This is a genomic window from Lactobacillus johnsonii, assembly GCF_014058685.1.
Taxonomy (GTDB): domain Bacteria; phylum Bacillota; class Bacilli; order Lactobacillales; family Lactobacillaceae; genus Lactobacillus.
On the sequence record NZ_CP059055.1, the window covers coordinates 749,729 to 1,672,474 of the forward strand.

Annotated in this window: 842 protein-coding genes, 56 tRNA genes, 9 rRNA genes, 2 other RNA genes, 16 pseudogenes, 4 riboswitches and 4 other annotated features (2 of these 933 only partly in view); of the genes and pseudogenes, 314 read left to right on the forward strand and 611 right to left on the reverse strand. The window is 34.4% G+C overall.

The features are described from left to right. The 4 genes in view from pknB to H0I41_RS03535 are tightly spaced (at most 8 nt apart) and all read left to right on the forward strand, a layout consistent with a single transcriptional unit that may run on beyond the window. Positions 1–1,864: the 3' portion of a Stk1 family PASTA domain-containing Ser/Thr kinase gene (gene pknB, locus H0I41_RS03520; protein ID WP_135014142.1), read on the forward strand. It extends 125 nt beyond the left edge of the window; only the last 1,864 of its 1,989 coding nucleotides appear in the window; its start codon lies beyond the left edge, outside the window; the stop codon is at positions 1,862–1,864. Then, positions 1,864–2,757, forward strand: a complete 894-nt coding sequence (gene rsgA, locus H0I41_RS03525; RefSeq protein WP_094497815.1) for a ribosome small subunit-dependent GTPase A — start codon at positions 1,864–1,866, stop codon at positions 2,755–2,757. Before pknB ends, rsgA begins: the two co-directional genes overlap by 1 nt. Positions 2,758–2,765: 8 nt before the next feature. After that, positions 2,766–3,416, forward strand: a complete 651-nt coding sequence (gene rpe, locus H0I41_RS03530; RefSeq protein ID WP_094497814.1) for a ribulose-phosphate 3-epimerase — start codon at positions 2,766–2,768, stop codon at positions 3,414–3,416. Continuing rightward, positions 3,413–4,081, forward strand: coding sequence for a thiamine diphosphokinase (locus H0I41_RS03535; RefSeq protein WP_004897080.1), 669 nt, complete (start codon positions 3,413–3,415; stop codon positions 4,079–4,081). The genes rpe and H0I41_RS03535 overlap by 4 nt, the downstream gene beginning before the upstream one ends. A gap of 47 nt (positions 4,082–4,128) precedes the next feature. Here the strand turns inward: H0I41_RS03535 and rpmB are convergent, their stop codons facing one another. Continuing rightward, the gene (rpmB, locus tag H0I41_RS03540; protein WP_004895337.1) at positions 4,129–4,314 is read right to left on the reverse strand and encodes a 50S ribosomal protein L28; all 186 of its coding nucleotides are present in this window, start codon (positions 4,312–4,314) and stop codon (positions 4,129–4,131) included. A gap of 170 nt (positions 4,315–4,484) precedes the next feature. Here rpmB and H0I41_RS03545 point away from each other — a divergent pair, with 170 nt between their 5' ends. The 21 genes from H0I41_RS03545 to rplS all read left to right on the forward strand — a co-directional run bounded on the left by H0I41_RS03545 (position 4,485) and on the right by rplS (position 29,060). Further along, entirely contained in the window at positions 4,485–4,847 is a 363-nt protein-coding gene (locus H0I41_RS03545; protein ID WP_003647521.1) for an Asp23/Gls24 family envelope stress response protein, read from the forward strand. A gap of 21 nt (positions 4,848–4,868) precedes the next feature. Continuing rightward, entirely contained in the window at positions 4,869–6,533 is a 1,665-nt protein-coding gene (locus H0I41_RS03550; RefSeq protein WP_135014143.1) for a DAK2 domain-containing protein, read from the forward strand. A gap of 3 nt (positions 6,534–6,536) precedes the next feature. Then, positions 6,537–8,576, forward strand: a complete 2,040-nt coding sequence (gene recG, locus H0I41_RS03555) for an ATP-dependent DNA helicase RecG (RefSeq protein ID WP_086875036.1) — start codon at positions 6,537–6,539, stop codon at positions 8,574–8,576. 17 nt (positions 8,577–8,593) lie between these two features. Continuing rightward, positions 8,594–9,595, forward strand: coding sequence for a phosphate acyltransferase PlsX (plsX, locus tag H0I41_RS03560; RefSeq protein WP_135014144.1), 1,002 nt, complete (start codon positions 8,594–8,596; stop codon positions 9,593–9,595). A gap of 55 nt (positions 9,596–9,650) precedes the next feature. Further along, a complete protein-coding gene (gene acpP / locus H0I41_RS03565; RefSeq protein ID WP_004895326.1) occupies positions 9,651–9,893 on the forward strand; it encodes an acyl carrier protein in 243 nt (80 codons plus the stop codon). Positions 9,894–10,050: 157 nt separating this feature from the next. Beyond that, positions 10,051–11,061 carry an ABC transporter ATP-binding protein gene (locus tag H0I41_RS03570; protein WP_023599461.1) on the forward strand — a complete coding sequence of 337 codons (1,011 nt, stop codon included), beginning with the start codon at positions 10,051–10,053 and terminating at the stop codon, positions 11,059–11,061. A 6-nt stretch (positions 11,062–11,067) separates the two neighbouring features. After that, the gene (locus tag H0I41_RS03575; protein WP_011162256.1) at positions 11,068–12,036 is read left to right on the forward strand and encodes an ABC transporter ATP-binding protein; all 969 of its coding nucleotides are present in this window, start codon (positions 11,068–11,070) and stop codon (positions 12,034–12,036) included. A gap of 2 nt (positions 12,037–12,038) precedes the next feature. Beyond that, positions 12,039–13,001, forward strand: a complete 963-nt coding sequence (opp4B, locus tag H0I41_RS03580; RefSeq protein ID WP_086875035.1) for an oligopeptide ABC transporter permease — start codon at positions 12,039–12,041, stop codon at positions 12,999–13,001. Between the two features lie 16 nt (positions 13,002–13,017). Continuing rightward, positions 13,018–13,932, forward strand: a complete 915-nt coding sequence (locus H0I41_RS03585; RefSeq protein ID WP_061400415.1) for an ABC transporter permease — start codon at positions 13,018–13,020, stop codon at positions 13,930–13,932. A 292-nt stretch (positions 13,933–14,224) separates the two neighbouring features. Beyond that, entirely contained in the window at positions 14,225–15,979 is a 1,755-nt protein-coding gene (locus tag H0I41_RS03590; RefSeq protein ID WP_135014145.1) for an oligopeptide ABC transporter substrate-binding protein, read from the forward strand. Between the two features lie 128 nt (positions 15,980–16,107). After that, positions 16,108–17,868 (forward strand): oligopeptide ABC transporter substrate-binding protein, encoded by a 1,761-nt coding sequence (locus tag H0I41_RS03595; RefSeq protein WP_135014146.1) that lies wholly within the window; start codon positions 16,108–16,110, stop codon positions 17,866–17,868. Positions 17,869–17,975: 107 nt separating this feature from the next. Continuing rightward, positions 17,976–18,656 carry a ribonuclease III gene (gene rnc, locus H0I41_RS03600; protein WP_135014147.1) on the forward strand — a complete coding sequence of 227 codons (681 nt, stop codon included), beginning with the start codon at positions 17,976–17,978 and terminating at the stop codon, positions 18,654–18,656. 14 nt (positions 18,657–18,670) lie between these two features. Then, the gene (gene smc, locus H0I41_RS03605; protein ID WP_182094589.1) at positions 18,671–22,231 is read left to right on the forward strand and encodes a chromosome segregation protein SMC; all 3,561 of its coding nucleotides are present in this window, start codon (positions 18,671–18,673) and stop codon (positions 22,229–22,231) included. 2 nt (positions 22,232–22,233) lie between these two features. Then, positions 22,234–23,553, forward strand: a complete 1,320-nt coding sequence (gene ftsY, locus H0I41_RS03610; protein ID WP_135014149.1) for a signal recognition particle-docking protein FtsY — start codon at positions 22,234–22,236, stop codon at positions 23,551–23,553. A gap of 39 nt (positions 23,554–23,592) precedes the next feature. Further along, positions 23,593–25,017, forward strand: coding sequence for a C69 family dipeptidase (locus H0I41_RS03615; RefSeq protein WP_011162250.1), 1,425 nt, complete (start codon positions 23,593–23,595; stop codon positions 25,015–25,017). A gap of 144 nt (positions 25,018–25,161) precedes the next feature. Beyond that, positions 25,162–25,503: a YlxM family DNA-binding protein gene (gene ylxM / locus H0I41_RS03620; RefSeq protein ID WP_004895302.1), complete on the forward strand. Its 342-nt coding sequence runs from the start codon at positions 25,162–25,164 to the stop codon at positions 25,501–25,503. Between the two features lies 1 nt (position 25,504). Continuing rightward, positions 25,505–26,935, forward strand: a complete 1,431-nt coding sequence (gene ffh / locus H0I41_RS03625) for a signal recognition particle protein (protein ID WP_011162249.1) — start codon at positions 25,505–25,507, stop codon at positions 26,933–26,935. An 86-nt stretch (positions 26,936–27,021) separates the two neighbouring features. Continuing rightward, entirely contained in the window at positions 27,022–27,294 is a 273-nt protein-coding gene (gene rpsP, locus H0I41_RS03630; RefSeq protein WP_003647505.1) for a 30S ribosomal protein S16, read from the forward strand. Between the two features lie 68 nt (positions 27,295–27,362). Further along, complete coding sequence (gene rimM, locus H0I41_RS03635; RefSeq protein WP_135014150.1) at positions 27,363–27,884, forward strand: ribosome maturation factor RimM; 522 nt, start codon at positions 27,363–27,365, stop codon at positions 27,882–27,884. Beyond that, on the forward strand, positions 27,874–28,596 hold the full coding sequence (gene trmD, locus H0I41_RS03640) for a tRNA (guanosine(37)-N1)-methyltransferase TrmD (protein WP_135014151.1): 723 nt from the start codon (positions 27,874–27,876) through the stop codon (positions 28,594–28,596). Before rimM ends, trmD begins: the two co-directional genes overlap by 11 nt. Positions 28,597–28,709: 113 nt before the next feature. Continuing rightward, positions 28,710–29,060, forward strand: a complete 351-nt coding sequence (gene rplS, locus H0I41_RS03645) for a 50S ribosomal protein L19 (RefSeq protein ID WP_003647502.1) — start codon at positions 28,710–28,712, stop codon at positions 29,058–29,060. A 94-nt stretch (positions 29,061–29,154) separates the two neighbouring features. Here the strand turns inward: rplS and lepB (H0I41_RS03650) are convergent, their stop codons facing one another. Beyond that, a complete protein-coding gene (lepB, locus tag H0I41_RS03650) occupies positions 29,155–29,796 on the reverse strand; it encodes a signal peptidase I (protein WP_011162248.1) in 642 nt (213 codons plus the stop codon). A gap of 195 nt (positions 29,797–29,991) precedes the next feature. Between lepB (H0I41_RS03650) and H0I41_RS03655 the strand changes: the two genes are divergently transcribed. Together H0I41_RS03655 and H0I41_RS03660 are read left to right on the forward strand one after the other, a co-directional pair. After that, positions 29,992–30,411: a bis(5'-nucleosyl)-tetraphosphatase gene (locus tag H0I41_RS03655; protein WP_011162247.1), complete on the forward strand. Its 420-nt coding sequence runs from the start codon at positions 29,992–29,994 to the stop codon at positions 30,409–30,411. Beyond that, positions 30,395–31,033 carry a uracil-DNA glycosylase gene (locus H0I41_RS03660; RefSeq protein WP_011162246.1) on the forward strand — a complete coding sequence of 213 codons (639 nt, stop codon included), beginning with the start codon at positions 30,395–30,397 and terminating at the stop codon, positions 31,031–31,033. The genes H0I41_RS03655 and H0I41_RS03660 overlap by 17 nt, the downstream gene beginning before the upstream one ends. 36 nt (positions 31,034–31,069) lie before the next feature. Here the strand turns inward: H0I41_RS03660 and lexA are convergent, their stop codons facing one another. After that, entirely contained in the window at positions 31,070–31,693 is a 624-nt protein-coding gene (gene lexA / locus H0I41_RS03665; protein WP_011162245.1) for a transcriptional repressor LexA, read from the reverse strand. 137 nt (positions 31,694–31,830) lie between these two features. Here lexA and H0I41_RS03670 point away from each other — a divergent pair, with 137 nt between their 5' ends. The 4 genes from H0I41_RS03670 (at position 31,831) to H0I41_RS03685 (ending at position 35,999) form a co-directional block, all read left to right on the forward strand. Beyond that, positions 31,831–32,079, forward strand: a complete 249-nt coding sequence (locus tag H0I41_RS03670; protein WP_053107176.1) for a DUF896 domain-containing protein — start codon at positions 31,831–31,833, stop codon at positions 32,077–32,079. A gap of 72 nt (positions 32,080–32,151) precedes the next feature. Further along, positions 32,152–32,373 (forward strand): YneF family protein, encoded by a 222-nt coding sequence (locus H0I41_RS03675; RefSeq protein WP_003649044.1) that lies wholly within the window; start codon positions 32,152–32,154, stop codon positions 32,371–32,373. A gap of 76 nt (positions 32,374–32,449) precedes the next feature. Further along, positions 32,450–34,216: an ABC transporter ATP-binding protein gene (locus H0I41_RS03680; protein ID WP_094497068.1), complete on the forward strand. Its 1,767-nt coding sequence runs from the start codon at positions 32,450–32,452 to the stop codon at positions 34,214–34,216. Beyond that, positions 34,206–35,999: an ABC transporter ATP-binding protein gene (locus H0I41_RS03685; RefSeq protein WP_135014152.1), complete on the forward strand. Its 1,794-nt coding sequence runs from the start codon at positions 34,206–34,208 to the stop codon at positions 35,997–35,999. Before H0I41_RS03680 ends, H0I41_RS03685 begins: the two co-directional genes overlap by 11 nt. 43 nt (positions 36,000–36,042) lie before the next feature. Here the strand turns inward: H0I41_RS03685 and H0I41_RS03690 are convergent, their stop codons facing one another. Continuing rightward, positions 36,043–37,224: an SAM-dependent methyltransferase gene (locus tag H0I41_RS03690; protein WP_004897118.1), complete on the reverse strand. Its 1,182-nt coding sequence runs from the start codon at positions 37,222–37,224 to the stop codon at positions 36,043–36,045. Between the two features lie 67 nt (positions 37,225–37,291). Beyond that, entirely contained in the window at positions 37,292–37,906 is a 615-nt protein-coding gene (locus tag H0I41_RS03695; protein ID WP_004897119.1) for a lysophospholipid acyltransferase family protein, read from the reverse strand. Positions 37,907–37,974: 68 nt separating this feature from the next. On the opposite strand from H0I41_RS03695, the gene H0I41_RS03700 reads away from it, so the two are divergent. The 29 genes from H0I41_RS03700 to yjeM all read left to right on the forward strand — a co-directional run bounded on the left by H0I41_RS03700 (position 37,975) and on the right by yjeM (position 73,427). Continuing rightward, positions 37,975–38,997 (forward strand): GIY-YIG nuclease family protein, encoded by a 1,023-nt coding sequence (locus H0I41_RS03700; protein ID WP_004897120.1) that lies wholly within the window; start codon positions 37,975–37,977, stop codon positions 38,995–38,997. Between the two features lie 153 nt (positions 38,998–39,150). Beyond that, on the forward strand, positions 39,151–39,936 hold the full coding sequence (rpsB, locus tag H0I41_RS03705; RefSeq protein ID WP_004895270.1) for a 30S ribosomal protein S2: 786 nt from the start codon (positions 39,151–39,153) through the stop codon (positions 39,934–39,936). A 37-nt stretch (positions 39,937–39,973) separates the two neighbouring features. Then, positions 39,974–40,999 carry a translation elongation factor Ts gene (tsf, locus tag H0I41_RS03710; protein ID WP_004897121.1) on the forward strand — a complete coding sequence of 342 codons (1,026 nt, stop codon included), beginning with the start codon at positions 39,974–39,976 and terminating at the stop codon, positions 40,997–40,999. Between the two features lie 108 nt (positions 41,000–41,107). Next, positions 41,108–41,833, forward strand: coding sequence for a UMP kinase (gene pyrH / locus H0I41_RS03715; RefSeq protein ID WP_004895268.1), 726 nt, complete (start codon positions 41,108–41,110; stop codon positions 41,831–41,833). Next, positions 41,833–42,390: a ribosome recycling factor gene (gene frr / locus H0I41_RS03720; protein WP_004895267.1), complete on the forward strand. Its 558-nt coding sequence runs from the start codon at positions 41,833–41,835 to the stop codon at positions 42,388–42,390. Before pyrH ends, frr begins: the two co-directional genes overlap by 1 nt. 18 nt (positions 42,391–42,408) lie before the next feature. Beyond that, the gene (gene uppS, locus H0I41_RS03725) at positions 42,409–43,128 is read left to right on the forward strand and encodes an undecaprenyl pyrophosphate synthase (RefSeq protein WP_135014153.1); all 720 of its coding nucleotides are present in this window, start codon (positions 42,409–42,411) and stop codon (positions 43,126–43,128) included. A 26-nt stretch (positions 43,129–43,154) separates the two neighbouring features. Continuing rightward, complete coding sequence (locus tag H0I41_RS03730) at positions 43,155–43,946, forward strand: phosphatidate cytidylyltransferase (protein ID WP_004897124.1); 792 nt, start codon at positions 43,155–43,157, stop codon at positions 43,944–43,946. Between the two features lie 12 nt (positions 43,947–43,958). Next, entirely contained in the window at positions 43,959–45,215 is a 1,257-nt protein-coding gene (rseP, locus tag H0I41_RS03735) for an RIP metalloprotease RseP (RefSeq protein WP_135014154.1), read from the forward strand. Between the two features lie 16 nt (positions 45,216–45,231). Next, entirely contained in the window at positions 45,232–46,929 is a 1,698-nt protein-coding gene (locus H0I41_RS03740; protein ID WP_053107170.1) for a proline--tRNA ligase, read from the forward strand. A 5-nt stretch (positions 46,930–46,934) separates the two neighbouring features. Next, entirely contained in the window at positions 46,935–51,233 is a 4,299-nt protein-coding gene (locus H0I41_RS03745; protein WP_135014155.1) for a PolC-type DNA polymerase III, read from the forward strand. Positions 51,234–51,340: 107 nt separating this feature from the next. Continuing rightward, entirely contained in the window at positions 51,341–51,817 is a 477-nt protein-coding gene (rimP, locus tag H0I41_RS03750) for a ribosome maturation factor RimP (protein ID WP_004897128.1), read from the forward strand. A gap of 19 nt (positions 51,818–51,836) precedes the next feature. Next, positions 51,837–53,057 carry a transcription termination factor NusA gene (gene nusA / locus H0I41_RS03755; RefSeq protein ID WP_011162237.1) on the forward strand — a complete coding sequence of 407 codons (1,221 nt, stop codon included), beginning with the start codon at positions 51,837–51,839 and terminating at the stop codon, positions 53,055–53,057. Between the two features lie 10 nt (positions 53,058–53,067). Then, the gene (rnpM, locus tag H0I41_RS03760) at positions 53,068–53,364 is read left to right on the forward strand and encodes an RNase P modulator RnpM (protein WP_003649028.1); all 297 of its coding nucleotides are present in this window, start codon (positions 53,068–53,070) and stop codon (positions 53,362–53,364) included. 2 nt (positions 53,365–53,366) lie between these two features. Next, complete coding sequence (locus H0I41_RS03765; protein ID WP_004897130.1) at positions 53,367–53,678, forward strand: L7Ae/L30e/S12e/Gadd45 family ribosomal protein; 312 nt, start codon at positions 53,367–53,369, stop codon at positions 53,676–53,678. A gap of 4 nt (positions 53,679–53,682) precedes the next feature. Further along, positions 53,683–56,325, forward strand: coding sequence for a translation initiation factor IF-2 (infB, locus tag H0I41_RS03770; protein WP_004897131.1), 2,643 nt, complete (start codon positions 53,683–53,685; stop codon positions 56,323–56,325). Between the two features lie 30 nt (positions 56,326–56,355). After that, a complete protein-coding gene (locus H0I41_RS03775) occupies positions 56,356–56,727 on the forward strand; it encodes a ribosome-binding factor A (RefSeq protein WP_004895256.1) in 372 nt (123 codons plus the stop codon). 45 nt (positions 56,728–56,772) lie between these two features. After that, positions 56,773–57,666: a tRNA pseudouridine(55) synthase TruB gene (gene truB, locus H0I41_RS03780; RefSeq protein WP_011162236.1), complete on the forward strand. Its 894-nt coding sequence runs from the start codon at positions 56,773–56,775 to the stop codon at positions 57,664–57,666. Between the two features lie 12 nt (positions 57,667–57,678). Further along, complete coding sequence (ribF, locus tag H0I41_RS03785) at positions 57,679–58,617, forward strand: riboflavin biosynthesis protein RibF (RefSeq protein ID WP_011162235.1); 939 nt, start codon at positions 57,679–57,681, stop codon at positions 58,615–58,617. Positions 58,618–58,875: 258 nt separating this feature from the next. Then, positions 58,876–60,384 (forward strand): ribosomal protection-like ABC-F family protein, encoded by a 1,509-nt coding sequence (gene abc-f, locus H0I41_RS03790; protein WP_135014156.1) that lies wholly within the window; start codon positions 58,876–58,878, stop codon positions 60,382–60,384. A 15-nt stretch (positions 60,385–60,399) separates the two neighbouring features. Beyond that, positions 60,400–61,026, forward strand: coding sequence for a GyrI-like domain-containing protein (locus tag H0I41_RS03795; protein WP_135014157.1), 627 nt, complete (start codon positions 60,400–60,402; stop codon positions 61,024–61,026). A 141-nt stretch (positions 61,027–61,167) separates the two neighbouring features. After that, complete coding sequence (hrcA, locus tag H0I41_RS03800; protein ID WP_011162232.1) at positions 61,168–62,226, forward strand: heat-inducible transcriptional repressor HrcA; 1,059 nt, start codon at positions 61,168–61,170, stop codon at positions 62,224–62,226. 11 nt (positions 62,227–62,237) lie between these two features. Next, positions 62,238–62,816: a nucleotide exchange factor GrpE gene (gene grpE, locus H0I41_RS03805; RefSeq protein ID WP_135014158.1), complete on the forward strand. Its 579-nt coding sequence runs from the start codon at positions 62,238–62,240 to the stop codon at positions 62,814–62,816. 17 nt (positions 62,817–62,833) lie between these two features. Continuing rightward, on the forward strand, positions 62,834–64,708 hold the full coding sequence (gene dnaK / locus H0I41_RS03810; RefSeq protein ID WP_135014159.1) for a molecular chaperone DnaK: 1,875 nt from the start codon (positions 62,834–62,836) through the stop codon (positions 64,706–64,708). A 79-nt stretch (positions 64,709–64,787) separates the two neighbouring features. Then, positions 64,788–65,954, forward strand: coding sequence for a molecular chaperone DnaJ (gene dnaJ, locus H0I41_RS03815; RefSeq protein ID WP_011162230.1), 1,167 nt, complete (start codon positions 64,788–64,790; stop codon positions 65,952–65,954). A gap of 143 nt (positions 65,955–66,097) precedes the next feature. Next, positions 66,098–67,936 carry a translation elongation factor 4 gene (lepA, locus tag H0I41_RS03820; RefSeq protein WP_135014160.1) on the forward strand — a complete coding sequence of 613 codons (1,839 nt, stop codon included), beginning with the start codon at positions 66,098–66,100 and terminating at the stop codon, positions 67,934–67,936. A 137-nt stretch (positions 67,937–68,073) separates the two neighbouring features. After that, complete coding sequence (locus H0I41_RS03825) at positions 68,074–68,763, forward strand: class A sortase (protein WP_086875010.1); 690 nt, start codon at positions 68,074–68,076, stop codon at positions 68,761–68,763. Positions 68,764–68,861: 98 nt separating this feature from the next. Further along, complete coding sequence (recJ, locus tag H0I41_RS03830; protein ID WP_135014161.1) at positions 68,862–71,132, forward strand: single-stranded-DNA-specific exonuclease RecJ; 2,271 nt, start codon at positions 68,862–68,864, stop codon at positions 71,130–71,132. A 134-nt stretch (positions 71,133–71,266) separates the two neighbouring features. After that, positions 71,267–71,794: an adenine phosphoribosyltransferase gene (locus tag H0I41_RS03835; protein WP_004897152.1), complete on the forward strand. Its 528-nt coding sequence runs from the start codon at positions 71,267–71,269 to the stop codon at positions 71,792–71,794. A 124-nt stretch (positions 71,795–71,918) separates the two neighbouring features. Continuing rightward, positions 71,919–73,427 carry a glutamate/gamma-aminobutyrate family transporter YjeM gene (gene yjeM / locus H0I41_RS03840; RefSeq protein ID WP_135014162.1) on the forward strand — a complete coding sequence of 503 codons (1,509 nt, stop codon included), beginning with the start codon at positions 71,919–71,921 and terminating at the stop codon, positions 73,425–73,427. A 48-nt stretch (positions 73,428–73,475) separates the two neighbouring features. On the opposite strand, the gene cls is transcribed toward yjeM, so the two are convergent. After that, the gene (cls, locus tag H0I41_RS03845) at positions 73,476–74,963 is read right to left on the reverse strand and encodes a cardiolipin synthase (protein ID WP_004897154.1); all 1,488 of its coding nucleotides are present in this window, start codon (positions 74,961–74,963) and stop codon (positions 73,476–73,478) included. A 135-nt stretch (positions 74,964–75,098) separates the two neighbouring features. Between cls and H0I41_RS03850 the strand changes: the two genes are divergently transcribed. The 3 genes from H0I41_RS03850 (at position 75,099) to H0I41_RS03860 (ending at position 78,096) form a co-directional block, all read left to right on the forward strand. Beyond that, entirely contained in the window at positions 75,099–76,055 is a 957-nt protein-coding gene (locus tag H0I41_RS03850; protein ID WP_135014163.1) for a thymidylate synthase, read from the forward strand. 17 nt (positions 76,056–76,072) lie between these two features. After that, positions 76,073–76,576, forward strand: coding sequence for a dihydrofolate reductase (locus H0I41_RS03855; protein WP_135014164.1), 504 nt, complete (start codon positions 76,073–76,075; stop codon positions 76,574–76,576). Between the two features lie 176 nt (positions 76,577–76,752). Then, complete coding sequence (locus tag H0I41_RS03860; RefSeq protein ID WP_135014165.1) at positions 76,753–78,096, forward strand: SLC45 family MFS transporter; 1,344 nt, start codon at positions 76,753–76,755, stop codon at positions 78,094–78,096. A 73-nt stretch (positions 78,097–78,169) separates the two neighbouring features. Here the strand turns inward: H0I41_RS03860 and H0I41_RS03865 are convergent, their stop codons facing one another. After that, on the reverse strand, positions 78,170–80,437 hold the full coding sequence (locus H0I41_RS03865) for an HAD-IC family P-type ATPase (protein WP_135014166.1): 2,268 nt from the start codon (positions 80,435–80,437) through the stop codon (positions 78,170–78,172). Positions 80,438–80,560: 123 nt separating this feature from the next. Here H0I41_RS03865 and H0I41_RS03870 point away from each other — a divergent pair, with 123 nt between their 5' ends. The 7 genes from H0I41_RS03870 (at position 80,561) to bsh (H0I41_RS03900) (ending at position 87,175) form a co-directional block, all read left to right on the forward strand. Next, positions 80,561–81,409, forward strand: a complete 849-nt coding sequence (locus H0I41_RS03870) for a LysR family transcriptional regulator (RefSeq protein ID WP_135014167.1) — start codon at positions 80,561–80,563, stop codon at positions 81,407–81,409. A 281-nt stretch (positions 81,410–81,690) separates the two neighbouring features. Continuing rightward, positions 81,691–81,778 (forward strand) — tRNA-Ser (locus H0I41_RS03875). 187 nt (positions 81,779–81,965) lie between these two features. Then, on the forward strand, positions 81,966–82,550 hold the full coding sequence (locus H0I41_RS03880) for a phosphatase PAP2 family protein (protein ID WP_011162174.1): 585 nt from the start codon (positions 81,966–81,968) through the stop codon (positions 82,548–82,550). A gap of 177 nt (positions 82,551–82,727) precedes the next feature. Next, entirely contained in the window at positions 82,728–84,014 is a 1,287-nt protein-coding gene (gene eno, locus H0I41_RS03885) for a phosphopyruvate hydratase (RefSeq protein ID WP_004897160.1), read from the forward strand. A 113-nt stretch (positions 84,015–84,127) separates the two neighbouring features. Continuing rightward, positions 84,128–84,409, forward strand: coding sequence for a membrane protein (locus H0I41_RS03890; RefSeq protein WP_011162173.1), 282 nt, complete (start codon positions 84,128–84,130; stop codon positions 84,407–84,409). A 67-nt stretch (positions 84,410–84,476) separates the two neighbouring features. After that, positions 84,477–86,099, forward strand: coding sequence for an ABC-F family ATP-binding cassette domain-containing protein (locus H0I41_RS03895; protein WP_135014567.1), 1,623 nt, complete (start codon positions 84,477–84,479; stop codon positions 86,097–86,099). Between the two features lie 95 nt (positions 86,100–86,194). Further along, complete coding sequence (gene bsh / locus H0I41_RS03900; protein WP_135014566.1) at positions 86,195–87,175, forward strand: choloylglycine hydrolase; 981 nt, start codon at positions 86,195–86,197, stop codon at positions 87,173–87,175. A gap of 49 nt (positions 87,176–87,224) precedes the next feature. On the opposite strand, the gene H0I41_RS03905 is transcribed toward bsh (H0I41_RS03900), so the two are convergent. The 3 genes from H0I41_RS03905 to H0I41_RS03915 all read right to left on the reverse strand — a co-directional run bounded on the left by H0I41_RS03905 (position 87,225) and on the right by H0I41_RS03915 (position 89,398). Further along, positions 87,225–87,542 carry a helix-turn-helix domain-containing protein gene (locus H0I41_RS03905; protein ID WP_004897163.1) on the reverse strand — a complete coding sequence of 106 codons (318 nt, stop codon included), beginning with the start codon at positions 87,540–87,542 and terminating at the stop codon, positions 87,225–87,227. A 300-nt stretch (positions 87,543–87,842) separates the two neighbouring features. Continuing rightward, the gene (locus tag H0I41_RS03910) at positions 87,843–88,694 is read right to left on the reverse strand and encodes a DNA/RNA non-specific endonuclease (RefSeq protein WP_135014564.1); all 852 of its coding nucleotides are present in this window, start codon (positions 88,692–88,694) and stop codon (positions 87,843–87,845) included. Then, on the reverse strand, positions 88,694–89,398 hold the full coding sequence (locus H0I41_RS03915; protein WP_135014563.1) for a sunset domain-containing protein: 705 nt from the start codon (positions 89,396–89,398) through the stop codon (positions 88,694–88,696). Before H0I41_RS03915 ends, H0I41_RS03910 begins: the two co-directional genes overlap by 1 nt. Before the next feature lie 416 nt (positions 89,399–89,814). Between H0I41_RS03915 and H0I41_RS03920 the strand changes: the two genes are divergently transcribed. From H0I41_RS03920 to H0I41_RS03965, 10 genes are all read left to right on the forward strand, one after another. Next, complete coding sequence (locus tag H0I41_RS03920) at positions 89,815–90,669, forward strand: MetQ/NlpA family ABC transporter substrate-binding protein (RefSeq protein WP_182094591.1); 855 nt, start codon at positions 89,815–89,817, stop codon at positions 90,667–90,669. Between the two features lie 16 nt (positions 90,670–90,685). Then, on the forward strand, positions 90,686–91,735 hold the full coding sequence (locus H0I41_RS03925; RefSeq protein ID WP_135014561.1) for a methionine ABC transporter ATP-binding protein: 1,050 nt from the start codon (positions 90,686–90,688) through the stop codon (positions 91,733–91,735). After that, a complete protein-coding gene (locus tag H0I41_RS03930; protein WP_011162164.1) occupies positions 91,728–92,429 on the forward strand; it encodes a methionine ABC transporter permease in 702 nt (233 codons plus the stop codon). Before H0I41_RS03925 ends, H0I41_RS03930 begins: the two co-directional genes overlap by 8 nt. A gap of 137 nt (positions 92,430–92,566) precedes the next feature. Beyond that, a complete protein-coding gene (locus H0I41_RS03935; protein ID WP_135014560.1) occupies positions 92,567–93,973 on the forward strand; it encodes a class II fumarate hydratase in 1,407 nt (468 codons plus the stop codon). 14 nt (positions 93,974–93,987) lie between these two features. Then, a complete protein-coding gene (locus tag H0I41_RS03940; RefSeq protein WP_011162162.1) occupies positions 93,988–95,361 on the forward strand; it encodes a flavocytochrome c in 1,374 nt (457 codons plus the stop codon). Between the two features lie 79 nt (positions 95,362–95,440). Further along, the gene (locus tag H0I41_RS03945) at positions 95,441–96,367 is read left to right on the forward strand and encodes an L-lactate dehydrogenase (protein WP_011162161.1); all 927 of its coding nucleotides are present in this window, start codon (positions 95,441–95,443) and stop codon (positions 96,365–96,367) included. Between the two features lie 108 nt (positions 96,368–96,475). Further along, entirely contained in the window at positions 96,476–97,858 is a 1,383-nt protein-coding gene (locus tag H0I41_RS03950; RefSeq protein ID WP_011162160.1) for a threonine/serine exporter family protein, read from the forward strand. A 90-nt stretch (positions 97,859–97,948) separates the two neighbouring features. Then, on the forward strand, positions 97,949–98,974 hold the full coding sequence (locus H0I41_RS03955) for an asparaginase (RefSeq protein ID WP_135014559.1): 1,026 nt from the start codon (positions 97,949–97,951) through the stop codon (positions 98,972–98,974). Positions 98,975–98,991: 17 nt separating this feature from the next. Beyond that, a complete protein-coding gene (locus H0I41_RS03960; RefSeq protein ID WP_135014558.1) occupies positions 98,992–101,421 on the forward strand; it encodes a cation-translocating P-type ATPase in 2,430 nt (809 codons plus the stop codon). 79 nt (positions 101,422–101,500) lie between these two features. Beyond that, positions 101,501–103,192, forward strand: coding sequence for a glycosyltransferase family protein (locus tag H0I41_RS03965; protein WP_086874950.1), 1,692 nt, complete (start codon positions 101,501–101,503; stop codon positions 103,190–103,192). 64 nt (positions 103,193–103,256) lie between these two features. Here H0I41_RS03965 and ybaK read toward each other — a convergent pair whose 3' ends face one another. Continuing rightward, positions 103,257–103,760, reverse strand: coding sequence for a Cys-tRNA(Pro) deacylase (ybaK, locus tag H0I41_RS03970; RefSeq protein WP_004897177.1), 504 nt, complete (start codon positions 103,758–103,760; stop codon positions 103,257–103,259). 61 nt (positions 103,761–103,821) lie between these two features. Here ybaK and prmA point away from each other — a divergent pair, with 61 nt between their 5' ends. From prmA to aspS, 6 genes are all read left to right on the forward strand, one after another. Beyond that, entirely contained in the window at positions 103,822–104,769 is a 948-nt protein-coding gene (gene prmA, locus H0I41_RS03975) for a 50S ribosomal protein L11 methyltransferase (protein WP_135014557.1), read from the forward strand. A gap of 32 nt (positions 104,770–104,801) precedes the next feature. Next, the gene (locus tag H0I41_RS03980) at positions 104,802–105,182 is read left to right on the forward strand and encodes a hypothetical protein (protein ID WP_004897179.1); all 381 of its coding nucleotides are present in this window, start codon (positions 104,802–104,804) and stop codon (positions 105,180–105,182) included. Between the two features lie 17 nt (positions 105,183–105,199). Continuing rightward, positions 105,200–107,449, forward strand: a complete 2,250-nt coding sequence (locus H0I41_RS03985) for a RelA/SpoT family protein (RefSeq protein WP_011162153.1) — start codon at positions 105,200–105,202, stop codon at positions 107,447–107,449. Then, positions 107,449–107,886: a D-aminoacyl-tRNA deacylase gene (gene dtd / locus H0I41_RS03990; protein WP_086874948.1), complete on the forward strand. Its 438-nt coding sequence runs from the start codon at positions 107,449–107,451 to the stop codon at positions 107,884–107,886. The genes H0I41_RS03985 and dtd overlap by 1 nt, the downstream gene beginning before the upstream one ends. A gap of 282 nt (positions 107,887–108,168) precedes the next feature. Next, positions 108,169–109,455 (forward strand): histidine--tRNA ligase, encoded by a 1,287-nt coding sequence (gene hisS / locus H0I41_RS03995; RefSeq protein WP_004897182.1) that lies wholly within the window; start codon positions 108,169–108,171, stop codon positions 109,453–109,455. A 1-nt stretch (position 109,456) separates the two neighbouring features. Continuing rightward, on the forward strand, positions 109,457–111,310 hold the full coding sequence (aspS, locus tag H0I41_RS04000; protein ID WP_162222184.1) for an aspartate--tRNA ligase: 1,854 nt from the start codon (positions 109,457–109,459) through the stop codon (positions 111,308–111,310). A 75-nt stretch (positions 111,311–111,385) separates the two neighbouring features. Here aspS and H0I41_RS04005 read toward each other — a convergent pair whose 3' ends face one another. Continuing rightward, positions 111,386–112,570, reverse strand: coding sequence for an aminotransferase class I/II-fold pyridoxal phosphate-dependent enzyme (locus H0I41_RS04005; protein ID WP_011162150.1), 1,185 nt, complete (start codon positions 112,568–112,570; stop codon positions 111,386–111,388). Between the two features lie 104 nt (positions 112,571–112,674). On the opposite strand from H0I41_RS04005, the gene msrB reads away from it, so the two are divergent. From msrB to H0I41_RS04045, 8 genes are all read left to right on the forward strand, one after another. Then, positions 112,675–113,103 carry a peptide-methionine (R)-S-oxide reductase MsrB gene (gene msrB, locus H0I41_RS04010; protein ID WP_135014556.1) on the forward strand — a complete coding sequence of 143 codons (429 nt, stop codon included), beginning with the start codon at positions 112,675–112,677 and terminating at the stop codon, positions 113,101–113,103. A gap of 4 nt (positions 113,104–113,107) precedes the next feature. Beyond that, positions 113,108–113,869, forward strand: coding sequence for an SGNH/GDSL hydrolase family protein (locus H0I41_RS04015; protein WP_135014555.1), 762 nt, complete (start codon positions 113,108–113,110; stop codon positions 113,867–113,869). A 322-nt stretch (positions 113,870–114,191) separates the two neighbouring features. After that, positions 114,192–114,392 (forward strand): hypothetical protein, encoded by a 201-nt coding sequence (locus H0I41_RS04020; protein ID WP_135014554.1) that lies wholly within the window; start codon positions 114,192–114,194, stop codon positions 114,390–114,392. Between the two features lie 251 nt (positions 114,393–114,643). Beyond that, the gene (gene msrA / locus H0I41_RS04025) at positions 114,644–115,201 is read left to right on the forward strand and encodes a peptide-methionine (S)-S-oxide reductase MsrA (protein WP_135014553.1); all 558 of its coding nucleotides are present in this window, start codon (positions 114,644–114,646) and stop codon (positions 115,199–115,201) included. 65 nt (positions 115,202–115,266) lie between these two features. Continuing rightward, a complete protein-coding gene (locus tag H0I41_RS04030; RefSeq protein WP_011162146.1) occupies positions 115,267–116,145 on the forward strand; it encodes a YitT family protein in 879 nt (292 codons plus the stop codon). 88 nt (positions 116,146–116,233) lie between these two features. Next, on the forward strand, positions 116,234–116,896 hold the full coding sequence (locus H0I41_RS04035) for a serine dehydratase beta chain (RefSeq protein ID WP_135014552.1): 663 nt from the start codon (positions 116,234–116,236) through the stop codon (positions 116,894–116,896). Positions 116,897–116,908: 12 nt separating this feature from the next. Beyond that, positions 116,909–117,790, forward strand: coding sequence for an L-serine ammonia-lyase, iron-sulfur-dependent, subunit alpha (gene sdaAA, locus H0I41_RS04040; RefSeq protein WP_135014551.1), 882 nt, complete (start codon positions 116,909–116,911; stop codon positions 117,788–117,790). 1 nt (position 117,791) lies between these two features. Continuing rightward, the gene (locus H0I41_RS04045; protein WP_053107677.1) at positions 117,792–118,112 is read left to right on the forward strand and encodes a metal-sulfur cluster assembly factor; all 321 of its coding nucleotides are present in this window, start codon (positions 117,792–117,794) and stop codon (positions 118,110–118,112) included. A gap of 67 nt (positions 118,113–118,179) precedes the next feature. Here H0I41_RS04045 and H0I41_RS04050 read toward each other — a convergent pair whose 3' ends face one another. After that, complete coding sequence (locus H0I41_RS04050) at positions 118,180–119,022, reverse strand: pyruvate, water dikinase regulatory protein (RefSeq protein ID WP_011162143.1); 843 nt, start codon at positions 119,020–119,022, stop codon at positions 118,180–118,182. Between the two features lie 150 nt (positions 119,023–119,172). Between H0I41_RS04050 and rpsU the strand changes: the two genes are divergently transcribed. From rpsU to H0I41_RS04130, 16 genes are all read left to right on the forward strand, one after another. Further along, positions 119,173–119,349, forward strand: a complete 177-nt coding sequence (gene rpsU / locus H0I41_RS04055; protein WP_003647180.1) for a 30S ribosomal protein S21 — start codon at positions 119,173–119,175, stop codon at positions 119,347–119,349. Positions 119,350–119,455: 106 nt separating this feature from the next. Further along, a complete protein-coding gene (locus H0I41_RS04060; protein ID WP_004895110.1) occupies positions 119,456–119,899 on the forward strand; it encodes a GatB/YqeY domain-containing protein in 444 nt (147 codons plus the stop codon). Positions 119,900–119,977: 78 nt separating this feature from the next. Then, a complete protein-coding gene (locus H0I41_RS04065) occupies positions 119,978–120,886 on the forward strand; it encodes a PhoH family protein (protein ID WP_044496752.1) in 909 nt (302 codons plus the stop codon). 3 nt (positions 120,887–120,889) lie between these two features. Beyond that, positions 120,890–121,417: an rRNA maturation RNase YbeY gene (ybeY, locus tag H0I41_RS04070; RefSeq protein WP_135014550.1), complete on the forward strand. Its 528-nt coding sequence runs from the start codon at positions 120,890–120,892 to the stop codon at positions 121,415–121,417. A 24-nt stretch (positions 121,418–121,441) separates the two neighbouring features. Beyond that, positions 121,442–122,353 (forward strand): GTPase Era, encoded by a 912-nt coding sequence (era, locus tag H0I41_RS04075; protein WP_135014549.1) that lies wholly within the window; start codon positions 121,442–121,444, stop codon positions 122,351–122,353. Continuing rightward, positions 122,354–123,106 (forward strand): DNA repair protein RecO, encoded by a 753-nt coding sequence (recO, locus tag H0I41_RS04080; RefSeq protein WP_135014548.1) that lies wholly within the window; start codon positions 122,354–122,356, stop codon positions 123,104–123,106. Between the two features lie 294 nt (positions 123,107–123,400). After that, positions 123,401–124,318: a glycine--tRNA ligase subunit alpha gene (gene glyQ / locus H0I41_RS04085; protein ID WP_004895097.1), complete on the forward strand. Its 918-nt coding sequence runs from the start codon at positions 123,401–123,403 to the stop codon at positions 124,316–124,318. After that, on the forward strand, positions 124,311–126,383 hold the full coding sequence (glyS, locus tag H0I41_RS04090) for a glycine--tRNA ligase subunit beta (protein ID WP_004897198.1): 2,073 nt from the start codon (positions 124,311–124,313) through the stop codon (positions 126,381–126,383). Before glyQ ends, glyS begins: the two co-directional genes overlap by 8 nt. 23 nt (positions 126,384–126,406) lie before the next feature. Further along, on the forward strand, positions 126,407–128,218 hold the full coding sequence (gene dnaG, locus H0I41_RS04095; protein WP_011162138.1) for a DNA primase: 1,812 nt from the start codon (positions 126,407–126,409) through the stop codon (positions 128,216–128,218). Between the two features lie 15 nt (positions 128,219–128,233). Then, complete coding sequence (gene rpoD / locus H0I41_RS04100; RefSeq protein ID WP_004897200.1) at positions 128,234–129,352, forward strand: RNA polymerase sigma factor RpoD; 1,119 nt, start codon at positions 128,234–128,236, stop codon at positions 129,350–129,352. 135 nt (positions 129,353–129,487) lie between these two features. Continuing rightward, the gene (locus H0I41_RS04105; protein WP_182094593.1) at positions 129,488–129,646 is read left to right on the forward strand and encodes a hypothetical protein; all 159 of its coding nucleotides are present in this window, start codon (positions 129,488–129,490) and stop codon (positions 129,644–129,646) included. A gap of 62 nt (positions 129,647–129,708) precedes the next feature. Next, positions 129,709–130,596 (forward strand): hypothetical protein, encoded by an 888-nt coding sequence (locus H0I41_RS04110; RefSeq protein ID WP_135014547.1) that lies wholly within the window; start codon positions 129,709–129,711, stop codon positions 130,594–130,596. A gap of 12 nt (positions 130,597–130,608) precedes the next feature. Then, entirely contained in the window at positions 130,609–131,121 is a 513-nt protein-coding gene (locus H0I41_RS04115) for a hypothetical protein (RefSeq protein ID WP_011162136.1), read from the forward strand. 18 nt (positions 131,122–131,139) lie between these two features. After that, the gene (locus tag H0I41_RS04120) at positions 131,140–131,745 is read left to right on the forward strand and encodes a hypothetical protein (RefSeq protein WP_011162135.1); all 606 of its coding nucleotides are present in this window, start codon (positions 131,140–131,142) and stop codon (positions 131,743–131,745) included. 80 nt (positions 131,746–131,825) lie between these two features. After that, on the forward strand, positions 131,826–133,286 hold the full coding sequence (locus H0I41_RS04125; RefSeq protein WP_135014546.1) for a hypothetical protein: 1,461 nt from the start codon (positions 131,826–131,828) through the stop codon (positions 133,284–133,286). Between the two features lie 108 nt (positions 133,287–133,394). Beyond that, positions 133,395–134,252, forward strand: a complete 858-nt coding sequence (locus H0I41_RS04130; RefSeq protein ID WP_182094595.1) for a DNA/RNA non-specific endonuclease — start codon at positions 133,395–133,397, stop codon at positions 134,250–134,252. Positions 134,253–134,371: 119 nt separating this feature from the next. Here the strand turns inward: H0I41_RS04130 and H0I41_RS04135 are convergent. Further along, a protein-coding gene (locus tag H0I41_RS04135) for an IS3-like element IS1223 family transposase (RefSeq protein WP_135014791.1) occupies positions 134,372–135,774 on the reverse strand; the annotation gives its coding sequence in 2 pieces (ribosomal slippage) (positions 134,372–135,300 and positions 135,300–135,774; 1,404 coding nt in all). 189 nt (positions 135,775–135,963) lie between these two features. On the opposite strand from H0I41_RS04135, the gene H0I41_RS04140 reads away from it, so the two are divergent. From H0I41_RS04140 to H0I41_RS04190, 11 genes are all read left to right on the forward strand, one after another. Further along, positions 135,964–136,623 carry an amino acid ABC transporter permease gene (locus H0I41_RS04140; RefSeq protein WP_011162132.1) on the forward strand — a complete coding sequence of 220 codons (660 nt, stop codon included), beginning with the start codon at positions 135,964–135,966 and terminating at the stop codon, positions 136,621–136,623. Next, on the forward strand, positions 136,604–137,281 hold the full coding sequence (locus tag H0I41_RS04145; RefSeq protein ID WP_004897208.1) for an amino acid ABC transporter permease: 678 nt from the start codon (positions 136,604–136,606) through the stop codon (positions 137,279–137,281). Before H0I41_RS04140 ends, H0I41_RS04145 begins: the two co-directional genes overlap by 20 nt. A gap of 3 nt (positions 137,282–137,284) precedes the next feature. Continuing rightward, a complete protein-coding gene (locus H0I41_RS04150) occupies positions 137,285–138,025 on the forward strand; it encodes an amino acid ABC transporter ATP-binding protein (protein ID WP_135014662.1) in 741 nt (246 codons plus the stop codon). Between the two features lie 11 nt (positions 138,026–138,036). Continuing rightward, positions 138,037–138,891, forward strand: a complete 855-nt coding sequence (locus H0I41_RS04155) for a transporter substrate-binding domain-containing protein (RefSeq protein ID WP_053107660.1) — start codon at positions 138,037–138,039, stop codon at positions 138,889–138,891. A gap of 91 nt (positions 138,892–138,982) precedes the next feature. Continuing rightward, a complete protein-coding gene (locus tag H0I41_RS04160) occupies positions 138,983–139,696 on the forward strand; it encodes a tRNA (adenine(22)-N(1))-methyltransferase (protein WP_011162130.1) in 714 nt (237 codons plus the stop codon). Then, positions 139,693–140,490, forward strand: a complete 798-nt coding sequence (locus tag H0I41_RS04165; protein ID WP_135014664.1) for a Nif3-like dinuclear metal center hexameric protein — start codon at positions 139,693–139,695, stop codon at positions 140,488–140,490. The genes H0I41_RS04160 and H0I41_RS04165 overlap by 4 nt, the downstream gene beginning before the upstream one ends. 11 nt (positions 140,491–140,501) lie before the next feature. Continuing rightward, positions 140,502–141,749 (forward strand): peptidase T, encoded by a 1,248-nt coding sequence (gene pepT / locus H0I41_RS04170; RefSeq protein ID WP_135014666.1) that lies wholly within the window; start codon positions 140,502–140,504, stop codon positions 141,747–141,749. 310 nt (positions 141,750–142,059) lie between these two features. Beyond that, positions 142,060–142,428 (forward strand): GntR family transcriptional regulator, encoded by a 369-nt coding sequence (locus H0I41_RS04175; protein ID WP_011162127.1) that lies wholly within the window; start codon positions 142,060–142,062, stop codon positions 142,426–142,428. A 1-nt stretch (position 142,429) separates the two neighbouring features. Beyond that, complete coding sequence (locus tag H0I41_RS04180) at positions 142,430–143,137, forward strand: ATP-binding cassette domain-containing protein (protein ID WP_004897214.1); 708 nt, start codon at positions 142,430–142,432, stop codon at positions 143,135–143,137. Between the two features lie 2 nt (positions 143,138–143,139). After that, complete coding sequence (locus tag H0I41_RS04185; RefSeq protein WP_011162126.1) at positions 143,140–143,955, forward strand: hypothetical protein; 816 nt, start codon at positions 143,140–143,142, stop codon at positions 143,953–143,955. 6 nt (positions 143,956–143,961) lie between these two features. Beyond that, positions 143,962–144,798 (forward strand): hypothetical protein, encoded by an 837-nt coding sequence (locus H0I41_RS04190; RefSeq protein WP_011162125.1) that lies wholly within the window; start codon positions 143,962–143,964, stop codon positions 144,796–144,798. Between the two features lie 54 nt (positions 144,799–144,852). Here the strand turns inward: H0I41_RS04190 and H0I41_RS04195 are convergent. Continuing rightward, positions 144,853–145,137: pseudogene (locus H0I41_RS04195) on the reverse strand (transposase); the annotation flags it as partial. A gap of 223 nt (positions 145,138–145,360) precedes the next feature. Here H0I41_RS04195 and H0I41_RS04200 point away from each other — a divergent pair. From H0I41_RS04200 to H0I41_RS09465, 6 genes are all read left to right on the forward strand, one after another. Further along, complete coding sequence (locus H0I41_RS04200; protein ID WP_086874933.1) at positions 145,361–146,176, forward strand: helix-turn-helix domain-containing protein; 816 nt, start codon at positions 145,361–145,363, stop codon at positions 146,174–146,176. A 190-nt stretch (positions 146,177–146,366) separates the two neighbouring features. Beyond that, positions 146,367–146,507 carry a hypothetical protein gene (locus H0I41_RS04205; RefSeq protein WP_162222182.1) on the forward strand — a complete coding sequence of 47 codons (141 nt, stop codon included), beginning with the start codon at positions 146,367–146,369 and terminating at the stop codon, positions 146,505–146,507. Positions 146,508–146,544: 37 nt separating this feature from the next. Continuing rightward, entirely contained in the window at positions 146,545–148,164 is a 1,620-nt protein-coding gene (locus H0I41_RS04210; RefSeq protein ID WP_135014668.1) for an ATP-binding cassette domain-containing protein, read from the forward strand. Next, on the forward strand, positions 148,142–148,513 hold the full coding sequence (locus tag H0I41_RS04215; RefSeq protein ID WP_011162121.1) for a hypothetical protein: 372 nt from the start codon (positions 148,142–148,144) through the stop codon (positions 148,511–148,513). Before H0I41_RS04210 ends, H0I41_RS04215 begins: the two co-directional genes overlap by 23 nt. Continuing rightward, positions 148,483–148,854, forward strand: coding sequence for a hypothetical protein (locus tag H0I41_RS04220; protein WP_011162120.1), 372 nt, complete (start codon positions 148,483–148,485; stop codon positions 148,852–148,854). The genes H0I41_RS04215 and H0I41_RS04220 overlap by 31 nt, the downstream gene beginning before the upstream one ends. A 177-nt stretch (positions 148,855–149,031) precedes the next feature. Beyond that, complete coding sequence (locus H0I41_RS09465; protein ID WP_044496706.1) at positions 149,032–149,313, forward strand: Rossmann-fold NAD(P)-binding domain-containing protein; 282 nt, start codon at positions 149,032–149,034, stop codon at positions 149,311–149,313. Between the two features lie 492 nt (positions 149,314–149,805). Here the strand turns inward: H0I41_RS09465 and H0I41_RS04230 are convergent, their stop codons facing one another. Together H0I41_RS04230 and lepB (H0I41_RS04235) are read right to left on the reverse strand one after the other, a co-directional pair. Next, positions 149,806–149,991, reverse strand: coding sequence for an LBP_cg2779 family protein (locus H0I41_RS04230; RefSeq protein ID WP_004895065.1), 186 nt, complete (start codon positions 149,989–149,991; stop codon positions 149,806–149,808). Between the two features lie 27 nt (positions 149,992–150,018). Further along, a complete protein-coding gene (gene lepB, locus H0I41_RS04235) occupies positions 150,019–150,588 on the reverse strand; it encodes a signal peptidase I (protein WP_011162117.1) in 570 nt (189 codons plus the stop codon). A gap of 89 nt (positions 150,589–150,677) precedes the next feature. On the opposite strand from lepB (H0I41_RS04235), the gene H0I41_RS04240 reads away from it, so the two are divergent. From H0I41_RS04240 to H0I41_RS04250, 3 genes are read left to right on the forward strand one after another with little or no spacing between them, the layout of a single operon-like run. Next, positions 150,678–151,406: an SAM-dependent methyltransferase gene (locus H0I41_RS04240; protein ID WP_135014672.1), complete on the forward strand. Its 729-nt coding sequence runs from the start codon at positions 150,678–150,680 to the stop codon at positions 151,404–151,406. Then, on the forward strand, positions 151,406–152,383 hold the full coding sequence (locus H0I41_RS04245) for a hypothetical protein (protein ID WP_135014674.1): 978 nt from the start codon (positions 151,406–151,408) through the stop codon (positions 152,381–152,383). Before H0I41_RS04240 ends, H0I41_RS04245 begins: the two co-directional genes overlap by 1 nt. Next, positions 152,383–153,774: an RsmB/NOP family class I SAM-dependent RNA methyltransferase gene (locus H0I41_RS04250; RefSeq protein WP_135014676.1), complete on the forward strand. Its 1,392-nt coding sequence runs from the start codon at positions 152,383–152,385 to the stop codon at positions 153,772–153,774. The genes H0I41_RS04245 and H0I41_RS04250 overlap by 1 nt, the downstream gene beginning before the upstream one ends. A gap of 29 nt (positions 153,775–153,803) precedes the next feature. On the opposite strand, the gene H0I41_RS04255 is transcribed toward H0I41_RS04250, so the two are convergent. Beyond that, a complete protein-coding gene (locus H0I41_RS04255; RefSeq protein ID WP_053107653.1) occupies positions 153,804–154,130 on the reverse strand; it encodes a heavy metal-binding domain-containing protein in 327 nt (108 codons plus the stop codon). A gap of 127 nt (positions 154,131–154,257) precedes the next feature. Between H0I41_RS04255 and H0I41_RS04260 the strand changes: the two genes are divergently transcribed. After that, positions 154,258–155,298, forward strand: a complete 1,041-nt coding sequence (locus H0I41_RS04260; RefSeq protein WP_011162113.1) for a YdcF family protein — start codon at positions 154,258–154,260, stop codon at positions 155,296–155,298. Further along, entirely contained in the window at positions 155,295–156,107 is an 813-nt protein-coding gene (locus H0I41_RS04265) for a Cof-type HAD-IIB family hydrolase (protein WP_135014678.1), read from the forward strand. The genes H0I41_RS04260 and H0I41_RS04265 overlap by 4 nt, the downstream gene beginning before the upstream one ends. A gap of 49 nt (positions 156,108–156,156) precedes the next feature. On the opposite strand, the gene H0I41_RS04270 is transcribed toward H0I41_RS04265, so the two are convergent. From H0I41_RS04270 to pyrF, 3 genes are all read right to left on the reverse strand, one after another. Further along, positions 156,157–157,752, reverse strand: a complete 1,596-nt coding sequence (locus H0I41_RS04270) for an Mbeg1-like protein (protein WP_135014680.1) — start codon at positions 157,750–157,752, stop codon at positions 156,157–156,159. A gap of 296 nt (positions 157,753–158,048) precedes the next feature. Next, the gene (gene pyrE / locus H0I41_RS04275) at positions 158,049–158,687 is read right to left on the reverse strand and encodes an orotate phosphoribosyltransferase (protein WP_011162110.1); all 639 of its coding nucleotides are present in this window, start codon (positions 158,685–158,687) and stop codon (positions 158,049–158,051) included. A gap of 1 nt (position 158,688) precedes the next feature. Then, the gene (pyrF, locus tag H0I41_RS04280) at positions 158,689–159,396 is read right to left on the reverse strand and encodes an orotidine-5'-phosphate decarboxylase (protein ID WP_011162109.1); all 708 of its coding nucleotides are present in this window, start codon (positions 159,394–159,396) and stop codon (positions 158,689–158,691) included. Positions 159,397–159,645: 249 nt separating this feature from the next. On the opposite strand from pyrF, the gene H0I41_RS04285 reads away from it, so the two are divergent. The 7 genes from H0I41_RS04285 (at position 159,646) to pyrR (H0I41_RS04315) (ending at position 168,494) form a co-directional block, all read left to right on the forward strand. Beyond that, positions 159,646–160,569 (forward strand): dihydroorotate dehydrogenase, encoded by a 924-nt coding sequence (locus H0I41_RS04285; RefSeq protein ID WP_135014682.1) that lies wholly within the window; start codon positions 159,646–159,648, stop codon positions 160,567–160,569. Between the two features lie 166 nt (positions 160,570–160,735). Next, positions 160,736–161,278 (forward strand): bifunctional pyr operon transcriptional regulator/uracil phosphoribosyltransferase PyrR, encoded by a 543-nt coding sequence (gene pyrR / locus H0I41_RS04290; protein ID WP_044496705.1) that lies wholly within the window; start codon positions 160,736–160,738, stop codon positions 161,276–161,278. A 147-nt stretch (positions 161,279–161,425) separates the two neighbouring features. Further along, entirely contained in the window at positions 161,426–162,382 is a 957-nt protein-coding gene (locus H0I41_RS04295; protein WP_011162106.1) for an aspartate carbamoyltransferase catalytic subunit, read from the forward strand. Beyond that, entirely contained in the window at positions 162,382–163,659 is a 1,278-nt protein-coding gene (locus tag H0I41_RS04300; RefSeq protein ID WP_011162105.1) for a dihydroorotase, read from the forward strand. The genes H0I41_RS04295 and H0I41_RS04300 overlap by 1 nt, the downstream gene beginning before the upstream one ends. Beyond that, a complete protein-coding gene (locus H0I41_RS04305; RefSeq protein ID WP_135014684.1) occupies positions 163,656–164,744 on the forward strand; it encodes a carbamoyl phosphate synthase small subunit in 1,089 nt (362 codons plus the stop codon). Before H0I41_RS04300 ends, H0I41_RS04305 begins: the two co-directional genes overlap by 4 nt. Beyond that, the gene (gene carB / locus H0I41_RS04310; RefSeq protein WP_135014686.1) at positions 164,737–167,925 is read left to right on the forward strand and encodes a carbamoyl-phosphate synthase large subunit; all 3,189 of its coding nucleotides are present in this window, start codon (positions 164,737–164,739) and stop codon (positions 167,923–167,925) included. The genes H0I41_RS04305 and carB (H0I41_RS04310) overlap by 8 nt, the downstream gene beginning before the upstream one ends. Positions 167,926–167,957: 32 nt before the next feature. Next, positions 167,958–168,494 (forward strand): bifunctional pyr operon transcriptional regulator/uracil phosphoribosyltransferase PyrR, encoded by a 537-nt coding sequence (pyrR, locus tag H0I41_RS04315; RefSeq protein ID WP_014567427.1) that lies wholly within the window; start codon positions 167,958–167,960, stop codon positions 168,492–168,494. A gap of 51 nt (positions 168,495–168,545) precedes the next feature. On the opposite strand, the gene H0I41_RS04320 is transcribed toward pyrR (H0I41_RS04315), so the two are convergent. The 3 genes from H0I41_RS04320 to H0I41_RS04330 form a co-directional block, all read right to left on the reverse strand. Beyond that, on the reverse strand, positions 168,546–169,094 hold the full coding sequence (locus tag H0I41_RS04320) for a cysteine hydrolase family protein (protein ID WP_135014688.1): 549 nt from the start codon (positions 169,092–169,094) through the stop codon (positions 168,546–168,548). A 22-nt stretch (positions 169,095–169,116) separates the two neighbouring features. Beyond that, positions 169,117–171,855 carry a phosphoenolpyruvate carboxylase gene (ppc, locus tag H0I41_RS04325; RefSeq protein WP_182094597.1) on the reverse strand — a complete coding sequence of 913 codons (2,739 nt, stop codon included), beginning with the start codon at positions 171,853–171,855 and terminating at the stop codon, positions 169,117–169,119. 67 nt (positions 171,856–171,922) lie between these two features. Continuing rightward, entirely contained in the window at positions 171,923–173,047 is a 1,125-nt protein-coding gene (locus H0I41_RS04330) for a glycosyltransferase (protein ID WP_011162099.1), read from the reverse strand. A 54-nt stretch (positions 173,048–173,101) separates the two neighbouring features. On the opposite strand from H0I41_RS04330, the gene H0I41_RS04335 reads away from it, so the two are divergent. Next, positions 173,102–173,629: a DNA alkylation repair protein gene (locus H0I41_RS04335; protein WP_135014691.1), complete on the forward strand. Its 528-nt coding sequence runs from the start codon at positions 173,102–173,104 to the stop codon at positions 173,627–173,629. Positions 173,630–173,639: 10 nt separating this feature from the next. Here H0I41_RS04335 and H0I41_RS04340 read toward each other — a convergent pair whose 3' ends face one another. After that, positions 173,640–174,689, reverse strand: coding sequence for an IS30-like element ISLjo1 family transposase (locus H0I41_RS04340; RefSeq protein ID WP_011161461.1), 1,050 nt, complete (start codon positions 174,687–174,689; stop codon positions 173,640–173,642). Between the two features lie 106 nt (positions 174,690–174,795). Between H0I41_RS04340 and H0I41_RS04345 the strand changes: the two are divergent. Both H0I41_RS04345 and H0I41_RS04350 read left to right on the forward strand, forming a co-directional pair. Continuing rightward, a pseudogene (locus tag H0I41_RS04345) lies at positions 174,796–174,978 on the forward strand (DNA alkylation repair protein); the annotation flags it as partial. 214 nt (positions 174,979–175,192) lie between these two features. Beyond that, positions 175,193–177,136, forward strand: coding sequence for a M13 family metallopeptidase (locus tag H0I41_RS04350; RefSeq protein WP_011162097.1), 1,944 nt, complete (start codon positions 175,193–175,195; stop codon positions 177,134–177,136). Positions 177,137–177,187: 51 nt separating this feature from the next. Here H0I41_RS04350 and H0I41_RS04355 read toward each other — a convergent pair whose 3' ends face one another. The 3 genes from H0I41_RS04355 to H0I41_RS04365 are packed head-to-tail and all read right to left on the reverse strand — an operon-like array spanning position 177,188 to position 180,417. Continuing rightward, positions 177,188–178,639 carry an FGGY-family carbohydrate kinase gene (locus H0I41_RS04355; RefSeq protein ID WP_135014220.1) on the reverse strand — a complete coding sequence of 484 codons (1,452 nt, stop codon included), beginning with the start codon at positions 178,637–178,639 and terminating at the stop codon, positions 177,188–177,190. A 10-nt stretch (positions 178,640–178,649) separates the two neighbouring features. After that, positions 178,650–179,591 carry a transketolase family protein gene (locus H0I41_RS04360; RefSeq protein WP_011162095.1) on the reverse strand — a complete coding sequence of 314 codons (942 nt, stop codon included), beginning with the start codon at positions 179,589–179,591 and terminating at the stop codon, positions 178,650–178,652. After that, positions 179,584–180,417, reverse strand: a complete 834-nt coding sequence (locus tag H0I41_RS04365) for a transketolase (RefSeq protein WP_135014221.1) — start codon at positions 180,415–180,417, stop codon at positions 179,584–179,586. The genes H0I41_RS04360 and H0I41_RS04365 overlap by 8 nt, the downstream gene beginning before the upstream one ends. 133 nt (positions 180,418–180,550) lie before the next feature. Here H0I41_RS04365 and H0I41_RS04370 point away from each other — a divergent pair, with 133 nt between their 5' ends. The 5 genes from H0I41_RS04370 (at position 180,551) to H0I41_RS04390 (ending at position 187,663) form a co-directional block, all read left to right on the forward strand. Further along, positions 180,551–181,570, forward strand: coding sequence for a LacI family DNA-binding transcriptional regulator (locus tag H0I41_RS04370; RefSeq protein WP_135014222.1), 1,020 nt, complete (start codon positions 180,551–180,553; stop codon positions 181,568–181,570). A gap of 100 nt (positions 181,571–181,670) precedes the next feature. After that, the gene (locus H0I41_RS04375) at positions 181,671–183,131 is read left to right on the forward strand and encodes an L-fucose/L-arabinose isomerase family protein (protein WP_011162092.1); all 1,461 of its coding nucleotides are present in this window, start codon (positions 181,671–181,673) and stop codon (positions 183,129–183,131) included. A 28-nt stretch (positions 183,132–183,159) separates the two neighbouring features. Further along, on the forward strand, positions 183,160–184,458 hold the full coding sequence (locus H0I41_RS04380; protein ID WP_011162091.1) for a glycoside hydrolase family 140 protein: 1,299 nt from the start codon (positions 183,160–183,162) through the stop codon (positions 184,456–184,458). Between the two features lie 164 nt (positions 184,459–184,622). Continuing rightward, entirely contained in the window at positions 184,623–185,465 is an 843-nt protein-coding gene (locus H0I41_RS04385; RefSeq protein ID WP_011162090.1) for a PRD domain-containing protein, read from the forward strand. Between the two features lie 5 nt (positions 185,466–185,470). Continuing rightward, complete coding sequence (locus H0I41_RS04390) at positions 185,471–187,663, forward strand: beta-glucoside-specific PTS transporter subunit IIABC (RefSeq protein ID WP_135014223.1); 2,193 nt, start codon at positions 185,471–185,473, stop codon at positions 187,661–187,663. 61 nt (positions 187,664–187,724) lie between these two features. Here the strand turns inward: H0I41_RS04390 and H0I41_RS04395 are convergent, their stop codons facing one another. After that, complete coding sequence (locus tag H0I41_RS04395) at positions 187,725–188,681, reverse strand: LacI family DNA-binding transcriptional regulator (protein WP_011162088.1); 957 nt, start codon at positions 188,679–188,681, stop codon at positions 187,725–187,727. Between the two features lie 168 nt (positions 188,682–188,849). On the opposite strand from H0I41_RS04395, the gene H0I41_RS04400 reads away from it, so the two are divergent. The 5 genes from H0I41_RS04400 to H0I41_RS04420 all read left to right on the forward strand — a co-directional run bounded on the left by H0I41_RS04400 (position 188,850) and on the right by H0I41_RS04420 (position 194,089). Continuing rightward, positions 188,850–190,076, forward strand: coding sequence for an MFS transporter (locus tag H0I41_RS04400; RefSeq protein ID WP_135014224.1), 1,227 nt, complete (start codon positions 188,850–188,852; stop codon positions 190,074–190,076). Between the two features lie 14 nt (positions 190,077–190,090). Next, positions 190,091–191,623 carry a DUF5060 domain-containing protein gene (locus H0I41_RS04405; RefSeq protein ID WP_011162085.1) on the forward strand — a complete coding sequence of 511 codons (1,533 nt, stop codon included), beginning with the start codon at positions 190,091–190,093 and terminating at the stop codon, positions 191,621–191,623. Positions 191,624–191,734: 111 nt separating this feature from the next. Beyond that, positions 191,735–192,379, forward strand: a complete 645-nt coding sequence (locus H0I41_RS04410) for a nitroreductase family protein (protein WP_011162084.1) — start codon at positions 191,735–191,737, stop codon at positions 192,377–192,379. Positions 192,380–192,471: 92 nt separating this feature from the next. Then, complete coding sequence (locus H0I41_RS04415) at positions 192,472–193,623, forward strand: oxidoreductase (protein ID WP_135014226.1); 1,152 nt, start codon at positions 192,472–192,474, stop codon at positions 193,621–193,623. 73 nt (positions 193,624–193,696) lie between these two features. Further along, positions 193,697–194,089: a nuclear transport factor 2 family protein gene (locus H0I41_RS04420; protein ID WP_011162081.1), complete on the forward strand. Its 393-nt coding sequence runs from the start codon at positions 193,697–193,699 to the stop codon at positions 194,087–194,089. Between the two features lie 153 nt (positions 194,090–194,242). Here H0I41_RS04420 and H0I41_RS04425 read toward each other — a convergent pair whose 3' ends face one another. Then, positions 194,243–194,740 (reverse strand): RpiB/LacA/LacB family sugar-phosphate isomerase, encoded by a 498-nt coding sequence (locus H0I41_RS04425; protein WP_011162080.1) that lies wholly within the window; start codon positions 194,738–194,740, stop codon positions 194,243–194,245. Between the two features lie 103 nt (positions 194,741–194,843). On the opposite strand from H0I41_RS04425, the gene H0I41_RS04430 reads away from it, so the two are divergent. Both H0I41_RS04430 and H0I41_RS04435 read left to right on the forward strand, forming a co-directional pair. Then, a complete protein-coding gene (locus H0I41_RS04430; RefSeq protein ID WP_011162079.1) occupies positions 194,844–195,974 on the forward strand; it encodes a glycerate kinase family protein in 1,131 nt (376 codons plus the stop codon). A 62-nt stretch (positions 195,975–196,036) separates the two neighbouring features. Then, positions 196,037–196,171 (forward strand): annotated as a pseudogene (locus H0I41_RS04435) (type II toxin-antitoxin system prevent-host-death family antitoxin); the annotation flags it as partial. A gap of 64 nt (positions 196,172–196,235) precedes the next feature. On the opposite strand, the pseudogene H0I41_RS04440 reads toward H0I41_RS04435, so the two are convergent. Then, positions 196,236–197,104, reverse strand: a pseudogene (locus H0I41_RS04440) (SPFH domain-containing protein). 303 nt (positions 197,105–197,407) lie between these two features. On the opposite strand from H0I41_RS04440, the gene H0I41_RS04445 reads away from it, so the two are divergent. The 3 genes from H0I41_RS04445 to eno (H0I41_RS04455) all read left to right on the forward strand — a co-directional run bounded on the left by H0I41_RS04445 (position 197,408) and on the right by eno (H0I41_RS04455) (position 202,074). Next, complete coding sequence (locus tag H0I41_RS04445; protein WP_135014227.1) at positions 197,408–198,997, forward strand: ATP-binding cassette domain-containing protein; 1,590 nt, start codon at positions 197,408–197,410, stop codon at positions 198,995–198,997. A gap of 2 nt (positions 198,998–198,999) precedes the next feature. Further along, a complete protein-coding gene (locus H0I41_RS04450) occupies positions 199,000–200,583 on the forward strand; it encodes an ATP-binding cassette domain-containing protein (RefSeq protein WP_135014228.1) in 1,584 nt (527 codons plus the stop codon). Positions 200,584–200,649: 66 nt separating this feature from the next. Beyond that, a riboswitch (Fluoride riboswitch) is annotated at positions 200,650–200,712 on the forward strand. 75 nt (positions 200,713–200,787) lie between these two features. Beyond that, on the forward strand, positions 200,788–202,074 hold the full coding sequence (gene eno / locus H0I41_RS04455) for a phosphopyruvate hydratase (RefSeq protein WP_135014229.1): 1,287 nt from the start codon (positions 200,788–200,790) through the stop codon (positions 202,072–202,074). Between the two features lie 89 nt (positions 202,075–202,163). On the opposite strand, the gene H0I41_RS04460 is transcribed toward eno (H0I41_RS04455), so the two are convergent. Further along, complete coding sequence (locus tag H0I41_RS04460; protein ID WP_011162074.1) at positions 202,164–203,345, reverse strand: MFS transporter; 1,182 nt, start codon at positions 203,343–203,345, stop codon at positions 202,164–202,166. Positions 203,346–203,523: 178 nt separating this feature from the next. On the opposite strand from H0I41_RS04460, the gene H0I41_RS04465 reads away from it, so the two are divergent. Then, positions 203,524–204,006 carry a nitroreductase family protein gene (locus tag H0I41_RS04465; protein WP_011162073.1) on the forward strand — a complete coding sequence of 161 codons (483 nt, stop codon included), beginning with the start codon at positions 203,524–203,526 and terminating at the stop codon, positions 204,004–204,006. A gap of 64 nt (positions 204,007–204,070) precedes the next feature. Here the strand turns inward: H0I41_RS04465 and H0I41_RS04470 are convergent. Continuing rightward, positions 204,071–205,648, reverse strand: a pseudogene (locus tag H0I41_RS04470) (ATP-binding cassette domain-containing protein). 173 nt (positions 205,649–205,821) lie between these two features. On the opposite strand from H0I41_RS04470, the gene H0I41_RS04475 reads away from it, so the two are divergent. After that, entirely contained in the window at positions 205,822–206,157 is a 336-nt protein-coding gene (locus tag H0I41_RS04475; RefSeq protein ID WP_135014230.1) for a hypothetical protein, read from the forward strand. A gap of 184 nt (positions 206,158–206,341) precedes the next feature. Here H0I41_RS04475 and H0I41_RS04480 read toward each other — a convergent pair whose 3' ends face one another. Both H0I41_RS04480 and H0I41_RS04485 read right to left on the reverse strand, forming a co-directional pair. Continuing rightward, positions 206,342–206,575, reverse strand: coding sequence for a type II toxin-antitoxin system RelB/DinJ family antitoxin (locus tag H0I41_RS04480; RefSeq protein ID WP_228099716.1), 234 nt, complete (start codon positions 206,573–206,575; stop codon positions 206,342–206,344). 121 nt (positions 206,576–206,696) lie between these two features. Next, a complete protein-coding gene (locus tag H0I41_RS04485; RefSeq protein ID WP_135014231.1) occupies positions 206,697–207,158 on the reverse strand; it encodes a hypothetical protein in 462 nt (153 codons plus the stop codon). 95 nt (positions 207,159–207,253) lie between these two features. On the opposite strand from H0I41_RS04485, the gene H0I41_RS04490 reads away from it, so the two are divergent. The 20 genes from H0I41_RS04490 to H0I41_RS04580 all read left to right on the forward strand — a co-directional run bounded on the left by H0I41_RS04490 (position 207,254) and on the right by H0I41_RS04580 (position 220,960). Beyond that, positions 207,254–207,706, forward strand: coding sequence for a GNAT family N-acetyltransferase (locus H0I41_RS04490; protein ID WP_162222175.1), 453 nt, complete (start codon positions 207,254–207,256; stop codon positions 207,704–207,706). A gap of 20 nt (positions 207,707–207,726) precedes the next feature. Beyond that, entirely contained in the window at positions 207,727–208,188 is a 462-nt protein-coding gene (locus H0I41_RS04495; RefSeq protein ID WP_135014232.1) for an HIT family protein, read from the forward strand. Between the two features lie 15 nt (positions 208,189–208,203). After that, complete coding sequence (locus tag H0I41_RS04500; RefSeq protein ID WP_095183143.1) at positions 208,204–208,500, forward strand: MazG-like family protein; 297 nt, start codon at positions 208,204–208,206, stop codon at positions 208,498–208,500. Positions 208,501–208,503: 3 nt separating this feature from the next. Next, a complete protein-coding gene (locus tag H0I41_RS04505; RefSeq protein WP_087713021.1) occupies positions 208,504–208,866 on the forward strand; it encodes a DUF6176 family protein in 363 nt (120 codons plus the stop codon). After that, positions 208,863–209,654 carry a tyrosine-protein phosphatase gene (locus H0I41_RS04510; protein WP_087713020.1) on the forward strand — a complete coding sequence of 264 codons (792 nt, stop codon included), beginning with the start codon at positions 208,863–208,865 and terminating at the stop codon, positions 209,652–209,654. The genes H0I41_RS04505 and H0I41_RS04510 overlap by 4 nt, the downstream gene beginning before the upstream one ends. Before the next feature lie 101 nt (positions 209,655–209,755). Next, complete coding sequence (locus H0I41_RS04515) at positions 209,756–210,049, forward strand: hypothetical protein (RefSeq protein WP_087713019.1); 294 nt, start codon at positions 209,756–209,758, stop codon at positions 210,047–210,049. A gap of 139 nt (positions 210,050–210,188) precedes the next feature. Beyond that, the gene (locus tag H0I41_RS04520) at positions 210,189–212,396 is read left to right on the forward strand and encodes a phospholipase D family protein (protein ID WP_135014233.1); all 2,208 of its coding nucleotides are present in this window, start codon (positions 210,189–210,191) and stop codon (positions 212,394–212,396) included. A gap of 51 nt (positions 212,397–212,447) precedes the next feature. Further along, positions 212,448–213,194, forward strand: a complete 747-nt coding sequence (locus H0I41_RS04525) for an alpha/beta hydrolase family protein (protein ID WP_135014234.1) — start codon at positions 212,448–212,450, stop codon at positions 213,192–213,194. A gap of 148 nt (positions 213,195–213,342) precedes the next feature. After that, a complete protein-coding gene (locus H0I41_RS04530) occupies positions 213,343–213,864 on the forward strand; it encodes a GNAT family N-acetyltransferase (RefSeq protein ID WP_011162056.1) in 522 nt (173 codons plus the stop codon). Between the two features lie 17 nt (positions 213,865–213,881). Next, a complete protein-coding gene (locus H0I41_RS04535) occupies positions 213,882–214,379 on the forward strand; it encodes a GNAT family N-acetyltransferase (RefSeq protein WP_011162055.1) in 498 nt (165 codons plus the stop codon). Then, entirely contained in the window at positions 214,369–214,983 is a 615-nt protein-coding gene (locus tag H0I41_RS04540; protein WP_011162054.1) for an NUDIX hydrolase N-terminal domain-containing protein, read from the forward strand. The genes H0I41_RS04535 and H0I41_RS04540 overlap by 11 nt, the downstream gene beginning before the upstream one ends. A 14-nt stretch (positions 214,984–214,997) precedes the next feature. Next, entirely contained in the window at positions 214,998–215,771 is a 774-nt protein-coding gene (locus tag H0I41_RS04545) for an alpha/beta fold hydrolase (protein WP_135014235.1), read from the forward strand. A gap of 28 nt (positions 215,772–215,799) precedes the next feature. Beyond that, positions 215,800–216,465: an MFS transporter gene (locus H0I41_RS09385; protein WP_044496704.1), complete on the forward strand. Its 666-nt coding sequence runs from the start codon at positions 215,800–215,802 to the stop codon at positions 216,463–216,465. Positions 216,466–216,674: 209 nt separating this feature from the next. After that, positions 216,675–216,977 carry a hypothetical protein gene (locus tag H0I41_RS09390; protein WP_228099717.1) on the forward strand — a complete coding sequence of 101 codons (303 nt, stop codon included), beginning with the start codon at positions 216,675–216,677 and terminating at the stop codon, positions 216,975–216,977. A gap of 36 nt (positions 216,978–217,013) precedes the next feature. Then, positions 217,014–217,517, forward strand: coding sequence for a kinase (locus H0I41_RS04555; RefSeq protein ID WP_180320534.1), 504 nt, complete (start codon positions 217,014–217,016; stop codon positions 217,515–217,517). Continuing rightward, positions 217,501–218,322, forward strand: a complete 822-nt coding sequence (locus H0I41_RS04560) for a phosphotransferase (RefSeq protein WP_011162049.1) — start codon at positions 217,501–217,503, stop codon at positions 218,320–218,322. Before H0I41_RS04555 ends, H0I41_RS04560 begins: the two co-directional genes overlap by 17 nt. Then, positions 218,323–218,787, forward strand: coding sequence for an NUDIX hydrolase (locus H0I41_RS04565; protein ID WP_182094599.1), 465 nt, complete (start codon positions 218,323–218,325; stop codon positions 218,785–218,787). A 156-nt stretch (positions 218,788–218,943) separates the two neighbouring features. After that, positions 218,944–219,723: a nucleoside phosphorylase gene (locus tag H0I41_RS04570; RefSeq protein ID WP_135014236.1), complete on the forward strand. Its 780-nt coding sequence runs from the start codon at positions 218,944–218,946 to the stop codon at positions 219,721–219,723. Between the two features lie 12 nt (positions 219,724–219,735). Beyond that, complete coding sequence (locus H0I41_RS04575; protein WP_011162046.1) at positions 219,736–220,518, forward strand: nucleoside phosphorylase; 783 nt, start codon at positions 219,736–219,738, stop codon at positions 220,516–220,518. Beyond that, positions 220,511–220,960 (forward strand): ASCH domain-containing protein, encoded by a 450-nt coding sequence (locus H0I41_RS04580; RefSeq protein WP_011162045.1) that lies wholly within the window; start codon positions 220,511–220,513, stop codon positions 220,958–220,960. The genes H0I41_RS04575 and H0I41_RS04580 overlap by 8 nt, the downstream gene beginning before the upstream one ends. Positions 220,961–221,100: 140 nt before the next feature. Here H0I41_RS04580 and H0I41_RS04585 read toward each other — a convergent pair whose 3' ends face one another. Continuing rightward, the gene (locus H0I41_RS04585) at positions 221,101–221,952 is read right to left on the reverse strand and encodes a bifunctional methylenetetrahydrofolate dehydrogenase/methenyltetrahydrofolate cyclohydrolase (protein ID WP_011162044.1); all 852 of its coding nucleotides are present in this window, start codon (positions 221,950–221,952) and stop codon (positions 221,101–221,103) included. A gap of 611 nt (positions 221,953–222,563) precedes the next feature. Here H0I41_RS04585 and rbsD point away from each other — a divergent pair. Both rbsD and rbsU read left to right on the forward strand, forming a co-directional pair. Then, the gene (gene rbsD / locus H0I41_RS04590; protein ID WP_011162043.1) at positions 222,564–222,959 is read left to right on the forward strand and encodes a D-ribose pyranase; all 396 of its coding nucleotides are present in this window, start codon (positions 222,564–222,566) and stop codon (positions 222,957–222,959) included. A 75-nt stretch (positions 222,960–223,034) separates the two neighbouring features. Next, positions 223,035–223,925: a ribose/proton symporter RbsU gene (gene rbsU, locus H0I41_RS04595; RefSeq protein WP_011162042.1), complete on the forward strand. Its 891-nt coding sequence runs from the start codon at positions 223,035–223,037 to the stop codon at positions 223,923–223,925. Between the two features lie 69 nt (positions 223,926–223,994). Here rbsU and H0I41_RS04600 read toward each other — a convergent pair whose 3' ends face one another. Continuing rightward, complete coding sequence (locus tag H0I41_RS04600; RefSeq protein WP_011162041.1) at positions 223,995–224,801, reverse strand: AAC(3) family N-acetyltransferase; 807 nt, start codon at positions 224,799–224,801, stop codon at positions 223,995–223,997. Between the two features lie 127 nt (positions 224,802–224,928). Next, complete coding sequence (locus tag H0I41_RS04605) at positions 224,929–226,143, reverse strand: MFS transporter (protein ID WP_135014239.1); 1,215 nt, start codon at positions 226,141–226,143, stop codon at positions 224,929–224,931. A 349-nt stretch (positions 226,144–226,492) separates the two neighbouring features. Between H0I41_RS04605 and H0I41_RS04610 the strand changes: the two genes are divergently transcribed. Together H0I41_RS04610 and H0I41_RS04615 are read left to right on the forward strand one after the other, a co-directional pair. Continuing rightward, positions 226,493–228,073, forward strand: coding sequence for an ATP-binding cassette domain-containing protein (locus tag H0I41_RS04610; RefSeq protein ID WP_135014240.1), 1,581 nt, complete (start codon positions 226,493–226,495; stop codon positions 228,071–228,073). Continuing rightward, positions 228,073–229,656, forward strand: coding sequence for an ATP-binding cassette domain-containing protein (locus H0I41_RS04615; protein WP_135014241.1), 1,584 nt, complete (start codon positions 228,073–228,075; stop codon positions 229,654–229,656). Before H0I41_RS04610 ends, H0I41_RS04615 begins: the two co-directional genes overlap by 1 nt. A 193-nt stretch (positions 229,657–229,849) precedes the next feature. Here the strand turns inward: H0I41_RS04615 and fni are convergent, their stop codons facing one another. The 4 genes from fni to mvk are packed head-to-tail and all read right to left on the reverse strand — an operon-like array spanning position 229,850 to position 233,877. Continuing rightward, positions 229,850–230,875 carry a type 2 isopentenyl-diphosphate Delta-isomerase gene (gene fni / locus H0I41_RS04620; protein WP_135014242.1) on the reverse strand — a complete coding sequence of 342 codons (1,026 nt, stop codon included), beginning with the start codon at positions 230,873–230,875 and terminating at the stop codon, positions 229,850–229,852. Positions 230,876–230,886: 11 nt separating this feature from the next. Next, complete coding sequence (locus tag H0I41_RS04625) at positions 230,887–231,960, reverse strand: phosphomevalonate kinase (protein ID WP_011162036.1); 1,074 nt, start codon at positions 231,958–231,960, stop codon at positions 230,887–230,889. A 34-nt stretch (positions 231,961–231,994) separates the two neighbouring features. Beyond that, positions 231,995–232,960, reverse strand: coding sequence for a diphosphomevalonate decarboxylase (gene mvaD, locus H0I41_RS04630; protein ID WP_011162035.1), 966 nt, complete (start codon positions 232,958–232,960; stop codon positions 231,995–231,997). Then, a complete protein-coding gene (gene mvk / locus H0I41_RS04635; RefSeq protein WP_011162034.1) occupies positions 232,960–233,877 on the reverse strand; it encodes a mevalonate kinase in 918 nt (305 codons plus the stop codon). The genes mvaD and mvk overlap by 1 nt, the downstream gene beginning before the upstream one ends. A gap of 86 nt (positions 233,878–233,963) precedes the next feature. Here mvk and H0I41_RS04640 point away from each other — a divergent pair, with 86 nt between their 5' ends. From H0I41_RS04640 to nth, 7 genes are all read left to right on the forward strand, one after another. Beyond that, positions 233,964–237,440, forward strand: coding sequence for a PD-(D/E)XK nuclease family protein (locus tag H0I41_RS04640; protein ID WP_135014243.1), 3,477 nt, complete (start codon positions 233,964–233,966; stop codon positions 237,438–237,440). Beyond that, on the forward strand, positions 237,441–241,055 hold the full coding sequence (gene addA, locus H0I41_RS04645; protein ID WP_182094485.1) for a helicase-exonuclease AddAB subunit AddA: 3,615 nt from the start codon (positions 237,441–237,443) through the stop codon (positions 241,053–241,055). A 24-nt stretch (positions 241,056–241,079) separates the two neighbouring features. After that, positions 241,080–243,896 (forward strand): helicase C-terminal domain-containing protein, encoded by a 2,817-nt coding sequence (locus H0I41_RS04650; RefSeq protein WP_011162031.1) that lies wholly within the window; start codon positions 241,080–241,082, stop codon positions 243,894–243,896. After that, the gene (locus H0I41_RS04655) at positions 243,889–244,383 is read left to right on the forward strand and encodes a hypothetical protein (RefSeq protein ID WP_004897298.1); all 495 of its coding nucleotides are present in this window, start codon (positions 243,889–243,891) and stop codon (positions 244,381–244,383) included. The genes H0I41_RS04650 and H0I41_RS04655 overlap by 8 nt, the downstream gene beginning before the upstream one ends. A 68-nt stretch (positions 244,384–244,451) precedes the next feature. Beyond that, positions 244,452–245,750, forward strand: a complete 1,299-nt coding sequence (gene asnS, locus H0I41_RS04660) for an asparagine--tRNA ligase (RefSeq protein WP_004897299.1) — start codon at positions 244,452–244,454, stop codon at positions 245,748–245,750. A 71-nt stretch (positions 245,751–245,821) separates the two neighbouring features. Next, complete coding sequence (locus H0I41_RS04665; RefSeq protein ID WP_011162030.1) at positions 245,822–246,466, forward strand: DnaD domain protein; 645 nt, start codon at positions 245,822–245,824, stop codon at positions 246,464–246,466. A gap of 9 nt (positions 246,467–246,475) precedes the next feature. Next, a complete protein-coding gene (nth, locus tag H0I41_RS04670) occupies positions 246,476–247,105 on the forward strand; it encodes an endonuclease III (protein WP_011162029.1) in 630 nt (209 codons plus the stop codon). Positions 247,106–247,176: 71 nt separating this feature from the next. Here nth and H0I41_RS04675 read toward each other — a convergent pair whose 3' ends face one another. Both H0I41_RS04675 and recU read right to left on the reverse strand, forming a co-directional pair. Continuing rightward, complete coding sequence (locus tag H0I41_RS04675; RefSeq protein ID WP_011162028.1) at positions 247,177–249,564, reverse strand: PBP1A family penicillin-binding protein; 2,388 nt, start codon at positions 249,562–249,564, stop codon at positions 247,177–247,179. Between the two features lie 10 nt (positions 249,565–249,574). Next, entirely contained in the window at positions 249,575–250,186 is a 612-nt protein-coding gene (recU, locus tag H0I41_RS04680) for a Holliday junction resolvase RecU (RefSeq protein WP_004894883.1), read from the reverse strand. 67 nt (positions 250,187–250,253) lie between these two features. Between recU and H0I41_RS04685 the strand changes: the two genes are divergently transcribed. The 5 genes from H0I41_RS04685 (at position 250,254) to H0I41_RS04705 (ending at position 254,288) form a co-directional block, all read left to right on the forward strand. Further along, the gene (locus tag H0I41_RS04685; protein ID WP_135014245.1) at positions 250,254–250,817 is read left to right on the forward strand and encodes an SLOG family protein; all 564 of its coding nucleotides are present in this window, start codon (positions 250,254–250,256) and stop codon (positions 250,815–250,817) included. A gap of 205 nt (positions 250,818–251,022) precedes the next feature. Beyond that, positions 251,023–251,460 carry a DivIVA domain-containing protein gene (locus tag H0I41_RS04690; RefSeq protein ID WP_004897310.1) on the forward strand — a complete coding sequence of 146 codons (438 nt, stop codon included), beginning with the start codon at positions 251,023–251,025 and terminating at the stop codon, positions 251,458–251,460. A gap of 24 nt (positions 251,461–251,484) precedes the next feature. Continuing rightward, an RNA gene (gene rnpB, locus H0I41_RS04695) (RNase P RNA component class B) lies at positions 251,485–251,851 on the forward strand. Positions 251,852–251,925: 74 nt separating this feature from the next. After that, the gene (locus H0I41_RS04700; RefSeq protein WP_135014247.1) at positions 251,926–253,050 is read left to right on the forward strand and encodes a THUMP domain-containing class I SAM-dependent RNA methyltransferase; all 1,125 of its coding nucleotides are present in this window, start codon (positions 251,926–251,928) and stop codon (positions 253,048–253,050) included. 5 nt (positions 253,051–253,055) lie between these two features. Continuing rightward, complete coding sequence (locus H0I41_RS04705) at positions 253,056–254,288, forward strand: metallophosphoesterase (protein ID WP_011162024.1); 1,233 nt, start codon at positions 253,056–253,058, stop codon at positions 254,286–254,288. A 48-nt stretch (positions 254,289–254,336) separates the two neighbouring features. Here the strand turns inward: H0I41_RS04705 and H0I41_RS04710 are convergent, their stop codons facing one another. Both H0I41_RS04710 and H0I41_RS04715 read right to left on the reverse strand, forming a co-directional pair. Then, on the reverse strand, positions 254,337–255,464 hold the full coding sequence (locus H0I41_RS04710; protein WP_011162023.1) for an acyltransferase family protein: 1,128 nt from the start codon (positions 255,462–255,464) through the stop codon (positions 254,337–254,339). A gap of 86 nt (positions 255,465–255,550) precedes the next feature. Then, entirely contained in the window at positions 255,551–256,474 is a 924-nt protein-coding gene (locus H0I41_RS04715; RefSeq protein ID WP_011162022.1) for a DegV family protein, read from the reverse strand. Between the two features lie 132 nt (positions 256,475–256,606). On the opposite strand from H0I41_RS04715, the gene H0I41_RS04720 reads away from it, so the two are divergent. Genes H0I41_RS04720 through carB (H0I41_RS04745) form a run of 6 tightly spaced genes read left to right on the forward strand, consistent with a single transcriptional unit; the run spans position 256,607 to position 264,247 of the window. Beyond that, the gene (locus H0I41_RS04720; protein ID WP_011162021.1) at positions 256,607–256,951 is read left to right on the forward strand and encodes a hypothetical protein; all 345 of its coding nucleotides are present in this window, start codon (positions 256,607–256,609) and stop codon (positions 256,949–256,951) included. Beyond that, a complete protein-coding gene (locus H0I41_RS04725) occupies positions 256,948–258,627 on the forward strand; it encodes a formate--tetrahydrofolate ligase (protein ID WP_180320533.1) in 1,680 nt (559 codons plus the stop codon). Before H0I41_RS04720 ends, H0I41_RS04725 begins: the two co-directional genes overlap by 4 nt. After that, a complete protein-coding gene (gene lspA / locus H0I41_RS04730) occupies positions 258,627–259,091 on the forward strand; it encodes a signal peptidase II (protein WP_011162019.1) in 465 nt (154 codons plus the stop codon). The genes H0I41_RS04725 and lspA overlap by 1 nt, the downstream gene beginning before the upstream one ends. A 14-nt stretch (positions 259,092–259,105) precedes the next feature. Beyond that, complete coding sequence (locus tag H0I41_RS04735) at positions 259,106–260,020, forward strand: RluA family pseudouridine synthase (protein WP_135014249.1); 915 nt, start codon at positions 259,106–259,108, stop codon at positions 260,018–260,020. Between the two features lie 3 nt (positions 260,021–260,023). Next, a complete protein-coding gene (locus tag H0I41_RS04740; protein WP_135014250.1) occupies positions 260,024–261,079 on the forward strand; it encodes a carbamoyl phosphate synthase small subunit in 1,056 nt (351 codons plus the stop codon). A 3-nt stretch (positions 261,080–261,082) separates the two neighbouring features. Then, positions 261,083–264,247, forward strand: a complete 3,165-nt coding sequence (gene carB, locus H0I41_RS04745; protein WP_135014251.1) for a carbamoyl-phosphate synthase large subunit — start codon at positions 261,083–261,085, stop codon at positions 264,245–264,247. Positions 264,248–264,319: 72 nt separating this feature from the next. Here the strand turns inward: carB (H0I41_RS04745) and H0I41_RS04750 are convergent, their stop codons facing one another. Further along, positions 264,320–266,011: an Rqc2 family fibronectin-binding protein gene (locus tag H0I41_RS04750; protein WP_011162016.1), complete on the reverse strand. Its 1,692-nt coding sequence runs from the start codon at positions 266,009–266,011 to the stop codon at positions 264,320–264,322. A 187-nt stretch (positions 266,012–266,198) separates the two neighbouring features. Here H0I41_RS04750 and H0I41_RS04755 point away from each other — a divergent pair, with 187 nt between their 5' ends. The 3 genes from H0I41_RS04755 (at position 266,199) to H0I41_RS04765 (ending at position 268,809) form a co-directional block, all read left to right on the forward strand. After that, positions 266,199–266,609, forward strand: coding sequence for a MarR family winged helix-turn-helix transcriptional regulator (locus H0I41_RS04755; protein ID WP_004894850.1), 411 nt, complete (start codon positions 266,199–266,201; stop codon positions 266,607–266,609). 115 nt (positions 266,610–266,724) lie between these two features. Then, positions 266,725–267,612, forward strand: a complete 888-nt coding sequence (locus H0I41_RS04760; RefSeq protein ID WP_011162014.1) for a DegV family protein — start codon at positions 266,725–266,727, stop codon at positions 267,610–267,612. 84 nt (positions 267,613–267,696) lie between these two features. Continuing rightward, positions 267,697–268,809 (forward strand): hypothetical protein, encoded by a 1,113-nt coding sequence (locus H0I41_RS04765; RefSeq protein WP_135014252.1) that lies wholly within the window; start codon positions 267,697–267,699, stop codon positions 268,807–268,809. A gap of 56 nt (positions 268,810–268,865) precedes the next feature. Here H0I41_RS04765 and H0I41_RS04770 read toward each other — a convergent pair whose 3' ends face one another. The 9 genes from H0I41_RS04770 to parE form a co-directional block, all read right to left on the reverse strand. Beyond that, complete coding sequence (locus H0I41_RS04770; protein WP_011162012.1) at positions 268,866–269,747, reverse strand: LysR family transcriptional regulator; 882 nt, start codon at positions 269,745–269,747, stop codon at positions 268,866–268,868. 70 nt (positions 269,748–269,817) lie between these two features. Beyond that, positions 269,818–270,888, reverse strand: a complete 1,071-nt coding sequence (xerS, locus tag H0I41_RS04775; RefSeq protein ID WP_011162011.1) for a tyrosine recombinase XerS — start codon at positions 270,886–270,888, stop codon at positions 269,818–269,820. Positions 270,889–272,206: 1,318 nt separating this feature from the next. Then, positions 272,207–272,902 (reverse strand): YoaK family protein, encoded by a 696-nt coding sequence (locus H0I41_RS04780; RefSeq protein ID WP_135014253.1) that lies wholly within the window; start codon positions 272,900–272,902, stop codon positions 272,207–272,209. Between the two features lie 66 nt (positions 272,903–272,968). Continuing rightward, the gene (locus tag H0I41_RS04785; protein ID WP_004894833.1) at positions 272,969–273,556 is read right to left on the reverse strand and encodes a peptidylprolyl isomerase; all 588 of its coding nucleotides are present in this window, start codon (positions 273,554–273,556) and stop codon (positions 272,969–272,971) included. Positions 273,557–273,617: 61 nt separating this feature from the next. Beyond that, entirely contained in the window at positions 273,618–275,414 is a 1,797-nt protein-coding gene (recQ, locus tag H0I41_RS04790) for a DNA helicase RecQ (RefSeq protein ID WP_182094487.1), read from the reverse strand. A gap of 70 nt (positions 275,415–275,484) precedes the next feature. Next, positions 275,485–276,420: a manganese-dependent inorganic pyrophosphatase gene (locus tag H0I41_RS04795; protein WP_004894829.1), complete on the reverse strand. Its 936-nt coding sequence runs from the start codon at positions 276,418–276,420 to the stop codon at positions 275,485–275,487. Between the two features lie 118 nt (positions 276,421–276,538). Beyond that, on the reverse strand, positions 276,539–277,492 hold the full coding sequence (locus H0I41_RS04800; protein WP_135014254.1) for a LysR family transcriptional regulator: 954 nt from the start codon (positions 277,490–277,492) through the stop codon (positions 276,539–276,541). A 242-nt stretch (positions 277,493–277,734) separates the two neighbouring features. Continuing rightward, the gene (parC, locus tag H0I41_RS04805) at positions 277,735–280,215 is read right to left on the reverse strand and encodes a DNA topoisomerase IV subunit A (protein WP_135014255.1); all 2,481 of its coding nucleotides are present in this window, start codon (positions 280,213–280,215) and stop codon (positions 277,735–277,737) included. A gap of 16 nt (positions 280,216–280,231) precedes the next feature. Then, entirely contained in the window at positions 280,232–282,190 is a 1,959-nt protein-coding gene (gene parE, locus H0I41_RS04810) for a DNA topoisomerase IV subunit B (protein WP_004897336.1), read from the reverse strand. Positions 282,191–282,289: 99 nt separating this feature from the next. On the opposite strand from parE, the gene plsY reads away from it, so the two are divergent. Continuing rightward, positions 282,290–282,946 (forward strand): glycerol-3-phosphate 1-O-acyltransferase PlsY, encoded by a 657-nt coding sequence (gene plsY, locus H0I41_RS04815; RefSeq protein WP_011162006.1) that lies wholly within the window; start codon positions 282,290–282,292, stop codon positions 282,944–282,946. A 103-nt stretch (positions 282,947–283,049) separates the two neighbouring features. On the opposite strand, the gene H0I41_RS04820 is transcribed toward plsY, so the two are convergent. The 6 genes from H0I41_RS04820 to H0I41_RS04845 form a co-directional block, all read right to left on the reverse strand. Next, the gene (locus H0I41_RS04820; RefSeq protein WP_086874884.1) at positions 283,050–283,664 is read right to left on the reverse strand and encodes a sugar O-acetyltransferase; all 615 of its coding nucleotides are present in this window, start codon (positions 283,662–283,664) and stop codon (positions 283,050–283,052) included. 135 nt (positions 283,665–283,799) lie between these two features. Next, positions 283,800–284,675, reverse strand: coding sequence for an aldo/keto reductase (locus H0I41_RS04825; RefSeq protein ID WP_086874883.1), 876 nt, complete (start codon positions 284,673–284,675; stop codon positions 283,800–283,802). A gap of 79 nt (positions 284,676–284,754) precedes the next feature. Next, on the reverse strand, positions 284,755–285,471 hold the full coding sequence (locus H0I41_RS04830; RefSeq protein ID WP_086874882.1) for a Bax inhibitor-1/YccA family protein: 717 nt from the start codon (positions 285,469–285,471) through the stop codon (positions 284,755–284,757). Positions 285,472–285,601: 130 nt separating this feature from the next. After that, entirely contained in the window at positions 285,602–285,832 is a 231-nt protein-coding gene (locus tag H0I41_RS04835; protein WP_014567488.1) for a hypothetical protein, read from the reverse strand. A gap of 17 nt (positions 285,833–285,849) precedes the next feature. Beyond that, on the reverse strand, positions 285,850–286,761 hold the full coding sequence (locus H0I41_RS04840) for an amidohydrolase family protein (RefSeq protein WP_135014256.1): 912 nt from the start codon (positions 286,759–286,761) through the stop codon (positions 285,850–285,852). 54 nt (positions 286,762–286,815) lie between these two features. Beyond that, positions 286,816–288,078 (reverse strand): replication-associated recombination protein A, encoded by a 1,263-nt coding sequence (locus H0I41_RS04845; RefSeq protein ID WP_162222171.1) that lies wholly within the window; start codon positions 288,076–288,078, stop codon positions 286,816–286,818. Between the two features lie 115 nt (positions 288,079–288,193). On the opposite strand from H0I41_RS04845, the gene H0I41_RS04850 reads away from it, so the two are divergent. Continuing rightward, positions 288,194–288,457 carry a transcriptional regulator gene (locus H0I41_RS04850; protein ID WP_086874879.1) on the forward strand — a complete coding sequence of 88 codons (264 nt, stop codon included), beginning with the start codon at positions 288,194–288,196 and terminating at the stop codon, positions 288,455–288,457. Positions 288,458–288,545: 88 nt separating this feature from the next. On the opposite strand, the gene H0I41_RS04855 is transcribed toward H0I41_RS04850, so the two are convergent. The 5 genes from H0I41_RS04855 to H0I41_RS04875 all read right to left on the reverse strand — a co-directional run bounded on the left by H0I41_RS04855 (position 288,546) and on the right by H0I41_RS04875 (position 295,442). Further along, a complete protein-coding gene (locus H0I41_RS04855; RefSeq protein WP_135014258.1) occupies positions 288,546–289,367 on the reverse strand; it encodes an aldo/keto reductase in 822 nt (273 codons plus the stop codon). A 123-nt stretch (positions 289,368–289,490) separates the two neighbouring features. Continuing rightward, positions 289,491–291,242 (reverse strand): ABC transporter ATP-binding protein, encoded by a 1,752-nt coding sequence (locus H0I41_RS04860; RefSeq protein WP_135014259.1) that lies wholly within the window; start codon positions 291,240–291,242, stop codon positions 289,491–289,493. 84 nt (positions 291,243–291,326) lie between these two features. Continuing rightward, positions 291,327–291,764: a MarR family winged helix-turn-helix transcriptional regulator gene (locus H0I41_RS04865; protein ID WP_094497281.1), complete on the reverse strand. Its 438-nt coding sequence runs from the start codon at positions 291,762–291,764 to the stop codon at positions 291,327–291,329. Positions 291,765–291,895: 131 nt separating this feature from the next. Beyond that, positions 291,896–294,574, reverse strand: coding sequence for a magnesium-translocating P-type ATPase (gene mgtA / locus H0I41_RS04870; RefSeq protein ID WP_135014260.1), 2,679 nt, complete (start codon positions 294,572–294,574; stop codon positions 291,896–291,898). 76 nt (positions 294,575–294,650) lie between these two features. Continuing rightward, positions 294,651–294,818: riboswitch (M-box (ykoK) riboswitch) on the reverse strand. Between the two features lie 210 nt (positions 294,819–295,028). Beyond that, entirely contained in the window at positions 295,029–295,442 is a 414-nt protein-coding gene (locus H0I41_RS04875; RefSeq protein WP_135014261.1) for a cupin domain-containing protein, read from the reverse strand. A 196-nt stretch (positions 295,443–295,638) separates the two neighbouring features. Here H0I41_RS04875 and tpx point away from each other — a divergent pair, with 196 nt between their 5' ends. Together tpx and H0I41_RS04885 are read left to right on the forward strand one after the other, a co-directional pair. Further along, positions 295,639–296,133, forward strand: coding sequence for a thiol peroxidase (gene tpx / locus H0I41_RS04880; RefSeq protein ID WP_135014262.1), 495 nt, complete (start codon positions 295,639–295,641; stop codon positions 296,131–296,133). A gap of 132 nt (positions 296,134–296,265) precedes the next feature. Further along, on the forward strand, positions 296,266–296,598 hold the full coding sequence (locus H0I41_RS04885) for a putative quinol monooxygenase (RefSeq protein WP_135014263.1): 333 nt from the start codon (positions 296,266–296,268) through the stop codon (positions 296,596–296,598). A 66-nt stretch (positions 296,599–296,664) separates the two neighbouring features. On the opposite strand, the gene H0I41_RS04890 is transcribed toward H0I41_RS04885, so the two are convergent. Next, positions 296,665–297,117, reverse strand: coding sequence for a hypothetical protein (locus H0I41_RS04890; RefSeq protein WP_135014264.1), 453 nt, complete (start codon positions 297,115–297,117; stop codon positions 296,665–296,667). Positions 297,118–297,455: 338 nt separating this feature from the next. Here H0I41_RS04890 and H0I41_RS04895 point away from each other — a divergent pair, with 338 nt between their 5' ends. Further along, positions 297,456–298,505 carry an IS30-like element ISLjo1 family transposase gene (locus H0I41_RS04895; RefSeq protein WP_011161461.1) on the forward strand — a complete coding sequence of 350 codons (1,050 nt, stop codon included), beginning with the start codon at positions 297,456–297,458 and terminating at the stop codon, positions 298,503–298,505. 18 nt (positions 298,506–298,523) lie between these two features. Here H0I41_RS04895 and H0I41_RS04900 read toward each other — a convergent pair whose 3' ends face one another. Next, entirely contained in the window at positions 298,524–301,052 is a 2,529-nt protein-coding gene (locus tag H0I41_RS04900) for an excinuclease ABC subunit UvrA (RefSeq protein WP_135014467.1), read from the reverse strand. Between the two features lie 231 nt (positions 301,053–301,283). Between H0I41_RS04900 and H0I41_RS04905 the strand changes: the two genes are divergently transcribed. The 3 genes from H0I41_RS04905 (at position 301,284) to H0I41_RS04910 (ending at position 303,773) form a co-directional block, all read left to right on the forward strand. Then, positions 301,284–302,045, forward strand: a complete 762-nt coding sequence (locus H0I41_RS04905) for an ATP-binding protein (RefSeq protein WP_228099747.1) — start codon at positions 301,284–301,286, stop codon at positions 302,043–302,045. A gap of 88 nt (positions 302,046–302,133) precedes the next feature. Further along, positions 302,134–302,367, forward strand: a complete 234-nt coding sequence (locus tag H0I41_RS09395) for a hypothetical protein (RefSeq protein WP_228099748.1) — start codon at positions 302,134–302,136, stop codon at positions 302,365–302,367. Positions 302,368–302,693: 326 nt separating this feature from the next. Further along, positions 302,694–303,773 carry an ATP-binding protein gene (locus tag H0I41_RS04910; protein ID WP_135014468.1) on the forward strand — a complete coding sequence of 360 codons (1,080 nt, stop codon included), beginning with the start codon at positions 302,694–302,696 and terminating at the stop codon, positions 303,771–303,773. Positions 303,774–303,941: 168 nt separating this feature from the next. Here H0I41_RS04910 and bsh (H0I41_RS04915) read toward each other — a convergent pair whose 3' ends face one another. After that, positions 303,942–304,919 carry a choloylglycine hydrolase gene (bsh, locus tag H0I41_RS04915; protein WP_004897359.1) on the reverse strand — a complete coding sequence of 326 codons (978 nt, stop codon included), beginning with the start codon at positions 304,917–304,919 and terminating at the stop codon, positions 303,942–303,944. Between the two features lie 275 nt (positions 304,920–305,194). Between bsh (H0I41_RS04915) and H0I41_RS04920 the strand changes: the two genes are divergently transcribed. After that, positions 305,195–305,434, forward strand: a complete 240-nt coding sequence (locus H0I41_RS04920) for a hypothetical protein (protein ID WP_086874873.1) — start codon at positions 305,195–305,197, stop codon at positions 305,432–305,434. A 114-nt stretch (positions 305,435–305,548) separates the two neighbouring features. Next, positions 305,549–305,683: pseudogene (locus H0I41_RS04925) on the forward strand (matrixin family metalloprotease); the annotation flags it as partial. A 133-nt stretch (positions 305,684–305,816) separates the two neighbouring features. On the opposite strand, the gene H0I41_RS04930 reads toward H0I41_RS04925, so the two are convergent. The 18 genes and pseudogenes from H0I41_RS04930 to H0I41_RS09470 form a co-directional block, all read right to left on the reverse strand. After that, positions 305,817–306,557 (reverse strand): class I SAM-dependent DNA methyltransferase, encoded by a 741-nt coding sequence (locus H0I41_RS04930; protein ID WP_011161984.1) that lies wholly within the window; start codon positions 306,555–306,557, stop codon positions 305,817–305,819. Between the two features lie 81 nt (positions 306,558–306,638). After that, on the reverse strand, positions 306,639–308,138 hold the full coding sequence (locus tag H0I41_RS04935; RefSeq protein ID WP_004897362.1) for an Nramp family divalent metal transporter: 1,500 nt from the start codon (positions 308,136–308,138) through the stop codon (positions 306,639–306,641). 8 nt (positions 308,139–308,146) lie between these two features. Then, a complete protein-coding gene (locus tag H0I41_RS04940; protein WP_004897363.1) occupies positions 308,147–308,470 on the reverse strand; it encodes a metal-sulfur cluster assembly factor in 324 nt (107 codons plus the stop codon). After that, positions 308,470–309,873, reverse strand: a complete 1,404-nt coding sequence (sufB, locus tag H0I41_RS04945; protein ID WP_182094489.1) for a Fe-S cluster assembly protein SufB — start codon at positions 309,871–309,873, stop codon at positions 308,470–308,472. Before sufB ends, H0I41_RS04940 begins: the two co-directional genes overlap by 1 nt. Next, positions 309,866–310,324, reverse strand: a complete 459-nt coding sequence (gene sufU, locus H0I41_RS04950) for a Fe-S cluster assembly sulfur transfer protein SufU (RefSeq protein ID WP_034525085.1) — start codon at positions 310,322–310,324, stop codon at positions 309,866–309,868. The genes sufB and sufU overlap by 8 nt, the downstream gene beginning before the upstream one ends. Then, the gene (locus H0I41_RS04955) at positions 310,311–311,549 is read right to left on the reverse strand and encodes an aminotransferase class V-fold PLP-dependent enzyme (protein ID WP_135014469.1); all 1,239 of its coding nucleotides are present in this window, start codon (positions 311,547–311,549) and stop codon (positions 310,311–310,313) included. The genes sufU and H0I41_RS04955 overlap by 14 nt, the downstream gene beginning before the upstream one ends. After that, positions 311,530–312,735, reverse strand: coding sequence for a Fe-S cluster assembly protein SufD (gene sufD / locus H0I41_RS04960; RefSeq protein ID WP_011161978.1), 1,206 nt, complete (start codon positions 312,733–312,735; stop codon positions 311,530–311,532). The genes H0I41_RS04955 and sufD overlap by 20 nt, the downstream gene beginning before the upstream one ends. An 8-nt stretch (positions 312,736–312,743) precedes the next feature. Then, complete coding sequence (sufC, locus tag H0I41_RS04965) at positions 312,744–313,538, reverse strand: Fe-S cluster assembly ATPase SufC (RefSeq protein ID WP_011161977.1); 795 nt, start codon at positions 313,536–313,538, stop codon at positions 312,744–312,746. A gap of 200 nt (positions 313,539–313,738) precedes the next feature. Further along, on the reverse strand, positions 313,739–315,115 hold the full coding sequence (brnQ, locus tag H0I41_RS04970) for a branched-chain amino acid transport system II carrier protein (RefSeq protein ID WP_135014489.1): 1,377 nt from the start codon (positions 315,113–315,115) through the stop codon (positions 313,739–313,741). A gap of 67 nt (positions 315,116–315,182) precedes the next feature. Beyond that, positions 315,183–315,428, reverse strand: a binding site (T-box leader). Between the two features lie 91 nt (positions 315,429–315,519). Then, positions 315,520–316,266 carry a DUF4097 family beta strand repeat-containing protein gene (locus tag H0I41_RS04975; RefSeq protein WP_135014470.1) on the reverse strand — a complete coding sequence of 249 codons (747 nt, stop codon included), beginning with the start codon at positions 316,264–316,266 and terminating at the stop codon, positions 315,520–315,522. 161 nt (positions 316,267–316,427) lie between these two features. Continuing rightward, positions 316,428–317,473: pseudogene (locus H0I41_RS04980) on the reverse strand (zinc-binding dehydrogenase). Between the two features lie 151 nt (positions 317,474–317,624). Then, positions 317,625–318,272, reverse strand: a complete 648-nt coding sequence (locus tag H0I41_RS04985; RefSeq protein WP_086874859.1) for a PepSY domain-containing protein — start codon at positions 318,270–318,272, stop codon at positions 317,625–317,627. A gap of 130 nt (positions 318,273–318,402) precedes the next feature. Next, positions 318,403–319,755, reverse strand: a complete 1,353-nt coding sequence (locus H0I41_RS04990; protein WP_135014471.1) for a sensor histidine kinase — start codon at positions 319,753–319,755, stop codon at positions 318,403–318,405. Next, complete coding sequence (locus H0I41_RS04995) at positions 319,748–320,443, reverse strand: response regulator transcription factor (RefSeq protein ID WP_011161971.1); 696 nt, start codon at positions 320,441–320,443, stop codon at positions 319,748–319,750. The genes H0I41_RS04990 and H0I41_RS04995 overlap by 8 nt, the downstream gene beginning before the upstream one ends. A 138-nt stretch (positions 320,444–320,581) precedes the next feature. Next, positions 320,582–321,205 carry an NUDIX hydrolase N-terminal domain-containing protein gene (locus tag H0I41_RS05000; RefSeq protein ID WP_004897386.1) on the reverse strand — a complete coding sequence of 208 codons (624 nt, stop codon included), beginning with the start codon at positions 321,203–321,205 and terminating at the stop codon, positions 320,582–320,584. Positions 321,206–321,227: 22 nt separating this feature from the next. Next, the gene (locus tag H0I41_RS05005; protein ID WP_135014472.1) at positions 321,228–321,827 is read right to left on the reverse strand and encodes an HAD family hydrolase; all 600 of its coding nucleotides are present in this window, start codon (positions 321,825–321,827) and stop codon (positions 321,228–321,230) included. A 254-nt stretch (positions 321,828–322,081) separates the two neighbouring features. After that, positions 322,082–322,465 carry an aldo/keto reductase gene (locus H0I41_RS05010; RefSeq protein ID WP_373867551.1) on the reverse strand — a complete coding sequence of 128 codons (384 nt, stop codon included), beginning with the start codon at positions 322,463–322,465 and terminating at the stop codon, positions 322,082–322,084. Between the two features lie 8 nt (positions 322,466–322,473). After that, positions 322,474–322,635, reverse strand: a complete 162-nt coding sequence (locus H0I41_RS09470) for a hypothetical protein (RefSeq protein WP_372447385.1) — start codon at positions 322,633–322,635, stop codon at positions 322,474–322,476. A gap of 173 nt (positions 322,636–322,808) precedes the next feature. Here H0I41_RS09470 and H0I41_RS05015 point away from each other — a divergent pair, with 173 nt between their 5' ends. Next, complete coding sequence (locus H0I41_RS05015) at positions 322,809–323,492, forward strand: TMEM175 family protein (protein ID WP_086874856.1); 684 nt, start codon at positions 322,809–322,811, stop codon at positions 323,490–323,492. Between the two features lie 108 nt (positions 323,493–323,600). On the opposite strand, the gene H0I41_RS05020 is transcribed toward H0I41_RS05015, so the two are convergent. Continuing rightward, positions 323,601–336,554 carry a DUF1542 domain-containing protein gene (locus tag H0I41_RS05020; RefSeq protein ID WP_182094491.1) on the reverse strand — a complete coding sequence of 4,318 codons (12,954 nt, stop codon included), beginning with the start codon at positions 336,552–336,554 and terminating at the stop codon, positions 323,601–323,603. A 476-nt stretch (positions 336,555–337,030) separates the two neighbouring features. On the opposite strand from H0I41_RS05020, the gene H0I41_RS05025 reads away from it, so the two are divergent. Both H0I41_RS05025 and H0I41_RS05030 read left to right on the forward strand, forming a co-directional pair. Then, complete coding sequence (locus H0I41_RS05025; protein WP_135014474.1) at positions 337,031–337,465, forward strand: LytTR family DNA-binding domain-containing protein; 435 nt, start codon at positions 337,031–337,033, stop codon at positions 337,463–337,465. A gap of 1 nt (position 337,466) precedes the next feature. Next, the gene (locus tag H0I41_RS05030; RefSeq protein ID WP_086874853.1) at positions 337,467–337,880 is read left to right on the forward strand and encodes a DUF3021 domain-containing protein; all 414 of its coding nucleotides are present in this window, start codon (positions 337,467–337,469) and stop codon (positions 337,878–337,880) included. Positions 337,881–337,925: 45 nt separating this feature from the next. On the opposite strand, the gene budA is transcribed toward H0I41_RS05030, so the two are convergent. Together budA and alsS are read right to left on the reverse strand one after the other, a co-directional pair. Further along, positions 337,926–338,642 (reverse strand): acetolactate decarboxylase, encoded by a 717-nt coding sequence (gene budA / locus H0I41_RS05035; protein WP_135014475.1) that lies wholly within the window; start codon positions 338,640–338,642, stop codon positions 337,926–337,928. Positions 338,643–338,659: 17 nt separating this feature from the next. Then, complete coding sequence (gene alsS, locus H0I41_RS05040) at positions 338,660–340,339, reverse strand: acetolactate synthase AlsS (RefSeq protein WP_011161963.1); 1,680 nt, start codon at positions 340,337–340,339, stop codon at positions 338,660–338,662. Between the two features lie 188 nt (positions 340,340–340,527). Between alsS and H0I41_RS05045 the strand changes: the two genes are divergently transcribed. After that, positions 340,528–340,986 carry a hypothetical protein gene (locus tag H0I41_RS05045; protein WP_011161962.1) on the forward strand — a complete coding sequence of 153 codons (459 nt, stop codon included), beginning with the start codon at positions 340,528–340,530 and terminating at the stop codon, positions 340,984–340,986. Positions 340,987–341,066: 80 nt separating this feature from the next. On the opposite strand, the gene abc-f (H0I41_RS05050) is transcribed toward H0I41_RS05045, so the two are convergent. The 17 genes from abc-f (H0I41_RS05050) to H0I41_RS05130 all read right to left on the reverse strand — a co-directional run bounded on the left by abc-f (H0I41_RS05050) (position 341,067) and on the right by H0I41_RS05130 (position 359,027). Next, complete coding sequence (abc-f, locus tag H0I41_RS05050) at positions 341,067–342,572, reverse strand: ribosomal protection-like ABC-F family protein (protein WP_135014476.1); 1,506 nt, start codon at positions 342,570–342,572, stop codon at positions 341,067–341,069. Between the two features lie 753 nt (positions 342,573–343,325). Continuing rightward, the gene (locus H0I41_RS05055; RefSeq protein ID WP_053107389.1) at positions 343,326–344,357 is read right to left on the reverse strand and encodes a YeiH family protein; all 1,032 of its coding nucleotides are present in this window, start codon (positions 344,355–344,357) and stop codon (positions 343,326–343,328) included. Positions 344,358–344,552: 195 nt separating this feature from the next. Beyond that, positions 344,553–345,014, reverse strand: a complete 462-nt coding sequence (locus tag H0I41_RS05060; RefSeq protein ID WP_135014477.1) for a hypothetical protein — start codon at positions 345,012–345,014, stop codon at positions 344,553–344,555. Positions 345,015–345,280: 266 nt separating this feature from the next. Further along, positions 345,281–345,844: a metal-dependent hydrolase gene (locus H0I41_RS05065; protein ID WP_011161954.1), complete on the reverse strand. Its 564-nt coding sequence runs from the start codon at positions 345,842–345,844 to the stop codon at positions 345,281–345,283. A 151-nt stretch (positions 345,845–345,995) separates the two neighbouring features. Next, positions 345,996–346,598, reverse strand: coding sequence for a LysR substrate-binding domain-containing protein (locus tag H0I41_RS05070; RefSeq protein WP_127795791.1), 603 nt, complete (start codon positions 346,596–346,598; stop codon positions 345,996–345,998). Between the two features lie 60 nt (positions 346,599–346,658). After that, complete coding sequence (locus H0I41_RS05075) at positions 346,659–347,546, reverse strand: aldose 1-epimerase family protein (protein ID WP_127795574.1); 888 nt, start codon at positions 347,544–347,546, stop codon at positions 346,659–346,661. A 27-nt stretch (positions 347,547–347,573) separates the two neighbouring features. Further along, positions 347,574–348,968 (reverse strand): ATP-dependent protease ATPase subunit HslU, encoded by a 1,395-nt coding sequence (gene hslU / locus H0I41_RS05080; protein WP_014567527.1) that lies wholly within the window; start codon positions 348,966–348,968, stop codon positions 347,574–347,576. Positions 348,969–348,978: 10 nt separating this feature from the next. Continuing rightward, the gene (gene hslV / locus H0I41_RS05085; RefSeq protein WP_004894572.1) at positions 348,979–349,503 is read right to left on the reverse strand and encodes an ATP-dependent protease subunit HslV; all 525 of its coding nucleotides are present in this window, start codon (positions 349,501–349,503) and stop codon (positions 348,979–348,981) included. Between the two features lie 4 nt (positions 349,504–349,507). Then, entirely contained in the window at positions 349,508–350,431 is a 924-nt protein-coding gene (gene xerC / locus H0I41_RS05090) for a tyrosine recombinase XerC (protein WP_135014478.1), read from the reverse strand. A 2-nt stretch (positions 350,432–350,433) separates the two neighbouring features. Further along, positions 350,434–351,750: a methylenetetrahydrofolate--tRNA-(uracil(54)-C(5))-methyltransferase (FADH(2)-oxidizing) TrmFO gene (gene trmFO / locus H0I41_RS05095; RefSeq protein WP_135014479.1), complete on the reverse strand. Its 1,317-nt coding sequence runs from the start codon at positions 351,748–351,750 to the stop codon at positions 350,434–350,436. A 97-nt stretch (positions 351,751–351,847) separates the two neighbouring features. After that, on the reverse strand, positions 351,848–353,929 hold the full coding sequence (topA, locus tag H0I41_RS05100; RefSeq protein WP_127835816.1) for a type I DNA topoisomerase: 2,082 nt from the start codon (positions 353,927–353,929) through the stop codon (positions 351,848–351,850). A 65-nt stretch (positions 353,930–353,994) separates the two neighbouring features. Continuing rightward, entirely contained in the window at positions 353,995–354,840 is an 846-nt protein-coding gene (gene dprA / locus H0I41_RS05105; RefSeq protein ID WP_135014480.1) for a DNA-processing protein DprA, read from the reverse strand. A 52-nt stretch (positions 354,841–354,892) separates the two neighbouring features. Next, the gene (rnhB, locus tag H0I41_RS05110) at positions 354,893–355,645 is read right to left on the reverse strand and encodes a ribonuclease HII (protein ID WP_135014481.1); all 753 of its coding nucleotides are present in this window, start codon (positions 355,643–355,645) and stop codon (positions 354,893–354,895) included. After that, positions 355,642–356,481 carry a ribosome biogenesis GTPase YlqF gene (gene ylqF / locus H0I41_RS05115; RefSeq protein WP_004894556.1) on the reverse strand — a complete coding sequence of 280 codons (840 nt, stop codon included), beginning with the start codon at positions 356,479–356,481 and terminating at the stop codon, positions 355,642–355,644. The genes rnhB and ylqF overlap by 4 nt, the downstream gene beginning before the upstream one ends. A gap of 2 nt (positions 356,482–356,483) precedes the next feature. Beyond that, on the reverse strand, positions 356,484–357,935 hold the full coding sequence (locus H0I41_RS05120) for a S41 family peptidase (protein ID WP_135014482.1): 1,452 nt from the start codon (positions 357,933–357,935) through the stop codon (positions 356,484–356,486). 7 nt (positions 357,936–357,942) lie between these two features. Further along, positions 357,943–358,170 (reverse strand): YozE family protein, encoded by a 228-nt coding sequence (locus H0I41_RS05125; RefSeq protein WP_004894551.1) that lies wholly within the window; start codon positions 358,168–358,170, stop codon positions 357,943–357,945. Beyond that, the gene (locus H0I41_RS05130; protein ID WP_135014483.1) at positions 358,170–359,027 is read right to left on the reverse strand and encodes a DegV family protein; all 858 of its coding nucleotides are present in this window, start codon (positions 359,025–359,027) and stop codon (positions 358,170–358,172) included. Before H0I41_RS05130 ends, H0I41_RS05125 begins: the two co-directional genes overlap by 1 nt. 144 nt (positions 359,028–359,171) lie before the next feature. Here H0I41_RS05130 and trhA point away from each other — a divergent pair, with 144 nt between their 5' ends. Then, positions 359,172–359,837 (forward strand): PAQR family membrane homeostasis protein TrhA, encoded by a 666-nt coding sequence (gene trhA, locus H0I41_RS05135; protein ID WP_011161942.1) that lies wholly within the window; start codon positions 359,172–359,174, stop codon positions 359,835–359,837. Positions 359,838–359,884: 47 nt separating this feature from the next. Here the strand turns inward: trhA and H0I41_RS05140 are convergent, their stop codons facing one another. After that, positions 359,885–361,081, reverse strand: a complete 1,197-nt coding sequence (locus H0I41_RS05140; RefSeq protein WP_135014484.1) for a CCA tRNA nucleotidyltransferase — start codon at positions 361,079–361,081, stop codon at positions 359,885–359,887. A gap of 56 nt (positions 361,082–361,137) precedes the next feature. Between H0I41_RS05140 and H0I41_RS05145 the strand changes: the two genes are divergently transcribed. Together H0I41_RS05145 and H0I41_RS05150 are read left to right on the forward strand one after the other, a co-directional pair. Next, a complete protein-coding gene (locus H0I41_RS05145) occupies positions 361,138–362,025 on the forward strand; it encodes a YitT family protein (RefSeq protein ID WP_182094493.1) in 888 nt (295 codons plus the stop codon). A gap of 206 nt (positions 362,026–362,231) precedes the next feature. Then, positions 362,232–363,149 (forward strand): prenyltransferase, encoded by a 918-nt coding sequence (locus H0I41_RS05150; protein WP_135014485.1) that lies wholly within the window; start codon positions 362,232–362,234, stop codon positions 363,147–363,149. A gap of 145 nt (positions 363,150–363,294) precedes the next feature. Here H0I41_RS05150 and H0I41_RS05155 read toward each other — a convergent pair whose 3' ends face one another. Together H0I41_RS05155 and H0I41_RS05160 are read right to left on the reverse strand one after the other, a co-directional pair. Further along, on the reverse strand, positions 363,295–364,236 hold the full coding sequence (locus H0I41_RS05155) for a restriction endonuclease (RefSeq protein ID WP_135014486.1): 942 nt from the start codon (positions 364,234–364,236) through the stop codon (positions 363,295–363,297). Between the two features lie 38 nt (positions 364,237–364,274). Further along, a complete protein-coding gene (locus H0I41_RS05160; RefSeq protein WP_161978222.1) occupies positions 364,275–365,192 on the reverse strand; it encodes a restriction endonuclease in 918 nt (305 codons plus the stop codon). Positions 365,193–365,255: 63 nt separating this feature from the next. On the opposite strand from H0I41_RS05160, the gene H0I41_RS05165 reads away from it, so the two are divergent. After that, on the forward strand, positions 365,256–366,383 hold the full coding sequence (locus H0I41_RS05165; RefSeq protein WP_135014488.1) for a restriction endonuclease subunit S: 1,128 nt from the start codon (positions 365,256–365,258) through the stop codon (positions 366,381–366,383). A gap of 65 nt (positions 366,384–366,448) precedes the next feature. On the opposite strand, the gene H0I41_RS09475 is transcribed toward H0I41_RS05165, so the two are convergent. The 21 genes from H0I41_RS09475 to H0I41_RS05270 all read right to left on the reverse strand — a co-directional run bounded on the left by H0I41_RS09475 (position 366,449) and on the right by H0I41_RS05270 (position 391,029). Continuing rightward, complete coding sequence (locus H0I41_RS09475) at positions 366,449–366,646, reverse strand: restriction endonuclease subunit S (protein ID WP_167739990.1); 198 nt, start codon at positions 366,644–366,646, stop codon at positions 366,449–366,451. A gap of 70 nt (positions 366,647–366,716) precedes the next feature. Then, positions 366,717–367,766 carry an IS30-like element ISLjo1 family transposase gene (locus tag H0I41_RS05175; protein WP_011161461.1) on the reverse strand — a complete coding sequence of 350 codons (1,050 nt, stop codon included), beginning with the start codon at positions 367,764–367,766 and terminating at the stop codon, positions 366,717–366,719. Between the two features lie 100 nt (positions 367,767–367,866). Continuing rightward, positions 367,867–368,871: a restriction endonuclease subunit S gene (locus tag H0I41_RS09400; protein WP_238461386.1), complete on the reverse strand. Its 1,005-nt coding sequence runs from the start codon at positions 368,869–368,871 to the stop codon at positions 367,867–367,869. Next, positions 368,864–370,507, reverse strand: a complete 1,644-nt coding sequence (locus H0I41_RS05185; protein WP_135014695.1) for a type I restriction-modification system subunit M — start codon at positions 370,505–370,507, stop codon at positions 368,864–368,866. Before H0I41_RS05185 ends, H0I41_RS09400 begins: the two co-directional genes overlap by 8 nt. Before the next feature lie 13 nt (positions 370,508–370,520). Further along, positions 370,521–373,619, reverse strand: coding sequence for a type I restriction endonuclease subunit R (locus H0I41_RS05190; protein ID WP_135014697.1), 3,099 nt, complete (start codon positions 373,617–373,619; stop codon positions 370,521–370,523). 159 nt (positions 373,620–373,778) lie between these two features. Next, on the reverse strand, positions 373,779–375,038 hold the full coding sequence (locus H0I41_RS05195; RefSeq protein WP_135014699.1) for a tetratricopeptide repeat protein: 1,260 nt from the start codon (positions 375,036–375,038) through the stop codon (positions 373,779–373,781). A 99-nt stretch (positions 375,039–375,137) separates the two neighbouring features. Continuing rightward, positions 375,138–375,413: an HU family DNA-binding protein gene (locus H0I41_RS05200; protein WP_004894504.1), complete on the reverse strand. Its 276-nt coding sequence runs from the start codon at positions 375,411–375,413 to the stop codon at positions 375,138–375,140. A 164-nt stretch (positions 375,414–375,577) separates the two neighbouring features. Continuing rightward, positions 375,578–376,885: a ribosome biogenesis GTPase Der gene (gene der / locus H0I41_RS05205; RefSeq protein WP_135014701.1), complete on the reverse strand. Its 1,308-nt coding sequence runs from the start codon at positions 376,883–376,885 to the stop codon at positions 375,578–375,580. 74 nt (positions 376,886–376,959) lie between these two features. Further along, a complete protein-coding gene (gene rpsA, locus H0I41_RS05210; RefSeq protein WP_011161934.1) occupies positions 376,960–378,162 on the reverse strand; it encodes a 30S ribosomal protein S1 in 1,203 nt (400 codons plus the stop codon). A 62-nt stretch (positions 378,163–378,224) separates the two neighbouring features. Then, positions 378,225–378,890, reverse strand: a complete 666-nt coding sequence (gene cmk, locus H0I41_RS05215; protein WP_012846264.1) for a (d)CMP kinase — start codon at positions 378,888–378,890, stop codon at positions 378,225–378,227. A gap of 107 nt (positions 378,891–378,997) precedes the next feature. Further along, on the reverse strand, positions 378,998–379,591 hold the full coding sequence (locus tag H0I41_RS05220) for an ECF transporter S component (RefSeq protein ID WP_061399949.1): 594 nt from the start codon (positions 379,589–379,591) through the stop codon (positions 378,998–379,000). 82 nt (positions 379,592–379,673) lie between these two features. Then, positions 379,674–379,785, reverse strand: a riboswitch (FMN riboswitch). Between the two features lie 70 nt (positions 379,786–379,855). Next, positions 379,856–380,623 (reverse strand): LysM peptidoglycan-binding domain-containing protein, encoded by a 768-nt coding sequence (locus H0I41_RS05225; protein ID WP_135014703.1) that lies wholly within the window; start codon positions 380,621–380,623, stop codon positions 379,856–379,858. 61 nt (positions 380,624–380,684) lie between these two features. Beyond that, positions 380,685–381,404 carry a pseudouridine synthase gene (locus H0I41_RS05230; protein ID WP_135014705.1) on the reverse strand — a complete coding sequence of 240 codons (720 nt, stop codon included), beginning with the start codon at positions 381,402–381,404 and terminating at the stop codon, positions 380,685–380,687. A gap of 1 nt (position 381,405) precedes the next feature. Continuing rightward, positions 381,406–381,996, reverse strand: coding sequence for an SMC-Scp complex subunit ScpB (scpB, locus tag H0I41_RS05235; RefSeq protein WP_135014707.1), 591 nt, complete (start codon positions 381,994–381,996; stop codon positions 381,406–381,408). After that, the gene (locus H0I41_RS05240; RefSeq protein WP_004897445.1) at positions 381,986–382,729 is read right to left on the reverse strand and encodes a segregation and condensation protein A; all 744 of its coding nucleotides are present in this window, start codon (positions 382,727–382,729) and stop codon (positions 381,986–381,988) included. The genes scpB and H0I41_RS05240 overlap by 11 nt, the downstream gene beginning before the upstream one ends. Beyond that, positions 382,722–383,084 carry a hypothetical protein gene (locus H0I41_RS05245; protein WP_004897447.1) on the reverse strand — a complete coding sequence of 121 codons (363 nt, stop codon included), beginning with the start codon at positions 383,082–383,084 and terminating at the stop codon, positions 382,722–382,724. Before H0I41_RS05245 ends, H0I41_RS05240 begins: the two co-directional genes overlap by 8 nt. Positions 383,085–383,089: 5 nt before the next feature. After that, positions 383,090–383,980 (reverse strand): site-specific tyrosine recombinase XerD, encoded by an 891-nt coding sequence (xerD, locus tag H0I41_RS05250; RefSeq protein ID WP_167739993.1) that lies wholly within the window; start codon positions 383,978–383,980, stop codon positions 383,090–383,092. Further along, a complete protein-coding gene (locus H0I41_RS05255) occupies positions 383,970–384,863 on the reverse strand; it encodes a CvfB family protein (protein ID WP_004897451.1) in 894 nt (297 codons plus the stop codon). Before H0I41_RS05255 ends, xerD begins: the two co-directional genes overlap by 11 nt. A 112-nt stretch (positions 384,864–384,975) precedes the next feature. Continuing rightward, the gene (gene pyk, locus H0I41_RS05260) at positions 384,976–386,745 is read right to left on the reverse strand and encodes a pyruvate kinase (RefSeq protein ID WP_004897452.1); all 1,770 of its coding nucleotides are present in this window, start codon (positions 386,743–386,745) and stop codon (positions 384,976–384,978) included. Between the two features lie 34 nt (positions 386,746–386,779). Beyond that, complete coding sequence (gene pfkA / locus H0I41_RS05265; protein WP_004897453.1) at positions 386,780–387,739, reverse strand: 6-phosphofructokinase; 960 nt, start codon at positions 387,737–387,739, stop codon at positions 386,780–386,782. A 173-nt stretch (positions 387,740–387,912) separates the two neighbouring features. Then, positions 387,913–391,029: a DNA polymerase III subunit alpha gene (locus H0I41_RS05270; RefSeq protein ID WP_135014711.1), complete on the reverse strand. Its 3,117-nt coding sequence runs from the start codon at positions 391,027–391,029 to the stop codon at positions 387,913–387,915. Positions 391,030–391,131: 102 nt separating this feature from the next. Here H0I41_RS05270 and H0I41_RS05275 point away from each other — a divergent pair, with 102 nt between their 5' ends. Continuing rightward, positions 391,132–391,332, forward strand: a complete 201-nt coding sequence (locus H0I41_RS05275) for a YjzD family protein (protein WP_004897457.1) — start codon at positions 391,132–391,134, stop codon at positions 391,330–391,332. Between the two features lie 57 nt (positions 391,333–391,389). On the opposite strand, the gene H0I41_RS05280 is transcribed toward H0I41_RS05275, so the two are convergent. From H0I41_RS05280 to uvrC, 8 genes are all read right to left on the reverse strand, one after another. Beyond that, positions 391,390–392,955, reverse strand: a complete 1,566-nt coding sequence (locus tag H0I41_RS05280; RefSeq protein WP_135014713.1) for a bifunctional metallophosphatase/5'-nucleotidase — start codon at positions 392,953–392,955, stop codon at positions 391,390–391,392. A gap of 59 nt (positions 392,956–393,014) precedes the next feature. Next, a complete protein-coding gene (rpmF, locus tag H0I41_RS05285; RefSeq protein ID WP_004894461.1) occupies positions 393,015–393,206 on the reverse strand; it encodes a 50S ribosomal protein L32 in 192 nt (63 codons plus the stop codon). A 116-nt stretch (positions 393,207–393,322) separates the two neighbouring features. Continuing rightward, complete coding sequence (locus H0I41_RS05290) at positions 393,323–393,649, reverse strand: lipopolysaccharide assembly protein LapA domain-containing protein (RefSeq protein WP_004897460.1); 327 nt, start codon at positions 393,647–393,649, stop codon at positions 393,323–393,325. A gap of 9 nt (positions 393,650–393,658) precedes the next feature. Beyond that, positions 393,659–394,453, reverse strand: a complete 795-nt coding sequence (locus H0I41_RS05295; RefSeq protein ID WP_162222163.1) for an SDR family NAD(P)-dependent oxidoreductase — start codon at positions 394,451–394,453, stop codon at positions 393,659–393,661. 4 nt (positions 394,454–394,457) lie between these two features. Then, a complete protein-coding gene (gene rnz, locus H0I41_RS05300; protein WP_004897463.1) occupies positions 394,458–395,387 on the reverse strand; it encodes a ribonuclease Z in 930 nt (309 codons plus the stop codon). A gap of 13 nt (positions 395,388–395,400) precedes the next feature. Beyond that, the gene (locus H0I41_RS05305; RefSeq protein ID WP_135014717.1) at positions 395,401–397,326 is read right to left on the reverse strand and encodes an acyltransferase family protein; all 1,926 of its coding nucleotides are present in this window, start codon (positions 397,324–397,326) and stop codon (positions 395,401–395,403) included. A 29-nt stretch (positions 397,327–397,355) separates the two neighbouring features. Then, complete coding sequence (gene obgE, locus H0I41_RS05310) at positions 397,356–398,642, reverse strand: GTPase ObgE (protein ID WP_004894451.1); 1,287 nt, start codon at positions 398,640–398,642, stop codon at positions 397,356–397,358. A gap of 107 nt (positions 398,643–398,749) precedes the next feature. Further along, the gene (uvrC, locus tag H0I41_RS05315; RefSeq protein ID WP_135014718.1) at positions 398,750–400,552 is read right to left on the reverse strand and encodes an excinuclease ABC subunit UvrC; all 1,803 of its coding nucleotides are present in this window, start codon (positions 400,550–400,552) and stop codon (positions 398,750–398,752) included. Positions 400,553–400,693: 141 nt separating this feature from the next. Between uvrC and H0I41_RS05320 the strand changes: the two genes are divergently transcribed. The 3 genes from H0I41_RS05320 (at position 400,694) to H0I41_RS05330 (ending at position 403,144) form a co-directional block, all read left to right on the forward strand. Then, entirely contained in the window at positions 400,694–401,620 is a 927-nt protein-coding gene (locus H0I41_RS05320) for a nucleoside hydrolase (RefSeq protein ID WP_135014721.1), read from the forward strand. Between the two features lie 8 nt (positions 401,621–401,628). Next, entirely contained in the window at positions 401,629–402,240 is a 612-nt protein-coding gene (locus tag H0I41_RS05325) for a DedA family protein (protein ID WP_011161919.1), read from the forward strand. A 106-nt stretch (positions 402,241–402,346) separates the two neighbouring features. Continuing rightward, positions 402,347–403,144 carry a site-specific integrase gene (locus H0I41_RS05330; RefSeq protein WP_135014723.1) on the forward strand — a complete coding sequence of 266 codons (798 nt, stop codon included), beginning with the start codon at positions 402,347–402,349 and terminating at the stop codon, positions 403,142–403,144. Positions 403,145–403,172: 28 nt separating this feature from the next. Here H0I41_RS05330 and H0I41_RS05335 read toward each other — a convergent pair whose 3' ends face one another. Further along, positions 403,173–403,814 (reverse strand): SDR family oxidoreductase, encoded by a 642-nt coding sequence (locus H0I41_RS05335; protein ID WP_011161917.1) that lies wholly within the window; start codon positions 403,812–403,814, stop codon positions 403,173–403,175. A gap of 267 nt (positions 403,815–404,081) precedes the next feature. Here H0I41_RS05335 and H0I41_RS05340 point away from each other — a divergent pair, with 267 nt between their 5' ends. From H0I41_RS05340 to H0I41_RS09405, 3 genes are all read left to right on the forward strand, one after another. Continuing rightward, on the forward strand, positions 404,082–405,434 hold the full coding sequence (locus H0I41_RS05340; RefSeq protein ID WP_011161916.1) for an APC family permease: 1,353 nt from the start codon (positions 404,082–404,084) through the stop codon (positions 405,432–405,434). A 70-nt stretch (positions 405,435–405,504) separates the two neighbouring features. Next, positions 405,505–406,907 (forward strand): IS3-like element IS1223 family transposase gene (locus H0I41_RS05345; RefSeq protein ID WP_117285382.1). Its coding sequence is split into 2 segments (ribosomal slippage): positions 405,505–405,979 and positions 405,979–406,907, totalling 1,404 coding nucleotides; the frame shifts between segments, so codons are not numbered across the junction. A 119-nt stretch (positions 406,908–407,026) separates the two neighbouring features. Next, positions 407,027–407,155 (forward strand): SPJ_0845 family protein, encoded by a 129-nt coding sequence (locus H0I41_RS09405; protein ID WP_259345876.1) that lies wholly within the window; start codon positions 407,027–407,029, stop codon positions 407,153–407,155. Between the two features lie 46 nt (positions 407,156–407,201). Here the strand turns inward: H0I41_RS09405 and H0I41_RS05350 are convergent, their stop codons facing one another. The 3 genes from H0I41_RS05350 to H0I41_RS05360 form a co-directional block, all read right to left on the reverse strand. After that, positions 407,202–408,053 (reverse strand): Rib/alpha-like domain-containing protein, encoded by an 852-nt coding sequence (locus H0I41_RS05350; RefSeq protein ID WP_011161915.1) that lies wholly within the window; start codon positions 408,051–408,053, stop codon positions 407,202–407,204. A gap of 222 nt (positions 408,054–408,275) precedes the next feature. Continuing rightward, positions 408,276–408,656, reverse strand: coding sequence for a DUF1828 domain-containing protein (locus H0I41_RS05355; protein ID WP_011161914.1), 381 nt, complete (start codon positions 408,654–408,656; stop codon positions 408,276–408,278). A gap of 88 nt (positions 408,657–408,744) precedes the next feature. Next, a complete protein-coding gene (locus H0I41_RS05360) occupies positions 408,745–409,146 on the reverse strand; it encodes a hypothetical protein (protein ID WP_011161913.1) in 402 nt (133 codons plus the stop codon). A 204-nt stretch (positions 409,147–409,350) separates the two neighbouring features. Between H0I41_RS05360 and H0I41_RS05365 the strand changes: the two genes are divergently transcribed. Beyond that, positions 409,351–410,010: a hypothetical protein gene (locus tag H0I41_RS05365; protein ID WP_135014765.1), complete on the forward strand. Its 660-nt coding sequence runs from the start codon at positions 409,351–409,353 to the stop codon at positions 410,008–410,010. Positions 410,011–410,038: 28 nt separating this feature from the next. Here H0I41_RS05365 and H0I41_RS05370 read toward each other — a convergent pair whose 3' ends face one another. Beyond that, complete coding sequence (locus H0I41_RS05370; protein ID WP_011161911.1) at positions 410,039–410,479, reverse strand: 8-oxo-dGTP diphosphatase; 441 nt, start codon at positions 410,477–410,479, stop codon at positions 410,039–410,041. Positions 410,480–410,630: 151 nt separating this feature from the next. Here H0I41_RS05370 and H0I41_RS05375 point away from each other — a divergent pair, with 151 nt between their 5' ends. Then, the gene (locus H0I41_RS05375; RefSeq protein ID WP_011161910.1) at positions 410,631–411,476 is read left to right on the forward strand and encodes a hypothetical protein; all 846 of its coding nucleotides are present in this window, start codon (positions 410,631–410,633) and stop codon (positions 411,474–411,476) included. A 65-nt stretch (positions 411,477–411,541) separates the two neighbouring features. On the opposite strand, the gene H0I41_RS05380 is transcribed toward H0I41_RS05375, so the two are convergent. Together H0I41_RS05380 and H0I41_RS05385 are read right to left on the reverse strand one after the other, a co-directional pair. Then, on the reverse strand, positions 411,542–412,264 hold the full coding sequence (locus H0I41_RS05380; RefSeq protein ID WP_135014767.1) for a hypothetical protein: 723 nt from the start codon (positions 412,262–412,264) through the stop codon (positions 411,542–411,544). 707 nt (positions 412,265–412,971) lie between these two features. Next, positions 412,972–413,879: pseudogene (locus H0I41_RS05385) on the reverse strand (M48 family metallopeptidase). Between the two features lie 251 nt (positions 413,880–414,130). On the opposite strand from H0I41_RS05385, the gene H0I41_RS05390 reads away from it, so the two are divergent. Next, a complete protein-coding gene (locus H0I41_RS05390) occupies positions 414,131–415,408 on the forward strand; it encodes an AAA family ATPase (RefSeq protein WP_135014769.1) in 1,278 nt (425 codons plus the stop codon). Positions 415,409–415,661: 253 nt separating this feature from the next. After that, positions 415,662–416,864, forward strand: a complete 1,203-nt coding sequence (locus H0I41_RS05395) for a hypothetical protein (RefSeq protein ID WP_228099772.1) — start codon at positions 415,662–415,664, stop codon at positions 416,862–416,864. A 94-nt stretch (positions 416,865–416,958) separates the two neighbouring features. On the opposite strand, the gene H0I41_RS05400 is transcribed toward H0I41_RS05395, so the two are convergent. From H0I41_RS05400 to tnpB, 20 genes are all read right to left on the reverse strand, one after another. Beyond that, positions 416,959–418,361, reverse strand: a protein-coding gene (locus tag H0I41_RS05400) for an IS3-like element IS1223 family transposase (RefSeq protein WP_117285382.1) whose coding sequence is annotated in 2 segments (ribosomal slippage) — positions 416,959–417,887 and positions 417,887–418,361 — 1,404 coding nt in all. Because the reading frame shifts where the segments join, the coding sequence is not laid out codon by codon here. A gap of 435 nt (positions 418,362–418,796) precedes the next feature. After that, positions 418,797–420,200: a BglG family transcription antiterminator gene (locus H0I41_RS05405; protein WP_182094495.1), complete on the reverse strand. Its 1,404-nt coding sequence runs from the start codon at positions 420,198–420,200 to the stop codon at positions 418,797–418,799. 144 nt (positions 420,201–420,344) lie between these two features. Further along, complete coding sequence (locus H0I41_RS09480; RefSeq protein WP_135014763.1) at positions 420,345–420,659, reverse strand: HTH domain-containing protein; 315 nt, start codon at positions 420,657–420,659, stop codon at positions 420,345–420,347. Positions 420,660–420,716: 57 nt separating this feature from the next. Further along, positions 420,717–422,186: a glycoside hydrolase family 1 protein gene (locus tag H0I41_RS05415; RefSeq protein WP_228099768.1), complete on the reverse strand. Its 1,470-nt coding sequence runs from the start codon at positions 422,184–422,186 to the stop codon at positions 420,717–420,719. Further along, on the reverse strand, positions 422,186–422,527 hold the full coding sequence (locus tag H0I41_RS05420; RefSeq protein ID WP_135014758.1) for a PTS lactose/cellobiose transporter subunit IIA: 342 nt from the start codon (positions 422,525–422,527) through the stop codon (positions 422,186–422,188). Before H0I41_RS05420 ends, H0I41_RS05415 begins: the two co-directional genes overlap by 1 nt. 22 nt (positions 422,528–422,549) lie before the next feature. Further along, entirely contained in the window at positions 422,550–423,779 is a 1,230-nt protein-coding gene (locus H0I41_RS05425; RefSeq protein ID WP_135014756.1) for a PTS sugar transporter subunit IIC, read from the reverse strand. A gap of 29 nt (positions 423,780–423,808) precedes the next feature. After that, on the reverse strand, positions 423,809–424,117 hold the full coding sequence (locus tag H0I41_RS05430) for a PTS sugar transporter subunit IIB (RefSeq protein WP_095183254.1): 309 nt from the start codon (positions 424,115–424,117) through the stop codon (positions 423,809–423,811). A 241-nt stretch (positions 424,118–424,358) separates the two neighbouring features. Next, positions 424,359–425,267, reverse strand: a complete 909-nt coding sequence (locus H0I41_RS05435; protein ID WP_135014754.1) for a sunset domain-containing protein — start codon at positions 425,265–425,267, stop codon at positions 424,359–424,361. Between the two features lie 278 nt (positions 425,268–425,545). Further along, positions 425,546–426,151 (reverse strand): hypothetical protein, encoded by a 606-nt coding sequence (locus H0I41_RS05440; RefSeq protein WP_135014752.1) that lies wholly within the window; start codon positions 426,149–426,151, stop codon positions 425,546–425,548. A gap of 66 nt (positions 426,152–426,217) precedes the next feature. Further along, positions 426,218–427,429 (reverse strand): hypothetical protein, encoded by a 1,212-nt coding sequence (locus H0I41_RS05445; RefSeq protein WP_135014750.1) that lies wholly within the window; start codon positions 427,427–427,429, stop codon positions 426,218–426,220. Positions 427,430–427,639: 210 nt separating this feature from the next. Beyond that, positions 427,640–428,965, reverse strand: a complete 1,326-nt coding sequence (locus tag H0I41_RS05450) for a HEPN domain-containing protein (RefSeq protein WP_162222161.1) — start codon at positions 428,963–428,965, stop codon at positions 427,640–427,642. A gap of 225 nt (positions 428,966–429,190) precedes the next feature. Next, complete coding sequence (rfbD, locus tag H0I41_RS05455) at positions 429,191–430,177, reverse strand: dTDP-4-dehydrorhamnose reductase (protein ID WP_135014746.1); 987 nt, start codon at positions 430,175–430,177, stop codon at positions 429,191–429,193. Between the two features lie 16 nt (positions 430,178–430,193). Further along, positions 430,194–430,802, reverse strand: coding sequence for a dTDP-4-dehydrorhamnose 3,5-epimerase (gene rfbC, locus H0I41_RS05460; RefSeq protein WP_004897504.1), 609 nt, complete (start codon positions 430,800–430,802; stop codon positions 430,194–430,196). 29 nt (positions 430,803–430,831) lie between these two features. After that, positions 430,832–431,716 (reverse strand): glucose-1-phosphate thymidylyltransferase RfbA, encoded by an 885-nt coding sequence (rfbA, locus tag H0I41_RS05465; protein WP_086874822.1) that lies wholly within the window; start codon positions 431,714–431,716, stop codon positions 430,832–430,834. A gap of 6 nt (positions 431,717–431,722) precedes the next feature. Then, on the reverse strand, positions 431,723–432,760 hold the full coding sequence (gene rfbB / locus H0I41_RS05470) for a dTDP-glucose 4,6-dehydratase (protein ID WP_182094497.1): 1,038 nt from the start codon (positions 432,758–432,760) through the stop codon (positions 431,723–431,725). Positions 432,761–432,905: 145 nt separating this feature from the next. After that, a complete protein-coding gene (locus H0I41_RS05475; protein WP_086874820.1) occupies positions 432,906–434,078 on the reverse strand; it encodes a MerR family transcriptional regulator in 1,173 nt (390 codons plus the stop codon). Positions 434,079–434,183: 105 nt separating this feature from the next. Beyond that, the gene (locus H0I41_RS05480; RefSeq protein WP_135014744.1) at positions 434,184–434,915 is read right to left on the reverse strand and encodes a DUF6710 family protein; all 732 of its coding nucleotides are present in this window, start codon (positions 434,913–434,915) and stop codon (positions 434,184–434,186) included. Positions 434,916–435,192: 277 nt separating this feature from the next. Next, entirely contained in the window at positions 435,193–435,801 is a 609-nt protein-coding gene (locus H0I41_RS05485) for a hypothetical protein (protein WP_086874818.1), read from the reverse strand. 330 nt (positions 435,802–436,131) lie between these two features. Continuing rightward, positions 436,132–437,091: a hypothetical protein gene (locus H0I41_RS05490; protein ID WP_135014742.1), complete on the reverse strand. Its 960-nt coding sequence runs from the start codon at positions 437,089–437,091 to the stop codon at positions 436,132–436,134. A gap of 736 nt (positions 437,092–437,827) precedes the next feature. Further along, the gene (gene tnpB / locus H0I41_RS05495; protein ID WP_086874861.1) at positions 437,828–437,968 is read right to left on the reverse strand and encodes an IS66 family insertion sequence element accessory protein TnpB; all 141 of its coding nucleotides are present in this window, start codon (positions 437,966–437,968) and stop codon (positions 437,828–437,830) included. Positions 437,969–438,160: 192 nt separating this feature from the next. Between tnpB and H0I41_RS05500 the strand changes: the two genes are divergently transcribed. Continuing rightward, a complete protein-coding gene (locus H0I41_RS05500) occupies positions 438,161–439,438 on the forward strand; it encodes an ISL3 family transposase (RefSeq protein ID WP_182094499.1) in 1,278 nt (425 codons plus the stop codon). A 73-nt stretch (positions 439,439–439,511) separates the two neighbouring features. On the opposite strand, the gene H0I41_RS05505 is transcribed toward H0I41_RS05500, so the two are convergent. From H0I41_RS05505 to rpsO, 31 genes are all read right to left on the reverse strand, one after another. Next, the gene (locus H0I41_RS05505; RefSeq protein WP_086874816.1) at positions 439,512–440,939 is read right to left on the reverse strand and encodes a flippase; all 1,428 of its coding nucleotides are present in this window, start codon (positions 440,937–440,939) and stop codon (positions 439,512–439,514) included. 5 nt (positions 440,940–440,944) lie between these two features. Then, on the reverse strand, positions 440,945–442,063 hold the full coding sequence (glf, locus tag H0I41_RS05510) for a UDP-galactopyranose mutase (protein ID WP_135014371.1): 1,119 nt from the start codon (positions 442,061–442,063) through the stop codon (positions 440,945–440,947). A 55-nt stretch (positions 442,064–442,118) separates the two neighbouring features. Next, entirely contained in the window at positions 442,119–442,970 is an 852-nt protein-coding gene (locus H0I41_RS05515; protein ID WP_135014370.1) for a beta-1,6-N-acetylglucosaminyltransferase, read from the reverse strand. A 271-nt stretch (positions 442,971–443,241) separates the two neighbouring features. Then, positions 443,242–444,246, reverse strand: a complete 1,005-nt coding sequence (locus tag H0I41_RS05520) for a hypothetical protein (protein ID WP_135014369.1) — start codon at positions 444,244–444,246, stop codon at positions 443,242–443,244. Positions 444,247–444,268: 22 nt separating this feature from the next. After that, on the reverse strand, positions 444,269–445,135 hold the full coding sequence (locus tag H0I41_RS05525; RefSeq protein ID WP_086874812.1) for a glycosyltransferase: 867 nt from the start codon (positions 445,133–445,135) through the stop codon (positions 444,269–444,271). 4 nt (positions 445,136–445,139) lie between these two features. Further along, the gene (locus H0I41_RS05530) at positions 445,140–446,216 is read right to left on the reverse strand and encodes a glycosyltransferase family 61 protein (protein WP_162222159.1); all 1,077 of its coding nucleotides are present in this window, start codon (positions 446,214–446,216) and stop codon (positions 445,140–445,142) included. A 32-nt stretch (positions 446,217–446,248) separates the two neighbouring features. After that, positions 446,249–447,235 (reverse strand): glycosyltransferase family 2 protein, encoded by a 987-nt coding sequence (locus tag H0I41_RS05535; protein WP_086874810.1) that lies wholly within the window; start codon positions 447,233–447,235, stop codon positions 446,249–446,251. Beyond that, positions 447,204–448,457, reverse strand: a complete 1,254-nt coding sequence (locus H0I41_RS05540; protein ID WP_086874809.1) for a hypothetical protein — start codon at positions 448,455–448,457, stop codon at positions 447,204–447,206. The genes H0I41_RS05535 and H0I41_RS05540 overlap by 32 nt, the downstream gene beginning before the upstream one ends. Continuing rightward, complete coding sequence (locus tag H0I41_RS05545; protein WP_135014367.1) at positions 448,457–449,533, reverse strand: glycosyltransferase; 1,077 nt, start codon at positions 449,531–449,533, stop codon at positions 448,457–448,459. Before H0I41_RS05545 ends, H0I41_RS05540 begins: the two co-directional genes overlap by 1 nt. A 9-nt stretch (positions 449,534–449,542) precedes the next feature. Further along, on the reverse strand, positions 449,543–450,322 hold the full coding sequence (locus H0I41_RS05550) for a DUF4422 domain-containing protein (RefSeq protein ID WP_113886554.1): 780 nt from the start codon (positions 450,320–450,322) through the stop codon (positions 449,543–449,545). A 3-nt stretch (positions 450,323–450,325) separates the two neighbouring features. Beyond that, positions 450,326–450,964 carry a sugar transferase gene (locus H0I41_RS05555; RefSeq protein WP_234694691.1) on the reverse strand — a complete coding sequence of 213 codons (639 nt, stop codon included), beginning with the start codon at positions 450,962–450,964 and terminating at the stop codon, positions 450,326–450,328. A gap of 63 nt (positions 450,965–451,027) precedes the next feature. Further along, positions 451,028–451,798, reverse strand: coding sequence for a tyrosine-protein phosphatase (locus H0I41_RS05560; RefSeq protein ID WP_135014366.1), 771 nt, complete (start codon positions 451,796–451,798; stop codon positions 451,028–451,030). A gap of 6 nt (positions 451,799–451,804) precedes the next feature. Further along, the gene (locus tag H0I41_RS05565; RefSeq protein ID WP_086874804.1) at positions 451,805–452,566 is read right to left on the reverse strand and encodes a CpsD/CapB family tyrosine-protein kinase; all 762 of its coding nucleotides are present in this window, start codon (positions 452,564–452,566) and stop codon (positions 451,805–451,807) included. 10 nt (positions 452,567–452,576) lie between these two features. Further along, a complete protein-coding gene (locus H0I41_RS05570; RefSeq protein WP_135014365.1) occupies positions 452,577–453,440 on the reverse strand; it encodes a YveK family protein in 864 nt (287 codons plus the stop codon). Between the two features lie 6 nt (positions 453,441–453,446). Then, a complete protein-coding gene (locus H0I41_RS05575; protein WP_014567584.1) occupies positions 453,447–454,451 on the reverse strand; it encodes an LCP family glycopolymer transferase in 1,005 nt (334 codons plus the stop codon). A 240-nt stretch (positions 454,452–454,691) separates the two neighbouring features. Then, positions 454,692–455,174, reverse strand: a complete 483-nt coding sequence (locus H0I41_RS05580) for an RNA polymerase subunit sigma (RefSeq protein WP_086874802.1) — start codon at positions 455,172–455,174, stop codon at positions 454,692–454,694. Between the two features lie 204 nt (positions 455,175–455,378). Next, positions 455,379–456,230, reverse strand: coding sequence for a hypothetical protein (locus H0I41_RS05585; protein ID WP_135014364.1), 852 nt, complete (start codon positions 456,228–456,230; stop codon positions 455,379–455,381). Positions 456,231–456,349: 119 nt separating this feature from the next. Beyond that, positions 456,350–457,015 (reverse strand): DsbA family oxidoreductase, encoded by a 666-nt coding sequence (locus H0I41_RS05590; RefSeq protein WP_014567587.1) that lies wholly within the window; start codon positions 457,013–457,015, stop codon positions 456,350–456,352. Positions 457,016–457,082: 67 nt separating this feature from the next. Beyond that, positions 457,083–458,351, reverse strand: a complete 1,269-nt coding sequence (locus tag H0I41_RS05595; RefSeq protein ID WP_135014363.1) for a hypothetical protein — start codon at positions 458,349–458,351, stop codon at positions 457,083–457,085. A gap of 96 nt (positions 458,352–458,447) precedes the next feature. Further along, positions 458,448–458,981, reverse strand: coding sequence for a DUF4767 domain-containing protein (locus tag H0I41_RS05600; protein ID WP_011161873.1), 534 nt, complete (start codon positions 458,979–458,981; stop codon positions 458,448–458,450). A gap of 139 nt (positions 458,982–459,120) precedes the next feature. Beyond that, entirely contained in the window at positions 459,121–459,771 is a 651-nt protein-coding gene (locus tag H0I41_RS05605) for a DsbA family oxidoreductase (RefSeq protein ID WP_135014362.1), read from the reverse strand. An 18-nt stretch (positions 459,772–459,789) separates the two neighbouring features. Then, positions 459,790–459,960 (reverse strand): hypothetical protein, encoded by a 171-nt coding sequence (locus H0I41_RS05610; protein ID WP_164084810.1) that lies wholly within the window; start codon positions 459,958–459,960, stop codon positions 459,790–459,792. Between the two features lie 120 nt (positions 459,961–460,080). Next, positions 460,081–460,596, reverse strand: coding sequence for an SA1002 family membrane protein (locus H0I41_RS05615; RefSeq protein WP_011161871.1), 516 nt, complete (start codon positions 460,594–460,596; stop codon positions 460,081–460,083). After that, the gene (locus H0I41_RS05620) at positions 460,596–461,072 is read right to left on the reverse strand and encodes a low molecular weight protein-tyrosine-phosphatase (RefSeq protein ID WP_069168538.1); all 477 of its coding nucleotides are present in this window, start codon (positions 461,070–461,072) and stop codon (positions 460,596–460,598) included. Before H0I41_RS05620 ends, H0I41_RS05615 begins: the two co-directional genes overlap by 1 nt. Positions 461,073–461,284: 212 nt before the next feature. Beyond that, a complete protein-coding gene (gene yihA, locus H0I41_RS05625) occupies positions 461,285–461,869 on the reverse strand; it encodes a ribosome biogenesis GTP-binding protein YihA/YsxC (RefSeq protein WP_053106966.1) in 585 nt (194 codons plus the stop codon). Further along, positions 461,869–463,134 (reverse strand): ATP-dependent Clp protease ATP-binding subunit ClpX, encoded by a 1,266-nt coding sequence (gene clpX / locus H0I41_RS05630; protein WP_135014361.1) that lies wholly within the window; start codon positions 463,132–463,134, stop codon positions 461,869–461,871. The genes yihA and clpX overlap by 1 nt, the downstream gene beginning before the upstream one ends. 144 nt (positions 463,135–463,278) lie before the next feature. Next, the gene (gene tig, locus H0I41_RS05635; RefSeq protein ID WP_135014360.1) at positions 463,279–464,628 is read right to left on the reverse strand and encodes a trigger factor; all 1,350 of its coding nucleotides are present in this window, start codon (positions 464,626–464,628) and stop codon (positions 463,279–463,281) included. Positions 464,629–464,786: 158 nt separating this feature from the next. Next, on the reverse strand, positions 464,787–465,977 hold the full coding sequence (tuf, locus tag H0I41_RS05640; RefSeq protein ID WP_004894320.1) for an elongation factor Tu: 1,191 nt from the start codon (positions 465,975–465,977) through the stop codon (positions 464,787–464,789). Between the two features lie 177 nt (positions 465,978–466,154). Beyond that, positions 466,155–467,012: a hypothetical protein gene (locus H0I41_RS05645; protein ID WP_135014359.1), complete on the reverse strand. Its 858-nt coding sequence runs from the start codon at positions 467,010–467,012 to the stop codon at positions 466,155–466,157. Further along, positions 467,012–468,787, reverse strand: a complete 1,776-nt coding sequence (locus tag H0I41_RS05650; RefSeq protein ID WP_011161867.1) for a ribonuclease J — start codon at positions 468,785–468,787, stop codon at positions 467,012–467,014. The genes H0I41_RS05645 and H0I41_RS05650 overlap by 1 nt, the downstream gene beginning before the upstream one ends. Positions 468,788–468,947: 160 nt before the next feature. Continuing rightward, the gene (gene rpsO / locus H0I41_RS05655) at positions 468,948–469,217 is read right to left on the reverse strand and encodes a 30S ribosomal protein S15 (RefSeq protein ID WP_004894315.1); all 270 of its coding nucleotides are present in this window, start codon (positions 469,215–469,217) and stop codon (positions 468,948–468,950) included. 194 nt (positions 469,218–469,411) lie between these two features. On the opposite strand from rpsO, the gene rpsT reads away from it, so the two are divergent. Further along, the gene (gene rpsT / locus H0I41_RS05660) at positions 469,412–469,669 is read left to right on the forward strand and encodes a 30S ribosomal protein S20 (protein ID WP_011161866.1); all 258 of its coding nucleotides are present in this window, start codon (positions 469,412–469,414) and stop codon (positions 469,667–469,669) included. 68 nt (positions 469,670–469,737) lie between these two features. On the opposite strand, the gene holA is transcribed toward rpsT, so the two are convergent. The 9 genes from holA to typA all read right to left on the reverse strand — a co-directional run bounded on the left by holA (position 469,738) and on the right by typA (position 479,237). Further along, positions 469,738–470,727 (reverse strand): DNA polymerase III subunit delta, encoded by a 990-nt coding sequence (gene holA, locus H0I41_RS05665; RefSeq protein ID WP_135014358.1) that lies wholly within the window; start codon positions 470,725–470,727, stop codon positions 469,738–469,740. Then, positions 470,724–473,006 (reverse strand): DNA internalization-related competence protein ComEC/Rec2, encoded by a 2,283-nt coding sequence (locus tag H0I41_RS05670; protein ID WP_182094501.1) that lies wholly within the window; start codon positions 473,004–473,006, stop codon positions 470,724–470,726. Before H0I41_RS05670 ends, holA begins: the two co-directional genes overlap by 4 nt. Continuing rightward, positions 472,963–473,649 (reverse strand): helix-hairpin-helix domain-containing protein, encoded by a 687-nt coding sequence (locus tag H0I41_RS05675; RefSeq protein ID WP_182094504.1) that lies wholly within the window; start codon positions 473,647–473,649, stop codon positions 472,963–472,965. The genes H0I41_RS05670 and H0I41_RS05675 overlap by 44 nt, the downstream gene beginning before the upstream one ends. A gap of 57 nt (positions 473,650–473,706) precedes the next feature. Beyond that, positions 473,707–474,717, reverse strand: coding sequence for a SepM family pheromone-processing serine protease (locus H0I41_RS05680; protein ID WP_135014355.1), 1,011 nt, complete (start codon positions 474,715–474,717; stop codon positions 473,707–473,709). Further along, positions 474,704–475,204 (reverse strand): pantetheine-phosphate adenylyltransferase, encoded by a 501-nt coding sequence (gene coaD / locus H0I41_RS05685; RefSeq protein WP_004897556.1) that lies wholly within the window; start codon positions 475,202–475,204, stop codon positions 474,704–474,706. Before coaD ends, H0I41_RS05680 begins: the two co-directional genes overlap by 14 nt. A gap of 1 nt (position 475,205) precedes the next feature. After that, the gene (gene rsmD, locus H0I41_RS05690; protein WP_135014354.1) at positions 475,206–475,754 is read right to left on the reverse strand and encodes a 16S rRNA (guanine(966)-N(2))-methyltransferase RsmD; all 549 of its coding nucleotides are present in this window, start codon (positions 475,752–475,754) and stop codon (positions 475,206–475,208) included. After that, positions 475,751–476,086, reverse strand: a complete 336-nt coding sequence (locus H0I41_RS05695) for a YlbG family protein (protein WP_012846343.1) — start codon at positions 476,084–476,086, stop codon at positions 475,751–475,753. Before H0I41_RS05695 ends, rsmD begins: the two co-directional genes overlap by 4 nt. Beyond that, positions 476,083–477,267 carry an FtsW/RodA/SpoVE family cell cycle protein gene (locus H0I41_RS05700; RefSeq protein WP_011161858.1) on the reverse strand — a complete coding sequence of 395 codons (1,185 nt, stop codon included), beginning with the start codon at positions 477,265–477,267 and terminating at the stop codon, positions 476,083–476,085. Before H0I41_RS05700 ends, H0I41_RS05695 begins: the two co-directional genes overlap by 4 nt. Positions 477,268–477,380: 113 nt before the next feature. Further along, positions 477,381–479,237: a translational GTPase TypA gene (typA, locus tag H0I41_RS05705; protein WP_012846345.1), complete on the reverse strand. Its 1,857-nt coding sequence runs from the start codon at positions 479,235–479,237 to the stop codon at positions 477,381–477,383. 246 nt (positions 479,238–479,483) lie between these two features. Here typA and def point away from each other — a divergent pair, with 246 nt between their 5' ends. The 4 genes from def to H0I41_RS05725 all read left to right on the forward strand — a co-directional run bounded on the left by def (position 479,484) and on the right by H0I41_RS05725 (position 483,121). Further along, a complete protein-coding gene (def, locus tag H0I41_RS05710; protein WP_004894291.1) occupies positions 479,484–480,038 on the forward strand; it encodes a peptide deformylase in 555 nt (184 codons plus the stop codon). Between the two features lie 185 nt (positions 480,039–480,223). Further along, entirely contained in the window at positions 480,224–480,451 is a 228-nt protein-coding gene (locus H0I41_RS05715; RefSeq protein ID WP_004894289.1) for a DNA-dependent RNA polymerase subunit epsilon, read from the forward strand. Between the two features lie 5 nt (positions 480,452–480,456). Continuing rightward, entirely contained in the window at positions 480,457–482,136 is a 1,680-nt protein-coding gene (gene rnjA / locus H0I41_RS05720; protein ID WP_011161856.1) for a ribonuclease J1, read from the forward strand. A gap of 49 nt (positions 482,137–482,185) precedes the next feature. Continuing rightward, positions 482,186–483,121 carry a diacylglycerol/lipid kinase family protein gene (locus H0I41_RS05725; RefSeq protein ID WP_014567597.1) on the forward strand — a complete coding sequence of 312 codons (936 nt, stop codon included), beginning with the start codon at positions 482,186–482,188 and terminating at the stop codon, positions 483,119–483,121. A gap of 38 nt (positions 483,122–483,159) precedes the next feature. Here H0I41_RS05725 and recD2 read toward each other — a convergent pair whose 3' ends face one another. From recD2 to H0I41_RS05855, 26 genes are all read right to left on the reverse strand, one after another. After that, complete coding sequence (gene recD2 / locus H0I41_RS05730; protein ID WP_135014353.1) at positions 483,160–485,535, reverse strand: SF1B family DNA helicase RecD2; 2,376 nt, start codon at positions 485,533–485,535, stop codon at positions 483,160–483,162. Continuing rightward, a complete protein-coding gene (locus H0I41_RS05735; RefSeq protein WP_011161853.1) occupies positions 485,522–486,166 on the reverse strand; it encodes a tetratricopeptide repeat protein in 645 nt (214 codons plus the stop codon). The genes recD2 and H0I41_RS05735 overlap by 14 nt, the downstream gene beginning before the upstream one ends. Before the next feature lies 1 nt (position 486,167). After that, a complete protein-coding gene (locus H0I41_RS05740; RefSeq protein WP_011161852.1) occupies positions 486,168–486,827 on the reverse strand; it encodes a histidine phosphatase family protein in 660 nt (219 codons plus the stop codon). Positions 486,828–486,930: 103 nt separating this feature from the next. Next, positions 486,931–488,058: a tRNA 2-thiouridine(34) synthase MnmA gene (gene mnmA, locus H0I41_RS05745; protein WP_182094506.1), complete on the reverse strand. Its 1,128-nt coding sequence runs from the start codon at positions 488,056–488,058 to the stop codon at positions 486,931–486,933. A 17-nt stretch (positions 488,059–488,075) separates the two neighbouring features. Next, positions 488,076–488,411 carry a DUF1831 domain-containing protein gene (locus tag H0I41_RS05750; RefSeq protein ID WP_011161851.1) on the reverse strand — a complete coding sequence of 112 codons (336 nt, stop codon included), beginning with the start codon at positions 488,409–488,411 and terminating at the stop codon, positions 488,076–488,078. Between the two features lie 103 nt (positions 488,412–488,514). Continuing rightward, on the reverse strand, positions 488,515–489,669 hold the full coding sequence (locus tag H0I41_RS05755) for a cysteine desulfurase family protein (RefSeq protein WP_011161850.1): 1,155 nt from the start codon (positions 489,667–489,669) through the stop codon (positions 488,515–488,517). A gap of 101 nt (positions 489,670–489,770) precedes the next feature. After that, positions 489,771–490,472 (reverse strand): 5'-methylthioadenosine/adenosylhomocysteine nucleosidase, encoded by a 702-nt coding sequence (locus H0I41_RS05760; protein WP_004897569.1) that lies wholly within the window; start codon positions 490,470–490,472, stop codon positions 489,771–489,773. A gap of 15 nt (positions 490,473–490,487) precedes the next feature. Next, positions 490,488–490,778, reverse strand: a complete 291-nt coding sequence (locus tag H0I41_RS05765; RefSeq protein WP_011161849.1) for a hypothetical protein — start codon at positions 490,776–490,778, stop codon at positions 490,488–490,490. Continuing rightward, positions 490,771–491,334 (reverse strand): NUDIX hydrolase, encoded by a 564-nt coding sequence (locus H0I41_RS05770; RefSeq protein ID WP_011161848.1) that lies wholly within the window; start codon positions 491,332–491,334, stop codon positions 490,771–490,773. Before H0I41_RS05770 ends, H0I41_RS05765 begins: the two co-directional genes overlap by 8 nt. Before the next feature lie 13 nt (positions 491,335–491,347). After that, on the reverse strand, positions 491,348–491,557 hold the full coding sequence (locus H0I41_RS05775; RefSeq protein ID WP_004894259.1) for a cold-shock protein: 210 nt from the start codon (positions 491,555–491,557) through the stop codon (positions 491,348–491,350). Then, positions 491,557–494,343: an isoleucine--tRNA ligase gene (gene ileS, locus H0I41_RS05780; protein ID WP_041818519.1), complete on the reverse strand. Its 2,787-nt coding sequence runs from the start codon at positions 494,341–494,343 to the stop codon at positions 491,557–491,559. Before ileS ends, H0I41_RS05775 begins: the two co-directional genes overlap by 1 nt. Before the next feature lie 227 nt (positions 494,344–494,570). Then, positions 494,571–495,359: a DivIVA domain-containing protein gene (locus tag H0I41_RS05785; RefSeq protein ID WP_053106981.1), complete on the reverse strand. Its 789-nt coding sequence runs from the start codon at positions 495,357–495,359 to the stop codon at positions 494,571–494,573. A gap of 4 nt (positions 495,360–495,363) precedes the next feature. Then, entirely contained in the window at positions 495,364–496,161 is a 798-nt protein-coding gene (locus H0I41_RS05790; protein ID WP_004897574.1) for a YlmH family RNA-binding protein, read from the reverse strand. A gap of 1 nt (position 496,162) precedes the next feature. Further along, positions 496,163–496,459 (reverse strand): YggT family protein, encoded by a 297-nt coding sequence (locus tag H0I41_RS05795; protein ID WP_011161845.1) that lies wholly within the window; start codon positions 496,457–496,459, stop codon positions 496,163–496,165. Then, the gene (locus H0I41_RS05800; protein WP_004897575.1) at positions 496,459–496,893 is read right to left on the reverse strand and encodes a cell division protein SepF; all 435 of its coding nucleotides are present in this window, start codon (positions 496,891–496,893) and stop codon (positions 496,459–496,461) included. Before H0I41_RS05800 ends, H0I41_RS05795 begins: the two co-directional genes overlap by 1 nt. Positions 496,894–496,911: 18 nt before the next feature. Continuing rightward, positions 496,912–498,288 (reverse strand): cell division protein FtsZ, encoded by a 1,377-nt coding sequence (gene ftsZ, locus H0I41_RS05805; protein ID WP_004897576.1) that lies wholly within the window; start codon positions 498,286–498,288, stop codon positions 496,912–496,914. Between the two features lie 17 nt (positions 498,289–498,305). Then, positions 498,306–499,676 (reverse strand): cell division protein FtsA, encoded by a 1,371-nt coding sequence (gene ftsA, locus H0I41_RS05810; RefSeq protein WP_004897577.1) that lies wholly within the window; start codon positions 499,674–499,676, stop codon positions 498,306–498,308. 64 nt (positions 499,677–499,740) lie between these two features. Further along, on the reverse strand, positions 499,741–500,589 hold the full coding sequence (locus H0I41_RS05815; RefSeq protein WP_135014352.1) for a cell division protein FtsQ/DivIB: 849 nt from the start codon (positions 500,587–500,589) through the stop codon (positions 499,741–499,743). 18 nt (positions 500,590–500,607) lie between these two features. Next, on the reverse strand, positions 500,608–501,720 hold the full coding sequence (murG, locus tag H0I41_RS05820) for an undecaprenyldiphospho-muramoylpentapeptide beta-N-acetylglucosaminyltransferase (protein ID WP_061400789.1): 1,113 nt from the start codon (positions 501,718–501,720) through the stop codon (positions 500,608–500,610). Positions 501,721–501,722: 2 nt separating this feature from the next. Then, complete coding sequence (gene murD, locus H0I41_RS05825) at positions 501,723–503,105, reverse strand: UDP-N-acetylmuramoyl-L-alanine--D-glutamate ligase (RefSeq protein ID WP_061400788.1); 1,383 nt, start codon at positions 503,103–503,105, stop codon at positions 501,723–501,725. A 7-nt stretch (positions 503,106–503,112) separates the two neighbouring features. Next, on the reverse strand, positions 503,113–504,072 hold the full coding sequence (gene mraY / locus H0I41_RS05830) for a phospho-N-acetylmuramoyl-pentapeptide-transferase (RefSeq protein ID WP_004897580.1): 960 nt from the start codon (positions 504,070–504,072) through the stop codon (positions 503,113–503,115). A gap of 24 nt (positions 504,073–504,096) precedes the next feature. After that, positions 504,097–506,247, reverse strand: coding sequence for a penicillin-binding protein (locus H0I41_RS05835; protein ID WP_135014351.1), 2,151 nt, complete (start codon positions 506,245–506,247; stop codon positions 504,097–504,099). Beyond that, positions 506,247–506,609 (reverse strand): cell division protein FtsL, encoded by a 363-nt coding sequence (gene ftsL, locus H0I41_RS05840; RefSeq protein WP_004897582.1) that lies wholly within the window; start codon positions 506,607–506,609, stop codon positions 506,247–506,249. The genes H0I41_RS05835 and ftsL overlap by 1 nt, the downstream gene beginning before the upstream one ends. Positions 506,610–506,637: 28 nt before the next feature. After that, on the reverse strand, positions 506,638–507,585 hold the full coding sequence (gene rsmH, locus H0I41_RS05845) for a 16S rRNA (cytosine(1402)-N(4))-methyltransferase RsmH (RefSeq protein WP_041818606.1): 948 nt from the start codon (positions 507,583–507,585) through the stop codon (positions 506,638–506,640). Positions 507,586–507,589: 4 nt separating this feature from the next. Further along, positions 507,590–508,021, reverse strand: a complete 432-nt coding sequence (mraZ, locus tag H0I41_RS05850) for a division/cell wall cluster transcriptional repressor MraZ (protein ID WP_011161838.1) — start codon at positions 508,019–508,021, stop codon at positions 507,590–507,592. Between the two features lie 180 nt (positions 508,022–508,201). Next, positions 508,202–508,537, reverse strand: coding sequence for a DUF3397 domain-containing protein (locus H0I41_RS05855; RefSeq protein WP_004897585.1), 336 nt, complete (start codon positions 508,535–508,537; stop codon positions 508,202–508,204). Positions 508,538–508,634: 97 nt separating this feature from the next. Between H0I41_RS05855 and H0I41_RS05860 the strand changes: the two genes are divergently transcribed. After that, a complete protein-coding gene (locus tag H0I41_RS05860; protein WP_004894226.1) occupies positions 508,635–508,763 on the forward strand; it encodes a DUF4044 domain-containing protein in 129 nt (42 codons plus the stop codon). 49 nt (positions 508,764–508,812) lie between these two features. Here the strand turns inward: H0I41_RS05860 and mreD are convergent, their stop codons facing one another. The 13 genes from mreD to ezrA all read right to left on the reverse strand — a co-directional run bounded on the left by mreD (position 508,813) and on the right by ezrA (position 525,824). Beyond that, positions 508,813–509,346, reverse strand: a complete 534-nt coding sequence (mreD, locus tag H0I41_RS05865) for a rod shape-determining protein MreD (protein WP_004894222.1) — start codon at positions 509,344–509,346, stop codon at positions 508,813–508,815. After that, positions 509,346–510,197 carry a rod shape-determining protein MreC gene (gene mreC / locus H0I41_RS05870; RefSeq protein WP_011161837.1) on the reverse strand — a complete coding sequence of 284 codons (852 nt, stop codon included), beginning with the start codon at positions 510,195–510,197 and terminating at the stop codon, positions 509,346–509,348. Before mreC ends, mreD begins: the two co-directional genes overlap by 1 nt. A 64-nt stretch (positions 510,198–510,261) precedes the next feature. Beyond that, a complete protein-coding gene (locus H0I41_RS05875) occupies positions 510,262–511,263 on the reverse strand; it encodes a rod shape-determining protein (protein WP_004897587.1) in 1,002 nt (333 codons plus the stop codon). A 137-nt stretch (positions 511,264–511,400) separates the two neighbouring features. After that, positions 511,401–512,012 carry a JAB domain-containing protein gene (locus H0I41_RS05880; protein WP_004897588.1) on the reverse strand — a complete coding sequence of 204 codons (612 nt, stop codon included), beginning with the start codon at positions 512,010–512,012 and terminating at the stop codon, positions 511,401–511,403. 38 nt (positions 512,013–512,050) lie between these two features. Then, a complete protein-coding gene (locus H0I41_RS05885; protein ID WP_011161835.1) occupies positions 512,051–512,731 on the reverse strand; it encodes an HAD family hydrolase in 681 nt (226 codons plus the stop codon). Next, the gene (locus H0I41_RS05890; RefSeq protein WP_135014350.1) at positions 512,721–513,986 is read right to left on the reverse strand and encodes a bifunctional folylpolyglutamate synthase/dihydrofolate synthase; all 1,266 of its coding nucleotides are present in this window, start codon (positions 513,984–513,986) and stop codon (positions 512,721–512,723) included. Before H0I41_RS05890 ends, H0I41_RS05885 begins: the two co-directional genes overlap by 11 nt. A gap of 2 nt (positions 513,987–513,988) precedes the next feature. Next, entirely contained in the window at positions 513,989–516,628 is a 2,640-nt protein-coding gene (locus H0I41_RS05895; RefSeq protein ID WP_135014349.1) for a valine--tRNA ligase, read from the reverse strand. A gap of 38 nt (positions 516,629–516,666) precedes the next feature. Then, positions 516,667–516,879: a binding site (T-box leader), on the reverse strand. A gap of 41 nt (positions 516,880–516,920) precedes the next feature. Beyond that, a complete protein-coding gene (locus H0I41_RS05900; RefSeq protein ID WP_011161833.1) occupies positions 516,921–519,548 on the reverse strand; it encodes a cation-translocating P-type ATPase in 2,628 nt (875 codons plus the stop codon). Between the two features lie 211 nt (positions 519,549–519,759). Next, positions 519,760–520,863 carry a glycerophosphodiester phosphodiesterase gene (locus H0I41_RS05905; protein WP_086874785.1) on the reverse strand — a complete coding sequence of 368 codons (1,104 nt, stop codon included), beginning with the start codon at positions 520,861–520,863 and terminating at the stop codon, positions 519,760–519,762. A gap of 12 nt (positions 520,864–520,875) precedes the next feature. Beyond that, entirely contained in the window at positions 520,876–521,577 is a 702-nt protein-coding gene (locus H0I41_RS05910) for a pseudouridine synthase (protein ID WP_011161831.1), read from the reverse strand. A 50-nt stretch (positions 521,578–521,627) separates the two neighbouring features. Continuing rightward, complete coding sequence (gene thiI / locus H0I41_RS05915) at positions 521,628–522,845, reverse strand: tRNA uracil 4-sulfurtransferase ThiI (RefSeq protein WP_053106991.1); 1,218 nt, start codon at positions 522,843–522,845, stop codon at positions 521,628–521,630. Positions 522,846–522,854: 9 nt separating this feature from the next. Then, positions 522,855–524,009 carry a cysteine desulfurase family protein gene (locus tag H0I41_RS05920; RefSeq protein WP_004897595.1) on the reverse strand — a complete coding sequence of 385 codons (1,155 nt, stop codon included), beginning with the start codon at positions 524,007–524,009 and terminating at the stop codon, positions 522,855–522,857. A 90-nt stretch (positions 524,010–524,099) separates the two neighbouring features. Further along, entirely contained in the window at positions 524,100–525,824 is a 1,725-nt protein-coding gene (gene ezrA / locus H0I41_RS05925) for a septation ring formation regulator EzrA (protein WP_135014347.1), read from the reverse strand. A gap of 279 nt (positions 525,825–526,103) precedes the next feature. On the opposite strand from ezrA, the gene rpsD reads away from it, so the two are divergent. The 6 genes from rpsD to H0I41_RS05955 all read left to right on the forward strand — a co-directional run bounded on the left by rpsD (position 526,104) and on the right by H0I41_RS05955 (position 531,153). Next, positions 526,104–526,715: a 30S ribosomal protein S4 gene (rpsD, locus tag H0I41_RS05930; RefSeq protein ID WP_003647084.1), complete on the forward strand. Its 612-nt coding sequence runs from the start codon at positions 526,104–526,106 to the stop codon at positions 526,713–526,715. A 116-nt stretch (positions 526,716–526,831) separates the two neighbouring features. After that, positions 526,832–527,296 carry a YueI family protein gene (locus tag H0I41_RS05935; RefSeq protein WP_011161828.1) on the forward strand — a complete coding sequence of 155 codons (465 nt, stop codon included), beginning with the start codon at positions 526,832–526,834 and terminating at the stop codon, positions 527,294–527,296. A gap of 2 nt (positions 527,297–527,298) precedes the next feature. Continuing rightward, entirely contained in the window at positions 527,299–528,594 is a 1,296-nt protein-coding gene (locus H0I41_RS05940) for a replication-associated recombination protein A (protein WP_135014346.1), read from the forward strand. 284 nt (positions 528,595–528,878) lie between these two features. Continuing rightward, positions 528,879–529,163: a hypothetical protein gene (locus tag H0I41_RS05945; RefSeq protein WP_011161826.1), complete on the forward strand. Its 285-nt coding sequence runs from the start codon at positions 528,879–528,881 to the stop codon at positions 529,161–529,163. Between the two features lie 60 nt (positions 529,164–529,223). After that, positions 529,224–529,703 (forward strand): universal stress protein, encoded by a 480-nt coding sequence (locus H0I41_RS05950; protein ID WP_004897600.1) that lies wholly within the window; start codon positions 529,224–529,226, stop codon positions 529,701–529,703. Between the two features lie 172 nt (positions 529,704–529,875). Beyond that, a complete protein-coding gene (locus tag H0I41_RS05955) occupies positions 529,876–531,153 on the forward strand; it encodes an ISL3-like element ISLjo2 family transposase (protein WP_182094509.1) in 1,278 nt (425 codons plus the stop codon). A 56-nt stretch (positions 531,154–531,209) separates the two neighbouring features. On the opposite strand, the gene H0I41_RS05960 is transcribed toward H0I41_RS05955, so the two are convergent. The 19 genes from H0I41_RS05960 to H0I41_RS06050 all read right to left on the reverse strand — a co-directional run bounded on the left by H0I41_RS05960 (position 531,210) and on the right by H0I41_RS06050 (position 545,370). Further along, the gene (locus H0I41_RS05960; protein WP_086874780.1) at positions 531,210–532,406 is read right to left on the reverse strand and encodes an FtsW/RodA/SpoVE family cell cycle protein; all 1,197 of its coding nucleotides are present in this window, start codon (positions 532,404–532,406) and stop codon (positions 531,210–531,212) included. An 18-nt stretch (positions 532,407–532,424) separates the two neighbouring features. Beyond that, positions 532,425–532,652: a DUF2969 domain-containing protein gene (locus H0I41_RS05965; RefSeq protein WP_004894179.1), complete on the reverse strand. Its 228-nt coding sequence runs from the start codon at positions 532,650–532,652 to the stop codon at positions 532,425–532,427. 10 nt (positions 532,653–532,662) lie between these two features. Further along, positions 532,663–532,956 carry a membrane protein insertion efficiency factor YidD gene (gene yidD, locus H0I41_RS05970; RefSeq protein WP_011161824.1) on the reverse strand — a complete coding sequence of 98 codons (294 nt, stop codon included), beginning with the start codon at positions 532,954–532,956 and terminating at the stop codon, positions 532,663–532,665. Between the two features lies 1 nt (position 532,957). Then, entirely contained in the window at positions 532,958–533,143 is a 186-nt protein-coding gene (locus H0I41_RS05975) for a DNA-directed RNA polymerase subunit beta (protein ID WP_004894174.1), read from the reverse strand. Positions 533,144–533,145: 2 nt separating this feature from the next. Continuing rightward, a complete protein-coding gene (gene mreB / locus H0I41_RS05980) occupies positions 533,146–534,135 on the reverse strand; it encodes a rod shape-determining protein (RefSeq protein ID WP_004894172.1) in 990 nt (329 codons plus the stop codon). 107 nt (positions 534,136–534,242) lie between these two features. Continuing rightward, the gene (locus H0I41_RS05985; RefSeq protein WP_012846386.1) at positions 534,243–534,476 is read right to left on the reverse strand and encodes a DUF1146 family protein; all 234 of its coding nucleotides are present in this window, start codon (positions 534,474–534,476) and stop codon (positions 534,243–534,245) included. A gap of 50 nt (positions 534,477–534,526) precedes the next feature. Next, entirely contained in the window at positions 534,527–534,967 is a 441-nt protein-coding gene (locus H0I41_RS05990) for a F0F1 ATP synthase subunit epsilon (RefSeq protein WP_135014425.1), read from the reverse strand. Between the two features lie 11 nt (positions 534,968–534,978). Continuing rightward, entirely contained in the window at positions 534,979–536,421 is a 1,443-nt protein-coding gene (atpD, locus tag H0I41_RS05995; protein WP_004897607.1) for a F0F1 ATP synthase subunit beta, read from the reverse strand. A gap of 22 nt (positions 536,422–536,443) precedes the next feature. Further along, entirely contained in the window at positions 536,444–537,400 is a 957-nt protein-coding gene (locus tag H0I41_RS06000) for a F0F1 ATP synthase subunit gamma (protein ID WP_135014424.1), read from the reverse strand. A gap of 17 nt (positions 537,401–537,417) precedes the next feature. Next, positions 537,418–538,929, reverse strand: coding sequence for a F0F1 ATP synthase subunit alpha (atpA, locus tag H0I41_RS06005; RefSeq protein ID WP_004897610.1), 1,512 nt, complete (start codon positions 538,927–538,929; stop codon positions 537,418–537,420). A gap of 14 nt (positions 538,930–538,943) precedes the next feature. Continuing rightward, positions 538,944–539,492, reverse strand: a complete 549-nt coding sequence (locus tag H0I41_RS06010; protein ID WP_004897612.1) for a F0F1 ATP synthase subunit delta — start codon at positions 539,490–539,492, stop codon at positions 538,944–538,946. Further along, positions 539,492–539,992, reverse strand: coding sequence for a F0F1 ATP synthase subunit B (gene atpF / locus H0I41_RS06015; protein ID WP_004894154.1), 501 nt, complete (start codon positions 539,990–539,992; stop codon positions 539,492–539,494). Before atpF ends, H0I41_RS06010 begins: the two co-directional genes overlap by 1 nt. Positions 539,993–540,041: 49 nt before the next feature. Further along, a complete protein-coding gene (gene atpE / locus H0I41_RS06020) occupies positions 540,042–540,254 on the reverse strand; it encodes a F0F1 ATP synthase subunit C (RefSeq protein ID WP_004894153.1) in 213 nt (70 codons plus the stop codon). Between the two features lie 18 nt (positions 540,255–540,272). Continuing rightward, positions 540,273–540,989 (reverse strand): F0F1 ATP synthase subunit A, encoded by a 717-nt coding sequence (gene atpB / locus H0I41_RS06025; RefSeq protein WP_004894150.1) that lies wholly within the window; start codon positions 540,987–540,989, stop codon positions 540,273–540,275. 91 nt (positions 540,990–541,080) lie between these two features. Then, the gene (gene upp, locus H0I41_RS06030; protein WP_004897613.1) at positions 541,081–541,710 is read right to left on the reverse strand and encodes a uracil phosphoribosyltransferase; all 630 of its coding nucleotides are present in this window, start codon (positions 541,708–541,710) and stop codon (positions 541,081–541,083) included. A gap of 113 nt (positions 541,711–541,823) precedes the next feature. Further along, positions 541,824–542,816, reverse strand: a complete 993-nt coding sequence (locus tag H0I41_RS06035; RefSeq protein WP_011161820.1) for an L-threonylcarbamoyladenylate synthase — start codon at positions 542,814–542,816, stop codon at positions 541,824–541,826. After that, entirely contained in the window at positions 542,816–543,658 is an 843-nt protein-coding gene (gene prmC / locus H0I41_RS06040; protein ID WP_011161819.1) for a peptide chain release factor N(5)-glutamine methyltransferase, read from the reverse strand. The genes H0I41_RS06035 and prmC overlap by 1 nt, the downstream gene beginning before the upstream one ends. Next, complete coding sequence (gene prfA, locus H0I41_RS06045) at positions 543,651–544,739, reverse strand: peptide chain release factor 1 (RefSeq protein ID WP_004894139.1); 1,089 nt, start codon at positions 544,737–544,739, stop codon at positions 543,651–543,653. The genes prmC and prfA overlap by 8 nt, the downstream gene beginning before the upstream one ends. A 31-nt stretch (positions 544,740–544,770) precedes the next feature. Beyond that, entirely contained in the window at positions 544,771–545,370 is a 600-nt protein-coding gene (locus H0I41_RS06050) for a thymidine kinase (RefSeq protein ID WP_004897620.1), read from the reverse strand. 158 nt (positions 545,371–545,528) lie between these two features. Here H0I41_RS06050 and H0I41_RS06055 point away from each other — a divergent pair, with 158 nt between their 5' ends. Further along, complete coding sequence (locus tag H0I41_RS06055; RefSeq protein WP_135014423.1) at positions 545,529–546,881, forward strand: Mur ligase family protein; 1,353 nt, start codon at positions 545,529–545,531, stop codon at positions 546,879–546,881. Positions 546,882–546,917: 36 nt separating this feature from the next. Here H0I41_RS06055 and H0I41_RS06060 read toward each other — a convergent pair whose 3' ends face one another. From H0I41_RS06060 to H0I41_RS06090, 7 genes are all read right to left on the reverse strand, one after another. Beyond that, a complete protein-coding gene (locus H0I41_RS06060) occupies positions 546,918–547,937 on the reverse strand; it encodes a serine hydrolase domain-containing protein (protein ID WP_135014422.1) in 1,020 nt (339 codons plus the stop codon). A 57-nt stretch (positions 547,938–547,994) separates the two neighbouring features. Then, a tRNA-Gln gene (locus H0I41_RS06065) sits at positions 547,995–548,067 on the reverse strand. A 5-nt stretch (positions 548,068–548,072) separates the two neighbouring features. Continuing rightward, positions 548,073–548,144, reverse strand: a tRNA-Glu gene (locus tag H0I41_RS06070). A 151-nt stretch (positions 548,145–548,295) separates the two neighbouring features. Beyond that, on the reverse strand, positions 548,296–548,736 hold the full coding sequence (locus tag H0I41_RS06075) for a hypothetical protein (protein WP_004897652.1): 441 nt from the start codon (positions 548,734–548,736) through the stop codon (positions 548,296–548,298). 2 nt (positions 548,737–548,738) lie between these two features. After that, complete coding sequence (locus H0I41_RS06080; RefSeq protein ID WP_135014421.1) at positions 548,739–550,139, reverse strand: MFS transporter; 1,401 nt, start codon at positions 550,137–550,139, stop codon at positions 548,739–548,741. 104 nt (positions 550,140–550,243) lie between these two features. Next, positions 550,244–551,587, reverse strand: coding sequence for a glucose-6-phosphate isomerase (locus H0I41_RS06085; RefSeq protein WP_004897655.1), 1,344 nt, complete (start codon positions 551,585–551,587; stop codon positions 550,244–550,246). Between the two features lie 83 nt (positions 551,588–551,670). Continuing rightward, positions 551,671–552,273 (reverse strand): VanZ family protein, encoded by a 603-nt coding sequence (locus H0I41_RS06090; RefSeq protein ID WP_135014420.1) that lies wholly within the window; start codon positions 552,271–552,273, stop codon positions 551,671–551,673. Between the two features lie 159 nt (positions 552,274–552,432). Between H0I41_RS06090 and H0I41_RS06095 the strand changes: the two are divergent. Next, positions 552,433–554,624, forward strand: a pseudogene (locus H0I41_RS06095) (LTA synthase family protein). 41 nt (positions 554,625–554,665) lie between these two features. Here H0I41_RS06095 and H0I41_RS06100 read toward each other — a convergent pair. The 38 genes from H0I41_RS06100 to H0I41_RS06285 form a co-directional block, all read right to left on the reverse strand. Next, positions 554,666–556,117, reverse strand: coding sequence for a sensor histidine kinase (locus H0I41_RS06100; RefSeq protein WP_011161811.1), 1,452 nt, complete (start codon positions 556,115–556,117; stop codon positions 554,666–554,668). 3 nt (positions 556,118–556,120) lie between these two features. Continuing rightward, on the reverse strand, positions 556,121–556,831 hold the full coding sequence (locus H0I41_RS06105; protein ID WP_135014419.1) for a response regulator transcription factor: 711 nt from the start codon (positions 556,829–556,831) through the stop codon (positions 556,121–556,123). Beyond that, a complete protein-coding gene (locus H0I41_RS06110) occupies positions 556,831–557,223 on the reverse strand; it encodes an SdpI family protein (protein WP_004897660.1) in 393 nt (130 codons plus the stop codon). The genes H0I41_RS06105 and H0I41_RS06110 overlap by 1 nt, the downstream gene beginning before the upstream one ends. 24 nt (positions 557,224–557,247) lie before the next feature. After that, positions 557,248–558,213 (reverse strand): mannose-6-phosphate isomerase, class I, encoded by a 966-nt coding sequence (gene manA / locus H0I41_RS06115; RefSeq protein ID WP_011161808.1) that lies wholly within the window; start codon positions 558,211–558,213, stop codon positions 557,248–557,250. Between the two features lie 60 nt (positions 558,214–558,273). Then, positions 558,274–558,639, reverse strand: a complete 366-nt coding sequence (locus H0I41_RS06120; protein ID WP_228099742.1) for an aminotransferase class I/II-fold pyridoxal phosphate-dependent enzyme — start codon at positions 558,637–558,639, stop codon at positions 558,274–558,276. 19 nt (positions 558,640–558,658) lie between these two features. Beyond that, positions 558,659–559,090, reverse strand: coding sequence for a hypothetical protein (locus H0I41_RS06125; RefSeq protein ID WP_228099741.1), 432 nt, complete (start codon positions 559,088–559,090; stop codon positions 558,659–558,661). Beyond that, entirely contained in the window at positions 559,068–560,495 is a 1,428-nt protein-coding gene (locus H0I41_RS06130) for a phage portal protein (protein WP_182094511.1), read from the reverse strand. Before H0I41_RS06130 ends, H0I41_RS06125 begins: the two co-directional genes overlap by 23 nt. Positions 560,496–560,507: 12 nt before the next feature. Next, positions 560,508–561,776, reverse strand: a complete 1,269-nt coding sequence (locus H0I41_RS06135) for a PBSX family phage terminase large subunit (protein ID WP_135014417.1) — start codon at positions 561,774–561,776, stop codon at positions 560,508–560,510. Continuing rightward, a complete protein-coding gene (locus H0I41_RS06140; RefSeq protein WP_135014416.1) occupies positions 561,769–562,224 on the reverse strand; it encodes a terminase small subunit in 456 nt (151 codons plus the stop codon). Before H0I41_RS06140 ends, H0I41_RS06135 begins: the two co-directional genes overlap by 8 nt. 364 nt (positions 562,225–562,588) lie before the next feature. Further along, a complete protein-coding gene (locus H0I41_RS06145; RefSeq protein ID WP_135014415.1) occupies positions 562,589–563,137 on the reverse strand; it encodes a hypothetical protein in 549 nt (182 codons plus the stop codon). Positions 563,138–563,237: 100 nt separating this feature from the next. Then, positions 563,238–563,319: transfer RNA gene (locus H0I41_RS06150), tRNA-Tyr, on the reverse strand. Between the two features lie 138 nt (positions 563,320–563,457). Continuing rightward, positions 563,458–563,529 (reverse strand) — tRNA-Glu (locus tag H0I41_RS06155). A 192-nt stretch (positions 563,530–563,721) separates the two neighbouring features. Then, positions 563,722–563,794 (reverse strand) — tRNA-Gln (locus H0I41_RS06160). 773 nt (positions 563,795–564,567) lie between these two features. Next, entirely contained in the window at positions 564,568–565,071 is a 504-nt protein-coding gene (locus tag H0I41_RS06165) for an ArpU family phage packaging/lysis transcriptional regulator (RefSeq protein WP_135014414.1), read from the reverse strand. 21 nt (positions 565,072–565,092) lie between these two features. Beyond that, on the reverse strand, positions 565,093–565,260 hold the full coding sequence (locus tag H0I41_RS06170) for a hypothetical protein (RefSeq protein WP_167739989.1): 168 nt from the start codon (positions 565,258–565,260) through the stop codon (positions 565,093–565,095). Then, positions 565,247–565,465 carry a hypothetical protein gene (locus tag H0I41_RS06175; protein ID WP_135014413.1) on the reverse strand — a complete coding sequence of 73 codons (219 nt, stop codon included), beginning with the start codon at positions 565,463–565,465 and terminating at the stop codon, positions 565,247–565,249. Before H0I41_RS06175 ends, H0I41_RS06170 begins: the two co-directional genes overlap by 14 nt. Position 565,466: 1 nt before the next feature. After that, the gene (locus H0I41_RS06180; protein WP_135014412.1) at positions 565,467–565,751 is read right to left on the reverse strand and encodes a hypothetical protein; all 285 of its coding nucleotides are present in this window, start codon (positions 565,749–565,751) and stop codon (positions 565,467–565,469) included. Then, positions 565,723–565,869: a hypothetical protein gene (locus H0I41_RS06185; RefSeq protein WP_171021311.1), complete on the reverse strand. Its 147-nt coding sequence runs from the start codon at positions 565,867–565,869 to the stop codon at positions 565,723–565,725. The genes H0I41_RS06180 and H0I41_RS06185 overlap by 29 nt, the downstream gene beginning before the upstream one ends. A 69-nt stretch (positions 565,870–565,938) precedes the next feature. Continuing rightward, complete coding sequence (locus tag H0I41_RS06190) at positions 565,939–566,160, reverse strand: hypothetical protein (RefSeq protein ID WP_135014410.1); 222 nt, start codon at positions 566,158–566,160, stop codon at positions 565,939–565,941. A 13-nt stretch (positions 566,161–566,173) separates the two neighbouring features. Continuing rightward, positions 566,174–566,515 (reverse strand): hypothetical protein, encoded by a 342-nt coding sequence (locus H0I41_RS06195; protein ID WP_004896985.1) that lies wholly within the window; start codon positions 566,513–566,515, stop codon positions 566,174–566,176. A 5-nt stretch (positions 566,516–566,520) separates the two neighbouring features. Beyond that, complete coding sequence (locus H0I41_RS06200; protein WP_135014409.1) at positions 566,521–566,982, reverse strand: RusA family crossover junction endodeoxyribonuclease; 462 nt, start codon at positions 566,980–566,982, stop codon at positions 566,521–566,523. Then, the gene (locus H0I41_RS06205; protein ID WP_004896983.1) at positions 566,979–567,278 is read right to left on the reverse strand and encodes a hypothetical protein; all 300 of its coding nucleotides are present in this window, start codon (positions 567,276–567,278) and stop codon (positions 566,979–566,981) included. The genes H0I41_RS06200 and H0I41_RS06205 overlap by 4 nt, the downstream gene beginning before the upstream one ends. Positions 567,279–567,351: 73 nt before the next feature. Next, positions 567,352–567,654 carry a hypothetical protein gene (locus H0I41_RS06210; RefSeq protein WP_135014408.1) on the reverse strand — a complete coding sequence of 101 codons (303 nt, stop codon included), beginning with the start codon at positions 567,652–567,654 and terminating at the stop codon, positions 567,352–567,354. Between the two features lie 242 nt (positions 567,655–567,896). Then, a complete protein-coding gene (locus tag H0I41_RS06215) occupies positions 567,897–568,160 on the reverse strand; it encodes a hypothetical protein (RefSeq protein WP_135014407.1) in 264 nt (87 codons plus the stop codon). Positions 568,161–568,163: 3 nt separating this feature from the next. Continuing rightward, positions 568,164–568,361 (reverse strand): integrase, encoded by a 198-nt coding sequence (locus H0I41_RS06220; protein WP_135014406.1) that lies wholly within the window; start codon positions 568,359–568,361, stop codon positions 568,164–568,166. Continuing rightward, a complete protein-coding gene (locus tag H0I41_RS06225; RefSeq protein ID WP_135014405.1) occupies positions 568,354–568,566 on the reverse strand; it encodes a hypothetical protein in 213 nt (70 codons plus the stop codon). Before H0I41_RS06225 ends, H0I41_RS06220 begins: the two co-directional genes overlap by 8 nt. After that, positions 568,566–569,315, reverse strand: a complete 750-nt coding sequence (locus H0I41_RS06230) for a phage antirepressor KilAC domain-containing protein (RefSeq protein ID WP_228099740.1) — start codon at positions 569,313–569,315, stop codon at positions 568,566–568,568. The genes H0I41_RS06225 and H0I41_RS06230 overlap by 1 nt, the downstream gene beginning before the upstream one ends. Then, positions 569,305–569,640 carry a hypothetical protein gene (locus tag H0I41_RS06235; protein ID WP_135014404.1) on the reverse strand — a complete coding sequence of 112 codons (336 nt, stop codon included), beginning with the start codon at positions 569,638–569,640 and terminating at the stop codon, positions 569,305–569,307. Before H0I41_RS06235 ends, H0I41_RS06230 begins: the two co-directional genes overlap by 11 nt. Positions 569,641–569,643: 3 nt before the next feature. Further along, positions 569,644–570,258, reverse strand: coding sequence for a hypothetical protein (locus tag H0I41_RS06240; RefSeq protein WP_135014403.1), 615 nt, complete (start codon positions 570,256–570,258; stop codon positions 569,644–569,646). Positions 570,259–570,278: 20 nt separating this feature from the next. Further along, the gene (locus tag H0I41_RS06245; protein WP_135014402.1) at positions 570,279–570,596 is read right to left on the reverse strand and encodes a helix-turn-helix domain-containing protein; all 318 of its coding nucleotides are present in this window, start codon (positions 570,594–570,596) and stop codon (positions 570,279–570,281) included. 5 nt (positions 570,597–570,601) lie between these two features. Further along, positions 570,602–571,345: a helix-turn-helix domain-containing protein gene (locus tag H0I41_RS09420; RefSeq protein ID WP_228099739.1), complete on the reverse strand. Its 744-nt coding sequence runs from the start codon at positions 571,343–571,345 to the stop codon at positions 570,602–570,604. Positions 571,346–571,358: 13 nt separating this feature from the next. Next, a complete protein-coding gene (locus H0I41_RS06255; RefSeq protein WP_135014401.1) occupies positions 571,359–572,117 on the reverse strand; it encodes an ERF family protein in 759 nt (252 codons plus the stop codon). A gap of 5 nt (positions 572,118–572,122) precedes the next feature. After that, positions 572,123–572,482 (reverse strand): hypothetical protein, encoded by a 360-nt coding sequence (locus tag H0I41_RS06260; RefSeq protein ID WP_228099738.1) that lies wholly within the window; start codon positions 572,480–572,482, stop codon positions 572,123–572,125. Continuing rightward, on the reverse strand, positions 572,482–572,808 hold the full coding sequence (locus H0I41_RS06265; RefSeq protein ID WP_135014400.1) for a hypothetical protein: 327 nt from the start codon (positions 572,806–572,808) through the stop codon (positions 572,482–572,484). The genes H0I41_RS06260 and H0I41_RS06265 overlap by 1 nt, the downstream gene beginning before the upstream one ends. Positions 572,809–572,852: 44 nt before the next feature. Further along, complete coding sequence (locus H0I41_RS06270; RefSeq protein ID WP_167739988.1) at positions 572,853–573,005, reverse strand: hypothetical protein; 153 nt, start codon at positions 573,003–573,005, stop codon at positions 572,853–572,855. Positions 573,006–573,119: 114 nt separating this feature from the next. Next, positions 573,120–573,338: a hypothetical protein gene (locus H0I41_RS06275; RefSeq protein ID WP_228099737.1), complete on the reverse strand. Its 219-nt coding sequence runs from the start codon at positions 573,336–573,338 to the stop codon at positions 573,120–573,122. A 64-nt stretch (positions 573,339–573,402) separates the two neighbouring features. Next, entirely contained in the window at positions 573,403–573,738 is a 336-nt protein-coding gene (locus H0I41_RS06280; protein ID WP_135014398.1) for a DUF771 domain-containing protein, read from the reverse strand. 84 nt (positions 573,739–573,822) lie between these two features. Further along, on the reverse strand, positions 573,823–574,047 hold the full coding sequence (locus H0I41_RS06285) for a helix-turn-helix transcriptional regulator (RefSeq protein ID WP_135014397.1): 225 nt from the start codon (positions 574,045–574,047) through the stop codon (positions 573,823–573,825). Between the two features lie 134 nt (positions 574,048–574,181). On the opposite strand from H0I41_RS06285, the gene H0I41_RS06290 reads away from it, so the two are divergent. From H0I41_RS06290 to H0I41_RS06310, 5 genes are all read left to right on the forward strand, one after another. After that, positions 574,182–574,538, forward strand: coding sequence for a helix-turn-helix domain-containing protein (locus H0I41_RS06290; protein ID WP_117285579.1), 357 nt, complete (start codon positions 574,182–574,184; stop codon positions 574,536–574,538). A 170-nt stretch (positions 574,539–574,708) separates the two neighbouring features. Next, a complete protein-coding gene (locus tag H0I41_RS09460) occupies positions 574,709–574,993 on the forward strand; it encodes a toxin-antitoxin system toxin subunit (RefSeq protein WP_337250385.1) in 285 nt (94 codons plus the stop codon). A gap of 62 nt (positions 574,994–575,055) precedes the next feature. Further along, on the forward strand, positions 575,056–575,955 hold the full coding sequence (locus tag H0I41_RS09425) for a PH domain-containing protein (RefSeq protein WP_228099736.1): 900 nt from the start codon (positions 575,056–575,058) through the stop codon (positions 575,953–575,955). 21 nt (positions 575,956–575,976) lie between these two features. After that, the gene (locus tag H0I41_RS06305; protein WP_135014395.1) at positions 575,977–576,378 is read left to right on the forward strand and encodes a hypothetical protein; all 402 of its coding nucleotides are present in this window, start codon (positions 575,977–575,979) and stop codon (positions 576,376–576,378) included. Position 576,379: 1 nt separating this feature from the next. Continuing rightward, complete coding sequence (locus H0I41_RS06310; RefSeq protein WP_135014394.1) at positions 576,380–577,489, forward strand: site-specific integrase; 1,110 nt, start codon at positions 576,380–576,382, stop codon at positions 577,487–577,489. A gap of 69 nt (positions 577,490–577,558) precedes the next feature. Here the strand turns inward: H0I41_RS06310 and ssrA are convergent. From ssrA to coaBC, 13 genes and pseudogenes are all read right to left on the reverse strand, one after another. Then, positions 577,559–577,925: a transfer-messenger RNA gene (gene ssrA, locus H0I41_RS06315) on the reverse strand. 56 nt (positions 577,926–577,981) lie between these two features. Beyond that, positions 577,982–579,190, reverse strand: coding sequence for an acetate/propionate family kinase (locus H0I41_RS06320; RefSeq protein ID WP_004897669.1), 1,209 nt, complete (start codon positions 579,188–579,190; stop codon positions 577,982–577,984). Positions 579,191–579,215: 25 nt separating this feature from the next. Beyond that, the gene (locus tag H0I41_RS06325) at positions 579,216–580,217 is read right to left on the reverse strand and encodes a class I SAM-dependent methyltransferase (protein ID WP_135014393.1); all 1,002 of its coding nucleotides are present in this window, start codon (positions 580,215–580,217) and stop codon (positions 579,216–579,218) included. A gap of 205 nt (positions 580,218–580,422) precedes the next feature. Then, entirely contained in the window at positions 580,423–580,926 is a 504-nt protein-coding gene (comGF, locus tag H0I41_RS06330; protein ID WP_023599758.1) for a competence type IV pilus minor pilin ComGF, read from the reverse strand. A gap of 5 nt (positions 580,927–580,931) precedes the next feature. Then, complete coding sequence (locus tag H0I41_RS06335; RefSeq protein ID WP_135014392.1) at positions 580,932–581,150, reverse strand: type II secretion system protein; 219 nt, start codon at positions 581,148–581,150, stop codon at positions 580,932–580,934. Next, positions 581,140–581,442, reverse strand: a complete 303-nt coding sequence (locus H0I41_RS06340; protein WP_245190594.1) for a type II secretion system protein — start codon at positions 581,440–581,442, stop codon at positions 581,140–581,142. The genes H0I41_RS06335 and H0I41_RS06340 overlap by 11 nt, the downstream gene beginning before the upstream one ends. Before the next feature lie 63 nt (positions 581,443–581,505). Beyond that, a pseudogene (locus H0I41_RS09430) lies at positions 581,506–581,556 on the reverse strand (prepilin-type N-terminal cleavage/methylation domain-containing protein); the annotation flags it as partial. Continuing rightward, positions 581,553–581,849 (reverse strand): competence type IV pilus major pilin ComGC, encoded by a 297-nt coding sequence (comGC, locus tag H0I41_RS06345; protein WP_004894040.1) that lies wholly within the window; start codon positions 581,847–581,849, stop codon positions 581,553–581,555. The pseudogene H0I41_RS09430 and the gene comGC, both read right to left, overlap by 4 nt. Before the next feature lie 12 nt (positions 581,850–581,861). Continuing rightward, positions 581,862–582,863, reverse strand: a complete 1,002-nt coding sequence (locus H0I41_RS06350; RefSeq protein ID WP_011161800.1) for a type II secretion system F family protein — start codon at positions 582,861–582,863, stop codon at positions 581,862–581,864. Then, a complete protein-coding gene (gene comGA / locus H0I41_RS06355; RefSeq protein ID WP_004897674.1) occupies positions 582,829–583,806 on the reverse strand; it encodes a competence type IV pilus ATPase ComGA in 978 nt (325 codons plus the stop codon). The genes H0I41_RS06350 and comGA overlap by 35 nt, the downstream gene beginning before the upstream one ends. Positions 583,807–583,963: 157 nt before the next feature. Further along, positions 583,964–584,695: a YebC/PmpR family DNA-binding transcriptional regulator gene (locus H0I41_RS06360; protein ID WP_004894030.1), complete on the reverse strand. Its 732-nt coding sequence runs from the start codon at positions 584,693–584,695 to the stop codon at positions 583,964–583,966. A gap of 73 nt (positions 584,696–584,768) precedes the next feature. After that, on the reverse strand, positions 584,769–585,284 hold the full coding sequence (locus H0I41_RS06365) for a VanZ family protein (protein WP_004897675.1): 516 nt from the start codon (positions 585,282–585,284) through the stop codon (positions 584,769–584,771). After that, a complete protein-coding gene (gene coaBC, locus H0I41_RS06370; protein WP_004897676.1) occupies positions 585,281–586,489 on the reverse strand; it encodes a bifunctional phosphopantothenoylcysteine decarboxylase/phosphopantothenate--cysteine ligase CoaBC in 1,209 nt (402 codons plus the stop codon). Before coaBC ends, H0I41_RS06365 begins: the two co-directional genes overlap by 4 nt. Positions 586,490–586,652: 163 nt before the next feature. Here coaBC and H0I41_RS06375 point away from each other — a divergent pair, with 163 nt between their 5' ends. After that, positions 586,653–587,543, forward strand: a complete 891-nt coding sequence (locus H0I41_RS06375; protein ID WP_135014390.1) for a metal ABC transporter solute-binding protein, Zn/Mn family — start codon at positions 586,653–586,655, stop codon at positions 587,541–587,543. 44 nt (positions 587,544–587,587) lie between these two features. Here the strand turns inward: H0I41_RS06375 and H0I41_RS06380 are convergent, their stop codons facing one another. Continuing rightward, complete coding sequence (locus tag H0I41_RS06380; protein ID WP_011161798.1) at positions 587,588–588,364, reverse strand: alpha/beta fold hydrolase; 777 nt, start codon at positions 588,362–588,364, stop codon at positions 587,588–587,590. A gap of 2 nt (positions 588,365–588,366) precedes the next feature. Next, positions 588,367–589,074, reverse strand: a complete 708-nt coding sequence (locus tag H0I41_RS06385) for a hypothetical protein (RefSeq protein WP_011161797.1) — start codon at positions 589,072–589,074, stop codon at positions 588,367–588,369. Between the two features lie 111 nt (positions 589,075–589,185). Here H0I41_RS06385 and H0I41_RS06390 point away from each other — a divergent pair, with 111 nt between their 5' ends. Next, positions 589,186–590,403 carry a DUF4097 family beta strand repeat-containing protein gene (locus tag H0I41_RS06390; RefSeq protein WP_135014389.1) on the forward strand — a complete coding sequence of 406 codons (1,218 nt, stop codon included), beginning with the start codon at positions 589,186–589,188 and terminating at the stop codon, positions 590,401–590,403. A 54-nt stretch (positions 590,404–590,457) separates the two neighbouring features. On the opposite strand, the gene crcB is transcribed toward H0I41_RS06390, so the two are convergent. The 11 genes from crcB to murB form a co-directional block, all read right to left on the reverse strand. Next, on the reverse strand, positions 590,458–590,817 hold the full coding sequence (gene crcB / locus H0I41_RS06395) for a fluoride efflux transporter CrcB (RefSeq protein WP_135014388.1): 360 nt from the start codon (positions 590,815–590,817) through the stop codon (positions 590,458–590,460). Further along, positions 590,814–591,203, reverse strand: coding sequence for a fluoride efflux transporter FluC (locus tag H0I41_RS06400; protein ID WP_004897682.1), 390 nt, complete (start codon positions 591,201–591,203; stop codon positions 590,814–590,816). The genes crcB and H0I41_RS06400 overlap by 4 nt, the downstream gene beginning before the upstream one ends. After that, positions 591,196–592,011 carry a Cof-type HAD-IIB family hydrolase gene (locus H0I41_RS06405; RefSeq protein ID WP_135014387.1) on the reverse strand — a complete coding sequence of 272 codons (816 nt, stop codon included), beginning with the start codon at positions 592,009–592,011 and terminating at the stop codon, positions 591,196–591,198. Before H0I41_RS06405 ends, H0I41_RS06400 begins: the two co-directional genes overlap by 8 nt. 88 nt (positions 592,012–592,099) lie before the next feature. Continuing rightward, a riboswitch (Fluoride riboswitch) is annotated at positions 592,100–592,162 on the reverse strand. Positions 592,163–592,190: 28 nt separating this feature from the next. Then, positions 592,191–593,546, reverse strand: coding sequence for a phosphoglucosamine mutase (glmM, locus tag H0I41_RS06410; RefSeq protein WP_012846420.1), 1,356 nt, complete (start codon positions 593,544–593,546; stop codon positions 592,191–592,193). Positions 593,547–593,570: 24 nt separating this feature from the next. Further along, the gene (locus H0I41_RS06415) at positions 593,571–594,539 is read right to left on the reverse strand and encodes a CdaR family protein (RefSeq protein WP_135014386.1); all 969 of its coding nucleotides are present in this window, start codon (positions 594,537–594,539) and stop codon (positions 593,571–593,573) included. Next, entirely contained in the window at positions 594,536–595,384 is an 849-nt protein-coding gene (cdaA, locus tag H0I41_RS06420) for a diadenylate cyclase CdaA (protein WP_011161793.1), read from the reverse strand. Before cdaA ends, H0I41_RS06415 begins: the two co-directional genes overlap by 4 nt. A gap of 40 nt (positions 595,385–595,424) precedes the next feature. Further along, positions 595,425–596,498 carry an ABC transporter substrate-binding protein gene (locus H0I41_RS06425; protein ID WP_014567644.1) on the reverse strand — a complete coding sequence of 358 codons (1,074 nt, stop codon included), beginning with the start codon at positions 596,496–596,498 and terminating at the stop codon, positions 595,425–595,427. Next, entirely contained in the window at positions 596,495–597,292 is a 798-nt protein-coding gene (locus H0I41_RS06430) for an ABC transporter permease (protein WP_135014385.1), read from the reverse strand. Before H0I41_RS06430 ends, H0I41_RS06425 begins: the two co-directional genes overlap by 4 nt. Further along, positions 597,289–598,101, reverse strand: a complete 813-nt coding sequence (locus H0I41_RS06435; RefSeq protein ID WP_004897688.1) for an ABC transporter permease — start codon at positions 598,099–598,101, stop codon at positions 597,289–597,291. The genes H0I41_RS06430 and H0I41_RS06435 overlap by 4 nt, the downstream gene beginning before the upstream one ends. 3 nt (positions 598,102–598,104) lie before the next feature. Beyond that, positions 598,105–599,196: an ABC transporter ATP-binding protein gene (locus tag H0I41_RS06440; protein ID WP_004897689.1), complete on the reverse strand. Its 1,092-nt coding sequence runs from the start codon at positions 599,194–599,196 to the stop codon at positions 598,105–598,107. Between the two features lie 65 nt (positions 599,197–599,261). Then, positions 599,262–600,167: a UDP-N-acetylmuramate dehydrogenase gene (gene murB, locus H0I41_RS06445; protein WP_135014384.1), complete on the reverse strand. Its 906-nt coding sequence runs from the start codon at positions 600,165–600,167 to the stop codon at positions 599,262–599,264. A gap of 118 nt (positions 600,168–600,285) precedes the next feature. Here murB and H0I41_RS06450 point away from each other — a divergent pair, with 118 nt between their 5' ends. Beyond that, positions 600,286–600,819, forward strand: a complete 534-nt coding sequence (locus H0I41_RS06450) for a 3'-5' exonuclease (RefSeq protein ID WP_135014383.1) — start codon at positions 600,286–600,288, stop codon at positions 600,817–600,819. A gap of 16 nt (positions 600,820–600,835) precedes the next feature. On the opposite strand, the gene tsaE is transcribed toward H0I41_RS06450, so the two are convergent. The 3 genes from tsaE to H0I41_RS06465 all read right to left on the reverse strand — a co-directional run bounded on the left by tsaE (position 600,836) and on the right by H0I41_RS06465 (position 603,060). Beyond that, positions 600,836–601,312, reverse strand: a complete 477-nt coding sequence (tsaE, locus tag H0I41_RS06455) for a tRNA (adenosine(37)-N6)-threonylcarbamoyltransferase complex ATPase subunit type 1 TsaE (RefSeq protein ID WP_135014382.1) — start codon at positions 601,310–601,312, stop codon at positions 600,836–600,838. Between the two features lies 1 nt (position 601,313). Further along, entirely contained in the window at positions 601,314–602,291 is a 978-nt protein-coding gene (pta, locus tag H0I41_RS06460) for a phosphate acetyltransferase (protein WP_135014381.1), read from the reverse strand. Positions 602,292–602,364: 73 nt separating this feature from the next. Further along, a complete protein-coding gene (locus H0I41_RS06465) occupies positions 602,365–603,060 on the reverse strand; it encodes a uracil-DNA glycosylase (RefSeq protein ID WP_004897693.1) in 696 nt (231 codons plus the stop codon). Positions 603,061–603,136: 76 nt separating this feature from the next. Between H0I41_RS06465 and H0I41_RS06470 the strand changes: the two genes are divergently transcribed. Then, entirely contained in the window at positions 603,137–603,997 is an 861-nt protein-coding gene (locus H0I41_RS06470) for a Cof-type HAD-IIB family hydrolase (RefSeq protein WP_182094514.1), read from the forward strand. Positions 603,998–604,026: 29 nt separating this feature from the next. After that, entirely contained in the window at positions 604,027–604,542 is a 516-nt protein-coding gene (locus tag H0I41_RS06475; protein WP_135014379.1) for an LURP-one-related family protein, read from the forward strand. Here the strand turns inward: H0I41_RS06475 and H0I41_RS06480 are convergent. From H0I41_RS06480 to H0I41_RS06530, 11 genes are all read right to left on the reverse strand, one after another. Beyond that, positions 604,539–605,108: a TetR/AcrR family transcriptional regulator C-terminal domain-containing protein gene (locus H0I41_RS06480; protein WP_135014378.1), complete on the reverse strand. Its 570-nt coding sequence runs from the start codon at positions 605,106–605,108 to the stop codon at positions 604,539–604,541. The two genes, H0I41_RS06475 and H0I41_RS06480, sit on opposite strands and share 4 nt — an antisense overlap. A 175-nt stretch (positions 605,109–605,283) precedes the next feature. Further along, entirely contained in the window at positions 605,284–606,333 is a 1,050-nt protein-coding gene (locus H0I41_RS06485; protein ID WP_011161461.1) for an IS30-like element ISLjo1 family transposase, read from the reverse strand. Between the two features lie 163 nt (positions 606,334–606,496). Continuing rightward, positions 606,497–607,066 carry a GNAT family N-acetyltransferase gene (locus H0I41_RS06490; protein ID WP_053107020.1) on the reverse strand — a complete coding sequence of 190 codons (570 nt, stop codon included), beginning with the start codon at positions 607,064–607,066 and terminating at the stop codon, positions 606,497–606,499. A 12-nt stretch (positions 607,067–607,078) separates the two neighbouring features. Beyond that, complete coding sequence (gene smpB / locus H0I41_RS06495) at positions 607,079–607,534, reverse strand: SsrA-binding protein SmpB (RefSeq protein WP_004897698.1); 456 nt, start codon at positions 607,532–607,534, stop codon at positions 607,079–607,081. Between the two features lie 14 nt (positions 607,535–607,548). Then, positions 607,549–609,891: a ribonuclease R gene (rnr, locus tag H0I41_RS06500; protein WP_014567650.1), complete on the reverse strand. Its 2,343-nt coding sequence runs from the start codon at positions 609,889–609,891 to the stop codon at positions 607,549–607,551. Between the two features lie 83 nt (positions 609,892–609,974). Further along, on the reverse strand, positions 609,975–610,208 hold the full coding sequence (gene secG / locus H0I41_RS06505; RefSeq protein ID WP_135014509.1) for a preprotein translocase subunit SecG: 234 nt from the start codon (positions 610,206–610,208) through the stop codon (positions 609,975–609,977). A 123-nt stretch (positions 610,209–610,331) separates the two neighbouring features. Continuing rightward, positions 610,332–611,630 carry a phosphopyruvate hydratase gene (gene eno / locus H0I41_RS06510; RefSeq protein ID WP_004897701.1) on the reverse strand — a complete coding sequence of 433 codons (1,299 nt, stop codon included), beginning with the start codon at positions 611,628–611,630 and terminating at the stop codon, positions 610,332–610,334. Positions 611,631–611,676: 46 nt separating this feature from the next. Next, positions 611,677–612,432, reverse strand: coding sequence for a triose-phosphate isomerase (tpiA, locus tag H0I41_RS06515; protein WP_004893957.1), 756 nt, complete (start codon positions 612,430–612,432; stop codon positions 611,677–611,679). Between the two features lie 18 nt (positions 612,433–612,450). Continuing rightward, positions 612,451–613,662 carry a phosphoglycerate kinase gene (locus H0I41_RS06520; RefSeq protein ID WP_011161784.1) on the reverse strand — a complete coding sequence of 404 codons (1,212 nt, stop codon included), beginning with the start codon at positions 613,660–613,662 and terminating at the stop codon, positions 612,451–612,453. Between the two features lie 106 nt (positions 613,663–613,768). Next, the gene (gap, locus tag H0I41_RS06525) at positions 613,769–614,785 is read right to left on the reverse strand and encodes a type I glyceraldehyde-3-phosphate dehydrogenase (protein WP_003647012.1); all 1,017 of its coding nucleotides are present in this window, start codon (positions 614,783–614,785) and stop codon (positions 613,769–613,771) included. Between the two features lie 54 nt (positions 614,786–614,839). After that, positions 614,840–615,871, reverse strand: a complete 1,032-nt coding sequence (locus H0I41_RS06530) for a sugar-binding transcriptional regulator (RefSeq protein ID WP_004897703.1) — start codon at positions 615,869–615,871, stop codon at positions 614,840–614,842. Between the two features lie 436 nt (positions 615,872–616,307). Between H0I41_RS06530 and H0I41_RS06535 the strand changes: the two genes are divergently transcribed. Continuing rightward, positions 616,308–617,756: an APC family permease gene (locus tag H0I41_RS06535; protein WP_135014491.1), complete on the forward strand. Its 1,449-nt coding sequence runs from the start codon at positions 616,308–616,310 to the stop codon at positions 617,754–617,756. A 141-nt stretch (positions 617,757–617,897) separates the two neighbouring features. Next, a complete protein-coding gene (gene clpP / locus H0I41_RS06540; protein WP_003647009.1) occupies positions 617,898–618,485 on the forward strand; it encodes an ATP-dependent Clp endopeptidase proteolytic subunit ClpP in 588 nt (195 codons plus the stop codon). 52 nt (positions 618,486–618,537) lie between these two features. Here the strand turns inward: clpP and whiA are convergent, their stop codons facing one another. From whiA to H0I41_RS06605, 13 genes are all read right to left on the reverse strand, one after another. Continuing rightward, entirely contained in the window at positions 618,538–619,479 is a 942-nt protein-coding gene (gene whiA / locus H0I41_RS06545) for a DNA-binding protein WhiA (RefSeq protein ID WP_004893933.1), read from the reverse strand. Positions 619,480–619,482: 3 nt separating this feature from the next. Continuing rightward, complete coding sequence (locus H0I41_RS06550; protein WP_004897706.1) at positions 619,483–620,520, reverse strand: gluconeogenesis factor YvcK family protein; 1,038 nt, start codon at positions 620,518–620,520, stop codon at positions 619,483–619,485. Positions 620,521–620,530: 10 nt separating this feature from the next. Next, positions 620,531–621,406, reverse strand: coding sequence for an RNase adapter RapZ (rapZ, locus tag H0I41_RS06555; protein ID WP_004897707.1), 876 nt, complete (start codon positions 621,404–621,406; stop codon positions 620,531–620,533). A gap of 108 nt (positions 621,407–621,514) precedes the next feature. Further along, positions 621,515–622,054, reverse strand: a complete 540-nt coding sequence (locus tag H0I41_RS06560) for an HdeD family acid-resistance protein (protein ID WP_004893923.1) — start codon at positions 622,052–622,054, stop codon at positions 621,515–621,517. Positions 622,055–622,103: 49 nt separating this feature from the next. Next, entirely contained in the window at positions 622,104–624,971 is a 2,868-nt protein-coding gene (gene uvrA, locus H0I41_RS06565) for an excinuclease ABC subunit UvrA (RefSeq protein ID WP_135014492.1), read from the reverse strand. 14 nt (positions 624,972–624,985) lie between these two features. After that, positions 624,986–627,001 carry an excinuclease ABC subunit UvrB gene (uvrB, locus tag H0I41_RS06570; RefSeq protein WP_053107022.1) on the reverse strand — a complete coding sequence of 672 codons (2,016 nt, stop codon included), beginning with the start codon at positions 626,999–627,001 and terminating at the stop codon, positions 624,986–624,988. 98 nt (positions 627,002–627,099) lie between these two features. Continuing rightward, positions 627,100–628,824 carry a phospho-sugar mutase gene (locus H0I41_RS06575; RefSeq protein WP_135014493.1) on the reverse strand — a complete coding sequence of 575 codons (1,725 nt, stop codon included), beginning with the start codon at positions 628,822–628,824 and terminating at the stop codon, positions 627,100–627,102. 126 nt (positions 628,825–628,950) lie between these two features. Next, complete coding sequence (locus H0I41_RS06580) at positions 628,951–629,937, reverse strand: aldose epimerase family protein (protein WP_004897711.1); 987 nt, start codon at positions 629,935–629,937, stop codon at positions 628,951–628,953. Next, positions 629,938–631,407 (reverse strand): UDP-glucose--hexose-1-phosphate uridylyltransferase, encoded by a 1,470-nt coding sequence (locus H0I41_RS06585; RefSeq protein WP_135014494.1) that lies wholly within the window; start codon positions 631,405–631,407, stop codon positions 629,938–629,940. Between the two features lie 18 nt (positions 631,408–631,425). Continuing rightward, the gene (locus H0I41_RS06590; RefSeq protein ID WP_135014495.1) at positions 631,426–632,595 is read right to left on the reverse strand and encodes a galactokinase; all 1,170 of its coding nucleotides are present in this window, start codon (positions 632,593–632,595) and stop codon (positions 631,426–631,428) included. 127 nt (positions 632,596–632,722) lie between these two features. Next, positions 632,723–634,729 carry a beta-galactosidase gene (locus H0I41_RS06595; protein ID WP_053107045.1) on the reverse strand — a complete coding sequence of 669 codons (2,007 nt, stop codon included), beginning with the start codon at positions 634,727–634,729 and terminating at the stop codon, positions 632,723–632,725. A gap of 11 nt (positions 634,730–634,740) precedes the next feature. After that, entirely contained in the window at positions 634,741–636,705 is a 1,965-nt protein-coding gene (locus tag H0I41_RS06600) for a sugar MFS transporter (RefSeq protein ID WP_135014496.1), read from the reverse strand. Positions 636,706–636,890: 185 nt separating this feature from the next. Next, positions 636,891–637,901 (reverse strand): LacI family DNA-binding transcriptional regulator, encoded by a 1,011-nt coding sequence (locus H0I41_RS06605; RefSeq protein ID WP_094498652.1) that lies wholly within the window; start codon positions 637,899–637,901, stop codon positions 636,891–636,893. Positions 637,902–638,114: 213 nt separating this feature from the next. Between H0I41_RS06605 and H0I41_RS06610 the strand changes: the two genes are divergently transcribed. Genes H0I41_RS06610 through galE (H0I41_RS06620) form a run of 3 tightly spaced genes read left to right on the forward strand, consistent with a single transcriptional unit; the run spans position 638,115 to position 641,956 of the window. Continuing rightward, positions 638,115–639,995 carry a glycoside hydrolase family 2 TIM barrel-domain containing protein gene (locus H0I41_RS06610; protein WP_135014497.1) on the forward strand — a complete coding sequence of 627 codons (1,881 nt, stop codon included), beginning with the start codon at positions 638,115–638,117 and terminating at the stop codon, positions 639,993–639,995. Further along, positions 639,979–640,932, forward strand: coding sequence for a beta-galactosidase small subunit (locus tag H0I41_RS06615; protein ID WP_011161772.1), 954 nt, complete (start codon positions 639,979–639,981; stop codon positions 640,930–640,932). Before H0I41_RS06610 ends, H0I41_RS06615 begins: the two co-directional genes overlap by 17 nt. A 31-nt stretch (positions 640,933–640,963) precedes the next feature. Further along, positions 640,964–641,956, forward strand: a complete 993-nt coding sequence (gene galE / locus H0I41_RS06620; RefSeq protein ID WP_182094516.1) for a UDP-glucose 4-epimerase GalE — start codon at positions 640,964–640,966, stop codon at positions 641,954–641,956. A 127-nt stretch (positions 641,957–642,083) separates the two neighbouring features. Here galE (H0I41_RS06620) and H0I41_RS06625 read toward each other — a convergent pair whose 3' ends face one another. The 12 genes from H0I41_RS06625 to H0I41_RS06680 all read right to left on the reverse strand — a co-directional run bounded on the left by H0I41_RS06625 (position 642,084) and on the right by H0I41_RS06680 (position 656,566). Further along, complete coding sequence (locus H0I41_RS06625; protein WP_135014499.1) at positions 642,084–642,773, reverse strand: RNase H family protein; 690 nt, start codon at positions 642,771–642,773, stop codon at positions 642,084–642,086. 271 nt (positions 642,774–643,044) lie between these two features. Continuing rightward, on the reverse strand, positions 643,045–646,014 hold the full coding sequence (locus tag H0I41_RS06630) for an SEC10/PgrA surface exclusion domain-containing protein (protein ID WP_087712808.1): 2,970 nt from the start codon (positions 646,012–646,014) through the stop codon (positions 643,045–643,047). 169 nt (positions 646,015–646,183) lie between these two features. After that, entirely contained in the window at positions 646,184–647,119 is a 936-nt protein-coding gene (trxB, locus tag H0I41_RS06635) for a thioredoxin-disulfide reductase (protein ID WP_135014500.1), read from the reverse strand. Between the two features lie 71 nt (positions 647,120–647,190). Further along, positions 647,191–648,210, reverse strand: a complete 1,020-nt coding sequence (locus H0I41_RS06640) for an NAD(P)H-dependent glycerol-3-phosphate dehydrogenase (protein ID WP_135014501.1) — start codon at positions 648,208–648,210, stop codon at positions 647,191–647,193. Between the two features lie 36 nt (positions 648,211–648,246). Next, positions 648,247–649,083 carry a prolipoprotein diacylglyceryl transferase gene (lgt, locus tag H0I41_RS06645; protein ID WP_053107041.1) on the reverse strand — a complete coding sequence of 279 codons (837 nt, stop codon included), beginning with the start codon at positions 649,081–649,083 and terminating at the stop codon, positions 648,247–648,249. Further along, entirely contained in the window at positions 649,080–650,039 is a 960-nt protein-coding gene (hprK, locus tag H0I41_RS06650; protein ID WP_061400735.1) for an HPr(Ser) kinase/phosphatase, read from the reverse strand. Before hprK ends, lgt begins: the two co-directional genes overlap by 4 nt. Continuing rightward, a complete protein-coding gene (locus H0I41_RS06655) occupies positions 650,032–650,310 on the reverse strand; it encodes a hypothetical protein (RefSeq protein WP_004897721.1) in 279 nt (92 codons plus the stop codon). Before H0I41_RS06655 ends, hprK begins: the two co-directional genes overlap by 8 nt. An 18-nt stretch (positions 650,311–650,328) precedes the next feature. Then, a protein-coding gene (gene prfB / locus H0I41_RS06660; protein WP_127835925.1) for a peptide chain release factor 2 occupies positions 650,329–651,445 on the reverse strand; the annotation gives its coding sequence in 2 pieces (ribosomal slippage) (positions 650,329–651,372 and positions 651,374–651,445; 1,116 coding nt in all). Positions 651,446–651,526: 81 nt separating this feature from the next. Then, a complete protein-coding gene (secA, locus tag H0I41_RS06665) occupies positions 651,527–653,926 on the reverse strand; it encodes a preprotein translocase subunit SecA (RefSeq protein WP_135014502.1) in 2,400 nt (799 codons plus the stop codon). A 157-nt stretch (positions 653,927–654,083) separates the two neighbouring features. Then, positions 654,084–654,629, reverse strand: a complete 546-nt coding sequence (gene hpf, locus H0I41_RS06670; protein WP_004897724.1) for a ribosome hibernation-promoting factor, HPF/YfiA family — start codon at positions 654,627–654,629, stop codon at positions 654,084–654,086. An 81-nt stretch (positions 654,630–654,710) separates the two neighbouring features. Next, positions 654,711–655,382, reverse strand: a complete 672-nt coding sequence (locus H0I41_RS06675) for a ComF family protein (protein WP_182094518.1) — start codon at positions 655,380–655,382, stop codon at positions 654,711–654,713. Further along, complete coding sequence (locus H0I41_RS06680; protein WP_135014503.1) at positions 655,379–656,566, reverse strand: DEAD/DEAH box helicase family protein; 1,188 nt, start codon at positions 656,564–656,566, stop codon at positions 655,379–655,381. The genes H0I41_RS06675 and H0I41_RS06680 overlap by 4 nt, the downstream gene beginning before the upstream one ends. A gap of 123 nt (positions 656,567–656,689) precedes the next feature. Here H0I41_RS06680 and H0I41_RS06685 point away from each other — a divergent pair, with 123 nt between their 5' ends. After that, entirely contained in the window at positions 656,690–657,355 is a 666-nt protein-coding gene (locus tag H0I41_RS06685; protein ID WP_011161761.1) for a YigZ family protein, read from the forward strand. Between the two features lie 17 nt (positions 657,356–657,372). Here the strand turns inward: H0I41_RS06685 and H0I41_RS06690 are convergent, their stop codons facing one another. The 13 genes from H0I41_RS06690 to H0I41_RS06750 form a co-directional block, all read right to left on the reverse strand. Then, complete coding sequence (locus tag H0I41_RS06690; protein WP_011161760.1) at positions 657,373–658,515, reverse strand: glycosyltransferase family 4 protein; 1,143 nt, start codon at positions 658,513–658,515, stop codon at positions 657,373–657,375. A 101-nt stretch (positions 658,516–658,616) separates the two neighbouring features. Continuing rightward, a complete protein-coding gene (gene rny, locus H0I41_RS06695) occupies positions 658,617–660,239 on the reverse strand; it encodes a ribonuclease Y (protein ID WP_004897729.1) in 1,623 nt (540 codons plus the stop codon). 126 nt (positions 660,240–660,365) lie between these two features. Next, positions 660,366–661,448 (reverse strand): recombinase RecA, encoded by a 1,083-nt coding sequence (recA, locus tag H0I41_RS06700; RefSeq protein WP_004897730.1) that lies wholly within the window; start codon positions 661,446–661,448, stop codon positions 660,366–660,368. A 162-nt stretch (positions 661,449–661,610) separates the two neighbouring features. Further along, entirely contained in the window at positions 661,611–662,174 is a 564-nt protein-coding gene (pgsA, locus tag H0I41_RS06705) for a CDP-diacylglycerol--glycerol-3-phosphate 3-phosphatidyltransferase (RefSeq protein WP_011161759.1), read from the reverse strand. Beyond that, complete coding sequence (locus tag H0I41_RS06710; RefSeq protein WP_135014504.1) at positions 662,174–663,223, reverse strand: helix-turn-helix domain-containing protein; 1,050 nt, start codon at positions 663,221–663,223, stop codon at positions 662,174–662,176. Before H0I41_RS06710 ends, pgsA begins: the two co-directional genes overlap by 1 nt. A 58-nt stretch (positions 663,224–663,281) precedes the next feature. Next, a complete protein-coding gene (ymfI, locus tag H0I41_RS06715; RefSeq protein WP_011161757.1) occupies positions 663,282–664,010 on the reverse strand; it encodes an elongation factor P 5-aminopentanone reductase in 729 nt (242 codons plus the stop codon). After that, positions 664,011–665,246: a M16 family metallopeptidase gene (locus tag H0I41_RS06720; RefSeq protein ID WP_135014505.1), complete on the reverse strand. Its 1,236-nt coding sequence runs from the start codon at positions 665,244–665,246 to the stop codon at positions 664,011–664,013. After that, positions 665,243–666,457, reverse strand: coding sequence for a M16 family metallopeptidase (locus H0I41_RS06725; RefSeq protein ID WP_135014506.1), 1,215 nt, complete (start codon positions 666,455–666,457; stop codon positions 665,243–665,245). The genes H0I41_RS06720 and H0I41_RS06725 overlap by 4 nt, the downstream gene beginning before the upstream one ends. A 2-nt stretch (positions 666,458–666,459) precedes the next feature. Continuing rightward, complete coding sequence (locus H0I41_RS06730) at positions 666,460–668,883, reverse strand: FtsK/SpoIIIE family DNA translocase (RefSeq protein WP_135014507.1); 2,424 nt, start codon at positions 668,881–668,883, stop codon at positions 666,460–666,462. Between the two features lie 21 nt (positions 668,884–668,904). Next, positions 668,905–669,339, reverse strand: coding sequence for a DUF1149 family protein (locus H0I41_RS06735; RefSeq protein ID WP_004897736.1), 435 nt, complete (start codon positions 669,337–669,339; stop codon positions 668,905–668,907). A 1-nt stretch (position 669,340) separates the two neighbouring features. Then, the gene (locus tag H0I41_RS06740; RefSeq protein ID WP_004893849.1) at positions 669,341–669,898 is read right to left on the reverse strand and encodes a tRNA (cytidine(34)-2'-O)-methyltransferase; all 558 of its coding nucleotides are present in this window, start codon (positions 669,896–669,898) and stop codon (positions 669,341–669,343) included. 72 nt (positions 669,899–669,970) lie between these two features. Beyond that, complete coding sequence (locus tag H0I41_RS06745; RefSeq protein WP_135014508.1) at positions 669,971–671,152, reverse strand: AI-2E family transporter; 1,182 nt, start codon at positions 671,150–671,152, stop codon at positions 669,971–669,973. An 11-nt stretch (positions 671,153–671,163) separates the two neighbouring features. After that, positions 671,164–671,544 (reverse strand): PTS glucitol/sorbitol transporter subunit IIA, encoded by a 381-nt coding sequence (locus H0I41_RS06750; RefSeq protein WP_004897739.1) that lies wholly within the window; start codon positions 671,542–671,544, stop codon positions 671,164–671,166. Positions 671,545–671,683: 139 nt separating this feature from the next. Here H0I41_RS06750 and H0I41_RS06755 point away from each other — a divergent pair, with 139 nt between their 5' ends. Together H0I41_RS06755 and H0I41_RS06760 are read left to right on the forward strand one after the other, a co-directional pair. Next, complete coding sequence (locus tag H0I41_RS06755; RefSeq protein ID WP_011161752.1) at positions 671,684–672,706, forward strand: lactonase family protein; 1,023 nt, start codon at positions 671,684–671,686, stop codon at positions 672,704–672,706. A gap of 69 nt (positions 672,707–672,775) precedes the next feature. Beyond that, positions 672,776–673,102: pseudogene (locus H0I41_RS06760) on the forward strand (DNA/RNA helicase domain-containing protein); the annotation flags it as partial. 27 nt (positions 673,103–673,129) lie between these two features. Here H0I41_RS06760 and H0I41_RS06765 read toward each other — a convergent pair. After that, complete coding sequence (locus tag H0I41_RS06765) at positions 673,130–674,179, reverse strand: IS30-like element ISLjo1 family transposase (RefSeq protein ID WP_011161461.1); 1,050 nt, start codon at positions 674,177–674,179, stop codon at positions 673,130–673,132. Between the two features lie 107 nt (positions 674,180–674,286). Between H0I41_RS06765 and H0I41_RS06770 the strand changes: the two are divergent. After that, a pseudogene (locus tag H0I41_RS06770) lies at positions 674,287–675,207 on the forward strand (DUF2075 domain-containing protein); the annotation flags it as partial. A gap of 67 nt (positions 675,208–675,274) precedes the next feature. Here H0I41_RS06770 and H0I41_RS06775 read toward each other — a convergent pair. The 4 genes from H0I41_RS06775 to yjbM form a co-directional block, all read right to left on the reverse strand. Next, the gene (locus H0I41_RS06775) at positions 675,275–677,050 is read right to left on the reverse strand and encodes an oleate hydratase (RefSeq protein ID WP_127835937.1); all 1,776 of its coding nucleotides are present in this window, start codon (positions 677,048–677,050) and stop codon (positions 675,275–675,277) included. 99 nt (positions 677,051–677,149) lie between these two features. Then, positions 677,150–678,049, reverse strand: a complete 900-nt coding sequence (locus H0I41_RS06780; protein WP_011161749.1) for an RluA family pseudouridine synthase — start codon at positions 678,047–678,049, stop codon at positions 677,150–677,152. Then, on the reverse strand, positions 678,049–678,861 hold the full coding sequence (locus H0I41_RS06785; RefSeq protein WP_004897744.1) for an NAD kinase: 813 nt from the start codon (positions 678,859–678,861) through the stop codon (positions 678,049–678,051). Before H0I41_RS06785 ends, H0I41_RS06780 begins: the two co-directional genes overlap by 1 nt. Beyond that, positions 678,861–679,487, reverse strand: coding sequence for a GTP diphosphokinase (gene yjbM, locus H0I41_RS06790; RefSeq protein ID WP_004897745.1), 627 nt, complete (start codon positions 679,485–679,487; stop codon positions 678,861–678,863). Before yjbM ends, H0I41_RS06785 begins: the two co-directional genes overlap by 1 nt. A gap of 77 nt (positions 679,488–679,564) precedes the next feature. Between yjbM and H0I41_RS06795 the strand changes: the two genes are divergently transcribed. Together H0I41_RS06795 and H0I41_RS06800 are read left to right on the forward strand one after the other, a co-directional pair. After that, complete coding sequence (locus tag H0I41_RS06795; protein ID WP_004897746.1) at positions 679,565–680,188, forward strand: CYTH domain-containing protein; 624 nt, start codon at positions 679,565–679,567, stop codon at positions 680,186–680,188. A gap of 70 nt (positions 680,189–680,258) precedes the next feature. After that, a complete protein-coding gene (locus tag H0I41_RS06800) occupies positions 680,259–680,864 on the forward strand; it encodes a DsbA family protein (protein WP_041818525.1) in 606 nt (201 codons plus the stop codon). Between the two features lie 5 nt (positions 680,865–680,869). On the opposite strand, the gene H0I41_RS06805 is transcribed toward H0I41_RS06800, so the two are convergent. From H0I41_RS06805 to H0I41_RS06830, 6 genes are all read right to left on the reverse strand, one after another. Beyond that, positions 680,870–681,751: a competence protein CoiA gene (locus H0I41_RS06805; RefSeq protein WP_011161747.1), complete on the reverse strand. Its 882-nt coding sequence runs from the start codon at positions 681,749–681,751 to the stop codon at positions 680,870–680,872. A 56-nt stretch (positions 681,752–681,807) separates the two neighbouring features. Continuing rightward, positions 681,808–682,461 (reverse strand): adaptor protein MecA, encoded by a 654-nt coding sequence (locus H0I41_RS06810; protein ID WP_004897749.1) that lies wholly within the window; start codon positions 682,459–682,461, stop codon positions 681,808–681,810. Between the two features lie 102 nt (positions 682,462–682,563). Continuing rightward, a complete protein-coding gene (spx, locus tag H0I41_RS06815) occupies positions 682,564–682,965 on the reverse strand; it encodes a transcriptional regulator Spx (RefSeq protein WP_135014320.1) in 402 nt (133 codons plus the stop codon). 195 nt (positions 682,966–683,160) lie between these two features. After that, complete coding sequence (gene ptsP / locus H0I41_RS06820; RefSeq protein WP_004897751.1) at positions 683,161–684,900, reverse strand: phosphoenolpyruvate--protein phosphotransferase; 1,740 nt, start codon at positions 684,898–684,900, stop codon at positions 683,161–683,163. Then, positions 684,900–685,166, reverse strand: coding sequence for a phosphocarrier protein HPr (locus tag H0I41_RS06825; RefSeq protein ID WP_004893814.1), 267 nt, complete (start codon positions 685,164–685,166; stop codon positions 684,900–684,902). The genes ptsP and H0I41_RS06825 overlap by 1 nt, the downstream gene beginning before the upstream one ends. A 119-nt stretch (positions 685,167–685,285) precedes the next feature. After that, positions 685,286–685,468 carry a hypothetical protein gene (locus tag H0I41_RS06830; protein ID WP_004893811.1) on the reverse strand — a complete coding sequence of 61 codons (183 nt, stop codon included), beginning with the start codon at positions 685,466–685,468 and terminating at the stop codon, positions 685,286–685,288. Between the two features lie 204 nt (positions 685,469–685,672). Between H0I41_RS06830 and H0I41_RS06835 the strand changes: the two genes are divergently transcribed. Then, positions 685,673–687,841, forward strand: coding sequence for an ATP-dependent Clp protease ATP-binding subunit (locus tag H0I41_RS06835; protein WP_023599819.1), 2,169 nt, complete (start codon positions 685,673–685,675; stop codon positions 687,839–687,841). Between the two features lie 125 nt (positions 687,842–687,966). Then, positions 687,967–688,245: a DUF1827 family protein gene (locus tag H0I41_RS06840; RefSeq protein ID WP_034525186.1), complete on the forward strand. Its 279-nt coding sequence runs from the start codon at positions 687,967–687,969 to the stop codon at positions 688,243–688,245. Positions 688,246–688,288: 43 nt separating this feature from the next. On the opposite strand, the gene H0I41_RS06845 is transcribed toward H0I41_RS06840, so the two are convergent. After that, positions 688,289–689,857, reverse strand: a complete 1,569-nt coding sequence (locus tag H0I41_RS06845) for a peptide chain release factor 3 (protein ID WP_004897753.1) — start codon at positions 689,855–689,857, stop codon at positions 688,289–688,291. Beyond that, complete coding sequence (locus H0I41_RS06850; protein WP_004897754.1) at positions 689,857–690,723, reverse strand: hemolysin family protein; 867 nt, start codon at positions 690,721–690,723, stop codon at positions 689,857–689,859. Before H0I41_RS06850 ends, H0I41_RS06845 begins: the two co-directional genes overlap by 1 nt. 115 nt (positions 690,724–690,838) lie before the next feature. Between H0I41_RS06850 and H0I41_RS06855 the strand changes: the two genes are divergently transcribed. Continuing rightward, the gene (locus H0I41_RS06855; RefSeq protein ID WP_135014319.1) at positions 690,839–691,300 is read left to right on the forward strand and encodes a hypothetical protein; all 462 of its coding nucleotides are present in this window, start codon (positions 690,839–690,841) and stop codon (positions 691,298–691,300) included. On the opposite strand, the gene H0I41_RS06860 is transcribed toward H0I41_RS06855, so the two are convergent. The 3 genes from H0I41_RS06860 to recX are packed head-to-tail and all read right to left on the reverse strand — an operon-like array spanning position 691,301 to position 693,212. Next, on the reverse strand, positions 691,301–691,798 hold the full coding sequence (locus H0I41_RS06860; RefSeq protein WP_011162303.1) for a hypothetical protein: 498 nt from the start codon (positions 691,796–691,798) through the stop codon (positions 691,301–691,303). Continuing rightward, positions 691,770–692,360, reverse strand: coding sequence for a DUF402 domain-containing protein (locus H0I41_RS06865; protein WP_182094520.1), 591 nt, complete (start codon positions 692,358–692,360; stop codon positions 691,770–691,772). The genes H0I41_RS06860 and H0I41_RS06865 overlap by 29 nt, the downstream gene beginning before the upstream one ends. A gap of 36 nt (positions 692,361–692,396) precedes the next feature. Then, a complete protein-coding gene (gene recX, locus H0I41_RS06870) occupies positions 692,397–693,212 on the reverse strand; it encodes a recombination regulator RecX (protein WP_011162305.1) in 816 nt (271 codons plus the stop codon). 128 nt (positions 693,213–693,340) lie between these two features. Between recX and rlmD (H0I41_RS06875) the strand changes: the two genes are divergently transcribed. Then, positions 693,341–694,720, forward strand: coding sequence for a 23S rRNA (uracil(1939)-C(5))-methyltransferase RlmD (rlmD, locus tag H0I41_RS06875; protein ID WP_011162306.1), 1,380 nt, complete (start codon positions 693,341–693,343; stop codon positions 694,718–694,720). Positions 694,721–695,030: 310 nt separating this feature from the next. On the opposite strand, the gene H0I41_RS06880 is transcribed toward rlmD (H0I41_RS06875), so the two are convergent. From H0I41_RS06880 to H0I41_RS06895, 4 genes are all read right to left on the reverse strand, one after another. Further along, complete coding sequence (locus H0I41_RS06880) at positions 695,031–696,194, reverse strand: hydroxymethylglutaryl-CoA synthase (RefSeq protein ID WP_135014317.1); 1,164 nt, start codon at positions 696,192–696,194, stop codon at positions 695,031–695,033. 1 nt (position 696,195) lies between these two features. After that, positions 696,196–697,431, reverse strand: coding sequence for a hydroxymethylglutaryl-CoA reductase, degradative (locus H0I41_RS06885; protein ID WP_011162308.1), 1,236 nt, complete (start codon positions 697,429–697,431; stop codon positions 696,196–696,198). Next, a complete protein-coding gene (locus H0I41_RS06890) occupies positions 697,409–698,575 on the reverse strand; it encodes a thiolase family protein (protein ID WP_011162309.1) in 1,167 nt (388 codons plus the stop codon). Before H0I41_RS06890 ends, H0I41_RS06885 begins: the two co-directional genes overlap by 23 nt. Positions 698,576–698,698: 123 nt before the next feature. Beyond that, a complete protein-coding gene (locus tag H0I41_RS06895; protein ID WP_135014316.1) occupies positions 698,699–699,643 on the reverse strand; it encodes an alpha/beta hydrolase in 945 nt (314 codons plus the stop codon). A gap of 74 nt (positions 699,644–699,717) precedes the next feature. On the opposite strand from H0I41_RS06895, the gene H0I41_RS06900 reads away from it, so the two are divergent. Further along, complete coding sequence (locus tag H0I41_RS06900; protein WP_004897763.1) at positions 699,718–700,014, forward strand: hypothetical protein; 297 nt, start codon at positions 699,718–699,720, stop codon at positions 700,012–700,014. A 48-nt stretch (positions 700,015–700,062) separates the two neighbouring features. On the opposite strand, the gene H0I41_RS06905 is transcribed toward H0I41_RS06900, so the two are convergent. The 4 genes from H0I41_RS06905 to miaA form a co-directional block, all read right to left on the reverse strand. After that, positions 700,063–700,875: a Cof-type HAD-IIB family hydrolase gene (locus H0I41_RS06905; RefSeq protein ID WP_011162311.1), complete on the reverse strand. Its 813-nt coding sequence runs from the start codon at positions 700,873–700,875 to the stop codon at positions 700,063–700,065. A gap of 13 nt (positions 700,876–700,888) precedes the next feature. Next, positions 700,889–702,052 carry an MFS transporter gene (locus tag H0I41_RS06910; RefSeq protein ID WP_135014315.1) on the reverse strand — a complete coding sequence of 388 codons (1,164 nt, stop codon included), beginning with the start codon at positions 702,050–702,052 and terminating at the stop codon, positions 700,889–700,891. A 107-nt stretch (positions 702,053–702,159) separates the two neighbouring features. Beyond that, positions 702,160–703,497: a glutamine synthetase family protein gene (locus tag H0I41_RS06915; protein ID WP_182094523.1), complete on the reverse strand. Its 1,338-nt coding sequence runs from the start codon at positions 703,495–703,497 to the stop codon at positions 702,160–702,162. Between the two features lie 204 nt (positions 703,498–703,701). Next, positions 703,702–704,622 (reverse strand): tRNA (adenosine(37)-N6)-dimethylallyltransferase MiaA, encoded by a 921-nt coding sequence (gene miaA, locus H0I41_RS06920; protein ID WP_011162314.1) that lies wholly within the window; start codon positions 704,620–704,622, stop codon positions 703,702–703,704. Positions 704,623–704,762: 140 nt separating this feature from the next. Here miaA and H0I41_RS06925 point away from each other — a divergent pair, with 140 nt between their 5' ends. Then, a complete protein-coding gene (locus tag H0I41_RS06925) occupies positions 704,763–704,942 on the forward strand; it encodes a DUF3042 family protein (protein ID WP_004897769.1) in 180 nt (59 codons plus the stop codon). Positions 704,943–704,988: 46 nt separating this feature from the next. Here the strand turns inward: H0I41_RS06925 and H0I41_RS06930 are convergent, their stop codons facing one another. The 6 genes from H0I41_RS06930 to H0I41_RS06955 form a co-directional block, all read right to left on the reverse strand. Next, positions 704,989–705,387, reverse strand: coding sequence for a rhodanese-like domain-containing protein (locus H0I41_RS06930; RefSeq protein ID WP_004897770.1), 399 nt, complete (start codon positions 705,385–705,387; stop codon positions 704,989–704,991). 35 nt (positions 705,388–705,422) lie between these two features. Next, positions 705,423–705,653 (reverse strand): YqgQ family protein, encoded by a 231-nt coding sequence (locus H0I41_RS06935; protein WP_004893755.1) that lies wholly within the window; start codon positions 705,651–705,653, stop codon positions 705,423–705,425. 2 nt (positions 705,654–705,655) lie between these two features. Continuing rightward, on the reverse strand, positions 705,656–706,342 hold the full coding sequence (locus H0I41_RS06940; RefSeq protein WP_004897771.1) for a rhomboid family intramembrane serine protease: 687 nt from the start codon (positions 706,340–706,342) through the stop codon (positions 705,656–705,658). A gap of 15 nt (positions 706,343–706,357) precedes the next feature. After that, positions 706,358–706,915 carry a 5-formyltetrahydrofolate cyclo-ligase gene (locus tag H0I41_RS06945; RefSeq protein WP_086875075.1) on the reverse strand — a complete coding sequence of 186 codons (558 nt, stop codon included), beginning with the start codon at positions 706,913–706,915 and terminating at the stop codon, positions 706,358–706,360. 54 nt (positions 706,916–706,969) lie between these two features. Then, complete coding sequence (rpmG, locus tag H0I41_RS06950; RefSeq protein ID WP_003646937.1) at positions 706,970–707,119, reverse strand: 50S ribosomal protein L33; 150 nt, start codon at positions 707,117–707,119, stop codon at positions 706,970–706,972. Between the two features lie 72 nt (positions 707,120–707,191). After that, positions 707,192–709,291: a peptidoglycan D,D-transpeptidase FtsI family protein gene (locus H0I41_RS06955; protein ID WP_014567697.1), complete on the reverse strand. Its 2,100-nt coding sequence runs from the start codon at positions 709,289–709,291 to the stop codon at positions 707,192–707,194. A gap of 115 nt (positions 709,292–709,406) precedes the next feature. On the opposite strand from H0I41_RS06955, the gene H0I41_RS06960 reads away from it, so the two are divergent. Further along, positions 709,407–711,983: a YfhO family protein gene (locus H0I41_RS06960; protein WP_135014314.1), complete on the forward strand. Its 2,577-nt coding sequence runs from the start codon at positions 709,407–709,409 to the stop codon at positions 711,981–711,983. Between the two features lie 50 nt (positions 711,984–712,033). Here the strand turns inward: H0I41_RS06960 and greA are convergent, their stop codons facing one another. The 6 genes from greA to H0I41_RS06990 form a co-directional block, all read right to left on the reverse strand. Beyond that, positions 712,034–712,516 (reverse strand): transcription elongation factor GreA, encoded by a 483-nt coding sequence (gene greA / locus H0I41_RS06965; RefSeq protein WP_003646934.1) that lies wholly within the window; start codon positions 712,514–712,516, stop codon positions 712,034–712,036. A gap of 80 nt (positions 712,517–712,596) precedes the next feature. Continuing rightward, the gene (mltG, locus tag H0I41_RS06970; protein ID WP_053107619.1) at positions 712,597–713,691 is read right to left on the reverse strand and encodes an endolytic transglycosylase MltG; all 1,095 of its coding nucleotides are present in this window, start codon (positions 713,689–713,691) and stop codon (positions 712,597–712,599) included. A gap of 63 nt (positions 713,692–713,754) precedes the next feature. Continuing rightward, positions 713,755–716,169 (reverse strand): phenylalanine--tRNA ligase subunit beta, encoded by a 2,415-nt coding sequence (gene pheT / locus H0I41_RS06975; RefSeq protein ID WP_011162319.1) that lies wholly within the window; start codon positions 716,167–716,169, stop codon positions 713,755–713,757. Next, on the reverse strand, positions 716,169–717,218 hold the full coding sequence (gene pheS / locus H0I41_RS06980) for a phenylalanine--tRNA ligase subunit alpha (RefSeq protein ID WP_135014313.1): 1,050 nt from the start codon (positions 717,216–717,218) through the stop codon (positions 716,169–716,171). Before pheS ends, pheT begins: the two co-directional genes overlap by 1 nt. A 35-nt stretch (positions 717,219–717,253) precedes the next feature. Next, positions 717,254–717,462 (reverse strand) — a binding site (T-box leader). 45 nt (positions 717,463–717,507) lie between these two features. Next, a complete protein-coding gene (locus H0I41_RS06985) occupies positions 717,508–717,864 on the reverse strand; it encodes a winged helix-turn-helix transcriptional regulator (RefSeq protein WP_012846505.1) in 357 nt (118 codons plus the stop codon). Between the two features lie 87 nt (positions 717,865–717,951). Then, positions 717,952–718,713: a TrmH family RNA methyltransferase gene (locus H0I41_RS06990; protein WP_011162322.1), complete on the reverse strand. Its 762-nt coding sequence runs from the start codon at positions 718,711–718,713 to the stop codon at positions 717,952–717,954. A gap of 97 nt (positions 718,714–718,810) precedes the next feature. Between H0I41_RS06990 and H0I41_RS06995 the strand changes: the two genes are divergently transcribed. After that, positions 718,811–719,086 carry an acylphosphatase gene (locus tag H0I41_RS06995; protein WP_011162323.1) on the forward strand — a complete coding sequence of 92 codons (276 nt, stop codon included), beginning with the start codon at positions 718,811–718,813 and terminating at the stop codon, positions 719,084–719,086. A 63-nt stretch (positions 719,087–719,149) separates the two neighbouring features. Then, the gene (gene yidC / locus H0I41_RS07000) at positions 719,150–720,133 is read left to right on the forward strand and encodes a membrane protein insertase YidC (RefSeq protein ID WP_086875079.1); all 984 of its coding nucleotides are present in this window, start codon (positions 719,150–719,152) and stop codon (positions 720,131–720,133) included. 39 nt (positions 720,134–720,172) lie between these two features. On the opposite strand, the gene H0I41_RS07005 is transcribed toward yidC, so the two are convergent. From H0I41_RS07005 to H0I41_RS07045, 9 genes are all read right to left on the reverse strand, one after another. After that, positions 720,173–721,711, reverse strand: coding sequence for a HAMP domain-containing sensor histidine kinase (locus H0I41_RS07005; protein WP_044496708.1), 1,539 nt, complete (start codon positions 721,709–721,711; stop codon positions 720,173–720,175). Then, positions 721,677–722,405, reverse strand: coding sequence for a response regulator transcription factor (locus H0I41_RS07010; protein WP_004897782.1), 729 nt, complete (start codon positions 722,403–722,405; stop codon positions 721,677–721,679). The genes H0I41_RS07005 and H0I41_RS07010 overlap by 35 nt, the downstream gene beginning before the upstream one ends. A gap of 86 nt (positions 722,406–722,491) precedes the next feature. Then, on the reverse strand, positions 722,492–723,037 hold the full coding sequence (locus H0I41_RS07015) for a DUF177 domain-containing protein (RefSeq protein WP_011162326.1): 546 nt from the start codon (positions 723,035–723,037) through the stop codon (positions 722,492–722,494). Beyond that, positions 723,037–724,194: a nucleotidyltransferase gene (locus H0I41_RS07020; protein WP_135014312.1), complete on the reverse strand. Its 1,158-nt coding sequence runs from the start codon at positions 724,192–724,194 to the stop codon at positions 723,037–723,039. Before H0I41_RS07020 ends, H0I41_RS07015 begins: the two co-directional genes overlap by 1 nt. A gap of 10 nt (positions 724,195–724,204) precedes the next feature. Beyond that, positions 724,205–724,552 carry a ribosome silencing factor gene (gene rsfS, locus H0I41_RS07025; protein ID WP_004897785.1) on the reverse strand — a complete coding sequence of 116 codons (348 nt, stop codon included), beginning with the start codon at positions 724,550–724,552 and terminating at the stop codon, positions 724,205–724,207. A 22-nt stretch (positions 724,553–724,574) separates the two neighbouring features. Beyond that, complete coding sequence (yqeK, locus tag H0I41_RS07030; protein WP_135014311.1) at positions 724,575–725,171, reverse strand: bis(5'-nucleosyl)-tetraphosphatase (symmetrical) YqeK; 597 nt, start codon at positions 725,169–725,171, stop codon at positions 724,575–724,577. Continuing rightward, positions 725,164–725,790 carry a nicotinate-nucleotide adenylyltransferase gene (locus H0I41_RS07035; RefSeq protein ID WP_135014310.1) on the reverse strand — a complete coding sequence of 209 codons (627 nt, stop codon included), beginning with the start codon at positions 725,788–725,790 and terminating at the stop codon, positions 725,164–725,166. Before H0I41_RS07035 ends, yqeK begins: the two co-directional genes overlap by 8 nt. Then, on the reverse strand, positions 725,790–726,899 hold the full coding sequence (yqeH, locus tag H0I41_RS07040) for a ribosome biogenesis GTPase YqeH (protein ID WP_011162329.1): 1,110 nt from the start codon (positions 726,897–726,899) through the stop codon (positions 725,790–725,792). The genes H0I41_RS07035 and yqeH overlap by 1 nt, the downstream gene beginning before the upstream one ends. Beyond that, a complete protein-coding gene (locus H0I41_RS07045) occupies positions 726,896–727,414 on the reverse strand; it encodes a YqeG family HAD IIIA-type phosphatase (RefSeq protein ID WP_135014309.1) in 519 nt (172 codons plus the stop codon). Before H0I41_RS07045 ends, yqeH begins: the two co-directional genes overlap by 4 nt. A gap of 161 nt (positions 727,415–727,575) precedes the next feature. Between H0I41_RS07045 and add the strand changes: the two genes are divergently transcribed. Further along, positions 727,576–728,577 carry an adenosine deaminase gene (add, locus tag H0I41_RS07050; protein ID WP_011162331.1) on the forward strand — a complete coding sequence of 334 codons (1,002 nt, stop codon included), beginning with the start codon at positions 727,576–727,578 and terminating at the stop codon, positions 728,575–728,577. Between the two features lie 47 nt (positions 728,578–728,624). Here add and rplT read toward each other — a convergent pair whose 3' ends face one another. From rplT to polA, 13 genes are all read right to left on the reverse strand, one after another. After that, the gene (gene rplT, locus H0I41_RS07055; RefSeq protein WP_011162332.1) at positions 728,625–728,981 is read right to left on the reverse strand and encodes a 50S ribosomal protein L20; all 357 of its coding nucleotides are present in this window, start codon (positions 728,979–728,981) and stop codon (positions 728,625–728,627) included. Between the two features lie 32 nt (positions 728,982–729,013). Continuing rightward, complete coding sequence (gene rpmI, locus H0I41_RS07060; RefSeq protein ID WP_003646917.1) at positions 729,014–729,214, reverse strand: 50S ribosomal protein L35; 201 nt, start codon at positions 729,212–729,214, stop codon at positions 729,014–729,016. 18 nt (positions 729,215–729,232) lie between these two features. Then, positions 729,233–729,751, reverse strand: coding sequence for a translation initiation factor IF-3 (gene infC, locus H0I41_RS07065; RefSeq protein ID WP_004893676.1), 519 nt, complete (start codon positions 729,749–729,751; stop codon positions 729,233–729,235). Positions 729,752–729,789: 38 nt separating this feature from the next. After that, positions 729,790–729,902: a sequence feature (ribosomal protein L20 leader region), on the reverse strand. A gap of 63 nt (positions 729,903–729,965) precedes the next feature. Next, complete coding sequence (locus tag H0I41_RS07070) at positions 729,966–731,207, reverse strand: CPBP family intramembrane glutamic endopeptidase (protein ID WP_011162333.1); 1,242 nt, start codon at positions 731,205–731,207, stop codon at positions 729,966–729,968. Positions 731,208–731,414: 207 nt separating this feature from the next. Continuing rightward, complete coding sequence (locus tag H0I41_RS07075) at positions 731,415–731,846, reverse strand: DUF3021 domain-containing protein (RefSeq protein ID WP_004897792.1); 432 nt, start codon at positions 731,844–731,846, stop codon at positions 731,415–731,417. Further along, positions 731,843–732,277, reverse strand: coding sequence for a LytTR family DNA-binding domain-containing protein (locus H0I41_RS07080; protein ID WP_004897793.1), 435 nt, complete (start codon positions 732,275–732,277; stop codon positions 731,843–731,845). Before H0I41_RS07080 ends, H0I41_RS07075 begins: the two co-directional genes overlap by 4 nt. 170 nt (positions 732,278–732,447) lie before the next feature. Then, positions 732,448–734,379, reverse strand: coding sequence for a threonine--tRNA ligase (gene thrS / locus H0I41_RS07085; protein ID WP_135014308.1), 1,932 nt, complete (start codon positions 734,377–734,379; stop codon positions 732,448–732,450). 280 nt (positions 734,380–734,659) lie between these two features. Then, positions 734,660–735,559 carry a primosomal protein DnaI gene (dnaI, locus tag H0I41_RS07090; RefSeq protein ID WP_086875083.1) on the reverse strand — a complete coding sequence of 300 codons (900 nt, stop codon included), beginning with the start codon at positions 735,557–735,559 and terminating at the stop codon, positions 734,660–734,662. A gap of 14 nt (positions 735,560–735,573) precedes the next feature. Further along, positions 735,574–736,917 carry a DnaD domain protein gene (locus H0I41_RS07095; RefSeq protein WP_135014307.1) on the reverse strand — a complete coding sequence of 448 codons (1,344 nt, stop codon included), beginning with the start codon at positions 736,915–736,917 and terminating at the stop codon, positions 735,574–735,576. Between the two features lie 7 nt (positions 736,918–736,924). Continuing rightward, a complete protein-coding gene (nrdR, locus tag H0I41_RS07100) occupies positions 736,925–737,389 on the reverse strand; it encodes a transcriptional regulator NrdR (RefSeq protein WP_011162337.1) in 465 nt (154 codons plus the stop codon). 4 nt (positions 737,390–737,393) lie between these two features. After that, positions 737,394–737,990, reverse strand: a complete 597-nt coding sequence (gene coaE / locus H0I41_RS07105; RefSeq protein WP_023599847.1) for a dephospho-CoA kinase — start codon at positions 737,988–737,990, stop codon at positions 737,394–737,396. Continuing rightward, positions 737,987–738,817, reverse strand: a complete 831-nt coding sequence (mutM, locus tag H0I41_RS07110; RefSeq protein ID WP_135014306.1) for a DNA-formamidopyrimidine glycosylase — start codon at positions 738,815–738,817, stop codon at positions 737,987–737,989. The genes coaE and mutM overlap by 4 nt, the downstream gene beginning before the upstream one ends. Positions 738,818–738,836: 19 nt before the next feature. Then, positions 738,837–741,497 carry a DNA polymerase I gene (polA, locus tag H0I41_RS07115; RefSeq protein WP_135014305.1) on the reverse strand — a complete coding sequence of 887 codons (2,661 nt, stop codon included), beginning with the start codon at positions 741,495–741,497 and terminating at the stop codon, positions 738,837–738,839. 271 nt (positions 741,498–741,768) lie between these two features. Here polA and deoC point away from each other — a divergent pair. Then, a pseudogene (gene deoC, locus H0I41_RS07120) lies at positions 741,769–742,224 on the forward strand (deoxyribose-phosphate aldolase); the annotation flags it as partial. Further along, complete coding sequence (locus H0I41_RS07125; protein ID WP_135014304.1) at positions 742,225–742,938, forward strand: GntR family transcriptional regulator; 714 nt, start codon at positions 742,225–742,227, stop codon at positions 742,936–742,938. Between the two features lie 73 nt (positions 742,939–743,011). Here H0I41_RS07125 and murC read toward each other — a convergent pair whose 3' ends face one another. From murC to H0I41_RS07145, 4 genes are all read right to left on the reverse strand, one after another. Then, entirely contained in the window at positions 743,012–744,325 is a 1,314-nt protein-coding gene (gene murC, locus H0I41_RS07130; RefSeq protein WP_094497723.1) for a UDP-N-acetylmuramate--L-alanine ligase, read from the reverse strand. A gap of 584 nt (positions 744,326–744,909) precedes the next feature. Next, the gene (locus tag H0I41_RS07135) at positions 744,910–745,548 is read right to left on the reverse strand and encodes a copper homeostasis protein CutC (protein ID WP_135014303.1); all 639 of its coding nucleotides are present in this window, start codon (positions 745,546–745,548) and stop codon (positions 744,910–744,912) included. Between the two features lie 111 nt (positions 745,549–745,659). Continuing rightward, entirely contained in the window at positions 745,660–746,307 is a 648-nt protein-coding gene (gene ytpR, locus H0I41_RS07140) for a YtpR family tRNA-binding protein (RefSeq protein ID WP_053107633.1), read from the reverse strand. Between the two features lie 24 nt (positions 746,308–746,331). After that, positions 746,332–746,652, reverse strand: a complete 321-nt coding sequence (locus H0I41_RS07145) for a thioredoxin family protein (protein ID WP_004897816.1) — start codon at positions 746,650–746,652, stop codon at positions 746,332–746,334. A gap of 134 nt (positions 746,653–746,786) precedes the next feature. On the opposite strand from H0I41_RS07145, the gene H0I41_RS07150 reads away from it, so the two are divergent. Then, positions 746,787–747,170, forward strand: coding sequence for a hypothetical protein (locus H0I41_RS07150; RefSeq protein ID WP_053107634.1), 384 nt, complete (start codon positions 746,787–746,789; stop codon positions 747,168–747,170). A gap of 72 nt (positions 747,171–747,242) precedes the next feature. Here H0I41_RS07150 and trmB read toward each other — a convergent pair whose 3' ends face one another. From trmB to H0I41_RS07165, 3 genes are read right to left on the reverse strand one after another with little or no spacing between them, the layout of a single operon-like run. Continuing rightward, the gene (gene trmB, locus H0I41_RS07155; RefSeq protein WP_053107635.1) at positions 747,243–747,899 is read right to left on the reverse strand and encodes a tRNA (guanosine(46)-N7)-methyltransferase TrmB; all 657 of its coding nucleotides are present in this window, start codon (positions 747,897–747,899) and stop codon (positions 747,243–747,245) included. A gap of 11 nt (positions 747,900–747,910) precedes the next feature. Further along, positions 747,911–749,122, reverse strand: a complete 1,212-nt coding sequence (locus H0I41_RS07160; protein ID WP_135014302.1) for an ABC transporter permease — start codon at positions 749,120–749,122, stop codon at positions 747,911–747,913. Further along, entirely contained in the window at positions 749,115–749,861 is a 747-nt protein-coding gene (locus H0I41_RS07165) for an ABC transporter ATP-binding protein (RefSeq protein ID WP_004897822.1), read from the reverse strand. Before H0I41_RS07165 ends, H0I41_RS07160 begins: the two co-directional genes overlap by 8 nt. A 95-nt stretch (positions 749,862–749,956) precedes the next feature. On the opposite strand from H0I41_RS07165, the gene H0I41_RS07170 reads away from it, so the two are divergent. The 4 genes from H0I41_RS07170 to H0I41_RS07185 all read left to right on the forward strand — a co-directional run bounded on the left by H0I41_RS07170 (position 749,957) and on the right by H0I41_RS07185 (position 752,333). Further along, complete coding sequence (locus H0I41_RS07170) at positions 749,957–750,391, forward strand: HIT family protein (RefSeq protein WP_135014301.1); 435 nt, start codon at positions 749,957–749,959, stop codon at positions 750,389–750,391. Between the two features lie 82 nt (positions 750,392–750,473). Beyond that, on the forward strand, positions 750,474–750,965 hold the full coding sequence (locus tag H0I41_RS07175; protein ID WP_135014300.1) for a hypothetical protein: 492 nt from the start codon (positions 750,474–750,476) through the stop codon (positions 750,963–750,965). Continuing rightward, complete coding sequence (locus H0I41_RS07180; RefSeq protein ID WP_023599858.1) at positions 750,965–751,315, forward strand: YtxH domain-containing protein; 351 nt, start codon at positions 750,965–750,967, stop codon at positions 751,313–751,315. The genes H0I41_RS07175 and H0I41_RS07180 overlap by 1 nt, the downstream gene beginning before the upstream one ends. Before the next feature lie 121 nt (positions 751,316–751,436). Next, positions 751,437–752,333 (forward strand): peptidylprolyl isomerase PrsA, encoded by an 897-nt coding sequence (locus tag H0I41_RS07185; protein ID WP_023599859.1) that lies wholly within the window; start codon positions 751,437–751,439, stop codon positions 752,331–752,333. A 57-nt stretch (positions 752,334–752,390) separates the two neighbouring features. Here H0I41_RS07185 and H0I41_RS07190 read toward each other — a convergent pair whose 3' ends face one another. Genes H0I41_RS07190 through H0I41_RS07210 form a run of 5 tightly spaced genes read right to left on the reverse strand, consistent with a single transcriptional unit; the run spans position 752,391 to position 759,446 of the window. Further along, entirely contained in the window at positions 752,391–753,368 is a 978-nt protein-coding gene (locus tag H0I41_RS07190; RefSeq protein WP_004897826.1) for a 3'-5' exoribonuclease YhaM family protein, read from the reverse strand. Beyond that, positions 753,368–755,806, reverse strand: a complete 2,439-nt coding sequence (locus tag H0I41_RS07195) for an AAA family ATPase (RefSeq protein WP_182094601.1) — start codon at positions 755,804–755,806, stop codon at positions 753,368–753,370. The genes H0I41_RS07190 and H0I41_RS07195 overlap by 1 nt, the downstream gene beginning before the upstream one ends. Next, positions 755,787–757,010: a metallophosphoesterase family protein gene (locus tag H0I41_RS07200; protein ID WP_135014298.1), complete on the reverse strand. Its 1,224-nt coding sequence runs from the start codon at positions 757,008–757,010 to the stop codon at positions 755,787–755,789. The genes H0I41_RS07195 and H0I41_RS07200 overlap by 20 nt, the downstream gene beginning before the upstream one ends. Before the next feature lie 5 nt (positions 757,011–757,015). Then, positions 757,016–757,369, reverse strand: a complete 354-nt coding sequence (locus H0I41_RS07205; RefSeq protein ID WP_004897829.1) for a YlbF/YmcA family competence regulator — start codon at positions 757,367–757,369, stop codon at positions 757,016–757,018. A 19-nt stretch (positions 757,370–757,388) separates the two neighbouring features. Beyond that, a complete protein-coding gene (locus H0I41_RS07210) occupies positions 757,389–759,446 on the reverse strand; it encodes a PBP1A family penicillin-binding protein (RefSeq protein WP_135014297.1) in 2,058 nt (685 codons plus the stop codon). 105 nt (positions 759,447–759,551) lie between these two features. Here H0I41_RS07210 and H0I41_RS07215 point away from each other — a divergent pair, with 105 nt between their 5' ends. Next, the gene (locus H0I41_RS07215; protein WP_011162361.1) at positions 759,552–760,400 is read left to right on the forward strand and encodes an RluA family pseudouridine synthase; all 849 of its coding nucleotides are present in this window, start codon (positions 759,552–759,554) and stop codon (positions 760,398–760,400) included. Positions 760,401–760,433: 33 nt separating this feature from the next. Here the strand turns inward: H0I41_RS07215 and H0I41_RS07220 are convergent. The 8 genes from H0I41_RS07220 to H0I41_RS07255 form a co-directional block, all read right to left on the reverse strand. Further along, a tRNA-Leu gene (locus H0I41_RS07220) sits at positions 760,434–760,517 on the reverse strand. 144 nt (positions 760,518–760,661) lie between these two features. Beyond that, on the reverse strand, positions 760,662–764,696 hold the full coding sequence (locus H0I41_RS07225) for a ZmpA/ZmpB/ZmpC family metallo-endopeptidase (RefSeq protein ID WP_135014296.1): 4,035 nt from the start codon (positions 764,694–764,696) through the stop codon (positions 760,662–760,664). Positions 764,697–764,860: 164 nt separating this feature from the next. Further along, positions 764,861–765,385 carry an NUDIX domain-containing protein gene (locus H0I41_RS07230; RefSeq protein WP_044496709.1) on the reverse strand — a complete coding sequence of 175 codons (525 nt, stop codon included), beginning with the start codon at positions 765,383–765,385 and terminating at the stop codon, positions 764,861–764,863. A gap of 255 nt (positions 765,386–765,640) precedes the next feature. Next, positions 765,641–765,928: a PTS sugar transporter subunit IIB gene (locus H0I41_RS07235; RefSeq protein WP_011162363.1), complete on the reverse strand. Its 288-nt coding sequence runs from the start codon at positions 765,926–765,928 to the stop codon at positions 765,641–765,643. A gap of 27 nt (positions 765,929–765,955) precedes the next feature. Next, positions 765,956–767,305, reverse strand: coding sequence for a PTS galactitol transporter subunit IIC (locus H0I41_RS07240; protein WP_011162364.1), 1,350 nt, complete (start codon positions 767,303–767,305; stop codon positions 765,956–765,958). 12 nt (positions 767,306–767,317) lie between these two features. After that, positions 767,318–767,779 (reverse strand): PTS sugar transporter subunit IIA, encoded by a 462-nt coding sequence (locus H0I41_RS07245; protein ID WP_011162365.1) that lies wholly within the window; start codon positions 767,777–767,779, stop codon positions 767,318–767,320. Further along, positions 767,769–768,194 (reverse strand): PTS sugar transporter subunit IIA, encoded by a 426-nt coding sequence (locus H0I41_RS07250; protein ID WP_011162366.1) that lies wholly within the window; start codon positions 768,192–768,194, stop codon positions 767,769–767,771. Before H0I41_RS07250 ends, H0I41_RS07245 begins: the two co-directional genes overlap by 11 nt. Next, on the reverse strand, positions 768,166–769,098 hold the full coding sequence (locus H0I41_RS07255; protein ID WP_238461372.1) for a BglG family transcription antiterminator: 933 nt from the start codon (positions 769,096–769,098) through the stop codon (positions 768,166–768,168). Before H0I41_RS07255 ends, H0I41_RS07250 begins: the two co-directional genes overlap by 29 nt. A gap of 24 nt (positions 769,099–769,122) precedes the next feature. On the opposite strand from H0I41_RS07255, the gene H0I41_RS07260 reads away from it, so the two are divergent. Beyond that, positions 769,123–770,172, forward strand: a complete 1,050-nt coding sequence (locus H0I41_RS07260; protein WP_011161461.1) for an IS30-like element ISLjo1 family transposase — start codon at positions 769,123–769,125, stop codon at positions 770,170–770,172. Here the strand turns inward: H0I41_RS07260 and H0I41_RS07265 are convergent. The 15 genes and pseudogenes from H0I41_RS07265 to H0I41_RS07335 all read right to left on the reverse strand — a co-directional run bounded on the left by H0I41_RS07265 (position 770,169) and on the right by H0I41_RS07335 (position 782,948). Further along, positions 770,169–770,867 carry an HTH domain-containing protein gene (locus H0I41_RS07265; RefSeq protein WP_135014341.1) on the reverse strand — a complete coding sequence of 233 codons (699 nt, stop codon included), beginning with the start codon at positions 770,865–770,867 and terminating at the stop codon, positions 770,169–770,171. The genes H0I41_RS07260 and H0I41_RS07265 overlap by 4 nt on opposite strands. 175 nt (positions 770,868–771,042) lie before the next feature. After that, complete coding sequence (locus H0I41_RS07270; RefSeq protein WP_011162368.1) at positions 771,043–771,597, reverse strand: DUF7010 family protein; 555 nt, start codon at positions 771,595–771,597, stop codon at positions 771,043–771,045. A 23-nt stretch (positions 771,598–771,620) separates the two neighbouring features. Next, entirely contained in the window at positions 771,621–772,472 is an 852-nt protein-coding gene (locus H0I41_RS07275) for an Rpn family recombination-promoting nuclease/putative transposase (protein WP_011162369.1), read from the reverse strand. An 84-nt stretch (positions 772,473–772,556) separates the two neighbouring features. Continuing rightward, entirely contained in the window at positions 772,557–773,342 is a 786-nt protein-coding gene (locus tag H0I41_RS07280) for an aminoglycoside 3'-phosphotransferase (RefSeq protein ID WP_135014340.1), read from the reverse strand. Positions 773,343–773,386: 44 nt separating this feature from the next. Next, positions 773,387–774,418, reverse strand: coding sequence for a serine hydrolase domain-containing protein (locus tag H0I41_RS07285; protein WP_011162371.1), 1,032 nt, complete (start codon positions 774,416–774,418; stop codon positions 773,387–773,389). A gap of 651 nt (positions 774,419–775,069) precedes the next feature. Continuing rightward, positions 775,070–775,519, reverse strand: coding sequence for a hypothetical protein (locus H0I41_RS07290; RefSeq protein ID WP_086875098.1), 450 nt, complete (start codon positions 775,517–775,519; stop codon positions 775,070–775,072). 4 nt (positions 775,520–775,523) lie between these two features. Beyond that, positions 775,524–775,751, reverse strand: a pseudogene (locus H0I41_RS07295) (uracil-DNA glycosylase family protein); the annotation flags it as partial. 81 nt (positions 775,752–775,832) lie between these two features. Beyond that, a complete protein-coding gene (locus tag H0I41_RS07300; protein ID WP_044496710.1) occupies positions 775,833–776,468 on the reverse strand; it encodes a Crp/Fnr family transcriptional regulator in 636 nt (211 codons plus the stop codon). A gap of 19 nt (positions 776,469–776,487) precedes the next feature. Further along, positions 776,488–777,033, reverse strand: a complete 546-nt coding sequence (locus tag H0I41_RS07305; RefSeq protein WP_135014339.1) for a DNA-binding protein — start codon at positions 777,031–777,033, stop codon at positions 776,488–776,490. Continuing rightward, positions 777,033–777,263, reverse strand: a complete 231-nt coding sequence (locus H0I41_RS07310) for a heavy-metal-associated domain-containing protein (protein WP_003671691.1) — start codon at positions 777,261–777,263, stop codon at positions 777,033–777,035. Before H0I41_RS07310 ends, H0I41_RS07305 begins: the two co-directional genes overlap by 1 nt. A 26-nt stretch (positions 777,264–777,289) precedes the next feature. After that, complete coding sequence (locus H0I41_RS07315) at positions 777,290–779,191, reverse strand: heavy metal translocating P-type ATPase (protein ID WP_061400659.1); 1,902 nt, start codon at positions 779,189–779,191, stop codon at positions 777,290–777,292. A 223-nt stretch (positions 779,192–779,414) separates the two neighbouring features. Continuing rightward, complete coding sequence (locus tag H0I41_RS07320) at positions 779,415–779,972, reverse strand: hypothetical protein (protein ID WP_135014345.1); 558 nt, start codon at positions 779,970–779,972, stop codon at positions 779,415–779,417. A 193-nt stretch (positions 779,973–780,165) separates the two neighbouring features. After that, the gene (gene rlmD, locus H0I41_RS07325; RefSeq protein ID WP_011162379.1) at positions 780,166–781,518 is read right to left on the reverse strand and encodes a 23S rRNA (uracil(1939)-C(5))-methyltransferase RlmD; all 1,353 of its coding nucleotides are present in this window, start codon (positions 781,516–781,518) and stop codon (positions 780,166–780,168) included. A gap of 49 nt (positions 781,519–781,567) precedes the next feature. Further along, positions 781,568–782,251 carry a lantibiotic immunity ABC transporter MutE/EpiE family permease subunit gene (locus tag H0I41_RS07330; protein WP_014567750.1) on the reverse strand — a complete coding sequence of 228 codons (684 nt, stop codon included), beginning with the start codon at positions 782,249–782,251 and terminating at the stop codon, positions 781,568–781,570. Then, positions 782,244–782,948, reverse strand: coding sequence for an ABC transporter ATP-binding protein (locus H0I41_RS07335; protein WP_086875101.1), 705 nt, complete (start codon positions 782,946–782,948; stop codon positions 782,244–782,246). Before H0I41_RS07335 ends, H0I41_RS07330 begins: the two co-directional genes overlap by 8 nt. Before the next feature lie 359 nt (positions 782,949–783,307). Here H0I41_RS07335 and nhaC point away from each other — a divergent pair, with 359 nt between their 5' ends. The 6 genes from nhaC to H0I41_RS07365 all read left to right on the forward strand — a co-directional run bounded on the left by nhaC (position 783,308) and on the right by H0I41_RS07365 (position 789,575). Next, positions 783,308–784,684 (forward strand): Na+/H+ antiporter NhaC, encoded by a 1,377-nt coding sequence (gene nhaC / locus H0I41_RS07340; RefSeq protein WP_011162382.1) that lies wholly within the window; start codon positions 783,308–783,310, stop codon positions 784,682–784,684. A 125-nt stretch (positions 784,685–784,809) separates the two neighbouring features. Continuing rightward, complete coding sequence (locus H0I41_RS07345; protein WP_135014338.1) at positions 784,810–785,655, forward strand: SAM hydrolase/SAM-dependent halogenase family protein; 846 nt, start codon at positions 784,810–784,812, stop codon at positions 785,653–785,655. A 20-nt stretch (positions 785,656–785,675) separates the two neighbouring features. Beyond that, a complete protein-coding gene (locus H0I41_RS07350; protein ID WP_004893510.1) occupies positions 785,676–786,233 on the forward strand; it encodes an ECF-type riboflavin transporter substrate-binding protein in 558 nt (185 codons plus the stop codon). A gap of 21 nt (positions 786,234–786,254) precedes the next feature. After that, complete coding sequence (locus H0I41_RS07355) at positions 786,255–787,976, forward strand: ABC transporter ATP-binding protein (protein WP_004897849.1); 1,722 nt, start codon at positions 786,255–786,257, stop codon at positions 787,974–787,976. Continuing rightward, entirely contained in the window at positions 787,969–788,799 is an 831-nt protein-coding gene (locus H0I41_RS07360; protein WP_086875103.1) for an energy-coupling factor transporter transmembrane component T family protein, read from the forward strand. Before H0I41_RS07355 ends, H0I41_RS07360 begins: the two co-directional genes overlap by 8 nt. Before the next feature lie 62 nt (positions 788,800–788,861). Continuing rightward, the gene (locus tag H0I41_RS07365) at positions 788,862–789,575 is read left to right on the forward strand and encodes a Bax inhibitor-1/YccA family protein (protein ID WP_004897851.1); all 714 of its coding nucleotides are present in this window, start codon (positions 788,862–788,864) and stop codon (positions 789,573–789,575) included. Between the two features lie 74 nt (positions 789,576–789,649). Here H0I41_RS07365 and H0I41_RS07370 read toward each other — a convergent pair whose 3' ends face one another. From H0I41_RS07370 to H0I41_RS07400, 7 genes are all read right to left on the reverse strand, one after another. Further along, positions 789,650–791,674 carry an SP_1767 family glycosyltransferase gene (locus tag H0I41_RS07370; RefSeq protein ID WP_086875105.1) on the reverse strand — a complete coding sequence of 675 codons (2,025 nt, stop codon included), beginning with the start codon at positions 791,672–791,674 and terminating at the stop codon, positions 789,650–789,652. Continuing rightward, positions 791,674–793,692, reverse strand: a complete 2,019-nt coding sequence (locus H0I41_RS07375; RefSeq protein ID WP_135014337.1) for an SP_1767 family glycosyltransferase — start codon at positions 793,690–793,692, stop codon at positions 791,674–791,676. The genes H0I41_RS07370 and H0I41_RS07375 overlap by 1 nt, the downstream gene beginning before the upstream one ends. 262 nt (positions 793,693–793,954) lie before the next feature. Next, positions 793,955–795,139: an SP_1767 family glycosyltransferase gene (locus H0I41_RS07380; RefSeq protein WP_011162389.1), complete on the reverse strand. Its 1,185-nt coding sequence runs from the start codon at positions 795,137–795,139 to the stop codon at positions 793,955–793,957. 172 nt (positions 795,140–795,311) lie between these two features. Then, on the reverse strand, positions 795,312–795,734 hold the full coding sequence (locus H0I41_RS07385; RefSeq protein WP_011162390.1) for a glycosyltransferase: 423 nt from the start codon (positions 795,732–795,734) through the stop codon (positions 795,312–795,314). Positions 795,735–795,790: 56 nt separating this feature from the next. Then, positions 795,791–803,368 carry an LPXTG cell wall anchor domain-containing protein gene (locus H0I41_RS09435; RefSeq protein ID WP_259345877.1) on the reverse strand — a complete coding sequence of 2,526 codons (7,578 nt, stop codon included), beginning with the start codon at positions 803,366–803,368 and terminating at the stop codon, positions 795,791–795,793. Positions 803,369–803,932: 564 nt separating this feature from the next. Next, entirely contained in the window at positions 803,933–804,748 is an 816-nt protein-coding gene (locus H0I41_RS07395) for a Cof-type HAD-IIB family hydrolase (protein WP_135014335.1), read from the reverse strand. Between the two features lie 279 nt (positions 804,749–805,027). Further along, on the reverse strand, positions 805,028–806,362 hold the full coding sequence (locus tag H0I41_RS07400; protein WP_135014334.1) for an RNA-guided endonuclease InsQ/TnpB family protein: 1,335 nt from the start codon (positions 806,360–806,362) through the stop codon (positions 805,028–805,030). Between the two features lie 99 nt (positions 806,363–806,461). Here H0I41_RS07400 and tnpA point away from each other — a divergent pair, with 99 nt between their 5' ends. Next, positions 806,462–806,926, forward strand: a complete 465-nt coding sequence (gene tnpA / locus H0I41_RS07405) for an IS200/IS605-like element ISLjo5 family transposase (protein ID WP_087284950.1) — start codon at positions 806,462–806,464, stop codon at positions 806,924–806,926. A gap of 185 nt (positions 806,927–807,111) precedes the next feature. Here the strand turns inward: tnpA and H0I41_RS07410 are convergent, their stop codons facing one another. From H0I41_RS07410 to H0I41_RS07475, 14 genes are all read right to left on the reverse strand, one after another. Next, on the reverse strand, positions 807,112–808,020 hold the full coding sequence (locus H0I41_RS07410) for a diacylglycerol kinase (RefSeq protein WP_135014333.1): 909 nt from the start codon (positions 808,018–808,020) through the stop codon (positions 807,112–807,114). Between the two features lie 23 nt (positions 808,021–808,043). Continuing rightward, positions 808,044–809,474, reverse strand: a complete 1,431-nt coding sequence (gatB, locus tag H0I41_RS07415) for an Asp-tRNA(Asn)/Glu-tRNA(Gln) amidotransferase subunit GatB (RefSeq protein ID WP_004893490.1) — start codon at positions 809,472–809,474, stop codon at positions 808,044–808,046. A 3-nt stretch (positions 809,475–809,477) separates the two neighbouring features. Continuing rightward, positions 809,478–810,917: an Asp-tRNA(Asn)/Glu-tRNA(Gln) amidotransferase subunit GatA gene (gatA, locus tag H0I41_RS07420; RefSeq protein WP_014567763.1), complete on the reverse strand. Its 1,440-nt coding sequence runs from the start codon at positions 810,915–810,917 to the stop codon at positions 809,478–809,480. After that, positions 810,917–811,219: an Asp-tRNA(Asn)/Glu-tRNA(Gln) amidotransferase subunit GatC gene (gatC, locus tag H0I41_RS07425; protein ID WP_004897863.1), complete on the reverse strand. Its 303-nt coding sequence runs from the start codon at positions 811,217–811,219 to the stop codon at positions 810,917–810,919. Before gatC ends, gatA begins: the two co-directional genes overlap by 1 nt. 10 nt (positions 811,220–811,229) lie before the next feature. Continuing rightward, complete coding sequence (locus H0I41_RS07430; protein ID WP_069168642.1) at positions 811,230–812,369, reverse strand: CamS family sex pheromone protein; 1,140 nt, start codon at positions 812,367–812,369, stop codon at positions 811,230–811,232. A 21-nt stretch (positions 812,370–812,390) separates the two neighbouring features. Then, positions 812,391–814,397, reverse strand: coding sequence for an NAD-dependent DNA ligase LigA (gene ligA / locus H0I41_RS07435; RefSeq protein WP_053107726.1), 2,007 nt, complete (start codon positions 814,395–814,397; stop codon positions 812,391–812,393). Positions 814,398–814,435: 38 nt separating this feature from the next. Next, positions 814,436–816,682, reverse strand: a complete 2,247-nt coding sequence (gene pcrA, locus H0I41_RS07440; protein ID WP_135014332.1) for a DNA helicase PcrA — start codon at positions 816,680–816,682, stop codon at positions 814,436–814,438. 97 nt (positions 816,683–816,779) lie between these two features. Then, the gene (locus H0I41_RS07445) at positions 816,780–817,406 is read right to left on the reverse strand and encodes a glycoside hydrolase family 73 protein (protein ID WP_135014331.1); all 627 of its coding nucleotides are present in this window, start codon (positions 817,404–817,406) and stop codon (positions 816,780–816,782) included. A gap of 1 nt (position 817,407) precedes the next feature. Further along, positions 817,408–818,025 carry an ECF transporter S component gene (locus H0I41_RS07450; RefSeq protein ID WP_011162399.1) on the reverse strand — a complete coding sequence of 206 codons (618 nt, stop codon included), beginning with the start codon at positions 818,023–818,025 and terminating at the stop codon, positions 817,408–817,410. A gap of 72 nt (positions 818,026–818,097) precedes the next feature. Next, a tRNA-Leu gene (locus H0I41_RS07455) sits at positions 818,098–818,186 on the reverse strand. A 57-nt stretch (positions 818,187–818,243) separates the two neighbouring features. Further along, a complete protein-coding gene (locus tag H0I41_RS07460; protein ID WP_135014330.1) occupies positions 818,244–818,702 on the reverse strand; it encodes a SprT family protein in 459 nt (152 codons plus the stop codon). Beyond that, entirely contained in the window at positions 818,702–819,403 is a 702-nt protein-coding gene (locus H0I41_RS07465; protein ID WP_135014329.1) for a glycosyltransferase family 32 protein, read from the reverse strand. The genes H0I41_RS07460 and H0I41_RS07465 overlap by 1 nt, the downstream gene beginning before the upstream one ends. After that, positions 819,400–820,842, reverse strand: coding sequence for an oligosaccharide flippase family protein (locus tag H0I41_RS07470; protein WP_182094526.1), 1,443 nt, complete (start codon positions 820,840–820,842; stop codon positions 819,400–819,402). Before H0I41_RS07470 ends, H0I41_RS07465 begins: the two co-directional genes overlap by 4 nt. 11 nt (positions 820,843–820,853) lie before the next feature. Then, positions 820,854–822,002 carry a CDP-glycerol--glycerophosphate glycerophosphotransferase gene (locus H0I41_RS07475; RefSeq protein ID WP_011162403.1) on the reverse strand — a complete coding sequence of 383 codons (1,149 nt, stop codon included), beginning with the start codon at positions 822,000–822,002 and terminating at the stop codon, positions 820,854–820,856. Between the two features lie 224 nt (positions 822,003–822,226). On the opposite strand from H0I41_RS07475, the gene H0I41_RS07480 reads away from it, so the two are divergent. After that, positions 822,227–823,033, forward strand: a complete 807-nt coding sequence (locus H0I41_RS07480) for a helix-turn-helix domain-containing protein (RefSeq protein WP_011162404.1) — start codon at positions 822,227–822,229, stop codon at positions 823,031–823,033. A 101-nt stretch (positions 823,034–823,134) separates the two neighbouring features. After that, positions 823,135–824,703 (forward strand): ATP-binding cassette domain-containing protein, encoded by a 1,569-nt coding sequence (locus tag H0I41_RS07485; protein ID WP_011162405.1) that lies wholly within the window; start codon positions 823,135–823,137, stop codon positions 824,701–824,703. A gap of 88 nt (positions 824,704–824,791) precedes the next feature. On the opposite strand, the gene H0I41_RS07490 is transcribed toward H0I41_RS07485, so the two are convergent. The 7 genes from H0I41_RS07490 to H0I41_RS07520 all read right to left on the reverse strand — a co-directional run bounded on the left by H0I41_RS07490 (position 824,792) and on the right by H0I41_RS07520 (position 835,968). Next, positions 824,792–827,467, reverse strand: coding sequence for a calcium-translocating P-type ATPase, PMCA-type (locus tag H0I41_RS07490; RefSeq protein ID WP_135014328.1), 2,676 nt, complete (start codon positions 827,465–827,467; stop codon positions 824,792–824,794). 223 nt (positions 827,468–827,690) lie between these two features. Then, positions 827,691–829,688: an AAA family ATPase gene (locus tag H0I41_RS07495; RefSeq protein ID WP_011162407.1), complete on the reverse strand. Its 1,998-nt coding sequence runs from the start codon at positions 829,686–829,688 to the stop codon at positions 827,691–827,693. A 24-nt stretch (positions 829,689–829,712) separates the two neighbouring features. Continuing rightward, positions 829,713–830,546 carry an NAD(+) synthase gene (gene nadE, locus H0I41_RS07500; RefSeq protein WP_011162408.1) on the reverse strand — a complete coding sequence of 278 codons (834 nt, stop codon included), beginning with the start codon at positions 830,544–830,546 and terminating at the stop codon, positions 829,713–829,715. A gap of 1 nt (position 830,547) precedes the next feature. Continuing rightward, positions 830,548–832,020, reverse strand: coding sequence for a nicotinate phosphoribosyltransferase (locus H0I41_RS07505; protein ID WP_182094528.1), 1,473 nt, complete (start codon positions 832,018–832,020; stop codon positions 830,548–830,550). A 109-nt stretch (positions 832,021–832,129) separates the two neighbouring features. Further along, entirely contained in the window at positions 832,130–834,124 is a 1,995-nt protein-coding gene (locus tag H0I41_RS07510; RefSeq protein WP_135014327.1) for a glycosyltransferase family 2 protein, read from the reverse strand. Next, a complete protein-coding gene (locus tag H0I41_RS07515) occupies positions 834,108–835,223 on the reverse strand; it encodes a glycosyltransferase (protein ID WP_011162411.1) in 1,116 nt (371 codons plus the stop codon). Before H0I41_RS07515 ends, H0I41_RS07510 begins: the two co-directional genes overlap by 17 nt. 4 nt (positions 835,224–835,227) lie before the next feature. After that, positions 835,228–835,968, reverse strand: a complete 741-nt coding sequence (locus tag H0I41_RS07520) for a WecB/TagA/CpsF family glycosyltransferase (protein WP_011162412.1) — start codon at positions 835,966–835,968, stop codon at positions 835,228–835,230. Between the two features lie 143 nt (positions 835,969–836,111). Here H0I41_RS07520 and tagD point away from each other — a divergent pair, with 143 nt between their 5' ends. Then, positions 836,112–836,498: a glycerol-3-phosphate cytidylyltransferase gene (tagD, locus tag H0I41_RS07525; RefSeq protein WP_004893441.1), complete on the forward strand. Its 387-nt coding sequence runs from the start codon at positions 836,112–836,114 to the stop codon at positions 836,496–836,498. Positions 836,499–836,549: 51 nt separating this feature from the next. Here tagD and H0I41_RS07530 read toward each other — a convergent pair whose 3' ends face one another. Further along, positions 836,550–837,251: a GntR family transcriptional regulator gene (locus H0I41_RS07530; protein WP_004893439.1), complete on the reverse strand. Its 702-nt coding sequence runs from the start codon at positions 837,249–837,251 to the stop codon at positions 836,550–836,552. A 54-nt stretch (positions 837,252–837,305) separates the two neighbouring features. Continuing rightward, positions 837,306–838,427 (reverse strand): hypothetical protein, encoded by a 1,122-nt coding sequence (locus tag H0I41_RS07535; protein ID WP_023599900.1) that lies wholly within the window; start codon positions 838,425–838,427, stop codon positions 837,306–837,308. 92 nt (positions 838,428–838,519) lie between these two features. Between H0I41_RS07535 and H0I41_RS07540 the strand changes: the two genes are divergently transcribed. Further along, a complete protein-coding gene (locus tag H0I41_RS07540; protein ID WP_004897881.1) occupies positions 838,520–838,822 on the forward strand; it encodes a rhodanese-like domain-containing protein in 303 nt (100 codons plus the stop codon). 69 nt (positions 838,823–838,891) lie between these two features. Here H0I41_RS07540 and H0I41_RS07545 read toward each other — a convergent pair. The 9 genes and pseudogenes from H0I41_RS07545 to H0I41_RS07585 form a co-directional block, all read right to left on the reverse strand. Beyond that, positions 838,892–838,963 (reverse strand) — tRNA-Gln (locus H0I41_RS07545). Between the two features lie 55 nt (positions 838,964–839,018). Next, a tRNA-Tyr gene (locus H0I41_RS07550) sits at positions 839,019–839,100 on the reverse strand. Between the two features lie 87 nt (positions 839,101–839,187). Beyond that, the gene (locus H0I41_RS07555) at positions 839,188–840,096 is read right to left on the reverse strand and encodes an L-lactate dehydrogenase (protein WP_004893431.1); all 909 of its coding nucleotides are present in this window, start codon (positions 840,094–840,096) and stop codon (positions 839,188–839,190) included. Positions 840,097–840,180: 84 nt separating this feature from the next. Beyond that, positions 840,181–840,474: pseudogene (locus H0I41_RS07560) on the reverse strand (SIS domain-containing protein); the annotation flags it as partial. 79 nt (positions 840,475–840,553) lie between these two features. After that, on the reverse strand, positions 840,554–840,874 hold the full coding sequence (locus H0I41_RS07565) for a DUF898 family protein (RefSeq protein ID WP_004897883.1): 321 nt from the start codon (positions 840,872–840,874) through the stop codon (positions 840,554–840,556). 61 nt (positions 840,875–840,935) lie between these two features. Then, a tRNA-Gln gene (locus tag H0I41_RS07570) sits at positions 840,936–841,007 on the reverse strand. 188 nt (positions 841,008–841,195) lie between these two features. Then, the gene (gene apf / locus H0I41_RS07575; RefSeq protein WP_135014326.1) at positions 841,196–842,029 is read right to left on the reverse strand and encodes an aggregation-promoting factor; all 834 of its coding nucleotides are present in this window, start codon (positions 842,027–842,029) and stop codon (positions 841,196–841,198) included. 361 nt (positions 842,030–842,390) lie between these two features. Beyond that, positions 842,391–843,188, reverse strand: a complete 798-nt coding sequence (gene apf, locus H0I41_RS07580) for an aggregation-promoting factor (protein WP_041818626.1) — start codon at positions 843,186–843,188, stop codon at positions 842,391–842,393. A gap of 222 nt (positions 843,189–843,410) precedes the next feature. Then, positions 843,411–844,130 (reverse strand): putative ABC transporter permease, encoded by a 720-nt coding sequence (locus H0I41_RS07585; RefSeq protein WP_011162416.1) that lies wholly within the window; start codon positions 844,128–844,130, stop codon positions 843,411–843,413. A 143-nt stretch (positions 844,131–844,273) separates the two neighbouring features. Between H0I41_RS07585 and psiE the strand changes: the two genes are divergently transcribed. Further along, positions 844,274–844,678, forward strand: coding sequence for a phosphate-starvation-inducible protein PsiE (gene psiE, locus H0I41_RS07590; protein WP_011162417.1), 405 nt, complete (start codon positions 844,274–844,276; stop codon positions 844,676–844,678). Here psiE and H0I41_RS07595 read toward each other — a convergent pair. From H0I41_RS07595 to H0I41_RS07610, 4 genes are all read right to left on the reverse strand, one after another. Next, positions 844,673–845,194 carry a GNAT family N-acetyltransferase gene (locus H0I41_RS07595; protein WP_135014343.1) on the reverse strand — a complete coding sequence of 174 codons (522 nt, stop codon included), beginning with the start codon at positions 845,192–845,194 and terminating at the stop codon, positions 844,673–844,675. The genes psiE and H0I41_RS07595 overlap by 6 nt on opposite strands. A gap of 154 nt (positions 845,195–845,348) precedes the next feature. Next, positions 845,349–845,421, reverse strand: a tRNA-Thr gene (locus H0I41_RS07600). A 99-nt stretch (positions 845,422–845,520) separates the two neighbouring features. Further along, positions 845,521–846,378, reverse strand: a complete 858-nt coding sequence (locus H0I41_RS07605) for an aldo/keto reductase (RefSeq protein WP_011162426.1) — start codon at positions 846,376–846,378, stop codon at positions 845,521–845,523. A gap of 81 nt (positions 846,379–846,459) precedes the next feature. After that, the gene (locus H0I41_RS07610; RefSeq protein ID WP_135014325.1) at positions 846,460–847,791 is read right to left on the reverse strand and encodes an FAD-dependent oxidoreductase; all 1,332 of its coding nucleotides are present in this window, start codon (positions 847,789–847,791) and stop codon (positions 846,460–846,462) included. A 124-nt stretch (positions 847,792–847,915) separates the two neighbouring features. On the opposite strand from H0I41_RS07610, the gene H0I41_RS07615 reads away from it, so the two are divergent. After that, on the forward strand, positions 847,916–848,668 hold the full coding sequence (locus H0I41_RS07615; protein WP_135014324.1) for a TIGR02452 family protein: 753 nt from the start codon (positions 847,916–847,918) through the stop codon (positions 848,666–848,668). A 59-nt stretch (positions 848,669–848,727) separates the two neighbouring features. After that, positions 848,728–849,720 (forward strand): UDP-glucose 4-epimerase GalE, encoded by a 993-nt coding sequence (gene galE / locus H0I41_RS07620; protein WP_135014323.1) that lies wholly within the window; start codon positions 848,728–848,730, stop codon positions 849,718–849,720. A 42-nt stretch (positions 849,721–849,762) separates the two neighbouring features. Here galE (H0I41_RS07620) and H0I41_RS07625 read toward each other — a convergent pair whose 3' ends face one another. The 4 genes and pseudogenes from H0I41_RS07625 to H0I41_RS07640 form a co-directional block, all read right to left on the reverse strand. Continuing rightward, positions 849,763–851,985, reverse strand: coding sequence for a DEAD/DEAH box helicase (locus tag H0I41_RS07625; protein ID WP_135014322.1), 2,223 nt, complete (start codon positions 851,983–851,985; stop codon positions 849,763–849,765). A 7-nt stretch (positions 851,986–851,992) separates the two neighbouring features. After that, entirely contained in the window at positions 851,993–853,327 is a 1,335-nt protein-coding gene (locus H0I41_RS07630; protein WP_004897907.1) for an ATP-binding protein, read from the reverse strand. Positions 853,328–853,330: 3 nt separating this feature from the next. Further along, entirely contained in the window at positions 853,331–855,208 is a 1,878-nt protein-coding gene (locus H0I41_RS07635) for a TerB N- and C- terminal domain-containing protein (protein WP_004897908.1), read from the reverse strand. Between the two features lie 112 nt (positions 855,209–855,320). Next, positions 855,321–856,012: pseudogene (locus H0I41_RS07640) on the reverse strand (carboxymuconolactone decarboxylase family protein). Positions 856,013–856,222: 210 nt separating this feature from the next. Between H0I41_RS07640 and H0I41_RS07645 the strand changes: the two are divergent. Continuing rightward, entirely contained in the window at positions 856,223–856,648 is a 426-nt protein-coding gene (locus tag H0I41_RS07645; RefSeq protein ID WP_004897911.1) for a hypothetical protein, read from the forward strand. Between the two features lie 191 nt (positions 856,649–856,839). Here the strand turns inward: H0I41_RS07645 and adhE are convergent, their stop codons facing one another. Further along, positions 856,840–859,449: a bifunctional acetaldehyde-CoA/alcohol dehydrogenase gene (gene adhE / locus H0I41_RS07650; RefSeq protein WP_135014321.1), complete on the reverse strand. Its 2,610-nt coding sequence runs from the start codon at positions 859,447–859,449 to the stop codon at positions 856,840–856,842. A gap of 314 nt (positions 859,450–859,763) precedes the next feature. Between adhE and H0I41_RS07655 the strand changes: the two genes are divergently transcribed. Continuing rightward, positions 859,764–861,137, forward strand: coding sequence for an amino acid permease (locus H0I41_RS07655; RefSeq protein ID WP_011162434.1), 1,374 nt, complete (start codon positions 859,764–859,766; stop codon positions 861,135–861,137). A gap of 112 nt (positions 861,138–861,249) precedes the next feature. Here H0I41_RS07655 and H0I41_RS07660 read toward each other — a convergent pair. From H0I41_RS07660 to H0I41_RS07845, 38 genes are all read right to left on the reverse strand, one after another. Continuing rightward, positions 861,250–861,322 (reverse strand) — tRNA-Asn (locus H0I41_RS07660). A 13-nt stretch (positions 861,323–861,335) separates the two neighbouring features. Next, positions 861,336–861,452 (reverse strand): 5S ribosomal RNA (gene rrf / locus H0I41_RS07665). 61 nt (positions 861,453–861,513) lie between these two features. Continuing rightward, positions 861,514–864,416, reverse strand: a 23S ribosomal RNA gene (locus tag H0I41_RS07670). 219 nt (positions 864,417–864,635) lie between these two features. Beyond that, positions 864,636–866,208: ribosomal RNA gene (locus tag H0I41_RS07675) — 16S ribosomal RNA — on the reverse strand. Positions 866,209–866,607: 399 nt separating this feature from the next. Next, positions 866,608–866,697, reverse strand: a tRNA-Ser gene (locus H0I41_RS07680). Between the two features lie 2 nt (positions 866,698–866,699). Beyond that, positions 866,700–866,773: transfer RNA gene (locus tag H0I41_RS07685), tRNA-Ile, on the reverse strand. 11 nt (positions 866,774–866,784) lie between these two features. After that, positions 866,785–866,855: transfer RNA gene (locus H0I41_RS07690), tRNA-Gly, on the reverse strand. A 17-nt stretch (positions 866,856–866,872) separates the two neighbouring features. Then, positions 866,873–866,945: transfer RNA gene (locus H0I41_RS07695), tRNA-Phe, on the reverse strand. 4 nt (positions 866,946–866,949) lie between these two features. Next, positions 866,950–867,022 (reverse strand) — tRNA-Asp (locus tag H0I41_RS07700). Between the two features lie 3 nt (positions 867,023–867,025). Further along, positions 867,026–867,099 (reverse strand) — tRNA-Met (locus tag H0I41_RS07705). Between the two features lie 31 nt (positions 867,100–867,130). Next, positions 867,131–867,204: transfer RNA gene (locus tag H0I41_RS07710), tRNA-Ile, on the reverse strand. Positions 867,205–867,217: 13 nt separating this feature from the next. Next, positions 867,218–867,291, reverse strand: a tRNA-Met gene (locus H0I41_RS07715). 30 nt (positions 867,292–867,321) lie between these two features. Beyond that, positions 867,322–867,395: transfer RNA gene (locus H0I41_RS07720), tRNA-Pro, on the reverse strand. 5 nt (positions 867,396–867,400) lie between these two features. Then, positions 867,401–867,474 (reverse strand) — tRNA-Arg (locus H0I41_RS07725). Between the two features lie 9 nt (positions 867,475–867,483). Then, positions 867,484–867,569: transfer RNA gene (locus tag H0I41_RS07730), tRNA-Leu, on the reverse strand. 12 nt (positions 867,570–867,581) lie between these two features. Further along, positions 867,582–867,653 (reverse strand) — tRNA-Gly (locus H0I41_RS07735). An 18-nt stretch (positions 867,654–867,671) separates the two neighbouring features. Further along, a tRNA-Thr gene (locus H0I41_RS07740) sits at positions 867,672–867,744 on the reverse strand. A gap of 1 nt (position 867,745) precedes the next feature. Continuing rightward, positions 867,746–867,830: transfer RNA gene (locus H0I41_RS07745), tRNA-Leu, on the reverse strand. A 20-nt stretch (positions 867,831–867,850) separates the two neighbouring features. Beyond that, a tRNA-Lys gene (locus H0I41_RS07750) sits at positions 867,851–867,923 on the reverse strand. Between the two features lie 2 nt (positions 867,924–867,925). Beyond that, positions 867,926–867,998 (reverse strand) — tRNA-Val (locus H0I41_RS07755). A gap of 5 nt (positions 867,999–868,003) precedes the next feature. Then, positions 868,004–868,120, reverse strand: a 5S ribosomal RNA gene (gene rrf / locus H0I41_RS07760). 61 nt (positions 868,121–868,181) lie between these two features. Continuing rightward, positions 868,182–871,084, reverse strand: a 23S ribosomal RNA gene (locus H0I41_RS07765). Positions 871,085–871,303: 219 nt separating this feature from the next. Further along, positions 871,304–872,876 (reverse strand): 16S ribosomal RNA (locus H0I41_RS07770). Together the 16S, 23S and 5S rRNA genes with 17 tRNA genes alongside form the textbook arrangement of a ribosomal RNA operon. A gap of 518 nt (positions 872,877–873,394) precedes the next feature. Continuing rightward, entirely contained in the window at positions 873,395–875,464 is a 2,070-nt protein-coding gene (locus H0I41_RS07775; RefSeq protein ID WP_061400981.1) for an LTA synthase family protein, read from the reverse strand. An 84-nt stretch (positions 875,465–875,548) separates the two neighbouring features. Next, a complete protein-coding gene (locus H0I41_RS07780) occupies positions 875,549–876,565 on the reverse strand; it encodes a lysylphosphatidylglycerol synthase transmembrane domain-containing protein (RefSeq protein WP_023599928.1) in 1,017 nt (338 codons plus the stop codon). A gap of 8 nt (positions 876,566–876,573) precedes the next feature. Then, positions 876,574–877,608, reverse strand: a complete 1,035-nt coding sequence (locus tag H0I41_RS07785; protein ID WP_135014773.1) for a glycosyltransferase family 4 protein — start codon at positions 877,606–877,608, stop codon at positions 876,574–876,576. Continuing rightward, complete coding sequence (locus H0I41_RS07790) at positions 877,601–878,767, reverse strand: glycosyltransferase family 4 protein (RefSeq protein WP_086875140.1); 1,167 nt, start codon at positions 878,765–878,767, stop codon at positions 877,601–877,603. The genes H0I41_RS07785 and H0I41_RS07790 overlap by 8 nt, the downstream gene beginning before the upstream one ends. A 115-nt stretch (positions 878,768–878,882) precedes the next feature. Next, positions 878,883–878,966, reverse strand: a tRNA-Leu gene (locus tag H0I41_RS07795). Between the two features lie 31 nt (positions 878,967–878,997). Continuing rightward, positions 878,998–879,068, reverse strand: a tRNA-Cys gene (locus H0I41_RS07800). Between the two features lie 20 nt (positions 879,069–879,088). Continuing rightward, a tRNA-Gln gene (locus H0I41_RS07805) sits at positions 879,089–879,160 on the reverse strand. A 7-nt stretch (positions 879,161–879,167) separates the two neighbouring features. Beyond that, positions 879,168–879,240: transfer RNA gene (locus tag H0I41_RS07810), tRNA-His, on the reverse strand. Positions 879,241–879,254: 14 nt separating this feature from the next. Continuing rightward, a tRNA-Trp gene (locus H0I41_RS07815) sits at positions 879,255–879,325 on the reverse strand. 7 nt (positions 879,326–879,332) lie between these two features. Continuing rightward, a tRNA-Tyr gene (locus tag H0I41_RS07820) sits at positions 879,333–879,414 on the reverse strand. A gap of 4 nt (positions 879,415–879,418) precedes the next feature. Then, positions 879,419–879,491: transfer RNA gene (locus tag H0I41_RS07825), tRNA-Phe, on the reverse strand. 5 nt (positions 879,492–879,496) lie between these two features. Continuing rightward, positions 879,497–879,569, reverse strand: a tRNA-Asp gene (locus H0I41_RS07830). Positions 879,570–879,572: 3 nt separating this feature from the next. After that, a tRNA-Met gene (locus H0I41_RS07835) sits at positions 879,573–879,646 on the reverse strand. A 7-nt stretch (positions 879,647–879,653) separates the two neighbouring features. Beyond that, positions 879,654–879,744, reverse strand: a tRNA-Ser gene (locus H0I41_RS07840). A 26-nt stretch (positions 879,745–879,770) separates the two neighbouring features. After that, positions 879,771–879,842: transfer RNA gene (locus tag H0I41_RS07845), tRNA-Glu, on the reverse strand. A 234-nt stretch (positions 879,843–880,076) separates the two neighbouring features. Here H0I41_RS07845 and H0I41_RS07850 point away from each other — a divergent pair. Beyond that, positions 880,077–880,436 carry a hypothetical protein gene (locus tag H0I41_RS07850; protein ID WP_086875141.1) on the forward strand — a complete coding sequence of 120 codons (360 nt, stop codon included), beginning with the start codon at positions 880,077–880,079 and terminating at the stop codon, positions 880,434–880,436. 620 nt (positions 880,437–881,056) lie between these two features. On the opposite strand, the gene H0I41_RS07855 is transcribed toward H0I41_RS07850, so the two are convergent. From H0I41_RS07855 to H0I41_RS07960, 22 genes are all read right to left on the reverse strand, one after another. Beyond that, positions 881,057–881,146, reverse strand: a tRNA-Ser gene (locus H0I41_RS07855). A 2-nt stretch (positions 881,147–881,148) separates the two neighbouring features. Then, positions 881,149–881,222 (reverse strand) — tRNA-Ile (locus tag H0I41_RS07860). A gap of 11 nt (positions 881,223–881,233) precedes the next feature. Beyond that, a tRNA-Gly gene (locus H0I41_RS07865) sits at positions 881,234–881,304 on the reverse strand. A 17-nt stretch (positions 881,305–881,321) separates the two neighbouring features. After that, positions 881,322–881,394, reverse strand: a tRNA-Phe gene (locus H0I41_RS07870). Positions 881,395–881,398: 4 nt separating this feature from the next. After that, a tRNA-Asp gene (locus tag H0I41_RS07875) sits at positions 881,399–881,471 on the reverse strand. A gap of 3 nt (positions 881,472–881,474) precedes the next feature. Then, a tRNA-Met gene (locus H0I41_RS07880) sits at positions 881,475–881,548 on the reverse strand. A gap of 31 nt (positions 881,549–881,579) precedes the next feature. After that, positions 881,580–881,653: transfer RNA gene (locus tag H0I41_RS07885), tRNA-Ile, on the reverse strand. Positions 881,654–881,666: 13 nt separating this feature from the next. Further along, a tRNA-Met gene (locus H0I41_RS07890) sits at positions 881,667–881,740 on the reverse strand. Between the two features lie 30 nt (positions 881,741–881,770). Continuing rightward, positions 881,771–881,844, reverse strand: a tRNA-Pro gene (locus H0I41_RS07895). A gap of 5 nt (positions 881,845–881,849) precedes the next feature. Continuing rightward, positions 881,850–881,923 (reverse strand) — tRNA-Arg (locus tag H0I41_RS07900). A gap of 9 nt (positions 881,924–881,932) precedes the next feature. Continuing rightward, positions 881,933–882,018: transfer RNA gene (locus H0I41_RS07905), tRNA-Leu, on the reverse strand. A gap of 12 nt (positions 882,019–882,030) precedes the next feature. Further along, positions 882,031–882,102: transfer RNA gene (locus H0I41_RS07910), tRNA-Gly, on the reverse strand. An 18-nt stretch (positions 882,103–882,120) separates the two neighbouring features. Continuing rightward, positions 882,121–882,193: transfer RNA gene (locus tag H0I41_RS07915), tRNA-Thr, on the reverse strand. 1 nt (position 882,194) lies between these two features. Further along, positions 882,195–882,279, reverse strand: a tRNA-Leu gene (locus H0I41_RS07920). A 20-nt stretch (positions 882,280–882,299) separates the two neighbouring features. Then, a tRNA-Lys gene (locus H0I41_RS07925) sits at positions 882,300–882,372 on the reverse strand. A 2-nt stretch (positions 882,373–882,374) separates the two neighbouring features. Further along, positions 882,375–882,447 (reverse strand) — tRNA-Val (locus H0I41_RS07930). 5 nt (positions 882,448–882,452) lie between these two features. Next, a 5S ribosomal RNA gene (rrf, locus tag H0I41_RS07935) occupies positions 882,453–882,569 on the reverse strand. 61 nt (positions 882,570–882,630) lie between these two features. Beyond that, positions 882,631–885,533, reverse strand: a 23S ribosomal RNA gene (locus H0I41_RS07940). A gap of 219 nt (positions 885,534–885,752) precedes the next feature. Beyond that, positions 885,753–887,325: ribosomal RNA gene (locus H0I41_RS07945) — 16S ribosomal RNA — on the reverse strand. A 493-nt stretch (positions 887,326–887,818) separates the two neighbouring features. Next, positions 887,819–889,129: a serine--tRNA ligase gene (gene serS / locus H0I41_RS07950; RefSeq protein ID WP_004896642.1), complete on the reverse strand. Its 1,311-nt coding sequence runs from the start codon at positions 889,127–889,129 to the stop codon at positions 887,819–887,821. A 216-nt stretch (positions 889,130–889,345) separates the two neighbouring features. Beyond that, the gene (locus tag H0I41_RS07955) at positions 889,346–889,900 is read right to left on the reverse strand and encodes a GNAT family N-acetyltransferase (protein WP_004897917.1); all 555 of its coding nucleotides are present in this window, start codon (positions 889,898–889,900) and stop codon (positions 889,346–889,348) included. After that, positions 889,900–890,499, reverse strand: a complete 600-nt coding sequence (locus tag H0I41_RS07960; RefSeq protein ID WP_004896640.1) for a TVP38/TMEM64 family protein — start codon at positions 890,497–890,499, stop codon at positions 889,900–889,902. The genes H0I41_RS07955 and H0I41_RS07960 overlap by 1 nt, the downstream gene beginning before the upstream one ends. 165 nt (positions 890,500–890,664) lie before the next feature. Between H0I41_RS07960 and H0I41_RS07965 the strand changes: the two genes are divergently transcribed. From H0I41_RS07965 to H0I41_RS07975, 3 genes are all read left to right on the forward strand, one after another. Then, positions 890,665–891,471: an alpha/beta hydrolase fold domain-containing protein gene (locus H0I41_RS07965; protein ID WP_004897918.1), complete on the forward strand. Its 807-nt coding sequence runs from the start codon at positions 890,665–890,667 to the stop codon at positions 891,469–891,471. Beyond that, complete coding sequence (locus tag H0I41_RS07970) at positions 891,458–892,300, forward strand: helix-turn-helix domain-containing protein (RefSeq protein WP_135014626.1); 843 nt, start codon at positions 891,458–891,460, stop codon at positions 892,298–892,300. Before H0I41_RS07965 ends, H0I41_RS07970 begins: the two co-directional genes overlap by 14 nt. 102 nt (positions 892,301–892,402) lie before the next feature. Further along, entirely contained in the window at positions 892,403–893,776 is a 1,374-nt protein-coding gene (locus H0I41_RS07975) for an NAD-dependent succinate-semialdehyde dehydrogenase (RefSeq protein ID WP_182094530.1), read from the forward strand. A gap of 48 nt (positions 893,777–893,824) precedes the next feature. On the opposite strand, the gene H0I41_RS07980 is transcribed toward H0I41_RS07975, so the two are convergent. Both H0I41_RS07980 and H0I41_RS07985 read right to left on the reverse strand, forming a co-directional pair. Beyond that, positions 893,825–894,835 (reverse strand): zinc ribbon domain-containing protein, encoded by a 1,011-nt coding sequence (locus H0I41_RS07980; RefSeq protein WP_135014630.1) that lies wholly within the window; start codon positions 894,833–894,835, stop codon positions 893,825–893,827. 73 nt (positions 894,836–894,908) lie between these two features. After that, on the reverse strand, positions 894,909–895,592 hold the full coding sequence (locus H0I41_RS07985) for a TVP38/TMEM64 family protein (protein ID WP_135014632.1): 684 nt from the start codon (positions 895,590–895,592) through the stop codon (positions 894,909–894,911). Between the two features lie 147 nt (positions 895,593–895,739). Here H0I41_RS07985 and H0I41_RS07990 point away from each other — a divergent pair, with 147 nt between their 5' ends. Beyond that, positions 895,740–896,543 (forward strand): Cof-type HAD-IIB family hydrolase, encoded by an 804-nt coding sequence (locus H0I41_RS07990; protein ID WP_135014634.1) that lies wholly within the window; start codon positions 895,740–895,742, stop codon positions 896,541–896,543. A 72-nt stretch (positions 896,544–896,615) separates the two neighbouring features. Here the strand turns inward: H0I41_RS07990 and H0I41_RS07995 are convergent, their stop codons facing one another. The 3 genes from H0I41_RS07995 to H0I41_RS08005 form a co-directional block, all read right to left on the reverse strand. Beyond that, entirely contained in the window at positions 896,616–900,272 is a 3,657-nt protein-coding gene (locus H0I41_RS07995) for an MMPL family transporter (protein ID WP_135014636.1), read from the reverse strand. Positions 900,273–900,292: 20 nt separating this feature from the next. Next, positions 900,293–900,856: a TetR/AcrR family transcriptional regulator gene (locus H0I41_RS08000; protein WP_180320538.1), complete on the reverse strand. Its 564-nt coding sequence runs from the start codon at positions 900,854–900,856 to the stop codon at positions 900,293–900,295. 127 nt (positions 900,857–900,983) lie between these two features. After that, the gene (locus H0I41_RS08005; RefSeq protein WP_135014640.1) at positions 900,984–901,928 is read right to left on the reverse strand and encodes a serine hydrolase; all 945 of its coding nucleotides are present in this window, start codon (positions 901,926–901,928) and stop codon (positions 900,984–900,986) included. A 191-nt stretch (positions 901,929–902,119) separates the two neighbouring features. On the opposite strand from H0I41_RS08005, the gene H0I41_RS08010 reads away from it, so the two are divergent. After that, positions 902,120–903,043, forward strand: a complete 924-nt coding sequence (locus tag H0I41_RS08010; protein ID WP_004896629.1) for a BadF/BadG/BcrA/BcrD ATPase family protein — start codon at positions 902,120–902,122, stop codon at positions 903,041–903,043. 49 nt (positions 903,044–903,092) lie between these two features. Here H0I41_RS08010 and H0I41_RS08015 read toward each other — a convergent pair whose 3' ends face one another. From H0I41_RS08015 to H0I41_RS08025, 3 genes are read right to left on the reverse strand one after another with little or no spacing between them, the layout of a single operon-like run. After that, on the reverse strand, positions 903,093–903,533 hold the full coding sequence (locus H0I41_RS08015; protein ID WP_011162450.1) for a GNAT family N-acetyltransferase: 441 nt from the start codon (positions 903,531–903,533) through the stop codon (positions 903,093–903,095). Next, positions 903,533–904,057 carry a GNAT family N-acetyltransferase gene (locus H0I41_RS08020; RefSeq protein ID WP_011162451.1) on the reverse strand — a complete coding sequence of 175 codons (525 nt, stop codon included), beginning with the start codon at positions 904,055–904,057 and terminating at the stop codon, positions 903,533–903,535. Before H0I41_RS08020 ends, H0I41_RS08015 begins: the two co-directional genes overlap by 1 nt. A gap of 1 nt (position 904,058) precedes the next feature. Continuing rightward, positions 904,059–904,517 (reverse strand): MarR family winged helix-turn-helix transcriptional regulator, encoded by a 459-nt coding sequence (locus H0I41_RS08025; RefSeq protein ID WP_011162452.1) that lies wholly within the window; start codon positions 904,515–904,517, stop codon positions 904,059–904,061. 150 nt (positions 904,518–904,667) lie between these two features. Here H0I41_RS08025 and H0I41_RS08030 point away from each other — a divergent pair, with 150 nt between their 5' ends. Beyond that, positions 904,668–905,036, forward strand: coding sequence for a DUF1304 domain-containing protein (locus H0I41_RS08030; protein WP_004897931.1), 369 nt, complete (start codon positions 904,668–904,670; stop codon positions 905,034–905,036). Positions 905,037–905,101: 65 nt separating this feature from the next. On the opposite strand, the gene H0I41_RS08035 is transcribed toward H0I41_RS08030, so the two are convergent. From H0I41_RS08035 to H0I41_RS08065, 7 genes are all read right to left on the reverse strand, one after another. Next, complete coding sequence (locus H0I41_RS08035; RefSeq protein WP_004897932.1) at positions 905,102–906,406, reverse strand: extracellular solute-binding protein; 1,305 nt, start codon at positions 906,404–906,406, stop codon at positions 905,102–905,104. Between the two features lie 44 nt (positions 906,407–906,450). Next, positions 906,451–907,752, reverse strand: a complete 1,302-nt coding sequence (locus H0I41_RS08040; protein ID WP_023599939.1) for an MBL fold metallo-hydrolase — start codon at positions 907,750–907,752, stop codon at positions 906,451–906,453. Beyond that, positions 907,736–908,566, reverse strand: coding sequence for a carbohydrate ABC transporter permease (locus tag H0I41_RS08045; protein WP_135014642.1), 831 nt, complete (start codon positions 908,564–908,566; stop codon positions 907,736–907,738). Before H0I41_RS08045 ends, H0I41_RS08040 begins: the two co-directional genes overlap by 17 nt. Before the next feature lies 1 nt (position 908,567). Beyond that, a complete protein-coding gene (locus H0I41_RS08050) occupies positions 908,568–909,431 on the reverse strand; it encodes a carbohydrate ABC transporter permease (RefSeq protein ID WP_004897934.1) in 864 nt (287 codons plus the stop codon). Continuing rightward, positions 909,431–910,516, reverse strand: coding sequence for an ABC transporter ATP-binding protein (locus H0I41_RS08055; RefSeq protein ID WP_004897935.1), 1,086 nt, complete (start codon positions 910,514–910,516; stop codon positions 909,431–909,433). The genes H0I41_RS08050 and H0I41_RS08055 overlap by 1 nt, the downstream gene beginning before the upstream one ends. 301 nt (positions 910,517–910,817) lie before the next feature. Next, positions 910,818–912,251 carry a C69 family dipeptidase gene (locus H0I41_RS08060; protein ID WP_004897936.1) on the reverse strand — a complete coding sequence of 478 codons (1,434 nt, stop codon included), beginning with the start codon at positions 912,249–912,251 and terminating at the stop codon, positions 910,818–910,820. Positions 912,252–912,282: 31 nt separating this feature from the next. Beyond that, positions 912,283–913,125: a DNA/RNA non-specific endonuclease gene (locus H0I41_RS08065; RefSeq protein WP_086875148.1), complete on the reverse strand. Its 843-nt coding sequence runs from the start codon at positions 913,123–913,125 to the stop codon at positions 912,283–912,285. Between the two features lie 137 nt (positions 913,126–913,262). On the opposite strand from H0I41_RS08065, the gene H0I41_RS08070 reads away from it, so the two are divergent. Both H0I41_RS08070 and H0I41_RS08075 read left to right on the forward strand, forming a co-directional pair. Further along, positions 913,263–914,087: an aldo/keto reductase gene (locus H0I41_RS08070; RefSeq protein ID WP_135014644.1), complete on the forward strand. Its 825-nt coding sequence runs from the start codon at positions 913,263–913,265 to the stop codon at positions 914,085–914,087. Between the two features lie 16 nt (positions 914,088–914,103). Next, entirely contained in the window at positions 914,104–915,228 is a 1,125-nt protein-coding gene (locus H0I41_RS08075) for a low temperature requirement protein A (RefSeq protein WP_135014646.1), read from the forward strand. 27 nt (positions 915,229–915,255) lie between these two features. Here H0I41_RS08075 and H0I41_RS08080 read toward each other — a convergent pair whose 3' ends face one another. From H0I41_RS08080 to pnuC, 7 genes are all read right to left on the reverse strand, one after another. Next, positions 915,256–916,218, reverse strand: a complete 963-nt coding sequence (locus tag H0I41_RS08080; RefSeq protein ID WP_135014648.1) for an exonuclease domain-containing protein — start codon at positions 916,216–916,218, stop codon at positions 915,256–915,258. Between the two features lie 13 nt (positions 916,219–916,231). Then, on the reverse strand, positions 916,232–917,032 hold the full coding sequence (locus H0I41_RS08085; protein ID WP_135014650.1) for an SIR2 family NAD-dependent protein deacylase: 801 nt from the start codon (positions 917,030–917,032) through the stop codon (positions 916,232–916,234). Between the two features lie 16 nt (positions 917,033–917,048). Further along, positions 917,049–917,684 (reverse strand): DUF421 domain-containing protein, encoded by a 636-nt coding sequence (locus H0I41_RS08090; protein ID WP_135014652.1) that lies wholly within the window; start codon positions 917,682–917,684, stop codon positions 917,049–917,051. A gap of 7 nt (positions 917,685–917,691) precedes the next feature. After that, the gene (locus H0I41_RS08095) at positions 917,692–918,141 is read right to left on the reverse strand and encodes a DUF3290 domain-containing protein (RefSeq protein ID WP_182094532.1); all 450 of its coding nucleotides are present in this window, start codon (positions 918,139–918,141) and stop codon (positions 917,692–917,694) included. Between the two features lie 6 nt (positions 918,142–918,147). After that, positions 918,148–919,422 carry a peptidase T gene (gene pepT / locus H0I41_RS08100; RefSeq protein ID WP_135014654.1) on the reverse strand — a complete coding sequence of 425 codons (1,275 nt, stop codon included), beginning with the start codon at positions 919,420–919,422 and terminating at the stop codon, positions 918,148–918,150. Between the two features lie 62 nt (positions 919,423–919,484). Next, entirely contained in the window at positions 919,485–920,021 is a 537-nt protein-coding gene (locus H0I41_RS08105) for a PAS domain-containing protein (protein WP_086875155.1), read from the reverse strand. Positions 920,022–920,090: 69 nt separating this feature from the next. Further along, on the reverse strand, positions 920,091–920,861 hold the full coding sequence (pnuC, locus tag H0I41_RS08110; RefSeq protein ID WP_004897947.1) for a nicotinamide riboside transporter PnuC: 771 nt from the start codon (positions 920,859–920,861) through the stop codon (positions 920,091–920,093). A 428-nt stretch (positions 920,862–921,289) separates the two neighbouring features. Here pnuC and H0I41_RS08115 point away from each other — a divergent pair, with 428 nt between their 5' ends. Further along, a protein-coding gene (locus tag H0I41_RS08115; RefSeq protein WP_135014656.1) for a mucin-binding protein crosses the window boundary here: on the forward strand, positions 921,290–922,746 show its beginning. It continues 3,355 nt past the right edge of the window; the window shows 1,457 of its 4,812 coding nt (coding positions 1–1,457); the start codon lies at positions 921,290–921,292; its stop codon lies beyond the right edge, outside the window.

Here is a 922,746-nt window from a genome sequence, read left to right on the forward strand (position 1 = left end):
GCGACTAGATTTGCAAAAGGATCCTCAAACTATTCAACGTTTCCAAAGAGAGGCACTTTCTACTAGTGAATTAAGTCATCCTCATATTGTTTCGATTCTTGACGTAGGAACAGACGGAAATTGCCATTATTTAGTAATGGATTATGTGGATGGATCTGATTTGGAAGAATATATCCAACATAATAATCCAATTCCTTTGCCTAAAGTAATTGATATCATGGATCAAATATTGAGTGCCGTTGCATTGGCACATAAACACAATGTGATCCATCGCGACTTAAAACCACAAAACATTTTAATGGATAAAAAAGGCAATATTAAAATTGTGGATTTTGGTATTGCAATTGCTTTAAATCAAAGTACGATGACACAAACCAATACTGCAATGGGATCAGTGCATTATATGTCACCTGAACAAGCCCGAGGTAGTATCGCAACAAAACAATCCGATATTTATTCTTTAGGAATAATTCTCTATAAATTATTGACTGGAACCGTACCTTTTACTGGAGAAAATGCCGTTGCAGTTGCCTTGAAACATTTTCAAGAAAAAACACCATCTTTAAGGGATAAAAATCCTAATGTTCCTCAAGCTTTAGAAAATGTTGTTTTTAAAGCTACAGCGAAAGATCCGCGAGATCGTTATAAATCTGCTTTAGAAATGAAAGCGGACTTGGATACGTGTCTTGATCCAAAACGTAAGGATGAGCCAATTTTTAAGCCGGAGCATGATCCGTCTACTGATGAAACGATTGTTGTTCCTCCTCTTGAAGGAAGCGTTCATAATAAAGATCATGAAGCGCAAGCCAAGGAAGAACCTAAAGAAGAAAAAAAGAGTCTGTTTAAAAATCTGAATGGTCATAAATGGTGGTGGTTAGGAGCTATAATTGCATTTTGTGTAATTATGGTAATTCTGTTCTTCGCTCTTGGTAGAAAAGATATGGTAGATATTCCTAATCTTAATAGGATGAGTCAAACGCAAGCCAAGAAGTCTCTTCAATCTTCTAATTTAAAAATTGGAAAGATTACTTATGAATATTCTGACAGTGTTCCAAAAGGAGAAGTAATTAGAACAGACCCTCCGATTGGATCCCAGATAAAAGATGGACAAAAGGTTAACTTAGTTTTATCTCGAGGTAGTCATCTTGTTGAAATGCCAAATGTAATTGGAGAGTCTTATCCTCTTGCGCGGAAACAGCTAGTTAAACTAGGTTTTACTGTTACTAAAACTGAAGAATACTCTCCTAGTCCTAAAAACCAGGTTAATGCTCAAGATATTGAACCAGGCCAGGAAGTAAATCCTAATAAATCAACAGTAACCTTGTTGGTCTCAAAGGGACCTAGTTCGGCGAGTAGTACCCGATCTAGACGAAATACAATAAAATTAAGAGATATTGTAGGATATTCATTGAAAGGTGCCCGAGATTATGCACGGGAACATCATTTATCACTTAAAGTTGAAGAAGAAGACTCAGATGGTAAAAATGATGGTACAGTTTTACGTCAATCCCCAGAATCAGGTACTGACATGAATCCTGGGGATACGTTAACGATAGTAGTAGCAAAAGCTAAGAAAAGCAATTCTACTGATACTTCAAGCAGTTCAACTACTACCACTACTGTTACAAAATCTTATACTATTAATTATCCAGGAAGTGCTGATCAAAGCGGATCAGAAAAAACGCCAGATCATATTCAGGTATATGTTTCTGATGATGGACATTCAATTAATAATATTTACAAAGACATGAACATTACTTCTGAACAAACTTTTACCATTCCGTTTAAGTTAAGCAAAAAAAATGGGCATATAAAAATATTGCGAAATGGTGAAACGATTTTAGATGAGGACGTTAATAAATAATGAAAAAAGCAGAAGGAACGATTATTAGTGCTATCTCAGGCTACTATGATGTCGAAATTGATAATAAAGTAGTTAGAACGAGAGCACGAGGAGTTTTTAGAGATCGTAAACAAAAGCCACTGGTAGGAGATAGAGTAGTAGTTCAACTAGATGATCAGGGAATGAACTATTTAATTGAAATATTGTCACGCATTAATGAAATAGGGCGGCCAGCGGTGGCAAATGTGTCTAGAGTATTGTTAGTAATTTCCGCTGTTGAACCCGACTTTTCACTTGAATTATTGGATAGATATTTAACATTTTTTGCTTGGAAAAATGTTGGCGTAGTCATTTATTTGTCAAAATCGGATATTACTTCTTCTGAAAGATTAAAAGATATTCAAACTGAGTTAGAATACTACCAAAGAATTGGGTATCCTGTTTTTGAAGATGCAGAAAAACTGGAAAATGAGCTTCCAAAAATGATCGATAAGGATCAGATTTGGACCTTAGCTGGGCAATCAGGTGCTGGCAAGTCAACATTATTGAATAAGCTGGAGAGTGAAGCAAAGCAGGCAACAGGAGCAATTTCAACTGCTTTAAATCGTGGAAAACATACCACAAGACAAGTAACACTATTTAAATACGGCTCTGGCTTTATTGCTGATACTCCTGGTTTTTCAGCTATTGATCTCTTTAAGATCAAAGTTGATGATCTAAGAAATTACTTTTATGATTTAAAAGAAGCAAGTGCAAACTGCAAATTTAGAGGTTGTCAACATATTAAAGAGCCTGGTTGCGAGGTTAAAAAACTTGTAGAAGAGGGTAAAATAGCGCGCAGTCGTTATGAATCTTATTTAAAAATTAGACAAGAAATTTCTGACAATAGAATGCCAGAGTATTTAAAGAAATAGGTGAAACTATGATAGCACCATCAATTTTAAATGCAGATAATATGCATCTAAGTCGTGATATTAAAGCCGCTATTGAAAGTGGCATAGATAGATTCCATATTGATATTATGGATGGACACTTTGTACCTAATTTGTCATATGGACCAGAATTGGTAAAAGACTTTAAGCGTTCTTTTCCGTTAACAGATGCTGAAATTCATTTAATGAGTAATGACTTAGAAACAACATTGCCTCTCTTTGTAGAAGCTGGATGTGATCTTTTAGAATTTCATTATGAAGCAACGGATAATCCAGAATATTGGATAAATTATTTAAAAGATCATAATGTTAGATGTGGAATGGCCATTAATCCGTCTACACCGGTGCAAAAATTACAACCATTTTTAAAAGAATTAGATCAAGTGCTTTTGATGACAGTGAAACCTGGATTTGGTGGGCAAAAGTTTGAAGAAGAGTCAGTTGAACGTTTAGTTGAACTTAAGAATATGATTGAAGCTGAGAATTTAAGTGTTCCAATTGAAGTTGATGGTGGAATTGAGCCTAAGACTTTAAAGCTTACTAGAGACGCAGGAGCCACAATTTTTGTAGCTGGTTCTTACATTTTTAAAAATGGAAGTATTGAAGATCAAGTTATGAAATTGAAAAAAGAAGACAAATGAGAGCAATTGCATTATTAGGTGGTCCAAAAGAAGAATGGCCACATAATTTAGCCACTGAAATTAAAGAAGCAAGTAAAAAAGGCGCCCTAATTATGGCTAGTGATCGGGGCAGCCTTTTTTTATTAGAGTTAGGGATAGTACCTGACGTTGCCTTAGGAGATTATGATTCATTGACTTTTGATGAAAGAGAAATCGTTGAAAGTAAAGTTAAGGATATGCGTTATTCGAATCCAATCAAAGATTTTACGGATTCTGAAATGTTGTTTTATGCCGCATTTATCGATTATCGAGTTGACAGTTTAACGGTATATGGAGCAACAGGAGGAAGAATGGATCATTTTTTTGTTAATATGTATGCTATGCTGAAAGCTCCGTTTGATAGATTTAAAGAAAAAATTAAATTTATTGATAAGCAAAATATTATCCGCTTTTTTGGAAAAGGGAAGCACATACTTTCTTATGAAGCTGATTATAAATATTTAGGAATTGGAACTTTAACAGGAGCTAAAAATTTTAGTATTAAAAATGCGAGATATGATTTAAAACCCATTGATTTGTCCGTACCGACAGTTTATTCATCAAATGAATATTTGAATAGGCAAGCAATAGAGATTTCGTGTGAGTCTGGGACATTAATCGTAATCAATAGTCGAGATAAAAAATAAAAGGGATCAAGAAATACTTCTTGATCCCTTTTATTTTTACTTCTTAATTAGACACGTTTAACCTTACCGGATTTCAAAGCGCGAGCGGATACCCAAACACGCTTTGGCTTACCGTCAACAAGGATGCGAACTTTTTGAAGGTTTGGCTTCCATGAACGCCGCACGGAGTTCAAAGCCTTTGAACGCTTGTTACCAAAGACCGTCTTGCGGCCAGTAATAATGTCTTTTGCCATTTGTGCTAAACCCTCCTTTATGTTGTTGTAGTACTTATTTAATTTATCACAGCTTTTAGAATTGTGCAATATTGTCTTTCTATTTTCTTGAAACTAACATTGTTGATATAAAAGCCTGCTGTGTTAAAATAAATTGAGAAAAAATTGTTCTTCGTTAATGGAGGAATACGATGGCTGTTAAAATTAAAACAAAATATGGCTTAATTGATATTTCAAATAGTGTAATTGCTACTGTCGTAGGTGGAGCAGCTACTTCTAACTATGGTGTAGTTGGAATGGCTTCAAAGAACGCTTTACGGGATGGAGCTTATACTATTTTAAACCGTGAAAATTATCGTCGCGGTGTTGTAATTAAAACTAATGATAATCAAATCGTCGTTGATGTATATATTATTGTGGGTTATGGTCTAAAAATTTCGGAAGTAAGTCACAATGTCCAAGATAGTGTAAAATACAATCTTGAAAATCTTTTAGGCATTAAGACTAAGTCGGTTAACGTTATTGTTCAAGGCGTAAAGATTTTAGACGATTAATGCATTCTGGAGGAGTTAATTGTGGTTTTAACTGAAATTAATAGTGATCAATTCAGAGATATGGTTCGTGCAGCAACTCATCGCATGGGCAAGAACGCTGAATTTGTAAATAAATTAAATGTTTTCCCAGTACCTGATGGTGATACTGGAACTAATATGAATTTAACCATTGAGAGCGGCGCAAAAGCTGTTAATGAAAATCTTAGTGAATCCGTTGGTGACCTAACTGAAAGTCTCTCAAAAGGAATGTTGATGGGAGCTCGCGGTAACAGTGGAGTTATAACTTCTCAACTATTTAGAGGTTTTTATAAAGCTACTGAAGGAAAAGATACTTTAACTGCTCAAGATTTAGCTAATGCTTTTGCAAATGGTGTCACAACTGCATATAAAGCAGTTATGAAGCCTGTTGAAGGAACTATTTTAACCGTTGCTCGTGTTGCAGCTGAGGAAGGTAAAAATAAGGCAAACGAAACTGATGATGTCAGCGAAGTAATGAGAGCGGTAGTTGATGGAGCTAAAAAGGCTTTGAAGACTACGCCTGATTTATTACCAGTTTTAAAGCAAGTTGGAGTAGTAGATTCGGGTGGTCAAGGACTAGTATTTATCTACCAAGGCTTTTTAGAGGGGGTTCTTGGCGAAAAGGATAATGATGACTACCAACTAGATGAAGGTGAAATGGATGAGTTAATTAATGCAGCTCACCACCAAGCTGAATCTGCTCAAGTTCAATTATCAACTAGTGATATTAAGAATGGTTACTGTACTGAAATTATGGTTGACCTAACTGCTGATGTTCCAAATAAAGAAGAATTCAATCTTGAACAATTTAGAGAACATCTATCTAACTTAGGTGATTCACTTTTAGCTGTTTCAGATGGTGAAGTGGCTAAAGTTCACGTTCATACAGAACACCCAGGAGATGTTTTTACATACGGCCAAAAATTTGGACAACTAGGTAAAATTAAGATCGATAATATGCGGATTCAACATGAAACTATCTTAGAAAATAGCGAAGAACAAGAAGAAAATGTTGATTTTGCAGTTATTGCAGTTGCCTCAGGTCATGGAATCCGTGAATTATTTAAGAGTGAGGGCGTAAATAGAATTATTTCTGGTGGACAAACTATGAATCCATCGACTAAGGATATTATGGACGCTATTACTAACTCCGGTGCTAAAAAGGCCATTATTTTACCAAATAACGGTAATATTATCATGGCTGCTAAGCAAGCTGCTGAAGTTAGTGAAATTCCGGTTGGAATCGTGCCAACAAAGACAATTTCTCAAGGATTAACTGCAATGCTTTCCTTTGATCCAGATGCTTCAGTAGAGGAAAATGTTGAAGCAATGTCTGAAGACCTAGATACGGTTAAATCTGGTGAGGTCACTAAAGCAATCCGTGACACTAAGATTGATGATATGGAAGTTAAAAAAGATGACTACCTTGGAATTGTTGATGGAACCATTAAGGTTGATAATCCAGACTTGATTGATACAACAGTTTCAATGATTGAAAAGATGTTAGATGAAGATAGTGAAATTATCACTATTATGTATGGTAGTGATGCTACCAGAGCAGAAGCTGACGAAGTAGTTAAAAAACTTAAAGCTACTCATGATGATTTAGAGTTTGAAGTCCATGATGGTGGTCAGCCAGTTTACTACTTCTTAGTATCCGTGGAATAAAATATGAATAATAAGCAGAGTAAGTTATTTGAACCAGTAACTGAGTTAAAAGGTGTAGGAGCAAAGACAGCTACAGCTTTGGCCAGTCTTGGCATTAACACAATTTATGATTTACTATTTTATTTTCCTTTTAGATATGATGATTTAGAGACAATTCCTCTTGATCAAATTGAAGATGGGCAGAAAGTCTTATTAAAGGGAATGGTGGTAACAGATCCATTTGTTAGCCGATTTGGTTATCGAAAAACAAGGCTCAGCTTTAAAATGAAAATTGATCATGACATTATCATGGTCAATTTTTTTAATCAGCCCTGGTTAAAGGATAAAGTGGAATCAGGTAAGGAAGTTGCAGTATATGGCAAGTATCAAGTGGCGCGGCAGTCATTAAGTGGCTTTAAATTAGTAGCTGAAAAGAAAGATTCAGGTTTTGCTCCTATTTATTCTGTCAATCGTCATTTGAAGCAAAATAAGCTGCAAAAGTTAATTGATCTTGCTTTAGAGGAAGCTATAAATGAAGTTGGAGAAACAATTCCAGCTTCTATAAGAGAAAAATATCGCTTGCTTTCTGATCGCGTTTTGGTAGAAAAAATGCATCATCCAAAAAATGGCAATGAGGCGAAGATAGCACGCCGAAGTGCTATTTTTAGAGAATTTTTTCTTTTTCAAATGCAACTGGCTCAACTTCTTTCCCAAAGAAATGAAGACGCACCTGGAGTAGAAAAGAAATATGATTTAGCTGCTGTCAAAGAATTAATTGAAGAAATTCCATTTGAGTTATCTGATGATCAAAAAAAAGTGGTGAATGAAATCTTTGCTGATCTTCATTCTAAAAGACAAATGCGAAGACTACTGCAGGGAGATGTGGGTAGTGGTAAAACTGTAGTAGCAGTTTTTGCAATTTATGCCGCTGTCACTGCGGGCTATCAAGCTGCATTAATGGTGCCAACAGAAATTTTAGCTCAGCAGCATTTTGCTAAAATAGATGAATTGCTGAAGCCCTTAGGTGTTCGAGTTGCCTTATTGACGGGAGACACTAAGGATTTAGAAAAGAAAGAAATTTATCGTGAATTAGCTGATGGAACAATCAATGTTGTGATTGGTACCCATGCATTAATCCAAAAAGATGTTCATTTTAAAAATCTAGGCCTCGTTATAATTGATGAGCAACATAGATTTGGGGTAAATCAAAGAAACACCTTAATTAAAAAAGGTGAAGCACCTGATATACTGGCAATGACTGCAACTCCAATTCCTCGTACATTGGCATTAACTGTATATGGAGATATGGCTGTTTCTGAAATTAGACACTTGCCAAAAGGGAGAAAGCCAGTAGTTTCCTCGTGGGCAACTTCCAGCAAATTAAGAGAGGTTCTTGATTTGATGCGTTCACAGTTAGATAAAGGTTTTCAAATTTATGTTGTAACTCCTTTAATTAGTGAATCAGAAAAAAGTGACTTAAAAAACGCTGAGGATTTACAAGCAAAAATTGCTCATTACTTTAAAGACGAAAATGTTGTTTTGCTTCATGGCCAGATGAAAGGCGATCAGAAAAATGAAATTATGGATAGCTTTGCTGCGGGCAAGATTAATATTTTAGTTACTACAAGTGTAATTGAAGTTGGTGTCGATGTTCCGAATGCAAATATGATGGTGATCTTTAATGCGGATCGCTTTGGCTTAAGTCAATTGCATCAGTTGCGAGGGAGAATTGGCCGGGGGCAAACACAAAGTTTTTGTGTGTTTGTGAGTGATCCTAAAACAGAAATTGGTAAGAAACGGATGAACATTATTACCTCTACCAGTAACGGTTTTAAATTAGCAGAAGAGGATTTAAAACTACGGGGTGAAGGAGATGTTTTTGGAAAGGCTCAGTCTGGTTTGCCTCAGTTTCAAGTTGGCGATGTAGTAAATGACTATAATGCCTTAGTGACTGCTCAAAAAGAAGCTCGTAACCTAATTAAGTCTGACCCAGCTTTGGCTAATCCAGAAAATAAATTTTTACAAGAAGTGCTAAAATATAAGAAAGATTTGAATAATAATTAGAAATAACCGGAGTGAATATGAAAACAATTGCAATTGATGCCATGGGAGGAGAAAATGCTCCTAAGGCTATTGTTGATGCCGTATTAAAAGCAAAGCCGAAATTAAAAGATACAAAATTTGTTTTATTTGGGGATGAAGAAAAGATTAATAAACTAATTCCCACTGAGCAAAAAGATAAAATTGACGTTATTGCAACGAGTGAAGTTATTGTTGATAGTGACGAGCCAGTAAAAGCAATTAGACGTAAGAAAGATTCTTCAATGGTTGTTGCTGCGAACTATGTAAAGGCAGGAAAAGCAGACGCCTTATTTTCACTAGGAAATACTGGAGCACTCCTAGCTTGCGGGATTTTTATTATTGGCCGAATTAAAGGTGTAGAACGTCCGGCTTTAATGCCAACTCTTCCAAGTGCTAAAAGTGAAGATGGCTTTAATATTATTGATGTTGGCGCGAATGCACAAAGTAAGCCTGAATATTTAGTACAATGGGCACAAATGGCTAATTTTTATGCTCAAAAAATTAGAAATATTAAAAATCCAACGGTAGCCTTATTAAATAATGGTGCAGAAGATGATAAAGGTGATCCGCTCCACCAAGAGGCCTATAAGCTTCTTAAAGCAACTGATCTTAATTTTATTGGTAATGCTGAAGGAAATGATTTAATGGAAGGTAAGGCTGATGTGATTGTAACAGATGGCTTTACTGGAAATGCCACTCTGAAGGCAATAGAAGGAACTGCAAGTGTAATTTTACGTCTGCTTAAGGATTCTTTGCTAAATAATGGATTACGTCCTAAGGTGGGAGCTTTATTAGCAAAGCCAGGACTTACTGCATTAAAGAAAAGATTTGATACGGCAAGATATGGGGGAGCAGTTTTACTTGGGGTAAATGCACCTGTTGTAAAGACGCACGGTAGATCGAATATCCGTCCTATTTACTACACTTTATTACAAATTGATAAGATGTTGAGTCAAGATTTGGTTGGCGAATATAAAAAATACTTTAGTGAATCTCGCTAGACTTTAATATAAAAATGCCTTAGAATTAAACTAAACTTTTTTGGAGGTTAAAAAAATGACCGAAGAGGAAATTTTTAATAAAATTGCTGATATGATTTCAGAACGCTTTAGTATTGATCGTGATAAGATCACTAAAGATTTAAATTTTCAGAATGATTTAGATGCAGATTCAATTGATTTCGTTGAGTTAGTAATGGATCTAGAAGATACATTTGGAGCAGAGATTCCAGATGATGATGCAGAAAAATTACAAACTGTTGGTGAAGCAGTAGAATATATTAAGAGTCACCAAAATTAAAATTTTAATCATTGAAATTTCAGAAGATACTGTCATTTTTCATTTACTTTTATAAAAGTTGTTGAAATAGCAGTATCTTTTGTTTATAATAATGACATTAAATTGAAAATCTAATTGACTTTTAATAATGTCGTAAGGTTTGAGAGGAGAATGGCCTTTGGAAAAGCAAAGTGATCTTTTACTAGATATCGAACACTTGCATACCGCATATCGTTTACACGGTAAGTTTTATGATGCCGCTGATGACATTAACTTAACCTTGAAGCGAAATGAGATTTTGGCAGTTGTTGGAGAATCTGGTTGTGGTAAAAGTACAATTGCTTCAAGCATTATTGGTTTGTACGACCACAAAAATACGAAAGTAACTGGCGATATTTTATACAATGAATTAAACCTAGTTAACTTAAATGAATCATTGTTTAATAAAATTCGTGGTAATAATATTGGGATGATTTTCCAGGATCCATTAGCATCTCTTAATCCATTAATGAAGGTTGGAGATCAAGTTGCTGAGACACTTTACTATCATACCGATATGGATGAAAAAGCTCGTCATGCACGTGTAATTGAACTCTTTAATCAAGTTGGGATGCCTCGTCCAGAAGAAATGTATGAGATGTACCCACATGAATTATCTGGTGGTTTACGTCAACGTGTCGTAATTGCGATTGCAATTGCATGTAAGCCAGAAATTATTATTGCTGATGAACCAACTACCGCTTTGGATGTTACTATTCAGGCACAAATCTTAGATTTACTTAAAGAAATTCAAAAAGAATCTCATTCAGGAATTGTTTTGATTACACACGACTTAGGTGTTGTTGCTGAAACTGCTGATCAAGTAGCAGTTATGTATGCAGGACAAATTGTTGAAAAAGCTGATGTTAAAACAATTTTTGAAAATCCTCTTCATCCATATACACGTTCACTTTTGCACTCTATGCCACAAACAGATGATGAAAGTGAAGACCTGCATGTGATTCATGGAACAGTTCCTTCATTGATTAACATGCCAAGAACTGGGGATAGATTTGCAGCTAGAATTCCTTGGATTCCAGCTAGTGCTCATGAAGAGAACCCTAAGATTCATGAAGTTGAACCAGGACATTTTGTAAGATGTACTTGCTGGCAAAGCTTCCATTTCCAAGATGAAGAGAAGAAAGGATAGGAAATTATGGCTGATGAAATAATCGAAATAAAAAATTTAAAAGTTCACTATCCAATTCGTTCTGGATTTTGGAATAGGGTTACTGGATATGTCAAAGCCGTTGATGGGATTAATCTTTCAATTAAAGAAGGAGAAACCTACGGTCTAATTGGAGAATCAGGTTCCGGTAAATCAACTACTGGTAAAGCAATTGTTGGTGTAGAAAAAGTAACTAGCGGACAAATTTTGTATAAAGGTGTTGATGTTACTAAAGCATCAAATCGTAAAAAACTTAACTACAATAAAGATGTTCAAATGATTTTCCAGGATTCAATGTCGAGTTTAAATCCTAGAAAACGAATTGAAGATATTATTGCTGAACCTATTAGAAACTTTGAAAACTTAACAACCGATGAAGAAAGAAAACGAGTTCAAGAACTACTAGATATTGTTGGTATGCCTAGTGATGCTATCTACAAATATCCACATGAATTCTCTGGTGGTCAACGTCAAAGAATTGGGGTAGCACGTGCTGTAGCCACTCATCCTAAATTAATTGTGGCAGATGAGCCAACTTCAGCTTTAGACTTATCTGTTCAAGCACAGGTTTTGAACTTTATGAAGCATATTCAACAAGAATATAATATTGCCTACCTCTTCATTTCACACGACTTGGGTGTTGTAAAGCATATGTCAGAAGATATTGCTATTATGCACCGTGGACGTTTTGTAGAAATTGGTAAACGTGATCAAATTTATAAGAATCCAATGCATATTTATACAAAGCGTCTACTTTCTGCAATTCCTGTTGTTGATGTTGAAAATAGGGAAAAACATAAGGAAGAGCGTCAACGTGTAGAACAAGAATTTTTGCAAGATCAAGATAAATGGTATGAAAAAGATGGTCGTGTATTACCACTACAAAAAGTTGGCGAGCGTCATTTCGTTGCTTTACCTAAAGACATGATTGAGCAAGAATTGAAGGAGGGAGAATAGATATGTGGAAAACGGTTTTACGTCGAATCCTGATTATGATCCCCCAGTTACTTATCTTGAGTTTACTAGTCTTTATTTTGGCTAAAATGATGCCTGGTGACCCATTTACTGGAATGATTAATCCGAATTCAGACGCTAAGGAAATTGCAAGATTAAGACAAGAATATGGATTGAATGATCCAGTTTGGGTGCAATATACTCGCTGGCTTGGAAATATGTTCCATGGTGATTTAGGACAATCATATATTCAAAAGGTTCCAGTTACTTCTTTGATTTGGGATCGTGCAGTTAACACTTTCTGGTTGTCTTTAATGACTGTTGTCTTAACTTATTTAATTGCTATTCCATTAGGTGTTACTGCAGGTCGTCACCAAGATGAATGGCAAGATCATGGAGTACAAATTTTTAACTATATTACATTCGCAGTACCTCCATTTGTTTTCTACATTTTAGGTATTTGGCTATTCGGATTTACTTTAGGTTGGTTCCCAATCTCAGGTTCCGTTAGTGCAGATGTAAATCCAGGAACACTTGCTTATCTCTGGAGTAGAATTGATCACTTGATTTTGCCTTCAATTCTTTGTGCTTTAATCTCTACTACAGTTATTGTTCAATACTTAAGAACCGGAATTGTTGATAACAAGGTTGAAGATTATGTAAGAACTGCACGTAGTAAGGGTGTACCTGAAAATGTTGTTTTCAATAAACATATTTTAAGAAACTCACTTTTACCAATTGCTGCTTTCTTTGGTAACACTATTACTGGATTACTTTCTGGTTCAATGGTTATCGAATCAGTCTTCAGTTATCCTGGTATGGGTAAGTTATTCCTTGATTCTATCGGTCAACGTGACTACTCAACTTTAACTGCCTTAATTTTATTATTTGGTATCTTAACTTTAGTTGGTAACTTGTTATCTGATATTATCATGAGCATCATCGACCCAAGAATTCGGATCAAGTAGAGAGGAGTAGTAAATTATGGCTAAAGATAAAAATACATCGAAAAAAGATCAAAATGCTAAAACCTCTCTACCACCATCTGGATTTAAGATTATTGTACGTGAGGTTTGGCGTGATAAGGTAGCCTTTGTTTCATTCTGTATTATTGTAGCTATCTTATTATTCACTTTTGTTGGTTCTTTATTCTTAAACAAGAGTCAAGTAACAGAGATTAATATTGCAGAAGCATACTATGCTTGGGGTGAATCGGGTCACGTCTTTGGTACAGACGATGGTGGCCGCGATATCTTGAAGTTACTAATGATGGGTGGACGTAACTCTATTTTGATTGGTCTATCTGTTACTGTTCTTTGTGAAGGTGTCGGACTTTTAGTTGGTTTGTTCTCAGGTTACTTTGGTGGGGTAACTGACGCAGTTATCATGCGTATAGTTGATTTCATCCAAATTTTACCTCAATTCCCAATCATTATTGTTTTAACTACTGTTATTCCTAACTACAATGCGTGGACTTTGGTATTATTGATTTCTATGTTTGGGTGGACTTCAACTGCAAGATACTTCCGGGCGTTTGTTTTGTCACAGAGAGAACGAGAATATGTTTTGGCTTCCAAGACTTCCGGTTCTTCTAACTTAACAATTATGTTCCGTGAAGTTTTGCCTAACATTACTTCAGCTTTGGTAATTGATGTCGTATTGATGATTGCCGGAAACATTGGTATTGAAACTACTTTATCCTTCTTGGGATATGGATTACCAACCACTACACCATCCCTTGGTACTTTAATTGGATTTGCTAATGACCCAGTTAACGTTACTACACGTCCATGGTTATGGATGCCAGCAACTATTTTGTTGTTGATTATTTCCTTGAGTATTAACTATGTTGGTCGTGCTCTTCAAAGAGCTGGGGATGCTCGTCAACGTGAAAATTAAATTTAATTATTTAAACATTAAAAAGCAACTCATAATTGAGTTGCTTTTTTGCATGTCTTTATATAAAAGTTAAAGAATGTAGGAAATATTTATATTATAAATGGGCATAAAATAAGTTTTTTATGGTAAACATAATAGTGAACAAACGTTAATACATCAGTATTTTATAGCAATTTAGTCGAATTAAAATTAAAAAATATTAAAAATAATTGAGTAAAAACATTGTATTATGAGTTTAGTGATGATAATATTAAATCATCAACTTGTCCCAAATAGATGGAGGAATATAACTATGAAGAAAGCCAAACTATTTGGAAGTTTAACTTTACTTTCTGGTGTTGCTTTAACATTAGCAGCATGTGGTAACAATTCAAATTCAAAAGTAGATAACCCAACTAAGAACTTTAAATCAGCTACTCCAAAGAAAGCTGTTAAAAAGGGTGGTACAGTAAGTGTTGCCCTTGAATCTGATACACCATTTACTGGTATCTTTTTAAATGAACTTTCCGATACTCAGAATGACTCTGATGCTATGGCACCTGCTAATGAAGGGTTATTTGATACTGATGATACTTATCAAATTAATGACAAAGGACCAGCTACATTAAAATTAGATAATGATAACAAAACTGCTACTATTAAAATTAAGAATGGTGTTAAGTGGTCAGATGGTAAGCAAGTAACTGCTAAGGATGTTGAATATTCTTACGAAATTATTGCTAACAAGGCAACTAAGTCATCACGTTATACTGACTCACTTCAAAATATTATTGGTATGAGTGAATACCACGATGGTAAATCTAACACTATTTCTGGTATTGAAATGCCGGATGGTGAAAATGGAAGAACCGTTGTTATTCACTTCAAAGAAATGAAGCCAGGTATGAAGTTCAGTGGTAACGGCTACTTCTGGGAATATGCTGCCCCATATCACTACTTGAAGGATGTTCCATTTGATAAACTACAATCATCTGATCAAGTAAGAAAGAAGCCACTATTCTTTGGTCCATATAAGATGAGTAAGGTTGTACGTGGTCAAGCAGTAACATTTGTTCCTAACAAGTACTACTGGAGAGGTACACCAAAATTAGATAAAGTAACAATTCAAGTTTTGAACCCAAACTCAGCTTCTCAAGCCATTAAGAGTCATAAGTATGATATTGCCGGTGTAATCAATACTCAATGGAAGAACGTTGCCAATACTGATAATGTTAACTGGATCGCTAAGATTCCTTTGTCTTATCGTTACCTAGGTTTTAAGGTAGGTAAGTGGGATGCAGCTAAAGGCGAAAACGTAATGGATAAGAATGCAAAAATGAATAATAAAGCATTACGTCAAGCTATTGCTTATGGTATGAATATCTCCGCTGTAAACAAACGTTATACCAACGGTTTGACTTTCCATATTCCAACTTTAATTCCAGCACAATTTGGTAAGTACTTCGATAAAAATGTTAAGGGCTACGATTACAATATCAAGAAGGGGAATGAAATTCTTGATAAAGCTGGATATAAGAAGAAGGGTAAGTACCGTGTTCAACCAAATGGTAAGCCTTTAACTATCCATTTTGCAGCTATGAGTGGTGACTCTACTCAAGAACCAATTATTCAAAACTATATCCAACAATGGAAGAAATTAGGCTTGAATGTTAAGTTAACTGGTGGTCGTTTGATGGAAATGAACTCCTTCTATGACAAGGTCCAAAATGATTCTAAAGACGTAGATATGTTCATGGGTGCATGGTCATTATCTTCAGAACCATCACCAAATGACTTGTACAGCGCAAAAGCACCATACAACTTTAGTCGTTTTGTAACTGCTAAGAACACTAAGTTACTTCAAGAAATGGATTCACAAAAGGCATTTAATACTAATTACCGTGTTAAGAAATTCCATGAATGGCAAAAATATATGGATGATGAAGCCTACGTTGTTCCAGTATCTAACAGTTATAGTATTGATGCAGTTAACAGCAAGATTACAGGTTACTCATCTAAACCATCAGCAGCAAACAGCTTATGGTATAATGTAGGAATTGCAAAATAATATTAGATAAATTTCTTCATAAAGATCGTCTTAAGTGACGGTCTTTTTTTTTATTTAAGTTGTTTTAATCGTTTTCAGTGCTAAAATTAAATATATCAACTTGTCCAATGTTATTGGAGGAAAAATTAATGAAGAAAGACAAATTAATTGGTACATTAACTTTGCTTTCAGGTGTAGCTCTAACTTTAGCAGCCTGTGGTAATAGTAATAGCAATAATACTAGTCATCCTAATTTCAAGGAGTCAACTCCTAAGAAGACAATTAAGGATGGTGGAAATGTCAGCGTTGCTGTAGTTACTGATACACCGTTTACTGGTATTTTTAATGATGAATTGTCTACTAACAATACAGACTCAGAAGTAATGCAATATGGTGATGAATCATTATTTGCTACAAATAATACCTATAAATACGTTAAGGGTGGAGCAGCAGACATTAAAATTAATAAAGATGCCAAAACTGCAACCATTACTATTAATCCTAAAGTTAAGTGGTCTGATGGCCAACCTTTAGTTGCAAAAGATTATGAATACGCCTATGAAATTATTGCAAATAAGGCAACACATTCTCAGCGTTATACTTCAAGTTTAGCTAATCTTGTAGGATTAGAAGAATACCATGATGGAAAGTCCAATACTATTTCAGGTATTGAAATGCCAGACGGCGAAAATGGTCGTACAGTAGTGCTCCACTTTAAAGAAATGAAGCCGGGTATGACACAAAGTGGTAATGGATATATTTGGGAAGCAGCAGCTCCATATCATTACTTAAAAGATGTTCCATTTGATAAACTTATTTCAAGCAATAAGATCCGTAAGAATCCATTATTCTATGGTCCATATAAAGTAAGTAAAGTGGTTCGTGGACAATCAGTTTCATGGGTTCCAAATGAACATTACTATAAGGGTAAACCACACTTAAAGAAGATAACTGCTTCCGTAATTACTCCAGCTTCAGTTGCTCAATCAATTAAGAGTAATAAATTTGATGTAACGCAAGTAAGTAATTCTCAATGGCCAAATATTAAGGGTGCTAAAGGAGTAAACTTCATCGCTAATATTCCACTTGCATATAGTTACTTAGGCTTTAAGGTTGGTAAATGGGATGCAGCCAAAGGCGAAAATGTGATGAATAAGGACGCAAAGATGAATAATCGTTCTCTTCGTCAAGCTATTGCCTACGGTATGAATGTTGACCAAGTTTATAAGAGATACTCATCAGGTCTTTCATTTAGAATTCCAACTTTAATTCCAAAGCAATTCGGTGATTACTTCGATAAGAATGTAAAGGGTTACACTTATAACATTAAAAAGGGTAATGAACTATTAGATAAAGCTGGTTACAAGAAGAAGGGGACTTACCGTGTTCAACCAAATGGTAAGCCTTTAACAATTCGTTTAGCTGCCATGAGTGGTAGTAAAGTTCAAGAACCAATCATTCAAAATTACATTCAACAATGGAAGAAAATGGGCTTGAACGTTAAGTTAACTGGTGGCCGTTTAATGGAAATGAATTCATTCTACGACAAGGTTCAAAATGATTCTAAAGATGTAGATATGTTCATTGGTGCATGGTCACTCTCTTCTGAGCCATCACCTCAAGACTTATACGGCGCAAAGGCACCATTTAACTACAGTAGATTTGTCACTAAAGAAAACACTGACTTGTTGAACGATATTGATTCTCAAAAAGCCTTTAATAATAGCTACAGAGTTAAGAAATTCCATCAATGGCAAGCATACATGGATAAGGAAGCTTATGTTGTGCCAGTTGCTAATAGCTACAGCATTTACGCAATTAACAATAAGTTAACTGGATACTCATTAGAACCATCTAAGAGTATGGGTGGTGGATTCCCTAACTGGTACTACGTTGGCTATGCAAAATAAATAAAAATTATTTAAAAGTGCGACTTATATTAGGTCACACTTTTTCTTTATCTTTTTTTAATAGGTTAAAATAGGTATAATTAAAGGGTTAAAGAAAGGAAGCAACTATGATTTCAGTAGCTTTTAAACAAAATTTAAAGAAAAAATACGGAATAAAATTTAATAACGAAAAATTGCTTGAAGATGCCTTCACACATTCTTCTTATGCTAATGAGCATCCCGGGAGAAAGGACTATGAGAAATTAGAGTTTCTTGGCGATGCTGTTCTTGAATTGGCGGTATCTGATTATCTGTATCGTCATTTTCCTAGATTAAATGAAGGGGAATTAACAAGAATGCGATCTAACATTGTTAGAACAGAAGGATTTTCTGAATTTGCAATTGAATGTGGATTCCCAGAAGAAATTAATTTGGGTAAAGGAGAAGAAAAAGCTGGCGCTAGAAAACGTAAGACACTTCTTGAAGATGTGTTTGAAGCTTTTAATGGTGCACTTTTCTTAGATCAAGGAATGCCAGCTGTACAGCACTTTTTACATTTAACAGTGTATCCATTAATTGCTGAAGGAGATTTTAATGCCTCACGTGATTATAAAACTGAACTTCAGGAACGTTTGCAGGTAAATGGACCAGTTAAGATTGAATATCAAGTAATATCTGAAGATGAATCAAAGCCATCTTTTAAAGTTCAGCTACTTGTAAATGGTGAAAAAGTTTCAGAGGGACAAGGACGTAATAAAAAAGCCGCTGAGCAGCAAGCAGCTCAAGCTGCATTAGATAAAAATAAATAAGAAAAGGTGAGTCTGTGCCACTACAACAATTAGTTTTAAATGGTTTTAAGTCTTTCGCTGATAAGACGACAATTAGATTTAATAATGGTATTACCGGCATCGTTGGTCCAAATGGTAGTGGAAAAAGTAACATTACTGAAGCAATTCGGTGGGTAATGGGTGAAGGATCTGCCAAGTCTTTACGTGGTGAAAATATGAAAGATGTTATTTTCGCTGGTAGTCAAATGAGAGCTCCAATGAATCATGCTGAGGTTGAGTTGGTTTTTGATAATCGTGATCACCAACTTGCTTCTGATAATGATGAAGTGGTTGTAACTAGAAAAATTTTGCGTAACGGCGAAAGTGATTATCTTTTAAATCATCATCCAGTAAGATTGAAAGATGTTAGGACACTGTTTATTGAATCAGGGATGTCATCTGATAGCTTGGGAATAATTTCTCAGGGGAAGGTCGATGAAATTCTTAATTCTAAGCCACAACAGCGTCGAGGAATTTTTGAAGAGGCTGCCGGCGTCCTTCATTTTAAGCAGCAAAAAGAAATTGCACTTAAGCAGTTAGACAAAACTAATGCCAATCTAATTAGAATTAATGATTTGGTTAAAGAATTGGAAGGTAGAATCGAGCCTTTACATGAACAGAGTTCTTTAGCAAAAGAATATAAATTTCAGAAAGAACAGCTTGACCATAAATTAAAACAACTTTTGGGCTTGGAGATTGAAAGTTTAAATGAAGAGAAGAAGGCGGTCGCTAAGAAGGCGGCAGCAAATCAAGGGATTTTAAATAAGCTTGATGACGAAGTTAAGCAATCCCAAGCTGATTTAGAAGAGAAACGTAAGCAATCAAATGAGCGCCATGCTGAAAAAGATGAAAAGCAGCAAGAATTATTATCTTTAACACAAAAAATTGCCGCTCTGACTACTGATCTTCAAATGCATCAACAATCTCGAGAATATGATGTCGCTACTCAAAAGGAATATAATGCACAATCTGAAGAGCTAAAAGAGCGAAGAAAACGTTTGTTAGATCAGCTTGCAGCTAATGAAAAAGATCTAAACAGTCAAAATCAAGTCCTTGCTGATTTCGTAGAAAAGCAAAAGAATTTGAAACAGGAACTTAAGCAAGGTCCTGAACAATTGAATAATCAATTAGAACAAGTTCGATCTGATTATATTCAAACTTTGCAGGATCAAACGAGTAATAATAACGAGATTGTTTATTTGAAAAATGAATTAACTCGCAGTAAAAAATCAAATGATAATCGCCAGCAAGAAGTTGAAGAACAATTAGATGAAGCTCAAAAAGTTCTTACTCAGTTAAAAAAACAAGGGCAAGACCTTGTTTTAAAGAGAAAACAACTAAATGAAACTATTGCGACTCTTGATAGAAAAATTGCTGAGGAGAGTAAGCTTAAGGATCAAAGTGAACAAGCTTACTTAAAGGTTAAAAATGATTTACAACAACTTTCTGCACAAGTAAAAGGCCTAAAGAAAATTAGAAATAGACATGAAGGATACTATTATGGGGTTAAATATGTTTTAAACCATCAAAGTGATTTTCATGGAATTGTAGGGGTTATTGGGGAGTTAATTTCTTTTCCAGCTGAATTAGAAGCCGCTTTGTCAACAGCTTTAGGTGGTGGCGTTCAAGACTTAGTTACTATTGACCAAAGTAGTGCTAGGGATGCCATTAATTTGTTGAAGCAAACTCGTACAGGTAGGGCTACCTTTTTACCTCTAGATGGATTACGTCATAATGAGATTGCTGCCTCCACTTTAAACTCCTTACAAAGTATTGAAGGATTTAAAGGTGTAGCGGCAGACTTAGTAACCTCAAAAACTGCGACTGATATTTCTAATGCTATTTCTTACCTTTTAGGGAATGTTTTAGTGGTAGATAATATTGATACGGCTTTACGTGTTCAACGCAGAATTGGAAGATATTATCGAATTGTGACACTAGATGGAGATATTATTAGTCCTGGAGGAAGTATGACTGGTGGGACTAGAAATACAAGAAATAATTCTCCTCTGGCAACAAATGCTGAGATTGATAAATTAACATTACAAATTAAGACGGGGAAGGTAGAATTTACTAAACTACAAACAGCCCTAAACGAACTAGATAAAAAATTAACCGAGTTACAAACTGAGCTAGAAGCTAAAAATACTGATTTAACTGCCCTAAATCAAAAAATCAGTGAGCAAGCTATTAAGTATGAAAATGAAGAAAAAGAGGTTCAAAGGCTGACTCAGTTAAATGATTTACAGCAAAAGGCCCAACTTGAGAAGAAGCAAGAAGAAGCAGAACTTACTAGTCGTCTTGAAAAAGAGCAGGCTAAAAAGAAAGAACTTGAAGAAGTTGCTCAAACACAACGAGCAAAAATGGATCAATTAAAGACTGACTTGACCGATTTTGATGAAGCTTATCAAAAATTACAGGCAGAATTAAGTAACTTAAATTCCGACTTGGCCGTAGTAAAGAATAAATTGGAAAATATTACTACTAAGAAATCTGAATTGGAAGAACAGCTTGAAAATACCAATTCCAGACTTAAGGATATTGAGGAAAAAATTAAAGCTTTGTCATTGTCTCAAAATGGACAAAGTGAGTCAGAAATTGAAGAGCAAGTTGCTAAGCTAAGTAAGCAGAAAAAACAAATGCAAGAGGCTTTAGCTGAAATAAATAAAGATTTAGGTAAATTTGATGCTCAAATAAATAATCTTGATCAAGTTGCTACAAGAAATTATAATTTGCGTAAAAATACTGCTGCGGAGCAAGAAGAGTATTCTGCAAGGCTAGGAGAACTTAAGTCCCAAATTAATCAAAAACTTGGTATTTTAAGTGAAGAATATTCCTTAACTTTTGAAGCAGCTTTGCAATTATCTGAGGGACAAAATACAACAGATTTGCGTAAGAAATTGGAACGTGAAGTTCATCTACATAAAATGTCTTTAGCAGATATTGGTGAGGTTAACTTGAACTCTATTGAAGAGTATGAAGATGTTAAAACGCGTTATGATTTCTTAAATGGACAACAGAATGACTTGCTAAAGGCTAGAAAAGATATTGAAGAATCAATGTCTAAACTAGATGATGAGGTAAAGAGTAGGTTTAGTGCAACCTTCCACCAGATAGAAAGAAGCTTTGCAAAGATTTTTCCAATTATGTTTGATGGTGGTCATGCTAGATTAGAGTTAACTGATCCAAAGAACTTACTTGAAACTGGAATTGAAATTATTGCGCAGCCACCTGGTAAGAAGTTCCAGAAGTTAACGCTTCTTTCTGGTGGGGAAAGGGCATTAACTGCAATTACTTTATTGTTTGCAATGCTTCAAGTTAACCCAGTACCATTATGTATTCTAGACGAGGTAGAAGCAGCTTTAGATGAAACAAACGTTGATCGTTTTGCTCAGTTTTTGAATCATTATGATATGAAAACTCAATTTATTGTTATTACACACCGTCGTGGAACTATGCAGAAAGCAGATAATTTGTATGGAATCGTAATGCAAGAATCAGGTATTTCAAAAGTGTTATCTGTATCGTTAAATGAAATTAAGAAAGAAGTGAATTAGTAGTGGGATTATTTGATAAAATCAAGAAATCGCTCTTTGGTCATAAAGATGAAGAACAAGAAGAAAGTAAAAAAGAACTAACTGAAAATCCAAATGAAGAACTTCAAGAGCCTGCACAAACCAATGAAGCTGAAGATATTCAAAAAAATGAAGAGGTTGTAGAACCTAAGTCAGAATCTTCTGAAGATGAAACTGAAGAAGAAACTGAAGAAGTTAAGGAGACTCCAGGCTGGAGTGATGCCGGAACTGCTTTTGAAGAAAAACAGGATGAAGTTCAAGAAGCTGAAGATCTTCAAGAAGATCAAGAATCATCTAATTTAGAAAAAGAAGAAGAAAAGCCCGAAGAAACTGAATCTTCTGAAGAGAGCGCTGAAGAAGTAACTACAGAAGATGAACAGGAAAGATATGACAAAGGGTTAGAAAAAACCAATCATTCTTTTGGGGCACGCCTAAATGCATTTTTTGCTAAATTTAGAACAGTTGATGAAAACTTTTTTGATGATCTTGAAGATTTATTAATTGAATCTGACGTCGGTTTTGAAACTGCTGAAGAATTAACTGATTCTTTAAGGGATGAAGCCAAACTCCAAAATGCAAAAAGCCACGATGCCTTAAAGCAAGTAATAGTTGAAAAATTAGTCGATATTTATGATAAAGGCGGGGAAGGTGAAGATTCTAAATTAGCCGATGATCCTTCTGCAAAGCCTAATGTTTATCTTTTTGTTGGTGTTAATGGAGCTGGAAAAACAACAACAATTGGTAAATTAGCTAAGCGAATTAAAGACTCGGGCAAGTCTGTCATGATGGTAGCTGCCGATACTTTTAGAGCCGGTGCTGTAGAGCAATTGGTAGAATGGGGTCGACGTGATGGCGTTGAAGTAATCACTGGTCCTGAAAAAGCTGATCCGGCTTCTGTAGTTTATAATGGTGTTAAAAAAGCTAAAGAGAGAGGAATCGATTTCTTATTAGTTGATACAGCAGGTCGTCTTCAAAATAAGGTCAATTTAATGAGCGAGCTTGATAAAATTAAGCGAACAATAAAGAAAATCTTGCCAGATCAACCAAATGAGGTTCTTTTAGTCCTTGATGGCTCAACAGGTCAAAATGCATTACTACAAGCAAAAGACTTTGATAAAACTACTAAACTTACAGGTTTAGTTTTAACTAAGCTTGATGGCTCATCTAAAGGTGGAGTAGTATTAGCAATTAGAAATGAAATGGATTTGCCAGTTAAATTAGTTGGGCTGGGAGAAAAAGTTGATGATTTAGCAAACTTTGATGCAGAAAAATTTGCAATCGGGCTCTTCCAAGGATTAATCTAATAATAGGCAAAGTTACAAGTAATATATAAGGAGTAAATAATGAAGCATTTAAGTGCATGTACGACTATTTTAGTTGGAAAAAAAGCATCAATTGATGGATCAGTAATGATTTCACGTAATGACGATACTGCAGGTGCAATTACGCCACAAAAGTTTATTATTGAGCCAGCTGTTCATGGTGAAAAGGGACGTAAAATTAAATCTTGGCTTAATAAGTTTGAAATGGAGCTTCCTGAAGATGCTCAAAGAGTTCCAGCAGTTCCAAATGTTGACTATAAAAAGTTAGGTTATTATGACGAAAGCGGTATCAACCAAAAGAATGTTGCTATGTCATGTACTGAATCAACTTATGGTAACGAAAGAACGTTAGCATTTGATCCATTAGTTAAAGATGGTTTAGATGAAGATTGTATGCAGACTGTAGTTTTGCCATATATTGATTCCGCAAGAGATGGTGTAAAACGTCTTGGTTCCTTAATTAAAAAGTATGGTTCACCTGCTGGAAACTCAGTTTTGTTTGGTGACAAAGATGAAGTATGGTATATGGAAATTGTCACGGGACACCACTGGGTTGCTCAACGTATTCCCGATGATTGTTATGCAGCAACTGGTAACCGTGTTGCTATTCAACAAGTTAACTTTGATGATCCAGATAACTTTATGTGGAGTGAAGGAATTCAAGAATTCGTTGAAGAACACCACTTGAATCCTGACCATGAAGGTTGGAATTTCCGCCACATTTTTGGAACTTATACTGAACAAGATCGTCACTACAACACTAGTCGTCAATGGTATATCCAAAAACTTTTCAACCCAGAAATTGAACAGGATCCTGAAGACCCAGATATTCCTTTCATTAGAAAAGCTTCTAAGAAATTGGCTAAGGAAGATATTGAATTTGCACTTGGTTCTCATTATCAAGATACTCCATTTGATCCGTTTGGTCATGGAACTGAGGAAGAGAAGCATCGTTATCGTCCAATTGGTTTAAATAGAACTCAAAACTCACATATTTTGCAAATTAGAAGTGATGTTCCTGAAGAAATGGCTGGTATTATGTGGTTATGTATTGGTGGACCAACATTTACCCCATATATCCCATTCTTTGCTAATATGAACGAAACTGATCCATCATTTAACAATACGTCAATGACCTATAATAAAGATGATGCATGGTGGTACTACAAATCTTTGGCTGCTTTAGTTGAAAGCCATTATCCTCAATTTGTTCAACTTGATACTAAATATCTTGAAGAGTTGAATAGATACTACCGCGGTAGAGTTGAAGAAATTATTGAAAATGCTAAAGATTTAAACGGTGAGGAATTAACCGACTACTTGACTCGTGAAAACCAAAAGACTGTTGCTCATACTAAGAAAGATAGTGAAGAATTAATGGGTCAAATGTTTACTGATGCAATTAAGATGTCTAAGTTAACATTTAAAATGGATCCAAATCTTTAATTAAAAGATTCGTATACAAGAAGGTTAGGAAAAGTTGCCTAACCTTCTTTTTTGAAAATTAATTAAACTAAAAGTGTCTTAAAACTACATAGCTATTATTTTAGAAATACATTTTTTTTGCTATACTGTTTCAAGGTGAGACAAATGGATGAACTTGAAAAAAATGAAAGATTAGGCGACTTATTTGCCTACTACGGTCCATTATTAACAAAAGGACAACAAGAGTATTTTGAGGATTATTATTACAATGATCTTTCTTTAGGAGAAATTGCGGATAATCACCATGTCTCTCGACAAGCTGTTTATGATAATTTGAAACGAAGCAGCCGTGCTTTAGAAAAATATGAAGATAAACTTCATATGAAACGTGATTATACTCAAATAGAAGAAAAAATTACTGAGGCAGTATATGCCCTTGAACATGGCAAAATTAATCGAGCTCAGATTGAACTTTTGAAATTATTAAGACAAATGGGAGTAGAATAGTATGGCTTTTGAAAATTTAAGTGAAAGACTTCAAAAAGCATTAAAAAATTTAACTGGTAAAGGTAAGATCTCAGAAGCGGATATTAATGACGCTAGTCGTGAAATTCGATTGGCTTTATTAGAAGCGGACGTTAACTTTAAGGTTGTAAAAGACTTTATTAAAAAAATAAAAAAGGAAGCTTTAGGTAAAGAAGTCCAAGATAGCTTAAATCCAGGACAACAAATCATCAAAATTGTTGATGACGAGTTAACGAAAATGATGGGAGAAGAGGCTGTTTCTCTTAATAAATCTCCACATATTCCAACAATCATTATGATGGTCGGTTTACAGGGTACTGGTAAAACTACTACTGTTGGTAAACTTGCAAATTACTTAATGAAGAACGAAAAAGCTCGTCCATTGTTAATTGCAGGTGATATTTACCGTCCAGCTGCTATTGAGCAGTTAAAGCAAATTGGTCAACAATTAGACGTACCGGTTTATAGTGAAGATAACCAAGATGTAGCAGAAATTGTAAAGCATGGTCTTGAAGAAGCTGATAAAAATAAAAATGACTATGTCTTGATTGATACGGCTGGGCGTCTTGAAATTGATGAGCAATTGATGGATGAATTGAAGCGTGTAACTGAAGTTGCTCATCCTGATAATACTTTATTAGTTGTTGATGCAATGACAGGTCAAGCAGCTACACAAGTAGCAGAAGGATTTAATAATGACTTAGATCTGACTGGAATTGTTTTGACTAAGCTTGATGGGGATACTCGTGGTGGTGCCGCACTTTCTATTCGTGCTGTCACTGGTCTTCCAATTATCTTTACCGGTCAAGGTGAAAAATTAACGGATCTTTCTACTTTCCATCCTGATCGAATGGCTTCACGTATCCTAGGTATGGGTGATATGTTGACCTTAATTGAGAAGGCTCAGCAAGATTACGATGCTAAAGAAGCCGAAAAGATGGCTGAAAAGATGCGGGAAAATACTTTTGATTTTAATGATTTTATTGATCAAATGGAGCAAGTTCAAAAAATGGGTCCTCTAGATCAAATCATTAAAATGATCCCTGGATTGGGTAATAATCCTGCTCTTAAAAATATTCAGATTCCGGAAAAACAAATCGATCACATTAAGGCTATTGTTTATTCAATGACCCCAGAAGAGCGTGAAAATCCTGATATTCTTAATCCGTCAAGAAGACGTAGAATTGCTGCTGGTTCCGGTAGATCGATCGCTGAAGTTAACCGAATGATTAAACAATTTAAGCAATCAAAAGAAATGATGCAAAAGATGACCAAAGGTGATATGGGTGAATTGGCTAACTTACCAGGAATGAATTCACCAATGGGCAAGATGGCGATGAGATCAATGAATAAGCGCTTTAAGAAAAATAAGAAGAAACGGATGAAGAATATTAAGCGTTATCGTTCAAAATAATTTTCAACTGTTAAGGAAAACCCCTTTACACATATTTTTCTATATGCTATATTATTTAAGTCAAGAAATTTAGGAGGAATTAATTAATGTCTGTTAAGATTCGTATGCGCCGTATGGGCTCAAAGAGAAAACCTTTTTACCGTATTGTAGTTGCTGATTCACGTATGCCACGTGATGGCCGTTTCATCGAAGAAGTTGGTTACTACAACCCACTTACTAACCCTGATGAAGTTAAGCTTGAAGAAGACAAGATTTTTGAATGGCTTGAAAAAGGTGCTCAACCATCAGATACTGTAAGAAGCTTACTTTCAAAAGCTGGTTTGATGACTAGATACCACGACGCAAAGTACGGTAAGTAATTTACTATTGCAATTAGAAGTTTGGGAAAGCTCTTCCCAAACTTTTTTATTTAGAAAGAATAAGTTCTATGACTGAATATTTTGAAGTTGGAAAGATATTGTCTCCTCATGGATTAAAGGGAGAAGTTAAGGTAAATGCAACAACTGATTTTCCAGAGGAAAGATTAGCTACAGGAAGTAGATTGTTTATTAAGAATAATAAACAGTATGAAGAATTAATTGTAGAAAATACTCGACGCCATAAACAATTTTATTTAGTTAAATTTGAAAAGATTGATGATATTGAGCAAGCTGAAAAAATTTGCAGTAAAGAATTATATGTAGCAGAAACAGATCAACAAGAATTACCTGAAGGTAGCTACTACTTTAAAGACATCTTAAATTGCCCGGTCTATGATGCTGGGACTGGAGAAAAGCTAGGAGTATTAGAAAACATTGAAACTCCTGGTGCTAATGATATTTGGGAGATAAAGCCAGAAAAAGGAAAGAGTTTTTGGATTCCAAATATTGAATCAGTAGTTAAAAAAGTTGATCTAGCCAATAAAAGAATAGAAGTAACTTTGCTTGAAGGATTACGAGATGAAAATTAATGTTTTAACCCTTTTTCCAGATATGTTTACTCCTTTGCAGGTATCAATGTTGGGGAGAGGTCTAGAAGACAAAAAATGGGAATTAAACTTAGTTAATTTCCGTGACTTTACTAGCGACGTACATCATCATGTCGATGATACTCCTTATGGGGGTGGAGCTGGGATGGTACTTCAAATTATGCCAATAAAAAAAGCTCTAGATTCTTTAACTAATAAAGGAAAAGTAATTATTACTGCTCCACAGGGAAAAACTTTCAATGAAAAAATGGCCCAAGATTGGTCAAAAGAAGAAAATTTAACTTTTATTTGTGGCCACTATGAAGGTTTTGATCAGAGAATCTATGATTTGGCTGATGAAACAGTATCAATTGGCGATTACGTCCTTACTGGTGGAGAATTACCAACAATGAGTATGATTGATGCTACTGTTCGTCTCTTACCGGGAATTTTAGGAAATTCTGCTTCTCCAGTAGAAGAAAGTTTTTCACACGGTCTTTTAGAATATCCGCAATATACGCGTCCTGCTGATTTTGAAGGTCGGAAAGTCCCTGAAGTATTAACATCGGGCAATCACCAAAAAATTGCTGAATGGCGCCATAAGGAAGCCTTACGAGCAACATATCTCTACCGTCCCGATATGTTAGCTGACCGTGAGTTAACAGATGAAGAAAAGAGAATGCTTGAAGAAATTAAAAGTGAAAAAGAGAATTAGTATTTACAAGCATTTTTCTATTTGGTAAACTAGTCGTTGTGGCATAAGCCACTGATTTATGGGTATTCCGCTGGCACAAGGTGTTGATGAATGCCGTAGAAGGAGAGAAAATAATGGATCCATTAATTCAAGAATTAACTAAAGAACAATTACGCGATGATATGCCTGACTTCCGTGCAGGTGACACTGTTCGTGTTCACGTACGTGTTGTAGAAGGTACTCACGAACGTATTCAGATGTTCGAAGGTGTTGTAATTAAGCGTAAGGGTGCTGGTATCAGCGCAACTTACACTGTACGCAAGATGTCATCAGGTATTGGTGTTGAACGTACTTTCCCAGTAAATGACCCACGTGTTGCTAAGGTTGAAGTTCTTCGTCACGGTCGTGTACGTCGTGCTAAGCTTTACTACTTACGTGAACGTCACGGTAAAGCAGCTAGAATTGCTGAAAAGCGTCGCGGTTAATTCAATTAATCAAGACAGTATTAAAAGCCATCTCGAAAGAGATGGCTTTTTTTTATCTACAAAAAAAGAGTTTCAAAAAAGAAACTCTTTTTGATTAATAAAATGTGATGTGATTTAGTGGCCAGTAGCGCAGCTTTACTACTCCCACAATTTTACTTCGTGGAATTGTTCCAATATAGCGACTGTCTTTAGAAACGCTTCTATGATCTCCCATTACAAAATAAGTATTAGCAGGAACTTTATTAGTCTTTTGCATTTCTTTTAGTTGCTTTGAAGTATAAAATTGACGATAATTTTGAGTTTTAGCTAGAGAACTCAGAGTGAAATTTTGTGTATTAGTATATTTAGTACCTGAGATTCCGTCCTCTCCATTGTCAATTAATTTTTGGCCAGCCTTTAACCATGGTTGATTAAGTTTTTTACCATTAATATAAATTTGATTATTTTTACTTACAATGGTATCTCCCGGTAATCCGATTACTCTCTTAATATATACGGCTCCTGGTTCGTCAGGCGCATCAACAATTACAATGTCGCCTTCCTTAATCTTGGCATGCCTAAGAGCAATAACACGATCGTTATTTTCAAAAGTAGGTTGCATTGAAATTCCAGATACAGTTAAGTTGGCAAAAACATATTTATTTAGTACAAAGAAGATACCAAAAAATATGGCGGTTAGAATTAGTACCTGGAGAATCCACTGACCCCAGCTTTCAGATTGTTCTTGTTTTTTCAATTTTTTCACCTTATTTAATCTACTTCAACATAAAGTGTAACCCTAAATTAACATTTTGTCGATTAAACAAAAAAGATGAAAAATAATTTTAATTTATATAATTAAATACAAGATAAAGGTCTTGAAGGGGTCGAAAATTTTAATTTAGCTTATAATGAAAACAACAAGAACAATCATAAGAAGGGAGTAAAAAAGATGCAGGAATATTCAGCTGGTAGTATTGTTTATCGTATTAAAAATAATAAAATAGAATTTTTACTTGTCCAAAGTAGACTTAACCGAACTTGGGGCTTTCCGAAAGGGCATCTAGAAAAGGATGAAAATAATGTACAGGCTGCTCAAAGAGAAGTCTATGAAGAAGTGGGACTAAAACCAGATTATGATTTTGATTTTGAGGAAAGTATTACTTATAAAATTGCCCGGGATCGATTAAAAACTGTAACATTGTTTTTGAGTAGATTTAACCCGGGTCAAAAAATAGAACTACAAAAAAGTGAAATTGGAGATTATAAATGGGCAACTTTAGCAGAAGCTAATTCCTGTTTAAATTATGAAGAATTGAAAGAATTATTGAAGAAGGCACAGGAATATATTGAAAATGAAATATCCAGATAAACTCTTAGCTGAAGTTAAGGAAAGATCAAAGGGGATGAAATTGGAAGGAATTAATTTTGGTGCTGGTCCAGTTCATCCCAAGCTTATGATTGTAGGAGAAGCGCCAGGAAGAGAAGAGATAGAGTCGCTAATCCCGTTTCACGGTGCGTCTGGAAAAGAATTAATGAAATCTTTAGCCTCAATCGGGCTTAAACGAGACGATGTATATATAACTAGTGCTGTCAGAAGCCGTCCTTATAGTATTAAGCACACATTTAGTAAAAAAGAAAATAAAGAAGTAATCAAATATCCTAATCGAAAACCGACTAAAAAGGAAATTTTGGCACATGCACCATTTTTAGATTATGAAATTAAGTGTGTTAAACCTAAAATCATTGTAACAGTGGGTACTACGGCTCTAACAAGATTGCTAGATGATAAATATGAAATTAGTAATGTGCATGGAAAAATTATTGAAAATACTCCAATTTTAGAATTAAATGATAAAAAAGATGGTTATATTTGGTCTAAAGAAAAGTATATCGTTGTACCGCAATACCATCCCGCAGCTGTTTTTTATAATAGAAAATTAGCCGAAGTAATTGCGCAAGACTGGTTAAATGTAAAACCGCTAATTAAATAGCAAAAAAATGGTAGGAATGACATTTCCTACCATTTTTTAATCAATATTATTACGATATAGACCTACAACTTTACCTAAAATTTGAACCACAGGTAAAATAATTGGATCCATTGTATCGTTTTCTGGCTGCAGACGATAATAGCCATCTTCTTTGAAAAATCTTTTAACAGTTGCTTCGTTATCTTCAGTCATAGCGACAACAATCTCACCATTATTAGCACTAGATTGTTTACGAACAATGACATGATCACCATTTAAAATTCCAGCATTAATCATTGATTCGCCATGCACACGTAACATGAAAAGCTCGCCAGCATCATTTTCGAGATCAGGAGGAAGAGGAAAATACTCATCGATGTCCTGAACAGCTAAGATAGGTTGACCAGCAGTAACTACGCCAACAACAGGAATATCTTTAGGTTTAATTCCCAGAGCTTCTCGACCTTTTTCAGTTACTTCGATTGCTCTTGGTTTAGTGGCATCTTTTAAAATATAGCCTTTCTTTTCTAGGCGTGCTAGGTGACCGTGAACGGTTGAAGTAGAAGAAAGATCCACTGCGCTACAGATTTCTCGCACTGTAGGAGGAAAAGCTCGTTCTTCAACAGTATCGTAAATAAAACGTAAAATTTCTAATTGTTTATTTGCATGTGGTTCAGTCATAATTTTTTCTCCATTTACTTACTTATTAGTATTCTAACAAAAAAATATTATCTCGGCAAACAGGCGTTCTTAGTAGTTGAGTCTTTTTTTATTGGTATAATTAAGGTAAACTAACATTGTTTAGTGAGGTGTTTATTATGGACAAAAAAGAAGAAGAAAATTTAATTAAGCGAATCAATGAATTAACTAAAATTAGTAGAGAACGTGAATTAACTCCTGATGAGTTAGAGGAACGTAAAAAATTAAGAGCTGCTTTTCTAGAAAACTTCCGTGCTGGATTTAGACAACAATTAGAGGATACTGTAGTCATTGACAAAGATGGTAAAGAAGTAACCTCAGAAAAAGCTAAAGAGGCACAACGTCGTAAAGGATTAAGAAAAGATTAATATTTTACTTTAAAAAATACTATTTTTTTGGTATGCTGAAAAAGTACATTAATTTTTGGAGGTTTTTGGGAAATGAATTTAGGTTTAGCAATTTTTCTTATTATTATCGCATTATTAATCGGTCTTGTTGGCGGATTTTATGGTGCTCGCGCATACATGAAGAAGTATTTCCAAGACAATCCTCCTATTAGTGAAGATATGATTGCAGCTATGATGGCGCAAATGGGACAAAAACCATCTGCTAAGAAGCTTAATCAAGTTATGAATATGATGAAGCATCAACAACAAAAATAGTAGCTTACTTTACTAATATTTGGTAGTAGACAGAGGATCGTATTCCTCTGTCTTTTTGTATATGGTGGGGTGAAAAATGAATATTTTTAGCAAATTAGGGTGGTTTTTTAAGCAAGAGAAGAAAAGATATATTATTGGTATTAGTTTTTTAGCTTTAACTTCAATTGCTAATTTAGTCCCACCTAGAATTTTAGGGCTGATGGCTGACCAGCTAGATAAAGGGTCAATTAGCTGGGGTGAGTATGGTGCTTTGATTTTAGCTGTCATTGCTGCAGCCATAGTCTTATATTTATTGCGTTATTTCTGGCGTAAGCAAATTTGGGGTGGAGCAGCAGAGTTAGAAAGACAAATGCGATCCCGCTTATTCAAGCATTTTATGATAATGGATAAAACCTTTTATCAAAGGCACCGCACCGGGGATTTAATGGCGCATGCGACTAATGATATCAATTCCATTCAAAATGTAGCTGGAGATGGAGTTTTGACTTTAGTTGACTCTTTGGTTACTGGTGGAACTACAATGATTGCGATGATTATTTTTACCGATTTTAGGTTAACTATTATTGCCCTTTTACCACTTCCTTTTCTTGCTTTAGGTGCTTGGAAGTTAGGAGATAAGCTTCATTATAGTTTTGACAAATCACAAGCTGCATTTTCACGTTTAAATAATAAAACTCAAGAATCAGTTTCCGGAATTAAAGTATTAAAAGCCTTTGGCGAAAGTGAGCAGGATTCAGCTGCCTTTAATAAGATGGTAGATGATACCATTCAAATCAATAAGAAAGTTTTTAAATGGGATTCAATGTTTGATCCATTAGGGACATTAATTATTGGAGCAACTTATGTAATTACGATTATCTATGGTGGGTTACTGGTATCAAATCATACTTTATCAGTTGGTCAATTGGTTTCCTTTATTGCTTATATTTCTAATATGGTATGGCCGATGTTTGCAATTGGTTATTTATTTAATATTTTAGAGCGTGGATCAGCCTCCTATGATCGTGTTGAACGTCTATTATATGAGAAACCTCAAATTACTGATGAAAACGCTGATCAGAGCTTAACAGCTCGAGATATTCAAGGTGATTTAAAATATGAAATTAAATCCTTTGCCTATCCTGATGAAAAAGAAATACCAGTTTTGCAAAATATTAATTTTACATTAAAACCAGGACAAACATTAGGTTTAGTGGGAAAAGTTGGATCCGGAAAGACCACTATTATTGAGCTTTTATTAAGAGAGTTTGATCAATACCAAGGAAGAATAAGCTTAGGTGGTCATGATATTAGAAATACTCCTTTAAAATTACTTTTAAGTGAAATTTCGTATGTTCCACAAAATAATTTCTTGTTTTCTACCTCCATTGAAAAAAATATTGCTTTTTCTGATGAAAATGTGGAGAAGGATAAAATTGAATCTGCAGCTCAAAAGAGTGATTTACACGATGACATTTTGCAAATGCCAAATGGGTATAAAACATTGGTAGGTGAGAATGGAGTATCTTTGTCTGGGGGACAAAAACAAAGATTGTCAATTGCACGAGCCTTGTTAAAAGAAAGTCCTATTTTGATATTAGATGACGCTCTTTCAGCGGTGGATGCAAAGACAGAGACCTCTATTTTGGATTCACTTAAATCGGAAAGAAAAGGAAAAAAGACCTTGATTGCGGCCCATCGTTTGACTTCCGTAATGGATGCAGATCTCATCTTAGTTCTAAAAGAGGGGAAGATTGTTGAAAGAGGAAAACATGCTGACCTTTTAGCTCAAAATGGTTGGTATGCTGAAATGTGGCGTAAACAAGAACTACAAGCAAAGGTGGGTGAAGTAGATGGACAATAATGAAGAAAGCAAATCAGTTTGGTCTAAGGCCATCCCATTTAAAGAACAAGTTCAAATATTTAAAAGAGTTTTAAAGTACGTAAAGCCTTTTAAAGTGGAAATGGGAATTGCAATTTTTGGAGCTTTCTTAGTAAGTGTAATTAATATGCTTTTACCAAGGGGACTACAGTTTTTCTTAGATAATTATTTGATCAAACAAAAAGCAACGGTACAGATTATAGTTTGGGCTGGACTATTATATGGACTTGGAACAATTATTAAGGCAATTCTTCAATTTGTATATCAATATTTATATGCACTTGGCGCTGAAAAAACACTTGAAAGTGTAAGAAAAGATTTATATCGAAAACTTCATAGTTTAGGGATGCGCTATTTTGACCAGACCCCAGCAGGTTCAATTGTATCAAGAGTCACTAATGATACGATGACTCTAAGCGACTTTTTAGGAGTACTTTGTCAAGTAGTCATTGGAGTATTTTCTTTAGTAACTGCTTTTATAGCGATGTATGTAACCAATAAATTTGCGGCGTTAATTGTCTTGCTGTTTTTACCAATTTTAGGTTTTATTTTCTGGATTTATACACAAAAGAGTTCTAGATTGTATCGTGCTTTTAGGGAACGGCTTAGTCGAATTAATACTAACTTAAATGAATCTATTGAAGGAGTTTCTCTAATTCAGCAATTTAAGCAGGAAAAAAGAATGACAAACCATTTTGAAAATGAGAATGGTACTTTAATGAGAACACGTTTTAACTTGATCCGAGTTAACTCGCTTTTGCTCTCGCCAATGACTAGTTTGCTTTATTCATTGGCTCTTGCATTAGTGTTAATGTATTTTGGTTTTCCATTGCAAGAGACTTTTGTTCCTGCCGGAATTGTATATGCTTTTTCTCAATATGTACAACAATTTTTTAATCCTATTTCTACTATGATGGATCGAATGACTTCTTTTCAGGATGGGATTGTGGCAGGTAAACGTATTTTTAGAATTATGGATGAAAAAGAATACGAACCGCGACAAGAAAATGATGAAAGAGCAGTTATTTCAAAAGGAAAGATTGAATTTAAAAATGTCAGCTTTTCTTATGATGGAAAGAATGAAATCTTACATGATGTATCTTTTGTAGTTAATCCGGGTGAAACTTTAGGAATTGTTGGTCATACTGGATCAGGAAAGAGTTCAATTATCAATGTAATGATGAGATTTTATGAATTTGGTAGTGGGGAAGTACTTATTGATGGCATTGATATTAGGAAGTTTCCAAAGAAAGAATTACGTAAAAAACTAGGATTAGTTTTACAAGAACCCTTTATGTTCTATGGGGACATTTCTTCAAATATTCGCTTGTATAATGACAAAATTACAGATCAACAAATTAAAGATGCTGCTAAAACCGTACAAGCAGATTCATTTATTGAAAAGATGCCTGGTAAATATCATGCAAAAGTGATTGAAGGTGGATCAGAACTTAGTCAAGGACAACGACAATTAATTTCATTTGCACGAACCTTAGTAACTGATCCTAAAATTTTAGTTCTAGATGAAGCAACGGCTAATGTCGATACAGAAACCGAAAATTTAATTCAAGAGGGATTAAAGAAGCTTCGTCAAGGAAGAACGACTTTGGCAATTGCGCACCGTCTTTCAACAATTGCAGATGCGGACCAGATTATTGTTTTGGATAAAGGAAGAATTGTTGAACGTGGTACACATGAGGAACTATTGAAGAAGAAAGGGTATTACTACAATCTTTATAAGCTTCAACAAAATAGCGATAAATAAAAAGCTCGGTCGTTTAAGACCGAGCTTTTATTTGAATTATATTTTATTTATCATTCAGCATGTATTGACGAGTCATTGGTAAGGTTTTACCAGATGGGCCCTTTGTTAATAGGTATTGAATAACATCAATGTTTCCTGATTCAAAGGAAGCTGCACAAGCTTGAAGATACATATCCCACATTCTTACAAAGCGTTCGCCCATCATTCCTTCAACCTCTAAACGGTGGTCATTAAAGTTTTTATCCCAAATTTCAAGAGTTCTTTGATAGTGGCGACGAAGCATTTCCATGTCAGCAATTTGTAAGTTAGCTTCTTCAATTCTTGAGACAATTTCTACTAGGCCAGGGATGTAGCCACCTGGGAAGATATATTTGTTAATCCAGGCATTGGTAGCCCCGCCTTGTTGACGAGTAATACCATGAATTAAAGCAACACCGTGTGGCTTTAGGTATTTAGCAACGTCTTTGAAGTATTCTCCTAGGTTTTCTGAACCAACGTGCTCAAACATACCTACAGAAGTAACATAATCAAAATCACGATTACCTAATTCACGGTAATCTTCAAGTAAAACTTCGGCTTGATTTTCAAGACCCATGTCCTTGATTTTTTGGTTGACTAAATCAAATTGTTCTTGGCTTAAAGTGACTCCGGTAACTTTAAGTCCATATTCTTTAGCTGCAGTTAGCATTAAGGTTCCCCACCCACACCCAATATCTAATAAAGTCTTACCTGGTTTAGGATCTAATTTTTGAAGAATATGATGAACTTTAGCAATTTGAGCAGCTTCAAGATCATCTTTATTACCATTAGTGAAGTAAGCACATGAGTAAGTCATAGTTGGATCAAGCCATAGTTTATAAAAATCGTTACCGATATCATAGTGACTTTGAACATCTTCTTGACTTTGCTTCTCAGTATGCTTTTGCTTAGGTAAAAATTTTCTAAATTTTGAAGCACGCATAAATGATTCACTACTTTCATATGCTGCTTCAATTAATTTTTGGATACTACCCTTAATTTCAAGGTCCTTATCCATATAAGCTTCACCTAAAGCTAAAGAGGCGTTACTTGTTATTTCTTTAAAAGGAATCTTTTTGTTAAAAATAACCTCCACTTCCGGTGTGCCATTTCCATAAATTTCTGATTTTCCATCCCAGTACGTAACTTTTACAGGGACATTAAATGAATGACTAAGCATCATTTTATACAAAGGTTTTTCTAACATTATCGATTCTCCTTTTCTACACTAGACTATGTCATTTTAACACTAAAAATCTTGAATAATAAAAAAATTATTTTGCGATATAGTGAAAGTCAGGATTTTGTTCTTTATCTAGCTTGTCCCAAGCTTCTTCCAATTGCTGGTATAGAGCAGGTGTAGTTTCTTTATTAATCTTTTCGCGGCGTGGAATATAGATTGGATCACCAAAACAAATGTCTAAGGATTTTCTTTTTAGGAAGCCTTTAAAGGTCAACGGTCCTTGATAAACAACTGGCACTAAAGGCTTATTAGCCATTTTGGCAATAACAAATGCGCCACTTTTAAGTTCTTCAGAATGACGGGTTCCGGAAGGAAAAATAATCAACGATAGATCACCTTTGCGTAATCCTTTAACAGGAATTTTAATTGCAGAAGGACCAGGATTATCGCGATCTACTGAAAAAGCATGTGCATGCACTAAAATAAATCTCAAAATAGGATTTTTAAAAAGTTCTTTTTTTGCCATAAACATAAATTCCATTGGACTTGCAGCCAAGGCAAAAAGAATTGGTTCCCACCAAGTTCGATGAGGGGCTACTAAAATATAGTTACCTTTTGGTATACGGTCTTTATGATGAACATGTAAATGTCCATTAAGTACCCAGACAATAAATCGGGCGATTGGGCGAATAATTTTATAAAACATAATCTTTCCTCCAATTTTATCTATAGTATTATACAATACAGCAAAGAATTTTTAGAAGGGTATAGAAAATGGATCTATTGAAACCTAATGAACGAATTGATTATATGTACAATGATGACCTACAAATCATCCAAGAAAAAGATGCGTTTTCTTTTTCTTTAGATACGCTTCTTCTTGGATATTTTGCGCAAAATAAAATACATGATAATTATAAAGTTGTTGATTTATGTAGTGGTAATGGGGCTGCTAGTATCTACATGTCCTATTTTAACCGGGCACATTATGATGCGGTGGAGATTCAAAAAGAAATAGCTGATCAGGCAAGACGAAGTATTAAATTGAATAAATTAGAAAATCGGATAGAAGTCCATTGTCTGAATGCATTAGATGCCCCGAAAAAATTAGGTAAAGATAAGTATGATGTAGTTGTTGTTAATCCTCCTTATTTCAAAGTTCCTAAAGGTCATATTGTTAATCCAGATGAAAAAAAGGCCTTAGCAAGACATGAACTAGCAATTAACCTTGAGCAAATAATTAAAGTATCAAGTGATCTGCTGAAGATGAAAGGCAAAATGTTTATGGTTCATCGGCCTGAGCGTTTGGGTGAAATTATGCACTATTGTTTAGAAAATCAACTGAGTGTAAAGTGGGTGCAACCATTTGTCTCTAAGAGAGAGGCAGATGCTAATTTAGTTGTGGTAGAAGCAATTAGAAATACTGCGAGTGATGGTCTAGTTTTGAGGGATGCAATTGTTGTTCATAATCAAGATGGATCGTTTACACCTGAAATAAAAAAAGTTATCACTGAAAATAAGGAAGAAGGGCCTAAAAAAGAAAAATATTATTTTTACTGCTTATTGTGTAATGATGGAAGTTTCTATGGTGGTTTTACAAATGACTTAGCTCATCGATTAAAGATGCACAATGAAGGAAAAGGAGCTAAATACACAAAAACACGTCGACCAGTAAAAATGATTTATCATGAAGAATTTGATGATAAAAAACTGGCCTTAAAGAGAGAATATTGGTTCAAACACCATTCAAGAAAATGGAAAGAAGAGTTTTTAAAAGAACATAATGTAAAATTTTAATTGCATTTATAAAATTAATTAGTTACAATGTTCAAGTATGCGTTTCGCATATTAAATTTATATCACATCAAGAGCGATTAAATTCCTAGGTGCCATTTATTGGTCAGAATTTAATACGACCTCTTGAGAGGAATTAACCAGGAGGAATTTTTTATGACAGTTGTTACTATGAAGCAATTGCTTGAAGCAGGTGTCCACTTTGGTCACCAAACTAGAAGATGGGATCCAAAGATGGCTCCTTACATTTTCACTCAAAGAAACGGAATCTACATCATTGACTTACAAAAGACTATTAAGATGTTAGATGACGCTTACAACTACGTTAAGGCAGTTGCTCAAGACGGTGGCGTATTCTTGTTTGTTGGTACTAAGAAACAAGCACAAGACGCTGTTAAAGAAGAAGCTACACGTGCAGGTCAATACTACGTTAACCAACGTTGGTTAGGTGGTACTTTGACTAACTGGACTACTATCCAAAGCCGTGTTAAGAGATTAAAGGAATTAAAGCAAATGTCAGAAGATGGCACTTTCGACGTATTACCAAAGAAGGAAGTTGCACTTTTGACTAAGGAAATGGAAAAACTTGAAAGATTCTTAGGTGGTATTGAAGATATGCCAAGAATCCCAGATGTTATGTTTGTTGTTGATCCTAAGAAAGAAAAGATCGCTGTTCACGAAGCAAACATTTTAGGTATCCCTGTAGTAGCTATGGTTGATACTAACACTGATCCAGATCCAATCGACGTTGTTATTCCAGCAAACGATGACGCAATTCGTGCAATTCGTTTGATTTCAGGTGCTATGGCTGATGCAATTATCGAAGGTAAGCAAGGCCAAGATGACAGCGAAGATGTTGAAAAAGAAATGGCTGATAAAGCAGCAGCTGAAGACGATGAAGAAGAATCCATCGAAGTAGTTGTTGAAAAATCAGAAGACTAATTTGTTTTTACTGTTAGTTCTGTAGGAGGACATATTAATGGCAAAAATTACTGCTCAATTAGTTAAAGAATTACGTGAACGTACTGGTGCTGGTGTTATGGATGCCAAGAAAGCATTAGTAGAAGTTGACGGTGACATGGATAAGGCAGTTCAATACCTTCGTGATAAAGGTATGGCAAAGGCTGCTAAGAAAGCTGACCGTGTTGCAGCTGAAGGTTTAACTGGCGTTTACGTTGATGGTAATGTTGCAGCTATTACTGAAGTTAACTCAGAAACTGACTTCGTTTCTTCAAATGATAAGTTTGTTAAATTAGTTAATGAAGCTACTAAAACTATTGCTGAAGGTAAACCTGCTGACATGGAAGCAGCTGAAGAATTAAAGATGGCTGATGGTACTACTTTGGGTCAGTCATTCGTAGATGCAACTGCTACTATTGGTGAAAAGATCGTCTTACGTCGTTTCGCTTTAGAAGAAAAAACTGATGACCAAGAATTTGGTGCATACCAACACAATGGTGGCCAAATTGGTGTTATCACTGTTTTAGAAGGTGCTGATGCAGCTACTGCTAAGCATTTAGCTATGCACATTGCTGCTATGAGTCCTAAAGTTATCTCACCTGATGAATTAGATGATGAATTCATCACTGATCAATTAGCTGTTATGAACCACAAGATTGATCAAGATAACGAAAGTCGTGCTTTGGTAAACAAGAAGCCATTACCACACCTTGTTTATGGTTCAGAAAAACAATTAAGCGATGATGTTTTAGCTAAAGCTAAAGAAGACATTAAGGCTGAACTTAAAGAAGAAGGTAAGCCTGAAAAGATTTGGGATAAGATTATTCCTGGTAAGATGCAACGCTTTATTGATGATAATACTCAAGTTGATAAGCAATTTGCAGTTTTATCACAAAACTACATTATGGACGACAGCAAGACTGTTGGCGAATTCTTGAAGGAAAAGGGAGCTAAGTTAGTTGCTTTCCAACGTTACGAAGTTGGCGAAGGTATTGAAAAGAAGCAAGAAGACTTTGCTGCCGAGGTACGTGAACAAATGAAGTAATTATTTACTTAAAAATGGGAGTAACGCTTAGGCGTTGCTCCTTTTTTTCGGTATAATATATTGCAGTGATTTTATGGTAAAATGATAAAAGCAATGAGGAGGTAATTTATGAGTCAAGTTAAGTATAAACGTATTATTTTAAAAGTTTCTGGTGAGGCCCTTGCTGGTGAAAAAGGTACTGGTATTAACCCAGAGGTTATTAAGCATCTAGCTGAAGAAATTAAGTCTGTTCACGATATGGGTGTTGAAATCGGCATTGTGTGTGGCGGTGGAAACATGTGGCGTGGTGAAACTGGTGCAAATCTGGGTATGGAAAGAGCTCAGGCAGACTACATGGGAATGTTAGCAACAATTATGAATGGTCTAGCATTACAAGATGGATTAGAAAACTTGGGCGTTCCAACACGAGTACAAACATCAATTGAAATGCGTCAAATTGCAGAACCTTATATTCGTCGTAAAGCCGTTCGTCATTTAGAAAAGGGCCGTGTTGTTATTTTTGGTGGTGGTACCGGTAATCCTTACTTCTCAACCGATACTACTGCAGCTTTAAGAGCAGCTGAAATTAATGCAGATGTAATTTTGATGGCTAAAAATGGAGTTGACGGCGTTTACTCAGCTGATCCTAAAGTTGATCCAAATGCTAAGAAATACTCTGAATTAACTCAACTTGATTTGATTTCAAAGAACTTAAAAGTAATGGATAGTACAGCTAGTTCATTGTCTATGGATAATAATATTCCACTAGTTGTCTTTAATGTAAATAAGCCTGGTAACATCAAGAAAGTTGTTATGGGTGAAAATATTGGTACTGTAATCAAAGGTGATAAATAATGGCTAATGAAGTAATTGAAAAAGCAAAAGATAATATGAAAAAGTCTATCGCTGTATTCCAAAAGGAATTAGGTGGTATTCGTGCCGGCGTGGCAAATGCAAGCTTATTGGATGGAATTAAGGTTAACTACTACGGTGTTCCAACTCCACTTACACAAATGTCTAGTGTAAGTATTCCTGAAGCTCGTGTTTTAATGGTAACGCCTTATGATAAATCAACTTTAGATGACATTGAACATGCTATCTTAGCTTCTGATCTTGGAATTACTCCAGCTAATGATGGTACTGTAATTAGAATTGTTATTCCGCAATTAACTGGTGAACGTCGTCAAGAAATTGCTAAGCAAGTAGGCAAGCTTGCTGAAAAAGGTAAGATTGCTGTCCGCAATGTTCGTCGAGATGCAATGGATACTTTGAAGCGTCAAGAAAAAGATGGCGATATTACTGAAGATGAACAACGTAGTTTAGAAAAACAAGTTCAAAAAGTAACTGACGATGCTACTAAAGAAATTGATAAATTAGCAGATCAAAAGAGTCAAGAAATTACTCAGGGTTAGTTTAGGACTTGATAAGATATGTCAGAATCAAAAAAATCACTTAATCATTTAGCCATAATTATGGATGGAAATGGTAGATGGGCAAAAAAAAGACATTTACCACGTTTTGTCGGACATCGTCATGGTATGGATAATATTCGAAATATTGCTCTTGCCGCCAATAAATTAGGAATAAAAGTTTTAACACTTTATGCTTTTTCAACTGAAAATTGGGCTCGTCCGACTGACGAAGTAAACTATTTGATGCGTTTACCAATTGACTTTTTTGATAAGTTTATGCCGGAACTAATGGAAAATAACGTTCGGGTTAATATCATGGGATTTGTAGACGAATTACCTGAGAAGACATATTTAGTAACCCAAAAAGCCATGGCAGAAACAGCTAATAATACAGGAATGGTATTGAATTTTGCCTTTAACTATGGATCGCGTAGAGAAATAACGGCTGGAGTACAAGAAATTGCTCGTAAGGTAAAAGTCGGGGAAATTGATATTGATGATATTAGTGAAAAAATGGTCTCAGATCATTTGCTGACTCATTCTTTAGCTCCATATGAAGATCCTGATTTATTAATTAGAACATCTGGAGAAGAACGTTTATCAAATTTCTTATTGTGGCAAATGGCCTATACTGAATTTAGTTTTTCAGATAAATTATGGCCAGATTTTGATAAAACTGATTTAGAAGAATTAGTTAAAGATTATCAAGGACGTAATCGTCGTTTTGGAAAAGTATAATTTTAATTAGAACTGTAGAATTTTAAATGAAACAACGTGTAATAACAGCTATTGTAGCTTTAATTTTATTTATTCCGATTGTTTTAATGGGCGGCATTTGGATTGATGTCCTAGTTTGTGCGTTTGCAGCAGTTGGAATTAGCGAAATTTTTATTATGAAGAAGCAAATTATTGTTTCTTGGGATTTTATCTTGGCCTTATTAGCAACCTTGACTATGGCAGTCCCCGATTCATTCTTTAAATTTTTACCTGCGTTTTTAAATAAGTATGATATTTTTTATATCTTCGTAATGTTGATGCTCGTAAGAACGGTTTTGTCTAAGAATAAGGTTACATTTGATGATGCCGGAGTTTATACTTTGGCTGCCTTATACATCGGAACTGGCTTTCACTTCATGGCCGCTATTAGAAATGCCCATCTTGGATTAGCAATTTTAGGCTATGTATTTGCAGTTGTTTGGTCAACGGATATTGCAGCGTATATGGTGGGACGTAAGATTGGAAAGCATAAATTATGGCCAGTTATTAGTCCTAATAAAACATGGGAAGGATCTATTGGAGCAGTAATTTGTGCAGTAATTATCGCAGCAATTTATGTTACCTTAGTTCCTACTGGTAGGAATAATGCTATGATGATTGTTCTAGCCTTCTTCTTATCAATTGTTGGTCAGATGGGAGATTTAGTTGAATCAGCTTATAAACGCTTTTATGGTGTGAAAGATTCAGGTAAAATCTTGCCTGGTCATGGAGGAATTTTAGATCGATTTGATAGCATGCTTTTCGTTTTACCTGTTGTTGCATTTATGGGTATTTTATAGGAGAGCTACTGAATGAAAGGTATTTTAATCTTTCTAGTTGTTTTTGGGATACTTGTTTTTGTTCATGAATTTGGACATTTTATTGTTGCAAAAAAGTGCGGTATTTTAGTTCGTGAATTTTCAATTGGTATGGGGCCAAAATTGTTTCAAAAGATGCGTGCTAAAACCACATATACTATTAGATGGCTTCCTTTAGGGGGATATGTGCGCTTAGCGGGACCTGATGATGCCGCAAAGATTGATCCTGGTACTACAGTAGTATTGCAGTTAGATGATCAAAATAAAGTTAAACGAATTGATGCATCAGGATCTCAAATGCCAATTGAAGGAATTCCAGTACAAGTCAATGCCGCTGATTTAGTAGATGGATTAACTATTCAAGGATATGAAAATGGTGATGAAGATCAGCTAAAAACTTATTCTGTTGATCATGATGCCACGATCATTGAGCAAAATGGAACTGAATTGTTAATTGCACCCCGAGATACACAATTTCAAGAGGCTAGTGTTGGTAAAAAACTAGCTACTAATTTTGCTGGTCCATTCATGAATATTGTCTTAGGATTTGTTGTATTTATTATTTGGTCATTAGCAGCTCCTGGTGCACCGACTACAACAGTAGGTAGCACTATTGCTCATCAACCTGCTCAAGTAGCTGGGATCAAAGCTAATGATGAAATTATCGCGATTAATAATAAAAAAATTAGTAATTTCAATCAAATTGCTGCTGAACTAGCTGAAAGTAAAGGTAAGACTGTTGAAGTAAAGGTAAAAAGAGATAATAAGGTTAAAAATTTCTCCATAAAGCCTAAAGCTAATAAGATAGATGGTCAAAAAGTCTATCAACTTGGTTTTTATGGAAAGCCTGATAATAGTCTTGGTGCAAAAATTAGCCGTGGATGGAATACAAGTATTAGTACAACTGGTTTAATCTTTAATGCTGTAGGTAATTTGTTTAGACATTTTAGTTTGAACAAGCTTTCTGGACCGGTAGGAATTTATTCGCAAACCGTTCAAGTTTCAAACATGGGCTTTACATACTTGCTAGCATTTTTAGCAATGATTTCTATTAATTTGGGAATTGTAAATTTGATTCCAATCCCTGGATTAGATGGTGGAAAATTATTACTTAACCTGATTCAGCTCATTATTCGAAAACCAATTCCTGAAGATAAGGAAGCAATTATAGATGTAATCGGTTTTGTCATTCTCTTACTGTTAATTGTTGCAGTAACTGGAAATGATATTTATCGCTATTTTATTAAGTAAATTTTTGGAGGAATAAATGCGTCAATCAAAATTTTTTATGCCAACGTTAAAAGAGGCACCTTCTGATGCTGTAGCAAAAAGTCACCAATTAATGCTTAGAGGTGGCTATATCCGTCAAGTAACTGCCGGGGTTTATGCATACTTACCTTTGGGGTACCGCGTCTTACGCAAGGCGGAAAATATTATTGAAGAAGAAATGGATAATATTAATGTACCTGAAATGATCATGCCTCATCTCTTGCCTGCAACCCTTTGGCAAGAATCTGGTCGTTATAAAAAATATGGCGCAGAAATGTTTAAGCTTCAAGACCGACATGGACGTGAAAGTTTGCTTGGACCAACACATGAAGAAACCTTCACTGAAATTGTTGCTAAGAACTTAAAGAGTTACAAGCAAATGCCACTTGCTCTATATCAAATTCAAACTAAATTCCGTGATGAAAATCGTCCACGTTTCGGTTTACTCCGTGGTAGAGAATTCGTCATGTTAGATGGTTATAGCTTTGCAGCAACTCGTGAACAATTAGATGAACAATTTGATGATCAAAAATCAGCATATTTGAAGATCTTTAATCGTGCTGGTGTTACTGTTCACCCTGTTATTGCAGATTCAGGTACAATGGGTGGAAAGAACTCAACTGAATTTCAAGCTCCTGCTGCAATTGGTGAAGATACAATTGCTACTAATGAAAAAGGCACTTACGCTGCTAACCTTGAAATGGCTAAAAGTATTGATACTTTTAAACAAGAGCCAGAAGAAGCAAAAGAATTAGCTAAAGTAGCCACTCCAGGAATGGATACAATTGAAAAGCTAGCTGATTTTCTTAAAGTTCCTTCAACTAGAATTGTTAAGAGTATCTTATACATTGCAGATGACCAAAAGGTCTTAGTTCTTATCCGTGGCGATAAGGAAATTAACGAAGTTAAATTAGGTCATATCTTAGATGCAGATGAAGTTAGAACTGCAAATGCTGATGAATTAGTAGAAATTACCGGTTCAGAAAAGGGCGGCGTTGGACCAATCAATGCTGACTGGGCTGATAAGATTATTGCGGATGAAACAGTTAAAGATTTGTACAATGTAGTTGTAGGTGCAAATGAAACCGACTATCAATATCAAAACGCTAATTTAGATCGCGACTTTAAAGTTGACGAATTTGCGGATATTCGTACGGCAAATGAAGGAGAACCAGATCCAGTTGATCATTTACCATTGAAATTTACTACTAGTATTGAAGTTGGTCATATCTTTAAATTAGGTACTTACTATACTGATACTATGGGTGCTGATTTCTTAGATAATAATGGTAAAGCTAAGCCAGTAATCATGGGCTCCTATGGAATTGGGGTAACCAGAATGCTGTCAGCTGCAGTTGAACAACACTTAACTGAAAATGGAATCGCATGGCCAAAAGAAATTGCTCCATTTGCCATTCATTTAATTCAAATGAAAATGAAGGATGAAACTCAAACTGAATTAGCTGAAAAACTTGAAAAAGAACTTTCAGCCAAGTATGATGTTTTATACGATGATAGAAATGAACGACCAGGTGTTAAATTTAATGATGCTGACTTAGTCGGAGCACCATTAAGAATTACAATCGGTCGAAAAGCAAAAGATGGTATTGTAGAAGTAAAGCGTCCAATGGATGAAAAGGCTACTGAAGTTAATATTTCTGATTTGGATGCTGTGATTACAAAAGAGTTAGGATAATTTTTGTGACAAAAAAGAACGAACTTTTCAAAAAACTATTAGATCAAATCAAGTTTCCTGATAAGTTTGAAGATAACGATATTGTCCAAAATGGTGAAATTGAAAACGTGGATGTATACGCTAATGAAAGAAAGTGGAAAATCCACGTTTTTTTTGATACACCATTAGATTTTGAAACTTATCGCTCTCTTAATGAACTTATTCATGAGACTTTTGAACCATTTGTGAATGTTGAATTATTAGTTCAAACACGCGATGGAAGTAGTAAAAAACTACCGGCCTACTGGACTTATGCCATTCAGAATTCAACTAACCTAAAACCAGCGGTTCGGGAATTTTTACAAGGACAAGCTCCTTATTTAGAAAAAGAAAAATGGCTAATTCCCACTCAAAACCAAGTAGTAAATGGCTTGCTTTCAGAACAAGTTTTAGCAGAACTAAATAAAGAATTCAGACATTATGGTTTCTTTAATATCAAGTTTACAACGAAAGTTGATGAAACTAATATTGATGAAAATTTAAGAAGTCTAGAACAAGAGCAGGCTCAGCATGAGTCTGCTATGCAAGAATTCTATGAAAAACAACCGGCGGAACCTAAGAAAAAAATGCCTGTTAAGAGTACAAGAATGGGCAACAAAAAGGTCGATAAAAAAGCTAAATTTATTCAAATTAAAGACTTGGAAGATGGCAGTGGAAACGTAGCTATTGAAGGCCATATTTTTAATACTGATATTCATGAATTAAAATCTGGAAGTGTAATTTTTACTGGTGAGATTACTGACTATACAGATTCAATTAGCTTTAAAAAATTTGTTTCTGACAAAGATCAAATTGATTATCTAAAGGGAATTAAACCTGGCGTTTGGGCTAGAATGCAAGGTTATGCAGCTGATGATCAATATCAACATGACGTTGTTTTTAATATTCGAAACTTAGAATTAATTGAACATAAGGGTCGAGAAGAAAAGTATGAAGGAGAGAAAAAGCGTGTAGAATTGCACCTTCATACAAATATGAGTCAATTGGACGCAACTAGTACGGCGAGTGACTTTATCAAAACTGCGAAAAAATTTGGTCAAAAGGCAATTGCAATTACGGATCATGCAGATGTGCAATCTTTCCCGGAAGCTTATCATACTGGTGCAAGCGAAAAAATGAAGATTTTATATGGCTATGAGGCCAATATGATTGATGATCATGCTTTGCTTGTCCTTAATCCTACTGAAATGGATTATCGAGATCGTGAATATGTGATTTTCGACGTTGAAACAACAGGACTATCGTCTGTTTACGACACCATTATTGAAATCGGTGCGGTAAAAATGAAAAATGGTGAGGTCCTAGAAAGATTCGATGAGTTTATCAATCCCCACCATCCCTTAAGTGATACAACGATTAACTTAACATCAATTACTGATGAAATGGTTGGTGCAGCTGATGATGAAAAAGATGTAATTAAGAAATTTAAAGAATTTTATGGTGATCGTCCTCTCTGTGGACATAATGTTCAATTTGATGTTGGGTTTGTAAATGCGGCTTTACGCCGTGCAGGTCTAGAAGAAATTACGCAACCTGTTGTTGACACGCTTGAAGTTTCAAGACTTTTGCATCCTGAACAAACTCGCCACACCCTTGATTCTTTAGCTAAGAAATACAATGTTGTTCTTGAACATCATCACCGCGCTAATCAAGATGCCGAAGCTACAGGATACTTAATGTTTAAATTGCTAGATGCTTTTAATGAACGTTTTCATGAAGCAGATTTAGGCAAAATGAATGACTATGCTAAATATGGTCAAGTTTATAAGCGAGCTAAGCCAAGTCATATGAGTGTTCTTGCTTTAAATCAAGAAGGACTAAAAAATATGTACAAGCTTGTATCGCTTGCAAGTACTAAATATTTCTATCGTATTCCACGTACCCCAAAGTCGGAATTAAGAAAATATCATAAAGGTTTATTATTTGGTAGTGGGTGCTGGCAAGGCGATGTATTCATTTCAATGATGCAAAAAGGATATGATGAAGCTCGTGAAAAAGCACGTTTTTATGATTATCTTGAAGTCCAACCGCCAGCAGCTTATCAAACCTTAATTGAAGATGATCTAATTAAAGATGAAGACGAGCTGCATGAAATTATTCAAAATATTTATAAATTAGGTAAAGAATTAAATAAACCAGTCGTAGCTACCAGTGACTCGCACTATGTTGAACCGCATGAAGCAATTTATCGTAAAATTTTATTAGCGGCTCAAAAGGGAAATCCTAATCGCAATAAGAATTTACCGGATTTACATTTTTATTCAACGCAGGAAATGCTTGATGCATTTAGCTTTTTGGGTGAAGATGTAGCTAAAGAAATTGTAATTGATAATACCAATAAATTAGCCGATCAAATTGAGGAAATTGCTCCGATTAAAAGTGGACTATATCCACCTCATATTGAAAATGCGGATCAAGAAATGAAGGATTTAACCTATAATAAAGCCTACGAATTATACGGAAAACCTTTACCAAAGATTGTAGAAGATAGAATTGAACTTGAATTGAATTCTATTATTTCAAACGGATATGCAGTTATTTACTTAATTTCTCAAAGGCTTGTTGCCAAATCAAATAAAGACGGATATTTAGTAGGGTCACGTGGGTCAGTTGGTTCTAGTTTAGTAGCGACGATGTCTGGAATTACGGAAGTAAATCCTTTGGCTCCGCACTATCGTTGTCCGAATTGCAAGTATTCAAAATTCTTTGAGAATGGAGAATATGGGTCAGGATATGATTTACCTGACAAAGAGTGTTCAAAATGTGGAACTCCATTAGTTAAAGATGGGCAAGATATTCCGTTTGCTACTTTCTTAGGATTCCATGGAGACAAGGTGCCGGATATCGATTTAAACTTCTCTGGAGACTATCAACCAGTAGCTCATAACTACATTCGAGTTATGTTTGGTCCAGACAATTCATTTAGAGCGGGGACGATTGCGACTGTTGCTGATAAGACTGCTTATGGGTATGTTAAGCATTATGAAGATGAAAATGAACTACATTTAAGAAATGCTGAGCTTGATCGTCTAGCAGCCGGTGCTTCTGGAGTAAAAAGAACAACTGGACAACACCCAGCAGGTATTGTTGTAGTGCCCGATGATATGGATATTTATGACTTTACTCCAGTCCAGTATCCAGCAGATGATTTAAGTGCAGCTTGGCTTACAACTCACTTTGATTTCCATTCTATCCATGATAATATTTTAAAATTTGATATTCTGGGTCACGATGATCCTACCATGATCAGAATGCTACAGGATCTATCCGGAGTTGATCCATTAACTATTCCTCCTGATGATCCGGGAGTAATGTCTCTCTTCTCAAGTCCTGAAATTTTAGGTGTTACCCCTGAACAAATCCAATCAAAAACGGGAACACTTGGTGTACCAGAATTCGGTACAAAGTTTGTTAGAGGGATGCTTGAAGAAACAAAACCAACTACTTTCTCAGAATTATTGCAAATTTCTGGCTTATCGCACGGTACTGATGTATGGTTAGGAAATGCAGAAGACTTAATTAATAATGGGACTTGTAAGTTGAAGAATGTGATTGGTTGTCGTGATAACATCATGATGGACTTGATTCACTGGGGTGTAAAACCAGAAGTTGCTTTCTTTACAATGGAATCTGTACGACATGGTAGAGGAATTAGCGATGAAAATATGGAAATCTTGAAAAAGAACGATAAGATTCCTGATTGGTACATTCCCTCATGTCTTAAGATTAAGTATATGTTCCCTAAAGCCCATGCTACAGCCTATATCCTGATGGCACTGAGAATTGCTTGGTTTAAAGTATATTATCCAGTAATTTATTATGCTTCTTACTTCTCTGTTCGTGCTGACTTGTTTGATTTGGTAGCAATGAGTCACGGCAAGAATACAGTTAAAGCTGCAATGAAAGAAATTCAGGATAAGGGAATGGATGTTTCTGCAAAAGACAAGTCATTACTTACTGTACTTGAAATTGCAAATGAATGTTTAGAGCGTGGAATAAAGATTAAGATGGTAGATGTAAACGAATCTGAAGCCACAGACTTTAAGATTATTGATGACCATACAATCTTAGCACCATTTAATGCTGTTCCTGGGTTAGGTGACAATGCTGCAAAGCAAATTGTAGCTGCACGTGCGGAACAGAAATTTCTTTCAAAAGAAGATCTTGCCACTCGCGGCAAAGTATCACAAACAATTATGGAGTATTTTGAAAATAATGGTGTTCTTGAGGGAATGCCTGATCAGAATCAATTGTCACTATTTTAGCGGGATAATTTACAAATTGCAGTAAATATGCTATTCTAAAAACGAAGTTCGAATAGCAAATTCGAGTGAGCAGTAATGCTCACTCTTTTTATTACGGAGGAAGAGATTTGACAAAAGTTACCGAATTGGTGGCAGACGTAGTTACGCCTTTAGCCGAAGCAAGAGGCGATGAACTGGTCGATGTTGAATATGTAAAGGAAAAGAAGCAATATTATCTTCGCATTTATGTTGATCGTCGCCCAGGCGGAATTGATATTGAAGAGATCGCAAATTTAAGTGAATTGGTATCAGAAAAACTAGATGAATTAGATCCTGATCCTTTTCCCGAACCGTATATTTTAGAGCTTTCATCTCCTGGTTTAGAACGTCCAATTAAGAATGAAAAAGATTGGGAACGTGCCAAGGGATCCTACATTCATGTTAGTCTTTATCAAAAAATTGATGGTGAAAAGACTTTTGAAGGTACTTTAAAAGATCTCAATCAAGATCAGATCGTCTTAGAAGTAAAGATCAAAACACGACGCAAAGACATCACAATCCCTAGAAAGGTGATTGCTTCTAGTCGCTTTGCAGTTGAATTTTAGAAAGGATGATCAAAAACTTATGTCTAAAGAAATGGTGGAAGCCTTTGCAACCTTAGAAAAAGAAAAAGGCATTAAACAAGAAGTTATTGTTGATGCAATTAAGGCTGCTTTAGTAGCTGCATATAAGAAAAATTATAACCAAGCTCAAAATGTAGAAGTTGTTTTTGATGAAAAGAAAGGCAACTTCAAAGTTAATGCAATTAAGACTGTAGTTGATGAAGTTCAAGATAGTCGTCTCGAAGTAAGTTTGAAAGATGCTCTTGAAATTAACCGTGCTTACGAAGTTGGTGACGAAATTCGTTTTGAAGTAACTCCTAAAGACTTCGGACGTTTAGCTGCTCAAACTGCTAAGCAAGTTATTATGCAACGTTTACGCGAAGCTGAAAGAGAACATATTATTAGCGAGTACTCTCAATATAAAGATGAAATTGTTACTGGTACAGTTGAAAGACGTGACAATCGCTTCGTTTATGTGAAGATTGGAAATGTAGAGGCTGTAATGCCGCATAATGATCAACTACCAGGTGAAACTTACAATCCTCAAGATAAAGTTCGTGTCTTGGTTACTAGAGTAGGGTCTGATTCAAAGGGAGCACAAATTACAGTTTCTAGAACAGCACCTGATTTAGTAAAACGTCTTTTTGAACAAGAAGTACCAGAAGTTTACGATGGAACTGTTGAGATTGTATCCATTGCTCGTGAAGCAGGCGATAGAACCAAGATTGCAGTTAAGAGTAATGATTCTGATATTGATCCAGTCGGTACCTTAGTAGGACCAAAGGGAGCTCGTGTTCAAAACATCGTTAATGAATTGGGTGGAGAAAATATTGATGTTGTAAAATATGAAGATAATCCATCTGATTTTATTGCCAATGCTTTGAATCCAGCAGAAGTAATTGCAGTTCAATTTAGCGGGGATGAAGATGATAAGAATGCTTTGGTAATTGTACCTGATTACCAATTGTCATTGGCCATTGGTAAACGTGGTCAAAATGTACGCCTTGCTGCTCGCTTAACTGGCTATAAGATTGACATTAAACCTGAATCACAAGTTGAATTTGTTGATTCTGAAGGTGATGATGTTGAAGCAGATCAAGAGACTACAAATGATAATGTCTCAAATGAAGAAACACCAGAATCTATTGCTGAACAAATTGAAGACGAGCCAAGTGATAAGTTTCCAAATGGAGAAGACGTTAATTCAGCATTAAATGATGATGCAGATAAAGATGAGGAATAGGTGACTTTCTTTGAAGAAAAGAAAAATTCCAATGCGTAAAGACTTGTTAACAAATACTATGCAACCAAAAAAAGAATTGGTGCGAGTAGTTGTTGATAAGGATAAAAATATTTCGGTTGATCCGACTGGAAAGAAATCAGGCAGAGGTGCATATGTATCTTTAGAACCTGATAAAATTGCTGAAGCACAAAAAAATCAAGTTTTGGAAAAAAGCTTAGGGGTTAAAGTTTCAGCTGATTTTTATGATGATCTTTATGCATATGTTGATCATCAAAAAGCAAGAAAAGAATTGTTTGGTGATAAGTAATTTTGCAAAACAAACAAAAAACTTTAAATTTACTTGGATTAGCGCAAAAAGCTGGAAAGTTAGCAACGGGATTTGATGCAGTAAAAATATCTTTAAGCAAAAATCAAGCAAAATTGATTTTTATTGGGAATGATGTAAGTCAAAATACTAAAGATAAACTGAATTTCCTTATAAGAAAAAAAGATGTCAAACTAGTAGACACTTTTTCTAGTGCTGAAATAACACAGGCCCTTGGAAAAGAAAGAAAATTAGTTTCTGTTACGGATTCCGGTTTCAGCAAAGCAATGATAAAGAATTTAAACGAAGGAGTGTGATTTGATGGCTAAAAAACGTATTTATGAAGTAGCGAAAGAATTAGACATTGAAAACAAAATTGTTGTAAAAAAGGCACAAGATTTGGGTTTTGATGTAAAGAGCCACATGTCCTCCCTAGATGATAAGCAAGTTTCTAAGTTAGTAGATAGTTTGAAGTCTACTAATACTACTCCATCTACTGAAAAGGATTCTAAAAATTCAAGTCGTAAAGAAAAAGCTAAAATAAAGGTTTCTGTGGGTGCAATTCGTCGTCGTGATAATAAAAATGAACATGATAATCGTCACGGAAATAACAAGCACAGAAATAATAATTTTAAAAAACAACAAAATAATCGACGTGAGAATGAAGATAAAAAGACAACTTCTGCTAAACCAGCAGCACGTGATTTATTAAATAAATTTAAGAAAAAACAAAGAGCCGAAGCTAGTGAATTAAACGCTCAGACTGAGGCTTCCCGCCGTAAATGGCATCAAGAACAAAATCCTCAAAGATCAAAGGTTAAAAAAGTGGAAAATACTCGTAAGCCAAAAGAAGAAAAACTCGAAGGAGCTGCAGCTGTAAAAGCTCGTGTTCAAGCTTCACAAAAACCAGTTGGTCCAAAGATTATTAAACCATCGCCGGCTAGAAATAAGGCTAAGAGACCTACTGTAAAAAAGGTAGAGCCTATCGCTCCAGTTGTACCTGCTCCTCAAAAAGAAGAAACAAAGCCAACTCGTAAGAAAGACTTTACTCGTAAGAAACGTGAAGTGCCAGATTATGAACGTGAAAGAAGCGAACATTCAGATAAGGCACGTCGTCGTAGAAATAAAAAGAATAAACGTATCAACCAAAGTAAAGAAGTCAAGAAGCAACCAACTCAAAGAAAGGAACGTCCATTGCCAGAAACATTAGTTTATGAAGAAGGCATGAATGCTCAAGATTTAGGAAAACTTCTTCATAGAGAGCCTGCAGAAATTGTTAAGAAGCTATTTATGTTAGGTGTTATGACTAACCAAAACCAATCTTTAGATAAGGATACTATTGAGCTTTTAGCAGCTGAATATGGTATTGAAGCTGAAGAAAAAGTGCATGAAGATATCTCTGATATTGATACTTTATACACTAAGGAAATGGAAGAATCTAAAGCTTCTAAGCATCAAGAAAAACGTCCACCAGTTGTAACAATTATGGGTCACGTTGACCACGGTAAGACTACTTTACTTGATAGATTGCGTCACACTAACGTGTCTGAACACGAAGCCGGTGGTATTACTCAGAGAATCGGTGCTTATCAAGTAAGAATCGATGATCGTTTAATTACTTTCTTAGATACTCCAGGACATGCCGCTTTCTCAAATATGCGTGCCCGTGGTGCTGAAATTACCGATATCGTTATCTTAGTAGTTGCAGCTGATGATGGTGTAATGCCACAAACAATTGAAGCTATTGACCATGCTAAGAGTGCTGGGGTTCCGATTATTGTTGCTGTGAACAAGATTGATAAGCCAGGCGCAAATCCTGATCATGTTATGGAACAACTTATGAAATATGGTTTAGTTCCTGAAGATTGGGGTGGCGATACAATCTTTGTTAAGATCTCTGCTAAGACTGGTAAAAATGTTGAAGAGCTCTTGCAAATGATTTTACTTCAAGCTGATGTCATGGAACTTAAGGCTGATCCAGATCAAAAAGCAATTGGTACTGTAATTGAAGCTCGTCTTGATAAGGGCCGTGGTTCAGTAGCAGATATTTTAGTTCAACAAGGTACATTAAAGGTTGGAGATCCAATTGTTGTTGGTGATACATTTGGCCGTGTTCGTGTTATGACTAATGATAAGGGACGTAGAGTGAAGAAGGCTACCCCATCTACTCCTGTAGAAATTACCGGTTTAAATGATGTTCCAGAAGCAGCTGATAAATTAGTTGTCTTTGATGATGAAAAGACTGCTAGAAGCGTTGGTGAACAACGTGCTAAGAATGCCTTAGAAAAACAACGTGAAAATGTCCAACATGTTACTTTAGACAACTTGTTTGATACAATGAAGAAAGAGAACATGAAGGAAGTTGACATTGTTCTTAAGGCTGACGTTCAAGGTTCAGCAGAAGCATTGCAACAATCTCTTGAAAAGATCGAAGTTGAAGGTGTAAGAGTTAACATTATTCACTCTGGTGTTGGTGCCATTAATGAATCTGATGTTACTTTAGCTGGTGCTTCAAATGCATTTATTGTCGGTTTCAATGTTCGACCAACTAATACTGCTAAGAGTCAAGCAGATTCTGAAGGTGTAGATATTCGTCTATATAACATTATTTACAAGGTTATGGATGATGTAGAAGCTGCAATGAAGGGTATGCTTGAACCTACATACGAAGAAAAAGTTACTGGTAACTTAACTGTTCGTGAAACTTGGAAGGTATCTAAGATTGGTACAATTGCTGGTGCCTTTGTTGATAACGGATATGTTACTAGAGATTCAGGTATTCGTGTAATTCGTGATGGTATTGTTAAATATGATGGAAAAGTTGCATCTCTAAAGCGTTTCAAGGATGACGTTAAGGAAGTTAAGCAAGGATTTGATTGTGGTATCACAATTGAAAACTTTAATGACATTAAAGTTGACGATCAACTTGAGGCCTACGAGATGCAAGAGGTACCTGTTAAATAGGCATCTTTTTTCACAAAAAGGAGCTTAATTATGAAACATAGAATTGGTCGTGTAGAAGGCGAAATTTTACGTGAATTGACAAAGATATTACGTAAAGATATTCGTGATCCACGTTTAAATGATGTCACTATCACAGCTGTAGAATGTACAAATGATTTATCATATGCGACTGTTTACTACAGTATGTTGACAGATGATCCAGCAAAGGAAAAAGAAGTAGCTGAAGGACTTGATAAAGCAAAAGGTATGATGCGTCACTTGCTTGGTCAAACTTTAACTGTTTACAAGGTTCCTGAGTTGATTTTTAAACGTGATACTTCTGTTGCTTATGGTTCTAAGATTGATAAGTTAATTAATCAAGTCAAGAAGCAAGATCAAGAACGCGAGAATAAAAATAAATAAATGAAAGAGACGCCGAAAGGCGTCTTTTATTTTGGAGATTAAATAATGCTAAATGGAATTGTAGTAGTAAATAAGCCACGCGGAGTAACCAGTAGTGACTGTGTTTATAAATTACGAAAAATTTTACAAATTAGAAAAATTGGACATGCAGGTACACTGGATCCAGAAGTAAATGGGGTATTACCGATTGCAATTGGCCAAGCCACAAAGCTAATTGAATTGATGCATGAAAAACCAAAGTCATATATTGGAAGTGGAATGTTTGGTAAAGCAACCGATAGCTATGATTTAGATGGAACAACCACTGCAGAAGAAAAGATAGTTACTCCATTTACAAGTGATGAAATTATTAGTGGAATGAAAAAACTTACTGGAAAGATTGATCAAGTTCCTCCAATATATTCTGCGGTCCGTGTTAATGGTAAAAGACTTTATGAATATGCTCGAGAAAATATCCCAGTAGAACGTCCGAAAAGAAAAGTAAACATTTATAGTTATGAATTAACTCAAGATCCAGAATATGATCCACTAGAAAAAACTGAAAGTTTTAATTTTGCTATTCGCTGTTCTAAAGGAACCTATGTACGATCCCTAGTAAATGATTTGGGAGAGGAATTGGGAGTTCCAGCTGTAATGACCAGTCTTACTAGAACTAGCAGTTCAGGTTTTGATTTAAGTCAAGCGGTAGATCTAGAAACTATTGAAAAAGAAATAGATTATCCTGAAAAATGGCTTCAACCAATTGATAGCTTTTTCGTAGATTTACCCCAACTTCAAATATCACCAGATCAATTTAAAAGAGTTTCAAATGGAGCAAGCATTAAATTGAATACCACTTATGCCAAGGTAGCTTTGGTTTATAATGGACATATAAAAGCTATTTATCAACGACAAGGTAAAATTTATCGTCCTGAAATGATGCTTTTAAAAAATGAATAGTGAGAGTAAAAAATGAAAGTAATAACCTTAGATTATCCTATTTCTGCACCTATCACGACTAAAAAGGTAATCTTAACGCTAGGTTTTTTTGATGGGGTGCATATTGGACATCAAAAACTCATTAAAGATGCTAAGCTAATAGCAGAACAAAAGCACTTACCATTAATGGTAATGACTTTTGATAAACATCCTAAAGAAATTTATAAAAACGATCATAAATTTGTCTATTTAGAAACTGAGCAAGAAAAAGAGCGTAAAATGGAGAAGCTGGGAGTAGATTACTTAGTAATTATTAAATTTACTAAAGAATTTAGCCAGCTTTCGCCTCAAGATTTTGTTGATCAGGTGGTAATGAAACTCAAAGCTGATACAGTAGTCGTTGGTTTTGATTATACTTATGGCCCCAAAGATATTGCTAATGTAGAAAATCTACCTAAATTTGCTAAAGATAGATTTAAAATTGTAGTGGAGCCAAAACAAGCAATAGATAAAATAAAAGTGGGATCTACTTATATTAGAAAAGCTATTCAGCATGGAAATGTTGAACTAGCAGCTGAGTTACTTGGCCAGCCTTATGAAACTTCTGGCATTATTGTTCACGGCTTCAGACGTGGACATAAAATTGGCTTTCCAACTGCTAATCTTGAAATTTCTGGCTCTAAAGTTTTACCAGCTGAGGGAGTTTATGCAACTAGAGCAAAGGTAAATGGAAAATGGCATGATGCTATGACTAGCGTTGGCTATAATGAAACTTTCAAAACAAATCATGGTTTGACAATTGAAACTAATATTTTTGATTTTGATGAAGAAGCCTATGGTAAGCCACTAACTTTAGCCTGGTACAAGTTTATCCGTAAAAATAAAAAGTTTTCTGGTATAGAAGAACTTTCACATCAATTAGATCAGGATAAGCGTGATATTAAACAATATTTTTATAAATTGAAAAACTAATTTTAGGGTTACTTTTATATAATCTATGTGATAGAATATTTCTATCAATTGAAATTTAATATTTGAAAGAAGGTTACGCCGTTGCGTTTTTAATCTTGCAAAATAGCATAGTTGAATTTTAATAATTATTTTTCTTTTATAAGGACAACTGTGCACTTTTGACAAGATTAAACGTAGATGGGGATCTTCTTTTTTTGTTTAACTAGGAGAAAGTCTACACTTGTCAAAAGTGTAGGCTTTTTTCGTGAGGTGATTAATATGAGTAATATTAATATTTCAAATCTTTCTTTTAGATATCAAGATAGCTCAGATAATATATTTAATAATTTAAATTTAGACTTGGATAGTAGTTGGAAATTAGGTTTAGTAGGAAGAAACGGAAGGGGAAAGACAACCTTCTTGAATCTTTTACGAGGTAATTTAAGGGGAACAGGGAAGATACAAGCTAAACTTGAATTTAACTATTTTCCACTTACTGTTAATGATAAAAAACAATTAGCTTTATATGCGCTACAAGAACAGGTTTCATTTGAACAGTGGGAACTTGAACGCGAATTAAATTTAATGAAAGTTGATCCTGAACTTATTTGGCAGCCTTTTAATTCTTTAAGTGGTGGAGAACAAACTAAGATTTTGTTGGCACTATCCTTTATTAATAAAAATGGTTTTCCTTTAATCGATGAGCCAACTAATCATTTAGATGAAGATTCCAGAATGCAGGTTATAGCTTATTTACAACATTCTAATGGCTACATTGTGGTGAGTCACGATCGTGCTTTCTTAAATCAAGTAACAAATCATATCTTAGCCATTGAAAATACCGAAATTCATTTGTATCAGGGCAATTTTGCCAGTTATGAAGATACAAAGACAAAGCGAGATAAATTTAATCAAGATAAGAATGAAAAACTTCAAGGTCAAATTAGAAGTTTGAACGAAAGTAGAAAGCGAGTAAAAGGATATTCTCTTCAATCAGAAAACAATAAAAAAGCAAGCGCTCATAAAAATGAAATCCATGCATTCATTAATAAGGGATTCTTTAGTCATAAAGCAGCTAAAATAATGAAAAGATCGAAGAATCTTGAAAGAAGAATGGATAAGAGTATTCAAGATAAAAAAGGCTTAATGACAAATATTGAGTCTATTCCTGAATTAGAAATGAACTTTCATCCCAACTATCATGGAACTCTATTAGAAGCGCAGCATTTAGATCTTACAGTCCAAAATAAGAAATTGTTTGAAGATTTAAATTTAACTATTAAAAATCATGGGATTGTAGCTATAGAAGGAAAAAATGGATCTGGAAAGTCTACATTTTTGAAAAATATTTTAAAACCAGATAAAAATGTGATTTCTCAAGGAAAGCTTGATATTGTTAATGGCTTAAAGATATCATATTTACCACAAAATTTTATTGAATATTCTGGTACTTTATCTCAGTTTGCAGAAAAAGAAAAAATATCTTATGAAAATCTATTAAATATTCTTAGAAAAATGGGTTTTCCGAGAGAAAGCTTTGCCACAAAAATTGAAGAAATGAGTATGGGGCAGCAAAAAAGAGTGGCGATTGCCAAATCATTGGTAGAAGAAGCAGATATATATTTATGGGATGAGCCAGCTAATTATTTAGATGTGTTTAACCAGGATCAGTTAATTAACATGTTAAGAAAAGAACAACCGGCAATGCTATTAATTGAACATGATAAGTATTTTATTAGTCAGGTTACAGATAAACGAATAAAATTAGGAGATGTAAAAGCTAAATAATTAAAGGAGAAAAAATTGGTATTTGACTATAAAAAAGAATATAAAGATTTATATTTTCCAAAAAAGAAACCTGAATTAATAACTATTCCTGAAATGAACTATCTAGCAGTTTCAGGAAGCGGGGATCCAAATAAAGAAGATGGAACATATAAAAATGCTCTAGAAATGCTGTATAGTGTCGCTTATACCATTAAAATGAGTAAAAAAGGAGAACACAAAATCCTAGGTTATTTTGATTTTGTTGTTCCACCTCTTGAAGGTCTCTGGTGGATGAGGGATGATTCAAAAATCGACTACTCTCATAAAGAAAACTTTTCTTGGATTTCAATGATTCGTTTACCCGACTTTGTTACTCCTAAAGAGTTGGATTGGGCAGTTAAAACTGCTAGTGAAAAGAAGAAAAAAGATTTCTCGAAAGTAAAATTTTTTAAATATAACGAAGGACTATGTGTCCAGCAAATGCATATTGGTAGTTATGATGACGAATCGACGACAATTGAAAATATGCATAAATTTGTTAAGTCAGAAAATTATCAAATTGATATAAAAAATCCACGCTATCATCATGAAATATATTTAAGTGATCCGCGAAGAACTAGAGTAGATCGTGTAAGAACTGTAATCAGACTACCGATTAAATAAATTTGAGCAAGTACTAAGTACTTGCTTTTTTTGTTAAAAATCAAATTGATTTAGCACTCTACTTGAACAATTGCTAAAGTATGGTATCATATAAATTGTTAGCACAGAAGAAAGAAGAGTGCTAATGATGGGGGCGAGAAAATGTTGACTGAACGGCAAGAACTTATTTTAAAGACTATTATTATGGACTTTACTCAGACACATGAGCCAGTAGGTTCCAAGACCGTGATGAATCAACTGCCTGTCAAGGTCTCCAGTGCAACGGTTCGAAATGAAATGGCGGTTCTGGAAGAGAAAGGGCTACTTGAAAAGACACACTCTTCAAGTGGACGAATTCCTTCTACTGCTGGCTATCGATACTATTTGGATCATTTAATTAATCCAGTAAAAATACCAACGTCTGTCTATAATCAAATTGTTTACCAGTTAGACCGACCCTTTCAACAAGTTAATGAAATTGTGCAGGAAGCTGCAAAGATTTTATCTGATTTGACTAACTATACAGCTTTTGCAGCAGGACCTGAAACCCATTCGGTAAAAGTTACGGGTTTTAGAATTGTTCCTCTATCTAGTCATCAAGTGATGGCCATTTTAGTCACTGATGATGGTAATGTAAAGAATCAAATTTATACTTTGCCTCATCACACTAACGGGGAAGAAATTGAAAAAGCTGTTCGATTGATTAATGATCAATTAGTTGGAAAATCACTTAGTTCAATTAATGAAGTATTACTCAAGCGAATTGCTGATCATCTTATTGCTCGAGGATCTGCACCGGAAATATTAGATCTCTTACAAGATGTCATTAAAGATGCGGCTAGTGAGCAAATGTATGTTGATGGTCAAATTAATCTTTTGAGTAATTATGAAAACGATGATTTAACCAAGATAAAATCACTGTATAAGTTAATTGATCAAAATGATGCACTTTCAAGTTTGATTGGTTTTAATCCTGAAGATGAACTGAAAAATGATTCTAGTTCTAAGGTTCAGGTTAAATTGGGTTCAGAATTACCATCCGATTTACTTGAAAATTACAGCTTATTAACTGCACAATATAGTGTTGGTAAATATGGTAAAGGAACAATTGCACTACTAGGGCCAACAAACATGCCATACTCGCAGATGATCGGATTACTCGAGTATTTTAGGAATGAACTAGCAAAGAAATTGTTAGATTATTATGGTAGATTTAAGTAAGGAGGTTAGCTGTGAGTAAAGAAGAGTTTCCGCATGAAAAAGATTTAAAGGACGAGGTGACCCCAGATAAGGCACCAAAAAAAGATCCAAAAGCAGCTCCGAAAGAGGAAGTTAAGGAAAATCCAGTAGAGAATTATGAAAAAGAAATTGCTGAATTAACTGCTAAAAATAAGGATCTTGAAGATAAATACTTACGTAGTGAAGCTGAGATTCAAAATATGCAAGTGCGCTATGCAAAAGAACGTGCTCAGTTAATAAAATATGAATCTCAAAGCTTGGCTAAAGAAGTTTTGCCTGCAATGGATAACTTAGAGCGAGCATTAGCTGTTAAAGCCGATGATGAAGCTGCTAAGCAACTTCAAAAGGGCGTTCAGATGACTCTTGATTCATTAGTTAAATCAATGAAAGATCAAGGAATTACTGAAATTAAAGCCGAGGGCGAAACTTTTGATCCTTCTCTTCATCAAGCTGTTCAAACTGTGGCAGCAGAAAATGATGAACAAAAAGATCGCGTAGTTAAAGTTTTACAAAAAGGATATCAATATAAAGATAGAACATTAAGACCAGCGATGGTTGTAGTGGCTCAATAAGAAAGGAAGTTCCATATATGTCAAAAGTTATTGGTATTGACTTAGGTACGACTAACTCTGCTGTTGCCGTACTTGAAGGTAAAGAACCTAAAATTATTACTAACCCAGAAGGTAACCGTACAACTCCTTCTGTAGTTGCTTTTAAAAATGGTGAAATTCAAGTTGGAGAAGTAGCTAAGCGTCAAGCAATCACTAACCCTAACACTATTGTTTCAATCAAGAGTCATATGGGTGAAGAAGGCTACAAAGTTAAAGTTGGAGATAAGGAATATACTCCACAAGAAATTTCAGCTTTTATTTTGCAATACATTAAGAAGTTTTCTGAAGACTATTTGGGTGAAAAGGTAACTGACGCAGTTATTACTGTTCCTGCTTATTTCAACGATGCACAACGTCAAGCTACTAAAGATGCTGGTAAAATTGCTGGCTTAAATGTTCAAAGAATTATCAATGAACCAACTGCTTCAGCTTTAGCATATGGTCTTGATAAAGATGAAAATGATGAAAAAGTATTAGTATACGACCTTGGTGGTGGTACTTTCGATGTTTCTATCTTGCAATTAGGTGATGGAGTCTTCCAAGTATTATCAACTAATGGTAATACTCACCTTGGTGGTGACGACTTTGACCAAAGAATTATGGATTGGTTAATCCAAAACTTTAAGGAAGAAAATGGTGTTGACTTATCTAACGATAAGATGGCACTACAACGTTTAAAGGATGCTGCAGAAAAGGCTAAGAAAGACTTATCTGGTGTTTCCTCAACTCACATTTCACTTCCATTCATTTCTGCTGGAGAGGCTGGTCCACTTCACCTTGAAGCTGATTTAACTCGTGCTAAGTTTGATGAATTAACTGATGATTTAGTTCAAAAGACTAAGGTAGCATTTGACAATGCTTTAAGTGATGCAGGTTTGACTGTAAATGATATTGATAAAGTTATTTTGAACGGTGGTTCAACTCGTATCCCTGCAGTTCAAAAGGCTGTTAAGGATTGGGCTGGAAAAGAACCTGACCACTCAATTAACCCTGATGAAGCTGTTGCTTTAGGTGCAGCAATTCAAGGTGGTGTTATCTCAGGTGATGTTAAGGATATTGTTTTACTTGATGTTACTCCATTATCACTTGGTATTGAAACTATGGGTGGTGTCTTCACTAAGTTAATTGACAGAAACACTACTATTCCAACTTCAAAGAGCCAAATCTTTTCAACTGCAGCTGATAACCAACCAGCAGTAGATGTTCATGTTTTACAAGGTGAACGTCCAATGGCCGCTGATGACAAGACTTTGGGACGCTTTGAATTAACTGATATTCCACCAGCACCACGTGGTGTTCCACAAATTCAAGTTACTTTTGATATCGATAAGAACGGTATTGTAAACGTATCTGCTAAGGATATGGGTACTGGTAAGGAACAAAAGATTACCATTAAGAGTTCTTCTGGTTTATCAGATGAAGAAATCAAGAAGATGCAAAAGGATGCTGAAGAGCATGCTGAAGAAGATAAAAAGCGTAAAGAAGAAGTTGATTTACGTAACGAAGTAGATCAATTAATCTTTACTACTGAAAAGACTTTAAAGGAAACTGAGGGTAAAGTTCCTGAAACTGAAACTAAGAATGTTCAAGATGCTTTAGATGCTTTGAAGAAGGCTCAAAAAGACAACAACTTGGATGAAATGAAAGAAAAGAAAGAGGCTTTATCAAAGGCTGCTCAAGATTTAGCTGTTAAGCTTTACCAACAAAATGGTGGTGCTCAAGGTGCAGCTGGTCAAGCTGGCCCTCAAGGCCCACAAAATGGTGGTCAACCAAACAATGATAATGGCTCAGACAACGGTCAAGGTGGTTCAACTGTTGATGGAGACTTTCATAAGGTAGACCCTGATAAGTAAAAAGTTTTATAATTAAATCAAACAAGAAAAGAACTGCGTGATTGTAGTTCTTTTCTTTTATGAATAAAGGAGTTTTCAGATGGCACAACGTGATTATTATGATGTGCTGGGTGTTGATAAAAATGCTAGTGAAAGTGAGATTAGTAAGGCATATCGTAAACTAGCAAAAAAATATCACCCAGACTTAAACCATGAACCTGGTGCTGAAGAAAAATACAAGGAAGTAAATGAAGCATATGAGGTTCTCCATGATAAACAGAAAAGAGCTCAGTATGACCAATTTGGCCAAGCAGGTGTAAATGGTCAAGGTGGCTTTGGTGGTCAAGGCTTTGGCGGTTTTGGCGGCCAAGGTGGATACTCATCTCAAGGCTTTGGTGATTTTGGCGATATTTTCGGTGATATCTTTGGTTCAGCATTTGGCGGAGGCAGAAGTCGTGTAGATCCAACTGCACCGCAAAAAGGTCAAGATTTAGATTATACAATGACGATTGACTTTATGGATGCAATCAAGGGTAAAAAGACCGATATTACCTATACTAGAAGTGAAGTTTGTCCTACTTGTGACGGCTCTGGTGCTGAAAAAGGTACTCATCCAATTACGTGTGATAAATGTCATGGAAGTGGGGTAATGACGGTAACTCGTCAAACACCACTCGGTGTTATTCAACAACAAACTACTTGTGACAAGTGCGGAGGACGCGGAACAATTATTGAACATCCATGTCAAACTTGCCATGGTCAGGGCACCGTCGACAAAAAGCAGACTCTTCAAGTTACTGTTCCAGCTGGTATTGATAATGGACAACAGATTCGTTTAAGTGGTCAAGGCGAAGCTGGAAAAAATGGTGGTCCTTACGGTGACTTGTACATTGTATTTAGAGTTAAACCAAGCAAAGAATTTAGAAGAAATGGTACAACTATCTATACTGAAGCTCCAATTTCATTTGCTCAAGCAGCTTTAGGAGATAAAATTCGTGTAAATACAGTTCATGGTCCAGTTGATTTAACGATTCCGGCAGGAACTCAACCTAATACTAACTTTAAATTACGTGGTCAAGGTGTACCAAAGATAAATGGTACAGGCAATGGAGACCAAGAAGTAACAGTTAAAGTAGTTATTCCAAAGAAGATTAATGATAAGCAGAAGGAAGCTTTGGTTGATTACGTTAAAGCTGGTGGCGGTAATATTTCCCCACAAGAAAAGAATTTCTTCGAACGTTTAAAAGATAAGTTAAACGGAGAATAAAAGTGAAAACGTATATCTCTATAAGTCTTGAGGTATGCGTTTTATTTTTGTAATAAATAATTACTTCAATAAAAATGTTGCATTAAGAATTTTATCTAGTCGTAGGCCTTTGATATAATTAATAAAGCGAAAAGGGTGAGAACATGGATATAAAAAAATTACAAGATTATCAAAAACATATTCGAAATTTTTCAATTGTTGCCCATATTGATCATGGAAAATCAACGATTGCAGATCGTATTTTAGAATTAACAGATACTGTTTCTGAACGTCAAATGAAAAATCAATTACTTGACGATATGCCACTAGAACGGCAACGTGGTATAACTATTAAGCTAAATTCTGTAGAAGTAAAATACCACGCTAAAGATGGTAAAACATATATCTTTCACTTAATTGATACTCCAGGCCACGTAGACTTTTCATATGAAGTTTCAAGATCATTAGCGGCCTGTGAGGGGGCACTCTTAGTAGTGGATGCCACTCAAGGTGTACAAGCACAAACTTTGGCTAATACTTATTTAGCTATTGATGATGACTTGGAAATTTTACCAGTTATTAATAAGATCGATTTACCATCAGCTGATCCCGAAATGTGTAAAAATGAAATTGAAGAGATGATTGGTCTTGATGCTTCAGATGCAGTAGAAGTTTCAGGAAAAACAGGTCAAGGTATTCCTGAATTACTAGAAGAAATTGTGAAAAAAGTACCTGCACCTGACGGTGACCTCAATGCCCCATTAAAGGCTTTGATTTTTGATTCAAAATATGATGATTATCGCGGTGTTGTTTTATCTGTTCGAATTGAAGAGGGAACGGTTAAACCAGGCGATAAAATTCGTATTATGAATACTGGAAAAGAATTTGAAGTAACAGAAGTAGGTGTTTCAAGTCCACATCCAGTTAAAAAAGATATGCTTATTGCTGGGGACGTAGGATATTTAACTGCTAACATCAAATCAGTTCGTGAAACTCGTGTTGGTGATACCATTACTAGTGCTGAAACTCCAACTGAAAAGCCACTTCCAGGTTATCGTCAAATTCCACCAATGGTTTACTCTGGTATGTATCCAGTTGACAATCAAAAGTATGATGATTTGAAAGAAGCGCTTCAAAAGTTACAATTGAATGATGCTGCTTTAGAATTTGAACCTGAAACATCTCAAGCTTTGGGCTTTGGTTTCCGGTGTGGATTTTTAGGATTGCTTCATATGGACGTTGTTCAAGAAAGACTTGAGCAAGAGTTTGGTATGGATTTAATCATGACCGCACCAAGTGTAGACTATCATGCTATTATGAACGACGGATCAACTAAGCTGATTGATAACCCAGCTGATTTGCCTGATGCTGGTGAATATAAGGAAGTTCAAGAGCCTTATGTTAAAGCAGAAATTATGGTGCCAAATGATTTTGTGGGACCAGTAATGGAATTATGTCAGCGAAAGCGCGGCGAATTTGTAACTATGGATTACTTAGATAAGTATCGAGTAAATGTTATTTACAATATGCCATTAGCCGAAATTATTTATGATTTTTTTGATGAATTAAAATCTTCAACTAAGGGCTATGCATCCCTTGATTATGAGATAACTGGTTATCGTGCAACGGACTTAGTTAAAATTGATATGCTTCTTAATAAAGAACCTATCGATGCTCTCAGCTTTATTGCACACCGTGAAGAAGCACAAAATCGTGCTCGTCAAATGACAACAATGCTGAAGAAATTAATTCCGCGTCAGAACTTTGAAGTTGATATTCAAGGTGCCATTGGAGCTAAAATTATTTCTCGTGCAACCATTAAACCATATCGTAAAGATGTTACTTGGAAGATTCATACCGGTGACCCTGATCGACGTGCAAAATTGCTTGAGAAACAGCGTCGTGGTAAAAAGAGAATGAAAGCAGTTGGTAGAGTAGAAGTGCCTCAAGATGCATTTATGGCTGTTTTAAAAATGAACGATGACGATATTAAAGGTAAATAAATAACATAACTTTATAGACGTACCAAGGTTTTGGTACGTCTTTTTTGTTAAAAATCTATCGCTAAGGTAATTGATATTCTTTTTCTAAATTTGTGTTAGAATTTATAACAGTATCAATTAATTAAGGAATAGAAAAAATGGCACAAACAAAGAAAAATAATTCCAAGAAAACTTGGATCATTAGAATTGCTGCAATTATTTTATTAATTATCGGATTAGGGATGATTTTTAATAGTCAGATCCGAGATATGATGGTTAGACAAAATCAAACGACTGCCTTAAAAAAGTTGAATAAAGAAACTGTTAAAAAGAATCAAAAGAAAAAAGGAATGTTTGATTTTTCTAAGGTAGAGGAAATCGACTTTGGTCAAGTAACAAAATCGCGTGTCAATAATACAGCGGATGCAATTGGTGCGATTGCGGTTCCTAGCGTAAACATGTACTTACCAATTATGAAAGGGTTAAGCGATGATGCTATGTCAACTGGTGGGGGAACTATGAGACCTGATCAAGTGATGGGAAAGGGAAACTATCCGTTAGCTGGACACTATATGACTGCTAAGGGAGTATTATTTTCACCACTAGAAAACACTAAAATAGGCGAAAAAGTATATTTGACTAATCTAGATAAGATTTATATTTATCAAATATATATGAAAAAAATTGTTGATCCAACAGCAGTTTGGCTAGTGGATAATACTAAGCAAAATATTGTTACTTTAATTACTTGTGCTGATGGTGGGGTTAATCGCTGGGCAATTAGAGGAAAATTAATTGCGGAAGAACCAGCAACGGACAAAAATCTTCAAGTTTTCAAGCTTAAATAAAGGGATTTGCTTCTTAATGAAAGGAAGTAAATCCTTTTTAACTTTTGCTATAATAGAAACTTAGATGTTTATAGATGATTTAGGTGAACTAGAAAATAATGAAATGGCAACAAAGACAAGCAACTAATTTAGATCAAGAGTTAATTAAGAATTATGGTTTAACTGATATTCAAGCTAAACTTTTTGCTTTAAGAGGGATAAATACTGCAGAAAAATTAGATTTTTGGTTAAATGCAGACGAAAATGATCTAGCTGATCCTTTTTTGATGCATGATATGGAAAAGACAATTGATCGAATTAATCAAGCAATTGATAATGGTGAAAAGATAACCATCTATGGTGATTATGATGCGGATGGAATCACAGCAACTAGTATCATGATGGATACTTTGGAAATTTTGGGTGCCGATGTTCATTTTTTTATTCCCGATAGATTTAAAGATGGTTATGGACCGAACATGACTCGCTATCAAGAGATAGTAGAAGATGGAACTAAGTTAATTATTACTGTTGACAATGGTGTAACTGGTGTAGAAGAAATAAAGTACGCTCAAGAACATGGTGTCGATGTGATTTTAACTGATCATCATACTTTTCAAGATCAAAAACCAGCAGCCTTCAGTACTGTTCACTGTAATTATCCTGGCCAGAAATATCCATTTGATGATTATTGTGGAGCAGGGGTTGCGTATACAATTTGCCGTGCATTAATGCAAGATACAATGCCTGAGCTATTAGATTTGGCCATGATTGGAACAATTGGCGATATGGTAAAGGTTACTGGTGAAGGCCATATTATTGTAAAACGTGGTTTAGATATTCTGAATCAAACTGAACGACCAGGATTGCGCGCTTTGATTAAACAAGCGGGTCTAACTATGGGAGAAATTACGGCAACACATGTTGGCTTTAATATTGCACCTAGATTAAATGCTGTTGGACGTTTGGCAGATGCTAGTTTAGCCGTGGAATTACTTTTAAGTGATGATGAAGAACAAGCTGAAAAAATAGCCGCTAGGATTGAAGAATTAAATAATGAGAGAAAAGAACTTACAAGTAAAGTTTATGACGATTGTTTAGCTCAAGTTGAAAAGAATGGCTGGCAGCATCGAAATACTCTAGTTATTTATAATTCTGATTTTCATGAAGGTGTCTTAGGACTCGTAGCAAACAAAGTGGTCGAAAAGTTGCATAAACCTACTCTTGTCCTCACTAAGGATGAAGCAGGTGAATTAAAGGGATCTGGCCGATCAAGCGAAGGATTTAATTTGTTTAATGCTCTAGAGCCAATGAAGGATGATCTTTTAGATAAATTTGGTGGTCATGATTTTGCCTGTGGTTTATCTTTAAAAGCCGACAAGCTTGAAGAATTACGAGTACGCTTTGAGGATAGCTTTAAACCAAGTATTGATCTTGAGGTAAAAGATTTTGACTTTGAATTAAATTTAAAAGAAGTTACGCCTGATACGATAGCTGAGATTAATCTGGTTGGTCCATTTGGAACAGGTAATCCTGAACCAATTTTTAGTATTAGTGAGCCCCATATTAAGAGTCTATTTAAAATGGGAAAAGATAAAAATCATGTAAAGTTTACAGCAGAAAAAAATGCGGGGAAGCTTACAATTGTTGGTTTTAACAAGGGATTTTTAAATCAAACATTACTTCCTTTTATTAAAGAACTTTACGTTACTCTTTCTCTTAATAGTTGGAAAAATATTTCGAATGTTCAAGGGATGCTAGCGGGGATTGAATATGGAGCTCCAAAATTAGCTGTTTTTGATCAAGTAATTGATATGCGGCAAGAAGACTATGTGATGGGATTTGCTGATAAGTATTTGATTTTTGATAAAAAGATTATTCCGTGGGCTAGGAATGGATTAGGGATCCCAGAAGGAAAGATTAGTCTAGCAAAAGATTACAATGGAGATTCTGAAGTAGTAGCTTTATTAGATACGCCACGCAATCAAATGGAGTTAAATGTTGCTTTGGAGAAAAAGTATCAACAGCTTTATTTACGCTTTTTATTTGATCAATTACCAATCAATACTTTGCCAAGTAGGGATGCTTTTGGTGCAACTTTAAAATATATCTATGCACATCCAAACTTAAGTATTGATGATTACCAGGCTGTATCTTCTTATCTTGGTTTAGATTATCAAGCTGTTTTATTTATTTTACGTGTATTTTTTGAATTGAATTTTGTCTCATTTACTGATGGAAAAATTATCGGGAATAAGAATCCCGAAAGTAAAAAACTAACTGCTTCAAAATATTTTAATAGTATATCCTCTCAGATAAAATTTACTAATCAGTTAAGAACGATGCCATCAAATCAATTGATTAATTATGTTAAACAATATTTGAAGTGATCATTACTAGTTATAAATTATTAAAAAGTTCGGTTTAAGCCTGATTTTAAAGCAAAAATTTGGTAAAATATACAAGTCAAAGACCGCTAGGTCTAATTTTTCAATGAGAGTCTAAAATGGAGGTTTCTCTTTAAATGGCAATTGATTTTAAAGAACACATTGCAAGTGTACAGGATTTTCCAAATAAGGGGATTGTCTTTCGCGATATCACCCCAATTTTGCAAGATGGGAAATTATATCGCGCTGCTACCCATGAATTAGCTGATTATGCTAAAAGTCGTGGAGCAGAAGTAATTGTTGGACCAGAAGCCCGTGGATTTATTGTTGGCTGTCCTGTTGCAACAGAATTAGGAGTTGGTTTTGTACCAGCTCGTAAGCCTCATAAGTTGCCACGCGAAGTAGAAAGTGCTTCTTATGATTTAGAATATGGTTCTAATGTCTTAGAAATGCATAAAGATGCAATTAAGCCAGGTCAAAAAGTTGTAATCTGTGATGACTTGATGGCAACTGCTGGTACTCTTCACGCAACTAAGGAATTAATCGAAAACTTAGGCGGAGAAGTAGTAGGGGCAGCATTTTATATTGAATTAACTGATCTTAAGGGAAGAGAACAATTCCCAGATTTAGACATATATTCTTTAGTAAAGTACAGTGATGCTTAATGCTTGAACGGAACTCGATTGAGTTCCGTTTTCTTTTGCTTATTTTTAATCTCTTTTGTATTAATTTAACAAAAAGCGCATAATAGTTAATGTTTGTATGAAAGAGGGAGTGTTTTAGTTTTTTATGAAAAAAGACAAATCAGTCAAAATTGGGCTAAAGAGTCTAGTTCTGATGATCTTTTCAGCTATTTTTGGCTTTAGTAATTCTTTAACAGCCTATTACCAAATGGGTTATGCAAGTATTGTGTGGTATATCATAACCGCAATTTTATTCTTTTTACCATCAGCTTTAATTTTTGCCGAATATGGTGCAGCTTTTAAAGGAGTTAAGGGCGGAATTTTTTCTTGGCTTAAAGGCTCAGTTAGTGAAAAAACTGCTTTTATCGGTACTTTTATTTGGTTAGCTGCTTGGGTGGTTTGGCTTGTATCATCGACACAATTTTTCTTAGTATCGGTATCAACAGCCATTTCAGGCCATGATACTACTCAAAGCTGGCACTTTTTAAATTTGACATCAACACAACTTTTAGGAATTTTAGAAGTAGTATTTTTAGTAGTCGTAACATTCTTTGCTGCTAAGGGTGTTGATAAGATTGCAGCTGTAAGTAACGTTGGAGGCTTTTTTACTTTAGCCATTACAATTGGTTTTACTTTGGTATCAATCTTAGTATTCTTTTTGAATCATGGAAAGTTAGCAGAACCTTTAACGGCCCAATCACTAGTTCATTCACCTAATCCGGCTTTCCAATCTCCAATTGCCGTTGTATCTTTCATTGTTTATGCTTTGTTTGCTTACGGTGGTCTAGAAACATCAGCTGGTGTGATTGATTCAGTAGATAAACCTGAAAAAACGTTTCCTAAGGCTTTAATTACTGCAATGATTTGGATGACGGCATTATATGTTTTAAATATTTTGATGTGTGGTGTAGCTGCTAACTGGAGCAGTCAATTAAGTGGTAAAAATGTTGATTTGGCTAATGTTGAATATGTTTTAATTAACAATTTGGGAGTTGAAACAGGTAAAGCATTTGGACTTTCTCATTCAGCATCATTAGCTTTAGGATCTGCTTTTTCCCGTTTTGCTGGATTAGCTGACGTTTTAGCAGGAATTTCAGCAGCATTTTTAATGGTTTATTCACCTGTTAAGTCCTTTATTGAAGGATGTGATCCAAAACTCCTGCCAAAATCCTTAGTTAAATTAAATCGACACGGAATGCCAGAGCGTTCAATGTGGCTTCAGGCTGTTATTGTTAGTGTTATTATTTTATTTATTTCCTTTGGTGGTAACGCAGCCGGACAATTCTATACTATTTTAATGGATATGATGAATGTTTCTTCATCTGCCCCATACTTATTTCTGATTGGTGCATATCCATTCTTTAAGATGAAAAAAGATATTGATCGCCCATTTATCTTTATTGAGGGTAAAAAACGTGTGTGGACTGTAACAATTGTTGTTTGGCTTGTAGTAGCAGTCGGGATCGTCTTTACTTGTATTGAGCCATTATTTACTGGTGATTATGCAACTTCATTCTGGACCGCTATTGGACCAGTGGCATTTGGTGTTATCGCTTGGATATATTATTCATATCAAGAAAGAAAAACTGTTACTGTAGTTGATGAAGAAGAATAAATAAGAAAAAAAGACATACTCAACTAAAAATTGAGGATGTCTCTTTTTTTATAAAATTGGTGATAATAATCTTGAAAAGTATTGTTTAAATTTACGCCAATGAGATTGTTTGTCAAAGTACTCTTTTGTGAGTAAAGTTGACTCTTTTAAATCTTCTTCAAAAATTTCTTTTAATTCCTTGGTGAGAGCTGCGCTATATGTAAAAGCATTTACTTCAAAGTTTAATTGATAACTACGAAAATCTTGATTTGCCGATCCGACTGAAGCAATATTAGAACCGCTAACCATAGTTTTCGCATGAATAAATCCATTATCGTATTTATAAACTTTAACTCCTTGATTAACTAGGTACTTTGCGTAGTATTCAGTTGCTCGGTAGACAAAGGGATGATCAGGCATAGAAGGAATCATAATTCGTACATCAACGCCACTTTTTGCTGCAATAATTAAAGCCTCTAGGATTGAATCACCTGGAATTAAGTAGGGAGTTTGAATGTAGACGTAATTTTGTGCTTGAGCAATTATTTCTTCATAAGCTCGCCGAATACCAAAATGACTATTATCTGGTCCAGATGAAACAATTTGCATTGGTACCAAGTCTTTAGATTGAACTACTTTTAATTCAAATGTTTCAATTAAGCTATCAATATTATATTTTGGAAGATGAGATTTACGGCAGCTTGTATTCCAATCCATTGCGAAGCGAATTTCCATTAATAAGGCTGCTTGCCCTACTACGCGTAAATGGGTATCACGCCAGTGTCCAAATTTCTTACTTCGATTAATATATTGATCGCCAATATTGAACCCTCCAATATAGCCAATTTTATTATCAATGATTACTAATTTACGGTGTAAATGGTAATTAGCACGAGGAGTAGTAAAAAGACGGTTTCCAGCTGTTGAAATGAAAGGTTGCGCTTCTCCTCCTAAATGACGAAGTTTTTTAAAAAAAGATGGTCGTGTACCACGAGATCCGCTTGCATCATATAAAACTCTAATTTTAACGCCCCGACTGGCTGCTTTTTCTAAAGCTTGTAAGACCTGATTTCCTAATTGGTCATCATAAAATGTATAAAATTCTACATTAATACTTCTTTTAGCTTCCTCAATATTTTTTATAAGATTTGGAAACAAAACTTGTCCGTCGATAAAAGTCTCAACTTCGTTATTAAAAGTTAAAAGGGCATCATCATTGTTTAAATTTAGTTCTACTAGCCGTCTTGCACGTGGATTCTGAGATTTACTTGGTAGCAAGTCATGGATTCGTAATAGCCTATTTTGTTCATTAAGAAAATGATCACGAATTTTTTTCTGTTCAGTTTCAATTGAGAAGATATCATCGTGTGATAATTGTCGGCCAGTAAATAAATATAAAACAAATCCAACATACGGTAAGATACATAAAATCAAAAGCCACGCCCAAGTAGAAGCAATGTCACGATGACTACGAAAAACAGTCCAAATTGCTAAACCGACATTAATTAACCAAAGGATTTCAATTATTCTTCTAATTATATCCCAAGTTAAAATCATTAGAATTCCCCCAAAAGTTTATAATATATAATTCTACCATACCGATGAATATACAAAATGTAGTGTTTGTATTTACCAATATACAAAATATATGGTATTTTAAGATGAAGACGCGGAATAGAAAGAAGAAATAAAATGGCAACTTTAGAGCAACCATATTTAGATTTACTAAGTAAAATAATGAATGAAGGGCATGACAAGGAAGATAGAACTGGAACAGGTACTAGAAGCCTGTTTGGAGCCCAAATGAGATTTGATTTAAATGATGGTTTTCCGATTTTAACTACTAAAAAAATACCTTTTGGACTTATTAAGAGCGAATTATTATGGTTTTTACGGGGAGACACTAATATCCGTTTTTTGCTAGAACATAATAATCACATTTGGGATGAATGGGCCTTTAAAAACTGGGTAAAGAGTAATGAGTATCAGGGCCCAGATATGACTAATTTTGGTCTTAGAAGTCAAGAAGACCCAGAATTTAAAAAGATCTATCAAGAAGAAATGGAAAAATTTGATCAAAAAGTCCTAGCAGATCAAACTTTTGCAGAAAAGTATGGAAATTTAGGAGATGTTTATGGTGCCCAGTGGAGACATTGGCAGAAACGTGAGGGTGGTTTTATTGATCAAATTCAAAATGTAATTGATCAAATTAAGAAAACACCATACTCTCGACGCTTAATTGTGAGTGCATGGAATCCAGAGGATGTACCAACGTCCGCCTTACCTCCATGTCATGTTTTGTTTCAGTTTTATGTTAATGATGGTCGTTTAAGTCTACAGCTGTATCAAAGATCCGGAGATATGTTTTTGGGTGTACCGTTTAATATTGCAAGTTATGCTTTACTAGTAAATTTGATCGCACGTGAAACGGGTCTAAAGCCAGGTGAATTTATTCATACTTTAGGGGATGCTCATATTTATAAGAATCACTTTAACCAAGTTAAAGAATTATTGAATCGATCTGCATATGATGCTCCCATGCTTTGGCTAAATCCGGATAAAAAATTAGTACAGGATTTTGAAATGAAAGATATCAAGTTAATTAATTACCGGCATCATGGCACTATTAAGGCGCCGGTAGCCGTTTAAATGTTGAGGAAAGAACAATGATTAGATTTATTTGGGCAGAAGATGAGGATGGACGTATTGGTTACCAAGGTGCTTTGCCCTGGCATTTGCCCGCTGATTTAAAACATTTTAAAGAGCTGACTAGTAATCATATTATCGTTATGGGACGAAAAACATTTGATAGTTTTCCAGGATTACTTCCTAAAAGAAAACATATCATCCTTTCTACTAATCCAATTTTACAACGTAAATATCAAGATAATTCACGAGTTAAAGTTTTTTCACAAATTAAACAGTTGAAAAATTGGATCGAAGATCACACTGAAGAAACAATTGATATTATTGGGGGTGCTGAAGTTTTTAAAGAATTTAAGGATGAAGTAGATGTTCTTGAAAAGACAAAAATTCACCATATATTTAAGTGTGATACATGGATGCCGGAACTAAAGTACGAAGACTTTGAATTAGTAAATTCCGAAAGTCATCATCCAAATGGAAATAATAAATTTGATTACGACTTTTTAGAGTATAAGAGAATATAAGGAACTTCAGTTATAAATTATTTAGAAATGCTGATATTTATTACTTTTTTGTAATGGTATCAGCATTTTTATGTATTTAGTTACCGGTAACAATTAATCCTGTATTGAAAGCATTTTCACTCTTGCTTAATATAAAATTATTGAAAGCGTTTAGCTGAAAAGTGAGGGAGAAAATTATGGATGAAAATAACAAAGTATCTGGCTTACCAGAACTTGCAAAAAGTGTGATCTGGATGATTAATTTTGGGTACTTAGGTATTCAAATTGCTTTTACTCTTGAAACATCACAAATGAGTCGAATTTTTCAAACCTTAGGAGCTGATCCAACTAAGCTAGGGTGGTTCTTTATTTTACCGCCTTTGGCTGGGTTAGTGGTACAGCCAGCTATTGGATCATTCTCTGACCGAACTTGGGCTCCAAAACTTGGTGGAAGAAGATTACCTTACTTATTAATTGGGATGATCTTTGCAGTGATTATGATGTTATTTTTGCCAAACATTGGGAGTTTAGGCTTAGGATATGGCTCTATTGAAGCATTAGTATTTGGAGCTATTGCAATTGCAATTTTAGATGTAGCAGCAAATATGGCTATGCAACCATTTAAAATGATGATTGGTGATATGGTTAATGATGAGCAAAAATCATATGCATATGGTATACAAAGTATGCTTTCAAATTCAGGTGCAGTAATTGCAGCATTTTTCCCATTTCTATTAACAGTTCTAGGAGTTGCTAATACTGCTAAAAAGGGTGTAGTACCTCAATCAGTTGTAATTTCATTTTATGTAGGAGCTACAATACTTGTCATTACAAGTTTGTTAACCGTAACAAAAGTTCATGAATATGATCCAAAAACTTATGCTCGTTATCATGGTATTAAAGAAGAAGATAACAAAGAAGGCGGAAACTGGTTTGAACTGTTAAAAAAGGCACCTAAAGTTTTCTGGCAAGTTTCATTAGTACAATTATTTTGTTGGTTTTCATTCCAATATTTATCAACTTATGCTACAGGTGCAATTGCAGAAAATGTTTGGAAAGTAACAGATCCATCTTCGGCTGGTTATCAATTAGCCGGAAACTGGTTTGGGGTTTTAACAGCTGTTCAATCAATTGCCGCAGTGATATGGTCATATGTTTTGGCAAAGGTGCCAAATGATCATCATAAGGTTGGATATGGTATTAGTTTATTATTAGGAGCAATAGGATATGGTTCCATCTTCTTTATCCATTCTCAAAATATTTTGATTGTATCATTTATTTTAATTGGAATTTCTTGGGCAGCTATGAACACTTATCCACTAACTATGGTTTCTAATGCCTTATCCGGTAAACACATGGGGACGTATCTAGGTTTATTTAATTGTTCCATTTGCTTACCTCAAATAATTGCTTCATTATTAAGCTTTATACTATTTCCACTAATGAAATATTCAATGCCGGCGATGATGCTGACTGCAGGAATTTCGGGTATTTTAGCAGCAGTTTGTGTGCTGTTTATTAAGGAAACATATAAAAACTAAAGTTTATTAAAAATAGGTTACTCTGATAAAAATATCAAAGTAACCTATTTTTCTATGGATTTAGTATGGGTTATTACTTGTTTTTCATAATTGGTTGATAGAATAAATCAATTATAATTGCTGCAATTAAAGCTACAATTATGGTTAAGCCAAGATTTGCAAAGCTAATTTGAGTCATAGCTAAACCCAATAATGCTAAAGCAAAAGTTAGCAAGACATCAATAATTTGAACTATAGCAACTGATTTTGATGGAGCTGACTGCCAGAAAAATTTTCTAGTTCTAGTAATTAATACAATCAACATTGCACTTAAAACTAAATAAACATAAACCATTGTAGAAACAGTTCCTTGAGCATAGTGGTGAGATACAAGGTACCAAACAAAGCCAAAACCAATTACAGTCCATCCTGCAGCAAGAGAGAAAGCAATCTTAGCTAATTTAAGCATATTCCAACTTTCAGGCTTATAGGTAATATGCGTATTATCGGTTCCAATCATCATAGTTACCATATTATTCATAATGGTATAAATAACCATTGCATTTAATGCCATTGGAATATAGTTAAAGCATAGGTAACCAAATGTTAAAAGCATTGTTAGTTCTGCTGTCCGAGATAATTTGGTTAATGACCAGGTTGTCATTCTTTGGTAAACTCGATGACCAGCGTCCAGAATTTTAACAATTGGAGTTAAACCATCTTCTAGGAGAACCATCTTACCACTTCGTTTAGCAACATCAGCAGCATTTGAAACGGCAATTCCAACTTCAGCTTGCTTTAATGCGGGAGCATCATTAACTCCGTCACCAGTCATCCCCACAATATAGCCATCTTTTTGGAATAGTTTAACCATCTTAAGCTTGTCTTCCGGTAAAACATCAGCAATTCCGGCCAAATCATTAACGTCAGTTTTATCATTGAAATCGTGAATTGAGATAACTTTTCCTTTTAAGCCAACCTCTTTAGCAACAGCTTCTGCAGTTCTGCGGTTATCTCCAGTCAACATAATTGGTTTGATTCCGCGTTTTTTAAGTTCTTCTAGAGCTTTCTTTGAATCTGACCTGACTTTATCACGTAAAATGAATATTCCAGCTAGTTTGTCATTAATTAGAACTGCAACTGAACGACCAGCAGTAAAATCAATATTTTTAGCTTCTTTATCAGCATTTTTATCTATTAAAGAAAGTTGCTTAAAAGAACCTAACTTAATATTGTAGTTACCAACAATAGCCATTGAATATCCGGTATCAGATGTGAAGGGGACAAATTTTTCCGGAGTATCAGGACTAATATCTTTTTCTTTTAGGTATTCATCAATGGCAGAATCAATGATACTAGGACTACGTTTATCAGTAGCTGCTCCAACTAAGGCAAGAACTTCGTTATTGGGAAGGTTGCTGAGATTGTCCCATTGAGAGACAGCTGTCTTGTTTTCAGTAATTGTGCCAGTTTTATCAAGTAGCAATAAGTTTAAGTTTGCCGCATCTTGAATACCAGTTAAGTCAGATGTTAATACTCCCTCTTTACTTAAACGAGTTGCCTCAAAAGAATTAGATAAAGCAAATGTAGATGGCATAGCAACCGGAATAGAGGCGATAAACATCATGGCTAAGAATGGGAGCATTTCAATGACATTTTGTCCTCGAATCAATGCTGCGATTACTAAAATTAAAGTTAATACACCGTCTAAGAGACAGAGGTAATAGATAATTTTGGTTAATAGCTGTTGTAAATGACCAGGAGCAGCAGAATTGTTGATTAAATTAATAGTTTTTCCCGAACGGGAATTGCTTCCTGTTGCCGTTACTACTGCTAGGGCATCTCCATCCACTACGGTAGTTCCGGCATAGGCGGTATCACCGACAGATTTTTTAATTGCTTTTGATTCACCAGTAATGGAGCTTTCATCAACTGTAATCTGCCCTTGAGCAATTTTTACGTCAGCTGCTAAAACATCTCCGCGTTTTAAGCTGATTAAGTCTCCAACAGCAAGGAATTTTGAATTTATTTGTTTCCATTTACCACTTCTTTTTACAGAGACTGTTGGAGTTAGCTCATGAGAAATTGTATTTAAAACTCTACGAGACTTTTTCTTTTGTGTAGCTCCATTAAACGCTGCAAATAAAAGCATTAATAAAACAAATAAGGACTGGATCCATTTACCTAAAATACATTCTAATAGTAAGGCTCCTTCTAAAATCCAGGCCGATAAGTTCCATAACTTGGACATAAATTCTTTAAAGAAATTAAATTCAGGTTCGGGAACTTCATTTAGACCATCTTTTTTAAGACGCTCTTCTGCCTGGCCATCGGTTAACCCTTGCAGTTCTTTATTTTCCATAAAAATCCTCCGTTAATTCTCTATTTTCTTAAAATATTTTAGCGCAGTTCTTGTTATTAAGAAAATATCAAATTAAGATAGGAGATATTAAAAATATAGATAATAAGTTAAAAGGTATTAATAATGAATATTAAACAATTAAAATATTTTTTAGTGGTTGCTGAAGAGCGGCAGATTACGTCAGCTGCTAAAAAGTTATATATTGCTCAGCCACCTTTAAGTTATCAGTTAAAACAATTAGAAAAAGAAGTAGGGGTGCAGCTTTTTGTTAGAACTGCTCATGGGATAGAACTAACAGAAGAGGGAAAAGTATTTCAAAAATATGCTGAAAAAATTGTTGCTCTGAGTATATCTGCTAAAAGCCAAATCCATCAAATTAAAGAGGGTGAATTAGGAAAAATTAGAATCGGAGTCATTTCTTCTTGTGGTGGAGTTGTCCCAAACGAGCAATTTAAAAAATTAGTAAAATACTATCCTAATGTATCCTTTGAAATACATGAAGCAAATACTTTTGGCATTGTTGAACAACTACAAGACGGAATAGTAGATTTAGGAATAGTGCGGACACCTTTTAATCTTGAAGGACTAAATTTTAAAGACTTTCACCAGGAACCAATGGTAGCAGTGACAAGAGAAGAATTTTTTGAAAGAGGAGAAATTAAACATCTTGATGAATTAAAAGATAGGCCGATAATTTTATACCGAAGATTTCAAGAAGTATTCAATCGTAGTTTTCGGCATCAGGGAATAAGGCCGTTCTATTCAGTAACTTGTGATGATGCAAGAACAGCAATTCACTGGGCGGATAAAGGTTTAGGGATAGCTTTAGTTCCGGAATCGATTGCCTTTACTTATGCAAAAAGTAAGATTATCCCAGTAAAGCATACTAACTGGATTACCCACTTAAATTTAGTATGGCGTAAAGATAGAGAGGTGACGCCACTAATGGAAAAGATTATTGAAATGTTTTAAATTAAAAAAGCCAACCACTTTTGGTTGGCTAAAAAATCTAATTATGTTTAACAATTTTATAGTTTAGATAACGCTCAACAGCCTGGCGCATCAACTTGATTTTGCGGGGCTTGTAAATAATGATCTTTGCCATAATACGAGTCCTTTCATTATCAATTAGTATAGCTTTAAGATACAGAAAAACTATGAAAGAATGATGACTTTTTAAAGATTAATTTTAGAATTAGTTATTTTGTATTTACCATTTATTTTTTAATTGCTATAATAAAAACGTTGTAATTGGAGAGTTGGCAGAGTGGTAATGCACCGGACTCGAAATCCGGCGAACCGGCTTATACCGGCGCGCAGGTTCAAATCCTGTACTCTCCTTTAAATTTGGTCCGTAAGTAGTAATCTTACGGGCTTTTTTATACACTTTGATCGCTAAATATTTGCTCGGGATGAAATCTTATTCTTATTTTTTATTGAAATAGTTAAATAAAATTTAAAAACGTATGTGCTTTATTTTTTTGCTGTTACAATATTTATTAGCACAATTAATTGAGGTTAAGTAAAAGTGAAATTGCATTGTTTAATTCAATTGCTGATTTCGGCATTGATTCTTTTAGGATTAATATTTAACATTAGAAATTCTCGTCTATTTAATTTTTATGATCATTTATTGCACCATAAACTTGTTAAAAATAGAGACGGTAAAATTTGGAAAGTTATTACAGTCTTAAATGAGCCTAAGGTAATTGTTGTTTGGGACTTTTTATTAGCAGGACTTTTAGTTTTGTTTCATCACCCTTGGCTTGCTCTTTGGTCTTTAGGTACTTTAGCAGTAACTGATGCAGTTGGAATCTTTTTGAAGCATTCAGTTAAAAGAAAAAGACCCTTGTCAATGAGAACCTATCGAGATGGCTATAGCTTTCCTAGTGGACATGTATTAAGCGCAACTATTATGTCATTAATGTTATGGCAAATCTTTGGTCATATTATGGGAATCTGGCTCTTAATTACTTTGATAATCGTATGGGGACTGGTAGTAGTGTCACGTTTAAATATGCGTGCACACTATCCATCTGATGTTTTAGGAGCAACAACTTTAGCCCTATTTTGTTTTACAATTGCACAGCAACTTTTAGGATTGGCCTTTTAATGGTCGATCTTTTTTTATAAAAAAATAATTGCTTTCTTTAGTTTACATACTCACAAAGTTGCTTTAAAATAAATCTGTAGTCAAAAGGGCTATGCCTAAAAGCGACGAAAAACACTGACTAGATGCCAATTCGGTTAGTTTGTATTTTTCGCCACAAATTTAAGGAGGATTTTTTTAATGCTCAAATCAGTTATTGAGAATGTACATGCACTTGAAATCTTTGATTCACGTGGTAACCCAACTGTTGAAGTTTTCGTTACTCTTTCAAACGGTGTTGTAGGTAAGGCTGAAGTTCCATCTGGTGCTTCAACTGGTGAAAACGAAGCTGTTGAATTACGTGATGGTGGTTCACGTCTTGGTGGTAAAGGTGTTATGAACGCTGTTAACAACGTTAACACTGAAATCAACGACGCTTTAAAGGGATTAGATCCACATGATCAACCAAACATCGACGCAACTATGATTGCTTTAGATGGTACTCCAAACAAGGGCCGTCTTGGTGCTAACGCTATCTTAGGTGTATCTATGGCTACTGCTGCTGCAGCTGCTAAGGATAACCACCAACCATTATACCGTTACCTTGGTGGTACTGACCTTGAAATGCCTCAAACTTTCCACAACGTTATTAACGGTGGTGAACACGCAGACAACGGTATCGATATTCAAGAATTCATGATTACCCCAGTTGCTAAGACTTCATTCCGTGATGGTTTTGAAAAGATTGTTAACGTATACCACACTTTGAAGAAAGTTCTTGAAGATATGGGTTACGAAACTGGCTTAGGTGACGAAGGTGGTTTCGCTCCTAACATGAAGAACTCAGAAGAAGCTTTGAAGGCATTACATGAATCAATCATCAAGGCTGGTTACAAGCCAGGTGAAGATATTGCTATTGCATGTGACTGTGCTGCTTCATACTTCTACAACAAAGAAGACGGCAAGTACCACCTTGAAGGTAAAGTTCTTACTGACGAAGAATTGGCAGACTACTACGACAAGTTACTTGACGAATTCCCAGAATTAATTTCTATGGAAGACCCATACGATGAAAACGATGTTGAAGGTATGGTTAAGTTTACTCAAAGCCACAAGGACCGTATCCAAATCGTTCTTGACGACTTCATTTGTACTAACCCTAAGCTTTTGAACAAGGCTATTCACGAAGGTGCTGGTAACGCTTCATTAATCAAGTTGAACCAAATCGGTACTGTTACTGAAACTCTTGAAACTATTCGTCTTTCACGTAAGAATGGTTACAACACTATGATTTCTCACCGTTCAGGTGAAACTGGTGATACTTTCATCGCTGACTTCGCAGTTGCTGTTAACGGTGGTCAATTGAAGACTGGTGCTCCAGCTCGTTCAGAACGTGTTGAAAAGTACAACCGTTTACTTGAAATCGAAGAAGAACTTGGTAAGGGTGAACGTTTAGCATTCTTCCCAGACAACGTTGACTTAGATTAATATAAGTTGATATTAAAAAAAGAGATTGATTTTTGATCAATCTCTTTTTTTGTGCTTGAGATAACTATAAAAAGTAAGTAAACTAGATAACATAGTATAGAAAGGAAGATTAGTTGAAAAAGAAAATTAGATCTTTTGATAATAAGACTGTATTAACGATTGGACGAATTGGCTCAGTTTTATCTGTTCTAATGTATGTTTCTTATATTCCACAAATTATGAATAATTTGCAAGGAAATTACGGCAATCCTATTCAGCCATTAGTCGCAGCCATTAACTGCCTTATTTGGGTTCTGTATGCTCTCTTAAGAGAGAAAAAGGATTGGCCGTTGTTTGTAGCTAACTTTCCGGGGATTTTATTTGGATTAGCTACATTCATTACCAGTTTGCATTAAATTTTCATAAAAAGACTTTCTATAATGTGTTATAACTAAAAAATTAGATGTAAGAGAGGAAAATAATTTGATTACTGTCTCAGATTTAAGTTTAAATTTATCTGGTCGTACCTTATACGAAGATGTTAACTTGAAATTCACTCCCGGTAATTGTTATGGAGTAATCGGTGCTAATGGTGCCGGTAAGTCAACTTTTTTGAAACTGTTAGAAGGTAAGATTGAACCTACTACTGGTAATATTTCTATTGATGCTAATGAAAGAATGTCGAGCTTGAATCAAGATCACTTTGCTTTCGAAGAATTTACTGTTTTAGATACAGTAATTCAGGGGCATAAAGAACTTTATCAAGTAATGAAAGATAAGGATGAGCTTTATTCTAAGGCTGATTTTAGCGATGAAGATGGAGTTAAGGCTGCAGAATTAGAATCTAAATTTGCTGAACTTGACGGTTGGAACGCCGAAGCAGACGCATCTAAGCTTTTGCAGTCTTTAGGTATACCAGAAGAGTTGCATCAAAGTAAGATGAGTGAATTACCAGAAGCGGAAAAAGTTAAAGTATTATTAGCACAAGCCTTATTTGGTAATCCTGATATTCTTTTACTTGATGAGCCCACTAACGGTTTAGATGTTCATACTGTAAACTGGCTTGAAGACTTTTTAGCCGATTATCCAAATATTGTTATTGTAGTTTCCCACGACCGTCACTTCTTAAATCAAGTATGTACACAAATGTGTGATGTTGATTATGGCAAAATTCAATTATACATGGGTAATTACGATTTCTGGTATGAATCAAGTAAGCTTGCAAGTGAATTAGCAGCTAACCAAAATGCTAAAAAAGAAGAAAAAATAAAAGAACTTCAAGAATTTATTGCTCGTTTCTCAGCAAATGCGTCTAAATCAAAACAAGCCACTTCGAGAAAGAAACAATTAGAAAAAATTACCCTTGATGATATTAGACCATCTTCTCGTAAATATCCTTATGTAAAATTTGAAATGCACCGTGACCTAGGGAACGATTTACTAAAAGTAGAAGATGTATCTTATAGTGTTGATGGTGAAAAGATTTTAGACCATGTTTCATTTATAGTGCGTCCTGGTGATAAAGTTGCATTTTTATCACGTAATACTTTGGCAACCACTGCTTTGATGGATATTATTGCTGGTAAAATTAAGCCAGAAAGTGGTACCGTAACTTGGGGTCAAACTACTGCCTATAACTATATGTCACGTGATTTGAATGCGAACTTTAACAATGATGAATTAACGATTTTAGATTGGCTTCGCCAATATGCTACTAAGGAACAAGATGATAATACTTTTTTACGTGGCTTTTTAGGTCGAATGCTCTTTTCTGGTGAAGAGATCGACAAGAAGATTAAGGTGCTTTCTGGGGGAGAAAAGGTTCGCTGCCAGCTTTCAAGAATGATGCTTGAACCAGCTAATGTTTTGGTAATGGATGATCCTACTAACCATTTGGATTTAGAATCAATTACTTCTCTTAACGATGCTTTGAAGGACTACCAAGGTTCAATCTTATTTACATCTCACGATCATGAATTTATTCAAACTATCGCAGATCATATTATTGAGGTCGGCCCTAAAGGAATTGTTAGTCGTGCAGATACTAGCTATGATGAATTTTTAGATAACCCAACTATTCAAGATCACGTTCGAAAAATATACTAATAATAAAATAAGGAAACTTCATAGGAGAAGTTTCCTTTTTATTTTTGAAAAAAAGAGTAATATAGGGACTGTAAAAGATATAAGGAGGAGTTTATATGTGTACCTCAATTGTTTATAGTTCAAATAATCATCATTATTTTGGCCGAAATCTAGACTTGGAAATTTCTTTTGGTGAACATCCTGTAATTACACCAAGGAATTATGAGTTTCAATATCGTAAATTACCAAGTAAAAAGGCAAAATATGCCATGGTTGGGATGGCGATTGTAGAAAATAATTATCCACTATATTTTGATGCAGCAAATGAAGAAGGGCTAGGAATTGCTGGCCTTAATTTTGATGGTCCGTGTCATTATTTTCCAGAAAATGCGGAGAAAAATAATGTTACACCATTTGAATTAATTCCTTATTTGCTAAGTCAATGTACTACGGTTGCTGAAGTAAAAGATGCATTGAAAGATGTTAGCTTAGTAAATATAAACTTTTCAGAAAAACTACCACTTTCTCCACTTCACTGGTTAATGGCTGATAAGACTGGTGAGTCGATCGTTGTAGAATCGACTTTAAGTGGATTACACGTTTATGATAATCCAGTTCATGTTTTAACCAATAATCCTGAATTTCTAGGCCAGTTACGTAACTTAGCTAATTATAGTAATATAGCACCTGCACAGCCTAAAAATACTCTTGTTCCAGGTGTTGACCTTAATTTATATAGTCGCGGGTTAGGGACTCATTTTTTGCCAGGAGGAATGGATTCGGCCAGTCGTTTTGTGAAAATAGCTTTTGTTCGGGCACATTCCCCTCAAGGAAATAATGAATTAAGTAGTGTAACAAATTATTTCCATATTTTACATTCGGTTGAACAGCCAAAGGGAACAGATGAAGTCGGACCAAATTCTTATGAGTACACAATTTACTCTGATGGAACTAACTTGGAGACAGGCACGTTTTATTATACCAATTATGAAAATAATCAAATTAACGCCATTGAATTAAATAAAGAAAACTTAAATGGTGATGAGTTAACAGATTACAAGTTGATTGAAAAGCAAACAATTAATTATCAAAATTAGACTATAAAATAAAAAAACTTTGCCAGATAGAAGATATCTGGCAAAGTTTTTATTTATCTTCTTTAGCAAAAGTATTAATTATAGTAATAAAACTTTTAGCTAAAGCTTCTTCCTGTTCAACAGGAAGTTTTTTCATGTCATTTGTAAGCTTGTCAAGAAAAACACGGTCATTGCTTAACTTACTTGCAAATGCCTGTGGTTCAGGAGTTTTGGATGATTCATCAATTAAAGTAATTACGGATGTTTGTAGTGCCTTTGCAATCGCATCTAATTTTTGAATACTGATATTTTGATTACCTGTTCTTTCAATCTTAGAGATGAAATTCACTGATAGACTACTGAATTCCGCAAGGTCTTCTTGAGTCATTCTCAAACTCCTGCGCCTTTTTTTGATCGCAGCTCCTAAGTTGTCTATCACTTCAATCACAATTCCTTTCACACAGTTTTCTGCCTGCGCTTTTTAGAATAAAGTTAAACTGTAATTAAATGAAGAATTTATAATATTATCTTTCTTCATTTAGTATATTCATACACCTAAACCATTAAGCATAAATACTAATTGAATAAGTATTATGAAAGAAAAGTATAGGTTTGAACTTAGGAAATTAAGAGAAGCGAATAGAAGTATATCAAAAAAATAACTTTAATATAGTTATTTTATTAAAACTTAAGAAGCTTTATTGGTTCCATTTGAGTAATTTAAGTTTACGCCATCTTGAACATTAAATATATAAACATGGAAATGAACGTCATTTGAATTAATTGACTGACCTTCCATTTCGACACCACGAGCTAATAACTCATTATTTCTAAAAATGGGCGTAACACGATAACGAACATAATTTGATGGGGAGGCTTTTAGATAAGTAGCCACTTCATTTTCATACATTAACATATCCGGGTCATTTAAGTGTCTAGTCCCAGTCATCAAATTTTTCCAATTATTATTCTGGCCCGTAAGTTGATAGCCAATTAAGTGAGAACGATTATAGAGCCAATGATTATTTATTTTTTTATTATGCCATCCTGTTGGATTGACATGGAGTGGTTCTCTTTTTGTTTTCGGCATTAAGGAACTATTTAAAAGTGCATTTGCTGCAGTTACGCGATTTTGTGAATCAAGATCGCCATATTTTTGCCAGGCGTCGTGATTCGTATCTAAATCTTGCTTTGAAAAATCTGGATTATTATTGTTCACGTTAACAACAGTTTTCCCCGTATAATCAAGACTAGCTAATTTTTGTTTACTTAAAGATTCAACTGCATTTGGATTAGTGTAGTTTTTTAATTGCTTTTGAAGATCAGCTATCTTTTTATCCAAAGAGCTAATTTTCTTCTCAATTTTTTTGTTCTGCTTGTTTAAATTTTTTGCTTTCTTTTGATCAGTATAGTCATACTTATATTTTTTAGCGACTTTAGTATCCTTAGATGAACTAGCTTGAACAGTATATGTTTGACTAAGTCCGAGAGAAAGCAAAAGAGTAACTGTTAAAAATTCGGTAATTTTTTTATGTTTCATTATCTTTTTGCCTTTCTATAACCAGCATTAATTGCGTCTTGTTCACTGTTAAAGTAAACGGCATTAGCTGAATTCATATGGTAGCCTGCTTGACCAGGTACGTGGTAAATTTTTGAATTACTGTTTCCGACAATTGTTCCTTGGTTACCAGTATAAAGATCACCTTGATTAGAAGAATCAGAAGAATTAGAAGAACTACTAGTATTTGCTTCCTGACGTTGAGCAGCTTTTTGTTGTTCTTCAGCTTCTTTTTGACGGGCTTTGGCCTCTTTTTTAGCTGCCGCTTCAGCCTTTTTTCTTGCTTGTTCAGCTTCTTGTTTTTGTTGTTCTTCTTTTTCTTGGTAGTCATCAAGTTGCTGCTTTAACTTGTCATATTCAGCTTGTTTATTCTTTTGTTCTTGTTTGAGAACCTTAGCTCTAGCTTTTTCTTTATTAAGTTCTTTAGTTCCAACTTTTTTAATGACCGTTTTATGAACTACTCTGCTGCTTTTTGCTGAGGCGTTCTCATTAATTGAAGTAGTGGTTGTACTGCTTGGGCTGAGCGCTAGACTTAGTAAAACTAATAAAGCGATTGTTACACAATTTGCCCAAAAAACTTGATGTTTGTTTTTCTCAAAAACAAATTTTTTTAGTAAATAATATGGAATTAGATAAAACCAAAAGAGGATCCACATTATTATTTTGACAATATTATTTTTCATCATTCTTTCTCCATTCTTAAATATCCTCATGTATCAGGATAATATAATGATTTCGATAAGAAAATAAAAAATAAAAAAAGACTTGACGAAAATTGATTAAGATTATAATATATTTTTAACAATTAACTTAAACATTTTGCTAGTTGAGTAAATTGGTAATGTTTTTTTAGAGAGTCTACGTGTGGTGGAAGTAGATAAAACAGCTAATTGAAGATGGACTAGAGATTAAAATGGTGGTAACGAATTTTAATAATAAGTTATCAACGGAGTTGCGATCGTTAAAAACGCAAGGTAATTCTTAATGAAAATTAGGAGCTACTTACTAAGGTCATTTATGTGAGTAAATGGCAAATTAAAGGTGGTAACGCGAGCACTCGTCCTTTTATGGATGAGTGCTTTTTTGTTTGGAGGAAAGTACAATGCATAAAAAGAGAATTAGAAATAGAATAATTTGGTCACTAGTGGCAGTTTTAATTGTAATTGCTGGATGGTTTAGTTTTGGTCCAACCAGTAACACTGCCAAGAATCAAAAAGAAGTAGTAGTGGGTGTAGTTGGTCAAACAAAGCAAGACGCTGAAATTTGGAAAAGTGTAGCAGAAACTGCTGAAGAAGAGTATGGCATAAAAATTAAAATTAAGAATTTTACTGACTATAATCAACCAAATAAGGCACTTCAAAATGGTGATATTGATCTAAATGCTTTCCAGCACTATACATTTTTAAATGCATGGAATAAGGCAAATCATGGTTCACTAGTCGCAATTGGGAATACTTATATTGCTCCAATCAGGTTGTATTCAAAGAAATATAAGAGCATTAAGGATTTGCCACAAGGTGCTACAATTGCAGTGCCAAATGATGCGTCTAATGAATCAAGAGCTTTATATGTCTTGAAAAATGCTGGACTAATTAACTTGAAAAAGGGCGTTAAACTTGCAACGGTAGCTTATATTACTTCAAATCCTAAGGGACTAAAAATTAAGGAAGTTAGTGCAGAACAAACAGCAAGAGTAATTGATGATGTAGATGCAAGTATTGTTAATAATACTTATGCCGTTCCTGCTAAATTAGGCGATAAGCAAACAATTTATATTGAGCCTTTGAATAAAGATTCTGAACAATGGATTAACATAATTGTTGCAAATAAAAAAGATAGGAATAACAAAATTTACAAGGATTTAGTTAAGGCATATCAAACTGAAAAAACTAAGAAATTATCTGACAAGCTTTATGGCAAGACTGAAGTTGCAGCTTGGGGATTGAAATTAAAGTAAGAGGGGGAGCAGTCTAATGGCAGCACAAATTGATTTGAAAAATATTACCGTTCAATTTGGACAAAATAAAGCAGTTAACGATGTAAGTTTAGAAATAAATAAGGGTGATATTTACGGTGTAATTGGATTTTCTGGAGCCGGAAAATCCACTTTAGTAAGAACAATCAACTTACTTCAATATCCTTCTGCTGGATCAGTAGAGGTTAATGGAACGGTGTTGTTTAAAGACAATAAATTACAAATAAGCAAGAAGCAACTTCAAGAAAAAAGACGGAAAATTGGGATGATTTTTCAAAATTTCAACCTATTGAATGAAGAAACTGTTATTGAAAATGTTGCTTTTGCATTGCAGCATAGTCGTTTATCTGACCAGGAATTAGAGAAAAAATCTCTCCATTTACTAGAATTAGTTGGCTTAAAGGATAAAGCAGATTTTTATCCGGCTCAGTTATCTGGAGGCCAGCAACAGCGTGTTGCTATTGCCCGTGCCCTGGCCAATGATCCTGATATTTTGATTTCTGATGAGGCAACGAGTGCCCTTGATCCAAAAACTACTAATCAAATCTTAGATTTATTATATGATCTAAATAAAAAATTAGGCCTAACTGTTGTTTTAATTACCCATGAAATGGATGCTGTAAAACGTGTAGCAAATAAAATTGCAGTAATGGAAAAGGGAAAAGTAATCGAAAAAGGTGAGTTGAGAGAGGTCTTCTTACATCCTCAAAAGCAACTTACGCGTCAATTTGTGGGTGGGGCTTTGCAGGCTCAACATATTTTGAATACTTATAACTTTGATAAATTAGCCGAGAACGCAGAATTGTATCAATTAGTTTATAGCATCAATGATGTAACTAAATCAGTTGTGGCTGATTTAGATGTTTCGCTGAATACAAAAGCAAGTATTTTATATGGAAATGTAGAAGTTCTAAGTGGTGAACCAATAGGAACACTTGCAATTTTATTAAATTTAAATGAATTAAAGCAAAAAGAAGCTATTAAATTCTTGGAGAGTAAAAATGTTGTTGTAACGAAGTTAGATAAAGGAGTGCTGACTAATGATTAGTTTTTTCACTAAAAACTTTCCTAATGTAGTAGCCCTAGGTTGGGGCGGAGATGCTGGTTGGGGAACAGCTATTTTCCAAACCTTATTTATGACTTTTTGGTCAGCTGTTTTTGGGGGAATTCTAGGCTTAATTTTTGGCTTATTATTAGTTTTAACAAAACCAAAAGGAATTTTAGCTAATAAAGTAGTTTATTGGATTGTTGATAAAATCGTATCGATTTTTAGAGCTGTACCATTTATTATTTTGCTAGCCTTTGTTGCTCCAGTCACCCAAAAAATTGTTGGAACTCAAATTGGGATGAAAGCAGCTTTAGTACCATTAACTTTAGGTGTGTTCCCATTTTTTGCTAGACAAGTTCAAGTTGCACTTGAAAGTGTAGATAAAGGAAAGATTGAAGCTGCAGAAGCATTAGGTGCTTCAACCAAAGATATTATTTTTGACGTATATTTAAGAGAAAGTCGCTCTGAATTAGCTCGAGTTTCAACCGTAACTTTGATTAGTTTAATTGGGTTAACTGCAATGGCAGGAGCTGTTGGTGCTGGTGGCTTAGGTAATACAGCCATTTCATATGGATACAATAGATTTAATAATGATGTGACTTTGGTAGCAACTTTATTAGTTTTATTATTGGTATTGATTGTTCAAGTTGTTGGAGACCTAGTTGCTAAGAAGTTGAATCATCAAGAACGATAAGCGTATAGCATTGAAAAAGTATTTTTAGTATAATTTAATACAATTATATTAGCGAAGAATTATATTCTCCGCTTTTTGTATGACCTTTCATTTAAATGTAGCTTATAATGAAGATAATGAAAACGGAGGACAAAAATATGGTGAAAAAAGGTTATCGTGTTGAAAGTGATACATTAGGCCCAGTAGAAATTCCTAAAAAGGCATTGTGGGGTCCACAAACACAAAGAAGTAAGGATAATTTCCATACTGGAGCGTTAATGCCAATTGGTATTATTCGTGCGCTTCTTCAAATAAAGCTAGCTGCTGCTCAAGCTAATATTGAAGCAGGAACTGAAACAGAAGAAAAAGGACGTGCCATTATTGAAGCAATTCATCAACTACTTGATTTAAACAATGAAGAATTGCAACCATATTTTCCATTGCATGTCTATCAAACTGGATCAGGTACCCAAACTAATATGAATGTTAATGAAGTGGTGGCTAATCTTGCTAATAAAAATCATCCCGGTTTAGATATTTTACCTAATGATGATGTGAACATGGGACAATCATCAAATGATACTTTTCCAACTGCAATGAATTTAGTTGCAACACAAGCGTTAGATGACTTAAAACCTTCTATTAAACACTTGATTAAAGAACTAAAAGTGAAACAAGATGAGTATTGGACAACGGTTAAAGTAGGAAGAACCCACTTGCAAGATGCGGTTCCATTGACTTTTGGTCAGGAACTATCAGGCTATATTTCTGCTCTTAATCATGATTTATCCTACATTAACGAGTTAGAAGAAACACTTTATGAATTACCAATTGGAGGAACTGCGGTTGGCACTGGACTTAATGCAGCTCCTGGTATGGCAGAAGATATCGCTGAGCGTTTATCAAGAAAGTATGGACATAATTTTAAAGTTGATACAAATAAATTCTTTGGTTTAGCAAATCACTCAGGCTTAAATGTTGTGCATGGCGCTTTAAAAGCTTTGGCAGCTGATATGTTCAAAATTGCTCAAGATATTCGTTTCTTAGGATCTGGCCCAAGAGCTGGTTTAGGAGAACTTAATTTACCTGCAAACGAACCTGGTTCATCAATTATGCCAGGTAAAGTAAATCCGACTCAAGCAGAAGCTGTTACCATGGCATGTTTGAGAGTCTTTGGAAATGATACAACTATTACTATGGCTGCATCTCAAGGAAACTTTGAAATGAATGTCTTTAAGCCAGTGATGATTGCAGCATTTTTAGAGTCTGCCAATGTTTTATCTGGAACTATTTCTGGCTTTGCAGATAAGATGATTCATGGTATGACTGTTAATAAAGAAAGAATGGCTAAGGATGTAGCAAATTCATTAATGACAGTTACTGCATTTTCACCACATATTGGTTACCATGAAGCTGCTACTATTGCACAGACTGCAGCTAAAAATAATACGACTTTGCGTACAGCGGCTTTAAAGAGCGGCTTAGTTACTAAAGAACAATATGATAAGTGGATGAAACCAATTACCATGACTAATGCAATGAATACTAAGCCAATTGATGATTAGAAGAAGGAATAAGAATGGGATATAAATTTCCAACACAAACAGTAGATAAGTTACAAAAAAAATATGATGCAATTATTGTCGGAAGCGGTGGTACAGGATTAGCCGCAGCTATTCAAGCACAGCAATATGGTTTGAATGTTGTAATTTTAGAAAAGAATGGCTTTTTAGGTGGAAACACTATGAGAGCTAGTTCTGGTATGAATGCTGCTGAAAGTATTGTTCAAGCTCGTTTAGGTGTAAACGATAGTATGCAAAAATTTTATGATGAGACGCTAAAAGGTGGCGGCTACATGAATGACCGTGAAATGCTACATTATTTTGTCGAGCATGCACCTTTGGCTATTGCGTGGCTTGAAGACTTAGGAATTAAAGTAGATGATTTAACAATTACAGGTGGTATGTCCAAAAAACGTACACACCGTCCATCTTCAATGGCACCAATTGGCGCATTTTTAGTTAATAATTTACTTAAAATTGCTGATGAAAAGAATATTCCAATTTTTACTGATGCTAAGGTGACTAAATTATTACAAGATGACAACAAGAAAATTAATGGAGTAGAAGTTAATAATGATCGGCAAGTAAAAGCTAAAGCAGTTTTACTTGCTACTGGTGGTTTTGGTGCTTCTAAAGATTTAATCGCTAAGTATCGACCAGATTTGCGTAACTATAAGACAACTAATCAACCTGGTGCGACTGGAGACGGCTTAAAATTAGCTAATAAAGTGGGAGCACAACTTGAGCAATTAGAGTTAGTTCAAGTTCACCCTACAGTTCAACAAGATACAGATCATGCGTATTTAATTGGTGAAGCAGTACGCGGTGAAGGAGCTATTTTAGTTGATCATCAAGGTAAGAGATTTGTTAATGAATTGAATACGCGAAAGATCGTATCAAATGCGATTACCCAAACTCCAGAACATTCTGCATATTTGATCTTTGACCAAGGAGTTAGAGATAGGGTTAAGGCAATTGAATTTTATGATTCAATTAATTTAGTTGTTCATGGAAACACTATTGAAGAATTAGCTGAAAACATTAAAGTGCCCATTTCCAACCTTGAAGAAACACTTGAAAATTGGAATAAAGCAGTAGCAAATAATGATGATACAAAATTTGGTCGAACTACCGGAATGGCTGAGTTAGACCATGCACCATATTATGCAATTCATATTGCACCTGCTATTCATTACACAATGGGCGGAATTCATGTTGCACCTGATACCCGTGTCTATGATACTAACGGAAACTTTATTTCTGGTTTATATGCTGCGGGTGAAGTTAGTGGTGGCTTACACGGTAACAATCGAATTGGTGGTAATTCGATTGCTGAAACAATTATTTTTGGTCGTGAAGCTGGAAAAGCAATGGCAGATTTAATTAAATAAAGCGCTTTCAATAGAAAGGCTATTTGTGTATACTTAAAGTGTAGAACTTAAGCTTTCATTTAAAGGAGTATATATAAAAATGAGTCGTAGAAAAGTATTTTTAGTTGGTGACGGCCGTGTTGGTTCAACTTTTGCAAATGACTTATTGCAAAATGTTAGAATTGATGAATTGGTAATTTGTGATGTAGTCAAAAAAATTACTGAAGGGGATGCTTTAGATTTAGAAGATTTAGCCCCATTTGTTGGTCAATGCACTGTTAAGAGTGGAGATTATAGTGATGCAAAAGATGCCGATATTGCTGTAATTACTGCCGGAGCCGCAAGAAAACCTGGAATGACTAGACTAGATTTGGTAAAAACTAATGTTAAAATTTTAGAATCAATCATAAAACCAATTGTAGAATCTGGTTTTAACGGTATTTTTGTCGTTTCTGCTAATCCAGTAGATATTCTAACTACTTTAACTCAAAAGTTATCTGGTTTTCCTAAGAATAAAGTTATCGGAACCGGTACATCCCTTGATACAGCTCGCTTGCGTGTGGCTTTATCACATAAGACTGGTGTTAATGTTGATCATATTGATGCTTATGTTTTAGGTGAACATGGTGATACATCTTTTGAAAATTTTGATGAAGCAATTATTGATCATAAGCCTCTTCGTTCTTATAAAGAATTAGATGAAGAAACATTGGTTGAATTAGAGACTGATGTTCGTAAAAAGGGTGGTAAGATCATTGCTAATAAGGGAGCAACTTTTTATGGCGTTGCAATGTGCTTAACACAAATCTGTAAGGCAATCTTAGAAAATAAGGCTCTAGTGATGCCACTATCTGCGCCAATGACTGGAGAATATGGTATTCATGATCTTTACATAGGAAGCCCAGCTGTAGTTACTGCTAATGGAATTAGTGACGTGATTGAGCTTCACTTATCAGAAGATGAAAATAAGAAAATGGCTTATTCAGCAGCTAAGATGAAGGAAGTTGTTGACGGAATTGACCTTTAAACAATAATTTTAATAATTAAAAGCGTCTTGTACTTAAGTTGAGAGTGCAAGACGCTTTTTGTGTGATAAAATTTTAAAGGTATGATATTTAATCAAAGTTTGGGGACTATGAAAGTGAATAGTAAAGAAAGTAAAAATGAACGTGTAAATCAGCTCCATCATCAACATACTTTGTCGCATCATCATCATATGCGAATTCGGTGGCAGGAGTTTTTTACTAGTGATAATATTACACCTGCTAAAAATGCGACTTTGGCTGAACGATCGGTAATTGTAGGGCATATTGGGATGATGCTTCTCTCTTGTGGGACCGGAGCGTGGCGTGTAAGATCAGCGATGAATACAATTGCTCGCTGTTTAGATATGACATGCAGCACGGATATTGGACTTGTTTCAATTGAATATACTTGTGTTGATGCAGATGGTAAGAGTTATACGCAGGCGCTAAGTTTACCATCCACAGGAGTTAATACAACTAAATTAGACCGTATGGAAAATTTCGTCAGTCAGTTTAAAAAAGATAACGGAAATTGGACAATTGGCCAAATTCATAATCGATTAGAAGAAATTTCGACAATGAAATCGCAATATTCTCCATGGCAAGTTGGTTTAGCTTCTGGTCTTGCATGTGCAGGATTTATTTTTTTACTAGGCGGAGGAATTTTTGAAGTTATTTGTGCATTTTTAGGTGCAGGGTGCGGAAATTACGTTCGCCGAAAAATGATTGATCGTCATCTAACTATTTTAGCGAATATTACCGTTGCAGTTGCCGTAGCTTGTGCGGTATATGTAGGGAGTTTTTACTTAATTAGATTATTTTATCCAGTCCGTCTGCGACATTTGGATGGATATATTGGAGCAATGCTCTTTGTAATTCCGGGTTTTCCATTTATTACGTCTGGACTAGATATTTCTAAGCTTGATATGAGATCAGGCTTAGAGAGAATGGCTTATGCAATCATGATTATTGTTGTTGCAACTGCAGTTGGTTGGGTAATGGCTTTGATCTTAAACCTGCATCCGCAAAACTTTGAGAAATTAGGACTAACACCATTAGTTTTAACTATTTTAAGATTAGTTGCTAGTTTCTGCGGAGTTTTTGGCTTCTCAATTATGTTTAATTCTAGAATTCCAATGGCAACTGTTGCAGGGATTTCCGGAGCTATAGCAAATACTTTACGCTTGAGTTTAGTTGATTGGTCAAATGTTCCACCAGCTGTGGCTGCTTTTATTGGAGCCTTTGTTGCAGGAATGTTAGCTTCAATTATTAGACGTAAAACTGGTTTCCCAAGAATTGCTATTACGGTGCCATCAATTGTAATTATGGTGCCGGGACTATATATGTACCGAGCTATGTTTAACTTAGGATTAACGTCATTAAATGCAGGCGCCTTATGGATGGTTCAAGCTTTAATGATTGTAATTTGTTTACCATTAGGCTTAATTGCAGCTCGGATTTTAATGGATAAAGACTGGCGGCATGCCGGATAGATTTTTATTAAAAAGTTGTCATGGAATTTAAACTATGACAACTTTTTTCGTATAATTAATAGAACAAGAGAATTAAAGAGTGAGTGAAAAATGCAAAAGAAAATATTATTGCTTTCAACGGGTGGAACAATTGCGTCAGTTGTTTCAGAAGCTGGGTTAGTGCCTAAAGAATCTGGTGAGCAGTTAATTAATATGTTAGGGGAATTACCTTATGATATTACTGTCGAAGATATTCTCCAACTTGATTCATCTAATATTCAGCCTGAAGAATGGAAATTGATTGCTGAAAAAATTTATGAAAATCGAAATAAGTATGATGGGATTGTAGTATCTCATGGTACTGATACCATGGCCTATACAGCATCCATGCTTTCTTTTATGTTACAAAATATTAATATTCCGGTTGTTCTAACTGGAAGCCAGGTTCCAATTAATGTTGTATTGAGTGATGCACCGGATAATTTAAAATTAGCTTTTGCGGCAGCTGCTAGTTGTCATCCTAATATTTATTTAGCCTTTGATCGAAAAGTTATGCTGGGGTGCAGAAGTGTTAAAGTAAGAACGATCAATTTTGATGCTTTTGAAAGTGTTAATGTACCACCAGTGGCTCGGGTAACATCTGATGGCCTAGTATTTTCTGACCAAAATGTACCTAAAAATACAAAAGATATGAAAGATACAACTTTAAACACTAGCATTAATCCTCATGTTTCTTTAGTTAAACTATTCCCGGGTTTTGATCCTAATTTGCTATTTGCAATGGTCGAAAGCGCATGTCAAGGAATTGTAATTGAAGCGTATGGTTTAGGCGGGATGAATTACATCCGCAGAAATATGGTAGCTGCAATTGGAAAGTTGATTAGAAGAGGAATACCGATTATTGCGACGAGTCAATGCTTATATGAGCGAAGTGATCTTACAAAATATGAAGTTGGGAGAGAAGCATTGCTTGAAGGAGCGATTAGTGCTCGGGATATGACTTCAGAGAGTGCGATTACTAAACTGATGTGGGGATTAGGCCAAAACTGGGATGTTCACCAGATTTCTGATTTTTTTAATACTGATGTAGCTGGTGAGGTAACGATTGAAAAAGACGACAATTTACAGATAGATTAATTTTTTTAAGGATGCAAATGAAGGAAAACTTTAAACAACCAATTGGCTTAACACAAGCAGAAGTTGAGCAAAGAATTAAAGAGGGAAAGGTTAACCGAGCTGTTAATGATCAAGCTAAGACTACCTGGCAAATAATTAAAGAAAATACATTTACGTATTTTAACTTGATATTTTTAGTATTAGCGATCTTGTTAGTGATTGTTGGAGAATACAAAGATTTAACATTTTTACCAGTTATTATCGCAAATATGATAATTGGGATTGTCCAAGAATTACGTGCAAAAAGTGTTTTAGACAAATTAAATGTTATGAATACAACAAAAATAGCCGTAATTCGTGATCAGCAGGAAAAAATTGTACCAATCGAAGATCTGGTTTTAGGGGATGTAATTGTACTTAAAACTGGGGATCAAATTCCTGCTGATGGGCAAGTTGTTTCTGGAACTTTACGAGTAAATGAAGCGTTGCTAACTGGTGAAGCCGATGAAATAGAGAAAGATGTTGGCGCAGAGTTAATGTCTGGAAGCTTCGTAGTTGCAGGAAAAGCTTATGCGCGGCTTGAAAAGGTTGGTAAGAATTCTTATGTTTCTAAGCTAACTTTAGAAGCTAAAGCGATGAATTCAAAAGAGGGCTCTGAAATGGTGCGCTCAATTAATCGATTGATTAAATGGGTTGGAATCATCATCATCCCCTGTGGAATTGCCCTCTTCATTGTTGCCCGTTATGTAAATCATTTAAATTTAGCGGACAGTATTGTCTCAATGGAAGCAGCAATTATTGGAATGATCCCTGAAGGTCTGTATTTATTAACGACAATTGCTTTGGCATTAGCAGCTATGCGTTTAGCGCGTTCCCAAGTTATGCTTCATGATATGAAAAGTGTTGAAACATTAGCTCGGGTTAATGTGCTATGTGTTGATAAAACTGGAACAATTACGGAACCTAAAATGGAAGTAGAGGAAGTTATTCCAGTTAGTGTTACTAAAGAAGAGTTAAGCAAAGAAATTTCTATTTTTGCCCAAAATATGCCGCATGATAATGCAACTATCAAGGCTGTCGCAAAAACTTTTAATCAAAAATTTAATATTCAGGCTACGCAAATCATCCCTTTTACTTCGGTAAATAAATATAGTGGGGCAGTTATTAAGAACAACACTTTATTAATGGGTGCGCCTGAGTTTGTATTGCGGGATCAATTTGAAAATTACGAAAAAGAAATAAATCAATATACCCGACAAGGATATCGAGTTTTAGTTTTTGGAAAATATCCGCATGCACTAAGGGATGAAAAAGAAAAATTGGTAGAGCCTGTTGAGCTATTAGGTTATATTTTAATTTCTAATCCAATCCGTAAAGAAGCAAAAAGTACTTTTGAATATTTTGATCGTCAAGGGGTAAATATCAAGGTGATCTCTGGAGATAACCCGTTAACGGTAGCACGCGTTGCAAAGCAGGCCGGTATTCGGGATGCAGATAAGTTGATTGATGCAACCGAAATTGGTAAAGGCGACTATGAAGAAGTTGTTAAAAAATATAACGTTTTTGGACGTGTTAAACCTGATCAAAAGAAAAAGTTAATTAAAGCTCTTCAAAAAAATGGTAATACTGTTGCAATGACAGGAGATGGTGTTAACGACATTTTAGCAATGAAGACAGCAGATTGTTCAATTGCTATGGCATCAGGCAATAGTGCTGCTGTTCAAGCATCCCAAGTTGTTTTGTTAGATTCTGATTTTGCTAGAATGCCAAAAGTGGTAGATGAAGGTAGAAAAGTAGTTAATAACATTGAAAGATCAGCTAGTTTGTTCTTGGTAAAGAATATCTTTTCATTTTTAATGGCCATCTTTTCTCTTGCCTTTGCAATGTCTTATCCATTGCGTCCGGCTCAAATAGCCTTAATTTCAGCATTTACTATTGGTCTACCATCATTCTTATTAGCTCTTGAAAATAATTACAACCGTATTCGCGGAAAATTTATTCCTAATGTATTGTCAAGGGCAATTCCTGGTGGAATTACAGATATGCTCGCGGTCTCAATTTTGGTAGTGGCAGATATGGTTTTAGAATTAGGAAGACCAGAAGTAGCTACAACGGCTACGATGTTATTAGTCGCAGTAGGGATGATGGTGCTATACCATATTTCTAGACCACTAAATAAATTTAGGTGGACTGTTTTAGGTGGATCCTTTTTAGCATTAGTTTTATCTATTATTTTCTTCCATAATTTATTTGCACTTTCACGTATCTCTGCAACTGCTGTTTTCTTATTGTTAGTTTTATTCTTTGCAGAAATTACTATATTTAGATTATTAAGTAAGTTTGCTGATGGTGTTAGAGAAGTCTTAGTTGCATATGATCAAAAGGGTAAAGATTTAACTATTGATGATATCAAACAAGCCTATCGCAAGGGAAGAAATATGGTAAATATGTCAGTTCCTGAAGAATAAAAGTGGTAAATAAGTATTTTTTTCGCCTGGTTGAATGATACAATTAAACGGTTGAGACAATACTTATCAGAGGTAAGAAATGAAAAATCATAGTGTAGAAAAATATAAAAATAAAATAATAGATTATCTTATTCCTATAATTTTGAGTCTAGTAATTGCAACTGTTTTAATTTGGACTGAATTGACTACTCGATCTGGTCTTACTTTGGATGACACTGCTTTTCACTTTCATCGTTTTTATGATACTTACCAGCAAATACAGAATCATAACTTCTCTTACTTTCAAATGAATTATGGAATGGGTGAGAGTGGGCGAATAGTCAATGCTTTATATGGCCCATTCTTTGCTTATTTAATGGGAAGCTTACTTTTATTTTGTAGTTCTTGGCTTCGTTTTCAAATTCTTATAACCTACCTGATTTTTCTGGTTGGTGGTTTGGGAATCTATCGTTTAAGTCGAAAGATTAAACTATCGCAAGTTGTTTCTTCAATAGTTACGGCACTATTTTTAACTACTGGCTATATTGCATATTGGCCGAGATCCAATGCTTTCAACTCATGGGGTGCCGTTTTAATACCATTTGTATTAATCCAAGGAATTAATCTGCTGAATAATCATAAAAAGCGATTTAGCTGGATTAGTCTTGGAATTGTAATGGCAATTGTAGCTCAGATCCATTTATTAAGCACTTTCTTCTCCATTCTTGCCTTGATTCCTTTCTTTATTTACGGATTAGTTTTGAGTGAAAATAAGCGTCAGATGTGGATTGATGTCTTTAAAGCTGTTGGCTTATTCATTGTGTTAACAGCAAACGTATGGGGTGCATTTTTACTGCTCTATCCGACTAATCAAATGGCATCTCCGATCGATTACTCACCGGTTTTGACCGCTGTTAATCTATCTGTTGCTGGTACTTCAACAATGTGGACGTCAATCACTGAAGTCACATTGCTCCTATTTATTGTTCAACTAATTTATGTAATCTTTAACTTTAAGTCTTCTAAATTAAATACTTTTGTTACCTTAGAAGGCATAGTCTTTCTATATTTAAGTTCTAATTTGTTTCCATGGCAATTTGTGAAGGACACCCTACCAGCAGTAACTGGGTATTTACAATTTCCCAACAGGTTTACTGTCGTAGCATATCCTTTGCTATTTCTTGGAATTGGTTTAACACTGAATGAATTAATTAAGAGTCATGGTAAAAAACTTGGAATGATTGCGAGTGCATTAGCAATTGTAGTAGTGCTATTCAATGTTAGAGCCGACTTTAATGAGATTAATAATAATATTACTTACAACAAAGGAATTACTAGCAATGCTAAGGAGATGAAGGAAAAGGGATTAGCTCCATATATCAATAAAGTGGAAATTAATAGTCCTGATTATCTACCAGTAAGAAAGAAGATCAAATCAAGTGATATTACTGGTATGTTAATGAGTATGTCTCCACAAAAAAATAATTTTGAGCAAAGGGCTCTTTCAAATGGGCGTTTAGAGCTTACTTGGAAAGACTCAACTTCTAAAGTAACTACACTTCCGATTTTTATTTATAAACAATCTGAGTTAAGTTTAAATAGTAAAGTAATAAAACCAAAAGTGAATGAAATAGGGATGCCACAAGTTCAGTCAAGAAAAGGGAAAAATACAGCAATTCTTTCTTTTAAGACTCCAACTTGGTTTACAATTTTACTCTATATTTCAATCCTTAGTTGGGCACTACTAATAATTTATGGTGTATTCAGATGGGTAAAAATCGTTAAAAAGTAGCTAAAAAAGCTTCTCAAAACTAGAATTATTTTTCTAGTCATGAGAAGCTTTTTACTTAATCTTATTACTCTAATAAATCAACGAAAGTGGCATTAGTGACTTTTTGTAAATCATCAGGATTGATCATGATACTTCTACCAACCTCACCACTTGAAACAGCAATTTGATCATGTTCTTTCATGCTGCTATCTAAATAAATAGGAAAATGATGCTTTTGGTAAATTCCAATTGGAGTGTTGGCCCCATGAACATAACCAGTAGTTGCGACTAACTTCTTAAGTGGAAGTAATTCACATTTTTTGTTACCAGAAGCTTTAGCAAGTTTTTTCATACTTAAGTGCTCGGTAACAGGAACAACTCCAACTACTGGACTATTTTTATTTCCCTCACATACCAAGGTTTTGTAGACCAAAGCCTCTTCATCGTCTAAAATGGAAGTATCCATTTGTTTAACATCGCCTTTTTGAACTGTGGCGAATTGTAATTGCTTATATGGAATCTTTTGTTGGTCGAGCATCTTCTCAATCAACGTTTTATTAAGTTTTTTCTTTTTATTTTTTTTCGACATTTTTCTCACCTTTTAATATCATAAACGTGAGAATTTAACATGTCAAAAGGGGACAAGATTAGTGAAATTATTAGCGATAAAAGTGGAATGTAGTCATGAATTAGAAGATGGATTAAGTTTCTTCATGCAAGATGAACTGAATGCACAAGGAATTGAAAGTCGTAAACGAAGTGACTTTGTTTTAGAAGGTCAAAAACATGATAGTAGCTTGGTTGAATTAGATGATATTGAGAATCTGCCTGAAGATTTAGAATTAACGGCATATTTTGATTATGAAAATGCTGATAAAAAGAAGATAATTCAAAAAATTACTGATAAAATAGCTGAAATGAAGGGTTATGGCTTAGATGCTGGCAACGTTTCAATTAGCACTAAGGAAGTGGCTGATGAAGATTGGAATACAGCTTGGCAAAAATACTATCATGTGATTGACTTTTCAAGACATTTAGCTATCGTTCCCGAATGGGAAGACTATCAACCGGCTTTCTCTGATCAACAACTGATTCGTTTAGATCCAGGACTTGCCTTTGGTACTGGTGGGCATACGACAACACAGTTAGTTTTGCTTGCTATGGAACGTGCTTTAGTTAAGCCGATGTCTGTTTTAGATGTTGGTACTGGCTCTGGTATTTTGGCAATTGCTGCAAGTAAGTTAGGAGCAAGCCATGTATTAGGAACTGACATCTCTGATGAAGCTGTTACTGCCGCTAAAGAAAATATTGCCTTAAATAATATTGATAATATTGATGTGCGTAAGGCTAATTTGTTAAAAGATATTGATGAAAAATATGATCTAATCGTGGCAAATATTTTAGCTGATATTCTGTTAGAATTAATTCCGGATCTAGATAATCATTTGAATGAAAATGGTAAAATTATTTTTTCAGGAATTGATTATTTACAACTTCCCAAGATAGAGAGGGCGCTAGAAGAGAATAATTTTGTAATTAAAATGAAAATGCAAGAAGGCCGCTGGATTGGACTATTAATTGCTAGAAAACCAAATTAAAAATATTAATTAAAAGAAAAGGTAAGCGAAAAATGAAGAAAAATAGTGAAGAAAAGAAAAATTTTAATTTTAAGGCTTCATGGAGTAAAATAAATGAAAAATCATTTATGCCTCTTATTTGGTTAACTTTATTAGGAGTAATTGTTTGGATTATCTGTCCACTCGTTCATCTAAGTCGAGTTTGGCGAATTGGACTAGTTTTCTTTATTTTTAATACTTATTTAAGCTACCAAATTGGTCGTATTATGCAAATTAGAAAGTTAAGCTGTTGGTGGCTACTTCTTTTTCCTGTAGTTTTTGCTATTGCAGTTTTCATTCACTTTGCTAAATATAACTTCTTATTGTGCTTAGTATATTTAAGTTTTGAATTATTTGGTTTATGGCATGATGATTTTTACAAAGAAAAGAAATAAAGAATAGGTGATACGTTATGTCAAAATATCATGAAATGACTCATGAAGAAGTTCTTGCTGAATGTAAGAAATATATGAATGATGAACACTTAGCTTTTGTTGAATCAGCATATGAATTTGCTAAGAAAGCACATGAGGGTCAATTCAGAGTTTCCGGACAACCTTATATCATTCATCCCACTCAAGTTGCTGGAACACTGGCAACTTTACGTTTAGATCCTGACACAGTAGCGGCTGGATATTTACATGATACGGTTGAAGATACACCTGTAACTAACGATGATATCAAAGAAAAATTTGGTAAGGACGTTGCATTTATTGTTGATGGTGTGACTAAATTAAGTAAGATTCAATATAAATCTAAGAGCCATGAAGAATACTTGGCTGATAATCACCGTAAGATGTTAATTGCGATGGCTAAAGATTTACGTGTAATCATGGTTAAATTAGCCGACCGTTTACATAATATGCATACTTTAGACCATTTGCGCCCAGATAAACAAAGAAGAATTGCAGACGAAACTTTAGATATCTATGCTCCTCTTGCTGATCGTTTAGGTATTGGAACGATTAAGTGGGAACTTGAAGATATGAGTTTACATTATCTCAACCCACAACAATATTATCGGATTGTTAATTTAATGCAGTCTAAGCGAAGTGAGCGTGAAGGATATATTGCGGATGCAATTTCGACTTTGAAGCAAACTTTAGATAGCTTAGGCATTAAGTATGAGATTTATGGTCGTCCAAAACATATTTATTCAATTTATAAAAAAATGGTTAATAAGCACAAAGACTTTAGCGAGATTTATGACTTATTAGCTGTTCGAGTAATAGTTAAATCTGTGAAAGATTGTTACGCTGTTTTAGGTGCAGTTCATACTAAATGGAAGCCAATGCCAGGTCGTTTTAAGGACTATATTGCCGTTCCAAAGGTAAATGGCTATCAATCTCTTCATACTACAATTATTGGACCTGGAGGCAAGCCGCTAGAAATCCAAATTAGAACAGAGGCTATGCACCAAGTTGCTGAATACGGTGTCGCGGCTCACTGGGCATATAAAGAAGGCGTCAAGGGAGAAGTTGAGCAAACAGATGCAAATAAAAAGCTCAACATGTTCCAAGAAATTCTTGAGCTCCAAAATGAGACCAAAGATTCTCATGAATTTATGAAGAGTGTTAAAACAGATATCTTCTCAGATAGGGTATATGTTTTTACACCTAAAGGCGATGTTTATGAACTTCCTAAAGGCTCAGTTCCTTTAGATTTTGCCTACATGATTCACTCAGAAGTTGGTGCACATTCTGTTGGGGCTAGAATTAATGGTAAAATTGTTCCCCTAGACTACAAATTAAAAACTGGTGACATCGTTGAAATGTTAACTCAAGCATCAGCTCGTCCATCTCGCGACTGGGTTAACTTAGTTAAAACTTCACGTGCTCGTAATAAAATCAAGCGCTTCTTTAAGACTGAAGATAGAGAAGAAAACATTGAAAAGGGACAAAACATGATTGAACAAGAATTATCAAATCGTGATTTAGTTCCTAAAGAATTCATGACTAAAGCTGATGTTCAGCGAGTTATTGATCATTTCAACTATCACAACGATGAAGAGTTGTTTGCTGCAGTTGGGTATGGTGAAGTTTCTGCGGCAACAGTCGCAAATCGTTTAACTGAAGATTTACGTAAAAAAGCTGAAGATGAAAAGCAACGTCAACTTGAAGAGAAAATCATGAACGCTGGTCAGCAAAGTACTGAAGAAGATAACGATTCAGATGCTCCGGCAGATATTATGCGTGTTAAGCATAATAATGGGGTTATGGTCCAGGGTGTATCTGACTTAATGCTGCATTTAGCTAAATGTTGTAATCCTGTTCCTGGTGATCCAATTATTGGTTATGTAACTAAAGGACGCGGGGTAACTATTCACCGTGCAGATTGTCCGAATATAACCGAAGAAGCTAAAAAGCAGGGTCGACTGATTGATGTTGCTTGGGAAAATATCGCTAAAGATAAGAATAAAGAGAACTATAATGCTGACATTGAAATTTATGGTTTTAATCGTTCCCGTCTCTTAAGTGATGTAATCAATGCCCTAAATTCTAAAACTAAGAATATTGTCAATATTTCTGGAAAAGTAGATAGTAATAACATGGCTCATATTTATGCAACTGTCTCAGTTAGAGATGCAGCTCATTTGGAAGATATTTTAAGTCGAATGAGGGATGTGCCAAATGTTTATGAAGCAAAGAGGTCAATTAATTAATGCGTGTTGTTATTCAAAGAGTAAATAAGGCACAAGTTGCTATTGATAATGAAGTCGTAGGTAAAATTAAGCGTGGTTTTCTTTTATTAGTGGGCTTACGGAATGGCGATGAATTAGAACAAGTTAAAAAAGCAGCTGATAAAATTGCTAAAATGCGTATTTTTGAAGATAAAGAGGGTAAAACTAATTTATCTTTGAAAGATGTTAATGGTGAAATTCTAAGCGTTAGTCAGTTTACCTTGCTAGCAAATACTAAAAAAGGAAATCGACCAAGTTTTGTAGAAGCTATGCGTCCACCTAAGTCAAAACAATTATGGGAAGACTTTAATCATGAACTAGAGGATAAAGGCTTCCATGTTGAGACAGGTGAATTTGGTGCTGACATGCAGGTTAGTTTAGAAAATGATGGTCCCTTTACAATTGTATTAGACATTTAAAATATTTAAGTAAAGGCTTACAAAGGTTGACTTTGTTGACTGAAAAATATAAGCTAAAAAGGAATTATCGATGACGAAGAATGTAGATTAGCATGATCTATCTCAGAGACCGCTTGTTTGGTGAGAATAGCGGATAGGTTGCGATCTGTGACACCTTTAGCAGATAATGGATCGTTTCGCGAGCGTTAATCGCAGCAAGCAAAAGGTGGTACCGTGCTAATTTATTGCGCCCTTGACTCAGTTCAAGGGCGCTTTTTTATTAATATATTAAAGGATGATTAAATGAAAGTTCAAAGACCAAAAGGTACAGTCGATATTTTGCCAGGAGAATCTGGTTCATGGGAAAAAGTAGAATCTATCGCTAGGAACTTTTTTAAAAGAGCTAATTACCGTGAGATAAGAACACCTAGTTTTGAAAATTATGAAGTTTTTTCACGTTCTAGTGGTGAAACTTCAGACGTTGTTTCAAAAGAAATGTACGACTTTAACGATAAGGGTGGTCGTCACATTGCATTGCGTCCTGAAGGAACTGCTGGTGTAGTTCGTGCTTATGTAGAAAATAAGCTTTATGGACCAGATGTTGTAAAGCCATTTAGCGTTTACTACATTGACAATACTTTTAGATATGAAAGACCACAAGCCGGTCGTCAACGTGAATTCCACCAGATTGGTGTTGAAAGTTTTGGCTCTGACAGTCCATTAGCAGATGTAGAAACTTTAATGATGGCACATGATTTACTCGCTGAATTAGGTGTTAAAAATTATGAATTACACATTAACAGTTTAGGTAATGCTCAAGTTCGTGAAGCATATCATGATGCTTTGGTAAATTACTTTACACCAGTTAAAGATCAACTTTCTGAAGATTCACAACGTCGCTTAAGTCAAAATCCATTAAGAATCTTGGATTCAAAAGATGAACGAGATAAGAAGTTTTTACCTAATGCTCCTAAGATTGTTGATTACTTAGATGATGAATCTCGGGAAAACTTTAAAACAATTACTGATATGTTAGAGCAATTGGGCATTAACTATGTAATGGATGATGATTTAGTTCGTGGTCTTGATTACTACACTGGAATTATTTTTGAGTTCATGGTTGAAGATAAGAATCTATGGGAATCAGCAACGACAATTTTAGGTGGAGGACGCTACAACCACTTAGTTGAAGAGTTTGATGGACCAGAAACACCTGCAGTTGGTTTTGGTATTGGGGAAGAAAGATTAATGCTTGTATTGAAAGAGCAAAATCCAGACCTTTTCCAAGAAGAAGGAATAGATTTCTTTATTACTAATATTGGTGCAGGAACTGAGTTTAAAGCTGTTGAAGTTGCACGTAGTTTACGTGAACAAGGCTTTAGTGCACAATATGATGTTGACCAAAAGAAGCTTAAACAACAGTTTAGAAAAGCTGATCGCGTTCATGCAACATTTGTAATTACCTTGGGAGCTAAAGAATTAGAAAATGGCGTTTTAAATATTAAGCGTTTAAGTGATGGTAAAACTATCGATCTTAGCTTAGAAGATATAAATAATATGCAAGATGTTATAAATAAATTGGAGGATTAACATGGAACATATGGACAAAAGAACTGATTACGCTGGTAATATTACTAGCAAATATGAAGGACAAGAAGTAACCCTTTATGGTTGGGTTCAACGTGTTCGTAATTTAGGAAACTTAGTTTTCATTGACCTTCGTGACCGTGAAGGAATCGTACAAGTTGTTGTTAACAAAGATTCCGGTGAAAAGTTAATGGAAATTGCTGATTCATTGAATAATGAAGATGTAATTGAAGTAAAGGGAAAAGTAGTTAAGCGTTCAAGTGTAAACCCAGAAATGAAGACTGGTGAAGTTGAAGTAGATGCTACTGAAATTGACGTACTAAACAAATCAAAAGTACCACCATTTGAGATCAAAGATGATATTAATGCGGCAGAACAAACTCGTTTGAAGTACCGCTACCTTGATTTACGTCGTCCAACTCTTCAAAGAGCAATTATTTTACGTTCAAAGATTTTGAAGGCAGTTCACGAATACTTCGATGAACAAGGCTTTATTGATATTGAAACTCCAATTTTAGGTAAATCATCTCCTGAAGGTGCTCGTGACTACTTAGTTCCTTCAAGAATTTACCCAGGTAGTTTTTATGCTTTGCCACAATCACCACAATTATTTAAACAATTATTAATGGGTGCTGGCTTTGATAAATACTATCAATTAGCTCGTTGTTTCCGTGACGAAGACTTACGTGGTGACCGTCAACCGGAATTTACTCAAATCGATATGGAAACTTCTTTCTTAGATGAACAAGGTGTTCAAGACTATACTGAAGGTCTTTTAAAGAAGATTATGAAAGATGTTATGAACATCGATTTAAAGACTCCAATCAAGCGCATTACCTGGGACGAAGCAATGAACAAGTATGGTTCTGACAAGCCTGATACTCGTTATGAAATGTACCTTCATGATTTAAGCCCAATCTTCAAAGATAGTGACTTTAAGGTATTCTCTGGTGCAATTGCTGATGGTGGTGTAGTTAAAGGTATTGCTGTTAAGAATGGTGCTAAAGAATATTCACGTAAGAAGATTGAAGAAAAACAAGACTACATCAAGCGCTACAATGCTAAAGGTTTAGCTTGGGTTAAATATGAAGATGGCGAATTTTCAGGACCTATTGCTCGTTTCTTAACTGATGAAAACAAAGAAGCTTTGAAGAAAGAATTTTATCTTGAAGGCGGCGAATTAATCGTTATTGTTGCTGACAAGTGGAAGGTTGTTACCGATTCACTTGATCACCTACGTCGTGAATTTGCTCATGAAACTGGTATTATTCCAGAAGGTGTCTTTGACTTTGTATGGGTAGTTGACTGGCCATTGTTTGAGTATGATGAAGGTTTAGGTCGCTGGATTGCTGCTCACCACCCATTCACTATGCCAGATGACGAAGGTATTAAGTTGTTAGATACTGATCCTCATAAAGCTCATGCACGTTCATACGATATTGTTATGAACGGAGATGAAATGGGTGGTGGATCAATCCGTATCCACAAACGTTCAATTCAAGAAAAGATGTTTAAGGCCTTAGGTTTCACTAAGAAGCGTGCTTATGAACAATTTGGTTACTTAATGGATGCTTTAGATATGGGATTCCCACCACATGCTGGTCTTGCTATTGGTCTTGATCGATTAGCTATGATGTTAGCAGGTAAGGACAACATTCGTGACGTTACTGCCTTTCCAAAGAATGCTTCTGCTTCTGAGCCAATGATGCATGCTCCAGCTCCAGTTGCTGATCAACAATTAGCTGACATTGGTATTGAAGTTGAAAAGCAATATGAAGATAGTGTTAAAGAAACTGAACAACGTCTTGAAAAAGAAGCTCAAGAAGATGCCGATAAGAACTCAACTTGGGATGAATAATCTTAGTTAAAAATTTGAGTAATAAAAAATTGCATTACCTAACTTTTAAAGCAGGTAATGCAATTTTTTATTTATTTAGATATTTTCAACAAATTTTGCAATTCGTTTTAAGGCTTCTTGTAATTGTTCGGTCGAAGAAGCGTAAGACATTCTAACATATCCTTGGCCGCCCTTACCGAAATAGCGACCTGGAGTCACACCAACTTTTGCTTTAGTGGCTAATTCATTAGCGAAGGCTTCGTCGTCGGTACCAAAAGTATCAGGAATTTTAGCAAAAATGTAGAAAGCTCCTTGTGGAGTAGACATTTCAAAGCCTAATTTTTCTAGACCAGTTTTCATAAATTCCAATCTGTCTTCGTAAATTTTGCGTGCTTCAAGAGGATCTGCTTGTCCATTATTTAGTGCTTCAATTGCAGCAGCCTGAACATTATCGGTTACGGAGGTAACAAGAAAAGCATTTACTTTTTGAATGGTTTTCATAATATCTGCAGGAGCTGCAATATATCCTAAACGCCACCCAGTCATTGCATATGCTTTTGAAAGTCCTGAAATTAGAATATTGCGCTCAGGAATATATTGAGATAAAGAATGATGAACATTATTATCGTAAACCAATTCACCATATATTTCGTCTGTAACCGAGAAGAGATGGTACTTGGTAATAACCTCTGCAAGTGCCTTTAAAGTGGCTGCTGGATAAACACGACCTGTTGGATTAGATGGATCAGTTAAAATGATTGCTTTAGCACCTTTTCCTTCATTTTGTAGTACTGTTTCAAGATGTTCAGGAGTCAGGATAAAATCATCTTTTGAAGTATCAATTTGAACTGGGATAGCTCCGGTTAATTTAATTAGTTGAAAGTAGAGTGCCCATACTGGCGTAGGAACTAAAATCTTATCACCTGGATTTAAAATTGACATGAATACATCATTTAAAGCTCCAGTGGCTCCAACTGTAACACAAATTTCAGTTTTTGGATCGTATTTAACATCAAGGCTGCGATCGAGATAGTTGCTGATAGCTTCTAATAACTCAGGCTTACCTGCTTGTGGTGCATAATGCGAGTCGTTTGCTTTAATATCGGCAATAGCTGCATCTTTAACATGATCTGGTGTATTTAAGTCAGGTTCTCCAATCGTTAATTTAATAATTCCTGGGATTTGAGAAGCTTTTTCATCAAAAGCTCTAATTTTTGAAGGTCCTAAAGAATTTAATCGTGTATTTTTTGTAAGTGATAAATCATTTGATAATTTTGGCATAAAAAATCCCCCTCTAATATTATAGATTATTGTATAGAAACAAAAATCATGAGACAACATTTTTATGTTAAAATTTGATATCTTTAATTTTAGAAGGTGAAAAAATGTTTGATAAAAAAGAAGCTCTTAAAAAATTAAATTCTGAGCAATATGAAGTTACACAACATGCAGCAACTGAAATGCCTTTTAGTGGAAAATATAACGATTTTAGTCAAAAAGGAATTTATGTCGATGTAGTTTCTGGTGAACCACTTTTTTCAAGTCAAGATAAATATGATGCAGGCTGTGGTTGGCCGAGTTTTACTAAGCCAATAACAAAATTAAGTTATAAACGGGATCAATCCCATGGAATGGAGCGAACCGAAGTGAAAAGCCCCATTGCCGATTCCCACTTAGGTCATGTTTTTACTGATGGACCAGTTGATCAGGGAGGATTAAGATATTGTATTAATTCTGCTTCCTTAAAATTTATTCCATATGGTAAGCTAGAAGAGGAAGGCTATAATCAATATAAAAAAATATTTGAGGAATAGGATCATGAATTTAATACAAGTTTTTGATAATTTGAAGGTTCCAGAAGAAAATATTCCTGAATTATTAGAGTTTGCTGGTCAACATGAAGACTTTTTGACAAAGATAGTTAAAGCCTCTGGTAATCAGGTTGAATACAGTGTAAGTGCGACGCAGTCTGCCAATAGTAAGCTCGAAGATAAACAAATTGCCTTTTTAGGAAGTTCGGTTACTTATGGTGCAGGTGCCTTAAGTGAATCATTCGTAGATTATTTAAGGAAAAAAGATGGGATGTATCCATTTAAAGAAGCTGTTTCAGGAACAACCTTAGCCGAAAACGGTGATGATTCTTATGTGGCACGCTTAGAGAAACTTCCAATTTTAGAAAATATAAGTGCGTTTGTTTTGCAGCTTTCAACTAATGATGCTAAAGCTGACATTCCTTTAGGCAAAATTAGTGAAAATGACAAGTATGATATTACGACTAGTATTGGGGCAATTGAATTCATTTTAGAATATGTTAAAAAGACTTGGAATTGTCCTGTTTTGATTTATTCTAATCCATCTTTTGATTCTGAAAAATACAGTGAATTAGTAGAAGCTACAAAAGAATTACAAAAGAAATGGAAGTTTAAGTTTCTTAATATGTGGGATGATAAGAACTTTAATTATAGTGAAAAAGAGCGTCAACTATATATGGTTGATGATATTCATCCAACTCGGGCCGGATATAAGATAAGCTGGCTTCCTGAATTTGAAAAAGCTCTCAATGATATTTATAAAAATTAGTTTTGTTTAAAATCCATCTTTTGATTTTATATAATCAAGAGATGGATTTTCTTTTTATTCTTTTGCAGGATAAAGTAAAAATACATTTATTACGTTAATATAATTATGTAAAGTATTATGCCGATAATTGAACTAAGAGTTAAAAGAAATAATATTTGAAAATTGATTTAATATAAACGCAGGCTATAATCGATGCACTTAACAGACTTGATAAGCTATAAAACTAAATATTATAACTAAGAAAGAAACTAGAAATCTGTTATCATAGCAATATAGAATATCACTTAGATTTGTTTTATATTTAATTAGAAAGCTGATATTAATGGTTAAACTAACAGAAGCTAGAAAAAAAGCAAATAAAAAATGGAATCAAAATAATAAAGAACGAGTACAATATATCAATAAGCGCTCTGCTACTAAAAGTTTTATTTTAAATTTGGCAACTGAAGAGGATTTAAAAAATATAGAGACTTATATAGCCGAAAGAAAAACAAAATTGGATATTAATAATTATTCTAATTAAACTAGTAGGTAATTCCCTCACTTTAATGGATATATCCTATCGTGCGGGTTTTATTATGTCTAGAATTGCAGAATAAAAATTGTGTAGATATTTGTTACTGTATTAATAGAAAGAAATGATGAAAAAACTAAAATAAGTTGTGTGATTTACTATAAGTCATTATAAGGTAAACAATTAAAGAAAATAAAAATAGTGGAAATATAGTGAAAATAATCCATAATTATTCGAATTTAGAAAGAAGTGCTAATAAAATGAAAGACGTTAAATCCCTTGATAACAATGAAAATTCGCACTATGACACAGCTATCTTTGCTGGCGGATGTTTCTGGTGCATGGTTGCTCCTTTCGATACATATCCTGGTGTCATAAAAGTCGAATCAGGTTATACGGGTGGGGTCGTGCCTAACCCTACTTACGAACAAGTTTGTACGGGATTAACTGGGCATACTGAGGCGGTTCGCATTACTTATGATGCAAATAAACTATCTTATGAGGATTTAGTTAATATTTATTGGCAAGTTACTGATCCAACTGATGCTATGGGACAGTTTCAAGATCGCGGTAGTCAATATCAACCAGTTATTTACTATAATTCACCTGAACAAAAAGAAATTGCTGAACAATCACGTAAATCTTTAGCAGATTCAAATAAGTTTTCAGATCCAATTGTAACCCGTATTGAACCAGCAACGCCTTTCTATTTGGCTGAAGATTACCATCAAGATTTCTATAAAAAAGATCCAGCTCGCTATGCTCTAGAAGAAGCCGGAGGAAGAGAACAATTTATCAAAGAACATTGGAAAAAATAGACTTGTTTTTAACTATAAATATCTTTACACTAGATACGTTATAAACATAGTAAAAGAGGAAAATTATGAGTACATTAGAAAGGCTTTCGCGACGCCATATTTTAATTTCAAAGTTATCAGCAGCTTTGTTTTATGCTTTAGCCGTTGCTATCGCCTTAAACTTCTTCTGGCAACCTGGTAAAATTTATGCTTCTGGAATTACCGGTTTTGCCCAAATTTTGCAGTCGGTATCAGAACGATATTTGCCATTTACATTAGCTACATCAGTAATGTATTTTGTACTAAATATCCCATTATTTATTTTAGGATGGTTTAAAATTGGCCACCGTTTTACGATTTTTACTTTAATTGCAGTTTTATTGGCATCTATCATGATGAAAATTATTGCTCCAATTAAGATGAGCTATGATCCAATTATTTGTGCGATTTTTGGTGGTGTAATTAACGGGGTTGGTACTGGAATAGCTTTAAAATCAGGTATTTCTACTGGTGGATTAGATGTCTTAGGGATTATCTTACGGAAGAAAACTGGTAAAAGTTTTGGTCAAATAAATATCTTTTTTAACCTAATTATCGTAATCTGTGCCGGTTTTGTATTTGGATGGACTCGAGCCCTATATACGGCTTTGAACATCTTTGTTAATGGTAAGGTAATAGATGCCGTTTATAATCAACATCAAAAGATGCAGGTCTTAATCGTAACGGAACATCCTAAACATATTATTGATGGAATTCAGGCTAAGATGCATCGTGGGATTACGATTTTACATGATGCAGAGGGTGCGTATAGTCATACTGAAAAGACAGTCTTATTAATGGTAATTGATAAATATGATATGTATGACATTTATAATATTGTCTTAAATAATGATCCGTATGCCTTTATGAGTTTAAGCGAAGTTTCGAAGGTATATGGAAGATTCAAAGAACAGACACCAGTTTAGATGTTACTAGAAAACGATTATTTCACTTTATATAACAAAGGAAATGGTCGTTTTTCTTTAAAAATATTTTTATGTAGGGAAATCTAACATGGAAAATCGTTTTAAAAGTGTTTTTGATATCATTGGTCCAGTTATGATTGGGCCCTCTAGTTCACATACAGCTGGTGCAGTAGCAATTGGTAGAGAAGGAAATAAGCTTTTTGGGGGAATTCCTAAAAAGGTTACTGTCCATTATTATGGCTCTTTTGCTCAAACTCATCGTGGACATGGTACGGATTATGCCATTGCAGCCGGCGTTTTAGGCTTTACTACTTCTGATTTACGAGTACCAAAAGCTCCAGAAATTGCACGTAAGCGCGGTATTGATATTAGATTTGTAGAAGAAAAGGGAGAAAGCCCTATTCATCACCCGAATACAGCGATTTTAGATATGACTGATAGTCATAAAAAAGTTCAGTTGGCAGGCTGTTCCATTGGTGGTGGGGCAATAGAAATTCGACGCTTAGTAATCCATGATATTGTGGTTGAGCCAGGCGGTACGTTACCAATTGTTCTATTGATCGACCCAGAAAGAAAAATAAAAAATCAAAGATCCTTAACTTCCTTTTTACAACAAAAGGCACCTTTTAATGAAAGCAGAATTTATAAAAGCTCTGAATACTATATCTATGAATATGATATTCAAAACTATTTTAAGCCTTCTTTAATTGGAGAACTCAAGAAAAAATATAAAAACATTGTTTGTTTATGAAATGAGAAACTAATGTATAATCATGTTAAAGAAATTGTTGCAGACGCTGAAAAAACAGAAAAACCTATTTCAGAATTAATAATTGAGCAAGAATGCAAATCATCAGGTCTATCTAGAGAAAAAGTATGGAATAAAATGAAATATAATCTTGAAACCATGCGTGCTGAGGTTAGTAAGGGAAGTACTGGTAAAGGAGTATTTTCTCATACTGGCTTAACAGGCGGTGAAGCGATTAAAATAAAAAATTATCGTGAAAAAGGCCATACTCTTTCTGGTGATTTTATGATGGAAGCTGTGCAAAATGCTGTAGCAACAAATGAAGTAAATGCTGCGATGGGCGTTATTTGTGCAACTCCAACCGCTGGCTCTTCTGGAACTCTTCCAGGTATTTTATTTATGCTTGAAAAAAAGCTAGACTTAAATGAAGAGCAAATGATTCGTTTTCTCTTTACTGCAGGAGGAATGGGATTAGTTATTGGAAATAATGCGGAAATTGCTGGGGCAACCGGCGGATGCCAAGCAGAAGTCGGTTCAGCGTCCGCAATGGGCGCAGCAGCGGCTGTAGAAATAGCTGGTGGTACACCCGCGCAAAGCTCCCAAGCTTTAGCGATTGCGATGTCTAATTTATTGGGACTAGTATGTGATCCAATTGCAGGACTAGTAGAAGTACCCTGTGTAAAAAGAAATGCCATTGGGGCGGGCAACGCACTAATTGCAGCTGATATGGCACTAGCTGGATGTACCAGTGTTATCCCGGCTGATGAATGTATTGATGCTATGAAAAAAGTTGGTCATCAAATGCCAGTATCATTAAGAGAAACTGGTATTGGAGGATTAGCAGGCACTCCAACAGGACAAGCTATTAAGGCTAGAATTTTTGGAAAAGATGTTTAAAATGCGGACTAGTGAAGAAATTAAGCAAAATATTATCAATCAACTAGCAACTGTCATAGACCCAGAATTAGGAGTGGATATTGTTAACCTAGGACTAGTCTACGAGATTGATCTAGATGAAGATGGAATTTGTCTGATTAATATGACTTTAACTACTCCAGCTTGTCCTTTAACAGAAGTATTAATTGAATTAGTTAATGCTGCGGTTATGAAAGTTCCTGAAGTTCAAAATGTTGATGTTGAGTTCGTTTGGTACCCAGTTTGGAGTCCTGAGAAAATGAGTGATCAGGCTAAAAAATATTTTGGATATGACGAAAAATAAATAGAGACATAAAAAAGGTCTTTCAAAATTTAATGAAAGATCTTTTTAAATCGTTTAATTTTATTTGTTACTTAGCGTAGTCATCAATGCCGAGGTGTTCTAAAATTAGTGCTGCTGTTTCTTCAATTGAACGATGAGCAACGTTAATTACATAGCAACCAAGTTTTTTATAAAGTTTATCGGCTGCTTCAAGTTCTGCATTGATAGAATCCATATTAGAGTAAGTAGTATCTGGGTTCAAACCATAGGCTATCATTCTTTGTCGTCTGATCTCGTTCAAAACGGACGGATCATTTGTTAAACCAATGATTTTCTTAGGATTAATCTTATAGATTTCATCTGGAATATGGGTTTGAGGTACAAGTGGTAAATTAGCGACCTTAAGATTCTTGTTAGCTAAGAATAAAGAAAGTGGAGTCTTAGAAGTTCGAGAAACACCAAGTAAAACAACGTCAGCTTCTAAGAAACCTTTTGGATCTTTTCCGTCATCATACATAACAGCAAATTCCATTGCAGAAATTCTATCAAAGTAATTTTGCCCCATGTGGTGAACAGCACCAATTTCATGTTTAGGTTCTTCGCCAGTTAAAGCATGAATATTATCAATTACGCCAGATAGTAAGTCGACGTATTTCATATTATGTTCACGCGCAAATTTAATTACAGCCAATTGTTCATCTTCGTGAATCAAGGTAAAGGCAATTAATACGTTTTCAAATTCTGTGATTTCACTAAAAACTTTTTCTAGCTTTTCTCGATTTGTAATAAAAGGATAGCGGCGGTAGTTAAACTTAACATTTGGATATTGGACCGCCCCAGCTTGTACCATGTTGAAAGCTGTATCCCCAACAGAGTCAGAAATAATAATTAGATTAACAATTTTTTGATTTTCTTTTTTTTCTTCAGTCATATATTTCACCTCATTAATTATCTAAATTATACCAAAATAAGTAAGAAAAATGTTAATCGACTATTGACCGTTTTTTCTCGTTTAGCTATAATTTAACTATATTGTTGTGGCACATATTTGTGTGCCAAGAAATGGAAGGAGGGATCTCACATGGCTAAGACAATCGTTCACGAAAACGAGTCTATTGATGATGCTCTTCGTCGTTTCAAACGTTCCGTTTCTAGAAGTGGTACCTTGCAAGAATACCGCAAGCGTGAATTCTACGAAAAACCAAGCGTTAAGAGAAAGTTAAAATCCGAAGCTGCTCGTAAGCGTAGACATTATTAATATAGAAAAAGCTCCTGGTAGAAAATTCTTCTATCAAGAGCTTTTTTTATATAAAAAGTTTAAAATAGACTGTGTAAGTTTTGATTAAAGAGGAGAATTAAATACAATGTCACTAAATGATACTTTAATGCAAGATATGAAAACAGCTATGAAAGCCAAAGATAAGGAAGCTTTAACTACAATTCGCTCGCTTAAGGCTGCAGTAATGAATTATAAAATTAAAGTGGGACATGATCTAACTAGTGATGATGAATTAACAGTTTTGTCCAGCGCTCTTAAACAACGCAAAGAATCTTTAGAAGAATTTACTAAGGCTGGCAGAGATGATTTAATTAATCAAACAAAGAATGAAATGAAATTAATTGAAAAATACATGCCAAAGCAAATGTCTAAGGAAGAACTTGAAGAAACTGTTGAAGAAACAATTAAAGAAGTTGGAGCAAGTTCTAAAAAAGACTTTGGTAAAGTTATGCAAGCTTTAATGCCAAAAATTAAGGGTAAGGCTGATGGTAAAGCAGCTTCTTCAATTGTTGGTAAAAAGCTTAACTAATAGCTTTTATTAAACGGAGGATTTTAAGTGGGACAAACTATAGAAGCAACATTTACACCAACTAAACCAGAAACAATCATGAATTTAGTTGGAATTAACGATGCAAATTTGCGTTTAATTGAAGAATCTTATGATGTGCAGGTAACTGATACTGGTAGTGAAATCGAAGTAACCGGAGAAGAAAGCATTGTTAAGAAAATTATGCAAATTTTTACTGCTTTGGATAAGGTTGTTACCCGTGGAGTTACTATTACTGCAACTGATGTTGTTAGCGCAATTAAGATGGCAGATAAGGGAACTTTAGAATTTTTTGGAGAATTATATAATAAAATTCTAATTAGGGATGCTAAAGGTCGCCCAGTTCGCGTTAAGAATATGGGACAAAAACGCTATATTGAGGCTATTCAAAAATATGATGTCGTTTTTGGAATTGGACCAGCTGGTACAGGAAAGACTTTTCTAGCCGTAGTTATGGCGATTGCAGCCTTTAAAAAAGGAGAAGTGTCCCGGATTATTTTGACTAGACCAGCAGTAGAAGCAGGCGAATCATTAGGATTTCTTCCAGGAGATTTGAAAGAAAAGGTTGATCCATATTTGAGACCAATCTATGATTCTTTATATGCCATTTTAGGTGTAGAACCAACCAATCGTTTAATGGAACGTGGAGTTATTGAAGTGGCTCCACTAGCATATATGCGTGGTAGAACTTTGGATGATGCTTTTGTAATTCTAGATGAAGCACAAAATACAACACAGGCACAAATGAAGATGTTTTTAACAAGATTAGGATTTAATTCTAAAATGGTTGTCAATGGGGACCAGACTCAAATTGACTTACCAGGGAAAGCAAAGAGTGGATTATTACAAGCTGAACATATTTTACAAAATATTGAGCAAGTAAAATTCATTAACTTTACTTTTAATGATGTTGTTCGTCATCCCGTTGTGGCCAAAATTGTTAGAGCATATGAAGAAGAGGGACACTAAGAGTTGAATAATTTAGATATTTCTTTTAATGATGAAGTTAATTTCTTAAAAGATAGCGATAAAGATTGGATTCCATGGATTAGCAACTTATTATTATCAGCAAAAAAAGAAATTCATAAAGAGAATGCTCAAGAAATGAGTATTAACTTTGTTTCTTCCGAAAAAATCCATGAAATCAATAAAAAATACCGCGGGAAAGATCGTCCAACTGATGTAATTTCTTTTGCAATTGAAGATGGATTAGATGAAGACTTTATGAGCGCTTTTAGTGACGATCCTGATTTTGTAGAAGATATTGGAGATTTATTTCTTTGCCCTGAAGTCATCAAAAGACATAGTGTAGAGTATGAAACTGGATTTAATCGGGAGTTTGGATATACACTAGTTCATGGATACCTTCACTTAAATGGTTATGATCATATCGAAGATGATGAAGCCAAGGTAATGTTTGGTATCCAAGGTAAAGTTTTACGTGAATATGGACTTCCGCTTCATCCTGATCAAGAAAATCACGGAAAGCAAATTCACTAAAACTTAATTAAAAAGGATGTAACAATGATGGATGAAAAAAAAGACTTTAAATCAGGTTTTGTAGCTTTAATTGGTAGACCTAATGTTGGTAAATCAACTCTCTTGAATTATTTAGTGGGGCAAAAAGTGGCAATTATGTCACCACAACCACAAACCACTAGAAATAAAATTTCAGGTATTTATACTGATGATCAGGAGCAAATAGTTTTTATTGATACTCCTGGGATTCATAAGCCAAAAAATAAATTAGATGACTTTATGGATAAGTCAAGTTACTCTGCTTTAGATGAAGTGGATGTAGTTTTATTTATGGTTGAACCTGAACCAGCGGGTAAGGGTGACCAATATATTGCTGAACTTCTTAAGAAAATTAAAAAGCCTGTATTTTTAGTGATAAATAAGATTGATAAAGTCCACCCAGATGAGTTATTATCTATTATAGATTCATATAAGAATCTAGGCGATTTTGCTGAAATTGTTCCAATTTCTGCTTCACAAGGAAACAATGTTTCTGAGTTGATTAAAACAATTGCTAAATATTTGCCAGAGGGTCCGCAATTTTATGATGCAGATCAATTGACTGACCGTCCAGAATATTTTATTGTAGCTGAATTAATTCGCGAGCAGGTTTTGAAGCTCACTCATGAAGAAGTTCCGCATGCTACGGCCGTGGTAGTTGACCGAATGCGGGATCATGAAGGTGGCAAGCTTCAAGTTGAAGCTACAATTTATGTTGAGCGTCCCGGTCAAAAGGGCATTATTATCGGCAGGAAAGGTCAAATGTTGAAGCAGATTGGAATTGCTGCACGTCAGGAAATTGAAGCTTTATTAGGTGAAAAGGTTAATTTACGCCTATGGGTTAAGGTTCAAAAGAATTGGCGTTCTGATCCTGCCTTTCTTAAATCTATTGGCTACAACGCTAAGGAATTAAGATAGATGGCACGTGAACTTTGTGAAGTTCAAGGATTAATTTTTAAAAGAAAAAAATATAAAGAAGCTGATGTTCTAACCAAGATCATGACTAAAGATCATGGTATTTTTACAATAGATGTAAGAGGAGCACTGAGACCAAAGTCCAGATTAGGAGCTGCAACCCTTAACTTCTCTTATGGAAAGTATATTGTAAATACAAATTGGAAAGGAATCAGTACGCTGCGGACTTTCAAGGATGTAAAGCAGCTGGACCAGTTATATTTAGATTTAACGAAGAATGCGTATTCGAGTTATGTTTTAGACTTGCTTGACCATGCTTTTGTTGAATATAAAGATATTGGAAGTTTTTATGATTTGATTATAAAAGCGTTGCTGAAGATAAATTCAGGAGAAGATGCAGCAATTATTACCCAAATGGTACAATTGAAGTTGCTTAATGCATATGGAGTAGCGCCACAATTAGATCGTTGTTTAATTTGTGGTAAAGTACAAGGTAAGTTTGACTACTCATTGGAATTAGGTGAAATTATTTGTAGTGATCACTTTAATAGTGTCAGTCAAAGGATGCATTTAGATCCTAAAGTAGTAGCCTTGATTCGTACTCTAGCTTTAGTTGATATTGATCGTTTAGGGAAAATAAAAATTAATCCGCAATTAAAAAAGGACTCTGGCAAGGTGATCGATCGGATGTACGTTAACTATCTGGATCTTAATTTAAAAACTAAAAAATTTCTTGATGAATTGGCGCTTTTTTAGCTGTTGACTTTTTATATTCGTTTAAAGACTAGTGAGGTTTTCTTACTAGTCTTTTTTTGTAAAAGATGATAAAATAGATACGTATTTTGACAACTATAAAGGAATAGAAAAGTACCAATACAGCGAGTGCAGAATGGTGGAAGTGCATTTGGGAAAAGGCACCTTTTAGTCAAAGTTGTTAATTAAGGGCAGGAAGAATATTTTCCTGAATTAGGGTGGAACCGCGAAGTAAATCGTCCCTATGCAATTTTTGCATAGGCTTTTTTTATGCCTATGTTGTGAGGAGAGATATAGATGTCAGAAAAACTGAATATCCAGGATATGATTTTTAAATTGGAGCAGTTCTGGGCCTCTAAAGGTTGTATGATTATGCCTTCATATGATGAACAAAAAGGTGCCGGGACAATGAGTCCATATACATTTTTACGTGCTGTTGGACCAGAACCTTGGGCAGCTTGTTATGTTGAACCTTCAAGAAGACCTGCCGATGGTCGATATGGTGATAACCCTAATCGTTTATACCAACACCACCAATTCCAAGTAGTTATTAAGCCTGCACCAAAGGACATTCAACAATACTATTTAGATAGTTTAAGAGTATTAGGTATTGAACCTCTTGAACACGATATTCGATTTGTTGAAGATAACTGGGCAAACCCATCTATGGGTTGTGCCGGTGTTGGTTGGGAAGTATGGCTTGATGGAATGGAAGTTTCTCAATTTACTTACTTCCAAGTAGTTGGGGAACTTGATGTTAAACCAACTATGAGTGAAATTACTTATGGTGTAGAACGTCTTGCTTCTTACATTCAAGATGTAAACTCAGTCTTTGATCTGGAATGGGGCGATGGAGTTAAGTATCGTGATATCTTCAAGCAACCAGAATATGAACATTCTAAGTATGCTTTTGAAGAAAGTGATCAAGAACAATTACTTAAATTCTTTGATATTTACGAAGCTACTGCTAAGCGCTTGTTGAGTCAAAATCTAATTCATCCAGCTTACGATTACATCTTAAAATGTAGTCATACCTTTAACTTGCTTGATGCACGCGGTGCAGTCTCAGTTACTGAAAGAGCGGGTTACTTATCAAGAATTAGAAACTTAGCTCATCTTGCTGCTAAGGGATTTGTTGAAGAACGTGAAAAACGTGGCTTCCCATTATTAAAGCACCAAGAAGAAACTAAGAAAGCGGGGCAAAACAATGACTAAAGATTATTTATTTGAAATTGGCACTGAAGAAATGCCAGCTCACGTTGTTTCTAAAAGTGTTAAGCAATTAGCTGATCGTACTAAAAAGTATTTAAAGGAAAATGGTTTGTCCTTTAAAGATATTAAGACTTATTCAACTCCACGTCGTTTAACGATTTTAGTTGAAGATTTAGCTGAAAAACAAGAAGATATTGATGAAGTAAAAAAGGGCCCAGCTAAGAAGATTGCTCAAGATAAAGATGGCAATTGGACAAAAGCTGCTCAAGGATTTGTTCGTGGTCAAGGGATGACTACTGATGACATTTACTTTGAAGAGCTTAAGGGCACTGAATATGCTTATGTTCATGTTCAAAAAGAAGGTAAAAAAGCTTCTGATATCTTAATGGGAATGAGTGATATTGTTAAAGCAATGACTTTCCCAACTAAGATGCGCTGGGGTAGCTACGACTTCGAATTTGTTCGTCCAATTCATTGGATGGTTTCTTTACTTGGCAGTGAAGTAGTGCCAGTTAAGTTACTAGATGTAGTAGCTGGTCGTAAAACTCAAGGTCATCGTTTCTTAGGTGACAGTGTTGTATTAGCTAACGCAGATGATTATGAAGAAGCATTAAAGAGCCAATACGTAATTGCTAATGCCGATGAACGTAAGGGTATGATTCTTAACCAAATTCAAGAACTCGTTGCTCAACATAACTGGAAAGTTAATATTGACAAGGGATTACTTGAAGAAGTTACTAATTTGGTGGAGTATCCAACTGTATTTGCTGGTTCTTTTGATGAAAAATACTTGAACATCCCTGATGAAGTATTAATTACTTCAATGAAAGATAATCAAAGATATTTTGAAGTCTATGATGAAAACGGCAAATTAATTAATCACTTCATTTCAGTTAGAAATGGAAATAGTGAATACTTAGATAATGTCATCGCTGGTAATGAAAAAGTTCTTGTTGCTCGTTTAGATGATGCTCAATTCTTCTATGATGAAGATAAGAAGTACCCATTAGCTCACTTCGTTGATAAGCTTAAGAACGTATCTTTCCATGATAAGATTGGTTCGGTAGCTGAACATATGGCACGTGTTCAAATTATTGGTGATTACCTTGGTAAGAAGTTTAATGTTTCAGATACTGAAATGAAAGACTTTGACCGAGTTAGTGATATCTACAAATTTGACCTTGTTACTTCAATGGTCGGTGAATTTGCTGAATTACAGGGTGTCATGGGAATGCACTATGCACGCTTAATTGGTGAAAATGAAAATGTTAGTGTGGCAATTAAAGAAAGTTACATGCCAACTAGTGCTGAAGGCGACTTACCAAGTACTACTGTAGGTTCCTTACTTTCAATTGCAGATAAACTTGATACAATCATTTCATTCTTTGGTGCAGGAATGATCCCATCCTCATCTAATGACCCATATGCATTAAGAAGAAACGCATACGGAATTGTAAGAATCTTATTGAACGAAGGTTGGTCACTTCCTATTAAGGATGTTTTACCAGAATTGATTCAATTACTATCAGGTAAGACCGCAGCTAAGTTACCTAAGGATGCTGAAGCTGAAAATGAAATTGCCGACTTTATTCGTGATCGTGTAAAGCAACAATTACAAGTTGAAAAATATGACTATGATGTAATTGACGCTGTTCTTGCATCTAGTCAGCAAGATCCAATTCAAATTTTGGCTGCTGCTAAGACCTTGCAAATGCATCATGATGATGCTGACTTTAAGCCAGTAGTTGAAAGCTTGACTAGAATTACTAATATTTTGAAGAAAGCAAAATATAGAAATGCTAATGACATTGATGAAAGTCTTTTCCAAGATGTTAGTGAAGAAGAATTGTATGCTGGTGTAAATGCATTAGAGGAAAATACTGATTTGAGTATTGCCGATCTTTATAAAGGCTTTGTAGAATTACAACCAGTAATTAATAATTACTTTGAAAGCAATATGATTCTTGATAAGGATGAAAAGGTAAAGAATAATCGTTTGGCTCAATTATTAAAGGTTAATAACTTAGCTGATCGAATGGGTGACTTAAGTAAATTAGTAATTAAATAATAGTTGATTGGGATGATCCATTGATGGCAGGACGTATTCCTGAACAATTTATCGATGAAGTTAGAAACTCTGTCGATATTGTGGATGTAATAAGTCAATATGTCTCTTTAGAAAAAAAAGGTAAAGATTATTTAGGACTTTGCCCCTTCCATCAAGAAAAAACGCCTTCTTTTACTGTTAATGAAGGAAAGCAGTTTTTTAAGTGCTTTGGATGTGGTAAAGGCGGAAACGTATTTAAATTCTTAATGTATCAGGATCATCTGACTTTTCCTGAAAGTGTAAGAAAAGTTGCTGAATTGGCCCATCTTCATATGCCAGAAGGCTACGGCGAAACGGTAAAGCCACTTAGCCCGTTAAAGAAGATGTATCGGCAAGCAACAGAATTTTACCAGCATATTTTGCTAACCACTAAAGTTGGTGAAAGAGCACTTGAATATGCTCAAAAACGTGAATTAACTAGTGACCTCTTAGAGCATTTTAAGGTGGGATATGCGCCTGATAACGATACAATTTTATTAACTTATCTTCGTCAAGAAGGTTATACAGATGATGAACTGCGAGAAAGTGGTTTATTTGTAGAATCACAAGATGGACAACTATTTGATCGTTTTCGTGATCGATTAATATTTCCTTTAGGGGATGAATCAGGTTATACAGTAGGATTTTCTGGTCGACGAATTAGTAATGATAAAACTATTGCTAAATATATGAATAGCCCAGAAACCAAAATTTTTAATAAATCTAAATTACTATTTCACTTTGCTGAAGCAAAAAAAGCGGCAAGAAGTGAAAAACATTTAATTCTTTACGAAGGATATATGGATGTAATTGCTGCTTATAAGGCTGGTATTCAGTCTGGTGTTGCTTCGATGGGAACCAGCTTAACCACGGAACAAGTATATATGCTGAGACGAATCACTCCCAATATCTTAATTAACTATGATGGAGATCCGCCTGGCATTCATGCTGCTGAAAGAGCAACGAAGCTATTTGGGCAAGTACAGGGATTCAATTTAGGAATAATTGTTTTACCCGAAAATCTCGATCCAGATGAGTATGTAAAGAAATATGGAGTAGAGAAATATCAAACAGAGGTTGCTGGTGCACTTAGCTCAATGGATTTTCTACTTGAAAGATTGGCTAATCAATATAATTTACATAATGATCGAGAGAAGCTAGGATATATTACGGCTAGTGTACAAATGATTGCTGGCCTGAATGATCCAGTTGCGGCAGATTTGTATCTTGATAAATTAGCACGTCAAACTGGAGTTACTCGTGAATCATTAAAAGTAACTTTTGTGCGTGAAAGACGTAAATTACAGCGTGCAAAGAATCATCAGCAAGCTTATCAAGCTCCTAAATCACTTCCAATAGATCAGCCTAGTGAGCCGAAAGAAGAGCAAGCAGGTACTGACCTTGAGACAAGGAATCCGGCCCTTGATCGCTTGCTTTACCTATTCATACACAGTGATGAAGCAAGGGATTACTTATTGAGTCAGCAATTTTTGTTTCCAGATGAACGTTATGCAAAGTTAGCAGAATTTTGGTTAAAATACCATCAGACTCATGAAGGGGCAGAGGTTACTGGCTTCATTGATTTTATTCCTGAAGAACTTCAAGGTATAATTATTAATATGGAGATGATTTCAATGCCTCCAGATTATTCTAAGCGCGAATTAGATGATCAATTGCGGGCATTGGAAAAAAGTAAGATTGATCAGCAATTAAATGATTTGCTTAATCAATTGAAGGATGCTCAAAGAAAACAAGACAATAGTTTAGAGCTTGAAATAGCGCAAAAAGTAATTGCGTTAAGAAGAAAGAAGTTTTAGAGGGGGCTTTTTTACATGGCAGAGAGTAAGACTACCAAAGAAACAACAATGACACTTGATAAAAAGGTCAAGGAAGTTGTTAAGGAAGTTAAAAAAGACAAACAAATTACTGAAAAAGAATTTACTGCTCAACTAATTAAGCCATATGATCTTCAAGGAAAAGCGGTAGATCAACTAGTTCAAGAATTTGAAGACAATGGAATTAGTATTGTTGATGAAAATGGTGAACCTTCAAAATTAGCTTTAAAGAAGCAAAAAGACGTTGAGAAGGCTGAATTAAAAGATATGTCAGCACCTTCAAGCGTAAGAATGAATGATCCAGTCCGGATGTATTTGAAGGAAATCGGACGTGTTTCATTATTAAATGCCGATCAAGAAATTGCCTTGGCTAAGAGAATTGAATCAGGCGATGAAGAAGCTAAGCAAGAATTAGCTGAAGCTAACTTACGTTTGGTAGTTTCTATTGCTAAACGTTATGTTGGTCGTGGTATGTCCTTCTTAGACTTAATTCAAGAAGGTAACATGGGCTTGATGAAGGCTGTTGACAAATTCGACTATCGTTTAGGATTTAAGTTTTCAACTTATGCAACTTGGTGGATTAGACAAGCAATTACTCGTGCAATTGCTGATCAAGCTAGAACAATTCGTATTCCAGTTCACATGGTTGAAACAATTAATAAGTTGATCAGAATTCAAAGACAACTTTTGCAAGATTTGGGAAGAGAACCAACTCCAGAAGAAATTGGTGCCGAAATGGATATGCCAACTGATAAGGTTCGTGAAATCTTGAAAATTGCACAAGAACCAGTTTCTCTTGAAACACCAATTGGTGAAGAAGATGATTCTCATCTAGGTGACTTTATCGAAGATAAAGATGCAACTAGTCCTGAACAACATGCTTCATATGAATTGTTAAAAGAACAACTTGAAGAAGTACTTGATACTTTAACTGATCGTGAAGAGAATGTTTTACGTTTACGTTTTGGTCTTGATGATGGACGTACTCGTACTCTAGAAGAAGTTGGTAAAGTATTTGGAGTAACTCGTGAACGTATCAGACAGATTGAAGCTAAGGCTTTGCGTAAGTTACGGCACCCAAGTCGTTCAAATCAATTAAAAGACTTCTTAGATTAGGATAAGAATTAACAGCAAAAACCTTGTGGTAATAGCAATATTACCGCAAGGTTTTTTTGCTATAAAATTGAACTACCTATGCTTTAAAATAACAAAAAATATGCTACAATAAATTCATAAGTTGGAGGTGTTACTATGCAAGAATTAAGAAACAATACTCTCATTTCTCTGATTGGGGGGGTAGAAAGCCATTCTATCAACGTTTCTAAGGGATTTTCTACTTTAAATCCTTATTTTCTTGTACAGTACATAAAAAGCCAAGTTAAAGATGACTTTAATGGGGTCATTCTTTAGCTTGGCTTTTTTGCGTCTTCAATTATTTTAATGCTAATAGCTCGAGTGTAGGAGGAAATAGAGTGAAAAGTAAGTCTTATAAGTATGGGATTGCTGCTTTAGTAGGTGTAAGTGCCTTAGCATTAGCTGGTTGTCAAAGTAATGAAAACCAATCAAGTACATCTAAGACTAATGCCAAGTCGAAATCTTCAATAGTTAAGATTGAAAAGAAAAGTAAATCTAAGAGTAGCAAGTCGGAAAAGCAAGAAGGTGAAGTGAAAAAACAGAGCAGTGAGAAGGTTAATAAGGCAAGTAGTTCGAAGAAAGATGTAGAAAAAGTACCAACAGCTACTGAATTGATGAATAATGTTTCGGCCTTTAATGAAGGTAATTTTGATATTCGGCTTAATTATGCAACTGTTAAAGGTTATGACACGGGAATAATTCAAGAAAATCCACGAGTAGTACATTATAAGTTCAACGGTGGGATGAACTCAGAGGTTTGGGCAACTGATCAATTTGTCTACAGTTTATCGGGTGATAAATGGACTAAAATTGGGCAAACTTATAAGATTGGAAGATTTGATCCGATGATTAGCCTTCCATCTCCCCTTATTAATCAAATGAAAGTCTCAAAAACTAGTGATGGTTATCAAGCAAAATATGAGGGAAACTCTGCTGAAGCTAAAGAATTAATGGAACATTATATTGTTTGGGTTTCAAGTGAAAATAAATGGAATCCATTTGGAGACCAAGACTTTACATCAGCTACTCTAACTTATAGCTTTAATAAACAAAAACAGTTAACTGAGATTCATTATGATTGGACCGCTGGTTCAAATAAAGGAACAGCTTCTTACACTAATATCAATCAACAAAAAATTGCAGTTCCAAATGATGTAATTCAAGCAGCAGCTAAGAATTCTGACTCTATTGATAGTAACAATGATGATAATAGTGACGATGAATAGGGTCGAAAATAGATGGATAAAATAAAAGAAAATAAATTTGTTATTAAAGCTAAGAAAATTTGGTCTAAGCATAAGATCATTGTTTCGGTTCTAGGAGGCTTCTTGGTTCTGATATGTTTATTTGGAATTAGAGAGGCTAGTCTTGTTGATCCATTAGATGGTGTTCAACAAGTGGGATGGAATTCGTATACGGGTTCTTGGTTTGTTCCGGATAAAGACCGAGATCGGATTGCAAGTAAAATTAGAGCATCCATATTAAAAAAGTATGGCGCAAGTAGTCAAACTATTAAGTATGTCGAAGATAATCCAAAGTGGGAATACGATTCAGATGACTATCGGCCAGTTAAATCCGATATTGGTGAAAGCAAAATGGATAAAGCGATTGATGAACTTAATTATGTGAAGTCGAGGCTTGATCTTTCTCGTGAAAGTGGAAATAAAATGGTTTTAAAAATTGATATGCCTAATGATAGGGCACGTAAAGATGGAATCAGACTCGTTAATCATGAATTTGGTAGTAATTAAATTTTATAGGTGGTAAGTGTGAGTTTTTTTGAAAGATTACTTAGTTTAAAGTGGTATTTTTACGTATTTACGCTAGGAACCATATATGCAATTTTCTTCTTAATAATCTTGTTTCCTATAATTTTAAATCCATATCGTCTCCCAAGTACAATTTTATTGTTGTTTATCCTAAGTTCCGGTGTTATTACCTTTCCGTGGATTCAATTAGCATGGCATGGACGTTTTGGACATTTCACAATGTGGTGGCTAAAAAGTTTTGGGAGAGCTTATGTTAAACGTAATAGGGATGCTAAGAAAGCTTATGATCGTACGCCTGAAAAAACGGTAACTAGTGCTCAGTATAATCCTGAAAATAATACCATTACGTATTGGATTAGCTATGATGATTCACCTAAAAAAGACGCGAGTTTTAGAGAGAGAAATAAGTTTTCCACTGATTATGTTCGGTATATGATGGTGGGATTTGTAAAGTATGTAGTAGAAGATATGCTAATTTTATTTTTTGGCTTTATTATTATTTTCTTTGTATTTAATAAGGCCTTTAAGAGAGCTGATAAATACGGATACTTGAAAAATAAGTATCAAGAAGGAAATATTAAAGATTCTAATAATGTTTCTAATTAAGAGGTGGTAATAAATTCTATTTAGTCATTTTAAAGAATCGAAAATCAAAATTATAAGTTAGATAAGGAGATTTTAAAATTATGAATAAAAAGTCATTGTTAAAAACTGCTTTAGTTTCAGCTACTATTCTTTCAGGTGCTGGATTATTTGCAAATAGTGCTCAAGCACAAGCTGCTACATCTGCAACTCACGCTAAACAAGTAAGAGGCGTTTTACAAGTAGTTGACCATGAAAATCAAGGTGAAGTTCACTTATATGATCGCGATGGTCACGTAATGAAACAAACTGTTAAGAATGGCAAGAAGTACAAGGTTTGGGAAAAAGCTTATATCAACGATGAGTTAATGTATCGTATCGGTACTGATAAGCAATGGATTCCAGCTAAGTACACTGACTGGAAAGCTGCTAAGTTAGGTCAAAATGTTGCTGTAGCAAGTAAAGCAACTAACGCAGCTTATAATCGTGAAAATTACGTTGGTGTTGCTACTATTAATTACCAAGGTTCAGGCAATGTTCGCTTAGTTAACAGCCAAGGTAACTACACTAGTCAATACTTACCAAAGAACTCAACTTGGAAAGTTTGGGAAAAAGCTGACATTAATCATGAACCAATGTACCGTGTAGGTAACCAAAGTCAATGGGTTCCTGCAAAATATGTATCAGTAAGTCAAACTAATACTAAAAACTTACAAAATAATGAAGTTCATCACGCTAGCGTTGTAGGCAATACTGCTAACAAGTCTTCCGATACTATTCGCCATGCTTCTACTTCAAGACCTGTAAATAATTCTACTCATACTAATAAGGAATTACATCAAGGCAATGTTACTGGAAACAAGAGTAGCAACAGTACTAACAATACTGCTCATAATACTACCCCTGTAAAACCAGTTACTCCAGCTAAGCCAGTAACTCCATCTAAACCAGTTACTCCAACTAAGCCTGCTGAAACAAAACCAGCACAGCCTGTAACTCCATCTAAGCCAGTAGAGCCAACTAAACCGGCTACTCCTAATAAGCCAGTTCAGCCTGTAACTCCAAGCAAGCCAGCTCAACCAGCTAAGCCAGTGACTCCTTCAAAACCAGTTACTCCAGCTAAGCCTGCTCAACCTGCAACTCCAAGTAAACCTGTACAACCTGCTAAACCAGTTCAACCAGCTACTCCAGTTAACAATAGTAAGCAAGCTTTAACTACTGGTCAAATGGAACAAGTCTTCTGGGATAGATATATGGCTCCAGCAGGTTACCAAAAAGGTAATATCCCAATTACCAACGACATTATGAAAAATGGATCAGCATCAGATGACATTCCTTGGAGTGTTGGAGATGCTCACACAGCATATATGACTTTGCATAATTATCATTATGTAAATACTAATGCAAGTAAAAATGAATTTTTACAAGATACTAAAGAAACGGCAGACCAATATGGATGGAACGATATGACAAACAGCGATGGTCAAAAGTATCAAAAAGCTTCAATTCGTGTAACACAAAGTTCACCAAATGACATTCGTATGGACGCTCTTTGGTACAATTAAAATCCAATAAACCGATAATTATATCGGTTTATTTTTTTATCAAAGTTTGTCATGGTAGATATGTATATATGATATAAATAGAAACATTTGAAAATAGGATATTAAATTATGAAGTTCAGTGAATTAATGAAAGCTCTTGGACATGAAGATCTAAACTGCATCACGAAGTATGGCGAGATAAAAGAATATCAAGATGAATATTTTTATACTATAAATTCTCAAACTTCAGATCTTATGCAAGAAATTAAAAGTAAAGTTTCTGAGAAAAAGCCAATGTTTCCATACTTATCTGATAATAAGAGTCTTTCAGATATAGATAAGCCTATAAAATGGGATGTACTCCTATCTAATAAGTGTGAAACACGATCAGCTAAAGAATTAATCGGAAAATTTTATAGAGGTAATAGGGATCCTAAATCATCTTTTTTAGACAAAGGTCATTTAGTGGCACGGGAGTTTCAAAAATATATTTGCGGACAAAATGAACCAACCGACAATTTTTTCTGTAAAAATGTAAGTTCAAACATAGCTTATCAATTTTGTGATAAAAATCGTGGTAATGGTAAGGAACGAGGACAACACCAGTTTGAACAAGCAGTCATGAATTGGTTCCAAAAAGCTAATGATACGGATAGTAAATCTAAGAAAGTAATAGTTTATTACGAAGTTGAACCTATCTTTCGCAAAAGTGGGGATAAAATCCCAATTGGAACTAGAATTTTTGCTTTTAGAGAAACTGACACAAGTGACCAAGTTAATAACTTTATAAGCCAAAGTAAGAAAAAAGATGAATTTAAAATAACTCTTCCTTATCATGTTTTTATTCCTAACTATATCGAAGATTATGAAGTAGAAAAAGGATTAAAAGTTTCAGAGATTGCAAAAGATTTTAGAATGTTCTATGCAGGAGATATAGAAAGTATATCCAAATGGTATTCACATCAGAATACATCTAAGAATAAATAAAGTAGTTTATAGTATCAGCAATTAAAAAGACATACGTAAATCCAATTCGTTTTTAGAGAAGAATCTAAAGATGAATAGGGGAATGAAGTGCCATAGAAAAGTTAGACATTTATAAAATTTTAAAGATTTGATAATACACGATTTCTGTATTTTACAGGAGTCGTGTATTTTAATTTGTTTGATCTTCTAACATTGTTAAACCAATAAATATAATCTTTCAGAATTTCCTTCATCTCTTCTAAACTTCCAATCTTAAGTCGATTCAGTTTTTCTCTCTTCATTAAATTAAATATCGTTTCTCCTGGTGCATTATCATGACAATTTCCTTTTCGGGACATGCTTTGGATTATATTCATTTTCTTTAGTCGAGCCTGATAGCCTGGATTCTGATATTGAAAGCCTTGATCTGAATGAAGGATAGGAGCAGCTCCTGGTGGAAGATTATCTGCTAGTTCATCTAGCATATTATAAATAGTTTTCATTTCAGGAGAATAACTTACTGCACAAGCTAGAATCTCCAAAGAAGCCTCATCTACTACAGGAGAAATATAAACTTTCTTGCCGCTAGTTAGTTTATATTCAGTTACATCGGTATGAAGAACTTTATAGGGGATTGTTTCATCAAAAGTTTGATTTAGGATATTTGGTGCTTTCTTTCCTACATTACCCTTATACGAACTATATTTACCAGTATTTTTATGATAAATTGTTGTTTTTATTCCTAAACTTCTCATTAACTTACGTACTGTTTCTAGAGAAAGTTTAAATCCTTCATCTCTTAACGCTCCCCACATAGGACGATAACCATATGTTTCTTGTCCTTCATAGCCATAATAGATTTCTTGAATCTTCTCTTTTACTAAAGCATACTTATCAGCTTGATTAATTCTATTTTTTACATTGTCATAGTAAGTCTTTCTATTTAATTTGAGCACTTTAAATAAGACCTTAAGTTTAATTTGATGGTGTTTTGCCCGAATATCCTGTATTAATTGTGTTTTTTGTTTGTTGGATAACGTGGATATCGGGCAGCCACTTTTTTTAAGACAAGATTTTCCACTCTAAGTCTTTCTAATTCAGCTTCCTGCTTAAGAATTTTTTCTTCATACTTTTGCTTTTCACTAAGTTCTAACTTTTTAGTTGTCTTCTTACTCTTTTTAGGCACTTTCCTAGGCCGACCTTTCTGTTTAGGCAGCAGCCCAGCATATCCTTCTTCATTGAACTTTTTAGCCCAATTGTATACTTGAGAATCACTAATATTAAACTTAGCCGCTACCTTTGAAACTCCAATAGAATGTGTTAAATAGTAGCGTACCACATTTAGCCTAAAGTCAGAAGAATAAGTAGTTTTAGTATGTTTAACAGATAAGGCAGCTAAACCTTGACACTTAGCCTTATCAATCCATCTACGAATAAGAGTCCAATGAATATTATATCGTTTAGCTAAACCTTTTATTGAATCTTCATGATTTAAATATTTGGAAACAATTTCAATTTTTAATTCAGTCGAATATTTGGTCATAAAAAAATACCTCATAATTATTAGATTTTATGTCTAACAATTATGAGGCACTTCAGAAGGCGTATGTCTTTTTTACTATAACAAAAATGAATACTACGATATAAGAAAATAATGCACTTACCTATTGTAACTGATTTAAAGTAAGTCTATAATACTACCAGTTACTTATTTTTGGAAAGAAGGGAAAATATGAGTTGGGCAATTATTCAGCAAAGTTTGCCACAATTTGTCAAAGGCTTTCAGGTAACAGTCTGGATGTCCTTTGTTGGAATTATTGGAGCGATGGTGGTTGGGCTCTGTTGTAGCTTGATTCAATATTTTCATGTTCCTGTAATTGATAAGATCGTCAGTGCATATGTTGAGCTTGCAAGAAATACACCGTTATTAATTCAGCTTTTCTTCTTATATTATGCTTTTCCGGTAATTGGATTAAAGATGAGCGCCATTACTTGTGGTTTAATTGGTTTGATATTTTTAGGTGGAGCTTATATGGCCGAAGCTTTCACTGGTGGATTTGATGGAATTAGCAAAAATCAAATTGAATCTGGTGAAGCAATTGGAATGTCAAAATGGCAATTAGCTCGTTATGTGGTCTTTCCACAAGGCTTTGCCTTAAGTGTTCCAGCGATTGCCGCAAATATTATTTTCTTAATCAAGGAAACATCAATTTTTTCAGTAATTGCTATTCCAGAATTAACTAATACAGCATTAGATTTGATTGGCTTATACTACCATTCAAATGAATATCTATTTGTCTTAGTAATTGCATATGCAATAATTTTAATTCCATTATCTTTATTATTAACTTGGCTTGAAAGGAGAGTTCGCTATGGGACATTCGGGGATTAATGTTTTATTCGAAGGAAGAAACTTTACCCGTTTGCTGGGTGGTCTCTGGACAAGTGTTTGGATTGCAGTTCTTTCTTTAATAATTGGCTTGGCACTAGGGGCATTATTTGGTGTTTTAAGAACATCGAAAAGTCGCTTAGTAAAAGTGATTTTTAGAATCTATCTAGAATTCTTTAGAATAGTGCCAACCGTAGTTTTATTATTCTTGTTCTATTATATTTTGCCTAGACAATTTAACTTGAATTGGCCGGCATCTGTTATGGCAGTGATTGCATTTGCTTTATGGGTTTCAGCTGAATTTAGTGATATTGTTCGTGGAGCGTTGATCTCGGTACCAAAAATTCAACGAGAATCAGGCTTAGCTCTTGGATTGAATAAATGGCAATTATTTATCTATGTCTTATTGCCGCAAGCTTTTCAATTAGAATTACCTGCAACAATTAATTTAGCTACAAGAGTAATTAAAACAACCTCTTTATTGATGATGATCAGTGTTATGGATGTTATCAATGTTGGACAACAAATTGTTGAAGCAAATAATCAAACTAATCCTAACGGTGTTTTTTGGGTATATGGATTGATTTTCTTCTTATACTTCATCGTTGATTATCCTTTATCACTTTGGGCAAAACGATTGAGTAAGAGAAACGAGGCGTAAGGGATGACTGAAAAAATATTAGAAGTTGAAGATTTAAACAAATTTTATGGAAATAAGCAAGTATTACATGATATTTCTTTTTCTCTAAATAAGGGAGAAGTATTAACATTACTTGGACCTTCTGGATCTGGTAAAAGTACCTTACTTCGCTGTTTAAATGGTTTAGAAGAATTTAAGAGCGGCACGATTATTTTTGAAGGAAAGAAAGTAATTCCAACTGCCAAGAATTGGCAGCAACTTCGCCAAAAAATTGGGATGGTTTTTCAGAGTTATGATCTTTTTCCAAATATGACGGTCTTAGAAAATATCTTGCTTGGTCCAGTTAAGGTTCAAAAGAGACCTAAGGCTGAGGTTGAAAAAGAAGCAAAAGCTCTATTAAAAAGAGTTCATTTAGAGCAGTATGCTAATTCATATCCACGACAATTATCAGGTGGACAAAAGCAGAGAATTGCAATTGTTCGTGCCTTAGCTCTTCATCCAGATTTAATGCTATTTGATGAAGTTACTGCTTCACTTGATCCAGAAATGGTTAGAGGAGTACTAGAATTAATCAAGCAGTTATCTGATGAAGATCATATGACCATGATCATCGTTACTCACGAGATGAACTTTGCTAAGCAGATTGCTGATCAAGTTTTATTCTTAGAAAATGGAACAATTGTAGAAGATACACCTGGGAAAGAATTTTTTGAGCATCCGAAAACAAAGAGAGCAGAAGAATTTTTAGAAGGTATGGAATTTTAGGGAGAGAAAAAATGAAGAAACATAAATTTATTAAAAAGTTAATTGCTGCTGTTGGAATTTTAGCTGTTGGAGCCGTGACTTTAACTGCTTGCTCAAATAATTCAAGCAGTAGTTCATCAAGCAACAATCCTAGCTCAGTTGCTGCAATTAAGAAACGTGGTACTTTAAAGGTTGCCGTATTTGGCGATTTACCACCATATGGTTGGGTTAATAAAGATGGCAAGCGTGTTGGATATGATGTTCGCTTAGCTCGTGAATTAGCTAAAGAAATGGGCGTTAAAGTTAAGTTTGTTCAAGTAAACGCTAATAACCGTGTTGATACCTTGAATGCAAACAAGGCTGATATTGTTTTAGCTAACTTCACTGTTACTTCGGAAAGAAAGCAAGTTGTAGATTTTGCTAAGCCATATATGAAAGTATCAGTTGGTGTTGTTTCACCTAAGTCTAAGCCAATTACTAATGTAAACCAATTGAAGGGTAAAAAGGTGATCGTAACTAAGGGTACTACTGCTGAAAATTACTTCACCAGTAAGCAACCAGATGTTGATCTTTTGAAATTTGATTCTAAGACTCAACAATTTAACGCAATGAAGAATGGTCGTGCTGCAGCTTTAGCTGATGACAACTCTTACTTATATGCTTGGGTAAAGAACAATCCTAAGTATACTGTTGGTATCAAGCACTTAGGACCAAATTCATACATTGCTCCTGCTGTTAAGAAGGGCAATAAGTCACTTCTTGACTGGACCAATAAGCACATTAATAAGCTTAACAAAGACGGCTTCTTTGTTAATGACTACAACCAAGAATTAAAGCCTTACTTTGGTGATGATGTTAAGCCATCAGATATCATTATTAACAAGTAAATATAATTGAATTTTTAGCAATAAAGGATTAATTTAGCCTTTATTGCTTTTTTATGATTAAAAATTTTTTCAAGTAAGTTTGGGATTATCTATGCTAAAATTTTTAATAAGAGGTGAGAGTGTGTTAGAAGAAAGACTAGCTCAAATTGGTAAAATGGTTGATCCACAAAGTCGCGTAGCAGATATTGGAACTGATCACGCATATTTACCAATTGCATTAGTAGAAGAAGGAAAAATAGATTTTGCAATTGCAAGTGACGTTGCAGCTGGCCCATTAGATAATGCAAAACAAGATATTGAACAAGCAGGCCTAGAAGATAAGATTGAGACAAGATTAGGCTCTGGATTAGAAACTTTAAAGAGCAGTGACCAAATTGATACAGTCGTAATCGCTGGAATGGGTGGAAAGCTCATGACTAATTTGTTAGAAACTGCTCATCAAGAGGGAAAGATCTATCCTACTTTAATTTTAGAGGCGAATATAGGTGAGCCTTTGGTTAGAAAATGGCTCGTTGATCATCAGTATGAGATAGTAGAAGAAAAGATTATCGAAGTAGCTGGCCACATTTATGAAATAATCAAGGCTAAGTTAACTGAGGCTAAACATAATTTATCTGATCAAGAATTAGAATTTGGTCCATTTTTATTAAAAGAAAAAAATCCAGTTTTTATTAAAAAATGGACTAAGCAACTTAATTACTATGAAAATCTAAAAGCTAATTTAAATAAGGCTAAAAATAAAGATGAGGCTAAAATTAGTCAGATAGATGATTTGATTGAAATGATTGAGGAAGTACTAAAATGACAAAAGTAGCAGATATTGTAGCTCGCTTAAAAAAAGACTTTCCTGAAGAAATTGCTTCTGAAGGTGATCCAGTTGGGATGCAAATCGGATCAATGGATGCAGATGTTACCAAGGTAATGACTACCTTAGACGTTCGGCCACAAGTAGTAGATGAAGCAATTGAAAAGGGTGTTGACCTCATAATTAGCCACCATCCAGTGATGTTTAGACCAGCTAAGAATCTTGATTTTGCTGATCCTCAAAATGCAATGTACGGTAAGTTAATTGCTAATGGAATTACTGTTTATTCAATTCATACTAATTCTGATAAGGCTGAAAATGGTTCAGCAGATTGGCAAGCTGAAGAATTAGGCTTAGAAGAGGTTGAGCCTTTTGCCTTAGATACTGATGGAATTGCCATTGGTAGAAAGGGTAAACTACCTAAGAAAATGACAGCTAAGGAATTTGCCTATTATGTTAAAGACAAGATGCAAATTCCAATGGCAAGACTGATTACTGCTGATAATGATAGGTTAATCTCAACTGTAGCCTTTATTTGCGGAGATGGTGGTAAGTTCTGGAGTCAAGCTCTAGTTGATGGAGTCGATGCATTTATAACCGGAGATGTATACTATCATGTTGGTCACGATATGATCTCTTCCGGGTTAACAGTAGTCGATCCAGGACACTACACTGAAAAACTTTTTAAATATAAGGTTGGAGATCGACTTGAAAAGTGGAATCAGGATTATAATTGGAATGTACCTGTAGTAATTTCAGAGGTATCAACTAACCCATTTCAAGATTTATTTTAGGAGGATTAAAAATGGCAGAATATCCAAATTTACTACCTAGATTTTTAAAATACGTTAAGGTGAATTCACGCTCTGACGAACATTCAGATCGTTTCCCATCAACTGAAAGAGAAGAAAACTTTCAAAAAAATGTAATCATGAAAGACTTAGAAGAACTAGGTCTTAAAGATGTTCACTATAATCAAAAAAGTGGATGTGTAATTGCAACTATTCCTTCAAATATTGATTATGAAGTACCTACTTTTGGTTTGTTAGCTCACTGTGATACAGCAGACTTTAATTCGGTTGATGTTAAACCGCAAATTACTGAAAACTATGATGGTGAATCTAAGATTCAATTGGGAGATACTGAATTTTATTTAGACCCAGAAGTTTTCCCTCATTTAAAGAACTATAAGGGCCAAACTATTATTTCTGCTTCTGGTGATACTTTACTTGGTGGAGACGATAAGTGTGGTATTTCTGAATTAATGACTTTTGCAGAATACTTGATGGAGCATCCCGAAGAAAAGCACGGCGAAATTAAGTTGGCATTTACTCCCGATGAAGAAATTGGTACTGGTGCAGAGCACTTTGATGTTGAAGAATTTGGTGCAGATTTTGCTTATACTGTTGATGGTGAAGCACCAGGAAAACTCGACTGGGGTACTTTTTCAGCAGCGCAATTTGGCTTAGATATTCAAGGTGTTAATGTACACCCAGCTGTTGCTAAGGGCCAAATGATTAATGCTATTCAAATTGGGATTGATTTCCATAATCAATTGCCTGAACATGATCGTCCAGAACATACTGAAGGTCGTGAAGGGTTCTTCCACTTGATGAATTTTGATGGAACAGTTGATTCAGCACATATGGACTACATCATTCGTGACTTTGAACGTGATGGTCTTGAAAAGAGAAAGAATCTAGTTAAAGACATCGTTAAGAAGATGAATGACGAGTTTGGTACTGAAAGAATTAAGCTGAAAATGTGGGATCAATATTACAACATGGCTGATGAATTAGAAAAGCACATGGAGATTGTTGATTTAGCTAGGGATGCTTACAAGGCTGAAGGGCTTACTGTTAATGAAGATCCAGTTCGTGGGGGAACAGATGGTTCTCAATTAACTTATATGGGTCTACCTTGTCCAAATCTTTTTGCTGGTGAAGAAAATATGCATGGACGCTATGAATACACTGTACTCGAGAGTATGTGGAAAGCAGTAGACGTCTTGCGTAAGATTAATCAATTAAACGTTGAGAGAAATAAGAAGTAAATAAGTGAAACAATTTTCAAGTGATTCTGATTAAATTCTCTATTTTCTATGATTGCTTGAATGGCTAAAAACACTTATTTATCAATGATCTTAAATTAATTAAAAATTAAAAATAGTTTTACACTGATACTATTAATCTGCTAAATAGTAGATAAAATGCTTGAAATAATAGCATTTTTATCTACTATTTTTTTATTAAAAAATATATTTTCTAAATTGTGAAACAAAATTATGGCTTGTATTTGAAAATGTATCTTGGTATTATAATAGTGTAATAGATAAACCGTACACTAGTAAAGAGGTGTAAAGATTGCAATTTCAAGATAATATTCCAATTTATGTTCAAATTGAAAAGTATCTTTATCGACAAATCGCTTTGGGGAAAATTAAGCCAGGAGAAAAAGTTCCATCAGTTCGCCAATTAGCTGTTGATCTAACAGTAAATGTCAATACGGTTCAGCGTGCTTTGAATCAAATGAATATCGAGGGAATTTTAGAGGTTAGGCGCGGACTTGGTTCGTTTGTAACAACAGATACAGAGTTGATTTTACAAAAGCGTAGAGAGCTAATTAAGGATACAATGAGTGAATTTTTAGAAAGTACTGCACAATTAGGCTTAACTCCAGAAAAGACGCTGGAAGAGCTTAAAAAGTTTATTGAGGAGAAGAAGGGAGATTAAAATGAATAAACTACTTGAAGTAAAAGAATTAACATATCGAAAAAACTTAAAAACTATTCTTGATAATGTGAACTTAGATGTTGATTCAGGAAAGATTATTGCCTTACTAGGTGAAAATGGTGCTGGTAAGACAACGTTAATGAGAGTAATTGTTGGTATTGCTAAGCATTATCAAGGTGAAGTACTGCTCAATGGGGATGGTAGTGAAGTTTACCGTAAAGCTAATATTGCCATGACTGACAATTTAAAGGGATTGAGTGATTCCACTAAAATTGGGGAAGTAGAGGAATTCTATCAAAAATTATTTTCAGATTTTGACAGTAGTAAATTCGAACAATTACGTTCCTTCATGAAACTTAACAATGAGATGAAGTTAGGTCAATTATCGCGAGGAATGCGTGAAAAACTTGAAATTGCTGTTACTTTAAGTAGGGAAGCTAAGTTGTATTTACTGGATGAACCATTTTCTGGTATTGATCCAATGGCTCGAAAGAGAATCATCAATTCAATCTTACTTTGGAAGAATCCAGACAGTACAATTATTATTTCTGATCACTTTGTAAATGAAATTACAACAATTTTAGATGAAGTAGTAATTGTAAAGGATAAAAAAATTGCCAGTCATCTTTCAGCAGATGATATAAGAGCACACGGAAAAAGTATTGAAGAGTATTATGAAAGCTTATACGCAGATGAAGGAGCTGAATAAGGATGACTACTTTTAAAGCACTATTTAATCAAATGGGTAAAAAGAAGCGCCGGAGTGTTTATCTGTTAGCTCTGTTGCAATTAGTAGCTGCATCTATTTTTGCACTTTGGGGACTTTTTTCTAATGGTGGATTTTCAAATTCAGATAAACCGATTGCGTGGTTTGTCATGGTATGTACTTTTACTCCATTAGCTGATATGGCCTATGTAGTTCTCTCTGCTTGGCAAAACGAAAAAGAGTATAGCTCTCAGACTTGGCGTTTAGTTCCAATTTCTTCAAGTAAATTTTACTTAGCAAATATTTCTTCTGCTATTGTTAATGGGCTTTACTTGGTATTAATTCAAATTGGAATGGGGATTGTTACGTTTTTACCAGCATTCTTAAGTAAAGATGTTAGAACTAATATTTGGGAAATTAACCGGGCCCTTGCTAAAGAAACTCATGCGGGCGACTTTTGGCAAAAATTTTCTGATGCTTTTCCAATTGGAGAAATACTAAGTGCATTTTTAGCCTTTATATTATTTGCAATTTTGGTTTATAGCATTGTGACTTTGCTCAATCTATCAAGTAGAACCATTACTGACTTTCTTCCTGATAAACATAGTAAATTAATTCGTTTTGTCATTATGATTATTTTGATCTTTATCTTTATTGTTTTGACAAATAATCTAGGAAGTTTATTAAATCAAGTCCGTTGGGGTGACACTACTAATGGTCTAATGTCATTTATAGAAAACAATTTAGTCTTGGCATTTATTGATATTGTTTTAGGTTCAATTAATGTTTGGCTTTTGAAGAACTTCCACGAAGGGAAGTAAGAGTATATGGCAACTTTTTCATCAATATTTAAAGAATTGACTAAAAGCAAAGTACGCCTTGTCCGCCGACTAGCAATTTTACAAGTGATTGTTGGAATTCTTTTAGGTTTTTGGGCACTCTTTAATTCAGCTTTTGAGGGTGAGAGTAAGGCTTATTTCTTAGTAGCTTTTCTGATGATCACACCACTATTTGATATAGCCTACTTAGCTCTTTCGAGTCGAAAAAATGAGGAAGTCTATTCGTCTCAAACTTGGCGATTAGCTCCAATTAAAGAAAGTTCTTTACTATTTGCAAATCTTTTATCAGCTGTTGTTAATGGTCTTTATTTAGTGGTTTTGCAAATAGGTATGATTCTCGCTGCAGGAATACCTGTAATGGGAACAAATGAATTTTGGAAGACTACTTTTAAAAACTTCGGGTCAATCGGTGAAGGAAAGTTATGGCAAGAGATGCACATAATGGATTTATTGTCTAGCATTGTTTTGATAGTTCTAATTGGTATATTCATTTATCTTGCTGTGAGTCTCGTTAATTTTACGGGAAAAATAGTTAGTGATTTTCTTCCTGAAAGAATAAGTAAATTGGTTTATTTCTTAGTCGTGGTTTTATTAGGTTGTATTGGATTAATATTTTTGATTAATACTTACGATGTTATTTTTACCTCACTAACTGGCTTTTTGCAAAATGGAATGTTTTTAACTACTTTAAGTAAGGATGCCAGTGATGTAAGATCAGACCTAACGAGTAATTACTTAACTTTATTTATAGTTCTGGGTGTAAATATAATTTTAGTTTTAGTGAATATTACTCTACTGAAGAAGTATCATGAAGCGCGGATATAAGAAAAAGGAATAAGATTTTGATTTTGATATGAACCCAAAAATTAGGACATATTATTAAACTGTTTGATTTAAAACCATATTTCGATATTGAATCGAAGTATGGTTTTTTATTGAGCTCTTAATTCTAAAATTATTGTAGTAATAAATATAGTCTTTGATTGCTTCTTCTAGTTCATCTAGATTTTTAAAAGTTTTTTCAAAGCCATACCACATTTCTCGCTTTAAGATTCCAAAGAAGCCCTCCATTAATCCATCATCTAATGAGTTGCCTTTTCTAGACATTGATTGTTCAATACCATGATTTTTAAGCCAGTTTTGAAAAGCAGGATGAGCTTTTTGTTTATAGATGTGTCATCTTTGTAAGCCTTAAATCTAAGAATATTTTTATTGAACAGATTACTGTACAGAAAAAAGATAAATCAATTAGGACAAAATATAAATTATAATGTGTAGTTATAAGAGAATGCTATGTACTTTTATAGTATGACAAAGGTAATATGAAAGGCTATATTACTTTTTAAAAGTTAATTCAGAAAAAGATAAGATAGTAAGAGTGATAATTATGAAGATAGCGAATGGATTAAAACAAATTAGAAAAATGTTAGGGCTTAGTCAGGAAAAAATGGCAGGTAATATTCTAACTAAATCATATTATTCAAAAATTGAGCGAGGAGAGTTTGAAATAAAAGCTTGTGATTTAGTAAAAATTTTGGAATTGCATGATATAAAGCCGTCTAAATTTTTCTCCATGTTAGAAAAGAATAATAAGAAATCAAAATATGATTATTATATAGATGCTTTAAGAGAAAGTTATTATGAAAATGACTTGATTAGGATTCAGAAAGTAGTAGATAGTTTAAAGAATGAACATCACGATAGACGAATTAATATTTTATTAGCACTTGCAGTCTTATTAGAAGCAAATCTAGAAGGTAACAGAGATAGAATACCTATTTCAGAAATAAATACAATTAAGAACTTAATTTTTGAAACTGACAATTGGGATAAATATAGTTTGTGTTTATTTTCAATGTCTATGAATTTATTTAATATTGAGGAATTAAATGTGATAATGCGGCAAATCTTAGATAAATGTCATCATTATGCAAGTAATGATTTAAAAAAATTTATGTCAGCTATTCTGGTAAATTATTTAGATTATTCTTTTCGCTTTAGTAATCAAAATACAGAAACAGTTTGGCAATCGATAACACAGTTAAAACAAACAGAGCCAAAACCTAAAAATTGTTTTACGTTAATTATGGGAAAATATTATGAAAGCTTGTTGAATAAGGATTATAAAAGAACACATGAAATTATAAACTTTTTGCAGCAAATAGGCATGAATGATTTTGTTAAAAAGATGTATAAAAAATGAGTGTCATATGTGACACTTTTTAAATGCTGAAAATCCTAAACTAGTAATATAAGAATACAAAATTTAATAGATAGAGGTGAAAAGTGATGGGACCATGTTTTCCTTTATAAATCTAAAGAAGTCTAACCGATATGGAAAATTCCAAAGATACATAAAGTAATTGTTATGCTTGTATTAAGATAGGACTTGAATGAAAAAAGATGATATTATGAAAGATTTAAATACATTTAGTGATTCATTAGGAAAATTACAAGAGGCAGAAAATCCAAGAGAAGAATTAGCGTGGTCGACATTTTCCGAGTTATATGTATTGGGACCTTCTGCAATGTAGTGAAAATATAATTTTTAAAGAAATGAGGTAATGCCTAATGAAAGAAAAAGAAGTACAAATTAACTTGAAATGGGTGTTATCTGTTTTACCTGTTAACTTAATTGTTATTATCATTATCTTAGCAGTAACGAGTTCGTTTGAGGGAGTAATTAATGGTTACGTTTTAGGACAGATGACTAATATTTCTTTCCATAATTTTGCAAATGTTGGAACTTTTTTGCTTCTAGTATTTACTGCCTATTTAATTACTTATGTATCAGCCTATCTATTTTTGTTAACTACTCAAAAGGCAATTCAATATTTAAATGAAAAGTTAAAGTATACTTTTTTTACTTCAGATTTTTATAAACAAAAGGATTTAAACGTAAGCTCATCAGACGTAATCAATAAGGTTACTAGTATTTCCAATCAAATTCAAAAGCAATATTTTCAGCCGCTATTTAATTTGATTCAGTGCTTAATGACTATTATTTCAACTACAATTGTTGTTTTAAAAACTAATTTATTATTAGGGTTAATCTATATTATTCTTTCATTATTAAGTATGGTTCCTAATCAAATTGGTAAAAAAAGAATGAATCAAAAAATGGATTCATGGAGTGAGTGCAATTCATCGTTGATTACAGTCATGAAAGATATCTTCCAAGGGAAAAATGAAATTAGAAAATTTGACGTCAAAAATCTTTTCTTTAGAAAATTTATTAGCACGTTAAGCGAAGAGGAAGAGAGATATTTTCAATTAAATCGTGTTCAATTTTCCGTTCAATTCTGTGCTTGGATGTGTTCTATTAGCGCTGACGTTATTCCAATGGGAGTTGGTCTGTTAATGGTGGCATATCATTTGGATGGCGTAGAAATAGGTACAATTGTGACCTTGTCTTTGACCGCAGACCATGTTCTTGGTGGAATTCGTGAATTTTCAAGTTATCAAACACAAATTACAAGTACTAAAAACATTCGTAATATTAAAATTATTCAAGATGATACTGATAAAGCGGTGAAAACTACCTCACAAAATCAACTCTCAGTGAATGGTATATCATTTGCTAGAGATAAAAAGTTGATTTTTAAGCATGTTAATTTACAAATGAAAGATAGAGATAAGGTAATAATAACCGGAGATTCTGGAGTAGGAAAATCTACTTTGCTCAATATAATTTCTGGTCAATTAACTCCAATTTCTGGTCAAGTTAAATTTGGTCAAGGTTCGATTGCTTTGTCTGATTCAGTTCTAATTTCGCAAAAACCATGGTTGTTTAAAGGAACTATTGCAGAGAACTTGTCTTTATATCAATCTTTCTCAGAAAAAAGATTGATAAAAGTGCTTAAAGAAGTTCACTTATGGAAAGAATTAGGCGCACAACCTTTGAATTTTGAAGTTGAAAGCAATGGGACTAATTTGTCAGGAGGACAAGCTCAAAGATTAGTGATTGCACGAGGCTTATTAAGAAAAAAGAATCTATTTTTACTTGATGAAATCACTTCAAGTCTAGATAAAGAAAATTCAACGAAGATTAGAACATTAATCTATCAATTACCAGTCATGATGATAGAAGTTGCACACAATATAGATTTTAATTTGGTTAAGAAGTATAAGATTAAAATTTATACTTTAACAAAGGATGGGATCATTAATGAGCGACACCTGGAAAATTAGATTAGGGGAAAATATTCTAGTTACGCAAAAAGAAGGTATAGAAAGTAATTTTGTAAGGTTAATTCATAACGAGTATGTTCCTCTGAGTGCTAAAATAGAAACTCATAATTTGAAGAAAATAGGGTTCATGGCTAATGAATATTTGAAAACAGCTTTTGGCAAAAAATATAATTTTAAGATAAATTTTATGACAACTTTTAGTTCTAAAGTAATAATGCCTATTTATGTAGTAAAAACCAAAACTATTATCGTACCAAATAGATTAGTTTTGCTACAAAATAGTAATAATTTAATTGATCAAGAAGTTTTTTCTTTTTTGTGTATCATGAAATTGGACACGCTTTCTTAGATCAAAATAGAACATCTATATATAAATCTATGAAAATAAAGTCTATTTTTACATATTTATGTGATAAATATAGTTTAGTAAAATTGAACATTAAAGATAAAACTTTAAGTTTAAATCTACAGCAAGTCTATAAAGAGTTTTTACCAGATTTTATAGCAATGTTATTATTACAAAAACAATTTACAAACCTCTTTTATAGAGATTGGAATGCTTTCTTTGCTAGCTTTAATTACTTTAAAACTGATAAGGAAATTGTATCAATTTTTAATAAGGATCCACACGCAATAATTGAAGCTAGAATTTCTATCAGTAAACAAGCTGTTAAATATTTTAATATCTGAAAATTAAGATAACTACACTTGGGGATCTAGGTGAAATTGGCCAGATCCTTTTTCTTTTTATTGAAAAAATCCTCTCCACCATTGATTAGCGTCTTACAACGCTTTTTCACATAATCGTGCTACGCTTGAGATAAGTATTGGTCTATTTTAGACAAAAGTGAAAGAGAGGTTAGTAAGATGAAAGTTGAAGTTATTGGTGCATCTGGAATGGCAGAGTGGCTGACAAAGGAAAATCCGCAAACTGATATTACAGGCATCGTTAGACGTGAAAGTAAGGCTAAGGAAATCCTGGGTAATGATGCTAATCTAATTGTCGATGATATTTTTGCCATCCATGATAGTATGATTAATAAATTTGATGTCATCATTGATGCTTTTGGTTTTCTCTTTGGGAAACAAAGGCGCTCAATTTTTTACAAATTCGTTTTCGACAGTAAGCTTGAGATTCTGCCGTTTTAAGTCTTTTACTTGTTTTTGAAGCTCTTGGATTTGTTGGTCTTTGCTTTTCATGAGATGGTCTGCCTTTCTTGTGATTAATGACATTCTCCTCATCTTCTTTATATTTGCGAAGCCAATTAAAGATCATGCCTGAGCTACGTAGCCCTAAATCTAATGAAACCTGAGTGGCTGGTTCATCGTTAATCAATATTCTTTTAATGGCAGTTTTCTTAAATTCTACTGAATAAGAAGAATATGATTTATTCAAGATTTTTAAGCCGTGAAGGTCTATTAGACGGATTAAATAATATAAATTGTCAGGTCTTACTCTATATTCTCTACCTAGTTGAGATAGTGATTTATGATAACGCTCCCAATTATTGTAGATGTAAATTTTGTCTTGCTTAGATAATTTAGACATAATAAAAACCTCGAAATTCTTGTCCGAATTTCGGGGTTCATATCATTTTTACCAAAACCTTATTCCTTTTTGTCTATTATTGAATAATTAAATTAAGAGTTAGCTTGAATATAATCTAAAACTTGTTCAGCTTCTTCTACGGTATATTTAGCTTCTCCAGTTTTCATTGCATGGAGTTTTTCAACGGAAAGATGACTTGAAAAAGCAAGAGCAGTGTCATTGACATTATTCTTAACTTCAAATTCAATAATTGCATCGGATAATTCTTCAGGACTCATTCTCTTCTTCACACTTTCTAAAATATATTAGTACCAATTTATTTGATTAAATGGGAAATACCGTAATTTTACCTCACCAATAATATCTTGTCTCTTGATAAATCCAATCATTCGGGAATCTTTAGAGACACTGCGGTGATCACCCATTACAAAGTACCAATTTTTAGGAACGCGTTTTACATGATAAAGTTGTTCTAAACTAAAATTGTTAGTGTAAAGCTGACCTTTGGAAAGCTTTTTCTTGTACTCAGTCAAATATGGTTCTTTAATTGGCTTCCCATTAATATACATTACATCATTTTTTGATTTAATGCTGTCTCCAGGCACTCCAATAATTCTTTTAATATATAGGGCACCTGGTTCATCTGGGGCTTTTAATATTACAATGTCGCCCCGAGAAAGTTTAGAATGTCGTACTGCAATAACTCGGTCATTATTTTCAAAAGTTGGCTGCATCGATGGTCCACTGATAGTTTCATTAGCAAGTAAAAATCGAAATACAACTAAATATAATCCAATAATTATAATTGCTAAAATAAATACTTGTAGGAGCCAGTGACCAAAAGATTCAGCCGATTCAGTTTTATGTTTTGCCATATTTTTGCTCCTTAATTTTTGCATCACTTTTATTATACCTGTTTTTATTTCTTTTGAATGGTAAAATCATTGCATAAGGAAGATATAAAATGAAGAAATATCAAAATAAACTTAACAAATTAGACAAAGAACTCAATTATTTACCACTTCATGAGCAAGTGATTGCCATTAATAATATAATTACTAACCTAGAGAAAGGAAAAATTTTACAAAAATCACCTAATTCACTTGGCTTTTTACCCGATAGCTTAGATATAATGATAGAGAATACGGCAAGCAGCGAGAAGGCCCAAGAAGCAAATAACTTACTGAATAATTTTCGTAGCTTTCTTTCAAGAGAATATGGAATCTGGTCTTTGCCAAATTTGGAAACTGCTAAGTTAATCAAACAAGAATATAATGCTAAATCAAGCTTAGAAATTATGGCGGGAAATGCATACTGGTCAAAAGCCTTAAGTGAGGTCGGTATAAAAGCGATCGCTAGTGATTCTTTTGCTTGGGCGAAAAGCTCAACAACAGGTGAATCTCCGATTTTTGAAACAGAAAATTTGGATGCCCTAAGTGCGATTAAAAAGCATCCCGAAGTTGATCTAATTATTTGCTCTTGGGCGCCCAATTTTGGGGAAGATGACGTAAATATTCTCAATCTTTATCGTCAGCTTGATTATCAGCCAGTTTTATTATTTATTGGTGAAAAATTTGGAGCAACCAATTCTACTACTTTTTGGCAAGAGGCAAAAACTACGACTAATAAAAAGGTTAATCGGAGTTTTCGAAGCTTTGATTTCATTAATGAAAAGGTGTTTGAGATAAAATAATGAAAATAAAACGACTTAGTCTTTTAATAATTTCTTTTTTAGCTTTCTTAGGACTGGGCTTAATTTTGTCACGGCAGCAGTCTCAGAGAGCTGATCAAGTTTTAAGTAATAACGGTTTATCAAGCACATATTATGTTTTTAATCCTAAGAAAAAACACAATATTAAACAGTTCCTAACTTATGTTAATAAAAATTTCTCTCATGATAAGGTGCAGATTCACTTTGAATCGGACTATATCCCAGACCGCGTTTTAATTTGGGCTAACTATAATTTGAAAAGTCAACCGCTTGCTAAAGGAAGTTCTAGGTACTTTAGTAAAAATGACTTTGATGGAACAATTCCTTTTGCAGTTATCTCATCCGATACTAAAGATCGAGTTGTAACCTTACAGAATAACCATTATCTAAAAGAGAATAATGATTATGTCACAATTATTGGTGAATTAAAGAAAAATAATGAGAGTCAAAATGGGGAGGCTGTTTACTATCTTTCAACTGGGATTAATCAGCCAACTGCAAAAGAATCAATTACCAACTATAAGGTAGTAGTAGATGGGTTGAATAAGAATGAGGCGAATGCCTTACAACATTATCTCCGGGGAAGTATGCAGATTAAGGACTTTAGTAAAACCTACAATAAGCAGCACGGGATCAGTCCAACTAAGAAATTAATCGGCGCAATTTTCTGTGTTGTAATTGCACTGATAGTTGCAGCAATTGCAGCGGTCCTAGCTGAAAATCCGGTAAACTTAAAATATGTTTCTAGTAAAATCTGGGCGCACTTATTGGCTGATTCTGGCTTACGTTTCTTTTTAGCCAATGGAATAATTGTTATTTTGACTAGTTTGGGTTTACAAACGTGGAGTTTTTACTCTAATCACAGTCAGTTATATGTCTTATTTTTAGTCGTTTTTGCAATGCAGATTATTACTTATGTATTAATGCTGCTGTTAATAAAAATTAAGAAGGAAAAATAATGTCATTACCGATTGAGTTTGTTGAAAAATATAAAAATTTATTGGGAGAAGAAGAAAGTAGTAAATTCTTCACTGCAATTGATAGTCCAAGTAAAAAAGGATTTCGTTTAAACCCACTAAAGAATAATTATCAGGATGTGCAATATAGTCTTAAAGAACCAATTGAATTTACTAAGGACGGATATTATGGAGAAATTTCAGGGCGTGATAGTGAATGGACAGGCGGCTATGTTTACTCCCAAGATCCATCGGCCATGTATCCAGCAGTTTCTCTTAATGTAAAACCTGGCGATAAGGTACTGGATTTATGTGCTGCTCCAGGCGGTAAATCAACTGCATTAGCGAGTTTGCTAGATGATACAGGGATCTTAGTAGCTAATGAAATTTCAAAAAGTAGAGCAAAAGATTTAAGAGAAAATCTAGAAAGATGGGGAGCTACAAATGTTGTAGTCACCAATGAAAGCCCTGATCGCTTATCAAAAAAATTGCCTCACTTTTTTGATAAAATTTTAGTTGATGCACCGTGTTCTGGAGAAGGGATGTTTAGAAAAGATCCTGCTGCGACACAATATTGGTCTCCTGACTATGTATTAACATGCCAAACTAGACAAAAAGAAATTCTGAGTGAAGCAATGAAGATGTTAAAGCCGGGCGGAGAGATCGTCTATTCTACTTGTACATATTCTCCAGAAGAAGATGAAGAAATAGTAGCGTGGTTAGTTGAGAACTATCCTTTAGAGATTGAACCTCTTAAGATTTATTCCGGAATGTCGGCCGGTAGACCAGAGTGGTCAGAATCTAACTTGCCAGAATTAAAGAAAACGGTTAGACTTTGGTTTCAAAATGGGGTGGGAGAAGGCCAGTTTGTTGCTCATCTAAAAAATATTGAAGAGAATCACGAGGTTTCAATTAAGGCTAAAAAGAGAAAGAACAAACGCCAGAAAAAGAGCACAATTACACGTTTAAATAAAGATGAGATTAGTGTGGTTGCAAAAGTATTAGATAATTTTGCTCTACCATCTAGTTTAGAAAAGTGGCAAAATGAGGTTTTGCAAAGTAATGGTCACGTCTTTGTCCCAGCTCTTGCCCCCGACCTGCTAACTGAACTACATGTTCTAAATAATGGTGTTGAATTAGGTTTACTTAAGAAAAAGCGTTTTGAACCGAGTCATCAACTAGCTGAGGTATTGGGACAAAAAGGACAAAAACAACTTATTAATTTTGAAGATAAGGCAGAGTATGAGCGATATATACATGGAGAGACGATTAAGGTAGATAGCAATTTGCGCGGCTTTGTTTTGGTTGCTTATCAAGACCATATTTTCAGTTTTGGAAAAATTGGAAATGATCAAATTTTAAAGAACTTCTATCCAAAAGGTTTAAGAAAATAAAAAACTGGCTGAGAAGCCAGTTTTTTAGATTAATCAATAAATTTAACGGCGGTTCCGTAAGCAACGACAGATTGCATATCGCCAGCAATTGAGCCTGAATCAAAACGCATCATAACTACGGCATCAGCACCCATTTCGGAGGCATTTTGACGAAGACGAGCAATTGATTGATCTCTTGATTCAGTTAACATTGACGTATAAGCCTTAATTTCACCACCGACAATACTTTTTAAGCCAGCACCAAAATCTCGAATTGCATTTTTGGATTGAGTTGTAACTCCAAATACTTCACCGATAATTTCATATTTTCTGCCTGGAATATTTTCAGTAGTTGTTACTAAAATTTGTTCTGCCATTTCTTTGTCCTCCTAAAAATATTTTCTTAATTATACTGAATCAAAAACATGAAGACAATTATTTTTGTATAATTAAGAAAAAAGTAAGTACAGCTACTTACACTAGAATAAGGTGGTGAAATGATAAGTGGTCTTATCGTTTTCAATTGTGTTAGTTTTATTTTTACTAGCATTAGGAACATTTCTCTGGGTTTTAACCCACGAGAGGCGGAGTTTATGGTCAGGAATGACTTTAGTATGGACAATAATTACTTTTGGCTTATTCACAGCTGTTAGTTTACTAATTGCTGCTGAAGTTTTTCCTATTACTCATCAAGTTATTTTGCTTATTTTTGTGCTAATTTTACTGGCAATAATGTTTTCCGTTGTGGCCTTTATTGCGACTTTGATCATTATGTTTATTTACGATGGGATTAAGATTTTAATTCGCGAAGGTAATCGCTGGACTAATTTCTTATCGTTAGCAATGGGCATCGGAATTATTGCTTACTTATTTCTCTTTCCATTAGTCGGAAAATTAACCCATAATAATTTTGGAACTTACATATATTTGTTTATTAACCTCGTAATAATTTATCTAATTTTTATTATGATGATGTATACTTTAACTTCTTGGATTAATCTAGTGAATATTAAGACTAAGAAGTTGGACTACGTGGTTGTACTTGGAGCAGGTTTAATGGGAAAAAAGGTAACACCGCTTCTTGCTGCAAGAATCAATCGCGGAATAGAGGTATATCGTCGTAATCCTGGCTCAAAAATCATTATGTCAGGTGGACAAGGACCAGGTGAAGAAATTCCTGAAGCAGTGGCAATGGCAAAATATGCTGAAGAAAAAGGTGTTCCGAAGCAAGATATTATTGTTGAAGATAAGTCAAAGACAACTAGAGAAAATTTGATTTTTTCACATAAATTGATGAAACCAGATTCTCGTTTTGCTATCGTAACTAATTCTTACCATGTATATCGTGCCCTAGTTTTAGCAAAGAGATTAGGCCTACAGTGTATTGGTTATGGTGCAAAAACAAAGTGGTACTTTACCTTAAATGCCTTTGTACGTGAATTTATTGCCTACTTAACGATTACTTGGCGCTTGCAATTAAGCGTTGTGGGATGCATTGGATTAGGAGTTGTAGGATTAGCAATATTGAGGCAAATTATAAGATGAAAAATATAAAAATAATCGCAATTGATGTTGATGGTACATTATTAAATTCTAAAAAAGAACTGACTCCAAAAGTAAGAAATGCAATTTTAAAAGCAAAAAGTGCAGGGATAAAAATTGTTATTGCTACAGGTCGACCATTGAGCGGAGTAGAAAAGATTCTGACTGAGTTAGGTTTAAATGATCAAGAAGATCAATACGTCGTTTGTTTTGGAGGCGGAGTAGTAGAAACAACGGCGGGAAATGTCTTATTTGAGAAAAAATTAACCTATGACAATTATCTAGATTTAGAGACAATTTCCTTAAAATTAGGTTTACACTTCCATGCATCAACACCAGATAGAATTTATACCGCAGATCGAGATATTGGCGACTATACTTTATATGAAGCGAACCTAGTTAATTTAGGTATTTCGTACCGTACACCAGCTGAAATGAAGGATATTCCAATTATTAAGTGCATGTATGTAGATGAGAAAGATTTGTTAGATCAAAAAATTGCTGATCATAAGCCTTTTGCCCATCTAGATGATAAAATTACTTTTACTAAAACAGCACCCTTTTATTATGAAGCAAATCCTAAAGGTGTTTCTAAAGGAAATGCTTTAAAATTTCTTTGTCACAAATTGAATTTAAGTAGTGAAAATTTGATGGCTATTGGAGACGAAGAAAATGATCTAAGCATGATTAAACTTGCAGGTGTTGGTGTAGCAATGGGTAATGCAGTGCCTGCTGTGAAAGAAGCAGCTCAAAGAGTAACAAGTGATTGTGATCATGATGGTGTAGCCGAGGCAATTGAAAAAATTTTATAAGCAAATAATAAGGCTTTTGGATTAAGTTCCAAAAGCCTTATTTAATTTGTTAACGATGTTTAGGCGGAATTTTTGATTTTCTTTGTTTAAATAACTCCATTATTAGCTGGAAGAGGCCATAAATGATCAGTAAAATGCCCAAAATAATGACTGCTTGACGACTGAAATAATTAGGATTGACAATTACAATAATGCCAGCAGCAAAAGCAATTAAGCTTTCTATGATATCAATAATATTTTTGAAAATTCCATTTTTCTTATTTTTAACGATTACATTACGTAATCTGACATATGCAAAACCGATCAAGAAGACCCCTAGAACATAGTGAGCTAAGAAAGCCAATAAACGGTTATTAGAAATAATTGCAACAGCTAAGCCAAAAACAATGAGATAAGTAATAATAAAGAATTGCTTTGACTTGGGCACTAAATGGGAGTTAGCAGCTGTAACAATATGATAACCACTCCATCCAATACAAAAGACGCCAACTATTCCTCCAAATGCTCGATAGGCATAATCAGGAATCATCAGGTTTACAATACCAAGAATAATTAATACCCATCCAATAATTGAATTGGGATTTATAAATAATTTCTCTAGATGAGTTGCTTTCATACTGCGCCAGATGGTTTCCCATAAACTTCCGAGAACAAATCGCGTTCTTCTAGATGAATTAGTAAGAGAGAAAAGAATAGCGCCAAAACCACCAAAACCATTTTTATTAAGTTCTGTAATTTTGGTTGCTCCACTAGCTGCAAAAGCATTAAATAGATCATTTGTTAGAGCTTCACGTTCTTGAAGATTTGCTTCACCAATCCATTGATTTATGATTTGATTATATATTTTAGAAGTTGGATTGCGATGAGCTCTAGTAATAAAGTGAGAACCCGATACTTCCCAGCTCATTGGATCATGTTGAGCTAGTTTTGGCCGATCACTAACTAAAATTGTTGGGGTAATATTTTCTGGCTCAAAAAGCCGGCCAATGATACTAAATTCAGGCACATAACGTTTTAATTTATCAGTAACTCCATCAACTTGAGTACTAAGTCCCGGACTATCAAAAGTGTAAATAGTTTTGATTTGATTTTTTAAGTCATCAGGTAGGTTAACTGCTGCGTATTCAGCAAGATTACCGCCTTTGGAGTGACCAGCTAAACTGTAGACTTGCTTGGTAGTCTTTAAAATATTTGTCAGATACTTTAGGGCATATTTTTGTGCACCGGTTGTTCTAAAACTAATTTCAAAATCTTCTTTCCAGCCAACTAAGCTGTCATCTGTTCCTCGAAAGGAAATAAAATTAGTATCATTATCTAGACTAATTTTGATCGCAGAAAATTGTATTCTATCAGTAAGAACATCTACAAAGTAGGATAATTTCGCATCTCCAAAACGAACAGAATTTGCCATTAATTTTAGTAAATCTTGATACTTATAATGGTCGAGATGTTGATTTGAAGAATTAAAATATTTCTTAGCGGCTTCCTTTATTGAAATCTCTTTATTAGAATCAGGGACAATTCCGTCAAGATGAATATAAGAAAACGTGGCAATTACTAATGCATCAACTTCGTCAAAGGGTCGTACAGAAAGGGAAATATCGCCACGCCATTTTATGTAAGACAAAATATTATTTGTATCCATATTTCATCCGTCCTTTCTGCCAATTGTAATTTCATTATATAGATAAATGTTGTATTTTTTATTAACGAATTGCTAATAAAAAAGAAAATCACTTACTCTCCTTAAGTCTACCACATGGTAAATAAGGCGATTAAGTAACTTGCAGTATTGATAAATATTTGTAGCCAGTTTGAAATTAAAGAAAATTTTATTAATAAAATAGCTGGAAATAAATAAAGAGACTGAAAATAAAAAATCAGTCTCTTTTTAAATTAACTATTTTTAAATTAACTATATGATGATAATCTTATTTAGATTTAACTGTTAAATTTTTTACCCCAAGCCCATGGATCTTCATGCCAGGTTTTTAAAATATCATATTGGTCACTGGTAATATGACCAGATTCATTTTCTTTTTTAAGTAATTCAGGATAAGAAAGAAGGGGAGTATATTTTACATTTGCCTCTTTAAAGTTTTCTTTTGCATCTGGCAAATAATAAGTGAAGATTGAAGCAACCCCAGCTACTTTTCCGCCATCTTTTTCAGTAGCTTTAACTGCGTTTAAAACTGATCCACCAGTGGTAATTAGATCGTCAATTAAGACAATTTGATCATTTTCTGAAAAACGACCTTCAATTTGACGGCCTTTACCGTGATCTTTAGGTTTTGGACGAACATAAATCATTGGTAAATGTAATTTTTCGGCAACTAAAGCAGCATGAGGAATACCAGCAGTTGCAACTCCGCCAATAATAGTTGCTTGAGGAAATTCTGCCGCAATTAGGTTGGATAGATCACTAGCAATCATATCACGCAGGTCTGGGTAAGAAACAGTTAACCGAAGATCGGTATAGATTGGTGAAAGCATTCCACTTGCATAAGTGAAAGGTTTGTCAGGAGAAATAGTAATAATTTTTTCTTTGATTAATTGACTAATAATTTGATCTTTATGCATGTTAGTTGAACTCCTTTTTAATTGCTTCATATGCGGCTTCTGGATCAGTGGCTAAAGTAATTGGCCGACCAACAACAATCGCTGTTGAACCCCATTCTTTTGCTTGAAGTGGGGTGGCTACGCGTGATTGATCATCTTTAGCATTACCAGCTGGTCTAATTCCAGGAGTTACGTACAAAAAGTCTTCTCCAACTTTTTGACGTAAGTCTTTAACTTCGAGTGGAGAACAAATCACACCGTCTGCACCTGCTTTTTTAGCTGTTGTAGCTAAGCTTAATACTTGATCATTCATCGATAAATTGCAATTTTGCTCATAATGTAGAATTTCGTCTGAAATAGAAGTTAATTCAGTTACAGCTAGTAATTTAGGAACATTTTTATCAATCGGAGTTCCCGCAATTAACCCATCTTTTGCGGCCTTAATCATTTGACTGCCACCAAGTGCGTGAACCGTGGTGTAGGTAATACCCAAACGAGCTAATGCCTTTGCACCGTTATAGACTGTATTAGGAATATCGTTCATTTTTAAGTCTAAAAAGATTTGATAACCCTGTTCTGATAATTGTTTTACGATTTTAGGGCCTTCGTTAAAGAAGAGTTCCATCCCGATCTTAATAAAAACATTTTCAGGTTTACCTAGTTTCGGTAATAGTTCATTTAATTTCTTTTCATTGTCTAAATCTAAGGCAACGATAACAGGTCTACTCATTTTTCCTCCATAAAAAAATCTATACCAAGCGCAGAGAGACACTAGGTATAGACTTTCCCAGATAATTTAAGCCAATAATTCTAACTTGCGGTCTCTCTGTACCGTTTAAAGTTTAATCAAAATGAAGTTTAGCATCTTCGAGAAAGAATTACAAATAAAATTTTTAACTTTGAAAAAAATAAAAAAGCGTGTACAATCAATTCTTGAAAAATAATTGAATGACAGAGAGCATTCATTTTGGAGGAAAATATGATTAATACACACGTAAAATTACCAGGATTAGATTTAAAAAATCCAATTATGCCAGCAAGTGGTACCTTTGGTTTTGGTGATGTACCAGCAGCCAAGAAATTTAATTTAAATGATTTGGGAGCAATGGTAATAAAGACAACAACTCCTCATAGTACAACAGGTAATCCGCAGCTCCAAATAGCTGTTTTAAATACTGGAGTTTTGAATTCAGTTGGATTAACTAATCCCGGCGTTGATGCGGTAATCAAAGATAAGTTAACTCCTTTGCGTAGTGAATATCCTAACTTGCCAATTATGGCTAGCGTTGGTGGAGAAGACGAAGCAGGATATCTTGAAGTAGCTAAGAAGCTATCTGATTCTGGACTAGTCAATGCCTTAGAGATTAATGTTTCTTGTCCGAATGTGAATCAGGGCGGAATGAGCTTTGGCGTTCATCCTGATGTAGTGGAAGAATTGACTAAAAAAATTAAGTCACTCGTTAAAATTCCAATTTATGTAAAATTAACTCCTAATGTCACTGATATTACGCAGATTGCGAAAGCAGCTGAAAATGGTGGCGCAGATGGATTGTCATTGATCAATACTCTTTTGGGAATGGAGATTGATGTTGAAACTAGAAAGCCTGTTTTGGGGCACAATATTGGTGGTCTTTCTGGTGAAGCCGTAAAACCAATTGCTATTAGAATGGTTCACCAAGTTCGAGAAAGTACAACTTTACCAATTATTGGGATGGGTGGAATCAGTTCCGCTAAAGATGTAATTGAATTTATTCTAGCTGGTGCTAATGCAGTTGCTGTTGGAACTGCGCATTTTAAGGATAGTCTCGCTTCAAAGCATATTGCTGATGACTTACCAAAGGAATTAGAAAAGTTAGGGATTACAGATATTAATCAATTGGTGAATAAAGTCAATTTTAATTAAATGGCTTGACAAAAATCATGAAGTACAGTAATTTTAAAACAATAAATGTCCTTTAAAATTAGTCCCGTGAGGCTAGCAAGGCAGGCTTAAATAAGTATGACTTAACTATAAGCTCCTAGTCTCAAGAACTAGGAGCTTTTTTATGGGCAAAATCAGGAGGAAAAATATGGCAAAGGAAATTTGGGATGCACTCGCAATGAAGCGTGCATTAACTCGAATTACTTATGAAATTATTGAGCAAAATAAGGGTACTGATAATCTTGTTTTAATTGGAATCAAGACAAGAGGAGTTTATTTAGCCAAGAGAATTCATGAACGAATTCAAAAATTAGAAAATGTTGATGTGCCAATCGATGAGCTAGATATTACTCTTTATCGTGATGATCGTCATGATGCTTCATTAAAACAAGATCCAGTAGTCAATTCTAACCAAATTGACGTTGATATTACCGATAAGAAAGTAATTTTAATTGACGATGTAATCTATACTGGGCGAACAATTAGAGCAGCGATGGATGCTTTGATGGATGATGGACGCCCTAGTTCAATTAAAGTTGCAGTTTTGGTAGATCGCGGTCACCGTGAATTACCAATTAGAGCTGACTTTGTCGGTAAGAATATCCCAACTGCAGCTAACGAACAAGTTGCTGTTAACATGGTAGAAAAAGATGGTAAGGATTCAGTTGAACTGAAATCTCTATCAAAATAATTAAAAAATATTAATTTAATAGTCAACCATTTAATTGACTCCAGAGAGGGCCAGAAGGGTTGCTATATTTTTCGTATGCAAGAATATGAAAAATAGGCCTGGAGCAATTAAATGCTTCAGGCCTTTTTGCTTTAGAAAGAATAAAAAATGGAAAATTTAAATCTTGTTAGTTTACCACATTTTGTTAGTGTAGAAAATCTGAGTGTTGAAGAAGTTGAAGCTTTAATTAATCGAGCAGAATATTTTAAAAATGGCGGAGCTACGCCTAATCTAACAGAGCCCATCTATATTACTAATATGTTTTTTGAAGATTCAAGTAGAACGCATACTAGTTTTGAAATGGCTGAAAGAAAATTAGGTTTAACCGTAATCCCATTTGATCCTGCTCATTCTTCAGTTAATAAGGGAGAAACATTATATGATACATCCCTGATTATGGAAGCTGTGGGAGTGAATATTGAAGTAATTCGTCATTCACAAAATGAATACTATCAAAATTTAATCCGCCCTCAAAATCATCAACATTTAGATATTGGAATAATTAATGCCGGAGATGGCAGTGGTCAACATCCAAGTCAATGTTTGTTAGACATGATGACAATTCATGAACATTTTAAGCAATTTAAAGGTCTAAAGGTAGCTATTGTTGGCGATATTACTAATTCACGAGTTGCTAAAAGTAATATGGAATTACTCCATCGGTTAGGAGCTGAAGTTTACTTTTCAGGACCTGAATATTGGTACTCCAAGGAATTTGATAAATATGGAAAATATGAAGAACTAGATAAGTTGATTTCCGAGATGGATGTGATGATGCTATTAAGAGTTCAACATGAAAGACATAGTGATGATCCTAATGAAAAGAATTTTGATGCAAAAGCATATCATGAAAAATACGGAATTAATAACCAACGCTATCAAGAATTAAAGCCAAATGCAATTATTATGCACCCGGGCCCAATTAACCACGATGTTGAATTAAGTGCAAATTTGGTGGAAAGCGACAAGTGTATGTTTACTCGTCAAATGCAAAATGGTGTATTTATGAGAATGGCAATGATTGAAGCAGTCTTACGAGGAAGAAAATTAGGAGGACTCAAGTAATGACTACTGTAATTAAAAATGGAACTGTGTACCAAAACGGCCACCTAATCAAAGCCGATGTTTTAATCGATGGTCAAAAAATTAAGGCTATTGGAACTGACCTAGAAGGGGAAGAAATAATTGATGCTAGCGGAATGATAGTTAGCCCCGGCTTAGTAGATGTTCATGTGCATTATCGTGATCCTGGTCAAACGTATAAGGAGGATATCAAAACTGGTAGCCAAGCGGCAGCACGTGGGGGTTTTACAACCGTTGGTGCTATGCCTAATGTCACTCCTGTTCCTAATACAGCTGAATTAATGGATAAAATGGTTAGAGAAAATCAAAAAAAGGGGTTAGTTCATATTCTCCAGTATGGTCCTGTTACTAATGATGAAACAACTGATATTATTCCTGATTATGCGGCACTTAAGAAAGCAGGCGCATTTGCATTAAGTAATGACGGACATGGAGTTCAAAGTGCGCAGACAATGTATCTAGCCATGCAAAAGGCTAAAGAAAACAACTTAATTATTGCAGCCCATGCCCAAGATGATTCACTTTTTAATAAAGGAATTGTTAATGAAGGAATAGCAGCTGAAAAATTAGACTTACCACCAGTTACAGAACTTGCTGAGACTACGCAAATTGCTCGTGATCTCCTTTTAGCACAAAAAACAGGAGTCCATTACCATATTTGTCATGTTTCGACAAAAACCAGTGTAGAATTAGTTCGTTTAGCAAAAGCACGAGGTATTAAGGTAACGTGTGAGGTTGCACCGCATCATATTTTATTAACAGATAGTGATATTCCTGAAGATAATGCTTACTTCAAGATGAATCCACCACTAAGAAGTAAAGAAGATCAGGTAGCTTTGTTAGTTGGCTTGCTAGATGGAACAATTGATTTAATTGCGACTGATCATGCTCCCCATGCTAAAGCGGAAAAACAGGGTGGTATGCGAGGAGCCGCTTTTGGAATTACGGGAAGTGAGACAGCATTTAGCACCCTTTATACTAGATTTGTAAAGGAAGAAAAAGTTTTCACGCTTGAACAATTACTATCTCTTCTTACTGATAAGCCAGCTACAGTATTTGGCATAGAAAATGCAGGTCTTCTTGCACCGGGTGAGAATGCCGATATTGCGATTTTTGATATTGAGCATCAAAGAGAAATTAAAGAAGATGATTTTAAGTCTAAGGGAGTAAATACACCATTTACTGGTCATAAGGTATATGGCGAGACAGTGATGACGTTTGTTGATGGTAAAGTTGTATATCAAAGGGGAACAAAATGAAACGCTATTTAATTTTAGAAGATGGTAGTATTTATGAAGGCGAAGGCTTTGGAGCTGATTGTGAAAGTAGTGGTGAGGTTGTTTTTACAACAGGGATGACGGGCTATCAAGAAGCAATTACGGATCAAAGTTATGCCGATCAGATTTTGGTTTTTACTAATCCTTTAATTGGAAATTATGGGATTACTTTGGCTGATTATGAATCACTTGAGCCACAAATTAAGGGCGTTATTTGCCACCAAGTAGCACGTCACCCAGACAATTGGCGTATGCAAACAACCTTGCCAGAATTTTTAAAACAATTGAACATCCCTGGCTTGCAGGGAGTTGATACCCGTGAATTGGTTAAGAAATTAAGAATTCACGGTACCCTAAAAGGAAGAATTACTGATTCAAAGGAAAATGCAGTAAGTATTGCTCAAGAATTAAAGCAAAAAAACATTACCCACGGTGTAATCAGCCGTGTTTCAACGAAGAACTCTTATCCAGTACCTGGCTCAAAAAGAAATATAGTTGTTATCGACTTTGGTATTAAGCATAGTATTTTACGAGAATTAGCGGAGAGAGACTGTAACTGTATTGTCTTACCTTACACTGCAACAGCCGAAGAAATTTTAAATCTTAATCCAGATGGTGTGCTTTTATCAAATGGACCTGGAAATCCAGAAGAAATGCTTATGGCTGCAAAAATGGTCCAAGAAGTTGAAAAACATGTTCCGCTATTTGGAATTTGTATGGGCCATCAAGTCTTTGCACTCGCAAATGGGGCTAGTACCTACAAAATGAAATTTGGACACCGCGGCTTTAATCATCCTGTAAGAGAAATTGCCACTGGTAATATTGGTTTTACTTCTCAAAATCATGGTTATGCGGTAGATCCTAAATCTATTGATAAAGAAAATTTGATGATTACTCATGTTGAAGTAAATGATGGCACGGTTGAAGGATTACGTCATAAAAAATATCCTGCCTTTTCAGTCCAATTTCACCCCGATGCAACTCCAGGCCCTCATGATGAAGACTCATTATTTGATGATTTTATGTCAATGATTGACCAAAGAAAGGAAGAAGAGCGTCATGCCTAAGAGAACAGATATTCATAAGATTATGGTAATTGGTTCTGGTCCAATTATTATTGGTCAAGCTGCAGAATTTGATTATTCAGGAACACAGGCTTGCTTAGCTCTTCGCGAAGAGGGCTATGAGGTAGTATTAGTTAATTCAAACCCAGCTACAATCATGACTGACACTACCATTGCAGACAAGGTTTATATTGAACCCCTAACTGTGGAATCAATCTCAAGAATCATTAGACAAGAGTATCCTGATGCAATTTTACCAACGCTTGGTGGGCAAGTTGGATTAAATATGGCCCTTTCATTAGCTAAAACAGGAATTTTGGATGAGTTAAATATTGAATTATTAGGAACAAGACTTTCTTCGATTGAACAAGCAGAAGATAGAGAGAAATTTAAAGAGTTATGTAAAGAATTGGGTGAGCCCGTTCCACCATCAACAACTGTTAATACTGTTGAAGAAGCTTTAGAGTTTGGCGATAGAATTGGCTATCCAATTATCGTTCGTCCAGCCTTTACTATGGGCGGAACTGGTGGTGGTATTTGTAATAATCATGAAGAGTTAGCAAAAATTGCCAAGAACGGATTAGAACTGTCACCTGTTACTGAATGTTTAATTGAGAAATCGATTGCGGGCTATAAAGAAATTGAATTTGAAGTAATGCGTGATCATGATGATAATGCAATGATTGTGTGTTGCATGGAGAATTTTGATCCAGTTGGAATTCACACTGGGGATTCGATTGTTTTTTCACCTAGTCAGACCTTGAGTGATAAAGAATACCAAATGCTTCGTGATTGCTCTTTACGTTTAATTAGGGCTCTTAAAATTGAGGGAGGTTGTAATGTTCAGCTAGCCTTAGATCCTAATAGCTTTGACTATGATGTCATTGAAGTGAATCCTCGAGTTTCACGATCAAGTGCATTGGCTTCAAAAGCAACCGGTTATCCTATTGCAAAAATGGCCGCAAAAATTGCAATTGGTATGACATTAGATGAAATTAAAAATCCGGTAACTAGAACAACATATGCTGAATTTGAACCAGCTTTAGATTATGTCGTCTGCAAAATTCCTCGCTGGCCATTTGATAAGTTTTCTAAGGCCGACCGCACTTTAAGTACCCAAATGAAGGCTACTGGTGAAGTAATGGCAATTGGCCGAACAGCTGAAGAGGCAATGCAAAAAGCGGTAAGGTCTCTTGAAATTGACGAAAAAGATCTCTATTCTAAAGCAGCTCATCATGCAAGTGATGAAGAGATAGAACAAAAGCTAGTTAAAGCACAAGATGACCGTCTCTTTTATTTAGCAGAAGCCTTTCGCAGAGGTTATAGTCTTGAAGATGTTCATGAATTAACCAAAATTAACTTTTATTTCTTAGATATTGTTAGTCACATGGTAGAGATGGAGAAAAATATCCAAGCAAATAAGGATAATCTTGAAACTTTACGTTTAGCTAAGAAATATGGTTTTAGTGATGCAACCATTGCTACTTTATGGAATGAGAGTATTGATCAGATTAGAGATTTGCGCAAAAATAATGGGATCATTCCAGTCTACAAGATGGTTGATACTTGCGCAGCAGAGTTTGAATCAAAGACACCGTACTTTTACTCAACTTATGATGGTGAAAATGAATCACATAAGTCTGGTAAAAAATCAGTAATTGTTATTGGTTCTGGTCCAATTAGAATCGGACAGGGGGTCGAGTTTGATTATGCAACTGTTCACTGCGTAAAAGCACTTCAAAAGATGGGCTATGAAGCAATTGTTATTAATTCAAACCCAGAAACTGTTTCAACTGACTTTTCAATTTCTGATAAATTGTATTTTGAACCCTTAACCTTAGAAGATGTATTGAATGTTTGTGATTTGGAAAAGCCCGAAGGTGTAATTGTTCAGTTTGGAGGACAAACTTCAATTAATTTAGCTGCTGGCTTACAAGATCATGGAATTAAAATCTTGGGAACTAGTGTTAAAGATCTTAACCGTGCAGAGGATCGTGAACTATTCGATCAGATAATTAAGAAACTTAAATTAAATCAACCAAAGGGCTTAACTGCAACAACACATGAAGGAGTTATTAAAGCAGCTGAAGAGTTAGGATATCCGGTCTTGGTCCGTCCAAGTTATGTACTTGGCGGAAAAGCAATGGAAATTGTTTACAACAAGGGTGAGCTTGAAGAATACTTACATGATCACGTAGATATTGCAGCTGATCATCCAATTTTAGTAGATGACTATTTAGACGGTCGTGAGTGTGATGTCGATGCAATTTGTGATGGACAGGATGTTTTACTACCCGGAATTATGGAACACATTGAACATGCTGGTGTTCACTCTGGAGATTCAATGGCGGTTTACCCACCACAGAACTTTACGGATGAAGTTAAAGATAAGATTATGGATGTTACGCGTAAGCTTGCTCTTACTTTGAATTGTGTGGGAATTATGAACATTCAATTTATTGTGAGAAATGGTGAAGTTTATGTAATTGAAGTAAATCCTCGCGCAAGTAGAACAGTTCCATTTTTAAGTAAGATAACTGGAATTGAAATGGCACAAGTTGCCACCCGGGTAATTATGGGCGAAAGCCTAGCGCAGCAGGGCTACAGTGATGGTCTAGCACCTGAACCAGAATTGATTAGTGTTAAGGCTCCCGTTTTTAGTTTTAGCAAGTTAGCTGATGTAGACTCATATCTTGGGCCAGAAATGAAATCAACAGGTGAAGTAATGGGAAGCGACCATACTTTTGCGAAAGCTCTTTATAAGGCTTTTGCCGGCGCTAAGATGCAACTACCTGAAAATGGAAATGTTTTGTTAACAATTGAAGACAAGGATAAAGAAAAGATTCTCCCAATTGCAAAGAGATTTGCGAGAATTGGTTATCGGATTTTTGCTACTAAGGGTACAGCAGACTTCTTAAAGAATGATGGGTTACATGTTGATCTTGTAACTAAAGTTCATGAAAACGAAAACGCAGATGACAACATCTTAAATGAATTAAGAGAGGGAAGAATTGATTTAGTGATTAATACCATGGGGCATGATATTGAAAAGAATTCTGACGGCTTCATTATTAGACAAATGGCTATACAACAGAATGTCCCATTATTGACAGCACTGGACACAGCTGACGCACTTTTAACATCTCTTGAAAATAGATCATTTGCAACAGACGCTTTAAAATAGTAGAAATAATCCCTGATTGAGGAAAAGATACAATGGTAAAAGAAATTTGGGATAAGCCTGCAATGCAGCGAGCTATTGTGAGGATTACATATGAAATTATTGAAAGGTATAAGGGCGTAGATGAGCTGGTTTTAGTTGGAATCAAAACTCGTGGGGTCTATCTGGCACGTAGAATTGGGGATCGACTTGAAGAAATTGAAAAGAAGATTATTCCAGTAGGCGAACTAGATATAACCTCTTATCGAGATGATCGTAGAGTTGATATTAATCAAGAAAAGATTTCAAATTTAGAACCCAAAAATTTAAATATTACTAATAAACATGTTGTATTAGTAGACGATGTCCTTTATACCGGAAGAACTATTCGGGCTGCGATGGATGCTTTGATTGCAACTGGACGTCCAAAGTCAATTGCAGTTGCAGTTTTGGTGGACCGAGGACATCGAGAGTTACCAATTAAGGCAGATTTTGTCGGAAAGAACATTCCAACAGCCTTGAGCGAACAAGTAGCAGTTAATGTTAAAGAAATCGATGGTATTGATAGTATTGAGTTAATCAAATTAAAGTAAAAAAAACTGTATCATTCTGAAAAATCAGATGATACAGTTTTTTTGCTCTATTTATTCTATTACTTTTGCGCCTAAGGCATTTTTAAAATGATCTAAGGCCCATTCTTGACCATGTTCAGTAAAGGTAGTAACACCTTTACTTGGAATAGTTAAATTATAGTTTAAATTATAGGCAGTCATAGCCGTATGAAGAACACAAATGTCTGTACATACTCCCGTTAACCATAGGTCGTTAATTTTACGTTCGCGTAAGTAGTTATCAAGATTAGTATTTTGGAAAGAAGAATAGCGATTTTTGTTAAATTTATATACTCGGTCACTAGACTTGTGAGCTTCATACCAATCTTTTAACTTACCGTATAACTCTTGTCCTGGTGTACCAACAATATTATGTGGTGGGAAGAGCTTATATTCCGGACTAAATGTATTACCGGTATGTCCATCAGTTGGAAAAATTACATAGTCTCCATTATCATAAAATTTATTTGCTAATTCGATTAAATAATCTTCTAAAGCTTGAGCTGGCTTTCCACAGGTAAGAGAACCATTGTCTGCAATGAAGTCATTAGTGTAGTCAATAATTAATAGTGCCTTTTTCATATTTTGTCCTTAAAAATTAAAACTATCCCGAATTACGTAAGCCAGAGGTTACCCCATTAATGGTAATCGGTAAAATACTTTCATAAACGCCGGCAATCTCATCGACGCGGTCTCGTTTAATCATTTCAATTTGAATGTAGTTAAGAATATTGAAGTATGGCATCCGGTAATTTAAGCTCATCTTTAAACTTGGGTTATCTGCAAGTAATTCTTTGTTACCTTCAATTTGAAGGATTACTTCTTTAGTAAGTTTCCATTCTTGATAGATAGTATCAAAGACTTTTTTAGTATCTTCATCTTCACATAGGTCCGCATATTGTTTGGCAATATCCATGTTAGATTTGGAAAGAACCATATCAACATTGGAGAGAAGGGAGTGGAAGAAAGGCCAACCTTGATACATCTTTTGTAAGGTGTGGAGGTTATTAGGATTGGCATCAATGAAGTGCTTGAAGGCAGAACCAACACCATACCAGCCAGGGAACATAATTCGACTTTGTGACCATGAGAATACCCAAGGAATAGCTCTTAAGCCTGAAAAATCAGTAATCTTCTTTCTTGCTGCTGGACGAGAACCAATATTTAAGTTGGAAATTTGCTTAATTGGTGTAGCTTGCAAGAAGTAGTCAAGAAAAGCTGGTGTTTCAAAAACAAGCTTACGGTAAACTTTATTACTGTCTAAAACAATTTCATCCATTGAGGAACGGAATCCACCAATATCATCTTCACTTACAATTTGTTTAGAAACAATACGGTCGATAGTAGCTGAGGCCAGCATTTCCAAATTGTAGTAAGCAGTATCTTGATTACCATACTTGTTTTGAATGATTTCACCTTGTTCAGTCATTCGAATACGGTCATTAATTGAGCCAAAAGGTTGAGCAGTAATGGCTTCATAAGAAGGACCACCACCACGTCCAACAGTTCCCCCACGGCCGTGCATGAAGGTAATATTAACACCCAATTTCTTGCCCATTGCAGTTAAGTCTTTCTGAGCCTTGTAAAGATTCCAGCAAGAAGCTAAGTAGCCACCATCTTTATTTGAGTCAGAGTAGCCCAGCATAATTTCTTGGTAATTATTTTGAGAAGCAAGCCACTTTTTAACAATGTCAAGATTTAGAAATTCTTTCATAATTTCACGAGAGTTTTCTAAGTCTTCAACTGTTTCAAATAATGGCACAACTTGAATGCGAGCTCCTTGATTATTTAAAAGATCATATTCTTTAAGCATGATTGCTTGTTCAAGAAGATCAGAGACACTTTCAGTATGAGAAATAATGTGTTGTTTAATTACATCTTCACCAATACAATCCTTGAGTTGACGAGCAGTCTTGTAGATATTTAATTCCTTTTGGAGCAGTTCAGATTTTGGCTTGTTGTTAGCGTGAAGATTACGTGGATCATTGTTTAACTCATTAAGTAAAACTTTAACCTTATCTTTTTCTGGTAAGTCACTATAATCATCACAAATTCCGGCACTCTTGAGTAATTCAGCAACACAAGCTTCGTTTACACTAGAATCTTGACGCATATCAATTGTTGCCAAATGGAAACCAAAGATATCAATTGCTTCTAATAGCTCAGTAAAGAAACTTCTAACTACAGCTTGGTCATGATCTTCTTCGAGCGATTCTTTAATTGTAATTAAATCAGCTTTAAAATCTTGTGGATTCTTGTAAACAGGAATTTTGTCTAAGTTTTCCAAATCGCGTTTTTTAACAAAACTATTTTTATCAGCTGTGCCTAAAAGAGTATATTCAGTATGAAGTAAACGGCTCTCAATATAGTAGAAAGCACGACGATATGGTTCATTCGTTCTAAATGGTGAATCATCATTTGAGAGATCTGATAATTTTTCAACAGCGGATGAAGGCTTCATATAAGAAGTAGACATTGAAATCGTGCGGTAGAGCTTGTTTAGCTGTTTAATATAGTATTCAAAGATTACTTGGCTTTGCAAAGTGGCACTCAACTTTAATGTTTCGGCAGTAACATATGGATTTCCATCACGATCGCCTCCGATCCACATTCCCATGGTAATTGGGGTGGCACCAGATAGATTTAAATTATGTTTTTTAGCTAATTCTTGATAGCGAGCTGTAAATTTAGTGATAGCTGGAATCAAAGCCTTAGGATAGTATGCTAAAACGTTTGTAATTTCATTAGAAACCTGTAGTTTGTGGCTACGAATAATATCGGTTTGCATTAAAATCTCAATGTAAGCGCGGAGTTTTTCAGTCCATTCAGCTTGGTTAATAGTTCCGTTTTTAACTTCACGATAACTACGTAATAAACCATGGATTTGGTCAGTTAGTTCAAGGACAGTTTTTCTTTGAACTTGAGTAGGGTGAGCAGTTAAAACGGGAACTACATTAACATGCTTAAGAATTTCACTTGCATTTTCTTTTTGAGAAACTAAGTCAATCGTATCTTCAAGTTTACCAAGATAGTCTTGATCCGTATTATTGAGTAGGTTAACTTCACTAGCTAACTCTACATCTTCAGAAATATTAACTAATAAAGGTAAAGTTGCAAAATAACGTGCAACGACAATCATTTCTTGATTAGTAAGGCTAGCAATTTGCTCTTCAAGAGCATCGTAGTCTTTTTGGGCGGAGATTTTAATTAAATCTTGAATTTTATTAAAAATCACATCCCCACTTAATTGACGTATACTCTCGTTAAGTAAGTTGGTCAAAATTTTAACTTCTTCAGCTACCATTGCATGATCGCTGCTATTTTCTAACTTCTTAATGGACATTAAAAAAGGTTCCTCCTTTTTGTGAAAGACTTAACATAAGAATAACACATATTTTTATGTTTGAATATTAGTTTGAAATATAATTTTTTTGAGCATTTTTCATCATTGTTAGGACCTTTTTAGCAGAAAATTCAACTGTAAGAGATTTAGCATAATTTTGGTAATTTGTGCTCATGACTTTTAAATCTTTGGGATGATTAATCCAGTAATCAATTCTTTGAGTTAAAATTTCGCTTCTTCCAGCGGGAAAAAGATTGTTAGGACTTAAAGCATATGAACTGGTAGAAGAGAGAGGACTTTGGGCAATTATGGGTACACACCCAGTCGCAAAAGCTTCCATGCAAGCCATCCCTTCAACTTCCACGTTAGCACAATGAACAACAATATTGGATTGATCCATGATCTGTTTTAAGTCATTTCTAGAATAAAAGCCAAACTGAGCATTGATCTTTAGTCTTTGGCAAAGGGAGATATATTCATTCTTTAAGGGTCCTTTCCCAGCTAAAATTAATTTGATTCTATCTTTGTATTTACTACGTCCGATAGCTTTAATTAAGGTCTTTTGATCCTTTTCATTTGAAAAACGGCCGATTGAAAGTATTGTAAAGGGATCAGTTGTTGTTGTTTTCTGATTATTTTGTAAATAATAATCACTAATCCCATTCGAGATAACTATTAACTTGGATTTGAAGTTATATTTTTTTAAACGCTGTTCGACTTTCGAAGTTGGACATTGTAAATAGCTACAGTAATTAAAAGTAGTATCACGAAATAATCTCATAAAAGCAGAGTTGATGCTGGCATGGTCTAAAACTGGAACCGAAGCAGTTAGATTTTCAGGATAAAGATGAAAAGTACCTGTAATTGGCTTTCTCATCTGTTTGGCAATTTTAGCTGCGCTCCAGCAAACCGGGAAAGGGTCCTCTAAGTGGACTAAATCTGCCCATCTAATAGCGTCTTTGATTATTTCTTTTCTAGGTTTAGCAAAATGAAATCCTTCTTTAGCAATAATATTTTTAAAAATTGGGATGGTCATTATTGGAAGAGAGTAATCTGGTTCTCCGCCTGCAATGGAAGAAAGGATACGGACATCTTGACCCATTTTTTTAAATTCGTGAACAAAGCGCTGCGTTGAGATTGACATCCCATTACTTTTATTGAAATAATCATCGATAACAATTAAAATTTTCATGATTATTCTCCCTCTAGTATTACTATATGTATTTTAACAAGTAAGGAAACTGAAGTGAAAGAATTAGATAAGTATCAACAACTAAAACAAAAGTTAGTTGAAAATAGTGATCCCGAGTTAGCCACACAAATGAAAAAATATCTACGGAATAAATTTGAGTTTTATGGTTTGAAATCGCCTGAAAGACGGAAAAGTTACCATGACCTAATCAAAGTAGAAAAGAAAAATAAAAAAATTGATTGGAATTTTCTTGATCAAGCATGGTCCGATACACATCGAGAAGCACAATATTTCGTTTGTGATTATTTAATTTCATTAGAAAGATTTCTAACGTTTGAAGACCTTGACCATATTTTTTATTATGTAAAGTCTAAGCAGTGGTGGGATACAATTGATAGTTTGATAAAGCCAATTGGAAAGATTGGGTTAAGGGATGGAAGAGTAGATGACCTGATGCTTGCTTGGTCAAAAGATAATGATTTTTGGGTAAGAAGAGTGGCAATTGAACATCAGCTCTTACGAAAAAATAAGATGAACACTGAATTGTTAGAGAAAATTTCGCAAATTGCAATAATAAATTGAACACTTTTAGTTAAGCTGCTTGATAGATTAGATCTAATTCTCTTTCAAAGATTTCATCTGGTGTATGATAGGCCAGTATCTTTCTTGGCAAAGAATTGCACCAGGTTTCAATATTAATGATGTCTTGTAAAGAATAGTTAGCTATTGCTTCTCCCTTAGGAATGAATCTGCGAATAAGACCATTGTGTCTTTCAACTGTTCCCTTATCACAAGAAGTGTAAGGATGGGCATAGTAAACCAGTGTATTGGATACTTTTTCTAGGTTGGAAAGATCTGCAAACTCTGAGCCATTATCAGTGGTAATGGTTTTAAAAATATCATTCCAATGTTCGCTGTATTGCCTTTGGAGTTCTTTAAAGGCCTGCATGACACTGACAGAAGTCTTGTCAGGAATACGAAGAATTAAAAACTCACGACTCATACGCTCAGATAAGGTTAGCAGTACCTCATCATCTTTGCTCTTATGTCCGAGAACTAAATCGCATTCCCAATGACCGAATTCATTACGTTTATTGATCTCTTTAGGACGTTCTTCAATGCTTCTGCCAAGTTTTTTCTTATTTTTGCGAATACGATGAAGCTTAGTATTGCGTTTAAGCTTCTCTGGCAAGTCGTAATTATAAATTCCTAATAAGCCTTGATCAACGTAATTATAAAGAGTTTTGGTGCAGACAACATCGCTGCTAGCGAATTCGCCAACAGCAGTAGCACGATTACTGCACACATCAAGCGACCAGCCATCTTTAAAAAAATGCTTGTGGACATAGCGCATGAATTGAGCTTTCCTGAGAAAGTCTGATTTGCGCCCACAATTTTTACGATGAGCTTTATATGCATCATGCCCTTGAGTAGCCTTATATTTTTTGACTTTACCATGATACAGTTTTACAGTGCCACGCTTAACCTCATAGCTGATAGTAGAAGGAGAACAGTTAAGTTCACGGGCAATTGCACGCAAAGAATAGCCATCTTTCAAACGCAATTGAATAATAACTCGCTCTTCAAATGATAAATGCTTGCCTTTAACGTGCTGGTTCATGGTAGAATGTAAAGAGTCCATTTTGACCTCCAATAGAAAGTTTTTGTGGTTATTAACATTCTATCAAACAGGTCCGAATGGACTTTTTATTTTTTATCAAGTGTTCAATTTAATTTTACAATCAGCGTTAGAGAAAATTTTAGAAAATAATCTGAATAGTTCAGAATTTTTCATCAATAAGGCAATTGGTTGGGCCTTACGTGATTACTCTAAAACTAACCGGGCCTGGGTAAAAAAATTTATTAATGATCATTATTCCGACATGGCCGCGCTTTCGATTAAAGAGGGAAGCAAGTACTTGCACTCATAAGTTACAAGTCTAACAAAATGGGTCGTGAAATAAGAATACGAAAAGAAACCGTACGTGAAAAATAATGCAATCCCACGTAAAGATTTTAAGGTTAAGATCGAACCAAATAGTAAAGTTTAAAGTATTATTCTAGTTTCTAAAAAATGACATTTTAAAATTAATTTAATCATGATATCATTTAATTAATCTTATAATTTCAATGGAAGGTAATTAGATGAGAAAATACTTTAATATTCGCGGGGGTGCAGGTGACCTAACTAAGCCTGATATTAATACTAGACCCCAAGATAATCTTTACTTAGCCGTTAACTCAGAATGGCTTTCAAAAGCAAAAATTCCAGCTGACAGAACTTCAACCGGAATTAACTTGATTTTAGATATGCGAATCGAAGATCAATTGATGAAGGATTTTGCCAAATTTGCTGACGGGAAAAAGGAGATTCCTACTATACCAAATTTTGCAAAAGCAATTAATCTTTATAAATTAGCAATTGATTTTGATAAAAGAAATAAAGAACAGGCAGAGCCAATCAAAGCTGATTTAGAAAAATTAACATCATTAAATAGCTTTGAAGAATTTAATAAACAAGCTGCTGACTTGTTTGCAAAAGGATATGACTTACCATTCAATATTTTTGTAATGGAAGATATGAAGGATACTGATCATAATGCCTTATATGCAGAAGGACCAGGTACATTTTTGCCAGATACTACTGCATATCAAAGTGATGATGCTGAAAAATTGCTTTCTACTTTGGAAAAGCAAACAGTTAAGTTACTTGTAATGGCTGGAGTAGAGGAAGAACAAGCAAAGACTTGGGCAAGTAAGGGTATTGAATTTGATAAAAAACTTGCCAAAGTTTTAAAGTCGACTGAAGAATGGGCTGACTATGCAGCTGTCTATAATCCAGTTAAATTGGCAGATTTTGAAGCTAAATTTGAAAATTTCGACATCAATGCTTTCTTAAAACAGCTTTTACCTGAATTACCTGATCAAGTAATTGAAGCAGAGCCACGTTATTTTGATCATATCAATGAATTTTTAAATAATAGTGAATTTGACGAAATCAAGAGCTGGATGATTGTTAAGTTTATTAATGGGGGAGCTAATTACTTATCTCAAGACTTTAGAGAAGCAGCTTTTCCATTTAGACAAGCTGTTTATGGGGTGCCTGAAATGCCAGCACAAGATAAGCATGCATATCGTTTAGCAAATGCGGCTTTTGATGAAGTTGTTGGGATTTATTACGGTAAAGCTTATTTTGGCGATGATGCTAAAAATGATGTAATTAGCATGATTAAGAATATGTTGAAGGTCTATGAAGAAAGAATTCAAGATAATGACTGGCTTTCCGAATCAACTAAGAAACAAGCTATTGTTAAATTGCAAGCTTTAAAACTCAAAATTGGTTATCCAGAAAAGAATCAGGCCGTTTTTGACCGACTAGTAGTTGATCTAAATAAGAGTCTATATGAGAATCAAGCTCTTATTAATCAAGAAAAGATTAAAGACAACTTGCAAAAGCTAAATCAAGTTCCTGATCGAAGCGTTTGGGCAATGCCCGGTAATCTAAACAATGCTTGCTATGACCCACAAAAGAATGATTTAACTTTCCCAGCTGGAATTTTGCAAGCGCCATTTTATGATGCAAAACAATCTCGTGCAGCTAACTATGGTGGAATTGGAGCAACTATTGGTCACGAAGTTTCTCATGCTTTTGATAATAATGGGGCCCAATTTGATGAAAAGGGTAATATGAAGAACTGGTGGACTAAGAAAGACTTTGCTGAGTTTAATAAACGTACTAAGGCCGTTGCTGATATTTTTGATGGCTTACAGTATGGACCAGCCAAGTTAAATGGTAAGCAAGTTGTTTCTGAAAACATTGCCGATTTAAGTGGTCTTTCTTGTGCAATTGCTGCTAATAAAGCAGAAGGCGGGGAGATGAAAGATCTCTTTGAAACTTATGCGAAGAGCTGGATGCAAAAACAACGTCCAGAATCAATTACAGCAGAAGTTCAATCAGACGTACATGCACCGCAACCAACAAGAGTTAATATTCCTGTTCAAAATCAAGATGAGTTTTACGAAGCTTATAATGTAACTCCAGAAGATGGAATGTGGCTAGATCCTGAAGATAGAATTACTATTTGGTAATAATAAAAAACCTAGTACTGACACAATTATGTGAAAGTTCTAGGTTTTTTATTATGATAATTTTTTTATCCAAGAAGACCATTCACTTGAATACTTATTTGCTGCATGTTTGTCCATTCGAGGAATATAAGTTTTAGAATAATGCATCCCATCAAATTGTTGCATTGAATTCATCGCAGTTCCCAGAGCACTTAACTCAGCGACTTCAGCAATCTTTACATTTTTTTGAGTGATATTACTTAAATATTGCATTAAATATTTATTTTGTATCATTCCACCATCAGCATGAATTTCACTGTTCACTTGAGAAGAAAAGTGATGAAATGCCTGTAGAATATCATTGATTTGATAAACTAATGAATTTAGAGTGGCACGTACTAATTCTTTTTTACCAGTGGTAGCTGTCATATTAACAAATGCAGCTTTCATATTAGGGAGCCAATAAGGAGCGCCAAGTCCAGCAAAAGCCGGAATTAAAATAGTATGATCATTTGGATTAGCGGTTAGGGCCAGCATAGTAGTATCAGACGGATCGTGAATTAAATGTAGCTTGTCTTTTAACCATGTAACGCAAGCTCCTGCATAATTAATATTTCCTTCAAGAACGTAAGATTTTTTACCATTAATTGACCAGGCAAGAGATGTATTAAGCTGATTATTAATATTTTTTGGTAAATTATTACCTATATTTAACATCACAGAAGAACCAGTTCCAAACGTAACTTTAAAGTCACCAGGATTAAAACACTCATGAGCAAATAAGGCAGCTTGAGAATCACCTAAAACGCTAAGAATAGGAATTTTATGAGGAATGAGACCAAATAAATTAGTTTCACCAAAATTAGCATTTGAATCAACAATTTTAGGAAGATCATTGAGATCAATACCAAAAATTTCACCTAAATCCTGATCCCATGTTCCAGTTTTTATATTCATTAGCTCAGTTCGACAAGCATTAGAAACTTCAGTCTTAAAAGATTCGCCATTAGTGAGTTGATAAACTAGCCAAGAGTCTATTGTTCCTAAGCAGAGGTCATTGTTAGCATGTGCTTGAATCACTCTGGGTTCATTTAAAAGCATCCAACCCCATTTGGCTCCAGTAAAATATGGAGAAAGAGCTAAACCAGTTTTGTTTTTTACTTTTCTAGCTAATTCTGGATATGTAATTTGATTGATTAATTGTTCTGAGCGATTATCTTGCCAAACAATAGTATAGCAAAGCGGTTCACCAGTTCTTCGAGACCAGGCAGCTGCCGATTCACGTTGGTTGGTAATAGCGACGGCTTCAAGTTGTCTAGAATCAACTTTTTCAAGAATCTGCTTAAATAGCTGTTTTAGATTATTTTTTATTTCATTTAAATTATGACTCACCCAGCCATTTTCATTAATGAGCTGTTGGTGGGAAAGGGAAGCCTTGAAGAAAATTTGATTCTGATGATTGATTAGAAGTACCTTAGTTCCTTGGGTGCTTTGATCAATTGCTAAAATATATTTTTCAGTCATAAGAAATGCCTCAATGCGTGAGGAGGTCTTCAACTGCTTTTTCAATACCTGCACTATCCAAGCCATAATAGTGGAAGACCTCATCTTGTGTTCCTTGAATAGCTGGTTCATCAGGAAATCCTAAAATTGTTAATTTAGCATGTCCAAATTTAGCTACTTCAACTGCTACAGCACTACCGATTCCATTGATTAGATCATGTTCTTCAACAGTAACTATCTGATTAAATTCCTGTGCTAGTTTATCAAGCATTTCAGCATCCAAAGGTTTAATTGATGCTAAATCAACAACTTCAGCATCAATACCATTTTTTGCTAATTTTTCAGCAGCTTGGAGAGTGAAATAAAGCATTTCACCAACAGAAATTAGACAAACATCTTTTCCTTTGCGAATAATTTTTGCTTTTCCAGGTTCAAACTTAAAATCTTCGTGATAAACATTATCAAGTTTTCTTTTACCGATCCGAACGTAAGCTGGACGAGGTGAGGTAAGCAGATAATTGAAAAGTGCTCTAGTCTGATATTGATCACATGGTTGATAGACTTCAAGATTAGGAATAGCACGAGTAATAGCTACATCATTTAAAGAATGATGTGTTGTTCCGAGCCAAGTGTAGGAGTTGCCACCAGAAATACCAATTAATTTAACATTAGTTTGGTTAAATGCAACATCCACTTTGACTTGTTCAATTGATCTCATTGCTAGGAAAGCTGCTGGTGAGAAAACAAAGGGATGCTTTCCGGCATGAGCCATACCTGCAGCAACTGTAACTGCATTTTGTTCAGCAATTCCCATTTCAACAGTGCGATCGGGATGAGCATTAGTAAAATTAACTAACCCTGCAGAGCCACGTGAGTCACAGGTTACAACTAACAAATTAGGATCAACTTTAGTTGCTTTGTCTAGTGTATCAGCGATAACTGTATTGGCAGATAGTTTTTCTTCTTTAGTCATTGTTAAGTCCCTCCAGCTGTGTATCTAATTCTTGTAATCCTTCTTGATACTCTTCTTTAGTCGGTATTTTGTGATGCCAATCTGCCCGATTTTCTGCAACGGTAATTCCTTTACCTTTAACTGTGTTAGCAATAATAACTCTTGGTTTTCCGGTGTTATTTGGCTTATTTAAAACATCTACTAAAGCATCAATATTGTTACCGTTTACTTCAATCGCATCCCAACCAAATGCTTCATATTTATTACTAAGTGGATTAGAACGCATAACTGAGTCCGTTGTACCAGTAATTTGTAAGTCATTGTGGTCAATAATTGCAGTTAAATTGTCCAAGCTGTAGTTACTTGCTGCCATAGCAGCTTCCCAAACAGATCCTTCTGCTTGTTCACCATCACCCATTAAAACAAAAGTACGTTTCTTTAAATGATCCATTTTTGCAGCTAAAGCAACGCCAACGCCTAAACCAAGTCCATGACCAAGAGAGCCTGTATGAAATTCCATTCCTTTTACATCAGTAGTTGGATGACCAATGTAGGGACTATTAAAAGTGGAGTACCGTCTATCTAAATCTTCTTGATCAATATATCCTTTGTCAGCAAGAATTTCGTACCAAATTTCTACTGCATGTCCTTTACTTTGAATATAGGTATCAGAGTTTTTGTCTTCAAAAGTATCGGGAGTTTGGTTGAGAACGCCATAATAGAGAGCAACTAAAATATCAGTACATGATAGGTCTGAACCTGTGTGACCGTTATGATGACGATAGATTAGTTGCCATGTTCTTTTCCTTAATTGAATGGCTTTTTTCTTTAAACTTAAACTATCCATTAGAAACACCTCAATTTGTTTATTATCTTGTAAATGCTTACAAAATGAGGGTATCATGTTTATAGTTAACATAGATTAATTATTTAATTAGTTTAGTTTAGATTAGTAAATTTATTTAAGAAAGAAATAAAAAATGAAATTAAAGATAAGTGATATTGCAGAAAAAGCAGGTGTATCAAAAGCGGCTGTCTCTTTTGCACTAAATGGAAAAGCAGGAGTAAGTGAAAAAACGAGGAAGCATATTTTTAAAGTAATAGAAGAAATGGGCTATGAACCACTAAGAAAGCATAAAAAGGGCGGTGTGAGAAAATTAACTAGCATTAGCTTAGTAATTATTAAGACTACTACAGGGTTAATGAATCGAAGTTATGCAAGTTTACCGTTTTTTGATTCATTAGTATCTAATCTTTCTCAAAATGTTGGTGGATCTGGTGGACAAGTTCAAATTGTTACTTTAAATATTCGAAATTTGAAACAAGACATCGAAAATAGTACTGCTCTAAAGAAAAGTAAGGCGGCGATTGTTCTAGCAACAGATTTAAATAAAAAACAAATTCTATTCTTAGATTCTAAAATTAAGAATGCTATCTTTATTGATAATTATTTTGAAGATGTAGATGCAGACTTTGTTTCAATTGATAACTTTCAAGGAGGATATAATGCTGGAAAGTTTATTATAGAAAAAGGTTACACACAGATTGGTTATGTTGCATCAAATCGGATAATTACTAATTTTTTGAAGAGAAGAGAGGGTTTTAGAACTGCTCTAAAAGAAAAAAATCTTGAAATTCCGCCAGACTTTGTCTTTAGTTTAAATCCAGTTGAATTGAGGGGAACATTACCTAAATTTTTCTATTCGAATAAAAAGTATCCGCATGCAATTTTTTGTGAAGATGATTATATGGCTCTACGTTTAGTTAAAGAATTAACCAAAATTGGTATTAAAATCCCTGACCAATTGGCAATCATGGGTTTTGATGATATTTTTGAGGATACAATGATTAATCCGGAATTAACAACAATTCACGTTCCGATTGAACAAATCGTTAGACAGGCAATTAATCAACTAGAAGAAAAAGTAAGTAATACGCATTGGCTTAGCCAGAAAAGCTTTATCTCGACAAAACTAATTGTAAGAGAATCATTAAAATAGCTAGTTAAGTTTAATTAAGTAAATTAACTATTGATGTGTTAGGAAATACTAGCTATTGTAATTTGTGTAAGCGAATACATAAATTTGAGAGGTAATGAGTATGACTAATTATGATAGTTTAAAACAAATTAAGATTGGCTTTGCACCAACAAGAAGAAACATTTTTTCTGCAACAGCAGCAATTGAATTTGCAAATAAAACACGTGAAAAATTAGATGAACTAGGTGTCAATTATGTTGACATTAAAGAAGTAAATGATGACGGACTTCTGTACGACGATGATGGATTAGAAAAGATTACTGAGAAATTCAAGAAAGCAAAAATTGATGGGTTGTTCATTGCTAATGAGAATTTTGGTACTGAGTATGAAGTGGCAAGATTAGCTGCTAAACTTAATGTCCCGGTATTACTTTGGGGTCCAAAAGATGAAGCTCCAGCTCCCGACGGCTCACGTAGAAGGGATACACAGTGTGGATTATTTGCGATTGGAAAAGTTTTACGTCACTTTAATGTCCCGTTTACCTACATTAAAAATAGCGATATTGACGATCCTGCTTTTAGTAGAGGGATGATTGATTTTATCAAAGTATGTAATGTAGTTAAAACTTTTAAGAATACAAGAATTTTACAAATTGGTACTCGTCCCTTTGACTTTTGGTCAGTGATCGTTAATGAAGGAGAGTTATTAGAAAAGTTTGGTATTCAACTTTCACCAATTCCTTTAGGAGAGTTAACTTCTTATATGTATGAGTTAATTGACAAAAAGGATTCTAGAATTGAGGAAACAAAAGAAACCTATCGTAATTGGGCTGATATTAAAATTAAAGATGAAGATTTCACCAAAGTAGCTGCTTTGAAACTTGCTATGCAAGATAAGATGAAGGAATATGGTTGCAATGCAGGTACAATTCAATGTTGGACTGAGTTGCAAAGGGAAATCGGTATTTTACCTTATGCTTCTGAAGCACTACTTCAAACCGAAGGCATGCCCGTAACTTGTGAGACAGATATTAATGGTGCTATTTCTGAATTATTAGCAGAAAGTGCTACTTTGGGTGATGAACGAGCCATATTTGCAGATGTTAACTGTCGCCATCCCGAAAATGAGAATGGTGAATTATTACAGCACTTAGGTACATTCGCCTTTCAAACAGCAAAAAATCGGCCAATTTTACCACCTTCACATTTTGTTTTTGACTATCCTGGCTCAGCTGCTTTTGAAGCTAAAGATGGAACCTATACCTTAGTGCGATTTGATGGTGATCACGGTAAGTATTCAATGTTAATTGGTAATGCTAAAACTTGTGATGGACCATATGAACAAGGGACCTATGCCTGGTTCCAATTTAAGGATTTGAATAGATTTGAAGCAAAATATGTTTATGGACCATATATCCATCATATGGCTGGTGTACGAGCTGATGTTGTACCTATTTTAGCAGAAGCATGTAAGTACATTAATGTAAGTCCAGATTATTATGATCCAATTAAGGATAAGGTTGCAGCTTATTGGTACGGCGATTTAGATAGTATTTTGGATGATGAGCAGAAACACAAATAAGCTAAGTATTAAAGAGGAATGTAAAAGAATGTTATCAACAAAAGGCAAATATTTGTATAAAAATGGAGAAAAACTATTTTATTTAGCTGATACTTGTTGGGGAGCCTTTACTAGTATTACAATGCCAGATTGGCGATATTATCTTGATATGAGAAAATCTGAAGGATTTAATGCTATTCAAATTAATATATTACGCCAATGGGATTCTAGTAAACCATTAAAAGGACGAGAACCATTCACAGTCGTAGAGCACCCGGATGGATCATATGAATATGATTTTACTAAGATAAACGAGGAGTATTTTGATAATGCAGTTAAAATGCTGGAAGAGATGAAAAAGCGCAACATGGTTCCAGCACTGGTTTTACTCTGGAGCAATTTCATTCCAGATAATTGGATTGATAATCTTCACCTTGCTCAAAATAATTTAATGCCATTTGATTGCATTAAACCTTATGTTACTTACGTAGTTAATAAATTTAAAAGATTTAATCCAATTTGGTTTGTAAGTGGGGATGTGGGATTCACTAATAATGAAAGACAAAATCGCCAAACGGCAATTAAGTATTATCAAGAAGTGCTAGAGAGTGCCAAAAGTGTAGATCCAGCTGGCATATACACTTTTCACATTAATGGAGAGAGTCATGATTTGCCAGAAGAATTTGTTAAGCAAGTTAGTTTTTATAGTTATCAATCTGGTCATGGTTATAGCGGTCAAAAAACTGCCTATACTATTCCATTAGCTTTACGTGAAAAACAAAATTATCAGGGACCGATTATTGATACCGAACTTTGTTATGAAGGCTTGACCCAAATGCATTCGCCAGAACCTAAACGCTATAATGCATTCGATGTACGAAAGGCTGCTTGGCGAGCAGTTTTATCGGGAGCTGATGCAGGCCTAGGTTATGGTAGTTTTGGAATATGGCCTTGGAAAGATATTAGTCATCCTGAGCAGAAGTTAGAGAAAAATTTTAACGTTCAACTTGTACCATACGACTGGAGGACCTGTTTAACTTTTCGTGGTGCTAAGGATTTAGGATTTCTGAAAGCCATTTTAACTAAATTTGCTCCTAATGGTTTAAAACCGCTTAATATTGATGTAAGTAAAGCAATTAGAGGCGCGGAAAGTGAGAATTATATCTTAATTTATTTACCAACAGCTGGAAATTTAGATTTTAATAAATTAGATTTACATATAAATAATTGTAAAGTTATTGATTTAAATAATAGAAGTATTTTAGAAGGTCAAGTAGAAAATAATGTCCTTAAAATGCTACCAGTGCTAGAAGATGAACTCATAATTATAGATAAGCAACTAAACTAAGCTAAACTAATGTAGCACTTATTGCAATCGTTTACATTAAATGCTATGCTTATAACTGAATAAGAAATCGGATTGTTACATTAAGTTGGCAAGACCAAATAAATCTAAATTATTTTAAGTTAGGTTTATTGAGTCTTGCCATTTTTTATTGAAAGGTAAATTATATGTTTCTAATTAAAAGAGTTCTTAACAATAACGCTGTTGTTGCTACAGATAAGCATAAGCAAACATTAGTAGCTTTAGGAAATGGAATTGCCTTTCATAAAAAGGCAGGTGAAGTTATTGGTGAAGAGAGAGTTGAAAAAGTATTTTATCCAAAAAATGAAAAAGATACTAACTCAATGAGTGAAATGCTAGCTAGCATTGATCCAAAATATATTGAATTATCTGATCAAATTATTTCAGAAGCAATTGCAAGTTCAGGTAAAAAGTTAAGCGACGATATTTATTTATCATTGCCAGACCATTTGCAGTTTGCAGTTGAAAGGATAAAGAAGGGAATGCCGATTCAGAATCGTTTAACAATTGAAACGATGCAAACATATCCGGATGAGTTTCAATTAGGAAAGCGGGTCCTTTATTATTTAGAAAAAAGTGAAAATTTAAAATTTCCAGAAGATGAGGCAACTAATATTGCAATGCATTTAATTACTGCTGAAGAAGGAAACTCACTTGAACATACAGCCGGAACAATTGAATTAATTAATAGGCTTTTAGATATTATTAGTGAAATGTTAAATATAGAAATTAGTTCAAAATCAGTTGCTTATTATCGGTTAGTAACTCATCTAAAATTTTTTGCTCAGAGAATTTCAAAAAAGCAAATCCAAGAATCTAGTGTTGATAAAGAACTTTATAGCATGGTTGTTCACCGCTATCATAAGGAATATTTAATTTCACAAAGAATCGCAGGAATTGTGATGCAAAAGTTTGATTATAAAGTACCGCAAGATGAAATTATGTACTTAACGATCCATATTCATCATATTGCGGTTGCAGATAGGTAATGTAAATGAATAACAGTTATAAAGAAGTAGCGGAAAAAATTTTGGTTGCAGTTGGTGGAGCAGAAAATATTAATGAAGTATTCAACTGTATTTCAAGGCTAAGGTTCTATTTAAAAGATTCAAAGAAAGTAAACTATCCAAAACTAAAGTTGATTCCAGCAATTTCAGAAAGTGAGTTTGAAGATGGACAGTTACAAATCCTTTTAGGTCAAGATGTAGAGCTTTATTATGATGCATTGGTTCACTTATTAAAGCAGAAAAATATAAGTGGAGGAGAAAAGAAAATGTCTAAAGTAGATGAAAAAGATAAAAAACTAGCTGAAGAAATAGTCAAGCTAGTTGGTGGTAAAGATAATGTAATTAGTTTAGTTCATTGTGTGACTAGACTACGTTTTAAATTAAAAGATGAAAGCAAAGCTGATGATAATGCAATTAAGCAATTAAAAGGAGTAATGGGCGTTGCTCATGCAGCTGGTCAATATCAAGTTATTATTGGAAACAACGTAGCAGATGTTTATGATCAAGTAATTCCACTTTTAGGATTGAGTCAGGATCATAAAGAAAATACAAATAAAGATAAAAATATAGTTAATCGCTTTATAAAATTATTAACAACTATTTTTACACCATTTTTAGGAGTCTTAGCAGCTGCAGGTGTATTAAAAGGATTTTTAACGCTCTTGGTTGTTTTACATGTATTAAATACAAAGAGTGGCACATATTTAATTCTTTATGCTGCAGGGGATGCATTATTTTACTTTTTACCCGTGATGATAGGCTTTTCAACTGCTAGAACATTTAAAATAAATGAATATGTTGGAGCAATTATAGGGGCAGCACTCTGCTATCCATCTTTAGTCCAGGCATATCAGATGAAGCAAAGCATTCAATTCTTTAATATTCCTGTTATTTTGATGAATTATACCCAAACGCTAATTCCAGCAATTATTGCGGTATGGCTAGCATCAATTCTGTATAAGTTTTTAAACAACTATCTACCTTCATCATTAAAGCTTATCTTCACGCCTTTAATAACTTTAATGATTGCTGTTCCTTTAACTTTCTTAGTGGTAGGACCAGCAACTTCTTGGGCTAGTGAAGAATTGACATATAGTATTCTTTGGATTTATGCTCATGCAAGAGTTGTAGCTGGGTTTATTTTAGCTGGTATTTGGCAAGCAGTAGTGTTACTAGGACTACATTGGGCCTTTATACCTATTTTTTTAAACAATATAGCAACTCGTGGTTTTGATCCTATTGATGCGATGTTATATTGTACAGTTTTTGGACAAACTGGGGCTGCATTGGCTTTAGTTCTAAAGGCTAAAGATTCTAAATTTAAGGAAATTGGTTGGCCAGCCGTTATTTCTGGTTTTTTGGGAGTAACAGAACCAATAATTTACGGAGTTACATTACCACATAAAAAATCCTTTATTCTTGGATCAATCGGATCAGCATTTGGTGGAGCAATCGCTGCTTTTTCAAATGCAAAAATGTTTGGAGGCTTTGCTAGTGGTGGTATTTTTGGAATTCCAATGTTTATTGATCAAAAAGCTGGAATTAATGGTAGCTTTATGGGATTTTGTCTATCTTTACTTGTCGCTTTTGGAATTGCTTTTATCAGTACTCTAATTTGGGGCGATAAAATTGTCTCTACTACTTCAAAGAAAGATTTTAAAGTTAAAAGAGTTGAATTCAAAGATCAAGGAATTGCATCCCCAGTTCAGGGTACTGCACTTGAATTAAAAAATGTCGATGACCCAGTTTTTTCGGCTGGTACTATTGGTAAAGGAATTGCTGTTCAACCAAATAATGATGAAATTCATGCGCCATTTGATGGTGAAGTAGTTTCTGTTTTTCCAACTAAACATGCTATTGGATTAAAGTCAGACAATGGAGTTGAATTGTTGATTCATTTAGGTATTAATACGGTAAATTTGAAAGGAAAATATTTCGAGGTAAAAGTTGAAGTAGGTCAAAAAGTTAAACAAGGTGACTTACTTGAGACATTCGATGTAGATAAAATTAAGGCAGCTGGATATGACACAGTAGTTCCAATTATTGTAACGAATGCTAATAATTTTGATGATATTATTATTGAAAAGAAAAATGGAGATTCAGTAAGATTTGAAGATCAAATTTTAATGGCAACCGTTGATCAAGAAGTAGAAATTCCAGATAATGCTACTCAAGCATAAGAGTTCACGAAAACTATTAAAACAATATCATCTGTAATAAGACTTGGCAGTTTGCCAAGTCTTATTTTGTTGACTCTCTTTTTACAGTTTTAATATCTATCACACTATTTTCAGTAGAACTTTTACCATCAATCAATGCAAGCAATCTTTTAGCAGCAGTTTTGCCAATTAATTCAGGTTGTTGGTCAATCGTTGAAAGAGTAGGTGAAGTAAGCTCAGACATTTCAGTATTATCATAGCCAACTAATTGAAAGTCAGCTGGTACTCTTAGATTCATTTTTCTAGCTAATTTTAAAATATGGGCTGCATAGATATCGTTAATTGTAATGATAGCATCGTAAGTCTGAATATTATGAAGAGCTTTTTCAGCGACTAATTTGTAAGTGTCGTGTTCACTAATTTCTTGTAAAGTATAGGTCAAGTGCCTCTTTTTTAATTCATTAATAATACTTGTGACTCTTTCTTTAACAGTTGGCAAGCTTAAAGGAAGATGTTGAATTAAGACAGCTCTTTTGGCAGTAGAGATTAACTTCACGCTTTCCTTCCCACCTTTAGCATTATCGGAAGCTATACGAATAATATCGTCAGAAATGTTTGCACTATCATACATCACAAGCGGAATACGACAAATATTCTCATTCATTTCAAAGGCAGAAGAAATGATACCGTCAATATTATTTTGAAGGAAATTATTGATGGCCGCTTGATACTTTTTATTGTTTGAACCTACGCTGAAAGATATCAAACATGTGTAGCCTGCTGGCTGCAAAACAGATTGAATTCCATTAATAATTCGACTGTAGAAGATGTTTTCAGCAAAAGGAATAATAATTCCAATCATTTTTGAACGCTTTTGATATAAAGTTCTAGCTACTTGATTAGGATGATAGTTTGTCTCTTCAATTATCTTGTTTACCTTTAATCGTGTCTTATCGCTTACTTTTCCTGAATTATTGATGATTCGAGATACGGTAGCGACAGATACGTTAGCTAATTTAGCAATATCTCTAATGGTCATATTTTTAAATCCTTATTTTGAAAATACTGGGTTACAGCAGCTATTATAGCGCAAGTAATAATAAATATTAGTTTAGTGCTAGTTAAGTAATTGCTTATTGTAATGTAACCGGTTACATAATATTATAGAGATGTGAGAAAAACAAGTAAAAAATAAGGAGGAAAAACAATGAATGTTGAAAAAATAAAGCAAGATAATAAACATAATTGGAAATTAAAAGTCGGAATTCTTGGAATATCACTTTTCTTGCAGGTAGCTGGCTCCAATCTAGCAGCTATTCCTTTGATTGCTAAGTCCTTTCCGAATCAATCTTTAACTTCAGTACAAGCTCTCTTCACTTTACCATCTTTTACTATTATGCTTTTCATTTTATTTAGTAATGCAGTAATTAAATGGGTTGGTAAAAGAAATACAGTTATTATTGGGATGATTACGACAATAGTTGGTGGTTTAATACCGTTTTTTATTAGTAATTTTGCAATTATTGTTGCTAGTAGATTACTGGTTGGTGCTGGCATTGGTTTATTTACATCACTAGCGGTTTCGTTAATTGGAGACTGTTTTAGTGGAGAAGAACAAAAAACTTTAATTGGCATTCAAGGTGCTATGGGAACTTTAGGAAACAGTTCAATGACTTTTGTAGCTGGCCTTTTGTTGGGAATTAAGTGGCAAGCAACTTTTCTTTACTTCCTATTTATTATTCCATTTTTGATTTTATTCATGATGGGTTACACCCCAAAGATGGAAAAAGAAACTACTCTTGAAAAATCATCTACTAAAGAACAGAAACAGAGATCTAAGCATGCAAAAATTCCGGCAAGTATTTATGTTGCGTTCTTAATGCTATTTTTATACTTTTCGGCATTTATGGTTGAAGCAACAGCATCAGCTCTGGTTATTCAACAAAATCATTTGGCAAATCAGGGGATGTTGTCTACCGAAATTGCTATTGCGGGTCTGGTTGGAGCTCTAATTTCTATGGCATACGCTCGTATTTTCAAAGTACTAAAGAATTTTACTCCAGTAGTCGCAATTTCTTTAGGTACAGTTGGATTTATTGTGTGTTCACAAGCCCCTAATATGACTATTTTCTTTATTGGTTTATTGTTGATGATGATTTCAAGCTTAATTATTCCGTATGTTTACGACAGTATTTTAAGTGAAGTAGACAGTTCCATTAGTAACTTAATTATTTCAATTGCTCAGATTTGTAACAATTTAGGTGCATTTGCATCACCATATGTAATAGCTTTATTGAGTGGAATGACTGGGTTGTCTACTGCGGTTGATCAAATGAGAATTAGCGCAGGTATTTTAGGAGTAATTGCCTTGGTATTTGTAGTACTTGCGGTTTCAAGAAACACTAAAAAAACTTCGGCAAAGGCTGTTAAATAAGAAGGAGAATAAAAATGAAAGAAGTAGAAAAGTGGAAAAGATATGAATTAACATTGGATGGACCGACTGATGGAAATCCATTTCGAGATGTTGAATTAAGTGCAACTTTTGATAGAAATAATCATTCGATTACAGTTGATGGATTCTACGATGGAGATGGAAAATATAAAATTCGCTACATGCCCGAAGTTGAGGGGGAATATACTGTTACGACACACTCGAACGTTCCAGAATTAGATGAAAAAAATGATAATTTTACAGTAACTAAGGCAAGCAAGGATAATCATGGACCGGTTAGGGTAGCAGGCAAAACTCATTTTGCTTATGCGGACGGTAGTAGTTATATTCCTTTTGGAACTACAGCTTATGCATGGACTGTACAACCAAAAGAGGTTCAAGAAGAAACACTAGAAACGTTAAAGAATAATAATTTCAATAAAATTAGAATGCTCGTATTTCCTAAGAGCTATTCATATAATGAAGAGGAACCAGAAATATATCCATTTGAAGGATTTTTAAGATATAAGCGTGGAGCAAATGATTGGGTTTTTGATGCTCATGAAACTGGTTTTGATTATACGAGACCAAATCCAAAGTATTTTCAAAATTTGGAAAATAACATTGATAAACTAGACAAACTTGGCATAGAGGCTGATTTAATTTTATTTAGTCCCTATGACCGTTGGGGCTTTGCTCGTATGGGATTAGAAAATAATCTTTGGTACTTAAAGTATGTTATTGCACGTCTTGCTTCATATAAAAATGTATGGTGGGCACTTGCAAATGAATATGATTTGATGAACTTAGTAGGACAAATTCCATTAAAAGATTGGGATCGAATAGGTGAATTCGTTCATGAAAAAGATCCATCACAACACCTAGAATCTATTCATAATTTCTATGATCCACCTCAACATAAAGATACAACTAAGAATTGGTATGATCATACTAAGCCTTGGATTACACATTTAAGCATCCAAAGTGACAATGTTTTCATAATTCCAAAATGGATTAAAGAATATCAAAAACCGGTTATCGATGATGAATGTCGCTATGAAGGTAATATTGAATTTGGCTGGGGTGACAATACTGCCAAAGGCATGATGGACAATTTCTGGCGTGTGGTTTTACGTGGAGGAGGATGTACTCATGGTGAAACTTACATTGATAAGCCTCATACAAAACGTCCAATTTGGTGGGCTCATGGAGGAAAATTATATGGTGAAAGTCAAAAGAAAATTAATTTCTTATATGACTTACTAAAAGATAATGGCTTTGATTGGGTAAATCCACAGGCCACAAGTGGACCAACATGGGAATTAGCAGTTGGTTCAACACCAGATGAAAAGAAATGGTTAGTTTATTTTGGCGAAAATCAGCCAGAGTTTGAAGTTTTAAGCTTTTTGCTAAAAGGAAAGAAATATCATGCCAAGCTTATTAATGCTTGGGATGAAACAGTGGAAGATTTTGATCAAGAAGTTGAAAATGATAAATATATTCATTTACCACGGAAAGATTATCAAGCTTTGTTATTAATAGCAGAATAGAAAAAGAAGAAGGATATACATTTTAAAAGATGTTGTATCCCTTTTTTATATCATAAATTTTATACTATAATACTCAATGTAAGCGCTAATAAACATAGGAGGATAAAATATATGGCACAATTTGAAAACAATAATTTCGGTGATGTATTACTCAATCGTCATTCGGTTCGGCATTTTGATAAAAATGTGAAAATTTCTCGGTCTGAATTAAGAGAGATAGTTAAAGAAGCAACTACGGCACCTTCTGCATGTAACTTACAAGCATGGCAATTTGTAGTAGTGGATACTGATAAAGGTAAGAAGAAACTACATGAATTTTACATGTCCTTTAATAATCCGCAAATTGATACATCAAGTGCAGTTATTCAGATTTTTGGTAACACTTTAGCCTTTAAGAAGTACCGTGCATTATGGGATCAAATGTATGCAGAAAAGAGAATCTCAAAAGAAGAACTAGATAAAGTTTATAATACATTTTTACCATTATATGAGCATGCAGATAAAACAATGCTTACTGCGGATGCAATGGTTGATTCTTCACTTGCTGCAATGCAGTTGATGCTAATTGCTAGAGCACATGGATATGAAACAAATGCAATGGCTGGTTATGATGCAAAGAAAGCTGCAAGTGTAATGGGACTTGATCCAGAGCAGTATGTTCCAGTAATGGGGATTGCTATTGGAAAACCAGATAAAAATGTAGAAGAACTTAAGTCAGTTAGATATCCAGTTGATGAAGTTTTGAAATTCGAATAATTGGATAACTTACTTTACGTAAGAACAAATTAGCACTATACTATAATCATAAACTAATAAAAAGTAAGAAGATTATAGAAAGTGTCATTGTTATGAAAAAATTATCCGACAAAGTAACTTTTAAACATGGTGCAGTTATTAATAATCGAATGGTGCAACCACCGATGCTTACCAACAGTGGGTTAAATGGCATGGTTAGTGAAGATACAATTTCTTATTGGAAAGCACGTGCAAATTCTGCAGGTTTAGTAATTTCAGAATATAATTATGTGAGCCCAGCAGGTGGACCTGCAATCACTTGGGCGGATAATAGAACACAATTAGCCGTTTATGATGATAAGTTTTTACCTGGTTTGACTAAGATGGCAAAAACGATGAAATCAGGAGGGAATAAGGCCCTACTTCAAATTGCCCATACAGGACGAGAAGCAAATTATCGTGCACATTTAGGGTTGCCAGTATATGCTCCAGATAGTGCCAATTATCCATTTTTACCTTATGGAGTTCAGGCTTTCACTACTGAACAAGTAGAACAAGTTGTTAAAGATTTTGGTAGAGCGACTAAGCGAGCAATTGAAGCTGGTTTTGATGGAGTAGAGATTCACGGTGCCAATCATTATTTAATTCAACAGTTCTTTTCTCGCTTTTCAAATCATCGTCAAGATAAGTGGGGAGATTACGAAGCATTCCCATTAACTGTGGCTAAAGAAGTTTTCAAAGTTGTGAGAAAGTATGCTCCACAGGACTTTATTATTGGTTATCGGATTAGTCCAGAAGAAATTAATCCAGGTAATGTAGGTTATACCTGGCACGAATCAACAAAATTAATTAATGATTTAACAAATAATTTTGACTTTGACTATATTCATTTATCATTACCGGACTATAAGGCAAAACCGAAAGACTCTGATAAAACATTTGCAGCATTATTTAAACCGGTAATTGGAAAAGAGACAAAATTAATTATTGTGGGAGACGTAATGAGTCAAGAAACAGCTGAAGATGCCTTAAAATACACTGATTTAGTAGCTGCTGGGAGGGCCCAAATAATTGATGCTAATTTTGCGGCAAAAGTGGTTGCAGGTAAAGGAGATAAAGTAATTACTGAGTTGTCAGATGAAGAAGAAAAAGAGCAAGCTTTAACGCCAGGCTTACGTGAAGTAATGGATAAGCAGACTAAGCGTCCTAATTTTGCAAAGATGTTGCAGGGACTTGATTATAGTAAGGCGATTAAAGTTAAATAAAGATAGGATGTTAAAGGTGGAAATTTATTTCTGCCTTTTTCTATAATCCTTTGAAAAATAGAAGGGCATGACAATGAAGAGTAAAGAGCAAATAATAAAAAGATATTTTAACTCGTGGATTGTTCCAAACTTTGAAGATTTTGAAGATACTTTCAATAAAAATGCTAGTTATAGTGAATGTTATGGGCCAATCTATAGAAATAAAGCTGAAATTATAGCTTGGTATAAAGATTGGAATAAGAATGGGCAAGTATTGGAATGGCCAATTAAGAATATTTGGATTGATAAGGAGATAGCTTTTGTTGAGTGGTATTTTAAATGTAATTATAAGAGTAGAATTAGTGAGTTTGATGGTGTATCAATTATTAAATTTGATGAAGCAAATAAGATAATTTCTGTGAAAGAGTTTCAATCAGATTCTAGGCATGTTTATCCGTATGAAAATAAGACTTCTGCTTTAGTCTAGGGTAGAAGTATTATTTACTATATTCACTTTTGATTTTTCTAAGTGTGTCAATTAATTCGTGATCTGTTCCATTTTTTACAATAAAATCAAAAACAGGATCATAATTAAGAACTGGAATAAGGAGTTCGGGATTTAGATCAGGAAGAAAAGAAATCATAGTTTTTTAGTTAGCTGGTTAAGCTCTTTCACTTCTTTAGTATTTTTTATTTTACGTTTTGCTTCCCCCGTAAGATATCCTTTACCCCAAGGTTTAGTAAAAAGAGCCTTCATAGTTTCTGAAAAATTAATTTCACCGCTCCAGCCCCAGTTTAGGCCGAGAGGGAAAGAAACAACATTATCGTCATTAATATGGCTAAATAGATAGGCGTCTTGTGGGGTAGGGATGTAGCCGCAGTGAATATTCGGGAACGTATTGCATGCAAGCATCATTCCTTGTCCTGAACTGCATCCAGTAACAACGAAATCAAGCGCTCTACTATTAATCAATAAAGCAATTGCTAGTGAAATTTGTACATAAGATAAAGTAGTAGTCCTGTCTTGATAAATTCCGAAATTGATTAATTCATCGTCAGGTGAGATGGCTTGTTTGATGTAATGCTCCAATATCTTTTTTTCTTTTTGTGAGGTTCCTTGAATAAGTCCGATTTTCATTTTTTTACGCTTATAGTTAAAACATAATGTACTATTCTTTAAGTGTATTATACAGTGAAAAATAATAGAATAAACATAGAGAATAAAAATAGAGGACTTAATAATGACAAAATATGTAGTAGCCCCTGATTCATTTAAGGAAAGTATGACAGCAAAAGAAGTCTGTGATGCGATGGAAAAGGGAATAAAAAAAGCTGATTCAGCTGCTGAAGTGATTAAAGTACCTATGGCAGATGGTGGAGAAGGAACAGTTAATTCTTTAGTAGATGCGACACATGGTCAAAGAGTTATAGTTGAAGTTACAGGTCCGCTTGGAAATAAGATAAGTGCATATTATGGAATTCTAGGTAATGGGACAACTGCTGTAATTGAAATGGCTAAGGCAAGTGGCTTAGAGATAGTAGAAAAGAAGAAGCGTAATCCAATGATAACCACTACTTTTGGTACTGGTGAATTGATTAGGGATGCCTTAGATCACAATGTTAAAGAAATTATTATTGGATTAGGCGGCAGCAGCACTAATGATGGCGGTAGCGGCATGGCTCAAGCTTTAGGAGCAAAACTACTTGATCAAAACAATCATCAAATTCCTTTTGGTGGCGGAAATTTAGATAAACTAGACAAAATTGATATTTCTAACTTAGATTCAAGATTGCAAGATGTAAAAATCATTTTAGCAAGTGATGTTACTAATCCATTAATTGGTAAAGAGGGTGCATCAAGAGTTTTTGGACTGCAAAAAGGTGCCACACCAGAAATGGTTGAAAAACTTGAAAATAATTTACAGCACTACGCTAAAATTGTTAAGCGTGATTTGAATAAAGATGTTGCCTCAGTGTCAGGCGCTGGAGCAGCGGGAGGTTTAGGAGCTGGTTTAATGGCTTTTACTACTTGTGAAATGAGGCAAGGAGTAGATCTTGCAATTGAAGTAACCAAACTAGAAGAAAAAATTAGGGATACTGACTATGTCTTTACTGGAGAAGGTGGCACAGATTTTCAAACTAAATTTGGAAAAACACCATATGGAGTTGCTAAATTAGGTAAAAAGTATCATAAGCCAGTTATCTCATTAGCAGGCTATCTGGGGGAAGGAATTGATAGTTTATATAGTGAAGGCTTCACTGCAATTTTTGGAATTATTCCCGGAGCGTGTGATCTTTCAACTGCTTTGAAAAATGGACCAAGTAATGTGGCTAGAACTACAGAAAATATAGTTCGTTTACTTAAGTTTTAAAGGGTATAGACCCGATATTGCTGATGAATTAGCTATATTATGCATATTAAAGAGGAAGATTTATGCCGTTAGTATTAACTCAAAGTGATTTTAGAGCAAATCTAACGAAATACTTAGACCAAGTTAGTGATGATGAAGTAATTTATATTGTTAGATCTAATAGCCGTTTAGTAGCAGTTCTTTCACAAAAAATGGACAGCAATTTAGAATAGAGCAAAAAAACTTCTACTTTTTAATGGTAGAAGTTTTTTAGTGTTCGTATTAATTTTCACTTTGATCCCAAATCTTTTTAGCAGCTGGGATTTTACCTAAATCAGTGATTTCATCTTTATCTAATACAACTAAATTGTTAGGTCCTTGTGCTAGTTGGTTAAAACTATCTAGGCTTTGATTTCTGAAATAACCATCGCCGGCTTTATCAAGAGCTTGTTGTAATTTATCAATTCGATAAGCATCTGCATCTGCTTGAGTTTTTACAGCTTCGGCATTTGCTTTAGCAGTGGCAACCAATGCATCATTCTTAGCTTTAGTAGTTAATTCAATATTTCTAGCTTCACCTTCCGCACGAGCAATAGCGGCAGTTTTTTCACGGTCAGCAGTTAACTGCTTATCCATGGCCTTTTGAATTTCTGGGCTAGGAAGCAATTCATCCACATTAACACGAACTATACTTGAATTCCATAAATATCAGTTAAATCGCCAATTGCTTTTGATAGTTGGGCATTGATTTCACTAGTTGAACCCAATGCTTCATTCAATTCCATTCGTCCGATAATATCACGTAAATGACCACGAATTAATTGCACCATCGATTCAACGGAGTCAGTATTGTTGTAAAAATACTTGTATGCATCAGTGACAAGATAGTTTAAGGTTAGGCTGGTTGTGATTTCAGCATTATCCTTAGTGATAATACGATATTTAGAAATTTCTAAAGGCTGCAAAGCTAAGCTTACCTTTCTCAAGCTTTGAAAAATTGGCCAAATAAAAACTAAACCCGCTTTAACCGTCCTAGAGTATTTACCTAACGTTTCGACTAAACCGACATAATTTTGCGGTACGATTCGCAAACCACATAAAAAATAGATAAGAATTAATAAAATAATTACTCCTATAAAAACATACGTCATCCCTATAGCCTCCATTAATTGAATTTAATGATATTATCTAATACTTTAAGTAAAAATGAAAGATTATTTAATCATTTTTGTTGTATCGATAGTAACTTTTAAGCAATAACTTTATGTAAGCATAAAAAATACTACTATAGTTTTTTCAGTGAAAATGCACGTACTTGGCGATCTATGCCACTTAACTTGTATAATTTTGCATCTTAGTTTATCTTTTTGACCACTTAATAAAAATAGCTTGTAAATTAAAACCTGCGCAGTAATATTAAAATATAAATAAAAGATTAAAAGGAGAGGTTAAGGATGAAGCTAAGCGGAATATTTAGAATAAATAAAGGTCGCTTTATTCTAATTTTGTTAATGATAATACTTGCTGCTGTAATAGATACCCTTTCTCAGTATTTGATGACACCGGCATTTAATAATTTAAAGAATTTGAATTTTTTAGGCTTTGTAATCTTTATTGCTTTATCAAGGCTCTGTGATATTTGCCGGTTATTATTGGGTTCGGGTTCGGACTACTTGTACAGTAAACAGAGTCAAGGTTACTTACATCAAATAAGAAAAAAGATTAGCTTATATTTGTTTAAGAAGCAAATTGATGATACAGCATCAGTTCAAAATAATTTAGCTGCTAACTTGGATCAATTAACTAGAAACTATTTAAAGCCAATTAAAGCTGCCTTCTTAGATGGGTTAATGGTTATTTTTTCAATAGTAGTGTTATTTTCTTACAATTGGAGCTTAGTTTTATTAACGCTTATCCTAACTTTAGTTTCACTTTTGTTGCCAAAGGCATTTGAAAATATGAGTTCAAATGCCACGATTGAAGTCACTAAAAGAAATGAAAAACTTTTAAAAGCGATTTCAAACTGGATTAATGGCTTAGATGAATTAAGAAGATATAGTAGTTTTAGAATTTATTCTGACTCCATGAATCAAACTGCTGATAATTATAAAAAGGCTGCTATTCACCAAGGTGCAACTATTGCTATTGCCGACTTAGCTACCTCTATTGTTAATATAGGTGGACAGATAATCTTGATGATTCTGGCTGCATATTTATACTTTAATGGGCAAATAGTCTTTGGTGCCGTTATTACAACAATTCAATTTTGTTCAACAGTTATGAATGGGACTGCACAATTTGCTGCTCAGTGGAATCTAATTAAATCATCAAAGAAATTAAATGAAAAAATAACCTCCTTAGAAGGCGCGAGCGCACCTTTACAAAATGAGCATCAAGATAAAAAAGTAGCTAAATTACAGATAAAGGGCCTACAGCATCAATTTAAGAATGGTGAACTTATTTCTTATCCAGATTTAACTATTAAAAGTGGTGAAAAAGTTTTAGTAATAGGCGATAGTGGTAGTGGAAAATCGACTTTATTTAAGCTGATCTTAGGTAAATTATCACCAACTAGGGGCCAAGTGATTTTTGAAGATAAGAATGGTAAAGAAATTAAACTCAATCGGGATGAACTTGGATATGTAGCACAAGATAATACTCTTTTTCCTGATACTATTGAAAATAATATGACAATGTTCAATTCAAAGCTTGATGAGAAAGTAAAAAGAGTAGTTAAACAAGTTGAGTTTGAAAATGATCTTAAAAAAATCCCAGCTGGTTTAAAGCATGAAATTAATTTAGATGAAGGAAATCTATCAGGAGGACAAAAGCAAAAAATCGTTTTGGCAAGAGCAATTTTAGCCGGATCAAAATGGCTCTTTATTGATGAGGGAACAAGTGCAATTGACAGTAAGGCAACAAAGAAAATTTTGGAAAATTTACTTGATCAGGAAACTACTATTGTCATGATTGCCCATAATTTTAATGATGAGCTAGAGAACCTGTTTGATCGAAAAATCAGCTTGAAAAATGGAGGTGATTAGGGATGAGCTTTAAGGGATTTATCAAGACAAACTACCTTAGATTTATTTATATCAATTTTTTATCCATTATTTCTGGATTGGGCGCAATTGGTGCAGGATATGTCCAAATGTATTGGTTAACTTTCATCAAGAATAAAAACTGGATGGGAGTGTTATGGACAAGTCTTGCTATCGGAGTCTTATATTTAGCAGCCCAAGGCTTAATTTATTACATTCAGTTTGTTACTCGCATTCAAGAAGAGGAATATAATAAAAAAATTCGTAATAATCTTGCTAGTCATTACTTTAAGGACAATAAGTATCACAAAATAGCTGCGGCTCAAAATCAAATGACTAACGACCTTGAGATGGTAAGAGAAAATTATTTTGATTGGTACATTATCGTTCCTTTTTATGGAACAATGTTTGTTGGTGCTTTAGTTGCCTTACTCACAATTCATTGGCAAATTTTTGTTGTAAGTATTTTGATTGATATTGCATCTTACTATATTCCTAAACTTGTTCAGAAAAAGATGGAAAAGGCGACAACCAATGTTTCTGTTCAAAATAAACATTATTTAGATGTGTTGGAAAAATGGTTTTCTGGAGTTGAAGAATTACGTAGATATTTTGCTGGTGCCAAGCTATTTCAAGTTCAGAGCCAGGCAGCTAATAAGATTGAAAAAGCGCATGTTCATCAAACGGGTACCCAGCAAGAACTAATTGTAATAAATGGATTATGTAACTCAATAGGACAATTAATCCTTCTTTCTCTGACTGGATACATGATCACTCAAGGACAAGTACTTTTTGGTGCAATCATGTCAGTACAAAATTTTGCAGCTAATATTTCCATTGGCTTGCAACAAATGATCCAAGCATTGAGCTTTATGAAATCTTCTGAAGAACTAATGGACCAAATTAGTGGTGATTCTGCACCACTACAGAATAATTCAAATATTCAGAAGAAAAAGCCAGCTCTAATTTCTACTGAGAATTTAGCTTTAGCTTTTCCAAATGGTGAGAAGTTAAGTTTTCCTGATATTCAAATAAAATCTGGAGAAAAAATTTTGTTAACTGGGGATTCCGGAGCTGGGAAATCTACCTTGTTTAAATTGATCTTAGGTTCAATAAAACCGACACAAGGATCAATTATTTTTAAAGATAAAGATGGAAAAGAAATTAATCCTGATATGTCGAAGATTGGCTATATTCCACAAGATCCAAATCTATTTCCTGGAACGATTGAAGAAAACATTACTATGTTTAATTCAAAATTAAATTCTCAAGTAGAGCCTATAATCAAAGAGGTTAATTTCGCTAATGATATTTCTAAATTCAAGGAAGGATTAGAGCATCAATTAAATCTAGATAAACTAAATATTTCGGGCGGTCAGAGACAAAAAATTGTTCTAGCCCGGGCTAAAGTACATGGAAGTGACATAATTTTGATTGATGAAGGAACTAGTGCGATAGATCAAAAGGCAACCATGAATATTTTAAAGAATTTAGTTAAGGGAAAAGAGACAATTATTTTTATAGCACATAATTTTAATCAAGAGATGCGTGCATTATTTGATCGTGAAATTCATTTAGTTAAAGATTGACGATAAGTGGAATTATTTTGTATTATCTCTTGCATTTAAAAAGAATGCTGGTATGATGAAAGTGTAAATTGAATAGGTGATGACGTTCACCAATTAAACTGAGCAAAATCTAACGACGTCTACTTCCTACAAACTCTTTTTGAGTAGCGGGTGGTAGGGGTCGTATTTATTTTGCTCTTTTTTGTATATCAGGAGGTATTTGAAATGACTGTTTATGTAGAAAAAGTTAGAGCATTAGAGATTTTTGATTCAAGAGGCAATCCAACTGTAGAAGTTCATGCTTATTTATCTGACGGGACAGTAGCTAAAGCTGAAGTTCCTTCGGGCGCTTCAACAGGTGAAAAAGAAGCCGTTGAATTAAGGGATGGCGGCAACCGTCTTCAAGGAAAGGGAGTAACTCAAGCTGTTACAAATGTAAATGGTCCAATCAATGATGCTCTTAAGGGCTTGAGTCCTTACAATCAGGCAGAGATTGACCGGACAATGATTAAACTAGATGGAACCCTAAATAAAGCTAAATTAGGAGCTAATGCAATCTTAGGTACTTCAATGGCAATTGCACGCGCAGCAGCTAGGTCAAAAGATGAACCACTATATCGTTATCTTGGGGGATGTGAGTTAGAAATGCCACAAACTTTTCATAATGTAATTAATGGAGGGAAGCATGCTGATAATGGAATTGATATTCAAGAATTTATGATTACTCCTGTTGCTAAAAATTCATTCCGTGATGGTTTTGAAAAGATAGTTAACACATACCATGCATTAAAAGCTGTAATTGAAGAAGCTGGATTTGAAACTGGATTGGGAGATGAAGGTGGTTTTGCTCCAAACCTTAATAGTTCTGAAGAAGCCTTAAAGATGCTGCGAAAAGCTATTATTAAAGCAGGTTATAAACCTGGAAAAGACATTGCAATTGCTTTTGATGCTGCAGCAAGTTCTTTCTATAATACTGAAGATGGAAAATATCATTTCGAAGGTCATATCTGGAATGGGGAAGAAATGCTTCAATATTATGATAAATTATTAAAAGAATTCCCAGAGATTATTTCTTGCGAGGATCCTTTTGATGAAAACGATTGGGAGAACTTTGAAAAATTTACTGCTAAATTTGGCTCTACTCATCAAGTCGTTGCGGATGATAATGTATGCACCAATCCTAAACTTGTTAGAAAAGCGATTAAGGATAAATTATGTAACTCTATTTTAATTAAACTTAATCAAATAGGTACTATTACAGAAACTCTTGAAACAATTCGTTTAGCTAGAAAGAACAATATGACAACGATGGTATCTCACCGTTCCGGTGAAACAGGTGATACATTTATTGCTGACTTTACAGTTGCTACCAATGCAGGTCAACTGAAATCTGGGGCACCAGCAAGATCAGAAAGAGTAGAGAAATATAATCGATTACTTGAGATTGAAAATCAAATCGGTGTTGAAAATGAAAGATTGAATCATTTTCCAAATAATGTAGATTTTGATTAGTTAAAAGTTTGAGTGATAAAAAATACTGCTAAATCAAGGCCTAATAACCTTTAGATTCAGCAGCATTTTTTAGATTAATATTAAAGTATTTAATACTTATGTTTTAGATTGGCGTACATATTTCTAGCAATTTCAATTAAGGTTACGATTCCAAAGAAGATAGCTGAGGAAAGTAGAGCTTTATCTGAATTCTTAGCGATGATTGAAATAACAAATGGAGAAATTACAGCACCAATGTCCATCATAATTAAGCATAACGTAGTAGCAAGATTACTTAATTGGTCAGGAACACTTAAGGAGATAGCCTTAAAGATGTATGGCATCACAATTCCAAAACCTGCTCCAAGTACAATACATCCCACTACTAGCACATAGGTATTTCTTGCACTACTGATTAAGTAAAATCCAAGTGCATTTAAAAGCATACATAGAATCCATACCCACTTGTGTAGTTTAGTATAAAGCCAATTAAATGCGATGCCACATGGAATACCAGTAATAGCAATTATTGCTAGCATTAATGAAGCCATACTTTCATTTCCTAAATGGAAATCTACTATGAAACTAGGAAGTTTGTAAGCAAGAGCCATGTAGAAAATGTAAATTAGTAGGGTAAGAATACTAAGGTAAATAATGTTTGGATTAAAAGCTTGTTTTATATTAGAAAGAGAAAAATGTTTTCCAGAAGAATGCTTAGTTTTCTTAGGAACTTTAATAAAGTGTTCAAACATAAAAAATACGGGAATGGCAAGAATGTATACCCAGAAAACAGCGTGCCAAGATAATGTTACTAGATAACAAATAATAAAGGCAGAAGCGATGTAGCCCACATCGTTCATAATGTTTTGGAACCCTAATAGGCGATTGAGTTCAGTTTTACTATTTTCATAAATCATCATAATTAAACTTACGGCTAAGGAGTTATAAATCCCAATCCCTAAACCAAGTAAGATGCGGAGAATAAATATTAGCCAAAAACTATTAATAATTACTGGTAATGTTCCACAAATTCCAACAAGAGCTAATCCAACTAAAATTACATTTTTTCTACCAATTTTTTTAACTAGAAAAGGATTTATTAAAAGACCAAATATTTCTCCAAAATTGGGAATAGTAGTAAGTAATTCAACAGTAACACGAGGAATATTAGGGAATGCCTTTTCGATTAGAGGAAGAGCCGGGGAAATAACAGAGGGCATCATAATAAAGAGAGAAATTGCTAGTAAAGTGGCTTTAAATATTGGCTTAGATACCTCTTTTTCAATATCCATAATTATCGTCCTTTCTTTGACAATATTGCTTTCACCGTCATTCTAACAAAGATAGGTAGAAGAAGAAAAAATAACTATCAAAAGCTTCAATTAATGATCTTTTATTACAATTTCTCTATGAGAGAGTAAAATAAACTTATATAGATGGTAAATAGTTTCACCTTAAAAGGAGAAAATTATGAACGCAATTTTTGAAAGAGAAGCAGTTAGAAAATATACTGATGAAAAAATAGATGAAGAAAAAATTCAAAAACTAATTAATGCGTTTCAAGCTTCACCTTGTGCCATGCATCAAACGGATGTCATGGAACTTAGTGTCATTACAAGCCCAGAACTACTTAAAAAGATAGAAGATAATACAAACAATTCTTGTTACAATGCGCCACTGATATTTATGATTAATACTAAAAAGGACAGTCAATTTGGTGAAAGGGATGCTTCTGTAGCAGCTGAGAATGTAATGGTAGAAGCGGCAGATTTAGGTTTAGGATCAGTTTATGTAATGGGTGGAGTATTTGCACTAAATAAGTTTCCTGAACTTCAAAAAGAATTGGGAATGGATGAGGGTTATGAACCTACTGTGCTTGTGCCAATTGGTTATCCAGCCGACAAAGAACAAGTAGAAGATAGACGTAATCGTTATAAAGTGGTTAGAAAATAAGTGAAAATATAGTAAAAAGGTACAGTGACGCTATATATAGTGGCTGTACCTTTTTAACTATATTTTATTTACTTAAATCAATAATTTTATCGAAAAGTTTCTTTTCTTGATCAGAAATTTTATGGGCTACTTCAATTACTGCAAAGTTAGGATTAGTTAGAAGTGTTTTATGAATTTGCAATGAAAGTTTATTATCTAACGCACTGGTTGCTTCATCAGCAAGTAAAATTGGTCTTTTAGCTAAAATAGCTCGAGCAATTTCAATTCTCTGAATTTGTCCTCCAGAAAGATTATTACCATTTTGACCAACTCGATAGTCAAATCCTTTGCTGTCAATTAATTCTGTCAGTCCGGCTAATTGAATCGCATTCATTAATTCATCTTTTGAATATTTTTAACCTAAAGTTAAGTTAAAAAGTAAACTCCGATCAAATATAAATGGCTTTTGGTTGATATAACCGAAATATTCATGTGCTTTGTTCCAGTTATCTTCTATATGTTGATCATCGATAATGATTGAACCAGAAGTTGGAGTAAGCTGTCCTACTAACAAGCGTAAGAGAGTAGTTTTACCAAAACCACTTGGAGCCATTAGTAATATTTTTTCGTTCTTTTCAAGCGTAAAGGATACATCGTTTAAAATTGATTTATCATTCACAATATATGTTAAATTTTCAATCTTTAATTGATTGAAGGATAAAAAAGATGAGGTAGGGGATGTATTTTTTGAGTGTAGTGCCTTTTCGATTTTGTCCCAGATTGGTTTAGTAGAACGTATTTGGTTAATCTGATCAAAAATCATTGTAATTGGATTAATAAAGTCATTAGATAATTGAACAATCATGACTAATGTACCAGCGCCAATTTGGCCATTGAACATTAGAATGGCCCCAACTAAAAATGGAACGATAAAGCTGAAGATATCTGCTATTGTAATAATTAAAGTAGAAATAGCTCCCTGGGTATAGTTCAAAGAACGCAATGCATTCTCCATTTGTTTTGCTTGTTTGATTACATAAGAAACAAGCGGCATTTCAACATCATAGAGCATCGCTGTTTTCGAACCATTAATAGCATCGGTAACGGCTTGAGTGTATTCGGCATTTTTTTCTTCCCAAATGCTAGCTTTATTTTGAATATCTTTTACAAATAATTTCTGAATAAGTCCTGGAATAATTGTAGTAATTACAAAAATTATCGTTAATAGCCAAGAATTTAATAATCCAACAACAATTGAAATAATAAAAGCTGTAGCTTCTGAGATAATCATTAATTCGTTTGTGGTTTTAAGTAACTCAATTTGCTTTAGGTCATTAGTCATTAAATTAAGACCCTCTTTTTGTGAATCAGCTTGTTGATTTACTAAGTAGTTGATAGTTTTATCCTTGAGCTTAATATTAGTATCCCGTGTAATATCGAAACGTAAATAACGATATCCAAAATTTAAGAACATAATGATAATTAAGGTAAGAGCTCCAAAAAGAGCAATAAAAATTAATTGATTTAATGTACCACGATGATATTGCGCACTGTTCAGCATTATCTTCGTGACATAAGCGATGACGACATTACCACAAGCACTTATGCAGGCTAAAAGGGCATAAAGTGCTAGCTTCTTTTTATTAGCAAACTTTAAGGACATAATATACCTTTCTAGACCCCATCAAAGTGACTTATTTAGTCGTCTCTTCTTTGATAAGAATAATATTAGCACACTTTATTAAATTATGAAAATAAAATTATAAAAAGTATTGCAAAAAATGTTATAAATTATTAATATAATCAAAAAGTTTGTTAATAGAAATAGGTGAAAAGATGAATACTTGGATAGATATGCATACCTTTATTCCATATTTATTTGCTTTTTTGTTTTGGGGCTTTCAAGACTTATTTAAGAAAATATCATGGAAATGGTACGTGGGTGCGATAATATTTACAGTAAGCTTAGCTTTGATTTTTCCTTTAGTTGGATTGAAATCATATGTTAATGAAATTGTAATTATTTCGGAATCATTGATGATTGTTTTTAGTTATAGATTAATGATCAAGAGATTAAGTGGACCAGTAACTTTCTTTTTAGGTTTGCTTGTTGGGTTATTTTGGGGAGTGGCATTATTTAGTTTAGTAGGAGTTATTTATAATATTAATTAATAATACGAAGTAGAATTGGGCTATGGAATATAGAAGAAGTAAACCTAAAATCAACAGATGATCATATACCAATAAAGAAGTTGACTAGTAATGAAATAAGTAGAAATACGGTTTTAATTGTTAATTCTTTAGAAGACAAAAAAACTGATGCATCAAAGTTTATTTAACAATGATGTATCAGTTTTTATTTAGAGTATTTTTCGGTCGTGTTAAGTTCTATGTTAGATTTCATTGTTGGAGAAATATCTGAATATCTTGATAAATTAACTGATATAGCGTTTTCGCTTACTACTCGCGTCAAAATCATTCTCATTGCTGAGGACCAATCAAGACCATATTCGTTAAAAACATCAGTTGCTTGTTTTTTAGATCTTCCGGTAATCTCAAACTTACGGTCGTTGTCATAATTTTCCTCCAAAAAATGTATTACAGTATAAACAGAGTAAAACAATTTTGATGAATATAAGAGACAATTATGTATGATTTGGAGAGAAGTTAGGGCATTTCAAAATGAATTAAAGGAAGATAAAGTTAATAATTTATTTTTCTGTGTCATCTAATTTTCTCCCGTATTTAACAATATAAAAAAGTTGAGTTACTAAGGTAATTAACCAAATTATTGTTAAAGTGCCTGAAATAGCAAAAAGTATATACGAAAATTGAGGGTCATCTTTTAATTGATGTGAGGCATAAATCATTAATATCAGACCGCACCAGAAGCTTAGATTGCTTATAAAGTCTAGTGATTTTGCTTTTGAATTTGTTTCAATTATTTTTAACTTAGAATCTTCTTCATTATGTTTATCATCACTGGTATTTTTAATTGCACTTCTGAAGTAATAAACAGCAGCACTGAGCAAAATGAGAATTTCGATTAGGGACCAGATAATAGATCTAGTAGAAGCGTGATCTTGTATCTGTAAATATAAGGCAAAAATTAATAGGCCAATACCGACTATTGAAACAATGGCTGCAAGGATGTACTTTATTTTATTTTTCATTTACTCGTCTCCAGTTTGTTATTGTAAAAATATAAAATTATGGTAGATTAATAATAAATAAAAAAACGATTAATGTAAATAGAATTAGGTTAAAAATGAGGCTAGAAATCAAATCTTATGAACGAAAATATTTTAATGAGTTGTGTTTAGTAATGGATAGAGCAAGAAAACAAGAACTTCAGAGTGAAGATTTGGAGGAGGTTTTTCTACCATTACGAGATGCACCATATTTAGGTTATTTTTTGTCTTGTAAAATTTATGTAGCGTTTGAGGATGGGGAATTAGCTGGATTTGTTGGTTTTCAGCCGAGAGAGTTAAGTTTTATTTATGTTGATCCAATTTATCAAAGTAAGGGGATTGCGACTGAGTTAATTAAAAAAGCCTTAACTGAGTTAGAGAGACCCGTTAGATTAGAAGTATTTACTGATAATGAACGAGCAAAAGCTTTATACAGGAAATTTGGTTTTGAGAGAGTAAATACACTTACTGAAAAGTGGTCCGATGAATTTCCTATCGCTTTTTCACAGGACACGATGGAATTGAGATAAACAAGAAATGGGGAAAATCTATGTGTCTAATTTGTGAACGAATTGAAATGATTAAAGATAATGAAAATAAATTCTTTGTGAAAGAGTTAAAAACAGGTTATGTGGTATTGGGTGATAATCAACATTTTAGAGGCTACACGCTTTTTCTTTATAAAAAACATAAAAATGAACTATATGAGTTAGATTCGACTGAAAGGCAAGCTTTCTTAGAAGAAATGTCGTTAGTCGGTGAAGCAGTCTCAAAAGCTTTTGAATGTGAAAAAATGAATTATGAATTGCTGGGAAACGGTGATTCTCATTTGCATTGGCATTTGTTTCCAAGAGTGAGCGGAGATTTAGGAGAATATGGCTACCATGGCAAAGGGCCAGTATGGTGGTATCCACGAGAAAAAATGTATAGTGCAGAGAATGTATTGAATGATAAAGAGCTTGAAGAACTAAAGCAAAAGTTAAAGACTGAATTAGATAAGATGTATAAATGAAGGATTAAAAAATATATGCTTATTGACACTAAAAAATTACAAAAAGCTGTCCTTGAAAATAAGAAAAACCATAATTTTAATACTACTGATATTAAGTTTGAACTTCTTTCATTATACGGAGAAGTAAATGAACTTTTTCAGGCGTGGCTAAAGGATGATCCAGAGAACATCAATGAGGAATTGGCAGATGTTGCAATTTTTCTTTTAGGAATTTCCGAAATGGTAGGAAGCGATCTTGGCGAAGATATTCTTAAAAAGATGGAAATTAATAAAAGTCGAAAATACATTGATGGAAAAAAGGTTGAAGGATAGAAAATGACACAAATTGAATTAACTCGCTTTCGAATTAAGAAAGGTAAAGAGGAAAAAGCACAGGAGTGGATGAATTTTTTAAATGAGCATCACGTAGATACAGTTAAAACAATGGCTGCTGAAAAAATGTATGTTGAGACTGTCTTTAGTGAAAAGAATGAAGATGGATATACATATTTTTACTGGTATTCTGTCCAAGGCGAGAATGGTCAGAATGTTGAAGAATCAGAAAGCTATATAGATAAGAAACATATTGAGTATTGGGATGAATGTATTGATTCAACCTATCATCCAGTAGATATGAAAGTTCAGCAAAGTTTAATTACGCCAGAAATAGAGAAGATAATTAATGAGGATAATTCATGACAACAAATTTATTGCCAGTTAATAGTATCCTTAATCCCAGAGATTTGGGTGGAATAGTAGGATTAGATGGAAGAAAGATAAAAACACACCGGCTGATTAGAACGGGAACCCTTATCCGCATGTCCGATGAGGATATCCAATTTTTAAAAAATTACGGTTTAACAACAATCATTGATTTGCGATCAAAGAGTGAAAGAAAAGATCATCCCGATCCGCAAATTGAAGGTGTTAAAAATATTTCCTTGCCTCTTTCTGAAGAAGAAGGGACTTTAGGTGGGATTCAAGATTTATCACGAGAAGATGATTTATATCATCATGATCCTCATTCTGCCTTTAAAATGATGTGTGACCACTATAGGGATCATGTAGTAAAAGCTCATGATCAAAATACAGTTCGTCAGGTTTTAAGTATTTTAGCTGAAAAAGAAAAGGGAGCAACTATTTTTCATTGTACCGAAGGAAAAGATCGTACGGGTTTTGTAGTTTTATTCGTTTTATATATTTTAGGTGTTGATTTAGAAGTAATTCGTCAAGATTACTTAGCATCTAATTCCATTCTTTCCCATTATCGAGCAGAACGTGATAAAAAGTTTGAAAATACAGGTGAAAACCTTACCTTTAGGAGTAATATGCGAATCTTAAGTTCTGCTTCTGATTCCTTTTTTGATACGGTATTACTTACAATCGAAGAGCAATATCAAACCATGGATGCATATTTGAAAAAGGTGTTGGATGTGACACCTGAATTAAGAGATCGTTTACGTGAGCTTTATTTAGAAAAAAAGTGAGTTTTAGAAAAACATTTTTATGAAGTAATACATAATTTCAGATCATAGTTTTAACTTAAGAGTCATTAGACAGAACGGAGTTTACAAAAGGAGTAAGATAAATGGAATTAGAAGTACATATGCTTGTCCCTTATTTATTAGCCAGCGTATATTTTATTTTTCAAGATTGGTTTCAAAATATCGCTTTAAAATGGTATGGTATCGCAATAATTGCGATCGTGACTATTTGTTGGATATTTAGTATACGAATCCATCTTAATATAATTCAGATTGGTGCAGAGCTGATTCAAATAATATTAGCTTACCTTTTATTAACAAGAAAATTCAGTAAATTAACTACTTTTGGATTAATTATGATAATCGGTATTGTAACTACAGTTGCTATTTTTTGTTAATTCGTGGAAAAATAATTAAAGATAAAAATAAACTAAGAAAAGGTATTCTTAGTTTATTTTTTCGTTTTAAAAACTATGATATAATTTCTATGTAAGCGATACGAACATATGTGCGAAAATAAAAAGAAAGGGGATAAATATGCTAACAATTTATGATTTAAAGAATAATGTAATGCTTAAACAACCAGATTTCTTTAAGTTGGTCGAAGGATATGACTCTTTTAAGGGAGTTAGTTTTGTTGGAAGTTTTAAAATAATAGAGAAAGAGCTTTTGCCACGCTTTAAACAGATTGATCTAATTTTAGGGATGGAAGATCAGAAAACTGGTAAGAATTTAGATCAATTATTAAATGTCTCTAATAAAGTAAAGCAGCTATTGTCTTTAAGTCGGGATTCGGACTTTTTAGATCGAATTGAAAATCAAACTTTAAATTTAAGATTCACTAAGGATGAACTTTTTCATAGTAAATATTTTATTATTGAAAATGATACTGATTTCATTATTTTCAATGGTTCAATGAATCTTACTAAAAAAGCTTTAAAGCAAAATCATGAAATGCTTTGGATGTATGAAGGTAAGAAGAATGATTTACAGGATTTAAAAATCTATGAAGAGCATCAAAAGCTTTTTAAGAAGAATTTCGAAGAAGATAGTGTTGAATACTTAGATAGAAAAATTATCAATAATCTATATGGTAAAACTAAAAAGCAAATTACTGCAATTATTGCAGATGAAGTAGTAGATAAAGTTCAACAAAATATTGTTGAAGTAAATCCGGAGGATATTGTAAAGATTACTAAGGATGCTGCTAGAAAAGAAGAAACTTATGAGCTCCATCCTGAGACTGTTCAAAAAGTAGCTAAGCAACTTTTTACGGAAAAGGGTAATAAACGAAGAAATGAAGAAAAGGTCCGTGAAGAAGTTAAGAAAATTGTCTATCAAGACTTTAGTGATGCATCTCAAAACCGTGTAATAAAAGCTAGCACTCTATATCCTAAACCAGTTTGGGCTTATCAAGATAATAATATTATTGTTGAAGATACAAACACTAATTTATTTCATTCGCTTGAAGTTAATTCGGACATAGTTAGTGAGGATGATGTTCGTACTTTTGTTAGAATTATTGAAAGCTTTAAATTGAATAAGGTAAAAGATGAAAGTCACCAGGCACTTTCTGCATTTATTTATCTGATGACTGCTCCAATGATTTGGAAAATTCGTGAAATTTATCGTAAATCTAATTTTTCAAAAAGTGCTGATCAGATTCCTCTTTCGATGGTGTTAATTGGACGAGGCACTACTGGGAAAACGTTGTTAGTGCGAGATTATTTTAAGAAATTTACTGGAGATAAGTCCCATAGTTTGCAATACACTGAAATTAATGATGGTAATGGTGCTAGAACCGATAAAGCAGTTAGATTTTTAGATAATTATTTGCATTCTCAGCGTTTTATTTCTCCGATGATTGTCGATGAATTGAATAGTAATTTTTTACATAGTAAAGTGGCCCTTAATGCAATTAAGCAATGGTCTAATACTATTAAAGGAATTCATAATGTTAATATCTTTGCGATGAACCATAATGCAGGTAGTAAAGAAATTAACAATCTTGAAGAAATTACCAAGCGTGTATATTACTTATCCTTTGAAGCTCCATGGCTTCCATCAAATCAACAAGAAATTAACTATAATATGTTAATTAATGATAATAATGACCATATTTATCGCTATGTAGTTTCTGAACTCAATAAGCGTTTAGTACATCTTACAGGTGAAGAAGAGGCAAATCTAATTGAAGATTATTTGAGCTTAACTAAAGAAATCTTAGGAAACCTTTTGAAGAAATATGGCTATTATAATCGCTTAAAGAATATTTTAGGAGCTAACTACGATTATAAAATTGATCGCAATCGTATTACGTGGAAAATGTTAATTCTTGATGATCATTATGAACATATTGCGTTTACTGATGGAGATGATAAGTATTTCCATGTTTCAAAAGCAATTTTTAATGATTTTAAAGCCAATGGATATGAGAATATTAATCAAACTCTAGATAATTACTTTAATATGTTCCCACGAGAAGGCGGTATTGCAATTGAGCAATACGGTAATGGAATGCGTCTTGATATTGACAAGTTTGATAAGTTCATTGGTGAGCCATTAATTAGAAAGCACTATGAACGAATACATAAAGATGAAAAGCAGCAAGATAATGTGGCTGCTTTACTTAAAGCTCAAGTTGAGCAGAATAAGATGATGCAAGAAGCAGTTGAAAAGTTAACTGAACAAAAAGAGCAAGAAAATAAGAAAAAAGGTTTTATTTCTCGTCTATTTAATCGTTAGCAATTACGCTGAACCTAAGTTATAAACTATAATTAACTTGAGGTGAAGAAAATGGAGACTACAATTAAACGTGATGGTCTAAACTTACATGGTTTACTTGAAGGAACCGATAAGATTGAAAATGATACGATTGCTATTTTAATGCATGGTTTTAAAGGTGATTTGGGTTATGATGACAGCAAGATTTTGTATGCTCTCTCTCACTACTTAAATGATCAAGGCCTCCCAACAATTCGTTTTGACTTTGATGGATGCGGAAAAAGTGATGGTAAATTTGAAGATATGACTGTCTATAGCGAAATCCTAGATGGGATAAAAATATTAGATTATGTTCGTAATACTGTTAAGGCAAAACATATCTATTTAGTGGGACACTCCCAAGGTGGAGTAGTAGCGTCAATGCTGGCTGGATATTATCGAGATGTTATTGAAAAATTGGCTTTACTCGCTCCTGCAGCAACTCTTAAGTCTGATGCTTTAGATGGAGTTTGTCAGGGTAGTACTTATGATCCAACGCATATCCCTGAAACTGTCAATGTTAGTGGCTTTGAAGTAGGAGGAGCTTACTTTAGAACGGCTCAATTATTGCCTATTTATCAAACAGCGGAACATTATAATAGGGAAACTTTATTGATTCATGGCTTAGCAGATAAAGTCGTGTCACCTAATGCTTCAAGAAAATTTCATACACTTTTGCCTAAAAGTGAGCTCCATTTAATTCCAGATGAGGGTCACATGTTTAACGGAAAAAATAGACCTGAAGTATTAAAATTAGTTGGTGAGTTTTTAATAAAATAAAAGTATATTATTATGATAAGCAGAGATTAGTTAGTGGATCTCTGCTTATTTTTTATGAATAATTATTATGATTTTACTCTTGAAATATTAAATGTACTTAAGTAAAATTTAATGTAATTTAACCGTTAAGAGAAGAGGAGCTGCGTATATGAAACATATCGCATTTGTTTTACATAATTTTTCAACTGGAAATAAGAAGATTGAATTAGTTTTACCAGAAGTCTGGCAAGCCGCTTCTCTGTTTGATCAACTTCAAAAGAATTTTGTCGAATTTTCTAAATACTTAGAGTGGGTTGAAAAAATCGGTTCTGCCCGAGATGAAGCTGCATCAATTAAAATGTTTCAAGAAAAGATGGTTGCTGGGGAGGCATTCAATTTAGTTATCTTAGTTGAGGGTGTCCCTAGTGGAATGATTGATTTGCACGAATTGAATCAAAGATCAGGTGAAGTAGGTTATTGGCTTTCTGGGGATGCTCAGCATTTAGGAATTATGACTAAATCGGTTGAGTTTTTAGTAGAGTATGCTTTTAAACAGCTGAATTTAGAATTTTTAATTTTACGAACAGCTCAAGATAACTTAGCTAGTCAACATGTGGCTCAGCGTGCAGGATTTGAATATATGAAAGATGATGAAAATGATCATAAAGTCTTTGTATTGAAGAACGAGTAAAATCAGGAGGAACAGGTATGGAATTTAAGAAGATAACAAACAAAAATTTATGGGATGTTGTCAATCTTCAAGTTAAAGCAAATCAAAAGACATATGTTGCGACTAATACAGTTAGTTTATTAGAAGCTTATGCTACTCAGAATGAAAATGAACGAGTTGAAACTTTTGCTGTGTATGAAAAAGATATATTAGTTGGTTTTATCATGATTAACTTTAATGTATTCAATTGGGACGGAGCACCAAAAGTAGCTCGTAATAATTATTGTATCTGGCGATTTATGATTGACCAAAGATACCAAGGAAAAGGATTGGGCAAAAAAGCACTAAATAAACTTATTGATTATATAAGAGCAAAGCCTCTAGGCGAAGGTAAAAAAATATATTTGTCCTATGTACCTGGAAACGAATGGGCGGAAAAATTATACAAAGAAGCTGGGTTTGTTCCGAATGGAGAAAAAGATGGGGAAGAAATTGTGTTAGTACTCGATTTAGGTGGTGAAAATAATGACAGATAAACTTGTTGATTGGGCTATGCGTCTTCAAAGCTTAGCGCAAGCTGGATTAACATATGGAAAAGATAGTTTTGATCTTGAGAGGTATCAAGAAATTCGAGATATTTCAGCTGAAATGATGGTTGAGAAGTCAGATTTACCAATTGAGAAGGTAAAAAATCTATTTTGTAATGAAGTAGGCTATCAAACTCCTAAGATAGGAACTCGGGCAGCTATTTTTAAAGATAATAAAATGTTGCTGGTCCAAGAAAGCGATGGCTTATGGTCGATTCCTGGTGGCTGGTGTGAGATAAATTTATCAGTTAAAGAGAATGTGATTAAAGAAATCAAAGAAGAGGCTGGCATTGATATTACGGTTGAAAAGCTAATTGCAATTCATGATAGTAATAAGCACTATAAAGGGATGTATCCTTATGGAATTAGTACAGTATTTTTCTTATGTAAGCCAGCTGGTGGAGGTTTTAAAGAAAACGACGAAACTATTGCAAGTGGTTATTTTGCGTTAGAGGATTTACCCGAGTTGAGTGAAGATAAGGGATCACGTGAGCAGGTAGAAATGTGCTTTAAGGCATATCGTGATTCACATTGGCAAGCGGAGTTTGAATAGAAAGGGATAATTTTATGCAACGAAAAGATGTTGAAACTGAATTAGGTAAAATTAATTTTGTGTATCGAAAGGGTGAGCCATTAATTGTTTGTTTGAATAGCTTTGGCAGCTTTGATACAGCACAATCTTTTTTAAAGATAATAGATTCTTTACCAGAAAACTACGGGATATTTGCTCCAGATTATTTGAATAGTGGTTTCAGTGGTAAATCGCTAAAAGGCTATACCATCGCTGATGAAGCTAATGAATTAGCAAGTATTATTAATACCTTTAAAGCAAAAAGAGTTATTATTTTAGCTCATAGCATCGGTGGTGTTTATATGATGCCGATGAAAGATAAAATAAATAATTTGAAGGCTTTTGTTGGAATTGAACCAACTACTAGAGAAATAATTTTGAATCCGCCTAAAGAAGCTGCTTATATTGAAAAAAGCAAGGATATGGAAAAGTTAGAAGATCAAATTAGAGCTGATTTATCAAATATTCTTACTCCGGAAGAAAATAAAGACTTTTGGGATACTACGGAGCAAAATGTGCAGAAGTTCGATGAAAAAGATAATCAAAATGCCCAAGCTGCTCTTGAAAATGATTCCTATTGGAAAAACGATCTAAAATTAGATGACGATATTACTAGTGTGTTGATTACTGAAGAGTATCGTCAAAAAGAATATAAACGTTCTGAATATGCTTCAAAAAATTCTAAAGTTGTTTCATTAGGGACATATCACTATATTCATTTTGAATACCCACGAGAGATTGCAAATATAGTGAAAGATGTTGCTGAATAAGGATAGAGAAACTGAAAGGTTGATGATTATGAAATCAAAAAGTGTAAGCTTTAAAATTGCAGTTTTATTTTTAACTTTTACGGCAGTGTTTACACTATTCCGATCATCAATGTCAGGAATATTTTCATTATTCTATGCTAAAAATGGTATCCCGAATGCTAATATTAGTTCAATAAAATCCTTTCAAAATATTGGTATCATGCTAGGGTTGCTACCAGCAGGATATTTAGCAGATAGAATTGGAAGGCTAAAAGTTCTATCTTTATCTTCAATAGTTATTGCGAGTAGTTTTTTAATCCTAATTCTATTTAGAAACTTTTTGTTCTTTTCTTTAGCGGAACTCTTATATGGACTTGGACTTGCACTTAATTCTGGGACACTCATTGCCTATATGACTGACTTGCAAGAGCAAAATCATCTTTCTCCGAATAGCAAATTAATGGGGATGCAAGTTATCATCCTAAATTTAACCACCTTAATAGGTGGAAATATTGGCACTGGGCTCTTTGCAATTACAGATACTGCACCAGTTTGGTTTGCATTGATTGGCTTAGGATTATATCCTGCGTTTATTTTTTTCATGATACAGTTTTTATCTTTTTCGGATAATAAGGCATCACATAAGCGGAAAAATAATATTAAAAATATTGCTAGTTTCTTTAAAAAAGAAATTTCTGGATATTGTTGTTGCTGAATGTTGGATATGATTGTGGAACGCAATTTATTCTAATATATTGGTCGATTATCTACGTTGAAAAATTAGGCTTTAACTTATCTCTTGTCTATACCTTGTTTATGTGTGCACTTATTTTAGGCTCACTCATATTTAATAGGATATCAACATTTGCTAGTTCAAGAAGTATCACGATATTAAATGCAGTGTGCATGATTTTGGTGTTTGTTTTGAGTGGAATTATAGAAAATAAATATTTGTTGTTGACCCTTTTTCTATTAATTGAATTATTAATGGGGATGATGTCAGGACAGATTTCTGCTACTAGTAATGAAGCAATTTATGGAGAAAGCAACAAATCCACTATGCTTTCGACAGTTTCATTTATTGCTGAAATTTTAGTCAGTCTTTCTTTATTTGTAAGTAACGCAATTATGAAGTGGGCTGGAAATTTAAAAGTAATGTTTTTTGTATCAGCAGCTTACTTCAGCATTGTTTTATTAATAATTCCGTTGATAAAGCAGAAGGAATAACTTAGCAAATTTACGTTTAAGAAAGAAGTGATTGTTTTGCCTAAATTAATTATCATCAGAGGTAATTCTGGTAGTGGAAAAACTACTCTTGCCAGGGAAATCCATAATCGCTTGCCACGAAATACCTTACTTATTTCGCAAGATACAGTTAGACGAGATATGCTGCGAGTTAAGGATGGAAAAAACACTTTAGGGTTGCCATTATTTAAAGACCTCCTTCAATATGGCTATCAATATTGTAATTACGTAATTTTAGAAGGAATTCTGAATGCGGAATGGTATGAACCCTTGTTTAAGTTAGCTCAACAACTTTTTGGTGATGAAATTTTTGCCTACTATTTTAATATTCCTTTTGAAGAAACAATATTGCGGCATCAACAAAGGCACATTAGTTCTTTTAGAGAAAAACAAATGCGTTTGTGGTGGAAAGAAAAAGATTATATAAATTTTATTTCTGAAACTAGGTTTTCTAGTCAAACAACTTTAAGGCAAGAAATTGAAAAGATTATGAAGGATATTGGCTATGTCAACAATCATTGATCAATTAAATAAGCGGTTGAAATCTAACTTACACGCAATTAATCATGAATCACTTAACAGCACTTTTGTTGGCTATAGTAATTTATATCGGCAATCGATTTTTGTAAAACAATTTGCAAAAGAGCAAGGTTATTACACTGAAAAGATGGTTACAAATCAGTTAAATGATCGAGTTTTAGACGGTTTTTCTCTTAATAATACGTTTATTTTAGTGTTAAAAGATTGCTCACCAAAAGATATAGGAGAAAAGATTGATTCGAATCTGGCTTTTGAGATGGGACAAGTATTAGGAGAGTATCATTTAAAGGTGAAACCATTTATAAGAATTAAACTTGTTAACGGACAGTTTGATGATTATCTGGCTGAAATAGATTCTTTTAAAGAAAGTTCATACAAAAGAAGATTGAAGAAACTTACTAGTAAATTTCTACCTTATGAAAATGAAATTAAGTTAGAATTATCTCAACATTCAAAATTTGTCTTGCATGGTGATGTGGGCCTTAGAAACTATAAATATGTTGATAGTAAGCTAGCACTTATTGACTTTGAAAAAGCACGTTTAGGGCCAGTATATCAAGATTTTATAAAACTGTTTTACCAAGACTTTGGTTTAAATGAAGGATTGATTCAATCATTTCTGGCGGGGTATTCAAGTGAGAATCCTAATTATCACTTATCTGACTTAACAAAACAATATTTGATTTTTACTACTGCAGTGGGCATTTTTAACTATACTGAAAAAATTGAGGATCTGGCTTTCAGACATATTGGAGAGACAATGTTAGACACGATTGAGAAGAAATAGATGGAACAAGATTACATTAAAAACTTGCGTAAAAAGGTAGGCCATGAACCACTAATTTTAAATTTTGCTGGTGGAGTTTTAGTTAACGATCAAGATGAAATTTTGTTGCAGAAAAGGTCAGATTTTAAGTCATGGGGTCTGCCAGGTGGAGCAATGGAATTTGGAGAATCTGCTCAAGAGACATGTATGCGTGAATTTTTAGAAGAAACAGGATTGAAAGTGAAAGTTAAATCTTTGCTAGGAATTTCGACAGATTTTATCCAGCATTATCTTAATGGGGATGTAGCCCAAGCTGTCGTAATTGAATTCTTGGTAGAGCTAGTAGGCAAAACGAATAAGAAACCAGATTCAGAAACATTGGAGTTAAAATATTTTCCTAAAGATAATTTACCGGATATTTTTAATAAGCAGCATTTAAAGTTTATTGAGCATTACTATCAAGGTGATTATCCATTTTTTGAATAGGAGTATGTATGAAAGAAGAGCGATGTATTTTACAAATAGATAAAGATCCCAAAGCTGTTATTGAACCCGATTATGAAAAACAACCGTTTAAATTTCATTTCGGCGTGGATTAGAAATTTGCTTTGAGATATTACAAAAATTGTAGAAGGAGTAGGTATGAAAGAAGAGACAGGACAACCATTTATTTTAGATTTTGATGGGAATCATCATGCCGTGCTTGAACCAGATTTTGAAGACTTACCGTTCCACTTTCATCCCAAATTACTTTACGCCTTTGTTCCTAAAGAAGAAATTGATTCTTTTTTAGATCAATATCCTCATCGCACGCTAGGAAGTTTCCGCACTATTTCGTTTAGACCTAAAATTTATGAGGTCAAAATTGAAAATAAATATTTTACATTATGCCAAGCACCATTAGGCGCCCCAGCAGCTACAAAATTGCTTGATTGGTTAATTAATTATGGAGTTAAACAAGTTTTAGCGATTGGTAATGCTGGTGCATTAAATGATTTACCAGAAAATACAATGCTCATTCCTACAAAAGCAATTCGAGGAGAGGGAACTTCATTTTATTACTTAAAACCTAGTCAGTTTGTAGAACTAGAGCATGCATACTTGTCTCAAGTTGAAAGAGTAATTTCAGAATTAGGCTATAAATACGATGAAATTACGACTTGGACGACTGATGGTTTTTTCAGAGAAACACCAAAAAAAGTTGCACACTTTCGTCAATTAGGAGCCGATACGGTTGAAATGGAATGTGCAGCTTTAGCAGCCTGCGCACAATTTAGAAAAGTAGATTTTGCTCAACTTTTATTTACCGGAGACTCATTAGCACAAATGGAAAACTACAATCGCCGAGGTTGGGGACGTAAATCATATGGAATTGGATTAGAAATTGGATCTAAAGTTCTAAGTAAATTAAGTCCAAAATAGGGAGAAATAATTATGACAGAAAAAACAGAACAACCGTTTATTTTAAACTTTGACTCAAATCATCATGCAGTAATTGAACCAGATCATGATCAGGCACCATTTCGTTTTCACTCACGCTTGCTTTACGCATTTGTTCCTAAAAATGAAATTGATGCTTTTTTAGATCAACATCTTCACCGCACTATAGGTGAATTTGAGTCAGTATCTTTTAGTCCTAAGATTTATGAAGTTGAATTAAACGGTGAATATTTTACTTTATGTCAAGCACCGCTTGGAGGACCGGCTTCGGTCCAATTACTTGATTGGTTGATTAGTTATGGCGTGAAACAAGTTTTAACTGTTGGTAATGCGGGGGCGTTAACTGATTTACCAGAAAATGAGATGTTACTAGTCAAATGGGCAATTCGCGATGAAGGAACGTCTTTTCATTATATGGAGCCAGGTCAATTTATCGATTTGAATCAGAATTTCTTAAAACAGGTAGAAGATGTATTAGCTACTTTAAATCTTAAATATGATGAAATTACAACTTGGACAACTGATGGCTTCTTTAGAGAAACGCCAAAAAAAGTTGCACACTTTCGTCAATTAGGAGCTGCTACTGTTGAAATGGAATGTGCATCTTTGGCGGCTTGTGCGCAATTCAGAAAAGTGGATTTCGCTCAAATTTTATTTACTGCTGATACATTGGCTGATATAGAAAACTATGATGAACGCGACTGGGGGTATGAATCTCACAGTGCGGGGCTAGAGATTGGATCGAAAGTTTTAACAAAATTAGGTAAAAATGAATAAACAATTGAAACAATTTTGGGAAGATTTTTGTCAAAAACATAACTTAGAATGTGATACTCCGGTAGAAGCATGGGCTTTTGGAGCAACTGCTGAAGATGCAGACGAATTGGCTGACTTGGTAAACCGAAGGATAAAAACAGCTACCACATCTGCCTATGAATTTTATGATAAAAATGAAAAACTACCCCAAGTAGGTGAGTGGAGTATTGTTTTGAATAGTAAAGAAGAACCTGTTTGTGTTATTCAAGATAAGGTAGTGGAAATTATACCTTATGATTTAATTTCTAAAGAACACGCCTACCATGAAGGTGAGGGTGATCGAAGTTATGAATATTGGCGTCGAACCCATGATGATTTTTTTGATTGGGAATATCAAGAGGTGGGTAAAGAATTTTATCCTCAAGCACCAATGGTATGTGAAGTTTTTGAAAAGGTAGAGTAAAAATCTTGGTCAATCTTTTGACTACCATGATTCACAGACCATTAAACAAATCTTTGGCTCTAGCTTGAATCAATTGAGATAGAGAAAGTAATAGAAGAGAAAAAGACGTTAAGCAATGTAATACTGTTTAACGTCTTTTTCTATTTATTCCATTCAGCCAAATCGACCGTTTGTTGCATTAAAGTTGCGATAGTCATTGGACCTACTCCACCAGGAACTGGGGTGATATTTTTAGCAACTTCTTTGACATCATCAAAATCGACATCCCCAACTAAATAATGATTTGCCATTCGATTAATCCCCACATCAATCACGGTTGCGCCAGGTTTAACCTGATCTTTCTTAATCAAATTAGGTTTGCCAGCAGCCACAACTAAAATATCAGCATGTTTAGTGTAATAATCGATATTATCAGTGTGTAAACTTACCATAGTGACGGTCGCATTTTCATTAATGAGGAGCGATTGAAGAGGGCGACTTACTAAGATACTGCGGCCGACAATTGTGACATTTAAGCCTTCAATTTTATCTAAGTAAGTATGAAGCAAAGTCATAATTCCGCGGGAAGTACAAGAAACGGGGTAGTGCCCTTCTTCATTGTTATAGAGTTTTCCAACGTTTTTTGAATTAAAACCATCCACATCTTTTTCAGGAGCAATTGCTTCAATTAGTTCAGTTTGATTAAGATGCTTAGGCAAAGGAAGCTGAATTAAAATCGCGTGAATAGTTGGATCATCATTGTAGTGATGAATTGCTTGTAAAACTTCAGCTTGACTGACATCTTTTGGAAATTTTCTCAAGATAGATTTCATGCCTAACTTTTCAGCATTTTTCTGTTTATTACGTGTATAAATTACACTAGCCGGATCATCTCCTACAAGAATAACTACAATTCCTGGAATTATCCCTTCTTCTTTTAATTTATCAACTCTGGTTTTGGTTTCTTGATTAAGTTGTTTGGCAATTTGACGGCCGTTAATAATATTTGTCACTAATGAAAACGCTCCTTTCAAAAAATACTACTTTAGAGCAGAAAATTTGTATTCAAAGTTCCTTTAATAAATCTATAGAATATCTATTAAGTCATCAAGTAAAAGTTTGTAGACAACTCCAGATATTTTCCAATTGAAAATATATTCTTTTCTTGACTCTCTAGTTGCTATAGACTTTATCATACAATTAAAAGGAGTGAATTTCTAATGATGCGTAGTAATCTTCTTTACAGAAAGACAAAAAGGTATTCTTAAGTATAAGATTGAAAAAGGAAATGTCCTAAATTTTGAAAGGGCTAAGGAATGGATTAAAGAAAATAATTTTGATTATATTTATATTCACTTAGATGTCGATGTGATGAGTCCAGAACCCAATAATCCAGAAAATGTATAATCTGATGGGAAATACAAAAATCTTTTTTGACGAGTAGAATAATTTAATAAGCATAGAACCACCTAGGAACTCTTAGGTGGTTTTTATACAAGATTAAGGAGGTAGGGGAGAGAAGCGAGTAAAATAAATTCGGTACATAAACTGCTTTAAAAGTGTTAATATTAAAAAGAGATATTAGAATATTAGTAAATACGTTTTAAGAAGAGGATTAATAACTATGAAAAAAACTGGCGTAATGAATTCTAATATTTCAAGAGTAATTGCGGACATGGGCCACATGGATTGGCTAGGAGTTGGAGATGCTGGTACTCCAGTTCCAGCTGAGACTGAAAAGATTGATTTATCTGTACGTCCAGGCTTGCCATCATTTATTGATGTTCTAGAAGAAGTCTTGAAAGAATTAGAAGTTCAAAAAATGTATATTGCAGAGGAAATTAAAACTGAAAATCCAAAGCAATTAGAAGCTATTAAGAGGACAGTTCCGAATGTTGAGATTGAATTTATTCCTCATTCAGAACTAAAGAAGGATTTAAAGTCTTCTAAAGCATTTATTAGAACTGGTGAAGAAACTCCATATTCTAATGTAATTTTGGAAAGTGGAGTAGTTTTTTAAAGTAGATATTTAGCTATAAAAGTAATTGCGTATGTAAACTACAATTACTTTTATATTTTAAGGAAAGTTTAGTGTATGAATGGAATAGCTTTATTAATTGGTTTAGGGCCATTACTTGGATGGGGCTTGTTTCCGACAATTGCCTCAAAAATTGGCGGTAAACCAGTAAATCAAATTATTGGTACTACATTTGGTACTTTTATCTTTGCTTTAGTCTATAACTTAGTTCAAGGAATAGCGTTGCCTAGCGGTGCTGCTTTGATCTGGTCAATTATCTCCGGAATAGGCTGGGCTAGTGCGCAGATTCTTACTTTTCATTCTTTTACTTTGGTTGGATCATCACGCGCAATGCCAATTACAACTGCCTTTCAGTTGTTAGGTACTTCTTTATGGGGAGTATTTGCTTTAGGAGATTGGCCAAGTACGAGTGATAAGTTAGTAGGTTTTCTTGCATTAGCGCTGATCATTTTAGGTGCTTGGATGACAACCTGGAGTGAACATAAAACTGATGAAAACAGTGCTAAGTTAAGAAAAGCCGTAATCATTTTATTAGTTGGTGAAATTGGATATTGGGCATATTCTGCAGCCCCTCAAGCTGCTAAAATTGATGGATCCAAAGCATTTTTACCACAAGCTATTGGAATGTGCTTAGTTGCTATTTGTTATGCAGTTTACTTAAAAGTTAAAGAACCAAGTCAAAGAAGCGCTTTAGCTCAAGGGGTTTCTTACAAACAAATTATCTCTGGATTTTTCTTTGCATTTGCTGCATTGACATATTTAATTTCGGCTCAACCAAATATGAATGGTTTAGCAACTGGTTTTATTTTGTCACAGACATCTGTAGTATTAGCAACTTTAACAGGAATCTGGTTTTTGCATGAAAAGAAGACTAAGAAAGAAATGGTAGTTACTTTAATTGGTTTAGCCATCATTATCGGAGCTGCTACGATGACAGTGATCGTATAACGTATAGAGTTTTTGTAAAAAAAGAAACTTATAGAAAAAAGTAGGATTTAAATCCTACTTTTTTTGTTATCAATTATTATCTTTCTTTTTAAACCAGTCTCTAGCAAAGTCAATTAAAGGTCTCATTTCGATTACCTTGATAAAACTATTGTTCAAGCTCACCTGGTTAAAGCACTCGGGATATTGTTTCTCAAAAGCTAATCCGAGCTCATTAAAATCATCATAAGAGTCTAGGTCAACATTTTGATATTTAGTCCAGGTAGTTTTACCTTGATCATCAAGACCAGTAGCAGCTGACCATGTTTCGGTTGGCCGATTAATTGTTGATTCGGCATAGTGAAGGGCAGTACAAGTTTCATAGTCTGTCCCTAGAAAAACTATTTTACCATTATTTTTGTAGAGATAATCTAAAGGACTATTAATGCCGTATGGAAGATTTAATGGTTGTTCTTTGGCTATTTGAATTTTATTTTTACCCCAAATTGCGATTGGTAGATAGGGATGGTTACTTCTAACTACATCAGGCAGAGTTCTGAAACATTCAGGTGTTCTTCCGAGTCCCTCAGTAGCTGAGGTTATTGGATCATAGGGTGGCATATTATCTCTAATTGTTTGAATTAGATCAGAACGAACTGGAGGATACTCCCAACTTGCTGGATCACAATTTGTCGAAACTTCTGAAGGCATCATAATGGTTCCTTTACTTATTGTCTCCTTAAGTGCCAGGATGACCGTTTCAGGACCACCGGGAATATAGTAGAACTTGCTTAATGATGTATGGACAATAGCTGTGTCGGAGGCATTAAGATGAGCACTGTTAAATGCCTGTTTGAAATCATTTTTTGTTGTAACTGTAGTAATCAAATCTTTCGCCATAAAAATCTCTTTTCTAAATTAAAATTAATCATTGACTTGGACGATAGAAAACTACTCTTGTTTTTATTTCAGCATTATTAATTTTTACTTTTTTATTACTCATTAGAAAACTCCTTAGTTAGAGCATTTATGCTCTTTTTCTTTTTAAAAATATTATTAGATAGAAGACAGCTGTTACTAGCTGAGCCAGCCCTTCAAGAATAATGGCTGGACGAGCACCGTAGTTTTTAACAATAAATCCTCCTAAAAATGATCCAATCGGAATCATGCAATTAACAATGCTGCTGTTAATCGTGATAATTCGTCCTAATAAATTAGAAGAAAAACTTTCTTGAACTAGAACCTTAAAATTGATGTTCATGATGCTAATCCAGAAAGTACTACATAGAGCAAATATTAGAATTAAAATAGGCCAAATTGGGGCACTTATTACTTCTAAAACAATTGCTAATCCAGATAGCATTAAGCAAGTAACAATTAATAGTCTTAGTTGGCTGTCTTTCACGTAAAGTCGCTGTACGATAAGGCTGCCTAGTAATCCTCCAATTGAAGAGGCAAGTTCTAAACTTCCATAGCTAAGTGCACTATTGTTTAAGTATTTGGTGGCAAAGTAAGGTAAACCAACAGATGATATTCCATAAAATAAGTTAGTTAGAGCAAAAGGCAAGATTAAAATTAAAATATTTTTATTAGTGCGTAATGCTTGCCAACCACTTACTAAATATTTGAAATAGCTAGTATTACCTTCAGGTGATGAGGCAGCTGGAAGTTTAAAGTGTAAACGCGTGTAGAACAAAAGTGCAAATGCAAATACTAATGCTGAAATAATAATTGTATTTTTTATAGATAAAAAGGTAATTAAAATTGTTGCTCCAGCATTGAGGAATAAGTCTAAAGTTTGATAAGACATCTGAAAAATCCCATTAACTTTAGGTAATTCTTTCTTTTCTACTATATTGGGCAGTATCTTGTCTTCAGCAGGATAGATTAATGTTGAGCCGATAGTTGACAAAACATAGACTACTATCAAAAATGTAATTCCTAAAAAGTGTAATTTTTGATTATTAAATAGCGGAATAATGATTACGCTCAGCATTGTTTGAGTAATTGTCACTAATTTTAATGCTTTTTTGATATCTATACGATCAATTATAGGTCCTAAAGTAAACGAAAACATATCAATGCTAGATTCAGCTATGAATATTACGGAAAGAAGCATTGGTGAATTAAAATGGGTTTTAAAGTACCACAATATCGCCATATAGAAAAGAGAGTCAGCAACATTTGTTCCGATCCGGCCGATTAAGAGGTTTATAATGTTATAGTTATTTTTGTTAGTCATTTTCCCGTTCCTTTTTAATACTTAAATTTATTGAGTACATGAAAGTTTAGGGAAAAGATAGCTAGATTTTAGTTAACAAACCCCAAACTTTCATCAAATTTGGGGATATTTATTAAATATAGCTTAATAACTGAAAGAAAATAATTCAGTTTTAAGCTTAATCCTAAGTTATTTAGAATAAACACTTAGTAATCACCTCGATTTATCATAGATAAAATAAGTATAGCATACTCGTTAAGTCCGAAAATATACCACTTAGGTCATAAATTTGTCCGCTTATAAAAATATGATTGTAAATTAAAAAAAAATTAGTATAATTAATAACAAATAAAAATAGGAGGGGCAAATAATGACGTTTAAAGAGTTGGTTAAAATTAATGTTCCCCGTTCAATACTGATTTTTTGTTTGTATATTTTATATGCAGTTGCGGGTTCAATGGGAGAATATCTTTTTAAAGATTCATTAAACAATATTCTTAAAGGTAACTTAAATGGATATCTTTTTTGGACTTTTATTCAGGCTGGGATGGAAATAGGGACGGCAGTTTTATTACCAATTGCAACAATTGCTTTCACAAGACAAACCCAAGACTATGTTCATAAGATTAGAGAAGAAATTATTGAGCATTACTATGCTTCTTCAGAAGATGAAAAAACTTCCAAAATGCAAAATCAATTAACAGCAAATCTTAAGCTATTAACTACCAACTTTGCTATGCCATGGGTATCAATTTTGAGTGGAACTCTTGAAATTTTAATCGCAGTTGTTTTGTTATTTACTATGAACTGGAGCTTAATTTTAGTTAGTGCGATATTACTAGCGATTAATTTTCTTCTACCTAAAATTATAGAAAAGAAAACAGCTCAGGCAACTAAGAACGTAAATGATAAAAATGAAAAGTTGCTAAATACGATTGAACATTGGTTTGGTGGACTGCAAGAGTTAAGACGCTTTAGTGCATATGAGAGATTGAGAAGACAGCTACATAAGGCAAGTGACGATTACACGAAGGCAAATAAGAAAAACTATCGGTACCAAACTACTTCTTACTTATTCAATGGTTTCGGAAATGCCTTAGCACAAATAGGAATATCATTTTTTGCAGGAATTTTATTCTTAAATCATGTGATTTCTTTTGGAGAATTCGCTGTAGCGGGTGCATTTGGATCAGCTATCTTTTCAGCAGTTTGGGAAATTACCCATTCAATTACTTTAGTTAAATCAACTAAAACATTAAGAGAGGAAATTTTAACTTTACGTAAAAAAGAAAAGCAGCCTGTAAAGACAGCTGCTTATGGTGTATCGGTTGAAAATTTGAAAGTCACATACGATGAAGGTGAGACTCTCACTTATCCAAATTTCACTATTAAACCTGGTGAAAAAGTACTTTTAACTGGAGATTCGGGAACAGGGAAGTCCACCTTATTTAAAGCATTGTTGGGGAAAATTGAGACTAAATGTGGTAAGATTACTTATTTTGATAAAGAAAGTCGACCAATAACCAATGCTAACCTTGGTTATTTACCGCAAGATCCAATAGTTTTTCCGATTTCAATTAAAGATAATATAACGATGTTTGTTAAAAGAACAGAAAAACAATTAATGAATATTATTAATAATGTCGAACTAAAAAATGATTTAGATAAATTGCCTTCTGGAATTGATACAGAAGTTAATTTAAAGAAAAATAATCTATCCGGAGGCCAACGACAAAAGATCGTATTAGCTAGAAGTGAAATTTATCATCAACCATTTGTATTAATGGATGAGGTAACTAGTGCAATTGATCAAAAAGCTACTGAAGAGATTATTACTGCGTTGCTAAAAACTGATCAGACAATTTTAATGATTGCCCATAATTTTACACCAGAGTTAAGAGCTAAGTTTGATCAAGAAATAAAGTTAGCTAAGAAAGGGGAAGAGGAATAATGAATTTAAGAAATTTTATTCGAATTAATAGGACACGTTTTTTTCTGTTTTCAATTTTAGCTATTCTTTCTCCTCTTTTAACAATTGCGATGACGGCCTTAGTTCAAATAGAGACGAGTATTATTCTTTCAAGAAATTTACCAAATTTTTTGATAATTTCAGCTATTAGTTTAACTGTATGTATAATGTTTTATGCATTATTTAGTTTGACCCAATATCTACTTCTTGCTCAAACGCAAGATTTAAATAATAGTGTAAGAGAAAAGATAGTAGATTATTATTTCCATGATGATAGAGATCATCCGGTTTCAAAAATTCAAAGTAGACTAACTAATGATTTAGAATTAATTAATGATAATTACTACGGCTCTCTTCTAAATCTAATTTTTGGAGTTGTTCAACTTATTGCAATTATCATATATTTAATTATGTTAAGTTGGGCTCTCTTAATTACAATTTGTATAATTGTAGCCATTTCTCTAGCTTTGCCAAAATTGATTGAAAAACCACTCCAAAAAGCTAATAAACTTATTTCGACTAGCAATGAAATATATTTAGATACTTTAAACGACTGGCTACGCGGTTTAGATCAATTAAGACAATTTGCAGCTGGTGCAAAGCTATTTTCTGTCACTCAAAATGCTAGTAAAAAACTTGAAGACGCAACTGTTAAGCAAACTACTTATACTAAATTACTTAATGCGATTAACGGGATAGCTTCTGCATTGTTTGGGTTGATCATATTTGTTTTGACTGGATTTTTAGTCAAAAATGGCTTAGTACAAATGAGTACTCTATTAATAGTGGGAAATTTCAGATTTTATTTAAATCAAGCAATTAATGAAATCTCTCAGGCTAGGGGAGAAATGAAGGGAGTAAAGAGTCTAATTGAAGAAGTAAATGAAGCAGCGGAAAAAGTTCAAGTTTCAGATAAGCAAAAAACAAATATGCCTACTGTAATTAAAACAGAATCATTAAGACTAAATTTTCCAAATGGCGAAAAACTAAGTTATCCGGATATTCAGATTAATCAGGGTGAAAAGATTCTCTTAACAGGAGATTCTGGTACTGGTAAATCAACTCTATTTAAATTAATATTGGGAGAATTAGCACCTAGTGCTGGGAAGATTATTTTTGAAGATAAGGATGGAGATGAAATTAATCCAGATTTGAAAACAATTGGATACTTACCGCAAGATCCGGTTATATTCCCAGCTTCAATTAAAGAAAACATTACTATGTTTAACAACAAGCTAGATAATAAGGTTGAAAAGTCAGTAGAAGAAGTAAATTTATCTGCTGATCTGCAAAAATTTGAGGAGGGAATTAATAAACAATTGGATCTTGATAAACTAAACATCTCTGGAGGACAGAGGCAGAAAATTGTTTTAGCAAGGGCTCAAGTTCATGAGAGTGATATTATTTTAATTGATGAAGGGACAAGTGCGATTGATCAAAATTCAACCATTGATATTTTAGACAAATTGTTAAAAAGTAAAGCAACAATTGTATTTATTGCCCATAATTTTACTGAAGAAATGCATGAATTATTTGACCGGGAAATTCATTTGATAAAAGAATAAAAACATTATTAATTAGCTTTTGTTATTTAGTAGAACGAAGTTCATTAAATTAACTTTTGGTATTGATCCAAATTTAATTTAATGAACTTTTTTACTTTTTATATTTAAATTAATAAAATTGTTACTTTAACATTTAAAAAACAAATAAAACAAAAAGGATGGCTGCTTATAGCAGCCATCCAACGAAATAGCACTAATTATAGAGTTGTCGAGTGAAATTGTAAAGATCAGTATCCAAATAATATCTAACTTCATCGGCTTTAGAAATATGATCTAAACCAAATAGAGCAGTTAAAAGTTTCAATTCATATTTTAAGTTTTGAATAGCAGCAATCAAAGTCTCGGAATCTTGGCTAGCATACTGCAAGAAATAGTTTGCAATACCAACATACTGTGCACCTAAAACTAAAGACTTAAAAATGTCCAGTGCATTTGTAATGCCACCAGCTGCAATAATAGTTTTATTAACAGGGATAGTGCGTGCTGCAAGCAGCGTTTTAACAGTAGAAAGACCAATATCTTCTAAAAAGTTTAATTTTTGAGTCTTTCGTCTTTCATTTTCAATTTGCGCAAAATTAGTTCCGCCACTTCCACCTAAATCGATAATTGAAAAGTCATTGATTAAAAGGGTACGAAGAGATTCAGGATCAATTCCCATTCCAACTTCTTTAATAATAATTGGCACATCAACTGTATCTCTAATTTCTTTTAGATTATCTATCCAATGAAAATCTCGATCGCCTTCAGGCATTACAGCTTCTTGAACACTATTAAGATGAATCTGTAATGCATTTGCATCTAAAGCGTCAACAATCTTTTGAGCTACTTTTGGATCAGTAGTTGGATTAACATTTGCAAAAATTAGTCCATCAGGATTTTCTTGACGTGCAACTTCAAAGCTCTCTATTTGATCAATTTCTTTTTCAAGAATGCTAGCGGATCCTAAAGCCATCGGAATATTTTCTGCGGCAGCCGCTTTAGCTAAACGTTGATTGATGGTATAGGAAGTATCAGAGCCGCCAGTCATTGCATTAATAAAGAAGGGAGCACTGATAGTATGACCAAACATTTCAGTTGAAATACTATCTCTACTTATTGCACTTTCTGGAAGAGCAGGGCGGATTAAATGAACATGATTAAAATCATTATCTTTATTACTATTAAAAAACATCTTAGCTAATGCTAGATGTTCTTCTTTTCTTTGAGATCTTTGTGACATAATTTTTCCCACTAAGCAATTGAGTGAACTAGAAAGTTCAATGGCATAATTCCATTTTTACGCCAATTATTTTTCATTTCTTCGATATCAGTTTTTTCATCTGCAATCACAATACCACAATCGCCATTTCCTGCACCAGAAGTCTTAGCAGCGCCATTAAATTGTTCGGCAATATTAATTAATTTAGTTAAACGTGGGATTTCGATAGCAATATGGTTAAGAGAAGCAAAGTCTTTTAATAACTGACGATTTAAACGAATTTGTTTTTGAATTAAAGAAATATTTTTTTCATTAAAGCCCTTAATCATATCAAGAACACATTTCCGTGATTCATCTAAAAAAGTGTCATATTGAGTCTTAATAAACTTTTTCTTTGCATTAGTTTTATCAACTAATTGAGAAGTTGAAGCAGGCTTTTGACTCCAACCAATTACCAAGTTTAGTCCTTCTGGAGGAGTTAATAATTGAATCTTAAGACCAGGCCAAGCTTCATTTAAAACTTCGCTAAGAGATTTAGTAGCTAATTCTTTCTTAAGCCATGCTTTATCAAAAGTTTGATAAGCAAGCCAACCACCGTAAACACTTGCTGCAATATCACCAGCAGAACCATTACCTTGAACGCTATAGTGAGAAATAGCAGAAAGTTTAAAAATAAGATCTTTTGTACAGTGTAATCCATAGAAATTAAGAATAGCCTTCACCGTAGCAACTGTTACAGCCGCTGAAGAGCCAAGACCGTATTTTTTACCGTCGGCTGAATCAAGATCTGAATTAACATGTAGGTCATATAAAGACATTGAAACTTTTTGTTCAAGACAAAAACGTTCTGTAAAGTTAATAGCAGATAAAATGTATTCAAACGGATTATCACGATTATCAATAACCATTTGGTTACCTTTACGGATCCAGTGAATTGAATCTTGAGAATACTGTTTAGAATGAATTAACCCACTTGTACCTGTACTCTTTGCAATTGAAACACGTACAAATTCATTTACTGCAACTAAAATGGCAGGGCAGTTTTGCTCAAGAACTGCATACTCTCCCGCAATATACAACTTTCCTGGTGCTTGTTCTGTAATCAACGAATATTCCTCTAATCTTTTTATTTTCAAATTACTAAAGCAGAGTAACGCCTGGGCCGAAACTCGCAACGACTATTTTAACATTAGTCAAGGTTTTCTGAACAGCTGAAATAATATCTTTTCTATTTCTTAAGGTGCAGAGAATTTTTACGTTTGGACCAGCATCAATTGTATAGTAACATTCGATGCCATTTTTTCTTAAATCTTCAACTAATTTAATAATTTTAATTGTTTCCGGTTCAAAATAAGTAAAGGGTTCTTTAGCAGTTAAATTGCAAGCGTGCATCTCGTTGGCACTTAGTTCACTAAGTTCACCAATTCTAGTAAAGTCATTATTTTGGATAGCTTGTTTAATTTCAGCAATTTCTTCTTCGTTTCTAGCTAACCAAGGTTGATAAAAAGGAGAGGTTTGGGCTAACTGCATTCCTTTTGTTGAAGAAATTTTTTTCTGCTTTGTATTAACTTCGATTGCTAGTAGAGAAAGATCAAGATCAGGATTTTCATCAATTGGAGCTGCATAGGAGCTCTCATCATCAAATCCTTTTTTCCATTCAACAAAGCCGCCATAAACTGATCTAGTCGCTGACCCAGACCCAAGGCGTGCAAGTCTTGAAAGCTCCTTTTTAGAAAGATCTAATCCATAGCTTGCAACAAAGCTTGTTGCAAGAGCCGCAAAAGCTGATGCTGAGGAAGCAAGGCCAGCAGAAGTAGGAACATGGTTTGTAGACCGAATTGTAAAGTGGTCATTAACGCCAAACTTTTCTTGTAATAAATGAATATAATTAAAAACTCGCTTGCTGTCTTCTACTGATTGTTTTTGATCATTTAAAATAAAGGTATCTTCAGTTAATGAGGAATCATGTTCAAATGTAGTATCAGTATAAAAGGCATCTAATGTCATTGAAAGACTAGACATTAACGGTGTCTTTAAAGCTTGGTCAGCTTTTCCCCAATATTTAATTAAGGCGATATTAGTGTGGGCACGAGCAGTTTTCTTCATTAAATTTCCTCAATCCAGTCATTATCAAAATTAGCTTTAGCTTTTTCGGCAATTTTTTTAGCAACTTCTTGATTAGGACATAGTGCAATTACAATGCCACCTAAGCCACCACCAGATAATTTAGCTCCTAAAGCGCCATTTTCATTGGCAATTTTACAAATATTATCGATTCTTTCAGTTGAAAGCTTAAAGGAGGCAAGGATGTCTTCGGCTTCATTAAAAATCTTCCCGATCTCTTCTGCATTTTGGTTAAACCAATTTTGTCGTGTTGCGGTAGCTAATTCTCCAAGCCGTGCAATTTGTTTCTTTTTAAGATCACTTTCATCCATTTGCTTTTTAACTGATTGAACTGCGACTTTGGTATTTCCAAGTTCACCCGTATCCATAATTAATAAGGTAGCACCTAATTTTTGAGAAAGCTGTTTTGGTCCGTCTTGTTTATTGAAGAAAACTAAGTAATCGGAATTTACGGTAGCAGCGTCAAGGCCGGAAGCTTTTCCATGATTAATCATTTCTGCATGATTAGTGATTTCCATGATCTCAGCTTCAGAAAGAGTTAATCCTAAAAATTGTGAAACAGCCTTGGTAGTTCCTAAAGCTACAACAGCACTTGATCCAAAACCCCGTTCCATAGGAATTTCACCAGTATAAGTAATTTTAAGATTAGGAGCGTTTTCTACTCTTTCAAGTAAAGTTTTCACAATATATTTAATACCATCGTATTCATCCGGCGCATCAAAAAAAGCACCATGATAATGAGTTGTATCCATCCAAGTAGGACCATCAGTTTCTTCAACAGTTGTGGTGATATTTAAGGCCTGGATTGGAAGAGCGAGGGCATCATAGCCATAAACTACAGAATGCTCACCAATAAGAATCACTTTTCCATGTGCTTTGACTTCTATTTTTTTATTCACAATTATCTTTCCTATATTATAAATTTCATTAAGTCTAATTGCCTTGTCTCATATGCTAAAATATTTGCTAAGGAGACTAGAGACTTATGATTAATGTAATTACTGGTAGACAAGTAGACAACTTGCAAAATGAAATAATTGATCAAGCTGTTAAGTCATACTACCAAGATAAAAGACACGATGTTTTTATTATCGTGCCAAACCATATTAAGTTTACCACAGAAGTACGCGCACTTAGCAAGCTCTCTGTTTTAACAAATAAAAAACAAGTTGCAGTAAATAAATTGCACATCCTTTCTTTTTCACGGCTAGCTTGGTATTTCTTGAGAGATGAGGCAATTAAACTACCACAAATTCTAGATGATGCCGCTAGTGTCATGCTACTAGAGCAAATTGTTAAAGATCATCAAGATGAATTAAAACTATTTCAGAATCAAACTCAAGTTACATCCGGTGCCTTAAGACAAATGTATGAGGCTATTTTATCTGTACGAGCCGGTAATATTGAACTAGACAATATTGATGAAAAGAAATTAAATGAAGAGACCAGCTATAAAATTCATGACTTAAGAATTATTTATGATGAGTTTATTGAACGTTTATCAGAAAAATTTGCTACCAAAGATGAAATGCAATTATTGCTTAATGAGTTCTTAGCAAAAAGCAATAACTTGAGTACAATGGAATTTTATTTTTCTGATTTTTCACATTTTTCTTTACAAGAGTTAACCTCGGTTCGTTTAATTTCAAAAAAAGCAAAAAATACAACTTTAGCTTTTAAGACAAAAATTGGCAAAATTGATAATAACGCTGAACCAGGTGACTATGACTACGTAGTGCAACGTACAATCGGCCAATTAGAGCATTTTTGGCAAAATCAGCAATTAGATTATCAAACTCAAGAGTATCCACTTACTCAAACAAGTCCTAGCTCTTTACTAAATGGGGTTTGGACAAAAACGAGTGGGTTTGATGAACGTTTAAGTAAGTTTTTGCAGCCAGTCAAAGCAGACTCGCGGTATGCAGAAGCCTATTTTGTTGCGCGGACAATTTACCAACAGGTAGCCTTAAATAACTATCGCTATCAGGATTTTCTAGTTTTAGCACCTAATTTAAGTGAATATGAAACATATTTAACTCCGATTTTAAGGCAAAACCAAATTCCTTTCTTTAATGATTTGCAAAGAGAAATGAAATACCATCCCCTAGTAGTTGCTGTTGAAAATCTACAGCAAATTTTTAAGCGTGGTTTTCAAACGGATAATGTAATTGCTTTAATGAAGACGCAGTTATTCATCCCTGACTGGTACAAAAATTCTGCTCGCTATCAAAATGATGTTGACCTACTTGAAAATTTTGTCTTAGCCCACGGTATAAAAGGGAAGCTATGGACGAAATCACTAAAGAGTTTTGTAGATGCAGATGTAATTGCCTTAGATAAATCTGAGAAAGAAGTAGAGGATCTTGATCGACTACGAGATTACTTTATTGATGCTTTAACTAAGTTTTTTGAGCAACTTGATAAAGAAGAGGATCCCCAAGCTGGAGTAACAGTTTTCTGGAATTTTCTAATTAAAAATCGTGTTGCGAAACGTCTAGAAAGTTGGCGCAAAGAAGCTAATGATACTGGTGATTTACAATTAGCCCAGCAACCAGAGCAAGTTTGGTCAACTTTAACTGACTTATTAAAGGACTACTTACTGGTAGCAAATAAGTTTTCTGTAGATCAATTTTTTGATCTGTTAATCAGCGGCTTTAGTGAAGCTAATTTTTCACAAATTCCGTCTACTCTTGATGCAGTTAACATTTCTGAATTAGGTATGGTTCAAGGCCAAGGATATAAACAGGTTTTCATTATTGGTGCAACTAGTACTAACTTGCCTCAAATTGAAAAAATACCAGGTTTCTTTAGCTCTGAAAATTTAGAACAGCTAAATGAAGGAAATGAAGCTAATGGATACTTAGAAGATCAGCAAAAAATCAATAACTTAGACCAAAATTACCAATTTGGAAATGCTTTGAGCTTGGCTAGTGATAAGATTTATATTTCTTATCCAGTAATTAATACTGCAAATGAACAATTAGAACCTTCAATTTTTTATAAGCAGTTATTAAAGTTAACTCGCGCTGATGAATTTGCTCAACATGATTTACCTCAGAATAATGGAGAGGTTTTAACTTTTATAACTAATCCAGAAGCAAGTTTAGGTTACTTAACCTATTTAAAAAATAAAGCAGCTACTGATGTAGACTCTTTATTGAAAATGACTGAAGAAAAAATTGGTGAAGTAGCGAAAAATGTGCTTGAAGGGAGCAGTTTTAAGAATATACCTCAAGATCTTTCGCCTGAGCTAGCACAGCAGCTATACGGTGATCGTATTGAAACTTCCGTTTCACAACTAGAAACGTATTATCAAAATTCTTTTGAATACTTCCTAAATTATGGCTTACATTTGAAGAAACGCTTTGAAAATGAACTCGATGTAATTCAAGCGGGAAACTACTACCATGAAACTTTTGATTATCTTGTTAAAAGAATTAAAGAAAAGAAGTTAAACTTTGCTGATCTAACGGAGGAGAAGTTAGGCGAGCTTTTAATTGAAGTAAGAGAAGAACTAAAAGAAAAGGGCAGATATCGTCAGCTTTTAAATGATCCATTTAATAAGTATCTATTTCATAAGTTAGACCAAACTACAGCTAATGTAGCTCATTACTGGCATAGTAATGTAAATAAGACGACTTTTAGACCACAATATTCCGAATTAAGTTTTGGTAAAAATCAAAAGGTAAGTGGTCTTTCATATAGCTGGAAAGATGATAATAATAAAAAGAAGATTGTAGATCTTCGCGGAAAGATGGACCGAGTTGATTTGGCTCAAGTAAATGATCGAGTTTTAGGTGAGGTGATCGATTATAAGTCATCCACAAAAAAATTTGACCTAGGTTTATTTGCAAACGGAATTTCAATGCAGATGATTTCCTACTTAGAAGTTTTAAAAAATAATAATAAGTTTTTTGCTCAAGGTAAGGATTTAGATGTTTTAGGCGCATTTTACCAAAATATTACTAGTAGTCTTGAACGTTTGAGCAGTGAAAAAATGATCTTAAGCAATTATCAAATTAAAGATTTGGCTAAAGAAAGTACTAAGAAGTTAATGTATAACGGAATCTTAATTGCAGATGAAGAAATGCTTGATCTAATAGAACCTGGAATGGAAAAAGATCGTGCTGTCTCTGATCTATATACCAGTGTTAAACGAAAAGTAAACGGCTATATTAGCTGGCCACAAAACCAGAGTTTTACTCCGGATCAACTAGATTTGCTATTAGCTTATAACTCCTACTTAATAAAAAATGCTGGTAATGAGATTTTGTCAGGAAAGATTGAGCTAGATCCTTATTCTTATGGGCAACAAACATCCCTTACTTATTCTGACTTTAAAGACATATTCTTCTTTGATGCAATGCTTAAAGAAAATAACTATCATAAGATTAAATCTATTGATAAAAAGACACTTTTGACCCTAATAAGAGAAAAATTAGACTTGGATGGTGAAGAATAGTTGACGAAATTTACTAAGGAACAAAATCAAGCAATTAACGATTATGGGAAAGATATCCTAGTTTCAGCATCCGCTGGTTCAGGAAAGACCACAGTATTAGTTGAACGTGTTTTGAAACGCATTTTATCTGGTACACCAGTTTCGTCGCTTTTGATCATCACTTTTACTAAAGCTGCTGCTCGTGAAATGAAGGAACGAATCAAGCAAAAAATAAGTGATCAAATTGAAAAAGAGCCTAATAATCAATTTCTTCGTAGCCAATTACTTGATGTGGATACTGCTAATATATCTACAATTGATTCTTTTTGTTTAGATGTAATTAGACGTTTTTATTATGTAATTGATCTTGACCCACAATTTAGTGTTTTAACTGATGAAACCCAAGCTGAGCTTTTAAAAGAGCGTGCCCTCCATGAAATAGAAATTGAGTACCTTGAAAAAAATGATCAAGATTTTCAGGATTTCTATGATAATTTTTCTGGTGATAGGGATGCAGAAGGAGCTCGAAATCTTTTATTGCAGTTGTACAATACTGTAGTTACTGAGCCTAATTATGAAAAATTTCTCAATAATTTACCTAATTTTTATCAAGTTCAAGATGATTTAATTGAATCTGACCTGTGGCAGACTCAAATTAAACCGCTTTTAATAAAAGAGATAAAGGATCTACAAACTGAAATAAGACAGTTCTTTGAAAATCCTCAAATGGAAAATCCAGATTTAGTGAAGGTTAAGGAAAACTACGATATCTTTACCAGTCGTTTAGAGCAATTCTTAAATGCTTTGGAAGATGATCATTCTTATAATGAAATTCGAGCTAGTCTAATGAATTGTAAGTTTGAAAAGAATATTCGCAAGTCTAAAAAGTGGTCAGAGGAAAGTCTTGAAACTTACCAAGAAAGTCAAAAGCTAAAATCTGATTTAAATGATCAACTTAAGAAGATCTTTGCTAACTTTTTTGTAGTAGAAGAAAAAGAACAGGTAAATATTCTCAAAAAATCAGAAAAATTAGTTAAAACCATTGTTGATGCTGAAAAAAAATTAATTAAGAGATTTGGTCAATTAAAACGAGAACAGAATTTAATTGACTATAGTGACATGGAGCAATTTGCTTTCAGCATTCTTACTACCGATACTTCAAATGCTCATATTGCCCAAGAGTATTACCAAGAAAAATTCAATGAAATATTAATTGATGAGTATCAAGATGTTAACGCTTTGCAGGAAAATATCATTGCAGCTATCAAAAAGAAGGGACAAAACAACCTATTTATGGTTGGAGATATAAAACAATCTATTTACGGTTTTAGACAAGCACGTCCTGACTTGTTTTTAAGCAAATATCATGCTTATGGACAGAATGATGATAGTGAAAAAATTGTCTTATCAGATAATTTTAGGTCAACAAAAAGAGTTACTAAGACAGTTAACTCTTTGTTCAATCCAATTCTAACTGCAAATTTTGGCGGAATTGATTACAAAAAAGAAGGACAATTACAATTTGGCGCGACTTATTATCCTACTGACTTGCCTACTACAAGTGAATATATTTTCACGGATAAAAAACAAACGCAAGCTTCATTTGAAGAAAATTTCGGAGACGAAATGGACTTCAGTGAAATTCAAATGGTTATTGCCAGAATTAAGCAACTTAAGGAAGAGAATTTCCAAGTCTGGGATCGAAAAACACAGCTTAAACGCCCGCTGGAATATTCTGATATTGCCATTATTACGCGTACTAGAAGTGACAATTTACAGGTAATGCAAGAATTTGCAAAGGCAGATCTACCTTTATTTGTAACTGATGCTCAGAACTATTTTCAAACATTTGAATTAGTGATGATCATGAATTACTTGAGATTGATTGATAATCCACAACAGGACATCCCTCTAGTGGCAGTCTTACGTTCACCGCTTTTTAACTTTAAAGAGCCTGAATTAGCGCAAATCAGGGTCAAAACTAGATCCGGAAATTTTTATAATGCTTTAACCAGCTTTGCATCAGTCAATTCGGATCTTGGTCAAAAATGTAAAAACTTCCTTCAGCAATTAGAATCTCTGCGTTCATTTGCGGCAACCCATCGAATTTCTGAATTGATTTGGAGTATTTACGAAAGAACCCATCTGTTAGAAATTGTAACTGGCTTGCCTAATGGACAACAGCGTAGAGTAAACCTAGAATCTCTATATGAGAGAGCCACTTCTTACGAAAGTGCCGGTTTTAAAGGATTATATCAATTCATTAGTTTTATCGAGCGCATGCGGAAAAATCAAAAGGATTTAGCACAACCACTTTTAAGTGATAAGGCTGATAAGGCTGTAAAACTAATGACTATCCATGCTTCTAAAGGTCTCGAATTTCCGGTAGTGTTTGTCATGGGACTAGGTCACAAGTATCAGACACGTGACTTAAGTGGCAATTTTACGATTAGTAAAGATGGACTAGGGTTAACAATTAAAGAAAAAGATTATCGAATTGATTCCCTAGTTAAATCTTTAGCCGATGTCGAAAAAAGACAACAAATGCTTGAAGAAGAAGCTAGAATCTTATACGTTGGTTTAACACGTGCTCAACAAAAGCTCATCTTAGTTGCTAGTGTAAGTGAGATGGAAGCTAAGCAGAAAAAGTGGGAAAGTGAAATTGATCAAAAAACGAACATCCTTCCATTAATAAGAAAAATCAATGCCCAGTCTCCACTAGATTTTCTAGGACCTAAGCTAGAACAAAAGCATGAATTTGATCAAACGATTGAAGACATGACCTTAGCTTTAGAAGAGCAAGATAAGATATATTACTTAAAGTTTGCTGTGCAGTCAGATATAGAAGAAAAGGATGAGCAAAAAGACGATACTCAAAAATTAAGTTCTAAAATGAATGATGTAGTCAAAACCCTTTATAATTTTGAATATCCATTTGCGGATGCCACTAAGACTACAGCCTATCAGTCTGTTTCTGAGATAAAAAAAGTATTTAATGATCCTATGGATACTGAACTTGAGAATTCACGTCTTATTTCTTCAAGTAATCGATATTTACAACCAATTGATGAGACTCCCGTATTTTTAGAAAAACAAAAATTTACTGGAGCAGAGATCGGAACAGCGATGCACCTAGTTTTACAGTATTATGATTATCAGGGTGATAAAACTGAGATAAATTTAGAACAAGAAATTGAAGAGCTTGTAGAATTAGGTAAATTAAACCCATTGATGGTGCCACATTTATCAAAAGAAGCTTTAAATTGGTTTGTAATGAGTGAATTTGCGGCAGAATTTTGGCAAAAACCAGAAAAATTACATAGAGAAAGCCAATTCTCAAGCTTAGTGAATGCTAGTGAACTGTTTAATGATTTTTCTGACTCAGCAGCTAAAATTCTAGTTCACGGAACAATTGATGGATATTTTGAAACAGACGAAGGTTTAATTTTATTTGACTATAAAACTGATTTTGTTGATAAAACTCATGAAGAACAAGCTATAGACAAAATTAAGAAAAAATATACTGGGCAACTACGTTTATATGAACAAGCATTAAATGAAATATCGGAAAATAAAAAGGTAATTGGAAAATATTTAATTTTGCTTGACGCAAGGAAAGTGGTCCCAGTAGACTAGAAACAGAATAGAAGGGAGATTATTATGAAAAAAGCCTTTACAGATGATGTTTTTGCCGTCGTCGATCTTGAAACTACGGGCACCCAGCGCAATCAAGGCGATCATATTATTCAATTTGGTTGTGCAATCATCAAAAAGCGTAAGGTAGTAAAAACATATTCATTCTTAATCAATCCTCATCGTGAAATCCCTCAAGCTGTTGAAAACTTAACTCATATTAGTAATGAAGACGTGGCGCAGGCTCATGATTTTAGCTACTATGCACCAAAGATACGAAAAATCTTAGAAAATACGATTTTTGTTGCACATAATGTAAACTTTGATCTTCCGTTTTTAAACTATGAGCTTGTAAATGCGGGCTTAGAGCCACTAACTGGAAAAGCAGTTGATACGGTGGAGTTAGCACAAATTGCTTTTCCAACTTTTCCATCTTATAAATTACGAGATTTAACAGCTCGCTTGAGAATTAAACACTTAAACCCGCACCGAGCTGATTCAGATGCACTAGTAACGGCAAAGTTACTACTAAAAGCAATTAAGAAACTGGAAAATCTTCCTCAGGCAACTCTCAATACTTTGACTTCCTTATCAAAAGGACTGCTACGAGATACTGATTATATTTTTTATGAAATTGGTCAAGTTGCTCGGCAGACTAAGAGACCGTTGCCTAAAGATTTGGTTCAGGTAAAACATTTAATATTGAAAAAGCAAAATATAGCTCCACGTCGTAATGATGTAGCAAGTCCTGGATCATTTCCTCAAAGCGATGATGAAAAGAAAGAATTATTTAAAAAGAATCTCCGCTTTAGACGGGGACAAGTTAGTCTAATTAATAGACTCCACGACTTTGTTTACAGTGACTCAGATAACTCACTAGTTGTTGAAGCACCAAATGGTAGCGGAAAAACGTTTAGTTACTTAATGGCTTATGCGTATGAGCTATATTCTGGGAGAAAATTAGTCGTAGCAACGCCCACTAAGGTTTTACAGGAACAAATTCTAAAGCAGGAAATTCCGCAACTTTTACGGGTTACTCATTTAGACTTAGATGCCCAAATTGTTAAATCAAGCAGTCATTATTTAGATTTAGATGGATTTTACAATTCTCTTTATCAGACTGATAATCCGATTCAGCAAACTTTAATTTTACAAATGGGGATTTTGATCTGGCTTACTGAAACAGAAACTGGTGATTTAGATGAACTCCAGTTAACTAACTATGAGGCACCTCTCTTTGCAGCAATTGAACATCCTGGAGATGCGAGAATTGGAACAGCCTTTGCAGAATATGATTTCTGGAATTTAGCACGTAGTAGACAAGAACAAGCTGATATTTTAATTACTAATCATGCCTATTTAGCTAATCACTATATGGACTCAATTTGGGGCCAGAATCCGTTCCTAGTTGTTGATGAGGCGCATCGTTTTGTTGAAAATGTAGCAAGTTCAAGAAATGATTCACTTCAATTTGAAAGCTTCTGGGGGATGTGTAGTCACTTACGTAACTTACTTTTTTATGCAGAAGATAGTGCTAAGGCACGTTTTGGTAATAATTTAGAATTCAAATTGATCTTAGATAAACTTGAAAAAGATACAAATGATTTAATTCATTCTATTAACAAGATCCAGCAAGCCCTTTATGATAATCGAAAATTTGCTACCAGTTGGGAAGAGAAGAGACAAAATGCTATTAGTCTCGGATTTCAGGGACAGGATTTGTTCAACAATATTGGGCACTTCAAGCATTTGTTAAATCTTATGCAAGATAATATTGAAATTGTGCGCCAAGAGACTAATCAACTCCTATTTTTGCTATATCATCAACAAAAGAATCTTTTAACGAGCGATGATGTTTTAATAAGAGATCTTCAGGAAGAAATAGATCAGTTAGATTATTACTCAGAGCAAAACTATCTTTTACTTGATCAATTAAGTGACCCTAAAAAGTTAGACCATGAAGGATTTGTTTTAGAAATAAGTAATGAAGATGACCCACTATCTACTAATTTAACTTGGTTAACACTTGATCCTGAAGAAGAAGTTAAACAGTTATATCATTACTTTGATAAAAAATTATTTATTTCTGCTACTTTAGCAGAACAAGACGACTTCTCATACACTATCAAAAACCTATATTTAGATCCTAAAAAAACACTTACTTATCGAGCAAAGCCTTCTTTCAAAGTTGAAAAGCATTTAAAAGTATATGCACTTTCCGATAATAATGCTCCGGAGGATCCAAACAGTCCTGAATATGAAACATTTATTAGTAATTTACTTACTCAAATTAAAGACTATAAGCATGTGTTAGTTTTATTTACTAATTTAGATGTTATCCGGGATGTTTTTAGCAGATTAAGTGAAAACAGTAATGCTTTAAAGGACTATGAAATTTTGGCTCAAGGCTTAACTGGTTCTAATGAAAAAATTGCTAAACGTTTCGGAATTGCTGAAAAAGCCATTTTACTTGGAGCAAATAGTTTCTGGGAAGGAATTGATTTTAAACATAATGGGGTAGATCTTGCAATTGTTACGCGTTTACCTTTTGAGTCACCCGATCAACCCGAGGTAAAATTACGAACAGAATGTTTAAAAAAGCAAGTTGGAGCTGATAAAATTTTTGAAGTGGATACACTTCCACGAGCAATTTTAAGATTTAGGCAGGGATGCGGTCGTTTGATCAGAAATGAGCGTGATCATGGAGTCTTTGTAGTTTTAGATCAACGAGTTTGGAATAAATCTTATGGCGAACAGTTTTTATCAGGACTACCTGTGAGTGCTAAAAAGGTTAGCAAGCAACAACTACTAAATGTTTTAAGGAATAGTAAACAGAATGAATAGATATGTAAAAAAAGGACTTAAAATCACTGGAATTGTGGTTGGAGTTTTGGCAGCAATTTATTTATGTCTTTGTATTGTGTTTTATATTGCAACTAAGCCAGCAAGTGACACAGTTAAAGAAACTAATAAGATTGCCCTTGAAAAGACCCCAATTACTACAGTTACCAAGAACTACCATTTAAGTCGTAGCGTTGAGAGCAATAGTTTAGAAGGAATGAGTAAGAAGGGGAAAAAGTATTACTTCATTTATCTTCCAAAAAGCAAAAAAGCTTACCTTTATCAAGCAAATAAAGGTAAAAGTGAAGAACAGATTTTAAATACTTTTAATGATGAGCATCCTGGACACAATAACCCTAAATGCCAGCTAGGTTGGTATAAGGGGATGCCAGTTTGGGAAGTAACATATAAAAAGAAAAATGGTAATTATGGCTATGTTCTTTATGATTTTAGAAATGGAAAAGAAGTAGTCTATGCGGATAATTTATAAATTTGTTAAACTAAAGAGTGATTTTTTAGTATAATAAAATTAAATTTAATTAAAAAGGTTGGTAAGTAATGACAGAATTAATCTCAATTAAAGATTCTTCTAAACATGTAGACCAAGAAGTTAAAATGCATGTTTGGTTAACTGATAAACGATCAAGTGGTAAGATTATTTTCTTACAATTACGTGATGGAACAGCATTTTTCCAAGGTGTTATTCGTAAGAATGATGTTTCTGAAGAAGTTTTTGAAGCAGCTAAATCTTTGCGTCAAGAAGCTAGTTTTTACATCACTGGTACTGTTCACGAAGATAAGCGCTCACACTTTGGCTATGAAATTCAAATTTCAGATTTAGAAATTGTTTCTAACAACGAAGGTTACCCAATTGGTAATAAGGAACATGGTGTTGACTTCTTACTCGATAATCGTCATTTATGGTTAAGATCTAAGCGTCCGTTTGCTATTATGCAAATTAGAAATACTATGTTTAAAGCAACTGTTGATTTCTTTGAAAAAGAAGGATTCATTAAGTTTGATGCTCCTATCTTCATGCATTCTGCTCCAGAAGGTACTACACAATTATTCCATGTAGAATACTTCAATAATGATGCTTACTTGTCACAATCTGGTCAATTGTATGGTGAAGCTGGTGCTATGGCTTACGGAAAAATCTTTACTTTTGGACCAACATTTAGAGCAGAAGAATCCAAGGGCCGTCGTCATATGACAGAATTCTGGATGATGGAACCAGAAATGGCATGGATGCACCAAGATGAGTCTTTAGATATCCAAGAAAGATACTTGGCTTACATGGTTAAACAAGTTCTTGAAAATAATGAATATGAATTAAAGATCTTGGGTAGAGATCCTGAAAAATTACGTCCGACTACTGAAGGTAACTTTACTCGTCTTTCATACGATGATGCTATTAAAATGCTTCAAGAAGCTGGTCGTGATATTAAATGGGGTGACGACTTTGGTGCACCTGACGAAGGATACATTTCAGAACAATTTGATCGTCCAGTCTTCATCGTTAACTACCCAACCACAATTAAGCCTTTCTACATGAAGAAAAATCCTGATAATCCTAAAGAATATTTATGTGCTGATGTAATTGCACCAGAAGGATACGGTGAAATTTTCGGTGGTTCTGAACGTGAAGGTAACTACGAAATTTTGAAACAACAAATTGAAGAAGCAGGTCTTAACTTAGAAGATTACCAATGGTACCTTGACTTGCGTAAATTCGGTGGTGTTCCTCACTCTGGATTTGGTATGGGATTTGAACGTACAATCGCTTGGATTTGTAAGTTAGATCACATTCGTGAAGCTATTCCATTCCCAAGATTGATCAACAGAATGCAACCATAATTGATAATCTAATATCATAAATATAAAAAGTTGAACTATTTTAGTTCAGCTTTTTTTGAAAGGAAAATTATATGGCGTCTTTTTCGGCTATTCAAAATGAAGGTTTTACGGTTATTTCTAATAGTCTTTTACGTTACTATCCCTCTTTAAAAATATCTGAAACTGAAGCAATGTTGTTATTGCAGCTAGAATCTTTCAAACAGGAGAAAAAGTTTTTCCCTAGCGATAACAATTTATCAGAGAGAATGAATTTATCTCCGATTGAGATTTCCCAGCTAATTCAAAACTTAATTGATAAAGATTTAATTGAATTGGGGCAAAAAAGGGATGGGGAAGGTCGCATAACTAATTTCTATGATTTAAATCATTTATATCAGAAATTAGATACGCTTATTGATGAGAGGGAAGAATCTTATCAAGATCAAGCTACTTTTAAATCCTCTACATCTACTCAACAATCCGCAAATCCAATTCAAGAGTTGGTAAGACAATTTGAGATAGAATTTGGTCGTCTATTGAGCCCAATTGAAAAACAAGAGATTGCTGCTTGGATTAATATTGATCACTATGATCCAGAAATAGTCAAGCTAGCTCTTAGAGAAGCCATTTTAGCGCAGGTATATAATTTTAAATATGTTGACAGAATCCTCCTAAATTGGCAGCGCCATGGCCTTACTACGCTAGATCAAATTAAAAATTTTCTTCAAAGAAACTAGGTAATTAAGATGGAAGAATTATTATCAGACGATGAAGCACGATTGGTTTTAAAAAGGATTCTTTCTTTATATCCAGATGCTAAAGGAGAATTGAATTGGGACACAAAGTTTCACCTATTATGTGCTGTTTTAATGAGTGCCCAGACCACTGATAAAATGGTTAATAGAACTACACCTAAATTCTTTAAGGACTATCCAGATAGTGCCACTTTAGCCCAAGCAGATATCAAAGATATTGAAAATCACATTCGTACAATTGGTTTATATCGTACAAAAGCTAAACATTTAAAAGAGACAGCACAAATTATTACTGAAAAATTTGACGGTCAGATTCCGAAAGATAAAAAGATTTTGATGACCTTACCTGGCGTGGGAGAAAAAACGGCTAATGTTGTTTTAGCAGAAGGCTTCAAAGTACCAGCAATTGCAGTAGATACACATGTATCTCGTATTTCTAAAAGATTTAATATCGTTAGTGCAAAAGCGACTCCTCATGAAGTTGAGCAGCGGCTTGAAGAATTGCTTCCAAAAGAAGAATGGATTCATACTCATCATGCTATGATTTTATTCGGCAGATATACAATGCCCGCTCGGACTAAAAATCAAGATCCGTATTCTTTCTTACCACCATTAAACTAATAAATAATGTAAAAAAGATCCCAAAGTCGTTTTAACGACTTTGGGATCTTTTAATTTTAGTTTAATTTCAATTATTGATTATTATTGGAGTTATTTCCCTGATTTTGTTGTTGATTTTGATTGTTACCCTGATTATTTGTATTCTGATTCTGTTGTGAATTATTGTTATTATTTTCTGGTTGTTTTTCAGTCTGGCGATTATTATTTTGCGTTTGAGTATTGGAGTTGTTGTTAGAAGTAGAAGAAGATTGTCTTTGACTTGAAGATTGTTCAGCACGACTCGATGATGAAGAACTACTGCTTTGGGAACGAGATTGGCCCTTAGAAGAAGTATCATCTTCTGTATCAACTCGTGTATCAATATCGTCGTCTTCCTCTTTTCGTCTATCAACAGTCACATCACTATACGGATTACTTGGTGCATGACCTTTAACAAATAATTGCCAGCTAGAATTACTTGCATTCGGAGAAACGACTTTATCTTGGGTACCATTAGCAATTCTGCGTCTAACAACTGTGCTTGGTTTTGACCAGTCTTTATTAGCTTTATCACTCATTAAATATGACATCATTTGCTTATATAGAAGTTGAGCAGACGATGAGCCAACACCTGAAGGAGTACCATCTTTCAGATTATCATATCCTGTCCAAATTCCCATTGAATAGAGTTTGGTATAACCAACAAACCAAGAATCTTTTGGTGAATTTTTGTATTGAGGATATCTTACTAACTCTTCATCAGAATATTTAACCGTTCCTGTTTTACCAGCTTCGTATAAGTTTTTAATACGTGCCTGTGTACCCGAACCTTTAGTCATAACCCCTTTAAGCATGTCGGTCATAATATAGGCGGTTGATTCCTTCATTACTCTTGTACCACTACTATCATAATTTCTAGTCAAGCCGTCTGGAGTTTCAATTTTTGAAACAAATTGTGGTTTGTGGTAAATACCGTCATTAGCAAATGCACCAAATGCGCCTGCCATTTGAAGAGAGGATGCATTAGCACCAATTGCAACTGATAGACCAGAATCAGAAGGAACATTAACTCCGAGTTTTCTTGCAAAAAGAGAAGCTCTTGCCACTCCAACCTTGCTTAAAGTTTTAACAGCTGGAACATTTCTAGATTGTTCAAGAGCGTGACGCATAGTCATTTTACCCTCATATTTATTGTCCCAGTCATAAAGTTGAATGTTAGTACCAGGGTAAACATATTTAGAGTCATCTAACATATGAGAAGTTGGCCAGTTAAGATACTCAATTGCAGGACCATAATCTAATACAGGCTTAACAGTAGAACCAGTTGAACGACCAGTTTGAACAGCACGATTTAAACCTAATTGAACTGCAGGAAGTTTACGTCCACCAATAATGGCAATAACATGGCCAGTTCGAGGATCAATAATTGTAGCTCCAACTTGCATCTTATCATTAGTAAATGGAACCGAACCATCATTTACTAAGTCATAAAGCTTTTGTTGAGCATCTTGATCAATATTAACTGTAATCTTTAAGTTATCGTTGTATGGATTAAAGCCTTTACTCTTAACTTCATTAATTACTTCTTTGATGTATGGATCATCTACTTTTCGTAATTCAGAAGTAGAATTATTCTTCTTAGGCTGCAAGCCTTGAGTAATGGGCTCATTAACTGCTTGTTTATATTGAGCTCTTGAAATTTTATCATTTCTGAGCATTGCTTTTAATACAATGTCACGTCTATATTTTGCTTTTTCTGGATAAACATATGGATCATATGTAACCGGGGCATTAGGCATCCCAGCAAGTAGAGCAGTCTGAGCTAAATCAAGATCTTTTAGATCTTTCCCATAGTAATAGTCGGCTGCTGTACCCATCCCGTAATTACCATAGTTCATATAAACTTTATTAATATAAAATTCCAAGATTTGTTCTTTGCTAAATTCTCGTTCTACCTTCATTGAAAGCCATGCTTCTTGAGCTTTTCTACGAAGGGTTCTTTGAGAAGCAGCAGTGGAGAAGACCGATAACTTAACTAATTGCTGAGTAATAGTTGATCCACCTGCAGCTACGCCTTTACTTTTAGCATTAACTAAGACAGACCCAATAATTCTAATTGGATCGAGTCCAATGCCTTCTTTATAAAAACGCCTATCTTCAACAGAGACAATGGCATTTTTAAGTTCTTTAGGGATTTCATTATTATCAACATAGGTTCTTTTTTCTGACCCTAGAGAAAGAAGAAATTTTCCATCACGAGTATACAGACTACTTGTCCCACCACTTTGAAGTTGAGCCTGTGAGATGCTTGGAGCGTCTTTAGCATAGTATGCAAATAAACCTACTCCAGAAACAACTACTAACATTGCTACGATAAAGAACCACTTGATTATTTGTAGCCAAATTCGTTTACGAGGCTTACCTTTTGGGTGAAGCTTAGCCATTCTAGAATTACTTGGCCTTTGATTATTATCTGCCATTCTTTTGTTCCTATCTATCTATAAAATTATCGATTGCATCCAAGTATGGGAGAGTTGGGCGAAATCCACTTTTAATCTCAATTGAATTATCAATTAACTCTTGCAAGGTCATTGAACTCTTATGTGGTGTCTTCCAAGCTTCAATCACAAAACTAGCAGGAGTTACAAAATATCGATTAAGAGTTACGAAGCGAATAATCGTAAAGCAAATTCCTTTTTGCTTTAAACATCTTTCAAGATGAATAATTTGGTGTTCATGGAAGTTCTTTAAAGGAAACAAGCTCTTATTTCTCGTTTCCTTAGCTTCAAAGTCCAAATAGCGTCCTTGATATACGCCATTATAGTCAGTTGTAGAAGCTTGCCTGAAGTAAGCTTCTTTTATAACTGCACGAGATCGTTTAGGATAGTCTACTTTAACAATCTGGACTGGGGTTGGCTTTTTATGAACAACGGCAATATCTTCAAGAAGATAATACTTATTAGACTCATTGATTTGTTGTTCTAGGCTCATTCCACGATCAGAAAATACAACATCTTTACGATGTTTTTGCTTTCTTGGATGTAAAAGGTCAGTTTGATCTTTAGTATAATGTGTTAAACTGCCTGTTGGATATTTTACCATCAACATCACTCCTGTTTAGCATTATAGCAAAGATTTTAAATCATTTTTAGAGAAAGGAAGGATCAGAATGAAGCGACTATGGGTTACCGGATATCGTTCTTATGAATTGGGAGTTTTTAGCGATAAAGATCCGAAGTTGACCGTAATTAAGTATGCTCTAAGCAATTATCTAAAGAGTTTACTTGAAGAAGGAAAGATTGACTGGGTAATTAGTGGGGCAAACCTTGGAACCGAACAATGGGGCCTAGAAACAGCAATTAGTTTGCAGAATGACTATAGTGTTCATACGGCTTTGATGACACCTTATTTAGAATTCTCAAAAGGATGGAATGATAGTAATCAAATGAAATATCAAAACCTTACTGAGCAGGTTGATTTTACAGCTTCTACTTCTGACTATCCTTACATGAGGCCAGTGCAGCTTAAAAACTATCAAAATTTTATGTTAGAACACACAGATCGAGCTCTTTTACTTTATGATCCTGAGCATCCCGGTAAAACAAAATATGACTATGAAGCCATTAAAAAGTATCAAGAAAAAAGTGACTATCAACTGGATATAATTGATTTTTATGACTTACAAGAAGCTGCAGAAGAATATGAAGAAAATCATCGAAAGAATTTTTATTGAAAATAAATATACTCTTTAATTTTTTATATACCTAAGAAAATAAGATTTTTTTTAGATGGTATTACTATTATTGCTTGAAGGATACTTATAACTTATACTAGTTGTATACGATAGAATGAGTGCCATTAAGCTATCAACTAGCTAACATTTTATCGCCTAAATTAAAACAGACGTTAGTCTGTAACTAAGGAGTTTGACGAAACCAATGGCAAGTTTAAATGATATTCAATTAAATCCACAAAGTATTTTAAAAAAGCAATTTAGAACAAAAATGAAGGGATATGATTCTGATGAAGTAGATTCATATCTTGATACAATTATTTCAGACTACAGTACTTTTGCGACTATTATTGAAGATTTGCAAACACAAATCAGTGATTTAAAAGCTCAACAAAAACAGCAAACAGCTAAAAGTACTGCACCTAAGTTAGATTTTAAGAATGAGGAAATTGAAGATGATGTTAAAACTTATACTCCTCAGAAAGTACAAAAAGCTGCTGTAAATAATACTAATGAAGACAAAGAAGCACCGGAATTAACTACTAATGTTGCTATGATTCAACGTATTTCTACTTTAGAGCGTAAAGTTTACAACCTTGAACAAAGAATGAATCAACAAGATAGAACTTACCAAGCTAATTAAAACTATGGTATAATAATTATTGCAAATTTCGAGCGATCGCGGTTAGCTTATGCTAGCTGAGGAAAGTCCACGCACGCACAAGCTGAGATGCTTGTAGTTTTTGTACTCAGCCCAATAAGCTGGGGAACTTGTTTTTACAAGTTACGGCGGAAAAAGCACTAAATCATTTTTGACATGTGTGACTATCCTGAAAAGTGCCACAGTGACGAAGCAGTGAAGGAAACTTTGCTGGTGGAACGAGGTAAACCCTGCAAGCGGGCAACCCAAATTTGGTAGGGGCGCTTTCGTCTAAGTAAATGAACTAAAGACGAGGTCATTTTTAATGAAGATAGATGGTCGCTGAAAATAGGAATTAACCAAATCCTATTGGAACAGAACGTGGCTTATAGAGATTTGTAGGTTAGGGTTGAGCTTTGGCTCAGCCTTTTTTTATAGAAAAATTTATATAGATAGAGAAAATATAAAATGAAAGAATATACATTATATGCAACAATGGGCGCTGGATTTGAAAGTGTAGTTGCAAAAGAATTAAACAATTTAGGTTATGAAACAACAACTGAAAATGGCCGTGTATTTTTTAAAGGAACCCAAAAAGATATTGTAAGAACTAATCTATGGCTGAGAAGTGCTGACCGCGTAAAGATCTTACTAAAAGAATTTAAGGCCACCAGTTTTGACCAATTATATGATGAAGTTTATAGCTATGATTGGGCAGAATTATTACCGGTAGATGCTCAATTTCCTGTAAAGGGAAGAAGCGTCCGTAGTAAGTTACATTCTGAACCTGATGTTCAATCAATTGTAAAAAAGGCTATTGTAGATAAGTTGACCGATCAATATCGAAGACGTGGATTTTTACCAGAAAGCGGGGCCGAGTATCCGCTAGACATCCATCTCTACAAAGACACTGCACGTTTAAGCTTAGATACTACTGGTCAAAGTTTATTTAAACGTGGCTATCGTGTCGAGCATGGTGGAGCTCCTTTAAAAGAAAATTTTGCAGCAGGTTTGATTGAACTAACTCCTTTTGATGGTTCTCATCCCTTTATTGAGCCTATGACTGGTTCCGGAACAATTGCAATCGAAGCGGCTCTTAAGGCAAAAAATGTAGCTCCTGGTATTTGGAGAAAATTTGCATTTGATAATTTTGATTGGTTTGATAAGAAATTGCATCCCGAATTAGTAGAAGAAGCTAAAGCACAAGAAAAAAAGGAGCATGCTCCAATCTTAGCTAGCGATATTGATCAATCAATTTTAGAAATTGCTAAAGTGAACGCGCATAATGCGGGTGTATTACAAGATATAAAATTTAAGCAAGTCGCTGTAAAAGACTTTTCAACTGACTTAGAAAATGGAGTTATTGTTGCAAATCCTCCTTATGGTAAACGGCTTAAGGATCGAGAAGCAGCTGAAAAGATCTATGAAGAAATGGGACAGACATTGCGTCCTCTTACTTCTTTTAGTCAGTACTACCTTACATCTGATCCTCAATTTGAAAAATACTTTGGTGCAAAGGCCACTAAGAAGAGAAAATTCTATAATGGTAATTTACGGACCGACTATTATCAATATTGGGCTAATAAGAGATAACAATTATGTTAACGCAAGATAAGAAGACTAGTTTTTGGGTTATTAGTGATACTCATTTAATTGCAGATAGCTTACATGATCATGGACAGGCTTTTTCACAAATGCAAAAAACTAGTCAGGGTAAAGATCTATACTATCAAGAAACTGCTTTAAGCGCATTTGTAAGAATGGCGCAAAAAAAGAAACCGGCCGCAATCATTGTTACGGGGGATGTAACTTTTAATGGCGAGAGAGTGTCAGCAGAAAAATTCGCTGAGATTTTTAAACCTTTAGAAGAAACACAGCTTTTAGTTCTTCCTGGGAACCATGATATTTATGATGGCTGGGCCAGAGAATTCCGCGGAAAGAAACAATACTACGCTGGTCAAATTAGTCCTAGAATGTGGCGTAATATTTTTAAAACATCCTATAAAAATGCAGTTAGTGTTGATGATGAATCTTTAGCTTATAGTGTTCAGCTTAATCCTGATTATTTGTTGATTTTAGCTGATTCTAATGACTATGGTAAAGAAGAAGCTACTACTGCACCTGCGACAGCTGGCTTTTTAGGAAGAGAGCAACGACGCTGGATTAAGGCGCAACTTCAATATGCTAGTGAGAATAATCTTCAAGTGATTTTTTGTATGCATCATAACCTCTATGCTCATAATCCAGCTGTAAACAAAGGATATGTTGTTGATGATTATCGTGAACTGCGTAAGTTATTAGCTCAATATAATGTGAAATTAGTTTTCTCTGGTCATATTCATGCTCAGAATATTATGTTGCCGCAAGATCCTTGCCCAGCTACCGAAGTTGTAACTGCTAGTTTTTGCTCCAATGATCAAGGCTATGGGGTAGTTAAAGTTTCGCCGAAAGAAGTTAGTTATACTTGTCATCATTTTAAGATGAAGGACTATTTAACTGACAAAGAAAAACAAAACTGGACTTTAACTCACTTTCATGATTATTTAGAAAATATTCAACTAGGAACTATTTCGGCAGAATTAATGCAGAAAAATCTTTATCAAAATCATGATGATTTAGATACTGTCAGAAAAATGGGGCGTCTTTTCGGCGAAATGAATTATCACTTTTTTACTGGAAAAAATCATATTGAAAGTGAAGAATTGCAAAAACTTAAAAAGTCACCAATTTATCAACGTTTAATTGCGGACAACCCACATTATGAATTGTATTTACAAACGTTATACGATATGTCAAATCATGATAACTTGCATGTAAAAATTAAATACTAAAGATAAAAAACTCTGACAACTGCTCCTAGTGGCAATTTTCAGAGTTTTTTAGATATATAGGTGGGTATTTCTAGCTATCATTTTCTTTACTTTTGTCCACCACATATGTAAAAGATACGCAGATGAAAATGATAAGATCCAGGTTAATAACCAGCAACCAAATAAGGTTAAAAATGGATGGAATTTTGCATGATATTGCATAGTTAATCCGTGCCAGATTAACTGATTCCAAAAGACATTAGCAAGATAGGCTCTATAAGCATAAATAGCTAAAAAATGGAATATTTTCAAGCTATTTATTTGTCTTTTACGAACTTGATATAAACAGAAAGCAGCAATTAAGCAAATTACTGCCAAACAGTAAAATGTCATTGATGGTTTATAGTAAGGCGCATTATAGAAATTAAGAGGATAACCGAATTGACTTAATTCATAATTAGTCCAGATGAAGCAAAGAATAAAGATTACTACAATTAACCACCAAAACTTAGTTATAAATTCATTAAAGTACGATCTAAATTGCCATGCTAAACCACCAAAAACAGCATAAATAAAAAAAGAGATAAATACTCGATCTAATAAATACCAGTCATTTTGGTGAACACCATGAAAAACATAATAGTCGTAAAATGCTAACCAGGATAAGTAAAGAATTAAAGTAACAATTGCCACTGCAAAACCACGTTTAATATTATTTCTTACATAGCGACTAATTAACCAGAAAAACGGCATTAGGATAATAAACTGTAGCATCATCGTGTTATACCATAAGTGAGGTGCTGCATTACCATTAATAAATTGCCAGCAAAAAGTACCAAAGCTATTAAACTTATTACCTTGCTGAAGCCATGGCATCCCTAATAAATAAATTAAAGTCCACCAAATCGTTGGTACAAAGAGATTGGACCAATTCTTTTGCAGATGCTTGAAGTAAGAGAAATGACCGTTTAAGTCACTAGTCCTAATAGTCGTGTATAAAATACCAAAAATAAAGGCTGGAGCAGTATATTTAACTAGATTATAAAGAATACCAAAACCAACTTGCGTTTGCTGAGACTGGGGCAGATTAATAATAAGGCTCATAATTGGCTGCGACATGACCGCCGTACAAGCAAAAACTTTTAAATAGTCACCAATATCTGCAATATCGTAACTAGAATATTTATATTTTTTCATAATTAGCACTCTTAAAGTTATAAATTAAAAAGAGAAGCAAATTTAATAAAATTCTTGCTTCTCTTAATTATATTAGTTAAATAGTATCAATCTTCAACAACTTTTGACTTAATATCCTTAATCGGCTTGCCATTTTCATCGAAATAAGAATCTAAATCTCTGCCCCAAATCATAGCCATAGTATGTTGTCCTACATGAACACCAACTACTGGTCCGATAATACTTTGATAAATTTTGACCTTAGGAAAACTACTTTCATAATCACTAACCCATTCAGCTTCTCTTTCTTCATCATCAGCATGAAAAATTGTTAACTGAATTGGATAAGGCATATCAGAAGTTAAACTATCAAAGTCTTTTTTAATATGATTATAGGCACGTTTATAATGTCTCTCTTTGGCAATTGCTGAAATTTTACCCTCATTTTGAACGTCCATAGATAAGATTGGCTTGATCTTTAAAATAGAACCTACGAAACTAGCGGCATTTGATAAGCGGCCTGTTCTTTTTAAATGATTAAGATTGTCTACCATAAATCTAACATCGGTAGTGTTTCTTAAATCCTTTAAGTCATGCATGATTAAATCAATGTCAGCCCCAGCCTTGACTAGTCGACCAGCTAATATTGCAGCATTAGCTTCTCCTGCACAGGTTATTTTACAATCAAAGGGATGAATATTAATTCTGCTTTCTTCATCAGCCACACTTAAAACATTATTGTAAAAGCTAGAAATACCGCTTGAAAGAGTAATGATAATTAGATCGGTATAACCTTCATCAATATATTTATCAACATATTTTTTTACGGTTCCAGTTGAGGGTTGAGAGGTAGTGGGAAGAGTAGAAGAAGTGCTTAGCTTTTCATAGAATTCATGGAAACCAATATCAATTAAATCCAGATATTCTTTATTATCCCAGATGATTGGAATTGGTAAGACATCAATTCCATATTTCTCGCATTGTTCTTTAGTTAAATAAGATGAACTGTCAGTTAAAACGCCGATTTTCATGTTGTTATTTTCCTCCATATTCTTGTCTAATATTATAGTCTAGAACGCTATTTTAAACAAAAACGTAAATCTACTTGATTTTTGTTACAATAGAGGTAATTAACAAATAGGGTGTGACCTAAATTCTAAATTATGAAAAAACATTTTATTTTTTTAGGCGCTGCTGGTGTAATTTATTACTCCTGGCTCCTAGCACTAATTTTTGTAGCCTTTATTGTCGGGTATGAAAGCAATAAAGCTATTAGCTATCCTGCACTTAGCTTAGGAGCTATTTTTGTGGTTATAGTTATTTATACCTGGTTTAATTCTTATTTTCAGAAAGAAGCAAGTGTTTACTGGCTAAAACTACCATATCGTCAGAAACTTCAGCTTCAAAATTTAAAGATTAAGTGGCAATGGAAGGCATTTGTTGTATATGAAGCAAAGAGTAAGATTAATACTTACTTGCTTTTAGCACTTAAAAGAAAGAAGGAATGAATTTGAAGTCAGATATTGAAATCGCACAAGACACTAAAGAATTACCTATTACAGAAATTGCAAAAAAAGTTGATCTTCAACCAGATGAAATTGAACTTTATGGTAATGATAAGGCTAAGATTAGCTGGAAGGGAATTAACAGAATTAAACAAGGTAAAAAGCTTGGTAAGCTAATTCTTGTTACTTCAATTAGTCCTACGCCAGCTGGTGAAGGAAAATCTACTATTACCATTGGTTTAGGGGATGCAATCAGCAACCAACTTCACAAAAATACTTTAATTGCATTAAGAGAACCCTCAATGGGTCCTGTTTTTGGATTAAAAGGTGGTGCAACTGGTGGTGGATATGCACAGATCATCCCAATGGAAGATATTAATTTACACTTTACTGGTGATATGCACGCATTAACTAGTGCAATTGATACTTTGGCTGCTTTAGTTGATAACTATATTTATCAAGATAATAGTCTAGAGCTAGATCCTAATCGTATCTTATTAAAACGTGGAATTGACGTTAATGATCGTACTTTAAGAAAAATCACTATCGGACAAGGTTCACGTTTTAATGGAATAGAACATGAAGCTAGCTTTGCAATTACTGTAGCTAATGAATTAATGGCTATTTTATGTTTAGCAACTGATATTGATGACTTGAAAAAGCGCATTGGAAATATGCTAGTTGGCTTTTCTGTGAAAGATGAACCTGTTTATGTTAAAGACTTAGGGTTTGAGGGGGCAATTGCTGCGCTTTTATCAACCGCATTAAAGCCTAACTTAGTTCAAACACTTGAACATACCCCAGCAATTGTTCACGGCGGTCCATTTGCTAACATTGCTCATGGTGCTAATTCAGTAATTGCTACTAATACTGCTTTACACTTAAGCGACTATGTTTTGACTGAAGCTGGTTTTGGGGCAGATCTGGGTGGCCAAAAGTTTATGGACTTTGTTTCTAACCATTTGGACAAACGTCCTGATGCTGTGGTAGTTGTTGCAACCGTAAGAGCGTTGAAGTATCAAGCAGAAGAGACAACTGATCACTTAGATGAAGAAAATATTCCAGCTTTAGAAAAAGGTTTTGAGAACTTAAAGCGCCATATGGAAAACATGGCTCATTATGGTGTACCTGTAATTGTACTAATAAATAAATTTGCTAGTGATACTGAACAAGAACTATCAAAATTGAAAGAACTTGTTAAAGCTGATGGTTTTGAATGTGAAGTGGTCTCTTACCATGATGAAGGATCAAAGGGCGGAATTAAGGCGGCAGAAAAAGTGGTTGAGTTAACTAATAAAGCTAGTGACTTTACCTCAGTATATGAACCTACTGACTCTGTAGAAGAAAAAATTAGTAAAATCGCTCATAATATTTATCATGCCAAGGATATTGAATATTCTGATAAAGCTAAGGACCAATTAGCAGAAATTAAGAAAATGGGTAAAGACAACTTACCAGTAATTATGGCTAAAACACAGTATAGCTTTACTGATAAAAAGAGTATCTTAGGAGCTCCAAAAGATTTTACACTCCATGTTAAGAATTTAGCTCTTAAAAATGGAGCAGGTTTTATTGTGGTAGCTACGGGATCTATTTTAGATATGCCAGGATTGCCAAAATATCCAGCTGCCTTAGATATTGATGTAGATAATAACGGAAAGATTTCAGGATTATTCTAATGAGTAAAGCTAAACAAGCCTTATATCTAATAGTTTCTTTATTAGTAATCATTGCAGATCAATTATTAAAGAATTATATAGTTACTAATTTTAAAATTGGTGATGAAAAGACCATTATTCCTGGTGTCCTTTCATTTACATATTTACAAAACGATGGAGCAGCTTGGAATATCTTCAGTGGACAAATGATTTTATTTTATTTAATCAGTATTGCCGCTATTGCAGTTGTAATTTACTATCTTTTTAATCCCAAATATAAAAATGGCCTTTTTGATACAGGATTAGCCTTAGTTTTAGGTGGAATCATTGGTAACTTTATTGATCGTTTGCATCTAAAATATGTAATTGATATGTTGCAACTAGATTTTATTCAATTTAATATCTTTAATATTGCGGACAGCGCAATTACAGTTGGAATTATCTTAGTTTTTATCTATCTAATATTTATAAGCGAAAAAGACTAAAGGACGAAGAGTAAATGACTAAAAATTATAAATTAGTAATTGATGACGAAAAAGGACGTTTAGATAAGGTAATCGCTGAGAAAATTACAGATTTAAGTCGAACTAAGATTAAGGAATTAGTTAATGATAAAAATATTTTAGTTAATAATAAAGCTGAAAAAGTATCTTATAAAGTACAGTCTGGGGATGTAATTGATGTTACTATTCCGCCTGTTAAACCATTATCATTAGAAGCTGAAAACTTACATCTTGATATTGTTTATGAAGACTCGGATGTGATTGTGGTTAATAAGCCTCAAGGGATGGTTGTTCATCCCTCAGCCGGTCATCCAGATCATACTTTAGTCAACGGATTACTTTATCATACACGTGATTTAGCTGATAGTCCTGAAGGGTTTCGTCCAGGGATTGTGCATCGAATTGATAAAGATACCTCTGGTTTATTAATGATAGCTAAAAATGATAAAGCACGTGAAAGCTTAGAAAAGCAATTAGCAGAAAAGATAAATAAAAGAGAATATTTGGCAATTGTTCATGACAACTTTGAAGTAAAAAATGGCGTAATCAATGCTCCGATTGGTAGAAATCCAAATAATCGAAAGCAAATGGCGGTTAATCCAAAGGGGAAAGCTGCAGTTACACACTTTACAGTACTAGAGCAATTTAAAAATTATAGTTTAGTCAAATGTGTACTGGAAACGGGTAGAACGCATCAAATTAGAGTGCATATGAAGTACATCGGTCATCCATTAGCTGGCGATCCCTTATATGGCCCAAAGAAAACCTTGTCAGGTCATGGACAATTTTTGCATGCCAAGACTTTGGGATTTTATCAACCTTCTACGAATGAATGGTTGGAATTTTCTGCACCATTGCCAACAATTTTTGAAAAACAATTAAAGAATTTACGACAAGAAATGAAGCAATAGATTATGAAAAGATATTTAATTCTTGAAGACGGAACTGCATTTTCGGGACACGGTTTTGGTGCTCCCATTACTGCTACAGGGGAGCTCGGTATTCAAACAAGCAATTTTGGATATCAGGAAGCAATTTCCGACCCTGCCAACTTTGGTAAGATTTTGGCTTTTACTACTCCAATGATTGGTGGAAGTGGTATTAATGCAATCGACTATGAATCAATTGATCCGAGTGTACGTGGAATAATTGCTAACGATATTGCTTTTCATATTTCTGCTAATCCAACTTTTCAAGATTTAAATGATTTTCTAAAAGAGAAAAGAATTCCAGCAATCTACGGTGTTGATACCCGCGCTCTAGTTCAAAAATTGAAGAATAAGCGAGTTATTAAAGCGTCTATTATGGATACAGATGATGCACATGCTTTCGATCAAATCAAGGCCCTAGTTTTACCAAAAAATAAAACGGCACAAATATCTACAACGCATCCTTATGCTGCCCCAAATATTGGCAAAACTGTGGCTGTAATTGATCTTGGTTTAAAGCATTCACTACTGCGATCCCTTTCTTTACGGGAAATTAATAGCGTAGTTTTACCATACAATGCATCAATTTACGACATTATTAATCTTCGAGCTGATGCAATTGTTATTTCTAATGGACCAAGTAGAGTAGAAGAAGTTGCACCATTTTTAAAACCAGTATTTGATAAGTTTTACGGGAAATTACCTATTTTAGGAATTGGCTTAGGCTTTTTAGCAATTAGTAATTATTTAGACCTAGAACTCTTGGACTTAATTCCAGCCTATAATGGTAGTAATTTTCCAGTTATTGAACAAACTAATAATCGAATTTGGCAAACTGCAATGAATATTGATCAACTAGTAGTACCTGATAGTTTATCTTTGAATCTTTCACGTAAATATTTTGATTTAAGATCGGAGTTATTAGCAGGCTACAGTATCAAAAAAGATAAAGTTTTAGCAACTGCCTTTAATCCAGAAGGCTCACCAGGTAATTTTGATGCAGCCAGCATTTATGATCAGTTTTTGAATATGATGGAGTAGACTATGCCTTTACATAATGAAATTAATAAAGTTCTTGTTATTGGAGCGGGGCCAAGTATTGTTGGAGAAGTAACAGAACTTGATATTCTTGCTAAACAAGCGTTAACGGCTTTTGAAGAAAGTAACGTACAAGTTGTATTGATTAATCCCAATCCTGCAACCGTCACAACAGATCCGCATCCTAATGTAAATGTATATCTTGAACCAATGACGTTGCCTTTTGTGAAGCGAATCGTTCGGATGGAGAAGCCAGATGCTATTATTCCGGCTTTTGGGGGCAAACCGGCTTTAAAACTTACCAGTGAATTATTAGAGTCGGGCATCTTAACCCAAATGAATATTGAGTTACTAACTATTAACAGCTTGGCATTGAGTCTATCAGCTCCTCATAATTTCTATAGTTTTCTTAAAGCAAATAAGATTGCGGTGGCCAATCAATGGCTGTTAGAAAAAGAAGAGGACTTAAGGCGAGTAATTGAACATGCTCATTTTCCTTTGCTTTTATCAAAAAAGCAGCATTATCGCCCCGATAGCATGATCTCTCTAGAAAATCTAGCTCAATTAGAACAATACTTCTTAGATGAAGAATCCGATGACCATTTTAATTGGAAAGATTATCGTTTAACTGAAGATTTATCGAATTGGGAAGAATTAATTTTTGATATTGTTCGGGATAATAATGGAAACTTTGTATTTGTAGGAAATATTGGCAGTTTAGAACCAGTTGGTATTAACTCTTCGGATTCTTTATTAGTGACGCCAATTTTAACTAGAAATAATAATCAAATTCAGCGCTTAAGAAATTGCTGTCGAAAGATTGCTAATTGTCTTAATTTACATGGAGCTTTGAGTATTCATTTTGCTGTTAAGCAAAGTGGGGAAGACTTTAATTTTAAAGTATTAAGTATTAAGCCCCGTTTGACTCAGAGTAGTTTGCTTTCTTATAGAAGTGGCGTATATTCTATTGGATATGTAACGGCCAAAATTGCACTTGGCTATAATTTAAATGAAATTACCGATCCACAATCTGGAATTTCTGCTTCTGTTGATCCCGTGCAAGATGCTTGCTTTGTAAAATTACCTTATTGGTCTTTCACAGAAGCTGGTTATAATCACTACACTCTTAATAATAAAACCACTTCCGGAGGCCAAGCTCTAGGAATTGGTCGTAATTTTGAAAGTGCATTTTTAAAGGCTCTCCAGTCAACTACTGGTTTTTCTAATAATGTTAAGACCTTTAAAAAGGAATATAAAAAAAGCGAAAAAGAATTATTGCAAGATCTATCGAAGCCTAATGAAATACACCTAATTACACTATTAGCCGCGATAGCAAAGGGAATTAATTACCACACTCTTCACCAGCTTTTACATATTCATTTAGTATTTTTGCAGAAGTTTAATCATATTTTGATTTTATTAAAGAAATTACGTAATGATGAACTTACAGCTGATTTAATGCTGAAAGTAAAGAAAAATGGTTTTTCTAATCGATTAATTGCTGAAATTACGCAGCGAGATGAAAAATCAATTGCTGATTTATGTAAAAAATGGTCAATTAAGCCTAGCTATATTGAAATTGATGGAACAGCTGGATTAATTCATCCTAATATTCAAGCTGTTTACAGTAGTTATGGAATTGAAGATGAAATAATACCACTATCTAATTCGAAAAAATGCCTTCTTTTAGGATTAAAACCATTTCAAGTATCTCTAACTGGAGAATTTGATTATATGCTCTACCATGCTGCCAAGACCTTAAAAGAGCAAGGAATTAGTCCTGTGATTATTAGTAATAATCCAGAAAGTGTGAGTGCAGCGTATGATGTATGCGATCGAATTTACTTTGAACCAATTACTTTAGAAAATATTCTTGAAGTTGCATGGAAAGAAAATATCAAAGAAGTGGTAACGCAATTTTCTGGCAAACAGATTAATGAATATCGCAGTTCACTCTTAGAACATGGGCTAACAATTTTAGGTCAGCCTAATTTGAAGGAAATTCTAAGGGAAGATCATGCAGACGAAGTATATCAGGCCGGCGTTAATCCAGTCCCAGCTCTTCAATGCGACAATGAAGAAAGCATTTTAGCTTTTGTTAAAAGAAATGGTTTTCCAGCTTTAATTGGTGGTACAAGTAACGGTAAGAAGCAAAAATCTGCTGTGGTCTTTGATTTACCAGCTTTACAAAGATATATTGCTGAAAATTCATTAGAGCATATGAATGTTTCGAAGTTTATTGAAGGTAAAAAGTATGAAGTGACTGCTATTTCTGATGGTAAAAATGTTACTATTCCCGGAATTATTGAACACTTTGAACAGACCGGCTCACATGCCAGTGACTCCATAGCTGTCTATCGTCCACAAAATTTATCAACTAATGATCAGCGTAGATTACGTGATAGTGCAATTAGTATTGCCACTAAACTTAATTTAAGAGGACCAGTTAACTTACACTTTTTACTAGCTAATGATCAAATCTATTTATTACAAATTAAAAGTTACTCTGGACACAATGTAGCTTTTCTAACTAAAGCACTAAAAAAAGATATTACAGCTATAACAATGAAAGTTTTGTTAGGAAGTACATTGTCTGAATTAGATCTTCCAAGCGATATTTGGCCATCAAACGACTTAATTCACGTTAAAATGCCCGTCTTTTCTTATTTATCATATAGTAGTGAAAATACCTTTGATTCTAAGATGAAGACCTCTGGTAGTGTGATGGGACGAGCCAAGCATTTGCCGACTGCCTTGTTTAAAGGATATGAAGGCAGTGATTTAATGATTTCAACATATGGTACTGTCTTTATTTCGGTTAAAGATTCTGAAAAACATAATGCAATTAAAATAGCTGCACGTTTTCATCAGTTAGGTTTTAAGCTTTTAGCAACTGAAGGTACTGCAAATGTATTAGCTGAAGAGGGAATAACAACAGGAATTATTGAAAAGGTTCAAGAGGGAAGCAATAGCTTACTTGAAAAGATAAAGCAGCATCGAATTAATCTAGTAATCAATGTAACCAGTTTATCCGACTCTGCTAGTCATGATGCAATTATGATTAAAGATGCAGCTTTAAGCACACATATTCCTGTTTTTTCTAGTTTACAATCAGCGCAAGATGTTTTAATAGTACTTGAAACTTTAGCAATGACTACTCAGCCTTTGTAAAATTAAATATTATTTATTATGTAAATTTAGAGACTATAGAAAAAGCGCTCATTTTGATATGAACGCTTTTTTCTATATTCTTTTTTCTAAAATATCTTTTTCATTGGGAGTGACTTCGATTGAATTCTGACCAGTATAAATGACAAAACCTGGCTTAGCTCCATTAGGCTTTTTAATTCTTTTAACTTGCACATAATCAACTGGGACGTGACTAGAATTCTTTCCTTTAGAGAAATAGGCAGCAATTTCAGCTGCTTCTTTGATATCTTCATCACTTGGGGCACTATCTTGTAAAATGACATGAGAACCGGGCATATTTTTAACGTGGAACCAGTAATCACGTTTATCCGCCTTCTTTAAAGTTAGCCAATCATTTTGATAATTATTTTTACCAACTAATACTTTTTTACCATCACTTAGTTTAAAAGTATTCAAATTTTTTTCACTAATCTTTTTCTTCCGATGACGATTATGATTTTGCTCTTTTAGATAGCCTTGATTAATTAATTCATCGCTAATTGCATCAATATCTTGTGGATCCGCATTATCAATTGCAGTTTGGATAGAATCAAAGTAATCTAAGTTCTCATTTGCTAATTTAATTTGTTCATTAACATGTTTAATTGAATTACGTAATTTTTGATAACGAGTAAAGTATTTTTGGGCATTTCTAGCAGGTGAAAGTGCGGGATCAAGTTTTATTTTTAAGGGCTTATTATTTTCATAATAATTTGGTAGATCAATACTTGTCATCCCAGCCTTTACTTCATGAAGATAAGCATTAAGTAATTCACCCTTAATTCGATATTCTTCAGAATTCTCGGCTTGATCTAATTGCTTACGTAACTTAATAATCTTCTTTTTAAGTTTTTTAAGCTCATTATTAACAATATTTTCAATTCTTTTAGATTTTTGCTTTACCCATTCACGATTAGCCTGATCACGATAAAACTCGTCTAATGTTTTATTGACATCGTCATTAGAATAAATCAAATTTAATTCTAGATGATATGGTAGGTAAGTATATACACGATCCTTATGCTTAATGGTCTGTAGCACATATCCTTTTGGCCTATTAAATTGATTAAAAAATGTCTGTAAAGAACTATATGAAAAATCGTCTTCTAAGTAACCAGTAAATTCTTTTTTATCGTCTCCGTCTAAACCATTAAATTGTCTTACAAAATCTGCTGGTTCAGGATACTTTTCCTTTAAGTCATTGAAGTTGTCAGCACAAAGATCAAAGCCATTGATTCCTGGAAGAAGAGGAGGCAGTTCATAAGGTGCATGTGGAAGTAATAAGCGTGCGCGGTTTTCATCAGGATTGATTCTTTTAAGCAAATCAATAATTTTATTATTATCCGCATTATATAAAATCACATTACTATGTCGTCCCATCAATTCTACCGATAAAATAAGCTGCATTTCATCTCCTAATTCATTTCGATTAGAAAAATGAAAGTTAACTATTCTCTCAACACCGATTTGTTCGATTTTTTGAAGAACTGATCCTTCTAAATATTTCCGCAAAACCATAACAAAAGTAGGAGCAACGTCAGGATTTGCAATTGTATCATTTGTAATATAAAAGCGTGGATTTTGAGCATTAGCAGAAATCAGCAAACGCTGATTCTTACGATCTTTCCTGAAATTTAAAACTAAATCTTGTTCAAATGGTTGGTATATTTTAGTAAGTTTTCCTCCAACCAGAGTAGGGGAGAGATCTTGCAGAAGACTATGAATAAATAAACCATCAAAAGCCATAAATATCCTCCTTTAAAACAGTATATTTAATTATACTCTTTAATCTCTTGAATTTCCTTGATAAATATATATGTGATTTTTTCACTAATATTGTTAATTTTTCACGAATCTTGTGAAAAATTAAATTATGTCTTAGAATTATTGTTGATTAGAAAAATGGGAAAATTAAGTATAGGTGGTAAATAAAATGAATGTCTTAATATTTAATAGCGTTAGTGAGAATATTAAGCGAGTGATTAATAAAAAGTGTGGATTAAACCTCTCTCAAACTCGCTTATTACTATTCTTTGATCATCATCAGAACGAGACTTTGACGATGGGAGAATTAGCACAGGCATTAAGTATATCTCTTTCGACCCTAAGTAGACAAATCAAGCAGAAAAAAACTGCTTCTTTAATTAAAGTAGAACGTTCAAAGAAGGATTCTAGCAAATCTTTAAATTTAAACAATGAAGGATTAGCTAAAGCCCAAGAATTAAAAAAAGTTCTTTCTCAAATTGAAGCACAAATTTTTTCTAGTTGGAGTGAAGAAAAAATACAGGATTTTGATAGTAAATTACAAATTATTGTTAATAACCTTGTAACAGATGAAGTATAAATCATCGATTATGTTTAAAAAACGTTGGATTTTATGATATAATTTCATTTTGATAAGTAGTATTGCAGCATGCAACTTAATGCTGCCATTTTAATTTTAAGGTAGGTTTTCACACGTGAAGATAGCACTCATTACAGATAGTACTAGTGATATAAGCCCAGAAGAAGCCAAGGCCAATGATATTACAGTAGTACCTATTCCGGTTATTATTGGAGATAAGCAATACATGGATGGGGTAGATATTACTGCAGAGAAGCTTTTTGAGCTAGAACGCGATGGAGCACCTTTTCCTAAGACTTCGCAGCCTAGTCCGGGTACTATGCTTGAATTATGCCAAAAATTGAAAAATGAAGGTTATGAAGCTATTATTGCTATTCCCTTAACATCTGGTATTTCTGGCTTTTATAACAGTTTAGTTACTTTAGCTCATAATCATCCTGAATTTAATCTTTATCCTTATGATCCAGCAATGACCGTTCGTTCAATGGGAAATCTAGTGCTAGCAGCTGCTAAAATGATTAAAAATGGTTGGGAACCTAAAGAAATTCTATCTAAGTTAGACGAAATTAGAGATACAATTGATGTTCTTTTCGTTGTAGATGATTTAAATAACTTAGTGCGCGGCGGCCGTTTGAGTAATGCGAGTGCTTTTATTGGTACCATGCTTCAAATTAAGCCACTTTTAACATTTAAAAAGGATGATTATCAAATCGTAAGTTTTGATAAAGTTCGTTCCATGAAGAGAGCTGTTAAGAAGGCTGAAAATATCACTATTGAGCGAATTAATAATTCGCCTATTAAGGATAAATTGTCATTAGCAGTTTATAATTCTAATGATTTAGAGCAGGCTACTAAGGTTAAAAATGATTTTCAAGCTGCTTTCCCTAATATGACCATTAAAATGTTCAATTTTAGTTCCGTAATTGCTACCTATTTAGGAGAAAAATCTCTTGGTATTACTTGGATGGCAGACATAGATAAAATGGACTTTAGTAAAAAATAATCATATCAAAAATAGGAGAGCTAAAGTTGCTTTCCTATTTTTTTAATAAAGTAAATTACATGAACTTAAAACGAGAGTGATTAAATGAAAAATAAGTTTTTAAAAATATTAGGACTAGTCGCTGGTATTGGTCTAGGACTGGTAATCGTTTTTCAAGTTATATTAGCTATGAACACAAGTGCTATTAAAAGTAGTAGTCCTACCGCTGTTAATTCTGCTACAAGTAATAGTAGTGACAAAGAAATTATTGCAGAAGCACTCAATACCGATTTCAAAAGCTATAAATTTAATGTAAAGAATTCACCCGGAATTCAAGCTACAAGAACTTGGACTGGGGAATATCAAAATGATCCACTTAAGGCACAAGCTAAAGTTGATAAGACATCTATGTGGCTAAATGAAGACAAAGTATATCAAAAAATGTGGGATAATACTGGTAGTCCAAAGTGGAAAGCTTCTTCTACTATGACTCCTAATAAAGTAGTTAGCCAATTCGACCCAGCAATTATTTTAAGCGGAAGTAAAGCAATTAAAGGTGATATGAAACTTAAGAAATCTGGCTCTATCTATCGCGTTAGCTACAGTGGTAATAATCTAAAGTTCTGGAATAAGACCCACAGTAAGCTAATTAAAAAGCTTAAAGGTAATGCATCTGGATTAGATAATGAGGGAGCACTTAAAAGGTTAAAGGTTGAATATACCTTAAAAGAAAAGGGCGGCCACTTAGTCTTGACGAGCTTTTCATTCTACTTGCGTTTTGCTTATGCTGGATACGATATTTCTCAAGAGGGGACATATACAGAAATCAATGCAATTAAGGTAAGTACTCCAAAAGCATTGAGAGCTAAGACAGCCACAAAGAAGAGTCATAGAGTATACCATCCAAAAGCTGATGATAGTTTTGATATTGATATTGATTCTGGAAATTCAAATACTCAATCTAGTCAATCAAGTGAAAGTTCTTCAAGTAGTAGCCAACAATCTAGTTCATCGCAAAGTAGCAAATCAGAAGAACATAACGAGGAAAGTCAACATTCTCAAAGTCAAAGTAGTACATCAACCCAATCCTCTGATAATAAAGAATCTAGTCAACAATCACAAGCCAATAATAGTAACAACAGCTCAGATACTAACCACAATAATCAAGGACGAGCACAAAACAACCAACAATCTGCTGCTAGTCAGCAAAGTCATTAATTAAAAAACGATTTGAAAATCTTTTTTAGATCTTCAAATCGTTTTTTATGTATAAATTAATTTTTGCTTTTTATAGAATCTCGTATCAGTTTAAGAAATAGACTTGCAACATTTGATAGTTGATTTCTTGAACTCCAAATCAAACGATTATGGTCAATAATTTTAGGCTCAAGTGGTAAAAAGCATAAATTACTCTTATCTAAAGGAAGCAAATCTTTATATATCAATAGGCAATAAGGTCCCTTGTCTACGAGATACTGCAAATTATCAGGTAAGTTAAATGTAGCCACGATATTTAACTTTTGTGGCTCAGTATACCAATCTCTAAAGTTATCAGAATCAGCCGTATGTTTTGACATAATGACAGGATAATTTTGTAAATCTTCGGCAGTAACACAGGAATGATCAGCTAATGGGTGATTTTTACTTACAATCACACCATATTCATTAATTTCAGGAAGGGTCAGACTATTAAAATTTTGAGTAGTATCATATTGGCCCATTGTAATTCCAAAGTCTAATAGTCCGCGCTCAAGCTTGCTTTCAATCATGGATGAATTTCCATTAAAGAAGTGAATCTTCACTTGAGGATAGTTCTGTAAAATTTGATGGATAATATCCATTACACGTTTAGTTGCAATACTTTCTCCTGCTCCGATGTATAATTCACCAGATATAATTTGAGAGCGTTTTAGATTTTGTTGTGTTTTATTGGTCAAAGAAATTATTTCTTCTGCATGTTCCTGAAGATAATATCCTTCTTGAGTAAGAGTAATTTCCTGATGTCCACGATAAAACAAAGTTACGCCAAGTTCAGCCTCTAAATTTTTCAATTGGCGTGAAAGCGATGGTTGACTAATATGAAGAGCTTCAGCTGCCTTTGATATATTTTTTGCTTCACAAACCGCAAGAAAATATCTTAAAACTCTTAATTCCATGAAGTGTTCCTTCCTTTTTACATAAAGTATACACTTTTATTATAGGCTAAATAATGAGATTAGAGTTGAATTAATCAGAAGATTTATATCTATTTATTTTATTTAGTGCCGCTTTTTGTTTTTTTTGATCTACATGAGTATATAAATCAGTAGCTGTTGTTCCTTTCTGACCCAATTGCTGTGCTACTAACACTTGATCCTTAGTTACTTCATAAAGTTCACTAGCTAGCGTATGGCGTAACTTATGGGGAGTAAGAGGTTTCCCAAAAGCTGCAGAATACTTGTTAACCATTTTCTCAACTGCATTAGTGGTTATCCTTTTAGTCTTTCCATGCCATCTAGTTAAAAAGAAAGCAATATCTTCTTTTTCAGCATGATAATGATCGGCACGTATTTCCCTATATTTCTTTAAATAAGGAATCGTCCATTCAGCAATGGGAACACTATCTTTTTGACCACCTTTGCGTGTAACATCCAGCATAGCATCTTTTAAATTAATATTACGCATATTTACGCCAACACATTCAGAAACTCTAATTCCAGTTCCTAAAATCAATGCAATAATCGCCATATCTCGCTCGTGATTCTTTTTAAAGGCAGGTAGGGACTGCTTATTACATTTATGTATATATTCATTTTCAATAAAATCTAAGAATTGGTACTTTAAATCTCCCATATACATATGTGACTCTAAAACATGAGCTCTATAATTTAATGTCTTAGTGTCATTTAATGAATTGATTTTTAACATGACATTACGGTCAAAATATGGTTCACCATGATTATTGTCAGAAGTAATCGTTAAGAACTTATAGAGGGAGCGTAGAGCATTAATAGAACGATTAATGGTAGTTGGCGAATTTAAGCGACCTTGTTGATTTTTAGTATGTTTAAGATGATGAATGTACAGCATAACATCATTTCTTTGTAGATTTTCCAACGTCGTTACTTCAATCTCTTTATTAGAAGAAACTGAAGCAATATTATTTTGTCTTAGCCAGTCGAAAAAACGTCGAATTTCAGTTAAATATTGATAGGTTGTAGTTAATGAATGAGAAGTTCCTAGATTGTATTCCTTTACAAAATCTGGCATATTAGCCAATTCTTGCTTAATAAGTTCTAAGTATTTATTAGTTTCCAAATTATAGTCTCCTCGAACGTAGGTTTGTATAATATTATATCTTATTTATTGACCTAAAAAAAGTTTTGTTACTGTCCCCTAGCAGGAGAGAGGGGAGACAAGCTAGTATACTATGGAAAAGGCTGGTAATTAGTTATAACGCGTATGGAATTTAGATCAATTTACAACTAACAGGATCAGAACAATAAATTAATCTAAAAAGAACGGATTTTTAGTATAAATAAAGGGTATTTAAGAAAAATCATTAAGTAAAAAGCAATTATTGCTGTAAATAAGCGTAGTTTCAAAGCATGAATAATAAAATTAACTATAATGTATGAGAAGTTAAGGTTAAAATAGGAGATAAACATAAGCTGAATAAGAGTATTAAAGGAGAATAAAAAGTATTAGTTCAAAAATGATATAGTAAAATATTTAAATATCGGACTGAATTACATATGGTTAAAATAAATTTGTAGCTGTTGGGATCAAAACAAAATTTTAAAAGTTAACTTTAAAAGAAAAAACAGATCGATTTGAATGAATTAAAAATCCATATTTTATAGGATATACATCTATACCTTTCATTAAAACAATAATTTTAATGAAAGGTAATTTTAATGAAAAATCATGTATTATTGCCCCAGCCAGGAGTAATATTGTCCTAATTTATTACTCTATGTATTACCATAATCATATTCAGTAAGAACTATAAAATCTAGCAATCCCTTATATTTCAATTATTTTCAAAATATCATAAGTTCAAGATAAAATATACTTATCCTATCTAAGCTTTTATCTGAGAATACTTGTACAACTAGCTTAAATCCACAAATAAGCTCTGGCAATAGCAAACATTTTGCATAGGACATATAACAGAAAATTTAAATCAAATCGATTAACTGCTAACCAATAATTATTTTAAAAGCCATAGAATGGCCGCCACAGCATCACAAAGTTATAGATAAGAGATAGACATAGCTATAAAAATTTTTACTTAAGCTTACAGTGAAGATTCAAAATAAAAATCCTTAACTTATATTTTTTAGTTAGTAAGAATCTAATTAACCCAGAAAAATTATTTTAGATATGTTGATAAAGATTTAACTGCCTAAAACATAATACATATAAACAAGGTACTTTTGATATATTCTATAATTTTTATATACTACTTTACATAATATACATTATACGAATTTATACTTTTATGATTTATTAGCTCCTTTTTTCTAATCCTTACCACTTATTTTTTCTAAATAAAAAATCTCACTAGATTGAACTGAGGATTCACCGGTTTAATCTAGTGAGATTTTTAAACATGTACTAAAAATTTTAACGACTAGTCATTTTTGAAATTTAATTTTTTTCGTTTACTTAATGAAATTGTATAAACAATATTAATAGTTCCCAGAAGTAATACTGCAAACCATATAGTTTTTAAGAGAAATACTTTTTGAAGTAATGCTGACACAATGGCTCCAAATGCAAAAGCAATAACTAAAAGCATGTAGTTAACAGCTGCATTATGCTGAGATTTATCTTCACCAAAGAAATATGCACTCCAGGCAACGACAGATTTTTTTAAATTACCAGTTGTAAATGCATTATTATACCCCATACCTTCGATCTTACTAAAGGAAGCATTTTGAACAGCCAGTCCAAAGGCAATTACGGGCACGACATAATAATTCGGAACAGTTTTAGGAACAAAGCCTACTCCTAAGCAAATAAGTAAAATTGGAAATAGACAAAATACCCGCCAATAATTACTTTTTACGTATTTATGAAAAAGACCTACCAGTAATAACCCTAAAGTAAATGCAATAAATGTAGTTGCTCTATTTAACATACCAGCTATATTGTGATCCGCAAATGCTGAAGCAAAGAAGATAACATTTCCTGTTTGCCCTGCAGATAAAGTATGTCCTCGTTGAATATAAGTATAAGCATCAATAAAACCAGCTGAAAAAGTTAAGGATGTAGCTAAAATACGTGATTCTGATGGCCGATACTTATCATTAGTAAATATATTCATATTTAACCCCCGTGTTATAAGCCCAAATTAAAAACATGATCAAGGTAGACCATGTTTTTAACCGAATTAATCTTCAATCTGAATGTTCTTAATAATTACATCTTCTTTAGGCTTATCATTTGCCTTATCACGTGGAACCTTTGCAATTTCATCAACGACATCCATACCATCAATTACTTGACCAAAAACTGTATGACGACCATCTAACCATGGGGTTCCACCCTGTTTATATGCTTTTACAATTTCTTTTGGATAGCCAGCTGCATCCATTTCCTTAATCATTCGTTTAGGCACATTCTTATTTTGAACAATAAAGAATTGACTACCATTAGTATTAGGACCAGAATTAGCCATGGAAAGTGCACCACGTAAGTTAAAGAGTTTATTTGAAAACTCATCTTCAAAAGGATGTCCCCAGATACTCTCACCGCCAGTACCGTCACCCTTTGGATCACCACCTTGGATCATAAAGTCACTAATTACACGATGAAAAGTAGTATTATCATAGTAACCCTTTTTAGCTAAACGAACAAAATTTTCTACAGTCATTGGAGCATCTTTTTCAAATAATTGAACTTTAATATCTCCATGATTAGTTTTAATTACTGCTTTTGGACCTTTTACATTTTCAAGGTCTAATTGTGGATATTCCATTTTAGTCCTCCTATTTTTAATCTGTTCTAGTCTATTCTACTATTTATTACTAGACACTTCATTAATCTATTTCTTCTTTCAAATATTTTCTAATGGTATCAAGCATAATTTGCCCATATGCTTTTAATTTTGCTTGACCAACACCTGAAATATTCAAAAAGTCTGTTTTTGTTTTAGGTTTTTGAAGTGCCATATCTCTTAATGATTTATCAGAGAAAATATAAAATGCTGGTATTCCCTGCTCTTTAGCTAACTCTAAGCGTGTTTCCTTTAAACGCAAGAATAGATTATTCTCCTTTTCTGAAATTTGATTAGTAAGTTGTATTGATTTTCTGATATTTTTTGAAATCTTTTGACTTACTTGCTTTTTATCATCTAAAACGTCCCATCCTAAATTAGTTACATGAACTACAGGATATTGAGTATCTGTTAGCTCCAAGTAGTTATGACTGATTAGATAATTAATTAAGTCTAAGGCAGCCCTCTTCCCCAACTTCAAACTACCATAATTTTTAAAATTAGATGCCCGAATTTCTCGCATGCGCTGATTATTGGCACCTGTAACTACATCGGCAACTACATTTTTGCCAAAACATCCATCAAGTTCATAAATTGTTGAAATGATTTTTTTGCTTTCTGCAGTAATATCTTTTTCAATAAATGTTCCCAAACAATTAGAACATTTGCCACATGGAGAGCAAGTCTGACCAAAATATCTGACGATAAATTGTTGTAAACATTCCGTTGTATTGACGTACTTAGTAATTGCAGCTAATTTCTGATATTGAATTTTTTGGTATTCATCATCTAAATCAGATTGTTCAATAAACCAACGATATAGTCTAATATCTTTCGGGTGATAAATTAATATTCCTTCACATGGCTCTCCGTCTCTGCCTGCTCTCCCGGCTTCTTGATAATATGATTCTAAGTTTGGAGTACTATTAGCGTGAATTACAAATCGAACATTTCTTTTATCAATTCCCATACCAAAAGCATTTGTTGCAACAATCACTTGGACCTTATCAAATTGAAAGGCATCTTGTACATCGGCTCTTTCTTTATTAGATAGCCCAGCATGATAACTCGCTGTTAAAATTCCATTTTGAGCTAAATAGTCAGTCAACTCTTCAACATTTTTTCTTGTACTCGCATACACAATCCCTGATTGATTGGGATGCTTTTTAATATAATCTAAAAGATATAAGTTAGTATTTTTAGGATTATCTACTACCTTGAAGCTCAAATTTGGCCTTGCAAATGAAGTAATAACATAATTTTCAGCCGGAATATTTAATTGATCTGCAATATCTTTCTGCACTGAAGGGGTTGCCGTTGCTGTTAAAGCTAAAATGTTAGGCTGGCTTTTAATTGACTTTACTCCCTCCATAATTTGGCGATACGCAGGTCTAAAGTCATGGCCCCATTGAGAAATACAATGGGCTTCATCTACTGCAACTAAAGAAATATCCAAAAAGTTTAATTGATAGCGAAAATAATCCATTGCTAGTCGCTCAGGAGTTATGTATAAAAGTTTTATTTTTCCTTCATAGGCTTGTCTCAAGATTGGATTTACTTCTTCTTGAGGAGTTGCTGAATTTAAAGCAGCAGCATTAATGCCATTTTGTTTTAGAGAGTCTATCTGATCCTTCATTAAGGAAATTAAAGGAGATATTACCAACGTTACACCAGGGTTAACCAATGCTGGTATCTGATAACACATTGACTTTCCTGCTCCAGTTGGCATTACAGCTAAAACATTTCTTCCTTTAAGAACTTGCTCAATAACTCGTTCTTGTCCGGGACGAAAAGTTGTATAACCAAAAACATTCTTTAGTACTTCTATTGATGATTTCATTTTCCTCTACTAAATAAAAAAACAAGTATGAAAGGATCATACCTGTCTTTTTCTAAATTAAACCAAATAATTAAGCTTCAAAAGCATTAGTTAAAGGAGGAACAACTTGCTTCTTTCTTGAAACAACGCCTGGTAACTTAACCTCTGAATCTGATAATTTAGCGTTAAATGCTTTTTCAAATTTAGCCTTTGATTCATCACTACCTACTACTAAAGCTTCTGAATCTGAATCAAGAATGTTGGTAATTAAAAGCATAAACATATCGTAGCCTTCACGCTTAGAAGCTTCATCCATAGCCTTTAAGAAAGCGTCTTTACGTTCTAAGGCTTCTGGTAAATCAACAACGTTAATTTGTGCTACACGAACGTTGCTACCGTTTAATTCAAAACTCTTAGCATCTAAATCAATTAGATCTTCTTCTGACTTGTCAGCAATATTAGTACCAGCTTTAAGCATCTTAAGACCGTATTCTTTGTAGTCAACACCAGCAATGTTTGCTAAAGATACTACAGCTTCTTTATCTTGGTCAGTAGTTGTTGGTGACTTTAAGAGTAAAGTATCTGAGATAATAGCTGAAAGCATAATTCCTGCAATATCTTGTGGAATTTCAATTTCTTTTTCGTTGTACATTTGCCACATAATGGTACTGGTACAACCAACTGGAGCTGCACGGTAGTATAAAGGATCAGCAGTATTGAAGTTCATAATACGGTGGTGATCAACTACATGAGTTACTTTAACCTTATCAATGTCAGAAACACTCTGTTGAGGTTCGTTATGGTCAACAAGCATTACTGCATCAACTTCATTTGAAGCAGTTTTAATAACACGAGGTGCGGTAAAACCAAATTTATTTAAAGCATACTTAGTTTCATCATTAGCTTCACCTAAAGCAACAGCTTCGGTATCGTAACCTAACTTATTTTGTAAGTATGAGTATGCAATTGCTGTTCCGATTGCATCTGTATCAGGATTTTGGTGACCAAAAATCAATTCTTTTGCCATTATATAGAGCTCCTTTAAAATTATATCTACCTAATTATTTTAGATTAAAAGTTAAACTTAAGCAAATCTATCACGCATTAAAAAGGCATCCTTTTACTATAAAAAGAATGCCTTAAAACTAAATACTAACTTTAATATCCTCTAGTCTACTATCATAATCTTTTTCTTCAATAAACTTATCCCACTCTTTTAAGAAGTTGACTAGTCGAGGTATTTCACTCTTATTTTTACGATAAATAAAACAACTCTCAAAGTTTGTCTCACTTTTTGTCTTTACTGGAGATAATGTAATTTCAGCTTTGTGTGCCTTATAAAAACTCTTGGAGACATAAGTGTTATAGTCGGTTTGCTCAGCAAATTTGATTAATTGATATGGAGCAGTAAATGTTACCGTAGTATTTAATTCATTGTTTGGAAACTCACTAGCATAAAAGCGACGAACAATTTGTGGTAAGTAGTAGTCCTTAGGATAAGCAACCCATTTATGCTGAGTTGTTTTATTAAACTCATCTTCTGGATCGTGAGTTAAGAAAATAACTTCTTCAGGATAAATTTGTTTTGCCATATACTGTTTCATGTTCTTCACAGTTGAATTATGATCTGGCATGTAAAGAACTGCTAAATCTAATTGATTATTATCTAGTCTATCCCAAAGTTCTGTCCTATTATAGAAACCCACATGTAATGTTATATCAGGATATTTATGGTTGAATTTAACTAAGAATTGATCAATTACTCTTGCCTCAATAGTAGATAATATTCCTAAAGAAATAGTTCCGGTATCTGATTTAGTGTATTGCTGAATACTGTCTACAGCATTATTAACTGTTGAAAATAGTGCTTTTGCTGTCTCTTCCATCTTTAGGCCAGCATCAGTTAAATATAATTTTTTGCCCATTTGGCCAAATAATGGTGACCCAACTGCTCGTTCAAGCTTTTTAATTTGTTGCGTTAAGGCCGGCTGAGTAATACCTAAAATTTGAGCTGCTTGCGTATAACTCATATTATCAATTAATTGAAGAAAGTAACGTAACGATTTCGCGGATAAAACCGCATCAGTATTTGTTTTCATAATTGAATACCTCTTATATAAATCTGGAATAATAGCTAATGAATAAGATTTTTAAATACAACTAATTATTTTCTGATAGTCCTTTATTAAAGCTTAATATTCATCTCACACTTTTTATAATAACACCTGTGCCAATAATAATAAAAAATTTTGCATAAAATGCATACTATTTTCCTATAATTCTTATTTTAATAAAAAAACTAAGGATAACAGTTCAATCATTATCCTTAGTTTTTAACTAATTAAAATAAATCTTCAGTTTTATCTCTTCCATCTGCAATTGGTCGGCCAAGCGTTAACGAGACAGGAGTCCTATCTGTCATTGGGTCTAGTACAAAAGATCCATTTGAATAGCGGTCGCCCAATGGGAATTCAGAAGTGTTAAGTTCAATATGACGATCACTAGAAGTATTCAGATGGAGAATATGATTTTCACCATAACTACTGATTGCCATAATTCGATGAGGCTTAGTCTTAAGTTCACGTAGTACAAGGACACCTCGTTTTGCACGCGTAACTTTATTTATAAGGCTAAGTTTTAGTTGCTTAAACGCTCCCCGTTGAGTGATGATTCCAATCTTAATTAAATCAATATATTTAGGATCAGCTAAAACATAATTTACTATGTAGTCATCATCTTTAAGGTTAACGGATTTAACACCAACTGCTTTTGAGCCGGATGTAGGTATCTCACTAATATCAAATCTTACTGCATATGCTTGGTTAGTAATTAGAGTTATTTCTTGCTTACTATCAGGTTGAACTTGATCAATGCGGACAACTTTACTGTCATTACTCTTAAGCTTAATAGCAGTAATTGCACGAGACTTATATGTTCTAGTAGGTTGTAAATCTGCTAATGTAACTTGTTTAATGTATCCATCGTTGGTAGCAATCAAAAAGTTTAAATTGGCCTTTAAATCATTAACTTCAAACACCCGAATAATTTCTTCATCACTATCAAGACCAATTTCTTGAGACAGGTGCTGCCCCGTTTCTTTCCATTTCGTTTCAATTAATTCATGTACCGGACGATAAATTAGATTTCCTTTATTAGTAAAAATATAAAGGTTATCCAAGGTAGACATTGTCTTTTCAAACACAACCTTATCACCAGCAGGTAATCCATTATCTTCATCATCGGTTGATTGGAATGAACGAAGAGATGAACGCTTCAAGTAGCCGTCTTTACTTACTAATACTCGTACATCTTCATCAGCTACTAGAGCTTTTTCATTAATTTCAATTTTAGCTGCTTTAGCAGTAATTTCTGTTCTTCTTGGTGAACCGAATTCTCTTTTTACCGCATTTAATTCTTTAACTACAACTCTTTCAAGAACCTTATTATCACTTAATATTTCATTGAACTTTTCGATTTTTTTATTTAAATCTGCTTGTTCCTTTTTAAGTTGGTTAACATCAGTATTAGTTAAACGGTATAACTGCAAAGAAACTATAGCTTCCGCTTGATTAGGAGTGAAGTCATACTTAGCAATTAAATTCTTTTTAGCATCTTTTTTATCTTTAGAAGATCTAATAGTCTTGATTACTTGATCTAAAATATCTAAGGCATGAATAAGACCTTCAACTATTTCTAGACGCTGTTTAGCTTTCTTTAGATCAAATTCTGTTCTCTTAGTTACAACATCTTTTTTATGTGCTAAATAAGAAGATAAAATACGCTTTAATCCAACTTGTACGGGAGTCATACGATCAATAGCAACCATATTGAAATTGTATGAAACTTGTAAGTCAGTGTTTTTAAATAGATAGTTCAAGATGTTTTGACTATCAGCACCCTTTTTAAGTTCGATTACAATTGAAAGGCCGTGACGATCAGTTTCATCTCTTACTTCTGAAATACCGTCAATTTCCTTATTTAAACGGATTTCGTCAATTTTCTTAACCATCATTGCTTTATTTACGCCGAAAGGTACTTCGGTTACAACTATTTGCTGACGATGGCCTTTAATTTCTTGAATTGTAGTCTTAGACCTAACTTGAATTCTTCCACGACCAGTTTCATAGGCCTCTTTAATGCCCTTAGTTCCTAGGACAATGCCACCTGTTGGAAAATCAGGTCCCTTAACAAATTTCATCAAATCATCTGTTGTAGCATCGGGATGCTTTAGCAGATAAACAGCTGCTTCAATAACCTCAGCAAGATTATGAGGTGGAATTTCAGTTGCGTATCCAGCTGAGATACCTGTTGATCCATTAACTAATAAGTTAGGAAAGTGGGCCGGTAAAACTGTTGGTTCATACTCTGTATCATCAAAGTTCAAAATCATTTGAACAGTTTCTTTATCAATATCTTGTAAAAGTAAATTAGAAATTTTACTTAAACGAGATTCGGTATAACGCATGGCTGCTGGACCATCCCCATCCATCGATCCATTATTACCGTGCATTTCGATTAAAGGTTCACGCATTTTCCAATCTTGCGATAAGTGAACCAAAGCCCCATAAATAGAACTGTCACCATGAGGGTGAAAGTTACCCATGACATTACCGACAGCTTTTGCCGCCTTCTTATAAGGCTTATCATATGTATTATTATCTTTATACATCGCATAAAAAATACGACGTTGAACTGGTTTTAAGCCATCTCGAATATCTGGGAGAGCACGTTCTTGGATAATATATTTTGAATATCGTCCAAATCTTTCACCCATAACTTCTTCAAGAGGTAATTCCCTAATTCTTTCATTTGTTTGTGTCATTTAAAAATATAACCTCTTAATCTCTACTTGTTTCTAGAATTGATCCGTCTTCACCCATACGGAATTTAACGTTTTCATCAATCCATTTTCTTCTAGGAGCCACTTTATCTCCCATTAAGGTTGTTACACGCTTTTCAGCAAGTTGAGCATCGTCAATCTTAACTCTAATTAAGGTACGAGTTTCAGGATTCATAGTTGTTTCCCATAATTGATCAGCATTCATTTCACCTAAACCTTTGAAACGCTGCAAAGCAAAACCCTTACCCATGTCTTTAGAGTCTTCGCTCAATTCTTCATCAGTCCAAGCATATTTAATCTTGGCTTTTGCTCCGTTACCTTTTTGTAATTTGTATAAAGGAGGCAGAGCAATATACACACGACCCGCTTCAACCATTGGACGCATATATCTGTAAAAGAAAGTTAAAAGCAAAATTTGAATATGGGCACCATCAGTATCCGCATCTGTCATGATAATGATTTTATCGTAATTTGCATCCTTAATCTGAAAATCTGACCCAACACCTGCACCAATCGTATGGATCATGGTGTTGATTTCTTCATTTTTAAAGATATCTTGTAACTTAGCTTTTTGCGTATTTAAGACCTTGCCTCGTAATGGCAAAATAGCTTGGAACTTTCTATCTCTTCCTTGTTTTGCGGAACCACCGGCTGAGTCCCCTTCGACTAGGAATAACTCATTTTTCTTTGGATTACGTGATTGAGCAGGAGTTAATTTTCCTGAAAGAATCTCCTTCTTTCGTCTCTTTTTACCACTTCTGCTTTCATCTCTGGCCTTTTTAGCAGCTTCACGTGCATCCCTTGCTTTTTGTGCTTTCTGAACTAAGCTTTGAGCAAATTCTCCGTTTTCCATTAAATAGTATGAAAGCTGTTCATAAACAATGCTGTCCACAACACTTCTAGCTTGCGGAGTTCCAAGTTTTCCTTTAGTCTGTCCTTCAAATTCTAGTAATTCTTCTGGAATCTTAACAGATAATACTGCACTTAAGCCTTCACGATAATCACTACCTTCTAGACCCTTATCCTTATTCTTTAATAGCCCTTGCTTTTTAGCGTAATCATTAAAAGCTTTTGTAAACCCACTACGTGCCCCAGCTTCATGACTACCACCATCAGCTGTACGAACATTATTTACAAATGAAACAAAGTTTTCGGAATATCCATCATTGTATTGGCCTGAAAATTCAACTTCAATTCCATTTTGTTTACCAGAAAAGTAAAAAACATCTCCCATTGTATCTTTGTCTTCATTTAAATAAGATACAAATGACTTAATTCCATCTTCATATAAAAACTCATCATGATGTTCTGGTTCGCGTTCATCAGTTAGTGTGAACTTAACACCCTTTAATAGAAAAGCTGACTCACGAATTCGTTCTTGAATGGTTTCGTAATTATATGTGGTAGTAGAAAAAATAGTTGGATCTGGTTTAAAAGTAATAGTAGTACCATTTTTATCCTTAGTCTTGCCTAAATGCTTAAGCGTACCAATTGGATGACCACCATTTTCAAATTCTTCTTCATATGCTTGACCGTCTCTGACTACTCTTACTTTTAAGTAAGAAGATAGTGCATTTACAACAGAAGAACCTACTCCATGTAAACCACCAGAAGTTTGATAATTCTTTTCGGTAAACTTACCACCTGCATGTAGCACAGTAAGGATAACTTCAATAGTTGGAATTCCTGATTCATGCATTCCTGTTGGCATTCCACGTCCAAAATCTTGAACCGTAACTGAGTTATCTTTATGAATAGTTACATTGATTTCTTTACCATAACCAGCCATTGCTTCGTCAACTGAGTTATCAACGATTTCATAAATCAAGTGATTTAACCCATGCCGATCCGTTGAACCGATATACATTCCTGGACGTTTTCTTACTGCCTCTAGCCCATGAAGAATCTGAATCGAAGAATCATCATATGAACTGGTAGTTTTATTTGCTTTAGCCAAATAAATGCCTCCATTTTTAACAGACAATCAAAATCAACCCCACAGCTATTATAATCTTTGTTAAAATAGCTTTAGATTTTAAATGGGGTTGAACAGTGAATGTCTACGTTGAATTATTTACTAATTTTTATTTTAGCATACTTGATTGGATCCTTTCCCACAGGTGTGTTAGTCGGAAAGATATTTTTTCATGAAGATATAAGAAACTTTGGATCAGGAAATATTGGTACAACCAATTCATTTAGAGTAATGGGACCTGTAGCAGGTAGTGCAGTTTTAGTCATTGATGTATTAAAAGGGACACTTGCAACAGATTTACCATTAATTTTCCACCTAAAGGGACCAAAGTATTTATTACTAATTGCTGGTGCCTGTGCCATTCTAGGTCACACCTTTTCCATCTTTCTAAAATTTAAAGGCGGAAAAGCGGTAGCAACTAGCGCCGGCGTCTTTCTGGGTTACAATTTAAAGTTCTTTGGACTATGTGCCTTAGTATTTTTACCAATGCTATTTATTACTTCATATGTAAGTTTATCAAGCTTGGTTTCAATAGTTATCATCTTCATTTGTTCCTTCTGGTTTCATGATATCTTTCTTACAATCATTACAGGAATTATGATGATCTTGCTCTTTGTAAGACACCGCTCCAATATCAAGCGCCTAATTAACCATGAAGAAAATATCGTTCCTTTTGGCCTATGGTATTGGTACAAAAAGTCTCATGGATTACTAAAAAAGAATGCTAAAAATAAATAATCAGAACAAAAGACTGTTTAGGGCAAACTCCTCAACAGTCTTTTTTCATAAGTATTATACTTTATTTGAACAAATGTTCGCAAGATGCAATTTTAGCATCTAATTAATATGGATAATTATCTAGGTGGTCTTTCTCAGTGATTTTTCTAACTACTCGGCCTGGAACCCCCAAAACTAAAGAGTTGTCTGGAATATCTTTTGTAACTACGCTGCCAGCTCCAATAACGCAGTTGTTTCCAATCGTTACTCCTGGACAAACAGTTACATTACTAGCTAACCAGCAATTATCCCCAATTGTAATTGGTGCGCCATATTCAATATCTGCTATCTTCCCATCTGCTTGCAAGCGCGCATTTCTTTGCTCTGGCAATAAGGGATGCAGCGGCGTTACTAATGAAGTATTAGGACCACACATTACATTGTCGCCAATAGTAACTGGACAAGTATCTAGAATAGTCAAATTAAAGTTAGCATAAAAATTTTTACCTAATTTTGTAAATTTACCGTAATCTACTTCAATTGGTCCTTGAAGGTAAACTCCTTCTCCATGCTCTGGAAATAAATTATCAATAATTGCTTTTCTTACTTCCTTATCTTCATCTGCTGTTTGATTATAATCACGGCTTAAGCGATGCGCCTTTGTCGAAATAGCTCTTAACTCTTCTGTGTCGGGACGATAAGGTAATCCTGCTAGCATATTTTTAGTATTTTCTTCCATTTCTTACACCTTACTTTCTTATGGTTTTGATTATCTTTAAAATATCATATTTGGGATTAAGATTATAGTGAATAAAAAAATAGATAGAAACATAAACCATGCTTCTATCTATCTCTATTGTCTTAATGTTACTGACTATTCTGAATCACGTAATTGCTTTAGGCTTTCTCCGAAAATATCATCAATTACTGCTGGGTCACGGTGGTCAAAGAATTGACTTACGCCCTTATCTAATCCTTTAATCTTATCCATTTCATCTTTAGTTAATTCAAAGTCAAAAATATCAAGATTTTCTTTTTGACGTTTTTCATGAACAGATTTTGGAATAACAACAATATCTTGTTGGGTTAGCCAACGCAAAATAACTTGAGCAGTAGTCTTGTGGTGAGCTTCAGCAATTTCTTTCAATGTCTTATTATTGAAAATATCATGTTTACCTTCTGCAAATTGAGCCCAAGCTTCTACAGCTACATCTCTTCCTTGAAAGAATTTAACATCGTTAGTTTGTTGGAACCATGGATTAATTTCAATTTGGTTAATTGCTGGCTTATCTTCATGAGCAAGCTCTAAGTTCATGTATTGATCAGGATAAAAGTTTGATAAACCAATTGAACGAACTTTACCAGCGCGCTTAGCAGCAGCTAAAGCGTTCCAAGCGCCGAATGTATCGCCATATGGTTGGTGAAGTAATACTAAGTCTAAATAATCAGTTCCTAATTCTTTTAAGTCATGATCAATTGCTTTAGTAGCTTTTTTAAATGACATGTTTGAAACCCAAATTTTTGTAGTTAAGAAAATATCGTCTCTATTAACTGCACTCTCTGCAATTGCTTCACCTACAGCAATTTGATTTTCATATACTTCTGCAGTATCAATCATGCGATAACCGTTTGCTAACGCCATCTCTACTGTTTGTCTTGCTTTTTCATGATCTGGTATTTGGAAGACGCCTAAACCAAGTAAAGGCATTTTATTGCCATCATTTAATGTAATAGTTGGAACTTCTGTCATTTATAAGTCCTCCCTTTTCTACTCATTCTCCTTCATTCTAAGTCTAAAAATGCAATAAATACAATAATAAACACTGTTTTTAATTATTATTATCATTTGAGCCAAAAATAGTTAAGAATTGCAAAAATAGGTTAACAAAGTCTAGATATAACTGAAGAGCTCCCATAACGGCTAATCCATTCGCAGAAACTTCACCACCAAATTGTAAATAGATGTTCTTCATTCTTTGTGCATCCCAAGCAGTTAAAACAGTGAAGATAATAACTGCAATGAATGAAAAGATGTAATTAGCTGCTGAACTCTTTAAAAACATGTTGATTAACATCGCTACAATTAAACCAATTAATGCTGCTGACGCGTAGGAGCCCCACCTACTTAGATCTTTCTTAGTAACTGTACCTAAAATGGCCATGACTACGAAGACCGTTGCAGATGCGACAAAAGCAGAAGCAATATCTTGCCCTGTATATGTGCCTGCAATAAAAGCAAAAGTTACTCCATAAATAATCGCTGTCACCATCAGTAAAATAAAACTTGCTACTGGATTTCTTGTTGCCTGAAAATTAATTGCAAATGTTAGAACAATCGGAATTAATAATAAAAGCCACATCGTCCAGGGATGATGAACCATTAAAGAAACCATTTGTCTAGCAAATACAGTCATCGTTAAGTAAGCACTCAGAGCAGATACAAAAACAGCGAGAGCCATATAGCCGTAAATTTTACTTAAAAAGCTATTTAGTCCAGCTTCATCAACTAAGTGACGCCGCTCTGGTTCTTGATCGAAATTATACATATTAAGTCCTCCAATCTACCTATATTCTTTCATTTTTAATGTATCACTTAGTAAGCATGAATAGAAATATGAGCTATTATTTTATGCACAAAAAAAGCAATCAACAGCATGAATGCTGAAGATTGCTTTTTTACAACATTTTATGTTTTTTCATTCGTTCTTCGAAAATACCGTTCACTATTTTTTTCATTTCTTCTTTTTCTTCTGCACTAGCTTCTTCTTCAAAAGCTTTATATAAATCCGGATGCTCCTTAGCAATTAATTTAAAAGTATTTTCAGTTGCGTGCTTACGAAAAATCTTAGGTATTTTATTTAAATATTCAGGCTTAACTAGTGCGATAATTTTTTCATTTGCATTCATAATACTCACTCTCTCCCTTATTGTCTCTCAAGCATATGATAATAATTAGTTTCAAAGATCTTTTTATCATATAAATCCGAGATATCTAGATTTTCAATTGCATTAGATACAATCTCATCAGCTCCTGCTGGCATCACTGCAAACGGAGCATCAGTTCCAAACAAGACATGATTAATGCCAAAATAATCTATTGTTAATTGTAAAGCTGGCGTATTACCTAAAATAGCCGTATCAACATAAAAATTCTTAAACATCTCAGCATGCTCTGGATCTAAAATATGATTAATTCTACCACTAAAGAATGGAACCATAGCCCCTGCATGGTGAACTAAAATTTTCAAGTCAGGTGCTTTTTTGAAGATATCACTTTGTACTAGTTGCAACATAGCCTGCGATAGTTCATATTCCCAAGAAAATACTAGATTATTATCTGGTTTTCGATTATCAAAAACGGGATGTAGCCATAAAGGAAGATGTAGTTCAGCTGCTTTCAACAAAATTGGTTCAAATTCAGAATCAGCAATGCTTTTACCTAAATGACGAGTAAAAATCTGTGCGCCAACTAAGTTTTTATCGGCCTTAATCTTCTCTAAGATTTTGAGCGAAGCAGGAACGTTATTTAGCGCTAGCATCCCTACTCCCGCTTCAAAATAATCAGGATAAGAAGCTATGATAGTAGACAGTTCTTGATTTGCTTCTTGTGCAATTTGACTAGCTTTCTCTTCATCTACAAAGTCTTCTGGATTGATATTAGCAAATGAAATTACCTGCTTAGTATTTTTATCCGGCCAATTAGCTATTCTTTGATTTAAATCAACGAGAGTTTCTATCTTTATAAAAGGATATTTTTGTGGAATTGTAGCATCAATTTTTAACATGGTCTGATAAAAATCAGGCGTTAAAATATGTGCAAATGCGTCTATTTTCATTATATTACCTTCTTTTCTCTTTCACCTTCATTTTAGCATAATTATTAAAATGACCTACTCTCCATATTCCTTACCATAAATATATTTATGAAGTTTCAAATATTGTTGTTCGAGCTTTTTCTCATTAATATTATCTTTTGCAAAATAATATCTTTGACCTTCAAGCCCCTTAGGCATGTAATTTTGTTTTGCAATTTGAAATGGTTGTGTAAATGGATTATCTATCAACCCACCACCTGTTATTTCTTCTGAATGCTTATAATGCATATCTCGTAATCCACGTGGCATGGGATGCTTATTAGGATGAATAGTATCTTTATCTAGCTTTGCCCAAATTTCATCAAAAGCACCTGACTTAGGGGACAAACACATTAACATAGTCGCAAACATCAAAGGATATTTTGCCTTTGGCATCCCTATTTTTTCTGCCTGATTAGCTGCAACTACTATTTGCGTTACTTGTTCTGGATTGGCTAAGCCAACATATGTGTATGGAATTTCTCGCAAACGCCGTACTACTGACGGTAGATCTCCGTTTTTAAGTAAGACGGTAAGATAATACAAGGCTGCATCAGTATCGGACCCAGCCATTGAATCGGAATAAGCTGCTAAATAATCATAATGTTTAGTTGCTTTTCTGTCATAAGCAAAATGTTGACCTTTTACAAACTCCTTAACATTTTTAGCTGAAATTTTTTCTCCATTAACTGCATGAATAGTTTCTAATAAATTTAATGCTACACGCAAATCTCCATCAGCTGAACGAGCAATAATATTAATTGCTTCTTTATCTATTTGTTTTTCATCTAAATGAAATACTTCTTTTAGAGCTCGGACTAAAACCTCACTAATATCCTTATCGTCTAAAGTCTCAAATTCAAAAATCTGACAACGTGAGCGGACAGCAGGAACAATTGACATAATAGGATTTTCAGTAGTTGCGCCAATTAAAAGAATTTGTCCGTTCTCTAAATAAGGCAAAAGATAATCCTGCAATGTTGTCGTCATGCGATGAATTTCATCAATCAGTAGAACAAATGATTGATAAGGATAAGTATTAATGATTTGCATCAGCTTTGCTTTATTATCAATCGAAGCATTAAAAGTGGCTAGCGGATAATCATATTCTCGAGCAATAATTTGCGCTAGACTTGTTTTTCCTGTTCCAGGCGGTCCCCATAATAAGAGCGAAATTGGAACATGATTTTTGATAATCTGATAAAGGAGCTTTCCTTCAGAAATTAGCTTAGTTTGACCTACAAATTGCGATAAATTTTTTGGCCGGATCAAATCTGCTAGTGGCTTTTTGATAGGCATAAAATCGACCTTCTTACTTATAGTAAAGTGTTAAGTTTTATCTATTATTATCACAATTATTAGTTCAAAACAAATTTATATAACCCCAAGCTCTACTCAAATCATTTTAAACACTTTGTCCGATTGTAAGATTACCCCAACTGATTTAACGGTTGCAAACAGCAATTTAGCTTATACTGCGTCTCTTTTAGCTGGTGAAGGTCATAGCGTCCAAATTTCTTATAATAATTTATATGATAAGAAACTAGAAGGCTTAACTGCTCGCCCTCTTTCTCCCCAAATTACTGATCCCAATATCGTTATTTGGAAGAAGAATCGAAAGCTATCTAATTTAGGAAACTTATTTTTAGAAAAATTACGAGACTCGCTCAATAATTAAGTGAGTAATAAAAAAGAGTAATTGTCTATCTCATACCATCTATGAGACTACAATTACTCTTTTATGTTTTTATATTATGTTTTTCAGCTTAATAATCCTCATCTTCTCGCATTTCTGCTGGCCAACCATCAATTGGCTTGCGCTCATCTAAAGCACGAAGCTGCTTAAGATCCTCTTTATCTAACTCAAAATCAAAGATATCAATATTAGCTTTAATATGGGCTGGATTAGTAGAGCGAGGAATAGTTACAATGTCATTCTGGACTAAATACCGTAAAATCACTTGGATTGGTGATTTACCATATTTTTCACCAATTTTTTGTAACACTGGATTAGTCATCAGATTTTGTTGACCGTTACCTAACGGACTATAGCTTTCATGAATAATATTTTCTTTTTTCAAAAATTCGTGCATTTTCCATTGTTGTAATAAAAGATGTGTTTCAATCTGATCAACCATGGGCCGAATTTCTGCATGATTAATTAATTCTAAAGTTTGTCGACTATTAAAATTACTGATACCAATAGCTCGCGTTTTACCAGCTTTATATGCTTCTTCTAGAGCGCGCCAAGTATCTAAATCGTGGCCCATTGGCCAATGAATTAAGACTAAATCAAAATAATCTAAGCCACTTTTATTTAGAGATTCATCTAGTCCCTGCTTAGTCGCTTCATATCCATCAGTCATGGTCTTTGTAGTAATGAAAACTTCATCCCGATTAAGATTACTTGCGCGGACTGCTTCTCCTACCTGCTGTTCATTTTGATAATATTGTGCTGTATCAATTAAACGGTAGCCATCTTTAAAAGCAGATAAAACAGCTTCTTTTGTTTGGTCTGGGCTAATCTCGTAAGTTCCAAAGCCAAAAATTGGGATTTTAACACCGTTATTTAACGTTAAATGTTTCATAATTACCTCTATGTTAATTCATTATTTTACTTCCATATGATAATCATATCCTAAAAGAATAAATAAAACTCTTATTTTAATTTATACAAAAAATAGCGACTTAAAAGCCGCTATTTTTATCTACTATTTTTTAAATTGATTATGAACGTATTCTGCATAAAGAGGTGTTGATTTTACTAGTTCATCATGAGTACCTGAGCCGGAAACAGTTCCATGATCAATGAAATAAATTTTATCTGCATCAACAATTGTACTTAAACGGTGAGCAATTACTAAAGTCATTCTATTTTTCATCAGACTTGCTAAGGCTTTTTGTACCATAGCTTCAGATTCTGAATCAAGACTTGCAGTAGCCTCATCAAGCATTAAGATTTTCGGATCACGCAAAAAGGCCCTCGCAATTGCAATTCTCTGTCTTTGTCCACCAGACAGCTTAACACCTCGTTCACCAATCTGTGTTTCTAAGCCATCTTCTGCCTCTTTTACAAATTTATCTGCATATGCCATCTTTAAAACATGCCATAATTCATCGTCACTAACTTTTCTTCCTAAGCCATAAACCAGATTTTCACGAATAGTTCCGGGCATTACTGATGAATTTTGACCTACAAGTCCAATTTGTTTACGCCAATCAGTTAAATCAATCTCTTCTATATTTTGACCACCAATAGTTATCTTTCCCGAAGTTGGTTTATAGAAACGTTCTATTAGTGAAAAAATTGTTGATTTTCCACCACCTGATGGACCAGCAAAGGCGACAACAGTGTTAGGCTTAGCCGACACATTGATATCATGTAGAATTTGCTTTCCTTTTTCATATGAGAAACTTACATTCTGCAGCTTCAATTCTTTTCCAGCAATATCAACCTTTTGATTATCGGCAGATACTTCAATTGGTTCATTAAGCATTTCGCCGATACGTTCAGTTGAACCTGACGTCTTAGCTAATTCATTGAAAAATTGACTAATTATGATTACTGGACCCATCAATTGAAATAGATACATTAAGAAGGAAATAAGTGCACCCATAGTAAGTGTACCTTGCATAACACGAATAGCACCGTAAGTTAAAATACCAATTACTAAAATCATCATTAACATATTAGAAATTGGCTGCATCAAGGAGTTAATCCAGGATTCCTTTACCCCAATTGCATAAAGTTTAGCAATTCTTTTTGTTCCAGTAGCAAGCTCTTTCTTCTCTGAATTACTTGATTTTACCAAACGGATTTCACTTAAAACATTAGTTGACTCACTAGAAAATTTTGCCAGTTCATCTTGACGTGCCCGGCCAATTTTTCCTGACAATCTCATAAATGGTAATAGAACGAATATCACCAAAGGAACGGCAAGAACCATGATTAAGGACATCTGCCAATCCATCATAAACATGATGACGACAGCACCAAAGAATTGTAATAAAGAAGTAATTGCATTAGGTAAGGTATTAGCAAGTAAATTCTTGACTTGTGACGTGTCATTAACTAGTCTTGATGAAATTTCACCTGTCGAAGTATTATCAAAATAACTAACTGGCATCTTAAGTAAGCGAGCCCAGAGATTATCACGAAGTTTCGAAACCACATGCTCTCCAAAAACTCCCAAAATATAACCAGATAAGGCACTAATAATTACTCCACCAAAAAATACTATTCCAGTAATAATTACCAGGTTTATATTTAAATGCTTAAAGTTATTAATAATTCTTTGTGCAAATTGAGGAACAATTAAGTTTGCTCCCATGGCAATTAAGCCAGCCAGAATACCAACAATTAATTGCCAATATTTGGGATGCACTCGATTTATTAATTTAAAAAAATCTTGAAAACTAAAACTATGTTTTCCTTTTTCAATCTGGGGTCTTCCTCTATCCATTAATACATTCCTCCTTAATAGTTAGGTACCTAATAATAATTAACGCTTAGTATTAAAACATGTAGATACCTAACTGTCAAGTCACTAATTATTTCGAACTTGTTGGTTTAGTTCCTTCAGGAGTGGAATTAATTGATCTAATAGCTTTTCGTCTACTCGACTAGAAAGTTTTTTTAATATCAAGTTAAAGCTTTTTTTCATCTCAATAACTTGTTTTTCTCCTAACTGGGTAATATAAATCCGTTTAATTCGAGCAGACTTTTCATCTTGCTTGCGTTGAATATATCCATCACGTTCAAGATTTTTCAACATATTAGTTACACTGGCATTACGTAAATGAAAATTATCAGCTAGTTCCCTTTGAATCATACCGGGATGCTCTTGAATATACATCAAAGTTCGTCCTTGCTGAGGAGTAAGTTGACTAAATTTTACTTCTTCCCCATAAAATCTTTTAGAAAAGTTGAAGTATAAACGGAATAAATCCATCATTTCTTGATATTTTTCTACTTTATCTGTCATCTTTTAACCCCTTTGTTAATAGTTAGAATGTATACTGTTAGATACCTAATTATAAAATATGCCACAATAAAACAAAAGGAAGTATGTAGTAAATCATACTTCCTTTAAAAATAGATTTAATATTAAAACAATTAGATTAAACATTTCTCTGATTTTAGATACCATTTCTTTACTAACATCGTTAAAGCAATGTATAAAATCAATAAAATAAATACAATTCCTAAAAAATATACTGGAATTGGACCAAATTTCACTGCTTTTGCGACAGGAATAATAAATGGTAACATAGTCCCAATTGCAGCCATACCAATCGTTGCCCATGTAACAATTGCTGTAGCATGCTGTTTAATAAATGGGAGGCCTGGATCTCTAAGTGCATGAATAACCATTTCTTGGGTCCAAAGCGATTCAATAAACCAGCCAGTACAAAAGACAGCTGAAAAAAGTAATTTTTGTGAAGCAGTTGCTCCTGCATAGCTACTTCCGATAATTTGTGGACAAACTATAAAGAACAGTAATGCAAAAGTTATGATGTCAAAAATCGAAGATGTAGGACCAAAATAGAACATAAACTTAGGAAGCTTCTTAGTACTCCACTTTCTTGGTTCAGATAAATAATGTTTGTTCATTGTATCGAATGGAATTGATAGACAGCTGGTACCGTACATTAAATCTAAAATGAGAAGTTGAACTGGAAGCATTGGAAGAAAAGGAAGAAATGATGATGCTACTAAAATTGATAAAATATTACCAAAGTTAGATGAAAGTGTAATTTTAATATATTTCATCGTATTTCCAAAGACTTGCCGACCAATTTGAACAGCTTTCTCTAAAATCATTAAGTCTTTATGTAACAAAATTATATCAGCAGATTTTTTAGCAATGTCTACGGCTGTATCAACGGAAATAGCAACATCGGCTGCTTTCATAGCCGGCGCATCATTAATTCCGTCTCCCATATAAGCAACAGTATGGTTATTTTCTCTTAATAATTGAATAATTTGTGCCTTTTGTTGTGGGGATAGTTTTACAAAAATATCACATTCTTCAACCATTTTCTTCAATTCAGCTGAACTTTTATTTTCTAAGTCCTTTCCCTGATACACGCAATTAATATCTAACCCAACTTGTTTGCCAACATTTCTAGTGACAGCTTCATTATCTCCAGTTAAGATTTTTACAGTAATTCCATCCCTCTTTAAAGCAGTTAATGCAGCTTTAGCACTATCCTTTGGTGGATCTAAAAATGCTAAAAATCCAGTTAAAATTAGTTCTTTCTCATCATCAACACTGAATTCACCAACAGGAGCAGGATTTTTCTTATAGGCTAGCAATACCACCCGTAACCCATCTTGATTCATTTGATTGATCTTATTTAAAATTTCTTGTCTCTGCTCTTGATCAAGCATGGTAATTTTATCGTTAATTTCCAACCGATTAGAGCAAGCAAGCATTTCTTCAGCAGCTCCTTTTGTTACTAATAAGTGTTCATGCTTCTTATTCATTACCACGACACTCATTCGTCTTCTTTTAAAGTCAAAGGGAATCTCATCAATTTTTTGATAATTTTGGTTAATTTCTTCTGTATCTAATTCATCTTTAGCTGCATTAATGATTGCCTTATCAATTAAGTCTTTCATCCCTGTTTGATAGTAACTGTTCAAGTATGATAGTTCTAAGACTTTTGATTTTTCTTCTAAATTCAAATCATAGTGACGTTCTAAAACTACTTTGTCTTGAGTTAAAGTCCCAGTTTTATCTGTGCAAAGAATATCTGCAGATCCGAAGTTTTGAATTGAATTCATTCTTTTAACAATGGTTTCGTGCCTTGCCATTTCAACTGATCCCTTAACTAGATTGCTTGTAACAATTACAGGAAGCATTTCTGGAGTTAGTCCCACAGCTGTAGCAATAGCAAAAATCAATGCATTAAGCCAATCCCCTTTGGTTAAACCATTAATTAAAAATACAAGAGGTGCAATTACGGCGGTCATAATCAATAAAATCTTTGAAACATTTTTGATTCCAATATCAAAAGTTGTTTCTTTATTTTTATTCTTGCTAAGAGTACGTGCTAAATTACCAAAAACTGTCTCATCACCTGTAGCAAATACAACGCCCATTGCAGAGCCTGAAACAATATTTGTTCCCTCATATAAAATATTCGGATAATCTAAATAGTTATCATTTTCCTTTGGCTTTTCATTTGCTAGTTTTTCAACAGGACTAGATTCACCATTTAATGAACTTGCTGAACAAAAGAGATCCTTACTTTTTAATAAATACAGATCTGCTGGTACCAGATCCCCAGCAGTTAGATTGATAATATCACCAACTACAACATCTTTAGTTGGCAATTCCTGATCTTTTCCATCTCGTTTGATATTCGTGGTTACAGATACCATATTTAATAGTGAATCAACTGCGTCACTGGTTTTAACATTCTGGATAAAACTAGTTATTCCAGAAATTAAAACCATTGTAATCATAATAATGACTGTACTGAGATCCTTTTGATCTGCAGGAACAAAAAGATAGTTAGTCAAAAAAGATAAAAGAGCTAAAAACAGTAATACTCCTGTAAATGGAGTCATGAAAGCATCAAATAAAAAATGCAATTTTGGATGACACTCTTTATTTGATACTTCATTTAACCCATCGCGCTCTAAACGCTTTTTTGCTTGCGCAGGGTTTAACCCATTAATTGACGTATCTAATTGCTTTAATACTTCACTCTTTTCTTTTCCAGCAATTTGCTTAGCTAAAGTCGCATCAGTTACTACACGATCTTTAGAGTTGAATTTTAACATAGTAATCTCTCCCTCTAAAAAATCGGCAAACAAACAAAAAGACCAACGCAAAAACTGCATTGGTCTTATAATAGCGATTTAATACTCGTCGTTCAGTTTTAACACTACGTAACGTAAAGTTTTTTCAACTAGCTGACTGGGAAAAGCCTTAACTCGACAGTTCCTGTTTGACCCGTTGGCATCTCTGGATGTTCCTGGGCATCAGCATATATTTACGTAGGAGTCTCACCTAACAGTTTATTTGCTTCTTTATTTAATTGACGACTATAGCCTAAACGACTATTTTTTATTATTCAACCGTCTTTATAATTTCTTTACTTTCTTAAAAAAATCGAAATATTTTACTTCAAGTATTCTTTAAAGAAATTATCAAGTTTACTAAAAAAGTTAAGCACTACCATTAGCACTTAACTTTTTATACACATCAATTTATTAATTATGAAACTTTATAAATTTAACCTAACTTGTCATATTCTTCATCAGAAACTGGCTCAAGCCAAGTGGTTTTACCGTCTCCGACCATTACTGCTACATGAGCAAACCATGAATCCTTGGTAGCACCATGCCAGTATTTAGTATTAGGGTTAACAATTACAACATCCCCGGGAACCATCTTCTGTGCTGGTTTACCTTCTTCTTGATACCAACCTTCACCTGCAACGGCAATTAGGATTTGAGGAATTGAGTGCATGTGCCAATCATTACGACAACCAGGCTCAAAACTTACATTACTTACACCAGTTTTAGCCTCTTTACTTGATGCTAAAGGATTGAGGTAACTCTTTCCTTGAAAGTATTTTGCGTATGCTTCGTTAAATTTACCAAAGCCAAAGACACTATTTTTTACTTCTTCTTCATTTTTTGCCATTATTTTTTCCTCCGTAAAACTCTTTATTTCTCTCATCTATTAGTTTATATCTACCCTTTATAAATTAAAAATAGTTATTTCTACTAGACATCTATGCATTTAAGGTATGGTATTTTACTACATAGGCTAAATATTTAAGATACCTCCTATAATTTGCTATATTTAAGATAATAAGAAGAAAGAGAGGGTATAACTTATGAAAATCACTTTTAAAGGTAAAGAAGTTAAATTAATAGGTACTCCGCCAGCAGTTGGTGAAGAAATGCCTAATTTTGCAGTACTAAATAAGAACAATCAAGAATTCACTAAGTCTGATTTGTTAGGTAAATTTAGTTTAATTAGTGTAGTACCAGATATTAATACTCCTGTTTGCAGTATTCAAACCAAAACTTTTAATAAAACAATGGATAAATTTCCAGAAATTAACTTTTTGACTATTTCCACTAATATCGTTGAAGACCAACAAAATTGGTGTGCTGCTGAAGATGTTAAAAATATGCAATTGATGTCTGATAAAAATTTGTCATTTGGTAAAGCAACTGGCTTATTAATTCCAGAATCTGGCATTCTTGCTCGTTCCGTTTGGGTCCTTGATCCTAATGGTAAAATTCTATACCGTGAATTAGTTGATGAAATTACACATGAGCCAAATTATGATGCAGTATTAAACGAACTAAAACAATTACATTAAGATTAACAAAATTAGTTTATAGAAAAAGTGTTTACCAGATTTTAAAGTCTTGATGGTAAACACTTTTTTCTTGATTAAAATTTAATATAAAATGGTTAAAGAACTACTACGAATAATTAAGGAGGATTAGATATGTCATTAACAGTTAATCTTTACTACACTGGTAAAAATGGAAGCGCTCGTAAATTCGCTGAAGAAATGGAAAGCAGCGGTGTAGCCGACCGTATTAGGAAAGAACCAGGAAATGAAAAATATGAATATTTCATTCCATTAGATGATCCTGAAACTATTCTTCTAATTGATAGCTGGAAAAACCAAGAATCTCTTGAAGCTCACCATGCTTCACCAATGATGCAAGAATTAGCCGACCTACGTAAAAAGTATGATCTTCATATGCGTGTAGAACGTTATATTTCTGACGAGAATGGTATTCCAAGCAGTGATCAAAAATTTATTCGAAAATAATAGATTTTTAACCATATTCAAAGACTAATAAAAAGGCGCATGCCTAATATCTAAAAAGATATTGGCCTACGCCTTTTTCTCTATATAAACTTCTAAAAATGTACTATTGTTGAACCTACTATTAGTAACATAAGAACTAGAATCAGACTTTAGGACAATCATTAAAGCGTTAGATTCACCATAGTTCGCATCTTCCCATGGCATATAAATATTTTTAGTTTTTCCAGATTTAAAAATCAAATCTACATCAACTAAATCATGGAATTTAGCTATCCGGTCAGCTAAATTATATTCTTCCGAAGTTTCAATGGTATTTACTTTATCCCAGTCAGCAATCATAGTAAACCCATCACATTCAAGGCCTGTTTTAAGGATATCACTATCTTCCTCTTCATGGCCCCAGCGATGGCTTAAGTTAGTATATACATTTTTAAAATTAAAATAAGGAATATACTCAATTGGAATTTGCTCAGACTCACAATTTTCAAAATTAAATTGAATTGCTTTTAACTTTTCCATACTATGCTTACATCCTCTCAAACTTTACTGAATTGCCACTTTATTATACAAAATTATTTAACAATTTTAACTAATTAACAAGGATGAAAAATATATAGGCTTCAATATAATACTTTTTATCTTCTTTAGATAATTTGGTCATAAGAACCCCCCCGAAATTCGTGTCCGAATTTCGAGGGTCACTACAATTCTTAGATTGGCTACTTCTTATTAACTATTTATTTTATTTAATCGCTGATTGTAAAATTAAATTGAACACTTGATAAAAAATAAAAAGTCCATTCGGACCTGTTTGATAGAATGTTAATAACCACAAAAACTTTCTATTGGAGGTCAAAATGGACTCTTTACATTCTACCATGAACCAGCACGTTAAAGGCAAGCATTTATCATTTGAAGAGCGAGTTATTATTCAATTGCGTTTGAAAGATGGCTATTCTTTGCGTGCAATTGCCCGTGAACTTAACTGTTCTCCTTCTACTATCAGCTATGAGGTTAAGCGTGGCACTGTAAAACTGTATCATGGTAAAGTCAAAAAATATAAGGCTACTCAAGGGCATGATGCATATAAAGCTCATCGTAAAAATTGTGGGCGCAAATCAGACTTTCTCAGGAAAGCTCAATTCATGCGCTATGTCCACAAGCATTTTTTTAAAGATGGCTGGTCGCTTGATGTGTGCAGTAATCGTGCTACTGCTGTTGGCGAATTCGCTAGCAGCGATGTTGTCTGCACCAAAACTCTTTATAATTACGTTGATCAAGGCTTATTAGGAATTTATAATTACGACTTGCCAGAGAAGCTTAAACGCAATACTAAGCTTCATCGTATTCGCAAAAATAAGAAAAAACTTGGCAGAAGCATTGAAGAACGTCCTAAAGAGATCAATAAACGTAATGAATTCGGTCATTGGGAATGCGATTTAGTTCTCGGACATAAGAGCAAAGATGATGAGGTACTGCTAACCTTATCTGAGCGTATGAGTCGTGAGTTTTTAATTCTTCGTATTCCTGACAAGACTTCTGTCAGTGTCATGCAGGCCTTTAAAGAACTCCAAAGGCAATACAGCGAACATTGGAATGATATTTTTAAAACCATTACCACTGATAATGGCTCAGAGTTTGCAGATCTTTCCAACCTAGAAAAAGTATCCAATACACTGGTTTACTATGCCCATCCTTACACTTCTTGTGATAAGGGAACAGTTGAAAGACACAATGGTCTTATTCGCAGATTCATTCCTAAGGGAGAAGCAATAGCTAACTATTCTTTACAAGACATCATTAATATTGAAACCTGGTGCAATTCTTTGCCAAGAAAGATACTGGCCTATCATACACCAGATGAAATCTTTGAAAGAGAATTAGATCTAATCTATCAAGCAGCTTAACTAAAAGTGTTCAATTTATTATTGCAATTTGCGTATTTTATTTAATTTAAACTGATCGACATAATCTGCTAAATACTTCACGGTCAGGCTGTGCGGATCTTTAATTAATTCTAATGGTCTACCTTTAGCCACTAACTTTCCTCCATTTTCACCACCACGTGGCCCTAAATCAAGCATGTAGTCAGTATTAACGATTAAGTTAAGATCATGCGTAATAGTAATTATAGTTGCGCCTTGATCAAGAAGTTTTTGCATTACATGAACTAATACCTTTACATCTAAGGGATGCAGACCAATAGTAGGTTCATCAAAAACAAATAAGGTATCGTCTTGTCTCTGACTTAAGTGTGTTACTAATTTTAATCTCTGCGCTTCCCCACCAGACAAAGTTGGTGTACTTTCTCCTAAGTGTAAATAATCAAGACCTACTTCTTTCAATAAAAGTAGATCGCGTTCAATTTTTGGAATCTCTTTAAAAATTGGAATAGCTTCGTTTATATCCAGGTTAAGAACATCAACAATCGAAAGATCATGCCATTTAACTTTTTGAATTTTTTGATTATATCTATCTCCATGGCAAGTAGGACAGGTTTGCTGCATATCAGGCAAAAACTGAATATCTAAAGTAACGATTCCTGTACCACCACAAGTTGGACAAGCTCCTTCTTTATTATTATAAGAAAAGTAACTTGGAGTATAATGCTTTTCTTTGGCTAAAGGTTGCTGAGCAAAGAGCTTACGCAAATTATCCATAATCGAAGTATAAGTTGCGACTGTTGAACGCGTACTCTTTCCAATTGGAGAAGCATCCACACTTACAACATGGTGCACAGGAGAATTAAATTCTTTAACTTGCTTTGGTAAAGGCTCTCCCTTATCTTGGGCCTTAATTGCTGGAACAATAGAATCTAAAATTAAACTAGTCTTACCTGCTCCTGAAAAGCCAGTTACAGCAGTAATTTGATTTACAGGAATGCCTGCTTTAATATCATGTAAATTAAAATAGTGATCTACTTCAAAAGTAATTTGGTCGGAATTAACTTGATCACTAACTTTACGAGCCATTAAATCGGCTTTGCCATCTAAATAAGGTGCAATTAAAGATTGAGGATCTTTTTCAATTTCTAAAGGAGTGCCTTGATCCAAAATTTCTCCTCCAGCTTCACCAGACCCAGGACCGATTTCAATAATTTGATCAGCTGCTTTTATAATATCAACATTATGATCAACGACCACAAGGGAATTACCTTGTGCAACTAATTTACGCAATACTTTAATTAATCCATCAACATTAGCAGGATGTAATCCAATTGAAGGTTCATCTAAAACGTATAAAACTCCGGTAGTTTCTGTACGTAAAGTTCTAGCAAGTTGGATTCTTTGTAATTCACCAGTAGACAAGGTATTCCCAGCTCGTGCCATGGTTAAATAATCTAATCCTAAATCCAGTAATGGCTGCAAATTATTAATAAATTCATTGAGTAGGGCTTTAGCCATGGGATGCATATTTTCTGGCAGACTAACGAGAACTTCTTTACTCCATTTAGGCAAATCGCCTAGTTGCATATGTTGAACTTGATCAATATTTTTTCCATTAACTAACTGATTAAGTAGTTCTGGACGAAGACGCGTTCCATGACAAACCGGACAAGTTGAATAAGTAAAAAATTCTGCAAGACGTTTCTGTGCTCGTTCACTTTTACTACTTTCAGCTGATTTTAAAACGGCTTGATGCGCATTTTCATATAAAGCATTAAAATTATGAAAAACTCGACCGGTTCCTGACAAAAAATCCATCTGGTACTTCTTTTCAGGACCATTTAAAACAAAATCTTTCTCTTTCTCAGTTAAATCCTTATAAGGAATGTCAATTCTAACGCCCGCATGTTCAGCCACATTTGGCATAAAGTTCCTTCCTGGTAAATTCCAAGAAGCTACAGCACCGTTTCTAATCGAAAGATTGGGATCGGTAATTAATTTACTTTCGTCTAATTGGCGTACCTTACCAGTTCCACTGCAACGCTCACAAGCTCCATCAGAATTAAAAGAAAAATCTTCCGCACTTGGAACGTGAAACTTTACACCACAAGTTGGACAAGTAACCTGCCCCATCTCATCTCCGGACTTAGACATTGCTTCTGCAATATCTAAACTTGGGGCAACTCGGTGTCCATTCGGACAGACCGGTGAACCTAATCTTGAAAAAATTAGCCGTAAAACATTATATGTTTCAGTAGTTGTTCCAACAGTCGCTCGTTCATTAGGAACACTTGGTCTTTGGCGCAAGGCTAAGGCAGATGGAATATGTTTTACACTAGTTACATCCGCTTGCGCACCTTGCTTAATTCGTCGACGCATATAGGTAGATAGAGCGTCCAAGTAGCGCCGCGACCCTTCTTCATATAAAATTCCCATTGCCAGGGATGACTTTCCTGACCCCGAAAGTCCTGAAATAGCCACAAACTTATGAAGTGGGATATCTACATTAATATTCTTCAAGTTATGAACACGTCCATCACGAACTTCAATCTTTTTTGGGACTGCCATTTTATTTCCTTCTTTATCATTTCTATAATTTACATCTATATATTATAGGAAACTTTTTACTCAGTTGTTAAATTATCGTTTTTAACACATATTTATGTGGAGTTTTCTCTATTACAGTTTATAGCTATTGTTTACTGCTCCTTACCCGATCTTTCTAAAGTGGAAAAATGTTATAAAAAGTTATAAAATTAAATAAAAGTTATAAAAAGTTATAAAAAGAGGTGTAACTAAATGGAAAATCCTTTTAATCCTAGTTTTGGAAAAATGCCCAGTGTTTTCTTAAATCGTGATTCATTAACTCAACGTATAGTTACTGAATTGAACCGAGTGGGATCGCCTTTTCAAACATCCCTTCTTTACGGGCAACGTGGTTCGGGAAAAACTACATTGATGACAGAAGTTTCTAATTTAATAAGTAAAGATAAAAATTGGTTAGTAATCAATTTAGTTCTAGATGATGATCTCTTAATCTCCCTAATAAATCAATTACAACGACATCTTCTTAACTTGAAGATTATAAAAAATATCGACCTAAAGATGAACTTCTTTGGACTAGATATGAGTGCTAGTTTCCATCAACAGGCTGAATCTAATTTTCAATTATTATTCCAAGATGCCTTAGAGAAACTAACAAAAAAAGGGTTTCATGTTTTAATTAACATTGACGAAGTACATTTAACACCATTATTAAAAAAATTTGCTAGTTGTTATCAAATTATGATTCGAAACAATCTTAATGTTTCTTTACTTATGGCAGGTTTACCAGAAAATGTTTCAGAAATCCAAAATGATGATGTTCTTACCTTTTTATTGCGTGCCAATCGAATCGTTTTGAATCCTTTAGATATTGAAAGTATAAAAAATAGTTATCAGCACATTTTTAGTAAAGCTAGCTATACATTTTCGACTGAAACTCTTTTATATATGACTAAACAAACTCAAGGATTTGCTTACGCTTTTCAATTATTGGGCTATCATTCATTCCTCCAATAAGACGATTTCTATATCTGATATAAACAACATCTTAGACATCTATATTAGTGAATTAAATAGAAATGTTTACTTCAAAGTTTATAGTGACATGTCTGAACGTGAAAAAGAATTCGTACAAGCTATGGTTAAATCTAAGCAACACAAGGTTAAAAGTCAGGTTATTGGTAATCTTATGGAAAAAGGACCTAATTACATTGCTGTCTATCGCCGGAAATTAATTGATGACCAAATTATTAAACCGAATGGTTATGGCTATGTTAGCTTTTTGTTACCTTACTTCGATAAATTCGTTGAACAAGAGATGATTTTAGATGAATTTTAAAATTAATCTAGAACTTTTTAGTTTCTCTCTTTCTTATCCCTCATGATTTAACTAAATATAAATAAAATGAGCAATAGCTTTCCTACAGTTCATATAGAAACTATTACTCATTTTATTTTACATTCATATCTAAGCTTGCTTTAGTGCTTTATATACTTCAGTCGCAAAAGATAAAATCCTATCAACATTAATGCACTTATGCAAAACAATTCTAGAATCACCTAAAAAGTATAATGAAGTATAAAATTGTGCCGCAAAGTATAATGAAGTATAATGAAGTATAAAATCATGCCGCAAAGTATAATGAAGTATAATGAGGTTTTAAAATGTACAGTGAAAATCCATTTGATGCGGAATTCGGTGGAATTCCTGAACTATATCTTGATTTTAATAATGATGCTGTCAAATATGCTAAAAGAGCACACCGTTACAAAAAACATCCCACTTACTCACTTTTTATTACTGGTGTTCGTGGTTCAGGTAAAACAGTTTTTATGAACAAAGTTGGCAAAGAACTTAATAAATATGATGATACAATCGTAGTAACTCTTCATAATACTGAAGATTTATTTCGTATAATGTACATTAAGCTAGCCCCAATGCTTAACAAATTAAAAAAGTGGTCTTCGTCTGTTTCAATTAACTTACCATTCGTTTCTATAAATTTTGCTGAGGCAAATGAAAAACATGATGAAATCTACTATAAAACTGAAATTACTAAAATTTTAAAATTATTGAAACAAGCTAACATGCGAGTCGTATTTTGTATTGATGAAGTTTCTAATACACCAGCAATTCAAAAATTAGCTGAAGAATTTAATAATTGGAGCTTAAGTGAACTGCAAGTTTCTGTTATCATGACTGGATTGTTGAAGGAAGTGGCGGAACTTTCTAGTTCGCATAATTTAACTTTTTTAGTACGCGCTGATAGGTTTCACGTTAATAAATTGCAAAAATTATCAATTGCTCAAGCGTATATTAAAGTATTTGACATTACAAGTGACCAAGCTGAAGAAATGGCCGAGATGACACAAGGTTATGCTTATGCTTTTCAATTAATTGGCGATTTGATGTATGAAGAGCTATCTACTGGTAAAAATTTTGAAGAATCCTGGAATTATACTAAGTTAGCTTTTAAAGATACGCTTTTCAATCAAGCGTATGATGTCATCTCACATGAATTAACAGAAATTGATTTTCAATTTCTCTACGAGATGTCAAAAAATAATAATATTAGTGCAATTATTGAAAAAATGGGTAAAAGCAAGCAATACGTAAATATGTATCGTACTAAGCTAATTAAATATAATTTAATCAAAACAATCATTCGCGGTAAATTAGGATTCACCCTACCTTTATTTAGGGAATTTATCCAAGCAAAATATGATGAATTAAATTGGGGATAAAAAAACTGAAATGATCAAATCATGTCCAGTATTGTTTTGTAATTATTTACTTTTTAAAATAAAATTCGTTTTAACCTAAATAATAAATAAACTAAAACGGGTGGAGCCAATCAACTTCACCCGTTTTACTTTGTCAAAATTTACTACTAAATTATTTTAAACTAACTTTTAATTTTCAAATTTAATGGCTTGATCCTTAAATAATTCATAGGTAATCAAGTCAGAAGTATCCAAATTTTCATTATTCATATCCACAGCATTAATTTGGTTATTATCGTAAGTAGTAAAATATAAAATTCCCTTATCCAAATTCATACAGTCTGAATACATGGTAAATTCAAATACATTATCTTCAACTTCATCGGTACCCTTTGCTTGTTCAACCGAATGTAAAATATGGAAGAAATTAGTTACATTTTCAACTTCATCATTACCTTTTGGTGAATGAGCTAATACAAAAGATGCCTTAATAAAGCGAGAATTTGAATCTGTTCCGCCTGGTAAATGATGGGTCCCTAATCCACGACTATACAGATTAATATCTGCATTAGGTACAAGTGTATTTTTAGGTTGAGCTGGAGAAACCGAAGCAAAGTTAGCCAAGGTTTCAACTTGAGCTGGAAAGACAGGATTATTTGTTAAAGTATTAACTGGGTTGTCATAAACGTGTAAACCAGTTTCTGTTGATTCAATAACTATACTCTTACCACTTTTATCACCCATTAACCAATGAAGAGTAGTAACTGGTAAATCTTTAGAGAAACTTTCATCAGTAATATTAGTTTCAGACAATAATTTCTTTACATCTTCAATAGTTTCACAACTGCTTAGTAAATATGGGATCAGTTCAAAAGAAGTAACATTCTTTTTGCTTTCATCTACAGCAAAATATTTACCAGGACCAGTGAAATTTAATCCGGCTATTCCTAATCCTTTTTCATTGATAGCATCACAATACAATGGATAGTCATTGGCAACTACTGAAACACCGATCATTGCATAATGAGTATCTTGTGTTGGTAAATGACGATAATTAAGTTGATAATTTCTAGGAGTAATTACCACTTTCTGACCATAGGCAATTTCATAATCTAAATTTCTACCAAAATAATTATCTTTTGGACTATATAAAATTGATGTACACATCTTAATTTCCTTCTCTTCTCAAAAATCTTTTCACTTTCTATTGTAGTCTTAAAATGTAATAAATTCCCTTAACTTGTCTTGGATGCAACTTTAAATAAAAAAAGTAGAACATGAATTAAGAAGAGTAACCTTTATTCTCATACGCTAAGTGCATAGTATTTTTTACTACTTACTAAGAAAAAGTTAACTTTCACTAAAAATATATAACTATTTCACCATTAATTATTCACATCTCCCAAATGAACTTGTTGTCGAATGGAGGTGATAACAGTTACATGAAAAGTGTCAGAAAAACAATTAAGCTCTTTCTTCTATTAGGTCTTGTTTCTGTAAGTGTTAATACTTATAAGAATAATCCTACTGTTCGCACGGCTACTAACGATTCAATTAGTACATTAAAGGAAAAAATATCAACCTTAGATGCTAGCGATCTTAATCCATTAAAGATAGTTCCACCTAAAGTTTCCGATCGACCTTCTGATCAGACGCTATCCTCGGAATCAGATAACCAATAGCCAAATCAGCCAGTAACTTCTAATTTTAGTGAAGGACAAAATCAAGAGACTTCCAGCAACCAGACTTGGAACCATGCTAAAGCAAATGTCTTTATTGATATTTCAAATAATGATGAATTAGGTCATGCAATTGGCTTACAACATACTAATATAGCTTCTGTAATGTATCCGGCAGGATCCTATTATTCTATTCAAGAGCAAGATATTAATGCCGCTAGAGATTTATACAAATCCGCATATGCGGCATAAAAAGAGTTTCGTAAACAAGTCTTAATTTGATTTAAAACATAACTCTTTAGAAAGTAAAAGCACTGATATATCAACGTTTATTTAACGATGATTATCAGTGCTTTATTTTAATGTTTTTCCCTGGATACTTTTATTATTTTTGACACTTAAAGAACCAGCGAGTTGCCTTTTTATCTTTCATTTCTAGACTAAAGTCAGATCCAACTTCAATTGAGTTAAATCCAGCATGTTTCAATAACTGTTTAATGGTATCTAAATCATATGCTCTTTCATAGTGAGTTTCAGATAAACGATCATATTCGCCATTGGGTAGACGATTAAAGAATGTTAGATCATGGATCACCCCATGTTCGACATCATCATTGGCATAACTCTGCCACATAAATGCTCGACGATGATCATCATCTTGATAATTGTACATATAGCCTGGGTAAATATCGTCAGTTTGATGAGGTGTAATTACATCGAAAAGAAATACACCATCATCTTTTAAATGATTGGCGACCTCAGAAAATACTTGAAACAAGTCAGCTTCGTCATCAAGATAACAGGAAGAGTCCGCATAGCAAGTAATTACATCGAATTTTTCAAGGCCACTTAAATCTCGCATATCAGCTTGCACCAACTGTAAAGAAACATTATTTTCAGTACTATGTTGATCTGCTAAACTAAGCATTTCATCTGAAAAATCAGCTACCGTGACATTTATACCATCTTTAGCAAGTAAAACAGCTAATCGTCCACTACCACCAGCTAGGTCGAGTAGCTTACCATTCTTTTTATTAATATTAGCTAAGGTGAATTTTTCCCAGCTCTTGTACATATCTGAATCAAACAACTGATCATATAATTGGGCAAAAGTTTGATAAATCATTTTTATTAATCCGATCTATTTAAATTATTATTCTCTTAATATTAACCCAATTATTAAAGATATTAAAACTATTTCTTACAGTTATTTCTTCTTTCGCATATCCCAACATGTCCAGCCCATTAATAAAATAATCAACATAATGATCGCGTAAGCGAAAACTACTGCATCTCTTTTAGGCATCATATTAAAGGAAACAAAAGTAGCTGGTAAATTACACAAATTCAAGAAAATCAAAACAATTGAACTGACCCACCCTAGAATTGACCAAATCTTTCTATTCTTAAATTGTCCCATCATTCTCCTATCATCTGTCATAATTAAAAGTGGCACAATTGAAAATGGTACTGCAAATGCTAGAAAAACTTGAGAATTTTCCAAAAGCATGTTTAGGGCAAAATGTTGCTGAGAAATTGAATCTTTTGCTGTCATCAATACACACATAATAACTGGAATCACAGATAATAATCTAGTAAATAATCGTCTTGCCCATAGTGGCATCTTTAAGTGAATAAAGCCTTCCATTACTACCTGTCCAGTGAGAGTTCCAGTAATTGTTGAATTTTGACCAGAAGCAAGAAGTGCAACTGCAAATAAGACTGATAAAATTCCTGTCTTAGCTACTGAGATCAAAATTGGATTGCTTAACATAGTCGTATTGCTTAGAGCATCATACAAACCAAAGAATGAACTATCTTTGACTGCACCACTTTTAAAAACAGCAGCTCCCATAATTAATAAAAGTACATTAACAAAAAAGGCAATAATTAATTGAATATTTGAATCCCACGTAGTAAAACGGACTGCATTTTGAACATCTGCAAGATTATCATGGTTAATTTTTCTAGTTTGGCAAATAGATGAATGCAAATAAAAATTATGCGGCATCACAGTGGCACCAATTATTCCCAAACTTCCTGTTAAAGGTGATAATCCATTAACTACGGGATGCTGAGCTACTAATTCTGGAGATGGCAATGCAGACAAAAAAATATTTTTCCAGTTAGGATTAGCTAACATGACTTGATAAGTAAAAACCAGTAGTATCACCATAATCAAGCAGGATACCAGGGCTTCTATTTTTCTAAATCCCACTTTTGACAATAACAATAAGAGTAATACATCAAAGACAGTGATAAAAGTTGCAATAACTAGGGGAATCTTAAATAAAAGATTTAAAGCAATTGCCGCTCCAATAACTTCCGCTACATCAGTTGCCATAATTGCTAGTTCAATTATAATCCAAAGGATAAAACTTAATCTTTTACTAGTACGTGCACGAATGGCTTGTGCTAGATCCATTTGAGTAACGATTCCTAGTTTTGCGGCCATATATTGTAAAAGCATAGCCATTAAACTAGAAATTAAAATAGTAGAAATCAAAAGATAATTAAAACTCTGACCACCATTAATTGAAGCTGCCCAGTTTCCTGGATCCATGTATCCAACAGCAACTAATGCACCAGGACCAGTATATGCTAAAAGCATCCTGAAGAAATTACGAGTTCTCGGAACTGGAATAGTACTATTAATTTCTACTAAAGATTTACCATTTGCGTATGAAATAAAACTATGATCTTCCATCTTTACCCCTATCCATGAATTCCAAGGGTCATCCGGGCCACTCTAGACATCATACTTGGATTCCATTGCGGATACCAAACGAGTTTAATTTGGCACTCATCAACTTCATCAACACTTTTGGCAGCTTTAGTAATTTCGTGATCTAACCACTCACTTAGAGGACATCCCATAATCGTTAAAGTCATCGTAATCTGACATTTTGTCTCGCTTACTTCAATACCATAAATCAATCCCAAATCAACGATGTTAACCTGCAGTTCTGGATCAATTACTTTTTTTAAGGCTTGGTAAACTTTCTTTTCGGTATTAGATAATTTCTCTATTTCTAGCACTATCCAATTGCTCCTTCCATTTGGAAGCTAATCAAGCGATTAAGTTCGACTGCATATTCCATTGATAATTGCTTAGTAAAGGGTTCAACAAAGCCCATAATAATCATTTCAGTTGCTTTTCTTTCTGGGATGCCACGACTTTCTAAATAATACAGCTGGTCTTCAGAAATTTTAGAAACTGTGGCTTCATGTTCCATCGCTACATTTGAATTTTCAATAGCATTAGTTGGGATCGTATCAGAAGAAGACATATCATCCATAATAATCGTGTCACATTCCACGTGTGCCTTTGAGCCATCTGATTTTTTAGAAAACTTAACACTACCGCGATAATCTGTTGACCCACCACCCTTGGCAATTGACTTAGACACAATTGAGCTAGAAGTATTAGGAGCATTATGAAACATTCCAGCTCCAGAATCTTGGTGAATACCGTGGTGTGCAACTGCAATTGAAAGCATAGTACCGCGAGCACCTTCACCATTTAAATAGACACTTGGATATTTCATGGTAACTTTCGCACCTAAATTACCGTCTACCCATTCCATTGTTGCATGCTTTCCAGCAACTGCACGCTTTGTTTCTAGACTATAGACGTTATCAGACCAGTTTTGAATGGTAGTATAACGACAATATGCATTATCTAAGACATTTACTTCAACAACTGCCGCATGTAAAGAATCTGAAGAGTATTGCGGAGCAGTACATCCTTCAACATAATCAAGATGCGCGTCCTCATCAACAATGATCAAAGTTCTTTCAAACTGGCCTGAATTTTCTGCATTTAATCTAAAATATGCCTGAACTGGTGTTGGAACTTGTACTCCTTTTGGCACATAAATAAAAGTTCCTCCTGACCAAACAGCACAGTTTAAGGCAGAAAATTTATTTGAATCAATTGGAACTAACTTACCAAAGTATTTTTTGAATAAATCAGGATACTCCTGCAAAGCTGTATCCGTATCAGTAAAAATGATCCCTAGTTTATCAAATTGTTCTTTCATTTTATGATAAACCATTTCGGATTCATACTGTGCAGCCGAACCCGCTAAGTATTTTCGTTCTGCTTGCGGTACACCAAGTCGCTCAAAAGTATCCTTAATATCTTGTGGTACATCCTTCCAATCACGATATTTTTTATCGGTCATTTTTTGATAATACAGCATATTATCTAAATCAAGCCCTGAAAGATCGGGACCAAAATCTGGCATTGGCATTTTTTCATAAATATGAAAAGCCTTTAAACGATAATCTAACATCCATTTAGGTTCATGTTTTTCTGCTGAAATTTGTCGAACTACTTCTTCTGTTAAGCCACGACCAGTTGAAAATTTCGGTTCTACATTATCGTGAAAGCCGAACTGATAATCTTCGTCTTTAACTATATCCTCTGCTTTAGTCATTTTCTTCTTCCTTTTCTTTACCAAGTAATGCTCGATCTAGTCCCCACCATGCTAAAGTAGCGCATTTGATTCGGGCAGGAAATTGCATAATATTTACTAATACTTGGGCGTCTCCTAATTGTTCTAATTTTAAAGTGTCGCTTTTCTTGTCGGCTGCTAAGTTTGAAAATAGCTGTGAAAGCTCAATTGCTTCTTTGATACTTTTTCCTTTTACCAAGTCTGTCATCATACTGGCAGACGCTTTACTGATTGTGCACCCTTCGCCGTTAAAAGCAATTTTTTTAATTTTATTATTTTCAATCAAAATTGTCAGATGAATTTTATCACCGCAACTTGGATTATATACAGTAGTTTCATGACTAAAATCAGTTAGTTGTCCATAATTTCGCGGCATTTGAGCATGATCTAAAATTACAGCTTTATATAAACTTCTTAATTTATCTAAACTCACTGAAAAACTCCTTTGCTTCGTGGAGAGAACTTACTAATTTATCAATATCATCTTTAGTATTATAAATAGATAAACTAGCTCGAACAGTTGACTCCGTATTAAGGCTAGCCATTAGCGGCTGAGCACAATGATGGCCAGCACGAACTTCAATTCCGTCCAAATCTAGTGCAGTTGCTAAGTCATGGGGATGAATATTCTTTAAATTAAAAGATATTACTCCAATGCGACCATTACTTTTTTGTGGACCATAGATTGTTAATCCTGAAACATTTTTAAGCTTTTCTAAGGCATAACTTGTCAATTCCTGTTCATGTTTTTGAATAAGCTCAAAGTCTAGAGACTGCAGATAATCAATTGCTGCTCCAAGTCCAATGGCACCAGCAATATTTGGTGTACCAGCTTCAAATTTATATGGTACTTCTGCCCATGTTGCTCCTTCTCTAGTTACATTAGCAATCATTTCACCACCCAAACGATAAGGTTGCATTTTATCTAAGAGATCTTTTTTCCCATATAAAACACCAATTCCTGTCGGAGCAAACATTTTATGGCCAGAAAAAGCATAGAAATCTACATTTAATTCAGCTACATCAATTGGAAAATGTCCAACTGCTTGTGCACCATCAACTACAACAATTGCTCCTTTTTCATGAGCTAGATCAGTAAGCTCCTTAATTGGATTAATTGTGCCCAAAACATTGCTTACATGCGTCAAGGCAACAATTTTAGTTTTTGAATTGATCTTACTTTTTAAATTTTTAATATCAAGTAAGCCATCTGAATTTATTTCAATAAAATTTAACTTAGCCTGTTTTCTTTTAGCAAGTTGCTGCCAAGGCAAAAGATTACTATGATGTTCCATAATTGAGACTAGGATCTCATCCCCTGCCTGAATATTTTGTTCACCGAAGCTAGCTGCAACTAAATTTAAACTATCAGTACATCCAGAAGTAAAAATAACTTCTTTAGCATTATTTGCGCCAATAAAATTAGCCACCTTTTGACGGCTTGATTCATATTGATTAGTAGCTCTTAAGCCTAATGCATGGACTCCGCGATGGACATTTGCACGTTCTTTTTCATTAAAATCTCTAACTTTTTCTTCAACAAACTTCGGTATTTGGCTAGTTGCAGCATTATCTAGATAAACAAGAGTTTCATCATTAATCTTTTGATTAAAAATTGGAAAATCCTGCTTTATTTTTTCAGTGTTTAATTTGGCCATCGATCAGTTTTCTCTCTAGAATATCAATCATTTTTCTGCGAACATCTTTATTTGGAATTGCATCTAAAACCGCACCTAAAAAGCCACGTATAACTAATCTTTGTGCCTGATCGTAAGGAATTCCTCGACTCATTAAATAGTTCATTTGGACTTTATCAACTGGACCAACACTAGCAGCATGAGCTGCAATAACGTCATTTTCATCAATTAAAAGTAATGGATTAGCATCCCCATGAGCTTCATCCGACATCATTAGGACTCTATTTTGTTGATCAGCTTTTGAGCCATGTGCACCATGCACAATTTGACCAATTCCATTGAAGATCAACCTGGAATTTTCTAGTAAGACCCCACGTTGATTAATTAATCCAGTTGAGTGCGGACCACGATTAGTTACGCGGTTATTTATGCCCACTCTTTGATCTCCTGTGGTAACTGCGATGGCCTTAGAATCCGCAAAGCTTCCTTCCCCAACTAACTCAGAATCAAGATCTCCCAGTGTATTGCAATCGTTCATAAAAGCAATTGCCCATTCAACATGGGCGTCTTTTTCAATTTTTGCTCGACGATTAAAGTAAAGCGTTGTGTCTTGGCTAAGTTCATCAAGTGAAGAGAATTCAATATGACTCCCAGGACGTGCTATAAGCTCCACCATTAAACTGGCTGAACTTGCTTTTTTATCCTTATCTTGAATTTCTTCTAAAAATTTTACTTTACTATTATTATCGGCAACGATTAAAAGGTGAGAAATATAGGTATCTTGAGTTGGGCTTAAAGAAATTGTAATCGGTTCGGTTAAGATAGTATCTTTAGGAATATAGAGGAAAAGTCCAGAATTTAAGTAGGCATAATGATAGGCAGTTAATTTATCTTCATTATGTTTAATTACTGACCCTAAAGTTGACTGCACAAGTTCGGGATATTTTTTACTTGCTGTAAAAATATCGGTTAAAATGATGCCTTTCTTTTCTAAAAGCTTCTGCTCCTCTTTTAAAGAAAAGTCAGCTTGATTAGACCAGGGAAAATCTTCTTTTTTAATTAAAGGCCAATCGTGATAAGAAAATCGCTGCATTTTAGGATAATCCAGTTCTTCTAGTCTTTCAAAGGATTTAATTCTTAAATCAGTTAACCATGAGGACTCATTATTTTTATGAGAAAAATTAAGCAAATTTTCTTTAGTTAGCATAAGCACTCCTAATTCTCATCAACTAATTTAATATCTAAGCCAAGTTCGTCACGTAAACCTGCATATCCCTCTTGTTCAAGCTTCTTAGCTAAATCAGGACCTCCATCTTTTACAACTCGTCCATCCATCATGACATGTACAATATCTGGGACGATGTAATCAAGCAAACGTTGATAGTGCGTTATCATTAAAGCACCAAAATTATCTCCTCGCATTGCATTAACTCCACGCGATACTACTCGTAATGCATCAATATCAAGGCCAGAATCAATTTCATCTAAAATTCCAAAACTTGGTTTAATCATTAGCATCTGTAAAATTTCATTACGTTTCTTTTCTCCACCTGAAAATCCTTCATTAAGATATCGTTCAGTCATGGCCTCATTCATATCTAACAAATCAAGATTCTTATCCAATTCATTCAAGAAAGTCATCACTGATATTGGATCATCTTTTGGTCGACGAGCATTAATTGCAGCACGTAAAAATTCTGCATTAGTTACACCAGGTACCTCTGCTGGATACTGCATTGCTAGAAATAGCCCCTTACGAGCTCGCTCATCTACGGGCATTTCAACAATGCTTTCATTATTTAACAGAATATCTCCTTGAGTAACATGGTAGCGGGGATTTCCCATAATTGTTTCAGATAAAGTAGATTTTCCTGTTCCATTAGGCCCCATAATTGCGTGGATTTCACCAGTTTTCAGACTTAAATTCACGCCTTTAAGGATCTTTTTTCTACTCTTCTTATCCTTATCCTCAACTTCAACATGTAAATCTTTAATTTCTAACGTAGCCATGTAAATCCTCACCTTTTATCATTCTATATTTAGTGTTATCAGCTCTAGCTAACATACAACATATAGATAATATTAATCCTATTAAAGCTATAATTTTAGTCTTGACTTTTGATTAGAAGTTCTTAGCCCTATTCTAATAACAAGTAAACTTTATTTATTTATCAAAAAAACTCTGCTGAAAAATCAGCAGAGCTAAATATTTAATCTTCCTCTAAAACGGAAGCTACTTTTTTAGTTTTAACAAAATAAACAACTAATCCAACTACTAAACCAACTAATGCTGGTACGAGCCATGAAAGTCCCATGTTTGCTAATGGTAAATGATTTCTAAGCGAAGCAACCGCTAAACCAAACGAGCTTTGACTTACAACGCTCGGAAAAGCAACTACCATGTCACCTAAAGCAGGAACAACAGTAAATAGGATTACAAAGAAGTAAACAACCCCATCTGTTTTAAATAATGGTGAAAAAACAGATAATAAGATTAATACCATTGATAATGGGTATAAGAACATCAACATTGGAGTTGACCAAGCGATGATTGTGTCTAATCCAAAGTTAGCTGCTAAGAATGATGCTAAACAACTAAGTGCCAACCAAGCATGGTAGCTGACTTGTGGGAAGTGCTTATGGAAGTCTTGTGCAAAAGCTGCAACTAATCCAACAGCAGTAGTTAAACAAGTAACAGTTAATAAGAAAGCAAGCAAGGCTTGACCAAATACACCACCATAAACATTAACGATTTGGTTAAATGCAACACCACCATTATCTGAAACCTTAAAACGGCCTAAGGACATTGCACCCATTAAGATTAACAATAAATAGATAAAGCCAATAGCAAGAACTGCTAACAAACCAGATTTAGCAACTACTTTAGATACGCTCTTAGCATCTTTTTGTCCCATACCACGAACAGCTGTAACAACTGTAATACCAAAGGCTAAACCTGCTAAAGCATCCATTGTGTTATAGCCTTCTAAGAATCCGTTAACTAATGCTCCGTGCTTGTAAGCACTTGTTACAGCTGCAGTTTGTGGGTTACCCAAAGGACGAGCAAAAGCAACAACGAATACTAAAAATAATAGAGATAAAAATAGTGGGTTTAATACTTTACCAACGTTAGACAAGATGTTGTTTTGATGGTAAGAAAATGCAAAGGCCGCTAAAAAGAATAAAGCAGAGAAGACTAATAAAGCCGGTCCCTGAGCATTCTTAGGAATAAATGGTGCCATTCCAACTGTAAATGAAACAGTGGCTGTTCTTGGAGTACCAAACAAAGGTCCAATTGTAGCATGGATTAAAACCATAAATACTACTGCAAATCCTGCACCTAAAGGCTTTCCAATGTCATAGACTCCATCAGCGTGGGTAATTGCAACAGCTAACACTGATAATAAAGGCAGTAATACACCAGTGATTAAAAATCCAACAGCAGCTGTTCCCCAATTTGCGCCAGCAAGTTGTCCTAAATGTAATGGAAAAATTAGGTTACCAGCCCCAAAGAATAAACCGAATAGCAAGGAAGCAACTACGAGATAGTCCTTCCATGTTAATTTACGTGATGTATAATCTGTCATCATATTCCTTCCCTCCAGAAAATAAACATCTGAATACAAAAAAAGTCCCTCAACCAAATTACTTTGATTGAGGGACGCTTCAGCGTGGTACCACCCTTTATTTATATTGTTATCACTAACAATACCTTTCACGTGCAGCCAATTACTTGGCGATACGTTAGCACTATAATGGGTGCTCCCACTTCTTCTTACTCAAGATTAAGAATTAGAACTCGAAAGTGATTTTCATTTAATCTTAGAATTTATCTCCTCACACCTAACGAGACTCGCTGTAAATTAAGACTAAACTACTCTTCTTTCTCTTTGTTTTCAGATTAATTAAATTTGTTAATAATTATTTTAATATAAACATCATAAATGTCAACAATTTTTTTATATTTTTTCTTGTTAAAAAATCAATTTTATTATCTAACTGTATTATCACCTGATAGAGTACTTAAAATAAGGGTGGATTTATCATGTTCATCCCCTCTTTGTGCAGTTACACCACGTTTTCCAAAAAGTGAATTATCTCCGCTCAAAGTAGAGAGTTGATATTGAGCTACTTTAGTATTTTCAACCAAAGTATCACCAGAAGTAGTTGAAACCCTAAGTTCATCGCCTACTTCACTATTCTTCATCTTAAAATCTCCGCTTACTAACTTAACTTTTCCCTGATTTACTACTACATCCGTACAATCAATATCTCCTGATGTAGTAGTTAATTTAGCATCTTCAACTTCTACTTTCTTCAAATCTAGGTCTCCACTTACTGCAAACCCCATTAAAGCTTCTAATTTTAAACTTTCTAAACTAGAATCTCCACTTACCGAGCTCGCATTTAACATGTGTAAGTGCTGATCTTCTGGCACAGTAATTACTAACTCTCCCCTGTCTTTATCTGTAACTATGTTTATTTCAATAATCCCTTTTTTCCAAAACTTACCTGGTTTACGCTCTACCTTAGGTTCTTTAATTTCAAGCAAGTTTTCATTAAAGACTAAACTTGGTTTCTTATCGACTGGTCCACGATAGTGAACTTCAAAATGATCTCCTGCTTTAATTTTTAGGTCTAGATCAATTAAATCAAGTTTCAAATCAGTAAAACTATCGTTACTTAAAATTTCATTAACATATTCATTCTTCGTTTTCTCACTTGTATTGAAAAACATTTCAGCCACCTCGTTTTATTATTCACTCATTATTTTTATTTGGTTTTAATTTTACTATCATACAAATATTTTTCAATAACTTATTACTAAGTGGCTAAAATTGATAACTAAGATGCAAAAAAGACAACCTAAACATACAGTTTAAGTTGTCTTTTGAGATTTTACTTATCATTAACAATGATCAACGACTTAATTGCATCACGATTACTCATTGCTTCATACGCATCTTGAATATGATCTAAATCAAAACTCTTGGTAAATACCTTACCTGGATTGATTTTACCATCAAGAACTGCTTGTAATAAAACTTCTTTATCAGGTTTAGTTACAGAAGCGATACCACCACGCAAACCTACATTCTTCCAGAATAATTGGTTTGACTTAGGTTCTGCATGTGTGGTACACCCACTCTACCAATCACAGCACCAGGACGAGCAATTTGACCAGCTTGTTCAATAGCACTTTCTGCACCAACACATTCTAGCACTGCATCAGCCCCAGCATTTTCCTTAGTTAAGGCCAGCACATCCTTAACAGCTTCTTCGTCTCGACTCGAAACAATATCAGTTGCACCAAATTCTTTACCTAATTGTGCACGATCATTATGGTGAGATAAAAGAATAATTTTTTCAGCACCCAATAACTTGGCACCAATTATACCGGCAAGACCAACAGCACCATCCCCAATTACGGCTACAGTGTAACCAGGTTTTACTTCAGCATTTAAAGCTGCATGATAACCAGTTGCCATTACATCTGATAAAGTTTGAAGGGATGCCAATTGATCATCAGTGTAGTCTTCTGGCTTTCCAGGAATTTTAACTAAACCTGAATTTGCTAGTTGATATTTCATGTATTCTGCTTGATATCCCCCGTTTGTTCCTGACTTTTGATTTAAGCAGTTACCTTCAAATCCGTTAATACATGCAACACAGTGGCCACAACCATGAGTAAATGGAACAATGACAAAGTCATTTGGTTTAATATCTGTTACATCATCACTAACTTCTTCAACCACACCAATTGCTTCATGGCTAATCAATGAACCAGATTCACGGTCGGCAATATCTCTAAACCACCATAAATCTGAACCATAAACACTCGCACGAATCACTCGAATAATAGCTTGATTTTCTCCATCAATCTTTGGCTTCTCTACTTCTTTTACTTCAACTTTACCAGGTTCTACAAAAACTGCTGCTTTCATATTCTATATCCTTTCGTTTCATTAACTTACACAGATAGTTTAAATTAAAAAAGTACCACCTACAATTGCTAAAAAAACATGCTACTATTCATTTTACGTATGACACACTCGCAAACAAAAAATCGGATCTATACGATCCGATTCTAAGTTCTTAATTATTCTTATCTTCTTTGCTAGTCTTATTTTCTTTGTGATCTACTTGATCCTTCTTTTCACTATCTTTCTTATCTTTTTTGTCTTCATCAGTCTTAGTCTTTAAGATTTTTTGACTTTTAGCATCAATCTTAACTTCAGTTTCTTTATTGCCATCTTTTAATTCAACTTCCCAAACTGGTTGCTGATCATCCATTTCTAAAGACCACTTAACAGCCTTACCAGATGCCTTAGTTTGGGCAAGTTTTGTAGCTTCACTACGGCTTATTAAGCCATTTAGATCTAAGGCCTCTTCTTTATCATCTGCATCTAAGTTTTCTGACTTAGCTTTTAAAATTTTGCCACTACTTGCATCAATTTTAACTTTATATTCTTTTTCTGAATCAAAGCCCTCTACTTCATAAATATATTTATTTTTCTTATTCTTTAGTCCAATCTCCTTAATTGATTTTGAGCCATACTTTTCATTAAATTTATTAATTACATCACTTTGAGAAAGATTGATTGAGTTAGAAGTTTGTGTTTGTTCCGTAGCTTGTCCACCAGTAGATGCTTGAGCTTGATTAATTAAAGTAAGACTAGTTCCACCAAGGGCTAAACCTAAAACAGCTGCGCCTAATGATAATCTCTTAATGTTTGTTCTCATAATAGAATCCTCACTTTTTCTTCAAATTTATTTTTTATTGCTTAACTTTATATATTTAGTTTACGAAAAAACGAGGATGAAAAAACTAAGAGCAGATATAAATTAAATGAAGATTTTTTCATTTTAATCATTAGAGTGGTAATTTTATTTCAAAAATCGTCCCTTTAGGAGTATTAGCTGAAACACTAATTTTTCCATGATACTTGGTAACAATATCTTTTACAATAGCTAAGCCAATTCCAGTACCTTTAATCTGACTAGAGTGAGCTTGATCTTCTCGATAAAAACGATCAAAAATCTTATCATAATTTTCTTCTCTAATACCAATTCCCTGATCCTTAACTCTTAAAATTAAGTACCCATTATCTTTTTGCAATTCTACCTTTATTTTGGCATTGTCTTGAGAATACTTGGCCGCATTGTCTAACAAATTATGAACAATTAAGCGAAAATCTTTAATTTCAATTGGATAAAAAAGTTTTATTGGACTTGAAATATAGACACTACAAGTATTATATTCTTGTTCAAGAATTTCACTCTCTTTTTGAACTATTGGCACTAGATCAATGGGCTCAATTGACTGGTGCTGTTTCTTAGCTCGTCCTAATTCCAAAAGTTCATTAACCAGTATTTCCATCCTACTTGATTCAGAGTCAATATATTGGAGGGACTTTGCGACAATTTCGGGATGTTCTTTACCGCGTCTTTTAATCAAATTAATGTGGCCACGGATTGCAGCAAGCGGCGTCTTCAATTCATGAGATGCATCAGTAACAAATTGTTGTTCACGCTGAATTGCCTTATCTTGATACTCTAGCAATTTATTAAAAGACTGCGCTAAGTGGTGAATTTCTGCTGGTTGTTTCGGCACGAATACTTTCTTTTTTGCCGTGGTTTGATGTTCAATTGCCTCAATATCTTGATCTATTTTCTCTAGTGGCTGACTCCATTTTCTTGAAAAACGTTTAATTAAAGGAATCGAACAAATGATGGCAATTAAATTTAAAATAATGATTGCAAGTAATAAATGGGTAATTAAGTTGAAAAGATCGTCAACATTTAAAATCACAGAAATTCGATAGCCATCTTCATTTGCAGTCCGTAAATAATAAACGCTATTTTCCATAAAAACAACATTATTGTAATTCCTATGATTCTTTACTTTTTCAAATAATTCTTCCCCATCTTCCGAATAGACAGTCTTGCCCTTAGGAGTTTTCAGTGAAATCGCATCATTACTTTGTCTAGCAAGATAAGCATTTAGAAATAATTTCCATTCATTTTTATTCTTATGCTCATCATGGTCACTAATATTATCACTAATTGTATCAATAACTTCTTCTGCTTGCTCATGAGCATTATTATAAATGAATGCTGTTGAAATACCAGCAAATGCTAAATTAACTAGGAAGAGAATAATAATGAATAAAGTTAGAAACAACTGTGTTAATTGTTGGGAAGTTGTTCTTATTTTTTTATTCATTATCGTCCACCTTTCTTAAGCAATAGCCATATCCACGAACTGTTTTAATCAAATTACGATATTTTCCCAACTTATTTCGCAGCGCTCTTATATAGACATCAACTGTGTTAGTTTGACCGACAAAATCATATCCCCATACGATATCTAATAATTCATCCCGGCTTTTAACTTTTTCAGGATCATTCATTAATTCACATAGCAATGCATATTCTTTTGGAGTTAAGTAGATTTCCTCACCCTTGCACCAAAATTTATGAGAAACCAAGTCAATTTTTAAAACACTAAATTCTAAGGTAGAACTGACAACCCGTCTCTTTTCTCGTTCCAATCTTCTAAGAATCACTCTAATTCGGGCGAAAAGTTCTTCTATTTCAAAAGGCTTGGTCATATAGTCGTCTAAGCCTTGATCTAAAGCATTACTAATGTCAGAAGCTTGGTTACGGGCAGTTAACATAATAATAGGAATGTCACTAACTTTTCTAATTCTTCTTAAGACAGTGATGCCATCATAAACAGGTAACATCCAATCTAAAAGGATTAAAGTTGGTTTTTCTTTTTCAAAAAATTCAAGACCTTCTTTACCATCTTTAGCCCAGACTACCTCATAGCCTTCTAATTCAAGCTCTGGTTGAATAAAACTAGCTAGGCTCTCCTCATCTTCAATTAAAAGAATTTTTGTTTTTTCCATATCTTACCCCCCTGCTTTCCAACTCACCTTTAGCATTGCTTTAAAATAGTAAATTCAATATTAATTTGATTCTTTTTATTTTAAATGTCTATTAAAATAGCTCTAAGTAAACTGCTTGGAGCTATTTGTAATAAATTTTTATTCAAACTTAGTATCCCAATTTGGATCATTATTTGCTTCAAAACACATTGCAATTTGTTCCTCTGTGTTTCTATCAATAGATAAGTTTGGCAAATTGTCTAGAGGAAAGTAGTCACAAGCATCTGTTTCATCATTAGGAGTAAATGTACCACCTAATTCTTTACATAAAAAGAAAATCTTAGTAACGTTAGTCGCTAAAATTGGCTTATTATGATGATTACGATCTTGAACTGCAATAATTTTAATTGGTTCTACTTTTCTACCAGATTCTTCAAAAGCCTCTTTAACACAGTTATCTGCGACAGTTTGATCATAATCGTTCCAGCCGCCGGGCAATGACCATTCTTGAGACATTTTTTCACGAACTAATAAGATTTTATTATCTTTAAAAATTGCAGCTCGAGTCTCAATTTTAGGAGTTTGATATCCCTCATCTCCAAGAAACAAGGTTTTAATTTTTTCTTCTGGAATTCCAGTCCTAGCAGCCATCATTTCACCAGCAATACGCCGAATTTCTTCATAGCGTTCACGATCAAAAACATCATGGCCATATCTTAATCCGGCTTGCGCTAGGCTCTGCAAATCCATTGCCCAATTTGCAATTTGATCATTTGTTTTCATTTTTCAATCACCTAAAATTTACTTAATGGTTAGAAATATATTCTTGTAATTCGCCAAGCTTATCAATCTTAAAAGTAAAAGCTAACATACCAAGCTTCTTTGCTGCATCGGTGTTTGCTTTTAAATCATCGATAAATATACTCTCTTCTGGATTTAAAATATAGCGAGCAATTAATCTTTCATATATTCTTCTATCTGGCTTCATTAATTTCTCTTGGGCAGAAAAAACATAACCATCAAAATAATTGCCCATCTCAGAATTTTTAACAAAATTAGCAAACTGCATTCCCGTATTGGATAAACCGTAAATCTTATAGCCTTGTTTACGTAGTTCCTCCATATAATTAAAAACTGGCTCATAGAAATCAACATTTTCTGGCCAAGTTACCATAATTTGCTTAACCTTACTTTTTAATTTATCCGGAACTTTACTAATAAAAATTTCAGTGGCTTCTTCCTCGGTAATTTTTCCAGAGTCTATTTCGCCCCACTCTTTAGATTCAAAAATAGTTTTTCTAATTAGATCATGATCCTCGGGACTCAATTCATAATGATTTAAAATCTCATCTAGATTGTAGTTCATAATGACATTTCCAAAGTCAAAAATAATATTCTTAAGCATTAACTTCCCCTCTATCTTTAATAGTCTATAGTAAAAATATTGCTCTTTTTGCTAGAATCTTGCAAGAAAAAACTAGAGATTTGATAAACCCTCGTCTTAAGGATTAATTATTATCTTATCGACCGCTCTGATTCATAAGTAAAGTATCTCCTCTTACTTTTTGTCAGTTATAATTATATACTGATTAAAAGTAAGTACAGTGCTAATTTTTTAATAAAAATTATACTTTTCCCTATAATCTGGAACAATTAAATTTACATCTTGCCGCCAAATACTGGGAGGACGCCTGCTTTACCATAATCAACCGGGGTAAACTTCTTAAGTTTATCCATATCTTCATCACTGATTACAAAATCAATTTCAGCATTACTCTTCATATGTGCAGGATTTGCAGACTTAGGTAATACAACACAGTTAAGTTTCCAATCATAACGAATACATAATTGAGGTACGGTTACACCATACTTATTACCGATCTTTTTAATTTTTGGATCATTTAGAGGAGCACGGTGAGCAATTGGTGAGAAAGCTTCAACTACAATATCATTTCCTTGAATGTAATCAATTAAGTTCATCGGGGTTTCACCAATGTAAACTAAAATTTGATTAACAGCAGGTTTAGTAGAACTATTCTTCATTAAGTTATCTAAATCTTCTTTTTCAAAGCTGGGGGGGCACCAATTGTACGTAACTTTCCTTCTTCGACTGCTTTAGGTGTTTGATCATCAGGAATCTCCCATATCCCAAGTGCCATCTCAGGAATTTTTAAACCATTATTCATGGTTAAAGTTTCATCAAAAATAGACATAGAATCATCCCTTTCTTTGCTAATTTCATTTTAAAAGAAAAATTTTTAACTACCTAAGATTTAGAATGCATCAATTTCTATAACTTAAATGCATATTTTGCTTATTTCCATCTTAATTACCGTCTTTAAATGTTGTAAAATGCTAATATTAGTAAATTGTAAGGAAAGATAAAATGAAAAGAAACAGAAAAGAATACAATTTCAACGATTTTTCAAAGCAAGAAAAAGAAAAATTAAAGACTGTTCGCCAAGAACTTATTCAAGCACAAAAAGAAGAACCAGAAAGCTTGCGTGAGCACCTGCAAGCTTTCAACGATGGGGTAATGGCAATCATTATTACAATTATTGTATTAGAAATCCAGCCAGCTATTAATGAAGTTCACTATGGGCAATTTCTCGCAAATATTATTGTATTTTTAATTACATTCTTCGTCGTAGCTGATTTTTGGTATGATCTGCATTTAGCATTTTCCTACTATATATTTAAGCCTTCGAAAACAATAGCTGTTTTAGATTTCTTTTTCTTAGCCGACCTTTCTCTTCTTCCAGTAATGACAAAATGGATTATGGCAGAAAGTTCAACATTTGCGGTAGCTAATTTTGGAGTAGTTTTTTTAATTGCTAAAATTTTAGAATATTTGATTCAATATTTTGGTGCTAAGAAGACAGCAAAATATTCACAAATCATGAACATTATTATTAGTCGATCTTTTATTAGAAAGGTCGCTGTCACCTTATTTTTAAATATTGTTCTCATTGGTCTATCGTTTGTTCTTCCTAGACTTGCCATGATTCTTTATGTAGTTATACCAGTAATTTCATTTTTATTCCCAGTTAAGCGGAATAAAATCATGTAATAAAGGCAGAAGCATTTAATTGTGCTTCTGCCTTTTTAACATTTCCAAACAAAAAAGGCGATATTCCACTTTAGGGAGTATCGCTCTTTTTCGTATCAACGATGTTGACTATTTATTCTTTTTTCTCTTGTCTCCTAATCCAAACAATGAGAATACACCTGCTAAACCAAGAAGTGCAGCTCCGGCTAACGTTAAGTTAGAGTTATCCTTCTTACCAGTTTGTGGTAAAGTAGCCTTCTTGTTTACTGGAGAGCCATTCTTATGACGAACAGCATTTCTCTTAGGTTGAACTGAATTTGTAATTACAGTTTGTTCCTTACTTTCACTCTCAGTATTAGTGCTTACTTGGTTAGTGTTCTGAGCAGTATTGTTTTCTTCATTATGGTGATCTGGAGTTACATTAGTTGAAGAATCATGACTTTCAGTATTGCTGTTGTTAGCAGTACGAGCCGGAATCTTCACAGCTTCGATGGCTTTAATACCAGCTTCGGCTTCAGCATCAACTTCTGCATTAGTTGTAGCATTGAATACCTTGGTCTTAGTCTCTGTAGCAATATCAGTAATTTGACTGATTAATTCGTCTTTTTGCTTTTGATCAAGATCAGCTGCATTGATTTCATCAGTCTTCTTCTTCAAAGCATCATTGATTTCCTTAATAGCATCATCCTTACTTTCAACTAAGCTTGGAACTTTAATGCTATCAATATCTTCTAAGCCCTTGATTTCTGCTTCTTTAACATCATCGTTTGTTTGAGCATTATTAATGGCCTTAGTAGCCTTATCAGCAACTTGATCTACTTGGTCAATTAAGTTTTGCCTCATTTGATCAGTTAAATTATCGGCCTTATTGATTTCCTCAATCTTAGCTTCCTTAGCAGAGTTAATTGCTTCCTGAGCATCTTTTTGGACACTATCTAAGGTTGGAATGAACAAGTTAGTAATTTTATCAATTGCTTTATCACGAGTGTCAGTAATAACTTCATTTGTAGTTGTTGCTGAATCGTTAAGCTTATTAATTGCGTCTTGAGCAATCTTATTTACTTGATCAATTAAGTTCTTTTGCTCGTCTGCACTTAGATTCTTTGCTTCTTCAATTTGACTGTTCTTAGCTTTTTGAACTTGCTTAATTGCGTCAATTGCTGCCTGCTTAGTTTCAGATAAACTTGGAACATTAACATTTGCAATATCTTCAATTCCCTTGTTTTCTGCCGCAGTAACAGCCGTATTAGTAGTTGCATTGTTGATAGCATCCTTAGCAACCTTGGCAATTTCAGTTGCTTGATTGATTAACTTAGCTTTTTCTGAATCACTCAAGTTAGATGCATTATTAATTTCATCCTTCTTAGTGTTCAAAGCATCTTCAATCGCACTATTTGCTGCATTTTTAGAATCTTCTAAGTTAGTGAAGTGAATATTGTTAATATCAGCAACACCTTTATCTTCGGCAGTTTCAACTGCAGTATTAGTAGTTGCACTGTTGATAGCATCCTTAGCAGCATTGGCAATTTCAGTTGCTTGATTAATTAAATCAGTCTTTTCTGAATCAGGTAAGTTAGATGCGTTGTTAATTTCATTCTTCTTAGAATTCAAAGCATCATCAATTGCTTGAGTTGCATTCTTCTTAGCATCTTCAATACTTGGAATTGAAACATTTTCAATGTTCTTAACGCCAGTATCTGCAGCTTGCTTAGCTTCATTGTTTGTTTGAGCATTGTTGATTTCATCAATTGCTTCAGTAGCAACCTTCTTTGCTTGATCAATAAGCTCTTGCTTTTCGTCTTGACTCAAGTTAGAAGCGTTATTGATTTCATCTTGCTTTTCATTTAAGGCTTTGTTGATAAGATCAATGCTTTCCTTCTTGATATCGGATAAACCTGGAACAGTAACGTCTGCAATAGCTTTTTCACCATCAACTTGAGCAGTTTCAACTTCTGAATTAGTAGTTGCATTGTTGATATTATCTTTAGCAGTAGTTGCAGCTTCAGTTGCTTGCTTAATTAAATCAGCCTTTTCTTCAGAAGAAATATTAGTTGCATTATTAATTTCATCTTCCTTATTCTTCAAAGCCTGATCAATTGCAGCATTTGCTACGTCCTTAGCTGGAGAAGTAGTTGGAACGTTAATGTTATTAATGTCCTTAACTCCTTCTTCTTGAGCACGAGTTACTTCTTCAGGAGTAGTTGCTTCTGCAATCTTTTGTTTTGCATTATCTGCTTCATTATTGATTAGATCAGTGTAAGCTTGTTTTTCTTCATTTGTTAGTGAATCATTGATTTCCTTAAGCTTACCAGCAACTGCGTTATCGATAGCAGCATTGGCAACATCTTTATCAATTACTAATTTTCCATCATCAACTGCCTTCTTAACATCATCATTAGTCTTAGCATTGTCGATGGCATCTTGAGCTTTCTTAGCATCAGAGTCAATTTGATCCTTAGCTGCTTGCTTCTCTTCATCAGTCAAGTTGTTATCTTGATCAATTGCCTTCTTAGCTTCATCAACTTGGTTGTTAAGGTCAGTGGTTGCTTGTTCTTTAGCAGCTGACTTATCAGAAACTTTAATGCTATTGATCTTATCAATACCATTGTTTTGTGCTTCAGTTACTGCTGCATTAGTAGTTGCATTATCAATGGCTTGATCTGCGGCACTTTGAGCATCACTAACTTCTTGCTTCAATGCAGCTTTTTCTTCAGCTGTTAAGTTTGAAGAATCAATTGCATTGTTCTTTGCGTCTGCAGCCTCGGCTACTGCCTTCTTAGCTGCTTCTTTGGCGGCTGATTCAGTTGGCACTTCAGTATTATTAATATTCTGAATGCCATTTTCTTGTGCAGTAGTTACAGCTTCTGGAGTAGTTGCATTATTGATTGATTCTTTAGCATCTTGGGCTTTTTGGTCGACTTCATTGTTTAAAGCAGTCTTTTCTTCAGCTGTTAATGGTGACTTAGAAATTTCAGCCTTCTTGCCAGCAACTGCATTAGCGATAGCCGCATTAGCAACGTCTTTATCAATTGCTAATGTACCGTCATCGATTGTTTTCTTAACATCGTCGTTAGTCTTAGCATTATCAATGGCTTCTTGAGCCTTCTTAGCGTCAGAATCAATTTGATCCTTAGCTGCTTGCTTCTCTTCATCAGTCAAGTTGCTATCTTGGTCGATTGCCTTCTTAGCTTCATCAACTGCGGTATTAAGGGCACTTGTTGCTTGCTCCTTAGCATCCGACTTAGTTGGTACTTCAATAGAATTAATTGCTTTAATACCATTGTCTTCTGCTTCAGTAACTGCAGCGTTGGTAGTTGCATTATCAATGGTAGTATTAGCAGCATTTTGTGCTTCAGCTACTTCTTGTTTCAATGCAGCTTTTTCTTCAGCTGTTAAGTTTGAAGAATCAATTGCATTGTTTTTAGCTTCTGCAACTTCTGCTACTGCCTTCTTAGCAGCTTCTTTGGCTGCTGATTCAGTTGGTACAGTAACATTATCAATTGCCTTAACACCCTTGTCCTGAGCTTCAGTTACTGCCGTGTTTGTAGTTGCGGCATCTATTGCTCTATCTGCTGCGTTTTGTGCTTCAGTAACTTCTTGCTTCAATGCAGCTTTTTCTTCAGCTGTTAAGTTTGAAGAATCGATTGCATTGTTCTTAGCTTCAGCAGCTTCTGCTACTGCCTTCTTAGCAGCTTCTTTGGCTGCTGATTCGGTTGGTACTTCAGTATCATTGATCTTCTTAATACCATTTTCTTGTGCAGTACTTACAGCTTCTGGAGTAATGGCATTATTGATTGCGTCTTTAGCAGCTTGTGCCTTTTCATCTACTTCATCGTTTAAAGCAGCCTTTTCTTCATCAGTTAATAGTGATTTAGAAATTTCGTTCTTCTTACCAGAAACTGCATTATCGATTGCTGCATTAGCAACATCTTTATCAATGGCAAGCTTACCATTATCAACAGCCGTATTAACCTCATCATCAGTAGTAGCATTATCAATTGCTTCTTGCGCCTTCTTAGCATCAGAATCAATTTGATCCTTAGCTGCTTGCTTCTCTTCATCAGTCAAGTTGTTGTCTTGATCGATTGCGTTCTTAGCTTCATCAACTGCAGTATTAAGGTCACTTGTTGCTTGTTCCTTAGCAGGTGACTTAGTTGGAATTTGAATGTCTTTAATTGCTGCGATGCCGTTTTCTTTAGCAGTTGTTACTGCTTCATCAGTTGTTGCACTGGTGATATTTGATACCGCGTTACTGTATTCTGCTTGAACTTTATCTTTCAAGCTGTTCTTTTCATCAGTAGTTAAATCAGTAGCATTATCAATTGCACTACTCTTAGCATCACGTGCTACATTCAATTCTTCAATAGCTTCTTGTTGCTTCTGAACTAAAGTTGGAATAGCAATGTTATTAATGTTATCTAAGCCAGCTGTTTCTGCACTCTTGACTGCGTCATTTGTTTGAGCAGCCTTAATTTCCTTAGTTGCATCATCAGCCACTTTATTGGTTTGATCAACTAAAGCTTGCTTTTCTTGATCAGTTAAGTGAGTAGCGTTGTTAATGTCATTTAGTTTAGCATTCTTAGCACTTTCAATTGCATTAAGAGCATCTGTTTGTGCACCGTCTAGAGTTGGAATAAATAGATCAGTAATTTGCTTGATTGCATCATCACGGGTTGCAGTAACTGCATCATTTGTAGTAGTTGATGAATCATTAATCTGAGCAATTGCATCGTTAGCAATTTTATCTACTTGATCACTTAATTCTTTTTGCTCTTCAGTGCTTAAGTTAGATGCAGCAGAGATTTGCTTATTCTTAGCATCTTGAACTTGCTTAATTGCATTGATTGCATCTTGTTTAACTTGATCTAAGCTTGGAACAGTCACATTGGCAATATCTGCAATACCCTTATTTTGTGCTTCAGTTACAGCATCATTGGTAGTTGCATTGTTGATATTGTCTTTTGCATTTTTAGCTACTTCACTTGCTTGATTGATTAAGTCTTGCTTTTCTTCAGTACTTAAGTTAGATGCATTATTAATTTCATCTGTCTTAACTTGCAAAGCATTGTCAATTGCAGTGTTTGCTGCATTTTTAGCATCTTCTAGTGAAGTAAAGGTAATACCTTTAATGTTATCAATTCCAGCATTAGCTGCATCGCGAGCATCATCATTGGTAGTGGCCTTTTCAACATTATTCTTAGCAGTAGTTGCTGCTTCATTTGCCTGATCAACTAATTTTTGCTTTTCAGTTTCATTCAAGTTAGAAGCATTGTTAATCTCATTTACTTTAGAGTTCAATGCATCATCAATAGCTTGGTTAGCGTTCTTCTTCGCTTCATCAAGAGTTGGAATAGTAATGTTTTCGATGTTTTGAACGCCAGTAGTTGCAGCAGCTTTAGCATCGTCATTTGTTTGAGCTTGGTTGACGTTGTTAATTGCCTCAGTTGCGGCATTAGTTGCATCATTGATCAAACCTTGCTTTTCATCTTGAGAAAGGTTAGAAGCATTATTGATTTCATTAGTCTTGGCATCTAAAGCTTTGTTAATTAGATCAATACTTTCTTTCTTAACATCAGACAAGTTTGGAACTGTTACATCAGCAATTGCTTTTTCACCCTTTATTTGTGCAGTATCAACATCAGCATTAGTAGTGGCGTTGTTGATATTGTTCTTAGCTGCATTGGCTGCTTCAGTTGCTTGATTAATTAAATCAGTCTTTTCTTGAGTGTTGATATTAGATGCGTTGTTGATTTCGTCGGTCTTCGTTTGAAGAGCATCATTGATGGCAGCAATTGCCTTTTCTTTGGCGGAAGAAGTAGTTGGAATTTCGGTATTAGTAATTTCATTTACACCATTTGTTTGTGCAGTAGTTACTGCTTCAACAGTAGTTGCATTAGCAATATTTTGTTTTGCATTAGTTGCTTCAGAGTTAATTAAATCAGTGTAAGCTTGTTTTTCTTCAGTAGTTAATGGATCTTGGAGCTCCTTAAGCTTACCAGCAACTGCATTGTCGATAGCTGCATTAGCAACATCTTTGTTAATGGCAACCTTACCACTGTTAACTGCATTGTTTACGTCATTATCAGTCTTAGCATTGTTGATGGCATCTTGGGCAGTCTTAGCATCAGAATCAATTTGATCTTTAGCTGCTTGTTTTTGTTCATCAGTTAAGTTGTTATCTTGATCAATTGTCTTCTTAGCGTCATCAACAGCCGTATTAAGATCAGTTATGGCTTGTTCCTTAGTAGCTGATGTAATTGGAACTTCAATGCCGTCAATTGCACTAATACCATTGTCTTTAGCTTCAGTTACGGCTGCGTTGGTAGTTGCATTATCGATAGCGTGATCTGCGCCATTTTGTGCTTCAGTAACTTTTTGTTTCAATGCAGCTTTTTCTTCATCTGTTAAGTTTGACGAGTCGATTGCACTGTTCTTGGCTTCTGCAGCTTCTGCTACTGCCTTCTTAGCTGCTTCTTTAGCTGTTGATGTAGTTGGTACGGAAGTTGCATTGATATTCTTAATGCCATTTCCTTGTGCAGTAGTTACTGCTTCTGGAGTAGTTGCATTGTTAATTGCATCTTTAGCACTATTTGCCTTTTGATCGACTTCATTGTTTAAAGCAGTCTTTTCTTCGTCTGTTAATGATGAGTTAGAAATTTCTGCTTTCTTACCAGCGACTGCGTTATCAATGGCTGCATTAGCAACGTCTTTATCAATTGCTAATGTACCGTCATAAGCTGCCTTCTTAACATCATCATTAGTCTTTGCATTGTTGATGGCATCTTGAGCATTCTTAGCATCAGCATCAATTTGATCTTTAGCTGCTTGTTTTTCTTCATCTGTTAAGTTGCTATCTTGATCAATTGCTTTCTTAGCATTATCAACAGCAGTATTAAGATCAGTTATGGCTTGTTCTTTAGCATCTGATTTATTCGGTACTTCAATACCATTAATTGCATTCACACCATTGGTTTGTGCTTCAGTTACTCCAGCGTTGGTAGTTGCATTATCAATTGCTTGATCTGCAGCTGTTTGTGCTTCAGTAACCTTTTGCTTCAAAGCTTCTTTTTCTTCTTCGGTTAAGTTTGAAGAATCAATTGCTGCATTCTTTTCATCAACTGCCTTAGCCACAGCTTCCTTAGCTGCTTGTTTTGCTGCTGATTCAGATGGCACTGAAGTTTCATTAATGTTATTAACACCACTGTCTTGAGCAGTTGTTACTGCTTCTGGAGTAGTGGCATTATTGATTGCTTCTTTAGCCTCTTGAGCTTTTTGATCTACTTCATTGTTCAAAGCAGTCTTTTCTTCATCTGTTAATGGGGTCTTGGAAATTTCGGCCTTCTTCCCAGCAACTGCGTTATCAATGGCTGCATTAGCAACGTCTTTATCAATTGCTAATGTACCAGCGTCACCCGCCTTCTTAACATCATCGTTAGTTTTGGCATTATTGATTGCTTCTTGTGCTTTAGTAGCATCCCTATCAATTTGATCCTTAGCTGCTTGCTTCTCTTCATCAGTCAAGTTACTATCTTGATCAATTGCTTTCTTAGCATCATCAACAGCCGCATTAAGGTCAGTTATGGCGTGTTCCTTAGTAGCTGATGTAGTTGGTACTTCAATACCATTAATTGCATTGACACCATTGGTTTGTGCTTCAGTCACTGCTACATTTGTTGTTGCGTTGTCAATTGCTTGATCTGCAGCATTTTGTGCATCTGTAACTTTTTGCTTTAAGGCAGCTTTTTCTTCATCTGTTAAGTTTGAAGCATCAATTGCATTGTTCTTTGCAGTTGCTGCGTCGGCTACTGCCTTCTTAGCTGCTTCTTTAACAGTTGAGGTAGTTACTTCAATACCATTAATTGCCTTAATACCATTGGTTTGTGCTTCAGTTACTGCCGCATTTGTTGTTGCATTGTCAATTGCTTGATCTGCAGCATTTTGGGCATCAGTAACCTTTTGCTTCAAGGCAGCTTTTTCTTCATCTGTTAAGTTTGAAGCATCAATTGCTTGATTCTTTGCAGTTGCTGCGTCGGCTACTGCCTGCTTAGCTGCTTCTTTGACTGCTGATTCAGTTGGAACTTTAATGCCATCAATTGCAGTAACACCATTATTTTGTGCTTCAATTACAGCATCATTAGTCGTTGCATTGGTAATTTCTTCTTTTGCCTTATCTGCAGCTGTATTGGCTTCTTGTGTCAATGCAGTCTTTTCATCAGTAGTTAAATCATTAGCGGAATTGATCTCTTCTAATTTCTTAGTTAGAGCATCGTCAATTGCTTTATTTGCATCAGATTTCACAGTATCTAAGCTTGTTGGAACAATCTTCTTAATTGCATCCACACCAGCTTGACCAGCTTGAGCTGCCTCATTGTTTGTTGTAGCAGTTTCAATATTTTCTTTAGCCTTATTGGCTTCAGCAGTTACTTGATCAATTAAATCTTTCTTTTCTGCATCACTAAGATTATTAGCTTTATTAATTACCTCAGTTTGAGCAGTAAGAGCATCATCTACTGCTTTATTAGCTGCCTTCTTGGCATCCTCCAAGCTTGGAACAGTAACATTATTAATATTAGTTGTTCCTTCATCTTGTGCAGTCTTAATTGCGTCAGCTGTAGTTGCTTTATCAATGGCTTCTTTAGCCTTATTAGCTGCATCGGTTGCCTCTTTGATTAATTGATCCTTAGTTGTTTGATCAATATTGTTAGCATCGTTGATTTCCTTAGTCTTAGCGTTAAGAGCATCATCAATTACTTCTTTTGCAGCATTTTGACTATCAGTAACGCTTGGTACCTTTACATTGGTAATTGCATCTACACCAGCTTGGCCTGCTTTAGTTGCTTCGTCATTAGTTGTAGATTTTTCAATAGCATCCTTTGCTGTATTTGCTGCATCAGTTGCTTCTTTAATTAACTGATCTTTTGTTGTTTGATCAATATTTTCAGCGTTATTGATTTCCTTGGTCTTATCAGTTAATGCTTGATCAATTTCTTTGGCTGCCTTAGTTTTAGCATCGGCTAAACTTGGAACTGTTACCTTATTGATGTTAGCAATCCCTTCAGTTTTAGCAGTATTAACTGTATCAGTATCGGTTGATTGATTAATCGCAGTATTAGCATCCTCTGCTGCCTTCTTAGCATCGGCAATTAATTGATCCTTAGTAGCTTGATCAATATTAGTAGCGTCAGTGATTTCGGTAGTCTTAGTATCTAAAGCCTTTTGAATATCTTCAGTAGCAGCAGTCTTAGCATTTGCAAGGTTAGTATCCCCATTCAAACCACTAATTGCATCAGTAATAGCCTTTGCTGCACTGTCTACTTGCGCCTGAGTTGCACTAGTATTCTTTAAAATCTCTTGACCAGCAATAATCGCATTATTAAGGGCTTCTTGATTTGCTTGGTCGGCATTAGTGTAATTACCAGTTTCCTTAGCATTATTAGCATTGGTTAAAGCCGTTTCCAAAGCTTCAGTGTTAGTAGCCTTACCTTTAAGGTTATCTTTTGCTGCATTAATTGCATCTAAAGCATTCTTAACTTCACTTGCAGATGGATTTGCTTCATTCAAAACTGTTTGACCAGCAGTAATTGCATTATTATATGCTGTTTGGGTTTCTTCACTACCGTTGTAGTATGCAGGTGTATTTCTTACATTTGGCGCATCCTTAACAGCAGCTTCTAAGGCAGCCTTGTTTGCAGCTTCAGTCTTAGCATCACCATTTAGGTTACGATTTGCAATTTCAAGATCTTGAAGAGCTTGGTTCACTTCTGCTTGAGTTGCATTAGTTTTATCTAAAACTGTTTGTGCAGCTGTAACTGCTTTATCATATGCAGTCTTTTGAGTTTGGTCTGCATTAGTATAGTTATTGCTTTCTTTTACAGTTGCAGAATTGTCAACTGCTGTTTGAAGCGCTGCTTTATCAGTTGCTTCACCCTTAAGATTACCCTTAGCAGTATTAATGGCATTTAAAGCATCAGTAATTTGAGTAGCAGTTGCATCTGGATTATCTAAAACTGTTTGACCTGCAGTGATTGCATTGTCATAAGCAGTTTTAGCTTCAGCAGAACCATTGTAGTATGCCGCATCATCTGATTTTACAGTAGGTGCTTCATCAACTGCTTTTTGAAGGGCTTCCTTACTTGCTGCTTTCTTAGCATCACCATTCAAAGCATCTTTTGCATTATTAATGGTGGTCAATGCATTATCTACTTCTGTTTGAGTAGCATTATCGTTACTCAAAACTTTTTGACCTGCGCTAATTGCATCAGTGTAGGCTTTTTGTAAATTAGAATCAGCATTGGTGTAATTATCGCTTGATTCTACTGTTGATGCTTGGTTAATAGCATCTTGAAGTTCAGTCTTGTTTGTAGGTTCACCAGTTAAAGCTTTTTGAGCATTTTGAATTGCAGTTACGGCATTATCAACGTCAACTTGATCGTAATTATTTGGATTATCAAGAATATTTTTACCAGCTGTAATTGCCTTAGTATATGCCCCCTGAGCTTCTGCAGTAGCGTTGTAGTAGCTTGGCTTTGCTTCTTCTGCTGGAGCAGCATCTACTAATTCTTTAAGAGTAGTAGTATTAAGCGCACGTAGGGCTGCCACACTTTTAGTTTGAGCTGCTTCAACGAAATCTTTTGTAGCAGTAACTGCAACTTGTGCATCATTAGTCAAACTACTTGCAAGCTTGGATAAATCAATAGAGAAATCACCACCAGTTGAAGCAGTTTGTGCAGCGTAATCAACATTGTTTGAAGTTACTGTGCCATTAGTATTGGTGTAAACAGTGTAATAGTTGAGTACTGGTATATTAGTGCTTACCCCACCAACAGTAACAGTTACATAAATTGGATTGTCACTACCACTTGAAGCAACAGTACCAGTCAATACATTATCCTTGCTTAAATGAAGGTTAGATAGAGTTACGTCTTCACCAGCCTTAACAAAATCAATCAAGTTCTTGTTAGCAAGACCTTCTCCAACTTGCTTAACAGTATCTTCATTTAAAGAAGTTATTGTATATGTCGTCACTCTATCATAAGTTACATCAATTTTGCCTAAAGGCTCTGAAGTAGTCCCATCAGTCGCCACCGTCTTAACACGACTAAAATTGATAGTACCGTTTTTAATTAATGATTTGCCAGTACTGGTGTTTTGAGAAAGATCAATAGTAAATACATCTGGTTGATCCGAGGTGAAGGTGCTCCCAGATGATAAATTGATAGCAGTTAAAGCACCTGTACCGTCAGCACTAATCTTAAAGTTAGAGTGAGGCGCAAGTTTAACTGTTCCCTTACCAGAAATTGACATCAAATTATCGCTGTAACTTCCAGTATTGGTAGCACTTAAATTAAACTTACCACCATTACCAACATTAATTGCTGCATTACCTGCAATGTATACTGGGTAACCATTATTTTTAGTACTTGGAGTCCCGTTTGAATTGATATTCAAATTACCATTTACATTAAACTTGGCATCAGAATTTAAATATAAAGCACCAGCTACATTGCTATCACCGCTAGCTTTTTCAGTATTAATAGTTAAGTTAGCACCCTTATCAACGTTAATTGTAGTGTTAGCGTTTGAAGCAATCGCACGCGCAATTGATCCAGTTCCAATACCATTACGATTTTCTGGATTACCCTTAGAGTGTGGATTAATAGTTACATTTGCACCATTTTTAGCTTCAATTGTTGTGGTGCCGTCGTCAATTTCAAGAGCATTAGCATCTTCTGTTGTTAAGGTCACATTACTGTTTTCATCAAAAATAATTTGATTTGTTCCACCTTCAAATTGAAGAATTTGCTGCCCACCATTTTGTTGAGTATCGCGTGTTTTACCATCAAGTGGTCCTACATATGATGAGACAGAATTTGCAGTAATATTATTCTTAAATGTTAAGGTTGAATTAATCCATGGTTTGGTATAGATAAGTTGTGAACCCGTAAAGTTAACATTATCAAATGTGTATCCACCAGCATTATAAACAAGTCCCCAGTAACTACGAGCATAAATGTTCAAGTCTTTAAAGGTGACGGAATTCTGTGTATCCATATCAAATGAATATCCAGAGAAGTCAATTGTACGTTTTTCTTCTGGATTATCTGATTGAATTACAATATCACGCTTATTCTTGATCGTAATTTCTGTATATTTCCTATCTGTTTGTTCTGCCAAATTAAGATCTCTAGCAACATTAATAGTAGTAGCAGTACCATTTTTAATTGCATTAATAAATCCCTTCGCATCATTAACTGTTACTGCATTAGGATCTTCTGGTTCAGCTGCAAGTACTCTAGTTGCCACTTTGCTTTCAGTAGCTGCTCGCGTACTAAGGAATGATACATTTAAAACTGCTTCATTTACATTAAACGTATTAGTTGAAACCTCAGTAGTTGCATTCTCTACTGCGTTTTTTAAATCAGAAGAAGTATTGTCAACTGCTGTTTCTACTTTTTCTTCGTCAGTCTTTGCGGTTTGAGTTTCAGTATTCTTAGTCTCTACACTAGGAGTAGTAGCTTCAGTCTTTACATTTTCTACTACTGCTTTATTAACATCGACCTTAGTATCTGTCTTAGCAGCTGCTTCTTCAGTTTTCTTAGCTACATCATCATTTGTAGTATTCTTTGCTTCTACTTCCTTAGTAGCAGCTTCTTCAGTTTTAGCAGTTTCAGTAGTTACAGCTTGCTTTTCATCTGACTTACTTTCAGTATTTTCACTACTATTATTAGCTTCGCTAGCCTTATTAGTGGTATCAGCCTTGTAACTAGCAACAACAGTACTGTGACCAAGATTATCAGTTACTGTACTTCGAGCTTGATTATTATTTGTTTTATCTTCGTTATTGTGAGTATTAGTATCAGCAGGTTGATTACTGTCTGTTTGTTCTTTATCTTGTGCATTTGCTACAACAGACTTATTGCCATTATCAACAGTATCAGCAGATGCTTGTTGTCCGTTATATAAACTAAAACTTAACCCGATTAAAACGGATGCAGCTCCCACACTAAATTTACGAATTGAGAAACGTTGTTTTTCGTCTCTCATTTTTTTATATTTCATTTCAATATTGTTTTTTGAAACCATATTTTCCTCCAACTTCAAAATTTAAGTTTGTTTAATTAGACAAGTTATTTATTTAAATTAGCTTAAATTTTAAATCTATTTAACCTTACTTTTATCATCCCTTTTACTACTTAACATAAATGCTCCTCATCACTGTTAATGTACTATTATCTAAAATTAATTACAAGTGATATAGTAACACTTAATCTTTTCTTATTCTATACTCTTAGATAATTTATATGACTTTCTTTAGAATTAAATCTTCCTATAAATAGTATTGTGCTAATAAGCATATTGCATAATATTTAATTAATAATTTTATTAGTGCGTAATATTATTTCATTTAAATAACAAAAAGGGTCAACACTTGCTTTCGTAATTTTATATTTTTGAAATCAAAATATTATTACCGATTAAAAGTCAATTTCGACCGATGACTGATAAAACAAAGTAAAAATCTCCTATATCGATATAATTTAACTTGAAAGGAGTAAGAAATGAAATTTAAGTTATTTATTAATCCAAACAGTCAGGAAATTGTCGAAGCTACCGTCCATCGAAAAAGTGATTTTTCTACTCAATTAGAGCAATTCGTTTTATCAAATGGCAATTCAAATATAATACCTGCCTATGATGACAAAGATTTAATTATGCTTAACTTAGACAATATTATGATGTTTACAATTATTGAAAATAAGGTTTTTGCTATCTGCAATAAGAAGCAATACCACATCAGAAAAAGACTCTACCAAATAGAAGAGACCCTCCCCACTAATTTTTGGCGTATCAATAAGTCTACTATTATAAATCGCTTTTATATCGATGAATTTAAAGAAACAAAAACTTCTGGGGTAAATGTCATTATGACAAATGGATTAAGCGACTATGTTTCAAGACGTTGTTTTTCTAAAATTAGGAAGGAACTGAATTAAAATGAAAGATTTTATCAAAAATTTTATTAAAAGCGGCCTAAAAGCTGCAGGCTTTGGCCCCTTAATTCTTGTGATTTTTTATTATATTTATTCTTTTACCATTAACTTCCATACTATTTCGATTCAAAACGTAAATAAAAATATTCTTTCCAGTTTATTACTAGCCTTTATCGCAGGAGGTATCAGCGCAGTCTTTAAAGTTGAAAAAATCTCTCTTGGACTTGCAACTATGATTGATGCGATTGTAATTTACATTGACTACCTTCTCTTTTATGTTTTTAATAATTGGATAGAGTTACAACTTATCCCATTTCTAGTTTTTACCGCACTGTATATCATCGGGTACGTAATTATTTGGTTCTGTATCTACCATCAAGTAAAAATCCAGGTAAAGCAGTTAAATAATAAATTATAAAAAGAAGCAGACCACTACCATAATTAACGGTAATGATCTGCTTTTTTATCCTTCCGCCTTTTGGATTTGATCATGCATATCAGCAATATCCAAATCTTTGTTCAAAAATTCTTGGTTATCCATTGGCAAATGTTGCTCAATAGTAGTAAATGGTTGTAAATAAACAGTTGCTTCTTTTATCTTAAAGTCTAATAAGTGCCCACCAATTGACTTATTATCTGCTAAAAAATGCAAATGGTATCCAGCAGCTGCCATTCCTTGGAACATCTTCGGTGCAAAGTAACCTATGACTGTACCAGAAACATCAGTAGATTCAAAAACAGCTTGTTCATCTGCTACCTGCAATAAAGTCTTGTAAGGCCTTGTCTGCTTTTCAACTACTCTTGTTTTAACAGTTGAAAAAATTCCCACAATTTTAACTGCGAAAAAGACATTTTTATAAGGGTAATCAACTAGAATTTTATCTTCTAATTCTTTTTGAGTTAAATTTTCGACCTTAAAACTATCTTTTATCTCTTCAAAGTGAACTGTCGCAAATGGGACCTTTTCTTCTGGTTTTAAGATTCTAATTTCACCATTGCTTTGAGCTAAATACGGTACATGATCAAGTAAAATCATTTCACCATCAAGGCCGCTAGCTGTTCCAATGCCCCAGTCACCGTGTTTTAACAGATCTGCAACTGTCATTGTCCCTTCAAACAATCCTGGCACCAGCATCCCCAAAGTACCATGTTGATAAACCTTGCTTTCATATTTTGCCATAATTTTTCTACCTTCCATTAATGCAGTTGATCCTCTAAGATTGTCTTTCCTAATTCTTGATTAAAACTGTAATCAACTGGTATATCAACCACAGTTGGACCATCTTCCTTAAAGGCCTTATCCAAAATCCTATCTAAGTCAGCTGCTTTCTCTACACGGTAACCCTTAGCACCAAAGCTTTCTGCATATTTAACAAAGTCTACAGGGCCAAATTTAACAGCTGCTGAATCGCCATACTTTAATTCTTCTTGGAATTTAACCATGTCATAATTTCCATCATTCCAGATAATATGGACAATATTCAAACCTAATCGAACAGCAGTCTCTAAATCTTGTGAGGAGAACATGAAGCCTCCATCCCCAGAAACAGAAACAATTTTTGTATTTGGTCTTACCAAAGCTGCTGCGACCGCCCAAGGAAGAGCAACTCCAAGTGTTTGCATTCCGTTACTAAAAAGCAAATGACGTGGTTCATAACTTCTAAAGTGCCGTGCCATCCAGATGTAAAAACTACCAACATCCACTGTTACCGTCATGTCATCGGTAACTCGGTCTTGTAGGGCCTGGATAATACTTAGGGGATGACTTTTCACTTGATCTTTAGTCACAGCAGGTGGTGTATCACGTTTTTGCAAAGTTTTACGTAATGAATCAAGATACTCTTTAGATTCATTCGGCATGGAATAGCCCTTCATATAGGGTAAGAGGAAGTCTAAAGTTTGAGAAATATCTCCAACCAATTCTCGCTCAGGCTGATAATTTTTATCAATTTCTGCCCGCATCGAATCAATTACAACAATATTCGCGCTTCGATCAGAATTCCAGTTTCGAGGCTCATATTCAATTGGATCATAACCAATTGCAATAACCAGATCACTCTTTTTAAGCAATTGATCACCCGGTTGGTTTCTAAACAAACCTACACGACCGAAGAAATCATCCTCTAATTCACGTGGGATAATTCCAGCACCTTGAAAAGTTTCAACTACAGGTAAATGAGTTTCCGCAATTAAACGTCTGATAGCTCTGGTAGTTTCTGGATCAGATGCCCGCATTCCTAACAAAAGTACAGGAAGCTTTGCGGCTTTAATACGCTGTGAAAGTAAAGTTGATTCAATTGGACTAGCTGGTCCTAACTTTGGCGGCTCAAGTGGTGCAATCACGCTCGTCTTTACTTCTGCATCAGTTACATCTTGTGGAACAGAAACAAAACTTGCCCCTTGCTTAGATGCCTCTGCTTCTTGATATGCGTTAGCAATCACCTCAGAAATATTCTCAGGCTCTTGAACTTCGGCACTATATTTAGTAATCGGAGCAAATAAAGCTGCATTTTTCATACTTTGGTGAGTTAAACGCAGAAGATCTGTTCGCTGCACTTGGCCGGAAATAGCTAGTACGGGATCACCTTCTGCTGTAGCAGTTACTAAGCCAGTTGCTAAATTTGATGCACCCGGCCCTGAAGTAGTAAGGACAACACCGGGTTTTCCTGTAATCCTTCCTACTCCAGCCGCCATGAAGGCCGCATTTTGTTCGTGCCGCGTTAAAACAAATTTAGGCGTACGTGGATCTTTAGAATGTTCAAGTAATTCAAATACTCGATCAATTTTGGCACCTGGAATTCCAAAGACAAATTTAACATCATGATTAATTAAGCTATCAACAATTGCATTTGCACCGTAATATTTTTCTTCTGCCACAGCAATCTTCCTTCTTCCAATATAGGTTGTATATCTACTTACAAATTAAAAGTATACTTACAAGCCAACATACTTTCAAGTAAATATAATTATAGAAAACTTCGAATCAAATACTTCTAATATAGATATATCACAAATCCATTCTATAATAGAACTTGAATAAAAATAAATTTAAGTGAGGAATAGACATGGTTAGTATCTTAAATAATCAAACTAGTAATGAAGAATTCTTAGAATTTGCGACTAATGAAGTTCACAATGTTGATGTTGCTACGACACATCATGGTGCACCTTCTGCTCAAGTCTGTGATCTAGTTTTGAATAAAAATGGTAAGCTCTACATTGTTACCTCTAGTCAAAATCCATTCTTTCAAGATTTGATCCATCAACCTAAGGTGATTATTAATGGGTACAAAGGAGATGGCACGATGGATTCATGTGGATTTTCAATCCGGGGAATAATTAAAAATGTCGAACATGAATATATTGACGAGATTTTTGAAAAAAATGATTATTTAAATGAAATATATGCAGATGATATTGAAGGGGCAAAAGAAGATCTGCGGGTTTTAGAAATTACACCAAAAGAAGCAGCCTACTTAGATCATCGTACTCACCCTATTTTTACAAGAAAATTCGAATTTTAATTAATCATTTTTTCCACATAACTAAATAAGTAAATAAAAATGGATAGGTTTCTTTTCCCCTATCCATTTTTTAATATGGTTTAATTTGCTAATTTAATTCTTTTATCGGCAACTTGTTTAATAAAATACTGGTCATGGTCAATTAAAAGCATTGCTGGCTTTATTTCTTGTAGTAAATTAATCAATTGATCTTGATTAAAGACATCTAGATAGTTTGCTGGTTCATCCCATAAATACAAATCTGCTGGCTCAAGTAGTGATTTAGCTAAAGCAATTCTTTTCTGTTGTCCCATACTCATCTCTTCAATTGGCACATTAAAGTTAGTTCGAGGAAAGCCCATCTTTTTTAAAATATTCAGAAGATCTTTATAAGATAATTTTTGATGAAGCGCAAAATTCTTTAAACTCCCTTTATGTATTGTGAAATCTTGTGGTAAATACGAAATCCTTAACCCATTAGCTAGCTGATATTTTCCGCTACTGTTTACTGGGGCTTTATTCAATAAGAATTTTAAAAAAGTGGATTTTCCAGAGCCATTTTTACCTTCAAGTGCAACAATGCCATGATTTTTTACTATCAAATTCAAACTAGAAAATAGGTGTTTATTTTCTACCTTCAGACCTAAACCTCTAGTTTCAAGAAGAGTAGAATGATAATTTGATTGAAAGTTCATCGTTAATTTTGGTATATCTTCAATATTAACCATCAATCCTTCTTGTTCTTCAATCTTTTTATCCATTCTATTTCTACGTGTAATAGATTTCTTCATCATTTTGGCAGCTGCATGTCCAATCGCAGCCTTATTTACTCTAGCTCTACGGTTAAGAATATATTGTGTTTTTTGTCCCAAATTTTTTCTAGCTTCTATTTTTTGTGCCCAATGATAAAATTGTTCTTTTTGATTATGTAAGTTTTTAATTTCGCCAGCTATTTTTTCATTCTTTTCACGATTGAATTCATCACGTGCTTCTTTAATTTGTTCATATGTTGCATAAGTCCCTTGATATAAATGAATTTCAGTATTTTTAATTGCTAAAACATGATCAGTTACTTGATTTAAAAAATTACGATCATGACTTACAACAATATATCCTTTATGATGCTTAGTTAAATATTTACAGATTTCCTGACGACTTTCTTCATCTAAATGATTTGTAGGCTCATCAATAAGAGGAAAAGAATTTTGATCAATAAATGATAAAGCTAATAAAATTTTGGTCTGTTCTCCACCGCTTAAAGTATTGAATGGCTGCCAGATTAAATTTGAGTCAATGTGCATTAAATTCAGCTCACGCTCTAGTTTCCATTGTTCAAACATAATTTGATCTTGTAATTCGTATAAAGTGATATTAGCTGGATCCTTAATCCTAATTGGATAATAGGAAAAATTCAATTTAGTTTGAATTTCACCTCTTCCAACTAATTTTCCCTGTAAAAGATTAAGAAAAGTTGTTTTTCCTCGTCCATTTCTACCAACTAATCCTAACTTCCAAGAGCTATCTAAGTCTAGATTTAAATTATTAAAAATATTGTTGCTGCTATCTTCATATTTAAATGATACATTCGAAATTTTAATACTACCCATTTAAATCACCTCGAAAAAAGAGCCTGCACTTATGACAAGTACAGACTCTTCATATTTTTATGTATTAAAAGAAGATCATGTCCGTCTAATAATCTTGTCAAAAGTGCATAGTTCATCCCTTTAATAAAAAACGAATAATTTTAACTATGCTTAGTTTTGCAAGATTAAAGACGCAACAGCGACCCTTCTTTCTAAAGGTGAATTTCAATTGATAAAATTAAGATATCATGAAATTCGATCAAAATCAATCATAAATAGTTAATTTATATCTCAGTAGCGCTATCTATTACTCAATATTCTTTGATGACTTTTATAATTTTATAAATAACTCCAATCAACAATCGACTTCCGCCGATAATCAAAAAACTAGTCCAATATACATCTAATCTCTGCTGATATACATTCACCAGGATTAAAAATATGAGTAAAACTAACATTCCCACTATAGATCTTATTTGTTTTTTTCTTGTTTGGCAGCATTTTCAACCCTCCCATCTACAAAACAATTATGACTTAACTAATTATAAAAACTCCACAAAGTATTTGTAAATACTTTGTGGAGTTAACTATATTTTTCTCCAATATAATATTTAAGATGAGGTGGCTCATCAAAAGTTCTATGCTTGCTACTTAAAGCAAAACCAAACTCGTCTTATGCCTTTAATTGAAAAATTGCAGGATCAATGGAGTAAATATGATCAAATGTAAAAAGCCGATTGCTTCTTCACTAAGCAATCGGCTTTTTATCATTATTTAAAAGAATAACTTACTCATAATAATCATGAAGATCATCAAGCAAGTAGAACTAATTGCAGCAGCCCCAAAGACGGTACCACCACGTTTGAAGATAACACTGAAGTTAACTGAAATACCTAAAGCGGCCATTGCCATCCCCAAAAATACATATGCTGCTTGAACTAAGCCATCTAAAACTACTGGTGGGAATGGTAAGAAAGTACCCAAAATACTGGTTAAAATAAATCCGCCTAAGAACCAAGGAATTGGTAATTTCTTAGGTGCTTGTGTATGGTCTTGCGCACTTTCTTTTACCAGTCTTCTTTGGTACCAGTATCCAATTATTAAAGCAACTGGTGCTAAAAGTAAAACACGTGATAATTTCATAATTAATGCACTATCTAAACTTGCTTCACCAAAAGCACTACCAGCTGCAATAGCATGGGCAATTTCGTGAAGAGATCCACCAGCAACAATACCAAATTGTGAATCTGTTAACCCAAGCATTGGTTTAATCACAATTTCTAAGAGTGTAAATACTGTTCCCATCACACAAACTACGGCAACAGCAAGTACCTCGTTTTCTCTTTTACGTTCTTCATCTCTACTCTCAATTTGAGGGGAAACGCCCATTACAGCAGCTGCTCCACAAATTCCGCAGCCACAAGCTGATAACACTGCTAGTTCATCTTCTGCCCCAAATTTTTTACTAAGCCAGTAAGTCAAAACAATCGTTCCACTTACCCCTAGCATTGCAACTAAAATTGTTTTAATACCAGCATCAGCTAGCTTAGTAAGATTAAGTCTAAAACCCAGTAAAATGATTCCTAATCTCAAAAACTTATTAGAAATAAAACCAATCCCTGGTGCTGCTTCTTCTCTTACCCCAACTGGTAACACCTGCAGCGAAATTCCTAATAAAAGGGCAATTACCAACGCACCAATCAGGTTGACATAAGGTAATTTTGCTAGAAAAATACCTGCCACGGAACAAATTAAAGTCATTGCAGCTGCAAGACCAAATGATTTACTCTTAACAATACTTATCAATAAAAATACCTCCAGTTTAATTGCTTATTCCCACCCAGGAAAATTTACAGAATAAGCAATCATATAGTGTTTTAAAGTGATTCTTTCTCGAAAGCAAAATTCTTATAGTACTATACTATCTAATCCAATAATTAAAGTAAAATAATATGCTCACAAGATCACAAATGTTTTTATTGATATAAAAAGGACGAAAGCCTAAATTATACTTTCATCCTTCAATTTTGTGATATTATTCATAAAATCTTTCAAATCAATTACAGTCTCAAATGTTAAGAAAAACAGTAAAGCTTTAATCCAAGAGCGACTAAGTAAAAAGAAAAAGCAAATTGCTAATGATATAAGCCCTATTCCCACAAACAAAGCTAAGGCAGTTAACTTTGCTCCAAATAAATTAACGACCTCCTTAAAACTGCTTGGCTCATTTTTAACTAATAAAGATAGGTCATGATATTGCTTACTAGTCCTTACTCGAAATGATAAAAAAGTAAATACGGTTCCAATAATAATTAAGCCGGCTCCAAGTAATTGAAATAAAAGGCTCATTGGAGGCTGTCTAAACATTAAAATGCCTCCAAGAATTAGCAAGATGTCCGCAAGCAAATTATAACGTAAACGTTTATTTTCTAATTTAGTAAAAATTAATTCATTCGAATCCATACTTCATATCCTTTAATATTCTTCTTTCTACCAGTATACTGGTTAAACTAAAAATGACCAAGAGCAATTTTAACTCTTGGTCATCTAGGTCAATTAACGTCCTTTATGAACTGTGTAATTTTCAACTGGAATTGGCTGGGCTTTAAGCTCAACTGCACCATACAAAATACCGATTAAACCGGCTATTACTAATAATTGGGACATATTCAGGACTCCTCTCTTGGAATCTTCCCCCAGTACCTATCTTACAGGCTTAAGTCTACTTTTCAAAATAAAAAGACTTGTGTTGCAGGTGTCAAAGAAAGCCAAATCCAATAAAAAGTCATCATAATTACCGCTAAATAAGACATCATAGTTAAAAAGTTTTCAAAGCAGCCTCCAACTTTATAATGAATTGGTGACTTTCTTTTTTTCTTATAAAATGGCGCTAGCCACTCTACTCCTTGCTTACTGAAACTATCTTCAACTAGATGCAAAAAATAGCCAATTACCAGCCCAAACCAAAGCGCACTCCAATAATTCTGAGAAGTTAAGTTGTTGATATGAATAGGAATAAATTTATTCATTAAATAATATAGACCACCAGAAAAAATGGCCCAGCCAAGGAAAGAATGAGTAATCCCACGATGTTTAAGAAAAAGACTAAAATTAATCACTGACTTCTTGCTTGCAGAACTGTTATATTCATCAATATCAGGTAAAGAAGCGCCAATCGCAGTCGCAGCCAGAATAATAATGTTGTTAACTGGATCAATCAATAGCCGATTAGTTAATAATAAGCTTAGTTCCACGATTGCAATACTGCAAATTCGATGTGACCTAGTTAGCACTTCTTCTCACCCTTTCTAGAACATATATTCTATTTTAACAAAATTACCACTAGAATGGGAACTTGTATACGCCAAGGTATAAAAAAACTCTAGTTTTGCACTAGAGTTTTTAAGTAATATCATTTTATAGCTTTACATAATTATTTTACTTTTAATTGATAGTTTCTTTTAATATCTTGCTCAATTCTTCTACTCGCTGATCTTCTGGTTTAGCAATAAAAGCATATTCTTCAGTGAGTTGTTTTCCATCTCGCAACAAGAACAACTTTTGTACTTGGTCATCATCAATGTGGGCGGCTGTTTTTTCATTCATGATTAAGTAGCCAGATCCAGATTCAACCATTAAAACTGCTTCTCCTAAGGTTTCAACCGCAAGTAAATCACTATCAACTTGAAGAACATCTTTTAAATAGTGGTATTCACTCTTTTCTTCCTCTACTCCTGCTACCAGAATGCAAGGCAAATTCTTTAAATCACTCACTTCAAAAGTTTGTTGATATTTATTAAAATTACCCGCTTGCACCAGGGCCACTAAAGCAACCTCATCAACCGGATAAGTAGCTAGTTGCTGATAAATAATATGCCTTGAATTAACTAAGACTGCATCTAACTCATTGTTTTGAATCTTATCTTCAATCTCATCATATGAAACAGGCTCTAAACTCACCTTTTCATCTTTATATAAAGTTTGCCATTTATCTGCTGCCTTTTCCAACTCATATCTACTTAAATTTTTTAAATATCCAATCTTCATTTTTTCACCTGTATACAAAATAAGACCTTGATCTTTCAACCAAAGTCTTATTTATCTTAATTACTTAGCTTTGTCATGAAACGCAATTGTAAAACCATTCTCCCAAACTTCATTTGGAGCAATATGATTCATTCCACGTTTATGTTCTAGTTGGCCATCACTGTCTAACGTATCTGCAATTCCCCACCAAGGTTCAATACAGATATAGTTACCTGCCTTAGGATACTGTGACCACAAACCCACAAATGGTGCATTTTCCATTTTGACATTAATATGGTAGTCACTCTTATCAGTTCTAATAGAAATCTTGTTAGGCTGCTTTAATTCAAAGACCCAGGCATCATCCTTAAACAATTTATCACTAATTTCAAACAGTGAATCAGTTGCGAGCAAGGAACGATTTTCCCAGTCAAGATATGGTGCCTTTAAAGGAATCTTCACATGGTCCATTGAAGGATCAAACTTAAAGTAGTAATCATTCTTATTCAAACCATTATCAGTTGGCAAATTAAAGCCAGGGTGTCCCCCAATACCAAAGATCATTTCTTTAGTATCAGTATTCGTTACTGTAAAGTGTTCTTCCAGTAAATTATTCACTAAACTGTAAGATACTCTTAGTTCAAAATCAAATGGATACATTTTTTTAGTATCTTCATTAGACGTTAGAAGGAAAACAATGTGCTTATCATCTTGTTCTTCAACAGTAAATTGTGCATCCCGAGCAAAACCATGTTGTCCCATATGGTAAGTTTTACCATCATAAGTATATTGATCGTCCTTTAAACGCCCAACTACTGGGAACAAAACCGGAGCGTGACGTCCCCAAATTTCGGGATCTGCCTGCCACATGTATTCTCGACCACTGTTTACATCTTTAACACTTTGAATTTCAGCACCCTTATCAGAAAGTGTTACTGTTAAAAAATTATTCTTTAATTGATAATCCATAATTTAACTTCTCTTTATCTACTAAAATTACAAAATAAATTTTGTTAAGTCTTTATTAATAATTATATCACTCAATTTTTGATCAACATACTTCTGAGTAATAGTGATCTCACCCATGTTCATATCTGGTCCTTCGTAAAGAACATCTTCAAGTAATTTTTCTAAAATAGTTGCTAAACGACGTGCACCAATATTGTCAGTTCCCTGATTTACTTCAAAAGCTATTTGAGCAATTCGATCAATTGCTTCTTGAGTAAAGACCAATTTAATACCATCAGCCTTAAGAAGTGCAATATATTGCTTCAAAAGTGAGTTTTGAGGATCCTTTAAGATCTTAACAAAGTCTTCTTGAGTCAAGGCATTTAATTCGACACGAATTGGGAAACGTCCTTGTAATTCTGGAATTAAATCGCTTGGCTTACTTTCAGCAAAAGCACCAGCCGCAATAAATAGGATATGGTCAGTAGATACAGGACCATACTTCGTAGAAACAGTTGAACCCTCAACAATTGGTAAGATATCTCTTTGTACACCTTCACGAGAAACTTCACCAGAGGTCTTCTTGTTACCCGCAGTGATCTTATCAATTTCGTCGATAAAGATAATACCATTTTGTTGAGTACGCTCAATTGCACGTTGATAGAGAGAATCGTAGTTAATTAACTTCTTTGACTCTTCTTGAATTAAAACTTCACGTGCATCTGATACTTTTAGTGTACGCTTAACAGTCTTCTTAGGCATTAAGTCGCCCATCAAACTTGACATGTCAATTCCCATTTGGCCCATCATATCACCCATGGGGTTTACTTTGGGAGCTTGTTCTACTTCGATGGTAACTTCACGATTCTCAAGTAATCCCTTATTAAGTTGATCAGCTACACTAAGGCGTTCATTACGAATATCATCAGTTACTTCTTCATTATCTTGAGGTTGATTCATGTTGAAGTTACCAGAAAGCATTTGCATCATTTGTTGCATCGAATTTTCACGGTTTTCACGCTTAATTCCTGGCACAATTAATTTAACTAGACGATTATTAGCTTTCTTAGTAGCTTGCATTTTAACATGTTCAAATTGATCTTTTTCCTCCATTCGAACTGCTTCTTCAACTAAGTCACGGACCATTGATTCAACATCACGTCCAACATAACCAACTTCAGTAAACTTAGTTGCTTCAACCTTTACAAAAGGTGCGTCAACAATCTTAGCAAGTCGACGTGCAATTTCTGTCTTACCTACACCAGTAGGACCAGCCATTAACATGTTTTTTGGCGTAATATCTTGTTGCATTTGCTTTGGCAATTGCAATCTACGATAACGGTTATACAATGCAACAGCAACAGACTTTTTAGCTTCGTTTTGGCCAATAATATATTTATCAAGTAATTCTACAATTTGTTTTGGAGTTTTTTCTTCAGTCAAAATAATTCACCTAGATTTCATCAGTAGTAATGTGGTCATCTGTAAACACATCAATTCCGGAAGCAATCTTAACAGCTTCTTTAGCAATTTCACTTGCGCTCATTCCATTGCTGTGGCGAGTCATGGCAATTGCAGCTGCTTGGGCAAAATTACCACCAGAACCAATAGCTACCACGTCTTCATCTGGTTCAAGCACTTCACCATTACCAGAAATTAATAGTAAGTCTTTATCATTAAAAGCAATTACCATAGCTTGTAATTTAGCTAAAGTTGGATCTTTACGCCAGCTTTGAGCCATTTCAACGGCAGCTCTACGTAAGTCACCTGAATAAGTTTCAAGCTTTCCTTCAAGCATATCTTGTAAGCTAACTGCATCTGCAACACCGCCAGCAAAGCCGATTACTACTTGATCATGATAAATTCTTCTAATCTTTTTAGCAGTTGCCTTAGCAATAACTTTTTCACCTAAGGTAACTTGACCATCTCCAGCGATGGCTGTTTTATTGTTATATCTAACAGAACAAATTGTTGTCATATTATTATGCCTCGTCTTTCTTATCTTTTCTTGGGAAAAATTTTTGATAATCTGCTTGTAAATGCTTCATTGTGACATGGGTATAGATTTGCGTCGTTGACAAAGATTCATGCCCTAAAAGCTCTTGCACACTCCTTAGGTCTGCTCCATTATTAAGCATTTCAGTTGCAAAAGAGTGTCTAAGCATATGGGGATGAACCTTTCCACCAACTCCAGCTTTAATGAAAACTTGCTGCATAATGTATTCAATTCCGCGGCCAGTTAACTTTTGTCCCCGGTTATTTAAAAATACATAGCCTAGATCTTCATTTTTACCTAGTAGAGCTAGTCGACTTTCATCACAATATTCTTTTAAAGCACTGGCCGCATCTTTTCCAAAGGGAACATAGCGGTCTTTATTACCCTTCCCATGAACTAAGATAATCTTTAAATCAAAATCAATCTGATCTAGCTTTAAAGATGCCATCTCACTTAAACGCATCCCAGTCGCATAAAAAAGTTCAAACATCGCGCGATTTCGAACCACCAACTTGTCATGACCGGCAAGACTATCAAAGACTTGTCGCATCTCTTTTTCATAGAAAAATTGTGGTAATTTCTTTTCGCCTAATCTTAAACTAATTGTCTGCATCGGATTATTATCTAGCACTTCTCGCTTAACGAGAAAGCGATAGAAAGATCTTAAACTAGACATTTTACGCGCTTGAGTAGTTCTTGACCTGTTTTGGGTCGCTAAGTCTTGTAAGAAAATTTCAACATCGCGACTTTTGACTTGATCCCAGCCGCTAAAGCCTCCATTTTCTTTAAAAAATTCCTTAGCTTCATTTAGATCATTTAAGTAAGAGTTTACAGTATTTTTACTATAATTACGTTCATAGTTCAAGTAATCTTGAAATTGTTTGATTAATTTATCATTTTCTTTAGACATTATTAATCAAGCTTCTTCTCTTCCTTAAATGCTTCAAGATCCTTCAATGCTCGTTTAGAAATTTCTAAGTGTCGTTCTTGTTTGTTTCTTACCTTGTAATCTAATTTTGGCAAGAGTGCATAGGAAGCATTCATTGGTTGGAAATGCTTTGCGCTAGTGGTTGTGATGTAGTTGGCCATAGAACCCAAGGCAGTTGACTTAGGGAAGACTAAGGTTTCTTCTCCTAAAGCTTCTCTAGCTGCATTAATTCCGGCAACTAAACCAGAACCGGCACTTTCAACATAACCTTCTACCCCTGTCATTTGTCCCGCAAAGAAGAGACCAGTTTGCTTTCTAGCTTCATAATTTGCATTCACAACTTCAGGACTAGCAATATAGGTATTACGGTGCATTTTACCATAGCGAACAAATTTTGCATTTTCAAGACCTGGAATCATTGAAAAGACTCTCTTTTGTTCGCCATATTTTAGATGAGTTTGGAAACCAACGATGTTATACATTGTGCTAGCTGCATTATCTTGACGCAATTGCACAACTGCATAAGGAGTCTTTCCAGTCTTAGGATCTTCTAAACCAACTGGCTTAAGGGGACCAAAGAGCATTGTCTTTTCTCCTCTTTTTGCCATTACTTCAATTGGCATACATCCTTCAAAGACATTCTTATCTTCAAAGCCATGTAAAGTAGCTGTCTCCGCCCCAACTAGATTTTTATAGAAATTATAAAACTCTTCTTTAGTCATGGGACAATTCAAATATGCAGCTTCACCCTTGTCATAACGTGATTTTTTATACACAATATCACGATTAATGGAACTAGCTGCCACAATTGGAGCAGCCGCATCAAAGAAATGAAGTGAATCAGTACCACAAAACTCCTTAATTTGTTCTGCGAGTGTATCTGAGGTTAATGGACCAGTCGCAATGATCGTGATACCATCTTTTGGAATCTCAGTGATTTCTTCCTCATGAACATGAACATTTGGCAAGTCCTTCAAAGTTTTAGTTACAACTGCACTAAACTTATCTCTATCAACAGCTAGAGCTCCGCCAGCAGGTACTGCAGTTTCATCAGCTGCTTTCATAATTAAGGAATCCAGCTGCCGCATTTCTTCTTTTAATAAACCAACAGCATTTGACAGTTGGTTAGATCTCATTGAGTTAGTACATACTAATTCTGCAAAGTTTGCAGTTTCATGAGCAGGCGTATTTTTCTTAGGTCGCATTTCATATAAATCTACTTCAATGCCACGCTTAGCTAATTGCCATGCAGCTTCACTCCCTGCAAGACCTCCGCCAATTACGGTTACATTCTTTACCATGCAATCTTTCCTTTCTGCTCGACTCTTTCAAGTCTATATAAAAATGATATCATTAAACCGCTTTCGTTTTAATGATATCATTGATTTTTATTATAATTTAACTTTCTTCTGGTTCTTCACGGTAATCACCATTTGGACAAAGGATTACTAGTCCTTTCTTGTTCTTCTTTTGAACTAAGAAGTGACCATCATTTGGACAATTACGACCAATTGGTTGATCCCATGAAACAAAATCACAATCTGGATAGCGTGAACAGCCATAGAATTTACGGTTACGTTTTGATTTCTTTTCGATAACTTCGCCCTTACCACACTTAGGACAAGTTACGCCAATCTTCTTAACGATTGGTTTAGTATTACGACAATCCGGGAAGCGTGAGCAAGCATAGAACTTACCGTAGCGTCCCATTTTGATAACCATTGGAGCCCCACAAATATCACAGTTAAAGCCTGCAGGTTCATCTTTAATTTGAACCTTTTCAATTTGTTGATCTGCTTTATCTAATTCTTTAGAAAATGGCTTGTAGTACTCATCAACTACTTTAATCCAGTTCTTCTTCCCTACTTCAACCCCATCTAGGTCATTTTCAAGTTGAGCTGTAAAGTCGACATTAACAATATCTGGGAAAAATTCTTCGATTAACTTATCTACGATTTCTCCTAATTCTGTAGGTACAATTGACCTACCTTCAAGTTTTACGTAGTAACGTTTTTGAATGGTATCAATTGTTGGTGCATAAGTTGATGGACGACCAACACCATTTTCTTCAAGAGCACGAACTAAACTAGCTTCTGTATAACGTGCAGGTGGTTGAGTAAAGTGTTGACGATCATCAGTCTTCTTAAGCTTAACCTTATCGCCTTCATTTAACTCAGGAAGTTCATTACTCTTTTCTTTTTGGTTATCGTATACCTTAGTGAATCCAGCAAATTTAAGTTTTGAACCAGTTGTTCTAAAGGTTACATCATTTTGCTCAATATCAGCTCTAACTGTGTCGTAAACAGCTGGGGTCATTTGACTAGCAATAAATCTTGACCAAATTAAAGTATAGAGACGATATTCTTCAGTTGTTAAATATTCTTTTACAGAAGCTGGCGTTCTAAAAGCTGAAGTAGGACGAATTGCTTCGTGGGCATCTTGAGCATCCGCATCATTTTTAAAATGTTGCGGCTTAACTGCTGCGTAATTTTCACCGTATTCTTCATGAATAAATTTTGAAGCTTCATGCTTTGCTACATTAGCAATACGCTTTGAGTCAGTACGCATATAAGTAATCAAACCGACAGATCCCTTACCAAGGTTCACACCTTCATAAAGAGATTGGGCAATTCTCATTGTTCGACGAGTTCTGTAACCTAAGCGCTTGTTTGCTTCTTGTTGCATAGTTGAAGTGGTAAAAGGAGCAGCAGGTTGACGTCTTCTTTCCTTTTTAACTACTTTTGTAACTTCAAAGTTTTTCCGCTTATCAATTCGCTTTAAAACATCTTGAACTGCTTCATTATTTGGCAACTCTTGCTTTTTGCCCTTAATGCCATAAAAAGCACTCTTAAACTTTTCTGAGCCCTTTTCAAAATCAGCATCAATAGTCCAGTACTCTTCTGGCTTAAAGTTCTTGATTTCATTTTCACGATCAATTACTAACTTCAAGGCAATCGATTGAACACGTCCAGCTGACAAACCTTTCTTTACCTTTTGCCACAAAATCGGACTAATTGAATAACCAACCAAACGGTCTAGGACACGACGAGCTTGTTGAGCATCAACAATATCCATATCAATAGTTCTTGGATTCTTAAAGGCATTCTTAACAGCATCTTTAGTAATTTCGTTAAAAGCAACGCGGTTATGTTCTTTTGGATCTAGATTTAATGCATGAGCGACATGCCAAGCAATCGCTTCTCCTTCTCGATCCGGGTCGGAAGCAAGATAAACATATTTTGCTTTTTTAGCTTCTCTCTTTAATTCTTTAATCGTATCGCCTTTTCCACGAATGGAAATATACTTTGGTTCATAGTCATGTTCTACATCCACTCCCATTTGAGACTTGGGTAAATCACGAATATGGCCTTTTGAAGCGATAACATGATAATTTCTTCCTAAATATTTTTCAATTGTCTTAGCCTTATGAGGAGACTCGACAATAACTAAATTCTTTTTATTTTTTCGTTTAGTAGGCATAGAATGCCCCTTCCTTGCACAATTTCTACCAAATTCTAAAATACCAAAAATTTTACTCTTGTCAACTAAAGCAAATTTTTAAAATCAGCATTAACCAATGGATAAGCACCAGCGGCAATTAGCTCATTAGGGCCTTCTGACAAGGGACTTGAGACTGGTCCCGGAACTGCAAAAATATTGCGATTTTCTTCTAAAGCAATATTTGCAGTAATTAAGGAGCCCGATCTTTTTCTAGCTTCAGTCACAATAATATTTTTACTTAAGCCCGCAAGTATACGGTTCCTTTGCGGAAATCTATAAGGCCTTGGAGGAGTATCCGGTAAATATTCACTGATCAATAGCCCGTTCGCCATAATTTCTTCCTGGAGCATTTTGTTTTCTTGCGGATAAAAATGGTTGAGTCCATTTCCAATCACGGCAATTGTCTTACCGTGATTTTTTAATGTTTCTTGATGAGCAATTCCATCCACTCCGCGTGCTAAGCCACTAGCAATAACAAAATCTTGCTGTATCAGCTGGGGAATTAATTGTTTTAAGACAAAACGACTATAGTTTGTCGGCTGTCTTGCGCCAACTATAACTGTAATCTCCTTTTTAAGCAAGGATAAGTCTCCTCTAGTAAAAAGAAGTGTTGGTGCATTATACATTTCACGGAGTGCATTTGGATAGATTGTATCAAAAATAGTGATAACATCACACTGTAATTCAATTCTTTCAATCCAAGAATTAAACTTATCATTTTTCATTGCAGCTAAAACAATATTTTGGATATTTGATTTTAATGATAAACTCTCTATTTTGTCAACTGTTACTTCTTCACCAGCAGTAAAATTCGCTACAATTTTTCCTATAGTAGTAATGCCAAGACCTTGCTGTAATTTTAACCTTAAACAAAATTCTTTCAAATTCATATAAATAAAACCTCCACTATCATGTACGCAAAAGTGAAGGTTTATTTTTTAATTATTTTTCGTATTCACTAACTGGAGCAAAAGATCTCCGATGAATCGGGGTTGGACCGTATTTTTTAAGAGCCTCCATGTGCTCACGTGTTCCGTAGCCTGCATTATGTTTAAAATCATATTCTGGATAGAGCTCACCATAAGCATCCATTAAGTTATCCCGAAACACCTTAGCTACAATACTAGCGGCAGCAATTGAGTTAGACTTAGCATCCCCGTGAATTAGTTTAACTTGCGGAATATTTAAAGGTACATTCATGGCATCAACTAATAAGGCATCAGGTTTTACTTTTAGACCTTGAACAGCATGAGCCATTGCTACACGATCTGCTTCATAAATATTAATCTGATCAATTACATCATTATTAGCTAAGCCGACACTAACACTGACAGCTTTTTCTAGAATCTTTGGAAAAAGCGCCTGTCTCTTCTTAGGTGATAATTTTTTTGAGTCATTAACATCAATTAAATCAAAATCATGTGGCAAAATAACAGCAGCTGTAACTACAGGCCCAGCAAGGGGTCCACGCCCTACTTCATCAACTCCAGCAACAAGTTGATCTTTTTGCCAGAATTCTTTTTCATAAGAAAAACGGGTTTGAAATTGAGCTAATGCTTTAGCATATTTAGCTTGCCTTTTTTCATAGCTAATTAAGAGCTTTTGGACGCCTTTTCGTTCATCAACTTTTAATTCTTCTAATTGCTCTTTGCTTACTTCTCCTTGAAGTAAGTTCTTTATTTCAGTAATCGTCATCTAAGATCGAACGTAATCCTTCCCAATTTTCCTTTGCGTAAGCGCTGAAGCATAAAGAGTGAAAACTTATCATAATCATCTCGCATGCCGTATTTGTTGGTCATTGCTAACAATAAATCTGGATTAGACATACTGTCCATCTCTTCACTTGAAATTCGGGCAAATTTAACGAGGTCATCTCGATAATTTTGCTTTAAAAATTCAATCACAAATAAGGCAACATCATCGGGATGAAAAATATCCGCCTTAATTGCCCCGCAAGCTGCTAATTTATAACCTACTTCTTGATCAGAAAACTTAGGCCACAAAATCCCCGGTGTATCTAAAATTTGTACATTAGTCTTGGTTTTTAACCAACTTTGTCCACGTGTTACACCAGGCTTATCACCAACAATTGCAGCATTTCTTCCAACCATCCGGTTAATAATTGTAGACTTACCACAGTTTGGAATTCCTGCAATAGCTACTCGAATCATTGGGTTTGATGCACCCTTTGCAATTAATTTATCTGTCTTTTCCTTACCAGCTAGCTTAATAATTTTAAATAGACTAGTCATATTTGTAGTATGCTGGGCATCCATCGAAATCACGAAGTTACCCTCATCTTGATAATAACGGGTCCATTTTTTAGTTTGAATTGGATCAGCCAAATCAGCCTTATTTAAAACAATAATATGCGGTTTCTTCTTTGTTAATTGTCCAATCATTGGATTACGAGAAGAAACTGGTAGGCGCGCATCTAAAACTTCAATTAAGACATCAATCAAGTCTAGATTATCTTCTAGTTGATTTTTAGCCTTATTCATATGTCCTGGATACCATTGAATAGTTGCCATTTTTAATCCTCCATATCCTTTAGATTTAAGCTCATTGCCTTCTTTAAAGCAGGATTATCATCTTGCAATTTTTGTGCAACTGCTAAATAAAGTTGCGCTTGTACTTGCCCATTTACTATACCATCTGCTGTCAAGCCATGGGCTTTTTGAAACTCAATAACCGCATTCTTAGTTTCATCATCAAAAACTCCTGTAACATGCTTTGGCATATAACCTAAGGCATTCAAATATTGCTGCAGAGTTGCCACATCAACACCAGTCATTGATTTCTTCAAAATACTCATACTTTGGAATTGAGGTAGTTTGGCTAAAGAAGATTCAGGTACAGGATAAGTTGGCTTTAGCCCCTTTTGGTTGATCCAAGTTCCATTTGGAGTAAGCCACTTAGCAATTGTATATTTATATTCAGAATCTTGCGTCTGCCCTACTTCCTGCACTGTTCCCTTACCATAACTTGTTTGACCAACAGAAACTGCCCGGTGATTTTGAACAAGAGCCGCGGTAAAGATTTCACTGGCACTAGCTGTATTGGCATTAATTAAAATAATTGGCTTTAGACTTGTATGGAAGCCACCAGAAAGCTTTTTATCAGAGCGAATTACTTCTTTTTGCTTGCGATCCTGATATTGCATAATAATCTTATTATTTGGTAAGAAATATGATGAAGACTTCAAAGCAGCATCCATTGCACCACCAGGATTATCTTGTAAGTCAATAATTAGCTTAGGATATTTTTTAGTATTAATTGACTTTAAAGCACTCTTTAAATCTTTAGCCGTATTAACGTCAAATTGTGTAATTGTAATAATTGTTGCATTACCTTCAGTTCGCTTAGTTAAGCTAGATTGGGAGATTTTAGCCCGCTTTAAGGTAACGTTAAAAGTAGAGTTAGCACGTCTAAGTTTCAAGGTAACTTTTGTACCAATTTTCCCTCTGACTAAAGGAGCTACTTTACTAAACTGAGCTGCACTTACCTTTTTATTATTAACGGCAACAATCTCATCGCCAGGTTTAATAGTACTTTTTGAAGCTGGAGAATCAGCAACAATAAAGTCCACAACAACTTTATTGTTGCGTACTGCCATCTGAATACCTACTCCGCCAAAACTCGAACCCTCTAAAATATTATTAACTTGTTCTTGGTTTGCTCCACTTAATCCCTCAGAAAAAGGATCGTTAAGACTATTAAGCATCCCGTTAATTGCCCCCTGGCGCAATGTTTGCGGTGAGACTTTTTTATAATATGAACCTTGTAATTGCTCATACACTTTTTCAACTTGATAAAAAGGTGACTTTAGTTCCTTAACTTCCATAATTCCAAAGGTCAAACCTGCACCAATTGCCGCACCAGCTATACCAGTTAACAAAAATTGAGCATATTTGGGAAGATGCTTCTTTTTATTATTTGAAATTTCTTTATTTTGATGAGAATTATTTGGTTCTACTTCTGCCATATTAGCCTCAGTTCATATTATCTAAATATAATTGATATGCCTTGTCAAAAACGCTCATGCTTGGTAAATAACCAGCATTTAATTCTAAATATTCTGACAATTTTTCATAGTCTTCCTCTTGTTTTGGAAAAGAACTGTCATGTTGAGCATTGTTAGCAAATTCAGCAATATCATCTAAAGAATCAGGATTTCTTTGAGTCATTAAAAAACGATAAAAGCTCTCACGATAAGCCATTAAAAGTCCTCCGTTGTATAGAATACTGCATAGGCACCACTACCAGCATGAGTTGCAATAATTGGACTAGTAACACGAGTCAACACTTTAATGTCAGGATTAATTTCTTTAATTTTATTAGCCCAAACTTCCATATCTTCAGGCGTATCGACATAAGAAATTGCTACTTCTTTGATATCGTGTTTATGTTCTTCAATATCCTTTAAAACACGTTTATCAAAGTTCTTAGAAAACTTCTTTCCCCGACCTTTTTTAGCAACGTCTAAATTTCCACCTGGCATATGCAATTCAATTCTAATATTTAGTAAAGTAGCAATTTTACCAGCTAATGGTCCAAGACGTCCACCCTTAATCAAGTTATTTAGGTTAACTACCATCATCTGTAATTTTTGCTTCTTTTTAAGGTCTTCAACATGATTTACAATTTCTTCAAGACTCTTGCCTGCTTGCGCATCCTTAGCAGCGGCCAGCACTTGATAAGCTTCTGCACGATCAGTTAGTTCAGAATCAATTAAAGTTACTTCTTTAGTCTTTCCAATTATGTCAGCAGCCTGTCTAGCAGCTTCAATTGTCCCGCTTAAAGAACGAGCAAGAAAAATTCCTACTACTTGGCTTCCATCGGCAGTTAATTCTTTAAATACTTTTTCAAAAATTCCAATTGATGGTTGACTTGTCTTTGGTAATTCTTCAGACGCATCCATCTTCTTTACAAATTCTTCTCGACTGATATCAATGCCATCTGTGTAAGTCTTACCATCGATAGTAATAGTTAATGGAACGACTGTAATATCGTATTTATCAATTTCTTCAGGAGTTAATTGAACTGAGGAATCAGTTACTACTTTAATCTTAGCCATTCTAAGTGCTATCCCCTATTCTTCTATAATTATTATTCTATGTTAGAATTTATTAAGTACAATCTCAAGTATATCAAAAATACAAAAATGAGTTAAAATTTATTAAATAGATTATAAAGTTATTATATAAGGCGGAATAAATGAATGTCTTTTAAACAATTGTGGCAAGAACCTAAAAATCGGTCTAAAACCTATAACATTTTGAACAACATTTTTAGTGCTATTACTCATGGAATTGGCTTTGGGCTAGCTGTTGCAGGATTGGTAGTTCTAATTGTGAAAGCTGCCCATACAGGAAGTGCTCTGAGGGTGACAGCCTTTACTCTTTATGGCTCTAGTTTGGTTATCCTTTATCTTTTTTCAACACTCTATCATAGTTTGATTTTTACTCGAGCTAGGCGAGTGTTTCAAATATTCGATCACTCTTCAATTTTTATTTTAATTACTGGAACCTACACTCCTTATACCTTAGTCGCAATTGGCGGGGTAAAGGGATGGGTAATGTTTGGTATTATTCTAGCCCTGGCCATTTTTGGCATTTTATTTTATATCTTTAATCAGGGAAAACATGTTGTTTTAGATACTATCCTTTACGTATTAATGGGCTGGATTGTAATTATTGCTTCCAGTACCCTTTACCCAGTTCTTGGGCCAACTGGATTTTGGCTCTTAGTCTGGGGCGGAATTGCCTATACTGTTGGTGCTATTTTATTTTCAATGCGCGGCGTTCCTTATATTCATGTGATTTGGCACATGTTTGTTTTATTAGGTTCAATCCTGATGTATTTTTCAATTCTATTTTATGTTTAAAAAAGAAGCAGACAGTGAACACAATTAATCACTGCCTGCTTTTTTAGTTAATGATTTGAAGAAATAAATTCAGTAATCGCTGCCTCGTTATTACTAATTACTCCCTCTAAAACGGCTTTTTTTATTTCCTCTAATAAAAGTCCAACTCTTGGTCCAGCTGGGATACCATTTTTTAATAAAAAGTGGCCATCTATCACTAGGTCACGATTATTCTTAATTGGCAATGCTTCGTAACTATCAACTAAGGCACTCCCATTGACTGGTTGGCCCAAAATATGAGCTAAATCGATTGTTGAAACAATTGTTTCTAAACCAGCTTTATACAGATCATAATTATTTGGAGCATGTGAACTAATTAAGTCAAAGAAAGCAACAATATCAGCTACCTGACGCTCCATTGCATTAGAATTCTTCCACATCCGCATAAAGTGAGGAATCTTGTCATTTGGTAATTTTAATAAAATAATCATCAAAGCCCATAGATTAGCTTCAGTAGTAGGGCTAAAATTAAGTTGAGGATAAAGAGCTAAATTCTCTTTTTTACCCCTAAAACCAGGTACTTCTTCTGATAAACCAGTATCTAAAAAGATTTGGAATGCCTTTTGGCTGCCAGGAGCAATCCCCATTTTTACGAATTCATCTCTGATACGTTCAACAGAAATTTTACTTAGTAACTCATGATTGTCACTGATTGCCTGTTCTGTTTCTGGTTCAAGCGTAAATTGCAATTGACTCATAAATCGAACTGCACGCATCATTCTCAAGGCATCTTCATGAAAACGATTCTCAGCTTTTCCAACTGCACGGATCAAATGCTTTTCTAAGTCACCTAGTCCGTCAAAGTGATCAATAATATTTCCATCAACGTCCATTGCTAGAGCATTAATAGTAAAATCACGCCGCTTTAAATCTTCTGATAAGTTTTGGACAAAAGTTACATGGTCAGGTCTACGGAAGTCTTGGTATCCTGATTCAGTTCTGAAAGTTGTAATTTCATAGCTTTCACCCTCATAAAGAACAGTGACGGTTCCGTGCTTAATCCCGGTATCAATTGTTTTCTTAAAAATTTGCTTAATTTCCATCGGATAGGCGCTAGTTGCAATATCGACATCATGAATGTGCCGATTTAAAAGCAAGTCTCGCACACTCCCGCCGACAAAATAGGCCTCATACCCCGCCTCATTAATCTCTTTTAAAACTGGAAGCGCGGCGGTAAAAACTTCCGGTAAATTATTAATCTTCATATATTCCCTATTCCCCTTAATTTTCACACTTCTTAATATAGAAAGAAGGAAGTAACATGACTAAATTATTTAATAAACAACTCTTTAAACAAATCTTCTTCATTACTCTAGGCTGCAGCATATATGCCTTTAGCTTAGATGCCATCAGCATCCCTAACAAACTTGCTGATGGCGGGATTAGTGGTATTGCCCTTTTACTTCGGTATTGGTTCCACATCAATCCAGGTTTATCCACGTTACTTCTAAATATCCCCCTAATTATAATCGGATATCGCTTTATGGGCAAACGGCTCCTTGCCTTGACAATCTGGGGCACACTTTGCCTATCCTTCTTATCCTTTTGGCTTCATCTTCCTATTATAAACCAATTAAATTTAGACCATGATCTTTTTATTGCTGGTGTACTAGCAGGTTTATTTTCTGGTGTTGGAATCGGTATTGTATTTAAATACGGCGGAACCACGGGTGGAACAGATATTATTGCCAGAATTTTAGACTTAAAATTAGGAATTCCGGTTGGAAAATCTTTACTTGCTCTTGATGCATTTGTATTAACGATTTCTCTTAGTTATCTTGATATTAAGCATATGATTTATACTTTGCTAGCTAGTTTTGTTTTAGCTAGAATTACTGATTCTATTCAAGCTGGTTCCTATGCTGCACGAGGATTGTTTATTATTTCTGATAAATATGAACAGATCGCTAAAATGATTGATGTTCAGCTAGATCGAGGATATACCTTCATAAATGCAGAAGGCGGATTTGATCGATCAGCTAAAAAAATTATTTACTGTGTAATTTCACCACGAGAAATTAGTCAAGTTAAAGAATTAATCTTGCGTGAAGATCCTAATGCCTTTGTTTCAGTTATCGATGTTCATGAAGCACTAGGTCAAGGCTTTACTTATGAAAGAAAAAAGAGACATATTTTCTTTAGAAGATAGTAGTTAGGAAGAAACTAGTTGTTGCTAGTTTCTTTTTTATCTTTAAAGATAAAAAGTTTGGAGTTAACTCCAAACTATGCTCAAAAAAGTCACAAATTTGGAGTTAACCCCAAACTTTTGTTTATCAACTACAGCGCCCTATTTTACATCAATTAAAAAACGAGTATTATAAATTAAGGATTTCGTTTATAATATCGAGGAAAACAATGGAAAATAAAATTACTTGGGCAGCCTTCTATGAACTATCAGAAATTTATATTGCGCCTTTAAATCTAATTTGGTTCTTATTTGCCAGTGCAATTGCCTATCAGGATTTTCACTATCTAAATATCATCAATATTTTACTCTGCTTTTTAGATGTCTTTTTATTTGATCTAGCAGTTAATATTGCAGATGACTATTTTGACTATTTGCACGGCAAGGATCCGCATTTCTTAACTGTTACTAACACTATTGGTCGTATGAAACTCTCATTACCTGCAGTTAAAAAATTAATGGTTATTATGTATATTGTTTCAGCTATTCCAGGCCTAATTTTAGTATACCGAACTAACTATATCGTTTTAATACTAGGGATGATTGGCTATTTCTTTGGAATTTTTTATACTGCTGGTCCTAAGCCACTTAATGCAACCAAATTTTGTGAATTAATTGTTAGTGGAATGATTTCAGTTTTCATTATCGAAGTTGGCGTGTATGTTGCAATTTGTGGACAATACACTTTTACCTGGAACACTTTCTTAACGACTCTACTTAAGTGTTTACCAATATTCTTCTTATTTTTTGCCACTCAACTAGCTAATAATACCTGCGATTTACGTGAAGATCTTATTAATGGTAGAAAGACCTTTGCAAGTTATCTTGGAACTAAAAAATCGATTTATTTATTGAAAATCCTTACCATTCTGGGCTTTCTTACTCCCATTCTTTTAGCAGCTATAAACCAAATTAGCTGGTTTAATACTCTGGTTGTGCTAATAACCCCATTTTTATGGAAAAATTTACAGACTTTCTTCAATAATCCGGACAAGCATAAAACCTATATGATTTTCATCAAAAACGAATCCCTGTACTTCACAATTTACATTGGTCTATTTTTCATTTTGTCCTTAATAAAAAGATAGCAAAAAACTACCGACTTTAAGTTAAAAATCGGTAGTTTTTATTTTTGCGCGCGTTTTTTAACCGCTTTGCGTGCGATTAATTACGTTTTCAATAAAAATTATAAATTCTCCGCAATTTTATCTGCTTACCGTGAATTATACCTTACTACTGCTCAAAAAAGTCATCGTCAATGTCATATAATTCATAAGTTTGACTAACTTGTACTCCCACTTTATATTGGATCATCAAGTTAGTAAGCATTTCACCATCAACCAAAGCAATATTTAACTGCTTTGCTGCTTCTTTTGCATCCTTAGTAAATGAAGAGGTAGTAATAAAGACTCCCCGATCAGCTTGTTTTCGCCGTAATGCCCCGAAAAAGCTATTAATCTCTGGACTACCAACAACATTATTTTCTGCATATCTTTTTACTTGAATATAGACAGTACGCAATCCTAACGGATCTTGATTAATAATGCCATCAATACCACCATCATTAGATTTTTGCGTTACTACGGATTGTCCGTTTGTACCTTTGTAGCCCATCGCATTTAAAAGTTTTACCATCATTTCTTCAAATTGATACGGATCAGTCTTTCGCAACTTTGCAATCAAGGTTTCTGAAAGATCACTATTTTGCTTTTCAAACCAATCTTTAATTTGTTTTTCGCTTAATTCAAAGGTTTGTTCTTCAGTAATTTCGTTGTCAAATTCTTTTTTACTCTTTATTTTCTTCTGATGCTCTAAATAAGCAGGCTGTGAGTGAATATATTCTCGCGTAATGTTTAACCCATATTTATTCAAAGCATGTTGGCCGAGAGTAGTAATCTGATACAAGCCTCTTTTGGGTGCAGCTAATAAACCCGAAATTTTTAAATCACTCAAAGCCCAATTAACTCGGTCTGCTGCTACTAAATCATGGTATTTTGACGAATACCGTAATGTCATAAGTTCTTCTGGTAAGTTAATTTCATTTAAAACGCTTTGTATTAATTCTTGTCTTTTCCAGAGATTTTTAGTACTTGTAACTTGTAAAATAGGTCCGAGAAAAGCATCCCAAGTTGGCATTCCATTATCACTGTGTTTTAAAGTTTTGTAGTCTATCATCGAATTTTCCTAATAGCCTTTAAGTCCATCATTCATTCTTAATCTTTTTCGAAATAGTAGTCATCAAGGGTATAAGTTTGAACAGGCGTGATATGTAATTGATATTTTTCAATCAGATCACACAACTCTTGCCCATCAATTAATGTCACTGTTCTATTTCCCTGCATAGCAATTTGCTCTGCAGAATTTGTATAGGAGCTTGTGGTTACAAATATTCCATATTCAGCATTAAATGAATCCATTGTTCCTTTAAAATCACGAATTTCTGATTCACCCACTAGTCCCGCTGTATACCTTTTACATTGAATCGCAACACGACTGGTTCGAAATTCATTCGCTCTAAAATAACCAAAACCATCTATGCCATGATCCCCACTAAGTTTAATACCCTTAATCTTATCAATTTTTACACCCATTTTAGAAATTAATAATCGTAAAAAACTTTCAAATTTTGCGGGAGAAAATTTCTTAATCTGTTCCAGTAACTGTGATTTCCAAGCATCTTCTGCGGTATCTTGTTCGTCTAAAGAGTTGCCTAATTCAGATTCAACAATTTCCTTAGCTTCGGTATTATTCTGTTTAGCTTTATTTTTTTCATAACGTAAAGTATTTTTCTTATTCCAATATGCTCCGATTTTTTGATTTTGTAACTCATCCGGATAGTTAGTAAGATCAGCTGATCGACCACTATCTGTTAGTATCACATCTTGCCCTCTCTGCAAAGGTTCCACATAACCTACTATTTCAAGATTCTTCAAGCCAAAATTAAAGTCAAATAAAAATGGACTATAGGATCCGTTCTTAGTCTTTTTACGAAAGTAAACCTTATCATGGTCCAAACCATCAATTTCACTCTCAGCAATTTCTTTTTTTATATCCTTACGGGATGCTGTACCACCTAAATTTCGTAAGGCCAATATAATAGCTTTTTGTACATCTCTTCGTTTATATTCCATAATCATCATCCTAATGGCTTTTATCTAAAATATTACTAATTTAAGTATATCAAAAATGGTACTATGCATTTTCCTCTTCTTGTTTGGGAGCAACGTAAGTTTGAGTCTTTAATATATCCTGAAAAAATAAAAAATAAAAATAACTTGCAGTTACCAGCATACTCAATTTCAAATAAGAATGGATTCATTGCTCAAACTGATCAATTTGGAAAAGATAATACCTATTCTAAAACAGATAAGAAAACTAATTATATAGTTAATCCAGGAGCATTCGCTTATAATCCGGCTAGGATTAACGTTGGTTCAATAGGATATCAAAACTTAGCTACACCGGTCTTAGTTAGTTCCCTGTATGAAGTTTTTAAAACTAATTCTCAAATAAACGATCTTTTTCTAATATATTGGTTTAAAACTGATAAATTTTTTAATCAAATAAAAAAATATGAAGAAGGAGGTGTTCGACAATACTATTTTTTGGATAAACTTCTTTTTTCTGAGATAATTATTCCTAAGGATGCTAGGGAACAACAAAAGATTTCTAAAATATTAAAAAAGTTAGATTACTTATTTTCTCTTCAGCAACGAAAATTGAAACTATTTGATCAACTAAGAAAGACTTTATTAGAATATTTGATTTCTGAACAGAAAATACCGATAGTTAGATTTAATTCATTCAGAAAGGAATGGAAAGTATTTAGATTACAAAATCTCATTATTAAAACTACAAAAGGAAAGGCAAAAGCTGACATGGTTGGTAATCGTTCCATTTATCTAGATACAGCCTATTTAAATGGTGGAGCACTTTCTACAGTAGATGCACCTACTGATGTTTATAAAGATGACATAGTAATATTATGGGATGGTTCACTTGCTGGTAAAGTGTATCATGGCTTTAGTGGAGCTTTAGGCTCCACTCTTAAAAGCTTTACCCCTAAATATTCGGGAGAATACCTTTTTCAATACTTACAGAGATCTCAAGAAAAAATATTTAAAAATTATCGTACACCTAATATTCCTCATGTAGTTAAGGACTTTATTACTATTTTTAAAGTAAATGCTCCTTCTTTAGAAGAACAAAATAAAATTTCTACTATTTTGGAATCAATAGATCTATTAATTGACAATCAAAATACTAAAATAAAAAAGTGGAAAAAGATAAAAGAACATCTTTTACAAAAAATGTTTATTTGATTAGCTATGAAATTTTAAAATCTTTCTATGTTCAAATTCAATATCGATAGAAAGAATGGACACTGTTAAAGAAATAGACTTTGAAGTAGGAATTTTTTTAGATTTAAAAGATACGATATTTTTTTATTTTTATTCTTTTCTATTAAATCAAAGTTTATTAATAAATTGGCTATTTTAGTTTGTTCTTTAAAATTTGGAACCCATAATTTAAAATCTTCTACATCTTTTTTTGATAAATTAATTTGAGACATTCCCGCTGCCATTTTTTTAAAATAGCGCTGTTTAAGATTTATATATTTTCGCAAATTGCAATAATAAATTGAACACTTTTAGTTAAGCTGCTTGATAGATTAGATCTAATTCTCTTTCAAAGATTTCATCTGGTGTATGATAGGCCAGTATCTTTCTTGGCAAAGAATTGCACCAGGTTTCAATATTAATGATGTCTTGTAAAGAATAGTTAGCTATTGCTTCTCCCTTAGGAATGAATCTGCGAATAAGACCATTGTGTCTTTCAACTGTTCCCTTATCACAAGAAGTGTAAGGATGGGCATAGTAAACCAGTGTATTGGATACTTTTTCTAGGTTGGAAAGATCTGCAAACTCTGAGCCATTATCAGTGGTAATGGTTTTAAAAATATCATTCCAATGTTCGCTGTATTGCCTTTGGAGTTCTTTAAAGGCCTGCATGACACTGACAGAAGTCTTGTCAGGAATACGAAGAATTAAAAACTCACGACTCATACGCTCAGATAAGGTTAGCAGTACCTCATCATCTTTGCTCTTATGTCCGAGAACTAAATCGCATTCCCAATGACCGAATTCATTACGTTTATTGATCTCTTTAGGACGTTCTTCAATGCTTCTGCCAAGTTTTTTCTTATTTTTGCGAATACGATGAAGCTTAGTATTGCGTTTAAGCTTCTCTGGCAAGTCGTAATTATAAATTCCTAATAAGCCTTGATCAACGTAATTATAAAGAGTTTTGGTGCAGACAACATCGCTGCTAGCGAATTCGCCAACAGCAGTAGCACGATTACTGCACACATCAAGCGACCAGCCATCTTTAAAAAAATGCTTGTGGACATAGCGCATGAATTGAGCTTTCCTGAGAAAGTCTGATTTGCGCCCACAATTTTTACGATGAGCTTTATATGCATCATGCCCTTGAGTAGCCTTATATTTTTTGACTTTACCATGATACAGTTTTACAGTGCCACGCTTAACCTCATAGCTGATAGTAGAAGGAGAACAGTTAAGTTCACGGGCAATTGCACGCAAAGAATAGCCATCTTTCAAACGCAATTGAATAATAACTCGCTCTTCAAATGATAAATGCTTGCCTTTAACGTGCTGGTTCATGGTAGAATGTAAAGAGTCCATTTTGACCTCCAATAGAAAGTTTTTGTGGTTATTAACATTCTATCAAACAGGTCCGAATGGACTTTTTATTTTTTATCAAGTGTTCAATTTAATTTTACAATCAGCGATTTATATATTTTGAAATAAAAACAGCATTTAGGTTTTCATTTGGAGATAAAGATGCCACCCGCTGATTTAATATATATTTATTATTTGTTGGTATAACTGCAGAAGTACCTATTAGTTGACCATGGGCAATATCACTTAAAATCATTACAATATCATTTTTTCTTAAAGTAGGGAATTGTTGATTAATATATTTACCTGAAGACTTCAACCTACCTTCTTTAGAAATAGAATTTAGATTGATAAGTTCAAACTTTCCTTTAAGTAACTGATGTTGTTCGTGTGTTGTACCATTTTTATAATTTGTAATATTTTTTAATTTTTTCTTATTCCAAGTAGAATTTAAATTAAATTTGATAGGAATTCTATCATTAAAATTGGGATAAATAGATAGACTTATCATCCTTTTTAATAATTTTAATTGCTCTAATTTTCGTTGCTGAAGAGAAATTAATTTGTCTATTAGTTTAAAAACTTTACTAATATCTTTCTGTTCACTAAAACTTGGAATAAAAAGTAATAATTTTTTTACTTCAGAGTTGGAAATTTCTAAAAAAGTTGAACCAGATGCTTTTCGTAAAGCTTGCTTTTTTAATTTTTTTCCTAAAGAGTATAAGAAATAAACATCCGCTAAATTAGATCTAACTACCCAAGATTGAAAGCCTTGATTAGTTGATCCATCAGTTTTCATAATTGCCATATCACCAATTCCGGCTCTCGATGTAAATAAGATAGTCTTTCCTCCAGGTAGCAATTTTGCAGAACTTTTCTTTAGACCTAGTTCTGAAATCTTTTTTCTGCTTGAGCTTACAAATGTTTGATTACCAATTTCTATAGGTGCATACCAGTTTATATTTCCATTCCAATACTCTTTTATTTTAGTTGAAGGTGTACCTCCACCAATAATTTTAGCTACATCTTCTAACTTACGTTGCTCCCAATCGTCAGTGAAGCCTTTAAAACGTAGTGCTGGTACCTTTTTATCGTTACTTTTAGTCACGCGTTTCTTCCTCCAATTCCTTAATAATGGCATTTAACCCAGCCATTATATCGTCATCTTCAGACGTTAGTTCTTTGAGCATCCCTACCAACTCTTTTTGATTTTTTTGGATCTCAATATTAGTCTCATGGAGATCCGCAGCTACTTTCTTCAAATCCACCGGTGGTTCAGGAATAAAAGTATCTACATATCTAGGAATGTTCAAGTTGAAATCATTTTCTTTAATTTCATCAAAAGAAGCCACATGAGCGTAGCGTTCAACATCTTTACGCTCTTTATAAGTATTGATAATTTTATCAATATCTTCTTCTCTTAATTTATTTTGATTCTTATCCTTCTCAAATCCTTTAGATGCATCAATGAATAAAACATCTTTATTAGGTCTATTTTTCTTAAGAACTAGTACAACTGTAGGAATTCCTGTTGAATAGAACAATCCTGGTGGCATCCCAATAATTGCATCTATTTGATTCTTTTTAAGTAAAGCTTCACGAATTTTACCTTCTTTTGCTCCTCTAAAGAGAACTCCATGAGGTAAAACAATGGCCATAGTTCCGTTTTGATCTAGATGGTATAAGCCATGAAGTAAGAATGCATAATCAGCCTTGGTTTTTGGTGCTAATCCATAGTCTTTAAAACGTGGATCCTTTAATTTACGATCACTATTGTCCCATCTTGCTGAATACGGCGGATTGGCAACCACCACATCAAAAAATCTTGGTCGATCTGTTCCCTGGGCATCTACTCCATCCGGCCAATCTTGCTCTAAAGTATCTGCATTTTTCAAAGTCATTCTATCGTAAGGAACACCGTGCATCATAAGATTCATACGTGCCAGGTTATAGGTAGTAGTGTTTAGCTCTTGACCATAGTACAAAATTTTATTCTTTACTTCATCTTTAAGAGTTAAAAGTAAAGATCCACTACCACAAGCAAAGTCATATACAGATGGTTTCTTATTCTCTTGATCTAATGACACAGTTGCAAGCTTTGCTAAAACTTCTGAAACTTCATGTGGAGTGTAGAACTCTCCAGCCTTTTTACCAGAATTTCCAGCAAATTTAGCAATCAAGTATTCATAGATATCACCTAAAATATCTTTACCATTTTCATCTATGTAATCTACTTGATCAACTAAATCTATAATCTGTGTTAATGCCTTCGCTCTAGACGCTGTAGTATTACCTAAGCGCGAGTTATTTAAATTCATATCATCAAATACACCGGTGAAATCTTGAGTAGCTTTACTATTCAATCTCAAGTTATTATCAAAGCTCTCAAACATACTTTGAAATGTATCAGGTGTAATTGTATTGTTATTTACTTCATTGACAATCGTCTTCCACATATACTGTGGTTCAATTGCGTATCCTAATGAACCAGCAATGTCGTCTAAATAATCAGCAAGATATTCTCCAGCAGCCTCTTTTACATATTCTGCTGTTATCCCACTAATATCATTTGGATTTTCATCAAATACTTTATTATCAAATAAATACTTTTCTTGTCTTTCAGACAAATAACGGTAAAACATGAACCCTAAAATATAGTTTCTATATTCAGAAGCATCCATGTTACCTCTTAATCGATTAGCCATTTCCCAGATTTGGCTTGTCACTTCTTTAGCTGTAGTCATTTATACATCTCTCCTAATATTTTTTAGTAATGTCGTCTGCAAATTCACTTAAAGTTTCTCTTAATCTTCTACGGTATTTAATCTTTGCTAATAATCTAACTTTTTCATCCTCAGCATCTGTCTTATAAACTAATGATGCTTCACGAATAATATTATCGAGTTCACCATCAATATTAAGATCATCTGCACCTTGAACATGATTATAAATAATATCGTTAACCTTTTGATTATCCTTAATATCAACTAATCCCCATTTGCGCTTATAAGCCAAAATTTCTTCACGCATCGAACGATTAGAATATTTTTCTAGGAATCTATCGATATCATCCTGCTTAACAGGATAAGTGGACACTTCGAAACCATCTAAGATACTATCCGTAAATTGATTAATTTGTTCTGCTTTCTTACGATCATCCATTCGATCTGAAAGTTCTTTAATCTGCTTAGCAGTATTTCTTGCCTTTTCTTCTTGCTTTTCATGTTTTTGGTTCATTAATTCAGCTATTAATTGCTTGAGGTAAGTGTATGAAACCCGTACTTCTTTAACGTGCTCCATACTTAAATCAATGTCATTAAAATCCGCACCAATGCGTTTAGCAATTCTCTTCTTTAATGTAATAGCTAATGTTGTAGTCAAGATCTCTTCTTGTTTTTGAGATAATCCAATTTCATTCAAAAATTTTTCAGGCTGCTTCTCATTATAATGATCATCTTGCTTGGCCATTGCCATCAAATGATTGTACTGCTGCAAATCTTTTAACATTTGATCCTGACGATTGGCCTCTATATTTTGTGGCACACTCGTAAATTCATTAGTAGTATTACTGAGTCGATTTACCACTTTTTTCAGTTCTTTCTTTACATCTTTAAATTCAGGAGAAATAACATTTTTTGGAACTTTAGTATCAAGTACTTGTTGCTCATTTGCAGAACTTTTATCACCATATTCAGCCAATGCTTTTTTCATTAATTTTTCGCTTTGAACTGGCCAACGATAATTTACGATTCTTCCAAAAGGCTTAGTTTGCATATCATAGACACGATTAGTTCGAGAATATGCTTGAATTAAAGCTGAACCTTGTAAAGTTCGATCAACATATAAGGTATTCAATTGTGGCGCGTCAAAGCCCGTTAACAATTGATCCACTACAATTACAAGATCTACATAGTTTCCATCATAAATTGTTCGATTTAGTCTTGAAACTAATTGTTCAGTGTATTCTTTAACATCCTTTACACCAAAGGTAGTTCCAAATTGTTCATTATAATCCTTAATTGCTTCTTCTAGCGATCTATTATTCTCTAGCTGATTATCGCTATTAGAATTATCTTGACTAAATGTAATTCCAATTTTTAAAGGTTTCTTCCGCAACTTATTTTGCTTTTTAAATTCTCGATAGAACATCATTGCCATTGGTGTTGAAGCTTTATTTCCACCAACATGAGTAGTAAATAAGGCATTATATTCACTATTTCGCGAACGCTTATCCCAATTATCTAAGACATCTTTAACGACCAATTCGACATGTTTTTGATTATTATCATAAACACTAGGTTCAATCATGTCATCCATATCCTCTGGTTGAAGATTTTCAATTCTATCTTGTATCTGCTTTTCACTGTACTTAGGATACCGAGTCTTAAAATATGCAGGTAAATATTGCTCTTTTAATACTTTATCGGATAGTGTAGTTTCGAAATCAACTTTGAAACCCAAAACATTGCCATCTCTAATAGCATCTACAATAGTATAGGCATGAATTAAATCACCAAAAATATCTCTCGTAGTTGGCGCTTTATCAAAATTAGGCGTACCAGTATAGCCCACCCAAGCCGAACGAGGAAAGGATGTTTTGATACTTTGAAGCATATCCCCAGCTGTTGATCGGTGCGCTTCATCTACTATAAATAAGATATTCTTTTTGGCAATTTCATTAATCCCCTTCTTATCTTTAACTAAAGCAGCCATCTTTTGAATAGAAGTTACAATAATTCCATTACCTTTAGACTTAATTTTTTTAGATAATACCCATCTATTAGCCGCATCAGTAACTACTCCACCGTTTCCATTTTCACCCTTTTCTGGATCATAAGCACTGTATTCATCAACAGTTTGATTAGTTAGAGCTACTCTATCAACTAAAAAAATTACTTTATCTACATTCGGTAATCTTGAAGCAAGCCATGCTGTTTTAAAAGATGAAATTGTCTTACCTGAACCTGTCGCATGCCATATATAGCCAACTCCCTGGTCCTGAATGTCAAAATCATGTTGTCTAACTTTTTCAATAATTGAGCTAGCTGCATAGACTTGATAAGGACGCATGACCTTAATCATTTGTTTCCGTGGCGTACCATCTAAAATCATGTAGTTAGTAGCCATTTGGTGTGCCATTGGTATCGATAACATACTTGCAGTAAATTCTTGCCAATCTAGTACAGGTGTATTATCTTCCTTATGTTGCCATTGAAAAGCAAAAGTCTTATTAAACATTTCATCTGTAGTTCTTGCCATATATTTAGCATCATGTGGTGTCATTCCAACTAAAATTTGCAATGTAGAAAAGATATCACCGTATTGTTCTTCATGAATATAACGATGCATTTGATTTAATGCTTCATCTACATCATGATAGTCAGCCTTTTCTTCAATTTGAATAATTGGCAAACCATTAATTAACAGAGTGGTATCAAAACGCCGATTTGGAAACCCAGGAATGACTGCATCTCTTTCAATTTGATTAACTACTTGATAGCGGGTATTACCTGCACCAATTTGAGCCTGATCAAATACAGTCAAATAAACATGTTTTCCTGAATCTAAGTCAACTTCAACTTGTGATACTCCATTTAGTCCATACAGAAATTGTCCGGCTTCATAAGGAGTTTTTAAATTAGTAATAATCTGTTTTACTTGTGAAAATTCACTAACAGATAATGGGTTATCCAATTTATCTTGATTGTTTTCTTCCAAAATCCTTTTGAAGTTGTTCCAAAGTTCCTCTGTAGTTTTTATTGATGGTTCATATTTCCATTGTTTAACACCACCGAGAGTTTCTAACTTATGGATTAAGTCATCTTCAAATTTTAACTCTGCCTTTTCGATAGCCATTCATTTTCTCCTACTCATAATATCTCTGTATATTATTTTATCTGACTTTCGTTGTAAAGAAACGAAAATATCGAAAAAACTTGGACTCCAAACCGGGTATTTTACATAATAAAAAATATGAACCAAATAAAAAAGCTGGCCAACAAGCCAGCTTTTCTACTACTCTTCACTATTCAATTCATCTAACATATCTTGCATATCAAGATCATCTGGTTGAACTTGCAGATACTTCTTAATCAATTCCTTAGTTGTTGGAATTTCACGCAACTCATAGAACAAGCTAATCATCTGTCTTAAGAAGCTTGCATTATTTTGAAAGGCTGGATAGGCAAGCAAGAACTCACTCTTAGCCTTATCATAATCCTCAAGTCTTTGATAAGAAACAGCCAAATTCCAGTGAGCTTGTGGCTCTAACTCTTCATCGTCAAGATCCTTAAATAAGCCAATATTAGCCTCATCTTGATGCTGGTGAAGATATAAGTTAGACAACTGCAAGCGCAAGTCAGTGTTGTCAGGAGCAACCTCAAGTCCCTTTTTAAGCAAGCGTTCTGCTTCATCTAATTGATTCAAGTTAGCAGCAGCTTTGGCACCCAAACTATACAAAACTTCATCCAATTCATTATAAGATAGACCAGTTTGCGCAGTTCTCAGCACTTCCTCATTATTGTCTTCTGCGGCATAAGCTTGCGCAAGAAGTGGATAGGCATTTACATAATCAGGTTGGGTTTCAATTACCTGGTCTAAATACTTAATTGCAGCCTTATTATCGTTAGCCGAAAGCATAATTAAGCCAGCTTCATAAAGAGCGTCAATACTTAAAATATCATTTTCATGACTCTTAATTTCGTTTGCTGCCTCTTCATACTCACCCAATTTTGCAAGACAAGCTGCAATTCTTTGACTTAAAACTACTTCACCAAAAGTCTTATTATTTTTAGCTAATTCACGGTATAAGTCTAAGGCTTCGCTGTAATCACCACTAAGGTAGTCTAATTCAGCCAAGCCAAAGTTAATGGCATCTTCATCAGGAGCTAATTTATGGGCTTCTAAGAGCTTTTGATGGGCTGTTTCAATTAGCCCATTACTTTGATAGTAATCAGCTAAATCAAGCAAACTTTCAAGATAAGCGTCACTATCTGGCTTTACATCATAAAGTAGCTGTAAGCCATCGTCTTCATCCCCATCATTTAACAAAATTTCAGCTAAATAGACCTTAAACAAGTCTTCTTTAGGAAATTGTCCAATCAAAAAACGATAAACTTCTTTAGAAAGATCAGTAAAACCAAGATCAGTTAAGTTTTCAGCTAAAGAAGCAAGGATTTCTGGATCATCATTATCCAAAGCCTTTTTCAAGAGAATTCGATTATCAGAAAAATCATGATTTTGAATTGCATCTAATAGTTGTTCAGAATAAGTCATTTTTTCACTCTTTTCATTTGTGCTCTCACAATAATTGTACACAAAAAACGTGCCAAGCATACAACTTAGCACGTTTTTATTTTGCTAGTAACTGAACAATTACTTAACAGCATCCTTAAGAGCCTTACCTGGCTTGAATGCAGGAACCTTAGAAGCTGGGATTTCGATTTCAGCCCCAGTTTGTGGGTTACGACCCTTACGAGCTGCACGGTGACGTACTTCAAAAGTACCGAAACCGATCAATTGAACTTTTTCACCCTTAGCAAGATCTTCTTGAATAGAGTTAAAGATTGCATCAACTGCAGCAGCAACTTCTTTCTTGGTTAAGTCAGTTTTAGCAGCAACTTCAGAAACTAATTCTGCCTTGTTTGCCATTCCACTTCACCTCCCAAAATGAACTAATAATATTTTTAAACAAAAACCTTTGAAAATAAGAAAAATGAATTATTCATTTATTCCCTGCAATAAAATTAGCACACTAAGACGCTTAGTTGCAAGCTTTTTCGCAGATATATCCCTATTTTTTTGAAATTTAAGGCTTATTTACGTTTTCTAGCTAAGATTTTAATTGGTGTTCCCACGAAATCAAAGTTTTGTCTTAATTGATTAATTAAAAATCTCTGGTATGAGAAGTGAAGCAACTCTGGATCATTTACAAAGACAACAAATGTTGGCGGAGTTACAGCAACCTGGGTCATGTAGTAGATTCTTAATCTCTTTCCATTAACAAGTGGAGTTGGTGTAATTCTAGTTGCTTCAAGAAGCAAGTCATTCAAGACACTAGACTGAATTCGACGAGTTTGGTTTTCATGAACTTCTTTAACAAGCTTCAAGATATCAGGAACTCTTTGACCCGTCCTAGCAGAAACGAAAATAATTGGAGCATAGTCTAAGTATTGGAACTCTCTTCTGATTGTATCTTCAAAGTCCTTCATACTTCTACTATCTTTTTTAGGTAGATCCCACTTATTTACAACAATAATTACACCGCGGCCTGCGTCATGAGCATATCCTGCTACGTGCTTATCTTGTTCACGAATACCAGTGCTTGCATCTAAGACTAAAAGTGTAATATCACTTTCTTCAATAGCACTGATCGCTCTTAAGACAGAATACTTCTCGGTCTTCTCATAAACCTTACCACGCCGTCTGATGCCGGCTGTATCAACGATAGTATACTTTTGCCCATCATTGGTAAAAGTCGTGTCAATGGCGTCTCTAGTCGTTCCTTCGATATTAGAAACAATTACACGTTGTTTACCTAAAATAGCATTTACAAGTGAAGATTTACCAACATTTGGACGTCCAATCACACTAAAGCGAATTGAACCATCTTCATGTTGGTTAGCCTTGTCCCCAAATTCACCAACAATAGCATCTAGTAAATCACCCATTCCAGTTCCATGACTACCAGAAACTGGGATTGGGTCACCTAATCCTAAGCTGTAAAAGTCATAAATATCTGTTCTTTGCTCAGGATTATCAGCCTTATTAATGGCTAAAATAACTGGTTTCTTAGTTCGATAAAGCATTTTAGCAATTGTTTCATCCATGTTAGTCATATGTTGAGTAACATCCCCTAACATCACAATTACATCTGCTTCATCAATGGCAATTTCAGCTTGTGCCTTAATTTGTTCTTCAATTTCACCAGAGTCTAGAGTAATACCACCAGTATCAATCAAGATAAATTCATGACCCATCCATTCAGCACGGGCATAAATTCTATCTCTAGTAACTCCAGCCTTATCTTCAACAATAGCTACACGAGAATTAATAATTCTGTTAAAAATAGTTGACTTACCAACATTTGGACGTCCAACTAATGCAACTACGGGTAATGACATATTATTTCTACCCCTTTCTATCTAATGAAATAAAAAAAGCTGACCGGAGTCAGCTTTTTTTAGACTAATGACGATTAATCCTTATCTTTAAGTTGATCACCAATAATGTCACCTAAAGCAAAACCGTTGTCATTGTCATTCATGTACTTATCAGCTACAGAATCTTGACGACGACGTGGACGTGAGTTGTTTTCACTCTTAGCAGCATTAGGATCAGCTTGCTTGATTGACAATGAGATTCTTCTGTCACTTGGGTCAACACTTAAAACTTTAACTTTAACAGTTTGACCAACCTTTAAAACATCACTTGGCTTATCAACGTGCTTGTTAGCAATTTCTGAAACGTGTACTAAGCCTTGAATTCCATCAGCTACTTCGATGAATGCACCGAATGAAGTTAAAGTCTTAACTTCACCTTCAATGATGTCGCCTTCATGTAAGCCTTCAGTAGCTTCTTCAAATGGGGATGGTAAAGTTTGCTTAATTGACAGGGAGATTCTGTGTCTATCGTCATCAATACCGATAACTTTAACCTTAACATCTTGACCAGCCTTCAATACATCGCTTGGCTTATCAACATGCTTGTAAGAAATTTCTGAAATGTGAACTAAACCGTCCACACCACCAACGTCAACAAAGGCACCAAAACCAGTTAAACGTGATACTTTACCTTCAACAGTGTCACCTACAACTAATTGTGAAGCAACGTTTTCGAAAGCTTCTTCACGTTCTTGTTCGATTAAGTCTTTTCTTGAAAGAATTAATCTGTTCTTGTTAGGATCAATTTCAGTGATCTTCAAGTTCATCTTCTTGCCAATGTAAGGCTTCAAGTCAGAAACGTAACGGTTAGAAATTAATGAAGCTGGTAAGAATCCACGTGTACCAACATCAACTAATAAACCACCGCGAACAGCACCAGTTACAGTACCTTCAACAGTCTTGCCTTCTTCGAAGACCTTTTCTAATTCCTTGTAAGCTTCTCTTTCCTTCAAACGAGTAACTGAGAAGAAGAATTCACCGTTTTCCTTGTCGCCACCAGCTCTTCTAAGAACTAAAGCTTCAAACTTATCACCAGGTTTTACCAATTGGTTCAAATCTGCATTACGGTCGTTAGTGAATTCACGCTTAGTGATTACACCTTCAACACCTGCATTTTCAACACCAACAGCGATTTGTCCATCTTCAACACTTAAAACTTCAACGTTAACAATGTTGCCGACTTCAACTCCCTGCATTTCTTTTAGAGCATCTAAGAATTGATTACTATTATCTGTCATAATTACCTCCCAATATCATACTTTATTTTAAAGTACTTGATATCTTTTTTCCACACTTTTGTTTAATTTTTTTGCTTTTTTTGAATTATCTCGGTTATTTTGGCTACAACTTCATCAATTGTTAAGTTTGTAGTATCTAATTCAATTGCATCATCTGCTTTTTTCAATGGAGAAATTTCACGATGAGAATCTTTATAGTCCCTAACTTCAATATCATGTTCGATATCTTTTAAGTCTTGATGAATCCCTTTTTCCTGAAAATCTAAGAAGCGTCTCTTAGCTCTTGATGCAACACTAGCGATTAAGAAAATTTTTACCTCTGCATCTGGTAAAACTGTCGTTCCAATATCACGACCATCCATAATAACATCGTGCTTGCCCGCCATTTCGCGCTGCAATTCAACCATCTTTTCACGAATTGATCTTAAGGCAGAAACTTGAGAAACGTTCTCTGTAATTTCAGGTGTTCTGATGTCAATTGAAACATCCTTGCCATTTACGTAAACTTTTTGTTCTCCATCTTCCTGCTTAAAATCAATTGTACTATGGTCGATTAAGTTCAAAATTGCCTTTTCATCCCCATAGTCAACGTTATTATCGTGTGCAATTAATGTACATGCTCGATACATTGCACCAGTATCGATATAAATATAGCCCAAATTATGTGCGATAATTTTAGCAACTGTACTCTTCCCCGCTGATGCAGGACCATCAATAGCTACTTGCATTAAATAATTTAGTCCTTTCTTTTTCATTCAAAGTAAATTCTACCATAAAACAAAAAACAGGAGTCAAATGACTCCTGCTAAATGAAATTATTTTTATTATTTAAACTTTAAAAGTTACGTCTTACAAATTTTTCTAAAACTGGCAATAAGGTCTTAGCCAATAATAGAACGACAATACTGTTAATTATTCCTTTAATTAGGTTAAATGGCACAATCGCTGAAACAATGTAAGTTAAAAGCGATGAGTTGAGCTTAAAGCCCATTAAAGAAATATACATTGGAGTTAAAACGAAGTAGTTTGCTAAAGACATTACTACTGTTAAAGCAATTGTTCCAACTACTAATCCCAAAATTTGGTATTGTACTTTATCTTCATGCTTTTTACTAATGAAGTAGAATGGCAAGATATAAGCTAAGCTTGCTAAAAATGCAGCCAACTGACCAATCATTGAAATTGGATTAAATCCTGAAATAAAGAGGCTCAATAATGATTTAAAAAGGGCAATCATTGTCCCGCCTAAAGGACCAAAAACCAAAGTACTTAAAGCTACTAATGAATCAGAAAAATCCATCTTTAAGTAATCAAAACCAGGAATAATTGGTACTTCAATCTTCATAATCAAAAATGCTAATGCACCAATCATTGCCCAAGCGAGCCAGTAGGCTAATCTTACATGACTTAAACTTGTTTTTCTTTGCATGATAGTTCCTCCATAACATACAAAAGGTCTGTCGCTTCAGCAACAGACCTTATTAATCATCTAAATCATGTTTAATTCTTTAGTCTGTCTTCTTCCATCTAGACTATAACTATCGGTACCTGAGGTTCAACTACATGTGTAGCTCGCGGACTCTAACCGCCGGTCGGGAATTTCGCCCTGCCCTGAAGACAACATCCTTGTATTTATTTTTTACAAGTAAATAATAATACTTCTTGGTAGAATTGTAAACATTATTGTTTTTTATTATCTTAATTTTATTGATTGGCCAATACTAATACTATCAGCTGACTCTAAATCATTAATTTGCTCTAAGTGGTGCACTGAAGTGTTATTTTCACGGGCAATCTTTGATAAAGAATCTCCCTCTTGCACAGTGTAAGATCTTGGTGCTTCATGTTCTGAAGAACTACTTGCACCATTGTTTTGCCAAGTATTTTGATTAGTTTGAGTCGAGTTTTGAGTTGATTGTTGGCTTTGATCTTGAGTAGTAGTTTGACTAGCACTAGATTCATAAGATTGGGTACTACTGCTTTGACTAACCTGACTACTTTGAGATTCTGACTGACTAACCACAGCTGGTGTTGTGTCTTGAGATTGACTTGAGGAACTTTCTTCTTCTCTTCTCACACTGCTACTCTTAGACTTACTCTTCTTAGAAGAGCTGTGCTTACTCTTTTTACTTTTAGTCTTGTGAGACTTAGAAGATGAGCTTTTTGAAACCTTAACGCTCTTTTCAGCTAAGTTATTAGAGTTTGCGTGCAATCTTGAAGAAACAATCGGAATTAATGCAATGATAATTATTGCAACAATAATCAATCCAGCCCAGAGCTGACTATGATGTGGACCTTTTGGACTGCCTTCTGATTGAGTAGATTTTCTAGAAGTAACTTCTGGCTCTGCTTCTGGTTGTGACTCCCGATGATGCATTGCCCTTCTAGATGTTTTAGGACGCTCAAAATGCTTGTAAGGGCCTTTTGGTTCTTTATTGTCCTGAGATTTATTTTCCTTCATTCAAAAGTCCTCCAAAATTATAGATTATTAGTTTTATTTTATCATAGCTTTTAATAAAGCGTTAGTCAGCTAAGTGATTTAAACGAAAGACTTCTTCATTCGTTAATTCACGATACTCACCCGAATTTAATGATTTTAAAGTTAAAAAGGCATACTTTTCACGAGCTAATTTTTCTACAAGGTGATGTACTGCTTCAAACATCCTCTTAACCTGATGATAGTGACCTTCATGGATAGTCAATTGAACAATTTGAGTCTTCTTTTTCTCATCAGTCTTTAAAATCTTTAACTTAGCTGGTGCACTCTTTCGTCCATCAATACGCACACCATGAGTAAGAGAACGAATCTCTTCTGGAGAAAGAATTCCCTTAATCTTTGCTACATAAACCTTTGGTACTTCATTACGTGGGTGCATTAATTTATTTGCTAATTCACCATCGTTTGTCATTAATAATAAGCCCGATGTATCGTAATCAAGACGCCCTACTGGATAAAGGCGATATGGTACATCTTCAAAGAAATCAACTACTGTCTTTCTTCCTTTGTCATCGCTTACTGAAGAAATGACACCACGTGGCTTATAAAATAAGTATGTGTGGAGGGCTTCTTTTTCAATTGGAACTCCATTTACTTCAATCTTGTCGCTAGGTTCAACTTTTGTTCCTAGTTCAGTAACTTTTTTACCATTAACAGTTACTTGTCCTGCACTAATCATCTTTTCAGCCTTACGTCTTGAGGCAACACCTGCCTGCGCAATTACTTTTTGTAATCTTTCAGCCATTTTACTCACCCTCATCAAAATTAATTTCTTTATTTCTACTATCATCCTGATTAAATAGGTTCACAGGATTATCATCTGCTTCAAATTCTTCAATTACCGGTAAATCAGCCAAACTTTCATAGTTAAAGTACTGTAAAAAATAATCGGTCGTTACATATAAGTTAGGATGTCCTGGAACGTCCTTTTTTCCATCCACTTTGATTAATCCGCGCCAAACCAAAGTTTGCAGCGCACCTGCTGAGTTAACGCCTCTTAAGTCGTCAATTTCAACTCGAGTAATTGGTTGCCGATACGCAATAATCGCCAAGATTTCAAGTGCTGATTGACTTAAATTTTTAGATAGATCTTTTTGGAAAAATTTCGAAATAATATCTCCGCATTTCGGACTAGTGGTTAATTTATAAGTTTGATTGATGCAAATTAACTGCAAACCTGAATTTTCATCATTTTTCAATCGGTCCTTAAGATGATTAGCTAATTCTCTTAGGGCAGCTGGAGAAATTTCTAACAACTGTAGTAAGTTCTCAGTTTCTAAACCATCATCCCCCGCTGCATAAAGTAAGGCTTCTAATTCTGCTTCTTTACTTGCCATTAATCTCAACTTTCTCTAACTCTAGATCACCAAAATCTCTATTTTGCTTTACTACAATTTTATGATCACGACATAATTCTAAAACTGCTAGGAATAAACCAATTACTTGATCAAGATCTTGAAAGTTTTTAATACAATCAAAAAAACTAGTCGATCTTTTCTTTTGTAACCTGTTTTTTAAAAAGCTTGTCATTTCTTCAATTGAAGTCTCGTGAACCTCAATTTTTCCAACTTGTGGCTTTCTCAGTTTGAATCGCTCTAAAACCACTTTAAAAGTATCTGCAAGCTCATCACTTGTAATTTCTCCTAAAGGAAGTGGTTCAATCTCTTTTTTAGGGGAAACAGACGGATCCTTTGTCACTGTAATTGGCATTTCTTCATCTCTTTTTTTAAAGTATTCGGCAATTCTTTGAAAGACTGAGTACTGCACTAGTTGCTCAACAAGTTCAGTACGTGGATCTTCTTGATACTGATCTTCCTCAATAAAGTCATTTTTAGGAAGTAAATATTGAGACTTAATTCTAAGTAATGTTGACGCCATCACAAAATACTCTCCAGCAATTTGTAAGTCCAAAGTTTGCCAGCGAGCTAAATTAGCTAAATATTGTCCCGTAATTTTTGCAATTGGAATATCATAGATATCTATTTTTTGCGACCTGATTAAGTGTAAAAGTAAATCTAACGGTCCCGTAAAATTAGGAAGATCCAAAGTTAATTCATCAACATTATTCATCAGTTTTATTTTCCTTTAAATAATTTAATAATGATGCCCAATTAGGTAAGGCAGTAATCATTTTATCAGGATAAAGATGCTTTAGGTCATTCATTACCAATTGCTTGGTTTTTTCATCACGCATTGTCGGATCAAGAGATAAATAGCGAATAATAATAAAATCTTTCTCTTCTTGAATACCAACAATACCGCGAGCATTACCATCTTGTTGATAGATAAGAACCTCGAATTGATTGGAATCGCTAGTATACAGTTTCATCTCTTCTTGCAGATTCTTAATATTTTTAAAATCTGGGAGATAAGATAAATATCCCATTACAGTTTTTTCGTAATCTTTTTTATATTTGCTGATCATAATAGTTAGGCACGTGGATGTGCTTGATTGTAAACCTCCAAAATATGTTTCTGCGTCAGATTAGTATAAATCTGCGTAGTTGTAATATCACTATGGCCCAATATTTCTTGAACCACTCTTAAATCCGCCCCATTTTCTAACAAATGAGTCGCAAAAGTATGTCTAAGAGTATGTGGTGTAACATTTTTGGTTATTCCGATAAGTTGACAATATTTTTTTATCTTTTGCCAAACAGCTTGTCTCGTCAATTGATGACCATGATTATTTAGGAAAATCACATCAGTAAATTGACCGCTTTTTAAGATTTGATTCTCTCGGACATCTTTTTGATATTTCTCTAACCATGATAAAGCAACTTCGGTAATCGGAACAAGACGTTCTTTTGATCCTTTACCAAGAACTCTAATAATTTTTAACTCACTGTGAATATCGCCAGTACGTAAATTAATTAACTCACTAACCCGCATTCCAGTTGCATAGAGCACTTCAAGCATAGCTCGATCTCTAATCCCCAAACCAGTATTAGTATCAGGAGCATCCAACAATTTAGTAACTTCTTCCTCACTAAGAGCTGTCGGCAATCTACGTTCGCTTTTAGGTGAATCAATTTTAACTAAAGGATCACGTTCAATTATATCTTGCCGCAAAAGCCATTGATAAAATTTTCGTAAGCTAGAGATCATTCTGCTGATTGAAGTTGTGGCTTTTCCCTTATCTTTTTGCGTTGCAAGAAAAGCATCAACTACTAGATAATCAACTTCCCAACTTGTTTCATTCTGATCTTCTAAATAACTTAAATATTCTTCTAAATCAGTTCGGTAAGAAACAATTGTATTGGGACTTAAGCCACGTTCTACTTGACTAAATCGTAAATAATCTTCTAAATTATCCTTCATTATCTGTGTCTGAGTCATCTTTTTCTACCAAGCTAATTGTTCCTGCATCTTTATCTTCAGTAATTAACCCATCCTTTAATAAATGTCCCAAGGCACGTTTAAAAGCTGATTTAGAAATACCAAAGTGATTTTTAATCTCTTGGGCATCACTCTTATCGTAAAATGGTAGAGTTTTTGTAGCTTCACGACGTAAACTTACTAAGATCATTTGTGCGTCATCGTCAATTTCTTCAAATCCACGAGGAAGAACACTTAAGTTCAATCTACCATATTGACTAACTCCAATTACACGTCCCTTAATCTTTTGACCTAGTCGTAATGGACGAAACATTTCAGACTTATGAACAAAGGCTAAGTAGTACTGATCAGTAATTACAAAGGAACCTACTTCATAATTTCTATAAACAGTTCCGGACATATTTTTATTCTCTAAATGTGCTGGGAAATTAGCAGCTAATTGCTCAAAGACGTTTTCTTCAGCCATTTTAGCCCAAATACGTTCTTTTTCATCAGTTTCAAGACGTACTAATAAGCGATCGTCTTTCTTTGGCCATTGATCCTTTTCAAGTGGAAGATCATCTAAAGATACAACAACATCTTTGTCGTTCAAACCAATATCTAAGAAAACACCCAAGTCACGGCGCACTTCTGTTACAGTTGCCCAACCATACTGATCTTTTTGAGCAAAAGGATAAAATTGTGTCATTTCTTTCTTTTTATCCTTATTTTCATAAATAAAGCCTTGTACTTCATCACCTAAATGGATTGGTTCATCTTGTGTAATTTCTATTTTCTTTAATTCAAAAGTTACCCCTTCAACCTGCACATAAAAAGCAGATTCATTTTCATCAGTAACTTTTCCTTTTCTTATTTCACCTAACATAATAGCGCCTCAATCCTTTTATTTTGTCTATCATCTTATAGTATAAGGAAAAAAAGACAAAAATAAAATAGCCAGCTTTCGCTGACTATTTTAATAAGCTATTTAATTCAGATTAAAGGTTAGTTGCTTCGCCTTGGTAAACAGCACCGCGACGAGCATCAACAGTAATCTTAGAACCATCCTTGATCTTTTCTACTGCATCAGTAGCACCAACGATAACTGGGATACCAAGTGAAAGACCAACAACAGCTGCGTGGCTAGTTAAACCAGAAGCTTCAACTACCATACCTGAAGCCTTCTTAATTGCTGGTAAGTAATCCTTATCAGTAGTCTTAGCAACTAAGATGTCACCATCTTGAACTTTGCTGTTAGCTTCTTCAGCAGAAGTTGCAACTACAGCTTTACCAATAACTGATTGTTCACCAACACCTAAACCTTTAACAAGTTGGGTACCAATTAATTGTAACTTCATCAAGTTAGTAGTACCAGTTTCGCCCAAAGGAACACCAGCAACGATAATTACTAAGTCGCCGTCTTTTGCAAGACCAGTTTCTTTAGCAAGTTCAGCTGCCTTTTCAAACATTTCTTCAGTAGACTTAGGCTTTTCAGTCAACATTGGCTTTACACCCCAAACAACACCTAATGAGTGTTGAATCTTGTCGTTGAAAGTCATAGCAATAATATCAGCGTTTGGACGGTACTTAGAGATCATACGTGCAGTGTAACCAGATTCAGTTGCAGCAATAATAGTCTTAACGCCCAATTCTTCAGCAGTTCTAACAACTGATTCACCGATAGCTTCAGTAACGTTTGAACCCTTGTATTCTTCGAATCTTTGAAGAGCTAACTTGTTACGCTTAGCAAGTTGCTTTTCAGTACGCATGTCGATTTCAGCCATAGCCTTAACAGCTTTAACTGGGTAAAGACCGTTTGCAGATTCACCTGAAAGCATAGTTGCGTCAGTACCATCAAGAACAGCGTTTGCAACGTCAGTAACTTCGGCACGAGTAGGACGTGGGTTTTCTTGCATTGAGTCAAGCATTTGAGTAGCAGTAATAACTGGCTTACCTAAAGCGTTACATCTCTTGATCAATTCTTTTTGTACAAATGGAACATTGATAAATGGAATTTCAACACCCATGTCACCACGAGCAACCATTAAACCATCAGAAACCTTTAAGATTTCGTCGATGTTGTCAATACCTTCTTGTGATTCAATCTTAGGGAAGATCTTTACGTATTCACAATGTGCTTCTTCAAGCAATTGACGAATGTCAAGAACATCTTGTGCTTTACGAACGAATGAAGCAAAGATGAAGTTGATACCTTCCTTCAAACCGAACTTAATATCGTTAGTATCTTTTTCAGTAATACCTGGGAGGCGGATTTCAACGCCAGGAGCGTTAACACCCTTCTTAGAACCGATTACACCAGTGTTTTGAGCTTCACAAACTAATTCTCTCTTAGCGTCATCTTTGTCCTTAATCAAAAGGTCAACTAAACCATCATCGATTAATACGTGACCACCAACGTGAGTATCGTCGTAAAGACCATCGTAGGTAACGTGGATCATGTCCTTGTTACCCTTCTTAGTGTCGTCCATAGAAATACGGATAGTGTCACCAGTGTTAATAGTGAACTTGCCGCCTTCTTGTTCAGTAGTTCTAATTTCGGCACCCTTAGTATCAAGAGCAATGCCAAGAAGTTTACCAGTCTTCTTTTCAACCTCACGAACCATGTTCATACGTGCACGGTGTTCTTCGTGGTCACCGTGTGAGAAGTTGAAACGGAATACGTTTGCACCTGCTTCAGCTAATTTAGTAATAGTCTCAACATCGTTTGAGGCTGGCCCTAAAGTACTAACAATTTTAGTTTTCTTCATCTTGAAAAAATCTCCTATAATACAAAATCAAAAACTACTTGGCTAAGTCTTTGTTTAATGAGTATAACGCATAATTACCGTGGTGTTTTGCATCAAACAAATCAAGAATATCATGGTGAGTAAGCTTGTTGTTTTCCATACCAACAGCTAAGCCGCCTTTACCTTCAAGTAATAACTTAACAGCGTAGGCACCCATTTCACTTGCTACTACACGGTCACGCATTGTTGGGCTTCCGCCACGTTGCATATGGCCCAATACATTAGCACGAGCGTCAAAGTCACCATATTTAAGAAGTTCATCCTTAAATTTTTCAGCGTCCATAACACCTTCAGCTAAAACAACGATTCCATGTTTCTTACCATTAGCAAATCCTTGCTTCAAGTTTTCAGCAATTTCCTTAATGTCATAAGGTTCTTCTGGAATAACAATTGCGTCAGCACCGGTAGCAACACCAACGTGCATTGCGATATCCCCACAATCACGACCCATAACATTTACAACAAATACACGTTGGTGACTTGTTGCAGTATCACGAATCTTATCAATGGCTTCCATTGCAGTATTACATGCAGTGTCAAAACCAATTGTGTAATCAGTATAAGGAATATCGTTGTCAATTGAACCAGGAAGACCAATAGCATTATAGCCATGGCTTGTAAGCTTCAATGCACCGTGGTAAGAACCATCACCACCAATGACAACTAAAGCATCGATTCCGTGCTTCTTTAATTGTTCGATTCCCTTAAGTTGAACTTCTTCTTCCTTAAATTCTGGGAAACGAGCTGAATAAAGAAAAGTACCGCCGCGGCTAATTTTATCCGCAACTGTTTCAGAAGTCATTTGGAAAATATCACCAGCAACTAAACCAGCATATCCATAACGAATTCCGCAAACTTCGATACCGTTTGCCAAAGCTGTACGAGTAACAGCTCTAATGGCAGCGTTCATACCAGGGGCATCTCCACCACTAGTTAAAATACCAATCCGTTTCATGAATTCACCTCTACGATTTTCTGTGTTTTACTCACATCGATTTTATCGTACCATTTTTTTTACTCAATGTCTTCAAAAAAAAGCCTATTTTTTCACTAATAATCCTTATAAAATAAATGTTTTCGCTTTCAACCTTATTAGGCTCTCTTTTGCTTGCTTTTAAAAAAATTGAATTAATCTTTAAAATTAACTTGCCGAGCATTAGAAAGTAGAAATTGAATTTTGTTAGGGTTAAAACGATCACTTTGTGTCCTAACTTGAAGTAAATATATCTTACCAATCTTCAAGTTCTCACCTACTTTTTCCCAGACTTGAGGAAAAATAGTAAAGTCTTTTTCGCCACTAGTATCACTAAAAACAGCAAAAGCCATATTATCACCTTTTTTTGTGGTAATTGGTTTAACCTTCATTAACTTTCCAACTGCAATTCCTTGTTCATTACTCTCAAAAACTTGTAATCGTTTTGCATTAAACTTTCGAGCATATTTTTGAACCGCAATAATCGGATTAATGCCAGTACTAAAACCCATAGCTTCAACTTCCATCGCTGATTTTTCAGCTGCAGTTGGCATTTTTTCTTCTTCTACTTTAGGCTCTAATGTTTCGAATAACGATAAATTTGAGCCTGCCATTTTTACACTCTCAACTAAATCTTTATTTATTTTTAACAGTTCATTTCTATTAGGAGCTAGTCGATCAAAAGTTCCGGCCTTGATTAAATTTTCGACCGCATCTGCACTCAGCAAATTATTATCTATTTTCCAGAGAAAATCGGTCATCGACTTAATTGGACGCTTAATTTCTAAAATTTGCTTCAATAAGTCGCTTCTTAATCCCCGAATTGCCTTTAATCCAACTAAAATTTTTCCATTCTCTAATGAAAAATCTGCCTTACTATTTTCAATATCAGGTGGCAAAATCTTAATTCCAGCTTCTTGAGCTTGCATTAGGTATTGTGCAATTTTATTTCGATTACCCATATTGCTGTTTAACAAAGCTAAATAAAAGGCTCCGGGATAATGCACTTTAAAATAAGCAAGCCAAAAAGCAATCTTACTGTAGGCAACGGCATGAGAACGATTAAATCCATAATTAGCAAACTGTGCAATGTAGTCATAAACTTTTTCAGCGGTTTCCTTTTTACGGCCTAATTTAATTGCACCTTCAATAAACTTAGCTCGTTCACGCTGAATTACATCTGCATTTTTCTTAGACATTGCACGTCTTAACAGATCAGCCTCTCCTAAAGAAAAACCTGCTAAAACTTGAGCTGTTTGCATAACTTGCTCTTGATAAACCAAAACCCCGTAGGTAGTGCCTAAAATTTTCTTTAAACTAGGGTCAGGATATTGAACCCTTTCCTTTCCATGTTTTCTATTGATGAAATGATCAATATTATTTATTGGACCGGGCCGGTATAAGGCATTAACTGCAACAATATCTTCAAAACTATCTGGATGAAGTTGTTCAAGGACACGCTTAATCCCATCAGATTCAAACTGAAACACTGCATCCGTGTCCCCGCGTTGAAACAAGTCAAGTGTTTCTTGATCATCCAGAGGAATGTGGTTAGGGTTTATGTTAATTCCATCCGCTCTTAAAGCTGCAACAATATTCCCTAAAATCGTTAAATTTCTTAATCCCAAGAAGTCAATCTTTAACAAACCTAGTGATTCAACATTCGATTTTGTCTGTTGAGTTACGGGAATTCCTAGGGGACCTGCTTGAAGTCCTACGATTTCAGCTAGGGAATCATCAGTAATTACTAAACCAGCCGCATGAATTGAATAGTGCCTTGGTAAATTTTCTAAATGCTCGGCGGTCGCAAATAAAATTTTACTCAATTCATTCGTATTCACTAGTAGCTGCAATTCTTTTGATTTTTGATAGGCCTCAGCTAAGGTGATTTTTCCCTTAGAGTGCGGAATGGCATCTAACCAACGATAGGTTTCGACCTTATTTAATCCAAAAACACGACAAACATCTTTTAAAACCTGCTTTGCCGCTAAAGTACCAAACGTTAAAATCTGGGCTGCATGATTCATCCCGTACTTTTCAAACATGTACTTAATTACTTCATCCCGCCGATTGTCTGGAATATCTAAGTCAATATCAGGCATTTGCTGACGAGCCGGATTTAAGAAACGTTCAAACAGCAAATTATATTCAATTGGATCCACTTCAGTAATTCTAAGGGCATAAGAAACAAGAGATCCAGCTGCTGATCCTCTCCCTGGACCTGTTGTAATATGGACACTATGTGCAAAATTCATTACATCCCACACAATGAGAAAATAATCATCAAATCCCATTTCATTAATTACTTGTAATTCATAATCAAGTCTTTTTTGATATTGAGCGGGAATTTTATTATTAAATCTTTTTGCAAGACCCTCTTGAGCTAAAGCATGCAAATATTCTTTTGAAGTAGGAAACTTATTTTGTTTAAATTTTGGAAGTTGCGGATCTTGAAATTTAATTTCTGCAGTACAGATTTCTCCAATTTCTTCTGCATTCTTCAATGCATCTTCAATATCAAACTTCCGATAACTTACCTGCAATTCTTCACTATTTTTCAAATAGTGTGAACCAGCTTGTTTAGCCAACTGTTCTATATTTTCTAAATGAGTATTAGTTTTAATTGCTTGAAGTGTACGTCTTAAAAATTGCTCATTACGGTTAAGGTACTGTCCATCTTCTACAGCAGTTAGAGGTAAGCTAAATTGTGTAGCCAGTGAGCGAATATAATTTATATATTCTTGCTGTCCGGAATCCGCATAGACTCCCAAATACATGGAAGATGAGCTCGGAAGAGAATCTTGCAGCTTTCGTAAATAATTTGCTCCCATTTTAGGATTATTAATTTGCAACATTTTTAGTTCACTATGTAAATTGCTTGGAGTAATTAGAATTAAATGGCCGAGATATTTTTTTAAATCTTCGAAAGTTAAAACATTTTCTTTTTCGCCATTTTCAGTTAAAAGATTAACTGCACTAGATAAACGTAAAATATTTTTATATCCCTGGTCATCTTTTGCAATTACAATGAGATCATACTTATTAGCTTCATCAATTAAACCATTAATTCTAAGTTGCATCCCTAACAAAGGTTTAATTCCGACATCTTTTGCTGCCTTATAAAAATCGACCAAGCCATAAGTAATATTGATATCGGTTAAAGCAATCGCAGAATAGCCTTTTTTCTTAGCATTTTCAGCCAAATTTTTAACTTTAGTTGGACTCTCAAGTAGAGTAAAACCGCTTAAATTTTGTAAACTAACCGCTCCCATATACTCACCCTTTCTGATAATTTAAGTATAGCAAATTCTATTATCTTCGCTTGCTAAAACATCTTATTTTTGCTAAGATACCTAGCGAAAGAAGGAGAAATTATGCGCTACATTATTACAGTGATTTGGTCATGCATTTTTTGCGAAATTATCGGTTTTATTGCTGCATCTTTAACTCAGATGCAATTTAATCCTATGCAATCTTTGATTATTGGCGCAGTCTTTGGCTTGCTCTTTGCAATTATTATTCCTGCCATTACTGCCAAAAGTCATAAAGACAAAAGTAAGTATAGTAAATTATAATTGAATTAAATTTTACTAAGAAAAAAAGCTGTTTCAATTAAGAAACAGCTTTTTTTCTTAGTAAAATTTATAATTCTTACTTGTATCTACTTTAATATCATCATGAGTTAAGTACTCACTAAACATTTGAACATAATCTTGGTCAAAGATCTTTTCAATTTTATCCATACTGTAAGCTGGGTAGAAACCTCCACCGAGAGCACGATAATTGTTCACAGCTAACTTATAAACCTTGTCATCTTCAAGATCCTTACCATCTAAAGTCACCTTAGTCAATCTTTGACCAACTGGCTTAGATAAATCAGCTTCGTATTTAACAGGATAGAAAAGATCAAAATGATATAACATTGGTTTTGGTGTAATCCAGCGATCGATAAATTTAATTTTACCGTCCTTGTCTTTTTCTAAGAAACCAGCTGAATATTCAATGATTTCCTTTAATTCTTTTCCAGTAAGGTTAACAATGCAAAGCTGATTTGCGTATGGATAATTAAGCAAAACTTCTCTCATAGTAACATTCTTTGAAAATCCATGAGCTGATTCTGACATAATTGCAGTAGCTGAAACATCTGCACCAGTAAACCAAAGCTGCATTTGCTGGATAAGGTTAATGAATGGAGCTCCCTCGATTCTCCCCTTAATTGCATTTTCAATTGGAGCAGGCTCAGATAAGTGAGCAATTGGTTGATCTAACCACTTTTGAGTCTCTTCATCAAGGCTCTTAACAATCTTTTCAATAGCTGTATCAGGGGCGTAATCTTTGCTATCAATTAATTCAGTAGTCATCTCATTAATCTTGACCTTGCCTTTTTCATCCTTGTCAAAATCAATAACTACTTTACCAACAGCTTCTCCTCGATATCCGGGTTGAACAATTGCAGTATCCCGGGTAACTAAGTTTAAACGACGATGTTGATGTCCAGTTAAAAAGACATCAATTTCAGGAATTTCAGTTAAAATCTTATATCCTTCGTTTTCACCAGTGTGGGGCTCAGTTGCTTCCCCAGTCAAAGGATCACTCTCAAAGCCACCATGATACATAGCACAAAGAATATCGACCTGTGGGCGCAATTTCTTAGCTAATTTAGAAAGTACATCATAACCAGAAACAAACTTTAATCCTTTGATATGATCTTCTGATTCCCAGTGAGAAATATATTGGGTAGTAATTCCCATAATTCCTATTTTTAGGCCAGCCTTTTCAATAATAGTGTATTCTTTACCAAAAAAAGGCACATTAGTTTCTGCATCTAAAACATTGTCATTAATAAACGGAGCACGGTTATTATCCACGTAATATGACAAGTAATCTAATCCATAATTAAAATCATGGTTCCCCAATGCACGTGCATCATAGCCTACTTCATTATAAGCTTCAGTAAATTTACGTAATCCTTCCTCTTCAGGGAGCTTATGTGTAAAGCTAGCTAAAGGAGATCCTTGCAAACAATCTCCACTATCTGTAACTAAAACATTATCTACACCATATTTTTCTTTTTCACTTTTTACGACACTACTTACTCGGCTAAGTGAAATTGGTGCATCATAATTGTTTTTATCTTGATAATCAGTTGGCATTAAAAAGCCATGCGTATCACTTGAGTGTAAAATAACTAGTTTCATTAATACCTATTCCTTTAATCAAAAATTATATAAAAAAAGACACCCCAAGGTGTCTTTAATTAATCGTTATTTTGTTGCTTGTTTTCGTTAGCAACTTGACGGCCTTTGTAAAAGCCCTTTGGTGAAACGCGGTGGCTTAAACGGTATTCACCAGTAGTAGCATCGTAATGCATTGCTGGTGTGGTTAATTTAATATGACCACGACGTGAACGTTTCTTTTGCTTAGAAGTTTTTCTTGCAGGAACTGCCATTAGTTAGATCTCCTTTTTTATAGAATTGAGACTTGCGAACCTTTAAATAAACAAATTCACTAAATACTCACGTATTTCAATGATACAATCTAAGAGCTGATAAATCAAGTCCAATCTTATTTTGTAGCTTCAGAATTATTAACTTTTTTTAATTCAGCTATTTGTTTATCTCTAGATTCAATTTCACTCCGATATTTATTATCTAATTCTTTCTTCTGTTTTGCTAGTGCTTTTTTTACATCGGGAGAAACTTTTTCTCCTTTGCCAATCAAAAGTGATACTAAAGCACCTAATAGAAGCATAATCACTAAGACGATGATTAAAGGCATTTTAGGTTGGAAAAAGCCAAAATTAATCGCTACAGGTTCAGTATTTAGGCATGCAAAAATCACAAGCACTAAAACGATAATTAGTCCAATTACTAAATTTCTTTGCTTATTCATCATTCTTCCCTACTTTCTGCTAGCAAACTTTAGACTTGCCCAGTCACCAATACGAGGGAAAATTTTGTAAAGCTTTGCTAAGGTAGCTAAGCTGAGAGGTAAATTCAATTCACGACGATTAGAGCCAAAGAAGTGGACTACCTGCCAAGCTACATCATCTGGATCAAGCATGAAACGTTGAACATTATTCACGTAAGAACCACTTTCATCAGCAATATTAAAGAAATTAGTATAAACTGGTCCAGGATTTACTGTCATGACCTTAACACCAAAAGGTTTTAATTCTAGACGTAAAACGTTTGAAAATTGAATAATAGCCGCCTTAGTAGCACTGTAAGCTGCAGTCTTAGTAGTTGGTACAATTCCAGCAATTGAGCCAAAATTAATAATTTGCCCTTGCTTTTGATCGATCATGACGCGCGCAACAAGACGAGTGAAGTACATCAAACCTAAAACATTGGTTTGAAACATTTCAGTTACGACTTGAGGTGAAGTCTCTAAAAATTCTTTAAAGACACCAAAACCTGCTGCGTTGACAAGATAATCAATATGGTCAACATGACTAACAATTTCATTAAAGGCACGATCAATTTGATCAGCTTTGCTAATATCTGTTGGAAATACATATACTTCATTTCCAGAAAGCTGACGTGCTTCGTTTGCAATTTCTTCTAACTTATCTTGATGACGTGCCATCAAAATAACTGTTGCACCACGACTTGCACTTTCTAAAGCAATTGAGCGTCCAATACCACTAGAAGCTCCTGTAACTACTACGACTTTATCCCTTAATGAATTACTCATATTATTATCCCCTCAATGTGATTTCAAAATTATCTAAATCATTAGCTAAGTGAGTATGTTTAAAAATCTTTCTAGCATCATGTTCTAATTGTCTACCAGCTCTTCCAGTATAGCGAGCAGAAATGTGAGTTAAATAAAGCTCTCCAACATTATGATCTCGAGCCACTCGAGCTGCATCCAAGCAAGTTGAATGGAAATAGCGATGGGCCATTTTTTCTTCTCCACCATCAAATGTTGATTCATGAACTAGAACATCGGCATTATCTGCTAATTCACCAATATTTTTTGTTGGCCGAGTATCATAAATGATTGTCACAATTCGTCCTGGACGCTCTTCTCCAAGAAAATCACGTCCATCTAGTTTTTGACCATCACTTAATGTGATTGTTTTTCCGGCCTTTAATTGACCAAGAAGCGGTCCATTAGGCACATTGTATTCTGCCACTTTATCCATTAATAATTCACCTGGACGTGGCTTTTCAACTACACGAAAGCCAAAACTCGGTACTCGGTGATCTAAACGAGCTGTGTAGACCGCAAAAATATCATTTTCAAAAATTAAGCCATCTTCTTTTAAAACCACATACTTAATCGGATATGATACGCGAGTTTTAGAAACTCTTAGAGAAGTTTGTACAAATTGTTCAATACCAGCGGGTCCATAAATTGTTAGTGGACCACCATCGCCTTGAAAAGAACGAGATGAGAGAAAACCTGGAAGTCCAAAAATATGGTCACCATGAGTATGTGAAATAAAGATTCGCGTTACTTTTCTAGGTCTAATGTTAGTCTTTAAAATTTGATGCTGCGTTGCTTCTCCCACATCAAATAGCCATACTTCATTTAATTCATCTAATAACTTTAGTGCGGTACAAGAAACATTTCTACTTTTTGATGGTTGCCCCGCACTTGTTCCTAAAAATTGTATTTCCATGAAAACCCTATTTCTAATATTTTCCTTCGGTAACTAAAACTTTAGTTATATAGGCACTATAAAATTTCGATCCTTCTGGAGTTGGATGTGTATGATCATCGTAGAACCAATCTGGATGACTTCCAGCAAACTCATGCCACTTAATAATCGTTAAGTTTGGATATTTTTTCGTTGCTGCATCTAGTTCACCATTAACTTGATCTTGCCAATCACGCGTTGGCACATGAGTATTAACCCAAAAAACATGTCTCTTTGGACCAATAATTTGCATTAAGTGATCAAGTTCTTTTGGTTCAAAGGCTCCGTTTGTTCCTAAGCCAATTAGCACATTATCATTTAAAGCACCCTTTGCTTTGTATTGTTCAAAAAGTGGAATAGTATCACCCAATTGTCTAGAAACAACTGCATCAATAATTAAATGTGGCATCAATTTTTGTAAGTTTTGGCTAGATCCAGCCATTACTGAGTCTCCAATGGCAGTCACCTGAATTTTTTGTGCTAGTTGTAAATCAACTTGAGAAATTCCGTATTTTTCAAAGTCTTTATTTACCGGTTTGGTAACTGCCGCTTTCTTAGCTTGTTTTATAAGATCAGCTTTTGAAGTTGGTGCTGTTTTCTTTCTAGACTGAGCTTCCTTAATTAATTTTTTATTACTCTTTAGCTGCTTACTCCGATTTGATTTAATCTGTTTAGCTAGTTGAGAGTGATTAGGATTTTCCGCTTTGACAGTTGGCGCTTTTAAAATTCCAAAACTACCTAGAATAAAAACTATTATCCCTGTTGCGAAAAGTATCTTTGCTTGATAGTGTTTTGCTCGTAAATTTAAGGCCTTAGTTAAGAATTGACGAACCTTTTCCCAATCAATTCGACCAAATGGTTTTTCAATAAAACGATAACTAAGTTCAGCAATTATCAAAATTAAAATAACTTCGATTGAATGATATAAAACCACATGATCGGCAATATCTTTAACCTTATCTTCAAAGAAAATCATTACTGGAAATTGATATAAGTAAATTCCATATGAACGTGACCCAATCCATTTAAATACTGGATTAGTTAACCACTTGTTCCAGCTACTGCCTGGATGAGCAATGATTCCAACAAAAATCGTTGTTACTAGTGAAAAGAAGAACATCCCTCCACGATAGGCAAATGCTTTTTGTGGATTAAAAATTGGACTCGTTGCCATTAGTAAGATAGCTACTAATGATATAGCTCCCACAATATTTAAGAGCCAATGATCTCTTTTTTCTAGATTTGCATTTAACTTCCAAGTTGGCCAAAAAACTGCTAGCATTGCTCCCAAACCTAGAGAGAAGAATCTTGTATCCGTCCCATAGTAAATTCTACTTGTATCGACACCTGGTTTAAATAAAAATGCCATCTCTAACGCAGAAAATAAAGTTACAGCTGTAATAATCCAAAAAATTGTTTTTTTCTTTTTAGCGAACTTAACTAGCAAAAAGATTATTAGGGGCCAAATAATGTAAAATTGACCTTCAATTGACATGGTCCATAAATGAACAAATGGCGATTCATTAGCTGCAAATCGTTCAAAATAACTTTGTCCATTCTTTATCTGCCAAAAGTTATAGACGTTCAGTAAATTAGTAACGACTATTTGATTCAACTTAGCTAGAAGATTCTGCTGAAAAAGTAAGATATAGGCACTACATCCCCACAACAGTGTAATCATTTGAGGGTATAATTTTTTGATTCGCCTGATGTAGAAAGATTTGAAATTATACTCTCCCCGCTCCTCATAGGCATGAAACATATGGTCTGTAACTAAATAACCCGATAATACTAAAAATATCGGTACTCCTAAATATCCACCCATAAACTGGTTTGGATTAAGGTGATATAGAATTACTCCAATAACGGCTAGAGCACGAAGTCCGGCATAACCTGTAATAAAGCGGTTCTTTTTATTCAAAAGTCTTACTCCCAACTTTTTCAAATTTTCTAATCTACAAATTCAAAAGTAAAGTCAGCTATTGAAACATCGTCGCCAGTTACTGCTCCATTTTCTCTTAAAGCTTCATCTACACCCAAGCGCTTTAATTTACGAGCTAGAAGCATAATTCCGTCAGTATGGTCAAGGTTAGTTCTTTGAACAAGACGCTCTAACTTATTGCCTGTAACAACAAAGCTGTGTTCGCCTGTTCTTTCAACCTTAAAGCCTTCATCTTCTGGTTTCTTATAAACATATTCTTTTTCGGCAACTTTGATTTCTGCTGGTTTTTCAGCTTCTTCTTTAGCAACTTCTTCAACAAGATCTGCGGTCTTACCCATTAGTTCACTAACACCTTTATGGGTAACACTAGAAATAGGATAGACAGTTTTATCTCCTAGTTTCTTCTTAAATTCCGCAAATTTTTCTTCACTACCAGGAATATCCATTTGTGTTGCTACAATAATTTCTTTCTTGGTAGTTAAATCCTTAGTGTAGCCTGCTAATTCCTTACGAATTGTCTCATAGTCTTCGTAAGCATCACGGCCATTGTTTGGATCCATTGAAACTAAGTGTAAGATTACTTTTGTACGTTCAACATGACGCAAGAATTGAATTCCAAGTCCAACACCTTTTGAAGCACCTTCAATTAATCCTGGCAAGTCAGCCATTGAAAAATCACGACCATCTGGAAGAACAACCATTCCTAAGTTAGGAGTTAAAGTTGTAAATTCATAAGCGGCAATCTTTGGCTTAGCCTTAGTTACAACGGATAACAAGGTTGACTTACCAACAGATGGGAATCCTACTAGCCCGACATCAGCTAAGACTTTTAACTCCAAGCGTAAAGTACGGAATTCTCCTGGTTCACCATTTTCAGCAATTTCTGGAGCAGTTCTTGTTGGAGTAGCAAAGTGAATATTACCTCTACCACCTTTTCCTCCGTGAGCTACTACCAATTCTTGACCATTTTCAACTAAGTCGCCCAAAAGCTCGCCAGTATTAAAATCATAGACACTTGTTCCCATCGGAACTTTTAATCTTACATCTTTTGCTCCGCGGCCATATTGTGATTTAATACGACCATTTTCACCGTTATCTGCCTTAAACTTACGTCTAAAGCGGAAATCCATTAAGGTTCTTAGGCCGGAGTCAGCAACTAAAATAATACTGCCTCCGCGGCCTCCGTCTCCACCGGCTGGTCCACCAAGTGGAACATATTTCTCATGTCGAAAAGCAACGGCACCGTCGCCGCCCTTTCCTGCTTGTACATCTATTTTTGTTTGGTCGACAAACATTATGTGTGCCTCCTTTATATATCAATTTATAATTAAAAATTTCCTTAAAGTTTCTTAACTATAATACCATATCAAGCCCCATTAAATCAGGTCTTTTATTGGTTAATTTATAAACTCAATTTTACAGTTTGTGCTTGCGGAAGAGTTAGACCAGCTTCTCTTAATTCATCCACTGATGCTTCTTTAATTTTCTTTAAAGAACCAAACTTTCTTAGGAGCTTATTTCTAGATTTAGGCCCAATACCCTTAATTTCATCTAATTTACTTGAAAGAGCATTTTTGGCATGAGTTCTTCTATGAAAAGTAATTGCAAAGCGGTGAACTTCATCCTGAATTCTGGTCATTAAGTAAAATCCCTCAGATTTTAGATCTAAAGGAATTAGCTTTAATTCTTCTCCCTTCGTAGGATCACCAAAAATCAAGTGATTAGTTCGGTGATGATCATCCTTTACCATTCCGGCGACAGGAATATTTACATTCAATTCATTTCTTAACACATCCAAACAAGCTTCAACTTGAATCTGACCACCATCCATTAAAATAAGATCTGGCATTTTTTTATGTTCTTTTAAAAGTCGACTGTATCGTCTTCTAACTACTTCACGGGTGTTTCCTACTTCATCAGCCGCATTTTGATGTTCAACCTCACCCTTTAATTTGTATTTACGATATTCATGTTTATCAGCTTCACCATCAGTAAATACTACCAAAGCAGAAACCGGGTCAGCTCCCTGAATATGAGAGTGGTCAAAACTTTCAATTCTATGTCCATACGGCAGCCCTAAAGCGTCAAAAATTTCTTTTTGTGCCCCCTTAGTTTTACGATTACCTAGTTCTAAGAGTCGGAATTTTTCATCTAGTTTCAACTTAGCATTGTCATGAGCCATTTCTAATAAGGCTTTCTTTTGACCACGTTGTGGGGTTCTTACGGGTACCTTTAGTACTTCAGACAAAGATTCATTATCAATTCCAGCTGGTACTAAAACTTCTTTTGGTAAAATACGATTACGCTGTCCATAAAATTGAGCAATGAAGGAAACAAAGGCATCTTGTGGATCATTAGTATCAGTTAAAGGAAATAGTCTTGTTTCACGACGTAATAACTTAGCCTGTCTTAAAAAGAAAATCTGAATTGAAATCCAAGACTTATCAACATAAAAATTAAAGATATCCCGTTGAGTATGATCATTAGAAATAATCTTTTGTTTCTCAACAGTTTGTTCAATATATTTCAATTGATCCCTAATTTCAGCAGCACGTTCAAATTCTAGATCCATTGAAGCTTGTGTCATTTTTTCTGTCAGATCTTGCTTAACCTGGGCGATGTCTCCATTTAAAAATCGCTTTATCTTTCTAATCTGAGCATCATACGTACTCTTTGACACTTCCTTAAAGCAAGCTCCCAAACATTGTCCCATGTGATAGTAAAGACAGGGACGTCCTTGATGACCGGTACATCTTCTTAGGGGCCAGACTTTTTGAATAAATTTCAAAGTTGCTTGCGCTGCATAAACATTTGGATAAGGTCCAAAATAGTAACCGTGATCTTTATGAACAATTGATGTCAAACGTGTTTGCGGATCACGTTCATTAGTGATTTCAATGTAAGGATAGCCTGTGCCTTGCTTTAACTGGACATTATAGTAAGGCTGATATTTTTTGATTAGTGTAATTTCTAACAAAAAAGATTCCTTATCGGATGAGACAGTAATGATATCAAAATCACGTATTTCACGTACAAGTTCAGCACGTCTCCCCACCTGTTTACTTTTAAAATAGGAACGAACGCGGTTCTTTAAGTTTTTAGACTTTCCCACATAAATCACATTACCATTAACATCTTTCATTAAGTAGCAACCTGGCTTATCCGGCAAAAGTTTTAATTTATTTTCAATATGTTCCGTTGCCATAAATTATTTTTCCTTCCTATTAAAATTCCCATAGTATTTTATCACGTTCCTTCTTAAAACCAAGTAAGATGACTTTTTTGTTTACTCAATCCTTCATTTTCTTATAGAATAGTAAATAGCCAAAAAGAAAGGTCGCAAATAATGAAAAATATTTATTTTAATCATGATGGAAACATCGATGATTTAGTTTCACTTCTTTTACTCTTGCAAGCACCTGATATTAAACTCATTGGAATTAGTGCCATTGATGGCGATGGATATATCGATCCCTCAGTGGAAGCTTGTCGGAAAATGGTCGATAGATTCAATTTACGTGGTGATAAATTAGAAGTTGCTCGCTCTAATTCACGTGCTGTTCATCAATTTCCAAAAGAGTGGCGGATGGCAACATACTCATTTAACTACTTTCCAATCTTAAATGAGAGCGGTGAAATTAAAACCCCAGAAGCTGCGTTGCCTGCTCATTTAGATATGATTGATAAAATTAAAAAAACAGATGGTCCCGTTACCTTAGTAATGACTGGTCCAATCACTGATTTAGCTCGAGCATTAGACGAAGATGCTTCAATTCAATCAAAAATTGAAAAAGTCTACTGGATGGGTGGCTCTCTGGACGGACATGGAAACGTAGTTAGCGTTGATGCTGACGGCACTCAAGAATGGAATGCTTTTTGGGATCCGGATGCAGTGAGACGAGTTCTAGATTCCGATCTTAAAATTCAAATGGTCGGCTTAGAAAGTACCGAAGAACTTCCTTTAACTGATGAACTTCGTCAGCACTGGGCTAGTTTAAGAAAGTATCCAGCTATTGACTTAGTTGGTTTAGGATACAGCTTAATTATTTCTGTTCCAAATGCAGAGCTATATTTGTGGGACGTTTTAACCACTATGTCAGCTCTCTACCCTGAACTTGTTGAGACACGTCAGGTAAAAGCAAATGTTATTACATCAGGGTTAGCAAGTGGTCGCATGTTTATCGACCCTAATGGAAAAGAAATTACTGAAGTAACAAAAGCAGATAAAGATTTATTCTTTAAGAAAGTAGATAAAATTTTAGAAAGACAATAAATATATAAATGACAATTTGGTTAACACACTTTATCGAAAATTTCGGCTATCTTGCCATTATTCTTTTAATTGCCGTTGAAAATATTTTTCCACCTATTCCTTCAGAAGTGATTTTGACCCTTGGAGGATTCCTAGTTAGTGGAACTAAATTAACTCTAATCGGAGTTATCCTAGCTTCAACTTTAGGATCAATTATTGGTGCGATTATTCTATTTTCAATAAGTCGTAATCTAACACTGCCACGACTTGAAAAATTACTTGAAACTAAATTATTTAAACTTTTAGGATTTAAAAAAGATGATGCTCAAAAAGCCATTGATTGGTTCGACAAACATGGAATTGGCGCCATTTTTTACGGACGTTGCATCCCTGTTGTTAGAAGTTTAATCTCAATTCCCGCAGGTATTGCCCATGTCGGCTGGACTAAATTTCTAGTCTTGACTACTTTAGGTAGTTTAGTTTGGAATAGTGTATTAGTTGGTTTAGGGCACTATATGGGAAAGAATTGGCAAGTCGTAGTTAGAATCTTTGATGATTACACAATCGTAATTATTATCCTTTTACTAATTCTATTTATTTACTTTGGAATTAAATGGTACAAATCTCGAATTAAGAAGTAAAATTTTGTTATATACTGGTTGGCGGACTGGAAGTTCGCCAACCTTTTTTGTTATAATTAGATATATGTTAAAGTAACAATTACATTTTTGTTAATGAGGTATAAAAATGCTATTTCCCTACGAAAAAAATTTTAATCAATGGTGCAGTAGTCAAAATCTTGCGCCGCGAACAATTACTTCAATTAATCAATCGATCTATTATTTTTGGAACTATTTTTTACAAAATTCAAATTTAGAACCTAAAGTTAGTAATGTTTCTGCTCAAGATATCCTCGCCTTTATTGACCACTTAGAGCAAGATCAAAATAAAACAATTAGTACGATTAATAAGTATGTTACCCATTTAAAGAAATATTTTTCTTTTCTCTATGACCACCAATTAGTTAAAAATTATCTTTTTACCGATTTACATGGCTATACTTTTGATCGAACTCCGCATATTTGTATTGATTGGATTGATCAGATTGATGAAATTATAACTTGGCCTGAAATTAGTCTTGATTGCAAAAAAGTTCTAATTTTGATTGCTCACGGCTTTGACCCAAAACAATTTCTTAATTTAAGTAAGGCTAATATTTCAAGTATTAAAAATTCAAACTATCGCTCTATTCTCCTGACTAATACTGAAGAAAATCCTCTTATTTTTCAAACAAAGACCGGTAAACAAATCTCTGCCTTAACCTCTTTAACTAGAAAAATTGCTCCAGACAAGGACATTTTAAATTTTGATCTTACCCCAGGAAAACTTCGCCTTTCTTACATTTACTATAAAGTAAATGACCCTAGCCTCTCTGACTTGAAATTAATGGAAATCCTACATTGTAATCGTAAGAGTTTGACTTATTATCGCAATCAACTAGATAAGCTTAAACTTGCTCCCTTTACACCAAAAAGAACGGTTTAAAAACCGTTCTTTTTTCTTATTATTAAATTTAATACCAGGCTGGCTTATCACCGTCAGTTCCAGGCTTATCTAAACCAACATTACTCTTAAGATCCTCTGCTGGATTTTCAATTATATTAACTATATAGTCTGCTACACTCAAGCGAGACACTTCGGTTCCCTTGAATGGAGTTTGAGCACCAACAGTCTTTTCATAACTTACTTCATCTTTATTAGTTAACCAAGCTGGTCTAATAATGGTGTAATCTAAATCACTTTCTGTAATCTTATCAGCTGCTGCTCTATAAGTGGTTAAGTAAGAACCTAAAACATTCTTATTCCATTCACCAAATTTTCCTGGTACTTCATTATAGATTCCTAGAGAAGAAACCCAAATTAAGCGCTTAATGCCATTTGCATCCATTGCTTTAACAACAGTTTCGGCTTGATCTTCAATGTTTGCCCCAGCTAAGTTTGCGTAAACTAGGTCAACACCTGCTAATGCTGCCTTTAATTCATTAAAGTTGCTTGCATCACCCTTGATTATCTCTTCTCGACTTTCATCAACTTGATGTAATTTATTAGGATGACGCAAATATAAAACCATATCTACATCCGTCTTCTTTAATAGCATTGGTTCAACTAATTGAGCAATTTGACCAGCAGCACCTAAAATAGCAATCTTTGTCATTTTTATTTTCCTCGCATCACAAAATCAATAATTTTAATGAAAAGTTCTACATATTTATTTGACTACAGTGCAAATTTGAATAATCTCAGTCATGATTTTCTCCTTACCTAGCTATCCTCACTTACAATTTCATAGTATTACTTATTATTAATAAGTCAACTACTTAAGATCAATTTTATTATCTTTTTTGAATATTTCGTATAGATTTACTATTCGAAAGCACTACAATAGATAAAGGAGAACATTATTAGATAGAGAGGTAAAAATATGACTAATAAAAGTTCCGTACCTAAGAAACTTTCCTTTATATCTATCTATTTCTTAGGTATTAATGCAGTCATTGGATCAGGGACATTCCTGCTACCTTCTGTAATTTATCGTTACATGAACTTAACAGCTATTCTTGTTCTTCTCTGTACTGCTGTCACTGTCAGCATGATTGCTTTATGCTATGCTGACTTATCCAGCCGTTTCACACAATCCGGAGCCGCTTGGCTTTATTCATATAATGCTTTTGGGCGTTTTTCGGGTTATGAACTAGGTATTTTTACTTGGTTTTTAGGATGTACAACTCTTTCTGCTGAAGTAGTTGCTTTATTAACCATTCTAAAGAGTTTTCTACCTATTTTTAAAAATAATGCAGTCTACATTAGTGGAGTTATCTTCTTAATTTTACTGTTTTCAATTATTAATTTCTTTGGTAGATCTTGGGTAAAAATTGTTAATAACATTTCAGCTGCAGCTAAGATTATTACATTACTTGTCTTCATTATTGTGGGGGCCTTCTTTATTAAGAAAGCTCACTTTACTCCGGTAATTCCACATGCAGCTTTAACCGGTGTTGGCCCATTCTTTAAACATTTTGGGGCTGCCTTCACACCAATTTTTTATTTATTTACTGGATTTTCTTTTATTCCAATTGCCGCAAAGCAAATGAATAATCCAGAAAAGAATATTCCACGCGTTTTAATTGCAGTAATGACTAGTGTAACAATTCTAGATTGCTTGATGCTTTTAGTTGCAATTGGTTTAAGTGGGCAAAAACTAGGAAGTTATTCTAATCCATTAGCGAGTGCTCTAAAGACTGGTGTTGGCCAATGGGGTTTTGCTTTTATGATTGTCGGAATGTTAATTTCAATCTTTGGTGTTGCCTTTAGTGCTTCATTTAATACTCCTTCACTTATTGCATCCCTTGCTACCGAACATGGGATGCTTCCGAAATGGATTGGTAAGAAAAATAAACACGATGCTCCTTGGGTTGGTATTATTTTTACCGCTGTTCTTTCAGGAGCCTTAGCTACTCAAAGCTACCTATTCCTTGTTTCATGTACAGTTTTAGCATCCTTTGTTCAATATGTGCCATCAATTTTAGCAGTCATTAAATTTAAGCATAGTAATGAATACCCAACACACGGTTTTTCACTACCTGGAAAATACACTATTCCAATTATTGCTTTGATTATTTCTTGTTATATGGTTACTAACTTTACTCCTAAGACACTACTCTTAGGGGCTGTAGTTGCAGTGATTGCGGCTGCCTGCTACTTCTTTATTGATAAGGATGAAAAGTTAGAAAAAGAACATGAAGACTTTTTAGCTAAATTAAGACGAAAAAACTAAAAAAGTAAGCTGCTTTGAAGTGCCTCATAATTGTTAGACATAAAATCTAATAATTATGAGGTATTTTTTTATGACCAAATATTCGACTGAATTAAAAATTGAAATTGTTTCCAAATATTTAAATCATGAAGATTCAATAAAAGGTTTAGCTAAACAATATAATATTCATTGGACTCTTATTCGTAGATGGATTGATAAGGCTAAGTGTCAAGGTTTAGCTGCCTTATCTGTTAAACATACTAAAACTACTTATTCTTCTGACTTTAGGCTAAATGTGGTACGCTACTATTTAACACATTCTATTGGAGTTTCAAAGGTAGCGGCTAAGTTTAATATTAGTGATTCTCAAGTATACAATTGGGCTAAAAAGTTCAATGAAGAAGGATATGCTGGGCTGCTGCCTAAACAGAAAGGTCGGCCTAGGAAAGTGCCTAAAAAGAGTAAGAAGACAACTAAAAAGTTAGAACTTAGTGAAAAGCAAAAGTATGAAGAAAAAATTCTTAAGCAGGAAGCTGAATTAGAAAGACTTAGAGTGGAAAATCTTGTCTTAAAAAAAGTGGCTGCCCGATATCCACGTTATCCAACAAACAAAAAACACAATTAATACAGGATATTCGGGCAAAACACCATCAAATTAAACTTAAGGTCTTATTTAAAGTGCTCAAATTAAATAGAAAGACTTACTATGACAATGTAAAAAATAGAATTAATCAAGCTGATAAGTATGCTTTAGTAAAAGAGAAGATTCAAGAAATCTATTATGGCTATGAAGGACAAGAAACATATGGTTATCGTCCTATGTGGGGAGCGTTAAGAGATGAAGGATTTAAACTTTCTCTAGAAACAGTACGTAAGTTAATGAGAAGTTTAGGAATAAAAACAACAATTTATCATAAAAATACTGGTAAATATAGTTCGTATAAGGGTAATGTAGGAAAGAAAGCACCAAATATCCTAAATCAAACTTTTGATGAAACAATCCCCTATAAAGTTCTTCATACCGATGTAACTGAATATAAACTAACTAGCGGCAAGAAAGTTTATATTTCTCCTGTAGTAGATGAGGCTTCTTTGGAGATTCTAGCTTGTGCAGTAAGTTATTCTCCTGAAATGAAAACTATTTATAATATGCTAGATGAACTAGCAGATAATCTTCCACCAGGAGCTGCTCCTATCCTTCATTCAGATCAAGGCTTTCAATATCAGAATCCAGGCTATCAGGCTCGACTAAAGAAAATGAATATAATCCAAAGCATGTCCCGAAAAGGAAATTGTCATGATAATGCACCAGGAGAAACGATATTTAATTTAATGAAGAGAGAAAAACTGAATCGACTTAAGATTGGAAGTTTAGAAGAGATGAAGGAAATTCTGAAAGATTATATTTATTGGTTTAACAATGTTAGAAGATCAAACAAATTAAAATACACGACTCCTGTAAAATACAGAAATCGTGTATTATCAAATCTTTAAAATTTTATAAATGTCTAACTTTTCTATGGCACTTCACTTATAAGATGCAGCTTACTTTTTTTAGTTAAAGTTATAGGGTATAATTCACTTATCTTAATTCAAAGGAGCTAAAGATAGATATGGGTTTAACTTTTGAAAAAAATAATCAATTAGAAAAAATGCTTGATAAATTTGCTATCTTGCCAGATGATCCTAAAAATAAAAAAGCTCAAAATAGCAAAGATAAGGACAAAAATAAAGATAAATAATAAAAGAGGTCGAAACAATTATAGTTCCGACCTCTTTTATTGTCTATTAGTTTCTTTTCTTTAATTTTTTACTCCAAATTACTGCACCACTTACGGCTGCAATTAATGCACCGCAAATTATTACAAATGGATTAGTAGCCTTAGCCACAGTTTCTGGTAAGCGAGTAGCAACAGAAATTGGATTTGAACTCTTGTCCTTATCCTTTGAGTTACTTACAACACTAACATTTTTTTCAGTAACAGTAGTTGATCCTAAATCCTTCACAACTACATCTTCGTTAGCTTTAGAACTGGATTTTGCTGCTTGATCTTTATCAGTTTTCTCAACAGTAGTTGACTTCTCCATATGGTTATCAGCGTCTTTTGCAGAAGTCTTAGCTTCACCTTCTATTTGTGAGCTCTTAGCAGTTGATTTTGATGTTCCTGCAGCTGAAGAGCTTTTATCTGAAGAAGTAGTATTTGTATTTTCACTACTTTGACTAGCTGCACCATCTTTAACTGTTACGTAAACTGCTAATCTTGATCTAGATCCATCTGGGAAAGTAACATAAACTGTTCCGTAACTAGTTCCGGCCTTATTAACTTCAGGCTTATTATCCCAAGCAGCTACTGTTCCAGCTGGAACCTGACTCCAATTAGAAATACCACTTGTTGCATCAGGCAAAACACCCTTAGTAGTAGTTAAAGCTTGGACAGTTAATGGATTAGTATAAGCTTGTAAATTCTTATGTTCTTCAAGTTGAGTTTGATAAGTCTTTGCTTGATCAGTAGTTGCGGTACTACTATCAGTACTTGTAGTACTTGCTGCAAAAGCAGTTCCACCTACACTCAAAGATGCTAACATTGCAGCTGCACCCAAACTTGTAATGATACTTCTCTTCTTAACTTTTCTCATCATAATTCACGCTCCTCAGCAAGGTAAGCTATACTTAAGCTTGCTGTTTTATTTACTTTTATTATACCGTAGTTTTACAAAAATGTTACAAATTAAGATATTTTTTACATTCTTTGTAATATTTTAAGAAATACGCGTTATTAGCGCTTTCACAATTATTTATATCATAGGCATTTTAAAAATTAAAAACATATGCTTAAAAACTTAATTATGATGGGAAAGCTATCAGCTGGCTAAATAAGTCAAAGCAACCTGTAATTGAGTCAGATCGTTAAGTGTAGCTGGGATATCGTCTTGATCTACCACTTGGTAAATTTCTAAGGTCTCTTCATCAAATTCAAAACCAGCTCCAATTACAATATCCATTGCTTCTTCAAGTAAATCCATATTTTCTTGACCGGGATCAAGCTTAAATAAAGTTCCTCCATCATCAGTAATGCGGTAGTAATCATCTTCTTTTTCAATCCAGCAATATACTAAGTCCCCATATGCACCAATTAAGGGTGTTGCTACCTCAATATCTGAACCAGCTTTTATAAAATGAATATTTTCTTTTAACCAATTCATGGCATTTTGCCCAATTAACTCTATTTCAGAATCTTTCATAGTTCTCTCCTTGTTTTTATTCAAATTATAACTTAATTAGGCAAAAAAAAAGAAGCTTCTGCTTTCAGCTTCTTCTCTTGTAATTAAATTATCTATGGATTTGGGCAAATTCAACTACACGATTTAATAATTGAGTAAAGTTGTTTACTTCATTTCTAAGATCGCGAGCATTAATATAGTCACGTGTTAGTTCTCCGCGATCATCTAATAATACACCAAATTCACTAGCTAAACGTGCCACATCACTGGCAATACTTGCGAAACTCCCGATATTATCATCAATCATTTGTGCCGTAAATACGCGATCATTCAAGGCATAGGTTCCGTTAGGATAAACAACTAAATAAAAGTGAATAGTATCGTTCAAGCCATCAACCACATTAGTTGAAACACGATATTCATTATCATCAACCGGCTCAATTGAAAATGCCGAACTGATGCCATTATCTTCTCTAAAAGATTTCATTAAAACGTCTTCAAGATCATACATAGAAACTGACCTCCAACATCTTTATCTAAAAATAAATTTAACAAATTAATTCACTACATATCTATTATATCTTTTCTAGAAAAAATATGTACTTTGAGCTCCCAAACTGGAAAAATAATATATTATTTTTCAAATACCTTCTTATCAACGCTTAATTTTACTGTTTTATATTAATAATTTTGGTTATAATAAAAGAAGTTTTAAATGGAGGAAATTAATTTGAAAAAGTTAATCGTTGGTGCTTTAAGTTGTAGTCTCTTATTACTTGCGGGTTGTCGCAACAACTTGGTTGAGCCAAAACATAAATCTTCTGCAGCAGACTATGCCATTATTCAGTCTTCTCATAAGCAATCTCATAAAAAAGTTGAAAAAGAGAAACCTAAAAATAAAGAAGATAAAAGGGAAAAAGTAGATAAAACTGATCAGAAAAAAGCTGAAGACACTAAGATGGATGATCAACTAGATAGTCTCCAAAATAAAGAAGAGCAATCTAGTTCTGAAAGCCAAAGTTCTAGTTCATCAAGTACTACTTTACCTATTCAACGCAGTGAACATAAGGCAAGCAGTAGCCTACCAAAATCTAACTCTGGTACTTCTTTCTATACTGTTCCACGTCGTCATTATACTTATTATAATCCTCAACCTAACTATTACTTTGATAACAGCTGGACTACTAACAGTAATGCAAATGCAACTACTCAAAGTTCTGCTACAAGTAGTTCAAACTCTGAGAATTCGCACACTTCATCATCTTCTACTGCTTCATCTGAATCTTCTTCAAGTTCAAGCAAGGAAAGTGAAACGCCAGCTAGTCAAAATAATGAATCTGAATCAACTAGCTCAACTGAAAATACTCAAGACTAATAAAAAGACATTCGATCGAATGTCTTTTTTAATAAGTTTGATCTCTATCTCCATCTAAGATATGTTCACTTAACTTTTTATCGAAAAAGATTGGTAAATCATGATCAAAGTTATATGCTAATTTTGATTTTTCTATTTCTTCCCTTGTCATCCAAGTTAAATCTCCTTCATCAGAAGCTTTTAATGTACCAGTAAACTTAGTAGCTACATAGAAAAAGACAAGATAGCGTTCATCATTATGGTCAAAAAATTGCTTTACTCCAACTAAACGCGGATCCTCAATTTCTAATCCCGTCTCTTCTTTTATTTCTCTAACCACTGAATCATGAAAAGCTTCATGAGATTCGACATGGCCACCTGGAAAAGTCAACCCAGGCCAAACCGGATCAGTTCTATTTAGAACTAAAATTTTGTCTTTATCTTTTATCATACACATATTAGTTAATGTTACAGCTTCTGATCTTTTCATTTCTTCTCCATTTTACATAATTTTAATTATATTATTTCTATAGTTTATAATTGTTTAAGTTTTATTTTACTGCTGTTAATTCATTTCTCTAAGTAAATTTTATTAGTATAATTGAATTAAATAGACTAAAATTTTTCAAAGGAATTTAGATATGACATTACAAATCAATACCAGAGTAGACTCAATTACCTGGCCTCTTAATCAAAATTTGACCAATCAAGAAATAATCTCTCAATTGGAACTTACAGTTACAGAAAATGGCCATCTTATTTCAAATGATAATCTTAGTATAAATAAAAAGGCGGTTAACCGGTCTGAAGCAGGCGTATATCCTATAATTATCACCGCAATTGGTACTAATAATGAATATGCGACCAAGAAAATTCAAGCCTGGGTAACGGATAAAAATAATGTAGTTGATTCTTCCCCTACTCCTCAACCAGCTCCAGCAAAACCAGCACCATATACTTCTTCTCCTAATAAACCTGCTAGTCCTAAAAAGAAAGGCAAGAAAAAGATAGTATATATTGTTCTTGGAGTACTTGTTTTACTAATTGCCATCATCTTTGGTATTTCTGCTTGCCAAGCACATAATGATACTGTTCAAAATGAGCAAGCTCAAAGTAATGCTCTTAATAATACTAATAGTAAATTAGATACTCTGTCTGAGCAAAACAAACAATTAATGCAACAAAATAAAGAGTTGCAAAGTGCTATCAACACATATAAGCAGGATCAAGATAAAGAAGAATTACAAAACCAATTAAACCAAATCAAAACTGAAAATGAACAGTTGAAAAATAATGCTGCTAATAATCAAGCCTTACAAAATCAAATTGATCAACTGGGCTCTACTATCGACCAAATCAAACAAAATCCAAATCAGGCCGATTCATTATTAGATCAAATGAAAAATAATCAAAACGAATTTATGCAGAATTTAAATGCCACTTTTCAAAAACTAGTTAGCGATTTTCAGCAATTAATTGGACAATAATACTACCTAATAAAAAACTGAGAATTATGAAATCCCCTCATAGTTCTCAGTTTTTTAATATTTAATTAGTCATCTGTATCAACATCAGCATTGCTGCTTGCATTATCGCTAGATTTCTTAATGGTTTTAGACTCATAAACTTTTACAGTTAATGATTTACCAAATTTAGAATCGTAAGGGTCAAATACATAATGGGTTGCATTAGTTTTAGCGCCATTTGCAGGATCTAATTTATATACTATAACAAAATTACCGGTCATATTAGGCTCAACCTTCTTACGACCTTCCTTAATCTGATTTCCCCAAGGTATTAATTCATTTTCAATGTCTGTGGTGACCAAAACAAGATCATGAGTAGCTTTGCCAACCTTCTCCATTACTTTTAAGTGATTACTAAAGAAAGATGTTGGATCAACGCTTTCTTTAGCATTATTACTGAAAGTTCCTTGCACTAGAGCATAATGGTCATCGCCATCAGAACCCTTAACAACGACATTGGTTACATTATTGATAGCTATGTATCCCTTGCTATCTTGAAAATTTCCACCATAAGCTTTACCGTCGTCACTGTTACTATTATTAGCTTGATTGTCAGCCGCTGTACTTAAATCTTTTTTAGAGCGTTTTGTACTCTCACTACTGCTTTCATCTGTCTTTTCGACAGACTTCTTTGACTTACTAGTAGTTGTTTGTTTGCTGCTACTATTATCACTTTGACTAGAGCAAGCACTTGTTCCCAATCCCAAAAGTACTAAACCTAATGCTCCTAAAAGATATCTTTTTTTCATCAAAAAACCTCCCTATTTGAATACATCAATAATTCTAGCATTTTTAGTTAAAAAATTATACAGATTATATAACGAATTGAGTTTTCAAATTACGGATTAGCCTGTTATGGAAGCAGGCTTTAAACCTGCTTTACGTGATGATTTTGCTGCTGTACAACAAAGAGAAATATCTTATCAATGCTTTATTTCATAACAAGTAGAGTTAGTGTATTTAGTTATGGGATGATAATTTGAATTATTTTTATTAAATATTTAAGTCCTATTCTCGAGAAAAAATACTAAAATAAAAACGACACTCGTTTGAGTATCGTCTTCTTTAAGACAAGCAAGGCGAGATTTGTACGTGCACGTATCTGACTTCTATGCGCGTCCACCTAACTATCTACTACTTTCATAGTAGACTCGTGAATCGCTTTTTTAGCATAGTGTCATTATTCTTCTTACTATGAGATATCTAATTCATTGTATTAGTTTCTATAGAATTCGATGGTCCTGTAGATTACCTCCACATATGTGGAGAACACATTGACTTTAGAACGTTTAATGGATTTTGATTAGGATCACCTCCACTTACGTGAAGAACACACTAAAAGATCCTTGATATAAGTACAATCCTCAATTTAGATAATATCATTTTTCATTAGTTTCAATCAATCGCTAAAATTACACAATAAAAAGCCAAACATCAATGATGGTTAGCCATTAAATTAATTGATTTTGTCACTATTTTTCAATCGTTCAATTCGCTTATCCAACGGTGGGTGATCAGAAAAAAGTCGATTCAACCAGTTATGTGCATTTGGAAAATTAAAATATAAATGCTGCAAAGTTAAATCTTGGGAACTAATCTCAGGTGTAGCTGCACCCTCTTCTAGCTGCTCTAACTTAGACAAGGCTGAGATTAAGCCACTAGGTTCACGAGTTAAATCAACAGATCCTATATCAGCAAGGTATTCTCTCTGTCTTGAAACAAGCAAGAAAAGCAGTTTAGCTAGCGGAATTCCAATAATTGAAATAATACCTCCAACTGCGAAGCCAAGATTTTGATAAAAAAGCCAAATATTCCTTTAGTCTCACTAGTCAAAACGCCCCAGCCGAAGAATACAATCCCGATTCCAGTCATTGTTATCAAGCTAGTTAGCGCACTGGCTAAAACAGTGATACGCGTATCATAGTTTCTAATATGAGAAAGTTCATGGCCGATCACTCCTTGAACCTCTTTCTTATCCATAATGTTTAGCAGTCCTTGAGTGATAGCTAAACTTGCATGTTCAGGATCCCGACCAGTAGCAAAGGCGTTAGGTGCTGGATCAGGCGTAATGTACAATTTCGGCATCGGCAATCCACCTGCTAAGCAAAGTTCTTCAACAAGCTCATAAATTACCGGTTCAGTTTCTTTAGTAATTTCAACTGCATTCGTCACCTTCATTAGGTGCTGTGTTGCATCAAAATAAACATGCGCAATGTATATTAAGCCAATGATGAAGAAACCGATTCCAACATATGATGTAAAAATTGCACCAAGAAACACACTAATTGCTAGCAGCAGAACTATATATAATCCCAAAATAATCCATGTGTTTCGTTTATTTTGCTCAATTTGCTTATAAAGCATCTTATTCACTCCAACTTTTAATTCTATTTAATTTTAGTCTTTTTTGTTTATATAATCAGCAAAAATTGTTGGAAATCTCCACCATTTTTTAATCATGTTTATTGGTAATTCTAGAACACTTTTTAGTTATATTTGGCTATATTTTAGCTTCGTTATTAAAAAAACAGTCTTTTATAACGAAAATACGTTGTAAATCATAATTTTTGATGTATACTTAAGAAGATAAAGGAAATAAGAAAGGTTAAATTAAAATGCTAATAGAATTTCGTGTAAAAAACTTTGCTACATTAAAAGACAGGACCATCTTGTCAGCTGAAGCAGCTACTAGATTAAGAAAATTTAAAAAGAGTAATGTCTTTTATCACCAAAATCCTCAGTTACTTAAAAACCTTTTGATTTTGGGTCCTAATGGCTCGGGCAAAACAAGTTTATTAAACGGCCTTCGCTTAATGAAACTCCTTGTGCTTCATGGGGGGACTCGTTCTGTTACTGAGAACTTACGATACAATCCTTTCCTATTTGATGTTACTAGTAAAAATAAAGATACCGAATTTGGTGTACGAATTTCTATTCAAAATCAAATCTATGATTATAGTTTTAAATACAACAGTAAGGTTGTTGATTATGAAAAGCTAAGCTTAATAACTAAAGCCGGCAAAGAAAAAATTTATTTTGAGAGAAAAAATAAAGATTTCACAGTAAAAAATGAAAAATTAGAATCAGCTGAAGGCAAGGTTCGCGAAAACGCTTTATTTTTATTTACTGCTCAAGAAAACAATGATGAGATATCTTCAAAAGTATATAAATGGTTCGATAAAGATTTGCTCATCATTCGCTCACGACTTGAAATTCCAGAATACTTAATCAGGCTAATGGAAAATGAGGAGCTAAAAAATGAAATGGTTTCATTTTTACAATGTGCTGACTTCAATATAAAAGATATCAATTTACGCCAAATTGCTGTTAAAACAGATGACTTTTCCGCACATCTTGCTAAAACTTTAAATATCTCAATTCCAGAAAAACAATACGAATTATTTACAATTCATACCTCTTTCAAAAATAATAAGCCCGTAGGACAAAGTGAACTCCCTTTGCAACTAGAATCTGTGGGGACTCGTCGTATTTTTTATATTATGCTGACTGTAATATATTCTCAATTACATGGAAACTCTAAAACGCTATTAATTGACGAATTTGATAATTCATTACACTCCGAATTGGCAAGTACTTTAATCAAGATATTTAATTCTGAACAAAGTCAAAATCAATATATCTTGACTACCCATAATGTGGAACTTTTAGATGATGACATAAGAGTAGATCAAATGCTTCTAATGGAAAAAAATGCAGAGGGCATCAGCCATTTGAAATCTATTTATAATATTAGTGCGTCATCTTCTCAAGGCAGACATGATGTATCTTTCGCAAAAAGATATATTAAGGGACAATTTGGAGCTGTTCCATCAATCAATTTAGATCAATTAAAGACTACTTTAGATACTATTCATAAGAAATTTAATAAATAAAAGTAATTATTGAAAGGAGGTGGTCTATGCTTTTATTCTTAATATCTTAATAGGCTTCTAATTAGAAAGCCGAATAATCTATAAAAAAAGAACTCAAAGCGGCAACTTCGAGTTCTAATTGTAGGACAGCATGATATATAAGTCGTCTCTCAACTTAAAAACCATCTCAAGCTGTCATTATAGATGATTTTTAACTTAAATTCAAATAACACTTATATTTTTCATGCTAATATTTTTTAGTAAAGGAACTACTATGAAAAATTTTATCCAAGTAACCTATAAATATAAGCCTAATGACAAAGTCGCAAATTTAACAGAAGTCAACGATTTACTAGATGCTTATTCAAAGATATATGAGCCAAGTCGAAGTAACCTTCTTGCAGATGTTAAAGAAAATTTTCCTATAGTTACAGATGAGAATAATGAAGTAAGAATTTTAGGCACTGCTCCCGCTCTAAAGCTCGTTAATCAAATAGATAATCATAAGTTAGATGTACAATTAGCACCTACAGAGCTAACAAATGTTGATTTTAAACTGGTTCCTCCATCAAGTGGCTACGAAATGTACTTTGAAATTAATGACAAAAAAGTTTCTACTCTTTATAATGCTAAAGACACTTTTTTAGACCATTATTCATTATCAAAATATGCTAATTTCTTACTTCAAAATGATAAAAAGAGGAATCTTTTAGATGAACTAAAAGATTTACAAGAAACAAAAGAGCTCTCAAGCAAAAAGGCAATATATCGTTTCATTGAAAACGATGGTAAACAATACCTTAGAGCAATTGTCTCAGATCGATACAAATTTTATGACAATCCAGTTGCTCTATATATTGCTATTGCAGCTATTAGCAAATATTCATCTACTTACAAGAAAGATTTCATTCTTGAAAATTTAATATTGACCGATTCCAAGCTATTTGTATATTTTCTCGAAAAGGATCCTGTTCCTGTAGATAAAAATATCACTATACAAACTGGCCTGGTACTAACTAACAGTGAACTCGGTGATGGCTGCGCTTCTTTTAAAGTTTATTATATTATTAGAGATAGTAATAATAATCGTGTAGTTGGTTTAACGGATCAAATTGCAAATATCAATCATGGTAACAAACCAGCAAAGATTGAAACAAGTTTCAATAATTTAGATCAATTAAAGCATCAACGTGACGACATTATTCAAGCAGTAAAAAAAGTTGCATGGACTAAGAAATTAACACGTGACGATCTAGATACAATATCACATTTAATTTCTCATATCCAATCACCAGTACCTAAAACATTAAAAGAAAACATGGCCAAATGTGTTGATTCTAATTCGATTTTAGAAAAATCATATACTTTGTTAAAGCTATTTGATAAATTTAATTCTTTCATTGAAGCTGAAAATCCTAATATTCAGCTCATCATGGAAAAAAGATTATCTCGCTGGTTAGCTAGATTTGCAAAATAGAGCCTTAATACTGCAGAAGAGTCTGTAAAAACACAGAAATTAAAAAACCTATTAAATCTGAAGTGCCATAGAAAAGTTAGACATTTATAAAATTTTAAAGATTTGATAATACACGATTTCTGTATTTTACAGGAGTCGTGTATTTTAATTTGTTTGATCTTCTAACATTGTTAAACCAATAAATATAATCTTTCAGAATTTCCTTCATCTCTTCTAAACTTCCAATCTTAAGTCGATTCAGTTTTTCTCTCTTCATTAAATTAAATATCGTTTCTCCTGGTGCATTATCATGACAATTTCCTTTTCGGGACATGCTTTGGATTATATTCATTTTCTTTAGTCGAGCCTGATAGCCTGGATTCTGATATTGAAAGCCTTGATCTGAATGAAGGATAGGAGCAGCTCCTGGTGGAAGATTATCTGCTAGTTCATCTAGCATATTATAAATAGTTTTCATTTCAGGAGAATAACTTACTGCACAAGCTAGAATCTCCAAAGAAGCCTCATCTACTACAGGAGAAATATAAACTTTCTTGCCGCTAGTTAGTTTATATTCAGTTACATCGGTATGAAGAACTTTATAGGGGATTGTTTCATCAAAAGTTTGATTTAGGATATTTGGTGCTTTCTTTCCTACATTACCCTTATACGAACTATATTTACCAGTATTTTTATGATAAATTGTTGTTTTTATTCCTAAACTTCTCATTAACTTACGTACTGTTTCTAGAGAAAGTTTAAATCCTTCATCTCTTAACGCTCCCCACATAGGACGATAACCATATGTTTCTTGTCCTTCATAGCCATAATAGATTTCTTGAATCTTCTCTTTTACTAAAGCATACTTATCAGCTTGATTAATTCTATTTTTTACATTGTCATAGTAAGTCTTTCTATTTAATTTGAGCACTTTAAATAAGACCTTAAGTTTAATTTGATGGTGTTTTGCCCGAATATCCTGTATTAATTGTGTTTTTTGTTTGTTGGATAACGTGGATATCGGGCAGCCACTTTTTTTAAGACAAGATTTTCCACTCTAAGTCTTTCTAATTCAGCTTCCTGCTTAAGAATTTTTTCTTCATACTTTTGCTTTTCACTAAGTTCTAACTTTTTAGTTGTCTTCTTACTCTTTTTAGGCACTTTCCTAGGCCGACCTTTCTGTTTAGGCAGCAGCCCAGCATATCCTTCTTCATTGAACTTTTTAGCCCAATTGTATACTTGAGAATCACTAATATTAAACTTAGCCGCTACCTTTGAAACTCCAATAGAATGTGTTAAATAGTAGCGTACCACATTTAGCCTAAAGTCAGAAGAATAAGTAGTTTTAGTATGTTTAACAGATAAGGCAGCTAAACCTTGACACTTAGCCTTATCAATCCATCTACGAATAAGAGTCCAATGAATATTATATTGTTTAGCTAAACCTTTTATTGAATCTTCATGATTTAAATATTTGGAAACAATTTCAATTTTTAATTCAGTCGAATATTTGGTCATAAAAAAATACCTCATAATTATTAGATTTTATGTCTAACAATTATGAGGCACTTCAATCTTGGCGTTCATAAGTCCTGATTTAATAGGTTTTTTTAGTAAAAGTCAAATTTGACTCTTTTCCTTAGTTTAGAACCTAATTCTTACGGCCTCTAAACTTAATTTATGTTTTGTTTATTACTACACCTACGACAGATGTGACATTCAACATATAGTTGACATTCTCTAGTGCCCAAATTTCAATCCACGCACCCGCGAGAGGTGCGACCGCAATATTTAGTTGAAATTAATTTTCTAGACTAGATATAGGGCTTCAAAAATATACAATTATATTTCTACATAAATTGTATCAAAAAAAATAGGTATATTCTAGTGCGAATCTCACATAAAATCACGCTAGCTTCCTACTCGCACTTTCATATACCTATCTTTTTAATGTTACAGCAGCTCTACAAGTTTAATAATAAATTCGCTATAGTTCTTACACTTTATAAGTTCCGTTACATTGTTAATATCAGTGACAATATCTGACAATTCATCAAATACTTCTCTAAACAATTGTTTATTATTTGGATCAATTGCTAATGCAATGACTAGATACACTTCATTGCCTCCACTCCACTTAATTCCATGCGGGTTCACAACAATAAATCCTTTACTTTTTTGAGCAGACATATCTAACGAATGGGGAATTGCAATTCTTCCAAAAGCCGTACTGGACATTTGCTCGCGCTGATACAACCTTTCTTTAAAGTCAGACTGTACTACTTTTTGCTTTTCTAGTTTACTTGAAACAAGATTGAACACTGCATCGATATTTTTTAACTTATCGGATTTGACAAAATTATTGCTATCAAAAAATGATAATAAGCTTTCTTGAAACTTATCTTTTTTAACTTGATGTTGCTTAGTTGTAATAGCTATATTTAACTTTTGAATATCTTCTACCAATAGAAATTGAGAAATATTAACTGTACTTATATTGTGATCAATATAATTTGAATTAACCACAATTAAAATATCAACATTAGGAGCATATTGGTTTATCTGACTTGGATCTGATATTATTCCTTTAACATTAATATAAGTCGAAAACTGTGACTGCAGCCTATTTGAAAGAACAGCTGAATTGTCATAATATTGCGGCATTAGAACTAATACCGATAATTTTTGTCTATCTGACATTTGTTCGGCAATGGCATTTCCAATATGAAGAGCAATATAAGCAATTTCATTATCTTCAATCTGAATACCAACTTTTTCACCTATTCTATGAGCCATAAGAACAGCACATTCATAAATTGTGGGAGAGGATATTTTTATATTGCTTACAATAGGATTGTGTTCTACTTTATTAGTCAAAGCCCGTGTAATTAGTCTATCTAAGTGAAGAGAAAAGCGTTCTCTAAAATTTTCATTATTTAAATCAATCTGGTAAGTTTTCCAAACATAAGTAATCAGATCATCTACTAAATTCTTCGTTTCTACACTAATATCATCTTCAACCTTATTATTTCCATTAAGGGATGCCTGTAGTATTAGTGTGAGTTCTTTACGATCAGGTTCTTCAAGGTTAACATTAAATTCTTCTTCAATAATTGAAACAATTTTATATGCTTGCGTATCAATAACCTTTTTATCTGTTATCTTCGTTACTTCATTTTGCTTCATCAAATGACCAGTCTGAAGTCGGCTAATTACAATAGCAAAATGCAGTAAAACATTATTTAAGTCAAATGTATTTAAATAGATATTGTTTGAACTACAGGTCTTTAAAATAGTAGAACGTAAAGACGTAACATCAATATCAGGAAAGTTATCCTGAATAATACTTCTATTCATAAAAGTTCCAGTAGTTTCTTCATAAATTAATGAACTTAATAGACTTCTTTTTTGACGTTCATTTCCAATTAAGTGCCAAAAATCACCGTCTTTTTTAAGTTTCATGTTAAATCGTTCAACTTTAGCTTGAACGGTCTTTAAATCTTATAATACCGTAGTTTCACTGACAAATAAATTTTCGGATAGATCATATAGATTAACTGTAGAAGCACTATTAATAAAAAAATTAATAATATAATTTACTCTTTCTTCTTTATTAGTAGGTATATTGTTTTGAGAAGTCCAAGATGAGGGAGATATCAATTTATCGGCGGTATACTTATATCCTCTAACACTTGATTCGATGAGATTATTTCTACTATTTAATTGTGAGATATAATTCTTTATCGTCCGTTTAGAAGAACCAATTTCTACAGCTAATTCCTGAGAGGTATGCCATCCTGGATTTTTTCTGCAAATACTGTAAAAGTTTTTCTTTTCTTTCCATTTTTGACATTATCCTCCCCAGTTCAATTTTTATATCTTCGCACCATTTGAAGAAATTACATTTTTATACCAATAATAACTATCTTTCAAATAACGGTTACCACTACCTTTTCCCTCATCGTCTAAATCAACATAGATAATTCCATATCTTTTAGACATTTGTTGGGATGAACATGAAACAATATCTATTGGTCCCCACATACAATATGCAATAACATTGGCTCCATCATGAATAGCTCGTCCTACTTGTTCAATATGGGCACCTAAATAACTACTTCTATATGAGTCATGAACCTCTTTATTTTTATCTAATTCGTCATATGCACCAAATCCATTTTCAGCAATAATAATTGGTTTTTGATAACGATCCCAATATTGAGATAAGGTATTATAAAGCCCTTGCGGATCAATAGCCCATCCCCAATCGCTCTCTTTCAAATTAGGATTAGCAGACGTATCGTTTACTTGATACTTATTTTTTGTTGAATCAACCATTTTTGAGTAATAGTAGGAAATTGCAAGAAAATCCATTGGATTTTCCCTAATCAGCTTCATCTCATCAGCTGTAATATCTAACTTAATATCATTATCCTCAAAATAGTTCTGAGCAAATTGCGGATATTCTCCTCTAAATTGCACATCAGTTACAAAATACTGCATTCGATTTTGACGCATTGCCAGAATTACGTCATCTGGATTACTAGTTGCAGGATAGACTGGACCATCAGCGACCATAGTTCCGATATGAAGATTGGGATTATGCAAAGACTTTGCATATTGTTTAGCCCAAGCTGCTCCCACAAATTGATTATGCATAGCTTGATACAAAGCCTGTTCCTCATTATCATACTGATCTGAAGTTACACCTACCGAAAGCCACGGTTCAATTTGAACCATATTAATCTGATTAACAACAATCCAATATTTTACTTTACTGCCATATCTATCGAGTAGCGTTTTAGCAAACTTTTCGAACATTGGAATTACTTGCTTATTAGGCCAGCCACCATACTTTAATGTTATGTTTATGGGTGTTTCATAATGATTCATAGTAATAATTGGCTCTATACCAAGTTGATGCATATAGTCAATCATTTCATCATAATGCCTTAATGCCGCTTCATTCGGTTCTGGATCATCCCCATTTGGAAAAATTCTTGACCAATCTAATGACGTTCTAAATGTTTTAACCCCCGCATCAGCAAGCAATTTTAAGTCTCTTTTATAAGTATGGTAGAAATCAATCCCAAATCTTTTTGGATAGTAATTAGCAGTATCTTGACTATTCTTCTTCACTTCTTCTAATGTCATTCCGGCCTGTTCTATCTTTTGAATTTCAGCATTTGATTTATTTTTCAGATAAGGTTGTACATCAGAAGAATTTAGTCCTTTCCCATCTTCTTGATAGGCACCATCAGCTTGACTTGCAGCTTGTGCACCGCCCCATAAGAAATTTTTTGGAAAATATGGATACTTATTGTCACGCATTTTAATAACCATCAGATTCTCCCCTCCCTTTTATCTCTTGCTTTAAAGACTTTGATTAGATGCTGTATCAATTTAAACTCACTATTAATTGTCATTAAAGTATCCTGAGCATGGGTAAATAAGACTGAGTATGGTACTTTTTTCCCTTCAGCTTCTTGTTGGATTTTTGCTGTTTGTAATCTATGTGCAATTACCAACTCTGCTTCAGCTTTCCTCATATTTTCCTCGGCTTTGGAATAATCATAAGTTGCTACATTATCAATCGCATCAGCTATGAATTCTCTTGCATCCCCGGCATGAAGTATAATTTCCATTGTATCTTTAACAGATTTATTTTCTGTTTCTTCCTTCATTTATATTCTCCTCTTTTCAAATTTATGCTAATTCATCCTTAATTAAGCTATTATCATATACCTTGAGAAATGGATACCAAACTAAGGTTCCAACTACAAATAAAATTACTAGTAGAATAATAGAACTTATTGCTGGACTTACAATCCAAGTTACAAATGGAAATGGAATGTACCACATTTGCATTAAAGAATGCGGGATTGGAGATAAACCTGCTTTAAACCAAAATGCAGTAATTAAAGGTAAAACCAAACCATTAATCCATAGCGGAATCATTAAATATGGATTCCACACAACCGTACCAAAAATAACTGGTTCATTAATGTTAAATATTGATGGTGCAATACATGCTTTACCTAAAGCTTTCATTCTACGGGACTTACATGCAAACAACATTAGTAAAACCAAAGGGAGAGTACATCCGACTCCACCAATCCATGGAAAACTATAAATTAATTCACTTGTAAAAATATGGGTAACAGTTTGTCCATTAGCATATTGATGCGCATTAGCGGCAATTCCAGCTAACATTACAGGTTGATCTACTGCAGCTAGTACCCAACCAGAAATTCCCATTGAATAAATAAAACAAGTAAAGAATAGGAATAAGGTAAATCCCCACCACGTATTCAGTGAATTAGCCAGTGGTGAAAATAGATCAACAATCAATTTATAGAAATTAAAATGAAGAAGATAAGTTAAGATCCAACCTGTTGCCACCACTACGGTAATTGGGAGCATTGAATCAAACCATGCAATAACAAAGTCTGGCATCGAAGTATCTTCACTAAAGAAAGAAAATTTTCCAAATGTTTCCATAATTAGTGCAGTATATATTCCTACAACTAGGGCTACAAACATACCACCTGCACCAAATTCTGAAAACTGATAAGAAACAACTGCTCCACTTTTATCCCATATAGGATTGGCTAACATGAGAAACAAAGCAACGGACGATAATCCAGCAATGATTCTTTGTTTCTTTAGTTTCTTATGTTCCATTAAGTTGAATGGAAATAGAAATGCAATAAATATTGAGACTAAACCAAATGTAAAACTACTAATCGGGGCTAAATCTGGCCACCATTTCCAAAAGTTTAATGGGATATTAAATAAAGTAATAAACGATCCTACAAAGATAAATGGCAATACTTCTAGTATTGAATTTTTTATTGTAACTGTCCAATCGTTATTGGCTATTTTTTGAGCGCCAGGTGCAAATTTTGTATTTAAAAAATGCATGAAGCCATTCATTTTATTTACCTCATTTCTGATTTACCGTTTTAATTTTCCAATTGTGTTTTTAAATCATCAATTGCAGATTTTCCATCTAAAATTGAATAATAATCTGGTTTCATCAAAATAACCTTTACTTTATCAGGAACTTCATTTTTTATTGCATCAAATTCTGCTTTTAAGTGCGGACCAACCATTAAAGCATCAATTTCATCAGCGTATTCTCCTAATTCTGCTTCACTTCTAGCTTGAATTTTATAATCTAATCCTGCTTTCTTAGCAGCCTTTCTCATATTTGCTGCCATAAAACCTGACGAAGCACCTGAACCACAAATCAATAAAATATTCTTACTCATTTTGAATTCCTCCTATAATCAATTATTTCTTTTTCTCTTTACATGTTTATACTATTGAATTAACCGCTTACATTAAACTTATCTTTTGCACCGGAGGGATGCAAACAAATTTTGAAAGCATGAAAAAGTCCATTGCTATTGCAATGGACTAGTGATAAATATGTTCATCATGCAGAGATAAAAACTAGTGAGAAAAAGATAGACAGAACTTCTATTTATTTATAGTTAAGTTTCTCTTCTCTTACCGCTTTGATCTCACATATCCAGCAGCTTGAGCTTCTTCTTCCGAGTTAAAATAAACAGCATTTGCCGCATTCATGTTGTAACCTGCTTGTCCCGGAACATGATATTTGTGAGTTCGTGCATTTCCAACAATCTTATTCGAATTGCCAGTATAAATTTTTCCTGCCTGTGATTCATCTGAATTATTGGTGTTTTCTCCAGCTGAAGCATCACTATTTTTATTCGCTGAACTAGTGTCTGTGCTAGATTGAGAGCTAGCCTTTTCCTTAGTGTCCTCTGACTGTCTGGTATCTTCCTTTTTATCTTCAGACTCTTCTGATTCTGACTTACTCTTATCTTCCTCTTCATCTTCTGTCTTTGACTGATCCTGATCGGAATCGCTGTCCGAATCGTCTTCTTCATCAGAATCATCCTCATCTACATAATGATCAGACATTTTCTTAGTTACCGTTAAGGTGACTGGATCAATTTCTTTTGCTATGATTCTACGTACTTTTTTAGTCAAATAATAATCGTCAAAATCTTTTGAATATTTTTCTATAGCAAAAATTCTAACCTTAACTTTTACTCCCTTTTCAATTTCTTTCTCAGTAGAATTATTTGTGTCTAGCTGCATAGTAAATTTGTTATCTTTTACTTTTGCATAGTTATCATCATCAACTGCAGAAGCTTCATTTTCTTCCTTAACATATGTTCCCTGCGCTAAAATCTTACTACCATCCGGAGCATCAGTTTTACCTTTTAATATAAAATCTCCATCTTTACTTTGAACTTTGGTTATCTCAACTTTATAAATTCCCGCTTCGTGTAACTCACTATCTACATCCGACTGGGCACACGAGCTACAACGAGCTAACATCAAAAGTATTAGTACAATTACACCAATGCATCCAAGTTTGTTTTTCACTTATTACTCTCCTCTATTACCTATATAAGAATATATTTTACCTTTTATAAAGAATATTAGAAATATTAAATAGCAGTTTTTCTTTACTGTTATTAAAAAATTTCATTATTTTTCTATCAAAAAAAGACCAGGCACAAATTGCTTGATCTTGTATTCGGTACTATTTAATTAAAAACTTACTTTTCCTGCTCATCACAGAATCATCGGACCTTTAAATTACAAAAGAGGGATGACTTGTGTTGATGATATTAAAAAAACACTAAGTATAAGGATGCCAATCATTTAAAAGCAGTACATACACTAATAAGCGTAGAAATTATGCTACTAATATTACTTACACTATTGGACGCTAGAATATCTTGTAATTTATTCCAAAGTTTCTTCAATTTTCCATATGGCTCTTTTTTCTCGGCACCCTGCTGTAGTTCATTCAACGTTTTATAAAAATCTGGATTATAATCCTGTGCTTTCATATACAATGATTTTAAATCATTAATTCTCTCAATTGTACTTAGCAGAGCAGAATAGTCAACTTCCCTTTTCTCCTCAATAATTACATTATGATTTCCTTGTTGAAAATTAGTAATAGAAACTGGTGAATTAAAATTGTTTTGATAAACACTTGAATTTTCTGCTTTAACTGAGTGACTCAATTCTTTTAAATATTCAGTACCTAATGGCGTGAGGTATCCTAACCAAAAGTTACCACCCATAAAAAAGTTACACTTTACTAAATATCCCTGTTTTTGTAATTTATTAGTTATATCAAAAGCATATTCTCCCCACTTTTGTTGTAATTCTCGAGCAAGTTGAGAACTAGTATTAGGATTTATATTATTTTCTGCTTTAGTCAATATATCTTTTTCTATATCTTTAATATTCAATTTAACCTCCTCAAGCTAGAGTAATATTTATTCTTCAGAGTTTTTCATGCTAAAAATTACGTTCCATTACCAATCAAAGTCATCTTCCATCTTCAGCAAATCATCCAGATACTTTTCCAAATCGTTGCTATAGTCTCTCAACCCCAAAATTTCATCATTTCTTGCCACACTAGGATCAAGCCAATCTGCCTTCTGTAAAACCCAATCTTTATACTTTTTATTCGAAATTGTACTAGCGTATTTCCTAATCTGCATTGCGGTCTGATAATCATGAGCCTCGGTTACTAATTTCTTAACACGAGCCTTTTTATCATTAATGTGCTTAGCCTTTTGATTTTTTCGTTCTTTCTCTTCTTTTTTCTTTTGTTTCTCATATTCCTGCTCTAAGCGTTTATCTCTCACACTTATATATGCCTTATAGAAATTTATAATTATCTCAGGGATTTTCTCTTCTAATCGTCCGTTGTCTGCATCCTTAACATATGCATGATATGGATAGTCATTAAACTCTAGCTTTAGTTTTCCATTATATGGATGATCATATTTTCTTATTCGAGGTTTAGATGCCCAACTACGTCCTATCTTTAAATTTCTTTCATACTCATCTAGTGCTTTCTGTTCTTTTTTTGTAATTTTATGTTCTACTTGATTTTTTAACTCTACAATATCAAAATAAACTTCATCTTTTCCGCCAATAATTACTGTAAAATCATCTGTAATTTCTTCGCCTAATTGATCAAGTACTAAATAAATTGCATTTAATATTCGATATAATCTAGGCAATTCTTTTGGCGAAATATTTTCCATAAATTTTGGTTTTTTCTCATCTGAATACCACTTATACCATTCATACTTATGCTCGTCATTAGGATATTTTTCTTTCCACTCTTTTACACTTTTTTTAAAGGTTCTAACTTTACTACTTAAAGATCTTTTAGACGAATATTTAAATTCATTCAATACTTGCTCTATTTGCTTAGTCTTTTGTAGATCGTTTAAATCTTTTAACTCATTTTCTATATCAAGTTTTTTATTACTCTCCGTATCAAAATAAATAATATCGCTTTGAGCAGCAGGTAAAGGCTCAACCAATCCCGTAGTATCTTTATTCATTTTCAAATACATTCGATATTTAGATCCAGGAATAGGTATATTATTTTGATGACAAAAAACACTAAACTTATGATAATTTATATGGTATTTTTCAGATAAATCTTTCAAAGTACTTGTTAAAAGTTCATTGTATAGTTCTGTTCTAGAAAATTTTTTCATCTTCATTATGTACCTTTTTTAATTAAATCAATTGAATGTGCAAGCATATTATATTCATATTTTGAATATAAAAAAGTCAAAATATTATCTAAATTTCTGGTTCTTCGTTTGATATTTCAAATTTTTCTACAGAAAGTATTAAATAAGAATCATCAAAATATTTAAACTTACTCACTCAACTAGCAACTCACTACATTCTACACTTCTAGACACACATTATAATCTTTCAGTATTAAAACAACCATCTAAAACCATGCCAACCATTTGCTTATAATCTATTTTCATACCCAATTCTTGTAAAATGAAATACTGCGTTAAGTATTGGAGAGCATTTACACCTTGTGAGAGCTCTATAATATCATCAATTACTTTTGCCTTTTTCTCTCCATGAGCAATATATACTCTTGTTTGTTTAATAGCTTGGGCCCATTCATCTATATTTCCTACGTGTTCTTCCAACTTATCTATTACATAAGTAGGTAAAGATTTGAGCATATTTTTTATCTTTTTACATAAGCTGATTTTTTCATCTCGATAATATGCTTCAATACCTTCAGTAAGATTAATTAATTTATTTTGAACTGTTTCATTATAAGAGATAGTTAGGAGATAATCTTGGATGAGCAGATCAAAGTTTTCACTCTTATTAAACCAATTTGGAATCAAATTATCTAATTGAATATCGCGTTCTTCTCGAAACATTTCATAGATAGATAACTTATCATTATTGTGTTTATATCTCATTTCAAGGAAATAGATATCTTCTGTAAGTGATTTGTGTGTATCTTTATCAAATCCTTTCCTAGATAATTGTGTAGTATTAAGGGGACGCCCTAATACTACGGAGAACATTTTTCTTAATTCAGTAGCAAAGAAGATTGCCTGATCAGAAGAAATATCATTTTCTCCCTCAACTAAAATCCAAGAGTCGTTTTTGTAGTTTACATACTTATCATTTTGATTGTGTTCTTGATTTATATATCCAATTAATTCAACTTTAAAAAGCTGGTCTTTATACGTAAAACATGCTAATACACCTGGATCAACAGACTTCACTTTTGTTTGTAAATCTGGATATGATGTCTCCATTCTAAAATACGGTTTAATCCAATCATCTAATAAAGTAAAATCTAACAATACTATATTAAATATCTTTTTTGACATATTATTAGGGAAAAAATCTATAATAGAGAATCTATTCATATGCCAATCATCATAAGCAACAGCAGTAAGATGTAACATACTAAGCCCTGGGGTTATTGAAATCTCAGGAATATATATATACTTAGTTGCATCATTCGCAATATAACCTAAAATATTACTTTTTCTATATAGTGACATATGAGATGTGATAGCCTTAATTTTTAAACTCCATCCTTGAAAAAGAGATAGTTCACCTATTCCGTTTTCATATTTTAGCGTTCCAAATTTGTATTCATCTTGAGGAGCTGTCTGATTAATATCCTCTTTCAGTTCAATCCAACCACCATTTATTGAAAAATCATCAAGCAATGACTGCTTATTTAATGGAAAATACTGCATTCCCATTTTCTCCTTTTTAGACAAAATAAACCTTTAACAAATCAACAAAGTTTAATCTTTTATTACCTAATAACCATATAATCGCTTTCACTATCGAATGTCAATGACAGGACTTAATTGATGTTTTTTCTATATAAACATTTTTCCATCTCTCATCTTTGCAAAATATATTGGGTATCAAAAAAGCAAGCCTCCAAAAAAGGAGCTTGCTCTTTCCTCTATATTTTACTTCCCTAACTCATCAAAGAAGCCGTCGGCCTTTAAAATGTCCAAGTAGCGGCTAATAGCGTCTGGCCAAGTTGGAAGTGGCTTAAAGCCGTTTTCTTCTAACTTACTCTTGTCTAAGCGAGAGTTAAATGGACGAACAGCCTTTGATAAGCCATATTCTTCAGTAGTTACAGGAGTAACCTTAGTCTTGTAGCCTGCTTGACGGTAGATTTCTTTAGTGAAATCGTACCAAGAAATATAGCCGGTCTTAGTACCATTTTCGTCATGGTCGCCTTCACTTGCTGGTAATTCAGCATTAGTTGCATGGTAGTAGCCGTACTTATCAGTTTCAATCATGTCTACCAATAAACGAGCTAAATCAAAAGTATAAGTTGGTGTACCTACTTGGTCACTAACAACTTTAACTTCATCATGGTTTGAACCAACTTTAAGCATTGTCTTAATAAAGTTAGAACCATTTACACCAAATACCCAAGCAATACGAACGATGAAGTACTTGTCCAAGGTATTAGCAACAGCTTCTTCTCCGCCAAGCTTAGTTTCACCGTAAACATTTAATGGCTTGTAACCCTTAAAGTCAGGTTCCCAAGGAGTAGTTCCTTGACCATCAAAGACGTAGTCAGTTGATAAGTAAACCATTGGAGCATCTAGCTTTTTAGCAACATTAGCGATGTTTTGAGTTCCATCAACGTTAACTTTACGAACAGCAGCTACCTTATCGTCATCTTCAGCCATGTCAACTGCAGTCCAAGCAGCACAGTGAACAATAACATCTGGATTTACTTCAGAAATAACCTTGTCTACTGCGTCTGCATCGGTAATATCTAAAGAAACGTAGGGAGCCTTAGTCACAACGGTGCTGTCAGCTACACCAGCATATTCAGGTGCTAAGTCTGATCCAACACCTTCATAGCCACGTTTAGCAAGTTCATTCATTACGTCATGGCCAAGTTGACCATTAACGCCAGTTACAAAAACTTTCATTAATTTACCTCACTAATTAAAACTTAAAAGTATCCTTTAAGCCTTTCCATTCTTGATCACGGTCAGATAAAGTAAGCTTAGTACCGTCATCAAGAGTGTAGCCACTAGCATCTGGACTGCCTGGGTAATCACCCTTAAGATGTGGCCATTCGATACCAATTTCAGGATCGTTCCAAGCCATACCACCTTCATCGTTTGGGTGCCAGAAATCGTTAACCTTGTAGCAGAATTCTGCTTCATCACTTAAAACAAGGAAACCATGAGCAAACCCTTGTGGAATTAAGAATTGCTTCTTGTTTTCAGCAGTCAATTCAACACCGTACCACTTACCGTAAGTCTTTGAGTCGCTACGAAGGTCAACAGCAACGTCAAATACGCTACCACGAACAGCACGAACCAACTTAATTTGTGGGTATTTCTTTTGGAAGTGCAAACCACGGAGTACACCCTTGGTTGAGCTTGATTGGTTATCTTGAACGAAGTTAATGCTGAAGCCAGCATCCATCATATCTCTTTGGTTAAAAGTTTCCATGAAGTATCCACGGTCATCACCGTGAACAGTTGGAGTGATAACTGCTAAACCTTCAATTCCACCAACATTTTTTTCAACTTTAATTTGTCCCATTTTAAAAGCTTCTTTCTTAATTAAAAATTTTAGTAACGAACTTTACCTTCAGCAACTGATTTTAAGTGTTTACCATATGGGCTCTTGCCATAGTGCTTAGCTGCTTCTAAAAGTTGATCCTTGTCAATCCAGCCGTGAATATAAGCAATTTCTTCTGGAGCTGAAACAGAAACGCCTTGACGTTCTTCAATCATCTTAACGTAGTTAGAAGCGTCAACTAAACTTTGCATTGTACCAGTATCAAGCCATGCATAACCACGACCCAAAAGCTGTACACCTAAGTTATCGTCTTGTAAGTACATATCGTTTAGACTAGTAATTTCTACTTCGCCACGTGCACTTGGCTTAACTTGAGCAGCCTTTTCACTTACACCAGCTGGATAGAAGTAAAGACCAGTAACAGCATAGTTACTCTTAGGTTGTTCTGGTTTTTCTTCGATAGATACGGCATTACCATTTTCATCAAAGTCAACAACACCAAAACGTTCTGGATCATTTACGTAGTAACCAAAGACAGTTGCCTTACCTTTTTGAGCATCTTCAGCAGCATTCTTAAGTAAGTCAGTAAAACCATTACCGTAGAAAATGTTATCACCTAAAACCATGGCACATGCTTCACCATTAATGAAATCCTTACCTAATGTAAATGCTTGAGCCAAACCATCTGGACTTGGTTGAACCTTGTAAGAAAGGTTAACACCAAATTGTGAACCATCACCTAATAGTTCCTTAAAACGTGGCGTGTCAGCTGGAGTAGAGATAACTAAAATATCTTTAATACCAGCTAACATTAAAGTAGATAATGGGTAATAAATCATTGGCTTGTCATAAACTGGCAATAATTGCTTACTAGTTACTAAAGTCAATGGATATAAGCGAGTACCTGAACCGCCTGCTAAAATAATTCCCTTCATGCTGAATTAGTCCTTATCTAAAACTTGCTTCTTACCGTACATTTCGTCGTAATAGTTTTGGTAGTCACCAGAAATGATGTTTTCCCACCAGTCTTTGTTGTCAAGGTACCATTGGATATTCTTCTTGATACCATCTTTGAACATAGTTTCTGGAAGCCAGCCTAATTCGTTGTGAATCTTTTCTGGGTCGATAGCGTAACGACGGTCATGACCCTTACGGTCAGTAACGTGTTCAATTAATGAGTATGGCTTATCTAAGTAATCACAGATAAGCTTAACAATATCAATGTTAGCCATTTCGTTGTGACCACCAATGTTGTAAACTTCACCAGGCTTACCATTTTCTAAGATAAGGTCAATTGCCTTGCAGTGATCTTCAACATAGAGCCAGTCACGAACATTCTTACCATCACCGTAAACTGGTAATTTTTCATTGTTTAATGCTCTTTGAATCATCAATGGAATCAATTTTTCTGGGAATTGATATGGACCATAGTTGTTAGAACAACGTGAGATGGTTACTGGCAAGTTGAAAGTTCTGCCGTATGCACCAACTAATAGGTCTGCACTAGCCTTACTTGATGAGTAAGGACTTGAAGTATGAAGTGGAGTATCTTCGTGGAAGAAAAGATCTGGCCGATCAAGTGGTAAATCACCGTAAACTTCGTCAGTTGAAACTTGGTGGAAACGCTTGATACCGTATTTACGGCAAGCATCCATTAAGACAGAAGTACCGATAATGTTCGTTTCTAAGAAAATTTCTGGGTTTTCAATAGAACGATCAACGTGACTTTCAGCAGCAAAGTTAACTACTACATCAGGCTTTTCTTCTTCGAATAACTTGTAAACACCTTCACGGTCACGAATATCTAACTTAACGAACTTGAAGTTAGGATTATCCATAACATCCTTTAAAGTAGATAAGTTACCTGCATAAGTTAAACTATCTAAACAGATAATTTCGTAATCAGGATGCTTCTTTAACATGTAAAAAACAAAGTTTGAACCGATAAAACCGGCACCGCCAGTAACAATAACTTTCATATTTATCCTCCAAATTTTTGAGTTCATATGAAGTATATAACATTACGTTACGTCACCCTCAAGAGGATAAAATAAAAAAAGGCTGTTTTTTAATTCTAAACAAAAAAAGATCAAACACTTTGCTTTATAGTGCTTGATCCTAAGTTTATTTCTTACAAATAAAACATCCAACATCTTTAGTAATATGAAAGCCATCGCTTACTTTATCATCAACGTAATTTTTAAATTCATTATAGTGATCTAGTAAAATCGAATTCTGATTACCATGACAAGACAAAATATAAGAAATTACTGGCGTAGATTCAGACAATTCAATCGCATCCTCATACTTATAACAGGTAACATCAGTAAAATCATGGGATAAAATTTCTGCCCCATTGTCTAAGCCAAAGCGATCATACAAGTTAGTTGAAGACAAGACAATTTCTGGATTAAATTCTTGAACTAAATCAGTAATTTCATGCATATGTCTCTTAGAATAAGTAGAGCACGCAAAAGAAGCGCCCTTTTTCATTACTCTCTTTATTTCCTTCAAAGTCTTAGGAATATTGTCACAGTAGAAAAGCATATGGTTAGCAATTACCAAATCAAATGTATTATCCGCAAAAGGTATTTTTTGTGCATCAAAAACAGCATATTGAAATTCTGCTCTGTCTCCAATCTCATTCTTCGCATCAGCTAAGATACCTTCAGAAATATCAGATAAAACAATGGTTAATCCTTTAGGAATTCTATCTAGATTTTGTGACCAGAGAGTACCATTACCCGCCCCTAGTTCTAGAATCTTCATCCCCGGCTTTAAGTCTAGTTGTCTAAACAACCAGTGGAACCATCCCTCTTTATTAAGAGAATAATCCCGGTGAAGCTTGATTCGCGCAGAAATATTGGAAGCATTTTGGTATTGAGTACTTAGAGACTGATTCATTGAAGTCAAATGAATCAAGTCTAGCATCTTATTCCAGTCTACTTCGTGTCCGGCCCTCAAAGTGCTACTAGTTGAATCAATGGCAGTAACTACATTCTGCATTTCTTTAAGTCGTTCTTCCACTAGTCTTTTTTGGATCTGCAAAGAATCAAGTAAAAGTTGCCTATCTCCTGATCCTAAAGTCATTTCTCGAATGTCTGTTAAAGAAAATCCAAGATATTTTAATAGAAGAATTTGTTGTAATTTGGCAAAATCAGCATCAGTGTAACGTCTTGCACCACTTGCCGTGTGTGTTGATGGTTTTAATAAATTTTTTTGATCGTAATAGCGAATTGTACGAATTGAAACATGCGCCTTCTTCGCAAATTCGCCGCTTGTGTAATATGTTGGCATGTTAATTTTTTTATAAATATAACTTCCTATCTTGTCTGAAGAGCAATATATCAGTATTCACTACAATTCTAATTAACTGAAAATGATACGAACCCAAGAAACACATTACCTTTGTTCCTCTCTGAGATTATTTAATATTTCAGGTGGGAAAAATTTATTATTACCTAATATACTTCCAATTTTCATTAAAGAAATCCATTTGTCTCTAACTACCCTATTATTTATTCGACTGTATCCATAAAAATTCGAAAATTCACTATCAGAATTTTTTAACGCCAAAGAAATATCATAAATACGATTAATTTTAACTTGATCAAATTCATTTTTTAGCACAGCACTTAATTGACTATGATTTCCGTTATTAACTAAAACGATACCTAATGGATAAATATAAACATTGTCTATATTTGAATTTTTTGAATCAAATTTATTATTATTTCCTTTTCCAATATACCGAATATTATCTACAATTCTCTGATTATTCCACGGACACGCAATAATTGGATTTTTTAAACCACTAATAAATACAGGATTATCATAGAGATCAATATTTTTATAATCTTTTGAATTTCTCGGTCTAAAACAATTAGAATCAAATCCTTTCGGTGCACTATGAGGTCTACTCAAAGATGCATAAGCAAAATCGCCATACTGAATGCTATTACAAATTATCTTTTGCAAATAGATTAGTACTTCAAACTGATAAGCATCTTTACTATTACTATCTTTCCCTAAAAAATAGTCTAAAGTCTTATCTAATTCATTAGGTCTATAAAAAGAAATACTATGAATTTCTTCTTTCAATTGATTGATTTTTCTTTGTTTATTTACAAACACTTTAATTTCTCCTACTAAAAGTTAAAAATATTTTTTATAAAGAAAAAGTCGAAGTAGAGAATGAACAACTGATAAAGCGCTACTTGTTATTAAGCAATAGTATCCCAACTAACTATGTCCTAGTTTTCTATTGAAAATTATGATTAACCAAAGCGTCAAACTTCTCTTTAACTAAGTCAAGTTATACACGCATTTTTTTACGTTCGTCTAAACCCAAGATCGTAAATATCAATTATCCTAAAATTTTCTTTACGATTATTGACATTAATTAACATATTTAGTTATTCAAGCTCAATCCCACGTTTTCTAACACAAAGATTAGGGTCTTTCTTCTGTTAATATCAGATGTCCTAACCAGTGTTAAATTTTTATCTCTTATTTTATCTAATACATTTTGTTCTATCCCAAATGTATTTTGTAAACGATAATAAGTAGAATCTGTCATTTTAGCATGTCTACAGCCTTGTAAAAAAGGCAAATCTTTTCTGGACTTGCTATTAACTGCATACTTCATGGTATTCTTAAAAATTGAATCCTTTTTATAACTAGTTATATAACAATCATTTTTCAGAATAAAGTTTTCTACTTTTATAAAAAATTTGTCTAATTTATTGTTATTCAGAAGAGAACGTAGTATATCAAGAGGAATCTTCTCCAAGTATTGAACATTAATTTCTGGACTTAAAATATTAAGTGAAGAATAATAATAGTTATCACCTTTAATCAAAATCATAGATAAATTAGGTATATTTTTATCAAATTCATCAAAATAAATATTTACATTCACAGAATTAAATCTAAATATATACTTAATTACGCTACTGTTACCTTTTATTTTCATTTGAGAATAGTCTTTCTTTAACTTCTCAATAGTCTCTTGTTGCATAATCATTTTTCCTTACTAAAATAATTCATCATAATTTTAACTAGTATTCACAATTTCCAGCCAATAAGTTTACAATTTTAAATAATTCATGTAGATCCTACAATTATAAATATATTTAACCGTACCAAAACCAGTATATGGTACTGCTTGAATAAATTCTCCATCTTCCCGTTAATTTAGTAAATCAACAATTCTAGTAATAGTTTTAGACCCCAAATAAACTTTCTGTTTTATAGCAAATACTCAATTTAAGTTTACAATTAGCAAATTTTTTGTCTATTCTATAAATATAATAACTATTCCTCTTACAAGCATTCCTTAAATTAACAATCAATGATCTATTTCATCAAAATACATTAACATTCTTTCATAATAATTTTTATTAGCTTCCTTAATTCCTACTTTTATCAAACTAGCAAAAATTAATATGAAAAATATACCTACCAGAGCTTCAGTCGTAGCATTGATATTATTAACTTTATTGTCTTTACCAGGAATAAAAGTATTAATAATATCTACGAAAAAATTGTGAGAAAAAAGAGTAGAAATAATAGGAACTAGTGCAAGACAGATTGAACCTAAATTCCAAAATGGAGTATTATTTTGCCCTTTTACTGTCGACTTCATTTTTATATACAAGTTTATATTCTTATTCTTTAACTTTGTTAAATTTTTTATAATATTTTCTCCATTTATATTATCTAACCTATCATTAGGACACGGTTTAAGAAATATATTTAATTGATCATTATCTTTAATAATAGAATATACGGAATTTAAGTTTATTCTTTTCTGCGATAAGTTAATAAAAAAGTTTCCTATCTTCTTTTTATAGCGCCGTGAATAAGTATATGGAATCATTGTAACAAATGGATATATTCCCACAATCAATACAAAAAACAAAGCTAAATATATTTCAATACATATATTGGTTAAAATCGGCAGTTTAAAAACTATTTTCGGAATAGGCATTATTAAGATGAAAATATGGGTTATATATACAGAGACATGCAATATATTATATTTAAAAAATAAAGAGTATCCTTTTTTATTAAGGCTATCTTTTAGCCTTTTAAAAATTGAACGGTATATTCGCAATATATATAAATTAATTAATTCAAATATACATAGTAAAAATATTCTAATATCAAATATTTTATTAATATCAAAAATTTTAATAGAAAATAGTGATATAAAATTTAAAACTAACAATTGAAAAAAACGCTGATCATCAAAGATAAAACCAATTTTATTAAAAAATTTACTTATTTCTCCTATTTTTCTTTGCATAGATTGTTTCCCCTTCTTTTCTATAAATCATCAATTATCTATCAAATTCTATATTTATTAATTTTCTAATCAATGTTTATTATACTTTTTGTATTTAAATTATTTTTATCTACCTTAACCTTTAATTTAATGTATTGGGAAATAGTGCTTATATGTCTCTTTATTCCGGATATGCTCTAGTCGCTTAATTTTTGCAGGATCAAAGACTAATTATTTTCTCGCAGTCCAGGAGCCAATTTATTTTAGGGTATGATGACGAACTAAACAAATTTGTTCTGCTTCATATAGCTTATGAGGTACCTCTTCAGAAAGGAAAGCTAACCGAGCAATTTCTCTTTTAGCCTTATATTTACTTTTCTTATAAGCAATAGTTTCAGCCTTCTCCTGCGACGATCATCATCTTCACTAATTTTGGCATCTGCTCAGAAAATTTACCACATCTCTTTTAAATTAAGTAGGTTACTTATTCTCGGAAAAAGGCTATTTCTTCTGTTAAATTTCTAAGAGTTGTTGCTTGTTCTTGAATAATTTTTTCTAAAGTTATTTCTGACACGATGAAATAGCTTCCTAGATTTCATTAAACATAGGATATCAAAAAAGAACGCAAGATCAATAGAAATTGCGTGTATTTTTAGCATAATAGAGAAGCCTTGTATTAGCCAATCAATTTATTCAGAAGTTAGTGCTTTATTTTGGACCAGTTACTCTTACCATTTTCAAATCTTTTATAGAGAAACTAATAACCTTGTCCCTCCCAATATAAAGCTTTAAAGCTATCCTGTTTACCGCCACAAAAGAGAAACACTTTACCAGAAAAAGGAACAGGCTCAAACTTTTCTCTAACTAAATAAACTAAAGTATCGACGATTTTTATCATCACTTCAAAATCTAGAGAACTATAAAGATTCAATTCTAAATCTTTATTTTTAGGCTGTATACGTTTTCCTGTTGATGAACATCTATGATATTCTATCGACAGGATTTGTTTACGTAAAAATAGAGGCCATAGTCCTCTCTTACTTAAAATCCTTCTTCGACCAATTCAATTAAGTGTATGGAGATTTAAACTATGTCCTCTTTAAATGATTATATTAAATTTACTCTTGATATTGAAGATAAAAACATTATTTTTTCTGATTATTCAAATGAAAATATTAACGGTAAGATTTACAAAATATATTTAGCTGAGCTGATCCAGCCTACTTGTCCTTATTGTCGTTCTACTAATCTTAAGCATAACGGTCATTACGTCTCTAACGTTCGTTTCATTACTGCTGATGCTAGTAAGCCCGTTACTATCAGATTAAGAAAACAACGTGTTCTCTGCAATTACTGTTTAAAAAGATCTATGGCTCAATCTAATCTGGTTAATAAAGGCTGCTATATCTCTAACACTTCTAAGCGAAAAATACTTTCTGCTCTTACTGAAGATCGTTCAATGACCAGCATTGCTAGAGAACATAATGTATCTGTCAACACGGTTCAAAGAGTATTAGAAGTCTGCTCTTCTAAGTTCTATGATGCCTTTGATCATCTCCCTGAACACTTAGCTTTTGATGAATTTAAGGGCGTAGGCAAAAAGCTTCACTTTATTTGTCTAGATGGTGATACTCACAAAGTTGTTCAAATTCTTAGAACTCGTTTCAAACCTGATATTCTACGCTATTTTTACAAGTTCACTCCTAAAGCTCGTGCAATGGTTAAAACAGTAACTATGGATCTTAATTGTTATTATCCTTTAGTTGCTAGAGAATTATTTCCAAATGCTCAGATAGTTATTGACCGTTTTCATATGGTTCAAATGCTTACTCGATCTTTTAATACTTTCAGAGTTCAGATCATGAAAAAGTTCAATAAACAAAGTCGTGAATATAAACTTTTAAAGTCCCCTTGGAAGCTTTATCTCATGAAATATGGCAAGCTCAATAAGACTACTCCTTATTACGACTGGCATTTTAAGGACTGTCTAACACAGGAGCATGTTGTCTTAGACGGTTTAGATTGTGATCAAACTTTAGAAAATACTTATTGGATTATGCAAGACTTTATGGCTGCTATTCAGAATAAAGATGAAAAGAAAGTTATTCACTTACTTCATTCAAAACAAGCGGTTGGTAAACAAATGCATCAAACTCTATTAACTTTTAAACGCAATTATTCTGGTGTCTTAAATGGTATTGCCTCAACTTATTCTAATGGCTGTCTTGAAGGAGTTAACCGTAAAATTAAACAAATTGAGCGTACTGCTTATGGCTATAGAAATTTCAAACATTTATTAATTAGAATTAGACTCGAAGAAAATATTGTAAAAGAAAAAGAGCCAAACAACTATTTTCTAGTTACTTAGCTCTCTTTATAAACCATTCCTCAACAGGATTTTACAAACAGCCATTTAAATACTACTTTTCCTTAACGAATGCCTATTTTTTAAATCTATCCCCAATTAGCTCTTTGGCATCCTGAAGTATCTTAGCCCGTAGTATAAATAATACCCCAGCGTAAATTCCTATACCAACTAGTACTTCCAGCCCCATCATCAACCAAGACCCCTTTAAATGGGTATTCATCCAAAAAACAGGAATAAACATTCCTAAGCCCGCAACGAAGTATTTCCAAGAGTCAGCAAATAATGCCTTAAAATTAAGCATGTGTCGCACAGCCCACATTTGGTATAAGGTAACAGAAATCTCTGAAAAAACAGTTGACCACATTGCACCAGTTAGGCCCCATAATCTGATCAATGGAATATTTAAAATCAGATTTACAACTGCCCCTAAAGTAACAGAAATCGTAAATTGCTTTTGATGATGAGTTGGCAGTAAATACTGAACCCCTAACACATTACTCCATGCAATAATTAAAATTACAATTGATTCAATCATCATAGCGGATCCAACCGGATAGTAGCCCGGTCCATAGTAATTTGGAGCTAAAGTGAGAGATATTGCTGCCAATCCAAACATCATGGGATAGGAAACAGCAGAAACAAAGTCAAATGATTTATATAGCATTTGATTAACTTTATGCATATCGCCATGTGCAACTGCATTAGCAACGTGTGGTAACATAACTGTTCCCGTTGCTGTAACCAATGCCAAAATTAACTTAACTAAATTATCGGAATATTGATAATATCCAGATGCTGTTTCATTAACCATGACTCCTAACATGGTCTTGTTAAGTTGCACATACACTTGTGTTGCAATCTGGGGAATGAATAGTTCAGCCATAGGTAAAAAATGTTGCCATGGATTCAAAAACCTAATTGAAACTTTATCAAGATCACGTCTAATATTTGGCCATAGAGTTAAGTTACCAATTAATGTTGATAAAGCAAGTACAATAATATATAAAGTTACATCATTTGGTCCTTTGATAAATATAAAGATAGCAATCATTGATAAAATTTTTACCAATGAATTTTTTAAAACTGTAACTTTAAAATCTTCTATTCCCTCATAGAACCAAGAAATATCAAATGCAATTGCAATTAAATTTAATGATTGTGCCCACATATACTCAGGTTGACGAGTATAAAAAATCATAAAAATTTCAAACGCAACAAAGGCGTATAGAGTCATAATAGTCTTTACAATTTGAATCTCCCAAAAAGTTTTTGACATTTGCTCTCTATTTTCTCTCACATAGGCTATTTGTCTATTTCCATAATATCCAATACCCATATTTGCAAATAAGATAAAATATTGAATTATGGAGTTAGTAAATGAATTAGCACCGACACCCTCTGGTCTTAAAACTCGACTGACATATGCTGATGTAATTAAGGGTACTATTATTGCTAAAACTTGATAGCCAACATTGTAAAGGTAATTCTTAATGACCTTCATAAAAATTATTCACCAAACTCATTTTTTACAGATTCTAAAGCAGCTGCAATTACTTGGTCCATATTGTAATATTTATATTGACCTAAACGACCACCAAAAATGACTTTATCGTTTTCTTTTTCAGCTAAATCTCTGTATTGTTTATATAACTCATTGTTTCTATCATTATTAACGGGGTAATATGGTTCGTCTCCACGTTTCCAGTCAGCAGGATATTCTCGGGTAATAATTGTTTTATCTTTATCACCTTTTCCAAACTCAAAATGTTTATGCTCAATTACACGAGTATATGGCGTCTCTGCATCAGTATAATTTATTACTGCATTCCCTTGGTAATTATCAACATCTTTTTCTTCAGTCTCAAAACGAAGTGAGCGGTATTCTAGTTCGCCTAACTTATAATCAAAAAATTTATCAATCATACCAGTATAGACAATCTTATCGAAGTCTTTTACATATTCATCTTTTTTATCAAAAAAGTTAGTATTTAATTTAACTTCAATATTGTCGTCATTAAGCATCTTTTCAACGATTTGAGTATAACCACCCTTAGGAATTCCTTGGTAATCATCATTGAAGTAATTATTATCATAAGTTAATCGAACTGGTAATCGTTTAATGATAAATGCTGGTAATTCAGTAGCTTTTCTTCCCCATTGCTTTTCAGTATAACTTTTAATTAGCTTTTCATAGATATCACGTCCAATTAATGAAATGGCTTGTTCCTCAAGATTTTGTGGTTCTTTGCCTGCCATTTCTTGTCGCTGTTCATTAATTTTATCCATAGCTTCTTGTGGAGTTCTTACTCCCCACATTTCACTAAAAGTATTCATATTAAATGGTAAATTATACATTTTACCATAGTAATTGGCTACAGGGGCATTAGTGTAACGATTAAATTCCGCAAATTGTTGTACATAATCCCAAACTTTTTTGTCTGAAGTATGGAAAATATGTGCACCATACTGATGAACCTGAATTCCATCAACTTCTTTAGTGTAAATATTTCCTGCTAAGTGATCTCGTTGTTCAATTACAGTAACTTTATTACCACGTTTTGCTGCTTCATGTGCAAATACTGCACCAAATAATCCTGACCCTACTACTAAATATTTTTTTTTCATTATTTATCTTAACCTTGTAAAATATACTACTTTTTAATTATACTTTCTTTACTTTTTAAAATTTATTAATCTTTTCAGATATTATTTTTACTAATTCTCTAGATATATATGGATCGATTTTTCTCGCAAAATAATAATCTCCATTTTTTATCTGTAAAAAATCACTTTCATCTAAAATAGCTGGCAAAGACCCATGCCTCTCCTTTGACCAATCATTATAAGTTATATTATTTGAAGCCACATTTTTTCTATAGTTTGAATTCATTAATATAGTCTGAAAATAAAATTCTTCTGGAATCAACACATTTTTTAGTGAATCTAGCACTTTATTCTTTTCACTATATTCTAATACATACTTTAAAGCATCTTTTGGAAGAGACATCCAAATTAATCCTTTATACAACTGACTCTCATTAAACCTTCCTATTTCTTTTTTAGGCTTATGTGTCATTTGATAAAATTTATTCACTATTTTAATTGCTTTTTTTCTAGAATCAAAATTTGAAAATCGGGTTCCATATTCATACCTTTTTTTTATATTAGGATCATTAAGTTCACTAACTTTAAAATGTTCCATAAAGATTAACTTACTAGTTTCAAATTTTTTAAATTCTTTAATATTCTTTACGGGTATGTCTCCTCCAGAAATTATGTGAATATATTTAATTTTTGGATTTTCTATTACCTTACGTAGACAAAACAGAATTGCCAAAAGATGATTGTAACTTCCCCAATTGATTTTATATCTTTTATAGATTGAAACATTCGAATTAAACTTAAGATCATTAATATTTATATTACTCTTTTTATCAATATGAATAATAACTTTAAATTCTTTTTGAAAAAAATTTATTAACCGCTGTAAATACTTGGTATCTTTATAAGCACTAATAACAACCGCCTGCATACTTTCTATCTCCTTCACGACTTTTTATTATAAGATGTATGATATAACTGAGTGCAATAGTAAAAGTAGATCTAAATATCTTGTATCTATGTAGATACTAAATATATTAGTTACCCACTTTACATACCCCTATTCCATGCCTTAAAACACATAGTATACATTCGTATGCTTTCCCTTTTTATTCGATTACAGTTATTTTCATTATCATATTTTTGTTCCATAAGTAAATATTATATAAATTCTTATACTTATCTAAAGGAAAGAATAAATACTATTCGAATAGTCTAATTATGTCTTTTTTAAATATATCTTTTTCTTGTCTTATAAAATCTCTATAACTATCAAAATCTTTAATCGCCTCTTGATAGTTATTAAGACAATACTCTATTTGGTTTACAATATTAGGTATATTTTTTTTATTATCATTAAATTTATATTTTTCTAATATCGGTACATCTTTCTGATATGCTGCTGCTCCTTTCCTATCGGTTAAAATACAACATCCAGAAATTGCTGCTTCTCTAGGAAATCTGTCTTTTCCCGGATGATTACCAAAATCAATATAAACTTTTCCAGAAATTAAATTTTGATATACTTCATCATTTGACATATTAATTAAAGGAACCCATTTTATCCAAGATGGAGATTTCTCTATAATTTTCTTAGTAAAATTTAGACCTTTTTTTGGATTATATAGAACTATATTTTCTCTGGGGTGTTTCAAAGCCACAGCAGATTTATCAATATATAAATCATTAATATAATCTGATAGATATACTTTTTTACTATTAAGAATCCCAGTATTTTTCAAGAAATGACTCGCATAATACGATTGAAACAAGTGAAGATCTGCACTATTTATTTCTTTTTTATAATTTTGAACTCTTCCTTTTAATAGACTACCGACAGTGTGGTATACACCAAGTTGTTTCACTGTGTCATTAATATTTTTCCATCCATTAAAACCGGTTCTATAAAAATTATCTACACTTAGCCACCATATATATTTTTTGCCCAGCTTAAATTTATTAAATTCAGATAAGCTTGTTTCAGGAATAACAATAATGTTTTCCTTATTTTCAATTACATCAGCTTCTTTTATCCAATTCTCATTAACATACTTTTCAAATGATTTCACCGGATAAATATTTCCTGTTCCAGTATAAACTAGTTGAGCTTTTTGTTTACTGGACAGGTTATTTATTTGAAATACTAACTGATGCAATAGTTCTGTTCCGCCCGTTTTAACTCCTGCTGGACACAAAACATAAATCATAATTCTTCACCTCAGATAATCTTTATCTTTTTATTTTTCCTATTAAATTTCTACTTTGCTCAATATATTTAAAACACATTTTTTCTAATCCATACTTAATCGGATTTTCTTTTAAATATGTCTTATAAAAATATAATTTACTTTGATCTAATATCTTCATTTTTTTCACTTTATCGGGGATGCTTTTATCAATTGAAGCAGAATGTAAATGATTATAGCTTTCATAATTTAGAAGATATGTTTTATATCCCTTTTGTTTAAACTTGTATCCTAATACAGTTTCTTCACCATATAAAAACATATTCTCATCATATCCGCCAACATCTAAAAATTTTTCAAGATCCAGTAAAAACATAGCTCCTGAGACACAATCTACTTCACTATATTCAGTCCTAAAATGTTCATCAGGATAATGAAATTTATTAAATGATAATTTCCTCAATTTGGTCTCATCCAAAATCCAGGCAAATGGGGTTGGAATCTTCCAAGCTTTGTTTATACTAGGAACTTTATTTACTTCAACAGCCGATGTAAGAGCGGCATTAGTTTTTGTCATTATATTTACTAACTTAATGACAGTTTGTTCCTCAAATTCGACATCTGGATTACAAACAATTGCTTTTTTAGCCTTTAATTCGTTTACTGCATAATTTATACCAAAATTATTTCCATAGCCGTATCCTCCATTTTTAGGAGAAGAGATAACTCTAATTTTAGGATTTTCTTTATACATTTCCATTAATTTTTTAAAAGAGCCATCAGACGAATTATTATCTACAATTAATATATATTCAAATATGTGATAGTCTTTAATTTTATTTACAATCTTCTTAACATGAAGTACATCATTATAGTTAAGAATTTGACATATAATAGAGTTATTTTCCATATTTTTATTTCTTTCCTATTAGATGTTTTATAGAATTTTTACCAGAGATTTTTAAACATAGTAAAATGTATTTAACCAAAACTAATTTAGAAGGATATTTTTTCGGAACCTTATACTTCAAACCATTCTTTTTAAAATATGATTTCAAATCTTTTCCAAAATTCAAAATAAATGGTCCTTCTCCTAAAGTTTTTGGGAAACTTTTTAACGGTTCATAATATCCATCAAGGTAAACTGGTTCAATGCCACTGACTTCACTAAGCTCAAACATATTAATATGTAATAGACTAGTTTTATTTATTATAACTAGATGTAAGTCAGGAGAACCAAATACTATATCAAAAGGTATCGAACCGTTTACGCATACAATCTCTTTTCCCTTCTGAAAAATTGCTATTTGTTCTTGGATGGTTAATTTTTCAGGTGAAACAATATTATACCCATTTCTTTTAAAATTTTCTTCAATGATTTTTTCACCAAATTCTTTTTTTTCTGCTACTTTTAAATTTGTTCTAGTCAAGTAAATTTTTTGAGGAACACTTATATTTGCGATATCTGCATTTTTTACCATTTGTCTAAAAATTTGTGGATATTCTTGACTGAAACTATGATCAGGATAGGTTGACATTTGGGGAATAATTATTTCTTTAAATCTTGTAGCTTGGTCCACGACAAGGATTTGAGAGGGCTTCAGACCTAATAATTTTAGAGCTTCTAAATAATTTCCATCTATCTTTCGATTATTTTCACTTAAAAATGCAAATTTATATTTTTTTATATCATCCAATTTAGAAATAATCCATGCTCTACTTAAAGAATCTAAAATGAAATGGCCCCATTGATGTATAAAAACTCCTAAATAGACTACAGGCTCATCAATCTCTAAAACTGGTTTCTCCTTATATTTTCTTCCCAGCTTAAACCACTCTCCGTCATGGTATGACAATGAAACAAAGTCATTATTTTTATTTAAAACTCCACCTTTATTTTCTCTTAACGGTAAAATAGTCCCCTCTGATATTTTTTCTATTTTTAATGGTCTATTATAATATTTATTTTTATATTTATACTTTTTATTCACCGCATTTACCCTAATCGTTTTACACACAATCTCTATAAATCTTTTTTCTTTAATCGATGACTAATTGTTCGCATTGTATTAAAAATACGTGCCGTTTCTTGTATTCCGAATATTTTTCTCATTTTATCAAAAAGAAAATACTTTGGAATTGATCTATTTATATAGTCTAAGTTTTTACTGTTTTCAAAAATAAATTTATAACACTTTTTTTTATCTGTTGATCTAGGCAACAATTCTATTTGAAACAGAGTACTAACAAATTTATCAGCAAAATAAGTCTTTAAGATATCATTATTTTTAAATTGTTCAATTAAGTTGTTAAAAACCCATAATTGACTAAAAATATTGTTATAAGTTTTACTTTTAATTAATGATCCTACTGTATCTACTCTATATTTCACAAAGCTTTCAGTCACAACCCCAAATTCATGGACAAAGCTTATAAATCTAAAGAAGAAATCACAATCTTCCCCAACTGTTAAGTCAGTATTAAAAAGAAGATGATGTGTCCTCATAATCTCTCGCTTCCAAAAAGACTGATAGGGATTCCATGGAATTTGATACTCCTCTTTTGCATATTTCATACAAAGTTTATAAATATCTTTTTCACTAATTACAAACTCTGTATTTGTTTCTATATATTTTTTATGAGTACGCGTATTCCAATGAATTACGTTTCCAATAAGTAAATCAATATCTTCCTCTAAATATTTATCTATTGACTTTAATATTCCCTTACACATTACATCATCGCTGTCAAGAAAGAAAATATACTCTCCACATGCTTTTTTTATTCCTAAATTTCTCGCAGCTGAGGCACCCTGATTAGTTTGACAGTAGAGGGCTATATTATCATAAGTTTGTACGTACTCTTCACAAATCAACTTACTATTATCAGTTGATCCATCATCTATCAAGATTATTTCTAAATCTAAATAGTTCTGATCTAGAACACTTTCAATACATTCTTTTAAATATTTTTCTGAATTATATATTGGAATTATTACTGATATTTTCATGTTTATTTCTCGATATTAATTTCCTATTTTCAACTAATAACATCAAGCCAAAATAAATCGGCACAATAGTAGATAAATTCAATAAATATATGTTTTCTAGAGATATTAAAAGGAAAAGAGTTAGACCAATGAATAAATTACTATAAAAAGCACCTATTTTAAAAGACTTTAATGAAACCACTATTCCCTTTATTAGAGGATAAATCAAAATTAAAAAGCCTAAAATTCCAAATTCAAATAAATTAATATAAATACCAAAATCACTAATCCAATATTTATTTAATCCTACTGCATGACCATCTGGTGTAAAACCAAAACCTAACCATCTACTACTATTTTCCCATTCAGTAAAAAAGTAATTAAAACTATTTATACGAACTGTTGTAGAATATCCATTCACAGAATTAGGATCAAAAGAATTAAAAAAGGAGATTATGTGCTCTCTATTGAAAAGTATCAACATTAAGATGGCAATAACACTTAATATAAATATTCCTATCTTTTTTGAATTTAAGGCTTGTATCAGTATCATCAACCCTAAAATAATTGTATACACTAACAATTGCATTCGAGTCTGACTAACAAAAATAGCATAAAAATAGAGCAGTGCAATACCTATCAAATTACTAGACTTCTTTTTGAAATATCCTCTATTATAAATACCCAATATACAAATAATAAATAAAAAACCACTAATATATGGTTCACTAATTCTAACTAAACTAAAGCCTAGTATCGTTCGTGTCCAATCTTCTCTTCCTTCAAAAAAACCTCGTCCAAGATTAATATGAAAAAAGTTATAAAAGAACCATAATATAATGCGCAGTATCATCGCAGCAAAACCAATATTTACAATATATTTAATGGTCCTCTTAAATTGCGTCATCAGTAGCTCATACATAGGAAAAGTAGCTAAACCAAGTAGCATTCCACCAAACGTAATAAATGCAGCACGTGGATTTATTCCATCATTTTGAATGCGAAACATTTGTAATATAAAAACACAAAGAATAAGGAAGATGCCTACAACAAGATCCTTTCCTCTTTTTATAGCCCGTCGATTAGAATCAAATATGTATATGAAAAAGGCGAATATACCTAAAAGAATAGATACAAACATAGCTTGTCTATCTAGAGCCCCAAATACATCTAAAAATCCTAAATTTAAAAATATAATTGAATAAATACAAAATTCATATATGTTACGTGTAGATATTTTCATTACTTTTCGTTTCTCAAACTTTTCAAAATTCTAATTTTATAGTTTTCATAATTAAATCTATGGACAGATTTCTCTACTTCCTCTGAAGATGGTAAAGTTCTTTTTAGGGAAATGATATCATTTAATATATTAGCTAATTGTCCACTTTCTCCCATTTTATATAACCAACCGTTATTTTCATTTACTATATCTTTCGTTCCAGTAGGACAATCAGAAGATATAATCGGAATTCCACGGGAGGCAGCTTCAATCAAAACCATCGGAAGTCCTTCAAATTTAGAAGTAAGTATAAGGGCATCGGCTTCTTCAATCCTTGACCAAATGTCCTTGTGAAAGCCTTTGAAACAAATTTTTTCTTGCACATCTTTATATGCTATTTTTTTTAATTTTATTTTTGTTTGTTCATCTACACTTCCATAAAAATCGCAGGACCATTCATTTTTTACATTGTTAAATGCATGAATTAACTCAGAAGTATTTTTTTGACCTTGATAATCAATTCTTCCAATATATATAAAATGATTATGTTGTGGGCTTCTTTTAACCAAATGCGTTTTACTAAAATTTAAAGGATTATAAATAAGCCTAATATTTTCGGACTTAATTCCCATACTTACTAATTCCTTTTTTATTCCGGAACTAATAGCCCAAAACTCATCTACACCTTTTAGATATTTAAGCTTTACATTCTTCATTTTAAAGGAATAATGATACCAAGCAATGATTTTAGTATTAGGAGATATGAGTTTTCTAAACTTAGAGGCCATGCTCCAAATAATCGGATTAGTAGCAATGAAAAAGTCAGGTTTTTCTTTTTTTAAAATATTAGCGATTAAAAAAGGCATATATCCAGCATAGGCAGCTAGCTGGATGTATCTTTTTTTTGAAAAATTATATACTTTTTTATTCCAATGCTTTAACCAATCCGACTTATCAGTTCCACCAAAACTAATTAATTTCCATGATATATCATTATTACTATTTTTTACATCTAAAGCTTCCGCAAAGTTTTTAATCACCGTCTCTGTTCCACCCATTCCCTTTAAATATGGAACAGCGATTATAGCCTTTTTCATACTTATCACCTAAAAATGAGTTTGTTTTTTACCAATTCCAAATTTTCTATTGAGAAAACTGATAGCCTTTTTCATTAATTGTTTAGGACCAATTTGTCCCCATGGAATTTCTTTATAGCTTTCATTAGTTGTATATAACCAAACATCCATTAAAAGCTCTGAAATATATCCAAATACTCTTGCTTCTTGAACAGAATAATCTGAAATATCAATTTCTTTTTCAAGCTTTCCTAGAACCCCAAACATAAAATTGCAGTATGAGTCAAATGCATCAGCCTTCATAATAAACATATTAAACATGTGTGCTTTTCGGCTTTTCATCACTTTATCAAAAGCTTTTAAATATGCTGGATATGACTTTTCAATTATTTCGCGTGTTTTATCTAAAGGCTCTTTATGATGTGCATGAATGTAATGAGAATAGTTTGTTTCAATATAGTAATTTCTCTTTTTAGGTAAAAGTACATCATACTTTTGTAAGAGTTGTTCTACTTTTTCAATATTTATAACGTTCTCTAAATTATATGGTTTTTTATCGAAAAAAAGACGTCGATAGTGAACTAAGCCTACAGCATCGACATCTTTTAAATTTTTCCAAGCCCAATAAATAGCTGTTAACTCGTTATAATTAGGATTTTTTTCAGATATATTTTCCCCCTCATCATCCCTCTGATAGGAAATACCAGGTTGATAATTTTTCTGTGCTCCCACTAATATTGGCATATATCCTTTAGATTTAGGCATCGGAAACTCTTTGTGGGCGGCTACTAAAATTTGGATATTTTTCATTTTTTAAAACGCACCATCCTGTTTTAATATACTTATTACACATTTAAAGAAAACTACTATATCAAACCATAAAGAAGCTTTTTTAACATATTCTAGTTCAATGTCACAACGTTCAGGATAACCTATATTACTCCTTCCGCTTGCTTGCCATAATCCTAAAGCTCCTGGCTTGACAGAAAGAAACATTTTTCTATCCAAACCTCGATATTCTACAAGTTCTTTTTTAACAATTGGTCTTGGACCAATCAAACTCATTTGTCCCATGAAAACATTTAAAAACTGTGGAATCTCGTCTAAAGATGTTTTTCTTAAAAAGGCACCAATTTTTGTAATTCGAGGATCTTCACCTTCGGGAAGTTTAAAATCGTTTTCTAAGTATTTTTGATATAATTCTGGATTTTTTTTCAATACTTCATCAGCATTGTATATCATCGATCTAAATTTCCACATCTTAAATGGCTTGCCTTCTTTTCCTATCCTCGTCTGGCCATAGAAAGGGCTATGCTTGTCTTGACGATAAATCAAAAAAGAAATTACTAAACTAGGCACAAATAAAACAATGATTGCTAAAGAACTCACTACAATATCTAAAGTCCTTTTAAAGAAATGGTAGAAGACGCGACCATCTTCACTGCTCTTGATTTTTTCAAAGGTTTCTTCCTTTATTCCTTCTCTTTCCACTGTGTTTCTCTCCCCATACAACAGCTAAAATATCCAAAACCGTTTCTTTTTATTTAAAGGTTTCCAATTTAAATTAACATTATCAGAATTAATAATGTTTCGTGCATTCTGCTTAAAGCTATTAGCAACATCCAATCCTTGCGTTTTTTCTAACTTCTCATAAGCGTCATGCATACGACTTTCTCGTTTTGGCAATGTATGGGCATCTGAAGCAAAAGTAGCTACTTGACCAGCTTCTACAAATCGATCAGCTAATTTTTCGATCTCTTTACCAAATACTCCCACATACGAACTAGCAGTTATTTGCGTTAAACAGCCTTGCTCAATAAACTCTTGTAATTTTTCTGGATGAGCCAAGATACCAGAATTTCTTTCTGGATGAACAATTATTGGTGTTATTCCCCGTCCTAACAATTTAAAAGTCATATCTTTGGCATAAGTCGGTACATCTTCACTTGGAAACTCCAATAACATATATCTACCATCTTCATCACAGAATAAGATATCATCATCATCTAAAGCTTGCGGTAAATTACCATTTAGACGAACTTCTTGACTTGGAAAGACAGTCAAAGGAATATTATGATTTTTTAATTCTTCCTGAAACTTAGCTGTCTCCTTAATGATATCTTTTTTATGATTTAAATATTTTCCATTTAGAGTATGCGGTGTCATTAATGCATGGGTAATTCCATCCGTTACTGCATCCTCTGCTAGACCTAATGATGAATCCAAATCAGGAGAACCATCATCAATTCCTGGTAATATATGTGAGTGAATATCAACTAATACCATTTTTTATTACTTCGTTTCTGTATCTTTTTCTTTGCTATACCCGTATCCATAGCCGTATCCATAGCCGTATCCATCTGGGCCAGTTCTTACATCATTCATTACATAACCTAAAACATGTGTCTTAGTTAAGTTAAGCATTTCAATTGCTCGTTCAACACCAGCTTTTTGAGTTATTCCTTGACGCACAACTAGAACTACGCCATCCATTTCACCAGCTAAAATTTGAGTGTCGGAAACTTCTAAAACGGGAGCTAAATCTAAAATTACTAGATCATAGTGTTCCTTAACCATGTTTAAAAAAGCACGCATTCTGTTCGAACCTAATAATTGAGCTGGATTAGGTGGAATAGGTCCAGCGGGCATTACCGAAAGGTTAGGAATAATATCTTCCTTCACAATGTTAGCCATATCAACTTCATTAGAATGTGACGTTAAAATAGTAGTCAAGCCTACTCGATTTGAAATATCGAATGTTTGATGCAATGTTGGTCTATGCAAATCGGCATCAATCAACAATACTTTTTTACCTGCTTGAGCCATTGTGACAGCCACATTAACTGTTACCGTTGACTTACCTTCACTAATATTAGCTGAAGTAAAGGCCAAGGCCTTAATTTGATGATCAACACTTGTAAAGTCAATATTAGTCTTAACTGTTCTAAACTGTTCACTTACTGGATTTTGTGGTTTTGCTACAGTAATTAACTTAGCACCATATTGCATGGTTTCATCAGTACCACGTTTTCTACGTCTATTAAACAATCCCATTTATACTCTCCTATACACGCTTCTTTTTACCAGAATTTTTATCTTTCTTATTAATACTAAAGTCATTAGATAAGTGGAAGTGAGACACATGACCTAAATTAGTTAAACCTAATTCCTTCGTCAAGTAGTCATCATCTCTGACTGTAGTATTAAATGAATCACGCAAGACAATTAAAGCAATACTGATAATTAATCCCAGTACAACGCCAGCTAGAGTAAATAATGAAGTCTTAGGGAAGGTCTTTGCTCCTAAAGAAGCAGGTGAAACAATCGTTACATTATTAACATTCATAATGCTCTTAATTTTATTCTTAAATGTTTGAGCAACTGCATTTGCGATTGCTTGAGCCTTTTCTGGATCATTACTCTTAGCACTAATCGTAAACACTTGTGATTGTTGTTGCGTAGATACTGACACTGCTTTTTGCATTTCTTTAGCACTAACGTTGTAGCCACGACCCGCTCTTCTTACAACAGCTGGCTCAGCGGTACTAACAAGCTTTTTAGTACCATCAGCTAAAGTCTTGTACTTAGCCTTTTTAGCTGGCTTTACGACTTCAGTTGGATTCTTAATCCACTTAGAAGCATCCTTTAAGATAACTGGACTAGTAACAATATCCTTATAAGTATTGATTACCTGTACATCGGCTTGTTGAGCATTATATGCTTGATTTGCATCAGTTTCATTACGTTTTTGATTAACCAAAATCTGAGTAGTTGAAGTATATTTTGGCTCAACTACAAAAGCAGCTAAGACAAATCCTACTGCTCCTAAGCCAACGGCCCAGGCGATAATTGCCCAAATATGTGCTCGAAGAAGCATCCATAATCTACGTAAATCGATTGTATTTTCAGTTTTTGTACTGTTTTCCACTTTTTCCTATTCTCCTGTCTTTAAGGTTTCCGGCTTAAGCCCTAAGGCAGCACGTAACTTATTACTAATTCTTTGACATTCTGCTTGACTAACTGACTCGTAAGCAACGCCATTCTCCCAATCACCTTGTCCCTGAGCATGATCAGTTGTGACATTATCGGTTGCATGACGATAGTTTTGAGCTAACGCAACCATATTATCAAATGTCAAGTTGGTCATCGTTTGCTTAGAGATTGAATTTAAGAATTCTTGGTTTACGACCGTCTTGTAAGAAATGGAACTCTTTAATAATGCCATAATTACAAGTCTTTGTCTCTCTTGACGCCCATAATCTCCTCGTGGGTCATCATACCGCATTCTACTGAATGCCAAAGCCTTCTTCCCATTCATGTGATAAGTTACGCCCTTAGTGAAGTGATAACCTTCATAATCAAATGTTAATGGCGACTTAACTGTCACTCCCCCAACTTGATCAATAGCCTTCTCTAATCCTCCCATGTTTACCATTACGTAAGCATCCGTCGGAACATTGAAGTACTTCTTGATCGTTTTAACAGTTTCATCTACACCACCATAAGTATAGGCTGCGTTAATCTTAGCTGGTGAATAGTCTGGATAATCCGGTAAGTTAACTTTCATATCTCGAGGCAAGCTGACAACTGTTGTCTTATTGGTTTTAGGATTGATTACCATCATCATAATGGTATCTGTTCTCCCCTTGTAAGAACGTCCAAATTCACCTGTATCTGTTCCCAATAAAAGCAGGCTCATTGGCTTCTTATCTTTCAGTGTGTCGCTAACCTTCCGATCACTAATTTCATTACTCATCGGATTATACATATTGTTAGTGGCAACATGGATATTGTGCCAAGCGATAATAACCGCAATGATGTCTACTGCTAGGAAGACACCTAATACAATCCAAAAGATACGCCAAAACTTTTTACGTCGATGATGACGGTGATGATGTGAGCGATGTCTTAATTCATTATCACTATTCTTATGATCCATTTTATTCCTCTTTTATTTTTTGCTTTTTAGTAACACTAAAAATCATTATACAAAAAATATATGAAAATTCATAGAAAATTCACAATTAGCATAAAAAAACACATTTATTGAATCAGAACATGCTCTAAATAGCGCTCTAACCACCTTCACGTTGATAAGTATACTGGCACCCCCCCCCAGAAATCAACCTAACCTCGGCAAAAATACAGTTTTCGTTATTTAATTTGCTGCGTTTTTTATTTAATTTTTCAAAGCGTTTTTCAATTTAACCATTAAATTCTTCTTTACTCTCTGCAGAGTTCGCCTTGAACATCCCGCCACCTCAACCAAATTTGTAATTTCTTTTTGTGCGAGCAAATGTTCAAAAAACACTAGTTTTTCAATTCCATTTAATTCCTTGACTTTATCTTTCAAAATTATTAAGTTATCCCATTCAATTTTTTCCTTCTTTAATTCAAGCTCGTTATTTATCTCTTCGCTTCTTTCTTCTCGGCGTTGAACCTTTCTTAATTCATCTAACGTATGCCAAAGAATCTTCTTAAAGACAAGCCGATCAATATCGTGGTCCTGACTATTCTCAAGCATCCCCGCATAAATCAAAACTCCATCCTGGACCAAGTCCGCATACTCTTGATAATCTTTCCTCACGCCAGCAGCCTTAATTGCTCCGCAAACCAAGCGGCGATTTTCCCAGGCTTTAATAAAATTCTCTTCTTTAATCATGTGACCATTCCTTTAAGTAATGTCACAAGCGCTTGTGCAGATATTAGACTATCAGGAACGCAATTTTTCTAAAATCCAAGACCGTCCCCTACAAAAAGCATGCTACACTGCGATTCTTATTTTTCTCTCTTCACTCTTTTTTCTTTTTATCTCTTTATTCTTCACGGTATTTCTTGTAAAGAAAAAGCACGCTTTTTAAGCGTGCTACAGAATTGATTTTATTCTTCTAGATAATCGATAAATCAAATTATGGTCATTTATCTGCCAATCTTTGATATCAAAAAAGTCAGCACAGTGTCGACCATAATTTCGATGAAATTCTTCAATTGCTTCTTCAGCAAGTTCAGTTAAATTTAAGGCATTTTGAATCTTAGTTAAGTAAAAGTATTCTTGGTTAGCTACTAGACTATTCTTTCTGCACTTACATAAGTTCAAATGAAAACCATGCGACTTAGCGTAGCCTACTAGCATTTGTCCTAAAACATGATTATGGGTAATTGCTTCTCCCAGTCGCTTATACATGTTCGGTGCACAGTCTTCAAACTCAAAGTTATAACTATAACCATTCTCTTGATAGGAAAAAGTAACGCGACCATTTTCTTGTTGTACCGTCTGCATATGATGTAAGCCAATCCAAGAAGTATGCTTTTCTGAATGGGCTCGAAGTGAAAAGTAGGCAATTTCGCCTAAAGAAATTGTATGACGGTAGTAAAAGCCCAGTTCTTTTTGTAGTTTCTTTTGTAAAACTGCTCCTAAAATCAGCTTGTGCTTCAAAAGATGGTTAATTAGCTGGCGGCTATTTTTTTGGCATAAAATAATACCAGCTCTTTTATCAAAAATTACCGACTGGTATTTACCCTTAATGGGATTAGTATGGAAGTCATACAAGGCGACCATATTCTCATTTAGTTCATAATCTGGTGCTTCTGACACAAAGGGGAGAAGATTGCCACTGATATTGTTATCTAACCTTTGCTTAATGCAGTCTTTAGACCAAGTATTTAAGTCTTCACTAGTTGGTAAACCAATGTTAAAAAGATTTAGTTTATTATTCATTGTCATCTCCTTTTTCTATTAAATAACATTTTTATTCAATAATATAATAATACCAAAAAATCACTATATAAAAAAGGTCCTACACCTATAAAAGTGTAGGACCTAATTAAATAACTTTTTTAGAAGTTTAAAAATTCATCTGGCTTCATCCCAAAGCCTGCTCCAATGACAGTTTTGAAGGTTGAAACATCTTGAACACCATCAAATTGCTGACCATTAATTAAAAAGTATGGTACAGATTCAACTCCGCGACTTTCTAAGTCAGCTTCTTCTTGCATAACTACATCTTGATATGCATTAGAATCTAGAATCTTCTTAACTTCTTCGGTATCTAGCTTATTCTTCTTTGCAACATCTAATAATACCTTATGGTCTGCTAATTCCTTATTTTCAGTAAAGTAAGCATAGAATAAATCATCAGCTAGATTTTCAATTAGCTTAGAATCGTGATAAGTTGCCTTAGCCCATTGAACCATCCGGTGAGCATCCATCGTATTTGTGTTATAAGCAGTTGCTTCATTAATTGTTAGGCCAACTGCCTTACCCATTGCCTTAGCATGATCATAGGCTGCATTTGCTTTAGCTAAAGGAATTGCCTTTTCATAAGCTAAGAGGACTGCATTAGTTTGCTTAGTTGACTTAGGAGCATCTAGATCAATTTGAAAAGCATTCAAGTCATATTCAATCTTATCTTGAACACCTAACTCTTCAATTGCCTTTTGTAAGTTAGTTTCACCAATGTAGCAGTAAGGACATGCATAATCGCCCCAAATTGAAATTTTCATTTTTCAACTCTTCTTTCTCTTATTACACTCTCACCTCTACAATAGAAACTTTATCCGTATAAAGCAACTATTTTCGCTTACGTTTTAAGTCTTCTTTAGTTGCAACTAAGTCAATTATTTTCTTTGGTGCTAGATTTGGATACATATGAGTAAGGTAAGCTAATAATTCAACGAAGTTTAGTAAGTAACTCGTCAAATTATTGTCTTTCATCATCCCACCAGTGAAATTATTGTCTTTAATATTTGCAAACATGTAAAAATCACGGACTGTATCCATATTTTGATAAGTTACTAGCTCACTGAAAATGTCATTAATTTCTTTTCGAATTTCTTGACCATCAGTCACCTCTCGTTTCACTGGTAAGTCAATTGCATACGCAGAATCCTTTCCATGAGCTAAATCAAGATAAGACTTTCTCTCAAGCATCATATCGCTAATTTCTTTAAACTTTTCATCAGTAAAGTCCATATTTACTTCTAGACTAGTTAAATATCCAGCTAGTGCTTCTACTAAATCATCTTCTGTCTTAAAGGATGGCGTTAGTACATAAACATAGCGGTCTGTTCTCACAAATAGAAGAAAGTACGTCAAATCTAAATGTTGCAAGTTTCTACTATATTTAATTAGTTCTTTTTCAAAGCGATAACCTTCAGGATTCTCTAAATCAAATTGGCCACCCTGATAAGGAGCCCGATATATTTGCCAAAAGTCTTCTACATTGAAGCCATCAATATTTCGATCTTCAAAAGCAGCTTTATTGAGTAATTTAGCTTCACTAGGACGCTTGTTTTCTAAATCTTTTATTAGAGCTAAAGGATTAAGAATATTGCGGTTTGCATATTCCATGAGCATCACTTGAATATCATGATAAGTCGACATATTTTGATCACTAGTATCATGGAAGAAAACATCCCCTAACTGGTCAGTATAATTAACGACCAAGACATAGTCACCAATCTCTTTTTCACTAGCTAGTTCTTCAGCTAAATCAATGATATCTTCTACTCGGGTTTCTAGTTGCTTAAGCTTATCATCAGTAATCTCTTGACTAGGGCGCTTGAGCTTTCTCATCGCATGTACTTTAAATAGGTCACTTTCTAAATCGCCCTTTAATACATCAATGAACTCATAATAATCTAGATCAAGTCTTTGAACGAAAGTCCCAATTAACCTAAAAACAATCCCCTCAGCTCGCGCTGGTTGATAAGAGCGGCGTAAATTATCACTAATAAAAGTTTCTTCAAAGTCCGGTGTCTGTACTACCACTGCCAGGTCCATTGTATTTGGTGTTTCATACACCTTATCAAGCAGTTCTTTCATTTTATTACTTAACATTTTTATACCCTACCTATTCCAATCATCTCACTTTTCATCTATTATACGGATATTTATTTTTAGAAACAAAAAGTCTGCAAAGAAGCAGACCTTAAGTTAGATATTTTCACCATACATAATGTTTGAAAAGCTACCATTTAATGACTTGTCTTGACTGACATGTAAGTTAACAACGTTTCCCTTACCAGACTCATCTACCAAAACAATTGGTTTTTGCTTGTGCCAGCAAAAGAGAAAAGTCTTATGTTGTCCATCTTTAGTTAAGTCATGATTATAGATAGCCAAGACGTCATAATCATAATGATGTTCGCCTTGTGGACTCCAGCCAATGCTTATCTTTTTACCATTTAACTTAAAAGTATCTTTTTTAAAGGCATCTGGGTAAACACGATTTGCTGAAGTAGAAAGCTTGTTTTTACCATCATATTTAGTATAGGTTTGGCTCTTCTTTTTACCGTACTTATCCATTTCCTTAGCTAGTTTTTGATCTTTTTTCTTATCCCAGTGCTTCTTTTGAGTAGTCTTTGAACTCTTAGCGCTACTATTATTAGTTGAATTAGAGTTATTTGAACAGCCGCTTGCTCCTACTAAGCTGAGAGCAATCACACTCATTAATAATATTTTCTTCATAAATATGTCTCCTTTTCTTCCATTCTTATCCTACCATTAAATTTCAACTTTAGAACCTATTTAATCTTGAATAAAAAAGGTGTAATTTCACTTTTTATGCGAAATTACACTTTGAATAGAAGAAATTTAGTAATAGAGCTTATTTTACCTTCTGATATATTAAATTGTTAATTGCTTCAATTAAAGCTTCTTTAGTAGGCACACCTTCATCATGATAATGGCCAATTTCAAAGTATGGCACTGCATCCGCATTTCGATTGGCTAAGTCATTTTCATCTTCGATAACTACGTCCTTATATTCTTCACTAGTAAGAATTTTCTTTGCAGATGAGTCATCCAACCCAGCGTCTTTTGCCAATTTTACTAAGACGTCGTTATCAGCAATATTTTGATTTTCAACAAAATAAGCTTTAAAGATTGCGTTAATTAACTGGGCTGTCTTTTTATTACTCTGTGTATCATTAGCCCATTTAGTTAAACGCAATGCCTTCATCGTATTGACTGGAAGTGTATTTGCATAATTAATTGTTAAGCCAGCATCTCTAGCTTGTTCAGTAATATTTTGAAATCTTTCATGAAGTTGCTTTTGGGTTAAACCATCTTTCTGCATCAACTTCTCTCCTCGCGTTTGAGTTGGATTTTCCGCAGCAGTTGGATCAATTTGAAAAGCGCGAAAGTTATAATCTAACTTGTTTTGATCAATTCCTACTACCTTAACTGCCTCAGTTAGCTTATGAAAAGCAATATAACAAAATGGAGATGCATAATCCATCCAAAAACTCATTCTCATAGTATGCCTACTTTCCGGTTATTTAGTAGCTTCTTTAATCAAAGCCTTCAAATCATCATCAGAAAAGTCTTTACCGTATTTATTTTGTAATTCTTCTAAAATAAAGCCATTGTCACGATTACGGTGAATCATTTCACGAACGTCTTTCATAATAGCTTCTTTTTCACGATCAAATGTTGGAACTGTCATAATTACAGCCTTCTTTCATATATAATCCGCTTTCACTTTTTATTGTATGAGCTTAAAGGCAGAATGACAAAAATTTAGTCTTAATATAATAAAAAGATAGTCTTACCATAAGACTATCTTTTATAAATCGTGTTGATATTTCTTCAATAAAACAACCGCAATCCAAATTGAAATAAACGATGGCAAAATGATTACTACTAGTAAATCCGGATTGAGGATACGAACTGTTTTTATCATTTTAGTAATTGTATGGATCTTAGCAATGTTATTGAAGATCGATTGATAAACTGTAACATAAATCAATGCCCATTGAATACAATATTCAATTAAAGTTAGAGTTATTTCTGAAATTGGATGATATTTATTAAATCTCTTTAAGCCTTCATATAGTAGAAGACCTGATAAAATTACCAAAGCTGCTAGGAGCAAGAAGAGATTCCCTAGTTCCATATCATGAATTCGGTCAATAAAGAGAGCCGCAAATCCAAAGAAGATTGAGAAATTAATTGTACTTAGCAGTAACAATACTAAAAACAGAATAATCGCTCTCAGAAAATAAAAACGATGTTTAGAAGTAAAAATATATCCTGATACGACTATCGCTAAAATAACCAGGAAGATTGGTAAAACTTGCATTACTTATCAGACATCTCGATTTTCTTAATAAGAGCTTCACAGCCTCGATAAATATCTTGATATGCTGCTTCAAAGTCGCCAGTATACCACGGATCATCAACATCCATCATCGACCCAACAAAGGATAAAAGTTTATATTCTTTTCTTTCCGGGTCTCCTGCTGAAATATGATTCATATCAAAGAAGTTTTCTTCATCCATCCCGATAATGTAGTCATATTTCTCATAGTCGCTCTTAACCATTTTTCTGGCCTGACGATGGTTAAAAGGAATTCCATGCTCATTCATTACTCTTTGAGAACGCACATCAATATCATGGCCGATCCCACTAATAATTGCATCTTCGGTTGTAGCAGCAGACGCAATTTCATATTCATTTTCTTTACCTAGATCTTTAACAATCTTTTTAGTAATAAATTCAGCCATAGGTGAACGACAAATATTACCATGACAAATAAATAAGATTTTTTTAGTCATTTCTTTCCCTTATTTCTTTAAAGTGTATATTTTAATTCTAAAGCTAATACATTTATTTAGGCAAGAAAAAATACCGACTAGAGCTTGTCAGCTCCAACCGGTATTCTTCTTTTTCAAAGGTTGTTGAAACATTATTAGTTCAATATTTTCAACGTATCTAATTATATCAAAGATAGATGAATTTAATCAGTAAATTATGCAATTTTTTTAAATTACATCTTATCTTCGACCCAATCCCAGAATTTATCTACATTTAATTTAGAAACACTAGAGAATGGTAAGAAAGATACATTTTCTTGTGACAGATCCAAACTCTTGCCGATTTTTTGCTTAATCTGACTTGCCTCCATCTTTTTCAACTTATCCATCTTCGTTGCTACCACCAAGATTGGAATATCGAGACAGAGAGCATAATTAAACATATTGATATCATCAGCAGTTGGATTGTGACGTGCATCAACTAAAAGAATTAATCCCTTTAAATCAGCACGCGTTTCAAGATAATCTTGAATCATTTCACCAAAAGCAGCTCTTTGCTTTTTAGAAACTTTTGCATAGCCATAACCTGGTACGTCAACCAAATACAACTCATTATTAACCTTATAAAAATTAAGAGTTTGAGTCTTACCGGGTTGTTGGGATGTACGGGCTAGTTTACGGCGATTAACAATTGTATTAATCAAACTAGATTTACCAACATTGGAACGGCCAGCCAAGGCAAATTCTGGTAAATCATCTTTTGGATACTGTTTTTCAGAAACAGCACTAATGACAAATTCAGCATCTACGACTTTCATTATTTAGTCGCCTCACTCGTCTCTTCAGCATTGTCCTCTTTATAGGTAATCTTAGGCTCTGCATGCTTAGTAATAACATCCTTAGTAATTTGGACTTCTTTGATGTTATCATCACTTGGTGTGAGATACATTACATCCATTAATGAATTTTCAACAATAGAACGTAAGCCACGTGCACCCATATGACGACTAATAGCCATATCCGCAATAGCTTGAAGTGCTCCATCAGTAAATTCAAGATCTACATCGTCAAGTGACAATAACTTCTTGTATTGCTTTACTAAAGCATTCTTTGGTTCAGTTAAAATTCTAATTAAGTCCTCAGTACTCAACTTATCAAGAGTAGTAATAATTGGAATACGTCCAATAAATTCAGGAATTAAACCGAACTTAACTAAATCTCCAGTCGTAAGATTCTTTTGCCAGTCATCTGCATCTACTTGATTAAGACCATTTTCTGCGCCAAAACCAATTGTTTTCTTACCAAGACGGTTTTTAACGATATTTTCAATACCATCAAAAGCACCACCGACAATGAATAAGATATTAGTAGTATCAATCTTAATCATTTGTTGTTGAGGATGTTTACGTCCACCTTGAGGAGGAACAGAAGCAATAGTTCCTTCTAAAATCTTAAGTAGTGATTGTTGTACACCTTCACCGGAAACATCACGCGTAATTGAAACATTTTCTGCTTTTTTAGAAATCTTATCAATTTCGTCAATATAAATAATTCCGCGTTGTGCACGCTCTAAATCATAGTCGGCATTTTGCAACAATTTGAGCAAAATATTTTCTACATCTTCACCAACATAACCGGCTTCAGTCAAAGTAGTAGCGTCCGCAATAGCAAATGGAACATTCAAAATTTTAGCTAAAGTTTGGGCTAAATAAGTTTTACCCGAACCAGTTGGTCCAATCAAAGCAATATTTGATTTTTGCAACTCAGTTCCAGTGCTATCAATATCCATTTGACTGATACGTTTGTAGTGGTTGTAAACAGCGACGGAAAGTACCTTCTTGGCACGATCTTGACCAATTACGTACTCATCCAATTGCTTTTTAATTTCCATTGGCTTAGGTAAATCTTTAGTTTCTTTAATGGAATCTGCTTTTAATTCATCATCAATAATTTTCTTGGAAAGATCGATACATTCATTACAAATGTAGACTCCATTTCCAGCCACAATTTTTTTAACTTGTGACTGTGGTTTACCGCAAAAAGAACATTTTACTTCTTCTTGCTCAGTAATTTCGTTAGCCATCAGCCATCCTCCTTTTCACTTACTTTATGTCAAAATAAGCTTAGCAGTTCACTTTAACAGAGTAAAGAAAATTGTCTTATTAATTAATAGTAAAGAAAAAAGCGACTGTCATAGCCGCCCTTTTCTTAAACTAGTTATCAACTATTATTTATCAGCCTTTTTGTCGTCTTCTTTGGTTGACTTCTTAGCAGTTGATTTCTTAGTAGCTTTCTTAGCAACTTGCTTTGCCTTGTCAGCTACTAAATCAATAGCTTTTCTAATAGCAATATCATGCTTAAGCATATCATCACTCAAGCTACGACGAACAACTTTTTCGTCCATGTTGTAGTCGTGTGCTAAGTCCTTGATTTCTTGCTTAATTTCATCAGCAGTTGCGTCAAGTTTTTCTTTAGCAACGATTGCTTCCAAAACAAGGTTAGTCTTAACACGTTCTGCAGCACCCTTAGCTAATTGTTCACGCAATTGAGCTTCTGTAGTACCAGTTAACTTGAAGTAAGTTTGTGGGTCAATACCTTGACGTTGCATGTTGCCTAAGTATTGGTTCAATTGGTTTTGAACATCTTCATCGATCATTGCTTGAGGAACTTCATCAATGGTTGCATTTTCAACTGCACCCTTGATTGCAGCATCTTGGATAGCGTCTTTTGCGTCGTCTTCCTTGTGCTTCTTCAAGTCTTTCTTAATCTTATCTTTTAATTCATCAAGTGATTCTACTGAATCATCAACGTCTTTAGCAAACTCGTCATCTAACTTAGGTAATTCTTTAGATTTCACTTCATGAATCTTAGTAGCAAAGTGTGCTTCTTTACCAGCTAAGTCTTTTGCACCGTAATCTTCTGGGAAGGTTACAACAACATCTACATCATCGCCAGCTTTGTGACCAATAAGTTGATCTTCAAAACCAGGAATGAAAGTACCAGAACCTAATTCTAATGAGTAGTTTTGTGCACTACCACCATCAAATGGCTTACCATCAATAGTACCAGTGTAGTCGATAGTAACAGTATCGCCCTTAGCAGCCTTACCGTCCTTCAATACTAATTCAGCATTTTGTTCGCGGCGCTTGCTTAATTCTGCATCTACGTCCTTAACTAAAACGCGAGTGTTTTGCTTAGGAACTTCAATACCCTTGTAGTCACCTAACTTAACTTCTGGCTTAACAGAAACAGTAGCCTTCATTACCCAAGGCTTGTTCTTATCCATTGAAACTGGAGTAATTTGTGGTTGGCCAACTGGGGCAATACCAGCTTCTTTAACAGCAGCAGTGTAAGCTTCTGGTAAAACGATGTTTAAAGCATCTTCGTAAAGAGCTTCTTCACCGTAAAATTGATCAAAAACAACACGAGAAACGTGACCTTTACGGAAACCAGGTACACGTAAGTTCTTCTTAACACGTTTGAAAGCTTGATCTAAGCCCTTTTTTACTTCTTCTTGTGAGATTTCAAAAGTTAATTCACCGGATGTTTTACCGGTCTTTTCCCATTTTACAGACATTAATTAAATACCTCCGATGTCAAATTTGGGTTTGCTATTGCACACTTAACTATCTTACCCTAAACCTTGCTAAAACACAAATCCAGAGAGAAATTTGTTAATTTTTGTATAAAAAAAAGATGTATCCTAAGATACATCTTTTTTAAGAAAGTTTGGAATTAGTCAAGGATTTCAGTAACTTGACCAGCACCAACAGTCTTACCACCTTCACGGATAGTAAACTTAGTACCCTTTTCAATGGCAACTGGCTTGATCAATTCAACAGTGAATTCAACGTTATCACCAGGCATAACCATTTCAGTACCTTCTGGCAATTCAATCTTACCAGTTACGTCAGTAGTGTGGAAGTAGAATTGTGGACGGTAATCTGAGAAGAATGGAGTGTGACGACCACCTTCATCTTTGTTCAAGATATAAACTTGACCCTTGAAGTTCTTGTGGGTTTGAATTGAACCAGGTGCAGCTAAAACTTGACCACGTTCAACTTGATCACGGTCGATACCACGAAGCAATACACCAACGTTATCGCCGGCTTCACCAAGGTCAAGAGTCTTGTGGAACATTTCCAAACCAGTAACAGTTGACTTTTCAATCTTGTCAGTTAAACCAACGATTTCAACTTCATCGCCGACCTTAACAGTACCACGGTCGATACGACCAGAAGCAACAGTACCACGACCAGTGATAGTAAATACGTCTTCAACTGGCATTAAGAATGGCTTGTCAGTATCACGTTCTGGAGTTGGGATGTATTCGTCAACAGTTTCCATTAATTTTCTGATAACGTCTTGTTGTTCTGGGTCACCTTCAAGTGCCTTCAAAGCTGAACCACGGATAACAGGAACATCGTCACCAGGGTAATCGTATTCTGATAACAAGTCACGTACTTCCATTTCAACTAAGTCGATCAATTCTGGATCGTCAACTAAGTCAACCTTGTTTAAGAATACAACGATGTATTGAACACCAACTTGACGAGCAAGTAAGATGTGTTCACGAGTTTGTGGCATAGGACCATCAGTTGCAGCAACAACCAAGATAGCACCATCCATTTGTGCAGCACCAGTAATCATGTTCTTGATGTAGTCAGCGTGACCTGGAGCATCCATGTGAGCGTAGTGACGATTCTTAGTTTCGTATTCTACGTGAGCGGTATTAATAGTAATACCACGTTCCTTTTCTTCTGGAGCAGCATCGATTTGTGAGTAATCTTCAGCTTGTGCCAAACCGTCTTCTGCCAACACAGTAGTAATAGCTGCAGTTAAAGTGGTCTTACCATGGTCAACGTGGCCGATAGTACCAATGTTAACGTGCGGCTTAGTTCTTTCGTAATGTTCTTTTTCTGCCATTAATATGACCCTCCTGTAAATTTGCAAGAAGTCCGTTGAGTAAGTAACGGATAATTCTCTGTTGATTATTATACTACTTTCAAAGGTAAAAGCCTAGCTCGTACCCCTTTGAAAATATCCTTTATTGATTATACTAGATCCACAGAAAATGTAAACCTTTTTTGCTCAATATCGGCACTAAAAATCAGAATTTGTTGCTTTTTCATATGCCAAATATTCATATATTTTATTTAAAAGTTTCTGATTAGCTCTGCCCTTCTTTTGCTCAAGATAATTTCTAAAATCATGAGCAAATTGATCCGGATCTCTAATATAATCATTTAAACGCGGATATAGCATCCCTAAACAAACATTCATCTCACCAATCATTATTGGCAGTTTGCTTGGATCCTGTCTAAAGTAATCCGCTAAGCTAACACAAACTTCACGATAAATTGGACTTTTTTCAAGTAAGTCCGTTTCTTTAGGAATAAATTCTTTTAATTCTCCTAAAATGTAAACTTGAACTTTTTCGCTGTATCCAAGTTTTATTAAATCTTCACATAAGGATAAACGCAAAGCAAAATTAGGAGATGGATCCATTAAAATACTTTTTGCCAAATTAGTAAAGTTTTCTGTACTTAAGCAATATAAAAGTAAATAATCTTTTTCTTGAATATATTTAAGCTGTTTAAAATTTTTCATTATTTCTAACTGCTTAATTTGACTAACCGGTTCAATTTTTACTGGTAGCTTTTTTTGCAGTAAGTACTCAAGCTCAGCCGCTTCAATTGCATAATGCTGAAAAGCTAAAATTTTAAGATAAGTATCATATACTCTTTGATTAGAAAAAAGGTCAGGCTCTTCCTTAATCAAAGAATATGCCTGATCTCCCTTCTCTTGGCTTAAATATATTTCACATAGTTCACAAACAATATCTGAATCATGACCTAACCGTAAAGCTTCAAGTAAATATTGCTTAGCTTGCGGTAAATCATTGTGCTTTTTAGCCTCTTTTGCTAAAAGAAGAAAGTTATCTTGACTTGCATGTGACATTAAGCTTTTGCCTTCTTTTGTTCTGAATCTTTTTTATGATGATTTTTTCTAACTGGACGTTTCTCAGAATTATTTTCTTGATTGTTTCGTCTAGCCATTGCACGGTGTCTATTTTGGTTAACTTCCATTACGACTGGTAAAACAACTGGACGACGTCCTGTTTGCTTGTAAAGATATTTTTCAACATCATTACGAACATCTTGCTTTAATTCAGTCCAATCAAATTTCTTGTGTTCAAAGTTATTGTTTACTGCTTCTTTAATTACATCAGCAGCGCCATTCATCAAGGCATGGTTAGCCTTAATGTATACAAATCCTCTAGTTGAAACACGTGGTTCTGAGATGATCTTCTTTTTCTTTCTATCAATAGTAACTGCAGCAATGAAGACACCGTCATCAGATAGAACTTCCCGATCTCTTAAAACGATGTTTCCAACATCACCGACACCAGAACCGTCAATCATGATATCTTCACCAGGAACAGCATCTGTACGATAGAAACGTCCCTTTTCTAGAGCGTATGCATCCCCATTATGTGGTAAGAAAATATCCTTCTTATTCATACCTGCTTCAATGGCTAAATCTTTATGGATCTCAAGAAGACGGTATTCACCAATAACTGGAATTAAGAACTTAGGCTTAAGTGTATCAATTAACATTTGTAAGTCACGGCCAGTGGCATGTCCACTTGTATGCTTATCTCTACCGAGTTCTTTAACTGTTCCGCCAGCACGATAAATCATATCACTAGTTTGGGCAACCATAGTTTCAACTGAGTGTGAAGGAGTGGTAGCAATGAAAACTAAATCACCCTTCTTAATCTTAATCATACGGTGACGGTTAGTTGCCATCTTTTGAAGCGACTTAAGTGGTTCACCCATCCGACCAGTTTCTAAGATTACTAATTCATTGTCAGGAATCTTCTTTAAGTCCTTACTGTGAACAAGTAATCCTTTAGGTACGTTTAAGTAACCTAATTTCATTGCTGTATAGACAATCTTACCAGCATCTCTACCTGTCAAGAAAACATGTCTTCCAGTGGCAGCCGCTGCTTGGAAAATCTCTTGAACACGGACGATATTTGATGCTTTTGCTGCAGCAATGATTCGACCATCATAATTCTCAAAAATATTGTAAATATATTTTTCAATACTAGTCTGACGATCATTTGGGAAGTTTGCTTCAGCATTAGTGGAGTCACTAAGAAGTGCGAGGACGCCCTTTTGGGCAATTTCAGATAAACGAACAAAGTCAGTTCGATAACCCTTTTTAGCTGATGGATCAAACTTAAAGTCACCAGTATAAACAATTTCTCCTTCTTTAGTAGAAATATCAATTCCTAAAGAATCTGGGATTGAGTGCGTAGTCTTGAAGAAAGAGACATTTGCATTTTTAAATTCAATTTCTGTATCAGCGTCAATAACATGGAATAAGTCATTTTTACGACGTCTATTTTCACGTTGAACAGCAATCTTAGCCAATTCAATAGTTAATTTTGAACCGAAAACTGGAATATCGTGATCTCTTAAAATATATGGTAGAGCACCGATTGAATCAGCATGACCATGAGTTAAAAAGATACCGGCAATTTTATCGGCATAATCTTGGAAAAATTGTAGGTCAGGAATAACAACGTCAATTCCTAATAAAGATGAATCAGGATACTTCAAACCTGCATCCATAATAAAAATTTCGTCTTCTACTTGAACAGCGTACATGTTTTTACCATTTTCACGTGCGCCACCCAAGATCATTATCTTAATCTTTTGTGACATTTTTTTGCTTCTTTCTATATTTACTTAAATTATTTATGGATCTTAATGATCAAAACGAAGTTAATCTAATTAATTTTACCATATAATAGTATGAATTTGAAAGGAACAAAAAAGCTACTCTTTAAGATAAAGAGTAGCTGAGGTTTATGAATTATTAGAATTAACGACGTAAACCTAACTTGTTGATTAATTCACGGTAACGTTGAATATCTTTGTTCTTCAAGTAACGAAGTAAGTTACGACGGTGACCAATCTTCTTAAGCAAACCAACGTATGAGTGGTGGTCTTGCTTGTTAGCCTTTAAGTGGTCGTTCAAGTTGTTGATATCACTAGTTAAAAGTGCAATTTGAACTTCTGGAGAACCAGTATCGCCATCGTGACGTGCGTATTCTTTGATTAATTCATCTTTCTTTTCTTTTGAAATAGCCATTAGAAAAATACCTCTCTTTTAAATAATTGCCATTAACAACGTTAACCGTCGGCGGCGGGAAAACAGCGTCAATGGTTCCAACAGATATTAATATTACATGGAAGTTTTTAAAAAAGCAAGTCCAAATTACCTTGCACCAACGGCTTGTATTAAGTATAATTAACGAGTAAATCTATTTTATCGAGGTGATTTTGATGCCACAAATTAAATCAGCAATTAAACGTGTTAAGACTAATGCTACTGCTAACAAGCGCAACGCTGCTGAATTAAGTAAATTGAGAACTGCTGTAAGAAAATTCAACGAAGCTGTTGAAAATGACGCAAAAGATGTCCTCGATTTAGAAGTTAAAGCTGCACGTGCTTTAGATAAGGCTGCTTCTAAAGGTCTTATTTCTAAGAACAAAGCTAACCGTGATAAGTCACGCTTATCTAAGAAGGCTGCTAACAAGTAATTATTTACTTGACACCTGATATTAGGCAAAATAAAAGCTCGGAGTTTTCCTCCGAGCTTTTTTGTTGTCTAAATTTTTAATAGAAAGAGCTTCAAAAACTCATCCCCATGATAAGTTCCGTTTTTGTAGCCAAAATCAAGTTCAATCGCCTGCTTTAACAACACTGTTAATTTACTTAATGAGACTTTATTTTCAAGGGCTAATTTTACTCGATACGGATTCACTTTTAACTCTTTAGTAATTTGATCTTTACTCCACCGTCTATTCTGCAAAACTTTAACACAAGTCAAAAATTCAAGTTGAGATTCAAAAATAGCTAGTAGCTGAATTGCACTTGCCCCTTCTCGTAAATGATCCTCTAAACGTTGAGTAGCCTCTTGATATTTTTTATCAAAAGCAGCTGTTAATATTTCAAAAATATTTTCTGAAAGAGAACGATCAATATTTTCATTAATTAGTGTTTCCGTGATCCTTTTATCTTCACCAACAATATTTTTTAATTTTACATAGTTACTTAAAGAGACATCTAGAACTTGGTCACTTCTTTGGATCAATATTTGAAGCGCCATATTCGTAATTTGATATCCTTCTTCTTTACTTATGGCCTTAATTATTCCACTAACCTCATAGGGCTTAAACGTAGTTTCAACTACATTAACATGTTCAAGCAAAAGTTTACTAATCTTTTTTCTACGATCGATTTTTTCATAATTAGCCACAAAAACAACTACATCTTCTAAATCACTCAAATGTTCAATGATTTTAGTTAATTTTTCAACTTGTTTTTTAAACTTTTGTGGTACTTTAGCCATTAAAAAGAAAGGATTCTTCACAACCACAACTTTCTGGTTACTGAATAAAGAAGACTCGGTTAAAGTTGCCATTAATTCATCAAGTCCATCTTCAAGGCAGTCTACAATCACTTGATCAAGTTCAGAAAAAGATTTTTGATTGAAGTAGTTGCGAACCAAATAATCATTAAAAAATGAATCTGGTCCTTGAATCAAAAGATTAGCATTCTTAGGATTAGTCTGTTTAAAAAGAGAGATTAATGTCATTTTGTATTTCCTTTATAAAAAGTCGTAATCTTATCACCTTGAAATGGTGAGTAATTCCAAGTAATTGTACCACTATCTTGCGTATTTAAATATGGAATACCTAAGTCTTTCAATGTTTTTAAAGTTTCTTGATGGGGATGTCCAAAACGATTATTGCGTCCTGAAGAAATAAAGACTAGGCATGGATTTAACTGCTTTAAAAAATCTGGATCGGTAGAAGTTTTACTACCATGATGGCCTAATTTAAAGTAATCAACTTGGAAATTATAATGATTTTGTATCTCTTTTTCTCCTTCTCTGCCCAAGTCTCCAGTAAAAAGCCAACGTTTATTTGCTAACTTAAAAGTTATAGATAAAGAATCTTCATTCTTACCTAAGCCCGCTTTAAAAGGATAAAGCACATCAAAGTCGATCCCGCTCTCTCTAACTTTATCGCCTGCAAGAAGTGGCATCAGTTGCACATCATTTAAATGATTACTTATTTTCTTCATAAAAGACTGATTATCAGTCAAACCTCTAGCAAAATATAGATGCTTTACTGGAATTTGATCCAGTAAAGCTTTTAAATCACCGATATGATCTGCATCCTGATGACTTAAAAAGACTCCATCAAGATGATCAATTCCCTGTGCATATAAAAATGGTATAGTGATCCGATTTAACTGCGGCTCACTTTTTCTTTTTCCAAAATTTAGCTTTCCGCCCGTATCTATTAAGTATGTTTTTCTATTTAAGGGGGTCGTAATTAAAATGCTATCTCCTTGTCCTACGTCAATAAAAGAAACTTGTCCCTTAAGTGGAAAATGAATCAAACAGAATAAGCTAGTATATGCCCCAAGCAAAATTACTCTTAATTTTAATTTCTTTACTTTATTCTTAGGAATAATAATCAAAAACAAAGTCACAGCCAATAAAAATATAGTTTGAAACCAATTTATTTGCCCAAAAGTTATTAATCCCACCTGCTTATCAGCAATAAAATTAGTTAAGTCCGCAATGACTTTAAAAATTGGTTCACTTATTCTGACAATATCTGGTAAACACCAAAATATAAAAATCACAATAAAGGTTAAAGGCAAAAGAATAAAATTAAAAATTGGAACAATCAAGAAATTATAAATGATAGTTAGAAAGTTAATCCGATAAAAATTATGTAATAGAATTGGCGTAATTAATAAATTGAGAACTATATTTTGTTTAATTTTTTTAAAATCTTTGCTTATTTCTAATCCAAAGACTAACAAATAACTTAAAATCGCCCCACTATTTAAAAATAATAGCGGATTAAATAGGAGATGAGTTAACGCTACTATTCCTAATTTATCTCCGCTACTAATCATAATCTTTTTTCTTTTAAAGAATACATTCCAAAAGTAGCTTAAACTTGCTCGCACAAAACCAGCCTGAAAATTAGAAAGTAAGATTTCAATTATTAAAAAAAGAACACAAAAAATCGTTAATTCTTCTTCTGTTCTTTTCATAATTGTTCCAAGCCACATGATCCCTAGAATATATAAACTTACGTGTAGCCCAGAGATACTTAACAAATGGATAATTCCTAAGTCACGATAACTATTGAGTAAAACCTTATTTTCTGGACTAGGATTTTGTGCTAGAACCATTTCACTGGCAAAAAATCTTGTAAACTGGGGCATTTTTTCAAAATAATCGATCAGCCACTTACGTAAAATATGGATCCAATCAAAAATAGTAATTTTCTTAGGATAAAGCTCATAGCTTTCAAGTTTCACTCTCTCCCTTATTTTTTTACTACGATAATACTTTTGGTAGTCAAATTCACCTGGGTTAGTTGCTGGCATAATTTGTTCTACTTTTGCCTTGTAGTTTACTAAATAACATCCCCCAAAGCGATTTAATTCTTTTTCAAGTGACTTGTTTATACTTCCACTAATTAAAACTTTATTCTTTCCAATTCTTCCCTCCCCATAGAAAAATTGGTCACTCACCTTCACCTGATCACTATATATTTGAATTGGTTCTCCAATTTTCGTTTCACTTGTTTGCTGATTAAGTAAAGTTATAAGAGATATTATTCCTAAAAACAAAACCAGTAATTGTCGATACTGAGGAAATTTATAAACGAGCAAGAAGCAGAAAAAAAGCAAAAAAATTACAGCTACAACTCTTTGAGCAAAAGAAGTAGCTTGCAAAATTAGAAAAGTAACTGAAATACATCCCAAACTAAGTAATAAATAGAATCCGGGAGCATAAAAACTAGAGAGCCAATTGATCTTTAAGCTTTTCAAAAGTCTTTTCACCAATTCCTGTCACTTTAGTTAAATCTTCAATTTGTTTGAAACCTCCATTTTGATCGCGATACGCAATAATTTGTTCTGCTTTCTTCTGACCCACTCCGTTTAATTTTTGTAAATCTTCAACTGTTGCAGAATTTAAATGGACCTGCTCAGAATTTGAACTAGCAGAATCTGAAGCAGATGAGTTAGTAGTTGTTGTATTTCCGACTGCTGGTACATTCTCTATTTTTTCACCAATGTGGGGGACATAAATTTGATCTTGATCTTTTAAAAGAGCTGCTCGATTTATTGCTCTTGTCTCTGCCTTATCGGTTAAGCCGCCACATACTTTTAATAAATCATTTAAGCGTGCCCCATTTTTTAAGGTATAAACTCCACTATGTTTAACAGCTCCAGCAATATCTACAGTTACAATATTTTGTTTAGATGGACTATTAACGCCAGTAGCAGAAGGAGTATTATTACTTTTATTTTTAGAAAAATCTGTTGATTGGTTCTTATTATTTTCACTTAAAACTTGATTATTATTAACTACCGGCTGATTATTTTTTTGAATAAAATATCCACCAATTAAAATCGTCGCAATAATTCCAATTACTAGTCCTTTCTTTCCTAAGATGAAGTCTTTTATTTTTTCAAAATCCATTTTTATCACCTCATTATTTATTACGAAAAAAAGCAGCAATTTTTTTGCTGCTTTTTCTTATTTTTCTAAATAATTTAGTGCATCTTCAAATCGAGCTACGGGTACAATCTTCATTTTAGTATGAATTTTCTTAGCAGTTTTTACCGCTTCTGCATAGTTCGTTTCACTCTTTTTAACTCCCGATGGTTGATCAGTTGGAGCAAAGAAGACTTTCATTCCCTGTCGACTAGCTGCTATTACTTTCTTATCAACGCCGCCAATCATTCCTACTTTTCCTTGATCATCAATCGTCCCAGTCCCTGCTATCTTTTTAGAACTAAGTTTTTTTCCGGTAAATAATTGATAACATTCGAGCGTAAACATTAATCCAGCTGAAGGGCCGCCAATATCTTCCGCATCAATTTTTACTGCAGGCTTTGTTACTACCCGCGTATGATCTACAAGTTGAATACCGATTCCGTAACGGTTAGTTCCAGAAAGTTTTACCGTTTCACCGGAGAAAGTTAGGTGTTTTTTTCCTCTAATAACTTCAATTCTTACCTTACTCTTCTTTAAAGAAGAAACATATTTAATTAATTCTTGACTAGAATTGAATTTCTTACTATTTACGCTAACTAATACGTCTCCTACCTTCAACTTATTTTTAAAAGTTGAATTACTCATTATTTCCATTACGTAAACGCCTAAGAACTCTTGACGATGCGGAACATTTGCCTTCTTAGCCGCATAGTAAATAGCATTATTTTGACTAGTTTCCATGTAATACTGCTGCATTTGGTTATATTCTGCACTAGTCGATGTTCCCATTAATTCATCCTTTGAGTAGCGACTATCTGCTGGCCTCAAAAAACTTGTCAAATAATCAATCATTACCGCCGGTCGTTCGCTTACAGTTACCAAATAAAAATTAGGATTAGCCTTTCTAGTACTTTTTACATATTTACTAATCTGAAAAGCTTCACCAGGAGCTTCAATATAATATTGCGTTGGCCACAGACAAAATACAACTGCTATTAAAAATGCTGCTATTCCTAGCAGCCAAAACTTTAATTTTCTATTTTTTTTCATTATTTCTATTCCTCAATTTTTCTTCCAATGCAGCTGCGACTGGTTTTGGAACTAAGGTTGAAACATCCCCACCAAAAAATACAGTTTCTTTAATCATACTAGAAGAAATAAAGCTATCTTCTGGGCGAGTAAACAATAAAACTGTATTTAAATCTGGATCTAAGGTCTTGTTGATTCCAGCTATATCACGCTCGTAGTTAAAATCGGCTGTATTTCGCAATCCACGAACAATTGCGCCTGCACCAAGTTCATGTGCTACTTCCACGGTCAACTCAGCTGGTCGAGCAATAACTTCAACTTTTTCGTTGTTTTCAAAAACTTTTCTCGCCAATTCTAAACGTTCTTTTTCATTAAAAAGATACTTTTTACTAGTATTGGTCATAATTACTACATATAATTTTTCAAACATATGAGATGCACCTTCAATCACCTCAACATGTCCATTAGTTATTGGGTCAAAACTTCCGGGAAAAATCGCCTTTATCATTTTAATCTCTTTCGTAAACCTTTACCTTTGTTCGTCCTAACTGATGATCCTTAATAATTGAAAAGCCAGAAACCTCTGGTAATTCATCATGTTCATCTGTCTCCGCTACAACAAGCGCCTTCTCATTTAATAGGTTATTCTCAAGCAATTTCGTCATAATCTTTACAATTTTTTGTTTAGCATAAGGTGGGTCAAGAAAAATAAGATCAAATTTCTTACCCTCATCCTGCAAAATTTTAATTGCGCGATTATCACTACACTTTAAGACTCTGAATCTTTCTTCTTCCTTGGTGAGTTCAACATTTTTTTTGATAACCTGGCATGCCTGACAACTAATATCTACTAAAACAGCCTCATCATAGCCACGAGAAACAGCTTCAATTCCTAAGGCACCACTGCCGGCATATAGATCGAGTACTTGACCGCCATCAAAAAATTGCCCCAAAGAATTAAATAAAGACCCTTTTACCTTATCGCTAGTTGGTCGAGTGGCATTACTCTTCAATGTATGCAAATTACGCTTAGCATATTTTCCTGCAATAATTCTCAAACTCGTAAATCCTCGTTTTCTTCTCGTAATTTTTCTGCTTCTTCTTTTAGTTCCCGCATCATTTTTTCCTCGTGTTCAGCAGAGAAATCAAGCTCATCAGTTTTTGATGTTTCCACAGACTGTACATAACTTTTGCTTCTGAGCTCTGCAATTGTCTTAGCTGCGTATTGTGAACTGACATATAAAATCACATACTTATTTTTACGTGAAAAATAAATAATATTACCAAATCTACGCAACTTATACTGATCGCTAATTTGATTCAGCCAAACAATTATCTGCGTACGGGGAGTCATTTTTTCATTTGACTCATCCTTAAAAACCAAACTCAAAGTACACTCCTACTTTCTACTAATGCTTTCTTTTCAGCAGCTGAAATATTTAAGACTAAACCTAAAGCAGCAGTTAGCACAATCATTGATGATCCCCCATAAGAAATAAATGGTAAGGTTACCCCAGTAATTGGCAATAATCCTAAAACTGCTCCTACATTAAAGAGCGTTTCTGTAAAAATCATGGTTACAACCCCGAAACAAACTAAAGCATTAAATTGTGAATCGGCATGAATTCCTACTTCCATAATGCGCCACATTAAAAAGAATAATAAGGTAATAATCACAATGGCGCCAATTACTCCTAACTCTTCAGCGGTAATAGATAAAATGAAATCAGTATATGGTTCAGGTAAGTAGCCTCTCTTTTGCATACTATTACCTAATCCAACACCAAACAAACCACCATTATGAATTGCATAATAGGAGTTTACCAGCTGTGCACCACCTGTTTTTTCTAGCTTAAAGGGATGGGCAAAAGCGAGCAAGCGCTGAAATTGATAGGAATCTTTGATGAATCCTGGGGTCCAAAACAATAAAATTGCCATCAATAAAACAATTCCTAGTAGTAACCCTACTAACCAATAAACAGCTAATCTTGTGGGAATTCCTGAGACACTATACATGACAAAAACAATCATAAATAGAATGGCTGAACCACCAAAGTCAGGCTCTAAAATTACCAAACCAATCATCAAGAATGAAATTACAGTTGGCCCAAATAAATTATGCCAAATTTGTCCCGGAACAAACTTTCCATCTCGTCTCGACAAGACAAAAGCCAAATAAAGAACTAGAGATAATTTAGCTACTTCCACTGGCTGAATATTAATAAATCCTAAATTAATCCAACCAACAGCACCATTAACAGCAGCTTTTCCATGACTAACAATTTTAAGAACGATTAAAAACATTAACATCAAAAATGAAATTCCTAAGTAGGACATAACAAATTTTCTGTTTTTGAATACTCTTAATTTTAAAGCAAAACAAGGAATTCCAAAGGCTATAAATGCTGCCAAGAAATATATAATCTGTCTTTTCATATATACACTCGGTGAAAAACCATTTACTAATAAAATGTCCGAGCTTGCTGAATAGACCATAATAACCCCGATAGTTGACAAAACAAGATATGGGATCAAGATGCTATAGTCTAAGTATCTTAGTTTTTGTCGCACAATATATCTGCCCCTTTAGTTAAATAATCTTTCTTATTATATCACTACCTCTGCATAACAAAAAAAGTAGCTCAATAAATTGAGCTACTTTTAAAAATTAAATAAGAAATAAACTATTTGTTACGTTTCTTATCTGCCTTTTTTCTTTCGTTAGTGTTTAAGATCTTCTTACGTAAACGAATACTTTCTGGAGTTACCTCACAGTATTCATCATCGTTCAAGAATTCAATAGCTTCTTCCAAAGTCATAGTCTTAGGAGTCTTAATTGAAGCTGAGTGGTCCTTACCTGCAGCACGGGTGTTAGTTAAGTTCTTACCCTTAGTTACGTTAACAGCAATATCACGTTCACGTGATGATTGACCAACTATCATACCTTCGTAAACTTCAACACCAGCACCGATGAATAATTCACCACGTTGTTCAACTGATTGAAGTGAGTAAGTTGTTGATTGACCTTGATTGATTGAAACTAAGGCACCGTTACGACGACCTGGTTCCCAGTTCTTAACAACAGGCTTGTATGAATCAAAAGTATGGTTCATAATTCCGTAACCAGCAGTTTGGGACATGAATTCATTGTTGTAACCAATCAAACCACGTGATGGTACTAAGAATTCAAGTCTAGTTTGGCCGTTACCAGTAGATTCCATATTCTTCATTTCACCTTTTCTTTGTGAAAGAGAGTCAATAACAGAACCTACATAAGCATCTGGAGTATCTACTTGAACTGCTTCAAATGGTTCACACATTTGTCCATCAACTTCACGGTAAATAACTTTAGGACGTGAAAGTTGTAATTCGAATCCTTCACGACGAAGTTCTTCAACTAAAATTGACAAGTGTAATTCACCACGACCAGAAACAGTCCAGGCATTTAATTGGTCAGTTGGTTCAACCTTTAAAGAAACATCAGTACGAGTTTGACGAATTAAACGGTCTTCAAGTTTCTTAGGTGTAACTTGATCACCTTCACGACCAGCAAATGGTGAATCGTTTGCAACAAAGTCCATTTGAAGAGTTGGTGGATCAATCTTAAGAAGTGGTAATGCTTCAGGCTTGTCAGCAGAAGCAATAGTTTCACCAACATAAATATCATTAATACCAGAAATAGCAATGATATCGCCGGCTTTTGCTTCTTGAATTTCGTTACGCTTCAAACCGAAGTAACCAAATAATTTAGTAACACGGAAGTTTTGAGTTGAACCGTCACGTTTCATAACAGTAATGTTGTCACCAACTTTAACTTTTCCGCGGTAAATACGTCCTACACCGATACGACCTACGTAGTCATCCCAATCAAGCATAGTGATTTGGAATTGTAATGGTTCATCAGAATTATCAACTGGAGCAGGAATGTTCTTAACAATAGTATCAAAAATAGGATCCATTGTTTCTTCTTGCTTAGCTGGGTCTGATTCGTATGAAGAAGTACCGTTTAAAGCAGATGCGTAAACAACTGGGAAATCAAGTTGTTCATCACTAGCACCTAATTCGATGAATAATTCAAGAACTTCATCCAATACTTCCTTTGGACGAGCACCTGGACGGTCAATCTTATTAATAACTACGATTGGCTTAACACCAGCTTCCAAAGCCTTCTTAAGCACAAAACGAGTTTGTGGCATAGTACCTTCGTAAGCATCAACAAGCAATAAACATCCGTCAACCATGTGCATGATACGTTCTACTTCACCACCGAAGTCAGCGTGTCCTGGTGTATCCAAGATGTTAATAGTAGTATCACCGTACTTAACAGCAGTGTTCTTAGATAAGATAGTAATACCACGTTCACGTTCAATAGCATTGGAGTCCATAGCACGATCTTCTAGATTCATGTGCTCTGGCAATGTATCTGATTGTTTTAACAATTGGTTAACCAAAGTAGTCTTACCGTGGTCAACGTGTGCGATAATGGCAATATTTCTAATATCGTCTCTTCTTTGCAAAAGAAATTCCTCCCCGAACTTCATAAAAAAACTGTGACTCCAGTCACAGCCCTTTTACGCAAAAATAATAATGCAGTTATTGAAGCTTTATATCTCTATAGTTTCGTTTTACAATTCTACTCTAAAAATATAATGTCGTCAACGGAAGTACAAGCTGTGAACTGTTTATTTTTAACAAAAATATTATACCAAAAACTTCGGTCGTTGCCGTCTTTTCTTTCAATTGTTATTATAGTTTATAGCAAATTATTTAATTAAGGAGATATAATTTTGATTTTAATGCATGATATTACGCGCGATGGCAATCCAGTTTTAAGACAAGTTGCTAAGCCTTTAACTTTTCCATTATCCGATGAATACAAAAAATTAGCTGACGACATGATGCAATACTTAATCAACTCCCAAGATCCTAAGATTGCTGAAAAGCATCAATTAAGAGCTGGTGTTGGTTTGGCTGCTCCACAAGTTGGTGAAAGTGTTCAAATGGCTGCTCTTTTAGTTCCAAACGACAAAGGTGAAATCATCTTTAAGGAAGTTTTTGTTAATCCTAAAATTCTTTCTGAATCAGTTAGAAGAACTTGTCTTGCTGAAGGTGAAGGCTGTTTAAGTGTAGACAAAGACATTGAAGGATATGTTCCTCGTCCTGATAAATTAAAAATTCGTTACTATACAGTAGATGGTGAAGAAAAAACTATTCGCTTAAAAGACTATCCAGCAATCGTTGCTTCCCACGAAATTGATCACTTAAATGGTCATTTATTCTATGATCGCATCAATAAGCAAAATCCTTTTGAATTAGCAGAAGATACAATCGTAATTTCTTAAAATTAAACTTTTAATTTTCTACTAGGCGTTAGAGCAAGATGTTCTATCGCCTTTTTCCATACTATATATGAAGTAAATTGGTATACTTAAAAGCAAGTTTATGATAAAATTTTAATAGCTATGAATTTCTGCAAGTTTATGCAGAAGTTTTTTTGAACGTTTTAAATATAAGGAGATTATAAGAAATGATCTACAAAGTTTTATACCAAAAAGACCAGATCGTTAATCCAAGAAGAGAAACTACTAAGACTCTTTTTTTAGAAGCAGATAATGTAGTTGCAGCAAGAACTATGGTTGAGGATAATACCCCCTACAACATTGAACTCATCCAAGAATTAACTGGAAACTCCCTTGCTTACGAAAAGCAAAGCCCAGATTTCAAACTGACAACTTTTGATTCTAAGGATAACTAACGACCTTGAAATTAAAGAATAACGAAGTCGGCGTTTACGCTATAGGGGGTCTAGGCGAAATCGGCCGTAATATGTACTGCGTTGAGTACCAAGATGAAATTATCATCATGGACTGCGGTATCAAATTCCCTGAAGACGATATGATGGGAATTAATTATGTTATCTCAGACTATTCCTACTTAGTTAAGAATAGAAAAAAAATCAAAGCATTAGTTGTTACGCACGGACATGAAGACCATATCGGGGGAATTCCTTACCTTTTAAAGAAAATTCCTGAAATTCCTGTCTATGCTACTCCATTTGCTTTAGCCTTAATTCGAGGAAAACTTGATGAACATGGAATTTTAAACTCTAGTGAACTTCATGAAGAACATGAAGATACTGTTTTAAAATTTGATAAGTTATCAGTAAGTTTCTTCAGAACAACTCACTCAATTCCTGATACTCTAGGAATTGCAGTTCATACTCCTGAAGGAGCCGTTCTATTTACTGGAGACTTTAAATTTGACTTAACTCCAGTTATGAATCAACCAGCTCCTGATTTCCAAGAGATGGCTAAACTCGGAAAAGAAGGCGTCTTAGCACTTTTATCTGACTCCACTAATGCAGAGGTTCCTACATTTACAAAGTCAGAAAGATTTGTTGCTCATTCATTACACGACATCATTACTGGAATTAAAGGCAGAATTATTTTTGCCACTTTTGCTTCCAATCTTTACCGTGTATCAACTGCGATCAAAGCTGCTGTTGATACCGGAAGAAAAGTAGCTATCTTTGGTCGTTCAATGGAAAATGGGGTTCAAAATGGTATTGATCTTGGCTACTTAGATATTCCTGAAGGAACCTTAGTTGATGCTAATGAAATTAACCATACTCCACCTGAAAAGGCAATGATCTTATGTACTGGTTCTCAAGGTGAACCTCTTGCTGCTCTTTCAAGAATTGCAGATGGAACTCACCGTCAGATTTCACTACAACCAGGCGACACAGTCATCTTTTCTTCTAATCCAATTCCAGGTAACACTACTAGCGTTAACCACCTAATTAATAAGTTAACTGAAGCTGGTGCTAATGTTGTTCATGGTAAGATTCATAATGTCCATACTTCTGGACACGCTGGACAAGAAGAACAAAAAATGATGATTGAGTTAACTAAACCTGAATACTTCATTCCAGTTCATGGTGAATATAGAATGCAAGTAGTTCATACGGAAACTGCTCAATCTACTGGTATGCCTAAAGATCATACTTTTGTTCTTAAAAATGGGGATGTCCTTGCTTTGACGAGAGATTCTTCTAGAATTGCTGGTCACATTAATATACCAGATGTCTTTGTTGATACTTCTGGTAGCGATGATGTTGGTAATATCGTTGTTCGTGACCGCCAAATCTTGGCTGAGGAAGGGCTTGTAGTAGTAGTAGCAACTGTTGACTACAAACACCAACGCGTTCTTGCAGGTCCAGACATTTTGAGTCGTGGTTTTGTCTACATGCGTGAATCAACAGAATTGATTAGTCAAGCTCAGAAACATGTCTACCATGTTCTTAAGACAGAAATGGCGAAAGATCCACAACCAAAAGAAAATGAAATTAGAAAGGCAATTATTGAGAATCTTCAAGATTTCCTATATTCAAAGACTGAAAGAAGACCAATGATTCTGCCAATGCTAATTGAAAAGAAATAAAGTAAGCCCCATCTCGGGGCTTATTTTTATATTACATAGGCAAAAAATAATGAAAAAGATTCATTTACTGGTAAATCTAAAATCAGGGAGCAATAGAGGCGAAAAAGCTCTCAAGCAAATTGAAACTGTACTTAAAAATGAAAAAATGGACTATGACATTCATATCTCCAATTATCCGGGACAATTGGTTCCAATTGCAACCAAGGTAGCCAATGAGATTAGTTCTAGAAATGAATATGTTATTGTAGTCGGTGGCGATGGTTCTCTAAACCAAGCTTTAAATGGTGTTAAAAATTCAGAGCAGCCTAACACTCCCCTTGCCTACTTCCCAGCAGGCACTGGAAATGATTTTGCTAGAGCAGCTAAACTTGAAACAGATCCTCTAAAATTGATTAGACATCTAAAAAATAATCCGACCGTTACTAAAGTAGATTGCGGAAAATACCATGATCTAATTAACGGTGAGACAAGATACTTTGTTAACAATTTAGGAATTGGTTTTGATGCTTATGTAGTTAATAAAACGAACCACTCAAAACTAAAAACTAAATTTAATAAAATTAATATAGGTAACTTAACTTACGGAATTAATATTGTTCAAGCGCTCAAGGGACAAGACAATTTTAAGGTCAGAGTTTCAACCAATGGTCATACCTCTTACTATGAACACGCCTATTTAGTTACTACTACTAACCATCCCTACTTCGGTGGCGGCGTACCAATCTTACCGATTGCTAGCATTCACAATCATCACTTAGATATTGCAATTGTAGAAAAGCCAAACTTAGTAAAATTTATTTATCTATTTTCTAAGTTGCTAATTAATGGATCACACATGAAAAGTAACCAATTTCATTATTTTGAATCATCTGCAATTGAAGTTAAAACTGATGATCCTGAGTATGGTCAGTTAGATGGAGAAGAATTATCAAAAAGAAAGTTTCATCTAAAATTTGAAGTGGATCATTTTGATCTTTTGCAATAAACGACAAATAGCCAGCTCATAATGAGCTGGCTATTTTGCTATCTTTTTTCTTCTAATCTAATATCTTCCATTCCAATCATTGGATCAATCTGTCCAGAATAAATTAGCTCAGGAGTCAAAATATAATTTTCTGGCTCAACATTTTCTTCTTTAAGTTCAGCTTTGTTTTTTTCTTGTTCCGCATTTACATTTGAAGTATTTTCAACTTCTTTTAGACCTAACTCATGCCTAATTTTAGCTGCTAACTCAGTCTTACGGTCATTACCTGGAGTACGCAATGCCATAATATACGCCTTTTTTTCTCCTACCATAACTAAATTCTTCTCAGCACGAGTAATGGCGGTATATAACAAATTCCGCCTCAACATCATATAATTTTGCATCGTAAGATTTAAAATTACTAACGGAAATTCTGATCCTTGGGACTTATGGATGGTAATGGCATACGCACGGGTAATATCATTTAAGTCTTTAATACCAAATTCTATTTCACGACCGTCAAAATCAGCAATTAATATTTTGGCTTTATCATCAGGATTAAGGCCAATAATTTTACCAATTTGACCATTATAAATATCTTTTTCTGGATTATTTTGTAATTGTAGGATTCGGTCCCCGATTCTAAAACTTTCATTGTGAGCTTCAATTACTTTAGTTTTTGCTGATAGTGGATTCATCACATCCTGCAAAATATCATTCAAGTGAGTAATTCCACCTTGACCGTTGTACATCGCTCCCAGAACTTGAATATCATCCTTTTTGAAACCACGTTTAATAGCCAAATTTACGATTTGATCGATTGCATCCCCCACCAAGCTTGGTTGACATGGAATAAAGGAGTAATTTTTAGTTTTATTAAAAATAGTCTCTTCTGCTTCTTCATCATTAATTGCATGGGCCAACTTAATAATTGAGGAGTCTTCTCCCTGTCTATGAATTACTTGCAACTTTGTAGTTGGAAATGCCCCTGAACTTATTAAATCGCTGAAAATATTACCCGCTCCAACTGAAGGAAGCTGATCTTTGTCCCCCACAAAAACTATCCTCTTTGTTGAATTAATACCGGATAAAAGCTGTTTAAAGAGAAACATATCAACCATCGACATTTCATCAATAATTAAGATCTCACCGTTTAATTCGTTTACATCAGTCGCTTCATTTTCACCGATGCCTAACCCTAATAAACGGTGAATGGTTTTCGCTGAAATATCTGTAACCTCACTCATTCGCTTGGCAGCTCGACCCGTTGGTGCAGCAAGTAAAAATGGTGGATCATCGCTATACAAAGCTGCACTTGGAATTTCCGCAAGTTCCTTTAAACACATTAAAATTCCATTAATAATTGTCGTTTTACCAGTACCAGGACCACCAGTAAGAATTGAAATTGGATTATTTAACGCATTTTTAATTGCATTTTTTTGAGTATCATCATATTCAATTTCAAGTGTTTCTTCGACATGCTTTATTGCTTTTTCAATATCGCTATCATCAAATTCTTCTTTTTCGACTTGATTATTAACTACATGTTTTAATTCAGTGGCTATATCAAGTTCAGTTTGAAAAATTGTCTGCAAAGCTGCCTTATTACCTGAAACAACAACTTTTCCTTGCCTTTGAAGTTCATTAACACTATTAGCAAGCTCATCATAAGAGGTAGATTGAACTAAATCATAAGCCTGTGTTAATAATTCATCAAGTGCAACATAAGTATCTCCCAAGGTATTAAGAGCAGTCTGTAAAATACTTAGAAGTGCTCCCCTAACTCTTCTAGGATCATTTAGTTCTATTCCGAGCGCGTGTCCCATATTATCCGCAGTTTTAAACCCAAAGCCGCGAACTTCACCAAGGGCTTGATAAGGATCTTCCTCTAGTTTCTTCAAGGAATCACCATGATACACTTTATAAATATTACCGGCTACTTTTTTATTAATCCCATATCTAGCCAGCTTAATCACAATCTCTGAAAAAGAATCCATCTGATTAATTCCAGATAATAAGCTATCCTTTTGCTTTTGGGTCAAATCAAGATTGTCAATTTCAGTTGGATTTGACTTAATCAAATCTAACGCATTTGTTCCTAAACTATCAATGATCTTTTCAGCAGCCCTCTTACCGATCCCAGGAAACTTATCAGAACTAAGGTATTTAGCTAAACTACCCTCTTCATGAGGCAAAACTGGTTCATAAGACCTTATACGAAATTGTTTACCAAATTTTTCGTGCACGACAATATTACCGGTAAATTTATAAGTTGATCCAATTTGGATATCCCCAAAATTTCCAGTTACTCGGATATTATCACGATCGTAATCAGGTAATTTACTGATTAAATCTACATCAATAATCTTGAAAAGATCTTGATTGTTTTCAAAAACAATTCCATTTATTCGTCCAGTAAAACTAGTTTCTGCCATTTTTACCTCTAATCAATTTTGCTACCGCATTATATTGCTTTTGTGCTTGAGCAAAATATTTGGGATCTTGATTTTTTGATAATTTAAAATATTTTTCTGCTTCATCAGGATTAGTATCAAATAAAGTTAACCCCAATAAAAAATTAACTTTTGCATTTCTTTGGTCTTCTGAAATTTTATTATAAGTTTGATTTGCAGATTTTAAATCACCCAAACTAAGCCAAATATCACCAATTAATTCTAAAGTTCGCTCATCCTGATTCTTTAAAGTTAAGGCATAGGCTAGTGCCTTTTGATACTGCCCTAATTTCATAAAGATCAAAGCTTTTTGATACATTGTCTCTTCATCATCTGCAATGGAGTTAAGCAACGTAAGCGACTTGGCAAAATCTCCTTGCATGTAGTAGCAGACAGCAATGTTATAGGTTAGATCTTCAGGATGCTTAACAAGGCCACGAGCTTTTTCTAACAGTTCTAGCGCCTGATCAGCAGCATTTTGTTCAATTAAATAAGTTGAAAGCTGCAAATAATTCTCAATATCCTGGGGATGTTTGTTTATCTTTTCAATTAATAAATGTATAGCTTTATCTACGTTGCCAGTATCATATAAGTTGGCTATCTTTTTATCCATTTTAAATTGTATCCCTACTAGTAATTTTTCGATCTAGGTAGCTTGTTTCATTCCACGCTACTTCATCAAAAGTCTTTCCATTATCTTCCGTATCAAGAATTGTAAGACTTGTATTAGTTAAGCCGCCACGCTTTCTAATATCGGCAATATCGTACCCCTCTAGAGTTCTAATTAAGGCACACAAAGCAGCTCCATGACTTACTAATAATACTTTATCATCCTTGTTAGGATATCTTTTTACAATATCAGCAATCAATTTCTTTCCACGTTTTATCATATGGTCAAAATTTTCACCATGGAAAGTTGATGGATCATAACGATCAGGAAAATACCGAAATGCTTTTATTTGATCTGGATATTTACTTTCAGCATCAACAAATTTCATTCCTTCCAGATCCCCTAAATTGAACTCCTTTAAACGGTCGTCAATAATGACTGGGACAGTAATTCCCATATCATCTCTAAGCATTACTGCAGTTGTTAATGCGCGCTGTAAAGGACTAGAATAAAAAGCTCTAAACTTTGTTCCTTTTAAGTATCCAGCTAATTTTTTGATATCTTCGTAACTTTCAGGCAAAAGAGGTGAATTACCACTACCACCTTGATAGCGTCCTTCTAAGTTCCATTTTGTTTTTCCATGTCTTACAAAATATAATTGCATAATTTGCTTTTCCCTCCACTTTTATTACTATTATAAGTTTTAAGAGGAGAAAATAACAGTTTATAAAAATAAAAAAGAAGCCTCAAAAGAGACTTCTTCTAAACTATACTAGTTGTAATTGCTTTTCATTTTGGTATGCACGGTCAATTGTAGCTCCACCTAAGCACTCTTCACCATTGTAGAACACAATAGCTTGTCCAGGAGTAACAGCACGTGCTGGCTCATCAAACTCAACATGAACTGTATTATCCTTTGCACGGTAGTGCATAGTTACACCAACATCAGGTTGGCGGTATCTAAACTTAGCAGTACACTTCAAATCAACGTCGTGATCTGGTTGGCCTGTAAAGAATGATACACCGCTTGCATCTAAGCTAGTAGTATATAAAAGCTTACTGTCATAACCTTGTTCAACAATTAGCTCGTTCTTCTTTAGGTCCTTACCTACTACAAACCATGGATCAGTTGATTCCTTAGTTGAACCTAAACCAAGGCCGGATCTTTGACCAATAGTGTAGTACATTAAACCAGCGTGCTCACCAACAACTTTTCCATCTGGAGTAACCATTTTTCCTGATTGAGCTGGTAAAAATTCACTCAAGAATTTTTTAAAGTTACGTTCACCAATGAAACAAATTCCTGTCGAATCTTTCTTTTTAGCAGTTGCTAATCCTGAAGCAATAGCAATTTCACGTACTTGTGGCTTAGTTAAATTAGCAAGTGGGAAAATTACCTTCTTCAATTGATCTTGTGAAAGTTGGCTTAAAAAGTAAGTTTGATCCTTATTGCCATCCTTTGGACGCATCATATGAACAACACCGTTGTCGTCAACTCTGGTTGCTGCATAGTGACCCATTGCAATATAATCCGCATCTAAATCCATTGCGAAATCTAAGAAAGATTTAAATTTTATTTCTTTATTACACATTACATCAGGATTTGGAGTTCTGCCCTTTTTATATTCATCCAAGAAATATTCAAATACGCGCTCCCAATAATCCTTTTCAAAGTTAATAGAATAGTAAGGAATACCGATTTCATCTGCAACTTTTTTTACATCTTCGTAATCCTCAGTTGCCGTACAAACTCCGGAATCATCAGTATCATCCCAATTCTTCATGAAGACGCCGACAACATCAAAGCCTTGTTGTTTGAGTAAAAGTGCAGAAACTGAAGAATCAACTCCACCACTCATACCAACAACGACTCTAATTTTGCTGTTATCTACCATTTTATCCTTTTCTCCTTTTAGCAAGGTGCAATAATTTGGCGATCTTCAAGATCCTTTAAAATGAAGTTAAGCAGTTCAACCATTGGCGCTAGTTGTTTATTCTTAAAAATATTAACCTTTTGCAAACCATTAGTATCTGTAACTACCATTGTTAAATGATCTAAATCTTCATTAATTGTTAGCTTTAATTGACAGGTAGCATTATAAGGGGACTCATTATATAAGGGATGCTTATACATAAAATTACCTCTTTTAGTTTTTGTGAAACCTGCATCAATCAATGCATAACGCTTAATTTCAGGATTAATCGTAAATTTACGATTATCGCCGTTAATAATTACTGTATTTGCCATAAAAATATCACTCTCAATATTATTATCTTATTTTTTGTAAGTGTCAAGTATATGATTTTACTATTATTATACCTTAAGACAAATTCTCAAAAAAATAATTTTACTATTTATCTAGACGCTTGCACATCTTAACTAAATCTGCTGCAAATTCTTGAATTTCTTCTTCAGTATTAAATCTACCAAAGCTAATTCTAATTGATTCCTCAATTCTTGGTGAATCTTCCCCATACATTGCCTGTAAGACATGTGAAGGAGTAAGAGAACCTGCCGTACATGCAGACCCACCAGAAACAGCATATCCACTTAAGTCTAAATTAGTTAAGGCAGAGTAAGTACCTACACCTTTTAGCCATAAGTTCAAAACATGGTGAGATACTTTGCCTTCAAGAGTTCCATTGACTTCATAATCAATTTGATTTTTATCAAGTTCATCCAGAATTATTTTTTGAAAATTTTGGTACTTCTCTTGCAGCTTCTGCTTATCCATTTCATTTAGTTCTTGAGCAGCTATACCAAAGCCGGCAATACCTGGTACATTTTCCGTCCCGGGACGGCGTTTAGTTTCCTGTTCGCCTCCTAAAAGTAAATTACTTACTTTTAGACCATTTTTTTCATAAAGAAAACCTAAAAACTTTGGTCCATTAACTTTATGAGCAGAAGTTGATAATAAGTCGATGTTCATTTCTTTAACATCAATTTCAATATTTCCGAAGCCTTGTACGTCGTCTACATGAAAATATGCATTAGAATCTTTTACTAATTCACCAATTTCTTTTAACGGCATAATTGATCCAACTTCATTATTAACTGCCATAATAGAAACTAAGATTGTATCTGGTGTTAGTTCTCTCTTCAAGTCGTCTAAATTAATATGGCCAGTTTCATCGACATCAAGATAGACAATTTCGTATCCTTCCTGAGCTAAGCGTTTCATAGGATTTAAGACAGAAGGATGCTCAATTTTAGTAGTAATAATTTTTTTACCAATATCTTTTCTAGCACGTACTGTACCAAAAATAGCAGTATTATTGCTTTCTGAGCCACCACTAGTAAAAATTATTTCTTTATCTTGGGCATTAATTGTTTCTGCTAGTTGATGACGAGCTGTTTCAACTACATGACGAGCCTTACGACCAAATGCGTGTTGACTAGAAGCGTTGCCAAAATCATCAGCCATTTCACTACTAATTTTTTCAATAACTTTTGGATCCATTGGCGTAGTCGCCGCGTTATCTAAGTATACATTTTTCCTAGTCATATTATCTTATAACCTCTTTACTTTCCTTACATTTTGGAAGTGGCTCTTTTATTTTAACATAAAAATAGACTAAGTTACGATGAACTTAGTCTATCAATAGTTTAATCTAAAACTGTTTCTTCAAGATAGGATGCAATTATACTTGCAGCTTTTGCTCCAACTTCCTTGACGAATTTATCAAAGTCATTGTCAGCATTAGCATCTCCATTATCTGAAATAGCACGAATTGCAACCAATGGAGTATTAAAATGTCTAGCTACTTGTGCAAAAGCAGCTCCTTCCATCTCTACTCCCAATGCGTCAGAGAAATTCTTTTTAATCTCATCTTTTTGTGCTTCAGAAGCAATAAAACTATCTCCAGTTACAATCAATCCTTCTTTAAAAGGAATATCATGTTCCTTTAAATATGCTGCAAATTTTGTACGGAATGAATTATCCAGAGTATAGCCTGCAGGCTCCTGGGGAATTTGTCCTTCCACATAGTTACCTGCACTAGTATTATGAGCATCATAGTACATAAACTTATTAGGCAAAATTAGATCTTTTCTCTTTACATCTTCTTGCAGTGATCCAGCAGAGCCAGTCATAAAAATTACATCAATATCTTCTTTAGTTAACAGGCTAGTCAAATTCATAGCTGCATTAACTTTACCGATTCCACTTAATCCTAAGTAAATGTCATTTCCATTTACTGAAAAATGATCAAATTCAGTTGTGCCAAAGACTTCTTTATTTTCAGACTTAAAATGCTTTTTATAGAATTCTGCTTCTTCTTCCATTGGGACAATAATTGCGATTTTCATTTCTTACCTCTAAATCTAAAGTTTAAACAAAGCGAACAAAACTATAACTAACAAAACAACAACAATTAAAATCGCATAGTTCAGACGTTTTTTTAAACGATCAACCTTATCTTCACGCTTTTCTTTTAAAGCACGATTTGCGAGATCCTCTCTTGATTCAAATTTTGAAGAATCTTGAACCTCAACTTTTTGATCACTTACATCAGCTTGATGCTTATCTTTCCTCAATCGTTTAAAATTATCGAAAATTTTGCTTACTTTTTCTTTTTGTTGCTTTTTACGATAATCTGCTCGTTTTTCAGTCATTACTTTGATTTCCTGTTAAAATCATATTTTCCCAAAATGTAATTGCCATTACAGTTTTTGCATCCATAATTTCTCCAGAAGCAATTAACTGTTTTAATTCTGGCAGACTGTACCATTCTTGAGTTAAAAATTCATCTTCATCAAGAGGACGTTTATTTTCAATTTTTGACAAAGTATCACAATAGAATAAATGAATTTTTTCATCACAAAAACCAACAGATGTATAAAATTCACTTACCTTTTCCCAATACTCAGCCTTATAGCCACCCTCTTCATTCAACTCTCTTTTCATTGCATCAAGAGGTGAAGCATCTGTCTCATCAATTAAACCCGCAGGAATCTCCAAAGTTAATTGTTTAATGGGCTCACGCCATTGCTTTACAAGAAGCATTTTTTTCTCATCATTGATGGCAATTGCAGCACTAGCATCAGGATGCTTAACTATCTCACGAGTAGCTGTTTTTCCATTAGGCAAACTAATAGTTTCAACATTTAAATCAATAAGTTTACCTTCGAAAATAGGTTTATTTGAGATTTCAGTTTCTCTCAGATTCACTTAATTTCTCCTTTTAGTCATGATCAACATAAACGTTGATACATTGTAGACCCTTTTTTCCTTGCGCTAATTGATAACGAACTCTTTGACCTACGTTCAGTTTTTTATAACCTTCTTCTTTAATTGACTTATAAAAAACAAAGTAAGATGAATGAGTTAAATCATCCTCAATAAATCCATACGCAGAGTTTGGATCAAATTGTTTAACAGTACCTTTACGCATTATTTTTCTAAACCTTCTTTTTCTGCTTCAGGAAAGTTTTCAGCAACGATAGCTGCACAGCGCGCACATAATTCTGGGAAACGTGGGTCACTACCAACATCGGTTGTAGTACGACGACATCTTGGACAAACTTCACCAGCAGCGTGTTCCACTACAATGGATGCAGTTGGCAATTTTTCAGCATTTTCAGGTGCTTCTTCATCACTAATAGTTAAATCAGAAACAATCAAAATTTGTCTGATATTAGCGTTTAATTTATCGAGAAGTGCCTTCGTTTCTTCAGTTGGGTAGAGAGTAACGTGTGCTTCAAATGACTTACCAATTACCTTAGCATTCCGTGCTTTCTCAAGTGCCTTCAACACATCTGAACGAACTTTCATAAAGGCATTCCAATCTGCTAAAACTTCATCCTCATTAGCAAAATGGTCTACTTCTGGCATATTAGCAAGTTGAACGTAATCTTCTGGTTCCTTGAGATAACCCCAAACTTCTTCCATAGTATGTGGAAGGATTGGTGTCATCAATTTAGTTAGCTTAACTAAAACATCGTAAATTACAGTTTGCATTGAACGACGAGTTTCACTGTCTTCAGCATCAATGTAAAGAATGTCCTTAGCAAAGTCTAAGTAAAAGGCAGATAAATCATTAGAAATGAAGCTAAATACTTTCTTATAAACACTATTAAAATCAAACTTATTGTATGCTTCAATTGCCTCTTCGATCAAGCGATTTAACTTGATTTCCATATATTGATCTACACCGGACATATCTGGATAAGCAATTGCATCTTCCTTAGGATCAAAGTCAGAAGTATTAGCAAGCATGAAACGCATAGTATTTCTAATCTTACGGTAGCTTTCAGCAGATTGACGTAAAATATCTTGAGAAACTGCTACATCAGAAGTAGTATCTGCTCCGGCAACCCATAAACGAATGATTTCTGCACCCATTTGCTTGATTACATCATTAGGTGAAATTACATTACCTAATGATTTAGACATCTTGTGTCCCTTGTCATCTAAAACAAAACCTTGAGATAAAACTTGCTTATATGGAGCTTTACCAGTTACAGCAACTGAAGTAATTAAACTTGAGTTAAACCAACCACGGTATTGGTCACTACCTTCAAGATATAAATCTGCTGGGAAACCTAAACCATCACGCTCTTGCATTACACCAGCCCAAGAAGAACCAGAATCAAACCAAACATCTAAGATATCAGTTTCTTTTCTAAACTTACCATTTGGTGAATGTTCTGACTTAAATCCTTCTGGAAGTAGTTCTTCTGCAGTATGAGTGTACCAAGCATTAGAACCTTCTTTTTCAAAGATTTGAGCAACATGTTCAATAGTTTCTGGAGTAACAATTGGAGTATCGTCTTCTGCATAGAAAATTGGAAGTGGTACACCCCATGCACGTTGACGAGAAATTACCCAATCACCACGATCTTTAATCATATTGTAAAGACGGGTCTTACCCCATGCAGGGATGAAATTAGCTTTTTCAATTTCTGCTAAAATTTGATCTCTAAATTTGTCAATTGAAGCAAACCATTGAGTAGTTGCACGGTAAATAACAGGTTTCTTAGTACGCCAGTCATGTGGATATGAGTGAGTAAAGAAGCTAAGCTTTAAGAGTGCGCCAGCTTTTTCAAGCTTATCGGCAACAACTTTATTAGCATCATCATAAAACATTCCCACTAAGTCTGGATCAGGCACTTCTTTAGTAAATCTACCTTGTGCATCCATTGGACTAAATACTGGTAAGCCATAGCGACGGCCGACATTGTAGTCATCTTCACCAAAACCAGTAGCGTTATGAACTAGTCCAGTACCATCATCAGCAGTAACATAAGTATCATTCATTACCACCCCAGTTACATCATATAGTGGATGTTGGTAAGTCATTCTATCAAAGTCGGTACCCTTTAAGGTCTTAACAACCTTATAATCTTCCCAACCTAAATCTTCAGCAACTGCTGAAAGACGTTGTGAACCGATGACATACTTTTTACCATTAACTTCAACTACTGAATAATCAAATTTAGGATTTACAGTAATTCCGACATTACTTGGAATAGTCCAAGGAGTAGTAGTCCAGATTACTAGTGAAGTATCTGAATCTAGAATACCCTTTCCATCTTTAATTGGAAAAGCAACATAGATTCTTGGTGATTTAATGTCATGATATTCAACTTCAGCTTCAGCTAAAGTGGATTCACTTGACCAAGACCAGTAAACAGGCTTCTTACCCTTATAGATATAACCTTTTTTAAACATTTCACCGAAGACTCTAATTTCTTCAGCTTCAAATTTTGGTTGTAAGGTAATGTAAGGATGATCCCAATCAGCCATTACTCCTAAGCGTTTGAAGTCGGCCATTTGTTTTTGAACTTGTTCTTCCGCAAACTGGCGACAAAGTTCTCTATATTTAGCCCGATCCATTGTTTTACGGTCAACGCCCTTTTTAGCTAATTGTTGTTCAACTGGAAGCCCGTGAGTATCCCATCCAGGAACATAAGGAGCATAGTAACCATTCATATTTTTGAAACGAACGATAATATCCTTCGAGATCTTATTTAAGGAGTGTCCCATGTGAATATTACCATTAGCAAATGGAGGACCATCATGAAGGTCAAAACGGGGTTTGCCTTCATTAAGTTTTAATCTTTGTTCATATAATTTATTTTCTTCCCATTCTTTTTGCCATTCAGCTTCACGAACTGGAAGATTACCGCGCATTTTAAATTTAGTTTTACCTAAATTCAATGTATCTTTGACTCTCATAAAAAATCCTTTCTTAATCAAAAAAAGCTTCATCCCAAATAGGACGAAGCTTCTCGTGGTACCACCTAAATTGAATAGGGTACACTTACCCTATCCCACTTATTCTCTGTGTATCGTACAGAAAACGTTTAAGTCAATTGGCAGCTGATTAACTTTCGAAAGTTGTTAGTCTTTCACCATCACTAACTCGCTAAGGTATCTACTTGTTGTTACTGTCGACTTAAATTTTAATTATCTTTTAAATCATCAGGAAAAATAATTACTGGACCATCGCGACGCTCAGAACTTTCCTCCGTAGCATGCATACTTTCCTTAACAGAGTTTTCTCCATCTAAGAGTTCAGCACTATCTTCCTTTTCTTGAACAGAGTTTACTTCATTTACTGTATTATTGTCAACCTCTGAAATAGCAGAATTAGTTTCTTCAGACGGCACTTCATCCTCTAGTGGTCCATCCGGAATTTGCTCATCCTCGAGAGGCTGTGACCCATCAGCTGGATATAAGCGGGAGCGGCCATAGTATTTATCTAGGTAATATTGCCAATCAGAATCACTTAATTCTTTGATCTGATCTTTTAACATTCCTTGAACTGCTTCTCTAAAATCTTCTACTTTTGCCTTAAGTAACTCATAATCATGATTTAAGGTATCATATTGCTTTTGAAGGTCAGCTCTTTTTTTCTCGCCCTCATCTCGAGCTTTATTAACTATTTCGTCAGCGTCTTGGTTAGCCTTTTGAATAATTTCTTGTGCTTCTTTATTTGTTCTTTTTTTAATTTCTTCAGCATTTTCTTGTGCTGAAATTAAAGACTCATTAATCGAATCTTTAACCTTTTCAAATTTATCTACTTTTTTCTTTAGTTCAACATTTTCATTTTTTAAATCAACAATTTGATCGAGTGCATCCCCATATGCATCAACAATTCGATCTAAAAAACCATCTACCTGCTTGGAATCATATCCACGAAGTTTTGTACTAAACTCCTTATTATGGATATCCATTGGCGTTAATGTCATATTATCACCTTTTCTTTGCTTGCCATACTTTTATTTCAAGTCTTTTTTTACCTTTCTTCGTAGTGGCAAGATTAATAATCTCATATCTCCCATAATGGCGAATACTAAGCATATCCTGTACAGAAATAATTATATTAGATTGTGTTACAAGATGCCAATTTAATTTCACTTCTCCCGCTTCAATAATTTTCTTAACTTGGCTTCTGCTTAAGTTCGTAATCGCACTGATAACAGCATCAAGTCGAAGTGAGATCGCTACTGAAGTCATTTCTTCGCTATCATCTTCCTGCACTAAAACTTTGGATAGGGGCAGTTCAGATAATTTCACTTTTGTTCTTCCAATTCGATCAATTTCCTCAAGAAAATAATCTTTCAATTCAGCTTTAATGAAGAACTGCCAATTTCCATTTTCATCATTGATAATATCACCAAAAGTATCCAATTCAATTCCTAGGTGCGTCAAAACACCTAAGATTTGACTATGAGTGAGTTCAGACCATTTTTGAGGATAAGCAATTTCTAAAAGCGAAATATTGAATTCATCGGGCTTGTACCCTTCACTCCAATCACATAAAAGCATTCGCTTCTTTTCCGCATTCGAAAAGCCGCCAAAACTATATAACTGTGCATATCCTCCAACTATTTCTCGAAAAATATATTGTTCTCTAGGATTAAGAAAATCAGTTAAAATCGGTTCATTTTTAAATAAAAACTGATTAAAAAGACCGACGAAATAATCCACCGTCGGTCTTTCACTTTCATCAAAATGTTGATAAAAACTACTAGCTTGTCTTTTTTCCATTTTATCTAATAAACACGTACCTAATTATATTTGCTATCCAATAAAGGACATAATTATTTACAAAATAAATTACTAACAAAGCTACAACGGGAGCAAAGGAAATTCCAGCTATTGGAGGAATAAAACGTTCAAATATCTCCAAATAAGGCTCAACAATTTTCCCTAGTACTCGCCCCACTTTAGTCACAAGTAGTCTTGGGATCCAAGTTAGTAAAGTATAGATAACAATTAGAAAGCTATAGATATTTAATAAATCAGAAATAATGCGTAATATCCAGCCTATAATTGAAAATACCATTAATCCATTTTATCTTTCTTTTCAACCAATTCAGCAATTTTACCATCAGTTTCAAATTTTGGTGGAGTTGCTAAGAAGATCTTGTCCCCCACACGTTGAATTTCACCGTTTAAGGCATAAACAGTACCAGTAATAAAATCAACGATTCTACGTGCCTGTTCATCATCCATACGTGCAAAATTAATAATAACAGCCTTGTTATTTAGAAGATTTTGAGCTACTTCTTTTGCATCAGAATATACACGAGGCTCGTATAAAACGATTTTACTCGTAGCACTAACACCAGAATTAATAGAAACAACATTTGCTCTTCTCTCATTTTTTTGAGTTTGAGGGATTTCTTCTTGCTGTTCCTCTGATTCAGTATATGGCACTTCATTCATTTCATCATCTTCAGAGATACCAAAAAATCTACCTAATTTATCGAAAGCCATAATCTCTTCCTCCAAATACTAATCTTGACGACGATGTTTGAAGAATGGAATATCATTATCTGATTCATCATCTACACTAGTTTCAATTTGAGAAATACTAGTGGAGTCGTCTGAACTAAATGAATCAAATTCATCGTCATCTTTTTCTTTATTCTCTACAGGTTGTGGACGATTGTTCTCTTTTCTATCTTGCTTCCAAACGCTTGTGGGGTCAAGTAAAGTATCTTGAGATTCTTTCTTTTCTGCTTTTACTTCAGGAATAGATTGAGTAGGAGCTTCGTGAGAAATAGTATTTTCAACCTTAATTTCGGTATCATCTGCTGAAGCAGGCTTAGATACTTCTGGTTGTTCACTCTTTGTAGGTTCTGGAGTTACTACTTCTTGGCGTGCTGGACGTGAAGGGCGACGCATTGGTTGTTTTGAAGCTTCTTCCTCAGCCTTTGAGTCAATTCCTGTTGCAATAACAGTAACTACTACTTCATCACCTAAGTTTGCATTGATTGACGTACCAAAGATAATATTTACACCATCTCCAGCAGCTTTTGAAACAATATCAGAAGCATCTTGCGCTTCAAATAAAGTTAAATCTGGTCCACCAGTAATGTTAAGTAGAACTTGCTTAGCACCATCAATTGATACTTCAAGTAATGGAGATGAAATAGCAAGTTTAGTAGCTTCAACTGTTCTATTTTCTCCGCTAGCACGACCAATTCCCATTAAGGCAGCACCTTGATTTTCCATTACAGTCTTAACATCTGCAAAGTCAAGGTTAACGTAGTCAGTTGAAGTAATTAAATCGGAAATACCTTGGACACCTTGACGAAGAACGTTGTCAGCTTCTTTGAACGCATCCATCATTGGTGTCTTCTTATCAACCATTTCTAATAAACGATTATTAGCAATGATAACCAAGGTATCAACATATTGCTTTAATTGAGCAATTCCTTCTGCCGCATTTTTTGAACGCTTTGGACCTTCAAATGTAAAGGGACGAGTAACAACCCCAACAGTTAATGCTCCAGTTTCACGTGCAATCTTTGCAATTACAGGAGCAGCACCAGTTCCAGTCCCACCACCCATACCAGCAGTAATAAAGATCATGTCAGCGCCCTTTAAAGAGTCTTCAATTGTTTGTTGGCTCTCTTCAGCAGCTTTTTGACCAACTTCAGGATGAGAACCTGCACCTAACCCACGAGTAAGTTTAGGTCCAAGTTGAATCTTATTTTCTGCTTTATTACTATTAAGAGCTTGTACGTCCGTGTTAGCTGCGATAAAGGAAACTCCCTGTACTCCTTCATCAATCATTCGGTTTACAGCGTTACCACCGGCACCACCAACACCGATTACTTTAATGACTGCATTTTTATTGTCATCAGAATCGAAAGTAAAATCCATTTACTAAACCACCTTATTTAATCAAAAAATTTCTTAAAGAATTCTTTGATTCCTTTTTTATTATTCTTATTATCATCATTCTCTTCAGAGGTAGAGACCGTTGATGTAGCACTAGTCTTATTATAATCTTCTTTGGGCTCCATTTCACTAGGAGTTAGGCGTCTTTTGAAAAATTTCATATTTTCTTGAGACGAAGATTGGTTAGAAACCGGAGAAGTAATCTGGTTTCCATAAATAACACTGTTAACCAAGTAATCAATATCAGCCAAACTATAAGCATAATTTACTACTCCATAGCTAGCAGCGTACATTGGATTGCGTAGTCCCATTTGATCTGGTTGAAAAATTCTAGCCTTTACGCCAAAATCTTCTTTTACAATGTCATCAATTCCCTGGAGTGCACTACTTCCACCAGTAATCACAACTCCACCTGGCAACTTGAAGGCATCATGAGATTTTAATCCTTTTCCAATTCGACTGAAAGTTTGATCAAGACGAGCATTTATTATTTCACTTAAATACTCTTCATCAATCATTTTTGGCGCATTTTCACCCACTACATTAACTGGAAATTGATTATCACTAGAAGTTAAGCTTGGATCTGCATAACCAAATTGTAGTTTGATTTTTTCAGCTTCTTTTTTCGAAGTATTTAAAACAACTGAAATATCATTGGTAATATCAATTCCACCCTCTAAATCAATTGTCGCATACTTAATCTTATTTTCATGAATAACAGTAGCAGTAGTTGATCCTCCACCTAGATCCAGAAGAACTGTACCAAAGGTTCTTTCTCCTTCATCAAGAGCAACACTAGCAATTGCTAACGGTGTAGGTACAAAGAAATTATTCTGATATCCTGCTCTTTCGATGGCCTTGCGAATATTATGTAAATCTGCACTAGGTGCCGTCAATAATATACCGTGTACCTCCAATGAATGAGCAATCATTTTTCTCGGATCATCTACATCAGTTTTTCCATCAATTAAAAATTTATTAGGTAAGAAAGCAATTGCTTCTCGACCATCTTTTAATGCTGTATCAATAGCAGTTACTAAAACACGTTTTACATCATTATCAGTAACTTCTCTGCCATTTTCTTCAATGTTAATTAATCCAACAGCATTTTCTAATTGAAGCAATCCAACTGGAATTCCAGTTACTACGCGATAAATCTTTGAATTTGTCTTTTGCGCTACTTTCTTTAAAACAGCACTAATACTTTCAGCAGTTTGATCAATATCAACAATTTTTCCATGCCGCATTCCTTTAGTAGGACCATTTGCAGCACCAATAATTTGCATTTCATTAGATGCAGTGTCAGCGACTACTGCTTTTACGCTTGTTGTTCCTATATCCAAGCCTACAAGTAAATCAGTTTTATCCAAGGTAATGCCCCCAAAACATAACTATACAATAAATTTTAACATATGGTTTAAGTTCTCACTAATATCAAGTCAGTCCTAATTTGACTTTTTCTGCCTGTGTGAGCGGTCTACTATAAGCACCAATTTCAAAATCAATTACAGATGGTTCTCTTAGCTGACTTTTAATTTTGTCATAGTAGCGCATCTTACCTTTAATGGTAGAAAGATTTCCAATAACTATATTATTATCTTTCATTACCAAAATAATCTGCGTTGGCCTTCGTGTTTCACCACTCAGCATTTTAACTTGGTCACGGATATTTTGTGGAAGACTGGCATAAACCTTGATATCTTCGCTAAGAGAGACTTTTTGATTATATCCAGTAAACAAAGGCTTATTTTTATCAATTTTGTTACTTGCGATAATTTGGCTACCTACTTTTCCAGTCGCCAAGATTTTGCGATAGCCGTCACCTTCATGAATATATCCGATTACTGGTCGCTCTTTGATATTTAAAATCAAATGATTTGCTTTTTGGACGCCCACTTGTACTTTCGCTATTTCTGGGAAAGTAGCTGATAGTTTTTTACTGTATTCTTTTCCTTTTAGGAGACAAAAGACAACCTTGTTTTCAGGAGAAATACCTACAGTCTTTACTACTTGCCTACTATTTAATTCAGGCGCTCCTTTAACCTGTACGCTTGCTACATTTGCTTTTGGAGAAATATAGTATCCTAAAGCTAAAATACAACACAGTGAAAAGAAAATTATAAAACCTAATCGAGTCAATAAAGCATGCCGACGTTCAGCTTGCAATTTAGTTAGTGAGGCAGAGACCCGTCTTTTTTCATTAGTGTTTGTCTTATTTTTATAATCAATCCATCCTGATAATTCTTTTTTAGGATCTTTTTTGGTTATTTTTCTCTTAGCCACATGCCTCACTCCCTTTCACTATTTATTTTTAATTAGACTTTCCATCACCGAAATTACTTGATCAGATGCATCTGGAACACCTAATTTCTTAGATGCTTCACTCATCTTCTTTGCATAATTTGTATCGAGTAGAATATGATCGATTGATGAAACAAAGTTATTAGGATTTAAATCATTTTCTGCAATAACTAAAGCAGCTCCTGCTTTTTCCATATCAAGCGCATTTTTCATTTGATGATTATGCGTTACATTCGGACTAGGTATTAAAATTACAGGAACACCAAGGGCGGTAAATTCAGCCAAACTAGTTGCACCAGATCGTGCTACAACGCATGTCACTTGTGGTAATAAGCCTGGCATATTATCAATATAAGGAACAATCTTTATATTTGAATTCACTTCTTTACCGGCTAATTTTTTCTTAACATCGCCATAATACAATTGTCCAGTTGCCCAAATAACCTGATATGGTTTTGTTTCAAGCTCTGGCAAAGACTTTTCAACGATTTGATTAATTGCTAAAGCACCGCGTGAGCCACCAAAAATCAGTACAGTTGGCATGTTAGGATTTAAATCCCATTTCTTAGCAATATCAATGTTTTCTTTATTTAAACCAAGAACTTGTTGTGAGCGTGGATTACCAGTTTTTACTAATTTCTTTTTCTCTGAAAATTGCTTTGCAGCATCATCAAAGGTATAACAAATTTTATCAACATAATGAGCTAAAAACTTATTTGCTAGTCCAACTACTGAATTAGATTCATGAATGATAGTTGGAACATGCATTTTAGCTGCCTCATAAACTATGGCACCTGATACATATCCACCAGTTCCAACGACTACATCAGGCTTAAAGTTCTTAATAATTTGTTTTGCTTCTTTTGTAGCTTTAATAAATAATTCGATTGTTTCGAAATTCTTTAGAGGATGCTTTCGATCAAATCCTTTAATTTTTAAAGTCTTAAAAGGAACTCCTGCCGCAGGAACAATCTTCGATTCTAATCCTCGATCAGTCCCAACAAACAAAATTTCATCATTTGTAACTAATTTACGTTCTTTCAAACGTTCAATTAACGCCATAATTGGATATATGTGGCCACCAGTTCCGCCACCAGAAAAAATTACTCTCATTTTTATTTAGTCTTTAATTCCTTAATAAATTTTACAAAAAAGTCTCCACGTTCTTCAAAAGTGTTAAATTGATCCCAAGATGCACATGCTGGTGAAAACAAAATAACATCTCCTGCTTCACTTAATTCATATGCTCGCGGAACAGCTTCTTGTAAAGTATTAACAATTACGATATCTTTAATACCCGCTTTACGAGCGGCATCAGCTAAAAGATATTTAGTTTCACCATAAAGTACAATTGATTTTACATGCTTTTTAAATAGTGGAACTAGTGAATCAAACATGAATCCACGATCTAATCCACCCGCAATCAAAACTTCAGGCTCTTTAAATGATGGAATAGCTACAGTAGCAGCTTCAATATTCGTTGATTTTGAATCGTTATAAATTTTACGATCATTATAAGTCATTACATATTGCAAACGGTGAGTCGCACCAGTAAAAGTACTTAATGCATATTGAATGTCACTATCATCTGCACCCATTAATTTAGAAATGGCAATCGCTACTAAACAATTTTGTTGGTTATGAATACCTGGGATCTTGATATCGCTGATCTTCATAATGTGATGATCGTCTTTGCTTTCAAGATATTCATCACCAATAAAATAGTCGGCAGTTTTATCTGTTTCCGAAAATGTCTGAACCTTAGCTTTTGTCTTATCAAGCTCTTTTTCTAAAATATTCTTTTGATCAAAGTTAGCAATGAAATAATCATCTTGATCTTGAGATTGAGTAATTCTAAGCTTAGCTTCAACATAATTGTCAAAAGTCTTATGGTAGTCAAGGTGAACATTATTATAAATATCAACAATGGCAGCTACTTTAGGCTTAATATCAGTTACCCCAAGTAATTGGAAACTAGACATTTCTACTACTAGGAGATCTTTAGAAGTTGCTTTTTCAACAACTTCTGAAATTGGAACACCAATATTACCAACTGCATAAGCATGACCACCATTTTTAGATAAATTATGATCCATAATTCTTTGGGTAAGCATGACCGTAGTTGTCTTTCCATTTGAGCCAGTAACACAAACATATGGTGCTTCACTGACATTAAGTGCAATTTCAGGTTCGGTAATAACTGGAATATCTAACTTCTCTGCCTTCTCTACCATTGGATTTTCATAAGGAATTCCGGGGTTTTTAACAAGATAATCAAATTTTTCCTCATCAAAAATCTCTACTGGATGGTATCCAGAAATAACTCTAACTCCTAACTTGTCTAATTCAGCAGCACGATCATCGTTAGACAAATCTTTTTTATCATTTAAAGTCAGCTTAGCGCCAAGCTTTAAAAGAAGCTTAGCAACAGAAAAACCACTTTTTCCTAAGCCTAAAATCAAAATATTTTTATTTTCGTATGTCTTAATTTTTTTCATTTTAAAATTAACCCCAGATAATTAAATAAATAATACTTCCAATTAAACCAACAATCCAAAATACAATATCAACCTTCCATTCAGACCAGCCAAGCATTTCGAAATGGTGATGGATTGGTGTCATCTTGAAAATTCTCTTTCCAGTAGTTTGGAAGGAAATAACTTGTAAGATCACACTTAAAGTTTCTAATACAAAAACAATTCCAATTAAAAGCAATGACCATGGACGATGAAGGAAAATCGATACAGTGGCTAATCCTCCACCTAAAGCTAATGAACCTGCATCTCCCATGAAAATTTTAGCTGGCTTATGATTGAACATGAAGAAACCTACTAAACCACCAATTACACTGAGAGTAAATACAACGATAACCCAATTTCTTTCTTGGTAAGCTATCCAAGCATAAGTAGCATAAGCAATAATGGATAAACCAGTTGCTAATCCATCTAAACCATCAGATAAGTTAACTGCGTTAGAAAAACCAACCAACCAGAAAAGGACAAATAAACTAAAGAGGAAGGAATTTCTTACCATTCCTGCAAAAGGAATATATAATTCAAAGGCAAAATGATCACTAAAGGCTAGTGTAATAATTAAAGCTGCAATAATAATTTGTCCTAATAATTTTTGCCATGCTCTCAAGCCTAAGTTACGTTTGAAATATAGCTTAATTCCATCATCTAAAAAGCCAATAATTCCGTATCCTAAGAAAGCAATAATTAAAATCCATGCAGTCTTATTTAAATCTTTTTGCCAAATCAACACCCATAAGGTAGAAATAACACCGGCAAGCATAAAGACTACTCCACCCATAGTTGGTGTACCTGATTTTTTCTCATGCCACTTAGGGCCTTCATCTCTAATAACTTGTCCTTCATGTTTCATTCGCATGAAACCAATAAACAACGGTAAGAAGATAACCGTAAGAGCAAAGCTGCTAATGAACGGTATCAAAGAAAACTGCATTTTGTATTACTCCTTTAACTTTTACTATTTTAAGTTTACAGATAGCTTACTATTTTTATCAATTACTTTTCCAGCCGGAATAGACTGTTTAGTAACTTTTCCTTTTCCATTAATCGTAATTGGAATATCAGTTGTCGTCATGAAGCTATTAACTTCATCTTCGCTCCAGCCAACCATATTTGGACATGTAACTTTTCCTCCAGTATATAGGAAAATCTTTGTATCGGTATCTTCTTTTACACCGGCTCCTACTGACTGCCGACTAACATTCTTTCCAGTTCCAATCACTTCAACTGAAACTCCTGCATTATTAGCATCTTCTTTTGCTTTTTCAACACTTTTACCAGTTAAAGCTGGAACAGTTACTTTTTCATTAACCTTTGCTGAAGAATCAGAAAGTGAAATCAAGCGATTCATAATTGGTTTAAAAATAGAAGAAAGAATTGTTTCAGCTGGTTTGGACATTTTTTGTGGTTGCTTCATGGTTAAATAAACACAATAACGAGGATTATTAGCAGGTGTTACCCCAACTACTGAAAAAATATAATTATTATCCCCAGTCAAATATCCACCATGCGGTCCAGCTATTTGTGCCGTACCAGTTTTTACAGCGATGCTCTTTCCTGGCATTTTATAAGCTGCACCAGTACCGTAAGATGCGTTTACAACATCTTGCATTCCTTTTAGAACAGTTTTAGCTGTTTTAGCAGAATAAATAGGTGTCCCGACTTTTGTACGGTGAAACTTTTCTACTACTTTACCAGAAGGTGAAACTATTTTTTCGACAAATTGAGGTTTTACCATCTGACCATTATTGGCCAAGGCACTATATGCTTGCATCATTTGCATTGCATTAACATTAACCCCTTGTCCAAATGCAGTAACAGCCTGATTCAACGGAGTAGAAAAGTTTAAAATACCTGCGGTTTCTCCAGGAAGCGTTACCCCTGTCTTTTTACCGATTCGGTATTTATTCAAATATTCTTTCCAAGTTTTTGAACCCATCTTTTGTTCAAGTTTTACAAAACCAACATTACTGGAACGAGGAAATGCTTGGCTAAATGGAATGCTTCCCCACCCACTATTGTTCCAGTCATGAATTGTTGAGCCCTGAACAGTGACTGCTCCAGACTTGTATTGTTCATTAGGATTGTAATGACCACTTTCAATTGCACTTGAATAAGTTAAAACTTTGAAAACTGATCCCGGTTCATAGGAATCCTGCACTAACATATTTCGCCATGATGTATCTAATCCCTTTTTAGTTTGAGGATTAAAGGTAGGACGCTGAGAAGCAGCCAGAATTTTACCAGTTTTAATATCTTCTACAACTGCTGTTAAAGCTTTTGGCTTGTATTTATCTTGCACTTGCGACATTAAAACCTCTAAGTAAGTTTGCAGTCGTGAATCAAGTGTCAAGTAAACATTGTCTCCATCTTTTGTAGCACGTGCATTCTTTTGGCTATTAGGCAATTGATAATTTTCTGCATCTACAAACGCTTCGCGATACCCATCTTTACCGGCTAATTGCTTGTCAAAGTATGCTTCAATTCCCATCGTACCAACTAAAGTACTATTTCCTTGGTTCTTTTGGGGTTGTGCCAAACCAATAATGTGAGAAGCAAAGTTTCCATTAGGATAAAGTCTAGATGGAGTTTCGATAAATTTAATTCCTGGCAACTTCATCTCTTCAATTTTTTCCTTTTGAGATAAAGTTAAGCCTGTTCCAGCTGAACCAAATTCAACCTGGAAAGCCTTATGCTTCGGAGTCAAATATGAATATATTTTTTCTTCACTTAAAGGAAGTACTTCAGCCAACTTTTGTGCTGTTTTGCGTTTATTCGTAACATACATTGGCTTATTATGATAATCAATTGAACTCTTATCTAAGATGGCATATACAGTAAAGACATGCGCATCTTCAGCAAGAGTTAAACCATTTTTATCATAAATTGTTCCTCGGGTTGCTTTTAAAACCTCATTTCGCCTATAAATCTGATTTATACGCTTATTTAGGTTTTCGCCAGCAACCTGATTTGAAATCCCTATATATAAAAATCTACCTATAAATACAAGAAAAACCAAAGCCAAGACTAGCTGGAGGATTCTCCCCACCGTAAAGCGGTAGCCGTGGGCTTTGGATCTATTTCTATTTAAGTTATTAAACTTTTTCATTAACGGACATTCCTAATGTTACTCTCAACCAAGTGCAAGCCTTGATCACGGGCAATTTTATTAATTCTAGTAGTTGACGTTAATTCACCAATCTTCTGACGAAGATCAGTGTTATGACTTTTTTGAGAAATTATTGTTTGCTCAACATTTGCTAATTTATGTTGAGCACTAGTAGCGGAAATGCTAGCTGAAACCAATAAAATCATTAAACCTAATGTAATGAGTGAACCTAGAACGACTAAACTTTTTTCAAATGCTGTCCAAGGAACGCTTTTAGGATTAAGAACAATTGCTTTCTTTGGCTGCTCAGTCTGCTGTTGACTTTGTTGATAATTTAAATTTCTTGCTGAGCTATCAGCCATCTTTTTCTCCTTAAATACTAACTAAAAATTATAATTTCTCTGCAACCCTTAACTTGGCACTGTGTGAGCGATTATTTTCCTCTAATTCATCGCTACTTGCCATGATAGGTTTGCGACTAATCAATCGCAATGTTGGTTTACTGTCAGCCGGTACCATAGGCATTCCCCGTGGTATTTCGACTTCAGAATACTTTTTAAATATCTTTTTGACGATTTTATCTTCATGAGACTGAAAAGTAATTACACTAATTCGACCACCTGGCTTCAATAGCTTAATTGCTTCTTCAAGAGATTCTTGTAATACACCTAATTCATTGTTAACTGCAACTCGAATAGCTTGAAAGCTCTTCTTCGCAGGATGTCCCCCACTTCGTCGTGCATATGCTGGAATGGCATCCTTAATCACATCTACTAAATCAAAAGTAGTTACAATTGGCTTCTCTTTTCTTCGATCAACTATTTTTCTAGCAATCTGACGAGAAAACTTTTCATCTCCATACTTATACAAAACGTCACTTAATTCTTTTTGTGACCACGTGTTTACTATTGTATAAGCATCTAACTCTTGGCTTTGGTCCATCCTCATATCTAATCGAGCATCGAAACGATAAGAAAAACCCCGTTCAGGTTGATCAAACTGTGGAGACGAAACTCCGAGATCGTAATAAATACCATCTATTCCATCTGAAATCCCCAGCTCTACCAGATTTTCTTTCAAATGACAGAAGTTATCATGAACCAACATTAATCGAGGTTCTGCTCCTACCTGTAACTCCTTGGCAAAACTCTCTTTTGCCATAGAAATTGCATACTCATCTTGATCAAATCCAATCACAGTACCCTTATTTAACTTACTGAGTAGATATCGGGCGTGACCACCACCACCAAAAGTTGCGTCTACATAAAGACCACCATCTTTTGGATTTAAATTGTCTATTGTTTCGTGCAAAAGCACGCTTTTATGCTTGAATTTCATAATTTTATAACTCGATGTCATCCAAGTCTTCTGCGATATCGTCATAGTTTTCGTTGGCTTCCTCTGAGAAATCATTCCAGCGTTCTGCTGACCAAATTTCAATTCTATTGGAAACACCAACAATTACACATTCCTTAATGAGTGCGGCATGCTCTTTTAGTGTCATGGTCAGATTAACACGTCCTTGCTTGTCAAACTCACTCTCCATCGCACCTGAGTAGAAAAGTCGCGTAAACTTACGTGCACTTCTCTTAGTCAGTGGAAGTTTGGCTAACTTAGCCTCAATTTTTTGCCATTCTTCAATTGGATAGCCAAAAATACAGCCTTCCATTCCACGAGTAAATATCATCTTATCACCAATCTCAACTCTAAATTTGGCTGGTATAATCAGCCGGCCCTTGCTGTCGAGATTATGATGATACTCGCCCATGAACATGGTCTAGCCCCCTTTCCAATGAATAATTTACCACACTTCCCCACTTTCTACCACAAGTTTTACACTTTTTATTTATATATTACGTTATTTTATGATAATTATAATTTTATCTAACAAAAACTGCCCGCATCATCATGATTGAGGACAGTTTAAGGTTTATTAAAAAAGTGGGGGAAATTTTTATAGTAAAAGCAAAATTAAGAGACCAACGTACCAAACAATGGATGATGCTGCTAAATAGTGCCATAACATTCCAAATGTCTTACCCACCGAAATGTTTTTGTTTTTAATTGCAGTATAAATTGAAACAATTACAACTAAAATAAAGTAAAGTAAAAATCCATACGGTAAAAAAGATGGCTGCTTTGTTTCTTGAGTTAATAACTGACAAGCAACAATAAAGAAAAAAGGCAAAATGTCATAACCACTAAATTGAGCCTTAGGAAATAATTTCACTAGAAAAGCAGCAACGATAATTCCACATAAAGGAATTAAAAAGATAAGCAAAAAATTCATGAAAACCCTCCAATAAGTTTATTTTAAACTATTTCAATTAAATATAAAATTACAATTAAAACATGGTACACTAGAATTATTAATTTAGGAGGGACATATGAGAAAACGTAAGAAAAAATCTGGATTTCAAAAGTTAACTATTATTATGGCCTGGTTTATGGCAGTTATCACCCTTCTTGGGGTAGTAGCTACTGCTTTAATTGGAACTGGTGTCTTTCAATTTTAAAATCTTTTGCATGTTAAAAAGAGCCGCTTAATAGCGACTCTTTTTTTGTTTAGAAATAGTATTCTTTTTTCAAAAATGGATACTCTTCAGCTAGTTTTACCCAGAACCAATAAGTACATAAAACAAGAATTAAGCACCATAGTAAATTAGGCAAAATACTACGTGAAAAACTAGCAAAAGACAATTGGATTATGCCTACCATATTAAACATCAAAAACACATAAGCACTTACGCATAAATAAGTAACTAAACAGATTAATAATCTAAACCAGAATACTTCTGGAAGAAAGCGAGCACTTTGCTGAATAATAAAACAGATTAAAGGAAAAGCTACAGTATAAATTCCAATAATTCCTAAATAGTATAGATCCGCAATAAGGCCTAATCCTAAGCAGAGCCAAATATCAGCATCATTTTTATCATCGCATAGAGAAATTAAGGTAATCCCAATAATTGTTAACCAACAACTTCCAGAAAAACCTCGATGAAAGATAAAAGTCTGTAAATTATAAGCTAATACTCCATCTAGAATTAATGCCACAAACAAAGCAATGGCAACATACCATCGACGTAATTCTGCCATTACTCTTCAACCTTTCTTTTAATTACAGATACAACTGATGGATCGTTAAGGTTACCTGCTGGTTGAATTTCGACAACATCTGATAAGCCAAAAGTATCCCGGGTTGTTTTCTTAACTGTTCCTATTAAGAGACCTTTTGGAGATAGGCCACCCATTCCACTAGTATAAACTCGGGTTCCTTTCTTCAATTTTTGACCATCAACTACTTGGGTAAATGCTATTTGATTATTTCCAACAACAGAAATTACTCCATGAACTTTTTTACCATTAGCTGCATCAGCTTCTACAGCAAATTTATTTGTTGATTTATCAGTTGTAGTAATCAGTTCGACCTTTGAAGTAGTACTATTTACCTCAACAACCCGTCCAATTACACCTTTACCTGCCATAACAGGCATATTCTTCTTAACACCTGCTCTTGAACCTTGATCAATAATTAATAAATCTGACCAAGTATCTGCAGCACGAGAAATCACCGAACCATTAATAATTGTATAGTCCGTCAAAGTTTTCTTTAATTTTAAAGCTTGCTTTAACTGAGTGTTCTCAGCTTCAAGTGAACTATTTCGAGCCTTAGTTTGAGCAAGATTATCAACTTGCTTTTTTAAATGATCGTTTTCAGCTTGAGTATTAAACAGATCTTCTACATTAGCCGCCCCATTAGAAATTAAGTTAATTGGCCAATTAACTACTCGGGTTACTATGGAAACCGTATCATTACCAATTTTTTGAACTAAAAAAGGTGATTGTCTCCTATTACGTAAGCGAACAGAAATAGATAACATACTTAAAACTAAAATAACTAGGACAAAAATTGTCAATAACTTTTTGTTTTTGAGAAATTTTTTCATCTACTACTATCTTCCTAATTTAAAAGTTAATAGAAAAAGACCGGCTTTTACGCCGGTCTCTAAATTAACGTCTCTTACGCATAACTTCAATATTTTTGAGAGATTCACCGGTACCAATTGCAACACAATCAAGTGGATCTTGAGCAATAAAGACTGGAACTTTAGTAGCATCTGAAATAACTTCCGGTAAGTTCTTCAAAAGAGCTCCACCACCGGTTAATACGATACCATGGTCAATAACATCAGCAGCAATTTCTGGAGATGTTTCTTCCAAAGTTTCTTTAATTGCTACAATTATATTTTGAACTACTTCTTGAATAGCTTTTGCAACATCTTCTGCATTAATATCAATTGACTTTGGTAATCCTGTGACTAAATCACGTCCACGAATATTCATTGATTCAATTTCTTTTGCCTTTTCAACTGAAGCAGAAGCAATTTGAATCTTAATAGTTTCAGCAGTTCTTTCACCAATTAATAAGTTGTAATTTTGATGAATATAAGTTGCAATTGAACTATTAAACTTATCTCCTGCCATTCTAGTAGAACGAGATGAAACAATACCACCTAATGAGATAGTTGCCACATCAGTAGTTCCCCCACCAATATCAACAACCATTGAACCTGTTGGATCCATAACAGGAAGGCCAGCACCAATAGCTGCAGCAAATGGTTCTTCAATTACGTATGCTTCACGTGCACCAGCAACTCTAGCTGCATCAATAACAGCTCTCTTTTCAACTTCAGTTACACCTGATGGTACACAAATCATTGCAGCTGGTTTTGAATTACCAACTGTTTTTTCCATGAAATACTTAAGCATAGCAGCAGTTGTATCGTAATCTGCAATTACTCCATCTTTCATTGGTCGAATAGCAACAATTGATCCAGGAGTTCTACCAATCATCTCTTTGGCTTCGGAACCAACTGCAATAACTTCACCCGTTTGAGTATTCTTAGCAACAACAGAAGGTTCACGTAAGACAATACCTTTACCTTCAATATAAACGAGTGTGTTGGCAGTTCCCAAATCAATCCCAATATTTTTAGATCCTAATCCAAACACGCAAAATCTCTCCTTAAATTTATCTCTTTAATTATTTTAGCCTAAATCGTATCTTTATTTAGTCTTAGATATTATAGCATAGAAACACTGATGTAAAAATTTGCTTTAAGGAAATTTGCCTAATACTTAAGGAAGACTTAAAGAAGTTCAGTCTCTCGAAAGCTTAAATAGGTATTATCTGTCACAATAAAATGATCTAAGAAATCAATTCCCATACATTTACTTGCCTCTGCCAGCTTCTTGGTAAAACGCAAATCATGCTGCGATGGCTGTTCATCCCCACTAGGATGATTATGTGCTACAAAAAAGGCAGTACTATTATAAATGACAGCCCATCGAAAGATATCTCGGGGATGAGCAACTGCTCTATTTACCGTTCCCTGAAAAATTAATTTTTCAGCAATTATCTTATTTTTTGAATCCAGATAAATCCCATATAGCTCTTCTTGCGGACGGCCACATAATTTATCCGCGATATAGCATCCTACTTGTGAACTTGAGTAAAAACTCTCAATTTTCTTATTATTGACGCTCTTTACGCGCTCCAATAACAATTGAAGTAAAATTGCTACCTCATCATTGCAACTTGGGCTAGCAGCAAATTGCCATAGTTCCTTAAAGCTACTGATCCCTACCTCATCTAGTTTTCTAAATAAACTATTAAATGTAAGAATATCTTTTTTCTCTAACGATTCAGCTAATTTCTTTATTAAATCAACATCAGTCTGCAATAATTCTTCTTTTTTCATAAATATCAATTACTCCTTTGATATTTATTACGAAAAAACTATTTAATTTTTTCAAGAAAAGCATAAAAATCTTTGCAGATTAATGTCGCCTTATCTTTATCTAAATTTGTTGGTTGCTTTAAATCTGGAACCATTACGCATTTTAAACCCGCAGCACTTGCTGCTGCAACACCTGTGCTTGAATCTTCAAATACTAGTAGATTCTCTTTAGGTAATTGCATTTTTTTAGCAGCCAGTAGATAAATATCTGGTGCTGGCTTAGCTTTAATATTTCCAGATTCAACATCTTTATAACTTAGATAAAAATCAAAGTAATATTTTATTTTTAAAACATCTAAATTATGGACAATTACATTCTCATAATTACTCGATGCAATTGATAATTTGATATTTTTCTCTTTAAATACCGCTAATGCTTCTCGTACTCCTGGTTGAAGTCTAAGTTTACCTTCATCAGTCCATTTCCAGACTAAGTCATCAGTTCTTTTAATAAATTTATCTCGATCGGCTTCAGTCTTGAAATGTTTATGATAAAAATCTTCCATTTCCTTAACTGAAGAACCAACTAGTTTCAGATAACTATCATCAGGAATATCTAAATTTGCTTCTTTAGCAGCTACGATATTAGCATCCCAATACAACTTTTCGGAATTAACTAATAATCCATCCATATCAAAAATTATACCTTCAATAGGATCAGCAATATCTTCAACTTTCATCTTTACCTCTTTTGCAGTAATTTAAAACTGCACCAACTAAATAAAAAGATCCTGTCACTAATAGCATATCATCTGCCTGCAATTTATTCTTCAAGCTTGTATAAGCTTCTTCAAAATTTTCTTTATATTCAAATTCTTTTTGTGCCTCTTTTGGAAAATCTTCTAATCTAGCAGCTCTAGGATAATCAATTCGGGTTAAAGTGACTTTTTCATCCTTAAATAATTTTGTGACTGGCCCCAGGTCTTTATCTTTCATCATTCCAAGTAACACATAGATTTGTCCTTTTTTCTTCTTTCGAACTAAGTTTAAAAGATTCTCCATCGCTTGTAAATTATGTGCCCCATCGACAATGATTTCAGGACTAGTTTGAATCACATCATATCTACCAGGAATACGGGTTTCATTAATTGCTTCTTCAATCTTTTTTCTATCTAAATCAAGTTGCAACAATTGAATCGCTTGAACTGCTATCCCGATATCATAAGCTTCTACCAAAGGCCGTAATGCAAAATTATAGATATTCTTTGAATCTTGATATTTAATCACATCGGGCATTATTTTTATTTGAAAATCTCTTCCTAATAAAAATGATTTTGAATTTTCACTTTGCGCCTTATTAAGTAAAATCTCTAGTACATCTTGAGGAACATTTCCTAAGACAACAGGTCTATCAGATTTTATTATGCCACTTTTTTCTTTAGCAATATCTTTTAAAGTTGGTCCTATTATTTTTTCATGATCTAATCCAATTGTTGTAATAACACTTACTTCAGGAATAATTACATTTGTCTTGTCATGCTCTCCTCCAATCCCCACTTCAATAACTGCATAGTCACAGTTTTCTTGAGCAAAAAATTGAAAGGCTAAAGCTACTTCATATTCAAATGTTACTAAAGAAAAATCAGGATCATCTTTTTTTAGTATCTCTATTGCCATCTCAATTTCATTAGCTGTTTTAATGAGATCATTATTGCTTATATTTTTACCATTTAATTGAATTCTTTCATTAAATTCATATATATAAGGAGACACAAAAAGGCCAGTCTTTTGACCGGCCTTTTGCAATAGATTACTCAAATAATAGGATGTCGACCCTTTACCATTTGTTCCGGTAACATGAATTGTCTTAACACTATCTTGAGGATTATTTAACTGTTTCAAAATCCTTCGGATATAACTCAGATCATTTTTAGGATGAAGTTTGGGTAAAGAATATATTCTCTTAATTACCTGGTCAACATTAGTAAATTTCACTTCTATTTACTTTCCTTTAATTCTTTCATTCTTTCACGAACACCAGCAAGTTGACTTTCGTAGTCAGCCTTCTTTTCTTTTTCTTTATTTATAACTGCTTCAGGAGCATGGGCTACAAATCCTTGATTTGAAAGTTTCTTTTCAGCTCTTTCAACTTCAGCTTCAAGACGTTTTTCTTCCTTTTCCATCTTAGCGAGTTCTTCATCTACATTAACTAATTCAGTTAATGGAACAAAGATTTGAGCTCCTGGAATTACGGCAGTTTTAGCAAGTTTTGGTGCTTCAATATCAGCTGCAACGGATAAAGCTTTTGGATGAAGGAAGTTTTCTACATATTCAGCATTATTATCCAAAACAGCTTTATTATTATCATCATCAATTTGAATCATGATATCAATTGGGGATGACATAGGTGCGTTAACTTCCATACGGATATTTCTAACAGCCTTGATTACTTCAATTAAGAAGGCCATCTGACTGTCAGCTTCTTTGTTTTCAAATTCCTTATGAGTTTCTGGATATTTAGCTACCATAATACTCTTGCCATCGTGAGGCATTGAAAGCCATAGCTTTTCAGTTACAAATGGCATGATTGGGTGAAGTAAACGTAAGATTTGATCAAGAATCCAGATTAAGTTTTCTTGTTTTCTAGTCTTTAATTCTTCATCATTACCGTTTAATGCAACCTTAGAAATTTCAATGTACCAATCACAGAAGTCATTCCAGATAAAGTTGTAAAGTTCACGACCAGCTTCACCAAATTGATATTCATCAAATAATCTAGTTACTTCACTAACAGTGTGATTCAAACGGTCAAAAATCCAGCTATCTGCCAAATCAAACTTAGAAGTATCTGGCATATGCGCAGGCTTAGCATCTTCTGGCAAGTTCATAATTACGAAACGGCTTGCGTTCCAAATCTTGTTGATAAAGTTCCAGGCTGCACCCATCTTCTTAGGATCATAACGAGTATCTTGACCAGGAGCTGTACCGTTAAGTAAGAACCAACGAAGAGCGTCAGCACCATATTCATCAACAACATCCATTGGGTCAACACCGTTACCCAAAGACTTACTCATCTTACGTCCTTGTGGGTCACGAATTAAACCATGCAAAACAACATCATCAAATGGACGCTTGCCAGTGAAGTGTAAACTTTGGAAGATCATTCTTGATACCCAGAAGAAGATGATGTCATAACCAGTAACTAAAGTATTAGTTGGGAAGTAACGCTTGAAGTCTTCTGAATTTTCATCAGGCCAGCCTAAAGTAGAAAATGGCCATAATGCACTTGAGAACCAAGTATCAAGTACATCTGGATCTTGCTCCCAGTTTTCACTATCTTTAGGAGCTTCAAGACCTACGTAAGTTTCACCAGTCTTCTTATTGTACCAAGCTGGAATTCTGTGGCCCCACCATAATTGACGAGAAATTACCCAGTCATGAACATCGCTCATCCATTGTTCCAGAGTATGTTCAAATCTTTCAGGAACAAAGTTTACCTTGTCATCAGTCTTTTGGTTTTCCAAAACTTTTTCAGCCAATGGCTTCATCTTAACGAACCATTGTTTAGAAAGTCTTGGTTCTACTTGAACACCAGAACGCTCTGAGTGACCAACTGAGTGAACAATTGGTTCAACCTTGATTAAGAAGCCTTCTTCTTTAAGATCCTTAACTAGTGCATCCCGTGCTTCGAAACGATCCATACCAGCATACTTGCCAGCTTCTTCGTTCATCGTTCCGTTATCGTTCATAACATTGATTCTTTCTAAGTTATGACGATTACCTACTTGGAAGTCGTTAGGATCATGAGCTGGAGTGATCTTAACAAGACCGGTACCAAATTCTGGATCAACGTGTTGGTCTTCAATAATTGGGATGTGGCGTCCAACAAGTGGTAATACTAATTCCTTACCAACAATATCTTTGTAACGTTCATCCCCTGGTGCAACAGCTACTGCAGTATCACCAAACATAGTTTCAGGACGAGTAGTTGCAATTTCAACAAATCCAGAACCATCTGCAAATGGATACTTAATGTGGTAAAATGCGCCCTTATCATCTTTGTGAATAACTTCGATATCACTAAGAGCTGTTTCCAATTTTGGATCCCAATTAATGATGTATTCACCACGGTAAATGAGTCCTTCATTATAAAGTTGAACGAAAACTTTTCTAACAGCTTTTGAAAGACCTTTATCAAGGGTAAATCTTTCACGAGAATAATCTAGTGAAAGACCCATCTTTGCCCATTGGCTCTTGATAATTGATGCATACTCATCTTTCCAGTCCCAAACTTGCTTAACAAAAGCTTCACGTCCCATTTCGTGACGATCTTTTCCTTGTGTACGAAGTTTAGCTTCAACTTTAGCTTGAGTTGCAATACCAGCATGATCCATACCAGGAAGGTATAAGGTATCATAGCCCTGCATACGCTTAAAACGAATTAATGTATCTTGAATTGCTGTATCCCATGCATGTCCCAAGTGCAACTTACCAGTTACATTTGGTGGTGGGATAACGATTGAATAAGGATGAGCTTTTTTATCGCCAGATGGCTTAAAAAGGTCTTCATCAAGCCATTCCTGGTATCTTCCTTTTTCAACTTCATTAGGATTATATTTAGGTGCTAAATCTGCCATTTAAATTCCTCCAATAAAAAAGTCCTAGACAAATATTTGTCTAGGACGAAATTTTTCCGCGGTACCACCTACGATTAGGTATAGAAGCTATACCTCTCTTATAAGCGATAACGGCGCTGAAGTGTCCGGATTAACCTACTAAAAAATTCAATTAATCAGCTAATCAAGCTACTAGTAATATTCTTTAAGTCTCTCAGCATATTGACTTTTCTCTGTAATGCGAAATTACTCCTCTTGATTCTTGCTTTGTTTATGATTATAGCATGAAAGAAAATAAGAAGAAAGCTAAGAATTAATCTCTATTTTCTCTAATCACTTTCACTATTTGAATTAAGATAGTTGGAATAATTGCCAAAATTACAATTAACCATACTTCTTGAGCAGTTAATGGTTGAACTGCAAATAGTCCATGTAATGCTGGTACAAAAAGAATTAAGGCTAAAAGTACGGTACCTAATGCAAAGGCTGCCAAACTGTACCAATTATTTTTAAATCCAATCTTAAAAATACTGTGTTGTGAACGGCAATTGAACCCATGTAGTAAACGTGCAAACGTTAAAGTTGAAAAGGCCATAGTACATGCAATTGCTGGTGTATCTCTTAAGCCAAGTAAGAAAGCAGCAATAACACTTAGTGAAATTAAAAAACCTTGAATACTAATTTGTGTAACGAATTTTTTATCTAACAAACTAGCTTTAGGATCACGTGGTTTACGTTTTAAAATATCAGGATTTCCTGGCTCCATCCCAATAGCTAAAGCTGGAAGAGAGTCAGTAACTAAGTTAATGAATAAAAGTTGAACTGCAACAAATGGAACTGGCAATGCAGCGATTGAAGCAAATAAAACAGTAATGATAGCTGATAAGTTACCCGATAATAAATATCCAATCGCATTACGGATATTTTCATAAACTGTTCTACCATTTGCAACAGCTTTAATAATTGTCGCAAAGTTGTCATCAGTCAAGATCATACTTGCAGCATCTTTTGATACTTCAGTACCAGTAATACCCATTGCAACACCAACGTCTGCCTTCTTTAATGCAGGTGCATCGTTAACTCCGTCACCTGTCATTGATACAATATGATTCTTTCTTTGCCAGGCATTAACAATTCTAATTTTGTTTTCTGGTGAAACTCGAGCATAAACTGCTACTTTTTCAATTTGTTGGTCTAATTCTTTATCACTTAATGCATCTAACTCTAAACCTGTTAATGCAAGATCACCATCAGTGAAAACACCAATCTTTTTCGCAATTGCTACTGCAGTTACTTTGTGGTCACCAGTGATCATCACAGTTCTAATCCCGGCTTCTTTAGCACGTGCAACAGCTGCAACACTTTCTTTTCTAGGTGGATCCATTTCGGAAACTAAACCAATGAAAGTTAAGTCTTTTTCACTATCAGTAGATAACTCTTCATCACTTTCCTTATAGGCAAATGCCAACACTCTTAGTCCATTTTCTGAAAAGTGATTATTTTGAGCCAAAATATCTTTTCGATCTTGTTCAGTCATTGGGCGGACATCATCACCAAAACGAATATTCACACAACGTTTAAGTAAAACATCGATTGCTCCTTTTACAAAAATTGTAGGAACAGTGTGAATTAAGTGCTTAGTACTCATTAATTTTCTATCAGAGTCAAAAGGCACTTCCTCTAAACGATCTAAATGTTCTCTTAACTCACTTTCAGATAAGCCTAATTTTCCGTCACCAAGATCAATTCCTGGAACTTTACGGTACATTTCTAATAAGGCTGATTCTGTTGGATCACCAATTTTTTTACCATCAGATAAACTTGCATCATTGTTTAAAACTACATCATATAGTAAATACCGATGCAACTGATTACTTAAGTTCAACTCTTCCGGCTTAAGAACTTTACCGCCAATATAAATGTCTTCAACAGTCATCTTATTTTGCGTTAAAGTTCCAGTTTTATCAGAACAAATTACTGAAACTGACCCTAATGATTCAACCGCAGCTAAATTTTTGATAATTGCATGTTCTTTAGCCATTTTTTGAGTTCCCATAGCCTGCACAATAGTTACAATTGAGCTTAAAGCTTCAGGAATAGCTGCTACGGCTAATGCTACTGCAAATAGTAGTGCATCTAGTAAAGGTTGACCACGCCACATTTGCAATCCTAAGATCAAGGCACAGAAAATCAAAATTGCAGTTGCAAGACGAGATGAAAATTGATCAAGTGAAACTTGTAATGGCGTTCTGCGCTCCTTAGTTTCATTCATTAAGGTAGCAATTTTACCAATTTCAGTATCCATACCAGTTGCTGTAACTAAAACATTTGCACGTCCATAAGTTACAAGAGAACTAGAATATACCATGTTTACACGATCAGCCAAAGGAACTTCTTTTTCAAAAGTCGTGTCTAATTTGTCAATATTAGTTGACTCACCTGTTAAGGAACTTTCATTTACCTGCAATGAAAAATTATCTAAAATTCTACCATCCGCAGTGACTAAATCCCCTGCTTCAAGTAAGAGTATATCGCCAGGAACAACATCTTTTGCGGCAATTTCTTGTTTCTTACCATCTCTTAAAACCTTAGCGGCAGGGGCAGATAGGGACTTCAAGGCTTCTAGCGACTTTTCCGCCTTAACATGTTGCACTGTTCCTAAAATAGCATTTAGAATCAAAACAACAATAATAACTGCTGTACTTTCTAAGTTACCAGTAAATGCAGAAATCACAGCTGCAACAATCAAAATAATAACCATTAGGTCTTTAAATTGTTCTAAAAAGACTTCTACAACACTTTTTTTCTTACCTTCTACTAAAGCATTGGGTCCTACTTGAGCTAATTTTTCTTGAGCAGCTTTACTAGTTAAACCTTGTTGTTCGTTAGCTCCAAGCTGTTTTAGAACTTCCTCTTTACTCTCACGATAATATGCTTTCACTTAAACCCTCCATCTAATAGGAAAACCAGACTTTGGTATAAAAAAAGAGACCATTGTCTGAACAAAAAAAGTTTAGCCAATAGTCTCACCATTTAAACTTACAGCGGAAAAATTAATTTCGTTTTGACGCCGTAAGTACACCCTTATGCCGGTTACTCCCTATATGTTGGTTATAAGTTTACCATGTTTTAATTAAGCTAGCAATAAAAAATTATTGACTTACCCACTGTGCACCACCCAAGTTATAGGCAGTTTTCCCGGGCATTTTCTTTACTGCAAAATAATTCCAAGCACTATCTTTACGTAATTTCTTCTCGGTTTTCTTTTCAAAAGCTGGATCGGTATAAACTTGAACATCATGTTCTAACTTGATTTTGCCAACTTGTGCTTTAGGAGCAAACTTATTGGAATTTTTTAAATTATCATAACTAATCCAAATATTAGGTTTTACATGATAAAAAAGTTGATTGTCTTTCATTTTAACTTGATCAACATAAACTTTTTTACCATTTTTCAAATACATATAACCTGAAATTGATTCACTGGGGTAAGCGGCTGCTTCATAGTATCTTTTAAAGACATTATTTTCATGTAAAATAGTGGCCAATTTAACTGGATAATCTGTCAATATTCCTGAAACATTTTCTTCTGGGCGGGAATACTTCTTCATTTGAGTTTCTGTATCAATGCCCCAGAGTAAATACTTTTTATTATGCTCACCTAAATAATCCGCAGCTTTCTTAGCATAAAAATTATTTGCATAATACTGCAGCATTGGTGATATTTTAAAATCACCAGCTAATTGAGTTAGTGGAATTTGTGGATCACTTTTATGAATTTTTAAAAGAGCTAGCTCTGAGAACGATTCTAACAACACCCGATTTTGTAAATGATATTTTTTGATTAAACTAAGTAGATTATTGATATCGTTATCACTATTATCTTTTGGTTCAATCATAAATTTTACGTTAGAACTTTGATAACGTTTAAAGACATCGACAAGACGATGAATGGACTCACCATTTTGATTTTCATATGTAATTAGGTCACGATAAGGTAAATTTGCAATGCTTTTATCGATCCCAAAAACTCTACTTAGGTTTTCATCATGGCTCACTACGAGAACATGATCAGCAGTTTGTTGTAAATCTAGTTCTAAATAGTCTACTTTTGCACATACTGCACGATCATATGCAACCCAACTATGCTCTGCAAACTTTCCTTGTTCATTATCTCCCCGGTGGGCTATATTTAAAAAACCGCAAGTAAAAGGAAAAATCAAAATAAAGAAACCAACCAAAATATATTTATTCATAATTCTCATTCTCTACTTGATATCTGTTAGAGTAATTTCTTGATATTGGCCGCGTTTTAGGTTAGCTGGTAGGACTAATTTTCCCATAGAAATTCGATCTAATTCTATTACTTTCATCCCGACTGCTCCAAACATTCGCTTAATTTGGTGATACTTTCCCTCTTGAATTTCAATCTCAATTTCTGATTGATCGGACTCTTTATCTTGCATCAAAATCTTTAATTCTGCTGGTTTTAGTTTTGTCCCATCACCTAATGTCATACCACTAGCAAAAACTTTAACTGTCTCTTCATCAGCTACTCCAGCAATTTTTGCCCGATATTTTTTAGTAACATGTTTATTAGGAGCTAGCAACTCATGGGCTAAAGCACCATCATTTGTTAACAATAATAAACCCGTTGTATCCTTATCCAGTCTACCTACTGGCGCTATATCTTTATAACGATCTTTAGGTTTAAGTAAAGAAAGAACAGTTTTTTGACTTTTATCTTCTGTTGCTGAAATAACACCTTTAGGTTTATTGAGAAGAAAATAATGGTATTGCTGATATGCCACTTTTTCTCCATCAACTGCTACTTGGTCTTCTTCTTTAACTTGCTCCTTGGGTGTCTTTACAACTTCTCCATTAACTGTCACAATCTTCTTTTTAATGAGATTATGAACTTCTTTACGTGAACCAACATTCATGTTAGCCAAATACTTATCAATTCTCATATATTTTGTCTTTCTAAAATAAAAAGCGCTAGCATTCTGCTAGCACTTTTTTATAACAAGTCTGCGTCTTCTTGAGCCTTATCATCCAAGAACTTTTGATTTGGATAAATTGGTGTAATCTCCATTCCATCAATTGCTCGCTGAATCATTCCTTCAGCATCAAGTCTATCTTCTAGCTTACGAGCTTCATCCAATTTTGGTTTAGTCTTTGGACGCGGTGGAGCAAAAATTGTACAGCAGTCTTCAAATGGTTCAATAGAAAGGTTGAATGTTCCGATTTGCTCAGCTAGCTTAATAATTTCAGTTTTATCCATTGTAGCCACTGGACGAAGAACCGGCGTTGAAGTCACATCATTAATTGCAACCATTGATTCTAGTGTTTGAGATGCCACTTGACCAACTGATTCACCGTTGAAGATTGCTAACCCACCCCGCATTGCACGAATACGATCTGCTAATTGCAACATAAAGCGGCGTTGAATGGTCATTAAGTAACCTTCTGGTAACTTTTCCTTAATTTGCTCTTGAATTTCAGTAAAAGGTACAGCAATAAAGTTAATCTTTCCAGAATAGTTAGCCAAAATTCCAGTTAACTCTTTTGCTTTAGCAAGTGCCTTTTCAGTAGTATATGGAGGACTAAAGAAGTGCACCATATCAATTTCAACTCCACGCTTCATTGCTAAGTAAGAAGCTACTGGAGAATCAATCCCACCTGATAGCATCATGACGGCCTTTCCAGCAGTTCCAACCGGCATACCACCTGCTCCATGAAGAAGTTGGTTTGAAATATAGATTGCGTCTTGACGAACTTCAATTCTTAAGACTAGGTCAGGCTTTTTCATTTGAACCTTTAAATTATCCATATTATCAAATAGGTAATCACCAATCATCATGTTTAATTGATTAGTGTCATATTCAAAATCATGGTCACTACGTCTAGTATTAACTTTAAATGTCATACCATCTTTAAAAGTTGCTTGCATCAATTCAAGGGATGCTTTTTTGATTGCATCAAGATTCTTATCAACTTTTATAGTTGGAGAATATGTTTGAATACCAAAAACAAGTTTTAAACGTTGATCAATTGTCTCAAATGGTGCACCATTTAAGACAATATGCATACGATCATGTTTAGGATGGATCTCAATTTCTGGAAAATCTTGCAAAGCTCTAGTTACATTACCAGCAAGTCTCCCAATAAAATCTTTTCGATTTTTTCCCTTAGTGGATAGTTCACCATAGCGAACCATTACTTCTGTATATTGCATAATTTCACCTTATTTCAAATGATTAATTTCAGCGAAGTGCTTATATATTTTATCAAAAACTGAAATAAATTGCTCAGCTTCTTCAATTGTATTACTTGGATCAAAACTTAGTCTAATTGCACCGGTAGCTAAATCATCATCTACCTTCATAGAATTCAAAGTGCCACTCTCTACACCACTTCTTGAAGAACATGCACTAGTGGTTGAAACATAGATATCTTCAGACTCAAGCGTATGAACTAAAGTTTCCCCGCGAATACCTTCTAATGAAAAACATAAAATACTTGGAACAAAATTATCGTTAATTGGTGAAAAAATATGAATTCCTGGTTTTCCATTTAGATAGGAAACTATTTTATTCTTAACTGCCAATTCTTGCTCAGCATTTTTCTTTTCATCAGCTAAATATAAACGCATGGCTTTAGCAGTTGCCGCAATTGCAGGTAAATTTTCAGTACTTGAACGTAAGGCCTTTTCTTGACCACCGCCATCAATTAACGGCTTAATCATTTTACCTTCTTTTTTATAAAGAATACCTACGCCACGAGGTGCATGAAATTTATGAGCTGATAGACTCATTAGGTCTACTCGATCAGTAAATACCTCATCCCAAACATCTTTTCCCAAAGCTTGAACATTATCAACATGAAAAGTAACGTTAGGATAATCTTCTAAAACTTTACTAATAGCTTTAATAGGTTGAATTGTACCAATCTCATTATTAACGCCCATAATTGAAACCAAAATTGTTTCTTTATCTAATGCTTCTTTTAAATCTTCAGGATTTACTTGTCCACTCTTATCAACTGGTAAAACAGTTATACGAAATCCCAAATTTTCTAAAGCACGTACTGAATTTGAAACTGCTGCATGTTCAACACTTGATGTAATAATATGGTTACCAAATTCTTTTTTAGCTAAAGCAGTACCTTTGATTGCCCAATTATCAGATTCACTTCCACTAGATGTGAAAAATATCTCATATGGCTTAACATTCAATAAATTAGCAATTTGTTTTCTAGAAGCTTCTAAAAGTTGATGAGATCGATCTCCCATTTTATGCAAACTTGAAGGATTTCCCCAGATATCCTTTGTTACTTTATCATATGTCTCTAAAGCTGCAGGATAGACAGCTGTTGTAGCACTATTATCAAAATAGATCAATTTTCTTTCTCCCCTAAAAAACGACCATAGAAGATGGTCGTTTGATAATCATATAAAATCTTAACTTAAAAATACTATTGCTTCAATCTTTTACTCTTCTTCGTCTGCTTCTTGCTCGCTATAGTATTCTTTTTCAATTCTTTGATAGCTTCCTGGCTCTACCTTTTCTAGCGCTGTCGCAATTACGTCCAACGCTTCTTTATACTCATATTTATTCTGATATAAATCATAAGCTTCTTTACGTGCGCGTTTAATTTCAGGATTTGAAAGATATTTATTTGAATATTGCATAGTCAATTCAACTAAATCAGCAGAATTTAAAATCTCATCTGCTTCTTTCTTTAAACGTTCAATATCTTCTTGAATCTGAATCAGTTCACTAGATATTTTTTCCATATTTATTCTAACTTGATTCAATTCATTATCTGTATGCTTAACTTCATTTAATACTAAAGTATACATCTGAATAAAACTTTCAGGCTTTCCGGGTAACTGACGCCGTTCAACTTTTCGATAAACTAAAGAAATTTCTTGCTTAAAATGGACTATAGAATCATTAGCAATTTTTTCTGCATCAAATAGCCCATCTATATCATTTGAGAGTTTTTTCTCAGTCTTTTCAATTTCTTTCAAATTATCTAACATAGTTAGCCATTTATTCTCAATTTGAGAGTAAACACCGTTACCATCAGCTAACTTTTGACAGTCAACATCAAAGTCAGAATTCATTCGGCTAACTTGACTTTTTAGTTGTCTAGCTTCAGCTAGCTCTCCATGTGTCAATTCATAACTTTGATCCACATGCTCTAACTTAGCTACAAGTTGATTAGATGCATTTCCAACATGGGAAAGAATTTGAACAATTTTATCTTGATTTTTATCAACAAATGGCCGAGCTTTAAATTCTTTTGTAAGAATGTCATATAAGCTATCAATTCGTGTACTTATTTCTTTATTATTCTTTTCAACCTTTTTAAGCTCTAATTTGGTAAGACTCTTTTTAGTACTATCAACTAGTTCTCTTAAGCTCTTGATTTCTTCTAGTACATCCACTTCAGTAATTTTGTACTTGTCTTTTATCATTTGACGGTAAGTATTGCTGAGTTCGTTAAGTTGATCGGGAAAAACATTTTTTAACTCTTGATCAAAGTTCTCTACCTTAGGAAGATCAGTCTTTAAAGTAGTAAGATTTGTATCGATTTTAACTAATACTTTCTTTGCTTCTTCATGATCTCCTTCACCAGATAAATTCTTTACAGTTTGAAAATCACTTTCTAAGGTTGCTAGATCTTCTTCAATCTGATCAATTGCATTCCCATAATTAAAAGATTGGGATAATATTTTTTTACGTAGTTGTTGGTAGTCTTTTGATAAAGCAGCATAGTGCTTTTGATTATCTCGATTTGCTTCGAGTAAATTAGTAAATACTTGCTTACTGTGTTCTACATTATCTTGATTAGTCTGTAATAATTCTGTTGCTTCTTTAATTAATTGGCGAGTTTTTATTAAATTAAATTTTGCATTAAGCCCAGCCGCTTGTTCAAGAAGATGCTTTAATTCTCCAACGTCCTTAGTATCAACCTTCTGGTATACTTTCTGCCATCTTTTAAAAGTTTCCAAACTTTTTCCGGCTAATTCCATTTTCTCTAAACGTTTAATATCTTCTTCAACGCTAATATCTTTCAATTCATCAGTTAGCGCATCTAATCCCGCAATCTGATGATTAAAATACTTATTAAGAATAACAACTGTAGCAATAACAGCAATTATAGCAATCAATATTACAATAATAAGAATAGATAACCCTGATGACATAATACCCTCCATATTTCATATTAATTATACCAGACTTCATCTTAATACCAGCTAGAAAATCTCTACTTTTACTTGCTTTAAAACATATTTCTTACTATAATAGTCTTCGTGTAAAATATTTGCAGCAATAAGTGACAAGAACGTCAACATCTTGAGGCGTTTAGTGAACGAGTAACCCGCGCTGCACTGGGCGAAACATGCAACTTGAGATGCACGAATGTTGAACTTATTTCTCATATTTTACTCCAAAAAATTATTATTTTTTATGGAGGATTTTTTATGTCAAGATATACTGGTCCAAGTTGGAAACGTTCAAGACGCTTAGGTATCTCACTTTCAGGTACTGGTAAGGAAATTAGCCGTCGTAACTACGCACCTGGTGATCATGGTCCTAACAACCGTGCAAAGGTTTCTGAATATGGTCAACAATTAAAAGAAAAGCAAAAGTTACGTTGGATGTTTGGTTTAAATGAACGTCAATTCCAAAACTTATTCATCCGTGCCGGCAAGATTCGTGAAGGTAAGCACGGTGTTAACTTTATGGCTTTACTTGAAAGACGTTTAGACAACATCGTTTACCGCTTAGGTTTAGCTTCAACTAGAGAACAAGCTAGACAACTTGTTAACCACGGTCACATCTTAGTAGATGGCAAGCGTGTTGACATTCCTTCATACGAAGTTAAAGTTGGTCAAGAAATCAGCTTAAGAGATAAGTCAAAGAACTTGCAACAAGTTAAGGACGCTTTAGATGCAGTTGTATCACGTCCACCATTTGTTTCATTTGACGACAGCAAGATGACTGGTACTTTAGTTCGTCTTCCAGAACGTGACGAAATGGAACCAGAAGTTGATGAAGCTCTTATCGTTGAATGGTACAACAAGAAGCTTTAATACTTACTGCTTCATTACAAAAAGTCTTTCCTCTTTTGGAAAGACTTTTTTGTTTTCTTCTTTTCCACTTGCTACACTAAGAATGTAATATTTTATTATAAAAAGGAAAAAGAAATATGACTGAAGATTTAAATACACGTCTTGAACATGCTGCTAAAGGCATTACTCCTCAAACTTGTCCCGATGAACGGAGAAGATATTTAGGTTCTTTACGTGAACGAGTTCTAGTAAGAATGACTGTAAAAGAAACCGATAACCCGGCCTTAGATACTTTGTTTTTAGACCATTTAAATGACTTTAAAAATTATACTATCTTAATCAATGGTAAAATGCCTCAAAATAAATTTATTAGTAAATTAATGAGTTTGTGTTCACAAAAAGATATTAAGTTCACTTTAATAAATGACGAAACTGCAAAAAACGAACCAGACTCCACTGGCGTTTTAGTAGTTTCAAAAACTGCTATTAATCATTATCGAATTGACATCAATCAAGTATATGCTCCAGAAGTGCCACATGAACAACTATCAAAACCAAAAAAAGAAAATTTCTGGGACAAATTATTTAGAAAAAAGGACTAATTATGCAACCTCTTGCTTATCGTATGCGCCCCAAAAACTTAGATGAAGTTGTTGGTCAAGAACATTTAGTAGGAAATAAGAAAATAATTAGACGAATGGTCGAAGCTAAACTTCTATCCTCAATGATTCTTTATGGACCTCCTGGTATCGGAAAAACTAGCATTGCCAGCGCAATCGCAGGTTCCACTAAATATGCATTTAGGAAACTTAATGCAGCAACTGACACAAAAAAAGATCTTCAAATCGTTGCTGAAGAAGGAAAAATGAGTGGAACTGTCATCTTACTTTTAGATGAAATACATCGTTTAGACAAAACAAAGCAAGACTTTCTATTACCTCTTTTAGAATCAGGGAATATTATTTTAATCGGTGCTACGACAGAAAATCCCTATATTTCCATCTCTCCCGCTATTCGATCCAGATGTCAGATTTTTGAATTACATCGTCTTAAAGAAATGGATATTTCGCACGCGATTGATCGTGCTCTTAAAGATTCCGAAACAGGATTAGGTAAATACAATGTAGAGTTAACAAAAGATGCGCGTAATCTCCTCATTGAAAAAGGAAATGGCGATTTAAGAGCAACCCTTAATGCATTAGAATTAGCAGTTCTATCAACAAAAGAAGAAAAACAGGAGAACGCTGATAATAAACTAGTAATTGATAAAGCTGAAATGCAAGATTCCATCCAATTTAAATCTCAAAATTATGATGCAAATGGTGATGGCCACTACGATTTATTATCTGCCTTTCAAAAATCAATTCGGGGTTCTGACACAGATGCAGCACTTTATTATCTAGGGAATCTCTGCGAATCTGGCGATTTAGTAGCAATCTGTAGACGATTATTGGTAATTGCCTATGAAGATATTGGACTCGCTAATCCCCCAGCCTGCAGTCGTGCAGTTAATGCAGTACAAGCCGCTCAAATAGTAGGTCTACCAGAAGCGCGAATTATTTTGTCAAATTCTGTCATTGAACTCTGCTTATCGCCCAAAAGTAATAGTGCAATTACTGCAATTGATGCCGCAATAGGTGACATTCGAAATAAGCAGAATGATCCTATCCCTGATAGTCTAAAGGACGCACACTACAAGGGAGCGGCTACCTTAAATCATGGTGTTTCTTATCTTTATCCCCATAACTTTCAAGGTGATTGGATTGCCCAGCAATACTTACCTAACAACCTAAAAAATGTCTCCTACTTTAATCCGAAGGGTAATTCTAAAGTTGAAGATGCATTAAAAAGACAATATCTGCGCCTAAAAAAAATGCAAAAAGACGGGCTGCAAAAGTAAATCCAATTTATTGACATTAATCATATCTTTGCTAGAATAGATAGTGATCTGAGTTGATCAACCTAATTACAAAGTTGACCGATCAAACTAAAGACGTTGGAATTTATGAATAACATCTGAATCGGAATACTAGCTTGTCCTAGGATCCATATTCACTGCGACATAGATTCAAATTTTGAACACTGCGGGTTCAACAAGCGTCATTATGTTGCAGTCAACTCAGATTTTATTGAAATTCAAGGAAGCGGCGTAAGCCGCTTTTTTTATTAAGTGAGGTTTAATAAGTGGTATTAAAAGTTCTAATGCTAATTTTTATTTTATTAGTGTTTATTACAGCTTGGTATTTAATTAGAAGTAAAAATAAAGGACAATTCATTATTTTCACTTTTATCGGAAATAAGAAAATTAATATGCTGTTCTCAATTACTAGTTTAGTGTTAATTTTAACTGGTTTTATTGGGATTATTATTTTATTTACCTTACCTAAAATATTTAATTTCATTACCTTAATTATTGCTGCAATGGCGCTTTCCATCTTTTCATTTACTTTCATGAATTTAAATGAATAGTTTTATTATTATTCTATTTAAATCAAATTTTGGTAAAATATTGATGGAGAGGTGATCAACATGTTAAAACAATACCAACATATCCAAGTTGCCGTAGATGGTTCAAAAGAAGCTGACGTTGCATTTAGCAAAGCTGTTGAAGTAGCTAAAAGAAACGGTGCTACTCTTGAAATTTTACACGTAGTAGATACTCGTGCATTTCAAGATGTTTCTAGCTTTGATTCAGCAATGGTTGAACAAGTATCTGAAGAGGCAAAAACCAAAATTGAAGAATATTATAACCGGGCTAAAGATGCTGGAGTTAAAGATGTTCACTATTCAATTGAATTTGGTTCTCCAAAGAATATCATTGCTCATGAGTTTCCAGAAGAACACAATATCGATTTAATAATTTTAGGTGCTACGGGTTTAAACGCCGTAGAAAGATTACTAATTGGTAGTATTACGGAGTATGTTACCCGTACTGCAGCTTGTGATGTTCTTGTAATTCGTCAACCAGCTGCACAAAACGAAGATATTAAGAAAAATAGAAAAAATTAAGAGCAAAAAAATACCTCATCAAAAATGATGAGGTATTTTTTTAGGCTGTATAATTTTTCCTGTTGATGAATATCTATGATATTCTTTTTTTACGTAAAAAAAGAGGCCATAGTCCTCTCTTACTTAAAATCCTTCTTCGACCAATTCAATTAAGTGTATGGAGATTTAAACTATGTCCTCTTTAAATGATTATATTAAATTTACTCTTGATATTGAAGATAAAAACATTATTTTTTCTGATTATTCAAATGAAAATATTAACAGTAAGATTTACAAAATATATTTAGCTGAGCTGATCCAGCCTACTTGTCCTTATTGTCGTTCTACTAATCTTAAGCATAACGGTCATTACGTCTCTAACGTTCGTTTCATTACTGCTGATGCTAGTAAGCCCGTTACTATCAGATTAAGAAAACAACGTGTTCTCTGCAATTACTGTTTAAAAAGATCTATGGCTCAATCTAATCTGGTTAATAAAGGCTGCTATATCTCTAACACTTCTAAGCGAAAAATACTTTCTGCTCTTACTGAAGATCGTTCAATGACCAGCATTGCTAGAGAACATAATGTATCTGTCAACACGGTTCAAAGAGTATTAGAAGTCTGCTCTTCTAAGTTCTATGATGCCTTTGATCATCTCCCTGAACACTTAGCTTTTGATGAATTTAAGGGCGTAGGCAAAAAGCTTCACTTTATTTGTCTAGATGGTGATACTCACAAAGTTGTTCAAATTCTTAGAACTCGTTTCAAACCTGATATTCTACGCTATTTTTACAAGTTCACTCCTAAAGCTCGTGCAATGGTTAAAACAGTAACTATGGATCTTAATTGTTATTATCCTTTAGTTGCTAGAGAATTATTTCCAAATGCTCAGATAGTTATTGACCGTTTTCATATGGTTCAAATGCTTACTAGATCGTTTAATATTTTCAGAGTTCAAATCATGAAGCAATTTAATAAAAGAAGCCGTGAATATAAGCTTTTAAAGTCCCCTTGGAAGCTTTATCTCATGAAATATGACAAACTTAATAAGACTACTCCTTATTACGACTGGCATTTTAAGGACTGTCTAACACAGGAACATGTTGTCTTAGATGGTTTAGATTGTGACCAAACCTTAGAAAATACTTATTGGGTTATGCAGGACTTTATGACTGCTATTCAGGATAACGATGAAAAGAAAGTTATCCATCTACTTCATTCAAAACAAAATGTTGGTAAACAAATGCATCAAACTCTATTAACTTTTAAACGTAATTATTCTGGTGTCCTAAACGGTATTACCTCAACTTATTCTAATGGTTGTCTTGAAGGAGTTAACCGTAAGATTAAACAAATTGAACGTACTGCTTATGGCTATAGAAATTTCAAACATTTATTAATTAGAATTAGACTCGAAGAAAATATTATAAAAGAAAAGGAATCAAACAGCTATTTCTTAGCTGCTTAATTCCTTCTTAAAATTATCCATCAACAGGATTTGCAAAAGAGCCTTTTTTTATACTTTTAAAAGTCTCCAGCGGTACTAAAAATATAATCTTTATGGTGCCACTTCATCGATAGAATCAAGCCAATTCCAATCATATTTCCTAATAAGGCTGATCCCCCTTGAGATACAAATGGTAGCGGGATACCAGTCAATGGTAAAAGATCAATTCCCATTCCGATATTTTCAAAAACGTGGAATAAAATCATCATGATAATTCCTGTAGAAATATAAGAGTAAAATGCATTTTTTGTTTCAAAAGTAATTTTGACCATTTGAAAAATTAAATAGAAATAAATCAAAATCAAAGCACAACATCCTACAAAACCTAATGATTCTCCAATAACTGAGAAAACCATATCGGAAGTTCTAACAGGAACATAAACACTAATTTTACCAAAACCATGTCCCCAGATTTGACCTGATCCAACCGCCTTCATACTTTGCCACAATTGATAAGCACCTGACGAAGTATCTTGAGATGGATTCAACCAAGAGTTAATTCTTTGAAACTGGTAGGCCCTAAAGTTAAATGCACTTCCTAAAAATGCTTGTCCACCGGGGGTAGTAACCAGTAAGATTGCTGCTGCACCAATAATAAACACAACACCATATACTGGGATGATAATTTTCCAAGTAATTCCTGAAACTAAAATTACCCCACCAACAATTGCAAAGAACACAAGCATGGTACCGAAGTCATTTTGTAGCTTTAACAAAACTGCAACTGGAATTAACCATGCAAATATTTTACCAATCAAAAGCCAATCTGTTTTAAAAGTATGGGCATACTGTTCATTATGCCGCTCTACTACTCTCGCTAACATTAAGATAAAGGCAGGTTTCATAATTTCAGAGGGTTGAAAAGTTAATGGTCCTAATTTAAACCAACTCTTCGCACCGGTATCGGCAAATACTTGCCGGTTATACAAGAATAAAACTGCAATTAATAAAATTATTCCAATCCCATAAGCAATTGGAGCAATTTTAAAAAGTTGTTCTGCATCAAATTGCATTACGAAAATCACCAGTGCAATTGATACCAGATACCAAACTGCTTGAGTAATAACTGCTTTTACTGGACTACCCATTTTAGGATCATTCACAGTTGCGACCCAAATACCGTATAGACTGATGACGGCTAATAAAAAGACTGGAATTACTACACCCCATGCGATGCGATCATACCAATCTGCTTTATTTTCAACTTTTGTCATTGTATATCCCTACTTTGTTTATTTCTCATGCAAAGTAAAGTATGAAAGTAATTCATTAATAGCACTTTCTAAAGTCTTGGAATAGAGACTGTGATTTGTTTTGGAAGATACTACATGGTAGCGTTCTTCTTCTTGTTCAATAATTCCAATAGAACGTTTGCCAGGAATAACAACTTCCCAGGTAGGTGCTGAAGTGCCTTTTCTTTCATTAACTTCAATATCAATACTTTCCAATTTTCTAGACATATATATTCTCCTACTTTTTATTCGAATGAAATGCCTGCGCAATAATTTCATCTTCATATCGTTCAGGATGAGGATTACGACGCAGGGTAAAATAATCCGGTACTGGATCTACTCCTCCCTTAATAAAAGGATTACAGCGTAATATCCGCGCTAGTCCCATTATTAAGCCTAAAATTGCTCCATGCTTTTTTAAAGCATCAATCATATAGCTTGAACAAGTAGGATAATACCTACATGTTGGTGGCAAAATTGGAGAAATAAATTTCTTATAAACATTTACCAACCCAATTAACAATTTATTCATTTTAACTTAAAAACTCAAAAAAATGAATCCATGTTGTAGGAAAGAAAATTGCAAAAGGATTGCCACTTGCAACACCACATCCAATAAAGGCTCCAAGGAGCATGGTTGCAAACAAGTATAAAATAATCTTTCCCAATTTTTTTAAATGTTTATTTACTAATGAAAAATTAAAACTTGCTCTCTTCATAATTAGTGTCTCTGATGATTTTCAATATTTTTAAGCAACACACCTGTTCCATTTGCAACAGCTTCTAATGGTTCATCAGCCTTTAAAACTGGAACTTGGAGATAATAAGTAATTAATTTATCAATATTCTTTAGTAAGGCTCCACCACCTGTTAACATAATACCACGATCGATAATGTCAGCAGACAATTCAGGTGGAGTTTGCTCCAAAACTTCTTTAGTTGCAGCCACAATTGACATTAAACCATCTTCAAGAGCCTTTTGAACTTCTAGCTCGTTAATTGTAACTTGCTTTGGCAATCCGTCAACCATATCACGACCACGAACAGTCATCGTCTTAGTTGGATCCGCTTCAAAAGCGGTCCCAAGTTGAATCTTAATTTGCTCAGCAGTGTGTTGTCCTACTAAAAGATTCTTACTACGTTTAATATAGCTGGCAATGGCCTGATTCATTTTATCCCCGGCCCAACGAAGTGAGCGGGAAGTTACGATTTCTCCCATTGACAAGACAGCAATATCAGTAGTACCACCACCAATATCAATAACCATATTTCCTTGTGGTCTAAAAATATCTAGCCCTGCTCCCACAGCTGCTACTTTAGGTTCAAAGTCTAGATATACTCGGCCTCCACCTGATTTCTCAGCAGCTTGAATAATAGCTTTTTGCTCAATTGAAGTAACTCCAGTAGGAGCACAGATTAGAATATTAGGTTTAGACATAAAACCTTTTACGTTTAATTTTTCAATAAAGTAGCTAAGCATTTCTTCTGTAATATCAAAATCTGCAATTACACCATTTTTCAATGGTCTAATTACTCTAATATTACCTGGTGTACGCCCTACCATTTTATATGCCTCAGTACCGACTGCGACAACTTTATCTTTATCAGTATCTACAGCAACAACAGAAGGTTCATTTAAAACGATACCTTTACCAGATACATTTATTAGAACATTTGCAGTTCCTAAATCAATTCCTATATCTCTTGCCACGCTAGTGCCTCCAGTATTTAATCATTAAAAATTGTAACATAAATACCGCTTTACTTTAAGGACAAGTGTAAAGAAGTGCTTTTCAAAAGCATTTCTTATAAAAATCATTAAAAAAGCATTTTTAAAGCTAAGGATTGATCCACTAATGCCAAAATAAATTGTCCAACTATAAACCCTAAGGCAATCGACACAAATAGTAAAAATACTTGAATTTCAAATGTGTGTCCCTTTTTAAATAACTGGTCCACTCTCAGACCTCTCACTGCTCTGAACGAAAATGCAATCGTCACTAAATATGTGATTAGACTAACAATTGCATGAACTCCTACTTGTTTCATCATATAATTTTCTCCATAAAAAAAGACGAACTCATCGTTCGTCTTTCTCATTTCTATTTACCGTAATTTTCACGTACATGTAATCTATTAACCGCACGACGTAAAGCAATTTCAGCTTCTAGCATTTCTCTTTCGTTGTGCTTCTCTTTAGCTTCTTGCATATGTTGTTCAGCACGCTTCTTAGCTGATTGTGCACGTTTAACATCAATATTGCGAGCCCGTTCAGCACTGTCAGCAATAATGGTTGCTTCATTATTTGAAAATTCAATATAGCCCCCATTAACAGCAATATGGTCAATACGATCATTCATTTCATGCGTTCTTTTTACCCGAACTTCACCAATAGATAAAGGAGTAACAATTGGAAGGTGATCATACATAATTGCACGATCTCCATCAATTGCGCGCATTGCTACCATCGTAGCATTATGCGAATAGACAATACCATCAGGTGTTACAACGCTAACTTTTATAATTTTTTCTGGATCTGCCATAACGCATCACCCTACTTTGCTTCTAGCATTGCTTTTGCTTCAGGATTTTTAGGAGTAACTCCCATCTTTTCAGCTTGCTTAATAACATCCTCAATTGGACCAACGTTACGGAAAGCATCTTCTGGAAGATCATCTAATTTACCATCAATGATCATCTTGAAGCCTTTAATTGTTTCCTTGATTGGTACATATGAACCTGGAATACCAGTAAATTGTTCAGCAACAAAGAAGTTTTGTGAAAGGAAGAATTGAATCTTTCTTGCGCGTTCAACAATTAACTTCTCATCATCTGATAATTCATCCATACCTAAAACAGAAATAATATCTTGCAATTCTTGGTAACGTTGCAAAATATGTTGAACCTTAACAGCTACTTCATAGTGTTCTTCACCAACAATTTCTGGATCTAAGGCACTAGAAGTTGATTCAAGTGGATCAACAGCTGGGTAAATACCTTGTTCAACCAAACGACGTTCTAGGTTAGTAGTAGCATCTAGGTGAGCGAATGTAGTTGCAGGAGCCGGGTCAGTATAGTCATCAGCTGGCACATAAACGGCTTGAATTGAAGTAATAGATCCCTTCTTAGTAGAAGTAATCCGTTCTTGCAATTGACCCATTTCAGTTGCCAAAGTTGGTTGGTAACCAACGGCACTTGGCATACGACCAAGTAAAGCAGAAACTTCAGAACCTGCCTGAGTGAAACGGAAAATATTATCAATAAATAATAATACGTCCAAACCTTCAACATCACGGAAGTATTCCGCAATAGTCAAACCAGTTAATGCAACACGCATTCTGGCACCAGGTGGCTCATTCATCTGACCAAAGACCATAGCAGTTTTAGATAAAACGCCAGATGCCTTCATTTCAAAGTAAAGGTCGTTACCTTCACGTGTTCTTTCCCCAACACCAGTAAATACAGAAATACCACCGTGTTCTTGGGCAATATTATGAATCAATTCCTGAATAATAGTTGTCTTACCAACACCGGCACCACCGAATAGACCAACCTTACCACCACGAACATATGGTTCAAGTAAGTCAATAACTTTAATACCAGTTTCTAGAATTTCTTCACTTGTGCTTAGTTCATCGTACTTAGGTGCTTCTTTATGAATACCTTCACGTTTTACATCTTTACCTAGAGCAGGACCACCATCAATTGGATCACCTAATACGTTAAAGACACGTCCTAAAGTGTCTTTACCAACAGGAACAGAAATTGGAGCACCTGTGTCTTCAACTTCCATACCACGTCTTAAACCGTCGGTAGATTCCATTGAGATAGTTCTTAAAACACCGTCACCAAGTTCTAGTGTAACTTCAAGAACAAGAGTATCACCATTGTTGTTTGTGACACGTAAGGCGTTATTAATATCAGGCAAATCTTTATCTAGTGGGAATTCCACGTCAACGACAGGTCCAATAACTTGGACAATTTCGCCTTTACTCAAAACATCTACCTCCTTTTCTATTTTATTCTAAGGCATTTGCACCACCAATAATTTCAGTAATTTCGGTAGTAATTTGTGCCTGTCTTGCTCGATTCAATTTAGTCTTCAAACCAGAAACAACATCATCTGCATTTTGAGATGCACTCTGCATCGCTGTCATTGAACTTGCATGCTCAGCAGTTTTAGCATCCAAAATAGCTCCAAAGATCATTGATTTAGCAAATTGAGGTAAAACTGTCTTCAATACTGAATCAATATCTGGCTCAATAATGTAGTCTTTTGGCATTGTATCTTTATGATTAATATCAATATCAGAAATTGGTAACATGCTTTCTACTCTAAAAGCAGAAGTCAACGTATTTACGTGGTGAGTATAACAAACAAAAAGTTCATCATAAACGCCATTTAAGTACATCTTTACAGCGGTTTGAACAATATCTCTAACTTCATTGTAAGTTGGGACATCGCTTACCCCACTATATTCATATACCACATTAAGATTTTGCTTCTTAAAGAATTGTGCTGCAACGCTACCAACTGCCAAAATTTTAACATCTTTATTTTGGGCATCAGCATCTTTAAAGATACTCATCATATTCTTAATAACTTGACTGTTATAAGAACCAACTAAACCTCTATCTCCACTAATTACTAAGTAACCAGTCGATTTGATTTCTTTACGAGGTTGAACTAAAGATGCTAAAGTACCTAAATCGAAGAAACTACTATAATCAATATTAGATTGACCGCTAAATTCACTATATTCATTTGTCTCTTTACCTAATTGATTCACAATTTGTGAACTCATCAGATGAGAAACGGTTGCTCTAACTTTATCGTTATAAATAGTATATTCTTGATCAAGTTTTTCAGTTCTATTCAATTTAACACCTGAAACCATTCTCATAGCTTCAGTTATTTGACCTGTTTTCTGAATTGAAGCAATCTTTTTTTTCAGTTCAAGGAGAGATTCTGCCAATGAAAAAACCTCCTCTTCTATTTCTTACTGATTGAAAAACCTTCGTTGAAGTTCTTTAAAGCTTCATTAAGCTTATCTTCCTCAGGTAAATCTCCTGTAGTACGGATTACATCAAGTAAGTCGTTATAGTTACTTGCAAAGTAATCATATAATTCAAGTTCATAACGTTGAATATCAGGTACAGGAATTGCATCCAAAAAGCCATGTGTCAAAGCATAAAGAATTAATACTTCATCTTCAACAGGAAGTGGCTTATGTAGTGGCTGCTTCAATACTTCAACAGTACGACGTCCACGATTTAACTTAGCTTGAGTAGCTTGATCAAGATCACTACCAAATTGAGCAAAACTTTCAAGCTCTCTATATGATGCCAAGTCCACACGCAATGTACCTGCAACCTTTTTCATAGCCTTGATTTGTGCGCTACCACCAACACGGGAAACTGATTCACCGGCATTAATGGCAGGACGTGTACCAGCAAAGAATAGATCAGCTTCCAAGAAAATCTGTCCATCAGTAATGGAAATAACGTTAGTTGGAATATAAGCTGAAATATCCCCAGCTTGGGTTTGAATAAATGGTAAGGCAGTCATTGAACCGCCACCAAGTTTCTTATTCAACTTAGCACTACGTTCTAGTAAACGAGAGTGTAAGTAGAAAACATCACCTGGATAAGCTTCACGACCAGGTGGACGACGAAGAAGTAAGGAAATTTCACGGTATGCAACGGCTTGCTTACTCAAGTCATCAAATACGATTAATACATCCTTACCATTGTACATAAACTCTTCACCCATTGCAGTTCCTGCATATGGAGCGATATAAAGCATTGGTGCTGGTTCACTAGGACCGGCTTCTACTACAATAGTGTAGTCCATAGCACCAAATCGTTTTAAAGTTTCAACAGAGTTTTTAACTGTTGATTCCTTTTGACCAATGGCAACGTAAATACAAATAACATCTTGGCCCTTTTGATTAATGATTGTATCTAGTGCAAGAGCAGTTTTACCTGTCTTACGGTCACCAATAATTAATTCACGCTGTCCACGACCAATTGGAACTAAAGCATCGATAGCTTTAATACCAGTTTGTAAAGGCTGGTTAACGGATTGTCTATCCATAACTCCAGGAGCTTTACTTTCAATAGGTCTAGTCTTATCAGTCTTAATCTCACCTAAACCATCTACTGGTTGTCCTAATGGGTTCACAACACGACCAATTAATTGATCGCCAACAGGAACTTCCATAATTCGACCAGTACGCTTAACTTGATCACCTTCACGAATATCGTCAAAGCGACCTAAGATGATGATACCAACATCATTGGCTTCTAGGTTTTGCGCAATACCGTATGAACCATTAGAAAATTGTAATAATTCACTTGATAATACGTTATTTAGACCGTGAGCACGGGCGATACCGTCACCGACGTAGGTAACAGTACCAACTTCGTTGACGTTGAGCTTATCATCATATTTCTCAAGTTGTTGCTTGATCAAAGCGCTAATTTCTTCCGCTTTAATGCTCAATGGTTTCACCTCTTTTATCTATTTTCAATTAATTGCTCACGAATTTGTTGCAATCGAGTTCTTATAGAACCATCAATAATGCGATCCCCGACTTTGAGGATAATACCTCCTAAGATACTTGGATCAACTTTATTTGTTAGGATCAATTCTTTAAAGCCATACTTTTTAGCATAGGCTTGGCTTATTCGACTTAATTCATCTTCATTAAGCTTAATAGCACTTACTGCAGTACCAGAAGCAATATTCTTATATTCATCATAAAGAGTATTAAATGCCTCAATAATTGCAGTTAAAGATTCAAATCTGCGATATTCTAATAAGAAATCCAAAAAATTCTTAGTTTCACTTGAAAACTTATCGCTAAAACTGGATAAGAATTCTTCTTTTTGATTCTTTCGAATAATTGGATCGCTTAACAAACGCAGCATATCAGGATTTTCTTTAGCTACTTGAAGCAATACATTCATATCTTCATGGACTGCATCCAGACTATTAGCATCCTGTGCATAAGCAAATAAAGCTTTACTGTATCTGGAAGCAATTTCTTCTCTACTTAAAGCCATTAGTCATTCAGCCCCTTGATAAATTGATCTACCAAGTCTTTCTGATCAGCAGCAGATAAATTCTTGCTAATTACTTTTTCAGCAATAGCAACAGAAATATCAGCTACTTGATCTCTTGCCTCATTGAGTGCATCAGTTTTTGCTTGGGCAGCATCTTCTGATGCTCTCTTTCTAATTGCGGCAGCTTCTTGATCAGCTTGACTAATAATATTATTCTTAGTTTTTTCCGCATTGCTTTTTGCAGTAGAAAGAATTTGTGTTGCCTCTTGTTTAGAGTCTTTTAAGGCAGCTTCACGTTGATTAGCAAGCAATTCAGCTTTCTTTCGATCACTTTCTGCTTGATCAAGGTCGCTTATTACCTTTTGACGACGTTCTTCCATCATCTTTGTTACAGGGCCCCAAGCAAAGTGCTTAACTAAGAGGAGCAAAGCTGCAAAGATCAAAAGATAGTAAAGCGTGTCACCTAACTCTAATTTTAAGGCTGCAAACATAAATTGCATGTCTCAACCCTTCTTTCTCGTAACTACGATCTTGTTCTTAAAACGCAAATTACAGGAAGAGAATTAAGAAGCCAATAACGATAGCTAAGATAGGAACAGCTTCGATCAAACCAACACCGATAAACATAGTTGCTCTAAGGTTGTTAGCAGATTCAGGTTGTCTTGCCATACCTTCAATAGTTTTTGAAATAACTTTTCCGTTACCGTAGGAAGCAGCCAAAGCAGCTAAACCAGCGGCAATTGCGGCAGCTAAATATTTCATAGAAAAACCTCCGTAAAATTATTCTTCAGTAACCTTTTTACCAATATATACCATTGACAAAGTTACGAATACATATGCCTGGATAGAGCCAATAAAGACAGAGAAGCCTTGCCAGATTAAAGTTAGTGGAACCGAAGCGATGACGGTAAACCAACCCGCACTCTTTGCAAAACGATTACCGATTAAAGTTAATAATACTTCACCGGCATAAATATTACCGTAAAGACGTAGTGATAACGTCAAGAAATTAGTGAATTCCTCAATAATATTGATTGGAAGTAAAAATCCAACTGGTTTTGCATAATTTGCAAAATAACCTTTAGCACCAAACCTCTGAACACCAAAGTTATAAGACAAAAGCAATGTCATCATTGCCATGGTCATAGTAATTAATGGGTTAGCAGTTGGTGATTTGACAAGGATATGGTCATTAATTGAAAACTCAAAGAACAAACCTAACTGGTTCATAAAGAAAATGAACATGAATAGGGTAAAGGCATATAAAGATAGGTGCTTTTGTGCATCTACGTCCGCAACGTTATCCTTAACAATCCCATTTGTAAAATCAATCATATATTCCAAAAGATTTTGCTTTTTATTAGGTTTTAAAGAAACATTACGTCCTAAATACCAAACAAGAAAGAAAACCGCAATTGCGACTAACGTTCCCCCTAAGCAGTTAGTTACATTGAAATTTAAGCCGAATACATTAACGACTACAGATTTCTCATTCACTTCGTGACCTCCCTTCTTGTGCTGAATACCTCAAACACACTAAAAATGATAACACCCAAAAATTTCAATTTCAAAATATTTTTGAGTAAAATTACTTAGTTCCGAACAATCTATCCCCTGCATCCCCTAGACCTGGGTAGATGTAACCGTTATCCATTAATTTTTCATCTTCTGCTGCTGCATAGATGTCTACATCTGGATTTGCTTCTTGTACAGCCTTTACACCTTCAGGAGCAGCCACTAAAACAGCTAAACGAATATTCTTAGCGCCACGCTTCTTTAATGCTTCAATAGCCATATTTGCTGAACCACCTGTTGCAAGCATTGGATCAACAATAATACATTCACGTTCTTCAATATCTGGTGGCATCTTGAAGAAATATTCATGCGGCTTTAGAGTTTCTTCATCACGATACATTCCGATATGTCCTACTTTTGCAGATGGGATCATTTGAAGAACACCATCAACCATTCCAAGACCAGCACGTAAAATTGGTACTATAACTAGTTTCTTACCTGCTAATTCTTTTTGAGTTGACTTTCCAATTGGAGTTTCAATCTCAACATTCTTCAATGGCAAATCGCGTGTCATTTCATAAACCATGAGTCCACCGATTTCACCAACAATTTGACGAAATTCATTTGTACCTGTATCTTTCTTACGAATGATTGTCAACTTATGTTGGATCAACGGGTGATTCAAAACGGTAAACTTACCCATAATGGCCTCCTATTTTAAAAATAATACTTCGTTCATTATTTTAACAAATTATTAGATAAATGTTTCCTAAATCATACGAAAAAAGGCATGTTTTTCTACATGCCTTTTTATTTTTAATGAAAATGGTGGCCAGCAGCAGCTTTGTTTAAACGATTCATGTAAGCAGCACTAATTGCACCATGGTCAAAACCTTGGACATAAATGCGCTTAATCTTATCTTCACCATCAAAATATCTTAAAGCACCAAACAAATTATGAGCTGCCTTATCAATGGTCTTGCCTAGACTATATTTATTAGGACTATCGATCTTTTCAAGAACTTCATCCAAAGCAGCTACACCAGTCTCATCATCCCATTGGATTTTCGAAAAATCTTCTTCTTTATCAACAATTAAAACAGGAGCACTAGGAGCGTAATGACGATATTTCATACCAGGAGCCTTTGGCACACCCTTAGTCTGCGTAGTTCCCCTATTCATCAAAACTTCTTCTCCTAGAACTGCTGAAATCTCTTCAGGCGTAATTTCTCCAGGACGAAGAACTGTTGGCTTTTCAACGGACAAATCAACAATTGTTGATTCTAAACCAATCTCGGTTGGACCATTATCAATAATCCCCGCTATTTTTCCCTTTAAATCATGAAAAACATGTTCTGCAGTTGTTGGACTAGGCTTAGTGGAAGTATTAGCAGATGGACCAACAATTGGTTTTCCTAGTCCGCTAATTAAATCATGAGTCATGTCATCATTTGGACAGCGAAATGCTGCGGTTGGGAGACCACCAGTTACAGCATCTGGCAAAGTCCCCTCTTTGACAAAAAGAATAATAGTTAATGGACCAGGCCAAAAGTGCTTAATTAGCTTTTTAGCACGTTCTGGTACTTCACTAACATAGTTTTCCATCATTTGTTCATCAGACACAGTTACAATTAATGGATTATCACTTGGGCGGCCTTTAGCTGCATATACACTCTTAACAGCCTTTTCATTAGTTGCTAATGCCCCAAGCCCATATACGGTTTCAGTTGGAAAAGCTACTAATTCTCCTTTTCTCAACAGGGCAACTGCTTCAGGAATTTGTTCTTTATTGAAAATCTTCGTTTCCATTACTTCCTCCACCTTCCATGAACCATTCTTGGCTTACCTGCTAAGTCATCCTTAAATTCAATTTCAAAATCTGGTAATTCAGTCTCAAATAATTCTTTTAATTGCTCTTTTTCACTAAAACCGAACTCTAAGAAAAATTGTCCTTGAGGATTTAAATGTGACTGAACTTGCTTTGCAAATTTACGATAAAAATCTAGACCATCTTCTCCCCCATATAAGGCAGTATCAGGTTCGTTTTTTATAACATTTTTATCCATTAAGTTCTTTTCACTAGTCTTAATATAGGGTGGATTAGAAATAATCATGTCGAATTTTTCTAAGCCCACTAATACATTTGCCTTACGGGTTTTAACATCTAAATCATACTTTAAGAAATTTTCTTCGCTTTCACGTAAAGCGGAATCTGTAATATCACTTGCGTATAGATTCAAATTCTGAATCCCCTGTTTCTGAGCTTGCTTTACCAAGGCAACCATAATAGCTCCAGAACCAGTTCCTAAATCAAGGATCTTTTTACCAGATTCAATATTTTCAAGTGCCCATTTAACTAACTCTTCAGTTTCAAACCGAGGAATTAAAACTCCACGGTTAACTAAAATTTTGTAGCCATAAAACCAAGCGTATCCCAAAATATATTGCGGAGAAATTCCTCGACGCAATTTTTTCATATCTTTTAATGCTTGCTTTTCTTGTTCCGGAGTTAATTCATCATTAATGTGTAATTCAAATTCTGAAGGTGTATAGCCTAATCTTTCTCCCAGAACGTAATCAATATCCTCTGGACGAATTTCAGAATTATCATTTAACACAGTTTCTTTTATTTTTTTTAGACTTTTAGGCATTTTCTTCAGCCATCTTTTCTAATTGCTGAGTTTGGTAGTAAAGAACGAGTGCATTAATAATTTCATCCAACTCGCCGTTCATTATTCGATCAAGCTTGTTTAAAGTTAGACCAATTCTGTGATCAGTTACACGGTTTTGAGGATAGTTATAGGTTCTAATTCTTTCAGACCGATCTCCTGTACCAACAGATTCTTTTCTTTTAGCGTCATATTGATCACGATTTTGACTTTCATAGTAGTCATAAACACGTGATTTCAAAATTTGCATAGCCTTTTCACGGTTTTGTTGTTGACTACGTTGATCCTGCATAGCAACTACAATGCCAGTAGGAAGGTGTGTCATACGTACGGCACTAGAAGTTTTGTTAATATGCTGTCCACCAGCACCAGATGAACGGTAAACATCTACACGAATATCTTTTGGATCTAAGTCGATGTCTACTTGTTCGTATTCAGGCATAACGGCTACAGTCGCAGTAGAAGTATGAACACGACCTTGAGATTCAGTTACTGGAACACGTTGTACACGATGAGCTCCGTTTTCATACTTTAATTTTGAGTAAACTTTATCACCTGTGATCATAACGGCAACGCGCTTATATCCGCCTACTTCAGTCGGCTCAGAATCAATTAAAGATACTTTCCAACCTTGAGTTTCTGCGTATTTTTCGTACATTCTAAGAAGATCACCTGCAAATAATGATGCTTCATCCCCACCGGCAGCTCCTCTAATTTCCATAATAATATCTTTATCGTCGTTAGGGTCTTTAGGAAGCATTAAGATCTTAATCTCATCTTCTAATTCAGCAACTTCTTTTTCTAATTCAGAATTTTCTTCCTTCGCCATCTCAACTAAGTCATTATCAGATTCAGTAGAAATAATTTCTTTATTATCATCAATTTCTTTAATATCTGACTTATATTTGCGATATTTTTGTACTACTTCACGCATATCGGCTTCTTCTTTAGAGATTTCCATATACCGCTTAGTATCGTTAATAACTTCGGGATCAGCCATCATTTCTTGAAGTTCTTCATAATGGGCAACTAATCCTTCCAATTGGGCCATCACTTTATCCATAATTATTATCCTTTCTTAATTCTCTTATCTTTTATCTTTGCTTATTAGGATGAAAATAGTGAAAACGACAAACGGGATAATAAGATTCATCTCCGCCAATTTGAACTTGTTCACCCTCATAAACAGGTTTTCCAGAATTAATTCGTAAATTCATTGTAGCCTTATGACCGCAATAGTGACAAATTGTCTTCATTTCTTCTACTTTATCAGCAAAAATCAACAAATTTTCGCTACCTTCAAACAAATGATTTTGAAAATCATTTTTCAGACCAAATGCCATTACAGGTATTTTTAATTCATCAACAATTTTGGCACATTCTAATACGTGGTGTCTTTTTAAAAACTGTGCCTCGTCAATTAAAACACAAGCCACCCTACCATTGCCAGACTCCACATCACTTTTATTCAATTCTGAAACATAATTAAATAAATCTAAATCTTCACTTATGGGTACAGCTTTACGATGTAAACCAATTCTAGAAGCTACGGTTCCTACTCCACTTCTATCGTCTACATTACTCGTCATTAAAGCAATTTTTCGTCCTTGTGCCTCATAATTATGGGCAACCTTTAGTATTTCAATCGACTTACCACTACTCATTGCACCATAGCGAAAAAACAACTGAGCCACTGCAAAATTCCTCCATTGTTAAGTTTATGTAACTTCACTAATATTGCCTTAATTAGTATAAAGTAAATTTAAAAATCGTGCAGGTAAAAATAAAAAGGTCGTCTTCATTTTCTCTATATGCTATAGTAAAATTTAGTTTTAAAGTGAGGGATAATAATATGAATTTAAAATCAGGCATCGCTAAGGTAGCTGGTAAATCATCTTACTGGTTTCTTCATAACGTATTAAAGGGCGGGACGAGTTTTCCTGGAAAATTTGCCATGAAAATTGATCCTGAAGTATTAAATTCATTAGCAAAAGGCTATGAGACAATCATTGTTACTGGAACTAATGGTAAAACAATGACAACCGCTTTAATCGTGGAAGCATTAAAGAAGAAATATGGTGATATTTTAACTAATCCATCAGGCTCAAATATGCAACAAGGAATTGTTACAGCATTTTTAGCTCACAAGAATAAAAGAGCAAAAAAGAAAATTGCTGTGCTAGAAGTAGATGAAGCAAATGTAAAAATGGTAACCAAGTTACTACATCCAAGCGTATTTGTTTTAACTAATATTTTCCGTGATCAGATGGATAGATACGGTGAAATTTATACTACCTACCAAAAGATTGTCGACGGAATTAAACTAGCTCCCGATGCAACTATTATCGCTAACGGAGATGCAAGTATTTTTTCATCCGTGGAATTACCTAATAAAAAAGTATTCTATGGCTTCAAACTTCCGGAGGACAAGCCTGAAAATGACTTCAAGGCTCCCGTAAATACTGATGGTGTTTTATGTCCTAAGTGCGATCATATCTTGCATTATCACGAACGTATTTATGCAAACTTAGGAGACTATTTCTGTTCTAATTGTGGCTACCATCGTCCAGAATTAACCTATAGTGTAAATCAAATTATTGATCAAACTCCAAATAGCTTAAAATTCAAAATGGGTGAAAAAGAGTACAGCATTGGTATCGGTGGTACCTATAATATCTATAATGCTCTAGCTGCTTATTCTGTAGCGCGTGAATTTGGTTTAAGTGAAGAAGAAGTAGCCCAAAGTTTTGCTGAAAACAAACGAATTTTTGGTCGCCAAGAATTGATTAATTATGCAGATAAGGAAATAGATCTCATCTTAGTTAAAAATCCAGTTGGGCTTGATGAGGTTCTCCATATGTTAAATACTGAAAAAGATAACTATTCTTTAGTTACTCTTTTAAATGCAAATCACGCAGACGGAATCGATACATCCTGGATCTGGGATGCAGACTATGAAGGTTTAAACAAAGATCAAATCAAAAAAGTAATAGTCGGTGGAAAACGTTGGCATGATATGGGATTCAGACTGGAAGTTTCAGGTTTTGAGCCGGGGTTAATGACAACTGCTACTAATAACGAAGCTTTGCTAGATGAAATTTCAAAATTACCAACTAAGAAAGTTTATATTTTAGCCACTTATACTGCTATGCTTTCACTTCGTAAAACAATGGGTGAAAAGAAAATTATTAAAGCAGGTATGTAACATAAAAGGGATAATGTCAATTGACATTATCCCTTTTTAATTTTTACAGACATTTTCTTTCAAAAACGTATCAACAATCTTTTCCCTCATTGCAAGAAAAATATGATTATGTCCGCTAGGATGGATTCGATTTGTTAAAACAATCATTGCGGTTTGATTAAGTCGATCAATTAGCATAAATGTTCCAGTAAAGCCAGTATGGTAAATCAATGGGTGTTGGTCAACAGGATCAAACCGTAAATCCCATCCCCAAGAACGAGGATGTACTTTCTTAGGAGTTTCAACTTGAAACAAATTAGCTAAGGTATCTTGCTGTAGAGGTAAAACGTCATTACGTAGCCCTAAATAAGCCTGGGTTATCTTTATTAAATCTTCCAGATTTGCAAATAAACCGGCAGACCCACAATCTTTTCCTAATACCCGAGCTTTAGGATCATGTACAATCCCTCGTAACATTTTTCCCTTTTCAGTTAAAGCGGTAGGAACGCACTCAATTGCCTTAGGATGAAAAGTTGTCTCTTTCAATTTAGCAGGTAAAATAATTTCCTGCATAATAATATCTTGCACAGGTAGCCCATAGATTTTCTCAAGAACTAATCCCAATAAAATAAAATTAGTATCGGCATATCGCATTTTTGTTTTAAATTCATCAGTAACAGGTAAACCAATGATCGCCTTCAATAAATCAGGTGCAGCTAATTCATCACGATTAGGAATCCATCCCCGAATTCCACTAGTATGGGTTAACAAATCACTAAGGCGAATACGTTCATCTTTAAATTCAGGAATAAAATCTTTAAGAGGTTCTGTAAAATTAAGTTTTCCTTCTTCTTTCAGCTTCAAAAAAACATTAGTTGTTCCTAACACCTTAGTTAAACTAGCTAAGTCATAGAGAGCAAAAGGGCTAAGTTGCTCAACTTTAGGTATTAAACTAGCAAAGCCAACTGTTGAGGTAAATACTTGCTTTTTTTTAATAAAGGCATAATTTACTCCAGGAACAATCCGCTCACTAACCATACTTTCAACTAAATGTTGAGTCTTAAAAAATTCTATCATCCTTACCACCTGGATTATAAAATAAAACCGCCAGATCAGTGATCTGACGGTAACGTATTGAGATATTCGGGCTCGAACCGAAACATCCAGGAACCAGAATCCTGTGCCTTACCAATTTGGCTATATCTCAGTATATCACCCGTACGAGAATTGAACTCGTAACTCCACCTTGAGAGGGTGGCGTCTTAACCATTTGACCAACGGGCAAATTCAACATATGTAAATATAATTGAATATTGTAAATCTGTCAAGTTACATTGCTATTTTTCTTTGAAAAGTAATTTAAAGTGAAAAAAAGCTGCATCACGTCTTACTCACCATGATGCAGCTTTTCAATTATATCACTTATTTTCACTCTTTATGACATACTTTTTGTAGTTTTCTCAATATCTTCTATTTGATTAATATTCATTTTAGCTAGATTTTCTTTTAACTCCACCCATTGCTTACTCAATTTCTTATTTTTTTGTTCTGCTTGTTTCTCTGCATAAGCAACTAACTTTTCTAAGTTAGCATAATTTTGAAGTAACTGATGGGATTGATTTTGCAATAGCTTCTGATCTAAGTCGGTTTTATTTGCATCTTCACTAACTTCTAAAATAGCTCGAACTTGTGGCTGACAAAAATCTTTCAAAATACCAGCAATCTCTTGTAATTCTTCAACACCGCTTCTATCAAAATGTAATAAATCTTTTTGTTCATCCTTTTCCACTAAATCCGTTGCAGCTTCATTTCTAAAATAAAGTTCTTGAGCAAAATCGTGTATGCTCTTTTCCATAGCTAAAAAATTATTATTCATCTTTAGTTACACTTTCTTCTCTTGTATGTTTTTTTATCTAGTTTAAACATAAACCAATCACATACTAAAATCAAAATTCCAAGACCAAAAGTGAAATAGAATGCGATTCGACTTCCTTGAGCAGTTAAAGTAGCATAACTCCCAGTTTGCTTATTTTGAAACACTGCTATAATTGCAGCCAAAATTGCAGTCCCCATTGAACCAGCTAATTGTTGTGCTGTTTGACAAACAGCTGTTGCATCTGCTTTCAAATTTTTATCAACTATTTTTAAACTTTGCGCCATCGTATTGCTAAAGGACATACGATGTCCTAACATCAAAATTCCATAAAAACAAATAATCATCCATGTGGTTAAGCTTAAGCCCCAATTAGCTAATAAAAAGCTCCCTAGCGCCATTAAAAACGCGCCACCATATAATGGCACTTTTGCTCCTAGGCGGTCATATAGTCGACCAAAATAAGCATTCAGGAGTCCAGCAACAATACTGCCTGGAAGTAAAACGAGTCCCCCAATTAAAGATGTTTGTTTATTAACGATTTGGATATAGTTAGGTAAGACAAAACTCACTCCAATATTAATAAACTGAAGTAAAAAATAAGCACATGCTCCAAAAATAAATGCCCTATCTTCAAAAACTGATAAGTCAAGTAGCTTACTAGTAGAACGTTTAGAAATTCTGACAAATAGGATGAATAAAATTGCGGCTAATATTAATAAAACCCATAGACGCCAATTTTTCAGTCCCTTACTCAATTGATTTACACCGATTACTAAACTTACCATCCCTGCACTTAAAATTGCGTAAGCCAGCCAATTAAAAGATTTCTTTTTTACTGGATGGTAGCTTCCAATCACAAAAATTCCAGCAATAAAAACTAATAGTGCGAAAATTGTAGCAATTATAAAAATCCAGCGCCAATTAAGGTAATAAGAAATGCTTCCCCCAAAAGCTGGACCGAGAGTCGGAGCCATTGCTACTACTAAACCAGCAATTCCCATATATAGTCCCCATTCATCTCTTGGCATTACTTCTACAATCAAATTAAACATCATTGGTGTACAGAGACCCACACCTAGAGCTGAAATTAAACGCCCTAACAATAAAATATAAAAATTTAATGCAAATGCTGAAATAATACTTCCAACCATAAATGCAATGGCAGCTGTTACAAACAATTGCTTAGCAGTAAAACGCTCATTTTGATAAGAAGAACTAATCATAATTATTGCAATCATCAATAGATATCCAGTTGTAGTCCACTGAATTGTATCTAAAGATACGTTAAATTGTTTCATCATCGCAGGAAAAGTTACATTTAAACTTGTTTCAGTTAAAATTCCAACAAAGGACATGAACGCTGTTGCTAGGACAGCCAATGTATTTTCTGTCTGTTTTTTCATTTTTTCTCCAATAAAAAAGAGTGGAGGCAATTAGCCTCTACCCTTTCTTTAACTATTATCTAGCTATATTCGATCTGCATACTATAAAAATATGCTAAGTAGATTTATTTTAAGCGTTTAGTTAAATCATCATGTAAGTCTTCATAACCAGGTTTGTTTAAAAGACCAAACATGTTTCTCTTGTAACTTTCAACACCTGGTTGGTTAAATGGGTTAATACCATTTAAGTAGCCTGAGATACCTACAGCTAATTCAAACCAGTAGATTAAGTAACCTAAAGTATGAGCTGTTTGATTTTCAATATCAACAGTCATAACTGGTACACCACCATCAGTATGAGCTAGAACTACACCTTCGTAAGCACGATCATTTACGTAATTCATAGTTTTACCTGATAAGAAGTTTAATTGATCTAGGTTTTCCTTATCGTCAGGAATAGTTACATCATGTGTTGGGTGTTCAACACGAATAACTGTTTCCATTAAGTTACGACGACCTTCTTGGATGTATTGACCAAGTGAGTGAAGGTCAGTAGTGAAGTTAGCACTAGATGGGTAAATACCTTTTTGATCTTTACCTTCTGATTCACCCATTAATTGCTTCCACCATTCACCAAACATTCTTAATGATGGTTCATAGTTTTCAAGTAATTCAGTAGTGTAACCTTTACGGTAAAGGATATTACGCATTGCTGCATATTGGTAAGGACTGTCCTTTAAAACATCTGGATCAGTGTAAGCAGCACGTGCATCTGCAGCACCCTTCATCATAGCATCGATGTCACCACCAGCTACAGCAATTGGAAGCAAACCAACAGCTGACAATACTGAGAAACGACCACCAATATCATCTGGAACTACGAATTCTTCGTAACCTTCTGCATCTGCTTCAGTCTTCAAAGCACCCTTAGCACGGTCAGTAGTTGCGTAAATTCTCTTAGCAGCTTCTTCTTTACCGTATTTCTTGATTAACTTATCCTTCAATACACGGAAAGCAATTGAAGGTTCAGTAGTAGTACCAGACTTAGAAATAATATTAATTGAAAAGTCCTTATCTCCTAACCATTCAAGCAAATCGTAAAGGTATGAACCTGAAAGAGAATTACCACAAAATACTACAGTTGGGTACTTTTCTTTTTCTCTACCGTAGAAAGAGCTATTTAAGAACTCAATTGAAGCTTGGGCACCAAGGTATGAACCACCAATACCAATACCAACTAAAACTTCTGAATCATTTTGAATCTTTTTAGCTGCTTTTTTAATACGATCAAATTCGTCTTTATCATAATTAATTGGCAAATCAATCCAACCACGGAAGTCACTACCTGCGCCAGTACCTTCGCGTAATTCTTGATCTGCAGCAGTTACCATTGCTTGCATTTCCTTTAATTCATTTTCATGAACAAAAGGAGTTAATTTACTTGCATCAAAGTGAACAACTTTACTCATTATTTAAACTTCCTTTTTTTGTAACTTTTTCACATACAAACCTTATTTTAGCAGTTACTTCCTCATAAAACTAGAGTTTTTTCTTATAAGAATCTATAAATAATTCGATATAATATAAATCCAATTATAGTCCCGCAAACATTAAAAAATACGTCATCTATATCGCTTACACCAGTTTCTAAAACAAATTGCAAAGATTCAATACTTACGGATAAACATCCCCCGGCCAAAATGGTTCCTACCATACTTTTTTTCTGAATAACTGTAGGAAATAAAAAACCAAACGGGATGAACCATAAAACATTTCCAAGCGAATTATAAAAAAAGTCAAGTAAACTCTGACCATGAGTCAATTTCAGCGTTTCTTTCATAAATACTAAGTTTATATCGCTTAGACTACGATGGAAATTAAATGTCAACTGCCATGGAAAATATGTATCTCTAAATACTGTCAGCATTAAGAGCAAAATTATATAAAAACTAAATATCCATACACAAGCTTCGGACTTCAGGGTTCTTCTATGTCTCACCAATAACAGCCAACATAAACGAATAATTACAAAAATAATAAAGTAAAAAAGTGTCTTATCTAAGCTATACAAAATCAACTTAATTAAGGCAAAGTGATTAATATGCGCTGCATAATGGTGAAAAATATATTCATATAAGGGTTGTAAAAAAAGCATAACCTAACCGACTCCGTAATTTTGGCTTAATTATAACGTAAAGATCTCCATGAAAGATGATTTTTTTCAAAATATTAAAAAATCGCAAACCTTTAACAAAAGTTTGTCTTTTTTTGAAATTACCAGTAAAATATTCCTTATTAAAAGGAGTAGTGAAGCGTGAATAAAACAAAACGTAATTTCTGGCAAACTAGAATTGGTTTCTTAACAATCCTAACACTTTGTTTTTGGGCAAAATATATGTATGCGGCTTACTTTGATTTTAAGCTTGGCTTAAGTGACCCATACCAGCACTTCATCGTCTGGTTAACGCCTTTAGGCACATGCATTATTATTCTTAGTTTAGGGCTCTATTTCTCTAAGCCATTAGTCTCTTATATTGCAATGCTAGTTTTAGACACAATAAATACGATTTTGCTTTTTGCAAATGTCATTTATTATCGTCAATTTTCAGACTTTTTAACTAGTAAAACTATTCAAAATACCGGAAAAGTATCACAAGGACTAGGAAAGAGTACGGTTGCTTTACTGCATCCCAGCGATATTTTTCTTTGGCTGGATCTCATAATTATCATTATCTTATTGATTATTAAAGTTATCAAAATTGATCCACGTAAGTATGGATTTAAACGTCCATTTGCTGTCTCATCATTTGGCGTTTTCATGTTAACTTTAAATATGTTTTTAGCTGAAACCTCACGTCCACGATTATTAAGAAATACATTCGACCGCTCTTACGTGGTTAAATATCTTGGACTTGATACTTATTCAGTATATGACCTCTTAAAAAGTGCACAATCAAACCAAGTTAAGAAAAATGCTAATGCAGAAGATATTAATCAAGTACTCGACTTTACTAAAAAGCATTATGCAAAAGCAAATCCAGAATATTTTGGTAAAGCCAAGGGAAAAAATGTCATTGTCCTACACCTAGAAAGTTTTCAACAATTTCTAATTGGATTAAGAGTTAATGGACAAGAAGTTACTCCATTTCTTAACTCACTCTATCATAATAAAGACACCGTTAGCTTTAGTAACTTTTATCATCAAGTAGGCTTGGGACGAACCAGTGATGCAGAAAATATGCTTGAAACTGGAACATATGGTATTTCAGATGGTTCCCTATTTTCATCATTAGGATCTGAAAATACTTTCCAAGGTGCACCTCAAATTCTTCGTCAAACTGGCTATACTTCGGCTGTTTTTCACGGTAACACAGGAACTTTTTGGAATCGAAATGAAGTATATAAAAATTTAGGATATAACTATTTCTTCGATGCAAATTATTTCTCTCAAAAAAAGAACGACAAAATCGGATATGGCCTAAAAGATAAGTTATTGTTTAGTGAAAGCATTAAGTATCTTGAACAGATTCAGCAACCATTCTATGTTAAGTATTTAACTGTTACTAACCATATTCCATTTCAACTTGATCAAGAAGATAAAGATGATAACTTTACTACTACAAATACTTCAAATACAACCATCAATAATTACTTTGAGACAGCGCATTATCTTGACCAATCAGTTAAAGAGTTCTTTGATTATCTAAAAAAGAGTGGCCTTGATAAAAATACGATGGTTATCCTTTATGGAGACCATTACGGTGTTGGTAGTTCAGATGATGAATTATCTGCTCTGGCACCAGTATTAGGTAAAGATTTTAGTAAATGGACATCTTATGACACAACAGAACTTCAAAAAGTTCCTTTCATGATCCATATGAATGGAATTAAGGGGACAATTGATAACAAGCTTAGCGGTGAAATTGATGTTCTCCCAACGTTACTTCATCTTTTAGGAATTTCAAATAAAAATTATATTCAATTTGGTCAGGATTTATTCTCCAAACAATATCGACAAGTAGTTGTGTTTAGAAACGGTACTATTGTTACTCCGAAATATATAATTATTGGCGGTAAAGGTATTAAAGGGACAATTTACAATCATCAAACTGGGGAAAAGATCACTAAATTTAATAAAAAGCAAAAAGTTGAAATTGCTAAATTAGTTGAATATGGACGCACCTCTCTTCACTATTCCGATTTGTTAAATAATCATAATCTGCTACGGTTCTACACTCCAGCTGGCTTTATTCCAACTAATCCGAACGAATTCGACTACAAAATTAACTATCAAAAAATGTTGCAATTAAGAAAAGAATTAGGTAACAAATCTACTTCTCTTTATTCTCAGCACAAGGGAACGACTACTGATCTTTATACAACTGATGCTTCAGAAATCGATAAGGATGAAATTAATAATATTCCTGAGAATATTCAATCAGCTACAAGTGAAAAAATAAAAATAATCAAAACAGTTCTCCAGGAAAAGATAATCTCGATAAATAGAAAAAGGGTAGTACTTATATTTTTAAGTACTACCCTTTTTGTTAGTCTTTAATAAATTCCTTATAACCCTTATCATATAAGGTTACGGTAAACGTTGCACCCTTTCCAGGTTCTGAATCGACGTTAATCTTACCGCCATGCTGTTTAATAAGAGATAAAACAATCGAAAGTCCTAAGCCAGATTCTCCCGAGCCAATTTTTGCTCTCGATGGATCTGCCTTATAGAATCTTTCAAAAATGTATTTCATCTGTTTCTTATTCATTCCAATTCCTGTATCGGCTATTTTAAATTGGGCGCCATGCTCAATCCTCTTAGCAGAAATTGTAATCTTTCCATTTTCAGTAAATTGTAATGCATTTTGAACTAGATTAACCATTATCTGAGTGAAACGGTCTTTATCTGCATAAACTTCAACTTGCTGCGGACAATTTAAAATCAACTCATCATTCTTTTGAGCAGCTTTTTGCTTCATTTGTGTTAATAAATTAGCTAAAACTTCAGTCGCATTGAATTTTGATTGAATCAGACTAATTTTATTATTTCTAATTTTTTCGTAATCTAAGTTTTCATTTACTAATCTAATTAATCGTTTTGTTTCACTGTGCATTAAAGCAATAGACTTAGGTTTGGCCTCTTCAGGAATAGCATCATATTCAAACCCTTCTAACAAACCGTTAATTGTAGTAAGCGGAGTTCGCATTTCATGAGCGGCATCAGCCATAAATTGCTCTCGTCGCTTTTCTTGTGCCTTAATTTCATCGTTTGATTCTTTTAAAGCATTAACCATAATATTAAAATTACGTGCTAAATCATCAATCTCATCAGTATCCTTGTGTTTTAGATGGACATTAAAGTCCCCTTGTGCGACTTTCTTAGTAGCATTAGATAAAAGCTTAATCTTTCTTGAAATATAGTACGACAAGATAAAACTGATCAACCCACCAATAACTAAAGAACTAAGTAAAGCTGTTAACAGATTATGCTTTTCTCGTACAATCATTTGTTCCACATTTTGCACACGTGAACCGATCCAGATTACTCCCACCAGTTTTCCTTTACTACGCCAGGGAACAATTACACTAGTATATGCATCTTTATTTGAAAAAGAACTTACTCGTCCATCCTCATGATCATTTCTAATGCGAATCTTTTTACCATTCTTTAATTGCTTAAATAACTTTTGCGGTAAAGCCCAGTTCATTGTAGTTTCTGGATAAACTTGTCTATTTTTATTATTAAAAATGCGAAGATTTACATCTTCGCCTTCCATTACTACCTGTAAATTTTTCAAAAATTTAGCATCTAATTCATGTTTAGGATTATCTTTCGCTAAAGCTAGTTTTCCAATCGAAGTTCCATATTCTTCTAAGCGAGTGTAACTTTGAGAATAGGCTTGAATAGTCGCAAAATGAATAGTTGATGAGCCAATAATTACAATACTAGTAATTATTACTAGCAAAAAACCTAAAATTTCTTGATAGAATAACTTCAACTTCTATACCTCAGAATCATCAAACTTGTAGCCCACACCCCAAACGGTTTGAACTACTTGAGGACCAGCTTTCTCTAATTTTTGACGTAATTTTTTAATATGAGCATCAACAGTTCTTTCCTCACCGAAAAACTCATATCCCCACACTAGCTCTAAAAGTTTGTCTCTTGAAAAAACCTGCTTTGGCTTTTGAGCCATAGTATAAAGTAAATCAAATTCCTTAGGGGTCAAACCTTCAACCACTTTATCATCAAATCGTACTTCTCGACGGTCCTTCGAAATTTTTAAATGCTTAGTTACTACATCATATTTTATACCATTAGAAGCATGCATATCCTTTTCCAGATGGCTTCTGCGATATAGCGCCTTGATCCGTGCTATTAAGGCCAAAGGACTAAAGGGCTTAGTAACATATTCGTCTGCACCAATCCCCAATCCTAAAATTTGATCAGTTTCTGAGTCTCTAGCCGTTAACATAATTATTGGTATTGAGAGAGAAATTGCTCTAATTTCCTTAGCTACTTCCATACCATCTTTTTTAGTTAAATTAAGATCTAGCGTAACGATATCATAAGAGCTGGGATTTGCCTTAAACATTTCAACAGCTTCTACTCCATCTTTAGCTATATCTACGTCCCACTGCTCTTTACTAAAGAACATTTTCATCATTTCCGCAACAGAATTGTCATCTTCAACCATTAATATCTTTAGCATTATTTGTCCTTAAATCCTTTTACTCTAGTATGTTTAATCTTATCCGGTTCAATATAATCATGTGGCAACTCATGCCGAGCACGTAAAAAAGCCTGCAATTTCTTTTCAGTTAAGATTATTGGAGCCAAGATAAACAAATAAAAAGTAAGCAACCAAATTAAAAAGTAGCGATCCCAATGCAAAAAATGAATTCCTAATCCTAAAAGAGTTTGGATCAAACCAAATAACATAAAATAATTACGGGCTACTTTTTGCGCATACTGGTAGCTTGCTTCATTAACTGAAGCTAAATAGGACATATATCCATAAATTCGATTAGGGTTGGGCGAAGGAGCAATCAGCCAAATGACCCCGATTACAAACATTATTACCCCGCAACCAATATAAATCATTTGACCAACTCCATTCACTTAAATTTATTCTTTACCCGGAGCTGAAATTACTAAACGTAAATTACCGCTAAAACTAAAGTTCTTCATTTCGTTAGGAATAATAAAGTTGCTTCCTAATTTAATGTCATACTCTTTACCATCAGCAATAAACTTACCGCTACCTTTAATTAAAGATACTAGAAGATAAGGATGATCATTTAAACTCCAAGCAAAATCTCCATCAACATCAATCTGCCATAAATAAAAATGTGGTGACATCGGTGGTTGTGCTAGCGTAGTAATCTTAGCATCTCCTACTGTTTCTGATGTAATTTTTAGCTTCGGATCTTTATGTGGTACTTGAATAGTATCAAGAGATTGCTTAATATGCAACTCTCTCTTCTTTCCCGTCTTCTTATCTACGCGATCCCAATCATATAATCTGTACGTTACATCACTTGATTGTTGGGTTTCAATAACCATAGTACCCTTTGTTAGAGCATGTACAGTACCAGAAGGAACGTATAAAAAGTCTCCTTCTTTTACAGGTACATAGCGTAAAAGCTTTGACCACTTTCCATTTTTAATCCAATCTTCTAGTTCTTCCTTGCTCTTAGCGTTGTGCCCATAGATAAGTTTAGCACCTGGTTCAGCATGAAGCACGTACCAGCTTTCTGTTTTCCCTGAATCATTTTCATGAATTCTGGCATATTCATCATCTGGATGAACTTGAACTGATAAATTATCATTTGCATCTAAGAATTTAACTAGTAAAGGAAATTCTTTTGCTTTTGGATTACCAAATAACTCAGGATGCTCTAAATATACTTCTCGCAATGTCTTTCCTTTAAATGGACCTGCATTAACAATTGAAGCATCGTCTTTGTATCCTGAAATTACCCAGGCTTCTCCAACCTTTCCATCAGGAATATCATATCCTAAAACAGTATTTAATTTACGACCACCCCAAATTTTTGGTCTAAAGTATGGCGTTAAAAATAATGGTTCCATAAAAAAATCACCTCAATAAAAGTATATATCTTTTTGAGATAATTTTGAAACCACTTTCAACTATTTTTTAGAAAAATTTTTAATTCCAGTAATCAATCGTTCAATTCCATCCTCTACCATCGATATTGGTGAGGCCAAATTAAGACGTAAAAATTGACTCGCGTTACCCCGATAAATACTGCCAGCTGAAACAATTAAGCCAGTTTCTTTTCGAAGATAATCTGCTAATTTTTTACTATCTTTTGAAATTTCGCTTACATCTAACCACATTAAGTAAGTTGCAGGTCCAGAGACAATCTTTACATTTTTCAAGTTTTTATTTATTTCATGTTCAGCATAGATAAAATTCTCATTAATTGTATCTAATAAATCATGCAGCCAATTAAATTCTTCTGTATAAGCAGCAATTGTTGCCGGAATTGCCATTAGATTTGGCTCAGCCAATTCATAGTTTGTTAGTTAAACTTTGTTCTTGTTCTACCCCTAACTCAACCAATCTAGCGCCGATTTTGCTTTTTAAAATCTCATTACGGTTAATTCGCATTGTCGCATTATAAACTTTTAAACGATTATTAACGTCTTCGCTAAAATCTTTCCGGGTTACATGCTTACCTTTAGCTCTTAATTCATTAGCTTTATCAACAGCTCGTTTAGCTAATGATTCATACTCTTTCATTGCATCAGCTTTGACAAGCTTTCCCTCAGATAATGCTAAATCTGCCTTAATCTGCTGATTAATATCAGAAATCGTCCGATTATACATACCAACTATATGTTGGTTGTATTTTTCCATGTCTTTTTTTGCTAATTTTTGCCAAGCTTTTTCGGCCTTAATGCGGTTGTCCCAGTAGGCTTTACTCTGTTTCAGACTTGTCATCATCTTCACCAGAATTCAAATAATCAGGCAATGATCCAGCTGCTTGTTGTGCATTTTTGATATTTTCTTGTTTTTCTTTGTTAATCTGCTCAATTTCAGCTTGCGGATCTTTAACAAATGGTAATAAAGATAGTTGAGTTTGTTGCGATACCATTCCTTCAGCATTTTTAGCAGCAGAAATCATTGATGAAATATCATCTGGTAAATTACGAGTAAAATGAAACTTCAAAGTAGACCATTGTTCTCTTTGATTATCATTGTTGAACAAGGTTTGGAATACAATTCGATACATTTGCTTCAATGCTTTAGTAAATTTACGCTCTTTACTATCTGCTTTATTCTGCATTGAAAGTAATTTATACTGCATTGCTACACCACTAGCATTATTAGCAAAATTTTCGTCACGTAAATTAGCGATTTCGGTATTCTCATAGATTGACTTTTGTAAGTGGTCAATCATATTTTCTTGCATTCCGTCCGCATCTGGCTTTTGAATAAAACCAACTTTTGGATCACTATTTGGATCTACAGTTGGCGCATAAATTAACCGGTTGTTCTTAAAATCAAACTTAGGGTTACCATCATCATCTTCATCGAGAGTTATATTGAACATAAACATGTACGAATTATCAAAATAAGCAATCTGGTTGGCTTTCTGACTCATTACATGATCCAATTCATCCTGAAGTGTAATGATTTGTTCAAAGACTGATTGCCGTTCTTCATTCTCATAAAATTCAACAGCAGGAACCAAACCATATGGATTAATCCCTTCTGAATTGGTTATATGATCTTCGGTAAGATTCATACCTTCAAAAATATAAAACTTATCAGCATATTGCACTTGGCCTTTTGCATCAGTCCAATTCTTTGTGTCATCTAATTCATATCGAACAAAAGCTAATGGATTATGAGCAACCGTATCATCATATATAATAAATGCCCGTTCTGGGCTTGAATGAGTAAGGTGTGGTAGTTTATCTTCACCTTGATAAATAAACACAACAGACCGTCCAAAAATATCTGCTTGCTTACTTATTTCGTTAAGCTCATCTTGAAAAGAATTTTCATTATTCCAATCTTGCAAAACATTATTAATATTTTTATCTTCAGCAGAAATTACTGGAGGGATGCCGGCAAAAAAGCCGTTGTATGAATCTTCCAACGGCTTAATTTTATTATCGATTAATTTATTATTGATATTATCTGTCTTATTATTTGGGTCATCAAGAATACTATGCTTGCCCAAATAGTATTCCATATTTTTACGATATTGAGGTTTTAATGTATTTTCATTGTAAGAAATAAAACCAAAAATCTCATTTATTGACATTCTTTGTCCTACAGGATAAATAAAACGATTATTATGAGTTACTCTATCATTGCCAAAATCAATTGTCTTCAAAATCTCACCACCTTAAATAAATGATTTAATAATTCTAGCTTTCGTACTTCCATGACCATTCTCTTCCTCTACCGCATAACGAATAGCATCAATGCAGTGGTTATATGCATCGATCGGCCTATTAGTATATTCATCAGTCTTCTTATCTTTCACATATGTGTAATTCTGCAATTCTTCAATTGTCTTTACACAACGATCATCAACCACCCATTTAAATTGTTGAAGGAATTGAATACCTTGAATTATTGAATCGGGACCTTTTAGAGCCGGTCTAATACGATAAATACCGTCTCTTTTCATTTCAGCAATTGATTTCTTTTCAGCACTATCAGCTGTTATTACTTCTTTTGAATAGCCCATGTCCTTAATTACTTGTGCTAACTGATTATTAAGCAAGCCCTTTTTAACAAATTCATCCATCACATAAAGTGTTTTATTTCTCATATCTAGTTTGATATGCATAAATGCACTTGGATCATTGATAAACCCATAATCAAGCCCAAAATAATCATTTAACGCTAATAATTTAGGATCACGAGGATTTAATCGTTTGGTTTTAAAGTAAGGAAAAACAAGCTTATCAAGCGTCGCAAATTCACCTAATGTGTATATTTTGTAATAAGCAGGATTAGTATTTTTCAACTCTTCAATCGTTCTGATATTGTCTTCATCTAAAAATCTATTATCTTTGTAAGTTGATTGATGGATAGCTACTCTTGACCGATCATAATCTGCACTAGGATCAAACCAAGTCTGATATGTCCAATTAAGCTTGCTAACTGGATTAAACATACAGAAGATTTGTCTCTGTTTATGCTTAGGTTCACGTAAACGCAAAGTAAGTTGAGTGTAGTCATTATGATTAAACTCACTTGCTTCTTCCATAACCACATCTGACAGTCCCTTAATAGATTTAATCTTTTCTGGGTCATCCATACCTTGAAATAAAAAAATCGCCCCATTTGGAAGGACGATTGTTTTATCAGATCTATTTACATGACAGTATTGAAGGATATTCCATTCACTTAAACATTCAGTGACATCAGTAAAAATTGAATTTTTAACTGTTCTATCAACCTTACGTAACCAAAGCACTTTTCTTGGAACATTCCAATGCTGTAATGATTTCAATACAACTTTTTGTACTACTCCATGACTTTTGCCACTAGAAGCTCCACCATACCAAACCTCTGTAAATTTAGAATAATCAAATAAATTATCGTATATTTGCTGATTAAATACTTTTGAGGGATGCGGAAAATTCAAATTAATCCTAACCATCATAATCACCTGGATCAATGTTTACTGTAATATCAGTTTGAGTTTCAACTTTATCAGTAAAGATCTTATAGTATTTACCAAGTAGTTCCAGGGCCTTTAACTGGTCTTGATCTTCAGGAGTTACTGTAGTTACATTGTCATAAACAACCTTGGGCTTTTTGCCCTTATAATCTATTCGCTTAAAAACTTTTTCTCTTGGTTCCCCAATAGCTAGACGGCTCAAATTATCAAGAACACCATCAATATCGAGAATATCTTTTGCCTTAGTTTCATTCATCACATCACTTAAATAGTTTTGAATGTTGGTATTTGTTAGTAGTTTTGAAGCATTTGTTCTGGCCGTAATATCTTTTTTAGCACTATAAGCAACTTTATAGGCTCTTGTAGCATTAAAGTCTTTCAAATATTCCTGACAAAATTTCTTTTGTTTTGGTGTAAGTTCTTTCAAATTCTCACCTCCTAAAATAAAAGAGACTAGTTAATTTTACTTAACTAATCTCACATTAATTTGTTTTATCGGTCCAAATAAAAATAGCAATTAAAATTTGTATAAAAAGCAATAGAATAGCATCTACTTTAGATAGCGAATTAAAACAAGAAAATGTAATGGGAGCAAACCACAACATTAATAGAAAAAAACTTCTCATAATTTCTCCAACCAAAAAGCAACTTTCTGACTGCAAAATAAAAAGCCAGCTTACGCTGACCTTATTTCATTATTTTTTTAACTATCCAAATCACTAATATACAACTAATAATTATTATCAATACATATTTCAAATATATCCACAAATTAAAATGCAAAAAAAACATTACTTCATTAACTCTTTTTTGATGCTTTCATACCCTCTTTCATATTCACTAGCATAACTATCATAGTCTTTTATGCTTATTTTTAATAAAGTAAGAGGGCTGATATAGTAGCCTGAAAAATCTTCTTTTAAACTTGATACAATATATGCAATATATACCATCATTTTATATGGATCAAATTGTTTTGATTTATTAAGTGCAAAAGTAGCTGAATTATAGGCGGATATCAATTTTACAGTTCGATCTGATCCATATATTATCGTATCATGCATAAGCTTCTTATAAATTTTTAATGCATCTGGATTTTCACTACTAATCTTAGCAATAGTACCATCCATATCTGTTAAAAAATCTGTCCAACTAGCTAGTACTTCTTGTTGTTGTTTACCTCCGAGTTGCTTAAAATATGATTCGATTTGAATATCATGTGCATTTTTATTTTTTATAGTTTCAAGCCATTTTTGTGTAATTAAATCTGGTAGCTTTAATACTATTCCAATTAATACAATCATTACTACTGTTGAAACTATACTAATTATTTCTAACATAAACACAATCACCTCAAAACTATTATAAAAAAATCAACTCCACACGAATAGGGGTTGACTTTTTGAGATGATTGAATTTTTTAGCTGGAATATCCAGCAATGGCAAAGATAGGACTTGCACCTATGAAACCTTTCGGTGGCGGATTTACAGTCCGCTGTCGTTGCTACTGGACCACTTTGCCAAACTATGCTCTTTTTATTAAGGACATCCTTATAAGGGATGCATGTCCGCACAGCGAACACAGAGCAATAGCCTCAAGTGTTAAATACATAATATAGAGGAATTTCTTAATGCGGTGAATTAATTCAATTAGTTCCCATAGCCCGTACAAGAATTGAACTTGTAACTCCACCGTGAAAGGGTGGCGTCTTAGCCATTTGACCAACGAGCTGTACTAGGAAAGCTGCTATACTTAAGCCTCGCTTTTACGATTGCCACGGCATCTCAGTATTAGATTTAATGCGGAGTTACGTATCTTTGACCGACTTACCGCTAACCATTAAAACAATCAACCTTAAGCACAAAAATGTTGTTTCAAGAATTAGATTAACTTTACTTAAAGAAGGAAAATAAAGCTAATCTATAGGACTAGCTGGGCTCGAACCAACACTACACAGGATCAAAACCTGATGCCTTACCAATTTGGCTATAGTCCTAGAATGCTCTGTCAGGTACAGAGCTAAACCAGAAACTTTTTTGACTGTAAATTAAACGACAAGTAATACATGTTTTGTGAATATGAATTACTATTACGGATAAAACGCAAATATATTGCATGACAAGGTATATTTGCTTAACGCCTGCTTTCCGACAGGCAACGGGCAGGCAAGGAGTCGAACCTCGCTAGATATTTATGAAAGAAGATTGCCTTCTTTCTAATTCCAAATTGTGTTCCGTTCTACCCACGGTATCTGCTGCGGTCCACTGCGAACAGATAACCAGCTCTTAGTCTACGCTCTCCCTCGAAACCGTTGAGGGGTCATGGCGATAGAAGGTTGCACCTAAGCTACATACTATTACACATAATAGTCTGATAATGACTACCTGCTTAGGTGCTATAAGCCAAGCAGGAATTGAACCTGCTTAACTTGAATAATTAAGAAACTACGAGAAATATTTTATTAGAGGTCTTTTTTTATCGTCTCTCATCGATTAGCCCGCTGTCTCGGGCTATAACCGCCAGCCGAATTGAACGACTGCTAACGCCTACCAAGGACGGTCAGTCAATTGTACTTACACAATCAAGATCTTCTATTAATTTTAGAAAGGAGTATTTTTTAAGTTCGAAAAACCGCACTCATAGCACCATCGAGGTGTCGTCGAAAGATCCTACCACCTAATCTTTCGACAATAACAATTTAACACGATTTGCACGCAAGCAGAACGCAAGGTTTACGCATACTTTACGCACGACCAATTTTTCCGAAGCTTACCAAACAGTCTTAATTCTTTCAGTAAAAACTCTTAAATCAGGTAAGCCTTCAACATCAAAATACTTCTTCCAGTAAAGCCAACGGTCAGCAAATTCGCATTGTGCGTTAATTTTCTTATTGTCGATTGACCGAGTAGATAAATTAACAGTCGCTGCTACATCAACAATTCTTAATTGATCTATATACGTGCCAATTAAGATGCGTCTGTAAGGTTTAAATGCTGTATCGGTGCAATTATCCATTGTTTTATAGATAGCTGCACACACCTTTCTAGCAGGATCAGCAATATCAATATCGTCCTGTGCTTCATCAATGAAGTTGTTTTCAACGCCGTTCTCATTTGTTGACCCTGGTGCAAAAGATAATTGAGGGCTTGTAAGTTGATTACGGTGCAAGCCAGCCAAGTTAAGATATCTCTGAAACTCAGTAGTCAGAAATTTATCCACCTTCCTAGCTGTAGCTCTTGGATTTGGCTGTAATCCCAAATTAATTTGATACACACTTACACTCCCTCTCGTCTTCTAATTGTTTTTGTTATTTGCTACTAGAGCATCAGTAAATACTCGATCAGTAATTTCATAAGGATCTTCGTCATTAGAACAATGATGCTTGGCATATTTCAAAATATTTAAGTACATCATGACCATTGTTTCATTGCCAACTTCTAACTCATTTCTAGTCTCGTCCATCTTTAGACCTCACTTTGATTTCATGCTCAATCAATGGAAGAAGCTCTTCTGCCTTGTACTCATGTTCCATATCTTCCAAAGTTGGTTTGTCAATATCCTTAAAATTTCTAATATTAGATTTAAGCATTGATTGAAAATTCTTAAGTTGTTCAGTTTTAAAGTTCTTGTATGTATAGGGATTAACCTCAAAATCATATAGTTTCATTTCAAAACTCCATATCGTCGATTTCTTCCAATAATTCTTTCTCTTCTTCTGAAGGCTTATATACTCTTAAATCCCAAATTCCTTTGCCCATGTACGTCAGTACATCATATTTGCTAAAAGAACACATCCAACCAACTTTGGTATGAACTGCCCAAGGTTTTAAAAATAAGTCTAATCTACCACTTGGCAGCACTTTTAGTCCTTTGTTTTTTAAAAAATCTTCAGTATAAGTATCTTCAAATTCTTCTCTTGTCCCTCTAGTGCCGATTTCTAGTTTGATTTCCATATCTATCTCTCCACTTCTTGTAATACTCTTTTACTTCTTTTTCGTAATTTACTGGCTTAAGTGTTCCGTCTTCCTGTACGTGATACCATTCGCCTTTTTGATACTTAAGATCACTCATAGGACAAAAACCACAAATCCGACTGCACCTAAGCAAATGAGTATCCCTGCTACAGTAATTAATGCTGCGCTATGCTTCATGTTTTCTTAATTCCTTAATCATAGTGGTAATTGGCAAACGGTATTCACTAGATAAAATGCTGGCATCAAAGTCTAAAAGATCAAGTTCAGCCTTTAAAGTGCAGTTATGTTGCTTAGCCATCAATTTTGCTAATCTCAAGGCTTTGTCCCTATTCTTTGCTACACAGGCATCCATAAATTTACTTGGCAAGCTTACGTCTATCTCTTCCATCTAATTCCCCAATCTATCCGTAAATTACGGCAATCATCAATGCTACGCTTCTAATATTGCCCAGAATCGGATCATTTAACCAGTTACGGTACTCATCACTAACAGGCATGTAATCGCTAGAAGCCCCAAACTCCCAATCTTTTTTCAGATCTTCCTCATCATCAATATCTAACAGCATTTTGAAAGCACCGCGGAATGTAAGCATCCCTCCCTGAATTTCATTTGAAACCCAATCAATGCGCTTTTGAACAAATTCAGGTAAGGAATGATTTTTAGCTGGTGGCACACACTTGCCATCCTCAACTTTCCATCCATATACCCAATCATAACTTTCAGTCACTCTATCTTTTTCCATTTTTTCTAATCCCCCATATCTCTCTTAATTCTCACTTCAACCCTAGGACGGTCTGCATATCTCTTTACAACAAGCAATTTAGTAACCTGTCTGTCATCTTTGTATACGCCACGTATAACTTCGACCATCTTTTTAAGCTGCCTGTTTAGCTTTTTCTTAGGGTTCATACCGTCCATGATAATCTTGCCGATATTATCCGCATCAGGCATCTTGATAGGCAATTCTTTGTTAGCAAGGCACAATGCCTTACGTTTTTTACTCCAACTCTTAGGGACGGAAAAATATGCCACTATTTTGACATCTACAGGCTCGTCATTATCAAAGTACCCGTCAAAACTATTAATTGCCGTATACCTGACTAAATCTTCATACTGAGATGTCTTCTTTGGCGTATATGCTACTGTTCTAGTAACCCTAGGTCTAGCCTTACCTACTGGCGGTCCTTCAATCGTAAACTCTACTTTCACTGACTAACCTCGTTTCCGTCTTGGTCTACAGTGGTATCTACTTCTTTGATATATATCAATCTACTTACTGGAATTATCAAAGTCGTTACTTTATTCATATTTTTCCAACCTTTATGCGAATCAGGCAAATTAAGATAGCTGAAATAGCTAAGTTTAGTGCCCGTTGTATTAGTCCAAACTTTTAAGCGAATACATCCGGACGAAGTTTCCACGTGCTCAAAATTATCTGGAGAACATGTAATTTGTTCATAATTACCTAAATCTTTAAACGCAATTAATGATCTTATTTTTTTCATCGTATCGCTCCCACAACCAAAATAACTAATGCTAACAGAATCAAGAACGCTGCTGCATATATCCAATCTGACATTATTCCTCTACTCCTGAAATATCTCGGTCCATAGGGTATACTGTCTCGATTTTCGATGTATTAAAGATAACTTGCGTATGTCCTATAACATATGCAGGCTCTCCGTCACGATTTTTATAAAAATCATTTGACTCAGCATCTGCTAACGCACCACTAAAGCAAGGTAAATCACTCTTTTCTCCTTTACTAAACAAGGTATCTGCAAAGAAATAAGGCTCGTTCATTTTATTAAAGATAGTATCTACATCATCTGATACGGCATATATACATTTGGTTGTTTTAATAATTGATTTAATTTTCATCGCCTAATCTTCCTCCATCATTTCCTGAAAGCTTAGTACTTTCCATATTCCCAGGCCTGTATATAAGATCGGCGTCTTATCATCAGGGATTATAACTGTGCCATCATACGTATTGATCGCAGCTTCTACTCTGCTTCCGTTACTAAATCTATCTAAGCCTTTTTCATGTAAATAATATGGATTATAGATTTTAAAGAAATAATAGATTGGGGCGCTTGTACCCTCTAACAATCTTGGGGATATCATTCAATCACCAGCTTTGCGTTTACTTTGTGCCAAGTCGGGGAAAATTTTTTATATAGCTTTTCAACAGTTTCGCAAGAATCTAAAAAAATATCATCTTCCCTTGTGCTATACGCCCATTCCACACCAGGGTTGATATTCATCAAACAATATTTTTGATAATTATTTTTTACAATTAGACCTATATTGCCTGTATTAGTTACTAATACATCCCCAACATTCCAATCATTATTTCTTTCTGCTCGCTTATCAATTACTTTCATTGCCTAATCCTCCATTTTGTACAGTGTTAATCTTTGACTATTTTTCGGTGCGTTTCTGTGATATGCAGGTTTAGACAAGTACAGGAGAGATTGTTTCTTTTTGTGATACTTTTCAGCTAAATAATCTGCTGTACCAAGATCAATAAATGTGTCTCCTCTATACATTGCATACCACTTTGGTTTTAGCTGGGTTTTACTCATTTTGACTTACCTGCCTTACTACTCCATGGAGCTTCTTAGCAACTTTTGCTGCCTCTTTCTTGTCGATAAATATCGACTTAGCATACCCAGCCGAGCGACCTGTTGTGTCTAAGATCTCAACCATGTACATATCAGGGATTGAGTACCATCGGTACTCTTTTGCGTCTTCGATAATCTTTTCCAAATTATGGTTTTCTTCAAGCATTAAGCAATGTCCTCTCTCTCGATTAGTGGTAGAACGTCATTTTCTTTAAGCACGTCGTAAATCAAGCGTCTACCTTTTTGTTTCCACGCTGTAAGTGGCTTAGCATGATCTTTACCGTGTTTATCAGTGTAGGAATACATCTTTGTTGTTGTGTACTTTTTGCCCATATAAGCTTTATATAAGATCCATTGACCGTTAACTTTATGCTGAATTTTCATACGATTGAGTAACTTGTTAAACTCTCTAGCGCTATATCCATAATCCATAGCAATTTGTGTTGTTAGCATTGCATCAGTAGTCCCAAGAATGACATCTAAATAGCTAGCTTTCTTGTTACTCTCTTCTAGCTGTCTACTTAGACTCTTGTTTTCAAGCTTAAGTTGCAAGTTCTCACTATGAAGAATATCCATAGCACGTTGAATAACGTTTTGTGGATCATTCCACTTTCTTTCTAGTTCTAAGAAATACTCTCGATATAATTTTGATGTTTCTGTTCTTGCCATCATTGCAAGTTGTTTAGCCATTGAAATTGTTAAGGCATAGTCAACAATTTCTCGTTTAGCCCCGTTTCCAACAACCGTACTTGATGTACACTTGTAAAAATCTTCGTTTTCGGTATATAAATCAAAATTATTGTCTACCCATCTGCTAAAACGACCTTTTAGCCCTAATCCTTTATACAAATCTCTAGCACTAACTAGCTGTTGGTCATTATTAACTGTCACTTTAATTAATTCACTACTCATCATCTTCGCCCTCTCCAAGAATGTTTAGAAGTTGTGCCTTTATAAACTCCTTGGCTACCTTTTCTCCTTCTTCGTCATCATTAAGCAACTCTTTAAATCCATCAATTACATCTTTAGTGTTTCCAAATTGTAAGGCTGTAAACAGCTGCTGCCCTATTTGGCTACTAACAATTGCATCTAAAGAATTTTGATCGACTATTTTTGATACTTCATCAATCAGCTTTAAAGCTAAATTTTCATCTCCAACTGCTACAATTCCCAAGGTCTTTCCGATAAATTTTGCTAATTCTTCGCTGATGTGTTCTGTTCCTCTTACATATTTACTCATTTTTTAATCCTCTTCGTCCTCGTTTAGTACAATTTTTGCAATAGCATATAAGGCAATATCAGCTGGGTTAACGCCTAATTCTTTAATAAGATAACCTGCCACATTATTTCCTGCTTCATTCAAATACCGTTCAGCATTGTCTTTCTCATCAAACTTGTTAGCGGTATTCGCCTTAGCTATATCAGTTAATGTTTCTAGTAACAAGCCAACATTCTTCGGCTTTTCAGTAGCTTTATCTTTTTTGTCCTTTAGATTAGCAACAGCATCCTTTACCGCTTTAGCCCTTATTTTCAAAGTTAATGCTGTAGCCTTAAGAGCATCAATACACTCTTCTTTGTCAATCTCTCCTGATGGTGCGCTAGCAGTATCAAATCCAACCCACCATTCGCCGTCAATGCTTAAATTACCAGCATAGGTAACACCGTATGGAAAATTGGAAAATTCATCTAATCTATCAAAGTAATCTTCGTTTCGATTGTTAACTTGAGCGATCCATTCAGCAGGATCATCAAGCGGGTAAAGTTGGATATATCCTGTATAGTAAGTCCAAGGCTTAGTATGTTTAAAAACCATAATTCTTCTTCCGCTTACAACTTCGTTAAAAACAACATCTTTCATGATTTACTCCTCTAATCTTCTTAATTAGCTTTTGAAATTGATAAATAAAATTCTTTACAAAATGGGCAGCAGTTAACTTTATCGGCATCTTGTGACGAAATTCTAAATACTTTGTGGCATTCCAAGCATTCAGCTTGATACCAAATCTGATCCAGTCCTTGCAAGTAAGGCACTGATACGTTGAAATAATCTGCCAACTTCTGCCATGTATTTAATTTTGGCTCAGTCGTTCCGTTCTCGTAATTACTGAATGTTCCACGATTGATCCCTGTTTGTATTTGAACATCATCAAGCGTCAAGTTTCTTTTTTCTCGTAATTCCTTTATTCGGTTTTGCATGGTGGTTACCCTTCTTTGATCGATACATTGTTAGGCTCTATATTGCTTATACATTTAATTAGATAACCAATTGGATAATCTATAGCTCCAAATAAAGTTTTATCAACTGCTTTATGCAAAGAAGCTAATGGTTTTCCTCTAACTACTTGTGTTAATAGTATTCGTTCATGGTTAGTTATTTTGGGCATATCTACTCGATATTTTCTAGATTGAAATTCATAATAATTCAATAATTCATTTACGATTAAGGAATAATCTGTTTTTTGGTCGTCCCTTATCTCTCTCTCTTTATTTATACTTGTATTATTAATACTTGTATTATTCTCTTTAAACTTTTCTTTAATAGGGTGTTTAAAGTTTTCTTTAATACCCTCTTGTTCTTTTCTTGAATAGGTATTGTCTTTTTCTTTAATAGGGGTATTATCTTTTTCTTTAACAGGAGTATCCTTATTTTCTTTAACGGGTTCAGCAACTGGATATAATTTTCTACCGATGATTTGGCTACCATCTTTTTCGAGATAGACTTTCAAATATCCTCTTTCTTTCAAGTGATTAATCCAGTTTGAAATAGTTGTCTTTGATTTGCCGTATAAATTAGCAAAGTAATTATTAGTAGCTGTGCAGTATCCGCTCTTATTAGCTAATGCTGTAATCTCACTAAATAATAGCTTTTCGTTAGCTTTTAGCTTTCTGTCGTATCTCACATTGGCTGTGAGAATTGAGTAGTAATTAGGCTGTTCATTATTCATGATTTCTCACTTTCTAGGACAATGCCTTTTCAATCTCTGCTTCTACTTCTGGATCTTTTGCGTAATCAGGAACTTTGCTTTCTTTTTTCTTATTAGCTGCTATAGCCATTGCTGTGAATTGCCTTACGGCTTCACCATCAGCAGACTCTTCTTCTAATTTTTGATGCCACCATTCGATTGGTACACTGGTTTTAGCATTTAGTCCCATCTTTTTCTGTTTATCGCATTCGGTATAAATAGTTACTAGAAACCTCTTTTTTCCGTTGTAGTTAGCCTGATACTCATATAGTTGATTTCTCGTCATTTTTTTGGGTTTACTCGGTGTTGATTGTCGCCGTGCTGGCTTTTGATTTTGAACAGCTTGCTGTTGATTCCTTTGATATCCATTGCTATCAGTATCTTGGGTATCATCAATTAAGAATAACTTGGCTAAGGCGTATTTAACTGCATAAGAACTTGTAGCCCCTGATATTTGACTATCGTCCATTCCTTTTTTGTTCTGGGCTTCTCTTGCCCAGCCTTGAACCTTAACTTCTTGCTCTTGATCCTTATAGCGAGCGGTTTCAACAAAATAAATCCGATCTCCAACCATTCGTACATCTTCATCGATGGTTAATGTTGCTCCATACTTAGCAAGTAGTGGCTTTAGAGCTTGTTCAATATCCTCAGCATTTCGATACTTATAATGACCAAAGCTGTTATACTGGCTCTTTGGCGCTTTTAATTCATTTTGAATTTGAGTTAAAATTGGAACTTTTACTTTTTCTGTCATGGTGGTTACTCCTTAGGCTTCTTACTCAATTCGGATAACTTTTGTTTTAATTCAGCGTTTTCTTGAAGTGCTTTTTTAAGTTCAATAGCTAAATTGGGGTTCTGAGACTCTTCTTGTTTAATAATTTCTTGACGTGCGTCTTCTGCTATTTCTCTTAAATAGTTAATTTCCGCTCCTAAACTTCCTCCGGGAAAACTATCATCAATTTTTGGTTTTAAACTGTTAATCCAGTTAATACTTTGCTGATATGATCTATGTTTTAAAGCTTCAGCAACGATCTTCTTAGTCCAATCACTGGCTTCTTTCTCCAGTTTGTATTGCCACGTCTTGTATTTTTTCTCGAACTCTGCATGTTTACTAGCCATCAGTAGTTGCCCTCCATACCGCCGAAGTAATCCATAACTTGCTCTTCCCAGAGGTCATCGTATTGGTCAACAGTAGCTAGATATTCTATTACTTCTTTTTTGTCCCAATCCGTTTTTTCAACAAAGTTATCAATACCCATCTCAAAAATTTGTGTAGTAATAAAGTGCTTAAAGTTGTAATAATCACAACTGCTGTCGCCGATTGTTACTAAGAACTGTCCTTCAAATGCTGAACTGATACCTTGTTCGGCTAACTTTCTTTGTTCTTCCAGCAGTCGTTGCTCTCTAAAAGTTCTTGCTTGTTCTTGTGTCATAATCTCAATCATTGTGGTAAAATACTCCTTAGAAATTTAATTTATAAACCTTTGAATTAGTCGTTCCCGATTGCAGTCGGTAACGGCTTTTTTTGTGTCATTAATGCAATTTGGAATTGCTTATCGTACTCATCAGCAACTAATGGTGACTTATCTTGCTTAGCGAAAAATGCGTTGCTATTACTGATTAATCTTGCTTCTAATGTCATCTTTCTCACCTCCTTTAAAGGAATATTCTCCAGAAGTAATAGCCCAACATAGTGATACATATAATTCCTGCTGCAATTACTTCTGAGCAAACAATTGCAACTAGCCAATCTGTCTTACGCTTCATTCCAGTAATCTCCAATCGTTACTAAATCCGCAAGTGCTGCGTTAATTTGCTTCTGTTGTTCCTTAGTGCCTATCTTCTTAAACATTTCTGCTAATTGAATGACACTTTCCAATGTATTACCTAGATAAGCAATTTCAGCCGATCCATTTTTGTTAACAACAATTTGTTCATTTTTAATGCCAATTTGATACTCGGCATCTTTCTTCAACTCGAACACTCCTCTTGATAGCAATTGTCTAATTACGTCAGAAGTTGTAACTTTAATCATTTTTCTATCTCCCATAATCTTTTTTTATGCTTGCATTCCAATCAATGCGGTGGTAATTTTCTTCGATCCACTTCTTAGCATCTTTTCTAAAGATGATTGTTTTCTTACCGTTGTGTGGGTTAACTACAAAACCGCCATTTTCGAAATCAATTTCCTTTTCAAATCGATCAAAAATATATATTCTTACCCACTCTTGACCCTTACCTCCGCAATACTTTTTTCGGAACTCATCAATATTGATTGTTGCGCCCTCTGCTTCTTCCTTTTCCTTATCAAATAAAGCTTTGATAATTGGTTTAAAGATAACTATGAGAGCATCTTTGTTAATTAGCTCAGGCATCTAATCACCCATATCTCTCTTAATCCTCAGCATGTTCAAGTTCAAATTAGATTTTCATTTTCTTGTATCTCCTCTACTTGTTTCCTAAATCTTGTAACTTTTATTTAAAAAAATGGAAGGTGAAATATTTAGAGCATCTGCTACACCAAAAGCAAACTCAGCTGTAAAACGTAATGTTCCATTCAAATATCCAGTTAAATTAGATGGCGACATATTCATCTTTCTAGCAAGATAACTTTTCTTAATTCCATGTTCTTTTAGATATTGATCTAAAATTTGGGCGCTATTCTCCTTAGTAAGACTTGGCATGTTTTCCCTCCTTTCAGTTACAAATATCTTGTAACTTTATACTTATATAATACTACATATTTTTTGTAAAAATATTTTAAAAATATAAAATTAAGTTACAATATAATTGTAATTTGATTGAGGAGGTCAAAAATATGACCGATTTTAGTGATAAATTAAAACAGCTTAGAGAAGGCAAAGGCTGGAGTAAAACTAATGTTGCTAAACATTTAGGCATTGGACTTTCAACTTATGCTAATTGGGAATATGGCATTAGTGAGCCTGATATTCAAACTATTAATCAAATAGCTACTCTGTATGATGTATCTAATGGATACTTAATGGGTAATGACAACAGTGGAAATGAAGAAAATGAAACTAAATCAGTTGACTTAGAAAAAGACCCTGTCGTACTTAGCTACGGTGGTCGTCCTGTTTCAGATGAAGATATGGATATTATCAAGGCTATCCTTGAAAGACATAAGAATGATGGAGACGTTCACTACGAGTAACTATGTATAATAATGATTTACTACTATATATATGTCATTTGATTGAGGATCATAACCTCGGTGTTATACTTTCTCGCTTAGACGACAGACATTTCCGCTCTAGGTATCTTCCGCAAAAGAAGCTTATCATTGTCAATACAAACTGGTGGAATCCACCAGAAGTGCCGTTTATGGCTGCGCATGAACTCGGACATTGCATTAATGGCGATACAGGTGTTATGTACTATGCCCATGATTATGACTGGCAAGAACATGATGCCTTTAACCGAAACGATGACGCATTCAAGGAAGATCAAGCTGATTTATATGGATTAAATCTCATCTGGGATTATGCTTCTTCCCAAGGGTACACCTGCGAAGACCCTGGAGAGTTCATGCTACAGTTCGGGATTCCGGAAAGATTGAAAAAAGTCGTTGCCAAAAAATTTGAAAACAGCAATGATTTACTATTTTAGGCGATTTTATGAACAAAAAGTAAAAAAGAAACTTCAAAAACATATTGATGAGGAAAATAAGAATGAATAAAAAATGCTTAATGTGTGGAAAATCAAGTTTAACAAAGTTAAAACTAAAAGATGGTGTAGTTTGCTCAAAATGCCTAAAAAAATCTAATTGGGGTAAAGGCTGGGCAACTACTCCTAATGCTGCTTTATTTTGGGCTAAAACTTTGACATTTAATGAGTTTCAAGAATTCCTTGCAAATGGTGGTAATTATAAAACTGCAACTCAAAATTGGATAAAAAAAAGAACAGCTAAAACTCAAGCTAAATCAGATAAAATTGTAGAAAACTCAAAGGAAAAATTGTCTAATATTGATAATAAGCAGGTAAATACTCATTCATTAGATGATGCTATGGCACAAAATGAAACTGAAAAGATCCAGAAAATGGATACTTCAGAAAAGGTTAAACAAGAACTTATTGCTGCTAAGGTATTCGATTTAACTTTCGTAAAGAAAGAGATTAAAGCTCTTCCAGAAGTATTAGATAATACTGAAACAATCAAATATGCTTGTTCAGGTGTCCTTGATGGTCATACTTGGCTAGTAGTATGTACCAACAAAAGAGTTATCTTTTTAAACAAGAATATGATTGTTGGAATGGATCAGAAAGAGATTCCTCTCGCTGTGATTAATGCAGTATCTTATAGCAAGCAATTTGTCTCTGGTACTGTATCAATCACTAATGGAGCTAATGTAACTGGAATTGAAAAAATTAACGCTGTGGCTGCTCCTATCATGGCTAAAACTATCAGAGAACAAATGGCTGCAATTAAGTCTCCTACTCAATCTCAGACAGTAGTTCAATCTACTCCAGATGTTCCTGATGAAATTAGAAAATATAAGCAACTTTTAGATGATGATATTATCACTCAAGAAGAATTTGATGCAAAAAAGAAAGAATTACTTAATCTTTAAAAGCACATATAGGAGACATAAATGAAAGTTAAATTTAAAGCAGTAATTACCTCTATAACAGCTACAGTAATTTTAGGTAGCTCTTTCCCCTTGATTCAAAAACATAGTTCACAAATTGTCGAAGCAAAGCAAAAATCTACCCATCATAAGAAAAAGGCTAAAACTAAAAAATCTAAAGATACCTTATTATCTAGAGCAAAAAAATTAAAGTATGGAATGAAGTTAACTACAGTCAAAAAAATTATGAAAGTGAAACCAACTGAAGAAAATGAAGACGGTTTTGTAACCCTTACATATGGTAATGATAAAGTTATTCTTGGCTTTGATGAACATAATAAACTATCTAATGCTCCTGCAGGCGCCCCTCAGATTGCAAAACAAGGAGAAAAATATGCTCGTCAACATATAAGAAATAAGGATTAAAATGGCACGAATAAGAAAACGGGGAAAGAAATGGACGGCAGAGGTATCATGGTACATTAATAACGAGCGACAGTATAAATCCAAAGGTGGGTTCGAAACTAAGCGAGACGCTCAAAAATGGGCTAATGAGATGGAAGTAGCTAAAGATGACGAACAAATCTCTAATAAAGACCCCATTTTTGCTGAATATTTTAAAATTTGGTACGAAACCTTTAAAATTACTGGTAAATCAAATAATACTAAAAGACGCTATGCTAGAATCTATGATCTAATTAAGTTAAATTTTCCTGACGTAAAAATCTCTAAAATGAATCGTCTTAAATATCAGAAATTTATAAACGATTACGGATCTAACCACGCTAAAGATACTGTAAAAAAAACGCATGGATCAATTAGATCATGCGTTAAAGATGCAATCAGCGAAGGAATTATAAGGAAGAACTTCACTGACAGAATTAATTTAGTTTGGAATGAAGAAAAAAATAGAAAAATTGATTATTTAAACTTTGCCCAAGTCCAATTGCTAGTTAAATCTCTTTTAAATGGCATTAAGCCATCTTATATAAGCAGATATATGCTTCTAACTATAATTTATACTGGAATGCGTCCGGGAGAAATCAGAGTGCTTACATGGCATGATATAGATTTTAAAAATCAGCAAATCCACATAACTAAGTCATGGGACTATGATAATAATAAAATTGTTAATTATGACTCAGACGAGATTAACAAGGAAACTAAAAATCGCTCTTCTACCCGTGTTATAGCTGTAGATCATAAGTTACTTGATATTCTACTCCAACTTAAAGAAAATGGAACTGAGAGACTATTTATTAACAATGATGGCACTATTCCAACATCAACTGCTGTGAATAAAGTTTTACGCAAACACTTAAAGAAACTAAATATCGAAAAAGAAGGTTTTCACTTCCATAGTTTGCGACATACACACGTTGCAATGCTACTTTTTAAAGGAGTGGATTTATATTCTATCAGTAAACGGTTAGGACACTCCAATATGAGTATAACTGCTTCCACTTATGCATATATGTTGGACGAACTAAAACAAAAATCAGACAAACAAATAATCAATATTTTGGACGAAATTTAGACCTTAGCGGTCAAATGGCGGTCAAGATAAAATAAAAAGCCTGTAGGATCAATACCTACAGGCTTTTATTAATGGAGATGAGGGGAATTGAACCCCTGTCCAAACGTATTTCGTCGTTAACATCTACGATCATAGTTATATTACTTAAAATTCGCTTTGATAAAACGCCATATAACAGGGCTAAACTATCAAAACTAACCTAAGAATCTTATTTCTAACTATTAAGGTAAGTAGTTAAACGTAGCTCGTTAAATGGTAAGACCCGTAGATAGACACGAGCAATCCATCTTTGGATCACGCAGGCTGACTAAGCAGCTACTGCGTAAGAATTTTCGTTATTTGCAGTTATAATTTAACTGTGACGTTTTTAACGTAGACGTGACCTACGAATCGCAGTCAACGCGAATCTACGCCTGTCGAATCCCAAAACATCCCCAGATGTTTCAATGATATCACAGTCCCTATTAAAATGCTATAACTTTGATTTTAACCTTATTTGTTTAACTTATCTAATTTTGCTAAACGAACAACATCACGTGCAATCATTAATTCTTCATTTGTTGGAACAATCATAGCAGTAATTTTTGAATTTGGTGTAGTAATCACACCCTCATGATTAGCTTTGTTGGCTTCTTCATCATATTCAAGACCAAGCCAAGTAAGACCATCCATAATTTGCTTTCTTACACTTGCATCATGTTCCCCAATGCCTGCTGTAAAGACTAAAACATCTAATCCGCCCATTTCAGTCATGTAGGCACCAATATAACGAACAATTCGATTAATGAATATATCTTTTGTAAGTTGAGCCTGCTTATCACCATTTTTGATAGCTTTTTCAATATCTCTCATATCTGGTGAAATTCCTGAAAGACCCAATAAACCAGATTCGGTATTCAACATCTTGATAACTTCGTTAAAACTAGTGATGTTTCCCTTTTTCATAATAAATTGAAGTAAAGAAGGATCTACATCACCACTTCTCGTACTCATCGTGATTCCTGCAACAGGACTAAATCCCATTGAAGTATCAAAAGATTTTCCATCTTTAATAGCAGTAACTGATGCACCACTACCCAAGTGACAAAGAACCATCTTCAAGTCCTCAACTGGTTTATTTAAAAGATCAGCGGTACGACGTGATACATAGCGTGCAGAAGTACCGTGTGCACCATATTTTCTAGCACGGAACTTTTCGTAATACTTATAAGGAACAGAATATAAGTATTGAACTGGATCTAATGATTGGTGAAATGACGTATCAAAAACAGCGACTTCTGGTACATTAGGCAAAACTTTCATGAAGGCATAAATACCATCTGCCTCAGCTGGGTTATGTAAAGGCGCATAGTCACTCATATTATAAATTTTCCAAAGATTATCTTCAGTAATTACTGTACTATCAGTAAATTCTTCTCCACCAGCAACTACACGGTGACCTACGCCCGCAATATCTTCTAAGGAATCAATAACATTATATTCTTTAAGCCAGCTAAGTAACTTTTGAACAGCTTCTTCTTGGTTAGCAATATCACTTTGTTCATCATGTTGACTGCCATCAGCTAAAGTCATAGTAAAAACAGAGCCTGGTAATCCTACCCGGTCAGCCATACCAGATGCAATTACTTCTTCATTATCAAGAGAAAATAATTTGTACTTAAATGATGAACTACCTGAATTTACTGCTAAAACTTTTTTCATATATATACCTCACATACTTATAAAATTAATCTTTATTTTTATGATACCAATCATTTAACTTCATATTAAATGCTACTAAAGATTCTGGTCCTTTTAGTGAATCTAATTTAGCTACCAGTACTTCCCGCTCCACAGCATGATCTCCATGATTTTGGAAAACTAAAATTGATTTTTGCTGAATTTGGTTTGAAAACATATTATCTGGCAAATCTACAATAGCTTGAATATTAACTTTTTTTGCTAACCAAGTCATGAATTCAGTAGAGCCTTTGCCAGTAAATAGTAATCGTGGTACCACTAAAAATGCAAAGCCATCTCTCTTAAGATTATTTACAAGTTGCTCAATAAACAAAGTATGGGCAAATGAATGTCCTTCTTTTGCATGATTTTCATAGCGTTGAGCATTATTATCTAGTGGATAGTAACCTACCGGTAGATCACTTAAGACAACATCAGCCTTTTCAATCATCCATGGATCTAATGCATCTTGGCAATACAAATCAATCTTTAAATCTTCAAGATGCGCACCAATATCAGCCAAGTCTAAGAGAGATTCCTCGTTATCAATTCCAATTAGATTGTAATTATTTTGAGAATGATTCTCTTGTATTAACTGTCTAATTACTGAATAAAGTAAGTTTCCAGTCCCAATAGCTGGATCAACTACAGTTTTTTTACCAGTAGGAACAATTTTTTGCCAAATCAAAGCAATTATTGTAGCAACTACTGAGGGGGTAGGCATTAAGTTATAGTCACTAGCATCTTGAGTAATTGCCTTTAAAGCTAATAAAGTAAATATCTGTACTTTCAATGCACGTGGCAAATTATCATAATCTAATTGACGATATTCTTCAGTCAATTCAGCTACAGTTTCCTTATCTGGAGCACCTGACTCAACTTTGATCTTTCCGTTTTCTAAATTATCAAAGGTTTCCGTCAATGCAGATGAAAAAGAAACATTAAGAGCCTTTTGTAAATGCTCAATAGCTGTCTGAAATTTTGGATACAATTCTTCTACTTTTTGCATTTTTCTTCCTTCTTTAATATTCCTTCTAATATTCTATAGGTATCCTCAAATACTAGCAAGCACTCCTTATTACTTAGAGAAATAATTTATTAAAGAAAGATTGCTTTCCATATTTTCAGTAAAAGTATGCTGGTACATTAACGTAAAAGTAATACAGATATTAATAAGCAGTAAACTACTAACCAAAGCACTCCCGTTTACTCGATTAACTCTTTTTTTCTTTCTCATCAACTGGATTCACTTCCTTTTTTTCTGGTAAATCTGTTTTAAAATACATTTCACTTTGTCTACCATCTTTTTCAGTTATCAGGATTGTAAATGAATCTTTTGACGTAGAACATCTAATTTTTTTAACTTTAAAAAGTAGAGGCATATGTCCACCCTCATCTGTCCGCATTCTTAAAGTATCATTTGAGCTCAAATCAATCACATATGTCTCGTAAGTCGGATCATTCTTCTTTTTATCAGAAAATTTTCTGAGAATAATTTTAGTTGGGTCTGATCCAGTTGTACTTACTTCAACATGCCCACTTTCTTTTAAAAAATTATTTACTTGTACATAACTATATGCAATTTCATTTATTCCACTTTTTTGATGATTAATTTTTCTAAGTGTATTTACGAGTCCAAAAAGTATTTGCGCACATAAAATCGTAACCGCAATTGCAAAAACTGCCTCTAATAAAGTAAAACCTTTTATTCTTTTCATTATTTTTACCTATGATAGACATGATCATGGACTAATAATGTTTTCTTATCACTATGTTTAAAAATATATTCAGCATAGGACTTATCTACTCTTTTTTCAATTTGTTTTTCCGTTTGCCTATTTTGCTTAAGTGTCAAGCCCAATAAAATCACTCCCAAACAAGCAATTGTAAATCCTAAACATGCTTCCCAGAAAATAAATCCTTTTATTTTTTTATTCTTCAACCATTCTTCCCCATGTCATTTGTATTTTTATTTTCTTTTCTTTCTTACCATTCTTAATGGTAATCGTCCGTGGTGAAATTGTTCCACGATTGCTAATGTAAAGATTATCAAAATTGTAAACCCTAATATGTTTATCTAAATAAACTTGCAAAACCTTATGAGGTTCCTTTATTTGAATCGAAGAATTATTATCAAAATATGACAAAAAATATGACTTCTTTTTTACTGTTGCTAGATGTAAATACTTATTAATGGTAGATTTCACTTGACGTGTACTATTATCTAAAACCACCTGCTCCTTGATATTCTTGACATAAAGCGTTGGCATCAAGACTAGAAGACAAACCACTGCTAATGTAACTACTGTTTCAATTAATGTAAATCCTCTCGTTTTTTTGAAAATCATTTTTGTGGTAATTTTTCATATCTTTCTTTTTGCTTTTGAGAAATATACTCTTTCTTTACAAGTTCTTCTAAGGAAGTTCCATCTCCATTATCTTCAGCAAGCTGTCTTTGTGTCTCAATTGTTGTTCTTAAAGCCTCATCAGTCTTACTCGTAGCTCTATCTTTTTGTTTGCTTAGTCCGGGCACAATCAGCAAAATTAGCATTGCAATGATCGCAATTACAATTACCATTTCTACTAAAGTAAATCCTTTTACTTGCTTATTTTTTATAATAAATTGTTTTAATTTTTTCATTTTATTTTTCCTCTACATAGTTTCCATTAAGTGATACATCGGCATTAATATCTTTAAATACATCCCTAAAATACAAATCCCAATAAAAATAAAGCATATCGGTTGGATATTGAGAATTAGGCTATTCAATTTTAGATTCAGTTCATAAAAAAGTGTCTTGCTAAGCAATAAGGCACGTTTTCCAATTTCCTTTCTAGTTGTTCCAGTTTCTAGAAGCATGACCAAATTATTAGGTATGAAAAATTCTTGCTCAATAATTTCTTTAATTTCAGTACCCTTTTCTAGTTGATCTTTTACTTTTACCCCGATAACTTGTTGTAATGACCTATCAGGTTGCATAGCAGTAAGTTGACAGATTTTTTGTAGTGAAAAACCATTAATTAATAAAACTGCTAAATCAGACACAACTAGATAATGAACATATAACCGTAAAACAGCTCCAATCATAGGTAAATTTGTTAGTTTTTTAAGAGCATAATAATCTTGTTTATTAAGTAATCTAATTGTTTTACTAATAAAAAATACTGCTGTAATAACCAAAAGTATCAGGCCACCAAGCATTACATTACTAGTCAAGTCATTATCAGACATTTCTGTTTTTAGAAATGTTTGCATACAAATTAGCAAAGTAACCATCATCCCAACCAAAAGCGCGGGATAGGCTAATTCTCCTTTTAACTTCTTTAATTGCTTATTCTTTAATCGAATAAGTTTACTCATTTGATCTAAGCAAGATAATAGATTTCCATCAATAACTGCTAGATTTATTTGGGCAGCTAGAGTGCTAGAAAATCCCACTTCCTGCAGTACGTCTCCCAACTGGCTTCCTTCTTCTACTCGCTGATTTACATAAAGAAGTTGACGAGAATTACCCCTCCAAATTTTTGGTAATAGTCTCAAACTAGCATTCAAGGAATATCCATTAATTAAAGCCTGCCTTAAATAATCAATAAAAATCAATTGGTCAGCACTATTTAACTTATCCTTCTTCAAAAAGTTGCTGAGTTTTTTCACTAATTTTTCCTCGTTTTACTAATTGATTTAAACTATTCTGCCAATCATGCAAATTACCACGTTTATCGTTATTAGTGATTGCTTGATTAAGCATTTCTCCATATCCAATATCCATTAAACAAGCAACATCATTTTTATCTTTTATAGGTAATAACCGTTGATAGGAAACCGCCGTTAAGCAATTACTCAGTTCATCTTTAGTAATACCTAATCCTTCAAGACGCGATATTGTTTGCAAAGCCGTCTTAGCATGAATAGTAGCTAAAACTAAATGTCCGCTCAGGGCAGCATTAATACTGATTTTTGCTGTTTCTTGATCTCGAATTTCACCAATAATTAAAATATCCGGTCTATGCCGTAAAGCTGCTTTCAACAAATCGGGATATGTAATCCCCGCAATTAGATTCACCTGCGTCTGTAAGAAGTCTGGATTCCACACTTCAACTGGATCTTCAATAGTCATTACAACTTTATTTTTTCCAATCACTTGCGCTAACTCATACATGGTTGAAGTTTTTCCCGATCCTGTTGGCCCACTTGTAACTATTAATCCACGTTGATTGGTAAGTTTTTTAATTAAATTAAACTGCTCCGGAAGAAAATAATTATTATTCTTTTCTCCATAAATCAACCTAACTACTAAAGATTCAGCTCCGGCAAATTCTCCAACACTAGAAAAACGTAAAAATATCTTTTTTCTTTTAAACTCGGTCTGATACGCTCCTACCTGGGGTCTACGCCGTTCAGAAATATCCATCTGTGCTTGAAACTTAAAATAATTTAAGAGCTCTCTTCCACCATGTCGACTTAACTCTTGAATTTTATCTAAACCCATTGCAGTTCGAATTTTTACCTCGTATCCATTGATAATAGGAAAGATAAAAATATCACTAGCATGTCTTTCAATCGCCTCTTCTAAAATTCTTTCCGACATCTCATTCACTCTTAATCCCTCCTTTACTCTATATTTATTAGTACGCAAAAAATCAAAATTATTTTTTATTATTCAAAATAATTTGCAAAAAAAATGGACTGACCTAAAGGTCAGTCCAAAAAAATAGACCTAAAATATAATTTTAGATCTATTTTGCGATAAATTATTATTCATCATCATCTGCAGCAGCAGTATATACATTAGAAACGTCATCGTTATCTTCTAATGCATCAATTAAATGAGCAAATTGCTCTTTCTTATCTGCTGGAACTGGAGTGGTGTTTTGTGGAATCATAGTTAATTCTGCATTAGCTAACTTATAGCCAGCTTTTTCCAATGCATCACGTACAGCAGTAAATTGCTTAGGATCAGTGTAGATTTCAAATGCATCATCACTAGTTTCCAAGTCGTCTCCACCAGCATCCATAACATCAAGCAAAACTTGATCTTCATCAGCGTCAGTAGTTGAACGATCAATTACAAGGTACCCCTTACGGTCAAACATGTAAGCAACAGAACCAGTTGCACCAAGAGAACCACCATTACGAGTAAAGGCAACACGAACATCAGAAGCAGTACGGTTCTTGTTATCAGTTAAAGCTTCAACTAAAACTGCAACACCACCTGGTGCATAACCTTCGTAGGTAATTTCATCATAATGTTCATCTGAATTACCTTCAGCCTTTTTAATAGCACGTTCAATGTTAGTCTTAGGCATGTTAGCTGCACGTGCTTTATCCATAACCATACGTAAAGTAGGATTTCCTGAAGGGTCAGGACCACCACTCTTTGCAGCCATATAAATTTCACGAGATAATTTTTGGAAAACTTTACCTCTCTTAGCGTCTTGCGCATTCTTGCGGCCTTGAATATTGTGCCATTTTGAATGTCCTGACATAAGAATCCTTCTTTCTTTTTATTTAATATAGTTAACCTTGTCAATCATAACGCACTAAAGGTTTAAATTCAATCTAGGAATTACTTTTTTCTGCACGATGTCTAAGCCAATAAACAAAAATACAAATTAAGATCGCTAAAAGTGCACCAGCTGAATCAAGCGCTACATCATGAACACTAGGGGTTCTGTCTCCAGTTAAATACTGGTGAAATTCGTCTAATCCGGCCAAACCAATGATACCTAGCCAAATAAATAAAGGACCACACCATTTCTTAAACAATCGATCTAATCCCAAACAAGCAAACAAACCCACTAAAAAATAAGATGAAAAGTGAGCAAACTTTCTCATGACAAACTGTGTCATCCCAGCTTCACCATTGTCCAAAACTGCATTATGCCATCGTCCACCATAATAAATATTCCAATTTCCTACTATTCTTTCAATAATTGGAAAATGACGATGTATAAATCCTGGTGACATCTCTTGCTCATGATAAGTCATTGAACTAGAAATAAACAATCCCAGTAATACAGCAATCATTAAACATACAAAAATAATTTCTCGCTTAGTTAACAAAGTTTTTTTCATTTTATAACTTTCCTACTTTCAAGCTCTTCAGCAACTAAAGTAATTATTTTCTTAGCTATTTCTACTTTAGTTGTCTCTGCGATATTTTCATTTGCTTTATCTTTTCTTAATACCGTAACCTTATCCCTATCGCTTCCAAATACTCCCTGACTAACATTATTGGCTACAATCATATCTGCATTTTTATTTTTCAACTTTTTAGTCGCATTTTCGAGTAAATCATTTGTTTCAGCTGCAAAACCAACCACAACTTGCTGTTCTTGCTTTAAACTCCCCATTGTTTTTAAGATATCAGGAGTTTCTTTTAAATAAATTTTTAGTTTATCTCCTTGATCTTGCTTTTTAATTTTATGATCTATGTAGTTCACTGGCTCATAATCCGCTACAGCAGCCGCCATAATTAAAGCATCCGCAGTAGAAAAAGCTTTCTTCACAGCTGCAAGCATTTCTTCAGTCGTCTCTACATGAATAACCGTCATTTTTGATGACTCAGGAACAGGAACTGAAACATGTCCTACAATCAAAACAACTTCTGCACCAGCCCTAAGAGCTGCATTTGCTAAGGCCAGTCCCATCTTTCCACTAGAGCGATTCCCTAAATAACGAACAGGATCAAGTGGGGAGACAGTTCCGCCAGCAGTAATTACAACTTTTTTACCAGCTAATTCATCATTTACTTGAAGAGATGAGTTTACCCAGTTCATGATTGCTGCTGGTTCAGGCATTCTTCCCTTACCATTATATCCTTCAGCTAAACGGCCAGTATCAGGATCCATTACAAAGATTCCATCTTGCTTTAATTGCTGTAAGTTTCTTTGAAATGCAGGATTACTCCACATATGGCTATTCATTGCCGGAATAACATATTTAGGTGCAGCAGTTGCTAAAAACGTTGTACTTGCAGCATCATCTGCTATCCCATTGGCTATTTTTGCAATAAAGTTAGCTGTTGCCGGAACTACAACCGCAATATCAGTCCAGTCGGCCAATTCAATATGCTGGATCTTATCAGCTCTATTCTCCTTCCAGAGATCAGTTAATACTGGATGCTTCGTTAAAGCAGCTAAAGTTTGTGTTCCAATCAAATGAACTGCCTCTTCGGTCATCGCTACTCTTACTTCATGTCCTTCTTTTTGAAAATCACGTACAACACTAATTGCCTTATATGCAGCAATACTACCCGTGATATATATTGTAGCTTTCATTTTTTATCAACCTTAATTCATAATTTCTTTCTACTATAACACAAGCTTACTAAGTCGAATTACTAAAAATAAATTAGCAAATTAAAAAATATTAGTAAATTCTGCTATGATTTATATTGAATGCAGATCTAAACAACATAATTCGAAAGGATAAATATATAGAATGAGAAAACATTATCAAAAGATTTTTGCTTTCTTTTTTGCAATTAGTAGTCTTGTTTTAATTCTTACTGGCTGCTCAAAAAAAGAAAATTCATCAAATAAAATTTCTATCGTAACAAGTACTAATGTTTATGCCGATATCGCACAAAATGTCTTAGGAAAATATGGTAAAGCAACTGCTATTATTACTAACAGTGCTACTGATCCACATGACTTTGAACCCACAACTGCAGACGCAAAAAAAGTTCAAAATGCAAAAATTGTTGTTGCTAACGGTTTGGGCTATGATTCTTGGCTTCCTAAGCTTGCTAAATCAACTAATAAGTCTGCTGTTTTAGTTGGCGAAGATTTAATGAATCTAAAAAATGGCGCAAATCCGCATATTTGGTTTGATTTAAACATGCCTAAAAAATATGTTAACTATTTAGTTGAGCGACTCTCTAAAATAGACAAAAAACATGCAGCTTACTACAAAGAAAATGGGAAGGAATATCTTGCAAAAATCAATAAGATACAAAAAATTGCAGATTCTATTGATGGTGCAAAACAAAAGCCAGTATATGTCAGCGAGCCAGTGTTTGACTATGCCTTAAATGCTACTCACTTTAAGATTGGTGATAAAGCTTTTGAAGAAGCAATTGAAAATGAAACAGATCCAAGTGCCAAAATTATTCATCAAATGAACCAAACAATTAATAATCGTGGAATTTCTTTCTTTGTTAAAAATTCTCAAGTAAGCAGTTTAACTGTTAATAATTTTGTAAAAAGAGCTAAGTCAAAAAATATTCCAATCTTGCAAGTTCGTGAAACCATCCCCAACAATACAAGTTACATAAAATGGATGACAGAAAATTATCAGAATTTAGCAAATATTAATAAAAAACTAGACTAAGTTAGTTTATTAAAAAGAGGGCCTCTAATACGAGACCCTCTTTTTTACTTTAAAATATCTTTTAACTTTATATTAAATTGCTGTGGAATTTCCGCCATAATTACATGTCCCGTCGGTGACATAATAAAGCTATTTATTCGGCTATTCTTTTGTTCAAGCTTCTTTTCATATCCCTCTCGATAATAAGGACTTTCCTTTGCAACAAAAAAAGTAGTTGGAATTGTTGTTTTTTCTAAAACTCTTCGCCAATCTAATGACATATGATTTTCAAGCAAATCTACATTATCTTTTCTATTAAATGGATTGGCTTTCTTGGCCTTCATTAACTTAGCATACACATTATCATCCAAGCCATTATATGTTTCATGAACCCGTGGCCTTTCTTGGCATTTTTTTAAATAATTTTCTTTTGTATAATCCATAAAGCCATATTTCCAATTTTCATCATTAAGCATTTTAGGTGACTGATCTATTAACAATGCTTGTTTAACCAGCTTTGGATTATTTTTCATTAAACAAAAGATGATAGAAGCGCCCATTGAATGTCCCATAAAAATAGCTTGTTTGATTTTCAAAAATGATGTCAATTCATTCAAATCTTGTGTCAAACGTTCGATAGTATGACCTTTTTCTGTTCGTTGGCTTTTTCCCATATTTCTGTGATCATAAGTTAAAACTTGATACCCTAATTTATTTAAAAATGGGACTTGTGCTGACCATATTTCTTGATAGGCTCCAAAGCCGTTAACCAAAACAATAGTTTTTCCTTTTCCCGTTAACTGGTAATTAATTTCTACATTATCACTTGTCTTAAATAGCATTTTTATTCCTGCTCCTGCTTAATTTTAATAAATAGACAGCCTACAGCCGCAATAATTGCGGTAATTAAAGCTTGTGTTAATCCACTGCTTAGGCTTACATTAATTCCGCTATACACACTTTCATGCAGCGAACTCGTGGCAATCTGGGCTGCATAAGATAAAACACCATATGATCCAATAGCCGCAATTAAAAGTGGAATAAGGGCTACTTTTTTTCCAAACAAAGCTAAAGCCATTGCCAAAATATATAGTCCAATCAACAAGAAGTAAATTAAATGATAAATCTCAGCAGCCTGTTTTACCGAATCAGAATTTTGCCTCAACTGTTCATTTACCAATTGTAATATGACTTGATTAAAAACTTGCTCCTGCTGCGTATCATTCTTTAAATTCAGATCAACATCCGTTAACTTATCATTAGCCAAATAATTGGTGCTTAATTGATTTAATCCTTGATAAGATGTCTTTAATTCGATATTTTTAGGCAACTGCGACAAGAGTGTATCTTCAATACCTGAATCTTGCAGAAAACTAACACCCATTTGTAAATCACTATTATTTGCTTGATCAACCACCTTATTAATAGAACTTTTTACTAAGCCGGCTGTGCTGTCTACTTTTAATTCTACGGGACTAGTTAAAGTTAAACTCAATGATATATAGATGAGCCCAACTACAACCAATCTCCAAATCCATTTTACAAATTTCAATTTTTTCTCCTAATGAAAATTTTAAGATTATTTTTTACACTTAATAAAGTAAATCCATAGATTTTTTAGTGCTATATAATAAAAGTGTAACAAATATCAAAGGAGTTCAGCATGATTGATGAAAAACTAAAAGAATTTTTCAATAAATTTCCTCATATTAAAGAAAATAAGCCTTTACAAAATACTTTAAGTAAAAAAATTAAAAACTTAATAAAAAAAGAAATTCAGCATGGTGCCAGTCAATTTGAAGCAGAACAAAAAGCACTTTTAAATTTAACGGATCTTGATACCATGCTTTCTCAACTAAAATCTTTAGAAGAAAATGACTATGTAAAATATAATGATTTTTTCGCCAAAATTTTCGATTCAAAACTAGTCAATGAACTAAAGATAAAATTAAATCAAATTGATGAAATTCATCTTAACTATCGCTTGGGTGATATTTTAGTTTTACCAACCAATTCTTCCCAACTAATCGTACATGACTTTATGTCTCGCGATATTAAAAACCTACACTCAACAGTTGAAAAAGTTGGAAATGTTTTAAAAATTACCCAAGGCCCTCGCAAACTAGTTGGTATTTTTAAAAATAAAACTTTGCTATTTTTACCTAAAGAGTTCACTGGTTTTCTAACTATTCGCAGTCAAAGTGGGGATGTCTATATTAATAAGATTTCTAATTATTGTATGGTAGATGTAACTGCGGTTTCAGGAGATTTTCTATTAGCTCACTCTACTCTTAAACGAGTACAAGCAGACTTAAAATCCGGAGACATTGTCATTTCTAATACTTCCGCTAATGTCTTTCATGTTAATGGTCACTCAGGAATGCTGGACAGTAATGATGTGAATGCAAAAGAAGAAATATCTTATCACACAATCAGTGGAAATATGGAATTAGAAAATATTAATACTAAAAATTTTTTTGTGGATACTAAAAGTGGCAAGATCGCCGTAAATGGGCTTACAAGTGAGAATATAGATTTAGTAACCGATACCGGATTAATGCTTCTAAATAATCTTACTGGAGGTGGTAATATTAAATCTGATATGGGGAAAATTAACTTATCACTGGCTGAAAAGTCTAAATTTAATTTATCAATTCAAAGTAAAGTTGGTAATATATCGGTTAATGTCCCACCGGCAATATTTTTCAAATTCAAAATTAATACCAAAAAAATTGGTCCAACTGATTTTCCTCTTGATGCCATTATTTACGGAAACGATGATTACGATAAAATTGAAGGCTATGTTGGTAAGGAAGATTCAACTAATTTAATTGATATTTCAAGCAAAGTAGGAAAAGTTTCGATTAAAAATCAAAATTAATAACTATCAAAAAAAGAATGTATCGGAATCTGATACATTCTTTTTTATTGAGATCTAAATCAAAGTATCTACTTTATATCCTAAAAATACTAAAATTAAGCCACCACCATATGATAGCAATGCATATAGGGTGAATACACTGTAATTACGATCTCGCCAATGAGACAGCAATTCAACGTTTAACGTTGAAAATGTTGTATAACCGCCTAATACTCCTGTTCCAATCAAAGCATAGATAAAGGGTGAGAATTTACGAGAAAAAATAAATCCCAATAAAAATGCTCCTGTAAGATTTATTAATAGCGTTGCGTACGGAAATTTCTCAGACCAATGTTTTTTACCATAGTTAGTAATGCCATATCTTAAAATTGCTCCCCAAATAGCTCCGAATCCGGCTGTTAAAACTGTTATCATGCTTTTTCTGCCAACTTTCTACCTGTTCTTTTACCTACTAACATTCCCAAATAAGCAAATAAAAAACCAATAAAGATCGAACTAAAGAAATAAATAGTTGCTTGACTATTCATCCCACTTTCTAATTGCTTAAGAGTATCTAAATTAAAACTTGAAAAAGTAGTAAAGGAACCAACAAATCCTGTACTTAGTCCAGTAACTAGCCAATCTCTTCCTTCTCGGTATTCAACAAAAAAATAAGTAAAAAATGCTAATAAAAAGCAGCCGATAATATTAGCAGTCAAAGTTCCAGTCTGTGACCAGATTAAATTTAAATAGGCTCGCAGTCCACCTCCAAAAAAAGCAAAAATCCCTACACTTAAATAATTTTTCAATCGTCTATTCATTAAAAACCAGCCTTCTTAATGCATACGCTATTCCGTCTTCATTATTTGTTTTAGTTATAAAATTAGCACGCTTTTTTATCTCAGAAACCGCGTTTCCCATAGCTACTTTATAGAATACCGGCACATCAAACATAGAAATATCATTAGTTTGATCACCAAAAATCATTACTTCATCTTCTTTTAAATTTAGTTTTTTAGCTAACTCTTTTAACGCATTTCCTTTAGATGCATGCTTAGAATTAATCTCAATCAAAGTTTCATCTGAAGTTGAGACATTATATCTTTCAAATACTTCCTCTGATAAATTCCCATAAATATTCTTCATTTCAGCTGGAGATCCTGAAAACATTGCCTTAGTAAATTTAATATCTTCTGAAATATCTTTTAGTTCAGAAACCTCTATTGGCATTCTTGTTAGCCAACTTTCACGTGATAGATAATAGTTAATAAAATGATCTAATGTAATAAACTTATCTCTTACTTCAATATGAAAATTTGCTTGTAATTTATCAGCAATCTTTTCAAAAAAGATAAAATCATTATAGCTTAACAGTTCTTCAACGATTGCTTTTCCTTGAGAATTTAACACTAAAGCTCCATTAAATGCAACCACATACTGAGTAGAATCCTTTAAGTCCAATTCATTAAGATAGTCCTTAATACCTGGAAATGGTCTACCTGAGCAAGGAACTATTTTTATTCCCATCTTTGATGCCTTTTGAAGTGCTTGCTTGGTTTTAACACTTATTTCTTGTTTATCATTTAATAATGTTCCATCAAGATCTACAGCAATTAATTTTATATTCATTAGCTTTTCTCCTTATGTAATCGGTTACTCTCCTTTCTATTATACAAAAAATGCATAAAAAAAGACGACACTACCTCCCTGTTGATCCAAGAAAGTAGGCGTCGTCAGATATTAATCGGTTAAATTGGTGAACACCATCACCATATTAAATTTTAAATAAAGCCAAAAATAATTAGTTTTTAGTTTGAACCCATTTCTTCTTCAACAACCTTAGCAACTTCTTCACAGTACTTGTCAGCTAATTCTTGTGTTGGAGCTTCAGTCATTACACGAAGCAAACTTTGAGTTCCAGATGGACGAACAAAAATACGTCCTTCATCACTTAATTCTTTTTCAACCTTTTCAATGGCTTCAGTAATGCGTTTATGTTCTTTCCAGTCTTTTTTATTTTCAACAGGAACATTAATTAAACGTTGTGGGTATTCTTTAAAGTCACTCAATAATTCACTGAGGGATTTACCGGTATCCTTCATTACATATAATAAATGTAATCCCGTAAGCATCCCATCACCTGTGTTGTGGTAGTCGCTAATAATAACGTGACCTGATTGTTCTCCACCAAGATTATAACCATTAGCTCTCATTTCTTCTGAAACATAACGGTCACCAACTTGTGTTCTTATATTTTTAAGACCACGTCTTTCCAAAGCCTTTGTAAAACCAAGGTTACTCATTACAGTTGTAACAATTGTATCTTTCTTTAAGCGACCATGATCAGCAAGATATGAGCCAATAACGTACATAATGTGATCACCGTCAACTTCGTTCCCATTTTCATCGACAGCAATACAACGATCAGCATCCCCATCAAATGCTAAACCTAATTGAGCACCTTGTTTTACAACTTCTTCTTGTAATTTCTTAGTATGAGTTGCGCCCACATGATCATTAATGTTTAAACCGTCTGGATGAGTTGCAATGGTAGTAAAGTCAACCCCCATATCAGCAAATAATCTTGAAATCAAAGCACTAGCAGCTCCATTAGCGCCATCTACAACAACTTTAATTCCACTTAATTCTTCTGGTAAAGTATTTTCAATAAATTGTAAGTACTTAGAAGCTCCTTCATGGTAATTTGTTACAGTTCCTAAACCTTCTGCAGAAGGACGTGGAAGCTTATCTTCAGGTGCATCAATCAATTTTTCAATTTCTTCTTCTTTAGCATCAGATAATTTTAAACCATCACTACCAAAGAATTTAATTCCATTATCTTCAACCGGATTATGTGAAGCTGAAATTTGAACACCAGCATCTGCACCTTGTGCACGTACTAAGTAAGAAAGACCAGGAGTAGTAATTACACCAACTTCTAAAACTTCAATTCCGACGGAAAGCAAACCAGAAATCAATGCATACTCTAACATTTGTCCAGAAATACGTGTATCACGAGAAACTAATACCTTAGCTCTTTCTCCATCCTTTTTATCCTTAGTAAGAACGTATCCTCCATCACGACCTAATTTAAAAGCCATCTCTGGAGTTAAGCCAGCATTAGCAACCCCCCGTACACCATCTGTTCCAAAATATTTAAGCATAATTTTTAACAACCTTTCCTTGTTTTATTCTTTTTTAGCAGTAGTATCAGTTACTTTTATATGAACTGGTATCACTGATGGTGATGCCTTAACAACGCCATCTGGCAATTTAAGTGCGACATTTTTCGTAATGTCATGGTTAATACCGCTTAAATCAACCTTTAAAGGAAGAGACGTTATTTTCTTGAGCGTATTTTCATCACCATATATCTCAATATTTTCTTCCTTTGCAGTTAAAGAATAAACATGAGTCGAAGATTCATTCTTCGAAGTTACATTTATTTTAACCTTCTTCTTAGATAAGCTAATTGGGATAGTAATATATGCCGTTACTGGATCCATAACGACGTTAAGCTGATGTCCATCTTTATCAAGTGCTACCAGCATTTCTTCACGTTCAAATGTGCTGTCTATTCCCTTTGGTAAATTTGCCCGAGCTACTACTCGATCAACTTGGTTAACTTCGCTTTTAGCTCCAGTAATATTAACTACTTCTGGATCACTTTTAGCAGTTCCAAGATTATACCCATGAGCTACAGCACTCTTATTATACTCTATTTGTACAGGAAGAGTACGAGATTTTCTCTTTTGAATATTTACGCGTACTTTACTTGGGCTAATATTATAAGTTAATTGACTACTTAAACCATTTACCTTAATTGGTACAGTATGCTCTCCTGTTTTTAAATGGCTTAAATCAATGTAGACACGGAAGTTTTGAGTATTAATAGTAGATGTAACTAAAGCATTCGATCCCTCTAAAGTTAAATTTACTTTTTCAGGATATCCCGTTACATAGTACTTATCCGTATTAACTGAAACTTGTAAGGGTACCTTAATTACCTGGGTTTTAGTTGCAGTTTTTAAGGTTTCTTCACGTCGGCCTTGAGTAACATAACCTTGCTGATTAGATGCTACATAAACAGCTAATAAAATAGCCAAAATCAAAGCAATAATTCGATAGAACCAAGGTTTATCAAAAAACTTTTTCATTTTTTATTTGACCCCCAATTCCAAACATGATTTACAATTCTTTGATACCACTTTGGCTTTTCTTCTTCCTCTTTTGGAACTAATTGAGCATTTAAATATTTCAAATATTCTTCTCTAGTTAGATCAAGCATAAACTGGCTATTACGAGTAATAGTTACTCCACCGGTTTCCTCTGAAACAACGATAGTAATTGCATCGGTAACTTCTGAGATACCAACAGCTGCACGGTGACGTGTCCCAAGTTTTTTAGGAATCATACTATTATCAGAAAGAGGTAAATAAGCTGCAGCAACTGCTATTCGATTATTGCGAATAATTACGGCACCATCGTGCAATGGCGTATTAGGTATAAAAATGTTGATTAATAATTCACCAGTGATATCAGCATCAATTGGAATACCGGTTTCAATATAGTCCTCTAGTCCTGTATTTTGTTGAATCGTGATCAAAGCACCAATTCTTCTTTTTGACATATACTGAATTGCTTTATCTAATTCTCCGATCATCTTTTCAGCAGCTTGCTTTTCAGTCATTGTAGTCCCACCAAAAATTGGTGATCTACCTAAATGCTCTAAGCCACGCCTAATTTCTGGCTGGAAAATAACAATTATTCCAATTACTGACCAAGAAAGAATTTGATCGACAAAATACGTTAACGTATGTAAATGTAACAACCCAGCTACAATTCTGACCAGAATAATTAATGATATCCCTTTAACTAATTGAACTGCTTTGGTCCCTCTTACCAACATAATTAACCGGTAAATAATGTACCATACAATTAAAATATCAATAATATTCATCAGGTTTTGCCAGGTAAATATTTGCTCAATATTAAACTTCATTGCCACCCTCCTAAAATTTAATTATATCTAAACCAAGCTCTTATCGACCATACATTTTAAATTCGAGAAATAGATCATTATATTCTTGAATTTTCTTTGGACCTAAGTCTTGATAAACTTGTAAATTTTTCATTGCTTGTTTACTTGGATAAAATTGTTTATCGTTTTTTATTTCCTTTGGTAATAATTCTTGAGCTTTTACATTAGGGGTTGCATACCCGATATACTCTGCATTCTGAGCAGCATTTTTAGGATCAAGCATAAAATTAATAAAAGCATAAGCACCTTTTTTATTCTTTACGGTCCTAGGAATGACAAAATTATCAAACCATAAGTTTGAGCCTTCAGGTGGCACTACATAATGTAAGTGTTTATTATCGTTTAGCATTGTACGAGCCTCGCCAGACCACGTTACTCCAACAGCAGCTTCATTTTGAATCATATACATTTTTAATTCATCTGAAATAATTGCTTTTACATTGGGGCCGAGACCGTCCAACTTTGTTTTTGCTAATTTTAGATCTAAGGAATTAGTAGTATTCAAAGACTTTCCCATAGACGCTAAAGAGAGTCCCATAATATCTCTAGCAGAATCAACTAATAAAATATTATGCCGATAATCCTTGGACCAGAGATCATTCCAATGCTTTATTTGCCCAGGTTTTACAAATTTATCATTATATACAATCCCTAACGTTCCCCAAAAATACGGAACAGAGTAGGTATTTTTGGGATCAAAAGAGTGATGTAAAAACTCACTCCCAATATTTTTGTAATTTGGAATTTTCTTAGTGTCAATTTTATCAAGTAAGTTAGCTTTACGCATTTTTGAAATCATGTAGTCTGAAGGGACGCAAATATCGTATGCAGTACCACCTTGTTTTATCTTCGTGTACATTGCTTCATTAGAATCAAATGTTTCATAAATTACATGATATCCAGTTTGTTTTTCAAATTTCTTGATTAGCTTGGGGTCAATATAATCACCCCAATTATAGATAATCAAATTTTTATTATTAGTGCTAACACCATTATTATTTAATTGTTTAGCCCCAGCTTCTAAGCCAAAACAAACCAATAGAATAGTCACAATTCCAATTAACAGCTTCTTCATTGTGCACGCCCCTTACCAATATGGGTTTTATGATTAGTAATTACATAATAAATAAGTACTAAAATCATTACAAAAATAAACATCACAGTACTCAAGGCATTGATTTCTAGGTTAATTCCTTGGCGCGCACGTGAATAAATTTCTACTGACAATGTTGAAAAACCATTTCCTGTCACAAAAAAAGTAACTGCAAAATCATCTAAGGAATAAGTCAAAGCCATAAAAAAGCCAGCTAAAATTCCTGGTGTAATAGCCGGAATCATTACCTTGCTATAAACTTGCCAAGTGGATGCACCTAAATCTCGAGCAGCATCTACTAAAGAATAATCAAATTCTTTTAAGCGGGGCAAAACCATTAATACAACAATTGGAATTGAAAAAGCAATGTGGCTTAATAAAACAGATCCAAAACCTAAGCCAATCCCTAAAAAAGTAAAGAAGATTAAAAAACTCGCCCCGATAATTACATCTGGTGATACCATCAAAACATTATTTAAGGCTAGCAAAGTTTTTCGTCCTTTTTTATTTTTAGTCTGACTAATTGCAATTGCTCCAAAAGTACCAATTATAGTGGCAATTAAACTAGATAAGAGTGCTAGTAAAATTGTTTCTAGAAAAATGGCTAATAGCCTATTATCATTAAAAAGATCCTGATAATGACTTAAAGTAAACTTTTCAAAATGATCCATATTATGACCACTTGAGAAAGAATAAAATATTAAATAAAAAATGGGTAAATATATCAAAACCAGAACAAAAGCAAAATAGATTCGGGACCATTTTATTTTTTTCATAGTTTGATCTCCTTTTTATGATGATGATCTGATGAGGTAAAGAGCATAACAATCACCATTAACACTATTAATACCACACCAATTGTCGAACCCATTGACCAATTCATAGTCGTCATAAAGTATTCTTCAATCGCAGTACCAAGGGTAATTACTCGATTTCCTCCAATTAACCTAGTTAGCATAAATAAAGAAAGTGAAGGTATGAATACTGCTTGAATTCCTGACTCAACTCCAGATTTTGAAAGTGGCCATAAAACCTTAATAAATGTTTGCCATTTACTTGCGCCTAAATCATAAGCTGCTTGAATTACAGCAGGATTAATATCACAAATTGCATTATAAATTGGCAAAATCATAAATGGAATTTCGATATAAGCTGCAACAAAAATAAAGGCAAAATCAGTAAACAAAATATTTGCAGGTGCTATTCCAAAAAGGCGTAGAAAATTATTCAATAGTCCATGCTTACTAAAAATGCCAATAAATGCGTAAGCTTTCAAAAGCAAGTTAATCCAAGTAGGCAAAATAATCAATAACAGCCAAAATTGTTGGTTTTTCATTTGGCTTAAAATATAGGCAATTGGATAAGAAATTAGCAGCGTAATTAAGGTAATTAAGAATGCATACCAAAATGAATTTAGAGTCATTCTTAAAAAAGTACCATTAACAAAAAATTGCTGAAAATTCTTTAAGGTAAAGCCATCATCCCCTTTAAATGCATTAATTGTAATCAAAATAATCGGAGCGATAACAAATAAGCTAAGCCATAGAATATAAGGAATGAGAAAAAACAATTTACTTTTTTTCATATCTTACTCCTCTCCTTCATATGCCTCTAAACGCTTATCAAATTCAGCTTCACTTTCGCCAAAACGCATAACATGAATATCTTCAGGATCAAAATATACTCCTACTTCCTTACCAATTTTAGTTGGATTAGTGGAGTGAATTAACCATTCATTTTCGTCACTATCAATGGCCTTAATTTCAAAATGATCCCCTAAAAAGAGCTGACTTTCAACCACAACTCTTAGTTTTCCATGTTCAATATCAGTGATATCTAAATCTTCCGGTCTTAAAACGACCTCTACCTTTTCACCAGGTTTAATACCTGCATCAGCACATTCAAAACGATGATTTCCAAATTCCACTTCATAATCCTTAATCATCCGTCCACTTAAGATATTAGAATCGCCAATAAAGCGAGCAACAAAGTCATTAACTGGTTCATCATAAATATCAACCGGACTACCACTTTGTTGAATTTTCCCTTCATTTAAAACAAAAATTTCATCACTCATTGCTAGAGCCTCCTCTTGATCATGAGTAACAAAAATAAAAGTAATCCCCAGCTTTTTTTGAATTTCACGTAATTCAAATTGCATATCTTTTCTTAAACGTTTGTCTAAGGCAGATAAAGATTCATCTAAAAGTAGCACCTTTGGTTGATTAACAATTGCTCTGGCAATTGCAACTCGTTGCTGCTGTCCACCACTTAATTCAGAAATTTCTCGGTTTGCAAAGCCATCCAATTGAACCATGTGTAAAGCTTCTTTAACAGCTAATTTTATTTCTTGCTTATCCTTTTTCTTGATCTGTAAACCGAATGCCACATTTTCAAAAACATTCATATGAGGAAACAAAGCATAATTTTGAAAAACAGTATTAATTTTTCTTTTAGCAGCATCTAAATTAGTAATATCTTGTCCATCAAAAAAAACTTGTCCACTCGTTGGTTCGCTAAATCCAGCAATTATTCTTAAAATAGTAGTTTTCCCAGAACCTGATGGTCCTAATAAAGAATAAAATTTTCCCGATTCAATCGTTAAATTAATGTCCTTTAGTGCTACAAAACCATCATCATATTCCTTACGAACATGCTTTAATTTAATAATATCGCTCAATTTTTTCTCACCATCTATTTCATAAAAAAAGCTACAAGCCGTTACTTGTAGCGTTGTACTAGTATCTAATCTTTTTCTTTTCCAATAATTCTTACTTCAGTTTGTAAATCAATACCAAAGTCTTTTTTTATTGTTTTTTGAATTAAATGAATTAAATCTAAATAATCAGTAGCTGTAGCACCGCCAACATTAACGATAAAGCCAGCATGCTTCATTGAATCTTCTGCTCCACCGATTCTTTTACCTTGCAGACCTGCTTTAATAATCATTGGTCCTACGAAATGTCCTGCTGGACGTTTAAAAACACTTCCACAAGAAGGATATTCTAGTGGTTGTTTTGCTCTGCGTAAACCATTAAAATATTCCATCTTTGCTTTGATAGCCCACTTATCTCCTGGCTCAAGACCAAAAGTAGCACTCACAACAATATCTCCAGTTTCTTGAACCACGGAGTGGCGATAGCCGAATTCCATTTCATCATGTGTGTAAGTCTTAAATTCACCAGCACGAGTTAAGACACGAACAGACTTAATAACAAATTCTGTTTCACCGCCATAGGCGCCCGCATTCATAAAGACTGCTCCTCCTACACTACCAGGAATACCAGCCGCAAATTCTAGACCGCTTAGACCAGCTTCACATGCTGCTTCAGATGTATCAATAATTCTTGCCCCAGCATCCGCTGTAACAGTTGCCTCATCTTTATTTGCAACAATTGTGTCCATTTTTGTCAAAATCAAAACTAAACCAGAAATACCACCATCTCTAATGATCAAGTTAGAAGCATTTCCAATAACAGTTAAGGGAATCTTATTCTCTTTAACTGTATCTACCAATAGTTCTAGCTCATTTAAATTTTTAGGAAAAGCAAGATACTGCGCAGGTCCTCCCGTCTTAGTAAACGTAAAACGGCTCAATGGAATATTTTCTTGAATATCGATCCCCTGTTTTTTTAAATCCATTAGTTGCATTTTTATCTCTCTTTTCCTTAAATAATCATCTCTTTAATCATACCGCATTAAATGGATAGTTTTCTACCTTAAGTGTTATACTAAAAAGAAAAATAATGTTTTATTTCAGAGGATAAAAATGAACTTTACTGCAATGGATTTTGAAACGGCAAATAGTCATCCTGAAAGTGCCTGTTCTCTTGCTTTAGTTATGGTTAGAAATAATGAAATTGTCGATCGTTTTTATACAGTTATCAATCCGCAAATGCCTTTTGATGGACGAAATATAAGAATTCATGGCATTACAGCTGAAGATGTAAAAAATGCACCAACAATGGCTGAAGTTTGGCCAAAAATTAGAAAATTATATCAACCAGGAATGTTAGTAGCTGCCCATAACGCTCGCTTTGATTGCCGCGTAATGGAGAAATCACTGGCTCGCTATAATATTCCAGCCCCCCATTACTTTGCAATTGATACTTTAGCAACTAGTAAGGCGTTCGAACCCGATCTTCCTAACCACAAGCTAGATACAGTGTCAGACGCTTTAAATATTAACCTATGGCATCACCACAACGCTTTAAGTGATAGTGAAGCTTGTGCAGGTATTTTAATTGAGGAAAATAAACGTGTTGGAGATGATCCAATCAAAAAAATGGTTAAGCCTATCTAAGCTTAACCATTTTTTATTATTCAAAATATTTTTTTATTTCTGACAACCAAAGCTTGTTTCTTTCTCCGACAGCTTTAAATTCAACTATTCGCTTGGTAGAATCCCATGAATCATCTACACGCTTAATCGATAATTCAAGATAATCGTTAGGTAAGTCTTCAATAATAAATTGTGGCCATTCGATTACGACCAACCCATCTTCAGCTAGATATCCAGGCATATCAATACTTGATAAGTCTCCATCTTCTAGCCGGTACATATCCATGTGGAAAAATGGTCTCTTACCTTCCCGATATTCTCTAACAATTGTAAAAGTGGGACTTTTAACAGGTCGTTTAATTCCCAAAGCTCTTGCAATTCCTTTAGTTAATGTAGTTTTTCCGGCACCCAAATCACCAGATAAGAGCAATAAATCATGACCCTTACTACTTTTACCAATTGCCTTACCTAACTTTTGCATCTGTTCATCAGAATTTATTTCTAATGAGTTCATTTTATTTCTCCATATTAGCTTGAGCAGCAGTTAAAATAGCTAATAAATATACATCTTCCGTCTTGCATCCACGTGACAAATCGTTAATTGGAGCAGCAAGACCTTGCAATACAGGACCAATTGCGCTAAATCCACCTAAACGTTCTGCCACTTTATAAGAAATATTACCAGATTGTAGTTCTGGGAAAATAAACACATTTGCGTGTCCAGCAACTGCAGAACCTGGGGCTTTTGCTTCTCCAACACGAGGAACAATTGCAGCGTCAAATTGTAATTCTCCATCACAAATTAATTCTGGATATTTTTGGTGTACTAACTCAGTCGCTTCTTGCACCTTAGTTACCATTGGGCCCTTTGCTGATCCCTTAGTTGAAAAGCTAAGCATTGCAATTTTAGGCTCAAGACCAATCATTTCAGCTGTTTTACTTGATTGATAAGCAATTTCAGCTAGAGTTTCACTATCTGGATCAATATTAATAGCACAATCAGCAAAAATATACTTTTCATCTCCGCGTTCCATGATCATAGCTCCTGAGACACGGCTCATACCTTTTTTAGTCTTAATAATTTGAAGAGCTGGACGCACAGTATTAGCAGTAGAGTGAGTAGCTCCTGAAACCATCCCATCGGCTTTTCCTTCATATACTAACATTGTGCCAAAGTAAGAAACATCTTGTAGAATTTTCTTTGCTTCTGCTAAAGTATTCTTTCCTTTTCTTAACTCAACAAAGTCTTGACACATTTTTTCAAAATCAGGGTAAACTGCCGGATTAATAATTTCAATTGAGCCTAGATCAACATTCAAGCTTTGAGCAGTCTTTATTACCTCATCAGGCTTTCCCAGTAAAAGTGGTTTAACAATACCTTCTTTTTCGAGGCGAACAGCAGCTTTTATTATTCTGTCATCGTTTCCTTCCGGAAAAACAATTACTTTCTTTGATTCTTCTGCTTTTTTCTTAAGTGAGTCAAATACTTTCATAACAAATTAAGCCTTTCTTTTTTTATTTATAGATAATATTTTACAATTTCAAAGCTTTTTCTCAAAACAAAAACTATGCCATATCTGCTGGGTTTACTTCTTGTGGTAATTGCCAATCAATTGGACTTTCACCAAATTTAATCAAAGCATCATTACATCTAGAAAACGGACGTGAGCCGAAAAAGCCACGATCTGCTGAAAAAGGACTAGGGTGGGGAGATTTGATAATTACATTCTTTCCCTCATCAATTAAAGGAATTTTATTTTGTGCAAATTTTCCCCACAAAATGAAGACAACTTTTCCTCGGTCACTTAGCGCCTTAATGGCTGTGTCCGTAATTAGTTCCCATCCTTTACCTCGGTGCCCATTAGCATTTCCATATGGTACAGTCAAAACTGCATTTAACAGTAATACTCCTTGATCTGCCCATTTTTTAAGGTAGCCATGATTTACTGGAACTGCACCCACATCATCATATAGTTCTTTATAAATATTTTTTAAAGATGGAGGCAATGGCACTCCTGGATTAACACTAAAGCTCATCCCAGTAGCTTGACCTGGATTATGATATGGATCTTGTCCTAAAATTACAACTTTCGTATCTGCAAAACTTGTTAATTTAAAAGCAGTAAAAATATGATACATATCGGGAAATATCTGTTTCGTTTGATATTCTTCCTTTAAAAAATCACGTAATTCTTGATACTTTTCACTTTCAAAAGCTGGTGCTAAAACTTCATCCCAATCATTTCCAATTAATTTTTTCATACTTATTCTATCCTCTTGTCTCTCTAAGAAATCCAAGTTCATGATATCATATAGATAAAAGATTGGAGGACTTAAAATGATTAAACTTATTGCAAGTGACATGGACGGCACGTTGTTAAATAAACAAATGCAAATTTCATCTGAAAATATTGCTGCTATAAAAGAAGCACAAGCAAAAGGCGTTGAATTTTTAGTTGCAACAGGTCGGGCGCCTTCCGAATCTCAGGGCATACTTGCTAAAGCCGGACTTCATACCGGATTCATTAATTTGAATGGTGCAATGGTCTTTAATACTGCTGGCAAACTAATTGTAAATGAACCAATTCCTAAAGACCAAAGTATTAAGATCAATAAATTACTCAAATATTCTGGTTTTTACTTTGAAATAGTTGCTGCAGATAATGTTTATTCAGATTCTCGTTTGCGCAGAATTGCTAACTTTTCTGATCTATTAGTTGATCTCAACAAAAAATTAACTTTTAAAAAGGCAGTTTCTTTTGCTGCTGGCTCAGATGAAATCATGAGAATTAAATATGTTTCTGACTTTAAAGATTTGCTTGAAAAACCAGACTTTGAAGCCATGAAATTTGTTGCTTTTCATCCTGATGGCCCTAAAGTATTTAAACATATTCGTGAAGAAATCGGAAAAATGGGTAATTTAATTGTCACTGCGAGTTCTTCTACTAATATCGAAATTAACAATATTAAAGCTCAAAAAGGGATTGCTTTAATGGATTATGCTCGCTTGCAAGGCTACCAACCAAATGAAGTAATGGCCATTGGCGACAATCTTAATGATGAATCAATGATTCGCATGGCTGGCGTAGGTGTAGCAATGGAAAATGCTGCGCCTGAAATCAAGAAAATTGCTAACTTTATTACTAAAAGTAACAATGATAATGGAGTTGCATACGCAATTCGTCATTTTTGTAAATAAACATAATTTTTCTAAAGGCAGATGAAATTATGCGTTATACTGTCCAACTTACACATGGTCAAACTTGTGGTCAAATTCCAGTAAAAAATGATCAGGGTGAAATAGTTTATATCTTAAAAGGTAATCTTAATGAATTTAACCAACCAATCATTTTAACTGATATTAACCATAATGAAATTGGTCGACTTTATTTAGACTCTAACCATCTTTTAGCAAGTTATAGTGTTGATGTAGTCAATCATTCTCTAGTCAAAGTAAAAAAATTTAATAGTCGTTTTACTAATTTATTCTATATTACTCGGTTAAATTATTGGATCAAAGGAAGTTTAAAACAAGGAAGATACGGATTTTACTCAGGTATTAAAAAAGTGGCTAGCGTTTCTTCACTAGTCACTGACATGGGGCTTACCTGGAGCTGTGATATCTCACGTCCTGAAGACGTCCCCTTTATTATTTTAATTAGTTTGCTTTTTACACAGTGGCATACTAAACCACTATTTTTGCCAACTTTTAATTTTCAAAATCAAATTAATGCACTTTCTTAATCACAGTTTAAATAATAATGTGAGAAATTAAACACTTGATATTGATGAGAACAAACGTGCTTTTGAAAATCAATTAATTCAATAATGATTGCTAAATCTTCCAATAAATAACTATAACTTTTATTGCAGCTATGACTAATCCAAAAACAAATTCGATCATAGAGGATATTAGTCAATTGTTTAAGGATGAGCTCTGAAAAACTTCCTCGCTTGTAAACATATGAGTGAATATATTGAAAAAAATGTTTCCTCATCTTTTCACACATACAGTTTTCTTCACTGAAATTATATGCATTATAGAAATATTGTTTATGTTTTTGAATATAGCTACATAAACTATTAAGAATTTGTCTTAAACTATTCTTTTCATTTTTACGTAATTCTTTTTTCAGCTCTAGTAAAATACAAGCTTCAATACAGTTATTTATTTTTCCATATCGTAAATAGAAAGTTCTTCTACTAATTCCTGCTTCAAGACAAAGTTTAGAAATATTTATTTTCTTTAGGTCTGGTTGAGATAACATATCATGTAAAGCTATTTGAACTCGTTGTAATTCATCCAGCATTTCATTCTAATTTCCTTTCTAATTAAACTATGATCACTCTCCAATCTTACATAGTTTTATTACTTTAACAGGTTTTTAAAGGGTATGCAACATTAATAATGTAATTAGTGTTATTTTTAAATATTTCTTTAAATTTAATAACCGCAAATTGCAATAATAAATTGAACACTTTTAGTTAAGCTGCTTGATAGATTAGATCTAATTCTCTTTCAAAGATTTCATCTGGTGTATGATAGGCCAGTATCTTTCTTGGCAAAGAATTGCACCAGGTTTCAATATTAATGATGTCTTGTAAAGAATAGTTAGCTATTGCTTCTCCCTTAGGAATGAATCTGCGAATAAGACCATTGTGTCTTTCAACTGTTCCCTTATCACAAGAAGTGTAAGGATGGGCATAGTAAACCAGTGTATTGGATACTTTTTCTAGGTTGGAAAGATCTGCAAACTCTGAGCCATTATCAGTGGTAATGGTTTTAAAAATATCATTCCAATGTTCGCTGTATTGCCTTTGGAGTTCTTTAAAGGCCTGCATGACACTGACAGAAGTCTTGTCAGGAATACGAAGAATTAAAAACTCACGACTCATACGCTCAGATAAGGTTAGCAGTACCTCATCATCTTTGCTCTTATGTCCGAGAACTAAATCGCATTCCCAATGACCGAATTCATTACGTTTATTGATCTCTTTAGGACGTTCTTCAATGCTTCTGCCAAGTTTTTTCTTATTTTTGCGAATACGATGAAGCTTAGTATTGCGTTTAAGCTTCTCTGGCAAGTCGTAATTATAAATTCCTAATAAGCCTTGATCAACGTAATTATAAAGAGTTTTGGTGCAGACAACATCGCTGCTAGCGAATTCGCCAACAGCAGTAGCACGATTACTGCACACATCAAGCGACCAGCCATCTTTAAAAAAATGCTTGTGGACATAGCGCATGAATTGAGCTTTCCTGAGAAAGTCTGATTTGCGCCCACAATTTTTACGATGAGCTTTATATGCATCATGCCCTTGAGTAGCCTTATATTTTTTGACTTTACCATGATACAGTTTTACAGTGCCACGCTTAACCTCATAGCTGATAGTAGAAGGAGAACAGTTAAGTTCACGGGCAATTGCACGCAAAGAATAGCCATCTTTCAAACGCAATTGAATAATAACTCGCTCTTCAAATGATAAATGCTTGCCTTTAACGTGCTGGTTCATGGTAGAATGTAAAGAGTCCATTTTGACCTCCAATAGAAAGTTTTTGTGGTTATTAACATTCTATCAAACAGGTCCGAATGGACTTTTTATTTTTTATCAAGTGTTCAATTTAATTTTACAATCAGCGTAAATTTAATAACAAAAAGAGAATCAATCTTTCTTTAGTGATTGATTCTCTTTTATTTTAATTAACTTTTTTAATCATATGGTCATACATACGATCCCCGATCGTCATGGTAGAAGTCGTTTTAAAGCCCATATAATCGTACAAGCGAGCAGCTCTAGGATTATCTTGATCAACATTCAAGCTTATCTTTTTATATCCATTTTGGCGTGCTATCTCAGGGGCGATTTTAATTAATTTCTGTCCAATTCCTTTCCCCCAATGTTTTGGAGAAACAGCAATAGCATCCAGATACCATTCATGCGGGAGTGCTTCTTTATCTGAAAAAATAACTGCATCAAGAGGTAATCCAACTTTCGGATATGCACTTTTTAATGAGATATCAATCAAACCTTGATCATCATAACCATACATTACTATTAAACCAATTGGTCGATCTAAATCATCGGTTTCTACCCACATACGATTATGTGAGTAACGATAATGAGGAGAATAAAAGCCATGTTTCATTAAATCATAAAACTGACTCTCTGGAAGAGCTTTAATAGTATCCATATCCATCTCGTCAAAGATTTGTTTTAAAATTGGATAAACTAAAGGAAAATCAGTTAATTTTGCCTTTCTAATCATTTAATTCACCTACTAAATCCCATACTTACGATGAATTTCACGGTCTTGATCACGCTTTTTAATAGTTTGGCGTTTATCATATTGCTTCTTACCTTGTCCTACTCCAATTAAAACCTTAGCAAATCCATGTTTTAAATATACTTTTAAAGGAATAATTGCCATCCCTTGTTGAGCTTGAATTCCAGCTAAACGAGCGATTTCTTTCTTATGAAGCAATAAGCGCCGTGAGCGTAAAGGATCATGATTATAGCGATTACCTTCTTTATATTCACTAATATGAACATTTTCTAAAAAAGCAGATCCATTAATAATTTGAACATATCCGTCCCGTAAATTAATTCTACGTGCACGAATTGATTTAATCTCCGTTCCAGTTAATGCAATTCCGGCTTCAAGAGTTTCCTTAATAAAATAATCATGACTTGCTTTTTTATTTTGAGCAATCAAATTATCTGCTTTTTGTTTCATCGTTTTCTTCCTAATTATTTTTTATTGGACTTGACAGCTGTTGTTTTGCGATGACGAATCTTAAAATTATGGCCATTATTTACGTGAGAAGTATTGTTATTTCTCTTGTTTCCACCATTTTTACGTCCTTTATCAAAGCTACGTTTTCCACGATTATTACTTCTTTGAGGACGCTTTGGGGCATTCGGATCATAAATTTCAAAGTCTAATTGATGTTGTTCCACATCAGCTCTAATCAACTTAACTTTTATTGGCATCCCAATCTTAAACTGCTTATGTGAATTACGTCCAGTTAAGGTTAATGATTTTTCATCAAAATTATAGTAGTCATCGTTTAAATTAGAAATATGAATTAAACCTTCAACAGTATTTGGCAATTGAATAAACATTCCGAAACTTGTTACTGAGGAAACAATTGCATCAAATGTTTGACCAACTTTATCAGCCATAAACTCAGTCATCTTGAGATCGTTCACACTTCGTTCAGTATCAATTGATTTTCTTTCTTGTGTTGAAGTTTGTTCAGCAACATCTGGAAGTTGAGCCTTAAAGTGCTTTTGAATATCTTGATCCATATTTTCATTTGCATATTCATGAATCATACGGTGGACCATTAAATCAGAATAGCGACGAATTGGGGAAGTAAAGTGAGTATAGTACTTAGCTGCTAACCCAAAGTGACCCAGTGGTTCAGGAGAATAATGTGCTTGCTTTAAGCTACGAAGCATCATCATTTGAACAACAGCTTCTTCAGGTGTACCCTCGGTTTTAGCTACAATCTTTTGCAAATCCTTTGGCTTTACATCATTTGGATCAGCCTTTACGTTTAGTCCAAATGCACTTACAAACTCAAAGAATGATTGCATTTTTTCTTGATCTGGAGTTTCATGTACACGATAAAGGAAAGGTGTATGTTTCTTATAGTAGTCTTCGGCAACAGTTTCATTTGCCATCAACATAAAGGATTCAATCATCTTTTCAGCAGTTCCACGTTCATGAAGAACAATATCTGTTGGCTTACCCTTATCATCAACTACAATTTTTGCTTCTGGTTCTTCAAAATCAATAGCCCCACGTTGGTGACGTTTTTTATACAAAATATTATGTAAATCGGCCATTTCATGAAGCATTGGGGCTGCATCTGCATACTTTTGCTCTAACTTTTCATGATTATTTGGATCAAGAACTTTATTAACATTATTGTAAGTTAAACGTCCATGTGACTTCATAACTGATGGATAAATTCTATATCCAACACGTTTACCTTCTGGGGTAATTTCCATATCACATGATAGAACTAAACGTTCTACACCTTCATTAAGAGAACAAATACCATTTGATAATCTAAATGGAAGCATTGGGATAACACGATCAACTAAATATGTACTGTTACCACGAGCAAAAGCTTCTTTATCTAGCGGTGTGCCTTCTTTTACATAATGAGATACATCAGCTATATGTACTCCTAAGTGATAGTTACCATTAGGGAGTTTCCAAACTACGACTGCATCATCAAAGTCTTTAGAATCGTCACCGTCAATTGTTACAGCTGGTTGATCGGTAATATCAACCCGTTTACTTTTTTCTTCTTCAGTTACATGATCAGGAATGTTATTTGCTTGATCCATTGCTTCTTCAGGCCAATCAGTCCGAATATCATTATCAACAACAATTGACATGATATCAACACCAGGATCATTCTTATTACCGATTGTGAGAAGTGCTACACCCTGCATTTCATCTGGTTGATCTTCATCAGGATATTTAGTAATAGAAATTTTAACCATATCACCCATTTGTGGCTTAACACCATTATCAGTGATATTAATTTTATATTTCTTTAATTTTCTATTTTCACTAACAACATAACCGTAAAATCCACTTGATTTCACTACTTCATCAGAGTATGGATGAAATTCTCCAACTAAAGTTTCTACACCACGTTCAGTAATTTCTTCAATTTTACCTTCTGGACCTTTGCCATTCCATGGATTAGCACCAGCAATAATTTTTACCTTAACGCGGTCCCCATCAATAGCAAATTTAGTATTATGTTTATCAATAAAGGCATCTTCCATGCTTTCATCATCAAATCTGACAAAACCAAATCCTTTATCATTTGCCTTAAAGGTACCTTCAGCAACAGTGTTTAATTGATTCAACTGGTACTTTCCCTGACCATCAGTTACAATCTTTTTACTATGCTCTAAAAAAGTTAAAGCTTTAACCAAATCAGGAAAATTCAATCTTTGGCTACGACTAAGATCATTTTCAAGTTGATCCACATCATATTGTTCTTGAGGATTATGTCTAAATGTTTCATAAACATCAGCTAAAACTCGTTCATTCTGTGTCATTATATAAATTGCCTCAATTTCTTTATAAAATAAGTTAAGTTAAAAGAAATTAAAAAAGCCCTCCTGTGACCAGAAGGCTTTTTTTACTTGGATGAAAGTACTGCCAAGATCAAAGCAAGAGCAAAAAAGAGAACCAATAATACAGCGGTAATCCTTTCCATTAATGCTTCAAATCCACGCTTCTTTGTCTGGCCGCCAAATACTGCACCGCCGGACAATGCGTTTAAGGCATCTTGTTGCTTTTGCGGCTGCATCAACGTAGCAATAATAATTAAAAAGCTAACAATGATGAGTAGCGTCATGACGATATTATACAAAGCGCTGCCTCCATTACCTAAATTTCTTACTGTACTGATTTTACCATATTTAGCCAATGAATGCTAAAAGAAAAAGGGAGTCACCTAAAGCAACGTCCCTTTTTCTTTTATTTCAACTATTAATTAAAATTGTTTGTGTAAGTTGTAGAAACTGTGAATTCCTTTGTATTGAGCAGTTGAACCCAAAGCTTCTTCAATTCTCATTAATTGGTTGTACTTAGCAATTCGATCAGTTCTTGACATTGAACCAGTCTTAATTTGACCAGCATTAGTTGCAACAACTAAATCAGCAATTGTAGTATCTTCAGTTTCACCAGAACGGTGAGAAACAACAGCAGTGTAGCCTGCTTCCTTAGCCATTTCAATAGCTTCAAAAGTTTCAGTCAAAGTACCGATTTGGTTAAGCTTAATTAAGATTGAGTTAGCAACACCCATCTTAATACCCTTTTCAAGGTAGTTAGTGTTAGTTACGAATAAATCGTCACCAACGATTTGTACCTTATCACCTAAACGTTCAGTGAAGACTTTCCAACCTTCCCAATCGTTTTCGTCCAAAGGATCTTCAATGGAAATAACTGGGTATTTGTCAACGATGTCTTCCATAAGTGAAGTCCATTCTTCAGCAGTGTATTCACGGCCGTCAGCAACAGTCACATACTTCTTAGTATCCTTGTTGTAGAATTCAGAAGCTGCACAGTCAAATGCAATAGAAATATCTTGACCAGGCTTGTAGCCAGCACGTTGAATAGCTTCAACTAAAATTTCAAATGGTTCTTCGTTGTTCTTCAAGTTTGGTGCAAAACCACCTTCGTCACCTACAGCAGTTGATTCACCACGTTCTTGAAGCAAGCTCTTCAAAGTATGGAAAGTTTCTGCACCCATACGAACAGCTTCATGAAGAGACTTAGCACCAACTGGCATAATCATGAATTCTTGGATATCAACGTTGTTATCGGCGTGCTTACCACCGTTAATAACATTCATCATTGGAGTTGGTAAAACATGAGCGTTTGGTCCACCTAAGTATTCGTATAAAGGTAAACCTAATTCATCAGCTGCAGCACGTGCACTTGCTAATGAAACAGCCAACATAGCGTTAGCACCTAAACGACCCTTGTTTGGAGTACCGTCAAGGTCAATCATAGTTTGGTCAATTAAACGTTGATCAGTTACATCTAAGCCAATAACAGCTTTTGCAATTTCACCATTAACGTTTTCAACAGCAGTTAAAACACCTTGACCAAGAAAACGAGACTTGTCACCATCACGTAATTCTACTGCTTCATGTTCACCAGTAGAAGCACCAGATGGTACGATAGCACGACCAAAGCCACCTAATTCAGTGTAAACTTCAGCTTCAACAGTTGGATTACCACGAGAGTCAAGAACTTCACGTGCGTGAATATCAGTAATAACAGACATGGAGATTCTCCTTTTTTCTTCTAATTCCGTTTAAATAAATTGTTAATTAATCTTGGTAGTTTACCAATGCTAAGAATGATTCTGGATCAAGAGAAGCACCACCAACTAAACCACCATCAATGTCAGGCTTAGACATTAATTCTTTTACGTTAGCTGGTTTTACTGAACCACCGTATTGGATACGAACGTTTTCAGCAGTTTCTTCATTGTACAAGTCTTTTACAGTTTCACGAATAGTCTTGCACATTTCTTCAGCTTGATCAGCAGAAGCAGTCTTACCAGTACCGATAGCCCAAATTGGTTCGTAAGCAATAACAAGTTTAGAAACTTGTTCTGCAGTTAAGCCATCTAAAGCAGCTTTAATTTGAGCTACTACCCATTCATCTTGCTTGTTAGCTTCACGAGTTTCAAGAGATTCACCACAGCAAATGATTGGAGTTACGCCATTAGCAAATAAAGCCTTAGCTTTCTTGTTAATGTCTTCATCAGTTTCGTGGAAGTAACCACGACGTTCTGAGTGACCAATAATACAGTAGTCAATACCCATTTCATTCAAAACTTTAGGTGAAGTTTCACCAGTAAAGGCACCTTCAACTTCAAAGTATGCATTTTCTGCACCAGTATGTAAGTTTGAGCCTTCAGCAGTCTTCTTTAAAACATAAAGATCAACTGCAGGTGCAGCAATAACTGATTCAACTTTACTTGGATCTGGCAACTTACCCTTAACTGCATTAACAAATTCAATGGTTTGTTCAGGGTTCATGTGTAATTTCCAGTTACCAGCAATAATTGGTGTACGCATTAAAAATTCCTCCTAATTTTACTTGTCAGAAACACAAGCGATTCCTGGTAATTCTTTACCTTCAAGGTAGTTAAGTGAAGCACCACCACCAGTAGAAATGTGGCTGATCTTAGGAGCGATTCCTAATTGCTTAGCAGCAGCAGTTGAGTCACCACCACCAATAATAGTTACGGCATCCTTTAAGTCAGCTAATGCACGACCAACTTCCAAAGTACCTTCTGCGTAATTTGGCATTTCGAATGCACCCATAGGTCCGTTCCATACAACAGTCTTAGCATCCTTTAAGATGTCTCTGAATTTTTCAACAGTCTTAGGACCGATGTCAAGACCCATTTCGTTGTCAGGAATATCATCACCAACAATTTCGTGAGGAGCATCATTTGAGAATTCAGTAGCAGCAACGTTATCAACTGGAAGAACGATCTTGTCGCCAGCCTTTTCAAGCAAGCTCTTAGCAAGTTCTACCTTGTCAGCTTCAAATAATGATTTACCAATCTTGTGACCTTGTGCAGCTAAGAAAGTATAAGCCATACCACCACCGATTAAAATGTGATCTGACTTAGGAATTAAGTTTTCAATAACACCAATCTTATCTGATACTTTTGCACCACCAAGAATAGTTACAAATGGGTGAACTGGGTTTTCAACAGCATCACCTAAGAACTTAATTTCCTTTTCAAGTAAGTAACCAGCTGCTGCAGGCTTACCAGCCTTCTTCATAGCAGTTGCAATACCAACGTTTGAAGCGTGACTTCTGTGAGCAGTACCAAATGCATCGTTTACAAATACATCACCAAGACTTGCCCAGTATTCGCCAAGCTTTGGATCGTTCTTAGATTCACGCTTACCAAAGTCGTTGTCAATATCTTGGAATCTAGTGTTTTCAAGAACAACAACGTCGCCATCCTTCATGTTGTCGATAGCTTCTTCTACTTCTTTACCCTCGTTTTCTGGTACAAAAGTTACAGGCTTTTCTAATAATTCACTTAAACGTTCTGCTACTGGACGTAATGACAATTCTTTCTTGTCAGCATCTGACTTAACACGACCCAAGTGGCTAAGCAAAATTGCTTTACCACCGTGATCAATGATGTATTTAATAGTTGGTAATGCAGCAACAATACGGTTGTCGTCACCAATAACACCATTCTTAATTGGAACATTGAAGTCAACACGAACTAAAACTTTTTTACCTTTAAGATCAAGGTCTGAAACGATTAATTTAGCCATTTAAACTAATTTACCTCCGATAGATTATTTGAAAAAAGGCGGAGGAAGTAATTCCCTCCGCCTTCTCTCGTCTGCTTACTTAAAATCAGTAATTAATAATTAATGATTAAAGAGTAGCAAATTTCAATAAAGTACGAACCATTTGGCAAGTGAATGAGTATTCGTTGTCGTACCAAGCAACAGTCTTAACTAATTGCTTGTCACCTGCAGTAGTTACCATAGTTTGAGTTGGGTCAAAGATTGAACCAGCAGTCATACCTAAAACGTCGCTAGAAACGATGTTGTGGTCGTTGTATGCAAATGAAGGACTTTCGTACTTCTTAACTGCTTCGTTAACTTCGTCAGCAGTTACATCCTTGCTTAAGATTGAAACTAATTCAGTTACAGAACCATCTGGAACTGGAACACGTTGTGCGTGACCGTTCAACTTACCGTTCAATTCTGGAACAACAAGACCAATAGCCTTAGCAGCACCAGTTGAGTGAGGAATAATGTTGATAGCTGCAGCACGTGCAGAACGTAAGTTACCACCACGTACAGGACCATCTAAAAGCATTTGAGTTGAAGTGTAAGCGTGGATAGTAGTCATAGTACCAACTTCAATGCCGAATTCTTTTTGTAAAGCATTAACCATTGGTGCTAATGAGTTAGTAGTACATGAACCAGCTGAAACAATCTTGTCATCAGCAGTCAAAGTATCATCGTTTACGCCGTAAACAATGGTCTTCAAGTCTGAACCTGCAGGTGCAGAAATTAATACACGCTTTGCACCAGCCTTAAGGTGAGCTTCTGACTTAGCTTTGCTAGTGTAGAAACCAGTACATTCAAGAACAAAGTCAACGCCATCGTTCTTAACCCAAGGAATGTTTTGTGCTTGTGGTTCAGCGTAAACACGGTACTTCTTACCGTCAACTACGATTGAGTCATCAGTTGCTGAAACTTCGTGGTTGAAAGTACCATGAGTTGAGTCGTACTTAAGTAAGTGAGCTAAAAGTGCTGGAGTAGTCAAGTCGTTGATTGCAACAACTTCAATATCTGAAGACTTTTCGCCTAGATCCATAATACGACGGAATGCTAAACGACCAATACGGCCGAAACCGTTAATACCAATTTTAACTGTCATATCCTATATTCCTCCTTAGGAAATATGTAAGTAACAATTTATTTTAAACGGGAATTACTTCCCCTTTAAAACCAAGTTTGAGGCTCCTTCATCCGTGATTAACCACGTTTGTTTAGGAGCATGATGCATGTAAGCTACAATTGCAGAAGCTTTACTAGCCCCAGCAGCAATTGCAAATACATGAGGTATTTTATCTAAGTCTTCTAATTGAAGACCGATCCGTGGGATACGTTTTACAAGTCTACCTTGTTGGTCAAAGAAATACCCAAAACATTCGGCCACAGCTCCATCATTTCGAAGCTTGGAACTAGTCATTACATCTAAGCCACGTCTTTTTGACATGACATCTGCTCTACCAATTCCATGTATCACCATATCACTATTATAAATGTTTGAAATCGCATTCGCAATATCTGTATCTTGAAGCAATAAAGTCAAAGCCTCAGATGAAACATTTTCAGGTAAATATAGCCCTTTATGCTTTCCACCTGTCTCAGAAGCCATCATCTGAGCAACAGTATTACTCTGGATTTCAACGCTTTCTCCAACTGCTCCTCTTCCGGGAACAAATAACAAATCCCGATAGCGGCTTAATTTAGGAGAAAGATGATGGGCTACTCCCGCCACAGTAGTACCACCTAAAACGGTAATAATACTTTTTCCTAATGGTAAAAGTAAATCAAGCGCAGAGTTAAGTTGTTCACCCATTAAGTCAACAACGCGCTCTTGTCGATCCATGTCACCAGGAACAATAATAGCTCGATCGATCCCTAATTTTTGTGCCAATTCAATTTCAGTTTGACTAGCGTTAAACAAACGATCGATTAAAGGAGCAGCTTCCTTTAAAGTTCTCTTTCCTTTATCAGTTAATTCCATACCGTAGCTCTGGATATTAATGAGTCCTAACTGCCGCAAATAATCAGTTTCAGTTCGCACATTGCGCTCGCTTAATCCTAATTTTTTAGCAACAACTCTTCGCCCAACTGGAGCTAACAGCGAAATCTGTTCAAGAACAAGAAAACGTTGCCGAATTATTTTTAAAACATCAGGAACTAAGCTTTGCAACAAGGTTAAATCCGAGTCCATTGCTCGCTCCCTCTATTGGGTCAAAAGCGATACCGCCATATGACGGTAAGCGACCCAAAAAGCTTAAAAATATTAGAGAGACGCGAATTAACTATATTTCAATTCACATTTCTCTCTCGACAGTTTTTAGTATAGCAATATCTTTTTTTAAATTCAAGATATATCATTCAGAATAATTAATTTGTACTTTCTACATTTTCTGATATACTTATTTTAGTTTGTCGTGCCCTTAGTGTAATGGATCGCACGTAAGATTCCGGTTCTTAAAATCTGAGTTCGACTCTCAGGGGGCGCATAAAAGGAACTAGCGTATGCTGGCTCCTTTTTTTGTATCATTTAATTACTCGGTTTATTTAGAAATAGCCTATCATTTGTAAGCATTTTCGTTATAATTAAAATCGGTATTAATTATGTACATAGACAGAAAGGTTATTTTATGATCGAAGAAGAAAAAAAGTCTGATGCCAAAAAAATGCTTTGGCCTACACTGGCAATGATGGCATTTTCAACTGTTTGGGGCTTTGGCAATGTTGTAAATGGTTATGTTTACTTCGATGGTACTAAGATCGTTTTCAGCTGGGTTCTAATGTTTTTACTCTATTTTGTTCCCTATGCATTAATGGTTGGAGAATTAGGCGCTACCTTTAAAAATGCAAATGGTGGTGTCTCATCTTGGGTTAATGCGACCATGGGTGCAAAATGGGCATATTATGCCGGATGGACCTATTGGGCTTGTCACGTCGTTTATATTTCCAGTAAAGGTACCGGCGGCTTAAGAGCGATGGCTTGGGGAATTTTTGGAAATACCAAATGGTATGATGGTCTCCCAACGGCCTGGACTCAACTTGCTACTTTAGTTGTTTTCCTATTTTTCTGCTGGGTCACTAGTAAAGGAATTCCTGTTCTTAAAAGTTTAGCCACTATTGCTGGATCATCAATGTTTATCATGTCTATTTTGTTTATAATTATGATGTTTGCTGCTCCAGCAATTAACCCTCACGCAGGATATTATTCAATTAACTTTAATTGGAAAAGTTTAATGCCAACATTCAATCTTAAGTATTTAACTTCTCTTTCAATTCTAGTTTTTGCCGTTGGTGGATGTGAAAAAATATCTCCCTATGTAAATAAAGTTAAAGACCCTTCAAAAAACTTCCCGAAAGCAATGATGGCTCTTGCTATTATGGTTATGATTTCTGCTATTTTAGGAACATTTGCCATGGCTTTGATGTTTGATCCTAAGATTGTTAACAATAATTTAAATGAATATATTTCAAACGGTGCTTATATGGCATTCCAGCGTTTGGGTGAATATTACCATGTTGGTGGCTTGTTTATGTATATCTATTCATGGTGTAACGTTATTGGACAATTTTCTACCTTAGTTATTAGTATCGATGCTCCACTTAGAATGTTATTAGGTAGTAAAGAAGCTAAAAACTTCATCCCTAAGAAACTCCTTAAAGTTAATAAACATGGAGCATATATCAACGGCATTTGGATGGTCGTTATCCTTTCCGGTGGTTTAATTGCAGCTCAAGCTTTACTACCAGATGCACAAGCTGTTATGGCACAATTAGTTAAGTTAAATTCTACTACAATGCCAATGCGCTATTTATGGGTATTTGCAGCTTATATTGCTCTTAGAAAACATCAAACAAAATTTGATACTTCTTATCAAATGACAAAAAATCAAGGTCTTGCGTATACTGCCGGAATTTGGTGTTTCATTGTAACAGCTGCATGTTGTATTTTAGGAATTTACTCTCCTGATCCATTTACACTTTTCCTTAATATTATTACTCCAATTATCTTGATCGCTTTAGGATTGATTTTACCAGCAATCAAGAAAAAAGAAGATGGTAATAATCCACTAATGGATTAATTACAAATGGCCGATATAAAAAATATATCGGTCATTTTTTCTACATAAAATTAAGCTCGATCAGTTGACATGATTAAAAGTAAGTGATTTAATTAGCACTGTACTTATTAGAGTGCTAATTTTGTTTAGGAGGTAAAATTAATGCTCGTACCTACAGTTATTGAACAAACTGCACGTGGTGAACGTGCTTACGACATTTATTCAAGATTATTAAAAGATAGAATCATTATGCTTAGTGGTGAAATTAATGACCAAATGGCTAATTCCATCATTGCTCAACTTTTATTCTTAGATGCACAAGATAACACTAAAGATATTTCTCTTTACATTAATTCTCCAGGTGGTGTTATTACCTCTGGATTAGCAATTATGGATACAATGAACTTTATCAAATCAGACGTATCTACAATTGCCATTGGTATGGCTGCTTCTATGGCTTCCATCCTTTTAACTAGTGGAACTAAGGGTAAACGTTTTGCATTACCAAACTCAACAGTTCTTATTCACCAACCGTTAGGTGGTGCACAAGGTCAACAAACTGACATTCAAATTGCAGCTAATGAAATTTTAAAGAGTCGTAAAAAACTTAACCAAATTTTACATGAAACCACTGGTCAACCTCTTGATAAGATCCTTAAGGATACTGAACGCGACAATTACTTGTCTGCTGAAGAAGCTAAAGACTATGGTTTAATCGATGAAATTTTGGTAAACCAAAAGAAAGACTAGTTTATTTATTCAGACAAAAATAGAGCTCACGATGTGAGCTCTATTTTTTTATCTAATTTTCTTCTTTTAATTGCTTCGCTATTTCACGAATTTTTTGAAAACGATGGTTAACCCCTGACTTTGAGATTGGACCATCTGGTACTTGTGCTGCAACTTCCTTAAGAGAAAGTTCTGGATGCGTTAACCTAAAACGAGCTAGCACAGTCAATTTTTCAGGTAAGTTTTCTAAACCAAATTTTTCTTCAATCAATTGAATATCTTCAACTTGCTTAGCTGCTGCATTTGCAGTCTTTTTTAGATTTGCTGTATCGCAATTCACTAAACGATTCACCGAATTACGCATATCACGCATAATTCTTAAATCTTCAAAAGCTAGCATTGCGTTCACTGCACCAACTATATGGAGAAAATCACCAATTTTTTCTGCTTCTTTTAAATAGACGATATAGCCACTTCGTCTCCTAGTTTCTTTTGCATTTAAATAAAAGAAATTGTTCATTAACTTTAATAGATCTTGATTGTGATCTTCATAAAGAGAATAAATCTCTAAATGATAGCGACTAGTTTCTGGATTATTTACACTTCCAGATGCTAAAAAAGCTCCTCTTAAATAGGACATTGCTCTTTGTTCCGAAGACATAATCTTTTCAGGAATTCCCGTAATAAGACCATTATTACTATCAAAAATTTCTAAGTCGGTTAGAATTTCATGAACTTGTTTTTGAAGTCTAACTAAATACTGATAATTTTTCTTTAATTTCATCTTCTTAGAAACAATTAATAGAGGTTCAATTCCATAAGCAGTCTTAATAAGAGAAAATATTCTCCTTGCAATCGCTGGATTTTCAGTTGTAATATCCAAACTAAATTGATGATCGTGCAGGCTAAGTACTCCGTTCATTCGCAAAAAAGCTGCTAATTCTGCCTTAGCGTGTTCGGGATGAACTGGCAGACTTGTAAGTTCTTTTTTTACATCACTTGCGTATGAAACCATTAACTAGTCCTGTTCCTTCTGTCTTCGACAATATGCTTCAAAAGCTAAATTCAAAATTTCATCAGCTACTTTTTTTCCATCATGAAAAACCAATCCACTATGTTGATCGATAAAGTCAGCTGTAATTACTCGACAATCTTGAGCCCTCAATCCGGCAAAATCATTCCGTACTGGTTCAAGATAAGCATCATAATCGGCTGGGTTAAATTTAGTCATATCAATCTTAGCACCGTTAACCAAAGCGGTATTAATATAATGGCCTCCTAAGTGGTCATTAATAACTTGCACATGCTCAGCCGCTGTAAAATGATCTGTTTCACCTTGCTGGGTCATAATATTACAAATATAAATTACTTCAGCTTTAGTTTGTCTTACAGCATCCCCTAAATTAGAAATCATCAAATTAGGTAAAATCGATGTAAATAAACTACCCGGTCCTAAAACTACTGCGTCTGCTTGCATAATAGCTGCTAAAACTGGCAACACAGCTTTAGGTTCTTCATCTGAGTCAGTATCGGTAACCCAGACACGTTTAATCCTCTTGTCTTTTGATGTGATTTCTGTTTCTCCTGATTCAGTTGTTCCATCGACAAATTCCGCATTTAAAGTCAAAGGCTCATTCGAAGCAGGAAAGATTCTTCCATCAATTCGCATCATTCTAGATAGGGATTGAACAGCGTCAAAAATATTTCCCTGCATTTCATCTAAGGCAGCAATAATTAGATTTCCAATTGCATGACCTGCAAAAAATGAGTCAGATGAATTAAATCGATATTGAAAAATATCTTTTTCTTCTTGTGGTAAATCAGATAAAGAAACCAATACATTTCTTATATCCCCTGGTGGCACTACATTAATATAATCTCTAATTGCACCGGACGATCCGCCATCATCAGCCACAGTAACAATAGCTGTTATATCAGCGTTTTGCTCCTTTAGAGCATTTAAAATAACAGGTAAACCTGTCCCTCCGCCAATAACAACAATTTTAGGGCGACGTCCACGAATGACACGTACAATTTTATTTTCTCCGTACGCCATCTCTGCTCCTTTATTGTCCAATATAACGACTAATCTCTCGGTGAGAAATATCAACAGGATATTTTTTAGCTAAATCAACTGCTAATTGGCGTGCAATTGAAACGCTTCTGTGCTGACCACCTGTACACCCAATTGCAATAGTTAATTTTTCTTTTCCTTCAGCAATATATCCTGGAATAGCCGTCTCCAACATATCTAAAAACTTAGCATAAAACTCTTTAGTTTCTTTCTTGCTCATTACATAATCAAAAACTCGACGATCTAAACCAGTAAATGGCTTAAGTTGGGGAATGTAGAATGGATTTGGCAAAAATCTTACATCCATTACAATATCTGCATCAATTGGAATACCATATTTAAATCCAAAACTCATTACTTCAATTGAAAACGTCCGAGTTCGATTATCTCCAAACTTATCTACTAATTTTGTCTTTAATTCCTTGGTAGATAAATGGGAGGTATCAATAATTATGTTTGAAATATTCTTGGTTCTTGATAAAATATTTCTTTCTTCTTGAATTCCATCAAGCAAGCGACCCGTATGAGCTAAAGGAGGCAAGCGTCTTGTTTCTTTATACCGAGACACTAAGACGTCATCTGAAGCATCTAAAAACAAAACTGTTGACTGAACATTTTGACTATCCTCTAAAGACTTGATTTCATCAACCAAATCTTTATAAAAACTCTTTACTCTCAAGTCAACAACTACTGCTGCCTTACTAAAATCCGAAGAATTATTAATTAATTCCCAGAAACTTCCCAATAATTCCGGTGGTAAATTATCTACCACGAAATATCCCATATCTTCTAATGCTTTAATGGCCACAGTTTTACCTGCACCACTCATACCAGTAACAATCAATAATTGTTTCTTTTGTTCAGCCATAGTTATCCCTCCTTAATCGACATTATAACATACCGGGTGTTCCATTTTTTAAATAAAATAAAAAGTCGTTATCTTTGGTAGTCTTCCAACGATATACGACTTTTTATTTTATCTATGCATCCATGAAACAAAAATTTCATTAATTCCAAATACCATTAACCAAAATGCTACTAAGTAAACTAAAGTAATAGCAGCTAACATTGGGTTAAATAGTAAAGCAAAAGCAATAATTAAACTAATGATGTTTAAAATTAAGCAAAGAACAAAGTATCCAGTTGAATATTCACGTAAGTGCCATGAGAAAATGATCCCAATAATCGAATCAGCTAAGAACCAGATAGCAAATAAAATAGCTAAAGTTAATCCCCCAATTTCACGTGAACATAGGAACAAAACACCAATTACAATATCAATAATTGCAGAAATTATTGTTACCCAGCTCAAATCAAAAATATTATGAAATTTAACATATGCTGAAATCCAAATTAGACCTTGTAAGATTGATAAAATACCAAATACAAATACAAATGCTTGTAAACCACGACCAGGGTAGCGTAATAACAAGAACGATGCTATAACAAACAAAATTCCTGCTATAAATGAGCCCCAATCAAAGCCTTGATGTCTAGAATTATAAATGTCGTTCATTTTTATATCCTCCCAGATAATATTCTACACTTAATTTTCTAAAACACCATTAACTTTCCCCTTGCTCCTTTTTATTATTTATCATTTGCTTAGTTAACTCAGTATCTCTTTCAAGGACAGGTTTTAAATATTGGCCAGTATAACTTTCTTTTACTTGAGCAACTTCTTCTGGAGTACCAGTAGCCACAACTTGTCCACCGCCATCTCCTCCTTCGGGCCCCAAATCTATTAGCCAATCTGCATTTTTAATGACGTCTAAGTTATGTTCAATAATTAAAACTGTATTTCCTTCATCAACTAAGCGCTGCAATACCTCTAACAGACGTTTAATGTCATCAGTGTGCAACCCTGTTGTAGGTTCATCCAAGATATAGAAGTTATTCCCAGTAGAAAGTTTTTGTAATTCAGAAGCCAACTTCATTCTTTGTGCTTCCCCACCAGACAAAGTAGTTGCTGATTGTCCTAACTTTACATATCCTAATCCTACATCAACAATTGTTTGTAACTTACGATGAATTTTAGGAATATTTTCAAAGAATTTGCATGCTTCGTTAATTGTCATGTTTAAAACTTGAGAAATATTTTTTTCACGGTAGGTTACTTCTAAGGTTTCTGAGTTATATCTTGTTCCGTGACAAACTTCGCAAGGGACATACACATCAGGCAAAAAATTCATTTCTATCTTAATAATTCCATCTCCATGACATGCTTCACAGCGCCCGCCCTTAACGTTAAAAGAAAACCTAGCCTTAGTATAGCCACGCATTTTTGCTTCATTAGTCTGGGCAAATAAAGTACGAATATCATCAAATACACTAGTATATGTGGCTGGATTACTACGCGGAGTTCGTCCAATAGGACTTTGATCAATATCTATAATTTTTTCGATATTTTTATATCCCTTAATTGATTCATACTTACCGGGCTTTGCAGAGTTATTATTTAACTTCTGTGCCAGAGCACGTTTCAAAATTAAGTTAACTAATGTTGATTTTCCGGAACCTGATACTCCGGTTACAACAACTAATTTACCTAAAGGAAAATCGACAGAGATATCTTTTAAATTATTTTCTTTTGCACCAGTAACAGTTATTTTCTTACCGTTACCTTTTCTTCGCTCTAATGGAACTGGAACAATCTTTTTACCTGATAAGTACTCCCCAGTTAAAGAATGGGGATTCTTCATTACTTCTTCAGGCGTACCTGCAGCCATCACTTTTCCGCCGTATACTCCGGCTCCCGGTCCCATATCAACTAAGTAATCGGCTTGCTTCATGGTTTCATCATCATGTTCTACTACAATTAGAGAATTTCCAAGATCTCTCATTTTCTTAAGGGAAGAAATAAGACGATCATTGTCACGCTGATGAAGACCAATTGATGGTTCATCTAGAATATACATAACGCCTGACAAGTTAGAACCAATTTGAGTTGCTAGTCTAATTCTTTGCGCTTCTCCACCAGATAGAGTGCCAGCAGAACGAGATAAAGTAAGATAGTCTAATCCAACATTAATTAAAAATGTCAAACGATCCCGTACTTCTTTCAAAATTGGCTTAGCAATCATTTCTTCTTGTTCACTTAATTTAACTGAATTGAAAAATTCTAATGCTTTTGCAATCGAAAGATCAGATGCTTCAGCAATATCTTTACCATTTACTTTCACGGCTAAAGCCTTTTCATTCAATCTTTTACCATGACAAGTTGAACAAGTCAGTTCAGTCATATACTTACCCATTGCATCACGCATGAATTTAGACATTGGATGGTGGTATCGACGATTGATATTATTTAAAATTCCTTCAAATTCTTGAACTGTATCGTTTACACCAAAGTCTCCTTCGAGATGGAATTTTATTTTCTTTCCCTTAGATCCATTTAAAATTAAATCCTTTTGTCTTTTAGTTAATTTTTTATATGGTTTATCTAAGGGGATTTTCAAGGCTGTACAGGCTTGTTCTAACATCGCTGTATAGTACTTAGAGTTAGCCCAAGGAACTAAAGCTCCTTCACCTAATGACTTATCCTTATCAGGAATTACTAAATCTTCATCTACTGAAAGCTTCATACCTAGTCCATCACAATCAGGACAAGCTCCAAAAGGCGCATTGAATGAAAATAAACGCGGTTCCATTTCACCAACAGTAAAACCACAAATCGGACAAGCATAGTATTCTGAAAAGTTAATGCGTTCTCCCTTAATCACATCAACATACATGTAACCATCGGCTAAACGAAGGGCTGCTTCTACCGAATCAAATAACCGACTACGAATATTTTCTTTAACAATTAGACGATCCACAACAATATCAATACTGTGTCGCTTGTTTTTATCTAGCTCAAACTCATCAGTAATTTCATGCATTTCGCCATCTACAATTACCCGTACATACCCCGCACGCTGAATTCGCTTAAATACCTCTTTATGTTCTCCTCTTTTAGAACGGATAACTGGAGCTAAAATTTGAATTCTACTTCTTTCAGGCAAATCCATTACTCGATCCACCATTTGATCTACGCTTTGTCTTTCAATTAAAGTTCCATCATTGGGACAAATCGGATGACCTACACGAGCCCACAATAAACGTAAATAATCGTTAATTTCTGTTACGGTTCCGACCGTTGAGCGTGGATTATGTGATGTCGTCTTTTGATCAATTGAGATTGCGGGATTTAATCCATCAATTGAGTCAACATCAGCTTTATCCATTTGCCCTAAAAATTGTCTAGCATAACTTGATAACGATTCTACATATCGTCTTCTACCTTCAGCATATAAGGTATCAAATGCCAGTGAACTTTTTCCAGAGCCCGATAAACCAGTAATAACTACTAATTTATCTTTTGGAATTGATAAACTTATATCTTTTAAATTGTGTTCCCGTGCTCCGTGAATAACAATTTTATCATTTACCATTTAACTATCCTCCTCTACTTTTTCTTTTCATGCACCTGTTTTTTTAAGTCCATAATTGCATCACGCAAGTTAGCCGCTTCTTCAAAGTCCAACTTTTTAGCAGCTTCCTGCATTTGTGCAGTTAAAGTCTTAATCATATTTTGTTTTTGCTTCTTAGTCAATTCATCAAAGTTTAGGTCAGCAAAACTTTCTTTATTCTCTTTATCATCACTATCCTTAGTGATAGAAATTACATCTCTAATTGGCTTAACGATAGTTTTAGGAGTAATGCCGTGTTCTTTGTTGAATTTCATTTGTAGACTACGTCTTCTCTCCGTAGCGTCAATTGCTTCACGCATCGAATCAGTAATCGAATCAGCATACATAATTACCTTACCATTTGAATTTCGAGCAGCACGTCCAATTGTTTGAACCAAAGGTCTGGTAGAGCGAAGAAAACCTTCTTTATCAGCATCTAGAATTGCAACTAGAGACACTTCAGGAACATCGATACCTTCCCTTAAAAGATTAATCCCTATTAGTACATCAAATTTTCCTAGCCTTAAATCTCTAATAATTTCAAGACGTTCTAAAGTTTTGATATCAGAATGTAGATATCGTACTTTTATACCCAAATCCTTTAAATAGTCAGTTAAGTCTTCGGCCATTTTCTTAGTTAAAGTTGTAACAAAAACACGCTCATTACGTTCAATACGCTTATTAACTTCACCAACTAAATCGTCGATTTGTCCCTTAATTGGTCTAACCTCAATTTCAGGATCAAGTAATCCAGTAGGACGAATAATTTGCTCAACCTTGTGATCAGTTTGATTAAGTTCATAATCACCTGGAGTTGCTGATACATACATGATTTGATTTACATGTTTTTCAAACTCTTCTAATTTTAAAGGTCGGTTATCTAAAGCAGATGGAAGTCTAAAACCATAATCAATTAAGGTTTGCTTACGTGCCCTATCTCCATTGTACATTGCCTTTAGTTCTGGCATTGTGGCATGCGATTCATCAATTAAAATTAAGAAGTCATCAGGAAAGAAATCTAACAAGGTATGTGGTGGCTGTCCAGCTTTTCGTCCTTCCATGTGTCTAGAGTAGTTTTCAATTCCATTAGTGTAGCCAACTTCACTCATCATTTCCATATCATAAGTGGTTCTTTGTTTAATTCGTTGAGCTTCTAAAAGTTTTCCTTCCCCTTCGAACTTTTTCACCTGAATATTCATTTCATCTTTAATTGAGGTCAAAGCTCTTTCCATAATTTGTTCATTAGTAACAAAGTGAGTGGCTGGGAAAATAGAAACTTGTTCCCGCTCTCCAATTACTTCACCAGTTAAAGAATCTACTTCAACAATTCGGTCAATCTCATCACCAAAAAATTCAACTCTAAATGCATGATCAGAATATCCTGCTGGAAAAATTTCTACTACATCACCGCGTACTCTAAAGCGCCCACGCTGAAAATCAATATCATTACGATCATATTGAATATTTACTAAATCTCGTAATAGCACATCTCGGCTAATCTCTTGGCCTTCAGATAGAGATACTACACTAGCCGCATACTCTCTCGGATCACCTAAACCATAAATACATGATACTGACGCCACAACAATTACATCATTTCTCGACATTAAATCACTAGTGGTCTTATGCCGTAATTGATCAATTTCATCATTAATTGATGAATCTTTCTCAATATAAGTATCAGATTGTGGTACATAAGCTTCTGGTTGATAGTAATCGTAATAAGACACAAAATAATCAACGGCATTCTTAGGGAAAAATTCTTTAAATTCACCATACAGTTGACCAACCAAAGTTTTATTATGAGAAATTACTAAAGTTGGCTTATTTAGCTTAGCTATTACATTTGCCATAGTAAAAGTCTTACCGGTTCCAGTAGCACCTTCTAGGATTTGTGCTTTTTCTCCTTGCTCAAATCCATCAGTCAACTTTTTAATTGCTTGCTCTTGATCTCCTGCTGGTTGAAATTTAGAGACAAGTTCAAATTTTTTATTTTTTTGTCGTCTAATCATTTTTCATCCTCCGCAAAAAAAGTTGGACTAAAATAGCCCAACTTCTATATAACGTATTCATTTTACTACAGCGAACGTATTTTCGCACTATTTTTGCATTACTTTAATAAATTAGCTAATGCATCTTGATACTCTTCTGCAGCTTTTTCTGCAGTTTCAATATCTTTCTTATTTACTCCAACATAAGCCTTGATTACAGGTTCAGTTCCTGATGGACGAAGAGCAACCCAAGTTTCATCATCTAAGAAGTACTTCAAAACGTTAGACTTAGGGAAAACAGTTAATGGAGTTTTCTTTCCATCTTCAATAGTTTCTTGGGTTTCGAAGTCTTGAATCTTAACAACCTTTGCATCATTAATTTCAGTTAAATGTTCTTTACGTAACTTACTCATTAATTCAGCCATCTTCTTTTGACCACCAATACCAGGCATTTCGATAGCCTTAGTAATTTCGTAAGCTACACCATATTTTTGCCAGATTTCTTGTAACCCATCAAAAACAGTCATTCCTTTAGATGCATAGTAACTTGCTACTTCTGCAAACATTAATGCACCTTGCATAGCATCTTTATCTCTAGCGAATGGCTTGAATAAGTAACCGTAACTTTCTTCAAATCCCATCAAGAATTTACCGTCATTTTCTTTATTCATCCGGTCAACTTCTTCACCAATGTACTTGAATCCAGTTAGCACATGCTTAGTTTTAATACCAAAATCATCAGCAATCTTAAATGGAAGTGCACTTGAAACTACTGAAGTCACTAATTCATAGTCGGATGAAAGAGTTCCGTTTTCCTTCATATGAACTAATAAGTAATAGGCCATTAATGTAGCAATTTGATTACCAGTTAAAACTTGGAAATCACCATCTGATTTTCTAACAGCAGCACCCATTCTATCAGCATCTGGATCCGTTGCAATAATAACATTTGCATCAACTTCATTAGCAAGCTTAAATCCTGGTTCAAATACATCACGATACTCTGGATTAGGTTTGATAGTTGTAGGGAATTCTGGATCAATAATGGATTGGTTTGGAACTGGAATCACATTGTCAAAACCACCTTGTCTGAATGCACGATCATATAGCATCTTTCCAGTACCATGTAATGGAGTGTAGATAATCTTTAATTTATCAGCATTAGCCTTAACCATTTCAGGATCAACAGTAACATCCTTTAAACGAGCTAAGTATGCTTCATCCACATCTTCACCAATCAATTGTAGCGTGCCATTAGCCCGTAGTTCTTCCACGGGAGCAGCTTTAACACTAAAAATGTCATCAACTTTTTGAGCATAAGCAAATAAACGATCTGCATTTTCTGGCGCCATTTGAGCACCGTCTTCGCCATAAACCTTATAACCATTATATTGTTTAGCATTATGTGAAGCAGTGATGTTAATTCCAGCAAAGGTATTTAAGTGACGGACAGCAAATGATAATTCAGGAGTTGGCCTCAAATCATCAAATAAGTATACATGAATTCCATGTGCACCTAAAATACGAGCTGCGTGTTCGGCGAATTCTCTTGAGTGATAGCGTGAATCAAAAGAAATTGCAACGCCACGTTTCTTAGCTTCTTCACCATTTTCATCAATTAGTCTTGCAAGACCTTCGGTTACTCTTCCCACAGTAAACAAATTAATTCTGTTTGTACCAGGTTCAAGTCTACCTCTCATCCCGGCAGTACCAAAATTAATATCTTGTCCGAAAGCATCTTCAATCCACTTTTCATCTTTACCTAGATCATTTAATTGATCTTTTAAATAATCGGGTAAATTATTTGCATTAGTCCATTGACTATAAATTTCTTTTGCGTTCATAATTTCCTCTTTACGTAAATTTTATGGTTTCATCTGCTATTTTAACGCAACTCATTGTGAAATTGCTATCATATAACCATAAAATTTTTCTATGCATCAAAGATACTTATGACCCTTACTTTATAATCACTTGAAATTCCAGTTGATTTCACGTTCAAACTTTTCATAAGGAAGTAACGTAATCTCTCCTAAATCGGTTCCCTCCGCAGGTGGACATTGAGCTTCTAATGTAATTCCATCATACTGTCCAATATTATTTGCCACACCAGTATAATTAAAGTGATTAGCTGTATACATCACAATTGCAGGTGCATTCGTAGTCATAATCATTTGATGATTTTTTGATGTTAAGATTGCAGCTGGCTGCATCCCATTTAAGATAAAAGGATGATCTAAACCATTACGCAATTTAATTTGGTCATCGTCACTGTTTAAAGCTAGAGAAATTCTCTTTTTCTTTCTAAAGTCAAAAGGAGTATTTTTGACATTTTTCATCCCTTGATTCGGTAAGCCATCTTCACCAACAGGCAAATAATAGTCAGCTGCAAGTTGTAGTTCTAAGTCAGCTGCTTTTTCTCCTAAATTAAAATAAGTATGATTAGCTGGATTAAAAATCGTCAATTGATCACTTACAGCTGTAAGTATATAAGTTAGGTTGTTCTCATTATCTAACTTATACCGAGCATGTAATTTCATATTACCAGAATAACCATTCTCACCATCTGCATCAAAAAGGAAAAAGTCAGCTTGAGCCTCTTGATCCGAATTCTTTAACTTAAAACTCCAAATCTTCATGTCAGTCCCAAGACCTCCATGAATATGATTTTTTCCATCATTTTGAGGCAATTGCTGGATCTGTCTTCCACGTCTCCATTGTCCTAAACGAACACGACCACAAATCCGACCAACTGTCCCACCTAAAAAGTTTCTTTCTTTTGAATAATCTTCTGGACTATTCAAAGTCAAAATCATATTCTCCTGATTCAGTAAGACTTTTTCTAAAGTAGCGCCATAATTAAGAATATTAACTTGCATTCCATAATCGTTTTCAAGGCTAATCTCACACAAGTCTTGGCTATCTTTACGTCCATACTTTTCAAAACTAGTTTTCATTTACCTATCTACCTCGCTTATTAAAGCATCAGTAAACTTTTGCCACCCTATTTCTCCATCTTTATTATTCTTAAAAACACCTGCACACTCGAGTACTTGATCAAATATTTCGACTAAGGCTTGCTGTAAAATAGAGTCGACATTTTCTTTGGCAATTTGAGAATCTGCTTTCAGTTTTCTAGCCCAATCAAGGTGACTATCAGCTATCTGATTATCTTGATTAAGTAAATACTTCTTAACTTCCTCTAATTCTCCTTTAAGTCTCCCAGGTAAAATTGCCCTACCCATCACTTCGATTAAACCAATATTTTCTTTTTTAATATGCCAAAGTTCAGCATGTGGGTGGAAAATTCCTAATGGATATTCATCACTAGTATTATTATCACGAAGAACCAAATCCAAAATAAATCTATCACCTTCACGGTGCATAATTGGCGTAACAGTATGATGTTTACTATTACCTTCAAAAGCTTTAATTTGACGAGCTGGATCGCTATAATGATCCCAAAAATCGATAATTTTACTCCCTAAATCAATTAGATCTAATGAATTTTTACTAATCAAGCGTAGATCACTCATTGGCCAATCAACTATACCAGCCTTAACTTCAAGATATTTTTCAAAATAAATCTCTTTTTTAATTTTAGCCTTCATCATTGGAAAAATATGACGTCCACCTTGGTAATGTTCATGGGCTAGCATTGAACCACCGACAATTGGCAAGTCTGCATTTGAACCAACAAAATATTCAGGCAGCTGCTTTTCAATATCAACTAAATTAATTAAAGTTTGTTGATTAATAATCATTGGGATATGCTTTTGATCTAAGAAAATACAATGCTCATTAAAATAGGCATACGGTGAATATTGAAAGCCCCAAGGTCGACCTCCGATCATCATCCGGATTATTCGCAAATTGCTGCGCGCATTTTTTCCATATCCACCTAGATACCCTTCATTTTCTAAACACAGTGCACATTTGGGGTACTTATTTTCCACATTATGAGCTGCAGCTGCGATTGCTTTAGGATCTTTTTCAGGTTTTGAAAGATTAATTGTTATTTCCAATTCATGATTCTTAGAGCTCTTTCCAGAAAAAACAATATTTTTAGCAATAGCTTCTTTTTTAACATAATTATTGTCAACACAAAGTCGATAAAACCAATCAGTTGCAGTCTTAGGCGACTTTTGCATCTTTTCCCAGAAAATTTCATTTACCTTTGAAGGTGCTGGTATTTTTAAATCATATAATTCATCATTCAAAACTTCACGTGAGGTAATATCATCAGGGATTTTTTTTTGATCTACAGCTATTTGAACAAGTTGCTTTACAGGAGATAGATTTTCATCATATTCTTCATCTTCATCTCCTACCAAAGCCTTAATTTTATTAACTAGGTAAACATAATCTAACTCTTTATACGTTCCACTATCAATCACTTCATGCGCAAATTTTTCAATAACTTTCATTTTTGTAGCTCCTTAAGTTTAAATTTTATTAGTTCCATCTACAATTTCTGCGTCATAGAAACTTGCATCATAACCTACTTTATCGCGATATATTTTACCAACATTTTTCTTAAACGCTTCTGCTTTATCTTTTTTCACAATTGCAATTGCACTGCCGCCAAAACCGCCACCAATCATTCTGGCACCTAAAACACCCTCTTGTTTCCAAGCAGCTTCTGCTAGTGTATCCAGTTCTTTACCTGTTACTTCATAATCATAGTGGAGAGAAATGTGGGATGCGTTTATCAAATGGCCCAATTTTTTAAGATCATTATTTTTCATTGCCTTAGTTGCTCGGATCGTTCTTTCATTTTCATTAACTGCATGACGAGCACGTTTTATTTCTGTCTCATCATTAATTAAATATGCATATTCGTCAAAAGTCTGACTATCTAATTCACCTAAAGAAGTAATATCAAGCTTAGTTTTCAATTTTTCCAAGGCATTCTTACATTCTCTTACCCGATCGTTGTAAGCAGAGTCGGCCAGAGTATGCTCTTTATTGGTGGACATAATAATAATCTCATAGTCTCCTAACTTAAGAGGCATGTATTCATATTCCATGGTGTTGCAATCAAGGAAAATTGCACTATCTTTCTTACCCATAATGCAGGCAAATTGATCCATAATTCCCGAGTTTAAACCGATAAATTCATTTTCTGTTTTTTGACCGAGTCGGGCTAAATCTGGCCGATCAATATCTAAATCAAATTCATCTTTTAAGATCATTCCCATTAACATTTCAATTGCTGCACTTGAAGATAGACCAGATCCTGATGGTAAGTCAGCCTTAATATAAAGGTTAAAACCATGGTTAATTTTTTCGCCGTCTTCTCGTTGACGTAAATAAGTAATCATTCCTTTAAAATAATTAGTCCAAAAGCGTTTATCTTTTTCTACTGAATCATCATCTAAATCAAATTCGACAATTTCACCATCTACATTACCTGAATAAAGACGAACCTTTTTGTCATCTCTTGGTCCATAAACGCCGTAAACACCTAAACTAATTGCTGCTGGAAAAACATGTCCTCCATTATAGTCAGTATGCTCTCCAATCACATTAATTCGACCAGGTGAGAAGAAAACATCTTTTCCACTTTCACTAAATACTTCTTGATAGTCTTTAAGTAATTCATCTTTATTCATAATTTTTACCTCTTAATTTTTTGTAATCGCTTTTATAATTAATTATAAAACTATTTAGTAAATAAATTTATTAAATTTCATAAAAAGGGTATAAAGTTAATATTAATCCTTTATACCTAACTTATTTCTAAAGCTTACTCAACAATTGAACTTCCCATGCCTTCATCTTTTTATTTGCACTTTTATCCGTAAATAAATTCTTATATGCATCAAATTCAGACGGCAAATCTTTTGTATCATTACTCATATTTAAGACGAAGTATAATTCTTTTCCGCTTTTTGTAACTCTTTTAGTTATTTCTAAATCTGTTTTAGTCTCTACTAAAGATTTTATATTCACAATTGAAATAAGATGATCAAATATTTTACTTAATCCCGCTTCATCTAATTGCGTTCCAATATACCAGCTAGTACCTTTACCCCATTTGTTCTCACTAACTGCTGGTGTTTCTTTATAAAATTCACTATTATAGTTTCCTAAAGCATGTGCACCTTCTAAATGCAACAAATCACAAATTAAGTTAGCTTGATAATTGTTATTATCTAAGGAAACAGTAATTTTTTGTCCTGGAATTACTGCATCGCTTTCCTCAACCCAGATACCTAAAACATCTTTTAAAGGACCAGGGTATCCCCCAAGGTACACGCTATCATTTTCGTTTACTATGCCAGATAAATAGCTAGCAACAAAATTACCACCCTTTTTTACATATTGATCAATTTTTTCTGCTAAACCGCTTTTTATCATATATAAAACTGGAGCTACAACTAAGTCATATTGACTAAAATCGTCGTCAACGCTAATGATATCCGTTGGGATATTGCGCTTATAAAATTGTTTATAATAATCCAAAATTGATTCTACATAATCAAGATCTTGCGTAATTCCGTCAATATATTCATAAGACCAAAAGTTATTCCAGTCAAAAACAATTCCTACCTTCGCCTTTGTCTTTGATCCTAAAATTGTCGAACCAGTTTTTTCTAGTTTTTCTCCTAGTTCTGTTACTTCTTTAAATACTCTAGTATCAGTTCTTTGAGAATGTGAAATTACTGCACTATGGAATTTTTCCGATCCGCCAATGGCTTGTTTTAATTGGAAAAATTGAACTGTATCTGCTCCATGAGCAACTGCTTGCAATTCTGTAGCTGCCATTTGTCCCGGTCTCTTCAATGGACTATATGGTTGCCAATTTACTTGAGCAGGTGTCGATTCCATCAGCATAAAGGGTTGATGTTTTAACGAACGCATCAAATCATATAAAAATGCTGACTGATAAGTTGGCATGTTATAACTTGGATAACTATCATAAGAAATAATGTCTTGTTCTTTTGCCCATTTTTGATAGTCAAGTAATTTATTAGGTAAAGCATGAAAATTAGTTGTTACTAAAGCCACTGGATCATATTTCTTTATAATAGCTTTCTCCATCTTAAAAAGTTTCAATAAGCTCTCAGATTGAAAACGCAAATAATCAAGCGATAATGCAGAAACAATAGTTTCAGTGCCTTCTGCTCCCCAGGCATCTCCTAATTCATTTGGAACTACTATTTCATCCCAATCATAAATCCTATGGCCCCACACATTCATATTCCATGCTTTATTTAAAGTTTCTAAATTTTTATATTTATATTTTAGCCAGTCTCTAAAAGCATTTTGACAATTGTCACAGTAGCAATTGCCCCCATACTCATTATTAACATGCCAAACTTTAATATGAGGATTTTTATAATATCGGCTTACTATTTTTTTAACTAATTTACTAGCAAGAACTTGATAGTTTTTACTATTAGAGCAAAAATTATGTCTTTGCCCAAAAACATGTCGTCTTCCCTGATAATCTACTCGTGCCACATCAGGATATTTTTTAAACATCCAAGCGGGCATAGCTGCAGTTGCAGTTGCAAGGACGATATCAAAATTAGCATCAGATAATTCTTTAACTATTTTGTCTAATTTTGAAAAATCATATTCTCCTTCTCTTTGCTCTAGTAAAGCCCAAGAAAAAACATTAATAGTAGCTGAGTTTAAATGTGCTTGTTTAAAAACTTGTATATCATTTGCCCAAGTATCTTCTGGCCATTGCTCAGGATTATAATCTCCACCATATAAAAAGCGTGATAATTGTGTCATATTTTTCTCCTTTATTCTGCTTGTAATCCCATTGTTTTTTCTGAATTCTTTAGTGCTTCTCTAAATTCCACGCTTACAACTTCTTCTCCATGCTTAACAGTTTTACCAGTTTCAACTTCACTGGTTTTTACAATTTTTCGTGGTTGTGTATAAAAAACAATTACTGTGTCTTGATAACCATTTTCAAGAGCAAGGTCTCGATCAAATTCAAGTAATAAATCTCCTTTTCTCACATTTTGGCCATCATCATAGTAAGTCTCAAAACCTTTTCCACGTAAGTTAACCGTTCCTAAACCAACATGTACCACTACTTGTAACCCTTCATCAGAAACAATTTCGAAAGCATGTTTAGTAATAAAGGTAAATTTAATTTTTCCATTAAATGGGGCATAGATCCTTCCTCTACTTGGCTTGATAGCAAATCCTTTACCTGGAAATGGCTTATTATTCTCATCAATAACTTCGCTTAAATTCATTAATTTGCCATCCGCTGGTGCATAAACAATTTCATTTGTAACACTCGCATCAGGTTCTTCTTTATCATTTTCAATCTTGCCCTCCGCCAATTTATCTTTTAATTCTTCAACAACGGCCGCATGTTTCTTTTCTGATAATGTTACTTTTGTCAGAAAAACAATGATTGACAAAACAGCTAAAATTAATGGAATATATAAGGCAATAATATTGAAAGTATTAATATCATGAGCCGTCATATCAGCAGCAGTAGCTGTTCCAGTCATTCCAGCCGCAATTGCAACATAACTAACTAAAGCATTAGAAACTGCCCCAGTAAATTTATCAATCATTGGACGAACAGCTAAGACAACTGCTTCATTTCTTTGCCCATTCTTAAGCTGACCATATTCAATAGCATCAGTCAAAGTCAATACAGTTACCAACTGAGCGAAATTGATATTTAGTAAAACTAATCCCAAATCCATTAGGATTACATTATTACGTCCAAAAATGAAGAGAACGTAAGCTAAAACCATACAAGTTTGACCAGCAACAAATAACCATTTTCTTGGAATATATTTATTTAAAATTGGAAAACTTGGAGTGATACAAAAGCCAATAATAGTTGCGATAACACCTACTACCCAGAATTCGTTAGGCTTACCAATTACAAATTTATACATATAAAACAAAACACCATTAGTAATAATATAAGCTAATGAATATAAGAGGTAAGCAAGACTTGGCCATAAGATTTGATCATTATGAAATATTGCTCCAAAAACTTGCTTCAAACTTGTCTTCTGCTTCGCAGAATTTCTAATAATATTGTGCTTTTCCTTAGTACCAAAGCAAACAATTAAAGCGCAGACAATGGCGAGAGCGGAAATTACTGCTGCAAAAGCTAACCAGCCAGCTGCTCCTTCTTCGTGCTTACCAGTTACCATATAAGTAACACTGGTCACAATCGGTACTACGATAATTGTTAATCCGTTCCAGCCAATTGTTCCTGAAAAAGCACCCAATGATGTATAAATTCCACGTGCATGTGAATCTTCACTTAAAGCTGGCACCATTCCCCAATAAGAAACATCAGATAATGAATAAAAAATATCAAAACCGATATAAATTAAGATAAATAATACAGCAAATAAGAGCCAACTTTTTTGAGCTAAATCAAAAATTCCAGTAAACAATACCAATAAAAGTAGTGCACTTACTAGTGTACCCACTAAAATCCAAGGTTTAAACTTTCCCCACTTTGTTTTAGTATTATCGACTATATTTCCTAAAATAGGATCAATTACTAATTCAGCTATCCTGATGACAACCATTAAACCAGTAATTAATCCAATCAGCTTATCTGCAATAGATGCCTGCATTCCACTAAACATACTACTGGTGATAAAAATAACAAAGTATGTACTCATTACACCATAGAAAGCTGAATGACCTAAGTTACCCAAACAAAATGACGCGTAGGAAAGAATTTGCTTTCCTGACTTTCCATGAGATTTCATAAAAATTTCCTCCTCATCGCAAACCGCGCAATCGCTTACATTGATATAATACTCGCATTTATATTTTTCGTAAAGAAATGGCTTTGATTTACTAAATAATTTACTAAATAGAAAAATAAAAAAGAATGCCTCTATCAGCATTCCTTTTTTATTTTTCTATGAAAAAATTATTTTTATTTATTAAATTATTTATCTTCCTTAGGAATAAAACTTTTACGGATAACTAATTTTGTGTTCATATTTACATCAATATGAGCTCGATCAGGTTTAATAATTAAATTAATCAGCATACTTAATGCCATATCAATCATTTCTTGCTGGTCAATATTATAAGACGACAAAGGCGGAGAAACATATTTAACAACATTGCTATTGTTAATACTTAATATCGCTGTTTCTTTTGGAATATTAATCCCTTCTTCATTAAATGCTTGTAAAACGCCCACTGCTAGCGTATCAGAAGCAATTAAAAATGCTTGCGGAAACTTATTTTTACATTTTGCCGTAACCTTTTTACCTAATTGATAACCATTTTCAACACTAAAAGGCCCCTCAACAAACATATAATTATTATTTTTTCCTCTAGCTTTCAAGTACTCAGCAAAAGCACTAGCTCGCCGATCAATTTCTTGAATTCCGTCATGCTTTGGTCCGACTCCACCAATAAATCCAATTTTTTCATATCCTTTTTTGAAGAACAGATCGATCGCATTTTTAACCGTAAGTTCAAGATTTGGTCGAATAGAATCAAATAATTCAGGAGCAGGATTTGTATCAACAAAAACTCCATTAGGCAATATCTTATGCAACTGCTTTAATTTTTTATTTTCAATTGGTGCAGCCCCTATCCCAATAAATCCTTGAAATAAAGAAGCATTTTTTATTAAATCATCTATTTCATAAAATGTTTTCATTTGAAGGGCTTCTTTTTCAACTGTTGAAATTAAAGCATTCTTTAACGAAGTAAAATATTCATCTTGTAATTGCTCTTCATGATTAACACGATACAACAGTGCAATCGTAGGACGAATTTTCTTTTCTTGATGATCTTTCCAGTAACCTAACTTATTAGCAATCTCTAAAATTTTATTTTTTGTATCAGCTGTAATGGATAAGTTAGGATCATTATTTAACAAACGAGATACAGTAGCTGGAGAATAACCAGATTCTTCTGCTATTTTTTTTATAGTTGCCATAATTAATTCTTTCTATATTTTAATTACTCTGTTTAAACAAAAGTTCTATTTTTTCTATAAATAACATTATCAGTTCAGAAGATCATTTTCAAAACTAATCAATAAAACGCAAATATCATTTGTAAATAATTTACTATTTTTGAGTAAATTATTTATTTAAGTGATATAATAAAAGCGTCTTCAATATAATATTCTTAGAAATCAGGTAGAACCATGAAAGCAAATATTCGATGGCTAGATGATCCAGAAACTTTCCGCGTTAATCAAATTGCAGCGCACAGTGATCATTTATATTTCAAAAATTATGAAGAATGGGAACAAAAACGTAGCAGTTTTATTCAAAGTCTAGATGGAAAATGGCAATTTAAATTTTCTAATAATCCCCAAACTAGACCACTTGATTTTTACAAAACTAATTTTGATGCTTCAGATTTTGATTTCATTCCTGTTCCAAGTGAAATTGAATTAAATAATTATGCACAAAATCAATATATAAATACCCTCTATCCTTGGGAGGGAAAAATTTTTCGCAGACCAGCTTATTCGCTAGGACAGAAAACAGATCGTTCATTCAGTGGAGGAGAAGATAATACGGTCGGTTCTTACATTAAACATTTTGATTTAGATAATTCTTTTCAAGGAAAGCACGTTCATGTTTTCTTTGAAGGAGTAGAACGAGCAATGTTTGTTTGGCTAAATGGTCATTTTATTGGATATGGTGAAGATAGTTTTACTCCATCTGAATTTAATCTTACCCCCTACCTTAAAGAAAAGAACAATATTTTAGCTGTACAAGTATTCAAACACAGTACTGCTTCTTTTTTAGAGGATCAGGATATGTTTAGATTTTCTGGAATTTTCCGCTCAGTAAAGCTACTTGCTTTTCCAGAAACACATTTAATGGATCTTGCATTAAAACCAACAATTACAAATGACTACCATGATGGAATTTTCAATGCCAAATTATCCTTTACTGGTACAAAAGATGGATATGTACGTTTAAAAATAAAAGATATCAATGGGCAAACTTTACTGGATGAAGAACATAATCTAACTTCAACAATTACAATCGAAAATAAATTACTGAAAAACATTCATCTTTGGGATAACCATCACCCTTATTTATATCAGTTATTTATTGAAGTCCACGATTCAAATAAAAATCTAATTGAGTTAGATTCTTATAAATTTGGATTTCGAGAAATTAAAATAACTGACGATAAAGTTGTATTACTCAATGGAAAGAGACTAATTATAAATGGGGTCAACCGACACGAATGGAATATGAATAGCGGACGTACCATTACTAAACAGGATATGAAGGCCGATATTCAGACCTTTAAAAGAAACAATATCAATGCGGTACGTACTTGCCATTATCCTAATCAAATTCCGTGGTATTACTTATGTGATCAAAATGGTATCTACGTTATGGCAGAGAATAATTTAGAATCTCACGGAACATGGCAAAAAATGGGAAAAGTTGAGCCTTCGTATAATGTTCCAGGATCTTTAGCAGAATGGCGTAATGTAGTTATTGATCGTGCCAGAAGTAATTATGAAACTTTAAAGAATCATACTTCTATTCTCTTTTGGTCGCTAGGTAATGAATCATATGCTGGTGAAAATTTAATAGCAATGAATCAATTCTATAAATCGCACGATGATACACGCCTTACGCATTATGAAGGTGTGGTTCATACACCAGACTTAAAAAATAAAATATCTGATTTAGAAAGTTACATGTATCTCCCACCTAAAGAAGCTGAAAAATATTTAAAAAATAATCCTTCAAAGCCATTTCTTGAATGCGAATATATGCATGATATGGGCAATTCAGATGGTGGAATGAAATCTTACATTAAATTAATTGATGAATATCCACAATATTTAGGCGGATTTATTTGGGACTTTATTGATCAAGCTCTTTTAACCTATGATCCAATAAGCGGTAAAAAAGTACTCAGATACGGTGGTGACTTTGATGATCGACACTCAGATTATGAGTTTTCTGGGGATGGTCTAATGTTTGCTGATCGAACTGAAAAACCAGCAATGCAGGAGGTTAAATATTATTATGGATTACACAAATAAACTCCACATTATTTACGGAGATGCAGCGTTAGGAGTACAAACTAAAAAATTTCAATATATTTTTAGTTATGAAAAAGGCGGACTTGAATCCCTAAAAATCAATAATAAAGAATGGCTCTATCGTATCCCTACTCCAACATTTTGGCGTGCCACAACCGATAACGATCGCGGTAATGGCTTTAGCGTTAAGGCTGCTCAATGGTTAGGAGCGGATATGTTCAGCCAATGTAGTAAAATTCATCTAACAGTTGATGATCAAAAATTTGATCCTCTACCTATCGCTCCATTCAATAATCAATTTTCTAACCATGAATATGCAAATCTCGTAAAAATTAGTTTTGATTATAAAACTACTACTACGCCGGCAACTATATGCACGATTACCTATGTTATTGATTCCAGTGGACACGCAACTATTAAAATGCGTTACATGGGAAAAGAAGGATTGCCATCTCTTCCAGTCCTAGGAATGCGTTTTATCATGCCTACGATGGCAACTGGATTTGAATATTATGGACTTTCTTCTGAAACATATCCTGATCGTAAAGCAGGGGCAAAAAAAGGAGTATTTCACGTAAAAGGTTTACCTGTCACAAAATATTTGGTTCCACAAGAAAATGGCATGCATATGGACACAGATAAATTAATTATCACTAGAAATACTAGCCTGAATAATGCAGATCGTGATACAAATGATTTTCAACTAGAAATTAATAAAACTGATAAACCACTTAACTTTAGTTGCCTCCCCTATACCGCTGAAGAATTAGAAAATGCCACACACATTGAAGAACTTCCACTAGCACGCAGAACAGTTTTAGTAATTGCTGGAAAAGTACGCGGTGTAGGGGGAATAGACAGTTGGGGGACAGATGTTGAAGAAAAATATAGAATAGATTCAAGTAAAAATTTTGAATTTTCATTCAAATTAAGTTAAAAATAATAAATTTAGAAGGAGTATTATAAATATGAAAGTATTAGTTATTGGTGGTGCCGGTTATATCGGCTCTCATGCTGTTAGAAAATTAATTGAAGAAGGAAACGATGTTGTTGTCCTTGATTCTCTCTACACTGGCCATAGAAAGGCTGTTGACAAGAGAGCTAAATTTTATCAAGGCGACATCGAAGATACTAATTTAGTAAGCAAGATCTTACGGGACGAAAACATTGATGCTGTTATGCACTTTGCCGCTTACTCATTAGTTCCTGAATCAGTTAAGAAACCTTTGAAATATTACGACAACAATGTCTCAGGTATGATTTCTCTTCTTCAAGCCATGGATGACGCTAAAGTTAAATACCTAGTATTTTCTTCATCCGCTGCTACTTATGGTATTCCAAAGACTTTACCGATTACTGAAGATACACCACTTGATCCAATTAATCCTTATGGCGAAACCAAGATGATGATGGAAAATATTATGCACTGGGCTGACAAGGCTGACGGCATTAAGTCTATCGCTCTTCGCTACTTTAATGTTGCTGGTGCTTCAAGCGACGGCTCAATTGGTGAAGATCACGGTCCTGAAACTCACCTAATTCCAAATATCTTAAAGAGTGCTATTTCTGGTGATGGCAACTTTACTATTTTTGGTGACGACTATGACACTAAAGACGGTACTAATGTCCGTGACTACGTTCAAGTTGAAGACTTAATTGACGCCCATATCTTAGCTCTTAAGCACGTAATGGAAACTAACAAGTCTAATGTCTTTAACTTAGGTACTGCTCAAGGATACTCTAACTTAGAAATTCTTGAAGCTGCTAAGAAAGTTACTAGCATTGACATCCCTTACACTATTGGACCAAGAAGAGGCGGAGATCCTGACTCATTAGTTGCCGATTCAAGTAAGGCACGTAAAGTTCTAGGCTGGAAGCCAAAGCATGAAAATGTTGATGACGTTATCGCAACTGCTTGGAACTGGCACAAGAGCCACCCAAAGGGCTATGAAGATAAATAAGAATAATATTTTTAGTTAATTGATATAAAATTTCACGTACACAAAAAGCTGTCTATCACTTTGATAGACAGCTTTTAATTTTGGAGAATGTAAATGAATATAAAATAGTTATTTAATGTGTTACTTATTATTTACCATAATTTTCTACAGCCTCTTTTGCTAATCGGTCTGCTTCTTCGTTATATTTAACGTTAGTATGAGCAGAAACCTTATGGAAAACAAGTTTCATATGCTTACTTGTTTCTTTAATTAGATTATAATATTTTACCCTAAGATCATTTTTTCCCTTATCATTCTTTTTATTAATATGAACGTTGTATCCGTAAGCCCAGCCAACAAGTCCGGCATAATCAAAGTAGATATCTAAACGTTTAAAGCCTTTACTGCGAGCCCATTCAATTCCTTTTTCAATAGCTTTAATTTTACCGGCAACATTTCTCATACCTTCAGGAGCACAAGTATCATTTTTAGGCTCTTTATGATCCTTAGTAATCTCAATCCAGCCAGCGCCGGCTATGTCCTTATTGACATCTTCCATATAACTACCATCTGTCGCAATGATAGCTTCATCATCAGTTAAAGAAGCAATACGGTCCTCAATTTCCTTATTAACTGCTTCGTTGTCGTCTGGATCAATGTCGCTTTCTTCAATATAGCCTTGATTAATAAAATCATTGGCTTCCTTTTCTGTGTTAAAGACTTTATAAATAAGACTAGATTTACTTTGAAATTCAGTTTTTATATTGTCCCATTCTTCATGACGTACATCAGTTTTACCTGTATTCGCATCAATCATCGCATAATATCTTTTAACCATATATTTATACCTCTTATTAAAAAAGAAATAATTAGATTAATTACCAACGATCATCGTGTTTATAGATTGGTACATATCTCGTAACCACTTTGGTTTTCTGCTTCGGCTCCTCTTTAGTATCTGTATCACCAAACAGAGTTCCAAAAATCATTATGAATAATCCTGCAATTACCCAAAATGCGATAAAGCACAGCAATTTAAAGGTGCACCAAATGAATGCTGCAACTTTTCCTTTTTTTGTTTTTGCTTTTCTGAATCTATCATACATATACTAATTACGTCTTCTCTTCTTATCTGAAACTAATGAACCTAAACCAATTGAAGCTAATGATAATCCTGCAAGTGCAGCGAAAATACTTACCTTATCATCAACACTAGTTTGTGGCAATGCATGCTTAGTGTTGTTAACAGTAGGCTTTACAGTAGCTGCTTGAGCTTTATTACTATTACTCATTGGAGCTGCTACAACAGCATCCAAAGCTTGGTTAATTTGAGCATCGAATGCTTTACGTGCAGCTGCTTCATGAACTTGCTTATTATTATTGATAATCTTAGTATTAGCAGCAATTCTGTTAGTAAGTGTCTTAATAGTAGCTTGAGACTTAGTAATAGTCTTATCTAAATCTTGAACTTTATTATCTAACTTAGTAACTTCAGCTTTAGCAGTCTTGTAGTCAGCTTCAGCCTTGTCATATGCTGCTTGAGCCTTTTGTACGGCTTCTTTCTTTTCGCTAACTACTTTATCTGCAGCTGAAATTTGATCAATCAAGTCTTTATGAGTATTTACGTAGTTGTCATAATCGGCTTGTGCTTTATCTAAGTTAGCTTTGGCAGCAGTTTGAGCAGTCTTAGCATCTGCTAACTTAACCTTTAAGTCATCTATTTGCTTATTAGCAGCATCTAGATCTTGATTAATGCGAGCTAATTCTGCTTTGTGTTGGTTAAGAATAGTTTCAGCTGAATTCTTATCCTTATTAGCTGCGTCTAGATCATTATTTAACTTCTCTAATTGAGATTTAGTGTTGTTGTAATCATTAATTACAGCAGCGTGATCTTGCTTATAAGTTGCTAAATCTTGAGCTATATCATCTTTAGCCTTAAGTAATGCAGGGTAAGCAGCTTGTAAGTCATTAATACGTTTAGTAGTGTCAACAATTTGATGTTCAACATTTTGCTTATCATTCTTAGCATTAGCTAACTTAGTTGACAAATCATTAATAGATTTAGTTAAAACATTTACTTTAGCTTGTGATTGATTGATATGATCAGTTAATGATTTAATTTGATTATCTAAGTCATTCTTTTGACTAATTAATGAGTTCACATCGTTTTGCGCTTGATCATATGCTTGTTGAGCTTTAACAGGATCAGTTGCAGTAGTCAATTCAATATTGTCGTTAACGTTAAATTTACTTGGATCCTTGATAAACTCATTTTCATGCCAAATTGAATCAATTATATCAGGAACACTAATATAGTGAATCAAAATAATATCTGGTGAACTTGACTGCATATCTATACTAATCGCACTATAAGTTGTAGTTTGACCTTTATTTCCTAGAGATTCTTGTGGCATATAATAAAATGACAACATAGCACCAGCATGTAACCACTCATTATCATGAAAATTAAAAATCATTCCTTTAATATCATCATAAATATGGTTTTTCAAAGAATCCATATCATCTCGCTGATGCCTATAATCATCAGCTGAGTGGGAATAACTTTCAACATGATATGCACCATACGGATCATAGTCGGTTACTGCCTCATACGGAGCTTGTGTGCTGAAATTTTCTCGACCTAATAATTCATACCAATTATTTGCATCATTTAATCCATATTTTCTTGCTGCGGCCGTAATCGCTTTAACATCATGACCACCACCATTGCGCAAACTATTTGTATTATTTGTGCGATAATTATTAGCCACGTCATTAGCAAATTTCATTGCACTTCTATTTAGAATCCGTGGCTTATTTCCTAATTGTGCGCGTGCTTGATTAATAAGATTTAGAGCGAATTTATTAATTTCTAATTGTTCTTCTGCTGTCAAATTATTAAGGTCAACCATATGCTTTTTATCTTTTTCATTAGATTTATAGTGATTTAACTTCCATCCGTCTATTGAAGCAGCATACATTTCTTTAGTGAATTGATCATCATTAAAATTCTTACGATCTTCATTAGAAATATAGTCCCATTTCTTTGCTGCTTTAATATAAGAATCTGGTAAAATCATTACATTTTGAGCTGATTCTCTAATTTGATCTAATGCACTCTTAGCTTCATCACGTTTGGCAGTAGCTTGTGATAACTTGCTATTAACATCATTAGCTTGCTTAGTTACATCATTTAACTTGTTTTGACTTTGGCTAATATCATTATTGACGTTAGCTAAATCTTTATTTGAGATTTCTAATTTAGCTTGAGTATCATTAACAGTTTTAGCTAAATCATTATCTTTAGTTTGTAAGTCAGATAAGGTCTTTTTACTTTGATTTAAATCAGTTTCATTTTGCTTTAAATCATTTTCTGCCTTAGCACTAGCTGATTCTTTAGCGTTCAATTCACCTTGAATTTGGTTATAGTCTTTTTGAACATTGTTAAATTTGTCTTGAGCTTGCTTTGCTTGTGCAGTCAATTCATTGACATGCGTATTAACATTATTCAATGTTTCAGTATTAGCCTTAACTTCACTTTCAGCATTAGTTCTTTGACCAATCAAATCAGTTTGCTTATTTTGTGCAGTTTGAACTTGACCTTCAAGATTTTGTACCTTTTGATCAGCTTGAGTCTTAGCAGCTTGTGCGGATTTTACATTGTTTTCATATGAACTATCATATTGTTTTGTTAAATCTTCTTGCTTAGTTTGTGCGTGAGTTAACTCACTCTTAGCATTATCTAAGTTAGATTTAGCAGTTTGCATTGCTTCTTGTTTTGCTGGCAGAGTAGCTTCAGTTTGAGTCTTTTGACTTTCAACTTGTGCTTTATCTGCTTGAGCTTGTTTTACTTGATCTTGAGTTTTAACAATATCAGACTTATCTTGAGCAATTTGTTTAGTTGCGGCTTTATCTTGAGCTGTGGCTTTTTGTTCTGCTTTATTATTTAAATTAGCATTGCTATCAGCATTAACTTTTTGAACTTCAGCTGCCTTAACTGTCGTAGTCTTAGCACCTGCGATTGATCCTGCAGCTACTACTGCTGCAGAAACATACATCAATTTATCTTTGTTCTTCATTGATACATCCTCCGTTTTATTAAATAACTGAGTTCAACCCTAATAGGTCGATACGAACCTAGTTTACCCCCCCCCATTTTGAGTTTTGTCAATGCTTTCACAAGAAAATAAATTACAACACAAAAAGCTGCCTATCGTTTGATAGACAGCTTTTAATTTAAACAAATTTTTATTCTTCGCTTAAACCTTGGTAATAGTTATATACTTCTTGACCAGCAATACTTCCTTCACCGACAGCAGTTGCAATTTGACGAAGTTCTTTTGATCGAACATCACCCAAAGCAAAGACCCCATCAACTTTAGTACGCATATGATCATCCGTTAGGATCCAACCTTGGTCATCAGTAATGCCTAAATCTCTAAAAGCATCTGTTTGTGGTTGAATACCAACATAAATAAATACACCAGCTACTTTAATTTCTTTTTCTTCACCAGTTTCTTTATCCTTATATTTCACACCAGTTACTTTATTGCCATCTCCGACAATTTCTTCAGTTTGAGCATTCCAGATAAACTTCATCTTATCATTTTCGAAAGCTTTCTTTTGTAATTCAGCTTTCGCACGAAGTTGATCACGCCGATGGATAACAGTGACTGACTTAGCAGACTGTGCCAAATATAGCCCCTCTTGAATAGCTGAATCTCCGCCACCAATTACAGCAACATCTTCATCTCTAAAGAAAGCGGCGTCACAAACAGCACAATATGATACGCCTTTTCCAGCATATTCTTCTTCGCCAGGAACTCCAAGATGCTTATGAACTGCACCAGTAGCAATAACGACCGCACCAGCTTCGTATTCACCTGAATCAGTTTTAACGATCTTTTTATTGCCATCTTGGATAATACTTTGTACATCGCCATAAGCAAATTCAGCTCCAGCATTTGTAGCCGTTTGATACATTTTTTCGCCTAATTCAGGTCCTTGAATATCAACAAAGCCAGGATAATTATCAATGCCAGCAGTATTATTCATTTGGCCGCCATAAATACCACGATCCAAAATAACTACTTTCAAATTAGCTCGAGCGGCATATAAAGCAGCAGTTAAACCACCAGGTCCTGCTCCAATTACAATTACATCGTAGTTTTTTTTCTCAGCCATATTCTCGCCTCTATTCTTACTTTTTGTAAGTATATATTACTATGAACAAATAAAAATTGCAATCTTTTTGCTTATAGTTGAATTTCTGGCTTAGGATTTCTTCCCATCATTGTCTTAATTTCTTGATCTACATCGGCATTTTCATATAAAACACGGTAAATAGCTTCACTAATTGGCATATCAATATTCTTTTCTTCTGCTAATTCATGTACAGCTTTAACAGTCGTAGCACCTTCAACAACTTGGCCCATATGGTCTAAAACATAATCAAGACTCTTTCCTTCTCCAATTTGCTTACCTGCACGCCAATTACGAGAATTTTGAGAAGTTGCTGTTACAATTAAATCACCAATTCCTGAAAGACCTGAAAAAGTCATTGGTTTTGCGCCGAAGTATTTAACTCCTAAACGAGTAATTTCAGCTAAGCCTCTAGTCATTAAAGCAGCTTTTGCATCATCACCATATCCTTTACCAACTAGGATACCTGCAGCGATTGCAATAACATTTTTCACTGCTCCACCTACTTCAACTCCCACTAAATCATCATTAGTGTAGAAACGGACATAGTTATTTGAAAATATCTTTTGTACTCTCTTAGCATTTTCTTCACTAGTAGATGCACAAGCAATTGCAGTTAAATCCTTTTGAGCAACATTTTCAGCATGACTAGGGCCTGAAATAGCTACTATTTTTTCACTATCATTTGGATAAACTTCCTCAGTTAAAATATCTGAAATTAGTTTTTTACTTCCTGGTTCAATTCCTTTAGTTGCAGTTACCAATAAAGGAGTAGCGCCAGTTTTATCTAATATTTTACGTACATTTTTAGCAACAATACGAACTGCTTTAGTTGGTAAAACAAATAAAACAATTTCGGCACCATCCAATGCTTTTTCTAAATCTCCAGTAGCGGGCACATTCGGATTAAGTTTCCAATTTTTCATGTAGTGAGTATTAGTATGATGTTCATTAATTTCTTGGTTAACACTATCAATGTTTCCATATAATACTACATCATTTCCGTTATCAGCTAACATTGAACCAAGAACAGAACCCCATGAACCATTACCTAAAACTGCAATCTTTGCCATTTTTTTACTCAAACTTTCTATAAAAAATTATTTCTTTCAATCTCTATTATACGGGTATTTTAAACCGCTGCCAGCTAAATACCACTTTGGCTTTACAACTTTACGACGATAAATCCAAAGAATAATTGCGCCAAAAAACAAAATCAAGCTCAATGCTTGTGAAACTCTAATTGTATTAGCAATGTATAAACTATCCGTTCTCATCCCTTCAACAAAGAAACGAACAGCGGAATACCAAATTACATAACTTAAAAATATTTCTCCACGCTTAAAAAGATGTTTTCTATGACGTAAACTTAAAATCAAAATTAAGCCAATCAAATTTAATGTCGACTCATACAAATAAGTCGGTTGGTAATATGAACCATTAATATACATTTGCTGAATAATGAAATGTGGCAAATGTAGACTTTCTAGAAAGGATAAAGTGGTTTTAGCACCATGCGCTTCTTGATTCATAAAATTACCCCACCGAGCAATTACCTGGGCAGCCATTACACCTGGAGCTATGATATCAAGCATTAGAAATGGCGGTAGCATTCGTTGATGACAAAAAATTAACAACACTATTAGTCCAGCGATCAAACCACCATAAATAGCAATCCCACCATTCCAAATAGCAATTATTTGGTCGGGATGTTGAGAAAAATAGCCCCATTCAAAAACTACATAATATATTCGAGCTCCAATAAAACCAATCGGAACTGCCCAAAGGAGGAAGTCAATGAAGTCATCAGGCATAATATGCCTTTTCTTTCCTTCATTAATTGCCATTAAAGTTGCTACTAAAACTCCCGTAGCCATTAAAATACCGTACCACTTAACTTGAAGCGGGCCCAGATTAAAAGCTACAGGATTTAAGGCTAAACTCATTTCCTGCTTTCACCCTCGTCTTTTTTAGAATTGTCTGAAATTAATTCAGTTAGATTTTGTTCAAATTTTTGACTAGCATCATAACCCATTTTCTTAGCTCTGAAATTCATAGCTGCCACTTCAATAATAATAGCTAGATTTCGGCCCACTTTAACTGGAACAGTTACTTGCGGTACATCTACTTCAAAAATTTCACGCGTCTTTTCATTAAACCCTAAGCGATCATAATTAGCTTTTGGATCCCAATTTTGCAAACAAATTATCAATTGAATTTCAGTACTGTCTTTAACTGCTCCAGCACCAAAAAGATTCATCACATCAATAATTCCAATTCCGCGAATCTCCATTAAATGCTTTAAGATCTTAGGAGCTTCTCCCACTACAGTCTTATCATCTTTTTGGTAAACATCAACTCGATCATCCGCAATTAAACGGTGTCCTCGTTTAACTAAGTCTAGGGCTGTTTCTGACTTACCAACACCAGAATTTCCAATGATCAATACACCCATTCCATAGATTTCTACTAAAACACCGTGAATACTCTTTCGAGGTGCAAGTTTTTCATCTAGAAATTGAGTAATGACACTCGATAAATGTGTTGTAGCCATATTACTGGAGAGAACAGGTATATTTTCTTTCTCAGCTGCTTCAAGCATCTCTGAAGGAATTGGTAAACCTCGGGACACAATGAAACAAGGCGTTTCTGGGGTTGCCATTTTGGTAAATACTCGCTCACGCAAATCGTGATCTAGTCGTGCACTATAAGAAATTTCTGTTCTTCCTAGCAATTGAATTCTATTTTTAGGATAGAAATCAAAATAACCTGTTAATTCTAAACCTGGACGTGAAATATCAGAAGTATCAATTAACTTTTGATCTAGATATTCCTTTCCTTCAACCACTCTAAGTGAAGGGAGATCTTTTACTAATTCACTGACTTTAACTGCTTCAACCATTTTTGTTATCCTCTTTATCTTCTACATCTTTGACTGAAACATTTCGTGCTTTCTTTCGCTTTTGATTATTAGTGGATGGCTGCACTGGATTATGGCTATCAGTTTTTTCTGTATCTTTTTTGTTACCAGAAAACTTAGCCAGTAGCCAAATAATCAAAGCAACAATTATAGCAACAGGTAACAAGCCAATAAAGAATTTAAATATTGAAAATAAAATACTTAAAATCACTAAAGCAGCTAATACCAATATTAAAATAGTTACAAATCCCATAGATCTTTTCCTTAAACTTTAATTCGGATTTTTTTGGCTCAATAGCCACTGTAAATAAGCATAAATAAAATTATCTAATTTTCCATCCATTACACCATTTACATCACTGCTTTCAAAATTAGTCCGATGATCTTTTACCATATTGTAAGGATGAAAAACATAAGAGCGAATTTGAGAACCAAAGCCAATTTCTTTTTGATTACCTTTAAGTTCTTCTGTCTGCTTTCTTTTCTTCTCTTCTTCTAGCTGGAATAACTTTGCCCGTAACATATTCATTGCAGTTTCTCTATTTTGCAATTGGGATCGCTGAGCCTGCGATGAGGTAACAATACCGGTAGGTAAGTGGGTAATTCGAACTGCACTAGAAGTCTTATTAATATGCTGACCTCCAGCACCACTTGAACGATAAACGTCAATTCTTAAATCATCTGGATTAATATCAACCTCAATACTTTGATCAATCTCTGGTATTACTTCTACAGAAGCAAAAGATGTATGCCGTCTTTTTGCCGAATCAAAAGGAGATATTCTTACTAATCTATGCACACCATTTTCAGATTTAAGTAATCCAAAAGCATTTTTTCCCTGAATCCGGATGCTTACACTTTTAACACCAGCTTCTTCACCAGGTTCATAATCTTCAATTTCAAATTTCAAATCATGACTAGCTGCATAGCGTTGATACATTCTTAAAAGCATATCAGCCCAATCCATAGCCTCAGTACCACCAGCACCGGGATGGATTTCCATTAAAGCATTATGTTGATCATACTTATCTGATAACAATAATGATAATTCATAATCATGAAAACTTTGTGATAATGACACCATTTCTTCAGATAATTCTTCACTCAATTCAGGATCTGGATCTGCTTTAAGTAACTCTAAAGCAGTTTGAGCATCATCGAATTTTGCTTCAAGTTGCTTAAAGTTTTCACTTTTTTCCTTCATTCGATTAGTATCATTAATTAAACTCTGAGCCTGCTCTTGGTTATCCCAAAAACCAGGTTCTGCCATTTTTTGCTCATTAATCGCAATACCCTCATTCAATGAATCGAAGTCAAAGAGACCTCCTGAAATGCTCTAATTTAGGACTAAGATCATTTAATTCTGCTTGAATTTCACTAATCTCCATTTTTATTTTCCTCACATTACAAAATTAATTTTTACTTTAATAATAGCAAAAAAGAGAGACATTATCTGCCTCCCTTTGTTTTTATCGACTAATGTTTTGTCTTATTTGAGCCTTCATAAATAGACGGGTGGCATCAAATTCGATATTACTGATCATTTCCTCAAACATTCTATAGCCAGCTTCTTGATATTCAACTAATGGATTTAATTGTCCATATCCTCTTAGACTAATAGATTGTCGTAATTGATCCATGGCATCAATATGATCAGTCCAACGTTCATCTACAACACGCAAAATAACAACTTTTTCAAATTCTAACATTTGCTCAGGATCAGCAAGTTGCTTTTCTTTTTCGGCATAATTGTCTTCTGCAATCTGATAAAGTCTCTTCTTAAGTTCTTCTGCGCTTAAGTGCTTCATATTAAGCTTTTTAGTAGTTTCTTCATCAGTAATGGCAGAGGAAATGAAGTCTCTTATTTGATCATTACGCCAATCTTTTTTATCACCTTGGGTGTACATATCAATTTGATGATCAATAGTCCGTTTAATCATTGGCATTAAAACATTTTTCAATGATTTTTCTTCAGAGATAACTTGCATTCTTTCCCCGTAAATAATTTCACGTTGCGTACGCATAACATCATCGTATTGTAAAGTTTGCTTACGGGTGTCATAGTTATTTCCTTCAACACGCTTTTGAGCTGATTCAACTTGTCTAGTAATCATACGTGATTCAATGACTTTATCATCATCATTATCAGATATTCGATCAAGGAATAATTTTACTCGATCTCCACCAAAACGCTTCATCAAATCGTCTTCTAGAGAAAGATAAAATCTTGTTACACCTGGATCCCCTTGACGACCGGATCTACCACGAAGCTGATTATCAATACGACGAGACTCATGACGCTCAGTACCAATAACAGCTAAACCGCCTAATTCTTTAACACCGGGTCCTAATTTAATATCAGTACCACGACCAGCCATGTTAGTAGCAATGGTAACTGCTCCTCTTTGACCGGCATTCATAATGATCTCTGCTTCTTTAGCATGGTTTTTAGCATTCAAAACTGCGTGTGGAATACCTGCTTGATTAAGCATTTGACTTAAACGTTCAGAGCTTTCAATAGCTACAGTACCAACCAATACAGGTTGTCCTTTTGCATGACGTTCCTTAATTTCTTTTACTACAGCTTCAAATTTAGAATCTAAAGTTGGATATAAAATATCAGGCAAGTCTTTACGAGCAATTGGACGGTTAGTTGGAATAGTGATTACTTCCATGTTATAGATTTCACGAAATTCTTCTTCTTCCGTCTTCGCTGTACCTGTCATACCTGCCAGCTTTTTATACATTCTAAAGAAGTTCTGGTAAGTAATGGTTGCTTGAGTTTTAGACTCTTCTTGAATCTTAACCCCTTCTTTTGCCTCAATAGCCTGGTGAAGTCCATCAGAATAACGACGGCCTTCCATTACACGTCCAGTGAAAGAATCAACAATCATAACTTCGCCATTTTGAACCACATAGTCGATATCTTTCAACATAATGTAGTTAGCTCTTAAAGCTTGATCAATATGGTGAACTAAGACTTGGTTATCAATATCATACAGGTTCTTCAAACCAAAGTGTTCACAAGCTTTTTTGATTCCTTGATTGGTCAAATTAATTGTTTTAGTTGGCCAATCAATCTTGTAGTCACCATGGTCTTCATCATCATCTACATCGTCATCACTTTTATCTTCAACTAAAGTTTTAACAAAACGATCAGCACGAATATATTCACTGTTTGCTTGCTCTGCTTGTCCAGAAATAATTAACGGTGTTCTAGCCTCATCAATTAAAATTGAGTCAACCTCATCGATAATTGCATAGTTAAGTGGACGTTGAACCATTTGATCTTTGTAGACAACCATATTGTCTCTTAAATAATCAAATCCTAATTCTGAGTTTGTTGAATAAGTAACGTCACAGTTATAAGCATCTCTCTTTTCATCTGCAGACATTGAATTAAGGTTTAACCCTACAGATAAACCGAGCCATTTATATAATTGCCCCATTTCGCTTTCGTCACGGCTAGATAGGTATTCATTAACTGTTACCACATGAACACCTTTCCCCGTTAGAGCATTTAAATAAACTGGCAAAGTAGCAGTTAAGGTCTTACCTTCTCCAGTCATCATTTCTGCGATATTACCGTAATGAAGTGCAATACCACCAATAATTTGAACACGGAAAGGATATAATCCTAAAACTCTTTTTGCACCTTCACGTGCTGTAGCAAATGCTTCTGGTAGAATATCGTCTAACGTTTCACCATTTTTTAAACGCTTACGGAATTCTGGTGTCTTTGCTTGGAGCTGCTCATCAGATAATTTTTCGTACTCGTCTCCTAAAGATTCTACCTTAGTTGCTAATTTTTCAAATTTCTTTAATTCTCTTCTATCGTTATCGTAAATTTTTTTAAGAATATTAGCCATTTAATCGGTCCTTAAATTTAAATTTTGTGCACAAATCTAAAATAATACTATGTAATTTTAACATTAATTTGTAAAAATGAGAAACCTACTATTGCAAGAAAAAGCCTCTTAAGCTTATCGCTGCTCAAGAGACTCTTAATTTATAAGATTGTTTTAATTATTCGTTAGTTTCAATCAAGCCATAACGACCATCATTTCTGCGGTATACAATGCTTGTTCCATTTGTATCTGCATCTTCAAAAACAAAGAAATCATGACCCAACAAGTCCATTTGTAAAACGGCTTCTTCTGCACTCATTGGCTTTAAATCCAAATGCTTGTTACGAACAATATCAAATTCTTTAGGTGCTTTCTTTTCTTCTTCTAAGTCTTCATAGAAGAAATCTTTTAAGCCCTTCTCACGACTCTTTCTGTTAATACGAGTCTTGTACTTTCTAATTTGACGTTCTAGTTTTTCAGAAACAAAGTCAATACTCTTGTACATATCATCAGTTGTATCTTCTGCACGTAAAACTAAGTATGGAAGTGGGATTGTTACTTCCACCTTAGCAGTGTGATCTGGATAAACCTTTAAATTGATATGAGCAATTACATCAGAATTGATTTCGAAGTACTTTTCGAGCTTATTCAATCTCTTTTGAACATAATCTCTTAAGGCATCAGTAACTTCGACATTTTCTCCACGAACATTGTATTTTAACATTGTAGATTCTCCTTCCAACGTCTTATGACGTTTTTCTTTACACTTATAGTATAGCAAATTGTAAGCGGTTTTACTAATGATTTATCTGCTAATTGTAAAACTATTTATTTTACAATTAGGGTAAACTTCTAAAAGAGCATCTCGTGCATGATATAACGTTCGACCAGTTGTATAAATATCATCTAATAATAAAATTTTTCCACTAATATTTTTATTATCGATAGCCGAAAAGGTTTGCTTAGTCAATAACCGTTCTTCCCTATTCTTTTCTCCCTGAGCTTTCTCCGTATCTGACTTAACTAATAATTTCGTTAAAGGAACTAACTTTTGATAAATAGCATAAATTGTATCAAATCCTCTTTTTTCTAGATGACTGGGCGAGCTCGGAACGGGAACATAATAGTCAGCTGCTGGTAACTGATCAATTAATTCAGCTAGGACATGACACAAAATATAATCTCCATATCTTTTGTACTGCACCATAACATCATGGAAAGTATCATTATATTGATATAAAGAACGATTATCTAACAAATTGCCTGTATATTTCCGCTTCCACTGTAGACAATCATTACATAGTCCTTTCGTATCTATTTCTTTATTACAACCTGAACATATTTTTCCTTTCTTTTTAACAAACTTTTTTAGACATTCAGAACAAGTATATCTTTCCTTGTACTTAACAAATAAAAACAATTTCTCATAGTTTATCTCTCTGCGAAAAGAGGAGTGACACAATAAACAATTATTCACTTATTCATCATCCTAATCTGTTTCATCGCTTGTCGGATATTTTTCGTATATTTGTGATAACAAAATAAAACTAGTCCATCTCTATCATCAGCACTTCTTCCTACTCGACCGGCAATCTGAACTAGACTTGGAGTATTGTAAATTGGGTCATCTGCCGCAATTACAATTACTTGAACATGTTTAAAAGTTACTCCTCGTTCTAAAATCGTTGTTGTTAGTAAAATATCAATTTCTTGATTACGAAATCTAGCGACTTTACTTTGCCTTTCTTTGTTACCCGCATATACACTTACAATCTTTTTCTCTTTAAAAACAGCAGTCAAATGTTTTTTATATACGGGCAAATCTTTGATTCTCGGAACAAATACCAGAAGAGGTTTGTTCATATCTATAATTTTCCTAATCTGTTTAATCAGAGCAGGATGAACTTTTCCTTTATTAGAAATAAAAGGTTTAAAGAAATATTTTTCTTTTGGTACAGGTAGTAATCCTTTATGAAATCTTCTCTTCAGCAAAGAATAATTAATTGCCTTACCTTTAGCCTGTTTTAGCAATTTTTTATCTGGAGTCGCAGTTAGAAAAAATGTACATCCCTTTTCTTTTACAGCATTTTTAGCTGCAAAATGAAGCATTTTATTTTCATAAAAGGGAAAAGAGTCTACTTCATCAATCACAATCAAATCAAAAGCCCGGTAAAATTTTAAAAGTTGATGTGTTGTGCATATGACAAATTGCTCATCTTTTGCATCATGGTATTCACGTCCATGGTATTTTCCAATTTCCACATTTTCAAATGCTGCTTGAAAGCGGGGAAATAATTCATCAACTACGTCAATTCGAGGCGTAGCAATTGCTATTCGGAAACCATTTTTTAAAACTTCTTCTACTACTTTAAAAAGCATCTCTGTCTTACCGGCTCCAGTTACTGCATGAATTAAATGATTTCGTCGTTCTTTAAAGGAATTAACTAACTCATTAGAGATCAACTCCTGTTGATTAGTTAATTTTCCCTGCCAACTTAGTGGAGTAACTATTTTAGGATAGGTACTTTTTTCAATGTTTCTTTCTAAATTCTTCTCTTCACTTATTCTTCCAACCCCAATACATTCTCGGCAATATAAATATCCATTAGGTAATCTTGCATCTGCTTTAGTGTTACATCGTTGGCATAAACCATTTATCATTGCAGGAACTTTTGTCGTCTTACTATTTATGTTATGGTTATTTTGACTATCTATTCATTGGCGTCCTTTTAATTCACTCATCAATATCACCCTATATTAATTACGCAAATGGAGGCGATTTTTTTGTCATCAAAACAACTAAACTATTTAACAATCAGTAAATCGGGTCAACATGAGATAGTTATCAAAAAAAGTAGATTCATCTGCTCGTTAGCTCGTACTAAAACAGTGGAAGAAGCCCAAACATTTATTGAGCAAGTTTCAAAAAAATATCATGATGCAACTCACAATACATATGCTTATACTTTAGGATTAAATGATAATCAAGTTAAGGCCAGTGATAATGGTGAACCTTCCGGAACAGCAGGTATACCTGAACTAAAAGCTCTGCAATTAATGAAATTAAAAGATGTGACTGCTGTAGTCACAAGATATTTTGGTGGCATTAAGTTGGGCGCTGGTGGATTAATCCGCGCTTATTCAAATTCCGTAACTGAAGCCGCTCAAAATATTGGCGTTGTAAAATGCGTCATGCAGCAATTAATTGAATTTACAATTCCTTATAATCGACTTGATGAGGTTAATCACTATTTAAATGAAAATAAAATCCTAATTGATAATCAAATATATACTACTGATGTAACAATCCAAATTTTCCTAGATCTAGATCAAATCACTCAAGTTAAAGAGGATCTAATTAATTTATTATCGGGAAAAGTAGATTTCAAGAAAATAGACCAAAGATTTAATGAAATTCCTGTTACTAATTTAAATTTCCACGAACAATAAAAAAGATTTACGTTGTTTTAACGTAAATCTTTTTTATTTGTATTCTTTTTATTTAATCGTCTCACTTTTACTTCAGGATCTGCACGTTCCATTTTATTAATAGTGTGTTGAAGAAAATGCAGAAGTGGTTTATATTTTTCGCCTAATAATCCGATCGTTTCAACAAAAAGCTCAACTGCGAATAACAGACCTAAAATCAATAACCAGATCCCCCAGCGAGGAGACACTAATGAAAGCAATGAAACAAAAGAAAAAATAAGTGAAATTCCATAAATAGCTAACACAGTTTGACGATGGGATAATCCCATTCGCATTAATTGATGATGCAAGTGATGTTTATCAGCTTGAGATATATTTTTTTTATTTAATTTTCGCCTAATCATTGCATAAACTGTATCAGTAATCGGAACACCCAAAATAAGAATTGGAACTAATAATGACACAAAAGTTACATTCTTTAATCCTTTTAACGATAGGACGGAAATCATAAAACCAATATATAAAGCACCTGTATCTCCCAAAAATATCTTTGCAGGATGAAAATTATAAGGTAAAAAGCCCAATAAACAAGCTGCTAACATAATACACATAATTGGAACATAGTGTTGCCAACTCTTTAAAAAGAAGAAACCAACAATTCCCATTGTTACAAGAGAAATTAAGGTGACACCGGTAGCTAAACCATCTAAACCATCAATAAGATTGACAGCATTTGTTAAGGCAAGAATCCAAAAAATAGTAAGGGGAAAACTCCACCAACCTAGTTGAATATGGCCTAAAAATGGCAAGCTTAACTCTCTTACTTTAATTCCAGCTAAGAAATATACAACCAGGGATGCAACAAAAATCCCAAACATTTTTTGTCTCGGCTTTAATTCTAAAATATCATCAATCAAACCAGTTAAGATAATAACACTGGATGCCAATAATACTGAAAAAAGTTCATGAGTCGGAAAATCCTTCCGTAATAAGACAAATTCTCCAATATTAAAAGCTACAAATATTGCTAATCCACCAATAGTAGGCATTGGCTTTTTATTGATGCGACGAGCATTTGGATTATCAACTGCACCTAATACAAAAGCTAATTTTCTAATAAAAGGAGTTATAGCAGCAGTAATAATTACTAATAAGAATATTTTAACAATTGTTTGAAACATAACAATCTACTTTCTTAAACTTCTTTTTTTCATTATACCTACACCCCAATATAAACACAATAAAGCGGTAAACAAAAAAGACGAATCTTAAAGATTCGTCTTTACTTAGCTATTGCAACAGCACGTTTTTCTCGAATAACCGTAACCTTAATGTTACCAGGATATTCCATATCTTGTTCAATTTGATTTCTAATATCATGAGCAAGAATAGTAGTACGAGCATCTGAGATCTTATCTGGCTCAACCATTACCCTTATCTCACGTCCTGCTTGAATTGCATATGCTTGTTTTACACCAATGTGTCCCTTTGCAATCGTTTCTAGTTGTTCTAGTCGACGAATATAGTTTTCTAGAGATTCACTTCTAGCACCTGGTCGAGCTGAAGAAATCGTATCAGCAGCTACAACTAACTCTGCAATAAAGGATAACTTAGGAACATCATCATGGTGAGCAGCAATTGCATTCACAACCAAATCTGGTTCATGATACTTTCGTGCAAGTTCAACACCAATTTCTACATGGGAACCCTCAATTTCATGATCAATTGACTTCCCAATATCGTGTAATAATCCTGCGCGTACCGCTATTTTTTCGTCTAAACCAAGTTCAGCAGCCATCACACCTGTTAATTTACCGACCTCAATAGAATGAGATAAAACATTTTGTCCATAAGACGTCCGATACTTTAAGCGTCCTAAAATCTTTACCAATTCTGGATGCATCTTATGAATACCAAGTTCCATTAAGGCACTTTCACCAGCTTCGTAAATATCATCATTTACTTCTTTACGAGCACGATCAACCATTTCTTCTATCCGCGCTGGATGAATTCGACCATCTTTAATTAAACGCTCTAAAGCTCTTTTTGCAATTTCACGTCTAATTGGGTCAAAACCACTTAAGACTACTACATCTGGAGTATCATCAATGATTACATCTACACCAGTTAAAGCCTCAAATGAACGGATATTTCTACCCTCACGGCCAATGATACGACCTTTCATATCATCACTTGGTAAATTAACAACTGAAACAGTTTTTTCAGAAACCGTATCGGCTGCACTACTTTGAATTGCATCAACAATTACTTTACGAGCAAAATGATCTGCTTTTGCCTTAGCAAGTTGATTACTTTCTTCAATCATTTCTGCTCTTTCCTTAACCAATTGGTCTGAAAGTTTATCTAAAACGATCTTTTTAGCATCTTCTTGATTCAACTCTGCAACTTCATAGAGCTTTTTCTCTCGCTCGGTCACTAATTGATCGGCTCTATTTTCTTTTTCTAGAACTTGAGCCTGCAATTTTTTAATTTGGTTTTCTTTCTGTGTGAGTTGTGAATCTTTTTGATCCAACAAACTATCTTTATGATCAATAGCATCTTCACGTTGCAGTAAGCGATTTTCTTGTCTAGAAACCTCTTGACGTCGTTCATTAAGTTCATTATCCACTCTTTCGCGATAATGATGAATTTCTTCTTGTGCTTCCAGAATTTTTTCTTTTTTTGCATCTGCTGCAGCTTTCTTCATTGCTTCTTTTTGTGAAGCAAGATCAGCTTCTACAGCTTTAGCTTTACTTTCTGCATCTGCCAAGATGTGTTTTGCATCATGGGCTGCATTCTGTGCTTGAGTTTCCCACTTATTTTTACGGATACTATAGCCAGCACAACCTCCAACTAAGACAGAAACAATAGCGACAGCAACAGGAACTAAAATTGTATTTACCATATTTTTACTATCGCCTTTTTTATAGAATTATTTCACACATTATTAATAATAAAAGTATCCGGAAGTGATGTCAATCATACAAAAAACCTTGGCCTCTAAAAGCCAAGGTTTAACTGTATCTGTCGATTATTTTTTTTCATCGGAAGCATCTTTGTTTACTGGTACTTCCTTGTCCTGTTTTACCTTTTCAGGATTTTCTCGTTCTTCAATTGCTTTAGCATCAATTCCATAAGCTTCACGAACTTTTTCTTTTACTTCTTCGTAAACATCAGGATGCTCTTCTAGATATTGCTTAGCATTCTCGCGGCCTTGTCCAATGCGATCATCCCCATATGAATACCACGAGCCAGCTTTCTTAATGATATCTTTATCAGCAGCCATATCAATTAACTCACCAGTTTGAGAAATTCCTTTCCCATACATGATATCGACTTCTGCCACTTTAAATGGAGGAGCAACTTTATTTTTTACAACCTTTAATTTAACTCGGTTACCAATTACGTCTGATCCTTGTTTAATTTGTTCTGCTCTACGTACTTCTAATCTAATCGTAGAGTAAAACTTCAAAGCACGTCCACCAGGAGTAGTTTCTGGATTTCCAAACATAACCCCAACTTTTTCACGAATTTGGTTAATGAAAACAGCAATAGTTTTAGTTTTAGAGATATTTCCTGAGAGTTTACGTAAAGCCTGACTCATTAATCTGGCTTGTAAACCAACATGTGAATCTCCCATGTCACCGTCAATTTCGGCTCTTGGTACTAACGCAGCCACGGAATCCACAACTAAGATATCAATTGCACCACTCGCAATAAGCGTATCTGCAATTTGCAGACCTTCTTCACCAGTGTTTGGTTGAGATAAAATTAAGGAATCAATATCAACACCTAATGCTTCGGCATAAGCAGGATCCATCGCATTTTCCGCATCGATATAAGCTGCCGTTCCTCCACGCTTCTGAACTTCTGCAACAGCATGAAGAGCCACAGTTGTTTTACCAGAACTTTCTGGTCCATATACTTCAATAATTCGTCCACGAGGATAGCCACCAACTCCAAGAGCTGCATCTAAAGCTAGTGAACCGGAAGGAATAGTGGAAATTTGAGTGTCTACTTTTTCACCCATGCGCATCACTGCGCCTTTTCCAAAGTCTTTTTCAATCTTCTTTAAGGCAATGTCTAAAGCCTTCTTTTTATCATCTTTAGCCAAATCTCTTCCTCCTTATTCCATTTATAATAATTATACTTGGTTTGACTACCTAAAAGCAAGAAAAATACGAACTAGCGTTCAATATTATATTTCTCTATTTTTTATTACGCATTTTTTATTAATTTTTTTCAAAAAAAAGAAGCATCTCTGCTTCTTTTAATCTTAAATTTCACCTTTAAATACGTCGCCGCTTTGCTTAAAGTAATCGTAACCAGAGTAAATAGTAAAGATTAAGCAAATGTACAATAAGATTGTACCAATATAGTACACATCACCAAGCAATAAGAAAATAATCGAGAGCATCTGAGTCGTAGTTTTAATTTTACCTGGCATTTTTGCTGCTAAAACTTGGCCTTTATTTTCAGCCAAAATCAAACGTAAACCAGTGACGGCTAATTCACGACAAACAATAATAGCTACTACCCATGCAGGCGCTAAATTTAATGAAATTAAAAATACAAAAGCTGTCATCGTTAGCATTTTATCTGCTAATGGATCAGCAAATTTTCCGAAGTTGGTAACTAAGTTTCTTGAACGAGCAATATGTCCATCCAAAAAATCAGTTATTGATGCCACTGCAAAAATTACAGCTGCTAACACATGAGACCAATAAATATGTGCTCCTAAGAAAGTTGCACTACCTGCTGGCCAATTAAAGATTAAGACTAGCATAAAAACTGGAATCATGAAAATTCTAAACATAGTTAATTTATTTGGTAAATTCATTAACGGTTACTTTGACCTCCATTATTTTGGGTAGTATTAGTTTGACCTTGTGTGTTCTGCGTATTTTGCGTATTGTTTTGAGTAGTTTGGCCATTTTGTGTATTTTGATTTTGTTGGTTTTGTTGTGTTTGATTATTTACATTATTAGTTGAACTTTGAGTAGTTGCACTACTTTGACGAGTACTACTACTTTGGCTACTTTGATTACTCTGTCCAGCAAATGTAAATCTAATTGTCATTGGTAAAGCTGGATTAGTTGCATTATGTGCATTTACCTTCTTACCGGCTAAAGTCAAAGTAGTTGATACACTATTCCCCATTTGTACAGAAACATTGTTTACATTTTCTGGTAATTGAACTGAGTGCTTCTCATTAGCTTTCAAAGTTCCTTGCCAAACAGAAGAACCATTTACTAAAATTTGTGCCCAAACATCATTCTTAGTGGTTCCTAAAGTTAAAGTTCGGTCACTCTTCAATCCACTAACACGGTAACTATTATTACCTAAACTAGAAATTTTAACTTCTGAGGTTGTAGTTTTTGGAGTTGATTTCTTCTTTGATGAAGCTTTAGATTTTGAAGATTTGATATGAGAAGAAACGGTTACATTCTCAGCTTGATTTGCTGACTGTTGATTGGTTCCAGTAAAGAAGCGAGTGTAAACAATATAAACTACTAGAATTACTAGAACAACACCAACTACTGTTGCAATTTGAGGTAAATAGTTACGCCATAGTCCCTTACGACTATTAGTTGTCTCTTTAATTCTTTCGCTCTTATTGTCGATTGAATTTTCAACATATTCTTCTGGTTTTGCTTCAGGTACTTCAGATTTATAATCTGCTAATAATTCCTTGCCGTTAAGACCAACAACATCAGCAAATTGCCTAATAAAGGCTCTAACGTAAAAATCTCCCGGTAATTGATCAAAATCATCATTTTCAATTGCTGTAAGATATCGACGCTGAATCTTAGTTATTTTTTCTACATCTTCAATTGACATGCCCTTTGCCTTACGAGCACTGCGTAATTTATCTCCAATATCTGCCATAATATCCTCTCAACTTTTTGCAATAATTCAAATATGAGTATACCAAACTAATCGACCATTAAACAAGCCAGCCACCATCGACATAAATAGTTTGTCCAGTTAAATAGTCTGAACGTTCATCAAGCAAATTTTCTACCCAAAAAGATATATCCTTCGGATCTGCCAATCTTCCTGCAGGAATTTCATTTTTAACTTCATTTAAAGTTTCAGCATCAAAAATTGCATTCATTGGTGTATCAACTGCTCCAGGAGCAATCACATTTACAGTTAAATTAGCCGATGCTACCTCACGTGCATACCCTTGTACAAAGCTTGATAATCCACCTTTACTGGCACTATACACACTCTCTAGCGCACTTGCTTGTCCTCCATACACAGATCCAATAAATATTATTCGGCCATGTGCCTGCTTTAAAAGCTGGGATTCTAAAAGGGAAGTTATCTTTATCGGAGCTAATAAGTTAATTTGGATAATCTTCTCAATTTCATCTAATTCTTGACTTCCAAGAAATTGATAATTAGTGATTCCTTGTGTAAAAATTACAGCACTTATTGGTAAGAGATTTGATATTATTTTTTTAATTACATCATCTTCAGCCAAAAAATTTAATTTTAATGAAAAAAATTCTTGGTCTGGATAGTTTTCAATGAATTCCTGTACCATTTTACCGGCTTCTTGTTGGTTATGATTGTAATGAATATATAAAGACCAGCCATTTTCAGCCATATTTTCTGCAATAGCTCTTCCTATTCCACCAGTTGCTCCGAAAATTATTGCACGCTTCATTTAGTTAGCTTCCTCTTTACCTTTTAAAGTTGTAGTAAATATATCACTTTTATCCAATATATTTTCAACAGCTGTATAAAATTCATTAAAACTTAAAGATTGAATTGCTTGAGCTGCCGAATTAAAATTGTCATTTTCAAGTCCATATTCTGCTTCTTCAATAGCAATTGTACTAAGATCATCAAATTCTCTAATAGTCTGTGCCAATGCTTCCTTTTTTTGAAATACAAAGGACTCTTCCGTAACAGGAACTTCCAAAAGTTGGCTCTTAATATTCTTTAAAAACAAATCTGGCTTACTAGAAGCGCCGATAATTGTAGCAAAATTACCCGCAGTAGTATATGAGACCTGCAGCTCCATTGGTGAATTTAGAATACCTTGTTTTTGCATCTTTTCAAACCAAGGACTAGTTACTCCTAGCTTTGCTTGAAGCATCATTTCAAAAATACTTTGTGCTGTGCTATTCCTCAAACCTACTTTTTTAAAGTCAGGTAGTTTTATTCCTATACCGACCCTAGACGTAATTAAATCGGATGCAATAATTTTATTATGCTCTTTTTGAGAATTTACAATGGATAATTTTTTAGGTGCAACTTTTTTAGAAATTAAATATTTACTCTCAAGTTTCCCTACCTCACGTAAAATTTCTTTAGTTTGGTTTTCGCTGAATCCACCACAAGCAACAAATTCCATCCGGCAACTAACATAGTTATTGTCATAAATTTCTTGTAAAATTTCTGGCGTCATTTTTTTCAAACTAGATTTTGTACCGGTTAAATCTTCTGCCAAACTTGTTTTCGGAAACATCATTTGCATTAATTCATAATTTACTTGCCAATTGGGGTCGTCTTGATACATCGCTAATTCTTGAGCAATAATTTTTGATTCTTTAGCAACATTGCTTTTGGTGAAATGCGTTGTTCCGACTAATTCAAAAATTAATGGTAAAACCTGACGCCAATGTTCAGTAAAGCTCGCATAAAACACTGTTTCATTATAGGTAGTAAACGCTTTCGTCGAAGCTCCAAGTTCTTCAAAACGTTGCGAAATGTCACCATCTTTTTTAGTAAATAATTTATGCTCTAAAAAATGTGCTCCACCACATAATTTTTGAGGATCACTGCCACCAAAATCTACGATTATTCCCATAAACTTTTGTGCAAAAAGTGGTCTCCTAATTACTTTTGCACGAAATCCAGACTTGTAATCTCTAGTTGTTACATCTAATTTTTTCATTTTAAACAATAGCTTTCGTTAAAGTATAATTTTTGGCTGAATTCAATTAATTTATCTATCTTAAAGCGATCAACATCAGCAATTCTCTGTACAAAAGTATAGTCACGCCCTCTTAGAGCATTGGCTAGCATCTGAATCAAAATCAAATCTTGCCGATCAGTACTAATTTGGTAGTTACGCTTTAAGGCAGATTTAGCCTTAGAGAAAATTCCTTCATTCACTTTTCCATCTTGTACTGCTTTTACACCCATTTTAATTGCTTTAGAAGCAGCTGCTATTTTATCTTTAGAAATTCCTGTACTAATTAAAAATAGAGAATTATTGAGATAATTAGTCGCATCAATTGCATATGCTGCTCCTAGTTTTTTTCTAACTTCAGTAAAGAGCTTAGACGACTCATCCCCAGCAAGATATTCTCCTAAAAATAATCCACCAAATTGTTTTAAATATATTGGAAGAGATTGATCATACCCATACCCAATTAAAAGCTGTGCTTGTTCACTCTTAAATTGTATCTCTCTTTCAATTGGATTTTCTTCTGCAGGAAGAGACAATGTAGAAACTACAAAATCATCAAAATAGCCAGGCCAATCAAGTTGTGTTTGAACTAAGTCAGTTAAGCTATCGGGATCTTGTGCTTGTCCTAAACAAAAAGCTGGAGCATTTTTCAACGTATTAAAAAATGACTTAATTTCTTCTAAACTAGCGTTTTTGAGTGTCTTTTCATCCCCAAAAACACTATCTTGGTAACTAGGCATATTTCGATACCAGGTATTAAAAAATCCGCTTAAAGAAACATTCGCCGGCAACTCATAATATTGTTTTCTTTCTTGTTCGAGTTGCCTTTTTGCTAATTCTAATAATTGACCATCAAAAAGAGGCTCTTTTACCACCTTAAAGAGGGCATCCATTATTACTTTATAATTATAGTCCGGATCTAAGATTTCACGTGGTTCAACGAAATTTATAGTATAAAAAACTACGATTTGATTTCCAAATACTTCAGGAAAAACTTGCAAACTCGTATTATAAAGGTTAGAAAAAGTTTTTGCCTGTAAGTTTATACCCGGAAATTCTTTAGTGGCATTGCTCTGCATGCAAGCTAAGATATTTGCTAATGCCAGTGTTTTTTTATCTAAAGGTAAACGTAAAAAACAGCCCAACGTGGCTGTTTTAAATTTTAAATTATGGTCAATTCTAATATTTGTCATAATTACTGGTCATCGTCCTTTTCTGGTGGAATAAGTACTTGTCTAGGTTTTGATCCTTCGGATGGTCCGACAATTCCTTTAGCTTCCATTTCGTCTACAATTCTTGCAGCTCGATTATATCCAATTCTAAATCTACGTTGAAGCATAGAAACACTAGCTGATTGTTGCTTTCTCACTAAGGCTACTGCCTGATCATAAAATTCATCTTCAGGCTCATCTTCATTCTCAGCTTGACCCTCAGAATCATTTTTCGAAGGAATCATATCTTCGTTATATACGGCCTCTTGTTGTTCCTTTACCCAGGATACTATTTTTTCTACCTCAGTTACAGAGATATATGCTCCCTGAACTCGTTCAGGTTTAGCAGCACCAATTGGCAAGAAGAGCATGTCTCCACGTCCCAGAAGTTTTTCCGCACCAACTTGATCCAAAATAGTTCGCGAATCTACTCCACTAGAAACAGCAAAAGAGATTCTTGAAGGAACATTTGCCTTAATTAACCCGGTGATGACATCAACACTAGGTCTTTGAGTCGCTAAAATCATGTGAATTCCTGCTGCTCGCGCCATCTGAGCCAAACGAACAATTGCATCTTCCACATCATGCCCGGCAACCATCATTAAATCACTTAACTCATCAACAATCACTACAATATAAGGTAGCTTTTCCATTGCTGAATTATTTTTATCAGCATTATTTTCAACTACTTTTTGATTGTACTCAGTAATATTTCGAACGCCTCCAGCAGCAAAAAGCTGGTAGCGTCTTTCCATTTCTTTAACAGTTTTACGCAAGGCATTCGTTGCTAATTTAGCATCTGTAACAACAGGGATTAGTAAATGGGGAATTCCATTATATACAGAAAGTTCAACCATTTTTGGATCAATTAGTACTAACTTTACATCCTCAGGGTAAGCCTTCATCAAAACACTAGTAATAATTGTGTTAATTGCAACAGACTTACCGGATCCAGTAGATCCCGCGATTAACAAGTGTGGCATCTTACGTAAATCTGCTGAAATTACTTTTCCTTCAACATCTTTGCCTAACGGCACATCAAGCGAAACCTCTTTTGATTTTGCATCTTGATGAACCATAACATCTTTAAATGAAACGGCAGAAGTAATTCGATTCGGCACTTCAATACCAATTAATGGTTTACCTGGAATTGGAGCTTCAATACGGATATCTTTTGCAGCTAAAGCCAAAGCAAGATCATCCGCTAAGTTGACTATTTTACTTACTTTCACTCCAACTGCTGGCTGGACTTCATAGCGAGTAACCGTTGGACCTAATACAGCTTTTTTTACGATAACATGCACGCCAAAGCTCTTAAACGTTGACTCTAAAACTTCTGTATTTTTTTGAATTAAAGCCTTGTCTTGACTCTGATCTACATTTTTTATAGGTGACAATAAATTAATTGGCGGCTTTTTATAGTTGGGATTCTTTGGCTGACTACTTTGTTTTGTCTCTAAATCTCCATGATCAACAGTTTGAAGTTCTTGTTTCATCTTTTGATCTTCTTCAGCATAAGAATGTGAAGCTGGCAAATCATCTGTAGAAGTATCTTCAACTTCTGTTGCTATCGGAGTGCTTTCTTGGGAAACTTCAATTGGAGGCTCAAATTTTGGACTGCTTTCTTCCTTAACTTTATTAGAAGCCGCAGGTTCACTATTAAAATCAGACATACTTGGGAAAGTATCATCATGATTATCTAAAGGATCGGTTAGTTTTTCTCGATTATTTAATTTTTCTTGCTTATTTTGCTCATGCTTTTCAACTAAATCGCTGTATTTACTTTTTAAAGCTTCCCCAGCATCTTTATTTTTCTCAATTACTAATTGTGAACCTTTTTGAAAACCGGACAGCAAGGTAGCAAATTTCACGTTACAGATCATTAAAATACCGATTAGCATCATCAACAAAGATATTACTTCAGATCCTACGGTTCCCAAAATTGGAAAAACAAGTTGATAAAACATGCTTCCAATAAAGCCGCCACCAACCTTAGTTGTAATCTGCGCCCGGGAAAATTCTTCACCAATTGATGTCAAAAAAGCATTTACAAATCCTTGATGAATCATCATTTGATTAAAAACGCGAGAACTTTCCCAAAGGAGTAAGCCTAAGTAAAATACACCTAACCCACTACCACGCTTCAAACTGAAATGCGGGGGTTGATTATAAATAACCATCACTAAGCCAAACAAACCAAGAATAATACTAGCTAAATAGTGGCTATCACCAACGAAAAATCGAATTAAATTAATTAGTTGTTGACTAAATAAACCGAAATGAACGCAACTTAAAACTGCTACTAAAACAAGTACTATTCCTGTAATGACCCAGTCCATACTTTGCTTTTTCTTTTTAGTAGTTGTTTTTTTCTTTTTTGTTGCCCTGCGTTTTCGTTTTTTAGCCATCAAGACACCTTCTCAATCTTTTTATTTGTCATCTTTATCTTTTTGATTATCCTTGTTTAACTCGTTAAAGTTCGACTTAAAACTAAGGTTAACTGGGTGATCTAAAGTTAATTGAGTAATTTCATAAGTCAAAGTTTCAATTTCTTCAACTAAAGGTCTAGAAAGTAGTTGATACTCTGACGGTTCTAAATCTGAACCATCCCCAAAATAGTCAACAAATTGAACCACTCTAGTAATTACTCCACTAACTGTAAAGTCACCTGGAGCAGGTGATACTTCAAAAGGAACGGCAATTTCGAAATATTTGCCATTCTTACCTTCATCTTGACTACCATCTTCTAAATCTTGATAAACCTGGCGCAAGGAAACATTAACTTCATTTTTCACCTTTTGTTCATCATTTAAATCATAGTGAAAAGAACGAACTACGATTGGGGTCATATTTTTAAAATCCATTTTAATTCTCTCCTAAATTTCTTTCATAACGTTCAGGACGATTGTAATTATCCTTTAACTTATCATTTTCATAGTGATGGCTCTTTTCCATATTTGGAAAACCTTGCTGTCTTAAAGCTTCCAGCAGAACCATAGCAACTGAATTTGATAGATTATAACAACGAATATTATCAGACATAGGAATTCTAAGATTCCTATCATAATATTCTCTCATAAAAGTTTCTGGCAAGCCTGTTGTTTCTTTACCAAAAACAAAATAATAATCTTTATTGGGATCCGTATAGTCTACTTGAGCATAATTTTTTGAAGAAAACTTTGAGATTAAGTACATTTCATCATTTGGACCAAGTGTATTTAAAAAAGCTTCTAAATCATCATGCATTCTAATATCAACTTTATCCCAATAATCTAATCCAGCACGCTTCATTTTTTTATTATCAATTTGAAAGCCAAGCGGTTCGATTAAATCTAACACTGTATTAGTACCTGCACAAGTACGAGCAATATTTCCCGTATTTGCTGGCATCAATGGTTCATAAAGTACAACGTGATTTGTCATAAAAAACTCCTCTTGTAAAAAAACGCAGCACCTGTAATATGGCAAGTACCACGCTTAATTCTATCTTCAATTCTACTCTTTACTTCCTTGAGTATCACTATCTTCGATTGACTCATCATCATAAAGATTTGAAATCTTACGATAATAATTGAATAGTCTGGTTACAATTATTTTGATTACAGCATAGACAGGGATGGCAAAAATAACTCCCCATAAACCAGCTACTGCGCTTGCACCAATTAATAGCAAAATAGTTGTAACAGGATTCATATTCATCTTATTTCCCATTACTAGTGGTGAAATAACGCGTCCTTCAAGTGTTTGCTCTATAACAAAAACTATTAAGACTTTGATCAACATCATTGGAGAGCTGATTAATCCTAAAATAATTGCAGGAATAAAGGCAATAAATGTACCAAAATATGGGATCATATTCAAAATTCCAGCTAAAACTGCTAATGTAATTCCATAATTTAATCCAATTACTGAATAACCTATTGCAAACATTACTCCAACCCAGAAGGCAACAGTAATTTGACCTCGAATATAGGAAGCAACTGCTCCATTAATATCACTAAGTAAGCTTGAAAAACTAGGTTGTAGTTTTTTAGGAGCAAACTTAGTCACATAAGGATTCAAACGATGACCATCTTTTAACATAAAGAATAAAACAAATGGTGCTGTTAATAAGGTCATAAAAATCATTGTAATTACGTTAACAGCAGATGACAAGTTACTCAAGGCTAAATTGAAGCTATCCTGACCTGTTTTAAACATTTTAGTTTGTGCATCAGAAATAGCTTGATTAATTCCTCCGCGAACTCCATTTAAACGTGGATCGCGAATCATCTTTTCGAAACCTTTTTGTGCATCTTTCCAATAAGTTGGCCAATTCTTTACTAGGGAATCAGTTTGATGCTGAATAATAGGGATCAAAGTATTAATGATCCAAATCAATCCTCCTACAACGATAACAAATAGTAGAATAATCGTAATTATTCGGGGAACTTTTAATTTTTTCTCCATCCAATCAACTACTGGATCCATTAAATAGTATTGGATTGATGCAACTAAAATTGGTGGAAAAATTGCATTAAAAAATGTCCAAAAAGGATTTAACACAAAAGAAATTTGGTTAAATACCAAAATGATCAAGAAGAACAATAAAATATTAAGTAAGGCTATGCTAAAACGGTTGTTCAAAAACCACTTAACAAAAAAATTACTCTTCTGATGATGTTTTTTTACATCCATAGCTTTCCCTCTTATCTATGTTCATAGGTAATCCAGTCGCCTACCTTAAATTCTGGCATTTTTTCTTTAGAATCTTTTTCTAAATATATAGCATTAGTCATTGGCTTTTTTGGAACTTCATCAGTAAATACTAAAGTAGCATGACCAATAGCTTGCATATTCATTTGAACCATTGGCCCAACATATAAGGCTAGATAAGTAGTACCATCAATTGTGATAGAATCGTCTTTTTTAAAGACAAATTTTTCTACTGGTGTTGCTGGATCGAACCCTTGTAATACAGCAACATCCCGCAACTTATCAGTAGCTTTATTATCAAACAAAATTACGATGTTATCTGCTGGATCTAATGCTTCCGAACCAATAGCAGTAATTGTAGAATTCCATTTCATTTTTATCAACCTCTTTATTAAATTTTACCATATCAACTTATTTATCCAATAACACTTAATTGCGATTGCCTATTCTTACTAAAAGGTAGAAAATAAATATGTTATGGAAAGTTTTTATCAGGAGGCTAACATAAAAATTATGAAAGTTTGGTTTGGTGGCTATACGAGCCATGACTCAAAAGGTATTTATACTGTTAATGTTGAAAATGATGGAACTGATATTAAACTAACTAATATTAAAAATACTGTTGAAGTTGAAAGACCAACGTATTTCCAATTAGTTGGTGATTTATTGTTTACTATCATCCAAAAAGGCGACCAAAGCGGTATTGCTACCTATAGAATTAAAAATGGTGAAGCTGAAAAATTAGATACCTATTTTCACAAAGGAGCAGCTCCTTGCTACATCAGTGTTGATCCACAAAAGCATTTAGTTTTCACTGCAAATTATCACTTAGCAACTATTAATGTGTTTTCTTACGACAAAAATGGAAAATTAACCTTCATTACTAACGACAAACATGAGGGTCATGGACCAAGAGTAGAACAAGATCAGGCTCACCCACATTTCTTCGATGAAACTCCTGCTGGTAATTTAGTTTCATGTGATTTAGGAATCGACGCTGTTGATTTTTATAAGTTAGACGATAACAGATTAAAACACCTAGCACGCTATCAAATGGAAAAAGGCTTTGGTACTCGGCACCTTACCTTTTCACCAGATGGTAAAACCATGTACATTGTTGGTGAATTATCTAGTCAGGTTAATGTTGCCCGTTTAAATGAAAACACTTGGGAATTTGAGGATATAGCAACATATAAGACTATCCCGGATGATTTTACTGATCATAATGGAGCTGCTGCAATTCGAATTTCTAAAGATGGAAAATTTATTTATATTTCTAATCGTGGTCATGATTCAATTGCTGTCTTTAAAGTTTTAGATGATGGAAAACTAGAATTAGCCCAAAGAATTTCTGTCTTTGGTTCCTTCCCACGTGATTTTAACTGGGATAAAGCAGAAAAGTACCTAGTTGTAGCTAATCAAAATACTAATAACGCAACTCTTTACCGTCGAAACTCTGAAACCGGTAATCTAACTCCAATTCAAAAAGACATTTCTGTTCCTGAAGCTACACGCGTATTATTTGAAGAAGATTAAACTCATTCTATAAATTAAGCCATGAATATTCATGGCTTTTCTTTATTTATTGGAAAAAGGATATACAATATGCAAAATAATGCAGCTGATAAACTTTCACCTTTCACGAAATTAACAATAGAACAACAAAATCTAATTACTCAAATTATTTCTTTTACTAAACAACACATTAATCGGAACTTTCCCGCTGTTTTCACCATCTATGGCGAGGCTGGTACAGGAAAAAGCGTTGTTCTTTCTTCCCTGTTTTACCAAATACAAAAATTACGTCATGATAAAACTAGTAGTATTTATCAAACTAACAATTATTTTCTTGTTAATCATCCAGAGATTTTGAAAGTTTATCGTCAAATTGCTGGAACTTTACCTAACCTCTTAAAGAAAAATTTTCGCAAATTGCAATAATAAATTGAACACTTTTAGTTAAGCTGCTTGATAGATTAGATCTAATTCTCTTTCAAAGATTTCATCTGGTGTATGATAGGCCAGTATCTTTCTTGGCAAAGAATTGCACCAGGTTTCAATATTAATGATGTCTTGTAAAGAATAGTTAGCTATTGCTTCTCCCTTAGGAATGAATCTGCGAATAAGACCATTGTGTCTTTCAACTGTTCCCTTATCACAAGAAGTGTAAGGATGGGCATAGTAAACCAGTGTATTGGATACTTTTTCTAGGTTGGAAAGATCTGCAAACTCTGAGCCATTATCAGTGGTAATGGTTTTAAAAATATCATTCCAATGTTCGCTGTATTGCCTTTGGAGTTCTTTAAAGGCCTGCATGACACTGACAGAAGTCTTGTCAGGAATACGAAGAATTAAAAACTCACGACTCATACGCTCAGATAAGGTTAGCAGTACCTCATCATCTTTGCTCTTATGTCCGAGAACTAAATCGCATTCCCAATGACCGAATTCATTACGTTTATTGATCTCTTTAGGACGTTCTTCAATGCTTCTGCCAAGTTTTTTCTTATTTTTGCGAATACGATGAAGCTTAGTATTGCGTTTAAGCTTCTCTGGCAAGTCGTAATTATAAATTCCTAATAAGCCTTGATCAACGTAATTATAAAGAGTTTTGGTGCAGACAACATCGCTGCTAGCGAATTCGCCAACAGCAGTAGCACGATTACTGCACACATCAAGCGACCAGCCATCTTTAAAAAAATGCTTGTGGACATAGCGCATGAATTGAGCTTTCCTGAGAAAGTCTGATTTGCGCCCACAATTTTTACGATGAGCTTTATATGCATCATGCCCTTGAGTAGCCTTATATTTTTTGACTTTACCATGATACAGTTTTACAGTGCCACGCTTAACCTCATAGCTGATAGTAGAAGGAGAACAGTTAAGTTCACGGGCAATTGCACGCAAAGAATAGCCATCTTTCAAACGCAATTGAATAATAACTCGCTCTTCAAATGATAAATGCTTGCCTTTAACGTGCTGGTTCATGGTAGAATGTAAAGAGTCCATTTTGACCTCCAATAGAAAGTTTTTGTGGTTATTAACATTCTATCAAACAGGTCCGAATGGACTTTTTATTTTTTATCAAGTGTTCAATTTAATTTTACAATCAGCGAAAGAAAAATTTTCAAAGACCAACTACTTTTATTAATCAATTAGATAAGAAAAATGAACACGCTGATATTGTTATAATCGATGAAGCGCACTTACTTCTTTCTAAGCCAGATCATTACAATAATTTTTATCATGAAAATCAGTTAACTGAAATTATTAAAAGAAGCAAGGTAGTGATTTTAGTATTTGATCCATATCAAGTACTAAAAATGAAAACTCTTTGGACTAAAGATCGCCTAGAAAAAATTATCGATCCCTATCCTCATCAAAAATATCATTTAAAACATCAATTTAGGATGACTGCTTCTTCTGAATTACTTAGTTGGTTCAATTCATTTACTAAACATAAAATCATCGATCCTATCCCTACTAATGCTAATAGCAACTATGACTTTCGTATTTTTGATAATGCCGAGAAAATGCGAAAGGAAATCGTTAAGCGCAACTGTGAAGTAGGATTAAGTCGAGTTCTTTCTACATCCGGCTATCCTTCGACCTTAGATGGAGGCAAACATTACATCCAAGAAGGAAAATTCAAAATGCCATGGGACCAATATAACTACACTGCCACTCCTTGGGCTGAAATACCAAAAACAATTGATGAGGTAGGCTCAATATATACTTGTCAGGGATTTGATTTAAACTATGCTGGTATTATTATCGGTCCGCCCATCAGCCAAATCCCCGGCACAAACAAAATCCGTGTTAATTTAGACAAAATAACTGATGTAGAAATGTTTAAAAAGAGAAAAGATTTATCTGATCCTCGTGAAATCAAAACTCTTGAAGAAGAAATGGTTCTTAATTCTTTAAATGTTTTATTTAAGCGGGGAATCAAAGGAACTTATCTTTATGCTCATGATCCCTTGCTTAGAAAAAGCTTAGTCTCTATGTTCAAGCAAGCAACACAAAAGACAAAATAAAAGATTATGGTTTAAAACAAACCATAATCTTTTTTGTTAATTCTCATTCAAATAAATTGTTACATCTTTAAATTAGATTTGCTTCTTCAAGCAATTCTTCAATCCATGTTCCCTTAATCTTTTTCATACCAGCTTTTACAGCTAACTTTTCCGGTAATGGCATTTCTTGGTCTGCTAATTTCTTTTTATCAGACATGTAATACATAGCACGAAGTAATTCCCGGATATCATAAACAGAACTCCAAACTTCTGGAACTCCTCGATCTACATTAAGTAGTGTATAAACAGATTCCATAGCTGTTCTAACTGAATATTCTGTAGTAAACACTGTATCTCTAGTAGGGCTTTCAGCAAAGTTACCAATAAATGCCAAATTTTTTGATCCTTCTGGTACAACAGCTGGCCGGTCACCATCATGACGAGGCATGAAGTAACTAGTAATATAAGGCATATATACCGGAACGGTGTTCATATTTTCTTCTGAAGATAATTCTTTAATTTCACTTTCTGGCACACCCAAATGATAAAGCATTTCTTCAGCAATTTCTTGTCCAGTACAGTCGACTACCTTTTTCTTAATATAATTCCCCTCAGTATCTGAATACAAAGCATAGATCCAGACTACAATCTCATTTGGCTTTTGAGTTGGAAAATGAGGTTGACGGTGAATAGTAAAACTTAGACCCCAATTTGAATCTGTAACCGTAATAATTCCACCAGTATTTACTTTTCCATCATACAAACTACGTTTAGTCAATCTTTCAAAGTAAGGGGCTACTTTTTTATTCTTTAACGTTGTAGTTGCAGAAACAAACCATGATTTTTCAGGTAAATTTTCACTAAAGACATCAGGGTGACCAAATGCCGGATCTTGTTTAGCTAAGTTTTCCCATAACTTCCAAGATCCACCCTTAGCATGAGTAATTGGCGCAGGCGTAGTTTGGTTCCCATAAGTAGAGCTTTCAGTAATTGATCCATTAGTTACAAAGACAATGTCATCTTCAGTTAAATCAATATCTTCTTGCTTACCGTTCTTCTTCATCACAATCTTTTTAGCAACTTTTTCATTTCCTTCATGGTCAACTAATACATTTTCTACTTGAACACCATATTCAAATTTAACGCCATGGTCTTTTAGATATTTAAGTAGTGGCTTCACCATAGAATCATATTGATCATATTTGTTAAACTTCAAGGCAGTAAAGTCAGGTAAACCATCAATATGGTGAATGAAACGCATACAATAACGTCTCATCTCTGCAAGAGAATGCCATTTTTCAAAAGCAAACATCGTTGACCAATAAGTCCAAAAATTAGTTTCAAAAAATTCAGGTGAAAACCATTCTTCAATTGTTTTTCCTTGAAGTTCAGATTCTGGTGTTAAAACTAACTTAACAATTTCACTAGCATGCGAACCCAATTGATATAGTCCATCTGTTGGCAATTCATTACCACGCTTATGAATCAATCGACAATTCGAGGAGTTAGGATCCTCTTTATCAAGCCAGTAATATTCATCTAAGTAAGAAGCTCCTGGTATCCGCAATGATGGAACTGATCGATACATGTCCCACATACATTCAAAGTGGTCTTCCATTTCTCTACCACCTCGAACTACAAAACCAGCATTAGGCCGGTTAGTCCCATCTAGAGAGCCGCCCGCAACATCCAATTCTTCTAAAATATGAATTTTATCACCAGACATCTTAGCATCTCGAACCAAAAAGAATGCTGCTGAAAGGCCCGCTAATCCACTACCGATTATGTAAGCAGATTTCTTGTCTACACCAGCCGGCTTTTTAGTATCCGCAAAAGCTTCATAGTTTCCTTTTGAATAGTACATACAAGTGATCCTCTTTTCTATATTTGAATAGTATTAACACTTCTTATATTTAATTCTATGTAAAGCGGTTACACTAGTCAATCAATTTAGCTGTTATATTTATAATTCATTACTTATCAAGTTCTTCCATAATATTTCCATATCAATAGGATCTGCTATTTCAATTTTTTGTCTTTTTTCTGAAAAAGGATCATCAAATTCAAGATAAAAACAATTTAACGCTTGTCGCTTAAAATTATCTTTAATTCCATACAAAGGATCACCGAACAAGGGATGTCCTAAATATTGCATGTGCACTCTAATTTGATGAGTTCGTCCAGTTAAAAGCTGTAATTCTATTAAGCTAGCACCTTTAACTTGATCTAAAACCCGATATTTTGTAACTGATCTTTGTCCGTTATTTACTACTCCGCGCTTAACTCCGGCATCTATTTTGCCAATTGGTGCATCAATAGTTCCTTGTCTTTGTGCTTCTTCAAAATTTCCATGCACAATTGCATGATATTTCTTAATAAACTCATTCTTTTCCATCTTACTAAAACGTGCATGCGCAACTGCGTTTTTTCCTACCAAAACTAATCCAGATGTATCTCGATCAAGTCTTGTGATCACATGTGGCTTAAGATCAGTTTGTTTTTGTTGTTGAAAATAGTGCAATAAACGATTTACTACTGCATCACTATCTTCATAGCGAGATGGAATTGACAAGATTCCGGCATCTTTATTAATAACTAAATAATCTTTTTGTTCAAAAACGATATTTAGCTTCTTAGACGAGGGCTTTAACCATTTATTTTCTTTTTCTTCTCCTAAAATAAAAATTACTTCATCTCCAGCATGCAGCAAGTAGCTAGTATACCGGCGGTGATGATTCACTAGAACCATCCCACCATGATGCTGGCTATTAGTCAAAGCGCGTTTAGAAAAACCATTTTTTAACAAAAAACGCCCCAGTTTCTGAGGTGTTTTATTTTCAAATTTTAATTTAAAATATTGCATTATTGTTTATCTTTAGGTTGGCCGATAAAAGCATCTTCTACACGATTCCAAAAATGAGTATGTTGATACTTATCGAAGCGAATAACATGTTGAGAAATACGGTACTCAATTTTTTTAATATGCTTGTGATTAAATTCATAACCATCAAATGTAACTACATAATGATCATCACTACCTGTTTCCGGCTTAATGGTGATCCATTCATCGGGTGCAATTACAATTGGAGATGAGAGTGTTCTAAACACACGATTATTAATTGAAGCTATTTCAGTCATTTGTAAAGCTTTTAAACGTGGATGAATGACAGCACCGCCTAATGACTTACTATAGGCAGTAGAACCTGTAGGGGTAGAAACACATAAGCCATCTCCCTTAAAACTTTCAAAAAACTGGTCTCTGATGTAAACATCGGCCTTTAAAGTCTTAGAAACTCGTTTAATAGTTGCCTCATTTAATGCAAGCAACTTTTTCTTTTCACCTGCTCCAGTAGTAATGATCAATTCCAAGAGTGGATAGGAAGCTGAAGATGGTTGCTTCTTAGTCAAATTATCTACCATCTTGTTAATTTCAAAATTACGCCAGTCAGTATAAAAACCTAAGTGTCCAGTATGAACACCAATGAATCTAATTTTATCAACTAGATTTTGGTATTTATGAAATCCCGAAATTAATGTTCCATCTCCTCCGATAGTAATTACCACGTCAGGATTTTCAGGATCAATTTCAATTTTTCTAGCATTTAGTAATTTTTCTAATGCTTTAACTACTGCTAAGGTTTCAACTTTATCATTATAAACGAGTGCGACTTTCATTATTGCTCTTTTCCTTTAGATTTAGTAAAAATTCTCTGTGCTTCCTGCACTTCATCTTTAATTGATGACATTTCTTCATCTAACTTATAAGCAGCCTCAGCTGTTGTCTTAAGTCGCTTAGAAATATCTTCCGGGTATTTTCCCTGATATTTATAGTTCAGTGTGTGTTCTACTGTTGCCCAGAAATTCATTGCTAAGGTACGAATTTGAATTTCAGCAATTATTTTCTTTGGTCCATCAGGTAAAAAAACTGAATATTCAATTACCATATGATAGGATCGATATCCTGATGGTTTAGCATTTTGAATATAGTCTCTTTCCTCAACTACTTGCATATCTTGCCGTTCATGAATTAAATCAACTACTCGATAGATATCATCAACAAATTGACACATAATTCTAATACCAGCAATATCTTGCATATCATTCTCAATGACCTCAGGGGCAATAACACGCCGTGTCATTTTTTCTTTAATTGAATCAACTGTTTTAACACGTCCGACCACGAATTCAATCGGCGAATGCTCACCCTTGTTTAAAAAACTTTGTCTAAGTGATCGAAATTTAACTTTTAATTCAGAAACAGCCTGTTGATAAGGCCATAAAAATAAATCCCAATCTTTCATGTATAAATCCTTTCCGTTTCAAACAAAATTATTCTACCATATAGAGGGATAACATTAACTAGTGAAAGGATAAAATTATGAGTAAAAATTTAGAAATCGAATCAAAAACTCTACTAGATAAAGAAACCTATGAGAAAATGCGTGCAGCTTTTACCGCAAAATCTGATTTTATTCAAAAGAATTATTATTTTGATACACCAGACTTTGATTTAAAAAATAGTGATGCTAGCTTAAGAATCAGAATTCTTGTTGATCATGCAGAGCAAACTATTAAAGTTAAAGAAACTAATCCTAAGGAAAAGAAATACAGTGAACGGATCGAAATTAATGATTTACTATCTGTAGCACAAGCTGAACAAATGACTCAAAGTTCATATGAAGGTGACTTCTTTTTATTTGGGGGAGATGTTGGTGATTACCTCCAAAAGCATTATTCCAATGAAGCAATTCACTCTTTGAAATTAATTTCTTGGAGTCAAACTCGAAGAATACTAGCTAACGGTCCAGAAAACTGTGAATTGACTTTAGATTTAACAGAATTTCCAGATGGATACTATGACTTTGAATTAGAAATTGAAAATGATGATCCTGATATCATCAAAAAGGTACTTTCTGAATTAGAAAAACAATTTAATTTTACAGTTAATAAGGAAAATACTAATCAAAGTAAAGTACAGCGTGCTTGGGAACATAAAAAATAAAACAAATTTTTTTCCATTTCATTCATTTTCTGATACAGTATTCATGAACTTGGATGGAGGAAATAACAAAATGTTTGAAATATTTTTCTTTGTTAATCCAATTGGGGTTAACTGTTATCAAAATGAGCAGGAAATAATCGCTGCAGTCAGTGGTTACAATCAAAATATTTCTTACCACTTTATTCCCATAACTACGATGAACACAATTCGGAACGATATCAAAGCTAGACATCTTTCTTTAAATAATGTCGAAGTTTTCAACACTTTTAGTCAAAGTGCTTACAACGCAACTAAAGATTATCACACTCTAAAATTAATTGTCGGCAATAAAAAAGCTAGACAATATATCATTAATTTGCAGCATGCGATTAATGATATGAATAGAACTTATTCTCCAGAGCTCGTTGATGAGATTCTAAATTCTTTAGATGTTTCAATAAAAAACTTCAAAAAGAATCGAGAATCAAACTACATAAAGCTCTCAATGGATAAGGATTTAAAACTCGCTGATGACTTAAACGTCGTCACTACTCCTACAACCATTATTTTTAACTATGATGATGACCAAGGAGATTCTGGTATGATGATCGAAGGTTGCGCAAATCGTGAAGAAATTGAATCTGCAATCGTTGGGGATAAACAGACTAGTAGTGATAATAGTTTACGCTTGTTATAATTCAATTAGGCTAGATGATTTTTTGAATCATCTAGCTTTTTTTGTAGATAAGTTATTATTGGACTCTTTTCCTTTGGCTCCCTCAGTTCTAAAAATAGTTTCTCAGGTATATCTGCTACTGAAAAATGTAATTGGTATAACAAAGAAGCAATTTCTAACCCTAGTTTACTTTTATGAGTAATTTGTTTCTGTAAATATATTTTTTGATCTTGAATAGAAGAATACTTTATATTTCGTCGATTAGTTGGAGCAAAAGTAAATAAATTTGCAATTCCCTTCTCATCTAAAGAAAAATGTTTTATATCATAACTTATTTCTGAACTAACTGCAGCCTTTAAAATATTATATTTTAATGTAATTACACAACTAAATGGATTAATTTCTAAATAATACCATTGCCATTTTGGGCTATACCTTAGAAATATTTCTTTTGAACGATTAAGTTTATTTTTTAAATAATGCCTTTGACCCACAATCCAAATATCTTTTATAGATAATTTTTCATATAAACTATGTCGATGCTTAAATTCTGTCTCGCTTAACGGAGCACACTGCACTTCAAAAGCTAATTTATTTTCTACTAATACATCAGCTCTCAATTGTTGATCAAGCAATGGGACCTCAACTTCTGCATTAACTCCATTTGCTTTTAGTGCAGTACATAAAAGTTGCTTAGATTGATAATGTTCTTCTTTCTCTCCTGTTCCCCTAACTTGATAGAAATGCTTAAAAAATGGTAGCTTTTCTTCTGATAGAATCAAAATCATTCGTTTTCTACAAGACGGACAAGTATAATAATCCTGATTTAACTTCTTAAATCCTTTATTAACTTGTTCTGCTTCCTTGATGGCTAAGACTAATTTTTTATTTAAAATAGCTGCGTACATTTTATCGCCCAATATTATATACGCAAAAAGAGAGATGATTTTTTCATCTCCCTTTTTTAATCGAAATATTCTCTTATATTCCCTAATGCATCTTGGCCAATTAAGCACTTAGCATTTTTCTTTATTCTTTGGAATTGCTTTTCAGTCATTCCAGTTCCATATTCATTAGCAATTACCCAAGTATCTTCGGGTTTCAATTCTACATAATTATCATCTAAATAGGCTAAATCTAGATAGTATTCATGATGATAGGTATATAAACTGGAGGCTAATCCTTCAACCTTTAAAGCATCGGCTAAGGCTGCAACTAAATCAATACTATCCAGCTTAAAGACGCGACGATTATCACTGACTAATTTTTCACGATCATCATTAATTTCAGTTTTGCGTTGATCATCATCTCCAGCCCCTAATCCCTTTAAAAGATCTCTTAATTGATCATTCGGATTGTTACTACTATCATCATCACTATCAGGTACTTTTGAAATAAGTAATTCTAATCCAGAACTACTTGGCATCACCTGAAAAGTAACGGGATCTCCTTTAGCAAAAGTATGATCTGTGTCGACTTCACTTAAAATTTGATAGAAGAAATGTTGAATTTGACTTTTGTTTCCTAACAAGTCGAGCATTGTTATTCCGCGTTCTTTAAGTTCATCTGCGTCCATTGTTACACGAATGGTATTTTCACTTATTCTGTGTACTTCCACTTATTATCACCTCGAAGTCTCTATCTTTAATACATTGTAACCTATTTTCCTACTCATATAAAAACGCTAGCTTAAAAAAGCTAACGTTTTTACAATTTTTAATTAAAAATCAGCAGTCATTGCTTGGATCTCTTCAAGTTCTAAGCGACGAACTTTACGAGGAAGAAATCTCCTAATTTCATCTTCGTTGTAGCCTACCTGTAAACGTCTATCATCCATAATGATTGGACGTCTTAATAGGCTAGGATTCTTTTCAACAAGATCAATTAGTTGATCAATTGATAAATCATCTAAATTAATCTTTAAGTTTTGGAAAGTACGAGAACGAGTAGAAATAATTTCTTCTGTGCCGTTTTCAGTCATTCGTAAAACTTGCATGATTTCCTCTTTATTTAGTGGATTGGCGAAAATATTTCTTTCCTTAAATGAAATATCGTATTCCTTCAACCATGCTTTAGCTTTACGACATGAAGTACAACTTGGTGATGTATATAAATTTAACACTTAACTCCACACTCCTTTGCGTGTAGAAAAATAACTACTGTTTCACTTACATAAGATATTGTATCACAAATACTTGTCTTTTATAAGTTGTAATCAAATTTCTTTTATTAGCTTACATAGTATACTTTAGCAACAAATATTGAAGTTTGTGTGAAGTTCTAACAAAAAAAGAGTACTATTTTAGTACTCTTTTTTCTAATCAAGAATATTAAGCTTCTTCATAGTTTCTTCAACTAATTTCTTGTTTTCATCAGCAGTTTCTGAAACAAAACAAGCTTTATTTGCTAATTCTTTAATATCTTCAGTATTGATCTTCTTCATCAAACTTCTGATACGTAAAATTGAAGTTGCACTCATTGAGTATTCATCAAGTCCCATTGACAAAAGGATTGGGAACATAATGTCATCACCTGCAGCTTCACCACACATACCACACCAAATACCATTTTCATGAGCACCATCAATAGTGTGCTTAATCAAACGTAAAACAGATGGGTTGTATGGTTGGTAAAGATAAGAAACGTTATCATTACCACGATCAGCAGCCATAGTATATTGGATTAAGTCGTTAGTTCCAATTGAGAAGAAATCAACTTCTTTAGCAAATTGATCAGCTAAGACAGCAGCAGCTGGAACTTCGATCATCATACCAACTTGTAAGTCGTCACCGATCTTAACGCCTTCTTTAGCGAGTTTATCTTTTTCTTCAGCTAAGATTTGTTTTGCTTCACGTAATTCTGCTAAAGTACCAATCATTGGGAACATAATTCCTAATGGACCATATGCAGATGCACGAAGTAAGGCTCTTAATTGAGTTCTAAAGATATCCTTGTATTGCATTGAAAGACGGATAGCACGAACACCTAAGAATGGGTTCATTTCTTCTGGAAGATCCCAGTAATCTAAGTGCTTGTCTCCACCAATATCACAAGTTCTAATGATAGTTTGCTTACCATCCATGTCTTCGATAACTTTCTTGTAAGCATCAAATTGAGCTTCTTCGGATGGGAAGTCTTTTGAATCCATGTATAAGAATTCAGTTCTGTACAAACCAATTGCTTCAGCACCGTTTTCTTTTACACCCTTCATATCATTAGGAGTACCGATGTTAGCAGCGATAATAAATTTCTTACCATTTGCAGTTACAGATGGTTCATTCTTTAGCTTCTTCCATTCTTCCTTTTGCTTAGCGAAGGCTTCACCTTTCTTAGTGTATTCTTCGATTTGAGCATCAGTTGGATTAATGATAGCATCGCCGTCTAAACCATCGGCAATAAGCATATCGCCATCTTTAACATCTTTAGTAATAGTTTCAGTACCAACAACAGCTGGAATTTCCAATGAACGAGCCATGATTGCTGAGTGAGCAGTTCTACCACCAACATCAGTTACAAATCCCTTAACGTACTTCTTGTTAAGTTGAGCTGTATCACTTGGTGTTAAATCGTAGGCTACTACTACAACTTCATGGTCAATAGCTGCAGGATCTGGCAATTTCTTACCAAGAAGATGTGCCATAAGACGCTTTGAAACATCGCGTACGTCAGCTGCACGTTCTTGCATATATGCATTGTCAGTCATACCTTCAAAAATAGTAATGAATTTTTGAGCAGTTTCATCTAATGCAGCTTCAGCATTAATTTTTTGATCTTTGATTTCTGTTTCAATAGCCCCAGTAAATTCTGGGTCGCTTAAGAATAGAAGGTGGGCATCAAAAACTTGTGCTTCTTCTGGTCCTAAACTTTCCTTAGCTTTATCACGAACTTTTTCAAGTTCTTTAGTTGATTCTTCAACAACTTTTTTAAAGCGAGCTACTTCAGCATCAACATCGCTAACTGAGGTTTTAGAAAACGAAAGGTCAGGTTCTACCAAAAGGTAGGCTGGTGCAACTGCAATACCATCACTGGCTGCAATTCCCTTTAAAGTTTTCGACATTATTCAGCTAAACCTTCCTTTTTCATAGTGTCAGCAATAGCTTCAATTGCTTCTTTAGCATCGTCACCATCAGCAGTAATAGTTACATCTGCACCTTGGCCAACACCTAAAGACATAACACCCATGATTGACTTCAAGTTTACTGATTTACCATTGTATTCCAAGTTAATATCTGAGTTAAACTTAGAAGCAGCTTGTACCAACAAAGTAGCTGGACGAGCATGAATACCAGTTTCAGCAATAATATGAAATTCGCGTTTTTCCATTTTAAATTATCTCCTTTAAAATCAAAAATAATCGGGAGTTTTATACCCACTCGTTTATTAGGTTATCATGTTTTTTAAATGAAAACAACACAAATGTAAATGTTTACATTATAAAGTACTTAATTTTCATTATCAGATAAGGTATAAATTATATCCCCACCTCTTTGGGCAATCCCAGTTATACTCTGTCTTTTACCATAGCTTCTAAGAGCTAATTGAAATTGAAAAGCATCTTTGGGACTAACTCTATACTCTTTTAATTCACCACTTATAATTTTATCTAATATTTCTTTATAATCCATTTCTTATACTTATCTCCTTGAAGTTTCCGCATCTTTATAAAAAATTTTTTCTTTATCCTATTATATCAATTTTCCATAAAAATCTGGGCTTACCACTTGCAATTAGTAAGTATCCGTACTATGATATTAGCAAGTTAGCACTCATATATCAAGAGTGCTAAAATAGGAATATAGCCTGAATATTATAAGAAAGGCGGAATATTAATGTTATGCGATAACTGTCACGAACGTCCTGCCTCTATTCATCTTTATACAAATGTAAATGGGCAAGATCGTGAAATCTCATTATGTCAACAATGTTATCAAGAATTGAAAAATCAACAAGGACAAAATAATAGTATGAATAATAACAATGCATTTTTTGGCGATTTTGATGATTTATTCAACGCCTTAAATAATAACAACAATGAACAAAATAATCCTCAAGGACATAATCCACGCATGCAAATGGGTGGTGGCCGCAGAGGTGGAAACAATGGTGGTCAAAAATCCCTACTCGACCAGTATGGTACAGATTTAACCGACTTAGCAAAAAAAGGTAAGATTGATCCAGTTATTGGTCGTGATAAAGAAATTGCTCGCGTTATTGAAATTTTAAACAGACGGACTAAAAATAATCCTGTTCTTATCGGAGAAGCCGGTGTTGGTAAAACTGCTGTTGTTGAAGGCTTAGCACAACAAATTGTCGACGGTTCAGTTCCAGCTAAGCTTCAAGATAAAAGAATCATTTCTTTAAATATGGTATCAATGGTTCAAGGAACTGGAATTCGCGGTCAATTTGAACAAAGAATGCAACAACTAATCAAAGAATTAGAACAAAACGATAATATCATCCTATTTATTGATGAAATTCATGAATTAGTTGGTGCTGGCAACGCTGAAGGTGGTATGGATGCTGGTAACATTATTAAACCAGCCTTAGCTCGTGGAGATTTCCAATTAATTGGTGCTACTACTATTAAGGAATATCGAAACATCGAAAAGGATTCTGCCCTTGCTCGTAGATTCCAACCAGTGGAGGTTAAAGAGCCTACAACTGAAGAAACAATTAAGATTTTGCAAGGCATTCGTAAGCGTTACGAAGATTACCACCATGTTCACTATACTGATGAATCTATACAAGCTGCAGTAGATCTTTCTTCACGCTACATTCAAGATCGTTTCTTACCTGATAAAGCTATTGATCTTTTAGACGAAGCTGGTTCAAGGATGAATCTCACTATTCCTTATGTTGATAGTGAAAAAATCAAAGAAAGACTAGATGCTGCTGAAAGCTTAAAGCAAGATGCTTTAAAAAATGAAGATTACGAAAAAGCTGCCTACTATCGTGATCAGATTGAAAAGTATGAAAAATTAAAAGATCAGAAAGTAGATCCTGATCAAACACCTAAAATCACTGAAAAGATCATGAATAAGATCGTTGAGGAAAAAACTAATATTCCTGTCGGTGACTTACAAAAACAAGAAGAAACTCAATTAAAGAATTTAGCTACTGACCTTAAAGATAATGTAATTGGTCAAAACAAAGCCGTTGAAACTGTTGCTCGGGCAATAAGACGAAATCGAGTTGGATTTAACAAATCTGGTCGTCCAATCGGCTCATTCTTATTTGTAGGACCTACTGGTGTAGGTAAAACAGAATTAGCTAAACAATTAGCCAAGCAAATCTTTGGTACAGAAGATGCAATGATTCGATTTGATATGAGCGAATATATGGAACAATACTCTGTATCTAAGCTAATCGGATCTGCACCAGGTTATGTAGGTTATGAAGAAGCTGGTCAATTAACAGAAAGGGTACGCCATAATCCATATAGCTTAATTTTATTTGATGAAATTGAAAAAGCTCATCCTGATGTACTCCACCTATTCTTGCAAATTCTCGATGATGGCCGCTTAACTGATTCGCAAGGTCGCACAGTTTCCTTTAAAGATACCATCATCATTATGACTTCTAATGCTGGTCAAGGAATCAAAGAAGCTAGCGTAGGTTTTGCAGCTGAAAACAGTCATCAAGAACAATTTAAGAATAGCTTAGGTCAATACTTTAAACCTGAATTCTTAAATAGACTTGATGATATAGTTGAATTTAATGCACTTGATAAGAAAGACTTAATCAAGATTGTTGATTTAATGCTTGCAAACACCAATGATATGGTAAAAGATCAGGGCCTACATATTGATGTTACACCTGAAGCAAAAGAACTTCTTGTCGAAAAAGGTTATGATCCTTCTATGGGTGCTCGTCCACTTCGTCGTACGATCCAAGAAGAAATTGAAGATAAGGTAGCCGATTATAAACTTGATAATCCAGCTGCTAAAGACCTAAAGGCTAATGTAGTTGACGGTAAAATAGTAATTAGTGAAAATTAATTATTTAGGAGCAAATAAGAGTCACAGGTTCCGTGACTCTTATTTTTATTTTTATAAATTCTGCAAAAAGGTTATACTTAAATTGGGATTTTAAAGACACATTATATATCGAGGTTATAAATATGATGCATTTAATTGATGTTACAAATAGCTACCGTGATTTAGTCCAAAGACAATTAGCAGCTACTAATAGTCAATTCGTAAAAGTTTACTCTTTAGGTAATACCACAGTAGTATACAGCGAAACAGCTGATAAAATTGAAATCGTTATGGAAAATCATAAACGTCCTATTAGACAAGATGAAGTAGAATTTGTTATTAAGCGTCTAATTCATGAAGATCGAATTTATGATATAACAGTTGATAAAAGTAGAAAAATTATTTCTATCACTTGTGATCGTTAAAATCGCAAAAAGCCGTGGAGTTGCTCCACGGCTTTTTTCTATCTTATAATCTTGAAGTCAATTCAACATCAGGATACTTATCTTTAAACCATCTCTCAGCAAATGCATTTTCAAATAAGAACAATGGCTCACCATCCCGATCTTTAACCAATAAGTTACGGGATGATGACATTTTAGGATCTAATTGATCCGGGTTAATCCAACGAGCCACACGATTTCCTAATGTATGGAGCTCAACTTCTGAATTGTATTCATTTTTCATTCTGAAAGAGAATACTTCAAATTGTAATTGACCAACTGCCCCCAAAATATAATCATCAGTTGAATAGCCACGATAAAGTTGAATCGCACCTTCCTGAACTAATTGATTCATCCCTTTATGGAATGATTTTTGCTTCATAACATTTTTAGCAGTTACTCGCATAAAAATTTCAGGCGTAAATTGTGGTAACTCTGGATAGACAATTTTCTTCTTTCCAGCATAAATTGAGTCACCAATCTGAAAATTACCCGTATCATACAAACCAACTATATCTCCAGCTACTGCATCAGAAACTTGTACACGTTCACTAGACATAAACTCAGTTGCATTATTCAATCGAACAGGCTTACCAGTTCGAGCTAAAGTTACATCAATTCCCTTTTTGAATTCGCCGCTTCCAATTCTTACAAAAGCAATTCGATCACGGTGGTTAGGATTCATGTTTGCTTGAATTTTAAAAACAAAACCAGAGAATTCTGGATCATCTGCAGCTAACTTTTCATCTTCATTAACCACATGTTCTTGAGGAGCAGGTGCTAAATTAACAAAACTATCCAAGAAAGTTTCTACCCCAAAGTTAGTTAAAGCCGATCCAAAGAAGACTGGTGTTTGATCTCCTCTTAAAATCTTATCTTTATCAAAAGTATTTCCAGCTTCTTTCAACAAGTCAATATCATCTAAAGTCGATTGGTATAGACTATCCTGTGCTAAAGCTTCATCTTCAGATAATTTGCCATTTTCATCTAATGGTAAATAGCGATCATCTTCATCTTTTCGATAGAGTTCAACCCGATTGTTTGCAATGTCGTATAAGCCTTTTAATTGCTTTCCCATACCAATTGGCCAGTTCATTGCTACACCTTCAATGCCTAGCAAATCTTCTAATTCAGCAATTAAGTCTAGTGGTTCACGTCCATCCCGATCTAATTTGTTCATGAAAGTAAAGATCGGAATACCTCTCTTCTTTACAACTTTAAACAGCTTTTTAGTTTGAGGTTCAATACCTTTAGCAGAATCAATAACCATTACTGCAGCATCAACAGCCATTAAGGTCCGATAGGTATCTTCAGAGAAATCTTGGTGTCCAGGAGTATCTAGAATATTAATTCTCTTTCCTTGGTATTCAAATTGCATTACTGAACTAGTAACTGAAATACCACGCTTTTTTTCAATTGCCATCCAGTCACTAGTTGCATAGTGACCACTTTTACGTGCTTTAACTGTACCTGCGCTTCGAATTACTCCACCAAAAAGGAGCATTTGTTCAGTAATTGTAGTCTTACCCGCATCCGGGTGAGAAATAATCGCAAATGTGCGTCTTTTTTTCACTTCATCCGTTAACTTTGTCATTAATCTTTAGCTTCTTCCTTTTCTTGTTTTTCTGGAATTGTGAGCAGCAGTGTTAATAAACGAGAACCTTTCATTCGTCTCGTGGTTAAAACCATCCCATTATCAAGTTTAACGCTCAACTTCTCTCCCTTAGCGGGAATTAGACCTAATTTAGTAATTACATATCCAGCAACAGTATCCACATTTTCCATTGCCAAATCAGTTCCAAATTCTTCATTGAAGTCAGCTAAAGGCATTTTTCCATAAATAACATACTCTCTTGGCCCAATTTTTGAAAATAATACCTCAGCCTTATCAACTTCATCGTCAATATCGCCGACAATTTCTTCAATTAAATCTTCAATTGTTGCGAGTCCAACAACGCCGCCGTACTCATCAGTCAAAATAGCAAGCTGTCTTTGGGTCTCCTGCATCTCGACTAACAATTCTCCTAATTCAATAGTTTCAGGTGCAAATAAAGGCTTAAACATAACCTGATCGTAGTCTAGCTTATCAAAACCAACTTTATGAGCTTTTCGTAAGACAGTTCTAATATGAATGACGCCTACAATCTTATCTTTATCTCCATCATAAACAGGCACTCTTGAATAAGGCTCTTTTAAGATCTTATCTAAGTTTTCTTGAAAACTATCATTAATATCGACCATGAAAGCATCAGTTCGAGGCACCATTACTTCTCGTGCCATCTTTTCCTCAAATTCAAGAATACCTTCCATCATTGAATATTCACGATCGCTGATTTCTTTTTGCTCATGTAATTTATTTAAAATTTTATTTAGCTTACGTTGGCCATCGATATCTTCATCGCCACGAAATTTAGCTCTTAATTTGCTAAATATATCCCCCGCACCGGGATCACTACTCATCTTTAAATTCTCTCTTTCTATTGATGTGTTAAGGCCCATTTTAATCACAATTATCGGTAATTATATCACATGCAAATATATGATAAAATAAGGAACAAGAAATGGGGTCCTATAGATGAAAAAACAAAACATCTACTTAGTATTTACTTTTTTACTATTAATTCCGTATATTTGCAGTTTAACCCTAGTTGGTATCTGTTATAATGCCTTAGTTAGACATTCTAGTGACATTTTTAGAAGTTTTATCGGTGCCCTAGTTGGTACAATTATTATATTTGCAATTAAGGCCACTATTCAACGTCCACTTGATTTAGTCTCTGATGAAGTACCAAATAACTTGTTTAAACAGATTTTACGTTTTTATAGTATTCGTAGACGTAAATTTCTACTTATTTGTAATTGTTTAGTTGACTTTGCCCTCTGCTGGCTTGCCATGGACTTAGTAAGAAAATTCTTCTCACTATCTTTTATTATTGGCAATTCCGTTGGGATAGTCTTATTGATCATGCTAATTTCAACATGTATTGGCGCTTATATTGAATATGATAATCTTTCTATTGACCCTAAACAGAAGTAATTATTTTGAACTTTCTTCAGAACTGGTATCTAGATATAAAATCTGGGCCAGTTCTTTTGTTTCTAAGTTTAATTTAGCTAAAACATATGGTTTTTCACTATCGCCTAAATTTTCGTACATAGTAATGCCATCTTTTGACAATTTATCTAAAAAAGTAGGAATAACAAAATTTAAAGGTTGGCTAAAGAAAGCTAAATTACTATCTGGTGTATTAATTTCTGCAATTTCTGAAGCAGGTAATTCAAATTTATTTAATCCTGCAACAGGCATTTGTTTGTCATCAGCCAAGATTCCATACCAAAACATAAAGTTTTCTGGTCCAAATACCACCAAGCTTGCTCGTTCATTTTCATACCCATTGTCTTTGATAAACTTTTGGAATACAGGATCATTTTCCATCTCTTGAATAGCAGCTGTATATGTCTTATTTTCGTCAATTTGATTTGGCATAAAAACCTTACCGATAAAGTTATGTGCCGAGTATTTTTCTTTCTTCATTTTCTCTCCCCTTAAAAAAGCTTCGATCTAAGTCAGGACGTAATTGGTTATAGCGTTCATACCAAATTTGTACAAACTTTCTAGCAAACGGTCCCTTCTTTTGATCAATCCAATCTAATAATTCAAAACTAGTACTACACAAAATACTATCAATCTCTTCGCTATAATGCCAGCGTTTTTTGTTCATTGCATACTCATCGGCATCTAGAAGTCTTTTTTCTCCATCTGGAAAAACTTTAATATCTAGATCATAGTCGATATATTTTAATGCTTCTCGATCTAAAATAAATGGACTAGCTAAATTTGCATAGTATGCAACACCATCTGGCCTAAGCATTGCTATCACATTAAACCAAAGTTTACGATGAAAATAAACAATTGCTGGTTCACGACTAATCCATTTTCTACCGTCTTCTTCGGTAATTAAAGTCCGATCATTAACGCCAATAATAATATTTTGTTCTGTTTTAACTACCATAGTGTCACGCCAATTTCGGTGTAGCGTACCATTATGTTTATAACTTTGTATTGCGATATAATCGCCTTCACGAGGCATCTCCATGATATTCGCCTCCTAACTAAATATTATACCAGCAAATTAATATTCATCTATTTCTTCTAAATTTACTACTTCACCACTTAAAAAACTATCAATCTCTCCACTGGAAAAACCATGTTGAAATAAGTATCTTTTAACTTTCTGTCGTCTCTTAAAGTCATCATCTCTTCGATAACGACGCCAAGCTTTAATTCCTTGTTTTTTCAAGGCCTCTAGTTGATCATCTTCTGTACTTTCTAAATCTAACTGATCAACTACAAGTTCTCCTAGCTCTTGGTTAAAACCATGTGTTTGTAGTTTTTTTAGCGCTTTTTGCTTAATTTCTTTATACGACATTTTTCCTACTTGATGACCAATTGAATGTATTAAGCGCATACCAGCTTCTATCCATTCTTCATCATCTACTTCATAAAGAGAATCCTGAATAATATCGTTAGCTACACCTTTTTGTTTTAATTTACTACTAATTGATCTTGGGCCATCTTTTCCTACTCTAAGGTTATTCTGGATAAATAAGCGTGCAAAATTATTATCATCAAGATAATTTAATTCTATTAAGTTTTCTATAGCACTTTGACTAGCTTCTGGACTAATCCCCTGCTTATTTAAATAAGTTAAAACTTCATATACACTACGCGGCTGATAGCTTAAATAAGACATAGCTAGCTGGAGCGCATGACTATCTGCTTCAGCTTTTTTTATTTTTTCAATATCTTCAAGGCTTAGTTCAGTTCCTTTTAACAGTCTTTTTTCAGCTAAGGTTCTTTCACTGACACTGAAGGCATATTCATTATCAATAAAAATATTATAGCGTCCCTTCCGCTTTTGTGTACTAATCTTAGTAATAATTGGCATTATCACACCTTCTTCATTTTTTTATTTCTTCTATATTATAATAAATTAAATACTTGTATCACTTGAAAATAACGCTTATGCTTATTGTGACACTTTTTTCATGAATCAATCGAAATGAGGGCCTTATTTTGACAAAATTTACTAAAAACAAACAAGAAAAAAATATTATCATCACTATTAAACGCTTGGGTATTAATGGTGAAGGTATTGGATACTATAAAAAGAAAATTATTTTTATTCCTGGTGCGCTTCCAAATGAGGTAGTTGTTGCTAAGATCGTTGATCGCCATCCACACTATCTGGAAGGTGAATTAGTAAGAATTAAAGAAAAATCTCCTGACAGAGTTACCTTTCCTAAAGGAGTTGATCCTGCAGTTGGTGGATTAGAACTCGCACACCTTTCTTATCCAAAACAACTTGAATTTAAACAACACCTAATTCTAGAATCGCTTAGAAAATATCATCCAAGAGACTATATTAAATATAAAGTTAAAAAGACAATTCCTACACCAAACGCTTGGAATTATCGAAATAAAGCTCAATATCAAATTGAATTTAATAAGGGGAAGAGTAAACTTGGTCTCTATGCTCCTAATTCCCGTCGTCTTATTGACCTGCCTGATATGCCTACTCAAACAAAAGAGACTCAAAAAGTAGAACGTGAAATTAAGAAACTAATCGATAAACTTCACATCCGAATTGCCGACTTTAGACGTCATACCGATGGAATTAAAACCATTGCCGTTCGTCAAAGCAATGCTACTGGTGAAATTCAGGTAACTTTAATTACAATTGGTAAAAAAATTAAAGATCTCAAGTTACTTGCTAGTCATATTATGAAACTTCCGAATGTAGTTTCTGTTTTCCAAAATGAAACTCAATGGCAAAATCCTCAAGTTTGGGGCAATAAAACTATTAAATTGTTCGGAAAGTCACATATTACAGAAGAAATACTAGGTAAAAAATTTAAGCTTTCACCACGCGCATTTTTCCAGCTTAACCCTGAACAAACTACTACTCTTTACTCAGAAGCCCTTAAATATCTTGACTTAACTCCTGATCAAACTTTGATCGATGCTTATGCGGGCGTTGGTACTTTGGGAATCTTAGCTAGCGATCAAGTAAGACAGGTTATTGGAATTGAATCTATTCCTGAAGCCGTAATCGATGCTCAAGAAAACTGCCGCTTAAATCATGTAAGAAATGCGGAATATATTCAAGGAAATGTAGAAAAATTACTTCCAGAACTAAAAAATCAAGGTGTTCCAATTAATGCATTAATCGTCGACCCTCCACGTACAGGATTAAGCAAAAAGTTAATTAAAACTCTACTTGAAGTAAAGCCTGAAACCTTTGTTTATGTTTCTTGTAACCCAGCTACTCTTGCAAAAGATTTAGTTCTTCTAAGTGACGCTTATGATGTTAGGGTAATTCAACCGGTTGATATGATGCCACAAACACCACGTTGGGAAGGCGTTACCAAACTAGTTTTAAGAAAAAATAAGTAATTATATTAATTTAAGCAGTCGATGTGACTGCTTTTTTTGTGCTTATAAAAAAGGTTGTAGACTGCCTGGTCTACAACCTTTTTTCAAGTGGATGAGGTAAATACTATCTAGCGCCATAACGTCAGTATCTGGGTTTGATATTATGACTTGATCAACATCACTTGTTTGCATCTGTATTGAATAACGACTATTTGATCTTACTAAGAGAATCTTGTCTTTAAAACACTACAATCTGGAGATAAAAACTATTTACAATATTATTCTACCTCTCCACACATCTTATTATAACAACTATGTAAGCGAATACAAGTTATTTAACTTGATATTGGCGGATATCATTACGAATACCAGCAAAATAATATCTACCAGTTTCTTCATCACTGATAAGTTCAACATTGTTTTCTGGATCTTCCAAACCTGCATAAAAGATTTCCTCATATTCGGCAACACTAAGCTTGCTTCGATTATCTAATAAAGCTTTATCTCCAACCTTATCAAGTTGTTTTTCATAGCCTTCAACTACATTTGCGGAATAAAATTCAGCCATTGCACCTGAACCATAAGAAAATAGACCGACTAAGTCTCCAGCTTTTAACCTACCATTTTCAAGTAAACTAAGTAGACTCAAGTATAACGATCCAGTGTAAATATTACCTACATTTGCATTCAATTCTTTAGCTGCAGTAAAGCTGTCCATTAACCGGGCATTTGTTTCTTCATCCGTTCCCTCAACAGCTAATCTATTTGCCTTTAATCCCATCTTAGTAAAAGGTAAGTGGTAGACAATAGCGGCAAAATCTTTTGTTTCAAGATTCTTTTGTTCTTTGTAAGCAGAAAAAGTATGTTTGAAAAAGTCTAAGTAAACCTGGGTAGAATACTTTCCATCTACCTTGGCTGTTTTAGAATAGTTAGGGCGCCAGAAATCATTGATATCCTCACTATAAGCACTATGGCCTTCATTTAATTCTAAAATTCTTGGATTACTAGAAATTAATAAACTAACACTTCCAGCTCCTTGAGTAACTTCACCAGCAGTATTAACCCCATAGCGAGCAATATCACTGCCGATAACAATAGCAGTTTGATCAGGATGAAGTCGTACAAAATCTTGGGCAATCATTAAGCCAGCCGTTAAGCCAAAACATGCTTCCTTAACTTCAAAAGCTCTCACAGTAGGATCTAACCCTAATGCCGATTTTACAAATAAAGAGCCAGATTTAGATTGATCCACACTACTTTCAGTACCAAAAATCAAAAGTCCTACTTTTGATTTATCAATCTTATCGATATAGCGTAGAGTTGCATTAATTCCCATTGAAACTGCATCTTGAGTTGGATCTGCAACGCTCATTTTTTTCTGTCCAATCCCAATTAAAAATTTATTTGGATCTTGATTCCTAGCATGGGCTAAATCCACCATATCAACATACTTATTTGGAGTAAAATATCCAATTTGATCAATTCCAACCTTCATCTTATTTTTGATCCTTTCTTATTTCGCTTAAAAATTCAAAAGCTGCTTCTTGAGTATATTTTTTACTTTCCTGCAATTTTTTTAAAACTATTGCTTTTTCACCTTCACTAGCTTTTAAGGTTGCTACTAAATTTCTCGCCTGCAATTTCATATGCCCAGCTTGAATTCCCTTAGTAGAAATTGCTAAAAGAGCTGAAAAGTTATTTGCTAAGCCAGTTGTCGCAATAACTTCTGCTAGTTGCTTGGCAGATATATTACCTAATAAACTAAAGCTTTGTTGAACGTCTCGACGAGCCTTAATTGAGCCACCTACTACACCGATTGCTAAGGGAACTGTTACAGTCCCCACTAGTCTATCTTCTTCAATTTTCCACTTACTCAAAGATGTATAGGCACCATTTTTATTAGCCCAAACAGCAGTTGCTGCTTCAACTCCACGATAATCATTACCAGTTGCAACTAATACACTATCAATACCATTCATAATTCCTTTATTATTAGTCACTGCCCGGTAAATATCAGTTTGTCCTATTTTACTCAATAAAGCTATCTTTTTAGCAACTTTTAATCCTCCTACACTGTCAATTGAAAGACTTACTTTAGCACTAGTCAATTGCGTAGGATAATTAGACAAAATTGCATACAGAGTTTGTTCAATATCTGGCTGCTTCTCTAATTCATTTCCTAAAAATTCTAAAATAGCATTTGTTTTATTAGCTCCCATAGCTTCTGCTGGGTCAACCAAAACTCTAAGAAAAACTAAATTTTCTTTTTGAGAAGCTTCAATTTTACGAACTCCTCCACCATGCTTGACTAAGCTAACGAATTTTTTATTAGCTAAGCTAATTAATTGAGGAAATTCAGTAGTAAACTTAGTTAAATCAAAATTATCAGTTACCTCTAAAACAATTTGACCATATATTCCATTTCGTCTACTATCAGCTACTGCTCCACCATTTTGATTAAAAATTTTAGCTGCATGGTTTGCTGCTGCAACAACCGATGGTTCTTCTACGGCCATTGGTACTTGATAATCTTTCCCGTTAACTATTAACTTAGGAAGCACACCAAGAGGAAGACGGACTTGACCAATTACATTTTCACTAAGTTTATCTAGTCTTTCCAAAGTTTCAGACTCAATCTCACTTAGTTTAATTCCTTTTTCAGTTAAAAAGACTCTTCTTTCCTCCGGTAACCATTGATAAAATTTCTTTTTAGATGATTCTTCTAATTTCATATGCGATTCCTTGGCCACCGCCAATACATAGAGATACAATTGCTCTTCGACCATTAATTTTACGCAAACTGTTTACTGCACTCATTACTAAGCGCGTACCGGTTGCACCAAGCGGATGTCCTAAACTAATTGCTCCTCCAGCGATATTTAATTTTTCTTTTGGAATATTTAGATCACGGGCTACAGCATATGCTTGAGCTGCAAAGGCTTCATTAATTTCAATTAGATCATAATCCTCAATTGTGCTATTAGTTTTTGTAAGTAATTTTTTAATAGCAAAATATGGTGCGTATCCCATATAAGCAGGATCACAGCCAATTTCTGCATAGGCACCCAAGTATGCTAATGGAGTTAAATTTAATTCATCTAATTTTTGTTGATTAGATAATAACAACATACTTGCACCATCAGTTAACGGTGAAGAATTGCCAGCCGTAACTCGTCCATTTTCCTTAAATACAGGTTTTAATTGACCTAGGGCTTCTAAACTAGAATCTGGTCGAATGGTTTCATCATGATCAAGAACATGACCATCGAGTTCAATTGGTGCATACTCTTCCTTAAACCAGTCATTCTCCTGAGCTGCATAAGCCTTGGCATGAGAATCACGTGCAAATTCATCCATATCTTGACGCGTAATATGGTATTTATCAGCTACATTCTCAGCTGTAATTCCCATCGGCTTTCTCGAATAAGCATCCCCAATTCCATCTATCATTAAGCTATCTTGATATGCTGGATTTTCATCATGCTTTTTACTTTTATCAAGTAAAAGTGGTGCATTTGTCATACTTTCTGCCCCACCTACAATTGCAATTTGAGAATCTCCTAGGAGCATTTGACCTTGAGCAAACCGTAATGCCTTTAAACTTGAACCACAAACGTCGTCTACGCTAGTACCCACTACAGATTCAGGTAAACCTGATTTTAAAGCTATTTGTCGAGCGACATTTTGACCTAGCCCAGCACTTAATACATTTCCCACCAAAATGCTATCTATTTTATCTTGTGGAACAATATTCTTTTTCAATAATCCCTTAAGTGCTAACACTCCTAGGTCAACAGCACTTTTATCCTTATAAAATCCACGATACTTACCAAAAGGAATTCGATTCATTCCTACTATATAAACATCCTGTAACACTCTTCCACCTCTTAATAAAAATTATTCTATTAACATGATAGCTCACGCCATGCATCAAATGTATAAAGTATAATTTTTTTAATCAATTCTAAAAAAAGATTGCTAAACAATCTTAGCAATCTTTTACATATACTTACTCAAAAAATTATTTACTTTCTCCTGATATTGAATCGGGTGAGTCGCAAATGATTTAGCATGTTTAGCTCCGGGAACAACCCAAAGTTCTTTCGGACCATTTGCTGCCTTATAGTTTTGATAGACCATCTGTGTTGGTACAAAAGTATCTTTAGCACCATGAATAAACAATATTGGTCTTTTATTTTTAGCAACTTGTTTTACGCTACTAGCATCTTTTAAAAAGTAACCTGCTCTAATTCTAGTTATTCCACTTAAAACTTCAACTAAAGGAAAACGGGGAAAAGCCGGAAAATGATATAAGTCTTCTGCTTCGTGTTCTATCTCATCCTTAACATTAGTGTAGCCACAATCCTCAATATAAGCTTTTACTTGTTTAGGCATTTTTAGTCCACTTGACATCATTGTTGTAGCACCACCCATACTTACACCAAAGATAGCAATCTGACTCTTATTTCTATTCCTTTTAATAACTTTCTCAGCCCATTTTTTAACATCTACTTTTTCACGCCAACCATACCCAATATAGTTTCCTTCACTTTGTCCATGACCACGTGCATCCGGTAATAGAACATTGTAGCCTAGTTTATGAAACATAGCAGCATAAGCTCCCATTGTATCTTTATTATTCATAAAACCGTGCAGGACAATAACTGTCTTTTTAGAATTATTTACTGGAATATAATTTGCATCTAACCTTAAATTATCATCTGCTGATTTCATAATCCACTTTTGTTTATGCACATTTTGATACCACTTTTTTTCCTTGTATAGTGGGTCAGTTTTAACTAGCTTAGTATCATTGTTAATAAAAGATTTATGTCCTGGAACAACAGCAACCTGATAGAAATATAGGCCTACAGCTAAAAAAATACCACAAACTGCTAAAATAGATATAATAGCTATTTTTATTTTTTTACTCTTCAGCTTCATTAGAAGACCTCGGTTCTAAAATATAATCTATACTATCTCTAAAAAATATAGAAATCAAGAGAGGATAAAGATCTATGTATTTAGATGATTTCTTAATTTTAATTTCTGATCTCCATCCTAATTTTCAATTTTTTTATCAAAATAAGAAAAATGGCGTAATTGATCCAATCAGTAAAGTCCAAATTGACGGAGATCGATGCCTTTTATATACAGGAGAAAATGCTAAAACAATTGCTCAAATTAACCATTTACTGGGCAAATTAAAGTCTAACCATCTTCCTATCTATGTATGTACGAAGAATACAAACGAAAAAAACAAAATTTTTGGTATCAAAATAAATTTAGTAAAGGGACAGGTTTATATTTTATAAGATAGCAAAAAAAGATGCAGAAACAATCTACATCTTTTTTTGCTCATCCTAGTTTTTATCTAAATATTCATTTAAAACTCTCAAAACTCCATTGTCATTATTGCTAGGAGCCAAATACTTTGCATGTTCTTTTGCAATAGCCATACCATTTTCCATTGCATAGCTATATTTTGCAAAATCTAGCATTGGAATATCATTACCACTATCACCAAAAGCAATTAAATCTTCACCAGTTAATCCAAAATAAGCCAGTAACTTTTTCAATCCAGTTGCCTTATTAATTCCATGTTTAACAGCATCAATAGCTACTGGATTTGAAGCAAAAGTAGTCACAATATTCCCATATTGCTCATTAAATTTTTTCTCAATCTCTCCAGCTATTTTACTATCATGATGAAAAGTCAATTCAATAAAGGTATCATCAGGTAACTCTTCCCAATCACTGATCTCTACACTTTCTTTAGCGAAGTACTGCAAAAATTCCTTATCTTTTGCTGGTGCTTCAGTTCCAATATATGCTGTCTCCCTGCCATAGGCCATTGTCGCCATACTTCCATAGGTATGATGGACAAAATTAACTAAATCAATGGTCTGCTTTTTAGTTAATCCTTCAACAGCCACTTCTTTTCCTTCAACAATTAGTCGAGAACCATTGGCAGTCACGAAATCTACGCGATCAATAAATTCAGAAAAGTCATTTTTTAAACGAGCAAATGGACGACCACTAGCTACAATAAATTGAATATTATGTTTTTCTAATTTATTTAAAACTTGAGCAAACAAATCATGGTCATAGCTTCTTTGGTCGTTTAAAAATGTTCCATCCATATCAACCGCAACAGCTTTAAAAGGAATAGTCATATTCTTCTCCTTACTAACGGTGATTTAAGGCACCATTTAATTTCTTACGATATATAAAGTAAATAATTAAAATAATTGGCACAATAACCAATAAAACTGGGTAAAAGTAATCTGGAGCTAGATTTTGAGCAGTCACACCACCGATCATTGGACCAGCTGCCATTCCTATATCAAGGCCCAAATAAAAAGTCGAACTAGCTAACCCTTGTTCTTCAATTGGAGCTAACATCAAAGCGGTAGACTGATTCACAGAGTAAATAACCCCATATCCAATCGAAAGCATAATTGCAGCTAATCCCATTAACCAGTTATTGACCATAAAAGTAGCAATAATTAAAAATAAAATCATCGCAACTAAACTTAGCCAGAACCAAAAGCCAAAGCGAATTAAATCAAAATACTTTTTTAAACCAATTCTAATTAATAATAAGGCGATCGCATAAATTACAAAAAAATAACCTACAGCAATTGAAAAATGCTGTCTTTCAACATACACTACAATGTCGGCTTGTGTAATAAAATATGGAATTGCAAAAAAAGTAGTTAATAACGCTACGGGAATAGCATCTTTTTGAATGATTTTTATTTTTTTATTATTAGTAATTTTAGGCTTAGCATGGTTTCCAACAAATTGAATAGAAACAATCATTAATAGTGCTGCAAGTACAGCGAGCCAAAGAGCTGACTTATAGCCAATTATTTTATACAAGTTAATAGCTAAAGCTGGTGCAAGAGCCATGGCTAAAGCATTCATCAAGCCATAAAATCCCATTGCTTCTCCAACATGACTCCGAGGAACCAGAAATGCTAACCAGGTAGTCATACAAACTGTTGCGAGCACAAAACCAGTACCATTAATTAACCTAAAAATTAAGAGCCAATTTCCTGATGGAGAGAAACAATAACCTGCCACCCCAATTAAAATTAATACTCCTCCAATAAAGGACAAACTATACTTTGAAAAACGGTCAGTTAAATTACCAGCGACCGGTCTTAAGAACATTGAAACTACACTCATAATCCCTGTTATCACACCGGCAAATACCGCACTAGCACCTAAACTGATTGCATAGCCATTAATCAAGGGTGTTACAAACATTACTGAGAACATAAAAAAGAAAGACGCGGCCATAACCAGAATAACGTCTTTAGTATAAATTGATTGCTTCTGTTTCAATTTTTTACTCCTATCTAGCATTATCACTTTTAACTTTATCATACTTTGAGTTTAAGCAAAAAAGCCAGTTGAATAAATCAACTGGCTTATTAGTTTATATTACTTAATTAATACCCCATGTAACGGTCTCTTTCCCAATCAGAAACTGATTGAGTGTACTTAGACCATTCAAGGTTCTTAGAATCAATAAAGCTTTGAGTCAAGTGTTCACCTAAAGCTTCTTGAATTAGTGGGTCAGCCTTAAAAGCTTTTACAGCATTATGCAAAGTAGATGGAAGTGGTTTAATGCCTCGCTTAGCTCTTTCTTCTTCAGACATTTCAAAAACATTAGAAGTAATAGGAGCCATTGGCTTCTTAGCCTCTTTAATACCATTTAGTCCAGCAGTTAAACAAGCTGCAAGGAGAAGATATGGATTAGCAGTTGGATCAGCTGAACGCATTTCTAGACGAGTGTTAATTTCTTCAGCATCTGGAATACGAACAAGTGGTGAACGGTTCTTAGAAGCCCAGGAAATATAAACAGGAGCCTCAAAACCAGGAATTAGACGTTTATATGAGTTAACAGTTGGATTACCAATTGCTGTAATTGCACGGGCATGTTCCAAAATTCCATTTAAGAAATAGAGAGCTGTATCTGATAAGTGGAATTCACCATCTTTATCATAGAATACGTTTTTACCATCTTTAAATAAAGACATATTAGTGTGCATTCCGTTTCCAGCTTGACCTTCTACAGGCTTAGCCATAAATGTAGCATACAAACCATGCTTTCTTGCTACTTCACGAACAACCATCTTAAATGTTTGAACACGGTCAGCAGTAGTTAAAGCATCATCAAATCTAAAGTCAATTTCTTGTTGACCATCACCTACTTCGTGGTGAGCAGCTTCAACTTCAAAACCAATACTTTCTAAAGTTTCAACAATATCACGCCGACATCTTGCACCAGCATCGTCAGAAGTCATATCAAAGTATGAAGCATGATCAGGAACTTCAGTAGTCCAGTTACCATCCTCACCTAACTTAAATAAATGAAATTCTGCTTCAAAACCAATATCAAAATCAGTAAAGCCCATTTCTTTCATTTCTTTAAGAACACGCTTCAAGTTGTTTCTTGGATCACCTTCAAAAGGTTCACCATTTGTCTTGTGAACTGAACATACTAAACGACCGATCTTTCCACCCTTTTCATCTCCCCAAGGCAAAACTGCCCAAGTAGAAAAGTCTGGGTATAAAACCATGTCACTTTCCTCTAGACGAACAAAGCCATTAATTGAAGAACCGTCAAAACGAATATCATTAGTTAAAACTTTATCTAATTGGCTAGTTGGAACTTCGACGGCTTTAGATGTTCCGTTAATATCGGTAAAGGCTAATCTTAGAAAACGAACATCGTTATCTTTAACACTTTTTTTAATATCTTCTGCAGTAATAGTTTTACTCATTGTACACACCTATTCTAAAGAACTATAGTCCAATATTATAATTGGTATAGTCCTTAAAAATCTATTCACTACTTGTGCTTATGCACATTGAATACAATAGCAGACCAAATTGGTCTCGTCAATAAATATTAATATTTCTTTAGCTATATTTTAAACTAATTGTTATAAAGAATACTAATAATACACTATTATAACCATAATTTTTTATTTGTTTAAAAATTCATTTATTTTTCTAAGAGCCTTTTCAGATACTTTTTCATCTTGCAAAGGATCAAGCCAAACAACAGGTAATTGGTGTTTGAAATATGTCAATTGACGTTTAGCATACTTTCGAGAAGCTTGTTTCAGCTTGTTCACACATTCATCTAAAGTCTTTTCTCCAGAAAAATATGGAAAGAATTCTTTATATCCAATAGCTTGAATTACTTGATGTTCACGAGACCTATTTTCATAAACGAACTTTGCTTCTTGTAGTAACCCATGCTCCATCATTTTATCTACGCGCATATTTATTCTCTGATAGACTTCTTCTCGATCACTATTTAATCCAAGAATTAAAGCATCATATCGCGGATTAATCTTTTGTTGTTGTTCACTAAACAATTTACCGGTTCTACTAATTACTGTTAATGCTCTAAGACTACGACGACTATTTTGCGGCGCTATTTTTTCTGCTGCAGCTGGATCTTTCGCTTGAAGAAGATCCCACAACTTATTTTCTCCATTTTCTTTTAAATATTCTTCCCATTGTGGATCAACGCTTGTTTGATACTCCCCTGGTTCACCAAGTTGAAGCTGGTTGACCAAGGCATTAATATAAAATCCGGTTCCCCCCACAACTAATGGAATGGCTCCATCAGCAACAATTTTATCTACTGCTTTGGTACCTTCAGCAACAAAATCTTTAACAGAATATTCTTCAAAAATTGAACGTTGATTAATTAAATAGTGTTTTACTCGTTTTAGTTCTTCATCTGTTGGCTTAGCGGTACCGATACTTACCTCTTGATAGATTTGCATTGAATCACCAGAAATAATTTCTGCATTAATTTTTGGAGCTAAATCTAACGCTAGGTCTGTTTTTCCGATCCCGGTTGGGCCAATTAGTACAATAATTTTTTGCATATAAAATCCTCTTATTTTCTTGGTATCAATTCTAACAAAAATCTTCTTTTTCTTCAGAGTTAATATAGCAAAAGGCTTTATTGAATTAAGAATTATTGCTAAAATTTGAGGTGATAAATAATTTCTAGGGAGGCATTTATATGGCAAAGAAATTTGGTGCCGGTGTTGTAACTGGTGTTTTAGCAACTGTTGGTGCACTTGCAGCAGGACTTGCTACTTACAAGAAAAAGGTAGTAGAACCTGAGCAAAAAGAAGCTGACAGAATCGAACAAAATAGAATTAAAGCCAACAGAAAGAGCTACTCAGCTCACCAAGGCTAAATAAAAAAGAGAGATTAATCCCTGTAAAAAGGTGTTGATCTCTCTTTTAATATTTAGAGGCCTTAGTTTGACCATCCCATTTTTCAAAACCGTCTTTTAGCCAGTATACCTTTTCATACCCCTTCTTTTGTAAAAAGCGTGCTGCTCTTACTGTCAAGGCATTTGAATCAGAATAAAGATAAACTGGTAAATCTGGACGAATTTCTTGATATTGATATTTAAACATTGTATAAGGAATATTACGTGCTCCTAAAATATGTTCTTTTTTAAAAGGTCCTTTTTCACGCACATCAATAATTTGTGCTTTTCGCTTTCCCTTTTCAAATTCTTCATTAGTTAATGCACCACCGACTCTTTTGGATTGGATCCATGTCCAAAGCCAACTCAAAGCAAAGGCCAAAATAATGATGATTAAGATAATGTTGATAATCCCAAAAATATTCATTAATTACTTACCCCTATATAAGAATTTCTATAGTACTATGATAATCCATTACTATCTTTTGCGCTAGTTTCCTTTTCTTCTTCAATTTCATGTTCGTGACTTAAAATCAATTTTGCATTCATGTATTCTTTCTTAGAAACTACACCTGCATGATATAAATTATCCAGTTCAATTCCCATTAGTTCTATGTCCCACTTACGTTTACCAACATAAACGATAATATTAAACTTTTTTAATAGCTTTTGAACATCATGTAAATTTTTCATTATTAATTATTAATCACTATTCCCTGATGTAAACAGAAGACAACATAAATAATTATTACTACTGCTGCTATAACTCTTAACTTGTGATGATATTGTCTCAAATGGGCACTACCAAAAATTATTCCTAAAAGAAAACCAGATATTAATCCACCGAGATGACCTAAGATATCAATATGACTTGCAAATAAATCAAGCGCTAAATTAATGATAGCTAATGCTAAAGCCTGCCTTCCCAAATAATTAATTGCCGGAATTGCTCGATTGGCTAAATAAAGAGCAATTACTACACCAAAAAGTCCAAATAAAGCTGTAGAAGCACCGGCACTAACTACCGAATCGCTCCCATATGCATAACTTAACAGATTTCCACCAATCCCTGACAATAAATAAACTGTTAAGAATCGCCAGTGACCTAAAAGTGGTTCCATAAATTGACCCATGTAATAAATCATTACTGCATTAGATGCGATATGTAACCAGCCGATATGCAAAAATTGCGCTGTAAACAAACGCCACCATTGATGTTCAACAGTAACAAGTTGATTATTCATTGCCCCAAGTCGAACTAGGGTATTAATATTAGTCGAGCCACCCATTATTGTTTCGATTATGAAAACAACAAAGAGTACAATTAAAATCGCATTTGTAACAAAAGTGCTAGAAAATCGATTAGTATTCAACTTTTGCATTATCCATCATCCCCTTCATTTACTTAAAATAAGATTTTCTATTGGAATATCATGATCCTCAATTTTCCATTTTGTTTGATCAAAAGCCTGAACGGAATTAACTAGACTAAGAGTTTGAGTAGGATATTTCTTTAAAAAGCGATCATAATATCCACCACCAAAACCAAGCCGACTATTTTTATCTAATCCATAAGCTAATCCGGGTACAATTATTAAATCTAAATCATTTTTTACCTCAGCTTTTGGATCGTGATTTTCTAAAACTCCAAACTTAGTTTTTTCTAGAAAAGTGTTTTTATTATAAAGTGTAAATTCCATCTTTCTATTTGGTAAACACCGTGGAATATATACTTTCTTTTTTATTTTCCATAAAGTAGCAATAATTGGGGCTGTATCGACTTCTAGAGCCATTGAAATAGAAATACCAACATTCTCTACTTGATGTAATAATCGGCTTTTAAGTAGCTTTTCTTTTAAGATTTCATCTTCTAATTGTTTTTGCTGAGTTTTTCCAAATTCAGTCAGTTTTCTTATTTGTAAATTTCGTAAATCTTTTTTATTAATTAAATTCATTAAATAAAATATTATTAGATACAAAAAAACAACAGGAATTGCCTGTTGCTTTGATTACTTAGTTTCGCGGTGAAGTGTTACCTTTCTTTCAACTGGGCAATACTTCTTTAAAGCTAAACGTTCCGGATGCTTACGCTTATTCTTTTCAGATAAGTAACTTCTATCGCCACATTCGGTGCATTCAAGGATAATATGTTCTGCCATGTTTTCCACCACCTACTTATTTAGTTAACTGTTAAACTATACCATGTTTTCCGTACTTTTACCAGTACTTTTCTATTTATTAAGTTTGAAGTAGTCTTCAACCATTGCCTTTGCCACTTGCAAAGTATATGAACCTTCTTTATCTGGGTCCAGTCCTGGGAAGACCACAGCTACAGCGATTTCAGGATCTTTTGATGGGGCATAACCAACAAAAGTAGCGTTAATAACTTCTGGCGCATTCGGATTACCTGGGTTATCTTCATCATAATAAAAAGTCTGAGCAGTACCAGTTTTACCAGAAATCGAAGGCTTAACGTTCTTTAATGAATGGGCTGTCCCCCATGAATTAGTACCATGAACAACACGATACATCCCTTGATGAATAACATCAAGTTGATCCTGAGTCCAAGGAATACGCATCTGAACCTGTGGCTTAGTGTTATGAAGAATTGATACTTTATTACCTTGCGAATTAGTCTCACCAACTGATTGAACTAAATATGGGCGCATACGATATCCACCATTAGCAATAGTTGAAATATATTGTACTAATTGAATTGGCGTATAAGCATCATAGTTTCCGTAAGACAAGTCAAGAACAGAACCTGTAAGCAATTGACCAGCTGAGTTATATGAGCGACCTTGAATACCTGAAACTTCTCCAGGAAGGTCTACACCAGTTTTTTGACCCAAACCAAACATTGCAAAATTACGTCTCAATTTAGTAAATGCATCTGAAGGCATTGAGATAAAACTATGTGGAGTATATTTAGCATTTACCCATCTTAAAGCTAATTGCATCATGTAAATGTTACTTGATACTTCAAGAGCTGTTGGGGCATCAAGACTACCAAATGTACCAACTGGGTAAACAGATTTCTTAATTGGAGAACCTGGCAAGTAAATTGGCGTATCGGGCATTACGTTGTTAGTTGGTGTAATAACACCATTCATTAATCCACCCGCAACAGTTGCCCCTTTGACTGCAGACCCCATAACAAAGGATTTATTAATTACACCTAACGCATCATCAGTATCTTTATTAGTCTTTGCATTATGATCAATACCTGCAATCGCTAAAAGTGCTCCAGTCTTTGGATTCATCGCTACTGCATAGGCACCATTAGAATACTGCGTAGCACCTGCAGCTTTAGCAGCCGCATATTGCTTCTTCAGTGCATCTTCTACTTGTTGTTGATATTTAGCATTCATTGTCAAAATCAAACTGGCACCACTTTGTCCTTTATAGACAGTCTTAGTTTGTTCAACACCATCTCCGGACTTAGTAACTACCTGTGACTTAGACTTAGTTCCTTTCAGAAGCGGCTCATACTTTTCTTCTAAGTAACTTGTACCTACACGGTCATTTCGTGAGTAACCTTGTGTTAAGTAGTACTGCAAGTTATCACTTGGTAAACCAGCTTTTTCTGAAGAAACGGAACCAATGATACTTTTAATGGATTTTCCATTTGGATAGCTTCTGGACCAGTCAGTTCCAATACCTACACCTGGCAATTCAGATAGGTGCTCTCCAACTAATGCCATTTCTCTATCAGTTAGACCTTTATTTTTAATATAGATAGTAGATAAAGTGTATGCTCCAGAAATCTTATTAAAAATTAAAGCAGCCGTTTTTTGACGTTTAGTAAAATGGATATCTTGCTTTTCAACACGTTTTAAGACATTGTTATAGATTTGACTTGAACTTAAAGCATCCCCATTACTGTCATAACGTTCAGATCGAGGCAGCTTAGCTGTTTCCTTTTCTGATATTTTACTGTTAGCTAAATAATAATCATAAAGCTGTCTTTGGGTAGGTTCTTCATCATCAAGTGTTATATATTGACTTAAGCGATTAGAAATTTTATATATTTGACTAGACGTAATGCTAGAATTTTTGGTATAAGTAATTGCGTTATTAGCTTTATTACCTACCAAAACTTTACCGCTGCTATCATACATCACACCACGTGGTACATTATTTGATACAATCTTTTGGTCGGTTTGCTGTACTTCTGCTTGAAAACGTCCACCGTAGAAAAGCTGTAAGTAGGCCAATTGACCAATTAATAATAAAAATAAAACTAAAATGACGCCCAAAATAATTTTCATTCTTAGGGGCGTCGAAGTGGAATTTCTATTCGAACCTTTACTCTGTTTTAAATAATTCAAAATTCTAACCTCACTAAACTAGAATTGATTTTAGCAAAAAATGCATCTAAATTCTATTTTTCTCCCAGTGAAAATCGCAATAATTATATATTCTTAAGAAGTAGGGTATTTATCAATGATTATCAACAAAATTAAAACATATTTTAAAAATAAATATCTATATTGGCTTTCTTTTTTACTGCCTACTTGTATCTTTGCAAGCTATTTTCTATATCGAGGCCAGGAAATTTTAACCGTTGATCTAGGTCAACAATATATTGACTTTCTTTCTTTTTATAAAAATAATCTACTCTCTAATCCTTTAAACTTTATTTTTACATTCAGTAATGGTCTAGGGAGTTCGTTTATTGGAACTAGTGCCTATTATTTAAATAGTCCCTTTAATTTTCTACTATTACTTTTTTCAAATTCATCTTTACCAATAGCTATTCTTTTAATTATTAGTCTAAAAGTCGGCGCTATTGGTTTAAGTAGCTTCTTTTATTTTCAGAAATTTTTCAAGGGTGATAATAAAATTTTCGCTTTAGCCGCTAGTCTTGCTTTTGCACTGAGCGGTTTTGTTGTTAGCTATAATTTAAATCTCATGTGGCTCGACAGTCTAATTTTATTACCTCTTTTACTAGACGCAATTGATAAATTATTTGAACAAAAGAAGCACTATTTTTATCTTACCACGATCACTTTCTTACTATGGTTAACTAATTTTTATACTGGTTTCATGGTGCTATTTTTTGGCTTACTTTATTTTATTACTGCTCTAATTAATCATTCTTTCTCAAGCAAAATTATTTTCCACTATTTCACTAAGAGTCTCTTAGGCACTACCCTAGGCGCCTTTGTATTATTACCAGCCTTTTTTGAAATATTAAATGGAAAAATTAACTCCGACACTACCCTTTCGCTAGGTTTTCAGTTTGCACCATATCAAGCTCTTGATAAATTAGTAATTGGCGCATTTAATTTTACTGAGATGGAAAAAGGACTACCTAACATTTTTCTAACTAGTATTTTTACTCTATTGTGCCTCCTTTACTTTATCAATCAACATTTTTCCCTAAAAGAAAAATTTACATCAGCTATTTTACTATTATTTCTATTCCTATCTTTTAGCTTTAACCCACTAGTTCTGTTATGGCATTTAGGCCAATATCCTGTTTGGTATCCAGCACGCTTTAGCTTTATCTTTTCTTTCTATGCAATCTATCTGGGTGTTCAAGTTCTCGCACATACACACAAATTTAATCTTACGAGCAAAATAGCTAGTCTGCTTTTAGTAATTAGCTTAAGTATCTTTCTTTTATTAAGTATCCATCAAAAAGAATTTTTGAGCCAAACTAATATTATTCTTACCATTCTTTTTCTTTTATGTAGTTTACTCATAATTTTATTTTTTCACTATAAGTGGATCCCAGTAATCTTTTTCGGAATAGTAGGACTAGAAGTAAGTATTAATCTGCTAGCAAGTTTAGATAATATCTCTTATCAAAAAAATTTTGATTATGCTAATTTCACTAGTAATGTTTCTCAAACTACAACCTATTTACATAAATATGACTCTGGCTTATATCGCACAGAAAAGACATTTACTCGTTCCGATGACGACCCATTCAGTAATAATTATTATGGGGTTAGCAACTTTAATTCTATTTCTGATCGTGCAGCTATTAATTTAGTAGATTATCTTGGGCTAGAAAACAATGATAATTCTTTTACCAATAATTTCGCTACGCCCTTATCCGATAGTCTTTTAGGCATCAAATATAATATTGTTCCCATTAAGAATAGGCGTAATTTACCTAAAAAAGAACAAGTTGTATTTACGAGTGCTTTTTATCGACCAGATTTAGTTACAAATACAGTCGTTAAAAGTTTTAAACAATTACAAATTAGAAAAAATTCATCTGCTTTACCACTTATTTTTATTTCAAATACCCATCAGAAAATTACCTTTTATAATAATATGCCTGCTACAAATCAAAATAATCTCTTTAGCAACATCCTCGGTCAAAAACTTAATCTTTTCAATAGTTTATATCTAACAAATCCAAGTAAACTAAAAAACACTAAGGATAGTAAGAATATCAATGAATATAAAAAGATTGATAAAAATAAAACTGCTAACATAACCTTTAATATTTCCTCATTTGAAAAGGGAGCTTATTACCTCGAGCTTCCCTCAAACTTAACTACTAATGTCACTTCTATTATTGTTAATAATCACCAACTTAACAATGATGATTTAGGTATTTCAAGTAAATTACTAAATATTGGATATTATTCAACAAATACTCCTATTAAAATTGTTTTCAATCTAAACACTGAAAATATCAATTTAAATGGTATTAGAGTTCTTCAATTTAGAGAAGATGAATTTAACAAAATTATTCGTAAATTCAATCAAAAACAGCCAGTAACTCATCAAACAAGTCCTATTTCTTTAAAAATTAATTACACTGCACAAAAAAATGAAACTTTAAATTCTACCATTCCTTATTCAAAAAATTGGCTGATTTTTGACAATGGTAAACTTCTGCAAACCCACAAATTTGCCCAAACATTTTTAAGTGCCCCTCTAAAACAAGGTCCCCATCAACTTACTTTAATCTATGTACCAGTTGCTTTCTTAATTGGTCTTATAATTTCAATTATTTCACTCACACTTTTATTTATTTTCAAACCAAAAAGGGATTAACTTACTAGCTTTTACGTAAGTTAATCCCTTTTTTGGATAAATTATTTAAATTAGTTCAATGTCTTAACGTCATTGATAGTAACATCAAAAGTTCCACCTGGGGTGTTAATAGTTACTTTTTCACCCTTCTTTTTACCAAGTAAAGCTTGAGCAATTGGTGAATCATTAGAAATTTTTCCATTAAGCGGATCAGATTCATCAGATCCAACAATAGTATAGGTTTCTGGATCATCAGTACCTACTTCAGTGTAAGTAACAGTTTTACCAATAGAAACTTCATTAGGATCAACACTATCTGCATCAACAACTTGTGCATACTTAAGCATTTGTTCAATTTGAACAATACGTTGTTCTACAGCACTTTGTTCATCTTTTGCTGCATCATACTCTGAGTTTTCTGATAAGTCACCGAATGATCTAGCAACCTTAATTCGTTCAATAACTTCTGGACGTTTTACTAATTTTAAGTTTTTTAATTCCTTCTGAAGTTTTTCTTTACCTTCAGCAGTCATTGGATAAACTTTTTCTGCCATACTAAAAATTCTCCTTACCTATACTTATTTTTCTTTGCACCAAACAGCTTATGTTTTCTACCTAAAAAAGTCAACCATTTTTACTGGCCTAAACTACTATTTCGTTTCAAATGTTCGTCATAGTTTTCGTTGTAGTAAACCTTACCAGTCTTAAGGTTTGCAACAAAGTAGAGATAGTTAGACTTAATTGGGTTCAATACAGCACTAATTGAATCTAGACTTGGATTGTTAAATGGTCCAGGTCCATATCCTTTATGAACATATAAGTTATATGGTGATTTTACTTTAATATCCTTTAGTGATAAAGAATGTTTATGCTTATTCAATGCATACATTACTGAAATATCTGACTGAAGTGGCATATTAGCTTTAAGTCTGTTAAAGAATACTCCAGCAATCATACGCCTATCTTTAGTTTTAACACCTTCACGTTCTACTAATGAAGCTAAAGTTAAAACTTCCTGTACTGTTAAGTGCTTCTTCTTAATTGAACTGTAGTATGGTTGCAAAACTTGATCAGTCTTATCAACCATTTGATTAACTAATTCTTTTAAAGAAGCTCCTTGATAAACATCATATTTTGCTGGGAAGAGATATCCTTCTAAATGATAGCGAACACCCTTACTGTTCATAGAACTAGTTAAAAGTTTAGGATATTGCTTCTCCAAACTCTTCATAAAGCTCTTATCTTTCATTAGCTTTAAGAAATCTTGTCGACTATACTTGGTATTCTTGCTAACTGTAGTAGCAATACTATCAATTGTTTGTCCTTCTTTTATTAGAACATGACCAACAACTGGACGACCACCTCCACCTTGCAATTGGCTCACAATCTCTTTGTTATGCATTGAAGGTGATAAATAAAAATTCCCTGCTTGAAAATTTGTCGCACTATGACTCTTTAACCAAAAGTTGAAAACGGCCGCATTTCTAATAATCTTTTTCTCTTGTAAAATTTGAGCAATTTGACTATTAGTTGCTCCCGCAGGAATATGAACACTAACAACATCTTCATCATGTCGATTGACTGGTTGAAGTGCGTATCCTACGTAACAGCCTCCAATCAAGACAACTAAAACTAAAATCGCTCCTAGTCCACTAAGGATCCAACGAGTAACCTTTTTAGATGCCTGTTCCTCTAACTCATGATTTTTCTTTTTGTCTTGATTTAGCAAATGCTTTTCCTCCGAAAATCACAAAAATCTAAGACAATTATAGCAAAGCTCCCCAGAAAAGAATTAACGAACTTTAATCTTTAGACTTTCTTTCAGATCTGCTTCAATTTTTTCCATTGCTGTAGCTACAACTTCATCAGTTAATGTGTCTTTTTCATTTAAGAAAGTTAATGAGTAAGAGATTGATTTATGACCTGATTCAATTTGACTTCCGGCATAAACATCGATTACTCGAATATCATAAAGATATTTGCCCCCATTTAACTTAATTTGAGCTTCAATTTGTGCATTAGTTACATCATTAGGTACTAATAGAGATAAATCTCGCTCAATAGCTGGGAATTTTGGAGCAGCCTTAGCTTTCATCCCTTTATGAAGCATAGAAACAATTGTATCTAAATCAATTTCATAAACATATATCTCACTGCCACGTAATGCTTTGTCAAGTGTAGTAACAGCATGTGCTAACATTCCAATTAGACCAATATATTGATCATTAATATAAATGCCGGCAGTTCTAGTTGGATGCATTCCTTGAACCAGTTCAGCACGATACTCTACATCTTCATCTTTGATGCCAATTGCTCTAAATAAGTTAGTTAATTGCCCCTTTACAAAATAGAAGTCAATCTTTTGGTCTAAATGTTGCCAATTGGCTGCTAAAGTATGTCCTGAATAAAGAGCAGCTAAATGTTCATGTTCATTAAATGTATTATTTTCATGATCATAAACTCTGCCTTGTTCAAATAAAGCTAATTCTTTTTGCTTACGGGCCATATTATAGCTTGCAGCATCAACCAATCCTGTTATTAGGTTTTCTCTCATAGTTGAACGACTTGAGTTTAATGGCCATTGAACTTCAACTACTGGTTTAGGATCTTTAGTAAATGAAATTGCTTTTTCTGGAGAAGTCAACGAGTAAGAAATTGCTTCCATCAATCCTTGACCTTGAACGATATCCTTAATTCTACGCATAGCAGTTTCTTTTGCTGAGTAACCACCATGAGTTTCAGCTAAAAGTGGTTGAGTAGATTTCAAGTTATCATAACCATAAATTCGGCCAACTTCTTCTACTAAATCTGCTGGAATAGAAATATCCCATCTTCTATTAGGAATGGTAACTACTAACTCATCTTCAGAGCCTGCAACAGTAAAACCTAACTGATCAAAGATCTTTTCCATTTCAGCTCTGCTTAACTCAGTTCCCAATACCTTATTAATATAAGATACAGTGGTTTTAACTACTGAAGGATTTCTTTGAGCATCAGTTGCTTTTATTTCACCTTCATTAACTGTACCATCCGCATCATTACGCAATAACAATGCAGCCATATCCAAGGCTTTTTGAGTATTATCCCAGTTAACACCTTTTTCAAATCGACTTGATGCTTCAGTTCTGTTAGCGTGACGCAATGCAGATTTTCTTACACTAGTTCCATCAAAAACGGCAGATTCTAAGATTACATCAGTAGTATCGTCTTCAACTTCTGAGTTCTTACCACCCATGACACCGGCCATCATAACAGGCTTTTGACCGTCAGTAATGATGATATCGTTTGGATCTAATTCCACTTCTTTATCGTTCAATAATGTAAGCTTTTCATTTTTATTTGCTTTTCTAACTTCTAGTTTACCGTCCTTAAAAGTACGAGCATCATAAGCATGCATTGGTTGACCAGTTAAAAGCATTACATAATTAGTAACATCGACCACATTATTAATCGGACGAATTCCTGCATTCCAAAGGCGTCTTTGCATCCACAATGGACTTTCACCAATTTTTACATTAGAAATTTTTCTTAAGTAAAACTTAGGTGCTAGTTTTTCATCAACTTGTACATCTAATTCATTAGTCCAGTCAGGTCCATCTTCCTTAAGCACTACTGGTTCAACTTTAGGTTTTTCATCAACAATTGCACCAACTTCATAAGCGGCACCTTCCATTGATAAAGTATCAGCACGGTTTGGAGTAATATCAAAATCTAAAATATAGTCATCCATGCCAAGTGCTTTGTATACTTCTTCACCTGGTTTTACATCTGCATCTTTAGGGAAAACAAAAATTCCATCTGCATATTTTGCAGGAACTACCTTATCTTCAAAACCAATTTCTTGAAGTCCGCAAATCATGCCGTTTGATTTAATTCCGCGAATTTTACCACGCTTAATTTTTTCATTTCCGGCAATTCTTGCCCCGTGTAAAGCAACAATAACATCTTCACCAGCTGCAACATTAGGAGCACCACAAACAATCTGAATTGGTTCTTCTTCACCAACATCAACTTGGCATTTGTGTAAGTGAGTTCCTTCAATATCCTCACACTCTAAAATGTGTCCAACTACTATTTTTTTTAATCCTTCTGCTGGGTGATCTACAGATGCGATCTCAACACCAGTTCTAGTAATCTTTTCTCCTAAATCTTTAGGATCTTCATCTAAATCAAGAAAATCTTTTAACCAATTATATGAAACAAGCATTAATCTTCCTCCTTACGGAATTGTGCTAAGAAACGTACATCATTAGTATAGAAATCACGAATATCAGAAATGCCGTATTTCAAAATTGCAAAACGATCTAACCCTAAACCAAAGGCAAAACCACCATAGACTGTTGAATCTACACCAGCATTTTCTAAAACATTTGGGTGAACCATACCAGCACCAAGTACTTCGATCCAGCCAGTATACTTACAAATTGGACACCCCTTACCATCACAATTAAAACAAGAAACATCCATTTCAACTGATGGTTCAGTAAATGGGAAGTAAGATGGACGAAGACGAGTCTTGCGATCTTGACCAAAAACGTGCTTGGCAATCATTTCTAGAGTTCCCTTAAGGTCTGACATAGTAACATTTTTATCGATTACTAAGCCTTCCATTTGCTGGAATTGGTGGGAGTGAGTTGCATCATCATCATCTCTACGATATACCTTACCTGGACCAACCATCTTTAATGGACCTTTAGAAAAATCATGCTTTTCTAAAACTCTAGCTTGATCTCCTGACGTTTGCGTTCTAAGTAAGTTTTCCTCATCAATATAGAAAGTTGCTTGCATATCACGAGCAGGGTGATCCTTTGGCAAGTTCATCATTTCAAAGACATAGTGATCAGTTTCAATTTCTGGACCTTGAACTACTTCATAACCCATTCCAATAAAGTAGCTTTCTAAATCATCTAAAATAATATTAATAGGATGCTTTGAACCTAAATGTCCTTCACGACCAGGCAAAGTAACATCAATTTTTTCTTCTTCTAATTTTTTGGCAATTAAAGTTTGTAAGAAGTTATTTTTTGCTTCATCTAACTGCTTTTGAAAGAGATCACAAACTTGATTTACTTCTTGACCCACCTTAGGTCTATTTTCTGGGGCAATATCTTTCATTGAGTGAAGAATTTCAGTTAATTCACCCTTGCGCCCCATTAACTCTACTCTAATCTTATCAAGCATTTTCTGGTTTTCAGCTTGCTTGATTTCATTCAATCCTTCTTCTTTTAACTTATTTATTCTATCGAATAAGTCCATCTCATTTTCCTTTCCAACAAAAAAAGCCCCGTCCCAAAAGGGACGAAGCTTCGCGGTACCACCCTAGTTTGAACTAGCACAAATAAAGTGCGTGTTCACACTCTTTTCGAATAACGGTGAAATACCGGAATTGATTAGATTCTGCTCCTAAGATGAAATTCATGCTTCTAACTTAAGTTTCTTCCACCAGTAAAACTCTCTCTAAAAAGCTATCCACACTACTAATCTTAATCATCGCATTTAATTATAATAGTATCTTAAAACTTTTTACCTAACTTTGCAATTACCTTTAAGCCCATTTATCAGCCCAATTATGGACTTGCTCAAAAACGGGTTGTAAATCGGCACCCTTTTGAGTCAGGGTATAGCTGATAATTCCACTCTTTTTGTCTACAGTACGGTTAACAATTCCGTCTTTTTCTAGTTCTTTTAGTCGTTCAACTAAAACACGATCAGAGCATTTACTAATGCAACGTGCTAAATCCTTAAAACGCATTGCATTAGTATCACACAAAGAGCTAATAATTAAGCCGTTCCATTTTTTACCAATAATTCCAAAAGCATCAATAAAATGCGAACACAGTGAATAATCTTCTGGATCCGGACAGTCAGTCATTTTAGTTTTGCTTTCAATTTCTTGGGACATATGTATTCCTCCTAAAAAATCAAAATAATTTTAAATCATCTATATTAAGATTATAGTGATAACACTTACTAAAAACAAGCTGCAAGCTTATGAAAAATGATAAATCATAATACCCGCTGCTACTGCCGCATTTAATGATTCTGCCTTTCCCTTTATCGGGATATAGATCTTTTTATCCGCTGTTTCAATTACCTCTTTACTTGCCCCATGAGCCTCGTTTCCAATTACGAGCGCTAATTGAGGAACTGGGGCACAATTATTCAAGGACTTAGCAGTTTTATCAAGAATGCTTACATAGACTGGAAGACCATTTTCCTTAAAACTACTAATAGCTTCTAAAATCGGATTTTGGATAATTTGAATATGGAACTGGCTCCCCTGCATACTACGCTGAACTTTTGGATTATATAAATCTACACTTTCTTCAGATAATACTACACCATCAAAACCAGCTGCATCGGCTGTACGAATAATTGTTCCAACATTTCCTGGATCAGTTAAATTATCTAAAACAACCCATTTTCCATATTCAAAACTAAATGATTTTGGTTGATTAATTGGTAGCACCATAAAGATATCTTGACTATTTTTAGTACTACTTAAATGCTGAGCAATTGCATCGGTAATCTGGATGACTTTATTATCTTTTAATTTATAAGTCGTATCTAATTTTTTTAAAGCTTCTGCTGTTCCTAAAACATAAAGATAGTTTTCATGACTCTTTAAAGCTTCTTCAACTAAATGAAAACCTTCAATTAAATAAGTTTGGGTCTTTTTACGATACTTTTTTTGTTCAAGCTTTCTAAGGCTTTTAATTGTGGGATTATTTACTGAGTTAATTTCTATCATAAATTTCTACTTCCTTCTAATCTAATATTTTAAATTACCTCGCCCAAAATTAACATGTTAAAATTTAAGTTAGAATACACAGAAAAGAGCGATAATTATGAAGACAGTTACAATGAGAGTTACAGGCTTAGTACAAGGAGTTGGCTTTAGATGGACAACTCAAATGATTGCCCAAGAATTAGGAATCACCGGTACTGTTAAAAATAATCCAGATGGGTCTGTATCAATTGTAGCTCAAGGGGATGAACTCCCTTTAGAGCATTTTATCAAAAAAATTAAAGCATCTCCTTCAGTTGCTGCCCATGTTGATCATGTAGATTTAAAGATAATTCCCAATACAGAAAAATTTACTCGCTTTAGTGTGGTTTATTGATACTTTAACAAATAACTAGTAAACTTTATTGCAGTAACAATAAAGTAGGAAAGGTTATAGTTAATGAAATCAAAAACTAAATATTTTAGTCTCTTTGCCATGATAACTGTGCTAGCACTTACCTTAACAGGATGTGCTAACAATGGTCATAGCATCTATCAAGCACCCACTAGTGGGCCATATGCTTGGATCTTTAGTCTATTTGGCAAACCAATTCAAAATATCATGTTAGCAGTCGAACATCAAATTGGTGGCTCAAATGGAGCTGGCTGGGCAATTATTATTATTACCTTTGTTGTTCAGCTCATTGTTATGCCACTTCGACTAGCTTCTCAGCGTAAAATGACTACCCAACAAGAAAAAACGCAAAAGCTTCAACCTCAAATGAGATTGATCCAAGAAGCACTTAAGAAGCCTGGGCTAACACAACCACAGCAAATGCAAATTAGCCAACTTCAAATGCGTGTTTATAAAGAAAATAATATGTCAATGATGGGCGGAATGGGCTGCTTACCATTACTTATTCAGCTTCCAATCATGATGGGAATTTATCAAGCTGTAGCTTACTCTAAAGAATTAGCAGCTTCAAGTTTCTTTGGCATTTCTCTTGGACAACGATCCATTATCTTAACAATTATTGCTACGTTGCTGTATGTAGTTCAGGGTTATCTTTCAATGGTTGGAATACCTGAAGAACAAAAGAAAGCAATGCAAATGACTTTAATTCTAAGTCCAGCTATGACTTTCTTTATTAGTATTTCTGCTCCAGGCGCTTTAGCACTTTACTTCTTAGTCGGTGGACTTATTGCTATCTTGCAACAATTAATTACTACTTTTGTTATTATGCCAAAAGTAAAAAGAGATGTTGCAGCTGAATTAAACGAACGTCCACTTAAAGTAGTTGTTACTCAAGAAACAATCGATAACATTCTTAACACTACTTCTTCATCAAACTCCACTCCTGAGGCAAATAAAGATCTTCATCAAGATTTACGTGCACGTAATGCCGGTAAACAAAAGCGTCCAAATGATTCTGACAAAGATTAATAAATAAAAATAGGGAATCCTTAACGGATTCCCTATTTTTTATTTATCTGACTCAGATTTTAATAATGGAAATTCAATCATGAACTTACTGCCTGAGCCAAGTGTTGAACTAACACTGATCTTTCCATGATAACTTTCAACTAGTTTCTGAGCAATAGCTAAGCCTAGACCATTTCCACCCTTTTCACGGGTTCTAGCCTTATCTACACGATAAAAACGATTGAAAATCTTGTCCTGCTCATCAGGAGCAATTCCTTCACCAAAATCTTGAACTAAAATCTTAACTTTATCTTCTTCAGTAGCAGCAGCCACTAAAATTTCTTTTCGATCAGTAGAATATTTAATAGCATTATCAATCAAAATGATTAAAATTTGCTCAAGATGATTACGATAAATCTTAACTATTGTATCAGGTTTTAAGTCTGCATCATCATAAGTAATAGTAAAGTCTTGATGAATCATTCTCATGTCATTAACAGTTCGATTTAATACTTCATTGACATCAGTCGTTTTATCAGGATACTGCAAATCAACCTGCTCAGCCCTAGTTAGATCTAGCATTTCTTGAATCAAATGTTTCATTCTCTTGCTTTCTTGAAGAGAAGCCTGAATTGATTCTTCCAGTACTTGAGGATCATCTTTTCCCCACCGCTCTAATAAATTTAAGTGTCCTTCAATTACAGCTACGGGAGTCCTCAATTCATGAGATACATCTCCTACAAATTGTTTTTGCTGCTGCATATAGGCTTGCATTCTATCAAGCATCTTATTAAAAGATATAGCCAGTTCTCCTAATTCATCATTTCTATGAAGATCGGGTACTCGCCTTTTATCAGTGGGGTCTTTATTAATATCGTGAGAAATTTGAGACATTTTCTTAATTGGTTGTACAACGCTATTAACTATCAAGTAAGACAACCCAATAAAAACTACAATAGCAATAACTGATAGACTAATCATCCAGTGTCGAATAGATTTCAATACTTGATTTTGTTGATCCATGGAATTATCCACAATCAAATACCCAGTTAACCGATGTGTCCTCTCAGAAAAAATCTTCTGATATACCTTCATATGGATTTTCCCTTGCGTCGTTACAACTTTTAATACATGACTTTCAGTTTTACTAAATTGTGGCATCCCTTCATCGGGAACATTCCCATTACTAAAAACAACATCTCCAGCAGGATTATAAATCGTAATACTAGTATCACGATTCGATAAAGTAGCTAATACATCATCATTAAAAACATTACCGCCATTATTAGAAGTAATTGGTGTTTGTCCTTCTAAAATACGATTCGTATTAGGAGAAAGCTGAGGTACAACATTTGAAATTTGTAAACTTGTTGGAATTTCAACGAGTCTTCTTTGAAATGTAGTTGCTACACTCTCTGTCAAATTTCTTTCCTGTGAGATAATTTGTTGCTTAACTAAAGAATAAATTGCAATTGAAAATATAACAAAAGAGACCGTAATTGTCGCTGCAACTAAACTTACCCACTTAAAAGTTAGTGAGGACTTTAGGGTCTCTTTCTTAGATTTATTTTGTTTCTTCACGTGCTTCATCATTTTCATCAGTTCTTACCATATAACCGGTACCACGAACAGTCTTGATGTATGATGGACGGCCCGGTACATCAATCTTATTACGTAAATAACGCACATAGACTTCAACAACATTCGTTTCAATCTTAGATTCAGGTCCCCAAATTTTGTTTAAAAGCTGCTCTCTTGTAACAACATTATTCTTATTTTCAATTAATGTCATTAACAAGTTGTATTCACGTTTAGTTAGATCAACTGTACTATCTCCGCGGTGAACAATTCGATTAGCTGTTTCAATAGTTAAATCATTGAAGTGAACTACCTTTTGAACTCCCATCGTATCGCCCATAGCTCTCTTTTCAATTTGTACTCTTCTTAAAACAGCACGTAAACGAGCTAATAATTCTTCGATTGCAAAAGGTTTAACAATATAATCATCAGCACCGTGGTCTAAACCTGAGACACGGTCAATTACTGAATCTCTTGCAGTCATCATAATAATTGGAGTTGTTTTTTCTTGGCGAACACGACGAGCAATTTCTAATCCATTAAGATCTGGCAACATTAAATCTAATAAAATTGCGTCAAAATCTTCATTTAAAGCTAAATCCAATCCTTTCCGACCGTTTCCTTCAACTTGAGTTTCATATTTTTCATGTCTTAATTCTAGTTCTACAAAACGGGCAAGATTTTTTTCATCTTCAATAATCAGAATTTTACTCATTATTTTCTCCACTACTATTTAATCTGGTTAAAAATTTTATTAATAAATTAATATTAAATTTAAAGATACATTAATGCAAGGGTTTATTACTTGTTTTTTTCATCTTTAAATAAATCCTTAAGCTTAGCAAAAGCAGGATTTTCTTTATTAGATTGCTGTTCTTGATAAGCTTCTTGAGAAACAACCTTCCAGCCCTCTCCTTCAGGAAAGTCTCCTTTAGCTTCTTCTTCAGGAGTCAAGATCACTGATGGTAAGCTTAAAAGCAAGTTATCTTCTACAGCCTTTTGAAGATCAATTGTATCGTCTTTAACAGTTACAATTGTATCTTCTTCATCAAGCTGTTCTTGAGTTGGTTCAACTTCACTATAGTTCTCAGTAAAGTTGAATTTTTGATGCATTTTTACTGGTTTTAAGCTACGAGTTGAAGGTGCCACAACATCTGCTTCGACAGTAAAGTTACCAGTAACAAAAGGTTCATCATAGAAGAGGTCACCGGTAACATGAACATTCTTTGCATCTTCCAGTAATTCTTTACTTCTATCAAAAAACTCTTTACTTAACTCAACGTTCTCATCAACATGAGTTAATGGATTACGACTATTTTTAATTTGCGAATATGAAAACTTTAACATTATTTTACCTCGATTGGTTTACGACCAAAATTTTGATCTTCACCTATAATTTGTTCAAAAAGCCGATCCACTTTTACTTGTAAACCTAAAGTTCCACTTGCAGCATTTTTCTTATCAACTTTTGAAATAATCGGCACTTGAACATCTTTTCTAATTTTCTTAAGATAATTTCTTCCTCGACTACTGTAACCTAACAGTAGGGTTGAAACATCTTGATAAGAATCCTTTATTTCGTTCTCAGTGACATTTAAAAGCGTGTAAAGACATAATCTTCTTAAACGAGCATAAGTATATCGCTTAGACTTAATTTGCCGCAAAAATGAAGTAAAATCTTCTGCAGTATGAATTTCTTCCTTCATTTTGTATTCTAGTCCTTCACTCATTTGATAAATTGACTGCAATTCTTCTAAACTTGCACTTTCAATTCGATACTTCAAAAAGCTAAATAAAAGATTCCAGTTCGGATAAACTTTTTGACTTTCTAAACTTACTAATTCTCCTTTAGGAAGATATTTTTTTAATTCAGATAAGTCATTGGGATGATGCAAACAATAATTTCTAATAGCCGTAGCTGAGGAAACTATTTTATCTTGTAAAAGTGGATCATCGTGTCCACTTCCTACTCTTGTTATAGGATGTAAATGAAGTGGATTCTTTAATTGTTCACTTGCAACTGCATAAGCAACAGCTAACATCATGTTAGGTTGATTTACTTCATGCCCCACTTCTCTAGCAACCATTTCATTATATTGAGTAGCATAAGTTTGAGTGTAGTCTCGAAAGTCCATCCGATTCTTGGGAATTTGATTTATTTTTTGACCCAAATAAGAGAAATTTAAATTCGCATCCTCTACTCCAAAAAATAATTCTGACACTCCCAAATCACTCAACATTTTAATACTACCATTAGCAAAAATATCAGCTGGCTGCACAGCAAAAGAAAATGGTAGTTCGAATACCAAATCGGCTCCAGAAGCTAAAGCTGCCTTTGCTCTTTGCCACTTATCCATAATCGCCATTTGTCCACGTTGAACATAATTACCTGACATTACAACAATTATTGGATCATTTTTAGCTGCTAAGCGGGCTTGATTCATTAAAAACTCATGGCCACTATGAAAAGGATTATATTCGGCTCCAATGCCAATTACACTCATACTCTTACCTTTAGTCTAAGTTTAATTCTAGTTTCTTACCATTGCTCCAAAGCTTTTCTAAGCCATAAAAGTCTCGGGCATCTTCAGTAAATACATTTACAACTACATCTCCCATATCTACCAAGAGCCAGTTAGAATCACGCGTTCCTTCAATACGGTAGTCTTCTTTTCCATGTTCATGGATCTTATCAATAATACTGTTAACGATGGCATGAAGTTGACGGTTTGAGCCAGCTGTTGTTACAACGTAGTAATCCGCTAAAATACTAATTCCTTGCATATCATATGCTTCAGTATCTTCACCATGTCTTTCATCGATTGCTTCTACAGTTAAATCTAATAATTTCTTACTATCCAATTTTATTTTTCCTTTCAAAATTCTAATCCTTTACTGCCCATTTATTGTAAGCAGCAAATGTCTTAGGATAAATCTTTTTTATATTAGTTATTAAAAAATCAAGTGTGTGGGCTAATTCAAAGCCTACCCCATCATCTAAGTTAGCAAAAGCTACTTTTCTTGCTTCTTCTACGCCAGGAAAGTCACGACCTGGTTCAATAAAATCTGCTACAAAGACAATTTTATCTAGCGTGGTCATTTCTACATCAGCAGTAGTATGACGCTTAATAGCAGTTAAAATTTCTGGATCAGTTATCTTTAATTCCTTTTCAATAAAATATGATCCCACAATTCCATGCCAAATAGCTCGATTATAATTAAGTAAATCTGGATCAAAATGCTGTTCCTTAATCACTTCAATAAATCGGGCAGGAGAGACTTGTTTTGCATAATCATGGATAAATCCTGCTAAAGCTGCCTTATCAGGATCATAATTATTAAGTTCAGCTAACTTACGACTAGTTTCACTTACACCAATACAATGCTTAAATCTCTTTTCATCCATGTTGCTTTTTTCTTTGGCAACAATTTCATCAGAAGTTAACGGGGAATATGTTTTAACAAAATTAATTTCAGTCACTATATAAGCCTCTTGATTTAATATATAAGCGTACACTTTCCGGTACTAAATACCGAATAGAATTACCGGTAGCTATATTTTGACGAATTAAGGAAGATGAAATATCTAAATTAGGTGCATCAACCCAAATCATTGGAAACTTGGGATTTTGCGGATAATTTGGTCTCCTAACGCCAACCAAAGTAGATAAAAGTGCTATAGTCTCTGGTTCGCGCCAATTTTCAAAGTCGTTTACTTCGTCACTACCCATAATTAAGTAATATTGATTACGTGGGGCTCTCTTCTTTAAGTAACGTAAAGTATCAACCATGTATGATGTTCCACCACGCATTATTTCAAAAAGCTTAACATGAAAGTGTGGATTATCATGTGTAGCCAATTCAAGCATTGCACACCGATCTTTAGTGCTTATATTTCCCGCTATTTTTTTATGTGGCGGCGTATTATTTGGGATAAACCATATTTCATCTAAATGAAGCTTTTTTCTAACTTGCTCAGCCATTGATAAGTGAGCTAAATGAACTGGGTTAAAAGTTCCTCCCATAATTCCAATTTGTTGGGCAGAACTCGTAACCGGTTCAAATTGTACTTGTGGTTTTTCTTTTACAACACATTGCATTATATTAACGCTCTTCTAATTCCTAAACCAATTCCTTCTGGTGTATAAGCTTTTACTACAACATTAGCAGGTGTGGTAATAAACCCAACTCCACCAAATAAAATATCGCTTTTTTCTTTTGGTGAAAAAGTTTGGCCTTTTAACGGTCCGAGATTATCTTCTTTACTTGGTGGGAGTAATAAATCATCTTTATGTTTTTCATAAAATACATCTGCATTTTCAGTCTTTGTTCTGTGTACATAAAGGTCGCGTGCAACATAAATTGTAAATCCAGCAGATGGACCATCTACATAGTCAAAACGTCCTAATCCAGCTAAAAAGATTGTCTGTCCAGGCAAAAGTTGGTAGGTTGCTGGCTTCAATGGCTTCTTTGGTTCAACAACTTCAAGTTCTTTTCCACTTAAATGACTAGCCAATTGATTGGCATTCAAAATTCCGGGTGTGTCAATTAAATAATGGCCATTGGAAAGTGGAATTTTAATTTCATCTAATGTTGTCCCAGGGAATTTAGAGGTAGTAATGACATCCTTTAAATCACTGTTCATATTGATAATCGCGTTGATTAACGTGGATTTTCCAACATTGGTTGTTCCAACAAAATAGATATCTTTCTTTTCGCCTTTTTTAGCTAAAAATGCCATCAACTCATCTAAATTTTTCTTTTTAGCAGCTGAAACCAAAAATATTTTTTCTGGCTTTAAGCCATTTCGATTAGCTTCTTGGCGCATCCAATCTTTAATTTTGGATTCTTTAGAATTTTTTGGAAATAAATCTACTTTATTACCAACTAAAATATATTCATTGCCACCAATAAATCGCTTAATTGAAGAAATTAAGGAGTTACTAAAATCAAATAAGTCAACCACATTAACGACTAATGCTTTCTTTTGACTAATTGAGTTAAGTAAAGCCAAGAAATCGTCGTTATTTTCTTCGACTGGCATAATTTCATTATAGTGTCTTAATCTAAAACACCGCTGACAATACACCTCATTATCATCACTCTCTAGTGCCTTTTTTAAGGCAGAAGATGGTAAATAGCCCGACTTTTTAGGGTCTTGATCTTGTAATATACTTCCACAACCAATACAACGTAATTCTTCACTCATTCTAATTTCTCCTTAAAAACTACAGGTTTTCTTAAATTCAAAAAGAAAAAGATAAATTTCTCAAAGAAGCGGTTGATCCTTGTATTCCACTTATCAGTTTCAACTAATGGTTTTACTAAAACTGTAGTTACACCAGCTAGATTTCCAGCCTGTATGTCAGTAATCAACTGGTCTCCTACCATTAAAACTTGATCCTTTTTTAGATTCAAGGCTTTTAATTCCTTATTAATACCGATGGGCAAAGGCTTGCGTGCTTTTGCAATAAAAGAAATATGGTATGGATTCAGAACTTTTCCAATTCGCTCTGCATTATTATTTGAAATAACAACTAAACGAATTCCGTCTTTAGCCAGCCGTTGATTAAGTTCATCCATTTCAACAGCTGTCTCTGCTTTATTCCAAGCAAGCAATGTATTATCCAAATCGCTAAACACAGCTTTAATTCCCATCTTCTTTAACTGTTTTGGATCTAAATGATAGATAGTATCTATTGTATAACGAGGTCTAAATAACATTAAAAAATCTCCACTTTTTTCTCATATCTATAGTATCAGAAATCTTTAATCTTTAGAAACATTTGATGATTGAAAAATTAAATTTTACTTTTCTTTGACAGAAAAGATGGTAAAATGGTAACAATTTATCTCTCTACCGTATTACATAAAGGAGTTAAATTATGAAAAATTTTATCGATCTCCATCTACATTTAGATGGTTCTTTGCCATACCCTACGGTTAAAAAATTAATGAAAATTCACAACTTTTCAAGTTTAACTGAAGCACAACTCAAAGAAAAGCTATCTGTCTCTAAAAATTGCATTGATTTACAAGAGTATCTAACTAAGTTCGATTTTCCTCTACTATTTTTGCAAACTAAGAAAGATCTAGAAACAGCGATTTTTGATCTTTTAAAAAATTTGCGTTCTCAAGGACTAGTCTACACAGAAATTCGATTTGCTCCTCAGTTTCACACTCAAAAAAAGCTCACTCAAGAAGGAGCAATTAGATCCTGCATTTCAGGACTAAAAAAATTTTATCAGTGGCAAGATGCGCAACAAGACAATTCCTACCCTCTACATGCAAATTTAATTCTTTGTCTCATGCGTTTACCACATCGGGACCAAGAAAATAATTTAACTGTCAAGTTGGCCGCTAAATATAGTTCCCAACATGTTGTTGGACTTGACTTAGCTGGTCCAGAAGGTCCGATTCCTAATAAAGCTTTTAGTTCATTCTTTGAAGACGCAAAAGAAATGCATGTTCCATTTACAATTCACGCAGGAGAAGCAGCTGGCCCTGAATCAATGCAAGAAGCATTAGATTTAGGCACTAAAAGAATTGGGCATGGAATTCGCTGTTTAGAAAGTGAGCAAATGGTTCAATATTTAGTTGACCATAATATCACTCTTGAGTGTTGTGCCACTTCTAATCTCAACACCAAAATTTTTAAGAAAATTGATTCCTATCCTTTAAAAACTCTTCTTTCAAAAAAGATAAAAGCAACACTAAATTGCGACAATATGACTGTTTCAAATACTAACTTACCTAAGGAATTTAAATTACTTGAATCAAAAACCGGTCTTACTAAATTAGACGAACATCAATTATTATTAAATTCTATTAACGCTGCTTTTGCTTCTGATCAAGAAAAGAATCGCTTATTGACCATATTTAGCTAAAATTGAGAAAAAAATGCTCCGCCTAAGCGGAGCATTTTTTAATATTCTTAGTTCAAAGCTTTCTTAGCAGCATCTGCTAAATCAGCAAAAGTCTTTTCATCGTTGTAAGCAATGTCAGCTAACATCTTACGGTTCATGTCAATACCAGCTACTTTCAAGCCGTGCATTAACTTAGAGTATGAAAGACCATTTTGTCTTGCAGCAGCGTTGATACGAGCAATCCATAATTTTCTGAATTCGCTCTTACGCTTCTTACGGTCACGGAAAGCATATTTACGAGAAACAAATACTTGAGTACTTGCTGCTTTAAATTGTAAGTGTTTTGAGCCACGGTAACCCTTGGCTAACTTCATGATCTTCTTACGACGAGCGCGTGTTACGGTTCCACCTTTAGTTCTTGGCATCTAAAATTCCTCCTCAAAAAGTCTTCTAATAATTAACGCATTTGGGAAAGCATCTGTTTGATGCGCTTTAAGTCACTTGCTGAAACCATAGCAGCTTTTCTCAAATGACGACGTTGTTTCTTAGTCTTACCGTGGAAACGGTGTCCAGTGTAAGCATGGTGACGCTTTAAACCACCATTAGCAGTTCTCTTGAAACGCTTTGCTGAAGCGCGGTGTGTTTTTTGCTTTGGCATATCTATTCCTCCAATTAACTACTTTTTCTTTTTATCTTTCTCACTTAATGGAGCAAGCATTAAGAACATTGAACGGCCTTCCATCTTTGGCTTAGTAACTACATTAGATAAGTCACTAGCTTCGTCAGCCATCTTTTCTAAGACCTGTTTACCTAACTCCTTGTGAGTAATTGCCCGGCCTCTAAAGCGAATAGAAACTCTAACTTTAGCGCCCTTGGTCAAGAATTTACGAACATGCTTTAACTTGGTGTCAAAGTCATTTCCTTCGATTGTTGGACTTAAACGAATTTCTTTGACAGCCATAACCTTTTGATTCTTACGGTTTTCTTTGGCTTTCTTTTGTTGTTCAAAACGGAATTTACCGTAGTCCATAATTCTAGCAACAGGTGGCTTAGCATTAGGAGAAAGCAAAACCAAATCAAGGTCAGCGTCAGCTGCTTTACGTAAAGCTTCATTCTTGGATACAACACCAACTTGTTGGCCATCAACGCCAATTAAACGAACTTCACGAGCACGAATATCTTCGTTTAAGATCATATTTCTTGGTATGAGTATTCACCTCCACGTTAATTTCGAGGACAAGAAAAAAGCGGGCAAAGTTAACGCCCGCTTTTAATCAACAGATATTATCGATCAGCCCAGAGGTAATATTAACTTAGGCGAGAAGCGGGAGCTTCTTCTTGTTCTCAACTTCTAAATTATACCATCTAATTAATTTACGTCAAGAACTAATTAAATGCAACTATTCTTTTTAGTGCCGATTAAACTCTGGTGATAAATTCATCAATCGATCAGCATTTTCTTCTAACACCTCTCGCCTTTTACCATACATCATCCAAACTGTAACAGCTAATGGAACTAAGACCATTAGAACTTCAGAGATATAATCTGTAGCCCAACTATTGAATTGCCAGCCTGCAGAATTCCAACCACTTTGCAGGTTTGCAAGGTAATCCATCAAGAAGTGAAAAATCATTGGGAGCCAAAGTTTCCCACTATAAAGGTAAAGCACGGCCCATAAAAAACCACTTTCCATTACTCCAATTACTTGAGCAATTGTAGCTTCAAAGGTTTCACCATTCCAACCAACGTTTCCTAGATGAGATAATCCAAAAAGAAGCGCAGACCCATAGATAGCTATTGGTACACGCAAATTTCGATATTGATTAAAGCCAGCAAGCAGAATTATAATAGCCAAATATCTTTCAGTTTCTTCAAAAATGCCTGGTTCTAAAGCAGCTGTAAAGCTTGCAATAGTAAAATATTTTTTCTGCAAATCAATTGAATACCTAAAAAATGCAGTCCATATTTGCTTATCGTAATTAATAAAGGCATTGTAAAACACATCAATAAATGCAAACAATACTAGTAATAATAAGACTGAATATTGAAAATTTCTGCTTTTTACAAACTTCAAATTAGGATTAAAGTGAAACCCCCATGCTTTTCCTAAAAAGCAAGCTAAAATTAATAAAGCAAACGCTGCAACTACGCCTTGGCTAGTAATTGAATGAAGCCACGGTAAATTTTTGCCAATCTTTAACAAAGAATCAGGTCCATACTGTGTTCCTAGGAGACCAACTCCTATTAAACGTAAAAACCAATTCTTTAAGCTACCCGCAAACAAAATTGCGAGGGGTAATAATAAAACTAAGTAGCTCATCCAGAGTAAAAGAACCCACAGAATTTCCAGCTGAGGGACATTTTTTAAGAAATAATTACCTATTTCTACCCACACGCTTGGGAATAAAGTACTTAGACCAAATAAATTTAGCCATCTTACAATTTCAAAAATTATTCCATTCTGTCTATTTACCCTTTGATTATAGAAATTAAGTCCAAGAACAATTATAAAAAAAGCTCCTTGAATTAAATTTCCTACACTATTTTTATTTTGGAAAATAACCTCTAAAAGCATCCAGATAAGTGCAATTAATAATTGCACATCAAAAATTTGTTGCCATCTTTTATGTGACAAAGTAAAATCCTTCATTCTATTCCTCCAGTTAGTTATCTAGTTTTTTTATTATAATGATCTCTCAATTTTTTTAAAGATATTTCATGCATAATAAAAAGAACTCATCTGCTGTGAGTTCTTAAAAACTAATCAAATTTTACTTTAGTCTAAAATTACAACTTAAAATTTCGTTCTCTATTTAGATATATCAGCACCGTCTTCATTTATTTCTTAACTCTGCTTTTACTCTTTATTTTTCTTCAATTGAATATTGATTTGTCTCACTTCATTCCACAAGTGAAAAAAGTAAACTCCATATGCAAGAGCATACATCAGAATAAAGTTTCCGATAATAATGGCTAACTGCTTTTCCATAACTGTTAAGCCATCTACAAAGAAATTAAATACTAACCAAGCAGTTAAGCAAACAAAAAAATTAATGATAATCTGCTTTCTTAATGACCAACTATCATTGTTAAAAATCCAACCCGCTAAATAAAAAAAGATTCCAATTAAAAAAGATTCTAATATCCAAAATAAAAAATCTGAGATTTTAAGTGTACTATTAGCTAAATTGTTCCAGGAAGACTGCAGAAGAATCTGAACAACTATCCAAGTCATCCCTATTCCAATTCCAATTAAACCACTTACTAATAATTGAACAACCTTTTTCATAATCCTAACCTCTCTTTCAAAACTTTAATCTTTCTTCTTGCAACTTGAATGCGTAAGCCATTTTCTAAAATTGCATCAATATTTCCGCTACTAACAATTTCTAAATGATTTATAGAATGATAGTTGACAATCGAACTTCTGGAAGTAGTAACAAAATCATTAGGTAGAAGTTTTTCCACTTGATACAATCTTCCTCTAAAAATGTAAACATCTCTTTCTGTACAAATCATTGTTTTTTCATTCTCAACTTGAATAGCAAAAATCTGTGAAAACTCGATCATATAAGCATCTCTATTTTTGTAGCCCCAAAGAAAATCTTGCTTTGATGTTAATTCATTCGTGATTCGCTTTATTTTGCTAGTCATCCTTTTCAACCAAAATTCAACTTTTTCTTCTGGTAGATTAGGATCAATCTTAAACTCAACTTTCATTAATTTCCCTCCTTACTTGGTTATTAAGTATAGTTATTTACCGCTTGAAAACCAGAGATTTTCGGTAAATGGTCTTAATCTAACGGTGAATGGTCATTTTTCTATACAAAAAATCCGCTAGGATCTTCTCTTTTCCCTAGCGGATTTTTATTATCTATCAATTATCAAAATTATTTTTCTCTTGAGTATGACTTAACATCTGCATCAATTTCAGCAATAAAGTCATCTAAACTCTTAGAAATTTGTTCTTCAGTACCGTAGCGACGAACATTAACACCGTTTGCGTTCATTTCTTCATCACCAAGAACTAAAGTGTAAGGAACCTTTTGAGTTTGTGATTCACGAATCTTGTAGCCAAGTTTTTCATTTCTGTGGTCTACTTCTGCTCTAAATCCGCGCTTAGCTAATTCGGCACGAACTTTATCAGCATATTCACCGTGAGCTTCTTCATTAACTGGAATAATTTCAGCCTGAACTGGAGCAAGCCAAGTTGGGAATGCACCCTTGTAAATTTCAGTTAAGTAAGCGATGAATCTTTCCATAGTACCAACAATACCACGGTGAATCATAACTGGACGGTGTTCTTCACCATCTTGACCAACATAAGTTAAGCCAAATCTTTCTGGAAGCATGAAGTCAAGTTGAATAGTTGACATAGTTTCATCATTACCTAAAGCGGTCTTAGTTTGAATATCAAGCTTAGGACCGTAGAATGCAGCTTCACCTTCAGCTTCAACGTAGTCAAGGCCAAGGTCATCCATAGCTGCTTTAAGCATTGATTGAGATGTTTCCCACATTTCATCGTTTGCGTAGTACTTATCAGTGTTCTTTGGATCACGGTAAGAAAGTCTGAAGTAGTAATCAGTAATGTCAAAGTCCTTATAAACATCCATGATCAACTTCAAAACTTTAGCAAATTCTTCTCTAATTTGATCAAGTGCTACAAAAGTGTGTCCGTCGTTCAAAGTCATTTCACGTACACGTTGCAAACCTGACAAAGCACCTGATTTTTCGTATCTGTGCATCATACCTAATTCAGCAATACGAATTGGTAATTCACGGTATGAGCGAATGTGGTGCTTATAGATTTGAATATGTGATGGGCAGTTCATTGGACGAAGTTCAAGCATTTCGCCATCACCCATATCCATTGGTGGGAACATATCATCACGATAGTGTGCCCAGTGACCAGAAGTCCTGTAAGCATCTACGTTCATTAATACTGGAGTATAAACGTGTTCATAGCCATCAGCTACTTCTTTATCAACGATGTATCTTTCAACAACACGACGAATAGTAGCACCCTTTGGCATCCAGTAAGGAAGACCCGCACCAACTTTAGGATCAACAAAGAATAAGTCTAGGTCTCTACCGATAGTTCTGTGGTCTCTTTCTTTAATTTCAGCACGACGCTTCAAGTCTTCATCTAAAGCAGCCTTCTTGAAGAATGCAGTACCAAAAATTCTTTGAAGCATTGGGTTGGAAGATTTACCTAACCAGTATGCACCGGCAACTGACAAAAGCTTAAAGTTCTTGATTTTACCAGTATTTGGTAATAAAGCATCAAAGCCAAAGTCAACAAAGTCACCTAACTTGTAAACTGCAACTTCGTCTTCTTCATCTTTCAAAAGATCCAATTTGAATTGGTCATCCTTAAAGATTTCTTCCAATTCACTCTTCTTCATTGAAGTATATTCAATCTTTTCACCATTCTTAATGGCTCTTTGCATTGCTTTTTCAAGTTCTGGTAATTCAGTAACCTTAATTTGATCTTCTTTATCAGTATCTACGAAGAAACCACCTTCGTCAGCTTCGTGCATTCCCAAACGTAATTCTGGGTATTTGCGCTTTGCAACAGCTTCAAGTAAGAATGCTGCAGTAGCACGTAAAATGTCTAAGCCTTCTTCATCTTTATCGGTAATAATAGCTGCTTCTACATCTTCATCAACGATGTAATCTAAAGGCTTCATTACCCCATTAATCTTTGCACCAACAGCAGCTTTTCCTAGAGAAGTAGCAATTGAAGATGCTAATTCCTTAACAGAAACTGCCTTATCAAAATCTTTCTTAGAGCCGTCTGGCAAAGTTACAGAAAAACTCATAAATTTTTACCTCCAAATAAAAAATCCCAGCACTAAAAACAGTGCTGGGACGTTAAAATACGTGGTTCCACCCGAAATTCGAATTAATTATAAAATTAATTCCTCTAAAGGTCGTTAATGGTACCTAGCCAAATATAAAAATTTCAGGAATGAAATTGGGGTTTTCTTCTAATCAGGAGCTTCCAGAACTAGGCTCCTGTCTCTGAAGTGAAGAAAATCATGTCTTTCATTGACTTTCATTATACTAGCTCATCAAATAGATGCAAGTAAAATTTTAAAATTAATTTCGACGATTTTTGCCACCAACAAAAACTTCTTTACTCAAAAAACGAACTCGTTCCATCAAACGTCTTGCCTTAACTTCATCAACGCTATTTCTAGTTTTGGCAAAATGTTCATTTAAACCATCCATTGTCATATTCGAACTGAAAAAAGTTGGTAAAACATTATCCATTCGCTTTTGTAAAATTACACCTAATACATCGTCTCGTGACCATTCACTTAACGTCTCTGCTCCAATATCATCAAAAATCAAAACCGGAGCTGAAGCAATGCGATCAATCTCATCGTTTAAACTATTATCTTGGAAATGACTTCCTAAACTAGCAATAAAAGAAGGGACATGTAGAAAAACTACTCTACTTCCTTGTCGTGCTATTGAATTTGTAAGTCCAGCTAAAATATATGTTTTCCCTACACCAAAATCACCTGTTAGATATAACCCCTTAGTATGTTTATTTTTCTTAAAACTAGCAAGAAATATTCCTACTTCATCTAACACATCATCACGTTCAGGAGTCGCATCAACGTTTTCTAATTCAACATGACGAAGTTTAGCAGGTAAATCAATCAGTTCAATTCTATTTTCTGCACGTTTTTTAGCTTCTGAATTCAGTTTTGCTTCAGTAGGGACATAGGTAATATCAATTACTTTTCCATTAAGAAAAAGTTTAGGTGTATATCCCTCCATCACCGGATTTGGTGACTCAATTTGTTCAACATAGGTGAAAATTGTAGGAAGGGATGCCTGGACAATTTCTTTATTCAATCTTTCTTTATTCTGTGCAAGAAAGGCTTGAACTTTTGGATGCTTTATTGCTGTTTTAGCAATTTTTTTGCTATCTTCACCTAATTTGCGTTTCTTTATAATTCGTGTAATTACTTCAGAAATATCTTCCACCAGTACAACACTTCCTATTCATTTTTACCAAATTCGCGAAAAATTTTATTTCTTTCTTCTGTAGATAACCGCCTTTTTTTTGTTTGATTCTGCTTTTCATATTTTGACCAGTCAGTAAGCTTATGGACAGTCTTTTTAGGCGTCCTATAATATTGCTTTTGGTTACGCTTATTCTTACGTTCCTTAAGATATGCGATTGCTTCAGTTGGCGTAGTAATTCCCTTTTGAAGCCAATCATTAGCAATTCGATCTGCTAAATTATTAGTCAAGACCGCATCATATTCAAAACAAGTATGAACTATTAGATTAATTAAAGGCGGTGTTAAACCCATCTGATCCTGCAAACGATAAATAACTTTCTTTTCATTAGCAGTTACATATCCGCCCTTTTTTTCTTTTAATTCATATAGGTAATCAGTAGGAGGTTTACTATCCACTGCTCGAATCAACTCTGCATCTGCTGTTGACAAGTTCTTAATTGCTTTATCGGCATCCTTAGGCTTTTGCTGCAACTGTTTTCTAACCATTTCCTTATTTCGATTAAGGCCAAAGTTTTCGTTAACAGCATTTTGAATTGCATACATATTTAATTTATCTGTGCCTGCCGACATAGTAATTAAAGAGGTTTCCACAAATTCTTGTTCTGTTAAGTGATAAAAATCAATAATTTGCTTAATTTCTACCTGATGCTTTAAAACTTCTTCTTTATCAATATGATAACTTGCAAATAGATCGACCAAAAAACTCCAATCAATCTTCACAGGCTCATTTCCTAGCTTTATTTCACCTTTATTATCTTTAGGAACTTCACGTGCTGCTTCTTTAACTTCGATAGGAGCGTCAATTGCACTCTCAGCACTTAGATGAAATACGTCAAAAAATCCACTAGTAACCTCTTTGGCATCCTTTAGGCCAATAAAAGTGCGCGGCGTGAATTTTTTTACCAAGCGATTAAAAGTTACACTTCCTACTCGTTCAAGTAATAAACTAGACAACAGAAAGGTATGAAAAAATTCACCAGCCGAGGGAACATTTTCTACTTCAAAAATTAACGTTTCTCCTAAAACAGGATTTGATCCTATAAAAGTCTTAATCAACCCTGTTGCTTCTAAATGATGTAGAGTGGAAAATAAATCCTCTAGTTTTAGATTTGTCTGGTCTTGAAGTTGATACAAAGTTTTATAATCTTTGGCAAACGGAACTTCATCAAACTCCTTAGTCAAAGTTATATACAATCCTACTCCTTGTATGCCTACAAGGGGTTCAAATAGAGTAGTTAAGACCCTTATATTTTCTTCACTAACAGCTACTTGATTAGCCACATAAAAAGGCTGTTTAGGATCAGCACTTTCAAACACCGGCTACCTACTCCTTATCATGCTTAGCCATCATATCTTCCATGGCTTCCATAAATCCTGAAACATCTTTAAATTGACGGTAAATACTTGCAAAGCGAATATAAGCAACATCATCTAAATTTGCTAGCTCTTTCATCACTAGATTACCAATATCTTTAGATGAAATTTCATTAAGACCTTGCTTACGAATTTCATTTTCTACATGGTCAACTAAAGCATCAAGTTGTTCACTTGAAATTGGTCTCTTTTGTGCGGCCATCATTACCCCATGTAAAATTTTATCGCGATTAAATGCTTCACGGGTTCCGTCATTTTTAACTACTAATAAAGGTGAACGTTCTACTCTTTCAAAAGTTGTAAAACGAAAACCACAATTTTCACATTCTCTACGTCTTCTAATTGCTCTATTTTCATCACTTGGACGAGAATCAATTACTCTTGAAGCATTTTTATGACAGTTTGGACATTCCATTTTTTTACCTGCCTATCTCTTGTAATAAATCAGATAATTTTTTCTCTAAGTCATCTATTGTACCAGTATTAGCTACTACATAGGTAGCCCTTTTTTCTTTTTCACTTAACGGCATTTGATTATTTATTCTAGCTATAGCTTCTTTTTTAGTGAAGGCATTTCGTTTCATTAAACGTTCAATCTGCAATTCTGGTGTAATAGAAATAACCAAAACACCATTACATAAACTTTCAAAGCCAGATTCAAACAGCAAAGGCACATCGATTACAACTAATTTTTCTTGATTTGCACGATATCGTGCCATTTGTTGTTTAATTTCTTGGTGGACAAGTGGATGTGTTAACTCATTAAGTTTTTTCAACTTAGCTTTATCGTTAAAAACTATTCCACCTAACTTACGACGATTGATCGTTTGATCATCATTAAGAATATCGGTACCAAAATAATCTACTACTGCTTTGTAGCCATTTTGCCCAATCTCCATTATTTTATGAGCAATCAAGTCTGAATCAATAATTGGAATTTTTTTCTTTTTAAAAAATTCATCAGCTGTACTTTTGCCACTAGCAATTCCACCAGTTAAACCTAAAAAATATGTCATTTGTATAACACCTGACAATGCGTACAGAAAGTAGTGCCGCGTCCATTTACTTTAATTTTCTCTAGAATAGTGCCGCAATTATTACACTCTTCACCCGCATGACCGTAAACCTGGAGCATATTTTGGTAACCACCTATATCACCATTAGCGTCCAAATAAGTATGTACCGTAGTACCACGCTCTTTAGTTGCAACAGTAATCGTATGATTTATATTGTGATATAAATCTACTATTTTGTCAGCAGGAATTGACTTCGCACTACTTAAGGGATGAATTTTACTCTGCCACAACACTTCATCAACATAAATATTTCCTAAACCGCAAACTACGGTTTGATCTAAAAGAGTATTCTTAATATTTTTCTTCTTTCGACTTAGAGCATTAATAAAGTATTCTACACTAAACTCTTCCGTATTTGGTTCAGGGCCAAGGTGCCGAATTCCAGTTGTCTGCTTCTCTGTTCCAGTTTCTACTAGATGCATTCTTCCGAATTTACGTACATCAGCATAGCGCAGAGCAGTTCCATCAGTAAAAACAAATTCCACATGCTCGTGCTTTCCTTTAGGATGATCAGGAGTCACTAAATGATATTTTCCTTCCATTCGTAAATGGGAAACCATAGTCAGGTCATCGCTAAATCTAAATAGTAAATACTTGCCATAACGATCAATTTTCAAAATTTTTTTATTCGTTAATTTTTCAACGAATTCGTCAGGATTATTAACTATAATCTTTGGATACCAAATAATAATTTTAGCAATTGTCTTTCCTTTAACTAAAGGAGTTAGCGTTCTTCTAACTGTCTCTACTTCTGGCATTTCTGGCATTGTCTCACCTACTTACTGTTTATTTTGCATCGTACCAATTATGTCCCCAATTTGAATCTGCAATTAGTGGAACATCTAATTTGACAGCTGACTGCATAACCTCTGGAACAATTTTCTTAATTGTATCTAATTCATCTTTTGGCACATCAAAAATCAATTCATCGTGTACTTGTAAGACCATTTTAGTCTTTAAATGTAGTTCATCAAGTTTTTTCTGCATATTAATCATGGCAATCTTAATAATATCAGCTGCTGATCCTTGAATTGGAGAATTAATTGCAGTTCTTTCCGCAAAACTTCTGACATTGAAGTTCTTTGAATGAATATCTGGTAAATACCGTCTTCTATGCATAATTGTTTCTGCATAGCCATTCTCACGAGCTTTTTTAATTGCTTCATCCATATAATTTTTAATTTGAGGATATTGTTCAAAGTAATTTTCAATAAAAGTTTTAGCCTGCTTACGGCTAATGCCTAAGTTTTTAGACAAGCCATAGTCTGAAATACCATAAACGATACCAAAATTAACAGCTTTAGCATGTCTACGCATTAATGGCGTTACTTCATCAGGTGAGTCCAAGTGGAATATTTTCATTGCGGTGTGGGCGTGAATATCATAGCCTGACTTAAATGCTTCTTGCATATGTTCATCCCCAGAAACATGAGCTAGCACTCTTAGTTCAACCTGAGAATAATCACAAGAGAAAATATACCCATCTTTTGTTGAAGGAACAAAAGCTTTTCTAATCTGCTTTCCTTCCTCAGTTTTAGTTGGAATATTTTGTAAATTAGGATCAACTGAAGAAAGACGACCTGTTGTAGTCAAAGTCTGCAAATAGCGAGTGTGAATTCTTCCATCTGGCTGAATGCAGTCAAGCAAGCCCTTAACATAAGTGTTTTGAATTTTAGCAATTTGACGATAGTCCAAAATTTCTGAAACAATTGGACTTTTCATTTTTAATTGCTCTAATACTTCAACAGATGTTGAGTAACCAGTCTTAGTCTTCTTAATTGGTGGTAAACCTAATTTTTCAAATAGGATATGCCCCAACTGCTTAGGTGAGTTCAAGTTGAATTCTTCGCCAGCCTGTTGATAAATCTTATGTTCTAGTTCTTGTAACTTAACTGCAAAATCATTACCTAATTGATTCAAAACGGATGCTTCAACCTTGATTCCAGTAATTTCCATCTTTGCTAAGACGAAAGCCACTGGAATTTCAATTGTTTCATATAAATCATCTTGTTCATGATCTTTTAGTTTTTCAAGAAGTGGAGTCTTTAATTTCTCAATTACGGCAACTTTAGCTGCTAAATGTTCAAAGAATTCATTATCGTCAGGTACAGCTTGTTTTTTACCTTTTCCGTAAACTTCTAAATCAGTCTTTACAGAATAATCGTCATATAAATGAGCTACTTCTCCAAGATCATTCGAGTTGTTTTCATTATTAACTAAATATGAAGCAAGAAGCATATCATAATCTAGACCTTCTGCCTTGATATCTAGTCGATGTAAACCTACATACGTTCTTTTAATGTCAAAAACATTCTTCTTGATAGTCTTATCTTCTAGCATTTGACGAAGTGAATTTTCTTGCAACAAAACTGGATCTTTAGATACATAAATCTTATTACCAACTTTTAAAGAAAAGCCTTCAATTGGAGCTAGATGATAATTATCACCTAACATTGCTAAATAAAAAGTTACTTCTTTTTCACTGATTTTATCTAGCTCAATGATATTTTCTTTAGTTAACTCAAGATATTCATACTTTTCCGTTTCTGGTGTGTTACTAGTTGTACCATTAACATCTAACTCAGCTAAGAATTTCTTAAATCCTAAACGCTCATATAAATTACGCAAGTCTTCAATATTTGGTTCTTGTAATTTAGTGTCGGCCAGAGTTACTTCCACTGGCGAATCCCGATCAATAGTAGCTAACTTTTTAGCTAAAAAGGCCTTATCTTTATCATTAATTAAGTTCTCTTTTAGCTTAGACTTTTTCATTTCGTCTACATGTTCATAAAGTTCTTCAATAGAACCATATTTTTGAATTAGACGAGAAGCAGTTTTTGGGCCGACCTTAGTTACACCAGGATAATTATCTGAACTATCCCCCATCAAAGCTTTCATGTCAATGAATTCAGTTGGAGTAACACCGTTAACTTCTTTCATATGGGCTGGAGTATAAGCTTCTGTATCGCCAACTCCGTTTTTAGTAATTAAGACTGTGGTTTTATCAGATGCAAGCTGAGTTAAATCTCTATCTCCAGTCACAATATCAACTGTATATCCAGCATCTTCTCCCATCTTAGAAAGTGTTCCAATAATATCATCAGCTTCATAATTCTTTAGCTCATAACTCTTTATTCCTAAGTCTTTAAGCATTTCACGAATTACAGGAAGTTGCTCTGACAATTCACTCGGTGTTTTTTGGCGACCACCTTTATAATCTTGATACATCTCAGTTCTAAAAGTAACTTTTCCTGCATCAAAAGCAACTAATACATTAGTTGGATTAGTCTGCTTTATGATTGCGTCAAGCATATTTTTAAAAGTAAAAATTGCATTTGTATGCAATCCATCTGGACTAGTAAAACGATCAAGCTGACGGTATAAAGCATAAAAGGCACGAAAGGCCACAGAGTTGCCGTCAATTAAAAGTAATTTCTTTTGTGCCATATTTTTCTCCTTAAATAAAAAACTGTCAAATTAGTCTCTTAACTATTTTAACAGTTTTTCTTCTATGATTTAATTATCTACTTTGCTTTAGTTTGCTCTCAAGTTAATTCTTTACCACTATAAAGAAAAAAGGAATCACATCTCTGCTATATGTGATTCCTATGATGAATGCTTAAGTAAAAAATAATTATTAGGGGAATATTTTTACTTAGATTCTACTTTTTTCGTGAAAATAGTTACTTTTTGTTGATAATCATCTATCAACAAATTTAAAAATGGTGCTAATGAAATTGACTATGTAATTAATATTACTGAATTAAAAAATAAGAATTATGCTTATATTAAAGCAGAAATAGAGCAAATGGTTAATATTTGTCACAAATATCATGTGCCATGTAAAGTGATTTTTGAAAATTGTTACCTAACCAAGGAAGAAATCAAAAAATTAGCAGAAATTGCGAAAGAAATTAAACCTGATTTCATTAAAACTTCTACAGGCTTCGGCCCATCTGGAGCAAAGGTTGAAGATGTAAAATTAATGAAGTCAATCGTTGGAGACAACGTAAAGGTCAAAGCAGCTGGTGGCATTAGAAATAGTGATGATTTCTTAGCAATGGTAAGAGCCGGTGCAGACCGTATTGGCTGTAGTGCTGGTGTTAAAATAATTGAAGCTCTTAAACAGCGGATGCAAGATGACAACGTAACTACAATTGAGATTAATAGATAAATGACTGAAGCAAAATATAAAAAAATTGAAGCTATTTTAAAACAAAGAATTATCGATCAAACCTATCCTCTTAATAGTTTATTGCCAAAAGAAATTGAACTAGCTGCCGAATTCAACACAAGTCGCCCAACAATTAACCATGCAATTCACAATCTTGTTCAACAAGGATTCTTAGAGCAACGTAAACGATTAGGTACTATTGTTAAAAGAAACAAGATTGCACAAGAATTTACTCATGTAATACAAAGTTACAATCAAGAAATGGATGATAAGGGATTAAAAGCGAGAACTAAAATGATTTCTTTTGAGGAAATTGATCCTACTTCAGAAATACAAAGTGCCTTAAACTTATCTCCTTCTGACTCAGTCTTTAAATTAGTTAGACTAAGATATGTAGATACGGCTCCAATTGTTGAAGTAACTACTTATATTCCTACTAAACTTGTTCCAGATCTAAATAAAATAGATTTTTCACAAGCATCCTTATACGATGAACTTAGGAAAAGAAATTTACCGGTCACCCATGTCACAAGAAAATTAGAAGTGAAACAAGCTTCTTCAACTATATCGAAAACTTTAAAAATTAAAGAAAATGATCCTGTTTTTTATTTTCATAGTTATGGATATACAAAAAAGGATCAAAAAATAGAATACTCAATTGCCACTTATCGTGGAGATTTGAACTCGTTTATTATTGATCTTAATCTTAACTAAAAAGGATTGATTAAATCTTTTACTTTACTGCAAAAGTCTAATCAATCCTTTTATCATATTTCAAAATATTTAATTAAAGTAACTTTTCATAAGCATCTTCATACTTAGGAATATCACCAGCACCCATAAATACAACAACTGCATTCTTGTGCTTAGTTAAATCAGCGATGTTGTCTAAATCAATTACTTCTGAACCAGGAATATTATTTACTAAATCCTCACTTGAAATATCTCCACTTGCTTCACGAGCAGATGCATAGATAGGAGTAACATATGCTTTATCAACATCACGCAAAATTTCTTCAAAGTCCTTTTGGTATTTCTTAGTTCTTGAGAAAGTATGTGGTTGGAAAACTACCACTAATTCTTTATCTGGGAATTTTTGACGAGCAGCTTGAATAGTTGCACGCATTTCTGTTGGGTGGTGAGCATAATCATCAATTACGGAAACATCCCCAAAATCTTTTTCGGCAAAACGTCTTTTTGCACCCTTGAAAGTAAGTAGACCTTCCTTAATATCATCCATTGGAACTTTTTCAGTATAAGCAACTGCAATTACAGCAGTAGTGTTTAAAATGCTATGATCACCGAATAAGTGAATCTCAAAGCGACCAAGGTCTTTTCCATGTGCTAAAACATTAAATTTAGAGCCAGTAGTTGTCTTTTCAATATTAACTGCTTGAAAATCATCAGTGTCCTTGAAACCATAAGTATACTTAGGAATATCAGTCTTTAAGCTTTGCAAGCGCTTATCATCTCCCCAAACAAAGAGAGCCTTCTTAGTTTGATCAGCTGCAGTTTGAAAAGCACTAGTGTAATCATCTTGATCCTTAAAGTAATCAGGGTGATCAAAGTCAATGTTAGTCATAATTTGGTAATCTGGATGATATGCCAAGAAGTGACGACGGTATTCATCAGCTTCATAAACAAAGAAACGTGAGTCCTCTACTCCTTTACCGCGACCATCACCAATTAAGTATGATGTAGGAGCTACTTCACCTAAAACATGAGACAAGAGACTAGTTGTTGAAGTCTTACCGTGAGTACCGGATACCCCAATTGAAGTATGCATCTGTACAATTTCTTCAACTGTATCAGGGTAGCTTTGCCATTCAACATTTTTGTCTAAACATGCTGCTACTTCAGGATTATCTTGTTTAAAAGCATTCCCTTTAACAATTACTTGTTCTGCATTGCTCTTAATATTGGCCGGATCAAAATTTTTTACTTCAATACCAGCTTTTTCAAGAGGTACCTGAGTAAACGTATATTTTTCAATATCTGAACCTGCAACGTTATAACCTAGGTCATGTAAAACTAGAGCTAGGGATGCCATACCAGTTCCTTTAATACCAATGAACCAAATTTGTTTATTTTTGTCTAACATATTATTAATATCTCCATAGTTTATGCCAAAATATTCGCTTTAATTCTACCATTTTTAGCACAAAAAAAGAACATAACCCAGCGTTATGTTCTAATTAGAAAGTAGTTAGCTCATCCTCACTCCCTACTTTCTTTAATATTTATTAATCTGTAATAAACTATTTATCGAACCCTAAAATATTACGTCGTCTTAGATCATCAATCCACGCCATCAGCATTCTTATGTAGGTGATAACCCAAAATGGTAATCATCAAAAAAACTCCGCATATCTTTTATACTTGGCCGATAAGTGAGGCTATACCCCCCCCCAGAATTTCTGGAGGATTGGCTAGTATTTTGTACATATTGCACTTCATCATTACTATCTTGCTCCATTATTTTATTCACCATATATATCAAATAAAAAAACATTATTCTTACAGTTTTACTATATCACTTATGATGATTAAATAACATAATAAAGATAGGTATTATTCATAATTTTATGTTTATAGGTTAATAGCTTCAATTTATTAACACAATAGATAATTCCTTTTCTGTTATATGGCTTATCAAAAGAAGTTTAAAATTACACCAGCTTAATTTTAACCTAATAGCTTAGTGCCATGAACCTGTTTTATTTTTATTTGTTCAACAATTTTATTTATATTTGCCTTAGTAATTCCGCCACCAGGCAAAATTTCTATCTTATTTTTTGCCTGTTTGACTACTTCCTTTAAATGATCAAGTGTATGGGAGATTGGTTGATTTAATGGGCCACTATGAGTAAGAATACGCTTAACTCTATTTTGGGATAACCAATCAATGGCTTCTTTTTGTTCAGCATGTGTTAATTCATCAAATGCCATGTGCATCACCACTTCTAAGTCTCCAGCATGCGCTACTGAAAGCAATCTATTCATTGCCCTCTTATCTAAATGTTTTTCCCTAGTTAAACACCCGAAAGTAACCCCATCGACATTTAGTAAGCTGCATATTTGAATATCATTAATCATTATCTCTAGTTCATCCTCGTTATAGACAAAATTTCCACCACGAGGTCTAATCATTACAATTACGGGAACATCATGTTTATGTGCATACTCAACAGTCTTTTTAATTACGCCAAAAGAAGGTGTCGTCCCACCTACAGATAAGTCATTATTTAGTTCTATTCGATTAGCACCACGTTCAATCATCAAAGGTACGTTAGTAAAATTTTCGACACATACTTCTTTAATCAAAATTTATGTTTTTCTCCAATCTAAGATTGCTTCTACACCATAACTTACGACAAAACCCGAAATTCAGTTGAATTCCGGGTTTTATAATCGTTATTACTTAAGAGTATTATTTTAAAGACTAATTTGACCGCTAGCTAATAATTCATCACACTTAGTTGGTTCAAATTCATCGCCAGCTTTAAAGTCGTCAGGAACAACCATAATACCACGCTTTTGAGGAGCATGTGCTAAGCCTAATTCGCGTGCTGAACAAATCATACCGTATGAATCAACACCACGAAGTGCACCTGGCCAAATTTGTTGACCATTTGGCATTAAAGTACCAGGAAGTGCCACAACTACCATTTGGCCTTGAGCAATATTTGGAGCACCACAAACGATTTGATGTTCTTCACCATTCCCCACATCCACAGTAGTTACATGTAAGTGATCTGAATCTGGGTGTGCTTCACAAGTCTTAACGTAACCATAAACAAGAGTTGGCTTGCCAATTTCTAGCTTAGTATCAAAACCAGCTTCAGCAATTTTCTTGTTTAAAGCATCAACTAATTCTTGTGTTGGTTTAACTTCACCATTTGGTAACTTATCGTAGTCTAAAAAGCTACTTACGTTAAAGAAATTAAATCCAATAACTTCTCCATCCTCATTTTCAACTCTTGTAACTTGATTTTTTTCTGTGAATTTACTACGACCTTTATCTTGGTCCAAAATCACAATTAAAGTATCAGGGTAACTTGTTTTATTGGTAGAAATAATCATTTCTAGTAAATTTCCTTTCCTAGACTATTTGAGAGAGTTAAGGAAGTTTTCTACTTCTTCTTTAGTCTTTCTGTCCTTATTTACTAGTCTACCAATTTCTTTGCCATCTTGGTAGACAACAAAGCTAGGAATTCCAAAGATATTTAATTCTTTGGCTACATCAATTGATCCATCACGGTCAATCTTATAGAATTTTGCATCAGAATTATCTTTTTCAATTTGTGGTAAAAATGGGTCTAAGAAGCGGCAATCTGGGCACCATGTAGCTGAAAATAGTAATACTACTTTTCCATTTTTGGTAATTTCTTTTAACTTCTCAGGAGTTAATTCTTTAATTTCTTCCATTTATCTCACCTTTTCTTACTTTTTATAAGTTATAATTATTTTACATCCTTTTATTTCAAAAATCTAGTCTCAGATCTTTTAGCTTAAATTAAAAACAATCTACAATAAAAATATAGAAAGAAGGTATTAAAATAATGGTTGATATGAATAAGGAATTACTCCATGCCGGTTATCGATTACACTTAGTTTTTGACGAAATGGTTCAAGATATTAGAAAAGATCCTGATAATTGGATTATGATTATTGAAAAAAATATTGACCAAATTTCCTCATTAATTTCTGAATATCATAAAATCGCAGCTACAATTACTACCAATACTCGAAAAAATGGGCTACCTGTCCACTTAAAATCAGCTTCAGATGATACCTTAAAAGTGATGGACGGATTTAATGATGAGATTCTTACTTTTGACAATTTTGTCGAAAACAGTGACCATATCAAAGCCTTTACCAAATTTTTTAGGGCGGTCAATTATACAAACGAATTACTTCTAGAATTAAAATTGCAAAACAAATAATTAGACTAAAAAAGTGCCTAGGATTAAATTTTCCTAAGCACTTTTTTGTCTTTTCAAAATATTTTTAGCAATTTATTTTACAAAATATGCATGCAAGCAGTAAATTGGATTACCCTTAGCTGCAAATTTATGTTCATATTCAGTCTCAACATTTCTTTCAAAAATTTCATCATCTGCGTGATGTAAATCTAGACTCACATAATCAAATTTCATTCCATAATTGTTAAGACTAACTAAACTGTATTCAAACAATCCTCGATTATCTGTCTTAAATTCTAAATGTCCTTCTGGCTTTAAAATTTGACGATACTTATCTAAAAAGCTCTTATAAGTTAATCTACGCTTTTCATGACGTGTCTTTGGCCAAGGATCAGAAAAGTTTAAATAAACAATGTCTACGCTGTTTTCTGGTAAATACATTGCAATATTAGCAGCGTCTGCACACATTAATTGCAAGTTATCGATCTTTTCTTCAAGCTTAGTTCTTAAAATCATCCCTGCAGCTGTTGTTTGAAGTTCTACTCCAATAAAATTCATCTCAGGGTGTTCTTTAGCTAAAGTAGTAATAAACTGACCTTTTCCGGAACCAATTTCAATTGCTAAAGGCTTAGAAAAATCATCGAATCTTTCTTCCCAGTTAATTTTCTTATCTGGATCTGGCTCATTTAAAATTGCTTCTGGATGTTCAGCTACTAATTTTTGAGCCCAAGGTTTATTTCTTAATCTCATTTTTTCACAACCTAATATCTAACTTTTTTAAATAACTGTTCAATTTTACTTGGTAAATAAAAATATAGCAATAAGAATGTTAAGGCAAGTAAAGCAATAATTCCACCAAATGCTTCTAATTTTTGTGGAGAAAAGATTATTATTGCCAAACTAATTAATCCCCATTCAAGTAACATTCCCTTTTGTAGAACTTTTCTTAGTGCCTGTCCTCTAGAAGCAAATGGAATTGGCATTACATGATACATCATATTATGCTCATACACTGTTCCTAAAGGAATCAATTGATAAAGTGTTAAGAAAATTATCAAAGCACCAGTACCAATTGCCCAACCTGCATCTTGTAAGCAGGCAATTAATAAAATTGAAAAAAGAATCATTCTAATCAATAAATTACTGTACTCTGGATCTCGCAATACTACTCTTTGGTAAATAAAAGTATTGGGCGTTTGATCAGTCGTTTTAATTAAGAAGTCTAAATATTTTCTTCTAGAAATTCGAACTTTCTTATCTGGTACATCAGTAAACATACTATAGAAATTATTCAGTAAGTCTACTCTTCTTTCTTCATAATCCAGTGCCTTGTACCAATCAAACATCTTTCCTTGAGGTAAGTAATCTACTCCAACCCACGAAGCAATTGCCACTGTAGTATAAATAATTGGATTAGGATAAGGTCCTAGAAAAGAAAGATATAAGATTAGAAAGTTAATTCCTAGATATAGCCAAGTATTGTAATAATCATATTTGTTAAAATAAAAACTTCTAACGATCAATTTAAATTGAACATTCTTACTGACAATCAAACCAATCACAATAAAAATCAGGCCACCAATTGAAAAGCCAGCTCTCATCGTTGCAAAGGGCAATAAAATTCCTGATACCAGAATAATCAAAACAACAGGCAAGAGCATATTATGTAAATAGAGTGGCTTAAAATAAGCTTTCATTTTATTATCCTGATTAAAAAGAAAATGTTCATCTGCCCGATCAAATAAAGTAGCAAAGTGACCAACTCCCAAAGTTGCAGTCCAAATTAAGGCTAGGAGTGGCTTGTAAAACCAAAGATTATTTGGCCATTTTTTAATATTTTGCGCATACCAAAACATTAAGGCTCCAAATAGAAAAATCAAAGCCAAGATAAAAAAGTCGTTAAAAACTAAAGTCAGATAATGCATCTGTTTTTTGAAGTTTTTATTGAGTCTACTTTTAATTAAATCAGTCATGCTTCTTCACCGTTTCCTGATTTAAAATTTGATATAAACGATCAAATGAATCGCTTGGCTTTAATCCATAAAACTGTCTAATTTCATTTAAACTACCTTCAGTTTCAATCGTGCCATTATTTAAGACAGCAAATGTTTGAACAGCTTCTTGTGCTTCAGCCAAAACATGAGTAGTCATTAAAACCATCTTTTGATCAGCAACAGCTTCTTTAACTAAATCAATAAAATTAGCTACTGCTAAGGGATCAAGACCAGTAAATGGTTCATCTATTACCAACAAGTCCGCATTTGCTAAAAAGCTAGTTACAATCATTACCTTTTGCTTCATCCCTTTAGAAAAGTTAATTGGAAGCCAATCCAGCTTATTTTCTAAACGAAACATTTTGCATAATTCTTTTGCTCGTGCCCAAGCTTGATCATGATCCAAATCATAGGTAAGCATTACTAACTCTAAATGCTCTTTCAAAGTTAATTCTGGATATAAAATTGGGGTTTCTGGAATATAAGCGACCATTTTTTTAAATTCAGCAGGATTTTCGGTTAAGCTTACACCGTTCAAAATTATCTTGCCCTTTTGCATTCTTAATAATCCAAGTAAGTGCTTAATTGTTGTTGATTTACCAGCACCATTTAGTCCAATTAAACCTACAGCTTGTCCAGGTTCAATTGTTAAATTTACATTTTTAATGACATTAATCCCAGAGTATCCTCCAGTTAAATTTTCAATTTTAAGTGCCATTACTTTTTCCTCTCTACTGCAATAAGATACATATTTATGATAGCATGAACATAAGTTAAACTAAATTTTCTTTTCATTAAGAAAGGGGTCTTATCATGACAGAATTAGAAAAGGATTGTTTATTTTGTAAAATCATTAGAGGAGAAATTCCTTCTTACACAGTTTTTGAAAACGATGATGTCAAAGCTTTTCTTGATATTTCTCAAGTAACTAAAGGACATACTCTCATTATTCCTAAGAAGCACTTGGTTAACTTCTTTGACTACAGCCAAGAAGATGCTGCTAGATTTTTACAATATATCCCTGTTATTGCCCAAGCAATTAAGAAGTCTGATCCAACTATTAAAGGATTGAATGTTGAGGTGAACAATGGTGAAATCGCTGGACAAGTTGTAATGCATTCACATATTCATTTAATTCCACGTAGAAGCGAAAATGATCCTGTTTCTACTCCTCACGTAAACAATGCAGACGAATATTCAGAAGAAGATTATCAAGCGGTTACAAACGCTATCAAAAACAATCTATAATACCAGTAATTTTGCCTTTAATGCGGTACAATAAAGGTGGTTATTAAGTTAAAAATTATTGAATAGATAAGAGGTATACATTATGTCTGGATTTTTATTAGGAATTCTTACAGGTACTGTTGCAGGTGGCTTATTGTCATACGCTAAGAATCCATTAAGTGGTAACTCAATTAGAAGTGATGTTAAGGATTCTGCAGATAATTTCACTGATTCCGTTCACCGGGTTAAGGCAATTTATGATGAACTCGAAGAAAAGAGAATGGAACAACCTGAAGAAGAAAATAAGACTGAAGAAACAGATACTACTGAAACTCCAAGTGAAGACGAAGATGTTGAAGTTTCTGACCGCCCTTCACTCAAAGATAAGGCTCATGATTTAGTTGATGCCTTCTCTGCTGCTTCATTCAAAGCCGTTGACCATGATCGTGTCTTTGCTGCAGTTAAGAACAAATTAAATGAAGCAAAAGAAGACCTTGAAGACGCAAGCGATGATGTGAAAGATGCTACTGAAGATGAAGAAAAAGTAGACAGTAACTCTGGCGCAAGCGAAGAAGAACATAAGGAAGAAAATTAATGAAATTTTTTGGAATTGGATTAGGATTAGGCAGCTTAGCAGGGTTAGGAATCTCTCTTCTCCCAAATCCACAAACTGGTCATAAAGTTAAAGAAGATGTTCGGCTCTTTTTAGATGGCACAAAAAATGATGCTTCTTCATTAGTTACCAGTACAAAACAAGCTACGCAAGCTGCCAATGAATTAATGAATAATCTGCCGCAAGCAGAACAAACAGTTAAAGACATACAAAATAACTTAACTGATTTTCAAAGTTCAATTAAACCAGAAGTTGATCAAATGAAAGAAAATGTTTCTAATTTAACTAAAGAAGCAAAAGAAACAGTTGATGGAATTAAAAATGAACTTTAATTTTAAGATTTGTTAGTCTTTTTTATAAATATCAAGAAAACTCTTATTGTCCATTGGGCTAGTAAGAGTTTTTATGTTATATTTGAACTTGTAATTAAGCAAAGGATGTGCAAATTAATATATGAATAAAACATGGAAAAAAGCAGCTACTGTTTTAGCTTTTGCAGGAATTGCCTTAAGCGCTACTGCTTGTTCTGGAAGTAAAGCTGTCGTTACTTATAAGGGCGGTAAAATTACCGAATCTCAATACTATGACAAGATGAAAGAATCTCAAGCAGGTCAATCAACTCTTGCCAGCATGATTGTTTCTGATGCCCTAGAAAGTCAATACGGCAAAGACGTTACACAAAAGCAAGTTGATAAAGAATACAATAAGTACAAGAAGCAATATGGTAGTCAGTTTGACTCAGTTCTTGAACAAAATGGAATGACTGCTTCTACCTTTAAAGATAATTTAAAGACTAATCTTTTAACTGAGGCTGCTTTGAAGCACATCAAGAAGATTACTCCAGCTCAAGAAAAGAAAGCTTGGAAGAATTATCAACCAGAAGTTACTGTACAACACATTCTTGTTTCAAAGAAGAGTACAGCTGAAGACGTCATCAAACAATTACAAGATGGCGGTGACTTCAAGAAACTAGCTAAGAAGTATTCTACTGATACTGCTACTAAGAACGATGCTGGTAAATTACCTGCATTTGACTCAACTGATTCTACTTTAGATTCTAGTTTCAAGACTGCTGCATTTAAACTTAAGACTGGTGAAATCACTACTACTCCAGTTAAGACTCAATACGGCTACCACGTAATTAAAATGATTAAGCACCCTGCCAAAGGTACTTTCAAGGAACACAAGAAACAAATTGATAACCAAATCTATCAATCAATGTCCGAAGATCAGAACGTTATGAGAAGCGTAATTGCTACTGTACTTAAACGCGCTGATGTTTCTATCAAGGATAAAGACTTAAAGAACGTTCTTTCTCAATACGTTTCATCAGATAGTCTTTCAAAATAGAATTTTTACATAATATAAAAAACCAAGGTTAAAATCATCATTAACCTTGGTTTTTATTTACTCTAATTTTGGTGCTTTATCTAAGGCATCATCATTTTTAGGTCTGTAAAATCTCCGATTGTCTTGTGACTTAATGGTTTCAGTAAATTCTCCTGGCTTAGTTTGCTGCAAAGCATTAGTAATTGCATAAACTGTAGCATCTAAATCATCAATTTTATGTAAAACTTCAGCTTCTAGCACTACTGGTCGATGAGCTGCGCCATATTCAGGTAAGCCGTGATGTGACAAAACTAAATGCCGCAAGAGCATTAAATCTTCACTATGCTCATCAATTTTCAATTCATGAGCTGCTAGCATAATCTGCTCATCAATTAAAACTAAGTGTCCAATCAAATTTCCTTCGGCCGTATAAGTTGTGGCTACAGGACCAGATAGTTCAATTACCTTTCCCATATCATGTAAAATGCATCCCGCATATAGAAGTGACCGATCAATTTGAGGATAAGTATTAGCAATTCCTTCCGCATCCCTTAGCATTGAAACAGTATGGAATGCCAGTCCGTTTCTGACGGCATGATGGTTAGATTTGCCAGCTGGATATGAGAAAAACTCTTTATTCCATTTCTTAAGTAAGTAGCGGACAATTCGATTCCAGGTTGGATTTAAGATCTCAAAAACACGTTTATTAATTTCTTCTTCAAGATCTTTTTGTTTAATTGGAGCTGAATGAACAAATTGACTTAAGTCATATCCTTCATTTGGTCCCACTACTCTCAAATCATAAATTCTTATTTGAGGTCTATCTTGATACTCTTCTCGTCTTCCGCTCAATTCCACGATGGTTCCTGGACTAAAAGTATCCGCATCCTGCTGACTAGCGTTCCAAAGATTTCCTCTAATTGTGCCACTTGAATCGCTAAATTGTAAAACTAAGTATTGTTTACCATTTTTACTAGTACGAAGACTTGAATCTTTTAGAAGTAAAACCAAATTCATATCTTCGCCATCATTATAATCAAGCAACCTTTTTATCATTATTGTTCCTTTTCTATTCTTATTGGTTCCATCTCAAGATTAGCTACTAAATCTTGTCGTGCTGTAAAAATTAAAACTTGTATCTTCTGGGCCAACTCTTCTAATAGTTTGACAATATAATTGGTTCTTTGTGCATCAAAGTTTACAAAAGCATCATCAATCAAAATTGGTAAAGCAATTTTATCAGCAACTTGTTCAACAAAAGCTAATTTCAAAGCAAAATATAATTGCTCACTTGTCCCACGAGATAGATATTCAACATCAAACTTTTTACCATCTTTTCTTTTAACTTTAAGTTTTTTATCTAACTGAATATCAACATATCTTCCACCAGTTAAAAGATTGAAATATTTCTTTGCATCTTCAAGCATCTTAGGAAAACGCTCATTTGAGGCTAAATCTAAGCCTCGCGCAATCCAATTGCTAGTTAATAAGTTAGCTAAATATTCTTTAACATTTTCACTCAATGATGTTTCTAGGTCAGTTAATTTTTGTTTTTCAGCAAAATATTTATCAGAATTTGCTAAAACATGCATCTGATTTTCAAGCTTAGCATTTTTTGCATGCAAATCATTAATTTGCTCTTGCTTTTGAGAAATTTGCTTTTCTATTTGATCCTTATTTTCTACTAATTTATTTGGATCTTTTGCAATTTCTTCTAATTGCGCGAGATCGGCTTGCAAATCATTTTGTAATGCTTCTATTTTCAACTTCAATTGTTCTTGCGCTTCGGCTTGTTGCTTTAGCTCAGAAAATTCCGCAAAATCAGTAACTTTACTTGCCGCAAATAAATTAGAAAGATCAATTTTATTCTTAGCTAATTGGTTCTTTTTTTCTTGTAAATGTACTGCCACATCATTTAAATGTTGCTTAGACAAATTATTCTGATCAATCACTTTTTGTAATGAATTTAACTGATTTACAATATCTGAAAATGTCTGAACATTTCTTTGAGTAAAAGGATATAACTCCTGAACAAAAGCTTGAATCTTTTCATTCAAAGAAGCCTGATCTTGATCTAATTGGCTAAGTGTTTGCTTTTTAGATTCAATTTGGACTACTTCATTCCACAAACTACTTAAGTCAATGACGTTAGGATCAAGCCCATATTTTTCAATAAATTCTTGGTCTTTTTGGCTTTTCTTGGCATTAGTTTGCTTTGTCCAAACAAATAGTCCAAGCCCACCTAAAGCAATCATTATTCCCAAGAAACGCACAAACAAGTTGTTAATCGCAATTGCACTGAAAAGTCCTGCAACTAATAAAATTAATGATAAAATTCCTGGCAAATTATTATTTTCTTGCTTTTGACTCTTTAGAGCTTGATAATCGTCCTTTATTTTGTTTCGAGTCTCGCTTGATAATTTGCTTAATTTAACTGCTTCTGGCTGAAACTGTTCATAAGACTCTAAATCTTTCCTGGTAGTCTCAATTTGCCGCTGCAAATCTTTACTTTCACTTTCCCAATGCAAAACTTCAGCCTTATGGTCAACTAATGCTTGAATTTTATCTTTGTTTGATAACTCACTGCTGTTCTTAATTTCATCAAGCTGCATCTCTAAGTTTTTAATATCAGCTGTTAAATCTGAAATTTTATTTTGAATAGCCCGTGCTTTCTCATAACTCTCTTTAGAAAAGGAAACCGGTTGTACTTCTTCTCTAAGTTGCTGATACTGCTTAAAATTAGTTAGCTTTTGCATTAATAGACTAATTTTTTGGTCTTCTTTATTTAATTCAAGTAGTTCAGCTTGAATTTTTTTAAGCTCTTCCTTTTCTTGAGTTAATTTTTCTTCAAGTTCACGATAATCATTAAGTTCACTATTAGTTTGAGCCAAAACTTCTTTTTGTTCTTCAATTTGATTAATTAATTGATTAACTATCGGCTTGCGTCCACTCTTTTTAAAAAGCTTCTGAGCATTACTTGAAAACTCATCTCTTAAATCAAGTAATTTGTGACTTTGTGATGCTCCTAAAAAGTAAATTTGTTCCATTAATTCTGCCTGAGATAATCCATTTACCTCGCGCAGCATATCCTGATTAAAAATAAAGCTGTCAGTATAAAAACTACCATCTATATTTTGGATACGATCAAAAAATACACTCTCTGGCACTTCTTGATCATTTAAACTAACTTTTAAAACCCCCTTCTTAGGATCCCCTTTTGCATATAATCGACTCAAAAGAAAGGTACCATCTGTATCTTCAAAAGTTAAACTTCCGCCCATTGGACTAACATGATCCAAAGGTTGATAATCCTCAAAGAAAGGTGATTTATTAGTTCTTAGGTGAAATCCAAATAGAACTTGCTTAACAAAGGCTACACTTGTACTTTTCCCAGCTTCATTCGCACCTAAAAATATCGTTAAATCTTTGTTCAAATTAAAAGTCACATCATTTAATTTTCCAAAGTGAATAATTTTAATTTGAGTTAACTTCATCATTTATATCCTTTAATTTTTGTCCCAATTTAACCTGTGCTAATTCTTTTACTTCGTCAATAAATTCAGGTTTCTTCAAAATATCAGCAACATAATCACTTTTTTTACTTAAATCACTAGCTAACGCATAAATCTTATCAAGCTCAAAAGTTTCATTTTCAGCTTGATCAAATGCTTCTTTATCCGCTGTTCTAAGTTGAAGCTTTTCATTATTCGTCAGATAAACTTTTACAAGTCTAGAATCAAATTTTAAAGAATTAGAAAGTTGAAGCCAATAATCACTGTCCTTGACTAATTCTAGTTCTTTTTCACTTAAATACTGGGCTCCTTCAATTGTTAAACCAAACAAAGTTTGTTGCACATTTTGCTTAGTCAAAATTTCAACTATTTGTCTTGTTAGATCTTTTTGTGAAATTTCTTGATCCAAAGTTAGGGTTGCCATTTGCCAAATAATTGGTGCCGTTTCAACAAAATCAAGACTTACTTTTTTTGTTGTTTCATCTACTGTACCAATATATACACCTTTACTACCCTGTTCGTTAATGTGTCTACCCTGGAGATTACCACTATAAACAATTAAGGGGTCTTTACTTAAAGTCTGACGTAAATGAATATGACCTAAGGCAAAGTAATTATAATTTAAATCTTTAATTTCAGCCGTTGTAAATGGAGCATAAACGTTTTGATAATTTGTAGTGGTTTTAGTACCCGCATGCATTAAACCAATAGTAAAGTTATCTCCCTTTTTAGGAAATTCACTAATCTTATCAGTTTCGATATGATTATGTTGATAAGAAAATCCAACTACTGTATACGGAAAATCCTCTTTAGTTTTAGATTCAAATTCTTCTACTTCTTCATTAGAGCCTAAAAGTTTGAAGTATGGTGTTTGGGGCAATAACATCTCATCAGGATTCAAATAATCATGATTTCCTAAAATCATCACAACTTGAATTTTTTTATCTGTTAGTCGCTGTATTTCACGACTAAAAAACAATTGACTCTGAGGACTAGGGTGAGCTGAATCAAATGTATCACCAGCAATTAATACTAAATCTACATTTCTATCTAGTGCTGTATCAATTGCTTTAGTGAATGACTTTTGGGTAGATTGTTTAATATTTTTAAATTCATTAGATGGCAAAAAAGATAGTCCTTGAAAGGGACTATCTAAGTGCGCATCTGCTAAATGCATAAATTCCATACTAATTATTTTGCCTTTAAATCATCGTACAAATCGCCAATTGGCTTAGTCATAGCTTGTTGAACGTCGTTGATCATTTGGAAGAGAGCTTGTTCCTTGGTAATCATGTCTTTTAATTCGTCATTATTACGAACTTCTTCATTGATCTTTTGATATTCTTTTTGTGCTTCTTCAGAAAGTGGTTGACCTGAATTTTGAGCAGCTAAAATTTGTTGTTGAAGCTTATCCATTCTTTGGTATAAGTCTAAACTTTCTGGATTATTCTTTAAATTTTCAAGAGATTTCTTCAAATCTTTGAATTGTTCTGTTTCTTGTAAGTCCTTTGCTAATTGATTAGCGTTATCGTAAATATTAACCATTTAAATAAAAACTCCTTTTTTAACGACCTAAAAGTCCTTTAAGATTATTATACCATTCGTTGAACTTAGACCCAGTATCATTGATTCCTTTTTGTACTTGTTGACCTAAATTACCAAGCCAGTCTGAATTTGCACCTGTATCTTTTGCTATCTGTTGGGCACTCTTTTCCTTAAATTGTGTCTGAGAAGTATATGGAAGTAGCCGTTCTAATTCAGATTTATACAAGTGAGTAATTCCAGTTTCTGAAATACCCTCCATATAATGTTCCTGATCAGTCTTATCAAAACCTACCCAAGTTGATAAAACAACATCCGGAGTATAGCCAACGATCCATTGATCTTTTGTACCAAATCCATAACTATCTGGTACCTCAGTTGAACCAGTCTTACCTGCTACTCTAAAACCTGATGGTTGAGCTGATCTCCCAGTTCCTGAAGTAAATACGCCTAAAAGCATTGATGTCATTTCTTTAGCAGTATTAGTTGAAATAATTCTGTGACTACCAGGATTATTGTTTTGAGCAATAACATTTCCGCTAGCATCAGTGATTTTAGTAATACAGTAGGATTGATTTGGTAAATTACCTTCGTTAACAAAAGCACTATAAGCTCTTGCCATCTGCAATGGTGAAACACCAGTTGAAAGTCCACCTAAAGCTAATGCCAAGTTTTGATCACTCTTATTAACGTGAATGCCAAAGTTTTCCACTGATTGAACACCCTTGCTGACACCAATCTTATCTAAAAGCCATACTGCTGGTACATTTTTACTTTGAGCTAGCGCTTCATACATTGGAATCTTATTTGAGTATTGATTATCAACATTCTTTGGCTCATAGCCGTTTTTTCCAAATTTTTGCAGTTTATTAGAAAGTTCAGAATCATAATGATATCCATTCTGCAAAGCTGGTGAATAGACAGCTAGTGGCTTCATAGTCGAACCCGGCTGACGTTTCATCTGGGTAGCACGGTTATAGCCGCGAAAGACATGTTGTCCTCTACCACCAACCATTGCTCGAACAGCTCCAGTCTTTGGATCCATTGCAACACTAGCTCCTTGCACCTTAGTACCATCACTGGCATTTGGTGGGAAATTCCAGCTTTCTTCAAAACTATCTTGCAAGGCAGTTTGATAGCCAGTGTCTAGCGTAGTATAGATCTTCAATCCTTTGTTCATTACGTCTTCTTCTTTTAAGCCATAACGATCTATTGCTTCATCAACCACGGCATCAAAGAAGTAAGGGTAGCGATAGCCATCTTCTTGAGAAAATGTATCATCAAGAGTAAGCGTAGTCTTCTTAGCATTATCAGCTTGTGTCTTAGAAATTTTTCCTGTATCAGCCATCAATCCTAAAACAACATTTCGCCTTGCGATTGCATTATCCATGTGATCAATTGGATTATAGTAGCTTGGACTACGAAGCATACCTGCAATTGTAGCCGCTTCTCCTACCGTTACATCACTAGCATTTTTTCCAAAGTAGCGTCTTGCTGCATCTTGAACCCCCCAAACACCGTTACCAAAATAAGCATTATTCAGATACATTGTTAAGATGTCTTTTTTAGAATAGACACGATTAATTTCGATCGCAAAAAAGAGTTCTTCTAGTTTTCTAGAAAAAGTCTGCTTTTGCGTCAATAATGCATTCTTGGCTAATTGCTGTGTTAAGGTAGATCCACCACCAACAATACCTCGGTGGATTAAACTACTGATGGCTGCTCTTGCCATCCCTTTTACACTAAAACCTGGATTTTTATAAAAAGTCCTGTCTTCTGTAGCGATGACAGCATCTTGAATATAAGGCGATATCTGGTTCAGTTCCACAAAAGATCCCTTTTGTGAGTATAGGGATCCGGCCTTCTGATTTTTATTATCATAAATTGTGGTTGTAGTAGAAAGTGCTGCCTTCATATTAGAGATGTTCGAAGTTTTTACCTTAACGGTATAATATGTACAAACGAACAAACAACAGGACAGTAATATTAAAATTAACCAACGCCAAATTTGAAAACGATGGTTGAAGTTTTTAATCGCTAAATGAACGCGATGCCAAAACTCATGATTTTGGGAATGCATAAAATTAAAACTCCCTTTTCGTCAATAAACCTAATATGACGATTTTAGCATATCTTTATTTGAAAAATAGTGTTTTAAAGGTTAAAAATTAGATAAGGTGAAAAAATGACTATATACCAATATTCGCTCATATATCCCGACTATTTAATGCCAATGAGTGTTGATAAGTTAATGCGTAAATTGCTTATTCCAAGAAAATGGCGGCACTTTTTACGTAGTGAAAAGAAAATATTAGTTAATGGAAAATATTTACCACTTAATTTTCTAGTAAAACCTGGAGATAAAATTGAAATTCAGCTTGATCATATTGAAAGTGATCAACAACCTTATCCCGCCAGTGGAAAATTGCCTAAAGTGGTCTATGAAGATAATGATATTTTAGTAATTAATAAACCTGCTGGACAAAAGACACATCCCAATTTAAATGAAGAAGATACGGCATTAAATGACTGTGCAACTTATTTAGGCTATAGTCCTTTTATTGTTCACAGATTAGATATGTTGACAAGTGGACTTTTGTTAGTGGCCAAAAATCCTGCGGTCGTACCAATTTTAAACAGGCAATTAACTGATAAAACATTGCATCGAGAATATTTAGCCTGGATTTCTAACTCTCCACAAATAAAAAATACCGGTATCATTGATCTTCCAATTGGCCACGATCCACATGATCAAAGAAAAAGAATGGTGAGACAAGATGGACAAAAAGCTGTGACTCACTATGAAGTAATAAAAAGAGATAAAGATCGAATACTGGTAAAACTTACATTAGAAACTGGTCGAACTCATCAAATCAGAGTTCATTTAGCTGCTCTCGGTGCCCCAATAATTGGTGATCCCTTATATAATTCTGCTTATCAAGATGGGGAACAATTACAGTTAACAGCCTTTCAACTTACCTTTAGAAAACCCTTTAGTTTTGAAAATAAAACAGTGAAATTAGAGAAAAAATAAAAGAGATATGCCAAAACATATCTCTTTTATTTGTGCCTCAAACAGGAGTCGAACCTGCACTCACTTGCGTGAACAGCGACCTGAACGCTGCGCGTCTGCCAATTCCGCCATTGAGGCAACTTTTTGAACACATCTATCATACCAAAAAGTTAATAAAGTTGGAAAGAAAAATTTTAATTACAGAACAAGATAATTTATTTTTTCTATTATTAGTGCGTTCTAGTCAACAAAACTTCCTGCTGAAAATTATGCTTTTTATTTCTATTTAGTTTTCTTTTTAAAAATACTCAATCCAAGTGCAGTAAACAAGCTACTAATACCTGCCAAAACTAAGATAGTACTATTGTTTTTACTTCCTGCCTGTGGCAAGCTTGCATTATTTCTGGAATTTGAAGCTACATAGCCATTATTCATCTTATTATTTATTCCAGAGGAAATATTTTTATGGTTACTTATCTCCGTAAATTTGTTATTCATGCTTATTTCTAGATTCTTTTCAGGTATCTCCAACTTTGAAGCTGATAATGTAGCGGAAATATCATTAGTTTTGGGTTGATGATTTTGCTTATTCTCTAGTGCATCTAGTTTTATGACTGAATTATTATTTTGAACTGGTAATTTTTCAATTGTCGATTCTGGGCTCTTTTTTGAATCATTAATGTAGAAGTTAGAATCGCTATCTTCACTTACTGTCTTATTCTTTTTAAGTGAGTCTAAATCATGAGCTGGTAGTTCTAATTTAGTGCCATCGCCTACGCTTTCACCCATTTTAAGTGAATTTAAATCATAAGTTGGCAATTCTACTTGAGTTCCTTCGCCGACTGCTTCGCCTTTCTTAAGTAAATCTAAATCATAAGCTGGCAATTCTAATTGAGTTCCTTCGCCTACTGATTCACCTTTCTTAAGTGAGTCTAAATCATAAGCTGGCAATTCTAACTTAGTACTTTCACTTACTGTTTCACCTTTTTTAAAGAAATCCAAATCATAAGTTGGCAATTCTACTTGAGTTCCTTCGCCTACTGCTTCGCCTTTCTTAAGTGAGTCTAAATCATAAGCTGGTAGTTCTATTTGAGCACCTTTATCTACGCTTTCACCTTTCTTAGGTGAGTCTAAATCGTAGGCTGGCAGTTCCACCTGAGTCCCTTCGCCTACTGCTTCGCCTTTCTTAAGTGAGTCTAAATCATAAGCTGGTAGTTCTACTTGAGCACCTTTACCTACGCTTTCGCCTTTCTTAAGTAAATCTAAATCATAAGCTGGTAATTCTACTTGAGTTCCTTCTACTACTATTTCACCTTTCTTAAGTGAATCCAAATCATAGGATGGTAATTCTACTTGAGTTCCTTCGCCTACTGCTTCACCTTTCTTAAGTGAATCTGAATCATAGGTTGGCAACTCTACCTGTGTGCCGTCGCCTACTGTTTCACTCTTCTTAAGTGAGTCTAAATCATGAGCTGGTAATTCTAGCTGGGTACCTTCGCCTACTGTTTCACCTTTCTTAAGTAAATCTGAATCATAGGTTGGCAATTCCAACTTAGTGCCTTCGCCTACTGATTCACTCTTCTTAAGTGAATCTAAATCATAGGATGGTAGTTCTAATTTAGTGCCTTCGCCTACTGCTTCACCCTTTTTAAGTGAGTCTAAGTCATAAGCTGGCAATTCTCGTTGAGTACCCTCGCCTACTGTTTCACCCTTCTTGAGTAAATCTAAATCATAGGTTGGCAATTCCAACTTAGTCCCTTCATCCAAAATTTCACCATGCTTACTTTGTTCAGCATTTGCAAAAATTGAACTTCTAAAATCATCAGTCTGCTTGAGTTCTGCTGTTAATATGGCAGCTTTTAAGTCATTAATCAAACTTGATTTTTTCCCCTGAGCTCTAACTGCTAATTCTTGATCAACAGTAGTCTGCATTAAATTCTGCAAATCATCCCAACTATTCAACTGAATACTCTTTTTATCCAACGTAATAGTAATTGGTTTAAAGTCTTGGCGTTTATCAATACGCTCCTTGAACATTGCTTTTTTGAAGATTGCGTAATCATTATCATATTCACCATTAAAGATCTTCGCTAATGCGTATGTGTCACTCAGCGATTTCTTATCATTTTTTGCATCCTTAGCATACTTATTCGTAATATAAGAAATAAAACCATCGGACCAACCCTTAGCAGCTAGTAATTCAAAAGCAGTCTTTTTAAAAGTAATCCCACCTGAAACAGAGGTTGAGCTCTGAACTGCCGCGTAATCTGGTGCATACATAGAAATCGTTTGATAACTATTAGTGCCATAACTTCCTGCTTGATAACCACGACTAGCAATAATATTGTTGTCAATGAAATCATCAATTGTCATTAACTTATCAGCAATTTCAGTACTGATTGGGCCAGATACTACATCGGCCTTTTTAGCAGGATCATAACTAATTTGAGAGTACATCAATTGCTTATCTTTAGCCGATTTACCTACCATTGCTTGAGCTTCAGCATAGTCAAGTAAATAAGTTACATCAAAAACCCCATGCATATAATCTTGCAAGTCTTTTCTAGTTTGAAAACGTGATGGGCTTTTATTCGTGGTTCGATTATTATCAGCATAAAAAGTTAATGCAGTATTCAAGCCATAATTTGCAAATGTTCGGTTCCATGGTGATTCAAGTAGTCCTGTAGCGTATGTTTCTACTCCCGTACCCGGACGATGCTGAAATCCATCTAAGTAAATACTATTATCGAAATTATGCGTCATTTCGTGTGACAGAATTCCTATACCACCAAAATTATTTACTACTTGTGCCACATAATAGCGTACTGCATTACCAACAGCATCTGCCGAAAGTCCAGCCGCCTCATACATCTTACCTAAAGGGCCGAAAAATTCTGCAACTGCAGGAATATCGGTATCACGTTTATTTAGCCATCTCCGACCACCTTTTTTGCTGGAATCGATCGCATTATAACTATCCCAGATCTGAATATTTGCGTTGCTTAAGCGCTTCTTTCCCGCTTCATTAACCATCCGATACCAAAAATCAAAATGATCTCTCCATGCAGTAGAAAGTCGGGTAAGTTCTTTATGTACTGCTTGAACTTTTTCTTGATATACCACCGGATCCTTATGGTATTTCACATCAATATATGGTTCATATGATCCAAATATCATCATCCCCAAAGCAGATACAACATACATATCATCGTTTTTAACATTTAAAAGCGGTAAGATATATTCTTGCAGATCTTTATTTGTAGATAAGCGATGATAAATATTGAGATTTAAATCGGGAGCTTCTTTTGATGGAATTTCAACAATATGAACGCCAGTATTTGATCTAAACCACTCTTCATCAGATAGATCTGGAGTCCACTTTTTACGCCAATCTCCTAAGAAAGTAACTAAGTCTGACTGAGTATTTAATAATGGTGCTAATTTATTATTAAAAGCAGTCACAGTATTTGAAGGAGCCAGTTCATCAGTTGACCAGTCTCCAATCTTAGACAACCAATCGATTGAATCCAAATTAGAGCCAAAAGCCTTTGGATCAAACATCATTACTGGTAAGAGTTGCTTGTCTCCATATGAAACGTTATACCAACGATTAATGTAAGACATCCCCACCATAATAGCACCTGCATTATCGCTAACCCTTTGATTAGCAGTATCTATATTATCGGTGTGTTCAAGAAGTTGCGGTACTAAAGTAGGCAATTGATTATATACTTCATTAAAGCTATCCACTAAACTACTACTAGTTAGTTGAATATGATTCCAGTTTCTAAGAACTTGTTTTGGATCCCCATCAAAGGCATCATACTTAACTTGTTTTAAGCTATCTGTAACAGATTTAACAAGATCAGCATCAACTTTCTTTTCTGTTTGGACTGGTTGCTGATCACTAATAGTAGCATCAGAGATGTTATTTTCTTTATTGTTGATATCTTGTTTTAAAGTATTCGCTTCATTATCTACATTATTTTGATCATTTTTTAAGTCTTGGTTGACGTTTGTAGTATCGACATCTGAATCTGTTTTAGTCTCTGTAGTTGTCTGACTTGTTTTGTCATCCTGAGAATTGTCTTGCGAATTTATAGTTTCTACCTTTGCAAGGTTATCATTTGTATTTTCTATAACAGTAATTTCATTTTTATTTTCTGAGGTCTGATTTTCAGTCGTTTGAACTTGTGGTTCACTATCAGCATGAACAGTCGTTGTTGTAGCAGCCATAAACGCTAATCCTACAGCAACAGAAGTTAATCCAACACTAAGCTTACGCAAAGCATATCGATATTGAGAATGTTTTTGCATATTAATTCTAGGCCTCCAATTTTCTATAATTTAAGTTATCTTTTAATTATAACTTAAGTTATACTGATTTTAAATAAGTTAACTTCACTTAACTGAGAACTAATAATGCCATAGAAAAAATAAAAAAAATGAGGTATGAACTCGAATATATTCATACCTCATTTTTATATACTATTGTTTATCAATTCTTTTGCATGCTTAAGAATTGGTAATTCTCGATTGGTAATCAATTGTCCCAACTTAGTATCAATTTGTTTTCCATATGCAGCAACTGCTTCTTCATAGGTTAATTTTAAAGTCAATAAGTGAAAATCATCAATTTCTGCTTGCGTTAAGTGTTTTTCACCAAAAGAATTTATTTTACATAAAAAGTAATTGTTAATATTATGCCAATGAATTAAGTTATAGTAGTCACTTACCGTACCGATTTTACAAAGAATATTAACGTTGGCACCTAATTTCTCTTTCAGCTCTCTTTTAAGTGCTGTTATTAGGTCTTCGCCTGATTCAACCCCACCACCAGATGTTTCAATGAAAGTGCCCGTACCAAAAATATCGTCTCTATGAACTTTTACAAAATAATAGTTCTGTTGCTCATCTACTACAATAGCTCGAACAATTTGCCGATCATGATCAATATTAGTCTTAGGCCACTGCGTATCTTGCAGTTCAAGTTTTAATTCTTGTATGTTTATTCCTCCTTTTTAATTTAGGCTATTCTGATAATTATGACGCAAGCTACACGGATTTTAAATAGGTTAATTTTGCTTAACTAACGGTGCCATAGAAAAATCGAAAAATATTTTCTCCAATAAAATATTTTAATTACTCTTTTGACCTTACTCAAAACAAAAACCTCATTGAATCCCGGCTTATTACACCAAGATCTAATAAGGTTTTTAATCTATAATTTTCAAATATCTTTATACTTTATCACTATAACCTTAGTTTAAATCTAACTTCTGTAAAATCTCATCATAAACTTTATCTGCTCCCATACCTGTTAAAAGTGGCAAACCGCTGATCACCTTATCTTTAACATCATCAGGAACTACAGTTGTGCTTACAAAAGCATCATAATCATCAATATTATTAATTTGTTCCGCAATATTTCCTTTTAACAATTTTACCTTGTCTAAAACACCTTTAGATTCTAAAAAATCACGAATTTTACCTTCTACTACTGTAGATGTAGCAACTCCACTACCACAAACAACCATTAAAGTCTTCATAATAAATTTCTCCTTGTAAAATCTAACTTATAGCGTATTTTCATTTTTCGCTTTATGGAATTTGTTAAACCAAATCATAAAACCTAACGTTACTATTCCAATTAAGCCAATTCCGCCCCAGGTCATTAACTTTCCAAGACCAACAATTAACCAGGTAGTCCATACACCACCATCACTCATAACTGTGATTGAACTAGCACCTTGTAAGCCAAAGTGTGCTGCTTTAGCTGAGGCTGTGACAAATGGAGCTACCCAAGAAGCGATGTATAAAGTAATGATAACATCTACTACTCCTCCAATAAGCGTTCTAAAAATATCTCCACCAAATACAGCTGCCATAATAGCAATCATATATGGAATAGTAGCTAAGTCTCCAAATGGAAGGGTACTGTTTCCTGGTAAAATAACTGCAATTAACAAAGTAATTGGTACTAAAATCAAAGCTGAGGAAAGAACTGTCTCATTACCAGCAGCTAAAGCACTATCCATCCCTATGTATAAGTTTCTACCAGGGAAACGTTTCTTAATAAAATCATTTGCACCTTCAGAAATTGGAGTTAAGCCTTCCATTAAAAGTGACACCATTCGCGGCATTAAAACCAAAACTGCAGCTGTAATCACTCCTAGTTGAAGAACTTTTGCTACTGAATATTTTGCTAGAATCCCAATTACAATCCCTATGATTAATCCCATAACAGAAGGTTCACCGAAAACCCCCATTCTTTTTTGAACTGTTTTAGGAGTAATTTTAATCTTGTTCATTCCAGGAATACGATCCATTAGCCAATTTAATGGTAAGGCTAGTAAAAATCCTGGATCAGAAGCTCCCTGAGGAAATGAAATTCCGGGTAAGCCATATTGTTTTTGAATATATGGAGCCGACATGTCTGCTAGCAGATAAATAATCATGATATGCACTACCATGGTAAAAATTCCGAGTGCAAAATCATTTGTAATTGCATAAACAATCGAGCCGGTAAAAGCTATATGCCAATAATTCCAAACATCAACATCTAATGTCTTAGTTAATCCAATTAAAAGTAAAACAATATTTGTAATAACTCCAACTGGAATAGCTAAACTTCCAAGTACCGTACCATATGCTACAGCAGAGCCTGCTGGCCAACCAATATCCAATGTTGAAAGATGTAAGCCAAAATTCTTAACCATAGCTTGTGAGGCAGGCCCTAAATTCTTTGTTAGCAATTCAATTACTAAATTCAGTCCTACAAATCCAATACCAACAGTTAAGCCTGCTTTAAAAGCTTTACCTGGTTTTATCCGTAAAATTAACGCAAAAACAAATAAAAGTATCGGGAGCATAACACTAGCTCCAAGGTTAACAAACCATTGCAAACCTGAACTAATCGCATTCATAATCTTATCCTCTTAATCTAAATTAATAATGCCATTTTTCTTCATCACTAAAATAAATTCATCAATTGAAGTAATACTTTGAAGAGCATTCATGGCCTCTTGATTTTGAAAGAGAGCCATTAATTTCTGTAACATAGTAAGCTGACTATCTGATTGCTTCAAAGCCAGCATAAAAATCATATTAACTGGAATTTCAGTATTGTCTCCCATTTGATGAAAGGTAATTGATTCTTTTAAACGCATAAATCCAATCTGAGGAACAATAACTTTATCTGGATCACAGTGCGGAATGGCTACTCCCATCGTTTGTGTCATTAATCCTGTTGGAAAGCTGGATTCGCGTTTTAATATAGCCGGTGTGTACTCTTTAGTTACAGCTCCGACTTTGTATAACTCATCGGCCAATTCAGTCAATGCTTCAGTTTTAGTCGAAGGATTTTTGTCAAAAAGTACAACTTTTTTATCAAAAAGCATCTTTTTCTCCTACACTTAAATTAAATAATTTTTCTAATTCTTTAGAAGATAATGTAGGGTCTTGAAGACTGCTAATTATCTTCTCATCTACTAAACAATTAACTAGCGATATGATTGAACTATCATCAGGGCATGAAAATATATAAATAGCAATATTGATACCATTACTAGTAAAATAGCTAACAGGTTTATTCAATTGACTCACGATTACTATGCTTTCAGTAATTTCATGCGTTACTATGTGGGGCATTATTACATGTTCAGAAATCTGCACACTTCCTAGAGCATCCCGTTCATGGAGTAAGTTTAATAAATTAGTGCTTAGTCCAGATGAAAGATCAAGACTGGAAATAGTTTGCTGAAGCCATTGTTCATAATTGCTAATATTATTTAGTTTCACTAACTTTATTTTCATTCAAATACCTACTCAATCTATTTTTATCCTGAGTATTGAACATAGCACTGGAAAGAATAACCTGTTCATTATTTTGAGGAAGGACAGGAATGGTTGAAATAATAAGGTCAAGATCAGCGTATTGAGTAGAATTTTTTTCATACTCATTTTTAGAAATAGTTCCTATTAAATCTAAATCGGGAAAATTTCGATGAATCTTTGCATATAGTAGTTTTGAAGTGCCTATCCCACTAGCACACATTACGATAGCTTTTTTTGTAAAGTTAGTTTCTTCAAAGTATTTAGCGAAATACAAAGTTAGAAAACCAATTTCATCATCACTAATTTTCCATGGTAAATATTTATTGCTATAAGCTTTAGAGCTTAAGGTCTTTAATTTACTAAATGTTTCTCTATATTCGCTTTTTATATCATCAAGTAATTTGTTAGCAATTATAATGTGATTATTTAGACGGTTATACATTGGACGAATATGACTAATCAAATCACTTTTTAAAGCTTTTGTTTTTGGATTATTCACATCTAAGTTAAAACCTGCAATGTAATAATTAGCTAGACGTTTTGAATCTGCAGAAATCTTATCATCAATGGCAAAATCATGATTGTAACGCATAGAGATAAGATACTCTAATAAATAGTAGATTTCGGCAGTAGGTATTTCTCGGTGAACATAATCAGCAGTATTATGAATTACGTCATTACTAACTTTCCAAAAAATAGAATTATGTTCTTTTAAGTGATGATATTTATTTCCAATGTTTATTTTGTCTTTATACTGAACTGTTTTTCCTCTTCTAAATCTTTTGATTAAAATATATAAATCGCTGATTGTAAAATTAAATTGAACACTTGATAAAAAATAAAAAGTCCATTCGGACCTGTTTGATAGAATGTTAATAACCACAAAAACTTTCTATTGGAGGTCAAAATGGACTCTTTACATTCTACCATGAACCAGCACGTTAAAGGCAAGCATTTATCATTTGAAGAGCGAGTTATTATTCAATTGCGTTTGAAAGATGGCTATTCTTTGCGTGCAATTGCCCGTGAACTTAACTGTTCTCCTTCTACTATCAGCTATGAGGTTAAGCGTGGCACTGTAAAACTGTATCATGGTAAAGTCAAAAAATATAAGGCTACTCAAGGGCATGATGCATATAAAGCTCATCGTAAAAATTGTGGGCGCAAATCAGACTTTCTCAGGAAAGCTCAATTCATGCGCTATGTCCACAAGCATTTTTTTAAAGATGGCTGGTCGCTTGATGTGTGCAGTAATCGTGCTACTGCTGTTGGCGAATTCGCTAGCAGCGATGTTGTCTGCACCAAAACTCTTTATAATTACGTTGATCAAGGCTTATTAGGAATTTATAATTACGACTTGCCAGAGAAGCTTAAACGCAATACTAAGCTTCATCGTATTCGCAAAAATAAGAAAAAACTTGGCAGAAGCATTGAAGAACGTCCTAAAGAGATCAATAAACGTAATGAATTCGGTCATTGGGAATGCGATTTAGTTCTCGGACATAAGAGCAAAGATGATGAGGTACTGCTAACCTTATCTGAGCGTATGAGTCGTGAGTTTTTAATTCTTCGTATTCCTGACAAGACTTCTGTCAGTGTCATGCAGGCCTTTAAAGAACTCCAAAGGCAATACAGCGAACATTGGAATGATATTTTTAAAACCATTACCACTGATAATGGCTCAGAGTTTGCAGATCTTTCCAACCTAGAAAAAGTATCCAATACACTGGTTTACTATGCCCATCCTTACACTTCTTGTGATAAGGGAACAGTTGAAAGACACAATGGTCTTATTCGCAGATTCATTCCTAAGGGAGAAGCAATAGCTAACTATTCTTTACAAGACATCATTAATATTGAAACCTGGTGCAATTCTTTGCCAAGAAAGATACTGGCCTATCATACACCAGATGAAATCTTTGAAAGAGAATTAGATCTAATCTATCAAGCAGCTTAACTAAAAGTGTTCAATTTATTATTGCAATTTGCGAAAATATATAAATGAGAAAAAATATTTACATTATAGGGATAAGGAACAGTAGTATGAAGTGATTTTTGAATCCATTCAATTTGTGTAGTTAAAAATTGATTATCATAGCTACTCAAATCTTCAAATTCATTTGCCAAATCACTGATACTTTCCATATTCATTGCTTTACTTTGAATAAGTGCATTATTAATTGCTCTACGTATATTTTCTTCTTCACCTTTTATAACTACGTAATTACCTTCATGGGCTAATTTTAAGCTATATTTTTTTAATAATTCGCTGATTGTAAGTAAATCTTGGCGAATCAACTCGGTACTTACATAATATGAAGCATAAACGTCTTTGACATTAACCGACAATGGTGCACTAAAAAGCAATTTAATGATTATTTCATTTCGTCTTTCCAAAGGTGACTGAATCATTAAGTGGGGCTTTTCGTGAAAACCATCACTTAGCTCCAGATACTTTTCATAATCCAAAAGATATCCTTTCCCTCTTTCAGATTTAATAATCGGAAAGTCGTAAGTTTGGTTTATTTTATTCACTGCTCGATAAATGGTTTTAGATGAAACACCAATAATTTGGGCCAATTCTTGTGACGTCATAAAACGTCCAGACTTTACTAAAATGCTAATAATTTTACTGCTATTTTTAGACATCATTCCTCCCTCCTTACCTTAAGTTTAGCAATTGCTAATGGTCACGAAAGTAAAAAAATGTCCATTTCAACAGACATTTTTGTCCCTTAATTCACATAATTTATATTTATACATAAAACTGAGACTATAAAAATAGCATGATTACTGAAAGTTAGAGTAATCATGCTATTTTTATAGTCTAATTGTAATCAGCAATCCAAGAATTCAGCCTTCGATTTTCTATACTTAAAAGTACGCAAAAGATAATTTCAACCCCTACCATACTCATTGACAAAATAGCAGGATCAAAATTAAGTCCAATGATTAATGCAAAAAATGGAATAATAATTGATAAAACAAAATATACTTTTGATCTATATAACCAGCTAAACGGCATTAAATGCGCACCAAAAATAATTGCCAATACCATAATCATCTTTTCAGGAATTGTAGGATAAATCCACATTGCAATTAATAAATAAAGCAATTGATTTAGTGAGAAAAGAAGGCCTAAATTGGACAAAGGATTATCTTTATTTTGAAAATCCACATTAATTATTTTTGAAATTAAAAATGATAGTGGTAATAACATCCCCGTACAAATAAAGGCAAAAAGATTCTTAGTAAGAATTGGCAATCCAGAAAAATAAATTACCGTCATTGCACACCAAATAACTACTGAAGCCAAAATAAAATGTAGACCTCTTTTTTGCTTTTGAGCACAATCTAGTCTATATTGATCGAGTTGTTTCATAAATTGTATCCTCGTTATTGGTCTTAAGATTTTATATCATTATTTTCTAAAACTGATAAACACTTTTCAATCTCTTCGGAAGTCAGTACATCACTATATTCTTGCAACATTTCTGATCGAATCTGCTCTGCGCTAATTCCAAACTTCTTTAGCATAGAAATATTGTCCTTTAGTCTTTTAATACTTTCTTCTTTTAGTGTCTTGTTTCTTGTTGCTTCTGCTATATCATCGAGCTTGTCTTGAAATGTCATCACTTGCTTCATCCTCTCTGGACTTCTTGAAAAATCCACCATCGAATCTTGCAATTGTTTTGCATAGCCTTTTTTATGACTAAAAATACCTTGCTCCAAATCAAAAAATTGCTGCATATCTGGTGTTACTTGGCCTTTTATTCCTTTTGGGTTAAGCATAACTAAGTGGGTACCATTTTGCAAGAATAGATCTTTAGTCTCATTAAATGCAATTCCCTTAGAAGTATATTTTTTATAACCATATCCAAATGGATCCTCAGTAAAAATAAAGATAATATAGGTTTCTACTAGATCCTTATAATTAGTACCTTTAGGTGTATAAGAAACATCAAGCACATCTTGATAATATCTAATCCTTTTTCCTAGTTCATTTGGAACTGTAATTTGCATTTCGATATCAAAAATTCTACCTTGATTATCTTTTGCCAAAATATCTGTGACGATTGCTTTAGAATTTAAGTATTCATGCATCTTTTTTTGTGTTTGAAACTTGATCTCCACAATATTTAATTCTGGTAAAGCTGCTTGTACAAACCTCAAACAATTATCTTTCTGCTCCATCACCCATTTAAACACTGGGTCCATAGTGATTCTTACCTGTTGTAGAATTTCTTTTTCATTCATTTGCTTTTCTCCAAATTAATATTTTTCAATATTAATTACGCAAAGAATCACTTTTTTTCAGAAAAAAATATCTAAAAATTACTCTTACCCAAACACTTCGGCTGCCGCAATCACATCCAGTAGTGCCTCATCTACCTTATCTCTTCCATACGCATCAAGAAAGCGATCACGATACTTATTAGTTTTCAAATTAAACCAGAGTGTCCAAATGCCCCAAAACAAATCAATATGTCGATCGCCAACTCCGCTGCAATCAACATCAATGAATCCTGAGAACTTCCAATTATCAAGAATAATATTTGGTAAACAATAATCCCCATGGAGTAAAACTTTGTCCTGCAAAGCATCTTTTCCTGCTTCCAAAACCTGATGTGCCTCTTCTGCTGATCGGTAACCAAAACTATCAGGAAAAGCCGACTTATCATAATTTCCTGTTTGGTAGTTTTTCTCGGTAGTTGCTAAATACTCACTAGTTTTCTCCATAACCGGACAATCAGTGTAATCTGTTTCATGCAGTCTTCTTAATTCGCAAGCAATGGCATCACATAAGCGTTCCGAATTTGCGAGATATTCTGAATAAACACAGTCTTCGCCCTTCACTGCCCTTGTTAAAAGCCAATCATAATCATTTGCAGTATAATCTAATACTTCTGCGCTAAGTCCCTTTGAATAAAAGTACTGCGTCATCTTAGCTTCTTTTTCTAACTTTCCCAGTCTAGCTCTTTTTAAATAATAGCCCTCATCTTTATCTACAAAATAGACCCTTGCTTCAGGTGAAGAGGAACTGTTATAAATTGGTGATCCAGAGATAAAATTTCTAATCTCGGTTGGTAAAACTTCTGGAATCTGAGTAATTAAAGTTTTTTTCATATATTTAATCCCATGGGTAAAAATGAAGTATACAAAAGTAATAATTACAACTCTCCATAATAATGATGCAAAATATAATCAGATGTTCTCTTTAAAGTTAGATAGTCAATATTATTAGAGAAAAGCATTATCATTTGCTTAGTTTTGTAGTCAGCCACAAAGCAGGAATTATATCCCGGAATACTCCCCTCTGCGCGAATTATATTTCCCTTAAAATATACTCCGCCAAAGTAAGCTACCTCTTGACCTTTAGTTTGCTGAGAAAATTGGTTAATCATCTTAGGGTCTTTTAAAACTTCGTTATAAACGAATTTCCAATAATCATTTGGAGATATAAATAAATTTCCTGCTCCAAAGTCAGAAGATGTAGTCACTGTTACTGTATGCCAGCTAACATTTTCGTTTAATGGTTGCGGAATTTCTTTTTTATTAACTTCGGAAAAATCTTTTATCTGGTTAAGATGAAGAGGCTTAGCAAATTGCTTTTGAATGTAATTATTATAAGTTAAATTACTTTCTCGACTAATAATTGCTGCTAATAATTCATAGTCCACATCCTGATAATCCCAAGTATGAAGATGATCATATTGCATATGATCAAGCATATACGCAATTTGTTCTTGCTGGTTTTTAAGCGGAGCAGATGGACGAGCATTATTAATCAATCCACTTGTATGATTCATTAATTCCCGAATCGTTATATCACTGCTTCCTGGAACTTGAGGGAAATATTTAGCTAAAGATGTATTCCAATTGAGTTGCTTTTTTTGTTGAAGTTGGTAAATTCCAGTCCCCGTCATAATTTTTTGTAAAGAAGCAGTTGGAAACAATTGATTAGCCTTCACTATCTTTTCTTTATTAGTAGTTTCGTTATTTTCCACTACAACTGGTTTTCCATCTTTGCCACTGACTAACATTACCCCATTAATATGATGAGACTTCATGTAGCTTTTAAGCTCTTTCGGTGTATTTCGACTTCCTGGACTCATCTTATCGGTCGGTATTACAAATAAAAGTAATGAAAAAGCACAAAGCGCCATGATAGTATATAGAACAAATTTTTTTAGATGATGCATAATATTTTCCTTTTCGTGTTATGCCAGTTTTTAATAGAGCTTTTTCGTTTATTATCTTTCTTTAATTGTAATTCTTGAATATCAAAATCCTCAACCCTTTTGAGACAAAAAAATGCTGCATGTTTTTTACAAAGCATACAGCATTTTTTTATTTTAATAATCGTTATTTCTTCTCCAGTACTGCTACAACTTCAACATGCAGTGACTGGTTTCTGACAATTGCACATTGGGGCTAAACGGTCATGTGGCGCGGTTGACTATGTCTGTGTAATGGTAGCTCTTATATCCACACAACCGTTATGACCCATGGACTTAAGCATTTTCAACGTTACTCAGAGTTAAGAATTTTAATCAGTCTGTGGAAACCTATTGGTGCCATAAATCAAGACAGTGAGTTTGTGAGAAACTCTAACAAGATGCTACCTGTACCAAACATAAGGTTTGCCGTCGATATGTTGAAAATTATCTTCTCTTAAATATATAAATTTGCCATTTACGATTTCATACGTCTTATTGTGATCTTCATCTTTTAAAAGATTACCACTACGAACTAACCTCACATTAGGGTAATAATCATTGTCGTAGTAATACTTTTTGTCATCACTCCAAAGTGTGGTACCGTCATCCACTTTATAAAATTCATCCCTCAATTTAAATCACCATCTTATTCTGTCTTTCAATTGGTAACCAGTACCTTGTAAAGTATAAAGAATTCTCACATTCCTTACTCACTGAATTTAGTTCAGGGTGAAAAGTATTCTCCTCTTCCGCTTTACTTATATCTTGAAACTTCCAATGAAGATCAAAACCCTGCATAACATAATTAATACATTTTCTCCCAAAAATCATTGAAGATTTTAGTACTGGATAAATCGATAAATATATTTCATTAGTAAAATGATTAGGATCAAAAAAGCATTCTTGAGGATACTTGTGAATTATACTTTGAAGAAGATTCCAAGTATTTTCACTGAGTATCATATTTACCATAGTTTTAGAGTTCACTTCCTGCGGAATATTATTGTGTTCGATATCATTACGCAGTGGCTTATTACAAGATTTAAAAAGTTTTGGAAGTCTGCATTTTCTAATTTTTGACAAAATAATAGAAAACGTCTCTCGAAACTCCTAACCAGGTCCGAAGACGATCACCACTAGGATCATCCCAGAATTTCATTTTTTCTTGGGCAATTCGTCCTGGTGCTTGACCAATAATATTTATTCTGGCAGATGAAGAAGCATAGTAAAGTGACTTGATCCCTTGCTTTGTAAAAGATTCATTATCAGGATCTGCTTGAATTTCTTGAAAAATTTTTTGAAATTCACTTTGCATATAATATGACCCGCCTTTCTCTTATTTTCTAAACTGATATAACGTGTATATTATCAACTAAGCAATAATTGCCTAATTAAACTAATTTTCGAATAATTCAATTCGACGTAATTGACGTTTCAGTTGACCTTGCTTTTCTAATAAAGCAAATTTACGAGACAGGGTCTCAGGTGTTGTTCCAAGGTATAAGGCTAAGTCCTTCATTTTTAAGGGTAAGGTAAAATTATTTTTACCAATTTCATCTGCATATGTTTGTAAATACTTTAATAACCGGTCTTCAACCTTCGGCAAAGCCAACAAGTGAATTTGTTTTTGCATTTCCGAAACTTTAACAATATTTAGTTCCAATAATCGAATACTTAATTCTGGCTGTTTATGCATCAGCTTCAGTAGATCCTGCCGTTTTAATAAACAAATTTCACTGTGTTCCGTAGCCTCGACGTAATTATTGATATTTTTTTGACCAAAAAGCCAATTCTCACCAATATAATCACCTGTATGCAAGATTTGCAAAACATTCTCATAGCCGTCTTCATCTAAGGTGTACTGCTTAGCGTTACCATCAGCGACAATTACTAAATTATCATTTATCGTTGGATTAATTATCACTTTACCCTTTTGATAGTTTTTATGCTGAACTAATTTTTCGATTTGCATCTTCTCATCCTGAGGTAAGGCATTAAATAGTGGTACTAAGTTAACACATAAATCAGCCATTAAATTCATCGTCCTTTAATTAAAAGTCATCATCGTCGTCTTCGACATACAATCCTTCTTTTAGTTCATGACCTAAGAAGTCTTGAGTTACCCGAATTTGCTCCTTAATCCAAGCCATTAAATTAATTAAATTAGCAGATAATTCTAGCCAACTTTCATTGTTAGCTAAAGCAATTGCCTTAGTAATGAAGAGCGTTTGCGTATCAAAATCTTTTACCAAGGCAACCAATTGCTTATCACCTGCTAAATATTTACTACTGCCATCTTCTTCTAGCATAGTATATTCCTTAAATTGAGCTGTAATTATTGGAATACTTTCACCATTATTAACCAATAAGTGATTCAATTGGTCAAATTCCTGACGTTCATAAGCAATCCAACCAGCAGCTTTTTCGCCTAAAAAAAGACTAGCAGATCCTTTAGCAAATAAGTTAGCTTGGTTAATCTTTAAAGAATGGATTAACAAGTTAGAAATAATGTGACCAGTCATAGCAGCTGCAGTTGGCTGATGGTGATCAAGGTCGCTTTGCTTCAATTCCGCCTGGTATTTTTCTTCTGCATTCATCAGTTAAGCTCCTTTTCCTTAATTCCTTGTACTTCATAACCCATTTTTTCAATAGCTGTCTTGACGTCAACAGTTTTAGTCTTATCAGGATCCAGCGTAAATTTTAGCTTTCCTGCATTGAATAAAACTTTTATTTGGTCGGTTCCATCCAAACTACCAACCGCCCTTTCAATTTTGCTTAAGCATGAAGGACAGGTCATGCCAGATAATTTCATCATTACTTTTTCCATGATTAAATTCCCTCTTCCTTATTAATTTACATATCTAATGCTACTTTGTTTTGTTGATTATAAACTTGATGATCATCAATTTTTTGTTGAAATTTGATTAATCTCATTCCGTTCAAGATAACAATTAAGATACTAAATTCATGAATAAACATCCCACTTGCCATTTCAACATAACCCGCAAACAAACCGATGAACAACAATAAGACTGTCAGTAAAGCCATCCCGATATTTTCATTCATGTTCAAAATTGTCTTCTTGGATAAGCCAAGGGCATAAGCAATCTTCCGCAAGTCATTTTTAACTAAAACTATGTCTGAAACTTCAATAGCAACATCCGTTCCACTACCAACGGCAATTGCAACATTAGCATTAGCTAAGGCCGGACTATCATTGATCCCATCACCAATAAAAGCAATATGGTGTCCCTTAGCTCTTTCTTTTTTAACAAAAGCAGCCTTGTCTTGTGGCAACATTTGACCATGAACTTCATCGATCGACAACTTCGCCGCAATTCGTTCAGCAGTTTCTTGATTGTCTCCAGAAAGCATAACTAACTTTTTAACTCCTAATTCTTTTAAGCGGGTTAAAGCAGCATTAGCTTCTGGGCGCAATTGATCTTTAATGCCAAAAACAGCTAATTGACTTTGGTCTTCATTAGCAAAAGCGACAATTGAATTACCTAATTGACTCAAATGATTAATTGTCTTATCCAATTTTGCATTAATACGGGTATTTTCAACGATTAAGTCTTGGTTACCTAAATAATATTTTTGATTATTTAAAATGGCGATGATTCCCTTACCCTTAACAGTTTCCACTTTAATTGAAGCTGGCTTTTGTTTATTTAATTTGGCAATTGCCTGAGCTAAGGGATGGTTACTTTGACGCTCAATTTGAGCAGCTAATTTAATAATTTCATCTTTGGACCCATTTAATACCTCAATTGCACTAACTTCTGGATGTCCAACAGTCAAAGTGCCGGTTTTATCAAAAGCAATTTCATCAATCCGGTGAGTTTGATCCATTACTTGCGACCCTTTAAACATAATGCCGCTTTTAGCACCATTACCGATACCAGCAACTGTAGATACTGGTACACCAATAACTAGAGCACCTGGACAGCCCAGCACCATGACCGTAATAGCTAACTTAAGATCTTTAGTAATTAGGCCCACAGCAATCGCAATTACAAGTACGGCAGGAGTGTAATATTTGGAAAACCGATTAATTAACTTTTCTGTATGTGACTTTGTATCTTGTGCTTCTTCAACCATTTCAATAATTTTACCGAAAGTCGTATCTTCACCGACTGCGGTAGTTTCGACAGTCAATGTACCGTTTTCAAGGATAGTTCCTGCATATACTTCATTACCGGCTTTTTTATTAACTAATTTAGATTCACCGTTAACACTGGCTTCATTAAGATAACCGGAACCTGAAATAACCTTGCCATCGACTGGAACCTGATCACCAGTTTTAACTAAAATCTTCTCCCCAGGATCAATGAAATCGACGTCTTCTTTCTCAGTTGAGCCATCATCTTGAACAACTAACGCAGTCTGTGGTGCCATTTTGGTTAAATCAGCAACGGCTGACCGGGTTTTCTTTAGGGTTAATTCTTCCAGTACATCTCCTAACATGAATAGCCAAGTAACAATGGCTGCTTCATTAAATTTACCAATAATGAAGGCACCGATTACCGCCAGCGATACTAAAACATCAATAGAAATTAATTTAACCCTTAAAGATGAAATAGCCGTCAAAGCAATTGGAAGTACTCCGACAATCCCCACGATAAGCATCAAAGCCTGGTATGGTAAATTCATGTGCAATAGCCATTTAGATCCTTCAGCAAGCAACAGCAGAATAGTATTAACAAGCAAAAGCTGCTTTTTGTACCTCATAAAAAATTGTTGTAACTTAATCATTTTTCCCCTCTCCCTTTCTTGACACTACACATTATAGGTAAAAAACAATTTAGGTGACTTGACTATTATCAAGATACTAGTGTCTTTTTATATTTATCTTTTAAGCAAAAAATCACAGTTTTATCGTGTAAATTTCGTTTAATAAAAGAGAGAATATACAAAAAAGACTAGAAACCATGCAAAAGGCATGGACTCTGGCTTTCAAATTTCAGTTCTATAAAAATTAATGTGCCAATTTAATCTCTCCAGCAGCAATTGGCAAAGTTGTATGTGCATCATAACTCATAACATTACCGGCAACGCTAGATGGCAATTTAAGATCCGCTGGTACGCCGTGAACATAAACTACTCGTTTGTCTAATTGAAGATCGTCACTACCAAATGCTTGCTTAAATTTTACTTGTAAATCTTTTAATGGGACATCCTTATCATATTCATAATGACCGTATTTATCTGCAAACGGGTAGCCATCATGGGGAATGTTCATTTCTTGTGGTGCATCATCAAAATGAACCATCGTTGTCCCAGATACTGCCTCTGTTTCAGGTAAATCAATAAAGCCATCATGATTCACATCCTGCATTAGCGTCGGAACATGAGCTTGTTTCCCATCTGGAAATCCATGGAAATGTTCCCAATGTTCAATATTGGCAGGCGTATCAAATATTTCCACATGAATATGAAGGCTATTACCATTTTCACTGAATGTTGCTATTCCATGCGCCTGTGCTTCAATTTTATCCGCATTTATTGGTTTAATTTTTGCAATATAGTCAACTATTACTGTTTCTCTCATCAACTTAACCAACTCAACTCCCCAAAACGGACACTTATCTACACAACCTAAAAATCCAGCACGTTGTCCACTCGACCCTCTAGCTCAACAAGCAAAAAGTGTACTAATTCCAATCACCAAAAGAGGAATTAGTACACTTCCGATTACCTAAAAATGCCGTTACGCCGGCATTTATAACCTATTTTTCTGTACGTTCAAGGACTGCTACAGCTTCAACATGAGGAGTTTGCGGGAACATATCAACTGGATCAATTTCATCAAAGTCATAACCTTGTTCCTTGAAGAGTTGCAAGTCACGCACCATGGTTGCTGGATTACATGAAATATAAACAATCTTCTTGGGATTTGTTTCCACAGCAGCGTCAATAAATTCAGGAGTTAAACCTTTTCTAGGTGGGTCAACAAAGATGACGTCAGTCTTTAAGCCTTCTTTAGCCCAGCGCGGCATTACTTCTTCTGCTTTACCTACAACATATTCTGCATTAGTGATGCCGTTTAATTTAGCATTTGCATTAGCATCTTCAACAGCGGGCTCAATGACTTCCATCCCCCGCACTGCCTTAACGTGCTTAGCCACACTAAGCCCAATGGTACCAATACCAGAATAAGCATCGATTACGACATCATCCGGCTTAAGATCAGCTTTTTGAATAGCTAAATCATACAAACGTGGAGTTTGAAGAGAATTAATTTGAAAGAAACTTTGTGGAGAAATTTTGAAACTAACATCTCCAATTTTATCGGTAATTTGTGGTTCTCCCCAAAGCAAGTAATCTTTTTTACCTAAGATCACATTCGTCTTTTTAGGATTATGGTTCAAAACTACGCTAGTTACGCCCTTGATCTCACTAATTTCTTTAGTAACTTCTTTTAATTGTGGAAAATCTTTATGTAAGCATACTAAAATCACCATAATTTCGCCCGTTGCTTTAGAGCGGCGAACTTCAAGATAGCGAACTTCTCCCTTATTATGAATCTCATCATATGCAGGAACATGATTCTTTCTCAAAATGTCGCGTACCTTAATTAAAACTCGGTCAATCTCTGGATCCGTAGTAAAGAAGCTAGTTAACGGCACCAAGTCATGAGAATGTTTTCTAAAAAATCCAATATCAAGCTTGCCATTAACTTCACGTACTGGCACTTGTGCCTTATTCCGATAACCTGTTTCTTCTGGACTAGGCATCGTTTGACCTACTTTAACATTATCTAAATCTGCTTTATGTAGTAAATTAACAACTTGATTACGTTTAAATTCAAGCTGTTTATCATATTTAATATGAGCAAGAGATGCTAGCCCCGTTTGAACCCATTGGCGAAGTTTCACGTTAATCCGATCTGGACTCTCTTTTTTAATTTTTTCAATTTTAGCAAAAGCAAAATTTTTCTTTACTTTTAAAAGTTTGGCAGAAACAATCTCACCTGGAAGAGCGTTATTTACAAAAACCGTCATTCCATCTAGATGAGCAACCCCCATTGCTTCATAAGACAAGTCTGTAATTTCTAAGTCAACTATTTGATTTTTTTGCATAATTCAATCCTCAATATTTAGATACTTGTTACTATTTTACTAAAAAATATTATTGCTTTTTAAAAGAGTACGCACTAAAAATACTTAAGATAATTCCTAATATTAAGCCGCAAATTACTAAGCTCCATGATCCAAAGACAAAGTCGCCTTTTATCCACAGATTATTTAAGAGCATCCCCCAGTCAAATGGCCACCACATGCTCCAAGTTGTATGACTTAAAAACATTGCTAAAATAGATCCTAAAAAACCAATTCCTAATGCAAAATATAGATTAGTAATTCGTACGAGCCAAGAATAAAATGGCACCAGCCATAAAGATGCTAATAAAACTCCAATTATTGAACAAATCATTAAGCTTATTTCTTCGGTACTCGAAAAAATAAAACGAACGCAGATCATCAAAACTATAAAAATCACGCTCATGATACATGCTTGAATAATTCCATGGAGAATTCTCCCAATTTCATAGCTCAATAAGTCTTGTGGAGATGTCAGTATTTCTCTAAATTTTGTAGCTTGCTTTTGATAATAAGTACTAAGACCAACAAGTAGTCCAATTGACATATTTAACCAGAAGTAACTCCATTGGCCCATCATTAATTGAACTAGATATTGGTTATCCCAGAAAACAGCAGTCATCATCAAAACAGCAATCACTGGTAGTAGCCATACTAATAAGCGAACTACACTATGTTTTGTTTTTAAAAATTCAACTTTTAAAATATTAGTCATGCTTTATGCCTGCCTTTTCTAAAGTTGAGATGAATAATTCTTCTAAATCTGTTTCTGGTTCATAATCTTCTTCTAGGAGCAATTTTCCATCACCTAAAATAGCAATTCGATCTGCAACCTTTTGAATTTCAGAAAGCATGTGGCTAGCTATAATTATTGTTTTTCCTTGTTTTTTCTCTAGCATCAAAAGCTCACGCAACTCATGAATACCAAAAGTATCAAGACCATTTGTTGGTTCATCCAAAATAACTAAATCAGGATTTCCCATAAAAGCCAAGGCAATTCCTAAGCGCTGTCTCATCCCTGTAGAAAAGCCTTTGACTTTTTCATGATTATGATCACCAAAACCTAATGTATTTAATATTTGTTCCTGATTTTTATTTTCAATACGGTGAAGTTTTAGTTTTAATTTGATGTTTTCTTCAACTGTTAAGTTATCAAACAATCCAGGCTCTTCAATTAAGGAGCCAATTACTTTTAAATCTTCTCTCTTCCAATTTTTATCTTTGAAAGTAACTACTCCTTCAGTTGGCTTTTCAATTCCACTAATTATTTTTAATAGTGTCGATTTTCCTGCTCCATTTGGTCCCATAATACAGTAGATTTTGCCAGTCGGAACATTAAGGTTAATTTGATCTAGAACACGCTTATGTTTAAAATTTTTTCCTAATTCTTTGGTGGTTAAAATATCATTCATCTTAATCCCTCAATTTAAATTTTTAGTTTTTCTATACCTATCTATTTTACCGCTCAGACCACATAATTCGAAATCTTATTATTTTTATTAATAAATTCATTGACATCTTTTTTTAAGCTTGCTATCATAATTGCAATAATTATCGTCACAGTAGTGCTTATGTTAAGCGTCAGAGAGCTGGTGGTGAAGTGCGAACCAGTCAGGCATAAGTTACGAATTACAACGATTCATCTTTATTCGGCCACAATCAGTGCCGTTACCACCTGATTAGAGTGCTGCAATCTGCAGTAAATAGGTGGTACCACGGTAATGCGTCCTGTTGATTAATTTCAACAGGACTTTTTTATTGGAGGATTTTTATGAAAAAGAAAGTTTCTTTTCCAGAAGCGATCATTATCTTACTCTTGCTTCTACTTATTTTAGGCATTTCAGTTATTAAGTTTGGACTGATGCCGGAAGTTCCCGTTCTATTTACAGTATGTTTATTATTATTTTGGCTTAGAATTCGTGGAAATGATTGGTCTTCAATTCAAGACGGAATCAAAGAAGGAATTGGTGTAGCTATTATTCCAATTTTTATTTTTATCTTAATTGGGGCCTTAATTGGATTATGGATTAAAGGAAGTATTATTCCATCAATCATGGTACTGGGCTTCCACCTAATTAGTGGTCAATTTTTTGTTCCATCTGTCTTTATTGTCTGTTCAATTGTTGGTCTTGCTATCGGAAGTGGCTTTACAACAATTTCAACTGTCGGTATTGCACTCTTTGGAATTGGAGCTAGTATGAATGCTAATCCAGCTCTTGTTGCTGGTGCAATTATTTCGGGAGCAGTTTTTGGAGATAAAATGTCCCCTTTATCTGACTCAACTAATCTTTCTTCTGCAGTTGCAGAAAGTGAATTATTTGCCCACATAAAGAACATGATGTGGTCCACCATTCCTGCCTCTGTTGTTTCTTTAATCCTTTTTTGGATTCTAGGAAACAGTGGTTCAATCGATGCTTCAAAAATTAATCACACCGTTTCTATCTTAGAGCATAACTTTAATATTACTTGGTGGGCAATCGTACCAATCTTATTGATGTTAATCTGTGCATGGCGCAAGATTCCCGCAATTCCTACCTTATTTTTAAACATTACTGTTACAGTCATTATGATTTTTATTCAAAATCCGCACCAATCTATTACTGACTTAACTAACTTAATTATGAATGGTTTTGTAGCAAAAACTAGTGATTCATCTGTTAACGCCCTTTTAACCAGAGGTGGTATCTCCAGCATGATGGATACTGTTGGTTTAATTATTGCCACCTTATCTCTTGGTGGACTCCTCATGAAATTCAATATTGTTCAAACTGCTATGGAACCGCTAGTTGAACATCTCAAAAAACCGGGCCGTTTAGTCATCACTACTATTCTTTCAGGCATTTGTATCAACTTATTTGTTGGTGAACAATACCTATCAGTAATTTTGCCTGGTCGTGCCTTTAAACAAGCTTACGACCGAATTGGGCTTCACCCACTTGCCTTAAGTCGAGTTCTTGAAGATGGAGGAAGTGTAATTAACTACTTAATTCCATGGGGAGTAGCTGGTTCTTTTGCCGCTTCTACTCTCGGTGTTCCAGTTTTAGCCTTCATTCCCTTTACCTTCTTTAGTTTACTTTCCCCACTTTTCTCAATTCTTTCCGGGGTTACGGGGATTGGTTTAAAATGGCAAAAGAATCCTAAAAATTAATTCATCTCATTAAATCCGTACTATATGCGCCTACATAGCAAAATAGTACGGATTTTTTATTGACGAATTTTTAATTACATTGTAAATTATTAGTAATTAAAAAAATATTAAAGAGGAGGAGTTTGATGACAACAAATCATTTTCTAGTACTACAAACTGATTTTGGCTTAAAAGATGGGGCTGTTAGTGCCATGCACGGAGTAGCACATATGGTTGCGCCACATGTTATTGTGTCCGACTTAACTCATGAGATTCCGCCTTATGATATTTGGGCTGCTTCGTATCGTCTATATCAAACTATTAAGTACTGGCCAAAAGGAACGACTTTTGTTTCAGTTGTTGATCCAGGAGTGGGATCTAACCGAAAAAGTATTGCCGCTAAAACCAAAAGTGGCCACTTTATCATTACACCAGACAATGGTTCCTTAACTCATGTTGCAACTTATATGGGGCTAGAAGAAGTACGAGAGATTGATGAACAAAAGAATCGTCTTCCATATTCTTCAGAAAGTAACACTTTTCATGGCCGTGACATCTATGCTTACAATGGGGCTTTATTCGCTGAGGGAGAAAAATCTTTTGAAGATTTAGGTGAAACATTAGATCCAACTTCGGTTGTTAAACTACCACTTACTGAGGCTAGTCTAGAAAACGATCATCTACGCGGATCAATTGATGTTTTAGATATTCGCTTTGGTTCTTTATGGACTAATATTCCTTATGATTTAATTAAAAAGGCGAATATTCAACGCGGTGATAAACTTACTGTTACTATTACTTATCAAGACCAAGTTTATTATCATGATACAATACCTTTTGTCCGGTCTTTTTCCGATGCACCAATCAGTGATCCTTTAATCTATATTAATTCACTAGTTAATGTCGGCATCGCCTTAAACCAAGCTTCATTTGCGGATACGTATAATATTGGTACAGGAAATGATTGGAAAATTGATTTAATAAAAGAATAATTTATTTACGGGGGAAAATTATGAATAATCAAAAAGGCTTATCAGTAAAAAGTGTTGTTGCAATTGGTATTGGGGCTGCCATTTATGTTATTTTAGCTCGTTTCACATCAATTCCGACTGGTATTCCAAACACTAACATTGAAATTGTGTATCCATTTTTAGCATTGCTTGCAACCATTTATGGACCAGTTGTTGGTTTTTCCGTGGGATTCATTGGTCATGCCCTAAGTGATTTCTTAATGTATGGACAAACTTGGTGGAGCTGGGTCCTTGCAACTGCTGTTCTAGGTTTAATTATCGGACTCTATGGTATGCGTCTTGATTTAGAGAACGGTGTTTTCACTACTAAACAAATGATTGGTTTTAACATTGTCCAAATTATTGCTAACGTTGTTTCTTGGTTAATCATCGCTCCAGTTGGAGATATTTTGATTTACAGTGAACCTCAAAACAAAGTTTTCTTACAAGGAGCAACTGCAACCATCACTAACTCAATCTCTATCCTTATTTTAGGAACTATCTTGCTTAAAGCTTATGCAGCAACTAAAGTTAAAAAAGGTAGTTTACGTAGAGATTAATTATGAAAGGTTACTCAATTAATGACAGACCCGATTATCGAATTTAAAGATTTTTCATTTAAATATAACAGTCAAGCAGAACCCACTCTTAAAAATATTAATTTGAAAATTAATAAAGGAGAAAAAATTCTTTTGGCTGGACCTTCAGGCAGCGGCAAATCCACAATTGGTCGCTGCCTTAATGGTCTTATTCCAAATATCGATCAAGGTGAAGTTGAAGGAAAATGTTTAGTGAATGGAAAAGATATCACTAACACAAGTCTTTTTGATTTTTCATTCACTACTTCAACTATCTTACAAGATGCTGATAGTCAATTCATTGGCTTAACAGTTGGTGAAGATATCGCTTTTGCTTTAGAAAATGACTGTCAACCTAAGGATAAAATGCATCAAACTGTAAACCAGTGGGCGGATGAATTAAAAATCAAAGAATTACTTACTCAATCTCCACAAAGTCTTTCTGGGGGTCAAAAACAAATTGTTGCCTTAGCGGGAGTTTTAGTTGATGAGTCACCTATTTTATTATTCGATGAACCACTTGCTAATCTAGATCCCGCTTCTGGGCTTAAAACGATGGCAATTATTGATAAAATTCAAAAGGAACTTAATGCAACAGTTATAATCATTGAACATCGAGTAGAAGAAGTTCTTAGTCAACCAATCGATAGAATTATTTTAGTAAATGAAGGCACGATTGTTGCTGATCAGCCTACTAACGAGCTGCTCCATTCTCATACCTTAGAAAAAATTGGCGTTAGAGAACCACTATACCTAAAGGCTCTTACAGCCGCTAATGTAAATCTAAGTTCTATTAAAGAATTAGACAAAATATCAACCCTACCTGTTTCTGAACAAATCAGCGATAAATTAGCAGCTTGGACTAAACAAACTAAAATTACCAAAAAAGAAACAGATAATTTACCATTATTAAAATTAGATCACGTTGGTCATCAATATAGCAAGAATCAGCCCTATCCCTTAAAAGATATTTCTACTACTATTAATCAAGGCGATTTTATTTCAATAGTTGGACAAAATGGTGCAGGTAAGACTACCCTTTGCCGAACTATTTGTGGTTTTATTTCTAACGAAGGAAAAATCACTCTTAAGGACCAGAATTTAAGTGACTTATCAATTAAAGAGAGAGCCGAAAAAATTGGTTACGTAATGCAAGATCCTAACCAAATGATTTCTCAAAAAATGATCTTTGATGAAATTGCTCTGGGTTTACGTTTACGCAATGTTGATGAAGAAACAATTAAGCAAAAAGTTAACCAAACGTTGAAAATTTGTGGACTGTATCCCTTTAGACATTGGCCAATTTCTGCATTAAGTTTTGGACAGAAAAAGCGTGTCACAATTGCTGCAATTTTGGTCTTAGAACCAGAGATTATTATTTTAGACGAGCCAACTGCCGGTCAAGACTGGAAGACATATACGGAAATTATGAGCTTTTTAAAGCATCTAAACACTATGGGAAAAACAATCATTATTATCACGCATGATATGCACTTGATGCTTGAGTACACTAGTCGATCTTTGGCATTTACTAAGGGAAAATTAATTGCAGATACTACCCCAATTGAATTATTAACCAATCAAGATCTAATTAAAAAAGCCTCATTAAAACGAACTAGTCTTTATGACTTAGCAAAACATTATAACTTACCTGATCCAAATAAATTTGTGCAGGCCTATATTAATTTTGAACAACAAAATTGGAAGGATGAATATTATGAATGATAGTAAAATTTTGGGTTACCAGCCTGGTAATAGTTTTATTCATGCTCTCAATGCTACTACAAAAATGATCTTTTTAATTCTAGTATCTATTGCTTGTATGGTTACCTATGATACACGCTTCTTGATTGCTATCTGTATCCTATCCTTAATTTTGTTAAAAGTTGCTGGTATCAAATGGAAGCAAGTTTCTTTTATTGTTAAATTCATTATTGTTTTTGCCATTATTAATATCATCGCTGTCTTTATTTTTCAACCAACTTATGGTGAGACGCTCTACCATTCAAAAACCGTTCTAATCAATGCCGGATACTTTACTTTAACTGCACAGGAACTATTTTATTTATTTAACGTAATTTTGAAGTATATCTGTTCTATCCCATTGGTTCTCCTCTTTTTATTAACTACTAACCCTAGTCAATTTGCAGCTAGTCTAAATAAAATTGGGGTCAGTTATAAAGTTGCCTATGCGGTTTCTCTAGCCTTACGCTATATACCTAATATTCAGGAAAGTTACTGGTCAATTTCTGCAGCTCAACAAGCAAGAGGAAATGAACTTTCTAAAAAAGCTTCTCTTGGAAAAAGAATTCATGGAACTTTAAATATTGTTACTCCACTTATTTTTTCAAGTCTTGATCGTATTGATACAATTAGTACCGCAATGCAGCTTAGACGATTTGGTTCTAAAAAGAAACGTACCTGGTATGTTGCAGAAAGTTTCAACTTGGCTGATTATCTAGTTACTACTCTGGCCTTTATTCTTGTGCTAGTTGTAGTTTTACTCTTTAAAGTTAACTCTGGACGTTTCTATAATCCTTTTGTATAAAAGTTTCTTTTAGTGCAAAGATAAGTTAAAATATACTAATAAAAAGAAAGAGGGAGAGCTTTATGAATAACTTTTCACAAGAACCAGAACGCCGTACAATTGTCGACGTAACGGGGTTAAATAGATTCTTAAGCAGAATGTACGGCATGATGACAATTGCTGTTTTAGTATCTGCCTTAAGTGCTTACTTAACAATGACTGTCTTTAGAACACAAGTTATGACTTTATTTGCTAGCAATCCAGCAATGACTTGGATTTTATTGCTAGTTCCACTTGCTTTAACTTTTGGAATTAGTTTTAGAGCAACAAGAAATCCAGTAGCTAGCTTTGTAATGCTAATGATCATGGCAATTGTTTATGGAGTCGAATTTTCATTAATTGCTGGTGCTTATACTGGTCGCAGTATTGCTTCTGCATTCGTAGCTTCTTCTACTGTATTCATTACAATGGCTGTAATTGGTACCACAACTAAAAAGAACTTAAATAATTTAGGATCATATGCTTCTGCAGCTTTAATTGGATTAATTGTTGCAATGCTAATCAACATGTTCTTAAGAAATCCAATGGTTTCTTACATTTTTTCATTTATTGCAGTTATTATCTTTACTATTTTAACTGCTTGGGATGCACAAAGAATGAAGCAAATCTACGAAAACTACAGTGGCCAAGTTTCTGTTGACGGCTTAGCAGTTGCGGGTGCTTTGGCACTTTACTTAGATTTCGTTAACTTATTCTTACAATTCTTACAGATCTTTGGATTTAGCGATAGAAATTAATATTCTACATAAAAAGCTACTAAATCTTGGTGTTAAAACCTTGATTTAGTAGCTTTTTTGGTTTGCATTATTTATTACTCAATTTTGCCAATAATTTCATTCTCATAAGTTTGATCATGAACTGCTTCAATATTTTCATCAAAATTGAATTCTGCTGTATGCTTATTTTTAAGCTTAACTTTATAAGTAGCTCCCATCTTGAACCATTCATATTCTGAGTCAATATGACCTAAATCGATCAATTGATTATCTAAATCTTGGAGATCATCCACGATTACCTTAGCTGTTGGTCCAAGCATTAATAGAACTAATCTATCTTCTGCATTTTCTCGAATCATTTGTTCTATTTTATTAACTTTTTGGTATGCATTTCTTGATGGTGCAAGAATTCTTTTAACCGACTTGGTGTTATCAAATAAGTCGTTACCCACTCCTGAACGTGTTAACGCTCCTTCAACAATTAAGATATCTTTTTCTTTCCAAATCTGCTTAAGCTTATTAAACCAACCAGCACTTTTAGCCTTATCAATTCGATCAATATATGGGCGAGAAATAAAAGTATTACTATAGATATTTTTGGTTTTTTCTACTTCGCTTAGAAGATACTGATTGTTAAAAAAGAAATTAGTTTCATAAAAATCTTTTGTATATTGACCATAATCCTCTAAACTTTCAAATACATCTGGAAGGGCTACATCGTATTTATTATTACCGCCCGCAAAAAGTATCTGTTTTAATTCTCTCGACAGATCCTTATTATATGCTTGATAAGTAATACCCTTTCCATTAATCAAACTCAATTCTCCATCCCCAAAACGAATAATGGATTTTTTCTCATTAATAAGTCGATCTAGCGATTCATCCATTCCTCTGACATGTATATTAAAAAGCCGGGGAACTACGTGGTCAGTAGGACGTTTTACTAACTTTTGGATTACGTCTGCCATTTCATCAATTTGATCATCTTCAAAGACTTGATAAGCATCATAATTTATACTTTCAGATCTTGAAGAATTAAAGGCCAAAATAGGAACTTGTCGATGCTTAATCCGATTAAGTACCATTTTATTTTTATCACCATAATTAATATCAAGGTAAACTGTGCACTTATTAATAAGCTCAATTTGTTTTTTAGCCGTAGCACTTGGGTATATAGTTACATTATCATATTGAGATAAATGACTTAATAAAAAGGCAACTGGAGTAAATGCTGCAATACTAAAGTGAATATTAGGTAATTTTTTTACTAGCTCTTCTAAATTTTGAACTTCAGCGACATTCGTAAATATATAGGCCTCTCCGTCAAAGGTCTTATCATAATTGTCATTTAATTCAAAGTTTCTAAAAATAATTTTTGACCATTCTAAATTGTGGTACTCCCACCATTTCTCTCTTAGTTCAGTTGTATCAGTGATGTTAAATGGCTTATCTCGCTCAGTAAAATGAATAATAGCAGGCTCTTTTATATGATCAAAGAATGCATAAAAACTGTCTTTATCATTCCAATAACTTTTTCTCTCATAGCCAATTTGATAATTATATTTTGGATCTAACTTTCCATAATTCTGCGCAAATCCTTCATTCATCATAACCTGGGTGTTATTTAAATTATATTTCTTCCCTAAATCCAATAATTGGTTTCCGATATTGTTGTTATACCAAAATCTATTATTAATTAATAAGACTCCTGAATTAAATTGATCAGGATTAAAGTAGTCCACTACAGTATACAAAGGTCTATCTTCAATATTAGTTTCAAAAAGCTGATCTAAATTTTGATCCACAATTACATCACTGTCTAAGTAAAGAACTTTATCTTCTTTAATTAATTCTGGGATCAAAAATTTGCCATATACCATCTTAGAAATGCGACCTTCGGGATTTGGCATATCTTTAAAACGACTGAGATCAATTTTTAAATCGATAACTTCTGAGTTCAGCTCTTTCAAGTATCGATTAATATTCATAAACCATTCATGTGGAATATCAGGATTAATAATATAAGTTTTTACATCTTGATTATGCGCATAAATGGACTTTAAAGTGGTCTCTGCTTTATCAATCCAGCCATAGTCTACACTTAAGGCAATTGTCTTCATTATTCAATCTTCACAATAATTTCATTTTCATAAGCTTTATCATGAACAGCATTAATATTTTCATCAAAATTAAACTCTGCAGTATGCTTATTTTCAAGCTTAACTTTATGAGTAGCTCCCATCTTGAACCATTCATATTCTGAATCAATATGACCTAAATCAATGATTTGATTCTCTAAATCTTGCAAATCATCCACAACTACTTTGGCTGTTGGCCCAAGCATCAACAAAATCAACCTATCTTCTGCATTTTCTCGAATCATTTGTTCTATTTGATCAATTTTTTGGTATGCATTCTTTGATGGAGCAAGAATTCTTTTAATTGATTTAGTATTAGTGAATAAATCATTTCCTACTCCTGAACGCGTTAGTGCTCCCTCTACGATTAGTAGATCACGACCACTCCAAAGTTGTTTCAATTTATTAAAGTATGTAGCACTTTTACTTTTATCACCTAGATCAATATATGGTCTTGAAATAAAAGTTGACCCATACCAATTACCAGTTTGTCCAATTTCTTTTAAGAAACTTTCATTATTTGGAAAGAAAGATGTTTTGTAGAATGATTGAGTAAAATCTTGATAACGCTCTGGTTTGGTAAACACATCAGGTAAACAAACCAATGTATTATTAAATTGGCCCCGCAAAATAATATCTTTTAGTCGATCGGCAAGTTCTGAATTATAGGTTTGATAGGGAATTGAGGCTCCTCTAATTAAATCAAATTCGCCATCCCCAAAGCGAATCACAGATTTATTATCTTGCAAAATCAAGTCTAATGATTCGTCCATATCTTTTACTCTAATATTATATTTTGGAGCACTACTTTTTACTGTCTCTTTAATCGCTTCTACCATTTCATCAATTTGATTATCGCGAAAGACATGATAATTATCATAATCCAAATTTTGAGACTGAGTTTGATCGAATGAAAAGATTGGAATATTTTTCTTCATAATTCTTTCAATTATTTCATCAGCTTTAGGACCATAATTAATATCTAAATAAATATCTGCTTCATTTATTTCTCTATCCAAAGTTTTTCCTATAATAGTTGGAAAAAGTCTTACATTATCATATTGTGTTAATTTCAATAAAAGAAAAGCCATAGGCGTATACGCAGCAATATTGAATCTTATATTTGGCAATTTTTGAATCAACTGTTCAATATTCTGTACGTCCGCCATACGAGTAAGCAAAAATGCCTCTCCCTCAAAAGATGGATCTTTAATTTTACTCTTATCAAAACTACTATATTTAAAAATAATTTCCGACCATTCCAATCTTCTATAATGCCACCATTTGTTTCGTAAACTAACTGTTGATACTAAGTTAAATGGCTTGTCTTCAGTAATAAAGTGGATTATTTTTGGTTTTTTAACTTTATCAAGAAATTGTGTAGTTTTTTGCAGATTTCCCCAAAAAGCTGCTTTTTCAAAACCAATTTGGTAATTATAAGATAAATCTAGTTCTTCAATTTTATCTTTAAATACTTCATTAATGACAGTCTGATCACCATTTCGAAGATTAGGCCCTTTTGCTTTTTCTAAAAGGCTAGAAACTATGTTACTTTCCTTCCACTTTTTATTATTAATCAATAACATTCCCGAATTAAATTCTGCAGGAACTTGATAGTCACGCACACCACAAACCCATTTATTTTCTAAATCAATATTAAATAATTCATCTAAATTGGCATTCACAACTATATCACAATCTAAATATAGTACTTTATCTTCTTTAATTAATTCAGGAATTAGTATTCTCGCAAAAGCAATATTTTTAATTCCTTTAAAAGAAGAATTAACGTCATTTAAATATGCCTGATCAATTTTTTTATCTACAATTTGTGACCCTATTTGACTGAGATATTGATTCAAATTAATGAACCATTCGTGTGGAATATCAGGATTGATAACATAGATTTTTACTTTCTGATTATGATAAATAATTGATTTAACTGTTGTTTCAATTTTATCTAAGAATCCATAATCACCATTTAATACTATCGTTTTCAAACTTATCACTCATTTCTATTAATATTTAAACATCTAACTTTCACGAATCGCATAATATATTATCTACTAAAAATACATTATATAACACTTATATTCTATTTATCTATAAGTATCTAATACACTTACAAATTGTTTTGAGATTGTAGATAAACAAATTAAACGTACTACGCTATAGTTAAGTGCAAAATCAAAGATAACACTATATAAAAGAAAAGGAATCAAATAGATAACTTATACCTACTTGATTCCTCATTAAGAACTTTTATTTCTTATTTATTTTCATAATTATTTCTTTTTGGTACTGAGGATTATCTTCTTCATTCAGATTTTTATCCACAGATTCTGCCATATGTTTATTTTTACCAATCGATACTACATATTTAGCATCCATCTTAAACCATTCATATTTTGTATCAATATGCCCAATGTCAAGGATCTGATTATCTAAATCTTGTAAATCATTGACAATTACTTTGGCTGTAGGTCCTAACATTAATAAAATCAACTTATTCTGAGCATTATTTCTAATCGCTTCTTCAATTTCATGTACTTCATCGTAAGCATCTTCAGCAGGACAAATTATACGCTGAATTGATCTTACATTTTCAAAAAGATCATTGCCTACTCCTGAACGAGTATATTCCCCTTCCACAATCAAAATATCCTTATTCTGCCAAATTTTCCTAAGTTTATGGAAATAATGTTGACTTTTACTCTTATCCTTGAAACTCATATACATTCTAGACATAAATGTCGAGCCATATGAATACTTCGTCTTTTCAATTTCTTTAAAAAAGTCACTAAATCTCGGTAACACTCCTACAGCATAATAACCACGCATTTCATTATATCTGTCTAAATTAGTAAAGATATCCGGTAAACAAGTTAATACCCTTGGATTATGGTTATTTAGAATACTATCTTTTAATATCTTCGCTAACTCTGGATTAAAATGTTGATAAATAATGTCTTCACCATATATCAAGTCTAGTTCACCATCTCCAATTCGCACCACAGATTTCTTATTTTCAATTATTTCATCTAAAGTTTCATCAATTGATTTAACTGAAATATCAAAAATATCATCAAAAGACTTCTTAGAACTATTAGCTGGTAATTTATTAACTTGTTTTATCATCTCATCCATACTGTCAGCTACGTAATAATTATTACTCTGTTCATGATATTGAGTATCCCTAAAAGCAAAAGTAGGAATATCCAGCAATTTCAATACAGTTTCGAAATGGACATTCTTATTGCCATAGCCAATATCAAAACAAAGATCTGTTTTTTCGATAATTGACTTTAATTGGTAATTTAAAATTTGAGGATAAAGGGTTGCATTCCCATTTTGCGTTAAAATGTCTAAACCTGTATATAATGCCCGTCCCGAAACAATATTAAAATGAATATTTGGTAAGCGCCTGATTAAGTTCTTGTGCGCCATGATTTTCTGCGTAATTCAAAAAAATAATAGCTTCTTTATCAAATTTATTTTCAAGTCTGTTAGAAGTTAGATGATTGATTACTTCTGACCATTCACTACTATGATAATTCCACCACTTTTTACTTAAGTTTTTAGATGAACTTTCTCTAATTAGCCTACTATCACTAGCATATTAAATAATTGCAGGCCTCTCAACAGTGTCTACATAATACAGATATGAATTTGTTAATTCAAAATTAGGATCTCCAAATCCAATTTGATAATTGTAAATTTCAGGCAACTTTCCAATATTGATACCAAACCCATCATTAATCATAGCTTGCTCATAAACTAGACCATAATTTTTGCTTAGTTCTAAAAATTGATTACCAATATTGTTATTGCGCCAGTAGATATTATTTATAAGCATAACACCCATATTAAACTTATCGGGATGTACAAAATCAATTATTGCATACAAAGGCTTATCTTCTACATCAATTGCAAATAGATCATCTAAATTTTGATCAATAATTGTATTGTTACCTAAGTAAAGCACTTCATCTTCATCTACTAGCTCAGGAATTAAAAATTTGCCATATAAAAGCAAAAACACTGATATATCAACGTTTATTTAACGATGATTATCAGTGTTTTCTTCATTTTAAATACCTATTTTTTATTATTTTTTCTGGATCTTAACCCTAATAATGCTCCCAAGCTAGCTGCAATTATTCCTAACAAACTGGAATTATTTTTAGTACCCGTTTGTGGAAGCTTCTGGTTACGAGGCCGCTTTGCCATTCTATTAGTCTTATTTACTTTAATTATTCCAATTGATTCGGAATTTCTTCTATTTGAAGATAGACGCTTTTCGCTAGCAATAGGTGTAACTGAGTTTGCTTGTCCTGTTTCACTTCTTAGTGAATTTGCAGGAATTTCAGAAGGTATCAAACTTTGAGAAGCTGAAACATTCGAGGTACTTAAGCTTTCACTAGTATTTGTTGAACGCATAGATTTAGAAGTAATAGAAGTAGAGAAACTAGTGGATTCAGAGACTCTTTCGCTCATGCTTACCGAGTTAGATAAGCTCTCACTCATCGATACTGAGTTGTTCATGCTTTCACTCATTGAGACCGAATTACTTAAACTTTCGCTCATCGATACTGAGTTGCTTAAGCTTTCACTCATGCTTACTGAGTTGCTCATACTCTCACTCATTGAGACCGAGTTGCTCATGCTTTCGCTCATTGATACTGAATTGCTTAAGCTTTCACTCATGCTTACTGAGTTAGATAAGCTCTCGCTCATCGATACTGAGTTGCTCAGACTTTCACTCATTGACACTGAGTTGCTTAGGCTTTCGCTCATTGACACTGAGTTACTCATGCTTTCACTCATCGATACTGAGTTGCTTAGGCTTTCACTCATGCTTACTGAGTTACTTAAGCTTTCACTCATGCTTACTGAGTTACTCATGCTTTCACTCATGCTTACTGAGTTAGACAAGCTCTCACTCATTGATACTGAGTTGCTTAAGCTTTCACTCATGCTTACTGAGTTACTCAAACTCTCGCTCATTGATACTGAGTTACTCATGCTTTCGCTCATTGATACTGAGTTGCTTAAGCTTTCACTCATGCTTACTGAGTTACTCAAACTCTCGCTCATTGATACGGAGTTACTCATGCTTTCGCTCATTGATACTGAGTTGCTTAGGCTTTCGCTCATGCTTACTGAGTTACTCATGCTTTCACTCATGCTTACTGAGTTGCTTAAGCTTTCACTCATTGATACGGAGTTGCTTAGGCTTTCACTCATGCTTACTGAGTTACTCAAGCTCTCACTCATGTTTACTGAGTTACTCAAACTTTCGCTCATGCTTACTGAGTTACTTAAGCTTTCGCTCATTGATACTGAGTTGCTTAGGCTTTCACTCATGCTTACTGAGTTACTTAAACTTTCGCTCATTGACACTGAGTTGCTTAAGCTTTCACTCATCGACACTGAGTTGCTCATACTCTCGCTCATTGATACCGAGTTGCTTAAACTTTCACTCATGCTTACTGAGTTGCTCATGCTTCCACTCATCGATACTGAGTTACTTAGGCTTTCACTCATTGACAATGAGTTGCTTAAGCTTTCACTCATCGATACGGAGTTGCTTAGGCTTTCGCTCATGCTTACTGAGTTACTCATGCTTTCACTCATTGACACTGAGTTGCTTAGGCTTTCGCTCATGCTTACTGAGTTACTCATGCTTTCACTCATGCTTACTGAGTTGCTTAAGCTTTCACTCATGCTTACTGAGTTGCTTAGGCTTTCACTCATGCTTACTGAGTTACTCAAGCTCTCACTCATTGATACTGAGTTACTCAAACTTTCGCTCATGCTTACTGAGTTGCTTAGGCTTTCACTCATGCTTACTGAGTTACTTAAACTTTCGCTCATTGATACCGAGTTGCTTAAACTTCCACTCATCGATACTGAGCTACTCAAACTTTCGCTCATTGATACCGAGTTACTTAAACTCTCACTCATTGAGACAGAGTCGCTTAAGCTTTCGCTCATTGACACTGAGTTGCTTAGACTTTCACTCATCGATACCGAGTTGCTCATACTCTCGCTCATTGAGACCGAGTTGCTTAAGCTCTCACTCATGTTTACTGAGTTACTCAAACTTTCGCTCATACTTACTGAGTTGCTCATGCTTTCACTCATTGATACTGAGTTACTTATGCTCTCGCTCATTGATACTGAGTTACTCAGGCTCTCACTCATGCTTACTGAGTTACTTATGCTTTCACTCATCGATACTGAGTTGCTCAAGCTCTCACTCATTGACACTGAGTTACTTAAGCTTTCACTCATGCTTACTGAGTTGCTTAGGCTTTCGCTCATTGACACTGAGTTACTCATGCTTTCACTCATCGATACGGAGTTACTTAGGTTTTCACTCATGCTTACTGAGTTGCTTAGACTTTCACTCATGCTTACTGAGTTACTTAGGCTTTCGCTCATGCTTACTGAGTTACTCATGCTTTCACTCATTGACACTGAGTTGCTTAGGCTTTCGCTCATGCTTACTGAGTTGCTTAAGCCTTCACTCATTGATACGGAGTTGCTTAGGCTTTCACTCATGCTTACTGAGTTACTCAAGCTCTCACTCATTGATACTGAGTTACTTAAGCTTTCGCTCATTGATACTGAGTTGCTTAGGCTTTCACTCATGCTTACTGAGTTACTTAAACTTTCGCTCATTGATACCGAGTTGCTTAAACTTTCACTCATGCTTACTGAGTTACTCAAACTCTCGCTCATTGATACTGAGTTAGATAAGCTCTCGCTCATTGATACTGAGTTACTTAAGCTTTCACTCATGCTTACTGAGTTGCTTAGACTTTCACTCATCGATACTGAGTTGCTCAAGCTCTCACTCATTGACACTGAGTTACTCAAACTCTCACTCATGCTTACTGAGTTAGATAAGCTCTCGCTCATCGATACTGCGTTGCTTAGGCTGTTGCTCATGCTTTCGCTATGAGATATTACTATACTCTCACTTTGTGAAGCACTAATACTTGCCGTATCTATTTTACGTAAGTAAACAGTAAATTTATTAGGACCATCTCCTAATGATCCATATACATATTTACTTAAGTCACTTATAGATACACCATCTGGTGGAGTTAATACTTGACCAGTTTGGTTATCGACAACTTTCTCAAGAATATATCCTTCACTTTCTAACCCCTCTAATGTCGCAGTAGCATCTGAAAAAATAATTGTTCCTTCAGCAGGTCCTTGGAAATTATTCGTAGCTTGCGTAAGTGTAATTGGATTTGAAGGATTAGTATCATTAATAAATTCAAGTGTAGCAGTTCTTGTATTAGTAGAATCACTTGAGTTGGTAACATCTCCATTAACACCATAGGCAATACCAGCTTTCCAAGTATTCCAATCGATAGTATTTGGTAAAGAAACTGTATCTCCTGTAACATTATTTGTAATAGTCATAACCGGGTGTGCTGTATTTTGCAATGCTGCTTGTAAGGCTGTATTACTTGTAGCTGCACCCATATTAGGAGTATTTTCATAGTTATTCTTATCTACAGTAGGTGATTTATCAAGATCTTCCTGATATGACTTGATATCATCTGGCATTGTAAAACCATTTGCACTTACTGTTAAAGGAATAATCAATCCCTTTAATCTAATTGAAGAGTCAGCAATTTTAACATGATAAACCATTTCAATTTCACCATTAGCTGTAGTGGTTTCTTCATGTGTTACTGTAACTGGCGAAGTCATTTGACTAACTTTATTTATTTCATTCTTCAAATAAACATTTGTAGGAGAACTTCCAGCAACTTCATTGCTTAATTCATTATTTACATACCATGCATAGATGCTCTTAATCCGGTCTTCCATCTGGCTGTCCGTAAGCCAAGTATAAGTAAATTCTTTACTATTCCCTACAGTAATCGCAATATCAAAATTAGAGCCCGTATTAGCTTCAGAAGTAGCTGCTCCACTAGTAGCAATCTTAAAGCCTATAGCATTGGCCCAATTAGTATTTATGGAGACACTATTATTTGGTCCCCATACCCTATTGTTATTATAAAAAATACCTGCTGTAGTAGTATTGTTACAATCAAGATATTGCTTGTCATAGACATATTGCCCTTGAATGTGAAGGCCACTAGCGTAATGTTGTCCATTTATTGTCACATCATTGGTAGGAGTATAAGCAAATAAAGTTCCATTTTTAGATTCATCATCAGTATATTGATAAACATAAACTTTTCCTAAATTAGTGGTATTATCACTACCTTGATTAATACTAATGGATGGTTGTTGGGACTGTGGATTTCCCCATCTTAATATCGGATTAAGAGTTAACTTATTATTACCACTGGTATAAGCTGCAGCTTCTGAATTAAAAACTATTCTATAGTACGTACCCATATTATATGCAGTAGCTATTTGAACTCCATTAGGAGTCATTAAGGGGAGATTAGCTGCTAATTTACTATCATAATTTTCAATATTCCCATTACTATCGGGTAGTCCCAAATGGACGTCAATATATTGACCATCTTGCAAAGTTTGTTTTGGAGTAATTGAAAAGGCGAGCTGTTCATACCCAGCATCGCTACTGGTTTCTCCAGCAACTGGTGTCACTTTAATATTACTGATGGTATAGGCAGTAGTCGGTAATTGCTCTTTCCCTACCTGTATTGTATAAGTAACACTTCCACTACTATTAGCAGCTTGGTTACTTGGATCAGTCCAATTAACAGTTTGTGGGCTTTTTACAACAGTGACCGCTCCATCACTTGTATTAAAAGTATACGTTCCATAAGTTGTATTAGAATAGTTAGAAACTTCTGCCACCAAAGGCGCAGTTGCATTTGAATAGGTATGACTACCACCGGTTTGACCATTAAAGTTTGGACTCAGTTTAACTGATCCCATTACTGAATTTGTTGTAAAGTTAGGCGTCGTCCCAGTTAATGATACTTCAAAGAGTTGCTCTCCATTTGGTCCATAATTGCCTAACTCTTTAACTGATGCCGTACCAGAATATCCACTAGTGTTAAAGCTGAAGTCATCTGTAGTAGCTGTAAATCCATCGGGTATCATTACAATAAATTTAGGATTTTGAACTGTAGATTCCCCAGTTGTTGATAAACGAAAACTATAAGTTGGAACTGAATCTCCACTATACGTTTTTCCATTTGCATCAAGAATTGCAGTACCAGTAAACGTAGGAATCAAATTTGTATTAATCGCATAGTTAATATGTGAACTGAAGCCACTTTTTACCACAGCTATATTCTGTCCATTAGCTACAAAAGTATAAGTACCAGCAGTTGGTGTCGCATCACTTGCAAGTTCTGAAACTATTGGAACCCCATTGTTTCCATAGCTATAGGTTCCTGTCTGAGTTGGATCTAGTGTTAACTTAAATTGTCCACCAAAGTTCCGTGCCGCATTCCAGCCAGGATTAAAGTCTAACTGGATTTTAAACAACTGCTCTCCATTTGGTCCGACTTTTCCTAAATCTTCAATTGAATAGTTACTTGTCGAATATTGATTAGATCCATTAAATACTCCGCCAAAATAATTGCCAACATCTTTATTTATTAAGTTAAAATCAGTTACACTCGATGTAAACCCTTTAGGAATCATCACAACAAATTGTGGATTATTAACGGTAGAATCACCAACTGTAGAAAGACGAACAGAAAGGGCAGGTATTTGTGACTGTGGTGTATTACTAGTGTAGTTGATACTATTACCAGAAACAAAAATACCAGATGAATTTAAATTACCGAAAGAAGCAACTCCTGTAAATTGAGGTAATTCTACAGTTTTGTTAAGAATATAATTAATCGAGCCTTGTTGATTATTAATCCCAGTAGAGTTTTTAACAACCTCAATTGCTTGCCCATTTACATTAAAAGTATATGAGCCACCTCCATAGGCACTTGTCCCATTTGCTACTGCATAGTTGGATACTTCAGAAACAAACGGAACGCCGTATACATTATATGAAACTACACCCTTTGCATTTGCATCTAAGGTTAATTTGACTTGACCACCAAAGTTATTTCCCCAAGTTGGTGTTGCACCAGTTAAGGTGATCATAAATAGTTGTTCACCATTTGGACCGTAATTTCCTAGTGCCTTTATTGTCGATTTTCCATTATAAGGTCCTGCAAATCCTCCACCACTAAAGATATCAGTCCCTTGAGTATTAGTTAAAGTAGAAAAATCAGCAGTAGTAGCAGTAAAGCCTTTAGGAATCATGATTATAAATTGAGGATTCGTAACGTTCGAATCTCCATATGTTGATAAACGAAACGTATAGGTCGGTACAGCCCCATCTTTAAAATCTGTCCCATTAACATTACTGCCGTCAGCATTTTTAATCATTACCGTACCAGAAAAAGTAGGTTTAACAACTGTATCATTCGTTGTAGCTAAAGTTACAAAATTAGCACCTAAAGCGATTGGTAATTGAGAATTTGCAGTCGAATTATTTCGTTCAATTGTATTATTCGTAGCTAGAGGCAAATTAACAAGAGAAGAGATATTTTTATTTAAATCTAAACTAGCCTGGGATGCAGTTGGAATATTGTTCGAAGATGAGCTATATGCAGAAGTAATTGTAGATTTACTTACATGTGATGTATTAGCTGATCTATTAATACCTGTAGAATTCTCTTCAACGTTTTTATTACTTTGTAATACTGTATTATGTTCATTAGAAGATAGATGGGACCTATGTATCTTTTGAGTATTAGATCTTTTTTCTGTTGATTTATTTTTGGCCAAACTTAGAGAACTAAGGACACTTTCAGATTGACTCAGTGAATGTGAGAAACTTTGAGATTGAGATACGATATCAGAAATACTTTCAGACTGACTTATAGAGTCAGAAACACTTTCTGAAATGCTGAGGCTCTTAGAAGTAGATGAACTTTGTGCTTCCGAATTACTAATGCTATTTTCTTTTTCAGTAGATTTACTATTTGTTTTACCAGAAGGATTGAGTTGGATACTATCAGATACAGAACCAACTACTTGTGAATTATTATCTGATGCTGACCCCTCATTATTTTTTGAAACTGAAGAAGCAGCCAAAACTGATTCACTTTCACTACTTGTTTTTGTATTTTCAGCAGTAGACTTACTTTCAGATTTTTGTGATGTAGATTCTTTAGTTGATGCTTTAGATGTAGATTTAGATTTCGAATCTGAGGTTGACTTAGCTGCTGAAGTTGAAGCAGATGCTGATTCAGATAATGAGACAGCAGCAGATGCACTAGCGGATTGAGAAAAACTAGTAGAAGTTGAAAGTGACATACTTGCTAGTAATGATCTACTCTTTGAATAAGTAACTGATTGTTCAGTACTTTGACTTTGGCTTAATTTAACAGAATTAGAATCTGTAGCCGAAGCAGTCTTTTGATTGTTGTTAGAAACTTCTTCATCAATAGAACCCGTAATTGAATTGGACCCAATGATTTCGGACTTTCTATCTACAGAACTTTCTGCTGCATAAACACGGTCATCTGCCATCATAGCGCCACCGGTAACTCCAGCTCCCAAAATAGTAGCCAGGCCGGCAATTTCTTTTAGATAAGATGTTTTATTATCTTTTTCCTTTAAGTCGTTAGGATCGATATAATGTCTCATTTCTTTTCGATGTTTTAGTTTTTTGAACTTTTTCTTTTTCATAATTAATCCCTTTGCTCAAATCTAAAATATTGTCATTACAAATGGCTACCTGATTAGTACTAAAAATACTCGGTATTAAAGAAAAAATAAATTTATCTTTTAAACCGTCCACTCATTGGAGTAAATCAAATCATAAATTTATCTTTATAAACAGTTATATTACAGAGCGCCATTATTAATATACTTCCGTTAGTAATCATTGTATAACATATAGTCATTTTTCAATAACATTTTTACATAAAATATTACAATATATTGCCTATAAAAAGGGAGAGCTCCCTCCCCGCATAAAATCAATACTTTTGTAATTCTATACGCAACATAGAAAATTAAAAAATATAATATATTTGTAAAAAACAATAACATAACTCAGCAAACGATTATTAAATATAAAAAGTTATTATAAAAAATTCTCTTTATAGTTCTTAAAATAACTATTACTGTATAGCAATGAAAAATTATCCATAAATATAATTTGCAAAATAGCAAAAAATACACGATCCTATAAGTATTTATAGAATCGTGTATTCTTTTAATTATTAATTTTATAGAGATATCCCAGATTTAAATCACAAATTTTTTAAGTGCTTTTGCAATCCCATTATGATTATTATCATCGGTTACAAAATCAGCTTTTTCCTTAATATCTTCAATTGCATTTCCCATAGCAATTTTCTTAAAACTAGGATTTTCAAACATAGAAACATCGTTTCCTTGATCACCAAAAACCATGACATCTTCAGGATTAATTTTTAACCGTTGAGCCAAATCCATCAAGGCATTTCCTTTTGAAGCTCCAATTCCATTTAGCTCAATACAGTTATCTAAACTACGAACTATATCGTAGGATTCAAAGGCCCAGTATGGAATAGAATTCCATAGTTTTTCAATTTGATCACTATCTTTTGCACAAGTAAATCCTACCTTGTTAAAGGTGAAATCTTGTGGGATTTCTTTACGTTCACGAACTCTAATTTCATTATCAGTTAAAGCGGCATTAATTTGCATTTGTACTGATAAGTCACGGTCTAAGGTCCAAAAACGTTCAGTCGTTTCGAAGTGTAAATTTACGTGAGCGAGTCTTTGCAGGCGAAGCATTACTTCAAAGTCGCGATAGTTCATCTCTTGACTCATCAGAACTTTTCCAGACAAGTCTTGTACAACTGCGCCATTAAAGACAACTGCATATTCTTCTGCTCCTTCAAGTCCTAATTGGGTTTCAAAAGGCATTACCCCAGAGAGAGGACGACCAGAAGCAAGAACCACCTTAATTCCCATCCCATGTGCTACCTGTAAAGTCCTCAGAGTTTCAGGTGAAATTGTATTTCCACTAGTTAATAAAGTTCCATCTAAATCTACCGCAATTAGTTTTACTGCCATAAATTACCCCTATCTTCCAAAAATCATATAGAAAATTACATTTATTAATAATCCCATTAGTGCATAAAAGGAAACTGGATTAGCTTTCATTTTTTCTTTCCTTAGTCAACTACCCCAGAATGAATTCTGGGGCTTGGTGGTTCGTTAGCTTGCGCTAACTATTCACCAATTTGCTTAGATACAGGCTTAACTTGTTTGAATTGCGAAAATCCAAACAGCGGTTTTCCCAATTACCAAAGCCCTTTGAGTCCGCAAGTTGCCAAACGGACTGCAGTCTATTTAGATTGCTTTTTTTATTTTAGGATTTTTCCAAATACCTTTACTTTTTTCTAAGATGTTTACAGAAGCATTCCAATCTCTTATGTGATAACTTCCGCATACTGGGCAAGTCCATTTCCGATCCTTAAGCGTAAGTTTCTTATAGCCGTTTTGTCCCATTATGTTTCCGCAATTATGACACCTTTGCGTAGTAAATTTTGGGTCAATCGTGACAAACTTTTTGCCATGAAGATCAGCTTTATATTCGAGCATGGTTAAGAAACTCCGCCATCCTGCATCAGAAATAGATTGGGCAAGAGCATGATTCTTTAACAGATTTTTACTTCTTAGTTCTTCGGCTACTACTAAATCGTGGTTTTTGATTAATGCAGTAGAAAGAACCTGCAAGAAGTCTTGTCTCTGTCTGCGAATCCTGTCGTGCAGTTTAGCTACGGCTAGGCGCTGTTTTTGATAGTTCTTGGATTCACACAAAGAGCGTCCTTCTTTTTTGGCTCTGCGTTCTCTACGTGAAAGTATTCTTTGAGCGTGGGCGAGCTTTTTCTTGGCTCTGCGATAAAACCTTGGATTAGCTACCATTGCACCGTTAGAATCCGTCAAGAAATTATCCAAATTAAGATCAATGCCGATCTGCTTTTGTGTTTTAGCATAGTCTTTGACAAAGGCAATATCACTTCCCAGCTGTAAAGAAAGATAAAACTGATCGTCTGCCGTTTTCTTAATTGAAGCAGTGCCGATTCGAGTAGGAATACGGTCAAGCAGGCGCTTTTTAATCAGCTTGCGCAATCCTACAATTCTCACTGTTCCTAGTTTAGGAAGCTTAACATGCTTGGCGTCAATAAATCTAACCGTGCCATTATCAAGATAGGCTTCGTTTTGCTTTATGTACTGACAGTTAGTCTGATATGACCAGTTGCTTCGTTTCTTGTGAAAGGTTGGTATTCCATAGCCAATTTTATGATAGTTTCTCCATGCTTTGTGATAATTTTGAATTGCATTGGCGATAGCCAAGCTATCAATGTCTTCAACACGCAAGAAATCATATTTATCTCTAATATTTTTAGGTTTGGAAATTAAGTCTTGCGTATCAATCATTCTTAATGCCTGTTGATTTTCATATTCAGACATTCCCGGCATTACAAAGGGCAAACCGCTGCTAAGCTGTTTGATCCTATTGGCCTTTTTAACGTGATAGATCAAACGGCCAGCGCCAACGTATTGGTTATAAACAAAACGCTGTGCGTCATAATTCTGCTTAATCATTTTCTTTTGATTATTGCTAGGATAGAATCTTACTTTTACGCCAAAGTGATATTCTAAACTGCTCATTCTTTTCATTTTTTCACCCCCCCTTGTTGATATGATTTGATTATAGACTATGTAGATATTATAATCAATAGTAAACACTTATAAACAAAGAGGTTAAAAGTATTTCCTATGATAAAAAAGAAAGACAAAATAAAAGACGCAGGCTATGAAAAGCACTACGTCTACAATACTCATTATCATTTGATTTGGTGTACCAAATACCGCAATCAGATTTTTACAAATACCAATTTAGCCGAAGAAATGCGAAAGCTTTTATTGCAGATTGCCAAGGATAATCAAATTAAGATAGAAAAAATGGAGATCATGCCCGAACATGTTCACTTATTGGTTAGCTTTAAGCCTTCTAAATCTGGTTCTAGTGTAATCAAGGCTCTAAAAGGCAGAAGTGGCAGGTTGTTTTTGCAGGCACATCCCGAAATTAGGCAAAACAAGATGTGGGGCGGACATCTATGGTCGCCAAGCTATTATTTTGGCAGTGTAGGCAATATGTCAAAAGAAGTGGTAGAGAAATACATCAACGATCAAGTCTATAACGCAATCAAAGATGGTAAGCCCTATCCATCCCCGCATTAAAATACGGGGATTTACGGGCGGATTTCATTAAATACACCAGACTAGCAATAAAGCCCACTAAGGGAAAAATAGTATAAAAGATAATTGCCCATTCAGCAACTCCATTAACATCTGTATTTAATTTATGAATGAATTTTTTCTCCAACAAAAATAGAGACTAATAAATTATTAGTCTCTATTTTATATTAACCAATATAAAATTCAATATGCTGTTTTAGATTTTCAAAATCAATTGGTAAATGACCACCAATCTCACCATCTAAATTCACAGGAATTGGATCCTTATCTTTACTCTCACCTAATAATTCTACTTTCAAATTTTTAGTCTTAGTATAGATAATCTGTGGATCATTAACATGATTACCATTTAAAGCCATGGCCATTAAACGTAAAACATCTACTGGATTTGCAGTTTTAACCACAATTAACTGAAATAGCCCATCTGATAATTGAGCATCTGGCATGATACGTTCAAACCCTCCAATTGAATTGGTCATCCCTAAAAGAAACATTGATAGGTCTCCCTCATAGACTCCTTCATCATAGGTTAAACGCATCTTATTGCTGCTGATTTTTGGTAGCATTTCTGCACCCTTAAGTAAATATGCACTATAACCAAGGACGGATTTTACTTCTGATGGCACACCATAAGTGAGCTCAGTTAATGAACCGCTAGCAGCAATGTTCATAAAGTATTGCTTACCCGCACGCCCAATATCCATCCTTTGTGTTTTACCTCTCAGAATTACTTTAGCTGCCTCAACTAAATCATCTCTAGGAATCTTTAATGCGCGAGCAAAATCATTGGTAGTTCCTGCCGGAATGACAGCGAGTTTTGGTCTTTTTTCTAATGGAGCTACTCCATTAACTACTTCGTTAATAGTACCGTCTCCACCAGCACCAACTAGTAAATCAAAACCTGCTAAGGCACATCTTTTTGCCTCATTTTGAGCAGACAAAGGGTCTGGCGTAGTTCTAAAAGCACTGGCTTCAAAACCAGCCTGTTCTAATACATTTAAAATATCTGCTACATTTTGAAGCATTTGCTCGTGACCTGAGACAGGATTATAAATCAATCTTGCTTTTTTCGTCATCGCCTATCGCCTCCCTAAAATGATTAACGACTTTGAAGTTCCTTGTTAAGCAATTGGTTAACAACTTTAGGGTTAGCTTTACCACGAGTTTGTTTCATGATTTGACCAACTAAGAATCCAATTGCACGATCTTTACCATTCTTAAAGTCTTCAACAGATTGTGGGTTATCATCAACAACTTTAGTAACCATTGGCCCAAGAACAGAAACGTCAGATAATTGAACCATACCCTTATCTTCAACGTATTTCTTAGGATCAGTACCATTTTCAATAGATTCCTTAAATACTTTCTTTGCAATCTTAGATGAAATAGTACCATCTTTGATCATCTTGATCATTTCGGCTAAGTGTTCTGGAGTCAACTTAATATCTGCAATGCCAACTTGGTTTTCATTCAAGTAACCATTAACTTGAGTGTTTAACCAGTTAGCAGCTAAGGTTGGATCTGCACCAGCAGCAACTGCAGCGTCGTAGAAGTCACTTGATTCCTTAGTTTGTAAAATAACGTCTGCGTCGTATTCCTTAATACCATATTCTTCAACGTAACGCTTACGACGTTCAAATGGTGATTCAGGTAAACTTTCTTCAATTTCGTCAATCCAGCTTTGCTTAATATGGTAAGGAGCAATATCTGGTTCTGGGAAGTAACGATAGTCTGCGTCACCTTCCTTAACACGTTCTAGGACAGTCTTACCAGTAGCTTCATCAAAACGACGAGTAGAAAGTTGAACTCTACCACCAGAAAGTAATACTTGTTGTTGACGTTTTTCTTCATAAGCAAGAGAACGACGTACGTGGTCAAATGAGTTCAAGTTCTTCATTTCAACCTTGGTACCAAGCTTTTCTTGACCTGCAGGACGAATAGAAATGTTGGTATCAACACGCATTGAACCTTCTTCCATCTTAACGTCAGAAGCACCAGTGAATTGAACAATTTGACGTAATTTAGTCAAATATGCATAAGCTTCTTCTGGATCTTCCATATCAGGTTCAGAAACAACTTCAAGAAGTGGAACTCCCTGACGGTTTAAGTCAACGTATGAATAACCGTTAGCACCGTGCGTATTCTTACCAGCATCTTCTTCAATGTGCATTTCATGAATACCAATGCGTTTCTTCTTACCACGAACTTCAATTTCGATATAACCATCACGAGCAAGTGGTTGGAAGAATTGAGTAATCTGATAAGCTTTAGGGTTATCTGGGTAGAAATAGTTCTTACGGTCAAAGTGAGTTACTGGTAAAACATGTGAATGAGTTGCTAAAGCAACCATAATACCAAGACGGTAAACGTCCTTGTTTAAACGAGGTAAGACACCAGGCATAGCCCAGTCGATAACATTAGTTTCAGTGTTTGCTTCAGCACCATAACTAACTGGTGATGGAGAAAAAATCTTACTCTTTGTTTTTAATTCGAAGTGGACTTCTAGACCAATAGTCGATTTAAAATTCATTAATTAATCCTCCATTCCTGTAGGTGTTTTTTCGTAGAATTTATTATTACGTTCAATGAAATCAGCAACTTTAAATACATTTCCTTCATCAAAACGCTTAGCCATAATTTGAAGACCAGCAGGCATACCATCAACTAAGCCTGCAGGCACGCTAGCTGCTGGAATACCAGCTAAGTTAGCTGAAATAGTTAAAAGATCATTATTGTACATCTTAATTGGATCAGAAATTTCTTCACCAATACCAAATGCTGGCTCAGTAGTAGTTGGTCCAACAATAACATCGTTTTCTTCAAAAATCTTTTCAAAGTCGCGGCAAATTAATGTTCTAACTTGTGCAGCCTTCTTGAAGAATTCATCATATGCACCAGCTGATAAAGCAAAAGAACCAAGCATAATACGACGCTTAACTTCGTCACCAAAGCCTTCACTTCTTGATTTTACATAAACATCTAATAAGTTCTTAGTGTCCTTTGCACGGTAGCCATAGCGGATACCATCATATCTTTGAAGGTTTGAAGAAGCTTCACTAGAAGCAACAATGTAATAAGTAGGAACAACATACTTAGTATGTGGCAATGAAACTTCGTTAATAATTGCACCGGCATTCTTCAAAACATCGATTTGTTTTTGGATAACTTCGCGCATTTCACCGTCAACAGCATCCATGTATTCCTTAGGAACAGCCACACGTAAGCCTTTAACATCTTGGCCTAAGAAGCTAGTGTAATCAGGTACTTCTTTTTCAGAAACAGTTGCATCATGTTCATCAGGACCAGCAATTACGTTTAATACTTCAGCTGAATCCTTAACACGCTTACTCATTACACCAATTTGATCCAATGAAGAACCAAAAGCGATAAGTCCCCAACGTGATACTCTACCGTAGGTTGGCTTAATACCAAAAATACCGTTAAAGGCAGCTGGTTGACGAATAGAACCACCAGTATCTGATCCAAGAGCTGCAACAACTTCACCGCTCGCAACTGCAGCTGCAGAACCACCGGATGAACCACCAGGAACTTTATCCAAGTTCCATGGATTATGTGTTTCACCATAGTAAGAGTGTTCAGTAGATGAACCCATTGCAAATTCATCCATGTTAGTCTTACCAACAAAAGTTGCTTGTGCCTTCTTTAATTTACTAATTACAGTAGCATCATAAACGGGCATATAGTTGTAAAGAATGTGACTAGCTGCTGTAGTTTTCATACCATTAGTAATAATATTATCCTTGATAGCAATAGGAATACCAGCTAATTTATTTTTATTAAAATCCAAATTTTCTGCTGGCTTTGCTTCTTCATCAACAGTAATCCAGGCATTAATCTTTTTGTCTGTTTCTTTAATATTTTTAACTGTTTCCTTAGCTAGGTCTTCAGCTGTTATTTCGCCATCTTGTAATTTTTTATTTAATGAGTCAATGTTTTCATTTAAGTAATTCATTATTCATTATCATCCTTATCAATAATTACTGGCACCTTAATGAAGCCATCAGCTTTTTCAGGAACATTCTTCATTAATTCTGCGCGACTTTCCCAATGTTCAGGCTTGTCTTCTCTAAAGTCAGTCTCTCGATCAACAACTTGAACAGTTTCAGGAACTCCTTCAGTATCAACTTCGGCTAATTGATGTGCCATATTGATAATGTCACCCATTTGTTCAGTAAACTTATCAATTTCGTCTTCACCAAACTCAAGTCGAGATAGTGCTGCAACGTGATTGATTTCATCTTTTGTAATTTTCACCGTTTGCCTCCTATTCACCGCCAAAGACGTGGACATAATAACTATCGTCTGCGGAATTCTTAGCGATTAATGCCTGCGTATCATTAACAGAATTAATCTTAATTTCTATTGGTGCATCCTTAGGTAAGTACTTCTTAGCAGCTGACAATACAAGTCTTGAAAAACTCTCAATCTGCGCATAACCAAAGAATTGGGTAGTTACAGTAATGTTCATTTGTGTCAAAGTTTTATTTTGATAATGAACAGTCGCTGTTACCCCACTAATATTAGGGAAGTAACCTTGAATAGCTGCTTTAAAATCACTAAATGAAGCTGCATCAGTAGAATTGATTGCTTTTTCGCTTCCAACAGTCGGTAGCACTTGACTACGATTATTGACTGTTTTCCAATCATTTATTTTACTACTATTTGCATCAGCAATTCCATATGCAAAGTAATTTCCACCTACAAGAGAATCTTTACTGGTTTTACTAAAAAGTCCAACCAAAATTGGGATATCTTTTAATCCCTTCTTTTTACGTAAATACGAAACCAACTTATTAGCGGCTTCTTTACCAAAAGTCTCCTGTTCTGTACGAGAAATATCTTTATGATATTGGGGACCATCTTTAACTTTTTGGTAGTAATCAACCGAGTTAAGAGCTAGCCCAACACTCATACCATCCATTTTGTAACTAGAATTAGATTTAGTCAAAAAATCTTGTTCTAAAATTTGATCTAAAATAATAGGATTATACGAATTCTTTTTATTACTTTTTTCCGCATTTAGACCTTCTGGATTACTTTTAGACTTTCTTCCTAGCCAATCAGTAGCATCAGCAACCGAAATTTTTTGTCCTTCTTGAAAAACATACTTACTACTTGAAAAAGTATTGTGAGATAAATCAATTAACCCAGATTCTAAAGCACGACTATCTACATTATTATCACTAGTATTTTCAGTTGTTCCTTCAATTGGACTAGTTACATACTCTCCATCTTTTAAAAGAACATTATACCCATTTTTACTAGTACTGGTAGTTTGATAACTTTTTTTCTTTGTTGTAGAAGTAGTAGGGTTATTGGCAAGATCAGAATTTTTTAAATTGCCACATGCACTTAAACTTAACCCAGTTGCTAGTAGTAGTGCTATTTGCAAAAATCTTTTCAATTTATTTTTCCTTCTTATTCTTTATTTTTCAATTTTTGCAATTGCTTCTTGTTCAGTTAACATTGGAACTTGAAGTTTTTCAGCCTTATCTTTTTTAGAGCCCGCATCTGCTCCGTAGATCAAATAATCTGTCTTCTTAGAAACTGACCCAGTGACTTTTGCACCAAGATCCTGAAGCTTCTTAGTAAATTCACTTCGAGTAAAGGCAGATAATTTTCCAGTTAGAACTACTGTCTTTTCCTTAAAGAAATTATCTGGTGCTTCTTCTTCAACTGTTCCTAAATATTCCATATTTAATCCACTGTCACGCAATTCTTGTAGTAGTTTCTGTGCGCTTGGTTGATTAAAATATGCTGTTAATGACTCCGCAATCGTCTCTCCTATTGTATCGATACTTGTTAATTCTGGCACTGTTAATTGACTAACCTTTTCCAAATTTTTATATTTTTCCAAAATTAATCTAGCCGCCTTAGCACCAACATGATCAATTCCTAAGCCGTACAGTAATAATTCAGCAGAGTTTTGCTTACTATTTTCAATAGAAGACAATAAATTAGTAATTGATTTTTCCTTAAAGTGATCGAGTTGTCCTAGTTGGTCCGGAGTTAAATGATATAAGTCAGCTACATCATTAATAAATCCCTTATCAATTAACTGTTTAACAATTCTAGGACCAAGTCCCATAATATTCATCGCTCCACGTGAAGCAAAATGAATAATTCCTTCTTCAATTTGAGCTGGACACATCGGATTAATACAACGAAGTGCTACTTCATCTTGCAAGTGAACTAAAGTTTCTCCACATGAAGGACAAACATTTGGAATCTCATACGGCTTACTATCTTTAGGTCTTTTGCTTAAAACAACACTAGAAATTTCTGGAATAATATCTCCAGCTTTATGCAATTTAACTGTATCGCCAATTCTTACGCCCTTTTCTCTTAGGTAGTCTGGATTATGTAAAGACGCACGAGAGACAATAGTTCCAGCAAGTTTAACTGGATCCATTACTGCAGTAGGTGTTACTACTCCAGTTCGGCCAACTGTCCATTCAATATTTCTAACTACAGTCTCTTGCTCTTCTGGTGGAAACTTATAGGCAATTTCCCAGCGAGGTACTTTTACAGTATTACCCAGTTCATTTTGTAAACTTAAGTCGTCAACTTTTAAAACAATACCATCAATTCCATAACTTAAATCATTACGTTTAGCGGTATATTCATCAATAAACTTAAATACTTCGTCCATTGATTCAAAACGTCGTCCAGACTGATTAGTATGAAATCCTAATCGATTCATTTCATCAATCGCTTGATGTTGACTTGTAATGTTTCTTGGTGGATTAACCCAAGTATAAATAAAAGTACTTAAATTTCTTTTTTTAGTAATTCGAGCATCTAATTGTCTTAAAGAACCAGCAGCAGCATTTCGAGGATTAGCAAAAACCTGCTCTCCTTTTTCATCACGTTCTGCATTTAAGGTTGCAAATGCTTCTTTCTCCATGTAGCATTCACCACGAACCTCAGTTGTTAAAGGTTCAGGTAATGTTTGAGGAATATCTTTAATAAATTTGGCATTAGCTGTTACATCTTCACCAACACGGCCATTTCCTCTTGTAGAAGCACGTGTTAATTTTCCATCAGTATATTCTAAGGATAAAGATAATCCATCAATTTTTAATTCCACATTATAAGCTACTGGGTGACCAACTAATTTCGTAATTCTTTCGTCAAATTCTTTAAGCTCATCTTTTGAGAAAACATCCCCCATTGAAAGCATCGGAACGGGGTGTTCAACTTTAGAAAGATCGCTTTTAATCTCTCCACCAACTCGTTGGGTAATTGAATCAGCAGTTACTAAGTCAGGAAATTTCTGCTCTAATTCTACTAATTCCTGATAGGTCTTATCATATACTGCATCTTCAACTACCGGAGCATCTTTTGCATAATAATCATCTGCCCATTTATCGAGCTTTTTTCTTAATTCATCGACTTTCTGAGAAGCCTCACTATGAGTTAAAACTGCCATTATATTAGCCCCTCTCTAAATCAAACTGTTCTATTTCATTATATCTTTTTAATTGGTGCAAAGGCAGCTAAAAGGCGTTTCACTCCTTGGCTAGCAAAGGCAATATCTAATTCCATATCTTCGCCAGTACCGTTAACTTTAACTACAACACCTTTTCCCCATGCCTTATGGGAAACTTGGTTACCGACATTCCAGGACTTTTTCTCAGCTCCAACTGCACCAGTTGCTTTCTTAGCCTCCTCAATTGTAATCTTTGGAGGGTAAACATGAGAATTAGCTTGTTCCTTTCTATTAATAGCAAAAGGAACAGACATGACAGAATTAGATGGCATTGGGTTAACAAATTCTAAATCCTTATCTTCAATCTCATCAATAAATCGTGATGGTTGATTACGTTGCGGACGGCCATACATCATTCTAGAAAAAGCATTGGTTATGTAGAGTTTTTTTTCAGCTCGTGTAATTCCTACATAGGCTAGTCGACGTTCTTCTTCAAGTTCACTTGGATCTTCTGCTGCTCTTGAAAGTGGGAAGAGTCCCTCTTCCATTCCAACCAAGAAGACCACTGGAAACTCTAGTCCCTTAGCAGCATGAAGAGTCATCAATGCAACTTGGTTATCTTGATTTTCTAAATCATCTTGATCACTTAATAATGAGATCTCTGAAAGAAAATCACCTAAAGCTGTTGAATCTTCATCTTCGGGCTCATAATTATCATCAAAACGCTTAGTAACAGTCAGAAATTCATTTAAGTTTTCTAATCTAGTATCTGCTTCAATTGTGTGTTCATTTTCTAAAGCTTCTTTATAGCCGAAATCCGCTAATATTTTTTCCGTTAACCCTGTTACACCATGCGTCTTACTATATTCGATTGCATCTTTTAAGGCCGTTCCAAAAGTAGCTAAGGTTCTAGCTGGGCGACCCGTAATTGGTGCTAAGCTCAAATTCTTAAAAGTCTCTTCTACTGTAAAGTCATTATCATTAGCAAAACCGTTAAACTTAGCCATCGTAGTTGGACCCAAACCACGTTTTGGTACATTAATAATTCGATTAAAACTCATTGAATCCGCAGGATTTGCGACAACTTTTAAATAAGCCAAAATATCTTTAATTTCTTTTCGATCGTAGAACTTATGTCCTCCAACAATCCGATACGGAATATTAGCTTTAACTAGCGCTTCTTCGACATTACGTGATTGAGCATTGGTCCGATAAAGAACAGCAAAATCCTTGTAGTCTCTTTGATGTTCTTTTATTTCTTCTTTAATCTTTGAAATGATAAACAGTGCTTCATCATTTCCACTTTGAGCACGGTAATAATCGATTTTATCGCCAGCACCTTTATCAGTCCAAAGTTTCTTAGGTTTACGTTTCAGATTATTTTTAATTACTGAGTTAGCTGCATCAAGAATATGGCCAGTAGAGCGGTAATTTTGCTCCAATTTAATAGTAGTAACTTCATCATCCTGATAGTCATGTTCAAAATTAAGAATATTTTCCATGTTAGCTCCGCGCCAACCATAGATAGACTGATCTGCATCCCCAACAACACAAATATTTTTATATTGAGCAGCTAGCGCAACACAAAGTTGATACTGTGCTTCATTTGTATCCTGGTACTCATCCACTAAAATATAGCGGAATTTATTTTGATAATAATGCAAAGTTTCTTGGTCCTTCTTAAATAAGACTAGAGTTTGCATAATTAAATCATCAAAATCCATAATTTGATCACGCTTTAAGCGATGTTGATATTCGCTATATACTTGCGCTGTTACTTTTTCAAACGGACTAGCTGCTTGATCCTTAAAGTCTTTTGGAGTAAGTAAGTCATTTTTTCCATTCGAAATAGCACCTAAAATTGCTTTTGGATCATACATTTTAGGATTAATATTAAGATCCTTTTCAATTCGTTTAATTAATGTCAATTGCTCTGCAGAATCGGCAATTGAAAAATTATTAGAGTAGCCAATTTTTTCTGCATCACGACGTAAAATACGGACACATAAAGCATGAAAAGTTGACATCCAGACACTGTCAGCTGCTGGCCCTAATAACTTTTGGACACGTTCTTTCATTTCAGTTGCAGCCTTATTAGTAAAAGTAATGGCTAAAACATTCCATGGAGCAACGCCCTTTTCTTCAATTAAATAGGCAATTCGACGTGTTAAAACTGATGTTTTTCCACTACCAGCTCCAGCAACTACTAAAAGTGGACCTTCAGTACACTGCACAGCTTTTTTCTGCTGAGGATTTAATCCTGCAAGAATTGTTTCTTCGCTCATTGCTTCTTCCTTTTCTGTTAACTCAAACGCTAAAATAGACTTGTCTATTATAACAAAAAACGACAATAGCATTTACTTAACTATTGTCGTTTTTAATTTAATCATATTGTGTTAAATTGAATTCTTTAATTATATCAATTAATTTTTTTGCATAACCTGGATCTGTCGCATATCCATCTGTTTCTAATGCTTGTGCTTGAGTGGCATAATCTTTGGCAGCTAAAACATGCTGATATTGGTTTCTATTCCAAGTAGTTCCATTCACAAATAGGCTTGTATGTGCCTCGATTGATTCTTCATAAGTATCGTAAACTCGAAAACGCCCCGTAACAGTTTCCCAATGATCATTAACAAACTCAGAGGTCGTTAACTCGCGACTTGTATTCGGATCCATTCCCTTAACGCCAAATAAATTATTGTATTTTCTAGAAAGCTCACTCTGACCAAAATTGCTTTCTAGACAGGCTTGCGCGATTGTAACACTTGGAAAGAGTCCATAAGGCTTGTCAGTCCTTTGGGCAATTGGAGCTACTACTTTAATAAACTTTTCTTTGCTTTGAAGAGATCGTTCTTTTTCTAATTGTGCCTGACGTAATCGCTCATTATTCACAGTGTGCTGACGCCAGTACAAAAAGCCTGATAAAATTATTACCAAAGTAAAACAAATCGCAAATGCTCTTGCAATTATATACTGAATATTTTTTTGACGGCGTCTACGCGACATTTTAACTCATCTTCCTTTTCATCACTTGCTTCAAAGGCATCGCAATTGCCGGCGTAAGAACAGCAGTAAAGATTGCTTCTACAATACCATTAATGCCTAAAACGCTAATTAAAATAGCAATTAAAGGAGCTGAATTTTGAGTTTGACCTAATGAATGAAGTAAAACAGAGGGATCCTTCATGTACCAAAGACTAGTAATACCAACCACAAGTAGCGTATTAGTCAAAGAAGTACATAATCCCGTGATTGTATAAACAACAGTCTTTTGAAATTTTGAATCATCCTTTGCCGCTTGTCCAATCATTCCTGCGATAAAACCCGCAGCTGTCCGAGGAACTAAAGCAATAAGAATGTTTCGGAATAAAAGCATGCTGACAATGTCACCTGGTTGCGTATATGCAACAAACATACTCAATAAGCCCCAAAATAAACCAATTGATGCTCCAAAACCTGGTCCCATTAAACATCCGGCCAATGCAACTGTTAAAGGAATAGTTGTAATAGAGGGTAATCCTGGCAAAATCCGGATGTAGCCAATATAAGGGACAAAGGTCTGAACTAAAATAATTGCAACAAAAATAGCACTGATGGCAATTCTAAAAGTCTTCTTACTAATCATAGTCTTTCCTACTTTATTAATTTATAACTTTAACAAAAAAGGAAGCCGCAATTTGCGACTTCCTTTTCTTAGTGGTGCGGGCGAGAAGACTCGAACTTCCACGATCTAAAAGCGATCACAAGATCCTTAGTCTTGCGCGTCTACCATTCCGCCACGCCCGCGGTACTTAAATAATATACCAGATAATTTTTCTTTTAGCAAATGAAAATTCAAATTTTTTATTTATTTTTTCTGATTAATGTTAATCTTCCGCCGCATTTGCCACATCTATATTTTTTTGTATTTACTTTACGAACGCGAGGATACTGAAAATGACAATTTTTACATTCATAAATATAATTTCGATTTTGTCGACGTCGTAAACCAATATCAGGCGTATAACGACTACCTCCAACAGCAGCAAGCAAATTCTTAAAATCACGATTACGATGCTGATAACCGCGACCCGCTAAATGTAAGTGATAATGCGTTAACTCATGCTTAATTATTCCAACTAAATCTGCATAATATTTTTTATCTAAAAAATGACCGTTAATATCAATATGATGATCCTTTAAAAAGTATCTTCCGCCCGTCGTTGTCATTCGATTATTAATTTTAACTTCATGTTTAAAGGGAGCATGAAAATACCGTAAAGAAATTTCTTCTACTAATTTTTGTAACTCTGCTTGATTCATTATTTTCGTATTAATTTTTGATATATTCCAGCTTGTTTAGGAGAAGATATCTTTCTCTTTAAATCAGTCACAATTCTTTGCTTCAAAGACTGCTTTCCATCTATCCACGTTCCAGTAAACAAGTGAATGGAATATGAATTCTTACTTGGATTACACAAAAGTCCATCCGAATAAACATGAACTCCATCTTTTAATATTTGTTCCTTATTGCCTATTTTTAGACCATAATTTTCTTTTAAAATATCAGTTACTGAAATACTATTCACACCTGCCATTTGATCATTCTTATCAAAAGTAAAATCTCGATTATTGTAATAATTAAGAATATCCTTCATAAAAGGATGATCCATTTCAGCGCCAAAAATAGCTGCTGACAAGTAATCATTGTTTTCAAAACCAATAAATGCACGATTATTTAAAAGTGGATCTAATTTCTTAAGGACTCTAACGTCTGTATCTAAGTAAATGCCACCTTGCTCATAAATCACACGGGCTCTAATATAGTCAGAAACAAATGCCCACTTTTTGGCCTCATAGGCTTGTTCAATATACTTATTTTCATGTACGTTAAAATTATTTTCATTCCATTCAATAATTTCATAATCTGGCAATTTATTTTTCCAGGTGGCAATGCATTCTTCAATTAAAGATGATTTAGGGTTATTTCCTACCCAAATATAATGGATTTTTTTAGGAATCATTTTTGTCTTTTAATCTTTCTAGAAAAGCGAGTAACAAATTCAATCATATCTTGATTAAAATCTAACTTCATCATAAACATAATTGCCGCATAAATTACTAGCATCAAAATTGACTTAACTGCCATATTTAAAAAACTCGAGGTAATTAAATTTGGCATTAACATACCAGCAATTAAGGTAATTATTCCAATTAAGAAATATTTCGGTACATCACAGAAGGCATCTTTAAAATTATAGTCATCTCTAACAATCCAAAGTCGTAAAATTAACACTACAAATTCTGTAATTAAAATTGCTACTGTAGCACCGCTGGCTCCATATGGTCGATCTAGTATAGCTGCTAAAACTAATTCAATTATGGCCCCAATTACAACTGGAATCGCATATTCTTTATCTCTTCGATTAGCAAGTGCAAATTGATTAGCAAAGACCCCACCCATCGGAATCATAATAATCGTTAGTGCAAAAAAGAACATTAGCGGTGTCATTGGAATAAATTGTTTACCAAAGAAGAAAGGTACGAACTGCTCAGTATTTGCCATGATAATTACTGCAAATAAAGTTCCAAGCATTGTAGTTGCTTCAAGAGACTTCTTTAAAACTACTTTTTGAGTTTCTTTTTCTTCACTAGCCATCTTCGGCATAATCACCAAAGAAATACTTGTAATTACCCCCAATACCATATTTGAAATTCGCTGTGAATTATCATAAAAAGCCACCTGAGTTGAATTGCTGAAGAATCCTAAAATTGGCTTATCAAGAGATGTGTAAATCTGTGTGGCAATCTGAGGAATCATTAAGGTGATAATCGAAATAATGGTGGTCTTATATTTATAGAAATGCCCTACTGGTCTTCCTACATAACGATGAATATCAAGCCAAAATACAAAAGATCCTAGCATGGTTGAAACTGACATAATCAGGAAGTATTTCCAAAGATCTGCAGGCGATTTAATTAAGAGAAAAATCAAAACTACACTGGCTAATTTAACAATCGTATTTTTTAATACAACTCTACCAAAATCAGCCAATCCTTGAAAAAACCAAGAAATATCAACTTGAGCTGAGATCAAATATGGAACCATTAAGATTAAATAGTTCCAATATTGAACATGAAAAATATTCGTAATTAATAAAGTGATTAAAATAGTCACTAAACCTGCAATTGCTTGAAAATACCACAATCCCCAAAAAGCTTCAGTTAATTCTTGAGGGGTACCATAAGCTCTAGTCCGAGATACTGTCCTAATACCAATATAAGAGACTGATAAAGTACAAAATACCATCAAAAATTGCACAGTATTATTTACACTGCCATAAATACCATAAGTCTTAGGCCCTAACACTCTTGATAAGTATGGAACGGTGATCAGCGGTACTAAAACTAGAAAAATTTGATAGACCGCATTATATAAAATATTAAGAAAAGTTCGCTTCACTACTTTTTCCTCTAAAAATTCTTCGTCATGTAATCAAAGATAGGCTCGCAAGAATCAATATCTTCAACTTCATCAATTAATTCACGCCAATAAAAACGCTGATTTTTGTATTGCTTATCATCAGGATGTCTCAAAACTTGCAGAAGTTCTTTTTGTGAGTTAACACAGGGTCCCGGTGTAACATCTTCGTAGGGGCTTAATAATAAACCGCGTACTTTTTCATATTGCTTTAGATAATTAGTAATAAAAATAATTGGTTTATCCAAATACAAGTAATCAAAATAAATTGATGAAAAGTCAGTTATTAAGAAATCAGTATCTCCAAGCAATTCATATAAATCAAGGTTATTTTCAAAAAGATAATCATTATTTAAAAAAGCAACATTTGAAAACTGACTATTAAAGTTATCAAACATTCGCATTTCATAGGGATGAAGTTTCACAATCAAGTATTGGTGATTATCCTTTAAGGCATCATTTAACTCATAAGGGTCAAAGCCTAAAAAAGCAAAGAAATTACCTTGTTTTATCATTTCCATAACACTTGGATCCTCAAGCTCGTAGCGGAAAGTTGGCATATAAATTCCGATTTTAGCTTGCTCATCCTTAGTTTTAAATAAATCCTCTAATAATTTTTCTTTAGAAATTGCTGGTTGATCAATATAATCAATTCGAGGAAAGCCCAGCTTTTGATATTTTTTCCCCTCAATTGCCATACATGCGCTCATTAAAGTTTCGTATAAATCTGAGCTTGATGTTACCATATCAGCATTTTTATGCCAAAGCTTTTGATTTCGTTTATTAGCACGATAGCGTGTATTATGTGCCATAAATCCCATCCGCTTTAGCGGAACACCGTGCCAGAATTGAATATTAATTTGTGCGCGGCGTGCTTTAAAAGGTTGGTGCGTAGTAATCACATACTTGGCTGCACCAATCTTTTTCCACGTTTCCCAAGACAAATGTGACGATGGCCACGGTTCAACTAAGGTTACGTCATAATCCGGATGATTAGCTTTAATGTATTTATAGAATAAATAACCGTTTGAGCCGGATCTACCCGATCCGTTTAGAACAACAATATTTTTTTCTTTAATTGGACGAAAACTCGCTAGCAAGCTCATCCCCCATAAGTACAAGCGAAAAAATAAACTCTTCATTAGATATTCCCCAGTAACGTACACATATATTATGTGTTGATTTTTTTATTTTATTCTTTACTAAGGGTATAAAAAAAGCCTGAGTAAACTCAAGCTTTTTTTGATTATTTGATAAAACTTTACTTTCTTCAACCTATTAATATTTTTTCCTTTTATAGCTATTACTTCTCATTGAAGTTTCATATAATTCATATTAGAGATACTTTTATATAGGAGAGTGCAACATGAATATTGGGGAAGCATTAAAACAATATCGTACCAGTGCAGGCCTAACTCAGAAAGAATTTACTCAAAATATCCTTTCGCCAGCACATTACTCAAAAATAGAACGTAATTTACATGAAATTTCCGCAAATGATCTTCTTAAACTTTTAAACCAAAATAAAATACGATATTCAGATTTTTTCTCCTCTCTTAACCAAAATAGTATAGAAGAACAAGATAAAAAAATTAGTGATCAATTGCTGTCTGCTTACTACGATAGAGATGTTGATAAAGCCAAAGAAATTTATACTCAAATTAGTACATCCGATAATGATTTACTCAAGTTACGAGCTGAATTGATCCTTGATACCTTGCAAGGAGGTCGTCGTAAACTTTCTAACAATAAAGATAAAATTCTGCAAAAGGTCTTTTCAGGCAATCACTGGAATAGTGATTCTAGTAAAATTCTGATATTAGCTAATTTTATTGAGGTTTTTGATCCTCTTGATTTACCTTTTTTCTTAAATCAAATTTATAAAAAATATCAAAACAATCTTGCCCAACAACCTCTTAAAATTCAAGAAAGTGTTGCAACTTTTTGTATTAATTACTTATATTCCGCATCCCAAAATAAACATATTAGTTCAATTGATAAGGCTATTCATTTATTAACTCAATTAACAGAATCTCCTGAACTAGGTATTGAAAAAATTTTAGGTTATTACTATCACTGCTACTTTACTAATCAGAAAGATCAATTAGAAATAATTACTAAACTTTTAAAGCAAAGTAATTTAAGTAAAATAATAGATATTTTACCTCAATAAACTGCATATACGCATTTTGTTAATCAATTATGCAGAAATAATCTCTTCATTACATAAATTCTTTATCATTTGTCTCATCTTAAATGAAAAGAGGATCAACAATGAAGAAATTTATCAACAAAAAATATTTTACCTTAAGTATCTTGCTTGCATGCTTAAGTGGCTTAGAGTTACCCTTCGGAACTTGGTCATATTCAGAGATTTTCGCTCTAATTACCGAAAAAAATATTCCTAATACTATCAAGATGATAACAATTATTACTGCTGCTCAAGTTCTTTTGGTTGTTATCAAATATTTAAATACAAGGATGCTCAATAGAAATATTGCTTGTTTTAATCAAAATGTGCGTGAATATCTAATGAAAAGTAACTTTATTGAAATTAGTGAAAATAATGTGTCAAAACAAATTTCTTTTTTATCAAATGATCTTAATTTAATAGAAGAAAATTATTTTAAGCAGCTTTTTCAATTGATTTCTATGATTGTAACAATTATCGGAACTTTAATAATTGCAATCGGCAATAGTTTTCTATTAACTTTAGTTTTTATTTCATTTGCTATTTTTTCAAGTATTATTCCTAAGTTTTTCAGCAAAAAAACAGCCCAACAATCAAATAATTGGAGTACTTCTACTGGAACTTACATAACATTTATGTCTGATTTTCTAAAAAACATTAGAACAGTTTTAAATTATAATGCCTTAGATACATTTATTAAAAAAGGACAAAAAATTATTACTCAATCTACTGAAAATAAAAGATTACGTGATAATACAATTGCCAAAAGTAATTTTTGGGTTAATATATTCGTTTATTCTTTTAGCTTTTTACCTATTGGAGTAGGAATAATTATGGTCATCAAAGGGATGCTCACTCTAGCCTCATTTGTGGCAGTTCAATATTCCAGTACTTGGATTATTAACAGTTTTTACAGTATTAATAGCTGCCGTAATCAAATGTCTTCGGCAAAACCCATGATAGATAAGCTGAACTCCTTTAAACCAGAAAAATTTAATACAGATGTTTCTAATTCTAACCTAGATACACTAATACTTAACAATATTAGTTTTGGATATAAGGCAGAAGAATTAGTTTTAGACAAAGTCAATTTAGAAATTAAAAAAGGCGATAAGCTATTACTTACCGGTAAATCTGGTCAGGGAAAGTCTACTCTCCTTAATCTTTTAACTGGTCGACTAAAACCTACTAACGGAAATATTCTTATCAATGGATTATCTAATAAAAGTTTTACATTTAGTGAGGTACAACAGACTTCTCAAATATTTAATGATACTTTGCTTTTCAACCTAACTTTAGGTAAAAAGTTTAGTGATTCCAAAATTGCAGAAGCTATCAAAAAGGCCGGATTATTGCCATATGTTAAGCGGTATGGATTAAATGCAATTATAGAAGAAAATGGGAAGAACTTATCTGGTGGTGAAAAGAAAAGAATAGAGTTAGCACGAGCTTTTTTATATGAAAGAGATTTTTTAATCGTTGATGAAGGAACAGCTTCGCTTGATCCCACTACAGCCAATCAGATACATGAAATGTTTTTGAATTCTCCACTAACTGTGGTTGAAATTGATCATCACATTCCACCCAAAATCATGCACCTCTTTAATCACCATTATGAATTACACAACCAACAATTAGAACGTATATTTTAATTTGTAAAAAAGACAACTAGTTAACATTTTAGCTAGTTGTCTTTTTACACATATATTTTACTATTTAAATTCTAGAAAATAATATTCATCACTTTCTAGCAGCTTTTCTTTCAAAGAATTTAACAATTTCGACAATAATTATCATCAAAAATCCAGCAACAATAACTACAAGCCATTGCATCCCATCTAACTCAGTTACATCAAAAATCTTAGTTAAAAATGGAATTTCTACTGCCGCCATAACTAAGGCAGAAATAAGAATTGCTCCATTAAACCACTTATTCTCAAATGTTTGTGCTCTAAAGATTGATTTATGAATAAATTTAGAGTTAAAGGCATGGAATAATTGGATTAATCCTAAGGTAAGGAAGGCCATCGTTAAGGCATCTGCGTGTTGCATAGCTGCACTTCCAACATGTGGACCAACATGTAAACCAAGTTGATATGCACCTAAGACCAAAATACCCTCTAAGATACCTTGATAAATAATCGAGCTTGCAACGCCTCCACTGAAGAAGTTTGACTTTCTACCACGTGGCTTATTCTTCATAATACCTGGCTCAACAGGTTCAACACCTAAAGCGATAGCTGGCAAAGTATCAGTAACTAAGTTAATCCACAACAATTGCACTGGCATTAAGATATCCCAACCAAGCATTGTCATCATAAAGACAGTTAAAACTTCACCAACGTTACAACTCATCAGATAAAGAATTGCCTTTTGGATATTAGCAAATACCTTACGTCCTTGTTTAATAGCTTCAACAATTGTCGCAAAGTTATCATCTGCCAAAACCATATCAGCTGCACCTTTTGAAACTTCAGTACCAGTAATTCCCATACCAATACCGATATCAGCTTCTTTTAGACTAGGTGCATCGTTAACACCATCCCCAGTCATAGCAACAATCTTATTATTTGCTTGCCAGGCTTTAACAATTCTAACCTTGTTTTCTGGTGAAACACGAGCATAGACACTGTAGTCTTGAACATGCTCATTGAAGTACTCGTCAGAAAGTTTATCAAGTTCTGCACCAGTAATTACAGCCTTATTTTTATCTGGACTTTCTTCTAAAATGCCTAAACGAGATGCAATTGCAGCAGCTGTAATTTGATGGTCACCAGTAATCATTACTGTTCTAATACCGGCACTTTTTGCTTCGGCAACAGCAGATTTTGCTTCTGGTCTTTCTGGGTCAATCATTCCTACTAAACCAGCAAAGATTAGATCTTGCTCAACATTATTAGTCGTTGGATCATCATAAGCTTTATCTACAATCTTGTAAGCCAGTCCTAATACACGTAAAGCTTGTTCAGCCATCCCTTTATTTGATGCAAGAATTGTTTCTTTTTCATTATCTGAAATTGGCGTTACTTGACCATCTTTTTCAATTTTTGTTACTCGCTTTAATAATTCATCTGGCGCTCCCTTTACAGCCACAAAGAACTTATCGCCATAATGGTTAACCGTAGACATTAATTTTCTTTCTGAATCAAATGGAACTTCTTGAACGCGGCTGTCTTTCTTAAGAAGATCTTCAACTTTAATATTTTGATCAAAAGCATATTGAATCAAGGCTGTTTCAGTTGGGTCCCCTAAAAGCCGACCACCATCTTCAATCTTTGTGTCATTAGCTAATATCATCGACATCATAGCCGGATTATCACTATTAATTGGTGCTTCATCATTATGAAGTTCGCCGTTATAGTAAATTTTTTCAACAGTCATTTGGTTCTGTGTCAAAGTACCAGTCTTATCAGAACAAATAATATCGGTAGCTCCTAAGGTCTCAACAGCTGGCAATTTTCTAACGATTGCCTTATGCTTAGCCATTGTTTGTGTTCCTAAAGCCAAAATAATAGTTACAATAGCTGGTAATCCTTCTGGGATTGCAGCTACAGCTAAAGAAACAGCCACTAGAAACATATCGATAATTAATTTATTAGTCGGCTCGCTTCCCTGTTTGGTAAACATTCCGACGATAAAGACAATCACACAAATTGCCAAAATCATAATCGTTAAAGTCTTACCAAGCTGATTCAAGTTTTCCTTTAATGGAGTAGCTGTTTCATCTGCATTATTAAGCATTGTAGCAATCTTACCAACTTCGGTATTCATACCAGTGCCAACAACAATACCTTCTGCTCGTCCGTAAGTTACATTAGTATTTGCGTAAGCCATGTTAACACGGTCACCTAGTGCTACATCATCAGCTTTTAACACGTCACTATCCTTTTCAACAGGTACTGACTCACCTGTCAAAGCTGACTCTTCAACTTTTAAACTTGCAGTCTTAGCTAGCCGCATATCAGCTGGAACAACGTCCCCTGCTTCAAGCAAGACAATATCACCAGGCACAATATCTGTACTTGGAATTTCTAAAATTGCACCTCCACGTCTTACATGGGCATTTGGTGTTGACATCTCCTTTAAAGCATCAATCGCAGCTTCTGATCTAGCTTCCTGAATTACTCCTAAAATTGCATTCAGCAAAACAACAATCATAATAATTGCAGCATCAGTCCATTCATTAGCAACTACACCAGATAAAATGGCAGCCACAATTAAGACAATAATCATAAAGTCCTTAAATTGATCGATAAAGCGCATAAACATACTACGCTTTTTCTTTGATGCTAAAGAATTGGGCCCATCTGAAGCTAATCTCTTCTTAGCCTCATTATCAGACAACCCATTGTCTAACGATGTGTTCAGCTCTTTCTCAATTTGAGAAATCTCTTGAGCATAGTATTTCTCTTTCACCGTAAAACATCCTCCCATAAACAAAAAAGACCTATGACCAGTTATCAGTCATAAGTCTCACTAATTAAGATAAGTCCAGAGATATCCATCTCGGTTGTTGAACTTATCGCAATAACTTGCCGTTACTCTCTTATGCATCTATAGTATATTAAACTATCTAGTCCGATACAAGTTTAGTTCTTTTTACATAAATCATCAAAAATAGTAGTTAAAATTTATAAAATTAAAGTCTAACAGCATCTAAATCGGCATCAGTAATATTTATCAAGTCTTCCTCTGAATAACTATCAGTCAGGGCTACGCGTACTGCTTGTTTCTTTATAATCTTATCATTTAAATTTCTGACCCAACGCCCATTACTGTTATCGTTATCCTTACTTAAATTATTCTTCAATAAGTCTGCATAACTTGAAGGATTTACATGATATTGTTGTTTCTTTAGAGAAAACAATCCAATTTGAACCATTTCATCAACTGTATAATCTTCAAAATCAAATTTATTCGGAATACGACTACGTAATCCTGGGTTTGTTTCTAAAAACTTCTCCATATCGTTAGTATAACCAGCAAAGATAATCATAATATTAGAGCGATGATCTTCCATAAACTTTAATATTTCATCAATTGCTTCTTTACCGAAATCATTCTGACCACCACTAGCTAAGGTATATGCTTCATCAACAAACAAGATCCCACCTAAAGCTGATTCAAGAACTTTTCTAGTTTTTTCAGCTGTTTGACCAACATATCCTGCTACTAAATCAGCTCGAGATGTCTCAATTAATTTATCTTCAGCTATTACGCCTTTTTCATATAGAACATGGCCAACAATACGAGCAACTGTTGTTTTTCCAGTTCCTGGATTTCCTAAAAACAATGAGTGCAACGTTTGAGAACTAGTATTTAAACCTTTCTCTTCACGTTTTTTATTTAAAACAGTGACTGCAATAAATTCTTTAACTTGTTGCTTTACCGTTTCTAGACCGATCATTTCATCAAGCTGCTGCATACCTGATTTTTGAGGACCTTTTTGTAGATCCTTTTGGTCTTTTTCTGCTTTATTTGCCTGCTTAGAGTTAGATTCTTTTTTCTGGGTAGTAAAGTACTCAATATCGTTTTGTAAATTATCTTTTACTATTGTGTATTGATTATTTTCATCCAAATCATACTCATCATTAGTAGAATCAAATTTCAATACATAAACTTCAGGGACATTAAAAGTTACATTATCTTCAATTTTAATATTAGGTGAACTTTCAAAAGCTAGACCAATCCAGTCTAGCTTTATATTACTTTCACCTTTAGCAAAAATGTTAATTTTCCCATTATCTCTACCATCAAGTAAAAGAGTTTCTCCAGTTAAAGCACTATGATCTTCTATAATAATTGACTCAACAATTCTACTTGTATTTCCTACATCTATCTTACTTTGATTATAGAGATATAAAGAATCAATTATTGAATTTTCTACTTTTGCCTGAGCAGCTTTTTGTAAATAAAGGGCCCCAGAATAATTAGGTTCTTTAATAATTGAAGAGGTAATATTGAGAATAGATTCACTACTAAAAATGCAAGGATAATCTTTTTCTTTTACTCCACCCGTTACAGTTACATTCTGTAATGTAGCAACAGTATTCGAATATAAACTAAGGACATTACTTTCACCATAGCTAAGCGTAGTATTCTGAAGAGTTAAATTTGCTTCAGTAGCAGTAATTTTACAATTAAGAGTACTATTCTTTATCTCTACATTCCCTTTTTCAACATAAATTCTATGTGCACCGTCACCAAGTTTATCCTTTTTAACGTACAAATCATCAAATTGAGCAGTAGCACCATCATCTACATAAATAATTGGATAATTTTGACCAGTCGTAGCGTCATTAACGACCGAAACATGTGTCGCAATTAATTGACTGTTATTTGTTACTTGAAGACAATTATTCTTATCTTGATAGTGTCTCAGAGTCAGATTATTTAATTTTACCTGGGCGCCATTTTTAATGATAAAGCCGCCTAAAATAAAAGTATTATCTTCACCAGAAATATTTAGACTCTTGTTAATTACATAATTTTGATCCTCAAGTGGAAACTGATAATCTCTTTTAATCAGAATATTGTCCCCATCTGAAGCTTGATTTAATGCATCTTCAAATTCCCAGGTAGTACGCTGCTTTTTGAAAAAACCTCGATCATCTGGTCCAACTACAAAAAACGTCATATTTCCTCCAAGAAAAATACTTAACTAATTTTGCTTATAGAAATCATCAAAAATAGTTACTGGCAAATGACGCTTATGTTCACTCTTTTTCCACAACTTTTCAATCTGTTCAGCTGCTTCTTCACTCACATCTTTACCTTCTAAGTAATCGTCAACATCTTTGTAAGTTACTCCTAATGCTACTTCATCAGGTAAGTCTGGACGATCTTCTTCTAAATCAGCAGTTGGTGCCTTTTCATATAAGTGCTTAGGACATCCAAGTTCCTTAAGCATTGCCTTGCCTTGACGCTTATCTAGTCTAAATAATGGGGTAATATCAGCAGCACCGTCACCATATTTAGTGTAAAAACCAGAGAAGTTTTCTGCCGCATGATCAGTACCTACAACAGCTCCATTATTGGCACCAGCAATTGCATATTGAACTACCATTCTTTGACGAGCTTTGATATTTCCTTTATTAAAGTCAGTAATTTTTTGACCAGTTGCTTCAACTACTTTTACCATTGCATCAACTGGTTCTTTAATATTAACAATTAGATCTTGATCAGGCTTTTGAAAAGCAATTGCATCGGCGGCATCACTTGCATCTGCTTGAACGCCATAAGGTAGACGAACAGCAATAAACTGGTAAGACTTATTCCCAGTTTCTTCACGCATTTCTTCAATTGCCATTTGGCAGAGTTTACCAGTTAAAGTTGAATCTTGACCACCAGAGATCCCTAAAACATAAGTCTTCAAAAAAGGATTTTCCTTCAAATAATCTTTTAAAAAGTCAATAGACTTTCTAATTTCTTTTTTAGGGTCAATTTCTGGTAACACATGTTCATACGCAACAATTTTTTCTTGTAATGGACGCATCTTAATATCCTCTTTTCACAATTCGACTACGAATATCATTAATTAAGCTCATCTTGTTATCATATAGCTTTTGGGATAAGTCCACTGGATAATCTTGTGGATTCAAACTACGTTTATATTCGTCCCATAATCCGTCTAAGTTATTAGCTGCGAATTCTTTTGTTTCTTTAAGAGTAGGTTCTTTATAAACAAGTTTTCCTTCATGGAAAATTTCTTGTAGTAAAGGACGAGCAGTATAATCAGTAACGACCTTATTAATGTAAGTGTATTGCGGATGGAACATAAAAAGCGCATCAAATTTTCTTGGATCTTCATCATAGCGTGATACCCAATCACCCTCATTTTTCTTCTCAGAGTTTGCTTGAATCCGCCATACCTGCTTTTTACCTGGAGTAGATACTTTTTCAGCATTTGAAGAAATTTTCAAAGTATCGCGCATCTTGCCTTCTTTATCTTCAATTGCTACTAACTTATATACCCCACCTAGAGCAGGTTGATCAAAGGCTATAATTAATTTAGTACCGATTCCCCAAACATCAATTTTTGCACCTTGCATCTTAAGGTTTTGAATAGTCTTTTCATCTAAATCATTTGAAGCATAAATTTTTGCATCCGGGAAACCAGCATCATCTAATTGCTTACGCACTTTCTTAGAGATATAAGCCATATCGCCTGAGTCAATTCGAACCCCTTGGAAATTAATCTTGTCGCCCATTTCTTTAGCAACTTTAATAGCAGTTGGCACACCACTTCTTAAAGTGTCATAGGTATCAACTAAGAATACACAGTCCTTATGAGTCTCAGCATATGCTTTAAAAGCATCATATTCATTATTAAATGCTTCAACCAAAGAGTGAGCATGAGTACCAGCGACAGGAATATCGAATAATTTTCCTGCTCTAACATTACTAGTAGCGTCAAAGCCACCAATGTATGCTGCCCGTGTTCCCCAAATAGCTGCATCGGTTTCTTGTGCACGACGTGAGCCAAATTCCATTAAACCATCATTACCAACAGCGACCTTAATTCTAGCCGCCTTAGTAGCAATCAAAGTTTGGAAATTAATAATGTTTAAAATTGCAGTTTCAACTAATTGTGCTTGAGCTAACGGTCCTTCAACCTGCATAATCGGTTCATTGGCAAAAACTAATTCACCTTCTCGAGCACTTCGAATGGTTAACTTCAATTCTAAATTACGTAAATAATCGATAAAGTCATCATCGTAGTCACAAGTTTCCTTGAGATACTCTAAATCACTTTCATTAAAACGAAGATTATTTAGGTATTGAATAACATGACTTAAACCAGCATTAACTGCGTAGCCATTGCCAAAAGGTTCTTTTCTAAAGAACACTTCAAATACAGAATTTCTTTCACTTATTCCCTTTTTAAAATAGGTATACATCATATTAATTTCATACAAATCAGTATGTAAAATTAATGAATCATCTTGATCAACTTGTGGGTAAAACATTTTGTCCCCTCATCACTAAAATAAATAATTTTTTTCTTGTATTTTATTATAATCAAACAAGAGCAGATATCAAAAAGAGACATCAAATTTGATGCCTCTTTTTGATATTTTAATTACTTATTATTCTTACATAATCCCTAATTGTAAAAAAATCTAGGATCTGTTCTAACTTTTTCTGATCATCTTTTTTAATTTTGTAAATAGTAGTTCCTTGACTAATTATTTTCATTAAATCGTAATAAAACTGATCTAACATATTTTTTGACAACTTATTACTAAACTCATCAATTTCTGTTCCCCAATATATTTTTGTACCTTTGGGAATAACAATTTTTGCAGTTTTTTGAGGGTCAAAATTATTTCTAAAATCAACAATTGTTTTCAAATATACATTATCCAATTCAGAATCTTTAATATTTTTAACAACTAGAGGCGTGATTTCCTTTAAAGAAGTTTGGCCTTGTTTAAAAATTGATGGATATAAAGAAGCAATATGAAGCCGATTAATTAAATTGTATAAAGTCGCTTGTGTGGAATAGGCCGGCACATTTATCCGGCTTACAATATGATGCAAAGTCCTCAAATTTGTAGATAATTCAAATAAAGTTTTAGAATTATTTTGTTTTAGAGAATTATCACCTAAATTTACTTTTTTGGAAACCCGATATTTTAATCCAACAAAATTACCATTTACTACTCTTAATCCTAAATTATTTTCTGCATTATACCAAACGGGCATCCCATTAATTAAATAATTTTCATATACGCTGGTCTCAAATGTCTCTCTTCGCCAAAAAGCATAATTAGTATAAATATTTTTTCCAAGTCCCAGGGCGGTTTTTATTAGACTAACTTCGTTTCGATAATAAGGTCTAACTAAATGAAATTTACCATCTTTTAAGCGCTGATACATAGCTCTAATTCCAACAAACATTCCGTCACATTTTTCACCAAGAATCGTGCTAACAGCACGGTAAAAAACATTTTGATTGAATAGAATTTTATCGGCATCTAAAACAAAAATTATTTCTCCACTCGCATACTTCAGTCCGTGTCTAATAGCCTTAAAATAATTATGATGAGTTTGCTTAGTATATTTAAGAGGTAGTTTTGTATTTCCTAAGTATCGTCTTAAAATTTCTTCTGTTTCGTCCTGTGATCCATCATTAATTAAAATAATCTCCCAATTTTGATAGGTTTGATTTTTTATTGATTCTAGGGCTTCAACAATCGTCTTTGCGCTGTTATAAGCCGGGATGAGGACAGAAATTTTTACTTGTTTCTTCCCTAAACTAATATTTCCAAAGATATTAACAATAGATAAAGACAAAATAAAGATTAAAACTAAATAACTCGTATTAAGCACATTTGACTCAGCAACAAGCATACTTATTTCGTTAATAATTAAAAATATTATTATCCCGACAATTAGATGACTAGTAGGCCTTAAATGACCCTTAACTTTCAAATAAAATATTGATCCAATTATTTCTATTAATAAGATGATTGAACCAATACTCCAAGAAAGATTTTTTAAAACAAAATCAGGCAATTCAGGTACATACCAAACTAGAGAAATAAGTAGAACAATCAAGTAAACACACAATAAAAAAGGACGTAATTGTTCACTAAAAGTAACCACAACTCTAATCAGATAAAAGACAAAAGTCAAAACTGAAATAATTAAAATTAGCAAAGTACCTGCTTTGATTGATAATTGAGCTAAAATATTTAAATTAAGTAATAGTAATACTAAGTTCTTTGCATTAAAGTGTCGATCTAAAAAATATAAAATCCCCATGTAAGAGATAATTGTCAATTGATATAAAGCACCAATTTCTGATAAAGGGAAGATATCAAGATTATTTAGAACCACTGCTAACGCTAAAAAAACTGAAAGAAGACTCAAAGTTTTTTCTAAAAACCATTGATCTAAATCTTCAAGAGGAACTGATAAAGCTAATAAGAGCAATATTAATCCATAAGCAGCACTAACAATGAAAAAGCCATTATCACCCTTCCAAATATTGCTACTAAATTCAAAAATTAAAGGGAGAATTCCAATTAAAATTGCTAAAATCTTGCTTTTATGATAATTTTCCACTATTTTCACCTAAAACAAGTTTGTAATAATTTTCGATTGCTACTAATTGGTTTTTCATTGAAAAAGCGTGCATCAGATATGTCTTTTCTTTTTCAGCCATAGCCATGAGATCTGTCTTGCTCCTAGCCGTAGCTTGTCTTATTTTTTCACTAATGCTGTCTATATCTCCAATTTTAGCAACAAAACCATACTCTTCATTAGGAATCATCTTCTCAATATCACCAACATCAGTTGACAAAATTGGTACTAAATTATCACTAGCCTCTAATAAGACAAGGGGGAAACTTTCTGAATAAGATGTTAAAACTGCCAAATCCATCTTTTGATATAACTTTCTAGTCTCTTGATGAGTCAAAAAACCATGAAAAGTTACTTGCGAACTAATTCCTAAGTCTCGTGCTAATGCTCTTAAATTATTTAATTCACTGCCATCGCCTACAATATGCAAGCGAATATTTTGATCATTGAGATTTTTTATTGCCTTTAAAAGCAAATCTTGTCCCTTAACTTTTTCAGCTCGACCAACATTAATAATATTGAAATAGGGATGAGCATATTTTTTAGGAACATCCTTATTTTGATGGAAAAAAATCCCATTATAAATTACGCAAATTTTTGTTTTCGGAATACCTACTTTTTCAACTAGAAGGTTAGAAAAGTTCTGGGTAATTGCAAAGATACCATCTGCTTTTTTTAAAGCCATGATATTTAATTTAGTAAAAATATTTCCAATCATTCCTCGACCTTCAAAATCCTTTAAAGGATCAGAATGAACGGTAATAATCCACTTTGCTTTGATTTGCTTTTTAATCATTGAGACAAACAGATTAGCTCTTGCTCCATGAGTATGGACTATATCAAAATTCCCCTCATTGATAAACCTCGTAAGACGCTTTAAAACACTTAGGTCATAACGGCTTTGTGCTCCTAAAATGGTTGTTTTAATTTTTGCTTTTTTAGCAGCTTTTGCTACAGGTCCATCTGCTAAAGTTAAAAGCTCAAAATCCACATTTTGTCTTTTTGCTTCTGTCAACAAATTAACAATATGAGACCGTCCCCCACCTTTTTCTAAACCAGCATTAATATGTAAAACTTTCATTTAATTAATTCTTTCCCTTATTTTCTTTCTTTGATTTTTCAACTTCAACTACAAATTCTGGCAATGCGAGCATGCGCTTAAAACGAGTTGGATTAGTAATTAAGCGATAGAACCATTCAAGATGCGTTTTTTGAAATACTTCTGGAGCACGTTTGACTACGCCAGAAAAAACATCAAAACTTCCGCCCACTCCCATCATAATTGCAGGCACTTTTGCCTGACGTAGGATGGAGATCAGCTCTTCTTGTCTTGGAAAACCAATTGCTGCAAAAACCATATCAGGACTTGATTCTTCAATTCTTTTAGCTACCGTCTTTAGATCATCCTTAAAATAGCCATCTTCTGCTCCGACTAATTCAATTCCTGGATACTCACGAGCAATCTTTTCTTTGGTAATTCGCATTACTTCAGGCTTTGCACCAATTAAATATACTCGCAATTTTCTTAAGTTTCCTACCTGTAGCAGCCAAGTAAATAGATCATACCCTGTTACTCGTTCTTTAAGCGGTTTTTTTAATATTTTTCCACCTAAGACAATTCCAATTCCATCAGGTGTAATCAAATCCGCATTCTTAGTAATAAGGTTCATAAATTTTGGATCTTTATTAGCTGCCATTACAATTTCGGGATTAGCTGTTACTACCATGGTTGATAACATATTATTTAACCTACTAATCAATCTATCTTTAAATTCTTCTAAAGAATAGTTATCAAATTCAATTCCTAAAATATTAACTTTACTCATTCTCTACTTTTTAACCATTTCTATGTGAAATAATATCTTTACTTATTATTTTAACAAAAAAGCTGTAGGAACTTTTTCAATATAAAAGTTTCACTTTTTTATACTTCTGCTAGAATAGTAACTATTATAAGGGAGTATTTATTATGAAAAAAATTATTACCTACGGAACCTTTGATCTACTGCATTATGGTCACATTCGTCTTCTAAAAAGAGCTCGCGCCTTAGGCGATTATTTAATCGTAGGTCTGTCAACAGACGAATTTAATGAATTTAGCAAACACAAGCAAGCCTATAATAGCTATGCTGAAAGAAAATATATTCTAGAAGCAATTAGATATGTAGATAAAGTTATTCCAGAAGAAAACTGGGATCAAAAAATTAATGATGTACAAAAATATGATATTGATACTTTCGTAATGGGTAATGACTGGGAAGGAAAATTCGATTTTCTAAAACCTTATTGTAAAGTTGAATACCTTGAAAGAACTCCTGGAATTTCTACGACACAAATCAAAAAAGACTTGAAATAAAAAATGCATAATGTAGTTCATATCACAAAATCAAACTGCATTATGCATTTTTTATTTTTCAAATGTAAATTCAAATCTTTCGGCCACATATGATGCACGAACATATTCAAAAGGATAATGATTACTGAGTTCAGTCACCTGGCGTCTAGTTACTAATGGCTCCCCCTTTTTAACTGACAATAAACGAGCCTCATTTTCATTAGCAACAGCTGCACCAATATTTTCTACAACGCTCCCAATCTTATAGCCACCCTTTTCTTCAAGCGTTTGATATAAACTACTTGAAATTTCATCTTTAGAAAAACGGGAAACTAATTCATAAGGAATTGTAGCCACTTCATAACAAATCGGCACATTATCTGCAAAACGAACACGTTCCATTCTTAATACGTTATCTGTATCTTGAATTTTTAGCTTTTCTTTTTCAGATAACGATGGCTTCGTTATACGATAAGATAGTAATTTACTAGAAGGAACCTGGCCATTAGAACGAGTTATATCGGTAAAACTCATGATCCCAGACATTTTCTCTTGAACCTTTTGACTAGAGACATAGGTTCCACTACCTAAGCGTCTCTCTAGGATTCCTTCGTCTTCTAATGTCTTAATTGCTTGGCGCAATGTCATTCTAGAAACATTGAATTTTGAAGCTAATTGCCGCTCAGCAGGGATCCGCTCTCCAACTTTATATTTTTTATTTTCAATATCACGCTTTATTTGGTTGTGAATTTTAATGTACATCGGTTCTTGCATGATAACCCCTCACTTCATTCTGCTACCACACTTATTTTAGCTTAAACTAGCTGATTAGTCATTGTTCTTCTTTGCTTCCCAACGCATTCCCAAAATATTAATATTTGGTCTCCTATTGCATTCAACCTCTAAATCTTGAGCACTACTTGAAACAATATTTAATTTAATCTTAGCATCATCCTGGACTGCAAGCCTACTCCCATTGGGATTAATAATTAAGTCTCGTCCTCCTAAAGTTGCTTGCCCATTTAAGGCTAAAAAATACTCAAAATCATCTCTTCCAGAAAAGGCGACTCTAGTTGCATCTGCTGTGGCCTTATCTTGAAAATCTGCGTGACTAATAATAGTTGAATTGTTTAAGGTTACTTTCGCATTATCACATGCAATTAGACGGTCTATTTTACTATTTTGAATCAAAGTTCTCGTATTCTTATCAAGAAAAATGCCGCCTTTAAATTCAGATTGTAAAATATTTACCCATGAATCATCTGAAATATAGAAACTAGAGTCATCGTTCTTTTCAACCGTTGAATTGAGCATATTTACCCAAGTCTGCCCATGAATTAACCCATAGGAAATAGACGTATTATTCAAATCAACTTCAGCATTTGAATTAGGGTATGTACTTAGATTACCATGAATCATACTGTTAGAAATAATTGCAGTCCCTTTTCCCTGAATACCTAAAGCTGCGTAATTTTCAGAATCATAATCAATTAATGAATCGGTCATTGTAAGTCTAAAGTCAGCTTGTGCAAATAAGGAAACACTAGAATTCAAAATTTTACTTGAAAATAATTCTAATGTACATTTTCCATTTACAGCAATTGCGGCCATATCATCTTCATCCCCATAAAGGGTAGTATTACGTAAAGTAAGATAGGTATCGGCATCATCTTCAACGTAAATAGTATTATGGCCTGATTTTGTTTGAAGAGCAATATTTTCTAATGTAAAAAAGTTACAATTATTCTCTAACACAAAAAAGCCACTAATTACCGTCTCGTCGGGAGTATTACCTGTCCCCTTGATAGTAATATTATTTACTTCTAAGCCTCGATCTAATTCATAAAATCCAGGAGCAAGCAGTAATACATCATCGGGCTGCAAGTCTTTAAGAGCACTTTTCCAAGTAGTACCGTCTCCTCGACCACTGACTTTAATAAGACGCGCCATACAAATCGATCCTTTCTACATAAAAATTTCACACATTATTCCCTTTATTTTCAATGTTCTCTGCTTAAATATAATCATCAATGGAGGTAACTATGATTAACATTACTACAAATCAATTAGCAGAAATTTTAGCACAAGATTCTAACATCAATTTATATGATTTACGAACACCAATTGAATTTGCATCAGGTCATATTCCTGATAGTCATAATCTTCCTTTTGAAGAATTAAAATACTTCAATGATCCTAAAAATGAGACCTACTATTTTATTTGTCGGTCTGGCGATCTTTCACATCATGTATGCCAACTTTTAAAATCTAAAGGTTATAATAATTTAATTAACATTTCTGATGGTATCCTTAACTGGAAAGGTAAAATACAAAGTATAAACTAAAAATGCAATATAACAAAAAAGGTCATCATATGATGACCTTTTTTTCGGGTTGGGTGTTCTTTCGAACTATTGGGTTAGCTGGATTCGAACCAGCGCATGATGGTACCAAAAACCATTGCCTTACCACTTGGCTATAACCCATTTGATTGAACTTTTACTTGTTGTTCAATGCAACCAGCTGAATAAAATTCAGCAATGGAGGCCAGTGGATTCGAACCACCGAACTCAGAGAGAGCGGTTTTACAGACCGCCGCGTTTAGCCACTTCGCTAGGCCTCCGAAACGTTACTTAATTATAATAACGAACTGCCTAGCAAAAAGCAAGTAAAAATTAGAAAAAAATCTAATTTTTTATTTTAGTATTACCTACTTTAATTGAGCGATATGCTTCTTAATGATATCAGCTGATTCCCTTAGCTTTTCATCTTCTTCAGAAGTTAACTCTAGTGGAATAACTTTTTCTACCCCATCTTTTCCAATAATTGCTGGATATCCAATATATGTTTGTACTTCATCTAAATATACAGAAGTTGGTGCAAATAATCTGGCATCACTAAATACAGCTTGAATTAAGCGAACAGCACAAGTTGCAATTGCATATGAGGTATATCCTTTTCCAAATGCTACTTTCATCGAATTTTTATTAGGTTGTGCACTTAATTTTTCCTCTTGTTCTTTTGTGAACAGTTCTTTAGCCGACTTACCATTAACTGAGACAGTTGACCAAGCAGTAAATTGGGATGCTCCATGTTCACCTAAAACAAATCCTGCTACATTTCTTGGATCTTCATTAAGTGCTTCCCCAACAATTCTTTGCATTCTAGCAGTATCTAGGAAAGTTCCAGTTCCGAAAACTTGTTTTTTAGATAAACCAGTAGTTTCTTGCAAGATCGTTGAAATAGCGTCACATGGGTTTGAAATATTAATTAGGATGCCCTTGAAGCCAGATTCTTTAATTTTAGCTCCTACTTCCTTAGCATTCTTAGAATTAATTTCAAATTCACCAAATCTATCTCCAGTTTTAACTGTCGCAGCAATATTACCAAAGGAAGTTACAATAATATCAACATCCTTTAAATCGCTATAGTCACCTAGAAACACATTAACATGATAATCATTCCTAGCTAAAGTATCACGCAAATCATTATATTCCGCCTCTGCTTTAGCTTGGTTTTTATCTAATAAGTATAAATTATCAACAATTCCATGAGTAAATAAAGTAAAAGCAACTGTCGCACCAACATGTCCCATACCAATTACGGCTACATTTCTCATTGTAATTCCTACTTTCTATAAAACTTTCTATAAAAATTCTTACACCTTAAGGATAATCCATTTGCCCTAAGTTTTAAATTCATTTTATATCTTTTGACTAGAAACTATTTTTTCATGCTGCTTAATCTTTTCAATTCGCTTCTCATCTCTTTTAATAAGTAACAAAAACAAGGCTTCAATAATTGTAAAAGCTGCTACACGAGAGAAGTAATATTGATTTTGTAAAACTGTTTGTCTTACCCCGGTCCTTAAATGATAATCACTATTTAAGGCAATCGGAGAATCTGGATTATTAGTAATACCGATAATTTTAATTTTATTCTTTTTAGCCAACTCAATTTCTTTTATTAGAGCTGCCGATTCTGGGGAATGAAATATCCATTTGATGAAAAACAATTTTTTGTAAATTAAAAGACTAGAGATGGTGCATTTTTTGTATCATCTCTAGTCTTTTCTATTAGTTAACAAAAATTGTATTTTTTGCCTTCCAATCGCGAATTTTTATTCCTACCCAAAAGCCATAAATGCCGACTGTAATAATAGTTAAAAGTAGCCACTTAATCCAATTCCCAAATAATCCAAAGGCACTTCCAGTAAATTTCATCCTGTGTCCTTCAATTACAGTATGGTTAATTTCCCAACCATAAATCATGCACACAGCCCAAGGATAGCAAATCCCTAATGTACAAACAGTAATAAGTGTTCCTAAGATATGCCAACCAATAAAAGAAATTAAGCCCCCATCAAAAAAAGAATTACGTCCATGCCTTGTTTCCATTATGATCTCTTCCAATCCAAATTTATGTACAAAAAAAGCCAGGTTTTACCTGGCAAATCTATTGGGTTAGCTGGATTCGAACCAGCGCATGATGGTACCAAAAACCATTGCCTTACCACTTGGCTATAACCCATCCTTCAAGCCTTTTACTTGTTGGCTCTATTTGAATGAACTTAATCACTCAACGATTAATATCATATTATAAATACGAACCTCTGTCAACAAAATCCTCTAAAAAATATTTATTATTTTTAAAATTAATTAGGAGCATAAAAAAGATCGCCTTTTGGCGATCTTTTTAAGCATAATTCAGTTGATATTTTAGTACCAGCCGTTAGTTTGCCAGAACTTTTGAGCACCAGTCCATGAACCGTAACGTGATTTTACGTAGTTATCTGCTACACGTTCTTGGTTTGCTGCTGAGTAGTCTCCACCAAGGTATGATGCTGATAATTGGTACTTACCAATGTATTGACCATTTCTTGCTGAGTATGAACCACCTGATTCACGGCCTGCAATCCAAGCTTTAGCTGCTGCTTCAGAACCAGATACGTTTGAAGTGTAGCTAGTTGTTGCTTGAGTTTGAGCAGGTTGTGCTACTTGAGTAGTTTGCTTTTGTGCTGGAGCATAGCTGTAAGTTCTTTGTTGTACAGGAGCTGAGTAAGTACGTTGCACATTATAGTTGTAGTTAGTCTTAGGAGCTTGTGCTTGTACAGCAGTTTGTTGCTTTTGTTGTACTGGAGCTTGTACAGTAGTTTGTGGTTGTACTTGTTGTACAGGAGCTTGTGCTTGAGGAGCTACTGGAGTAGCAACTTGGGCACTAGCAGCATTTCCGCCTTCTACAGTGTACTTAGCCATGATCCATTGGTTTGCACCAAGATCATACCACTTGTTACCCATAACATCGTAAGCAGTTCTTATAACTTTCCAAGTAGTACCATGTACTAATTCTTTACCAGTAAAGTTGGCATTTTCAACGCCATCCCAAACGGCAACAGTAGAGTTTGCATTGTTAATAGTTACAACATTAGTATCATTTTGAACAATAGTAGCAGCTTGTGCGTCATTAGTATTTTGTGAATTTAAAGCTACCAAACCAGTTGCGGTAAGAGCAGCTGCTGCAAGTGACTTAGTTAAGATAGATTGAAATTTCAAGAGAAATTCTTCCTTTCATATTTATCAGTCATTTAATTTACAAGTTACATAATACAGCCTCAAAATGTCAAAACCATGACATGAATGCTACCACATTATTAAATAAAAGTGCCTTATGTTACAGTTTATGTAATATTTGTAACTTGAACACGCTTTCTTGTAATATTCCTATATAAAACTACTATGCCTTATGCATCAGCCCTATTCTGTCTTACTGCCCCCCTTAATGATTTATTAGAGGCTAAGTGAGAAATAAGACGAGAATATCACAAAAGTGAATTATGTATTCTCCGTTCTCGAACTATGAGTACAAAAAAAGAGATATCATAACTGATATCTCTTTATATATATTCACTAACTTTTAGTACCAGCCGTTTGCTTGCCAGAAGCTTTGAGCGTTAGACCATGAACCGTAACGTGATTTTACGTAGTTATCTGCTACACGTTCTTGGTTTGCTGCTGAGTAGTCTCCACCAAGGTATGATGCTGATAATTGGTACTTACCAATGTATTGACCATTTCTTGCTGAGTATGAACCACCTGATTCACGACCTGCAATCCAAGCTTTAGCTGCTGCTTCAGAACCAGATACATTTGAAGTGTAACTTGATTGAGATTGTGCAGGTTGTGCTTGTTGTTGTACTGGTTGAGTTTGTTGTGTACTTTGAGCTGGTTGAGTACTTTGTACTGAAGAGTAAGTACCTACAGAAGTCTTAGGTGCTGAGTATGAACCTTGAGTAGTTTGAGTTTGTGCAGCAGTATTGTATGAACTTGCTTGTGAAGTAAACAATTCTGAAGCAACATTAGGATCAACAGTATCTTTACCTAAGCGAGTATACTTAGCCATTACCCATTGGTTTGCACCAAGATCGTACCACTTGTTACCAGCATCGTCATATGCAGCTCTGATAACTTTCCAAGCAGTTGCATGTGGTAAGTATTGACCAGTCATTTGCTTATCAGGACCGTATGAATTCCAAACAGCAATGCTCTTGTGTGGAAGGTAGTTAATTGTAACAACTTTTTCTTGTTGGCCAACAGTAACTTCTGCAGCCTTTACAGTGTTTTGAGTGTTATTTACAATTGCAGCACCTGCTAAAGTAAGGGCAGCAGCCGCAGCAGTTTTAGTTAAAGTAGATTTCAAATTTTTATTAAGCATATCCAAAATTAAATTCTCTCCTTGATAAATTTGATTTGAATCATTATTTCGTCATTTCTATTTACAGCTTATATAATACATGGCCAATATTGCAGAATAGTTCCTAGAAAATTAAGGATATATTTCATCTTGTTACATTCCTGTAATATTTGCGCCTTAAGTTACAATAATGTAACGATGTAATCTTTCTGTAGCAAAACAAAGAAGAGAGAGTCATTTTTCTTAACTCTCTCTTCTTTTCTTTATCCATCTATTCTTAAATTGGTTAAATTTCTTTGTATCAGTAAACTTTAACTGCGGGAAACTCGTAAGGAATCGCTTCTGATTCCAGGATAATGTTTCCATTAATTTATCAAAGGCCTGGTTTAATTTACCTTCATCTAATTTCATACGAGTATTTAAACGCTCATTCCAACTTTTAGTACTCATATGTAGTTTCTCTACACTAAAGATAGTAAGAATAAAGTCTGTTCCCATCACAATTACTATTATTAAAGCAAGATAGCCATGCGTTTTTATTTCTTCCCAAGTAATTAACTTTTGAATAAATGGCTGAATAACTTTTACAAGAAAGACTACCCCTATCCCCCAAAATAAAGAAATAATTGGGGCAACCCGGCCTTGAATATTTCCCCATAGATGAGAATAGTCCCATAACTTCATATGGAAAACATACTGTAAAAATACACTAGCGAAATACTCAAAAATTGTCGCTACTATTACACCAACTACATATAATAGGAAAATATTATTTTGAATCCGATAGGTACAGATTAAAATCGTTGTTACTGCAAAGCCATATACGGGACAATAAGGCCCAAACAAAAATCCCCGATAATCATAATGATGATCCTTAATCGAACAATAGATTGTTTCCCATATCCAGCCAATTACAGAATATGTAAAAAATAAAACAATAATTTCAGAAAAAGTAAACGGCATTTTTAATACCTCATAAGTAATTTTTAGACTCTTCTATATTAAAGATATCATTCTTTAATGAAATTAAGGCGTACAACACCTCTGGAAAAATTAACTAAAAAGCGTAAAAATATTCTTATCTGTAATTGAAAGGTACATATATAATGAAGAAACTTAATAAAACAGCTAGTAAATATGCTAATATTCTACGCTTTTTTACCATAATTGCTTTAGAAATTTTAGGAGCTTTAATGCTTATCCTGATGTTTAGTCAATTATTTGTAATAGGTCGTATTATGATTAGCAATCATTTAATTAACATACCTACGAAAGTTTTAGATGAAATAGTCACTTTCTTCTTATTCTTTGAATTTTCGGCTATGATTGTGACAGCCTTAAAGCATATGGGTCATACAAGCTTAAACTTTTTAATGAGTCTAGGAATTACAGCCCTTTTAAGAAATTTAATTACTGCGCATGGTGAACCAATGCAAATTTTAATTCATGCAGTAGCAATATTATTACTAATTATTGGAGTAGTAATTTTGAACAAACATATCAAATTATAGATTTAGTTCATAGGCTAAACGACTAGGATCCTCTGGATCTTCATCAACCATAATAATCCCACGTTCAATAAAATTATGGTTTAAAGCTAAATGTTGCATAATTTGATTTTTACGTGATGTATCAATTCTAAAGTTTTTAATTCCTTGGTTTACCATAATTGAAATCAAATCTGAAAACATAAAATTAGCTAAATGCATCCCGCGATACTTACTGCTAATAGCTAAACGATGAAAAGTAACATAATCATCGTTAGTATTTTTCCACTCTCCATTTATTTTCTGATAAGTTGGCTCTATTCCAACAACACTTGCTGCATAGCCAGCCACCTTATCATCTACTATTAAAACCAAGGCACTTTTATTTTTGATATCAGTTAAAATTGTATCTTCGTCCGGATAGGTTCCTTGCCATTGACTACTTCCGCTTTGCTTTAGAAAATCTTTTGCTTCATTAATAATACCCATGATATTTGATAAATCGGCGTTAGTGGCATAGCGTGTATAAATTAAAGTCATAATCTCACTCATTTCATTTTTCTACTAGTATACCTAAAAAGCAGAGCCCCCGGCCCTGCTTTTTTAGGTTATATTGAATATTAATGTAAAAAAGAGCCTGCCAAATAAAGTTTTCTAAAACTTTATTTGAAAGACTCTTAGTTAATACCCTGAGTGCTGAATGCCAGGATCGAACTGGCGACCTCTTCTTTACGAGGGAAGCGCTCTACCAACTGAGCTAATTCAGCATTAACACTAGAATTATAACAAAGATTTTCTTCTCCTGTAAAGCATCAGTAAAATTTTACAAATAAAAAAGTCGAAGTAACCACTACTTCGACTTTTAATTAAAAGTTAGCCGTATCTGGATCAGTAGCTAAGTCGCTAACTCCATGTAAACTATCTAATTTGCTCATCTGCTCATCATTTAATTCAAAATCAAATACATCAATATTGGCTGCAATGTATTTATCGTGAACTGATTTAGGTAAAGGCAAAAATCCGTGTTCTAGAGACCAACGAATTAAAACTTGAGCCGGTGATTTTCCAACTTCATTAGCTATTTCGTTAACAACTTCATTTCCTAACAAACCACCAGTGCCTAAGGGACTGTATGCTTCACTTAATAATCCTAACTCTTCATTTACTTTCACTACATCTGATTGTAAATCACTTGGATTAAGCATAATTTGGTTAACGGCTGGTTTTATTTCTGCAGTTTTAAGCAATTCCTCTAGGTGATGCTTTCTAAAATTAGAAACTCCAATAGCTCTAATCTTACCCGCCTTAACTGCTTCTTCCATGGCTCTCCAGCTTTCTGCATTTGCTTCAGCCCAGTGATCTCGAAGAGCCAATGGATTAGGCCAGTGAATTAAATATAAATCTAAATAATCTGTCCCTAAATTTTGCAAACTTTTATCAATTGCAGCTTTTGCCTCTTTATAACCATGATCTGCATTCCAAAGTTTAGTAGTAATAAATAAGTCATGGCGGTTAATGCCACTATTCTTAATTCCTTCTCCTACACTTTCTTCATTCCCATAAGCTGCAGCAGTATCAATATGTCTGTAGCCACTATTCAATGCTGCTTCAACTACATGTTTTGCCACATCACCGTCTGGAGTTTGCCAAGTACCAAAACCAATAATCGGAATTTTGACACCATTATTCAATGTATATGTATCTTCAACTGAATTAAATTTCATGTTTTTCCTCATTTCTTTAATTACTTACATTATAAAAGTAATTTATGCTTTTTTCATGAAATTTAGCTTTTCACAATGAATTTATTTAAATAAGTCATTAAAAGCTTCAGACATTGTCGGATGAGTATAAATCTGATCTCTTAAAACCGCATAGGATAAATGGGCCTTCATCGCTAAAGAAATCATATTAATCAATTCATATGACTCAATTCCATAAAGTGTAGCCCCTAGAATTTTTTCAGTTTCTGGGTCAACGAGTGCCTTAAATAAACCTCTATTATCTTTTGCAACCTTTGCTTTAGGAATTGCTGTAACGGGCAACTTAAATAACTTGTATTCTTTTCCTAATCTATTTGCTTGCTTCTCATTTAAACCAACTTGAGACAAGGCGGGTGAAATAAATACACTATAAGGAACTACCTTTCGGTCACTGACCATGCGAGCACCTGTACCAAACAATTGATCTTTAATAATTCTAAAATCATCTAACGAAATATAGGTAAATTGAAGACCACCTTTAACATCCCCGATTGCCCACACATTGTCCACAGTAGTTCTTAGAAAATCATCTACTTTTATAGCGCCACGATCAGTTGTTTCAATCGCGGTATTTTCTAAACCTAAGTTTTCAGTATTTGGTTTACGACCAGTTGCTACCAAAATTCGGTCTGCACTAATCGTCTTTCTTTCTTCATTTATTTGATAGGTAATTTTTGCATTACTTGTTTCATCAGTAATTTTTTCAATATCAGCACCAAGTTCAAACTTAATACCAGCATCTTCCATATCTTTTCTTACTGCATTACTAATATCCTCATCTTCACGAGCTAAAAATTCCTTATTATGATCAAGCACTGTAACTTTACTACCATATTTTGCAAACATGCTAGCAAATTCCAATCCAATATATCCCGCTCCAATAATTGTTAAATTCTTTGGCATCTTCTTTTCATCCATGGCTTGAGTTGAATCAAGGATATACTTGCTTTCTTTTAAGCCCGGGATTGGTAACATCACTGGAACTGCACCAGTATTAATGAAAATACGGTCTCCTTTATACTGAGCTTTTTTACCATTAGGAAGTTTTACTTCAATTTCATGATCAGCAATAAAATGCGCTTCTCCATCTAATACAGTTACAGTCTTTTCGTCTGCAAGCATATGATAGTTTTTCTCCCGCAATTGTGCAGTCATTTCGTTTTTACCATTTACCGCATCCACATAAGAAACGCCGTTAGCTGCTTCAATAATTAATCTTTTTGAAGGTAGGCAGGCAATGTTAATACAAGTACCTCCATACATCTTATTAGATTTTTCAATTACTAATACTTCTTCTCCCTTTTGTGCTAGAAACTTAGCTAAAGTTTTCCCACCTTTTCCAAAGCCGATAATTATGTTTTTAATTGTCTCCATATCATTTTCCTCTTACTTTTTACAAGTTTATTCTTTTAACTATTATTTTATACATAAAATATTAATTTGCATCTTTTATGCTTATAAATTTTTATATAAAATCATTTTATTTATAGGTAAAAAAATGGGAATTATAGAACAACATATAAAAATGGCAAAAAAGCATAATGAAATAATAGAGAAAAAATATAGGGCTGAGATAAATCATAGTGCTATACAAAGTAAGATATTTACCAATACCTTAGAAATAAAAGATAGAGGAAATAAATATCCTATTTTAAGTTTTTCAGCACATGCGGGAATATCTCTAAAAGAAAAAGATCCTAACTCAAAAGTGGCTATACTTAATTTTGCAAATTACACCATGCCAGGAGGAGGCTACTTACACGGAGCACTAGCTCAAGAAGAAGTTTTATGTCATCAATCAGATTTTTATCAAGTTCTAACCAAATTCTCTCAATACTATAGATGGAATCAAATGCATCTCAATCAAAACTTATATGAACATCGTGCTATTTATACTCCTAATATTGTACTTACAAATTTAGACGGAAGTCTTGTTAATACACTAGACATCATCACTTGTGCTGCTCCTTGTTATACTATCGCCAAACATAATAACATTTCTTATGAAAAAGCTTGTATAGTACTTAAAAAGAATGGAATTTGTAAAAAAATCGCTGAATATGAAAGAGTAGATAAATTAATTTTAGGAGCTTGGGGAGCTGGGGCGTTTGGCTTTCGTGGAATTGAAGTTGCTAAAATGTGGCATGATGTATGGCGCACTCCTTCACCGATTAAAGAAATACAATTTGCAGTAATAGATCATTTAGGATTTCAAAATACACAAATTTTCAAATCAGAATTTTCAAACTAAGCTATTATGATAAAATTAACTTGATTCGGTTATTATTTATTTAAAAAGGAGTAACGTTAATGCGAGTATTAGTTATCGGCGGAGCTGGTTACATTGGCTCTCACGCTGTTAGAAAATTAATTGAAGAAGGAAACGATGTTGTTGTCCTTGATTCTCTCTACACTGGTCACAGAAAAGCTGTCGACAAGAGAGCTAAATTCTATCAAGGTGACATTGAAGATACTAATTTAGTAAGCAAAATCTTACGTGATGAAAATATTGACGCAGTAATGCACTTTGCTGCTTACTCATTAGTTGGTGAATCAGTTAAGAAACCTTTGAAATACTACGATAATAATGTTTCTGGAATGATTTCACTACTTCAAGCTATGGAAGATGCTAAAGTTAAATATTTAGTCTTCTCTTCTAGTGCTGCTACTTATGGTATTCCTGAAAAATTACCAATTACTGAAGACACTCCATTAAATCCAATTAACCCATATGGTGAAACTAAGATGATGATGGAAAAGATTATGCACTGGGCTGACAAGGCTAATGGTATTAAGTCAATCGCCCTTCGTTACTTCAATGTAGCTGGTGCTTCAAGTGATGGTTCAATCGGTGAAGATCACGGACCTGAAACTCACTTGATTCCTAACATTTTAAAGAGTGCTATTGCAGGCGACGGTAACTTCACTATTTTTGGGGATGACTATAACACTAAAGATGGTACTAACGTCCGTGACTACGTTCAAGTTGAAGACCTAATTGATGCTCATATCTTAGCTCTTAAGCACGTGATGGTCACTAATAAATCTGATGTCTTTAACTTAGGTACTGCACAAGGATACTCTAACTTAGAAATTCTTGAAGCCGCTAAGAAAGTTACTGGTATCGACATTCCTTACACTATTGGTGCAAGAAGAGGCGGAGACCCTGATTCCTTAGTTGCTGACTCAAGCAAAGCTCGTAAAGTTTTAGGCTGGAAGCCAAAACATGAAGATGTTGATGACGTAATTGCCACTGCTTGGAACTGGCACAAGAGTCACCCAAAGGGTTACGAAGATAAATAAATCAAAAAAATCCATTCAATCCTCACGACTGAATGGATTTTTTTATTGCAATTGATTAACGCAATTTCTCATTTCCTCAATATCTAAAATACTATGAGCAAATTCTTTTCTCACTAATTCATCGGGTAAATATTCATCATATTTATCAAATACCGGTACTTCATTTGGATACACTAGCTCTAATGGGTCAAAATCTTTATTAGCTTCTTCTACTAAAATTTTCAAAAATTCTTCTTTATTTACATCCATTGCAAATTGCATAAAATACGGACGACTAGAATTAAAGCCACGCAAACCAATTCGCTTAGCACACTTAATTTTGATTAATCTTTCTAAAGCTAAAAATGCATATGTTCCTGTCCACGGAAAGAGACACCACATTTTTCCACCTAAGTTAATTAAGTTACTTTCTAGCATACCCGAAGTTTTAGCAGTATCACGCACTTCTTTAAGACGCGCAATAGCATGCTTCATTAGATAGGGGTATTGCTTTTGCTCGGTTAAAATTTTATTCATTCTTTGTAAAATCTCAGGCTGAATATCTCCTGCAACATCCCCAAAATATGCCGGAATACGTCCTTTAACAGGATGGCAATAGACTTGATGTCGTTTACGATCTACATCTTCTACTACCCACACACGGCCCGCTATCGCTATTTTATCCCCAACGGGCGGCGGTTTAACAATAGTTCCCAGCTCTTCTGATTCTGACTTAACAGAATATTCTTCATTTTCTTGAAAAACAGCATAAAACTTAAAATTATTAACTATGCGTTCACCACTTAGACCTACAATTAAACCACCATTTTCAGTTTGCTGAATATGATCTTCTTTAATTAGATGTCTAAGTAATACTCGATAATCATCTTGACTAACATTCCGAAAATAATGCAGTGTCAATACTCGCGACGCTAGCTCTGCAGGCGTCATTTCACCATTCGAAGCTAAAGTAGACATGGTCTGATGGTAGAGCAAACTATATGGTAAGCGATTTGGTTCAGGAGGTTCTACCCATCTTTCTTCTAAATATAGTTGAACTAAAGCAATCCCTTGTAATAAAGACCATGGAATAATCTCAGGAAGCATCGCACGGGACTCAGGATGTGATTCGCGCATTACAAACCACATTTCCGAAGGATTGCCTCTACGTCCTGTCCTCCCCATCCTTTGTAAAAAGCCAGATACAGTAAATGGTGCATCAATCTGAAAAGCACGCTCTAATTTTCCAATATCGATACCTAATTCAAGTGTGGCGGTAGCACAAGTAGTCATCAAAGAATCTTCATCTTTCATTTCTACTTCAGCAGTTTGCCGATAAGCAGCGGATAGATTACCATGATGAATTAAAAAACGATCTGGCTCATGTTCTACTTCACAGTATTGTCTTAATATCTGACAAACTGCTTCACATTCTTCACGGCTATTAGTGAAGACTAAACATTTTTTGCCGCGTGTATGTTCAAAAATATAAGCCATTGATGGATCAGCTGTGTTTGGAGCTTGATCACTTTTCTCATCTAAAACTGGTTGCGCGGGATCAAAATCATTACTATCAGCCTGTGGGCCATTATCGTAAAAGTGTTCCATTGATAGCCGCCAAACTTGTCCACTTCCTTCTACTTTAGGAACAGTAGTTTTATGTTTAGAACCAGCCCCTAAAAATTCAGCCGCAGATTTTGTATCACCAATTGTTGCAGAAAGTCCAATACGACGAGGATCAACATCGGCCATTTTAGATAATCTCTCGATTAAACAAAAAGTTTGTCCTCCACGGTCAGATCTTAAAAAAGAATGCAATTCATCAATTACAATATATCTCAGATCATGAAACAAATTAGGAATATCCATATGTTTATTAATCATCAATGACTCTAAAGATTCCGGTGTGATTTGTAAAATACCAGAGGGATGTTTAAGTAATTTTCTCTTTTGTGTCTGGGTCACTTCGCCATGCCAACGCCATACAGGAATATCAACATCCTGACAAAGTTCGTTTAAACGTTCATATTGATCATTAATTAATGCTTTTAGTGGTGAAATGTACAGTACACCCACTGATTGAGGAGGATTTTCATAGAGATCAGTTAAAATTGGGAAAAATGCAGCCTCCGTCTTACCAGAAGCAGTCGACGCAGCTAGCAAGACATTATCTCGACTATTAAAAATAGTTTCTGCTGCTCCAACTTGAATTGAACGGAGATTTTTCCATCCATGTTCATAAATATAATCTTGAATAAAGGGAGCAAAACGTGTAAAAATATCCATTTTTCACTTAAATTCTAAACTCAGCAAAATCATCAGACTTTTCATTAGAAACCGCCTCTGATTCGGCATAAGAAAACTTATCCGAATTAAGTAATTTTTCAACGTCAGTCTCTGGATTTTGCCAAACAATATCTAATAATTCAATAAAATCACGAATAATCTCACGTGGCGTAATATTTGTTGATGCTCCCACACGTGAATATTCAATTTTTATGAACTTTTGTAAATCATCTTCTGTAATTGTTTTTTCATACCCATATAGATTAGCATGCATCTCTGCAAGTTTTTCAGTTAAGACAAGCATTTCTTCTGGGGTAAGAGGATCAAGCTTAATAACAGGTGCATACATATCTCTATTGCCAGCTTCAGAAAATTTTCCACTAGCAAGACGTGAGCGCAATGCTTCATATGAATATACTCCGCGTCTCTTATCTTCAATTGCCTGCGGGGTTCCACCCATAATAATTCCAAGATACTTCGACTTTCCTTGTAAGGCATCGTTGTACATTGTTAATATCTTTTCATAGTTATATTGGCGGCTAATACTATTCGGGATTTTATAGATATTTACTAACTCATCAATCATAATCATCAAGCCCGCATATCCAGCTTGTCTAAAAAATGATGCGAATAATTTTAAATACTCATACCAATCGTCATCAGATATTACAATATCGACTCCTAATTCTTTCTTAGCCTGTGTTTTATTGGCATATTCACCTCTAAACCACTTAACAACTTTGGCTTTTGTTTCTTCATCATCATTGATATAGGCTTGATAGTACATTTCAAGTAACTTTGCAAAATCAAACCCGTGCACTAATTCAGAAAGATTAGAAATTACTGCATAAATTTTCTTATTGACTGCGTCTTCAAAGGCGGGAGTATCATCATTTAATCCTGTCTCTGTTCTAACCTGCATTTGAACCGAATTAATCCAGCGATCCAAAATTAAGGTTAATGCTCCACCTTCCGGTCTAGTTTTGGTGGAAAGATTTTGAATTAGTTCTCGATAAGTTGCTAATCCTTGCCCTTTTCCACCCTGCAGCCGTCTTTCTGGCGATAAATCACCATCAACCACAACAAAATTTTTATCCATTACATAATTTCTAATAGTTTGAAGTAAGAAACTTTTCCCCGAGCCATACCGACCCACTATAAATCTAAAAGAAGCTCCTCCGTCTTTGATTAGCTCTACATCATGTAATAAAGCTTCAACTTCGGCTTTTCTTCCAACAGTAATGTATGGTAATCCGATTCTAGGTACTACTCCACCTTTTAAAGAATTCAAAATAGTTTGAGCTATTCTTTTAGGCACTTTTCTATTTTTATTAATAGCCATACTTTAGTTTGTTCCTTTCAAAAACATATCTTCTAGATCTTCTTGGTAATCTTCAATTACTGTAGGTATATCATTTATAAACTCAATGACATTATCACCAAATTCATCAAAAAGTTTTTCATTTATGTTATCAATTATAACGGCAGCCATTAAATGATGCTCTTTAAGATATTTGTTTAGGTCTTTTCCCTTTAAAAGCAAAATTATGGTGGCCATTTCTTCTGAGCTCAACCCATAGTCTTCCTGCTCATCGTTTACAACAGTTTCTTCAATTTGCTCCCTTTCTTCTTGCTCAGCTTGAAGTTCTTCTTCAGTTAATAAACTGTCTCGAGTTCCCGCTGCATCCTCTCGAATTGTAGATAACTGTGACAGGTTAAATTCAATTTTAGGCTGTTTTAATTTTTGTTCCTCTATTTGATATTCCTTAATTCCATCCCTAATAGCCTTAAGATAATGCTTTTCTATTTTTCTAGGTTTTAAATTTCGTCCCAAATTAAAACATAATCTTATTTCGCGATCTACTTCATGCAAAAAATTACCCATAATACTTTTTTGACCAGTCAATCCCCAGTAAGACTCACAATACCAGGTATTCTTTTCTTCATCATAAAAATATTTTCTAATTTGATCAATTTCATAGCTAGTTGTCTTTGGCTCTAGCTGATGATTAAATACGGCAGCTGAAAATAGTTGAATTGTCATCTGATTCTTATAAGCAATATAACTAGTAAAAAAATCAAATCCATCATTACGTAAATCTAAAATTTTGTGCCAAATTAGAACTAAAAGATATTCAAATTTTTCTATACTCTTTTTATACAAGGGGCAATTGCTAATCTTATAATTAGATAACTTCATTAAGTTTTCTGCAACTTCGTGGTTAGAAAATTGATCTGGGTATAACAATTGTTCATACTTTTTGTCATTAGTCTGTTCTTTAACAAAAAACGTATTATTTGTTTTATTTATATTATAAAAAATAATATAATCGCGAATCCATCTTTCAAGATAAGCACTCATTTCCGGTGAAAATTTTTGAGCATAATTTTTATTAAAAGTAATTAACTTATCTAATCCTTCTTCTGGATCCTTAATTCCAATTCCATTTAGTAATTCATACAAATAAATGTAAGCATATGAATCTGAAATTTTTTCATAGATATTTTGTCTAATTTTCGTACGCCAAGTGAAATACGTCCTTGCCTGTCCCACTGTTAAGTCATGGTAAGTTGGATAATATCGTAAGAAAGATTGTTTTCCTTCATAGTGATCTTCGTATGAAGCCACTAATTTACCCTGTAAATAAAAATTCTGTTCTCTACGAACCGATCCTGGTAAAGAATATTGATAGGACTCAATCATCTTTTTTATTTCTTTAGGAACAAGCTGGGTATCTTCAAAATTTAGATTAATTTCTTCTGTAGATTTTTCTTCTTTTCGAAGTATATTAGATGACCTTTTCCAATTTTTAAAGTTTAATTCTTGTTCCTGATAGACCCTTTCTTCACCATTTTGAATAGTATCAGGAATATAAATTAATTTTTCAGGATTAGGTCGTTTATTGGACATGAGAGCGATTTTAAAAGCATATTCCAATGCTTTTTTTATTTTTTGATTACTTAACCCTAAGCTAACTTCAACCCACTTAGCTTCTTTTATTAGGGATGAAGCTGAAAAGCCGGGTAAGTCTTTAATTGTTGCTGCAAAATCTCCACAATTAATGTTTAAACTTTTATTTTTAGGATCTAAATTTAAAAGAGCAAACCAATTTTTAGTAATCGGTGAACTAAAAGCTACCAAATTAGGATTGTCATTAACTTCACTAATACTGTTTTTTCCAAAATGTCGTATAGCATAACTTAATAATTCATCGGTATTCATGGTCCCCGCTCCTTTCGAACATATATTCTACTATATTTTTATTTATCTAGCCACGAAGGTACAATAAAAAACGCTGAAACCATAATGATTTCAACGCTATTAAATAGCCTCACTATTTTACTTGATTAATCACATTAATTGCGTTTAAGCTACGAGGATAGCCAATAAAGGGAACATTAGCTAAAACAACCTTAGTTAAAAATTGTTGATCATTTCCTAGACCTACATTAGCCTTGGCGTGGGCCAACAATTGTGGTTCACACCCTCCTTGAGCAGCCAAATAACAGAAAGTTACCATTTCTCTCTCTTTATCATCTAGGCCATTTCGGGTGTAATAATCTCCAAAGCAATTATTAACCACTTATTAATAGTTCCTTTTTTAGCAAAATCTTTCATTTGTGATCCAAATAATCTAATTTGAGTTTCTTCACCTTTTTCAAGACGATTTTTCATAGTAGTGGTAGCTTGACTAGGTAATGGCAATTTAACACCACGATTGAGCAAAACTTGATTTATTGCTTCAAAAAATGGTATCACACGTCCCAATCCTAAATAATCAACTGCTTGATAGACTACTTCTTTTGCTTCAACCGGACTTACTCCATTATCAAGAGCAACTGGAAGCATTAAACGATATTCTTCTAGGCTCTGCATCCCTAACAAATAGGCTAAATTAGATAATAATTTTATTTTATTTGGTAAGTCTATATCATCTTGTACTTCCTCAAAAGTAAAATGACTAATTCTTTCCCAACCTTCAGGATCATTTGCCTTTAAAACTACTTTATATGCATGCAAAAACATACTATTAAAGCATAGATTTATAAATAACATTATAGTAACTAGTGTTATCATTTTATCTAATATGTTCACATATATATTTATCAAACCATTAGTTATTTCAAACCTATACGCTTTTTTTATAAAATAACATCTTTTTCTTGAAACTATAAGTATTAAATTTTATAGTAAAGATGATTAAGTTAATAGAAAGATTTCAGGAGGTATATTGTTATGACAGATTATGCAAAAAGAGAAATGAAAGCATTAGACAGAATTGCTAAGAAGATTTCAGATGCAGAAAGTCACTTAACAAAGATTGAAGATAGTATTGATGATAAGAAACATCGCACCGCTCAACATGAAACAATTAAGGATATTAAATCAATTCTTAAGCACGCAAGAAAAGTCGACAAAGACGAAGACAAAATCGAAGAGTTCAAAGGTGAAGGTCCTAAAGATTCAACCGAAAACCACTACGTCTATGAAGAAGAAGAAGAACCTGTTATCAACGATCTAAAGAAGGACTTCGCAGAATTAGATGACAAACTTGCTAAGTTAAATGACTTCAACGGTGGAGATATTGATGCTTTCAGAACTGAACACCACTATCTTGAAAAGGCTCAAGACATCTTGAAGAAAGCCGGCAAATTAAATTAGTCTAATTTATAGTAATAGTTTTATAGTTTAATTTACATACATACAGGAAAAGAATGATATATTCCTTACCCTCTTTGGTAAAGAATTATCATTCTTTTTGTTTTTGATCAAAATAAAAAAGGGGAAGCAATACATTGCTTCCCCTTTTACGTGCGAATTCATATTAATATTTCAAGAGAGATACGAAAAAATTAAGCTTCAATACCCTTTCCAGTGTATGTTTCTTTCATTAGATTCTTAATTTCACTAATCAATAACGCAGAAGGATTTGTTACAACGTTTTGGTCGCCATAGGCTTCAACAGCCATGTTTTCTACCTTATTATTAAAATCAGCTTCACTAATTCCATTAGCTTTAAGGCTTAACTTCATCCCAACAGCATGTCCTAATTCAACAACTTTCTTGATTAAAGCATCAATTAGTTCTTGGTCGCTATTTTCTTTTAGTCCCAGACTACGTGCAATTTCTGCATAATCTTTATCAGCTCTAAAAATTGAATAATGTGGGCGCATTGCAAGCTTTCTAGGCTTTTTAGAATTGAATCTAATCACATATGGCATTGCAATAGCATCACTTAAGCCACTTGGAATACCAAACTCAGATGATTCTGTATGAGCAATTGCATGTCCTACACCTAAGAATGCATTTGCATATGCCATACCAGCTAAAGTAGCTGCATTATGCATTCTGCTTCTAGCATTTTGATCACCATTATATGATTTTTCTAAGTTTTCAAAAATCAACTTGATAGCTTCCATCGACCAGCCACGAGTAAAATCAGTAGCCATAGTCGAAACATAACTTTCTACTGCATGAGCTAATGCTTCAAAACCAGAGCGAGCAATCAATTCCTTTGGCATAGTTTCTACAAATTGATCGTCAACAATGGCAACATCAGGATTTAAAGAATAATCACAAAGAGTGTGTTTAATTCCGGTCTTTGCATCTTTAATAATTGAAAATGGTGATACTTCTGAACCAGTTCCTGAAGTAGTTGGAATACATACTAATTGGATAGCATTATATTTTGGAAATCTTACTGTTCTTTTTCTAATATCTAAAAATTTTGAATAAGCATCTTCAAAACTCATATCTGGATTTTCGTAGAATAATCGCATTGCCTTAGCAGCATCCATTACAGATCCACCACCAATAGCAATCACGACATCCGGCTTAAAGATATTCATTCGGTGAACACCGTCAGCAATTATATCAGTATCCGGATCCTTAGTTACTGCTTGAAAGACTTCATAGCTCTTTTTACCACGACGTTGACTAATAATATCAGTAATTTCATTAATGTATTTGCTGGCTACACCTTCATCAGTCACAATGAAGAATCTTTCAACATCAGGCATGTGCTTTAAATAATTTGCTGCATTATGTTCAAAATATGTCTTCTTTGGAACCTTGATCCATTGCATATTATCACGACGTTTTGCAACTGTCTTAATGTTAAGCAGGTCTCTAGCACCAATATTATGTGAAAAAGTATTAGCACCATATGAACCGGTCCCTAAAGTAAGGGAAGGAAGCATATTGTTGTACAAGTCACCAACACCACCAACTGAAGCTGGAGAGTTAACCAAAATACGGCATGCATCCATTTTCATTGAAAACTCATCAATTACTTTTTCATCTTGAGAATGAACCCCCGCAGTATGGCCGCGTCCACCATAATTTAGAAGGTCGGTACAAATCTTATAGGCATCTTCATGACCCTTAGCTTTATACATGGTAAATACAGGAGAAAGCTTTTCAGCAGATAAAGGATACTTTTTACCCACACCCTTGTATTCGGCAATAATTACCTTAGTATCTTCTGGTACATCTACTCCACATAATTTTGCAATTTGATAAGCCGAACGACCAGCAACTGGACCAGCAACAGTTCCTCTCTTAGGATCAATGAATTTTTCTTCGAACTTCTTAATTTCATCTGGTTTTAAGAAATAACAATTCCAAGACTTAAATTCATCTTTTACTTCGTTATAGATATCCTCATCAACTACTACAGAATTTTCGGAGGAACAAATCATACCATTATCAAAAGTCTTGGAGAGAACAATATCGTAAACGGATTCTGGAATATTGGCGGTCTTTTCAATATATGAGGGACCATTACCTGGACCAACACCGATTGCAGGCTTACCAGATGAATAAGCAGCCTTAACCATTCCAGGACCACCAGTAGCTAAAATTGTTTGAACATTTGGATGATTCATTAATGTACTAGTTGCTTCAAGACTTGGATATTCAATCCATTGAATTGCGTCTTTAGGAGCACCAGCTTTAATTGCTGCTTCTCGAATAATTTCACCAGTTTTTACACAACTCTTTTGTGCTTGTGGGTGGAAGCCAAAAATAATAGCATTTCTAGTTTTTAAAGCAAGCATAGCTTTAAAAATTACAGTTGAGGTTGGGTTAGTAACGGGAGTTACTCCAGCAATTACGCCTTTAGGTTCTGCAATTTTAACTAATTGTTTTTCTTTATCTTCTTCAATAACACCAACAGTTTTTTCATGACGAAGACTATTCCAAATGTTTTCACTGGCAAACATATTTTTAATAGTCTTATCTTCTACTACTCCACGACCAGTTTCTTCAACAGCCATTTTTGCAAGTAAATAACTATTCTGTTCCCCTGCACTTGCGATAGCTTCACAAATTTTATCAACTTGTTCTTGATCAAAATTGGCCATCTCATCTAAAGCAACATGGGCTTTTTCTACATAGCCATCAATCATTTTATTTACATCAATTGCTTTTTCTTCTTTTGTCGCCTTTTTATCTTGCACCATTTAATTGGGCCTCCTACTCGGAAATCTAGGCATATTTTTTTGAACAATGACAGTATAGTCCTTATATCCAACACTTGTAAATGACTTTGTGCATCTTTTTACAAATTCACAATATGATAAAAAGTAAGAAATAAGTGCTTTCAATAATGTTATCGGTTACATTTTTTATAATATTGAAAAATATTTCACAAAAATATCAAGTAATTTTTTTATTCATAATCTTATAAAAAATCTTAAACACTATACGTTTTATCAGTTATTATAGATTTTTATGTTAAAATTTTAATAAACTATGAAAGGAGTTTTATATTTTAATGTCAAAAAATAGCTCAGAATCATCTGAGGTTAAAACTATGAAACGGAGTTTGACAAATGCCCATATTCAACTAATTGCATTAGGGGGAACAATTGGAACAGGACTATTTCTAGGAGTTGGAAATAGTATTGAGCTAGCTGGTCCTGCAGTAATTTTCATCTATTGCTTAGTTGGATTCTTTCTTTTTCTGTTAATGAGAGCACTCGGAGAACTGATACTTTCAGATATTAAGAAAAATACCTATATTGATTTTATTTCAGAATACTTAGGAAAAAGTATTGGAACAACAACAGGATATTTATATTGGTTCAGTTGGTTGACTCTCGCTATGGCAGAAATTACTGCCCTAGGAATTTATTTTCAATATTGGTGGCCCAACCTGCAAAGTTGGATTCCCGGATTAATTACTTTATTAGTACTATTAGGTATTAATCTAATTTCAGCACGGGTATTTGGAAACTTAGAATTTAGTTTTGCAATTATTAAAATTGTAACAATTATTGCATTTGTTATTCTTGTCTTCTACCTATTAATTACAAATTCTTCAACAAAGTATGGGCATGTTAGCTGGAATAACATGATGATTGATGGCGGTATTTTCGCCAAAGGTCCTAAAGGTTTTTTATTAGGTTTTCAAATGGTAATCTTTAGTTTCATCGGTGTTGAGTTAATTGGTTTAACTGCTGCTGAAGCAAAAGAACCAAAGAAAACTATTACACGGGCTATTGACCAACTGCCTGTTCGAATTATTTTATTTTATGTGCTTGCAATTCTAAGTATCTTATTAGCAATTCCTTGGACAAAGGTTTCAACTTCAAGTTCACCATTCGTTCAAGCATTAGGTGCAACAGGAATTAAAAATGCAGGTTCAATAATTAACTTTGTTGTTATAAGTGCAGCCATTTCATCAACTAATAGCTTTATCTATAGTGCGGGCCGTCTATTATTTTCAATAAATTACAATGGTAAAAACAAAATCAGTAAGCATTTAGGTAAGTTGGATCATCGACAATTACCTAAAAATGCTTTAGTATTCTCAACAGTTTTAATTGCATTAGCACCTCTTTTAAATCTCTTTTTAAAGGATGCTTTTACCTTTATTTCTGCCACTGCAACGAGTATGTTTTTATTAATTTGGTCAATTATGATCGTGACTCATATGACTTACCGTAAAAAGACACCAAAGAATGAACTTCCAACATTTAGAATGCCGTTATATCCAATATCAGATATAGCAGTACTAATATTTTTTATAGCAATGATTATTGTGTTACTAATATTTCCAAATTATCGAATTCCAATGATAAGTGCAGGAATAATTTTTACAGTTTTAGTATGTCTAACTCACTTTATACAGAAAAAAAGTAATTAATATTAAATCCTCTAGTTAAGAAAACTAGAGGATTTTTTCATGAAAAATAATAACTATACAAAAAAGGAAGAACAAAGATAATTCTTCATTCTTCCTTTAACTCATCACTTTACTCCGGCTGTCAGACTCGAACTGACGACAACCTGATTAACAGTCAGGTGCTCTACCAACTGAGCTAAGCCGGAATATTAAAAAAGAGCACGGCGACTGCCTACCCTCGCAGGCAGTTTCCCACCAACTACTCTCGGCGTTAAGAAGCTTAACTTCTGTGTTCGGCATGGGAACAGGTGTATCCTTCTTGCCATCGCCACCGTACTCTTTCTGAGCTTTTACACTCAAAACTGAATATAATCTCTAGCCTTTAAACCTTTGAGCTTTGGTCAAGTGCTCGACTGATTAGTACTAGTCCGCTCCACATATCGCTATGCTTCCACTCCTAGCCTATCTACCTCATCGTCTTTAAGGTGTCTTACTGCTTTCGCATCGGAAATCTCATCTTGAGGGGGGCTTCGCACTTAGATGCTTTCAGCGCTTATCCCTTCCATACATAGCTACCCAGCGATGCCTTTGGCAAGACAACTGGTACACCAGCGGTATGTCCATCCCGGTCCTCTCGTACTAAGGACAGCTCCTCTCAAATTTCCTACGCCCACGACGGATAGGGACCGAACTGTCTCACGACGTTCTGAACCCAGCTCGCGTGCCGCTTTAATGGGCGAACAGCCCAACCCTTGGGACCGACTTCAGCCCCAGGATGCGACGAGCCGACATCGAGGTGCCAAACCTCCCCGTCGATGTGAACTCTTGGGGGAGATAAGCCTGTTATCCCCAGGGTAGCTTTTATCCGTTGAGTGATGGCCTTTCCATGCAGTACCACCAGATCACTAAGCCCGACTTTCGTCCCTGCTCGAGTTGTAGCTCTCGCAGTCAAGCTCCCTTATACCTTTACACTCTGCGAATGATTTCCAACCATTCTGAGGGAACCTTTGGGCGCCTCCGTTACACTTTAGGAGGCGACCGCCCCAGTCAAACTGCCCACCTGACACTGTCCTCCAGAACGCTCAGCTCTGTGAGTTAGAGGATCCATCAAACAAGGGTAGTATCCCAACATTGCCTCCGGTAAGACTAGCGTCCTACTTTCTCTGGCTCCTACCTATCCTGTACATGTTTAACAAATACTCAATATCAAGCTACAGTAAAGCTCCATGGGGTCTTTCCGTCCTGTCGCGGGTAACCCGCATCTTCACGGGTATTATAATTTCACCGAGTCTCTCGTTGAGACAGTGCCCAAATCATTACACCTTTCGTGCAGGTCGGAACTTACCCGACAAGGAATTTCGCTACCTTAGGACCGTTATAGTTACGGCCGCCGTTTACTGGGGCTTCAATTCAAACCTTCGCTTACGCTAAGCTCTCCTCTTAACCTTCCAGCACCGGGCAGGTGTCAGCACCTATACGTCATCTTACGATTTTGCAGATACCTGTGTTTTTGATAAACAGTTGTTTGGGCCTATTCACTGCGGCTGATATTTTACTATCAGCACCCCTTCTCCCGAAGTTACGGGGTCATTTTGCCGAGTTCCTTAACGAGAGTTCTCTCGCTCACCTGAGTGTTCTCCACTCGACTACCTGTGTCGGTTTGCGGTACGGGTAAAATTGTTCTGGCTAGAAGCTTTTCTTGGCAGTGTGACATCATGACCTTCGCTACTTTTATTTCGCTCCGCATCACAGCTTGAAATCTAAAGACAAGCATTTGACTCATCTTTTTTCTTACTGCTTGCACATGTATTTCCAGCAACATGCGTCATTAGCCTCCTGCGTCCCTCCTTTGCTCATATCGAACAATTTCAGTACAGGAATTTCTACCTGTTGTCCATCGGCTACGCCTCTCGGCCTTACCTTAGGTCCCGACTTACCCTGGGCGGACGAGCCTGCCCCAGGAAACCTTAGTCTTTCGGCGGATAGGATTCTCACCTATCTTTCGCTACTCATACCGGCATTCTCACTTCTAAGCGCTCCATTAGTCCTCTCGATCTAACTTCGCCGCACTTAGAACGCTCTCCTACCACGCATATAATATATGCATCCACAGTTTCGGTACTATGCTTAGCCCCGGTACATTTTCGGCGCAGCGTCACTCGACTAGTGAGCTATTACGCACTCTTTAAATGGTGGCTGCTTCTAAGCCAACATCCTAGTTGTCTACGCAACTCCACATCCTTTTCCACTTAGCATAGATTTGGGGACCTTAACTGGTGATCTGGGCTGTTTCCCTTTCGACTACGGATCTTATCACTCGCAGTCTGACTCCCGTGCATTGATATCTGGCATTCGGAGTTTATCTGGATTCAGTAACCCCTGACGGGCCCCTAGTCCAAACAGCGCTCTACCTCCATTATCATTCACACGAGGCTAGCCCTAAAGCTATTTCGGAGAGAACCAGCTATCTCCAAGTTCGTTTGGAATTTCACCGCTACCCACAACTCATCCCCGCGATTTTTAACTCACGTGGGTTCGGTCCTCCAGCGTGTTTTACCACGCCTTCAACCTGGTCATGGGTAGGTCACTTGGTTTCGGGTCTACGTCATGATACTCTTTCGCCCTATTCAGACTCGCTTTCGCTCCGGCTCCGTCTTTTCTGACTTAACCTTGCACCATAACGTAACTCGCCGGTTCATTCTACAAAAGGCACGCCATTACACTTTAATGTGCTCTGACTACTTGTAGGCACACGGTTTCAGGTTCTCTTTCACTCCCCTTCCGGGGTTCTTTTCACCTTTCCCTCACGGTACTGGTTCACTATCGGTCACTAGTTAGTATTTAGCCTTGCGAGATGGTCCTCGCGGTTTCAATCGGGATTCCTCGTGTCCCGACCTACTCAGGATCCTGCTAAGTCTCTCCGCAATTTCGCGTACGGGGCTCTCACCCTCTCTGGCTTATCTTTCCAGATAATTCTGCTATCACTTCAAGTACTATATCGCAGTCCTACAACCCCAACTGGCAAGCCAGTTGGTTTGGGCTCTTTCCTGTTCGCTCGCCGCTACTTGGGAAATCGATTTTTCTTTCTCTTCCTGCAGCTACTTAGATGTTTCAGTTCACTGCGTCTTCCTTCATTAACCTTAACAGTTAATGATAATACCTCGCGGTATTGGGTTCCCCCATTCGGATATCTCCGGATCATTGCTTACTTACTGCTCCCCGAAGCCTTTCGTGGTTCGTCACGTCCTTCATCGGCTTCTAGTGCCAAGGCATTCACCATGCGCCCTTTTCTACTTGACCTATTTCAAGTTGAGTTTCTCTCTCTTCTCGGTCGCTCTTCAATCTGTTTTTTCGATTGTCTCGGTTTTTTTGCTTTTGATTATATTCAGTTTTCAATGTACTAGCTCTTGAGGTATTACCCTCAAAACTAAACAAAGTTTCTCAGTGTGCTTCCGCTTGGCTTTCTCGATGACTTCTCTTAGTGCTCTCGCACTCTCCATCATCTTTCGCCTTCCTTAGAAAGGAGGTGATCCAGCCGCAGGTTCTCCTACGGCTACCTTGTTACGACTTCACCCTAATCATCTGTCCTACCTTAGACGGCTGACTCCTATAAAGGTTATCCCACCGGCTTTGGGTGTTACAGACTCTCATGGTGTGACGGGCGGTGTGTACAAGGCCCGGGAACGTATTCACCGCGGCGTGCTGATCCGCGATTACTAGCGATTCCAGCTTCGTGTAGGCGAGTTGCAGCCTACAGTCCGAACTGAGAACGGCTTTAAGAGATCCGCTTGCCTTCGCAGGTTCGCTTCTCGTTGTACCGTCCATTGTAGCACGTGTGTAGCCCAGGTCATAAGGGGCATGATGACTTGACGTCATCCCCACCTTCCTCCGGTTTGTCACCGGCAGTCTCATTAGAGTGCCCAACTTAATGATGGCAACTAATGACAAGGGTTGCGCTCGTTGCGGGACTTAACCCAACATCTCACGACACGAGCTGACGACAGCCATGCACCACCTGTCTCAGCGTCCCCGAAGGGAACACCTAATCTCTTAGGTTTGCACTGGATGTCAAGACCTGGTAAGGTTCTTCGCGTTGCTTCGAATTAAACCACATGCTCCACCGCTTGTGCGGGCCCCCGTCAATTCCTTTGAGTTTCAACCTTGCGGTCGTACTCCCCAGGCGGAGTGCTTAATGCGTTAGCTGCAGCACTGAGAGGCGGAAACCTCCCAACACTTAGCACTCATCGTTTACGGCATGGACTACCAGGGTATCTAATCCTGTTCGCTACCCATGCTTTCGAGCCTCAGCGTCAGTTGCAGACCAGAGAGCCGCCTTCGCCACTGGTGTTCTTCCATATATCTACGCATTCCACCGCTACACATGGAGTTCCACTCTCCTCTTCTGCACTCAAGTTCAACAGTTTCTGATGCAATTCTCCGGTTGAGCCGAAGGCTTTCACATCAGACTTATTGAACCGCCTGCACTCGCTTTACGCCCAATAAATCCGGACAACGCTTGCCACCTACGTATTACCGCGGCTGCTGGCACGTAGTTAGCCGTGACTTTCTAAGTAATTACCGTCAAATAAAGGCCAGTTACTACCTCTATCTTTCTTCACTACCAACAGAGCTTTACGAGCCGAAACCCTTCTTCACTCACGCGGCGTTGCTCCATCAGACTTTCGTCCATTGTGGAAGATTCCCTACTGCTGCCTCCCGTAGGAGTTTGGGCCGTGTCTCAGTCCCAATGTGGCCGATCAGTCTCTCAACTCGGCTATGCATCATTGCCTTGGTAAGCCGTTACCTTACCAACTAGCTAATGCACCGCAGGTCCATCCAAGAGTGATAGCAGAACCATCTTTCAAACTCTAGACATGCGTCTAGTGTTGTTATCCGGTATTAGCATCTGTTTCCAGGTGTTATCCCAGTCTCTTGGGCAGGTTACCCACGTGTTACTCACCCGTCCGCCGCTCGCTTGTATCTAGTTTCATTTAGTGCAAGCACTAAAATCATCTAGGCAAGCTCGCTCGACTTGCATGTATTAGGCACGCCGCCAGCGTTCGTCCTGAGCCAGGATCAAACTCTCATTTTCCTTTTGAAAATGAGCTTTTTATCGTTTAGCTCTAAAACTTTCTTTGAGTTATCTCAAATTTATTGCTTGCGAATTGACTTCGCTTTTGTTTGGGATTTTTATATCCCGCACACTTTCAGCGAAACTTTGTTCAGTTTTCAAGGTACTACCGTTGTCATGTGACAACTTTTATATTATATCATGTCTTTTAAGCTTTGACAAGAACTTTTTTAATTTTCTCATCTCTCTCAAATGACAGCTTTATAATATTATCATCTTTTGCTCGCTTTGGCAAGCTTTTTTTGAACTTTTTTATTTGCTCTTTTCGCTTGCCTCAAACAGCATGTATTACTTTACAGATTTTAATCAAAGGAAAATAAAATGCTTCATTAAGGTAGTTAATGAAGCATATCTGTAAAGCGGAGATTGAGAGATTCGAACCCTCGCGCCGGTATAAACCGACCTACACCCTTAGCAGGGGCGCCTCTTCAGCCACTTGAGTAAATCTCCAATGGGCCTAAATGGACTTGAACCATCGACCTCACGCTTATCAGGCGTGCGCTCTAACCAGCTGAGCTATAGGCCCCTTTCCTTTGAAGCGGGTAACGAGAATCGGACTCGCGACTAAAGCTTGGAAGGCTTTCGTTTTACCACTAAACTATACCCGCAACTTCTTGCTTCCTAATGGCGCGAGACGGAATCGAACCGCCGACACAAGGAGCTTCAATCCTTTGCTCTACCAACTGAGCTATCGAGCCATTACGGTCCCTACCGGATTCGGACCGGTGATCTCCTCCGTGACAGGGAGGCGTGATAACCCCTACACCAAGGGACCATATTGCGGGAACAGGATTTGAACCTATGACCTTCGGGTTATGAGCCCGACGAGCTACCAGACTGCTCCATCCCGCGATGTTTTTATATAAAAAAAGCCAAGATCCTATGGACCTTGTAGGACTCGAACCTACGACCCGACGGTTATGAGCCGTCTGCTCTAACCAACTGAGCTAAAGGTCCAAGTTTACCTCTATAGCGGCGGGGGGGATCGAACCCTCGACCTCCCGGGTATGAACCGGACGCTCTAGCCAGCTGAGCTACACCGCCATCTGTAACTTCCTTCTTATTAAGCTACAATCGGGAAGACAGGATTCGAACCTGCGACCCCCTGGTCCCAAACCAGGTGCTCTACCAAACTGAGCCACTTCCCGAAGTGTGCACCCTGAAGGATTTGAACCTTCAACCTTCTGATTCGTAGTCAGACACTCTATCCAGTTGCGCTAAGGGTGCATCATTATATGCCGAGGACCGGAATCGAACCGGTACGGTTGTCACCAACCGCGGGATTTTAAGTCCCGTGCGTCTGCCAGTTCCGCCACCCCGGCATGATAATGATAAGCGGAAGACGGGATTCGAACCCGCGACCCCCACCATGGCAAGGTGGTGTTCTACCACTGAACTACTTCCGCATTTTTATTCAATTTTTATGCCGATTAAAGGACTCGAACCTTCGACCCCCTGTTTACAAGACAGATGCTCTACCAACTGAGCTAAATCGGCATGGTACGGGTGGTGGGACTTGAACCCACACGTCCGAAAACACTAGAACCTAAATCTAGCGCGTCTGCCAATTCCGCCACACCCGCTTGAGTTTTTTCTGGGCCAATGAGTCGTGGCAGGCTCGAACTGCCGACCCTCTGATTAAAAGTCAGATGCTCTACCAACTGAGCTAACGACTCAATGGAGGATACAGGGCTCGAACCTGTGACCTCCTGCTTGTAAGGCAGATGCTCTCCCAGCTGAGCTAATCCTCCATTTAGCACGGCGACTGCCTACCCTCGCAGGCAGTTTCCCACCAACTACTCTCGGCGTTAAGAAGCTTAACTTCTGTGTTCGGCATGGGAACAGGTGTATCCTTCTTGCCATCGCCACCGTACTCTTTCTGAGCTTTTACACTCAAAACTGAATATAATCTCTAGCCTTTAAACCTTTGAGCTTTGGTCAAGTGCTCGACTGATTAGTACTAGTCCGCTCCACATATCGCTATGCTTCCACTCCTAGCCTATCTACCTCATCGTCTTTAAGGTGTCTTACTGCTTTCGCATCGGAAATCTCATCTTGAGGGGGGCTTCGCACTTAGATGCTTTCAGCGCTTATCCCTTCCATACATAGCTACCCAGCGATGCCTTTGGCAAGACAACTGGTACACCAGCGGTATGTCCATCCCGGTCCTCTCGTACTAAGGACAGCTCCTCTCAAATTTCCTACGCCCACGACGGATAGGGACCGAACTGTCTCACGACGTTCTGAACCCAGCTCGCGTGCCGCTTTAATGGGCGAACAGCCCAACCCTTGGGACCGACTTCAGCCCCAGGATGCGACGAGCCGACATCGAGGTGCCAAACCTCCCCGTCGATGTGAACTCTTGGGGGAGATAAGCCTGTTATCCCCAGGGTAGCTTTTATCCGTTGAGTGATGGCCTTTCCATGCAGTACCACCAGATCACTAAGCCCGACTTTCGTCCCTGCTCGAGTTGTAGCTCTCGCAGTCAAGCTCCCTTATACCTTTACACTCTGCGAATGATTTCCAACCATTCTGAGGGAACCTTTGGGCGCCTCCGTTACACTTTAGGAGGCGACCGCCCCAGTCAAACTGCCCACCTGACACTGTCCTCCAGAACGCTCAGCTCTGTGAGTTAGAGGATCCATCAAACAAGGGTAGTATCCCAACATTGCCTCCGGTAAGACTAGCGTCCTACTTTCTCTGGCTCCTACCTATCCTGTACATGTTTAACAAATACTCAATATCAAGCTACAGTAAAGCTCCATGGGGTCTTTCCGTCCTGTCGCGGGTAACCCGCATCTTCACGGGTATTATAATTTCACCGAGTCTCTCGTTGAGACAGTGCCCAAATCATTACACCTTTCGTGCAGGTCGGAACTTACCCGACAAGGAATTTCGCTACCTTAGGACCGTTATAGTTACGGCCGCCGTTTACTGGGGCTTCAATTCAAACCTTCGCTTACGCTAAGCTCTCCTCTTAACCTTCCAGCACCGGGCAGGTGTCAGCACCTATACGTCATCTTACGATTTTGCAGATACCTGTGTTTTTGATAAACAGTTGTTTGGGCCTATTCACTGCGGCTGATATTTTACTATCAGCACCCCTTCTCCCGAAGTTACGGGGTCATTTTGCCGAGTTCCTTAACGAGAGTTCTCTCGCTCACCTGAGTGTTCTCCACTCGACTACCTGTGTCGGTTTGCGGTACGGGTAAAATTGTTCTGGCTAGAAGCTTTTCTTGGCAGTGTGACATCATGACCTTCGCTACTTTTATTTCGCTCCGCATCACAGCTTGAAATCTAAAGACAAGCATTTGACTCATCTTTTTTCTTACTGCTTGCACATGTATTTCCAGCAACATGCGTCATTAGCCTCCTGCGTCCCTCCTTTGCTCATATCGAACAATTTCAGTACAGGAATTTCTACCTGTTGTCCATCGGCTACGCCTCTCGGCCTTACCTTAGGTCCCGACTTACCCTGGGCGGACGAGCCTGCCCCAGGAAACCTTAGTCTTTCGGCGGATAGGATTCTCACCTATCTTTCGCTACTCATACCGGCATTCTCACTTCTAAGCGCTCCATTAGTCCTCTCGATCTAACTTCGCCGCACTTAGAACGCTCTCCTACCACGCATATAATATATGCATCCACAGTTTCGGTACTATGCTTAGCCCCGGTACATTTTCGGCGCAGCGTCACTCGACTAGTGAGCTATTACGCACTCTTTAAATGGTGGCTGCTTCTAAGCCAACATCCTAGTTGTCTACGCAACTCCACATCCTTTTCCACTTAGCATAGATTTGGGGACCTTAACTGGTGATCTGGGCTGTTTCCCTTTCGACTACGGATCTTATCACTCGCAGTCTGACTCCCGTGCATTGATATCTGGCATTCGGAGTTTATCTGGATTCAGTAACCCCTGACGGGCCCCTAGTCCAAACAGCGCTCTACCTCCATTATCATTCACACGAGGCTAGCCCTAAAGCTATTTCGGAGAGAACCAGCTATCTCCAAGTTCGTTTGGAATTTCACCGCTACCCACAACTCATCCCCGCGATTTTTAACTCACGTGGGTTCGGTCCTCCAGCGTGTTTTACCACGCCTTCAACCTGGTCATGGGTAGGTCACTTGGTTTCGGGTCTACGTCATGATACTCTTTCGCCCTATTCAGACTCGCTTTCGCTCCGGCTCCGTCTTTTCTGACTTAACCTTGCACCATAACGTAACTCGCCGGTTCATTCTACAAAAGGCACGCCATTACACTTTAATGTGCTCTGACTACTTGTAGGCACACGGTTTCAGGTTCTCTTTCACTCCCCTTCCGGGGTTCTTTTCACCTTTCCCTCACGGTACTGGTTCACTATCGGTCACTAGTTAGTATTTAGCCTTGCGAGATGGTCCTCGCGGTTTCAATCGGGATTCCTCGTGTCCCGACCTACTCAGGATCCTGCTAAGTCTCTCCGCAATTTCGCGTACGGGGCTCTCACCCTCTCTGGCTTATCTTTCCAGATAATTCTGCTATCACTTCAAGTACTATATCGCAGTCCTACAACCCCAACTGGCAAGCCAGTTGGTTTGGGCTCTTTCCTGTTCGCTCGCCGCTACTTGGGAAATCGATTTTTCTTTCTCTTCCTGCAGCTACTTAGATGTTTCAGTTCACTGCGTCTTCCTTCATTAACCTTAACAGTTAATGATAATACCTCGCGGTATTGGGTTCCCCCATTCGGATATCTCCGGATCATTGCTTACTTACTGCTCCCCGAAGCCTTTCGTGGTTCGTCACGTCCTTCATCGGCTTCTAGTGCCAAGGCATTCACCATGCGCCCTTTTCTACTTGACCTATTTCAAGTTGAGTTTCTCTCTCTTCTCGGTCGCTCTTCAATCTGTTTTTTCGATTGTCTCGGTTTTTTTGCTTTTGATTATATTCAGTTTTCAATGTACTAGCTCTTGAGGTATTACCCTCAAAACTAAACAAAGTTTCTCAGTGTGCTTCCGCTTGGCTTTCTCGATGACTTCTCTTAGTGCTCTCGCACTCTCCATCATCTTTCGCCTTCCTTAGAAAGGAGGTGATCCAGCCGCAGGTTCTCCTACGGCTACCTTGTTACGACTTCACCCTAATCATCTGTCCTACCTTAGACGGCTGACTCCTATAAAGGTTATCCCACCGGCTTTGGGTGTTACAGACTCTCATGGTGTGACGGGCGGTGTGTACAAGGCCCGGGAACGTATTCACCGCGGCGTGCTGATCCGCGATTACTAGCGATTCCAGCTTCGTGTAGGCGAGTTGCAGCCTACAGTCCGAACTGAGAACGGCTTTAAGAGATCCGCTTGCCTTCGCAGGTTCGCTTCTCGTTGTACCGTCCATTGTAGCACGTGTGTAGCCCAGGTCATAAGGGGCATGATGACTTGACGTCATCCCCACCTTCCTCCGGTTTGTCACCGGCAGTCTCATTAGAGTGCCCAACTTAATGATGGCAACTAATGACAAGGGTTGCGCTCGTTGCGGGACTTAACCCAACATCTCACGACACGAGCTGACGACAGCCATGCACCACCTGTCTCAGCGTCCCCGAAGGGAACACCTAATCTCTTAGGTTTGCACTGGATGTCAAGACCTGGTAAGGTTCTTCGCGTTGCTTCGAATTAAACCACATGCTCCACCGCTTGTGCGGGCCCCCGTCAATTCCTTTGAGTTTCAACCTTGCGGTCGTACTCCCCAGGCGGAGTGCTTAATGCGTTAGCTGCAGCACTGAGAGGCGGAAACCTCCCAACACTTAGCACTCATCGTTTACGGCATGGACTACCAGGGTATCTAATCCTGTTCGCTACCCATGCTTTCGAGCCTCAGCGTCAGTTGCAGACCAGAGAGCCGCCTTCGCCACTGGTGTTCTTCCATATATCTACGCATTCCACCGCTACACATGGAGTTCCACTCTCCTCTTCTGCACTCAAGTTCAACAGTTTCTGATGCAATTCTCCGGTTGAGCCGAAGGCTTTCACATCAGACTTATTGAACCGCCTGCACTCGCTTTACGCCCAATAAATCCGGACAACGCTTGCCACCTACGTATTACCGCGGCTGCTGGCACGTAGTTAGCCGTGACTTTCTAAGTAATTACCGTCAAATAAAGGCCAGTTACTACCTCTATCTTTCTTCACTACCAACAGAGCTTTACGAGCCGAAACCCTTCTTCACTCACGCGGCGTTGCTCCATCAGACTTTCGTCCATTGTGGAAGATTCCCTACTGCTGCCTCCCGTAGGAGTTTGGGCCGTGTCTCAGTCCCAATGTGGCCGATCAGTCTCTCAACTCGGCTATGCATCATTGCCTTGGTAAGCCGTTACCTTACCAACTAGCTAATGCACCGCAGGTCCATCCAAGAGTGATAGCAGAACCATCTTTCAAACTCTAGACATGCGTCTAGTGTTGTTATCCGGTATTAGCATCTGTTTCCAGGTGTTATCCCAGTCTCTTGGGCAGGTTACCCACGTGTTACTCACCCGTCCGCCGCTCGCTTGTATCTAGTTTCATTTAGTGCAAGCACTAAAATCATCTAGGCAAGCTCGCTCGACTTGCATGTATTAGGCACGCCGCCAGCGTTCGTCCTGAGCCAGGATCAAACTCTCATTTTCCTTTTGAAAATGAGCTTTTTATCGTTTAGCTCTAAAACTTTCTTTGAGTTATCTCAAATTTATTGCTTGCGAATTGACTTCGCTTTTGTTTGGGATTTTTATATCCCGCACACTTTCAGCGAAACTTTGTTCAGTTTTCAAGGTACTACCGTTGTCATGTGACAACTTTTATATTATATCATGTCTTTTAAGCTTTGACAAGAACTTTTTTAATTTTCTCATCTCTCTCAAATGACAGCTTTATAATATTATCATCTTTTGCTCGCTTTGGCAAGCTTTTTTTGAACTTTTTTATTTGCTCTTTTCGCTTGCCTCAAACAGCATGTATTACTTTACAGGCTTTTTCACTTTTCGTCAACATGATTTTGAATAAAAATATATATTGCGAATATTCATTTAATTAATAATTTAATTGTTCAGATTTATCATTTTTCATTCTTATTTTAATTAAGATTTAAGTCTTAAAATTCGGATATAAAAAAATTGTGTTAAGTATAATCACTTAACACAATTTTTAATTATTTTTTCAATTCTGGGGCATCTGTCTTAAAATCACTTTGAGTTGTCTTTTTGCCATTCTGATACCAGACACTATTCTTACTCTTCTTCTCAGCCTTTTTCAATCGTTTTAATGAATCAGATTTCTTATATGAATAATTCTTTCTCTTCACATATTCAAATCCATCTGGCTTATAGAAGCGCAAAAGATTTCCTGTAATTACTCGGTCTGATAAGGAGAGCTCGGTCGTTACTGTATTAGAAATGGATGCTAATTGGGCCTTTACTTTCTTGCTTGGATGAGTTATTCGCTTTCCTGATTGCGTGTAGTAATAACTTCCTTCTACTTTACTATATTTTGGAGTAATAAAGTCACCATTTCGCTGGGCAACAATCTGTGGAGCATTTTTAGCCAAAAGACTATGTCCAAACTGAATCATATTTTGGTCATTAATTCCTAATAAATTAAATAAGGTTGGTCTAACGTCAATCTCGCCACCATAGGTATGATTAATACCACCCTTAAGTCCAGGCATGTGGAACATTAATGGTACCCGTTGGAATTGGAGATTATCAAAATTATTAAAGCTATCTTTATCCAATAATTGGGCAGACGCCTTATGGTGATTTCCAGAAATTCCGTAGTGATCTCCATAAAGCATAATTAGAGTATTCTTCTCTAAACCAGATTTCTTCAGATAGCTCATCAATTCTCCAATTGCTTGATCAAGATAATGAGCAGTTTGAACATATCCATCTACTGTTTTATCACCCGTATCAGTTTTATCAATGGATTGATTTTTTTTATCTAAATCATATGGATAGTGGTTCGTTACCGTAATCATCTTTAAATAAAATGGCTGTGGTAAGTGCTCCATATATTTAATCGACTGATCAAAGAAAAGCTTATCTTTAATTCCATATCCTAAGTAATATCCCTTTTTATTTTGATAATAAGATAAAGGCATGAAATAATCGTAGCCAAAAGACTTATAAGCATTATCACGATTCCAGAATGAACCTGCCCCACCATGCATAACTGCACTAGTGTAGCCAGCCTTTTGACCTAGTATAGCTGGAGCACTTTCAAAAGTGTTAGATGTTCCATAACTTGACATAGCAGATCCGGATTGTAAACCAAAAATAGAGTTTTCTAGCATCATTTCAGCATCGGAAGTCTTACCCTGTCCTACTTGATTAAAGAAATTATCAAAACTAATAGTATCGTTAGCATGATACAACTTATTCAAATTAGGTGTAACTTCTTTTCCATGCCACTTATAGTCAATTAAAAATTGCTGGAAACTCTCTAAGTGGATTACCAATACATTCTTATTCTTTGCCACGCCATAATATTCCGGATTAGGTGCAATATAATTTTTCTTGATATAAGACTGAACAGTTTTTAGATCACTATGGTTTGCTTTAGCCATAATTGCATTATTTTGAGCAGTTTTTACTCCGTCGTATACTGCAAAAGCATTCAATCCTAAATATTTAACAATATAGTTATTATCAAAAGTTCTAGTTAATAAACCAGGACGATCCTTTTGTGCCATAGTTAAATTAGTACCAATCAGTACTACAGCTAAGCCTTCAATTAAAAGTGAAACCTTTAATTTTAGACGTCGAACATCAATTTTAAAAACTTTAAAAGCTATTAGTAGAACAATGATAACTACATCTAAAAATACTAAAAAATCTGTTCCTTTTGTGATGCCCGCAATACTTTTTCCTAAATTATCAGAAGTAGATCCGGATGTTTTAATGATAGAAGTAGATAAAAAATCAGAAAATTCTCGATAATATAATATATTTGAAAATAGCCAAAGAGATAAAAGAAAATCAATTATGACCATAATCCAGTAGGATTTCCTACCCTTAAAAAATAAACCAATTCCAATTAATAAAATAGCAGTTGGCAGTGGATTTATCAGTAGCAAAAAATTTTGCATTGAGCCCACTACACCTAAATTAAACTTTGTTATATAGGTTAAATATGTTTTTATCCAAAAAAATACAACAACTACAGTGAAAAAGCCTAATTTAGTTTTAGTTAACCAATTATATGATGCTTTTAGGCGTCCCATCTAAGTCCTCCTCAACTTTGTTCTTTCATGATATTACTACTAAAAAATGGTTTTGATAAATTAAAATAGCAAATTTAAGGAATTTTAATGACTTTTTACTTTCTTGGGCTTAAAGAGCCAACCGAATATCCCTAAAATCATTCCAAAAAAGTAGGTAGTAAAACGCCATAAGAACATCCCTAGAGTCAACAAAATATTTGAATGAATAAAAGTAGAAAACAATGTCTGAAAACTAAATTCTGCTCCGCCAGATGCTCCTGGAATTGGAACAATTGCCATAAACATGATAATCATAATGTTCATCTGTGTAACGTCTAGCCAAGAAGGTGTTAAATTTAACGCTAACAAGATCAAGTACGGAATTGAATAGAAACATAGAAGTTGACCAATAGTCAAAATACTGGCACCTAATAATTTTTTCTTTTCACGTTTTAAGTTCTGTCCTTCTGCATAAAAAGTTTCAATTTTCTCCATCGTATTCTTACGCCATTTTTCAACAGTATTTTTATTCATAAATTTTTCCAGTAAATCCATGAGCCAATTAGTAGTATTTTTTGTCCATCGATATGCAAACATAATTGCTAATAGAAAAATTATGGAACTTACATGAAGAATAAAACCAATTAAAATAAACAAGGCTAACCCTGAAAATTTGGTTACTACCATATGAAAACCAAAAATAATTGTCGATACGTACGCAAATAAAACGCAAATTTGATAAATTATAAATTTCATCAACAGAATAGATGTCGCGCGTCCACCTTCTATTCCCATCTGAATCATGGCTACTAACTGAGAAGGTTGACCACCGGTAGACAAGGGGGTTATCGCATTAAATAAAGCTTGAATAATTGGAATTCTGAAAAAAGACCATGCAGAGCGATGTGGATCTCCCTTTTTATGCTCTAAAATCCAAATAATAGCAGCTTCACAGACATACGACAAAACCATTACCAATAAAACTAACAGTAAGAAAGTTAAATTTAATTTTTTACTTGCCCCCCATAATGCCTTAATTGGTGTTTTCCGTAATTCTTGCCAAATAACAAAGCCACTAATTAAAAGAACAATCAGCATCCCTATAAAATGTTTTTTGTTCATTATTTGATTTATCCTAACTTTCTACCAATTTCATATTGTTCCATGTAAAAGTCATGCCATATTTTAGCAAGATGGTCTTCAGAATATTCTTGACTGGCTTGAGCAGATAAATCTTGATACTTCTTTAATTTTTCAGGATTTGATACTACGGATTTAATTTGAGCGTTTAACTCAGTAAAATCCTTGCCTTTCATATAATACCCGTCAATAATAGCTTGATATAAATCCAAATCACGTAATAAAACAGGAGTATTACATGAAAAAGCTTCTAAAACTGACATTGGAAATAATTCATCGAAAGATGGAAGTAAAAATAAGTCAGCAATGTTTAAATAGCTAACTAATTCTTCTCGTGGCACAATACCAGTAAATTTCAGGTTTTTTGGAGGATTATCAATTAACTTCTTAAAATGAGCATATCCATCCGTCATTTTACCGAATGAGAATCCACCAGCCCAAATAAATTGAATATCTGGATTGGCTTCTGCTAACTTCGCAAAGTCATCCACACCTTTTCTTTCTTGAACTTGTCCATCTCCGACAATTACAAACTTATCTATCGGAATATGCAATTTATTCCTAAAGGCGTTTTTTTGTACTTGACTTTGCTCATAAAATTCACTTTTTGCTACAAAATTAGGAATGTATTTCACTTTTTCTTCGCTTATTCCGTACTTCACTAATTTATCAATAAATATTGGATTAACTACTACTATCTGATCCATTCTTTTATAAAAATCAATAACGTACTTATAGAAGATACTTTTTGCTGGTTCAGGGAGCTTAACAGATCCTTCTAAGGTTTCCGGCAGAAAATGCACATATCCAATTTTTCTTCCACGACTAGGTAAAAAACTATTAGCAAAATATGTAGGATTTATAGTATGGTAATGCGTTAAATCACTTGCTCCATATTTATTAATAGTTACATAAAAATCTTCTACTAAGCGGGACCTAAGTAAGCGCACTAACTCTTTATACGCAGATCCCACACCCTGTCCCTGAACTGAATCCGCCTGGGAAAACATATTAATTCTAATCATAATTTACCTCAGTTGTTCGTTTATTTTGAATTGCATCTTGATAAAAATCTTCTATTTTATGTGCAAAAGTAGCTGCTGATACATCTACCAATTTATTTTTCTTTATATTTTCAGGAATGGTAAATCGATCTTCTTTTAAATAATCAAGAATCTCATTTTTCATCTCATCCTTTGTTTTAAAGGTGCAGCCTAACTCCTTATTATCAAAAACATTCTCCGTGTAATCGGTACTGTACACTACACTTTTTGTTCCAGCTGCTAATGCCTCAATATAGGTTAAACCTTGCGTTTCAGTATCACTTGCAGATACGAATAAGTCCGCCATACGATAATAATTTCCAACATCACTATGTTCAACACTACCCGCGAAAGTTACATAGTCTTCTAAAGAAAGTCGAGTAACTTGATCTTTTAATGGCTGTACATCAGGACCATCGCCGGCAATTACAAACTTTACGTTAGGCTCTTTTTCTAAAATTTCAGGTAAAACATCTAAAATTTGATCTATTTTCTTTTCAGCTGCTACCCTACTTAGCGTGAGAATAACTTTATCTTTTGAACTAAGCCCCAATTCCTTCCGGACATCTTGACGGGGATTTTCATTGATAGCTGTTAAATCAACTCCTGTTGGAATAATACGCATTGGAATTGTAACTCCATATCGCCTCAATGTTTCTTTTACACGCTGACTTGGTGCAACCACTCCATCCATCTTATGTAGATAGGCCTTCGTAATCTGTTTAACGTGATATGGCTTTAATAGGTGTCCATTTAATACATAATGTAAGTAGTCTTCATACATAGTATGGTAAGTATGAATAGCAGGAATATCTAACGAATGCGCAACGTATTTTCCAATCATACCCATTGCAAACTCGGTTTGAGTATGCACAATGTCTAATTTTACTTCCTTAGCAATTTTCGTTGCCTGAAATAAACCTCTAACTGCAATTCTTCTATCCGTAAAAGAGACAAAAGGTACACTACTAACTCTGAAAATATTTGGCTCAATAGTCCCCTTTCCTAAATGAGGATCAGTTGTAGTAAAAATGAAGACAGAATGTCCATCTGCTTCAAGAGAATTTTTTAAAGTTTGAATTGAAGTTGCGACCCCAGAAAGCTGAGGAAAATAAGTATCGGTAAATAACCCAATATTCATATAAAAATACCTCCATTAAAGAACATTATAAAGTTAGTAGAAAGGAGTTGCAATTTTGGATAAAAAAAAGACGTGAGAATTAACTCACGTCTTTTTGCCAGAATGTCTGAATAAATAGCGGTGATCGGGATCGAACCGATACGTCCCAGGGGACACCAGATTTTGAGTCTGACGCGTCTGCCAATTCCGCCACACCGCCATAAATGAAATTAATCAGGAAATTCAGGCGAAGGCGGTGATCGGATTTGAACCGATGATTAGGGTTTTGCAGACCCGTGCCTTACCACTTGGCTACACCGCCAACCTCTGATCATTAACAAATTGGGATAGTTGGATTCGAACCAACGCATGATGAAGTCAAAGTCCATTGCCTTACCGCTTGGCTATATCCCAATGTTAGGGCGGAATGTGGGGATCGAACCCACGCATGCCGGATCCACAAACCGGTGTGTTAACCACTTCACCAATTCCGCCATAATATTAAAAACAGGGATAGTAGGAATTGAACCCACACTAGCGGTTTTGGAGACCGATGTACTACCTTTATACGATATCCCTATTTAAATGGAGGCCAGTGGATTCGAACCACCGAACTCAGAGAGAGCGGTTTTACAGACCGCCGCGTTTAGCCACTTCGCTAGGCCTCCAGAATGGCGCGAGACGGAATCGAACCGCCGACACAAGGAGCTTCAATCCTTTGCTCTACCAACTGAGCTATCGAGCCATTTACGGTCCCTACCGGACTCGAACCGGTGATCTCCTCCGTGACAGGGAGGCGTGATAACCACTACACTAAGGGACCATATTGCGGGAATAGGATTTGAACCTATGACCTTCGGGTTATGAGCCCGACGAGCTACCAGACTGCTCCATCCCGCGATGATTAAGGAGGATGTGGGATTCGGACCCACGCGCGGGCAGAACCCGCCTGACGGTTTTCAAGACCGTTCCCTTCAGCCGGACTTGGGTAATCCTCCATTTATACCATCTTTTAATATGGTAATGACCCGTACGAGATTTGAACTCATGTTACCGCCGTGAAAGGGCGGTGTCTTAACCACTTGACCAACGGGTCATACGTTTTTAACGTACTTGTTAATCATACCTGATTTAGAAAGTGATGTCAACAACTTTTTTCAAAAACTTTTTTTGAAGTGTTGCTTTTTCTTACTCTCCGCATCAGCAATAACTATATTACTAAAAACATTCTAACTATGCAACCCCTAATTTTAATTTTTTTTACTTTATTTCTTTTTTTATCTCTTTAAGCCTATATGGTGCTACACTAAGCGTATACGGAGGTGTTTTTATGTCTAATGAACGATGTATTGTTGACAATAAAAAAGGTAAAAAACTAATTAAATTAGCTGATGGAAATATGATTTGTGAAGATCATGCAAAACTTACTCCTTGGCAAAGAGAAGAATTAATTGAAAAAGATGCAAATCAAGTTAATGAGTATATAGATAAAATGACTAATACCCATTTATCTGCATATGGCTTAGAAAATACGGAAGCATCATACAAGCCTCTTCTTCATAGAGCGGCTCAAAGTGATCTAATGGAAAATACTTCCCCAGAGGATACATTAAGGCTTCAAAACTGGATCTTAATCAAGCAAAATGCAGAAATAATTAACCTGCTTAAAGAATTAAATACAAGAAACTAGCTAGTCCATATAACTATAGACACATTCGTTCCATCTGAACCATGTGTCTTTTTTAGACTAGCAAAAATACGACCTTGAAATATGTAAAAATCGCTCTGTAAACTCTTTATTTCATTTTAAAGCCAAATTCCTCCTCAGGAGCCTTTAAAAGCCATATAGAGAAGATATAAGGCTCATTACCGCATAAAGGAGATTCCACTCTAATTTTTCAAGAGACGGCTGCTTTCCCTCTTTTCGTCCGTATAATAGACACCTAAATTTTCTCTGCTTATTACATAACTGAACTTTCGCCGCTCTCTTCCCCACAAGGGTCGTCTTACTTATAATATGGGGACTAAAAAACTTTCTTAGTTCAATCAAGGTAAGTGCCTGGAAGAAAACTACGATTTATCTACTTCCAAGACTACTTTCGTATAATTCAATTGCTTTTAATTTAGTTTCAACTGTATATTTGTCCATAGCAAAATCCCCAGGTTGGGTGTATGGCCAACTCTGGGGTTAACTTCATAGTTATTTGATTCTTTTTCTGTCTATTCATCCATACACTTGAACAAAGTTTTTTTATTTTTAAAGATACAAAAAAACACACTAGTGACATTACTAGTGTGTTTACTTTAAAGCGGAGATTGAGAGATTCGAACCCTCGCGCCGGTATAAACCGACCTACACCCTTAGCAGGGGCGCCTCTTCAGCCACTTGAGTAAATCTCCAATGGGCCTAAATGGACTTGAACCATCGACCTCACGCTTATCAGGCGTGCGCTCTAACCAGCTGAGCTATAGGCCCCTTTCCTTTGAAGCGGGTAACGAGAATCGGACTCGCGACTAAAGCTTGGAAGGCTTTCGTTTTACCACTAAACTATACCCGCAACTTCTTGCTTCCTAATGGCGCGAGACGGAATCGAACCGCCGACACAAGGAGCTTCAATCCTTTGCTCTACCAACTGAGCTATCGAGCCATTACGGTCCCTACCGGATTCGGACCGGTGATCTCCTCCGTGACAGGGAGGCGTGATAACCCCTACACCAAGGGACCATATTGCGGGAACAGGATTTGAACCTATGACCTTCGGGTTATGAGCCCGACGAGCTACCAGACTGCTCCATCCCGCGATGTTTTTATATAAAAAAAGCCAAGATCCTATGGACCTTGTAGGACTCGAACCTACGACCCGACGGTTATGAGCCGTCTGCTCTAACCAACTGAGCTAAAGGTCCAAGTTTACCTCTATAGCGGCGGGGGGGATCGAACCCTCGACCTCCCGGGTATGAACCGGACGCTCTAGCCAGCTGAGCTACACCGCCATCTGTAACTTCCTTCTTATTAAGCTACAATCGGGAAGACAGGATTCGAACCTGCGACCCCCTGGTCCCAAACCAGGTGCTCTACCAAACTGAGCCACTTCCCGAAGTGTGCACCCTGAAGGATTTGAACCTTCAACCTTCTGATTCGTAGTCAGACACTCTATCCAGTTGCGCTAAGGGTGCATCATTATATGCCGAGGACCGGAATCGAACCGGTACGGTTGTCACCAACCGCGGGATTTTAAGTCCCGTGCGTCTGCCAGTTCCGCCACCCCGGCATGATAATGATAAGCGGAAGACGGGATTCGAACCCGCGACCCCCACCATGGCAAGGTGGTGTTCTACCACTGAACTACTTCCGCATTTTTATTCAATTTTTATGCCGATTAAAGGACTCGAACCTTCGACCCCCTGTTTACAAGACAGATGCTCTACCAACTGAGCTAAATCGGCATGGTACGGGTGGTGGGACTTGAACCCACACGTCCGAAAACACTAGAACCTAAATCTAGCGCGTCTGCCAATTCCGCCACACCCGCTTGAGTTTTTTCTGGGCCAATGAGTCGTGGCAGGCTCGAACTGCCGACCCTCTGATTAAAAGTCAGATGCTCTACCAACTGAGCTAACGACTCAATGGAGGATACAGGGCTCGAACCTGTGACCTCCTGCTTGTAAGGCAGATGCTCTCCCAGCTGAGCTAATCCTCCATTTAGCACGGCGACTGCCTACCCTCGCAGGCAGTTTCCCACCAACTACTCTCGGCGTTAAGAAGCTTAACTTCTGTGTTCGGCATGGGAACAGGTGTATCCTTCTTGCCATCGCCACCGTACTCTTTCTGAGCTTTTACACTCAAAACTGAATATAATCTCTAGCCTTTAAACCTTTGAGCTTTGGTCAAGTGCTCGACTGATTAGTACTAGTCCGCTCCACATATCGCTATGCTTCCACTCCTAGCCTATCTACCTCATCGTCTTTAAGGTGTCTTACTGCTTTCGCATCGGAAATCTCATCTTGAGGGGGGCTTCGCACTTAGATGCTTTCAGCGCTTATCCCTTCCATACATAGCTACCCAGCGATGCCTTTGGCAAGACAACTGGTACACCAGCGGTATGTCCATCCCGGTCCTCTCGTACTAAGGACAGCTCCTCTCAAATTTCCTACGCCCACGACGGATAGGGACCGAACTGTCTCACGACGTTCTGAACCCAGCTCGCGTGCCGCTTTAATGGGCGAACAGCCCAACCCTTGGGACCGACTTCAGCCCCAGGATGCGACGAGCCGACATCGAGGTGCCAAACCTCCCCGTCGATGTGAACTCTTGGGGGAGATAAGCCTGTTATCCCCAGGGTAGCTTTTATCCGTTGAGTGATGGCCTTTCCATGCAGTACCACCAGATCACTAAGCCCGACTTTCGTCCCTGCTCGAGTTGTAGCTCTCGCAGTCAAGCTCCCTTATACCTTTACACTCTGCGAATGATTTCCAACCATTCTGAGGGAACCTTTGGGCGCCTCCGTTACACTTTAGGAGGCGACCGCCCCAGTCAAACTGCCCACCTGACACTGTCCTCCAGAACGCTCAGCTCTGTGAGTTAGAGGATCCATCAAACAAGGGTAGTATCCCAACATTGCCTCCGGTAAGACTAGCGTCCTACTTTCTCTGGCTCCTACCTATCCTGTACATGTTTAACAAATACTCAATATCAAGCTACAGTAAAGCTCCATGGGGTCTTTCCGTCCTGTCGCGGGTAACCCGCATCTTCACGGGTATTATAATTTCACCGAGTCTCTCGTTGAGACAGTGCCCAAATCATTACACCTTTCGTGCAGGTCGGAACTTACCCGACAAGGAATTTCGCTACCTTAGGACCGTTATAGTTACGGCCGCCGTTTACTGGGGCTTCAATTCAAACCTTCGCTTACGCTAAGCTCTCCTCTTAACCTTCCAGCACCGGGCAGGTGTCAGCACCTATACGTCATCTTACGATTTTGCAGATACCTGTGTTTTTGATAAACAGTTGTTTGGGCCTATTCACTGCGGCTGATATTTTACTATCAGCACCCCTTCTCCCGAAGTTACGGGGTCATTTTGCCGAGTTCCTTAACGAGAGTTCTCTCGCTCACCTGAGTGTTCTCCACTCGACTACCTGTGTCGGTTTGCGGTACGGGTAAAATTGTTCTGGCTAGAAGCTTTTCTTGGCAGTGTGACATCATGACCTTCGCTACTTTTATTTCGCTCCGCATCACAGCTTGAAATCTAAAGACAAGCATTTGACTCATCTTTTTTCTTACTGCTTGCACATGTATTTCCAGCAACATGCGTCATTAGCCTCCTGCGTCCCTCCTTTGCTCATATCGAACAATTTCAGTACAGGAATTTCTACCTGTTGTCCATCGGCTACGCCTCTCGGCCTTACCTTAGGTCCCGACTTACCCTGGGCGGACGAGCCTGCCCCAGGAAACCTTAGTCTTTCGGCGGATAGGATTCTCACCTATCTTTCGCTACTCATACCGGCATTCTCACTTCTAAGCGCTCCATTAGTCCTCTCGATCTAACTTCGCCGCACTTAGAACGCTCTCCTACCACGCATATAATATATGCATCCACAGTTTCGGTACTATGCTTAGCCCCGGTACATTTTCGGCGCAGCGTCACTCGACTAGTGAGCTATTACGCACTCTTTAAATGGTGGCTGCTTCTAAGCCAACATCCTAGTTGTCTACGCAACTCCACATCCTTTTCCACTTAGCATAGATTTGGGGACCTTAACTGGTGATCTGGGCTGTTTCCCTTTCGACTACGGATCTTATCACTCGCAGTCTGACTCCCGTGCATTGATATCTGGCATTCGGAGTTTATCTGGATTCAGTAACCCCTGACGGGCCCCTAGTCCAAACAGCGCTCTACCTCCATTATCATTCACACGAGGCTAGCCCTAAAGCTATTTCGGAGAGAACCAGCTATCTCCAAGTTCGTTTGGAATTTCACCGCTACCCACAACTCATCCCCGCGATTTTTAACTCACGTGGGTTCGGTCCTCCAGCGTGTTTTACCACGCCTTCAACCTGGTCATGGGTAGGTCACTTGGTTTCGGGTCTACGTCATGATACTCTTTCGCCCTATTCAGACTCGCTTTCGCTCCGGCTCCGTCTTTTCTGACTTAACCTTGCACCATAACGTAACTCGCCGGTTCATTCTACAAAAGGCACGCCATTACACTTTAATGTGCTCTGACTACTTGTAGGCACACGGTTTCAGGTTCTCTTTCACTCCCCTTCCGGGGTTCTTTTCACCTTTCCCTCACGGTACTGGTTCACTATCGGTCACTAGTTAGTATTTAGCCTTGCGAGATGGTCCTCGCGGTTTCAATCGGGATTCCTCGTGTCCCGACCTACTCAGGATCCTGCTAAGTCTCTCCGCAATTTCGCGTACGGGGCTCTCACCCTCTCTGGCTTATCTTTCCAGATAATTCTGCTATCACTTCAAGTACTATATCGCAGTCCTACAACCCCAACTGGCAAGCCAGTTGGTTTGGGCTCTTTCCTGTTCGCTCGCCGCTACTTGGGAAATCGATTTTTCTTTCTCTTCCTGCAGCTACTTAGATGTTTCAGTTCACTGCGTCTTCCTTCATTAACCTTAACAGTTAATGATAATACCTCGCGGTATTGGGTTCCCCCATTCGGATATCTCCGGATCATTGCTTACTTACTGCTCCCCGAAGCCTTTCGTGGTTCGTCACGTCCTTCATCGGCTTCTAGTGCCAAGGCATTCACCATGCGCCCTTTTCTACTTGACCTATTTCAAGTTGAGTTTCTCTCTCTTCTCGGTCGCTCTTCAATCTGTTTTTTCGATTGTCTCGGTTTTTTTGCTTTTGATTATATTCAGTTTTCAATGTACTAGCTCTTGAGGTATTACCCTCAAAACTAAACAAAGTTTCTCAGTGTGCTTCCGCTTGGCTTTCTCGATGACTTCTCTTAGTGCTCTCGCACTCTCCATCATCTTTCGCCTTCCTTAGAAAGGAGGTGATCCAGCCGCAGGTTCTCCTACGGCTACCTTGTTACGACTTCACCCTAATCATCTGTCCTACCTTAGACGGCTGACTCCTATAAAGGTTATCCCACCGGCTTTGGGTGTTACAGACTCTCATGGTGTGACGGGCGGTGTGTACAAGGCCCGGGAACGTATTCACCGCGGCGTGCTGATCCGCGATTACTAGCGATTCCAGCTTCGTGTAGGCGAGTTGCAGCCTACAGTCCGAACTGAGAACGGCTTTAAGAGATCCGCTTGCCTTCGCAGGTTCGCTTCTCGTTGTACCGTCCATTGTAGCACGTGTGTAGCCCAGGTCATAAGGGGCATGATGACTTGACGTCATCCCCACCTTCCTCCGGTTTGTCACCGGCAGTCTCATTAGAGTGCCCAACTTAATGATGGCAACTAATGACAAGGGTTGCGCTCGTTGCGGGACTTAACCCAACATCTCACGACACGAGCTGACGACAGCCATGCACCACCTGTCTCAGCGTCCCCGAAGGGAACACCTAATCTCTTAGGTTTGCACTGGATGTCAAGACCTGGTAAGGTTCTTCGCGTTGCTTCGAATTAAACCACATGCTCCACCGCTTGTGCGGGCCCCCGTCAATTCCTTTGAGTTTCAACCTTGCGGTCGTACTCCCCAGGCGGAGTGCTTAATGCGTTAGCTGCAGCACTGAGAGGCGGAAACCTCCCAACACTTAGCACTCATCGTTTACGGCATGGACTACCAGGGTATCTAATCCTGTTCGCTACCCATGCTTTCGAGCCTCAGCGTCAGTTGCAGACCAGAGAGCCGCCTTCGCCACTGGTGTTCTTCCATATATCTACGCATTCCACCGCTACACATGGAGTTCCACTCTCCTCTTCTGCACTCAAGTTCAACAGTTTCTGATGCAATTCTCCGGTTGAGCCGAAGGCTTTCACATCAGACTTATTGAACCGCCTGCACTCGCTTTACGCCCAATAAATCCGGACAACGCTTGCCACCTACGTATTACCGCGGCTGCTGGCACGTAGTTAGCCGTGACTTTCTAAGTAATTACCGTCAAATAAAGGCCAGTTACTACCTCTATCTTTCTTCACTACCAACAGAGCTTTACGAGCCGAAACCCTTCTTCACTCACGCGGCGTTGCTCCATCAGACTTTCGTCCATTGTGGAAGATTCCCTACTGCTGCCTCCCGTAGGAGTTTGGGCCGTGTCTCAGTCCCAATGTGGCCGATCAGTCTCTCAACTCGGCTATGCATCATTGCCTTGGTAAGCCGTTACCTTACCAACTAGCTAATGCACCGCAGGTCCATCCAAGAGTGATAGCAGAACCATCTTTCAAACTCTAGACATGCGTCTAGTGTTGTTATCCGGTATTAGCATCTGTTTCCAGGTGTTATCCCAGTCTCTTGGGCAGGTTACCCACGTGTTACTCACCCGTCCGCCGCTCGCTTGTATCTAGTTTCATTTAGTGCAAGCACTAAAATCATCTAGGCAAGCTCGCTCGACTTGCATGTATTAGGCACGCCGCCAGCGTTCGTCCTGAGCCAGGATCAAACTCTCATTTTCCTTTTGAAAATGAGCTTTTTATCGTTTAGCTCTAAAACTTTCTTTGAGTTATCTCAAATTTATTGCTTGCGAATTGACTTCGCTTTTGTTTGGGATTTTTATATCCCGCACACTTTCAGCGAAACTTTGTTCAGTTTTCAAGGTACTACCGTTGTCATGTGACAACTTTTATATTATATCATGTCTTTTAAGCTTTGACAAGAACTTTTTTAATTTTCTCATCTCTCTCAAATGACAGCTTTATAATATTATCATCTTTTGCTCGCTTTGGCAAGCTTTTTTTGAACTTTTTTATTTGCTCTTTTCGCTTGCCTCAAACAGCATGTATTACTTTACAGGCTTTTTCACTTTTCGTCAACCCTTTTTTGCAAAAAAATTAGCAATATTTTTCTAGAGTGCTAATTTCAAGCCTTTTCTCTCGTATTTTAGATATAAAAAAATGGTATTCTTTTGCTATGTTAGCAATTGAATACCATTCTTACTTTATTAAATTTTATTCACCAAATTTTGGCTCTTTAGTAATGACTTTCATTCCATGCATATATGGTTGTAAAGCTTCTGGAACATTTACAGTTCCGTCTTCATTTTGGTAATTTTCCAAAATAGCAGCTACTGTTCTACCTACAGCTAGACCAGAGCCATTTAAAGTATGTGCTAAATGAAGTTTACCATTTTCGTCTCTGTAACGAATTAAACTACGACGTGCTTGGAAGTCAGTACAGTTTGAACAACTTGAAATTTCACGATACTTATCTTGTGCTGGCATCCAAACTTCTAGATCATAAGTTTTTGCACTAGTAAAACTTGCATCCCCAGTTGAAAGAGCAACAACATGATATGGTAAACCAAGTTTTTGAAGTAAATGTTCAGCATTATGGGTTAATTTTTCCAATTCATCCCATGAACTTTCTTCGTCAACAATTTTTACCATTTCAACTTTTCTAAATTCGTGCATTCTGATTAATCCACGAGTGTCACGTCCAGCTGATCCTGCTTCACTTCTAAATGCTGGAGAGAATGCAGTTACATTAATTGGTAATTGCTCTCCATCTAAAATCTTGCCGCGGAAGTAATTAACTAATGGTACTTCAGCAGTTGGAATTAAAGTTAAATCACGTGGCTTATCAGGATCGTCATTATCTACAATTGTATAAACATCTTCAGTAAACTTAGGGAATTGACCAGTTCCTTGCATAGAAGCATCATTAACTAAGTATGGTGGGATTACTTCTGTATATCCATCTTTAGTATTTTCATCTAAGAAAAAGTTTGAAACTGCACGTTCAAGTAATGCACCGGCACCTTTGTAATAAACAAAGCGGGCACCTGAAACTTTAGCAGCAGTATCCCAGTCTAAAATATTCAATTCTGTTCCAATTTCCCAGTGAGGTTTTGGTTCAAAATCAAGTTTAGTAGGTTCATGCCACTTACGAACTTCTTCATTGTAACTTTCATCAGGACCAATAGGATCTGAGTCTGCTGGGAAGTTAGGTAAACGAAGTAAGATATAGTTTTGTTTTTGAGTTAAATCTTCTACTTCTTTATCTAAATCTTTAATTTCTTTACCTACTTCACGCATTGCTTTAATGGCATCACTTGCATCTTCTTTATTGCGTTTAGCTTGAGCAATTTGATCAGATACTTCATTACGCTTTTGCTTTAATTGTTCACTCTTAGTTAAAGCTTCACGTCTTTCTTTATCAATAGCTACTAATTTGTCTAATTCCTCTGGTTTAATTCCTCGTGTAGCTAATTTTTTCTTTGACCAGTCTAAATTCTCTCGAATTACTTTAATGTCTAACATATTTCCTCCTTAAAAATAAAACAAAAAAGCCGACTCATCCCTACACTGGGACGAATCGACTTACACGGTTCGCGGTACCACCCACATTTGGTTAAAAAATACCACACTCAAAAAGCGATAACGGTGCTAACCGTGTAGAATTACCTACCCACATTCGAAATCTGGAAACGACTTTTTTACTCATTCACACCAACCATGAGCTCTCTGAAACTAGTCTTAGGATTTCATGTTTATTTGCATTATATCATGCCAATCCTGTGGTGTTAACAAATAATATTTTTCTTGATAATTAAAAAGTGAAGAAACCATTGAATAATCAGTGGTATAGACATATCTAAACCCTAATTTTTTTAACAATTTTTGTGAATTTGTATTAGAAACAAATGTACCCGCCCAAATTTGATTTTGCTCTAATTCTTTAAAAGCAAAATCAATAATTAGTTGTAAGGCTTCGGTCATTAAACCCCTGTGCCAATATTCTTTATCTAACAAAAAACCTAAATCTTTTGTTAGTAAAAGACCATTGTATTCATCTAATCCACGTTCATATAATTCAACTAAGCCGATTAGACGATTATTTTCTTTTAGTACTATACCGTAACTATAGGGACGTGCTTGATATTGAAGGGCACTTTTTTTGGCCGCATCTAAATCTTGTAAATATTGGTAACCTGCACTTTTGTGATAAATATTATCCTGTCCCCACTTAAGAAGCGTAGGAGCATCTTTAGGTTCAATTTTTCTTAAAATAATTCTCTCAGTTTCTAGCATTACTTGCCTACTAACTTTACTAACCATTTTGCACCATAAACTAACCCTAAACTATAGGCTGCAATGGTCCACGGTTTTCCTAATAAAATTATCCATAAATATGTTGAGAACTTCATTTCAGTTAATCCAGCAATCATACATAAAATGTCATCTGGCGCCATTGGCGCAATAATACACAGACCAAAAAACCAATTAAATTTTTTCTGATTGGCTGTCCACTTCATGTATTTTTCATACGTCTTTTCAGAAACTAAATGTAAGATAAAGGGTCTACCATAATGTCTGGCCAAGAAGAATAAAATAATAGATCCTAAACATATCCCGACATAATTATAAATAAAGCCCCATATTGGACCAAAAAATATTACTCCTCCAAGCAGCGAAACTCCACCAGGGATAATCGGAATTACAACTTGGATTATCTGAATTAATGTAAAAATCAAAGGACCGATAATTTGCTTGTCTGCTAGATAGGCCTTCATTTTTTCTTGGCTTGTAAAAATTCCTAACCTATACCAATAAATACTTAGCAAAATTAGAATAATTGTAGTAACAATGGTCAAAATATTAATTAATTTACGACTCGTTTTAGTAGACATTTTTCTGCCCTCCTTGGTATGTTAAATTAATGATAACAAAAACAAGGTAAAATAGGCGCACTAACCTAGGAATTAAACTTAATTATAATGAAAATAAGATATGACTCATCATTAAAATTTATTCTATAATATTAGTGTGTTATAAAATAACTAAGAGGCATGACTATGGTTGTTATAAAAAAAGATATAATTTACGATGAAAATAACAATTTGAAGACCGATATCTATTTCCCAAATGATACTACTTCACAAACAAAACTCTTAATCTTTTGGCATGGCGGAGGATGGTTTGCTGGTTCTAAAAACGATGTTAAAGACCTAGGAATAAAATTCGCAAACGCTGGTTTTATGACCTTAATTCCTGATTATCGCTTAGCACCTGAATTTACTTATCCAGCTGCACATCAAGATAGTAAGAAATTTGTTGAATGGCTTTTAGATTCTGATTATACCGATGATGATGATCAACAAAATATTGTACAAATTGGTGCAAGTGTCGGCGGTACACTAGCTTTGTATATTGCTGGAATTTACGGTTTTCCTACGGTTACGTGGTCAGCATCGGTAGACTTCTCGAACTGGATGAAAAATCATCAAGATGTTATTCCATCAAGATATGGTGCCAATGAGTTAAAACTAACAAATTTATATGATATTTTTGAATCATTCTATAAATTTTTTGTAAAAACCTATGCTGGGAAAAATGATCAAGCTATTTTGAAAAAAATGGATGTCGAAAATTATGATCTTAGCCATTTGGGAAGGCTAAAAATGATTAATTCTGCTCATGAATTAGTTCCACTAAATGGTGTTTTAAAATTTATCGACTTTTTAGCTAACAATGATCATGAGGTTGAATTATTAGTCATTAAAGGTCATCGGCATGCAATGGATTACGCCATGGATTATATTGATGAATCTTTAGATTTTTTGTATCAGACAATCAAGGAGAAGAAGAATGATCAACATTAACAAATTTGTTTCCATTCGTAAAAAATTAGGTTTGTCTCAAACTGAACTATGCAATGGAATTTGTACTCAATCTACATTAAGTAAATTTGAAAATAATGGCCGTAGTCCTTCTCTAAAAATTTTAAATAGTCTGTGCGACCGAATGAATATTAATGTAGCTGATATCATGGACGTTGACTCTAATAAAAAAACATCCCATAAATTATTTGAGGCGGATTTTGCTGTTATTCAGCTTGATTTTCCAAAAGTTGCTCAAATTTTAAGCAGTGTTAATAAGGATGAATTAGTCCGCCAAGAAGATATTCTTCACTATTATTATCTGCGCGGTCTACTAGCTTTAAATTTAGATCATGCTAAAACTGACGCACTTTACTACTTTAATTCAATTTTAGATGCAAACTTATCAAAACGAAATAAAATTTATTATCTTCTTGCTCTAAAAGGATGTAGTCAAGTTTATGACTTACAAGACGATGTTCATAAAGCACGACATTATTATGACATCATCTTGTCTTCGATATCTAATGTTCCGCTTGAAGATGAAGGCTCTTTACTACAATTTCTTTCTATTCTTTGTAATGGTGGAGAATTTTATGGTCGTAATGACGATTATGAACAATCGGATAAATTATTAAACATGGGATACGATTTATGCAAAAAACGACATGTAATTTACTTTGCTGCTCGCATTCTTTATCAATTGGCACAAAATAATATTGCCGAGAATGGATCGCCACAAAAGACTGCTCAATATTTGAATGATTCCGCTGCCTTTGCTCGTCTGAATAATAATCATGTTTTACTAGAAAAAATTAATAAGTTAGCTTAAATCTAATCACTTCTTTTTAATTTCTTACTAAAGAGAAGTGATTTTTATATACATCTATAAGAAAGCGCTTTATAATATATTATATTGAAAAGAGGAAATTTTATGTCTAAATATGAATCAATTAATCCATATACAAACCAATTAATTAAAAGTTATCCAACTGCAACTCAAGAAGAAATTGAACAAGCACTTGAAACCGGAGAAAAATTATATCTAACTTGGCATAATCAGCTGCCAGCTACTAGAAGCGAGTTACTTCACAAGATAGCAAATAATTTTCAAAAACATCGCAAAGAAATGGCAAAAACCATGACTTTAGAAATGGGAAAATTGTATTGTGAATCGCTTGAAGAAGTAGATCTATGTATAAATATTTGTAACTATTATGCTGATAAAGCTCCTGAAATGTTAGAGCCTACTCCTTTAGAAACAGCTTTAGGAAATGCCTATTATCTAAAACAATCTACAGGTATTATCATGGCCTGTGAACCATGGAACTTCCCACTTTATCAAGTAATTAGAGTCTTTGCTCCTAATTTTATGGTTGGAAATCCCATCATCTTAAAGCATGCTCATAATGTTCCTGGCTCAGCCCAATTAACAGAAGAAATTATTGAAGAAGCTGGTGCTCCAAAAGGAAGTCTGCAAAACTTATTCCTATCTTATGATCAAATTGGCGATGTTATTGCTGATAAACGTGTTCAAGGCGTTGCAGTAACTGGTTCAGAACGTGGTGGTAGTAGTGTCGCAGAAGCTGCTGGTAAAAATATTAAAAAGTTGACAATGGAGCTAGGCGGAAATGATCCATTTATTGTTTTGGCAGATGCTGACTCTACTGTATTAAAGAATGTACTAAGTGATGCCAGAACCTATAATTGCGGTCAAGTCTGCACCTCTTCTAAACGAATTATTGTTGTTGAATCCCGTTATGACGAAGTAATGGATATCTTGCACCATACTTTTGCTGGACTTAAACCTGGTGATCCTTTAGATGCAGATACTAGTCTTGCACCAATGAATTCTCAAAGAGCTGCTGATAAGTTAGCTGAGCAAGTTAAAAAAGGAATTGAACATGGTGCAGAAGTTGCTTATCAATATCCTGAAATTAAAAGTTCTGGTGCCTTCTTCCGCCCAATAATTTTAACCAATATTGATAAGAAGAATCCATTATTTGATGAAGAGTTGTTTGGCCCAGTTGCTGAAGTATTCAAGGTCAAAAACGAAGAAGAAGCAATTGCTCTAGCAAATGCTTCAAGTTTTGGTTTAGGATCTAGTGTTATTTCTGAAAATAGAACTCATGCCCAAGAAGTTGCAAGTGAAATTGAAACCGGTATGACTGTTATTAATGGGCGCTGGATTACCGCTCCTGAATTACCATTCGGTGGTGTTAAAAAATCTGGCTATGGTCGTGAACTTAGTGAACTGGGCTTGATGTCATTTGTAAACGAACATTTAGTTATTGACGTTTCAAAATAATCTTTAAGTGTACAAAAAAGGCTTAGATCAATATTGATCTAGGCCTTTTTAATTTTGTCTCATACTGCGAAAAGAAACTACTGTTAAAAGAATACTTGATACAAATAATAAATATGTCGAAACTCCGAAAGAAATTGCATTCGCAACAATACGTTGAATTTCAATGCTATTGGCTACTGTATTATTGGTAATACCTAGAGGAGATCCAGCATTCATAAAGATCAATTCTACAGCACAAACTATTAAAACAATTGACTCAATTAATGAAAGGAAGAAAACTAATTTCTTATTATTCTTACCATTTTTAATAGTCAAGATAATAATTGCAATTGGTACACCAACTAAAAGTAGCCACATCCCATAACCAATAAAAATATATTTTCCATTAAATCTACCAATTGAAAGGAGCGCCTTAGAAATAGATAGTGCTTGGTAGCCTTGCATCATTCCAGATGAAAATGGACCACTGAAAACCAAAAGTAAGTTTAAAACTGCAATTAAGATTACTCCTAATTGAGTTGCAGTTTGTTTTTGCTTAACAACTTTTTTTATAGCTTCTGGATCTCGACCTAATTTATCATCAATCTTTTGACGGTGAGCCCTTACTTTATTCTCCCCTTCTTCAAAAGAATTAACTACATCGGAACCAACCTTATTAACATGTTCCGTCAGTCGTTGATCAACCGTATACTGCTCCGTTTTCTTTCCTTTATTCTTATCAGAAACTATAAATAACCAAATTAATAAGGCAAAGAAACAAGACCATCCTAAAGATGGGGAAAAACTTGTTAAAATCAAAAGAATAATTCCAACTACAAAAACAATCATTGAATTCACTTGAATCCAATTAATCATAGTCGCAATGGTAGAATTTTGTTTCTTTGGCTCAACTTTCTTAACAGAACGTGTTTCTTGTTTCTGATGATCATCATTTTTTTCATTACGTGTAGTATCCTGACCAGTAAAGAATTCATTTCTAAACTTTTCTAGGTCAAAGTGACAATTAGGACACTGCTTGTCAGTTGGCTTTACATCTTCTCCACAATTTGGACACTTCATTTTTATTCCCTCATAAACTTTTTTAGCTTATTATAGCATTCTAGCCCTTAAACTAAAAAAACAGAAAGCATCGTTATGCTGCTTTCTGTTTTTTTCTTGATGCGCGGTTAACTAACCACCAAGCCATAATAAATAAAATGGCGATCCCAATTAACGCACCAGCTAATTTTTTGATATCACCATTGAAGATTGCATCCCCTCCAAAGGCATAGATAAATGAAGTAGGAAACATTCCCACAATCACCATCGACAAAAACTTATTAGGCGGCGTTTCTAGTCGTGCAGCCGTATAATCAACTAACACGCTTGGTATAACTGGTACCATGAAACCTAAAGTCATTCCCAAAGTGGGATGTTTCTGATTCATTAACCAATTAAGAAATCTATTTTTCTTAAACTTGTGCGAAAAACTAACTCTCTTTATTAGACTTTCTACGATACAGTTTCCAAGAATATTTCCACACCAATTAATGGCTAATCCAATCCACGGACCATAACAAAGACCGGCTAAAATACAAAAAACAGAATTCGACATTCCTGGAATCGCATTTAAGATGGTTATTAATCCTAGTAAAAATAAGCCATCCCGTACTTCATGTTGTCGAAGCAAATAGAGTAGTTTTGTTTTCATATCCTTCCCTGGGTGCATTAACAAATCAATTTCAGGGCGATAGTCACGATAAAGCAAGTATAATAAAATTCCTGCTGCTAAAATCCCACAGATTATAAATAATATTTTTCTCAATTTTTTTGTCATTATTTCACTCGTTTATTCTAAATTCATATGCCATAATCATATTTTTTCACGTTTCAGACCAATTATCAAAACTATTATTATCCATTCGTTCTTATACTTTATCGTATTATAATAGTAAAAATAAAGCTATCTCAAAAGGAGGAAAAAATGTCCGCAAAACTTATCTTTAGTGATATAGATGGAACTCTTATTACTTCTCAAGGTGTCGTCTCTTCTACTACTATTGAGGCAATACGTAAGCAAATTATAGCTGGTAATTTATTTATTCCGGTTTCTGCCCGTTTTCCTAAAGGAATTATGAATGTAGTAGACAAAATCACCAATTTCTGTCCAATGATTGCCTATAATGGAGCATTAGTTTTAGATGAAATGGGGCGTCCACTTAATTCACACTTCTTCGAAGCTTCACTTGCTCTTAAGTTAATTGAAGAAATTGAAGCACTTGATACTAATGATCTTGCCTGGAATGTCTATAGTGGCTATAACTGGTTTTCTTCTCTTAATAAAAACCCATTAATTGCCAAAGAGGAAGAAACAATAGGAGTTAAATCTTTGCCAGTTTCTACAGAGCAAATAAAAGAATTAAAGGGAGTCCATAAGATGCTAATTATCGGCAAACCTACTCTTATAGATAAAATTATCCCTAGCCTTGAATCTAAGTTCCCTGGCCTAGTTTTTGTTAAATCAGCACCTCATCTTTTAGAAGTCGTTCTTAAGGGTGTTAATAAAGGAAATGCAGTTAAAATTATTCTTGATAGTTTTGCAATGGATAAAGGCAATGCTTGGGCCTTTGGCGATAATTATAATGATGAATCAATGTTTGATTCAGTTGGTCATCCCGTTTTAATGGGAAATGCTCCAAAAGACTTGAAAGAGAGCTTATCCATTCCAATAACTCTTGATAATGATCATGATGGAATTGCTGCAGTATTAAATAAAATTCCTAACTAAAAAAGATTGAAGTTTTAATCCTCATTCACAAAAGGATAAACTTCAATCTTTTTTGTCTCGGAGAACTAAATATTATTTAGCCTCTTCTTTATTCTTTTTTCTGCCTAAGCCTTCGTAAGTAATCTTCATGGCAGCAGACATATTAATTGGAAGTAAGAATACCAAAAGTAATAATCCAATATCCACACATAATGCAACTTCAATTAAAGTTGGTACACCAGATGGGATTAAGGCGGCGAAAGTACCACCAAGGATAATAGCTGCTGATATTACAACTGTTCCGATAATGTCGCAGGCTTCAAGCATTCGTTGACTTGTGCTCCAGCCAGGGTTTACTTCTCCCAACTCACGATAACGCATCATTAGGAAGATTGAGTAGTCAACACCCAAAGCAACAATCATGATGAAACTGAAGAATGGGGTGTTCCAAGCCAATAATGATCTACCTAAAACGGCCTTAACAATCCATTGATTAATTGATAAAGAAGTTAGGTATGCAATTACCAAAGTACCTAGGATAAACATTGGTTGCAATACTGATCTAGTAACAAAGATCAAGGCAATACCAATACCTACTAACATAATAATTGCAGTTCTTAAGAAGTCGCTACTTGCAGTTTCTTGAGTATCGTAAATCTTTTCAGATTGTCCACCCATTGCAACTGTTGAACCAGCAAGACTTGTACCCTTAACTGATTTCTTAACCATGTTACTAATTTCATGAGCCTTCTTTGCTCCTTCAGTTGAAGCAGGGTTCATCTTTAGAATGATAATGATCTTAGTAGATTTAAGATCTGAACTCATGTAGTTATCAAGAGCAGGTTTAAAGCTAGATGAGTGAATCATGTTTGCTGGGATGTAGAAAGTCTTCCCAGCTGCTGAATCAGCTAAGCCAGTTAAGTATTCTTGACCAGCACCTAAACCGTTATTTACTTTGTCAATTCCGGCAGTAATCTTAGGATTATTTGATGCAATTTGACCAGCACCATTTGCTAATTGTTTTGCACCGCCATTAAGTTGACCAATACCTGAACTTAATTGACCTGCACCACTGTTTAATTGACCAATACCATTTGCCAATTGGTTAGTGCCGTTTAAACCAGATTGTAAACCAGTGTTTAATTGACCAGCACCGTTTGCTAATTGACCGGCACCATTTGCAAGCTGACTAGAACCAGCTACACCTGCTTGTAAACCACTTGCAAGTTGACCTGCTCCACTGTTTAAGCGAGCTGCGCCATCATTTAAGCGACTAGCACCGGCAGCACCTTGAGCTACAGCACCTTGAACTTGGGTTAAGCCTGAGCTTAATTGGTTCAAAGCAGTAGTTGCGCCTGGTAAAGCAGTGTTTGATGCAGTAGCTAAAGTGTTTACTTGTTGTTTCAAGTTATCAACTTGACCCATTAAACCTTGAAGGGTTTGTAAAGTATTTCCTACATTATTTGCTGACTCTCCAAGTTTCTTATCTGCTTCACCAGCTGCTTGAATATTACCAGCTACACTTTGTAAGCTTGAAGTAAGATTCTGAGTTTTTTGAGTAGAAGCAGATTCTACTTTACCTAAAATTTGACTAAAGGCTGCACTCATAGCCTGCTTTTGTTGATCATTTAACTTAGCACTATCCATAGCTTGAGCATAAGCTTGTGTTAACTCAGCTTTTTCACTATCGCTAAGACCAGCACCTGAGCTTTGTAAACCTTTTAAAGTGTTACCTGCTTGAGTTAAATTATCGCCTATAGTTTTGGCTTGAGTACCAACATCAGTTAGATTAGCTTTTAGACCAGCAGTATCTACAGAACTTGATGATTGACCCAATGCTTGATTCAATTGTTGAATACCATTATTAATTTGAGGCAATCCCTTTTGAAGAGCATCTAATTGTGCCTTAGTAGCACTATTCATTTGTCCAGATAATTGTGCACTCATAGTATTCAAACCATTTACTAAGGCTTGAGTACCATTTTGCAAACTCTGAGTACCACTTTGTAAACTTGCAGCCCCATTAGCCAACTTAATAGTTCCGTTTTCAAGTTGTACAGCACCTTGTTGTAAGTTCAAAGTACCACTCTCTAAACGACCAGCACCAGTTGCTAAACGCATAGTTCCTGATCTAAGAGCTTCTGCACCATTTTGAAGACGTGTAGTTCCGCTAGCTAATTGATTTGCACCAGCTTGGAGACGACCAGTTCCGTTAGAAAGTTGGTTTGCACCATTTTGTAGTTGAACAGCACCGTTAGTAATTTGTTTACTACCGTTACTTAAAGTTCCTAGACCATTTCTAGCAGTATTCACACCTGAGTTAACAGTGCCTAATTGGTTGTCAACGTAAAGACGTTTAATTGATTTCCCATTTGGTTCAGTTACAGAAGATGCAAATTTAACATCTGGATCTGCTTGAATCTTTTTAACAATCTGATCGATTTCTTTTAAGCTCTTTTCGTTATCAAGCTTATCTTTGCTCTGAATATATAAAGTTGAATATTCAGGAGTACCAATTGAGAAATGATCTTGTAAAACTAATAATCCAGCTTTTGATGGTGTAGAATTAGAAATTTCATCGGCATCATCATAATTCAAATTATTTGAATAGAATAAGGCAAATGGCAATACTGCAACTGCCATTACAACTAAGTAAATAATTGGATGAGTCAAGCTCCCTTTTGAAAGAGCATGCCATAACTTAGAGTTGCTTTCACCTTCAAATTTCTTAACTGGCCAGAATAATTTCTTACCTAAGACAGCCATAAAGAATGGGTTTAAAGTCAAAAGTACTACTAATAATACAGCAACCCCAACAGCAACCCCAACAGCTGAACGGTAAATTGAGAAGTTAGCTAAACCTAATGCACTAAATCCAATTAAGATTGAAGATCCAGAATAAAGAATTGTCTTACCAGCTTTACGCAACGCATCATTTGTTGCCTCATAGTTCGACATCCCCTTACTCAAGTTCTCTTTAAATTTATCATACAGCAGGATATTGTAGTCAGTACCAATACCAAACAAAACAATAACCATGAAAACTTGAGTAAAGTTTGAAAATGGAAAGTTAAATTTCTCTACTAAATTAGTAACAATTGAGAATGAAGTAATAAATGAAACACCAACTGTTAATAATGAAATTATTGGCACAATTGGCGACTTAAATACAATTACTAAAACAATGAAAATAAAGAAGATAGTAATTAATTCAGTCTTTTTAATACCATCTTGAACCGAAGCAGAGAAATCATCTTCAAGAATTCTAACCCCAGTTACATATGTTCTAACTCCTGGAGTTTTAACAGCCTTTGTTAAAGTCTTATTAACGTTAGAAACAGTCGAATGATCATTAGCAATATTTAATTGCACAATTTCTGTTGTTTTATCTTTAGAAATTAATTGTGCTTTTGTTGCATAGTTGTCATTAGGAGTCATCATTGACTTAATACCAAGCTTTTTCTTATTGTCCTTTAAAAAGCGAATTGTATTGTCAATTTTCTCCTTATCACTCGAGGTTAGTTTCCCGTGTTTTTTATTAAAAACTACCCCTACAACATAGGTATTATCTTGTCCATGCCCCCACTTACTTTCAATGTTCGTTGCAATAGAACTTTGAACATCTTTAGGAAGTGAAATTTCTGAATGCTGACGTGTCAATGCATCCACATTTGGCAACGAGAAGACAGCAATTAGCAAAATTGCTATCCATGCTATCAAAGCACCAAGATGATTTTTCAGCAATTTCATGTGCTACTTTCCTTTCCCCCTTATTTTGTACCTTCAACTTGAAGTTTTGGTGCTACAAGTCTTAAAAGCATCTCATGGTAATTATCGTCAGCTTCTTTTTTTGTTTCATCGATCACATATCGATCTAAGAAAACATAACCCAAAACAGCTCCAAGTAAACTATGCAAAGAAACAACATTTTTCTTGCCTACATCCAGCTTTTCTCCTAGATCTACTATCTTTAAAACCTCTTCACGAATTTGCTCATTTTGAACATATTCATTTAGTCCATAGTAAATACTAGAAATAGCCTTATCATGTAGTAAAAAGTCTCGTATTTCATCTGCAAATCTAAACAAAGCATCTAGACCTGAATGGCCTATTATCTTCTTTGTTAGGTGCTGACGCAAAACTTGCAGTCTATTAACACAAACTAAAACTAATAAATCATTACGATTAGCAACATAGTGATACAAAGATTGAGACCTAATCCCCAATGCTTTAGCTAAAGTTGGCATTGTTAATTCGCTTAATCCCTTTTCACTAATAATTGTTATAGCTTGATCAATCACTTTTGAGCGGTCCAAAGCTCTTTTTTTAGCCAAGATAATCACCTTCTTTTTTGTGTACTCATATACTTTAACACGTCAATGTGTAGAAAACAATCTACAATGTGTAGAAATTTATCTACTTTTTGAAAAAAATAAAAAGGAGTTAAAAACTCCTTTAAATCTATTTTTGTTTAGTCATCCAATTATTAATCGAATCACCAATTTTAGCTAGATCAGCATCTTCTTCACTAACCATTGCCATCGTATAAGGCTTACCATCTTCTTGAATTATGGCTGCTCCTTGTTTTTTATCAGCTATTTTATAAACCACACCATTAATGTTTTTGGCTAAGCCTTTTTCAGGAAAATTAGCTAACTGTCCTAAAATTTGATTATCCACACTAGTTCCTAAAATTTTTCCCTGGTAAAGCTTTTGCATAGTATTAACTAAGTCACCACTACTGGTTTTTCCGGCAAAATCTTTACCAAAATTATCAGTAATTTCAGTATTGCCTGCACCAAACTCTTTTGCAGTTTGATTTACTTTTTCTTTTCCAATTTTATTCAAAATAATATTAGCTGCATTATTATTTTGCTGACGCATCATTAAATCAAGTAAATATGTATAGGAATAAGCCATATCAGTCTTTAATACCTTATCTCCACCATTTAAGTCACTTGATTTAACTTTATAAGGAGTCGCCGAGTTTAAGCTTTTATCTTGAACTGCCTTGTAATAAGCGAGCAGCACAAATAATTTTAGAACATTCCCAGCATTTAAATTGTCCTGACTAGTATTTGTTAAATCGGCAAATATTTTAGGATTATTCAAGTCCTTTACACTTACTTGATAGTTTCCTTGAACGTTTGAACTAGCTTTAACAATGGCTTTAGCTAAATCTTTATTACTATTTTTTGAAATAGCGGCCTCTCCAATCTCACTTTCTCCATTAGTAATACGAGTTTGTTTAGTGCCCTCTTTCATTTTACTTTTTTGAGCTACTTTGGCTGTTGAATTTCCATAAATTTCTAAAGTTTGTGTCTTCATATGATTAATACTAGTCATATAAAAAGCTAATGCACAAAAAGAGGATAAAATCGCCCCTAAAAATATTTTATTTTTCATTAAAAATCTCCTTAATCACATATTTTTTATTTTATCATGCTAATACCTAAAAAAGTTTTAAAGACTAAGGATTATTCTATTTTTTAAGATTATCTTTTCTTTATATAGGATTTGCTGAATGCGTTCACAAATTGTTCTTTTTTTAGTACAATAATTTCAGTATTAATATTTACAGTGAGGGATTATTATTTATGTTGAAATATATGATCGGTATTGACGCAGGTGGTACACACTCTACGGCAATCGCTTATGATGAAAACGGTAAAGAATTAGGTCGTGCTGAATCCGGCCCAGGTCAAATCAACAATGACTACGAACTCGGTATCAAGAATATTGCTCAAGCAGTTAATGAATTGCGTGACAAAATTGATGGCGATTGTATTAAAGTTTTAGCCGGAATTGCCGGTTTATCCGTTGTTGGTAATGCACCAGAAGTTGCAGCAACTATTTCTTCAATGGTTGGTAATATTCCAACTCGTGCTATTACTGACTCACTTCTTGCTCTTTACAATGGTCTTGAAGGAGCAGACGGTGCTTTAGTTATTGCTGGTACTGGATCTGTTGTTAATGGTCGTCAAAACGGCTCTTTAATTGCTGTTGGTGGTTACGGTTCTTTACTTGGAGATGAAGGTAGTGGTTACGCTATTACCAAGGCTGCTCTTCAAGCTGCTCTTCTTAGCTGGGACAAGCGTGAAAAGAATTCTTTAATTGATTTATTCGTTAAAGAATTCAATGTTGATAACATGGGTGAAGTTCCTGCTAAATTCTACAACTTAACTAGTCCAGAAGTTGCTTCAAAGGCTGTTAAAGTTGCTAAGTTAGCAGATAACGGTGATGAAGATGCTCGTAAAATCATTGCAGATCAAGCACATCTTTTGGCACGCGATATTATTATGTGCTTAGACCGTTACGAAGATCCTAAGCCAATGCGCGTTGCTTTAACTGGTTCAGTTCTTTCAAACAACGCTATGATGCGTTCATACATGGAAGCAGAAGTTAAAGAAAAATACCCAGACGCAGTATTTAGCGTTTCAAACGGTGAAAACGCACGTGGTGTAATTTTTGATAAGAGTAAAGATTACCGCTACTTCACTAACCATAACGATGATGAATAAATAAGTTAAACACTATAAAAGCACCTCGATCTCCGAGGTGCTTTTTTATCTATAGATCTTTATACATTAATACGTGTTCTATACCGCCCTCATCAAATATATCACCTTTAACTTGATAACCAAGATGATCATAGAAAGGCTTGGCCGTCATTTGCGCATGGCAGTATAACCTATTAACATCTTTTTCTTTTAGGTACTCATGAACTTCTTTTATCATTTTACTTCCAAGATGCATTCCCCGTGCATCTTTTGAGACCACAACTCGACCTAAATACCAATCTCCATTTCCATCTTTAAAAATTCGACAAGTAGCTAAAGCATCATCTTTTCCGTCATTTAAACTAAAAACATGAATTGCATGAAAATCTTCATCATCTATTTCAGGTAAGGTAATTTTTTGTTCACTAACAAAAACTTCATTTCTTAGCCGTTCGACGCAAAAAGCCTCATATCCAGTCATTTCATCAATTGTCTTAAAACAAAATTTCATTACTTCAACCCCTTAACTAAAATCAAATCCGTCTGTGGATCTTCTCCAACTACAAAAGTGTGTTGACTAACTCTCTTAAAACCATCTTTTTCATAGAAAGTCTGAGCCTGATAATTTTTCTCCCAAACTCCAAGCCACATATTGTCCTTATCTTTTTCTTTAGCTATTTTCTCAGCTAATTTGATTAGCACTAATCCTAAACCTTGATGTTGAAAATCTTGCTTCAAATATATTCTTTCGACTTCTAAAGCATTAGGAACCACCTGCTCTGTTTGCGCATCTCCCTCATTCACCTTTAAATAGCCAGCCACTTTATTATCTACAGTTAAAAAGTAAAAACTACTATTCGCATTTTCAACTTCATCTTTTAATTTTTCTTCTGCATATGCTGTATCCAAAAATTCTCTCATATCTTCGGCACTATTTTGTGATCCAAACGTTTCTAAAAATGTTTGTCTTGAAATTTGTTGTAATTCTCTAATATTATCTGCTAGTACTTCTTTAATCTCATATTTTACTGTCATATTAATACTTCCTCTTTCCACCATTCTTTACAAAATTCCAACTTTCACGTGCATTTTTCTCGAGAACACTTAGATATTTTTGTAATCGAGCCTGTTCAGCTTTAGTTAAGCCTTTTGTTACTAACGTATTTGAATAGACGTTTTCTCTTTCTATTTCTTTAGCTAATTTTTTACCTGTGTCGGTTACAAATAAATGTTTGATTTTCTTATTAGTTTCATCATCTTCTTTAAAAATAAGTCCCTCTCGTTCAAGTTTTCTAATTCCACGGGCAGTCGTTGTACGATCAATATTTAATAATGTAGCTAGGTGATCAGAAATAATCCCGGGGTGTTCAAAAACTCGAGTTAAATATAAGTATTGACCACGATTTAATTCCAAATCTTTAAACTCAATGTTAGCAATCGAATCTAAGGCTCGTGAAATTGAACCAATTTCTCTTAAAATATCTTCTTCTGCCATCTTTATGTCTATCCCTCCTATTCGTTTGTTCTAGTATATGTTATTATTGTTGCAAATGCGACAATAATAGAAATGATTATTACTCTATTTGATTTCTATGTTAACAATAAGTAAAATCTATCTGAATAGTTAAATAAGGGAGATTATAAAATGATTTTAAGAAATATCGGAATTCTTCTAACAATTATTGTTGGAATTGAGCATATTGGAATTATGTGGTTAGAAATTTTTGGGAAACCAGACTTACAAGCCAAGTCGTTTGACATGGATGTAGATTTTGTTAAACAGCCTGCCGCAAAAACAGCTTTAGCTAATCAAGGTATCTATAATGGAATGCTAGGTCTTTTAATCTTAATTGTATTTTTCTTCTTCAGAATGCCAACTTTAATCACTGTATGGCAACTTTTGCTTGCCTTTGTTGTAGTTGTCGCTATTTTTGGGGGCTTTACAGCAAGTAAAAAGATTTTTGTTGTTCAAATGCTACCTGCATTAATTGCCTTCATTCTACTTTTCTTCTAAAACATCTATAAAAAAATGAGGATTGTCATAATGACAGTCCTCATTTTTTACTTAATATTCTGTTTTTATTGATTCCAAGCACTTTCGAACTTAGTCTTACCGGCATCAATTTGTGAATTCCAGTTTTGACCCTTCTTTGCTTGTGCAAAGATGTTTTGCATAATTGAATTCAATTGAGTGTATGCAGCGTTGCTGTTCTTAACTACAGGAACACTGTATAAGTTCTTCATTGCCTTGTCTAATTGAGCAGGAACTTTAGACTTAGTTGAGTTCTTGTAAGCACTAGAGTTAATCACATTGTTAGTTACAGGGATGTATCCAGTTTGATCAGCCCAAGTCAATTGTTGGTTCTTACCTAACAAGTACTTAATGTACATGAAGGCAGCTGCCTTTTGTTCTGCAGTACCCTTGTTGAACATGTAGATATCAGTACCTTGTTGCATGTTGTACTTAGAAGGACGAGGTGCAACACCGTATTGGAACTTATTACCAACACCCATCTTAACAAATCCTTCACCAGCACTAGTACCTACAAACATTGCAACCTTTTGGTTAGAGAAGTCACCAGAAAGGTAACCAGCTGAACCAGCAGTCTTGAAGTAACCAGCTTTAATACCATCAGCATAGTAGTTGATTACTTTCTTAGACTTAGAACCAGTAAAGTTGATGTTCTTAGAGAAGTTTACGCCTTCATCCTTCATACCTAAAACGTAGTAGTTTGAAAGTGAGTCGAATCCAGCACCAACAACCTTGTGGTTACTCTTTTCGTAAATCTTCTTAGATGCTGCCTTTAATTCAGCCATTGTCTTTGGTACTTTAACACCATATTTATCTAATAAATCTTTGTTATAAGTTAACATTTCAACAGATTTATTAAATGGAATACCATATTGAGTACCCTTAATTTGTGCACCCTTTAATAATTCTTCACGGATGTCACTCTTCTTAGCTGAGCCCCAACCAATCTTACTATTGTTAATGTAAGGGGTCATATCAACCAAGCGTTTGCTATTAGCGGCATTTAAAAGCCAGCCAGGATAAGCTTGAGTAATTGTAGGCAAGTTATTTGGTGATTGCAAAGTTGAGTTAATCTTTGCTTGTAAATCAGTATACTTACCTTGGTTTTCAAGCTTAACAGTAATGTTAGGATTCTTCTTTTCAAAATCCTTAGTCAAGCTTTGTAAAGTCTTTTCTTGAGTTCCAGTCATACCATGCCAGAAAACTACAGTAGTTTTCTTGGTAATCTTAGTTGGAATATCAGCTGACTTACTACTTGAGCTATCATTACTCTTAGAATTTGAGCAAGCAGTAGTGCCTACAAGGGCTAAAGCAGCAACTGCAACTGCTGCAAATTTTTTAGTGAACTTCATATGTTCCTCCCAATAAAAACAAACAACAAAATAAAATTTTAATTTTAACTAAGCGTAAATACCTCTCCGCGCTTAGGTAAAATCCTTTCTCCAAATGGGTTTTCTTCTAATTCTGGATGCAATGTGTGCACAGGAGCCAAAATTTTTGGCTCAAAACCCGCAATAATTTCTTTTAATTCAGCTACATCCGCATGTCCTGAACAACGTAGAGTTATCAATTCAATTCCACGTTTTTCAATATTTTCAATAAACGGAGCATAAGCTGGATCAAAATCCCCAAGAGGCTCAGCATTACTATGAATGTATAAGCCTCCCTTTTGTAGTTGATCATAATGACCCACTACTTGCCAGAAATATTGATGATCGTCCTTTAGAAGATCTTGATAACTAACTTCAAGATTTGGATCGAGCGCATCAATCTTTTCATCTTCTGGCAAGTAGTAGTAAGGAACATCCTGCTGTAATGCCAATTTTAATAATTCAGCACGTTTAGCATGAAGGACTACTTTTCGAGGAGAATCTGAAATAATTCTCAAAATTCGCTCTACATTTGTAGGATAAGTATTAAAAGTCAACTGGCGCTTTGGATTATCTTTTTGGTATTTAACTACTCTTTCAGTAAGTTCAACCTCATTCTTAACGCCTTTGAACTCTTCACTATCCTCTTCACTACGTTCTGGCCATGAAACACCAGTACCTTCGATAATTAGCATATCACATTCCTTACCGGCCGCCATAAATTGACGCACCCAATCGGGATGATAACCATGCAAGCGAATATCCCCAGTATGAACGATTGTCTTATCAGGCGTTTTGATGATTAACCCAGTTGCTCCGTAAGCATCATGATCACTAGGAACAACTGTTAAAGTTATATCTCCAACTTTAATGGGCTGGTTTAATTTAGCAGCAATTATAGGACGAGTATAATTCTTCGGTTTATCAGCTGCTGGTAATAAAAATTCCCCATCCCGATTCAAGACTGGTAGCAAAGCCGCAGTTAATGGACCAGCATATAGTGGAATATCGGGCGCTAAAAGATTCATAGCTTTACTATGATCCAAATGAAGATGAGAAATATAAGCTGCGCTATGTTGCCAACGTTCATGATCTATTTCTTTTCCCGTAATCTTTGGATCATAGAAATTTGGTACATCACCAATCAATTGATATTTAAGAAGGGTTGAAAAATCTTCATCTTCCATTTTTAATCCAAGTTCTGGACGGTACACTTCTCCTAAATCAAATAATACATGTGACTTATCATAAGCTACTTCAATCATTGGGCCGCCAATAGTCGTTAACCCATTATAAAAAGTAACTGTAGTTTTAGGCTTTGAGGTCATTACGTACTACTCCTCGAATAATTTGCTTTCTAAAAATGAAGTAAACAATTAAAACAGGTACTACTGTTAAAGTTGCTGCTGCTAGTTGAAGTTGCGTTTGAGCACCCGCATCAGAGGCAAAGGCAGCTAAACCATTGTTCAATAAGCGCATCTTATCTTCATTTGTTACCAATAATGGCCATAAGAAGGAGTTCCATCCTGAAATAAAACTAAGCAACGCAACAGTAATTAATCCACCTTTAGACATTGGAACTAGAATTTTCCAAATATACTCCCAGTCAGAAGCTCCATCAATCATGGCTGCTTTATAAATTGTTGGTGAAATTGCTGTGAAGTAGCTTTGTAAATAGTACATATAAAAGATAGATGTTAAGAACGGTAAAACCAATCCTAAATATGTATTCAATAAGCCTAAATGAGCAATTGTATTGTAGTTGGTAAAAATTATTGCTTCTCCCGGAACCATTAAGAGTGAGAGAAAAATTAGCTGAATAAATCCTTTTCCCTTAAACTTCAAGTTGGTCATTGCAAATGCACCGAGAATTGAAGTAAACAATGTAACAATTGTTGTAGTTGCCGCTGTAATAAATGTGTTTAAGAAGTATCTTGCAAATGGTGCTTGCTCAAATACCTTTTGATAGTTACTCCACCTCAAAGTCTTTGGAATTAAAGTTGGTGGAAGAGTGGTGGTTTCTTGATAGGACATCAATCCACCTAAGATCATATAAATAAATGGGAAAACAGTTATAATGCCAAAAATTCCAATGAATAGATAGACAAAAATCATTCCCCAACGTAGTTTTTTCTTCTTCATTCTAACTGTTCACCTTTTTCATCAATTTTCTTTGTAAGAAAGTTACGAACAATATAAATAGGAACAAGACTACTGTTGCAGCCATTGCTACACCAGGCGTACCAACAATTTGGAATTTATTATAGATGTAGTAAACTGCCGTCATTGCCGAATTACCTACACCAGCTTGTCCATTAAATAATGCATAAACTTGGGTATAGATCTTAAATGCCCCAATTAAGTTTACAGTTAAAAGAAATGCTAAAGTTGGAACTAACTGTGGCACTGTTATGCGCCAGAACTTTTCCCTACTTGTTGCACCATACATATCAGCTAAAACATAGTAATTTGGTTCAATATTTCTTAACGCACCCATCAAGATAACGATGTTAAATGCCAAAGATGACCAAACACCAAAGATAATCAATGAAACAAGACTTAGACTCGGATTATCTAACCAATCAGGTTGTGGTAAATGAACAAGTTTTAATAAGAAGTTCAATAAACCGTATTCACCATTAAAGATATAACGAAATACAATTCCGATTGCGATCGTACTTGTAACATATGGCATAAAAAACATAGTTTCAAAGAAGGCGGTATGTTTAATCTTTGAAAAGATAAACCATGCTAACGCAACAGAAATTATTAAGGCAATTGGTACAGCTAAAAATGAATAAATGGCTGTATTCATAATTGCACGCCAAAATTCTGGATCGCTAAAAATATATTGATAGTTAGAAAGGCCATTAAATTGTAGGTCAATTAATGGTCCACCCTGAAAACTCATCGTAAAAGCACGTAGAATTGGCCAAATACTAAATACAGTAACGCAAATAATGGCCGGTGCTAAAAATAACCAAGCTTTTTTCTGATTATCTTTCATTAATAGATTCGCTCCCCATCTGGCTTAAATAAGTAAACGCGGTCTAAGTTCATCTTAAATTTCACGCTATCTCCAGGTTTTATTTCTTGCTCTAAATCAATCAATGCACGCTGATTTGTTCCAGCATGAGTAAATTTCAATACTCGTTCGCGTCCAATCAATTCGACATCATCAATCACTTCGGAAAGTTCGCCTTCATCACTTAACTTTAGGTTTTCAGGACGAATACTCAATGTATAGTCTCCGGCTACTAAGTCGCCTCTAAATTTTGCACTATCTAATTTTCCAACTGGAATTTCAAAGTCTGTCCCAATAATCTTATTGTCTGCTACCTTTACATCAAAATTATCAATTACTGGATTACCAATAAAGTTAGCAACAAATTGATTATTAGGTTCAAGATAAAGGTCTTGACCCTTATCGTCTTGTTGAATTACTCCATTATGGAAAAGAATAATCTTATCACCAATTGAGAGTGCTTCTTCTTGATCGTGGGTAACGAATAAAGTAGTAATTCCTACTTCCTTAACCAAATTACGAATTTCTTCACGAATCTTTAAACGTAAGCGGGCATCTAAGTTACTTAATGGTTCATCCATTAACAAAATTTGTGGTTCTTGCACTAGTGCACGTGCAATCGAAACACGCTGCTGTTGCCCACCAGAAAGATTGCCCGGCTTTTGATCAGCTAATTCTTCAATATGAGTTAATTTCATAAATTTTTGGGCAATTTTTTCAGCTTCATCTTTTGGCTTCTTGTTCTTTCCCACTGTCATTGGAAACATTACATTCTGTAAAACAGTCATATGTGGGTATAAGGCATAGTTCTGGAATACATAGCCAATATTACGATCTTTTGGCGCAACATTAAGAAGAGACTTACCATTTACAATAATGTCTCCGCCAGTCGGATTCAATAATCCGGCAATCATATTTAAAGTTGTAGTTTTTCCACAACCACTAGGACCCAACAAGCACACTAAGTCGCCCTTTTTTACAGAAAAGCTGACAGACTTAATCGCTTGGTAACCATTCTCATAAGTTTTTTCTAGGTTATTTACCTGAATGAATTTATCTTCGTTCATATATCTCTCACTACTACATTTAGATTTAAATCATATTACATCACAAATTTTATGATAAAAGCAACAAAATCACAAATATTTTTTCAATAAATAATTCGTACTTTGTGAAATTTTGCTGCTTTTTTGTGGATAAGATGTGGATAATGATATCATTTAAGGAACAATATTTCCATAAAAATAAATCGTATTTTACCTCTTGCATTTTTTAGATGTCCCCTTGGAATCTGTTTTACCAACATACAAGATAGAGAAAGGCGAACAATAAAAAAACACTACATCTTGTGCAGTGTTTTTCAAAAAATTACAAATTGTCGCCACGTTCAAATTGAAATTTAGAAGAATTTAGTGCTTGTCTCGTCAAATCACTTATTAATTTCTTAGTTTCATTAGTAATATATGCAGCCGTTTCAGCATTAGCAGCAGTTAAGTATTTAGTTTGTTCTTTTCCAGACAATCCTCCTGCTTTCTCATCGGTTGCTGAGATACGGCTAACCGCATAACTTTGACATTCATCTCTAAAGTTCTCAACCTGGTAAATAAACTGATGATATCTTGGCTCTACCAAAACTTGTAAACTCTTATACAACCAATATGCACTAGATTCTGGAGTAACCATATGACTAGCCGTTTGATAATTTAATGGTGTGTCATCAATATTGGTATAGAAAGGTACATAAGGACTATAAGCATAAAAACCAAAGTTTATCCATTGAATACCTGCTATTTTTTTAGGAACATCATTTCTAATTTGAAGAATACAACTAGATTGATTTCTATCCAAAGCAATTGATCTAAACATTTTTTGCTTCTTATCATCCCCTGAAGCAAACGATCCCATTGGGTCATATTCAGTACCGTTATAGTGACTAGACAAGAAAAATTCTACATCCTCAACGCCAATTTTCTTTTCTGGCTTTCTAATAAATGGCATTTCTTGACTTAATGGGTCTTGCTCAACACTTGGATTAAAAAGCTTTTGTCCATACCAAGTTCTTGGGGTGTTATAGTAACTATCTGCTTCTGCTTTAGTACCAAAAATATCTCTAAAACTCCACTTACCATCAGTACTTGGATTTAAGTGATTTTTTTCTACAAAATCACGAATAGTTGGTGCATACATAAAATTATCATGATCATCAAAATCAATATCTTGAATCACCATTATATTAGGACAAATTGCATAGGAATCTTCGGGAATTCTTTGTGCTACCCATTGATGACCAGCGCCAGTTTCAAAATACCAAACTTCATCGTGGTCAGAAAAAGCGATACCATTACTTTCACCAGTACCATATTTTTCAATTAATTTACCTAAACGCTCTACCCCTTCACGAGCAGTCTTAACAAATGGTAAGACAAGGTAAACCATCGAATCTTCATCTATTCCATCCTCTACTAATGGATCATGACCTAAACAGCGAGCATTTGTGGCCTCTGTTTCAGTAGCCGACATAGCAACGTTATATTCATTAATTCCTTGTTCATCCCAGCGACCTTCTGATTCATCAGCTGTTGGAGTGGCAGTCCACTTACAACCATGTCCCTTTAAATGAAGCTTTAAACCATTATATTTTGAAACATATTCTTCATCATAATCTTTTGCTTCATGGACAACAAAAGTCTTTTCATTAATGCCGCCATAACCGTCTTCATCACGAGCAATAATGGTTGAACCATCAATTGTAGCCTTTTTTCCGACAATCATTGCCGTACAGTTATCCTTGCTTTTGTTCATTGTTTTCTCCTAAATTAAATATAAAAATTAACTATTGATTAACTACCATATTACGATCTATTTTAGCCCTACCATTATTATAATCAAATACATAATCAGGCTGCACGTTATAGATATAAACGTTGAAATCCAAATTATTATTTAAACTTATAGCCTGCAAATTAATACCACGTGCCATTAATTCATTTCCCCTAAAAATTGCCGTTGCCTGAAAAATAACCTTATTTCCCTGTTTTAAGGCATTACGTACTTTTCCTTCAAAAATAGTCTGAATTTTCTGGTTAGAAAAAGCTGTTTGCGTAAATAGGTTTTTAGGATTATTTTGATCACCTGATTGATTATTAGGGTTATAAATTCCACCTTGATCGATTCCTGCAGAAACTGAATAAGCAATTAAGTGTCCACGATTATAAATTTGAGTCCCATTTTCACGATTAGAATGCCATGCAGTTGGATTAATAAACTGTCTTACACGTAAAGAATCATTCGCCACATTTCTTGGCTCTAAGAAGGCAGTATTTGAATGAGAAGTTCGGTTCAAATTATCTAAATTAGAATAGATTACTTTATTAACCTTCCAGGCATTCTTGATCAAAGTTGACTTATTATTATTTACATAGACATAGGCCTTGTCCCCGCTCTTAAAGTCTAAATTAGCTAATTTTTGATAGTCAGTACTGGACAATCCGCCATAGTTGGTATCCGCTGTTGTAGCATTCTTTACTACTTGCTGGGAATTATCTTGGTTTTGATTCGCTACTTGATTAGAAGAATTAAGCTTAAACCAACCACCCCAAATAATAATTACTAGCGCTATAATCCAGTTTGCTACTGTATTTGTCTGTTTTTTTCGATATCTTCTTCTCTTTGCCATTTATTCTTTCCCCTAACATTATTTCTTTCAGTATAGATATTTGAACGTACGTTTGCAATGTAATTAATAATTTTTTGTTTATTTAGACTGTTACAATAAACGTAATAAGTATATTGAAAACAGAAAGAAGATTAAGAATGGAATACTTTAATTTAAATGATGGAAATCGAATTCCTAAAATTGGTTTCGGAACCTATAAATTAAATGGTTCTCGTGGAGTTTTTGCTATTCAAGCTGCATTAAAGAATGGTTATCGTCTACTTGATTCTGCTGTTAATTATGAAAATGAAGGAGCAGTAGGTCGTGCTATTAAAAATAGCAGTCTAAATCGTGATGATATTTTTATAACATCTAAATTACCAGGTCGTCATCATAAATATCAGGAAGCCATAGAACAAATTCAAGAATCGCTTTATGCTGCTAATCTTGATTACTATGATCTCTATCTGATCCATTGGCCAAATCCAAAGGAGAATCATTATCTTGAAGCCTGGCAAGCCATGCTAGATGCCCAAAGATTTGGCTTAATTCGCTCAGTAGGTGTTTCTAACTTTGAGCCAACACATATTGAACATTTATACCGTGAAACAGGCGTTATGCCCGCTATTAACCAAGTTGAGCTTCATCCCTACTGGTCCAGCAAGACAATTCGTGAGTATGATGATAACCATAACATCATTACCGAAGCATGGAGTCCGTTGCAGCGTGCAGGTGAAGCTTTTCAAGAAAAAGAAATTATTGACTTAGCTCAAAAATACCATAAGTTACCCGCTCAAATAATTTTACGATGGGAAACTCAACTTAATGTTGTTCCTATTCCCAAAGCTAGTTCCTATGAACATCAAATTAGCAATTTGGATATTTTTGATTTCAAATTAACGCCTGAAGAAGTCCAAAAACTTATCAATTTAGACAAAATTTCTGCAAGAAGATTTGATCCTAATGAACATGAGGAATTTTAGAAAGTAGGTAGGCTGGATGAAAAATATATTAAATAAGCGAGTCTCAAAAATTGCCTTGTTTTATGACCTCGTTTTTGTCTACATGATATCTAAAACAACCGAGATTCTCCATCATCTAGAGCATGGATTAGTTTCACCTGCCTCCTTTGCTCTTTTTGCATTGATTGTAATTATTTTTATTAATTCATGGATGATTCAGACTGTCTTTACTAATAGATATGGTATCGGTAGTTGGGCTGACATTGCTTTTTACTTTATTGATATGATGATCTTACTTTACATGTCTAATTCTTTTGATACTAATAATCTAACAGAGATGAAAGTTCTATTTATTTCGGCTGGATTACTTTCGCTTACTCTAGCAAGCCACTATTTAATCAATTACTTTCAAGTTAAAAATTCTGTCGATCGAAATATTTCCCGGGCATTTTTTATGATTTTAATTTTTAGGGCAAGTACATTAGTTATCGGGGGAATTTTAGATAACATTTTTGGCTTTATTTTAGCTGTTATCGGCATCATATTAAGCTGGTTAATGCCACTTCTCACTACAAAATATACTCTTAAACATCCAATTATTTTTCCTCATTTACTTGAACGACTGAATCTCCTAGTAATTATTATCTTTGGTGAAACAATTATTGGTATTGCGGATTACTTTCAACCTAAAACTTTTTCCTTCTATTCTATTCTTATCTTTTTAACCGTTGCCTTGCTATTTTTCACTTATGCACTACAATTTGATAAATTAATTAATGAAGACCAAGAAGATGTAACAGGTAATATACTAATCTATCTTCACTATTTAATAATCTTTGGCATTAGTTTAATTACTGTAAGTATAAAATTTATCCATGAATCGGATGCTAACTCATGGTTTGCTGTTTTATGTTTATATTGTGGAATTGGTTTATTCTATTTAGGACTATTATTTTCAACTCATTACAATAAACTGCAATTTAAGTTAAAAAAATCAACTATTTTTCTTTTTATTAGTACAACTTTAATTGGAACTATTTCTTGTCTCATCTGGTCAAGCTTTGAAGTTATTACCATCCTCACTTTTATTATTGTTTCAATTAATATTGGTTGGCTCGTACATGTAAATCTTCCCCATATCAAAAAAGGAATCCTGCTTTAGGATTCCCTTTTTAATGTAAAAAATATTTTAACTACGTGCCCAATTATCAAGAACATTCAAGAAAAATTGCTCCGACCAAATTCTAATATTTTGACCTTGTTTCTTTAATGCTCTTGCCTTATTTAATTCAACGATATCAGTTCTGAAGAAATCATGATCTCCAACTAAAAGGTAGTCTGTATCTTGACCAACTTCATCCCAAATAAGGCCACCCAAATTCTTTACAGCATTAGCTAGTTCATATTCATCTACATCTAAGTCACCAGCAATTACAACATTCTTATGAGCAAAAGGACTACGGAAAGCTTGGCTTTGTTTAACAATCTCAGGCCATTCACTAGTTAAGTCTAGTGTTTTAACCATTTCTTGCGCTCTAAGCATATGTTCCTGTCTAAATAATCGATGAAATTCGTCAAAAACCTTTTTTGTATCTAGACAGTCATCTAAACCGCGATGCTCTTGCGTTTCTGCGATATCTAATCGGTGCATGCAATCTAAAAGACGATTGTGTTGTTCTTGTGGGTAAAAACTACGAGCCAAACGATAAACATCAACATAATCATTATTTAAGACAGTTAAGTGATACTTTTCAGCTAGGTCATAGACAAAATTCAAATCAAAATTCACATTATATCCAACAATCGGATCACTACCGATAAATTCACGATATTTCTTTATTGCTTCTTGAACCGGTAGACCCTTTTCTTCAATCGTCGCTTCATCAATTCCATTTAATTTGGTAATAAAAGCAGGCACCTTATTGCTATCAGGAAACTTCACCAATTCTGAAAAAGTTGCAACTACTTCTCCATGGCGAACCTTTAAACCACCCATCTCTGTAATCCGATCACGGTATGGACTAAGCCCCGTAGTTTCCACATCAATTAAGGTATAGTTATCAGGAAAACCAGGTTTTTCAATGCCTTTTTGACGTATTTTTTCTTGAGCTGCTGGAATTCGTAAAACACCTTGAATAACTGAAATACTCATTTTTTACCTTTCATTATTTTGAAATCTTTTCAATTGCTTCAGGAAGAGCCATTTCTAGGCCGACACTTCTTTTTTGGATATCATCCGGCAATTCATCTTGACTTAAGTCTGCTGCTACATAATGCCAATCTTTGAACTGCTCAACCAGTTTTACCATTGGATCAAGAAGCTGAGGACTAGTTGGATCAACTCCTAGTTCAAGCACTACGACCTTCTTAGTCTGATTTCTTGTTAAAAACCAACGAAATCTCGTATTTACATCTTCATCTGGAAAGAAGTGAGCATTTAGCGGCATATGAAGTTCCATTGGTGAATTACAATCCTCGCATCTTGGAACCTCACCCTGGCCATTAACGTATCTCTTCACTGTTGACAAATCAGAACGTGTACCGTGATTTAAACCACTAGAACACTGCATCATTGTCCAGTCACCAAAAACATTAAAGATTTTTTCTTGATCAAAGCCAGCTTTTTCAAAAAAATGGCCAAAAGTACTAGTAGCAATAAAATAATTCTTTCCATTTAACAATTCTTTTAATTGCTTCATTGCTTTACTTGGCTTATATTCAACTGAATACTCATTAATTAGTTGACTCCAGAATTGCCATTTTTCATCCCAAGAATCAAAATCTTTATCTAGTGCATCCGCAATTGTTTTTACATGATATTTTTCACTTATATTTTTATATTCAATCGGAAAGGCCAAATTGTCAAACATATCAAGGCCTTCCATTTGTGCAAACCCATTACCTGCAGTCACAATAACCGCATCGGCATCTGCTAACCATTTTTTTATTTCTTTAAAATCTTTCATGATCATTTCTTCCTTTTTATTTTTCAGAATATCCTACCAGACGTAATTGTCCATCAATATATTCTCCTAAAAAGACATCATCAGGACTATTATAACCAGCTTTAGTTACTTCCTGTTCAAGCCAAGCATTAGATTTATGGATTAAATCCAAAACGTCTTCATTTACCTGTCCATCACTAATAATCGGAAAGCGAATATTATCTTCATCATTTTCAATTATCGTTAATTGGCCATTTTGTTCAAAAATACAATTTTTCACTTTTTCAACTGAATAAATTCCGCGACTTCTAAGTCTAAACATTAATTCATTGGCAGAAATACCAGCTTTCATACAATTTCCGACCAACACATGACCATTTTTTATTACTTGAACCGGTTTTCCATCAATCAAATTACGAATCCAATTGCTACGCTCACGACCAAACTTCAAAATAAAAACTACTAAAGTCCAAACGATTAATACCAATAAAAATTGAAGAACGGTAATACTTTGATTATATATTAAACCACCTATAATTCCGCCCAGTACATAATTTTGTAATTGATCCAAAGCTGTTGTTGGAGCTAAATTACTTTTTCCAAAAACATTAATTTGAATAATCAAGGTTAATATCCCTAGAGAAAACTTAATAAATAATTGTGTATAATCCATCTTTTACCTACTTTTGCACATATACATGATGATCAATCACGTGCGATCGATTTAATGTATAGCTATTATTGTTTTCGTTTAAATTCAATTGATAGTCTTCATTTTTCGAATCAATTCGCACAATCATCCCATCCTGCAAACTCAGTGAACTGACCATCACATCGCTTTCTTTAACATTTTCATCATCAGCAACTGATTTAATAAAGGGAACAATTTGGGCAGCTTTAGACTTCTGTTCATTATTTTGCACATATTTTTCATATTGTGTGCCAGTAAATAATAATAAAAACAAGAGGGCAATGATTCCTAAATCCCTATATCTGGTATTAAAACGATCACGCAAATATAGAATTGCAAAAATAATCATCGCACTGGCAGCAACAATCATTAGAATATATAAAGCTGTTCGATCTGTATTTTGATGGTTCTGAATATAATTTATCGTATAGAAATTCATTTAAATCTAATACTTTCTCTTTAATGGACTTTCATCACGTTTATCATTTAATAAAACATGCTGCTTCGTAATTTCAATTAATGTTTTAGCTAAAAGAGCCATACTTTCAGTTGTTACATATTCATATGGTCCATGAAAATTTGCCCCACCATTAAATAAGTTAGGTGTAGGTATCCCCTTTTCTGAAATAAAAACGCCATCTGTTCCTCCTCGAAATGGGATAACTTTTGGCTCTAATCCAAGAGACTTATAGGCATGTAAAACTAGATTTACTACATAGGGATGCTCTTTAATCAAATCTCCTGGACTATGATATTGATCATGCATTTCAAAAGTTACTCGATTTGTTCCATACTTTTTATTCAACTTATCCACTGTACTTGTGATTAACTTTTTCTTTTGCTCAAAACCATCAGTATCAAAATCTCGAATAATTAGTTGAATTTGTGCATGATCGACATTGCCGTTATTGGATAAAACCATAAAATAGCCATCAAAATCTTTACTATTTTCAGGGACCTCACTTGCTGGTAAAGCTTGAATAAATTCACTAGCTATCAAGGCTGCATTGACCATAAGACCGTATGCCTCGCCAGGATGAACTACTGTCCCATGAAAATCAATCGTAGCCGCTGCTGCATTGAAGGTCTCAAATGCAATATCTCCTGGATCACCATTATCTAATGTATAAGCAAATTCAACAGGAAAACGTTCCACGTTAAAACGAGCAGCACCCTTACCAATTTCCTCATCTGGGCCAAAAGCAACCCAAATATCTCCATGTTCAAGATCAGGATTTTCTTTTAAAAATTTGAGCATTCCTAGTAATCCAGCAATTCCCGCCTTATCATCTGCACCAAGTAAAGTCGTTCCATCAGCGGTAATCAATGTTTCACCTAAATGTTTTTTTAAACTAGGAAATTCACTTGTGGATAAGACACGTCCCTCTTTTAAGAAAATATCCTTTCCATCATAGTTCTGATGCACTAGCGGTTTTACATTTTCTGCATTAAAATCAGCCGTATCTACATGTGCTACAAAACCAATTGGAGTCACTTCTTTCTTAGTTGTCTTTTTTAGTTTTCCTACTAAATAGGAATCTTCTTCTGAAAATGAAATATTTTCTAAGCCTAATTTTTCTAATTCTTTCTCAATAATTTTCAACAAGTCAACTTGACCGGCAGTCGTCGGCACCGCTGTACTTTGTTCATCTGAACGAGTATTTACTTTACAGTATTCTATAAATTTATTTTGAATATATTTTTGATCAATTTCAGGCATTTTTACCATCCCCAAACTATTTTTAATTATATTTTAAGAAAAAATAGTTTTCTGTCAATTCACTATAGTTCCGAAGCTCCACTTTCTGCATCAATTTTCTGATTTTTCCGATACACTTCTCCGTTTGTATTCTTAGGATCATCAACCAATTTTTGTCCGGTTTCTTTTAAGTAGTATTCCACAAGTGGATAAATATCTTGAACAGTTTCATTAATTCCAGCAAAATGATGGTCTTTATCAAAAATAGCCCGATATGTGTCTACCATAAATCTTTTTTGGGTATTAGTTTGATCTACAAAATGCAATTCTTTCGCTTCACCTGTGCTTAACTTATGGAATATTTCTGTTAATTGCTTCTTTTCACTCTCTGTTTGGCCAAGAGCCGCAATATTTTCTCCAAGTTCTGGAGGAGTATAATTCATCCCTGGTAATTGTTTATAATATGTAAATTCTCCAGTCTTATTAAAACTGAGCAAATTGCTGGGAAACGAAGAAAGATAATTATCGAGGTCTTTTACTTTCATTAGTCCCGCATTTAACTTTACATAGTCATTACCTTGTGCAGCTTTTTTATAATTTTTAGTCCAATTTTCATTCATTTTTGATACCTCACAAATAAAAAAAGCATGTCGAACTCGACATGCTAATTTTAACGTATTTAATTACATTTAGTCTTTAATAGCTTTTAACCCTTCACGCTTTCTTCCCATGTTAAACCATGGTGAAACAGTAAAGGCTAAAACGTCATTAACAACGTAAATTAAGGAGTTAACAGCCATTGCTAAAGTTGCATCTCCCTGTGCATAAGTCACACCCCAAAGAATTAATTGGAAAATTCCACTAGCAGTCCACCAGAAATATTGGTTATTGTAGCGTAAAAAACACATAATGCCAGCAGTTAATGAAATTGCAAAGCTAATAGCATCGATCCAAGGACGTGGATCGTTAGTAAACTTACCAATTAAATAGCCAGATACTGCATAAACAACTAATGTACCAACAATGGCAACAATCCATTCTTTAGCACCAAACTTACGTAAGTGATTCTTAGTATCGTCATTCCAAGATCTAACTGAAATAATAACTGGTAAATCTAAAGTTAAAATATAAGCAATTTGTTCAAAAATTGAAAGATAATTCTTAGCAGCTAGTCCTGCATAAATAAAACAAGCTGCGGAAATCAAGCCTAACCATCCATTAATTGCTTTAGTTGCATTAATGGCTAAAACACATAAAGTTCCAAGCAATGTACCAATAAAAGTAATAACGGTTAAAGCAGTGATTTTATTTTGAATCAAAATAGCTAATTGGAAACCGAAAGCAAAGAACCAAAGCATATAATTTTGAACTGGCCATCCGTGCAATTGCTTAAATAGCCAAACGAAATAGTTATCCTTTCTTTCTTTATGATCTTCTTGTAATGATGTGGAATTGTCCATTTATTAACTCCTCTTTCTTTATATTAGGTCACACAATATATTGTGCCTTATCCGCATTTTTCTCAAAAAAGCATCTGTATCTAGTATAGTAGTTAATAAATTGAAAACAAGAGTTTACAATTTTCGTTAAATATGCGGGTAAGGGTTATTCAAATTTTAGATAGCGCTTACTTTATTATCCTAACTGTTTTTATTTGCATTTTTATATATTTTTTATTTTTATACTTGAATAAATCACGTATTTTTTTGTGTTTATAGCTACTTTTTAAAGTCGTTTTTTTACTTTTAGCTAGATCTTTTCACTATTAGCAATAGCCTACTTTCCCTATCTAATAATCTATTATTTAAATCTGGAGTATAATATTCTTTTAGAAAGCTAAAATGTTATTTTATTAAAAAAATCATTCATAATCGAGGAAAGAATTAAAATGAAACATAAAAATGATTTATTTTTTATTACTAAACTTAATGGGAAGGAAAAGTTTAGTTTTAGAAAAATTTCAGTTGGATTAGTTACTGTTGCTTTAGGTACAACTTTCTTTTTAGCAAGTTCTAATACTGTTCAAGCAGCAGATCAAAATAATACTGCTAGTAACCAGAATATTAGCAAGGAACTAACTTCAAATAATTCAGTCGAAACGACTCAGAAACAAGAAACTAGTTCTGAAAACAATTCACATAGTAGCGATCCAAGTACAAAAGATAATAATTCTTCAACACAATCATCTCTCACTTCTAAAAATGAAGTGACTGTCCCAACTAATCAAACTAACAATCTTAATGAAGAAACAAATCAGAATGAATCCACAGTAAGCGTTACTGGAGCTAAAACTAATGATTCTCTTATCGCTGGCGTAACTCAAGGTGCCATTAATGTGCATATCAATAATAATTCGACTACGCCACTCATTATTAATCATGGTGAACAAGTTAACGTTTCAATTAACGATAAAAATAATCTGTTGAGCTTTAATGTAACTCCAACTAAAACTAGTGAATTTGATATGAATAGAACTGATACAGCTACTAATAAAGAATTCACTTTTACTTACACAGGAAATGATGACGGTATCTTATCCGGTTTTGATGCAACTTTTCCATTTAATGCCGATACTACTGCTACTACCCAATACTATGAAAAATATGGTACTTATCCCGATTTAACTCTTCCCGTTACAGTTACTTTGCCTAATAAACAATCATTTATCCAAAATCTTCCAATTAAAATTAATCCTTATCAAGATAAAGTTATCAATGAGGAGATTCTCCATGGTTTTATAATCGGTCCCAAAGTTATCTGGATACCCGGAGAAGATGGCAATCCAGGCGCAAACGGAGTTTATACAGAATATGGTGCTAACTATACTGGTCCAGAACCTAGTGCAAAAGCTGACATTCCGGTTGCCCAACAAAAAGATGCTCGTCTAATGCAATATGCCATTGATTGGAACTACGGGTCATCTACCAATCCAAGTTTAAAACCACTGCTTAATGTTCTTGCTCATATTAAATTTAGTAGCGGTCAAAGAATTCTTCCATCGACTATTAAGGTATTCAAAATTCCTTTCAATATAAAAGTAGTTGCTTCTGATGGACAAAGAATCAGTATTAATGATTATTATTCAAAAATCTCTACGCTTTCAGAAGATACTAACTTTGAAAACTTTTTAAGAAATTCTATTTCTAATGATGGCAGAGAAATAGTTATTGACCAAAAGGGTAACTTTACTGTTAATGGTGAAGATTATTCTAAAAATGGGCCTTACTTTATTCAGCTAGATACTCAACTTGATATAAATAAGATTCCTGATTGGATTAACACTCCTAGCTCCGGTCCATCTATTAGTACTCCGACTACAAATGAAAACGACTGGAACCCATCTGG

Bases quoted from the DNA above. Each gene is read 5' to 3' on its own strand.
- rsgA (WP_094497815.1), top strand. From the start codon at position 1,864: ATGAAAAAAGCAGAAGGAACGATTATTAGTGCTATCTCAGGCTACTAT.
- rpe (WP_094497814.1), top strand. From the start codon at position 2,766: ATGATAGCACCATCAATTTTAAATGCAGATAATATGCATCTAAGTCGT.
- H0I41_RS03535 (WP_004897080.1), top strand. From the start codon at position 3,413: ATGAGAGCAATTGCATTATTAGGTGGTCCAAAAGAAGAATGGCCACAT.
- rpmB (WP_004895337.1), bottom strand. From the start codon at position 4,314: ATGGCAAAAGACATTATTACTGGCCGCAAGACGGTCTTTGGTAACAAG.
- H0I41_RS03545 (WP_003647521.1), top strand. From the start codon at position 4,485: ATGGCTGTTAAAATTAAAACAAAATATGGCTTAATTGATATTTCAAAT.
- recG (WP_086875036.1), top strand. From the start codon at position 6,537: ATGAATAATAAGCAGAGTAAGTTATTTGAACCAGTAACTGAGTTAAAA.
- plsX (WP_135014144.1), top strand. From the start codon at position 8,594: ATGAAAACAATTGCAATTGATGCCATGGGAGGAGAAAATGCTCCTAAG.
- acpP (WP_004895326.1), top strand. From the start codon at position 9,651: ATGACCGAAGAGGAAATTTTTAATAAAATTGCTGATATGATTTCAGAA.
- H0I41_RS03575 (WP_011162256.1), top strand. From the start codon at position 11,068: ATGGCTGATGAAATAATCGAAATAAAAAATTTAAAAGTTCACTATCCA.
- opp4B (WP_086875035.1), top strand. From the start codon at position 12,039: ATGTGGAAAACGGTTTTACGTCGAATCCTGATTATGATCCCCCAGTTA.
- H0I41_RS03585 (WP_061400415.1), top strand. From the start codon at position 13,018: ATGGCTAAAGATAAAAATACATCGAAAAAAGATCAAAATGCTAAAACC.
- H0I41_RS03590 (WP_135014145.1), top strand. From the start codon at position 14,225: ATGAAGAAAGCCAAACTATTTGGAAGTTTAACTTTACTTTCTGGTGTT.
- H0I41_RS03595 (WP_135014146.1), top strand. From the start codon at position 16,108: ATGAAGAAAGACAAATTAATTGGTACATTAACTTTGCTTTCAGGTGTA.
- rnc (WP_135014147.1), top strand. From the start codon at position 17,976: ATGATTTCAGTAGCTTTTAAACAAAATTTAAAGAAAAAATACGGAATA.
- H0I41_RS03615 (WP_011162250.1), top strand. From the start codon at position 23,593: ATGAAGCATTTAAGTGCATGTACGACTATTTTAGTTGGAAAAAAAGCA.
- ylxM (WP_004895302.1), top strand. From the start codon at position 25,162: ATGGATGAACTTGAAAAAAATGAAAGATTAGGCGACTTATTTGCCTAC.
- ffh (WP_011162249.1), top strand. From the start codon at position 25,505: ATGGCTTTTGAAAATTTAAGTGAAAGACTTCAAAAAGCATTAAAAAAT.
- rpsP (WP_003647505.1), top strand. From the start codon at position 27,022: ATGTCTGTTAAGATTCGTATGCGCCGTATGGGCTCAAAGAGAAAACCT.
- rimM (WP_135014150.1), top strand. From the start codon at position 27,363: ATGACTGAATATTTTGAAGTTGGAAAGATATTGTCTCCTCATGGATTA.
- trmD (WP_135014151.1), top strand. From the start codon at position 27,874: ATGAAAATTAATGTTTTAACCCTTTTTCCAGATATGTTTACTCCTTTG.
- rplS (WP_003647502.1), top strand. From the start codon at position 28,710: ATGGATCCATTAATTCAAGAATTAACTAAAGAACAATTACGCGATGAT.
- H0I41_RS03655 (WP_011162247.1), top strand. From the start codon at position 29,992: ATGCAGGAATATTCAGCTGGTAGTATTGTTTATCGTATTAAAAATAAT.
- H0I41_RS03660 (WP_011162246.1), top strand. From the start codon at position 30,395: ATGAAATATCCAGATAAACTCTTAGCTGAAGTTAAGGAAAGATCAAAG.
- lexA (WP_011162245.1), bottom strand. From the start codon at position 31,693: ATGACTGAACCACATGCAAATAAACAATTAGAAATTTTACGTTTTATT.
- H0I41_RS03670 (WP_053107176.1), top strand. From the start codon at position 31,831: ATGGACAAAAAAGAAGAAGAAAATTTAATTAAGCGAATCAATGAATTA.
- H0I41_RS03675 (WP_003649044.1), top strand. From the start codon at position 32,152: ATGAATTTAGGTTTAGCAATTTTTCTTATTATTATCGCATTATTAATC.
- H0I41_RS03680 (WP_094497068.1), top strand. From the start codon at position 32,450: ATGAATATTTTTAGCAAATTAGGGTGGTTTTTTAAGCAAGAGAAGAAA.
- H0I41_RS03685 (WP_135014152.1), top strand. From the start codon at position 34,206: ATGGACAATAATGAAGAAAGCAAATCAGTTTGGTCTAAGGCCATCCCA.
- H0I41_RS03690 (WP_004897118.1), bottom strand. From the start codon at position 37,224: ATGTTAGAAAAACCTTTGTATAAAATGATGCTTAGTCATTCATTTAAT.
- H0I41_RS03695 (WP_004897119.1), bottom strand. From the start codon at position 37,906: ATGTTTTATAAAATTATTCGCCCAATCGCCCGATTTATTGTCTGGGTA.
- H0I41_RS03700 (WP_004897120.1), top strand. From the start codon at position 37,975: ATGGATCTATTGAAACCTAATGAACGAATTGATTATATGTACAATGAT.
- rpsB (WP_004895270.1), top strand. From the start codon at position 39,151: ATGACAGTTGTTACTATGAAGCAATTGCTTGAAGCAGGTGTCCACTTT.
- tsf (WP_004897121.1), top strand. From the start codon at position 39,974: ATGGCAAAAATTACTGCTCAATTAGTTAAAGAATTACGTGAACGTACT.
- pyrH (WP_004895268.1), top strand. From the start codon at position 41,108: ATGAGTCAAGTTAAGTATAAACGTATTATTTTAAAAGTTTCTGGTGAG.
- frr (WP_004895267.1), top strand. From the start codon at position 41,833: ATGGCTAATGAAGTAATTGAAAAAGCAAAAGATAATATGAAAAAGTCT.
- uppS (WP_135014153.1), top strand. From the start codon at position 42,409: ATGTCAGAATCAAAAAAATCACTTAATCATTTAGCCATAATTATGGAT.
- H0I41_RS03730 (WP_004897124.1), top strand. From the start codon at position 43,155: ATGAAACAACGTGTAATAACAGCTATTGTAGCTTTAATTTTATTTATT.
- rseP (WP_135014154.1), top strand. From the start codon at position 43,959: ATGAAAGGTATTTTAATCTTTCTAGTTGTTTTTGGGATACTTGTTTTT.
- H0I41_RS03740 (WP_053107170.1), top strand. From the start codon at position 45,232: ATGCGTCAATCAAAATTTTTTATGCCAACGTTAAAAGAGGCACCTTCT.
- nusA (WP_011162237.1), top strand. From the start codon at position 51,837: ATGTCTAAAGAAATGGTGGAAGCCTTTGCAACCTTAGAAAAAGAAAAA.
- infB (WP_004897131.1), top strand. From the start codon at position 53,683: ATGGCTAAAAAACGTATTTATGAAGTAGCGAAAGAATTAGACATTGAA.
- H0I41_RS03775 (WP_004895256.1), top strand. From the start codon at position 56,356: ATGAAACATAGAATTGGTCGTGTAGAAGGCGAAATTTTACGTGAATTG.
- truB (WP_011162236.1), top strand. From the start codon at position 56,773: ATGCTAAATGGAATTGTAGTAGTAAATAAGCCACGCGGAGTAACCAGT.
- ribF (WP_011162235.1), top strand. From the start codon at position 57,679: ATGAAAGTAATAACCTTAGATTATCCTATTTCTGCACCTATCACGACT.
- abc-f (WP_135014156.1), top strand. From the start codon at position 58,876: ATGAGTAATATTAATATTTCAAATCTTTCTTTTAGATATCAAGATAGC.
- hrcA (WP_011162232.1), top strand. From the start codon at position 61,168: ATGTTGACTGAACGGCAAGAACTTATTTTAAAGACTATTATTATGGAC.
- dnaK (WP_135014159.1), top strand. From the start codon at position 62,834: ATGTCAAAAGTTATTGGTATTGACTTAGGTACGACTAACTCTGCTGTT.
- dnaJ (WP_011162230.1), top strand. From the start codon at position 64,788: ATGGCACAACGTGATTATTATGATGTGCTGGGTGTTGATAAAAATGCT.
- lepA (WP_135014160.1), top strand. From the start codon at position 66,098: ATGGATATAAAAAAATTACAAGATTATCAAAAACATATTCGAAATTTT.
- H0I41_RS03825 (WP_086875010.1), top strand. From the start codon at position 68,074: ATGGCACAAACAAAGAAAAATAATTCCAAGAAAACTTGGATCATTAGA.
- recJ (WP_135014161.1), top strand. From the start codon at position 68,862: ATGAAATGGCAACAAAGACAAGCAACTAATTTAGATCAAGAGTTAATT.
- H0I41_RS03835 (WP_004897152.1), top strand. From the start codon at position 71,267: ATGGCAATTGATTTTAAAGAACACATTGCAAGTGTACAGGATTTTCCA.
- yjeM (WP_135014162.1), top strand. From the start codon at position 71,919: ATGAAAAAAGACAAATCAGTCAAAATTGGGCTAAAGAGTCTAGTTCTG.
- cls (WP_004897154.1), bottom strand. From the start codon at position 74,963: ATGATTTTAACTTGGGATATAATTAGAAGAATAATTGAAATCCTTTGG.
- H0I41_RS03850 (WP_135014163.1), top strand. From the start codon at position 75,099: ATGGCAACTTTAGAGCAACCATATTTAGATTTACTAAGTAAAATAATG.
- H0I41_RS03855 (WP_135014164.1), top strand. From the start codon at position 76,073: ATGATTAGATTTATTTGGGCAGAAGATGAGGATGGACGTATTGGTTAC.
- H0I41_RS03860 (WP_135014165.1), top strand. From the start codon at position 76,753: ATGGATGAAAATAACAAAGTATCTGGCTTACCAGAACTTGCAAAAAGT.
- H0I41_RS03865 (WP_135014166.1), bottom strand. From the start codon at position 80,437: ATGGAAAATAAAGAACTGCAAGGGTTAACCGATGGCCAGGCAGAAGAG.
- H0I41_RS03870 (WP_135014167.1), top strand. From the start codon at position 80,561: ATGAATATTAAACAATTAAAATATTTTTTAGTGGTTGCTGAAGAGCGG.
- eno (WP_004897160.1), top strand. From the start codon at position 82,728: ATGCTCAAATCAGTTATTGAGAATGTACATGCACTTGAAATCTTTGAT.
- bsh (WP_135014566.1), top strand. From the start codon at position 86,195: ATGTGTACCTCAATTGTTTATAGTTCAAATAATCATCATTATTTTGGC.
- H0I41_RS03905 (WP_004897163.1), bottom strand. From the start codon at position 87,542: ATGACTCAAGAAGACCTTGCGGAATTCAGTAGTCTATCAGTGAATTTC.
- H0I41_RS03910 (WP_135014564.1), bottom strand. From the start codon at position 88,694: ATGAAACATAAAAAAATTACCGAATTTTTAACAGTTACTCTTTTGCTT.
- H0I41_RS03915 (WP_135014563.1), bottom strand. From the start codon at position 89,398: ATGATGAAAAATAATATTGTCAAAATAATAATGTGGATCCTCTTTTGG.
- H0I41_RS03920 (WP_182094591.1), top strand. From the start codon at position 89,815: ATGCATAAAAAGAGAATTAGAAATAGAATAATTTGGTCACTAGTGGCA.
- H0I41_RS03925 (WP_135014561.1), top strand. From the start codon at position 90,686: ATGGCAGCACAAATTGATTTGAAAAATATTACCGTTCAATTTGGACAA.
- H0I41_RS03930 (WP_011162164.1), top strand. From the start codon at position 91,728: ATGATTAGTTTTTTCACTAAAAACTTTCCTAATGTAGTAGCCCTAGGT.
- H0I41_RS03935 (WP_135014560.1), top strand. From the start codon at position 92,567: ATGGTGAAAAAAGGTTATCGTGTTGAAAGTGATACATTAGGCCCAGTA.
- H0I41_RS03940 (WP_011162162.1), top strand. From the start codon at position 93,988: ATGGGATATAAATTTCCAACACAAACAGTAGATAAGTTACAAAAAAAA.
- H0I41_RS03945 (WP_011162161.1), top strand. From the start codon at position 95,441: ATGAGTCGTAGAAAAGTATTTTTAGTTGGTGACGGCCGTGTTGGTTCA.
- H0I41_RS03950 (WP_011162160.1), top strand. From the start codon at position 96,476: ATGAAAGTGAATAGTAAAGAAAGTAAAAATGAACGTGTAAATCAGCTC.
- H0I41_RS03955 (WP_135014559.1), top strand. From the start codon at position 97,949: ATGCAAAAGAAAATATTATTGCTTTCAACGGGTGGAACAATTGCGTCA.
- H0I41_RS03960 (WP_135014558.1), top strand. From the start codon at position 98,992: ATGAAGGAAAACTTTAAACAACCAATTGGCTTAACACAAGCAGAAGTT.
- H0I41_RS03965 (WP_086874950.1), top strand. From the start codon at position 101,501: ATGAAAAATCATAGTGTAGAAAAATATAAAAATAAAATAATAGATTAT.
- ybaK (WP_004897177.1), bottom strand. From the start codon at position 103,760: ATGTCGAAAAAAAATAAAAAGAAAAAACTTAATAAAACGTTGATTGAG.
- H0I41_RS03980 (WP_004897179.1), top strand. From the start codon at position 104,802: ATGAAGAAAAATAGTGAAGAAAAGAAAAATTTTAATTTTAAGGCTTCA.
- H0I41_RS03985 (WP_011162153.1), top strand. From the start codon at position 105,200: ATGTCAAAATATCATGAAATGACTCATGAAGAAGTTCTTGCTGAATGT.
- dtd (WP_086874948.1), top strand. From the start codon at position 107,449: ATGCGTGTTGTTATTCAAAGAGTAAATAAGGCACAAGTTGCTATTGAT.
- hisS (WP_004897182.1), top strand. From the start codon at position 108,169: ATGAAAGTTCAAAGACCAAAAGGTACAGTCGATATTTTGCCAGGAGAA.
- aspS (WP_162222184.1), top strand. From the start codon at position 109,457: ATGGAACATATGGACAAAAGAACTGATTACGCTGGTAATATTACTAGC.
- H0I41_RS04005 (WP_011162150.1), bottom strand. From the start codon at position 112,570: ATGCCAAAATTATCAAATGATTTATCACTTACAAAAAATACACGATTA.
- msrB (WP_135014556.1), top strand. From the start codon at position 112,675: ATGTTTGATAAAAAAGAAGCTCTTAAAAAATTAAATTCTGAGCAATAT.
- H0I41_RS04015 (WP_135014555.1), top strand. From the start codon at position 113,108: ATGAATTTAATACAAGTTTTTGATAATTTGAAGGTTCCAGAAGAAAAT.
- H0I41_RS04020 (WP_135014554.1), top strand. From the start codon at position 114,192: ATGGTTAAACTAACAGAAGCTAGAAAAAAAGCAAATAAAAAATGGAAT.
- msrA (WP_135014553.1), top strand. From the start codon at position 114,644: ATGAAAGACGTTAAATCCCTTGATAACAATGAAAATTCGCACTATGAC.
- H0I41_RS04030 (WP_011162146.1), top strand. From the start codon at position 115,267: ATGAGTACATTAGAAAGGCTTTCGCGACGCCATATTTTAATTTCAAAG.
- H0I41_RS04035 (WP_135014552.1), top strand. From the start codon at position 116,234: ATGGAAAATCGTTTTAAAAGTGTTTTTGATATCATTGGTCCAGTTATG.
- sdaAA (WP_135014551.1), top strand. From the start codon at position 116,909: ATGTATAATCATGTTAAAGAAATTGTTGCAGACGCTGAAAAAACAGAA.
- H0I41_RS04045 (WP_053107677.1), top strand. From the start codon at position 117,792: ATGCGGACTAGTGAAGAAATTAAGCAAAATATTATCAATCAACTAGCA.
- H0I41_RS04050 (WP_011162143.1), bottom strand. From the start codon at position 119,022: ATGACTGAAGAAAAAAAAGAAAATCAAAAAATTGTTAATCTAATTATT.
- rpsU (WP_003647180.1), top strand. From the start codon at position 119,173: ATGGCTAAGACAATCGTTCACGAAAACGAGTCTATTGATGATGCTCTT.
- H0I41_RS04060 (WP_004895110.1), top strand. From the start codon at position 119,456: ATGTCACTAAATGATACTTTAATGCAAGATATGAAAACAGCTATGAAA.
- H0I41_RS04065 (WP_044496752.1), top strand. From the start codon at position 119,978: ATGAATTTAGTTGGAATTAACGATGCAAATTTGCGTTTAATTGAAGAA.
- era (WP_135014549.1), top strand. From the start codon at position 121,442: ATGATGGATGAAAAAAAAGACTTTAAATCAGGTTTTGTAGCTTTAATT.
- recO (WP_135014548.1), top strand. From the start codon at position 122,354: ATGGCACGTGAACTTTGTGAAGTTCAAGGATTAATTTTTAAAAGAAAA.
- glyQ (WP_004895097.1), top strand. From the start codon at position 123,401: ATGTCAGAAAAACTGAATATCCAGGATATGATTTTTAAATTGGAGCAG.
- glyS (WP_004897198.1), top strand. From the start codon at position 124,311: ATGACTAAAGATTATTTATTTGAAATTGGCACTGAAGAAATGCCAGCT.
- dnaG (WP_011162138.1), top strand. From the start codon at position 126,407: ATGGCAGGACGTATTCCTGAACAATTTATCGATGAAGTTAGAAACTCT.
- rpoD (WP_004897200.1), top strand. From the start codon at position 128,234: ATGGCAGAGAGTAAGACTACCAAAGAAACAACAATGACACTTGATAAA.
- H0I41_RS04105 (WP_182094593.1), top strand. From the start codon at position 129,488: ATGCAAGAATTAAGAAACAATACTCTCATTTCTCTGATTGGGGGGGTA.
- H0I41_RS04115 (WP_011162136.1), top strand. From the start codon at position 130,609: ATGGATAAAATAAAAGAAAATAAATTTGTTATTAAAGCTAAGAAAATT.
- H0I41_RS04125 (WP_135014546.1), top strand. From the start codon at position 131,826: ATGAATAAAAAGTCATTGTTAAAAACTGCTTTAGTTTCAGCTACTATT.
- H0I41_RS04130 (WP_182094595.1), top strand. From the start codon at position 133,395: ATGAAGTTCAGTGAATTAATGAAAGCTCTTGGACATGAAGATCTAAAC.
- H0I41_RS04140 (WP_011162132.1), top strand. From the start codon at position 135,964: ATGAGTTGGGCAATTATTCAGCAAAGTTTGCCACAATTTGTCAAAGGC.
- H0I41_RS04145 (WP_004897208.1), top strand. From the start codon at position 136,604: ATGGGACATTCGGGGATTAATGTTTTATTCGAAGGAAGAAACTTTACC.
- H0I41_RS04150 (WP_135014662.1), top strand. From the start codon at position 137,285: ATGACTGAAAAAATATTAGAAGTTGAAGATTTAAACAAATTTTATGGA.
- H0I41_RS04155 (WP_053107660.1), top strand. From the start codon at position 138,037: ATGAAGAAACATAAATTTATTAAAAAGTTAATTGCTGCTGTTGGAATT.
- H0I41_RS04160 (WP_011162130.1), top strand. From the start codon at position 138,983: ATGCTAAAATTTTTAATAAGAGGTGAGAGTGTGTTAGAAGAAAGACTA.
- H0I41_RS04165 (WP_135014664.1), top strand. From the start codon at position 139,693: ATGACAAAAGTAGCAGATATTGTAGCTCGCTTAAAAAAAGACTTTCCT.
- pepT (WP_135014666.1), top strand. From the start codon at position 140,502: ATGGCAGAATATCCAAATTTACTACCTAGATTTTTAAAATACGTTAAG.
- H0I41_RS04180 (WP_004897214.1), top strand. From the start codon at position 142,430: ATGAATAAACTACTTGAAGTAAAAGAATTAACATATCGAAAAAACTTA.
- H0I41_RS04185 (WP_011162126.1), top strand. From the start codon at position 143,140: ATGACTACTTTTAAAGCACTATTTAATCAAATGGGTAAAAAGAAGCGC.
- H0I41_RS04190 (WP_011162125.1), top strand. From the start codon at position 143,962: ATGGCAACTTTTTCATCAATATTTAAAGAATTGACTAAAAGCAAAGTA.
- H0I41_RS04200 (WP_086874933.1), top strand. From the start codon at position 145,361: ATGAAGATAGCGAATGGATTAAAACAAATTAGAAAAATGTTAGGGCTT.
- H0I41_RS04205 (WP_162222182.1), top strand. From the start codon at position 146,367: ATGAAAAAAGATGATATTATGAAAGATTTAAATACATTTAGTGATTCA.
- H0I41_RS04210 (WP_135014668.1), top strand. From the start codon at position 146,545: ATGAAAGAAAAAGAAGTACAAATTAACTTGAAATGGGTGTTATCTGTT.
- H0I41_RS04215 (WP_011162121.1), top strand. From the start codon at position 148,142: ATGAGCGACACCTGGAAAATTAGATTAGGGGAAAATATTCTAGTTACG.
- H0I41_RS09465 (WP_044496706.1), top strand. From the start codon at position 149,032: ATGAAAGTTGAAGTTATTGGTGCATCTGGAATGGCAGAGTGGCTGACA.
- H0I41_RS04230 (WP_004895065.1), bottom strand. From the start codon at position 149,991: ATGAGTCCTGAAGAATTATCCGATGCAATTATTGAATTTGAAGTTAAG.
- lepB (WP_011162117.1), bottom strand. From the start codon at position 150,588: ATGGCAAAACATAAAACTGAATCGGCTGAATCTTTTGGTCACTGGCTC.
- H0I41_RS04240 (WP_135014672.1), top strand. From the start codon at position 150,678: ATGAAGAAATATCAAAATAAACTTAACAAATTAGACAAAGAACTCAAT.
- H0I41_RS04245 (WP_135014674.1), top strand. From the start codon at position 151,406: ATGAAAATAAAACGACTTAGTCTTTTAATAATTTCTTTTTTAGCTTTC.
- H0I41_RS04250 (WP_135014676.1), top strand. From the start codon at position 152,383: ATGTCATTACCGATTGAGTTTGTTGAAAAATATAAAAATTTATTGGGA.
- H0I41_RS04255 (WP_053107653.1), bottom strand. From the start codon at position 154,130: ATGGCAGAACAAATTTTAGTAACAACTACTGAAAATATTCCAGGCAGA.
- H0I41_RS04265 (WP_135014678.1), top strand. From the start codon at position 155,295: ATGAAAAATATAAAAATAATCGCAATTGATGTTGATGGTACATTATTA.
- H0I41_RS04270 (WP_135014680.1), bottom strand. From the start codon at position 157,752: ATGGATACAAATAATATTTTGTCTTACATAAAATGGCGTGGCGATATT.
- pyrE (WP_011162110.1), bottom strand. From the start codon at position 158,687: ATGCATAAAGATCAAATTATTAGTCAATTAATCAAAGAAAAAATTATT.
- pyrF (WP_011162109.1), bottom strand. From the start codon at position 159,396: ATGAGTAGACCTGTTATCGTTGCCTTAGATTTAGACAATGAAAAGAAA.
- H0I41_RS04285 (WP_135014682.1), top strand. From the start codon at position 159,646: ATGATTAATACACACGTAAAATTACCAGGATTAGATTTAAAAAATCCA.
- pyrR (WP_044496705.1), top strand. From the start codon at position 160,736: ATGGCAAAGGAAATTTGGGATGCACTCGCAATGAAGCGTGCATTAACT.
- H0I41_RS04295 (WP_011162106.1), top strand. From the start codon at position 161,426: ATGGAAAATTTAAATCTTGTTAGTTTACCACATTTTGTTAGTGTAGAA.
- H0I41_RS04300 (WP_011162105.1), top strand. From the start codon at position 162,382: ATGACTACTGTAATTAAAAATGGAACTGTGTACCAAAACGGCCACCTA.
- H0I41_RS04305 (WP_135014684.1), top strand. From the start codon at position 163,656: ATGAAACGCTATTTAATTTTAGAAGATGGTAGTATTTATGAAGGCGAA.
- carB (WP_135014686.1), top strand. From the start codon at position 164,737: ATGCCTAAGAGAACAGATATTCATAAGATTATGGTAATTGGTTCTGGT.
- pyrR (WP_014567427.1), top strand. From the start codon at position 167,958: ATGGTAAAAGAAATTTGGGATAAGCCTGCAATGCAGCGAGCTATTGTG.
- H0I41_RS04320 (WP_135014688.1), bottom strand. From the start codon at position 169,094: ATGAAAAAGGCACTATTAATTATTGACTACACTAATGACTTCATTGCA.
- ppc (WP_182094597.1), bottom strand. From the start codon at position 171,855: ATGTCCATTAAGAAGTTAGAAAATAGCAGCGATCATGCAATGGTAGCT.
- H0I41_RS04330 (WP_011162099.1), bottom strand. From the start codon at position 173,047: ATGAAAATTTTAATTGTTATCGATGATTATTTCAATAAAAGTAATGGG.
- H0I41_RS04340 (WP_011161461.1), bottom strand. From the start codon at position 174,689: ATGGACTCTTTACATTCTACCATGAACCAGCACGTTAAAGGCAAGCAT.
- H0I41_RS04350 (WP_011162097.1), top strand. From the start codon at position 175,193: ATGAGAAAATACTTTAATATTCGCGGGGGTGCAGGTGACCTAACTAAG.
- H0I41_RS04355 (WP_135014220.1), bottom strand. From the start codon at position 178,639: ATGACTGAAAAATATATTTTAGCAATTGATCAAAGCACCCAAGGAACT.
- H0I41_RS04360 (WP_011162095.1), bottom strand. From the start codon at position 179,591: ATGACTAAAGAAGAAAAACTATCTGCCAATACAGTTATCGCTGATACA.
- H0I41_RS04365 (WP_135014221.1), bottom strand. From the start codon at position 180,417: ATGGATAGTTTAAGTTTAAAGAAAAAAGCCATTCAATTAAGGAAAAGA.
- H0I41_RS04370 (WP_135014222.1), top strand. From the start codon at position 180,551: ATGAAATTAAAGATAAGTGATATTGCAGAAAAAGCAGGTGTATCAAAA.
- H0I41_RS04375 (WP_011162092.1), top strand. From the start codon at position 181,671: ATGACTAATTATGATAGTTTAAAACAAATTAAGATTGGCTTTGCACCA.
- H0I41_RS04380 (WP_011162091.1), top strand. From the start codon at position 183,160: ATGTTATCAACAAAAGGCAAATATTTGTATAAAAATGGAGAAAAACTA.
- H0I41_RS04385 (WP_011162090.1), top strand. From the start codon at position 184,623: ATGTTTCTAATTAAAAGAGTTCTTAACAATAACGCTGTTGTTGCTACA.
- H0I41_RS04390 (WP_135014223.1), top strand. From the start codon at position 185,471: ATGAATAACAGTTATAAAGAAGTAGCGGAAAAAATTTTGGTTGCAGTT.
- H0I41_RS04395 (WP_011162088.1), bottom strand. From the start codon at position 188,681: ATGACCATTAGAGATATTGCTAAATTAGCTAACGTATCTGTCGCTACC.
- H0I41_RS04400 (WP_135014224.1), top strand. From the start codon at position 188,850: ATGAATGTTGAAAAAATAAAGCAAGATAATAAACATAATTGGAAATTA.
- H0I41_RS04405 (WP_011162085.1), top strand. From the start codon at position 190,091: ATGAAAGAAGTAGAAAAGTGGAAAAGATATGAATTAACATTGGATGGA.
- H0I41_RS04410 (WP_011162084.1), top strand. From the start codon at position 191,735: ATGGCACAATTTGAAAACAATAATTTCGGTGATGTATTACTCAATCGT.
- H0I41_RS04415 (WP_135014226.1), top strand. From the start codon at position 192,472: ATGAAAAAATTATCCGACAAAGTAACTTTTAAACATGGTGCAGTTATT.
- H0I41_RS04420 (WP_011162081.1), top strand. From the start codon at position 193,697: ATGAAGAGTAAAGAGCAAATAATAAAAAGATATTTTAACTCGTGGATT.
- H0I41_RS04425 (WP_011162080.1), bottom strand. From the start codon at position 194,740: ATGAAAATCGGACTTATTCAAGGAACCTCACAAAAAGAAAAAAAGATA.
- H0I41_RS04430 (WP_011162079.1), top strand. From the start codon at position 194,844: ATGACAAAATATGTAGTAGCCCCTGATTCATTTAAGGAAAGTATGACA.
- H0I41_RS04445 (WP_135014227.1), top strand. From the start codon at position 197,408: ATGAAGCTAAGCGGAATATTTAGAATAAATAAAGGTCGCTTTATTCTA.
- H0I41_RS04450 (WP_135014228.1), top strand. From the start codon at position 199,000: ATGAGCTTTAAGGGATTTATCAAGACAAACTACCTTAGATTTATTTAT.
- eno (WP_135014229.1), top strand. From the start codon at position 200,788: ATGACTGTTTATGTAGAAAAAGTTAGAGCATTAGAGATTTTTGATTCA.
- H0I41_RS04460 (WP_011162074.1), bottom strand. From the start codon at position 203,345: ATGGATATTGAAAAAGAGGTATCTAAGCCAATATTTAAAGCCACTTTA.
- H0I41_RS04465 (WP_011162073.1), top strand. From the start codon at position 203,524: ATGAACGCAATTTTTGAAAGAGAAGCAGTTAGAAAATATACTGATGAA.
- H0I41_RS04475 (WP_135014230.1), top strand. From the start codon at position 205,822: ATGAATACTTGGATAGATATGCATACCTTTATTCCATATTTATTTGCT.
- H0I41_RS04485 (WP_135014231.1), bottom strand. From the start codon at position 207,158: ATGAAAAATAAAATAAAGTACATCCTTGCAGCCATTGTTTCAATAGTC.
- H0I41_RS04490 (WP_162222175.1), top strand. From the start codon at position 207,254: ATGAGGCTAGAAATCAAATCTTATGAACGAAAATATTTTAATGAGTTG.
- H0I41_RS04495 (WP_135014232.1), top strand. From the start codon at position 207,727: ATGTGTCTAATTTGTGAACGAATTGAAATGATTAAAGATAATGAAAAT.
- H0I41_RS04500 (WP_095183143.1), top strand. From the start codon at position 208,204: ATGCTTATTGACACTAAAAAATTACAAAAAGCTGTCCTTGAAAATAAG.
- H0I41_RS04505 (WP_087713021.1), top strand. From the start codon at position 208,504: ATGACACAAATTGAATTAACTCGCTTTCGAATTAAGAAAGGTAAAGAG.
- H0I41_RS04510 (WP_087713020.1), top strand. From the start codon at position 208,863: ATGACAACAAATTTATTGCCAGTTAATAGTATCCTTAATCCCAGAGAT.
- H0I41_RS04515 (WP_087713019.1), top strand. From the start codon at position 209,756: ATGGAATTAGAAGTACATATGCTTGTCCCTTATTTATTAGCCAGCGTA.
- H0I41_RS04520 (WP_135014233.1), top strand. From the start codon at position 210,189: ATGCTAACAATTTATGATTTAAAGAATAATGTAATGCTTAAACAACCA.
- H0I41_RS04525 (WP_135014234.1), top strand. From the start codon at position 212,448: ATGGAGACTACAATTAAACGTGATGGTCTAAACTTACATGGTTTACTT.
- H0I41_RS04530 (WP_011162056.1), top strand. From the start codon at position 213,343: ATGAAACATATCGCATTTGTTTTACATAATTTTTCAACTGGAAATAAG.
- H0I41_RS04535 (WP_011162055.1), top strand. From the start codon at position 213,882: ATGGAATTTAAGAAGATAACAAACAAAAATTTATGGGATGTTGTCAAT.
- H0I41_RS04540 (WP_011162054.1), top strand. From the start codon at position 214,369: ATGACAGATAAACTTGTTGATTGGGCTATGCGTCTTCAAAGCTTAGCG.
- H0I41_RS04545 (WP_135014235.1), top strand. From the start codon at position 214,998: ATGCAACGAAAAGATGTTGAAACTGAATTAGGTAAAATTAATTTTGTG.
- H0I41_RS09385 (WP_044496704.1), top strand. From the start codon at position 215,800: ATGAAATCAAAAAGTGTAAGCTTTAAAATTGCAGTTTTATTTTTAACT.
- H0I41_RS04560 (WP_011162049.1), top strand. From the start codon at position 217,501: ATGTCAACAATCATTGATCAATTAAATAAGCGGTTGAAATCTAACTTA.
- H0I41_RS04565 (WP_182094599.1), top strand. From the start codon at position 218,323: ATGGAACAAGATTACATTAAAAACTTGCGTAAAAAGGTAGGCCATGAA.
- H0I41_RS04570 (WP_135014236.1), top strand. From the start codon at position 218,944: ATGAAAGAAGAGACAGGACAACCATTTATTTTAGATTTTGATGGGAAT.
- H0I41_RS04575 (WP_011162046.1), top strand. From the start codon at position 219,736: ATGACAGAAAAAACAGAACAACCGTTTATTTTAAACTTTGACTCAAAT.
- H0I41_RS04580 (WP_011162045.1), top strand. From the start codon at position 220,511: ATGAATAAACAATTGAAACAATTTTGGGAAGATTTTTGTCAAAAACAT.
- rbsD (WP_011162043.1), top strand. From the start codon at position 222,564: ATGAAAAAAACTGGCGTAATGAATTCTAATATTTCAAGAGTAATTGCG.
- rbsU (WP_011162042.1), top strand. From the start codon at position 223,035: ATGAATGGAATAGCTTTATTAATTGGTTTAGGGCCATTACTTGGATGG.
- H0I41_RS04600 (WP_011162041.1), bottom strand. From the start codon at position 224,801: ATGGCGAAAGATTTGATTACTACAGTTACAACAAAAAATGATTTCAAA.
- H0I41_RS04605 (WP_135014239.1), bottom strand. From the start codon at position 226,143: ATGACTAACAAAAATAACTATAACATTATAAACCTCTTAATCGGCCGG.
- H0I41_RS04610 (WP_135014240.1), top strand. From the start codon at position 226,493: ATGACGTTTAAAGAGTTGGTTAAAATTAATGTTCCCCGTTCAATACTG.
- H0I41_RS04615 (WP_135014241.1), top strand. From the start codon at position 228,073: ATGAATTTAAGAAATTTTATTCGAATTAATAGGACACGTTTTTTTCTG.
- fni (WP_135014242.1), bottom strand. From the start codon at position 230,875: ATGTCACAAAGATCTCAAAGAAAAGAAGAACATCTAGCATTAGCTAAG.
- mvaD (WP_011162035.1), bottom strand. From the start codon at position 232,960: ATGAAGAAAACTGCTCGTGCCCACACTAATATCGCCTTAATTAAATAT.
- H0I41_RS04640 (WP_135014243.1), top strand. From the start codon at position 233,964: ATGATTAATGTAATTACTGGTAGACAAGTAGACAACTTGCAAAATGAA.
- H0I41_RS04650 (WP_011162031.1), top strand. From the start codon at position 241,080: ATGAAAAAAGCCTTTACAGATGATGTTTTTGCCGTCGTCGATCTTGAA.
- H0I41_RS04655 (WP_004897298.1), top strand. From the start codon at position 243,889: ATGAATAGATATGTAAAAAAAGGACTTAAAATCACTGGAATTGTGGTT.
- asnS (WP_004897299.1), top strand. From the start codon at position 244,452: ATGACAGAATTAATCTCAATTAAAGATTCTTCTAAACATGTAGACCAA.
- H0I41_RS04665 (WP_011162030.1), top strand. From the start codon at position 245,822: ATGGCGTCTTTTTCGGCTATTCAAAATGAAGGTTTTACGGTTATTTCT.
- nth (WP_011162029.1), top strand. From the start codon at position 246,476: ATGGAAGAATTATTATCAGACGATGAAGCACGATTGGTTTTAAAAAGG.
- H0I41_RS04675 (WP_011162028.1), bottom strand. From the start codon at position 249,564: ATGGCAGATAATAATCAAAGGCCAAGTAATTCTAGAATGGCTAAGCTT.
- recU (WP_004894883.1), bottom strand. From the start codon at position 250,186: ATGGTAAAATATCCAACAGGCAGTTTAACACATTATACTAAAGATCAA.
- H0I41_RS04685 (WP_135014245.1), top strand. From the start codon at position 250,254: ATGAAGCGACTATGGGTTACCGGATATCGTTCTTATGAATTGGGAGTT.
- H0I41_RS04690 (WP_004897310.1), top strand. From the start codon at position 251,023: ATGGCAAGTTTAAATGATATTCAATTAAATCCACAAAGTATTTTAAAA.
- H0I41_RS04700 (WP_135014247.1), top strand. From the start codon at position 251,926: ATGAAAGAATATACATTATATGCAACAATGGGCGCTGGATTTGAAAGT.
- H0I41_RS04705 (WP_011162024.1), top strand. From the start codon at position 253,056: ATGTTAACGCAAGATAAGAAGACTAGTTTTTGGGTTATTAGTGATACT.
- H0I41_RS04710 (WP_011162023.1), bottom strand. From the start codon at position 255,464: ATGAAAAAATATAAATATTCTAGTTACGATATTGCAGATATTGGTGAC.
- H0I41_RS04715 (WP_011162022.1), bottom strand. From the start codon at position 256,474: ATGAAAATCGGCGTTTTAACTGACAGTTCATCTTATTTAACTAAAGAA.
- H0I41_RS04720 (WP_011162021.1), top strand. From the start codon at position 256,607: ATGAAAAAACATTTTATTTTTTTAGGCGCTGCTGGTGTAATTTATTAC.
- H0I41_RS04725 (WP_180320533.1), top strand. From the start codon at position 256,948: ATGAATTTGAAGTCAGATATTGAAATCGCACAAGACACTAAAGAATTA.
- lspA (WP_011162019.1), top strand. From the start codon at position 258,627: ATGAGTAAAGCTAAACAAGCCTTATATCTAATAGTTTCTTTATTAGTA.
- H0I41_RS04735 (WP_135014249.1), top strand. From the start codon at position 259,106: ATGACTAAAAATTATAAATTAGTAATTGATGACGAAAAAGGACGTTTA.
- H0I41_RS04740 (WP_135014250.1), top strand. From the start codon at position 260,024: ATGAAAAGATATTTAATTCTTGAAGACGGAACTGCATTTTCGGGACAC.
- carB (WP_135014251.1), top strand. From the start codon at position 261,083: ATGCCTTTACATAATGAAATTAATAAAGTTCTTGTTATTGGAGCGGGG.
- H0I41_RS04750 (WP_011162016.1), bottom strand. From the start codon at position 266,011: ATGGCTTTTGATGGTTTATTTATTCATAGTCTTCTGCAAGATCTCTCC.
- H0I41_RS04755 (WP_004894850.1), top strand. From the start codon at position 266,199: ATGAATGTCTTAATATTTAATAGCGTTAGTGAGAATATTAAGCGAGTG.
- H0I41_RS04765 (WP_135014252.1), top strand. From the start codon at position 267,697: ATGAAAAATAAGTTTTTAAAAATATTAGGACTAGTCGCTGGTATTGGT.
- H0I41_RS04770 (WP_011162012.1), bottom strand. From the start codon at position 269,747: ATGGAATTAAGAGTTTTAAGATATTTTCTTGCGGTTTGTGAAGCAAAA.
- H0I41_RS04780 (WP_135014253.1), bottom strand. From the start codon at position 272,902: ATGAATATATTTACTAATGATAAGTATCGGCCATCAGAATCACGTATT.
- H0I41_RS04785 (WP_004894833.1), bottom strand. From the start codon at position 273,556: ATGGAATATCCACAATTAGACCTTGAAAATGTAAAAGGTCCAAAAGCA.
- recQ (WP_182094487.1), bottom strand. From the start codon at position 275,414: ATGAAATCATCAATAGAAGTACTAAAGAATGTTTTTGGTTATACAACT.
- H0I41_RS04795 (WP_004894829.1), bottom strand. From the start codon at position 276,420: ATGGCAAAAGAATTGATTTTTGGTCACCAAAATCCTGATACAGATGCA.
- H0I41_RS04800 (WP_135014254.1), bottom strand. From the start codon at position 277,492: ATGAAAACAAATACTGATGCGGTTTTATCCGCGAAATCGTTACGTTAC.
- parC (WP_135014255.1), bottom strand. From the start codon at position 280,215: ATGACACAAACAAATGAAAGAATTAGGGAATTACCTCTTGAAGAAGTT.
- plsY (WP_011162006.1), top strand. From the start codon at position 282,290: ATGTCTACGTTGAATTATTTACTAATTTTTATTTTAGCATACTTGATT.
- H0I41_RS04820 (WP_086874884.1), bottom strand. From the start codon at position 283,664: ATGGAAGAAAATACTAAAAATATGCTAGCAGGATTACCTTATCGTCCC.
- H0I41_RS04825 (WP_086874883.1), bottom strand. From the start codon at position 284,675: ATGACAGAAGTTCCAACTATTACATTAAATGATGGCAATAAAATGCCT.
- H0I41_RS04830 (WP_086874882.1), bottom strand. From the start codon at position 285,471: ATGTATAATTTCGATCAAGAACCAGAGCGGCGTCACTTAGTTGATGAA.
- H0I41_RS04835 (WP_014567488.1), bottom strand. From the start codon at position 285,832: ATGAATGCAAATGAAAAAATTATCGCACTAGTTAAGCCTGAATATTTA.
- H0I41_RS04840 (WP_135014256.1), bottom strand. From the start codon at position 286,761: ATGAAAATAGACGCATTTGCACATATTTTAACGCCTGATTTTTATCAG.
- H0I41_RS04845 (WP_162222171.1), bottom strand. From the start codon at position 288,078: ATGCCTATCAAAAAGCCACTAGCAGATTTGATCCGGCCAAAAAATTTA.
- H0I41_RS04855 (WP_135014258.1), bottom strand. From the start codon at position 289,367: ATGAAACATTTAACGTTAAATAACGGTGTTAAAATCCCAATTTTTGGC.
- H0I41_RS04860 (WP_135014259.1), bottom strand. From the start codon at position 291,242: ATGGATAGAGGAAGACCCCAGATTGAAAAAGGAAAACATAGTTTTAGT.
- H0I41_RS04865 (WP_094497281.1), bottom strand. From the start codon at position 291,764: ATGACAGATAAAGTAGAAAAATATCAAGAAATGATGGATTTATTCCGT.
- mgtA (WP_135014260.1), bottom strand. From the start codon at position 294,574: ATGTTAAAATTCAACTCTAAAGATCGTGTAGTAACTGATGCGACTTTA.
- H0I41_RS04875 (WP_135014261.1), bottom strand. From the start codon at position 295,442: ATGGCAAAAAATGAAGAAGAAGTAAAAAATAGTGTCTTTGGCTTTGGT.
- tpx (WP_135014262.1), top strand. From the start codon at position 295,639: ATGAAAATCACTTTTAAAGGTAAAGAAGTTAAATTAATAGGTACTCCG.
- H0I41_RS04885 (WP_135014263.1), top strand. From the start codon at position 296,266: ATGTCATTAACAGTTAATCTTTACTACACTGGTAAAAATGGAAGCGCT.
- H0I41_RS04890 (WP_135014264.1), bottom strand. From the start codon at position 297,117: ATGGAAAAGTTAAAAGCAATTCAATTTAATTTTGAAAATTGTGAGTCT.
- H0I41_RS04895 (WP_011161461.1), top strand. From the start codon at position 297,456: ATGGACTCTTTACATTCTACCATGAACCAGCACGTTAAAGGCAAGCAT.
- H0I41_RS04900 (WP_135014467.1), bottom strand. From the start codon at position 301,052: ATGGCAGTCCCAAAAAAGATTGAAGTTCGTGATGGACGTGTTCATAAC.
- H0I41_RS04905 (WP_228099747.1), top strand. From the start codon at position 301,284: ATGGAAAATCCTTTTAATCCTAGTTTTGGAAAAATGCCCAGTGTTTTC.
- H0I41_RS09395 (WP_228099748.1), top strand. From the start codon at position 302,134: ATGTCTGAACGTGAAAAAGAATTCGTACAAGCTATGGTTAAATCTAAG.
- H0I41_RS04910 (WP_135014468.1), top strand. From the start codon at position 302,694: ATGTACAGTGAAAATCCATTTGATGCGGAATTCGGTGGAATTCCTGAA.
- bsh (WP_004897359.1), bottom strand. From the start codon at position 304,919: ATGTGTACATCAATTTTATATAGTCCAAAAGATAATTATTTTGGTAGA.
- H0I41_RS04920 (WP_086874873.1), top strand. From the start codon at position 305,195: ATGAAAAGTGTCAGAAAAACAATTAAGCTCTTTCTTCTATTAGGTCTT.
- H0I41_RS04930 (WP_011161984.1), bottom strand. From the start codon at position 306,557: ATGATTTATCAAACTTTTGCCCAATTATATGATCAGTTGTTTGATTCA.
- H0I41_RS04935 (WP_004897362.1), bottom strand. From the start codon at position 308,138: ATGGAAGATCATAGTTTTATTTCATACGCAAATGGTAAATCTTTAGTA.
- sufB (WP_182094489.1), bottom strand. From the start codon at position 309,873: ATGACTAAAGCAGAGGATATAGTTAAAGACGAAGATTATCAGTTCGGC.
- H0I41_RS04955 (WP_135014469.1), bottom strand. From the start codon at position 311,549: ATGGCCAAATTAAACACTGAAAAAATAAAGCAGGATTTTCCAATTTTT.
- sufD (WP_011161978.1), bottom strand. From the start codon at position 312,735: ATGCTAACTAAAGAAAATTTGCTTAATTTTTCTCATAAAAATAATGAG.
- sufC (WP_011161977.1), bottom strand. From the start codon at position 313,538: ATGGCTACGTTAGAAATTAAAGATTTACATGTTGAAGTTGAGGATAAG.
- brnQ (WP_135014489.1), bottom strand. From the start codon at position 315,115: ATGACAGATTATACATCACGTAAATTAACATGGAAGGACTATCTCGTA.
- H0I41_RS04975 (WP_135014470.1), bottom strand. From the start codon at position 316,266: ATGTTTTTCAATACAAGTGAGAAAACGAAGAATGAATATGTTAATGAA.
- H0I41_RS04985 (WP_086874859.1), bottom strand. From the start codon at position 318,272: ATGAGAACAAACATTAAGAGATTATCATTAGGCGCAGCTGTTTTAGGT.
- H0I41_RS04990 (WP_135014471.1), bottom strand. From the start codon at position 319,755: ATGAATAAAAAAATAAGAACAACTTCCCAACAATTAACACAGTTGTTT.
- H0I41_RS04995 (WP_011161971.1), bottom strand. From the start codon at position 320,443: ATGGAAAAAACAAAAATTCTTTTAATTGAAGATGAGGAGAGCCTAGCT.
- H0I41_RS05000 (WP_004897386.1), bottom strand. From the start codon at position 321,205: ATGAAAACAAATGATCAAATTGCAAATTGGGCAATGGATTTGCAGAGC.
- H0I41_RS05005 (WP_135014472.1), bottom strand. From the start codon at position 321,827: ATGCTTAAGAATATTATTTTTGACTTTGGAAATGTCATTATGAACTAC.
- H0I41_RS05010 (WP_373867551.1), bottom strand. From the start codon at position 322,465: ATGAAGAATAGTTCTACTAAACCTGCTGTTAATCAAATTTTAGTTTAC.
- H0I41_RS09470 (WP_372447385.1), bottom strand. From the start codon at position 322,635: ATGTCTATTTTTGATGAAACTTTAACCATGAATAATGGTTTAAAAATT.
- H0I41_RS05015 (WP_086874856.1), top strand. From the start codon at position 322,809: ATGAAAAGAAACAGAAAAGAATACAATTTCAACGATTTTTCAAAGCAA.
- H0I41_RS05020 (WP_182094491.1), bottom strand. From the start codon at position 336,554: ATGGTTTCAAAAAACAATATTGAAATGAAATATAAAAAAATGAGAGAC.
- H0I41_RS05025 (WP_135014474.1), top strand. From the start codon at position 337,031: ATGAAATTTAAGTTATTTATTAATCCAAACAGTCAGGAAATTGTCGAA.
- H0I41_RS05030 (WP_086874853.1), top strand. From the start codon at position 337,467: ATGAAAGATTTTATCAAAAATTTTATTAAAAGCGGCCTAAAAGCTGCA.
- budA (WP_135014475.1), bottom strand. From the start codon at position 338,642: ATGGCAAAATATGAAAGCAAGGTTTATCAACATGGTACTTTGGGGATG.
- H0I41_RS05045 (WP_011161962.1), top strand. From the start codon at position 340,528: ATGGTTAGTATCTTAAATAATCAAACTAGTAATGAAGAATTCTTAGAA.
- abc-f (WP_135014476.1), bottom strand. From the start codon at position 342,572: ATGGGTAGTATTAAAATTTCGAATGTATCATTTAAATATGAAGATAGC.
- H0I41_RS05060 (WP_135014477.1), bottom strand. From the start codon at position 345,014: ATGGATTCGAATGAATTAATTTTTACTAAATTAGAAAATAAACGTTTA.
- H0I41_RS05070 (WP_127795791.1), bottom strand. From the start codon at position 346,598: ATGAAGATTGGATATTTAAAAAATTTAAGTAGATATGAGTTGGAAAAG.
- H0I41_RS05075 (WP_127795574.1), bottom strand. From the start codon at position 347,546: ATGGATTATCAATTAAAGAATAATTTTTTAACAGTAACACTTTCTGAT.
- hslV (WP_004894572.1), bottom strand. From the start codon at position 349,503: ATGACAACAATTTGTTCTGTTAGATATAACAATAAAACAGCCATCGCT.
- xerC (WP_135014478.1), bottom strand. From the start codon at position 350,431: ATGTCTAAAGAAAATGATAAATTAATCAAACAATTTCAAGATTACTTG.
- trmFO (WP_135014479.1), bottom strand. From the start codon at position 351,750: ATGGTAAAGAATGTAACCGTAATTGGCGGAGGTCTTGCAGGGAGTGAA.
- topA (WP_127835816.1), bottom strand. From the start codon at position 353,929: ATGCCTACTAAACGAAAAAATAAAAAGAATTTAGTTATTGTCGAGTCT.
- dprA (WP_135014480.1), bottom strand. From the start codon at position 354,840: ATGAATTTGAAAGAATTTTGTTTAAGGTTAAAATTACAGCAAGGTCTT.
- rnhB (WP_135014481.1), bottom strand. From the start codon at position 355,645: ATGACGATTACTGAAATAAAGAACTTACTTCAAGGAGAAGTAAGCAAA.
- ylqF (WP_004894556.1), bottom strand. From the start codon at position 356,481: ATGGCAACTATTCAATGGTATCCAGGACATATGAATAAGGCTAAAAAT.
- H0I41_RS05120 (WP_135014482.1), bottom strand. From the start codon at position 357,935: ATGGCAGAAGTAGAACCAAATAATTCTCATCAAAATAAAGAAATTTCA.
- H0I41_RS05125 (WP_004894551.1), bottom strand. From the start codon at position 358,170: ATGGCTTATCGTGAGAGCTTTTATCGTTTTTTAATGACTCAAAGAAAT.
- H0I41_RS05130 (WP_135014483.1), bottom strand. From the start codon at position 359,027: ATGGCTAAGATTAAAGTAGTAACTGATTCCTCAGTTCAATTAACTCCT.
- trhA (WP_011161942.1), top strand. From the start codon at position 359,172: ATGTCTTTTAAACAATTGTGGCAAGAACCTAAAAATCGGTCTAAAACC.
- H0I41_RS05140 (WP_135014484.1), bottom strand. From the start codon at position 361,081: ATGAAGATTAATAATTTACCGGAAGTTTTTACCGCCGCGCTTCCAGTT.
- H0I41_RS05145 (WP_182094493.1), top strand. From the start codon at position 361,138: ATGACTAAATTATTTAATAAACAACTCTTTAAACAAATCTTCTTCATT.
- H0I41_RS05150 (WP_135014485.1), top strand. From the start codon at position 362,232: ATGGAAAATAAAATTACTTGGGCAGCCTTCTATGAACTATCAGAAATT.
- H0I41_RS05155 (WP_135014486.1), bottom strand. From the start codon at position 364,236: ATGATAGACTACAAAACTTTAAAACACAGTGATAATGGAATGCCAACT.
- H0I41_RS05160 (WP_161978222.1), bottom strand. From the start codon at position 365,192: ATGGAATATAAACGAAGAGATGTACAAAAAGCTATTATATTGGCCTTA.
- H0I41_RS05165 (WP_135014488.1), top strand. From the start codon at position 365,256: ATGCATTTTCCTCTTCTTGTTTGGGAGCAACGTAAGTTTGAGTCTTTA.
- H0I41_RS09475 (WP_167739990.1), bottom strand. From the start codon at position 366,646: ATGGCAGCGGGAATGTCTCAAATTAATTTATCAAAAAAAGATGTAGAA.
- H0I41_RS05175 (WP_011161461.1), bottom strand. From the start codon at position 367,766: ATGGACTCTTTACATTCTACCATGAACCAGCACGTTAAAGGCAAGCAT.
- H0I41_RS05185 (WP_135014695.1), bottom strand. From the start codon at position 370,507: ATGACTACAGCTAAAGAAGTGACAAGCCAAATCTGGGAAATGGCTAAT.
- H0I41_RS05190 (WP_135014697.1), bottom strand. From the start codon at position 373,619: ATGGCTATCGAAAAGGCAGAGTTAAAATTTGAAGATGACTTAATCCAT.
- H0I41_RS05195 (WP_135014699.1), bottom strand. From the start codon at position 375,038: ATGACTTATTCTGAACAACTATTAGATGCAATTCAAAATCATGATTTT.
- H0I41_RS05200 (WP_004894504.1), bottom strand. From the start codon at position 375,413: ATGGCAAACAAGGCAGAATTAGTTTCTGAAGTTGCTGCTAAAACTGAC.
- der (WP_135014701.1), bottom strand. From the start codon at position 376,885: ATGTCATTACCCGTAGTTGCATTAGTTGGACGTCCAAATGTTGGTAAG.
- rpsA (WP_011161934.1), bottom strand. From the start codon at position 378,162: ATGACAGATAATAGTAATCAATTCTTAGATGCTCTAAAAGAAATGCAG.
- cmk (WP_012846264.1), bottom strand. From the start codon at position 378,890: ATGCAAGTAGCTATTGATGGTCCTGCATCAGCGGGGAAGAGTACAGTT.
- H0I41_RS05220 (WP_061399949.1), bottom strand. From the start codon at position 379,591: ATGCAAAGAAAAACAAGTTTAAGTCATGTAAGATTAGCCTACTGGCTC.
- H0I41_RS05225 (WP_135014703.1), bottom strand. From the start codon at position 380,623: ATGAAGGAAAATAAATCTCAGGACAATAAAGAACCAAAAGGCCCTTAC.
- H0I41_RS05230 (WP_135014705.1), bottom strand. From the start codon at position 381,404: ATGGCTGAAAGATTACAAAAAGTAATTGCGCAGGCAGGTGTTGCCTCA.
- scpB (WP_135014707.1), bottom strand. From the start codon at position 381,996: ATGGCAAGTAAAGAAGCAGAATTAGAAGCCTTACTTTATGCAGCGGGG.
- H0I41_RS05240 (WP_004897445.1), bottom strand. From the start codon at position 382,729: ATGAATAATGTTGATGAATTAACTTTGGATCTTCCTAATTTTACGGGA.
- H0I41_RS05245 (WP_004897447.1), bottom strand. From the start codon at position 383,084: ATGATCAGCAAATATAAAAAAGATTACGAAAAAACTGTAATGGGATAT.
- xerD (WP_167739993.1), bottom strand. From the start codon at position 383,980: ATGAAGGATAATTTAGAAGATTATTTACGATTTAGTCAAGTAGAACGT.
- H0I41_RS05255 (WP_004897451.1), bottom strand. From the start codon at position 384,863: ATGTTAGGTGAAATAAGAAAAGGAAAAGTTACTGATGAAAATGAATCT.
- pyk (WP_004897452.1), bottom strand. From the start codon at position 386,745: ATGAAGAAAACTAAAATTGTTAGTACTTTAGGGCCAGCCTCAAACGAT.
- pfkA (WP_004897453.1), bottom strand. From the start codon at position 387,739: ATGAAACGGATTGGTATTTTAACTAGTGGTGGAGATGCCCCTGGTATG.
- H0I41_RS05270 (WP_135014711.1), bottom strand. From the start codon at position 391,029: ATGGGAGCGGTTAGTTTACAAAATTTAAGCGGTTTTACTCTACTTGAG.
- H0I41_RS05275 (WP_004897457.1), top strand. From the start codon at position 391,132: ATGCGCTACATTATTACAGTGATTTGGTCATGCATTTTTTGCGAAATT.
- H0I41_RS05280 (WP_135014713.1), bottom strand. From the start codon at position 392,955: ATGAAACTAGTTATTTTACACTCAAGTGATACGCATGGCTTTTTAATG.
- rpmF (WP_004894461.1), bottom strand. From the start codon at position 393,206: ATGGCAGTTCCTGCAAGAAAAACTTCTAAGCAAAAGAAACGTTCACGT.
- H0I41_RS05290 (WP_004897460.1), bottom strand. From the start codon at position 393,649: ATGAATAAGCAAAGAAATTTAGTAATTGGACTAATTATCGTTTTAGTG.
- H0I41_RS05295 (WP_162222163.1), bottom strand. From the start codon at position 394,453: ATGAGTAATTCATTAAGGGATAAAGTCGTAGTAGTTACAGGAGCTTCT.
- rnz (WP_004897463.1), bottom strand. From the start codon at position 395,387: ATGGAAATACAATTTTTAGGAACAAGTGCGGGGCAACCATCAAAAAGT.
- obgE (WP_004894451.1), bottom strand. From the start codon at position 398,642: ATGTTTGTCGACCAAACAAAAATAGATGTACAAGCAGGAAAGGGCGGC.
- uvrC (WP_135014718.1), bottom strand. From the start codon at position 400,552: ATGGCAACGGAACATATTGAAAATAAATTAAAACTTTTGCCGGATAAG.
- H0I41_RS05320 (WP_135014721.1), top strand. From the start codon at position 400,694: ATGAAAAATATTTATTTTAATCATGATGGAAACATCGATGATTTAGTT.
- H0I41_RS05325 (WP_011161919.1), top strand. From the start codon at position 401,629: ATGACAATTTGGTTAACACACTTTATCGAAAATTTCGGCTATCTTGCC.
- H0I41_RS05330 (WP_135014723.1), top strand. From the start codon at position 402,347: ATGCTATTTCCCTACGAAAAAAATTTTAATCAATGGTGCAGTAGTCAA.
- H0I41_RS05335 (WP_011161917.1), bottom strand. From the start codon at position 403,814: ATGACAAAGATTGCTATTTTAGGTGCTGCTGGTCAAATTGCTCAATTA.
- H0I41_RS05340 (WP_011161916.1), top strand. From the start codon at position 404,082: ATGACTAATAAAAGTTCCGTACCTAAGAAACTTTCCTTTATATCTATC.
- H0I41_RS09405 (WP_259345876.1), top strand. From the start codon at position 407,027: ATGGGTTTAACTTTTGAAAAAAATAATCAATTAGAAAAAATGCTTGAT.
- H0I41_RS05350 (WP_011161915.1), bottom strand. From the start codon at position 408,053: ATGATGAGAAAAGTTAAGAAGAGAAGTATCATTACAAGTTTGGGTGCA.
- H0I41_RS05355 (WP_011161914.1), bottom strand. From the start codon at position 408,656: ATGAAAGATTCTGAAATAGAGTTAATTGGGCAAAATGCCATGAATTGG.
- H0I41_RS05360 (WP_011161913.1), bottom strand. From the start codon at position 409,146: ATGTATGATCTTGAAGACGTTTTAATGAAATCTTTTAGAGAAGATAAT.
- H0I41_RS05365 (WP_135014765.1), top strand. From the start codon at position 409,351: ATGGAGGAAATTAATTTGAAAAAGTTAATCGTTGGTGCTTTAAGTTGT.
- H0I41_RS05370 (WP_011161911.1), bottom strand. From the start codon at position 410,479: ATGAAAAGATCAGAAGCTGTAACATTAACTAATATGTGTATGATAAAA.
- H0I41_RS05375 (WP_011161910.1), top strand. From the start codon at position 410,631: ATGACATTACAAATCAATACCAGAGTAGACTCAATTACCTGGCCTCTT.
- H0I41_RS05380 (WP_135014767.1), bottom strand. From the start codon at position 412,264: ATGAAAAAAAGATATCTTTTAGGAGCATTAGGTTTAGTACTTTTGGGA.
- H0I41_RS05390 (WP_135014769.1), top strand. From the start codon at position 414,131: ATGCTAATAGAATTTCGTGTAAAAAACTTTGCTACATTAAAAGACAGG.
- H0I41_RS05395 (WP_228099772.1), top strand. From the start codon at position 415,662: ATGAAAAATTTTATCCAAGTAACCTATAAATATAAGCCTAATGACAAA.
- H0I41_RS05405 (WP_182094495.1), bottom strand. From the start codon at position 420,200: ATGAATAGAAGTATTATTCAGGATAACTTTCCTGATATTGATGTTACG.
- H0I41_RS05415 (WP_228099768.1), bottom strand. From the start codon at position 422,186: ATGGTTATTAAAATGCGTGACAATAAGTATCCATATTTTCCAAAAAAT.
- H0I41_RS05420 (WP_135014758.1), bottom strand. From the start codon at position 422,527: ATGAAGGAAGAAACAGAAAATAAATCTGTTAAAGATACAATGGAAATT.
- H0I41_RS05425 (WP_135014756.1), bottom strand. From the start codon at position 423,779: ATGAATGGCTTCATGCATTTTTTAAATACAAAATTTGCACCTGGCGCT.
- H0I41_RS05430 (WP_095183254.1), bottom strand. From the start codon at position 424,117: ATGAGTAAGAATATTTTATTGATTTGTGGTTCAGGTGCTTCGTCAGGT.
- H0I41_RS05445 (WP_135014750.1), bottom strand. From the start codon at position 427,429: ATGAAGATGAAAAAATTTTCTAGAACAGAACTATACAATGAACTTTTA.
- H0I41_RS05450 (WP_162222161.1), bottom strand. From the start codon at position 428,965: ATGCAGTATTTTCCATTAAATAAGCAGTCATTGCTTGATGATTTTTCA.
- rfbD (WP_135014746.1), bottom strand. From the start codon at position 430,177: ATGAAAGTTTTTGTAACTGGCGTTAATGGTCAACTTGGCCATGACGTA.
- rfbC (WP_004897504.1), bottom strand. From the start codon at position 430,802: ATGGGACAAATTAAAGTTGAAAAAAATGTTGGTGGAATTGAAGGTTTA.
- rfbA (WP_086874822.1), bottom strand. From the start codon at position 431,716: ATGAAGGGAATTATTTTAGCAGGCGGTTCAGGTACTCGCTTATATCCA.
- rfbB (WP_182094497.1), bottom strand. From the start codon at position 432,760: ATGAAAGTTATTGTTACTGGCGGTGCCGGTTTTATCGGTTCAAACTTT.
- H0I41_RS05475 (WP_086874820.1), bottom strand. From the start codon at position 434,078: ATGCCAACATATTACACAAGCGGCGAATTTGCGAAGAAGGCGCATGTT.
- H0I41_RS05485 (WP_086874818.1), bottom strand. From the start codon at position 435,801: ATGCAACAAGAGACTATTGAGAAGTTAAAGAAAGACTATTCTCAAATG.
- H0I41_RS05490 (WP_135014742.1), bottom strand. From the start codon at position 437,091: ATGCAAAGAAAAATAGGAGAAATAAGTAAATTTTTTAATAAAATTGGT.
- tnpB (WP_086874861.1), bottom strand. From the start codon at position 437,968: ATGATAAAAATCGTCGATACTTTAGTTTATTTAGTTAGAGAAAAGTTT.
- H0I41_RS05500 (WP_182094499.1), top strand. From the start codon at position 438,161: ATGTCCTCTTTAAATGATTATATTAAATTTACTCTTGATATTGAAGAT.
- H0I41_RS05505 (WP_086874816.1), bottom strand. From the start codon at position 440,939: ATGAAGGTCATTAAGAATTACCTTTACAATGTTGGCTATCAAGTTTTA.
- glf (WP_135014371.1), bottom strand. From the start codon at position 442,063: ATGAAAAAAAAATATTTAGTAGTAGGGTCAGGATTATTTGGTGCAGTA.
- H0I41_RS05515 (WP_135014370.1), bottom strand. From the start codon at position 442,970: ATGCAGGCGGTTGTTATTAGTGCTTATAAAGATACCAAGTATTTACAG.
- H0I41_RS05520 (WP_135014369.1), bottom strand. From the start codon at position 444,246: ATGATTTATGTTTTGTGTCCAGCAGGAGTTAAAACGGGCGGAACAGAA.
- H0I41_RS05525 (WP_086874812.1), bottom strand. From the start codon at position 445,135: ATGGAAAATAACTCTATTATATGTCAAATTCTTAACTATAATGATGTA.
- H0I41_RS05535 (WP_086874810.1), bottom strand. From the start codon at position 447,235: ATGAAAATATCAGTAATAATTCCAATATATAATTCAGAAAAATATTTA.
- H0I41_RS05540 (WP_086874809.1), bottom strand. From the start codon at position 448,457: ATGAAAATATCTACACGTAACATATATGAATTTTGTATTTATTCAATT.
- H0I41_RS05545 (WP_135014367.1), bottom strand. From the start codon at position 449,533: ATGAAAAAGGCTATAATCGCTGTTCCATATTTAAAGGGAATGGGTGGA.
- H0I41_RS05550 (WP_113886554.1), bottom strand. From the start codon at position 450,322: ATGAAAAATATCCAAATTTTAGTAGCCGCCCACAAAGAGTTTCCGATG.
- H0I41_RS05560 (WP_135014366.1), bottom strand. From the start codon at position 451,798: ATGGTATTAGTTGATATTCACTCACATATATTACCAGGAATTGATGAT.
- H0I41_RS05565 (WP_086874804.1), bottom strand. From the start codon at position 452,566: ATGGGATTGTTTAATAGACGTAGAAAACGTGGTACTGATGAAACCATG.
- H0I41_RS05575 (WP_014567584.1), bottom strand. From the start codon at position 454,451: ATGGATCATAAGAATAGTGATAATGAATTAAGACATCGCTCACATCAT.
- H0I41_RS05580 (WP_086874802.1), bottom strand. From the start codon at position 455,174: ATGATTAAAGAAGAGAATTTTATTAAAGCCTGGGAAAATCGCCGCTTG.
- H0I41_RS05585 (WP_135014364.1), bottom strand. From the start codon at position 456,230: ATGAATAATAAACTAAATCTTTTTAACATTGGTTTACCAACTAGTGAA.
- H0I41_RS05590 (WP_014567587.1), bottom strand. From the start codon at position 457,015: ATGAAAATTTCAATTTGGGGCGATTATGCATGTCCTTACTGCTACATT.
- H0I41_RS05595 (WP_135014363.1), bottom strand. From the start codon at position 458,351: ATGTTAAGTAATAAAATGAAAGAACTGCTTGATAAGGTGTATGAAACA.
- H0I41_RS05600 (WP_011161873.1), bottom strand. From the start codon at position 458,981: ATGAAGAAAATATTATTAATGAGTGTGATTGCTCTCAGCTTAGTAGGA.
- H0I41_RS05605 (WP_135014362.1), bottom strand. From the start codon at position 459,771: ATGAGAATGAGTTTTTGGATGGATTATGCATCTCCATTTTGTTATATT.
- H0I41_RS05610 (WP_164084810.1), bottom strand. From the start codon at position 459,960: ATGACAGTTCCAACATTTGATCGTGAAAAAGAAGCTATTATGAAAGAC.
- H0I41_RS05615 (WP_011161871.1), bottom strand. From the start codon at position 460,596: ATGCAAGTTTTACCAATCTTCCTGGTTATTTTAGCGATAGTCGTATCA.
- H0I41_RS05620 (WP_069168538.1), bottom strand. From the start codon at position 461,072: ATGACTAAAAAAATCTTATTTATTTGTCATGGTAATATTTGTCGTTCA.
- yihA (WP_053106966.1), bottom strand. From the start codon at position 461,869: ATGAAAGTCGTAGATGCTGAATTTGTCATTAGTGCTGTTTCTGAAAAA.
- clpX (WP_135014361.1), bottom strand. From the start codon at position 463,134: ATGGCTAACGAAATTACTGAGCAAGAAGAAGTAAAATGTTCTTTTTGC.
- tig (WP_135014360.1), bottom strand. From the start codon at position 464,628: ATGTCTGTAAAATGGGAAAAGACCGGTAAAACATCCGGTGAATTAACT.
- tuf (WP_004894320.1), bottom strand. From the start codon at position 465,977: ATGGCAGAAAAAGAACATTACGAAAGAACTAAGCCGCACGTTAACATT.
- H0I41_RS05645 (WP_135014359.1), bottom strand. From the start codon at position 467,012: ATGTCACATGCAAGTCAAGATAACTTTCTTCTTTTAGCAAAAGAGGCT.
- H0I41_RS05650 (WP_011161867.1), bottom strand. From the start codon at position 468,787: ATGTCACAAAAGATTAAGATAATGATCTTGGGTGGCGCACGTGAAAAT.
- rpsO (WP_004894315.1), bottom strand. From the start codon at position 469,217: ATGGCTATTTCAAAAGAAAAGAAAGATGAATTAATCAAAGAATACGCA.
- rpsT (WP_011161866.1), top strand. From the start codon at position 469,412: ATGCCACAAATTAAATCAGCAATTAAACGTGTTAAGACTAATGCTACT.
- holA (WP_135014358.1), bottom strand. From the start codon at position 470,727: ATGACATTAATCTCTCTTTTTAAACAGACTAATCCTAAGAATGCTAAT.
- H0I41_RS05675 (WP_182094504.1), bottom strand. From the start codon at position 473,649: ATGGATTTTGAAAAAATAAAAGACTTCATCTTAGGAAAGAAAGGACTA.
- H0I41_RS05680 (WP_135014355.1), bottom strand. From the start codon at position 474,717: ATGAAAAAAAATAGAAAATTAAAGTTTTGGCTGCTAGGAATAGCAGCA.
- coaD (WP_004897556.1), bottom strand. From the start codon at position 475,204: ATGATAAAGGCGATTTTTCCCGGAAGTTTTGACCCAATAACTAATGGA.
- typA (WP_012846345.1), bottom strand. From the start codon at position 479,237: ATGAAGTTCGGGGAGGAATTTCTTTTGCAAAGAAGAGACGATATTAGA.
- H0I41_RS05715 (WP_004894289.1), top strand. From the start codon at position 480,224: ATGATCTACAAAGTTTTATACCAAAAAGACCAGATCGTTAATCCAAGA.
- H0I41_RS05725 (WP_014567597.1), top strand. From the start codon at position 482,186: ATGAAAAAGATTCATTTACTGGTAAATCTAAAATCAGGGAGCAATAGA.
- recD2 (WP_135014353.1), bottom strand. From the start codon at position 485,535: ATGGCAGAAACTAGTTTTACTGGACGAATAAATGGAATTGTTTTTGAA.
- H0I41_RS05735 (WP_011161853.1), bottom strand. From the start codon at position 486,166: ATGGATAAAAAGATAGCCAACTTATATGATACTGGCAACGTAGATAAA.
- H0I41_RS05740 (WP_011161852.1), bottom strand. From the start codon at position 486,827: ATGCAATTATATTTTGTAAGACATGGAAAAACAAAATGGAACTTAGAA.
- mnmA (WP_182094506.1), bottom strand. From the start codon at position 488,058: ATGGTAGATAACAGCAAAATTAGAGTCGTTGTTGGTATGAGTGGTGGA.
- H0I41_RS05750 (WP_011161851.1), bottom strand. From the start codon at position 488,411: ATGGCAAATACAGTAATTATTAACGGCGATAATCGTAAATTTACGATT.
- H0I41_RS05755 (WP_011161850.1), bottom strand. From the start codon at position 489,669: ATGACTAGGAAAAATGTATACTTAGATAACGCGGCGACTACGCCAATG.
- H0I41_RS05760 (WP_004897569.1), bottom strand. From the start codon at position 490,472: ATGAAAATCGCAATTATTGTCCCAATGGAAGAAGAAGCAGAATTCTAT.
- H0I41_RS05765 (WP_011161849.1), bottom strand. From the start codon at position 490,778: ATGACTGAAAAACGAGCAGATTATCGTAAAAAGCAACAAAAAGAAAAA.
- H0I41_RS05775 (WP_004894259.1), bottom strand. From the start codon at position 491,557: ATGCGTAAAGGTACTGTTAAACAATTTGATCCAAACTCTGCGTATGGA.
- ileS (WP_041818519.1), bottom strand. From the start codon at position 494,343: ATGAGAGTCAAAGATACATTGAATTTAGGTAAAACTAAATTTAAAATG.
- H0I41_RS05785 (WP_053106981.1), bottom strand. From the start codon at position 495,359: ATGACATTAACGCCAATGGATATCCATAATAAGGAGTTTAGTACAAAA.
- H0I41_RS05790 (WP_004897574.1), bottom strand. From the start codon at position 496,161: ATGGAAAAAAGACAAGCTAGTAGTTTTTATCAACATTTTGATGAAAGT.
- H0I41_RS05795 (WP_011161845.1), bottom strand. From the start codon at position 496,459: ATGGTATTTTCAATTATAGGCTGGATATTACGCATTATTTCTGATTTA.
- H0I41_RS05800 (WP_004897575.1), bottom strand. From the start codon at position 496,893: ATGGCTTTCGATAAATTAGGTAGATTTTTTGGTATCTCTGAAGATGAT.
- ftsZ (WP_004897576.1), bottom strand. From the start codon at position 498,288: ATGGATTTTACTTTCGATTCTGATGACAATAAAAATGCAGTCATTAAA.
- murG (WP_061400789.1), bottom strand. From the start codon at position 501,720: ATGAGAGTAATTTTTTCTGGTGGCGGAACTGGTGGCCACATATATCCA.
- murD (WP_061400788.1), bottom strand. From the start codon at position 503,105: ATGAAAAAAATTAAGACATACGAAAATAAAAATATTTTGATTTTAGGC.
- mraY (WP_004897580.1), bottom strand. From the start codon at position 504,072: ATGCAGTTTTCTTTGATACCGTTCATTAGCAGCTTTGCTCTTACGGTT.
- H0I41_RS05835 (WP_135014351.1), bottom strand. From the start codon at position 506,247: ATGAAAAAGTTTAATAACTTAAATAGAAATAGATCCAAAGCCCACGGC.
- ftsL (WP_004897582.1), bottom strand. From the start codon at position 506,609: ATGGCTGATAGCTCAGCAAGAAATTTAAATTATCAACAAAGTCAACAG.
- rsmH (WP_041818606.1), bottom strand. From the start codon at position 507,585: ATGAAATTCAAGCATAAAAGCGTGCTTTTGCACGAAACAATAGACAAT.
- mraZ (WP_011161838.1), bottom strand. From the start codon at position 508,021: ATGTTCATGGGCGAGTATCATCATAATCTCGACAGCAAGGGCCGGCTG.
- H0I41_RS05855 (WP_004897585.1), bottom strand. From the start codon at position 508,537: ATGAATTTTTTGCTTATCTTTTTAATTCCTTTATGTGGAATTATCGTT.
- H0I41_RS05860 (WP_004894226.1), top strand. From the start codon at position 508,635: ATGAGAAAACGTAAGAAAAAATCTGGATTTCAAAAGTTAACTATTATT.
- mreD (WP_004894222.1), bottom strand. From the start codon at position 509,346: ATGGCAGAATTACGTCGATGGTATGTTGCCATTGCTTTGTTTGTGGCA.
- mreC (WP_011161837.1), bottom strand. From the start codon at position 510,197: ATGAAAAAATTTCTCAAAAACAAAAAGTTATTGACAATTTTTGTCCTA.
- H0I41_RS05880 (WP_004897588.1), bottom strand. From the start codon at position 512,012: ATGAAAAAAGAAGAATTATTGCAGACTGATGTTGATTTAATAAAGAAA.
- H0I41_RS05885 (WP_011161835.1), bottom strand. From the start codon at position 512,731: ATGAAAGTTGAAGATATTGCTGATCCTATTGAAGGTATAATTTTTGAT.
- H0I41_RS05895 (WP_135014349.1), bottom strand. From the start codon at position 516,628: ATGGCAGATTTAGCACCTAAATATAATCCTAATGAAGTTGAAAAAGGA.
- H0I41_RS05905 (WP_086874785.1), bottom strand. From the start codon at position 520,863: ATGAATAAATATATTTTGGTTGGTTTCTTTATTTTGATTTTTCCTTTT.
- H0I41_RS05910 (WP_011161831.1), bottom strand. From the start codon at position 521,577: ATGAGAATTGATAAGTATTTGGCTAACATGAATGTTGGTTCACGTAAA.
- thiI (WP_053106991.1), bottom strand. From the start codon at position 522,845: ATGCAATATACAGAAGTAATGGTTCGCTATGGTGAACTATCCACTAAG.
- ezrA (WP_135014347.1), bottom strand. From the start codon at position 525,824: ATGTCATCAGGGTTATCTATTCTTATTATTGTAATATTGATTGCTATA.
- rpsD (WP_003647084.1), top strand. From the start codon at position 526,104: ATGTCAAGATATACTGGTCCAAGTTGGAAACGTTCAAGACGCTTAGGT.
- H0I41_RS05935 (WP_011161828.1), top strand. From the start codon at position 526,832: ATGACTGAAGATTTAAATACACGTCTTGAACATGCTGCTAAAGGCATT.
- H0I41_RS05940 (WP_135014346.1), top strand. From the start codon at position 527,299: ATGCAACCTCTTGCTTATCGTATGCGCCCCAAAAACTTAGATGAAGTT.
- H0I41_RS05950 (WP_004897600.1), top strand. From the start codon at position 529,224: ATGTTAAAACAATACCAACATATCCAAGTTGCCGTAGATGGTTCAAAA.
- H0I41_RS05955 (WP_182094509.1), top strand. From the start codon at position 529,876: ATGTCCTCTTTAAATGATTATATTAAATTTACTCTTGATATTGAAGAT.
- H0I41_RS05960 (WP_086874780.1), bottom strand. From the start codon at position 532,406: ATGACAAAAGTTGAAAATAAAGCAGATTGGTATGATCGCATCGCATGG.
- H0I41_RS05965 (WP_004894179.1), bottom strand. From the start codon at position 532,652: ATGTCTAGAAAATTGGAAAGTATTGATATTGAAGTTAATGAAAGAAAA.
- yidD (WP_011161824.1), bottom strand. From the start codon at position 532,956: ATGAATAAATTGTTAATTGGGTTGGTAAATGTTTATAAGAAATTTATT.
- H0I41_RS05975 (WP_004894174.1), bottom strand. From the start codon at position 533,143: ATGAAGAGAGCAAGTTTTAATTTTTCATTAGTAAATAAACATTTAAAA.
- H0I41_RS05985 (WP_012846386.1), bottom strand. From the start codon at position 534,476: ATGATGAAACAAGTAGGAGTTCATGCAATTGTTAGTCTAATCACATAT.
- H0I41_RS05990 (WP_135014425.1), bottom strand. From the start codon at position 534,967: ATGGCAGATCCAGAAAAAATTATAAAAGTTAGCGTTGTAACACCTGAT.
- H0I41_RS06010 (WP_004897612.1), bottom strand. From the start codon at position 539,492: ATGGCTTTAAGTAGAGAAGAAATTGCTTCCAGATACAGTAAAGCTTTA.
- atpF (WP_004894154.1), bottom strand. From the start codon at position 539,992: ATGCAATTTATGTTTGCAGCCTTAAAATTAGAGTTAGGTGACACGCTT.
- atpE (WP_004894153.1), bottom strand. From the start codon at position 540,254: ATGAAATATTTAGCTGCCGCAATTGCCGCTGGTTTAGCTGCTTTGGCT.
- upp (WP_004897613.1), bottom strand. From the start codon at position 541,710: ATGGGTAAGTTTACCGTTTTGAATCACCCGTTGATCCAACATAAGTTG.
- H0I41_RS06035 (WP_011161820.1), bottom strand. From the start codon at position 542,816: ATGGAAACGAAGATTTTCAATAAAGAACAAATTCCTGAAGCAGTTGCC.
- prmC (WP_011161819.1), bottom strand. From the start codon at position 543,658: ATGCCTAAAAGTCTAAAAAAAATAAAAGAAACTGTGTTAAATGATAAT.
- prfA (WP_004894139.1), bottom strand. From the start codon at position 544,739: ATGGATAAAGTGATGGCCCAATTGGAAGGATTAGTTGCCCATTATGAA.
- H0I41_RS06055 (WP_135014423.1), top strand. From the start codon at position 545,529: ATGAATTTAAAATCAGGCATCGCTAAGGTAGCTGGTAAATCATCTTAC.
- H0I41_RS06060 (WP_135014422.1), bottom strand. From the start codon at position 547,937: ATGATAGAATTTTTTAAGACTCAACATTTAGTTGAAAGTATGGTTAGT.
- H0I41_RS06075 (WP_004897652.1), bottom strand. From the start codon at position 548,736: ATGAATAATAATTTTTTAGCTATGGAAAAGAGCATACACGATTTTGCT.
- H0I41_RS06080 (WP_135014421.1), bottom strand. From the start codon at position 550,139: ATGAAAAAACAGACAGAAAATACATTGGCTGTCCTAGCAACAGCGTTC.
- H0I41_RS06085 (WP_004897655.1), bottom strand. From the start codon at position 551,587: ATGAGTAAAGTTGTTCACTTTGATGCAAGTAAATTAACTCCTTTTGTT.
- H0I41_RS06090 (WP_135014420.1), bottom strand. From the start codon at position 552,273: ATGCTTTTTTTACAACCCTTATATGAATATATTTTTCACCATTATGCA.
- H0I41_RS06105 (WP_135014419.1), bottom strand. From the start codon at position 556,831: ATGCTAAAGATATTAATGGTTGAAGATGACAATTCTGTTGCGGAAATG.
- H0I41_RS06110 (WP_004897660.1), bottom strand. From the start codon at position 557,223: ATGATTTATATTGGTTGCGGGGTAATAATGTTTGTAATCGGGGTCATT.
- manA (WP_011161808.1), bottom strand. From the start codon at position 558,213: ATGGAACCATTATTTTTAACGCCATACTTTAGACCAAAAATTTGGGGT.
- H0I41_RS06120 (WP_228099742.1), bottom strand. From the start codon at position 558,639: ATGGCAATTCCGGCAACAATTGCTGCTTATACAGAAGAATTTAATTGG.
- H0I41_RS06125 (WP_228099741.1), bottom strand. From the start codon at position 559,090: ATGACAAGTCTGAAACAGAGTAAAGCCTACTGGGACAACCGCATTAAG.
- H0I41_RS06135 (WP_135014417.1), bottom strand. From the start codon at position 561,776: ATGGTTAGGATTAATTTGAATTTTCCGCATCCCTCAAAAGTATTTAAT.
- H0I41_RS06145 (WP_135014415.1), bottom strand. From the start codon at position 563,137: ATGTTAGAAATAATTAGTATAGTTTCAACAGTAGTAATGATTGTATTA.
- H0I41_RS06170 (WP_167739989.1), bottom strand. From the start codon at position 565,260: ATGGACGAGACTAGAAATGAGTTAGAAGTTGGCAATGAAACAATGGTC.
- H0I41_RS06175 (WP_135014413.1), bottom strand. From the start codon at position 565,465: ATGAAACTATATGATTTTGAGGTTAATCCCTATACATACAAGAACTTT.
- H0I41_RS06180 (WP_135014412.1), bottom strand. From the start codon at position 565,751: ATGGAAATCAAACTAGAAATCGGCACTAGAGGGACAAGAGAAGAATTT.
- H0I41_RS06185 (WP_171021311.1), bottom strand. From the start codon at position 565,869: ATGAGTGATCTTAAGTATCAAAAAGGCGAATGGTATCACGTACAGGAA.
- H0I41_RS06190 (WP_135014410.1), bottom strand. From the start codon at position 566,160: ATGGAAGAGATAGACGTAAGCTTGCCAAGTAAATTTATGGATGCCTGT.
- H0I41_RS06195 (WP_004896985.1), bottom strand. From the start codon at position 566,515: ATGGAAAAAGATAGAGTGACTGAAAGTTATGATTGGGTATATGGATGG.
- H0I41_RS06205 (WP_004896983.1), bottom strand. From the start codon at position 567,278: ATGAAAAAAATAAGATCATTAATTGCGTTTAAAGATTTAGGTAATTAT.
- H0I41_RS06210 (WP_135014408.1), bottom strand. From the start codon at position 567,654: ATGAAAATTAAATCAATTATTAAAACAACCAAATGTATATATGCCGTA.
- H0I41_RS06215 (WP_135014407.1), bottom strand. From the start codon at position 568,160: ATGAAAGTAATTGATAAGCGAGCAGAAAGAAATAATGATTGGAATGTT.
- H0I41_RS06220 (WP_135014406.1), bottom strand. From the start codon at position 568,361: ATGAGTAAAACCCAGCTAAAACCAAAGTGGTATGCAATGTATAGAGGA.
- H0I41_RS06225 (WP_135014405.1), bottom strand. From the start codon at position 568,566: ATGCTTGAAGAAAACCATAATTTGGAAAAGATTATCGAAGACGCAAAA.
- H0I41_RS06230 (WP_228099740.1), bottom strand. From the start codon at position 569,315: ATGATGAGTAGTGAATTAATTAAAGTGACAGTTAATAATGACCAACAG.
- H0I41_RS06235 (WP_135014404.1), bottom strand. From the start codon at position 569,640: ATGAGTAAATATGTAAGAGGAACAGAACACATCAGCGAAGAATTAGCA.
- H0I41_RS06240 (WP_135014403.1), bottom strand. From the start codon at position 570,258: ATGAAAGATGTTGTTTTTAACGAAGTTGTAAGCGGAAGAAGAATTATG.
- H0I41_RS06245 (WP_135014402.1), bottom strand. From the start codon at position 570,596: ATGCAAAACCGAATAAAGGAATTACGAGAAAAAAGAAACTTGACGCTT.
- H0I41_RS09420 (WP_228099739.1), bottom strand. From the start codon at position 571,345: ATGAATAATGAACAGCCTAATTACTACTCAATTCTCACAGCCAATGTG.
- H0I41_RS06255 (WP_135014401.1), bottom strand. From the start codon at position 572,117: ATGACAGAAAAAGTAAAAGTTCCAATTTTAACTCAAATTCAAAATGAA.
- H0I41_RS06260 (WP_228099738.1), bottom strand. From the start codon at position 572,482: ATGGCTAGTAAACATGCAGAGTTCGAGAAAAAATACAAGACGTGGCAA.
- H0I41_RS06265 (WP_135014400.1), bottom strand. From the start codon at position 572,808: ATGATTGAGATTATGACACAAGAACAAGCAAGAACTTTTAGAGAGCAA.
- H0I41_RS06270 (WP_167739988.1), bottom strand. From the start codon at position 573,005: ATGACATTAGAAGCAAGATTAATCAGTAATAGCAACGCATTTTTCGCT.
- H0I41_RS06280 (WP_135014398.1), bottom strand. From the start codon at position 573,738: ATGCCTGAGCTAATTAACAAAGATGCTCTCATAGTTATCTTTAAACCA.
- H0I41_RS06285 (WP_135014397.1), bottom strand. From the start codon at position 574,047: ATGCCAAGTCTTACTAAGGAGAATAGCGCCCAAATTTTAGATCAATAT.
- H0I41_RS06290 (WP_117285579.1), top strand. From the start codon at position 574,182: ATGACCGATTTTAGTGATAAATTAAAACAGCTTAGAGAAGGCAAAGGC.
- H0I41_RS09460 (WP_337250385.1), top strand. From the start codon at position 574,709: ATGGCTGCGCATGAACTCGGACATTGCATTAATGGCGATACAGGTGTT.
- H0I41_RS09425 (WP_228099736.1), top strand. From the start codon at position 575,056: ATGAATAAAAAATGCTTAATGTGTGGAAAATCAAGTTTAACAAAGTTA.
- H0I41_RS06305 (WP_135014395.1), top strand. From the start codon at position 575,977: ATGAAAGTTAAATTTAAAGCAGTAATTACCTCTATAACAGCTACAGTA.
- H0I41_RS06310 (WP_135014394.1), top strand. From the start codon at position 576,380: ATGGCACGAATAAGAAAACGGGGAAAGAAATGGACGGCAGAGGTATCA.
- H0I41_RS06320 (WP_004897669.1), bottom strand. From the start codon at position 579,190: ATGAAAAAAGTTTTAGCAGTAAATTCAGGTAGTTCATCATTTAAGTAC.
- H0I41_RS06325 (WP_135014393.1), bottom strand. From the start codon at position 580,217: ATGCAAAAAGTAGAAGAATTGTATCCAAAATTTCAGACAGCTATTGAG.
- comGF (WP_023599758.1), bottom strand. From the start codon at position 580,926: ATGAAAAGAATAAAAGGTTTTACTTTATTAGAGGCAGTTTTTGCAATT.
- comGC (WP_004894040.1), bottom strand. From the start codon at position 581,849: ATGAAAAAATTAAAACAATTTATTATAAAAAATAAGCAAGTAAAAGGA.
- H0I41_RS06360 (WP_004894030.1), bottom strand. From the start codon at position 584,695: ATGTCAGGACATTCAAAATGGCACAATATTCAAGGCCGCAAGAATGCG.
- H0I41_RS06365 (WP_004897675.1), bottom strand. From the start codon at position 585,284: ATGAAAAAAACTTTGTTAACTAAGCGAGAAATTATTTTTGTATGTTTA.
- coaBC (WP_004897676.1), bottom strand. From the start codon at position 586,489: ATGAAAGCTACAATATATATCACGGGTAGTATTGCTGCATATAAGGCA.
- H0I41_RS06375 (WP_135014390.1), top strand. From the start codon at position 586,653: ATGAGAAAACATTATCAAAAGATTTTTGCTTTCTTTTTTGCAATTAGT.
- H0I41_RS06380 (WP_011161798.1), bottom strand. From the start codon at position 588,364: ATGCTATTTAAGACAAGTGATAATGTAGAAATTAATTACCAGTTAACG.
- H0I41_RS06390 (WP_135014389.1), top strand. From the start codon at position 589,186: ATGATTGATGAAAAACTAAAAGAATTTTTCAATAAATTTCCTCATATT.
- crcB (WP_135014388.1), bottom strand. From the start codon at position 590,817: ATGATAACAGTTTTAACAGCCGGATTCGGAGCTATTTGGGGAGCAATT.
- H0I41_RS06400 (WP_004897682.1), bottom strand. From the start codon at position 591,203: ATGAATAGACGATTGAAAAATTATTTAAGTGTAGGGATTTTTGCTTTT.
- H0I41_RS06405 (WP_135014387.1), bottom strand. From the start codon at position 592,011: ATGAATATAAAATTAATTGCTGTAGATCTTGATGGAACATTATTAAAT.
- glmM (WP_012846420.1), bottom strand. From the start codon at position 593,546: ATGCTTAAATATTTTGGAACAGATGGTGTACGGGGGGTTGCTAATGCT.
- H0I41_RS06415 (WP_135014386.1), bottom strand. From the start codon at position 594,539: ATGAAAAAGTTTTTTGATAAACCTTGGTTCTATCGAATTATTGCTTTG.
- cdaA (WP_011161793.1), bottom strand. From the start codon at position 595,384: ATGAAGTTTAATATTGAGCAAATATTTACCTGGCAAAACCTGATGAAT.
- H0I41_RS06425 (WP_014567644.1), bottom strand. From the start codon at position 596,498: ATGAAGAAGCTGTTAATTGGAATTGTGACTATTCTATTGGTTTGTTTT.
- H0I41_RS06430 (WP_135014385.1), bottom strand. From the start codon at position 597,292: ATGAAAAAAATAAAATGGTCCCGAATCTATTTTGCTTTTGTTCTGGTT.
- H0I41_RS06435 (WP_004897688.1), bottom strand. From the start codon at position 598,101: ATGAAAAAAAGTAAATTGTTTTTTCTCATTCCTTATATTCTATGGCTT.
- murB (WP_135014384.1), bottom strand. From the start codon at position 600,167: ATGCAACTAATGGATTTAAAAAAACAGGGGATCGATATTCAAGAAAAT.
- H0I41_RS06450 (WP_135014383.1), top strand. From the start codon at position 600,286: ATGAACTTTACTGCAATGGATTTTGAAACGGCAAATAGTCATCCTGAA.
- tsaE (WP_135014382.1), bottom strand. From the start codon at position 601,312: ATGAACTCATTAGAAATAAATTCTGATGAACAGATGCAAAAGTTAGGT.
- pta (WP_135014381.1), bottom strand. From the start codon at position 602,291: ATGAAAGTATTTGACTCACTTAAGAAAAAAGCAGAAGAATCAAAGAAA.
- H0I41_RS06465 (WP_004897693.1), bottom strand. From the start codon at position 603,060: ATGAAAAAATTAATTGGAAATGATTGGGATGAAGTTTTAGCACCAGCT.
- H0I41_RS06470 (WP_182094514.1), top strand. From the start codon at position 603,137: ATGATTAAACTTATTGCAAGTGACATGGACGGCACGTTGTTAAATAAA.
- H0I41_RS06475 (WP_135014379.1), top strand. From the start codon at position 604,027: ATGCGTTATACTGTCCAACTTACACATGGTCAAACTTGTGGTCAAATT.
- H0I41_RS06480 (WP_135014378.1), bottom strand. From the start codon at position 605,108: ATGCTGGATGAATTACAACGAGTTCAAATAGCTTTACATGATATGTTA.
- H0I41_RS06485 (WP_011161461.1), bottom strand. From the start codon at position 606,333: ATGGACTCTTTACATTCTACCATGAACCAGCACGTTAAAGGCAAGCAT.
- H0I41_RS06490 (WP_053107020.1), bottom strand. From the start codon at position 607,066: ATGATTAGAAAGGCAAAATTAACTGATTTTCCTTTAGTTTATCCAATT.
- smpB (WP_004897698.1), bottom strand. From the start codon at position 607,534: ATGAAACAAAAAGCAGATAATTTGATTGCTCAAAATAAAAAAGCAAGT.
- rnr (WP_014567650.1), bottom strand. From the start codon at position 609,891: ATGACACAGAATGAACGAGTTTTAGCTGATGTTTATGAAACATTTAGA.
- eno (WP_004897701.1), bottom strand. From the start codon at position 611,630: ATGTCTGTTATTACTGATATTCACGCACGTGAAGTTCTTGACTCTCGT.
- tpiA (WP_004893957.1), bottom strand. From the start codon at position 612,432: ATGCGTACACCAATTATTGCTGGTAACTGGAAATTACACATGAACCCT.
- H0I41_RS06520 (WP_011161784.1), bottom strand. From the start codon at position 613,662: ATGGCTAAATTAATCGTTTCAGACCTTGATCTTAAAGGTAAAAAAGTT.
- gap (WP_003647012.1), bottom strand. From the start codon at position 614,785: ATGACAGTTAAAATTGGTATTAACGGTTTCGGCCGTATTGGTCGTTTA.
- H0I41_RS06530 (WP_004897703.1), bottom strand. From the start codon at position 615,871: ATGGACTCGGATTTAACCTTGTTGCAAAGCTTAGTTCCTGATGTTTTA.
- H0I41_RS06535 (WP_135014491.1), top strand. From the start codon at position 616,308: ATGATCGAAGAAGAAAAAAAGTCTGATGCCAAAAAAATGCTTTGGCCT.
- clpP (WP_003647009.1), top strand. From the start codon at position 617,898: ATGCTCGTACCTACAGTTATTGAACAAACTGCACGTGGTGAACGTGCT.
- whiA (WP_004893933.1), bottom strand. From the start codon at position 619,479: ATGGTTTCATACGCAAGTGATGTAAAAAAAGAACTTACAAGTCTGCCA.
- H0I41_RS06550 (WP_004897706.1), bottom strand. From the start codon at position 620,520: ATGGCGTACGGAGAAAATAAAATTGTACGTGTCATTCGTGGACGTCGC.
- rapZ (WP_004897707.1), bottom strand. From the start codon at position 621,406: ATGGCTGAACAAAAGAAACAATTATTGATTGTTACTGGTATGAGTGGT.
- H0I41_RS06560 (WP_004893923.1), bottom strand. From the start codon at position 622,054: ATGAACGACATTTATAATTCTAGACATCAAGGCTTTGATTGGGGCTCA.
- uvrA (WP_135014492.1), bottom strand. From the start codon at position 624,971: ATGGTAAATGATAAAATTGTTATTCACGGAGCACGGGAACACAATTTA.
- uvrB (WP_053107022.1), bottom strand. From the start codon at position 627,001: ATGATTAGACGACAAAAAAATAAAAAATTTGAACTTGTCTCTAAATTT.
- H0I41_RS06575 (WP_135014493.1), bottom strand. From the start codon at position 628,824: ATGAACGCAAAAGAAATTTATAGTCAATGGACTAATGCAAATAATTTA.
- H0I41_RS06580 (WP_004897711.1), bottom strand. From the start codon at position 629,937: ATGAAAACTAGTTTTGAAAAGTATGGACGTAAAGATAGCCAAGACTTG.
- H0I41_RS06585 (WP_135014494.1), bottom strand. From the start codon at position 631,407: ATGAAAGTTATTGAAAAATTTGCGCATGAAGTGATTGATAGTGGAACG.
- H0I41_RS06590 (WP_135014495.1), bottom strand. From the start codon at position 632,595: ATGAATAAAGATGAATTACTTAAAGACTATCAAGAAGTATTTAGTGAA.
- H0I41_RS06595 (WP_053107045.1), bottom strand. From the start codon at position 634,729: ATGACACAATTATCACGCTTTTTATATGGTGGAGATTATAATCCTGAG.
- H0I41_RS06600 (WP_135014496.1), bottom strand. From the start codon at position 636,705: ATGAAATCTCATGGAAAGTCAGGAAAGCAAATTCTTTCCTACGCGTCA.
- H0I41_RS06605 (WP_094498652.1), bottom strand. From the start codon at position 637,901: ATGGCAACTATAAAAAAAATAGCAGAAGAATCTGGTTATTCTCCAGCT.
- H0I41_RS06610 (WP_135014497.1), top strand. From the start codon at position 638,115: ATGAAAGCAAATATTCGATGGCTAGATGATCCAGAAACTTTCCGCGTT.
- H0I41_RS06615 (WP_011161772.1), top strand. From the start codon at position 639,979: ATGGATTACACAAATAAACTCCACATTATTTACGGAGATGCAGCGTTA.
- galE (WP_182094516.1), top strand. From the start codon at position 640,964: ATGAAAGTATTAGTTATTGGTGGTGCCGGTTATATCGGCTCTCATGCT.
- H0I41_RS06625 (WP_135014499.1), bottom strand. From the start codon at position 642,773: ATGGTTAAAAGATATTATGCGATGATTGATGCGAATACAGGTAAAACT.
- H0I41_RS06630 (WP_087712808.1), bottom strand. From the start codon at position 646,014: ATGAAGAACAAAGATAAATTGATGTATGTTTCTGCAGCAGTAGTAGCT.
- trxB (WP_135014500.1), bottom strand. From the start codon at position 647,119: ATGGCTGAGAAAAAAAACTACGATGTAATTGTAATTGGAGCAGGACCT.
- H0I41_RS06640 (WP_135014501.1), bottom strand. From the start codon at position 648,210: ATGGCAAAGATTGCAGTTTTAGGTAATGGTTCATGGGGTTCTGTTCTT.
- lgt (WP_053107041.1), bottom strand. From the start codon at position 649,083: ATGAGTTTAGCCTTAAATCCTGTAGCTTTTAATCTGGGCCCGCTTCAA.
- hprK (WP_061400735.1), bottom strand. From the start codon at position 650,039: ATGGTTGAAGCAGTTAAAGTCAGTGAATTAGTAAAAGATCTCCCTTCA.
- H0I41_RS06655 (WP_004897721.1), bottom strand. From the start codon at position 650,310: ATGGGATTTGTAACTATTTTAATATTGGTATTAGCTGCTTTAGTGATT.
- secA (WP_135014502.1), bottom strand. From the start codon at position 653,926: ATGGCTAATATTCTTAAAAAAATTTACGATAACGATAGAAGAGAATTA.
- hpf (WP_004897724.1), bottom strand. From the start codon at position 654,629: ATGTTAAAATACAATGTTCGTGGAGAAAATGTCGAAGTTACTGATGCC.
- H0I41_RS06680 (WP_135014503.1), bottom strand. From the start codon at position 656,566: ATGATAAATGGTTTATGCCAACGATGTAACACTAAAGCAGATGCAAGA.
- H0I41_RS06690 (WP_011161760.1), bottom strand. From the start codon at position 658,515: ATGTTTCAAACAATTGTTAAAATATTCTTATTAGTAATTATTACTGCT.
- rny (WP_004897729.1), bottom strand. From the start codon at position 660,239: ATGGTAAATACAATTTTAGTTCCTGTTGCTGTCGCTATTGTTTCTGTC.
- pgsA (WP_011161759.1), bottom strand. From the start codon at position 662,174: ATGAATTTACCAAATAAATTAACTATGTTTAGAATTTTCATGATTCCA.
- H0I41_RS06710 (WP_135014504.1), bottom strand. From the start codon at position 663,223: ATGGCAGATATTGGAGATAAATTACGCAGTGCTCGTAAGGCAAAGGGC.
- ymfI (WP_011161757.1), bottom strand. From the start codon at position 664,010: ATGAAGCGTGCAATAATTTTCGGAGCAACTGGTGGAATAGGAAGAGCT.
- H0I41_RS06720 (WP_135014505.1), bottom strand. From the start codon at position 665,246: ATGAAAAAATTAGATGTAACAACTAGAGATTACAAGTCTGGATTTCGT.
- H0I41_RS06725 (WP_135014506.1), bottom strand. From the start codon at position 666,457: ATGACAAATATTAGAATTGACCATAATTTAAAATTTAAAACAGCCACG.
- H0I41_RS06730 (WP_135014507.1), bottom strand. From the start codon at position 668,883: ATGGCTAAAAAACGAAAACGCAGGGCAACAAAAAAGAAAAAAACAACT.
- H0I41_RS06735 (WP_004897736.1), bottom strand. From the start codon at position 669,339: ATGGATTTTAAAAATATGACCCCAATCGTAGTTCGTTCTTTTCACTAT.
- H0I41_RS06740 (WP_004893849.1), bottom strand. From the start codon at position 669,898: ATGACAAATCACGTTGTACTTTATGAACCATTGATGCCAGCAAATACG.
- H0I41_RS06745 (WP_135014508.1), bottom strand. From the start codon at position 671,152: ATGGATGTAAAAAAACATCATCAGAAGAGTAATTTTTTTGTTAAGTGG.
- H0I41_RS06750 (WP_004897739.1), bottom strand. From the start codon at position 671,544: ATGAAATGGAATTCTACAATTACTGCTATTGGTTCGGAAGCATTAGAT.
- H0I41_RS06755 (WP_011161752.1), top strand. From the start codon at position 671,684: ATGAAAGTTTGGTTTGGTGGCTATACGAGCCATGACTCAAAAGGTATT.
- H0I41_RS06765 (WP_011161461.1), bottom strand. From the start codon at position 674,179: ATGGACTCTTTACATTCTACCATGAACCAGCACGTTAAAGGCAAGCAT.
- H0I41_RS06775 (WP_127835937.1), bottom strand. From the start codon at position 677,050: ATGTACTATTCAAAAGGAAACTATGAAGCTTTTGCGGATACTAAAAAG.
- H0I41_RS06780 (WP_011161749.1), bottom strand. From the start codon at position 678,049: ATGCAATATTTTAAATTAAAATTTGAAAATAAAACACCTCAGAAACTG.
- H0I41_RS06785 (WP_004897744.1), bottom strand. From the start codon at position 678,861: ATGAAAGTCGCACTCGTTTATAATGATAAAGTTGAAACCTTAGCAGTA.
- yjbM (WP_004897745.1), bottom strand. From the start codon at position 679,487: ATGAAAGATTGGGATTTATTTTTATGGCCTTATCAACAGGCTGTTTCT.
- H0I41_RS06795 (WP_004897746.1), top strand. From the start codon at position 679,565: ATGAGTAAAAATTTAGAAATCGAATCAAAAACTCTACTAGATAAAGAA.
- H0I41_RS06800 (WP_041818525.1), top strand. From the start codon at position 680,259: ATGTTTGAAATATTTTTCTTTGTTAATCCAATTGGGGTTAACTGTTAT.
- H0I41_RS06805 (WP_011161747.1), bottom strand. From the start codon at position 681,751: ATGTACGCAGCTATTTTAAATAAAAAATTAGTCTTAGCCATCAAGGAA.
- ptsP (WP_004897751.1), bottom strand. From the start codon at position 684,900: ATGTCGAAAACTTTAAAGGGAATTGCAGCCAGTGATGGTATTGCAGTT.
- H0I41_RS06825 (WP_004893814.1), bottom strand. From the start codon at position 685,166: ATGGAAAAACGCGAATTTCATATTATTGCTGAAACTGGTATTCATGCT.
- H0I41_RS06830 (WP_004893811.1), bottom strand. From the start codon at position 685,468: ATGGATTATAAAGAAATATTAGATAAAATTATAAGTGGTGAATTAAAA.
- H0I41_RS06835 (WP_023599819.1), top strand. From the start codon at position 685,673: ATGTTATGCGATAACTGTCACGAACGTCCTGCCTCTATTCATCTTTAT.
- H0I41_RS06840 (WP_034525186.1), top strand. From the start codon at position 687,967: ATGCATTTAATTGATGTTACAAATAGCTACCGTGATTTAGTCCAAAGA.
- H0I41_RS06845 (WP_004897753.1), bottom strand. From the start codon at position 689,857: ATGACAAAGTTAACGGATGAAGTGAAAAAAAGACGCACATTTGCGATT.
- H0I41_RS06850 (WP_004897754.1), bottom strand. From the start codon at position 690,723: ATGAGTAGTGATCCCGGTGCGGGGGATATATTTAGCAAATTAAGAGCT.
- H0I41_RS06855 (WP_135014319.1), top strand. From the start codon at position 690,839: ATGAAAAAACAAAACATCTACTTAGTATTTACTTTTTTACTATTAATT.
- H0I41_RS06860 (WP_011162303.1), bottom strand. From the start codon at position 691,798: ATGAAGAAAGAAAAATACTCGGCACATAACTTTATCGGTAAGGTTTTT.
- H0I41_RS06865 (WP_182094520.1), bottom strand. From the start codon at position 692,360: ATGGAGATGCCTCGTGAAGGCGATTATATCGCAATACAAAGTTATAAA.
- recX (WP_011162305.1), bottom strand. From the start codon at position 693,212: ATGCCAATTATTACTAAGATTAGTACACAAAAGCGGAAGGGACGCTAT.
- H0I41_RS06880 (WP_135014317.1), bottom strand. From the start codon at position 696,194: ATGAAGGTTGGAATTGATCAAATTGGATATTTTACTCCAAATAAGTAT.
- H0I41_RS06885 (WP_011162308.1), bottom strand. From the start codon at position 697,431: ATGAAATTAGAAGAATCATCTAAAAAGAAATTTTATCAATGGTTACCG.
- H0I41_RS06895 (WP_135014316.1), bottom strand. From the start codon at position 699,643: ATGAAGCTGAAGAGTAAAAAAATAAAAATAGCTATTATATCTATTTTA.
- H0I41_RS06900 (WP_004897763.1), top strand. From the start codon at position 699,718: ATGTATTTAGATGATTTCTTAATTTTAATTTCTGATCTCCATCCTAAT.
- H0I41_RS06905 (WP_011162311.1), bottom strand. From the start codon at position 700,875: ATGACTATTCCTTTTAAAGCTGTTGCGGTTGATATGGATGGAACATTT.
- H0I41_RS06915 (WP_182094523.1), bottom strand. From the start codon at position 703,497: ATGAGTAAAACTATTACTGCAGAAGATATTAAAAAAAGTGTTAAAGAT.
- miaA (WP_011162314.1), bottom strand. From the start codon at position 704,622: ATGCAAAAAATTATTGTACTAATTGGCCCAACCGGGATCGGAAAAACA.
- H0I41_RS06925 (WP_004897769.1), top strand. From the start codon at position 704,763: ATGGCAAAGAAATTTGGTGCCGGTGTTGTAACTGGTGTTTTAGCAACT.
- H0I41_RS06930 (WP_004897770.1), bottom strand. From the start codon at position 705,387: ATGAATATTTTTGGGATTATCAACATTATCTTAATCATCATTATTTTG.
- H0I41_RS06935 (WP_004893755.1), bottom strand. From the start codon at position 705,653: ATGAAAAATTTACATGATGTTCAAAAGCTATTAAAAAAGTTTAATATT.
- H0I41_RS06940 (WP_004897771.1), bottom strand. From the start codon at position 706,342: ATGCAAAAGTTGAATACTAATCGATTTTCTAGCACTTTTGTTACAAAT.
- H0I41_RS06945 (WP_086875075.1), bottom strand. From the start codon at position 706,915: ATGAATTTAATTAATAAAAAAGATTTACGAAATTTACAAATAAGAAAA.
- rpmG (WP_003646937.1), bottom strand. From the start codon at position 707,119: ATGGCAGAACATATTATCCTTGAATGCACCGAATGTGGCGATAGAAGT.
- H0I41_RS06960 (WP_135014314.1), top strand. From the start codon at position 709,407: ATGATTATCAACAAAATTAAAACATATTTTAAAAATAAATATCTATAT.
- greA (WP_003646934.1), bottom strand. From the start codon at position 712,516: ATGGCAGAAAAAGTTTATCCAATGACTGCTGAAGGTAAAGAAAAACTT.
- pheT (WP_011162319.1), bottom strand. From the start codon at position 716,169: ATGCTTGTTTCATATAATTGGTTAAAAGATTTTCTTGATTTAGATGAA.
- pheS (WP_135014313.1), bottom strand. From the start codon at position 717,218: ATGGACTTATTCGATAGAATAAATAAGTTAAAAGAAGAAGGATTGAAT.
- H0I41_RS06985 (WP_012846505.1), bottom strand. From the start codon at position 717,864: ATGTCCCAAGAAATTGAAAGCAAAACTAAAATGACTGACTGTCCGGAT.
- H0I41_RS06990 (WP_011162322.1), bottom strand. From the start codon at position 718,713: ATGATAGAAATTAACTCAGTAAATAATCCCACAATTAAAAGCCTTAGA.
- H0I41_RS06995 (WP_011162323.1), top strand. From the start codon at position 718,811: ATGAAGACAGTTACAATGAGAGTTACAGGCTTAGTACAAGGAGTTGGC.
- yidC (WP_086875079.1), top strand. From the start codon at position 719,150: ATGAAATCAAAAACTAAATATTTTAGTCTCTTTGCCATGATAACTGTG.
- H0I41_RS07005 (WP_044496708.1), bottom strand. From the start codon at position 721,711: ATGAAAATGATGAAGCACGTGAAGAAACAAAATAAATCTAAGAAAGAG.
- H0I41_RS07010 (WP_004897782.1), bottom strand. From the start codon at position 722,405: ATGAGTAAAATTCTGATTATTGAAGATGAAAAAAATCTTGCCCGTTTT.
- H0I41_RS07015 (WP_011162326.1), bottom strand. From the start codon at position 723,037: ATGTTAAAGTTTTCATATTCGCAAATTAAAAATAGTCGTAATCCATTA.
- H0I41_RS07020 (WP_135014312.1), bottom strand. From the start codon at position 724,194: ATGAGTGTAATTGGCATTGGAGCCGAATATAATCCTTTTCATAGTGGC.
- H0I41_RS07035 (WP_135014310.1), bottom strand. From the start codon at position 725,790: ATGCAATGTGTTGTAAAAGAAAAACCACAAGTACAATTTGAACCGGTT.
- yqeH (WP_011162329.1), bottom strand. From the start codon at position 726,899: ATGAGTGAAGAATTACGTTGTATTGGTTGTGGAAGTATATTACAAGAT.
- H0I41_RS07045 (WP_135014309.1), bottom strand. From the start codon at position 727,414: ATGTTATTTAGACCTCGTTATACAATAGATACTATCTATCATTTAGAT.
- add (WP_011162331.1), top strand. From the start codon at position 727,576: ATGAAAAATTTTATCGATCTCCATCTACATTTAGATGGTTCTTTGCCA.
- rplT (WP_011162332.1), bottom strand. From the start codon at position 728,981: ATGCCAAGAACTAAAGGTGGAACCGTAACACGCGCTCGTCGTAAGAAG.
- rpmI (WP_003646917.1), bottom strand. From the start codon at position 729,214: ATGCCAAAGCAAAAAACACACCGCGCTTCAGCAAAGCGTTTCAAGAGA.
- infC (WP_004893676.1), bottom strand. From the start codon at position 729,751: ATGATCTTAAACGAAGATATTCGTGCTCGTGAAGTTCGTTTAATTGGC.
- H0I41_RS07070 (WP_011162333.1), bottom strand. From the start codon at position 731,207: ATGAAGGATTTTACTTTGTCACATAAAAGATGGCAACAAATTTTTGAT.
- H0I41_RS07075 (WP_004897792.1), bottom strand. From the start codon at position 731,846: ATGAAAAAGGTTGTTCAATTATTAGTAAGTGGTTTAATTGGAATTGGA.
- H0I41_RS07080 (WP_004897793.1), bottom strand. From the start codon at position 732,277: ATGAAAGTTGAGTTTAAGATTGATCCTAATCTACCAGAAGAAAAAGTT.
- thrS (WP_135014308.1), bottom strand. From the start codon at position 734,379: ATGAGTTTTTCTGTAACTTTGCCAGACGGCTCTAAGAAAGATTTTGAT.
- nrdR (WP_011162337.1), bottom strand. From the start codon at position 737,389: ATGGAATGTCCAAACTGTCATAAAAATGCTTCAAGAGTAATTGATTCT.
- coaE (WP_023599847.1), bottom strand. From the start codon at position 737,990: ATGACATATTTTTTAGGTTTAACTGGTGGAATTGCTAGTGGCAAAAGT.
- mutM (WP_135014306.1), bottom strand. From the start codon at position 738,817: ATGCCAGAAATGCCAGAAGTAGAGACAGTTAGAAGAACGCTAACTCCT.
- polA (WP_135014305.1), bottom strand. From the start codon at position 741,497: ATGGCACAAAAGAAATTACTTTTAATTGACGGCAACTCTGTGGCCTTT.
- H0I41_RS07125 (WP_135014304.1), top strand. From the start codon at position 742,225: ATGACTGAAGCAAAATATAAAAAAATTGAAGCTATTTTAAAACAAAGA.
- murC (WP_094497723.1), bottom strand. From the start codon at position 744,325: ATGTTAGACAAAAATAAACAAATTTGGTTCATTGGTATTAAAGGAACT.
- ytpR (WP_053107633.1), bottom strand. From the start codon at position 746,307: ATGATTATTTCTACCAATAAAACAAGTTACCCTGATACTTTAATTGTG.
- H0I41_RS07145 (WP_004897816.1), bottom strand. From the start codon at position 746,652: ATGGAAGAAATTAAAGAATTAACTCCTGAGAAGTTAAAAGAAATTACC.
- H0I41_RS07150 (WP_053107634.1), top strand. From the start codon at position 746,787: ATGGTTGATATGAATAAGGAATTACTCCATGCCGGTTATCGATTACAC.
- trmB (WP_053107635.1), bottom strand. From the start codon at position 747,899: ATGAGATTAAGAAATAAACCTTGGGCTCAAAAATTAGTAGCTGAACAT.
- H0I41_RS07160 (WP_135014302.1), bottom strand. From the start codon at position 749,122: ATGACTGATTTAATTAAAAGTAGACTCAATAAAAACTTCAAAAAACAG.
- H0I41_RS07165 (WP_004897822.1), bottom strand. From the start codon at position 749,861: ATGGCACTTAAAATTGAAAATTTAACTGGAGGATACTCTGGGATTAAT.
- H0I41_RS07170 (WP_135014301.1), top strand. From the start codon at position 749,957: ATGACAGAATTAGAAAAGGATTGTTTATTTTGTAAAATCATTAGAGGA.
- H0I41_RS07175 (WP_135014300.1), top strand. From the start codon at position 750,474: ATGTCTGGATTTTTATTAGGAATTCTTACAGGTACTGTTGCAGGTGGC.
- H0I41_RS07180 (WP_023599858.1), top strand. From the start codon at position 750,965: ATGAAATTTTTTGGAATTGGATTAGGATTAGGCAGCTTAGCAGGGTTA.
- H0I41_RS07185 (WP_023599859.1), top strand. From the start codon at position 751,437: ATGAATAAAACATGGAAAAAAGCAGCTACTGTTTTAGCTTTTGCAGGA.
- H0I41_RS07190 (WP_004897826.1), bottom strand. From the start codon at position 753,368: ATGATAAAAAGGTTGCTTGATTATAATGATGGCGAAGATATGAATTTG.
- H0I41_RS07195 (WP_182094601.1), bottom strand. From the start codon at position 755,806: ATGAAGTTAACTCAAATTAAAATTATTCACTTTGGAAAATTAAATGAT.
- H0I41_RS07200 (WP_135014298.1), bottom strand. From the start codon at position 757,010: ATGGAATTTATGCATTTAGCAGATGCGCACTTAGATAGTCCCTTTCAA.
- H0I41_RS07205 (WP_004897829.1), bottom strand. From the start codon at position 757,369: ATGGTTAATATTTACGATAACGCTAATCAATTAGCAAAGGACTTACAA.
- H0I41_RS07210 (WP_135014297.1), bottom strand. From the start codon at position 759,446: ATGCATTCCCAAAATCATGAGTTTTGGCATCGCGTTCATTTAGCGATT.
- H0I41_RS07215 (WP_011162361.1), top strand. From the start codon at position 759,552: ATGACTATATACCAATATTCGCTCATATATCCCGACTATTTAATGCCA.
- H0I41_RS07225 (WP_135014296.1), bottom strand. From the start codon at position 764,696: ATGCAAAAACATTCTCAATATCGATATGCTTTGCGTAAGCTTAGTGTT.
- H0I41_RS07235 (WP_011162363.1), bottom strand. From the start codon at position 765,928: ATGAAGACTTTAATGGTTGTTTGTGGTAGTGGAGTTGCTACATCTACA.
- H0I41_RS07240 (WP_011162364.1), bottom strand. From the start codon at position 767,305: ATGAATGCGATTAGTTCAGGTTTGCAATGGTTTGTTAACCTTGGAGCT.
- H0I41_RS07245 (WP_011162365.1), bottom strand. From the start codon at position 767,779: ATGCTTTTTGATAAAAAAGTTGTACTTTTTGACAAAAATCCTTCGACT.
- H0I41_RS07250 (WP_011162366.1), bottom strand. From the start codon at position 768,194: ATGAAAATAAAGTTAGTGAAACTAAATAATATTAGCAATTATGAACAA.
- H0I41_RS07260 (WP_011161461.1), top strand. From the start codon at position 769,123: ATGGACTCTTTACATTCTACCATGAACCAGCACGTTAAAGGCAAGCAT.
- H0I41_RS07265 (WP_135014341.1), bottom strand. From the start codon at position 770,867: ATGATGTCTAAAAATAGCAGTAAAATTATTAGCATTTTAGTAAAGTCT.
- H0I41_RS07270 (WP_011162368.1), bottom strand. From the start codon at position 771,597: ATGAAACAACTCGATCAATATAGACTAGATTGTGCTCAAAAGCAAAAA.
- H0I41_RS07275 (WP_011162369.1), bottom strand. From the start codon at position 772,472: ATGAATGAAAAAGAAATTCTACAACAGGTAAGAATCACTATGGACCCA.
- H0I41_RS07280 (WP_135014340.1), bottom strand. From the start codon at position 773,342: ATGAAAAAAACTTTAATTACTCAGATTCCAGAAGTTTTACCAACCGAG.
- H0I41_RS07285 (WP_011162371.1), bottom strand. From the start codon at position 774,418: ATGCATCATCTAAAAAAATTTGTTCTATATACTATCATGGCGCTTTGT.
- H0I41_RS07300 (WP_044496710.1), bottom strand. From the start codon at position 776,468: ATGGCTGATTTATGTGTTAACTTAGTACCACTATTTAATGCCTTACCT.
- H0I41_RS07305 (WP_135014339.1), bottom strand. From the start codon at position 777,033: ATGAATGCAGAAGAAAAATACCAGGCGGAATTGAAGCAAAGCGACCTT.
- H0I41_RS07310 (WP_003671691.1), bottom strand. From the start codon at position 777,263: ATGGAAAAAGTAATGATGAAATTATCTGGCATGACCTGTCCTTCATGC.
- H0I41_RS07315 (WP_061400659.1), bottom strand. From the start codon at position 779,191: ATGATTAAGTTACAACAATTTTTTATGAGGTACAAAAAGCAGCTTTTG.
- rlmD (WP_011162379.1), bottom strand. From the start codon at position 781,518: ATGCAAAAAAATCAAATAGTTGACTTAGAAATTACAGACTTGTCTTAT.
- H0I41_RS07330 (WP_014567750.1), bottom strand. From the start codon at position 782,251: ATGACTAATATTTTAAAAGTTGAATTTTTAAAAACAAAACATAGTGTA.
- H0I41_RS07335 (WP_086875101.1), bottom strand. From the start codon at position 782,948: ATGAATGATATTTTAACCACCAAAGAATTAGGAAAAAATTTTAAACAT.
- nhaC (WP_011162382.1), top strand. From the start codon at position 783,308: ATGAAAAAGAAAGTTTCTTTTCCAGAAGCGATCATTATCTTACTCTTG.
- H0I41_RS07345 (WP_135014338.1), top strand. From the start codon at position 784,810: ATGACAACAAATCATTTTCTAGTACTACAAACTGATTTTGGCTTAAAA.
- H0I41_RS07350 (WP_004893510.1), top strand. From the start codon at position 785,676: ATGAATAATCAAAAAGGCTTATCAGTAAAAAGTGTTGTTGCAATTGGT.
- H0I41_RS07355 (WP_004897849.1), top strand. From the start codon at position 786,255: ATGACAGACCCGATTATCGAATTTAAAGATTTTTCATTTAAATATAAC.
- H0I41_RS07360 (WP_086875103.1), top strand. From the start codon at position 787,969: ATGAATGATAGTAAAATTTTGGGTTACCAGCCTGGTAATAGTTTTATT.
- H0I41_RS07365 (WP_004897851.1), top strand. From the start codon at position 788,862: ATGAATAACTTTTCACAAGAACCAGAACGCCGTACAATTGTCGACGTA.
- H0I41_RS07370 (WP_086875105.1), bottom strand. From the start codon at position 791,674: ATGAAGACAATTGCCTTAAGTGTAGACTATGGCTGGATTGATAAAGCA.
- H0I41_RS07380 (WP_011162389.1), bottom strand. From the start codon at position 795,139: ATGGCGCACAAGAACTTAATCAGGCGCTTACCAAATATTCATTTTAAT.
- H0I41_RS09435 (WP_259345877.1), bottom strand. From the start codon at position 803,368: ATGAAAAAGAAAAAGTTCAAAAAACTAAAACATCGAAAAGAAATGAGA.
- H0I41_RS07395 (WP_135014335.1), bottom strand. From the start codon at position 804,748: ATGGCAGTAAAACTAATTGCGGTAGATTTAGATGGAACTTTATTAACT.
- H0I41_RS07400 (WP_135014334.1), bottom strand. From the start codon at position 806,362: ATGAAAAGAATGAGCAGTTTAGAATATCACTTTGGCGTAAAAGTAAGA.
- tnpA (WP_087284950.1), top strand. From the start codon at position 806,462: ATGATAAAAAAGAAAGACAAAATAAAAGACGCAGGCTATGAAAAGCAC.
- H0I41_RS07410 (WP_135014333.1), bottom strand. From the start codon at position 808,020: ATGACGAAAAAAGCAAGATTGATTTATAATCCTGTCTCAGGTCACGAG.
- gatB (WP_004893490.1), bottom strand. From the start codon at position 809,474: ATGAATTTTAAATCGACTATTGGTCTAGAAGTCCACTTCGAATTAAAA.
- gatA (WP_014567763.1), bottom strand. From the start codon at position 810,917: ATGAATTACTTAAATGAAAACATTGACTCATTAAATAAAAAATTACAA.
- ligA (WP_053107726.1), bottom strand. From the start codon at position 814,397: ATGGCAGTTTTAACTCATAGTGAGGCTTCTCAGAAAGTCGATGAATTA.
- pcrA (WP_135014332.1), bottom strand. From the start codon at position 816,682: ATGAGCGAAGAAACAATTCTTGCAGGATTAAATCCTCAGCAGAAAAAA.
- H0I41_RS07445 (WP_135014331.1), bottom strand. From the start codon at position 817,406: ATGTCGCGTAGACGCCGTCAAAAAAATATTCAGTATATAATTGCAAGA.
- H0I41_RS07450 (WP_011162399.1), bottom strand. From the start codon at position 818,025: ATGATTAGTAAGAAGACTTTTAGAATTGCCATCAGTGCTATTTTTGTT.
- H0I41_RS07460 (WP_135014330.1), bottom strand. From the start codon at position 818,702: ATGAATCAAGCAGAGTTACAAAAATTAGTAGAAGAAATTTCTTTACGG.
- H0I41_RS07465 (WP_135014329.1), bottom strand. From the start codon at position 819,403: ATGATTCCTAAAAAAATCCATTATATTTGGGTAGGAAATAACCCTAAA.
- H0I41_RS07475 (WP_011162403.1), bottom strand. From the start codon at position 822,002: ATGAAGAGTTTATTTTTTCGCTTGTACTTATGGGGGATGAGCTTGCTA.
- H0I41_RS07480 (WP_011162404.1), top strand. From the start codon at position 822,227: ATGAATATTGGGGAAGCATTAAAACAATATCGTACCAGTGCAGGCCTA.
- H0I41_RS07485 (WP_011162405.1), top strand. From the start codon at position 823,135: ATGAAGAAATTTATCAACAAAAAATATTTTACCTTAAGTATCTTGCTT.
- H0I41_RS07495 (WP_011162407.1), bottom strand. From the start codon at position 829,688: ATGACGTTTTTTGTAGTTGGACCAGATGATCGAGGTTTTTTCAAAAAG.
- nadE (WP_011162408.1), bottom strand. From the start codon at position 830,546: ATGCGTCCATTACAAGAAAAAATTGTTGCGTATGAACATGTGTTACCA.
- H0I41_RS07505 (WP_182094528.1), bottom strand. From the start codon at position 832,020: ATGTTTTACCCACAAGTTGATCAAGATGATTCATTAATTTTACATACT.
- H0I41_RS07515 (WP_011162411.1), bottom strand. From the start codon at position 835,223: ATGAAAGTTTTACATATTAATGCTGGTTTAGAAAAAGGTGGGGGACGG.
- H0I41_RS07520 (WP_011162412.1), bottom strand. From the start codon at position 835,968: ATGAGTAAAGTTAATATTTTAGGAATTGAATTTGATAACTATTCTTTA.
- tagD (WP_004893441.1), top strand. From the start codon at position 836,112: ATGAAAAAAATTATTACCTACGGAACCTTTGATCTACTGCATTATGGT.
- H0I41_RS07530 (WP_004893439.1), bottom strand. From the start codon at position 837,251: ATGCAAGAACCGATGTACATTAAAATTCACAACCAAATAAAGCGTGAT.
- H0I41_RS07535 (WP_023599900.1), bottom strand. From the start codon at position 838,427: ATGGCGCGTCTTATTAAAGTCAGTGGTCGAGGAGACGGTACTACTTGG.
- H0I41_RS07540 (WP_004897881.1), top strand. From the start codon at position 838,520: ATGATTAACATTACTACAAATCAATTAGCAGAAATTTTAGCACAAGAT.
- H0I41_RS07555 (WP_004893431.1), bottom strand. From the start codon at position 840,096: ATGAGAAATGTAGCCGTAATTGGTATGGGACATGTTGGTGCGACAGTT.
- H0I41_RS07565 (WP_004897883.1), bottom strand. From the start codon at position 840,874: ATGGAAACAAGGCATGGACGTAATTCTTTTTTTGATGGGGGCTTAATT.
- apf (WP_041818626.1), bottom strand. From the start codon at position 843,188: ATGCTTAATAAAAATTTGAAATCTACTTTAACTAAAACTGCTGCGGCT.
- H0I41_RS07585 (WP_011162416.1), bottom strand. From the start codon at position 844,130: ATGCCGTTTACTTTTTCTGAAATTATTGTTTTATTTTTTACATATTCT.
- psiE (WP_011162417.1), top strand. From the start codon at position 844,274: ATGAAGAAACTTAATAAAACAGCTAGTAAATATGCTAATATTCTACGC.
- H0I41_RS07595 (WP_135014343.1), bottom strand. From the start codon at position 845,194: ATGACTTTAATTTATACACGCTATGCCACTAACGCCGATTTATCAAAT.
- H0I41_RS07605 (WP_011162426.1), bottom strand. From the start codon at position 846,378: ATGAAATTTAATTCAGTTGAAGATACATATACATTGAATAATGGTGTC.
- H0I41_RS07610 (WP_135014325.1), bottom strand. From the start codon at position 847,791: ATGGAGACAATTAAAAACATAATTATCGGCTTTGGAAAAGGTGGGAAA.
- H0I41_RS07615 (WP_135014324.1), top strand. From the start codon at position 847,916: ATGGGAATTATAGAACAACATATAAAAATGGCAAAAAAGCATAATGAA.
- galE (WP_135014323.1), top strand. From the start codon at position 848,728: ATGCGAGTATTAGTTATCGGCGGAGCTGGTTACATTGGCTCTCACGCT.
- H0I41_RS07625 (WP_135014322.1), bottom strand. From the start codon at position 851,985: ATGGATATTTTTACACGTTTTGCTCCCTTTATTCAAGATTATATTTAT.
- H0I41_RS07630 (WP_004897907.1), bottom strand. From the start codon at position 853,327: ATGGCTATTAATAAAAATAGAAAAGTGCCTAAAAGAATAGCTCAAACT.
- H0I41_RS07635 (WP_004897908.1), bottom strand. From the start codon at position 855,208: ATGAATACCGATGAATTATTAAGTTATGCTATACGACATTTTGGAAAA.
- H0I41_RS07645 (WP_004897911.1), top strand. From the start codon at position 856,223: ATGACAGATTATGCAAAAAGAGAAATGAAAGCATTAGACAGAATTGCT.
- adhE (WP_135014321.1), bottom strand. From the start codon at position 859,449: ATGGTGCAAGATAAAAAGGCGACAAAAGAAGAAAAAGCAATTGATGTA.
- H0I41_RS07655 (WP_011162434.1), top strand. From the start codon at position 859,764: ATGTCAAAAAATAGCTCAGAATCATCTGAGGTTAAAACTATGAAACGG.
- H0I41_RS07775 (WP_061400981.1), bottom strand. From the start codon at position 875,464: ATGGGACGCCTAAAAGCATCATATAATTGGTTAACTAAAACTAAATTA.
- H0I41_RS07780 (WP_023599928.1), bottom strand. From the start codon at position 876,565: ATGAACAAAAAACATTTTATAGGGATGCTGATTGTTCTTTTAATTAGT.
- H0I41_RS07785 (WP_135014773.1), bottom strand. From the start codon at position 877,608: ATGATTAGAATTAATATGTTTTCCCAGGCGGATTCAGTTCAGGGACAG.
- H0I41_RS07790 (WP_086875140.1), bottom strand. From the start codon at position 878,767: ATGAATATTGGGTTATTTACCGATACTTATTTTCCTCAGCTTTCTGGG.
- H0I41_RS07850 (WP_086875141.1), top strand. From the start codon at position 880,077: ATGTCTAATGAACGATGTATTGTTGACAATAAAAAAGGTAAAAAACTA.
- serS (WP_004896642.1), bottom strand. From the start codon at position 889,129: ATGTTAGACATTAAAGTAATTCGAGAGAATTTAGACTGGTCAAAGAAA.
- H0I41_RS07955 (WP_004897917.1), bottom strand. From the start codon at position 889,900: ATGCTAGAAACTGAGAGAATTATTTTAAGAAAAATTGAACCTAAAGAT.
- H0I41_RS07960 (WP_004896640.1), bottom strand. From the start codon at position 890,499: ATGTCTACTAAAACGAGTCGTAAATTAATTAATATTTTGACCATTGTT.
- H0I41_RS07965 (WP_004897918.1), top strand. From the start codon at position 890,665: ATGGTTGTTATAAAAAAAGATATAATTTACGATGAAAATAACAATTTG.
- H0I41_RS07970 (WP_135014626.1), top strand. From the start codon at position 891,458: ATGATCAACATTAACAAATTTGTTTCCATTCGTAAAAAATTAGGTTTG.
- H0I41_RS07975 (WP_182094530.1), top strand. From the start codon at position 892,403: ATGTCTAAATATGAATCAATTAATCCATATACAAACCAATTAATTAAA.
- H0I41_RS07980 (WP_135014630.1), bottom strand. From the start codon at position 894,835: ATGAAGTGTCCAAATTGTGGAGAAGATGTAAAGCCAACTGACAAGCAG.
- H0I41_RS07985 (WP_135014632.1), bottom strand. From the start codon at position 895,592: ATGACAAAAAAATTGAGAAAAATATTATTTATAATCTGTGGGATTTTA.
- H0I41_RS07990 (WP_135014634.1), top strand. From the start codon at position 895,740: ATGTCCGCAAAACTTATCTTTAGTGATATAGATGGAACTCTTATTACT.
- H0I41_RS07995 (WP_135014636.1), bottom strand. From the start codon at position 900,272: ATGAAATTGCTGAAAAATCATCTTGGTGCTTTGATAGCATGGATAGCA.
- H0I41_RS08005 (WP_135014640.1), bottom strand. From the start codon at position 901,928: ATGAAAAATAAAATATTTTTAGGGGCGATTTTATCCTCTTTTTGTGCA.
- H0I41_RS08010 (WP_004896629.1), top strand. From the start codon at position 902,120: ATGTTGAAATATATGATCGGTATTGACGCAGGTGGTACACACTCTACG.
- H0I41_RS08015 (WP_011162450.1), bottom strand. From the start codon at position 903,533: ATGAAATTTTGTTTTAAGACAATTGATGAAATGACTGGATATGAGGCT.
- H0I41_RS08020 (WP_011162451.1), bottom strand. From the start codon at position 904,057: ATGACAGTAAAATATGAGATTAAAGAAGTACTAGCAGATAATATTAGA.
- H0I41_RS08025 (WP_011162452.1), bottom strand. From the start codon at position 904,517: ATGGCAGAAGAAGATATTTTAAGAGAAATTGGTTCAATTTCACGAGCC.
- H0I41_RS08030 (WP_004897931.1), top strand. From the start codon at position 904,668: ATGATTTTAAGAAATATCGGAATTCTTCTAACAATTATTGTTGGAATT.
- H0I41_RS08035 (WP_004897932.1), bottom strand. From the start codon at position 906,406: ATGAAGTTCACTAAAAAATTTGCAGCAGTTGCAGTTGCTGCTTTAGCC.
- H0I41_RS08040 (WP_023599939.1), bottom strand. From the start codon at position 907,752: ATGACCTCAAAGCCTAAAACTACAGTTACTTTTTATAATGGGTTAACG.
- H0I41_RS08045 (WP_135014642.1), bottom strand. From the start codon at position 908,566: ATGAAGAAGAAAAAACTACGTTGGGGAATGATTTTTGTCTATCTATTC.
- H0I41_RS08050 (WP_004897934.1), bottom strand. From the start codon at position 909,431: ATGAAAGATAATCAGAAAAAAGCTTGGTTATTTTTAGCACCGGCCATT.
- H0I41_RS08055 (WP_004897935.1), bottom strand. From the start codon at position 910,516: ATGAACGAAGATAAATTCATTCAGGTAAATAACCTAGAAAAAACTTAT.
- H0I41_RS08060 (WP_004897936.1), bottom strand. From the start codon at position 912,251: ATGAACAAAAGCAAGGATAACTGTACGGCAATGATTGTCGGAAAAAAG.
- H0I41_RS08065 (WP_086875148.1), bottom strand. From the start codon at position 913,125: ATGGCAAAGAGAAGAAGATATCGAAAAAAACAGACAAATACAGTAGCA.
- H0I41_RS08070 (WP_135014644.1), top strand. From the start codon at position 913,263: ATGGAATACTTTAATTTAAATGATGGAAATCGAATTCCTAAAATTGGT.
- H0I41_RS08075 (WP_135014646.1), top strand. From the start codon at position 914,104: ATGAAAAATATATTAAATAAGCGAGTCTCAAAAATTGCCTTGTTTTAT.
- H0I41_RS08080 (WP_135014648.1), bottom strand. From the start codon at position 916,218: ATGAGTATTTCAGTTATTCAAGGTGTTTTACGAATTCCAGCAGCTCAA.
- H0I41_RS08085 (WP_135014650.1), bottom strand. From the start codon at position 917,032: ATGAAAGATTTTAAAGAAATAAAAAAATGGTTAGCAGATGCCGATGCG.
- H0I41_RS08090 (WP_135014652.1), bottom strand. From the start codon at position 917,684: ATGGATTATACACAATTATTTATTAAGTTTTCTCTAGGGATATTAACC.
- H0I41_RS08095 (WP_182094532.1), bottom strand. From the start codon at position 918,141: ATGAATTTCTATACGATAAATTATATTCAGAACCATCAAAATACAGAT.
- pepT (WP_135014654.1), bottom strand. From the start codon at position 919,422: ATGCCTGAAATTGATCAAAAATATATTCAAAATAAATTTATAGAATAC.
- H0I41_RS08105 (WP_086875155.1), bottom strand. From the start codon at position 920,021: ATGAATGAAAATTGGACTAAAAATTATAAAAAAGCTGCACAAGGTAAT.
- pnuC (WP_004897947.1), bottom strand. From the start codon at position 920,861: ATGGACAATTCCACATCATTACAAGAAGATCATAAAGAAAGAAAGGAT.